826 protein-coding genes, 12 tRNA genes, 3 rRNA genes, 14 pseudogenes and 2 riboswitches (2 of these 857 running past the window's edge) are annotated in these 922746 nt (G+C 60.7%); of the genes and pseudogenes, 453 read left to right on the forward strand and 402 right to left on the reverse strand.

Translation table 11 applies throughout. The annotated features are described in order from the left end of the window. Window positions 1-1184, reverse strand: partial view of an MFS transporter gene (locus tag I9018_RS21765; RefSeq protein ID WP_241107490.1) — the 5' portion only. It extends 118 nt beyond the left edge of the window; 1184 of the gene's 1302 nt are visible here — the first part of the coding sequence; it begins with the start codon at window positions 1182-1184; its stop codon lies off the left edge, out of view. A gap of 206 nt (window positions 1185-1390) precedes the next feature. Between I9018_RS21765 and I9018_RS21770 the strand changes: the two genes are divergently transcribed. Beyond that, on the forward strand, window positions 1391-2377 hold the full coding sequence (locus tag I9018_RS21770) for a LysR family transcriptional regulator (RefSeq protein ID WP_085600592.1): 987 nt from the start codon (window positions 1391-1393) through the stop codon (window positions 2375-2377). A gap of 1 nt (window position 2378) precedes the next feature. Here the strand turns inward: I9018_RS21770 and mrdA are convergent, their stop codons facing one another. Then, window positions 2379-4271 (reverse strand): penicillin-binding protein 2, encoded by a 1893-nt coding sequence (gene mrdA, locus I9018_RS21775; RefSeq protein WP_124348177.1) that lies wholly within the window; start codon window positions 4269-4271, stop codon window positions 2379-2381. 282 nt (window positions 4272-4553) lie between these two features. On the opposite strand from mrdA, the gene I9018_RS21780 reads away from it, so the two are divergent. Continuing rightward, window positions 4554-5558 carry a zinc-binding dehydrogenase gene (locus tag I9018_RS21780; RefSeq protein WP_241107491.1) on the forward strand — a complete coding sequence of 335 codons (1005 nt, stop codon included), beginning with the start codon at window positions 4554-4556 and terminating at the stop codon, window positions 5556-5558. A 99-nt stretch (window positions 5559-5657) separates the two neighbouring features. Here the strand turns inward: I9018_RS21780 and rrf are convergent. From rrf to I9018_RS21805, 5 genes are all read right to left on the reverse strand, one after another. Next, a 5S ribosomal RNA gene (gene rrf / locus I9018_RS21785) occupies window positions 5658-5773 on the reverse strand. A 135-nt stretch (window positions 5774-5908) separates the two neighbouring features. Then, window positions 5909-8800 (reverse strand): 23S ribosomal RNA (locus I9018_RS21790). Window positions 8801-9018: 218 nt separating this feature from the next. Then, a tRNA-Ala gene (locus I9018_RS21795) sits at window positions 9019-9094 on the reverse strand. 10 nt (window positions 9095-9104) lie between these two features. Beyond that, window positions 9105-9181 (reverse strand) — tRNA-Ile (locus tag I9018_RS21800). Between the two features lie 123 nt (window positions 9182-9304). Next, window positions 9305-10841 (reverse strand): 16S ribosomal RNA (locus I9018_RS21805). Together the 16S, 23S and 5S rRNA genes with 2 tRNA genes alongside form the textbook arrangement of a ribosomal RNA operon. A gap of 698 nt (window positions 10842-11539) precedes the next feature. On the opposite strand from I9018_RS21805, the gene rhtA reads away from it, so the two are divergent. Next, window positions 11540-12427, forward strand: coding sequence for a threonine/homoserine exporter RhtA (gene rhtA / locus I9018_RS21810; RefSeq protein ID WP_241107492.1), 888 nt, complete (start codon window positions 11540-11542; stop codon window positions 12425-12427). Window positions 12428-12572: 145 nt separating this feature from the next. After that, window positions 12573-12854, forward strand: a complete 282-nt coding sequence (locus I9018_RS21815; RefSeq protein ID WP_241107493.1) for a hypothetical protein — start codon at window positions 12573-12575, stop codon at window positions 12852-12854. A 24-nt stretch (window positions 12855-12878) separates the two neighbouring features. On the opposite strand, the gene I9018_RS21820 is transcribed toward I9018_RS21815, so the two are convergent. Beyond that, window positions 12879-13433 carry a TetR/AcrR family transcriptional regulator gene (locus I9018_RS21820; protein ID WP_068585583.1) on the reverse strand — a complete coding sequence of 185 codons (555 nt, stop codon included), beginning with the start codon at window positions 13431-13433 and terminating at the stop codon, window positions 12879-12881. Window positions 13434-13524: 91 nt separating this feature from the next. Here I9018_RS21820 and I9018_RS21825 point away from each other — a divergent pair, with 91 nt between their 5' ends. Then, window positions 13525-14262, forward strand: a complete 738-nt coding sequence (locus I9018_RS21825) for an SDR family oxidoreductase (RefSeq protein ID WP_241107494.1) — start codon at window positions 13525-13527, stop codon at window positions 14260-14262. Window positions 14263-14297: 35 nt separating this feature from the next. Next, the gene (locus I9018_RS21830) at window positions 14298-14894 is read left to right on the forward strand and encodes a 2-hydroxychromene-2-carboxylate isomerase (protein WP_241107495.1); all 597 of its coding nucleotides are present in this window, start codon (window positions 14298-14300) and stop codon (window positions 14892-14894) included. A 71-nt stretch (window positions 14895-14965) separates the two neighbouring features. On the opposite strand, the gene I9018_RS21835 is transcribed toward I9018_RS21830, so the two are convergent. From I9018_RS21835 to I9018_RS21850, 4 genes are all read right to left on the reverse strand, one after another. Next, complete coding sequence (locus I9018_RS21835; RefSeq protein WP_241107496.1) at window positions 14966-16774, reverse strand: aminopeptidase P family protein; 1809 nt, start codon at window positions 16772-16774, stop codon at window positions 14966-14968. A 54-nt stretch (window positions 16775-16828) separates the two neighbouring features. Further along, entirely contained in the window at window positions 16829-17998 is a 1170-nt protein-coding gene (locus I9018_RS21840; RefSeq protein ID WP_124348183.1) for an aminotransferase class V-fold PLP-dependent enzyme, read from the reverse strand. A 207-nt stretch (window positions 17999-18205) separates the two neighbouring features. After that, window positions 18206-18820 (reverse strand): LysE family translocator, encoded by a 615-nt coding sequence (locus tag I9018_RS21845; RefSeq protein ID WP_068585566.1) that lies wholly within the window; start codon window positions 18818-18820, stop codon window positions 18206-18208. A 105-nt stretch (window positions 18821-18925) separates the two neighbouring features. Then, a complete protein-coding gene (locus I9018_RS21850) occupies window positions 18926-19186 on the reverse strand; it encodes a hypothetical protein (protein WP_068585589.1) in 261 nt (86 codons plus the stop codon). 390 nt (window positions 19187-19576) lie between these two features. On the opposite strand from I9018_RS21850, the gene msuE reads away from it, so the two are divergent. The 4 genes from msuE to I9018_RS21870 all read left to right on the forward strand — a co-directional run bounded on the left by msuE (window position 19577) and on the right by I9018_RS21870 (window position 23679). Beyond that, window positions 19577-20140, forward strand: a complete 564-nt coding sequence (msuE, locus tag I9018_RS21855) for an FMN reductase (RefSeq protein ID WP_068585563.1) — start codon at window positions 19577-19579, stop codon at window positions 20138-20140. Window positions 20141-20149: 9 nt separating this feature from the next. Then, window positions 20150-21289: an FMNH2-dependent alkanesulfonate monooxygenase gene (ssuD, locus tag I9018_RS21860; RefSeq protein ID WP_241107497.1), complete on the forward strand. Its 1140-nt coding sequence runs from the start codon at window positions 20150-20152 to the stop codon at window positions 21287-21289. 80 nt (window positions 21290-21369) lie between these two features. Further along, a complete protein-coding gene (locus I9018_RS21865) occupies window positions 21370-22557 on the forward strand; it encodes an acyl-CoA dehydrogenase family protein (protein ID WP_068585557.1) in 1188 nt (395 codons plus the stop codon). Window positions 22558-22578: 21 nt separating this feature from the next. Further along, a complete protein-coding gene (locus I9018_RS21870) occupies window positions 22579-23679 on the forward strand; it encodes a sigma-54 dependent transcriptional regulator (protein ID WP_124348187.1) in 1101 nt (366 codons plus the stop codon). On the opposite strand, the gene I9018_RS21875 is transcribed toward I9018_RS21870, so the two are convergent. After that, window positions 23680-24045, reverse strand: coding sequence for an antibiotic biosynthesis monooxygenase (locus I9018_RS21875; RefSeq protein WP_068585551.1), 366 nt, complete (start codon window positions 24043-24045; stop codon window positions 23680-23682). It lies immediately after the preceding gene. Window positions 24046-24152: 107 nt separating this feature from the next. Here I9018_RS21875 and soxR point away from each other — a divergent pair, with 107 nt between their 5' ends. The 11 genes from soxR to I9018_RS21930 all read left to right on the forward strand — a co-directional run bounded on the left by soxR (window position 24153) and on the right by I9018_RS21930 (window position 32780). Then, a complete protein-coding gene (gene soxR / locus I9018_RS21880) occupies window positions 24153-24632 on the forward strand; it encodes a redox-sensitive transcriptional activator SoxR (protein WP_068585548.1) in 480 nt (159 codons plus the stop codon). Between the two features lie 164 nt (window positions 24633-24796). Next, window positions 24797-25264 carry a VOC family protein gene (locus tag I9018_RS21885; RefSeq protein WP_068585546.1) on the forward strand — a complete coding sequence of 156 codons (468 nt, stop codon included), beginning with the start codon at window positions 24797-24799 and terminating at the stop codon, window positions 25262-25264. 289 nt (window positions 25265-25553) lie between these two features. After that, the gene (locus I9018_RS21890) at window positions 25554-26765 is read left to right on the forward strand and encodes a PepSY domain-containing protein (RefSeq protein WP_124348189.1); all 1212 of its coding nucleotides are present in this window, start codon (window positions 25554-25556) and stop codon (window positions 26763-26765) included. Then, entirely contained in the window at window positions 26762-27304 is a 543-nt protein-coding gene (locus I9018_RS21895; protein ID WP_124348190.1) for a thiamine pyrophosphate-binding protein, read from the forward strand. The genes I9018_RS21890 and I9018_RS21895 overlap by 4 nt, the downstream gene beginning before the upstream one ends. Then, window positions 27301-27639, forward strand: coding sequence for a hypothetical protein (locus I9018_RS21900; protein ID WP_068585538.1), 339 nt, complete (start codon window positions 27301-27303; stop codon window positions 27637-27639). The genes I9018_RS21895 and I9018_RS21900 overlap by 4 nt, the downstream gene beginning before the upstream one ends. Next, entirely contained in the window at window positions 27636-28205 is a 570-nt protein-coding gene (locus tag I9018_RS21905; protein ID WP_241107498.1) for a DUF6162 family protein, read from the forward strand. The genes I9018_RS21900 and I9018_RS21905 overlap by 4 nt, the downstream gene beginning before the upstream one ends. A gap of 35 nt (window positions 28206-28240) precedes the next feature. Next, window positions 28241-29170: a metal ABC transporter substrate-binding protein gene (locus tag I9018_RS21910; RefSeq protein ID WP_124348192.1), complete on the forward strand. Its 930-nt coding sequence runs from the start codon at window positions 28241-28243 to the stop codon at window positions 29168-29170. Beyond that, entirely contained in the window at window positions 29167-29910 is a 744-nt protein-coding gene (locus I9018_RS21915) for a metal ABC transporter ATP-binding protein (protein WP_124348193.1), read from the forward strand. Before I9018_RS21910 ends, I9018_RS21915 begins: the two co-directional genes overlap by 4 nt. Then, window positions 29910-30809 (forward strand): metal ABC transporter permease, encoded by a 900-nt coding sequence (locus I9018_RS21920; protein ID WP_241107499.1) that lies wholly within the window; start codon window positions 29910-29912, stop codon window positions 30807-30809. The genes I9018_RS21915 and I9018_RS21920 overlap by 1 nt, the downstream gene beginning before the upstream one ends. Continuing rightward, a complete protein-coding gene (locus I9018_RS21925; protein ID WP_241107500.1) occupies window positions 30810-31766 on the forward strand; it encodes a zinc ABC transporter substrate-binding protein in 957 nt (318 codons plus the stop codon). It abuts the gene before it with no gap. A gap of 189 nt (window positions 31767-31955) precedes the next feature. Continuing rightward, window positions 31956-32780, forward strand: a complete 825-nt coding sequence (locus tag I9018_RS21930) for a class I SAM-dependent methyltransferase (protein ID WP_241107501.1) — start codon at window positions 31956-31958, stop codon at window positions 32778-32780. 64 nt (window positions 32781-32844) lie between these two features. Here I9018_RS21930 and I9018_RS21935 read toward each other — a convergent pair whose 3' ends face one another. From I9018_RS21935 to I9018_RS21950, 4 genes are all read right to left on the reverse strand, one after another. Continuing rightward, entirely contained in the window at window positions 32845-33069 is a 225-nt protein-coding gene (locus I9018_RS21935) for an MbtH family protein (protein WP_022639965.1), read from the reverse strand. Window positions 33070-33151: 82 nt separating this feature from the next. Beyond that, the gene (locus I9018_RS21940; RefSeq protein ID WP_241107502.1) at window positions 33152-34564 is read right to left on the reverse strand and encodes an aspartate aminotransferase family protein; all 1413 of its coding nucleotides are present in this window, start codon (window positions 34562-34564) and stop codon (window positions 33152-33154) included. Between the two features lie 170 nt (window positions 34565-34734). Further along, entirely contained in the window at window positions 34735-36060 is a 1326-nt protein-coding gene (locus I9018_RS21945; RefSeq protein ID WP_241107503.1) for an ATP-binding protein, read from the reverse strand. Further along, on the reverse strand, window positions 36061-36738 hold the full coding sequence (locus I9018_RS21950; RefSeq protein ID WP_022639968.1) for a response regulator: 678 nt from the start codon (window positions 36736-36738) through the stop codon (window positions 36061-36063). It abuts the gene before it with no gap. A gap of 151 nt (window positions 36739-36889) precedes the next feature. Here I9018_RS21950 and dsbD point away from each other — a divergent pair, with 151 nt between their 5' ends. The 3 genes from dsbD to dsbG are packed head-to-tail and all read left to right on the forward strand — an operon-like array spanning window position 36890 to window position 40250. Then, the gene (gene dsbD / locus I9018_RS21955) at window positions 36890-38644 is read left to right on the forward strand and encodes a protein-disulfide reductase DsbD (protein ID WP_124348196.1); all 1755 of its coding nucleotides are present in this window, start codon (window positions 36890-36892) and stop codon (window positions 38642-38644) included. Further along, complete coding sequence (locus tag I9018_RS21960; RefSeq protein ID WP_124348197.1) at window positions 38644-39507, forward strand: TlpA disulfide reductase family protein; 864 nt, start codon at window positions 38644-38646, stop codon at window positions 39505-39507. Before dsbD ends, I9018_RS21960 begins: the two co-directional genes overlap by 1 nt. Continuing rightward, a complete protein-coding gene (gene dsbG / locus I9018_RS21965) occupies window positions 39483-40250 on the forward strand; it encodes a thiol:disulfide interchange protein DsbG (protein ID WP_124348198.1) in 768 nt (255 codons plus the stop codon). Before I9018_RS21960 ends, dsbG begins: the two co-directional genes overlap by 25 nt. 48 nt (window positions 40251-40298) lie before the next feature. On the opposite strand, the gene I9018_RS21970 is transcribed toward dsbG, so the two are convergent. The 3 genes from I9018_RS21970 to I9018_RS21980 all read right to left on the reverse strand — a co-directional run bounded on the left by I9018_RS21970 (window position 40299) and on the right by I9018_RS21980 (window position 55592). Next, window positions 40299-41348 (reverse strand): hypothetical protein, encoded by a 1050-nt coding sequence (locus I9018_RS21970; protein ID WP_241107504.1) that lies wholly within the window; start codon window positions 41346-41348, stop codon window positions 40299-40301. A 54-nt stretch (window positions 41349-41402) separates the two neighbouring features. After that, window positions 41403-42437 (reverse strand): hypothetical protein, encoded by a 1035-nt coding sequence (locus I9018_RS21975; protein WP_241107505.1) that lies wholly within the window; start codon window positions 42435-42437, stop codon window positions 41403-41405. A 135-nt stretch (window positions 42438-42572) separates the two neighbouring features. Beyond that, a complete protein-coding gene (locus I9018_RS21980; RefSeq protein WP_241107506.1) occupies window positions 42573-55592 on the reverse strand; it encodes a non-ribosomal peptide synthetase in 13020 nt (4339 codons plus the stop codon). 372 nt (window positions 55593-55964) lie between these two features. Between I9018_RS21980 and I9018_RS21985 the strand changes: the two genes are divergently transcribed. Then, window positions 55965-56513 carry an RNA polymerase factor sigma-70 gene (locus I9018_RS21985; RefSeq protein ID WP_068585644.1) on the forward strand — a complete coding sequence of 183 codons (549 nt, stop codon included), beginning with the start codon at window positions 55965-55967 and terminating at the stop codon, window positions 56511-56513. 36 nt (window positions 56514-56549) lie between these two features. Here the strand turns inward: I9018_RS21985 and I9018_RS21990 are convergent, their stop codons facing one another. From I9018_RS21990 to I9018_RS22000, 3 genes are all read right to left on the reverse strand, one after another. Continuing rightward, a complete protein-coding gene (locus I9018_RS21990) occupies window positions 56550-56906 on the reverse strand; it encodes a pyoverdine biosynthesis protein (protein ID WP_068585641.1) in 357 nt (118 codons plus the stop codon). A 92-nt stretch (window positions 56907-56998) separates the two neighbouring features. Beyond that, window positions 56999-57793 carry a transporter substrate-binding domain-containing protein gene (locus I9018_RS21995; protein WP_068585637.1) on the reverse strand — a complete coding sequence of 265 codons (795 nt, stop codon included), beginning with the start codon at window positions 57791-57793 and terminating at the stop codon, window positions 56999-57001. Window positions 57794-57889: 96 nt separating this feature from the next. Beyond that, the gene (locus tag I9018_RS22000) at window positions 57890-58513 is read right to left on the reverse strand and encodes a TetR/AcrR family transcriptional regulator (RefSeq protein ID WP_068585634.1); all 624 of its coding nucleotides are present in this window, start codon (window positions 58511-58513) and stop codon (window positions 57890-57892) included. Between the two features lie 188 nt (window positions 58514-58701). Between I9018_RS22000 and I9018_RS22005 the strand changes: the two genes are divergently transcribed. From I9018_RS22005 to I9018_RS22040, 8 genes are all read left to right on the forward strand, one after another. Next, complete coding sequence (locus I9018_RS22005) at window positions 58702-60492, forward strand: acyclic terpene utilization AtuA family protein (protein WP_241107507.1); 1791 nt, start codon at window positions 58702-58704, stop codon at window positions 60490-60492. A gap of 9 nt (window positions 60493-60501) precedes the next feature. Continuing rightward, on the forward strand, window positions 60502-61371 hold the full coding sequence (locus I9018_RS22010) for an SDR family oxidoreductase (protein WP_068595479.1): 870 nt from the start codon (window positions 60502-60504) through the stop codon (window positions 61369-61371). 3 nt (window positions 61372-61374) lie between these two features. Next, a complete protein-coding gene (gene atuC / locus I9018_RS22015; protein ID WP_068585624.1) occupies window positions 61375-62991 on the forward strand; it encodes a geranyl-CoA carboxylase subunit beta in 1617 nt (538 codons plus the stop codon). 77 nt (window positions 62992-63068) lie between these two features. After that, window positions 63069-64226: a citronellyl-CoA dehydrogenase gene (gene atuD, locus I9018_RS22020; protein ID WP_241107508.1), complete on the forward strand. Its 1158-nt coding sequence runs from the start codon at window positions 63069-63071 to the stop codon at window positions 64224-64226. After that, a complete protein-coding gene (locus tag I9018_RS22025) occupies window positions 64223-65020 on the forward strand; it encodes an enoyl-CoA hydratase-related protein (RefSeq protein ID WP_241107509.1) in 798 nt (265 codons plus the stop codon). The genes atuD and I9018_RS22025 overlap by 4 nt, the downstream gene beginning before the upstream one ends. A gap of 28 nt (window positions 65021-65048) precedes the next feature. After that, window positions 65049-67004, forward strand: a complete 1956-nt coding sequence (locus I9018_RS22030; protein ID WP_241107510.1) for an acetyl/propionyl/methylcrotonyl-CoA carboxylase subunit alpha — start codon at window positions 65049-65051, stop codon at window positions 67002-67004. 121 nt (window positions 67005-67125) lie between these two features. Beyond that, entirely contained in the window at window positions 67126-67665 is a 540-nt protein-coding gene (locus tag I9018_RS22035) for an exonuclease domain-containing protein (RefSeq protein ID WP_241107511.1), read from the forward strand. Between the two features lie 74 nt (window positions 67666-67739). Beyond that, the gene (locus I9018_RS22040) at window positions 67740-68024 is read left to right on the forward strand and encodes a pyrimidine/purine nucleoside phosphorylase (protein ID WP_241107512.1); all 285 of its coding nucleotides are present in this window, start codon (window positions 67740-67742) and stop codon (window positions 68022-68024) included. Window positions 68025-68104: 80 nt separating this feature from the next. Here the strand turns inward: I9018_RS22040 and I9018_RS22045 are convergent, their stop codons facing one another. After that, a complete protein-coding gene (locus I9018_RS22045; RefSeq protein ID WP_241107513.1) occupies window positions 68105-68908 on the reverse strand; it encodes an MOSC domain-containing protein in 804 nt (267 codons plus the stop codon). 83 nt (window positions 68909-68991) lie between these two features. Next, window positions 68992-69927, reverse strand: coding sequence for a chemotaxis protein CheV (locus tag I9018_RS22050; protein WP_068585605.1), 936 nt, complete (start codon window positions 69925-69927; stop codon window positions 68992-68994). A gap of 562 nt (window positions 69928-70489) precedes the next feature. On the opposite strand from I9018_RS22050, the gene I9018_RS22055 reads away from it, so the two are divergent. From I9018_RS22055 to I9018_RS22065, 3 genes are all read left to right on the forward strand, one after another. Further along, window positions 70490-70927 carry a hypothetical protein gene (locus I9018_RS22055; protein WP_124348204.1) on the forward strand — a complete coding sequence of 146 codons (438 nt, stop codon included), beginning with the start codon at window positions 70490-70492 and terminating at the stop codon, window positions 70925-70927. 526 nt (window positions 70928-71453) lie between these two features. Continuing rightward, the gene (locus I9018_RS22060; RefSeq protein ID WP_241110187.1) at window positions 71454-72347 is read left to right on the forward strand and encodes a sensor histidine kinase; all 894 of its coding nucleotides are present in this window, start codon (window positions 71454-71456) and stop codon (window positions 72345-72347) included. Beyond that, on the forward strand, window positions 72344-73003 hold the full coding sequence (locus I9018_RS22065; RefSeq protein ID WP_068581530.1) for a response regulator transcription factor: 660 nt from the start codon (window positions 72344-72346) through the stop codon (window positions 73001-73003). Before I9018_RS22060 ends, I9018_RS22065 begins: the two co-directional genes overlap by 4 nt. Window position 73004: 1 nt before the next feature. Here the strand turns inward: I9018_RS22065 and yegS are convergent, their stop codons facing one another. Next, window positions 73005-73904, reverse strand: a complete 900-nt coding sequence (gene yegS, locus I9018_RS22070; protein WP_068581533.1) for a lipid kinase YegS — start codon at window positions 73902-73904, stop codon at window positions 73005-73007. A gap of 423 nt (window positions 73905-74327) precedes the next feature. Between yegS and I9018_RS22075 the strand changes: the two genes are divergently transcribed. The 13 genes from I9018_RS22075 to I9018_RS22135 all read left to right on the forward strand — a co-directional run bounded on the left by I9018_RS22075 (window position 74328) and on the right by I9018_RS22135 (window position 89849). Next, on the forward strand, window positions 74328-75761 hold the full coding sequence (locus I9018_RS22075) for an undecaprenyl-phosphate glucose phosphotransferase (protein WP_068581536.1): 1434 nt from the start codon (window positions 74328-74330) through the stop codon (window positions 75759-75761). Then, on the forward strand, window positions 75762-77219 hold the full coding sequence (locus I9018_RS22080) for a mannose-1-phosphate guanylyltransferase/mannose-6-phosphate isomerase (RefSeq protein ID WP_241107514.1): 1458 nt from the start codon (window positions 75762-75764) through the stop codon (window positions 77217-77219). A gap of 67 nt (window positions 77220-77286) precedes the next feature. Then, window positions 77287-78063, forward strand: coding sequence for a polysaccharide biosynthesis/export family protein (locus I9018_RS22085; protein ID WP_241107515.1), 777 nt, complete (start codon window positions 77287-77289; stop codon window positions 78061-78063). An 18-nt stretch (window positions 78064-78081) separates the two neighbouring features. Next, window positions 78082-80076, forward strand: a complete 1995-nt coding sequence (locus tag I9018_RS22090; protein ID WP_124348207.1) for a GumC family protein — start codon at window positions 78082-78084, stop codon at window positions 80074-80076. Continuing rightward, entirely contained in the window at window positions 80076-81272 is a 1197-nt protein-coding gene (locus tag I9018_RS22095) for a glycosyltransferase (RefSeq protein WP_241107516.1), read from the forward strand. The genes I9018_RS22090 and I9018_RS22095 overlap by 1 nt, the downstream gene beginning before the upstream one ends. Further along, window positions 81262-82563 carry a cellulase family glycosylhydrolase gene (locus tag I9018_RS22100; RefSeq protein ID WP_241110188.1) on the forward strand — a complete coding sequence of 434 codons (1302 nt, stop codon included), beginning with the start codon at window positions 81262-81264 and terminating at the stop codon, window positions 82561-82563. Before I9018_RS22095 ends, I9018_RS22100 begins: the two co-directional genes overlap by 11 nt. Before the next feature lie 2 nt (window positions 82564-82565). Next, window positions 82566-83786: a glycosyltransferase family 4 protein gene (locus I9018_RS22105; protein ID WP_241107517.1), complete on the forward strand. Its 1221-nt coding sequence runs from the start codon at window positions 82566-82568 to the stop codon at window positions 83784-83786. Further along, on the forward strand, window positions 83777-84877 hold the full coding sequence (locus tag I9018_RS22110) for a glycosyltransferase family 1 protein (RefSeq protein WP_241107518.1): 1101 nt from the start codon (window positions 83777-83779) through the stop codon (window positions 84875-84877). Before I9018_RS22105 ends, I9018_RS22110 begins: the two co-directional genes overlap by 10 nt. Next, on the forward strand, window positions 84877-86295 hold the full coding sequence (locus I9018_RS22115) for an O-antigen ligase family protein (protein ID WP_241107519.1): 1419 nt from the start codon (window positions 84877-84879) through the stop codon (window positions 86293-86295). The genes I9018_RS22110 and I9018_RS22115 overlap by 1 nt, the downstream gene beginning before the upstream one ends. Next, on the forward strand, window positions 86292-87113 hold the full coding sequence (locus I9018_RS22120) for an acyltransferase (RefSeq protein ID WP_068581560.1): 822 nt from the start codon (window positions 86292-86294) through the stop codon (window positions 87111-87113). The genes I9018_RS22115 and I9018_RS22120 overlap by 4 nt, the downstream gene beginning before the upstream one ends. 10 nt (window positions 87114-87123) lie before the next feature. Then, window positions 87124-88539, forward strand: a complete 1416-nt coding sequence (locus I9018_RS22125; protein ID WP_241107520.1) for a lipid II flippase MurJ — start codon at window positions 87124-87126, stop codon at window positions 88537-88539. A gap of 16 nt (window positions 88540-88555) precedes the next feature. After that, a complete protein-coding gene (locus I9018_RS22130) occupies window positions 88556-89506 on the forward strand; it encodes a glycosyltransferase family 2 protein (protein ID WP_241107521.1) in 951 nt (316 codons plus the stop codon). Next, entirely contained in the window at window positions 89475-89849 is a 375-nt protein-coding gene (locus tag I9018_RS22135; protein ID WP_241107522.1) for a hypothetical protein, read from the forward strand. Before I9018_RS22130 ends, I9018_RS22135 begins: the two co-directional genes overlap by 32 nt. Before the next feature lie 46 nt (window positions 89850-89895). On the opposite strand, the gene glp is transcribed toward I9018_RS22135, so the two are convergent. Further along, window positions 89896-91083, reverse strand: coding sequence for a gephyrin-like molybdotransferase Glp (gene glp, locus I9018_RS22140; RefSeq protein WP_164487375.1), 1188 nt, complete (start codon window positions 91081-91083; stop codon window positions 89896-89898). 22 nt (window positions 91084-91105) lie between these two features. Then, on the reverse strand, window positions 91106-91645 hold the full coding sequence (moaB, locus tag I9018_RS22145) for a molybdenum cofactor biosynthesis protein B (RefSeq protein ID WP_068581573.1): 540 nt from the start codon (window positions 91643-91645) through the stop codon (window positions 91106-91108). 245 nt (window positions 91646-91890) lie between these two features. On the opposite strand from moaB, the gene I9018_RS22150 reads away from it, so the two are divergent. Next, the gene (locus I9018_RS22150; RefSeq protein WP_241107523.1) at window positions 91891-92112 is read left to right on the forward strand and encodes a YgdI/YgdR family lipoprotein; all 222 of its coding nucleotides are present in this window, start codon (window positions 91891-91893) and stop codon (window positions 92110-92112) included. 75 nt (window positions 92113-92187) lie between these two features. On the opposite strand, the gene I9018_RS22155 is transcribed toward I9018_RS22150, so the two are convergent. The 6 genes from I9018_RS22155 to I9018_RS22180 form a co-directional block, all read right to left on the reverse strand. After that, window positions 92188-93078 carry a pseudouridine synthase gene (locus tag I9018_RS22155; RefSeq protein WP_068581580.1) on the reverse strand — a complete coding sequence of 297 codons (891 nt, stop codon included), beginning with the start codon at window positions 93076-93078 and terminating at the stop codon, window positions 92188-92190. Between the two features lie 77 nt (window positions 93079-93155). Further along, window positions 93156-93476, reverse strand: a complete 321-nt coding sequence (locus I9018_RS22160) for a transcriptional regulator (RefSeq protein WP_068581585.1) — start codon at window positions 93474-93476, stop codon at window positions 93156-93158. A gap of 40 nt (window positions 93477-93516) precedes the next feature. Continuing rightward, a complete protein-coding gene (locus tag I9018_RS22165; RefSeq protein WP_241107524.1) occupies window positions 93517-93963 on the reverse strand; it encodes a S24 family peptidase in 447 nt (148 codons plus the stop codon). 111 nt (window positions 93964-94074) lie between these two features. Further along, on the reverse strand, window positions 94075-94311 hold the full coding sequence (locus I9018_RS22170) for a glutaredoxin family protein (protein WP_124348212.1): 237 nt from the start codon (window positions 94309-94311) through the stop codon (window positions 94075-94077). Window positions 94312-94386: 75 nt separating this feature from the next. Continuing rightward, window positions 94387-95358: an acyltransferase family protein gene (locus I9018_RS22175; RefSeq protein ID WP_124348213.1), complete on the reverse strand. Its 972-nt coding sequence runs from the start codon at window positions 95356-95358 to the stop codon at window positions 94387-94389. 36 nt (window positions 95359-95394) lie between these two features. Further along, window positions 95395-96489: an acyltransferase gene (locus I9018_RS22180; RefSeq protein ID WP_068581595.1), complete on the reverse strand. Its 1095-nt coding sequence runs from the start codon at window positions 96487-96489 to the stop codon at window positions 95395-95397. A gap of 243 nt (window positions 96490-96732) precedes the next feature. Here I9018_RS22180 and I9018_RS22185 point away from each other — a divergent pair, with 243 nt between their 5' ends. After that, window positions 96733-98688, forward strand: coding sequence for a monovalent cation:proton antiporter family protein (locus I9018_RS22185; protein ID WP_241107525.1), 1956 nt, complete (start codon window positions 96733-96735; stop codon window positions 98686-98688). Window positions 98689-98747: 59 nt separating this feature from the next. On the opposite strand, the gene I9018_RS22190 is transcribed toward I9018_RS22185, so the two are convergent. Beyond that, window positions 98748-99956 carry an ammonium transporter gene (locus I9018_RS22190; protein WP_068581600.1) on the reverse strand — a complete coding sequence of 403 codons (1209 nt, stop codon included), beginning with the start codon at window positions 99954-99956 and terminating at the stop codon, window positions 98748-98750. Window positions 99957-100292: 336 nt separating this feature from the next. Between I9018_RS22190 and I9018_RS22195 the strand changes: the two genes are divergently transcribed. The 10 genes from I9018_RS22195 (at window position 100293) to I9018_RS22240 (ending at window position 117337) form a co-directional block, all read left to right on the forward strand. Then, window positions 100293-100607, forward strand: coding sequence for a YqjD family protein (locus I9018_RS22195; protein WP_068581604.1), 315 nt, complete (start codon window positions 100293-100295; stop codon window positions 100605-100607). A gap of 1 nt (window position 100608) precedes the next feature. Then, window positions 100609-100998 carry a phage holin family protein gene (locus tag I9018_RS22200; protein ID WP_068581605.1) on the forward strand — a complete coding sequence of 130 codons (390 nt, stop codon included), beginning with the start codon at window positions 100609-100611 and terminating at the stop codon, window positions 100996-100998. Next, window positions 100995-101336, forward strand: coding sequence for a hypothetical protein (locus I9018_RS22205; RefSeq protein WP_241107526.1), 342 nt, complete (start codon window positions 100995-100997; stop codon window positions 101334-101336). The genes I9018_RS22200 and I9018_RS22205 overlap by 4 nt, the downstream gene beginning before the upstream one ends. Window positions 101337-101431: 95 nt before the next feature. Next, window positions 101432-102595, forward strand: coding sequence for an EAL domain-containing protein (locus I9018_RS22210; RefSeq protein ID WP_241107527.1), 1164 nt, complete (start codon window positions 101432-101434; stop codon window positions 102593-102595). Between the two features lie 129 nt (window positions 102596-102724). Beyond that, the gene (locus I9018_RS22215) at window positions 102725-104056 is read left to right on the forward strand and encodes a deoxyguanosinetriphosphate triphosphohydrolase (protein WP_068581612.1); all 1332 of its coding nucleotides are present in this window, start codon (window positions 102725-102727) and stop codon (window positions 104054-104056) included. An 821-nt stretch (window positions 104057-104877) separates the two neighbouring features. Further along, window positions 104878-106545 (forward strand): ShlB/FhaC/HecB family hemolysin secretion/activation protein, encoded by a 1668-nt coding sequence (locus tag I9018_RS22220; protein ID WP_225926593.1) that lies wholly within the window; start codon window positions 104878-104880, stop codon window positions 106543-106545. 101 nt (window positions 106546-106646) lie between these two features. Beyond that, window positions 106647-111608: a hemagglutinin repeat-containing protein gene (locus tag I9018_RS22225; protein WP_241107528.1), complete on the forward strand. Its 4962-nt coding sequence runs from the start codon at window positions 106647-106649 to the stop codon at window positions 111606-111608. Between the two features lie 203 nt (window positions 111609-111811). After that, the gene (locus tag I9018_RS22230; RefSeq protein WP_241107529.1) at window positions 111812-112438 is read left to right on the forward strand and encodes a response regulator transcription factor; all 627 of its coding nucleotides are present in this window, start codon (window positions 111812-111814) and stop codon (window positions 112436-112438) included. Window positions 112439-112481: 43 nt separating this feature from the next. Further along, window positions 112482-114161, forward strand: a complete 1680-nt coding sequence (locus I9018_RS22235) for a response regulator (protein ID WP_241107530.1) — start codon at window positions 112482-112484, stop codon at window positions 114159-114161. A gap of 227 nt (window positions 114162-114388) precedes the next feature. Then, window positions 114389-117337 (forward strand): HD domain-containing phosphohydrolase, encoded by a 2949-nt coding sequence (locus I9018_RS22240; RefSeq protein ID WP_241107531.1) that lies wholly within the window; start codon window positions 114389-114391, stop codon window positions 117335-117337. A gap of 4 nt (window positions 117338-117341) precedes the next feature. On the opposite strand, the gene I9018_RS22245 is transcribed toward I9018_RS22240, so the two are convergent. Further along, the gene (locus I9018_RS22245) at window positions 117342-117824 is read right to left on the reverse strand and encodes a GAF domain-containing protein (protein WP_241107532.1); all 483 of its coding nucleotides are present in this window, start codon (window positions 117822-117824) and stop codon (window positions 117342-117344) included. Further along, on the reverse strand, window positions 117821-118711 hold the full coding sequence (locus I9018_RS22250) for an ATP-binding protein (protein ID WP_068581631.1): 891 nt from the start codon (window positions 118709-118711) through the stop codon (window positions 117821-117823). The genes I9018_RS22245 and I9018_RS22250 overlap by 4 nt, the downstream gene beginning before the upstream one ends. A gap of 165 nt (window positions 118712-118876) precedes the next feature. On the opposite strand from I9018_RS22250, the gene I9018_RS22255 reads away from it, so the two are divergent. Next, window positions 118877-121198: a response regulator gene (locus I9018_RS22255; RefSeq protein ID WP_068581633.1), complete on the forward strand. Its 2322-nt coding sequence runs from the start codon at window positions 118877-118879 to the stop codon at window positions 121196-121198. Here I9018_RS22255 and I9018_RS22260 read toward each other — a convergent pair. The 3 genes from I9018_RS22260 to msrB form a co-directional block, all read right to left on the reverse strand. Continuing rightward, window positions 121182-121643, reverse strand: coding sequence for a MarR family transcriptional regulator (locus I9018_RS22260; protein ID WP_241107533.1), 462 nt, complete (start codon window positions 121641-121643; stop codon window positions 121182-121184). The genes I9018_RS22255 and I9018_RS22260 overlap by 17 nt on opposite strands. Continuing rightward, a complete protein-coding gene (locus tag I9018_RS22265; protein ID WP_241107534.1) occupies window positions 121640-122125 on the reverse strand; it encodes a glutathione peroxidase in 486 nt (161 codons plus the stop codon). The genes I9018_RS22260 and I9018_RS22265 overlap by 4 nt, the downstream gene beginning before the upstream one ends. 272 nt (window positions 122126-122397) lie before the next feature. Beyond that, window positions 122398-122790, reverse strand: a complete 393-nt coding sequence (gene msrB / locus I9018_RS22270; protein WP_241107535.1) for a peptide-methionine (R)-S-oxide reductase MsrB — start codon at window positions 122788-122790, stop codon at window positions 122398-122400. 223 nt (window positions 122791-123013) lie between these two features. On the opposite strand from msrB, the gene I9018_RS22275 reads away from it, so the two are divergent. Together I9018_RS22275 and htpX are read left to right on the forward strand one after the other, a co-directional pair. After that, window positions 123014-124225, forward strand: a complete 1212-nt coding sequence (locus I9018_RS22275; RefSeq protein WP_068581647.1) for a pyridoxal phosphate-dependent aminotransferase — start codon at window positions 123014-123016, stop codon at window positions 124223-124225. Window positions 124226-124528: 303 nt separating this feature from the next. Continuing rightward, a complete protein-coding gene (gene htpX / locus I9018_RS22280) occupies window positions 124529-125416 on the forward strand; it encodes a protease HtpX (protein ID WP_068581651.1) in 888 nt (295 codons plus the stop codon). A 64-nt stretch (window positions 125417-125480) separates the two neighbouring features. Here the strand turns inward: htpX and I9018_RS22285 are convergent, their stop codons facing one another. After that, complete coding sequence (locus I9018_RS22285; protein ID WP_068581655.1) at window positions 125481-126146, reverse strand: thiopurine S-methyltransferase; 666 nt, start codon at window positions 126144-126146, stop codon at window positions 125481-125483. A gap of 102 nt (window positions 126147-126248) precedes the next feature. Here I9018_RS22285 and I9018_RS22290 point away from each other — a divergent pair, with 102 nt between their 5' ends. Further along, window positions 126249-127016 carry a class III extradiol ring-cleavage dioxygenase gene (locus tag I9018_RS22290; protein WP_068581658.1) on the forward strand — a complete coding sequence of 256 codons (768 nt, stop codon included), beginning with the start codon at window positions 126249-126251 and terminating at the stop codon, window positions 127014-127016. Window positions 127017-127094: 78 nt separating this feature from the next. On the opposite strand, the pseudogene I9018_RS22295 reads toward I9018_RS22290, so the two are convergent. Beyond that, a pseudogene (locus I9018_RS22295) lies at window positions 127095-128802 on the reverse strand (DEAD/DEAH box helicase). Between the two features lie 387 nt (window positions 128803-129189). On the opposite strand from I9018_RS22295, the gene I9018_RS22300 reads away from it, so the two are divergent. Next, entirely contained in the window at window positions 129190-129981 is a 792-nt protein-coding gene (locus I9018_RS22300; protein WP_241107536.1) for a crotonase/enoyl-CoA hydratase family protein, read from the forward strand. A 19-nt stretch (window positions 129982-130000) separates the two neighbouring features. On the opposite strand, the gene I9018_RS22305 is transcribed toward I9018_RS22300, so the two are convergent. Further along, window positions 130001-130756, reverse strand: coding sequence for a spermidine synthase (locus I9018_RS22305; RefSeq protein ID WP_068581667.1), 756 nt, complete (start codon window positions 130754-130756; stop codon window positions 130001-130003). Between the two features lie 158 nt (window positions 130757-130914). Between I9018_RS22305 and I9018_RS22310 the strand changes: the two genes are divergently transcribed. Next, entirely contained in the window at window positions 130915-132261 is a 1347-nt protein-coding gene (locus I9018_RS22310; protein ID WP_068581671.1) for a 3-deoxy-7-phosphoheptulonate synthase class II, read from the forward strand. Between the two features lie 49 nt (window positions 132262-132310). Here the strand turns inward: I9018_RS22310 and I9018_RS22315 are convergent, their stop codons facing one another. Next, window positions 132311-133525, reverse strand: coding sequence for a winged helix-turn-helix domain-containing protein (locus I9018_RS22315; protein WP_124348226.1), 1215 nt, complete (start codon window positions 133523-133525; stop codon window positions 132311-132313). A gap of 65 nt (window positions 133526-133590) precedes the next feature. After that, window positions 133591-133812, reverse strand: a complete 222-nt coding sequence (locus I9018_RS22320) for a DUF1127 domain-containing protein (protein WP_068581726.1) — start codon at window positions 133810-133812, stop codon at window positions 133591-133593. Between the two features lie 96 nt (window positions 133813-133908). Here I9018_RS22320 and I9018_RS22325 point away from each other — a divergent pair, with 96 nt between their 5' ends. Beyond that, window positions 133909-134763 carry a LysR substrate-binding domain-containing protein gene (locus tag I9018_RS22325; RefSeq protein ID WP_124348227.1) on the forward strand — a complete coding sequence of 285 codons (855 nt, stop codon included), beginning with the start codon at window positions 133909-133911 and terminating at the stop codon, window positions 134761-134763. Here the strand turns inward: I9018_RS22325 and I9018_RS22330 are convergent. Further along, on the reverse strand, window positions 134753-135502 hold the full coding sequence (locus I9018_RS22330) for a sulfite exporter TauE/SafE family protein (RefSeq protein ID WP_241107537.1): 750 nt from the start codon (window positions 135500-135502) through the stop codon (window positions 134753-134755). The two genes, I9018_RS22325 and I9018_RS22330, sit on opposite strands and share 11 nt — an antisense overlap. 106 nt (window positions 135503-135608) lie before the next feature. Here I9018_RS22330 and I9018_RS22335 point away from each other — a divergent pair, with 106 nt between their 5' ends. The 3 genes from I9018_RS22335 to I9018_RS22345 all read left to right on the forward strand — a co-directional run bounded on the left by I9018_RS22335 (window position 135609) and on the right by I9018_RS22345 (window position 137702). Then, a complete protein-coding gene (locus I9018_RS22335) occupies window positions 135609-136559 on the forward strand; it encodes a LysR family transcriptional regulator (protein ID WP_241107538.1) in 951 nt (316 codons plus the stop codon). 74 nt (window positions 136560-136633) lie between these two features. Then, window positions 136634-137095, forward strand: a complete 462-nt coding sequence (locus I9018_RS22340; protein WP_068581689.1) for a MarR family transcriptional regulator — start codon at window positions 136634-136636, stop codon at window positions 137093-137095. A 187-nt stretch (window positions 137096-137282) separates the two neighbouring features. Further along, window positions 137283-137702, forward strand: coding sequence for an organic hydroperoxide resistance protein (locus I9018_RS22345; protein ID WP_241107539.1), 420 nt, complete (start codon window positions 137283-137285; stop codon window positions 137700-137702). Window positions 137703-137772: 70 nt separating this feature from the next. Here I9018_RS22345 and I9018_RS22350 read toward each other — a convergent pair whose 3' ends face one another. Further along, entirely contained in the window at window positions 137773-138345 is a 573-nt protein-coding gene (locus I9018_RS22350; protein WP_068581695.1) for an elongation factor P, read from the reverse strand. Window positions 138346-138393: 48 nt separating this feature from the next. Next, complete coding sequence (earP, locus tag I9018_RS22355) at window positions 138394-139527, reverse strand: elongation factor P maturation arginine rhamnosyltransferase EarP (RefSeq protein WP_241107540.1); 1134 nt, start codon at window positions 139525-139527, stop codon at window positions 138394-138396. A 127-nt stretch (window positions 139528-139654) separates the two neighbouring features. On the opposite strand from earP, the gene I9018_RS22360 reads away from it, so the two are divergent. Both I9018_RS22360 and I9018_RS22365 read left to right on the forward strand, forming a co-directional pair. Further along, window positions 139655-140050 carry a hypothetical protein gene (locus I9018_RS22360; protein ID WP_068581700.1) on the forward strand — a complete coding sequence of 132 codons (396 nt, stop codon included), beginning with the start codon at window positions 139655-139657 and terminating at the stop codon, window positions 140048-140050. A gap of 2 nt (window positions 140051-140052) precedes the next feature. Further along, window positions 140053-140535, forward strand: a complete 483-nt coding sequence (locus tag I9018_RS22365) for a GreA/GreB family elongation factor (RefSeq protein ID WP_124348232.1) — start codon at window positions 140053-140055, stop codon at window positions 140533-140535. 10 nt (window positions 140536-140545) lie between these two features. Here I9018_RS22365 and cysB read toward each other — a convergent pair whose 3' ends face one another. The 5 genes from cysB to I9018_RS22390 all read right to left on the reverse strand — a co-directional run bounded on the left by cysB (window position 140546) and on the right by I9018_RS22390 (window position 144506). Then, window positions 140546-141520 (reverse strand): HTH-type transcriptional regulator CysB, encoded by a 975-nt coding sequence (gene cysB, locus I9018_RS22370; RefSeq protein ID WP_007931387.1) that lies wholly within the window; start codon window positions 141518-141520, stop codon window positions 140546-140548. Between the two features lie 111 nt (window positions 141521-141631). Continuing rightward, window positions 141632-142132 (reverse strand): universal stress protein, encoded by a 501-nt coding sequence (locus I9018_RS22375; RefSeq protein WP_068581706.1) that lies wholly within the window; start codon window positions 142130-142132, stop codon window positions 141632-141634. A 94-nt stretch (window positions 142133-142226) separates the two neighbouring features. Next, window positions 142227-143132: a 5'-nucleotidase gene (locus I9018_RS22380; RefSeq protein ID WP_068581708.1), complete on the reverse strand. Its 906-nt coding sequence runs from the start codon at window positions 143130-143132 to the stop codon at window positions 142227-142229. A gap of 31 nt (window positions 143133-143163) precedes the next feature. After that, entirely contained in the window at window positions 143164-144120 is a 957-nt protein-coding gene (locus tag I9018_RS22385) for a putative 2-dehydropantoate 2-reductase (RefSeq protein ID WP_241107541.1), read from the reverse strand. Further along, window positions 144120-144506 carry a thioredoxin gene (locus tag I9018_RS22390; protein ID WP_068581715.1) on the reverse strand — a complete coding sequence of 129 codons (387 nt, stop codon included), beginning with the start codon at window positions 144504-144506 and terminating at the stop codon, window positions 144120-144122. The genes I9018_RS22385 and I9018_RS22390 overlap by 1 nt, the downstream gene beginning before the upstream one ends. On the opposite strand from I9018_RS22390, the gene I9018_RS22395 reads away from it, so the two are divergent. Both I9018_RS22395 and I9018_RS22400 read left to right on the forward strand, forming a co-directional pair. Further along, a complete protein-coding gene (locus I9018_RS22395) occupies window positions 144505-144939 on the forward strand; it encodes a PilZ domain-containing protein (RefSeq protein WP_068581718.1) in 435 nt (144 codons plus the stop codon). The two genes, I9018_RS22390 and I9018_RS22395, sit on opposite strands and share 2 nt — an antisense overlap. A 140-nt stretch (window positions 144940-145079) precedes the next feature. Further along, window positions 145080-146156 carry a 3-deoxy-7-phosphoheptulonate synthase gene (locus I9018_RS22400; protein ID WP_068581720.1) on the forward strand — a complete coding sequence of 359 codons (1077 nt, stop codon included), beginning with the start codon at window positions 145080-145082 and terminating at the stop codon, window positions 146154-146156. Between the two features lie 59 nt (window positions 146157-146215). Here I9018_RS22400 and I9018_RS22405 read toward each other — a convergent pair whose 3' ends face one another. After that, a complete protein-coding gene (locus tag I9018_RS22405; protein ID WP_068581723.1) occupies window positions 146216-146497 on the reverse strand; it encodes a GNAT family N-acetyltransferase in 282 nt (93 codons plus the stop codon). 634 nt (window positions 146498-147131) lie between these two features. Here I9018_RS22405 and oprI point away from each other — a divergent pair. Next, window positions 147132-147383 carry an outer membrane lipoprotei OprI gene (gene oprI / locus I9018_RS22410; protein WP_003448337.1) on the forward strand — a complete coding sequence of 84 codons (252 nt, stop codon included), beginning with the start codon at window positions 147132-147134 and terminating at the stop codon, window positions 147381-147383. 123 nt (window positions 147384-147506) lie between these two features. On the opposite strand, the gene I9018_RS22415 is transcribed toward oprI, so the two are convergent. The 3 genes from I9018_RS22415 to I9018_RS22425 all read right to left on the reverse strand — a co-directional run bounded on the left by I9018_RS22415 (window position 147507) and on the right by I9018_RS22425 (window position 149569). Beyond that, window positions 147507-148481, reverse strand: coding sequence for a L,D-transpeptidase family protein (locus I9018_RS22415; protein ID WP_068605704.1), 975 nt, complete (start codon window positions 148479-148481; stop codon window positions 147507-147509). 132 nt (window positions 148482-148613) lie between these two features. Beyond that, window positions 148614-148907 (reverse strand): hypothetical protein, encoded by a 294-nt coding sequence (locus tag I9018_RS22420; RefSeq protein WP_007931378.1) that lies wholly within the window; start codon window positions 148905-148907, stop codon window positions 148614-148616. Window positions 148908-148963: 56 nt separating this feature from the next. Continuing rightward, the gene (locus tag I9018_RS22425) at window positions 148964-149569 is read right to left on the reverse strand and encodes an arylesterase (protein ID WP_124348234.1); all 606 of its coding nucleotides are present in this window, start codon (window positions 149567-149569) and stop codon (window positions 148964-148966) included. Window positions 149570-149579: 10 nt separating this feature from the next. Between I9018_RS22425 and I9018_RS22430 the strand changes: the two genes are divergently transcribed. Both I9018_RS22430 and I9018_RS22435 read left to right on the forward strand, forming a co-directional pair. Further along, window positions 149580-150263 carry an ABC transporter ATP-binding protein gene (locus I9018_RS22430; RefSeq protein ID WP_068581730.1) on the forward strand — a complete coding sequence of 228 codons (684 nt, stop codon included), beginning with the start codon at window positions 149580-149582 and terminating at the stop codon, window positions 150261-150263. Further along, complete coding sequence (locus tag I9018_RS22435; RefSeq protein ID WP_124348235.1) at window positions 150263-152767, forward strand: ABC transporter permease; 2505 nt, start codon at window positions 150263-150265, stop codon at window positions 152765-152767. The genes I9018_RS22430 and I9018_RS22435 overlap by 1 nt, the downstream gene beginning before the upstream one ends. A gap of 20 nt (window positions 152768-152787) precedes the next feature. Here the strand turns inward: I9018_RS22435 and greB are convergent, their stop codons facing one another. Further along, window positions 152788-153261 carry a transcription elongation factor GreB gene (greB, locus tag I9018_RS22440; RefSeq protein WP_241107542.1) on the reverse strand — a complete coding sequence of 158 codons (474 nt, stop codon included), beginning with the start codon at window positions 153259-153261 and terminating at the stop codon, window positions 152788-152790. Window positions 153262-153400: 139 nt separating this feature from the next. Further along, on the reverse strand, window positions 153401-153748 hold the full coding sequence (locus tag I9018_RS22445; protein WP_241107543.1) for a hypothetical protein: 348 nt from the start codon (window positions 153746-153748) through the stop codon (window positions 153401-153403). Window positions 153749-153934: 186 nt separating this feature from the next. Here I9018_RS22445 and I9018_RS22450 point away from each other — a divergent pair, with 186 nt between their 5' ends. Further along, a complete protein-coding gene (locus tag I9018_RS22450; protein WP_241107544.1) occupies window positions 153935-155086 on the forward strand; it encodes a hypothetical protein in 1152 nt (383 codons plus the stop codon). Window positions 155087-155395: 309 nt separating this feature from the next. Here I9018_RS22450 and I9018_RS22455 read toward each other — a convergent pair. Together I9018_RS22455 and I9018_RS22460 are read right to left on the reverse strand one after the other, a co-directional pair. Then, window positions 155396-156251: pseudogene (locus I9018_RS22455) on the reverse strand (IS3 family transposase). Beyond that, the gene (locus tag I9018_RS22460) at window positions 156248-156541 is read right to left on the reverse strand and encodes an IS3 family transposase (RefSeq protein WP_033974343.1); all 294 of its coding nucleotides are present in this window, start codon (window positions 156539-156541) and stop codon (window positions 156248-156250) included. The pseudogene I9018_RS22455 and the gene I9018_RS22460 overlap by 4 nt, the downstream one beginning before the upstream one ends. A gap of 324 nt (window positions 156542-156865) precedes the next feature. Between I9018_RS22460 and I9018_RS22465 the strand changes: the two genes are divergently transcribed. Further along, on the forward strand, window positions 156866-157495 hold the full coding sequence (locus I9018_RS22465) for a response regulator transcription factor (RefSeq protein WP_068581739.1): 630 nt from the start codon (window positions 156866-156868) through the stop codon (window positions 157493-157495). A gap of 13 nt (window positions 157496-157508) precedes the next feature. On the opposite strand, the gene I9018_RS22470 is transcribed toward I9018_RS22465, so the two are convergent. The 3 genes from I9018_RS22470 to I9018_RS22480 form a co-directional block, all read right to left on the reverse strand. Next, window positions 157509-157817, reverse strand: coding sequence for a hypothetical protein (locus I9018_RS22470; protein WP_083235922.1), 309 nt, complete (start codon window positions 157815-157817; stop codon window positions 157509-157511). Between the two features lie 294 nt (window positions 157818-158111). Then, entirely contained in the window at window positions 158112-158546 is a 435-nt protein-coding gene (locus tag I9018_RS22475) for a DoxX family protein (RefSeq protein ID WP_068581745.1), read from the reverse strand. A 102-nt stretch (window positions 158547-158648) separates the two neighbouring features. Next, window positions 158649-160070: a transglycosylase SLT domain-containing protein gene (locus tag I9018_RS22480; RefSeq protein ID WP_068581746.1), complete on the reverse strand. Its 1422-nt coding sequence runs from the start codon at window positions 160068-160070 to the stop codon at window positions 158649-158651. Window positions 160071-160306: 236 nt separating this feature from the next. On the opposite strand from I9018_RS22480, the gene I9018_RS22485 reads away from it, so the two are divergent. The 3 genes from I9018_RS22485 (at window position 160307) to I9018_RS22495 (ending at window position 163200) form a co-directional block, all read left to right on the forward strand. Beyond that, window positions 160307-161113 carry a TatD family hydrolase gene (locus I9018_RS22485; protein ID WP_241107545.1) on the forward strand — a complete coding sequence of 269 codons (807 nt, stop codon included), beginning with the start codon at window positions 160307-160309 and terminating at the stop codon, window positions 161111-161113. 85 nt (window positions 161114-161198) lie between these two features. Further along, window positions 161199-162680: a methyl-accepting chemotaxis protein gene (locus I9018_RS22490; RefSeq protein WP_124348236.1), complete on the forward strand. Its 1482-nt coding sequence runs from the start codon at window positions 161199-161201 to the stop codon at window positions 162678-162680. Window positions 162681-162837: 157 nt separating this feature from the next. Next, the gene (locus I9018_RS22495) at window positions 162838-163200 is read left to right on the forward strand and encodes a terminase (protein ID WP_068581797.1); all 363 of its coding nucleotides are present in this window, start codon (window positions 162838-162840) and stop codon (window positions 163198-163200) included. A 2-nt stretch (window positions 163201-163202) separates the two neighbouring features. Here I9018_RS22495 and I9018_RS22500 read toward each other — a convergent pair whose 3' ends face one another. The 3 genes from I9018_RS22500 to I9018_RS22510 all read right to left on the reverse strand — a co-directional run bounded on the left by I9018_RS22500 (window position 163203) and on the right by I9018_RS22510 (window position 165296). After that, window positions 163203-164000 carry a thioesterase family protein gene (locus I9018_RS22500; RefSeq protein ID WP_241107546.1) on the reverse strand — a complete coding sequence of 266 codons (798 nt, stop codon included), beginning with the start codon at window positions 163998-164000 and terminating at the stop codon, window positions 163203-163205. A gap of 107 nt (window positions 164001-164107) precedes the next feature. Next, entirely contained in the window at window positions 164108-164875 is a 768-nt protein-coding gene (locus I9018_RS22505; RefSeq protein ID WP_241107547.1) for a CHAD domain-containing protein, read from the reverse strand. 142 nt (window positions 164876-165017) lie between these two features. Further along, entirely contained in the window at window positions 165018-165296 is a 279-nt protein-coding gene (locus I9018_RS22510) for a hypothetical protein (RefSeq protein ID WP_068581760.1), read from the reverse strand. A gap of 219 nt (window positions 165297-165515) precedes the next feature. On the opposite strand from I9018_RS22510, the gene I9018_RS22515 reads away from it, so the two are divergent. Then, entirely contained in the window at window positions 165516-166553 is a 1038-nt protein-coding gene (locus I9018_RS22515; RefSeq protein ID WP_241107548.1) for a patatin-like phospholipase family protein, read from the forward strand. A gap of 1 nt (window position 166554) precedes the next feature. Here I9018_RS22515 and I9018_RS22520 read toward each other — a convergent pair whose 3' ends face one another. From I9018_RS22520 to kdpF (I9018_RS22545), 6 genes are all read right to left on the reverse strand, one after another. Then, window positions 166555-167250, reverse strand: coding sequence for a response regulator (locus I9018_RS22520; protein ID WP_068581766.1), 696 nt, complete (start codon window positions 167248-167250; stop codon window positions 166555-166557). A gap of 98 nt (window positions 167251-167348) precedes the next feature. Beyond that, window positions 167349-170000 (reverse strand): sensor histidine kinase KdpD, encoded by a 2652-nt coding sequence (locus tag I9018_RS22525; protein WP_068581768.1) that lies wholly within the window; start codon window positions 169998-170000, stop codon window positions 167349-167351. Window positions 170001-170100: 100 nt separating this feature from the next. Beyond that, complete coding sequence (kdpC, locus tag I9018_RS22530; RefSeq protein ID WP_241107549.1) at window positions 170101-170646, reverse strand: potassium-transporting ATPase subunit KdpC; 546 nt, start codon at window positions 170644-170646, stop codon at window positions 170101-170103. A gap of 32 nt (window positions 170647-170678) precedes the next feature. Then, window positions 170679-172763, reverse strand: coding sequence for a potassium-transporting ATPase subunit KdpB (kdpB, locus tag I9018_RS22535; RefSeq protein WP_241107550.1), 2085 nt, complete (start codon window positions 172761-172763; stop codon window positions 170679-170681). A gap of 10 nt (window positions 172764-172773) precedes the next feature. After that, window positions 172774-174468, reverse strand: a complete 1695-nt coding sequence (gene kdpA, locus I9018_RS22540) for a potassium-transporting ATPase subunit KdpA (protein WP_241107551.1) — start codon at window positions 174466-174468, stop codon at window positions 172774-172776. Window positions 174469-174479: 11 nt separating this feature from the next. Then, window positions 174480-174569, reverse strand: coding sequence for a K(+)-transporting ATPase subunit F (gene kdpF / locus I9018_RS22545; protein WP_058435663.1), 90 nt, complete (start codon window positions 174567-174569; stop codon window positions 174480-174482). A 481-nt stretch (window positions 174570-175050) separates the two neighbouring features. Between kdpF (I9018_RS22545) and I9018_RS22550 the strand changes: the two genes are divergently transcribed. Beyond that, window positions 175051-175218 (forward strand): DUF2897 family protein, encoded by a 168-nt coding sequence (locus I9018_RS22550; RefSeq protein WP_068581781.1) that lies wholly within the window; start codon window positions 175051-175053, stop codon window positions 175216-175218. A gap of 43 nt (window positions 175219-175261) precedes the next feature. On the opposite strand, the gene I9018_RS22555 is transcribed toward I9018_RS22550, so the two are convergent. Both I9018_RS22555 and I9018_RS22560 read right to left on the reverse strand, forming a co-directional pair. Then, entirely contained in the window at window positions 175262-176113 is an 852-nt protein-coding gene (locus tag I9018_RS22555; RefSeq protein WP_068581784.1) for a DUF1989 domain-containing protein, read from the reverse strand. A gap of 30 nt (window positions 176114-176143) precedes the next feature. Next, complete coding sequence (locus tag I9018_RS22560; protein WP_241107552.1) at window positions 176144-176782, reverse strand: GntR family transcriptional regulator; 639 nt, start codon at window positions 176780-176782, stop codon at window positions 176144-176146. Window positions 176783-176971: 189 nt separating this feature from the next. On the opposite strand from I9018_RS22560, the gene I9018_RS22565 reads away from it, so the two are divergent. Next, window positions 176972-177532, forward strand: coding sequence for a TetR/AcrR family transcriptional regulator (locus I9018_RS22565; protein ID WP_241107553.1), 561 nt, complete (start codon window positions 176972-176974; stop codon window positions 177530-177532). Window positions 177533-177661: 129 nt separating this feature from the next. On the opposite strand, the gene I9018_RS22570 is transcribed toward I9018_RS22565, so the two are convergent. Together I9018_RS22570 and I9018_RS22575 are read right to left on the reverse strand one after the other, a co-directional pair. Beyond that, a complete protein-coding gene (locus tag I9018_RS22570; RefSeq protein ID WP_241107554.1) occupies window positions 177662-177991 on the reverse strand; it encodes a ComEA family DNA-binding protein in 330 nt (109 codons plus the stop codon). A gap of 109 nt (window positions 177992-178100) precedes the next feature. Then, window positions 178101-180095 (reverse strand): nucleoside-diphosphate sugar epimerase/dehydratase, encoded by a 1995-nt coding sequence (locus I9018_RS22575; protein ID WP_241110189.1) that lies wholly within the window; start codon window positions 180093-180095, stop codon window positions 178101-178103. Window positions 180096-180855: 760 nt separating this feature from the next. On the opposite strand from I9018_RS22575, the gene I9018_RS22580 reads away from it, so the two are divergent. From I9018_RS22580 to galE, 10 genes are all read left to right on the forward strand, one after another. Further along, on the forward strand, window positions 180856-181980 hold the full coding sequence (locus tag I9018_RS22580) for a DegT/DnrJ/EryC1/StrS family aminotransferase (RefSeq protein WP_241107555.1): 1125 nt from the start codon (window positions 180856-180858) through the stop codon (window positions 181978-181980). Further along, window positions 181977-182675 carry a WbqC family protein gene (locus I9018_RS22585; RefSeq protein ID WP_241107556.1) on the forward strand — a complete coding sequence of 233 codons (699 nt, stop codon included), beginning with the start codon at window positions 181977-181979 and terminating at the stop codon, window positions 182673-182675. The genes I9018_RS22580 and I9018_RS22585 overlap by 4 nt, the downstream gene beginning before the upstream one ends. Continuing rightward, entirely contained in the window at window positions 182669-183610 is a 942-nt protein-coding gene (locus tag I9018_RS22590) for a hypothetical protein (protein ID WP_241107557.1), read from the forward strand. The genes I9018_RS22585 and I9018_RS22590 overlap by 7 nt, the downstream gene beginning before the upstream one ends. Window positions 183611-183792: 182 nt before the next feature. Beyond that, window positions 183793-185301: an oligosaccharide flippase family protein gene (locus tag I9018_RS22595; RefSeq protein WP_241107558.1), complete on the forward strand. Its 1509-nt coding sequence runs from the start codon at window positions 183793-183795 to the stop codon at window positions 185299-185301. 8 nt (window positions 185302-185309) lie between these two features. Then, on the forward strand, window positions 185310-186224 hold the full coding sequence (locus I9018_RS22600) for a glycosyltransferase (protein ID WP_241107559.1): 915 nt from the start codon (window positions 185310-185312) through the stop codon (window positions 186222-186224). Next, window positions 186221-187429, forward strand: a complete 1209-nt coding sequence (gene wzy / locus I9018_RS22605; protein ID WP_241107560.1) for an oligosaccharide repeat unit polymerase — start codon at window positions 186221-186223, stop codon at window positions 187427-187429. The genes I9018_RS22600 and wzy overlap by 4 nt, the downstream gene beginning before the upstream one ends. Window positions 187430-187442: 13 nt before the next feature. Further along, window positions 187443-188240, forward strand: coding sequence for a glycosyltransferase (locus tag I9018_RS22610; protein ID WP_241107561.1), 798 nt, complete (start codon window positions 187443-187445; stop codon window positions 188238-188240). A gap of 98 nt (window positions 188241-188338) precedes the next feature. After that, window positions 188339-189304 carry an NAD-dependent epimerase/dehydratase family protein gene (locus tag I9018_RS22615; RefSeq protein ID WP_241107562.1) on the forward strand — a complete coding sequence of 322 codons (966 nt, stop codon included), beginning with the start codon at window positions 188339-188341 and terminating at the stop codon, window positions 189302-189304. Between the two features lie 43 nt (window positions 189305-189347). Then, a complete protein-coding gene (locus I9018_RS22620) occupies window positions 189348-190373 on the forward strand; it encodes a glycosyltransferase family 4 protein (RefSeq protein ID WP_241107563.1) in 1026 nt (341 codons plus the stop codon). Window positions 190374-190488: 115 nt separating this feature from the next. Then, window positions 190489-191511 carry a UDP-glucose 4-epimerase GalE gene (gene galE / locus I9018_RS22625; protein ID WP_068587691.1) on the forward strand — a complete coding sequence of 341 codons (1023 nt, stop codon included), beginning with the start codon at window positions 190489-190491 and terminating at the stop codon, window positions 191509-191511. A 593-nt stretch (window positions 191512-192104) separates the two neighbouring features. On the opposite strand, the gene ihfB is transcribed toward galE, so the two are convergent. The 9 genes and pseudogenes from ihfB to mtnA form a co-directional block, all read right to left on the reverse strand. Next, window positions 192105-192392 carry an integration host factor subunit beta gene (gene ihfB / locus I9018_RS22630; protein WP_068587689.1) on the reverse strand — a complete coding sequence of 96 codons (288 nt, stop codon included), beginning with the start codon at window positions 192390-192392 and terminating at the stop codon, window positions 192105-192107. Window positions 192393-192784: 392 nt separating this feature from the next. Beyond that, window positions 192785-194479: a 30S ribosomal protein S1 gene (gene rpsA / locus I9018_RS22635; protein WP_068587686.1), complete on the reverse strand. Its 1695-nt coding sequence runs from the start codon at window positions 194477-194479 to the stop codon at window positions 192785-192787. 121 nt (window positions 194480-194600) lie between these two features. Further along, a complete protein-coding gene (gene cmk, locus I9018_RS22640; protein WP_068587685.1) occupies window positions 194601-195287 on the reverse strand; it encodes a (d)CMP kinase in 687 nt (228 codons plus the stop codon). Further along, window positions 195287-197494, reverse strand: a complete 2208-nt coding sequence (locus I9018_RS22645) for a bifunctional prephenate dehydrogenase/3-phosphoshikimate 1-carboxyvinyltransferase (RefSeq protein ID WP_068587683.1) — start codon at window positions 197492-197494, stop codon at window positions 195287-195289. The genes cmk and I9018_RS22645 overlap by 1 nt, the downstream gene beginning before the upstream one ends. A 28-nt stretch (window positions 197495-197522) precedes the next feature. After that, window positions 197523-198635, reverse strand: coding sequence for a histidinol-phosphate transaminase (gene hisC, locus I9018_RS22650; protein ID WP_068587682.1), 1113 nt, complete (start codon window positions 198633-198635; stop codon window positions 197523-197525). A gap of 10 nt (window positions 198636-198645) precedes the next feature. Then, window positions 198646-199740: a prephenate dehydratase gene (gene pheA, locus I9018_RS22655; protein WP_068587680.1), complete on the reverse strand. Its 1095-nt coding sequence runs from the start codon at window positions 199738-199740 to the stop codon at window positions 198646-198648. Continuing rightward, a complete protein-coding gene (serC, locus tag I9018_RS22660) occupies window positions 199740-200825 on the reverse strand; it encodes a 3-phosphoserine/phosphohydroxythreonine transaminase (protein WP_124348259.1) in 1086 nt (361 codons plus the stop codon). Before serC ends, pheA begins: the two co-directional genes overlap by 1 nt. A gap of 163 nt (window positions 200826-200988) precedes the next feature. Further along, window positions 200989-203556 (reverse strand): annotated as a pseudogene (gene gyrA / locus I9018_RS22665) (DNA gyrase subunit A); the annotation flags it as partial. A 354-nt stretch (window positions 203557-203910) separates the two neighbouring features. Continuing rightward, window positions 203911-204987 carry an S-methyl-5-thioribose-1-phosphate isomerase gene (gene mtnA, locus I9018_RS22670; RefSeq protein WP_241107564.1) on the reverse strand — a complete coding sequence of 359 codons (1077 nt, stop codon included), beginning with the start codon at window positions 204985-204987 and terminating at the stop codon, window positions 203911-203913. Between the two features lie 110 nt (window positions 204988-205097). Between mtnA and I9018_RS22675 the strand changes: the two genes are divergently transcribed. The 5 genes from I9018_RS22675 (at window position 205098) to I9018_RS22695 (ending at window position 209957) form a co-directional block, all read left to right on the forward strand. Continuing rightward, window positions 205098-206429 carry a TRZ/ATZ family hydrolase gene (locus I9018_RS22675; protein ID WP_241107565.1) on the forward strand — a complete coding sequence of 444 codons (1332 nt, stop codon included), beginning with the start codon at window positions 205098-205100 and terminating at the stop codon, window positions 206427-206429. Window positions 206430-206490: 61 nt separating this feature from the next. After that, complete coding sequence (gene ubiG / locus I9018_RS22680) at window positions 206491-207189, forward strand: bifunctional 2-polyprenyl-6-hydroxyphenol methylase/3-demethylubiquinol 3-O-methyltransferase UbiG (protein WP_068587673.1); 699 nt, start codon at window positions 206491-206493, stop codon at window positions 207187-207189. 3 nt (window positions 207190-207192) lie between these two features. Further along, window positions 207193-207864 (forward strand): N-acetylmuramic acid 6-phosphate phosphatase MupP, encoded by a 672-nt coding sequence (mupP, locus tag I9018_RS22685; RefSeq protein WP_068587672.1) that lies wholly within the window; start codon window positions 207193-207195, stop codon window positions 207862-207864. A gap of 54 nt (window positions 207865-207918) precedes the next feature. After that, window positions 207919-208659, forward strand: a complete 741-nt coding sequence (locus I9018_RS22690) for a YciK family oxidoreductase (protein ID WP_068587670.1) — start codon at window positions 207919-207921, stop codon at window positions 208657-208659. A gap of 368 nt (window positions 208660-209027) precedes the next feature. Continuing rightward, window positions 209028-209957, forward strand: coding sequence for a GGDEF domain-containing protein (locus I9018_RS22695; protein ID WP_068587668.1), 930 nt, complete (start codon window positions 209028-209030; stop codon window positions 209955-209957). A 63-nt stretch (window positions 209958-210020) separates the two neighbouring features. Here I9018_RS22695 and I9018_RS22700 read toward each other — a convergent pair whose 3' ends face one another. The 7 genes from I9018_RS22700 to I9018_RS22730 form a co-directional block, all read right to left on the reverse strand. Then, entirely contained in the window at window positions 210021-210806 is a 786-nt protein-coding gene (locus I9018_RS22700) for an iron-containing redox enzyme family protein (protein WP_068587667.1), read from the reverse strand. Between the two features lie 44 nt (window positions 210807-210850). Continuing rightward, window positions 210851-213310 (reverse strand): EAL domain-containing protein, encoded by a 2460-nt coding sequence (locus I9018_RS22705; protein ID WP_068587665.1) that lies wholly within the window; start codon window positions 213308-213310, stop codon window positions 210851-210853. A gap of 201 nt (window positions 213311-213511) precedes the next feature. Beyond that, window positions 213512-215338 (reverse strand): ABC transporter ATP-binding protein, encoded by a 1827-nt coding sequence (locus I9018_RS22710; protein WP_241107566.1) that lies wholly within the window; start codon window positions 215336-215338, stop codon window positions 213512-213514. After that, entirely contained in the window at window positions 215331-215933 is a 603-nt protein-coding gene (locus I9018_RS22715; RefSeq protein WP_241110190.1) for a DsbA family protein, read from the reverse strand. Before I9018_RS22715 ends, I9018_RS22710 begins: the two co-directional genes overlap by 8 nt. A gap of 36 nt (window positions 215934-215969) precedes the next feature. Then, window positions 215970-216911, reverse strand: coding sequence for a rhodanese-related sulfurtransferase (locus I9018_RS22720; RefSeq protein ID WP_068587659.1), 942 nt, complete (start codon window positions 216909-216911; stop codon window positions 215970-215972). A 185-nt stretch (window positions 216912-217096) separates the two neighbouring features. Further along, entirely contained in the window at window positions 217097-217393 is a 297-nt protein-coding gene (locus I9018_RS22725; protein ID WP_241107567.1) for a BolA/IbaG family iron-sulfur metabolism protein, read from the reverse strand. Window positions 217394-217405: 12 nt separating this feature from the next. Beyond that, window positions 217406-217921: a DUF2059 domain-containing protein gene (locus I9018_RS22730; RefSeq protein WP_068587655.1), complete on the reverse strand. Its 516-nt coding sequence runs from the start codon at window positions 217919-217921 to the stop codon at window positions 217406-217408. Between the two features lie 191 nt (window positions 217922-218112). Between I9018_RS22730 and I9018_RS22735 the strand changes: the two genes are divergently transcribed. Further along, on the forward strand, window positions 218113-219507 hold the full coding sequence (locus I9018_RS22735; RefSeq protein WP_124348266.1) for a class II fumarate hydratase: 1395 nt from the start codon (window positions 218113-218115) through the stop codon (window positions 219505-219507). Window positions 219508-219550: 43 nt separating this feature from the next. Here I9018_RS22735 and I9018_RS22740 read toward each other — a convergent pair whose 3' ends face one another. The 3 genes from I9018_RS22740 to pap form a co-directional block, all read right to left on the reverse strand. Then, window positions 219551-220510 carry a DMT family transporter gene (locus I9018_RS22740; RefSeq protein WP_068587652.1) on the reverse strand — a complete coding sequence of 320 codons (960 nt, stop codon included), beginning with the start codon at window positions 220508-220510 and terminating at the stop codon, window positions 219551-219553. 155 nt (window positions 220511-220665) lie between these two features. Further along, window positions 220666-221850, reverse strand: coding sequence for a thiolase family protein (locus I9018_RS22745; protein ID WP_241107568.1), 1185 nt, complete (start codon window positions 221848-221850; stop codon window positions 220666-220668). 99 nt (window positions 221851-221949) lie between these two features. Continuing rightward, window positions 221950-223464 carry a polyphosphate:AMP phosphotransferase gene (pap, locus tag I9018_RS22750; RefSeq protein WP_241107569.1) on the reverse strand — a complete coding sequence of 505 codons (1515 nt, stop codon included), beginning with the start codon at window positions 223462-223464 and terminating at the stop codon, window positions 221950-221952. Window positions 223465-223611: 147 nt separating this feature from the next. On the opposite strand from pap, the gene mnmC reads away from it, so the two are divergent. From mnmC to I9018_RS22775, 5 genes are all read left to right on the forward strand, one after another. Beyond that, on the forward strand, window positions 223612-225588 hold the full coding sequence (gene mnmC / locus I9018_RS22755) for a bifunctional tRNA (5-methylaminomethyl-2-thiouridine)(34)-methyltransferase MnmD/FAD-dependent 5-carboxymethylaminomethyl-2-thiouridine(34) oxidoreductase MnmC (protein WP_241107570.1): 1977 nt from the start codon (window positions 223612-223614) through the stop codon (window positions 225586-225588). Window positions 225589-225792: 204 nt separating this feature from the next. Beyond that, window positions 225793-227565, forward strand: coding sequence for an N-acetylglutaminylglutamine amidotransferase (locus I9018_RS22760; protein ID WP_241107571.1), 1773 nt, complete (start codon window positions 225793-225795; stop codon window positions 227563-227565). A 3-nt stretch (window positions 227566-227568) separates the two neighbouring features. Further along, window positions 227569-229314 (forward strand): N-acetylglutaminylglutamine synthetase, encoded by a 1746-nt coding sequence (gene ngg, locus I9018_RS22765; RefSeq protein ID WP_241107572.1) that lies wholly within the window; start codon window positions 227569-227571, stop codon window positions 229312-229314. Window positions 229315-229395: 81 nt separating this feature from the next. Beyond that, on the forward strand, window positions 229396-230580 hold the full coding sequence (locus tag I9018_RS22770; RefSeq protein ID WP_241107573.1) for an osmoprotectant NAGGN system M42 family peptidase: 1185 nt from the start codon (window positions 229396-229398) through the stop codon (window positions 230578-230580). Window positions 230581-230667: 87 nt separating this feature from the next. Next, entirely contained in the window at window positions 230668-230895 is a 228-nt protein-coding gene (locus I9018_RS22775) for a YheU family protein (RefSeq protein WP_068587640.1), read from the forward strand. Window positions 230896-230914: 19 nt separating this feature from the next. On the opposite strand, the gene I9018_RS22780 is transcribed toward I9018_RS22775, so the two are convergent. Together I9018_RS22780 and I9018_RS22785 are read right to left on the reverse strand one after the other, a co-directional pair. Further along, the gene (locus I9018_RS22780) at window positions 230915-231247 is read right to left on the reverse strand and encodes a YnfA family protein (RefSeq protein WP_068587638.1); all 333 of its coding nucleotides are present in this window, start codon (window positions 231245-231247) and stop codon (window positions 230915-230917) included. 64 nt (window positions 231248-231311) lie between these two features. Next, a complete protein-coding gene (locus I9018_RS22785) occupies window positions 231312-232127 on the reverse strand; it encodes an SDR family oxidoreductase (RefSeq protein WP_068587636.1) in 816 nt (271 codons plus the stop codon). Between the two features lie 274 nt (window positions 232128-232401). On the opposite strand from I9018_RS22785, the gene I9018_RS22790 reads away from it, so the two are divergent. Then, complete coding sequence (locus I9018_RS22790; protein WP_176719818.1) at window positions 232402-232560, forward strand: DUF3309 family protein; 159 nt, start codon at window positions 232402-232404, stop codon at window positions 232558-232560. 109 nt (window positions 232561-232669) lie between these two features. Here I9018_RS22790 and I9018_RS22795 read toward each other — a convergent pair whose 3' ends face one another. From I9018_RS22795 to I9018_RS22815, 5 genes are all read right to left on the reverse strand, one after another. Next, window positions 232670-234757 (reverse strand): LTA synthase family protein, encoded by a 2088-nt coding sequence (locus I9018_RS22795; RefSeq protein WP_068587632.1) that lies wholly within the window; start codon window positions 234755-234757, stop codon window positions 232670-232672. Window positions 234758-235083: 326 nt separating this feature from the next. Continuing rightward, complete coding sequence (locus I9018_RS22800) at window positions 235084-235275, reverse strand: PLD nuclease N-terminal domain-containing protein (protein WP_068587630.1); 192 nt, start codon at window positions 235273-235275, stop codon at window positions 235084-235086. Between the two features lie 85 nt (window positions 235276-235360). Continuing rightward, entirely contained in the window at window positions 235361-235891 is a 531-nt protein-coding gene (locus tag I9018_RS22805; protein ID WP_241107574.1) for a hypothetical protein, read from the reverse strand. 110 nt (window positions 235892-236001) lie between these two features. Beyond that, the gene (locus tag I9018_RS22810; RefSeq protein WP_068587626.1) at window positions 236002-236520 is read right to left on the reverse strand and encodes an ankyrin repeat domain-containing protein; all 519 of its coding nucleotides are present in this window, start codon (window positions 236518-236520) and stop codon (window positions 236002-236004) included. Window positions 236521-236617: 97 nt separating this feature from the next. Next, window positions 236618-238456: a long-chain-acyl-CoA synthetase gene (locus I9018_RS22815; protein WP_241107575.1), complete on the reverse strand. Its 1839-nt coding sequence runs from the start codon at window positions 238454-238456 to the stop codon at window positions 236618-236620. Window positions 238457-239107: 651 nt separating this feature from the next. Here I9018_RS22815 and I9018_RS22820 point away from each other — a divergent pair. Then, the gene (locus I9018_RS22820; RefSeq protein WP_068587622.1) at window positions 239108-239386 is read left to right on the forward strand and encodes a DUF3509 domain-containing protein; all 279 of its coding nucleotides are present in this window, start codon (window positions 239108-239110) and stop codon (window positions 239384-239386) included. A 79-nt stretch (window positions 239387-239465) separates the two neighbouring features. Here the strand turns inward: I9018_RS22820 and I9018_RS22825 are convergent, their stop codons facing one another. From I9018_RS22825 to aroC, 3 genes are all read right to left on the reverse strand, one after another. Beyond that, on the reverse strand, window positions 239466-240002 hold the full coding sequence (locus I9018_RS22825; protein WP_241107576.1) for an acireductone dioxygenase: 537 nt from the start codon (window positions 240000-240002) through the stop codon (window positions 239466-239468). Between the two features lie 127 nt (window positions 240003-240129). Beyond that, the gene (locus I9018_RS22830; RefSeq protein ID WP_164823717.1) at window positions 240130-241284 is read right to left on the reverse strand and encodes an MFS transporter; all 1155 of its coding nucleotides are present in this window, start codon (window positions 241282-241284) and stop codon (window positions 240130-240132) included. 28 nt (window positions 241285-241312) lie between these two features. Then, a complete protein-coding gene (aroC, locus tag I9018_RS22835; protein ID WP_068587617.1) occupies window positions 241313-242404 on the reverse strand; it encodes a chorismate synthase in 1092 nt (363 codons plus the stop codon). 191 nt (window positions 242405-242595) lie between these two features. On the opposite strand from aroC, the gene I9018_RS22840 reads away from it, so the two are divergent. Both I9018_RS22840 and I9018_RS22845 read left to right on the forward strand, forming a co-directional pair. Continuing rightward, window positions 242596-243549: an alpha/beta fold hydrolase gene (locus tag I9018_RS22840; protein ID WP_068587614.1), complete on the forward strand. Its 954-nt coding sequence runs from the start codon at window positions 242596-242598 to the stop codon at window positions 243547-243549. Between the two features lie 98 nt (window positions 243550-243647). Then, window positions 243648-244439 (forward strand): hypothetical protein, encoded by a 792-nt coding sequence (locus I9018_RS22845; RefSeq protein ID WP_068587612.1) that lies wholly within the window; start codon window positions 243648-243650, stop codon window positions 244437-244439. A 49-nt stretch (window positions 244440-244488) separates the two neighbouring features. On the opposite strand, the gene prmB is transcribed toward I9018_RS22845, so the two are convergent. Then, window positions 244489-245397, reverse strand: coding sequence for a 50S ribosomal protein L3 N(5)-glutamine methyltransferase (gene prmB / locus I9018_RS22850; protein ID WP_068587610.1), 909 nt, complete (start codon window positions 245395-245397; stop codon window positions 244489-244491). Window positions 245398-245637: 240 nt separating this feature from the next. On the opposite strand from prmB, the gene I9018_RS22855 reads away from it, so the two are divergent. The 5 genes from I9018_RS22855 to I9018_RS22875 all read left to right on the forward strand — a co-directional run bounded on the left by I9018_RS22855 (window position 245638) and on the right by I9018_RS22875 (window position 248405). Continuing rightward, a complete protein-coding gene (locus tag I9018_RS22855) occupies window positions 245638-246228 on the forward strand; it encodes a cysteine hydrolase family protein (RefSeq protein ID WP_068587608.1) in 591 nt (196 codons plus the stop codon). A 128-nt stretch (window positions 246229-246356) separates the two neighbouring features. Next, window positions 246357-246677 carry a hypothetical protein gene (locus I9018_RS22860; RefSeq protein WP_241107577.1) on the forward strand — a complete coding sequence of 107 codons (321 nt, stop codon included), beginning with the start codon at window positions 246357-246359 and terminating at the stop codon, window positions 246675-246677. 75 nt (window positions 246678-246752) lie between these two features. Next, on the forward strand, window positions 246753-247310 hold the full coding sequence (locus I9018_RS22865; protein WP_068587604.1) for a Smr/MutS family protein: 558 nt from the start codon (window positions 246753-246755) through the stop codon (window positions 247308-247310). Between the two features lie 76 nt (window positions 247311-247386). Continuing rightward, on the forward strand, window positions 247387-247932 hold the full coding sequence (gene folE / locus I9018_RS22870) for a GTP cyclohydrolase I FolE (RefSeq protein ID WP_011062625.1): 546 nt from the start codon (window positions 247387-247389) through the stop codon (window positions 247930-247932). A gap of 101 nt (window positions 247933-248033) precedes the next feature. Beyond that, window positions 248034-248405, forward strand: coding sequence for a glutathione S-transferase N-terminal domain-containing protein (locus I9018_RS22875; protein ID WP_241107578.1), 372 nt, complete (start codon window positions 248034-248036; stop codon window positions 248403-248405). 46 nt (window positions 248406-248451) lie between these two features. On the opposite strand, the gene I9018_RS22880 is transcribed toward I9018_RS22875, so the two are convergent. Both I9018_RS22880 and I9018_RS22885 read right to left on the reverse strand, forming a co-directional pair. Further along, window positions 248452-249054 (reverse strand): glutathione S-transferase family protein, encoded by a 603-nt coding sequence (locus I9018_RS22880; RefSeq protein ID WP_068587600.1) that lies wholly within the window; start codon window positions 249052-249054, stop codon window positions 248452-248454. Window positions 249055-249073: 19 nt separating this feature from the next. Next, window positions 249074-250231 (reverse strand): PLP-dependent aminotransferase family protein, encoded by a 1158-nt coding sequence (locus tag I9018_RS22885; protein ID WP_068587599.1) that lies wholly within the window; start codon window positions 250229-250231, stop codon window positions 249074-249076. A gap of 82 nt (window positions 250232-250313) precedes the next feature. Between I9018_RS22885 and I9018_RS22890 the strand changes: the two genes are divergently transcribed. Together I9018_RS22890 and I9018_RS22895 are read left to right on the forward strand one after the other, a co-directional pair. After that, window positions 250314-250757 carry a MarR family transcriptional regulator gene (locus tag I9018_RS22890; RefSeq protein WP_241107579.1) on the forward strand — a complete coding sequence of 148 codons (444 nt, stop codon included), beginning with the start codon at window positions 250314-250316 and terminating at the stop codon, window positions 250755-250757. Window positions 250758-251003: 246 nt separating this feature from the next. Continuing rightward, complete coding sequence (locus I9018_RS22895) at window positions 251004-252353, forward strand: NCS2 family permease (RefSeq protein ID WP_068595874.1); 1350 nt, start codon at window positions 251004-251006, stop codon at window positions 252351-252353. Window positions 252354-252516: 163 nt separating this feature from the next. Here I9018_RS22895 and uraH read toward each other — a convergent pair whose 3' ends face one another. Then, entirely contained in the window at window positions 252517-252870 is a 354-nt protein-coding gene (gene uraH, locus I9018_RS22900) for a hydroxyisourate hydrolase (RefSeq protein WP_068587591.1), read from the reverse strand. A 425-nt stretch (window positions 252871-253295) separates the two neighbouring features. Here uraH and puuE point away from each other — a divergent pair, with 425 nt between their 5' ends. The 7 genes from puuE (at window position 253296) to I9018_RS22935 (ending at window position 260705) form a co-directional block, all read left to right on the forward strand. Further along, window positions 253296-254222: an allantoinase PuuE gene (gene puuE / locus I9018_RS22905; RefSeq protein WP_241107580.1), complete on the forward strand. Its 927-nt coding sequence runs from the start codon at window positions 253296-253298 to the stop codon at window positions 254220-254222. Next, the gene (uraD, locus tag I9018_RS22910) at window positions 254219-254734 is read left to right on the forward strand and encodes a 2-oxo-4-hydroxy-4-carboxy-5-ureidoimidazoline decarboxylase (RefSeq protein ID WP_241107581.1); all 516 of its coding nucleotides are present in this window, start codon (window positions 254219-254221) and stop codon (window positions 254732-254734) included. Before puuE ends, uraD begins: the two co-directional genes overlap by 4 nt. Before the next feature lie 157 nt (window positions 254735-254891). Continuing rightward, window positions 254892-255395, forward strand: coding sequence for an ureidoglycolate lyase (locus tag I9018_RS22915; RefSeq protein WP_068587585.1), 504 nt, complete (start codon window positions 254892-254894; stop codon window positions 255393-255395). Between the two features lie 51 nt (window positions 255396-255446). Further along, window positions 255447-256757 carry a urate hydroxylase PuuD gene (locus I9018_RS22920; protein WP_068595877.1) on the forward strand — a complete coding sequence of 437 codons (1311 nt, stop codon included), beginning with the start codon at window positions 255447-255449 and terminating at the stop codon, window positions 256755-256757. A 171-nt stretch (window positions 256758-256928) separates the two neighbouring features. Beyond that, window positions 256929-258278 (forward strand): nucleobase:cation symporter-2 family protein, encoded by a 1350-nt coding sequence (locus I9018_RS22925; protein WP_124348277.1) that lies wholly within the window; start codon window positions 256929-256931, stop codon window positions 258276-258278. Window positions 258279-258917: 639 nt separating this feature from the next. Further along, the gene (locus I9018_RS22930) at window positions 258918-259703 is read left to right on the forward strand and encodes an outer membrane protein OmpK (RefSeq protein WP_068587386.1); all 786 of its coding nucleotides are present in this window, start codon (window positions 258918-258920) and stop codon (window positions 259701-259703) included. Between the two features lie 147 nt (window positions 259704-259850). Beyond that, complete coding sequence (locus I9018_RS22935) at window positions 259851-260705, forward strand: pirin family protein (protein ID WP_241107582.1); 855 nt, start codon at window positions 259851-259853, stop codon at window positions 260703-260705. A 16-nt stretch (window positions 260706-260721) separates the two neighbouring features. Here I9018_RS22935 and I9018_RS22940 read toward each other — a convergent pair whose 3' ends face one another. Together I9018_RS22940 and I9018_RS22945 are read right to left on the reverse strand one after the other, a co-directional pair. After that, a complete protein-coding gene (locus I9018_RS22940) occupies window positions 260722-261894 on the reverse strand; it encodes a patatin-like phospholipase family protein (protein WP_068587390.1) in 1173 nt (390 codons plus the stop codon). Window positions 261895-261945: 51 nt separating this feature from the next. Further along, on the reverse strand, window positions 261946-262878 hold the full coding sequence (locus I9018_RS22945) for a lipid A biosynthesis lauroyl acyltransferase (protein WP_241107583.1): 933 nt from the start codon (window positions 262876-262878) through the stop codon (window positions 261946-261948). A gap of 121 nt (window positions 262879-262999) precedes the next feature. On the opposite strand from I9018_RS22945, the gene minC reads away from it, so the two are divergent. The 8 genes from minC to I9018_RS22985 all read left to right on the forward strand — a co-directional run bounded on the left by minC (window position 263000) and on the right by I9018_RS22985 (window position 271169). Further along, window positions 263000-263737: a septum site-determining protein MinC gene (gene minC, locus I9018_RS22950; protein ID WP_068587393.1), complete on the forward strand. Its 738-nt coding sequence runs from the start codon at window positions 263000-263002 to the stop codon at window positions 263735-263737. A 200-nt stretch (window positions 263738-263937) separates the two neighbouring features. Next, on the forward strand, window positions 263938-264750 hold the full coding sequence (minD, locus tag I9018_RS22955) for a septum site-determining protein MinD (protein WP_058433395.1): 813 nt from the start codon (window positions 263938-263940) through the stop codon (window positions 264748-264750). Continuing rightward, a complete protein-coding gene (gene minE / locus I9018_RS22960) occupies window positions 264750-265004 on the forward strand; it encodes a cell division topological specificity factor MinE (RefSeq protein ID WP_068587395.1) in 255 nt (84 codons plus the stop codon). The genes minD and minE overlap by 1 nt, the downstream gene beginning before the upstream one ends. A 90-nt stretch (window positions 265005-265094) precedes the next feature. After that, window positions 265095-265730 (forward strand): RluA family pseudouridine synthase, encoded by a 636-nt coding sequence (locus tag I9018_RS22965; protein WP_068587398.1) that lies wholly within the window; start codon window positions 265095-265097, stop codon window positions 265728-265730. A 111-nt stretch (window positions 265731-265841) separates the two neighbouring features. After that, window positions 265842-267131 (forward strand): M18 family aminopeptidase, encoded by a 1290-nt coding sequence (locus I9018_RS22970; RefSeq protein WP_068587399.1) that lies wholly within the window; start codon window positions 265842-265844, stop codon window positions 267129-267131. Window positions 267132-267280: 149 nt separating this feature from the next. Beyond that, window positions 267281-267457, forward strand: a complete 177-nt coding sequence (locus I9018_RS22975; protein WP_164487340.1) for a hypothetical protein — start codon at window positions 267281-267283, stop codon at window positions 267455-267457. Window positions 267458-267537: 80 nt separating this feature from the next. Then, window positions 267538-269697 (forward strand): mechanosensitive ion channel domain-containing protein, encoded by a 2160-nt coding sequence (locus tag I9018_RS22980; RefSeq protein ID WP_241107584.1) that lies wholly within the window; start codon window positions 267538-267540, stop codon window positions 269695-269697. Between the two features lie 125 nt (window positions 269698-269822). Continuing rightward, window positions 269823-271169, forward strand: a complete 1347-nt coding sequence (locus I9018_RS22985) for an amidohydrolase (RefSeq protein WP_241107585.1) — start codon at window positions 269823-269825, stop codon at window positions 271167-271169. Between the two features lie 37 nt (window positions 271170-271206). Here I9018_RS22985 and I9018_RS22990 read toward each other — a convergent pair whose 3' ends face one another. Beyond that, complete coding sequence (locus I9018_RS22990) at window positions 271207-271920, reverse strand: UTRA domain-containing protein (RefSeq protein ID WP_068587402.1); 714 nt, start codon at window positions 271918-271920, stop codon at window positions 271207-271209. A 363-nt stretch (window positions 271921-272283) separates the two neighbouring features. On the opposite strand from I9018_RS22990, the gene I9018_RS22995 reads away from it, so the two are divergent. The 6 genes from I9018_RS22995 (at window position 272284) to I9018_RS23020 (ending at window position 277675) form a co-directional block, all read left to right on the forward strand. Beyond that, on the forward strand, window positions 272284-273351 hold the full coding sequence (locus I9018_RS22995) for an ABC transporter substrate-binding protein (RefSeq protein WP_124348282.1): 1068 nt from the start codon (window positions 272284-272286) through the stop codon (window positions 273349-273351). Window positions 273352-273479: 128 nt separating this feature from the next. Continuing rightward, window positions 273480-274286: an alkaline phosphatase family protein gene (locus I9018_RS23000; protein ID WP_241107586.1), complete on the forward strand. Its 807-nt coding sequence runs from the start codon at window positions 273480-273482 to the stop codon at window positions 274284-274286. Next, the gene (locus I9018_RS23005) at window positions 274283-275128 is read left to right on the forward strand and encodes an ABC transporter permease subunit (RefSeq protein WP_068587407.1); all 846 of its coding nucleotides are present in this window, start codon (window positions 274283-274285) and stop codon (window positions 275126-275128) included. The genes I9018_RS23000 and I9018_RS23005 overlap by 4 nt, the downstream gene beginning before the upstream one ends. Then, on the forward strand, window positions 275115-275915 hold the full coding sequence (locus I9018_RS23010; RefSeq protein WP_241107587.1) for an ABC transporter permease: 801 nt from the start codon (window positions 275115-275117) through the stop codon (window positions 275913-275915). Before I9018_RS23005 ends, I9018_RS23010 begins: the two co-directional genes overlap by 14 nt. Beyond that, entirely contained in the window at window positions 275912-276901 is a 990-nt protein-coding gene (locus I9018_RS23015) for an ABC transporter ATP-binding protein (RefSeq protein WP_124348285.1), read from the forward strand. The genes I9018_RS23010 and I9018_RS23015 overlap by 4 nt, the downstream gene beginning before the upstream one ends. Before the next feature lie 120 nt (window positions 276902-277021). Then, window positions 277022-277675, forward strand: a complete 654-nt coding sequence (locus I9018_RS23020; RefSeq protein WP_068587413.1) for an HAD family hydrolase — start codon at window positions 277022-277024, stop codon at window positions 277673-277675. A gap of 43 nt (window positions 277676-277718) precedes the next feature. Here I9018_RS23020 and I9018_RS23025 read toward each other — a convergent pair whose 3' ends face one another. Beyond that, window positions 277719-278681, reverse strand: coding sequence for an NAD(P)H-quinone oxidoreductase (locus tag I9018_RS23025; RefSeq protein WP_241107588.1), 963 nt, complete (start codon window positions 278679-278681; stop codon window positions 277719-277721). A 139-nt stretch (window positions 278682-278820) separates the two neighbouring features. Here I9018_RS23025 and I9018_RS23030 point away from each other — a divergent pair, with 139 nt between their 5' ends. Next, window positions 278821-280905 carry a carboxy terminal-processing peptidase gene (locus I9018_RS23030; RefSeq protein WP_241107589.1) on the forward strand — a complete coding sequence of 695 codons (2085 nt, stop codon included), beginning with the start codon at window positions 278821-278823 and terminating at the stop codon, window positions 280903-280905. Window positions 280906-281026: 121 nt separating this feature from the next. Then, window positions 281027-282835 carry a bifunctional diguanylate cyclase/phosphodiesterase gene (locus I9018_RS23035; protein ID WP_241107590.1) on the forward strand — a complete coding sequence of 603 codons (1809 nt, stop codon included), beginning with the start codon at window positions 281027-281029 and terminating at the stop codon, window positions 282833-282835. Here the strand turns inward: I9018_RS23035 and I9018_RS23040 are convergent. The 5 genes from I9018_RS23040 to I9018_RS23060 form a co-directional block, all read right to left on the reverse strand. Then, the gene (locus I9018_RS23040) at window positions 282804-283202 is read right to left on the reverse strand and encodes a sel1 repeat family protein (RefSeq protein WP_241107591.1); all 399 of its coding nucleotides are present in this window, start codon (window positions 283200-283202) and stop codon (window positions 282804-282806) included. The genes I9018_RS23035 and I9018_RS23040 overlap by 32 nt on opposite strands. Next, window positions 283203-283574: a hypothetical protein gene (locus I9018_RS23045; protein ID WP_003179080.1), complete on the reverse strand. Its 372-nt coding sequence runs from the start codon at window positions 283572-283574 to the stop codon at window positions 283203-283205. Beyond that, the gene (locus I9018_RS23050; RefSeq protein WP_068587571.1) at window positions 283571-283912 is read right to left on the reverse strand and encodes a helix-turn-helix transcriptional regulator; all 342 of its coding nucleotides are present in this window, start codon (window positions 283910-283912) and stop codon (window positions 283571-283573) included. The genes I9018_RS23045 and I9018_RS23050 overlap by 4 nt, the downstream gene beginning before the upstream one ends. A gap of 107 nt (window positions 283913-284019) precedes the next feature. Further along, window positions 284020-284484 (reverse strand): DUF1232 domain-containing protein, encoded by a 465-nt coding sequence (locus tag I9018_RS23055; RefSeq protein WP_068587423.1) that lies wholly within the window; start codon window positions 284482-284484, stop codon window positions 284020-284022. 292 nt (window positions 284485-284776) lie between these two features. Continuing rightward, complete coding sequence (locus I9018_RS23060; protein WP_068587427.1) at window positions 284777-285499, reverse strand: FKBP-type peptidyl-prolyl cis-trans isomerase; 723 nt, start codon at window positions 285497-285499, stop codon at window positions 284777-284779. A gap of 267 nt (window positions 285500-285766) precedes the next feature. On the opposite strand from I9018_RS23060, the gene I9018_RS23065 reads away from it, so the two are divergent. Both I9018_RS23065 and I9018_RS23070 read left to right on the forward strand, forming a co-directional pair. After that, the gene (locus I9018_RS23065; RefSeq protein WP_164487342.1) at window positions 285767-287575 is read left to right on the forward strand and encodes a di-heme-cytochrome C peroxidase; all 1809 of its coding nucleotides are present in this window, start codon (window positions 285767-285769) and stop codon (window positions 287573-287575) included. Then, window positions 287572-288738 (forward strand): catalase family protein, encoded by a 1167-nt coding sequence (locus I9018_RS23070; RefSeq protein ID WP_241107592.1) that lies wholly within the window; start codon window positions 287572-287574, stop codon window positions 288736-288738. The genes I9018_RS23065 and I9018_RS23070 overlap by 4 nt, the downstream gene beginning before the upstream one ends. A gap of 139 nt (window positions 288739-288877) precedes the next feature. Here the strand turns inward: I9018_RS23070 and I9018_RS23075 are convergent. The 4 genes from I9018_RS23075 to I9018_RS23090 form a co-directional block, all read right to left on the reverse strand. After that, a tRNA-Asp gene (locus I9018_RS23075) sits at window positions 288878-288954 on the reverse strand. A 19-nt stretch (window positions 288955-288973) separates the two neighbouring features. Next, window positions 288974-289049: transfer RNA gene (locus tag I9018_RS23080), tRNA-Val, on the reverse strand. Window positions 289050-289236: 187 nt separating this feature from the next. Further along, window positions 289237-289313 (reverse strand) — tRNA-Asp (locus I9018_RS23085). Between the two features lie 20 nt (window positions 289314-289333). Then, window positions 289334-289409, reverse strand: a tRNA-Val gene (locus I9018_RS23090). Window positions 289410-289569: 160 nt separating this feature from the next. On the opposite strand from I9018_RS23090, the gene rdgC reads away from it, so the two are divergent. The 3 genes from rdgC to sugE all read left to right on the forward strand — a co-directional run bounded on the left by rdgC (window position 289570) and on the right by sugE (window position 291961). After that, on the forward strand, window positions 289570-290490 hold the full coding sequence (gene rdgC, locus I9018_RS23095; RefSeq protein ID WP_068587433.1) for a recombination-associated protein RdgC: 921 nt from the start codon (window positions 289570-289572) through the stop codon (window positions 290488-290490). Window positions 290491-290563: 73 nt separating this feature from the next. Then, window positions 290564-291514 (forward strand): bile acid:sodium symporter family protein, encoded by a 951-nt coding sequence (locus tag I9018_RS23100; protein WP_068587435.1) that lies wholly within the window; start codon window positions 290564-290566, stop codon window positions 291512-291514. Between the two features lie 129 nt (window positions 291515-291643). Beyond that, window positions 291644-291961, forward strand: a complete 318-nt coding sequence (gene sugE / locus I9018_RS23105) for a quaternary ammonium compound efflux SMR transporter SugE (RefSeq protein WP_068587437.1) — start codon at window positions 291644-291646, stop codon at window positions 291959-291961. 64 nt (window positions 291962-292025) lie between these two features. Here the strand turns inward: sugE and I9018_RS23110 are convergent, their stop codons facing one another. The 3 genes from I9018_RS23110 to I9018_RS23120 all read right to left on the reverse strand — a co-directional run bounded on the left by I9018_RS23110 (window position 292026) and on the right by I9018_RS23120 (window position 295555). Continuing rightward, on the reverse strand, window positions 292026-293900 hold the full coding sequence (locus I9018_RS23110) for an MFS transporter (RefSeq protein ID WP_241107593.1): 1875 nt from the start codon (window positions 293898-293900) through the stop codon (window positions 292026-292028). Window positions 293901-293982: 82 nt separating this feature from the next. Continuing rightward, complete coding sequence (locus I9018_RS23115; protein ID WP_241107594.1) at window positions 293983-295134, reverse strand: TDT family transporter; 1152 nt, start codon at window positions 295132-295134, stop codon at window positions 293983-293985. Between the two features lie 109 nt (window positions 295135-295243). Beyond that, on the reverse strand, window positions 295244-295555 hold the full coding sequence (locus I9018_RS23120; protein ID WP_241107595.1) for a cupin: 312 nt from the start codon (window positions 295553-295555) through the stop codon (window positions 295244-295246). 187 nt (window positions 295556-295742) lie between these two features. Here I9018_RS23120 and I9018_RS23125 point away from each other — a divergent pair, with 187 nt between their 5' ends. After that, complete coding sequence (locus I9018_RS23125) at window positions 295743-296702, forward strand: helix-turn-helix domain-containing protein (RefSeq protein WP_068587445.1); 960 nt, start codon at window positions 295743-295745, stop codon at window positions 296700-296702. Between the two features lie 10 nt (window positions 296703-296712). Here I9018_RS23125 and I9018_RS23130 read toward each other — a convergent pair whose 3' ends face one another. Continuing rightward, on the reverse strand, window positions 296713-297915 hold the full coding sequence (locus I9018_RS23130) for an MFS transporter (protein ID WP_124348291.1): 1203 nt from the start codon (window positions 297913-297915) through the stop codon (window positions 296713-296715). 93 nt (window positions 297916-298008) lie between these two features. On the opposite strand from I9018_RS23130, the pseudogene I9018_RS23135 reads away from it, so the two are divergent. Both I9018_RS23135 and I9018_RS23140 read left to right on the forward strand, forming a co-directional pair. Continuing rightward, a pseudogene (locus I9018_RS23135) lies at window positions 298009-298580 on the forward strand (TetR/AcrR family transcriptional regulator). 117 nt (window positions 298581-298697) lie between these two features. Further along, window positions 298698-302171 carry a PAS domain-containing hybrid sensor histidine kinase/response regulator gene (locus tag I9018_RS23140; RefSeq protein WP_241107596.1) on the forward strand — a complete coding sequence of 1158 codons (3474 nt, stop codon included), beginning with the start codon at window positions 298698-298700 and terminating at the stop codon, window positions 302169-302171. A gap of 8 nt (window positions 302172-302179) precedes the next feature. On the opposite strand, the gene rmuC is transcribed toward I9018_RS23140, so the two are convergent. Together rmuC and I9018_RS23150 are read right to left on the reverse strand one after the other, a co-directional pair. After that, on the reverse strand, window positions 302180-303517 hold the full coding sequence (rmuC, locus tag I9018_RS23145) for a DNA recombination protein RmuC (protein ID WP_241110191.1): 1338 nt from the start codon (window positions 303515-303517) through the stop codon (window positions 302180-302182). 205 nt (window positions 303518-303722) lie between these two features. Next, window positions 303723-304046: a hypothetical protein gene (locus I9018_RS23150; protein WP_083236069.1), complete on the reverse strand. Its 324-nt coding sequence runs from the start codon at window positions 304044-304046 to the stop codon at window positions 303723-303725. An 865-nt stretch (window positions 304047-304911) separates the two neighbouring features. On the opposite strand from I9018_RS23150, the gene I9018_RS23155 reads away from it, so the two are divergent. The 3 genes from I9018_RS23155 (at window position 304912) to I9018_RS23165 (ending at window position 307309) form a co-directional block, all read left to right on the forward strand. Next, a complete protein-coding gene (locus tag I9018_RS23155; RefSeq protein WP_068587457.1) occupies window positions 304912-305136 on the forward strand; it encodes a hypothetical protein in 225 nt (74 codons plus the stop codon). A gap of 271 nt (window positions 305137-305407) precedes the next feature. Beyond that, window positions 305408-305890, forward strand: a complete 483-nt coding sequence (locus tag I9018_RS23160; protein WP_241107597.1) for a hypothetical protein — start codon at window positions 305408-305410, stop codon at window positions 305888-305890. 144 nt (window positions 305891-306034) lie between these two features. Beyond that, on the forward strand, window positions 306035-307309 hold the full coding sequence (locus tag I9018_RS23165) for an outer membrane protein transport protein (RefSeq protein ID WP_241107598.1): 1275 nt from the start codon (window positions 306035-306037) through the stop codon (window positions 307307-307309). Between the two features lie 74 nt (window positions 307310-307383). On the opposite strand, the gene I9018_RS23170 is transcribed toward I9018_RS23165, so the two are convergent. The 13 genes from I9018_RS23170 to cobO all read right to left on the reverse strand — a co-directional run bounded on the left by I9018_RS23170 (window position 307384) and on the right by cobO (window position 318695). Then, entirely contained in the window at window positions 307384-307935 is a 552-nt protein-coding gene (locus tag I9018_RS23170; protein WP_241107599.1) for a glutathione peroxidase, read from the reverse strand. Window positions 307936-308109: 174 nt separating this feature from the next. Beyond that, entirely contained in the window at window positions 308110-309312 is a 1203-nt protein-coding gene (locus tag I9018_RS23175; protein WP_241107600.1) for an MFS transporter, read from the reverse strand. Window positions 309313-309363: 51 nt separating this feature from the next. Next, window positions 309364-309768 carry a MarR family transcriptional regulator gene (locus I9018_RS23180; RefSeq protein ID WP_068587466.1) on the reverse strand — a complete coding sequence of 135 codons (405 nt, stop codon included), beginning with the start codon at window positions 309766-309768 and terminating at the stop codon, window positions 309364-309366. Between the two features lie 70 nt (window positions 309769-309838). Further along, complete coding sequence (locus tag I9018_RS23185) at window positions 309839-310570, reverse strand: adenosylcobinamide-GDP ribazoletransferase (RefSeq protein WP_241107601.1); 732 nt, start codon at window positions 310568-310570, stop codon at window positions 309839-309841. Window position 310571: 1 nt separating this feature from the next. After that, the gene (gene cobC, locus I9018_RS23190) at window positions 310572-311147 is read right to left on the reverse strand and encodes an alpha-ribazole phosphatase family protein (RefSeq protein ID WP_241107602.1); all 576 of its coding nucleotides are present in this window, start codon (window positions 311145-311147) and stop codon (window positions 310572-310574) included. Next, window positions 311144-312199 carry a nicotinate-nucleotide--dimethylbenzimidazole phosphoribosyltransferase gene (cobT, locus tag I9018_RS23195; RefSeq protein ID WP_068587472.1) on the reverse strand — a complete coding sequence of 352 codons (1056 nt, stop codon included), beginning with the start codon at window positions 312197-312199 and terminating at the stop codon, window positions 311144-311146. The genes cobC and cobT overlap by 4 nt, the downstream gene beginning before the upstream one ends. Next, window positions 312196-312717, reverse strand: a complete 522-nt coding sequence (gene cobU / locus I9018_RS23200; RefSeq protein WP_068587474.1) for a bifunctional adenosylcobinamide kinase/adenosylcobinamide-phosphate guanylyltransferase — start codon at window positions 312715-312717, stop codon at window positions 312196-312198. Before cobU ends, cobT begins: the two co-directional genes overlap by 4 nt. A gap of 40 nt (window positions 312718-312757) precedes the next feature. After that, on the reverse strand, window positions 312758-314209 hold the full coding sequence (locus tag I9018_RS23205; RefSeq protein ID WP_241107603.1) for a cobyric acid synthase: 1452 nt from the start codon (window positions 314207-314209) through the stop codon (window positions 312758-312760). Continuing rightward, complete coding sequence (gene cobD, locus I9018_RS23210; RefSeq protein ID WP_241107604.1) at window positions 314206-315198, reverse strand: threonine-phosphate decarboxylase CobD; 993 nt, start codon at window positions 315196-315198, stop codon at window positions 314206-314208. The genes I9018_RS23205 and cobD overlap by 4 nt, the downstream gene beginning before the upstream one ends. Then, on the reverse strand, window positions 315191-316099 hold the full coding sequence (gene cbiB / locus I9018_RS23215) for an adenosylcobinamide-phosphate synthase CbiB (RefSeq protein ID WP_241107605.1): 909 nt from the start codon (window positions 316097-316099) through the stop codon (window positions 315191-315193). Before cbiB ends, cobD begins: the two co-directional genes overlap by 8 nt. Next, window positions 316096-316746 carry a 5,6-dimethylbenzimidazole synthase gene (gene bluB / locus I9018_RS23220; RefSeq protein ID WP_068587482.1) on the reverse strand — a complete coding sequence of 217 codons (651 nt, stop codon included), beginning with the start codon at window positions 316744-316746 and terminating at the stop codon, window positions 316096-316098. The genes cbiB and bluB overlap by 4 nt, the downstream gene beginning before the upstream one ends. Next, a complete protein-coding gene (locus I9018_RS23225) occupies window positions 316739-318073 on the reverse strand; it encodes a cobyrinate a,c-diamide synthase (RefSeq protein ID WP_241107606.1) in 1335 nt (444 codons plus the stop codon). The genes bluB and I9018_RS23225 overlap by 8 nt, the downstream gene beginning before the upstream one ends. 10 nt (window positions 318074-318083) lie before the next feature. Then, entirely contained in the window at window positions 318084-318695 is a 612-nt protein-coding gene (cobO, locus tag I9018_RS23230; protein ID WP_241107607.1) for a cob(I)yrinic acid a,c-diamide adenosyltransferase, read from the reverse strand. 80 nt (window positions 318696-318775) lie between these two features. Continuing rightward, a riboswitch (cobalamin riboswitch) is annotated at window positions 318776-319011 on the reverse strand. Between the two features lie 169 nt (window positions 319012-319180). Here cobO and I9018_RS23235 point away from each other — a divergent pair. Together I9018_RS23235 and I9018_RS23240 are read left to right on the forward strand one after the other, a co-directional pair. Continuing rightward, a complete protein-coding gene (locus I9018_RS23235) occupies window positions 319181-319762 on the forward strand; it encodes a hypothetical protein (protein ID WP_241107608.1) in 582 nt (193 codons plus the stop codon). A gap of 69 nt (window positions 319763-319831) precedes the next feature. After that, window positions 319832-321148 (forward strand): sorbosone dehydrogenase family protein, encoded by a 1317-nt coding sequence (locus I9018_RS23240; protein WP_068587574.1) that lies wholly within the window; start codon window positions 319832-319834, stop codon window positions 321146-321148. 2 nt (window positions 321149-321150) lie between these two features. On the opposite strand, the gene I9018_RS23245 is transcribed toward I9018_RS23240, so the two are convergent. From I9018_RS23245 to I9018_RS23270, 6 genes are all read right to left on the reverse strand, one after another. Beyond that, the gene (locus I9018_RS23245; protein ID WP_241107609.1) at window positions 321151-321813 is read right to left on the reverse strand and encodes a class I SAM-dependent methyltransferase; all 663 of its coding nucleotides are present in this window, start codon (window positions 321811-321813) and stop codon (window positions 321151-321153) included. Window positions 321814-321834: 21 nt separating this feature from the next. Next, the gene (locus tag I9018_RS23250) at window positions 321835-322368 is read right to left on the reverse strand and encodes a C40 family peptidase (RefSeq protein ID WP_241107610.1); all 534 of its coding nucleotides are present in this window, start codon (window positions 322366-322368) and stop codon (window positions 321835-321837) included. Between the two features lie 164 nt (window positions 322369-322532). Continuing rightward, the gene (locus I9018_RS23255; RefSeq protein WP_068587494.1) at window positions 322533-323153 is read right to left on the reverse strand and encodes an NlpC/P60 family protein; all 621 of its coding nucleotides are present in this window, start codon (window positions 323151-323153) and stop codon (window positions 322533-322535) included. Window positions 323154-323371: 218 nt separating this feature from the next. Then, window positions 323372-324076 carry a DnaA regulatory inactivator Hda gene (hda, locus tag I9018_RS23260; RefSeq protein WP_068587496.1) on the reverse strand — a complete coding sequence of 235 codons (705 nt, stop codon included), beginning with the start codon at window positions 324074-324076 and terminating at the stop codon, window positions 323372-323374. Window positions 324077-324271: 195 nt separating this feature from the next. Next, window positions 324272-325345, reverse strand: coding sequence for an AI-2E family transporter (locus tag I9018_RS23265; RefSeq protein ID WP_241107611.1), 1074 nt, complete (start codon window positions 325343-325345; stop codon window positions 324272-324274). A 37-nt stretch (window positions 325346-325382) separates the two neighbouring features. After that, the gene (locus tag I9018_RS23270) at window positions 325383-326426 is read right to left on the reverse strand and encodes a DUF2066 domain-containing protein (RefSeq protein WP_241107612.1); all 1044 of its coding nucleotides are present in this window, start codon (window positions 326424-326426) and stop codon (window positions 325383-325385) included. A gap of 369 nt (window positions 326427-326795) precedes the next feature. Between I9018_RS23270 and purM the strand changes: the two genes are divergently transcribed. The 4 genes from purM to I9018_RS23290 all read left to right on the forward strand — a co-directional run bounded on the left by purM (window position 326796) and on the right by I9018_RS23290 (window position 329713). Then, entirely contained in the window at window positions 326796-327854 is a 1059-nt protein-coding gene (gene purM / locus I9018_RS23275) for a phosphoribosylformylglycinamidine cyclo-ligase (RefSeq protein ID WP_241107613.1), read from the forward strand. Between the two features lie 11 nt (window positions 327855-327865). Then, entirely contained in the window at window positions 327866-328516 is a 651-nt protein-coding gene (gene purN, locus I9018_RS23280) for a phosphoribosylglycinamide formyltransferase (RefSeq protein WP_124348368.1), read from the forward strand. Window positions 328517-328524: 8 nt separating this feature from the next. Continuing rightward, a complete protein-coding gene (locus I9018_RS23285) occupies window positions 328525-329238 on the forward strand; it encodes a DUF3108 domain-containing protein (RefSeq protein ID WP_241107614.1) in 714 nt (237 codons plus the stop codon). Window positions 329239-329524: 286 nt separating this feature from the next. Then, window positions 329525-329713 (forward strand): hypothetical protein, encoded by a 189-nt coding sequence (locus tag I9018_RS23290; protein WP_083236070.1) that lies wholly within the window; start codon window positions 329525-329527, stop codon window positions 329711-329713. Between the two features lie 96 nt (window positions 329714-329809). Here the strand turns inward: I9018_RS23290 and I9018_RS23295 are convergent, their stop codons facing one another. The 7 genes from I9018_RS23295 to I9018_RS23325 form a co-directional block, all read right to left on the reverse strand. Further along, complete coding sequence (locus I9018_RS23295; RefSeq protein ID WP_068587508.1) at window positions 329810-330349, reverse strand: DUF2058 domain-containing protein; 540 nt, start codon at window positions 330347-330349, stop codon at window positions 329810-329812. A 26-nt stretch (window positions 330350-330375) separates the two neighbouring features. Then, a complete protein-coding gene (mazG, locus tag I9018_RS23300; RefSeq protein ID WP_241107615.1) occupies window positions 330376-331209 on the reverse strand; it encodes a nucleoside triphosphate pyrophosphohydrolase in 834 nt (277 codons plus the stop codon). Between the two features lie 23 nt (window positions 331210-331232). Beyond that, window positions 331233-333476 (reverse strand): GTP diphosphokinase, encoded by a 2244-nt coding sequence (gene relA, locus I9018_RS23305; RefSeq protein ID WP_068587512.1) that lies wholly within the window; start codon window positions 333474-333476, stop codon window positions 331233-331235. 122 nt (window positions 333477-333598) lie between these two features. Then, a complete protein-coding gene (gene rlmD, locus I9018_RS23310; protein ID WP_241107616.1) occupies window positions 333599-334951 on the reverse strand; it encodes a 23S rRNA (uracil(1939)-C(5))-methyltransferase RlmD in 1353 nt (450 codons plus the stop codon). Continuing rightward, complete coding sequence (cysM, locus tag I9018_RS23315) at window positions 334951-335853, reverse strand: cysteine synthase CysM (RefSeq protein WP_068587579.1); 903 nt, start codon at window positions 335851-335853, stop codon at window positions 334951-334953. The genes rlmD and cysM overlap by 1 nt, the downstream gene beginning before the upstream one ends. 117 nt (window positions 335854-335970) lie before the next feature. Beyond that, window positions 335971-337344: a sensor histidine kinase gene (locus I9018_RS23320; protein WP_241107617.1), complete on the reverse strand. Its 1374-nt coding sequence runs from the start codon at window positions 337342-337344 to the stop codon at window positions 335971-335973. Further along, on the reverse strand, window positions 337331-338053 hold the full coding sequence (locus I9018_RS23325) for a response regulator transcription factor (protein ID WP_068587518.1): 723 nt from the start codon (window positions 338051-338053) through the stop codon (window positions 337331-337333). The genes I9018_RS23320 and I9018_RS23325 overlap by 14 nt, the downstream gene beginning before the upstream one ends. A 213-nt stretch (window positions 338054-338266) precedes the next feature. Between I9018_RS23325 and I9018_RS23330 the strand changes: the two genes are divergently transcribed. The 4 genes from I9018_RS23330 (at window position 338267) to I9018_RS23345 (ending at window position 343003) form a co-directional block, all read left to right on the forward strand. Continuing rightward, window positions 338267-341020: a response regulator gene (locus I9018_RS23330; protein WP_068587520.1), complete on the forward strand. Its 2754-nt coding sequence runs from the start codon at window positions 338267-338269 to the stop codon at window positions 341018-341020. 64 nt (window positions 341021-341084) lie between these two features. After that, a complete protein-coding gene (locus I9018_RS23335; RefSeq protein WP_241107618.1) occupies window positions 341085-342074 on the forward strand; it encodes a 2-hydroxyacid dehydrogenase in 990 nt (329 codons plus the stop codon). Window positions 342075-342164: 90 nt separating this feature from the next. Further along, a complete protein-coding gene (locus tag I9018_RS23340; RefSeq protein ID WP_068587525.1) occupies window positions 342165-342602 on the forward strand; it encodes a hypothetical protein in 438 nt (145 codons plus the stop codon). After that, the gene (locus I9018_RS23345; protein ID WP_068587528.1) at window positions 342599-343003 is read left to right on the forward strand and encodes an META domain-containing protein; all 405 of its coding nucleotides are present in this window, start codon (window positions 342599-342601) and stop codon (window positions 343001-343003) included. The genes I9018_RS23340 and I9018_RS23345 overlap by 4 nt, the downstream gene beginning before the upstream one ends. A gap of 32 nt (window positions 343004-343035) precedes the next feature. On the opposite strand, the gene I9018_RS23350 is transcribed toward I9018_RS23345, so the two are convergent. Then, the gene (locus I9018_RS23350) at window positions 343036-343497 is read right to left on the reverse strand and encodes a TlpA disulfide reductase family protein (protein WP_068587531.1); all 462 of its coding nucleotides are present in this window, start codon (window positions 343495-343497) and stop codon (window positions 343036-343038) included. Window positions 343498-343634: 137 nt separating this feature from the next. On the opposite strand from I9018_RS23350, the gene arsC reads away from it, so the two are divergent. The 7 genes from arsC (at window position 343635) to I9018_RS23385 (ending at window position 350547) form a co-directional block, all read left to right on the forward strand. Beyond that, on the forward strand, window positions 343635-343988 hold the full coding sequence (gene arsC / locus I9018_RS23355) for an arsenate reductase (glutaredoxin) (protein ID WP_241107619.1): 354 nt from the start codon (window positions 343635-343637) through the stop codon (window positions 343986-343988). Further along, window positions 343985-344599 (forward strand): NAD(P)H:quinone oxidoreductase, encoded by a 615-nt coding sequence (gene wrbA, locus I9018_RS23360; RefSeq protein ID WP_068587535.1) that lies wholly within the window; start codon window positions 343985-343987, stop codon window positions 344597-344599. Before arsC ends, wrbA begins: the two co-directional genes overlap by 4 nt. Next, window positions 344583-345005: a DUF2069 domain-containing protein gene (locus I9018_RS23365; RefSeq protein ID WP_068587537.1), complete on the forward strand. Its 423-nt coding sequence runs from the start codon at window positions 344583-344585 to the stop codon at window positions 345003-345005. The genes wrbA and I9018_RS23365 overlap by 17 nt, the downstream gene beginning before the upstream one ends. A gap of 117 nt (window positions 345006-345122) precedes the next feature. Further along, window positions 345123-345794: a DNA-3-methyladenine glycosylase I gene (locus tag I9018_RS23370; protein WP_068587539.1), complete on the forward strand. Its 672-nt coding sequence runs from the start codon at window positions 345123-345125 to the stop codon at window positions 345792-345794. A 581-nt stretch (window positions 345795-346375) separates the two neighbouring features. Then, on the forward strand, window positions 346376-346897 hold the full coding sequence (locus I9018_RS23375) for a histidine phosphatase family protein (RefSeq protein WP_225926503.1): 522 nt from the start codon (window positions 346376-346378) through the stop codon (window positions 346895-346897). Window positions 346898-347156: 259 nt separating this feature from the next. Beyond that, window positions 347157-348890: a lipid IV(A) 4-amino-4-deoxy-L-arabinosyltransferase gene (arnT, locus tag I9018_RS23380; protein ID WP_241107620.1), complete on the forward strand. Its 1734-nt coding sequence runs from the start codon at window positions 347157-347159 to the stop codon at window positions 348888-348890. Between the two features lie 121 nt (window positions 348891-349011). Next, window positions 349012-350547, forward strand: a complete 1536-nt coding sequence (locus I9018_RS23385; protein WP_241107621.1) for a glycosyltransferase family 39 protein — start codon at window positions 349012-349014, stop codon at window positions 350545-350547. A 48-nt stretch (window positions 350548-350595) separates the two neighbouring features. Here the strand turns inward: I9018_RS23385 and ttcA are convergent, their stop codons facing one another. Beyond that, window positions 350596-351420 (reverse strand): tRNA 2-thiocytidine(32) synthetase TtcA, encoded by an 825-nt coding sequence (ttcA, locus tag I9018_RS23390; protein WP_068587546.1) that lies wholly within the window; start codon window positions 351418-351420, stop codon window positions 350596-350598. A gap of 292 nt (window positions 351421-351712) precedes the next feature. Here ttcA and I9018_RS23395 point away from each other — a divergent pair, with 292 nt between their 5' ends. Continuing rightward, window positions 351713-352315 carry a Yip1 family protein gene (locus I9018_RS23395; protein ID WP_068587548.1) on the forward strand — a complete coding sequence of 201 codons (603 nt, stop codon included), beginning with the start codon at window positions 351713-351715 and terminating at the stop codon, window positions 352313-352315. Between the two features lie 165 nt (window positions 352316-352480). Further along, window positions 352481-352975 (forward strand): SprT family zinc-dependent metalloprotease, encoded by a 495-nt coding sequence (locus I9018_RS23400; protein ID WP_068587550.1) that lies wholly within the window; start codon window positions 352481-352483, stop codon window positions 352973-352975. Between the two features lie 14 nt (window positions 352976-352989). Here I9018_RS23400 and I9018_RS23405 read toward each other — a convergent pair whose 3' ends face one another. Both I9018_RS23405 and I9018_RS23410 read right to left on the reverse strand, forming a co-directional pair. Continuing rightward, on the reverse strand, window positions 352990-354171 hold the full coding sequence (locus I9018_RS23405; RefSeq protein ID WP_241107622.1) for a CaiB/BaiF CoA-transferase family protein: 1182 nt from the start codon (window positions 354169-354171) through the stop codon (window positions 352990-352992). A gap of 146 nt (window positions 354172-354317) precedes the next feature. Beyond that, on the reverse strand, window positions 354318-355649 hold the full coding sequence (locus I9018_RS23410; RefSeq protein ID WP_068587554.1) for a dicarboxylate/amino acid:cation symporter: 1332 nt from the start codon (window positions 355647-355649) through the stop codon (window positions 354318-354320). Between the two features lie 335 nt (window positions 355650-355984). Here I9018_RS23410 and I9018_RS23415 point away from each other — a divergent pair, with 335 nt between their 5' ends. Next, entirely contained in the window at window positions 355985-356983 is a 999-nt protein-coding gene (locus tag I9018_RS23415) for an AraC family transcriptional regulator (RefSeq protein ID WP_068587556.1), read from the forward strand. 9 nt (window positions 356984-356992) lie between these two features. Here the strand turns inward: I9018_RS23415 and I9018_RS23420 are convergent, their stop codons facing one another. Together I9018_RS23420 and I9018_RS23425 are read right to left on the reverse strand one after the other, a co-directional pair. Beyond that, entirely contained in the window at window positions 356993-358339 is a 1347-nt protein-coding gene (locus I9018_RS23420; RefSeq protein WP_068587558.1) for an ATP-binding protein, read from the reverse strand. Next, a complete protein-coding gene (locus I9018_RS23425; protein WP_068587581.1) occupies window positions 358336-359013 on the reverse strand; it encodes a response regulator in 678 nt (225 codons plus the stop codon). Before I9018_RS23425 ends, I9018_RS23420 begins: the two co-directional genes overlap by 4 nt. Window positions 359014-359475: 462 nt before the next feature. Between I9018_RS23425 and I9018_RS23430 the strand changes: the two genes are divergently transcribed. After that, window positions 359476-360201: a 4'-phosphopantetheinyl transferase superfamily protein gene (locus tag I9018_RS23430; RefSeq protein ID WP_068587560.1), complete on the forward strand. Its 726-nt coding sequence runs from the start codon at window positions 359476-359478 to the stop codon at window positions 360199-360201. Between the two features lie 9 nt (window positions 360202-360210). On the opposite strand, the gene I9018_RS23435 is transcribed toward I9018_RS23430, so the two are convergent. Both I9018_RS23435 and I9018_RS23440 read right to left on the reverse strand, forming a co-directional pair. Then, the gene (locus I9018_RS23435) at window positions 360211-361821 is read right to left on the reverse strand and encodes an ATP-binding protein (protein WP_241107623.1); all 1611 of its coding nucleotides are present in this window, start codon (window positions 361819-361821) and stop codon (window positions 360211-360213) included. Beyond that, window positions 361818-362540 carry a response regulator gene (locus I9018_RS23440; RefSeq protein ID WP_068587564.1) on the reverse strand — a complete coding sequence of 241 codons (723 nt, stop codon included), beginning with the start codon at window positions 362538-362540 and terminating at the stop codon, window positions 361818-361820. Before I9018_RS23440 ends, I9018_RS23435 begins: the two co-directional genes overlap by 4 nt. Before the next feature lie 760 nt (window positions 362541-363300). Between I9018_RS23440 and I9018_RS23445 the strand changes: the two genes are divergently transcribed. Continuing rightward, window positions 363301-366192: a ribonucleoside-diphosphate reductase subunit alpha gene (locus I9018_RS23445; RefSeq protein WP_068587566.1), complete on the forward strand. Its 2892-nt coding sequence runs from the start codon at window positions 363301-363303 to the stop codon at window positions 366190-366192. Window positions 366193-366424: 232 nt separating this feature from the next. On the opposite strand, the gene flgE is transcribed toward I9018_RS23445, so the two are convergent. The 6 genes from flgE to I9018_RS23475 form a co-directional block, all read right to left on the reverse strand. Then, window positions 366425-367759 carry a flagellar hook protein FlgE gene (gene flgE, locus I9018_RS23450; protein ID WP_241107624.1) on the reverse strand — a complete coding sequence of 445 codons (1335 nt, stop codon included), beginning with the start codon at window positions 367757-367759 and terminating at the stop codon, window positions 366425-366427. A gap of 28 nt (window positions 367760-367787) precedes the next feature. Next, window positions 367788-368516 carry a flagellar hook assembly protein FlgD gene (flgD, locus tag I9018_RS23455; RefSeq protein ID WP_124347023.1) on the reverse strand — a complete coding sequence of 243 codons (729 nt, stop codon included), beginning with the start codon at window positions 368514-368516 and terminating at the stop codon, window positions 367788-367790. 15 nt (window positions 368517-368531) lie between these two features. After that, window positions 368532-368975, reverse strand: a complete 444-nt coding sequence (gene flgC / locus I9018_RS23460; protein WP_068595674.1) for a flagellar basal body rod protein FlgC — start codon at window positions 368973-368975, stop codon at window positions 368532-368534. A gap of 3 nt (window positions 368976-368978) precedes the next feature. Continuing rightward, window positions 368979-369386, reverse strand: coding sequence for a flagellar basal body rod protein FlgB (gene flgB, locus I9018_RS23465; RefSeq protein WP_241107625.1), 408 nt, complete (start codon window positions 369384-369386; stop codon window positions 368979-368981). A gap of 254 nt (window positions 369387-369640) precedes the next feature. Beyond that, window positions 369641-370468, reverse strand: coding sequence for a protein-glutamate O-methyltransferase CheR (gene cheR, locus I9018_RS23470; protein ID WP_068578588.1), 828 nt, complete (start codon window positions 370466-370468; stop codon window positions 369641-369643). A 43-nt stretch (window positions 370469-370511) separates the two neighbouring features. Further along, window positions 370512-371444 (reverse strand): chemotaxis protein CheV, encoded by a 933-nt coding sequence (locus I9018_RS23475; RefSeq protein ID WP_124347022.1) that lies wholly within the window; start codon window positions 371442-371444, stop codon window positions 370512-370514. Between the two features lie 75 nt (window positions 371445-371519). On the opposite strand from I9018_RS23475, the gene flgA reads away from it, so the two are divergent. The 4 genes from flgA to I9018_RS23495 all read left to right on the forward strand — a co-directional run bounded on the left by flgA (window position 371520) and on the right by I9018_RS23495 (window position 374111). Next, window positions 371520-372281 carry a flagellar basal body P-ring formation chaperone FlgA gene (flgA, locus tag I9018_RS23480; RefSeq protein ID WP_068584609.1) on the forward strand — a complete coding sequence of 254 codons (762 nt, stop codon included), beginning with the start codon at window positions 371520-371522 and terminating at the stop codon, window positions 372279-372281. 153 nt (window positions 372282-372434) lie between these two features. Then, window positions 372435-372752: a flagellar biosynthesis anti-sigma factor FlgM gene (gene flgM / locus I9018_RS23485; RefSeq protein ID WP_068584611.1), complete on the forward strand. Its 318-nt coding sequence runs from the start codon at window positions 372435-372437 to the stop codon at window positions 372750-372752. A gap of 48 nt (window positions 372753-372800) precedes the next feature. Then, window positions 372801-373268, forward strand: a complete 468-nt coding sequence (locus I9018_RS23490) for a flagellar protein FlgN (RefSeq protein ID WP_068584614.1) — start codon at window positions 372801-372803, stop codon at window positions 373266-373268. Window positions 373269-373364: 96 nt separating this feature from the next. Continuing rightward, the gene (locus I9018_RS23495) at window positions 373365-374111 is read left to right on the forward strand and encodes a flagellar brake protein (RefSeq protein ID WP_241107626.1); all 747 of its coding nucleotides are present in this window, start codon (window positions 373365-373367) and stop codon (window positions 374109-374111) included. A gap of 53 nt (window positions 374112-374164) precedes the next feature. Here I9018_RS23495 and I9018_RS23500 read toward each other — a convergent pair whose 3' ends face one another. Then, window positions 374165-375529: an MFS transporter gene (locus I9018_RS23500; protein WP_241107627.1), complete on the reverse strand. Its 1365-nt coding sequence runs from the start codon at window positions 375527-375529 to the stop codon at window positions 374165-374167. A 70-nt stretch (window positions 375530-375599) separates the two neighbouring features. Then, window positions 375600-376841 (reverse strand): glutamine synthetase family protein, encoded by a 1242-nt coding sequence (locus tag I9018_RS23505; RefSeq protein ID WP_241107628.1) that lies wholly within the window; start codon window positions 376839-376841, stop codon window positions 375600-375602. 319 nt (window positions 376842-377160) lie between these two features. Here I9018_RS23505 and I9018_RS23510 point away from each other — a divergent pair, with 319 nt between their 5' ends. Then, on the forward strand, window positions 377161-378105 hold the full coding sequence (locus tag I9018_RS23510) for a LysR family transcriptional regulator (RefSeq protein WP_068584632.1): 945 nt from the start codon (window positions 377161-377163) through the stop codon (window positions 378103-378105). Here the strand turns inward: I9018_RS23510 and I9018_RS23515 are convergent. Both I9018_RS23515 and I9018_RS23520 read right to left on the reverse strand, forming a co-directional pair. Beyond that, on the reverse strand, window positions 378093-378782 hold the full coding sequence (locus tag I9018_RS23515) for a HAMP domain-containing sensor histidine kinase (RefSeq protein WP_068584635.1): 690 nt from the start codon (window positions 378780-378782) through the stop codon (window positions 378093-378095). The genes I9018_RS23510 and I9018_RS23515 overlap by 13 nt on opposite strands. Then, on the reverse strand, window positions 378779-380383 hold the full coding sequence (locus tag I9018_RS23520; RefSeq protein WP_068584643.1) for a tetratricopeptide repeat-containing response regulator: 1605 nt from the start codon (window positions 380381-380383) through the stop codon (window positions 378779-378781). The genes I9018_RS23515 and I9018_RS23520 overlap by 4 nt, the downstream gene beginning before the upstream one ends. Before the next feature lie 523 nt (window positions 380384-380906). Between I9018_RS23520 and I9018_RS23525 the strand changes: the two genes are divergently transcribed. From I9018_RS23525 to I9018_RS23535, 3 genes are read left to right on the forward strand one after another with little or no spacing between them, the layout of a single operon-like run. After that, window positions 380907-383237: a hypothetical protein gene (locus I9018_RS23525; RefSeq protein WP_124347017.1), complete on the forward strand. Its 2331-nt coding sequence runs from the start codon at window positions 380907-380909 to the stop codon at window positions 383235-383237. Further along, window positions 383228-384481 (forward strand): hypothetical protein, encoded by a 1254-nt coding sequence (locus tag I9018_RS23530; protein WP_241107629.1) that lies wholly within the window; start codon window positions 383228-383230, stop codon window positions 384479-384481. Before I9018_RS23525 ends, I9018_RS23530 begins: the two co-directional genes overlap by 10 nt. Then, window positions 384475-385137, forward strand: coding sequence for a DUF1266 domain-containing protein (locus I9018_RS23535; RefSeq protein ID WP_124347015.1), 663 nt, complete (start codon window positions 384475-384477; stop codon window positions 385135-385137). Before I9018_RS23530 ends, I9018_RS23535 begins: the two co-directional genes overlap by 7 nt. Before the next feature lie 132 nt (window positions 385138-385269). Here I9018_RS23535 and I9018_RS23540 read toward each other — a convergent pair whose 3' ends face one another. Beyond that, entirely contained in the window at window positions 385270-385476 is a 207-nt protein-coding gene (locus I9018_RS23540; protein ID WP_141698135.1) for a hypothetical protein, read from the reverse strand. A gap of 57 nt (window positions 385477-385533) precedes the next feature. Continuing rightward, a tRNA-Arg gene (locus I9018_RS23545) sits at window positions 385534-385610 on the reverse strand. Between the two features lie 549 nt (window positions 385611-386159). On the opposite strand from I9018_RS23545, the gene I9018_RS23550 reads away from it, so the two are divergent. After that, window positions 386160-386339 carry a PA3371 family protein gene (locus tag I9018_RS23550; protein WP_124347014.1) on the forward strand — a complete coding sequence of 60 codons (180 nt, stop codon included), beginning with the start codon at window positions 386160-386162 and terminating at the stop codon, window positions 386337-386339. Here the strand turns inward: I9018_RS23550 and phnN are convergent. Beyond that, on the reverse strand, window positions 386314-386895 hold the full coding sequence (phnN, locus tag I9018_RS23555) for a phosphonate metabolism protein/1,5-bisphosphokinase (PRPP-forming) PhnN (protein ID WP_068584661.1): 582 nt from the start codon (window positions 386893-386895) through the stop codon (window positions 386314-386316). The genes I9018_RS23550 and phnN overlap by 26 nt on opposite strands. 108 nt (window positions 386896-387003) lie before the next feature. Then, on the reverse strand, window positions 387004-387162 hold the full coding sequence (locus tag I9018_RS23560; protein WP_164823720.1) for a hypothetical protein: 159 nt from the start codon (window positions 387160-387162) through the stop codon (window positions 387004-387006). A 111-nt stretch (window positions 387163-387273) separates the two neighbouring features. Here I9018_RS23560 and I9018_RS23565 point away from each other — a divergent pair, with 111 nt between their 5' ends. Beyond that, on the forward strand, window positions 387274-387600 hold the full coding sequence (locus I9018_RS23565; protein ID WP_003204761.1) for an Arc family DNA-binding protein: 327 nt from the start codon (window positions 387274-387276) through the stop codon (window positions 387598-387600). A 107-nt stretch (window positions 387601-387707) separates the two neighbouring features. Here the strand turns inward: I9018_RS23565 and mgtE are convergent, their stop codons facing one another. From mgtE to ltaE, 9 genes are all read right to left on the reverse strand, one after another. Further along, window positions 387708-389150, reverse strand: coding sequence for a magnesium transporter (gene mgtE, locus I9018_RS23570; protein WP_241107630.1), 1443 nt, complete (start codon window positions 389148-389150; stop codon window positions 387708-387710). Window positions 389151-389565: 415 nt separating this feature from the next. Then, window positions 389566-389642 (reverse strand) — tRNA-Arg (locus I9018_RS23575). Window positions 389643-389713: 71 nt separating this feature from the next. Beyond that, window positions 389714-389790 (reverse strand) — tRNA-Arg (locus I9018_RS23580). Window positions 389791-389862: 72 nt separating this feature from the next. Continuing rightward, a tRNA-Arg gene (locus I9018_RS23585) sits at window positions 389863-389939 on the reverse strand. A gap of 107 nt (window positions 389940-390046) precedes the next feature. Further along, a tRNA-Ser gene (locus tag I9018_RS23590) sits at window positions 390047-390137 on the reverse strand. 62 nt (window positions 390138-390199) lie between these two features. Next, complete coding sequence (csrA, locus tag I9018_RS23595; protein ID WP_002554426.1) at window positions 390200-390388, reverse strand: carbon storage regulator CsrA; 189 nt, start codon at window positions 390386-390388, stop codon at window positions 390200-390202. A 187-nt stretch (window positions 390389-390575) separates the two neighbouring features. Continuing rightward, a complete protein-coding gene (locus tag I9018_RS23600) occupies window positions 390576-391817 on the reverse strand; it encodes an aspartate kinase (RefSeq protein ID WP_124347011.1) in 1242 nt (413 codons plus the stop codon). 96 nt (window positions 391818-391913) lie between these two features. Then, window positions 391914-394538 carry an alanine--tRNA ligase gene (alaS, locus tag I9018_RS23605; protein ID WP_241107631.1) on the reverse strand — a complete coding sequence of 875 codons (2625 nt, stop codon included), beginning with the start codon at window positions 394536-394538 and terminating at the stop codon, window positions 391914-391916. Window positions 394539-394684: 146 nt separating this feature from the next. Next, window positions 394685-395689, reverse strand: a complete 1005-nt coding sequence (gene ltaE, locus I9018_RS23610) for a low-specificity L-threonine aldolase (RefSeq protein ID WP_241107632.1) — start codon at window positions 395687-395689, stop codon at window positions 394685-394687. A gap of 213 nt (window positions 395690-395902) precedes the next feature. Then, window positions 395903-396073: riboswitch (FMN riboswitch) on the forward strand. Between the two features lie 120 nt (window positions 396074-396193). Here ltaE and I9018_RS23615 point away from each other — a divergent pair. Next, a complete protein-coding gene (locus I9018_RS23615) occupies window positions 396194-396703 on the forward strand; it encodes a 6,7-dimethyl-8-ribityllumazine synthase (protein ID WP_068579381.1) in 510 nt (169 codons plus the stop codon). Window positions 396704-396755: 52 nt separating this feature from the next. Here the strand turns inward: I9018_RS23615 and astE are convergent, their stop codons facing one another. The 14 genes from astE to acs form a co-directional block, all read right to left on the reverse strand. After that, window positions 396756-397766 (reverse strand): succinylglutamate desuccinylase, encoded by a 1011-nt coding sequence (gene astE / locus I9018_RS23620; RefSeq protein ID WP_241107633.1) that lies wholly within the window; start codon window positions 397764-397766, stop codon window positions 396756-396758. A 12-nt stretch (window positions 397767-397778) separates the two neighbouring features. Then, window positions 397779-398066 carry a hypothetical protein gene (locus tag I9018_RS23625; protein WP_022640322.1) on the reverse strand — a complete coding sequence of 96 codons (288 nt, stop codon included), beginning with the start codon at window positions 398064-398066 and terminating at the stop codon, window positions 397779-397781. A gap of 56 nt (window positions 398067-398122) precedes the next feature. Further along, window positions 398123-399469 carry an N-succinylarginine dihydrolase gene (astB, locus tag I9018_RS23630; RefSeq protein WP_068579502.1) on the reverse strand — a complete coding sequence of 449 codons (1347 nt, stop codon included), beginning with the start codon at window positions 399467-399469 and terminating at the stop codon, window positions 398123-398125. A 173-nt stretch (window positions 399470-399642) separates the two neighbouring features. Then, window positions 399643-401112, reverse strand: a complete 1470-nt coding sequence (astD, locus tag I9018_RS23635; RefSeq protein WP_164487356.1) for a succinylglutamate-semialdehyde dehydrogenase — start codon at window positions 401110-401112, stop codon at window positions 399643-399645. Next, window positions 401109-402134, reverse strand: a complete 1026-nt coding sequence (gene astA / locus I9018_RS23640) for an arginine N-succinyltransferase (protein WP_068579392.1) — start codon at window positions 402132-402134, stop codon at window positions 401109-401111. Before astA ends, astD begins: the two co-directional genes overlap by 4 nt. Before the next feature lie 85 nt (window positions 402135-402219). Further along, window positions 402220-403239, reverse strand: coding sequence for an arginine/ornithine succinyltransferase subunit alpha (gene aruF, locus I9018_RS23645; protein ID WP_068579395.1), 1020 nt, complete (start codon window positions 403237-403239; stop codon window positions 402220-402222). A 133-nt stretch (window positions 403240-403372) separates the two neighbouring features. Continuing rightward, a complete protein-coding gene (locus tag I9018_RS23650) occupies window positions 403373-404593 on the reverse strand; it encodes an aspartate aminotransferase family protein (RefSeq protein WP_152898624.1) in 1221 nt (406 codons plus the stop codon). Between the two features lie 383 nt (window positions 404594-404976). Beyond that, window positions 404977-405957: a transcriptional regulator ArgR gene (gene argR / locus I9018_RS23655; protein ID WP_124347006.1), complete on the reverse strand. Its 981-nt coding sequence runs from the start codon at window positions 405955-405957 to the stop codon at window positions 404977-404979. A gap of 112 nt (window positions 405958-406069) precedes the next feature. Then, complete coding sequence (locus I9018_RS23660; protein ID WP_068579404.1) at window positions 406070-406834, reverse strand: ATP-binding cassette domain-containing protein; 765 nt, start codon at window positions 406832-406834, stop codon at window positions 406070-406072. A 23-nt stretch (window positions 406835-406857) separates the two neighbouring features. After that, the gene (locus I9018_RS23665) at window positions 406858-407970 is read right to left on the reverse strand and encodes a succinylglutamate desuccinylase/aspartoacylase family protein (protein WP_241107634.1); all 1113 of its coding nucleotides are present in this window, start codon (window positions 407968-407970) and stop codon (window positions 406858-406860) included. Between the two features lies 1 nt (window position 407971). Further along, on the reverse strand, window positions 407972-408670 hold the full coding sequence (locus I9018_RS23670; RefSeq protein ID WP_241107635.1) for an ABC transporter permease: 699 nt from the start codon (window positions 408668-408670) through the stop codon (window positions 407972-407974). After that, window positions 408667-409356, reverse strand: coding sequence for an ABC transporter permease (locus I9018_RS23675; RefSeq protein WP_068579412.1), 690 nt, complete (start codon window positions 409354-409356; stop codon window positions 408667-408669). Before I9018_RS23675 ends, I9018_RS23670 begins: the two co-directional genes overlap by 4 nt. A 91-nt stretch (window positions 409357-409447) precedes the next feature. Continuing rightward, window positions 409448-410224 (reverse strand): ABC transporter substrate-binding protein, encoded by a 777-nt coding sequence (locus I9018_RS23680; protein WP_068579415.1) that lies wholly within the window; start codon window positions 410222-410224, stop codon window positions 409448-409450. Window positions 410225-410873: 649 nt separating this feature from the next. Beyond that, the gene (gene acs, locus I9018_RS23685; RefSeq protein ID WP_068579418.1) at window positions 410874-412829 is read right to left on the reverse strand and encodes an acetate--CoA ligase; all 1956 of its coding nucleotides are present in this window, start codon (window positions 412827-412829) and stop codon (window positions 410874-410876) included. Between the two features lie 410 nt (window positions 412830-413239). Here acs and I9018_RS23690 point away from each other — a divergent pair, with 410 nt between their 5' ends. From I9018_RS23690 to I9018_RS23700, 3 genes are all read left to right on the forward strand, one after another. Then, window positions 413240-413503 (forward strand): DUF2790 domain-containing protein, encoded by a 264-nt coding sequence (locus tag I9018_RS23690; RefSeq protein WP_083235997.1) that lies wholly within the window; start codon window positions 413240-413242, stop codon window positions 413501-413503. 731 nt (window positions 413504-414234) lie between these two features. Beyond that, window positions 414235-415485, forward strand: a complete 1251-nt coding sequence (locus I9018_RS23695) for a ribonucleotide-diphosphate reductase subunit beta (RefSeq protein WP_068579426.1) — start codon at window positions 414235-414237, stop codon at window positions 415483-415485. A 234-nt stretch (window positions 415486-415719) separates the two neighbouring features. Beyond that, complete coding sequence (locus I9018_RS23700) at window positions 415720-416700, forward strand: hypothetical protein (protein ID WP_241107636.1); 981 nt, start codon at window positions 415720-415722, stop codon at window positions 416698-416700. 11 nt (window positions 416701-416711) lie between these two features. On the opposite strand, the gene I9018_RS23705 is transcribed toward I9018_RS23700, so the two are convergent. Both I9018_RS23705 and I9018_RS23710 read right to left on the reverse strand, forming a co-directional pair. Then, window positions 416712-417869, reverse strand: a complete 1158-nt coding sequence (locus tag I9018_RS23705) for a hypothetical protein (RefSeq protein WP_241107637.1) — start codon at window positions 417867-417869, stop codon at window positions 416712-416714. Between the two features lie 119 nt (window positions 417870-417988). Beyond that, window positions 417989-418804, reverse strand: coding sequence for a sulfite exporter TauE/SafE family protein (locus tag I9018_RS23710; RefSeq protein ID WP_241107638.1), 816 nt, complete (start codon window positions 418802-418804; stop codon window positions 417989-417991). 114 nt (window positions 418805-418918) lie between these two features. On the opposite strand from I9018_RS23710, the gene I9018_RS23715 reads away from it, so the two are divergent. Both I9018_RS23715 and I9018_RS23720 read left to right on the forward strand, forming a co-directional pair. Continuing rightward, on the forward strand, window positions 418919-419701 hold the full coding sequence (locus I9018_RS23715) for a helix-turn-helix transcriptional regulator (RefSeq protein WP_068579439.1): 783 nt from the start codon (window positions 418919-418921) through the stop codon (window positions 419699-419701). A 109-nt stretch (window positions 419702-419810) separates the two neighbouring features. Beyond that, window positions 419811-420128, forward strand: a complete 318-nt coding sequence (locus I9018_RS23720) for a transcriptional regulator (protein ID WP_068579442.1) — start codon at window positions 419811-419813, stop codon at window positions 420126-420128. Window positions 420129-420184: 56 nt separating this feature from the next. Here the strand turns inward: I9018_RS23720 and I9018_RS23725 are convergent, their stop codons facing one another. Further along, window positions 420185-421243 carry an MBL fold metallo-hydrolase gene (locus I9018_RS23725; protein WP_068579445.1) on the reverse strand — a complete coding sequence of 353 codons (1059 nt, stop codon included), beginning with the start codon at window positions 421241-421243 and terminating at the stop codon, window positions 420185-420187. 202 nt (window positions 421244-421445) lie between these two features. Here I9018_RS23725 and I9018_RS23730 point away from each other — a divergent pair, with 202 nt between their 5' ends. The 4 genes from I9018_RS23730 to I9018_RS23745 all read left to right on the forward strand — a co-directional run bounded on the left by I9018_RS23730 (window position 421446) and on the right by I9018_RS23745 (window position 425585). Then, a complete protein-coding gene (locus I9018_RS23730) occupies window positions 421446-422054 on the forward strand; it encodes a TetR/AcrR family transcriptional regulator (RefSeq protein WP_241107639.1) in 609 nt (202 codons plus the stop codon). A 172-nt stretch (window positions 422055-422226) separates the two neighbouring features. After that, on the forward strand, window positions 422227-423297 hold the full coding sequence (locus I9018_RS23735) for a diguanylate cyclase (RefSeq protein ID WP_241107640.1): 1071 nt from the start codon (window positions 422227-422229) through the stop codon (window positions 423295-423297). Window positions 423298-423648: 351 nt separating this feature from the next. Next, a complete protein-coding gene (locus tag I9018_RS23740; protein WP_241107641.1) occupies window positions 423649-424968 on the forward strand; it encodes a methyl-accepting chemotaxis protein in 1320 nt (439 codons plus the stop codon). Window positions 424969-425057: 89 nt separating this feature from the next. Continuing rightward, window positions 425058-425585, forward strand: a complete 528-nt coding sequence (locus I9018_RS23745; RefSeq protein ID WP_068579456.1) for a DUF1003 domain-containing protein — start codon at window positions 425058-425060, stop codon at window positions 425583-425585. A gap of 15 nt (window positions 425586-425600) precedes the next feature. Here the strand turns inward: I9018_RS23745 and I9018_RS23750 are convergent, their stop codons facing one another. Then, entirely contained in the window at window positions 425601-426479 is an 879-nt protein-coding gene (locus tag I9018_RS23750; RefSeq protein WP_124346998.1) for a LysR family transcriptional regulator, read from the reverse strand. 86 nt (window positions 426480-426565) lie between these two features. On the opposite strand from I9018_RS23750, the gene I9018_RS23755 reads away from it, so the two are divergent. Both I9018_RS23755 and I9018_RS23760 read left to right on the forward strand, forming a co-directional pair. Next, window positions 426566-427285, forward strand: a complete 720-nt coding sequence (locus I9018_RS23755) for a CTP synthase (protein WP_241107642.1) — start codon at window positions 426566-426568, stop codon at window positions 427283-427285. After that, on the forward strand, window positions 427282-427605 hold the full coding sequence (locus I9018_RS23760; protein WP_241107643.1) for an antibiotic biosynthesis monooxygenase: 324 nt from the start codon (window positions 427282-427284) through the stop codon (window positions 427603-427605). Before I9018_RS23755 ends, I9018_RS23760 begins: the two co-directional genes overlap by 4 nt. A gap of 46 nt (window positions 427606-427651) precedes the next feature. On the opposite strand, the gene I9018_RS23765 is transcribed toward I9018_RS23760, so the two are convergent. Next, the gene (locus I9018_RS23765) at window positions 427652-427987 is read right to left on the reverse strand and encodes a DUF2025 family protein (RefSeq protein ID WP_241107644.1); all 336 of its coding nucleotides are present in this window, start codon (window positions 427985-427987) and stop codon (window positions 427652-427654) included. Window positions 427988-428232: 245 nt separating this feature from the next. On the opposite strand from I9018_RS23765, the gene I9018_RS23770 reads away from it, so the two are divergent. Both I9018_RS23770 and I9018_RS23775 read left to right on the forward strand, forming a co-directional pair. Then, a complete protein-coding gene (locus tag I9018_RS23770) occupies window positions 428233-429360 on the forward strand; it encodes a glycerophosphodiester phosphodiesterase (RefSeq protein WP_068579472.1) in 1128 nt (375 codons plus the stop codon). Then, window positions 429361-430041: a helix-turn-helix domain-containing protein gene (locus tag I9018_RS23775; protein WP_241107645.1), complete on the forward strand. Its 681-nt coding sequence runs from the start codon at window positions 429361-429363 to the stop codon at window positions 430039-430041. It begins immediately after the preceding gene. 1 nt (window position 430042) lies between these two features. Here I9018_RS23775 and I9018_RS23780 read toward each other — a convergent pair whose 3' ends face one another. Next, window positions 430043-430930: a sterol desaturase family protein gene (locus I9018_RS23780; protein WP_241107646.1), complete on the reverse strand. Its 888-nt coding sequence runs from the start codon at window positions 430928-430930 to the stop codon at window positions 430043-430045. A gap of 157 nt (window positions 430931-431087) precedes the next feature. Here I9018_RS23780 and I9018_RS23785 point away from each other — a divergent pair, with 157 nt between their 5' ends. Continuing rightward, on the forward strand, window positions 431088-431405 hold the full coding sequence (locus tag I9018_RS23785) for a PepSY domain-containing protein (RefSeq protein WP_124346994.1): 318 nt from the start codon (window positions 431088-431090) through the stop codon (window positions 431403-431405). 65 nt (window positions 431406-431470) lie between these two features. Here I9018_RS23785 and I9018_RS23790 read toward each other — a convergent pair whose 3' ends face one another. Beyond that, window positions 431471-433096, reverse strand: coding sequence for a methyl-accepting chemotaxis protein (locus I9018_RS23790; protein WP_241107647.1), 1626 nt, complete (start codon window positions 433094-433096; stop codon window positions 431471-431473). Between the two features lie 272 nt (window positions 433097-433368). Here I9018_RS23790 and I9018_RS23795 point away from each other — a divergent pair, with 272 nt between their 5' ends. The 3 genes from I9018_RS23795 (at window position 433369) to I9018_RS23805 (ending at window position 437514) form a co-directional block, all read left to right on the forward strand. After that, entirely contained in the window at window positions 433369-434391 is a 1023-nt protein-coding gene (locus tag I9018_RS23795; protein ID WP_241107648.1) for a transporter, read from the forward strand. 245 nt (window positions 434392-434636) lie between these two features. After that, the gene (locus I9018_RS23800) at window positions 434637-436247 is read left to right on the forward strand and encodes an inorganic phosphate transporter (RefSeq protein WP_241107649.1); all 1611 of its coding nucleotides are present in this window, start codon (window positions 434637-434639) and stop codon (window positions 436245-436247) included. A gap of 292 nt (window positions 436248-436539) precedes the next feature. Continuing rightward, entirely contained in the window at window positions 436540-437514 is a 975-nt protein-coding gene (locus I9018_RS23805) for a transposase (protein ID WP_241107265.1), read from the forward strand. Window positions 437515-437670: 156 nt separating this feature from the next. Here the strand turns inward: I9018_RS23805 and I9018_RS23810 are convergent, their stop codons facing one another. From I9018_RS23810 to I9018_RS23830, 5 genes are all read right to left on the reverse strand, one after another. Then, complete coding sequence (locus I9018_RS23810; RefSeq protein WP_053137127.1) at window positions 437671-438645, reverse strand: biotin-dependent carboxyltransferase family protein; 975 nt, start codon at window positions 438643-438645, stop codon at window positions 437671-437673. Next, on the reverse strand, window positions 438642-439514 hold the full coding sequence (locus tag I9018_RS23815) for an allophanate hydrolase subunit 1 (RefSeq protein ID WP_241107650.1): 873 nt from the start codon (window positions 439512-439514) through the stop codon (window positions 438642-438644). The genes I9018_RS23810 and I9018_RS23815 overlap by 4 nt, the downstream gene beginning before the upstream one ends. After that, window positions 439511-440884 (reverse strand): acetyl-CoA carboxylase biotin carboxylase subunit, encoded by a 1374-nt coding sequence (locus I9018_RS23820; protein WP_241107651.1) that lies wholly within the window; start codon window positions 440882-440884, stop codon window positions 439511-439513. Before I9018_RS23820 ends, I9018_RS23815 begins: the two co-directional genes overlap by 4 nt. A 10-nt stretch (window positions 440885-440894) precedes the next feature. Beyond that, entirely contained in the window at window positions 440895-441137 is a 243-nt protein-coding gene (locus I9018_RS23825; protein ID WP_022640376.1) for an acetyl-CoA carboxylase, read from the reverse strand. A 93-nt stretch (window positions 441138-441230) separates the two neighbouring features. Next, window positions 441231-441989, reverse strand: coding sequence for a 5-oxoprolinase subunit PxpA (locus I9018_RS23830; protein ID WP_241107652.1), 759 nt, complete (start codon window positions 441987-441989; stop codon window positions 441231-441233). Window positions 441990-442108: 119 nt separating this feature from the next. Here I9018_RS23830 and I9018_RS23835 point away from each other — a divergent pair, with 119 nt between their 5' ends. Continuing rightward, window positions 442109-443026, forward strand: a complete 918-nt coding sequence (locus I9018_RS23835) for a LysR family transcriptional regulator (protein WP_241107653.1) — start codon at window positions 442109-442111, stop codon at window positions 443024-443026. Window positions 443027-443151: 125 nt separating this feature from the next. Here the strand turns inward: I9018_RS23835 and I9018_RS23840 are convergent, their stop codons facing one another. The 5 genes from I9018_RS23840 to I9018_RS23860 all read right to left on the reverse strand — a co-directional run bounded on the left by I9018_RS23840 (window position 443152) and on the right by I9018_RS23860 (window position 447940). Then, entirely contained in the window at window positions 443152-444126 is a 975-nt protein-coding gene (locus I9018_RS23840; RefSeq protein ID WP_241106977.1) for a transposase, read from the reverse strand. Window positions 444127-444455: 329 nt separating this feature from the next. Beyond that, window positions 444456-445037: a PqiC family protein gene (locus I9018_RS23845; protein WP_022640379.1), complete on the reverse strand. Its 582-nt coding sequence runs from the start codon at window positions 445035-445037 to the stop codon at window positions 444456-444458. Next, window positions 445034-446725, reverse strand: coding sequence for an MlaD family protein (locus I9018_RS23850; RefSeq protein WP_053137139.1), 1692 nt, complete (start codon window positions 446723-446725; stop codon window positions 445034-445036). The genes I9018_RS23845 and I9018_RS23850 overlap by 4 nt, the downstream gene beginning before the upstream one ends. Next, window positions 446718-447332, reverse strand: a complete 615-nt coding sequence (locus I9018_RS23855) for a paraquat-inducible protein A (protein WP_068605563.1) — start codon at window positions 447330-447332, stop codon at window positions 446718-446720. Before I9018_RS23855 ends, I9018_RS23850 begins: the two co-directional genes overlap by 8 nt. Next, entirely contained in the window at window positions 447332-447940 is a 609-nt protein-coding gene (locus I9018_RS23860; RefSeq protein WP_031320352.1) for a paraquat-inducible protein A, read from the reverse strand. Before I9018_RS23860 ends, I9018_RS23855 begins: the two co-directional genes overlap by 1 nt. 153 nt (window positions 447941-448093) lie before the next feature. On the opposite strand from I9018_RS23860, the gene I9018_RS23865 reads away from it, so the two are divergent. After that, window positions 448094-448741, forward strand: coding sequence for a TetR/AcrR family transcriptional regulator (locus I9018_RS23865; RefSeq protein WP_124346989.1), 648 nt, complete (start codon window positions 448094-448096; stop codon window positions 448739-448741). Window positions 448742-448750: 9 nt separating this feature from the next. Here I9018_RS23865 and I9018_RS23870 read toward each other — a convergent pair whose 3' ends face one another. Then, window positions 448751-449185, reverse strand: coding sequence for a multidrug/biocide efflux PACE transporter (locus tag I9018_RS23870; protein ID WP_068579359.1), 435 nt, complete (start codon window positions 449183-449185; stop codon window positions 448751-448753). Between the two features lie 89 nt (window positions 449186-449274). On the opposite strand from I9018_RS23870, the gene I9018_RS23875 reads away from it, so the two are divergent. Next, on the forward strand, window positions 449275-450129 hold the full coding sequence (locus tag I9018_RS23875) for a LysR family transcriptional regulator (protein ID WP_241107654.1): 855 nt from the start codon (window positions 449275-449277) through the stop codon (window positions 450127-450129). Between the two features lie 19 nt (window positions 450130-450148). Here I9018_RS23875 and I9018_RS23880 read toward each other — a convergent pair whose 3' ends face one another. The 5 genes from I9018_RS23880 to I9018_RS23900 all read right to left on the reverse strand — a co-directional run bounded on the left by I9018_RS23880 (window position 450149) and on the right by I9018_RS23900 (window position 453409). Next, window positions 450149-451390: an RNA polymerase sigma factor gene (locus I9018_RS23880; RefSeq protein WP_241107655.1), complete on the reverse strand. Its 1242-nt coding sequence runs from the start codon at window positions 451388-451390 to the stop codon at window positions 450149-450151. Further along, window positions 451390-451881 carry an SRPBCC family protein gene (locus I9018_RS23885; RefSeq protein ID WP_068579350.1) on the reverse strand — a complete coding sequence of 164 codons (492 nt, stop codon included), beginning with the start codon at window positions 451879-451881 and terminating at the stop codon, window positions 451390-451392. The genes I9018_RS23880 and I9018_RS23885 overlap by 1 nt, the downstream gene beginning before the upstream one ends. 22 nt (window positions 451882-451903) lie before the next feature. Further along, the gene (locus tag I9018_RS23890) at window positions 451904-452248 is read right to left on the reverse strand and encodes a YciI family protein (protein WP_068579348.1); all 345 of its coding nucleotides are present in this window, start codon (window positions 452246-452248) and stop codon (window positions 451904-451906) included. A gap of 64 nt (window positions 452249-452312) precedes the next feature. Then, window positions 452313-452747 (reverse strand): nuclear transport factor 2 family protein, encoded by a 435-nt coding sequence (locus I9018_RS23895; protein WP_241107656.1) that lies wholly within the window; start codon window positions 452745-452747, stop codon window positions 452313-452315. A 164-nt stretch (window positions 452748-452911) separates the two neighbouring features. Continuing rightward, window positions 452912-453409: an N-acetyltransferase gene (locus I9018_RS23900; protein WP_068579342.1), complete on the reverse strand. Its 498-nt coding sequence runs from the start codon at window positions 453407-453409 to the stop codon at window positions 452912-452914. A 184-nt stretch (window positions 453410-453593) separates the two neighbouring features. Between I9018_RS23900 and I9018_RS23905 the strand changes: the two genes are divergently transcribed. After that, window positions 453594-453746 carry a hypothetical protein gene (locus I9018_RS23905; protein ID WP_164487301.1) on the forward strand — a complete coding sequence of 51 codons (153 nt, stop codon included), beginning with the start codon at window positions 453594-453596 and terminating at the stop codon, window positions 453744-453746. Here the strand turns inward: I9018_RS23905 and I9018_RS23910 are convergent. The 8 genes from I9018_RS23910 to I9018_RS23945 all read right to left on the reverse strand — a co-directional run bounded on the left by I9018_RS23910 (window position 453725) and on the right by I9018_RS23945 (window position 463391). Further along, window positions 453725-454420, reverse strand: coding sequence for a response regulator (locus tag I9018_RS23910; RefSeq protein WP_241107657.1), 696 nt, complete (start codon window positions 454418-454420; stop codon window positions 453725-453727). The genes I9018_RS23905 and I9018_RS23910 overlap by 22 nt on opposite strands. Then, window positions 454417-457110: a sensor histidine kinase KdpD gene (locus I9018_RS23915; RefSeq protein ID WP_241107658.1), complete on the reverse strand. Its 2694-nt coding sequence runs from the start codon at window positions 457108-457110 to the stop codon at window positions 454417-454419. Before I9018_RS23915 ends, I9018_RS23910 begins: the two co-directional genes overlap by 4 nt. A 56-nt stretch (window positions 457111-457166) precedes the next feature. Then, window positions 457167-459239 carry a potassium-transporting ATPase subunit KdpB gene (gene kdpB / locus I9018_RS23920; RefSeq protein WP_241107659.1) on the reverse strand — a complete coding sequence of 691 codons (2073 nt, stop codon included), beginning with the start codon at window positions 459237-459239 and terminating at the stop codon, window positions 457167-457169. Between the two features lie 12 nt (window positions 459240-459251). Then, on the reverse strand, window positions 459252-459935 hold the full coding sequence (gene kdpC / locus I9018_RS23925; protein WP_124346983.1) for a potassium-transporting ATPase subunit KdpC: 684 nt from the start codon (window positions 459933-459935) through the stop codon (window positions 459252-459254). 9 nt (window positions 459936-459944) lie between these two features. After that, entirely contained in the window at window positions 459945-461651 is a 1707-nt protein-coding gene (gene kdpA / locus I9018_RS23930; protein ID WP_241107660.1) for a potassium-transporting ATPase subunit KdpA, read from the reverse strand. Window positions 461652-461817: 166 nt separating this feature from the next. Continuing rightward, window positions 461818-461916 (reverse strand): K(+)-transporting ATPase subunit F, encoded by a 99-nt coding sequence (gene kdpF, locus I9018_RS23935; RefSeq protein ID WP_068579325.1) that lies wholly within the window; start codon window positions 461914-461916, stop codon window positions 461818-461820. A gap of 255 nt (window positions 461917-462171) precedes the next feature. Next, entirely contained in the window at window positions 462172-462660 is a 489-nt protein-coding gene (locus I9018_RS23940; protein ID WP_124346981.1) for a GyrI-like domain-containing protein, read from the reverse strand. A gap of 68 nt (window positions 462661-462728) precedes the next feature. Further along, window positions 462729-463391 carry a LysE family translocator gene (locus I9018_RS23945; RefSeq protein ID WP_124346980.1) on the reverse strand — a complete coding sequence of 221 codons (663 nt, stop codon included), beginning with the start codon at window positions 463389-463391 and terminating at the stop codon, window positions 462729-462731. 281 nt (window positions 463392-463672) lie between these two features. Here I9018_RS23945 and alaC point away from each other — a divergent pair, with 281 nt between their 5' ends. Then, window positions 463673-464887, forward strand: a complete 1215-nt coding sequence (gene alaC, locus I9018_RS23950; RefSeq protein ID WP_068579315.1) for an alanine transaminase — start codon at window positions 463673-463675, stop codon at window positions 464885-464887. A gap of 158 nt (window positions 464888-465045) precedes the next feature. Here the strand turns inward: alaC and I9018_RS23955 are convergent, their stop codons facing one another. Together I9018_RS23955 and I9018_RS23960 are read right to left on the reverse strand one after the other, a co-directional pair. Then, window positions 465046-466398: a GntP family permease gene (locus I9018_RS23955; RefSeq protein ID WP_068579313.1), complete on the reverse strand. Its 1353-nt coding sequence runs from the start codon at window positions 466396-466398 to the stop codon at window positions 465046-465048. An 84-nt stretch (window positions 466399-466482) separates the two neighbouring features. Beyond that, window positions 466483-467016, reverse strand: coding sequence for a gluconokinase, GntK/IdnK-type (locus I9018_RS23960; RefSeq protein ID WP_241107661.1), 534 nt, complete (start codon window positions 467014-467016; stop codon window positions 466483-466485). Window positions 467017-467233: 217 nt separating this feature from the next. On the opposite strand from I9018_RS23960, the gene I9018_RS23965 reads away from it, so the two are divergent. Next, on the forward strand, window positions 467234-468265 hold the full coding sequence (locus I9018_RS23965) for a LacI family DNA-binding transcriptional regulator (RefSeq protein ID WP_068579305.1): 1032 nt from the start codon (window positions 467234-467236) through the stop codon (window positions 468263-468265). A 6-nt stretch (window positions 468266-468271) separates the two neighbouring features. Here the strand turns inward: I9018_RS23965 and I9018_RS23970 are convergent, their stop codons facing one another. Further along, window positions 468272-468892 (reverse strand): LysE family transporter, encoded by a 621-nt coding sequence (locus I9018_RS23970; RefSeq protein WP_241107662.1) that lies wholly within the window; start codon window positions 468890-468892, stop codon window positions 468272-468274. Between the two features lie 66 nt (window positions 468893-468958). Between I9018_RS23970 and I9018_RS23975 the strand changes: the two genes are divergently transcribed. Beyond that, entirely contained in the window at window positions 468959-469894 is a 936-nt protein-coding gene (locus tag I9018_RS23975; RefSeq protein WP_241107663.1) for a LysR family transcriptional regulator, read from the forward strand. Here the strand turns inward: I9018_RS23975 and I9018_RS23980 are convergent. After that, on the reverse strand, window positions 469891-470808 hold the full coding sequence (locus I9018_RS23980) for a LysR family transcriptional regulator (RefSeq protein ID WP_241107664.1): 918 nt from the start codon (window positions 470806-470808) through the stop codon (window positions 469891-469893). The genes I9018_RS23975 and I9018_RS23980 overlap by 4 nt on opposite strands. A 120-nt stretch (window positions 470809-470928) precedes the next feature. Here I9018_RS23980 and I9018_RS23985 point away from each other — a divergent pair, with 120 nt between their 5' ends. From I9018_RS23985 to I9018_RS23995, 3 genes are all read left to right on the forward strand, one after another. Then, window positions 470929-471360 (forward strand): PACE efflux transporter, encoded by a 432-nt coding sequence (locus tag I9018_RS23985; RefSeq protein WP_068579293.1) that lies wholly within the window; start codon window positions 470929-470931, stop codon window positions 471358-471360. A gap of 97 nt (window positions 471361-471457) precedes the next feature. Next, on the forward strand, window positions 471458-472090 hold the full coding sequence (locus I9018_RS23990; protein WP_241107665.1) for a glutathione S-transferase: 633 nt from the start codon (window positions 471458-471460) through the stop codon (window positions 472088-472090). 153 nt (window positions 472091-472243) lie between these two features. Then, complete coding sequence (locus I9018_RS23995; protein ID WP_068579286.1) at window positions 472244-472759, forward strand: hypothetical protein; 516 nt, start codon at window positions 472244-472246, stop codon at window positions 472757-472759. Between the two features lie 54 nt (window positions 472760-472813). Here I9018_RS23995 and I9018_RS32750 read toward each other — a convergent pair whose 3' ends face one another. Next, window positions 472814-474133 carry a PAS domain-containing methyl-accepting chemotaxis protein gene (locus I9018_RS32750; protein ID WP_277398078.1) on the reverse strand — a complete coding sequence of 440 codons (1320 nt, stop codon included), beginning with the start codon at window positions 474131-474133 and terminating at the stop codon, window positions 472814-472816. Between the two features lie 567 nt (window positions 474134-474700). Then, entirely contained in the window at window positions 474701-475561 is an 861-nt protein-coding gene (locus I9018_RS24010; protein ID WP_241107666.1) for a LysR family transcriptional regulator, read from the reverse strand. A 98-nt stretch (window positions 475562-475659) separates the two neighbouring features. On the opposite strand from I9018_RS24010, the gene gstA reads away from it, so the two are divergent. Together gstA and I9018_RS24020 are read left to right on the forward strand one after the other, a co-directional pair. After that, entirely contained in the window at window positions 475660-476262 is a 603-nt protein-coding gene (gene gstA / locus I9018_RS24015; RefSeq protein WP_068579277.1) for a glutathione transferase GstA, read from the forward strand. Window positions 476263-476357: 95 nt separating this feature from the next. Continuing rightward, a complete protein-coding gene (locus tag I9018_RS24020) occupies window positions 476358-476777 on the forward strand; it encodes a GNAT family N-acetyltransferase (RefSeq protein ID WP_241107667.1) in 420 nt (139 codons plus the stop codon). Between the two features lie 9 nt (window positions 476778-476786). Here I9018_RS24020 and def read toward each other — a convergent pair whose 3' ends face one another. The 3 genes from def to I9018_RS24035 all read right to left on the reverse strand — a co-directional run bounded on the left by def (window position 476787) and on the right by I9018_RS24035 (window position 478640). Beyond that, window positions 476787-477326, reverse strand: a complete 540-nt coding sequence (gene def, locus I9018_RS24025; protein ID WP_241107668.1) for a peptide deformylase — start codon at window positions 477324-477326, stop codon at window positions 476787-476789. Between the two features lie 2 nt (window positions 477327-477328). Beyond that, window positions 477329-478273 (reverse strand): YihY/virulence factor BrkB family protein, encoded by a 945-nt coding sequence (locus I9018_RS24030; RefSeq protein ID WP_068579267.1) that lies wholly within the window; start codon window positions 478271-478273, stop codon window positions 477329-477331. Window positions 478274-478448: 175 nt separating this feature from the next. Continuing rightward, a complete protein-coding gene (locus I9018_RS24035; protein ID WP_068579264.1) occupies window positions 478449-478640 on the reverse strand; it encodes a CsbD family protein in 192 nt (63 codons plus the stop codon). Window positions 478641-478852: 212 nt separating this feature from the next. Between I9018_RS24035 and I9018_RS24040 the strand changes: the two genes are divergently transcribed. Next, entirely contained in the window at window positions 478853-479230 is a 378-nt protein-coding gene (locus I9018_RS24040) for a hypothetical protein (RefSeq protein WP_068579262.1), read from the forward strand. Window positions 479231-479290: 60 nt separating this feature from the next. Here the strand turns inward: I9018_RS24040 and fadD1 are convergent, their stop codons facing one another. After that, window positions 479291-480982: a long-chain-fatty-acid--CoA ligase FadD1 gene (gene fadD1, locus I9018_RS24045; protein WP_068579258.1), complete on the reverse strand. Its 1692-nt coding sequence runs from the start codon at window positions 480980-480982 to the stop codon at window positions 479291-479293. Between the two features lie 344 nt (window positions 480983-481326). After that, entirely contained in the window at window positions 481327-483015 is a 1689-nt protein-coding gene (fadD2, locus tag I9018_RS24050; protein WP_241107669.1) for a long-chain-fatty-acid--CoA ligase FadD2, read from the reverse strand. Between the two features lie 214 nt (window positions 483016-483229). Here fadD2 and I9018_RS24055 point away from each other — a divergent pair, with 214 nt between their 5' ends. Both I9018_RS24055 and I9018_RS24060 read left to right on the forward strand, forming a co-directional pair. After that, window positions 483230-484174, forward strand: coding sequence for an alpha/beta hydrolase (locus I9018_RS24055; RefSeq protein ID WP_241107670.1), 945 nt, complete (start codon window positions 483230-483232; stop codon window positions 484172-484174). 45 nt (window positions 484175-484219) lie between these two features. Next, a complete protein-coding gene (locus tag I9018_RS24060) occupies window positions 484220-484690 on the forward strand; it encodes a MaoC family dehydratase (RefSeq protein WP_068579250.1) in 471 nt (156 codons plus the stop codon). 15 nt (window positions 484691-484705) lie between these two features. On the opposite strand, the gene I9018_RS24065 is transcribed toward I9018_RS24060, so the two are convergent. From I9018_RS24065 to I9018_RS24080, 4 genes are all read right to left on the reverse strand, one after another. Further along, window positions 484706-485572, reverse strand: coding sequence for an HlyD family secretion protein (locus tag I9018_RS24065; RefSeq protein WP_068579249.1), 867 nt, complete (start codon window positions 485570-485572; stop codon window positions 484706-484708). 10 nt (window positions 485573-485582) lie between these two features. Next, window positions 485583-485789: a DUF1656 domain-containing protein gene (locus tag I9018_RS24070; RefSeq protein WP_068579245.1), complete on the reverse strand. Its 207-nt coding sequence runs from the start codon at window positions 485787-485789 to the stop codon at window positions 485583-485585. Next, complete coding sequence (locus tag I9018_RS24075; RefSeq protein ID WP_241107671.1) at window positions 485776-487764, reverse strand: FUSC family protein; 1989 nt, start codon at window positions 487762-487764, stop codon at window positions 485776-485778. The genes I9018_RS24070 and I9018_RS24075 overlap by 14 nt, the downstream gene beginning before the upstream one ends. A gap of 155 nt (window positions 487765-487919) precedes the next feature. Continuing rightward, entirely contained in the window at window positions 487920-488387 is a 468-nt protein-coding gene (locus I9018_RS24080; protein WP_241107672.1) for a PA2169 family four-helix-bundle protein, read from the reverse strand. Window positions 488388-488618: 231 nt separating this feature from the next. Here I9018_RS24080 and I9018_RS24085 point away from each other — a divergent pair, with 231 nt between their 5' ends. Together I9018_RS24085 and I9018_RS24090 are read left to right on the forward strand one after the other, a co-directional pair. Next, window positions 488619-488855, forward strand: coding sequence for a DUF3820 family protein (locus I9018_RS24085; protein WP_068579239.1), 237 nt, complete (start codon window positions 488619-488621; stop codon window positions 488853-488855). 45 nt (window positions 488856-488900) lie between these two features. Further along, the gene (locus tag I9018_RS24090) at window positions 488901-490091 is read left to right on the forward strand and encodes an aminotransferase class V-fold PLP-dependent enzyme (RefSeq protein WP_241107673.1); all 1191 of its coding nucleotides are present in this window, start codon (window positions 488901-488903) and stop codon (window positions 490089-490091) included. Window positions 490092-490243: 152 nt separating this feature from the next. Here the strand turns inward: I9018_RS24090 and I9018_RS24095 are convergent, their stop codons facing one another. The 3 genes from I9018_RS24095 to zwf are packed head-to-tail and all read right to left on the reverse strand — an operon-like array spanning window position 490244 to window position 493096. After that, window positions 490244-490909: a bifunctional 4-hydroxy-2-oxoglutarate aldolase/2-dehydro-3-deoxy-phosphogluconate aldolase gene (locus I9018_RS24095; protein WP_241107674.1), complete on the reverse strand. Its 666-nt coding sequence runs from the start codon at window positions 490907-490909 to the stop codon at window positions 490244-490246. 17 nt (window positions 490910-490926) lie between these two features. Then, a complete protein-coding gene (gene pgl / locus I9018_RS24100; protein ID WP_241107675.1) occupies window positions 490927-491640 on the reverse strand; it encodes a 6-phosphogluconolactonase in 714 nt (237 codons plus the stop codon). Continuing rightward, entirely contained in the window at window positions 491627-493096 is a 1470-nt protein-coding gene (gene zwf, locus I9018_RS24105; protein WP_068579228.1) for a glucose-6-phosphate dehydrogenase, read from the reverse strand. The genes pgl and zwf overlap by 14 nt, the downstream gene beginning before the upstream one ends. Window positions 493097-493400: 304 nt before the next feature. On the opposite strand from zwf, the gene hexR reads away from it, so the two are divergent. Next, window positions 493401-494261, forward strand: coding sequence for a DNA-binding transcriptional regulator HexR (gene hexR, locus I9018_RS24110; protein ID WP_176719805.1), 861 nt, complete (start codon window positions 493401-493403; stop codon window positions 494259-494261). A 37-nt stretch (window positions 494262-494298) separates the two neighbouring features. On the opposite strand, the gene I9018_RS24115 is transcribed toward hexR, so the two are convergent. The 11 genes from I9018_RS24115 to edd all read right to left on the reverse strand — a co-directional run bounded on the left by I9018_RS24115 (window position 494299) and on the right by edd (window position 507680). Further along, entirely contained in the window at window positions 494299-495153 is an 855-nt protein-coding gene (locus I9018_RS24115; protein WP_068579223.1) for a D-hexose-6-phosphate mutarotase, read from the reverse strand. Between the two features lie 132 nt (window positions 495154-495285). Beyond that, on the reverse strand, window positions 495286-496635 hold the full coding sequence (locus I9018_RS24120; protein ID WP_068579221.1) for a carbohydrate porin: 1350 nt from the start codon (window positions 496633-496635) through the stop codon (window positions 495286-495288). An 88-nt stretch (window positions 496636-496723) separates the two neighbouring features. Beyond that, a complete protein-coding gene (locus tag I9018_RS24125; RefSeq protein ID WP_124346971.1) occupies window positions 496724-497884 on the reverse strand; it encodes an ABC transporter ATP-binding protein in 1161 nt (386 codons plus the stop codon). A 3-nt stretch (window positions 497885-497887) separates the two neighbouring features. Continuing rightward, complete coding sequence (locus I9018_RS24130; protein ID WP_068579217.1) at window positions 497888-498733, reverse strand: carbohydrate ABC transporter permease; 846 nt, start codon at window positions 498731-498733, stop codon at window positions 497888-497890. Beyond that, on the reverse strand, window positions 498726-499634 hold the full coding sequence (locus I9018_RS24135) for a sugar ABC transporter permease (RefSeq protein WP_241107676.1): 909 nt from the start codon (window positions 499632-499634) through the stop codon (window positions 498726-498728). Before I9018_RS24135 ends, I9018_RS24130 begins: the two co-directional genes overlap by 8 nt. Before the next feature lie 170 nt (window positions 499635-499804). After that, entirely contained in the window at window positions 499805-501097 is a 1293-nt protein-coding gene (locus I9018_RS24140) for an ABC transporter substrate-binding protein (protein WP_068579213.1), read from the reverse strand. Between the two features lie 116 nt (window positions 501098-501213). Beyond that, window positions 501214-502473, reverse strand: coding sequence for an AGE family epimerase/isomerase (locus I9018_RS24145; protein WP_241107677.1), 1260 nt, complete (start codon window positions 502471-502473; stop codon window positions 501214-501216). A 204-nt stretch (window positions 502474-502677) separates the two neighbouring features. Next, the gene (locus I9018_RS24150) at window positions 502678-504105 is read right to left on the reverse strand and encodes an ATP-binding protein (protein WP_241110192.1); all 1428 of its coding nucleotides are present in this window, start codon (window positions 504103-504105) and stop codon (window positions 502678-502680) included. A 31-nt stretch (window positions 504106-504136) separates the two neighbouring features. After that, complete coding sequence (locus I9018_RS24155) at window positions 504137-504868, reverse strand: response regulator transcription factor (RefSeq protein ID WP_068579207.1); 732 nt, start codon at window positions 504866-504868, stop codon at window positions 504137-504139. Window positions 504869-504906: 38 nt separating this feature from the next. Continuing rightward, window positions 504907-505857, reverse strand: coding sequence for a glucokinase (locus I9018_RS24160; protein WP_068579206.1), 951 nt, complete (start codon window positions 505855-505857; stop codon window positions 504907-504909). Then, window positions 505854-507680 carry a phosphogluconate dehydratase gene (gene edd / locus I9018_RS24165; protein ID WP_241107678.1) on the reverse strand — a complete coding sequence of 609 codons (1827 nt, stop codon included), beginning with the start codon at window positions 507678-507680 and terminating at the stop codon, window positions 505854-505856. Before edd ends, I9018_RS24160 begins: the two co-directional genes overlap by 4 nt. 223 nt (window positions 507681-507903) lie before the next feature. On the opposite strand from edd, the gene gap reads away from it, so the two are divergent. From gap to I9018_RS24205, 8 genes are all read left to right on the forward strand, one after another. Then, the gene (gene gap / locus I9018_RS24170; protein ID WP_068579201.1) at window positions 507904-508908 is read left to right on the forward strand and encodes a type I glyceraldehyde-3-phosphate dehydrogenase; all 1005 of its coding nucleotides are present in this window, start codon (window positions 507904-507906) and stop codon (window positions 508906-508908) included. Window positions 508909-509045: 137 nt separating this feature from the next. Continuing rightward, window positions 509046-509564 carry a sigma-70 family RNA polymerase sigma factor gene (locus tag I9018_RS24175; protein ID WP_241107679.1) on the forward strand — a complete coding sequence of 173 codons (519 nt, stop codon included), beginning with the start codon at window positions 509046-509048 and terminating at the stop codon, window positions 509562-509564. A gap of 114 nt (window positions 509565-509678) precedes the next feature. Then, entirely contained in the window at window positions 509679-510647 is a 969-nt protein-coding gene (locus I9018_RS24180; RefSeq protein ID WP_241107680.1) for a FecR domain-containing protein, read from the forward strand. A 122-nt stretch (window positions 510648-510769) separates the two neighbouring features. Continuing rightward, window positions 510770-513382: a TonB-dependent receptor gene (locus I9018_RS24185; protein ID WP_241107681.1), complete on the forward strand. Its 2613-nt coding sequence runs from the start codon at window positions 510770-510772 to the stop codon at window positions 513380-513382. Window positions 513383-513492: 110 nt separating this feature from the next. Further along, entirely contained in the window at window positions 513493-514101 is a 609-nt protein-coding gene (locus I9018_RS24190; RefSeq protein ID WP_068579193.1) for a biliverdin-producing heme oxygenase, read from the forward strand. 112 nt (window positions 514102-514213) lie between these two features. Then, on the forward strand, window positions 514214-514615 hold the full coding sequence (locus tag I9018_RS24195; RefSeq protein WP_068579191.1) for a YbaN family protein: 402 nt from the start codon (window positions 514214-514216) through the stop codon (window positions 514613-514615). 186 nt (window positions 514616-514801) lie between these two features. Further along, entirely contained in the window at window positions 514802-516946 is a 2145-nt protein-coding gene (locus I9018_RS24200; RefSeq protein WP_068579189.1) for a methyl-accepting chemotaxis protein, read from the forward strand. Between the two features lie 109 nt (window positions 516947-517055). Next, a complete protein-coding gene (locus I9018_RS24205) occupies window positions 517056-518405 on the forward strand; it encodes a CoA transferase (RefSeq protein WP_241107682.1) in 1350 nt (449 codons plus the stop codon). 12 nt (window positions 518406-518417) lie between these two features. Here I9018_RS24205 and I9018_RS24210 read toward each other — a convergent pair whose 3' ends face one another. Then, window positions 518418-519299 (reverse strand): AlkA N-terminal domain-containing protein, encoded by an 882-nt coding sequence (locus tag I9018_RS24210; protein ID WP_241110193.1) that lies wholly within the window; start codon window positions 519297-519299, stop codon window positions 518418-518420. Window positions 519300-519304: 5 nt separating this feature from the next. Then, on the reverse strand, window positions 519305-520732 hold the full coding sequence (arcD, locus tag I9018_RS24215) for an arginine-ornithine antiporter (RefSeq protein WP_068579182.1): 1428 nt from the start codon (window positions 520730-520732) through the stop codon (window positions 519305-519307). Window positions 520733-521187: 455 nt separating this feature from the next. Here arcD (I9018_RS24215) and arcD (I9018_RS24220) point away from each other — a divergent pair, with 455 nt between their 5' ends. The 13 genes from arcD (I9018_RS24220) to I9018_RS24280 all read left to right on the forward strand — a co-directional run bounded on the left by arcD (I9018_RS24220) (window position 521188) and on the right by I9018_RS24280 (window position 536109). Continuing rightward, complete coding sequence (arcD, locus tag I9018_RS24220; protein WP_068579181.1) at window positions 521188-522615, forward strand: arginine-ornithine antiporter; 1428 nt, start codon at window positions 521188-521190, stop codon at window positions 522613-522615. Between the two features lie 49 nt (window positions 522616-522664). Further along, window positions 522665-523921 carry an arginine deiminase gene (gene arcA / locus I9018_RS24225; RefSeq protein ID WP_068579179.1) on the forward strand — a complete coding sequence of 419 codons (1257 nt, stop codon included), beginning with the start codon at window positions 522665-522667 and terminating at the stop codon, window positions 523919-523921. Between the two features lie 77 nt (window positions 523922-523998). Further along, window positions 523999-525009, forward strand: coding sequence for an ornithine carbamoyltransferase (locus I9018_RS24230; RefSeq protein WP_241107683.1), 1011 nt, complete (start codon window positions 523999-524001; stop codon window positions 525007-525009). A 62-nt stretch (window positions 525010-525071) separates the two neighbouring features. Continuing rightward, a complete protein-coding gene (arcC, locus tag I9018_RS24235; RefSeq protein WP_241107684.1) occupies window positions 525072-526001 on the forward strand; it encodes a carbamate kinase in 930 nt (309 codons plus the stop codon). Between the two features lie 68 nt (window positions 526002-526069). Then, window positions 526070-526429 (forward strand): DUF5064 family protein, encoded by a 360-nt coding sequence (locus tag I9018_RS24240; RefSeq protein WP_068579175.1) that lies wholly within the window; start codon window positions 526070-526072, stop codon window positions 526427-526429. A gap of 165 nt (window positions 526430-526594) precedes the next feature. Next, the gene (locus I9018_RS24245; RefSeq protein ID WP_068579172.1) at window positions 526595-528103 is read left to right on the forward strand and encodes a sigma-54-dependent transcriptional regulator; all 1509 of its coding nucleotides are present in this window, start codon (window positions 526595-526597) and stop codon (window positions 528101-528103) included. 118 nt (window positions 528104-528221) lie between these two features. After that, window positions 528222-528635 (forward strand): anti-virulence regulator CigR family protein, encoded by a 414-nt coding sequence (locus I9018_RS24250; protein ID WP_241107685.1) that lies wholly within the window; start codon window positions 528222-528224, stop codon window positions 528633-528635. Between the two features lie 386 nt (window positions 528636-529021). After that, entirely contained in the window at window positions 529022-529405 is a 384-nt protein-coding gene (gcvH, locus tag I9018_RS24255; RefSeq protein ID WP_068579169.1) for a glycine cleavage system protein GcvH, read from the forward strand. Window positions 529406-529415: 10 nt separating this feature from the next. After that, entirely contained in the window at window positions 529416-532265 is a 2850-nt protein-coding gene (gene gcvP / locus I9018_RS24260; RefSeq protein WP_241107686.1) for an aminomethyl-transferring glycine dehydrogenase, read from the forward strand. 115 nt (window positions 532266-532380) lie between these two features. Beyond that, window positions 532381-533757 (forward strand): L-serine ammonia-lyase, encoded by a 1377-nt coding sequence (locus tag I9018_RS24265; protein WP_068579164.1) that lies wholly within the window; start codon window positions 532381-532383, stop codon window positions 533755-533757. 39 nt (window positions 533758-533796) lie between these two features. After that, a complete protein-coding gene (gcvT, locus tag I9018_RS24270) occupies window positions 533797-534921 on the forward strand; it encodes a glycine cleavage system aminomethyltransferase GcvT (RefSeq protein WP_241107687.1) in 1125 nt (374 codons plus the stop codon). A gap of 390 nt (window positions 534922-535311) precedes the next feature. Then, on the forward strand, window positions 535312-535524 hold the full coding sequence (locus I9018_RS24275) for a cold-shock protein (protein ID WP_007977299.1): 213 nt from the start codon (window positions 535312-535314) through the stop codon (window positions 535522-535524). A gap of 96 nt (window positions 535525-535620) precedes the next feature. Continuing rightward, entirely contained in the window at window positions 535621-536109 is a 489-nt protein-coding gene (locus I9018_RS24280) for an RDD family protein (protein WP_068579159.1), read from the forward strand. A gap of 62 nt (window positions 536110-536171) precedes the next feature. Here I9018_RS24280 and nadA read toward each other — a convergent pair whose 3' ends face one another. Together nadA and I9018_RS24290 are read right to left on the reverse strand one after the other, a co-directional pair. Continuing rightward, window positions 536172-537230, reverse strand: a complete 1059-nt coding sequence (gene nadA, locus I9018_RS24285; RefSeq protein WP_068579158.1) for a quinolinate synthase NadA — start codon at window positions 537228-537230, stop codon at window positions 536172-536174. Window positions 537231-537479: 249 nt separating this feature from the next. Beyond that, complete coding sequence (locus I9018_RS24290) at window positions 537480-538358, reverse strand: phytanoyl-CoA dioxygenase family protein (protein WP_068579157.1); 879 nt, start codon at window positions 538356-538358, stop codon at window positions 537480-537482. A gap of 79 nt (window positions 538359-538437) precedes the next feature. Between I9018_RS24290 and I9018_RS24295 the strand changes: the two genes are divergently transcribed. Then, window positions 538438-539460 (forward strand): AraC family transcriptional regulator, encoded by a 1023-nt coding sequence (locus I9018_RS24295; protein WP_241107688.1) that lies wholly within the window; start codon window positions 538438-538440, stop codon window positions 539458-539460. A gap of 45 nt (window positions 539461-539505) precedes the next feature. Here I9018_RS24295 and I9018_RS24300 read toward each other — a convergent pair whose 3' ends face one another. Both I9018_RS24300 and I9018_RS24305 read right to left on the reverse strand, forming a co-directional pair. Next, the gene (locus I9018_RS24300; RefSeq protein WP_241107689.1) at window positions 539506-539784 is read right to left on the reverse strand and encodes a LytTR family DNA-binding domain-containing protein; all 279 of its coding nucleotides are present in this window, start codon (window positions 539782-539784) and stop codon (window positions 539506-539508) included. 72 nt (window positions 539785-539856) lie between these two features. Further along, entirely contained in the window at window positions 539857-540468 is a 612-nt protein-coding gene (locus I9018_RS24305; RefSeq protein ID WP_241107690.1) for a TetR/AcrR family transcriptional regulator, read from the reverse strand. Between the two features lie 316 nt (window positions 540469-540784). Between I9018_RS24305 and I9018_RS24310 the strand changes: the two genes are divergently transcribed. From I9018_RS24310 to I9018_RS24325, 4 genes are all read left to right on the forward strand, one after another. Beyond that, window positions 540785-542194, forward strand: a complete 1410-nt coding sequence (locus I9018_RS24310; RefSeq protein WP_241107691.1) for an APC family permease — start codon at window positions 540785-540787, stop codon at window positions 542192-542194. 27 nt (window positions 542195-542221) lie between these two features. Further along, complete coding sequence (locus I9018_RS24315; RefSeq protein WP_241107692.1) at window positions 542222-543832, forward strand: N,N-dimethylformamidase beta subunit family domain-containing protein; 1611 nt, start codon at window positions 542222-542224, stop codon at window positions 543830-543832. 2 nt (window positions 543833-543834) lie between these two features. Next, the gene (locus tag I9018_RS24320; RefSeq protein WP_124346955.1) at window positions 543835-544194 is read left to right on the forward strand and encodes a cupin domain-containing protein; all 360 of its coding nucleotides are present in this window, start codon (window positions 543835-543837) and stop codon (window positions 544192-544194) included. A 76-nt stretch (window positions 544195-544270) separates the two neighbouring features. Further along, window positions 544271-545557 carry an alginate export family protein gene (locus I9018_RS24325; RefSeq protein WP_241107693.1) on the forward strand — a complete coding sequence of 429 codons (1287 nt, stop codon included), beginning with the start codon at window positions 544271-544273 and terminating at the stop codon, window positions 545555-545557. A gap of 104 nt (window positions 545558-545661) precedes the next feature. Here the strand turns inward: I9018_RS24325 and add are convergent, their stop codons facing one another. From add to I9018_RS24340, 3 genes are read right to left on the reverse strand one after another with little or no spacing between them, the layout of a single operon-like run. Beyond that, a complete protein-coding gene (add, locus tag I9018_RS24330) occupies window positions 545662-546678 on the reverse strand; it encodes an adenosine deaminase (RefSeq protein WP_068579151.1) in 1017 nt (338 codons plus the stop codon). Window positions 546679-546682: 4 nt separating this feature from the next. After that, the gene (locus I9018_RS24335; protein WP_068579149.1) at window positions 546683-548008 is read right to left on the reverse strand and encodes an MFS transporter; all 1326 of its coding nucleotides are present in this window, start codon (window positions 548006-548008) and stop codon (window positions 546683-546685) included. Between the two features lie 32 nt (window positions 548009-548040). Then, on the reverse strand, window positions 548041-549126 hold the full coding sequence (locus I9018_RS24340; RefSeq protein WP_241107694.1) for a hypothetical protein: 1086 nt from the start codon (window positions 549124-549126) through the stop codon (window positions 548041-548043). A gap of 190 nt (window positions 549127-549316) precedes the next feature. Here I9018_RS24340 and I9018_RS24345 point away from each other — a divergent pair, with 190 nt between their 5' ends. Together I9018_RS24345 and I9018_RS24350 are read left to right on the forward strand one after the other, a co-directional pair. Then, on the forward strand, window positions 549317-550273 hold the full coding sequence (locus tag I9018_RS24345) for a LysR family transcriptional regulator (protein WP_241107695.1): 957 nt from the start codon (window positions 549317-549319) through the stop codon (window positions 550271-550273). Beyond that, the gene (locus I9018_RS24350; RefSeq protein ID WP_241107696.1) at window positions 550270-551055 is read left to right on the forward strand and encodes an aminoglycoside adenylyltransferase domain-containing protein; all 786 of its coding nucleotides are present in this window, start codon (window positions 550270-550272) and stop codon (window positions 551053-551055) included. Before I9018_RS24345 ends, I9018_RS24350 begins: the two co-directional genes overlap by 4 nt. Before the next feature lie 13 nt (window positions 551056-551068). Here I9018_RS24350 and I9018_RS24355 read toward each other — a convergent pair whose 3' ends face one another. From I9018_RS24355 to I9018_RS24375, 5 genes are all read right to left on the reverse strand, one after another. Continuing rightward, the gene (locus I9018_RS24355) at window positions 551069-552454 is read right to left on the reverse strand and encodes an FAD-dependent oxidoreductase (protein WP_241107697.1); all 1386 of its coding nucleotides are present in this window, start codon (window positions 552452-552454) and stop codon (window positions 551069-551071) included. A gap of 543 nt (window positions 552455-552997) precedes the next feature. Further along, complete coding sequence (locus I9018_RS24360; RefSeq protein WP_241110219.1) at window positions 552998-553513, reverse strand: hypothetical protein; 516 nt, start codon at window positions 553511-553513, stop codon at window positions 552998-553000. Window positions 553514-553534: 21 nt separating this feature from the next. After that, complete coding sequence (locus I9018_RS24365; protein ID WP_068579365.1) at window positions 553535-553912, reverse strand: DUF2750 domain-containing protein; 378 nt, start codon at window positions 553910-553912, stop codon at window positions 553535-553537. 52 nt (window positions 553913-553964) lie between these two features. Beyond that, window positions 553965-554471 carry a hypothetical protein gene (locus tag I9018_RS24370; RefSeq protein WP_164823723.1) on the reverse strand — a complete coding sequence of 169 codons (507 nt, stop codon included), beginning with the start codon at window positions 554469-554471 and terminating at the stop codon, window positions 553965-553967. A 187-nt stretch (window positions 554472-554658) separates the two neighbouring features. Beyond that, complete coding sequence (locus I9018_RS24375; protein WP_241107698.1) at window positions 554659-555552, reverse strand: LysR family transcriptional regulator; 894 nt, start codon at window positions 555550-555552, stop codon at window positions 554659-554661. A gap of 112 nt (window positions 555553-555664) precedes the next feature. On the opposite strand from I9018_RS24375, the gene I9018_RS24380 reads away from it, so the two are divergent. Genes I9018_RS24380 through I9018_RS24395 form a run of 4 tightly spaced genes read left to right on the forward strand, consistent with a single transcriptional unit; the run spans window position 555665 to window position 560555 of the window. After that, on the forward strand, window positions 555665-557131 hold the full coding sequence (locus tag I9018_RS24380) for an efflux transporter outer membrane subunit (protein ID WP_241107699.1): 1467 nt from the start codon (window positions 555665-555667) through the stop codon (window positions 557129-557131). Next, window positions 557124-558302, forward strand: a complete 1179-nt coding sequence (locus I9018_RS24385) for an HlyD family efflux transporter periplasmic adaptor subunit (protein ID WP_241107700.1) — start codon at window positions 557124-557126, stop codon at window positions 558300-558302. Before I9018_RS24380 ends, I9018_RS24385 begins: the two co-directional genes overlap by 8 nt. Then, complete coding sequence (locus I9018_RS24390; protein WP_241107701.1) at window positions 558299-559825, forward strand: DHA2 family efflux MFS transporter permease subunit; 1527 nt, start codon at window positions 558299-558301, stop codon at window positions 559823-559825. Before I9018_RS24385 ends, I9018_RS24390 begins: the two co-directional genes overlap by 4 nt. A 13-nt stretch (window positions 559826-559838) precedes the next feature. Continuing rightward, complete coding sequence (locus I9018_RS24395; protein ID WP_241107702.1) at window positions 559839-560555, forward strand: siderophore-interacting protein; 717 nt, start codon at window positions 559839-559841, stop codon at window positions 560553-560555. 71 nt (window positions 560556-560626) lie between these two features. Here the strand turns inward: I9018_RS24395 and proP are convergent, their stop codons facing one another. After that, entirely contained in the window at window positions 560627-562129 is a 1503-nt protein-coding gene (proP, locus tag I9018_RS24400) for a glycine betaine/L-proline transporter ProP (protein ID WP_241107703.1), read from the reverse strand. Window positions 562130-562510: 381 nt separating this feature from the next. Between proP and I9018_RS24405 the strand changes: the two genes are divergently transcribed. Beyond that, the gene (locus I9018_RS24405; protein ID WP_241107704.1) at window positions 562511-563545 is read left to right on the forward strand and encodes a hypothetical protein; all 1035 of its coding nucleotides are present in this window, start codon (window positions 562511-562513) and stop codon (window positions 563543-563545) included. A gap of 431 nt (window positions 563546-563976) precedes the next feature. On the opposite strand, the gene I9018_RS24410 is transcribed toward I9018_RS24405, so the two are convergent. Continuing rightward, window positions 563977-564546, reverse strand: coding sequence for an Lrp/AsnC family transcriptional regulator (locus I9018_RS24410; RefSeq protein WP_241107705.1), 570 nt, complete (start codon window positions 564544-564546; stop codon window positions 563977-563979). A gap of 41 nt (window positions 564547-564587) precedes the next feature. On the opposite strand from I9018_RS24410, the gene I9018_RS24415 reads away from it, so the two are divergent. Genes I9018_RS24415 through I9018_RS24430 form a run of 4 tightly spaced genes read left to right on the forward strand, consistent with a single transcriptional unit; the run spans window position 564588 to window position 568045 of the window. After that, window positions 564588-565394, forward strand: coding sequence for an ArpA protein (locus I9018_RS24415; protein WP_241107706.1), 807 nt, complete (start codon window positions 564588-564590; stop codon window positions 565392-565394). A gap of 44 nt (window positions 565395-565438) precedes the next feature. Then, entirely contained in the window at window positions 565439-566749 is a 1311-nt protein-coding gene (locus tag I9018_RS24420) for a serine hydroxymethyltransferase (RefSeq protein ID WP_241107707.1), read from the forward strand. Window positions 566750-566779: 30 nt separating this feature from the next. After that, the gene (locus I9018_RS24425; RefSeq protein WP_241107708.1) at window positions 566780-567394 is read left to right on the forward strand and encodes a LysE family transporter; all 615 of its coding nucleotides are present in this window, start codon (window positions 566780-566782) and stop codon (window positions 567392-567394) included. A 51-nt stretch (window positions 567395-567445) separates the two neighbouring features. Further along, a complete protein-coding gene (locus I9018_RS24430) occupies window positions 567446-568045 on the forward strand; it encodes a threonine transporter RhtB (RefSeq protein ID WP_241107709.1) in 600 nt (199 codons plus the stop codon). Window positions 568046-568327: 282 nt separating this feature from the next. Here I9018_RS24430 and I9018_RS24435 read toward each other — a convergent pair whose 3' ends face one another. Next, a complete protein-coding gene (locus I9018_RS24435) occupies window positions 568328-568906 on the reverse strand; it encodes a MarR family transcriptional regulator (RefSeq protein WP_241107710.1) in 579 nt (192 codons plus the stop codon). A gap of 147 nt (window positions 568907-569053) precedes the next feature. On the opposite strand from I9018_RS24435, the gene I9018_RS24440 reads away from it, so the two are divergent. Genes I9018_RS24440 through hpaI form a run of 4 tightly spaced genes read left to right on the forward strand, consistent with a single transcriptional unit; the run spans window position 569054 to window position 571822 of the window. Next, window positions 569054-569512 carry a VOC family protein gene (locus tag I9018_RS24440; protein WP_022640490.1) on the forward strand — a complete coding sequence of 153 codons (459 nt, stop codon included), beginning with the start codon at window positions 569054-569056 and terminating at the stop codon, window positions 569510-569512. Between the two features lie 19 nt (window positions 569513-569531). Next, complete coding sequence (locus I9018_RS24445) at window positions 569532-570236, forward strand: flavin reductase family protein (RefSeq protein WP_068578606.1); 705 nt, start codon at window positions 569532-569534, stop codon at window positions 570234-570236. Then, window positions 570230-571033 carry a 2-oxo-hept-4-ene-1,7-dioate hydratase gene (gene hpaH / locus I9018_RS24450; RefSeq protein WP_241107711.1) on the forward strand — a complete coding sequence of 268 codons (804 nt, stop codon included), beginning with the start codon at window positions 570230-570232 and terminating at the stop codon, window positions 571031-571033. The genes I9018_RS24445 and hpaH overlap by 7 nt, the downstream gene beginning before the upstream one ends. A 24-nt stretch (window positions 571034-571057) precedes the next feature. Then, window positions 571058-571822 carry a 4-hydroxy-2-oxoheptanedioate aldolase gene (gene hpaI / locus I9018_RS24455; protein ID WP_241107712.1) on the forward strand — a complete coding sequence of 255 codons (765 nt, stop codon included), beginning with the start codon at window positions 571058-571060 and terminating at the stop codon, window positions 571820-571822. Window positions 571823-572029: 207 nt separating this feature from the next. Here hpaI and I9018_RS24460 read toward each other — a convergent pair whose 3' ends face one another. After that, window positions 572030-573073: a hypothetical protein gene (locus I9018_RS24460; protein WP_241107713.1), complete on the reverse strand. Its 1044-nt coding sequence runs from the start codon at window positions 573071-573073 to the stop codon at window positions 572030-572032. A gap of 148 nt (window positions 573074-573221) precedes the next feature. On the opposite strand from I9018_RS24460, the gene I9018_RS24465 reads away from it, so the two are divergent. Next, the gene (locus tag I9018_RS24465; protein WP_241107714.1) at window positions 573222-573893 is read left to right on the forward strand and encodes a DsbA family protein; all 672 of its coding nucleotides are present in this window, start codon (window positions 573222-573224) and stop codon (window positions 573891-573893) included. 502 nt (window positions 573894-574395) lie between these two features. Here the strand turns inward: I9018_RS24465 and I9018_RS24470 are convergent. From I9018_RS24470 to I9018_RS24505, 8 genes are all read right to left on the reverse strand, one after another. Then, on the reverse strand, window positions 574396-575169 hold the full coding sequence (locus I9018_RS24470; RefSeq protein WP_241107715.1) for an SDR family oxidoreductase: 774 nt from the start codon (window positions 575167-575169) through the stop codon (window positions 574396-574398). 21 nt (window positions 575170-575190) lie between these two features. Continuing rightward, window positions 575191-576006, reverse strand: coding sequence for a glucose 1-dehydrogenase (locus I9018_RS24475; protein ID WP_241107716.1), 816 nt, complete (start codon window positions 576004-576006; stop codon window positions 575191-575193). Then, window positions 575999-576409: a hypothetical protein gene (locus I9018_RS24480; RefSeq protein ID WP_241107717.1), complete on the reverse strand. Its 411-nt coding sequence runs from the start codon at window positions 576407-576409 to the stop codon at window positions 575999-576001. The genes I9018_RS24475 and I9018_RS24480 overlap by 8 nt, the downstream gene beginning before the upstream one ends. After that, on the reverse strand, window positions 576403-576849 hold the full coding sequence (locus I9018_RS24485; protein WP_241107718.1) for a hypothetical protein: 447 nt from the start codon (window positions 576847-576849) through the stop codon (window positions 576403-576405). Before I9018_RS24485 ends, I9018_RS24480 begins: the two co-directional genes overlap by 7 nt. A gap of 62 nt (window positions 576850-576911) precedes the next feature. Further along, window positions 576912-578033 carry a DUF5938 domain-containing protein gene (locus tag I9018_RS24490; RefSeq protein WP_241107719.1) on the reverse strand — a complete coding sequence of 374 codons (1122 nt, stop codon included), beginning with the start codon at window positions 578031-578033 and terminating at the stop codon, window positions 576912-576914. A 27-nt stretch (window positions 578034-578060) separates the two neighbouring features. Next, window positions 578061-579662 (reverse strand): AMP-binding protein, encoded by a 1602-nt coding sequence (locus tag I9018_RS24495; protein WP_241107720.1) that lies wholly within the window; start codon window positions 579660-579662, stop codon window positions 578061-578063. Then, window positions 579659-580903: a thiolase family protein gene (locus tag I9018_RS24500; protein WP_241107721.1), complete on the reverse strand. Its 1245-nt coding sequence runs from the start codon at window positions 580901-580903 to the stop codon at window positions 579659-579661. The genes I9018_RS24495 and I9018_RS24500 overlap by 4 nt, the downstream gene beginning before the upstream one ends. Before the next feature lie 9 nt (window positions 580904-580912). Continuing rightward, window positions 580913-582145 (reverse strand): acyl-CoA dehydrogenase family protein, encoded by a 1233-nt coding sequence (locus I9018_RS24505; RefSeq protein ID WP_241107722.1) that lies wholly within the window; start codon window positions 582143-582145, stop codon window positions 580913-580915. A gap of 136 nt (window positions 582146-582281) precedes the next feature. Between I9018_RS24505 and I9018_RS24510 the strand changes: the two genes are divergently transcribed. From I9018_RS24510 to I9018_RS24610, 21 genes and pseudogenes are all read left to right on the forward strand, one after another. Next, window positions 582282-584969: a LuxR C-terminal-related transcriptional regulator gene (locus tag I9018_RS24510; protein WP_241107723.1), complete on the forward strand. Its 2688-nt coding sequence runs from the start codon at window positions 582282-582284 to the stop codon at window positions 584967-584969. A gap of 430 nt (window positions 584970-585399) precedes the next feature. Beyond that, a pseudogene (locus I9018_RS24515) lies at window positions 585400-585587 on the forward strand (IS5/IS1182 family transposase); the annotation flags it as partial. Window positions 585588-585695: 108 nt separating this feature from the next. After that, window positions 585696-586124, forward strand: coding sequence for a TIGR03757 family integrating conjugative element protein (locus I9018_RS24520; protein ID WP_241107724.1), 429 nt, complete (start codon window positions 585696-585698; stop codon window positions 586122-586124). Further along, a pseudogene (locus I9018_RS24525) lies at window positions 586121-586666 on the forward strand (TIGR03756 family integrating conjugative element protein); the annotation flags it as partial. The gene I9018_RS24520 and the pseudogene I9018_RS24525, both read left to right, overlap by 4 nt. 53 nt (window positions 586667-586719) lie before the next feature. Continuing rightward, a pseudogene (locus I9018_RS24530) lies at window positions 586720-587091 on the forward strand (tyrosine-type recombinase/integrase); the annotation flags it as partial. A gap of 876 nt (window positions 587092-587967) precedes the next feature. Then, window positions 587968-588840, forward strand: coding sequence for a ParA family protein (locus I9018_RS24535; RefSeq protein WP_241107725.1), 873 nt, complete (start codon window positions 587968-587970; stop codon window positions 588838-588840). Between the two features lie 593 nt (window positions 588841-589433). Then, window positions 589434-590123 (forward strand): DUF2786 domain-containing protein, encoded by a 690-nt coding sequence (locus I9018_RS24540; RefSeq protein WP_241110194.1) that lies wholly within the window; start codon window positions 589434-589436, stop codon window positions 590121-590123. A 62-nt stretch (window positions 590124-590185) separates the two neighbouring features. After that, window positions 590186-590785 carry a hypothetical protein gene (locus tag I9018_RS32795; RefSeq protein WP_346780093.1) on the forward strand — a complete coding sequence of 200 codons (600 nt, stop codon included), beginning with the start codon at window positions 590186-590188 and terminating at the stop codon, window positions 590783-590785. Beyond that, on the forward strand, window positions 590782-592131 hold the full coding sequence (gene dnaB, locus I9018_RS24550) for a replicative DNA helicase (RefSeq protein ID WP_065365356.1): 1350 nt from the start codon (window positions 590782-590784) through the stop codon (window positions 592129-592131). Before I9018_RS32795 ends, dnaB begins: the two co-directional genes overlap by 4 nt. Before the next feature lie 174 nt (window positions 592132-592305). Then, window positions 592306-592824, forward strand: a complete 519-nt coding sequence (locus I9018_RS24555) for a hypothetical protein (protein ID WP_241107726.1) — start codon at window positions 592306-592308, stop codon at window positions 592822-592824. Further along, window positions 592817-593047 (forward strand): type II toxin-antitoxin system HicA family toxin, encoded by a 231-nt coding sequence (locus I9018_RS24560; protein WP_241107727.1) that lies wholly within the window; start codon window positions 592817-592819, stop codon window positions 593045-593047. Before I9018_RS24555 ends, I9018_RS24560 begins: the two co-directional genes overlap by 8 nt. After that, on the forward strand, window positions 593047-594048 hold the full coding sequence (gene yejK / locus I9018_RS24565) for a nucleoid-associated protein YejK (protein ID WP_241107728.1): 1002 nt from the start codon (window positions 593047-593049) through the stop codon (window positions 594046-594048). Before I9018_RS24560 ends, yejK begins: the two co-directional genes overlap by 1 nt. A gap of 17 nt (window positions 594049-594065) precedes the next feature. Beyond that, window positions 594066-594392 (forward strand): Arc family DNA-binding protein, encoded by a 327-nt coding sequence (locus I9018_RS24570; protein WP_065365352.1) that lies wholly within the window; start codon window positions 594066-594068, stop codon window positions 594390-594392. A 1-nt stretch (window position 594393) separates the two neighbouring features. Next, window positions 594394-596067: a ParB family protein gene (locus I9018_RS24575; protein WP_241107729.1), complete on the forward strand. Its 1674-nt coding sequence runs from the start codon at window positions 594394-594396 to the stop codon at window positions 596065-596067. Between the two features lie 43 nt (window positions 596068-596110). After that, window positions 596111-596737, forward strand: coding sequence for a DUF2857 domain-containing protein (locus I9018_RS24580; protein ID WP_085597417.1), 627 nt, complete (start codon window positions 596111-596113; stop codon window positions 596735-596737). Next, window positions 596734-598014, forward strand: a complete 1281-nt coding sequence (locus I9018_RS24585) for an STY4528 family pathogenicity island replication protein (protein ID WP_241107730.1) — start codon at window positions 596734-596736, stop codon at window positions 598012-598014. The genes I9018_RS24580 and I9018_RS24585 overlap by 4 nt, the downstream gene beginning before the upstream one ends. Window positions 598015-599261: 1247 nt before the next feature. Next, window positions 599262-599612, forward strand: a complete 351-nt coding sequence (locus tag I9018_RS24590) for a cupin domain-containing protein (protein ID WP_241110196.1) — start codon at window positions 599262-599264, stop codon at window positions 599610-599612. A gap of 291 nt (window positions 599613-599903) precedes the next feature. Further along, window positions 599904-600635, forward strand: a complete 732-nt coding sequence (locus I9018_RS24595; protein ID WP_085597419.1) for a PFL_4669 family integrating conjugative element protein — start codon at window positions 599904-599906, stop codon at window positions 600633-600635. Next, window positions 600632-601195, forward strand: coding sequence for a DUF3158 family protein (locus I9018_RS24600; protein WP_241107731.1), 564 nt, complete (start codon window positions 600632-600634; stop codon window positions 601193-601195). The genes I9018_RS24595 and I9018_RS24600 overlap by 4 nt, the downstream gene beginning before the upstream one ends. Further along, the gene (locus I9018_RS24605) at window positions 601192-602028 is read left to right on the forward strand and encodes a Rha family transcriptional regulator (protein WP_241107732.1); all 837 of its coding nucleotides are present in this window, start codon (window positions 601192-601194) and stop codon (window positions 602026-602028) included. The genes I9018_RS24600 and I9018_RS24605 overlap by 4 nt, the downstream gene beginning before the upstream one ends. Before the next feature lie 10 nt (window positions 602029-602038). Beyond that, window positions 602039-602545: a single-stranded DNA-binding protein gene (locus tag I9018_RS24610; protein ID WP_241107733.1), complete on the forward strand. Its 507-nt coding sequence runs from the start codon at window positions 602039-602041 to the stop codon at window positions 602543-602545. Between the two features lie 427 nt (window positions 602546-602972). Here the strand turns inward: I9018_RS24610 and I9018_RS24615 are convergent, their stop codons facing one another. Beyond that, complete coding sequence (locus I9018_RS24615; protein ID WP_241107734.1) at window positions 602973-603743, reverse strand: hypothetical protein; 771 nt, start codon at window positions 603741-603743, stop codon at window positions 602973-602975. Between the two features lie 270 nt (window positions 603744-604013). Between I9018_RS24615 and I9018_RS24620 the strand changes: the two genes are divergently transcribed. From I9018_RS24620 to I9018_RS24640, 5 genes are all read left to right on the forward strand, one after another. After that, window positions 604014-604211 carry a CrpP family ICE-associated protein gene (locus I9018_RS24620; RefSeq protein ID WP_041774418.1) on the forward strand — a complete coding sequence of 66 codons (198 nt, stop codon included), beginning with the start codon at window positions 604014-604016 and terminating at the stop codon, window positions 604209-604211. A 95-nt stretch (window positions 604212-604306) separates the two neighbouring features. Further along, on the forward strand, window positions 604307-606223 hold the full coding sequence (locus I9018_RS24625) for a DNA topoisomerase (RefSeq protein WP_241107735.1): 1917 nt from the start codon (window positions 604307-604309) through the stop codon (window positions 606221-606223). Window positions 606224-606312: 89 nt separating this feature from the next. Beyond that, complete coding sequence (locus tag I9018_RS24630) at window positions 606313-608193, forward strand: PcfJ domain-containing protein (RefSeq protein ID WP_241107736.1); 1881 nt, start codon at window positions 606313-606315, stop codon at window positions 608191-608193. Further along, window positions 608190-610154, forward strand: coding sequence for a DEAD/DEAH box helicase (locus I9018_RS24635; protein ID WP_241107737.1), 1965 nt, complete (start codon window positions 608190-608192; stop codon window positions 610152-610154). The genes I9018_RS24630 and I9018_RS24635 overlap by 4 nt, the downstream gene beginning before the upstream one ends. Before the next feature lie 425 nt (window positions 610155-610579). Next, window positions 610580-611347 (forward strand): DUF4365 domain-containing protein, encoded by a 768-nt coding sequence (locus I9018_RS24640; RefSeq protein WP_241107738.1) that lies wholly within the window; start codon window positions 610580-610582, stop codon window positions 611345-611347. Between the two features lie 157 nt (window positions 611348-611504). Here the strand turns inward: I9018_RS24640 and I9018_RS24645 are convergent, their stop codons facing one another. From I9018_RS24645 to I9018_RS24670, 6 genes are all read right to left on the reverse strand, one after another. Next, window positions 611505-611792 (reverse strand): hypothetical protein, encoded by a 288-nt coding sequence (locus I9018_RS24645; protein WP_241107739.1) that lies wholly within the window; start codon window positions 611790-611792, stop codon window positions 611505-611507. After that, entirely contained in the window at window positions 611789-612193 is a 405-nt protein-coding gene (locus I9018_RS24650; protein WP_241107740.1) for a hypothetical protein, read from the reverse strand. The genes I9018_RS24645 and I9018_RS24650 overlap by 4 nt, the downstream gene beginning before the upstream one ends. A 102-nt stretch (window positions 612194-612295) precedes the next feature. Next, on the reverse strand, window positions 612296-612655 hold the full coding sequence (locus I9018_RS24655; RefSeq protein WP_241107741.1) for a hypothetical protein: 360 nt from the start codon (window positions 612653-612655) through the stop codon (window positions 612296-612298). A gap of 797 nt (window positions 612656-613452) precedes the next feature. Beyond that, the gene (locus I9018_RS24660; RefSeq protein ID WP_241107742.1) at window positions 613453-613857 is read right to left on the reverse strand and encodes a DUF4279 domain-containing protein; all 405 of its coding nucleotides are present in this window, start codon (window positions 613855-613857) and stop codon (window positions 613453-613455) included. A gap of 9 nt (window positions 613858-613866) precedes the next feature. Beyond that, window positions 613867-616575: an RHS repeat-associated core domain-containing protein gene (locus I9018_RS24665; RefSeq protein WP_241107743.1), complete on the reverse strand. Its 2709-nt coding sequence runs from the start codon at window positions 616573-616575 to the stop codon at window positions 613867-613869. A 26-nt stretch (window positions 616576-616601) separates the two neighbouring features. After that, the gene (locus I9018_RS24670) at window positions 616602-618017 is read right to left on the reverse strand and encodes an RHS repeat protein (protein ID WP_241107744.1); all 1416 of its coding nucleotides are present in this window, start codon (window positions 618015-618017) and stop codon (window positions 616602-616604) included. 193 nt (window positions 618018-618210) lie between these two features. Between I9018_RS24670 and I9018_RS24675 the strand changes: the two genes are divergently transcribed. From I9018_RS24675 to I9018_RS24820, 30 genes and pseudogenes are all read left to right on the forward strand, one after another. Continuing rightward, window positions 618211-619356: a TcpQ domain-containing protein gene (locus tag I9018_RS24675; RefSeq protein ID WP_241107745.1), complete on the forward strand. Its 1146-nt coding sequence runs from the start codon at window positions 618211-618213 to the stop codon at window positions 619354-619356. After that, a complete protein-coding gene (locus I9018_RS24680) occupies window positions 619353-621194 on the forward strand; it encodes a PilN family type IVB pilus formation outer membrane protein (RefSeq protein ID WP_241107746.1) in 1842 nt (613 codons plus the stop codon). Before I9018_RS24675 ends, I9018_RS24680 begins: the two co-directional genes overlap by 4 nt. Window positions 621195-621204: 10 nt before the next feature. Then, on the forward strand, window positions 621205-622539 hold the full coding sequence (pilO2, locus tag I9018_RS24685) for a type 4b pilus protein PilO2 (protein WP_241107747.1): 1335 nt from the start codon (window positions 621205-621207) through the stop codon (window positions 622537-622539). Between the two features lie 516 nt (window positions 622540-623055). Beyond that, complete coding sequence (locus I9018_RS24690) at window positions 623056-624588, forward strand: ATPase, T2SS/T4P/T4SS family (RefSeq protein WP_185700444.1); 1533 nt, start codon at window positions 623056-623058, stop codon at window positions 624586-624588. Further along, entirely contained in the window at window positions 624581-625747 is a 1167-nt protein-coding gene (locus I9018_RS24695; protein ID WP_241107748.1) for a type II secretion system F family protein, read from the forward strand. Before I9018_RS24690 ends, I9018_RS24695 begins: the two co-directional genes overlap by 8 nt. 21 nt (window positions 625748-625768) lie before the next feature. Further along, complete coding sequence (locus I9018_RS24700; protein ID WP_085597439.1) at window positions 625769-626284, forward strand: type 4 pilus major pilin; 516 nt, start codon at window positions 625769-625771, stop codon at window positions 626282-626284. Window positions 626285-626304: 20 nt separating this feature from the next. Next, entirely contained in the window at window positions 626305-627246 is a 942-nt protein-coding gene (locus tag I9018_RS24705) for an ATPase, T2SS/T4P/T4SS family (protein WP_085597440.1), read from the forward strand. Next, window positions 627236-628426, forward strand: coding sequence for a shufflon system plasmid conjugative transfer pilus tip adhesin PilV (gene pilV / locus I9018_RS24710; RefSeq protein WP_241107749.1), 1191 nt, complete (start codon window positions 627236-627238; stop codon window positions 628424-628426). Before I9018_RS24705 ends, pilV begins: the two co-directional genes overlap by 11 nt. A gap of 98 nt (window positions 628427-628524) precedes the next feature. After that, complete coding sequence (pilM, locus tag I9018_RS24715; RefSeq protein ID WP_241107750.1) at window positions 628525-628965, forward strand: type IV pilus biogenesis protein PilM; 441 nt, start codon at window positions 628525-628527, stop codon at window positions 628963-628965. 903 nt (window positions 628966-629868) lie between these two features. After that, complete coding sequence (locus tag I9018_RS24720; RefSeq protein ID WP_241107751.1) at window positions 629869-630213, forward strand: hypothetical protein; 345 nt, start codon at window positions 629869-629871, stop codon at window positions 630211-630213. 66 nt (window positions 630214-630279) lie between these two features. After that, on the forward strand, window positions 630280-630456 hold the full coding sequence (locus I9018_RS24725; protein WP_164487294.1) for a hypothetical protein: 177 nt from the start codon (window positions 630280-630282) through the stop codon (window positions 630454-630456). Between the two features lie 465 nt (window positions 630457-630921). Beyond that, on the forward strand, window positions 630922-631398 hold the full coding sequence (locus I9018_RS24730) for an STY4534 family ICE replication protein (RefSeq protein WP_241107752.1): 477 nt from the start codon (window positions 630922-630924) through the stop codon (window positions 631396-631398). 64 nt (window positions 631399-631462) lie between these two features. Then, entirely contained in the window at window positions 631463-631612 is a 150-nt protein-coding gene (locus I9018_RS24735) for a hypothetical protein (RefSeq protein ID WP_241107753.1), read from the forward strand. Window positions 631613-631668: 56 nt separating this feature from the next. Next, entirely contained in the window at window positions 631669-631887 is a 219-nt protein-coding gene (locus I9018_RS24740) for a hypothetical protein (RefSeq protein WP_241107754.1), read from the forward strand. 113 nt (window positions 631888-632000) lie between these two features. Then, window positions 632001-632345: a hypothetical protein gene (locus I9018_RS24745; protein ID WP_241107755.1), complete on the forward strand. Its 345-nt coding sequence runs from the start codon at window positions 632001-632003 to the stop codon at window positions 632343-632345. Between the two features lie 1061 nt (window positions 632346-633406). Continuing rightward, window positions 633407-634120 carry an ABC transporter substrate-binding protein gene (locus I9018_RS24750; protein WP_241107756.1) on the forward strand — a complete coding sequence of 238 codons (714 nt, stop codon included), beginning with the start codon at window positions 633407-633409 and terminating at the stop codon, window positions 634118-634120. A gap of 67 nt (window positions 634121-634187) precedes the next feature. Continuing rightward, complete coding sequence (locus I9018_RS24755) at window positions 634188-634793, forward strand: DUF3275 family protein (protein ID WP_241107757.1); 606 nt, start codon at window positions 634188-634190, stop codon at window positions 634791-634793. Beyond that, window positions 634790-635077 carry a hypothetical protein gene (locus tag I9018_RS24760; protein WP_241107758.1) on the forward strand — a complete coding sequence of 96 codons (288 nt, stop codon included), beginning with the start codon at window positions 634790-634792 and terminating at the stop codon, window positions 635075-635077. The genes I9018_RS24755 and I9018_RS24760 overlap by 4 nt, the downstream gene beginning before the upstream one ends. Before the next feature lie 78 nt (window positions 635078-635155). Next, window positions 635156-635410 carry a hypothetical protein gene (locus tag I9018_RS24765; RefSeq protein WP_085597450.1) on the forward strand — a complete coding sequence of 85 codons (255 nt, stop codon included), beginning with the start codon at window positions 635156-635158 and terminating at the stop codon, window positions 635408-635410. 70 nt (window positions 635411-635480) lie between these two features. After that, on the forward strand, window positions 635481-636083 hold the full coding sequence (locus I9018_RS24770) for a hypothetical protein (RefSeq protein ID WP_241107759.1): 603 nt from the start codon (window positions 635481-635483) through the stop codon (window positions 636081-636083). Between the two features lie 23 nt (window positions 636084-636106). After that, window positions 636107-637546, forward strand: coding sequence for a DUF6094 domain-containing protein (locus I9018_RS24775; RefSeq protein WP_241107760.1), 1440 nt, complete (start codon window positions 636107-636109; stop codon window positions 637544-637546). Between the two features lie 91 nt (window positions 637547-637637). Further along, window positions 637638-639881 (forward strand): SNF2-related protein, encoded by a 2244-nt coding sequence (locus I9018_RS24780; protein ID WP_241107761.1) that lies wholly within the window; start codon window positions 637638-637640, stop codon window positions 639879-639881. A 376-nt stretch (window positions 639882-640257) separates the two neighbouring features. After that, entirely contained in the window at window positions 640258-641157 is a 900-nt protein-coding gene (locus tag I9018_RS24785) for an iron-containing redox enzyme family protein (protein ID WP_241107762.1), read from the forward strand. A gap of 51 nt (window positions 641158-641208) precedes the next feature. Next, the gene (locus I9018_RS24790; RefSeq protein WP_241107333.1) at window positions 641209-641379 is read left to right on the forward strand and encodes a rubredoxin; all 171 of its coding nucleotides are present in this window, start codon (window positions 641209-641211) and stop codon (window positions 641377-641379) included. 1 nt (window position 641380) lies between these two features. After that, window positions 641381-641998, forward strand: a complete 618-nt coding sequence (locus tag I9018_RS24795; RefSeq protein ID WP_241107763.1) for a LysE family transporter — start codon at window positions 641381-641383, stop codon at window positions 641996-641998. An 86-nt stretch (window positions 641999-642084) separates the two neighbouring features. After that, complete coding sequence (locus I9018_RS24800; RefSeq protein WP_241107764.1) at window positions 642085-642993, forward strand: hypothetical protein; 909 nt, start codon at window positions 642085-642087, stop codon at window positions 642991-642993. Beyond that, window positions 642986-644248 (forward strand): ATP-grasp domain-containing protein, encoded by a 1263-nt coding sequence (locus tag I9018_RS24805; protein WP_241107765.1) that lies wholly within the window; start codon window positions 642986-642988, stop codon window positions 644246-644248. The genes I9018_RS24800 and I9018_RS24805 overlap by 8 nt, the downstream gene beginning before the upstream one ends. Next, window positions 644241-644888 carry a transporter substrate-binding domain-containing protein gene (locus I9018_RS24810; protein WP_241107766.1) on the forward strand — a complete coding sequence of 216 codons (648 nt, stop codon included), beginning with the start codon at window positions 644241-644243 and terminating at the stop codon, window positions 644886-644888. Before I9018_RS24805 ends, I9018_RS24810 begins: the two co-directional genes overlap by 8 nt. 63 nt (window positions 644889-644951) lie before the next feature. Then, window positions 644952-645725, forward strand: a pseudogene (locus I9018_RS24815) (helicase-related protein); the annotation flags it as partial. Window positions 645726-645857: 132 nt separating this feature from the next. Next, a complete protein-coding gene (locus I9018_RS24820; RefSeq protein ID WP_241107768.1) occupies window positions 645858-646229 on the forward strand; it encodes a hypothetical protein in 372 nt (123 codons plus the stop codon). A gap of 108 nt (window positions 646230-646337) precedes the next feature. Here I9018_RS24820 and I9018_RS24825 read toward each other — a convergent pair. Next, window positions 646338-646670 (reverse strand): annotated as a pseudogene (locus I9018_RS24825) (SOS response-associated peptidase family protein); the annotation flags it as partial. Window positions 646671-646799: 129 nt separating this feature from the next. On the opposite strand from I9018_RS24825, the gene I9018_RS24830 reads away from it, so the two are divergent. After that, window positions 646800-647186 (forward strand): hypothetical protein, encoded by a 387-nt coding sequence (locus tag I9018_RS24830; RefSeq protein WP_241107769.1) that lies wholly within the window; start codon window positions 646800-646802, stop codon window positions 647184-647186. Between the two features lie 17 nt (window positions 647187-647203). Next, the gene (locus I9018_RS24835) at window positions 647204-647590 is read left to right on the forward strand and encodes a hypothetical protein (protein WP_241107770.1); all 387 of its coding nucleotides are present in this window, start codon (window positions 647204-647206) and stop codon (window positions 647588-647590) included. Window positions 647591-647888: 298 nt separating this feature from the next. Here the strand turns inward: I9018_RS24835 and I9018_RS24840 are convergent. Beyond that, a pseudogene (locus I9018_RS24840) lies at window positions 647889-648107 on the reverse strand (transposase); the annotation flags it as partial. Window positions 648108-648163: 56 nt separating this feature from the next. On the opposite strand from I9018_RS24840, the pseudogene I9018_RS24845 reads away from it, so the two are divergent. The 8 genes and pseudogenes from I9018_RS24845 to I9018_RS24880 all read left to right on the forward strand — a co-directional run. Further along, window positions 648164-648292 (forward strand): annotated as a pseudogene (locus I9018_RS24845) (DUF4113 domain-containing protein); the annotation flags it as partial. Window positions 648293-648401: 109 nt separating this feature from the next. Then, a complete protein-coding gene (locus tag I9018_RS24850) occupies window positions 648402-649097 on the forward strand; it encodes a methyl-accepting chemotaxis protein (RefSeq protein WP_241107771.1) in 696 nt (231 codons plus the stop codon). A 13-nt stretch (window positions 649098-649110) separates the two neighbouring features. Continuing rightward, window positions 649111-649854, forward strand: a complete 744-nt coding sequence (locus tag I9018_RS24855) for a TIGR03759 family integrating conjugative element protein (RefSeq protein WP_241107772.1) — start codon at window positions 649111-649113, stop codon at window positions 649852-649854. Further along, complete coding sequence (locus I9018_RS24860) at window positions 649839-650390, forward strand: transglycosylase SLT domain-containing protein (RefSeq protein WP_241107773.1); 552 nt, start codon at window positions 649839-649841, stop codon at window positions 650388-650390. Before I9018_RS24855 ends, I9018_RS24860 begins: the two co-directional genes overlap by 16 nt. Continuing rightward, window positions 650387-650893: an integrating conjugative element protein gene (locus I9018_RS24865; RefSeq protein WP_241107774.1), complete on the forward strand. Its 507-nt coding sequence runs from the start codon at window positions 650387-650389 to the stop codon at window positions 650891-650893. Before I9018_RS24860 ends, I9018_RS24865 begins: the two co-directional genes overlap by 4 nt. Before the next feature lie 248 nt (window positions 650894-651141). Next, window positions 651142-653358, forward strand: coding sequence for a type IV conjugative transfer system coupling protein TraD (traD, locus tag I9018_RS24870; RefSeq protein WP_241107775.1), 2217 nt, complete (start codon window positions 651142-651144; stop codon window positions 653356-653358). Between the two features lie 3 nt (window positions 653359-653361). After that, window positions 653362-654111 (forward strand): TIGR03747 family integrating conjugative element membrane protein, encoded by a 750-nt coding sequence (locus I9018_RS24875; RefSeq protein ID WP_241107776.1) that lies wholly within the window; start codon window positions 653362-653364, stop codon window positions 654109-654111. Window positions 654112-654227: 116 nt separating this feature from the next. After that, window positions 654228-654557 (forward strand): hypothetical protein, encoded by a 330-nt coding sequence (locus tag I9018_RS24880; protein ID WP_241107777.1) that lies wholly within the window; start codon window positions 654228-654230, stop codon window positions 654555-654557. Between the two features lie 365 nt (window positions 654558-654922). Here the strand turns inward: I9018_RS24880 and I9018_RS24885 are convergent, their stop codons facing one another. Next, window positions 654923-655285 carry a histone-like nucleoid-structuring protein, MvaT/MvaU family gene (locus I9018_RS24885; RefSeq protein ID WP_241107778.1) on the reverse strand — a complete coding sequence of 121 codons (363 nt, stop codon included), beginning with the start codon at window positions 655283-655285 and terminating at the stop codon, window positions 654923-654925. Between the two features lie 356 nt (window positions 655286-655641). Here I9018_RS24885 and I9018_RS24890 point away from each other — a divergent pair, with 356 nt between their 5' ends. The 24 genes and pseudogenes from I9018_RS24890 to I9018_RS25000 all read left to right on the forward strand — a co-directional run bounded on the left by I9018_RS24890 (window position 655642) and on the right by I9018_RS25000 (window position 676461). Next, a complete protein-coding gene (locus I9018_RS24890; protein WP_241107779.1) occupies window positions 655642-655953 on the forward strand; it encodes an RAQPRD family integrative conjugative element protein in 312 nt (103 codons plus the stop codon). After that, the gene (locus I9018_RS24895; protein WP_241107780.1) at window positions 655950-656189 is read left to right on the forward strand and encodes a TIGR03758 family integrating conjugative element protein; all 240 of its coding nucleotides are present in this window, start codon (window positions 655950-655952) and stop codon (window positions 656187-656189) included. The genes I9018_RS24890 and I9018_RS24895 overlap by 4 nt, the downstream gene beginning before the upstream one ends. A 14-nt stretch (window positions 656190-656203) precedes the next feature. Beyond that, entirely contained in the window at window positions 656204-656542 is a 339-nt protein-coding gene (locus tag I9018_RS24900; RefSeq protein ID WP_241107781.1) for a TIGR03745 family integrating conjugative element membrane protein, read from the forward strand. Between the two features lie 15 nt (window positions 656543-656557). Continuing rightward, on the forward strand, window positions 656558-656926 hold the full coding sequence (locus I9018_RS24905) for a TIGR03750 family conjugal transfer protein (protein WP_085600486.1): 369 nt from the start codon (window positions 656558-656560) through the stop codon (window positions 656924-656926). A gap of 11 nt (window positions 656927-656937) precedes the next feature. Next, window positions 656938-657582 (forward strand): PFL_4703 family integrating conjugative element protein, encoded by a 645-nt coding sequence (locus I9018_RS24910; protein WP_085600488.1) that lies wholly within the window; start codon window positions 656938-656940, stop codon window positions 657580-657582. After that, window positions 657579-658490 carry a TIGR03749 family integrating conjugative element protein gene (locus tag I9018_RS24915; protein ID WP_241107782.1) on the forward strand — a complete coding sequence of 304 codons (912 nt, stop codon included), beginning with the start codon at window positions 657579-657581 and terminating at the stop codon, window positions 658488-658490. Before I9018_RS24910 ends, I9018_RS24915 begins: the two co-directional genes overlap by 4 nt. After that, window positions 658474-659970, forward strand: coding sequence for a TIGR03752 family integrating conjugative element protein (locus tag I9018_RS24920; protein WP_241107783.1), 1497 nt, complete (start codon window positions 658474-658476; stop codon window positions 659968-659970). The genes I9018_RS24915 and I9018_RS24920 overlap by 17 nt, the downstream gene beginning before the upstream one ends. Beyond that, on the forward strand, window positions 659948-660385 hold the full coding sequence (locus I9018_RS24925; protein ID WP_085600492.1) for a TIGR03751 family conjugal transfer lipoprotein: 438 nt from the start codon (window positions 659948-659950) through the stop codon (window positions 660383-660385). Before I9018_RS24920 ends, I9018_RS24925 begins: the two co-directional genes overlap by 23 nt. A 1-nt stretch (window position 660386) precedes the next feature. After that, the gene (locus I9018_RS24930) at window positions 660387-663311 is read left to right on the forward strand and encodes a conjugative transfer ATPase (protein ID WP_241107784.1); all 2925 of its coding nucleotides are present in this window, start codon (window positions 660387-660389) and stop codon (window positions 663309-663311) included. Further along, window positions 663308-663613, forward strand: a complete 306-nt coding sequence (locus I9018_RS24935; RefSeq protein ID WP_241107785.1) for a hypothetical protein — start codon at window positions 663308-663310, stop codon at window positions 663611-663613. Before I9018_RS24930 ends, I9018_RS24935 begins: the two co-directional genes overlap by 4 nt. Next, complete coding sequence (locus I9018_RS24940) at window positions 663610-664221, forward strand: DsbA family protein (protein ID WP_241107786.1); 612 nt, start codon at window positions 663610-663612, stop codon at window positions 664219-664221. Before I9018_RS24935 ends, I9018_RS24940 begins: the two co-directional genes overlap by 4 nt. 430 nt (window positions 664222-664651) lie before the next feature. Beyond that, window positions 664652-664831, forward strand: a complete 180-nt coding sequence (locus I9018_RS24945; protein ID WP_241107787.1) for a hypothetical protein — start codon at window positions 664652-664654, stop codon at window positions 664829-664831. Between the two features lie 88 nt (window positions 664832-664919). Continuing rightward, entirely contained in the window at window positions 664920-666134 is a 1215-nt protein-coding gene (locus I9018_RS24950) for a YcaO-like family protein (protein ID WP_241107788.1), read from the forward strand. Next, window positions 666115-666789 (forward strand): TfuA-like protein, encoded by a 675-nt coding sequence (locus I9018_RS24955; RefSeq protein ID WP_241107789.1) that lies wholly within the window; start codon window positions 666115-666117, stop codon window positions 666787-666789. The genes I9018_RS24950 and I9018_RS24955 overlap by 20 nt, the downstream gene beginning before the upstream one ends. Window position 666790: 1 nt before the next feature. Continuing rightward, on the forward strand, window positions 666791-667561 hold the full coding sequence (locus tag I9018_RS24960) for a hypothetical protein (protein WP_241107790.1): 771 nt from the start codon (window positions 666791-666793) through the stop codon (window positions 667559-667561). A 276-nt stretch (window positions 667562-667837) separates the two neighbouring features. Further along, on the forward strand, window positions 667838-668962 hold the full coding sequence (locus I9018_RS24965) for a ThiF family adenylyltransferase (RefSeq protein ID WP_241107791.1): 1125 nt from the start codon (window positions 667838-667840) through the stop codon (window positions 668960-668962). A 50-nt stretch (window positions 668963-669012) separates the two neighbouring features. After that, window positions 669013-670317, forward strand: a complete 1305-nt coding sequence (locus tag I9018_RS24970; RefSeq protein WP_241107792.1) for an MFS transporter — start codon at window positions 669013-669015, stop codon at window positions 670315-670317. A 118-nt stretch (window positions 670318-670435) separates the two neighbouring features. Beyond that, the gene (locus I9018_RS24975) at window positions 670436-671536 is read left to right on the forward strand and encodes a hypothetical protein (protein WP_346780113.1); all 1101 of its coding nucleotides are present in this window, start codon (window positions 670436-670438) and stop codon (window positions 671534-671536) included. Further along, a pseudogene (locus I9018_RS32800) lies at window positions 671506-671700 on the forward strand (LLM class flavin-dependent oxidoreductase); the annotation flags it as partial. The gene I9018_RS24975 and the pseudogene I9018_RS32800, both read left to right, overlap by 31 nt. Before the next feature lie 153 nt (window positions 671701-671853). After that, on the forward strand, window positions 671854-672261 hold the full coding sequence (locus tag I9018_RS24980) for a TIGR03757 family integrating conjugative element protein (protein ID WP_241107794.1): 408 nt from the start codon (window positions 671854-671856) through the stop codon (window positions 672259-672261). After that, entirely contained in the window at window positions 672258-673196 is a 939-nt protein-coding gene (locus I9018_RS24985) for a TIGR03756 family integrating conjugative element protein (RefSeq protein WP_241107795.1), read from the forward strand. The genes I9018_RS24980 and I9018_RS24985 overlap by 4 nt, the downstream gene beginning before the upstream one ends. 20 nt (window positions 673197-673216) lie before the next feature. Next, window positions 673217-674572 carry an integrating conjugative element protein gene (locus I9018_RS24990; RefSeq protein WP_241107796.1) on the forward strand — a complete coding sequence of 452 codons (1356 nt, stop codon included), beginning with the start codon at window positions 673217-673219 and terminating at the stop codon, window positions 674570-674572. Window positions 674573-674575: 3 nt separating this feature from the next. Further along, window positions 674576-674935 (forward strand): hypothetical protein, encoded by a 360-nt coding sequence (locus tag I9018_RS24995; protein ID WP_241107797.1) that lies wholly within the window; start codon window positions 674576-674578, stop codon window positions 674933-674935. Next, window positions 674932-676461, forward strand: a complete 1530-nt coding sequence (locus I9018_RS25000; RefSeq protein WP_241107798.1) for a conjugal transfer protein TraG N-terminal domain-containing protein — start codon at window positions 674932-674934, stop codon at window positions 676459-676461. Before I9018_RS24995 ends, I9018_RS25000 begins: the two co-directional genes overlap by 4 nt. A 42-nt stretch (window positions 676462-676503) precedes the next feature. On the opposite strand, the gene I9018_RS25005 is transcribed toward I9018_RS25000, so the two are convergent. Beyond that, the gene (locus tag I9018_RS25005; RefSeq protein ID WP_241107799.1) at window positions 676504-676854 is read right to left on the reverse strand and encodes a hypothetical protein; all 351 of its coding nucleotides are present in this window, start codon (window positions 676852-676854) and stop codon (window positions 676504-676506) included. 114 nt (window positions 676855-676968) lie between these two features. Between I9018_RS25005 and I9018_RS25010 the strand changes: the two genes are divergently transcribed. Next, window positions 676969-677247, forward strand: coding sequence for a type II toxin-antitoxin system ParD family antitoxin (locus I9018_RS25010; RefSeq protein WP_241107800.1), 279 nt, complete (start codon window positions 676969-676971; stop codon window positions 677245-677247). Next, window positions 677244-677594: a type II toxin-antitoxin system RelE/ParE family toxin gene (locus I9018_RS25015; RefSeq protein ID WP_241107801.1), complete on the forward strand. Its 351-nt coding sequence runs from the start codon at window positions 677244-677246 to the stop codon at window positions 677592-677594. Before I9018_RS25010 ends, I9018_RS25015 begins: the two co-directional genes overlap by 4 nt. Before the next feature lie 100 nt (window positions 677595-677694). On the opposite strand, the gene I9018_RS25020 is transcribed toward I9018_RS25015, so the two are convergent. From I9018_RS25020 to I9018_RS25120, 21 genes are all read right to left on the reverse strand, one after another. Further along, window positions 677695-677940, reverse strand: a complete 246-nt coding sequence (locus I9018_RS25020) for a hypothetical protein (protein ID WP_241107802.1) — start codon at window positions 677938-677940, stop codon at window positions 677695-677697. A 706-nt stretch (window positions 677941-678646) separates the two neighbouring features. Further along, window positions 678647-679345, reverse strand: coding sequence for an alpha/beta fold hydrolase (locus I9018_RS25025; RefSeq protein ID WP_241107803.1), 699 nt, complete (start codon window positions 679343-679345; stop codon window positions 678647-678649). Between the two features lie 59 nt (window positions 679346-679404). Next, the gene (locus I9018_RS25030) at window positions 679405-682440 is read right to left on the reverse strand and encodes an amino acid adenylation domain-containing protein (protein WP_346780094.1); all 3036 of its coding nucleotides are present in this window, start codon (window positions 682438-682440) and stop codon (window positions 679405-679407) included. 506 nt (window positions 682441-682946) lie between these two features. Beyond that, window positions 682947-683801, reverse strand: coding sequence for an SAM-dependent methyltransferase (locus I9018_RS25035; RefSeq protein WP_241107804.1), 855 nt, complete (start codon window positions 683799-683801; stop codon window positions 682947-682949). Window positions 683802-683889: 88 nt separating this feature from the next. After that, window positions 683890-689088: a type I polyketide synthase gene (locus I9018_RS25040; RefSeq protein ID WP_241107805.1), complete on the reverse strand. Its 5199-nt coding sequence runs from the start codon at window positions 689086-689088 to the stop codon at window positions 683890-683892. Between the two features lie 545 nt (window positions 689089-689633). Continuing rightward, entirely contained in the window at window positions 689634-691076 is a 1443-nt protein-coding gene (locus I9018_RS25045) for a PfaD family polyunsaturated fatty acid/polyketide biosynthesis protein (protein WP_241107806.1), read from the reverse strand. Between the two features lie 27 nt (window positions 691077-691103). Continuing rightward, complete coding sequence (locus tag I9018_RS25050; protein WP_241107807.1) at window positions 691104-700799, reverse strand: thioester reductase domain-containing protein; 9696 nt, start codon at window positions 700797-700799, stop codon at window positions 691104-691106. Window positions 700800-700864: 65 nt separating this feature from the next. Beyond that, window positions 700865-702124 carry a hydroxymethylglutaryl-CoA synthase family protein gene (locus I9018_RS25055; RefSeq protein WP_241107808.1) on the reverse strand — a complete coding sequence of 420 codons (1260 nt, stop codon included), beginning with the start codon at window positions 702122-702124 and terminating at the stop codon, window positions 700865-700867. Window positions 702125-702143: 19 nt separating this feature from the next. Continuing rightward, window positions 702144-703376: a beta-ketoacyl synthase N-terminal-like domain-containing protein gene (locus I9018_RS25060; protein WP_241107809.1), complete on the reverse strand. Its 1233-nt coding sequence runs from the start codon at window positions 703374-703376 to the stop codon at window positions 702144-702146. Window positions 703377-703438: 62 nt separating this feature from the next. Further along, window positions 703439-704542 carry an ACP S-malonyltransferase gene (gene fabD / locus I9018_RS25065; RefSeq protein WP_241107810.1) on the reverse strand — a complete coding sequence of 368 codons (1104 nt, stop codon included), beginning with the start codon at window positions 704540-704542 and terminating at the stop codon, window positions 703439-703441. A gap of 69 nt (window positions 704543-704611) precedes the next feature. Next, on the reverse strand, window positions 704612-704866 hold the full coding sequence (locus I9018_RS25070) for an acyl carrier protein (RefSeq protein WP_022644439.1): 255 nt from the start codon (window positions 704864-704866) through the stop codon (window positions 704612-704614). Between the two features lie 46 nt (window positions 704867-704912). Beyond that, a complete protein-coding gene (locus I9018_RS25075; protein WP_241107811.1) occupies window positions 704913-705662 on the reverse strand; it encodes a polyketide synthase in 750 nt (249 codons plus the stop codon). 1 nt (window position 705663) lies between these two features. Next, window positions 705664-706446: an enoyl-CoA hydratase/isomerase gene (locus tag I9018_RS25080; RefSeq protein ID WP_241107812.1), complete on the reverse strand. Its 783-nt coding sequence runs from the start codon at window positions 706444-706446 to the stop codon at window positions 705664-705666. A gap of 166 nt (window positions 706447-706612) precedes the next feature. After that, the gene (locus I9018_RS25085) at window positions 706613-707986 is read right to left on the reverse strand and encodes a polyketide synthase (RefSeq protein ID WP_185702221.1); all 1374 of its coding nucleotides are present in this window, start codon (window positions 707984-707986) and stop codon (window positions 706613-706615) included. A 68-nt stretch (window positions 707987-708054) separates the two neighbouring features. Further along, on the reverse strand, window positions 708055-708396 hold the full coding sequence (locus I9018_RS25090; protein WP_241107813.1) for an acyl carrier protein: 342 nt from the start codon (window positions 708394-708396) through the stop codon (window positions 708055-708057). Between the two features lie 17 nt (window positions 708397-708413). Continuing rightward, entirely contained in the window at window positions 708414-709712 is a 1299-nt protein-coding gene (locus I9018_RS25095; RefSeq protein WP_241107814.1) for an NAD(P)-binding domain-containing protein, read from the reverse strand. Continuing rightward, window positions 709709-726541 carry a GNAT family N-acetyltransferase gene (locus tag I9018_RS25100; protein WP_241107815.1) on the reverse strand — a complete coding sequence of 5611 codons (16833 nt, stop codon included), beginning with the start codon at window positions 726539-726541 and terminating at the stop codon, window positions 709709-709711. The genes I9018_RS25095 and I9018_RS25100 overlap by 4 nt, the downstream gene beginning before the upstream one ends. Window positions 726542-726704: 163 nt before the next feature. Further along, on the reverse strand, window positions 726705-727025 hold the full coding sequence (locus I9018_RS25105; protein WP_185698392.1) for a hypothetical protein: 321 nt from the start codon (window positions 727023-727025) through the stop codon (window positions 726705-726707). A 1155-nt stretch (window positions 727026-728180) separates the two neighbouring features. After that, the gene (locus I9018_RS25110; RefSeq protein ID WP_241107816.1) at window positions 728181-730541 is read right to left on the reverse strand and encodes a GNAT family N-acetyltransferase; all 2361 of its coding nucleotides are present in this window, start codon (window positions 730539-730541) and stop codon (window positions 728181-728183) included. Between the two features lie 49 nt (window positions 730542-730590). Beyond that, complete coding sequence (tdh, locus tag I9018_RS25115) at window positions 730591-731616, reverse strand: L-threonine 3-dehydrogenase (RefSeq protein ID WP_241107817.1); 1026 nt, start codon at window positions 731614-731616, stop codon at window positions 730591-730593. 30 nt (window positions 731617-731646) lie between these two features. Further along, window positions 731647-732393, reverse strand: a complete 747-nt coding sequence (locus I9018_RS25120) for a class I SAM-dependent methyltransferase (RefSeq protein WP_241107818.1) — start codon at window positions 732391-732393, stop codon at window positions 731647-731649. 779 nt (window positions 732394-733172) lie between these two features. Here I9018_RS25120 and I9018_RS25125 point away from each other — a divergent pair. The 4 genes and pseudogenes from I9018_RS25125 to I9018_RS25140 form a co-directional block, all read left to right on the forward strand. Further along, window positions 733173-733958: pseudogene (locus tag I9018_RS25125) on the forward strand (IS3 family transposase); the annotation flags it as partial. A gap of 88 nt (window positions 733959-734046) precedes the next feature. Then, window positions 734047-734538 carry an AAA family ATPase gene (locus I9018_RS25130; RefSeq protein ID WP_241107820.1) on the forward strand — a complete coding sequence of 164 codons (492 nt, stop codon included), beginning with the start codon at window positions 734047-734049 and terminating at the stop codon, window positions 734536-734538. Window positions 734539-734793: 255 nt separating this feature from the next. Further along, complete coding sequence (gene mobH / locus I9018_RS25135) at window positions 734794-736680, forward strand: MobH family relaxase (protein ID WP_241107821.1); 1887 nt, start codon at window positions 734794-734796, stop codon at window positions 736678-736680. After that, the gene (locus I9018_RS25140; protein ID WP_241107822.1) at window positions 736677-738014 is read left to right on the forward strand and encodes a site-specific integrase; all 1338 of its coding nucleotides are present in this window, start codon (window positions 736677-736679) and stop codon (window positions 738012-738014) included. The genes mobH and I9018_RS25140 overlap by 4 nt, the downstream gene beginning before the upstream one ends. 339 nt (window positions 738015-738353) lie before the next feature. Here I9018_RS25140 and I9018_RS25145 read toward each other — a convergent pair. The 17 genes from I9018_RS25145 to I9018_RS25225 form a co-directional block, all read right to left on the reverse strand. Then, window positions 738354-738429: transfer RNA gene (locus I9018_RS25145), tRNA-Lys, on the reverse strand. Window positions 738430-738492: 63 nt separating this feature from the next. Continuing rightward, window positions 738493-739194: a 7-cyano-7-deazaguanine synthase QueC gene (queC, locus tag I9018_RS25150; protein WP_241107823.1), complete on the reverse strand. Its 702-nt coding sequence runs from the start codon at window positions 739192-739194 to the stop codon at window positions 738493-738495. A 1-nt stretch (window position 739195) separates the two neighbouring features. After that, window positions 739196-739843 (reverse strand): 7-carboxy-7-deazaguanine synthase QueE, encoded by a 648-nt coding sequence (queE, locus tag I9018_RS25155; RefSeq protein WP_068585268.1) that lies wholly within the window; start codon window positions 739841-739843, stop codon window positions 739196-739198. A gap of 165 nt (window positions 739844-740008) precedes the next feature. Beyond that, on the reverse strand, window positions 740009-740827 hold the full coding sequence (ybgF, locus tag I9018_RS25160; protein ID WP_068585265.1) for a tol-pal system protein YbgF: 819 nt from the start codon (window positions 740825-740827) through the stop codon (window positions 740009-740011). A gap of 6 nt (window positions 740828-740833) precedes the next feature. Next, window positions 740834-741331: a peptidoglycan-associated lipoprotein Pal gene (gene pal / locus I9018_RS25165; protein WP_022640504.1), complete on the reverse strand. Its 498-nt coding sequence runs from the start codon at window positions 741329-741331 to the stop codon at window positions 740834-740836. Window positions 741332-741384: 53 nt separating this feature from the next. Continuing rightward, window positions 741385-742665, reverse strand: coding sequence for a Tol-Pal system beta propeller repeat protein TolB (tolB, locus tag I9018_RS25170; RefSeq protein WP_176719813.1), 1281 nt, complete (start codon window positions 742663-742665; stop codon window positions 741385-741387). A 17-nt stretch (window positions 742666-742682) separates the two neighbouring features. Then, the gene (gene tolA, locus I9018_RS25175; protein WP_022640506.1) at window positions 742683-743744 is read right to left on the reverse strand and encodes a cell envelope integrity protein TolA; all 1062 of its coding nucleotides are present in this window, start codon (window positions 743742-743744) and stop codon (window positions 742683-742685) included. Further along, complete coding sequence (gene tolR, locus I9018_RS25180) at window positions 743744-744196, reverse strand: protein TolR (RefSeq protein WP_022640507.1); 453 nt, start codon at window positions 744194-744196, stop codon at window positions 743744-743746. The genes tolA and tolR overlap by 1 nt, the downstream gene beginning before the upstream one ends. 13 nt (window positions 744197-744209) lie before the next feature. After that, the gene (gene tolQ / locus I9018_RS25185) at window positions 744210-744905 is read right to left on the reverse strand and encodes a protein TolQ (protein WP_022640508.1); all 696 of its coding nucleotides are present in this window, start codon (window positions 744903-744905) and stop codon (window positions 744210-744212) included. Continuing rightward, on the reverse strand, window positions 744895-745362 hold the full coding sequence (ybgC, locus tag I9018_RS25190; RefSeq protein ID WP_068585259.1) for a tol-pal system-associated acyl-CoA thioesterase: 468 nt from the start codon (window positions 745360-745362) through the stop codon (window positions 744895-744897). The genes tolQ and ybgC overlap by 11 nt, the downstream gene beginning before the upstream one ends. 138 nt (window positions 745363-745500) lie before the next feature. Next, window positions 745501-746559, reverse strand: a complete 1059-nt coding sequence (ruvB, locus tag I9018_RS25195) for a Holliday junction branch migration DNA helicase RuvB (RefSeq protein ID WP_068585257.1) — start codon at window positions 746557-746559, stop codon at window positions 745501-745503. Beyond that, window positions 746560-747168 (reverse strand): Holliday junction branch migration protein RuvA, encoded by a 609-nt coding sequence (gene ruvA, locus I9018_RS25200; protein WP_068585253.1) that lies wholly within the window; start codon window positions 747166-747168, stop codon window positions 746560-746562. Between the two features lie 112 nt (window positions 747169-747280). Next, window positions 747281-747805 (reverse strand): crossover junction endodeoxyribonuclease RuvC, encoded by a 525-nt coding sequence (gene ruvC, locus I9018_RS25205; RefSeq protein WP_068585250.1) that lies wholly within the window; start codon window positions 747803-747805, stop codon window positions 747281-747283. Between the two features lie 129 nt (window positions 747806-747934). After that, the gene (locus I9018_RS25210) at window positions 747935-748681 is read right to left on the reverse strand and encodes a YebC/PmpR family DNA-binding transcriptional regulator (RefSeq protein WP_068585247.1); all 747 of its coding nucleotides are present in this window, start codon (window positions 748679-748681) and stop codon (window positions 747935-747937) included. Window positions 748682-748795: 114 nt separating this feature from the next. Further along, window positions 748796-750571, reverse strand: a complete 1776-nt coding sequence (gene aspS / locus I9018_RS25215) for an aspartate--tRNA ligase (RefSeq protein WP_068585245.1) — start codon at window positions 750569-750571, stop codon at window positions 748796-748798. A gap of 96 nt (window positions 750572-750667) precedes the next feature. Next, the gene (locus I9018_RS25220) at window positions 750668-750889 is read right to left on the reverse strand and encodes a zinc ribbon domain-containing protein (protein ID WP_010457489.1); all 222 of its coding nucleotides are present in this window, start codon (window positions 750887-750889) and stop codon (window positions 750668-750670) included. Window positions 750890-751069: 180 nt separating this feature from the next. Continuing rightward, window positions 751070-751543, reverse strand: a complete 474-nt coding sequence (locus tag I9018_RS25225) for a Dps family protein (RefSeq protein ID WP_068585242.1) — start codon at window positions 751541-751543, stop codon at window positions 751070-751072. Between the two features lie 451 nt (window positions 751544-751994). Between I9018_RS25225 and I9018_RS32755 the strand changes: the two genes are divergently transcribed. Further along, window positions 751995-752600 (forward strand): cold-shock protein, encoded by a 606-nt coding sequence (locus tag I9018_RS32755; RefSeq protein WP_068585239.1) that lies wholly within the window; start codon window positions 751995-751997, stop codon window positions 752598-752600. Window positions 752601-752665: 65 nt separating this feature from the next. Here the strand turns inward: I9018_RS32755 and I9018_RS25235 are convergent, their stop codons facing one another. Further along, window positions 752666-752872, reverse strand: a complete 207-nt coding sequence (locus I9018_RS25235; RefSeq protein WP_241107824.1) for a SlyX family protein — start codon at window positions 752870-752872, stop codon at window positions 752666-752668. A 3-nt stretch (window positions 752873-752875) separates the two neighbouring features. Then, the gene (locus I9018_RS25240; RefSeq protein WP_068585233.1) at window positions 752876-753301 is read right to left on the reverse strand and encodes an HIT domain-containing protein; all 426 of its coding nucleotides are present in this window, start codon (window positions 753299-753301) and stop codon (window positions 752876-752878) included. A 920-nt stretch (window positions 753302-754221) separates the two neighbouring features. On the opposite strand from I9018_RS25240, the gene I9018_RS25245 reads away from it, so the two are divergent. After that, on the forward strand, window positions 754222-755562 hold the full coding sequence (locus I9018_RS25245) for an OprD family porin (protein ID WP_241107825.1): 1341 nt from the start codon (window positions 754222-754224) through the stop codon (window positions 755560-755562). Between the two features lie 275 nt (window positions 755563-755837). Here I9018_RS25245 and I9018_RS25250 read toward each other — a convergent pair whose 3' ends face one another. After that, window positions 755838-756677: a mechanosensitive ion channel domain-containing protein gene (locus tag I9018_RS25250; RefSeq protein ID WP_068585227.1), complete on the reverse strand. Its 840-nt coding sequence runs from the start codon at window positions 756675-756677 to the stop codon at window positions 755838-755840. Between the two features lie 139 nt (window positions 756678-756816). Next, window positions 756817-757302 (reverse strand): YajQ family cyclic di-GMP-binding protein, encoded by a 486-nt coding sequence (locus tag I9018_RS25255; protein WP_068585224.1) that lies wholly within the window; start codon window positions 757300-757302, stop codon window positions 756817-756819. 144 nt (window positions 757303-757446) lie between these two features. On the opposite strand from I9018_RS25255, the gene I9018_RS25260 reads away from it, so the two are divergent. From I9018_RS25260 to I9018_RS25270, 3 genes are read left to right on the forward strand one after another with little or no spacing between them, the layout of a single operon-like run. Next, the gene (locus I9018_RS25260; RefSeq protein ID WP_241107826.1) at window positions 757447-758364 is read left to right on the forward strand and encodes a putative 2-dehydropantoate 2-reductase; all 918 of its coding nucleotides are present in this window, start codon (window positions 757447-757449) and stop codon (window positions 758362-758364) included. Window positions 758365-758409: 45 nt separating this feature from the next. Next, window positions 758410-760446 (forward strand): HAMP domain-containing sensor histidine kinase, encoded by a 2037-nt coding sequence (locus I9018_RS25265; protein ID WP_241107827.1) that lies wholly within the window; start codon window positions 758410-758412, stop codon window positions 760444-760446. 2 nt (window positions 760447-760448) lie between these two features. Then, on the forward strand, window positions 760449-761024 hold the full coding sequence (locus I9018_RS25270; protein ID WP_241107828.1) for a cob(I)yrinic acid a,c-diamide adenosyltransferase: 576 nt from the start codon (window positions 760449-760451) through the stop codon (window positions 761022-761024). A 68-nt stretch (window positions 761025-761092) separates the two neighbouring features. On the opposite strand, the gene I9018_RS25275 is transcribed toward I9018_RS25270, so the two are convergent. The 3 genes from I9018_RS25275 to secA form a co-directional block, all read right to left on the reverse strand. Next, window positions 761093-762037: a Nudix family hydrolase gene (locus I9018_RS25275; protein ID WP_068585212.1), complete on the reverse strand. Its 945-nt coding sequence runs from the start codon at window positions 762035-762037 to the stop codon at window positions 761093-761095. Window positions 762038-762139: 102 nt separating this feature from the next. Beyond that, window positions 762140-763357, reverse strand: a complete 1218-nt coding sequence (argJ, locus tag I9018_RS25280; protein WP_068585209.1) for a bifunctional glutamate N-acetyltransferase/amino-acid acetyltransferase ArgJ — start codon at window positions 763355-763357, stop codon at window positions 762140-762142. A 118-nt stretch (window positions 763358-763475) separates the two neighbouring features. Beyond that, on the reverse strand, window positions 763476-766217 hold the full coding sequence (secA, locus tag I9018_RS25285) for a preprotein translocase subunit SecA (protein ID WP_068585207.1): 2742 nt from the start codon (window positions 766215-766217) through the stop codon (window positions 763476-763478). Between the two features lie 324 nt (window positions 766218-766541). On the opposite strand from secA, the gene I9018_RS25290 reads away from it, so the two are divergent. Further along, a complete protein-coding gene (locus tag I9018_RS25290) occupies window positions 766542-766997 on the forward strand; it encodes a DciA family protein (RefSeq protein ID WP_241107829.1) in 456 nt (151 codons plus the stop codon). 1 nt (window position 766998) lies between these two features. Here the strand turns inward: I9018_RS25290 and I9018_RS25295 are convergent, their stop codons facing one another. Next, entirely contained in the window at window positions 766999-768486 is a 1488-nt protein-coding gene (locus I9018_RS25295) for a helicase HerA-like domain-containing protein (protein WP_241107830.1), read from the reverse strand. A 193-nt stretch (window positions 768487-768679) separates the two neighbouring features. On the opposite strand from I9018_RS25295, the gene I9018_RS25300 reads away from it, so the two are divergent. Continuing rightward, the gene (locus I9018_RS25300; protein ID WP_068585199.1) at window positions 768680-770569 is read left to right on the forward strand and encodes a methyl-accepting chemotaxis protein; all 1890 of its coding nucleotides are present in this window, start codon (window positions 768680-768682) and stop codon (window positions 770567-770569) included. Window positions 770570-770627: 58 nt separating this feature from the next. Here the strand turns inward: I9018_RS25300 and I9018_RS25305 are convergent, their stop codons facing one another. Together I9018_RS25305 and purU are read right to left on the reverse strand one after the other, a co-directional pair. Next, a complete protein-coding gene (locus I9018_RS25305; RefSeq protein ID WP_241107831.1) occupies window positions 770628-770798 on the reverse strand; it encodes a hypothetical protein in 171 nt (56 codons plus the stop codon). Window positions 770799-770864: 66 nt separating this feature from the next. Beyond that, window positions 770865-771713 carry a formyltetrahydrofolate deformylase gene (gene purU / locus I9018_RS25310; protein WP_241107832.1) on the reverse strand — a complete coding sequence of 283 codons (849 nt, stop codon included), beginning with the start codon at window positions 771711-771713 and terminating at the stop codon, window positions 770865-770867. A 348-nt stretch (window positions 771714-772061) separates the two neighbouring features. Here purU and mvaT point away from each other — a divergent pair, with 348 nt between their 5' ends. Next, a complete protein-coding gene (gene mvaT, locus I9018_RS25315) occupies window positions 772062-772436 on the forward strand; it encodes a histone-like nucleoid-structuring protein MvaT (RefSeq protein WP_022640534.1) in 375 nt (124 codons plus the stop codon). A 70-nt stretch (window positions 772437-772506) separates the two neighbouring features. On the opposite strand, the gene sbcB is transcribed toward mvaT, so the two are convergent. Further along, the gene (sbcB, locus tag I9018_RS25320; protein ID WP_241107833.1) at window positions 772507-773955 is read right to left on the reverse strand and encodes an exodeoxyribonuclease I; all 1449 of its coding nucleotides are present in this window, start codon (window positions 773953-773955) and stop codon (window positions 772507-772509) included. A 183-nt stretch (window positions 773956-774138) separates the two neighbouring features. On the opposite strand from sbcB, the gene I9018_RS25325 reads away from it, so the two are divergent. Genes I9018_RS25325 through I9018_RS25350 form a run of 6 tightly spaced genes read left to right on the forward strand, consistent with a single transcriptional unit; the run spans window position 774139 to window position 780902 of the window. Next, window positions 774139-774864: an RDD family protein gene (locus tag I9018_RS25325; protein ID WP_068585192.1), complete on the forward strand. Its 726-nt coding sequence runs from the start codon at window positions 774139-774141 to the stop codon at window positions 774862-774864. Then, window positions 774861-775841 carry a stage II sporulation protein M gene (locus tag I9018_RS25330; protein ID WP_241107834.1) on the forward strand — a complete coding sequence of 327 codons (981 nt, stop codon included), beginning with the start codon at window positions 774861-774863 and terminating at the stop codon, window positions 775839-775841. The genes I9018_RS25325 and I9018_RS25330 overlap by 4 nt, the downstream gene beginning before the upstream one ends. After that, on the forward strand, window positions 775828-777375 hold the full coding sequence (locus I9018_RS25335) for a DUF4129 domain-containing protein (RefSeq protein WP_241107835.1): 1548 nt from the start codon (window positions 775828-775830) through the stop codon (window positions 777373-777375). The genes I9018_RS25330 and I9018_RS25335 overlap by 14 nt, the downstream gene beginning before the upstream one ends. Beyond that, the gene (locus I9018_RS25340) at window positions 777372-778535 is read left to right on the forward strand and encodes a DUF4350 domain-containing protein (protein WP_241107836.1); all 1164 of its coding nucleotides are present in this window, start codon (window positions 777372-777374) and stop codon (window positions 778533-778535) included. The genes I9018_RS25335 and I9018_RS25340 overlap by 4 nt, the downstream gene beginning before the upstream one ends. Then, a complete protein-coding gene (locus I9018_RS25345; protein WP_124347555.1) occupies window positions 778532-779557 on the forward strand; it encodes a MoxR family ATPase in 1026 nt (341 codons plus the stop codon). Before I9018_RS25340 ends, I9018_RS25345 begins: the two co-directional genes overlap by 4 nt. A 13-nt stretch (window positions 779558-779570) precedes the next feature. Beyond that, the gene (locus I9018_RS25350) at window positions 779571-780902 is read left to right on the forward strand and encodes a DUF58 domain-containing protein (protein WP_241107837.1); all 1332 of its coding nucleotides are present in this window, start codon (window positions 779571-779573) and stop codon (window positions 780900-780902) included. Window positions 780903-780913: 11 nt separating this feature from the next. Here the strand turns inward: I9018_RS25350 and I9018_RS25355 are convergent, their stop codons facing one another. Further along, window positions 780914-781273, reverse strand: a complete 360-nt coding sequence (locus I9018_RS25355) for a PilZ domain-containing protein (RefSeq protein WP_068585179.1) — start codon at window positions 781271-781273, stop codon at window positions 780914-780916. A gap of 242 nt (window positions 781274-781515) precedes the next feature. Then, entirely contained in the window at window positions 781516-781890 is a 375-nt protein-coding gene (locus I9018_RS25360) for a hypothetical protein (protein ID WP_068585176.1), read from the reverse strand. Window positions 781891-782048: 158 nt separating this feature from the next. Here I9018_RS25360 and pyk point away from each other — a divergent pair, with 158 nt between their 5' ends. Further along, window positions 782049-783500 (forward strand): pyruvate kinase, encoded by a 1452-nt coding sequence (pyk, locus tag I9018_RS25365; RefSeq protein WP_068585173.1) that lies wholly within the window; start codon window positions 782049-782051, stop codon window positions 783498-783500. An 85-nt stretch (window positions 783501-783585) separates the two neighbouring features. Here the strand turns inward: pyk and I9018_RS25370 are convergent, their stop codons facing one another. The 3 genes from I9018_RS25370 to I9018_RS25380 are packed head-to-tail and all read right to left on the reverse strand — an operon-like array spanning window position 783586 to window position 786401. Beyond that, window positions 783586-784335: an enoyl-CoA hydratase-related protein gene (locus I9018_RS25370; protein ID WP_241107838.1), complete on the reverse strand. Its 750-nt coding sequence runs from the start codon at window positions 784333-784335 to the stop codon at window positions 783586-783588. A 28-nt stretch (window positions 784336-784363) separates the two neighbouring features. Further along, window positions 784364-785302: an iron-sulfur-binding ferredoxin reductase gene (locus tag I9018_RS25375; protein WP_241107839.1), complete on the reverse strand. Its 939-nt coding sequence runs from the start codon at window positions 785300-785302 to the stop codon at window positions 784364-784366. Then, complete coding sequence (locus I9018_RS25380) at window positions 785295-786401, reverse strand: GGDEF domain-containing protein (protein ID WP_241107840.1); 1107 nt, start codon at window positions 786399-786401, stop codon at window positions 785295-785297. The genes I9018_RS25375 and I9018_RS25380 overlap by 8 nt, the downstream gene beginning before the upstream one ends. A 337-nt stretch (window positions 786402-786738) precedes the next feature. On the opposite strand from I9018_RS25380, the gene I9018_RS25385 reads away from it, so the two are divergent. The 4 genes from I9018_RS25385 (at window position 786739) to I9018_RS25400 (ending at window position 793042) form a co-directional block, all read left to right on the forward strand. Continuing rightward, window positions 786739-788262: a fumarate hydratase gene (locus I9018_RS25385; protein ID WP_241107841.1), complete on the forward strand. Its 1524-nt coding sequence runs from the start codon at window positions 786739-786741 to the stop codon at window positions 788260-788262. A gap of 150 nt (window positions 788263-788412) precedes the next feature. Continuing rightward, on the forward strand, window positions 788413-790179 hold the full coding sequence (locus I9018_RS25390; protein WP_241107842.1) for an ATP-binding protein: 1767 nt from the start codon (window positions 788413-788415) through the stop codon (window positions 790177-790179). Continuing rightward, on the forward strand, window positions 790173-791510 hold the full coding sequence (locus I9018_RS25395; RefSeq protein ID WP_124347550.1) for a sigma-54 dependent transcriptional regulator: 1338 nt from the start codon (window positions 790173-790175) through the stop codon (window positions 791508-791510). Before I9018_RS25390 ends, I9018_RS25395 begins: the two co-directional genes overlap by 7 nt. Before the next feature lie 209 nt (window positions 791511-791719). Further along, complete coding sequence (locus I9018_RS25400; protein ID WP_068585151.1) at window positions 791720-793042, forward strand: MFS transporter; 1323 nt, start codon at window positions 791720-791722, stop codon at window positions 793040-793042. A gap of 75 nt (window positions 793043-793117) precedes the next feature. Here I9018_RS25400 and I9018_RS25405 read toward each other — a convergent pair whose 3' ends face one another. Next, entirely contained in the window at window positions 793118-793873 is a 756-nt protein-coding gene (locus I9018_RS25405; protein ID WP_241107843.1) for a hypothetical protein, read from the reverse strand. Window positions 793874-794241: 368 nt separating this feature from the next. Between I9018_RS25405 and I9018_RS25410 the strand changes: the two genes are divergently transcribed. Both I9018_RS25410 and I9018_RS25415 read left to right on the forward strand, forming a co-directional pair. Continuing rightward, on the forward strand, window positions 794242-794694 hold the full coding sequence (locus I9018_RS25410) for a heme utilization protein (RefSeq protein ID WP_241107844.1): 453 nt from the start codon (window positions 794242-794244) through the stop codon (window positions 794692-794694). Window positions 794695-794837: 143 nt separating this feature from the next. Further along, entirely contained in the window at window positions 794838-795467 is a 630-nt protein-coding gene (locus I9018_RS25415) for a flavin reductase family protein (RefSeq protein WP_241107845.1), read from the forward strand. Here the strand turns inward: I9018_RS25415 and I9018_RS25420 are convergent. Next, window positions 795460-795732 (reverse strand): hypothetical protein, encoded by a 273-nt coding sequence (locus tag I9018_RS25420; protein WP_068585139.1) that lies wholly within the window; start codon window positions 795730-795732, stop codon window positions 795460-795462. The two genes, I9018_RS25415 and I9018_RS25420, sit on opposite strands and share 8 nt — an antisense overlap. Window positions 795733-795741: 9 nt before the next feature. Beyond that, complete coding sequence (locus I9018_RS25425) at window positions 795742-796107, reverse strand: antibiotic biosynthesis monooxygenase family protein (protein WP_124347548.1); 366 nt, start codon at window positions 796105-796107, stop codon at window positions 795742-795744. 330 nt (window positions 796108-796437) lie between these two features. Between I9018_RS25425 and I9018_RS25430 the strand changes: the two genes are divergently transcribed. Beyond that, on the forward strand, window positions 796438-797367 hold the full coding sequence (locus tag I9018_RS25430; RefSeq protein ID WP_241107846.1) for an AraC family transcriptional regulator: 930 nt from the start codon (window positions 796438-796440) through the stop codon (window positions 797365-797367). Between the two features lie 7 nt (window positions 797368-797374). On the opposite strand, the gene I9018_RS25435 is transcribed toward I9018_RS25430, so the two are convergent. Both I9018_RS25435 and I9018_RS25440 read right to left on the reverse strand, forming a co-directional pair. Continuing rightward, complete coding sequence (locus tag I9018_RS25435; protein WP_124347547.1) at window positions 797375-798823, reverse strand: aldehyde dehydrogenase family protein; 1449 nt, start codon at window positions 798821-798823, stop codon at window positions 797375-797377. Next, entirely contained in the window at window positions 798820-800457 is a 1638-nt protein-coding gene (locus tag I9018_RS25440) for a 5-guanidino-2-oxopentanoate decarboxylase (protein ID WP_241107847.1), read from the reverse strand. The genes I9018_RS25435 and I9018_RS25440 overlap by 4 nt, the downstream gene beginning before the upstream one ends. Before the next feature lie 147 nt (window positions 800458-800604). On the opposite strand from I9018_RS25440, the gene I9018_RS25445 reads away from it, so the two are divergent. Continuing rightward, window positions 800605-801486: a LysR substrate-binding domain-containing protein gene (locus I9018_RS25445; protein WP_068585124.1), complete on the forward strand. Its 882-nt coding sequence runs from the start codon at window positions 800605-800607 to the stop codon at window positions 801484-801486. A 117-nt stretch (window positions 801487-801603) separates the two neighbouring features. On the opposite strand, the gene I9018_RS25450 is transcribed toward I9018_RS25445, so the two are convergent. Together I9018_RS25450 and I9018_RS25455 are read right to left on the reverse strand one after the other, a co-directional pair. Further along, window positions 801604-802218, reverse strand: coding sequence for an NAD(P)-dependent oxidoreductase (locus tag I9018_RS25450; RefSeq protein ID WP_068585121.1), 615 nt, complete (start codon window positions 802216-802218; stop codon window positions 801604-801606). A 72-nt stretch (window positions 802219-802290) separates the two neighbouring features. Next, window positions 802291-803175: an MBL fold metallo-hydrolase gene (locus I9018_RS25455; protein ID WP_068585118.1), complete on the reverse strand. Its 885-nt coding sequence runs from the start codon at window positions 803173-803175 to the stop codon at window positions 802291-802293. A 113-nt stretch (window positions 803176-803288) separates the two neighbouring features. Between I9018_RS25455 and I9018_RS25460 the strand changes: the two genes are divergently transcribed. Together I9018_RS25460 and I9018_RS25465 are read left to right on the forward strand one after the other, a co-directional pair. Further along, complete coding sequence (locus I9018_RS25460) at window positions 803289-804194, forward strand: LysR family transcriptional regulator (protein ID WP_068585115.1); 906 nt, start codon at window positions 803289-803291, stop codon at window positions 804192-804194. Between the two features lie 141 nt (window positions 804195-804335). Continuing rightward, a complete protein-coding gene (locus tag I9018_RS25465; RefSeq protein ID WP_164487314.1) occupies window positions 804336-804512 on the forward strand; it encodes a hypothetical protein in 177 nt (58 codons plus the stop codon). Here the strand turns inward: I9018_RS25465 and I9018_RS25470 are convergent. Continuing rightward, on the reverse strand, window positions 804505-805419 hold the full coding sequence (locus I9018_RS25470; RefSeq protein WP_068585112.1) for a helix-turn-helix domain-containing protein: 915 nt from the start codon (window positions 805417-805419) through the stop codon (window positions 804505-804507). The genes I9018_RS25465 and I9018_RS25470 overlap by 8 nt on opposite strands. A 382-nt stretch (window positions 805420-805801) precedes the next feature. Here I9018_RS25470 and I9018_RS25475 point away from each other — a divergent pair, with 382 nt between their 5' ends. Continuing rightward, window positions 805802-807316 (forward strand): MDR family MFS transporter, encoded by a 1515-nt coding sequence (locus I9018_RS25475; RefSeq protein WP_241107848.1) that lies wholly within the window; start codon window positions 805802-805804, stop codon window positions 807314-807316. 16 nt (window positions 807317-807332) lie between these two features. On the opposite strand, the gene I9018_RS25480 is transcribed toward I9018_RS25475, so the two are convergent. The 4 genes from I9018_RS25480 to I9018_RS25495 form a co-directional block, all read right to left on the reverse strand. Then, complete coding sequence (locus I9018_RS25480) at window positions 807333-808178, reverse strand: cache domain-containing protein (protein WP_068585106.1); 846 nt, start codon at window positions 808176-808178, stop codon at window positions 807333-807335. A 115-nt stretch (window positions 808179-808293) separates the two neighbouring features. Next, window positions 808294-809136, reverse strand: a complete 843-nt coding sequence (locus tag I9018_RS25485) for an ATPase (protein ID WP_068585103.1) — start codon at window positions 809134-809136, stop codon at window positions 808294-808296. Between the two features lie 106 nt (window positions 809137-809242). After that, complete coding sequence (locus I9018_RS25490; RefSeq protein WP_068585101.1) at window positions 809243-810235, reverse strand: NAD(P)-dependent oxidoreductase; 993 nt, start codon at window positions 810233-810235, stop codon at window positions 809243-809245. Between the two features lie 90 nt (window positions 810236-810325). Further along, window positions 810326-811225, reverse strand: coding sequence for a LysR family transcriptional regulator ArgP (locus tag I9018_RS25495; protein ID WP_241107849.1), 900 nt, complete (start codon window positions 811223-811225; stop codon window positions 810326-810328). A gap of 110 nt (window positions 811226-811335) precedes the next feature. On the opposite strand from I9018_RS25495, the gene I9018_RS25500 reads away from it, so the two are divergent. The 8 genes from I9018_RS25500 (at window position 811336) to I9018_RS25535 (ending at window position 820795) form a co-directional block, all read left to right on the forward strand. Next, on the forward strand, window positions 811336-811740 hold the full coding sequence (locus I9018_RS25500; protein ID WP_068585095.1) for an ACT domain-containing protein: 405 nt from the start codon (window positions 811336-811338) through the stop codon (window positions 811738-811740). A gap of 2 nt (window positions 811741-811742) precedes the next feature. Next, window positions 811743-812345: a LysE/ArgO family amino acid transporter gene (locus I9018_RS25505; protein ID WP_068585090.1), complete on the forward strand. Its 603-nt coding sequence runs from the start codon at window positions 811743-811745 to the stop codon at window positions 812343-812345. Between the two features lie 176 nt (window positions 812346-812521). Beyond that, a complete protein-coding gene (locus I9018_RS25510) occupies window positions 812522-813118 on the forward strand; it encodes a Fe-Mn family superoxide dismutase (RefSeq protein ID WP_016966196.1) in 597 nt (198 codons plus the stop codon). 305 nt (window positions 813119-813423) lie between these two features. Further along, window positions 813424-815475, forward strand: a complete 2052-nt coding sequence (locus I9018_RS25515) for a bifunctional diguanylate cyclase/phosphodiesterase (RefSeq protein ID WP_241107850.1) — start codon at window positions 813424-813426, stop codon at window positions 815473-815475. Window positions 815476-815634: 159 nt separating this feature from the next. After that, on the forward strand, window positions 815635-816975 hold the full coding sequence (locus tag I9018_RS25520; protein WP_068585085.1) for an imelysin family protein: 1341 nt from the start codon (window positions 815635-815637) through the stop codon (window positions 816973-816975). A gap of 190 nt (window positions 816976-817165) precedes the next feature. Next, window positions 817166-818587 (forward strand): di-heme oxidoredictase family protein, encoded by a 1422-nt coding sequence (locus tag I9018_RS25525; protein WP_241107851.1) that lies wholly within the window; start codon window positions 817166-817168, stop codon window positions 818585-818587. A gap of 43 nt (window positions 818588-818630) precedes the next feature. Further along, a complete protein-coding gene (locus tag I9018_RS25530; RefSeq protein ID WP_068585079.1) occupies window positions 818631-819695 on the forward strand; it encodes an imelysin family protein in 1065 nt (354 codons plus the stop codon). Window positions 819696-819697: 2 nt separating this feature from the next. After that, window positions 819698-820795 (forward strand): DUF1513 domain-containing protein, encoded by a 1098-nt coding sequence (locus tag I9018_RS25535; RefSeq protein WP_068585392.1) that lies wholly within the window; start codon window positions 819698-819700, stop codon window positions 820793-820795. 55 nt (window positions 820796-820850) lie between these two features. Here I9018_RS25535 and I9018_RS25540 read toward each other — a convergent pair whose 3' ends face one another. The 9 genes from I9018_RS25540 to I9018_RS25580 all read right to left on the reverse strand — a co-directional run bounded on the left by I9018_RS25540 (window position 820851) and on the right by I9018_RS25580 (window position 828415). Beyond that, window positions 820851-821078, reverse strand: a complete 228-nt coding sequence (locus I9018_RS25540) for a hypothetical protein (RefSeq protein ID WP_068585076.1) — start codon at window positions 821076-821078, stop codon at window positions 820851-820853. A gap of 2 nt (window positions 821079-821080) precedes the next feature. Further along, window positions 821081-821794 (reverse strand): lipopolysaccharide kinase InaA family protein, encoded by a 714-nt coding sequence (locus tag I9018_RS25545; RefSeq protein WP_068585074.1) that lies wholly within the window; start codon window positions 821792-821794, stop codon window positions 821081-821083. Between the two features lie 4 nt (window positions 821795-821798). Further along, entirely contained in the window at window positions 821799-822479 is a 681-nt protein-coding gene (locus tag I9018_RS25550) for a class I SAM-dependent methyltransferase (protein ID WP_241110198.1), read from the reverse strand. Between the two features lie 197 nt (window positions 822480-822676). Continuing rightward, complete coding sequence (locus I9018_RS25555) at window positions 822677-823957, reverse strand: HAMP domain-containing sensor histidine kinase (protein ID WP_068585070.1); 1281 nt, start codon at window positions 823955-823957, stop codon at window positions 822677-822679. Further along, window positions 823947-824630: a two-component system response regulator ColR gene (colR, locus tag I9018_RS25560; protein ID WP_068585067.1), complete on the reverse strand. Its 684-nt coding sequence runs from the start codon at window positions 824628-824630 to the stop codon at window positions 823947-823949. Before colR ends, I9018_RS25555 begins: the two co-directional genes overlap by 11 nt. Before the next feature lie 270 nt (window positions 824631-824900). Next, window positions 824901-826547, reverse strand: a complete 1647-nt coding sequence (gene groL, locus I9018_RS25565; protein WP_053131655.1) for a chaperonin GroEL — start codon at window positions 826545-826547, stop codon at window positions 824901-824903. 49 nt (window positions 826548-826596) lie between these two features. Beyond that, a complete protein-coding gene (locus tag I9018_RS25570) occupies window positions 826597-826890 on the reverse strand; it encodes a co-chaperone GroES (protein WP_029614823.1) in 294 nt (97 codons plus the stop codon). 253 nt (window positions 826891-827143) lie between these two features. After that, window positions 827144-827617 carry an FxsA family protein gene (locus I9018_RS25575; protein ID WP_068585061.1) on the reverse strand — a complete coding sequence of 158 codons (474 nt, stop codon included), beginning with the start codon at window positions 827615-827617 and terminating at the stop codon, window positions 827144-827146. A 66-nt stretch (window positions 827618-827683) separates the two neighbouring features. Further along, window positions 827684-828415, reverse strand: a complete 732-nt coding sequence (locus tag I9018_RS25580; RefSeq protein ID WP_241107852.1) for a HugZ family protein — start codon at window positions 828413-828415, stop codon at window positions 827684-827686. A 163-nt stretch (window positions 828416-828578) separates the two neighbouring features. On the opposite strand from I9018_RS25580, the gene I9018_RS25585 reads away from it, so the two are divergent. Next, on the forward strand, window positions 828579-829337 hold the full coding sequence (locus I9018_RS25585) for an SDR family oxidoreductase (protein WP_068585056.1): 759 nt from the start codon (window positions 828579-828581) through the stop codon (window positions 829335-829337). A 75-nt stretch (window positions 829338-829412) separates the two neighbouring features. Here the strand turns inward: I9018_RS25585 and apbC are convergent, their stop codons facing one another. Then, window positions 829413-830507: an iron-sulfur cluster carrier protein ApbC gene (gene apbC / locus I9018_RS25590; protein WP_124347537.1), complete on the reverse strand. Its 1095-nt coding sequence runs from the start codon at window positions 830505-830507 to the stop codon at window positions 829413-829415. Between the two features lie 183 nt (window positions 830508-830690). On the opposite strand from apbC, the gene metG reads away from it, so the two are divergent. From metG to I9018_RS25630, 8 genes are all read left to right on the forward strand, one after another. Continuing rightward, the gene (gene metG / locus I9018_RS25595) at window positions 830691-832736 is read left to right on the forward strand and encodes a methionine--tRNA ligase (RefSeq protein WP_124347536.1); all 2046 of its coding nucleotides are present in this window, start codon (window positions 830691-830693) and stop codon (window positions 832734-832736) included. A gap of 125 nt (window positions 832737-832861) precedes the next feature. Further along, the gene (locus I9018_RS25600) at window positions 832862-833440 is read left to right on the forward strand and encodes an Rnf-Nqr domain containing protein (protein WP_241107853.1); all 579 of its coding nucleotides are present in this window, start codon (window positions 832862-832864) and stop codon (window positions 833438-833440) included. Continuing rightward, window positions 833437-834642: an electron transport complex subunit RsxB gene (gene rsxB, locus I9018_RS25605; protein WP_241107854.1), complete on the forward strand. Its 1206-nt coding sequence runs from the start codon at window positions 833437-833439 to the stop codon at window positions 834640-834642. Before I9018_RS25600 ends, rsxB begins: the two co-directional genes overlap by 4 nt. Further along, window positions 834623-835618, forward strand: coding sequence for an RnfABCDGE type electron transport complex subunit D (locus tag I9018_RS25610; protein ID WP_124347533.1), 996 nt, complete (start codon window positions 834623-834625; stop codon window positions 835616-835618). Before rsxB ends, I9018_RS25610 begins: the two co-directional genes overlap by 20 nt. Further along, window positions 835615-836226: an RnfABCDGE type electron transport complex subunit G gene (locus I9018_RS25615; RefSeq protein WP_241107855.1), complete on the forward strand. Its 612-nt coding sequence runs from the start codon at window positions 835615-835617 to the stop codon at window positions 836224-836226. The genes I9018_RS25610 and I9018_RS25615 overlap by 4 nt, the downstream gene beginning before the upstream one ends. Then, the gene (locus I9018_RS25620) at window positions 836219-836803 is read left to right on the forward strand and encodes an Rnf-Nqr domain containing protein (RefSeq protein WP_241107856.1); all 585 of its coding nucleotides are present in this window, start codon (window positions 836219-836221) and stop codon (window positions 836801-836803) included. Before I9018_RS25615 ends, I9018_RS25620 begins: the two co-directional genes overlap by 8 nt. A 7-nt stretch (window positions 836804-836810) precedes the next feature. Then, complete coding sequence (nth, locus tag I9018_RS25625; protein ID WP_241107857.1) at window positions 836811-837449, forward strand: endonuclease III; 639 nt, start codon at window positions 836811-836813, stop codon at window positions 837447-837449. 107 nt (window positions 837450-837556) lie between these two features. Continuing rightward, window positions 837557-837736, forward strand: coding sequence for a hypothetical protein (locus tag I9018_RS25630; protein WP_068585028.1), 180 nt, complete (start codon window positions 837557-837559; stop codon window positions 837734-837736). Between the two features lie 134 nt (window positions 837737-837870). On the opposite strand, the gene I9018_RS25635 is transcribed toward I9018_RS25630, so the two are convergent. From I9018_RS25635 to I9018_RS25650, 4 genes are all read right to left on the reverse strand, one after another. Further along, window positions 837871-838497, reverse strand: a complete 627-nt coding sequence (locus I9018_RS25635) for a response regulator transcription factor (protein ID WP_241107858.1) — start codon at window positions 838495-838497, stop codon at window positions 837871-837873. A gap of 414 nt (window positions 838498-838911) precedes the next feature. Then, window positions 838912-839328, reverse strand: a complete 417-nt coding sequence (locus tag I9018_RS25640) for a hypothetical protein (RefSeq protein WP_241107859.1) — start codon at window positions 839326-839328, stop codon at window positions 838912-838914. Between the two features lie 274 nt (window positions 839329-839602). Then, on the reverse strand, window positions 839603-840820 hold the full coding sequence (locus I9018_RS25645; RefSeq protein ID WP_068585023.1) for an argininosuccinate synthase: 1218 nt from the start codon (window positions 840818-840820) through the stop codon (window positions 839603-839605). 129 nt (window positions 840821-840949) lie between these two features. After that, entirely contained in the window at window positions 840950-841864 is a 915-nt protein-coding gene (locus tag I9018_RS25650) for an OmpA family protein (protein ID WP_241107860.1), read from the reverse strand. Between the two features lie 157 nt (window positions 841865-842021). Between I9018_RS25650 and pyrC the strand changes: the two genes are divergently transcribed. Both pyrC and rnt read left to right on the forward strand, forming a co-directional pair. After that, the gene (gene pyrC, locus I9018_RS25655) at window positions 842022-843068 is read left to right on the forward strand and encodes a dihydroorotase (RefSeq protein ID WP_241107861.1); all 1047 of its coding nucleotides are present in this window, start codon (window positions 842022-842024) and stop codon (window positions 843066-843068) included. Next, window positions 843065-843736: a ribonuclease T gene (gene rnt, locus I9018_RS25660; RefSeq protein ID WP_068585014.1), complete on the forward strand. Its 672-nt coding sequence runs from the start codon at window positions 843065-843067 to the stop codon at window positions 843734-843736. Before pyrC ends, rnt begins: the two co-directional genes overlap by 4 nt. Window positions 843737-843797: 61 nt before the next feature. Here the strand turns inward: rnt and I9018_RS25665 are convergent, their stop codons facing one another. Next, complete coding sequence (locus tag I9018_RS25665; protein WP_022640616.1) at window positions 843798-844400, reverse strand: peroxiredoxin; 603 nt, start codon at window positions 844398-844400, stop codon at window positions 843798-843800. A gap of 324 nt (window positions 844401-844724) precedes the next feature. Between I9018_RS25665 and I9018_RS25670 the strand changes: the two genes are divergently transcribed. Then, entirely contained in the window at window positions 844725-844943 is a 219-nt protein-coding gene (locus tag I9018_RS25670; RefSeq protein WP_068585012.1) for a bacterioferritin-associated ferredoxin, read from the forward strand. A 204-nt stretch (window positions 844944-845147) separates the two neighbouring features. Continuing rightward, window positions 845148-845621, forward strand: a complete 474-nt coding sequence (gene bfr / locus I9018_RS25675) for a bacterioferritin (protein ID WP_068585009.1) — start codon at window positions 845148-845150, stop codon at window positions 845619-845621. 130 nt (window positions 845622-845751) lie between these two features. Here bfr and grxD read toward each other — a convergent pair whose 3' ends face one another. From grxD to I9018_RS25690, 3 genes are all read right to left on the reverse strand, one after another. After that, window positions 845752-846093, reverse strand: a complete 342-nt coding sequence (grxD, locus tag I9018_RS25680; protein ID WP_022640619.1) for a Grx4 family monothiol glutaredoxin — start codon at window positions 846091-846093, stop codon at window positions 845752-845754. 96 nt (window positions 846094-846189) lie between these two features. After that, complete coding sequence (locus I9018_RS25685; RefSeq protein WP_241107862.1) at window positions 846190-848298, reverse strand: molybdopterin oxidoreductase family protein; 2109 nt, start codon at window positions 848296-848298, stop codon at window positions 846190-846192. Between the two features lie 133 nt (window positions 848299-848431). Next, on the reverse strand, window positions 848432-848722 hold the full coding sequence (locus tag I9018_RS25690; RefSeq protein ID WP_068585002.1) for a hypothetical protein: 291 nt from the start codon (window positions 848720-848722) through the stop codon (window positions 848432-848434). A gap of 416 nt (window positions 848723-849138) precedes the next feature. Between I9018_RS25690 and argF the strand changes: the two genes are divergently transcribed. Together argF and I9018_RS25700 are read left to right on the forward strand one after the other, a co-directional pair. Beyond that, on the forward strand, window positions 849139-850059 hold the full coding sequence (gene argF / locus I9018_RS25695) for an ornithine carbamoyltransferase (protein WP_068584999.1): 921 nt from the start codon (window positions 849139-849141) through the stop codon (window positions 850057-850059). Next, the gene (locus I9018_RS25700; protein WP_068584996.1) at window positions 850056-851165 is read left to right on the forward strand and encodes an ABC transporter ATP-binding protein; all 1110 of its coding nucleotides are present in this window, start codon (window positions 850056-850058) and stop codon (window positions 851163-851165) included. Before argF ends, I9018_RS25700 begins: the two co-directional genes overlap by 4 nt. 72 nt (window positions 851166-851237) lie before the next feature. Here the strand turns inward: I9018_RS25700 and ybaK are convergent, their stop codons facing one another. Then, entirely contained in the window at window positions 851238-851708 is a 471-nt protein-coding gene (gene ybaK / locus I9018_RS25705) for a Cys-tRNA(Pro) deacylase (RefSeq protein ID WP_068584993.1), read from the reverse strand. Window positions 851709-852079: 371 nt separating this feature from the next. Here ybaK and I9018_RS25710 point away from each other — a divergent pair, with 371 nt between their 5' ends. The 15 genes from I9018_RS25710 (at window position 852080) to I9018_RS25780 (ending at window position 867682) form a co-directional block, all read left to right on the forward strand. Further along, complete coding sequence (locus I9018_RS25710; RefSeq protein ID WP_241107863.1) at window positions 852080-852928, forward strand: MIP/aquaporin family protein; 849 nt, start codon at window positions 852080-852082, stop codon at window positions 852926-852928. Between the two features lie 76 nt (window positions 852929-853004). Beyond that, window positions 853005-854510 carry a glycerol kinase GlpK gene (gene glpK, locus I9018_RS25715; RefSeq protein WP_068584987.1) on the forward strand — a complete coding sequence of 502 codons (1506 nt, stop codon included), beginning with the start codon at window positions 853005-853007 and terminating at the stop codon, window positions 854508-854510. Between the two features lie 220 nt (window positions 854511-854730). After that, a complete protein-coding gene (locus tag I9018_RS25720) occupies window positions 854731-855486 on the forward strand; it encodes a DeoR/GlpR family transcriptional regulator (protein ID WP_011063123.1) in 756 nt (251 codons plus the stop codon). Between the two features lie 249 nt (window positions 855487-855735). Further along, window positions 855736-857274, forward strand: coding sequence for a glycerol-3-phosphate dehydrogenase (gene glpD / locus I9018_RS25725; protein WP_241107864.1), 1539 nt, complete (start codon window positions 855736-855738; stop codon window positions 857272-857274). A gap of 361 nt (window positions 857275-857635) precedes the next feature. Then, window positions 857636-858550 carry a glutamate/aspartate ABC transporter substrate-binding protein gene (locus tag I9018_RS25730; RefSeq protein WP_060840809.1) on the forward strand — a complete coding sequence of 305 codons (915 nt, stop codon included), beginning with the start codon at window positions 857636-857638 and terminating at the stop codon, window positions 858548-858550. 194 nt (window positions 858551-858744) lie between these two features. Beyond that, entirely contained in the window at window positions 858745-859491 is a 747-nt protein-coding gene (locus tag I9018_RS25735) for an amino acid ABC transporter permease (protein WP_068584980.1), read from the forward strand. Beyond that, on the forward strand, window positions 859491-860162 hold the full coding sequence (locus I9018_RS25740; RefSeq protein WP_022640629.1) for an ABC transporter permease subunit: 672 nt from the start codon (window positions 859491-859493) through the stop codon (window positions 860160-860162). The genes I9018_RS25735 and I9018_RS25740 overlap by 1 nt, the downstream gene beginning before the upstream one ends. After that, entirely contained in the window at window positions 860159-860893 is a 735-nt protein-coding gene (locus I9018_RS25745; protein WP_185698496.1) for an amino acid ABC transporter ATP-binding protein, read from the forward strand. Before I9018_RS25740 ends, I9018_RS25745 begins: the two co-directional genes overlap by 4 nt. A gap of 74 nt (window positions 860894-860967) precedes the next feature. After that, a complete protein-coding gene (locus tag I9018_RS25750; RefSeq protein ID WP_241107865.1) occupies window positions 860968-862869 on the forward strand; it encodes a sensor histidine kinase in 1902 nt (633 codons plus the stop codon). Window positions 862870-862913: 44 nt separating this feature from the next. Next, complete coding sequence (locus tag I9018_RS25755; protein ID WP_241110199.1) at window positions 862914-864191, forward strand: sigma-54 dependent transcriptional regulator; 1278 nt, start codon at window positions 862914-862916, stop codon at window positions 864189-864191. 27 nt (window positions 864192-864218) lie between these two features. Further along, window positions 864219-864548: a GlpM family protein gene (locus I9018_RS25760; protein WP_178083990.1), complete on the forward strand. Its 330-nt coding sequence runs from the start codon at window positions 864219-864221 to the stop codon at window positions 864546-864548. Window positions 864549-864697: 149 nt separating this feature from the next. Continuing rightward, window positions 864698-865618, forward strand: coding sequence for an arginase (locus I9018_RS25765; protein ID WP_241107866.1), 921 nt, complete (start codon window positions 864698-864700; stop codon window positions 865616-865618). After that, a complete protein-coding gene (locus I9018_RS25770) occupies window positions 865615-865989 on the forward strand; it encodes a transporter (protein WP_068584962.1) in 375 nt (124 codons plus the stop codon). The genes I9018_RS25765 and I9018_RS25770 overlap by 4 nt, the downstream gene beginning before the upstream one ends. A 32-nt stretch (window positions 865990-866021) precedes the next feature. Continuing rightward, the gene (locus I9018_RS25775; protein ID WP_068584958.1) at window positions 866022-866429 is read left to right on the forward strand and encodes an EamA family transporter; all 408 of its coding nucleotides are present in this window, start codon (window positions 866022-866024) and stop codon (window positions 866427-866429) included. Window positions 866430-866707: 278 nt separating this feature from the next. Continuing rightward, complete coding sequence (locus tag I9018_RS25780) at window positions 866708-867682, forward strand: transposase (RefSeq protein WP_241106977.1); 975 nt, start codon at window positions 866708-866710, stop codon at window positions 867680-867682. Between the two features lie 22 nt (window positions 867683-867704). Here the strand turns inward: I9018_RS25780 and I9018_RS25785 are convergent, their stop codons facing one another. Continuing rightward, window positions 867705-868568 (reverse strand): fatty acid desaturase, encoded by an 864-nt coding sequence (locus I9018_RS25785; RefSeq protein WP_068584955.1) that lies wholly within the window; start codon window positions 868566-868568, stop codon window positions 867705-867707. Between the two features lie 147 nt (window positions 868569-868715). Beyond that, window positions 868716-869486, reverse strand: coding sequence for a MipA/OmpV family protein (locus tag I9018_RS25790; RefSeq protein ID WP_068584952.1), 771 nt, complete (start codon window positions 869484-869486; stop codon window positions 868716-868718). Between the two features lie 228 nt (window positions 869487-869714). On the opposite strand from I9018_RS25790, the gene I9018_RS25795 reads away from it, so the two are divergent. The 6 genes from I9018_RS25795 to I9018_RS25820 are packed head-to-tail and all read left to right on the forward strand — an operon-like array spanning window position 869715 to window position 876964. Further along, window positions 869715-870410 (forward strand): HAD-IB family phosphatase, encoded by a 696-nt coding sequence (locus I9018_RS25795; protein ID WP_068584949.1) that lies wholly within the window; start codon window positions 869715-869717, stop codon window positions 870408-870410. Next, entirely contained in the window at window positions 870403-871797 is a 1395-nt protein-coding gene (locus tag I9018_RS25800; RefSeq protein WP_068584947.1) for an aminotransferase class III-fold pyridoxal phosphate-dependent enzyme, read from the forward strand. The genes I9018_RS25795 and I9018_RS25800 overlap by 8 nt, the downstream gene beginning before the upstream one ends. After that, entirely contained in the window at window positions 871794-872660 is an 867-nt protein-coding gene (locus tag I9018_RS25805) for an alpha/beta fold hydrolase (RefSeq protein ID WP_068584944.1), read from the forward strand. Before I9018_RS25800 ends, I9018_RS25805 begins: the two co-directional genes overlap by 4 nt. Before the next feature lie 14 nt (window positions 872661-872674). Further along, window positions 872675-873802 (forward strand): GNAT family N-acetyltransferase, encoded by a 1128-nt coding sequence (locus tag I9018_RS25810; protein WP_241107867.1) that lies wholly within the window; start codon window positions 872675-872677, stop codon window positions 873800-873802. Continuing rightward, a complete protein-coding gene (locus I9018_RS25815) occupies window positions 873799-875577 on the forward strand; it encodes an ATP-binding protein (protein WP_068584941.1) in 1779 nt (592 codons plus the stop codon). Before I9018_RS25810 ends, I9018_RS25815 begins: the two co-directional genes overlap by 4 nt. Beyond that, a complete protein-coding gene (locus I9018_RS25820) occupies window positions 875567-876964 on the forward strand; it encodes a sigma-54 dependent transcriptional regulator (RefSeq protein ID WP_241107868.1) in 1398 nt (465 codons plus the stop codon). Before I9018_RS25815 ends, I9018_RS25820 begins: the two co-directional genes overlap by 11 nt. A gap of 57 nt (window positions 876965-877021) precedes the next feature. Here the strand turns inward: I9018_RS25820 and I9018_RS25825 are convergent, their stop codons facing one another. Beyond that, the gene (locus tag I9018_RS25825; protein ID WP_241107869.1) at window positions 877022-878056 is read right to left on the reverse strand and encodes an alpha/beta hydrolase; all 1035 of its coding nucleotides are present in this window, start codon (window positions 878054-878056) and stop codon (window positions 877022-877024) included. Window positions 878057-878299: 243 nt separating this feature from the next. On the opposite strand from I9018_RS25825, the gene metR reads away from it, so the two are divergent. Beyond that, window positions 878300-879217 (forward strand): transcriptional regulator MetR, encoded by a 918-nt coding sequence (gene metR / locus I9018_RS25830; protein WP_068584929.1) that lies wholly within the window; start codon window positions 878300-878302, stop codon window positions 879215-879217. 24 nt (window positions 879218-879241) lie between these two features. Here metR and I9018_RS25835 read toward each other — a convergent pair whose 3' ends face one another. The 6 genes from I9018_RS25835 to I9018_RS25860 form a co-directional block, all read right to left on the reverse strand. After that, window positions 879242-879751, reverse strand: coding sequence for a GNAT family N-acetyltransferase (locus I9018_RS25835; protein ID WP_068584925.1), 510 nt, complete (start codon window positions 879749-879751; stop codon window positions 879242-879244). 2 nt (window positions 879752-879753) lie between these two features. Next, window positions 879754-880119 carry a nuclear transport factor 2 family protein gene (locus I9018_RS25840; RefSeq protein WP_068584922.1) on the reverse strand — a complete coding sequence of 122 codons (366 nt, stop codon included), beginning with the start codon at window positions 880117-880119 and terminating at the stop codon, window positions 879754-879756. Between the two features lie 16 nt (window positions 880120-880135). After that, complete coding sequence (locus I9018_RS25845) at window positions 880136-880774, reverse strand: LysE family translocator (RefSeq protein WP_068584919.1); 639 nt, start codon at window positions 880772-880774, stop codon at window positions 880136-880138. Window positions 880775-880796: 22 nt separating this feature from the next. Further along, entirely contained in the window at window positions 880797-881231 is a 435-nt protein-coding gene (locus tag I9018_RS25850; RefSeq protein WP_068584916.1) for an NUDIX domain-containing protein, read from the reverse strand. 86 nt (window positions 881232-881317) lie between these two features. Further along, a complete protein-coding gene (locus I9018_RS25855; protein ID WP_068584914.1) occupies window positions 881318-882664 on the reverse strand; it encodes an HD domain-containing phosphohydrolase in 1347 nt (448 codons plus the stop codon). 182 nt (window positions 882665-882846) lie between these two features. After that, the gene (locus I9018_RS25860) at window positions 882847-883116 is read right to left on the reverse strand and encodes a type B 50S ribosomal protein L31 (protein WP_068584912.1); all 270 of its coding nucleotides are present in this window, start codon (window positions 883114-883116) and stop codon (window positions 882847-882849) included. A 124-nt stretch (window positions 883117-883240) separates the two neighbouring features. Between I9018_RS25860 and I9018_RS25865 the strand changes: the two are divergent. From I9018_RS25865 to I9018_RS25895, 7 genes and pseudogenes are all read left to right on the forward strand, one after another. Further along, a pseudogene (locus I9018_RS25865) lies at window positions 883241-883330 on the forward strand (helix-turn-helix transcriptional regulator); the annotation flags it as partial. Window positions 883331-883520: 190 nt separating this feature from the next. Beyond that, window positions 883521-885140 (forward strand): FMN-binding glutamate synthase family protein, encoded by a 1620-nt coding sequence (locus tag I9018_RS25870; protein WP_068584909.1) that lies wholly within the window; start codon window positions 883521-883523, stop codon window positions 885138-885140. 62 nt (window positions 885141-885202) lie between these two features. Beyond that, on the forward strand, window positions 885203-885487 hold the full coding sequence (locus I9018_RS25875) for a putative quinol monooxygenase (protein ID WP_068584901.1): 285 nt from the start codon (window positions 885203-885205) through the stop codon (window positions 885485-885487). 73 nt (window positions 885488-885560) lie between these two features. Beyond that, window positions 885561-885857 (forward strand): cupin, encoded by a 297-nt coding sequence (locus tag I9018_RS25880; protein WP_068584899.1) that lies wholly within the window; start codon window positions 885561-885563, stop codon window positions 885855-885857. Window positions 885858-885931: 74 nt separating this feature from the next. Then, entirely contained in the window at window positions 885932-886774 is an 843-nt protein-coding gene (locus I9018_RS25885; protein ID WP_068584896.1) for an alpha/beta hydrolase, read from the forward strand. Window positions 886775-887011: 237 nt separating this feature from the next. Continuing rightward, window positions 887012-887605, forward strand: coding sequence for a papain-like cysteine protease family protein (locus I9018_RS25890; protein ID WP_124347521.1), 594 nt, complete (start codon window positions 887012-887014; stop codon window positions 887603-887605). Window positions 887606-887614: 9 nt separating this feature from the next. Continuing rightward, window positions 887615-888214, forward strand: coding sequence for a hypothetical protein (locus I9018_RS25895; RefSeq protein ID WP_241107870.1), 600 nt, complete (start codon window positions 887615-887617; stop codon window positions 888212-888214). A gap of 103 nt (window positions 888215-888317) precedes the next feature. Here I9018_RS25895 and I9018_RS25900 read toward each other — a convergent pair whose 3' ends face one another. Beyond that, window positions 888318-889736, reverse strand: a complete 1419-nt coding sequence (locus I9018_RS25900; protein WP_241107871.1) for an amino acid permease — start codon at window positions 889734-889736, stop codon at window positions 888318-888320. A 552-nt stretch (window positions 889737-890288) separates the two neighbouring features. Here I9018_RS25900 and I9018_RS25905 point away from each other — a divergent pair. From I9018_RS25905 to I9018_RS25915, 3 genes are all read left to right on the forward strand, one after another. After that, window positions 890289-893396, forward strand: coding sequence for a transglycosylase domain-containing protein (locus I9018_RS25905; protein ID WP_241107872.1), 3108 nt, complete (start codon window positions 890289-890291; stop codon window positions 893394-893396). A gap of 164 nt (window positions 893397-893560) precedes the next feature. Beyond that, window positions 893561-894142, forward strand: coding sequence for a PadR family transcriptional regulator (locus tag I9018_RS25910; RefSeq protein WP_241107873.1), 582 nt, complete (start codon window positions 893561-893563; stop codon window positions 894140-894142). Further along, complete coding sequence (locus tag I9018_RS25915) at window positions 894139-894924, forward strand: siderophore-interacting protein (RefSeq protein WP_241107874.1); 786 nt, start codon at window positions 894139-894141, stop codon at window positions 894922-894924. The genes I9018_RS25910 and I9018_RS25915 overlap by 4 nt, the downstream gene beginning before the upstream one ends. A gap of 53 nt (window positions 894925-894977) precedes the next feature. Here the strand turns inward: I9018_RS25915 and I9018_RS25920 are convergent, their stop codons facing one another. From I9018_RS25920 to I9018_RS25930, 3 genes are all read right to left on the reverse strand, one after another. Then, the gene (locus tag I9018_RS25920) at window positions 894978-895649 is read right to left on the reverse strand and encodes a Pr6Pr family membrane protein (RefSeq protein WP_068584877.1); all 672 of its coding nucleotides are present in this window, start codon (window positions 895647-895649) and stop codon (window positions 894978-894980) included. An 8-nt stretch (window positions 895650-895657) separates the two neighbouring features. Further along, entirely contained in the window at window positions 895658-895888 is a 231-nt protein-coding gene (locus tag I9018_RS25925) for a VF530 family protein (RefSeq protein ID WP_068584870.1), read from the reverse strand. 101 nt (window positions 895889-895989) lie between these two features. Continuing rightward, window positions 895990-896964, reverse strand: a complete 975-nt coding sequence (locus tag I9018_RS25930; RefSeq protein WP_241106977.1) for a transposase — start codon at window positions 896962-896964, stop codon at window positions 895990-895992. A gap of 532 nt (window positions 896965-897496) precedes the next feature. Between I9018_RS25930 and I9018_RS25935 the strand changes: the two genes are divergently transcribed. Beyond that, complete coding sequence (locus I9018_RS25935) at window positions 897497-899536, forward strand: TonB-dependent receptor (protein ID WP_241107875.1); 2040 nt, start codon at window positions 897497-897499, stop codon at window positions 899534-899536. Window positions 899537-899566: 30 nt separating this feature from the next. Here I9018_RS25935 and I9018_RS25940 read toward each other — a convergent pair whose 3' ends face one another. After that, on the reverse strand, window positions 899567-900955 hold the full coding sequence (locus tag I9018_RS25940) for a PLP-dependent aminotransferase family protein (protein WP_241107876.1): 1389 nt from the start codon (window positions 900953-900955) through the stop codon (window positions 899567-899569). Window positions 900956-901271: 316 nt separating this feature from the next. Here I9018_RS25940 and I9018_RS25945 point away from each other — a divergent pair, with 316 nt between their 5' ends. The 6 genes from I9018_RS25945 (at window position 901272) to I9018_RS25970 (ending at window position 908388) form a co-directional block, all read left to right on the forward strand. Beyond that, on the forward strand, window positions 901272-902474 hold the full coding sequence (locus I9018_RS25945) for a benzoate/H(+) symporter BenE family transporter (RefSeq protein WP_241107877.1): 1203 nt from the start codon (window positions 901272-901274) through the stop codon (window positions 902472-902474). 220 nt (window positions 902475-902694) lie between these two features. After that, window positions 902695-904050 (forward strand): carbohydrate porin, encoded by a 1356-nt coding sequence (locus I9018_RS25950; RefSeq protein WP_241110200.1) that lies wholly within the window; start codon window positions 902695-902697, stop codon window positions 904048-904050. Between the two features lie 119 nt (window positions 904051-904169). After that, on the forward strand, window positions 904170-906590 hold the full coding sequence (locus I9018_RS25955) for a glucose/quinate/shikimate family membrane-bound PQQ-dependent dehydrogenase (protein WP_068584860.1): 2421 nt from the start codon (window positions 904170-904172) through the stop codon (window positions 906588-906590). 299 nt (window positions 906591-906889) lie between these two features. Then, on the forward strand, window positions 906890-907186 hold the full coding sequence (locus tag I9018_RS25960; RefSeq protein WP_241107878.1) for a hypothetical protein: 297 nt from the start codon (window positions 906890-906892) through the stop codon (window positions 907184-907186). 175 nt (window positions 907187-907361) lie between these two features. After that, entirely contained in the window at window positions 907362-907655 is a 294-nt protein-coding gene (locus tag I9018_RS25965; RefSeq protein WP_068584854.1) for a hypothetical protein, read from the forward strand. A gap of 85 nt (window positions 907656-907740) precedes the next feature. After that, window positions 907741-908388 carry a carboxypeptidase-like regulatory domain-containing protein gene (locus I9018_RS25970; protein WP_241107879.1) on the forward strand — a complete coding sequence of 216 codons (648 nt, stop codon included), beginning with the start codon at window positions 907741-907743 and terminating at the stop codon, window positions 908386-908388. On the opposite strand, the gene I9018_RS25975 is transcribed toward I9018_RS25970, so the two are convergent. Then, window positions 908366-910024: a hybrid sensor histidine kinase/response regulator gene (locus I9018_RS25975; protein ID WP_241107880.1), complete on the reverse strand. Its 1659-nt coding sequence runs from the start codon at window positions 910022-910024 to the stop codon at window positions 908366-908368. The two genes, I9018_RS25970 and I9018_RS25975, sit on opposite strands and share 23 nt — an antisense overlap. A 144-nt stretch (window positions 910025-910168) precedes the next feature. Between I9018_RS25975 and I9018_RS25980 the strand changes: the two genes are divergently transcribed. Together I9018_RS25980 and I9018_RS25985 are read left to right on the forward strand one after the other, a co-directional pair. After that, entirely contained in the window at window positions 910169-910786 is a 618-nt protein-coding gene (locus tag I9018_RS25980; protein WP_241107881.1) for a response regulator transcription factor, read from the forward strand. A 74-nt stretch (window positions 910787-910860) separates the two neighbouring features. After that, window positions 910861-911292: a HEAT repeat domain-containing protein gene (locus I9018_RS25985; RefSeq protein ID WP_241107882.1), complete on the forward strand. Its 432-nt coding sequence runs from the start codon at window positions 910861-910863 to the stop codon at window positions 911290-911292. A gap of 36 nt (window positions 911293-911328) precedes the next feature. Here I9018_RS25985 and I9018_RS25990 read toward each other — a convergent pair whose 3' ends face one another. Then, window positions 911329-913671 carry a bifunctional diguanylate cyclase/phosphodiesterase gene (locus I9018_RS25990; RefSeq protein ID WP_241107883.1) on the reverse strand — a complete coding sequence of 781 codons (2343 nt, stop codon included), beginning with the start codon at window positions 913669-913671 and terminating at the stop codon, window positions 911329-911331. Window positions 913672-914069: 398 nt separating this feature from the next. On the opposite strand from I9018_RS25990, the gene lon reads away from it, so the two are divergent. The 5 genes from lon to cmoB all read left to right on the forward strand — a co-directional run bounded on the left by lon (window position 914070) and on the right by cmoB (window position 919499). Then, complete coding sequence (lon, locus tag I9018_RS25995) at window positions 914070-916490, forward strand: endopeptidase La (RefSeq protein ID WP_241107884.1); 2421 nt, start codon at window positions 914070-914072, stop codon at window positions 916488-916490. Between the two features lie 172 nt (window positions 916491-916662). Then, window positions 916663-917055, forward strand: coding sequence for a protease inhibitor I42 family protein (locus I9018_RS26000; protein WP_068584831.1), 393 nt, complete (start codon window positions 916663-916665; stop codon window positions 917053-917055). Window position 917056: 1 nt separating this feature from the next. Continuing rightward, on the forward strand, window positions 917057-917692 hold the full coding sequence (locus I9018_RS26005) for a lysoplasmalogenase (protein WP_068584828.1): 636 nt from the start codon (window positions 917057-917059) through the stop codon (window positions 917690-917692). Window positions 917693-917802: 110 nt separating this feature from the next. Beyond that, a complete protein-coding gene (gene cmoA, locus I9018_RS26010; RefSeq protein WP_068584824.1) occupies window positions 917803-918546 on the forward strand; it encodes a carboxy-S-adenosyl-L-methionine synthase CmoA in 744 nt (247 codons plus the stop codon). After that, window positions 918543-919499 carry a tRNA 5-methoxyuridine(34)/uridine 5-oxyacetic acid(34) synthase CmoB gene (gene cmoB, locus I9018_RS26015; protein ID WP_068584817.1) on the forward strand — a complete coding sequence of 319 codons (957 nt, stop codon included), beginning with the start codon at window positions 918543-918545 and terminating at the stop codon, window positions 919497-919499. Before cmoA ends, cmoB begins: the two co-directional genes overlap by 4 nt. A gap of 126 nt (window positions 919500-919625) precedes the next feature. Here cmoB and tadA read toward each other — a convergent pair whose 3' ends face one another. The 4 genes from tadA to ptsP form a co-directional block, all read right to left on the reverse strand. After that, a complete protein-coding gene (tadA, locus tag I9018_RS26020; protein ID WP_124347508.1) occupies window positions 919626-920120 on the reverse strand; it encodes a tRNA adenosine(34) deaminase TadA in 495 nt (164 codons plus the stop codon). Next, a complete protein-coding gene (locus tag I9018_RS26025; protein WP_068584812.1) occupies window positions 920120-921502 on the reverse strand; it encodes a multicopper oxidase family protein in 1383 nt (460 codons plus the stop codon). The genes tadA and I9018_RS26025 overlap by 1 nt, the downstream gene beginning before the upstream one ends. A gap of 127 nt (window positions 921503-921629) precedes the next feature. Continuing rightward, window positions 921630-921920 (reverse strand): PTS transporter subunit EIIB, encoded by a 291-nt coding sequence (locus I9018_RS26030; RefSeq protein WP_068584808.1) that lies wholly within the window; start codon window positions 921918-921920, stop codon window positions 921630-921632. Between the two features lie 2 nt (window positions 921921-921922). Next, on the reverse strand, window positions 921923-922746 hold the end of the coding sequence (ptsP, locus tag I9018_RS26035) for a phosphoenolpyruvate--protein phosphotransferase (RefSeq protein ID WP_241107885.1). Its footprint extends 1708 nt past the window's final position; the window shows 824 of its 2532 coding nt (coding positions 1709-2532); its start codon lies off the right edge, out of view; the stop codon is at window positions 921923-921925.

Here is a 922746-nt window from a genome sequence, read left to right on the forward strand (position 1 = left end):
AGCCATTGCCCGGAAAACTTGCTGGCCAGCAGCGTCCCCAGCAGCGGCGTGGTGCCGCCGGCCAGGGCGCAACTGAGTTGGTAGGCGATGGAGATGCCTGAGTAGCGCAGGTGCACCGGGAACGCCTGGGTCATGTAGCCGGCGATCACCGCATACAGCGCCGACAGGATCACCACCGCCAGAGCGATGCCGAGGGTCATCAAGAGGATGTTCTGGGTACCGACCAGCAGGAACATCGGGTACGGCGTGACCATGCACAGCAGGGCCACCAGGGTCAGGAAGCGCCCTTCGCCGATGCGCTCGGCCAGCAGGGCCGAGAGCGGTTGCGACAGCAGCTGGATCACGGTGACCAGGAACAGGCAGTCGAGGATGGTGGCCCGGGGGATACCCTGGTACTGGGTGACGTAGGTGATCATGAAAGTGTTGGTGAAGAAGAAACCGGCCGAACCGATGGTCACCGCCGCCGCGGCCAGGAGGATCTGCCGCCAGCAGTCGCGGATCACCTCCAGCACCGGGTAACGCGCTGTCTCCTGGTTATCCCGAGCCTTGGCGAATTCCGGCGACTCATGCACCCCGCTACGGATCATCAGGCCCACCATCATCAGCACGCCACTGGCCAGGAACGGCAGGCGCCAGCCCCAGGTGAGGAAGTCCTCGGGGGCAAGGCTGGTGACCAGGCGAAAGGCGATCAATGCCAGCAACAGGCCGGCCGGGCTGCCCAATTGGGCGAAGGAGGCGTAGAAGGTCTTGCGCCGGGCCGGAGCATGTTCGCTGGCCATCAGCACCGCCCCACCCCACTCGCCGCCGACGGAAATACCCTGGATCAACCGCAACACGATCAGGCCGATGGGCGCCCAGATGCCGACGCTGGCATAACTGGGCAGCAGGCCGATGCCGGTGGTGGCCAGGCCCATCAGCGCCATGGTCACCAGGAGCATCTTCTTGCGTCCGAGGCGATCACCCAGGTGGCCAAAGACCATGCCCGCCATGGGCCGGGCGACGAACCCCACGGCAAAGCTGCCGAACGCCGCCAGGGTGCTGGTCACCGGGTCGCTGCTGGGAAAGAACACCTGTCCCAGCACCAGGGCCGCGGCCGTGGCGTAGATGTAGAAGTCGTAGAACTCGATGGTGGTGCCGATGAAGGCCGCTGCCGCGGCGCGTCGCGGCTGAGGGGTGCTGTGCATGCAAGGACCTGTGTATTTGTAGTTATGGGCAGGTGCTGAAGGCTTGGTCAGGCGGCGCTCTATGGCGCTTGTGGGCTTTATCGCCGTCGTGCCAGGATTAGTCAATTTTCGAATTCTTATCCTAACTATTAGCCTTGCTACTACTAGAGTTCCCCATGGGCACTTCTAAAAACGTAGGCGAGGCAGGTCGTTTTTAGAGGAGCCCCATGTCGACACTCGATCCTGTGACCGGCTCCTGGGCCGGACGGCGTTTTCTCAACGATCGCCTGGACTGGAACCTGTTGCGCACCTACCTGGTGATCGGCCAGGAAGGCAGCATGAGCCGCGCCGCCGCGCGCCTGCACATCACCCAGTCGGCGGTCAGCCAGGCCCTCAAGCGGCTCGAGGAGCAGCTCGACTGCTTGTTGATCGTCCGTAGCGGACGGCGCTTCGAACTCACCGAGACCGGCGAGGAGGTGCTGCGCATCGCCACCGATATCTATGGCGATATCTCGCGCCTGGGCACCGTGGTACAAAGCCGCCAGGACGACGTGGTGGGCAAGATCCGGATTCTCACCGTCAGTGGGGTGAAGGCCCGGCACTACGATGAGTTCCTCGCGGACTTCCATGCCGCGCACCCGAAGATCGAGCTGGAGGTGGAGGTGCTGGGCAGTCCGGACATCATCAGTTCGCTGCTGCAAAAGACCGCGACCCTGGGGGTGGGCCTGTGCCGGCTGCCGCAGCCCAGGCTGGAGCAGCGTGTGCTGTTCCGGGAGCGCTACGCCTACTTCTGCGGCCCACGCCATCGGCTGTTCGGCCAGGCCAACCTGAGCCTGCAACAGCTGGCCACGGAGAACTTCGTCAGCTTCACCAGCGACCAGCTGGGAGGCAACCTGTCACCCCTGACGCTGTTTCGCGATCAGCAGGGCTTTACCGGCAAGATCGTCGCCTCTTCTACCAGTTTCGAGGAAATTCATCGGCTGATCTGCGCCGGTTTCGGCATTGGCTGCCTGCCGATCCACCTGGTGCGCCGGGACGTCGAACAGGGCTTGCTGTGGCCGCTGCCGCCGGAGGATGGGGTGGTGGATTTCGATATCCAGCTGCTGTGGAACCGTGAGCAGAAGATGAGCCAGGCCGAGGCGCTGTTTCTCCAGAGCATCCAGCACATGCTCAGTATCCACGAGCAGGTGCCGGACAGCCTGGTGCTGCGCTGACTCAGACGTGGGGATCGCCAGGAGCCTTGGCCGGTGCGGCGTACTGCGGCTTGAGGTGGCCGTTCTGGTCCAGTAGCCAGGCGTCCATGATCTGCCGCACCACGGGGCCGGCGACCCGGCCACCGGCCTCGCCGTTCTCGATCATCACCGAGATCACGATCTGCGGATGCTCGGCCGGAGCGAAGCCGACGAACAGGGCATTGTCGCGGTTGCGCTCGCGGGTCTTGAGGCGGTCATAACGCTCGCCCTGCTTGATCGCCACCACCTGGGCGGTACCGCTCTTGCCGGCAATCCGGTACTGGGCCCCGGCAGCAGCGGCGCGGGCAATGCCGCGAGGATCGTGCATGACCATCTGCATGCCATGGTTGACCTGGTCCCACTCGCGCGGGTCCTTCAACAGGATGTTGGGCATCGGATGCGGGTCCACCGGGGCCACGCCATCGACGGTCTTGGCCAGGTGCGGCCGGTTCCATACTCCCTTGTTGGCGATCAGTGCCGTGGCCTGGGCCAGCTGCAGCGGCGTCACCTGCATGTAGCCCTGGCCAATGCCGAGGATCAGCGTTTCTCCCGGGAACCACGCCTGGCGGCGGGTGGCGCGCTTCCAGGCCTGGGACGGCATCAGCCCCGAGGCTTCCTCGAACATGTCCAGGGAGACCTTTTCGCCGAGGCCGAACATGGCCATGTAGTCGTGCAGGCGATCGATGCCCAGCTTGTGGGCCAGGTCGTAGAAGTAAGTGTCGTTGGAGCGCATGATCGCCGCGTCCATGTCCACCCAGCCATCGCCGCTGCGGTTCCAGTTGCGGTATTTGTGGTCGTAGTCCGGCAACTGGTAGTAGCCCGGATCGAAGACGCGGCTGGAGGGGGTGACCACGCCGGTATCCAGGCCGGCGATCGCCACTTCCGGCTTGATGGTCGAGCCCGGCGCATAGAGGCCGCGCAACGCCCGGTTGAACAGTGGCCGGTCGATGGAGTCGTGCAGGGCGGCATATTCCTTGAAACTGATGCCGGTAACGAACAGGTTGGGGTCGAAGCTGGGGTTGCTGACCATGGCCAGTACTTCGCCAGTGGAGGGGTCCAGGGCCACCACCGAGCCGCGACGGTCACCCAGGGCCTGCTCGGCAGCTTCCTGGAGCTTCACGTCCAGGCTCAGGACAATGCTTTTCCCGGGGACCGGATCGGTGTGCTTGAGCACCCGCATGATCCGTCCCTGGGCGTTGGTCTCCACCTCTTCGTAACCGACATGGCCATGCAGCTCGGCCTCGTAGAACTTCTCGATACCAGTCTTGCCGATGGACTGGGTTCCACGGTACTCCACGGAGTCCAGGGTCTTGGCCTCCTTCTCGTTGATCCGCCCGACGTAACCGATGGAATGGGCGAAATGCGTCCCCAGGGGGTAGTGACGGACGAACTGGGCTTCGACATCCATTCCCGGCAGGCGGTATTCGTTAACCGCCAATACGGCGATCTGCTCTTCGGTGAGCTGGTAGAACAAGGTAACGGGGACGAAGGGGTGGCGGGCCTGCTTCATTTCCTTGTCGAACAGTGTCCGGTCTTCGGGCGGCAGGTGCAGGAGTTCGACCACGGTGTCCAGTTCACCCTTGAGGTCGGTGGCCCGTTCGCGAGTGATGGTCAGGTTGAAACTGGGGCGGTTGTCTGCCAGGACCACCCCGTTACGGTCATAGATCACTCCACGGGTCGGGGTGATGGGCAGCACATGTACACGGTTGTTCTGCGAAACGGTGGAGTGGTAATCGAACTCCACTACCTGGAGGAAATACATGCGTGCGACCAGTGCGCAACTGATGGCGGCCACCAACACGGCGCAGGCCAGCAGCCGCTTGTTGACCAGGCGGGTTTCTTTCTCGTGGTCCTTGATTGGAATCGCTTCGGGCATTGCTACAGCTTCTCGGTGAAATAGAGATCGACGCTGATCCGTGCGGGTGAAATCGGGTGCGTAAAAAAGAGCTGCACGATACCAAAAACCGGCCGCCGACTTTGCCAGGATTTCTCCCATGGCTGATCAATGGTGCTGGCCGGAGGGGCATTATTGACCTGTGATCAAGGGTGTTGTTCCGATTATTGGGTTTTTCCTGCCTTGCCCACTGGGGAGACTGCAAGGTGCCCTTGGCCAGCCTGGCTGGTGCAAGGGCGTCTCGATACCTGATGGAGAATGAAGATGCCAACCGAATACGTAGCCTGGGGCTGGACCCGGGGATCGGGCCTGCCTGGCCTGCGATCAATCCGTAAAGCCCTGCCGCAACCATCGGCCAAGCAACTGCTGGTCGCCAATAGCGTGATTGCGTTGAATCCGGTGGATTGGAAAATGATCGAATGGGGCCACGACGACTGGCGGGACGGCCATGTGCCGGGCGTGGACGGTGTCGGGGTGGTGGTGACAGCAGGCCCTGATGCGAGCATCCGACCAGGAACCCGGGTGGCTTATCACCAGGGGCTAAGCGCTGACGGCAGCTTCGCCGAATACAGCCTGATCGATGCCAGGGCCGCCATTGTCCTCCCTGATGAGCTGGATGACGCTGTGGCGGCGGCCTTGCCTTGCCCCGGTCTGACGGCCCTGCAAGCATTGGATAAGCTGCCCCAGGCGGGCGTGGGGGATGTGCTGGTGGTGGGTGCCGGCGGCGCCGTGGGCTCGTTACTGGCACAGATGGCGGTACAGAGGGGGATGCGGGTCTGGGCCACGGCCTCGCCCAAGCATCATGAACAACTGCTGGAGCAGGGTGTGGTTGGAGTTTTCGACTATCACCGACCAGAGTGGCGATCCGAATTGCAAGCACGCCTGGGTAGCCGTCGGCTGTCGGCCATCTTCGATACGGTCAGCGCAAGGCACGCGGCAAACCTGGCCGAGTTGCTGGGCTATAACGGACACCTGGTGTGCATTCAGGATCGCCAGGAGACAGCGCCGCTGCCAGCCTTCAGCACAGCCGTCTCCCTGCATGAAGTGGCATTGAACAGTCTTCATGTACACGGCGTTGAGGCGGATTGGCAACGCTACCAGCAACAGGGTGCCTATTTGCTGCAGCAGGTTGCACAAGGTCAGCTCAGGGCCTCGCCCCTGCTGCCCTTCGACTTCAACGAACTGCCGGCAAAGCTTGAGGCGCTCAGGGATGCAGAGCAGCACGGCAAGTGGATCGCCCGCCTACAGCCCGGGCAGGTACCCACCTGAACCAGATCAGGCCCGGTAGATACCGGGCCGCTCTGCTAGTTTTCTTCCGCGCAAAGACAAAACCCCAACTGCTTTCGCAATTGGGGTTTCGGAATTTAATCTTGACGATGACCTACTCTCACATGGGGAAACCCCACACTACCATCGGCGATGCATCGTTTCACTTCTGAGTTCGGGATGGGATCAGGTGGTTCCAATGCTCTATGGTCGTCAAGAAATTCTGTAGCTGAGCCGTTGTTTGGGCAACGTTCCAGCGAATGGGTATGCAATAGGTTTGTGTGCTGCAAACTTTCGGTTCGTGCGTCTTCACACACCGCAACTCGCTCTTAAGCAAATTGCTTGGGTGTTATATGGTCAAGCCTCACGGGCAATTAGTATTGGTTAGCTCAACGCCTCACAGCGCTTACACACCCAACCTATCAACGTCGTAGTCTTCGACGGCCCTTTAGGGGATTCAAGATCCCAGTGAGATCTCATCTTGAGGCAAGTTTCCCGCTTAGATGCTTTCAGCGGTTATCTTTTCCGAACATAGCTACCCGGCAATGCCACTGGCGTGACAACCGGAACACCAGAGGTTCGTCCACTCCGGTCCTCTCGTACTAGGAGCAGCCCCTCTCAAATCTCAAACGTCCACGGCAGATAGGGACCGAACTGTCTCACGACGTTCTAAACCCAGCTCGCGTACCACTTTAAATGGCGAACAGCCATACCCTTGGGACCGGCTTCAGCCCCAGGATGTGATGAGCCGACATCGAGGTGCCAAACACCGCCGTCGATATGAACTCTTGGGCGGTATCAGCCTGTTATCCCCGGAGTACCTTTTATCCGTTGAGCGATGGCCCTTCCATACAGAACCACCGGATCACTAAGACCTACTTTCGTACCTGCTCGACGTGTTTGTCTCGCAGTCAAGCGCGCTTTTGCCTTTATACTCTGCGACCGATTTCCGACCGGTCTGAGCGCACCTTCGTACTCCTCCGTTACTCTTTAGGAGGAGACCGCCCCAGTCAAACTACCCACCATACACTGTCCTCGATCCGGATAACGGACCTGAGTTAGAACCTCAAAGTTGCCAGGGTGGTATTTCAAGGATGGCTCCACGCAGACTGGCGTCCACGCTTCAAAGCCTCCCACCTATCCTACACAAGCAAATTCAAAGTCCAGTGCAAAGCTATAGTAAAGGTTCACGGGGTCTTTCCGTCTAGCCGCGGATACACTGCATCTTCACAGCGATTTCAATTTCACTGAGTCTCGGGTGGAGACAGCGCCGCCATCGTTACGCCATTCGTGCAGGTCGGAACTTACCCGACAAGGAATTTCGCTACCTTAGGACCGTTATAGTTACGGCCGCCGTTTACCGGGGCTTCGATCAAGAGCTTCGCTTGCGCTAACCCCATCAATTAACCTTCCGGCACCGGGCAGGCGTCACACCCTATACGTCCACTTTCGTGTTTGCAGAGTGCTGTGTTTTTAATAAACAGTCGCAGCGGCCTGGTATCTTCGACCGGCATGGGCTTACGGAGCAAGTCCTTCACCCTCACCGGCGCACCTTCTCCCGAAGTTACGGTGCCATTTTGCCTAGTTCCTTCACCCGAGTTCTCTCAAGCGCCTTGGTATTCTCTACCCAACCACCTGTGTCGGTTTGGGGTACGGTTCCTAGTTATCTGAAGCTTAGAAGCTTTTCTTGGAAGCATGGCATCAACCACTTCGTCACCTAAAAGGTAACTCGTCATCAGCTCTCGGCCTTAAGATCCCGGATTTACCTAAGATCTCAGCCTACCACCTTAAACTTGGACAACCAACGCCAAGCTGGCCTAGCCTTCTCCGTCCCTCCATCGCAATAACTAGAAGTACAGGAATATTAACCTGTTTTCCATCGACTACGCTTTTCAGCCTCGCCTTAGGGACCGACTAACCCTGCGTCGATTAACGTTGCGCAGGAAACCTTGGTCTTTCGGCGTGCGAGTTTTTCACTCGCATTGTCGTTACTCATGTCAGCATTCGCACTTCTGATACCTCCAGCAAGCTTCTCAACTCACCTTCACAGGCTTACAGAACGCTCCTCTACCGCATCACTTACGTGATACCCGTAGCTTCGGTGTATGGTTTGAGCCCCGTTACATCTTCCGCGCAGGCCGACTCGACTAGTGAGCTATTACGCTTTCTTTAAAGGGTGGCTGCTTCTAAGCCAACCTCCTAGCTGTCTAAGCCTTCCCACATCGTTTCCCACTTAACCATAACTTTGGGACCTTAGCTGACGGTCTGGGTTGTTTCCCTTTTCACGACGGACGTTAGCACCCGCCGTGTGTCTCCCATGCTCGGCACTTGTAGGTATTCGGAGTTTGCATCGGTTTGGTAAGTCGGGATGACCCCCTAGCCGAAACAGTGCTCTACCCCCTACAGTGATACATGAGGCGCTACCTAAATAGCTTTCGAGGAGAACCAGCTATCTCCGAGCTTGATTAGCCTTTCACTCCGATCCACAGGTCATCCGCTAACTTTTCAACGGTAGTCGGTTCGGTCCTCCAGTCAGTGTTACCTAACCTTCAACCTGCCCATGGATAGATCGCCCGGTTTCGGGTCTATACCCAGCGACTAAACGCCCTATTAAGACTCGCTTTCGCTACGCCTCCCCTATTCGGTTAAGCTTGCCACTGAATATAAGTCGCTGACCCATTATACAAAAGGTACGCAGTCACAGAACAAAGTCTGCTCCCACTGCTTGTACGCATACGGTTTCAGGATCTATTTCACTCCCCTCTCCGGGGTTCTTTTCGCCTTTCCCTCACGGTACTAGTTCACTATCGGTCAGTCAGTAGTATTTAGCCTTGGAGGATGGTCCCCCCATATTCAGACAAGGTTTCTCGTGCCCCGTCCTACTCGATTTCACTTCTAAGATCCTTTCGCGTACAGGGCTATCACCCACTATGGCCGCACTTTCCAGAGCGTTCCGCTAAAATCAAAGAAGCTTAAGGGCTAGTCCCCGTTCGCTCGCCACTACTAAGGGAATCTCGGTTGATTTCTTTTCCTCAGGGTACTTAGATGTTTCAGTTCCCCTGGTTCGCCTCTTACACCTATGTATTCAGTGTAAGATAACCATCTTATGATGGCTGGGTTCCCCCATTCAGAGATCTCCGGATCAAAGTCTGTTTGCCGACTCCCCGAAGCTTATCGCAGGCTACCACGTCTTTCATCGCCTCTGACTGCCAAGGCATCCACCGTATGCGCTTCTTCACTTGACCATATAACCCCAAGCAATCTGGTTATACTGTGAAGACGACATTCGCCGAAAGTTTGCAATATTTACAAACTTTACCTTAGCCTGATCCACTACCAGTGAAAGTAGTGTTCAGTCTATCTTTCTATCACATACCCAAATTTTTAAAGAACGATCTAATCAAAAGACTAGAAATCAACATTCGATTTGAATGCTCATTTCTAAGCTTTCAGAAGCAGTTTATGGTGGAGCCAAGCGGGATCGAACCGCTGACCTCCTGCGTGCAAGGCAGGCGCTCTCCCAGCTGAGCTATGGCCCCATAACAAAATTGGTGGGTCTGGGCAGATTCGAACTGCCGACCTCACCCTTATCAGGGGTGCGCTCTAACCAACTGAGCTACAGACCCAATTTCGAGCTTGTAACTGTTAGCTTGGAGCTATCAGCTTGGAGCTTAAAGCTGCTTCTATCGTCTTCTTCAATGAATCAAGCAATTCGTGTGGGAGCTTATGAAGCAGCTGATGTCGTCGATTAAGGAGGTGATCCAGCCGCAGGTTCCCCTACGGCTACCTTGTTACGACTTCACCCCAGTCATGAATCACACCGTGGTAACCGTCCTCCCGAAGGTTAGACTAGCTACTTCTGGTGCAACCCACTCCCATGGTGTGACGGGCGGTGTGTACAAGGCCCGGGAACGTATTCACCGCGACATTCTGATTCGCGATTACTAGCGATTCCGACTTCACGCAGTCGAGTTGCAGACTGCGATCCGGACTACGATCGGTTTTGTGGGATTAGCTCCACCTCGCGGCTTGGCAACCCTCTGTACCGACCATTGTAGCACGTGTGTAGCCCAGGCCGTAAGGGCCATGATGACTTGACGTCATCCCCACCTTCCTCCGGTTTGTCACCGGCAGTCTCCTTAGAGTGCCCACCATAACGTGCTGGTAACTAAGGACAAGGGTTGCGCTCGTTACGGGACTTAACCCAACATCTCACGACACGAGCTGACGACAGCCATGCAGCACCTGTGTCAGAGTTCCCGAAGGCACCAATCCATCTCTGGAAAGTTCTCTGCATGTCAAGGCCTGGTAAGGTTCTTCGCGTTGCTTCGAATTAAACCACATGCTCCACCGCTTGTGCGGGCCCCCGTCAATTCATTTGAGTTTTAACCTTGCGGCCGTACTCCCCAGGCGGTCAACTTAATGCGTTAGCTGCGCCACTAAAGTCTCAAGGACCCCAACGGCTAGTTGACATCGTTTACGGCGTGGACTACCAGGGTATCTAATCCTGTTTGCTCCCCACGCTTTCGCACCTCAGTGTCAGTATCAGTCCAGGTGGTCGCCTTCGCCACTGGTGTTCCTTCCTATATCTACGCATTTCACCGCTACACAGGAAATTCCACCACCCTCTACCATACTCTAGCTTGCCAGTTTTGGATGCAGTTCCCAGGTTGAGCCCGGGGCTTTCACATCCAACTTAACAAACCACCTACGCGCGCTTTACGCCCAGTAATTCCGATTAACGCTTGCACCCTCTGTATTACCGCGGCTGCTGGCACAGAGTTAGCCGGTGCTTATTCTGTCGGTAACGTCAAAACAGCAAGATATTAGCTTACTGCCCTTCCTCCCAACTTAAAGTGCTTTACAATCCGAAGACCTTCTTCACACACGCGGCATGGCTGGATCAGGCTTTCGCCCATTGTCCAATATTCCCCACTGCTGCCTCCCGTAGGAGTCTGGACCGTGTCTCAGTTCCAGTGTGACTGATCATCCTCTCAGACCAGTTACGGATCGTCGCCTTGGTGAGCCATTACCTCACCAACTAGCTAATCCGACCTAGGCTCATCTGATAGCGCAAGGCCCGAAGGTCCCCTGCTTTCTCCCGTAGGACGTATGCGGTATTAGCGCTCCTTTCGAAACGTTATCCCCCACTACCAGGCAGATTCCTAGGCATTACTCACCCGTCCGCCGCTGAATCCGTGAGCAAGCTCACTTCATCCGCTCGACTTGCATGTGTTAGGCCTGCCGCCAGCGTTCAATCTGAGCCATGATCAAACTCTTCAGTTCAATACTGCTTGGGTTTTTAAGAAACCCTAAACTTGGCTCAGCAACCTCAAATGACTATTTGATTTCTCGAATGGTCACTTGTGATGCTGATAATCTTTTTGACTATCAGTCTAACTACACAAGCACCCACACGAATTGCTTGATTCAGTTGTTAAAGAGCGGTTGGTTAAGATCTTTCGTCTCAACCGAGGCGCGCATTCTACAGCAGCCTCATTTGCTGTCAAGTGATTTTTTCAAGAAGTTTTCAAAGTTTCCTTTGTAACTTCAACCACTTGCGCTTTCGATCTCTCGTTAGCGGGAGGCGAATTCTACAGCGTTACACGCTGCTGTCAACACCTCTTTTTAACCGCTTTCGATCGAGAGGATCGAAACGCTAACAAGGCTACTTTCGCTGCCTTATCAGCTCCTTTCGGGCTTCGATGAACTGAAGCGTGACCGCTATCGAAATCTTCGTAACTCGTTGAATCTCAAGGAGTTTTCCGTTTCGACTGCGCCGGAAGTGGGGCGAATTATAGAGACATTAAACTCGCCGTCAACACTTATTTTCAGTTTTCCATGATTCAGCTCAAAACAGCCTGCGCGCACCTTATATATAGGAAACGCGAAAGACTTTGCGCACTATATTGCTCAATGCCTATTACTTGAGCATCATGCCCCAAGCGCCCTGTTTTCTTTCCAACACTTTGGATGCCCTCTGCATGAATGACCAACCCCGCAGTCTTGCCTCGACCCTGTTTCCGGTTGGCCTGCTACTTATCGCCATGGCTTCCATCCAATCGGGAGCCTCCCTGGCCAAAAGCATGTTCCCCATTGTTGGCGCCCAGGGGACGACAGCGCTTCGACTGGTGTTTGCCAGCATCATCATGCTTCTGCTACTGAAGCCCTGGCGCGCCAAATTCACCGCCAAGACACTACGCTCGGTCCTGGTCTACGGCATGGCCCTGGGTGGAATGAACTTCCTCTTCTATATGTCGTTGAGAAGCGTGCCACTGGGAATCGCCGTCGCCCTGGAGTTCACTGGTCCATTGGCTGTTGCCCTCTATGCGTCACGCAAGGCACTCGACTTTGTCTGGATCGCCTTGGCAATCATCGGATTACTCCTGCTGATACCGACCGGAGCCACCGAGACTCCCATCGGTCTGGTCGGGGCCGGTTACGCCCTGGGGGCTGGTGTCTGCTGGGCGCTGTATATCCTGTTTGGGCAAAAAGCCGGCGCCGAGCACGGAGTCCAGACCGCAGCGCTGGGCGTACTGATTGCTGCCTTGTTCGTGGCCCCTATCGGCATTGTTCACGCGGGCACTGCCCTGCTCACACCTGCACTGATTCCCGTAGCGCTGGGCGTCGCTATCCTATCCACCGCCCTCCCCTACAGCTTGGAGATGGTTGCCCTGACACGCATACCAGCCCGTACCTTTGGCACCCTGATGAGTATCGAACCTGCTTTCGGCGCACTCTCTGGCCTATTGTTCCTGCATGAGTACCTATCCCTGGCGCAGTGGACCGCCATTGCCTGCATCATCTTCGCTTCCGTAGGAGCAACTTTGACCATGCGCCGTGAGTCCAAACCATTAGTAGCAGCTGATTGAGACGCAAGTCTGGTAATTGGCGCTCAATTAGGCCATGTTTAGTCGGCGACTCAACGTCACCCAGGAAGTTGCCAGACAGGGATATCGCCAACGGTACTGCAGTCACACTCGGACATCAGATCCGAGGCTAGCGATAAGGACGGGGATGAAACGATTTTTGATACTGTTGACCATACTTGCCATTGCAGGCTGTGCGGCAACCAGCAAGACCGAAGTCAAACGGGGTAAAAAAGGACTCCACATCAATTGCTCGGGCTTGTCCTCCTCATGGGACAAGTGCTACACCACGGCAGCCGAGTCCTGCGGTCCGAAGGGCTACAAGGTGATCGCCAAATCCGGCGACACGGTTGAAGATCCGGGAGACTACCCTTTCGGCCTCAACCCTGCCGGTTACACCAGCCGCAGCATGATCGTCATCTGCAAATAGGTTGACCTGCCTGTTCTCAAGCAGCTACTGCAGTTGCTTGAGAATCTGTTCGTGGCTGGACGCCAGGATCTGCTGCTGGATATCCGGACTAACGAGCATCCGCGCCACCACCAGCGCTCCTACACACTGTGACAGTATCGACCAGGCCAGGCTTTCGCTCCCCAGCGTTTGCGCCCAAGCCTGATGCAAGCGACAAATCAGATTCTCGGACTGTTGCCGCACCTCGACACTGCCCCGGGAAATCTCCGCCCCCAGGGCAGGAATGGCACAACCAGCTGCTGGTTGCTGCAAGTGAGCCATACTCAAGTACTGCTGCAGGCAACGCTGCAACTTCTCCTGATCGTGCTGCCCATGCCCACCCAAGCGCTCCAGGCTCTGCTTCAACTCACGCTCGACAATCGAACCAAATAGCTCGTCCTTGGAAGCGAAATGGCTATAGAACGCCCCACCGCTCAGGCCAATGGCTTTCATCAAGGCATCGACACCCACGGTGGAAAACCCTTCATTCTTGGCCTGGCCTGCGCTGCTTTGCAGCAAACGCTCCCGGGTTTCCTGCTTGTGACCGGCTGAATAGCGCATCCCTGAAAAGCTCCACCAGTGTTCTTGACGATCGAAAAATCATAGCATAACGTTCGTTTACCTAACGATCGTTTACTAAAGAGCGAACCCCATGACTACAACCTTGAACAAGAAAGTCGTACTGGTGGTCGGTGCCGGCGATGCCACAGGAGGTGCCATTGCCAAACGTTTCGCCGCAGAAGGTTTTATCGCCTGCCTCACTCGACGCAACGCGGACAAACTGCAGCCCCTGGTGCAAAGCATCCAGCATGCCGGAGGCCAGGCCCATGGTTTTGCCTGCGACGCCCGCAAGGAAGAGGAAGTGATCGCCTTGATCGAACAGATCGAAACCCAGATCGGCCCGATCGAAGCATTCGTTTTCAATATCGGCGCCAATGCGCCCTGCAGCATCCTTGAAGAAACCGCGCGCAAGTATTTCAAAATCTGGGAAATGGCCTGTTTTTCAGGTTTTCTCAATGCCCGCGAAGTGGCCAAGCGCATGGTCACTCGCAAACGCGGCACCATCCTGTTCACCGGTGCCACGGCAGGTGTTCGTGGCGCTGCGGGCTTTGCCGCCTTCGCCGGAGCCAAGCACGGCATCCGCGCCCTGGCCCAGAGCATGGCCCGGGAACTGGGCCCAATGAACATCCACGTCGCCCATATCATCGTCGACGGTGCCATCGATACCGACTTCATCCGTACCAGCTTTCCCGAGAAATACGCACTCAAGGACCAGGACGGCATCCTCGATCCCGTACACATCGCCGAGAACTACTGGTACCTGCACAATCAACCACGAGATGCCTGGACCTTCGAACTGGACCTGCGCCCCTGGAACGAGCGCTGGTAATCCGCCCCGACAAGAACAATCACCGAGACCGAATCATGAGCAAAACCGTGGAGTTCTTCTTCGACCTGGGCAGTCCGACCGCCTACCTGGCCTACACCCAGTTACCCAGAATCTGTGCCGAGACCGGCAGCCAGCTGAAGTACCAACCCATGCTGCTCGGCGGCATATTCAAGACCACCGGCAATGCCTCGCCCATCAGCATTCCTGCCAAGGGCCGCTACATGCTGCATGATCTGGCGCGCTTCGCTCGACGCTATGAGGTCGAGCTTGAATTCAATCCGCATTTCCCCATCAACACCTTGCTGCTGATGCGTGCGGTGACCGGTGTCCAGATGCATCTGCCTGAGCGCTTCGTCGAGTTCATCGACTGCCTGTTTCGCGCACTCTGGGTCGAACAGCGCAACCTCAACGATGCCGTCGTCATCACCCAGGTCCTGGAGCGAGCCGGCTTCGATCCACAGCAGGTCCTCGACCTGAGCAATGACGAAGAGGTCAAGGCCCGGCTCAAGGACAACACCGATCTGGCATTGAAACGAGGGGTGTTCGGTGCCCCCAGCATGTTCGTGGGTGACGAGCTGTTTTTTGGCCAGGACCGCCTGGATTTCGTCCGCGAGGCTCTCGAGCGACATTGAACCCTGCACGCCCGGTCACACACCGGGAGTGCAGCTGGCCATCACCCGACTTGCACGAGTGATGGTCGATTTCAGATCGCCGCCGTACGAACCTGCAACCACTCCAGCGCCGCCCCTTGCAACAAGGGGCTCAAGCGCTGGCGTACCTGGTCATGATAGGCGTTGAACCAATCACGCTCATCCTGGGTGAGCAGCGCAGGCTCCAGGCAGCGAGTGTCGATCGGGCATAGGGTCAGGGTTTCGAACGTCAGGAACTCACCGAACTCGGTACTCCCCGCCTCGCGGTTCAGCACCAGGTTTTCGATGCGTACCCCCCACTGCCCTGGTCGATATGTCCCAGGCTCGATGGACGTGATCATCCCCGGCTGCATTGCAGTCTGCGGCGCCGGTGCAGCCTGATAGGCGATAACCTGCGGACCTTCATGGACATTGAGGAAATAACCGACCCCGTGCCCAGTGCCGTGTCCGTAATCCACGCCGTCGGCCCAGATTGGCGCACGGGCAATGGCATCCAGTAGTGGCGAGAGGATCCCCTTGGGGAACCGGGCTCGAGACAAGGCGATGACCCCCTTGAGCACACGGGTGCAGTCACGCTTCTGCTCGGTGCTTGGCGTACCGATCGGCACCATACGGGTGATATCGGTAGTGCCCCCCAGGTACTGGCCGCCGGAATCGATCAGCAGCAGGCCATCGCCCTCGATCACCGCGTGCTCCTCGGCAGTGGCGTGATAATGCGGCATCGCACCATTGGCATTGAACGCCGCGATGGTGTTGAAGCTCAACGACACATAACCCGGACGCCGCTCACGGGCTGCCGTCAGGCGTTCGTCGATGGTCAGCTCGGTGATACGTTCATGACCCAGGGCACCGTCCAACCAGGCGAAGAACTCGCACAGCGCCGCACCGTCCTGCTCCATGGCCTGGCGAATATGCTCGGCATCGGCCAGGCTCTTGCGTGACTTGGCCAGGGTCGTGGGGTTGAGCCCTTCGACCAGCCGCACCTGCGGATCGAGGTGCTCCAGCAGCCCCACCGTGACCCGTGCCGGATCGATCTGCAGGCTCACATCACCAGGCACCGTACGCAGCGCCGCCGCCACTTGCGAATAATCACGCAGGCTGACGCCATCGGCTTCAAGCACCGCACGCAGCTGCGCATCGACCTTGTCCAGGGCCACGAACAGGGTGGCCTGCTGTTGGCTGATCAGGGCGAAGGAAACGAATACCGGGTTGAAGGACACATCAGCGCCACGCAAGTTGAACAGCCAGGCGATGTCATCCAGGGTGGCGATGAAATGCCAGTCCGCTCCCCGCTCCTTCAACGCCTCGCGCAGCATGGCGAGTTTTTCCGCCCGGCTTTGCGTGGCCTGGGGCGGCAGGTGCTGGTAGACCGGCTGGTCGGGCAAGGCCGGACGATCGCTCCAGGCCTCCTGGAGCAAGTCGATATCAGTACGCAACCTGGCTCCGCGCTCTGCCAGCTTGTCGCCCAGGGTACGGGCCGAGGCCAGCGCCATGACCGCACCATCCACCGCCACCACGCCACCGGCCGGCGTCTGCTGCGCCAACCAATCCAGGGGGCCGGGCTGGCCGGGCTGCAGCTTCACCAACTCGATGCCACTGCCCTTGAGCTCCTTGCTGGCTTGTTCCCAGTACCGGCTATCGGCCCAGACACCCGCGAAATCCGCAGTCACGATCAGGGTGCCGACCGAACCGTGGAAACCCGACAACCATTGGCGCCCTTGCCAATAACCCGGCAGGTACTCCGACAAGTGCGGGTCGGCTGAAGGCACCAGCAAGGCATGGATGCCTTCACGGCTCATCAGTTGGCGAACGTGCGCCAGGCGCTGGGGAACCCCTGCGTTGGTCGAAGGCTGCGTACTCATTGTGTCTCCTTAACCGGCTAATCATTGTTATGGAGGGTCGGAAGCGCCCGACCCTCAGGTATTGGCCCCGACCCAGAATGCCGGAGCGCTGGAGGTTGTCGTCTTGATCAGTTGTACCGCGCGATCCACATCCTGCTCGGTGGTGAACCGCCCCAGGCTCAAGCGGATGGTCCTGCCAGCCTGTCGGGCATCGAGCCCCAGCGCCAACAGCACATGAGAGGGTGCATTGCTTGCCGAATTGCAGGCGGAGGTAGAGGAAAAAGCCATGGATGCGCTCAATGCAGCCGCATCGAACTCACCTTCATCGAAGGTCAGGCTCAGGGTATGGGGAATGCGCGAAGCAGCACTGCCATTCAAGCGCAGGCCAGGGACATCAGCCAATTGCTCCAGCAGTCGCTGGCGCAAGGAGACGATCTTCGCGGCCTCCTCCTCCCAGGCCTGGCCAGCCAACTCAAAGGCCGCACCCATGGCGGCAATCTGGTGGGTGGCCAGTGTCCCGGAGCGCAAACCGCCCTCATGCCCGCCACCATGGATCTGCGCCTGCACGTGCTGGCGGGCGCGAGAGCCGACATACAGCGCGCCGATCCCTTTGGGGCCATAGAGCTTGTGAGCGGAAAACGACATCAGGTCCACCGGCCAATGGGCAAGATCGATGGCGACCTTGCCCGCACCCTGGGCGGCATCCACATGGAGCAAGGCCCCCCGCTCGCGGACCGCCCGGCCAATCGCCGGAATGTCATTGATCGTGCCCAGTTCATTGTTGACCAGCATCAGCGACACCAGGACGGTATCGTCCCCCATGGCCTCACTCACAGCCTGGGGGGTGATCAGTCCATCGGCATCAGGGGCCAGGTAGGTCACCGCTACCCCACTGTCCTCCAGTTGCCGGGCCGTATCGAGCACGGCCTTATGTTCGATCTGACTGGTGATGACATGGCCACCGGCCAGGCCACGCGCCTGCATCACGCCCTTGAGCGCCAGGTTATTGGACTCGGTCGCACCCGAGGTCCAGACGATCTGCTCCGGTTGCGCACCGACCATTTGCGCCACCTGCTGCCGGGCGTGCTCGACACTGCGGCGCGCCTGCTGGCCGAAGGCATGGGAGCTGGAAGCCGGATTACCGAAATTGGCGTCGAAGCCCAGACACTGGAGCATCACCTGGATGACTCGCTCATCCACCGGCGTGGTGGCGGCATAGTCGAAATAAAGAGGACGTGCGTTCATGGCTGAAAACCTGCGGGGCTTGTTCCCGGACCGGGTCGACTCGAAAAAGAAGCCTCATCGATGCCTCACTCGCAGAGGACGCATCAACGGCAGTCAGCGAAGCGATACCGACCCGATGCTTAAAGGAAGAGGACTTCATTTAAAAGTGCGTAGGAACGCTCCTAGCAACCAGCTTAACAGGCCAGGACCGCAAAATTGAAGTGGGACTTAACAAAGGCTGTCAACGAGCAGTGGCGCCAGGGACAGCACCAACAGCACCGCCATCCCCAGATTGAACAGGCGTAGCCAGCGCGGATTGCGCAACACATTGCGTAGCAGGCTGCCACAGGCCGCCCAAAGACTGACCGTCGGCGCATTGATCAGGGCGAACACCGCAGCAATCACCAGCACATTGGTGAAGTAACCTTGCAACGGGGTATAGGTGCTGATAGCGCCCACGGCCATCACCCAGGCCTTGGGATTGACCCACTGGAAGGCCGCTGCGCCCCAATATCCCAAGGGCTGGCCCTGCCCCTGTTGCTCATCGGACATGGGACCTGAACGAGCGATCCGCCATGCCAGGTACAACAGGTAGGCCGCACCGACATAACGCAGCACGCCATATAACAGTGGGTAAGCCTGGAACACCGCGCCCAACCCCAGGCCGACCGCCAGCACCAGCACGAAAAAACCACAGCTGATGCCGAGAATATGCGGGATCGAGCGGCCGAAACCGAAGTTCACCCCTGACGCCAACAGCATGGTGTTGTTGGGCCCGGGAGTAATCGAGGTGACCAGGGCAAACAGGGCGAACGCCAACAGCAGGTCGGGCGAAAGGGACATAAGAGGCAGGTTTCCTGGACAAGATCGATCAGGATTCGACCCTAACCTGCGACTGCGGCGAAACCTACGGACAGTTGGCCAGAACTTCGACCCGTACAGTTGCTGTCAACTGGCGGGCTGATGACGACTGAGATTGCGCTGGGCACTCATTTCACCCTGGGTATCGAAAGCTGCGGAATGACCTGCCAACTCGGCCTTTTTCTGCTGGTACTCATCGAATGACAAGCCCCGTCGGTTCAGGGCCTCCAGCGCCAGCTCACGAGTTTCCTCGACGGTGTAAGGGCGCAATTCGGGAGCTTGCGGGCTGGCACAACCGGCCAGAACACTGGAAACCAATAACAGCAGGGCAACGGGAAAAGCCTTCATGGCGAACACCTGGAGCAGCTTGCGAACGATGGACACAGGCTACTCGCGGGCCCGACGACGCAAAAATCATCCCGCTCGATAGTCGCTATCGACTGTTTCGCGACCAGGGCAAGCCACTCTTCAATATTCCTTTAAGACCTATAAATATGGAAACAAGATCCTTTAAGGAATAACAACAACCCTCTATAACAACAGTATCCCGCTGCCAACTGTTGCCAGGGCAACTGTTGCGCTGGCAACAGTCGATCAACAAAACAGTGCTGGCCCAACAACAGGCAAAGCCGCTTTCAGGGCGTAAACCCCGTGATACCGGGCTTGCAGGCGTTGGTACAGCTCTTGCTCCAGAGCCTGGCATCACTCATCGAGCCACTGTTTACCAAGGAGCTGTCCATGTCCCGTCCCTTGAATGTCGTCGCGCTCTCCGGTGGAACCTGGCGTCCATCGCGGACCCTGGTCCTGACCCAGGCCTTGCTGGCCGAGCTCTCAGCCCAACTGCCCATCGACAGTCACCTGATCGAACTGGGCGACATTGCCCGGCCGGTCGGTGCGGCCTTGTCCCGCCAGGAACTGCCGGGCGAGGTCGAGGCGCAACTGCAGGCCATCGAGAACGCCGACCTGCTGATCGTCGCCGCACCGGTGTATCGCGGGTCCTATCCGGGCCTGCTCAAGCACCTGTTCGACCTGATCGACCTCAACGCCCTGGTGGACACGCCGGTATTGCTGGCCGCTACGGGTGGTAGCGAGCGGCATGCCCTGGTCCTGGACCACCAGTTGCGCCCACTGTTCAGCTTCTTCCAGGCCCTGACCTTACCGATTGGCGTATACGCCACCGAGGCTGATTTCAGTGACTACCGAATCACCAGTGAGCTGCTGCAGGCGCGCATCCGCCTCGCCGCCGAACGAGCTGCACCGCTGTTTACCGCCCACTCGGACAAACTGTTGAAAATCGCCTGAGGAACAATCATGGATGTGTTCTGGTTTCTCCCGACCCACGGCGATGGTCATTTCCTGGGCACCACCCAGGGGGCTCGTCCGGTCACCCTCAATTACCTCAAGCAGGTGGCCCAGGCCGCAGACACCCTGGGCTATCACGGCGTGCTGATTCCCACCGGGCGCTCCTGTGAAGACTCCTGGGTCATTGCCTCGGCCCTGGTGCCATTGACCGAGCGCCTGCGTTATCTGGTAGCGATCCGCCCCGGAATCATCTCCCCAACAGTATCGGCACGCATGGCCGCGACCCTTGATCGCCTGTCCAACGGTCGCCTGCTGATCAACGTGGTGACCGGCGGCGATCCCGACGAGAACCGTGGCGATGGTAGCTTCCTTAGCCACAGCGAACGCTATGAAGTCACCGACGAATTCCTGCACATCTGGCGTCGGGTCCTGCAAGGCGAGGCCGTGGATTTCCAGGGCAAGCACCTGCAGGTAGAAAATGCCAAGGCCCTCTATCCCCCGGTGCAAAAACCCTACCCACCGTTGTATTTCGGCGGTTCTTCCGAGGCTGCCCATGAACTGGCCGCCGATCAGGTGGATGTCTACCTGACCTGGGGCGAGCCGCCGGCCGCAGTGGCACAGAAGCTCGCCGACGTGCGTGAGCGCGCAGCCCGCAAGGGCCGTCGGGTGAAGTTCGGGATCCGCCTGCACGTCATCGTGCGCGAAACCGAGGAACAGGCCTGGAAGGATGCCGACCGCCTGATCGAGCACATCAGTGATGAAACCATCGCCGCGGCCCAACAATCTTTCTCGCGCTTCGACTCCGAAGGCCAGCGGCGCATGGCCGCCTTGCATGGCGGGCGCCGTGACCGATTGCAGGTCGCACCCAACCTCTGGGCCGGGGTTGGCCTGGTACGCGGTGGTGCCGGCACGGCCCTGGTGGGCAACCCACAACAGGTGGCCGAACGCATCAAGGAATACGCAGACCTGGGAATCGACAGTTTCATCTTCTCCGGCTACCCCCACCTGGAGGAGGCCTATCGCTTCGCCGAACTGGTATTCCCGCTGCTGCCGGAACCCTACGCCAGCCTGGCCGGTCGCGGTGTCACCAACCTGACCGGGCCGCTCGGCGAAATGATCGCCAATGACGTACTGCCCAACCACGCCTGAGACCTGCCGCCTGCCGTCGTCACGGCAGGCCTGCACCGCCCCTTCCCCGGCCACAAACGGCCCAGAACGAGGAACATCGCGTGACTGCCACACCGCAAAGCGCCCTGTTGTCCCCCCAGCAAACCGCCCGCCAGCTGGCCGCCGAGTTTGCCCTGACCGCCGTCGAACGCGATGAGCGCGGCGGCACCCCCAAGGCCGAGCGTGATGCCCTGCGCCACAGCGGCCTGCTGGCCCTGAGCATTCCCCGCCAGTTCGGTGGGCTCGGTGCTTCGTGGAGTGAAACCCTGGGAGTCGTCCGCGAATTCGCCAGGGTCGACAGCTCCATCGCCCATGTCTTCGGTTTCCACCACCTGATGCTGGCTACCGTGCGCCTGTTCGCCCGGCCCGAGCAGTGGCAACCCTGGTTCGAACAGACGGCACGCAAGAACTGGTTCTGGGGCAATGCCCTGAATCCACTGGATACCCGCACGGTGGTCAGGAACCTGGGGGGCTGGCGCGAGTTCTCCGGCAAGAAAAGCTTCTGCTCCGGGGCCAGCGATTCGGAAATGCTCATCGCCTCGGCGGTGGACGAAAGCAACGGCGGCAAGTTGCTCATCGCCGCCATTCCCAGCGGCCGCAGCGGCATCACCCTGCACAACGACTGGAACAACATCGGCCAGCGCCAGACCGATAGCGGCAGCGCCACCTTCGAGCGGGTCAGGGTCGAGGAGTCGGAGTTGCTGCTGGACCCGGGCCCTCTGAGCACACCATTCGCCTGCCTGCGTCCACTGATCGCCCAGCTGACCTTCACCCATATGTTCCTTGGGATCGCCGAGGGCGCATTCGCCGAAGCCCGGCAATACACCCTCGGCGAAACCCGGGTCTGGCATCGCTCCAGCGCCCGGGACGTGCGCCAGGACCCTTACATCCTCAGCCACTACGGCGAGTTCTGGGTGGCCCTGGAAGGCATACGCCTGCTGGTGGAGCGCGCCGCGACCCTGCTCGACCAGGCCTGGGCCAAGGGCGCCAAGCTCAGCGCCGAAGAGCGTGGGCACCTGGCCACGGCGATTGCCACCGCCAAGGTCGCCGCCAGCCGCCAGGGCCTGGAGCTGTGCAGCCGATTGTTCGAAGTCACCGGGGCACGCTCGACCCACGCCTCCCTGGGCCTGGACCGACACTGGCGCAACCTGCGCACCCAGACCCTGCACGACCCGCTGGACTACAAACTCCACGAACTGGGGGACTGGGCGCTGAACCAGGCGCTGCCGACCCCGACCTTCTATTCCTAGCCTTGCCTGCGGAGAATGCCCATGCAGCTACTGACCCTGCCCCCCTCGCCCGCCCTGGCGACTTCGATCCGTGCTACCGCCCAGGTATTCGAAGACCCGAAATCCCAGGCCCTGCTGGCACACCTGCAACAGGTGGCGCCGAGTGAGGCCAGCGTGCTGATCATTGGTGAGACCGGGACCGGCAAGGAACTGGTGGCACGGCATATCCACAACCTCAGCGCCCGCCGCCATCGTCCCTTCGTAGCGGTGAACTGCGGGGCCTTCTCGGAATCCCTGGTGGAGGCCGAGTTGTTCGGCCATGAAAAAGGTGCCTTCACCGGGGCCCTCAGTGCCAAGGCCGGCTGGTTCGAGGAGGCCGATGGCGGCACCCTGTTCCTGGATGAAATCGGGGACCTGCCCATGGCTATCCAGGTCAAGCTGCTGCGGGTCCTGCAGGAACGTGAAGTGGTGCGCCTGGGCTCGCGCAAGAGCATCCCGATCGACGTCCGGGTCTTGGCTGCCACCAACGTACAACTGGAAAAGGCCATCAACGCCGGAAATTTCCGTGAAGACCTGTACTACCGCCTGGATGTGGTCAATCTGGAGTTGAGCCCGCTGCGCGAGCGCCCTGGCGATATCCTGCCGCTGACCCGGCATTTCATCGAGGCCTACAGCCAGCGCCTGGGCTACGGCAGCATCAGCATCAGCCCGGAGGCCGAACACAAGCTCAAGCACTACAGCTGGCCAGGCAATATCCGCGAGCTGGAAAACGTCATTCACCACACCCTGCTGATCTGCCGCGACGGCATCATCGCCCAGGGTGACCTGCGCCTGTCGAACATGCGTATCGAGCGCGCCGACGACAGCTACCCTGGGCTTGACGATTCGGCCGAGGGCTTGCTGGAACGGGCCTTCCAGAAACTCTTCGCGGAACAGGCCGGTGCCCTGCATGAAAAGGTCGAGGATGCCCTCTTGCGTGCAGCCTATCGTTTCAGCCACTACAACCAGGTGCATACCGCCAACCTGCTGGGCCTGAGCCGCAATGTAACCCGCACTCGGCTGATCAAGATCGGAGAGCTGGCAGTGAACAAGCGTCGCCCGATAGATGCCCCCAGCGAACGCACCCTGCAGCTGTCGATCTAGCTAACCGGCCAGGCGACAGTGCAAGGCGTTGTCATGGCTGCGGGCAATGCTGCTGCGTACCTGGAACGAGCCGAAGGTCACGGTCCTGGCCCGATAAGCGAGAATCAACTGCCAGAAATCCTGCTCCCCACTCTCGAATCCCTGGAAAGCCGCCTCGCCAGCTTCCCGGGTTTGCCATTGCAGGTAATTGAGCACACGCCGGCCATCGTCGCTGACCTGCACGCTGGCACTGAGGAAACCACCATGATCCTGGGCCAGGCGCTCACTCTGCTCGACCAGGGCCAATACCAGGGGTTCCTGTTGATGAGGCTCGATCTCGAACTCGATCAACTGGGTGAAGCTGTGGTTTTTTTCAAAGACGCTCATGGGTCATTCCCTACTGCGTAAGAGGATCTTGCGGCTGGATGTACGGCAGGGTAAAACCTCTAGTTAAGTAAAGGTCAAGCCTGTTTTTCACTTTCGGTACCCTCCAGATGATCGATCACGACAGCATCCACAAGGAACTCACCGTCGGCCAGCTGGCGGCCCGCAGCGGGGTAGCCGTCACCGCACTGCATTTCTACGAAACCAAGGGATTGATCAAGAGCCAGCGCAACCAGGGCAATCAACGTCGCTACCCACGCTCGGTGCTGCGTCGGGTCGCCCTGATCAAGGTGGCCCAGCGCCTGGGTATTCCCCTGGCGGAAATCGGCCGGGCCCTGGCTACCCTGCCCGATGATCGCGCACCCACCGCTGCGGATTGGCAGCGCCTGTCGGAACAATGGAGCCGTGAGCTGGACGAACGTATCCAGCAACTGAGCCTGCTGCGCGAGCGCTTGAACCTGTGCATCGGCTGCGGCTGCCTGTCGATGGACGGTTGCCCACTGCGCAACCAGGGCGATTACCTCGGGGAAACCGGCCAGGGCGCCCGGCTACTGGAGCCCGATGCTCCCAACGACGACTTGCCATCCTAGCCAGCGCGGCTCGGCAACGGCCGCCGAGCCGCAGGCATCGCCAGGCAAACTGCCAGGGTTTCGTGGCCCGGCGACACCTCGTCGGCCTATCCCACCCCTGCAACATTCCGGGTATAGAGTGAAATCTGCTTGTTCCCCCCACAATAAGAGCAAGGAGCCCCACCATGAGCGTCAAACCCATTCCCGAAGGCTTCATTGGCGTCACTCCCTACCTGGGTATTCGCCAGGCCGCCGAGGCCATCGAGTTCTACAAGAAGGCCTTTGGTGCCGTACAGACCCTGCGCCTGGACATGCCCGATGGCAGCGTCGGCCATGCCGAACTGATCATTGGTGGCGCCCCCATCATGCTCGGCAGCCCTTGCGAGGAGACCCCGATGGGCAGTCCGGAAGCCCACAAGACCTCGGTGGGCCTGCACCTATATGTGGAGGATGTGGACAGCTACTTCGCCCGGGCGATTGCCGCTGGCGCCAGCGAAGCGGAACCGATCAAGGACCAATTCTATGGCGACCGTAGCGGCGCCCTGCGCGATCCTTTCGGGCATGTCTGGTTCATCGCCACCCGTAAGGAGAACCTGACGGTCGAGCAAATCAATGAGCGCGCCGTGCAGTTGTTCCAGCAACAGGCCCATTGACTCCCCCGGCGCCAGTTTCCACCGGAGCTGGCGCCGGCCCGACCAGCGGCAATCCCACCTCGCTTCCTATTTATCTTCCCACCTGTCGTTGCGATAAATGCCCTTGCCTGCAGGCTTCAACAGGCTCTGTAACATTTACTTTCATATCGCCTTTCGGGATTTACGATTCTCATTCGTCTTAATTAGATGCAGCAGGCCGCGTTGGCCATGACCCTGCCCAGCGTGAACCACGCCAGGCCCGGTCCGGGTTCCAGTGCCGCTCCACTCCTCGAATCAAGACGCCCATTCAATGTCGAAGAAATCCCGCTCAAAAATCTGGTTTCTGGTGCACAGCTGGCTGGCACTGCCCATCTGGTTCTTCGTGCTGATCGTCTGCGTTACCGGCACCCTGGCAGTGGTCAGCCAGGAAATCGTCTGGCTGGCCAACCCCGATGTTCGCGCCAGCAAGCCCACCGATGATGCCCAACCGCTGAACTACGACCAGATCGTCCAGGCCATCAAGCGTGCCGAGCCCCAGACGCAGGTAGAGACCATCATCACGCCGGATGAAAGCCACTTTGCCCTCAGTGTCAGCGTCAGCTATCCGGACGGCCGCTCACCCACGCTCTACGTCAATCCCTATACCGGAGCCATCCAGGGCACGAGCCCGGACTTCGACTTCCAGGCCTTCACCCGTGCCCTGCATGGCTGGTGGCTGGTCCCCTTCACCAACGGCTACAGCTGGGGCTGGTACCTGGTGTCGTTCCTTGGCGTACCGATGCTCATCTCGCTGATTACCGGCCTGGTGGTCTACAAGAAGTTCTGGAAGGGCTTCCTCAAGCCGACCCTGCGCCTGCGCCATGGCGCCCGGATCTTCTGGGGCGACTTCCACCGCCTGAGCGGCATCTGGTCGATCTGGTTCATTGCCGTGATCTCCATCACCGGTATCTGGTTCCTGATTCGCGCGATCCTGGGCGACAACCACATCAGCATCTCCAGCGAACCCATCGTCCCGGTAATCGCCCGGGAACAGGTGCCAGTCAGCGCCGACGGCAGCCCGACACCGATGATCAGCCTGGATCAGGCCATCGCTACCGCCACCCAGAAGATCCCTGGCTTCGATATCAGCTTCGTCAGCCTACCAAGCAATGCCTACAGCCACCTGTACGTTGGCGGGCGCGGCTGGTATCCGCTGATGTTCCAAACCGCCAATATCAACCCCTATACCGGCTCCCTGGATGCCTCGCACCTGTTGGGCGACCGCACCACCCTGGAGTTCGTCACCGAGTCCATGCGCCCCTTGCATACCGGTGACTTCGGTGGGATCTGGGTCAAGCTGATCTGGTTCTTCTTCGGCCTGGTACTGAGCATGATGGTCCTCAGCGGCCTGCTGATCTGGACCAAGCGCACCGCCCTGGCCACCGCCAACGCCCTCAAGCGCGAGGAAAAGGCCGCCCGTGCGCGCCCCGTACGTACCCCCACCCCGGCATTGAGCAGGGAAACCTCGGAGAGCCCACTGTGAGCCGGACCCACACCGCTACCCCTGACTCGCCCCTGAGCCGGTTCTGGCACAAATGGCGCTTTCACCTGAACATCCTGCTGGTGTTGATTCCCCTGGGTTTCATGCCCAAGTACTTCGCCGATGCCGCGCTGTTTCGTGGCGATAGCGGCCTGGGCGAACGGGAGATCGGCGAAGTCCAGGTCGGCCCCTGGAGCCTGCGCCTGGCCGAAATGCGCGATGAAGCGCCTCGCAGCGACGGCCCCGCCGGTTACCTGAAAAGCTTCAACGCCGCCCTGTGCCAAGCCTGCATCGAACCGGTCAAGGCCACCTACCTGCGCATTGGCAAGCCTCGCAGCCTGCGGGCCGCCGGGGTGATCTTCTTCGGCAGCCCATACCGCATGGGGGCCAGCCTGCCCATCCCGGAAAAGACCAAGGCCGACGCCGAACTGTGGATCACCATGGAAGGCTGGGACGGCAGCATGCACCAGGCGGCCATTCCCCTGAGCCAGGCCTCGCCGGCCACCGTGGCCTGGCTCGAAAAACAAGGAGGCAAACCATGACTCGCGCACTCTTCACCCGGCGCCTCGGCGCCGCAGCCCTGCTGCTCGCGGGCACGACGTTCAGCCACAGCGCCCTGGCCCACAACCCGATGTGCGAGTGCAAGGCCATCGATGCCGAGCAGATTCGCTGCACCGGCGGCTTTTCCGACGGCAGTGGCGCCCCGGGTGTGACCCTGGACGTGATCGGCTACGACGAGACCATCCTGGTGCCCGGCAAGCTGGGCAACGACTCGACCCTGACTTTCAAGAAGCCTGCCGCGGAGTTCTACGTACTGTTCGATGCCGGCCCCGGCCACGTCGTCGAGATCGACCAAGCGGATATCGAGGCCCAATGAACGCCACTACCCAAGTCGTGCGTCCCGCCGGCGCCGGTCACGAAACCCTCTATGTCCTGCTGCTGTGCCTGGTGATCCTGTGCAGCGCTGCCAGCGTGGTGCTGTGGCACAGCGAGGCGGACACCAGCAGTGCCATCGCCGCCCATCAACTGGATGCCCGCCGCGACCTGAGCGCCGGCGAACAAGGCATCTATGCCGACCTGCGGGTGACCCTCGACGAGATCCGCCTGCTGCTGGCCGAAGGTCAGGCCCTGCCCAGCCCCGAGCAACTGGCCGAGGAAGGTTTCGCCCCCTTCGCCCAGGACGCCAGCTCGGTCAGCCGTGGCGGACACACCTGGCAGGCGCTAGACCAGGCCTACCTGGGGCTGAGCCAGACCCCCCAGGTAGCCGGCTCCTTCCTCATGCGTATCGCCCCCGAAAATGCCACCCAGGTAGACATCTGGCTCAACCGCAGTCCCTCGGCCAGCGTCCCCCACGACCTCGGCCAGCAACAGCTGATCGCTGCCGGCTGGCAGCAGGTGGTGGCGCAATTCGATGCCGGAGTGACCCGCCAGCACCGCCACTGAGTCCACGCCGTCCCCCGAGAGAAGAACACTAGCCCATGCCCATTTCATCTCCACGTCGCCCCGTCCTTCAGGTGTTGCTGATCAGCCTGCTGGCCCTGTTCCTTAGCCCCATGGCCAATGCCGATGCCGCCAAGCGCCTGCGCATCGGCATCACCCTGCATCCCTACTACAGCTATGTAGCCAACATCGTCGGTGACAAGGCCGACGTGGTGCCGCTGATCCCGGCCGGCTTCAACCCCCACGCCTACGAACCCCGCGCCGAGGACATCAAGCGCATCGGCACCCTGGACGTGATCGTGCTCAACGGCGTGGGCCATGACGACTTCGCCGACCGCATGATCGCCACCAGCGAGCGCCCGGACATCCCGGTGATCGAGGCCAACGAAAACGTACCGCTGCTGGCCGCCACCGGCGTCGCTGCCCGAGGTGCCGGCAAGGTGGTCAACCCGCACACCTTCCTGTCCATCAGCGCATCCATCGCCCAGGTCAACAACATCGCCCGGGAGCTGGGCAAGATGGACCCGGCCAATGCCAAGACCTACACCCAGAATGCCCGCGCCTACGGCAAGCGCCTGCGGCAGATGCGCGCCGATGCCCTGGCCAAGCTGACCCAGGCGCCCAACGCCGACCTGCGGGTAGCCACGGTGCATGCCGCCTACGACTACCTGCTGCGCGAGTTCGGCCTGGAAGTCACCGCCGTGGTCGAGCCAGCCCACGGCATCGAGCCCAGCCCCAGCCAGTTGAAAAAGACCATCGACCAACTGCGTGAACTGGACGTCAAGGTGATCTTCTCGGAGATGGACTTCCCCTCCACCTACGTCGAGACCATCCAGCGCGAGTCCGGGGTCAAGCTCTACCCCCTGTCACACATTTCCTACGGCGACTACAGCGCCGACAAGTACGAGAAGGAAATGAAGGGCAACCTCGACACCGTGGTCCGGGCCATCCAGGAGGCCGGGGCATGACCGCCATCGAGACCCTGCTACGAGGCCCGGCCGTGGAATTCGACCAGGTCAGCCTGGTCCTGGGCCGCACCACCATCCTCGACCAGGTGACATTCCAAGTGCAGCCCGGCAGCGTGCACGCGCTGGTCGGCCCCAACGGCGGCGGCAAGAGTTCGCTGATCAAGACCCTGCTGGGACAGATGCCCCACCAGGGCCAGTTGCGCCTGCAATGGCCGACGACCCCAGGCATCATCGGCTATGTACCCCAGGCCCTGGAGTTCGATCGCGGCCTGCCGATGACCGTGGACGACTTCATGGCCGCCATGTGCCAGCGCCGGCCGGCCTTTCTCGGCCTGAGCCGGCACTACGCCAAGGCCATCGGCGAAGCACTGGAGCGCGTCGGCATGCAGGACAAGCGCAAGCGCCGCATGGGCGCCCTGTCCGGTGGCGAGCGCCAGCGGGTGCTGCTGGCCCAGGGCCTGATCCCGGCGCCGCAACTGGTGGTCCTGGACGAACCCATGTCGGCCCTCGACGAAGCCGGGATCCAGGTCTTCGAACGCCTGCTCCAGGACTGGCGCCAGAGCGGCATTACCCTGTTGTGGATCGAACACGACCTGGAAGCCGTAGGCCGCCTGGCGGACCGGGTCACCGGTCTCAATCGCCGGGTGCTGTTCGACGGCCCGGCGCAGCAGACCCTGACGCCGGAGCGCCTGCTCAGCCTGTTTTCCACCCATCCACGAGCCGCCGGGAGCGCTGCCTGATGAGTTATGAAGCTTTCCGCCTGATGGTCCAGGGCTGGGCCTCTTCAGGCTACCTGCCGGAAGCCCTGGCCTACGGTTTCGTGGTCAACGCCCTGCTCGCCGGCCTGCTGATCGGCCCGGTGCTCGGCGGCCTGGGTACCCTGGTAGTGGTCAAGCGCTTCGCGTTCTTCTCCGAGGCCGTGGGCCACGCCGCCCTGACCGGGGTCGCCATCGGCATCCTCCTGGGCGAACCCTACACCGGCCCCTACGGCAGCTTGTTCGGCTACTGCTTGCTGTTCGGCATCCTGCTCAACTACCTGCGCAATCGCACCGGCCTGGCCCCGGACACGCTGATCGGGGTGTTCCTCTCGGTGTCCCTGGCCCTGGGCGCCAGCCTGCTGCTGGTCCTGGCCGGCAAGATCAACGTGCACATCCTGGAAAACGTACTGTTCGGCTCGGTGCTCACGGTCAATGGCGGTGACCTGCTGGTGCTGCTGGTGGTCGGCAGCATGGTCCTGGGCCTGAGCCTGCCACTGTACAACCGCATCATGCTAGCCAGCTTCAACCCACAGCTGGCGGCGGTGCGTGGCGTAGCGGTGAAGGCCCTGGACTACCTGTTCGTGATCCTGGTGACGCTGATCACCGTGGCCGCGGTGAAAGTCATCGGCGCGATCCTGGTCGGCGCCCTGCTGGTGATCCCGGCCGCCGCAGCACGCCTGCTCAGCCAGTCGCTCAAGGGGTTCTTCTGGATCTCGGTGAGCATCGCCACCCTCTGCACCTTGTGCGGCATCCTGCTGCCGATCGTCTTCGACCTGCCGGTCCCCTCCGGCGCCGCGATCATCCTGGTGGCCGGCATCTGCTTCGCCCTGGCCGCCATCGCCCGCGGCACCGTCCCCAGCCTGAAAGGGAATATCGGATAAATGCACAGTTCATCACCTCATCTGTCACTGCCTCGCCTGGCCCTGGTCCTGGTTCTCGGTGGCCTGCTCCATGCCCCGACTCTGTCGGCAGCGGACAATGTCCGCCAGGGCCAACCGGCACCCACCGCCACCCGACAACCACTGACGGTGCTGGCCTCGCTGCCGGTGACCTTCGGCCTCGGCCAGATCCTGCTACAAGGCACCGACGTCAAGCTGGAGCGGGCCGCCCCGGCCAACCTGCCGGGCTCGCGGCAAACCGCCTACTTCACCGGGCGCGGCGCCCCGGCCCTGGGCAAGCTGGCCCAGGGTGCCGACGCGGTGATCGGCCTGCGCTCGATCTGGCCGGACGACCCGCTGTATCCCAATGCCCGGCGCAGCAATATCCGCATCGTCGAAATCGATGCCGCACGCCCCGTGGATGGCGCCCTGCCCGGCATCGCCCTGCAGCCGGGCAAGAGCGACGGCCTGAACGCCCAGCCATGGTTGTCGAGCAATAACCTGGGACGCATGGCCGACGTACTGGCGGCCGACCTGGTACACCTGGCTCCCGGGGCCAAACCGCAGATCGAGAGCAACCTGGCCAACTTGAAACAGCGCCTGCTCAAGCTCAGCGCCGACAGCGAGGCGCGCCTGGCCGAAGCCGACAACCTCAGCGTGCTGAGCCTGTCGGAACATTTCGGCTACCTGGTCAGTGGCCTGAACCTGGAGCTGCTGGAGGTGGATGCCCGGGCCGACAACGAATGGACGCCCGAGGCCCTGAAGAAACTGCAGGCTCGACTCAAGGACAACGACGTGGCCCTGGTCCTGCATCACCGCCAGCCGTCGGAAGCACTGAAGGCCGCCATCAGCGCCGGCGGCAGCCAGTTGCTGGTGCTGGAAACCGACAGCGCCGACCCTGCCGGCGAGCTGGAAACCAACCAACAGAAGATCATCCAGGCCCTGGCCCCGAAAAGCTGAGCCTGTAACCGTTGCCGAATCTGAAAACGGTCTGGGCGGCACCCCGTCGCAGGGCTGCAATGCGTCCATGACCTGGAGGCTCGGCAACGGCTACAAGTGATGCCGCGGCGCTTACATATTTCCTGAAGATCGCGCTCATTTCCCGGTGCTAGTCTGCGCCTCGCCTAAATAGACGCCAGGAACAGCGCCATGAGCGATTACGTAAACCTCAACAAGACCAACTGGGACGAGCGCGCGCCCCTGCATGCTGCTTCGCCGGACTATTGCGTGCAGCGTTTCATCGACGATCCGCAATACCTCTCCGACGTGGTGCGTTTCGACCTGCCGCTGCTGGGTGATATCCGTGGCCTGCGCGGCGTGCATCTGCAATGCCATATCGGCACCGACACCCTGTCCCTGGCTCGCCTGGGCGCACAGATGAGCGGCCTGGACTTCTCCCCCGCATCCCTCGCCGAGGCCCGTACCCTGGCCCAGCGCTGCGACGCCGCCATCGATTACCATGAGTCGGATGTATTCAAGGCGGCCGAAGTGTTGCCGGCCGCCAGCTTCGACCTGGTCTACACCGGCATCGGCGCCCTATGCTGGTTGCCAAGCATCGAGCAATGGGCCCGGACCGTGGGCACCCTGCTCAAGCCCGGTGGCCGGCTGTTCATCCGCGAAGGGCACCCGATGCTCTGGGCGATCAACGAAGATCACAGCGACTCGCTACGGGTGGAGCTGTCCTACTTCGAGCGCAGCGAACCCTTGGTCTGGGACGACAGCAGCACTTACGTGGAGACCGACAAGGAGCTGGAGGCCACGGTCACCCACGAATGGAACCATGGCCTGGGCGAGATCATCAGCGCATTGCTGGGCCAGGGCCTGGAAATCACTGGCTTGGTGGAGCACCAGAGCATTCCATGGGAAGCCCTGCCCGGGCAGATGGACGCCGACGAACACGGCGAATATCGACTCAAGCATGCGCCCTGGCGCCTGCCGCTGAGCTACACCCTGCAAGCCGTCAAGCGAGCTTGAGCCCCAGGCACGAAAAAGCCCGCTGGACCGAACGTCCAGCGGGCTTTTTCATGGCAGCGAAGGCTTAGCCGGCAACCGCTTGTTGATCCATCTTCTGGCGCAGGCTCAAGGGACGCATGTCGGTCCAGACTTCCTCGATATAGGCCAGGCAGTCTTTCTTGAAGCCGCTCTTGCCCACGGTGCGCCAGCCTTGCGGCACGGCCTTGTAGTCAGGCCAGATCGAATATTGCTCTTCATGGTTGACCACTACCTGGAACAGGATGTCGTCGCGGTCGAATACGGAAGTCATTGCTTGTCTCCATCACTGAATGAGTGCCGCCGCGCCCAGGCGCGGCGATGGTGTAGAAGTAACGAACCAGGGTCGTGGAAAATTAGAGGCTGGCCACGGCGGCGGCCACCGCCTTGCTGAAGATCTCCGCCACCTGGTCGATCTGCGCCGCGCTGATCACCAACGGCGGCAGGAAACGCACCACGCTGCCATGGCGCCCGCCCAGCTCCAGGATCAGGCCGCGCTTGAGGCACTCGCGCTGCACCAGCGGCGCCAGGCGTTGATGTTGCGGAGGATGCCCAAGGGCGTCCGGCGTACCTTGCGGGTCCACCAGCTCCACTCCCAGCATCAGGCCCCGGCCACGAACGTCGCCCAGTTGCGGGTAGTCGCGCTGCAGGATCAGCAGGTGCTCGCGCAGGCGCTCGCCCATGGCCGCCGCGTGTTCGGTCACCCGGTGTTCCTTGAGATAGCGCATCACCGCGGAACCTGCGGCCATGGCCATCTGGTTACCACGGAAGGTGCCAGCATGGGCGCCGGGCTGCCAGGTATCGAGCCAGTCGCGATAGACCATCACCGCCAGCGGCAAGCTGCCACCGATGGCCTTGGACAGCACCACCACATCCGGGATGATCCCGGCATGCTCGAAGGCGAACATCTTGCCGGTGCGTCCGAAACCGCTCTGGATCTCGTCGACGATCAGCGCCACCCCGGCTTTCTCGGTGATACGACGCAGGCCGCGCAGCCATTCCAAATCGGCCGGGATCACGCCCCCCTCGCCCTGTACCGTCTCGACAATCACCGCTGCCGGCAACGCCACGCCGGCTTCCGGATCGCAGAGCAGGTTCTCCAGGTAGTTCAGGTTGGCCTTGACCCCGGCGGCGCCACCGAGCCCGAACGGGCAACGATAGTCATAGGGGAATGGCAGGAACTGCACGCCGTTGTTCAACAGCCCGGCCAACGCCCGCTTGGGTCCCAGGCTGCCCATCAGGCTCAGCGAGCCCTGGCTCATACCGTGGTAGGCACCCTGGAACGACAGCACGGTGCTGCGCCCGGTGGCGGTCCGGGTCAGCTTCAGGGCCGCCTCCACCGCATCGGTGCCAGTGGGCCCACAGAACTGGATCTTGGCCTCGGCGGCCAGGGCTTCGGGCAACAGGCCGAACAGGTCCTGGACGAACTGGTCCTTGACCGGCGTGGTCAGGTCCAGGGTCAGCAGCGGCAGTTCATCGGCCAGTACCTGCTGGATCGCCGCGATCACCACCGGATGGTTGTGGCCCAGGGCCAGGGTGCCGGCACCGGCCAGGCAATCGATGAAGCGCCGCCCCTCGACATCCTCGACGTGGATACCGCTGGCGCGCTTGAGGGCCAGGGGAATGCGCCGCGGATAACTGCGGGCATTGGACTCCTGGCGATTCTGGCGAGCCAGCAGGGGCGACTCGTCGAACTGGTAGAGCGTCTCGGCCACCGGGGCGGCAAGCCCCACCGACTGATCTTCCATAAGGCTGGTAACGGCTGACATCTGTGGAACCCTCACGCTGCAATTTGAGCAAAACGGCCACCGGCCGGATGCGCAGCCGAGAGGGGGTGCGCATTGACAGGTTTTCCTGTTCTGAAAACGCACCAGCAGCGTCGGGATTTACACCTTGGATCGGGGAAATTGCCCAAAGGCCCGTCCTGGGCCAGGAAGGCTCAAGCGCGCCGGGCAGGCAGGGTCAGTTCCACCCGCAGGCCATCGGGCTGGCTGTCGAAATGCAGCTCGCAGCCACAGCGCTGGACGATGGCCTGGACGATCGCCAGCCCCAGGCCGCAACCGCTGCTCTGGCTGTCACGCCAGAAGCGCTGGGTCAGGTGTTGCAGATCCGCTTCGGGAATCCCCGGGCCGTGGTCCCGCACCTGGAAACGCACCCGGCCGGCGACCAGCTCCAGGTTCAGCTCCACCGGACACTCTTCGGGCGTATGGCGCAGGGCGTTGTCCAGCAGGTTGCGCAAGGCGGCGATGGCCAGGGTCGAGGGCATATCCACCGCAGCGCCAGCCGCTGTCGGCTCCAGATTCAACTGGACCCGCTGGCGGGCACCGACGACCGCGTCCTGGATCGCCAGGCGCGCCACCTGTTCCGCCGTGCACTGCACGCCGTCATCGAACGACAGGCTGCCCTCGACGCGAGCCAGCAACAACAGTTGCTCCAGGGTCCGATGCATGCGATCGGCGCCCTCCTCGGCCCGGGCCAATGCCTGGTCGTGGGCCGTGCCCTCGGTCATTCGCGCCACTTGCAGGTGGGTCTTGATCGCCGTCAGCGGGCTGCGCAGTTCATGAGCGGCATCGCCGGTCAGCCGCCGCTCGCGCTCGATGGTCCGGGCAATGCGCTGGAACAGCTGGTTCTGGGTTTCCAGCAGCGGGCGCAACTCGCTGGGCATGGGCTGGATCTGCAATGGCTCCAGGGAATCGGCGCTGCGGCGCATCAGGGCATCACGGATGCGGTTCAGCGGCGCCAGGCTCTGGCCGATCCCCAGCCACAACAGCCACAGGCAACCCAGCAGGGCCACGCCCACCGGCACCGAAGCCGCCAGCAGGATCGACAAATTCAGGGCCTCGCGCTCCACCTGGCGGTCGGCGGTGGTGATGCGCAGGTCGCCACGCACCAGGGTGAAGGTGCGCCAGGGCGCGTCGTCGATCATCTGGTCGTGAAACCCCAGCTTCTCCGCTTCCAGCGGGTGATCGGGGGTGCTGTGGCTACGGGCCAGGATCTGTCCGCGCAGGGAGCTGACCTGGCAAGCCATGCCGCCGGGAATGCTCAGGGCACCACTGTCGATGTGATCGTGCGGGCCATGGGACGGTAATGCCGGCATCTGCTCCAAGAGGCCCGCGACCATTCGCGCCGAAGCCACCAGTCGCTGGTCCAGGGAAAACATCATCTGGTTGCGTAGATCACTGAGCATCCAGGCCGCGGCCAGGGTCCAGATCAGGATGAAGGCAGCGCCCAGGGTGATGCTCAGGCGCAGGCGCAGGCTCCTCACTTAGCGACTCTCCTCGCCATCCGCCGGCCCCAGGCGATAGCCCAGGCCCCGTACGGTCTCGACGATGCCATTGCCGAGCTTGCGCCGCAGGTGATGGATGTGCACGTTCAGGGCGTTGCTCTCCAGCTCGTCGTTGAAGCCGTAGACGCTGTCCTTGAGCTGCTCGCTGGACAGCACCCGGCCACGGTTGTGCAGCAAAGCCTGAAGCAACGACTGCTCGCGCCGGGACAGGTCCACCGGCTGCCCGCCGAGCAAAGTCTCGCGGGTGCTGGGGTCGTAGGTCAGGCGTCCGTGCTCGATCAGGTTGACGCTGCGTCCCGCCGCCCGGCGCAACAGGGTATGCAGGCGCGCCGCCAGCTCGCGCAGGTCGAAGGGCTTGAGCAGATAGTCGTCGGCCCCGGCCTGCAGGCCGTCGACCCGATCGGTCACCGCGTCCCGGGCGGTGAGGATCAGCACCGGGATCTCCAGGCCCTGCTGGCGCTGCTGCTTGAGCAGTTTCAGGCCATCTTCATCCGGCAGGCCAAGATCCAGTACCATCACGTCGAAATCGGCCACGCCGAGCATGGCCCGCGCCGCCGAAGCGGTGGCCACATGCTCGACCGTCAGGCCCTGGGCCGTGAGGCCAGCGACGATCCCGCTGGCGATCAGCTCATCATCTTCACAGACAAGTACGTGCATGGTCGGTCCTGTACAAAGGGCGTTGATTAAGCAAGCGGCGGATTAAGCGGACATTATGCCCGCCCGCTCCGGGCCACAAGGCGCGGTTTAATCATCGGTTAATCAGGGCCGGCCATTGTGCTCGCAACTTGCACCGGTTTAAGGCTTGACCATGCGTCGATTGTTCATCCTGTTGTTCATGCTGTTCACCACCCTGGCGCAAGCCGGCAACAATCCGTTCGAGGTCAAGCCCGACTTCCTGCCGGTGGGCCAGGCGTTCGTATTCAGCTCCGAGCGCCTGCCCTCGGGCGAGACCCAGCTGTTCTGGCAGATCGCCGACGGCTACTACCTGTACCAGAAACGCCTGAAGTTCGACGGCCTGCCGCCGGAGCAGCAGCCGAGCCTGCCGGCGGGCGAAGCCCATAGCGACGAATTCTTCGGCGACCAGACCGTGTACCGCCAGGGCCTGGAGGTGAAACTGCCGGCAACCGCCACGGGCAAGGTCAAGCTGGGCTGGCAAGGTTGTGCCGACGCCGGCCTGTGCTATCCACCGCAAACCCTGGAAGTGGACCTGGGCGGAGCCCCGGCCGTGGGGGCCAACGCTAGCGTCCAGGACGCAGACACCGCGGCAGCCCAAGACCAACTGCTGGCCAACGACTTGCAACAGAAATCCTGGGGCCTGGGCCTGCTGGCGTTCTTCGGCTTCGGCCTGCTGCTGGCCTTCGCTCCCTGCTCGCTGCCAATGCTGCCGATCCTCGCCGGCATGGTGGTGGGCAGTGGCGCCAGCCCGCGGCGGGGCCTGGCCCTGGCATCCAGCTATGTGCTGTGCATGGCCCTGGTGTACGCCGGCATGGGCGTGATCGCCGCCCTGCTGGGCAGCAACCTGCAAGCCTGGCTGCAGCAACCCTGGGTCCTGGGCAGCTTCGCCGCGTTGTTCGTGCTGTTGGCCTTGCCGATGTTCGGTTTCTTCGAATTGCAGATGCCGGCCTTCCTGCGCGATCGCCTGGAAGGCGCCAGCCGCCAGCGCCAGGGCGGCAGCCTGATCGGCTGCGGGGTCCTCGGCGCCCTGTCCGCGCTGCTGGTGGGCCCGTGCATGACCGCGCCCCTGGCCGGCGGCCTGCTGTATATCGCCCAGACCGGCAATGCCCTGTTTGGCGGCCTGGCGCTGTTCGCCCTGGGCCTGGGCATCGGCCTGCCGTTGTTGCTGCTGGTGACCCTGGGCAACCGCTTCCTGCCCAAGCCCGGCCCCTGGATGAACCTGCTCAAGGGCGTGTTCGGCATCCTTTTCCTCGGCACCGCCATCTACATGCTGCGTCCGGTGCTGAACGCCAGCCTGTGGATCGGCCTGTGGGGTGCCCTGGCCCTGGTACTGGCCTACTGCGCCTGGCAGCAACGGGTGATCGCCGGGCGCCTGCTGCACCTGTTCGGTGCCGGTGCGTTGCTGTTCGGCATCTGGGGCAGCGTGCTGCTGGTGGGCGCCGCTGGCGGCAGCGACGACCTGCTGCACCCGCTGAAGGTCTATAGCGGCAGCGCCCCCGCCAGCAACGCCAGTGCCCACGACGCCTTCACCACGGTCAAGACGCCTGCCGAGCTGCAAGGCGCCCTGGACAGCGCGCAGGCCCGGGGCCAGTGGGTGCTGCTGGACTACTACGCCGACTGGTGCGTGTCGTGCAAGATCATGGAGAAGACCGTATTCGGCCAGCCCCAGGTCCTGGAGGCCCTGAAGGACGTGCGCCTGCTGCGCCTGGATGTGACCCTGGATAATGCCGACGGCCGCGAACTGCTCGGCCGCTACAAGGTACCGGGACCTCCCAGCATGCTGTGGATCGGCCCGGATGGCAGCGAACGCCGCAGCCAACGCATCACCGGCGAAGTGGATGCCGCAACCTTCCTGCAACGCTGGACCCAGACCCTGGAAGCCCGCTGATGCTGACCTTTACCATCGGCACCTTCGCCATCGCCCTCAACCACCTGCTGCTGATCAGTGCCCTGGCCCTGGCCACGCTGGTGGGCTGGCGCGTGGCCAAGCGCGGCGGTGACAACCCGGAGTCGGTGCTGTTCTCGCTGTTCCTGATCGGCATGCTCGCCGCCCGGGTCAGTTTCGTCATCGCCTACTGGAAGCACTACCAGCACGACCTGTGGATGACCATCGACCTGCGCGACGGCGGTTTCCTGGCCTGGCCCGGGGTGCTGGTCATGCTCCTGGCAGCCCTGGCCTGGGGCTGGAAACGCCCGGCCCTGCGCCGCCCCCTGGGCGCCGGGATCGCTACCGGCCTGGCGTTCTGGCTGCTGGCGACCCTGTCCCTGAGCCTCTACGACCAGGGCACGCGCCTGCCGGAAGTGGCCCTGCGCAACGCCAACGGCGACACCGTGCAGCTCACCGACTACCAGGGCGGGCCGCTGGTGATCAACCTCTGGGCCACCTGGTGCCCACCCTGCCGGCGGGAAATGCCGGTGCTGGAAAAAGCCCAGCAACAACGCCCGGACCTGACCTTCCTGTTCGTCAACCAGGCCGAGAGCATGCAGAGCGTCGCCACCTTCCTGGCCACCCAGGAACTGAACCTGGACAACGTACTGTTCGACGGCAGTGGCCGCCTAGGCAAGGCCGTGGGCTCCATGGCCCTGCCCACCACCTTGTTCTACAGCGCCGACGGCCGCCTGCTGGGCAGCCATCTCGGGGAACTCTCGGAGGCCAGCCTGGCCCGCGCCCTGGAGAACTTCGACGGCATCCATCCGACTCCGGTCGCCCCCTCAAGGAAACCCCCATGCCCTTCATCCGCCACCTGCTGAGCCTGTCCCTGGGCGCGGCACTGCTCAATGTCCCGCTGCTGCAGGCCGAGGAACTGCCCGCGCCGATCCGCAAGATCGAAGCCAAGGGCGCCAAGATCATCGGCAGCTTCGACGCTCCGGCTGGCCTCAAGGGTTATGCCGCGCAGTACCAGAACCGCGGCATGACCCTGTACCTGACCGCCGATGGCCAGCACGTGCTGCTGGGCAACCTGTACGACGCCGACGGCAAGGACCTCAGCGCCGAACCGCTGCAGAAACTGGTCTATGCACCGATGGCCAAGGAAGTCTGGGGCAACCTGGAGAAAAGCGACTGGATCGCCGACGGCAAGGCTGATGCGCCACGTATCGTCTACCTGTTCAGCGACCCCAACTGCCCCTACTGCAACATGTTCTGGGAACAGGCCCGGCCCTGGGTCAAGGCCGGCAAGGTACAACTGCGGCACATCATGGTCGGCATCATCCGCGAGGACAGCCCAGGCAAATCCGCCGCCCTGCTGGCCGCCAAGGACCCGAGCCAGGCCCTGCAGGATCACGAGAAGGCCGGCAAGGGCAGCAGCCTGAAACCCCTGCAAAGCATCCCCAAAGCGATCCAGGCAAAACTCGACGCCAACATGAAGCTCATGGAGGAACTGGAGTTGTCGGCCACCCCGGCGATCTTCTACCTCGACGACAAGGGCGAGCTGCAACAACAGCAAGGTGCCCCAGCCCCGAGCAAGCTGACGCAGATCCTCGGCCCCAAGTAATCAGCCAGAACACGCAGCGCCTGCAGGACTCGGCATTGGCGAGTGGGATCAATCATGCTCGGGGGCTTCGCGAGCCAGGATAACGTCCAGCTCGCCAGCCTCCTCACGTTCCTCAAGAACACCCCTCACCTGATCGATCCACACTTGTTCCGAAGCGATCCCCGCCCACGACTGGCTGCCGAAGCCGTGATACGGCCGGTCGTCGAAGGTGCTGATGAGCAGTTGGTTCAAGCGCGCAGTCTCCAGGTTCTTGCGCTGGATCTGCACCTGCAGCGCCCCCAGTACCTTCTGCTGCTCCTGCGGATTCGGGGCGTAGGCCGTCACCCGCGGCGAGCTGAGCACCAGGAACCGCGGCGGCAGGTTCTCATCGATGGCGGCCTGCAAACGGTAATGCCCGTCAAGAATCAGGTAGCTGTTCAGGCCGCTGACATACCACAAGAGGATCGGCGGCAAGCTGCCTTCACGGGCCTTCTTGCGCCACCACTTCAGGCGCCCGGCCAGCGGATCGACGCCATGCAGGCCAACCACCGCGCCACCCCCTGCCCAGAGTTCGACCCAACGCGCCGGGCCAGGCTGGCGGTTGTCGAGAATGTTGCGGCCGTCAATGGTCCACTGCGGCATATGGCTCAGGGCATCTTCGCCGCCTTTGAAGTACCACTGGTCGATGCCGCTGGGCAGTGATCGCCCGTAGGGGTGGGCAGCAGGCTGCAGGGCCCGCACCAACCAATAGCCGGGGTAGAGAAAATCCGCTTGATGTCGCAGCAACTGCTGGACGAAAAACCGACTCCAGGCCTTGAGCTGCAGGGACGGGGCGAGACGCGAATGTTGTTCCACCTGGGGCGAATCGATGGGCTCGACCAGGGTTTGCGGCAGCTGCCCAAGCAACTGGTTGCGCACCAACCACACCCCGTAGAGACAGCGCGACATGGTGGCCCACAGCAGCGTCTGGCCTCCCACGACCAACTGCATGCGCCGGTTGTCGCCACTGAGCAGGCGCAGGTTCGGCTTACCATTGGACGGGTGCCTGACATCCACCCCAAGGCCGCTCCAGTTGCCAGCCAGATCCTCGATATCCCGCCAGAAAACCTGTTCCACCATCGTCCCTAATCCCCTGCCCTGTGGCGCGCGGGCGCGACTATAACAGAGGCCCCGTCAGCCACGCCGGGCAATCACTGCGTCCACCTCACCTTCGAGCCCCTGCCCGATCAGGCACTGGCGCACCTCATCGCACCACTGTTCCTGGGGTTCATTGCCGGCCCAGGCCTGGGTCGCGCTGACGTAGTGCGGCCGATCGTCGAAAGCCTGGATCAGCACCCGGTTGAGGTTCTCGGTACTCAAGGCCTTGTTGCGCGGCGCCGCATCGCCACGCTTGTGCAACGAATCCATGACCCGTTGCCGATGCTCGAGGCTCGGCGTGAAATCGCGCGCGCGGGTAGCACTGAGGACGATGAAGGACGGCGCGAGATTTTCCGCGATGGCGGCCTGCAAACGGTAGTGCCCATCGATCACCAGGTAGGACGCCAGCCCGCCGACGTACCACAACAGCACCGGTGGCAGGCTGCCCTCCCGGGCCTTCTTGCGCCACCACTTGAGCCGCCCCGCCTGTGGATCGACGCGATGCAGGCCGATGAGCTTGCCGCCGCCGTGCCACCAGTCGATCCACTCCAGGGTCTGGGGTTGCAGGTTGTCGAGAAAGTCCTCGCCATACAGGAACCAGCTGGGCACGTGGGTCAACGGGTCGACCCTCGAGGTGAAGCGCCATTTGTCCAGGCCGTGGCCGGTACTGGACGGTTCCGGCACCAGGCCCTGGGCCAGCCAGTAACCAGGGGTGAGGAAGTGCCGGGCGCTGGCGCCCAGACGGCTGACGAAATAGCGGCTCCAGGCCTTGATCCGCAGCTCGGGCGCCAATGCCGCGTGCTGTTCGACGGTGGGTGAGTCGATGGGGGCGAGCAACCGGCATTCAGCGCCATCGGCCAGCGGCTTGCGCACCAGCCAGACACCGCCATGGTCCCGGGCAATGGTGGCCCAGAACAGCGGTGTGTCATGGTGCATCAGCTTGAACCGGGCATTCGCGCCGGTGCGCAGGTACAGCGGCTTGTCCGTGGCGCCGGGTTCGACCTCGACGCCCAGGCCGCTCCAGTGGCCCAGGGTGTCTTCGATATCGTGCCAGTAAAGCTGCTCTGCCATGGTTCCGGTCCTTGAATGAAAACGCCCGGCGCAGGTACGTGGACCTGGGCCGGGCGCGATCATAACAGAGGGCTTGAGGGGCTATTGGCCAACAGAACCTGACTGGCCAGCGAACAAGGCCCCGTCACCCTTGGGTCACAAGCCCTCCAGCTCAGCCATCAGGTCGCTCAGGCGATCGACCTTCTCCTCGCTGATTTCATTGGCCTCCAGTCCGTCGATGTAGGCCGCCAGCTCCTGCACCGTGCTGCATTCGAACATCGCCCGCAGTGGCACGTTGCGTTGCAGGGTCTTCTGTACCCGCGAGGCGATCTGGGTCGCCAGCAGCGAGTGCCCGCCCAACTCGAAGAAGTTGTCGCGCACCCCCACCCGTTCCACCTTGAGCACTTCGGCCCAGATGTCCACCAGGGTCTGCTCCAGCTCGCTGCTCGGGGCCAGGTAGTCCTGGCTCTGCAACTGGCCGATCTCCAGGGCCGGCAGGGCCTTGCGATCGAGCTTGCCGTTGGCGTTGAGCGGCAGGCGCGCAAGCCACAGCCAGTGCAGCGGCACCATGTACTCCGGCAACTCGGCGCGCAGGCGCGGCTTGATCCGCTCCAGGCGCTCGCTTTGCCCCAGGCCCGAATCGCTGGCAACCAGGTAGCCCACCAGGTGCTTGCCATTGACGCCCTCCTGCACCCCGACCGCGGCATCCCGCAGCTCCGGTTGTTCGTGCAGGCGCGCTTCGATCTCGCCCAGTTCGATGCGGTAGCCACGGATCTTCACCTGATGGTCGATCCGCCCGACGTACTCCAGCACGCCGTCGCTGCGCCGGCGTGCCAGGTCGCCGGTGCGGTACAGGCGTTCGCCCGCAGCACCGAACGGATGGGGCACGAAGGCTTGCACAGTGCGCAACGGGTCGCTGACGTAGCCACGGCCGACACCGGTACCAGCCACGCACAGCTCGCCCACCGCACCCAGGGGCACCAGCTCCAGGGCTTCGTCCATCAGGTACAACAGGTTGTTGTCGGTGGGCGTGCCGATGGGCAGGTAGCTGCCCCGGGTCGAGGCCAGGTCCACGCGGAAGAAGGCCACGTCGTCGGAGCACTCCGCCGGGCCGTAGGCGTTGACCAGGCCGATCTGTGGATAACGCAGCAGCCACTGGTGCGCCAGCTCCGGTGGCATGGCCTCGCCGGTGGGCAGCATCCAGCGCAGGCCGTCCAGGGCGATGGCGTCCTGGGCCAGCATGCCCTGGATCAGCGACGGCACGCTCTCCAGCACCGTGATGCCCTGCTCCTGGACATGGGCCAGGAGCCCCTGGGGATCATGAGCGATGGTATTGGGCACGATATCCACCCGAGCGCCGAACAGCGGCGCGGCAAGGAACTGCCAGACCGAGATATCGAAGCTCTGGGAGGCGGTCTGGGCGATCACATCGGCCTCACTCAGTTGCAGGTACGGCACCTTGCTCAACTGGTTGTTGAGCATGCCGCGCTGCTCCACCATCACGCCCTTGGGCAGGCCGGTGGAACCGGAGGTGTAGATCACGTAGGCGAGGTTGTCCGCACGGCTGTAGCGTCCGGGATTGTCCTCGCGCCCAGCCCCGGCCTGGACGTCTTCCCAGACCAGCAAGCGCGGACGACCGGCGCAGCCGAACTCGTCCAGCAGGGCCTGGGCCTGTTCACGGCAAGCCTGGGTACAGACCAGGATCGGCGTGCGACTGAGCTCGATGATGCGGCCCAGGCGCTGACCCGGCAGGCCCGGGTCCAGGGGCAGGTAGCCGGCCCCGGCCTTGAAGCTGCCGATGATCATGCCCAACAGCTCCAGGCCACGCTCGGCCAGCAGGGCCACCGGCTGGTCGAAGTCCACGCCCTGGGCCACCAGGGCATGGCCCAGGCGGTTGCTGCGCAGGTTCAACTCGGCATAGCTATGGCTCTGTTCCAGGCAGCTGGCGGCGATACGCTGCGGATGCGCGGCCACCTGGGCCTCGAACAACTCCACGTAGCTGCGCTCCAGCGGGTACTGGTGCTGGCTCTGGTTGCAACCGGCCAGCAGGAAATCACGCTCCTCCTCGCCCAGCAACGGCAGCTCGGCCATGTCGCCATTAAAGCCCTGCATCAGCGCCAGCAGCAGGCGCTTGAACTCGCCCAGCATGCGCTCGATGGTCGCCTGCTCGAAGTAGCGCTGGTCATAGGACAGGTGCAGCCCCAGGTCGTCCCCCGGGTAGCAGACGGCCGTGATCGGGAAGTTGGTGTGGGTGCGGCCGGAGTCCGAACTGGCGTTCAGGCTCTGGGCCCGGTCCAGTACCGAGACCTCCACCGGGGCGTTCTCGAACACGAACAGGCTGTCGAACAGCGGCTGGCCCTTGGGCAGCTCGCTGGTTTCCTGGATCGCCACCAGCGGCAGGTACTCGTACTCCCGCAGCTGCATGTTGCTATCCAGCAACTGGCCCAACCATTGGCGCACGCTGCAGCGCTGGCCATCCTCAGGCAACTTGACCCGCAGAGCGATGCTGTTGATGAACAGGCCGACGGTGCGCTGCATCTGCGGCATGTCCACCGGCCGCCCGGCCACGGTGACGCCGAACAGCACGTCACGGTCGCCGCTCATGCGCCGCAGGACCAGGGCCCAGGCCGCCTGGGCGAAGGTGTTGACGGTCAACTGGTGCTGCTGCGCCAGCTCGCGCAATTGCGCACCGTCCCGTGGATCGAGCCGGGTGTAGCAGTCGCCGACGATCATGCCGCCGCTGTCGCCGGCATGCTCGCGCAGGAACGGCCGGTCGCTAGGGATCGGCGTGGTGCGTTCGAAGCCCGCGAGATTCTGCCGCCACCACTGGCGCGCCTCGGCCAGGCTCTGGTGTTGCAGCCAGCCGATGTAGTCGCGGTAGCGCGGCGGTACAGCCAACTGCGCCTCGCGGCCTTCGCCCAGGGCGGTGTAGATCTCGAAGAAGTCGTTCATCAACAACGAGCGGCACCAGGCATCGATGAGAATGTGGTGGTTGCTCATCATGAACCAGTAGCGCGCGGCGCCGACACGGATCAGCCGCAGGTGGAACGGCGCCTGGTTGAGCAGATCGAAACCGGCCTCGCGCTCGGCTTTGTGCAGGGCTTGCAGACTGGCTTCTTGTTCAGCCTCCGGCGCATCGCTCCAGTCCAGGTACTCGATCGGCGTGCTGCCCGGCTTGTGGATAACTTGCAGCATGTCCTCGCCCACGTTCCAGCAGAACGAGGCGCGCAGGGCTTCATGCCGGGCCACCACGGCCTGCCAGGCCTGGGCGAAGCGCTCGGGGTCCAGTTCACTGTTGATGCGGTAGCGGTCCTGCATGTAGTAGAGACCGGTACCCGGCTCCAGCAGGGTGTGCAGCAACATGCCTTCCTGCATCGGCGTCAGCGGATAGACATCCTCGATCTGCGCCGCGGGTACTGGCAGGGCATCGAGCTGGGCCTGGGTCAAGCGCGCCAGGGGGAAGTCCGACGGCGTCAAGCCACCGGCATCATCCTTCAGGCAATGGGTGATCAGGCTCTGCAGCTCACCCAGGTAGGCCGCCGCAAGCTCGGCAATCAGCTCAGGGTCGAAGCGCTCGACGCTGTAGGTCCAGCGCAGCACCAGTTCACCACCGTAGACCTGGCTGTCGATGCTCAGCTCGTTGGGCAGCGGTGCCTCCAGGGCATGGGCCGGGCCGACTGATTCGTCCAGTGGACGCAGCAGCGCATCGCTACCGAAGCTCTGGTCGAACTGCCCCAGGTAGTTGAAGGTCACCGGCGCCAGCGGCAGCGCCGCCAGGGCCGCTCGGCAGGCGTCATCGGCCAGGTAGCGCAGCACGCCATAGCCCAGGCCCTTGTGCGGCACACCGCGCAATTGCTCCTTGATCGCCTTGATCGAGGCGCCCTGCCCGGCGGCTTCTTCTACCTGCAACGGCGTCAGGCGCAGCGGATAGGCGCTGGTGAACCAGCCCACGGTGCGGGTCAGGTCGATCTCGTCGAACAACGCCTCGCGGCCGTGCCCTTCCAGTTGCACCAGTGCCGAAGGCTGCCCGCTCCAGCGGCACAGCACCCGGGCCAGGGCGGTGAGCAGCAGGTCGTTGACCTGGGTGCGATAGGCCGCCGGGGCCTGTTGCAGCAGTTGACGGGTGCGCTCGGCATCCAGGGTCACGCTGTGGCTGCGGGCATGTTGGTGTTGCTGGCCACCGTCCGGCTGCAACCCTGGCAATTGCGCCGCCGGGCCGGCCAGTTGCTGTTGCCACCAGGCCAGTTCCTCGCGCAGCGACTCACTGCCGGCGTAGGCCTGCAAGCGGCTCGACCAGTCGCGCAGGGCGCTGGTCTTGGCCGGCAACTGCACGGCCTGGCCCGCCTCCAACTGGCGATAGACGTTCTGCAGATCCTCCAGCAGTACCCGCCAGGACACGCCGTCCACCACCAGGTGGTGGATAGCCAGCAGCAGCCGCTGCTCACCCTCCGGACCGTCCACCAGCACCGCGCGCAGCAGCGGTCCATGCTCCAGGTCCAGGCTGCGCTGGGCGTCGGCGAACAAGGTTTCGCAGGTCGCCATGGACGGCACCCGTACCTGCCACAGCAACGGCGCATCGGACAGCGGCAAGTACTCGGCGCGCCATTGTTCGTTGCTCTGGTTGAAGCGCAGGCGCAAGGCGTCGTGTTGTTCCACCACCGCCAGCAGTGCCTGCTCCAGGCGCTGGGCATCCAGGGGCGTTACCGGCTCCAGCAGCAGCGCCTGGTTCCAGTGCTGCGGCTGCGGGATGCGGCTATCGAAGAACCAATGCTGGATCGGGGTCAGAGGTGCCTCGCCGCTGAGCAGTCCTTGCTCGGCGCTGATGCGCTGGCTGCGGCTGGCCACTCGCGCCAGGGTCTGCACGGTCTGGTGCTGGAACAAGTCACGCGGGGTGAAATGGATGCCCAGTTGGCGGGCGCGACTGACCACCTGGATCGACAAGATCGAATCGCCGCCCAGTTCGAAGAAGTTGTCGTTGAGGCCCACTTGCTGCACGTTCAGCACATCGCACCAGATGCGCGCCAGGCTCTGCTCCAACTCGTTACTCGGGGCCACGTACTGCTGGCGATTGAGCTCCGGGTCCGGCACCGGCAAGGCCCGGCGATCGAGCTTGCCGTTGGCGGTCAGCGGCATGCTGGACAGCAGGATCAGGTGAGTCGGCACCATGTAGTCGGGCAACTGGGTCTTCAACTGCTGCTTGAGGGCTTCCCGCAGCTCGGCTTGCGCCGCCTCGTCCTGCCCGGCGACCTCGGTCACCAGGTAACCTGCCAGTTGCTTGCCCGATGGCGCATCCAGCGCCAGCACCACCGCTTCGCGTACCGCAGGATGATCCAGCAAGCGGGATTCGATTTCCCCCAGCTCGATACGGAAGCCGCGGATCTTCACCTGATGGTCGACCCGGCCGATGTATTCCACCTGGCCGTCGGCGCACTGGCGCACCAGGTCGCCGGTGCGATACAGGCGGCCGCCAGCGCCGCTGAACGGGTCGGCGACGAAACGCTCGGCGCTGAGGCCCGGGCGACGATGGTAGCCCTGGGCCAGGCCCGCGCCGCCGACATACAACTCACCGGTCGCGCCTTGGGGCACCAGCGCCAGGTCGGCATCGAGGATATAGGCCACCCGCGCACCGACGATGCTGCCGATGGGCACGCTGGCCACGCCTTCGGCCAACTGCTCCGGCGCCAGGCTGGCCAATGGCATGACCACGGTTTCGGTCGGACCGTAGGCGTTGAAGAACAGGCTCGGCTGGAAGGCCGCGCGAATGCGTTGCAGGTGCTCGCCAGTCAGGGCTTCGCCACCGGTAATGCACATGCGTACTGCCAGGGTTTGCTGCTGGGTCGCCAGGTGCTGGGCCAACTGGCTGCTATAGCTGGGGGTGAAGCCCAGGATGCTGACCCGATGCTGGCGGATCAGCTGGCAGATTTCCTCGGCGTCCCACTGGCCCTGGGCCCGCAACACCACCTGGGCACCGCTGAGCAACGGCACCAGCAAGCGCTCGGTAGCGGCGTCGAAGTTGATGGAATAGAAGTGCAGCTCGCAATCGTCGGCACGCATACCGAACCGGCGGATCACCGCCTGGCAGTGCATGGCGATTTCCCCATGGGAGACCACCACGCCCTTGGGCAGGCCGGTGGAACCGGAGGTGTAGATCAGGTAGGCCTGGTGTTGCGGCAGGCTGACCAAGGGCGGCTCGCTGGCCGGGTAGTCGGCCAGCAGTGCGCCGTCCTCCTCCAGGCACCAGCGCGCCACGCCTGCCGGCAGTTCGCCGAGAGCCTGGAACATCCGCGCATCGCTGAGCAGCAGGCCGATGCCGCTGTCCTCGATCATGTAGTGCAGGCGATCCAGGGGGTATTCCGGGTCCAGCGGTACATAGGCGCCACCGGCCTTGAGGATCGCCAGCAGGCCGATCACCATTTCCAGCGAGCGCTCCAGCGCCAGGCCGACCCGCACCTGCGGGCCCACCCCACGTTCGCGGAGCATCCAGGCCAGGCGATTGGCGCGGCTGTCCAGCTCGCTGTAGCTCAGGGTCTGGCCGGCGAAGGTCAGCGCCGGGGCATCCTGGCGAGCCCGCGCCTGCTGGCTGAACAACTGCTGGATGCATTGGTCCAGGCGCTGCTCGCCGGCTTCGCTGCCCAGGCTATCGAGCAGTTGGCGCTGCTCGTCCGGCTGCAGCAATGGCAGTTCGCACAGGCGCTGCGTCGGGTCGCCCAGCAACGCCTCCAGCAGGTTGCGCCAATGGGCAGCCATGCGCGCGATACGCGGCTCGTCGAACAGGTCGGTGCTGTAGGTCAGGCAGCAGCCCAGGCGCTGATCCAGGTCGGTGACTTCCAGGTTGAGGTCGAACTTGGTGGCCCGGGCATCGTTGACCAGGTACTCCACGGTCATGCCCGCCAGTTGCCGGCTCTGCTGGAACTCCCAGCGCTGGACGTTGCACATCACCTGGAACAGCGGGTTGTAGGCGGCGCTGCGCGGTGGTTGCAGGGCTTCCACCAGATGGTCGAACGGCAGGTCCTGGTGGGACTGGCCATCGATCACCGTCTGGCGTACCTGCTCCAGCAACTGGCCGACGCTCATCTGTCCATCCAGCTGGCAGCGCAGCACCTGGGTATTGAGGAAGGCACCGATCAGGCCTTCGCTTTCCGGGCGGATGCGGTTGGCCACTGGCGCGCCGATGCGCAGGTCGGTCTGGCCGCTGTAGCGATACAGCAGCACCGACAGGGCGGCGGTCATGGTCATGAACAGGGTCAGGCCCTGCTCGGCATTGAAAGCCCGGACCCGGGCCGCCAGTGCGTCGCCAAGGTCGAAGCGATAGAGCTCGCCCTGATGGCTCTGCACCGCCGGCCGTGGCCGGTCGCTGGGCAGCTCCAGCAATGGATGCTCACGGCCCAGTTGTTCTGTCCAGTAGTCCAGCTGGCGCTGGCGCTCGCCGGATTCCAGCCATTGGCGCTGCCACACGCTGTAGTCCAGGTACTGCACCGGCAGCGGTTCCAGGGGCGAATCGCGATCGTCGAGGAAGGCTTCGTACAGCGCTCCCAGCTCACGGGCGAAGATGTCCATGGCCCAGCCTTCGGTCACGATGTGGTGCAGGGTCAGGACGAAGTAGTGTTCCTGATCACCGGCCTTGACCAGGCAGGCCCGCAGCAAAGGGCCGGTTTCCAGGTCGAAGGGCTGGTGCGCCTCGCTGTCCGCCAGTTGCTGCAGGCGCTGTTGCCGCGCCTCGGGGGCCAGGGCCGAGAAGTCCTTCCAGGCCATGCGCAGGCCGGTGTCGGCATGCACCTGCTGGCGGGCCACGCCGTTGATGCTGGGGAAGGTGGTGCGCAGGGTTTCATGGCGCAGGATCAGCGCTTGCAAGGCCGCCTCGAAACGCCCGACATCCAGCACACCGCTCAGCCGTGCCATGCCGCCGACGTTATAGGCCGGGCTGTCCGGCTCCATCTGCCAGAGGAACCACATGCGCTGCTGGGAATAGGACAGCGGCACCGGTTGGCTGCGATCGACCTGGGCGATCGGTGGCTGCTGGTTGTGCGCCCCGGTCTCCTGGATCAGTCGCACTTGTTCGGCAAAGGCCCCCAACTCGCTGGCCTCGAACAGCACGCGCAGGGGCAACTCCACGTCGCAGGCCTGGCGAGTGCGGGAAATGATCTGGGTGGCCAGCAACGAATGGCCGCCCAGGGCAAAGAAATCGTCCGTCAGGCCGATACGTGGTTGGCCCAGCACCTCGCGCCAGATCGCCGCGATCTGCTGCTCCAGCGCGGTGCCGGGCTCGACATGCTCGCGCACCTGCCATTGCGGCTCGGGCAGCGCCCGGCGATCCAGCTTGCCACTGGGGCTCAGGGGCATGGACTCAAGGCGCACCAGCTGCGCCGGCACCATGTATTCGGGCAGCTCGGCGGCCAGGGCGGTTTTCAGGCGCGCGCTGTGCTGTTGTTCATCTTCTTCGTCGGCATGGGCCGTGTAGTAGCCGATCAACTGCGCTCCGGCCTGGGTCTTACGCACCAGCACCGCGGCCTGGGCTACGCCGTCCTGGGCGAGCAGGCGCGCTTCGATCTCCTGGGGTTCGACCCGGAAGCCCCGCAGCTTGACCTGCTGGTCGAGGCGACCGAGGTATTCCAGCACCCCATCGGCGCACCAGCGCACCCGGTCGCCGGTACGGTACAGGCGCGCCCCATCGGCACTCAGTGGATCGACGACAAACCGCTCGGCACTCAGGGCGGCCCGCCCCAGGTAGCCCCGGGCCAGGCCCTGGCCGCTGATGCACAGCTCGCCGGGTACTCCAGCCGGCAGCACGTTGAGTTCGGCATCCAGCACGCGGCAGATCACGTTGCCCAAGGGACGACCGATGGGCGAGCGCTCGCCGTCAGCCACCGCGCAGTGCCAGTGGGTGACGTTGATTGCGGTTTCGGTCGGGCCATAGCGGTTGTGCAGTTGCACGCCCGGCAGTTGTTCGAGCAGGCGATTGCGCAACTCGGCGGGCAAGGCTTCGCCACCGGAGAACACCCGGCGCAGGCTATGGCAGCCGGTGCTGAGCGGCTCATCGACAAACAGTTGCAACAGCGGCGGGACGAAGTGCAGCGTGGTCACGCCATGCGTCTGCACCAGTTGGGCGATACGGTGCGGGTCGCGATGCTCGCCGGGAGCGGCAATGAGCAAGCGGCAGCCGGTGATCAGCGGCCAGAAGCATTCCCATACCGATACGTCGAAGCTGATCGGGGCTTTTTGCATCAGCACATCGTCAGCCTGCAACTGGTAGCTGTCCTGCATCCATTGCAGGCGCTCCATCAGCGCGGCGTGGGTATTGCCGACGCCCTTGGGTTGGCCGGTGGAACCGGAGGTGTAGATCACATAGGCCAGGTTGTCGCCATGCAGGTGCAGGCCCGGGGCCTGGCTCGGCCAGTTGTCGAGCTTGAGGCTGTCCATGGCGATGGCGCTGACACCCTCGATGGCCGGCATGCGCTCGAGCAGGTGGGTCTGGGTCAGCAGCAGCTCGACGCCGCTGTCGCCAAGCATGTAGGCCAGGCGTTCGGCGGGGTAGTCCGGGTCCAGGGGCACATAGGCACCGCCGGCCTTGACGATGGCCAGCAGGCCGATCAGCAGTTGCGGCGAACGCTCGGCGGCGATGGCCACGCACACGTCGGGGCCGACCCCCTTGTCCCGCAGGTAGTGGGCCAGGCGGTTGGCCTGGGTGTGCAGTTCGGCAAAACTCAACTGGCCACCCTCCCACACCAGCGCGGTGCGTTCCGGGGTCAGCTGCCATTGTTCATGCAGGCGCTCCGGCAGCCAGCGCTCGGCCGGCGCACAGGGGGCCACGCTCCACTGTTGCAGCTGCTCGGCCTCTGCTTGGCTCAAGAGCGGCAGGTCGCCCAGGGCCGCCTCAGGTTGCTGGCAGGCATATTCCAGCAGGCTGATGAAGTGTCCGGCCAGGCGCTCGATGGTGGCCGCCTCGAACAGCTCGTCGGCGTAGTCGAAGGCCAGGCTCAAGCGTCCGTTGCGATCTTCCTCGGTGTGCAGTTGCAGGTCGAACTTGGCCTCGCGGCTGTGCCACGGCAGCTCTTCGGCCAGCAACCCGGGCAGGCGACGCAGGGCACTGAGGTCGCGTTGCTGGTGGTTGAACATGACCTGGAACAGGCCTTGCTCGCGGGCCTCGGGGAAGGCTTCCAGCAGCTGTTCGAACGGCAGGTCCTGGTTGGCCTGGGCGCCCAGGGCTGCCTGGCGAGTCTGTTGTAGCAACTCGGCGAAGGACTGACGCCCATGCAACTGGCCGCGCAAGACCTGGGTGTTGATGAAGAAGCCCAGCAAGCCCTGGGTTTCCAGGCGCGGGCGGTTGGCATTGGGCACCCCAACGCGGACATCGCCCTGGCCCGTGTAGCGGTAGAGCAGCGTCTGGAAGGCTGCCAGCAGTAGCATGAATGGCGTCACCTGCTGGGCCTGGGCCGCCTGGCGCACGGCCTCGCTGAGGTTTGCACTCAAGCGCTGGCCGTGGCGCGCAGCACTGTGCCGGACCTGGGCCGAGCGCGGATGATCGGTGGCCAGGCTCAGGGCTGGGGATTCATCGGCCAGCTGCTGCTTCCAGTAATCCAACTGGCGCTGGCCTTCGCCCTGGGCCAGCCACTGGCGCTGCCAACTGCCGTAGTCGGCGTACTGCAGGGCCAGCGGCGCCAGCTCCAGGGCCTGGCCCTGGGCGAAGGCCGCATACAGGCGCGAGAATTCGTCGATCAGCAGGTTCAGCGACCAGCCGTCGGCAATGATGTGGTGCAGGGTCAGCAACAGTTGATGTTCTTCATCATCCAGGCGCACCAGGGTCGCCCAGTACAAGGGGCCCTTCTCCAGGTCGAACTGGGTGTGGGCCTCATCCTCGCGGATCTGCCGGGCCCGGGCTTCGCGTTCGGCCGGCGGCAGGTCGCTGATGTCGATCAGTTGCAGGTTGAACTCGCAGGGCTCATCCACCTGTTGCAGGGCTTGGCCATCTCGCTCGAAGAAACGCGTGCGCAGGGCTTCGTGACGCTCGAGCAGTTGCTGGAAGCTGGCACGCAGGGCGTCTTCGTCCAGTTCGCCACGCAAGCGCAGGCCACCGGGAATGTTGTAGGCGCTGCTGCATGGGTCCAACTGCCAGGTGATCCACAAGCGATTCTGGGCCAGGGATTGCGGCAACGGCTGCTGGCGCGACAGGGCGTTGATCGCACCCTGGGCACTGCCACCGTCCTGCTGCAAGCGCGCAACCTCGGCGCTGAACGCCGCCAGGGTCGGGGCCTCGAACAACAGGCGCAGCCCCAGTTCCAGGCCCAGCTCCTGGCTCAGGCGGGCCATGACCTGGGTGGCGGCGATGGAGTTGCCACCCAGCAGGAAGAAGTGATCGTCGGCGGCCACCGCAACGCATTGCAGTTGCTCCTGCCAGATGCGCCCGATCAGGGCCTGCAATTCATTGCCTGGCGCTTCGCCGGTGGCGTCCTGGCTCGGCGTCGAGGCATCCGGGAACAGCGCGTAGTAATCCAGGCTGCCATCGGCCAGGCGAGTACGGCAGGCCGAGCGTTGCAGCTTGCCGCTGGAGGTCTTGGGCAAGGCCCCGGGATTGAGCAGCACCACCACGCTGGGCGCTTCCTGGCAGGCTTCGGCGACCGCCTGGCGAATGGCCTTGATCAGCGCCTCGGGCGGTAGGATCTTCTGCACGCTGCGGCTGATTTCAGCGGCGATGCCAATGCCTTCCTGGCCCTGGTCGGTGACCGCGAACGCCGCCACCCGGCCTTTGCGCACCACTTCCACTTCGCGCTCGATGGTCTTCTCGATGTCCTGGGGATACAGGTTGTGCCCGCGCACGATCAGCAGGTCCTTCAGGCGCCCGGTGATGTACAGCTGGCCATCGCGCATGAAGCCCAGGTCGCCAGTGCGCAACCAGGTGCGGCCGGCGTGCTGGACGAACGTCTTGGCGCTCGCTTCGGGGTTGCGCCAGTAACCATGAGCGATGCTCGGCCCGGCGGCCCAGACTTCGCCGATGCGGTTATCGGGCAGCTCGCAAAGCTGCTGCGGGTCCATCAACAGTACCGCGTGCTCCGGCTGGCTGAAGCCGCAGCTCATCATCGCGCTACCCTGCCCCGGTTCGGCACGGTTCTGCGCCAGGGCCTGCTCGTCCAGGTGCAAGGCCGGGATGCCCTGGCCCCGCACGCCACCCGCGACGAACAGGGTGGCTTCGGCCAGGCCATAGGACGCCAGGAAGTTATCGGCAGTGAAACCGCAGGCACTGAACTTCTCGGCAAAGCGCTCCAGGGTATCCAGGCGGATCGGCTCCGAGCCGGAATAGGCCACGCGCCAACCGCTCAGATCGAGGCGTTCCAGGGCCGACTCACTGACCCGCTCGCTGCACAGGCGGTAGGCAAAGTCCGGGCCGCCACTGATGGTGCCGCCGTATTCGCTGATGGCTTCCAGCCAACGCAGGGGCCGCCCCAGGAAATAGGCCGGGGACATCAGCACGCAGGGCACGCCACTGAAGATCGGTTGCAGCAGGCCGCCGATCAGGCCCATGTCGTGGTACAGCGGCAACCAGCTGACGATCACATCGTCCGGATTGAGGTCGATGCCGAAGCCGCGGCGGATCAGCATCTCGTTGGCCACCAGGTTGCCATGGCTGACCTGCACGCCCTTGGGCAAGGCCGTGGAACCGGAGGTGTATTGCAAGAAGGCGATGTCATCGTCCGCCAGCTCGACGGGCTGCCAGCCCTCGGCCAGGGCGCTGTCCAGGGTATCGACGCACAACAGTTGCGGCGCCCCCTCGGCCTTGAGCTCGTCCATCTGCAACAGGGCCTCACGCAGCCCGGCGCTGGTCAGCAGCAGCCGCGGCTCGGCGTCGGCCATGATCGAGATCAGCCGCTCCTGGTGATGGCGCCGGGCCGACTCTGGCGGATAGGCCGGCACCGCGATCACCCCGGCATACAGGCAGCCGAAGAACGCCGCGACGTAGTCCGGGCCACTGGGGAACAGCAGCACCGCCCGGTCGCCGAACTCGGCATCGGCTTGCAGGGCCGCGGCGATGGTGCGCGCCCGCAGATCCAGGTCCCGGTAACTGAGGACCACGTTCTGCTCCTGGTCTTCGGCGAGGAAACGCAACGCCACTTGATCAGGTGCCAGGACCGCCCGGCGTTGAAGGGCTTGGGCCAGGGTACTGGGGAGTTCGAACGCGTCCGTCATGGGTTTTCCTGCCAGGATTGTGCTTGCAATGGAGAGCGGCCCCTGTCCTGGCATGCCCTGATAACTATCGACGAATCAGACAGTTACAAGTGGACCATGGATCTCAGGAAGGCGCCGTGGCCGGGTCTGTTACCCGGAATCATTCTCCAATGGGAACGGATGACGTCTTGAAATAATTAGTCCGCATCCTGCTCTGCAAACCCTGCTTGGGAACGGAGGCGAGCACCCGTTCGCAATTTGTAAATCAGGAGAGCATTAGTTCTTTTTCTCAATTGACAATCATTATCATTCAGCCTAATTTGTCGCTCGATGTGTAGGACGCGTCTGACGCTTCAGTAGTCCCACTACCCTCTTTGCAACAAGGTGATTTCCATGACGGAACAAGTATCCACAAGCAGGTGCGATTCACCGTTACTCCAGGCATTTGTCGATAACAGGCTGATCCTGGTCAAGATTGCAGCGCGTATCACCGGCTGCCGGTCACGAGCTGAAGATGTGGTTCAAGACGCGTTTTTCCGCTTGCAATCGGCACCGCAAATCACCTCCTCGTTCAAGGCTCAGCTCAGCTATCTGTTCCAGATCGTGCGCAACCTGGCCATCGATCACTATCGCAAGCAGGCGTTGGAACAGAAGTATTCGGGCACCGAAGAGGAAGGTTTGAACGTAGTCGTCCATGGCGCCTCACCTGAAACCTCCCACATGAACTTCTCTACCCTGGAAAATATCGCCGATGCCTTGACCGAGCTGCCAACCCGCACTCGCTACGCATTCGAGATGTATCGCCTGCACGGCGTTCCACAGAAGGACATCGCCAAGGAACTTGGTGTCTCGCCGACCCTGGTGAACTTCATGATTCGCGATGCACTGGTGCATTGCCGCAAAGTCTCGGGTAATCGCCCCGATACCTTCGCCCGTCGCTGAGCCGCGACCGATGCCGGGCTACCCGGCCAATGCCGTTCATCCCTCGAGCAGGCCGCTCTGCCCCAAAACCCGCAAGGCCGCGCGCTTGTGCAGCAGATCAAACTCCCGCTGGCAGTACCGACAACGGTCAGGCCCGGCACAAGCGGACTCATGGACAAACGCCGGGGGCCCTTCGCAACCCGGTGGGTCCAGGTACAAGGCGTGGACCTGGGCCGACAACCAGAATGCCAACCGTTCCTGCCGTGCCGCTTCGGCGGCCTGGATCTGGATGGAGGGTTCCTGGACGCTGTTCGCCCCTGGCTGGAACAGCGCCTGGCGGGCGGCAATCCCATCGATACCAACCACCATGCTGGCGCGCAGTGCGTCAATGTTCAGCGGGTTCACAAGGGCCATGACCAGATCACCGTCGGTTGGACAATCAACCAAGTGACGTGGGCCATCGAAGAAAATTTAGCCCGCCCGGCCGAACCGCGACAATGTCGGCCTCAGGCCTGAGGCACAGGCGAGACCACGATGCGGTACGGATCGAAGATCTTCAGCAACTGGCCGCTCTCGCGCAGCTTTTGCAGCAACCCGGCAAAGTCCTGGGCCGTGATAGGCGCGTTGGGACGGATCAGCGTGTAGTGGTGGTAGACCTGGTCGATCCGCTCGGAGATCAGCAACTGGTCGGTGCTGTCGATATTGCGTGCCAGGAAGTCGCTGAGATAGGAACGGGTCACCAGGGCGATATCCGCCCTGCCCCGCAGGACCATCAACAGGTTGCTGTCATGGGAATAGGTCAGCGTGGCGTCATAGGTGTCGGTGAGATACTTGGGGTCGGCGTTGAACTGGGCAAAGGCATAGTGATAACCGCTGAACAGCGCCAGGCGCTTACCCTTGAGATCGGCGAAATAGTCCTGGCCACGCCCGGGCTGGCGCTGGGCGACGAAGATCTCCGCATCCTCGAGCCCCATGTCGACGCTGGTGTGTTCGATACCCTGCCACCCCCAGGCCGGGTTCTCGAAGATCGCCATGTCCACCCGGCCCTGCTGGAAATCCCGGAATCGGCGGGGAATGGAGGTAGGCACCAGGACGAACTGATAATCGCTCTGGGACTGGTTGAGAGCCTCCACCAATTGCGGCAGCAGGCCGGTGTCGGCCCCGGTTTCAGGGCGCACCGTATAGGGTGGGAAGTGCGCCGCGGCGACCCGTACCAGTTGCGCCGGGAAAACCGGGCCGATCCAGAGTGTTGCCAGCGCCAGCAAGAGCATTCGCAAGGCCGATCGCAACGGCAAGGACATCAAGGCAACACACCTCGGACAAAAGAATAGGGATGCCGTAAAGCTAGGCGTTTTCAGTTACGGAGACAATCTCGCAACCGACAATTAATCAGCGCGTCAATGCTCCTTGAGCACCAGCAACAAGGCTTCCTGGGCCAATTGCTCCAGGCTCATGCTGCCCTCGGCGCGAAACCAGGTAGTGGTCCAGGACAGGGCGCCGGTGAGAAAGCGTCGGGTGATGAACACATCGCCCTTGATGAATCCTGCCTCCTTGGCCTCCCCCAGTACCTGCAGCCAGATCTGCTCGTAGACGTCGCGCAGGGCCAGGACCGCCGCCTGGCCTTCGGCCGACAGCGAACGCCACTCGTAGACCAGCACCGCCATGGCTTCGCCGCTGCCCCCCATGATCGACTGCAATTCGCAGCGAATCAGTGCCAGCACGCGCTCGCGCACGCTGCCGGCCTCGGCCAGCTCGGCGCGCATCAAGGCCGTGTTGTAGTGAATGGTTTCCTGCATGACCGCCCGCAGGATGTCGTCCTTGCTCTTGAAGTGGTGGAAGATGCTGCCGGACTGGATACCCACCGCACTGGCCAGGTCGCGCACGGTGGTGCGTTCATAGCCCTTGTTGCGAAACAGGTGCGCTGCCGTGCGCAACAACTTGCCCCGCGCACTATCGGGATCGGTCACTTGCCCACTGGCGATCAGCTCGCGTACTACCTGCTGGGCCTTTTGCTCGTCCACCGGTGTTCTCCTACCTTCACTTCATCGATAGCCCTGGGGCCGGGCCCGTTAAAACCGGGCATGCGCGCGCAATTTAAGCTCCTCACGACCCCCAAGCAAGCGCTTGGGTAGAAGAATAGATCAAGGCATTTACAAACCAAGCGCTTGCTTGGTAGCCTCCGTGCAGTTCTTTTCTAGAGAGCCCTGCCATGACCAAGACCGTACGAATCGGCTGCGCCAGTGCCTTCTGGGGCGACACCAGCAGCGCCGCTGCACAACTGGTACAAGGCGCTCGCCTGGACTACCTGGTGTTCGACTATTTGGCCGAAATTACCCTGTCGATCATGGCCGGGGCGCGCATGAAAGATCCTGGCGCAGGCTATGCCACGGATTTCGTCGAAGTCCTCACCCCGCTACTGGCCTCGATCCATACCCAGAAGATCCGCGTCATCAGCAATGCCGGTGGGGTCAACCCCCAGGCTTGTGCCGACGCGTTGCGCGCCGCCTGTACCAAGGCCGGCGTACCGCTGAAGATTGCCGTGCTGCTGGGAGACGACCTGCAACCACAGCTCAAGGAGCTGGCCGGCGCCGGTATCGAGGAAATGTTCACCGGCGCTCCACTGCCCCCCCTGTGCGTCTCCACCAACGCCTACCTCGGTGCCCCGGGAATAGTCGGCGCCCTGGAACTGGGGGCCGACATCGTCATTACCGGGCGCGGGGTCGACAGCGCCGTGGTCAGCGCCGCCCTGGTGCACGAGTTCGGCTGGTCCTGGCAGGACTACGACCGCCTGGCCCAGGCCGCCCTGGCGGGGCACATCATCGAGTGCGGCGCGCAGTGCACCGGTGGCAACTTCACCGATTGGCGCGACGTACCGGACTACGAGCACATCGGCTTCCCCGTGGTGGAGGTCCAGACCGACGGTCGTTTCGTGGTGAGCAAGGCACCCGGTACGGGTGGCCTGGTCAGCCCGCTGACGGTGGGCGAGCAACTGCTGTATGAGATCGGCAACCCCCAGGCCTACCTGCTGCCGGATGTGATCTGCGATTTTTCCCAGGTGCAATTGCGCCAGGAAGCGGCCGACCGAGTCAGCGTCCAGGGCGCCCGGGGCATACCCCCCAGCCATCAATACAAGGTCAGCGCCACCTACCCGGACGGTTTCCGCTGCACCGCCAGTTGCCTGCTGGCCGGCATCGACGCGGTGGCCAAGGCCCGTCGGGTCAGCCAGGCGATCATCGACAAGACCAGCGAGATGTTCAGCCAGCGCGGCTGGGGCCCCTACAGCGAAGTGAACATCGAACTACTGGGCAGCGAGGCCACCTATGGCCCCCACGGCCAGCGCCAGGACAGCCGCGAAGTGGTGATCAAGCTGGCCGTGCGCCATCCGAACAAGGCGGCCCTGGTGCTGTTCTCCCGGGAGATCGCCCAGGCCGCCACCGGCATGGCCCCGGGCCTGACCGGCATCGTCGGCGGGCGGCCGACGGTGTACCCGGTGATCCGCCTGTTCTCCTTCCTGCTGGACAAGGACCGTTGCCACCTGGAAATCGACTTCGCCGGCCAGCGCCATGCCTGCTCCCTGCCAGGGCCCGAGCCGCTGGACCCAGGCGCCCTGCCCGTTCCCCACCCGCTGCCCAGGCCCCAGGGCCAGGCCGATGCCAGCGTGCCCCTGGTCAAGCTGGCGGTGGCCCGTTCCGGCGACAAGGGCAACCACAGCAACATCGGGGTCATGGCCCGCCACCCCGACTACCTGCCGTGGATCGCCGAGGCCCTGGCCCCGGAAGTCCTGGTGGACTGGATGAGCCATGTGCTGGACCCGGTCCACGGCCGGGTCCAGCGCTGGTACCTGCCAGGCACCCACAGCCTCAACTTCCTCCTGGAAAACGCCCTGGGCGGCGGTGGTGTCGCCAGCCTGCGCATCGACCCCCAAGGCAAGGCCTTCGCCCAGCAACTGCTGGAAATCCAGATCCCGGTGCCCCAGCGCATCGCCGACGCCGTCAATTAAGGAGCTGCCGTGGTGTACGACTCGATCTTCAAAACGCAATTGTTTGCCGGCCAGACCATCCTCGTCACCGGCGGCGGCAGTGGCATCGGCCGTTGCACCGCCCATGAGCTGGCGGCCCTGGGCGCCCGGGTGCTGCTGGTGGGGCGCAAAGCGGAAAAACTCCAGCAGGTCGCCGGCGAGATCGCCGAGGACGGTGGGCTGGTGGACTGGCAGGCCTGCGACATCCGCGACGAGGAGGCGGTCAAGGCCCTGGTCGGTGAACTGATCGAGCGCTTTGGCCCGATCCATGGCCTGGTGAACAACGCCGGCGGCCAGTACCCGGCGCCACTGGCCTCGATCAACCAGAAGGGTTTCGAGACCGTGCTGCGCACCAACCTGGTGGGCGGTTTCCTCATGGCCCGGGAAGTGTTCAACCAGTCCATGAGCAAGCACGGCGGCAGCATCGTCAACATGCTCGCCGACATGTGGGGCGGCATGCCCGGCATGGGTCATTCCGGCGCTGCGCGCTCGGGAATGGACAACTTCACCAAGACCGCCGCCTACGAATGGGGGCATGCCGGGGTACGGGTCAACGCCGTGGCCCCGGGCTGGATCGCCTCCAGCGGCATGGACACCTACGAAGGCGCCTTCAAGGCGGTGATTCCCACCCTGCGCGAGCATGTGCCGCTCAAGCGCATCGGCAGCGAATCGGAAGTCAGCGCGGCCATCGTGTTCCTGCTCAGCCCCGGCGCGGCCTTCATCAGCGGCAGCACCTTGCGCATCGACGGCGCCGCCAGCCTCGGCAGCCGCGCCTGGCCCCTGGGCAAGGCGCGCAACAGCCACTCGTACAACGGTTTTCATCGGGCCTACCTGCCCGATGTGCTCAAGGGCGAGGAATAAGCCATGCCGGTGATCCAATCCCAACTCGATCCCCACAGCGCGCAATTCGCCCAGAACCACCAGGCCATGCTGGCCGGCCTGCAACAGCTGCGCGACATCCAGCAACACCAGTTGGACAAGGCCGCCGAAGCCAAGGCCAAGTTTGAAAAGCGTGGGCAGTTGCTGCCCCGGGAGCGCCTCAACCTGCTGTTGGACCCGGGCGCACCGTTCCTCGAACTGGCCGGCCTGGCCGGCTACAAGCTGCACGACGACAAGGACGGCAGCCAGGCCGGTGGCGGCCTGATCGCCGGCATCGGCTATGTCTGCGGGGTGCGCGTGCTGGTGGCGGCCAACAACAGCGCGATCAAGGGCGGCACCATTTCCCCCAGCGGCCTGTACAAGTCCCTGCGCCTGCAGCAGATCGCCATGGAGAACAAACTGCCGGTGGTGACCCTGGCCGAAAGCGGCGGCGCCAACCTCAACTACGCGGCGGAAATCTTCATCGAAGGTGCGCGCAGCTTCGCCAACCAGGCGCGGATGTCGGCCATGGGCCTGCCGCAGATCACCGTGGTGCATGGCTCGGCCACGGCTGGCGGCGCCTACCAGCCCGGGTTGTCGGACTACGTGGTGGTGGTACGCGGCAAGGCCAAGCTGTTTCTCGCCGGGCCGCCCTTGCTCAAGGCCGCCACCGGCGAGGTCGCCACCGACGAACAGCTCGGCGGCGCCGAAATGCACGCCCAGGTTGCCGGTACCGCCGAGTACCTGGCGGAAAACGATGCCGACGGCATCCGTATCGTTCGCGAGATCGTCAGCCTGTTGCCCTGGAATGCCCAACTGCCGACACAGCCGCCCAGGACCTGGAGCGAACCGTTGTACCCGATAGAGGAACTGCTGGGGCTGGTTCCCGACGACCCGAAGAAACCCTACGACGCCCGGGAAATCGTCGCGCGCCTGGCGGACGGCTCGCAGTTCCTGGAATTCAAGGGCGAGTTCGATGCCCAGACGCTCTGCGGTCACCTGCAGATCCAGGGCCGGGCCTGCGGTTTCATCGGCAACAACGGCCCGATCACCCCCCAGGGCGCGAGCAAGGCCGCGCAGTTCATCCAGCTTTGCGACCAGAGCCAGACACCGCTGCTGTTCTTCCACAACACCACCGGTTTCATGGTCGGCACCGAATCCGAGCAGCAAGGGGTGATCAAGCACGGCTCGAAGCTGATCCAGGCGGTGGCCAACGCCCGGGTACCGAAGCTGACCATCGTGGTCGGCGGCTCCTACGGCGCCGGCAACTATGCGATGTGCGGCCGCGGCCTGGACCCGCGTTTCATCTTCGCCTGGCCCAATAGCCGTACCGCGGTGATGGGCGGCGCCCAGGCCGGCAAGGTGCTGCGCATCGTCACCGAGGCCAAGCACGCCAAGAACGGCCAGGAGGCCGACCCGAAGATGCTCGACATGCTGGAGCAGGTCACCGCGCAGAAGCTCGACAGCCAGTCCACCGCACTGTACGGCAGCGCCAACCTGTGGGACGACGGTCTGATCGACCCGCGTGACACGCGCACCTTGCTGGGCCTGCTGCTGGACATCTGCCATGAAGCCCAGGTGCGCCCGCTGCAACCCAACAGCTTTGGTGTGGCGCGGTTCTGATCGCGCAGAACGGCCCGCAGGTAGTGGGCCACAACGATCCGCTGGTGACGTCACTCAACTTGAGAAGGACAACAACAATGATCTTCACCCAGGAACACGAAGAACTGCGGCGCACGGTGCGCAATTTTGTCGAGCGCGAGATCAACCCCCATGTCGATGAATGGGAAGAAGCCGGGCGCTTCCCCATCCACGAGATTTTCCGCAAGGCCGGCGAGCTGGGCCTGCTGGGCATCTCCAAGCCAGAGAAGTTCGGCGGCATGGGCCTGGACTACAGCTACTCGGTCGTTGCCGCCGAAGAGTTCGGCACCATCCGCTGCGGCGGCATTCCCATGTCCATCGGTGTGCAGACTGACATGTGCACCCCGGCCCTGGCGCGCTTCGGCTCCGATGAACTGCGCGACGAATTCCTGCGCCCGGCCATCAGCGGCGAGCAGGTGGGCTGCATCGGCGTTTCCGAGGTCGGGGCCGGCTCCGACGTGGCCGGGCTCAAGACCCACGCCCGCAAGGACGGCGACGACTACGTGATCAACGGCAGCAAGATGTGGATCACCAACTCCCCCAGCGCCGATTTCATCTGCCTGCTGGTCAACACCTCGGACGACAAGCCCCACGTCAACAAGTCGCTGATCATGGTGCCGATGAACGCCCCTGGTATCAGCCTCAGCCCGCACCTGGACAAACTCGGCATGCGCAGCTCGGAAACCGCCCAGGTGTTCTTCGACAACGTGCGGGTGCCCCAGCGCAACCGCATCGGCCACGAAGGCGCCGGGTTCATGATGCAGATGCTGCAGTTCCAGGAGGAGCGGCTGTTCGGCGCGGCGAACATGATCAAGGGCCTGGAGTACTGCATCGACAGCACCATCGAGTACTGCAAGGAGCGCAAGACCTTCGGCAACCCGCTGATCGACAACCAGGTGATCCACTTCCGCCTGGCCGAGCTGTCCAGCGAGATCGAGTGCCTGCGGGCCCTGGTGTACCAGGCCACCGAACAATACGTGCGCGGCCAGGACGTGACCCGCCTGGCCTCCATGGCCAAGCTCAAGGCCGGGCGCCTGGGCCGCGAGGTCAGCGACAGCTGCCTGCAGTACTGGGGCGGCATGGGTTTCATGTGGGACAACCCGGTGGCCCGGGCCTATCGCGATGTGCGCCTGGTGTCCATCGGCGGCGGTGCCGACGAGATCATGCTGGGGATCATCTGCAAACTCATGGGCATCCTGCCCGGGAAGAAGAAATGAGCCTGTTGCCGAGTTGCCAGACCCTATTGCTGGAATCACGCGACGGCGTGCTGTTCATCACCCTCAACCGCCCCGAGTGCCGCAACGCCATGAGCCTCGAGATGGTGGCGGAATTGCGCACGGTGCTGGCCGCCGTGAACGAGCGCCGCAGCATCCGGGCCCTGGTGCTGCAGGGCGCTGGCGGACACTTCTGCGCGGGTGGCGACCTCAAGGACATGGCCGGCGCCCGGGCCAGGGGTGCCGCGGCCTACCGTGAATTGAACCGGGCCTTCGGCGCGTTGCTCGAAGAAGCGCAGAAAGTCCCCCAGGTGCTGGTCTGCGTACTGCAGGGCGCGGTGCTCGGCGGCGGTTTTGGCCTGGCCTGCGTCAGCGATATCGCCATCGCCGAGCACTCGGCGCAGTTCGGCATGCCGGAAACCAGCCTCGGCCTGCTGCCGGCACAGATCGCCCCGTTCGTGGTCCGGCGCATCGGCCTGACCCAGGCCCGGCGCCTGGCGCTGACCGCCGCCCGCTTCAATGGCGAAGAGGCCCGGCACCTGGGCCTGGTGCACTTCGTCGAGAACGATGCCACGGCGCTGCAGGAGCGCCTGGAGCAGCAACTGGCGCAGGTCCTGCGCTGCGCCCCTGGGGCCAATGCACAGACCAAGGCCCTGCTGCTGGCCAGCGTCGACCAGCCCCTGGGACCGCTACTGGACCAGGCCGCCGACGACTTCGCCCAGGCCGTCAGCGGTGAGGAAGGCACCGAAGGCACCCTGGCCTTCGTGCAGAAACGCAAACCGTCCTGGGCCGGCTGACGCCCCACACAGACACAGGAAGCCTACGATGCCCGCGTTCACCAAGATCCTGATCGCCAACCGTGGCGAAATCGCCTGCCGGATCCAGCGCACCGCCCAGCAGCTTGGCTATCGCACCGTCGCCGTATTCAGCGACGCCGACGCCGAGGCGCCCCATGTGCGCATGGCGGACGAAGCCGTGCGCATAGGCCCCGCGCCGGTCCAGCAGTCCTACCTGGATAGCGCCGCGATCCTCGATGCAGCCCGGCGCAGCGGCGCCGATGCCATCCATCCCGGCTATGGCTTTCTTTCGGAGAACGCCGAGTTCGCCGCGGCCTGCGCGGCTGCCGGCATCACCTTCATCGGCCCCAGCGCCGCGGCCATCGAGCTGATGGGCAGCAAGCGCCGCTCGAAACTCGCCATGCTCGAGGCCGGCGTGCCCTGCATCCAGGGCTACCAGGGCGAAGAACAAGACGATGCCACCTTGCAGCGCGAAGCCCAGCGCATCGGTTATCCGTTGATGATCAAGGCCAGTGCCGGTGGCGGTGGGCGCGGCATGCGCCTGGTACAGGAACCCGGGCAACTGCTGGAGCAGATCAGGACCGCACGCTCCGAGGCGCTGCACGCCTTCGGCAGCGACGAACTGATCCTGGAACAAGCGCTGGTCGAGCCGCGCCATGTGGAGATCCAGGTCTTCGGCGATCACCACGGGCAGTTGATCTACCTGGGCGAGCGCGACTGCTCGATCCAGCGCCGCCACCAGAAGATCGTCGAGGAGGCGCCCTGCCCGGTCATGACCCAGGAGTTGCGCCAGGCCATGGGCGAAGCGGCGCTCAAGGCCGGACGGGCCGTGGACTATGTTGGCGCCGGCACCGTGGAGTTCCTGCTCGATGCCCGGGGGCAGTTCTACTTCCTGGAAATGAACACCCGCCTGCAGGTGGAGCACCCGGTTACCGAACTGGTCACCGGCCTGGACCTGGTGGCCCTGCAACTGCAGGTGGCTGCCGGCGAGCCACTACCGCTGAAGCAAGAACAGGTGCGCTTGTCCGGCCACGCCATCGAAGTGCGCCTGTATGCCGAGGACCCGGCCCAGGGTTTTCTGCCACAGACCGGCCAGGTGCTGCGTTGGGAACCGGCGCCGGGCATCCGCACCGATCATGGCGTACAGGAAGGCCAATGGGTCAGCCCCTTCTACGACCCGATGCTGGGCAAGCTGATCGCCCACGGCGCCACCCGTGAGGAGGCCCGGCGCAAGCTGCTGCGCGGCGTCGAGGATTGCGTGTTGCTGGGCCTGGAAAGCAACCGGCGCCTGCTGGCCAACCTGCTCGGGCACCCGGTGTTCGCCAGCGGCCAGTTCAGCACGGCATTCATCGCCGAACACTTTGCCGAGGATCCGAGCCTGCAACCGCAGCTTCCCGGCCACGAGGAACTGGCCATCGCCGCCGCGTTGTTTCATCACCACGGCGCCAAGGCCCATGCCGGGCCGCTCGCCGCCTGGCGCAATAACGCCGGTGTACCGCTGCACTACGGCCTGGGGCAGGAGGAACAGCACTGGTCCTTGCAACTGAGCCCGGGGACCGCAGGCCTGGTGCAGGTCCACCAGGCAGGGCAATTAGTGGAGTTGAAGGTCTGCAGCGCCGACGGTCGCCGGGCCATCCTGGAGGTTGGGGGCATCCGCCGGCACTACGCCTACCACCTGGAAAACCAGGAGCTCTGGCTGCACAGCCGACAGGGCAGCCTGCACCTGCAGGATCGAACCCATGCCCCGGTCCAGAGCCAGTTGAGTGCCCATTCGGGAACGCTCAAGGCACCGATGGATGGCGCCATCGTCGACGTGCTGGTGAGCGAGGGCATGCGCGTCAGCAAGGGCCAGCTATTGCTGGTGCTGGAGGCGATGAAGATGGAGCATCCGCTCAAGGCCGGAATCGACGGGATGATCACCCGGGTCCAGGTCGGCCTCGGCGACCAGGTGAAGAACCGCCAGGTACTGCTGGAGGTGGAATAGGCCGGCAGGCGGCCATCGATGCCGGCCACGAAGTACTCCGCCTGGCGCTCCCCCCTAGGCGGATTCCCCGGCTTTGGCTACGCTCAAGCGTCATCAAGAAGGTTGAAGGCTGGAATTCGTAATGCCCCACTGGCTGGTAATAGATTTGGAAGCCACGACGGATGAAGGGGGCTGGCCGGTGAGCGAGATGGAAATCATCGAGATCGGCGCCACGCTGGTCAACCGCCAAGGCCGGGAACAGGACCACTTCCAGCGCTTCGTGCGTCCCCAGCGGCGCCCGATGCTGACGCCGTTCTGTCGCGAATTGACCCACATCACCCAGGCCAACATCGACGCCGCCGCGCCCTTGACCGAAGTCTGGAGCCAGTTCGAACGCTGGCTGACCCAGCATCAGCCGCGCCTGGAAGGCTGGGCCAGCTGGGGCGACTACGATCGCAAGCAGTTGCAGTTGGAGTGGCACAACCAGCACTTGCACAGCCTGCTCAACGATGTCCCCCATATGAACCTCAAGCAGCGCTTCGCCAAGGCCCGGCGCCTGGAGCGCCCCCTGGGCCTGAATGCCGCCTTGCAACTGGCGGGCATGCAGTTCAACGGCCAGCAGCACCGGGCGCTGGAAGATGCACGAAATACGGCGCGCCTATTGCCGCTGATTCTTCCCTGATGGCGACAGGTGACGGCCCTTCGGGCCTTGTGCATACTGGCCGGCCTTTTTGACCCATTCTTGAGGAATCGCCCATGTTTAAAGTCAACGAGTACTTCGACGGCACCGTCAAGTCGATTGCCTTCGGCACGGCCGAAGGTCCCGCCACCATTGGCGTCATGGCCCCGGGCGAATACGAATTCGGTACCGCGCAACGGGAAATCATGCACGTGGTTTCCGGCGCCCTGACCGTCAAGCTGCCAGGCAGCGACGAGTGGCAGACCTTCGCTGGCGGCAGCCACTTCAACGTACCGGCCAACAGCAAGTTCCAGCTCAAGGTCGCGGTGGACACCGCCTACCTGTGCGAATACCGCGGCTGATCCCTCGCCCGGTTTTTAGCAACGCATGAAAAATGCCCGTCCCCCCACCAGGAGACGGGCATTTTTTTGCCTCGCCAAGGCTACTCGAGAACGGTCACCGGCATGCCCAGCTGCAACTGGCCATGACCGTCGTTGACCAGGTTCTGGCCGAACATCGCTCCATCCTCCCGGGCCCGGTACTTTTGCAAGGTCGCCAGGGGCTCACGATCAGCACTGCGCTCGCCCGTCTGCGGATCGATGGTGGTGAGGATGCAGCGCGAGCAAGGCTTGACCACGCGGAACTCGACATTGCCGATGCGCACCCGCTTCCAGTTGTCCTCGGCGAACGCTTCGCTGCCCTCGACCACCAGGTTGGGCCGAAACCGCAGCATCTCCAAGGGCCGGCCAACCCGGCTCGCCAGGTCGTCCAGGGAGGCCTGGCCGATCAGCAGCAAGGGAAAACCGTCGGCAAAGGCGACTTGGTCATCATCCTTGCCGTAGCCGGCAGCGGTGGTCCGCGCCCGCTCCAGCGGGACCTGCACCAGGCGCGTGGGCTTGCCGATGAATTCGCTGACCCAGGCCCCGGCCTCGTCGCCGGCATCGGGCACCCGCAAGGTGTCCTGCCAGATGGTCACACCGCGCAGGGCCGCCGTCTCATTCGGCAGCGCCACCTCCAGCGGGGCCAGGCCCGGGGCACTGAGGGTCAGGCCACCCTGGGCATTCCACAATGCCGAGAGCTGGCTCATCCGTCCCACGGCACGCTGGGTCAGGAAGCGTCCACTGGCCTCATCCACCAGCATCCAGCGGCGATCGCCCTCAAGGCCGAGCTTGTCCAGGCCGATCTGTTGCAGGGTCTCGCCCCTGGCGGATTTCAACGGATACCGATAAAGCGCGCTAAGACGCATGTCCTGCTCCCTACGGGGGAAAAACGCCCACCCTATACCAGCGCCCCGGTGAAACAAAGATCCGTGACACTGGCTCGCCGGCCTCAGGCGTCGACTTCATCCAGCAGCAGGCGCTGGCGCACCACATCCACCAGCTTGTCGGGCTGGAACTTGGAGAGGAAGTTGTCGCAGCCGACCTTCTTGACCATGGATTCGTTGAAGCTGCCCGACAACGAGGTGTGCAGTACCACGTAGAGCCCGCGCAGGCGCGGGTCGTTGCGGATCTCGGTGGTCAGGCGATAGCCGTCCATCTCCGGCATCTCGGCGTCGGTGAACACCATCAGCAGCTTCTCGGTCATGTCGACCCCAGTATCGGCCCAGGCCTTGAGCATCTTCAGGGCCTTGAGGCCATCGCTGGCGATGTGCATCTTCACCCCCAACTGGCCCAGGGTGTCGCGCAGTTGCGACAGCGCCACGTTGGAATCGTCCACCAGCAGCACTTCGCGGCCACGGGCACGGGCCAACAGCGGGTCGTCGAGCTTGTCGCGGGAAACCTTGGCGTTGTACGGCACGATCTCGGCCAGCACCTTCTCGACGTCGATGACTTCCACCAGTTGGTCATCGACCTTGCTGATGGCGGTCAGGTAGTGCTGGCGGCCGGCGCTGGAGGGCGGCGGCATGATGGCTTCCCAGTTCATGTTGACGATACGGTCCACGCCCCCCACCAGGAACGCCTGCACCGAGCGGTTGTACTCGGTGACGATGATGGTGCTGTTGGGCCCCGGGACCAGCGGACGCATGCCGATGGCCTGGGACAGGTCGATCACCGGCAGGGTCTGGCCACGCAGGTTGACCACGCCACAGACGAATGGATGGCGCTGGGGCATCAGGGTCAACTTCGGCAGTTGCAGGACTTCCTGGACCTTGAAGACGTTGATCGCGAACAATTGCCGACCGGCCAGGCGGAACATGAGGATTTCCAGGCGATTCTCACCCACCAATTGCGTGCGTTGATCTACCGTGTCGAGAATGCCGGCCATTGATGACTCCTGGGCTGTGCTGATGAATTCACTAAAGACTGATATCGGCCAGGGACGCCGTATCTTGACCCGTATGCAAATTGCCACACAAAGCCATTGATGTCACATTAACATCATGCTTTACTTCGGTGGTCAATTTAGCAGCATGGCTGCAGCGCCGCCGAGACCTCTATTCCGGCGGAAGGTTCCCGCGCCTAAGGGATTCCCCTATCAACAATCAGGACCAGCCTGATATTCGCAATATCCAATAGCCATTAATGTGACGCCATTCTCATTGCATGAATGGAGTCAGGCTTTTGTTTTTGATCGCAGAAAGGTGGCCCGGCACCCTTTCAAGCCTAAGTTCCCCTGCTCCTGAAGCCCCAGCGCTGATGCGCTGCCTGGCTGTGAGCGGCATCTGGCTGCCAACGCTGGACGATAAGCATCGAGCATCGTCAATGGCTGCACGCGCGGAAAAAACTCCAGACTTGTCTAATATTCAATTTCTCAAAACACCTTCCAACTTGAAACCGTTCAGCCAACGCCCTATCCCACCATCGGAAACGAAGTCATGGATATAAGCATGCTAAAGGACGGCCATGAGTGCGCTACCCCTCTGCCCGAATTCCTGCTTGAAGCCCAGACCCTGCTGGCCAAATCGGAAGACTGCCTGAGCCACCTGCACTTGATCAGGAATGACGAGGAGGCCATCAGTTGCCTGCTCGTCAGCCTGCAGCGCCTGGCCCAATGTGCAGCCCGCCATGCCATCAGCCCGCTGCATGAGTTCTCAGTGCACATCCACGGCCTGCTCAAGCGCCCCCAGCACCCGTTGGACCTCAACGACCAGGTGCTGGAATCCCTCAAGAGCTGCCTGACCCTGATGGCCTGGCAACTGGAACTGATCGACCCGAACGATGGCCAGTTGAATATGGATGACAGCGAACAGGTCATGCTGATCGAGGAATTGGCCGACCAGGTCTCGCAGAACTGCACCTGCACACTCCCTACTTGCAGGCACTAGTTTGTATACCGCCCAAGGTGTGCGAATAACATCAGGCAAAGATGGCCAGGCAACACAAGAATAAGTAGCCGGCTAAGTATCTACGCTACTGTCGTTATTGAACATCACATACCCAAGAACGACACTCCCCACTAAACAATCCAACTTCTTGCGATCCGGGATTTAATCTTCCGAGACTTGCGTGCCCCAATGGAAGCTGACTTCACTCTGAACGCTTATTGAGCGATACCGCTGCCGAACGCCGCACGGCAGATACGCTGAGTCGCAACTTTATTGACTTTCCGGACATGTATATCAAGTACCTGAGCGCGACCGGCGGTATCTTCGGTGGTATTATGCGGCGCACTAATGAACCGTATTAATGGCACATTGACTCCAATGTCGATAATCACTATCAGGCCTGCACAAGAGATACAGACAGAACTGATTGAAATCACCTATTCAAATGGCACCGCTTCTCAAACAGGCCCCGTCACCTGCTCCTGACCGGGCTCATCGCAGCGAACATTCATTGGCTCCATCCGCTATGTACGCCAGCCTCAAGTCACTGTTCTCCTGGCCCATCTCCCAAGATCGCCTACGCTGGCTCAGCCTACTGCTGTGCTCAGGCTCGGCCGTGGGCAATGTGCTGGTTTATTGCCTGAGCCGCCCTCTGCCCCTGGCGTTGCTGGTTCTCAACGTGGTGGCACTGGCATGTATCTGGGCGCAGTACGGCTATTCGCGTAAATCCATCCGTTTTCAGCCCCAGGAGCTGGCCGAGCGCTTGCTGCAAGTCAAGGAAAACGAACGCCACCGCCTCAGCCGCGAACTGCACGATGACATCGGCCAGTTGCTGACGGCGGCAAAACTGCAGGCCGACTGGCTCAAGCGGCGCCTGCCGGACGACCTGCAAGAGCATTTCGCGCTGCTTGGCACCACCCTGGAAGAAACCCTGGCCAAGGTCCGCGACGTATCGGCCATTCTCAATCCCCGCCAGCTAGCCAGCCTGGGGCTCGAGGCCAGCCTGCGCGCCCATCTGATCAAGACCCTGGAAAGCAGCACAGTGCACTGGAGCCTGGAGTGCCACCAGCGCCTGGCCGGCATCCCCGAGGAAATGGCCGTGGCAGCGTTTCGCATCACCCAGGAAGCGGTGACCAACATGCTGCGCCACGCCCACGCCAAGAACCTGCTGGTACGCCTGCAACGCCTGCCGGAAGGGCTTTCACTGTTCATCAGCGATGATGGCCAAGGCTTTGCCCCCGCCGCGAACCCTGGAGAGCAGGGCCAGTGCGGCATGGCCGGCATGCAGGAACGAATCAGCCAACTGGGCGGTTTCCTCAAGGTCACCAGCGAGATCGACCAGGGCACCCAGATCGAAGCTCTCTTTCCCTGGGCCCCTCGCACCCTGGAGCGGGCCAGCACGAATAAGGTTTTACATTGACCTGTAATTTACTCTTGGTGGATGACCACTCGCTCATCAGGGCTGGCGTGCGTGCGCTGGTCATGGATATTCCCGGATACGCCGTGATCGGTGAAGCCGACGATGGCTCGCACCTGCTGGAAATGGTCGAGAAGCTCCATCCAGACATCATCCTGCTGGACCTGTCGATGAAGCATACCGGCGGCCTGGAAGCGTTGCGCCGACTCAAGGCCGCCCGCCCGCAGAGCAAGGTCCTGATCCTGTCCATGCATACTGATCCGGCCCTGATCATGCAGGCCCTGGAGTCCGGGGCCCACGGCTATCTGCTCAAGGACACCACGGCTACCGAGCTGGGGCATGCCCTGGAAGCCCTGCGCAACGGCGAACGCTACTTGAGCCCGGCGATTGCCCATACCGTGATCAACCAGGCCCTGACCCGCTCCCAGAAGACCCAGCCGCCACCTGCCGACACCCATAACCTGACAGCCCGCCAGCTGGAAATCCTGCGACTGATAGTGCGCGGCAAGTCGACCCGGGAAATCGCCCAGGGACTGGGGTTGAGCATCAAGACCGTGGAAACCCATCGCTCGCAGATCATGAAGCGCCTGCAGATCTTCGATGTCGCCGGGCTGGTCCTGTTCGCCGTGCGCGAACGCATCATCAGCCTCGACGACTGACTCAGCCATCGGTGCCCAGCAACGGCGATCCCTGCGGCAAGTGCATCTGCAAGGCCGCGGGCCGGGCAGTGAAACGCAGCAGCTCACCTTGCCGCGGCTCGCCGTCGAGGTTGATATCCAGGCCACGCGAGGCCTTGATCTCGACCCACGGCAGGCGGGCCCGGATGAACAAGTCGTCGATGCCCATGTCCCCTGCCAGCAGGCTCTTCAGAGCACCCACCAACTCCTGGGGCGCCGGCAGGATGCTGACATCGAGCAACCCATCGTCGATCAGGGCTCCCGGGCACAGCTCATGACCGCCGCCAGCCTGTCGACCATTGCCAATGCCCAGCGCCAGCAACTGGCCATGCCAGTGAAAACCCGGCCCCTGCAACTCGCCATAGGCCGCGCTCAGCTGCGCAAAGCGCGATAACCCGGTAAACAGGTACGCGGCTCCCCCCAGGACTTTCTTCAGGTCGGGCGATGTATTGGCGGTCACCTGGCTGCCGAAACCACCGGTGGCCATGTTCAGGAAAACCTGCCCGCCAACCTCCCCCAGATCCACCGGCCGGGCCGGGACATCCAGCAAGTCCAGGGCCGCCGATGGCTCCAGTGGCACGCCGGCCGCCCGCGCGAAATCATTGGCCGTTCCCAGAGGCAGCGGCACCAGGCTGGCCGGCTGCGAGGCTTCGGCCAAGGCCTGGGCGACATCGCGCAACGTACCATCGCCACCACCGGCGATCAGTTGCCGGTAACCTGCGTCCAGCGCCTCCCCGACCAGGCGCTGGGCATCCCCGGCCTCCCACGTCAGGCGTACCGCCAGGTCCCAGCCCGCCTCCCGCCTGGCCTGGACCGCAGCCCGCAGCTCTTCGTTGAGTGCCTGCTTGCCGTGCAGGATCAACAACGCCTTGTGTTCACTCATTGGTCATCTCTCCCGTGTTCAATGGCTGCGAAAAATGTGGACCCTGGCCGGCGAGAAAAAGATCTGCCGCCAAGGATTATTTTTTACCGGCAACCCGATTCGCACGCCCTTTATCAGCCTGCAAGGGAGATAAAGGGCACGCAAAAAAAGATCTTTCATCACCAAGCGGTTTTCAATTCGCAAGCTTCTGTTTCATGAGCTTTACTCAGCCAAGTCATCTGGATGAGCAGGCTCGACAGCGGGTCGATCGGCATCGGGAACCCCACCCCGCCATGGACAGCGCCTGCACCCCGGTGAAAAGCGACCAGGTCGGCAATGGCGTGGCGCGCCTAGAGCAGGGCTTCCGGGTGCGGAGTGAATGCTCGAAGTTGTGGCCGGTTCTTCCAGTCAACCGGTGTGCCTTGGGTCGAGGGAATTGATCTTATGCGGTTGCAACCTGTAGACAGCCTGTTACTGACTCGCCCCAGCATGGTCGAGTACTTCCTGTTCGGTATCCGCGTAGCCCACGGCATGACCGCGATCCTTCCAGGGCTCCTGCTACTGCTGCTGGCGAACGACCTGCCCAATACCCTGAAGAGCGACCTGACCATCCTCGCGTTCTTCGGCGTCATCAGCGTGCTGATCTTCCAGGCCCTGGGGGTCTACGCCGAATCCATCTTTAGCAACTTGCTGCGCTTCCAACTGACCCTGTTCGCCTGGTCGGCCTCCTTTTGCGTGCTGTTGTTCATGCACCACTCGATGCTGATGTTCAACGCCATCGACAATCGCGGGCTGCTGGCCTGGTTCTTTGGCAGTTTCGTGCTGTTCGGAATCGAGCGCCTGATCCTACTGACCCTGTTCCAGCAACTGATGCAGCGGGGCGTGTTCCTGCAGAACGCGGTCATTCTCGGTGCCACGGAAAATGGCCAGCGCCTGGCCGAATACCTGGCCCAGCACCAGGACATCCGTTCCGGCGTCATCGGTTTCATCGACGACCGAATCGGTCGCCTGCCCAAGGTGCTGTGCAACCTGCCGCTGCTGGGCAACTCCAGCGACCTGGAACGCCTGATCCGCGAGGAGAAGGTCACCCAAGTCCTGGTCGCCCTGCCCTGGTCGGCGGAAAGCCGCATGGCCTACGTCATTCGTGAACTGCGCCGGCTCCCGGTGAACGTGTTGCTGGTTCCCGACATGGTGGCCTTCCGGCATGCCCACAACCGCATCACCGAAGTCGCCAACCTGCCGATGTTCAACGCCTCCGAGGTCCCCCTGCGAGGCTGGTCGCCGTTCTTCAAGCGCCTGGAGGACATGATCCTGTCCACTATTGCCCTGGTCCTGCTGTCCCCGGTGATGCTGCTGGTGGCCCTGGCGATCAAGCTGGATTCCAGGGGCCCTGTGCTGTTCAAGCAAAAGCGCTATGGCTACAACAACCGGCTGATCCAGGTCTACAAGTTCCGTTCCATGCACCAGCACATGAGTGATGCCAACGCCGAGAAGCAGACTACCCGCGGCGATCCACGCATCACCCGGGTCGGGCGTTTCATCCGCAAGACCAGCCTCGATGAGTTGCCACAGCTGTTCAACGTGTTCGGCGGCAGCATGTCGATGGTCGGCCCGCGCCCCCATGCCACGGCAACCAAGGCCGCGGGCATCCTGTTCGAAGAGGCGGTCAAGGAGTACACCTCACGGCACCGGGTCAAGCCGGGCATCACCGGCCTGGCACAGATCAACGGTTACCGGGGTGAAACCGACACCCTGGAAAAAATCGAGAAACGTGTCGAATTCGACTTGGAATACATCGAAAACTGGTCGGTCTGGTTCGATCTGTACATCCTGTTCCGCACCGTTCCCTCCGTGATCATGACCCGCGAGGCCTTTTGAATGAGCACACTCATTCCCTGCATCATCGCTGGCGGCGCCGGCACCCGTCTGTGGCCGGTGTCCCGCGAGGCAATGCCAAAACCCTTCATGCGCCTGCCCGACGGCGAAAGCCTGCTACAGAAGACCTTCGTGCGCGCCGCGAACCTGAACGATGTCGGTCGGCTGTTGACGGTGACCAACCGCGAAGTGTTCTTCCGTACCCTCGATGACTATCGCCTGCTGAACAAGAAGCGGGTCGACCTGGACTTCATCCTCGAACCCTTCGGACGCAATACCGCACCGGCCATCGCTGCAGCGGCCCTGCATGTCAGCCGCCTGTATGGCGAGGACGCACAAATGCTGGTGCTACCGGCCGACCACCTGATCAAGGACCTGGCAGCCTTCTCGACAGCGGTGGAGCATGCCCGGCAACTGGCCGAACAAGGCTGGCTGGTGACTTTCGGCCTTGTGCCGACCCACGCCGAAACCGGTTTTGGCTACATCGAGAAAGGCCAGGGCCTGAACGACGCCGGCTTCCAGGTCAGCCGCTTCGTCGAAAAACCCGATGCCGCCACGGCCCAGCGCTATGTCGACGGCGGCCTGCACCTGTGGAACGGTGGCATGTTCTGCATGCGCGCCGACGCGATTCTCCAGGAGCTTCGGGAATTCGTGCCCGAAGTGGTCAGCGCCGTGGAGCGTTGCCTGGAGCTGAGCCATCGCAAGGAGGGCAAGCATGAGTTGCAAGTGGAGCTGGACGGCGAGAGTTTCGCCCTGGCCCCGGACATTTCCATCGACTACGCGGTGATGGAGCGCTCGAAGAAGGTCGCCGTGGTGCCCTGCCAACTGGGCTGGAGCGATATCGGCTCGTGGCAGGCCGTGCGGGAACTGACCCCGGCGGACGAGCACGGCAACCAGTGCAACGGCGAGACCGTGCTGCATGATGTCCGCAACTGCTACATCGATTCACGCAAGCGCCTGGTGGGCGGGGTTGGCCTGGATAACCTGATCATCATCGACACCCCCGACGCCCTGCTGGTGGCCGACGGCAAGCGTAGCCAGGACGTCAAGCTGATCGCCCAGGAGCTCAAGCGCCTGGGCCACGACGCCTACAAGCTGCACCGCACCGTGACCCGGCCCTGGGGCACCTACACCGTGCTGGAGGAAGGACCGCGCTTCAAGATCAAGCGCATCATGGTCAAGCCCGATGCCTCGCTGTCGCTGCAAATGCACCATCACCGCAGCGAGCACTGGATCGTCGTCAGCGGCATGGCCCGGGTGACCAATGGCGAGGACGAATTCCTGCTCAATACCAACGAATCGACCTTCATCAAGCCGGGGCGCACCCACCGGCTGGTCAATCCCGGGGTGATCGACCTGGTGATGATCGAAGTACAGAGCGGGGAGTATCTCGGAGAGGACGACATCGTGCGTTTCAACGACATCTATGGGCGGGCACCCGCCGAAACCGCAAAGACCTGAAGGCGCACTTGCGCTTGAATCTGGCCCGACAGGGAGCTGTAACTATGCACGCCAGGAAGACCGCTCGATGAAAAGACTGCTGCTGATTTCCAGTGTCCTCATACTGTGCGCCTGTTCCATACCGGCGAAAGTGGAGTTACCTCCCAGCCAGGACCTGCAGGCGGGCCACCGAGCCGGTGAAGCCCTGGCCGGCAAGCCGCTGCCACCGCAGCGGATTCGCCCGGGCGATACCCTGCGCATCGTCCGCAACACCGGTGAGGCTCCGTCGATCTCGGCCTTCACCGCCAACTCGATCTACGAGCTGACGCTGTTCACCGTGCTTAACGACGGCACCTTCTCCTACCCCTACGCCGGCCAGATCAAGGCCGCGGGGCTGACCCCGCAGCAGTTGACCCAGGTCCTGGAAAACAAGCTGAAGAACGTCTACCAGGACTCGGCGCTGACGGTGAACATCAACCAGGCGCCGGGCAACACCGTGTTCGTCGGTGGCTCGGTACGCAACCCGGTATCCCTGCCGGTCACGGTGACCACCACCCTGGAGCAGGCCATCGTCGGTGCCGGGGGCCTGCTATCGGTAGGCGACAGCCGCAATATCGCCCTGCTGCGCGAAGGCGAGGACGGTCGCTACAAGACCTACTTCTTCGACTATCGCAAGTTCATGATCGCCGGCAACGCCGGGACGCCACCGGTGCTGCTGCAACGTGGGGACGTGGTGTTCGTGCCCAAGTCCAGCGTCGGCAACGGCATTGAATGGGTGGATGTGTACCTCAACCAGCTGATTCCGTTCACCAAGTCGATCGGTGTCTCAGCCAGCTACGAAATCAACCGTCAATCCAGCAATTGATCGCCAAGGACTGCCCATATGATCAATATCCGTTCCTTTCGCGATTTGCTGCGGCTGTTCTTCATCTTCAAGCGCGAGGTGAAGATCACCGTGCTGGTGACCTTCATCATTATCGTGCTGGGTGCTTTCCTGCTGCCCAACCGCTTCGAATCCACCGCGTTGCTGCTGGTCAAGCCAGGGCGCGATACCAGCACCCTGCCGATCGAGATCTCCGATCGCCAGGCGGTGGTGATCCCCAGTGCCCAGCGTGACCCGATCCTCGACGAGGAGCGCATCCTCACCGGTGCCCCCATTGCCCGCAAGGTCGCGCAGCAGTATCTCGACGACCTGTCCCGCCAACCCCAGCCCGGTGGCGTGCTGGGTACCATCAAGAACGCGCTCAAGAGTGCCGTGGAAGGCATCGCCGATCTGTTTCGCGGGTTGCTACAACTGGTGGGCCTGGTGGAGAAGCAAACCCCGGTCGAACGCCTGACCGAACGCATGCTCAAGAACTTCAGCGTGACCCATGTCGCCGGCTCTTCAGTGATGGAGGTGAGCTTCACCTGGAACGACCCGCAAGTGGCCCAGACCGTGGTCAAGAGCTGGATCGAGCAGTACCAGCAAGAACGCGCGCAAACCCTGGGGCGCAAGAGCCTCTACGCGTTCTATGAAGGTGAAAGCACCAGCACCAACCAACGCATCCTCGGCTACAAGAAACAAATCACCGACTACCTGAACCAGTTGGGCGCCGTCAGCATCGAGGAGCGCCTGAACGATATCTCGCGCAACCTCAATAACCTCAAGGGTGAGCACCTCAATACCACCCGGGCGGTGGCGTCCACCAAGAGTGGCCTGGACACCATCCAGAACCAGCTCAACAGCATGAAGAAAGAGATCAGCATTGGCCGCCAGATGAGCCTCAACCCTGATCGCCAGGACCTGCAGCAACGGATCAACGCCAAGCAGATCGAGCGCCAGGAAATGCTTCGCACCTTCAAGGAAGGGGCGCCGCCGGTGCGTGCCATGGATGCTGCGATCGCCAACCTGCAGTCCCTGTTGCGAGCCGAGAACGCAACCGTTCAACGCAGCGAGAACCTGGCACCGAACCCGGTCTACACCCGCCTGCAGAACAGCTTCGCCGACCAACAGGCCAGCCTCAGCCGCCTGCAGACCCAAGCCGCCCAACAGGAAAGCCAGCTGCTCAAGCTGGAACAGGACCGGCGCCAGGCGCTCGCCCTGGAACCTGAGCTGGCACGCCTGCAACGCGAACTCAGTGCCGCCGAGAAGAGCTTCGCGCTCTATAGCGACAGCACCGAGAAGGCACGGATCGACCGCGAACTGGACCAGAGCCAGATCAGCAACATCGCCGTGATCGAAGAAGCTACCTTCCAGCCCAGCCGGATCTTCCCCAAGAGCCTGACCATGTTGCTGGTGGCCATTCCCCTGAGCCTGGCGGTAGGCCTTCTGGCCCTGTATTTCTTCTATCTGCTGGACCAGCGCATCCACGATGGCGACCAGTTGGAGGAGCGTTTCGGCGTCAAGGTCTGGAGCAGCCTGCAAGACCTGCACAGCCACTTGCCACAGCGCAACAGTGCCTTCACCGCCAGCCTCTACCGGCTGTATGGCGTACTGCCGTTGAAACAGGTGGCCGAGCGCGGCCTGGTGATCGGCCTGACCTCGGCACGCCATGGCGAAGGCGTGAGCTTTGTCACCGGGCACCTGCGCGACCTGCTGCAAGAGCGCGGCCACACCGTACGGGTCGATGGTTCGCCAAACGCAGCCCCGGGTGAAATCGTACTGCTGGAGGCCTCCGGCTTCTTCTCCAACCAGGAAGCCTTCGTCAGCTTGCGCGAGGCCGACCTCATCGCCCTGATCATCGAAGCCGAAACCACCACGGTGCCGATACTGCAAAACGCCTTGTCGATCCTCAACACTGCATTCAAGCGGGTCGACGGCATCATTCTCAACCGTCGCCGCTTCGGTATCCCGGAAAACGTGCTCAACTTCATGGCGCGAATCAGGAGCCCCCACTGATGCATATCGCCGTGCTGGCCCCCATGCCCCCCGAGCAGAACGGTATTGCCGACTATGCCGCACACCTGCGCGCGGCGTTGCAGGACCAGGGGTTGCAGGTCAGCACGCCACTGCAGGGAGTAGGCAACGATCCACAACGCGCCATCGAGCGCGTGGACCAGGTCGACTGGCAAGGCATCGACCTGGTCCATGCCGAACTCGGCGGAGGCCGGCTGGCGGAATTTCATGCCCTCCAGGCTTTGCGCCAGCGTTTTCCCAGCCTGCCCCTGAGCGCCACGGTGCACGATCCCGAGCGCCTGGTCTGGCGTCGGGCCAAGCTGCCCTGGCCGTTGTCGCTGGCGAGCAACCTGCCTTCGCCATTGCCCCAGATTGCCACGGTGCTGGCCGATCCGATCTGCCTGTACGAGGAAAGAAAGCTGGCCCGCAGCCTGAACCGGCTGATCACCCTGACCCACGCCGGTGGTGAATGCCTGCGCCAACGCATGGGCCTGCGTGCCGAGCAGATGGCGGTGATCCCCCACGGCAACCTGGCGATCGCCCCCCAGCCCCTACCGCCGGCATCCCCGCTGAAACTCCTGTATTTCGGCTTCATCTACCGTGGCAAGGGCATCGAGGACTTGCTGGATGCCCTGGCCATGGCCTTCGCCCAGCAACCCGACATACGCCAGCGCATGCGCCTGACCCTGGCCGGCGGCAGCGAGCCGGAAATGGCCTTCGGCAACGCCGGCAGCTACCTGGAGCAGTTGCGCGAACATATCCGCCGCCTGAACCTGCAGGACAGTATCGACTGGCAGCTCGACCTGCCGGCCACCGACATCCCCAAGGTCATCCAGGCCCATCACGTCATGGTCTTGCCGTACCGCGAGTCGAGCAAACTCAAGTTGCTGGGTACGTTGCGCGGTACCAGCGGGGCCTTGTCCTGGGCGGTCGCTTGTGGACGCGGAGCCATCACTTCCGATGCGCGTTCATTCGCCGAGGAAGTGGCCCAGAACAACGGAGTGATCTTTCCCCAGGGCAACGTCGCGGCCCTGGCCGCCGAGCTCAGCCACCTGTGCGCCAGCCCGGAGCTGGTGGAACGCTGGGCCGAGCACGCCACGATCATCGGCCAGCGGCGGATCTGGAGCCACACCGCCGAGCGCTTTGCCCGCGTGTTCGCCGACGCCTGTGGAGGCAATACCCATGCCTATGTCACGTAGATCGGGCCTACCGGTGCTGCTGGCCACCCTGGCCGTCCTCGCCTGGCCGGCTCTTGCGGACAACACCTTGCGTGGCCCACGCACGGTGGTGTGGAAGGACTTCCTCGGGGTCAATGCGCAGTTCCAGTACTTCGCCCCAAGCGTCTATCAGGAACAGATGGACCGGCTCGATGCCCTGGGCCTGAACTGGGTCCGCCTGTCCATTCACTGGGCAATGATCGAGCCGGTGGAAAACAGCCTGCAGCTCGATAGCCTGGATGCCGTGATGAGCGCCATGCAGAGCCGCCACTACAACATCCTGGCCTACATGGTCGGCTCGGCGCCCTTCGCTGCCAACGTACCGGCCGGAGCGGCACCGTCCGACCAATATCCGCCCAAGGACTTCAACGTCTTCGCCCAGCGCATGCAGATGCTCGCCCAGCGTTATCCCCAGGTGAACACCTGGCAGGTCTGGAACGAGCCGAACATCGTCTGGCTGCCCAAGGAAGATCCCAGCGCCTACGACCAGTTGCTCAGTACCACCAGCACCGCGATCCGCGCCGCAGTCCCCGACAAGCCCGTGGCCACCGCCGGCATGGCCTACTACAGCCAGATGCGCAGTACCCCGGGGCTGATGCTTGAGGACCTGCTACAACAGGGCCTGGCCGGCGACAACCTGATCGCGGCCTATCACCCTTATTCCGAGTACCCCGAAGGGGACGATCCCGCCGCCAAGGACTTCCTGAGCCGGGGCAACTTCCTCAACAGTGCCCTGCACGGCAAGGGCGTGAAGCAGGTCTGGGCCACCGAATGGGGTTGGTCGAGCTATACCACCGGCGTCCCCGAGATGCAGGCGATGATCGGGACCAGCGGCCAGGCCGACTACACCCTGCGCCGGCTGGCGCTGATGGCGACCATGGACTATCAGCGCATCTTCCTGTTCAACCTGAGCGATCTCGATGCCAGGGCCACCAATCGTGACCAGTCCTACGGCCTGGTGGACCTGGGTGGCGAGCCCAAGCCTGTGTACAACGCCCTCAAGTATTTCCTCGATACCACCGGGCCGAGCCTGGCCCCGGACGACCCACCGACCCTGAGCAACGCCCCCGACGACCTGTACAGCATGGCCTGGACCCGCCCCGATGGCTCCCACGTCTGGATGTTCTGGAGCGCCAGTGGCAGCAGCCTGCAAGTGCCCGGCCTCAATGCCGCCACGCTGCACGATCCACTGGCCGGTACCCGGACCGACCTGAGAGGGCAACAGGGCCTCAACGTACCGCTGAAAACCAGCCTGCAACTTCTGGTGTGGTGAGCATGAAAATCCTCTGGACCCTACCCTACTTGCCCTGGCCAGCCACCAGCGGTGGCAAGACCCGGCAATATCACCTGCTGCGGGCCCTGGCTGCCCGCGGGCATCGCATCACCTTGCTGGTGCAATCCAAGACGCCTTTGGACGAAGCCTCGCGCGCCGCCCTGGAACCCTGGCTGGAACGCTTGATCGTGCTGCCGCGTCGCCCCCTGCGCAGCCTCAAGACCCTGCTGGCGGTGCTGTTCGCTCCTTATCCGATGCTCGCCACGATCAATGGCCTGGCCGAGCCGCTGCAACAGCGCTTTGATGAACTGCTGCGCGAGCACTGGGATGTGATCCAGATCGAACACAGCTACAGCTTCCAACCTTTTGAACAACCGCTGCGCCAGCATGGGCAAGACTTCATTCTCACCGAGCACAATGTCGAGTCGGCCCTGGGCGCCGCCAGCTACGACCGCCTTCCCGCGTGGTCCAAGCCCTTCACCCTCTATGATCAGTGGCGCTATCGGCGCTGGGAAAAACGCGTGTTCCAGCAAGTGGCCAGGGTCGTCGCCGTGACCGAGCAGGATGCCGTAACCCTGACCCACTTGAGTGGCAAGCCGTCTGCGGTAGTGGTCAATGGCGTGGATTGCGGGCACTACGCCTCGGTCCAGCCGGACCTGGCCAGCCAGCGCCTGTTGTTTATCGGCAACTATGAATACAGCCCCAACCTGGACGCGGTGGAGTGGGCCCTGGACGAGATCATGCCGCGCCTGTGGGCGATCAATCCGCAAGTGCGCTTTGCCATCTGCGGCTATGCCCTGCCGGACAGTTTCCGCCAACGCTGGAGCGACGCCCGTATCGAGTGGCAGGGCTTCGTCCCCGACCTGCGGGAGCTGCAACGGCGTTCAACGCTGTTCTTCGCGCCACTGCGCCAGGGTGGCGGGTCCAAGCTCAAGGTCCTGGAGGCCATGGCTGCCGGCCTGCCAGTGGTGACCACCGCCCAGGGTGTCTCGGGGCTGCAAGTCGAGAATGGCCAGCACTACCTGGGCGGCGAGGACCCCGGCGCCCTGTCCCAGCTCCTGGTCCAGGCCCTGGCCGAACCACAGCGCCTGCAACGCATTGGCGCCGCCGGGCGCGACTATGTGGTGGCCAAGCATGACTGGAGCGCCGCCGCTGCCCAGCTCGAAGCGGTCTATGACCAACTCCCCTCTGTCAAAAAAGAAGAAGTGTCCGTATGCGCATAGGTCTGGATTACCGCCCCGCCGCGGGCTACAGCAACACCGGTATCGGCCGGCAGAACCTGGCGCTGGAAGACGCCTTGCGAGCCAACCCGCAGGTCAGCCTGCAACTGTTCGGCCTGGCCCCGGAAGACCATCCCCTGCGCCGCCGGGTGCATTGCCCGCGCTGGGGGGCGCCACTGCAAGGAGTCCACCGCCTGCCCGGGCGCTTGCGCTTCGAGGGTGGATTCCTGCCCGGCGCCCTGCGCGAAGCGGGTGTCGAGGTCTATATCTGCAATTTCAACATGGGCCTGCCATTGGGCAAGAAACCCCAGGGCCTGCGTTATGTGTTGCAACTGCATGACCTGTTCCAACTGACCCTGAGCAACAGCCATGGCTCCAAGCTCAAGGAGCGCCTCTATCGCCTGAGCGACCAGCTTTCCATCGGCTACTCGGTGAAACAGGCGGACCGTGTCTGGACACCTTCGCAATACACCGCCGACGAGCTGGTGAAACTGTTCCCCAGCGCCCGGGACAAGGTGCGGGTGCTACCGAACCTGGTACCCGGCTTCACCGGTGAGCCGGTCGACATCAAGGACCTGCAACTGCCCGAACGCTACTGGCTGGCCGTGGGTACCCGGGAGCCACGCAAGAACATGCCCTGGTTCGTCGCCGCCTGGCAGGCCGCACGCCAGCAATCGGCCGACGTTCCTGAGCTGGTGCTGATCGGTGCGGCGCAGCATTTGCCCAGCGAACTGCAGAGCGTGCCCGGCCTGCATTTTCTCAGTGACATCAGCGACGACCAGTTGCATGCCGTCTACCGCCAGGCCCAACGCCTATGGCAACCCTCCTATGCCGAGGGCTTCGGCCTGCCGGTGATCGAGGCCCTGAGTGTCGGTACCCCGGTGGCAGTGGCCACAGGCTCGGCACTGGATGAGATCACCCCGGCGGACAGCCCGCGCTTCTCGCCAACCGACAGTGATGCCCTGAGCCAACTGATGGTGCAGTTGGCCAACAGCGCCAAGGGCGATCCCCTGGCGCTGGAGTCCTGGGCCGCAGGCTATGCCCAAGGCGCTTATCGCCAGCGCCTGGACGAACTGCTCGAGGAGCTCAAGTAATGCCCATTGCCTTGCCGCTGGCGCTGGTCTTCAGCCTGGTATTCGGCGTGCTGGCCTGGCTGCTGCCTGCCCTCAAGGTGCTGGTACTGATGGTCGGCATCGCTGCCGTGGTGACCGTGATCCGCAACCCCTTGCGCGGCCTGCTGTTGTTCGCGGTACTGGCGACCTTCCTGCCCTACTCCACGGTGCAGATCGGCCTGCGCACCACGATTTCCGAAGCCCTGCTGTTGTTGGTCTGGGCCAGCGTCCTGACCCAGAACCTGTTTTCCAACCTGCCGCGTCCGCCGCGGCTGTTGCGCACCGAGAAGCTGTTGCTGGCGCTGATGGCCTTCAGTGCCCTGCCCTTCATCATTGGCCAATTGACGGTGAACGCCGAAGGCAACGGGCCGGTGAACTGGGTGCGCTGGCTGCTCAACCTGTCGGCGCTGTTCCTGGTGCCGCGGCTGTTGCAGGACAACAAGGCCCGGGAGCAATTGGTCTGCGGGCTGTTGCTGGGCACCTTGCTGCTCCTGTTGCTGTCGATTCCGGTATTCCTGAAAAACGGCACCGCGACCGCCATGACGCCGATCCTGGAAAAACTCGGCTACGGGGGTATCGCCGTGCTTGGCGACAGCCTCAGCGCCCTGTCCAATCGCATGGGATCGCCGTGGATGCACCCCAACGTGACTGGCGGCGCCATGGCGCTGACCCTGCCCCTGGCCTTCTGCTTCGGCCTGACCCGTACCGGCTGGGAGCGTCGGCTGGGCCTGGGGGTAGCGCTGCTGGGGGCCGCCGGGCTGCTGCTGTCGGGTTCACGCGGGGCCCTGCTGAGCTTGCTGGTGGTCCTGATCTGGATGGCTCGCCAGCGAGTGCCCTATACCGGGCGCATGCTCATGGGCGGCTTCGTGCTGGGCGCCTTGCTGTTGATGTCCTATCCGCCGCTGCAGGATCGGCTGCTGACCCTGTTCACCTCCAACGACGCCAGTACCAGCGTCCGGGTCGACGAGTACTCGCACTTCCCGGCAGCCATGGCGATGTTCCCCTTCGGTATCGGTTTCAAGGTCGACCCACCCGTTCCCGGTACCGGCCTGTGGGGGATTTCCAACCTGTGGTTGAACTACATCTACAAGATCGGCGTGCCCGGCATGCTGCTGTTCGTCGCGGTGATCTGGAGCTGGTGGCGGGAAACCCGCGCCCCCGGGCGGCAGGTACGCCTGACCCGCGACAACGCCCTCTGGCTCGGCAGTGGCGCAGGCCTGAGTGCCGCCTTGATCAGCGGCCTGTTCGACCACTATTTCAGCTTCACCCAGGTACTGGTGGCCCTGTTCTGGTTGTTGCTGGGCCTCAACCTGCATGAGGCCAGGCGCTTGCGACTCAAGGCCAATGCCGCGGCAGCCGGCACCACTCCAGAATCCCCCAGCTCAGGAATCCATTCATGAAACATCGCCTCTTTCACTCGCAGAACCTGAAACAGGCGCTGCCCGAATATGCGCAGAAAATGGGCGTAAGCCTCGAGGACCTGGAAGCGGCCTATCAGTGGATGCTGGAAAACGACGTGATCTTCGAGCAACCCCTCAAGGGCAACATCCTCACGTATGTCAGCTACCTGAACATCGAGTCGAAGATCGAACCACCCCTGCCCCGGCGCTTCTATGCCCTGCTGGGCCGCGAAGTCAAAGGGGCGCTGATTCCCATGTACGGGATCAATTGGCCGACCCTGCGCGACCGCATGCTGCGCACCTGGGAGCAGATGTACAACATCCTCATCTGCAAGATCCCCAGCCACACCCTGCGCCTGCTCTGGCTGCGCATGGGCGGGGCGAAGATCGGCAAGGGCTCCACGGTATGGCGCAACACCGAAGTGCTGGGTATCGACAGCCTGCGCATCGGCCAGGACAGTACCGTGGCCTGGCATTGCCAGTTGGATGCCCGCGGCGGGTTGATCATCGGCAATCACGTGACCATTGCGTCCCACGTGCTGATCATCGCCGGTGGCCATGACCTCAAGGAGCCGGAGTTCTGGGCGGTGGGCGGGCCGATCTATATCCATGACTACGCCTGGATCGCCAGTCGCGCCCTGCTGTCCTACGGCGCCGAGATCGGCGAGGGGGCAGTGGTCGGTGGCCAGTCGGTGGTGTCCAAGCCAATCCCGCCCTATGCCATCGTCAGCGGCCCGGATGCCGCGATCAAGGGCGAACGTTGCCGCGACCTCAACTACAAAGTGGGCGGCAAAGGCCTGTTCACTTTGTTCCACTGAAACGCTTTCCATGTTCGGCGCAACCTTGTGGCTGACCCTGGCCACCCTGACCGGACTTGCCGCGGGATTTGCCCGGGAATGGCTGTTGGTGGCCGCTTGGGGCGCCGGTGGCCAGAGCGACGGCTTCCTGGTGGCGATGTTCCTGCCCGAGGCCCTGCGCATGGCCCTGGCTGCCGGCCTGCTCAGCGCTGCCGCCTTGCCGCTGTATCAACAGCGCTCGCCCTTGGAACAACAGGCCTGGCTCAGCGCCCTGGCACCGCGCCTGCTGCTCTGCGGCCTGCTGCTGGCTGGCCTGCTCAGCCTTGGCGCCCCCCTTTGGGTACGCCTGATCGGCCCGGGCCTTGGCAGCGACGGTTATGCCCTGGCCAGCGGTGGCCTGCACTGGCTGGCCTGGTGCGCCCCGGGGTTCATCCTGCACAGCCTGTTCTGCGTCCCGTTGCAGGCGCGCTCGCGCTTTGTCCTGGCAGGGCTGGGCTCGTTGCTGTTCAACCTGCCACCCGTGCTCTACCTGGCCAGCATGCAGCATGCCGCCAGCCCCAGCGGGCTGGCGGCCGCCTGTGTGCTGGGCAGCCTGCTGATGCCCAGCGTGCTGCTGCCCTCCGTGCTGCGCGATGGTTGGCGTCCCTGGCGTATTCAGGGGGCGCCAGGGGCCGGTCGCGAGCTCCTGCAACGCATAGGTCCGTTGCTGAGCAGCAACCTCGCCAGCCAGGGCCTGGCCTTGCTGGAACGCATGGCGGCCTCGCTGCTGGGTGAAGGGGCTGTCACCTGGATCAACCTTGCACGCAAGCTGATCAACCTGCCTCTGATCGCCCTGATGAGCCTCAACCAGGTACTGCTGGGCCTCATGAGCGGCAGTTCCGGGGAGCAGCGCCTGGATCTGTTGCGCAAAGGCCTGAGCAGCGCCACCTTGCTGACCATTCCAGCAGTGGTGGGCTTGATCGGTGCGGCCGCATCGCTGGTGCACCTGTTGCTGCCATCCCAGGCCGCCGACAGCCCCCTGCCGCATCTACTGGCGTGGTTCTCGGTGCCCTTGATGTTCGGCGCCTGGAATGCGCTGCTGGCACGCTATGCCTATGCGGCGGGAGATACCCGCATGCCCCTCAACTGCGAGCTGGCCGGCAGCCTGCTCAACGCCCTGCTGCTGGCCGCACTACCGTATTTCCTGGGCTTGATCGGCATCGCCCTGGCGGCCATCTGTGGCGTGCTGCTCACCGGCTTGTTGCTGATGCGGCGCCAGCAACTGCTGGGCCTGCTGCCGTGGCGCAGCCATTGGCTGATTGGCCTGTGCGGCATGTTGCTGGCAGCGCTGCTCCTGCATCCATTGACCTCGATCGCCTGGCAATTGGGCTTGAGCAGCGCCTGCGGCCTGTTGCTATTGCTGGGCCTGGCCGCCTGGTTGCGCCCCTGGCGCCAGAACCCGACCTGAACCGGAGGCAACGATCATGTCCACACTGCGCGTGGCCTGTGTGATCCCCACCTACAACGGTTGCCGGGACTTGTCCCGGCTCCTGGATTCCCTGGCCATCCAGAGTGCCGTCTTCGACACCCTGATCGTGGATTCCAGCTCCAGCGATGGTACCTACGAACTGGCCGTGTCCCGTTGTGCCAACGTACTGCGCATCGACAGTCGCGATTTCAATCACGGCGGCACCCGGCAATTGATGGTGGAGCGCAATGCCGACTACGACGTCTATGTCTTCATGACCCAGGATGCGTATCTGGCCGATGCCGAGGGCATCGCCAACATCGTCGCGCCCTTCGCCGACCCGCAAGTCGGTGCGGTATGCGGGCGCCAGTTGCCGCATCTGGATGCCAGCCCCCTGGCCACCCATGCGCGATTGTTCAACTACCCGCCGACCTCCCAGGTAAAGAGCCTGGCCGATGTACCGACGCTGGGTATCAAGACCGCCTTCATGTCCAACTCGTTCTCGGCCTATCGTCGCGAGGCACTGATGCAGGTGGGCGGTTTTCCCAACCATGTGATTCTTTCCGAGGACATGTACGTAGGCGCCAAGATGCTCCTGGCGGGTTGGAAGGTGGCCTATGAAGGCCATGCCTGCTGCCGCCATTCACACAACTACAGCCTCAAGGAAGAGTTCCGTCGCTACTTCGACATCGGCGTCTTCCACGCCCGCGAGCCATGGATCCGCCAGGCCTTCGGCGGCGCCGGCGGCGAAGGCTTGCGTTATGTCAGATCCGAGCTTGAGTTCCTTGGCGGCGATCGATTGCTGCAATGGCCAGGGTCGCTGCTACGCAATGCCTTGAAATTGTTCGCCTATAAACTCAGCCAGCAGGAACGCTATCTCCCCCTAGGCCTGAAGAAAAGACTGGGAATGTACAAGGGCTATTGGAACGGGCCCTATGCTTCTGCGCAGGCCAGGACGCTGCCGTAACTTTTCTGACTCAAAAAAGCGAAATGCCCTGATTGATCCGCTGGTGCCGATCAGTGACTGTGACCGGCAGGCGCTGACGCCTCCAACAGGGAAGTACAACGTCATGAACGACAAGGGGCTTTATCCAGGATCGCACACACCACTCAACCCCATTAAAGGCAACGCCTGGCTCACAGGCAGCCCAGCCAAGGAACGCTACGAATCGCATCCCCCACATTCCAGGCTGCAATCGACACTCAAGCGCATGGCCTGGCTGGCCCTGGCCGCGTCGCTAGTGGCCGGCCTGGTGACCTGGGGGTTTCATAGCCGTTTCGGCCTGCTGCTCTTGCTACTGTTACGTTGAGCTGGCTGCAATGGGCTCGCTTCGAGCGGGCCCATTGCTCCAGGCTTCAGTCCAGCAACTCGCTCAAGGGAATGAAACTGACCTGATCACCTTCGACCAGGGTCCGGCCTTCGAGCACCTCCACCAGGCCTTCCGCCCATGCTGCACTGCGCAAGACACCCGAACTCTGGTTGCGATAGATGATCGCCCGCCCTTGTTCCATGCGCCCTCGTAGATATTCGCGACGATTACCCGGCTGGGGCCAGGCGAATCCGGCTGCGACCTCGAAACGAAGGGGCTGGACCTGCTGTACACCTTGGCGCCGAAGCAGGTAAGGCCGCGCGAGCAAGGCAAAAGTCACCAGGGTCGATGCAGGATTGCCAGGCAGGCCGATCACCGGCACTCCACGAAAATGCCCGAAAGTCAGCGGTTTACCTGGCTTGATCGCCAGCTTCCACAGCGCCAATTCACCGGCCTCGCGCAGGGCCAAGCCAAGAAAGTCCGCCTCGCCCACCGATACGCCACCGGTAGAAAGGATCAGGTCAACGTCCTTGAGATCCGCCAGGCGCTGGCGGGTCGCTTCCAGATCGTCGGGCAGGATTCCGCCATCCAGCACTTCACACCCCAGGCGCTGCAACCAACTGCATAGCAGTACCCGATTGCTGTTGTAGATCTGTCCCGGGCCTAGGGACTGGCCCGGTTCCACCAGTTCATCGCCGGTGGACAACACCGCCACACGAACCCGTCGAACCACTTCCAACTCGGCACATCCCAGGGATGCCGCCAGGCCCTGCTCGATCGGCCCCAGGCGGGTACCGGCAGCGAGGACCTCCTCCCCCACCGTGGTTTCCTGGCCTTGGGGACGGATATTTTGCCCGCGCTTCAGAGGCTCGGTGAACAGCACGCGCTGGTCATCCTGGACCTGGGCATTTTCCTGCATCTCGACGCAATCCGCGCCGGCCGGTACCGGAGCACCGGTAAAGATCCGCGCGCAGGTTCCAGGCTGCAGTGGCTCTGGCGCCTGCCCGGCGAAAATCCGCTGGCTGACCGGCAGGGGAAGCCCCTTCCAGTCTTCAAGACGCAGCGCATAACCATCCATGGCACTGTTAGGCCAGGGTGGCAGGTCCAGGCTGGAAACCAGCGGCTCGGCCAGTACCCGCCCATGGGTGGCCGCCAAAGGCAGGCGCTCACGCTCGGTGATCGCCGAGGCCTCGGCCATTGCCAGCAGACGCTCGAGTGCCTCCTCCACGGGCATCAACGCACCGAGCTTGCCTGGCTTACCCACGGGATTCACAGGGGGCCGCCTGCTTCAGGTGAGGTACGAAGTTGCAGGGTCGATGCCGTGAATCCAGTTGTTCGGCCAGAATGCCGTCCCAACCGGTACGCACTGCATTCGTGGAGCCTGGCAAGCAACACACCAGGGTTCCATTGGCCAAACCGGCCAAGGCCCGCGACTGCACGGTGGAGGTGCCGATATCTGCTACGGAAATCTGGCGGAACAGCTCGCCAAAACCATCGACCTGCTTATCCAACAGGCAAGTAACGGCCTCTGGGGTACTGTCACGACCGGTGAAGCCGGTGCCACCGGTGATCAGTACCACCTGTACCAGGTCATCGGCGATCCAGGTAGCGACCTGGGCGCGGATCTTGTACAGGTCGTCCTTGAGCAGGACCCGTTCCGCCAGGCGATGGCCTGCGGCACTCAGGCGATCGACGAACAGTTGTCCGGAGGTGTCGGTCTCCAGGGTTCGGGTATCGCTGACGGTCAATACCGCAATGTTCAGCGGAGCAAAAGGTACATCAGCCTTGGCTTTCATAGGCTCGGTCCAGTGATGGGGGAAACAGGCCGGTGTTATATCACAGCACTTTGGAGCGTCGGCGCCTCTCCGGTAATCGGCCGATGATTCCCAGCCACCGCCAATCAGGCACAATGCGCCGCTTGCAATCAGCGAACGCCTGCGATCTGCCCGGCAACGTGGCAGAATGTCCCTGGCCAAGGAACTTGCAGGCGTTGTATACGTCTGAAGACCAGCACTCAAAGTACTTATTTCGGAGACACACAATGACTCAACGGACCCTCGCCACTCTCATGCTCGCACTGGGCCTGGCCACTCTCGCCGGCTGCGCCTCGCCGACAGTGCTCACCCTGAATGACGGTCGCGAAATCCAGGCCGTGGATACCCCTAAGTTCGACAGTGATTCCGGCTTCTACGAGTTCGAACAACTGGATGGCAAGCGGACTCGTATCAACAAGGATCAGGTCCGTACCGTCAAAGAACTGTAAGACTGACGACTGTCGATCTGAAAGCGACAAAACCCGCCTATAGCGGGTTTTGTCGTTTCTGGGCCCGGGGCAAGCTCACCAGTCGAGGCTGATGCGACTCTCGAACTCACGCGCCTGCCCAGTCAGCGGATCAGTGAAGCGCAGGCCCTGGGCCAGGAGTTTCAACGGCTGGCCCAGGTCATCCTCGACGTCCTTGAGCACCTCGGGGTAGAACGGATCATTGGCGATCGCTGCGCCAAGGGCGCTCATATGCACCCGCAACTGGTGCTTCTTGCCCGTTACCGGGTACAGGGCATAGCGCCACAAGTCGCCATGCTTTTCCCGGACATCGATAAGCGTCTCGGTGTTACTTACACCTTCAACCTCCTGCATGCGAAAGAACGGTTCCCCATCCACCAACCGGCTTTTATGCAGCAGCGGAAAAGCCAGCTCCGGCAAGGCCCGGGCAATGGCTTCGTAACGTTTCTCTATTTGCCGGGTCGGAAACAGCGCCTGATAGGCCGAACGGCTATCGGGGTTGGCAGAGAACAGCACTAACCCCGCCGTGTGCCGGTCGATGCGATGCAAAGGCACCAAATGAGGATTGTCCAGGCGCCGGATCAGACGCCGGAGCAAGGTCTGCTCGACATATTCCCCCGCCGGGGTCACCGGCAAGAAATGCGGTTTATCCGCTACCACCAGGTGTTCGTCGACATGCAGGATCGTCTCCTGGACCGGGATCACCTTCTCGTCCGGAACTTCCCGGAAATAGTGGATACGCAGGCCTTCGCGATAACCCAACTCCAGGGCGATGGGCTGGCCCTGGCTATCCAGTACCCGGCCACGAGCGATACGGTCCAGCCATTGTTCACGGCTGATGGCCTTGAAGTGATCGCACAGGCAGTCCAGCACCGTCGCCCAAGAACCTGGGGGTAGGTACAAGGTGCTGGCCTGATGCTGTGCCGCAGAAAAACTCGCGCAAGACATACAAAAACTCGAGGGATCGATCCAAAACGGCATTATCCAACAGCGATCCCCCACAGCCTAGGAACAGTTTGTCCCGTTCAGGCACAAGACTGCCTGGCCTGTGCAGCCGCCTCAGTAAACTCCTTGAGCCAGCGCAGTACATCTACCGCCTCCCACCGCCCCGGATCGTAAAGGGCATACAGCAGTCCCTGATACCCGACTACATCCAGTTGCCGATGATAGCCAGCGCGCTGGAACAGGGCTTCGATCTCGGCGAAGCAGGTATTGAAATGCAGCTTGTTGAAGGGTGTCTTGCCTTCAGTCACCAGCCCATCCAGGCGTAACTCAAGCACCGCCTCACGGACCACATCGGTGGACATGCTGTTCACGCTATTTTTAAGTTGTTCGACATTGACCATCATTTATTCCTTTAACGATTCCGGGACTGCGCCCCATCCTTCAGGGCTGCTTGTGCCCGACATAACTGACCACCCACAGCACAACGCCCCAGATCTCTATGGAGTCCAGATCGTCCAGGACAATGGAAGGGATTGAAGGCCGCGCCGCCTTGAGCAACAGGCCACCGCGAGGGTCGGGAGCCAATAGGCGCAATGAATACTCGACATCACCTTCGGGCCGCACCACCAGGTACTGATCCACCACCGGTACGGCCGAACGATCGACGATCAGCTGGTCCCCGGGATAGATCCCGAACCCGAGCAGGTTGTCATCGTCCACCAGCAAGCCATGAATTTGCGGGGCTCCGAGCCCCAGGGTCCGGTCCAGGGAAAATCCGCTGCCCGTGGGCTCATGGGCAATCGGGGCATGATCATTGGCGCCCAGCTCCAGGATGGGGGCTGGCAAGGGTTGCGAGCGTTCGATAGCGGTCAGGAAAGTGAGAGACATGACGAGGCTCCTCGATAACTGTATGGGCATACAGTAAACGAATCATCGAATCTCGCCAATGAATTCCAACCAGGGGCGACCAACGGAAGCATCCGGGTGCCAAGGCCAGGCTCAGCGCAGGAAGGCCACCACTTGTTCAGCGTCGAACGGCCAGCCCAGCTCGGCGCCGCTGTCCACCCGGCGCAACACCGGGATGCGCAAGCCATAGGTTTCGAACAGCTCCTGGCTCTCGGCGATGTCCACCAGTTCGACCAGCAGGCCGTGCTCCACCAGCGGCATCAGCTCGGCCTCGGCCAGTTCGCACAGGTGGCATCCAAGGGTGCCGAACAATTGGCATTCAGGGGGCATCGCGGGACAACCGTTGAATTGGGGAACAGGCACCCATTGTAGAACCTGAAGGAAAAAGCCGTCGACCCGCCAGGGTCAAAGAATGAATCGCACTCGACGGCTAGCCAGGATCAGCAGTGGTGCCACGGCGAACGCCAACACCAGCACCAGCAGTGCCATCTGGTTGCCGTAGGCCAGCCCTGCCGACAGTGCGCCATAGACGAACCAGGGATGCACGTAATACACCGCCGACGACAACTTCGCGGGGTAACTGCTGTGGCTGGCCCTGAAGTAGGCCTGGGGCAGCAAAAACAGCGCCGGGGCGATCACCAGCAGCGATACGAGAAAATCGAAGTTCTGCTCGACATCGGCCCGAAGTGCAAAATTCAGCGCCGCCTCGCCCAGGATCAACACCAGTCCCAGGATCAGCCAGCCCCACAGGACTGGCCGGCCAACACGCTGCGCCAGCTGGTGGCGGGCAGACAGAAAACCGATGGCCATGAACGGAAACCCCATGAACAGGAAGTTGCGCGCGGTGTAGTCGTTCTGGTTGAAGTGCTGGACAAAAGCATTGGGCAACTCGAAGTAGACCCGCGCGTATTGCAGGCACAGGCCAATCAGGAACGCCACCAGCGCCAGGCCGATCAAGGCCCCCGAACGCCATTTGCGCAACATCAGCAATATCAGGCCACCACCGAGCATGCCCAGCAGATACCACAGGTGGAAATAACCAATCAGCAGCTTCTTCAGCACTCCCAATATCCCGCCGATACTGGCGATGGTCGCCGGATCGACGTACTGCGGGCTGTAGACCAGCATCCAGAACAGGTAGATCAGCAAGCCCCGCTTGAACCACTGGCCGAAGGAATGCCCGCCCTCCAGGGTCTGGTACAGGTAGTAGCCGTTGATGATGAAGAAGGTCGGCACCGCCACTCGGAACAGGCCGTTGCACAGCAGATAGCCGGCCCAGGTGTAGTTCCCCCCCAACAGCTTGCAGTGCAGCAGCACGACCATGACGGCCAGCAAGACCTTAAGGGCATCGAGATTTCCGTTGAGGACTTTCGACATGAAATGGCTACCCGAACAGGCAGGAGGAATCCCGGTCTACACCGGATCGTAGTGTTTGCGCTTGGTGCTTGAGCTGAAACGACGCTTGCAGTAGGCCGTAGCCCTATCAAGGATAGGCTTCTCATAGAACTGGTAGCCCACCCAGCCATAACAGACCACCGCCGCCATCATCAGCACCAGGAACACCAGGTTATCCACATAGCTGGCCGGCCACGCACCCACCACCTGCCAGGCCCGACCCACCACGCCCAGTACCAACAGATGGGACAAATAGATGGTGTAGGACATGTCGCCAGTGGCGGTCAAAAATCCCGGCATCCGGATCAGTTGCCGCCGCTCCAGCAACGCCAGGGACAGCACCAGGGTGCCGAAGGTCAGTCCTACTGCCAGCATTCTCGGCAGCCCCTCGGTCAGGAACAGCCGATTGGCGTAGATCAACGGGAACCCCACCAGCAAGGCCGCCGCCAGCGCTCCCCAGACCAGCGCCGCAGGCACCCTGGCGCTATGCGGGCCATAAAAGAACAGGGCCAGGGCACTGCCGACGATGAACTCCAATGCATAGGGATGCAGCATGATCTTCAAGGCCGGGGAGTAATCCTGCCAGTCCTGCAACAGGTTGAAGAGCACCAGTACCGCCGCCCATGACAACAGGATCAACGGCAGCAGCCGCTCCTTGAAGAATAGGAACAGGGTGAACATCAGGTAGAACCACAACTCGAACAACAGCGACCAGGCCACCATCACCAGCAGCACCCGGTCATTGGGCAACAGCAGGAAGGACATCCACAGGTTCGAACCGCCGTGGGAGCTGTTCACCAACGCCGGCTGCCACAGGTACACCCCCAGGGTGATGAAGAAATACAACCAGTAGGTGGGATAGATCCGCGATAGCCGGTTGAACAGGAAGCGCTGGGTCTCGACGCTTTTCTGGAAACGTCCGCGACTGACGATCACCATCACGAACCCGCTGATGACGAAGAACAGGTCGACCCCGAGCTGGAAGAAATCCAGAAAGACCGGCAGCAAGGTATCGCCACCGGAATACTTGGTCTCCACCGACATCATGTGGAACAGCACCACGCCCAGGACCGCGGCACCACGCAACCCTTGCAGTGAATACAGACGCTCCATATACCTCTCCGGCTCCTCACTGGCAGGGCCCGTCAGACCTTGGCAAAGACACGGCCATGCGTGGCCCCATGTTGCGTGCACAGCGTGCATCGACAGTGTCTGAGCATAGCGAAGGCTCGTGAAGATGAGACATTCTCGATAAAGAATGACTTGTGTCAGCGCGACCCTGCGTCGCTCGAGCGATCCTCCTGGCTTTTTTGCCTCTAGGCTTTGCCCTGCTCGCCCCTCGTCCGGAGATCGCCGTTGTTTGCCAATCTGTTGATCATTCTCGCCTCCTCACTGGTAGTCATTGCGCTGTTCCGGCGCCTGAGCCTGCCACCGGTACTGGGTTACCTGTCGGTGGGGCTGATGGTCGGCCCTACGGCCCTGGATTGGGTCAACGACAGCGAAGACCTGCCGGACCTGGCGGAACTGGGCGTGGTGTTCCTGTTGTTCTCCCTGGGCCTGGAGTTCTCCCTGTCGAAAATGCTCGCTCTGCGCCGCGTGGTGTTCGGCCTCGGCAGCCTGCAAGTGGCCTGTACCGGCCTGGTCCTGGGCGCGCTCCTGGCACTGTTCGGCATGCCGTTGAGCTCGGCCTTGATGCTCGGTACGGGGCTGGCGCTGTCTTCCACGGCCATCGTCAGCAAGGAGCTGACCAGCCTCGGCGAGATTTTCAGCAGCCATGGCCAGAATGCCATCGGCGTGTTGCTGTTCCAGGATGTGGTCGCAGTACTGCTGCTGACGCTGGTTCCGGTGTTCGCCGGCAATGCCGAGCAGGCCTGGTACTGGGCCCTGCCGGCGACCCTGGGCAAGACGGTCGTCTTGTTCGTCGGCCTGCTGCTGGCCAGCCGCTGGCTACTGCCACGGCTATTTCATGAAGTCGCCGCCTCCCACTCCGCCGAGCTGTTCGTGCTGCTGGCCCTGGTGATCGTCCTGCTGACCGCCTGGCTGACCCACCTGTTGGGCCTGTCGCCCGCCCTGGGAGCCTTCCTGGCCGGCATGCTACTGGGAGAAAGTCACTACCGGCATCAGATCGAGGCCGATATCCGGCCCTTTCGCGACATCCTCCTGGGGCTGTTCTTCGTCAGCATCGGCATGCTCATCGACCTGCAACTGTTCATCGACCACAGCCTGCTGATCATCGGCCTGACCCTGGCCCTGCTGCTGATCAAGGGTACGGTGGTGGCCGCCCTGCTCAAACTGCGCGGCAGCGACGGTGAAACCGCCTGGCGCAGCGGCCTGGCCCTGGCCCAGGGCGGTGAATTCTGCTTTGCCCTGATGGCCCAGATGCAACTGGGCCAGATGATTCCGGCAGAAATCAGCAGTCTGCTGCTGGCCGCCACTTTCTGCTCGATGCTGCTGACGCCGCTGCTATTGCGGGCCGCTCCGCTGCTCACCGCGCGCTTGCATCGCAAGCCCAACCAGGCCGCGCAGCTGGAAGAGATCAGCGCACAGAATGCCCAGCTGCAGGGCCATGTCCTGATCTGTGGTTATGGCCGGGTCGGCCAGTCCATCGGGCGCTTCCTGCGCCACGAGCAATTGCGCTACATCGCCCTGGACGACGATCCCGTGCGGGTCCAGGAAGCCTCGGCGGCGGAAAGCTGCGTGCACTACGGCGATTGCCGGCGTGGCGATCTGCTCGCGGCGGTCGGCCTGGAACGGGCGCGCCTGCTGGTGATCGCGGTGGACAAGAGCGACATCGCCCTGACCGTACTCAAGGCCGCCCGGCGCCTGGACAGCGCCGTGCCGATCCTGGTGCGCACCCGGGACGACAGCCAACTGGCCGAGCTCAAGGCCGCCGGAGCCAATGCCGTGGTTCCCGAGCTGCTGGAGTCGAGCCTGATGCTCGCCTCCCACGCCCTGATCATGCTCGGCCTGCCCGAGCAACGCGTACAACGCACGGTGGATGAAGTGCGCCACAGCCGCTACCACCTGCTCCACGGCTTCTACCACGGCGGCCAGAGCGACACCCAAGACAACCGCGAGCCACCCACGGTGCAGATGCACGCCGTCAACCTGGACGCCGATGCCCACGCCTGCAGCCAGCCGCTGCAGTCCCTGGCCCTGGAGCAACTGGGGGTGGACATACGCGCCGTGCAGCGTCACGGCCATGACCTGCCCCTGTCTCCCGGCCTGCAGCTGCAGGCTGGCGATCGCATCCTGGTGTCCGGGCCACAGAGTGCCATCGAAGCATGCGAAGCACGCTTGCTGGGCGGTTAAGGGCGCAGCGGGCGCGTCCTGGACGGCAACGAGCCAGGCCGGCGGGCGACCCTGCAGCCCTACTCCTGATTGACCGCGCCGATCTTGTGCAGCGACAGGTCGGCGCCGTAGTACTCCTGCTCCTGGGTCAAGCGCAGCCCGCAAACGGCCTTGACCAGGCCGTACACGGCAAAGCCTCCCAGCAGCGCCACCAACACCCCAAGCGCGGTGCCCAGCAACTGGCTGGCCAGGCTCACACCTCCCAACCCGCCCAGCGCACTCTGGCCGAAGATCCCGCAGGCGATACCGCCCCAGACCCCACACAACCCATGCAGAGGCCAGACCCCAAGCACATCGTCGATCTTCCATTTGCCCTGGGCTGCGATGAAACACCAGACGAACAGGGCCCCGGCAATCGCCCCAGTGACCAGGGCTCCCACCGGATGCATCAGGTCCGAGCCGGCGCAGACCGCGACCAACCCCGCCAGTGGACCGTTATGCAGGAACCCGGGGTCGTTGCGCCCGACGATCAACGCTGCGACCGTACCGCCGACCATGGCCATCAACGAGTTGACCGCCACCAAACCGCTCAGGCCTTGCAGGGTCTGGGCACTCATCACGTTGAAACCGAACCAGCCAACGATCAGGATCCACGAGCCCAGGGCGAGGAAAGGGATGCTCGACGGCGCGAACGCAACCAGCTTGCCATCGCGATAACGGCCATGGCGCGGCCCCAGCAACAGTACCGCCGCCAGTGCCAGCCAGCCGCCCATGGCATGCACCACCACGGAACCTGCGAAGTCGTGGAAACCGGCACCCAAGTGCACCTGCAACCAGGCTTGCACGCCGAAATTGCCGTTCCAGACCAGGCCCTCGAAAAACGGATAGACGAATGCGACGATCAGCACCGTGGCGCACAATTGCGGGACAAACCGCGCGCGCTCGGCGATGCCTCCAGAGATGATCGCCGGGATCGCTGCCGCGAAGGTCAACAGGAAAAAGAACTTCACCAGGCCGTAGCCGTGATCGCTGCTAAGTACCGCAGCCGGTTGCAGGAAGCTCACACCGTAGGAGATCCAGTAGCCTATAAAGAAATAGGCCAGGGTCGAGACAGCAAAGTCGCTGAGGATCTTCGACAGGGCATTGACTTGGTTCTTCTGCCTGACCGTGCCCACTTCGAGGAAGGCGAAACCGGCGTGCATGGCCAGGACCATGACCGCCCCGATCAGGATGAACAGGGTGTTGGAACCGTGGACCAGGGTGTCCACAGCGCTTTGCAGGTTTTCCATGGAGTAGGCAGATCCGGTAATGGCCGTCGGCTCGCGCAAGCCTTGCAACGCCGCCCCTGCACCAAGTTGGCTCGCGGACACCCAACAGCTGTATCCGGTGAACCGTTTTGGCGCGCAAGGGGCCGTAAGCAGCGCCGCACGCAAGAAAATGACCTAGGGTTGTGATTCACTCGGCCAGGGTTTGCGCGGTCCACAGCGCTTTCCCCGCTCATTTTCAGCGCAGGCTCGAGAACCTGCGCACCAGGACAAAGCAAAAGCTGTACCAGGCAATTACAGTGAACCTTCATTCAGGGCTCATACTCATAGCTCACACAAGCCACTTAAGGAGGCAGCAGCATGGCCAGCAAAACGGCAAAGACGGCTCAAGAAGTACTGATGGCGGATTTTCAGGCACTGGTCAGTGACACCGAACGTCTGCTGGAGCACACCGCAACCCTGGCCGGCGACCAGGCCGACGAGTTGCGCGAGCAGATCCACGAAAGCCTGCTCAAGGCCCGGGAAACCCTGCAACTGACCGAAGACTCCCTGCGCCAGCGTGGCCAGGCCGCGGTCACCGCCGCGCAAGACTACGTGCAGGCAAACCCCTGGCAGTCGGTGGGCATCGCCGCCGGGGTGGGCTTCCTGATTGGCCTGCTGGCGACACGGCGCTGATATGGCGATCGATGAATCCAACGCCTCCGGCCATGGCCCGAGTGCATCCTCACGACGCCTGGGAGCGGCGGTCCTGGGCCTGCTGCACAGTCACGTCGAGCTGTTCGGCATCGAGTTGCAGGAGCAAAAAGCCCGGACCGTGAGCCTGTTGCTGTTCGCCGGCCTGGCCCTGGTATTCGCCTTGCTGTTGCTGGTAGGGCTCTCGGCGCTGGTGTTGATCCTGCTGTGGGACAGCTATCGCCTGGCCGGGATCATCGGCCTGTGCGTGTTCTATGCCCTGGCAGCGATCTTCTGCGGCTTGCGCCTGAAATCGGCGGTGTTCGACGAATCATCGCCCTTCCATGCCACCCTTCAGGAGCTGGCCAATGACCGGGAGCGCCTGTTGCCATGAACCTGCCTGAAATTCCACAGAACAGCTCCCGCCGGGAAATGCGCAAGGCCCTGATCCGCCTGCGCATGGAAATGCACCGCCAGGAGATCCGCCACGAATCCCAGCAACTGCTGCAACCGCTGCAACGCATGCGCAACCTGGGACAAAGCTGGCAGGACGGCCTGGGCATCAAGCACGCCCCTCTCTGGGGCGTGGCAGTGGTGACCTTGCTGGGCTTCATCACCGGCAAGGGCGTCAAGAACGGCGGCACCAGCAGCCTTGCCCGCCTGGTGCGCCTGGGTACCAGCCTGCTGCCGCTGATCAAGCTGGTGTTGCAGGGCTCCTCGCGCAAAACCTGATCAGCCTCATCTGGCTGCATTCTTGCTACGCAACCCGGACCGGCCCTGAACCAGGTGCTGGTCCATGCCGTTTTGACGCCCTATGAGGAGGCCTTGTGATCGACGGGCAACCGCTCGCCTGTTTCCAGCCATTCATCGACACCGCCACCGGGCGCATCGCCGGGGTCGAGGCCCTGGGGCGCCTGCGCCTGGGCAACGACCAACTGGTATCGGTAGGTCCGTTGTTCAGCGAACCACGCACCCCGGCCAGTGCCTTGCGCCGACTCGACCGCCAGATCCGCGAGGATGCCCTGCGGCGCCTGCACCAGGCCCCGCAGGACTGGTTCCTGAGCCTGAACATCTCACCACGCTGGATCAGCCTGTTGCGGCCCGGTCAGCCACTGCCAAGCCTCAAGCAACTGCAACACCACCACATCGATCCGCGACGCATCGTCTTCGAGATCACCGAGCTGGGCGGGAACAGCCAGCGCCTGGCCCAGGTCGTGGAGCGTTATCGCCAGGCCGGGGCGAGGATCGCCATTGACGACTTCGGCGCCGGCTACTCGCAACTCGACCGGGTACTGGCCCTGCAACCGGACATCCTCAAGCTCGACATGCGGCTGTTCCAGGCCGCGGCCCGTGGCGGCCCCAGCAGCGATGTGGTCAAGGCCCTGGCGCAGATGGCCGAGAAAACCGGCTGCTGGATCATCGCTGAAGGCGTGGAGACCGAAGCCGAGCTGGACTTCGCCCTGGAATGCGGATCACGTTATGTGCAGGGCTTCCTGTTCGCCCAGGCCCAGGAAGGGTTCTTTGCCAGCGACACCTTCGTCCAGCCCTTCGCACGCCTGCGCGAGCGCTATGTGCGCGACAAGCTCGAGGAGCGCCATCGCCTGATGCGCCTGCGCCAGCAATTGGCGCAACTGATGAACCTGCTGCAGCCATGGGCCCTGGCCCAGGCCCCCGTCAGCCAACTGCCCAGGCTCGAGGCCTTTCCCTGGCTACTGCGCTTCTATCAGTGCGACCGCCACGGCACCCAGCTGACTCCGAACCTGGAACGGCGCCACGGCGCCTGGCACGTCGACACCAGCTACGTCGGCCACAACTGGTCCTGGCGCCCGTACTTCTACCACCTGCTGGCCGAAGGTTGGGAGGAACGCCGGCTGATTCTTTCCAGCACCTATCGCGACGCCACCAGCAACCAGTATTGCCTGACCGCCGGCCAGTTCTTCGCCAACGGCCAGCGCCTGCTACTGATCGATATCGATGCCGCCGGGCTCTAGCGACCCGCCGATCGCTGCGCCGCGCCGATCCGCGGCATTTACTTGCACAGCAGCCCCCTACGCCCTCTTGCAGCCAAGCGCGGGAACCCGGAAGCTGGGCACTTTGTGTTTTCTTCGGAGAGACCCGCCTTGGATTGGCAGACCCTGCTCAACCGCGAACGCCTCGGAAAGCCAGTGCACAGCCCGGAAGAACTTGGCCGTAGCCCTTTCCACAAAGACCATGACCGCATCATCTTTTCCGGCGCCTTCCGCCGCCTGGGCCGCAAGACCCAGGTGCACCCGGTATCCAGCAACGATCATATCCATACGCGCCTGACCCACTCCCTGGAGGTCAGTTGCGTCGGCCGCTCCCTGGGCATGCGCGTCGGTGAGACCCTGCGCAACGCCCTGCCCGAGTGGTGCGAACCCAGTGACCTGGGCATGGTGGTGCAATCCGCTTGCCTGGCCCACGACATCGGCAACCCACCCTTCGGCCACTCCGGCGAGGATGCCATCCGCCATTGGTTCCAGCAGGCGGCCGGGCGTGGCTGGCTCGATGCGATGAGCGAGGCCGAGCGCCTGGACTTTCTCAATTTCGAGGGCAATGCCCAGGGTTTCCGGGTCTTGACCCAACTGGAATATCACCAGTTCGATGGCGGTACCCGACTGACCTACGCCACCCTGGGCACCTACTTGAAATACCCCTGGACCGCGCACCATGCCGACGCCCTGGGCTACAAGAAACACAAGTTCGGCTGCTACCAGAGTGAACTGCCCCTGCTCGAACAGATCGCCCACAAGCTGGGCCTGCCGCAGCTGGAGGAGCAACGCTGGGCCAGGCATCCCCTGGTGTACCTGATGGAAGCTGCAGACGACATCTGCTACGCCTTGATCGACCTCGAGGACGGCCTGGAGATGGACCTGCTGGAGTACGCCGAGGTCGAATCCCTGTTGCTCGGCCTGGTAGGCGACGACCTGCCGGAAACCTACCGCCAGCTCGGCCCCGAGGATTCGCGCCGGCGGCGCCTGGCGATCCTGCGGGGCAAGGCCATCGAGCACCTGACCAACGCGGCGGCCCGTGCCTTCGTCGAACAGCAGGACGCGCTGCTGGCCGGCACCCTGCACGGTGACCTGGTGGAACACATGCACGGCCCCGCCAAGCGTTGCGTACTCAACGCCAAGGACATGGCCCGCAAGAAAATCTTCCAGGACAAGCGCAAGACCCTGCACGAGATCGGCGCCTATACCACCCTGGAGATTCTCCTGAACTCCTTCTGTGGCGCTGCGCTGGAACAACATGGCGGCAGAACGCCTTCATTCAAGAACCGGCGGATCCTCGACCTGCTGGGTAACAACGCACCGGACCCGAGCTGGCCTTTGCACAAGTCTTTCCTGCGGATGATCGATTTCATCGCTGGCATGACCGACAGCTACGCCAGTGAAATGGCCCGGGAAATGACCGGCCGCTCCAGCCCGCAGTAATCTCCGCTACCCGGCACCTCGCCCTTGCGGCAGGTGCCTGATATCAACCACGACACCTGCCCCGCGACTAAGGGATTCCCCTAGTCCATCTAACGAAGGCTGCGCCTGAATACTGGCAAGACATTCCCGCCAGGCTCCCGAAAACACCCATAGATCGCCGCAAGCAATACAACCGAATGATTCTAAGGAAAACCCTTAGTTCAAAAACGAAATCACCCTAAATAAAAAATAGAGCAACAACTCAACTAACAAGATAAACAGCAAGATGAAACCAGTTAGTTCACTACTGAATATTCCAACAGACTCACAAAATTAAACATCTCCACCCTAAATTCATCAGGCGCCCCACCTTCCAGCATCTGTCATTTCTGGCGAAAGCCTTGCCAGCAAAGGCCAGGAGTAAAATTTAGTTAGCCTTCTATGCGTTTACAATTTACGTACAAATAGTACTTTTGGTTTCGGATAGTCTCGATTTCAACAGGAAATTTCCCCGCTGAACGCCCTCCATAAAAATAATTCCGCGCTGCGCTGTAACGTTTCCACGGCTACTCACTCAACCCTTTTGTCATACCTGAAACTGCACTGAATCACCCGGTACTCACTCAGGAACTGTCACTCTCGAGCACTTGAACATTGCTCCTCGATATAGCTGTCGTTGGGATTTGATGTTCATAGGGCAGAACTAAAAGCGACGTCACTAGTTGAGCCCGCTAACCGGCTTCTCTGTTGTTCGTCACTTGGCCTTTTTACAGTAAGGACACCAAGTGCCCCATTCATCACGTACTGAACGCTCTCTTCCTATTCGCACCGGCGGTTGGGGCCTGGTTTGTTTGCTGGGCCTGGCGTACCTGGGCCCGGCCCAGGGCGACGACTTGCAACCCGGCCAGGAAGCCCTGCGCCTGCAACAGCAGCAACAACAGAACCTGCAACAGCTGCAATTGGAACAGCGCCAGCGACAGATGCAACGGGGCAGCTTCAGCGGTACCAAGACCGAGGCCGGCGTGCCCGAACAAACCGCCAGCGACAGCCGTTGCTGGCCGTTGAGCGGTACACGCATCGGTGGCGTCAGCCTGTTCGACAAGAGCCGCGTCAATGCCTTCATCAAGCCGTACGTGGCGCCGTGCATGGGGGTCAACCAGATCAACCAGTTGCTGGCCGCCCTCACCCGCCTCTATGTGGAGGCCGGCTACATCGCCAGCCGCCCCTACCTGGCCAGCGCTCCAGCCGCCGGGCACAGCCTGGATATCCTGATCGAGGAAGGCTACGTCGAGGCCATCGAACTGGCCGACCAGAGCCTGCCAGTGTCGTTGCGCGGGGCGTTCCCGGGAGTGCTCGGCAAACCCCTGAACCTGCGGGACCTGGAACAGGGGCTGGACCAGTTGAATCGCCTGCGTTCGCTGGACCTGACTGCCGATATCGCCCCGGGCAGCCAACCTGGCGCTTCGCGGATCATCCTGCGCTCACGCAGCAGCGCTGCGCGCTGGGGCCTGGGACTTGGCCTGGACAACCTCGGCAGCGCCGGCACCGGGCGCGACCGCCAGTCATTGAACTTCAACCTCGACAGCCCCTTGCAGCTCAACGATGCGCTGAACCTGAACTACAGCGACACCCTCAACCAGGGGCCGCGCTACAGCCGCAGCAGCAGCCTGTTCTACTCCGTGCCCTATGGCTACTGGACCTACAGCCTGTTCGCCAGCCATGCCGAGTACCGCTCGCCGCTCAAGCTGGCCCGCACCACCCTCTACAACAGCGGCCGTACCGACATGGTCAGCGCCCGTGCCGACCGGGTGCTGTGGCGCGGCCAGGGCCACCAGCTCAGCGCCAACCTGCAACTGGCCTACAAGGACGTCGACAGCTACCTGCAAAAAGCCCATCTGCAGATCCAGAGCCCGACCCTGACCGTGGCCGAGACCGGGCTCAACCTGTTCTGGCTCAACAGCGCGGTCTGGAACCTGGACGTCAACTATGCCCAGGGCCTGACCTGGTTCGGCGCCGACCGCGACTCGCAACAAGTACAACGCAACCTGCCCAAGGCACAGTTCCACAAGTACCGCGCCAGCCTCAGCCAATGGCGCAACGGGCAACTGGGCGGCCAACGCTGGCAATGGCAGAGCCAACTCTCGGCGCAGTACAGCCCGGACCCGCTGCCAGCGATCGAGCAACTCCTGGCCACCGACGATTCGGCGGTGCGCGGTTACCGAGTCAACAGTGTCTCCGGGGCCATCGGCGCGGTGTGGCGCAACACCCTGCGCCTGCCCCTGGACAGCGACCTGCCGGTGAAACTCACCCCACGCCTGGCCCTGGACAACGGCTGGATCAAGGCCGACCACGGCGCCCAGAGCCGACACCTCGCCGGTGCCAGCGTGGGCTTGAACCTGGCCTGGAAAAAACTGCAGCTGGACCTCGACTACCAACGCAGCCTGCAAACGCCGCAGGGCCTGCGAACGGAGCCGGAAACCTGGCTGGCCAGGATCAGCCTGCAGATCTGACCAACCGCCGATTTAGCCTGAATCAATCGATGAACCTGAGCCCCATGGGCCGTTGACCACAGAAAGCAACGCCCGGCTCACCTACTTAGAACGAGGTTCTCATGCCTGACAACACTCACAGGTTCCACCTTTCGCCCCAGGGCACCTTGCGCTGGACCATCGCCAGCCTGCTGCTGGTCTCCCACCTGCCTTTGGCCCTGGCCGGCGGCATCACCGTGGTCGAGGGCCCGGGTGGCGTGCCGATCCTGCAAGACCAGGGTGGCGTGCCCATCGTCAACATCGTCGCCCCCAACTCCGGCGGCCTGTCCCATAACCAGTTCCTGGACTACAACGTCGGCCAGCAAGGCGTAGTGCTCAACAACAACAGCGATGTGTTGCACCAGGCAGCTTCGCAACTGGCTGGCCAGGTGGCGGCCAACCCGCAGTTCCAGGGCCAGGCGGCCAGCGTGATCCTCAACGAAGTGATCAGCCGCAATGCCTCGCAGCTCAACGGTATCCAGGAAATCGCCGGTACCGCCGCCGATTTCGTGTTGGCCAACCCCAACGGTATTTCGGTCAATGGTGGCAGCTTCCTCAACACCCCCAACGCCAGCCTGGTGGTGGGCCGTCCGGAACTCGAGGACGGCAAGCTGCAAGGGCTCAACACCCGCGACGCACGGGGCCAACTGGACATCCAGGGCGGTGGCCTGCGCAACGACAAAGGCTCGATCAACCTGATCGCCCCCCGTATCGACAGCCGCGGTGAGCTCAAGGCCCAGGACCAGTTGAACCTGACCGTAGGGCGTAACCAACTCGATGCTAAAGGCCAGGTACGCCAGGTCGACCCGGCCGGCCACACCCAGGAGCAGCGCATCGACGCCAGCCTGTTCGGAGCCATGCGCGCCGGGCGGATCAATATCGTCAGCACCGCCGAAGGTGCCGGGGTACGCGTTGGCGCGGTACAGATCGACGGTCACGATGGCATCAAGCTGAGCTCCGCTGGTGACCTGGACATCCGTGGCCAGGCCGTGGCCAACAGCCTCGACGCCAACCGGGCCGACCTGCGCAGCCAGGGCGATATCGACCTGCATGGCGGCCGCGACCTGGACCTGGCCGCCACCGACGTCAGCGGACGCAACGTCAAGCTCGACGCCGGGCGCAACCTGACCCTGAGCAGCATCGAAAGCCGCAAGCTCCAGGAAAAACGCCAGCAGTGGGACAACAGCACCATCGGCATTACCTGGGAAACCTACGACCGCACCGAGACCAGCAGCGACAGCCGCCAGCACGGCAACAAGGTGGTGGCGCAACACAACGCGCAATTGAACTCGGGGGCCGACACTCGGCTGCAGGCCAGCAGCATCGAGGCCGGCAATAGCCTGTCCGCCAACAGTGGTGGCGACCTGCAACTGACCGCCGCCACCGAGACCCACACCCAGCGCGACCAGGGCCAGCACCGCAAGCACCTGTGGAAGGAAACCTGGGATACCGCCAGCAGCGACCAGCGCAGCATCACCAGCCAGCTCAAGAGCGGCAACCAGTTGCAACTCGACAGCAAGCAGAAGCTACGCCTGGAAGGCGCTGAACTGCACAGCAAGGGCGATATCCAACTGGCGGCCAAAGACGTGGATATCACCAGCGCCAGCCGCCATAGCAGCAGTAGCGAGCAACGCTACTCCGGCGACCTGGTGGGCGGGGGCTTCTTCGGCAAGAACGCCGATGGCGACCAGGGCAAGACCCAGAACCAGGGCAGCAAGGTCAATGCCGAGGGCAAGCTGATCGTGCAGGCCGACAACGTGCGCATCAGCGGCAGCCAGGCCCGGGGCGGCACCCAGGCCAGCGTTATCAGCGACGACGGTTCGCTGACCATCGACGGCGTGCAGGACACCAGCCACAGCAATAGCCACAACAAGGACAGCAAGTTCTTCGGCATCGCCAAGGACGAGAGCAGCCAGCAGAACAAGGCCAGCACCACCGTCGGCAGCCAAGTACGCTCGGACAGCAACCTCAAGCTGCAAAGCGCCAAGGACCTGGTCGTCAGTGGTTCCCAGGTCAGCGCCAAGGGTCAGCTGGACGCCAGCGCGAAGGGCTCGGTCAAGGTGACAGCGGCCGAGGATACCCAGCACACCAGCAGCAGCTCGCAACAGCGCGGTTTCGACGCCTACGCCAAGCAGACCGCACCCGGCAGCGGCCAGTACCGGGCCGGCGTGCGCTACCAGGACCAGCAGCGCAACGACAGCAGCGACAGCACCCGGCAACAGGCGTCCAGCCTTAGCGGCACCAGCCTGGCGGTCAGTGCCGGCGAGGACGTGAGCATCCAGGGCAGCAAAGTGGCGGCCACCGCGGGCGATGCCAGCCTGAGCGGCAAGAACGTCGAGCTGCTGGCAGCGCACGACAAACAGGACAAGCACAGCGACAGCACCACCACTGGTGGCGGCTTCTACTACACCGGCGGCCTGGATCGGGCCGGCAACGGCGTGGAGGTAGCCCATAACAGCAGCCAGGACAGCAGCAGCAAGAGCACCGCACAAACCAGCAACATCGCCGCCAGCGGCAACCTGACCATCAGCGCCGGCAATCGCCTGAGCACCGAGGGCGCCCAGGTCAAGGCCGGCGACAAGCTGCAAGTCAGCGCCGGGCAAATCGACAACCGCGCCGCACACAACAGCGAAAGCAGCCACCACCAGGAGAACAACTGGGCGGTGGATGTCGGCGCCAACGTCGAGTACAAGGGCGTGGCCCGGCCCATCGAGAAGGCCGTCCAGGGCGTGGCCCAGCGCAAGTTCCACCAGCCTGGGGTGCTCGACGCCCTGGAACAGCCCAACATCGGGCTGGACGTGGATGTCAGCCACCAGAACCGCCAACTCGACACCAGCGCCAGCACCGCAGTGGTCAGCCAACTGAGCGGTGGCCAGGTCCAGGTCAAGGCCGACGGCCAACTGCAGGACCAGGGCACCCAGTACCGCGCCACCGACGGCGCGGTGAAGATCGATGCCGGCAGCCTGGTGGCCAGCGCCGCCAAGGACACTCACAGCAGCAGCGAGCAGGCGGTGGACGCCAAGGTCGGCGTACGGGTCTACACCAACACCGGTGAAGACCTGAACATCCGCGGCAGCGGCGCCGGTGGCAGCAGCACCGTCACCAGCAGCACCGAGAAAGCCCAGGTGGGCAGCTATGCCGGCAGCCAGGGCGTGGAAATCAAGCTCACCGGCGACGCCAGCTTCGAGGGCAGCCAGTTCAATGGCGGCCAGGGCGACGTGAAGATCAAGGCCGGCGGCGAACTGGCGTTGAACCAGGCCACTGACAAGCAGGACAGCAGCAACTCCAGCCTGCGGGGCGATGCCTCGCTGAGCCTGGGCACCCTGCCCGGCAGCAGCGGCACCAACCTCAACGTCGGCGCCGGGCTCCAGCTGGACCACAAGCGCCTGGACCAACAGGACAGCCAGGCGCAGGTCGCCAGCATCCAGGGCCAGGGCAAGGTGCAGCTCGAAAGTGGCGGCAACCTGACCCTGCAAGGTACCCAGATCGGCAACGCCGCGCGCCCCACCGGGGATATCAGCCTCAATGCCGGTGGCAAGCTCGACCTGCAAGCCGCGACCAATACCCACGCCAGCCAGGGCAGCAACCTGGGCGGTGGCCTCACCGCCGGTGGTGGCAAGTCCAGCAGCGAGCAGAGCAGCGGCAAGAACGCCAATCTGAGCGCCAACTTCAACATCGGCCGGGTCTCCGAGCAGGACCAGGACCAGCGTGGCGGCCAGCTCTACAGCCAGGGCCAGGTCACGCTCGCCAGCGGCGCCAGCGGTGATGCTGCGATCCACCTGCAAGGCACCCGGGTCGATGCCGGCAAGGTGATGCTCGATGCCGCCCAGGGCGGTATCTACCAGGAGTCGGCGCAGGCAACCCAGGTCCATAACAACTGGGGCCTGACCCTGGGCGCCGGGGCCAACCTGAGCCAGACCACCCCGACCGACGCCGAGCAGGGCTCGGCGAAGAACGCCCACGGGATCAACGCCCGGGCCAAGATCGACGTCGACCGGCGCCAGAACAGTACCCAGCACGACAGCCTGATCAAGGCCGACCAGGTTGTGCTCGCCAGTGCCGGCAACGTGCAGCTGGCCGGTGCGCACATCGATGCACAGCGGGTCGACGGAGCGATTGGCGGTGACTTGAGCATCGAAAGCCGCCAGGACCAGGTGCGTTCCACCCAGGTCAACATCGACGCCAAGCTGGACGCGGAGAAGAACCAGCCTGGCCTGGTGAGCAAGCTGGCCAAACCCGCCGGTCCGCTCAAGGACGATCTGCAGGCCAAGGCCCAGAAGAGCTTCGGCAAGCACCGGGAAAAACTCGAGAACGCCGTCGACAAGGGCGTGGACAAGCTCGGCTCGGCCAAGGACAGCCTGGTCAGCCAGGCCGACAACGCCAAGGAACGCCTGGGCGAGAAGCTCAGCCGCAGCGCCAGCTACGACGTCAACCCCGAGCCTCGTGGCGCCATCGGCAACAGCGTGGACAAGGCCAAGGGCTATCTCGCCGACAAGGCCGACGCGCTGGGCAATCGCTTCTCCAGCCTGAAGGACCGCTTCTGGCCCAAGACCAGCGACAGCTACTCGGTCAGCGAGAAGACCACCACTGGCGCCAGCGTGGCCAACACCACGGAAAACGTGCTGTTCGGCGACAAGAGCGGCAACACCTCCTACACCCCGACCTTGAACCTGAACCTCAGTCACCAGGCCAAGGACAGCGTGCAGCAGGCCTCGGGCATCAGTGGCCGGCAGGGCGTCAATCTGTCGGTGAGCGGTGAAACCAAGCTGACCGGAGCACGCATCGGCGCCAGCGACGGACGTGTCGACCTCGGCGGCTCGCGAGTCACCAGCACCGCCCTGGCCGGCTCGGACTATCGCGTCGACGTCGGGGTCAACCTGTCCAAGTCGCCAGTCAACCTGGCCCTGGGCAGTGGCAACGAACTGACCCGCAAGCAGGACGACGCCACCCAGAAGGACCAGGTGTTCAACCTGGGTCCGCTGCGTGTCGGCGGCCACAGTGACAGCCAACTGCTGCAGGCCGGTATCGACCAGAAAGCACCTTGAAGCATCGGCCGCCTCCTCCCGGGGGCGGCCTTTGCCCCTCGCCTCCCCGACAGGGGCTTCCTCTGCGTGCCACCTGACTGTAATACCTCCCCTTATTCGCTGTAGGACCGTTCTCGAATTCGCTCCACGGTCTTTTTCGCCACGCCTTCCCCAAGACAGCTGGGCTACTGTTCGAACTTTCCACTCATCGACAGGAGGCCCGTATGCGCTCTGTACTCATCATTGACGACCACCCTGTCATACGCCTGGCCATCCGCTTTCTCCTGGAACACGAGGGGTATGCGGTCATCGGTGAAACCGACAACGGCGTCGATGCCCTGCAAATGGTCCGCGAGCACGAACCGGACCTGATCATCCTCGACATCTGCATTCCCAAGCTCGATGGCCTAGAGTTGCTCGAACGCTTTGGCAGCATGCCCCGGCCTGTGCGAACCCTGGTCCTGACCGCTCAGTCCGCCGCCTTGTTCGCCAATCGCTGCATGCGTGCCGGCGCCAGCGGCTTCGTCTGCAAGCAGCAAGACCTGAGCGAGCTGCTGAGCGCCATCAAGGCGATCCACAGCGGCTATAACTACTTTCCCAGCCAGGCCATACAGGCCAGCCGCACTGCCCTTGGCGCTCCCCTGGAGCTGGCACAGTTCAACTCCCTGAGCGACCGGGAATTGATGGTCATGCAGCTTTTCGCCATGGGACAAACCAACCAACAGATAGCCACGGGGATGTTCTTGAGCAACAAGACCGTCAGCACCTACAAGAAGCGCATCATGCAGAAACTGGCCGCTGCCTCCATGAACACCCTGGTGAATATGGCCAAGCGCCACGAACTGATATGAAATCTCCCTGCCTGCCGCCCTGCCCTGTGGATGAACCACGGCAATGATCGACTTCCTGCTGCAACACCCCGCGCTGAGCGCAATGACCACGTTGCTACTGGCGGCCTTGCTGGGCCAGGCCTGGTTGTATCGGCAACTGCGCCAAGGTAACCGATTGCTGCAGGCAACGTTGCGCACGAGCCAGGCCCTGCAAGCCGACAAGCAACAGGCCGAAGAGGCCAGCCGGATAAAAAGCCGCTTCCTGGGCAACATCGGTCATGAAATACGCACGCCGCTCAATGCCCTCATCGGCTTGCTGGAGCTGGTGCTGCAGCGCACCCAGGCCCAGGACCCGAACCGTTCCTCCATCGAACTGGCGCTTGGGGCGGCCGGGGACCTGCGGGAGTTGCTGGCTGACCTGCTGGATGTAACCCGGATCGAATCCGGGCAAATGTCGCTGGCCCCGGATTGGACATACCTGCGCGATTGCGTCGATTCGGTGATGAGCATCTTCCTGATCCTGGCCCGCCAGAAGCACCTGGAGCTGAACCTTGAGTACCAGGTCCCGGACCCCGAGCCTCTGGTCCTGATCGACGCCCTGCGCTTCAAGCAGGTGCTATCGAACCTGTTGAGCAACGCCATCAAGTTCACCCATCGGGGCGAGGTCCGGGTCAGGCTGCGGCTGGTGCCCGACAAGCACCCGGGGCGCTTCAAGCTGCGCCTGCAGGTGCTGGACACAGGCATCGGCATTGCCGAATCACAGCGCCAGCGCGTGCTGTTGCAGCCTTTCGCCCAATCCACGCCTGACGGTCAGTCGGCCCGGGACAGCACCGGGCTCGGCCTGCCCATCAGCCATCACCTGTGCCAGAAGATGGGGGGCAGCCTGACCCTGCACGGGCGCAACGGCCCCGGTAGCGAAGCGCGCGTCAGGCTACCGCTGACCGGTCGCACGCAGCCTGTCCCGGCCAAGGAGGAAGCCGTACTGCCCTCCACCAGCCAGCCACTGGATATCCTGCTGGCGGACGATCACCCCGCGAGCCTGGTGCTGCTACGTGGGCAGTTGGAATACCTCGGGCACCGTGTCACCAGTGCCGCGGACGGATTGCAGGCCTACCAGCAGTGGAAATCCGGGGACTTCGACTTGCTGATCGTCGACTGCAACATGCCCGTGATGAACGGCTATGAACTGGCCGAGGCCATACGCCAGGATGAAGCCCTGGAGCGACGACCTGCGATCACCCTGATCGGCTATAGCGCCAGCAACGACCCGCAGACAGTCCAGCGTTGCCTGGATGCCGGCATGCACGACTGCCTGTTCAAGCCCCTCAGCATCGGCTTGCTGAGCCATAAGCTGGCCATGCTCGATCCACAGCCCCGGGCAGACTGTTTCAACATGGCGGCCTTGCGGACCCTGACCCGTGGCGAACCGCAATTTGCCCTGCGCCTGCTCAAGGAGTTGCTGCAATGCTGTCATGACGACCGCCGCCTGCTGGTGCGGATCAGCCCCGACAATCTCCAGGAACTGCGCCCACTGGCCCACAAGATCAAGGGCTCGGCGCTGATGGCCGGAGCCGAAGCGTTGCATGAATGTTGCGAAGCCCTCGAGCTGGCGTGCCTGGGAGGCGCTGGAGCCGAACTGATCGGCAACGCTGTGGATGAGCTGGACCTGGAGCTGGTGCGGTTCACCCAATCCCTGCATCGACATCTTGAGCGTCATCGACAAGCGATTGCCGAATCGCCCTAAGCCATGGGCTTCACCACACCCGCCGTTGCCACCCGAGAGCCTGGCAAGCGCGACTAAAAAACGTCCCTTGCCAGACAAATATCAAAAAGCCACTATCCTCTCCCTCGCGCCCTCATCTGCGAATGAGTGAACGCCATCAACTTCCAAGCAAGATCGCAGCAGGAATGCCTGCCTTAACTATGCTTGGTTCCTGAGTCATGCCTGATGTGCCTTTGGAGAGAACTGGAATGCCGAGCACGCCATTGCCCGCACAACGCCGTCTCCCCCTCCATATTCATATCAGTGCGATGTTCACCCTGTTGCTGCTCCTGACCGGAGTGGTGCTGGGCATCTACAACTATCAGGCCACCACAAGCATCATTCTCGGCAGCAGCGAAAAACTGTTCCAACGCATAGAACAGGACGTACGCAGCGACCTGAGATCCACCTACGAACCGATCCGCCATGTGCTGAGCCTGTTGGCGACCAGGTCGGCGACCCAGGCACCGAACCTGGAGCAGCGGCTGGAGTTGCTCCAGCCATTCAGCCAGTCCCTGTTGGACAATTCCGACCTGGCATCGCTGTACCTGGGGTACGCCAACGGTGACTTCTTCATGGTGCGGCCGTTGCGCAACAGCGAGATCAAGGACAAGCGCCAGGCTCCCGCCAACAGTGCCTATGAGGTATGGAGCATCGAGCGCAACGCCAGTACTGGCCAGGTCAATTCGCAATCGTTGTTCTATGACGCAAACCTGGTGCTGCTCGGGCGCCTGGATCACCCCGACGAGCGCTACGATCCCCGGACCCGGGACTGGTTCGCCAATGCCCGAGGCAATGCCGACCAGATCACCACCCGGCCGTATGTCTTCTATTCCACGCTGAATGTCGGCACCACCCTGGCCCGCAGCAGCGGCAAGATGGCCGTGATCGCCGCCGACCTGACCCTGGAGCAACTGTCTTCGACCCTGGCCAAGCACCGCGTCACCGCCACCACCGAAGTGGCCTTGCTGGACGACCTGGGCAACGTCGTGGCCTATCCCGAGAGCCACAGATTGCTGGTGGAACAGCGCTCCGCCCGCCTGATCCAGGCCAGTGACCTGAACCCGGTGCTCAACGCCCTGTTTCAAGGCCAGACCGTGGACGGCCATCTGCAAGTCCAGGGTCGCGACTGGATAGTTGCCAGCAGCCATATCGTCGAAGGCGGACCCGGCGGCCTGCAACTGAACCTACTGGTACCCGAGGACGAGTTGCTGGCCGATGCCTACCGCTTGCGCTGGCAAGGTGCGCTGATCACCCTGACGACCCTGTTGCTGTGCCTGCCCCTAGGCTGGCTGATATCACGCATCCTGGTCCGTCCGTTGCGTAACCTGGTGCAGGAAGCCGATGCCATCCGCAGCTTCGACTTCCACTACCCGGCATCACGCCGCTCTCCGGTCCTGGAAGTGGATCAACTGAGCGTGTCCATGACCCGAATGAAGAGCACCCTGGCCAGCTTCTTCGAGATCAACGCCAGCCTGTCCTCGCAAACCCGTTTCGATCCCCTGCTGCAACGAGTGCTGTTCGAGACGGTGAAGATCGCCCAGGCCCAGGCCGGGCTGATCTATCTCTGTGAAAGCAAGGGCACGCGCCTGGAACCCCATGGCCTGATCATCGACGAGCAACCCCAGGACCTCTCGCCCTTCGATATCGCCACCCAGGACCTGGCCGACCCGCATAACCCAGCCTGGCTGCAACAACTGGCGAACAACGACAACGTGGTCACCACCCTGGGCTTCGAGCAGGCCGGCAACCTGCAACGTATCCTGCTGACCCTGGACAGCCCCAGCGCCCACCTGGTGGGCGTGCGCTTGCGCAACCGGCACAACGAGACGGTGGGCATGCTCCTGCTGTTCCTGGTAGACAGCGGCAGCGAGGCCGACATGGACAAGCTCGGCCCGGACCGCATCGCCTTCATCCAGGCGGTATCAGCCACCGCGGCACTGTGTATCGAAAGCCAGCGCCTGCAGAACAAACAGAAGCAACTGCTGGACGCCTTCATCCAGCTGCTGGCCGGTGCCATCGACGCCAAGAGCCCCTATACCGGCGGCCATTGCCAGCGGGTACCGGCGCTGATGCTGATGCTGGCCGAAGCTGCCGCAGCCAGCCAGGAGCCCGGATTCGCCGCCTACCAGCCCAGCGAGGACGACTGGGAGGCCTTGCATGTCGCGTCCTGGCTACACGACTGCGGCAAGGTAACCACCCCCGAGTACGTGGTGGACAAAGCCACCAAGCTGGAAACCCTGAACGATCGTATCCATGAGATTCGCACCCGCTTCGAGGTGCTCAAGCGCGATGTCTGGATCGACTACTGGAAAGCACTGGCCCAAGGTGCCGAAGAGGTGCCCCAGGCCAGCGAACGCGATGCACGCCTGCAACAACTGGACGAGGAATTCGCCTTCGTCGCCCACTGCAACCTCGGTGCCGAGTTCATGGCCGAGGCCGACCAGCAGCGACTGCAACGCATCGCCCAACGGACCTGGAGCCGGACCCTGGACAACCGCCTGGGCGTGTCCTGGGCAGAAAGCCAGCGCCTGGAGCGCACGCCCGCCCCCGAACTGCCAGTGGATGAACCGCTGCTGGCCGACCGCCCCGACCACCTGCTGGAACGTGACAGCACGGAGATCCTCGCGGCGGACAATCCCTGGGGCTTCAAGCTGCAGATGCCGCTCCACAAGTACAACCGTGGCGAGCTGTACAACCTGAGCATTCCCCGGGGCACCCTCACCGCCGAGGAGCGCTATGTGATCAATCACCACATCGTGCAGACCATCATCATGCTCGAGCACCTGCCCTTCCCGAGCCACCTGCAGAACGTGGCGGAAATCGCCGGTGGCCATCACGAGAAAATGGACGGCAGCGGTTATCCGCGACAGCTCAAGCGCGAGCAGATGAGCCTGCCGGCCCGCATGATGGCCATCGCCGACATCTTCGAAGCCCTGACCGCCGCAGACCGACCCTACAAGAAGGGCAAGACCCTGAGCGAAGCGCTGGGCATCATGGCCATGATGTGCCGCGATGCCCATATCGATCCGCAGCTGTTCCAGCTGTTCATCCAGCAGCGGATCTACCAGCAGTACGCCGAGCGCTTCCTGACGCCGCAGCAGATCGACCCGGTGGACCAGGCGGCCTTGCTGAGCAAGGCCGGACTGGGCCACTGAAGGCTCAGCAGTCGCTGGCGTCCAGGAAGATCTGCGCCAGGCGCTCGATACCTGCCTGGTCTTCTGCCCCAAAGCGCGCCAGCTTCGGGCTGTCCAGGTCGAGCACACCGATCAGTCGGCCCTCCTTGACCAGCGGTACCACCAGTTCACTGTTGGACGCGCTGTCACAAGCGATATGCCCGGCAAACGCGTGCACATCTTCCACTCGCTGGGTTTGCAAGGTGGCCGCCGCGGCACCACACACACCGCGCCCGAAAGGAATGCGCACACAGGCGATCTGGCCCTGGAACGGGCCCAGTACCAGCTCCTGGTTGCGATTGAGGTAGAACCCGGCCCAGTTCAAGTCCTCGAGCTGGCTGAACAGGAATGCGGAGAATTGCGCTGCGTTGGCGATGAAGTCGCGCTCATCGGCCAGCAGCGCCTCCAACTGGGCGCACAGCAACCCATAGCCGTCCAGGCCCTGTCCGGTCCCTTGTAAATCGATCATGCGTTTTGCTCCAACAACTGCAAGCCCACCCAGTAGCGGGCAAATTGATAGGCACAGCGGCCATTGCGGTTACCACGGCCGGTGGCCCAGCGCACCGCGAGAATGTCCAGCGCCTCGTCGCGCTGCCACTTCAGGCCGGCCTTGCCTGCCAGCTCGCCGATCCAGTGCTCGACCACATTGAGGAAGTGCTCCTGGGTAAAGGGGTAGAACGACAACCACAGGCCGAAGCGGTCCGACAGAGCGATCTTGTCTTCCACCGCTTCGCTGGGGTGCAGTTCGCCATCGACGCGCTTCCAGTTCTCGTTATCGCTCTCCTTTTCCGGTACAAGGTGCCGGCGGTTCGAGGTGGCGTAGAGCAGGACGTTCTCCGGGGCCTGTTCCAGGGAGCCATCGAGCACGCTCTTGAGCACCCGATAGTCGCCCTCGCCCGACTCGAAGGACAGGTCGTCGCAAAACAGCACGAAACGCTGGGGCAGCTTGACCAGTTGCTCCACCACTCGCGGCAGGTCCGCCAGGTGGTCGCGCTCGATCTCGATCAGGCGCAGGCCGCTCTTGGCGTGCTCGGCCAGCAGCGCCCGCACCAGAGAGGACTTGCCAGTGCCACGCGAGCCCCAGAGCAGGGCATGGTTGGCCGGCAGGCCGTCGAGGAACTGCTGGGTATTGCGCGCCAGCTGTTCACGTTGCTTGTCGACCCCGATCAGGTCGCTCAGGCGCATGTCCAGGCTGACCTCCAGTGGCAGCAGAAAACCGCTGCGGCCTTCGCGTTGCCAGCGAGCAGCCAGACACTGACTCCAGTCGATAGACTGGCGCGGGGTTGGCAACAGGGGTTCGATCCGGGCCAGAACCGCATCGGCGCGTTCAAGAAATGCAATCAATCGAGCATCCACGACTTTTCCTCAGGCACGTTCAAGGTAATGATGCGGCACACAGACGAAACGCAGTCCTGATCGAGGGGTCTATCGCCTTATCAGCTGCTGCCAGGCCAAGCCGGCAACCCAAGATGATCAGCTATGCTTGCGCAGCGAAGGGAAACGAAAGTGGTTCAACTCCCCATGGATATCAATTTCACCAACCGCCTGTCCTATAAACAGGCTCGGCTCACCGTGGTGGTGGGTTTCATTCTGGGGACCGCGCTCAGTCTGCTGCAAATCGGCATCGATTATGCCAGCGAAGACGCCTCCATCAATCGTGAAATCCATGCGTTACTGGAAATCAGTCACAATCCGGCCTCACGGATCGCCTACAACATCGATTCCGAACTGGCCCAGGAATTGACCCTGGGCCTGCTGCGCTCCCCGGCAATCATCCGTGCGCAGTTGATCGACAATAACAATACCTTGCTGGCCAATGTCGAGCGCCCACCGCTGCAAAGCCGCTACCGGGCCATCAGCGACTTCCTGTTCGGCGCCGACCGCCAGTTCGAGGATCGCCTGTACCTCAGCCACCTGCCGGAGGAGTCCCTGGGCTCCCTGCACCTGGATGTCGACACCTACGCTTTCGGCAGCCGCTTCCTGCGCCGCGCCGAAGTCACCCTGATCAACGGGTTTGCCCGCAGCCTGATCCTCACCGGGATTCTCCTGGGGTTGTTCTACGTGATGCTGACCAAGCCCTTGGTCGGTGTGATCCGCGAACTCAGCAGCCGCGACCCGCGCAGTGCCCAGCAGGCCAAGCTGGAGTTTCCTCCTGGCCATGAAAACGACGAGGTCGGGGTGCTGGTCAAGGTCGCCAACCAGCAGTTCGAGATCATGACCACCGAAATCCAGCAGCGGCGCAATGCCGAAAATCGCCTGACCGAGTACCTCGGGCAGCTGGAGAACATCGTTTCGGCCCGTACCACCGAACTCAAGGCCAGCAATGCCCGCCTCAGCCAGTCCAACGAAGAACTGGAAGCGGCGCGACGCACAGCACTGGACATGGCCCAGGCACGTGCTGCGTTCCTGGCCACCATGAGCCACGAGATCCGCACCCCACTCAACGGCCTGCTGGGCATGATCGCCTTGTCCCTGGACAGCCCGCTGAACCCGGAGCAACGCCAGCAACTGTCCATTGCCCACGACTCCGGCAAGGTCCTGGTGGAGTTGCTCAACGATATCCTCGATATGTCCAAGTTCGACGCCGGACAACTGGAGCTCGAGCACATTCCCTTCGATCTCGGGGTCCTGGTGGAGGACACCGCCAACCTGTTGTCGCAGAACGCGGCGGCCAGCGTCGAGTTGGCTTGCCTGATTGCCCCGGACTTCCCCGCGCTGGTCCTGGGGGACCCAACGCGAGTGCGGCAGATTGTCAGCAACTTACTGTCCAATGCCCTCAAGTTCACGCGTTTCGGCCGGGTCGATGTGCGCCTGAGTACCCTGGGCGATGGAGTACGTATCGAAATCTGCGATACCGGCATCGGTATCGCCCAGGAAGCCCAGGCCAAGATCTTCCAGCCCTACACCCAGGCAGGTGCCGGCATTACCCGGCAATTTGGCGGCACCGGGCTGGGCCTGGCACTGACCTATAACCTCTGCGAGGCCATGAACGGCCGCCTGAGCATCAGCTCGGAAGTCGGCTTCGGCAGCCAATTCTGCGCGGACCTGCCACTGCCATGCCACACCCCGGCGACACCGCTGCCGATGCTGTCCGGCAAGATCATTGCCATCACCGACGCCGGCAGCGGCCTGGCGGAACTGCTGGACAGCCTCCTGCCGGCCTGGGGCCTGAGCTACCAGCGGTGCAACATCGAGGACTCCCTGGCCGGGCGGCATCCCGACCTGCTGATTACCGACTGCCCGGAGTGCCTGTTCGGCCTGCGCCCGGCCATCAATGCACCGATCCTGCTGGTGACCGCCTACGGCAGCTTCCTGCCCAGCGAGCAGGCCAGTGCCCTGGCACCGCTGCAACAACAGGCGCGGCCGCTGGCGCGCAATGCGCTGTATCAGACCTTGCGGCGCTCACTGCAGGCCGAGCCCGTCACGCTCAACGATGCACAGCTGGAAATGCCGGCGCAGATCCGCCGGGCGAACATCCTGCTGGTAGAAGACAACCCGGTGAACCAACTGGTGGCCAAGGGCATGCTGAGCAAGCTGGGGTGCTCGGTCACCGTGGCCGCCCATGGCCTGGATGCGCTCAACCAGCTGGAACACAGCGCCTTCGACCTGATCCTGATGGACTGCAACATGCCGGTCATGAACGGCTACGAGGCCAGCCGGCAGATCCGCCGCAGCGGGCGCTGGCCGGACCTGCCGATCATCGCCCTGACCGCCAACGCCATGCCCGAGGAGCGCGAGCGCTGCCGTGCTGCCGGGATGAGCGACTACCTGGCCAAGCCCTTCCGGCGTGAAGAGCTGATCGCCCTGCTGGACCTCTGGGTACCGACTACGACAAAACTCTGATCTGTTGCAGCAAGCGATCGAGGCCATCACGCAGCTGGCCCAGATTGTCCAGATCGACTCCGCTGTCGCACAGCAGCGCCGCCTTGAGCGGCGGGACTTGCTCGCGCAGGGCCAGTCCCGCCTCGCTCAGGCTCAGGTGCACCTCGCGCTCATCACGACCGGAACGCCGGCGTTGCACCAGTTGCAGTTGTTCCAGGCGCTTGAGCAAGGGGGTCAGGGTGCCGGAGTCCAGCGCCAGCCGCTCGCCCAGGGCCTTGACCGTCGGCAGGGGCGGAGGCTGTGCATGCCACTCCCACAACACCAGCATCACCAGGTATTGCGGGTAAGTCAGGCCGAGGCGATCGAGCATCGGCTTGTAGCCGCGCACCACGGCCCGGGATGCGGCATACAACTTGAAGCACAGTTGGCTATCGAGCTTGAGTGAGTCCACGGACGAGTCGTTCATTTGAGCAGGGCTTCGATCTCTCGAGTCAGGTCCTGGGGCTTGGTGGTCGGAGCGAAACGCTTGACCAACCGTCCCTCACGATCGATCAGGAACTTGGTGAAGTTCCACTTGATCCCCTGGGACCCCAGGAGCCCGGGAGCCCGCTTCTTCAACTGGACGAACAATGGATGGGCACCTTCGCCATTGACCTCGATCTTCTTGAACAGCGGGAAGCTCACGCCATAGTTCAACTCACAGAACTCGGAGATCGCGCCCTCGTCGCCCGGCTCCTGCTTGCCGAACTGATTGCACGGAAAGCCCAGAACCACCAGGCCCTGGTCCCGGTAGGTCTGCCACAGTTCCTCCAGCCCCTTGTACTGGGGCGTGAATCCGCACTTGCTGGCGGTATTGACCACCAGCACGGCCTTGCCAGCGAAATCCGCCAGGGTTTTCTGCTCACCCTTGATGGTGGTGCAGGGAATGGTCAGCAACGCATCGGTCATGGCAGCAACTCCATTGAAGGTTGGGAACGGATAAAAATAGCGCTCAATTAGATTGCGCACAATTTAAATAACGAAAAAATGGGCCCCATGGAGCCCAATGCCAGCCAGTCAAGCGAGGCGAACCCTGTAGGAGCGAAGCTTGCTCGCGAGGGTCGTCAACGCTAGCGCGTATCGACTGGATAAACCCAGTGCTCTGAAGTCCATCGCGGGCAAGCCACGCTCCCACCCTTTCCTTAGTTGATCGGCATTACTCCATGGAGCCGTTCTTTCGCCTAGCGCGCTACCAGGTCCAGGCAGACGGAGTTGATGCAGTAGCGCAGGCCGGTGGGCGGCGGGCCATCCGGGAACACGTGGCCCAGGTGGGCATCGCACTTGGCACAGACCACTTCGGTGCGGATCATGCCGTGGCTCAGGTCGCGGATCTCGATCATCGCGCTATCGGCGATGGGCTCGTAGAAGCTCGGCCAACCACAACCGGAATCGAATTTGGCCCTGGAGTCGAACAGCGGCTCATTGCAACAGATGCAGTGGTACACCCCATCGGTCTTGGTGGCGTTGTACTTGCCCGAGAACGGACGTTCGGTGCCCTTGAGCCGGCAGACGTTGTACTGCTCGGGATCGAGCATGGCCCGCCATTCTTCCAGGTTTTTTTCCAGCTTTTCCATGGTCCTTCCTCTGCAACGGAAAAAGCCCGATCTGTATCTTTTCCACGGATCGGGCGGCACGTATGATTGCGCCTCGTCAGACGCCAGTCTGGCAGCCGCGCTACACCCATTCAAACGGATTCTGCCGCAGCCGGCGCGAGCTACAGCCGGTGTCACACGGCAGGATTCCCAGTACGGTAGTTCATCCTCCGCCTGGATCGTTCATTTTCGGGAACACATCGCCATGCAGGTCAGCAAATCGAACAAGCTCGCCAACGTCTGTTATGACATTCGCGGCCCAGTGCTCAAGCACGCCAAACGCCTGGAAGAGGAAGGCCATCGCATCCTCAAGCTGAACATCGGCAACCCGGCGCCCTTTGGTTTCGAGGCACCGGACGAGATTCTCCAGGATGTGATCCGCAACCTGCCGACCGCCCAGGGCTACAGCGACTCCAAGGGCCTGTTCAGCGCGCGCAAGGCTGTGATGCAGTACTACCAGCAGAAGCAGGTGGAAGGCATCGGCATCGAGGATATCTACCTGGGCAACGGCGTATCCGAGCTGATCGTAATGGCCATGCAGGCCCTGCTCAACAATGGCGACGAAGTGCTGGTCCCGGCCCCCGACTATCCACTGTGGACCGCCGCGGTGAGCCTGGCCGGTGGCAATCCGGTGCACTACCTGTGCGACGAGCAGGCCAACTGGTGGCCCGACCTCGCCGACATCAAGGCCAAGATCACCCCGAACACCAAGGCCCTGGTGATCATCAACCCGAACAACCCCACCGGCGCCGTGTACCCCAAGGAAGTGCTGCTGGGCATGCTGGAGCTGGCGCGCCAGCACAACCTGGTGGTGTTCTCCGACGAGATCTACGACAAGATCCTCTACGATGACGCCGTGCATATCTGCACCGCCTCCCTGGCCCCGGACCTGCTGTGCCTGACCTTCAACGGCTTGTCCAAGTCCTACCGCGTGGCGGGCTTCCGCTCCGGCTGGGTGGCCATCTCCGGTCCCAAGCACCACGCCCAGAGCTACATCGAAGGCATCGACATGCTGGCCAACATGCGCCTGTGCGCCAACGTGCCCAGCCAGCATGCGATCCAGACCGCCCTGGGCGGCTACCAGAGCATCAATGACCTGGTCCTGCCGCCTGGCCGCCTGCTGGAACAGCGCAACCGCACCTGGGAACTGCTCAACGACATTCCCGGGGTCAGCTGCGTCAAGCCCATGGGCGCACTGTATGCCTTCCCGCGGATCGACCCGAAAGTCTGCCCGATCCACAATGACGAGAAGTTCGTCCTCGACCTGCTGCTTTCGGAAAAGCTCCTGGTCGTCCAGGGCACAGCCTTCAACTGGCCGTGGCCGGACCACTTCCGCGTAGTCACCCTGCCTCGGGTCGACGACCTGGAACAGGCCATTGGCCGGATCGGCAACTTCCTCAAGTCCTACCGTCAATAATTCTGATAACGCAGTGCGATCCTTCCCTGATCGCACTGCGATTAATTCAGCAACACATCTTCGCTGACCTTCTCCGCCCCCCTCTACTAAGCTTGCACTTTCCATCGCATCCACTGTCACAGGGTCTGCATTGCAACCAGGTGATGACTGCGTGCGACGGCTGGTCATGAAGCTGTCACGCCAGCGTCATCTCCTTTTCCATGCGACATAGTTTGAAATAGAAGCTGTATTGAATAGGGCGTTGTCGCGCCTTATATACCCCGCGGTACGCAACATCTTTAGCTTGAGGAGATTTCTACAACCATGATGCGAATCCTGCTGTTTTTGGCCACTAACCTTGCGGTCGTGCTGATTGCCAGCATCACCCTGAGCCTTTTCGGCTTCAACGGGTTCATGGCGGCCAACGGGGTTGATCTGAACCTCAATCAGCTGCTGATTTTCTGTGCGGTCTTCGGGTTCGCCGGTTCGCTGTTCTCGCTGTTCATCTCCAAGTGGATGGCGAAGATGAGCACCAGCACGCAGATCATCACCCAACCGCGCACCCGCCATGAACAATGGCTGCTGCAGACCGTTGAACAACTGTCCCGCGAGGCTGGCATCAAGATGCCGGAGGTCGGGATCTTTCCGGCCTACGAAGCGAATGCCTTCGCCACCGGCTGGAACAAGAACGACGCCCTGGTAGCCGTGAGCCAAGGCTTGCTGGAGCGCTTCTCGCCAGACGAAGTGAAGGCCGTGCTGGCCCATGAGATCGGCCACGTCGCCAATGGCGACATGGTCACCCTGGCATTGATCCAGGGCGTGGTGAACACCTTCGTGATGTTCTTCGCGCGGATCATCGGCAACTTCGTCGACAAGGTGATCTTCAAGAACGAAGAAGGCCAGGGAATTGCCTACTACGTGGCGACCATCGTCGCCGAACTGGTCCTGGGCATCCTGGCCAGTGCCATCGTGATGTGGTTCTCGCGCCAGCGCGAGTACCGTGCCGATGAAGCTGGTGCCCGCCTGGCCGGCACCAATGCGATGATCGGCGCCCTGCAGCGCCTTCGTTCGGAGCAAGGCCTGCCAGTGCACATGCCCGACACCCTGAATGCCTTTGGCATCAACGGTGGCATCAAGCAAGGCTTGGCTCGCATGTTCCTGAGCCACCCGCCACTGGAAGATCGCATCGACGCCCTGCGTCGCCGCGGTTGATCCGCAGTACGGCAACCAGCAAAAGGGCGACGCAAGTCGCCCTTTTGCATGGACTCAGGAACGCTCAGCGCTCACGCTGCTTCTCCAGGCGATAGACCCGCTCCACCAGGCGGGTGACGCCGCCCTGGAGAAACTTCCAGCTCTCACCCAGAATGTCCCGTTCGGTCTCCACCTGCAGTTGCCAACTGCCCTCCAGACGCTGTCGGACCTCATCATCCAGTACCGCGAATGGCGGCCCGTCCAGCTGGGCCTGATCGTAGTCCATGGTAATCAGCAGGCCACGAGTACCAGCTGGCAAAAGGCCGTTGAGGTGTGCGCTATAGCGCTGGCGCATTTCCTGGGGCAAGGCAATCATCGCCGCACGATCGTACAAGGCCGTGCAATCGGCGATGTCCTGGGCGGTCAGGGCGAAAAAATCGCCACGCCAGATCTGGATCGGCCCCTGGGCATAGACCGTGAACGCTCCTTGCTGGCGGATCTCTGGTTGCAGTTGATGCTCATGGAAAAAATCCTCCACGGCCTTCTGCGACAGCTCGATACCCAACACCTGATGCCCACGATCGGCGAGCCAGAGCAAATCCAGGCTCTTGCCGCACAGCGGCACCAGCACCCGGCTCTGCGCTGCCAGGCCAAGGCCTGGCCAGTACTGCTGCAGATAGGGGTTGACCTCTGTCGAATGAAAACCGATCTGCCCCTGTTCCCAGCGTTTGTGCCAAAAATCTGCTTGCATGAGACACCCTTGGAATTCGATCAAAAAGCCCTAAAACTTATATTAGATTTAGATCGATGACCTGATTGAAGATGGCGCATCTTAACCCTCAGGACCTTCTTCATGCTCCCCAGCCTGTTCATTTCCCACGGCTCCCCCATGCTGGCCCTGGAACCCGGCGAAAGCGGTCCGGCATTGGCCCGCCTGGCCGCACAGCTACCACGCCCCCGGGCGATCCTGGTGGTATCGGCCCACTGGGAAAGCAGCGACTTGCGAGTCAGTGCCCACCCGCATCCAGAAACCTGGCACGACTTCGGCGGTTTCCCGGCGGCCTTGTTCGCCGTGCAGTATCCCGCCCCCGGAAGCCCCGAACTGGCCGCGCAAGTCGTGCAGCTGCTGGGGGCCAACGGCCTCGTGGCACAACTGGACGAGCACCGCCCTTTTGATCACGGCACTTGGGTACCGCTATCGCTGATGTATCCACAAGCAGATATCCCGGTCGTGCAACTGTCGCTCCCCAGCCAGCAAGGACCGGCCCTGCAGACTCGCATCGGCCACGCCTTGGCCAGCCTGAGGGCCCAGGGCGTACTGTTGATCGGCTCCGGCAGCATCACCCACAACCTGCGGGAACTGGACTGGCATGCCGGCCCGGAAAGCGTCGAACCCTGGGCCAAGGCCTTTCGCGACTGGATGATCCAGCACCTGGCTGCCAATGACGAGAGTGCCCTGCACGCCTATCGACAACAGGCCCCCCATGCCGTACGCAGCCACCCAAGCGATGAACACCTGCTACCGCTGTACTTCGCCCGAGGCGCCGGCGACACGTTCGGCCTGGTCCATCAAGGCTTCACCCTGGGTGCGCTGGGCATGGATATCTATCGCTTCGATTGAACAGCTGGCGCAGCAGGCAAAAAAAATCCCCGAACCAGTCGGGGATTTCTTTGCCTGATCAATCAGCTCGCGAGCCGATCAATCTTCGCGGTAGCGACGCAGCTTGAGCTGCTTGCCAGCTACGCGGGTGTCCTTGAGCTTGGTCAGCAAACGATCCAGGCCTTCTTCCGGCAGTTCTACCAAGCTGAAGCTGTCACGCACCTGGATCCGGCCGATGGCTTCACGAGCCAGGCCACCCTCATTGAGGATCGCCCCCAGCAGGTTCTTGGCGGCAATACCATCGCGCGCACCCAGCGCAGTACGGCAACGGGCACGGCCCTCAGCCAGCGGCATCGGTGCGCGACGCTCACGCTCACCACGCTCAGGACGATCACCATAGCGCTCGGAACGCTCGCCACGCGGAGCGCTGTTCGGCACCAGCGGACGCTCTTTCTCGATCGCTGCCAGGTTCAGCGCCTGACCATTGGTAGCCTTGCGCAGCAGAGCCGCAGCCAGGGCACGCGGGCTGCAACCGATATCGGCAGTCAGGCGGTCCAGCAGGTCGCCATGGGTCGCTTCAGCATCGGCAACCAGCGGCGACAGGCTGTTGGTCAGCTTCTTGATGCGCGCATCGAGAACGGCTTGGGCATCGGGCAGTCGAACTTCGGCAACCTTCTGGCCAGTCACGCGCTCGATCACTTGCAGCATGCGACGCTCACGCGGGGTCACCAGCAACAGGGCACGGCCTTCACGACCGGCACGACCGGTACGGCCGATGCGGTGCACGTAGGATTCCGGATCATAGGGCATGTCCACGTTGAATACGTGGGTGATGCGCGGTACGTCCAGGCCACGGGCGGCAACGTCGGTAGCCACAACGATGTCCAGGCGGCCATCCTTGAGGGAGTCGATCACGCGCTCGCGCTGGTTCTGGGCGATGTCGCCGTTCAGCGCAGCGGCTTTGTAGCCTTTGGCTTCCAGGGCACTGGCCAGGTCCAGGGTGGCTTGCTTGGTACGCACGAACATGATCAGGGCGTCGAAATCTTCGACTTCCAGCAGGCTCAGGACCGCGCCAGTCTTCTGGTCAGCGTGAACCAGCAGGTGGGCCTGCTCGATCGCGGTAACGGTCTGGGTCTTGCTCTGGATCTTGACGTGTTTCGGATCCTTCAGGTGACGCTCGGCGATCGCACGGATCGACTGCGGCAGAGTGGCCGAGAACAGTACGGTCTGGCGGGACTCCGGCATGGCCTTGAAGATCACTTCCAGGTCATCCATGAAGCCCAGCTTGAGCATTTCGTCGGCTTCGTCGAGAACCAGGTGGTTCACGGTAGCCAGGACCTTCTCGTCACGACGCAGGTGGTCGCACAGACGGCCAGGGGTGGCGACAACGATTTGCGCGCCATTACGGATTGCTTTCAATTGTGGGCCCATCGGCGCACCGCCATAGACGGCCACAACGGTCACGCCAGGCATTTGCTTGGCGTAGGTTTCGAAAGCAGTTGCTACTTGCAGCGCCAACTCACGGGTTGGGGCCAGGATCAGAGCTTGCGGCTCGCGCTTGGACGGATCGATGCGGTTCAGGATAGGCAGGGCAAAGGCAGCGGTCTTACCGGTACCGGTTTGCGCCTGGCCAATCATATCGTGACCGGCAAGGATGATCGGAATCGACTGCTGCTGAATGGCCGAAGGCTCTTCATAGCCGGTAGCGACTACTGCAGCGACAATATTGGGATGAAGTTCAAGAGCGGCGAAGCCGCCGATTTCCTGGGTCATGGGTCTGCCTCTAAGTGCATCCGCAAAGACCCATGCTCCAAAGCTGCGCATGCCGTGTAAGACTCGGAGAGTCACCCTGGCAGCTTTGTCGGCGGGGATTTGCGAAAACGATTGAAAGAAATGAACGTCAAGGATAGCCCGCGAAGCGGACAAGCAGCCGAAGCTGACTTCGGGGAAATGCGTTACCTAAACGGGGCCCGGTTAAAGGCCGGCGCGCACTATACCGGAATTACTTAAAAAAGGGAGTTTTTTTTGTCGGAAAAATCCGCTCAACCCCCGATTACCACAGGCTTTGCGCAGAGTCGGGCGGCACGCTACTTTTGCTCAAGCCCCGGGTAAATGGGCGCCTCGCTTAATCGGTTCACCTTTATTCGCCAAATCATCCCACAGCCGCCCTTTTGTCTTCCAAGGACAACCCCCTATGAATCAGCCCAGCGCCAGTCGCGTCAGCCGTGAACAACGTGGCCATCTGTTCCTCATCGGCCTGGACCGGATTGCCAAGCGCAACGCTTTCGATCTGGAACTACTCAATCAATTGAGCCTGGCCTACGGCGAATTCCAGGCCGACAGCCAGGCACGTGTCGCGGTGGTCTTCGCCCATGGCGAGCACTTCACCGCCGGGCTGGACCTGGCCAATGTAGCCGCCGCCCTGGCCCAGGGCTGGCAGGCGCCTCCTGGCGGTTGCGACCCTTGGGGCGTGTTCGCCGGGCCGCGGGTAAGCAAGCCGGTGATCACGGCGGTGCAAGGCTATTGCCTGACCATCGGCATCGAACTGATGCTGGCCGCCGACATCAACCTGTGCGCCAGCAACACCCGCTTCGCCCAGATGGAGGTGCAAAGGGGCATCCTCCCATTCGGTGGTGCCACCTTGCGCTTGCCGCAACTGGCCGGATGGGGCAACGCCATGCGCTGGTTGTTGACCGGGGATGAATTCGATGCCCACGAGGCCCTGCGGATGGGGCTGGTGCAGGAAGTCATGGCCAGCGAAGACCTTTTGCCGCGAGCTATCGAACTGGCACAGCGCATCGCCCAACAGGCGCCACTGGGGGTCCAAGCCACACTGTTGTCGGCGCGCCAGGCGCGCCTCGAGGGAGAGACCGCAGCCGCCCGGGGCTTGCCCCCCTTGGTGCAGAAGCTGATGAACAGCGACGATGCCAAGGAGGGCATAAGGGCCATGCAGGAAAAACGCCCGGGATCGTTCAAGGGCAGCTAACAGCACCCGCAAAACGATCTCAGGTAGCCGGGCGGATGTCCTTGATCAGCGATTGCAACGAGTAGCCCAGGCGCGGCGCCAGGGCCTCGGCCCGGGCCACCAGGCCCGGCATGTCCAGATCCTGCTCCAGGTCGGCTGGCACGATCAGGATCACATTGCCCTCCTTCACCGGCAGCTCCCAGTAATGCCGGTGATACAGGCCACGCAACAACGCCGCCCCCAGGGGCTTGCCGTCATCGGTGGCCCACTGGTTGATCACCAGCCAACCACCGGGGTTGAGACGCTTCTGGCAGTTTTCCAGAAACCCCCAGGCCAGATGGCCGACACCTGGACCGACATCGGTGTACAGGTCGACGAAAATCAGGTCGGCAGGCTCGGCGCTGTCCAGCAATTCCAGGGCATCGCCAATCCTTATATAAAGCCGTGGATCATCATCCAGTCCCATGTACTCGATGGCCAGGCGCGGTACATCCGGACGCAGTTCGATAGCCTCGACATCCTCCAGGGGCAGGAACTTCAGGCACGCCTGGGTCAGGGTGCCGGCGCCCAGCCCGAGAAACAGCGCACTTTCAGGTGCGGCATGGCACAACGCCCCAATCAGCATGGCGCGGGTGTAGTCATACTCCAGCCAACTGGGGTCTGCGGTGAACACGCAGCTTTGCTCGATGGCCTCGCCAAATTCGAGAAAGCGATAATCGGCCACTTCCAGGACCCGGATCATGCCGAACTCGTCGTGAACTTCGGCGAGCACTCGCTCGACGCGCTCCTCAGTCATTTCATCTCCTAATGCACCGGTGCGAACCTTGCCGGTGCCATGAACCAGCCGCTCGATGGCGAGCGCAAAGGCGCGATTGTCGACCAAGCCCGATAAGCAGGTCACGCATTAATTTGCTGCTAACATGCCTACCCCACCGTAACGCAATCGAGTACGCGATGAGCCAACCCTGGACCCCCGACAGCTGGCGCGCCTTGCCGATCCAGCAACAGCCCCATTACCCCGATGCTGCACACCTGCTCCAGGTGGAGCAGACCCTTGCCAGCTATCCACCGCTGGTCTTCGCCGGGGAAGCCCGGGAGTTGCGCCGCCAGTTCGCCGAAGTCACCCAGGGTCGTGCCTTCCTGCTGCAAGGCGGTGATTGCGCCGAGAGCTTTGCAGAATTTTCCGCGGCGAAGATTCGCGATACCTTCAAGGTGCTGTTGCAGATGGCGATCGTCATGACCTTCGCTGCCGGCAGCCCGGTGGTCAAGGTCGGGCGCATGGCCGGCCAGTTCGCCAAGCCACGCTCGGCCAACGACGAGACCATCAATGGCGTGACCCTCCCGGCTTACCGTGGCGATATCGTCAATGGCATCGGCTTCGATGAAAAAAGCCGGGTACCGGATCCCGATCGCCTGCTGCAGTCCTACCACCAGGCCACCGCCACCCTCAACCTGTTGCGGGCCTTCGCCCAGGGCGGTTTCGCCGACCTGCACCAGGTGCACAAGTGGAACCTGGACTTCATCGCCAACTCGGCACTGGCCGAGAAATACAGCCAATTGGCCGACCGCATCGATGAAACCCTGGCGTTCATGCGGGCCTGCGGCCTGGACAGCTCGCCACAATTGCGCGAAACCAGCTTCTTCACGGCCCACGAAGCACTGCTGCTCAACTACGAGGAAGCCTTCGTCCGCCGCGACAGCCTGACCAACGATTATTACGACTGCTCGGCGCACATGCTATGGATCGGTGATCGCACCCGGCAACTCGATGGTGCGCACGTCGAGTTCCTGCGCGGGGTGAACAACCCGATCGGGGTCAAGGTTGGCCCAAGCATGGATACCGAGGAGCTGATCCGCCTGATCGACATCCTCAATCCCAGCAACGACCCAGGCCGCCTCAACCTGATCGTTCGCATGGGGGCGAACAAGGTGGGCGAGCATCTGCCACGACTGATCCGTGCGGTGGAAAGCGAAGGCAAGCAAGTGCTGTGGAGCTCGGACCCGATGCACGGCAACACCATCAAGGCCAGCAGCGGCTACAAGACCCGGGACTTCGCCCAGATCCTCAGCGAGGTCAAGCAGTTCTTCCAGGTGCACCAGGCCGAGGGCAGCTACGCCGGCGGCATTCATATAGAAATGACCGGGCAGAATGTCACCGAGTGCATTGGCGGTGCGCGCCCCATTACCGAAGATGGCCTGTCGGACCGCTACCACACCCATTGCGATCCGCGGATGAACGCCGACCAGTCGCTGGAGCTGGCATTCCTGATTGCCGAGACCCTGAAACAGGTCAAGCGCTGAGTCCGGCCAGGGCCTGCTACGGCCTTCGCGGGACGCCCTCGCGAAGGCTTCAGGCCAAGAGCTTGCGCAAACGCTGCGCCCCCTCTCGCGGGCAGTTCAATTGAATGTCCGCCAGGCCCAACCAGTCAGCCATCTGCCGTAGCTGCCCGGCCAGCGCCTGCATTCCAGGTTCGTCCAGCCCCACCGCCTCTTCATGCACCGCATGTACCGCCAGTCGCCCCTGGGCACGCTCAGCCCGTAGGTCGACCCGGGCGACAATGCGCTCATCGTGCAGAAATGGCAGTACGTAGTAGCCATAGACTCGCTTGTGCAGCGGTGTGTAGATCTCCAGCCGATAGCGGAAATCGAACAGGCGCTCGGTGCGGCTGCGCTCCCAGATCAGCGAATCGAACGGCGATAGCAAGGCACTGGCGCCAACCTTGCGCGGCACCTTGAACTGGGGCAGGCAGTAAGCCGGCTGCCGCCACCCCTGAACCTCACAGGCCAGCAGCTCGCCAGACTCCAACAACTCGGCCAGGCGAGCGCGGCTATCGGCAGGATCGAGGCGAAAATAATCACGCAGGTCCTTTTCCGTCGCCACCCCCAGGGCCGTTGCCCCTTGCACCAGCAATTGGCGCTGGGCCTGGGCCTCATCCATTAGCGGCTGCTGGAGGATGGCCCGGGGAATGACCCGCTCCGGCAAATCGTACAGTCGCTCGAACCCCCGTCGCCCGGCCACCGTCACCTCGCCAGCGGCGAACAGCCATTCCAGCGCATGCTTTTCATCGCTCCAGTCCCACCAGGGCCCTGCCCGCTCCTCGCGACTGGACAGGCTGCCAGCGCCCAGGGCGCCCTGCGTCTGCACTGCCGCCAGCACCCGGCTGATCGTGGCCTGCTGCTCCCGGCCGAACCGCGCCAGCTGGGAATAGATACCCTGGCCCTGACGGGCTCGCTGCATGCGCCAGCGCATCAGTGGATACATGGACATCGGCAACAGCGACGCTTCATGCCCCCAGTACTCGAACAAGGTCCGCTGCCGCCCCTGGCTCCAGGCAGCCTGATCCAGCAACTGCTGTGGATAACTGCCAAGACGGGAGAACAACGGCAGGTAATGGGCGCGAACCAACGCATTGACCGAATCGATCTGCAGTAGTCCCAGGCGCTCTATCTGCTGGTTGAGGCGTGCCGCCTTGATCGATGCCGGCGGCCGCCGCCCGCCAAATCCCTGGGCGGCCAAGGCCAGTCGTCGAGCCTGCTTGAGCGAAAAAGAATGGGCTACGGGCATGGGTTCCTCCTTGTCTGAGCGCACGCTAACGCACCGACAACCGATTTGGGTAGCCACTCCTACGCTCATTTATGCATCGGGTCGTCCCAGAATGGGCGAACCCTCTCGTGCTCGACATCCACTCGGGTGAGCCCCAGGTCCTTGAGCGCCTCGTCACTGAGACTGGCAAGCATCCGGCGCTCGTGACCCAGGGTGTACCAGCGGGCCACCTTGTGCCACAAGACACTGAGCGACAACCCTTGGAAGGGTGTTTTATGGACGAGTACAAAACCCTTTTGACCTTTCATCATCTTGCCCTCCAGTGGGGATGACGCCAGTGTCTGCCCAGGAATAAGATCAATCCAACGAATGTTTCTTATGCCGAACATCTCAGGATTTGATGAATGTCTCAGTTCCCCAGTATCGATACCGAAGTGCTGCGTACCTTCGTCGCCATTGCCGATGAAGGCGGTTTTACCCGGGCTGGCGAACGGGTCAATCGCACCCAGTCTGCGGTCAGCATGCAGATGAAGCGCCTGGAGGAGGATGTGCTGCAACGCCAGCTGTTCCAGCGCGATGGCCGCCAGGTCAAGCTGACCGCCGAGGGGCAGGTGCTGCTGGGCTATGCCCGGCGCATCCTGAAACTGCATAGCGAGGTGTTCAACACCTTGCGTGAGCCGCACATGGTGGGATTGGTGCGCATCGGCACCCCGGACGACTATGTGATGCGCTTTTTACCGGGAATTCTCTCGCGCTTCGCCCAAAGCTACCCATTGATCCAGATCGAGGTGCATTGCGAGTCCTCCAGGCAGCTGTTGCAACGCCAGGACCTGGACCTGTCCATCGTCACCCGGGAACCTGGCAACGAGATCGGCCAACTGTTGCGCAAGGAGCGTTTCGTCTGGGCCGCGGCCCAGTGCTTCAGCGCACATGAACAGTCGCCCATGCCCTTGGCGATGTTCAACAGCGATTGCTTTTGCCGGGTGTGGGCCTGCAATGCCCTGGACGCTGCCGGCCTGGACTATCGGATCGCCTACAACAGCTCCAGCCTGTCGGCGATCATGGCGGTGGTCAGCGCAGGGCTCGCCGTCACCGCGCAACTGGAAAGCCTGATCACGCCGGACATGCGCATCCTCGGTGAGGCCGAAGGGCTGCCCCTGCTGCCAGAGGCGAGCATCATGCTCTTGCGCAACCTCAACAAACCCTCGCCCATTACCGAATGCCTGGCCGAGCATATCGTCGAAGGCTTCAAAGCTTGAGGCCCAGCATCACTGCGCACACCACCAGGAAGCCACAGAACAGGCCACGCAACAGGCGCTCCGGCAAGGCATGGGCGACCCTTACCCCCCAACTGATACTCAACAGGCCACCTGCCGCCAGCGGCAAGCCCACCTGCCAATCCACCTCATGGTGGATACCGTAGGTCACCAGGGTCACCGCCGTGCTGGGCAGGGCCAAGGCCAGGGACAGGCCCTGGGCCACCACCTGGGTGGTGCCGAAAATACTGGTCAGCACAGGCGTGGCGACCACCGCACTGCCAACGCCGAACACGCCCCCCAGCGCTCCGGAAGCTGCGCCCAGGGCACCCAGCCAAGGCCAGGAGTAGCGCATCTGCGATTGAGCCGGGGCACTGGAACTGAACATGCGCAACAAGTTGTAGGCTGACAGGGCCAGTAGAAAGACGACGAAGATGGTACGCATCGATTGGGGATCGATCCCCACGGCCCAGATCGACCCGAGCCAGGCGAAACTGAACCCCATCAGCGCCAGGGGCGCGGCATGGCGCGCGGCGATACGGTTGTGCTGGTGATACCGCCACAGCGCCAGCATCACGTTCGGCACGACCATCACCAGGGCAGTCCCCTGGGCAATCTGCTGGTCCAGGCCGAACAGCACCCCCAGCACAGGGATGGCGATCAGCCCCCCACCGATACCGAACAGACCGCCCACGGTCCCCAGCACTGCGCCCAACAACAGATACATCGCTAACTCGATCAATGCCGCACTCCTTACCTGAGGCCTTGCATGCTACGTAGCTGGCCCTGGTACGGAAACGCATAGCAACGCACAATGGCTTTGCTGTTTTCGCATAAGCGAGTCGACCATGAATCCCAATACCCTGACTGAACAACTGGGGCTGTTTATCGATGTGCTGGAGGCAGGCAGCTTTTCTGCCGCCTCACGCCGCCACCCCCTGACACCTTCGGCCGTGGCCCGACGTATCGACAGCCTGGAGAAGGCCGTGGGTACCACCCTGTTCATGCGCACCACCCATGCGGTAGTCGCCACCGCGGCCGGCCTGGCATTCGCCGAACGGGCTCGACGGATCGTCGCCGAACTGCAACTGGCACGGGCCGAAGCCGTTTCCTTGAGCCATGCCCCGGAAGGCCTGATCCGCATCGACGCCCCGGCCGCCTTCGGACGACGCCACTTGGCTCCCGCCATTGCCGACTTCCTGGTGCTCTACCCAGGCCTGGACGTGCAATTGCACCTGATCGACAGCTTCATCGACATGCAGGGCGCACACCTGGGCAAAGTGGACCTGGTCCTGCGGGCGGGACAACAGGTGGATACACGCATGGTCGCCACGACCTTGGCCAGCATCGTGCGCATTGCCTGCGCCAGCCCGGCCTACCTGAAGAGTCGTGGCACTCCCCGGCATCCATCCGAGCTCGATCAGCACGACGGGCTCGACTGGGATGGCCTTGCCCCACTGTTTGCCTGGCGCTTCGAACTCGACGGCCAGTTGCAGAGCCATCGTCCCCAGCGCATCCGCTTTAGTGCCAACAATGCCGAAGCCTTGCTGTCCGGGGCCTTGGCCGGGCTAGGTATCGCCCACTTGCCCACCTGGCTGGCGAGCGAATACCTGTTGCGCGGGGAGTTGGTACCGTTGTTCTGCGAAGGTGGCCTGCCAAAGCCAGAAACCGCTGGTATCTACGCCTTGCGCATGGAGCAGCACCCCAATGCTCGCAGCCGGCTATTGCTGGAGTACCTCAAGAGCCGATTCAGCCCGGTGCCGCCCTGGGACCTGGCATTGCAGAGCAGCATGGGCTGAGCTTCGGCATAATTACCTAGCGCATTAAAGGCTTGCCCGCTAGATTCAAGATCATTAACGATCAAGGCTCCAACATGACCACTGAACACACCGCCCTGCCGCCCTGCGAGCAACTGTTGCTGGATAACCAGTTGTGCTTTGCCCTGCACTCCACTTCACTGCTGATGACCAAGGTCTATAAACCTTTGCTGCAGCAATTGGGCCTGACCTATCCGCAATACCTGGCGATGTTGGTGCTGTGGGAGCGGGATGGGCTGACCGTCGGCGAAATCAGCCAGCGCCTGCTGACTGACCCCGGGTCCCTGACCCCTTTGCTCAAGCGCCTGGAGGCCGAGGGATTGCTCAGCCGTACCCGCAGCCGTGAAGACGAACGGGTGGTGATCGTCGAACTGACCGAGCAAGGCCGCGAGCTGCAGGCCAAGGCCCGGGATATTCCCCAGTGCATCCTGGGTGCCAGTGGCAGGACAGTGGAACAACTGCGACACCTGCAGGCAGAACTGCAGATTCTACGCAGCCACCTGCAAGACAGCCTGTAAGGCACGGCAGCCACCCAAGCTGCCTCAAAAAATATCTCATTAAAAATCAATAGATTAGGCCTCTATAGAGGTCTTTTTGCGTTTGCGTTGGAAAATTTATCTTGCGCACAAAATATTTGATCGATAAATTAATTTCGAAATTACTTAGCGCGCAAATAATTTGCGAGCAACCGATGAGGCTGAACCCATGCAAACTCTCTATACCGCTGTTGCAACCGCTACCGGTGGCCGTGATGGCCGCGCCGTTTCCAGCGACAACATTCTTGACGTCAAGCTGGCCACTCCCAAGGAGCTGGGTGGCGCAGGTGGCCAGGCCACCAACCCGGAACAGCTGTTCGCCGCCGGTTACTCGGCTTGCTTCATCGGCGCCCTGAAGTTCGTCGCCTTGCAGAGCAAGCGCAAGATTCCAGATAACGCCTCGATTACCGCCAAGGTCGGTATCGGCCAGATCCCCGGCGGTTTCGGCCTGGACATCGACCTGCATGTCAGCCTGCCCGGGCTGTCCCAGGAGGAAGCCCAGGGCCTGGTGGATGCGGCGCACCAGGTTTGCCCCTACTCCAACGCCACCCGTGGCAATGTCGATGTGCGCCTGCACGTAACGGTCTGACACGACAAATCCCAGGCATAAAAAAGCCCGACTCAAGGTCGGGCTTTTCATTTACAGGATCGAACCAGGATTAAACCTTGGCGCGGCCCTTGTAAGAACCGCCTTCGCGGGTATCGATCTCGATCCAGTCGCCGATCTCGATGAAGTCGGCAACGCTCAGCTCGGTGCCGTTCTTCAGTTTGGCAGGCTTCATCACCTTGCCCGAAGTGTCGCCGCGAGCGGAACCTTCGGTGTAGTCGACCTGGCGCACGATGGTGGTCGGCAGGTCAACGGAAACCAGGCGGCCTTCGAAGAACACAGCTTCACAGACGTCGGTCATGCCTTCTTCGATGAATGGCAGAACGGCCTCGATGTCTTCGGAGTTCAGCTCGTACATGGTGTAGTCAGTGGTGTCCATGAACGTGTAGGTGTCGCCGCTGATGAACGACAGGGTCGCTTCTTTGCGATCCAGGATCACGTCGTCAAGCTTGTCGTCCGCACCGTAGACGGTTTCGGTCTTGTAACCGGTCAGCAGGTTCTTCAGCTTGGTCTTCATGATCGCGCTGTTACGACCCGACTTGGTGAATTCAGCCTTCTGAACCAGCCAAGGATCGTTGTCGATACGGATCACGGTACCGGGTTTGAGTTCTTTACCAGTTTTCATTGCGAATATCCGAATTTGGATGGGATTTACAAAAATCTAGGCCGCGTATCATATCCAATTTAGGTAAAACTGCACCAGCGCCGCAGCAAGATCGGTCTGCGAGCCTTGTTCCAGACACCACTGTTCGGCATGCGCGGTGATTTGCGGCCAGTGTTGCAGGGCGTTTTTCCAGGCTTGGGCCATCCCGGACTCGGTATTCCAGGCCTGCCACAGCGCCAGTACTGCGGCCCGGGCTTCAGGGGACAGGGACCGGGTGTAAAGCGCAAGGAAGGCCTCGAGCTTGTCCAGGTGGATATCCTCGTCCTGGCGATAGATATGCCAAAGCATGGGCCGCCCCGCCCATTGCGCTCGTACGAAGGAGTCTTCACCACGCACGGCGTTGAAGTCGCAGCACCACAACAAGCGGTCGTAGTCTTCCTGAGGGACAAAAGGCAGGACTTGAATCGTCAGCGAACGGCGAACCGCCAGGTCGCCCGCCCCCAGGGGGGCGACATCCAGCCAGCGCTGGACATCTCCCAGGATGCGCCCCTCGGGAACCAGGAGATGGGTGGGGCGAACATCATCGGCCAGGGCATCCAGCCAACCGTCGAGACCGGCATTCTCGTAGGCGAACAACGACATCAGCCTGGCATCGGCTACCGGTGCCACCCCCAGCCCTTGCAGGAATTCCAGTTGGGCCTGGCGATCTCCCTGAAAAGCCTGGCGTCGCCGCAAGAGATCGCTCTCACGCAGCAATCCACCAGTCCCTGGTACGAACCCTGGAAAGAAGAAGTACTTCTGTACCCCGTGAAACTTCACGGAAGGTAAACCATGGCAACCACCGATCCAGTCCTCGGCGCTCAGGTAATCCAGGTTCAGCCACAAGGGCGGCCGTTCACGTTCGGCCATGGCCTCCATATAGGCATGGGGCAATTGGCAGGCGAAGGCAGCGATGACCACATCGGCTGCAGCTACTGGCAACCAGTGTTCGGGCCATTGTCGTACCTCCACTCCCGCTTGCTGCTGGCACTCGCGCCGGATGTCGATCTGCGGACAGATCTTTTCAAAGGCACGCAAGTCATCGACCCACAAGCGCACCTCGCACTCGTGCTCGGCAACCAGTTGCCGCGCCAGGCGCCAGGTCACGCCGATATCACCGTAGTTATCGACGACGCTGCAGAAAATGTCCCAGGAGGCTTTCATTTCGGTCCCCGATTGGCAAAGGCGCCGATTGTCCGCATAAATGCCCCTGCGCAGAAGAGCCAACCTCGATTAATCTTCATGCGACAATCAGCCCTCGTTCAATACTGCCCGCCAGGAGGCAACTACCATGTCCCACCGCCCACCCGCCCGCCGTTCCTTGCGCATCAGCTTCAATGCGTTGGCGCTCAGCGGCAGCATCGCCCTGGGCCTGTGGCTGGGATTCCTGGCGATCGCCCTGACCTGCTGGCTGGCGTCGCACTTTCTCCTCGCCCCGCAAATCGCTCCGGTAGCCCAGGCAGTGCAACGATTGACCCAACCGGCAGCCGTTGCCCCAGAACCGCAGAACCGCATGTTCGAGCAGTATCAGGAAAACCTGCGCAAGAACGAGGAGTTGCAGTCGATGGACAACGCCCGTAGCAATCCGCGCAATCTGTCCAACCCCAAGTGCCAGTTCTGGTTGCAGCAGGACCAGACGGCACCAAGCGAAAAAAGCCGGGCCAATGTCCTGCAATTCTGTAATTGATCATGAATAAACAGTCGGTCTATCAACTGATTCTGCAACAGCTCCAGGACGACCTGCAGATCATCCTGCGGGCGGCACAAACCGCCTACGAAACCGCCACCCACGAAGAGAATATCGCGGAGAACAAGTACGACACCCTAGGGCTGGAAGCCGCTTACCTGGCTGCTGGCCAATCTCGGCGGGTCGAAGAGATCCGCCAGGCGCTGAGCCTCTGGCAGAGCCTGGTACTGCGCCCCTACGAGCCGCAAGCCGGCATCCAGGTCGGAGCCCTTTTGGGCCTGGAAGATGAAAAGGGCCACGAGCAGTGGTTGTTTCTAGGCCCGGACGGCGCCGGCCTGAAAGTCCAGGTCGTCGGTCAGTTGGTCACCGTGATCACCCCGCGCTCTCCCCTGGGCGCGAGCTTGCTGGGCAAATCCGAAGACGACGAGGTGGAGATCGTGGTGGCGGGCTCTCGGCAACAATTCACTGTCACCGAGGTCCGCTAGGCGGGCAGGATCAGTGGACAGGCAGCTCGACACCGTCGAACAGTTCTTCCAGCTCCTGCTTGTTGTGGCACTGGATGGCCTTGGCCATCACTTCACGCGTCAGGTGCGGGGCGAACTTCTCGATGAAGTCGCACATGAATCCACGCAGGAAGGTGCCACGACGGAACCCGATCTTGGTGATGCTCGACTCGAACAGCTCGCTGGCATCCAGCACCACCAGATCGCTATCGAGCTTGGTATCCACCGCCATCTTGGCGACGATGCCCACTCCCAGTCCCAGGCGGACATAGGTCTTGATCACGTCGGCGTCGGCGGCGGTGAATACGACCTTGGGGGTCAGGCCGCGATGGCTGAAGGCCTCGTCGAGCTTGGAACGACCAGTAAAACCGAAGACATAGGTCACGATCGGATACTCGGCCAGGGTTTCCAGAGTCAGCTTCGGCAGTTTGGTCAGCGGATGGCCTTGAGGGACGACCACGCAGCGGTTCCAGCGATAGCACGGCATCATCACCAAGTCGCCGAACAGCTCCAGGGCTTCGGTGGCGATCGCGAAATCCACGGTGCCATCGGCGGCCATCTCCGCGATCTGCATGGGCGAGCCCTGATGCATGTGTAGCGCAACATCCGGATACTGTTTGATGAAGCTGCTGATCACCGGCGGCAAGGCATAACGCGCCTGGGTATGGGTGGTCGCGATGGACAGGGTGCCTTTTTTCTCGTTGGAGAATTCCTGGGCGATCTGCTTGATGCTCTCGACCTTGCGCAGGATCTCGCCAGCAGTGGTGATGATCCTTTCGCCAGCCGGAGTCACCCGGGTCAGGTGCTTGCCGCTACGAGCGAAGACCTCGACGCCCAGTTCGTCCTCCAGCAGGCGGATCTGTTTGCTGATACCTGGTTGCGAGGTGTAGAGGCTTTGGGCAGTAGCGGAAACGTTGAGGTCGTGGTGCGCCACTTCCCAGATGTAGCGCAATTGTTGGAGCTTCATATCAATCCCTCAAAGCAGAAAGACGCCACGGGTATCAGCGACGGTATATAACTATATTAATGGTCAGGAGAATAAATCTAGAACTTTTATTCAGAATTTTCCATTCCGACTTCAAGCATCTCCCTGACGTCTTCGCTGCACCAGAGGCACCAGGTAAACCGGCACTTTCGCTAACTGCAGGACCCGCGCCGCCGTGCGCCCCAAAGGGGTTTGTGCCCCGACGCCATGGCTGTGACTTCCTACGATCAGCAAATCCACCGAGAGTTTCGCCGTCTGCTCAAGAATCACCTGGGAGGGATCGCCCTGCAGGACACGCACCGACTGGATCAAAGACAGGTCCTGCATCCCTTCCCCCAGCTCTTCGCGAAAGCTATCAAGCACCCGCTGCTCGATATTGGCCATGACCGTATTCAGGCCCTGGCGATGAAACTCATTCAGCGACTGCTCGTCCAGGTAGCTCTGGAGCACCGATTCAGCGAACAGTCCCATGGGCTCCACAGCGTGGACTACATGTAAGTCGGCATTGAACGTTCTAGCCAGCTCCAGGGCATGCTGCATCACAAAAGGGGCGTACACCCCGAGGTCAGTGGCATACAGCATCGAACGAATCATATGACCTCCTCAACTGCCAAGATGGCGGAGATTGATTCAGCTTAGCAGTGCCTGGATGCATGGGAGGCCGCGGCCTCTACGGGTTTGGATAGACTCAGGTACTGGCTTCATTACTGATGCCATGGGGCACATGACCGGTGGCCACTACTTCGCGTGCCAGTTCGCAGTGCCCTGCCTGGTCATCGAAGAAGACATCGGCAGCAAAAGCCTCGAGGAAGGCGGCCTTCTCCAGCCCTCCGAGGAACAGCGACTCGTCCAGGCGGATGTTCCACTCGCGCAGGGTGCGAATCACCCGCTCATGGGCCGGAGCCGAACGTGCAGTGACCAAGGCGGTGCGGATCGGACAGGCATCAACGGGAAACTCGCCCTGGAGCAGATTCAGCGCCGCCAGGAAACCCTTGAATGGCCCACCTGGCAGGGGCTCTCGGGCTGATTGCCGCTCACTGGCCTGGAACGCCTCGAGGCCTCCGGACTGGTAGATGCGTTCCGAGACATCGGAGAACAGCACCGCATCACCGTCGAAAGCGATACGCAACTCACCGTTTTCAGCGCGTCGCGCACCACCCGACAGGATAGTGGCCGCAGCGAAACCGGCATCCAGCGCATTGCGCACATCTTCGGCATGGGTCGAAAGAAACAGGTCGCTGGCAAAAGCGGCCAGGTAGGGATAGGGACTGCGCCCGCCGACGAACGCAGCCCGGGAGATGGCCAGGCCGTAGTGCTGGATAGAATTGAAGACCCGCAAGCCGGTATCGGCACTGTTGCGAGAAACCAGCACCACCTCGACCCTCTCCCGGCCCAGGCTGGCATTGAGGTTCAAGAGTTTTTTCACCAGAGGGAAGGCATCACCTGGCTCGAGAACCTCTTCTTCGTGCTCGATCTGGTACTGCCGATAAGCCTCAACGCCTTGGGCCAGGTACACCTTGTGACTGTCACCGAGGTCGAACAACGCCCGTGACGAAATCGCTACCACCAGCTTGCCATCCAGGCCCTTGGCCATGCTCCGTCCTCTTGAGGGTGATGAACCGGGCTCAGGAACGATACCGGTCGATGAAACCCAGGGCCTGGTACAGCGCCCGGATCTTGGGCAACTCGCAACCAGCGGCCCGTGCCGCAGCCAGTGGTGCAGCATAGATTGCCTGCAGTTCCAGGGGGCGCCGGTGCAGAAAATCATGGTACATGCTCGGCCAGTAATCGGGCATGTGCTCGGTAGACCTGAACAACTGCTGGGCATAGGCCGCCGGAATGACATGGCCACAAGCCGCAGCCCCCTGCAGCACCTCTTGCATCAAGTCCTGGATCAGCTGGCGAATGTCCGGATCCGCCATCAGCGCAGTGGTGCTGGTCCTGAGCAAAACCGATAGGCCGTTGTAGGGCACATTCCATACCAGCTTCTGCCAGCGCGCCTGGTGCAGGTTATCCATGGCCTGGGAGTCGAGCCCGGCCTCCCGGAACAGCCCTGCGCCTTCCTCGACAATCGCCCGGGTCAAGGCCGGATCGACAGCAGCCGGACCGCTGTGATAACCCAGGTTCACCGCCCCCAGCGCCTGGTGCTCTATCTGGCCGGGCCCTGCACGATGGACACAGATAAAGCACAAGCCGCCCAACAGATGCAGCGAATCGGGTAGTGCACTACGCAACGCATCCTCGACATCCAGGCCATTCTGCAGCAACAGGACCTTGGCCCCGGGAGCCGCAGCCTGGACGATCGCCGGCGCCAACTGCAGGTTACTGGTCATCTTGGTCCCTACGAGCAACCAGTCGCAAGGAGGCATGTCTTCGGCGCGGACATAAGCCTGCACCGGATTCAGGCTCAAGATGCCATGCTGGGCATGGTTGAGACGCAGCCCCTGCTCCAAGACCGCCGGGAACTCGCTGCGCATTAAAAAGTGCACGTCAAAACCGGCCCGTGCCAGCATCACCCCGTAAAAGCCTCCAATCGCTCCAGTCCCGATAATGCCAACCCGCGGTTTACGACGTGCATCCATCAAGGCAACTCCTCTGGTAATCGTTGCAACGCTTGACGCAGGCTCTCGGTGAGTTCCCTGTACGTCAACCGCGACTCTAGGCCCCCATAAAACTCGGCATCGCGCACCACGAACAAGGCCGGCAGGTGAAAGACCTGATAACGCTCCACCGCTCCACCATTGTCACCGGCATCGACCCAGCACAAGCGGTCGATCGGCAGTCCCAGTGCTGGCAATTGCGCCCGGGCCCAGCGACAGCCAGCACAGCCGGGGCTGGTGAAAACCACCAGGGACACCCCTTTCAGTCCCAGCAAGGTCTGGTCGATGTCGAGATCGGTCAGTTCCGATTCGAACACTATACTGGGGGAAACAATGTCAAATGGACGACACTCGGAGTCTGCGGTCATGGGACGTTTTCTGCCTCATCCTGATGATGTTCCGGTTGAGCTGACATTACGCAAGCATGCCTGTATCTCGCGCCAGCGGCTGCACACTATCAGCCTCGGCGGCATGGCGTGCAATTACCACCGGGCCTGGCGCCGGGGCACCGCCCTCGAAGTCCACATGCCGACACTGGGGGAGAATGCCCGCTATAACGGCTACGTCGCCTGGTGCCTGAAACGCAAGCGCGGCTATCTGGTGGGCATCGCCTTCGTCGACGAGCAAACCCTGTTCAGCGCGCGCATGAGCGAACAGGTCTGCCAAATTGCCCGCTACTGCCGCCAGCATGACGCACAGAGTGAACAGCGATGCATCGAGGCCTTGGCCCTGGATTGGGTCGAACGGCATGCGCAAGACTATTCAGAAGATCGGGTGCATCAGGCTTTTATGCAGCCATAGCCCAATAAAACCGCAGCCAGCCCATTGTCGAGCCACCGCCTAACGCGCTAAGGTTCCGCTCCCCGACGCGCCCAAATCCGCTGTGCTCCGCCGCGCGGGGATCGCTGGCGGCCGGCATCCGTGACCTGACGAGTAACACGATGGCTGATTTACCGATCAACGACCTTAACGTCGCCTCCAACGAGACCCTGATCACCCCAGATCAACTCAAGCGAGACATCCCCCTGAGCGACACCGCCTTGCACACCGTGACTCGGGGCCGCGAAGTGATCCGCAATATCCTCGACGGCACTGATCATCGTTTGTTCATCGTCATTGGGCCCTGCTCGATCCACGACATCAAGGCAGCCCACGAATACGCCGAGCGCCTCAAGGCCCTGGCAGCCGAAGTTTCCGATACGCTCTACCTGGTGATGCGGGTGTACTTCGAAAAGCCCCGCACCACTGTTGGCTGGAAAGGCCTGATCAACGACCCTTACCTGGATGACTCGTTCAAGATCCAGGATGGCCTGCACATCGGTCGCCAGTTGCTGCTGGACCTGGCGGAAATGGGCCTGCCTACCGCCACGGAAGCCCTGGACCCAATCTCCCCGCAATACCTGCAGGATCTGATCAGCTGGTCGGCCATCGGCGCGCGCACCACCGAATCCCAGACCCACCGCGAAATGGCTTCCGGGCTGTCGTCGGCGGTAGGTTTCAAGAACGGCACCGATGGCGGCCTGACCGTCGCGATCAATGCCTTGCAATCGGTTTCCAGCCCTCATCGCTTCCTGGGCATCAATCCACAAGGCGGTGTGTCTATCGTCACCACCAAGGGCAATGCCTATGGCCATGTGGTGCTGCGCGGTGGCAACGGTAAGCCGAACTATGACTCGGTCAGTGTCGCCGTTTGCGAACAGGCCCTGGCCAAGGCCAAGGTCAAGCCGAACATCATGATCGATTGCAGCCATGCCAACTCCAACAAGGATCCGGCACTTCAGCCACTGGTAATGGAAAACGTTGCCAACCAGATACTCGAAGGCAACCAGTCGATCATCGGTCTGATGGTGGAGAGCCACCTGAATTGGGGTTGCCAAGCAATTCCCAAAGATCTCTCGGAACTGCAATACGGCGTTTCGATCACCGATGCCTGCATCGATTGGGAAAGCACTGAGAAGACGTTGCGCAGCATGCACGCCAAGCTCAAGGACGTCCTGCCAAAACGCAATCGCGTCTGATCGCGATTAACACGCGCAAAAACGCCGGGGCAAGCCCGGCGTTTTTCATGGTCGCTCGATCAGAGTTTCGCGCCGTGGCGCTGGTGACGCTCCATGTACCGCTCAACGTATGAGCAGGAAGGGATCACGGTGTATCCCATGCGATCGGCATACTCCAGCGCATGCTCGGTCAACGCCGCAGCGATACCGCGCCCACGCAGCGCGTTGGGGACGAAGGTGCGATAGATATCCAGGGTTTGCTTACCCAGGTCCATATAGGTCAGGTAGGCACGATGACCGTCCACATTGGTCTCGAACTGATGACCAACCTGGTCATGGTGGATGGACAACGCCTCGCTCATCACAACTCCTTGCGGGTCTGGAATACTGACCCGTACCTTACCGATGTTTTTCCGGCGAAGGAACAACTTACGCCACCTCGTACCTGCTGGGCGCAAGTAGAAGCTTTCGCTTTTGCACCACGAACACGTTACAAAATATTAGGCGCCTTTGGCATGAATGCTCAAGCCACACTCGTCACAGATCAGCACAAAAATCCTCGCACACCGCCCAGAGCCTGGCCTGGCCCCATACGCAAGACATCTTTTGGCTGCACATCGCCGGACGCTGAAACTTAAGACGGGACTCACCTCTTAAAGTCACCAGCAACAAGGATAAAAAAACCGACATAGAGCCAAGGTCAAAGTGTCACAGACACGATATAGACCGACTTTAGTCTAGCCCCTGAAACAGTACTTGGAAAAATCCGCAAGCGATGCTGGCAAACAAGCAGCATCCTCCGGGCGGGAATCGAATTGAATGTTTTTTAAACAACTCCCCAAGAGAGTTGCCTGAAAAAGATTCACCACCTAGAATTTTTTTTGCTTCTTGCGTTACGTCAGTTTACTTACTACAAGTAATGGGTAGTATGTACGCCGGCTATTTCCTCACTCTGGGGTGGTAGCTACTAATAGAAAGTCCTTGAAGGGGAACACGATGAACAACGTTCTGAAATTCTCTGCTCTGGCTCTGGCCGCAGTTCTGGCTACCGGTTGCAGCAGCGTATCCAAAGAAACCGAAGCTCGTCTGACTGCTACTGAAGACGCAGCAGCTCGTGCTCAGGCTCGTGCAGACGAAGCCTATCGTAAAGCTGATGAAGCTCTGGCTGCTGCTCAAAAAGCACAACAGACTGCTGACGAAGCTAATGAGCGCGCTCTGCGTATGCTGGAAAAAGCTAGCCGCAAGTAATAGTCCCTCGGGATTGTTATCAAGCCGACCCATCTTGGGTCGGCTTTTTTGTTGCCCGATTTTGTCATCGGCAATAAAAAACCCGCCGCTACCCTCAGGTATCGGCGGGTTGGGCTGCCGCCCTTACTGCTGCATATCGAAAGGCGTAGCAGACAGAGAGGTCGCCGGCGCAGCGGTTGGCACCGCAATCTCCACCGGCAGGCCATCTTCCGCCGCGACTACATCACGGACTACATCCCAGTTCATACGCAGGTTGTTAGCCAGGTCTTCACGCTTAAGCAAGGCGTTGATCACCGCAGTGTGTTTGTCGACCACTGAAGGATTGCCTTTATCATCTAACGGCGTATGTGCTTCCAGATAGACTTTGCCGGCGCTGATACCAAACTTGTACGGCTCGTTGATGATACGTACGGAAGTTCCAACTGGAACCATACCGGCCATTTGCAGCACGTTGTTATTGAGCATTCGGAAACAACCGTGGCTGGTGCGCATGCCAATACCGAACTTCTTGTTGGAGCCATGGATCAGGTAGCCCGGCGTACCCAGGGTGAACTTGAATGGGCCCAAAGGATTGTCTGGCCCCGCCGGCACTATGCCTGGCAGGGGATCACCATCAGCTGCATGTTCGGCCCTGATCGAGGCCGGTGGCGTCCAGGTCGGGTTGGGAGTCTTCGCGGTGATACTGGTATGGGCGATCGGCGACCCCCACCCCTCGCGACCAATACCCAATGGGAAGGTGTAAACCACGCTCTGGCCCTTGGGGAAATAGTACAGACGGTACTCTGCCAGGTTGATCACGATACCTTCGCGAGGCCCTGGCGGCAGGATGAAACGGGTGGGAAGAACCACTTCGGTACCGGCTCCCGGCAACCAGGGGTCGACTCCCGGATTGGCAGCCACCATCTCCAGATAACCCAGGTCATTGGCGGTGCCCAAGTCGGCGAAGGTATCTTCGTACTTGGCCTTGATCACCTGAACCTGGCCTACGACATCTTCGCCAGGGGGAGGAAGAGGAAATTCCAACGCTGCAACGGGACCAGCCACACATAATGCGGCAAGTGTCAGACAGCGGGTGACGACAGGGAGGCGCGGCAACATCCGGATAATCCTTCGCTCGTACAACCAATGAAAGAGACACGATTGTACACCCCTCCCATGGCTACGGCAGCCAAGCCGGGGAGACAAGCGCAGATACATGAAATCCCTGTCGAAACACCCAATAACGGGCGCCTACAGCTCGAAACGCAACTCTGGCCAGATCGGAGGCGTACCTCGCTTCTGCGACTCCAGGATTGCCCTGCACAGCGGACAGAGCCGCTGATCCTGGAAAATCGTCCGATCTACGCTGGACCAACGTGGCTGCGCAGGCAGCAAGGTCCCACACAAGGTCCGGTCGGCGGAGCCGCCCAGCTCCAATTGACGCGTCACCAGATGCACCCGAACTTCCTGACAAGCGAACAGGTCAAGCTGTTCATCAGGCTCGATCAGTTGATAGGCAAACAAGGACCAGGCGGGACGCGGCATCGGGGGCTCCAAATCGGGGGCGCCACATTAGCCGAAACACTGCCACTAGAAAAGCGTCAAAGCAGCGGTTTTAGCGTCGGCCAGACATTTTCCAACAACTTGCCCTGGGCCGCTGCCGCCGGGTGCAGACCGTCCGCCTGCATCAAATCGGGATGCCCTCCGACCCCATCAAGAAAAAACGGCACCAGTGCCACCTTCTTGTCGATGGCCAACTGCTGGTAGACCTTGGCGAATGCCTGGGTATAGCGCACACCGTAATTGGGCGGTAGCTGCATGCCCAGCAGCAGCACCCTAGCCCCCGAGGCCTGGGCACTGTCGATCATCGAGGCAAGATTTTGTTGCAATTGCTGGGGCGGCTGGCCGCGCAAGCCATCATTGCCTCCCAATTCGAGGATCACCACCTGAGGCTTGTGCTGCGAAAGCAGCGTCGGCAGGCGCGCTTGCCCCCCAGCGCTGGTATCACCACTGATCGAGGCATTGATCACTTTGTCCGTGAAGCCCTGGTCCACCAGGCGCTTTTCCAGCAGTGCCACCCACCCCTGCCGGGTATCCAGGCCGAAAGCCGCACTGATACTATCGCCCACGATCAGGACCGTACCGGCAGCTGCATTCTGGGCCATGCACATCAAGGCCAGGCCAGCACTCAAAAACCATACACGCATCGGACTCTCCATGGGCGCAAGCATTCTCACTGCGCGGAACCTTAGCAAAGTGGTTCCCAGCGCGGAAGGCGAGCTGACTATCCTTCATGAACTCAACCTGCAGCTTGATAAGGGTGACAGCCTGGCTATCGTTGGCGCCTCCGGCTCCGGCAAATCTACCCTGCTCGGTTTGCTGGCCGGGCTCGACTTGCCCAGCAGTGGTGAAGTCATCCTTGCCGGGCAAAGCCTGAGCCAGCTCGATGAAGACCAACGAGCACGCCTGCGGGCCGAATACGTAGGATTCGTCTTCCAATCCTTCCAACTGCTCGACAGCCTCAATGCCCTGGAAAACGTCATGCTGCCCATGGAGCTGGACGGCCGCCGCGATGCCCGCAAACACGCGACCGAACTGCTGCAACGGGTCGGCCTGGGTCAACGCCTGAACCATTCCCCCCGCCAGCTTTCCGGCGGAGAGCAACAACGCGTAGCCATTGCCCGGGCTTTTGCCGCAGAACCGCAAGTATTGTTCGCCGACGAACCCACCGGCAACCTTGACAGCCATACCGGCGAACGCATCAGCGACCTGTTGTTCGAACTCAACCAGGAAAACGGCACGACCCTGGTCCTGGTGACCCATGATGAGCGCCTGGCCCATCGTTGCCGGCGCCTGATCCGTCTTGAAGCGGGCATGCTGGTCGCCCCCCAGGAGCCTTGATGGCACGCCTGTCCCTGTTGCGCCTATTCAGCCTTGCCCTACGCCAATTGTTGCGTGATGCACGTGCCGGCGAGTTGAGGGTATTGTTCTTCGCCTTGTTGGTGGCGGTCGCGGCAAGTACCGCCATTGGCTACTTCGGTGCCCGACTGAACGCCGCCATGCAACTGCGGGCGACCGAATTCCTCGGCGCCGATCTGTTACTCGAGGGCAGCTCTCCTGCGCGGGCCCAACAGATAGAGAGCGGATTAGAACTAGGGCTCGTGCACGCCCGCACCGTCGAATTCTCCAGTGTCATTGCCACCGACAACGCAATTCAGCTGTCCAGCATCAAGGCCGTGGACAACGCCTATCCGCTACGCGGTCAACTCAAGAGCGCAGCAGGTCCCTATGCCTCCGAAGAGCCCGGTGGCGGGCCCAAGATTGGCGAAGCCTGGGTCGAGTCGCGTCTGCTGACGGCATTGGAGTTGAAGGTCGGCGACAGCATCGACGTCGGTAGCAAGACCCTGCGCCTGGCCCGGGTCCTGACTTACGAGCCGGATCGCGCAGGCAACTTCTACAGTTTGACACCTCGAGTCCTGATCAACCTGGATGACTTGCAAGCCACGGGTGTCGTCCAGCCTGGCAGCCGGGTCAGCTACAAGGAACTCTGGCGCGGCCCGTCCCAAGCTCTCGAGGCTTACCGCAAGTTGATCAAGCCAGGCCTGGAGGCCAATCAGCGCCTGCAGGACGCACGGGATGGCAACCAGCAAATCGGCGGGGCGCTGGGCAAGGCCGAACGCTATCTGAATATGGCCAGCCTGGTGGCCGTGCTGCTTTCGGGTGTCGCCGTGGCGCTATCGGCCAACCGTTTCGCCGCCCGCCGCTTCGATGCCAGCGCCCTGCTCCGCTGCCTGGGCCTGTCTCGCCGGGAAACCATGTTGCTGTTCAGCGCCCAACTGGGGCTTCTCGGACTGCTGGCCAGCCTCAGCGGTGCATTGCTTGGCTGGCTGGCGCAGTTGGTGCTGTTTTACCTGCTACAGGGGTTGCTACCAAGTGATGTGCCGCCCGGAGGACTGCTGCCCGCCATGGCAGGTATCGGCACGGGGCTGGTGGCCCTGGCCGGTTTCGCCTTGCCTCCACTGGCCGCATTGGGACGAGTGCCGCCGCTTCGAGTGTTGCGTCGCGACCTGCTGCCGATTCCGCCCAGTACCTGGATGATCTACGGCGTCGCTCTACTTGCCCTGGGCTTGATCATGTGGCGCTTGAGCCTGGACCTAGTGTTGACCTTCGCGCTGATGGGGGGTGGCCTGGTCGCGGCATTGGCGCTCGGCGGCCTGTTGCTACTGCTCTTGCAGAGCCTGCGCCGCCTCTTGGCAGGCGCCACCTTGCCCTGGCGCCTGGGGTTGGGACAACTGCTGCGCCACCCTCTCGCGGCAGCTGGGCAATCCATGGCCTTCGGCCTGATCCTGCTGTCCATGGCACTGATCGCCCTGCTGCGGGGAGAATTACTGGATACCTGGCAAAACCAACTGCCGCAGAATGCCCCCAACTATTTCGCACTGAACATCCTGCCGGCTGACAAACAAGCCTTCACCGAGCGCCTGGTGCAACTCTCGGCTCCTTCGGCGCCGCTCTATCCGGTGGTACCCGGGCGCCTGGTCAGTATCAATGGAGAGCCTGTGACGGAGCTTGTCACCAAGGACTCCAGCGGGGACCGTGCTGTCCAGCGAGACCTGAGCCTGACCTGGTCCGCCGACTTGCCTTCTGGCAACAGCATCACGCAAGGAAGCTGGTGGTCTGCCCGGCCTGACGAAGCCTTGCCTGGCGTATCGGTGGAAGCCAAGGTGGCCCAGAGCCTCAAGCTGAAGCTGGGTGACCGACTGACCTTCACTGTCGCGGGCGTCAACCGTGAGGCGCAAGTCACCAGCCTGCGTACTATCAATTGGGACAACTTCCAGCCCAACTTCTTCATGATTTTCCAACCCGGTACCTTGAAGGATCTGCCGGCCACCTATCTCACCAGCTTCTACCTGAGCCCAGGTCATGACCAACAGATCGTCGAACTGTCCAGGGCATTTCCAGCGGTGACCATCCTGCAGGTCGAGGCTCTGCTGGAGCAGCTGCGCAGTATCCTGGGTCAAGTCACCCTGGCAGTGGAATATGTGCTGTTGTTCGTCCTAGCAGCAGGAATGACGGTGCTGTTTTCCGGACTGCAGGCCACCCTGGACGAGCGTATTCGCCAAGGAGCACTGCTGCGAGCCCTTGGGGCTGAACGCAGTTTACTGGTCAAGGCACGGCGCATCGAGTTCGGCCTGCTTGGTGCCGCCAGCGGGCTACTGGCAGCCCTAGGTTGCGAGCTGGTCAGCCTGGCGCTCTACCGCTTTGCCTTCGACCTGCCCTGGCATCCGCACCCCTGGCTTCTGCTGCTGCCTCTGGCCGGGGCACTATTGGTGGGTGGGGCCGGGGTCTTTGGTACCCGCCGAGCCCTTAACGTCAGCCCACTGAATGTCCTGCGCGAAAGCTGAAGGCTCGCCCTGCGGCGAGCCTACTTCACGTATTCGATCTGATTGATCCACCAACAGGTTTCGCCCGCGGGGGTCACGACAACGGCCTCGTCCCCCACCTCCTTCTTCAACAGCGCCCTGGCCATGGGCGAGTCGATGGAGATGTAGTCCTTGCGTTCGTAGATCTCGTCGTAGCCCACGATCCGGAATTTCTTCCGTTCACCGTCTTCATTCTCTATCTCTACCCAAGCGCCAAAGAAAATTCTTCCTTCCTGCTCCGGCGAGTAGTCTACGACCTTCACATCCTCCAGTCGCTTACGCAGATACCTGACGCGGCGATCAATCTCGCGTAGAAGCTTTTTGTTGTACTGGTAGTCTGCGTTCTCGCTTCTGTCCCCGAGGGATGCTGCCCAGGCGACCTTCTGCGTAATTTCAGGTCTGTACACACGCCACAGGTGATCGAGCTCGCCTTTGAGCTTCTCATGCCCTGCTCGGGTGATGATGTTTGTAGCCAATCAACAGCTCCTTACCTCGGAAATTCTTTGGCAGCTTTCAGGCTGTGCGAGAGCGCTGGCCAGAGCCTGAATGGACGTTAAGGAAGTCTACTCGGTCGAGCGTTCAGCGGGGCAAGGCTTAGTACCCGGTATCCGCATTTCAGGCACGTTTCACTTCAACGCTGCCCATCATGCCTTGCACATGCAGCCTATAAACACCGCCTTCCTGAACGACCTTGGCCTGCGGCATGTAAGAGTAGAAGTAGGAGTATGAGTACACCGCCTGCTGCCATTTTTGACCGTTGTAGAATTCGAAAATGGTGTCGGTGTCGTCAAAGCCTTCAAAGTCGCCACTGAGTTGTCCTTCACATATGATCATCGCTAGTCCTCCTGATGAATAATGCAGTGGATGATGCACTGCCGAGTGCTTCTTCTCAAACGAGCTCGCATTTTCAGGATGGCCACCGGACAGAGGCTTTACTGAAATGGAATCAGGCTGCAAAGCCATGCTCGATGCTGTCCAGCGTTTCCTTTACGCGAAGATACGTAGGCTCAGTGATGTTGGTGCAGAGGTTTGCGACGCAGGTATTCAAATGCATGCTGGCTTCTCTATTTCGCGTAATGCCAAGCAATTTCGTGTGAAAAAATGATATCATTTTGACATTTTATTGACTTCCAAAATGGATTTTTGGCCGTGATCAATCCTATCCGCGTGTATCTGGACAGTAGTGATTTCTCAAACCTTTCCTGTCCCAGCAAGAAAAATACAAACTCTGCACAAGCTTTTCGGGCCAAGTTACGAGAATGGGTGGAACATGGGGATATCGAAATCAGGTACTCCATGGCACACATCATGGAAGCGGTACCAATGGATCCGGATACTATAGAGCAAGGTCGGTTACGCCTGGACTGCATAAGAGAATTGTGCAGGGAAAAGGTTTTTGTCGACCCGATCAGCTTAGTCACACAGGAGCTTTCTGGAAATCACAACATCTCTCTGGTGAATGACAACGGTCACTGGTTCCCAGGCATGGCGGCGCTTTGGACTGACGAAATCGTTGAGGAAATCGTCGACGAAAGTGACCCTGCCGCAGACTTCCCAAAGAATCGCCTGCAGAGGCGTATCGAGAAATCCAAAGCAAGAAAAATTGCAGCCAAAATGAAAGGCGAGCTTCAGGAGTTCATCAAGGAATATCCAATTAAAAAGGCCAGCGCGATCTCAATGTTTTCGAGGCAGCGTTCAGGGCAAGCTGTAGCGATCGCTCTGCAAAGCTCGGTGAGTGATTTGAATTTTCTGTGTGATTGGTACATCGAAAATTGGAATCGATCGACCGAATATTCAAAAGCTGTGCGTGGGGCGGGCAAAGAACTGAGCAGTCTGCTCACCAGCGCCTCCAATGAGATCAAGGCCCTACACCAAGACTTGGTTAGCAGAGGCACAAGCAGCTCCGAGGCTCAAAAACAACTAATGGCTCACGCCAAAGAGATCGCTGGCAAAGCGCCGCAGCAAATGATCAACTCATTATCCAATGGGCGATTGTCAGCGGAACTCATGGCAGTAGCGAGTCTCAAAACTACGCCGTCCATGTATGTGTTTTCAGCACTTCTTGCTCAGATATTCTTGTCATCAGTGGTCGCGGTTAGAAACACGCGTAAGGCTAGGAGCAGCGATTTAGGCGATCTAGTACATTCGATGTATATCCCTTACGTAGATGTGTTCAGGGCTGACTTGGCGACCGCTAGTGCATTGCATAATGCAAAGCTTGACGTTGAAACAAAAATCGTCACGAGCCTAGAACAACTGATGGTCGAGCTGGAGTCTTTGATTGCGTTACGTAAATCCTAAGAAACCGACTTGCTGGCCAGCGAACACATCTTACACAGCCCCATCAGACATCCTTTGGCGAGAAAGCAGTCTCGGGTGCAAGATTGAGCTGGGCCAGCATTTACCATGTAGTTTTTTGCAATGGATGCCGTCGATTTCTGCAGCAATCGCCAGCGATCTTCATTGTTCATGGCTTTGGTTTGCCGTTCGATCGTAACCGTCCGATGAAGTCTCCTAGGCCAGAGTTTACGATCCAGCCGAGCTTTCCTGAGCTGGCCCTCCACTGAATGTCCCATGATGTGGTCTGTCCCGGAGCTGGTGGATAGGTAGTTAAGAGTTACTGCTCGCATAGCGCCGCTCAAACTCCATCGGGCTGAGATAGCCCAGCGTCGAGTGGCGGCGACGGTGATTGTAAAAGCGGATGTAGTCGAACAGGTCGGTTTTCGCCTCGTGGTAGCTGGCATAGCGCGTCAGGTACACCCGCTCAGCCTTCAGCGAACGGAAGAAGCTCTCCATCGCGGCGTTGTCCCAGCAGTTCCCGGGACGTGAATGGCTGGGTACGATTCGATGTCGCCGAAGTAAGGCCTGGTAGTCGTACGCGCAATATTGGCTGCCTCGATCCGAGTGCAGCAGCACTTCTTCTTTCGGCTGCCGGCGTGCAATGGCCATCTCCAGCGCGGCGTGTACCAAGGCCTGCTGCATGCGGTGGTGCATCGCCCAACCGACGATGGCTCGTGAGCACGACTGCCAGATACAGCCAACCTTGGGCCGTCCGCACGTAGGTCATGTCCGAGACCCAGTGCCGATTGGCGCGATCCGAGGCGAACTGGCGATCTAGGTGGTTCGGGGCAATCGGCAGAGCATGACGACTGCTGGAAACCAGCCGCCAGCGCTTGCGCGAGCGAACGCGCAGACCGGCTTCGCGCATCAGTCGAGCAACCCGGTGTCGACCACACGCATGCCCCATGGCCGCTAACTCGGCCTTGATTCGGCGATGGCCATAGATCCCATTCATCTCGTGGTGAATGGTGCGGATCTCCTTGCTCAGACGCCGATTCGCCATCTCTCTCGCCGAAGGTGGCCGCTGCTGCCAGGCATAGAAGCCGCTGCGGGATACCCGCAGCAGCCGGCACATTGGCGCTACGGGATAGCGACCAGCCAACGCCTCGATGGCGCGGAACTTCACTTCGTGGGCTGCGAGAAGATGGCGAGCGCCTTTTTTAAAACATCGCGCTCCATGGTGACCTGAGCCAGTTGCTGGCGTAGACGACGCAACTCCGCGCTCTCACCACGCTGCTTGCCGTTGCCCGGAAAGGCATCGTCACCTTGCTGCTCGTACTGGCGCTTCCATTTGCCCAGCAGGCTTTCAGCGATGCCGAGCGTCTCGGCTACATGACGAAGCGGCGTGCCGGCAAGTACCTGGTCTACCGCCTCGCGTTTGAAGGATTCGGGAAAACGTCGTCTGGTCTGGGTCATGAACACTCCTTGCGGTGGACATTATCCACCTTAAGTCAGTGTCCACTCAGCCCGGGACAGACCAATGAGCTTGGTACTCAATTGGTGTTCCATCTCCCAGCCAGGTAAAGGCTGCTCCGTTACGTGAATGAACTACAAACGCGACCCGTCATTAGAAATGGCAGCGACTCGTTCTTCCCTTTTCGCCCTCCCCTATCAGATCTGTCCGATTTAGGTTTCAGATAGGTCAGCCAATCATAGAACCAAGCCAACAAGGTTTACGAGCCAGGCGCATTTTCAGCCACGGCCCCGTATGCGCCACCAGATACCGAAGGAACTCTATCAATGGCCAATATCATCGTCGTCGACGACCACCCACTGATTCGTATGGCTATCAAGATGGCCTTGGAAACTCAGCAGCATACCGTAGTCGCCGAAACCGACAACGGAGCGGACGCCGTCCAACTAGCACGCCGACATGTTCCGGACTTGTTGATCCTTGACCTGGGAATCCCCAACCTTGACGGTTTTTCGGTCATATCCCATGTCCGGAGTGCACAGCTAGACATCAAGATCCTGGTGGTGACGGCAAGCGACGCCAAGAATTTTGCCTTTCGCTGCCTGCTGACCGGAGCCGCTGGTTTTTTGTCCAAGGGCGAAAATCTGCACGAACTGAATAATGCCGTCAAAGCCGTCCTTTCTGGATACAGCTACTTTCCAGAAGATACCCTCAGTGCCTTGCAGCAGAACAACAAGGCCGCCGACCAGGAAAGCGTGTTGGTTTCCCGACTGACAGACCGTGAGATCACGGTCCTGAAACTGCTGGCCAGCGGCCTGAGCAACCAGCAGATCGCCCAGACACTCTTGATCAGCCACAAGACTGTGAGCACCTATAAAGTCCGCTTGCTCAAGCGTTTCAGTGTTTCCAGCCTGGTGGCACTGGCAGAGCTGGCAAAACGCAACTCGATCATTTGAATGACGGCTCGAACTAGCGGCGAACGATCAGCCCTTGTCGAGCGATGCGCGTCAGTTGCTTGATGACCTCGATCGCTTCTTGTGCCCCTGGGGCTGGAATGACAGCCAGATCGAAACTATCACTGGCAAAACGCGCCAAGGATTCGCCTTCTTCGACAAACTGGATCAGAAACGCCGCCGGCCCTACGGAGCGTTTAGGCCAACCATCGAGATAGCGCAACAAGGTCGGTTGATGCTTGCCGCAGAGGAGGATTTTCGGATTGCGCTGGGAAAGGTTCGCCGTGATTGGCGCAAGACGTAGAAGAGGGCGTGGTGCATTCATCGTATCGTGTCTCTGCCTCAAGTTTCTGCCGGGCAGGTGAGAGGCACCACCGAACCAGCGCTTTAGCGGTACTTCGAAACCTGGAATGGCTTCTGGTAGTGAGCAAGCTGGCTCACCTGGCGCCCCGCAAGTAGCTGTTTAAATCGGCGCATGAGAAACATCCTAGAGAAGCTGGCAGGCCAGTGTCAAGATTCGGCCAAAACGAAAAAGGCCTGCATTGGCAGGCCTTGGATAACTTCACAACGCTCGCTCCAGGACAGTCGATAAGTCTGCGACCTCCTAAAGCTGCGTGGCTCATTTGGTGATGGCGGCGTCCAGCGACAACTTGCCAGCTCCCTCGAGCAACACCGCCAAGGTGCCCCCCAGCAACGCCAGGGCGAACTCGTAACCATTATTGGCCATGAACAAGCCATTGCTGATATGCACCGAGAAGATCGCCACCAGCAGGGTGAATGTCAGCCCCAATGCGGCAGGACGTGCGAGCAAGCCGATGATCAGAGCCAAGCCGGCAAAGAATTCGGTGCCACCGGCCAGCAGTGCCATCAGGTAGCCAGGGGCCAGGCCGATGCTTTCCATCCACTGGGCCGTGCCGGCCAGGCCGCCGCCGCCGAACCAGCCGAAGATTTTTTGCGAGCCATGGGCGGCGAAAATGATGCCAACAAGAATGCGCAGGATAGTCAGGCCGTAGCCTGCACGGGTGCCCAGTACGTTTTTGATCAGAGTGCTCATGCTATGTAGTCCTGTGTAAGGTGAGGAAGTTGGTCGCCATACTAATCAGTTTTCATCATGTTAAAAGCGGAAATAACCCGTAATAACAATCAGTTTTTTCGATTATTTGCGAGACACAACTTTCCGCTCCCGAGGCTCCAGGGAATCTCGCTCACGATCAAAGGCCAGATAGTATTTGTTGACACTATTAACATAGCTGACAGCCCCCACTCCGACCTGCTCCATGGCGATACGCTCCACCTGGAAGAACCACTGGTTGGGGTTCAACCCCCGACGCCTGGCTTCGTTGCGCATTCCCTGGACCCGCTCAGGCCCCATGTTGTAGGCCGCCAGGACAAAGGCCATGCGTTCGCGCTCATTGAGCTTGGGGCTGGAGAAGAACTTGCGCCGGATCATCGCCAGGTACTTGGCTCCGGCCTGCACATTGCTGTCTACCGATTGAATGTTACTGACACCTACTCGCTGCGCCGCAGAAGGGGTGATCTGCATCAGGCCAGTAGGCCCACTGCCGCTCTTCGCATTGGGTTGCAAGGCCGATTCCTTGAACGCCAGGGCTGCAAGGTTCAGCCAATCCATGCCCTGCTCCCCGGCATGCTTCTGCAGCACCGGACGCAGCTTCTCCAATCGCTGACGATCAGCCCGGGCCAAGGGATAGTGCACCTGATACTGGCGTCGATATGTACGCAAGAATGCTACATCCTGATCCGCCGGGGTTTTGTAGGTCTTGAGGAAACGATCGATGCTCGCCCGCAGCATCGAAGCGTCGCGACGGACGAACCAGTGCTCCTCCCCCGGATCGCTGATCTTCAATTGGCGATCAAAACGCAACTTCGGCAGGATCTTGCTCCACCGCTCGGCAATCGGCTGCTCCACGATAGTCAGGTGGAAGATGCCCCCTTGGACCATTTCCAGCACATCCTCCACTGCCAGGCTGGGGTCGACCCACTCGATCTTGATCGGTGCCAGCTTGCGCAGCGCCAATCGCTGGTTGATCTGGCTCACCGCATCCCCGGCAGCACTGCCGGTAGTCAGGGTCAGGGTCTTTCCGGAGAGTTGCTCGGGTCGCGTATAGCGGCGCTCGCCCTTGATGCCTACCAGTAGAAGGGGAACATTGCTGGCAATTGGATCACTGGAGCTGACGGCATGCCCAGGCTGGGCCTCGAGCAATTCTCCTGGCGCCACCAGGTCACCTTCTCCACGCTGCAAGGCGCCCAGTAGCTGGTCCTTGGCCTTGGGAATGATCTTGAGGCTGATTTCCTGGCCATCGCGGGCGTGACCGTTAAGGTATTGCTCGAACGCCCGCAAACGATGGTACTCGACACCGATAGGCTGGCCCTTGACCTCACCGGAACTATTACGGCTCTGGTTGACCAGCACTCGCAGTACGCGGCTGCTACGGATTTCCGCCAGGTCGCGCACCTTGCCCGAAGCCAGCACTTCCGGCGGGCCTGCCAAGCGCGCCATTGCCGGCAACGGCAATAGCAATGTCAGGCACAACGCAAACAACATCGAGGATCGGATCATCCGTTCTCCGCAAAGAATACTGTTCAACCCTTCGTCGCTTTTTAAGGATTGGTCGACAGAAACCGAGCGCCTTGAGCGCTGACAAGGTGCGAAAGACAGGTGAAATGGCCTCAGGACGTTGTGGCCACGATCTGCCTCCGGCAGCAAAAGACAGCTTCAACTCGTTGTAGTTCTTGGTTTTTCTTATTAAATCTACAGCTCTGATATGCTTTCCGGCCGCAGGCGGAGATAGCACCATGCAACTCATCGATATTGGCGTCAACCTGACCAATCCGTGTTTTTCCGAAAAACACCAAGCCGTTCTCGATCGAGCTTATGCAGCCGGAGTCTGTCAGTTGGTCGTGACCGGGACCAGTATCGAGGGCAGCGAACAAGCCCTGGAGCTATGCCAGCAACTGGACACCAGCGGCCAGAGACTGTTCGCCACGGCCGGTCTGCATCCCCATAGCGCCAGCGACTGGAACACCGACAGCACACGGCGCTTGCGGGCCCTGCTGGGCGAACCACAGGTACAAGCGATTGGTGAATGCGGCCTGGACTTCAACCGTGACTTCTCCCCTCGCCCGCAGCAGGAAAAAGTGCTGGAAGAACACCTGGCCTTGGCCGTCGAGCTGCAACTGCCGGTATTTCTCCACGAACGCGACGCCAGCCAGCGCCTGCTGGATATCCTCAAGGACTTTCGTGACCGTTTGCCGGCAGCCGTAGTGCACTGTTTCACCGGCGAGCGACAAGCGTTATTCAGCTACCTGGACCTGGATCTGCACATCGGCATCACCGGCTGGATCTGCGACGAGCGCCGAGGCACTCACTTGCATCCGCTGGTACGCGAGATCCCTCGTGGGCGCCTGATGCTGGAAAGCGACGCCCCCTATTTGCTGCCTCGCAGCCTGCGGCCAAAACCGAAGAACGGGCGCAATGAACCAGCCTATCTGCCAGAGGTACTCCGCGAAGTGGCCTTGCACCGGCAGGAAACACCCGAGGACCTGGCCAGCCATAGCACCGCTTGTGCCAGGGCCTTTTTTGGCTTGTCAGAAATTGGTTGATGCATATCAAGATTTTTCTGACCCCATAGGGCCACAATAATGGCACCTTGCCAATACTATTCCGCTCAATCAGAGAAGACCTTCTATGGGTGCCTGGCTTAGCAATATCTCGCTGAAATACAAATTCTGGGCGGTCAATGCGGTCGCCTTCGTCACCACCTTGTTGCTGGTGCTGTATGCAGTACAACTGGAACAGCAGGCCCGCGGCCAGAACGCCCAGGTGGCGGCTCAGGCTCAAGCTCGCCTGCTCGATGCCTGGCCTGCTGGCACAGCGCTGCCCAGCGCCGAGAACCTGGTGTATTTCTCCCGTGGACAGACACCAACCCTGAACGACCAGCCCCTTCCGCAACTGAACGGCGCCAATGGTTGGGTCCAGCTCAACCACCTGCCATTGTTTGGCGAAAATCCGTTGCTGGGCGCCGAAGTCATCAGTCGTGCCGATGGCCAGCAAATCGCGGTGGTGGCCCATACGCCCAGCCTCGCCCAGGTTTTCAGCGATCGCTTCACCAACTATGCGGTCGCCGTATTCATCCTGATGTTCGCCATGCTCTGCGCTTCGCAGTTGCTGATCCGCTTCCTTCTCAGCCAGCTCAATACCCTGAAGGACGTGATGCTGCATGTAGAAAAGACCGGCGATCTGGCGGCCCGGGTACCGCTGTCCTGCAAGGACGAAGTGGGTCAGATGGCCAGTGCCTTCAACGCCATGCAGGCCGGCTACCAGCGAGTGGTGAATACCGTGGCCAACACTGCCCGCCAACTCGACCAGGGGGCCGCACGCCTGGCTTCGAGCATGAATGATGTGCGCCACGGCATGCTCGGCCAGCAAAGCGAAACCGACCAGGCCGCGACGGCCATCAATGAAATGTCCGCCACTGTCTACCATATCGCCCAGCATGCGGGCGCGACTCGGGACCTCTCGCAAACTGCGGACACCCTGGCCGGCACTGGGCATGAAGTGGTGGGCCGGGTACAGAAGTCCATCGCCGGGCTGTCCAACGGCGTGCAGCAGACCGCCGAGATGATCCAGAAGCTGGCCGAGGACAGCCAGAAGATCAACGGCGTGGTCAACGTTATCCACAGCATCGCCGAGCAAACCAACCTGCTGGCCCTCAACGCCGCCATCGAAGCCGCCCGGGCCGGCGAGATGGGCCGGGGCTTCGCCGTGGTGGCCGACGAAGTACGAAACCTGGCCAAGCGCGTGCAGACCTCTACTGACGAAATCACCAGCATGGTCTCCGCCCTCCAGGCCGGCACCCGCGATGCCGTGGACTTCATGCAGGAAAGCTCATTCAAGGCCGATGACTGCGTACAGCAGGCCCAGGAGGCTGGCGCTGCCCTGGAGGAAATCACTGGTGCTGTTGCCCAGATGCGCGAGAGCAACACCCAGATTGCCGTCGCTGCGGAACAGCAGAGCCAGGTGGCGGAGGAAATGAACCGTGCAGTGGTCAGCATCCGCGACGTGACCGAGAACACAGTGCAACAGACTGTCGCCTCTGCGACGACCAGCAGCGAACTGGCCACCCTCGCCGGCGAACTGAGCAAGGCCATCGGCCAGCTCAAGCTCTGAATCGACGCCACCTGCCAAGGGGTGAGGCCTGCTCACCCCCCTCTCTCCCAGAGCCCCGCGGTTGTGCTATCGAGCCGATAGCCAGCCTTGATTCGTCGCCGGGCGGCCCGCGCCCTATCCTTGGTCCATGAGTTTCCAGACACTAAGGATGATCATCATGGGCCAACGCCACCCCAACCTTCCCGCCTGGCAATGGCGAGTCTACCCACACAGCCACCAGCATCCGACCAACCTGGTATTGCACCTGATTGCCGTACCGCTGTTCATCGTCGGTTTCCTGCTCATTGTCTCAGGGGTGTTTTCCCTGAGCCTGGCGAGCCTGGCCATCGGAGTAGTGGGCATCCTGGCGGCCCTGGGCCTGCAACGCCACGGCCACAGCCTGGAGGCACAGGCCTCCGAGCCCTTCAGTGATCGCCAAGATGCAATACAACGCCTGCTGACAGAACAATTCGTGACTTTTCCACGCTTTGTCCTCACCGGCGCCTGGTGGCGTGCCTGGCTGCAGCGCCACCGACACTGACCTCAGGCGAAAATGGTCACCGTCTGCCGGCTCAGGGCGATCAACTGGCCCTGGGCGCTCCACAACGCCGCAGCAGCGTGACCATAGCCATCGCGAGCATGCTCGATGTCTACCCGATACTTGCACCAGTCCAGCGTACTGAGCTCCAGCAACGGCTGGACGAACTCGATCGTCCAGGTCAGGGTGCTGCCGGCCGCGGGTTTGCTCAGGTGCGGCAACAGGGCGGGTGGCCAGGCATCCACCAACGCCAGGATGTGCGCCTCGGTCACCGGCTCCTCCTTCACGTCACCGCGCAGGCGCACCCAGCCTCCCATGTCCCGGGAGCGATTGCCGGTGAAAGGCATGCCGCCGATACTCCAGCGCATCGCCAGATGACGCATGAACTCCGGGGTCACGCCCGGGATATAGGGCAATTCCTGGCAATCGTCCCAGTGCTTCATTTCGGGCGCCGGCAAGGCCTCGACACTCACCACCGACTCACGTGAGGCGCCGAAGCTGCCTTGCACCAGGGTCACGACCTGGCCTTCCTGCATCACCCGCCCCAGGACCTGGCTGACCGCCTTGCCCTCACGCAGCACATCCACTTCGAAACTCACCGGCACTTCGGGAGCCACCGGACCGACGAACGTCACCGCCAGGGAGCGCACGGGGCGATCCGCCGGGACCTTGGCCCGCATCGCTTGATACTGCAAGGCGACCACCAGGCCACCGAAGCTGGCACGCCCTTGGGCCCATTGCGCCGGAATGACCAGCGCCTGTGGCTGGTTGCGGACAGCTTCGAGCAAATCGTGGAAACGCATGAAAACCTCGATGGAGAAAGAAGACAGGGGATGTTAACCAGCGTCACGGATGCACACAGCGCCTATTCCGGCCAAAGCAGCGGACAGAAAAGCCGCAACCTGGCGGCTCACCCCTGGAAGCAATCAGCGCATAGCTTGTCCAGTACCTGATCGGAGCGGGCCTCGGCCTTGAGCATGGTGCGCCGCCATACGGCCATGCAGGGCAAGAGATCCAACTCATGCTCGGCCTGAGCTAGCCATTGCCAGCAATCGTGCCAGTCCCCCAGCACTGCCTGGGCCTCCTTCAGCCGCTTGACGGCCTTGGCAGGCAAGCGCGCCAAGTCGGGATAGGCATCTGCGCCATAACGCACGCGCTTGATCAGCAGCCGCAAGCGATGGCGATCATGGGCCGGGTCCTGCAGCGCGTCGCCCAAGATCCGCCACTGCTTGGCCAGGCGTTTTTCGATGCGCTGGCGCAAGCCACCCAACAGTCCTTGATGCTGGGCGGCCCTGAGAAAGCGCGGAAACGCATCCAGTACCATCAACAGCTGCGCCAGCTCCGGCCCACTGGCCACCGCGGCATACTCGCCTTGCAATTGCGCGGTGCGCCGATCGGCAGGCGCATGCTGGCCATGCTGATGCAAATAAGCCGCCAGCACCTCGCGATCACGGATCGGCGTGGTCACGCGTCCGACTTCACTGGCCGCGCCCTCCAACTGCTCGACACCCGGCAAACCACGCAAAGGTCGCAACAGGCTGCGCAAGCGCCGTACGCCGACACGCAGGTCATGCAGGGCCTCGCCATCCGTAGCTGCGGCCAAGCGAGCCTGGCACGCCAGCAAGTTCACATCCAGGCTCAGGATCTGAGCCACCAATCGATCGATCAAGGCAGACATCAAGGATTCCCCCAAGCACGACACCCATCCGGCAGCGCACTGCCGTTCCCCTGAACGGCATCGCGGGCCGATGACCAGCCCAATGCCAGTTCATCGACCCGCGATCCCCGTATTACCGTTTCAGCGTAACGCGTATGGCGATTTAACGCCCGGCGCGAGACTCACGAATGTAGAAGCGCGCCTTCTCGGCCTTGTTGGTGCACCCTTCGAAGGCTTCGAATTGCTGCTGGGTCTTGGCACCCGTCAGCAACGACAGTGCCTTGGAGTAGCTCACGGTGCCGGCGAAACCCTCGGCCTTGGCCAGGTCCAGCTCATGCCAGGCGGCATCCAGCTGCGTGCCGCAGCTATCACGGTAGGCAGTCTTGCCTGCGCAACCGGTCAACGCCAGTGCAATCAGGGGCAAGCAGATCCAGGCTTTCATCAATGACACCTCAGGAATGGAAAACAGTCGTACAGGGTAAGACGGCGACCGCAGGAAAAAGTGCCAGGCCCATCTTCTGGAAAATATAGCCGCGCCAGTCTATCCGTGCGGCCAGCCAGGCACTGGAAAAATACCGAGCGCCCCTGCAGGCACATCGACGATTGAACCCCGGGCCGCTATGGGTGCATTGTTGCAACCTGCTTGGCGAAAGGACAGATCATGAACAAACGTGTCGCACTGGTCCTCGGCTCGGGAGGTGCCCGCGGGTACGCCCATATCGGGGTGATCGAGGAAATCGAGAAGCGCGGTTATGAAATTGCCTGTATCGCTGGCTGCTCCATGGGCGCCGTGGTAGGCGGTATCTACTCGGCCGGCAAGCTCGCGCAGTACCGCCAGTGGATCGAAAGCCTGGATTACCTCGACGTACTGCGCCTGGTGGATGTGAGCTTTCGCCTGGGAGCCATTCGCGGCGAAAAAGTCTTCGGGCAGATTCGCAAGATCGTCGGTGACGTGAACATCGAAGACTTGCGCATTCCCTACACCGCGGTTGCCACCGACCTGACCAACCAGCAGGAAATCTGGTTCCAGGAAGGCTGCCTGCATCAAGCCATGCGCGCCTCGGCAGCAATTCCCAGCCTGTTCACCCCGGTGATGCAGGGCAATCGCATGCTGGTGGACGGCGGCCTGCTCAACCCGCTGCCGATCGTTCCGGTGGTGTCCAGCCACTGCGACCTGATCATCGCGGTCAATCTCAACTCCACCAACCAGCGGCACTATCAGTTGCCGGTGATCCAGCGCCCCCCAGCCTTCAAGAGCCGCTTCGACAGCCTGATCAACTCGTTGGGCTCGCGCCTGCCATTCCGGCGCAAGCAGGCCGAGCAACTGTTGTTGCTGGAGCAAGAGGCATTTAGAAGCGATGCGGCGCAGATCAATCCCTGGGTCGAAGGCGCCGAACCTGAGTCCCAACAGCCCGCCGCGGCCCCGGAAACCGACGGTGCCCCCAGGTCGGCCAGCGGCTCGTTCATCGTCGATAACGTCGGCCCCGCCTCGCTGCTGGACCTGGTCAACCAGAGCTTCGAAGTCATGCAGACGTCCCTGGCCCAGTACAAGATCGCCGGCTACCCGCCGGATATCCTGATCAACGTACCCAAGCGGGTGTGTCGTTTCTTCGAATTCTACAAGGCGCCGGAGCTGATCGCCCTGGGTCGGGAAATCGCCAGCGACACCCTCGACCGCTACGAACAGGAGCAGCTCTAGGTCAAGCTTCGCCCGTCAACAAGCGATAACCGACCCCGGCCTCGGTGACGATAAAACGCGGCCGGGTCGGATCGTCTGCGAGCTTCTGGCGCAGGTGCCCGACCACGATCCGCAGGTAATGACTGTCCTCGGTATGGGTCGGCCCCCAGATGTCCTTGAGCAGTTGCTGCTGGGTGATCACCCGCCCCGGGTGGCGGGCCAGCTGGGCCAATACCGCATATTCCTTGCGTGTCAGGGCCACTTCCACGTCCTCGAGCAAGACCCGGCGGTACGCCAGGTCGACCGTCAAGGGCCCCACCTGCAACGCCGCTTCCTGGACTTCTCCCGACGGTGCCTGGCGCAACAGGGCGCGTATGCGAGCCAGGAACTCCTGGATACCGAACGGCTTGGTGACATAGTCGTTGGCCCCGCCGTCCAGGGCTTCGACCTTCTGCAACTCGCTGGCCCGCACCGAGAGCACCAGCACCGGTACCGCCGACCACTCGCGAAACTCGCGCAGCACCTGCTGGCCATCCATGTCCGGCAACCCCAGGTCGAGCACCAGCAGGTCCGGCTTGTTCAACGCCGCCTGGGCGAGGCCCTCGGTACCGGTGCCGGCTTCAATCACTTTGTATCCTTGGGACGCCAGGCTGATGCGCAGGAATTTGCGGATCTGCGGCTCGTCGTCGATGACCAGGATGGTCGCGGTCTGGCTCATGGGTTCAGTTCAAGACAAATAAGAGACAAGAGAGTAGCGCAACGCCAATCTCCTCCAGAGGGCTTTTGCAGGAGCCCTCGCCCCTGCCACCGATCGCGTCACAGCTCACCCTCGAGTTCCGGCTGGGCCTGCAAGGGCAGGTACAGGGTGATACAGGTGCCCTTCCCATCGATGCCATCGGCGACACTGATGTGCCCGCCATGGGCCCCCACCATGCCCTTGCAGATCGCCAGCCCCAGGCCCGTACCCTGGCCGCCCCGATCGCCCCTGGCGGCGGTGTAGAACATGTCGAAGATCTTCGCCCGCTCCTCTTCGGGAATACCCGGCCCCTCGTCGCTCACAGCGAAACTCAGCGCCTGCTCGTCGGCGCGAACCGCCAGGTGCAGGCGGCCATGAACCGGGGAAAAACGCGCCGCATTCTCCAGCACATTGACCAGGGCCTGTTCGATCAGCGCCGCGTGTACATACAGCAGCGGAAGATCCTGGGGCAACTGCGTACTGACCTGCAACGGCGCCAGCACCACCCGCAGGCGATTGAGCGCGCTGCCGACGATATCCGCCGGGGTGACCCAGTCGCGGGCCAGCTTCAAGGCGCCATGGCCAAGCCGGGTCATGTCCAGCAGGTTCTGGATATATCGATCCAGGCGCTCGGCTTCATCCCGGGTGCCCTCCAGCAGTTCCCTGCGATCCTCCAGGGGAATCGCCTCGCCCAAGGCCAACAGGCTATCGATGCTGCCGCGCATCGACGTCAGCGGAGTGCGCAAGTCGTGGGACACAGAGGCCAGCAAGGCGCTGCGCAGTTGCTCGGTTTCGCCGTGCAAGCGCGCCGCCTCCAGGTCCTCGGCCAGGCGCGCCCGGGCCAGGGCCTGGGCCAACGGCTGGCTGAGCGCGGTGAGCAAGCGCCGACGTTGATCACTGAAGACCGCGCCCTCCCTGGGACACACACCCAATAGGCCCAAGGGGCCGTCATCCACTGACAGCGGCCACCACCACCAACGGCCAAAAGGCAAGGTCCCAGTGCCCAACCCCGCAGGTTGATCGTGCTGCCAGGCCCAATCGGCCGCGGCTCGCTCGGCTTCGGAGAGTTGCTGGGTGCCACCACTCTCGACCTTCCACGCACCTTGCTCATCGCGGTTGAACAAACAGATACGCAACTCCTCGCGCCCGTTCAGGTGCTGGATCGCAGCGCTGATCACCGCCTGCCGATCGGTGGCAGCCGTGAGTTTGCGCGACAGGTCCAGCAGCTCGCCGGTTTCCTCCTGGGTATCGCGCAGTGCCTGCAACTGCCGGCGCTGGCGGGCCGCGAGGTTACCGGTGAGCGCGGCCATCAGCAGGAAGAACAGCAGGGTCAGCACGTCTTCTTCGCGCTGGATGGAAAGGGAGAAGTTCGGCGGGATGAACAGGAAGTCGTAACTCAGGAACGACAGCGCGGCGCAGGCCAGGGCCGGCCCCAGGCTGCTGCGCACCGCCACCAGCAGCACTGCGGCGAGAAATACCAGGGAGATGTTCGGCAGCGCCAGGATTCCAGCCACGCCCCAGGCCAGGGCACTGGCCAACAAAGTCGCCAACAGCGCCAGGGCATAGTCGAACCACACCAGCGGATGCTTGACTCGCAACCTCGGCTGGCTAGGCAATGGCTCGCTGTCCAGGACATTGATTTCCAGGCCATCGGCGTTGCGCAGCAAACGTGCCGCCAGCCCGCCGCCGAACCAGCGCCGGCGCCAGCGACGGCTCGACTGCCCCACCAGCAACAGGCTGGCCCGCCGCTCGTTAGCGTGCTGGATCAGGGTCTTGGCCACCTCGCCCGCCCGCAGCAGGACCACCTCCCCGCCCAGGCGCTCGGCCAGTTGCTGGGCCGCCTGCAGACGCAAGCGCGACTGTTCGTCGCCAAGACGGCCGTTATCCACATGCACCAGGCTCCAGGGCAAATGCCGACGCTGTGCGACCCGGCTGGCATGGCGCACCAGGCGTTCGGCCTGGAGATCACCGTCGACGCCCACCAACAGCCGCCCGCGCACCGCCGGTGCCGCTTGCCCGAGGCGGCGATAACCCTGGGCCAGGTCGTTATCCACCTGGGCCGCCGCGGTCTGCATCGCCAACTCGCGCAGGGCCGTGAGGTTGGTCTGGCTGAAGAAGGCATCGATGGCCGCCCGGGCCTGCTCAGGCACATAGACCTTGCCATCGCGCAGGCGCTCCAGCAGCTCCCGGGGCGGCAGGTCCACCAGTTGCAATTCATAGGCCTCCTGCAGCACCCAGTCGGGCAAGGTCTCGCGGACCTGGACCCCGGTGATGCCGCGCACCTGGTCATTGAGGCTCTCCAGGTGCTGGACATTGACCGTGGTGAACACGTCGATACCCGCCGCCAGCAGCTCCTGGATGTCCTGCCAGCGCTTGGCATGGCGGCTGCCCGGGGCGTTGCTGTGGGCCAACTCGTCCACCAGCGCCAGCTTGGGCCGGGCCTTGAGCAAGCCGTCCAGGTCCATCTCCTCCAGCAGCACCCCACGGTATTCCGAGCGCAGCAGGGGCTGTTGCGGCAAGCCGCCCAGCAGTGCCTCGGTCTCGGCCCGTCCGTGGGTCTCCACCACCCCGGCCAGGACCTTGACGCCCTGGCGCATCTGAGTATGGGCGGCCTGGAGCATGGCGTAGGTCTTGCCGACCCCGGGCGCGGCGCCGAGAAAGACCTTGAGCCGGCCACGCCCGTCCCGGGGCAGCTCGGCAAGCAGCGCGTCGGCGCGACCGGAATCACTCATGGGGCATCTCTCTGCGACAAGACAATGGGTTTCAATCGTCACTCCTTGGGGCTCGAGCATCGCAAAAGCCCCTTTCGGGGCTTTTTTAAGGCTCGCCAGATTACAGCCGCTCCAGGGCCAGGTTCAGGGCCAGCACATTGACCACCGGCGGGCCGATCAGCGGCCGCTCGGTGTGCTCTGCCACCAAGGCTCGGAGCCGGTCGGCTGGCAGGTTGCGTGCCACTGCAACTCGCGCCAGTTGATAGTCAATCGCCTGCGGTGGCAAGTGCGGATCCAGGCCGCTGCCGGAAGTGGTCAGCAACGCCAGGGGCACCGGGCCCTGCCCGGGCACCAAGAGCTTGTTGGCATCTTCGATCACCCGGGTCGCCAGCGCCGGATTGCTCGGTGCCAGGTTGCTGGCCCCGCTGGCCACCGTGGCAAAGGCACCTGCGGAGGGGCGCGGGTGGAACCAGGCATCACCGACAAAGTCCTGGGCGATCAGGGCCGAGCCCCGCACCTTGCCGCTGTCATCGCGGACCAGGCTGCCATTGGCCTGGTCCGCGAACGCGACCTGGGCCACTCCAGTGACCACCAGCGGATAGGCCACGCCGGTGATCAGGGTCATCAACACGATCAGGCTCAAGGCCGGACGCAATACGCTAGACATTTCTCAATCCTCGATGGGTCAATCCCGGCCGCCTACACCAGGTGCGCGGCGGTCAGCAGCATGTCGATCAGCTTGATCCCGGCAAAGGGCACCACGATGCCGCCCAGGCCGTAGATCAGCAGGTTGCGCCGCAACAGATGGGCGGCACTCGCGGCCTGCACCCGTACACCGCGCAAGGCCAGGGGAATCAGCACCACGATGATCAGCGCGTTGAACACGATCGCCGAGAGAATCGCGCTCTGCGGGCTGGCCAGGCGCATGATGTTGAGCACGCCCAGCTGTGGATAAATCGCCGCGAACAAGGCCGGCAGGATGGCGAAGTACTTGGCCACGTCGTTGGCGATGGAAAAGGTGGTCAAGGCTCCACGGGTCACCAACAGTTCCTTGCCGATCTGCACCACGTCCAGCAGCTTGGTCGGATCGCTGTCCAGATCGACCATGTTGGCCGCCTCGCGAGCGGCCTGGGTGCCGTCGTTCATGGCCATGCCGACATCGGCCTGGGCCAGGGCCGGAGCATCGTTGGCGCCGTCGCCGCACATGGCCACCAGGCGTCCGTCATTCTGCTCGTGGCGGATGCGCGCCAGCTTCTTCTCCGGCGTGGCTTCGGCCAGCACATCGTCGACCCCAGCTTCGGCGGCGATGGCCGCGGCCGTCAGCGGGTTGTCGCCGGTGACCATCACGGTACGGATCCCCAGTTTGCGCAACTCGGCGAAACGCTCGCGGATACCGGGCTTGACCACGTCCTTGAGGTGAATCGCGCCCAGCAACCGGCCAGCGGCGCAGACCAGCAGCGGAGTGCCGCCGCTCTGGGCGATCTTGTCGATCTCGCGGGCCAGTGCCGGAGCCAGGTCATCGCGCTTGAGGCCAACGAAATCCAGCACCGAGTCCACTGCCCCCTTGCGGTAGGCCTGGCCGCGATAGTCGACCCCGGACAAGCGGGTCTCTGCGCTGAAAGGCACGGCCACCAGCAACTCGCTGCCCGGCTCGGGCTGTGGATAAAGTTCGCGCAGGTATTCGACGATGGACTTGCCTTCGGCCGTGTCGTCGGCCAGGGATGCCAGCAAGGCGGCCTCGGCCATGTCCCCGGCGTTGACGCCCGGGGCCGGGTGGATGGCGCTGCACCGGCGATTGCCGAAGGTGATGGTGCCGGTCTTGTCCAGCATCAACACATGCACGTCCCCGGCGGCTTCCACCGCCCGCCCGGACTTGGCGATGACATTCAGGCGTACCAGGCGGTCCATGCCGGCGATGCCAATGGCCGACAGCAGGCCGCCGATGGTGGTCGGAATCAGCGTCACCAGCAGTGCCACCAGGAACACCAGCGGCAAGCTGCCATTGGCGAAATGGGCGAACGGCTGCAGGGTCACCACCACCAGCAGGAAGATCAAGGTCAGGCCGATCAGCAGGATGTCCAGGGCCACCTCATTGGGGGTTTTCTGGCGCTTGGCGCCTTCCACCAGGGCGATCATGCGGTCCAGGGTCGACTCCCCGGGATTGCTGGTGATACGCACCAGCAACCAGTCGGACACCAGCCGGGTGTTGCCGGTCACCGCCGAGCGATCGCCACCGGACTCGCGGATCACCGGCGCCGACTCCCCGGTGATCGCCGCTTCGTTGACCGCGGCGATGCCTTCGATCACTTCACCGTCGCCCGGGATCATTTCCCCGGCATCGACCCGCACCACATCGCCTTTGCGCAGGTTGGCCGCTGGCACCAGCTGGAAGCTGCCATCAGCACTCCTGCGCCGGGCGCTCAGGCCTTCGCTGCCGGCCTTGAGGCTGTCGGCACGAGCCTTGCCACGCCCTTCGGCCAGGGCCTCGGCGAAGTTGGCGAACAACACGGTGAACCACAGCCACAGGGCGATCTGCGCGGCCACGAAAGTCGGCACCGCGGTGTTGGGCACCAAGCACAGCACAGTGGTGAGGATCGCGGTCAGCTCCACCACCAGCATCACCGGCGAGCGCTGCAGTTGCCGTGGGTCGAGCTTGACGAAAGCCTGGACCAGCGCCGGGCGCCACAGGGCGGACAGGCTGGTGGCCGACGACGGCGCAGAAGAGTGCTTGGCCTTGGCCGCCGCATCGGCGACCTTGTTCGAGGCGGGAACATGCATATTCATCATCAGATCCTCAGAAGCCCATGCTCAGTTGTTCGGCGATGGGGCCCAGCGCCAGGGTCGGCAGGAACGTCAGGCCACCTACCAGCAGGATGGTCATGGTCAGCAAGGCCACGAACAGTGGGCCATGGGTGGGAAAGCTGTTCTGGCCTACAGGCGCGGGTTTCTTCAGGGCCAGGCTGCCAGCCAGGGCCAGCACCGGCAGGATGTAGCCGAAGCGACCGATCAGCATGCCCAGGCCCAGCATCAGGTTATGAAACGAGGTGTTGGCGCTAAAACCACCGAATGCCGAGCCATTGTTGGCGCTGGCCGAGGTGTAGGCGTACAGCAGTTGGCTGAAGCCGTGGGGCCCAGGGTTGCTGATGGCTCCGGCCGGTCCTGGCAAGCTGGCGGCCAGTGCCCCCAGCACCAGCACGCCGATGGGCATGACCATCAGGGTCAGTACCAGCAGTTGCACTTCCCTGGCCTGGAGCTTCTTGCCCAGGTACTCAGGCGTGCGCCCGATCATCAGGCCGGCCAGGAATACCGCGATCAGCACATTGAGCAGCATGCCGTAGAGCCCGGCGCCGACACCGCCGAAGATCACCTCGCCCACCATCATGTTGATCAGCGCCACCATGCCGCTCAGCGGGTTGAGGCTGTCGTGCATGCCGTTGACCGAACCGTTGGAGGCGGCAGTGGTGGTCACCGACCACAGCACCGTGGCCGTGGTGCCGAAGCGCATCTCCTTGCCCTCCAGCGGCGCTGCCTGCTCCACGGCCGGATTGGCCAATGCCGGGTTGGGTTGGTATTCGGCCCACAGCGAGGTGGCGCCGCCAATCAGGAACAACGCCAGCATGCAGGCGATGATGGCCCGGCTCTGGCGCATGTCCTTGACGTAATAGCCAAAGGTGAAGACCAGCGCCACCGGGATCAGGATGATCGAGACCAGTTCGAACAGGTTGCTCCAGGCCGTGGGGTTCTCGAACGGATGCGCCGAGTTGACCCCGAAGAAGCCACCGCCGTTGGTACCCAGTTGCTTGATGGCGATCTGGCTGGCCGCTGGCCCCAGGGGAATCACCTGGTCGTTACCTTGCACGGTCAGGGCGTCCACATAGTGAGCGAACGTCTGCGGCACGCCCTGCCAGACCAGCAGCAAGGCCAGCAGCAGGCACAGCGGCAACAGGCCGTAGAGGGTGGCACGGGTCATGTCCGCCCAGAAGTTGCCCAGGGTGCGTACCGAGCGTCGGCCAATACCCCGGCACAGGGCCACCAGCACCGCCAGGCCGGTGGCCGCGCTGACAAAGTTCTGCACGGTCAGGCCGGCCATCTGGCTGAGGTAGCTCAAGGATGCCTCGCCGCTGTAGGCCTGCCAGTTGGTGTTGGTCATGAAGCTGACCGCGGTATTGAAAGCCAGGGTCCACTCCTGCCCCGGCAGGTGTTGCGGGTTGAGGGGCAAGTGGTCCTGGAACAGCAGGATGAAGAACAACAGGGCGAACCCGGCGAGGTTGAACGCCAGCAAGGCCAGGCTGTACTTCTGCCAGCTCTGCTCCAGTTGCGGATCGACCCCGGCGATGCGGTAGCACACACGTTCCACCGGCCCCAGGACCGGGGTCAGCCAGGTACGCTGGCCTTCCATCACTTTGTAGTAGAAGCGTCCCAGCCAGGGCGCAGGCACCAGCACCAGCGCGAAGAAGGCGAGGATCAGCCAATAGTCATAACTGTGCATCACCGTCGCTCCTAGTTCCGATCCGCGCACAACAGTGCAATCAGCAGGTAAACGAACAGGCCCACTGCAAGCAGTAACGACACCGCGTCCAGAATGTTCATGGAATGTCTCCGAGGTACGGCGATTGCCGCGAATGCAGACATTGTCCGCAGGCTGCCTGTAAAGGAACGAGAGCGACGGGGTGGGTGGCCCATAAAGAAAGCGTAAAGACTCACCCCAAGGACGTTTACCAGAGCCATCACAAGGCCTGGGTGATGCCGGCGGCAGCGCTGGCGCCTCTCTTGAGCTCGCCCTGGCTAACCACCCTATATGCCTGCTTTATAAGCATGGCCTGGCCCAAGACAGCGACCGGACAGGTATTTTGCGGGGCTGGCCGGAACTGGGCTGCATCTGCCTCCGGCTCACTGGGCGTCGACGAGCATGTACTGACAGACGCCCCGCTCTGCGGCACATGGGAACGCTACCCGGCAGAACGATCAGGCATACAATGGAACCCACGCAAAGTGCTTTGACTCAAAGCACCATAGACTGACTCCAGCACGAATCCACGTGCCTGGAGCACGCCCCCTCAAGGAGAATCCTATGCCCTGGTATGCCTGGTTGATTCTGGTGGTTGCCATCGGCTCCATCGTCGGCGGCTTGATGCTGCTGCGTGACACCGCCAGCAAGGTAGAGCTGACCGAAGAGCAGCGCAGACGCGTGGCCGAGCGCAACGCAGAGATGGATGCCAAGGAAGCCCGTGACCGCTGAACCTGCCGGCCCCTGCACCCAAGGTGAAGGGGCCGCTCGCGGTTTATCGCTCCCAATCGGCCTGGGCCATCTGCAAGCCGTGCAAACCTTTGTAGGCTGCTCGCTCAGGCGGGCTCCAGCCATCGAGCAATGACGGAGCCAGGCGGTAGATCTCCACGCCCAACGGACGGCAGACACTCAGTGGGTCCTGGGCCTCGGGCCCCCACATGGGTAATGACAGGTCGCCCCCCGGACACGTCGACAATGCACAGAGCAAGTCTATTTCGGCGAAGAACTCCAGATAGTCCCCCTTCTGCGCCGGGCAGGCCTTCATGAAATACAGATCGTCGTGATTCAGGCCTGTGCACTGGAAGATATTCAATACGTCATGCACATCGAACTCGGTAAGGCCGTAGGGCAAGACAGCCCGAGTCAGATTCGAGTGGCAGTGGTGGTGAAAATCCTCGCCGGTGAGCATTCGATTCACATAAGGGTCGCAGCGGGTCCCCAGCAAATCGTGCAGGCGCCCACCATGCTCATCAACGCCATAATGTGCCAGGCTGTCATCGGTAATGGTGACCAGGGGGCGCAGGAACGGCAGGTTGGACCAGAGCCGATCATGAGTACTGACATGTGCCCCCTGTAATTGTCGAGTCCGCGCAGCCCACAAGCGCTCCCGCGGGTCATCGGCATTCCAGACATTGAAGTCCCCCACCTGCGGTCCCACGGGGGTCGTTACCCGGAACACGTGACCAGCCGGGACCTTCCAGGCCCGACCGGTGCGGATGGGTACTTCGAACTGCTCGATCAACGTGCGTTGTGCCTGGTTATCGCGGATACGCTCGTAAAAAGCCGTATCCACCTGTAGCGCCGAACCTTTACTGACCTGATAAGCCGCCGGGTAGTCCTTGTACATCGGTATGCTCCTTGCCTGCTGATGGATGGATTAGCTGAACATGCTCAATAGCAAACGCTCGGAGTCGTGTAGATACGACTCCATGGCCTCGCCGGCAGAGTGTTTGTCGCCCTCTGCCAGCCATTCATGAATTTGCTGGTCACGCGCCAGCCAGGGTGCCTGGAACAGCGCTTCATCCGGTGCACTGAAGAACAGCAGCCGCAATTGCGCGACGACTTTGGTGAAGAACTCATCCAGCAGGCGCGAATCCAGCAATCCCACTATATGCTGATGGAAACGCAGGCCATGGGTGCCGACGGAGCGCCAATCTTCTCGCTCCCGGGCCAACTCGGCGGCTTCGAGGGCCTCAAGCATATAATCGGACTGGTATTCGCGCAGCGGCCTGGCGTTGGCAATCGCCTGCAGCTCAAGAGTCCGGCGAACTCGAAACAGGTCGCGCACGTCGTCGCTGTTCAAGCGCCGCACGGTCATGCCCTTATGACGAATGTAGAGCGCCAGGCCGTCCTGTCCTAGACGATGCAACGCCTCACGAACGGTGTTACGCGAAGCATTGTAAGTCCTGACCAGTTCACTCTCGAGCAGCGGCATGCCGGGTGGAAAGCGCCCACCAATGATATCTGCACGCAACTCCAGCGTGATGTAATCCGCCAGGGACAAACCATTGCTCATGGGAAACTCTCGTGATTGTTCAACAATAGTTGAATAACCAGCAATCACTTATCGTGCCAACTGTTGGCAACCCGGAGTTCTCTGAAAGTTGTGAAAAAACTGTAACCGCGAGCTAAAGACGACTTATAAGTAGAGTGTGATCTGCCAAACCTTGGTTAAAATGGCGACCTAGTTGTGGAGGTTTGTCATATGCGTTATTCAGCAGATCATAAGTCCCAAACCCATAAACGCATTATCAAAGAAGCTTCGGAAAGGTTCCGCCGTGATGGCATTGGTGCAACGGGTTTACAGCCATTGATGAAAGCCCTTGGACTGACTCATGGCGGCTTCTACTCACATTTCAAGTCCAAGGACGAGCTGGTGGAGGAAGCGCTTTGTGCCGCCGCCGCTGACCTCGATGCTCATTGCGCCGCGCTGTTCGAACAAGAACGCCCACTGCAGGCATTCATCGACAACTACCTTTCCGAGTGGCATCGCAGCTCTCCCCATGAAGGCTGCCCGTTACCCACCATGAGCCTGGAGCTCGGCCAGCGTGGCCAGCCCAGCACCACGAGCGATACAGTGCTCAACGCCAGGCGTATCCAGATTGAGGCCGCCCTGAAAGGTGAAAACAAAACGCAGCGCAGCTTGATGATCATGTCGGCTCTGGTGGGTGCCCTGATGCTTTCACGCAGCGTGGAGAATCCACAACTCGCGGCCCAGATACTAGAGATCGTACGAGAAGGTTTGAAAGAGCAGGAAGGCGGATAAGAACAGGCTGTCCCTCCCCGCGCCACCCGGAGCAAAGTCAGCTGCAAGAAATCGGAACTTTGTGCAGCGTTTTCCCGTAATAGAAAGGCCGGTCATTGACCGGCCTTCATTGTTTATAGATGCAATGAGTCAGTTGATATCAAGCTTGTCTCGATTGCGCTCCAGGATGGCCTTGCCAATACCTTTTACTTCCAGAAGTTCATCCACCGAAGCAAAAGCTCCATTCTCTTCACGATAAGCGACTATCGCCCTGGCCTTGGCTTCACCAATGCCCAATAGCTCACGCTGTAATACAACCGCATCAGCAGTGTTGAGATTGATCTTGCCCGCCCGAACCGCAGACTGCCCCTGCACCTCTTCGGAGACGAGCGGCATCGGCGTGACCGGCGCTGCTTGAGAGACCAAAGGCAGAGTGGAAAGAACTGCAAAGATCAGGGAGGAGAAATAGAGGTTACGCATAAGGACGCTCCATGACATCGATAAGGAAAGCAGCTTTCCGAAGCTGCCTTCCAAACCTAGGAGATGCCGAGCGCAAGTCAAAAGCAGGAGAGTTACGATTTATGTAGCATCACGGCTTGAGGCGACGCTGCTGGTACACCCAATCAACGATTTCACCATCCGGGGTGTAGCCACTGACAGTCTCGCGAAGCAATTGACGAACTCTCGAATAGTCGTGACAGTCAAGCGCTGCGAGGAGTTCGTCGAGCTTGGCCTTGAGGGTATCCCAAGACAAGTAGTCCTCATTGGCACTCATGATCATCGGGTGTTGGGTAGCGACTACGTTGTCACCAATCAGCAATTCTTCGTAAAGCTTTTCACCAGGTCGCAAGCCAGTGAACTCAATGGCAATATCGCCATGAGGGTTCTTTTCTGAGCGAACGCTCAACCCGGAAAGATGGATCATCTTCTCTGCCAGTTCGACGATTTTCACCGGCTCGCCCATGTCCAGCACAAAAACATCACCACCCTGCCCCATCGAGCCGGCCTGGATGACCAACTGAGCGGCTTCAGGAATGGTCATGAAGTAACGAGTGATCTTCGGGTGAGTGACCGTCAACGGGCCACCAGACTTGATCTGTTTATGGAACAACGGGATAACTGAACCCGAAGAACCCAGCACATTGCCGAAGCGGACCATGGTGAAGCGAGTCTTGTTGACCCTTGCCACATTGGAGTTATCTCTAAACAACACCGGAGCCAATTCATGGCTAAGTGCTTGCAAGGTCAGCTCGGCCAAACGCTTGGTACTACCCATGACATTGGTCGGTCGCACTGCCTTATCTGTGGAGATCAAAACAAAGTTTGCAACACCGGCTTGAAGCGCAGCTTGAGCAGTGTTCAATGTCCCAGCGACATTATTCAACACGCCCTCGGCAATATTATGCTCCACCATCGGGACATGTTTATAAGCGGCAGCATGATAAACAGTGCTGACACTCCAAGCGCTCATGACTTCCAGCAGCTTTTCCGAATTACGAACAGAGCCTAGTATTGGTAACAACTTCACCGACAGGGACTTCCGAGTAATACGCTGCTCCAACTCGGACAGAATGCTATAGAGATTAAACTCACTATGATCGAAAAGAATCAGTACCGTAGGTTGTAACAGCAGGATTTGCCGACACAATTCGGAGCCGATAGAACCTCCAGCACCAGTAACGAGGACATTCTGAGCTTTGATACAGCGCTCCAGCAATTCTTCTTGGGCAGGAACCGCATCACGTCCTAATAGGTCAGCAATATCAACTTCTTGAATATCATCGACTTTAACTCGGCCACTTGCCAGATCCATAAAGCTGGGAACGCTTCGCACATGCAATGGAAATCCTTCAAGAAAACTCAAGATTTCACGGCGACGAGCACGATTAGACGAAGGAATTGCCAGTAATATTTCTTGCGCGCCTGTTGCCTTGATCATGCGCTGGATATGCTTGGGCTTATAGACCTGCAACCCCGAAATAACTCGGCCAGCAATGCTCAAGTCATCATCAATGAAGGCTACCGGGCGCATCAGGCGCCCCATTCGTAAAGCGGCGACCAACTGATTCCCTGCAGAACCAGCACCATAGATAGCGACGCGCGGCAGACCATCTTCTCGGTTAGTGAACGGTACATGGCGAACGGCAGAAAACCAGTCACCCAAGAAGTATTGGCGCATGGCCAGACGCAATCCTCCAACCATGATCATACTGAGCCACCAGTAGTTGAAAATGATTGAGCGGGGAACGACATGTTGATGGTTGCTATACCAGTAGACCAGGACACCAAGGACTAAGGATGCAAGACTGACCGCCTTGATGATAGCGATTAATGCGTCGTTACCAAAGTAACGCATAACAGCGCGGTACATTCCAAATCGAATAAATAATGGAATAGCGACAACAGGCGCTGCCAAGAATAGCCAGAAATGGTAGATCAGTGGATTGACCATTTCATCTATTCCCAACCTGACGACAAAGGCCATCCACAACGCAGTCCAAAGGAGCACTACATCAGTAGATACCTGAATCAGTCGCTTTTTTCGTCTAGGCAGGCCCAGCAGCTTTGCACGAAACTTTTCCATAACCCCGTCGCCCACTAAAACAGCTCCTGATATCTTCACGTCAGCGGCTATTCTATCTTCCCCTGGCGATCTTGGCTTAGAATTTTTCCTGAACGGCACTAGCCTTGCTCGATTTTCATCCATGAGATATGTGAAAAATCCGTAAAATCATCGAAACGCTTAGGAGCAAGCTCTCCTCATCGAATCTGAAGCTCTTTCCAACTGATCGGATAGATTCCTAAATGGACTAGCCTAAGCAACTGCCCTTTCTCCAGGTTAGAACCCACCTCCACCGGCATGGAGTACACCGACGCGGTCGCATAATGGCTCCTGAACGAAATGGCTCGAGTGATATCATATAGACATGTCTTCTTGGACCTCTGGCTAACCAAGAGGAAACTGGGAAAATACAAGCTATGCAAGTAGGTCCGGATGTCTGCCGGTGAACTGATTGATCTCCGATAAGACCACCATTACAAGACGGTAGCATGGGCCTACGCGAGGACGTACAGCCAGTACCACAAGCACGCGAAAGCGCTCTAGGCACTTAGGAACTCATTTTAAATCAATGGATTGCATGCAGATCAATCTACAGCTAATGTCGCAGCCTACGCTATCTCTGCCTAAGAAGTAGCTACCAGCTCCAAAGGGCGATTATTATCACGCCCCTAGAGACAGGTCAAATGACGAATCAGCGCCGACCATCGACGGCCGCTTGAGCAACGTCAAGGATACAAAAATTGCGGCCAGTGCCCCCCCATTTCCTGGCCAAGGAGCCGGCATGAGCGAAAAAAACATCTTCGTTACACAACCCTACCTGCCTGCACTAGAGGAGTTCGTCCCTTATTTGCAACAGATCTGGGATAACAAGATCCTTACCAATGGCGGCCAAATGCACCAACAACTGGAAGCAGAGCTGTGTGAGCATCTGGGTGTTGAATATATCTCGCTATTTAACAATGGCACCATTGCCTTGTTGACCGCACTTCAGGCAATGCGAGTTTCGGGGGAAGTCATCACAACCCCATACTCCTTTGTAGCTACAGCACATTCCTTGCTTTGGAATGGTATAAAACCAGTGTTCGTGGACATTGACCCACAAACACTCAATATCGATCCAGGCAAAATTGAAGCGGCTATCACCCCACAAACAACTGCCATTCTCCCCGTACACTGCTACGGCAACATATGTGACGTAGATGCCATTCAAAAAATAGCCGACAATTACAATCTAAGGGTTATTTACGACGCAGCCCATGCCTTTGGTGTAGAAGACTCTCGCGGCAGCATTTTGAGCCACGGCGATCTAAGCGTTTTAAGCTTTCATGCAACCAAAGTATTCAATACTTTTGAAGGTGGTGCGATCATCTGCCCAGACGCAAAAACCAAGAAGCGTATTGATCAACTGAAGAACTTTGGTTTTGTGGATGAAGTCACGGTTGTCGCTCCTGGCATCAACGGTAAAATGGCCGAAATAAATGCGGCTTTTGGACTATTGCAACTCAAGCACGTTGACGAGGCCATGCAGGCTCGGCAAAAAATTGACTCAACCTATCGCGAACTGTTGAAGAACATAAAAGGTATTCGTTTACTTGAAGGCACGGGACAGACAGTATCTAATTATTCATACTTCCCCATCCTAATTGAACCAGACTATCCCCTCAGTCGTGATGAACTCTACCAAAAACTTAAAGATCAAAATATATATTCCCGCCGGTACTTCTACCCACTGATTAGTGAATTCCCCATGTATCGTGGCATGTCCTCGTCCAAACGAAGCAACCTGCCAGTGGCTAACTGCATTTCTGAACGCGTCTTGTGCCTACCAATCTACCCGGCCCTTGAAGAGCAGTCGATTGTGGATATCACTAAAATCATCAGCGATCTACAAGAGCAAGCTCAATGAAATTAGCAATCATGCAGCCATATTTCTTTCCATATATTGGCTACTTCGACTTGATTGCCTCTGTTGATAAATTTGTGTTTTACGATGATGTTAACTTTATAAAGAATGGCTGGATCAATAGAAATAGACTATATCTTTCCGGAGACGTTAGATATTTCACTGCACCGCTTTCCGGCGCCAGCTCTAATTCTAAAATTTTCGAAGTCCGCATCCAGCCGCGACAAGCCTGGACAAGAAAATTATTGGAAAGTATTCGTCAGTCATACGCAAAAGCACCTAACTTCATAGAGACTTTCGACTTACTTCGAGATGTTCTCGATGGTGACAGTGAAAGTGTCTCCAGTCTTGCCCAGAAAAGCGTCCAAAAGAGCGTAGAGCGCCTGGGAATATTAACAAATTTTATTGAATCATCTTCTATATACGAAAACTCCGACTTAAACGGAACAGAACGAGTACTGGATATCTGCCTAAAGGAAGGAACTAAGGAATATATAAACCTTCCAGGTGGAAAATCGCTTTATGATGAGACCGACTTTCTCAAGAAAGGCATTAAACTTAGCTTCACAAATACATCTTTTATACCCTACGCCCAGTTTGACAGACCTTTTTCCCCCGGGCTATCCATTATTGATATGATGATGTTCAACAGCTTTGAACAATGCAGAGAACTAATAAGCCAGGGAAACGCATGCTAGATAAACCCACTGGTGGATACTTTGAACTTGAGCTCCCTCCCAATGGCCCAGGTGCCTATCCGGGCACGCTCAAGTTTCAATCAGCACGAGCTGCGTTTTGCGCCTTACTTCAAGTCGGTCACCCCAGCCGCGTCTGGGTGCCTCGATATATTTGTGACGTCATGCTATCGCCACTCAAGGTAGCTGGTATCGACTTTTCATTTTATGCACTAGAAGATGATTTCTCCATCGATACCAATCTTCAACTTGGTGCAGATGAATGGCTTCTCTACGTGAACTATTTTGGAGCATGCTCATACCAACAGCAGAGGATATTGCAGCGCTTCAATCCTGCTCAAGTTGTGTTTGATCACGCCCTGGCTTTCTTTGCGCCACCACTTGACTGCTTAGCTACCATATATTCACCACGCAAATTTTTCGGCACTCCTGATGGCGGATTGATGTTTACCCGCCTACCACTGACTCAACCGTCAATAGTCGACGAAGACTCGCTTCAGCGCTCAGCACACTTACTCAAGAAGTTAGCTGGAACGCCTGAGCCTGGTTATAATGAATACCAGAGGGCAGAGGCAACTATGGAAGACGTAGAACCCAAAGGAATGTCCATACTCACTGGGCGCCTGTTTTCCAGAATCGACTACGCTATAGCTAAAGAAAAGCGAAACAAAAACTTCCGGTTTCCTCACAACGAATTAGCCGACCTCAACACACTGACCTTTGACATAGAGTCAATCGACGGTCCTCTATGCTATCCGATGCTTCCAGCTGCTCCAGTTCCACATAGTGACCTAGCCAAGCAACGAATTTTCGTCGCACGATACTGGCCCAATGTCATAACGCGCACTGCTCCTGATAGTAGAGAGCGCCTGCTACAGAACGATTGCTCCCCCCATCCCGTGACCAGCGGTACGGGGAAAGTGACCTTCTACGCATGATCAACGCAATAAAGAGAGAATTATGAATATCTGCGAAAAAGTAGTAACACTACACGCAATTGAATTAAGGGATATTGAACAACTCAATCGCCGGGCAAACGCACCAGGGGTGCGGGAAAAATAATGTAATTTCGGGTGAGGTTAAAATATATATACCTGCACCAAAATAACGAGTTAATAAATTGTCTCTGAAACACAACATTCTGGCAAACTATGCTAGCCAGCTCTACGTGACTGCCACAGGCATACTTATTCTTCCCCTCTATATTAAGTACATGGGGGCAGAAGCGTATGGTCTAGTTGGTTTTTTTACAATGCTGCAGGCTTGGTTCACTCTATTGGACCTAGGGCTGACCCCAACCATTGGTCGCGAGACAGCTCGCTATCACGGTGGGGCCATGTCTGCTTTGGCTTTCCGGCAATTGCTTCGTAGCCTCACTGTCATTTTCACAACGATTGCAGTGATCGGTGGCACCACGCTATGGCTTCTGTCCGAGATAGTCGCTGCTCGATGGTTGAATGTCACAAGCCTACCAACGAACGAGGTCACTTTGGCCGTACAGATCATGGCGATCAGTGTGGCATTACGCTGGCTTGGAGGCTTGTACCGAGGAGTTATTAGTGGAGCCGAGCGCTTAGTCTGGCTCAGTGGGTTCAACGCTCTGATCGCTACTTTACGTTTTGTAGCAGTCTTTTTCAGCATGTATCTTTATGGATTCACACCGTTTGTATTTTTTATCCATCAGTTAGCCGTAGCAGCGCTGGAGCTATTAGGGCTGTATCTAAAAAGCCAGCGACTAATACCATCCATGCGCAACACAACAGAAAAAATAGGTTGGTCCTTTAAACCAATACAACCCCTCTTGAAGTTTGCGATGACTATCGCATTTACCTCCTCTGTCTGGGTGATAGCTACACAGACAGATAAATTGATTTTATCCGGTATTCTACCATTGGCAGAATACGGCTATTTCACCCTTGCAGTACTAGTTGCTAGCGGAATCACAGTTGTGAGCGGTCCAATCAGCAATGCCATTATGCCAAGAATGGCAAGATTGCATGCGGAAGGCCACGAGAAGGAGTTCATTGACGTCTATCGTCGAGCCACCCGACTGGTAAGCATCATTGCTGGTGCCGCTGCGATTACTATTGCATTCGGGGCAGAACAGCTAATATTTACCTGGACAGGAGACGCCGATCTCGCGAGCAAAGCCGCGCAGATACTCCAGTTATATGCCATCGGTAATGGATTGCTTGCTGTTAGTGCATTTCCATATTACCTACAGTATGCAAAAGGCAACTTACGCTATCACCTGATTGGCAATATCGTTATGGTAATAGTACTAATACCTACAATAATCCTGGTAGCAACTCACTATGGTGGTATCGGAGCTGGGTATGTGTGGAGCATCACCAATGGTTTATTTTTGCTGACTTGGGTTGCATTTGTTCATAGTCAATTAGAGCCAGGTCTGCATAAAAAATGGATGTTAAAAGATATCCTTATGATCAGCCTGCCTGCCGTTCTAGCCGCAGTGCTCTTCAGCATACTAGGAATAAACCATGAAACCAGGCTTTCGTCTTTATTATATGTAACTCTTCTTGGCGGCACTGTGTTCTTGGCCAGCCTTCTTGGCGCAGGGGTTAACCATCGAACCCTGATGAAAGTACTTCAAAAGCTCAAAGGATAGGATTTCTCATGACGGCAATAAAAGCGTCTGTATGTGTAGTTACTTATAATCAGAAAAATTATCTACGAGATTGCCTGACTAGTTTACTAGAACAAGAGGTAGACTTTGAATACGAGATCATTATTGGTGACGACGCATCGACAGATGGAACAGCTGATATCGTAAGTGAGTTTTTCAAAAATTATCCTCAGCGAATAATTTCTATCCGACATGAAAAAAATATCGGACCTACAGCCAACTATGTTTCCGTCCATAGTCAGGCACGCGGGGAATTTGTTTTTCATATGGATGGGGACGATATTGCATTTCCAAATAAGCTAAAGCGACAAGTCGAATTTTTAGAAAATAGCGACTGTGTACTGGCATGGCACAAGGTCCAAGTATTTAACGACGCTGGCGAGATCCGTCGTATCTTGCATGAAAATCTATCCCAGATAGTAGATATCAATGCTATCACTCAAAAAGACTTGCTTCGCTACGGCATGTTGGGAGCCCACAGTTCAACAGCGTACAAAAAAAGCGCAATGCCAAACTTTAGTGAGCTTAAAGGAGAGTCACTGGATTATTTCCTTGTCTGCCTTATTCTGGCATCAGGTAATGCAGGACGCGTTGAAGAAATACTAGGTGGGTATAGAGTTAATGCCGCGGCCACTACTGCCTCCAAGAAAGGGTCACTGTATTTCAAAGGCTCGCCCATTCGCGAATTGTACGCAGAGCATCTAAGCTATTTCTTAAAATCAAAAAATCAAGACACTGTCAAGCAAGATATATTTTTGAATTCGTTTTTTAACTTTTTAGTCGATGTCAGATTTTTGCGACCAAGCTCTATAACCTTTCTCTCATTAGCAATTAGAGCATTTTCCCTCAAAGCGGCGTTAAAAATCCCCAGTTACGTAAGAAGTTCACTTGAGCTCAGGAAATGAAAGCCACCAATAACTCGCAGGCATTAACCTGGAACCCGGTTATTTGCTTAGCTTTGCTATATTTTATTTCGAATTTATATTTTTTCTTCACAGTCTTTTCAGGAGATGAAATTGGAATTGATAGTCTAAACCAGAGATTCGATCAGGATACTTCGCTAATAGCACTCTTGCTGCTTGGCTTATCATTTTTTTTCTTATTAGGCTTGTATTGGGCCAACACTAAACTGACGAGCACAAGAAATTTTGGGCTATCCAATATCTGGGGCGGAGGAATATTTGCATATCAAACTCTCTACCTCATTAACAGCCTATACTTTGGCGTAAACACTGCCGGCGTACAAGATGAAATAAAAAGTCCATTTCAATTTTTATTTACTCTATTTGATCCAGATACTTTATTTCTAGTGATTGTAATTTCACTCAGATCACCACGCCTATTCTGGGTAAACACTGGACTCTATTTAATCTCGACCGTTATCAGAGGCTGGGCAGGCGCATTTGTAATAGTACCGATACTACTTCTCTGCAGATACTACCCAGTAAGAGTCAAACTATCATCAATTTTTTTCTTGGTTGGCTCATCCATAATAATCTTACTCACGTCACCATTCATCATCGAAGCAAAGTGGCTAATACGCTCCGGAGCCGAACTAGGACAAGCCATATCCAATGTATTGGAAAGAGGATATCTAGAATCCCTATATTCAACCTTAGAATATATCTTTAGAAGATTTCAGATGTTTGGACACGTAGCGATACTCGTGGAAAACTCAGATATCACAGCTGAAGCCTACAACAACAATGAATTTATCCCTTACTGGGCTGATGGTTTACTACAATGGATAGTATTAAAATTTAATGGTACCGATATAATTCAATTAAATAGATACATGGTTAGCCATTTTTTTAACGTCGAAAATTCTGCATATAGTACTAACCCAGGACTAGCTGGATGGTTGGCAATACTTGGTGAACGCTCTATATTTTTTTCCGCCTATATATTTCTCATCATTTTCTTCCCTGCCTGGCTAGTAAGAAAATACGTTGGCATTCCTCACTTTTTGTTATTATATTCTTTCGTATTTATATGGTTATTCCATGGATGGATCGGCGCATACTTCAATTTTGCTATCTACTCAGCGTGCATAATCTTTACAAAAAAACTTTTTACATTCCGAAAAAGTTCTTTAACCATCACAAGCTAAAGAGAGATAAATAATGAGCTTTTCGGTATTAATGTCAATTTATATCAAGGAAAACCCTGTATATTTGCGGGCATGCCTTGAGAGCTTACAGATGCAGAAACTAAAAACTCCTGACTTAGTTTTAGTTGAAGATGGCCCTCTTACTGAGGCATTATACGAAGTCATTGAGCACTATAAAAACATATTGCCAATTAATAGTGTTAAACTTACAAAAAACCAGGGCCTGGCAAACGCCCTCAATGAAGGGTTAGCCCACTGCCAATTCGAATTGGTAGCTCGTATGGATACAGACGATATTGCACTACCCGAGCGATTCGATCGACAGGTTTCTTTCATGGAAAGTCATCCAGATATCGACGTATCCAGCTCTTGGATTGAAGAACGCGATCAGAAAATGGAAAAAACTCTTTTCCTGAAAAAGCTACCCATCGACCACCTTGAACTTCTACTTTTTGCAAATCGACGCAACCCTTTAAACCATCCATCTACAATATTCCGAAAAAGTCAAGTACTCTCAGTGGGGGGATATCCGCTGATCTTTCCCGAAGACTACGCGCTTTGGAGCCTTATGATGGTAAAAGGCCTAAAATTCTCCAATATTCCAGAAGTTTTACTGTATATGCGTACCGGTGAAGACTTTATTAGCCGACGCGGCTTGAATTTTCTAAAAGGGGAAATCAAGCTATTAAAGTATCAACGTAAAATCGGATTTTTAAGTTTTAGAAGTTACTTATTCAACTTAGTAGCTCGCACAGCTGTACGATTGCCACCTCCAGCGATACGGCGCTTTCTTTATAAAATATCCAGATAAGTATTAAGCCAAAGAGTACTACTGTAGGGCATGACAAGTATTAATCATATGACGGTCCTACCTCAAAATCGGATTATCAAAAATTTATGGAGGCTTTCATGAAAGTACTTGTTACAGGAGCGACAGGGTTTGTAGGTCGTTCTCTGCTGCAGTGGTTACTCAGGCAGCCAAATTACGATGTAGTTGGAGCTTGTCGCAGCCCAAAACAAGCAAGAACTAGTTCACCGGAGATTATTTCTGTTGGAGAGTTATCTGCCGAAACTGACTGGCAAGCGGCCTTAACTAATGTAGAGGTAGTTGTCCACCTTGCTGCTCGCGCCCATGTTCTGAAAGAGCAAGATGCGGATCCTAAAACTAAGTTTCAGCGTACGAACGTAGATGGAACTTTAGCTTTAGCCACTCAAGCACTTGCCGCAGGTGTCCGTCGCTTCATATTTATCAGTTCAATTGGTGTAAACGGCAACATCACTAGCGGGCAAGCATTCAACGAAACCTCCACACCAGCCCCTCATGCAGATTATGCGCGGTCTAAGCTCGAGGCTGAGTCCCGGCTGCAGGATTTACTTAACGAGACAGAAATGGAACTCGTTATTATTCGTCCACCCCTTGTTTATGCCGGTCATGCTCCTGGTAATTTTCGTCGCCTGCAGAAACTCATCGCATCCAATGTACCTTTGCCATTTGCTATGGTGAAGAATCAGCGCAGCATGATTGCGTTGGAAAATCTAGTTGATTTTATTGGCTGCTGCATTCAACACCCGTTGGCGGCGAACGAACTCTTTCTAATCTCGGATAATGCAGATATCTCAACGGCACAAATGGCTCGCTATCTAGCCAAAGGTATGGGACGCAAGGCGACTCTCCTGCCAATTCCTAGAAGATTTCTATACTGGGGAGCAAAACTGCTTGGCAATGAAGGTTTGTATATACAACTATGTGGCTCTCTTGTTATTGATTCTAGAAAATCACGTACTCTTCTTGGATGGCGGCCACCAGTATCTTCCGAAGATGCTCTGGTAACCGCAGGTCATGATTTTAAAGCGCTATCTAATACTAATAGCTAAGTACTTATTCTTGAATAAATGCTTCTAAATTAAGGTTTGGTTAATGAATCTCTGGTGGTGGTTACCGTTAGTAATTTTTCTGGCAGTTTTACTGACTGGCGTTTTGAGGCGCTATGCTTTAACCCATAGCTTAATTGATACTCCTAATGCTCGCAGCTCACACTCCATACCAACACCGCGAGGCGGTGGAGTCGCAATTGTTGTCGTATTTCTTCTTGGACTACCAGTGCTTGCGCTAATCGGAGAGGTAAGCTGGGCCTCCGTCTGGAGCTTGCTTGGAAGTGGTGCAGCAGTAGCCGCCCTGGGATTCCTCGACGACCATGGTCACATCGCTGCACGCTGGAGATTACTTGGACATTTTGTAAGTGCAATCTGGGCACTGTTGTGGATCGGAGGGCTACCACCGCTAGCAGTATTTGGTATTTCCCTTGATCTAGGTTGGCTTGGCTACGCATTGGCGGCCATCTACCTAGTCTGGATGCTTAACCTTTATAACTTCATGGATGGTATTGATGGTATTGCCAGTCTTGAGGCTATTTGTGTGTGCCTCGGCGGCGCAGCACTGTATTATCTTGTAGGAGAATCAGCCTCAGCCATACTACCTATGACACTGGCATGTGCTGTTCTTGGGTTTCTATTCTGGAACTTTCCACCTGCTCGAATTTTTATGGGCGATGCAGGAAGTGGTTTCCTGGGTTTGACCCTAGGTACCCTCTCGCTTCAGGCTGCCTGGACGAAGCCTGAACTGCTTTGGAGCTGGATTATTCTGCTAGGTGTATTTGTTGTAGACGCCACCTTCACGTTGCTACGGCGCTTGCTAAGGGGCGATAAAGTATACGAGGCGCACCGTAGCCACGCCTACCAATACGCATCTCGGCATTTTGGCAAGCACTTACCCGTTACTCTCGCAGTTGGTGTTATCAATATTATTTGGTTGTTGCCCATTGCTCTTTGGGTTGGGCTCGGTGGAGTAGATGGATTACTCGGTGTTTTGATAGCTTATACCCCATTAGTAGTACTCGCCATTCTATATAGTGCTGGAAAATTAGAGCAGCCACCGGCAACATGAAGCTCAGGCTGCAAACACTTTCATGCCAGACTTCATTTGAAATAAAAGATAAAGGACGATCATATGAAGGCTGGAATGACAGAAAAACTCAAACACTACATACATTCGGTGTTTTATGCTTGATTCTATTTTAGTTACTGGTGGCGCAGGCTACATTGGCTCTCATGTAGTCGTTACTTTACTGCAGTCGGGGTATAACGTTATTGTATTGGATAACTTGTGCAATAGTTCAGCCATATCATTAGATCGAGCCTACCAGATAACCGGGCGAAAGCCAGTTTTTGTAAAAGGTGACGTTCGCGATAGAGAGCTATTGGACAAGTTACTTACACAGTACCAAATTTCGAGCGTACTGCACTTTGCGGGGCTTAAGGCCGTAGGTGAAAGCACACACGAACCACTAAAATATTATGACAACAATGTTGTAGGAAGCATCGAGCTTTGCCAGGCCATGGCTTCAGCTGGAGTTTTCAAACTAGTCTTCAGCTCATCGGCCACCGTGTATGGGGAACCCGAGCAAATGCCTATCAGTGAGAGCTTCGCGACAGGAGCACCAACTAACCCTTACGGGCGCTCGAAGCTAATGACTGAACAGGTTCTCATGGACTTAGCTTCTGCGGATCCACGTTGGAGCATTGCATTGTTGCGCTACTTCAATCCTGTAGGCGCACACCCGACGGGATTAATAGGCGAAGACCCTAATGGAGTACCAAACAACTTGCTGCCTTACATCAGCCAAGTTGCAATAGGAAAACTCAAGGAACTTACAGTTTTTGGATCAGATTACCCCACAAAGGATGGCACAGGTGTGCGTGACTATATTCATGTGGTTGACTTAGCCGACGGACACTTGAAGGCCTTGCAAGCTATCAATAGTAAACAAGGACTCAATATCTGGAACTTGGGAACAGGTAGGGGGTATAGTGTTCTTGAAATGGTTCGAGCTTTCGAACAGGCTAGTAATCAGGTCATTGCTTATCGTATGGCACCACGCCGCCCTGGAGATATTGCAGAATGCTGGGCTGCCCCGGCTAAAGCCGAACAGGAACTTGGCTGGAAAGCTGAACGGACTCTGAACGACATGATGACTGACACTTGGCGGTGGCAGTCTTTAAATCCTAACGGTTACACTGAATAAAGATTATGTAAGAGTAAATTCCGTTTCCGCAAAATGCCCAATGAAGTACATTGGGCATTTTCATTGTGGCCCAATATGCAAGGCTCACTTCCTGTGTTCATTCCTGCGCCTGAGCTTCCTCATACGAAATCTATATCAAAGCGGCAGGAGCTCCTCCGTTTTAGGCTGCTGCTCCCATTAGAAGAAGCACTAAATGAGCATGCTATATCTTTTCTTTTCCATTTAATTAATACACAAGGGCTATGAGTTTAAACTTTATCAATGTTTTGCCAAACCTCCCTTGCCATTAGTACTACCAGTGCCGGTCGATATTTCCTCATATAAAACCAATGAAAACGCCATCACTATCTGAGTGTTATTCTGGGCCTTTAAACGCTTTCGTCACTGGATGAGTGTTCTGAGCGCTTTACATTGCAACCGTGAGGCCGCCTCAAGCTGAAAAGGAACTGAAAGTTGCGCCTGCTATTCCGCAACAGAGCACAAGGCTATGCACATCCAGGCGAAATATGAAGTCATTGGTTCAAAAAATAATTACTCAAAAAGATGCAACGAAGGCAAGCTACGCATAGCGCCCCTTCAAACTGAAGCGCTGCCTACTCCTCATCCTCATTGACCCGATCACGCAGTTCTTTTCCCGGTTTAAAGTGAGGAACAAATTTTCCATCAAGGCTGACAGATTGCCCAGTCTTGGGGTTACGACCTACACGAGGAGCGCGGTAGTGTAATGAGAAACTGCCAAAGCCACGAATTTCAATTCGATCACCAGTGGCCAGGCACTGGGACATTTGCTCAAGCATGGTTTTGATGGCCAGCTCAACGTCTTTGGATGAGAGAAGCCCTTGATGGGTGACAATTCGCTCGATCAACTCCGACTTCGTCATATTTTTCCCTTCTTTTTCAAGCAGCTAGGAAAAGCACACCGAAGGTTTTAGCATGGCCAGATTAATTTGAACAGCCCAGGATTGACTTATCTTCGATAAAGAGGATTTACCTGTAGAGCTGTAGTCAGTCCAGAACCAGTCTTTCTACGAGCCAACACTGGAGAAATATCGCAACCTGAAAGAGATACAACAACCGCCACAGCATTTAGCCGTGTATCCCTCCAAAAAATCCATTTAGCCCTGAAAATAGATTTACCCCGGCACACTACTGCTTATGCTGCTACCAAGCCTGTAGTCCTCTGTAGCAAGGGATTCAGGGCAGGCCCATTCAGGACGAAAAAAAAGCACAAAAAAGGGCGACCGAAGTCGCCCTTTTTATGGTCAAGTAGAACTTAGTTCTGCTTTTCCATTTGTGCACGCAGCAGGTCACCCAGAGTGGTAGGACCAGCAGCGATATCCGAAGTAGCTGGCTTGTCGCGCAGGCTTTGGATAGCTTCTTTCTCGTCTTCAACGTCTTTCGACTTGATCGAGAGCTGGATTACACGGCTCTTACGGTCAACGCTGATGATCTTGGCTTCAACTTCTTCGCCTTCCTTCAGGACGTTACGCGCATCTTCAATGCGGTCACGGCTGATTTCAGAGGCTTTCAGAGTAGCTTCGATATCGTTGGCCAGGGTGATGATGGCGCCTTTGGCGTCAACTTCTTTCACAACACCCTTAACGATTGCGCCTTTATCGTTCTCTTGTACGTACTCGGAGAACGGATCGCTTTCCAGCTGCTTGATACCCAGGGAAATACGCTCACGCTCTGGGTCAACAGACAGGATGACGGTGTCCAGCTCGTCGCCCTTCTTGAAGCGACGTACGGCTTCTTCGCCCACTTCGTTCCAGGAGATGTCGGACAGGTGAACCAGACCGTCGATGCCGCCGTCCAGACCAATGAAGATACCGAAATCGGTGATCGACTTGATGGTGCCGGAGATCTTGTCGCCCTTGTTGAACTGGCCAGAGAAGTCTTCCCATGGGTTGGACTTGCACTGCTTGATGCCGAGGGAGATACGACGACGCTCTTCGTCGATGTCCAGAACCATAACTTCCACTTCATCGCCGACTTGTACGACTTTCGAAGGGTGGATGTTCTTGTTGGTCCAGTCCATTTCCGAAACGTGTACCAGGCCTTCAACGCCCTCTTCCAGCTCAGCGAAGCAGCCGTAATCGGTCAGGTTGGTTACACGAGCGGTAACGCGGGTGCTTTCTGGGTAACGAGCTTTGATGGCAACCCACGGATCTTCGCCCAGTTGCTTCAGACCCAGGGAAACACGATTGCGCTCGCGATCGTACTTCAGAACCTTGACATCGATCTCGTCGCCAACGTTGACGATTTCGGATGGGTGCTTGATGCGCTTCCAAGCCATGTCGGTGATGTGCAGCAGGCCGTCGACGCCGCCCAGATCAACGAATGCACCGTAGTCGGTGAGGTTCTTGACGATACCTTTGACTTGCTGGCCTTCCTGCAGGGATTCCAGCAGAGCTTCACGCTCAGCGGAGTTCTCGGCTTCGAGGACGCTACGACGGGAAACGACAACGTTGTTGCGCTTCTGGTCAAGTTTGATGACTTTAAACTCGAGCTCTTTGCCTTCCAGGTGCGTGGTATCGCGCACTGGACGGACATCAACCAGAGAACCTGGCAGGAACGCACGGATGCCGTTAACGTCGACAGTGAAGCCGCCCTTAACCTTACCGTTGATAACGCCCTTGACCACTTCTTCGGCTGCGAAGGCTGCTTCCAGAACGATCCAGCATTCAGCGCGCTTGGCTTTTTCACGGGAGAGCTTGGTTTCACCAAAGCCGTCTTCAACCGAATCCAGAGCAACGTGAACTTCATCACCAACATTGATGGACAGGTCGCCAGCATCGTTGTAGAACTGCTCAAGCGGGATCAGCGCTTCAGACTTCAGACCAGCGTGTACGGTTACCCAACGCGCTTGGTAGTCGATGTCGACGATAACACCGGTGATGATGGAGCCTGCCTGAAGGTTCAGGGTTTTTAGGCTTTCTTCAAAGAGTTCCGCAAAGCTTTCGCTCATTTTAATTCCTGTTGATGAGGGCGAAGAATCCGCCCATCTGCCACATTCCAGACAATGTGGGTTACGTTCATATAAAAGAAAGATCGCAGGACTATGACTGGTCCCCCGCGACCTTCCTTGTTCACCCGGCGATATCGCGAATAGCGATTTCGCTCAAGATGCGTTGCAACACCTGATCGATGGATAACTCCGTGGAGTCCAGCTGAATAGCGTCCACCGCTGGTTTAAGCGGGGCCACGGCTCGCTGGGTGTCGCGCTCATCGCGCTCACGAATCTCATCTAGCAGACTCGACAGACTAACACCATCGACTTTTCCCTTCAACTGCAAGTAGCGGCGGCGTGCACGCTCCTCGGCACTGGCCGTCAGGAAAATCTTCAATGGCGCATCGGGGAACACCACCGTTCCCATGTCACGTCCATCGGCCACCAGCCCCGGCAGTTCGCGAAAAGCCCGTTGCCGCTGCAACAGCGCCTCGCGTACCGCTGGTAGAGCCGCAACCTGAGAAGCCCAGGCACCGACCTGCTCATTACGCAGGTCGTCGGTCACATCGTCGCCTTCCAGGATTATCCGTTGCGGATGGCTTTCGGTCGCACCAAGAAACTGAACGTCCAGGTGAGCCGCCAACAGCTTCAACGACTCTTCATTGGTCAGGTCGACCCCATGATTACGCGCAGCGAACGCCAACAATCGATACAAGGCACCAGAATCCAGCAGGCACCAGCCCAAATGCTCGGCCAGCTTGCCAGCGATGGTGCCCTTGCCCGAACCGCTAGGCCCATCGATGGTAATTACAGGGGCCTTGCTCATCACGACTGGGCCTCTTGCGCGACACGAATACCAACCTCGGCGCAAAGCGCGAGGAAGTTAGGGAAAGAAGTGGAGACGTTGGCGCAATCATGGATGCGAATTGGCGCGTTGGCACGCAGCGAGGCCACACTAAACGCCATGGCAATTCGGTGATCGCCATGACCATGGACTTCACCGCCGCCAATCTGGCCACCATCGATGATAATCCCATCCGGCGTCGGTTCGCACTTGACGCCCAGCGTGAGCAAGCCGTCGGCCATGACCTGGATACGATCGGACTCCTTGACCCGCAGCTCCTCAGCCCCACGCAACACCGTGCGCCCTTCGGCACAGGCTGCGGCTACGAACAACACAGGAAACTCATCGATCGCCAACGGCACCAGCTCCTCGGGAATCTCGATACCCTTGAGCTTGGCTGCGCGCACATGCAAGTCTGCAACCGGTTCGCCACCCACTTCACGCTGGTTTTCCAGGCGAATGTCGGCCCCCATCAAGCGCAGGATGTCGATGACTCCGGTACGAGTCGGGTTGATCCCCACATGCTCCAGCACCAGTTCGGAGCCTTCGGCGATCGAAGCGGCCACCAGGAAGAAGGCCGCGGAGGAGATATCCGCCGGCACCTCGATATGGGTAGCCTTGAGCTTGCCACCGGAGGCCACCGAGGCGGTCGCCCCTTCGACATCCACCGAATAACCGAAACCGCGCAGCATGCGCTCGGTATGGTCGCGAGTCGGCGCTGGCTCGGTCACAGTGGTCTTGCCTTCGGCATACAGCCCCGCCAATAGCAGGCAGGATTTCACCTGGGCGCTGGCCATCGGCAAGGTGTAGGTCAAGCCCTTGAGCTTGTGCCCGCCACGAATCACCATCGGAGGACGACCTTCGGCCGCCGTCTCGATTACCGCACCCATTTCCCGCAACGGGTTGGCCACACGGTTCATCGGACGCTTGGACAGCGACGGGTCGCCAGTCAGGGTGCTATCGAATGTTTGCGCCGCCAACAAACCGGAAAGCAGGCGCATCGATGTACCGGAGTTACCCAGGTAGATCGGCCCTGGCGCTGGCTTCAAGCCATGCAGGCCAACGCCGTGGATGGTCACTCGGCCGTGATGCGGGCCTTCGATGACCACGCCCATGTCGCGAAAAGCCTGCAGCGTGGCCAGAGCATCTTCACCTTCGAGGAAACCCTCGACTTCAGTGGTGCCCTCGGCCAAGGAGCCGAGCATGATCGAGCGATGGGAAATCGATTTGTCACCTGGTACGCGAATCCGCCCACTCAGGCGGCCACCAGGATTTGCCAGGAAAATCATATCGTTGGAGTTCATAGCGTCCACATAGGCCCGACGGGCCAGGATTTTGCCGAAATGCTCGCGGGCTACCCGGGCGCGAGTGAATACGCCCAACAGCTGGTGCCCGTCCCCTGTATCGACCGCGTCGCGCAAGGCGTCGAGGTCATTGCGAAATGTATCGAGTGTGCGCAGGACCGCTTCGCGATTAGCGAGAAAGATGTCGTGCCACATGACCGGGTCACTGCCGGCGATTCTGGTGAAATCGCGGAACCCGCCGGCAGCGTAACGGAAGATGTCGAGATTTTCACTGCGCTTGGCCAGCGAGTCGACCAGGCCAAATGCCAGCAAATGCGGCAGATGGCTGGTTGCAGCCAGAACTTCGTCATGACGCTGGACCTGCATATGTTCGACATCTGCCCCCAATTCACGCCACAGCCCATCGACCAGCGCCAGCGCCAGCGGATCGGTCTGCGCCAACGGCGTCAGGATTACCTTGTGCCGACGAAACAGCTGAGCATTGGAAGCCTCGACACCGCTTTGCTCGGAACCGGCGATCGGGTGCCCGGGCACAAAACGCGCAGGCATGCCGCCAAAGGCCTCGGTAGCCGCCCGCACCACATTACCCTTGGCACTGCCGACATCGGTCAGCACCGCCCGCCCCAGATCCATGCCAGCCAGCTTGCCCAGCAGCTTCTCCATGGCCAGGATCGGCACTGCCAGTTGAATGACATCGGCCCCCTGGCAAGCCAGGGCGAGGTCTTCCTCACAGCGGTCCACCACCCCCAGCTCGACCGCCAACCGACGGGACTGGGGATCCAGGTCGACACCAACAACTTCGCGGCACATGCCACTTTCACGCAAGCCCTTGGCAAACGAGCCGCCAATCAAGCCGAGGCCAATCACCACCAGGCGACCGATCATAGGTACAGCAGATTGCATTGGAATGACATCAACCACGGGCCATGACCTTGGCCAGGGCCTCAAGGAAGCGAGTGTTTTCCGCTGGCAGGCCAATGGTCACCCGCAGGTGGTTGGGCATCCCGTAATTGGCCACGGGACGCACGATCACCCCCTCACGCAACAACCCTTGAAACACCGGGGCCGCCTCGCGTCCCAGGTCCACGGCGACGAAGTTGCCCTTGGACGCAATCCAGCTCAGCCCCAGGTCACGGAACCCCGCCTGCAGCTGGTGCATGCCGGCCTCGTTCAAGCGACGACTTTCAGCCAGGTACTCCTCGTCTTGCAGCGCCGCGCAAGCCGCCGCCAGGGCGAGGCTATTGACGTTGAAGGGCTGACGCACCCGATTGAGCACATCCGCCACAACTGCGGTCGAGAGCCCATAGCCGACCCGCAGGGCCGCAAGGCCATAGGCCTTGGAGAAGGTCCGCGACACCAGCAGGTTCGGGTAAGCCGCCAGGAAATCCAGTCCATCGGGCAAGTCACTGCCCTCGGCGTATTCGATATAGGCCTCGTCCAGCACCACCAGCACATGGGCCGGCACATCCTGGAGAAACTCGTCCAGGGACTCGGCATCGAACCAAGTCCCCGTCGGGTTGTTGGGGTTGGCAATGAACACCACCCGGGTTTGCCCATCGATAGCCCTGAGCATGGCGGGCAGGTCGTGCCCCCAGTCCTTGGCCGGGACCACCTTCGCCTGGGCACCCACCGCCTGGGTGACAATCGGGTAGACAGCAAAGGCATGCTCGCTGAATACCGCGTTCAGGCCCGGGGCCAGGTAGGCGCGAGCGACCAGTTCGAGAATGTCGTTGGAGCCATTGCCCAGGGTCACCTGCTCGACCTCGATACCGCAGCGCTGGGCCAACAGGGACTTGAGAGCGAAACCGTTGCCATCCGGATAGCGGGTCAGCTCGGCCAGCTCCTCGCGGATCGCAGCCAGGGCCTTGGGACTGGCACCCAGCGGGTTCTCGTTGCTCGCCAGCTTGACGATGGTCGCCGGATCGATATCCAGCTCACGGGCCAGTTCGTCCACGGGCTTGCCCGGAACGTACGGCGAAAGTTGTTGCACGCCTGGCTGCGCCAGGGCGAGGAAGTCGCCACTCATTGTTTAAGCCTCAGAGAACCGCTTTCGGGTAGGAACCCAGCACCTTGAGTGCCACTGCTTCCTGGCTGATCTTCTCCAGCACACCCTTGACCAGCGGGTCGCGGTGGTGGCCGACGAAGTCGATGAAGAACACATAGGTCCATTTGCCGCTACGCGAAGGACGGGTCTCGATTCGCGTCAGGTCGATACCGTTGTCATGAAACGGCACCAGCAGCTCATGCAATGCACCCGGCTTGTTGCTCATGGAGACGATGATCGATGTCTTGTCGTCGCCAGTCGGCGGCACCTCCTGGCTACCGATCATCAGGAAGCGCGTGGAGTTGTCCGGACGATCCTCGATCTTCTCGGCCAGACGAGTCAGGCCGTAAAGGCTAGCCGCCATGTCACCGGCGATCGCCGCCGAGTTCCATTCGCCCTTGACTCGCTTGGCCGCCTCGGCGTTGCTCGATACCGCCACACGCTCGACATTCGGATAGTGCGAGTCCAACCACTTGCGGCACTGGGCCAGGGACTGGGCATGGGAGTAGATACGACTGATGCTGTCGGTCTTGGTGTTCTCGCCCACCAGCAGGTGATGGTGGATACGCAACTCCACCTCACCGCAAATCACCATGTCATGCTCGAGGAAGCTATCGAGCGTGTGGTTAACCGCACCTTCGGTGGAGTTTTCCACAGGCACCACGCCAAAGTTGACGGCACCAGCCGCCACCTCGCGAAACACTTCGTCGATCGCAGCCATTGGCTTGCTGATCACCGCATGGCCGAAGTGCTTCATCGCCGCCGCCTGGGTAAAGGTCCCCTCAGGACCGAGGTACGCCACTTTCAGCGGCTGCTCGAGCGCCAGGCAAGAAGACATGATTTCACGGAACAGCCGCGCCATTTCTTCGTTGTCCAGCGGGCCCTGGTTACGCTCCATCACCCGCTTGAGAACCTGGGCCTCGCGCTCGGGACGATAAAACACCGGGGACTCGCCTTCCGTCAGGGTAGCCATCTTGACCCGGGCGACTTCCTGGGCGCACCGCGCACGCTCACTGATCAGCTCCAGGACCTTTTCGTCCAGGGCATCAATGCGCAGGCGCAAGGCCTTGAGTTCTTGCTCAGACATCAGCCATGTTCCTTCTCGAACTCCGCCATGTAGGCCACCAGCGCGTTGACCGCATTGATGTCCACGGCGTTGTAGATGGAAGCCCGCATGCCACCCACCGAGCGATGGCCCTTGAGGTTCAACAGGCCACGCGCGTCCGCGCCGGCGAGGAACGGCTTGTCCAGGCGGTCATCGGCCAGGCGGAACGGTACGTTCATCCACGAACGATCGACCTTGTTGATCGGGTTGCTGTACAGGCCGCTGGCATCGATGAAGTCATACAGGGTGCGCTGCTTGACGTCATTGAGCTTGGCAATGGCCTGCACCCCACCCTGCTCCTTGAGCCATTCGAATACCAGGCCGGACAGGTACCAGGCCAGGGTCGGCGGAGTGTTGTACATCGAACCGTTATCCGCCGCGACCTTGTAATCGAGCATGGTCGGGCACAACGGCCGGGCACGCCCCAGCAAGTCTTCACGAATGATGTTCACCAGGATGCCGCTAGGGCCGATGTTCTTCTGCGCACCGGCATAGATCATGCCGAAGCGAGAGATATCCACAGGACGCGAGAGAATGTCGGAGGACATGTCGGCCACCAACGGAACCTCACCGGTTTCTGGAATCCAGCTGAACTCCAGGCCACCGATGGTTTCGTTCGGTGCGTAATGCACATAGGCCGCATCTTTCGACAACTGCCACTCGTCCTGCCCCGGAATCGAGAAGTAATCGTAGGGCTTGGCGCTGGCCGCCACATTCACCTGGCCATAGCGAGAGGCTTCCTCGATGGCTTTCTGCGACCAGATGCCGGTGTCGACATAGTCGGCCTTGCCGCCTTCAGGCAACAGGTTCAGGGGAATCTGGGCAAACTGCTGGCTGGCGCCGCCTTGCAGAAACAGCACTTTATAGTTCGAGGGGATATCCAGCAGGTCACGCAGGTCCTGCTCGGCCTTGGTGGCGATGGAGACGAACTCATCGCTGCGATGGCTCATCTCCATGACCGACAGGCCCTTGCCATGCCAATCCAGCAATTCGGCCTGGGCACGCAACAGGACAGCTTCAGGTAGCGCAGCGGGACCTGCGCAGAAGTTATAGGCTCGTTTGCTCACATCCACTCTCGCTATGCATTCACGGTAGCGGACAGAGCAAACACTCTGCCCTGCTACGATTTATTTAGTCTTGCGACTCTTCTTCGGCTGCGGCACCTGCCTGGCCATCGCTGGTCTCATCCGACTCGGCTGCCGTACGCTGCGCAGCTTCCTCGAAGTCACCGCCCTCCTCGCCTTCCAGCTCGTCACCCTCGATTTCCGAAGGTTCCTGCACGCGCTCAAGGCCTACCAGGGTCTCGTCGTTGGCCAGCTTGATCAGGGTCACGCCTTGGGTATTACGGCCCAGGCTCGACACTTCGTCGACACGGGTACGCACCAGGGTGCCCTGATCGGAAATCAGCATGATCTCCTCTCCGTCCAGCACCTGCACCGCACCGACCAGACGACCGTTACGCTCGTTGCTGACCATGGCGATAACGCCCTGCCCGCCACGCTTGTACTCGGGGAACTCGGTGATGGCGGTACGCTTGCCGAAACCACGCTCGGAAGCGGTCAGGATCTGGCTGCCCTCTTCCGGAATCAACATGGAGATCAACTTCTGGCCTTCTGCCAGGCGCATGCCGCGTACGCCGCGAGCGGTACGCCCCATGGCGCGGACATCGGACTCCTTGAAGCGCGTTACCTTGCCGCCGTCGGAGAACAGCATGACTTCACGCTCGCCATCGGTGATCGCAGCACTGATCAACACATCGCCCTCGTCCAGTTCCAGGGCAATCAAGCCGACGCTGCGTTGACGACTGAAGGACTCAAGCGGTGTCTTCTTCACCGTACCGTTAGCGGTAGCCATGAAGATGTAATGACCTTGGGTGTACTCCTCCACCGGCAACATGGTGGTGATGTACTCGCCATCGTCCAATGGCAGCAGGTTCACCAACGGACGGCCACGAGCCGCGCGGGAGGCTTCTGGGATCTCGTAGGTCTTGAGCCAGTACACCTTGCCCTTGCTGGAGAACAGCAACAGCGTGGTATGGCTGTTGGCGACCAGCAAGTGAGCGATGTAGTCCTCATCCTTGACGCCAGTGGCCGACTTGCCCTTGCCACCACGGCGCTGGGCCTGGTAGGCCGCCAACGGCTGGGTCTTGGCATAGCCGCCGTGGGAAATGGTCACCACGCGCTCTTCTTCCGGAATCATGTCGCCCAGGGTCAGGTCGAGGCGCGCATCGAGAATCTCGGTGCGGCGCACATCGCCGTACTCGGCGCGAATCACTTCCAGTTCCTCACGGATCACTTCCATCAAGCGCGTAGCGCTGTTGAGGATGCGGATCAGCTCGCCGATCTGATTGAGGATCTCCTGGTACTCGGCCAGCAGCTTCTCATGCTCCAGGCCAGTCAGGCGGTGCAAGCGCAACTCCAGGATGGCTTGCGCCTGCTCCGGGGACAGGAAGTACTTGCCATCGCGCAGGCCATACTGCGGGTCGAGGTTTTCCGGACGGCACGAGTCCGCGCCAGCACGCTCCACCATGGTCATTACCGCACTCGACTCCCAAGGCGTGCTGACCAGCGCTTCCTTGGCTTCCGACGGCGTCGGCGACGCCTTGATCAGGGCAATGACCGGATCGATGTTGGACAGGGCAACCGCCTGGCCTTCGAGGATATGGCCACGCTCACGGGCCTTGCGCAGCTCGAATACGGTACGCCGGGTGACCACTTCGCGACGATGGCGGACGAACGCTTCCAGCAGATCCTTCAAGTTGAGGATCCGCGGACGGCCATCGATCAGCGCAACGATGTTGATACCGAACACGCTCTGCAGCTGGGTCTGGGCGTAGAGGTTATTGAGGACCACCTCCGGAACTTCGCCACGACGCAACTCGATCACCACGCGCATACCGTCCTTGTCGGACTCATCGCGCAACTCGGTGATGCCTTCGAGCTTCTTCTCCTTGACCAGCTCGGCGATCTTCTCGATCAAGCGTGCCTTGTTGAGCTGATAAGGCAGTTCGGTAATGACGATCTGCTGGCGACCGCCGACCTTGTCGATGTCCTCGACAGTCGAGCGGGCGCGCATGTAGATACGGCCGCGACCGGTGCGATAGGCCTCGATGATACCTTCGCGACCGTTGATGATCGCCGCGGTCGGGAAATCCGGCCCCGGGATGTACTGCATCAGGTCATCGACCGTCAGCTCGGGGTTATCGATCAGCGCCAGGCAGCCGTCGATGACTTCGCCGAGGTTGTGCGGCGGAATGTTGGTCGCCATGCCCACGGCGATGCCGCTGGAGCCGTTGACCAACAGGTTGGGGATCTTGGTCGGCATGACCGCGGGGATCAGTTCGGTGCCGTCGTAGTTCGGCACCCAGTCCACGGTTTCCTTGTGCAGGTCGGCCAGCAGCTCGTGCGCCAGCTTGGTCATGCGCACTTCGGTGTATCGCATGGCCGCCGCGTTGTCGCCGTCCACCGAACCGAAGTTGCCCTGGCCGTCTACCAGCAGGTAGCGCAGGGAGAATGGCTGGGCCATGCGGACAATGGTGTCGTATACAGCGGTATCGCCGTGCGGGTGATACTTACCGATCACGTCACCGACCACACGGGCAGATTTCTTGTACGGCTTGTTCCAGTCGTTACCGAGCTCGCTCATCGCGTACAGCACACGCCGGTGCACGGGCTTCAAGCCATCGCGCGCATCAGGCAGTGCCCGCCCGACGATTACGCTCATTGCGTAGTCGAGGTAGGACTGTTTCAGCTCGTCTTCGATATTGACCGGTAGGATTTCTTTGGCCAGTTCGCCCATGAGAAGCCTGATTCCTTTTTCTGGTGAAACTTCGCCACATCCAGACAGGACGAACGAAGCTCGCCGCTGCAGGCCTAGTGCCATGCACCGACTTACGACAAATCAACAAGTTATGCCATGGATTTGCGCAGTAGAGGCGGTCGCGTCGAACCGCCTTGGAAACCGCCGGATGTTATCACAATCGCCGCCACGCACCTATCCCCCTGATGCGCATGGAGCATAGTTAGTTGACCGGTGACCGCCTGATAAGGGACGACAGGCGCTCAGAGACCCAACTCGCCCCTATTCATGAGGTTTTTTACCCACCTGGCAGCTATTCCCACGAGCCTGAATCGACCACCTGGCTCCCAGGTCTCAATGCAAGCGCTTGCGGCACATCAACTGGGCCAGCTTGGCCGCATCCGGACGCTCGACTACGCCCTTTTCAGTGACGATCGCGTCGATCAGGTCCGCAGGTGTAACGTCGAACACCGGATTGAAGACCTCGACTTCAGGCCCCACCCGCTTGCCATCCAGCTCTAGCAGCTCCCGGGCATCGCGCTCCTCGAGGACGATGTCTTCGCCACTGGCCAGCCCCATGTCGATGCTCGAACTGGGCGCCACCACCATGAAGCGCACACCGTGATGCATGGCATTGACCGCCAGCTGGTAGGTACCGATCTTGCTGGCCACATCTCCGTTGGCAGCGATCCGGTCAGCACCGACGATCATCCAGGTCGGCCCCTTGGTCTTCATGATATGTGCCGCGGCGGAATCAGCATTCAAGGTCACGGCAATACCGTCGCCGGCCAGCTCCCAGGCCGTCAAGCGCGAGCCTTGCGGCCCAGGCCGGGTTTCATTGACATACACCCGCTCCACCATGCCTTCCAGCCACGCCGCGCGAATCACCCCCAGGGCCGTGCCAAAACCACCCGTGGCAAGGCCTCCGGCATTGCTGTGGGTCAATAGCGCCTGGGGATTGCCCTGGTGCCTGCGAATCAGCTCGACCCCAAACTGGGCCATGGTCAGGTTCGCCTCGCGATCACTTTCATGAATCTCCAGGGCTTCCTGCTCCAGGGCCGCCACTGGGTCGGCACACTCCTTGACCCGCTCCAGGCGCTCGCTCATGCGATTCACCGCCCAGGAGAGGTTGAACCCGGTAGGGCGTACGTCGGCCAACCGCTGGAAATCCGCCTGCGAGGCCGCGACCCAATCGCCACCCGCGGCAAAACGCGCCCTGGCCGCCAGAACCGCGCCATAGGCCGCGCTGATGCCAATGGCCGGCGCGCCGCGCACCGCCATCGAGCCGATGGCCTCGATCACTGCGCCGACGCTGTCGCAGGCGATCCAGCGCTCCTCAAGAGGCAAGGCTCGCTGATCGAGCAGATACAGGGTGCCATCTCGCCAAGCAATGGCCTTCACCTTCTCCGCAGCCAACAGACGATCGCGCATCCCTCACCCCGTACTCATGACAAAAGCCGCCGATTATAGCGATCCCCCCGCGAAGACGCTCGGGTATACTTCGCCATCCTTCTATTCGCAAAGCCCTGGACCGATCCTCGATGCCGAACCGTGAAACCGCGCTCGACCTTCTGCTGCTGCCCACCTGGCTGGTGCCCGTGGAGCCAGCTGGCGTCGTGCTCAAGGAACATGGCCTGGGCATCCGCGATGGTCGCATCGCCTTCATCGGCCCACGCAGCGCAGCCCTGAAGCAGCAGGCCAGCGAAGTGCGCGAACTCCCGGGCATGCTGCTCAGCCCAGGACTGGTCAATGCCCACGGGCATGCGGCCATGACCCTGTTTCGCGGCCTGGCCGACGACCTGCCATTGATGACCTGGCTGGAGAAGCACATCTGGCCCGCCGAAGCCAAATGGGTCGATGAGAGCTTCGTCCACGACGGCACGGACCTGGCGATCGCCGAACAGATAAAAGGCGGCATCACCTGCTTCTCCGACATGTACTTCTTTCCCAAGGTTGCCAGCGAACGCGTCCATAACAGCGGCATCCGCGCCCAGATCGCCATCCCCGTGCTGGACTTCCCGATCCCCGGCGCCCATGACGCCGACGAAGCCATTCGCCAGGGTGTGGAACTGTTCGCCGACCTCAAGCACCACCCTCGCATCAGAATCACCTTCGGCCCTCATGCCCCCTACACCGTCGGCGATGAGAATCTGGAGAAAGTCCGGATGATCGCTGAGGAACTCGACGCCTCGATCCACATGCATGTGCATGAAACCGCGTTCGAAGTGCAGCAGGCCATGGAGCAGAGCGGCGAACGGCCATTGGCCCGCCTTGCCCGCCTGGGACTCCTGGGACCACGCTTCCAGGCCGTTCACATGACTCAAATCAGCGATGAGGACCTGGCTTTACTGGTAGAAACCAATACCAGTGTGATTCATTGCCCAGAATCAAACCTGAAACTGGCCAGCGGCTTCTGCCCGGTGGAGCGCCTGTGGCAAGCCGGGGTCAATGTCGCTGTCGGCACCGACGGCGCCGCCAGCAACAACGACCTCGACCTGCTGGGCGAAACCCGCACAGCGGCGCTGCTGGCCAAGGCCGTATCGGGTTCGGCAACGGCCCTGAACGCCCATCGCGCCCTGCGCATGGCGACCCTCAACGGTGCCAGGGCCATGGGCCTGGAGACCGAGGTGGGCTCCCTGGAAATCGGCAAGGCCGCGGATCTGGTGGCATTCGACCTCTCCGGCCTGGCCCAGCAACCGATCTACGACCCGGTGTCGCAACTGATCTACGCCACCGGTCGCGATTGCGTAGCGCACCTGTGGGTAGCCGGCAAGCAGCTGCTGGATGACCGGCAACTGACTCGGATGGATGAGCGACAACTTGGCGAAACCGCCCGCAGCTGGGGCCAACGCATCGGCGGACACGCCCAATAACCCCGGCCTTGAGCTGAAGCTTGAGGCCATACAAAGATTTTTTAGCTTTGGAGCATTACCCATGAGCAACGTCGACCACGCCGAAATCGCCAAGTTCGAAGCCCTGGCCCATCGCTGGTGGGATCGCGAAAGCGAGTTCAAGCCCCTGCACGACATCAACCCACTGCGAGTCAACTGGATCGACGAACGCGTCAACCTGGCCGGCAAGAAGGTCCTGGACGTCGGCTGCGGCGGCGGCATCCTCAGCGAAGCCATGGCCCAGCGCGGCGCTACAGTCACCGGCATCGACATGGGCGAAGCCCCGCTGGCAGTCGCCCAACTGCACCAGCTGGAGTCCGGCGTCAACGTCGAATACCGGCAGATCACCGCCGAAGCCCTGGCCGAGGAAATGCCTGGAGCGTTCGACGTCGTCACCTGCCTGGAGATGCTCGAACACGTTCCCGACCCATCATCGGTGATTCGCGCGTGCTTTCGCATGGTCAAGCCTGGCGGCCAGGTGTTCTTCTCCACCATCAACCGCAACCCCAAGGCCTACCTGTTCGCCATCGTCGGCGCCGAATACATCATGAAGCTGCTGCCTCGCGGCACCCACGACTTCAAGAAATTCATCCGCCCTTCCGAACTGGGTGCCTGGAGCCGCTCCGCCGGCCTGACCGTCAAGGACATCATCGGCCTGACCTACAACCCACTGACCAAGCACTACAAACTGGCAGCGGACGTGGACGTCAACTACATGATCCAGACTTTGCGAGAGGAGTAAGACATGGCCATCAGAGCCGTTCTTTTCGACATGGATGGCACGCTGCTCGATACCGCACCGGATTTCATCGCCGTTTGCCAGGGCATGCGCCGCGACCGCGGCTTACCGCCCATCGCCGACCAGCACATCCGTGACGAGATTTCCGGCGGAGCCCGGGCCATGGTTGCCGTGACCTTCTCCATGGACCCGCAATCCCCGGGTTTCGAGGAGCTGCGCCAGGAGTTTCTCGAGCGCTATCTGGAGAACTGCGCCGTGCATAGCCGGCTCTTCGATGGCATGGGCGAGCTGCTGGAAGACATCGAACGAGCGAACCTGACCTGGGGCGTGGTCACCAACAAGCCCCTGCGTTTCGCCGAGCCAATCATGCAGCAGCTGGGACTGGCCGAGCGCTCGGCCCTGCTGATCTGCCCGGATCACGTGAAAAACAGCAAGCCGGACCCCGAACCACTGACCCTTGCCTGCAAGATGCTTGACCTGGATCCGTCCACCGTCCTGTTCGTCGGCGATGACCTGCGGGACATCGAGTCGGGTCGCGATGCTGGCACCAAGACCGCTGCCGTGACCTATGGCTACATCCACCCGGACGACAACCCCCGGCACTGGGGCGCCGACGTGGTGGTCAACCACCCACTGGAACTGCGCCAGGTCCTGGATAACGCATTGTGCAGCTGCTGAGCCGCACGTCCGGCCGAACGCCGGGAACGCTCCAATTTCTGTTGAGGTCCCTTTATGTTTGACTACTCCGCTCGCCCCGAACTGCTCAAGGACCGGATCATCCTGGTCACCGGCGCCGGCCGCGGCATCGGTGCCGCCGCCGCCAAGACCTACGCCGCCCATGGCGCTACCGTCCTCCTGCTCGGCAAGACCGAAGCCAACCTGACCGAGGTCTACGACGCCATCGAGGCAGCCGGGCACCCGCAACCGGCCGTGATCCCATTCAACCTGGAAACTGCCCTGCCGCACCAATACGACGAACTGGCAGCCATGATCGAAGCCGAGTTCGGCCACCTCGACGGCCTGCTGCACAATGCGTCGATCATCGGTCCGCGTACCCCGCTGGAACAGTTGTCCGGGGAAAACTTCATGCGAGTCATGCAAGTCAACGTCAACGCCACATTCATGCTGACCAGCACATTGCTGCCACTGCTCAAGCTGTCCCAGGACGCCTCGGTGGTCTTCACCTCCAGCAGCGTGGGTCGCAAGGGCCGTGCCTACTGGGGCGCCTATGGCGTATCCAAGTTCGCCACCGAGGGCCTGATGCAGACCCTGGCCGACGAACTGGACACCGTGGCGCCGGTCCGTGCCAACAGCATCAACCCAGGCGCGACCCGGACCAGCATGCGGGCCCAGGCCTACCCGGGCGAGAACCCCAGCAAGAACCCGATGCCCGAAGAAATCATGCCGGTCTACCTGTACCTGATGGGCCCAGACAGCACCGGCATCAATGGCCAGGCTTTCGACGCACAATAACGCCCCACCGTTCGTCGCGACGGAATACCGTCGCGACTCCTCGATAAAGCCCGCGTCCTGCGAGGTTTTAGCCAAACAAATGTCATCTACGGTGACAGCATTTTTCAGCTGCAATTCAAGCATTTGAATTCAAAAGAGTTTTACTCATCTGAACTCAATGGCACGAGTTTCGCTCTAAGAGCACTCAAGACACCGTGCCTTGGCACCGTGGAAAACGGCTTTTATCGGGGCGTGGAAGCCCGAGATGAAGCGGCATAAAATATGCGCGATTGTCCTACGGGACTGAAGGAACAGTACGACGCGCAGCTCCGAGCCGCTCTCACCCAGCCAGTAAGACCCTATACCGTGCTCAGGGGGCGCAAGCTCAGATGAAGATTCCCACCCAGAACAACGCAATTGACTTTGACAGCGCCAAATTGCAACGCCTGGGCTTTACTCAACAATCGCCACTGCTCAAGCAGCCTGTGAGCCTGGCGCAATTGCGCCAGCAACTGGGCCTGCAATTGCAGACCAGCCTGGAGCCGCAGCGCATCCTTGGTCTGTTCTTTCGCGAAGTACAACGCCTGGTCCCCCTGGACGCCCTGCACTACCAGCACGCTCCCAGCGATCTGCGCCTGGAATTCGGCCAGCGCGGGCACCACTCCATCAGCTACAGCCTCAGCCACGAAGGCGAGCCCATGGGCGAGCTGCTCTTTCGCCGCAACCAGCGCTTCAGCGATAGCGAGCAGGCACACCTGGAATCATTGCTGTCTACCTTGCTGTACCCGATGCGCAATGCGCTGCTGTACCGCGCCGCAACCCGTAGCGCCCTGCGAGATCCGCTGACCGATACCGGCAACCGCATCGCCATGGATCAGACCCTGGAGCGGGAAATCGAAATGGCTCGCCGCCACCTGCTGCCATTGTCACTCCTGATGCTGGATATCGACCACTTCAAGCGCATCAACGACAGCTACGGCCACAGCACGGGCGATGAAGTGCTCAAGGCCGTTGCCGCCTCGATCAAGGGGCAATTGCGCAATGTGGACATGGTCTTTCGATTTGGCGGGGAGGAGTTCCTGGTCCTGTTGTCCAACACCGGTCGCGAAGCGGCGGCGATGGTGGGAGAGCGCCTGCGCAATGCCACCCAAGTACAGGAATATCGGGCCGACAATGGCAGCCCCATCGAACTGACCGTCAGCCTGGGCTGCGCAACGCTATTGCCGGGAGAGTCCGCCGAAAGCCTGTTACGCCGTGCGGACAGTGCGCTGTACGTCGCCAAGCGCGAAGGGCGCAACCGACTGGCGATGGCCGGCTGAACGCGGTGAAAACATCGCCACAAGCACGGTTGCTTGCGGCGATCTTGCCTGCCAACTGCTGACTCAGCCCTCGGCCAGCGCCAGGCGCTCGCGAGTTACCGTGACCTTCTCCAGTTGCATGCAACGCTCCAGGAACAGGTACATGTAGTCATAGCTCTTGCAGATCGCCTGGCGCAGTTCCACTTGCAGGGCCTTGCTCGGATTCAGCCCCGCCAGGGTCACGATGATCTCCAGTGCCTCCCAAGGATGGGCATCATCGTATTGCGCATGCATCTTCAACCACTTCATGGCGCGCTTGCGATCGTCCTCAGGGAAGGAGGCCGCATAGATGCCATTGGAGCAGACCAGGGCCGACCACTCGCCAGTGGCGCCTTCAATGGCGTAGTTGGTGGCGGCAATGGCGACGATCAACGAGTCCGCCGAGCTGGTATGCCAGCACCAATGGCTCAACGCATGCAGTTCCGGTGGCACCTGCTGCGCCTGCAGGTCTTCCAGGGTCACCCCGTGGGCCCGGCTCCAATGCACCCAGTAATCGGCATGATTGAGCTCGACTCGAATGTTGCGCATCAGCCAGCGGCGCGCCATGTCCTCACCTGGATGGCGGGCAAAGCGAGTCTTGGTCAGGTTCTGCGCCATGTACAGGGCGAATTGCTCCACCACCGGCCAACCGCCGATGAGGTACTGGCGCATGACCTTCGGGCTGAGCTTGTTATCCCGCATGCGCTGGTACAGCTCATGCTCTACGACGCGGCGCTTGCTCTCGCTGCAGTCCTGGATCAATTGCTGGGTCCAGGCGGGGTAACTGGCAGCTTCCATGAGCGGGCCGGTTCGGCTGAATGTGTCGATCACTGTCGGGCTCCTTTTGATTGTGATGTATGGATCCAAAAGAGGTTTCAACGGAACGTGCCGGGCGCCTTGAACAACAGGGGCCGTGGCCGCACGGGTCGACACTGCAAACTGTCACAGGTAAACAACTGCGGGCGCTCAATGAGGTAGCCCTGAGCATAATCCACGCCGATCTCGAGCAATGCCTGCTCGATCTGCGGTGTTTCGACAAACTCGGCAATCGTGCGCTTACCCATGACATGCCCGATGTGATTGATCACTTCGACCATGGCACGGTTAATCGGGTCGTCCAGCATATCCTTTACGAAACTTCCATCGATCTTTAGGAAGTCTACAGGCAAATGTTTGAGATAAGCGAACGACGACATTCCCGCACAAAAGTCATCCAGGGAAAAATGACAACCTAAGCCCTTGAGTTCATTTATAAAACGAATTGCACTGCCCAGATTCGCGATTGCGCTGGTTTCAGTAATTTCGAAGCAGATCATCTTTGGCGGCACGCCATAGGCGGCAAACTGCTCGCGCAGGAAGTCGAGGAACTCGTCATCGCCAATCGTGATGCCGGACAGATTGATCGCACACATCGCCATCGGACCTTCGCGCCCCTCTTCGATGCACTGGGCGATGACCTTGAATACATTCTGTACTACCCAACGATCCAGGGCCGTCATCAAGCCATAGCGCTCGGCCGCCGGGATGAAGCTGTCCGGGAGGATCATGCGGCCCGCCTCGTCATGCAGGCGCAGGAGGATCTCGACATGTCCAGTATCACCCTCTACATGCCCCAGGGCGGTGATCTCCTGGGAGTAAAGGCAGAACCGGTTCTCCTCCAGGGCCATGTGCAAGCGCTGGACCCAAGCCATCTCGCCAAAACGCAGGGACAGCTCCGAATCGTCGGCATGATAGACCTGCACCCGATTACGGCCCTTTTCCTTGGCCATGTAGCACGCCATGTCGGCAGCGCGCAAAGACGCCTCCAGGGTCGTTGGAGTCTGCGCAACATGCACCAGGCCGATGCTCACGGTGGTCACGAACGGCCGGCCCTTCCAGACGAAATGCAGGTTCTGCACGGTCTGGCGCAGGCCCTCGGCAATTTTCTCCGCGGCCTCCGGCGAGCAGTTCTCAAGCAAGATGCCGAACTCATCCCCACCCAGCCGGGCCAGGGTATCGCCTTCGCGCAGGCCCGATTGCAACAGCGCGCAAATATGGCGCAGCAACTCGTCACCGGCAGCATGGCCGCAGGTATCGTTGACCAGCTTGAACTGATCCAGATCCAGGAACATCAGTGCATGCCGGGCCGGCTGGCGCGCCAGGTTGTGCAGGGCCTGCTCCAGGCGGAACTCGAATTCCCGGCGATTGGCCAGCCCGGTCAGGGCATCATGGGTCGCCTGCCAGGACAGGTTGGCGATGTACTGGCGCTCCTGGGTCATGTCATGCAGCACCAGCACCGCACCGCTGACCTTGCCGGCATTGCGGATCGGTGCCCCGACCAGAGTCACCGAGACCGTACTGCCATCCAGGCGCTGGATCAGCTTGGAATGCTCGCTGCCACCGCTGAGCCGGCCACTGAGGATATGTTCGATCAAGGCAAAACCGTCGGCCTGGGCATTTTCATCCAGCACGCTGAACAGCGCCGCCAGGGGCAGGCCCACAGCCTGCTCGGCCTTCCAGCGGGTCAACTCCTCGGCGGCCGGGTTCATGTAGGCGATGGCCCCCTCGACGTCCGTGGTGATCACTCCATCGCCGATGGACTGCAAGGTGATCTGCGCCCGCTCCTTTTCCAATTGCAGGGCACTGGCGAAGGCATGACGTTGCGCCAACAGCTTATGGGTACGCAACAACGCCAGCGCGATCAGGATCAGCGCCGTGGCCAGGTTGGTCACCAGCAACAGCCGCAGGATCACCCGTGACCCCTCGCCCAAGGCATCGCTGAAAGCCTTGGCAGCCGGGGTGACGCCATCGTTGATCGCAAAGATCTCACTCTTCCAGCGCTGGATATCGGCTTCGCTGGCGGTATTGTCGCTGATGCCCCGGTGCATCTCCCGCGCCACCGTATCCAGTTGCAGCAGGTAGCTGTCCCCTACGGTCCAGCGGTCGATGGCTTTTTCCAAGTAGCTGAAATGGCGGAAATTGAGATACAGCCAGATCAGGCTGGAAACATCGTCAGGGTGATTGCCGCCTTTGAGAATCCCCAGGCGGGCAGCCTCCAGGTCCGGCGGCTGGCGATCCAGGGCCACGCGCAGCTCATGCCCGCCCTGGGGCACGGCGATCGCATTCTGGTATTTGAGGAAGGCGCCTTCGTCGCGGCTGTCCGCATACAGGCTCAAGTAGTAGATGGCGTCCTTCTGGCCCTTGGACCACAGGCTTTCGCCGGCGACATAACCACGCACAGCCGATAGGACATACAGGCTGAGGCCACCTAATAGTGCCTGGAACACCACCACCGCAATGAAGGGCCAGACAATGCCCAACAACCGTGGCGTTGCGAAAGTCCGCTTTTGCTTCATGAGGGTCCTTGCTTCAGCACTGCCAAATGAACACCCAGTAGTCCCGCCTCAGACAGCACAGATTAGGCTAATTTGCGCAGCCCTGAGGCAAGGCAAACGACTGCCGGATGGGGCCTCTTGCTAAAAGCCTCCACCCGCTGTTTCTGAAACGGTCAATACACCTGGAAATTCAAGCACTAAGCACAGAAAACAGGATAAAACTCAAGGTGATCTAACCTGCTGCAAATGCCCATAGAGCTTGGCATACAAGCCGCCATCGGCGATCAACTGCTGATGGTCGCCATCTTCGGCGATCTGTCCGCCATCGAAGACCAATACCCGGTCGGCCTGCTTTACCGCCGAGAGCCGGTGCGCAATGATCAGCGTAGTCCGCCCCTGCAGGAAACGCGTCAATGCCTGATGCAGGTTGTACTCGGTAGCGGCGTCCAGCGCAGAGGTCGCTTCATCGAGTATCACCACCTTGGGTTCGGCCAGGACCATCCGGGCGATCGCCAGGCGCTGGCGCTGGCCGCCGGACAAGCGCACCCCGGAGCGCCCGACCACGGTATCCAGCCCTTGAGGCAGGGCCCTGACCGTCACGTCCAGCTGGGCGATCTCCAACGCCTGCCAGCAGGCATTGTCGCTGCGCTCGCGGCCCATGGTCAGGTTGGCCCGGACCGTATCGTTGAACAGCGCTGGATGCTGCAGCACCACCGCGACGTTCTCGCGCACGGTATCCAGGCCGATCTCCTGCTGCGTCGAACCACCGAAGCGAATGCTGCCGGTCTGCGGCGTATACAACCCCAGCAACAGCTGCACCAAGGTGCTCTTGCCACCGCCACTGGCCCCGACAATGGCCACCTTCTCCCCGGGGGCGATGGACAGGTTCATGTTGTCCAGTACCCGCTCGTCGCCATAACCGAAGCTCAGGCCACGGACCTCGATACCGACGGTCTCCCGGCCCTGGAACGGGTCCACGCCTCCTGCATATTGCGGTTCATCGGCGCGCGCCAGCAGCTCGTTGATCCGGGTCAACGCCCCGCCCGCGGCGTAATAGGCGTACTGCAAGTTCAGCAATTGCTCCACCGGACCGATCATGAACCACAGGTAGCTGAACACTGCCAGCATCTGGCCGATGGACAAGTCGGAAAACAGCACCGTGAGCATGGCAGCGGCGCGAAAGATATCGATGCCGAACTGGAACAACAGGCCGCTGGCCCGACCCGAAGCATCGCTTTTCCATTGCGAGGCCACGGCATAATCCCGCACCTCCTCGGCCCGTTGCCCAAGGCGGCCAAGGAAGTAGCCCTGGCGATTGCCCGCACGCACCTCCTGGATAGCCTCCAGGGTCTCGGTCAGGGCTTGGGTGAAACGCGAAGTGCTGTCGTTTTCCAGCTTCTTCAAATGCTTGACCCGCTTGCCCAGCTGCACCGTGGCAAAGATCACCAAGGGGTTGAACAACAGGATCAACAAGGCCAGCTTCCAGTGCATCCACACCAGGATCCCGGCCGTACCCACCAACGTCAGCATGGCCACCAGGAAACGACTCAAGGTCTCGCCGACGAACTTGTCCACGGTGTCCAGGTCGGTCACCAGGTGAGTGCTCACGGTGCCGCCCCCCAGGCTTTCATACTCACCCAGGGAAATGCGCTTGAGGCGCTCGATCAAACGGACGCGGATGCGGTAGACGATGTCCTTGGCCAGGCTGGCGAACAGTCGCGCCTGGACCACGTTGAACACCAGGGCCGAGCATCGCAGGATCAGGGTCACCAGCAACATCAACCCGATGTAGCCGGCAGCGCTGTGCCAGGAACCCGGCAGGAAGCGCTGCATGATCTGCAACGCTCCATCGCCATGCCCCAGCAACACTTCATCCACCAGCAACGGCAGCAACAGCGGAATGGGCACACTGCACAGGGTGGCCAGGACCGCCACACCGTTGGCGATCCACAACGACCGCTTGTGCTGCAAGGCCAGACGGCGGATTTGCGCCCAACTCAGACGATCGACGGCCTTCGCGCCAGCACCTGGATCGACCGGCTCAGGCACAGGCGGCACGCTCCAGCCAACGCCCCAGCAGCGGCGACAATTGGTCGAGCGGCTGGTAGCCGTTGGTCAGCAGCGCCAGCTGGCCATTGCGTTCGGCCAGCAAGGTGGGAAACCCGGCGATCCCCAGATCCTGGACCCAGGTGAAATCCGCCGCCGTGGCCGCATGCTGGTCAGCCCGGTCGAACGCTGCGGCGAATTCGATGCGCGGCACCCCGGCCCGCTCGGCCAGCTCCACCAGGACACTGGCCAGGGTCACATCCCGACCCTCGACGTAGAACGCCCGTTGGATCAGGCCCAGCAGGCTCCAGGCACAATCTGCTGCCAGCCCGCGAGCCGTGACGATGGCCCGGCAGGCCGGCTCGGTGTCGTAGACGAACCCGTCAGGCAAAGCCCCCTCGAACGTGAAGGGCTGGCCGGTCGCCTGTTGCACCGCCTGCCAGTGCTCGAGGATATAGCGCCGGGTATTGGGCTCCAGCGCCGAGCCACTGCCGGTGCGCAACCCGCCCACCACCAGGTGCAGTTCGACCCCGGCGGCCTTCGCCTGCTCGGCAAGGGCCTGGGCCACGGGCGCAAACCCCCAGCACCATGAACACATCGGGTCCATCACATACAGCAGGCGGGCAGACATGGCTCAGGCCTCGGTGGATGCTTGCTTGTAGTTGTAGCCAATCGGGTGCGGCTGGTTGCGAGCCTTGGCCAACTCGATCTGCTTCTGCCGGTCGATGGCGCTGCGGCGGGTCTTCTCGCTCAGCGTATCCCAGCAATGTGGGCAACTGATGCCAGGCACGTAGTGCTCGGAAGTGCGCTCCTCGACGCTCACCGGAGTACGGCAGGCATGACATTGATCGTAGTCGCCTTCGCTGAGGTCGTGACGTACGGTGACCCGGTTGTCGAACACGAAGCAGTCGCCCTGCCACTTGCTCTCTTGCTGCGGCACTTCCTCGAGGTACTTGAGGATCCCGCCCTTGAGGTGGAACACCTCGCCGAAACCTTCGCTGAGCATGTAGCTCGAAGCCTTCTCGCAGCGAATGCCGCCAGTGCAGAACATCGCCACTTTTTTGTGCTTGCTGGGGTCGAAGTTGGCCCGGATGTAGTCCGGGAACTCACGGAAGGTGGTGGTCTTCGGATCGATGGCGCCCTCGAAGGTGCCGATGGACACTTCATAGTCGTTGCGAGTATCGATCAGCAGCACCTCGGGGTCGCTGATCAGGGCGTTCCAGTCCTGGGGCTCGACATAGGTCCCGACCTGCTTGTTCGGGTCCACGCCCGGCACACCCAGGGTGACGATTTCCTTCTTGAGCTTGACCTTGGTGCGGTAGAACGGCTGCTCGTCGCAGTACGACTCCTTGTGGTCGATGTCGTGCATGCGCGGGTCGTTCTTGAGCCAGGCCAGCAGGCCGTCGATACCTTCGCGGCTGCCGGAAACCGTGCCATTGATGCCTTCCTCGGCGATCAGCAGGGTGCCCTTGATGCCGTTGTCGAGCATGGCCTGCAGCAAAGGCTCGCGCAGGCTGACGTAATCTTCCAGGGTGACGAACTTGTACAGTGCCGCCACGACGATGGGTTGAGTCATGGGTAATCTCCAGGTGGCTACCCTCGCAAAGGGTGAACCGGATGCAAAAAAAAACGCGCCGGCTAAGCGGCGCGTTGCGTATTGTAACAGGAAGGCGGTGGCAAGCTCCAAGTCTCGAATGGCAAGCGACCCACCGAGCCGGAAATCCCGGAGTTGCAGCCTGCCGCCGAAGCCCGTGGCTACTCCTAGGGATGACCACCGGCACAGGTTGGCGAAGCCGGGGCCGCGCCGATCGTTTCCCACTCCTGGGGCGTATAGGTATGCAGCGCCAGGGCATGGAACTGGCCCATCAGCTCGCCCAGGGTGGCGTAGACCTTTTGATGGCGCTTGACGCTGTTGAGGCCGGCGAACTGCTCGCTGACCAGCACCGCCTTGAAGTGGGTTTCCAGGCCACGGCTATGCATGTGGCTTTCATCCAACACTTGCAAATGCTCAGGCTGCAGGCCCGCCAGCGCCGTTTCGATCCGTTGTTGCATGGTCATCACGAGCTCCGCTTACTTCTTCTTCGCCGGAGCGGCCTTCGGCTCCAGCTCAGCGGTCATGTCGGCCAGCAGCTTGTTGACCACCGGTACCGCGCTTTCCAGCTTGCCCTGGGTCATCTGCGCCGATTGCTGGGTCAGCTGGGGCATTTTTTCCAGGACTTTCTTGCCCAGCGGCGACTGGTAGAAAGCCACCAGGTCCTTGAGCTCCGATTCACTGAAGTTGCTGGTGTAGAGCTTGACCATGTCCGGCTTCAGCTTGTTCCAGCCGATCGCCTGGTCCAGGGCGGCATTGGCCTTGGCCTGGTAGGTTTCCAGCAGCGCGCGCTTGGACTCCGGAGCCTTGGTCTGCTCGAAGCGCTGGGCGAACATCTGCTGGACTTGCATGTAGACCGGGGTACCGAGCTTGTCGGCATGGGCCAGGGTCAGGAAGGCCTCGGCACTGGCGTTGTGGCTGGCGGTATCGGCGAGAACCTGGCCGCTGGCACACACCAGAGCAACCGCGGTACAGATGGCGCGAAGACGAGTCATCGAGTTTCCTTTTCTAGCAAGCGAGGTAAAACCCCAAGGGCGCCCATTCTGCGCCTATTGATCCGCGTCCCTCAACCCCGGCCCAGGACAGCCCCGGGTTTGCCCGGGCAAACCCGACAAAACCCGGTCAAGGGAACCCGGGCCACGGATCACGGCCTAAACTGGCCAGTCAGACTAGGAGGATCGCCACGATGAATCGAATCGAAACTGACAGCCTGGGCCAGGTTGAAGTCCCGCAGGAAGCCTACTGGGGCGCGCAGACCCAACGCTCGCTGGTCAACTTCGCCATTGGCAGCGAACGCATGCCGCTCTCGGTGCTGCATGCCCTGGCCTTGATCAAGAAAGCCGCCGCCCGGGTCAACAACCGTAACGGCGATCTGCCCGCCGACATCGCCCGACTGATCGAACAAGCCGCCGACGAAGTGCTGGCCGGCGAGCATGACGACCAGTTCCCGCTCGTGGTGTGGCAAACCGGCAGCGGCACCCAGAGCAACATGAATGTCAACGAGGTCCTGGCCGGACGGGCCAACGAACTGGCCGGCAACCCTCGCGGCGGCAAGACGCCAGTGCATCCCAACGACCACGTCAATCGCTCGCAGAGCTCCAACGACTGCTTCCCCACGGCAATGCACATCGCCGCGGCCCAGGCCGTGCAGTTCCAGTTGCTGCCGGCCATCACCGAGCTGTCCGGCGGCCTGGCCGAGCTGTCGGCAAGGCACATGAAGCTGGTGAAGACCGGGCGTACCCACATGATGGATGCCACACCGATCACCTTCGGCCAGGAAGTCTCGGCGTTCATCGCCCAATTGAGCTACGCCGAACGTGCGATCCGCGCTGCCCTGCCGGCCATTTGCGAACTGGCCCAGGGCGGGACCGCCGTGGGCACCGGGCTCAACTCGCCCCACGGCTTCGGGGAAGCCATTGCCGCCGAACTGGCTGCGTTGTCTGGCCTGCCGTTCGTCACCGCGCCGAACAAGTTCGCGGCCCTGGCCGGCCATGAACCACTGACCACCCTGTCCGGCGCGCTCAAGACCCTGGCCGTGTGCCTGATGAAGATCGCCAACGACTTGCGCCTGCTGGGCTCGGGCCCCCGGGCCGGGCTGGCGGAAGTCAAGCTGCCGGCCAACGAGCCGGGCAGCTCGATCATGCCCGGCAAGGTCAACCCGACCCAGTGCGAAGCCCTGTCGATGCTGGCCTGCCAAGTGATGGGCAACGACACCACCATTGGTTTTGCCGCCAGCCAGGGCCACCTGCAGTTGAACGTGTTCAAACCGGTGATCATCCACAACCTGCTGCAATCGATCCGCCTGCTGGCCGATGGCTGCAGCAACTTCCAGCACCACTGCATTGCCGGCCTGGAACCCGATCCAGTGCAAATGGCCGCCCATCTGGAACGTGGCCTGATGCTGGTAACGGCGCTCAACACCCATATCGGCTACGACAAGGCCGCCGAGATCGCCAAGAAGGCCTATGCCGAAAACCTGACCCTGCGCGAAGCGGCCCTGGCACTGGGCTACCTGGACGATGCGCAGTTCGACGCCTGGGTTCGTCCGGAAAACATGCTGGAAGCCGGAAAACAGGGCTGATACCGAAAGCGGGCGGTTGTCTGCACGAAACCGCCCGTGATCGTCACCCGACGGCGCCGCGCCGACGCCGTGCCCGCAGCCCTTCGATCAGCGACGGCCCCAGGGCCGTCAACGCAGACCCTAGCACCACCAGCAGCGCACCGCCGTAACCCAGGCCGTTGATCTGCTCCGCGTGCACGTACGCCGGCCACATCCAGGCCGCCCAGGCCACGGCGGCAAAGGTCACCAGGGGCGTGATGGCCAGGGTCGCGCTGACCCGCGACGCCTCCCAATGGGCCAGGGCTTCGGCAAACGCGCCATAGGCCACCAGGGTATTGAGGCAGCAGGCCAGCAGCAGCCAACCTTGCAACGGCGTCAGCGCCAGGACCTCCAGCGGATGAACCCAGGGCGTGAGCAGCAGGGCACAGGACAGGTAGATCACCATCATCACCTGCAATGAATTCCACACGCTCAACAACTGCTTCTGGCCCAGGGCATAGAAGGTCCAGACCGCCGATGCCGCCAGCACGGTGAGCACGCCTGCGGTGTAGTCGCCCAGGGACGTCAGCAACTCGGCCAGGCGCTGGTTGAAGAACAACCCAAACCCCACTAGCAACACCAGCAGGCCCAGGCCCTGCCCCAGGCTGAAGCGCTCCTTGAACACCAGCACACTGGCGATCAGCAGCAAGATCGGCCCCATCTGCACCACCAGTTGCGCGGTGCCTGGGCTCAACAGGTTCAGGCCCATCAGGTACAGCACGTAGTTGCCCACCAGGCCGCCCACAGCAAGTGGCACCAGCCAGGCTCCCCGCGGCCCGAGCCGTCGCCAGTCGGGCAAGCGCCGTACCGCCGCCAGGTAGATCAACAGGCACCCGCCGGACACCAGCAAGCGAAACCAGGTCACCGTGACCGGGTCCATCGCTTGCAGCACTTGCTTGAGCTTGATGGGCAGGATGCCCCAGAGCACCGCGGTCACCAACGCGAGGAACAGGCCATAGGCCCAACGACCGGATGAAACGTGCATGCCAACCCCACAAAACCTGCCAGCGACGGGCACATTCTAGGGCCGCAGCCCAGGGTGACACAGCGGCCGTGAGCGGCCGAGCGCAAACAGGACAGTCCAGGTCGCAAACACGCAAGCCGGCCCCATCGGAGCCGGCTCGTATAGCGCCAATCAGCCTAGCGCACGGCCTCGAACAGCCCGGTAGCGCCCATGCCGCCACCCACGCACATGGTGACGATGCCGTAGCGCAGCTTGCGCCGCTGCAGCTCACGCACCAGGTGCCCGACCTGGCGCGAGCCGGTCATGCCATAGGGGTGGCCGATGGCGATCGAGCCGCCATTGACGTTGTAGCGGGCGTTGTCGATCTCCAGGCGCTCGCGGGCATACAGGCACTGGGAAGCGAAGGCCTCGTTGAGTTCCCACAAGTCGATGTCGGCGATGCTCAGGCCCTTGGCCTTGAGCAGCTTGGGTACCGAGAACACCGGGCCGATGCCCATCTCGTCCGGCTCGCAGCCAGCCACAGTGAAGCCACGGAAGAACGCCTTGGGCTTGAGCCCCAGGGCCAGCGCCCGCTCCAGGCTCATCACCAGGGTCATCGAGGCCCCATCGGACAACTGCGAGGAGTTGCCAGCGGTGACCGAACCATCCTCGGCAAACACCGGCTTGAGCGCCGCCAGGTTCTCCAGGGTGGTGTCCGGGCGGTTGCAGTCGTCGCGATCCACCACGCCATCGAGGATCTGCACCTGCCCGGTGTTCTTGTCCTCGACCTTGTACTTGACCGCCATCGGCACGATCTCGTCGTCGAACAGGCCGGCGGCCTGGGCCTGGGCGGTACGCTGCTGGCTCTGCAGGGCGTAGCGGTCCTGGCTTTCACGGCTGACGTTATAGCGTCGAGCCACCACCTCGGCGGTCTGGCCCATGGGGAAATAGATGCCTGGTACCTGCTCCTTGAGCAATGGATTGATCAGGTTCTCGGTATTGACGCTCTTCATGGTCAGGCTGATGGATTCCACCCCGCCGGCGACGATGATGTCGCTGCAGCCGGAGGCGATCTGGTTGGCGGCGATGGCGATCGCCTGCAACCCCGAGGAACAGAAACGGTTGAGGGTCATGCCCGCGGTGCCGGTGCCCAGGGCCGAAAGCACGGCGACGTTGCGCCCGATGTTATAGCCCTGGGCGCCTTCGTTGGAGCCGGCGCCGACGATGCAATCCTCGACGCTGGCCGGGTCGATGCCAGTGCGCGCCAGCAGCGCATTGACACAATGGGCGGCCATGTCGTCCGGGCGGGTCTGGTTGAACTTGCCCCGGAAGGACTTGGCCAGGCCAGTCCGCACGCTGTCGACTATCACCACTTCACGCATGACGCTCTCCTTGTTGTTGCCAGCTCAAGAGCGTCGAGCATAGATCCGCGGCCAACAGGCCGCGACGATCATTCATTAGCCGTATGCGCGGCCATCGACCTACTTCTTGTGCTTCTTGTCGTGCCGCTCGCTGCGCTCGAACGCCTCCTCCAGCGCCCGGTTGAGGGTACGCAGGACCTTGACCCGGGCCCAGCGCTTGTCGTTGGCCTCCACCAGGGTCCAGGGCGCCACTTCGGTACTGGTGCGGTCGACCATATCGCCCACCGCAGTACGGTAGTCGTCCCACTTGTCACGGTTGCGCCAGTCGTCCTCGGTGATCTTGAAGCGCTTGAAGGGGATCTCTTCGCGCTCCTGGAAACGCTCCAGCTGGGTGTCCTTGTCGATGGCCAGCCAAAACTTCACCACGATCACCCGGGCATCGGCCAACTGCTCCTCGAAGTCGTTGATCTCGCTGTAGGCCCGCAGCCAGTCGGCCGGGCTGCAGAAGCCCTCGACCCGCTCCACCAGCACCCGGCCGTACCAGGAACGGTCGAAGATGGTGAACTTGCCCCGGGCCGGGATCTGCCGCCAGAAACGCCAGAGGTAAGGCTGCGCACGCTCGTCTTCGGACGGCGCGGCAATCGGCACGATGCTGTACTGGCGCGGGTCCAGCGCCGCCGCCACCCGGCGGATGGCGCCGCCCTTGCCCGCCGCATCATTGCCCTCGAACACCGCCACCAGGGCGTGCTTGCGCATGCGTTTGTCGCGCAACAGGCCGGCCAGGCGCGCCTGTTCGGTAATCAGTTGCTCTTCGTAGTCGTCCTTGTCCAGGTGCTGGGTCATGTCCAGGCTGTCCAGCAGGCTCAGCTGATCCACCGAGGGTGGCAACGGCGCGGCATTGACCTGGGCCGGCTTGAGGGGCATACGGGCCAGGGCGCTCTGCAATCCCTCCAGGAGAATCCGTCCCACGGTGAGGCTGCGGTAATGCGGGTCGACACCCTCGATCACATGCCAGGGCGCATAGTCGCGACTGGTGCGGCGCAACACCCGCTCGCCATACTTGACGAACTTGTCGTAGGTCTGCGATTGCTGCCAGTCCAGCGGGCTGATGCGCCAGCTGTGCAGCGGGTCTTCCTGCAAGGCCTTGAGCCGGGCCTTCATCTGTTTTTTGGACAGGTGGAACCAGAACTTGAAGATCAATGCGCCCTCATCGCAAAGCATCTTCTCCAGGCGTTCGGCAGCATTGATCGCCTGGTCCAGGCGCGGGTCCTTGATCTCTCCATGCACTCGCCCCTGGAGCATCTGGCTGTACCAGTTGCCGAAGAACACCCCCATGCGGCCCTTGGCCGGGAGCATCCGCCAATAGCGCCAGGCCGGTGGCCGCGACAGCTCCTCGTCGGTCTGCTGGTCGAAAGTACGCACCTCGATCAGGCGCGGGTCCATCCATTCGTTGAGCAGCTTGACCGTCTCGCCCTTGCCCGCTCCTTCCACGCCATTGATCAACACGATCACCGGGAACCTGGCCTTCTGGCGCAACTCGAACTGCGCCTCCAGCAAAGCTTCGCGCAAGGCCGGCACTTCGGCGTCGTAGGTTTCCTTGTCGATGGCGTGACCGATTTCAGCGGATTCGAACATGGGTGGCTCCCTTCCAAGAATTTTCCAAGACTAGCGGATGGCCCCAGGCCAGGGAAAACAAATCTCCGAGCACCAACGCCTTGCCATGGATCAAGCGCCAACCCGGTGATCGGCTAGAATGGCCGCCTTGCGCCACACGAGCCGAACATGACAGCAGAACTGCCCCACGCCCAGCTCGACTGGGACGACCAAGGACGCCCGCGTTCGCGGGTCTTCGACGATGTGTATTTCTCCACCGATTCGGGCCTGGATGAAACCCGCCACGTCTTCATCGAACAGAACCGCCTGGGTGAACGCTTCGCCGCCCTGGCCGCCGGCCAGCGCTTCGTCATCGGCGAGACCGGCTTCGGCACCGGGCTGAACTTCCTCTGCGCCTGGCAACTGTTCCGGCAACAAGCGCCGGCCGGCGCGCGCCTGCATTTCGTCAGCGTCGAGAAATACCCCCTGAGCCACGCCGACCTGCAGCGGGCCCTGGCCCTGTGGCCGGAACTGGCCGAGCTGGCGCAGCCGCTGCTGGGGCAGTACCAGGCGATCCACGGCGGTTTCCAACGCCTGGTGCTGGACGCAGGCAGGGTCACGCTGACCCTGCTGATCGGCGATGCCCTGGAGCAACTGCCGCAACTGGACGCCCAGGTAGACGCCTGGTTCCTCGACGGTTTCGCCCCCTCGAAAAACCCCGAGATGTGGACACCCGAGCTGTTCGCCGAACTGGCTCGCCTGGCCGCACCGGGCGCAAGCATCAGCACCTTCACCAGCACCGGCTGGGTGCGGCGCCTGTTGAACGCCGCCGGCTTCAAGATGAAGCGCACCCCGGGCATCGGTCATAAATGGGAAGTGCTGCGCGGTGAGTTCCTTGGCTGGCCCGAAGAAACTCCCGCTCCGGTAGCAGCCAAACCCTGGTTCGCCCGCCCACCGCGACAAGTCAAGACCGCCCTGGTGATCGGCGGCGGCTTGGCGGGTTGCTCCAGTGCCGCCAGCCTGGCCGCCCGTGGTTGGCAGGTTCAACTGCTCGAGCGCCATGGGCAACTGGCCCAAGAGGCCTCGGGCAATCCCCAGGGCGTGCTCTACCTCAAGCTGTCGGCCCACGGCACGGCGCTGTCGCAGATGATCCTCAGCGGCTTCGGCTATACCCGCCGCCAGCTGGAGCACCTGCAACGAGGCCTGGACTGGGACGGCTGCGGCGTCCTGCAACTGGCGTTCAACGCCAAGGAAGCCGAGCGCCAGGCACAACTGGCCACGGCCTTTGCCCACGACTTGCTGCATATCCTGGACCAGGAGCAAGCCCAGGCCCGGGCCGGCATTGGCCTGGAACACGGCGGGCTGTTCTTCCCCGAAGGGGGCTGGGTCCATCCGCCGGCGCTATGCCAATGGCAAGCCGGGCATTTAGGCATCCAGGTCCTGGCCCATCGACAGGTGCTGGAACTGCGCCGGGTCGACCAGCAGTGGCAGGCCTGGGACGGCGAACAGCTACTGGCCAGCGCTGCCGTGGTGATCCTCGCCGGCGCCGCCGAGATCAAGCAGTTTCCCCCCAGCGCCGAGTTGCCCCTCAAGCGCATCCGTGGGCAGATCACCCGCCTGCCGCAAACGACGCGCAGCCAGGCCCTGGCTACGGTGGTCTGCGCCGAAGGCTATGTCGCCCCGCCCCGGCTGGGGGAGCACACCCTGGGCGCCAGTTTCGACTTCAACAGCCAGGACCTGGCCCCGACCACCGCCGAGCACGCGGGCAACCTGGAGATGCTGCGGGAGATCTCCAACGATCTGCTGCAACGCCTGGACGCCGAGCACCTGCCCCTGGAAGACCTGCAAGGCCGTGCGGCCTTTCGCTGCACCAGCCCGGACTACCTGCCCATCGTCGGTCCGCTGGCGGATGCCGCCGCCTTTGCCCACACCTATGCCGCCCTGGGCCGGGACGCCCGCCAGGTACCGGACCTGCCCTGCCCCTGGCTCGAAGGCCTGTACATCAACAGTGGCCATGGCTCGCGTGGCTTGATCACTGCGCCGCTGTCGGGGGAGCTACTGGCCGCCTGGCTGGAAAACGAGCCCCTGCCACTGCCCAGGAGCGTGGCCGAGGCTTGCCACCCGAACCGCTTCGCCCTGCGCCGGTTGATTCGCGGCAAGCCCTGAAACAGAGCCTCTGCAACCGCTTACCCGAGGCGCAACCTGCTCCTTCCCTGCCCTACCCCGGTCCGTCCGGGGTTGGACAGGACCTGGCGCTTATAACCCATCGATCTAAAACTCCCGAGTTATGCACAGGTCAGTTTCCTGGTAGCCGTCATTTTGGCGGCGACGGATTGACTCTTCCCCAACGGAAAAAACCGGTAAGGACTTATGTGCGGATTAGCTGGAGAACTACGTTTCGATCACCAACCTGCCGACCTTGCGGCAGTTGAACGCATCACCCACCACCTCGCCCCCCGCGGCCCCGACGCCTGGGGCTTCCACAGCCAGGGCCCGATCGCCCTGGGCCATCGCCGCCTGAAGATCATGGACCTGTCGGACGGCTCGGCGCAGCCCATGGTCGATAACCAACTGGGCCTGTCCCTGGCCTTCAATGGCGCGATCTACAACTACCCCGAGCTGCGCGCCGAACTGGAAGCCAAGGGTTATGCCTTTCATTCCGGGGGCGATACCGAAGTACTGCTCAAGGGCTACCACGCCTGGGGCGCCGAGCTGCTGCCCAAGCTCAATGGCATGTTCGCCTTCGCCATATGGGAGCGCGACAGCAAGCGCCTGTTCCTGGCCCGCGATCGCCTGGGGGTCAAGCCCCTGTACCTGTCGCGCACCGGCCAGCGCCTGCGTTTCGCCTCGACCCTGCCGGCACTGCTCAAGGGCGGCGACATCGATCCGCTGCTCGATCCGGTCGCCCTCAACCACTACCTGAACTTCCATGCCGTGGTCCCGGCCCCCAGGACGTTGCTGGCCGGCATCGAGAAACTGCCGCCAGCCACCTGGATGCGCATCGAGGCCGATGGCCGCAGCGAGCAGCAGACCTGGTGGACCCTCGCCTACGGCCCGGCCGCCGACGAAACCCGGCTGACCCTGGAAGACTGGCGCGACCGGGTGCTGGACAGCACCCGTGAAGCGGTGGCCATCCGGCAACGGGCGGCGGTGGACGTCGGCGTGCTGCTGTCCGGCGGCGTCGACTCCAGCCTGCTGGTGGGCCTGCTGCGCGAAGTCGGGGTGGACGAGCTGTCGACCTTCTCCATCGGATTCCAGGATGCCGGCGGCGAACGGGGCGACGAGTTCCAGTATTCCGACCTGATCGCCCGGCACTACGGCACCCGCCATCACCAACTGCGCATCGCCGAGCACGAGATCATCGAGCAGTTGCCGGCGGCGTTTCGCGCCATGAGCGAGCCGATGGTCAGCCACGACTGCATCGCCTTCTATTTGCTGTCCCGGGAAGTGGCCAAGCACTGCAAGGTGGTGCAGAGCGGCCAGGGTGCCGACGAGTTGTTCGCCGGCTACCACTGGTATCCGCAGGTGGACGGCGCCAGCGACCCGTACGCTGCCTACCGCGATGCCTTCTTCGACCGCAGCTACGACGACTACGCCGCCACCGTGCAACCGCAGTGGCTGACCGCCAACGATGCCGCCGGTGATTTCGTCCGCGAACATTTTGCCCGGCCCGGGGCCGAGGCCTCCGTGGACAAGGCCCTGCGCCTGGACAGCACGGTGATGCTGGTGGACGACCCGGTCAAGCGCGTGGACAACATGACCATGGCCTGGGGCCTGGAGGCCCGCACGCCATTTCTCGACTATCGCCTGGTGGAACTCTCGGCCCGGGTCCCGGCGCGCTTCAAGCTGCCAGACGGCGGCAAGCAGGTACTCAAGGAGGCCGCGCGGCTGGTGATTCCCAGCGAGGTCATCGATCGCAAGAAAGGCTACTTCCCGGTACCGGGGCTCAAGCACCTGGAGGGCAAGACCCTGGACTGGGTCCGCGAACTGCTGCTGGACCCGAGCCAGGACCGCGGCCTGTTCAATCCGGCGATGCTCGACCGCCTGCTGACCGATCCCAGGGGCCAGCTGACGCCGTTGCGCGGCTCCAAGCTGTGGCAGCTGGCGGCGTTGAACCTGTGGCTCAGTGAACAAGGAATCTGACCGATGAAAGCCCATGCTACGGCCTACAGCCAACGCCTGCTGCGCGGCCAGGCCCCCTCCTACGAACGCTTGCAGGCGCGTTTTGCCGAAGACGGCAGCGAGCCAGGCAACGACCCGGTCGCCGTGCACTGCGGCTGGGGCCGCCTGCTGATCGGCCATACCTTCCCCGACGCCGCCCGGCTGGCCGAGGAACTGCTCAACGAGCGTCCCGGCGAGCGGGACATCGCGCTGTATGTGGCCGCGCCCCAGCAGGTGCTGGGGCTGGAGCCGGCGCAGCTATTTCTTGACCCCTCCGACACCCTGCGCCTGTGGTTCAGCGACTACCGCCAGGCCACCCGGGTATTCCGTGGCTTTCGTATCCGGCGTGCGCAAAGCGCCGCCGACTGGCAGGCCATCAACCAGCTGTACCTGGCCCGGGGCATGCTGCCCATCGATCCAGAGCGGCTGACCCCACGCCACCAGGGCGGGCCGGTCTACTGGCTGGCCGAGGACGAGGACAGCGGCGCCCTGATCGGCAGCGTCATGGGCCTGGACCATTACAAGGCCTACCAGGACCCGGAGCACGGCAGCAGCCTGTGGTGCCTGGCCGTGGACCCCGACTGCAGCCGACCGGGCGTTGGCGAGGTGTTGGTGCGCCACCTGATCGAACACTTCATGAGCCGTGGCCTGAGCCACCTCGACCTGTCCGTGTTGCACGACAACCGCCAGGCCAAGAACCTCTACGCCAAGCTGGGCTTTCGCACCCTCTCGACCTTCGCCATCAAGCGCAAGAACGGCATCAACCAGCCGTTGTTCCTTGGCCCTGGCCCCCAGGCGCAGTTCAACCCCTATGCCCGGATCATCGTCGAGGAAGCCCATCGCCGGGGTATCGACGTACAGGTCGATGACGCCACCGCCGGCCTGTTCACCCTCAGCCACGGCGGGCGCCGGGTGCGCTGCCGGGAATCCCTGAGCGACCTGACCAGCGCCATCAGCATGACCCTGTGCCAGGACAAGAGCCTGACCCACAAGGTGCTCAAGGACGCCGGACTGAACCTGCCGGCCCAGCGCCTGGCGGGTAACGCCGATGACAACCTGGAGTTCCTCGACGAGCATCGACGGGTGGTGGTCAAGCCCCTGGACGGCGAACAGGGCCAGGGGGTGGCGGTGGACCTGCGCAGCATCGAGGAGGTGCAGCAGGCCATCGACCAGGCTCGCAAGTTCGACAGCCGGGTGCTGCTGGAAAGCTTCCACGAGGGCCTGGACCTGCGCATCCTGGTGATCGGCTTCGAAGTGGTGGCCGCGGCCATCCGCCGCCCGGCACAGATCATCGGCGATGGCCAGCACTCCATCGGCGCGTTGATCGAAGCCCGCAGCCGCCGACGCCAAGCGGCCACCGGTGGCGAGAGCCGGATTCCCCTGGACCACGAGACCCAGCGCACCCTGCACGCCGCCGGCTACGACTACAACAGCGTGCTGGAACCCGGCGAGCTGCTATGCGTGCGGCGTACCGCCAACCTGCACACCGGCGGCACCCTGGAAGACGTCACCGACATCCTCCATCCGCAGCTGGCCGATGCCGCGGTGCGCGCGGCCCGGGCCCTGGATATCCCGGTGGTCGGCCTGGACCTGTTGGTGCCGGCGGCGGACCAGCCCGAATACGTGTTCATCGAAGCCAACGAGCGTGCCGGGCTGGCCAACCACGAACCGCAACCGACGGCCGAGCGCTTTGTCGACCTGCTGTTCCCCCTCAGTCAACCAACCCCCTGAGCCCCTGGGACCTGCGGCGCCAGCGAGTGCCGCAGGTCTTGGACGAAGCCATCGCAGGGCGTTTTTTCATCAGGAGTTTCCATGACCCGCAAGATCGCCGAACCGGACCTCGCCTACCTGCAGAAGGTCCTCCTGGAAATGCTCGCCATTCCCAGCCCCACCGGTTTCACCGACACCATCGTGCGCTATGTCGCCGAGCGCCTGGAAGAACTGGGCATTCCCTTCGAATTGACCCGGCGCGGCACCATCCGCGCCACCCTCAAGGGCCAGAAGAACAGCCCCGACCGGGCCGTCTCGGCGCACCTGGACACCATCGGCGCCAGCGTCCGCGCGGTGAAGGACAACGGCCGCCTGACCCTGGCGCCGGTGGGCTGCTGGTCCAGCCGCTTCGCCGAGGGCAGCCGGGTCAGCCTGTTCACCGACAACGGCGTGCTGCGCGGCAGCGTGCTGCCGTTGATGGCCTCCGGGCACGCCTTCAACACCGCGGTGGACGAGTTGCCCATCAGTTGGGACCACATCGAGCTGCGCCTGGACGCCTACTGCACCACCCGCGCCGACTGCGAATCCCTGGGCATCGGCGTGGGGGACTTCGTCGCGTTCGACCCCCTGCCGGAGCTCACCGAAAGCGGCCATATCAGCGCCCGGCACCTGGATGACAAGGCCGGGGTCGCGGCCCTGCTGGCCGCCCTCAAGGCCATCGTCGACAGCGGCGAACCCTTGTCGATCGACTGCCACCCACTGTTCACCATCACCGAGGAAACCGGTAGCGGTGCCGCCGCAGCCCTGCCCTGGGACGTCAGTGAATTCGTCGGCATCGACATCGCCCCGGTCGCTCCGGGCCAGCACTCCAGCGAGCATGCGGTCAGCGTCGCCATGCAGGACTCCGCCGGCCCCTACGACTACCACCTGTCCCGGCACCTGCTGCGCCTGGCCGGGGAGCACGAGTTGCCGGTACGGCGCGACCTGTTTCGCTATTACTTCAGTGACGCCCATTCGGCGGTCACCGCCGGCCACGATATCCGCACTGCGCTGCTGGCCTTCGGTTGCGACGCCACCCATGGCTACGAACGGACCCATATCGACAGCCTGGCTGCACTGGCCCGGCTGCTGAGCGCCTACATCCTCAGCCCGCCGGTGTTCGCCAGCGACGCCCTACCGGCCCAGGGTTCCCTGGATCGCTTCAGCCACCAACTGGAGCACGATGCGCAAATGGAGAGCGAGACCCGGGTGCCCTCGGTGGACAGCCTGGTGGGCAACCGCTCCTGAGAACCAGCCAGGGGTTTGTGCACGCGGTGGCTGGCGGCGCGCACCTGGCCCCGGTAGCATCCGGGATTGTTTGCCGGAGCCCCCCTTATGCTGATTCCCCACGAGCTGCTTGAAGTCGACACCCTGACCCGCCTGATCGAGGACTTCGTCACCCGCGAAGGTACCGACAACGGCGATGAAACACCGCTGGAAACCCGAGTCCTGCGGGTTCGCCAGGCCCTGGGCAAGGGGCAGGCAGTAATCGTCTTCGACCCCGACAGCGAGCAGTGCCAGTTGATGCTCAAGCACGACGTGCCCAAGGAACTGTTCGACTGAAACACCGCCGGGTCGGGGCTCAAGGGGTCGTGAATCGCGGGCCGAACAGGATGATGCTGGCCCCGATCACACATAGCCCCAGCCCCAGCCAATCCGAGCCCAGGGGCCGGACCCGCTCCACCACTGCCAGCCAGCCAATCGACGCCACGATATAGATGCCCCCGTAGGCGGCATAGGCGCGCCCGGCGTAGGCGGCCTCGACCTTGGTCAGCAGCAGGGCGAACAGGGTCAGGCTGACCAACGCGGGGATGACCCACAGGGCGCTCTTGCCCTGGCGCAACCACATCCAGAAGGCATAGCAGCCGAAGATTTCGAACAGCGCGGCGAGGAAGAACCACAGGTAGTTGAGCATGCAAAGTCTCGTCAGGATTGCCAGATGCCGGCAACCCTAACCAGACCCGGACCCGCGGGCAAGTTCAGCTGGCGCCCTGCCTGGCCTTGGCCCGCATCTTGTCGGCCATCAGCGTCATCTCGTCGTACAGCACCTGGGGGTTCTTCTGCTTCAAGGCCCAAGCCATGCGCCCCTGTTCATGGGGCAGGATCATGAATTGGCCAGCCTCGACCTGGGCATGGATGTAGTCGGCGATCTGGGTCGCGGAAATGGGCGAACTTTCCAGCAGCTTGCCCACCTGGGCCTTCATGGCCGGGGTCGGGCCACGGAAGGAGTCCAGCAGGTTGGTCTGGAAGAACGACGGGCACACCACGTGAACGGCGATTTCCTGCTGCGCCAGCTCGACCAGCAGGCTCTCGGAGAGCGCCACCACACCAGCCTTGGCCACGTTGTAGTTGCTCATCGCCGGCCCCTGCATCAGTGCCGCCATGGAGGCGATGTTGATGATCTTGCCCTTGCTCTGCTCCAGCAGCGGCAGGAAGGCCTTGCAGCCCTTGACCACGCCCATCAGGTTGATCGCGATCTGCCAGTCCCAATCCTCCAGGGACAGCTCGCTGAAGAAGCCACCGGAAGCCACGCCGGCGTTGTTGACGATGATATCGATGCCACCGAACTTGAGCTCGCAAGCCTGGGCGAACGCGGTCAGTTGGCTGTAGTCACGCACATCGCAGCGCTGCACGAAGCCATCGCCACCCGCCTCGCGCACCAGCTTCAGGGTTTCCTGCAAACCGGTTTCGTTGACATCGGACAAGGCCAGCCGCCAACCCTCACGCGCCCAGCGCAAAGCGATTTCGCGCCCCAGACCGGAGCCCGCGCCAGTGATCATCATGCGGTTTTGCATAAGAGTTGCCTTGTTGTTCCGGGAAAGATGAGCGCCAGTGTAGCGAAGGCCCCGACCTCACCCATGCACCATCAGGGTGCTGAATGGCGCGGGCAAACCCGTGCCTCGGTCCCAGGCCTGTCCTGGCCACTCTCCGTGCCTGGAACTGGCAACCGGCAGGCAATGAACTTGAATCTTCCCTGCCCTACCCAGGTCGGAATCAGTAGGAGCGTCGCTGCTGCAGGACCGACAGTCCTGCAGCAGCCGGCCATCGAACAACACACCAGGCAAGGACATCGATATGGGCACTCTTTTGATCATCATCCTGATTCTGCTGCTGATTGGCGGCCTGCCGGTATTTCCCCATTCAAGAAGCTGGGGCTACGGTCCCTCGGGGCTCATTGGCACGGTGCTGGTGGTGCTGCTGGTCTTGCTGTTGCTTGGCAGGATCTAGCCCGTCGCCTCGCCCACGACCAGCCACCTAGCGTTATTCCCGGTTTCCCCCAGGCAAAAAAACACCCCTGCAGGAGGGGTGTTCAGTCAGTCAGCTAACAGGCCGGGAATCAGTCGGGCTTGCCATTGACCACGCCTGCGGTGTTATCCATCAGGCTCTTGGTAGCGGTCTGCAGGAACGACTCCAGCTTCTGCTTGAGTTGGGCCTCATCGGCGGCCTCGGGGATCTGCTCGCCAGTAGGGTTGCTGCCCAGCTCATACTTGTACAGCCGCGGCGGCATGTCCTTGGGCAGTACCAGCACGCGATCGGCCGTCAGCAGGGCTACGGTCTGGTCGCTGCCGGACGGCTTGATCACACCAAAGCCCTTGTCACCTTCCGGCAGGTTGAGCAAGTCACGTCCCCAGCACTGATGCAGCACATCACCACCCAGGCGGCCCATGATGGTCGGCACGATGTCGATCTGGGTCCCCACAGTGTGGTCACGCTGGCCGAACTTCTCCTGGATGCCCGGAGCGATCATCAGCATCGGCACGTTGAAACGCCCCAGGTCCATTTCGGTGATCTGCTGCTCGTTGCCAAAACCATGGTCACCGACCACGACAAACAGCGTCTCCTTGAAGTAGGGCTCCTTGCTCGCCTTCTCGAAGAACTGGCCCAGGGCCCAGTCGGAGTAACGCATGGCGGTCAAGTGTTCGTTGAGGCTGCCACGATCGGTCACCTTCTCCACCGGCAACGGTGTCGGCAACGCGTACGGCGTGTGGTTGGACAGGGTTTGCAGCAGGGCGTAGAACGGCCCCTTGCCTTCCCGGGCCTTCAGCTCTTCCAAGCCACGATTGAACATATCCTGGTCGGACACGCCCCAAGTCGGATCGGAGAACACCGGGTTGACGAAGTCGTTACGGCCGATGAAGTTGGTCATGCCCTGGTTGCTGAAGAACCCCGACTGGTTGTCCCAGGCGAAGTCGCCATTGTAGACATACACATCATCGAACTTGCGCGCGCTGAGCAGTTGCGGCAGGCCGGAAAGCTTGTGGCTGCCTTCCGGGGTCTGCATCAGGTATTCGAAACCTGGCAGGTTGGGGAAGCAGGCCATGGTGGCGAACATGCCCTGGTGGGTATGAGTGCCGTTGGAGAAGAAGCGATCGAACAGCAGGCCCTGCTTGGACAGCTTGTCGAAATACGGAGTGATTTCCCCAGGACGTCCCAAGGCCCCCACAGAATGTCCAGCAAAGCTTTCCATGAGGATGACGACGACATTCTTGATCGGCAGGGTCTTGTCGGCATCCGGCGTGTAGTTACGGCGTACAGCTGCAATGTCGGCATCCACCAGCTTATCGCTCGGGACCAGCAGCATGTCGCGTACGGTCTGCTGTGCCTCAGGCTGGGGCAGGGTCGCCTTCCAGATATTGGTCCGGTCCTCGGACATGCGGTCCTTGGCGGCGGCGAGCAATTGCAGCGTGCCGTTAAGGCCCAGCTGGTTGGCGAAGTTCGACTCAGTGGTGTAGACATCGCCCCAGCGCATGGGCGGGCCTTGGCGCAGGGTGCCACGGGCAGCGACCACGCAGATCACCAGGCACACCACGAATACCGCCAGCCGGGTATACCAGGGAGCGACCTGGCGGGTCCCGATGTTGCCACCGCTGAATGGGCCACGAGGGCGGGTGGCACGGTCGGCCCCCTTGAACGCCAGGCTCAGCAGCCAGGTTCCCACGGCCCAGGCCAACAGATAGCGAACCACCGGGAAGCCATACCAGAGCATGCTCATCACGGTCTTCGGATCTTCCTTCACGTATTGGAAGACCAGGCCGTTGAGGCGCTGGTGGAATTCGCGATAGAAGTCCATCTCCATCAGGCCGAGGAACAACGCGATGCTGGACGTCACGGTCAGCCAGAAGCGCAGCACGCCACGGGCAGCCATGGCTCGGGCGCTGAACAGCGCCAGGACCAGGGGCACGCTGATATAGACCACCAGGCGCAGGTCGAAACGCAGCCCGTTGGCGAACGCCTCGAGGAAGGTCGAGGCCGGCGTGTCGAGAATCATCTCGCGGTTGTAGATCAACAGCGCAACGCGCAACAGGGAGAGCATCACCATCATGACCAGCGCACAAAGGAGCGTGTAGGCCAGGTGGGATTTAACGGTCGGTTGCAGCAGGCGATTCGAGGATCGCTGCTGGCTCAGGGCATCCGAGTTTGCCATGTCGTTTTAGGACCCATTGGAAGTTAAATTGCAAAAAGCTAGCGGCGTTCTGCCCTCTTGTTTGCCACCAGGGCGCCGGGGAAATACGCGGTGCGCGAATGTTGCACGATCACTCAAGGCATTGCCATTGATTCGTGGAAGACCGCGTCACCCACGTTACCAATGGCTCTGGCACAAGAGATTGCAGGGGGTTATACCGAGGAATAAGCGCCGGGGAATTGTCTTAAAGCGTTTGTGAAAATTTCGTTCAACGCATGTTTAGTCACAAAAAAGGGCCTTGCGGCCCTTTTTCATGTAACCACTTGCGGCACCGTCCACCTTGGGATTCAGAGACGGACATCACCTCGTGGGCCGGCAATGGCCCAGATGATCAACCCAAGCACCGGCAGGAAAATGATCAGCAGTACCCAGAGGATCTTCATCCCGGTCTCGGCACCGCTTTTCAGGACGTTGATGATGGCCCAGATATCCAGGGCCAGGATGATCAGGCCGACCAGGCCGTTGAAGGTGGAACCCATGATGTCGCTCCCGAATGATGGCATGTTTCTTCTAGGATAGCCGGGGCGTGGCAGGGTTCCGTTTTATTCCGGTGCCGCGGACAACTCAAACGTGCAGCGCAACCTTCAATGCTTCCAGGGCTGGGGCTGCGCTGATCCCGACTTCGGCACACAGTTCCAGGACCCGTGGCACATCGTTGCCGTAGACCAGCACCATCTGCAATTGGTCGTCGAGCAACTGGCTGAAATTCATCAGCACATAACCGCCGTTCTCCGGATTCATGCTACCCATCTGGATCTGGATACGGTTCAGGGCGGTCAACGCCTCGGTCTTGGCCAGCTGCTTGGGCTTGATATTGAAGGACACTTCCTGCCCGAACGAAGCCACGATCCCGGAGAACAGCTCCACATAGGTGTCCGCCTGGAACAGCACGGTATCAGGCAGGCTGCCGACCACCACCCACTCCCCCAGGGGAATGGGAAAGCTGTCGTCGTAGTTGATATCGGGATTGGCCGCCAGGAACGCCTCGGGGTCGGCATACGCCTGGGCCGCTTCGTCCGCGATGCGCTGGATCTCGGCATCGCCCATGCACCCGGAGCTGATTTTGCTGATGAGTTCGATAAGGGCGGTTTTCATGGGCATATCCTGCAGGCAAGGGAATTTCGAGGGCGCGAAGGATAGCCTAAAGTGCAGCGTTGCTCCTATTGCCGTCACGAGGGCACCCAGCCCTCGTACGGCCCACAGCGTCAACCCAGGATTTTTTCCAGTTGCGCCGTGGTATCGGCAGCCCCCATGGTCCTGGCTGCCTCAAGGGCATTGACGCCATTGGCATCACGAGCCTTGGGATCAGCCCCCTGGCCGATCAGGTAGGTCACGATCTCGGTACGGTTGAACATCGCCGCCATCATCAAGGCAGTGCGCCCATCGAAGGAGGCCCCTTCCACCTGCGCTCCACCCTCTACCAGCGCCTGGACCACCGCCAGGTCACCCTTGAAAGCGGCACCGGCAATCGGGCTCTGGCCGTTGTCATTACGGATCTCAGGGTCGGCCTTGTGCTTGAGCAGTACCTTTACCGCATCCACATGCCCGTAGTAGGCAGTGAGCATCAGCAAGGTGTCACCCTTGTGATTGCGCAGGTTGACCGGCAGGCCACCAGCGGCCAGCCGGTCGAGCATCTGGGCATCGCCCTGGCGAGCGACGTTGAATACCTGCTCGACAAACTGGGCAGCCTCGTCTTCGGTCATCTGGCGGCTTTTGTCGGTCATCGGAAACTCCAGGTTCGGCAAATCGGAAAGCCGCTAGTTTCCCCAAGCCAACCGCGGCCTGTCATCCCCTTTTTCCCAAGAGCGGCCATAGACAGAATCAATAGCGCAGGCGACCGCCCTGGATATCGGCCAGAAGCTGCGGGGTCAGCCGCACATAGGTGTCCGTGCCCGGCAACCAGGCATAGACCGGATCGTCGCCAGTGTGCTCAAGATCGAAGGCCTGCTCCTTGAGGCGGCTCTTCTGGTACTTGAAAGTACCGGTGGTATCCATCTTCACCTTGATCCGCAAGAACAGCGGTACCGCGTAGGACGGCAGTTGCTGCCTGGCAAACTGCAGCAAGGCATTGAAGTCCAGGGTCGCCAGGGACTCCGCCGGCGTAATCGCCACCATCCCGGCCCGCCCGTTGGTGTTGTGGATTTCAACCCCATAGGCCACCACCTCGGCAATCTGCGGGTGCCCCAGGAGAATATTCTCCACTTCGGTGGTCGACACGTTTTCGCCCTTCCAGCGATAGGTGTCGCCCAGGCGATCGACGAACTGCACATGGCCGAAGCCTATGTCGCGTAGCAAGTCGCCGGTATTGAAGTAGCTATCGCCCTTCTCGAACACATCCTTGAGGATCACCTTGAGGTTCTTCTCCGGGTCGGTGTATCCATCCAGGGGCGCCTTGTCATCGATCTTCGCCAGCAGCAGGCCCTGCCCCCCCTTGGCAACCTTCTGCATAAAGCCCTGGCTATTGCGCAAGGGCGCACCGGTGTCGTGGGCGTACTCCACCAGGGCCCAGGGGATCAGGGAAAAACCCACGGTATTGTCGAAGTTGAGAATATTGCTGAAGCCGATATTGCCGTCGCTGGCGGCATACAGCTCGCAGATATGATTCACGCCAAAGCGCTGCTTGAACTCGCTCCAGACACCTGGTCGCAAGCCGTTGCCGATCATCTTGAAGACACCATGGTCGTTATCGCGCTCAGAGCCCGGCTGGTCGATCAGGTAACGGCACAATTCACCGACATAACCGATGGTGGTCGCCTTGAAGCGCCGGGCATCGTCCCAGAACTGGCTGGCGCTGAACTTGCGGCGGATGGCGAAACCCGAGGCACCGGTGATGGCCGAGCCCCAGCACACGCACAGGCCCGTGGCGTGGTAGAGCGGCAAGGTGCAATACACCACATCCGCAGGCTGCATATCCAGGGCGATGGTGCCGAAGCCGGCACTGGTGCGCATCCAGCGCCCATGCTTGAAGATCCCGGCCTTGGGCAGGCCCGTGGTGCCGGAGGTGTAGATATAGAAGCAGGGGTCGTCGAGAAAGACCTGCTGGGTCTGGGGCAGGTTGTCCGACGGGTATCCAGCACTCTCGGCCATCACATTGACCAGCCCCTCGGGAGTCGGGCCAGGATCGGCCAGGGTGTCTTGATCGGCCACGTACCAGGTGCGTCGCGAGTCGATTCCGACCTGGTCGCGCACCGCCGAATAGGCGCCCAGCAACTCGGCACCGACCACGATTGCCACCGGCTTCACCAACGCCAGGCTGTGTACCAGCACACCCTGGGTCTGCGCGGTATTGACCATGGCACAGATGCCCCCCAGCTTGGCCACCGCCAGCACGGTGACCAGCAACTCGGGGCGATTCTCGATGAAGATCGCCAGCACATCGCCCTTGACGATGCCCTGCCCCTGCAAGTAGGCCGCGATGCGGTTGGCCCATTGATTGACCTGGGAATAACTCAGCACCCGGTCGCCACACAGCAAGGCCGGACCATCGGGATTGCGTCTGCTTGCTTGCTCGAAGCTCCAGCCCAGGCCACAGGGCTGGTCGGGTTTCTCGATGTTCCCTGCCTTCATGCCGCGCACCACCCGTGGCAGTGCCCTGGCAATGGACGGCACCTTACGCAGCATCATGCCCCAGGTGATCATGTCGCTCTTGTGCTTGTTCATGGTTGCTCCGATTCGACGACGAAGGTCTGTCCCGGCAAGCTGCCGGGCATTGGCAACAGATCGCACCAGGCTCAGCCCGGGATGGCGATCCGACAGGCCGCCAGGCCACGATCACGGGCCACGTCACGGAGGGAAAAAAGGCAGGGTTGGCGCCAGGCCCCGAAAAGAGCCGGCGGTACGGTGCAGAGATATTTCATGGAGGCGTCCTATGTTCTTATTATCCGTCGGGCGGGATCGCAAGATCGCGCCGCTACACATTCCATGTCGCTGGAACCCACCCTCAAGCACCTGCGCAAGGAGCCTACTGCCAGGGGGTAACGAGCTGAAAAATACGTCAGCGATCTCGAGCCTGTACACGAGGTTTTTGCAAACTTTTGTATCTCTGCAGCGACCTCGCCGGCCCTGTTCCACCCATTGAAATTTATCCTCTGGGCAGCGCTCGCATTCCATGCCTTAAGGCCCTGCCTGACCTTGCGACAACCTGCAAAATGCAGGGTGCACGATGCCCGTTCATGCATTTTGCACGAACTGATTTTCTTGACACAAATATAACTAATTGATTTATAAAGACTTTTTAAAAAGACAATACTGGCACAATCACTGCACCTATCACTTCACGTTGCCCTTCAAGCACTCACGGAGCTGATAGACATGAGCCTGATCCAAGAAAAGTTTTCTTCCCTGTTCTCCAACTTCGAAGTGACCACCCTGGCCCGCCCCGATGGCGGCATCCTGCTGACCCTGCGCAATAGCGAGGGCAAGGAATTCAAGCGCTCGATCTCCTATGCGCAGCTACATGCCTCGGACCAGTTGTCCTGGGTCATCAGTGCCATTCGCCGTGACTTGGCCGAACAGGCCAGCGAATTGCCCCAGATCTCGATGCTGCAAAGCCAGAACCGCTTCGCCCTGCCGACTTACCACTCCCTGTAAGCCGCGCTGGATTCAAGTGCTCGGGCCGACCCCACCTTGCGTGGCGTCGGCCCGAGTGCATTGGGGGACAGGTTTGTTACTAGTCTTCCAGGCGTGGGAAACGGCTGGCGATATCATCGCCAGTGGCCCTCGCGGCCTGCGCTGCATCTTTGCCGGACAAACGGACGGCCAGCAGATTCGGGCGCTCCCCCATATCGAACCAATGAGCGATACCCGCTGGCAGCGACACCAGGTCATGCCTTTCGCACACCAGGCCATAGACGTAGTCATCGATGTGCAAGTAGAGCAGGCCACGTCCGGCGACGAACCAGTGTGCCTGGGCGACATCCAGCCGCTGCTCCTCGGGAAGATTGGCATCGATATCCGCGAAACTGCCCTTGCGGCTGAGCACGGCGAACGAGCCATGGCCACGTTCGACCGACAACTGATCGAGCGCCTCCCGGCAGGCTGCCAGTACCTCCTGCTCGGCGGTTCCCGGCTCGACCCGAACGCTGGCCGGCCAGCGCTCGAAACCAACGCCCCGCTCGACCAGGGTCGCGGCGATATCCTCGAAGTGGGTCAACACCTTGTTCGGCAGGTCCGGGCTGGATACGTGATAGACGGACAGGCTGCTCATCATGCAATTCCTCGGTTTCGGTAACACCCCAAGGGCCGCCTGGGGCTACACATCAGCTGGCAGCTTCTTCAACTAAAGAAAGCCAGGGCAGTTAGGGTGACTTGAAAGCATGCACCCCAGGACAGGTTCAAGACCTCTCCTCGGGCATGCGGGTGGCAATGATAACGGCTGCAGCCAGGGCCGCGACGCTCGCCATACTAAAGGTCAATGTCGCCCCCAGGGCATTCCAGCTATAGCCTGAATACAGGGCCCCCAGGGCGCCCCCAGTACCCGCCAGGGCTGCGTAAAGCGCCTGGCCCTGGCCTTGCTGGCGTGCGCCGAAGCTGCGTTGGACGAAATGAATGGCCGCCGCATGGAAGCTGCCGAAAGTCGCGGCGTGCAGCACCTGGGCCAGCAACAGCACCCAGAGGAACTCCGCCAGGCTGCCCAGGAGCAACCAGCGCAGGGCTGCCAGCAGGAAACTGGCCAGCAGCACCCGGCGCACGGAAAACCGCGCCAGGATCCGGCTCATGGCCAGGAACATCAGCACTTCGGCCACCACCCCCAGAGCCCAGAGCATGCCGATCAGGCCACGACTGTAGCCCAGTCGCTCCAGGTGCAGGGTCAGGAAGGTGTAGTAAGGCCCATGGCTCATCTGCATCAGTGCCACGCACAGATAGAAAGCCAGCACGCCAGGCTTGAGAAGCTGCTGGACAAAACCCTCGCCTGCCGGGCGCTGCCCATGGGCCTGGGGTTGGGCGTTGGGCACCCACAAGCTGCTGAGCACGATACCGCCCATGATCACCACCAGCGTGACCGGGTAGATATCCAGGCTCAACCACTCGAACAGTCGCCCCAGGGCCACCACCGTGAGAATGAAACCGATGGACCCCCAAAGGCGAATCTGGCTGTAGCGCGAGGCCTGGCCCTGCAAATGGGCCAGGGTGATGACCTCGAACTGCGGCAGGACCGCATGCCAGAAGAATGCATGCAGGGCCATGACCATCGCCAGCCAGGCGTAGCTCTTGTCGACGAAGATCAGAGAGAAGCTGGCCAGCGTGCAAACGGCGCCAAAGCGCACGATAGCCAGGCGCCGGCCGGTGTAGTCGCCAAGCCAGCCCCAGAGGTTCGGCGCCACGCACCGCATGAGCATGGGGATGGCCACCAGCTCGCCGATCCGCGCGCTGGAAAACCCCAGGTGGTCGAAATACAGCGCCAGGAATGGCGCGGTCGAACCCAGCAGCGCGAAATAGAACAGGTAGAAACTGGAAAGCCGCCAGTACGGCAATGCCGCCACGGTCATCAGACCGCGGCGACTGGCAGAGCCACCATTACAGCTGGCCCAGCACTGGGGTACCGACCCGTACGTCGGCGTTCTGGCCGCGATGACGCAGCAAGTGATCCATCAACACGATGGCCATCATCGCCTCGGCGATCGGTGTGGCGCGGATGCCGACACATGGGTCGTGACGGCCCTTGGTGATCACGTCCACCGGGTTACCGTCGACATCGATGGAGCGGCCCGGGGTGGTGATGCTGGAAGTCGGCTTGAGGGCCAGGTGGGCAACGATCGGCTGGCCCGAGGAGATGCCACCGAGGATGCCGCCGGCGTTGTTGCTGAGGAAACCTTCCGGCGTCAGCTCGTCCCGGTGTTCCGTGCCACGCTGGGCCACCGAAGCGAAACCGGCACCGATTTCCACGCCCTTGACCGCGTTGATGCTCATCAGCGCATGGGCCAGCTCGGCGTCCAGGCGATCGAAGATCGGCTCGCCCAACCCAGGCATCACGCCCTCGGCAACGACGGTGATCTTCGCGCCCACGGAATCCTGGTCACGGCGCAGCTGGTCCATGTAGGCCTCCAGCTCCGGCACCTTGTCCGGATCAGGGCTGAAGAAGGCGTTGTCCTCCACGCTGTCCCAGGTCTTGAAGGGGATTTCGATCGGGCCCAGCTGGCTCATGTAGCCACGCACCACGATGCCCTGGCTGGCCAGGTACTTCTTGGCAATGGCACCGGCTGCCACGCGCATGGCGGTTTCCCGCGCCGAGCTGCGACCGCCGCCACGATAGTCGCGGATCCCGTACTTGTGGTGATAGGTGTAGTCAGCGTGGGCTGGGCGAAACAGATCCTTGATCGCCGAGTAGTCCTTGGATTTCTGGTCAGTGTTGCGGATCAGCAGGCCAATGGAGCAGCCGGTGGTCTTGCCTTCGAAGACCCCGGAGAGGATCTCGACCTCGTCGGGCTCCTGGCGCTGGGTGGTATGGCGGCTGGTGCCGGGCTTGCGTCGATCGAGGTCGCGCTGCAGGTCCTGCAGGGACAGCTCCAGGCCCGGCGGACAGCCGTCGACAATGGCGACCAACGCCGGCCCATGACTTTCGCCTGCGGTGGTGACAGTGAACAGCTTGCCGTAGGTATTGCCGGACATGCGGGATGCTCCATGAAATCAGCTGGAATGACTCAATCTGGACCAGGGCCTGTTACGGCTTGTCGATCATCCATCGACCTACGGCAACAGCTCCCAGCAGCGCGCCAGTATACGCAGGCAACCCAACTAGTTCATCCTCGAACCTTCTGTTCCCTGCCGAGTCCAACCGGCACCTTATCCATGATGGCGTGATGATGCTGCGAGCCCTTCTGCTGAGTCTTCTACTGTTCACCGGCCTGGCCCAGGCCACCATCCTGCAGCGCCCCATCAGCCTCGACACCGGGCACGGCGAGCTGTACGGCTCGCTATTGCTGCCCAAGTCAGAGCAACCGGTGCCAGTGGTCTTGATCATTTCCGGTTCCGGGCCGACCGACCGCGACGGCAACAATCCCGACGGTGGCCGCACCGACAGCCTCAAGCGCCTGGCCTGGGTCCTGGCCCGGCACAACATCGCCAGCGTGCGCTACGACAAGCGTGGCGTGGCCGCCAGCCTCGCGGCCACCCCGGATGAGCGCAACCTGACCCTGGATGCCTACGTGGCCGATGCCGTGGCCTGGGGCAACAAGCTCAAGGCCGATCCACGCCTGGGACGCCTGATCGTACTGGGACACAGCGAAGGCGCATTGATCGCCAGCCTCGCCGCCCCGCAACTGGACGCTGCCGGGGTGATCTCCATCGCCGGCACCGCCCGCCCGGTGGACCAGGTCCTGCGCCAGCAACTGAGCTATCGCCTCCCCCCGGCATTGATGGTGCGGGCCAACGAACTGCTCGACAGCATCAAGTCCGGCAAGGTCGATAGCGACGTGCCAGCGGCGCTGCAGGTCATCTTCCGCCCCAGCGTGCAGCCCTACCTGATCACGCTGTTTCGTGAAGATCCGGCCGCCGCCTTTGCCCGCTTGAAAATGCCGGCACTGATCGTCCAGGGCAGCAACGACATCCAGGTCAGCGTCGACGATGCCAAGGTGCTCAAGGCCGCCAAGCCGGATGCCCGGCTGACGTTGATCGAGGGCATGAACCATGTGATGCGCATCGTGCCCAACGATCTTCGGCGCCAGCTGGACTCCTACAAGGACCCGCAACTTCCGCTGGCGGCACAGTTGGGCAGCACCGTCATCGATTTTATTGACGGACTTCACACCCGTTAGCAGGTGTTAACCCTCCAGTCCTGGAAAAAACGGCCGATAAGCCTTTGCCGGCCGTTCGATTGCTGTCGGCGCACAGCGATTGGACAGGACTTTGCGTTATGACTGATACCCAGAATTCACCTGCTGCCGAGCAGGAAGAGGCCGCCCCGGAGCGGGCTCCACTGCCTTGGGCGGATGTCCAGGTCGAACATCGCAAGATGCTACGCCTGGCGCCCTTGCAAACCGATCGTGCTACGGGTGCACGCCCCCTGCGCTTTATCGAGTTTGGCTATGCCGAACGCAGTAACAAGGACTACAGCCTGCTACGCATGGTTGTCAGCCTGCCTGGCCAACGGGTCCGCAAGGAACAGAATCACCTGGACGTGTGGGTCGAGCACGAAACCCGTCGGGTATTCTTCGAGCCCGAAAGCGGCTTGCAGATCGAACCGCTGAATCGTGGTATCGGTCGCTTCCTACTGGCGCAAGCCACGCAATGGGCGCAAAAGAAGTGGTCGCACTACCGGGTCGATGGTTTCGAGCTGGCCAACAAGGATGCACTGAACGAAGACACCCGACTGCGCCGCGACCATGTGTTGCGCACCCTGGGCCTGGATGTGGTGTATGCCGATGCCCAGCATCTCAAGGGCAGCGTCAAGGATATCCAGGTCGGTGAGTTGCAGAGCCAGTGGAACACCGAGAAGCTGCAGTTCGTGGAAATCCTCGAAGCCGCACAGATGCTCCAGCAGGCCGAGCAGAACCTGGAAGAGCTGGAAGGCAAGCTGCGCAAGCAGGAAGAGAAAGTCACCAAGTACAAGCGCGAAGACACCGGCTTGCGCTTCACCATCACCTGCCTGGTGGCCTTCGCGGTGTTCCAGGCCGGGCTGCTGATCTGGATCGCGACTCACCGCTGAGTCGCGACCACATTGCCCATGGCCCGTATTGCACGGGCCGGCGAATCCCTCAGAGACGCGAAGCGAACAACGCCTGGTGCTGACGGCATTGTTCGGCGGTCAGCATGAACACTCCATGGCCACCGCGCTGGAAATCCAGCCAGGCGAAATCGACCTCTGGATACAGCGCCTCGACGTGCACCTGGCTATTGCCCACCTCGACGATCATCAATCCCTTCTCGGTCAGGTGATCGGCGGCTTCGGCCAGCATGCGCCGCACCAGGTTCAAGCCATCGTCACCACAGGCCAGGCCCAGTTCCGGCTCATGCTGGTACTCCTCGGGCATGTCGGCAAAATCCTCGGCATCGACGTAAGGCGGATTGGAGACGATGAGGTCGAAACGCTGTCCCGGCAGGCCAGCAAAGCCGTCGCCCTGCACAGTGAAGACTCGCTCATCGACGCCGTGGCGCTCGATGTTCTGGTTGGCGACTTCCAGGGCCTCGAAGGACAGGTCGGCCAGTACCACCTCGGCCTCGCGGAACTCGTAGGCACAGGCGATGCCGATGCAGCCGGAGCCGGTGCACAGGTCGAGGATTCGCGCCGGCTCATTGGCAAGCCACGGCTCGAAGCGCTTCTCGATCAGTTCACCGATGGGCGAACGGGGAATCAGCACGCGTTCGTCGACCACGAACGGCAAGCCACAGAACCAGGCTTCCCCTAGCAGGTAGGCCACGGGCACGCGGTCTTCGATACGGCGCTTGAGCAAATGCTGCAGATGGACCAGCTCGTTGTCTTCCAACGCGCAGTCCAGGTAGCTATCGGCAATTTCCCACGGCAGATGCAAGGCACCCAGCACCAGCTGGCGAGCTTCGTCCCAGGCATTATCGGTGCCATGGCCGAAGAACAGATTCTCCCCATGAAAACGGCTGACGGCCCAGCGGATATGGTCACGCAAGGTGCGAAGACGGGAAGTGATCACGGAACAGACTCCTGACAAAACGACCGGCGATTCTAACAGCCAAAACCGTTGCCGACTAAGCGTGAAAACCATCGCGGCACAATCGACCTGTCACTGCCCGGCCCTTCCCCAAACAGCGCTCGACGATGGTCCTTGACATGGCTGTAAGCCAGCAACGACGCCCCTTACGTTAGTAGCGATTCACAGAAGCGCTCCGCCAGAGGACAATGTCGCAAAAGCCCCACTCACAGGAGCCCCAGAATGTCCGTTCCAAAGACGATGTTTCAACTCAGCGGTCGTGGTTATGCGGCGGCCAACTTGAGCCACGCGACCCTTGTGATCATCGACGCCCAGAAAGAGTACCTCAGCGGCCCCCTGGCCCTGTCCGGCATGGATGCTGCGGTAGCCAACATCCGCCAACTGCTGGCAGCGGCCCGTGCCGCCGGTCGGCCCATCGTGCATGTGCGCCATCTCGGTACCGTCGGCGGCCTGTTCGACCCCCAGGGCGAACGCGGCGAGTTCATCCCAGGCCTTGAACCCCAGGGTGACGAAACCATCATCGGCAAGCTGCTGCCCAGCGCGTTCCATGGCACCGAACTTGAAAAACGCCTGCAGGATCTCGGCTCGCTGGACCTGATCGTGGCCGGTTTCATGAGCCATTCCAGCGTCAGCACCACCGTGCGCGCGGCAAAGAACCTGGGCTTTCGCTGCACCCTGGTGGAAGATGCCTGCGCCACCCGCGACCTGCCCCACAAAGGCGGCATCCTCAGTGCCGAACACGTCCAGCAGACCGAAATGGCGATCATGGCCGACAACTTCGCTACCCTCGCCCTGACGGCCAGCCTGATCTGATCGTCCCTGATGAGCGGCTGATCGCCGCTCATCCATGAATGCCTCGCATTTGCAGCAATTACCCGAGCCTCAGGAACCACCCGAGCAACTTCCGGTCGAAGGGCCGATACCCACTGAGGAAGGTCGGAATGAAGATATCCGATGGTTTTGACGCACGTCGGCTGCGGCCCAAGAGCCCGCGGAACTGGCGCCTGCGCTTGGGAGCGGCATTCTCCGCGTTGCTGGCGACCTGCGGCATCCTGCTGGCTATGGCCGGCTTCGCGAGCCTGCTCGGACGCATCCCCGCGCTGGGCGAGGTCAACGCCCGCCCGCTGGGCTCGACGATCATCCTCCTGCTCGGCCTGGTGGTGCTGTATATCGGCATCCGCCTATGGCGCCGCTGCCGCCGCCGCATGCGCCAGCCACTCGCGCTGAACATGGCTCCACACCTGATGAAAAAACACGACTGACACTTCCAAGGCGCAATTTACGCGCCTTGCTGCGTGCCGACTTGGGTAAACTAGCCGCCCTTCGCGGAGGCTGACATGCAAGACGACGACTTTTCCCTGTTCAAGAACGAGATGCGCGGCATCAAGCCGATCAAGCATGATCGTGCCGAAACAGGCAAACCCAAGACCGATCGGGCGCAGATCGCCAAGCTGCGCCAGGCCGCCACCATTCGTAGCGAAACCACCACGGTGGACGGACTGTCCGACCAGTTCGTGATCGATGTAGGTCCTGAAGATGAGCTAATGTGGGCCCGTGACGGCGTCCAGGACAGCCAGATGCGCAAGCTGAAATTGGCCCAGATTCCCTTTGAAGGTAGCCTCGACCTACACGGAATGACCGTGGAAAAGGCTCGAGAAACCCTCTGGGCGTTTCTTGCCGAAGCCACCAAGCTGGAGGTTCGCTGCGTACGGGTCACCCACGGCAAGGCCGTGCGCCTGGATGGCAAGCGCCCCATGATCAAGAGCCATGTCAACACCTGGCTGCGCCAGCATCCACAGGTACTGGGCTTTGCCTCCTGCCAGGCCAAGCACGGCGGTACCGGAGCGCTGTACGTGATGCTCAAACGCACCATGATGGAAGGCCGCGACGAATAAAGGCGCTGCGTCACGCTTGCAGCGCCGTGCCCGCCACCGTACCCTTGCCCTTTGCGTAAATCCCACAGGTAGTTTCATGTCCCTGGAACAGAATTACACCGCGATCCTCGGCCAACTGGGCGAGGACGTCTCCCGCGAGGGCCTGCTCGATACGCCCAAGCGCGCCGCCAAAGCCATGCAGTATCTTTGCCGCGGTTATGCACAAACCCTGGAAGAAGTCACCAACGGTGCCTTGTTCAGCTCCGACAACAGCGAAATGGTGCTGGTCAAGGACATCGAGCTCTACTCGCTGTGCGAACACCACCTGCTGCCTTTCATCGGCAAGGCCCATGTGGCCTACATCCCTAGCGGCAAGGTCCTGGGGCTGTCGAAGGTCGCGCGCATCGTCGACATGTACGCTCGTCGCCTGCAGATCCAGGAAAACCTCAGCCGGCAGATCGCCGACGCCGTCCAGCAAGTAACCGGCGCCCTGGGCGTGGCCGTGGTGATCGAAGCCAAGCACATGTGCATGATGATGCGCGGTGTGGAGAAGCAGAACTCGTCGATGATCACCTCGGTGATGCTCGGCGAATTCCGCGAGAATGCCGCGACCCGCAGCGAGTTCCTCAGCCTGATCAAGTGACGGGCGGAGAGTGAAAAGACCGGCGTTGATCGCCGGTTTTTTTCGCCTGGCAAAAATCAGGTAAGCTGCCGCCCCTTCATTCATGGGCAAGAGGCAACACCGTGATCGTCAAAGCGCTGCGAGTCGGCCTGGGCCAACTCATCATTTTCATCGACTTCATCACCCGCCCGCGCAAGCAAAAGCGCAGCGCCGCCGCCCAGGCCCAGGTCGAACAGGCCGCCAAGGGCCTGCGCCTGTACCAGTTCCACGCCTGCCCCTTCTGCGTGAAAACCCGCCGTACCTTGCACCGCCTGAACGTGCCGGTGGCACTGCATGACGCCAAGAACAACCCGCAGGACCGCCAGGCCTTGCTGGAGCAAGGTGGCAAGATCAAGGTGCCGTGCCTGCGCATCGAGGAAAACGGCCAGACCACCTGGATGTATGAATCCAAGGTGATCATCGACTACCTGAACCAGCGTTTTTCCGCCGCCTGAATCCTCCGGCGGACGAGCCCGGCACCTGCCTGATGCCGGGCCACGCTCAGTCGAGCATCGCCACGTGCCGTGGATGGCTCGCCACCCGTTGCATCCAGGCCTGGATGCCAGGGTAGCGAGCCAGGTCGAAACCGCCTTCATGGGCCACGTGGGTATAGGCATACAAGGCAATGTCGGCGATGGAATAGTGCTCGCCCACCAGGTATGGCGTACGGCTCAACTGCTTCTCCATCACATCCAGCGCCTTGTAGCCACGCTTGTGCAGCTTCAGGTATTCCTCCTCGCGCTCCTGGGGCAGTCCTTCGTAGAGCTTGATGAAACGCGCCACGGCGATGTAGGGCTCATGGCTGTACTGCTCGAAGAACTGCCATTGCAGGACCTGGGTACGTAGCCGCGGCTCGCTGGGCAGGAACCGGCTGCCATCGGCGAGAAAATTGAGGATTGCATTGGACTCCCACAAGCAGGTGCCATCCTCGAGTTCCAGGACCGGGATCTTGCCATTGGGGTTCTTCGCCAGGAATGCCTCGGTCTGGGTATCCCCACCCAGAATATCCACGGCCTGCCATTCATAGGGCAACCCCAGCAGATTGAGCATCAGTTTGATCTTGTAGCAGTTGCCCGAACGATAATCGCCATAAACCTTGTACATGGCCCTCCCCTTGGGCTGCCTATGCAGCCTGTGCTTGACGTATCACGGTGGCCAGCCGCTTGAGGCCTTCGTCCAGCCGTGCTGGATCGATATGGCTGAAATTCAACCGCAGATGCCCGTGATTCTGCTCCGGATCGGAAAAGAACGGCTCACCGGGCATGAATGCGACGTCGCGCTCCAGCGCCGCCCCAAGCAAAGTGCGGGTGTCCAGCGGCTGTTTCAAGCTCAACCAGAAAAACAATCCACCCTGGGGCACCTGCCAATCGGCCAGGTCGGCGAAATGAACCTGCAAAGCTGCCTGGAACGCATCACGGCGCTGGCGATAGAAACCGCGCAATGCCTCCAGGTGCAACTGGAACTTGGTGCTGCCGATCCATTGCATGGCCTGCCATTGACCGAAGCGGTTGGTGTGCAGGTCGGCCGACTGTTTCAGACGCAACAAGTGTGGGAACAGGTCCGCACTGGCGATCAGATAACCCACCCGCAGCCCAGGCAGCAGGGTCTTGGACACCGTCCCGCTGTAGATCCAACTGGCCTTTTTCAAGCGGCTGGCAATCGGCGTGGCACTGCCACCGTCGAAGGTCAGTTCACGATAGGGCTCATCCTCGATCAGGGTGACCTCGAACTCATCCAGCAAGGCCGCCACGGCATCGCGCTTGGCTTCGCTGTAGCGCACCGCCGACGGATTCTGGAAGGTCGGGATCAAATACACGAATGCCGGACGATGCTGCTCCAGGCAAGCCCGCATCCGTGCCAGGTCGGGGCCATCGGCCTGTAGCGGCACGGTCAGGCACTGGGCGCCGAACAGCTGGAAGATTTGCAGGGCCGCAAGGTAAGTCGGGGCCTCCAGCATGATCTCAGTGCCCTTGTCGATGTACAGCTTGGCCGCCAGGTCGAGGGCCTGCTGGGAACCACTGACTACCAAAACCTGGCTGGCCGTACAGGGCAGGCCGAGTTGGCGCGCCTGTTCCGCCAGGGCCTCGCGCAATTGCGGCTCGCCCTCGCTCATGCCGTACTGGCCAATCGTGTGGGGCGCATCCTGCCACTGCACATGGGGCAGCATCGCCTCGGCCGGCAACCCACCGGCAAACGACATCACCTCCGGACGCTGGGCCGCGGCAAGAATTTCACGGATCAAGGAGCTTTTGAGGCGCGACACACGTTCGGAGAAAGCCATAAAGATCACCGCTAGCGAAGGTTGGAGGGAATACGTCAAACTGGTTGACCAAAATTACGCCGGCTTTTGCAGATACGTCAATATGCTTGACCTTACCCAGCCAACCTCGCAGCAAACCGCCATGGAAGCCTTCTTCTTCGGTTACCAGGCCTTTACCGCCAAAGCCGACGAAATGCTCGAACGCCGTGGCTTGAATCGCGTGCACCAGCGCATCGTGTTCTTCATCGCTCGCTATCCAGGGCTGAGCGTGAAAGAACTGCTGGCCTTGCTGGGGGTCAGCAAGCAGGCCTTGAACACCCCCTTGCGCCAACTGATGGAAATGCACCTGGTCGATAGCGCCGCGCCCGCCTCTGACAAACGCAAACGCCTGCTGGAACTGACCGACGAGGGTGCGCGTTTCGAACAATCCTTGCGCCGCGAGCAAGTCAAGCTGCTGCAACGGGCCTTCAGCTTAGCCGGGGAAGATGCCGTCAATGGCTGGTTGGCGGTGAACCAGGCGCTAGCCGGCAAAACGGCCGACGACTGACCTGCCCAGGGGCGGTCGCTGCCATCTCCGCACGCCCCTCCTGATATAGCAGCGTCTTGGGTTTTCTTGCAGACAACTCAAAAAACATTATTTGCATTCTTTGTATACAAAAGCATAATCGCCACGTGTGAGTTCTTGACCCGCAGGTCAATAAACCCCACAAGCCCTGCCTGCCTCAAAGAACCGTTGCCCAACCCCGCGCATCCGGTTCCGAAAAAACAATAAAACTCTTGAGGAGTACTCGCTGTGGAAAGCCGCAAATCCGAAGCCTCGCCGCTCGACCTCTCGCCATCGCCGAACAGCGGCTGGCTGGAGCGCATCTTCAAACTCAGGTTGCATGGCACCACGGTGAAGACCGAGTTGATTGCCGGGGTGACGACGTTCATCACCATGGCCTACATCATCTTCGTCAATCCGAACATCATGGCCGACGCCGGTATCGATCATGGCGCAGCGTTCGTCGCCACCTGTATCTCCGCGGCCCTGGGTTGCCTGCTGATGGGGCTCTATGCCAACTGGCCGGTAGGCCTGGCACCGGGAATGGGACTCAACGCCTTCTTCACCTACACCGTGGTCGGCACCATGGGCTACCACTGGGAAACCGCCCTTGGTGCGGTATTCATCTCCGGCGTGCTGTTCATGATCCTGACCCTGTCACGGATCCGCGAATGGCTGCTCAACAGCATTCCCGCCAGCCTGCGCTTCGCCATGGGCGCCGGAGTCGGGCTGTTCCTCGGCCTGATCGGCCTCAAGACCTCCGGGATCATCGTCGACAGCCCGGCGACCCTGATCAAGCTCGGTTCCCTACGCGAGCCCGGGCCGCTGCTGGCCGCGGTGTGCTTCCTGATGATCGCCGTGCTCAGCTACCGCCGGGTGTTCGGCGCGATCCTGATCAGCATCATTGCCGTGACCCTGGCCGGCTGGGGCCTGGACCTGGTGCACTACAACGGCATCCTCTCCCCGCCGCCAAGCCTGGCGCCGACCTGGATGGCCATGGATGTCGCCGGAGTGTTCAACGTCAGCATGATCAGCGTGGTCCTGGCGTTCCTGTTCGTGCACATGTTCGATACCGCCGGGACCTTGATGGGCGTGGCCCAGCGCGCCGGACTGGTGAACCCCGATGGCCGGATCGAAAACCTGTCCCGGGCCCTCAAGGCCGACAGCGCCTCTAGCGTATTCGGCGCAGTGGTCGGCGTGCCGCCCGTCACCAGCTATGTGGAAAGTGCCGCGGGCGTAGCCGCCGGTGGCCGTACCGGCCTGACCGCCATCACCGTGGGCGTGCTGTTCGTGGCGGCGATGTTCTTCGCCCCGCTGGCGGGGATGATCCCCGCCTATGCCACCGCCGGCGCGCTGATCTATGTGGCGATGCTGATGATGGGCGGCATGGCCCATATCGATTGGGAAGAAGCCACCGACAGCATTCCGGCGATCGTCACCGCGATCATGATGCCCCTGACCTTTTCCGTCGCCGACGGGATCGCCCTGGGTTTCATCACCTACGTAGTGCTCAAGGCCGGCACCGGCAAGCACAAGGAAATCTCCATCAGCCTGTACGTGCTGTGCGCAATCTTCGTCGCCAAGTTCGTATTCCTGTAGTCACAGGCCCCGGCCGCCAAGCTCCGTCCCGTTGGATGGGGCTTTTTTCATGGAGCACCAGCCACACGACGGCAAGCCCTGACTGCAGGCAAAAAAAAGCCCGCAGTGTGGGGCGGGCAAGGACCAAAGAAAGCTATTTGCGCAGGATTCTTGGGGGAAAGTCCTAGCTTCCTCGATAGGTCGAATAGCTGTAGGGCGAAATCAGCAGCGGCACGTGGTAGTGATCCTGCTCGGCGCTGATGCCGAAGCGCAGCACCACCACATCGAGGAATGCCGGCTCCGGCAACTGCACACCGCGGGCGCGGTAGTAATCGCCAGCGTGGAAGTGCAGCTGGTAGACGCCGCTGCGGTAGTCATCGCCCTGCAGCAACGGTGCATCGCAGCGACCGTCGCTGTTGGTGACGGCGGTGGCGACCGGCTCCAGCTGAGCCCCTTCGACCCGATACAGCTCGATCTTGATGGCGCTGCCAGGGCAGCCATGTGCGGCATCCAAAACGTGTGTAGTCAAACGTCCCATTGATTCTGCGTGCCTGTCGCGCCGTGCGCTTCAGGGCTCGCGCCTCCCGAAGTCAGTGAGTGAAGGGAAGCCACAGCATCGACAGCGAGAAAGACTGTGGCAGGTGCACAATTAAGACATTTTCAATAAAAATTGTACACAATAATAATCACAAATATTCGCCTCGCCGCACAGGCTTTCGATAGCCTGCGGATCTTCTGCAAAACCACAGCAACAGACGACTTGCCATTCATTACCTGACTGCTTGGGCAAGTTTCTTGCAGAGCATTCCAGTACCGATAAAAGCGGAAAAATGCAAAAAAACGGGCTTACAAACTGAATATAAAGTTGTATACAATCAAGCCATCGCAGTGACGCCTACCTGGCTTCCCCCGACTTCAGGTCCCGCCACGCCACCGTTATCACGAACAAGAAGGAAGACTGCAGTGAGCGCTGACTACCCTCGCGACCTGATCGGTTACGGCTCCAACCCTCCTCACCCTCACTGGCCAGGCAATGCCCGGGTCGCCCTGTCCTTCGTACTCAATTACGAAGAAGGCGGCGAGCGCAACATCCTTCATGGCGACAAGGAGTCGGAAGCCTTCCTGTCTGAAATGGTCGCCGCGCAGCCCCTGCAAGGCGAGCGCAACATGAGCATGGAGTCGCTGTACGAGTACGGCAGCCGTGCCGGCGTCTGGCGGATCCTCAAGCTGTTCAAGGCATTCGATATCCCGCTGACCGTCTTCGCCGTGGCCATGGCCGCCCAGCGCCATCCGGACGTGATCCGCGCCATGGTCGAGGCCGGCCACGAGATCTGCAGCCACGGCTACCGCTGGATCGACTACCAGTACATGGATGAGGCCCAGGAACGCGAGCACATGCTCGAAGCGATCCGCATCCTCACCGAGATCACCGGTGAACGCCCCCTGGGCTGGTACACCGGCCGCACCGGCCCGAACACCCGACGCCTGGTGATGGAGGAAGGTGGTTTCCTCTACGACAGCGACACCTACGACGACGACCTGCCCTACTGGGAAGCCAACAACCCCACAGGCAAGCCGCACCTGGTGATCCCCTACACCCTGGATACCAACGACATGCGCTTCACCCAGGTCCAGGGCTTCAACAAGGGCGATGACTTCTTCCACTACCTCAAGGATGCCTTCGACGTGCTGTATGCCGAAGGTGCAGAGGCACCGAAGATGCTCTCCATCGGCCTGCATTGCCGCCTGGTGGGGCGCCCCGCGCGCCTGGCCGCCCTCAAGCGTTTCCTCGAGTACGTCAAGGGCCACGAGCAGGTCTGGTTCAGCCGCCGGGTCGATATCGCTCGCCACTGGCACCAGGTCCATCCTTACCAGGGGGCCGCGAAATGACCGCTTTCCAGACCCTCAAGCCCTCGACCCTGGACCGCGCAGGCTTCGTCGAGGCCTTCGCCGACATCTACGAGCATTCCCCATGGGTGGCCGAAGAGGCCCATGACCTGGGCCTGGATGCCTCCATCGACCAGATCGAGGGCCTGCACCAGCGCATGAGCGACATCCTGCTCAGTGCCGATCACGCCCGCCAACTGGCGCTGATCAACGCTCACCCGGACCTCGCCGGCAAGGCCGCGATCCAGGGCGAGCTGACCGAGGCCAGCACCAACGAACAGGCTGGCGCCGGCATCCATCAGTGCACCGCCGAGGAGTTCCAGCGCTTTACCGAGTTGAACGACGCCTACAAGGCCAAGTTCAAGTTCCCCTTCATCATGGCGGTGAAGGGCAGCAACCGGCACCAGATCCTCGCCGCGTTCGAAACCCGCATCCACAACTCGGTGGACACCGAGTTCAAGTGCGCCCTGGAGCAGATCAACAAGATCGCCCTGTTTCGCTTGCAAGCCCTGTAGTCCTCCAAGGTGCCAGTCCCGATGACTCCCAGGGGCCTTCAGGGACTGGCATGACAAACAGACAAGAACGATGCAGGACCACCTACGCCAGTAACGCACCGACCTGACGGCCGAGCGTGGTCAGCAGTGACTTCATTAGAGAACGAAGAAGAACAGCATGCGCACACTGACGATTGAACCCCTGACCAAAGAAGCCTTTGCCCCTTTCGGTGACGTGATCGAAACCGAGGGCAGCGACCACTTCATGATCAACAATGGTTCGACCATGCGCTTCCACCGCCTGGCGACGGTCCAGACCGCCCAACCGGAGGACCAGGCCATCATCAGCATCTTCCGCGCCGATGCGCTGGACATGCCGCTGACCATCCGCATGCTGGAACGCCATCCGCAGGGCAGCCAGGCTTTCATCCCGCTGCTCGGCAACCCCTTTCTGATCGTGGTCGCGCCGCTTGGCGATGCACCTGTATCAGGTCTGGTCCGCGCCTTCGTCAGCAATGGCAGGCAGGGCATCAATTACCATCGCGGCGTCTGGCACCACCCGGTGCTGACGATCGAAAAGCGGGATGACTTCCTGGTGGTTGATCGCAGTGGTTCGGGTAACAACTGCGATGAGCATTTCTTCAAAGAGGATGAGCGTTTGATCCTCGCCCCCCACCAATAAGAGAAGGCCCGATCACCCGACAACAAGGGTGACGGGTATGAGGTAGAGACTGTGGAAGCACATCTGTTGGAATGGCTCAATCTGAGCGTGCGCTGGATACACATGATCACCGGTGTGGCCTGGATCGGCGCATCGTTCTATTTCGTCTGGCTGGAGAACAACCTCAATCGCGCCAACCCCAGGGACGGCTTGTCCGGCGACCTCTGGGCGATCCACGGCGGCGGCATCTACCACCTGGAGAAGTACAAGCTGGCACCGCCCTCGATGCCGGAGAACCTGCACTGGTTCAAGTGGGAGGCCTACTTCACCTGGATGTCGGGGATTGCCCTGTTGTGCCTGGTGTTCTATTGGAACCCGACCCTCTACCTGCTCGCCCCTGGCAGCACCCTGAGCGGTGGTGAAGGTATCGCCATCGGCGTCGGCTCGCTGATCGCTGGCTGGTTCATCTACGACTTCCTGTGCGACTCGCCGCTGGGCAAGCACCCCGCCCTGCTGGGCCTGGTACTGTTCGTACTGGTCATCGCCGCCTGCTTCGGCTTCAGCCAGGTGTTCAGCGGTCGCGGCGCCTACCTGCACACCGGGGCGATCATCGGCACCATCATGGTGGGCAACGTGTTCCGCATCATCATGCCGGCCCAGCGCCAGCTGGTAGCGGCCATCGAGGCCAACCAGACCCCGGACCCGGTCCTGCCGGCCAAGGGCCTGCTGCGTTCGCGGCACAACAACTACTTCACCCTGCCGGTGCTGTTCATCATGATCAGCAACCACTTCCCCAGCACCTACGGCAGCCAGTACAACTGGTTGATCCTGGCCGGCATCGCCGTGGCGGCCGTGTTGGTTCGCCACTACTTCAATACCCGCCATGACAGCCACAAGTTCGCCTGGACCTTGCCAGTCGCGGCACTGGGCATGATCTGCCTGGCCTATGTGACGGGCCCAACGCCGATGACCAGCGCTCCTGAAGTGGCCAAGGCACCCGCCAAGATCGATTACCAACCCCTGCCGGAAACCGCTCTCGGGGGCGGCGCCAAACCGGCCACCGAGGCACCGGCCCAGGCTCCAGCGACGACCACTACGGCACCGGCCCAAGCCAGTAACGGCCCGAGCTTCGAGAAGGTCCACAGCGTGATCCAGGAGCGTTGCGCGGTCTGCCATTCGGCCAAGCCCACCAGCTCGCTGTTCAGCACCGCACCGGCTGGCGTGATGTTCGACACCCCGGAGCAGATCCGCCTGCAGGCAGCACGTATCCAGGCCCAGGCCGTGGCCAGCCAGATCATGCCCCTGGGCAACATCACCCAGATGACCCAGCAGGAGCGTGAGCTGATCGGTGCCTGGATTGCCCAGGGGGCCCAGACCAACTGATCCGCGCCTGGCGCCAGGCTGCTCTGCGGGCAAGCTCGCCTCTACAGAACCTGCACTCTCTGTAGAAGCGAGCTTGCTTGTCATCAGCCGATCATGATTTGCCCGTTGCACACCGCTGTGCACCAAGACACAGCGGCTAAATCACAAGAATAAGAACATCCGAGGTGTTGCATGTCCGATTCATCCGAACAGTGCGTCCCCGATGCGCCCGCCATTCAGCGCTTGCCCTTCTTGCAACTGATCCTGGTCGGTTTGCAGCACGTTCTGCTGATGTATGGCGGTGCAATCGCGGTACCGCTGATCATCGGACAGGCCGCTGGCCTGAGTCGTGAAGAAATCGCCTTCCTGATCAATGCCGACCTGCTGGTGGCCGGCATTGCCACCATCGTCCAATCGTTCGGCATCGGCCCCATGGGTATCCGCATGCCGGTGATGATGGGCGCCAGCTTCGCCGCCGTCGGCAGCATGGTGGCCATGGCCGGCATGCCCGGCATCGGCTTGCAGGGCATCTTCGGCGCCACCATCGCGGCCGGCTTCTTCGGCATGCTGATTGCGCCCTTCATGTCCAAGGTGGTGCGTTTCTTCCCGCCTTTGGTCACCGGCACGGTGATCACCTCGATCGGACTGTCGTTGTTTCCCGTGGCGGTGAACTGGGCTGGCGGAGGCACTTCCGCGCAGTTCGGCTCTCCCATCTACCTGATCGTCGCCGGGCTGGTATTGGGCACGATCCTGCTGATCCACCGCTTCATGCGCGGCTTTTGGGTGAACATCTCCGTGCTGATCGGCATGGCCCTGGGCTACGCACTGTGTGGCCTGATCGGCATGGTCGACCTCGGCGGACTGGCCCAGGCTCCCTGGCTGCAAGTGGTGACGCCGCTACACTTCGGCATGCCGCAGTTCCACCTGGCCCCCATCCTGTCCATGTGCCTGGTGGTGGTGATCATTTTCGTCGAGTCCACCGGCATGTTCCTCGCGCTGGGCAAGATCACCGGTCATGAAGTCACACCGCGCATGCTGCGCCGGGGCCTGTTGTGCGATGCCGGGGCCTCGTTCTTCGCTGGCTTCTTCAATACCTTCACCCACTCCTCCTTCGCCCAGAACATCGGCCTGGTGCAGATGACCGGGGTCCGCTGCCGCTCCGTGACCATGGTCGCCGGTGGCCTGCTGATCGTCCTCAGCCTGCTGCCCAAGGCCGCCTTCCTGGTGGCTTCGATTCCCCCGGCGGTACTGGGCGGTGCGGCCATCGCGATGTTCGGCATGGTCGCCGCCACCGGAATCAAGATTCTCCAGGAAGCCGATATCGCCGATCGCCGCAACCAACTGCTGGTGGCGGTGAGCATCGGCATGGGCCTGATCCCGGTGGTGCGTCCGGAGTTCTTCTCCCACCTGCCCCTGTGGATGAGCCCCATTACCCACAGCGGCATCGCCATGGCGACCCTGAGTGCCCTGCTGCTGAACCTTTTGTTCAACATTCTCGGCGGTGCCGAGCGGGCCTCTGCCCAGCAAGTGCACCAACACTAGCTCGTGAGCCGGGCGTCATTGCGACGCCCGGACTTTGACTCACCCATGACCTGATACCTGTCACAGCGGCGATCCCAGCAAGGAACGACCGCTACCTGCAACCGCTGCGCCTTGACAATAAGAACAACCAGGGAGCAACCACCATGCAGACCGACCGGACGGGCCTGTCGGCGTTTCGCCGCCAGCCGCCGACACGTCTCCAGCCCATGGCTGGCGCCAGCCATCTTCCCGGCATTGCCCCTCATCGCCAGCCGGTTCCGCAAATGACCGGCCTGCCCATCCGTCAATGGCTGCAAGTGCGTCACCGTGCTGCACTTGAGCCCTGCCGTGGGAGCCAGTATTCTCCGCGGCCGCGCGAATCCGGTCTAAAAAAAAGCCCGGATGAAAAACCTGACCCAAGAGCCAATTTATCCCGGCCAAGGCAGGTAGCCAGGCACACGAAAACAGTGCAGGGAAAAAACTCTCGCTCGACTGTATCGCTACAGCCGGACGGGAGTTTTTTTGCTTTTTTCGGACCTGGCCCAGCAGACGCTAAAAGCGTCGACGCTGATCGAACGCAGAGTTGTAACGCAAGGAAAAGGCGCCAAACCAGAGCGCTATGCCAAGAAAACATGGAACCACTACTTTTGGAGCAACCGAATGAACCCGATGAGCAAGAACCTGCTGCTCGCCACCGGCCTGCTGGCCGGGAGCCAGGCCATGGCTGGCGATCTGCTGCAGTGGCAGAACAACAGCCTGACCTACCTGTATGGCAAGAACTTCCAGGTCAATCCGCAGATTCAACAGACCGTGACGTTCGAACACGCCGACGCCTGGAAATATGGGGATAACTTCTTTTTCCTCGACCGCATCTTCTACAACGGCAAAGAGGACGGCAACGTCGGCCCGGACACCTATTACGGTGAGTTCACCCCGCGCCTGTCGTTCGGCAAGATCTTCGACCAGAAGCTGGAATTCGGCCCGATCAAGGACGTGCTCCTGGCCTTTACCTACGAGTTCGGCGAAGGCGACAACGAGTCCTACCTGGTCGGTCCCGGGTTCGATCTGGCAGTGCCCGGTTTCGACTACTTCCAGCTGAACTTCTACCAGCGCCACACCGAAGGCAGCCGCCCAGGCGATAACGTCTGGCAGATCACCCCAGTGTGGTCCTACACCATTCCCGTGGGCGGTTCGGACATCCTGATCGACGGCTACATGGACTGGGTCGTGGACAATGACCGCAACGCCAAGGGCACCTACCACGCCAACCTGCACTTCAACCCACAGGTCAAGTACGACCTGGGCAAGGCCATGAACTGGGGCGCCAAGCAGCTGTACGTCGGTTTCGAGTACGACTACTGGAAGAACAAGTACGGCATCCAGGATTCCCGTGGCTTCGAAACCAACCAGGACACCGCCAGCCTGCTGATCAAGTACCACTTCTGATCAGAGCTTGCGGACGCTGCCTCCACCCGGTTGGAGGCAGCGCACAATACATCTACAAATTCGATAAAACCTTCGCACATTTCGCAACCATCGATCGATGAAGCAGGCATAACATGCCGCCATTCCCACATTGATCAGGAGTTGCCCATGACCCAGCTGCGCAAGGTACTCAGCATCCATAGCGGCCAGCCCGCCTCTGACGGTGCCGGGGTGAAACTGACCCGGGTCTTCGGTGGCCAGGGTGTCGAACGCTTCGATCCGTTCCTGATGCTCGACGAATTCGGTTCACAGAACCCGGACGACTACATCGCCGGATTTCCACCTCATCCACATCGTGGTTTCGAGACCGTGACCTACATGCTCGAAGGGCGCATGCGCCACGAGGACCACCTGGGTAATGTCGGCCTGTTGCACAGTGGCGGCGTGCAGTGGATGACCGCAGCCAAAGGCATTATCCACAGTGAGATGCCAGAGCAGGAAGAAGGCGTGATGCGCGGCTTCCAGCTGTGGCTGAACCTGCCGGGCCGGCACAAGCTCGACCCCGCCGCCTACCGGGACATCCAGCCCCAGGACATCCCCCGGCTGACCACCACCGGAGGAGTCGAGGTGGCCGTGATTGCCGGACGCTTCGACGATGGCCAACACCAGCAGGCAGGAGCCGTGGAGCGCCCCCATACCGAGCCACAGTACTTCGACCTGCGATTGCCCGCCGGCGCCTCAGTCAGTCCACGCCTGCCAGCAGGGCATCGGGCGTTGCTGTACGTCTACGAAGGCGCGCTCGAGCTTCCCGGCCATCCACAGAGCGTGGCCAGCGGCAAGCTGGTGCGCCTGTCCGATGACGGTGAGTTGCAATTAAGCAGCTTGCACGGTGCCCGAGTGCTTCTGATCGCCGGCAAGCCCTTGGCTGAACCTGTGGTGCAGTACGGACCTTTCGTGATGAATACCCGGGAGGAAATCGAGCAGGCCCTGCGAGACTTTCGCGACGATCGCCTGACGGACTGAAGCCCAGGGCCAGGGCTCAGGCCGGCGCCAGAGTCTTGCGCAAGCCGAGAAATCGCGCCAGTTCCTGGGCCTTGGCCAGTGCGTCGCTGCGCCCCAGCTCGATCAGTTCGCTGCAATAAGCCGCCTCGAACAGCAGGTAGCTCAACACCCCAGCACCACTGGTTCGAGTCGCCCCCGGCCCCCGCAGGAACAAGCGAAGGGCTGCCGGCAACTCCTGCCGGTGGCGCGCGGCGATCTCATCGATCGGCTGGCTTGGGGCAATCACCAGTACCTCGACCGGGGCAATGCCCAGGCCGTGCTCGGTGGCACCGCCTGGCACCAGGCGGGTGAAATGATTGAGGCGCTCCAGCAGTTCGATATCGCTCTCCAGGCTGTCGATGAAGGTACTGTTGAGCATGTGGCCACCAATCTGCGCCAACGTCGGCTCCTGCCCGGTGTAGCTGCGTGGCGTGGCGTTCTCCGGATCGTTGCCCCGCGGGTTGCCACTGACCCCCACCACCAGCACCCGACTGGCTCCCAGGTGCAACGCCGGGCTGATGGGCGCCGACTGGCGTACCGCACCATCGCCGAAGTACTCCTGGTCGAGCTTCACTGGGGCGAACAACAGTGGGATCGCCGAACTCGCCAGCAGGTGGTCCACGGTCAAGCGGGTCGGCAACCCGATCCGCCGATGTCGCAACCAAGGGTCGATCACCCCTCCCCCTTGATAGAAGGTCACGGCCTGGCCGGACTCGTAACCGAAGGCGGTGACCGCCACTGCATGCAACTGCCCCTGGGAAATGGCATCGCCGATCCCCGAAAGGTGCATGTGCTGGTTGAGCAAATCCCGCAGGGGCGAACTGTTGATCAGCGCCACCGGCACCTGGGCGCCCAATCCCAACAGGCTGTGGCCGACGAACCGGCTGGCCTGGCGAATCACCCCCGGCCAGTCGCTGCGCATCACCTGGTCACTGCGAAAGCTGCGCCAGAACTCTGTGAGGCGCTTGATCGCCGCCGAGAAATCAGTGGCGCCACTGGCCAGGCTGACGGCGTTGATGGCCCCGGCGGAGGTGCCAACGATCACTGGAAAGGGGTTGCGTGCCCCCGGCCCAAGCAGTTCGGCAATCGCCGACAAGACCCCGACCTGATAAGCCGCCCGGGCTCCACCGCCGGAAAGAATCAAACCGGTGACAGGTTCTGCCGCACTCATCAACTCATTCCCTCCATGGCGCCCGGGGGCCGTTCTGTCATTGCCTGGGGATCACCCGCGCTTCTTGTAGAGGCGCGGCTCACCCGGCGGCCGGCTCTTGAAGCGTCGATGTGCCCAGAGATATTGCTCGGGACAAGCACGCAACGCACCCTCGACCCACTGGTTGATCCGCAGGCAATCCTCTTCTTCGGTGGCGCCGGGAAAGTCTTCCAGCGGAGCATGAATCACCAGGCGATACCCGCGGCCATCGGCCAGACGCTCCTGGGTGAAAGGCACCACCTGCGCCTTGCCCAGGCGGGCGAACTTGCTGGTAGCCGTGACCGTGGCAGCTTGAATGCCGAACAGGGGCACGAACAGGCTCTGCTTGGCGCCGTAGTCCTGGTCCGGCGCATACCAGATCGCACGGCCGGAACGCAGTAGCTTGAGCATGCCGCGCACGTCCTCGCGCTCCACGGCCAGGGAATCGAGATTGTGCCGCTCGCGGCCGCGGCGCTGAATGAAATCGAATACCGGATTCTTGTGCTGGCGATACATGCCGTCGATGGTGTGCTGCTGGCCCAGCAGCGCAGCACCGATTTCCAGGGTGGTGAAATGCAGGGCCATCAGGATCACCCCCTGCCCCTCTCGCTGGGCCTGCTTGAGGTACTCCAGCCCCTCGACGTGGGCCAGACGGGCCAGGCGCGGCTTGGACCACCACCAGCTCATGGCCATTTCGAAGAATGCGATCCCGGTCGAGGCGAAGTTCTCCTTGAGCAGGCGCTTGCGCTCTGCCACGGACTTTTCCGGGAAGCACAATTCCAGATTGCGCCCGGCAATGCGCCGGCGCTCGCCCGCTACCCGATACATCAGCGCCCCCAGGGCACGACCGATTTGCAGCAGGACGGGATAGGGCAGTTGGACGACCAGCCATAACAAGCCAAGCCCCAGCCACAGCGGCCAGAAACGTGGAGACAAGAATGCAGCTTGAAAACGCGGGCGATCCATTAAAGATTCCGGACAGACAACAGGGTCGCGCATTCTACAACGGTTCGACCTGGCTTGCGGGCCGAGGGCGTTCTCGTTATAAGTCTCGGCACTTTTAGTGACAAGCCGCCTTCTGCAGACCATGAGCCAAACCGAATCGCTAGACCAAGACCCCGTCTTCCAGTTGAAAGGCAGCATGCTCGCCATCACCGTACTGGAACTGGCCCGCAACGACCTTGAGGGCCTGGATCGGCAACTGGCCGCGAAGGTCGCCCAGGCACCGAACTTCTTCAGCAACGCCCCCCTGGTCCTGGCCCTGGACAAACTGCCCGCCACCGAAGGCTCGGTGGACCTGCCCGCACTGATGCGCGTGTGCCGCCAACATGGCCTGCGTACCCTGGCCATTCGCGCCAGCCGAATCGAGGACATTGCCGCGGCGATTGCCGTCGACCTGCCGGTTCTGCCACCGTCCGGAGCCAGGGAACGACCGCTGGACCCACCTGAAAGCGAAGTCCGCAAGGTTCCGGAAAAGCCCCCCGAGCCTACCGTCAAGCCAACCCGCATCATCACTTCGCCAGTACGCGGTGGGCAGCAGATCTATGCCCAGGGCGGCGACCTGGTGGTGGTGTCCTCGGTCAGCCCCGGCGCGGAACTTCTCGCCGACGGCAATATCCATGTATACGGCCCAATGCGTGGCCGGGCGCTGGCTGGCGTCAAGGGTGACACCAAGGCGCGGATTTTTTGTCAGCAGTTGAGCGCCGAACTGATCTCCATCGCCGGCCAGTACAAGGTCTCCGAAGACCTGCGACGCGACCCTTTGTGGGGCTCGGGAGTCCAGGTCAGCCTGTCGGGAGACGTGTTGAACATCACTCGTCTTTAACGGATACTGCCGCATTTTCCAAACATCTCTAAAACGTAGCGAAAACGGCTCAAACGAAGTGGGAAATTGGCGACCCGCAGCGTCTACCGACGGTAGATCCTGCCACTGGCCGAGCTCCAGCCACGGCTGTCCGACTGCAGTAGTTTTCAAGAGATGTTTTTCAGGGACCCAAAGTCCTTTTTCCTTAGGGGTGAAACACCTTGGCCAAGATTCTCGTTGTTACATCCGGCAAGGGTGGTGTGGGTAAAACCACCACCAGCGCCGCTATCGGTACCGGCCTCGCTCTGCGTGGCCACAAGACTGTCATCGTCGACTTCGACGTCGGCCTGCGTAACCTCGACCTGATCATGGGCTGCGAGCGTCGCGTGGTGTATGACTTCGTCAACGTGGTGAATGGCGAGGCCAACCTGCAGCAGGCGCTGATCAAAGACAAGCGCCTGGAAAACCTCTATGTACTGGCCGCCAGCCAGACCCGCGACAAAGACGCGCTGACCCAGGAAGGCGTGGAAAAAGTCCTGATGGAGCTCAAGGAGACCTTCGATTTCGTGGTCTGCGACTCTCCGGCCGGCATCGAGAAAGGCGCTCACCTGGCGATGTACTTCGCCGACGAAGCGATTGTCGTGACCAACCCGGAAGTGTCTTCGGTTCGCGACTCCGACCGCATGCTGGGCCTGCTGGCCAGCAAGTCCCGCCGGGCCGAGAAAGGCGAAGATCCGATCCAGGAACACCTGCTGATCACCCGCTATCACCCGGAGCGAGTCGAAAAAGGCGAGATGCTTGGCGTCGAAGACGTCAAGGAAATCCTCGCCGTTCGCCTGCTGGGCGTGATCCCGGAGTCCCAGGCAGTGCTCAAGGCTTCCAACCAGGGTATCCCTGTCATCCTCGACGACCAGAGCGATGCCGGCCAGGCCTACAGCGACACCGTCGATCGCTTGCTGGGCAAGGAAAAAGAACACCGGTTCCTGAATGTCGAGAAGAAGGGATTCTTCGAGCGCCTGTTTGGAGGTAGATAATGAATCTTTTTGACTTCTTTCGTGCCAGCAAAAAGGTCACTACCGCGTCGGTAGCGAAAGAGCGTCTACAGATCATCGTGGCGCACGAACGCGGCCAGCGCAGCACCCCGGATTACTTGCCTGCCCTGCAGAAGGAACTGGTGGAAGTGATCCGCAAGTACGTCAATATCGGGTCCGACGACGTGCATGTCGCCCTGGAAAACCAGGGCAGTTGCTCGATCCTGGAACTCAATATCACCCTGCCTGATCGCTGATCGACCAGGCTGGAGCCACGGCGGCTCGCGGGCCTCATGCATACATGGGGCTGGCGTGCCGCCGTTGGCGTTTGTTACGAGACTGTTTTAATGCCGCTGTCCAACATCCACATCCTGCATCAGGATGCCGCCCTCCTGGTGGTCAACAAACCGACCCTGCTGCTTTCGGTTCCCGGTCGCGCCGACGACAACAAGGATTGCCTGATCACCCGCTTGCAGGAGAACGGTTATCCCGAGGCCCGCATCGTCCATCGACTGGACTGGGAAACTTCAGGGATCATCCTGCTGGCTCGCGATCCGGATACCCATCGCGAGCTGTCCCGGCAGTTCCATGACCGCGAGACCGAAAAGGCCTATACCGCCCTGTGCTGGGGTCAGCCGGAACTGGACAGCGGCAGCATCGACCTGCCCCTGCGCTATGACCCACCGACCAAACCGCGACACGTGGTGGACCACGAACAGGGCAAGCACGCCCTGACCTTCTGGCGCGTACTGGAGCGCTGTGGCGACTGGTGCCGGGTCGAGCTGACGCCCATCACCGGCCGCTCCCACCAATTGCGCGTGCATATGCTGTCGATCGGCCACCCGCTGCTGGGCGATGGCCTCTACGCGCATCCACAAGCCCTGGCCGCCTGGCCGCGCCTGTGCCTGCACGCCAGCATGCTCGCTTTCACCCATCCGCAGACCGGCGAACGCTTGCGCTTCGAATGCACCGCGCCGTTCTGAAGCCTTTGTAGCAGGAGACCCCAGCGGCTCCTGCTGACGCCTCCAAGAGCCCACGCCGCCACTTTTCCGATCAATACGTTAAACTCGCGCCACTGCTGTCTGGAGCTACTTATGCGCGAAGAGTTGAACCAAGGCCTGATCGACTTCCTCAAGGCCTCCCCTACCCCTTTCCATGCCACTGCCAGCCTTGTTCAACGCCTGGAAGCAGCGGGCTACCAGCGTCTCGATGAGCGCGAACCGTGGACCACCGAAGCCAACGGCCGCTACTACGTCACGCGCAACGATTCCTCCATCGTCGCCGTCAAGCTGGGTCGGCACTCCCCTCTGCACGGTGGCATTCGCATGGTCGGCGCCCATACCGACAGCCCGTGCCTGCGGGTCAAGCCTCAACCCGAGCTGCAACGCCAGGGTTTCTGGCAACTGGGCGTGGAAGTCTATGGCGGGGCGCTGCTGGCCCCCTGGTTCGATCGCGACCTGTCCCTGGCAGGCCGGGTGACCTTCCGCCGCGACGGCAAGGTGGAAAGCCAGTTGATCGACTTCAAGGCGCCGATCGCGATCATTCCCAACCTGGCCATCCACCTCAACCGTGAAGCCAACCAGGGCTGGGCGATCAATCCACAGAACGAGCTGCCCCCGATCCTGGCCCAGTTCGCCGGTGACGAGCGCGTGGACTTTCGTGCCGTGTTGACCGACCAACTGGCCCGCGAACACGGCCTGAACGCCGACGTGGTGCTGGATTACGAATTGAGTTTCTACGACACCCAGAGCGCTGCGGTGATCGGCCTGCACGGCGACTTCATCGCCGGCGCGCGCCTGGACAACCTGCTGTCCTGCTACGCCGGGCTGCAAGCCCTGCTCAATGCCGACAGCGACGAAACCTGCGTGCTGGTGTGCAACGACCATGAAGAGGTCGGCTCCTGCTCGGCCTGTGGCGCCGATGGCCCGATGCTCGAGCAGACCCTGCGCCGCCTGCTGCCCGAAGGTGACGAGTTCGTGCGTACCATTCAGAAATCGCTGCTGATTTCTGCCGACAACGCCCACGGCGTACACCCCAACTACGCCGACAAGCACGACGCCAATCACGGCCCCAAGCTCAATGCCGGCCCAGTGATCAAGGTCAACAGCAACCAACGCTACGCCACCAACAGCGAGACTGCCGGTTTCTTCCGTCACCTGTGCATGGCCGAAGAGGTGCCGGTGCAGAGCTTCGTGGTCCGTAGCGACATGGGCTGCGGCTCCACCATCGGCCCGATCACCGCCAGCCACCTGGGGGTACGGACCGTGGACATCGGCCTGCCGACCTTCGCCATGCACTCGATCCGCGAGCTGTGCGGCAGTCATGACCTGGTCCACCTGGTCAAGGTGCTGAGCGCCTTCTACGCCAGCCAAGAGCTGCCGTAGGCCGCCAACCGAGCCCGCACAGGGACGTCACCTGTGCCGGCTCGACCCCAGGAACCGGTGGCAGAGCGGCCGGTTGCTGATGCACATCACCACGGATCGCGACAAAACGACCTAGACTTATAAGAATTCCTTCTGAGGAGGCCACGGCCATGATCTCGATGTCTTCATTCCATTCCATGCTCGTGCCGATCCTCGCTGGCATGATCCTGCTGGCCATCGGCTTCAATTTCCGCGACAAGAACCTCGGCGTGTTCAGCATGTGGACTGGCATGCTGCTGATCCTTGGCACCGTGGTCTACAAGATCCTGGCCAAGCTCGCGGAATAAATGCGGCACTCGCCCTCGCATTGAATTTGGCGGCCTCGTACACTCGGTCGATCCTGCATTCCTCCGAGGTTGACCGCCCAGTGTTCGCTCGTCTTTTTGCCCTGCCCTGCTATGCGCTCGTCTGCCTGCTGACCTTCCTGCCCCTGAACAGCGCCCAGGCCGTGGGGCTGCCTGGGTTGCTGGGCAACCAGGGCAAGGCACAGCCACAAGCCGAGGAGCCCTTGGGGCAATCCCTGGACGAGGTGATCAAGTCCCTTGAGAACGACCAGCAACGAGCCAAGCTGCTGGCAGACCTGAAGCGCTTGCGAGACACCACGAAAAAAGCCCAGCCCACCCCGCAGGAGGGTGTGCTCGGGCTGATCGGCGGCACCCTGTCGACCCTGGAGAAACAGTTCTCCGGGGCCGACAGCCCCCTGACCCGCTGGACCGACGAGTTCGAACAGGCCCAGCAGGAACTGGCCTCGCTGATGCTGCCGGCCAGCCAATGGTTGCCGATCATCTTCGCCTTCGCCCTGATCCTCATGGTCTGGAGCCTGCTCGCCGCGGCGCTGATCTGGCTCAGTCACCGGGTACGCCTGCGCTTCGGCCTCACCGAGGAGCTACCCCAGCACCCCAAGACCTGGGACCTTTTGCGCTTCGCCTTGCGCAAGCTCGGCCCCTGGATGATCGCGTTGCTGATCACCGTGTACATGACCTATTCCCTGCCCTCGTCCCTGGGCAAGGACCTGGCCATGGTCCTGGCTTATGCCCTGGTGGTCGGCACCTGTTTCTCGGCCATCTGTGTGGTGGCGTTCTCGGTACTCGACGGCCCCCACCGCCATCGCGCCCTGTACATCCTGCGGCGCCAGGCGTTTCGCCCGCTATGGTGGATCGGCAGCTTCGCCGCCTTCGGCGAGGCCCTGGGCGACCCGCGCATGGTGGCCAGCCTCGGCCAGCACCTGGCCCATACTGCCGCGACCTTCGCCAACGTCATGGCCGCCCTGTCCACCGGGGTATTCATCCTGCGCTTCCGGCGGCCGATCGCCCACCTGATCCGCAACCAGCCCCTGGCCCGGCGCCTGACCCGGCGCGCCTTGAGCGATACCATCGAGATCATCGGTACGTTCTGGTATCTCCCTGCCCTGGTACTGGTGGGCATCTCGCTGTTCGCCACCTTCGTCTCCGCCGGCGACACCAACACCGCCCTGCGCCAGTCGCTGCTGTGTACCGTGCTGCTGGTGCTGTGCATGGTCATCAATGGCCTGGTGCGCCGCCATGCCCAGCGCCCCCACCGCGGGCACAAGCGCCATGCGCTGTATTCCGAGCGGCTCAAGGGGTTCTTCTACACCCTGGCCCACCTCGCCGTGTGGCTGGCCTTCATCGAACTGGGCTTGCGGGTCTGGGGCATGTCGCTGATCCGCTTCACCGAAGGCGACGGCCACGAAGTCAGCGTCAAGCTGTTCGGCCTCGGCGGCACCCTGATCTTCGCCTGGCTGATCTGGATCCTCAGCGACACCGCGGTGCACCACGCGCTGACCCGCTCGCGCAAGGGCCTGGCCAATGCCCGCGCCCAGACCATGATGCCGTTGATCCGCAACGTGCTGTTCGTGGCGATCTTCATCATCGCCACCATCGTCGCCCTGGCCAACATGGGCATGAATGTCACGCCGCTGCTGGCCGGTGCCGGTGTGATCGGCCTGGCCATCGGTTTCGGCGCCCAGTCGCTGGTGGCGGACCTGATCACCGGCCTGTTCATCATCATCGAGGACTCCCTGGCCATCGACGACTACGTGGATGTCGGCGGCCACCTGGGCACCGTCGAGGGCCTGACCATCCGCACCGTGCGCCTGCGGGACATCGACGGTATCGTCCACACCATCCCGTTCAGCGAGATCAAGAGCATCAAGAACTACTCCCGGGAGTTCGGCTACGCCATCTTCCGCGTGGCGATCCCGTACAACATGGAGATCGACGATGCGATCAAGCTGATGCGCGATGTCGGCCAGAAGATGCGCACCGACCCGCTGCAGCGCCGCAATATCTGGTCGCCCCTGGAGATCCAGGGGGTGGAGAGCTTCGAATCCGGCAGCGCCATCCTCCGCGCCCGCTTCAAGACCGCGCCGATCAAGCAGTGGGAAGTGTCCCGGGCCTTCAACCTGTCGCTCAAGCGCCACCTCGACGAGGCCGGGCTGGACCTGGCGACCCCGCGCATGAGCATCCAGGTGGTCACCGCCGGTGGCGGCTCCCAGGCCGAGGCGTAAGGCGAGCGGCACGCCTGGGCACGGATACGGCTGCGCGCTCCATGGCAGGGCGGTCCATGACAGGACGGCACGGCCAAGGGGCCTGGCAGCCCCGTACTACAACAACAATCAAGGAGAGAGTCCCCATGCAGCTATCCGTCATCGCCAGCGCTTGCCTGGCCAGTGTTCTGGCCTTGTCCGGCCACTACGCCCATGCCGCCGACGACAGCGCCATGGACCAGGCCCGCAGACACATCGCCGAGCAGGCCAAGGCCCTGGAACCGGCACTGCTGGCAACCCGTCGCGATATCCATGCCCACCCTGAACTGGGCAACACCGAACACCGCACTGCCGAGTTGGTAGCCACGCAGTTGCGCGCCCTGGGCCTGGAAGTGCGCACAGGCGTCGCCCGCACCGGCGTGGTGGCGGTGCTCAAGGGCGGCCTGCCCGGCCCCACCGTGGCCTTGCGCGCCGACATGGACGCACTGCCGGTCAAGGAAGTCGCGGACCTGCCATTCGCCTCCAAGGCCAAGGGGCACTACCTGGACAAGGAAGTGGACGTCATGCACGCCTGCGGCCACGACGCCCACACGGCAATCTTGCTGAGCACGGCGAAAGTCCTCAGTGACATGCGCGAGCGCCTGCCAGGCACCGTGGTGTTCTATTTCCAGCCCGCCGAAGAAGGCCCGAGCGATTTCATTCCCGACGGCAAGAACATCTGGGGCGCGAAGATGATGGTGCAGGAAGGCGTGATGCAATCGCCCAAGCCGGACGCGGTGTTCGGCCTGCATGTCTGGGCCGGGATTCCCGCCGGGCGCATCGCCTACCGCCCGGGCCCGACCCTGGCCAGCTCCGACGACCTGCGCATCCGCATCCTCGGCAAGCAGACCCACGCCGGCCGCCCCTGGGACGGCATCGACCCGATCACCGTCGGCGCCCAGGCCATTGTCGGGCTGCAGAGCGTGGTCAGTCGCCGTACCGATATTTCGTCGTACCCGTCGGTGGTCAGCATTGGCACCATCAACGGCGGCACGCGCTACAACATCATTCCCGAATCCGTGGACATGACCGGCACCATCCGCTCCTACGACTATGGCATTCGCCAGAAACTGCACGGTGACGTACGCCAGACCGTGGAGAAGATCGCCGAAAGCGGCGGTGCCAAGGCCGAGGTGAGCATCATCGAGAAGTACGACCCGACCATCAACGACCCGGCCCTGACCCAGAAGATGCTGCCGAGCCTGCGCTGGGCAGCCAAGGACGATGTGGTGCAAGGCCCGCTGGTGAGTGGCGCCGAAGATTTTTCCTTCTATGCCAAGCAGGCGCCGGGGCTGTTCGTGTTCCTCGGCGTGACGCCCCGGGACCAGGACATGGCCAAGGCCGCGCCGAACCACAACCCGGGATTCTTTGTCGATGAGTCGGCACTGGTGGTGGGCGTGCGGACCCTGGCGTCCTTGACCACCGACTATCTGTTCGCCGCGGCCAAGCCCTAAGCTCCCGAACCAGCCCGCTGGCGCGAGTGCAGCGGGCTCAGGCCACATCCACGCCGACGTGGATCGCATCGTGGCGCCAGAACTCCAGGTCGCAATCGATCAGCCGCTGGTGCTGGTCGTAGTTGACCCGGGCGATGCGCAGTCCCGGGCTGCCCACCGAGACCTTGAGCGCCGCGGCCGCTTCCGGCTGCAGGGACGTGGGCACGATCTCGAAACGCACCCGCCCGTAATGCAGGTCGTAGTGCCGGGCATACAGCTCGGTGATCGACTGGTTCAGGTCCAGGTCGAGGATCTTCGGGAAGTACTGTGGATTCAGGTAATGCTCCACATACAGCACCAGACGCTCGTCGATCCGTCGCGCCCGGCAGATCTGGATCACGCTGGACAAGGCCGGAAGTTGCAGCCAGGCGCAGACCGCTGCCGACGCCGGTTGCAAGCGCGCAGAAATCACCTCGGTGGACGGCACCCGGCCCTGGGCGCTGACCATGGCGTGGAAGTGGCTGCGCTGCATCAGGTTGTAGGCCAGGCGCGGCGGCGAAACGAACCAGCCCCGGCGCTCCTCTCGGTAGATCTGCCCCTGGGCCTCCAGTTGCAGCAAAGCCTCACGCACGGTGATCCGGGTAGTGGCGAACAATTCGCTGAGCTTGCGCTCGGCCGGCAGCTTGCTCCCCGGCGCCAGCAAGCCATGGGCAATCTGTTCTTGCAGCACCTGGCCGATGGCTGTCACCGCCTTGGTTGCCTCTATACGCATCAACGTTACCTATCTGGACTAGACCAGCACTGTTCCAGTGCCTGGCAGCGACCCGGGCGGCCTCCTGCTCCTGAGTGCAAAGCCTAGGCAACGCAGATGACTGATATGTGACAAAGCTGCCGAACGGCCTAGTGCCGGGGCTGCAATTTCCCCGCCAGGGCCTTTGAAAACGGGAGTTTTGCCATGGTCTACGCTTAGTTCGCAGTGTCGAGCCTGCGCCTGGTTCCAGGCGTTCGCAGCAGGCATCGACATAAAAGTGTCATCCAACAGGCTTAGATTGGCTCAGGTATTGCTGACCTAGACCAACCCACCGCAAGACTGTCGATCACAACGCAGCGTGGAACACGCCCAAAGGAGCTTCGGATGAAACAGCTTTTCCTGGCATCACTGTTAGGTTCGACCATCGCCATGTGCACCGCCGCCATGGCCGCTGACAACGATTTGAAAACCCTGGAAGCCGCTGCAAAGGCGGAAGGCGCCGTCAACAGCGTCGGCATGCCCGATGACTGGGCCAACTGGAAAGGCACCTGGGAAGACCTGGCCAAGACCTATGGCCTCAAGCACATCGACACCGACATGAGCTCGGCCCAGGAAATCGCCAAGTTCGCCGCCGAGAAAGACAATGCCAGCGCCGATATCGGCGACGTTGGCGCCGCGTTCGGCCCGATCGCCGTCAAGCAGGGCGTGGTCCAGCCCTACAAGCCAAGCACCTGGGCGCAGGTCCCGGACTGGGCCAAGGACAAGGACGGCAACTGGGCCCTGGCCTACACCGGCACCATCGCCTTCATCATCAACAAGAAGCTGCTGCACGGTTCCGAAGCACCCAAGAGCTGGGCCGACCTGGAAAAGGGCAAGTACAAGGTATCCATCGGTGACGTGAGCACCGCCGCCCAGGCTGCCAACGGCGTCCTGGCCGCCGCCATCGCCAAGGGGGGCGACGAGAAGAACATCCAGCCGGCGCTGCTGATGTTCGCCGAGATCGCCAAGCAGGGGCGCCTGTCCCTGGCCAACCCGACCATCGCTACCATGGAGAAGGGTGAAGTGGAAGTCGGCGTGGTCTGGGACTTCAACGGCCTGAGCTACCGCAACAAGATGGTCAACAAGGACGACTACGAAGTGCTGATCCCGTCCGACGGCTCGGTGATCTCCGGCTACACCACCATCATCAACAAGTACGCCAAGCACCCGAATGCGGCCAAGCTGACCCGCGAGTACATCTTCAGCGACGCCGGGCAGGTCAACCTGGCTCGGGGCAATGCCCGCCCGATCCGCGCCGAACACGTCAACCTGCCGGCGGACGTCAAGGCCAACCTGCTGCCCAACGAGCAGTACAAGCACGTGACGCCGATCAAGGATGCCGAAGCCTGGGAGAAGACCTCCAAGGCCCTGCCGCAGAAGTGGCAGGAAGAAGTGATCATCAACATGCAGTAATGCTGCATCCGTAGGGGCGAGGCTTGCCCGCGATCCAGGCGCTGCGGTCTATCTTGAAATCGCAGCGACACCATCGCGGGCAAGCTGCGCTCCTACGAGATTGTTCGGTCTTGCGGAGCCCTTGCCCCATGTCACACAACGTCATCCTTGTCGTGCTCGACGGCCTCAATCACCAGGTCGCCCGTCACGCCATGGGACATCTTCAAGCCTACGTCGGCGCAGGACGCGCAGCGCTGTACCAACTGGAATGCGAGCTTCCGGCACTGTCCCGCCCGCTGTACGAATGCATCCTCACCGGCGTGCCGCCGATCGACAGCGGCATCGTGCACAACCAGGTCTCGCGCCTGTCCACCCAGCGCAGCCTGTTCCATTACGCCCGCGCCGCCGGCCTGGCCACCGCCGCTGCCGCCTACCACTGGATCAGCGAGCTGTACAACCGCACGCCATTCAATGCGGCCCGGGACCGGCACACCGCCGACCCTGAGTTGCCGATCCAGTACGGCCACTTCTACTGGAACGACCACTACCCCGACTCCCACCTGTTCGCCGATGCCGAGGACCTGCGCCTGCGCCACGCTCCCAATCTGTTGCTGGTGCACCCGATGAACATCGACGACGCCGGCCACAAGCACGGCCTGGACAGCGCCCAGTACCGCAACAGTGCGCGTTCGGCCGACATCATCCTGGCCGACTACCTGCAAGGCTGGCTCGACGCCGGCTACCAGGTGCTGGTGACCGCCGACCACGGCATGAACGCCGATCGTTCGCACAATGGCCTGCTGCCGGAGGAACGGGAGGTGCCGCTGTTCGTCATCGGCGAGGCCTTCAGCCTCGATCCCGGGGCCACACCGAAGCAGACCGAACTGTGCGGCACCCTTTGCCAACTGCTCGGCGTACCCCACGACAAACCCTTCTGCCGGGAGCTGTTGAAGTGAATTCAGTGACCCGTGGCAAATGGCTGGCGGCCTTGTGCCTGGTGCCTTTCGCCCTGTTCTTCATCGTGTTCCAACTGGCCCCGCTGGCGTGGGTGCTGATCAACAGCCTGCAGTCCGAGGAGTTCGGCTGGGGCCTGGCCAACTTCAACAAGATCTTCAGCTCGAAGTTCTACCTGCAGGCGATCCAGTACAGCCTGGAGATCAGCTTCTGGTCCAGCGTGTTCGGCATCATCATCGCCGTGCTGGGTAGCTACTCGCTGCGCCGGGTCGACTCCAGGCTGCGCAACTTCGTCAATGCCTTCGCCAACATGACCAGCAACTTCGCCGGCGTGCCCCTGGCCTTCGCCTTCATCATCCTGCTGGGCTTCAACGGCGCCATCACCATCATGCTCAAGCAGTCGGGGATCATCCAGGACTTCAACCTGTACTCCAAGACCGGCTTGATCATCCTCTACACCTACTTCCAGATACCCCTGGGGGTGCTGTTGCTGTACCCGGCTTTCGACGCCCTGCGTGAAGACTGGCGCGAATCCGCCGCCCTGTTGGGCGCCAGCGGCTGGCAATTCTGGCGGCATATCGGCCTGCCGGTGCTGACCCCGGCGTTGCTGGGTACCTTCGTGATCCTGCTGGCCAATGCCCTGGGCGCCTATGCCACGGTCTACGCCCTGACCACCGGCAACTTCAACGTCCTGCCGATCCGCATCGCGGCCATGGTCTCCGGGGACATCTCCCTGGATCCGAACATGGCCAGCGCCCTGGCGGTGGTGCTGGTGGCGCTGATGACCCTGGTGACCATCGTCCATCAGCTGCTGCTGAAGAGGAGCTACCATGTCTCGCGCTGAATCCAGCTCCGCCGCCCTCTACCACCGGTTCGTGGTCTGGCTACTGTTCGCCATCCTGCTGTTGCCGCTGTTGGGGACCTTCGTCTACTCCATCGCCAGCAGCTGGTCGGCGACCATCCTGCCCAGCGGCTTCACCTTCAAGTGGTACCTGCAGTTGTGGAGCGACCCGCGCTTTCTCGCGGCCTTCGGCCAGTCGCTGCTGGTCTGCGTTGGCGCTCTGGTTTTGTCGGTGGTGCTGATCCTGCCGCTGCTGTTCGTGGTGCACTACCACTTTCCCAAGCTCGATGCGCTGATGAACATCCTGATCCTGCTGCCCTTCGCAGTACCGCCGGTGGTGTCCTCGGTGGGCCTGTTGCAGCTGTACGGCTCAGGCCCCCTGGCCATGGTCGGCACGCCGTGGATCCTGATCGGCTGTTACTTCACCGTGGCCCTGCCGTTCATGTACCGGGCCATCACCAACAACCTGCAGGCGATCAACCTGCGGGACCTGATGGACGCCGCCCAACTCCTGGGCGCCAGCACCTGGCAGGCGGCCCTGCTGGTGGTCCTGCCGAACCTGCGCAAGGGTCTGATGGTGGCGCTGCTGCTGTCCTTCTCGTTCCTGTTCGGCGAGTTCGTGTTCGCCAACATCCTGGTGGGCACCCGCTACGAAACCCTGCAGGTGTACCTGAACAACATGCGCAACAGCAGCGGCCACTTCACCAGTGCCCTGGTGATCTCCTACTTCTTCTTCGTGCTGGTCCTGACCTGGGCCGCCAACATCCTGAACAGGGACAAGAGCCAATGAGCTTCGTCGACGTGCAACACCTGCAAAAGCATTACGCGGGCACCACGGTGTTCAGCGATATCAACTGCCAGATCCACAAGGGCGAGTTCGTCACCCTGCTGGGCCCCTCCGGCTGCGGCAAGTCCACCCTGCTGCGCTGCATCGCCGGCCTGACCCCGGTCGACAGCGGCAAGATCCTGGTCGACGGCCAGGACATCGTGCCCCTGAGCCCGCAGAAACGCGGGATCGGCATGGTGTTCCAGAGCTATGCACTGTTTCCCAACATGACCGTGGAACAGAACGTCGCCTTCGGCCTGCGCATGCAGAAGGTCAACGCCGACGACAGCCACAAGCGGGTCAGCGAAGCCTTGCAACTGGTGGAGCTCAAGGACTTCGCCAGCCGTTACCCGCACCAGCTGTCCGGCGGCCAATGCCAGCGCGTAGCCCTGGCTCGCTCCCTGGTAACCCGGCCACGCCTGCTGTTGCTGGACGAGCCGTTGTCGGCCCTGGACGCGCGGATCCGCAAGCACCTGCGCGAACAAATCCGCAATATCCAGCGGGAACTGGGCCTGACCACCATCTTCGTCACCCATGACCAGGAAGAAGCGCTGACCCTGTCGGACCGGATCTTCCTGATGAACCAGGGCCAGATCGTCCAGAGCGGCGACGCCGAGACGCTCTATACCGCTCCAGTGGACGAATTTGCCGCCGGCTTCATCGGCAACTACAACCTGCTGGACGCCGAGAGCGCCAGCAAGCTCCTGCAACGCCCCATCAGCGGTCGCATCGCCATCCGCCCCGAGGCCATCGAGCTGCGCAAGGATGGCCAGCCGGACGCGCTGATCCGTGGTCATAGCCTGCTGGGCAACGTCATCCGCTATCGAGTCGAGGCCCGTGGCGTGGAACTGGTGGTGGATGTGCTCAACCGTTCGGCCGCCGACTTGCACGCCGATGGCCAGCGCCTGGCGTTATCCATCGATCCGAGCGCCCTGTGTGAGGTAGCTTGACGGCAGCGACAAGCTTCAAGCTGCGAGCTTCAAGTTATAGATAGACCGCTAAGCACCTAAATCCAATTCTTGCAGCTTGAAGCTTATAGCTTGAAGCTGTTCTCGGAGAGAACTGCACTGATGGCCCTGGCAATTTTTGATCTGGACGAAACCCTGATCCACGGCGACTGCGCCACCCTCTGGAGCGAGCAGATGGGGCGCCTGGGTTGGGTCGACAGCGAGTCGTTCATGCGACGCAACAACGAACTGATGGACGCCTACAGCCACGGCAAGCTGGCCATGGAAGAGTTCATGGCCTTCAGCCTCGAACCCATGGCCGGACGCAGCCCGGAGGAAGTGGCGCATCTGGTGGAGCCCTGGGTCGAGGACGTGATCGAGCCGATCATCTTCAGCGATGCCTGCAAGACCCTGGCCGCCCATCGCCAGGCGGGTGACCGGATCCTGGTGATCTCGGCCTCGGGCACCCACCTGGTGAAACCCATAGCCCAGCGCCTGGGCATCGACGAAGTACTGGGGATCGAGCTGGAGGTACGTAACGGCGTCTATACCGGCAACACCGTGGGCACCCTGACCTATCGCGAAGGCAAGATCACTCGCCTGCTGCAATGGCTGGAGGCCGAAAAAGAGAGCCTGGAAGGTGCGAGCTTCTATTCGGACTCACGCAACGACCTGCCTTTGCTGCTGCGGGTAGCGCATCCCCAGGTGGTCAATCCAGACCCGGTGCTGCGCGAACATGCACAGCAGGCCGGCTGGCCGATCCACCATTGGAAATGACCGGACTGCCAGGGGAACAGGCCACGGCCCGTTCCCCTGGTGGCTAGGCCAACGCGGGGTCGATCACCAGTACCAGCTTGCCTGATACCTGGTTGGTGGCCAGTTCGGCGAAGGCCAGCTCGGCATCCTGGATCGGGAAGGTCATGGCCAGTTGCGGACTCAGTCGCCCATCGCTGAACAGGGGCCAGACGTTCTGCCCCAGGTCGCTCAGCAGGTCGGCCTTGAACTGATCGCTGCGGCTGCGCAAGGTAGAGCCCAGCAGCTGGATGCGCTTGGCCAGCACCTTGGCCAGGTCCAATTGGGCCTCGCGGCCGCCCATCAGGCCGATCAGGACCCAGCGCCCATCGAGGGCCAGGAGCTTGAGATTATTGGCCGCATAGCTGGCCCCTACTGGGTCGAGGATCACATCGAACGGCCCGAAATCGCGCAGCGCCTCTACACCTTCGGTGCGCACCACGCCACCCTGGGCCCCCAGATCCTCGCAATAGGCCAGGCGCTCGGCCGAGCCGACACTGACCCAGCACGGGCTGCCGAACGCCTTGCATAGCTGGATCGCCGCCGAACCGACACCGCTGGCCCCGGCGTGCAGCAGCACCTTCTCACCGGGCTTGAGCGCGGCCAACTGGAACAGGTTCAACCAGGCCGTGGCGTAGACTTCCGGCAAGGCCGCAGCCTCGACCAGCGACAACCCTTCGGGCACCGGCAGCACATGGCGCGCATCGACCACCACTTCCTCGGCCATGCCACCACCGGCCAGGAGCGCACAGACCCGATCACCGACTTTCCAGGACGAACCCGGGCCGACTTCACTGATCACCCCTGAGCACTCCAGGCCCAATACATGACTGGCGCCCGGCGGCGGCGGATAGAGCCCCGCACGCTGCAACAGGTCGGCCCGATTCAGGCCCGCAGCCGCCACACGAATGCGAACCTGCCCTACATCACAGGCTGGACTTGGCTCTTCAACCCACGCCACATGACCTTCAACGCCTTGCAATGCTTTCACAGTGCCTCCATAGTGAGTCTGGACTGAGCCCGGAGCTTCTCGCGCCGGGCTTTTTGCATTATGCGACCGGCCTTAATGGAACCGGCGACTTCAAAGACGGCCTAATATGCGTGATCAATTGCCCCCACGTCGAATCAGCATGAAGCATCTGTTCCCCAGCACCGCCCTCGCTCTCTTCATTGGTTTCGGCCTGCTGCCGATGTCGGCCACTACGTTCGCAGCCAACAGCTGGGACAATCTTCAGCCCGATCGCGATGAGGTAATTGCCAGCCTCAACGTCGTAGAACTGCTCAAGCGCCATCACTACAGCAAGCCGCCGCTGGACGATGCTCGCTCGGTGATCATCTACGACAGCTACCTGAAATTGCTGGACCCCTCGCGCAGCTACTTCCTGGCCAGCGATATCGCGGAATTCGACAAGTGGAAGACCCAGTTCGATGACTTCCTCAAGAGCGGCGACCTGAACGCCGGGTTCACCATCTACAAACGCTACCTGGACCGGGTCAAGTCCCGCCTGGACTTTGCCCTGGCAGAGCTCAACAAGGGCGTGGACAAGATCGACTTCACCACCAAGGAAACCTTGCTGATCGATCGCAAGGACGCACCTTGGCTCAAGACCACCGCCGAACTCGACGACCTGTGGCGCAAGCGCGTCAAGGATGAAGTGCTGCGGATGAAGATCGCCGGCAAGGAGCCCAAGCAGATCCAGGAAACCCTGACCAAGCGCTACAAGAACCAGCTGGCGCGCCTGGACCAGACCCGGGCCGAGGATATCTTCCAGGCCTACATCAACACCTTCGCCATGTCCTACGACCCGCATACCAACTATCTGTCACCGGATAATGCGGAGAACTTCGACATCAACATGAGCCTGTCGCTGGAAGGCATTGGCGCGGTACTGCAGAGCGACAACGACCAGGTCAAGGTCGTGCGCCTGGTACCGGCCGGCCCGGCGGACAAGACCAAGCAGGTAGCTCCTGCGGACAAGATCATCGGCGTCGCCCAGGGCAACAAGGAAATGGTCGACGTGGTGGGCTGGCGCCTGGACGAAGTGGTCAAGCTGATCCGCGGTCCCAAGGGCACCCTGGTGCGCCTCGAGGTGATCCCGGCCAGCAATGCACCGAACGACCAGACCAGCAAGATCGTGCCCATCGTGCGCGAAGCGGTGAAACTCGAAGACCAGGCGGTGAAGAAGTCGGTCCTCAACCTCAAGCAGGACGGCAAGGACTACAAGCTCGGGGTGATCGAGATCCCGGCCTTCTACCTCGACTTCAAGGCCTTCCGCGCTGGCGATCCGGACTACAAGAGCACCACCCGCGATGTGAAGAAGCTGCTGACCGAACTGCAGAAGGAAAAGGTCGACGGCGTGGTCATCGACCTGCGCAACAACGGCGGTGGCTCCCTGCAGGAAGCCACCGAGCTGACCAGCCTGTTCATCGACAAGGGCCCCACCGTACTGGTGCGCAACGCCGACGGCCGGGTAGACGTGCTGGAAGACGAGAACCCAGGTGCCTTCTACAAAGGCCCGATGGCCCTGCTGGTCAACCGCCTCTCGGCCTCGGCCTCGGAGATCTTCGCTGGCGCCATGCAGGACTACCATCGTGCGTTGATCATCGGCGGCCAGACCTTCGGCAAAGGCACGGTCCAGACGATCCAACCGCTCAATCATGGCGAGTTGAAGCTGACCCTGGCCAAGTTCTACCGGGTTTCCGGCCAGAGCACCCAGCATCAGGGCGTGCTGCCGGACATTGGCTACCCATCGATCATCGATACCAAGGAAATCGGCGAAAGCGCCCTGCCTGAAGCGATGCCGTGGGACACCATCCGTCCAGCCATCAAGCCGGCGATGGACCCGTTCAAGCCGTTCCTGGCCCAGCTCAAGGCCGAGCATGAAACCCGCTCGGCGAAAGATCCGGAGTTCGTGTTCATCCGCGACAAACTGGCCCTGGCCCAGAAGCTGATGGCGGAAAAAACCGTGAGCCTCAACGAAGCCGACCGTCGTGCACAACATGCCGATATCGAAGCCAAGCAACTGGACCTGGAAAATACCCGCCGCAAGGCCAAGGGCGAGGAGCCGCTCAAGGAGCTGAAGAAAGAGGACGAGGACGCCGTGGCAGCCGCCGAGCCGGACAAGACCAAGCCGGAAGACGATGCCTACTTGAGCGAGACCGGGCGTATCCTGCTGGACTACCTGAAGCTCAACACCTCGGTGGCCAAGCACTGAGGATGATGGCAATTTAATTCGAACGCTCCTCGGAACGTCATTAAACAGTCATCATTCTGTCGTGAAATAAAGGACCGGGAGCCATGTGCGCCCGGTCCTTTTTTTATCGACAGAGATCGCCATGACCACGACCGAACAGCTCAGTGCATTGAGTTCAATCCTGGCTCAAAGCGGTTTGCACAGCCTGTTCCAACCGATCATTTCCCTTTCGGAACGCCGTATCCTCGGCTACGAGGCCTTGAGCCGTGGCCCCTCCAACAGCCCTTTGCACTCCCCCGTCGCCCTGTTCGCCGTGGCCCGCCAGGCCGGGCGCCTGAGCGAACTGGAGATCGCCTGTCGACAAAGCGCCTGCAAACGCTTCAGCGAACAGGTGCTCCCGGGCAAGCTGTTCCTCAACGTTTCCCCCGAATCCCTGCTGGAAGCGGCTCATCAACCCGGACGCACCCTGCAACTGCTTCAAGACTTCGGTATTCCACCCAGCCAGGTGGTGATCGAACTCACTGAGCAGACCCCCATCGACGATTTCCAACTGCTGCAAAATGCTCTGCATCACTATCGTGACATGGGTTTTTCCATTGCCCTGGATGACCTGGGTGCCGGCTACTCCAGCTTGCGCCTGTGGTCGGAGTTGCGGCCGGATTACGTCAAGATCGACCGGCACTTCATCGACGGAATCCACCAGGACGCCCTCAAGCGCGAGTTCGTCGGCTCGATCCTGCAGATAGCCAAGGCCTCCCGAGCCAAAGTGATCGCCGAAGGTATCGAACTGGTCGAGGAACTTGCGGTACTGACTGAAATGGGCGTCGACCTGGTCCAGGGCTACCTGCTCTGCCGCCCCCAGGAGCAACCGCTACGCGATGCCCGGGCAATGATGCCCAAGCACGACAGCACCAGCGTGACCCTGAGCGATGAAGGCAGCGACCTCAGCGCCCTGCTCAACGAGCAACCTGCGGTAGCACGCGATACCCCTACGGCCCATGTGCTGGAGGCCTTCCGCCGGCAAGCCAACCTCAACTCCCTGGCGGTTCTCGACGAACACGGCCAGCCCTGCGGGATCGTCCATCGACATTCGCTTTCCGATGCGCTGCTCAAGCCCTTCGCTACCGACCTGTTCGCCCGCAAGCCCATCAGCCGGCTGATGAACGACGACTTTCTCGCCGTTGAACTGACTCAATCCCTGCAACAAGTCAGTCGCCTGATCACCAGTCGCGCCCGGCAGCGTATCGAGGAGGACTTCATCATCACCCTCAATGGCCACTACCTGGGGCTGGGACGAGTGATCGATGTGCTCAAGCTGATCACCGAGTTGAAGATCCAGCAGGCACGCTACGCCAACCCGCTGACGCTGCTACCGGGCAACGTACCGATCCAGCAGTGCCTGACCCGCTTGCTGCAGCAGGGACGGGAGTCGGTGATCTGTTATGTGGACATCGACAGCTTCAAGCCCTTCAACGATATCTATGGCTATGGTCGTGGCGACGAGGTGTTGCTATGCCTGGCCCAGTGCCTGAATGACCGGGTGGACCCCAGCCGCGATTTCGTCGGGCATATCGGTGGGGATGACTTCCTGCTGGTACTGGGACCGGAAGACTGGCGCAAGCGACTCAACCAGCTACTGGACGATTTCCATAGCCAATCTCGGCGCTTCTATCGCAGCGAGCATCTGGAGGCCGGTTGCTTCGTGGCGCCCAATCGCCAGGGAGTCCGCCAGGAGTTTCACTTGCTATCACTGTCCATCGGCGTGGTCCACTTGTACCCGCAGGCCTGTGGCCAGTTGGACTCCAGCCAGCTGGCCGAATTGGCCTCACAGGCCAAGCACCATGCCAAGAACGTACGAGGCTATAGCGTGCATGTGATCGACAGCCTGGAAGCATTGGCTGGCCCGAGAAGCACAATCCTCAATGCTGCAGATTCAGTTGCTCAAGCTTGAGGCTTGCCAGAGGATGCCCTGCCTGGGCCGAAAGCTTCCACCAACGGGCCGCCTCGGCGGCATCGGGGGCCTTGCTGGCCGAGCCGGCAAGACTGATGACGCCCAGCTGATAGGCTGACTTGCCATCACCGGACAGTGCCGCCAGACGTAGCAGGCGGATGCCTTCCTCCCGCGCACCAAGCCCTTGCCCCCGGAAGGTCAGGATGTGCCCATAGAAACTTTGCGCACCCACATCGCCAAGATTGGCCATGCGTGCATACTGCCCTTCCATCCAGCGCCAGCTGCGAGGCTGACGGATAAACCAGGGCCAACGGAACAGTCGACGCGCGAGCCAGTAGCCAAGCCGCGCCTTGAGTCGCAAGAACATTCAGGCCTCCGCAGATTCGGGATACTCGTACTCGAACACTCGCACCACCTCCGAGGCATGCCAGGACGCCGCGGCAACGCCGTCGGAAGGCCCGGAAAAACGCCCCAGGCGCTCCACGCACTCGAAGAAACCCGTGCGCGGCAAGCGACTGGCCCCCTGACTGATGACCAGGGAGCTGCGCAACGGCTGCTCGGCCCGCGCATCCAACGCGGCCAGGTGCTCCAGCGCGGCCGTCAGTGTCTGCATGGCCGGGCTGGGCAATTGCAAGCGCTCCAGTAACGCGCGATAGGTTAAGAGATGCCGCTGACGCCGGGCTTGATCCAACTCACCCAACAGCCCATCCCAGTGCTGACGACTGATCCTTACACTCACGGTTGATCCCTCCACCCCGGCACCGTCAACTCCCAGGCCAGGCTGCGGCGGATCGCAGCGTCGGGTTGACGCTCGCCGCTTTCAATCAGGGCCAGGTAAGACGGGCTGATGCCTACTTTGCGAGCCAACGCCTCAATGGCGATGCCCTTCCCTTCGCGAAGATTACGTAGCTGATCCAGACCCGGAAGGCTCCGGGTCGATGCTGCTGCCTGAGCAACGTCGGCAGTCTGTGGCGCTTGTTCGGTGAGACCTGCGGCTGCCAGTAAAGCTTGATACTGAGCCCACGGCAGAACCGCATATTCGGGTTCGCCATCGCGTTCAATAATCTGGATATCCATTACTACCCCGTAGGACAACGACACTTAACGAGTCGGACTTTTCCTTTTAAGTGTAATCCTATCAGCGGCAGCGGTCGCGGGGAGCATGATTGTCATCAGGCAATGGTTCAAATGCCTGGATTTTTTCCTGGCCCCTCCAGTTGCAATTGCTCCGGGGTGTCCGGCAGCCTTTCGAGCACCACCAATCGCTCCGGTGCCTGGCGGTTGCGCCAGGCACGAAAGGCGTCGAGCTCATCACCCAGGGTCTTCATCAGCCAAGCCAGTACGGCAATATCATCGAGCATGCCGAACAACGGCAGGAAATCGGGAATGGCATCCAGCGGACTGAGGAAATACATCAGCCCCGCCACTACCGACAACAATGCTTTCGGGCTGATCGCGCGGTACTCGCCTCGCCAGTAGGCCAGGCACAACGCTTGCAGCAGGCGCAGGTCGTCCTTGACCTTGCCCAGGCGCTGGCCCTGGAAGGCCCCCTTGCTCGCCACAGCGAAGAGCAGGGTCGGCAGGCGACCACGACTCAAGAGTCGAGCGGCCAAAGGCAGGAAGCGGGCAAAGTTCCAGGGCGTCTTCATGTTCACTCCCAGTGAAATGTTATCCACACAAATTGTGGATAACCTTGTGAACAGAGCCATATTTAGAGGCTGAAAGCCCCGTTTCACAAGGGTTTGACTCAGATCGGGCGTTTTTTACTCACATAAAAAAACCCATAATTTCATTGACTTGGCAGCCCTCAACGACTAGCTACCCCAGTTCCCTGATCAGACTGCGGACAATGCCGCCAGTTCGAGCTTTTTTACCAGTACCACCCCACAGAAACGACAACGCCCCGTAGGAACGGGGCGTTGCTTCAGGCGCTGAAACAGGTTACTTGGCGGCGTCCTGCTTGTCCTGCTTGGCTGGATCCTTGATACCCAGCAGCTCCAGCTCGAAAACCAGTACCGAGTTGGCTGGAATCGACGGGCTTGGGCTCTGGGCGCCATAGGCCAGGTCGCTTGGGATGTACAGCTTGTACTTCTCACCCACGTGCATCAGTTGCAGGCCTTCGACCCAACCTGGAATCACTCCACTGACCGGCAGGTCTATCGGGCTGCCACGATCTACGGAGCTGTCGAAGACGGTGCCGTTGGTCAGGGTGCCGGTGTAGTGCACGGTCACCACGTCAGTTGGCTTGGGCTGTGGGCCGTCGGCCTTCTTCAGGACTTCATACTGCAGGCCGGAAGCGGTGGTGGTCACACCTGCCTTCTTACCGTTTTCCTCGAGGAATTTCTTGCCAGCAGCGGCCGACTCTTCGCTGATCTTGGCCATACGCTCTTCAGCACGCTTTTGCAGCGCGGCGAAGGCTTCGATCAGGTCTTCGTCCTTCAGCTTCTGTTCTTTCTTGCCGATGGCATCTTCAATGCCCTGGGCTACCGCTTTGGAATCCAGGTCATCCATGCCTTCCTGGGCCAAGCTCTTGCCCATGTTCAGGCCGATGCCGTAGGAAGCTTTCTGCGCCGGGGTTTTCAGCTCTACGCTGGTCTGCGAATCACAACCGGCAAGTACCAGGCTAACCAGGGCCACCGCCGCCGCCAACCGATGCTGTTTCATGCTATTTCCTTGTTCATGCGCCTAAAGGGCAATCGAATAAAGCCGCGAGCTTATCAGGCCGCCACGACCAATGGCTACCGGCATAGGAGCAGCAAATAGCTGATAAGTTCACGTCTGCAAACGCATTTCATGGTCTGGGTTACACCTCGCTCGGTCCAATCACGAGGTACTCAAAAAAGCGCGAATAACCATAGCGCAAGTAATGGCTACTTGCCGCACAAGATTCACTCAGGCATAAGGAAACGAAATTCGACAAGGACGTACATCTTGCGCCTCATCTACCGTGCATTACTGCTGATTATCCTGCTGATCGGCATCACCCTGGCTGTAGTGCTGTACTACACCGCCAACCCGAAACTTCCCGACTACGTTCCCGCCGAACAGGTGCACTACCTGGACCAGTGGGATGACAAGGATCGCCAAACCTACTATTTCACCCCCCAGGGCACCCAGGTCAAAGGCCTGCGCTATGACTGGTTCGTCGCCCTGGAGCTGCCGTTCTCCGAGCACGCCTTCGCCACCCCTGAATACCTGGCCCGCTTCGGCTTCCTGGTGGAGCCGGGACAAAAAGCCACGGCGCAAAACCCAGGCAACCTGCCAGTGGGCTTCGCCCGACACCAGAACCCGGGCAGCCAGGAACAGTACCTCGATATCACCTGCTCGGCCTGCCATACCGGCGAGCTGCGCTTCAATCACCAGGCCTTGCGGATCGATGGCGGCTCGGCGCAGCACGTGCTGCCCTCCAGCGTACCGACCTTGCGCGGCGGCAGTTTTGGCCAGGCGCTTGTTGCCAGCCTAGCCGCGACTTACTACAACCCCTGGAAATTCGAGCGCTTCGCCCGCAAGGTCCTGGGTACAGGCTATGACCTGCACCATGAACAACTGCGCAAGGACTTCAAGGAATCCCTGGACACGTTCCTGCGGGTCGCCTGGAACGACACCCATCGCGGCCTGTATCCCACGGAAGAAGGCCCCGGTCGCACCGACGCTTTTGGCCGCATCGCCAACGCCAGCTTCGGCGACGCGATCTCACCTACCAATTACCGAGTGGCCAACGCCCCGGTGGACTACCCCCAACTGTGGGATATCTGGACCTTCGACTGGGTCCAGTGGAACGGCTCGGCACAGCAACCCATGGCCCGCAATATCGGCGAGGCCCTGGGCGTGGGGGCGACCCTGAACCTGTTCGATGCCGCCGGCCAGCCGCTGACCGGCGAGGCTCGCTATCCTTCCAGCGTGCGAGTACGCGACCTCAACCATATCGAAGAGACCCTGCAACGCCTCAAGCCCCCCACCTGGCCGGAAGCCCTGCTGGGCAACATCGACAAGCCGCTGGCCGCCAAGGGCCGTACCTTGTTCGCCACCCATTGCAGCGGCTGCCATGTTCCTGCGGTCAGCGAGAGCAACGGCCGCCCGGTCCAGCAATTGAAGATGCTCCCGGTTGCGGTGATCGGCACCGACCCGAACTCGGCCAGCAACATCGCCGACCTGCGCTATGACTTGAGCGCCCTGCAATGGGATACCGCCGAGCTGGCCAAGTCCAACGTCGAACTGCATCCGGCACCGAGCGAACCGCTGGACCTGCGGCAAATGTCGGCCGCCAAAGGATTGGCCTATATCACCGCATTCGTCGAGGAGCGCGCCTACCGCGACGCCAAGGTCACGCCCGAAGAGCGTTCGCGACTGGATGGCTACGGCCTGCCGATCGGCGTACGTGAGTTGCGCGCCTACAAGGCACGCCCGCTGGCCGGGGTCTGGGCGACCCCGCCCTACCTGCATAACGGTTCGGTGCCCAACCTCTATCAACTGCTATCGCCGCAATCGGAACGCTCTACCACCTTTTATCGCGGTACCTTCGAGTACGACCCCAAGCACCTGGGCTATCGCCTGGAAGCCTTCAAGAACGGCTTTGAGTTCGACACCCGCACCAGCGGCAACCATAACAGTGGCCACGAATTCCGCGCCGGCCAGCGTGGTAACGGTGTCATCGGCCCCTTGTTGCAACCCGAAGAGCGCTGGGCACTGCTGGAGTACCTGAAAGTACTGGGCGGGCCACTGGAGTCCCAACTGCCATGAAACTCGATCTCGCCAGAAAACGACCGTCCCTGCTGGGCAGGCTGTGGCTGCGCCTGGGCGCTTTGCTGGGCAAGGGGCTATTGCTGCTGGTCGGCATCGGATTACTGGGCTGGGCCCTGGCGACAGCCTGGTTCGCCTGGCAACATCGCGGACCGGTCTCGGTACAGGAGCAGGTTCCCGCCGATGAGGCAGCCCGCACCCAGGACATCATTCAAACGGCGGTGCGTATCGTCGACCAGCATCGTGCGGGGACTCGCTACCTGCGCGACGCCCATGCCAAGGCTCACGGTTGTGTAAAGGCCGAAGTCCAGGTTCTGCGTGAGTTGAGTCCGGAGCTGCGCCAAGGGGTGTTCGCCAATCCAGGGCAAACCTGGCAGGCCATCGTGCGCCTGTCCAACGGCAACGCCTACCCACAGTTCGACAGCATTCGTGATGCTCGCGGCATGGCGATCAAGCTGCTGGAGGTTCCCGGCCAGCAACTGATGCCCGCGGAATCGGACAGGCGTGAACAGGACTTCGTGATGTTCAATCATCCGAACTTCTTCGTCAGCGATGTGGCCGAGTACCAACAGAACTTCACCGCTCAGGCCGACGGCAAGAAAGTCGGGGCATTCTTCCCTCACTGGGACCCGCGCAGCTGGCAAGTCCGCCACCTGTTTATTGCCCTGGCGACCCTGTCACCGGCGCCAAGCAGCCCGACCCAGACTACCTACTTTTCGGTTTCGCCCTACAAGTTCGGCAAGGCCAATGCCAAGTTCCGGGTCATGCCGGACCCTGGTAGCTGCCCGGCCTACAGCCTGCCACTGCAGAACCAGGATCTGCCCAACTTCCTGCGCAGCGCGCTGGTCCAGCAACTATCCAGCGATCGAGTCCCGGCTTGCTTTGTCCTGCAGATCCAGCGCCAGGACCCCAAGCGCTTCATGCCGATCGAAGACACCAGCATCGAATGGAAGGAAAGCGACGCTCCCTTTGAAACCGTGGCCCGGGTAACGATTCCTCCTCAGGATTTCGACACCCCGGCACAGAACCTGGCCTGTGATAACCAGTCGTTCAATCCCTGGTTCGGCCTTGAAGCTCATCGCCCCATCGGCGGCATCAATCGCCTGCGCAAGTCGGTGTACGAAGCCGTCAGTGACTACCGGCGCAGCCGGAACGCCGAGTAACGGCTCAAAATGAAAAAAGCGGCCTCAGGGCCGCTTTTTTCATCAATGAGTGCCTGGCTAAAATGCAGGCAATAAAAAAGCCCGCATTAAGCGGGCTTTTCGTGGTGACCTGGCGTTCAGTGTTCCAGGCTACCGAATATGGCGCAGCGGACGGGACTCGAACCCGCGACCCCCGGCGTGACAGGCCGGTATTCTAACCGACTGAACTACCGCTGCGCGTAGCGTTGAAAGTAAGTGGTGGGTGATGACGGGATCGAACCGCCGACATTCTGCTTGTAAGGCAGACGCTCTCCCAGCTGAGCTAATCACCCTTTACCTTCGTTGCGGGGCGCATTATGCCACAGAAATTCTTAAAGTGTTGATTTAATTGATATTTTTATCAAAAAATCTGAATTTCCATGATTTGCCGCACAACCCGCAAAACCTCTTACAGCAAAAAGCCCGCGCTAGCGGGCTTTTTGTGGTGACCTGGCGTTCAGTGTTCCAGGTTACCTAATATGGCGCAGCGGACGGGACTCGAACCCGCGACCCCCGGCGTGACAGGCCGGTATTCTAACCGACTGAACTACCGCTGCGCGTAACACAATCAAACGAATGGTGGGTGATGACGGGATCGAACCGCCGACATTCTGCTTGTAAGGCAGACGCTCTCCCGGCTGAGCTAATCACCCTTCTCGTTCGGTGTGGCGCGCATTCTACGGAGCAGTCCCCACTCTGGCAAGCACTTTTTATAATAATTTTTTCAGCCCTTCCAAAGGCTTAGCGAAGGGTTGGCCTGAGCAGCAGCGAAGAGAATAATGCCCTCCTTTGTATAAAGGAGAGATTCACCCCATGTGGTTCAAAAACCTGCTGATCTATCGCCTGACCCAAGATCTGCCTTTTGATGCTGAGGCGCTGGAAACTGCACTGGCGACCAAACTGGCGCGCCCCTGTGCAAGCCAGGAGTTGACCACTTATGGTTTCGTCGCGCCTTTTGGCAAAGGAGAAGATGCCCCGCTGGTACACGTCAGCCAGGACTTCATGCTGGTAGCCGCGCGCAAGGAGGAACGCATCCTGCCAGGCAGCGTCGTGCGTGATGCGGTCAAGGAAAAGGTCGAAGAGATCGAGGCCGAGCAGATGCGCAAGGTCTATAAGAAGGAACGCGACCAGATCAAGGATGAAATCATCCAGGCCTTCCTGCCTCGTGCCTTTATCCGTCGCTCCTCGACCTTCGCCGCCATCGCGCCGAAACAGGGCCTGATCCTGGTGAACTCGGCCAGCCCCAAGCGCGCCGAAGACCTGCTCTCCACCCTGCGCGAAGTGCTGGGCACCCTGCCAGTGCGTCCGCTGAGCGTGAAGACCGCCCCGACCGCGATCATGACCGATTGGGTCAAGACCCAGCAGGCCGCCGACGACTTCTTCGTTCTCGATGAATGTGAACTGCGCGACACCCATGAAGATGGCGGCATCGTGCGCTGCAAGCGCCAGGACCTGACCAGCGAGGAAATCCAGCTGCACCTGAGCACTGGCAAGGTGGTCACCCAATTGTCCCTGGCCTGGCAGGACAAGCTGTCCTTCGTGCTGGACGACAAGATGGTGGTCAAGCGCCTGAAGTTCGAGGACCTGCTGCAGACCCAGGCCGAGGAAGACGGTGGCGACGAGGCCCTGGGCCAGCTCGATGCCAGCTTCACCCTGATGATGCTGACCTTTGGCGACTTCCTGCCCGCACTGTTCGAAGCCCTGGGCGGCGAAGAGATCCCGCAGGGCATCTGACGCCCCGAGCGGATAGCCCACTGCACCAGACGCCACCCACCCGGTGGCGTTTTCACATAATAAGGAACAGGCCATGCGCGCACTGGCTGCACTGAGTCGCTTCGTCGGCAACACCTTCGCCTATTGGGTACTGATCTTCGCGGTGCTGGCGTTCTTCCAGCCAACCTGGTTCATCGGCCTCAAGGGCGCCATCGTGCCCCTGCTGGGACTGGTGATGTTCGGCATGGGCCTGACCCTGAAGCTGGAAGACTTCGCCGAAGTCGCCCGCCACCCCTGGCGCGTGGCCCTGGGTGTGGTGGCGCACTTCGTGATCATGCCTGGCGTGGCCTGGGCACTCTGCCAGGGATTTCACCTGCCGCCCGAGATTGCCGTAGGCGTGATCCTGGTCGGCTGTTGCCCAAGTGGCACCGCCTCCAACGTCATGACCTGGCTAGCCCGCGGTGATCTGGCGTTGTCGGTCGCCATCGCTGCCGTGACCACCCTGCTCGCACCATTGCTGACGCCAGCCTTGATCTGGCTGCTGGCTTCGGCCTGGCTGCCGGTGTCCTTCATGGAACTGTTCTGGTCGATCCTGCAAGTGGTGCTGCTGCCGATCGTGCTTGGCGTGCTAGCCCAACGCCTGCTGGGCCAACGGGTTAGACATGCCGTTGACGTACTGCCGCTGGTGTCGGTGCTGAGCATCGTCATCATCGTCGCCGCGGTGGTGGCTGCCAGCCAGGCGAAGATTGCCGAATCCGGCCTGCTGATCATGGCCGTGGTAATGCTGCACAACAGCTTCGGCTTCCTGCTGGGCTATGTCACCGGTCGCGTGTTCAAACTGCCACTGGCCCAGCGCAAGTCCCTGGCCCTGGAGGTTGGCATGCAGAACTCGGGGCTGGGCGCAGCCCTGGCCAGTGCCCACTTCTCCCCCCTGGCGGCGGTTCCCAGCGCCCTGTTCAGCGTCTGGCACAACATTTCCGGGGCATTGCTCGCGACCTGTTTTCGCCGGATGGCCGAGCCTGCCCCTGAGAAGCCCGAGAAGTAAGGCTGCCTCCTGAAAAAACCGATCGCCCCACTCGGCACGGGCCGTATACTGCCCAACGCGAGGACGACCTCGCGGCTCGTGTCGAGTCATGAATTCCTGGGGACGACCCCATCCATCCATGAGGTCAATATGTCCTGGATCATCCTGTTTTTCGCCGGCCTGTTCGAAGTAGGCTGGGCAGTGGGCTTGAAGTACACCGATGGCTTCAGCCGCCCACTCCCCACCGCCCTGACCATCATCGCCATGGCTATCAGCCTGGGCTTGCTGGGCCTGGCCATGAAGGAGCTGCCACTGGGCACCGCCTATGCCATCTGGACCGGAGTCGGTGCCGTCGGCACGGTGATCGCCGGCATCATCCTGTTTGGCGAGTCCATGGCCCTGGTCCGCCTGGCCAGCGTGGCGCTGATCATCGCAGGCCTGGTGGGCTTGAAAGTCAGCGCCGCCTGACAGCCCGGCAAGCAGGAATGAAAACGCCCGCATCATTGCGGGCGTTCTTGTATCCGTCCCCTGGCTAGCGGCGCGTACCGCGCAATGCCCCTACCATGACCTGCAATTGTGCAGGCTCGGCAGCTTCCACAGCCACCGAAGGCCCCGCCACCAGGGTGACCCGCGACCAGAACCGATGGAAGAAACCCTTGTTCGGATCACGGCTGAAAAAACTGCCCCACAAGCCTTGCAAGGCCAGCGGAATCACCGGTACCGGGGTTTCCTCGAGAATCCGTGTCAGGCCGCCCTTGAACTCGTTGATCTCGCCATCGGCGGTCAGCTTGCCCTCAGGGAAGATGCACACCAGCTCGCCATCGCGTAGGTACTCGGCAATCTTCTTGAACGCCTTTTCATAGATCTCCATATCTTCATGGCGACCTGCAATGGGAATAGTCCCGGCGGTACGGAAAATGAAGTTCAATACCGGCAAGTTGTAGATCTTGTAGTACATCACGAAGCGAATCGGCCGACGTACCGCGCCGCCAATCAACAAGGCATCGACGAAGGACACATGGTTGCAGACCAGCAATGCCGCCCCTTCATCGGGAATCTGCTCCAAGTTGCGATGCTCCACACGGTACATGGAATGGCTGAGCAGCCAGATCATGAAACGCATGCTGAACTCGGGAACCACTTTGAAGATGTAGACGTTGACCGCGATATTGAGCAGCGACACCACCAGGAACAGGTGCGGAATGCTCAGCTTGGCCATGCTCAGCAGCACGATGGAGACAATCGCCGAGACCACCATGAACAGCGCATTGAGAATGTTGTTGGCTGCGATGACCCGGGCCCGCTCGTGCTCCGGGGTCCGCGACTGGATCAGGGCATACAGCGGCACGATGTAGAAACCACCGAAAATCCCCAGGCCCAACACATCCAGCAACACCCACCAGGCATGGGAGAAGCCCAGCACTTCGACCCAGCCGTGACCGGTAGCACTCTCAGGAATACCGCCGGAGTGCCACCACAGAAGCAAGCCGAATATCGTGAGACCCAACGAACCGAAGGGCACCAGCCCGATCTCCACCTTGCGTCCCGAAAGCTTCTCGCACAGCATCGAACCCACGGCGATGCCCACCGAGAACACGGTAAGAATCAGTGTCACAACCGTTTCGTCGCCGTGCATCCACTCCTTGGCATAAGCCGGGATCTGCGTCAGGTAGATCGCCCCGACGAACCAGAACCAGGAGTTGCCGACAATCGAGCGCGAAACGGCCGGAGTCTGCCCCAATCCCAGGCGCAGGGTGGCCCATGACTGGCTGAAAATGTTCCAGTTCAGGCGCATTTGCGGAGCGGCCGCAGCTGCCCGGGGAATTGCCCGGCTGGCCAGATAACCCAGCACCGCGACCCCGATGATGGCGCCCGAGACAATCGGGGCGTAATGCGTGGAGGACATCATGATCCCCGCGCCGATGGTGCCCGCAAGGATCGCCAGGAAGGTGCCCATTTCCACCAGGCCGTTCCCGCCTACCAGCTCTTCCTCATGCAACGCCTGGGGCAGGATCGAGTATTTTACCGGGCCGAACAGCGCCGAATGAGTGCCCATGGCAAACAGCGCCAGTAGCATCAGCGACAAGTGATCGAAGACAAAACCCACCGCCCCCACCGCCATGATCACGATTTCCCCCAGCTTGATCAGGCGGATCAGCGCATCCTTGGCGAACTTCTCGCCGAACTGCCCGGCCAGGGCCGAGAACAGAAAGAACGGCAGGATAAACAGCAAGGCACAGAGGTTGACCCAGATCGATCGGTCCCCCTCGATGCTCAGCTTGTAGAGAATGGCCAGGATCAGCGACTGCTTGAAGATGTTGTCGTTGAAGGCGCCAAGGGACTGCGTGATGAAAAACGGCAGGAACCGCCGCTTGCGAAGCAAGGTGAACTGCGAGGGGTGACTCATCTTCCGTGTTCCTGAGTGGCGAGGATACTGTTATTGGAATGCCGAACATCGATCCAGGCCACACCTTACCTGTCTTTACCGATTATTTGTGCAAGCCGGCAATGCACGGCGAAACAAACAGCTCTCCTTTATAGGCGCCCTGCACCGTGCGCTTGGCCACGATCAACCACATCACGGCCAGGGCCGCCACCAACACGCCGCCCATCACACTGAAGACCCCCAGGTGCAGGGTGCTACCCAACTTGAGGGTCGCCAGCGAATACACCCCCAAGGGGAATGTGAACCCCCACCAGCCAAGGTTGAAGGGGATGCCCTCACGCAGATAGCGCCGGGTGATCAGCAAGGCCATCAACATCCACCACAGACCGAAGCCCCAGAGGGTCAGGCCGGCCACCAACCCCAGGCCAGCGGCGATTTCGCCAATGCCCGCAAGGTTATTGGCGGCGAAGATCGCCGGTGCATCGCCACCCAGTACCAGCATGCCCAATGCACCGGTACCGATCGGCCCCAGGGCCAGCCAGCTCGAAGCCGCCATGCTTTCATGGGGCAATTTGTGCAAGGCCATGCGCAGCAGGAGAATCGTCAGGATGCTGAACGCCACAGGCAGCGAAAACGCCCACAACACGTAGCTGGTACTGAGCATCACCAACTGGGCATGGGCATCTTGCAAGTGAGGGGCCAGCAGGCCGCCGCTGGCCGCGGCCACTTCGGCAGCGACCACTGGCAACAGCCAGACAGCGGTCATCTGGTCGATGCTGTGTTCCTGGCGGGTAAACATCATGTAGGGAATCAACACACCGCAGGCCAGGGACATGGCCACATCCAGCCACCACAGCACCTGCGCCGGCATCAGCACCGCCTCACCCCAATGAGGCAAGCCAAACAGCAACAGGCCGTTGATGATAGTGGTCAGCCCCATGGGGATGGTGCCGAAGAACATCGAGACGGTGGAATGCCCGAAGATCCGTCGCGCCTCATCGAAGAACATCACCCAGCGCGCGGTGTACAGCGCGGTAAACAGCAGGAACAGAACGATGGTCAGCCACCAGAACCCTTCGGCCACCAAGCGCAGCCCAGGAACTTCGGCAGGCCATTGGGCCAACGCCAGGGCCAGGACGCCAGTCCCCATGGTGGCGGCGAACCAATTGGGCGTGAACTGGCGAATAGCTTCGCGCGGATGGGGTAGATGACTCAGGGGCCGGCGGCCGGCTTTGACGCTTTGGGTGCATGGCATGTTAGGGGTCTCCTGTCCTCTGAAGAGGTTGGAGCCCATGGTAGAACCTAATCGAATATCTATATAACGGGTAATTTCTCTATCTGTTATCTATTTTATAGATATACGCTCAAATACTGCCCTCACACTCGATGACCAGCACCCGGGCGACACCCAGGGGATGGGCCACATGCTCGGTCCCCATAGAGGCATGGAAGATATCGCCCACCTCAAGCAACACTGCCTGTTCGAGCCCCGCGTGGCGATAGTGCATGCGCACCCGACCGCTCAACACGACGAACACCTCTTCCCCCTCGTTGATGTGCCATCGATAAGGCTGGTCGGTCCAGTGCAAGCGCGTGCCAATGCCATTCATGCTGGCAATATCCAGGGCCGCCCAGGCGCGCTCGCCGACAAAGTCGGCACTGCGAATGACCTTCATGAGCGCCCCCGCGTGCAGGCGTCGGAACACTGTCCGGGGCAATGCAAAAAGGCAACGGTCCAGGCCACGGCGGGCTCCTTGAGTACGGGAAACGAAGCCCCATCCTGAGCGGCCGAGCCCTGATAAAGAAGTGGCCCGATGGCCACGCTTCGATAGAATCAGGCCAACTTTTCCAAACGCCTACGACATGAACAATCCAATCCGCATCGCGGTGATCGCCTTCGATGGCATCAGCCCATTTCACCTCTCGGTACCGCTGCTGGTGTTCGATGAACAGGACCGGGGACTCGGGCTGCCAGGTTTCCAGGTGCGCGTCTGTGCGTTTGAAAACCCGCCGCTGCGCACTTCGGCCGGTTTCGATATCACCGCCCATCATGATTTGGACGAACTGCACACGGCCGACGTGATTGTCATGCCCTCCTGGCGCGATAGCCTTGAGCGACCACCACAGGTGTTGCTCGACGCCCTGCTCCAGGCCCATCGACGAGGAGCCCGCCTGGTGGGGTTGTGCCTGGGGGCCTTCGTCCTGGCGGAGACCGGACTGCTGGACGGTCACCCGGCAACCACTCACTGGCGCTGGGCGCAGACCTTTGCTGAAAGATTCCCCCAGGTCGCCCTGGATGCCGATGTGCTGTATGCCGAAGCCGGCAACCTGCTGACGTCCGCTGGTACCGTCGCCGGCCTGGACTGCTGCCTCCATCTGCTGGAGCAACTGTGCGGCGCACAAAACACCCACAAGCTGGCCAGGCACTTGGTGATTGCCCCGCATCGCTCCGGTGGCCAGGCCCAGTTCATCGAACGCGCCATGCCCAAGGGCGGCGAGCGGGACCGCATGGGACTGCTACTGCAATGGCTGGAACGGCACTTTACCGAAGATCACTCGCTGGATGCCCTGGCAGAACGGGCTGCCATGAGCCGCCGTTCGTTTACCCGGCACTTTCGCCAACTGACGGGCACCACTGTCGGCCAGTGGTTGATCAGGCAACGCCTGAATCATGCCCAGCGCCTGCTGGAAACCAGCCAGCAGAGTATCGAGGCCATCGCCCTGGCTTCGGGTTTTGCCAGCGCCCTGTCGATGCGCCAGCACTTCACCGGTGTCTTGCTGCTTTCTCCTTCGGCCTACCGGGCGCAATTCCGCCGTCCGTGAAGTGCCCGGTTCAAAGCCCCGGTTCACCAGCCACCACCGGACGCTGGCGCATCAGGGCCAGCAGGGCGCCCAGGGACAGGAGAATCAGCACTGCACCATAACCATCGGTGGTAGCCACCAGGCCGAAGTTGCGAGCCAATCCTCCAGCCAGCAATGCCGGCAGGCAGAACGCCAGGTAGCTCAGGACATAGAACGCCGACAACAGCCCGGCCCGCTCGTGGGGCAAGGCCAGGGGCACCACACTGCGCAACGCCCCCAGGAAACCGCCACCGAAACCGCTGCCCAGCACCAGGGTGCCGAAGAAGAACAGCAGCAGGCTGGCACTGTGCACCGCAGCCAGGATCAGCGCCACGCCCAGGGCCAACAATCCGGCCCCCAGGCGCAGGACCCCGTCGGGCCGCCGCTCGCGCAGGGAATAGATCATCACTGCTCCGCTGAGCGTCAGCACAGCGACCAAGCCGCCGCCGATCAGGTTCGAGGTGAAGCCAGTGGCAGCCCGTACCAGGGACGGCGCCAGGGATAGATAGAAACCACCCACTGCCCAGACCGCCACATCCACCGGCAGTGCCAGCCATAGCGCACGCCGTGCCTGCACAGGCACATGCAGGGTCGGACGCAACGAGGCCCAGGCCCCCGGTTGCGCACTGACACTTTCCGGCAGGCGCCAGATATACAAGGCCTGGAGCACGAACAAACCGAGCAGCAGCCAATAACTCAATTGCAGCGGCAATGGCGCGAACTCCACCAGCAAACTGGCCCCCATGGCCCCGCAGGCCATGCCCAGTAGCGGTGCGATGCTGTTGACCAGCGGCCCCTGCTCTCGATCGGTATCCAGCAGCGCGGCCCCCAGGGCACTGGTGGCCATGCCGGTCGCGAAGCCTTGGACCATGCGGGCAGCGATCAGCCAGTGCACGCTGCTTTCATTGATAAACAGCAGCATGGCCAGGATATTGAGCAACAGGCCGGTAAAAATCACCGGGCGACGTCCCAGGTAATCCGACAACGAACCGACCGTCAGCAACGCTGCCAGCAGGCACATGGCGTAGACGCCGAACACCAGCGTCAGCATCGCCGCAGAAAAATGCAGATTTTGCTGGTACAGGTGGTACAAGGGGGTCGGCACGCTGGAGGCGGCCAGGAAACCGAGCAAAGTCACAGCCAGGAACAGCAGGCTGCAACGGTTGGACACGCGAGTGTCGATAGCACCAGGCATAGGGCACGCTCCACTAAAGCTAATATTTTGCTTTTGCGGAGTGTGCTACTGCCAGGCGCTTAAAGCAAATTCTTTGTGTTAAGGTTCGACCCCATGGCTATTAAAGAAGGTTTACGCCCAGGCGGTCGCAGCGCCCGGGTCCAGGAATCCATCCATCGAGCAGTGCGCGAGCTTCTTGAAGAACAGGAACGCTCAACCCTGACCGTCCCGCTGATCGCCACTCGCGCCGGCGTCACCCCCTCGACCATCTACCGGCGCTGGGGCGACCTGGCGACCTTGCTCGCCGACGTCGCCCTGGCTCACATGCGCCCGGACAGCGAACCGGCCAACACCGGCAACCTGCGCGGCGACCTGCTGGCCTGGGCCGAACAATACCTGGACGAGATGAGCTCCGAGCCCGGGCGCAACATGATGCGTGACGTCCAATGCAGCGCCACCCCAGGTTATTGCGCGACCATCCTCAGTGGCCAGTTGCGGATCATCCTCGACCGTTATCGGAGCAGCACCACCCCTTGCCGGACGTGGACCGACTGCTGAACCTGGTCGTGGCGCCCACGGTGTTTCGCATCCTGTTCGCCGCCGCCCCCCTCAAGGTCGAGGAACTCCACGAACTGGTCGACATCGCCCTGCTACCGGCGCCCGAGCCCCACTCCCGGACAAACTGAAGCGCCCCTGCGACATCAGGCCGCGCCGATACCATGGTCGACACTGACGAGGACCCGACATCGTGCCAGACTGTCTGGCCGGGATGATGTGCCCGGTGTTTTCGTTCCGGAGTTCCCATGTCGTTGTCCAGCGGGCTGATTGCCGCCGTTGCCCTGGCCTATATGGCCATCATGTTCGCCATCGCCTTCTATGGCGATCGGCGCAGTGCGCCCCTTCCACCACGCGTACGGGCCTGGGTATATAGCCTTTCACTGGCGGTCTATTGCACCAGCTGGACCTTCTTTGGCGCCGTGGGCCAGGCCACCGAGCAACTCTGGGCCTTCCTGCCGATCTACCTGGGGCCGATCCTGCTGCTGGTCTTCGCACCCTGGGTGCTGCAGAAGATGGTGATGATCAGCAAGCAGGAGAACATCACCTCGATCGCCGACTTCATCGCCGCACGCTATGGCAAATCCCAGTCCCTGGCGGTAGTTGTGGCGCTGATCTGCCTGGTGGGCGTACTGCCCTACATCGCCCTGCAGCTCAAGGGCATCGTGCTCGGGGTCAACCTGCTGATCGGCGCGGGAGCCGACACCATGGGCACGCGGGCCCAGGACACGGCGCTGATCGTGTCGCTGATCCTGGCCCTGTTCACTATCGTCTTCGGCACCCGCAACCTGGACGCCACCGAACACCACCGGGGCATGGTGCTGGCGATTGCCTTCGAGTCCCTGGTCAAGCTGTTCGCCTTCCTCGCCGTTGGGGTCTTCGTGACCTTCGGCCTGTACGACGGCTTCGACGACCTGTTCAACCAGGCCATGCTGGCGCCGCGCCTGGAGCAGTACTGGGAAGAAACCATCAACTGGCCATCGATGGTGGTGCAGACCGGGGTGGCGATGATGGCGATCATCTGCCTGCCCCGCCAGTTCCACGTCACCGTGGTGGAAAACATCGAACCCCAGGACCTGCGCCTGGCCAAGTGGGTGTTCCCGGCCTATCTGGCCCTGGCTGCGCTGTTCGTGGTGCCCATCGCCCTGGCCGGGCAGATGCTCCTGCCCAGCAGCGTGCTGCCGGACTCCTTCGTCATCAGCCTGCCCCTGGCCCAGGCCCATCCAGCCCTGGCCCTGCTGGCCTTCATCGGTGGTGCATCAGCCGCCACCGGCATGGTGATCGTCGCCAGCGTGGCGCTCTCGACCATGGTCTCCAATGACATGCTGCTGCCCTGGCTGCTGCGGCACAAGAACGCCGAACGCCCTTTCGAGGTGTTCCGCCACTGGATGCTCTCGGTGCGCCGGGTGAGCATCGTCGCCATTCTGCTGCTGGCTTATGTCAGCTATCGCTTGCTCGGCTCCACTGCCAGCCTGGCCACCATCGGCCAGATCGCCTTCGCCGCGGTGACCCAGCTGGCGCCGGCCATGGTCGGCGCGCTGTACTGGAAACAGGCCAACCGTCGCGGTGTGTTCGCTGGCCTCGCCGCGGGTACCTTCATCTGGTTCTATACCCTGGTACTGCCCATCGCCGCCCATAGCCTGGGCTGGTCCCTGAGCAGCTTCCCGGGGCTGGCCTGGCTGCACGGCAACCCCCTGAACCTGCCGATCACGCCGCTGACCCAGGGCGTGGTGCTGTCCCTGGCAGGCAACTTCACCCTGTTCGCCTGGGTTTCGGTACTGTCGCGCACCCGGGTTTCGGAGCATTGGCAGGCTGGGCGCTTCATCGGCCAGGAAATCAGCAGCCGCCTGAGCTCTCGCTCGATGCTGGCCGTCCAGATCGATGACCTGCTGAAACTGGCCGCGCGTTTTGTCGGTGAGGAGCGCGCCCGACAGAGCTTCATTCGCTTCGCCTACCGCCAAGGCAAGGGCTTCAACCCCAACCAGAATGCCGACGGTGAGTGGATCGCCCATACCGAGCGCCTGCTGGCTGGTGTATTGGGCGCTTCTTCGACCCGGGCAGTGGTCAAGGCCGCCATCGAAGGGCGGGACATGCAGCTCGAGGACGTGGTGCGTATCGCCGACGAAGCCTCCGAGGTCCTGCAGTTCAACCGCGCCCTGCTGCAAGGGGCGATCGAGAACATCACCCAGGGCATCAGCGTGGTGGACCAGTCCCTGAAGCTGGTGGCCTGGAATCGTCGCTACCTCGAACTGTTCAATTATCCCGAAGGCCTGATCAGCGTCGGCCGGCCGATCGCCGACATCATTCGCCACAATGCCGAGCGAGGCCTGTGCGGGCCCGGCGAAGCGGAGGTCCATGTGGCCCGACGCCTGCACTGGATGCGCCAGGGACGGGCCCACACGTCGGAGCGACTGTTCCCCAACGGCCGGGTGATCGAACTGATCGGCAACCCAATGCCCGGTGGCGGCTTCGTCATGAGCTTCACCGACATCACCCCGTTTCGCGAAGCCGAGCAGGCCCTGACCGAAGCCAACGAAGGCCTGGAGCAAAGGGTGGCGGAGCGCACCCATGAGCTGTCGCAACTCAATGCCGCGCTGATCGAGGCCAAGGGCACCGCAGAGATGGCCAACCAGTCCAAGACACGATTCCTGGCTGCCGTCAGCCATGACCTGATGCAACCATTGAACGCCGCGCGGCTGTTTTCCGCAGCGCTTTCACATCAGGAAGACGGCTTGTCCGCCGAGGCCCAGCAATTGGTCCAGCACCTGGACAGCTCGCTGCGCTCGGCCGAGGACCTGATCAGCGACCTGCTGGATATCTCGCGCCTGGAAAACGGCAAGATCACCCCGGATCGCAAGCCTTTTGTCCTCAATGAGCTGTTCGACACCCTGGGCGCAGAATTCAAGGCACTGGCCCAGGAACAAGGGCTGCAATTCCGCCTGCGCGGCAGCCACCTGCGTATCGACAGCGACAGCAAGCTGCTGCGCCGGGTCCTGCAGAACTTCCTGACCAATGCCTTCCGCTACGCCAAGGGCCCCGTGCTCCTGGGGGCCCGTCGTCGGGGCGACTCGCTGAGCCTTGAGGTATGGGATCGGGGTCCGGGAATTCCCCTGGACAAGCAGCAGGTGATCTTCGAGGAATTCAAGCGCCTGGACAGCCACCAGACCCGCGCCGAAAAAGGCCTGGGCCTGGGCCTGGCCATCGCCGATGGCTTGTGCCGGGTACTTGGCCACCCCCTGCAAGTCCGCTCATGGCCTGGCAAGGGCAGCGTATTCAGCGTCAGCGTGCCCCTGGCCCGCAGCAACGCGATCGCCCCCGGAAAGGCCACGGAGTTCAACGGACAGTCGCTCAATGGAGGACAAGTACTCTGCGTGGATAATGAAGACAGCATCCTGATCGGCATGAACAGCCTGCTCAGCCGCTGGGGATGCCAGGTCTGGACGGCACGCAATCGCGACGAATGCGCCGCGCTACTCAAGGAAGGCATCAGGCCGCAACTGGCCCTGGTGGATTACCACCTGGACAACGGCGAGACCGGCACCGATGTCATGGCGTGGCTGCGTACCCAGTTGGGTGAGCCGGTGCCCGGGGTGGTGATCAGCGCCGACGGGCGCCCGGAGATGGTCGCCCAAGTACACGCCGCCGGCTTGGACTACCTGGCCAAACCGGTGAAACCAGCCGCATTGCGCGCCTTGCTCAGCCGGCATCTACCCCTGGGGTGAGGAGCGAGCTACTCCGGCCGCTCCAGCTCCTGCCCATCGACATCGGTCATCGCCCGCTCCAGCAAGTCCGCCGGCAGGCTCTTGCTGGCACGGGCGCCTAGCAGCTTGAGCTGCTCGCTACGACTGATCAGGTTGCCGCGCCCCTCGGTCAGTTTGTTACGCGCGGCGGCATAAGCCTTGTCCAACTGCTGCAGGCGATTGCCGACTTCATCCAGGTCCTGGATAAACAGTACGAACTTGTCATACAGCCAACCTGCTCGCTCGGCGATCTCCCGGGCATTCTGGCTCTGGCGCTCCTGCTTCCACAGGCTGTCGATCACCCGCAGGGTAGCGAGCAAGGTCGTCGGACTGACGATCACGATATGTCGGTCGAAGGCTTCCTGGAACAGGTTCGGCTCGGCTTGCAAGGCCGCGGAGAATGCCGCTTCGATCGGTACGAACAGCAGGACGAAATCAAGGCTGTGCAAACCCTCTAGACGCTTGTAATCCTTGCCGGCCAAGCCTTTGACATGATTGCGCAGGGACAGCACATGCTGCTTCAAGGCAGCCTGGGCAACCTGCGGATCATCGCTACCGACAAACTGCTGGTAGGCGGTGAGGCTGACCTTGGAGTCCACTACCACCTGCTTGTCGCCCGGCAACAGGATCAGTACATCGGGTTGGAAACGCTCGCCATCCGGGCCTTTCAGGCTGACCTGGGTCTGGTATTCACGGCCCTTCTCCAGGCCTGCGTGCTCCAGCACCCGCTCGAGAATCAGCTCGCCCCAGTTACCCTGGGTTTTCTGCCCCTTGAGGGCACGAGTCAGGTTGGTGGCCTCATCGCTCAAGCGCAGGTTCAACTGCTGCAGGCGCTCCAGCTCCTTGGCCAGGGAAAAGCGCTCCCGGGCCTCGGCCTGGTAACTCTCCTCCACGCGTTTTTCAAAGGACTGGATACGCTCCTTGAGCGGATCCAGCAATTGCCCAAGTCGCTGTTGGCTGGTCTCGGCAAAACGCTGCTCGCGCTCATCGAAGATCTTGCCCGCCAATTCGGCGAATTGTGCCCGTAGTTCATCCCGGGAGCCTTGCAGGTCCATGAGCCGCTGCTGGTGGCTTTCCTGCTGCTCACGCAACTCGGCGCTCAATGACGCGGCCTGGGCATCCAGGCGCCGCAACTCACTCTCCTTGGCCGCACGCTCCAGGCTCCAGGCATGGGCTGCGTCCCGGGCGTTGTCACGCTCGATCTGCAACAACTCGACTTCCCGTCCCAGGGCGGCCATCTCTGCCTGCTTGAGGCCATTGGCCTGGCTCAGGTCGCTGACCTCATCACGACTGGCGTCCAGTTGCGCCAGCAGCCCTTCCTGGGCCATCTGGGCCGTCGCCAGCCGCTCCTCCAGGAGCGCCAGCTCAGCCTGGCTGGAACTGGCGCGACGCTGCAGTTGCCAGGCCAATGCCAGCAGCGGCAACGCGGCGCCCGCCAGGCCTAGCAGCATGCTGGTCAAGTCCATAGCCATAGCGACTCCTGCCATCAAGATAAGGAATGAAGGTTAACCAAGCAGTCAGGGGTTGGACAGATCAGTCTTCGATCCGAACCAGCTCTTGTTGAGCACGACGGTCACCAGCGCGAGCCGCCTGGCGCAACAGGTCGTGGCCGATACGCCGATCCCGCGCATTGCCACATTCGCTACACATCAACCGACCCAAACGGCTCTGGGCCACCACCACCCCTTCCCGGGCCGGCTGCTTGAGCAAACGTCCGGCGAAGTGCTTGACGCTCGAGCTATGCCCAAGGCGAGGACTATCCAACAACCACAGGGCGACACGCAGGGAGAAACGCTTGGGTTCGGTAACACTTGCAGGGGTAGCGGTAACAGAAGGTGATACTGAGCGAAACTTCATAAAGCACTGTGGGGCAGATCGAAAGGCGCGCCACTCTACTCCTTTTTTCGCCAGGGTAAAGTCAAAAAGAGCCAGCACGCCCGTCCTAGAGCAAGTGCTTGGGACAATCCACAGAAGCTGTGGATAACTCAGTGGACAACCCCTCCACAACCCTCGCGAAGCCCCATGAGACGGGCCTTCCAGTCAAACTGACGATTTTTTCACCAGTAAAAAAAAGCGATGTTTATCATTGACTTAAATTCTCGAGACAGGCTATAGGCCATGCTTCGAAGAAGGTGACAACAGGGTGACACGCTGCGCAACAAGTGTGCACAACCGCACCGCAATTAGCGTCGGTAACGCACCGTTTTCGTACACGCCAGAGCCAGTAGGGTTACACTTTCGCGCTAGACCTTGGGGGAATTTTCCTAATGCGCTTGCATTGTTTCCCTCAACTCAATAGAATGGCCGCCGTTAGTACCAAGCTGAAAGTCAATTCTGGTCGAACAAGTCCCCCGGTAGCCCTCCAAAACGAGCAGCAACCGAACCTCAAGGACCGACCATCTCGCTGGTTTCCAGGCAGATTCGCACCTAACCAGGCTCAGGAATAAAACCCAAGGCCAAGCGCGAAACACCTGCTCTGACCGAACCAACCTGCAAATTGATCAGGATCTCCACCCTGGGCCCAGAACCTTAGCCCTTGTTGTGCTGCCTGACCTCCTAAGTACCTACCTGCCAGCCTTAGCGCAACTGTAATCAAAGCGCTGCAAACTGGCTGCTTTGTTCCAGACAGGTTCTTCGCTCGACCCTTGGCGGTCGGCGTTACTGGAACGTTTTAACGTTGCACGGTTCTATAACCGTGTCATTTGTAGGAACACCTAATAATATGTCTATTCAAATCCAGACTCAGGATGCCATTCGCACCCTAACCCACGCTTTTGCACCATTGAACTGCCTGATCATGGCAACCCGCAAAGGCGGCTTTAGTTTTACCCTGGTCAACGAACACGGCATCGCTCGCCACAGCGAACGCCTGTACCCCGACCAGTACTCCAGCGCCGAGCCACTGCAAGCAGTGATCGAACGCACCCGCCAGGCCCTGGTCGCCTGATCCGGCAGTACGCCGAAACCCAAAAGCCCCGCCCTGCTGCGGGGTTTTTTATTGCCTGTGATTTATCGGTCGGCTGCAGCGATCAAAGTACTAATCGGCATAAGGCATATAACAAGAGAACGGAAATATTTTAAAAACAGTCCTTTACAGCACAGATATGACACTACACTTCAACTCAAGCGGCCCGATCCGCTTCCGGCAAACCTGATCCCCTTCATTCGCTGCCAAGCACCTTCAGGTTTCGCCGGCCAATTCAATTCTCGAGGGCCTTATGGGTATCGCCGCCAGCGAGTTGTGCCGCTATGTCATCCGCCCGACGCTGATGTACCTGGGTAGCCATAGCAAGACTGCTGAAGCCCTGTTATTGGGCATCGCCGCCAGCCAGTCCGCGCTGGGCTCGGCCCTGCACGATCGTCGCGGCCATGGCCTGTATCGCATCACCGAACCCCGCCATCGTGCCCTCTGGGACCACTACCTGGCACTGGACCCGGAACGCGCCAGCCTGGTTCGCGGGCTGGCCAGCCAGCATGCATTTCTCAGTGGCCCTCACATGGAACTGACCGTGAACCTGCGCTATGCCACGGCCATTGCCTGGCTGCTGGTGGAAGAACAGCACACCCCGCTTCCCGCTGCCGACGACCTGCTCGGTATGGCCCGTATCTGGAGAAAGACTTTTCAACCACAAGGACGCCTCAGAGATTTCGCCTACGCCTGGCAAACCTGCATTTCGCCACTGAATCAGGTCGCCTGCTGACAACCACTTTTACAAGATCAGAGAAAAAGCCTGATTTTGGTCGGATTGTCCTACAAAAACGCTCTAAATCAACTATTTCAGCCTATAGCGCCGAGACAGAAATATTGGTAGTTTTCGCCTCGGTGATCATCAGGAGTTCTAATAATGAAAAAAGTAATGCTCAAATCCACCATTGGCCTCGCCGTTGCGGTGGCATCCAGCCAGATCTTCGCAAGCGGCTTCGCCCTTAACGAACAAAGCATCAGCGGCATGGGTACCGGCTTCGCTGGCCGCTCTTCCGCTGCCGAAGATGCAAGCACCCTCTATGGCAACCCTGCCGGCATGTCCCTGCTCAAGCGCGACCAAGTAACCGTGGGCGTAGCGGCAATCGATGCCAAAACCAATATCAAGAACGAGAAAGGTGGCGCTCCTGGCGGCTCCAACGATGGCGACATGGTGCCATTTACCAGCGTCCCAATGGGCTTCATCGTCAAGCAACTGGGTGATGGCTGGGCCTTTGGTCTGGGTGCCTATGCACCTTTCGGTCTGATCACTAACTATGAAAGCGACTTTGCCGGTCGCTATTACGGCAAGAAGAGCGAAGTCAAGGTCGTGACCCTGCAACCGACCATCAGCTACGCCTTCAACGACATGGTATCCATCGGTTTCGGCCCAACGATCAACCGTATCAGTGGCCAGCTGACTTCGGCAGTACCATTTGCCCCGACCCTCGGAAAAAACGACGGAAGGGTGAACGTCAAGGGTGATGACACCGCCATTGGTTACAACGTCGGTATCATTGTCCAGCCGACCGAAAGCACTCGCCTCGGCCTGACCTACCACTCCAAGGTCAAGTACGAGCTCGACGGCCATACCAATATCTCCGGCATAGGCTTCGGTGCATACAACGGCAACCGCTACAAGGCCTCCCTGGATATCACTACTCCAGAAATCGTCGACTTCTCGATCACCCAGAAGCTGGACGACCAATGGACCGTCTACGCAGGTAGCACCTGGACCCGCTGGAGCCGCCTGAAAGACATCACCGTCAATAACGAAGGCGTTCCAGCGCGACTGGGCGGTACCGCCGGCCCTATCGGCACCAGTGTCGAGCAACAGAACTGGCATGACACCTGGGCCTCGGCCATCGGTGTCTCCTACAAGCTGAACAAAGAGTGGGTACTGCGCAGCGGCCTGTCGGTCGACCAGGCACCAACCAACAACACCGATCGCTCCGTACGTATCCCGACAGGCGATCGCAAGGCCATCAGCTTCGGTGCCGGGTACAGCCCAACCGACGACCTGACCTTCGACGTGGCGGTGTCTTACCTGAAAGAAGAAGACGTCAAGGTCAACCGTACTGGCAAAGGCCCTGCTTATAGCGCGACCTACCAGAACAGCGCCTGGGGCTATGGCCTGGGTGCCACCTACAAGTTCTAAACCGTTGTAGGCGCTTCCTGGTTTGACAAAAAAACCCCGCAAATGCGGGGTTTTTTCATGGTCAGGCAGGACCGTCAGGACCCCGACGCCAGCGCCTTCTCCACGGCCTCGATGAATTCCGGGTTATCCGGCTTGGTCAGGCTGGAGAAATTGGCAATCACCTTGCCCTGGCGATCCACCACATACTTGTAGAAGTTCCACTTCGGCGTACCACTCTGCTCGGCCAGCGCCTTGAACAGGTGCACCGCATCTGCGCCCCTGACCTTCTGCGGCTCGGTCATGGTGAACGTCACACCATAGTTGACATAGCAAACCTTGGCGGTCTGCGCCCCATCCTTGGCTTCCTGCTTGAAGTCATTGGACGGTACCCCCAGCACTTCCAGCCCTTGGTCCTTGTATCGCTGGTACAAGGCCTCAAGGCCCTTGAACTGCGGGGCGAAGCCGCAAAAGCTTGCCGTGTTGACCACCACCAGCGGCTTGCCGGCAAAGCGCTGGCACAGATCGATGGACTCCTTGGCATGCAGCTTGGGCAACGACCCCTGCAGCAGTGCAGGGCAATCAGCGGCCCAGGTCGAACCGACGAGAGTCACGAGCAAAGCTGGAACAGCAAACCAGCGCATGGCCATATCCGGTGTCCTTGAGTAAGCGCAAGACACTGAAGTTACTCGCCCCTGCACACGCCTAGCAAGCGCCCATGCCCAACTGCATCAACGCCAACCCACCGCGGTGCCAACCCCACCAGGCCAGCAACAGCAGGACGGTCCCCACTCCCAGACCGATGCCCCAAGCGAGCCAGGGCCTCATGCGGCGCAGGCCTGCAAGCGCGCCACGGGACACTCACGCACCGGCCAATTGAGGACAGCAGCCAACAGGCTGAGCAAAACCGCCACCTGCCAGATCAGGTCGTAACTGCCTGTGCGGTCATACACCACGCCTCCCAGCCAGCCCCCCAGGAAAGAACCCAATTGGTGGAACAGGAACACGATACCGCCAAGCATCGACAGGTTCCTGACCCCAAACAAGGTGGCCACCGTCCCGTTGGTCAAGGGCACGGTCGATAGCCAGAGAAACCCCATGGCCATGCCGAACAGGTAGGCACTGGTCTGGGTCACCGGCAGCCACAGGAACAACACGATCACCACCGCCCGCAGCAGATAGAGGGCCGTGAGCAGGCGCGGCTTGGAAATCCGCCCCCCGAGCCAACCTGCGGTATAGGTCCCGAAGATGTTGAACAGGCCGATCAAGGCCAGCACCGTGGTACCTACCGTCGCTGGCAGGTGCTGGTCCACCAGGTAGGCCGGAAGATGCACACCGATAAACACCACTTGGAAGCCGCAGACGAAAAAGCCGAACGCCAGCAACCAGAACCCGGAATGAGAGCACGCCTCGCGCAGGGCTTCTGCCAAGGTTTGCTCGTGCCCTAGCACCGGTAGCGGTTTGTCCTTGAGCATGCTCACCAAGGGCACGATCAACGCAACCAGCAAGCCCAGCACCAACAATGCACTGGACCAGCCCAGCCAGCCGATCAGGCCGAGGGTTCCGGGCAACATGGCGAACTGTCCGAAAGAGCCTGCGGCACTGGCGAGCCCCATGCCCATGCTGCGCTTCTCTGGCGGCAACGCCCGACCAACCACACCAAGAATCACCGAGAACGACGTACCGGACAGGCCGATACCGATCAACAACCCGGCACTCAGGGACAGCGACAGGGGGGAATCCGCCAACCCCATGAACAGCAACCCAACGGCATACAGCACACCACCGATGAGCACCACCTTCGCTGCCCCGAAACGGTCGGCCAGCGCTCCGGTGAAAGGCTGGGCCAGGCCCCAGACCAGGTTCTGCAAGGCGATGGCAAACGCGAAGACTTCACGCCCCCAGCCGAATTGCGCACTCATGGGTGGCAGGAACAGGCCGAAGCCATGCCTGATACCCAGCGATAAAGCCAGAATCAGTGCACTGCCAAGAAGTACCCAACTGCTGGTACGCCACGTCGATGACATTTTTATTCTCCGTTACGGGTAGCTACCCGCTTATATTCGAACGAACCCTCATCAAGCCAGTTCGTTCAGCAAGGCCAACAGGGTTTCACGCTTCTGCGCCCCCAGGCGATCGATCAGTCGCTGCTGGGCAGCCTCCCAGGCCGGCAGGGCCGCGGCCAGCCGCTCACGCCCGGCCTCGGTGAGTTGCACCAGGCGGTTGCGTTGGTCGTCACCCTCCATCAAGCGCACCAAGCCAGCAGCCTCCAGGACCCGCACGTTGCGCCCTAGCGTACTGCGATCCAGCCCCATGGCTTCAGCCAGGCTGGAAATGCTCGGCTGGTCCAGGCGCAGCAGATTATTCAGCAAGGAATACTGGGCGACGTTGATCCCGAAGCCATCGAGGGCTCCGTCATAGAACCTGCTGACGCCACGGGCGGCGCGCCGCAGGTTGGTGCACAAACATTGAGAGGGAAGCATGATGCGTGTATATACCCGCGACTGATCCAAGGCAATAATTTTCAATAAAAATACCGCAGCGCACTGTGGTTCAAAACAGCGCCACGCTCAGCAAAACCACCATTTCCAACAGCTCCAGCAAGGCCCCGGCGGTATCTCCAGTAGTCCCCCCAAGCCGCCGCAGCATCAGATGGCGCAACCAGCAGAACGCCGCGAAAGCCATGAGCAGGGCCCACAGCCCGCTATAACCCCCTAGCAGCAGGCAGGCCAGCACGCTCAAGCCCATCACCTGCCGCCCAGCCAAACGCGGCAAATGATCAGCCAGGGCCTGCCCCAGGCCACCGGCACGCACATAAGGCGTGCATAAGAACAGCCCAAGCAGGGCGCTACGCCCGATCAGCGGTGCCAGCAGCAGGGCAAAGCCCTGCTGTCGTTCGATCAGGACCACCAGGGCAGTGAACTTGAGCAACAGCACCAGTACCAGGGTCACTACGGCAATCGGCCCGCTGCGAGGGTCCTTCATGATGCTCAGGGTACGCTCGCGATCACCAAAACCACCCAGCCAGGCATCGGCACTGTCCGCCAACCCGTCCAGATGCAAGCCACCACTGAGCAAGACCCAGGCCGCCAGGAGCAGGGCCGCCTGCAGCAATACCGGAACCCCACCGAGCACGGCACTCAACGCCCATAGCAAGATCCCGAAGAGCAACCCCACCAGCGGATAGCACAACAGGGAGCGCCCCAGCTCCTTAGGCTGCGGCATGCCTGGCAGGCGGATCGGCAGGCTGCTGAGGAACTGCAAGGCAATCCAGAACGGCAGCATCTCAGCCCTCCTCGCTCAAACAGCCGGCCGCCATCACCTTCAGGCTGAAAAAGGCGCCATGGCTCACTTCGACATTCAACAGCTGTTCACGAGGTAGCCCGCGCGCCCTCGCCAACAGCAGGCGCATCACGCCGCCATGGCTGACCAGCAGTACACGTCGACCGGCGTGAGCCAGGTGAAGGCGGTCGATCGCCGCCAGCACCCGCTGCGAGAAACGCTCCACCGGCTCACCTTCAGGCGGGGTGAAAGCATAGGGATCGGACCAGAAGCGCCCCAGCGCCTCGGCATCGGCCTGCATCAGGGATGCCGCACTGCGCCCCTCCCAGGCACCAAAATGCAGCTCTTGCAGGTCCGGCTCCAGGACCAGCGGCAATTGCAGACGCTCGGTCAATTGCTCGGCAAACCGAGCACAACGCTGTAAAGGCGAACTGACCACCAAATCCCATTCACCGCGCCCCTGGACTCCATCGTGCATCTGCTGCCAGCCATGGCTGGTCAGCGCATCGTCCAGGCTGCCACGCAAGCCCCCCCCCGACTCGGTCTCGCCGTGGCGCAACAGATCCAGGTGCAGGATCATGCCGGGCGGTCTGCCACGGCAGCCTCGGCAAAGGTCGCCATCTGCCCATGCAGGTCGCAAGCCAGGCGCAACAAAGGTACCGCCAGTGCAGCACCACTGCCCTCGCCCAGGCGCAGCCCCAGGTCCAGCAAGGGGTCGGCCTCCAGGACCTGCAACACATGGCGATGCCCCGGCTCGGCGCCCTGATGGGCGAACAGCAACCAGGGTCGGCAGGCCGGATTCAGGCGCACAGCCACCAACGCGGCAACGCTGCAGATAAAACCATCCACCAGCACCGCGATACCCTCCTGGGCGCAAGCCAGATAGGCCCCCGCCAACGCCGCGATTTCAAAGCCGCCCAGGCTGAACAATGCGTACAAGGGGTCGTTGCAAGCCTGCGGATGCAGCGCCAGGGCACGCTCGATGACCTGGGCCTTATGGCTGACCCCAGCGGCGTTCAAGCCAGTACCGGGACCAGCCAGTTGCGCAGCCGGAATGCCCAGCAAGGCGCAGGCGATGGCGCTGGCGGCCGTGGTGTTGCCAATGCCCATTTCCCCACCAATGAACAACTGGGCGCCCTGTTCGCGAGCACGCAGCGCGCTGTCGCGACCAGCCTGCAGTGCCTGCTCGCCCTGGGCAGGAGTCATGGCCGGGCCCATGAGGAAGTTCGCCGTACCCGGCCCCAGGTTCAGGTGACGCACCCCGGCCAGCTCCAGGCTGGGATTAATAGTCCCGAGGTCCACCACTTCCAGCTGCGCCCTCAATTGACGGGCCAGCACACTGATAGCCGCGCCGCCACTGACAAAGTTCAGCAGCATCTGCCCGGTGACTTCCTGCGGATAGGCAGAAACACCCTCGGCCACCACCCCGTGATCACCGGCGAAAATCGCAATCCACAGCTGCTCGAGGCTCGGCTTGAGCTGCCCCTGCAGCCCCGCCAGGCGTACAGCCAGTGGCTCCAGTTGGCCCAGCGAGCCGGCCGGCTTGGTCAGTTGCTGCTGACGCGCCAGCGCCTGCTCGACCACTTGGGCATCGATCGCTTTGCACGGATTCTGCCACCAGGAATTACTCATAACGCGGGTCCTTTCAAAGTCAGGGGCAGGCCGGCGACAGTCAGCACCACACGCTGACAACGCTCGGCCAGAGCTTGATGCAGCCAACCGGCTTCATCCACGTAGCGGCGAGTCAACTCGCCCAGCGGCACGACACCCATCCCGGTCTCGTTGCTGACAAAAATGATGCTGCCCGGCAGTGTCGCCACGCATTGCAGCAGGGCGTCGCGCTCGGCGACCAGGCGTGCCTGGTCTTCGAGCATCAGCAGGTTGGTCAGCCACAGGGTCAGGCAATCCACCAACAGGCAATGCCCTTCGGCAGCGGCCTGCTGCAGCACCCGAGCCAATTCCAGCGGCTCCTCGATCAGCCCCCAATGTGCCGGACGCCGCTCGCGGTGATGGACGATGCGCTGATTCATCTCGCCATCCAGTGGCTGGCTGGTGGCGATGTAAGTCACCGCCAGGGCGCTGTCACCGGCCAGCTTTTCAGCCAGGCGACTCTTGCCGGAGCGGGCACCGCCGAGGATCAGTTGCAACATGCTTGGGCACCTTTGAAGAGAAAACGGAACATGGGCGCGGCTAGAGGTGACAGAGCTGGCGCAGTGCGCCGGTATCCAGGTGGAGCTCCACCAGGTCCGCCAGGCGCTCGATATCGCGCTCGCGCAAGGCGTGGTAATCCACCTTTTGCACATCCTCCAGGCCAGCCCAACGCAACAACGCGCCACACGCGGCCGGGGTCTCGAACAGGCCATGCAGATAAGTGCCGATAATCTGCCCGTCGTCGCTATAGGCGCCATCGCTGCGCCCGTCGTCGAGCCGCACAGGGGCTTGCTCCAAGGCAGGCCCACGGCTGACTCCGGCGTGAATCTCGTAGCCGCTGACCTTCGCGCCTTCCAAGACCAGGCGACCACTGACATTACGCAACTGCTTTTCTGTTTCGAGCACGGTCTCGAAGGCCAGCAGCCCCAAGCCCGCGCTCGATCCCGCTACGCCTTCGAGCCCCAGGGGATCGTGCACCTGCTCGCCGAGCATCTGCAGGCCACCACAGATCCCCAGAAGCTTGCCGCCATAGCGCAGGTGCCGGGAGATCGCCTGCTCCCAACCATTGGCCCGCAGGTAGGCCAGGTCGCTGCGTACGCTCTTGGAACCAGGAAGAATGATCAGGTCTGCCGCGGGAATCGCCTGGCCGGGGCCAATGAACTGCAGGTCCACCTGGGGATGCAGGCGCAAGGGATCGAAGTCGGTATGGTTGCTGATGCGCGGCAATACCGGCACCACGACCTTGAGCAACTGCTCGACCTTGCTGGCCTGACGCTGGTCGATACCGTCCTCGGCCTCCAGGTGCAAGTCCATGACATAGGGCAACACACCCAGCACCGGCTTGCCAGTGCGTTGCTGCAACCAGTCCAGGCCTGGTTGCAGCAATGCGATGTCGCCCCGAAAGCGGTTGATGATGAAGCCCTTGACCCGGGCCTGTTCGCTAGGCGAAAGCAGCTCCAGCGTACCCACCAAATGGGCGAACACACCGCCACGATTGATATCGGCGATCAGCAACACCGGGCAGTCCACCGCCTCGGCGAACCCCATATTGGCGATGTCCCCGGCCCGCAGGTTGATCTCGGCCGGAGAACCGGCACCTTCCACCATCACCACCTGGTAAGCGGCCCGCAGCCGTTCGTGGGAGGCCAGCACCGCCTGCATGGCAATCGCCTTGTAGTCGTGATAGGCCACGGCATTCATGGTGGTCACCGCACGACCATGGATGATTACCTGGGAACCAGTGTCGCTATTGGGCTTGAGCAGCACCGGATTCATATCAGTGTGAGGCACCAAGTTAGCAGCTTGGGCCTGGACCGCCTGGGCCCGGCCGATCTCGCCGCCATCGGCGGTCACCGCACTGTTGAGGGCCATGTTCTGCGGCTTGAAGGGCACCACGCCGACACCCTGGCGCACCAGCCAGCGACACAGCGCAGTAACCAGGGTGCTCTTGCCGGCGTCCGAAGTGGTGCCTTGCACCATCAGTGTTGTCATGGGTGATCCTTGCGGTAGGCCAGCAGCGCCTGCTCCAGGCGCACCCAATCGGCCTCCTCGGCAGGCAAGCCGAAACGCAGGCTGCTGTTATGGACGAACAGGCGCAGCAGAATGCCCTGTCGCGCCATGAACTGATGCAAGCGCTCGGCCTCGGCGGTGATCAGCCATTGAAACAGGGCACAACCACCCTGGGGCTTGAAACCATGGCGCTCCAGGACGTCCACCAACCGCTGGCTGGCCACTTCGCTGCGCTGGCGCTGGCGGGCATGCCCGGCGACATCTTGCAGGCAGGCCTGGCCCAGCACCCGGGTCGGACCACTGACAGCCCAGGGCCCGACCTGTTCGGCCAGTAGCTTGAGCAACCGGTGCTCGGCCAGGACAAACCCCAGCCGCACACCAGCCAGGCCGAAGAACTTGCCGAAGGAACGCAGGACGATCAACCCCACCTGGTGGGCATGACCGGCTAGGCTCAGCTCGGGGGTGTTGTCCATGAAGGCTTCGTCCACCACCAGCCAGCCACCGCGCTGGGCCAGGCGCCCGTGCCACTCCAGCAGGCGCTCCGGGGGCAGGCTCAGGCCCGTGGGATTGTTGGGATTGACCACCACCAGCACGTCGAGGCTGTCGAGAAAGAAGTCCACCTCCTGCTCCAGCACCTCGCGAACCCGGTACCCGGCGCGGCGCCAGGCTTGCGCATGCTCGGCATAACAGGGCGACAACACCCCGACCTTGCCCGTACGCCGCAAACGCGGCAGCAATTGGATCGCAGCCTGAGAGCCCGCTACCGGCAGCACCTCCCTGGCGCCGTAGTACTCGCAGGCCGCCTGCTCCAGACCATCGTCGGTCTCTGGCAGGCGCGCCCATGCACGCAGCGGTATCTGCGGCAATGGAAACGGCCAGGGCGCCAGGCCACTGGACAGGTCAAGCCAGGCCTCTTCAGGAATACCCTGCTCCAGGGCTGCCTTGCGTAACCGACCACCGTGCTCAAGCATAGAATTCAGCCCCCAGGCAAAGAATCAGCAACCAGAGCCAAACGCCTCGCTGCACCAGTTGCCAGCCACGATCGATGGAACCGGCACTGGCCGGCTCGCCCTCACCCAATTGTGGGCGTTGATGCAACTGACCATGATAGATCGCCGCGCCCCCCAACTCGACGCCCAGGGCGCCGGCGCCAGCCGCCATCACCGGGCCCGCATTGGGACTGTCCCAGGTGGGCCCTTGGCGGTACCAGCACTTGAACGCCAGGCGGGTCTTGCCCAGCAAGGCATAAGTCAGGGCCACCAGGCGCGCCGGCACATAGTTGAGCAGATCGTCGATCCGTGCGGCTGCCCAGCCGAAGCGCTCGAAGCGCTCGTTGCGATAACCCCACATTGCATCCAGGGTGTTGCTCAGTCGATAGAGCACCACTCCCGGCACACCCGCCACAGCGAACCAGAACAAGGCGGCGAACACCGCATCGCTACCGTTTTCCAGCACCGATTCGGTCGCTGCCCGAGCCACGGCGGTGGCGTCCAGCTCGCTGGTTTGGCGGCTCACCAGATACCCTACCCGGCGCCGAGCTTCGTCCAGGTCATCGCTGCGCAGCGCCTGGGCCACGGGCTCGACATGCTCGCCAAGGCTGCGCAGCCCCAGGGCGCAGTACAACGCCAGGATCTCCACCAGCCAGCCGATATAGGGCAACCAGGACAACGCCGTGGCCAGTAGAGTCAGGGGCAGGACGGCCAGCACCCAGGCAGTGACACCATGACTGCGCCAGCCTCTTCCGGCAGCGTTGAAACGCTGCTCGATCCGATCCGCCAGGCGCCCGAACGCCACCAGTGGATGCCAGCGCCTGGGCTCGCCCAGCAACGCATCCAGCCCCACCCCGGCGACACTCAGCAATGCCACGCTCATTGGCTTACTCCCCAGCGGTTTTCATACAACAATTCATTCAACGGCCGCGGCTGTGCCCAGCCTTCCAGGGCCAGCATTGGCGCCGGGTAGAACTCGGTGACCGGCCCCAGGCACAACACGGCCAGGGGCTTGGCCCCCTCCGGCAAGCCCAGCAAGTCGGCTAGCGCCTGGGGCTCGAACAGCGATACCCAGCCCATTCCCAGGCCTTCGCTACGCGCCGCCAGCCACAGGTTCTGGATCGCGCAGGACAAGGACGCCAGGTCCATCTCCGGCAGGGTCCGCCGACCGAAGACATGCCGCTCGCGGCCGTCCATCAACGCGGCCACCAAAAGCTCGGCGCAATCGTTGATGCCTTCGACCTTGAGCCTCATGAACTCGTCGGAGCGCTCCCCCAGGGCCTCGGCGGTGCGCACTCGCTCCTCTTCCACCAATTGCTGGATCTGCCCCCGCAGCACGCGGTCGCTGATGCGGATAAAACGCCAAGGCTGCATCAGCCCCACGCTCGGCGCCTGGTGGGCTGCCGTCAGCAAGCGCTGCAACAGCTCGGGAGCGACGCTGCCGCCGGCGAAATGGCGCATGTCGCGACGCTCGGCAATGGCCCGATAGACCGCCTCGCGCTCGAGCGAGGAAAAAGCCTGTTCAGTCACCCGTGACGCCCCCAGCTACATCAACCTCTCGCTTCGGAGCGAACAACGCGGCCACCGCCGCAGGATTGGATGGAAAGTAGAAATGCACATAGGAGGCCGTCATTCTCCCGACCCGATAGACCGCCTCGGCACCACGGCCACCGTTGGGACTGGAGCCCCGGGCGATAGGCGCAAGCTCGGTACTGGTCAGGGAATGATGGTAGGTATGGCCTCGCAGGCTACCCTCCGGCAGGTCCACCGCTTGCAAGGCCAGGGCAGCCAGACGCTTCTGCATCACCGCTTCGCCGGGGAGCAGGCCCAGCAGCTCGGCTCGCTGGCCCTGGACATCGACCAGGGAATCCAGCAAGTACAACATCCCGCCACACTCGGCGAGCAAGGGCCTGCCAGCGCCATGATGAGCACGAATAGCCGCCAGCATCGCACTGTTGCGCTCCAGCGCCTGGTGATGCAATTCGGGGTAACCGCCTGGCAGGTACAGGCTGTCGGCCTCAGGCAGCTCGCGGTCGTGGATCGGTGAAAAGAAGCTCAACTGCGCCCCCATGGCTCGCAGCAAGTCCAGGTTGGCGCCATAGGTAAAGGCAAATGCCTCATCCCGTGCCACGGCAATGCGTACACCCTCGAGCAGTGGTTCACACATTGTCGGAATGGGGGCAGCAAAGCCAACAGCAGGCGGTAGCGCTACCTGGCAACTGCTGGCCAGCGCCTCGGCGGCGGCATCCAGGCGCAAGTCCAGGTCATTGAGCTCGTTGGCTTGCACCAGCCCCAGATGGCGACTGGGCAATTCGATATCCGTCTCCCGGGACAGGGCGCCATACCAGCGCAACCCTTCGGTGAGACTGCCTTCGAGCAACTGCGCATGGCGCAAGGTGCCGACACGATTGGCCAGCACCCCGGCAAATGGCAGGTCCGGCTGGTAGCGCGCCAGGCCCAAGGCCAGGGCACCAAAGGTCTGGGCCATGGCGGTACCGTCGATCACCCCCAGCACCGGCACTCCAAAATGCCGTGCCAGGTCGGCGCTGGAGGGCGTGCCATCGAACAGCCCCATGACCCCCTCGATCAGGATCAGGTCGGCCTCGCCCGCGGCTTCCCACAATAGGCGGCGGCTCTCCTGCTCACCCACCATCCACATGTCCAGCTGGTACACCGGGGCACCACTGGCACGCTCGAGAATCATCGGGTCGAGAAAATCCGGCCCGCACTTGAAGACCCGCACTTTGCGCCCCTGATTGCGGTGCAGGCGCGCCAGGGCGGCGGTCACGGTAGTCTTGCCCTGGCCGGATGCCGGTGCGGCGATCAATACCGCCGGGCAATGACGAACATCATTCATGGGTTCACGCTCACAGCTCGATGCCTTTCTGCGCCTTGATACCGGCCTGGAAGGCATGCTTGAGCATGCCCATCTCGGTGACGGTGTCGGCCAACTCGATCATTTCCGGCTTGGCCCCGCGCCCTGTCACCACCACATGCTGCATCGGCGGACGGGCTTGCAGGTCGCTGAGCACCTGATCCAGGTCCAGGTAGCCATGCTTGAGGGCGATGTTCAGCTCATCGAGCACCACCAGGCCAATCTCTGGATCGCTCAGCAACTCCCGGGATACCGCCCAGGCGGCTTCGGCGGCGGCGATATCACGCTGGCGATCCTGGGTCTCCCAGGTGAAACCCTCACCCATTACATGAAACCGCACCTGCTCGGGGAAACGCCTGAAAAACAATTCCTCACCGGTACTGTCGCGGCCCTTGATGAACTGCACCACGCCACACCGCATGCCGTGCCCCATGGACCGTGCCAGCATGCCAAAGGCCGAACTGCTCTTGCCCTTGCCGTTGCCAGTCAGCACCAGCAACAGCCCGCACTCATTGGGGGAGTTGGCGATACGTTCGTCGATCACCGCTTTTTTGCGCAGCATGCGCGCCAGGTGACGTTCGTCACGCTCGAAGGATTCACTCATGGGACAGCTCTCCGTTGGGGCTGGGGGAACTGGGGGCAGGAACAGGAATAGACGGCACAAGCCTGGCATCGCCCACCGTGATGCCGTTGGATGAGTCAGGCCGGTCTCCGGGCTCATGAGCGGCATCGCTGCCGGACTGCGCGCCTTCCCATGCCTGCTTCGACACAGTGGCACTTGCGCAATCTTGACTCACCTACCGTTGCGGGGGCAGCGCCGGAATCGTCGCCTGCTCCATGGCTGGAGAGGACCCTGACCGGCTTCCCTGTTTCACTCTATCGACCTGTGGCCACAGAGCACCTGAAACAAGTCGCGAAGGTTAGAGGGTTGAGAATGGAGCGTCAATTGAAGCGGCCCGCCACATCCTGCACAAAACTGCACTGCATCAACAAACTGACGCCAGTCTTGTGCCACACTGGAGGGAGTGATATCAAATAGCCACTTTCAGGACATGACGTCCCGTCACACAACAATAAGGGGTGAGTTCGATGCAAGGCATGATCATCAGCAATCCAAGGCTGGAATTCCTGCGTCCGATGCTGGAGCGCTGGTTCGATTGCATTGACCGCTACAACGCGGTCCGCGGCGATAACGAAACCCCTTACTGGTTCGACGAACAGGTCAACCTGGGCCTGCTCTCCGCTGCGGCCTGGATGGCCGAGATGGTGACCCTCGAACACAGCCCCAGCAAGAAGCAGCTTGAAGAAGGTGCACGCAACGCTCGTACCGGCCTGTACCTGGCCACCAAGGAAGAACGCGCCTACATCCAGGCCACCCAGCGCTGGCCACGAGTCAACAGCCTGAACCTGACCCAGGCACTGCTGGATATCGCCAATGAGGCGAGGGCAATCAGCTATGCCAGCGACTTGAAGCTTGGCTGCCTGTTCGTCGCCCCTCAAAAGGCACAGCACAGTGCTACTCCCGAAGAGCTGCAGGACATGCTTGACGATCTGCAGAAGGAACACTGCTGCGCCGTGGCCTGGTATTTCCCCTATGCGTATCGCAAACTACACAACGAGGCTGGCCAGTATCACCCCGGAATAGCCGTACTGTTCAAGGAAGCCCGCTGAGTACAAGGAACCCAGGCCCGTCCATGCCTCTCTATGATTGAACGTTCGCGCATCCATAGGGACATCAACATGCTCAAACCACGCCATACCTTGCTCATCATCGCCGCCGGTCTCGCCGCCTGCGGCGAAACCTCCAGCCTTCAGGTCGCGGATGGAACCGGCCCAACCCCCAAGCTGCCGGAACCCAATCCCACGCTGATTCCCACGCTGAACATCGCCCCGGCCGTCGGCTGGCCCCAGGGAACCAAACCCCAGGCCGCCAGCGGCACCCAGGTCAACGCCTTCGCCGAGAACCTCGACCATCCACGCTGGCTCTATGTCCTGCCTAATGGGGACGTCCTGGTGGCAGAAACCAATGCCCCGCCCAAGCCGGACGACAGCCAGGGCCTTCGCGGCTGGGTAGCCGGCAAGGTGATGGAGCGCGCCGGCGCCACCGTCCCCAGCGCCAATCGCATCACCTTGCTGCGCGATGCCGATCATGACGGTGTGGCGGAGACTCGCAGCGTATTCCTGGAAAACCTCAACTCGCCCTTCGGCATGACCCTGGTGGGCAACGACCTGTATGTGGCCGACACCGACAAGTTGCTGCGCTTTCCCTACCAGAACGGTGACACCAGGATCAACGCCAGCGCCATCAAAGTGCTCGACCTACCTGGCGGCACGCTGAATCATCACTGGACCAAGAACGTCATCGCCAGCAAGGACGGCAGCAAGCTGTACGTGACCACCGGCTCGAACAGCAACGTCGGCGAAAACGGCCTGGACAAGGAAGAAGGCCGGGCGGCGATCTGGGAAGTGGACCGTGCCAGTGGCCAGCACCGACTGTTCGCCACCGGCCTGCGCAACCCCAACGGCCTGGCCTGGGAACCAGTGAGCGGAGCGCTCTGGACAGCGGTGAACGAGCGGGACGAGATCGGCAGCGACCTGGTGCCCGACTACATCACCTCGGTCAAGGATGGCGCTTTCTACGGCTGGCCCTTCAGCTACTACGGCCAGCACGTGGATGTGCGGGTCAAGCCCCAGGACCCGGCGCTCGTGGCCAAGGCCATCGCCCCGGACTACGCCGTAGGGCCGCATACCGCCTCGCTGGGGCTGGCCTTCGCCGAAGGCAGCAAGCTTCCCGCCCCCTTCACCGAAGGCGCCTTCATCGGCCAGCACGGTTCCTGGAACCGTAAGCCCCATAGCGGCTACAAAGTGATCTTCGTACCGTTCAGCGGCGGCAAGCCCCAAGGACAGCCAATCGACCTGCTCAGCGGCTTTCTAGATGCTGACAAGAACGCCATGGGGCGACCGGTGGGAGTGGTGATCGACCAGCAAGGGGCGCTGCTGGTCGCCGATGACGTCGGCAACAAGATCTGGCGCGTGAGCACTGCCAAGAAACCCTGAGCTCAGCGCTTGCGACATAGGGTCAGGCCATCCCCCAGGGGCAGCAACGACAGATCGATACGCGGGTCATCCTTGAGGGCACGATTGAGCGCCTGGATGGCCCGGGTATCCTCGCTGGCAGGAGCCACCTCCAACACCCGCCCACTCCACAAGGTGTTATCGAACACGACCAACCCTGCAGTGCGCAGCAAGCGCAGCGCGGACTCCAGGTAAGCCGGGTAATTGGCCTTATCGGCATCGATGAAGATCAGGTCGAAAGAATCACCCTGCCCCTGTTGCTCCAGGCTGGCCAGGGTTTCCAGGGCAGGCGCCAGGCGTAGATCGATACGCTGCTCGACTCCAGCCTCCTGCCAGTAACGGCGGGCAGTAGCGTTGTAGTCACCAGGAAGATCACAACAGACCAGCGAACCATCCCCAGGTAACGCTTGGGCCATGCACAAGGCGCTATAGCCAGTGAAGGTGCCAACTTCCAGTACCCGGCGAGCACCGATCAGCTTGATCAACAGGGCGAGGAATTGCCCCTGCTCCGGCGCAACCTGCCAGCGCGCAGTGGGCAAGACCTGGGTTTCATCCCGCAGGCGGCGCAGCAATGGCGTTTCACGCAGGGAAACGTCCAGCAGGTACTGATAGAGGGCATCGTCGAGGTTGAGCGTACGGGCAGTCACGAACACCTCGACAAGAAATGATTATGGATTGTGCGCCAAGTGTTCTGGCTGCAGCACGCGCTTGGCGCTCAGGTAGGCTTTCTGCCAGTAGGCCTTGGACAGGCTGTCGAGCTTCACTGTGCCGCCAGTGGCCGGGGCATGCACGAAACGTCCTTCGCCGACATAGATCCCCGCATGGCTGACCTGGGAGCCGCCATTGGTGGCGAAGAAGATCAGGTCACCGGTTTGCAGCGCGTTCTTGCCCACATCCGGGACCTGCATGCCAATCATCTCGCGAGTCGAGCGCGGCAGCGAGATACCAGCGGCATCACGGTACACATAACCGATCAGCCCACTGCAATCGAAACCTGAGTCAGGGGTATTGCCGCCCCAGCGATAAGGCGTACCCACCAGGCCCAAGGCACGAAACAGCACATCTTCGGCAACCGGAGAAAAGGTTTGGGAGGAATTGAATACCGGAGCACGTACCACGGGCGCAGGAGGCGGAGTACGGCTGGCACAAGCGCTGAGCAGCGCGGCGAGGACGATGAGAGCGATACGGGCCGAGGTCGACATAAGCTGAACAATCCTGATCGGGATGCGGCTTTCTCTGCCGTGGTACTGAAAACAAAACCGCGTAAGCGAGGCTTACGCGGTTTGTTTCAACAATAGATCAGGATTCTAGCGCCTACGCGCCAAACTTCAAGTAAGACTTTAACTTCGCCCTACAAATAGTCTGCTTATTTACGCGCGGTGACTACGGTTGGAGCCATGGCGAGTGCGCGCTTGGCTTCAATGAAGGTCTTGCTCCAGTAGCTGTCACCCAGGCTGTCGACCCGTACGCCACCACTACGACGGCTGCTGGAGTGGATGAACTGATCATCCCCCAGGTAGATACCGGCATGGCTGACACGTCCGCGGCCATTGGTGCTGAAGAACAGCAGATCACCCGGCTTGAGGTTGTTGCGCGCAACCAGGGGAGCCTTGACGTTGATCATTTCGCGAGTGGAGCGAGGCAGATTCATGCCTGCCTCTTCACGAAACAGATAACCAATGAACCCACTGCAATCGAAGCCGGCTTCGGAGGTCCCGCCGAAACGGTAGCGGGTACCGATCAGGGACATGCCGCGCTCGAGAATGCTGTCAGCCAGAACTGGCAACTGATAAGGCTTGCTGTCAGCGAATTCTGCCAGTTCCTTTTCAGTTGCCAGCTCTTCCTGGTAAACAGCGGAAGACTGGTTCTTGGTAGTGACTTGAGCCTGCTGTACGACTTGTTGCTGCGACACCGGAGTATGGGAAGCGCAACCAAACAACAGGGTAACGAGTGCGAGAGGCACGAGGGGTGCGAAGCGATTTAGCATGGGCACGACCGTGGCTTGAATAAAAGAAGTAGCGACTATGCCTTCTATCGCTCTCATTTGCAAATTCAATCGATCAGAATGTGACTTATGAGTTTCTTGCGTACATCTAAGGCTTTAAGCCCATTTAAGCCGCACCCGCCCTTGGAAGCCCTTCCAAAGGCGCGTTTTCTGGCGCCTGAATTATGCCCGAACCCCATAGGATGACTGGAAAACCATCGTTACCAGCCCAGGGTTTCCTTCAGGAAAGGAATGGTCAGCTTGCGCTGCGCCTGCAAGGAAGCCTGGTCGAGACGCTCGAGCAACTCGAACAACGCACTCATGCTGCGGGTACCACGCGTCAGGATAAAGTGCCCGACTTCGTCGGTCAGGTGCAGGCCCCGCCTGGAGGCGCGCAACTGCAGGGCACGCAACTTGTCTTCATCCGAAAGCGGACGCATCTGGAAGATCAACGCCAGGGTCAGGCGTGATTTCAGGTCCGCCAGTTTCACAGGCAATTCACGCGGAGAGGTCGACGCTGCGATCAGCAAGCGCCGACCGCTGTCACGCAAACGATTGAACAGGTGGAACAGCGCCTCTTCCCAGTCAGCCTTGCCAGCCACGGCCTGCAGATCATCCAGGCACACCAGCTCATATTGCTCCAGGTGATCGAGAATCTCGATACCACGATCCAGCAACTCGGCCAGCGGCAGGTATACCGCAGGCTCCCCCAACTGCTCGAAGCGCAGGCACGCTGCCTGCAGCAAGTGGGTACGACCCACGCCATCCTTGCCCCAGAGATAAATCAGGCTTTCGGTCCAGCCGGCGTCGGCTTCGCAAAGACGCTCGACATAGCCGAGTGCAGCGGCATTGGCGCCTGGATAGTAGTTGATGAAGGTGGCGTCATCACGCAGACGCACCCCCAGGGGCAGCTGAATCGGTTTCATGCTGACTGAACAGTTCCGAACGAACCGTTAGTGGCCTCAGTGTAAAGTTTGCAAAGTTTATACTCGTGACGCCGAGCGCACAATGCAGCAGACCACAAGCAAAATCAAAGGTTTGCGTGAACCAAAAGGACTCCAGGGGCTTATTTGACAGACTGGATGGCATCCAGCCCATGCTCAAGCCCCCGCCCAACCCCACTACAAGTCGGGGTCCTCTGCACCACTGTAGATATCCGACTCCTTGTACAGGTCGTGCACATGGCGCACCAAAACCATGATCACCGCCGCCACAGGCAAGGCCAGCAATACCCCGGTAAAGCCGAACAGCTCTCCACCGGCAAGAATTGCGAAAATCACCGCCACCGGATGCAGGCCGATGCGATCGCCAACCAGCAGGGGGGTCAGGACCATGCCCTCCAGGGCCTGGCCCACCATGAACACCGCAACGATACCGATCATCGGGTACAGGTCGCCGCCAAACTGGAACAGACCGGCAATCAAGGCCGAACCGATGCCGATGATGAACCCCATGTACGGCACGATGGCCGCAAGCCCGGCAATCAGCCCGATCAACAGGCCCAGCTCCAGCCCTACCACCATCAACCCCGCTGCGTAGATCCCCCCCAACGCCAGCATCACCAGCAGTTGCCCACGGATAAAGGCCCCCAGCACTTCGTGGCACTCTCCCGCCAACGCCACCACGCGCTCCTCACGATTACGCGGCAACAAGCTGCGGATCTTGGCCATCATCAGGTCCCAGTCACGCAACAGATAGAAACCGACCACCGGGATCAGCACCAGGTTGGCCAACCAGCCGATCAGCGCCAACCCCGAAGCCGTGGCCTGGCTCAGCACCACGCCGACGATATCGGTGGTCTGCCCCATATGTTCACTGATCGCGGCCTTGACCTTGTCGAACTTCCAGAAACCGTCGGCCAGCCCCAACCTGGACTGGACCCAGGGCATCGCGGTGTGCTGCACCCAGTCGAGCATCTGCGGGGCCAACTCATAGAGCCGCACCAACTGCTTGGCGAGCATGGGAACCAGGACCAACAGCAACGTCATCACGATCAGGATGAACAAGGCGAAGACCGCGACCACCCCCCAGGTACGCGACAAGCCCCATTTTTCCAGGCGATCCACCAGCGGATCGAACAGATAGGCCAAAAGCAGCGCCACCAGGAACGGGCTCAGGATCGGATGCAGCAGGTAGAAGAACCCACAAACCAGAAGCGCCGCACCCAACCAGACCCAACGACGGGCATCAACCATAAAGCACCCCTGCTTCTATATAGAAGGAAAACACCCGCTACCAACGAAAGCGCAGTTGCGCCACAGAGCCCGGGGCAGCGACCGGCGCTTCACCCACAGCACCCGGCACAGGCGCTGCCTGCGCCTGCTCGGCAGGAATCTCCTGCAACTTGGCCAGGGATAACTGCGCTCGCAGCTGCTCGGCGCTGCCATTGACCCGATAGACGATCCGGTCACCATCGACGCTACGCAATTGCGCGCCAAAAGGCTCCAACAGGTGGCCCAAGGCAGCGTAATGCTCAAGATTCATGCCCTGCACCTCAAGCAGTTGCTCACTGGAAACACCTGGACGGGTAACGAAACGTGGCGCCAGGCGCTGGCTCACGGCCAACAGCACAGCATCGGCCAGGGCCGCGGTATCCGCGCCCTGGACAGTTCCCTGTTCCTTCTGCTCACCCAACCACAGTCGCCACTTGGCCTGCCACTGCCCTCCCTCTTCACGGGCATGTACCGCCAGCAACGCATCCGCACCGTAACGCTCCGAGGCCGCGCGCAGCGGTGCCGGATCGGAGCCCTCCAAGTTGGGCGCAGTCGCCACGATCTGTTCGTCCAGATCCCCCAGCGGCAAACGCAAAGGCAAGCCGCGATGCTGGGCGGCTCGTCGCAGCGGTGCCGCGCTGGCCTGGCCATCACCGACCAGGGTCGAGCCTTCGGTAGAGTCACTCAACCACCAACCGAGGATGGACGGACGGTTACTCCCCCACAGCGACAATCCAGCCTGGCGCAAGGCCCGGTCAGTGCTGAGCGGATCGAAGTCCACCTGCAGGCTTTCCGGTGGCCCGGCGTCATAACCGTACTGGCTGATAATCTGCTGCGGGTCCTTGCGAACCCCTTCCAGGCCCGGCGCCTGTGCCGCCTTGGCATCTCCGGTCAGGCGCAGCACCAGGGTCTCCAGGGCCCGCTGGGTCGCCTGGTCGCGCTCCTGTGGCGATTGGCTGCTCACAGGCTCACGCACCTGATACAGGCCATTCAAGGTTTCGGCATGACTGGCCAGGCTGACCAATGACAAACAGCCCACAAATAGAAATCGACCCAAACGCATGGAAAATTCTCGATGACAGAAAACGGTTGAAACAGCACGCATGCAGTACGGCGGACAAGGCTGTGACCACAAGCCTCGGCAAAACATTCACCTGCCGCTCGATTGTTTTTCGCGCTGTCATAACGATAGCCACTAGAGCGCTATACCTTATACAGGCATGGGCGGAAGCACCAACATGGGCAATCGCGGTTTTTTTCGCGGGATATGCTCCTCCCCGTCGGCCCGAGGATGGCCGCTGCCCCTCAAGCCTGATAAAATCGCGCGCCTTCGCAGACCGCCATCAGCGGGGCCCCTGAATCACTTTTACAGTGCATCAGCGGTCTCATTGATTCGGTCGATATCCCTGAATCCCCTTAAAGGCCTGGATCAATGAGCAAGCAACCCTCCCTGAGCTACAAAGACGCCGGTGTAGACATCGACGCCGGCGAAGCACTGGTCGAACGCATCAAGGGCGTAGCCAAGCGCACCGCACGCCCTGAAGTCATGGGTGGCCTGGGCGGCTTCGGCGCCCTCTGCGAGATCCCGGCCGGCTACAAGCAGCCAGTGCTGGTCTCCGGCACCGACGGCGTCGGCACCAAGCTGCGCCTGGCGCTGAACCTGAACAAGCACGACAGCATCGGCCAGGACCTGGTCGCCATGTGCGTCAACGACCTGGTGGTCTGCGGTGCCGAGCCCTTGTTCTTCCTGGACTACTACGCCACCGGCAAGCTCAACGTCGATGTGGCCGCTACCGTAGTCACCGGCATCGGCGCCGGTTGCGAACTGGCTGGCTGCTCGCTGGTGGGCGGTGAAACCGCCGAGATGCCTGGCATGTACGAAGGCGAGGACTATGACCTGGCCGGTTTCTGCGTCGGCGTGGTGGAAAAAGCCGAGATCATCGACGGCTCGAAAGTGGTCACTGGCGACGCCCTGATCGCCCTGCCTTCCTCCGGCCCGCACTCCAACGGCTACTCGCTGATCCGCAAGATCCTCGAAGTGTCCGGCACCGACATCGACAGCACCCAGCTCGACGGCAAGCCACTGGCCGACCTGCTGATGGCCCCGACCCGCATCTACGTCAAGCCACTGCTCAAGCTGATCAAGCAGACCGGCGCAGTCAAGGCCATGGCCCACATCACCGGCGGCGGCCTGCTGGACAATATCCCGCGCGTGCTGCCAAAAGGCGCCCAGGCGTTGGTCGATGTGGCCAGCTGGCAGCGTCCGGCGGTGTTCGACTTCCTGCAGGAAAAGGGCAACGTCGACGAACATGAAATGCATCGCGTACTGAACTGCGGCGTGGGCATGGTCATCTGCGTAGCCCAGGACCAGGTCGACAACGCCCTGCAAGTGCTGCGCGAAGCTGGCGAACAACCCTGGGTCATCGGCCAGATCGCCACTGCCGCCGAGGGCGCAGCCCAGGTTGAACTGAAGAACCTCAAGGCTCACTGATGCAAGAGCGGATGTCGCCGACCTGTGATGTTGTGGTGCTGCTGTCCGGCACCGGCAGTAACCTGCAAGCCTTGATCGACAACCTGCGGACCGGCGACAACCCGGCCCGCATCGCTGCCGTGATATCCAACCGCGCCGATGCCTACGGCCTCCAGCGCGCCAAGGAAGCGGGTATCGCTACCCGCTTCCTCGATCACACTACCTTCGAAGGCCGCGAGGCCTTCGATCAAGCCCTGATCGAACTGATCGACACCTTCCAGCCAAGACTGGTGGTGCTGGCCGGATTCATGCGCATCCTCAGCGCCGGTTTCGTCCGCCACTACCAAGGCCGCCTGCTGAATATCCACCCTTCGCTGCTCCCCAAATACAAAGGGTTACATACTCATCAGCGAGCGCTGGAGGCCAAGGACACGGAACATGGCTGCAGCGTGCACTTCGTCACCGAGGAACTCGATGGCGGGCCTCTGGTCGTACAGGCTGTGATCCCGGTAGAGTTGCACGACTCGCCCCAGAGCCTGGCGCAGCGAGTACACGTTCAGGAACACCGGATTTACCCCATGGCAGTACGCTGGTTTGCCGAGGGTCGGCTGACGCTCGGCGACCAAGGTGCTTTACTGGACGGCAAATTACTGGCCGCCAGCGGTTATTTGATTCGAACCTAGGAGATTTTATGCGTCGCGCCCTGCTCTTCGCTTGTGCTCTGTTCGCCCTGCCGGTTGTGCAGGCGGCAGATCTTCACCCGTTCTCCGCCAGCTACACCGCCGACTGGAAGCAATTGCCCATGAGCGGCACAGCTGAACGCAGCCTGGAAAAAACCGCCAGCGGCGCTTGGAAACTCAGCTTCAAGGCGTCGATGATGATCGCCAGCCTGACGGAAGAAAGCACCTTGACCCTGGAAAAGGACGCCCTGGTTCCCCAGTCCTATCACTTCGAACGCGGCGGCCTGGGCAAGGCCAAGAAATCCGATCTGGATTTCGACTGGACCGCGAAGATGGTCACCGGTAGCGATCGTGGCGACGCGGTAAAACTGCCACTGAACACCGGCATGGTGGACAAGTCCACCTACCAGCTGGCCCTGCAGCATGACGTAGCGGCCGGCAAGAAGACCATGAGCTACCAAGTGGTCGATGGTAACGACGTCGACACCTACGACTTCCGCGTGCTGGGCTCGGAAAAGGTCGACACCAAGGCCGGCCAGATCGACGCGATCAAGGTCGAGCGCGTACGCGATCCGACACAAAGCAAGCGCACCACCGTGATGTGGTTCGCCAAGGATTGGGATTACCTGCTAGTGCGTCTGCAGCAGGTGGAAACCGACGGCAAGGAGTACAACATCATGCTCCTCAACGGCACCGTCGACGGCAAGACCGTCAAGGGCAGCTGAGCCGATAGCTACACGAAGCCCCGCTAGACGCGGGGCTTTTTTTTGCCCGAAATCTGGCCGTTCGCCCTCCCCCCGAAATGGCGATGCAAGATCGCGAAGATGAAACTTTTGTCATGAAACTTTCCGCCCTGCGGCGAAATGCCACGGCTTTCGCGGGCTGCAGCATTGTTTTCGTTTTTGCAAAGGTTTATTGCAAACCCAGGCAATTTACTTAGCAAGCTAACAAAATATATAACAGAGTCCTGCACATGCCTTGCTGCAGATCAACAGAGATTGGAGCTAGCAGATGACTGTAAAAGTGACTGAACGCGACGATTCACACATGTCCCATGAAGGCGTAGCCGCAGGCGTGCGCATCTGGGATGTGCATCAACAAGACATACTGGTAGGCATGTTCCATTCCGAGAGCGATGCCCATAGCTACAAGGCGGAACTGGAAAAGCTTGAACAACAGCGCGCTCTGCAGAGCTCCTGAGTCAAGGCTCACCTGGTAGTGACGGATCTCCACGCCGGTCCCCACCTCCATGAACGACAAACCCCGCCATGAGCGGGGTTTGTCGTCTGTGGCCAGTTACCACATCAGGTCATCAGGGATCTGGTAGGCCGCGTACGGATCGTCTTCGTCCGGCGCCTCGGTAGGGGTATTCATCTGCACGATACGACGGGGATCGCGCTCCTGGATCTTCAATGCCGCCTCACGGGGGATCACTTCATAGCCACCGCCATGATGAACGATGGCCAGGGAACCGCTGCTGAGCTTGTTACGCATCAGGGTATTCACCGACAGGCGCTTGACCTTCTTGTCATCGACGAAGTTGTAGTAGTCCTCGGTGTTCAGCTTGGGCAGGCGCGAAACCTCGATCAACTGCTTGATCTGTGCTGCACGGGCTTTCTGCTCGGCCTTCTCCTGCTGCTGGCGGTTGAGCTCCTGGTCGCGCTTGACCTTCTCGGCCATGGCTTCCTGGGCCGCACGTTGCTGGGAGTCGTCAAGCACCGCCTGGCCTTTGTGGGCCAGGCGCTGCTGCTTCTGCTTGTCCTTGCCGACCTGCTTGGCCTGCTTTTGGTTGACCAGTCCTGCTTTGAGCAACTGGTCGCGAAGGGAAAGGCTCATGGTACTCACTCACTTGGGCTACGGCCTCAGCCGCAGCTGGGCAAATTCTTTTCCTGGCGCTTGGCTTCGCCCCACAGGGCGTCCAACTCTTCAAGGGTGCAATCTTCCATGGGACGACCGGTATCGCGCAATGCCTGCTCGATAAATCGAAAACGCCGGTCGAACTTGGCATTGGCGCTACGCAGGGCGGCTTCCGGGTCAACCTTTAGGTGCCGGGCCAAATTGACCACGACAAACAGCAGGTCGCCCATCTCGTCGGTGATGGCGGGCATGTCGTTGTCGGCCATGGCCTCCAGCACCTCGTCCAGTTCCTCGCGAACCTTGTCCACGACCTGCAAGGCTTCAGGCCAGTCGAAACCAACCTGGGCCGCACGCTTTTGCAATTTGGCTGCGCGGGACAGGGCCGGCAAGGCCATGGGCACGTCATCCAGCAACGACAGCTGCTGTGGCACGCTGGCCTTCTCGGCACGCTCTTCGGCCTTGATCTGCTCCCAACGCTCCTTGACCTGTTCCTCATCGAGCCGAGGCAGATCCAGCGGCGCATAGAGGTCCCCAGTCGGGAACACATGGGGATGGCGGCGAATCAGCTTGCGGGTGATGCCATCCACCACCGAAGCGAATTCGAAACGCCCCTCCTCCCTGGCCAACTGGCTGTAGTACACCACCTGGAACAGCAAGTCCCCCAACTCACCTGGCAGATGATCGAAGTCGCGACGCTCGATGGCATCGGCCACTTCATAGGCCTCCTCCAGGGTGTGGGGAACGATACTGGCGTAGCTCTGCTTGAGGTCCCACGGGCAGCCGTATTGCGGGTCGCGCAGGCGAGCCATCAAGTGAAGCAGGTCGTCAAGGCTATACATGGGGTCGTTCATGTCCTGGGCTGTCATGGAGTCCGGTTACGCCGGGTCTCGATGATGTTCGGCAACTGCGAGATACGTCCCAGCAAACGCCCCAACGCGTCCAGCCCCGGGATCTCGATAGTCAGGGACATCAACGCCGTGTTGTCCTCCTTGTTCGAACGGGTGTTGACCGCCAGCACGTTGATCCGCTCGTTGAGCAGCACCTGGGACACATCACGCAGCAGGCCGGAACGATCATAGGCGCGGATGATGATATCCACCGGATAGGTCAGCACCGGCACCGGCCCCCAACTGACCTGGATGATCCGCTCGGGTTCGCGACCCGCCAGCTGCAGCACCGACGCGCAATCCTGGCGATGGATGCTGACACCACGGCCCTGGGTGATGTAACCGACGATGGCATCCCCCGGCAGCGGCTGGCAGCAACCGGCCATCTGGGTCATCAGGTTGCCCACGCCCTGGATCTGGATGTCGCCGCGCTTGCCCGGCTTGTAACCGGTTGCCTTGCGTGGAATCAGCTCCAACTGCTCATTGCCGCGCTCGGGCTCTACCAGCTGCTGGGCCAGGTTGACCAATTGCGCCAGGCGCAAATCACCGGCACCGAGGGCTGCAAACATATCTTCGGCGATCTTCATGTTGGCCTTATCGGCCAACTTGTCGAAATCGACCTGCGGCAGGTCGAGGCGATTCAGTTCGCGCTCCAGCAGGCTCCGGCCTGCAGCAACGTTCTGGTCGCGAGCCTGCAGTTTGAACCAATGGACGATCTTTGCCCGTGCCCGGGACGTGGTGACGTAGCCCAGGTTCGGGTTCAGCCAGTCGCGGCTCGGAGTGCCATGCTTGCTGGTGATGATCTCAACCTGCTCGCCAGTCTGCAGGCTGTAGTTGAGGGGCACGATCCGACCGTTGATCTTCGCGCCCCGGCAGTTGTGGCCGATCTCGGTATGCACCCGGTAGGCGAAGTCCAGCGGCGTGGCGCCCTTGGGCAGGTCGATGGCATGGCCGTCGGGGGTGAAGATGTACACCCGGTCCGGCTCGATATCCACCCGCAGCTGCTCGGCCAGGCCGCCGATGTCTCCCAGTTCCTCGTGCCATTCCAGCACCTGGCGCAACCAGGAGATCTTCTCTTCGTAATGGTTGGAACCGGACTTGACGTCGGTGCCCTTGTAGCGCCAATGGGCGCAGACGCCCAGCTCCGCCTCCTCATGCATCGCATGGGTGCGAATCTGCACCTCCAGCACCTTGCCCTCGGGACCGATTACCGCGGTATGCAACGAGCGGTAGCCGTTTTCCTTGGGGTTGGCGATGTAGTCGTCGAATTCCTTGGGGATATGTCGCCAAAGGGTGTGGACGATGCCCAACGCGGTGTAGCAGTCGCGCATTTCCGGCACCAGGACCCGCACGGCGCGCACGTCGTAGATCTGGCTGAACTCCAGGCCCTTGCGCTGCATTTTGCGCCAGATGGAATAGATGTGCTTGGCCCGGCCGCTGATATCGGCGTTGACCCCGGTAGCCTGCAACTCGCTCTGCAACTGGCTCATCACATCCGCAATGAAGCGCTCGCGATCCAGGCGCCGCTCGTGCAGCAGCTTGGCGATCTGCTTGTACTGCTCGGGCTCCAGGTAACGGAAGGACAGGTCCTCCAGCTCCCACTTGATGTGCCCGATACCCAGGCGGTGGGCCAGGGGCGCGTAGATGTCGAAGACTTCCCTCGCGACCCGGTTGCGCTTCTCTTCATCTGCGCCCTTCACCGCCCGGATCGCGCATGTGCGCTCGGCCAGCTTGATCAATGCCACGCGCACGTCGTCGACCATGGCCACCAGCATCTTGCGCAGGTTTTCAACCTGGGTCTGGGTACCCAGCACCAGGGACTGCCGAGGGCTGAGGCTGGCGGTGATCGCCGCCATGCGCTGCACACCGTCGATCAGCTTGGCCACCACCGGACCGAAGCGCTGGCTGACCGCCGCCAGCGGGATCTGCCCTTCACGGACCCCACGGTACAGCACCGCGGCGACCAGCGAATCCTGGTCCAGCTTGAGATCGGCGAGAATCTCGGCGATCTCCAGGCCCGTGCTGAAACACGATGCATCCTCGGTGCCGAGACTCTTCGTCGTGATGTATTGCTGCTCGGCCTCACGAGCGAACTCGCAGGCCTCTTTCAACGCTTCACGGTCCAGTGCCATGTCGACGCTGACCGTATGATCGAGCCACGCCTCGAGATTGATACTGCCATCGGTGTTGACCGGCTGGTGCGCTCTCACCTGTACCATCTTGCTTTACCTTCCCTACGACGCACATTCAGTACGTCAAATCGCTGACCTTCAACGCTCAGGCCTTGCTCGCAGGGCCAGCGAGCCAGGCCTTGAGGACCAGTCGGATTAGACAAGCCATCCTAGCTCGCTTCGAATAACGCCATGGCCTCGACATGCGCCGTTTGAGGAAACATATCGAGAATCCCGGCACGTTTTAACCTGTAGCCCTGCCTGGTCAGTTCGACCGTGTCACGAGCCAAAGTTGCCGGATTGCATGACACATACACCAACCGTTTGGCGCCCAAGTCCGCAAGCTTGCGAACCACCTCGAAAGCACCATCGCGGGGTGGGTCCAAGAGTACCGCAGAAAACCCCTCACCGACCCACTCGGCAGCACCCAGAGGCTGGGATAAATCGGCTTGAAAAAAGCGGGTGTTATGCAAATTATTGCTGGCGGCATTCTCTGACGCTCGCGCCACCATGGTCGCCACGCCTTCCACGGCAACCACTTCCCGAGCCTGCCGGGCCAGCGGCAAGGCAAAATTTCCCAGACCGCAAAACAGATCCAGCACCCGCTCACCAGCTTGCGGAGCCAGCCATTCCAGGGCCTGGGCCACCATGGCTTCGTTGACCCCGGCATTGACCTGAACGAAATCCCCCGGCCGGTAAGCCAGGTGCAGGCCCCACGACTCCAGGCGAAAGCCCAGGGTCTGGGACGCATCGAATGGCTCCGGCTCGCCTTCACCGTGCAGCCACAACTGCGCCTGATGGAAATCGCAGAAGTCCTTGAGAATCCCCAGGTCGGCTTCGGACAACGGCGCCATATGCCGCAGCAACACGGCCAGGGCCGAACCGCTGAACAACTCGACATGGCCCAGCGCCTGAGGCTTGCTCAAGCGCCGTAACATGGCCGGCAAACGGCTCATGATCGGTTGCAAGGCCTGTACCAGCACCGGGCAGTCGTCGATGGCGACGATATCCTGGCTGCCGGCTGCACGGAAACCGACTTCAAGCTGCTTGCCCCTGGCATCCCAGCGCACCGCCACACGGGCCCGGCGCCGATAGCCGAACTCCGGCCCGCTCAGGGGCGCGGCCCAGGCCTCGGGCTCGACACCCGCCACCTTGGACAACTGCTCGGCGAGCATGCGCTGTTTCAGGGCAAGCTGCTCAATGTGGGGCAAATGCTGGACGCTGCAACCGCCACAGCGACCGGCGTGGGCACAGGCCGCAGGGCGACGCAATTCGCTGGCATTGAAGATCCGCTCGGCCCGGGCCTCTACCACCTTGCCATGGGCGCCCAGGACTCGTGCCTCGACCTCTTCGCCAGCCAGGGCGCCATTGACGAACCAGGTGCGGCCCTCGACGAATGCAATGCCACGACCGTCATTGGCCAGGCGCTGGATGGTCAGGCGCTGTTTCTTGCCCACCGGCACCTGTGGCGCGCGGGTGCCGCCCGCTGGCTGGAAGCGCAGGCCTCTCTCGTGCTTAGCCATCAGTTGGGAGCATCGAAAATGCCGGTCGACAGGTAACGATCGCCACGGTCACAGATGATCGCGACCATGACCGCGTTTTCCACCTCACGGGACAAGCGCAGCATCGCCGCCACCGCACCGCCGGACGATACACCGCAGAAGATGCCTTCTTCGCGAGCCAGGCGCCGGGTCACGTCCTCGGCCTCACGCTGGGCCATATCGACGATCCGATCGACGCGGCTGGCCTGGTAGATCTTCGGCAGGTACTCCTCGGGCCAGCGGCGAATACCGGGAATGGCGGCGCCCTCCATCGGCTGCAGGCCGACGATCTGTACCTGGGGGTTCTGCTCCTTCAGGTAGCGCGAAGTCCCCATGATGGTACCGGTGGTGCCCATGGAGCTGATGAAGTGGGTGATGCTGCCCTGGGTCTGGCGCCAGATCTCCGGGCCGGTCCCTGTGTAGTGGGCCTCGGGATTGTCGCCATTGGCGAACTGGTCGAGGACCTTGCCACGCCCTTCGGCCTGCATCCGCTCGGCCAGGTCACGGGCGCCTTCCATGCCTTCTTCCTGGCTGACCAGGATCAGCTCGGCACCATAGGCAGTCATCGCCGCCTTGCGTTCGGCACTGGAGTTGTCGGGCATGATCAGGATCATCTTGTAGCCCTTGATCGCCGCAGCCATGGCCAGGGCGATACCGGTATTGCCCGAGGTCGCCTCGATCAGCGTGTCGCCGGACTGGATCTGCCCGCGCAACTCGGCACGGGTAATCATCGACAGTGCCGGGCGGTCCTTGACCGAACCCGCCGGGTTGTTGCCCTCAAGCTTGAGCAGCAGGGTATTGCTGGTGGCGCCAGGCAGGCGCTGCAAACGAACCAGCGGAGTGTTGCCGACGCAATCGGCGATGGTTGGGTATTGCAAGGTCATGGCGTATTCGCAATCCAGACTGCGGGGGCGCCTATCATACCGGCAAACCTCCTGGCGCCATATCACGCAAAGTGAGGGCCTTATGGCTAATTCGCATAAGCCACCAAGCGGCTGGCGTCAGGCCATGACCTGCGACGCTGCGGCTCTCAAGCGCAGGTGAATACGCAATCCTTGTCCATGGTTCTGCGCCCAGATCTGCCCACCCTGGCGATGCACCGCATTGCGCGCGATGCTCAACCCCAGGCCGAAGCCGCCATCTCCTGGGCGCGAACCATCCAGGCGGGTGAACGCTGCGAAAATCCGCTCCAGGTCCTGCTCGGCCACCCCACTGCCCTGATCATCCAGCCACAGGTGCCAGTACTCCCCTTCGAGCCGCCCATCCAGCGTGACCTGGGCACCGGCAGGAGAGTGCCGGATGGCATTGCGCAGGACATTCTCCAAGGCCTGGGCCAGGGTATTGAGGTGCCCGCGCACCCAGCAATCGCCCACCAGCTCGCAGCGCAATTGCCGTGGTGACCAGCCACTTTCGAAGCAGGCATTTTCGCTGAGCATTTCCCACAGCGCCTGGACCTGGATCTGTTCCTCGGCCAGGGGTGCCCGCTCGGTATCCAGCCAGGCCAGTTGCAAACTGTCTTCCACCAGGCGCTGCATACCGTCGATCTCGCGCCCCAGGCGCTCGCGCAAGGCCGACAAGTCCTGTTCACCTTCACAGGCCACCCGCAACCGACTCAAAGGGGTGCGCAGCTCATGGGACAGATCCCGCAACAGCTGCTGTTGCGTCGCGACGGTACTTTGCAAGCGCTCGGACATCTGGTCGAAAGCCCGCCCCAATTCCCCCAGCTCATCCTTGCGCAAGGTGGTTTCGCTGGAAAGCCGGACATTGAGCTGCTCCGCTCGCCAGGCATTGGCCTGTTCGCGCAGCTGATTGAGCGGCACCACCAGCAGGCGGTACAGGCCGACACATAGCAGCAAGGTGAAGAAACCAGGGATCACGCCATTGGTCATGACCTGCCAGAACAGCCGATAACGGCCAGGCATGAAGCGCTGGGGCAGCTCGATCACCAGGCTGCCGGCAGAGGGGTCATCGGGAAAGGCGATCTTCAGCCAGGGCAAGTTCCGGGCATGCCGGCTCACCGGCCAGTCGGCGCCTCGCAGGAACGTCAGGCGCTGGATCTCCATCGGCTTCAAGGGATAACTGCTCAACGATTGCAGGTCGCTGCCGATGACCCCGACCCAGGTCTTCTCCCGGCCGGCCATTTGCTGGATCCAGACGTCGACGCCGGCTTGCTGGCCGCTCTTCCAGGCCTGCTCGGCCTCTCGGGCATAAGCCCCCAGGGTGGCCCGGGCCTCATCGGAAAGGTAGAGATTCCTTTGCTCGACATAGCGCCCCCAGGACCAGCTCAGCCAGATCATCAGCAGGCAAAAAGCGACCAGCAGCAATGCCAGCTTCCAGAATACCGAATGCCGGCCCGGTAGCTCAGGCCAGTTCATCGGCGGCACTCAATACGTAGCCCTTGCCCCATACAGTACGCAGCTCACGCTCGCCGTAGCCCAGGGCCTTGAGCTTGCGACGAATCTGGCTGACGTGCATGTCCAGGCTGCGATCATGGGCCGCGTACCCTCGTTGCAAGACATGCTGGTAGAGGAAGGCCTTGCTCAAGACTTCATCGGCATTGCGATGCAGCGTCTCCAGCAAGCGATATTCACTGCGAGTCAGACCGGCCCATTGCTGGGCAAAGAACACATCGCACAGCTCATCATCGAAACGCAGGTTCTGGACACAACTGCTGGGGGCCAGCGGCATGGGTCGGCGATCCAGGGCCACTCGCCGCAGTATGGCTTCGATCCGCACCCGCAGCTCGGCCATGCTGAAGGGCTTGGGCAGATAGTCGTCGGCTCCCAGGCGAAAACCGCTGATGCGATCGGCCTCCGCTCCCAGGGCAGACATCAACAACACCGGGGTCGAGTGACTCTTGCGCAAATGGGTCAGCACCGTCAGCCCATCCATCCCCGGTAGCAGGATATCCATCAGCAACACATCGAAAGGCTGCTGGAGAGCAACGTCCAGCCCTTCCTGGCCGTTACGGCACCAAGTCACGGCAAAGCCGCAACGCTCCAGTTGCTCATGCACATAGGCACCGAGTATGGGGTCGTCTTCAATGGCCAGGATACGGGGCGGATCAACAGATACGGGAGTCATTGGCTTGTGCAAGTGATTCTCAGTTGAGCGATTATTCAAGATTGCCCGGATCACGGCAACCAATGCCTTGATTGCTCACGCCTCTGAATTCCTGCCAGCGTCGACGAAACAATTTGCCAAGATTGACCTTCGGCAAATCGTTACACTGCGCAAGCGGCACATCATGGACGTGCCCTCCGACCTATCAAAATCGCGTGGAAGCAGGAGAGTTGCGTGCTCAAGAAACTGGGAATCAAAGGCCGCGTACTATTGCTGACCTTGCTACCCACCAGCCTGATGGCCCTGGTGCTGGGCGGCTACTTCACCTGGATGCAGCTCTCTGATCTGCAGACTCAACTGTTGCAGCGCGGAGAAATGATCGCCGAGCAACTGGCCTCGCTGGTGGCACCGGCGATGGGCAATCGCAATACCCAGATGCTTGAGCGCATCGCCACCCAGGCCCTGGAACAAGAGGACGTGCGCGCGGTATCGCTGCTGGCCCCGGATCGCACGCTCATCGCCCATGCCGGGCCCAGCATGCTCAATCCAGCACCAGCGGGTAACAGCACGCACATGGTGCAACGCAGCGGCAACGACGCGACCCGCTACCAGATGCCGGTCTTCGGCCGTCATCGCAATCTTGCGGGCGATCTGATTCCCGATGAGTCCGACCGCCTCCTGGGCTGGGTAGAGCTGGAGCTGTCCCATAGCGGCATGTTGCTGCGTGGATATCGCAGCCTGTTCGCCAGCCTGCTGCTGATCGCTTCCGGCCTGGCCCTCACTGCCCTGCTGGCGGTGCGCATGGGACGGACCATCAACAACCCGCTGAGCCAGATCAAGCTAGCCGTGACGCAATTGAAAGACGGCAACCTGGAAACTCGCCTGCCACCCTTGGGCAGCCAGGAGCTGGATGACCTGGCCTCGGGCATCAATCGCATGGCCAGCACCCTGCAAAATGCCCAGGAAGAATTGCAGCACAGCATCGACCAGGCCACGGAAGACGTGCGCCAGAACCTGGAGACCATCGAGATCCAGAACATTGAGCTGGACCTGGCACGCAAGGAGGCCCTGGAAGCCAGCCGGATCAAATCCGAGTTCCTGGCCAACATGAGCCACGAGATCCGCACGCCGCTCAACGGCATCCTCGGCTTCACCCACCTGTTGCAGAAAAGCGAACTGACCCCGCGCCAGCTGGATTATCTGGGCACCATCGAGAAATCTGCCGACAGCCTGCTGGGTATCATCAACGAAATCCTCGACTTCTCGAAAATCGAGGCCGGCAAGCTGGTCCTCGACAACATCCCGTTCAACCTGCGGGACTTGCTGCAAGACACCCTGACCATCCTCGCTCCAGCGGCCCACGCCAAGCAGCTTGAGCTGGTCAGCCTGGTGTACCGCGACACGCCACTCTCGCTGGTGGGCGACCCGCTGCGCCTCAAGCAGATCCTCACCAACCTGGTCAGCAACGCGATCAAGTTCACCCGCGAAGGCACCATCGTCGCCCGGGCCATGCTCGAGGAAGAACACGAAGACAGCGTGCAACTGCGTATCAGCATCCAGGACACCGGCATCGGCTTGTCGAACCAGGATGTCCGCGCCCTGTTCCAGGCCTTCAGCCAGGCCGACAACTCGCTGTCGCGGCAACCCGGCGGTACCGGCCTCGGGCTGGTGATTTCCAAGCGCCTGATCGAACAGATGGGTGGCGAGATCGGCGTCGACAGCACGCCTGGGGAAGGTTCCGAGTTCTGGATCAGCCTGAGCCTGCCCAAGGCTCGCGACGACGCCGAGGACCTGCCTGCACCGCCACTGCTGGGACGGCGCGTGGCCGTCCTGGAAAACCACGAGCTGGCCCGCCAGGCCTTGCAGCACCAGTTGGAAGACTGCGGACTGGAAGTAACACCCTTCAATACCCTGGAAGCCCTGACCAACGGCATTACCGGCGTCCATCAGAGCGACCAGGCCATTGACCTGGCGGTGCTCGGCATCACCACCAACGACATGGCGCCCGAACGCCTGAGCCAGCACATCTGGGATCTGGAACACCTGGGCTGCAAGGTGCTTGTCCTGTGCCCGACCACCGAACAGTCGCTCTTCCAACTGTCAGTGCCCAATCCCCACAGCCAGTTGCAGGCCAAGCCTGCTTGTACTCGCAAGCTGCGCCGGGCGCTGTCCGACCTGGTCACGCCACGCCGACCTCGTACTGAGCCGGAAGAAAGTATCTCCAGCCGTGCCCCGCGCGTGCTGTGCGTAGATGACAACCCGGCCAACCTGCTGCTGATCCAGACCTTGCTCCAGGACATGGGTGCCAAGGTCCAGGCGGTGGACAACGGTTTTGCCGCCTTGAATGCCATCCAGCAGGAGCCGTTCGACCTGGTAATGATGGACGTACAGATGCCTGGCATGGACGGTCGGCAAAGCACCGAGGCCATCCGCCAATGGGAAAGCGAGCGCCACGGTACGCCGCTGCCCATCGTCGCCCTGACGGCACACGCCATGGCCAACGAAAAGCGCGCCCTGTTGCAAAGCGGCATGGATGACTACCTGACCAAGCCCATCAGCGAACGCCAGCTGGCCCAGGTAGTTCTCAAGTGGACCGGCTTGGCCTTGCGCAACCAGGGGACAGAGCGCCCCGGCGAACGCCAGGAACTGAGCCTGGAGCTGCAGGTGCTGGATCAGGAAGAAGGCCTGCGCCTGGCAGCAGGCAAAGCCGATCTGGCAGCCGACATGCTGGCCATGCTGCTGGCGTCCCTGGAGGCCGACCGCGAGGCGATCAATGCCGCACGAGCAGCCAATGACCACAGCGCCCTCATCGAACGGGTCCATCGGCTGCACGGCGCCACCCGATATTGCGGAGTACCGCAGTTGCGTGCCGCCTGCCAGCGCAGCGAAACCCTGCTCAAGCAGGAGGACGCCAAGGCCTTCGCTGCCCTGGACGAGCTGGACCATGCCATCGACCGCCTGAACAGCGAAGCACGAGTCAAGGCCTGATCCAGGGCAAGAACCGCCCGGCGTCCCGGCCTCATCCTGGGCGCCTTCGAACAAGGATGCAGCCATGCGTACGATTCTTTTCAGCAGCCAGAACTATGATCGCGAGAGCTTTCTCGACGCCCCTCTGCCGGCCGGCATCGAACTGCAATTCCAGGCCGCCCGCCTGAGCCTGGATACCGCGCCCCTGGCCGAGCGCCATGAAGTGGTCTGTGCCTTTATCAACGACGACTTGAGCGCACCGGTGCTCGAACAACTGGCTGCCGGCGGCACGCGGCTGATCGCCTTGCGCTCGGCGGGCTACAACCATGTCGATCTACCCGCAGCCAAACGCCTGGGCCTGGATGTGGTGCGGGTCCCGGCCTATTCGCCCCATGCCGTGGCCGAGCACGCCGTGGCCTTGATCCTGGCGCTGAACCGCCGTTTGCATCGGGCCTATAACCGTACGCGCGAAGGCGATTTCACACTGCACGGCCTCACCGGCTTCGACCTCGTGGGCAAGACCGTGGGAGTCGTCGGCACCGGGCAGATCGGCGCTACGTTCGCGCGCATCATGGCCGGCTTCGGCTGCCAGTTGCTGGCCTACGACCCCTACCCCAACCCTGCGGTACAAGCCCTGGGCGCGCGCTACATGGAACTGCCGGAACTGCTGGCCCAAGCGCAGATCATCAGCCTGCACTGCCCACTTACCGACGCCAGCCGCTACTTGATCAACCCGCAGAGCCTGGCGCAGATGCAGCCAGGGGCGATGCTGATCAATACCGGTCGCGGCGGCCTGGTGGATACCCCCGCCCTGATCGAGGCTCTCAAGAGCGGCCAATTGGGCTACCTGGGCCTGGATGTCTATGAAGAAGAGGCCCAACTGTTCTTCGAAGATCGCTCCGACCTGCCGTTGCAGGATGACGTCCTGGCCAGGCTGCTGACCTTTCCCAACGTGATTGTCACCGCGCACCAGGCATTTCTGACCCGCGAAGCCCTGGCGGCGATTGCCGACACCACCTTGCACAACATCGCCAGTTGGATCGCGGGGCAAGCACAGAACCTGGTCCATGGCTGAAGCCGGCGCCGTGTCCTGATCGAAGGTCGCCAGCCCGCGACCTGAGACGCCAGGCCCCGTGCTAGCATACGCGGCAGATTTGGAGGACCCATGGTCGAACACGATTTCCGCTACACCCTGATGAGCCCGCAACACACCCTGATCGAATGCCGTGCCCTGGTACCGGGCCGCTATCAAGTCACCGGCAACGGTGGCTCGATCCGTGCCAACGACGTGCTGGTGGTCACCCTCAAAGGCAGCAAGGATTTGTCCATGCGCCTGACCGTGGACACCGTCCGCCACCTGATCAACCCGGTCGGCCAATGGGTCGCGGTGGCCAGCGGCCCGGTATTCGGTGAGTTGGCCATTCATCAATGGCAGGTCAATTGCGACAGTTGCGCCGTGCAGCTGGACTTTGAGTTCGCAGTGGACGCCAAGCTTGGCGAGAAGGCCCGCAAGAGCGCCGCCAGCGCTCGGATTGCCGAACTTGGCTGGAGCAGTGAAGGCGAGCGCCACCTGTGCCCGAAATGCCGGCAGAGCGGCCAATGAAACGCCTGGCGCTGGCCGTGGCATTCGGCGCCGGCCTGCTGGGTTGCGCCGCCGAACCGCTGAAGTTGCAGCAGGATCGCAGCTATATCCTGGAATGGATCGGTGAACGCCCGCTCATCGACTACAGCCACCTGACCATCACCCTCGGCGAGGATGGCCGGGCCTATGGCAATGGCGGCTGCAACCACTGGTTCGCACCCTATACCCTGGATGGCGAAAAACTCACCTTCGGCAAGATCGGCAGCACCCGCAAGCTCTGCGCTCCGGCGTTGATGGAGCAGGAGCGACGCTTTCTCCAGGCCTTGCAGACCGTCGAACGCTGGGATATCTCGCCCATCGAGCAAGTGCGCTTCTGGCCTGCCGAAGGCAAGCCGCTACGCTGGTGGCTGGAAGAAGGCTGACAGTAAGCCTGTGGTAACACAGGCTTGCCCCATCAATGGCCGCGCAAGGCCTGTAGCTTCGCCAGCACTCCCGCCGCGGTCTGCTCGCCCAGCAACTGCTCACGCACCTTGCCCTTGTCATCGATGATATAGGTCACGGGCAGCGCTTCGCTGCGCGGCAGGTCGAAGACCTGCGCCGGGTCCTGGGCCAGCACGGTGAACTTGATCCCCAGCTTCTCACTGGCGCTCTTGAGCTCCTCGCCCTGCACGTTATCGAAGTTGACCCCCAGCACGGTCGCCTGCCCCTTGAGCTGCTCGTTCAAGGCATTCAATTCGGGAACCTCGGTGCGGCATGGCCCACACCACTCCGCCCAGTAGTTGAGCACCAGCCACTGCTTGTCCAGGCGTTCGGCAGCGACTTTCTGGCCATGCTGGTCGACCCCGTAATCGTTGCCACAACCACTTAGCAGCAGGGTTGTGATGATCGCCAATACTGCAGCCAGTTGCCTTGTCATGCCTGTTTCCTGTCGTTGAACGTGTCTAAAAGATGATCACCTGACGATAATCGCTGCGACCTATCGACTCTCGAGGTTCAGGAGAGCCGGTCGCGCGGGTAGAATAGCCGCCACCTTACGCAAGATGCGACCCACACATGACCGACCTGACGCTTTATCACAACCCACGCTGCTCGAAATCCCGCGCGGCACTGGAGCTGCTGGAACAACGCGGCCTGGCTCCGACCGTGGTCCGCTACCTGGAAACCCCTTTGGATGCCACTCGCCTGCACGCTCTGCTGGACAAGCTCGGCCTCAGCGCACGCCAGTTGCTGCGCACCGGTGAGGACGAGTACAAGAGCCTGGGCCTGGCTGATACCAGCCTCAGCGAAGAACAGCTGATCGCTGCCATCGCCCAGCATCCGAAACTCATGGAGCGACCGGTCCTGGAGACCAGCGACAAGGCCATCATTGGTCGTCCCCCAGAAAATGTACTGGAGATCCTGCCTTGAGCACCCCGTACATCCTGGTCCTGTACTACAGCCGCAACGGCTCCACCAGCGAGATGGCCCGGCAGATCGCCCGGGGTATCGAGCAGGCAGGCATGGAAGCACGCCTGCGGACTGTCCCGGCCATTTCCGCCGAATGCGAAGCCGTGGCACCCGCGATTCCCGACAGCGGAGCGCTCTATGCCAGCCTCGACGACCTGAAGCACTGTTCGGGCCTGGTCATGGGCAGCCCTACCCGTTTCGGCAACATGGCCGCGCCACTCAAGTACTTCCTCGACGGCACCAGCAACCTGTGGCTGACCGGAGCCCTGGTGGGCAAGCCGGCAGGCGTGTTCACCTCCACAGCCAGCCTGCACGGCGGCCAGGAGGCCACCCTGCTGTCGATGATGCTGCCACTGCTGCACCACGGCATGCTGATCACCGGCCTGCCATACAGCGAATCGGCCCTGCTGGAGACTCGTGGCGGCGGTACTCCCTATGGCGCCAGTCATCATGCCGGTGCCGACGGCAAGAGCCCTCTGGACGAACATGAGATCGCGCTGTGCCGGGCCCTGGGCCTGCGCGTGGCAAAAACCGCGCAAAAGCTGGGGAACGACCGTGGCCAAGAAGCCTAAGATCCTGCCCGAAGTACAGTGGCTGGAACCCCGGGTGCGGATTGCCCGCATCCTTAGCCTGGTGTGTTTCTTTGGCCTGGTGGGCCTGCTCGGCATCTACTACCTGCTGGTAGCCGACCTGCACGGGGCCCGCCCCTGGGTAATCCTGCTGATCGAGCTGATCCCCCTGCTGCTGATGGCTCCTGGCATGCTCAGCGGCAGTGCCCGCGGCCATTCGTGGATGTGCTTCGTGGTCAACCTGTACTTCATCAAGGGGGCCCTGGCCGCCTACGACCCCAACCGCCAGATGTTCGGCCTGCTGGAAATGTTCGCCAGCCTTGCAGTGTTCACCTCATCACTGCTCTATGTACGCTGGCGCTTCCAGCTCAACCGCAGGCTTGCTGGCGAAGGTGCCAACCCGGCCTGATCCGGCCTCCAGGCAGCCCCGGGATCTTGCACACCCGGGGTGCCTGTAACCGCACCCTGCCACCCACCTTGCAGGGCAACCCGCTGAACGACACTTGCGAACCGACCCGGAGCAGGCATGCACGACTACAAATGGCTCAACGAATACTGTCTCAACCGCTTCGGCTCCGTAGCGGCCCTTGAGGAGCGGCTACCGACTCCCGCCAGCGACGACGCCCTACGCGCCTTGAGTGCCGACCGCTATTTGTCGACCCTCGCCTTGCGAGTGTTTCGCGCCGGACTGAAACACAGCCTGGTGGACGCCAAATGGCCGGCCTTCGAGCAGGTTTTCTTCGGCTTCGACCCTCACAAGGTGGTGCTGATGGGGGCCGAGCACCTTGAGCGCCTGATGCAGGACACACGGATCATTCGTCACCTGGGCAAGCTCAAGAGCGTGCCCCGCAACGCCCAGATGATCCTCGATGTGGAACAGCAGCACGCAAGCTTCGGTCAGTTCATCGCCGACTGGCCGGTACAGGACATCACCGGGCTGTGGCAGTACCTGGCCAAGCATGGCAATCAGCTGGGCGGACTATCGGCTCCACGCTTCCTGCGCATGGTGGGCAAGGACACGTTCATTCCCACCTGGGACGTGGTGGCCGCCCTCAATGCCCAGAACATCATCGACAAGGTCCCCAGCAGCAAGCGCGACCAGGCCCTGGTACAAGATGTGTTCAATCAATGGCAACAGGAAAGCGGCCGTCCGCTCTGCCAGTTGTCGGCAATGCTGGCCTACACGGTCAATCACTGAATACTGCCCCCCTGGCGCTTCCATGATTCCTTGCCCGCAACGGGCAGGGAACTTCCCTCTTCATCCCGCGCAATCATTCAAGCTGACAATAAGCTGAACTAAATGCGGGGATTTCTCACCCACTGTTTCCGATCAGATACAGTTCATCCGGCAATTACCACAACGATTAAGACCACCAGTCAACAGTGGTGCGTGCCCGGCGAAAAAGCATTGATCCAGTCAAAACCTGAACGACAGCTGTCAGACTCTTAACTAGTCTCTATCGCTCATTCGTTTTTTTCACATTGCTTTCACTCTTCGCCTACTTGCCCGGTCCTAAATTGGCCATCAATTGCAGGGCGGGCCCGACACCGGTCTTTTTCAGAACACCAGCTCCAACCCGAATGACAAGTCCTTATCCAAAAACAGTTCAGGTAAGCGAAGTGATCAACACTGTTAAACCCGGTACTCCTCCCCAGCGTCCGTCGCTAAGCCGATCCCGCAGGATCATCGCCTGGGCGAGTGCGATAACCCTCGCTGCCCTCGTCAGCGGTTTCGTCCTGTGGCCCGGAACGCCTCTGGACCTGGGTGTTGGCAACCAAATGGAAAGCGCTGGCGTCTACCGCCACTGGAAAAGCGGCGAGGTAATCGCCCTGGTACGCCATGCCGAACGGTGCGACCGCTCCGCCAATCCCTGCCTGGGCCCCGCCGACGGCATCACCCAGCTTGGCAGCACCACCTCCAGCGGGCTGGGCCGGGCATTTCGCTCACTCGGCCTGGAAACCACCGATATCGTCAGCAGCCCGGCCACGCGCACCCGACAGACAGCAGACCTGATGTTCAACCAAGCAGTGCCGACCCAGGATTGGTTACTCAACTGCGGTGCGGATTTCGGCGATGTGATCAAGGCGCACAAGAACGCCAGGCGTAACTTGGTATTGGTCACCCACAGTGATTGCATCAGCGACCTGGAAAGCCAGTTGGGTTTCGAACATGCCCTGCATAGTAAGTACAACAGTTCGCTGTTCGTTACCCAAAACAGTGACGGTACGCTGCATATACTGGGGACCATCAGTGCCGAAGACTGGCAGCAGGCCATCGAACACTCACCGACCAACTTGTAACGCTTTTTTACAACATCTCAACAGTTTTTTCCCAGCAAATAGACACACTCGTTAGTTACCTAATTGACTTTATTCATTCTTGTACTAAGCAGAACAACGAGCAACAGAACTTACAACGGGATCACATCACCTGAACGGTGCGATGGCCTCGAACTTTTGCGGCTTGAGAAACTACAGGTTCAACATCAATAGCAGGTCTACCAGTAGCACTTGCTGCAAGTAACACCCAGGCTATCTGCCGACGACTTCGAGGACACAAATGCACCGCACGTCACCACCCCAAGCTTATGGATCAAGCACCACGTCATCTGGCTATACCGTGGGCGGGAGTACATACGGCATCCTCCAACGCTGGGCACTGCCTTTGTTGCTGCTCGCCTTCGGCCTGTTCTACTTGTTGCCACTGACCGCCCACGGCCTGTGGATCCCCGATGAAACCCGCTATGCACAGATCAGCCAGGAAATGCTGCTGCGCGGCGACTGGGTCTCCCCTCATTTCATGGGCATCCGTTATTTCGAAAAGCCTATTGCCGGCTATTGGATGATCGCGATCGGCCAGGCGGTATTCGGTGACAACCTGTTCGGAGTACGGGTCGCTTCAGCTGTAAGCACGGGCTTGAGCGTGATCCTGGCCTTCCTCATCACGCGCCGAATGTGGAACGACCCACGCAAGAGCTTTGCCGCCGCCTTGCTGTACATGAGCTTTGGCCTGATTGCCGGGCAAGCCGGCTACTCCAACCTCGATCCGCAATTCACCTTATGGGTCAACCTGAGCCTGGTCGCACTGTGGTTCGCCCTGGATGCTCGGAGTACTCGCTCACGCTTGCTGGCCTGGGCCCTGCTGGGCGCGGCCTGCGCAATGGGCTTCATGACCAAGGGCTTCCTGGCCTGGCTACTGCCGGTACTGATCGCCTTGCCCTACATGTTGTGGCAGCGCCGTCTCGGTGAGCTGCTGCGCTATGGCCTGGTCGCAGTAGCGGTCGCCATCCTCATCAGCCTGCCCTGGGTATTGAGCATCCATGCCCATGAACCGGACTTCTGGCGCTTCTTCTTCTGGCATGAACACATCCGCCGCTTTGCTGCCGAGAATGCCCAGCACACCCGTCCCTGGTGGTTCTACCTGCCTTTGCTGGCCGCCTCCAGCCTGCCTTGGGCCGCCCTGCTGCCTGGCACGATGATCCAGGCCTGGAAGGACAAGCGCCAGGCTGCAAGCGGTTTCCTGCTGCTGTGGATGTTGCTGCCACTGGTATTTTTCAGCCTCAGCCGTGGCAAGCTGCCGACCTACATCATGCCGTGCCTGTTGCCCCTGGCCATTCTCATGGCGCATGCGCTAATCGAGCGAATCGGCGCTGGCAAGACCCGAGAGGTTCGTCTCAATAGCCTGCTCAACCTGCTGATTGGCGTGGGAGCGCTGATCACGCTGGTCGTACTGCAGATCACTCGCCCCGTGTACGAACACGATGAAATGCTCAGCCTGTCCCTGGTGTTCATCATGCTCATGGGCTGGATCATCGCCAACCTGCTGCCCGCCTCCAGGCCCTTGCAGTACTGGGCCGCACCAGCCCTGGGGATCTGGCTGCTGGTGGCGCTGCTACCCGCAGGCATGCCCGCCGTGATCGTCCATAACAAGATGCCCGACCAGTTCATCAAGGAACACCTGGAGGAACTCAAGCAGACCACGACATTGCTGAGCAACGATCTGGGGGCGGCCTCCGCCCTGGCCTGGCGTCTGCGGCGCCCGGACGTGACGCTATACAACACTGAAGGCGAATTGAAATATGGCCTGACATATTCTGATTCGGAACAACGCAAGGTCAGCATGGCCAACATCGGCCAATGGATGAACGAAGCACGCAAGCAGGGGACGGTCGGCGTAGTCATGCGAGTCAAGGATGTCTTGGAAAACCAGGAGATCGCCCTGCTTCCCACAGGTGGCAAGCGCTATACGCAAGGCAACATGGTCATCATGATCCTGCCATCGGCCCAGCCTTGATTGCCGCTGCCTGATACCTCACGACGTCAGCGTCGGCTTCGGTCGGTGCTGGCGTTTTTTCAAGGCGCCCTGACGGCGATGCAATACCGCTCCTCCCGGCCTCCTCCACGGAACTGTATCCATGAAGATCTGCAACAGTGAGCGCAAGGCCCTGGTCCTGCTGCTCGGCGTGTCTGCCCTGATCCTGCTCCTTGGCCTCGGCTCGCGCGAGCTATGGGGCCCTGAAACCCGTTGGGCCAACATCGTCCTGCAGATGTTGCAGAGCGGTGATTACTTCGACCCCTACCTCAAAGGCAGCCCCTATTACGACAAGCCCTTGCCCTCCTACTGGCTGATTGTCGCCAGCACCTGGCTGACGGGCGGACTGGGACATTGGTCGCTGCGCCTGTCCTCGGTACTCGCCGCCTGGCTGAGCATCTGGCTGGTGTACCTGCTGGGCGAGCAGCTGTTTCGCAAAGGCACCGGCCTGATCGCCGGCTGGATGCTGGCTACCACCTTCTATTTTGCCTTCTGGGCCCGGGTGGCAACCGCCGACATTCTCACGGTGTGCGGGGTGTTGGCCGCGGTATGGTGGTACTGGCGCGGCCCCGAGGACACCCGGCTAGGGCGCTACACCGTGTTCTTCCTGTTACTGGCGGCCACCTCCCTGTTCAAGGGCCTGATCGGTTTTGTCCTGCCGGGGCTGGTCCTGCTGCCCCACCTGCTCGACCAAGGGCGCTGGAAACGCCATCTCAACCTGCGTCTATGCCTGGCCCTGCTGATCGCAGGGCTGCTCTACATGACGCCGTTCCTGCTTTCGCACCTGTACGGCACCCCAAACTCGGGGGAAAGCGGCCTGAGCCTGGTATTTCGCGAAAACGTGGTGCGCTTCTTCGATCCGTTCGACCATGTCGGCCCGATCTACACCTACCTGATCTACCTGCCGCTCTACACCTTGCCCTGGGCTCCCTACTGGGTTCTCGCGCTATGGGTGGCTGCCAGGCACTGGCGCCAATTGCAACCGAATGAACGCTGGTTGGTATGGGCCCTGGGCCTGCTGTTCCTGTTCTTTACCGCCAGTGGCAGCCGGCGCAGCTACTATGTCCTGCCGCTTGTACCCTTTGCCCAGCTCCTGGCCGCCTGGTGGTTGAGCCGACGCCTGGAACAAGGACGCGCCAGCGGCAAGGATCGACGCCGTGGCTGGACCCTGGGCTTTGCCAGCGCGGCCATGGTCATGCTGCTGGTGCTGGGCATCGCCTATCCCTGGAGCAACGGGGGCGGCGGGGTGATCCAGTTCGCGGCGCAGGTGAGGAGCGAAGCGAGTCGCATCGCCCCCTGGAACCAGTGGCGAATGGTGATGGTGGAGGTCGATAACAAGCTGCCGATGTACCTGCAGAACCAGGGGGCGCCGTTCTACTATGTGGCGCAAACCCAGGACTTCCCGAAGACCGGCAGCAGTGCCGACTTCATGGCCTGGCTGGACAAGACCAGCGGCCAGCATTGGGATCCCCAACGTACGCTGATCTTCGTGGCACAGAGCAAGAAAGGGCCGCAGTTGCTCGATTACCTGGGCCAGGATCACCAGCTGGTCCCGACCCTTCCCACCAATGGCGAACGACTGGCCAAGAAGCCGGCGCAAGGCAACATGGCCTTCATCCCTCGCCAGCCAGGGGCATGAACGAAAGCGCCGTGCCTGCTCTCCTGGAGGCACGGCACAACGCTGGCCTTAGAGGTTCACCAGGTTGACGAAGCGCGGCGTGGCTGTGTCATCGATACGCAGGCTGGTGAAGTCGAACAGGTTGCGGTCCGCCAGTTGCGACGGGATGACGTTCTGCAAGCCACGGAAGATGTTCTCGGTACGTCCCGGGCTCTTGCGCTCCCACTCCTGAAGCATTTCCTTGACCACCTGGCGCTGCAGGTTCTCCTGGGAGCCGCAGAGGTTGCAGGGAATGATCGGGAATTGCTTGAGATCGGAATAGGCCTGGATGTCCTTCTCGTTGCAGTAGGCCAGCGGGCGGATCACCACGTTGCGCCCGTCGTCGGCCAGCAGCTTGGGCGGCATGGCCTTGAGCGAGCCGTTGTAGAACATATTGAGGAAGAACGTCTCGACGATGTCGTCACGGTGGTGCCCGAGGGCCATCTTGGTGGCGCCGATCTCGTCGGCGAAGGTGTACAAGGTGCCACGGCGCAAGCGCGAGCACAGCGAGCAGGTGGTCTTGCCTTCGGGCACCAGCTCCTTGACCACCGAGTAAGTGTCTTTCTCGACGATGTGGTACTCGATCCCCAGTTCCTTGAGGTAGGCCGGCAGTACGTGCTCAGGGAAGCCCGGCTGCTTCTGGTCCATGTTCACCGCGACGATCTCGAACTTGATCGGCGCCACCTTCTGCAGGTGCATCAGCACATCGAGCATGGTGTAGCTGTCCTTGCCGCCGGACAGGCAGACCATGACCTTGTCGCCCTCTTCGATCATGTTGAAATCGGCGACCGCTTCGCCCGCCAGTCGGCGAAGGCGTTTCTGCAGTTTGTTCTGGTTGACCGTAAGAGTGCCCATGGCGCTTGGAATCCGCGAGGTGTGTGACGAAAAGCCGAGCATTTTACGCAAAAACACCAGCCCCATGAAAGCGCCCCCGAGCAGCGGCCACTACCGCCCAGGCAACAGAGGCTCTGGCAATTAGCCCAGGCATTTACAGCGCAATTTGCTCTAAAGCTGCACACACTTGATGAAAACTCCTCCCTATACTGCGACATAAGGTCGCACACACATACAGACCTGTACCGACTGTGCCACTTGGCTGTAAGCGCTCCGTTGGGGGGCAATGGCAACGATAAAGGAGTGACTGACCATGATTCATCATGTCGTAGGACTCTTCACCCACCCCGATCAGGAATGGCGAGACATCCGCGGCGATGCCGAGGAAAGCATCAGCCACATGTACCTCACCCACACGCTGATTCTGGCGGCGATCCCTGCGGTCTCGGCCTTTATCGGCACCACCCAGGTCGGTTGGGTCATCGGCAGCCGCGCGCCGGTGATGTTGACCGCTGAAAGCGCCCTGTGGATGACCATCATGTCGTACCTGGCCATGCTGGGCGGCGTGGCCGTGATGGGGGCCTTCATCCACTGGATGGCCCGTACCTATGACGCCAACCCGAGCCTGGCACGCTGCGTGGCGTTCGCCACCTACACCGCGACACCGCTATTCGTCGGCGGCCTGGCGGCGCTGTACCCGCACATGTGGCTGGGGATGATCGTCGGGACGGCAGCTATCTGCTACACGGTGTACCTGCTCTACGTCGGCTTGCCGACCTTCATGAACATCCCATCGGACGAGGGATTCCTGTTTTCCAGCTCGGTGCTCGCGGTGGGACTGGTGGTACTGGTGGCGATCATGGCATTCACCGTGATTGTCTGGGGCCTGGGCGTCGGCCCCGTCTACACCAACTGACGCCGCACCAATAATAATCCTCTGTCTGCCAGCACAGGCCGCCGCAAGGCGGCCTGCCTATTTCAGGGCTCTGCGCAGCGATAGCTCGATGACCATTCAGCGCCTGGGCGATTCGGATTCCACGCTCTTTGCGGCATACTCAGCCGCTCTGGAGAACCGCCAAGCATGCCCGAGCAACTCAATACCCGCGTCGAAGACTGTTTCCTACTCGCTGAATCCTTTTTCAAACGTTCCTTCAAACGCCCGGTGGTCAGCCTCAAGTTGCGCGGCCAGAAAGCCGGAGTCGCGCATTTGCACGAGAACCTGCTGCGCTTCAATCCACAGCTGTATCGGGAAAACGCCGAAGACTTCCTCAAGCAGACCGTGGCCCACGAGGTGGCACACCTGATTGCCCATCAACTGTTCGGCGACCGCATCCAGCCCCATGGCGAGGAGTGGCAACTGATCATGCGCGGGGTGTATGAGCTGCCACCCAATCGCTGCCATACCTACGAGGTGCAGCGGCGCAGCGTGACCCGCTATATCTACCGCTGCCCCTGTGCCCAGAGCGATTTCCCGTTCTCCGCCCAGCGCCACAAACTCGTGGCCCAGGGCCGCCGCTACCTGTGCCGGCGTTGCCGGCAGATCCTGGTCTACAGCGGTGAAACCCGGATCGAGTGAGCGCGCGCCTGCACCTAGGCGATGACCCGATTACGCCGTAGCGCTTCGATCCGCTCGGCCTCATAGCCCAACTCGCTCAGGACCTCGGTCGAGTGAGCTCCCAACCTGGCCCCTATATGCCGCGGCTCGGGCAAGCCTGCGGAAAACTTCAGCGGACAAGCCATCTGCGCCTGCACGGTGCCGTCTTCCCGAGGCACCTGGCTGACCAACTGGCGAGCCTGCAACTGCGGGTGCTCCACGGCCTCAGCCAGGCTCAGCACGGGCTCGACACAGGCATCGACGCCCGAGAACAACTGGCAAAGCTCGGCGAAGTCATGCTTCTCGAACTCGATCTGCAGGGCCTGCTTGAGGGCCTGCTGCTGGTCCGGCACGGGTGACAGGCCCTGGGCCGCCAACTCCGGACGCCCCAGTGCCTGACACAGCTGCTGCATGAATACTGGCTCCAGGCTGCCTACCGAAAACCAGCGCCCGTCGCGGGTACGGTAATAGTCATAGAAACTGCCGCCGTTGAGCACCTGCTGCTCCATCCCAGGTTCTACCCCACAAGCCAGGTAGCCAGCACCGGACATGGCGTTCAGGCTGAACGCACAATCGGTCATGCTCACATCCAGATGCTGGCCCTGGCCGCTGTGCTGGCGGGCGACCACCGCTGCCAACAAACCGATCACCCCATGCAGGGAGCCACCGGCGATATCCGCCGCCTGGATCCCCAGGGGCAGTGGCCCCTGGTCCCTACGTCCGGTCTGGCTGGCCAGGCCGGCCAGGGCCAGGTAGTTGATGTCGTGTCCGGCGCGGTCCTTGTATGGCCCGGTCTGACCGTAACCGGTGATGGACACATAGATCAGCCGTGGATTGATCGCCTTCAGGGCCTCGTAGCCCAGGCCCAGGCGCTCCATCACCCCCGGGCGGAACTGTTCGAGGACGATGTCGTAGTCCTGCACCAGTTGCCGCACCACCTCCAGGGCTTCGGGCTGCTTCAGGTCCAGGGCCAGGCTGCGCTTGTTGCGATTGAGATAGGCGTGGCTGGCCGATACGCCCTGGTCATGAGGCGGCAGGACCCGCAGCAAGTCCATGCGGCTCAAGGACTCGATGCGCAGTACATCGGCGCCCATGTCCGCCAGCAGCAGCGAAGCGAACGGCCCCGGTAGCAGGGTGGAGAAATCCAGTACCTTGAGTGACGCCAACGGCCCTTGCATGTGCCTCTCCTCTTGATTGACTGACCTCAGAGTAGGCAGGCTCCCAGCTCCCAACAATCACCGCAACGGTCAGTTGCAATGACCGTTGCGCTCAAGGCCCAGGCAATAAAAAACCCGCCGCAGCGGGTTTTTCATGCTCATCGAGCTTACTTGATGCTCGGCGCAGGACCTTCGGCCACGCCCAGGTCATCGGTTTCACGGGTGTCGGTAATGGCCCGGCCACCGGAAGCCAGCTCGGCCTGCAGCTTGTCTTCGTCCAGCTCCTTGACCCACTTGGCGACTACCACGGTGGCCACGGCATTGCCCACCAGGTTGGTCAGGGCACGGGCTTCGGACATGAAGCGGTCGATCCCCAGGATCAGCGCCAGGCCGGCAACCGGCAGGTGGCCCACGGCCGACAGCGTGGCCGCCAGGACGATGAAGCCACTGCCCGTCACACCAGCAGCGCCCTTGGAGGACAGCAGCAACACCAGCAGCAAGGTGATCTGGTGAGTGATGTCCATGTGGGTGTCAGTGGCCTGGGCGATGAACACCGCAGCCATGGTCAGGTAGATCGAGGTACCGTCCAGGTTGAACGAGTAACCGGTAGGGATCACCAGGCCGACCACCGACTTCTTGGCGCCCAGGCGTTCCATCTTGATCAGCATGCGTGGCAGCGCCGACTCCGAGGAGGAGGTGCCCAGTACGATCAGCAGTTCCTCACGGATGTAGCGGATCAGCTTGACCACGCTAAAACCATGGGCGCGGCAGATGGCGCCCAGGACCACCAGCACGAACAGGACGCAGGTGATGTAGAAGCAGAGCATCAGCTGGCCCAATTGCACCAGCGAACCCACGCCGTAGGCACCGATGGTGAAGGCCATGGCGCCCAGCGCACCCAGGGGAGCCAGCTTCATGATCATGTTGATGATGTTGAACATCACGTGGGCGAAGCGGTCGATGAAGTCCAGGATCGGCTTGCCGTAGGCGCCCAGGCGATGCAGGGCGAAACCGAAGATCACCGAGAACATCAGCACTTGCAGGATATCGCCGTTGGCGAAGGCACCGACGATGGTCGCCGGAATCACATTGAGGATGAAGGCGACCACGCTCTGCTCGTTACCGGCAGTCACGTAGGCAGCGACTTTCGAGGCATCCAGGGTTGCAGCGTCGATATGCATGCCGGCACCCGGCTGCACGACGTTGACCACCACCAGGCCGATCAGCAAGGCGATAGTGGAGACGATCTCGAAGTACAGCAGCGCATAGCCACCGGTCTTGCCCACCGATTTCATGTTCTGCATACCGGCGATACCGCTGACCACGGTGCAGAAAATGATCGGGGCGATGACCATCTTGATCAGTTTGATGAAGCCATCGCCCAGGGGCTTGAGGGCCACGCCGGTCTGGGGATAGAAGTGACCGAGCAGGATGCCGATGGCGATGGCAACGATCACCTGGAAATACAGGGATTTGTACAGTGGCTGACGAGTCGTCATTGCAAAGTTCCTCAAGAGCCCCGGCATGCTGCTTCCATCACGGCATGCGGTGCCTAAAGTGCGAACCCTCCTGCGCTGGAGGGATTTGTTGTGTCGAGCTGCGCACAGGCAGATCTGCAGGCTCTATCGCAAGGCTCGTGCCACCTTGCCAAAAAACCAATGAGGCCTTTTAAAACAATGGGTTAGAGCCAAACTTTGCATCCAGTGAGCTACGGCTGAGCTGGCGGATTTCCGCCCACCCACCGGTTCTCGTCCTACAATTTGGCGGATATCCGCCTTGTTCCCTCGTCGAAGCGCTCGCTAAGATCCACCATTCAACGGACGGACCAGCCCGCATGCGCGAACGCACTATCGCCAGCCACTTTGCCCGCGCCGCCCTCGGCGGGGCACACCGCCGCGGCTACGACTATCTACCGCTGCTGCAACAGCTGGGGATCAGCCCCGAACTGCTGAGCCAGCCCAAGGCCCGGATCGCTCCCGAGCAATTCGCCCAATTGCTGCAACGACTGTGGTTGGAGCTGGAGGACGAGTACCTCGGATTCGCTGATGGCCCCAGCAAGCCTGGGACCTTTGCCATGATGTGCCATGCGCTGATCCACTGCCGTACCTTGGAGAAGGCACTCAATCGCGGATTATTATTTTATAGCTTATTCCCACAGGCCCCGCGCCTGAGCCTGACCCGTGAAGGCGATATGGCCAGGTTGAGCCTGGACGACTCCGGGCTATGGGACCCGGAACACTTTCTCAGCGAATGCCTGCTGGTGATCTGGCATCGCTTGGGCAGTTGGCTGATCGGCCAGCGGGTCCGCCTGGAACAGGCCGGTTTCAGCTATCCACGCCCCGAGCACGGTGCGGAATACGACCTACTATTCCCTTGCCCGCTGCAATTCGACCAGCCGTGCAGCAGCCTGCTATTCCACAGCCGCTACCTGGACATGCCGCTGTTGCAGGATGAACGCACCCTCAAGCACTTTCTCGAACGCTCTCCTGCCGACCTGCTATCACGACCCGATGAGGGCGACAGCCTCAGCAGCCAACTGCGCCGCCTGCTGGCCCGCGACCGCGAACACTGGCCCGACCTGGAAAGCGTCGCCCAGCACATGCATGTCAGCCCCCAGACCCTGCGTCGGCATTTGCGTGAAGAAGGCTTGAGCTTCCAGGAATTGAAGGACGAGCTGCGGCGCGACATCGCCATCTACCACCTGGGGCGTGCCGACCTGTCCTTGCAGCAGATTGCCGAGCAACTGGGGTTTTCCGAGCCTTCGGCCTTCCACCGGGCCTTCAAGAAGTGGACCGGCCTGACTCCAGGTGCCTATCGCGCCCGGAGCCAGTGACCCGATCGGCTACAGCTCGGGGAAATGGATGCGAAAGGCTGCGCCACCCAAGGCTGAGTCGCCCAGGGCCAGGCGCGCGCCGTAGCTCTCGATAATGTCCTTGACCACCGCCAGGCCGATGCCCTGCCCCGGATGCTGGCGGTCCAGGCGCTCGCCACGCTGGAGTATCCGTGCCCGCTGATCCGCCGGCACCCCTGGCCCATCGTCCTCCACGCACAGCTCGGAACCGTCCAGGCTCTCGCGCACACTGACGCGCACCGAACCCAGGCACAAGCGGTAGGCGTTCTCCAGCAGGTTGCCCAGAAGCTCCAGCAAGGCACCGTGCTCGATCGGCAGATAGCAGCGCTCAGGCAGGTCGAACGAGACTTTCACCCGCTTGTCGCGATAGACCTTGTCCAGGGTATCGCACAGGCTTTGCAGGACCGGACGCAAGCGAACCTGGTGGCGTACCAGGCCACTCTTGCGCAGACTGGCACGTTGCAGCTGATAGCTGATCTGCTGGCTCATGCGCTCGATCTGCCCTTGCAGGACCCAGGCCTGCTCACGATCCTGGGGGCGCAGCGCCATGTCCTCGCTGACCCCTTGCAAGACCGCCAGCGGGGTTTTCAAGCTATGGGCCAGGTCGTCCAGGGAGTCGCGGTAGCGCCTGCGCTGCTCACGCTCGCTCTGCAGCAGGCGGTTCAACGAACCGGTCAGGCGCAAGAGCTCTCGTGGATGTTCTTCGCTCAGGCTCTGGCGGGTGCCGCTCTCGATCTGGTCCAGCTCCTGGCTCAAGCGCCGCAGGGCCTGCAGGCCCCAGGTCAGGCCCAGCCAGAGCAATGCCAGCAGCACCAGCAGCGCCGCGCCAAACCCCAGGTAGAGGTTCTCCCGCACCCCTTCCAGGGTCTGCTGATACTCGCGCACCGGTTGCAAGGCAACGATGCTGAAGGCAGCGCTCTTGCCCCCCAACAACTTGATCTCGACGTCGTAGACGAAGAACTCCTGCCCATTGGCCTCGCGAATCCTGGCGAATTCGTTGCCACGTCCGTCATAGCGCGGTCGGTAGTTGATGTTCTCTTCCTGGGTCGCCCGTGAACGCCACACCAGGTGCCCCTCACGGTCGTAGATGTAGCCCAGCAGCCGGCTGTCGGCGAGGTTGAAGCGCTCATCAGGCAGCTGCGCCGGCATTTGCAGGCGGTTGTCCTGGATGCGTGCCGCCGAGATCAGGGTCGTGACATCGGACGCCAGGCGCTGCTCGATGGAGTCCTGCAACGCCAGGCTGAAGGCCCCCTGCATCGCCGGCAGCAACGCCAGCATGAACAGTACCGCCAGGATGGTAGCGGCCAGCATCAACCGCAGCCGTAGCGATCGAATCATCGGCAACGCTCGTTGAACAAGTAGCCCAGACCACGCACCGTATCGATCGGCTTGAAGCCTGACGGGGCCTCCAGCTTGCGCCGCAACCGCCCTACCAGCACCTCGATGACGTTCGGATCACGCTCGTCATCATCCGGGTACAACTGTTCCATCAGCCGATCCTTGGCCACCACCTGCTGATGATGGCGCATCAGGTATTCGAGAATCCGGTACTCGTAGGCGGTCAACGCCAAAGGTTGCTCATCAAGGGAAGCCTGCTTGCGATTCAGGTCCAGCAGCAAGGGCCCGGCAATGATGGTGGCCTGGGTGAATCCGCTAGAGCGGCGCAGCAACGCATTGAGCCGGGCTTCCAACTCCTCGAACTGGAAAGGCTTGACCACATAGTCATCGGCACCGCTGGCCAGGCCTTCGACCTTGTCCTGCCAATTGCCCCGAGCCGTGAGGATCAGGATCGGAAAGCTCTTGCCACGGGCACGCAGTTGCCGGATCAGGTCCAGCCCGCCCATGCCCGGAAGGCCCAGGTCGATCACCGCCAGGTCGTGATTGAACTGTTCGCTCTGATACAGCGCTTCCTCGGCATTCGCCACGGACTCGACGACATGCCCGCTGTCGGTCAGGCGGGTTTGCAAGTGATGGCGCAACAGCGCCTCATCCTCGACGACCAGCAATTTCATAATGCTCTCCCAGGCAGTATTCGACATCTGCAGGGGCGCTCCTGCGCCCCGATGATTAACGCACCAACGCCGGGCCATACCCACAGGGTATGGCCCGGCGCGGTTCAAGGACCCGTTCGCTGATCAGAATGCGCGATTGGCCGACAGATAGGCCCGAACGCTGCCAGGCACTGACAGGAACACAGCGTGACCGTCAGGCAGGTCATTAGCGAGGAGGTTGCCACGAGCGACCTGGACAGTGGCGCAGGAACTGAAAACAGTAAAGACCAGGGTCGGTTTTTTCAACGAGCTCATTAAAGGGTTTCCTATGCACGACTCGGCATCTTGATTATCAGGCTAGAGTAAACGGCCTGCCCTGAACTCCTACTGAACATTTCCTTAACCCCTCCTGAATACCGCCTGGCAGGCCTTCGAGCCTTGCATGGCTATCCTGCGAGTTTGCAACGCGGCACACTAGCGACCATGACTGAACTTCCTCCTCTTCCCGCCTGCTGTACCTCACTGGACGCCTCCTGGCCCTTGCCGACTCCTTTGCCCGATACCCTCTGGCTGAGCACCCGGTTCGATCCCGGCCAACTGCTGGCGGGCGATTTCCAGCGCAGCGGCATCCAAGCACCGCCGAGCATCCAGCGCTCGGTGGCCAAGCGCCAAGCTGAATTCCTCGCCGGACGCCTATGCGCTCGAGCGGCCTTGTGGCAGCTCCAGCAGTTGGACTGGACTCCCGCTATCGGTGCCGATCGGGCACCGGTATGGCCGCCCCATATCAGCGGCTCGATCACCCATAGCACCGGGCGCGCCGCCGCCATCGTCGCCGACAAGCGCCATTGGCGGGCACTGGGAATGGACCTGGAAACCCTGCTCAGCGCCGAGCGTGCCAGCAAGCTGGCGGAACAGATCCTGACGCCCGCCGAGCTGCAGCGACGTGAACAACTGCCGGACGAACTGCAGGCCCTGGCCGTGACCTTGACGTTCTCGATCAAGGAAAGCCTGTACAAGACGCTTTATCCGCTGGTGCAAAAGAACTTCTATTTCGAACATGCCGAAGTACTGGACTGGAGCCCTGATGGCCAGGTACGCATGCGCCTGCTGACGGACCTGTCCGAGGAATGGCATCACGGCCGCGAGCTGGAGGGGCAATTTACCGTCGAGGACGAGCAATTGCTCAGCCTGATCGCCATCAAGGCCTGACCCCTTCCATTAACGGGGCTCCTGCTGGCGCGGCCAGGCCAGGCTGAAGCAGGCCCCACCCAGGCTCTTGCTCCGGCCGATCAGGGCCCGGCCACCATGCCAATAGATGATGCGCCGCACGATCGACAGCCCCAGCCCATGACCGCCAGAGGCTCGGGTCCGACTGTCATCCAGGCGCAGGAAGGGCGTGAAGATCTTTTCCCAGGCACTTTCCGGTACCCCCGGGCCGTCATCCTCCACATCTATACGGCAACGCAATTGCCCAACCTGATAGCTGACGGTCACCTGGGATTCGGCATGGCGCATGGCGTTGCCCACCAGGTTCTGCAACGCCCGATGCAGGTAGCGTGGCTCGGCTTCGACCCAGGTACCGTCGCAATCGGCAGCAGACAGGCACAGGCCACACTGGACCTTGAGATTGGCGCGCAACGGCGCCAACTCGCTGATCACCTGGTTGATCAGTGCATGCAGGTCGATGCGCTGGAAATTCAAGGCGGGCGAGCCTTGCTCCAGTCGAGCGTAGGTAAGCATCTCGTCCACCAGGCGGTCGAGGTCCTGGATGTCGTTATCCATGCCATCCAGGTATTTCTGCCGCGCTTTGTCGTTACCTGCCGAGGCGATCATCTCCAGGCCGAAGCGCAGGCGCGCCACCGGGGTCCGCAACTCATGGGAAACCGCCCGGACCAGCTCGCGCTGGATCGCCAGCAATCGTTGCAAGTGCTCAGCCATGCCGTTGAATGCCGCCGCCAGGCGTCCCACCGAGTCAGCGCCCCTGGCTGGCACCCGAACCTCCAGGCTGCCTTTGGCGATCCGCGTAGCCGCCGCCTCCAGGCCATTGACGCGACGCTCCAGCTGGCGCACCAGTAAATAAACAATCAGCCCGATCAAGCTCAGGCCCAGCACGGCAATCGATACCAGCCACTGCACCGGATAAGGGTTCATCTGGTACAGCGGGCCGATTTCCAGCACCCAGGGAGTGCCCGCCAGCCCGGCGAACACCCGGATCGAATCCCCTCCCTTGCCCAGCGCCATCACCGTATCGCCTTCAGCCACCCGGCGGCGCTGGTCGTCATCCATATCGGCGACATCCAGGGCAGCCAAGTGCATATCGAAACCAAAGCCCTTGGCTTGCTTCAGGGCCGCCAGGCGCTCGGGCTGCTCTGCCACCGGATAACGCACCAGTTCATCGGCCAGCAGGTAGATGGTCGCCCGGGCCAGTTGCTCGCTGATCTGCTGCACCTCGGCACTGAGCAGCAACTGCTCCTTCTCGCTGACCAGTCGATAGACCCGGGCAGCGAACGGCCCCGTCTGCTCGACCAGCGCCTGGCCGCGCAGCACTCGACCCCGCTGGCTACCATCCAGATCGGTCTGGCTGAAAGTCTTCAGGCTCAGAGGGATGCCCAGCAACCGTTCCCACACGGCCAGCGCCCGCCGCCGCTCGATCTCGCTCATGGGTTGCAGGTTGTCGGCCATCAGCGAAAAGGTGCCATGCGCCAGTCGCTCGCGGTACTGCTCGCTGCGCACCTGATTGAGCAGGTGCAAGGCCAGCACGCCGAGCAATGCCACCAGAATCAGCGCGGCGCACATACCGCCATAGATGCGCAGGAAGATCGAGTTCACAGGGGCATGTCGGCAGCGGCCTCGGGAACGAACAGGTACCCCTTGCTGCGGATGGTCTTGATCAACCGCGGATGCTCCGGGTCATCACCGATCTTCGGCCGGATGCGCGAGATCCGCACATCGATGGAGCGGTCCTGGCCGTCATAACCGATACCACGCAAGGCCGTGAAGATCTCTTCGCGGGACAGGATCCGCCCGGCATTGGCCACCAGCAGCCACAAAAGATCGAACTCGGCGCTGGTCAACTCGATGCCGGTATCGCAGAGCCAGGCTTCGCGCAAGGCGTTATCCACCACCAGCGGGCCGAATTGCAGGCGGCGAGTCTTCTCGGCCTGCGCTTCCGGAGCCTCGCTACGGCGCAGCAGCGCCTGGATCCGGGCCAATAACAGCCGCGGTCGCACCGGCTTGCACACATAGTCATCGGCCCCCTGGTCCAGCCCCATGATCTGGTCCATATCGTCGGTGCGCGCAGTGAGCATCAGGATCGGTCCGTCATAACGGTCACGCACCTTGCGACAGATGCTCAGCCCGTCCTCGCCAGGAAGCATCAGGTCCAGAATCACCAGGTCCGGTTGCTCGGCGATGATCCTCGCGGCAGCCAGGGCACCATCGCCCTCGATCGCCACCTGTAGTGCGTTGCTTTCCAGATACTCCCGGGTCAACTCAGCCAGACGCTGGTCATCCTCGACAATCAATATCCGCCAGGCTTCCTGCTCCACGCTCGACCTCTTCTTTGTCTTGTTGTCAGCATTCTGCCCCCATCACTGCGTACATCTTTCTGTCATGAAAAAAGCCGATAACCGGCCCGAGGGAAGACACGCTTGGGGCAGTGGATCGCGACGGATTGTAGCAACCGGCGAAGCCTCTTATACAAGCGGTGAAAACGACTCGGTCAGGGAGATTTTTTGTGATAGGGTTCGCGCCCGCAAAAATCCGCCCCAGGCAATTTTCGCCCGCAAAAAACAGTGACAAACGGTTCCATGCAGTGGAACTGCGGGCTGCAAGAGTTTTACCCAAACCATGCACACTTTACGCACAAACTTATCCACAGGCCTTACGTTGCAACCACCCCCTAAACGCATTATCTTGTAGCCCGGCGGCAAAAAAACCCTACATCTAGGGTTTTCCCCAAAAAACCAAACACAATTCAGACAAGAAACTCAAGCGCTTTTCTTGCGCCCGTTTGGTTGAACCAATCGCTGTTTTAGAAGACCAACACCGCACGCGCGGATGGCACCGTTTTCTACCTCGTTCAGGAGAAGGCGGTACGGGTGTTGCAACAAGAGATTGCCACCCATTAGGAACAAGATGCCGGAGCAGATCCCGGCATCCATGACTTCGGCATGGAAGCGGCGCCAAGAGCCCTTCCTGAACTGTCCCGAAGTCGTTATGCCGGCCCGCGCCGGTAATAGTGCTTCAGGACGGAACGGTGGGCACCTTATGGGTGCCCAAACAAACATAGAGAACGTGGAGAGACCCATGCAAACCGACACAACTCGCGAGAACCCGCAGGCCAATGCGCCGCAGGCCGCCGATTCCAACCTGGATCTGTCTGCTACCGCACCTGGCCAATTGCGCGTGATCAAGCGTAACGGCACTGTCGTCCCCTACACCGACGACAAGATCACCGTCGCTATCACCAAAGCGTTCCTCGCAGTTGAAGGCGGCACCGCTGCTGCCTCGTCGCGAATCCACGACACCGTGGCCCGCCTGACCGAACAAGTCACCGCGACCTTCAAGCGCCGCATGCCTTCGGGCGGCACCATCCACATCGAAGAGATCCAGGACCAGGTAGAACTGGCCCTGATGCGTGCCGGCGAGCAGAAAGTCGCTCGCGACTACGTGATCTACCGTGACTCCCGCGCCAAGGAGCGCGCCACCCGCTCTACCAGCGAAGAGCCGGTGAACGCTCACCCTTCGATCCGCATCTCCCGCGCCGATGGCAGCTTCGCCCCCCTGGACATGGGCCGCCTGAACACCATCGTCAGCGAAGCCTGCGAAGGGCTGGAAGAAGTCGACGGCGAGCTGATCCAGCGCGAGACCCTGAAGAACCTCTACGACGGCGTAGCCATCAAGGACGTCAACACCGCCCTGGTGATGACCGCCCGTACCCTGGTGGAGCGCGAGCCGAACTACTCGTTCGTCACCGCCCGCCTGCTGATGGATACCCTGCGCGCCGAGGCCCTGGGCTTCCTGGACGTCGCCGACAGCGCCACCCACCACGAAATGGCCGACCTGTACGCCAAGGCCCTGCCGGCCTACGTCGCCAAGGGTGTCGAGTTCGAACTGCTGAACCCGGTACTGGCTGAATTCGACCTGGAGAAACTCGGCAAGGCGATCAACCACGAGCGCGACCAGCAGTTCACCTACCTGGGCCTGCAGACCCTGTACGACCGCTACTTCATCCACAAGGACGGCGTGCGTTTCGAACTGCCACAGATCTTCTTCATGCGCGTGGCCATGGGCCTGGCGATCGAAGAGAAACAACGCGAAGACCGCGCCATCGAGTTCTACAACCTGTTGTCGTCCTTCGACTACATGGCCTCGACCCCGACCCTGTTCAACGCCGGCACCCTGCGTCCACAACTGTCCAGCTGCTACCTGACCACCGTTCCGGACGACCTGTCGGGCATCTACGGCGCCATCCACGACAACGCCATGCTGTCGAAATTCGCTGGCGGCCTGGGTAACGACTGGACCCCGGTACGCGCCCTGGGCTCGTACATCAAGGGCACCAATGGCAAGTCCCAAGGTGTCGTGCCGTTCCTGAAAGTAGTCAACGACACCGCCGTCGCGGTCAACCAGGGCGGCAAGCGCAAGGGCGCGGTCTGCGCCTACCTGGAAACCTGGCACCTGGACATCGAGGAATTCCTCGAGCTGCGCAAGAACACCGGTGACGACCGTCGCCGTACCCACGACATGAACACCGCCAACTGGATCCCGGACCTGTTCATGAAGCGCGTCTTCGATGACGGCAAGTGGACCCTGTTCTCGCCAAACGAAGTACCCGACCTGCACGACCTGACCGGCAAGGCCTTCGAAGAGCGCTACGAGTACTACGAAGCCCTGACCGAGTACAACAAGATCAAGGTATTCAAGACCATCCAGGCCAAAGACCTGTGGCGCAAGATGCTGTCGATGCTGTTCGAGACCGGCCACCCATGGCTGACCTTCAAGGACCCATGCAACCTGCGCTCGCCGCAGCAGCACGTGGGCGTGGTCCACAGCTCGAACCTGTGCACCGAGATCACCCTGAACACCAACAAGGACGAGATCGCCGTCTGCAACCTGGGCTCGATCAACCTGCCGAACCACATCGTCGACGGCAAGCTCGATACCGCCAAGCTGGCACGCACCGTCAAGACTGCCGTGCGCATGCTCGACAACGTGATCGACATCAACTACTACTCGGTTCCGCAAGCACAGAACTCGAACTTCAAGCACCGTCCAGTAGGCCTGGGCATCATGGGCTTCCAGGATTCGCTGTACCTGCAGCACATCCCGTACGGTTCGGATGCCGCGGTGGAGTTCGCCGACAAGTCCATGGAAGCGGTCAGCTACTACGCGATCCAGGCTTCCTGCGACCTGGCCGACGAGCGCGGTTCCTACCAGACCTTCGAGGGCTCCCTGTGGTCCCAGGGCATCCTGCCACTGGACAGCCAGCAGATCCTGATCGAGGCCCGTGGCGCCAAGTACATCGACGTCAACCTGGAAGAGTCCCTGGATTGGGCGCCGATTCGCGAGCGCGTCAAGAAAGGCATCCGTAACTCGAACATCATGGCCATTGCGCCGACCGCGACCATCGCCAACATCACCGGCGTATCGCAGTCGATCGAGCCGACCTACCAGAACCTGTACGTGAAGTCGAACCTGTCGGGCGAGTTCACCGTGATCAACCCATACCTGGTGCGCGACCTCAAGGCTCGCGGCCTGTGGGACTCGGTCATGATCAACGACCTGAAGTACTACGACGGTTCCGTGCAGCAGATCGAGCGTATCCCGCAAGAGCTGAAGGACCTGTACGCCACCGCATTCGAAGTCGAGACCAAGTGGATCGTCGATGCCGCCTCCCGCCGCCAGAAGTGGATCGACCAGGCTCAGTCGCTGAACCTGTACATCGCCGGCGCTTCGGGCAAGAAGCTGGACGTGACCTACCGCATGGCTTGGTACCGTGGCCTGAAAACCACCTACTACCTCCGCGCCCTGGCCGCCACCAGCACCGAGAAGTCCACCATCAACACCGGCAAGCTGAATGCTGTATCCAGCGGCGGTGACCATGGCGACAGCTCGATCCTGGCAGCCCCAGCCGGTCCTGCTCCAGTGCCGAAGGCTTGCGCCATCGACGAGCCGGATTGCGAAGCTTGCCAATAAGCTGAACCGACAGGTGCCCCACGGGCACCTGCACCAACCCCCGATATGCCACCGGTGTATCGGGGGTTTTCTTTTGCCTGCCCCCAGCACTCCTTGCTTGCAGCGACCTGCTGGCGACCCAGCCCACTGCATGCCTTACCGCTCCCCAAAGAGCAGGGACGAATACCAAAACGCGGGCATGAAAAAGCCCCTCGGGGAGGGGCTTCTTGTCCAGCGCGTCAGCGAACCCGCATCAGGTCATCTGGATGGTGGTCTGCATGATGGTGCTCTGGGTAGAGATGGTCTTGGCGTTCGCCTGATAGTTGCTCTGGGCCTTGATCAGGTTCACCAGCTCGTTGGTCAGGTTGACGTTGGACTCTTCCAGGGCGTTGGACTGGATTGAACCCAAGGTACCAGTCTTGGGGGCGTCATAACCTGGAATACCCGAGGAGTAGGTTTCTTTCCATTGGGTGCCGCCTACCGGCTGCAGACCCTGCTCGTTGGTGAAGCTGGCCAGGGAGATCTGGCCGATCGCCTTGGTCTGCTCGTTGCTGAAGTTGGCGAGCAGGACGCCGGTGCCATCGATCGTCAGGTTGGTGATCTGGCCAGTGGAATAGCCATTCTGCGCGATCACCGTACGGTTGTTGTCACCGAGCACCGAACCGGTCTTGGTCATGTCGATGCTGACCCCGGCCGGGGCCGGCTTGGCGCCGTTAGGGGTGAAAACGCCGTTGGTCACAGTGCCTGGTGTCCAGGCTGTAGCCGACATGACAATTTTGTTACCACTCACAGTGAATGGGCTTACGCCAGGTGCAGCCGGGGGCGTGATGGAAGCCAGCTTGCCCGATGAGTCGAAGTTGATGGTGATCGGCGACTGCATCGGGTTGTTGTAGGCGCTCCCATTCGGGTTGACACCATCGACCAGGGTATAGGTCTGCCACTGGTTAGGGCCGGTCTTGATCATGTACTGGTCCATGATGTGCTTGTTGCCCTGGGTATCATAGATCGGGGTACTGAACTGCTTGGTATAGGTGGTGTTGTCAGTAGGGTCGAACTTGTAGGTCGCAGCCGCCGTATTGATGACATCGGCGCTGGAGTTCAGGTTGATGGTCGAGGAGATCGCGTCGGTTGGCTTTGGCGGCAGGTTCGAGGTATCGATCCGCAGGTCGGTCAGCACGCCATTGATGATCTTGCCGTTGGCATCCACGCCATAGCCCTGCAGGCGGGCAGTGCCATCACTGTTGGTGATGTAGCCTTCCTTGTCGGTCTTGAAGGTACCGGCACGGGTATAGGATAGCGAACCGTTGGTGCTCAGAACGAAGAAGCCCTGACCCTGGATGCCCATGTCGAGCACGTTGCCAGTGTTGTTGATATCACCGTTGGTGAACTGCTGGGAAACGTTGGCCAGGCGTACGCCGTTGCCCACCACCTGGGTACCGCTGCCCAGTTTGGTGGCCGAATACACGTCGGCGAACTCTGTCCGGGACGACTTGAAGCCGGTGGTCGCCACGTTGGCAATGTTGTTGCCAGTCACATCCAGTTGTTTGCTGGCAGCGTAGAGGCCGCTAAGGCCGACATTGAAAGACATTTTCCACTCCTTTTGCCGCTAGTCGGCTCTAGATACCAATAGTTTGAACTTTGGACAGCCCGACCGGGCTGCTCATGCCTGCCAGGTTCAACATCAACTCACCACCGGTCTGGCTGATGGTGACGCTGTTGACCGTGGCCGGCAGGTAGGTGACCAAGGCTGTGCCCTTGCCATCGATAGTCGTGCTGGCCTTGAAGCTGTAGTTGCCCGGCGCGGCCTTGGTCCCGTCGGTCTTGGTGCCATCCCAGACAAAACTGGCGTTGCCAGCCTTCTGGCTGCCCATGTCGATGGTCTTGACGATGTTGCCGTCCTTGTCGGTGATGGTCATGGTCACCGAACTGACGCTGGCCGGGATAGTCACCGAACCCGTCATGCTCTTGCTGGTGTCGACCTGGGTGGTACCGCTCTGGACGATCACCGAACGCCCCACCAGGGAAGAGGCCTGCAAGGCCTGGGAGGACTTGTAGTTGCCCGTGATGGAGTTCACCGAATCATTGAGGGTGGTAATCCCCTCCAGGGTCGAGAACTGCGCCAACTGGGCAACGAACGCGCTGTTGTCCTGCGGGTCCAATGGATTCTGGTTCTTCAGCTGGGTCACCAGCAACTTGAGGAACGCATCCTTGCCCAGGGCCTTCTTGCCTGTGGCGCTGTTGGTCGCCGCGGCAATGCCATCGGCACTGGTATTCGCGGTTTTCTTCGACGAATTGGCCAACACATCCTTGAGGGATGGGGCGGTAGTGGTATCAGTAACGCTCATCGAATTCGCCCCTTATCACTGACCGAGGGTCAGGACCTTCTGCATCATGGTTTTGGCGGTATTCATCATTTCAGCGTTGGTCTGGAAGGAGCGACTGGCAGAAATCATGTCGGCCATTTCTTCCACCACGTTGACGTTGGGGTAATAGACATACCCCTTGGCATCGGCAGCCGGATGATTGGGCTCGTAACGGGCCTCGAGATTGCTTTGGTCCTCCACCACGCCCAGCACCTGTACCCCTTGGCCGGCGGCATCCTGGTTCTGGAACAGCGAGCCACTATCACCGCCCTGGGCGTTCTGGAACATGGTGGCGAACACCGGGTGACGAGCGCGATAGGTCTGGTCGATGCTCGACGACACGCTCTCGGCGTTGGCGATGTTACTGGCAACGGTGTTCAGACGAGTGGTCTGGGCGCTCATGCCACTACCGGCAATATTGAAAACACTGGCAAGGGACATGGATTACTCTCCGCGCAGGGCTGCAACCAGCCCTTTGAATTTGCTGTTGAGCAGCGTGAAGCTGGCCTGGAAGTCCACCGAGTTCTGCGCATAGTTCGACTGCTCGAGCTGGGCATCCACAGTGTTCTGGTCGATCGAGGGCTGCATCGGCGTGCGATATTGCAACGACTCGTCGCCCTGGCTCAGCCCCTGGGCTTCGATGTGTCGGTTATTGGTCAGGTTCAAGGCAAAGCTGCCGCTCTTGGTCTTGTCGACCTGATCGGCGAGCACAGCTGAGAAGTCCAGGTCCCGAGCCTTGTAGTTAGGGGTATCGGCGTTGGCAATGTTGTTGGCCAGCACCTCGGCGCGCCTGGCGCGAAAGCCAAGAGCCTGTTCGTGGATACCGAGCGCTTTATCGAAGCTGATGCTCATGTCGGGAAACCTTTGGGAGACCTGATTTTTCGTTACCCTGAACTTAGCAAACTGCGTGCCAAGCCAATAAACCCCCATTTTCCGGGGCTTTCCCGGTAGTGACAAAGCGGCAAATGCCAGAAAAGCGGCAACGAATTTCCGCGAAGCGCCGGCAAAGCGGCAATCACCCAGCCTCCTCCCGCTCTCCCGGCAACAAACGGCAGGCACAAAAAAGGAGGCTCGAAAGCCTCCTTTTTCATTACAGCGGTCGCAGGTCACTTCGCCTGGTAGATGATCCCCGGATTGCACTGCACCATCTGGTAATGGTCCGGCAAGCCATTGAGGGCTTCCGATGCCCCCAGGAACAGGTAGCCGCCCGGCTTCAATGTGCTGTGAATGCGCATCAGGATGTCCTTCTTGACCTCGGCCGAGAAGTAGATCAATACGTTGCGGCAAAACACGATGTCGAACTTGCCAAGACTGGCATAGCTGTCCAGCAGGTTGAACGAACGGAACTCCACGCGGCTCTTGATCGGTGCCTTGACCACCCAGCGCCCCGGTCCCTTGGGGTCAAAATAACGCTGCAGGCGATCGGCCGAAAGGCCACGCCCGATCGCCAGGCTGTCGTACTCGCCGGTCTTGCAATTGTTGAGCATGGTTCCCGACAGATCGGTAGCAACGATCTGCACCCCCATCTTCAACTGGCCCATGTTGCTGCGCTCGAACTCATCGATGGACATCGATAGCGAATAGGGTTCCTGCCCCGAAGAACAGGCTGCGGACCAAATCCGCAAGCGCTGGTTGGGGTTGGCCCTAATCGCCTCGGGGAGCACCTTGTTCTTCAACACCTCGAACGGATAGGTGTCGCGAAACCACAAGGTTTCGTTGGTCGTCATGGCATCCACGACCATCTCGCGCAAGCCGCCACGAGGCTGGGTCTGGATACGCTGGACCAGCTCACCCAAGGTTTTTATACCTTGCTGCTCCATCAATTTGTTGAGACGGCTCGAGACCAGATATTGCTTGTTTTCCCCGAGCAAAATACCACAGGCTTTTTCCAGGAAGACCCGGAACTGTTCAAAATCCAAATTACCCGTAGACAATGCTGCCGCCTCTTAAATCTATGTCCACCAAGGGCTGTTGCCCTCAGCTGTGGTCTGCTGCTTTGATCCGGTCAACAACCCGGGATGCCAGGTCATCAGGACGGAACTTGGCAAGGAAGTCATCGGCACCGACCTTCTTCACCATCGCCTGATTGAACACCCCTGACAACGAAGTATGCAGGATGATATGCAGCTTTTGCATGCGTGGATCATTACGTATCTCGGCCGTGAGGGTGTAACCGTCCATTTCAGGCATCTCGATGTCGGAAATCATCATGAGGAATTCCTCCTCCGGCTTCTTCCCTTCATCCACCAGCTTGCGCAGGTAATCCAGCGCCTGCCGTCCATCGTTCAATGCCACTACCTCGACGCCCACGGTCTGCAGGCAACGAGTGACCTGCTTGCGGGCCACCGACGAATCGTCAACGGTCAGCACACGCAGGGAAATTGCCTTGTGCTGGGTCTCGACATCCACCACGCCGACCGAGATCGCCTCGGAGGTAGGCGCGACTTCCGCCAGGACCTTCTCCACGTCGATGATTTCGACCAGCTGGTTATCCACCCGGGTCACCGCCGTCAGGTAATGATCGCGTCCGGTGCCCTTGGGCGGCGGATGGATTTCTTCCCAGTTCATGTTGACGATGCGTTCTACCGAGCGCACCAGGAACCCCTGGGTCTTGGTGTTGTACTCAGTGATGATGACGAACGGGTTGCTCTGGTCCTGTAAGCCACCAGAACCCGTAGCCATTGCCAGATCCAGGATCGGAATGGTCGCCCCTCGAATATTCGCGACACCGCACACCACAGGACTGGATTTGGGCATCAGGGTCAACTTGGGGCACTGCAGCACCTCGCGAACCTTGAATACGTTGATCCCATAGAGCTGCTCGCCGTCCAGACGGAACAGCAGCAGCTCCAGGCGATTCTGCCCAACCAGTTGCGTGCGCTGGTTTACCGAATCCATTACACCAGCCATGCCCAGACTCCCCAAAGCTTTAAGATCCGACGCACGCTCATTGCTAAACGGCACGGCGCTTGCTTTTTAACTGTTATGAACGCCAAAACGACATTTTTTCGACGCCTGACATCGCAAAGCCGCCAATTACTCTGCGGCCTTGCCATGTTGTGCATTTTAAACCCTGGCGGCCCTGCCGTTGCTGATTCGGTCACCCTGCCTGATTTGCTTATCGGCGTGACTCAAGGGTTTCTTGAATTCACGGTAGAAGACTACCTGGCTACCAGTCAAACGGAAGGACGCTACGAAATCCAAGTCAATCAGCTGGATCCCCGGATGCGCATGCCTGCCTGCGACAAGGAATTGACAGCCACCCTGGAAAGCCCGGCACAACCGCTGGGTCGGGTAACCGTCAAGGTCCGCTGCGACGGGGGGTCGCCTTGGACGGTATTCGTCCCGGCACAGGTCAAGCTGTTTCGTGAAGTGGTCACCAGCGTTCGCCCTCTCAAACGCACAGCCATCATCGAGCCAGAGGATGTCGCGCTGCGCGAACGAGATATCAGCCAGGGCGGCCAGAGCTACCTGACCTCGCTTGACCAGGCCATTGGACAGAAACTTGTCCGACCAATGGTCGCAGATCAAGTCATCAGCCTTGCCCACCTGGAGCAGGCCGAGGTGGTACGCAAGGGTGATCAGGTAGTGATATCGGCACGCAGCGGCAGCTTGAATGTAAGAATGCCAGGGGAAGCGTTGTCCAATGGAGGGCTGAGTGAGCAAATCAGGGTGAAGAACCTGAACTCGCAGCGAGTGATCAAGGCCCGTGTCATAGCGCCAGGCCAGGTAGAAGTGGCGATGTAGATAACTGGCGCTCGCCCTGCTCGTTCCCTAAACTGTGGTCACGAACTTGGGTTGCCGATAACTGCGTTGGCTTGCCGACAATTGAGCCTAAAGTTTTTCACGATATGGCCGAGAACATGGCAAGCGTCCAAATACCCAGAGGTTTTCTTCATCATGGTCATCGACTTCAGCCGTTTGAACAGTTCCCCTTCACTGACAGGCAGTACGCGTACCAGCGCCAGCAAGGAAACCGGCGATGCCGGTAAATCCGCGCCGCTGACGACTTCGGCCGAGACCAGCAAAAGCGGGGAATCGGTCCACCTCAGCAATGAGGCCCAACAGTTGCAACGAATCACAGACAAGCTGCGCGATCAGCCTGTTGCCGACAAAGCCCGAGTGGCAGAGTTGAAGCAAGCCATTGCCGATGGCAGCTACAAAGTCGACAGCAACCGTATAGCCAGCAAACTGCTCAACTTCGAAGCCCTGCGCTAGCCACAGGCTTGCGCCAGGCTTTTGGACGCTTAATCCCCAAGGCCAGCCATGCACGATACCAATCTACTGCAACTGATCAACGACGACCTTGCTCCAGCTCAACAACTGCTGGAGTTGCTCAGAGCCGAATCCCTAGCCCTGCATGGCCGCGATATGCCACTGCTGGAAGACATTCTGGCGCAAAAGCAGGCGTTGATCGTCTTGCTGGAGCAGCATGGCCGCAAGCGCACATTGCTTCTGGACAGCCTCGGCCTGCCAGCCAATCGCGAAGGCCTCGAACAGGTAGCCAGCCATTCCAGCCTGGGCGAACAGCTGCTGGAACAAAGCGACCTGCTGACCCAACTCCTCACGGACTGCCAGGCTACCAACGAGCTCAATGGCCGCTCGATCCAGATCCAGCAGGCCACCACCGCCAACCAGCTGAAAATCCTCAACGGCGGCGAACCTCCAGCACTCTATGACGCCCGCGGCTCCACCTCGATGCTTGCGAAGCCCCGCCCACTCAGTCAGGCTTAGGCCGCAAAAATGAGCGCGCGCTACCAAGCCGCAAAACATGCTGGCAGAATGCCAGCAATTGCGTGTAGTCGTATTCTGTCTGGAGATTGATGAACCGTGTTCAATGCCTCAAACGCGGAAGATGCTCCGCAACCGCCCAAGGTGCTTACCACTGCACTGGAGATTTCCTCCAACCTGCGGTTGCTACAAGAGAGCCATGACCCTCTGATCATTACCTTCCACGAGCGCAGCCAGCGCTTTCAAAGCTATATGGTGGAAGTGGATCGTGACGACAACATGATCGCGCTCGATGAAATGATCCCCCGCGATGGCGAGCGTTTCATGCTGGCTGGCGAACCGTTTCGCGTTGAAGGGTTCCATGAAGGCGTCCGCATCGCCTGGGAAAGCAATGGCGTACCGACCCTAGATGAATCCAACGGTGGCCGCTGCTATCGCACCACCCTGCCGGACGAAGTGGTCTACCACCAGCGCCGCAATGCCTTCCGCGCAGCCCTGAAGCTGGCACAACTGGTAGATATCGAACTCGGCGGCGACAAGCTCAAGTCGCCACTCACCGGCAAACTGCTGGATATCTCCGCCACAGGCTGCAAGCTGCGCTTTGATGGTGAGATTTCTGCACGCCTGCAACTGGGCCAGGTCTACGAGCGCTTCATCGCCGCCCTGCCCTTTGGCAGCATGACCGCCCCCGTGGAACTGCGCTACCTGCACTATGAAGAAAGGATCGACACCACCTTCGCCGGTGTACGCTTCCACAACATGAGCGGCCTGGTACAGCGCCAGGTAGAGCGCTTCGTCTACCAGTTGCAGCGTGAAGCACGCCGCTTCGACAAAGACGACCTCTAGTCATCGAAGCCTTATGAACAACGGGCTGTCGTCGCCAGGCACTGCCCGTTTTTTCATTCCCGGGTTTTTGTCTCGCCAAGCTCCTGGACTGCAGCCTCCTGCGCTGTCGGCACCTCGGCCACAGGGTCTTCGCCTGGCACGGCATCCTCTGCCGGGGCGACTTGCATCTGGTCCTGCACCACTTGCTCGTCCACCCGCGGATCGAGGGCCGCGACCAGCGGTGAACTGGACATGCTGTCCGGCATTGCCACGTGATGCAGCGGAGCGTCGTCGACCTGATGCAGGTTGGTCACGGCCTTCGGCCGTATCCGCCAGACCAGCACCAGCGCAAAGAAACAGAAGAAGGCATAGAGCATCTGGCTGCCGAACAACTTCATCAACACCCCTGCCGCCAAAGGCCCAATGCTTGCCCCCACGCCATAGGTCACTAGCAGCATCGCCGTCAGCGACACCCGCCGATCACCCTCGACATGGTCGTTGGAAAACGCCACAGCCAGCGGATAAAGACAGAACTGCATCAGGGAGCAGAGAAACCCCAGGATGAACAACACCTCCAAAGGCACTGTAGGCAAGAGGGCCAGCGGCAAGGCCATCACCGCCAGGAACAAGGCGAAGCAGCGAATCAGCAGCGCCCGGTCAAAGCGGTCCGACAACCACCCCAGGGGCCATTGCACGAGCAGCCCGGCAAAGATGCAGCTCCCCATGAACAGGCCCACCTGTTCGGTACTCAGGCCCTGCTGCGAGGCATAGAGCGGCGCCAGGCCATAGAACGAACCAACGATCAGCCCTGACCCCAAAACCGTGCTCAACGACTGCGGGACGCGCTTGATGAAGAAACGCGGCTCCATCGGCGCCGGACGCAGGGGCGCTGGGTGGATCCGCCGAGTCATCGCCACCGGCACCAGGCACAGCGCAAAACACAGCGCCACCAGCATCAGCAGCTCCAGCCCCAGGGCCGAATGCAGGACCAGGATCAGCTGCCCCAGGACCAGTCCCAGGTAGGACGCGATCATGTAGCCGCTGAAGACCACGCCACGTTGCTTGGCATCGGCCTGCTCGTTGAGCCAGCTCTCGATGACCATGTACTGGCACATCATCCCCAGGCCCACGATCATCCGCAGCACCAGCCAGGCGGGCAACCAATTCACCAACCCATGCCCAAGCACCGCCGCACCGACGATCCCGGCACAGGTGGCATAGGCCCGGATATGCCCGACCCTGGCGATCAGCCGGTGCCCCAGCTTGCCCCCCAGAACCAGGCCAAAATAGTTGGCCGCCATCAAGGCACCGACCCACAGGCCGTCGACATGATCCGCCGCCAGGCGCAAGGCCAGGTAGGTACTGAGCAAGCCCGAGCCAATCAACATCATCAGCGAGGCGAAATACAGCGCGCGAAAGGATTTCCAGATCTGGCGCATCGGCGTTCCGGGCGGCTCCTTGAATGAAGTTCCGGACCCTCGGAAGAGGGTCCGGCCAGCGACGGTTCGGTTATGCCTGGGCCGCTAGTACACGCCGTTCCCAGGGGGTGATTTCATCAAAGAAACTGGTCAACTCCATGGTTTTCGAAGCGATGTAGCCTTCGATGAACTCATTGCCGAACAGTTCCCTGGCCAACTGGCTGCGCTTGAGGCGCTCCAGTGCCGCATGCAGGGTACAAGGCAGCGACAGGCTGTCCGGCACCTCGAATTCGCCCTGGATGGCAGCCGTTGGCGCCAGCTCGTTCTCGATACCATGCAAACCGGCTGCCAGGCTGGCAGCAATGGCCAGGTACGGGTTGGCATCCGCCCCCGGCAAGCGATTTTCCACTCGCCGCGCCACAGGTGAACTGGCGGGAATACGCAGCCCTGCGGCGCGATTGTCGTGGGACCAGCAGGCATTGTTCGGCGATGCGTAGGGATGGCACAGGCGCTGGTAGGAGTTCACATTGGGCGCAAACAACGCAGTGAAATCCGCCAGGCCAGCCTGCAGGCCGCCAATAAAATGATGGAACATAGCCGTCGGTTGCCCGCAATCGTCACTGAAAACGTTACGGCCGCTACCAATCTCCACCAGGCTCTGATGAATGTGCATGGAACTGCCGGGCGTGTGGGCCAACGGCTTGGCCATGCAGACCACGATCAAGCCATGCTTGAGCGCAACCTCCTTGAGCAGATGCTTGAACAGGAACGTCTGGTCCGCCAACAGCAACGGATCACCATGCAACAGATTGATCTCGAACTGGCTGACGCCCATCTCGTGCATGAAGGTATCGCGAGGCAGGCCCAAGGCGGCCATGCACTCGTAGACTTCGTTGAAGAACGGTCGCAGCCCATTGTTGGAGCTGACACTGAACGCGGAGCAGCCATCTTCTCGACGGCCGTCCTTGCCGACTGGCGGCTGGAAGGGCCGCCCCGGATCTTCGTTGGGGGCGAACACGAAGAACTCCAGTTCGGTGGCCACTACCGGCGCCAGGCCCAGCGCTGCATAGCGGGCAATCACCTGCTTGAGCTGGCCCCGGGTCGATAGCCGCGAGGATTCGCCACTGAGCTCGTCTGCATCGCAGATGGCCAGCGCCCGTGGAGTCTCGCTCCAGGGCAGGCGATGAATCTGCTGCGGGTCGGCGGTAAGCGCCAGGTCGCCGTCGTCGCTGCCATAGAAACGCGCGGGCGGATATCCGCCCATGATGCATTGCAGCAGCACCCCACGAGCCATCTGCAAGCGCCGCCCTTCGAGGAATCCCTCGGCGGTCATTACCTTCCCCCGCGGTACGCCATTCAAATCCGCAGTAACACATTCGATTTCATCAATGCCCGTCAATCGCTCGGCGAGTGAACTGTGGCCATCGGTTGTCATGACTCAATCCTTGTTGTTATACGAGCCGCGAACGGCGACCCGTACAAAATACGCATCACCCGTTCGGGATTTCAAGCAGGGCAGAACAAAATCCCGGGCATGCCTGTCCCCGCCAATACCTGCGCATTCACGACCCGCGCCAGGCACGAACGTCCGCTCATTCAAACAATGGAGTAGGCTCGGCCGGTGATTGTGAGCCAGGCCGCTGGAGGCCCACATGCTGGGGAATCTTGCCGACATCGACCTGCGGATGCTGCGGGTATTCTGCGCCATCGTCGAAGCCGGGGGCTTTACGGCTGCCCAGGCCAGGCTCAACACCAGCCTGTCGCGACTGAGCGTCGTGGTTCGTGATCTCGAGGAGCGCCTGGGCTATTCCGTGTGCCGGCGAGGCAGCAGCGGCTTCCAACTGACCGACCAGGGCCAGGAATTGTTCGAGGCGACACAATTGCTGTTCGCCGATATCGAGCGCTTTCGCCAACACGCCAACCGACTTGCGCCCAACGCACGCGAACACTTGCAGATAGGCAGCGTCGACAGCCTGATCAGCCTGCCCTGCGCTCCGCTTCCCCTGGCCCTAAAACACCTGCGCCAACGCCTGCCACAGGTGCGCCCGAACCTGCACCTGATGCGTCCCGACGAACTGGAACAAGCGGTACTCGATGAGCGCCTGCACCTGGCCATCGGAGCGTTCCACCATCAACTGTCGGGCCTGAACTACCAGCCGCTGTTCGATGAGGAACAGAACCTGTACTGCGCCAAAGGACATCCGCTATTCGCCTGCCACGATGCGCAACTGAGCCTGGAACACATTTGCGCCGCGGACTATGTCGGCCGGGGCTACATGGCGGAAAACCAGCGTCCCCACGACCTGCACTTCAACCAGGCCATCAATGCCTACAGCATGGAAGCCATTGCCACCCTGATCTTCTCCACGGCCTACCTGGGCTACCTGCCCAGCCACTATGCCGCCAACTGGGTGGCCCAAGGCCAATTGCGCGCCCTGCTACCTGAGCGCCTGGCGTATCGCTCGAGCTTCCATTGCATTACCCGCCAGGGCCAAGAACCACGGACGGCACTGGCCACCTTCCTGGATTGCCTGGAGCTGGCTGGACAACAGCTGGGCAACCGCCAACAGCGGCTGAGCGAGGGTCAGGGCAGGTAGAGCTTGAACAAGCCACCACCCAACGGACCACCATTGCTGATCCGGGTATGCCCGCAAACGCCATTGCGCTGGTGCAGCTCAGCGATGCGCCCGGCAAAATACAGCCCCAGGCCGGTACTGCCACTGCTTTGATTGATGCCCTGCATGTACTCGGCCTGCCGCTCAATCATCGCCTGGGGGTAGCCTTCGCCATCGTCGTTGATCGACAGCACCACCTGGCCTTCTTCGTCGCTGACACTGATCAACAGCGCATGGCGAGCATGCCGGATCGAGTTGTTGATGCAGTTGGCCAATACCGAGGCGATCAGCTCACGATCGAAGAAACCCAGGGGGCTCAGCGGATCGACCTCATAGGTGGCAGAGATCCCGCGGCTCTTGAACACTTCCTGGTGACTCACCAGCTGCGCTTCGATGAAGTCGTCCAATTCATGGTAGGCCGGCTGCAACGGCAGTTGATTGACCCCCAGCTTGTACAGCCCCAACAGCTGCACCAGCATGCCGTTGAGGTGCGCGAACTCATAGTCGATCACTCCCTGTTCGGCAGGCAACTGCTCGGCTGGCAGACGCGCCAGCCATTGGGAATGGGCCTGCATCAGCATGGCCAGGGAGTTCTTCATGTCATGTACGGTGGAGGCGATCACCGTGGAAAAGTCGAGCGCCTGTTGCTTTTCGATCATTCGCCAAACGCCTTGCTTCGCAGCTTCTGGTAGCGCGGATAACGCGCGTCGGTATCGGGCATCATGCCGACCATTTTCAGGCACGCCTGGCATTCCTCCAGGAGCGCCGCATCCGGGTTGGCGTCGGCACCATGCAACAGCGACTGCGCCATGTTCAGGGCAATACTGATGTTCTTGGGTTGCATGGCCAGGGCCTTGCGGAACAGCTCCCGGGCCTCGGCCAGGTTGCCGGCCTTGTAACTGCGCACGCCCTGGCGGTTGATATCGGCCGCCGCATTGGAAGAACTGAGGATAGTCGGGTCGTCGGTCAGCTTGGCAATGTTCTGCATGACTTTCGGATCGTCACCGTAGATTTCCGCACAGTTCTTGAGCATCGAAGCACCAGCACTGGCCTGCCCCAGCATCTGCAACTGCTTGGCCACCAGCAGCGCCGCTTCAGGGCTCATGAACTGCTCCATGCCTTCGAGCCGCTGCAAGGCCTGTTCGGTGAGCTTGTCGGCGGTCTCGGCATCATTGAGCAGCAAGCTGGTGGCCTTCATCAGCCGCGCGCGGATCTGCAAGCCAGGATCGGTGGGGTTTTCCTTGGCCACAGCGCTCAGCGTCTGGTTGATCTCCAGCCGGGTACGGGTATCCAGGCCGCGCTCACTGCCCTTGCTGATCAGCGCATGGGCCAGGCCCAGGTTGCTTTCCGGGTCCTTGAAGCGCGATTGCGCCCCCTGGCTGACCGCCTGGCGATACGCCCTGGAGGCGCTGTCGAAGTCTTCGTTGGCCATGGCCAGCTTGCCCAGCAACGCCTGGCGTCGAGGGGCCAGCGGCGACAAGCGCACCGCTTCCTCGAGCACGTTCTGCGCGCGCTTGGTATCGCCTTCGGCCACCAGCACATCGGCCAGGCCGTCATACAGGCCCGGCATCATCGGAAAAGTCTTCAGCGCCTTCTCATACACCGCCTTGGCCTCGGTGACCTGGCCACGCTTGAACAGCAAGCGACCCAGGCCGACATAGGCCCAGGGCAGTGGCCGATCCGCGAGGATGCTGTTGTACAGGCGCTCCAGCGGCTCGTTCTGGTTCATGTCGCGCAAGGCGTCGGCCCGGTAGCGCAGGCACAGCGGCGCATAACGCGGATCTTGCTTGCATAGGGTGACGCAGGCGTTAAGCACTTCCACCGGCTTGCCCCGGTCCAACGCCTGGAGGATCGGCTTGAGCAAAGCCTTGCGTTGTTGCAGTCGCTCCAAGCGCTGGGCCAGGCCAGAGCGGTTGAAGGGTTTGGTCAGGTAGGCATCAGGTTCGTGCTCCAGGGCGCTGAGCACCATGGCCTGGCTACTTTCGGCAGTGACCATGAGGAATACGCTCTCATGGCTGATGAGCTTTTCCATCATCAGGTCTTCGAGCACCTGCTGGCCGTTTTTCTTGCCGTCGCCCAGGTGGTAGTCCTGCAAGATGAAGTCATAGCGTTTCTGCGCGCACATGCGCAGGGCCTGCTCCCCCGAGTCGGCGGTATCCACGTCCTTGACGCCCAGCTCCCGCAACATCGAACGCACCGAGCTGCGGTAGTCCGAGAAATCATCGACGATCAAAAAGCTCTTTTGGTGGTACGCCAGCATCGAAGATTCCAGGCAATTAAGAAGATCAATCCAAAGACGCCAGGGCCCACCCGGCTTCACAGCCCCTCGGCGCGCAGATAATAGCGGCTGGCTGAAGGCTATCAAGCACTTTGCGGCTGGCCTGTGATGCAGGTCGCCGCTTGGGAACACAATTGTCCATCGCAGGTTATCGGCCGGACCGAGCATTCCCTTATAGGCGATCGATTGCATTTATTGCGCCTTGGCCAGTACATGTTGCGATTTGGCCAGCGCCGATAAAAACACCGGGGAAATGGTCTTGGCCAGCCTGGGAAATCTTGGATTTCTGTAACATCACCTGATAGCGTGCAGCGCCTCGAAGCGCCGATCGTTCTTGTCGCCTCCCCCACCCGGTCGCGACACACCGATCGTCAGCGGCCAGGGCTTGCAGGCCAGGCACCGAAGAGTCGGTAGGCACCCGAGAAGAGCCTCAGCGACATAGGCGAGTCGGTCTGCCAGACGATGCATCGATGGATGCACACAGCATTATTCAATGGAGTTAACGATGGCGCAGGACAGCAGTGTGATTACCGGTATTGAACTGGAACAGTTCATGGACCGCCTCGAAGCGCAACAGCAAGAACAGGAAACCGATACCCTGCTGGCTCAGTTGCAAGCACAGCCTCTATTCGCCGACTCCCTGGGCTCCATCGCTCGCCTGCATACCCTGTGGATGCAGGCCGGCGACTCGGTTGCCGCCCGAGCCGTCATCGACCGGGACGGCGACGCCCTGCTGCAAGCCTCAGGGGACGCAGCACGCGACGAGTTGCAGATCAACCTGGATATCCTGCGCCTGCAGGTCGCCAACTACCTGGATGACGAACCGGCACTGCTGCAAGTGCTGGAAAAACTCAACCAGATGGCCACGCAGACCCTGGACTTCGATGTCGAGTACTACCGGCGCTACCGGATCTTCGACCAGCTGGAACTGGGCAGTATCGAAGTCGCACTCAAGACCGTCGAAGTGCGCTATGCGCTGGCCCTGATCAACCCCGAACGCGCCGCCCTGCGAGCCTGGGACGACGCCGACCGGCATCGACGCCGCGCCCTGGCACTGGCGCGCCATGAGCGTGACGAAGAAGCCCGCGCCGCAGCCTTGGACGCGATCAACGTCATCCGCAACGCCAGCCCCGATCAGGATATCGACGAAGGTGACTGGCTGTGGCTGGGCAACTCGCTGATCGAAATCATCCCGCTGCGCCTGGCCCTGTTCGAGCAACCGATCGCCCAGCTCACGGCCGGTCTGTCGCAACCCCGGCGCCGCGAGTGGGACGTGCGCATCGCACGCCTGGCGGCCCGTTCCCTGCACGCCCAGGGCGACCTGAACGGTGCCCTGAAGATCTGTCATGTCGCAGCGATGAGCCTGGATAGCGGCGGTGGCAACAGCTTCATCGAGTATGAGCTGCCCTGGCTGCAGGAAGCCGGACGCCTGGAGGAAGCTGGCCATCGTGCGTTCCTGGATATCTACGACCGCCAGTCGGAGATGTGGCCGCCGGTGGCGCGCCTGGTGCTCGAGCGCCTCAAGGACCCGGAAGACCACAACGCCTGGTGGCCGATTTGCATCATGCGCGCCTGTGTCACCAGCGAGCTGTTGCAGATATTCCTCGACGCACTGCCGCCAATCGCCCAGGAGGAGCCGGCGACCACACCGCTGCTGGCCGCCCTGTATGCCGCAGTCGATGACCTGGAGCAGCTCGATCGGTTGTTCGACGAAGCCCGGGCCGAGGCGCTGCGGCGCAACCCCGAACAGCCCTGGATCAAGCGCCTGGCCGCCGTACACGACGCCGACCGTAATCTGATCGACGCGGCCACTGAGGTCGAGCTGCTGCAACAGGCAACCCAGGCCGGTCGCCTGCACGATAATCGCAGTGCCTATGCCCTGTTCGTGGCGTTGGTGCGCAAGCTGGGTGTCATCGAAGCGCTCAAGCAACACCGGCCGGAGCTGGCCAGCGGCAATTACGCCTACAACTACGCGCTGACCATGGAGGAACTGGCGGAGCCGGAGGCCGACAAACTGCCTGGCGAGGCTCGCGACGAAGCCTACTCACTGCTGCGCGATGCCCAGAAAGACGCTTATGAACAAGGCCAGGCCCACATGGAGCGCTACTTCGCCACCGGCAGTGGCCACCCGTTCGATGGCTGTGCCCACCTGTACTCGATGCTCTGCAACAACCTGGCGATCAACTACCGTTGCTACAACGAACAACAGCGCTACGCAGATGCCATCGAACTGCACCAGCGAGGCATTGCCGCCAGCTCCTTCGCCGAGCACTTCAACGGAGTGCTCAGCGCCCGTATCGCCATGGACGACTACCCGGGCATCGCCGAAGCCGCGGAGCAGCTGTGGCATTTCTCGATGGACTACGGCTACAGCCGTCACAATCCAGAGAGCTACATCGTCTCGGTGGCCTACGCCCTGTACTCGCTGGACCGCGACAGTGAAATCCTCATCTGGCTGGAACGCCTGCTCAACTGGCAGCAAGCCCAGGAGATCAGCGATCAACAGTTGGACTCCTCGGCGCTGTTCGACCGGATCAAGCTGGCGCGCTACCTGGCCCCCACCCACCCTGACAACGCCGACAGCCTGTGGCAGCGCTATGAGCCCTGCGTACTGGAAATGAACGAGGTGTCGGTGATGTCCTGTTCGGTGGACTACTTCAAGGCTCGTGGGCGCACTGAAGAAGCCCTCGAGTATTGCGCCCGGACCCTGGCCCTTTGCGATCCGAGCAAAGACTACGACGTGCAATGCCGCGCCCGGATCGAGTCGATCGTGGCCGAGCTGCAGGCGCCTGCCGCCCCTGCCACCAAGAAGAGCTGGTGGCAGCTATGGAAGTAGCCACCGACAAGCGCAACTCCAGCTACGCAGCGCGCAACCTGCTCAATGCCGATGAACTCAAGCGTGGCATCAAGCAACGCAGCCAGGCCCGGGAAGACGACGCCGCCGTGCAAGGCTGGCTGCTCAACCACTTCTACCGGCACCTGGCTGGCAACTTTGAGCCGGCACGGAGCATCCACAACCTGGATGACGCTGCCCAGGCCCTGGGGAGCGCTGGGCTACCGGCCTGGGTAGCCGGACACTTCAGTGCCGCCAAGGCCCAGGAAGCGGATGCCTCCACCAGCGTGGCGCCCCTGGTATGGATCGACCCGGCACAACCCCAGCTGCTGGCACAAGAGGCCCGGCTGGTGGAGTTCCTGGTGTCGCGCAAGGGCACGGCCCTGGAGGGCAAGCTCGACCGCATCAACTGCCCCCAGGCCCTGGCGCTGTGGGAGAAGGAACATGCGCAAATGGCAGCCCGGGTCGACCAGGGCTGGCGCCAGAGTTCGGCCGATGCCTTGCAGGTCACGGTGACCTGCGCCGAGCACACCTGGGTGGAAATGCGCAGCGACAGCCCACTGCTACGGGCCGAGATGGCGTTTGAAAGCTATGTGATGCGCCACTGCCTGGGGCAGTTCGCCAACCGCCGGGCCTTGACCGGTGGCTATGGCGAGCGCTACGCCGAGGCCGTGGAGCAACAGGGCATGCGGGTCTTCAGCCTGCGCGATGCCCAGGGCCAGCCCCATATCACGGTCAGCCTGATTGTCCAGGGCAGCGGCGCACTGACCGTGGAGCAGGTCAAGGGCAAGCAGAACCGTCCACCTGTCGAGCGCTACTTCCATGACCTGCTGGCGTTCCTCAATACCCTAGGTACCGACCAACAGACGCCGGACGACTGCATCGCCATCGGAATCGTGCGCACCGAAACCGGCTGGCTGCACATCGAAGAAGTCAGTGAGCCCGAAGCCCAGACACGCCTGGTATCGCGCTACCCACAGCTGTTCTCGCGACTGGACTCGCCCTCGCCCATGGTCCAGTGGCTGGTGGCGGCTCGCCAGTGCGACCTGTTGCTGGAAAACGAACCCGAGGCCCCGGCTGTGCGCTACGCCATCCGGCATGTCTACAAGAAAAGCCCTTGGCCGCAGCCCCGCCTGGAGGACCCGTTGTATCGCACCGAAGGCGTGCCATGGAAAGACATGTCTCCAGCCCAGGCCGAGTCCATTTGCACCTGGCAAGCCGGCAGGCAGCGGGGGAAATCATGCTGACAGTCATCGGCCTCCTATTCGGCGCCTGGCTGGTCTGGGGTTACCTGCGCCGCCGCTCCAGCCCCACCTCCCTGGTGGTCTTCACCCCACGCAAGCGCTGGGCCCTGACACTGGCGCAACCCATGGTGGATGCCACCGGCATGACCGGTTTCTTCGATCCCGAGACCACCTATTTCGCCGACCAGGCCAAGGACACCCTCAGGGCTCCGTTGCTCCACCAGATCGGCTTTCGCAGCAATGCCAGCGACGATGAAGTTCGCAACCACCTGAACTCCACCTTGGAACGCCAGTGGTTTCGTATCGACCTGCATGGCCTGAACCCCAGCGACGATCCACGAGCCGCCGTTGCCTTCGCCTGCGTGCGCAGCGCATTCTTCGCCCGTTGCGCAACGCTGATGGGCTGGCTGGAGGCCGACAGCGGCTGGCGCATCATGTTGCTCAACGCCCAGCGGGCCCAGGACTGCTTCGACAGCTGGGAAGACTTCGGACAGGCCTTCATGCAGGGGCGCCGGCAATGGGTGGCCGCCTTCAGGGCAGACGCCCTGGGGAGCACCTTCAACGAGGAAAGCCTCAAGCACTTGCTCGCGGCCGACGGTGGGGCCTGGGCAGCAGTGGCGTGGCAGGGCTTGCCGGCATTCAGCCCGGCAACCGAGTGAGGATCGGGAAAACCCTCACTATGGGCAGTCTCACACGTGAGACACACAAGCCGAGGATTTAAGTTGCACCATAGATAAATCCCAAGCTCTCACGATGAAAGCCCCAGGTACAGACGATGTCCTGGGGCCTTTTCATGCCCACAGAAAAATGGAGGTTGCACCGTGTCCCACATAGCCCCACTGATTACCGTCCTGATCCAAACCAGCTCCAGCCTGCCGGCCGAACGATTCTGGGTTCTGACGATGATGGTTTTCACCTACATGCTTGGACGTTTGTTCATCTTGTGGCGAATGACTTGAGAACAACGCAAACAGCTCTGCACGGGCCTTGATCTGCAATCAGGGTACCCGTTGCCCGGATAAGGCAATGCACTGTTATGGATACGGAGAGGGAGATGGTGTCCCAGGGCAGGTTCGAACTGCCAACCTTCCCCTTAGGAGGGGGATGCTCTATCCAATTGAGCTACTGAGACCCGGAGGTAAGTGCCTGATACGGCACAAAGGACGGCGTGCATGTTAACGACCAACGCCGTATTTGTCATGTCGTGTGTAGGGCTTTTTACAGGAAACACCAGGACGCAAGAGCAATCGGCGGCCCATCATCGTGCAAATTGCATCACTGCAAAAAGCCATTATTGCAAAGTGCAATTCATCGCTGCCGTAATCCACATATAACTTGTTGTTTTTATGGGGTTTGACGACCTGTAGACTTCTGGCACGCGGCCTGCTTAATTCCCCGGAACAAGCAGCCTAGAGATGGTGCCCATGAACAGCGTCCTGTTTCTCCTGAATGCGACAGCCATCGCCATATTGGTGGCCTTTCACTTTCAACCCGACGATGCAGTCTCCAGCCCCCTCTCCTCCACCCATTACGGCCAACGCCTAGCCCCACGATTGGCCATCCTGAAAACTCAGGTAGAACCTGGGGATGTGACCCGGATTGCTACAGGACAGCCTCTGCAGCAGGCTCCAGGGCCTACACAACACTGGGCGTTCTAAGACCACGATATCGGAAGCCATTTATGTCCACCGCAGCGAAAAGCCTGCTTATCCTGACACTCCTCAGTGGCATCGCCGCCATGGCATTGCCCGAGGAAACGCTCAGCCACATTTCCTTGGCCGCCTGCGGCTTGTTCTTCTGCTTGTCGCTGGTTGCATTGCTTGCCGGACGCAAGATCAAGTTCGATCCGGTACTGCGCTGATCCCATGCTGGCGCAGTATCTCCAGTAGATACTGCAGGGTGTCCTGCAATTGCGCGGAGTTATCCAGGCGTACTACCTGCTGCTCCTCCAACCAGGCTGAATCGGCGAATTGCTCATTGCGCCGCAGGCGATTCTCGATCTCCGACAGGTCTTCCCTGGCCCTGCGCAGCAAGCGCTGGCGCAATACCTCGGTGTTCACCGTCAGAACGATCGCAATCAGGTCTGGATAGCGTTGCCGGGCCTGGGACAGGTACCCTCGTGAACCGTTGACCAAGACATGGCGTCCTTGAGCCAGCCATTGATCGATCTGGGCTGGAATCCCATAACCCAAGCCATTGGCTCGCCATGACAAGGCGAAATCTCCGCGTGCCGCCTGCCGCTCGAATTCCTCGACCGAGACTTCGTGAGCGTCCTCTCCCACCGACTCGGCTGAACGCGTAATGACCCGTCTTGCGACCTCGCACCCCAACTCCCTCAATGACGGCTTGGCCGCATCGATCAAAGTATCTTTGCCAGCTCCCGAAGGTCCCATCAAATAAATGAGTCTACCTGGCATGGAACGCATCCCCGAGCAGTGCCACTAGTAAATCGGCCATTTGCCACTATCCTCTAACAGGTAGGGATTATGATGCTCACCCGCATCGCGTGCACCTTCGCTAGTGCATCAGCGCTCTCGCAGGAAGAGAGAATGCGGCCAACAACGCGGATCAGCGATCTTTTCAAACCAGTCCGCATTTCTGATAATTGGTGCTGGCATAACGCCTTTATCCAGTTCAATATTTGTCACAGAATTGGCGCCAATGATCTGGCGAGCTTGAGGCATGATGCGGGCCTCTTAACAATTCAGGTTGAACATTTGGCAATCAGGCTTGTCCTAAAAAACAGCCCGCGGCCAATTCCGAGAACCGCTCCCCTGAACTAACCGGTTAAATATATGCGCCCATTGAAACAGGCAATTTATTCCAGCCGTACGGCTGACAAGTTCGTCGTACGTCTGCCCGACGGGATGCGTGAACGCATTGCCGAGGTGGCTCGCAACCATCATCGCAGCATGAACTCCGAAATCATCGCGCGCCTGGAACAGAGTCTTATTCAGGAAGGCGCCTTGGGTGAAGAGCTAAGCATGCGCCTGGACAGCCCCGAACTGTCCTTGCATGAACGCGAACTGCTTCAACGTTTCCGCCAACTCTCACATCGCCAGCAAAACGCCTTGGTCTCGCTGATCGCCCATGACGCCGAAATGGCCGCAGACGCCACCTGATTTCACCCAGAACACTCAAGCCAGCCTAATAGCTGGCTTTTTTTTGCCCGCAAAAACAACGAAGCGCCATCAAGGCGCTTCGATAGAAAACCGGCATGCAAATGGGTTTAGAGCAGGAAGATGGTCGCCAGGCCAAGGAAAATGAAAAAGCCACCGCTGTCGGTCATAGCGGTGATCATCACACTGGCGCCCATCGCTGGATCCCGCCCCAGGCGCGCCAGGGTCATAGGGATCAATACCCCCATGAGGGCCGCCAGCAACAGGTTCAAGGTCATGGCGGCCGTCATGACCACCCCTAGCGACCAGCTTCCATAGAGCATGTAGGCCACGGCACCGATCACCCCACCCCAGATGAGGCCGTTGATCAAGGCTACCGCCAGCTCCTTGCGCATCAGCCGCGAGGTATTCCCAGTGCTCACCTGATCCAAGGCCATCGCCCGCACAATCATGGTGATGGTCTGGTTACCCGAGTTGCCGCCTATCCCGGCAACAATGGGCATCAGCGCCGCCAGCGCCACCAGCCTCTCGATGGAGCCCTCGAACAGGCCAATCACCCTAGATGCCAGGAATGCCGTAATCAGGTTGATCGCCAACCAGGCCCAACGGTTGCGCAAGGACTTCCACACCGACGCGAAGATGTCTTCCTCTTCACGCAGACCGGCCATGCTGAGAACTTCGCTCTCGCTCTCCTCGCGGATCAGGTCGACCATTTCATCGATGGTCAAACGCCCTATCAGCTTGTCGTTCTTATCGACCACCGGTGCCGAAATAAGGTCATAACGCTCGAATGCCTGGGCAGCGTCATAGGCATCTTCATCGGGATGAAAACTCACCGGATCGCTGGCCATGACTTCCGCGACCTGCTTTTCAGGGTCATTGACCAACAGTCGCTTGATCGGCAGCACCCCCTTGAGCACACCGTCGTAGTCCACGACGAACAACTTGTCAGTATGGCCGGGCAGCTCCTTCAGGCGCCGCAGGTAACGCAGGACCACTTCAAGACTGACATCCTCGCGAATGGTCACCATCTCGAAGTCCATCAATGCGCCGACTTGCTCTTCGTCATAGGACAACGCAGAACGAACGCGCTCACGCTGCTGCCCGTCAAGGGCCTCCATCAGCTCATGGACAACGTCTCGCGGCAGCTCGGGAGCCAGGTCAGCAAGTTCGTCGGCGTCCATCTCCTTGGCCGCAGCCAGGAGCTCATGATCGTCCATGTCGGCGATCAGGGTTTCACGTACGGAGTCGGATACTTCGAGAAGGATGTCGCCGTCACGCTCGGCCTTGACCAACTGCCAGACGGTCAGACGCTCTTCCAGGGGCAAGGCTTCGAGGATATAGGCGACGTCGGCGGAGTGCAGGTCATCGAGCTTGCGCTGCAACTCGACCAGATTCTGCCGATGGACCAGGTTTTCCACCCGGTCATGATGGTGGCCTTCCTGACGATGCGTCAGGTCTTCGACCACTCGCTGGCGCTGCAGTAGCTCAACGACCTGAGCCAGGCGGTCCTGCAGGCTTTCCTGCGTTTTCTTTACTTCTACTTCGGTCATAGGCGAACTCCACTCCCAGCAGAGGAGCACGCCGGAAGGATCAATCAGTCAGTTCATGATTGTGAAAACGAGATACTGAGTAACTACTGGGTAAGTCCATGGAGATATTCCACAAGCCCCGGCGGGGCTGACGGGCGCAATCATACACCGCCTGGCGGTTTTAGACGCTAAAAAATCACGGCAAGAACAAGCGCTTGCGACATAAACCTGAGCAAAGCCCGAATCTACGAAACTGCGACGCTTCGGCGAAAAAAGAAAACACACACCGAGAGAAAAAAGCCTGTGGCGCATTGGCGCACAGGGAATTCGACTGCACACGGGACCAGCCGTTCCAGACGAACGAAGAAGAAAGAGAGAAGATAAAAATCGCTAAAAACAAAAAGCCCGTATCTTTCGATACGGGCTTTTTGATATATGGTGCACTCGACAGGATTCGAACCTGTGACCGCTCGGTTCGTAGCCGAGTACTCTATCCAGCTGAGCTACGAGTGCATTTGTGCTTTTAGACCAGACCACAACTGGTTGAAACCGAGTTATTCATATCGCTACAACTAACTCTTAAATGGTGCACTCGACAGGATTCGAACCTGTGACCGCTCGGTTCGTAGCCGAGTACTCTATCCAGCTGAGCTACGAGTGCATTTTGTGCTTTTAGACCAGACCACAACTGGCTGAAACCGAGTTATTCATATTGCTATAACTAACTCTTAAATGGTGCACTCGACAGGATTCGAACCTGTGACCGCTCGGTTCGTAGCCGAGTACTCTATCCAGCTGAGCTACGAGTGCATATGTTGCCGCGCATTATAGCCCGTCAAATCATTTTGTTAAGCACTTTTTCTAGTAAATTCAATAACTTACAGAAGAAGCCAGATTACGACGTGCTAAGCAAATAATGGCGGAGAACGGGGGATTCGAACCCCCGACACCCTTTTGAGGTGTACTCCCTTAGCAGGGGAGCGCCTTCGGCCACTCGGCCAGCTCTCCGCAACACGGGGCGTATATTAACCACCTTTCTCCCCGTTTGCAAACAAAAAAAACGAGAAAAATTAATGGCTTGGTTCTTCGTCCTTCTCTTTCTTTATCCGCAGGTAGATTTCCTCGCGGTGAACCGCCACTTCTTTGGGGGCGTTGACACCAATACGCACTTGATTACCTTTGACGCCGAGCACCGTCACGGTGATTTCGCCATCACCAATGATCAAGCTTTCTGCGCACCGACGAGTCAGAATCAGCATACCTTTCTCCTCACGCATTACATTTCAGGGACTACAGTCTGCAAAAAAAAGGGTGTCGGCCTACAACCTGGTCGGCAGTAGTCCTACACGCCTAAGTATTGACTAGCGTGGACGAAAGAACAGCTTTCTTCCACGCCGATCAAAAACACAAAGGGCGCGGTCAGACCGCGCCCCTTTCAAACACGCATCACTCGCCCTGTCGGGCTGGCGCGTCGAGCTCGAACGCGGTGTGCAGGGCACGTACCGCCAGCTCCAGGTATTTCTCTTCGATCACGACCGAAACCTTGATTTCGGAGGTGGAGATCATCTGGATATTGATGCTCTCCTTGGCCAGCGCCTCGAACATCCGGCTGGCCACGCCCGCATGGGAGCGCATGCCGACACCCACGATCGAGACCTTGGCGATGTCGGTATCGCCGACCACTTCCCGTGCGCCGATTTCACGCGCGGTGTTCTCCAGCACATTCTGTGCGGCCAGATAGTCGTTGCGATGCACAGTGAAGGTGAAATCGGTGGTGTTATCGTGCGAAACGTTCTGCACGATCATGTCGACTTCGATGTTCCCTGCACTGATGGGGCCAAGGATCTTGAAGGCCACGCCAGGGTTGTCTGGCACGCCACGGATAGTCAGCTTGGCTTCATCGCGATTAAAAGCGATGCCGGAAATGATCGGCTGTTCCATGGATTCCTCTTCATCAATAGTAATGAGGGTGCCCGGACCCTCTTGGAAGCTGTGCAACACGCGCAGCGGAACGTTGTACTTACCGGCAAACTCGACCGCACGGATCTGCAGCACCTTAGAACCGAGGCTGGCCATCTCCAGCATTTCCTCGAAGGTGATCTTGTCCAGGCGCTGGGCCCGGGCAACCACCCGCGGGTCAGTGGTGTAGACGCCATCCACATCGGTGTAGATCTGGCACTCGTCAGCCTTCAAGGCCGCGGCTAGCGCCACACCCGTGGTATCGGAGCCACCACGGCCCAGGGTTGTAATGTTGCCGTGCTCGTCAACACCCTGGAACCCGGCAACGACAACCACACGACCAGCCTTCAGGTCGCCACGAATCTTCTGATCATCGATCTGTAGGATTCGCGCTTTATTGTGAGCGCTATCAGTCAGGATGCGGACCTGGTTGCCGGTGTAGGACACCGCCGGGATACCACGCTTGATCAAGGCCATGGCCAACAACGCGATGGTCACCTGCTCACCCGTGGACACGATCACATCCAGCTCACGGGGAACCGGCTGGGATTCACCACTGATCTGCTTGGCCAGATCGATCAGGCGGTTGGTTTCGCCACTCATCGCCGACAGCACAATCACCAGGTCGTCGCCAGCTTCGCGGAACTTCTTCACCTTGTCGGCAACCTGCTCGATCCGCTCGATAGAGCCGACCGAAGTGCCTCCAAATTTCTGTACGATCAAAGCCATTTTCTAAGCCGCCTCAGCCCGTCAAGGGGCGCCCGTTAAACAATAAAACTGCACAGCGCAAGGACCCGCCACTAGACGACGGGTCCGGTCGGCGCCTTAAATGCCTTGCTCGACAAAGGCCACGGTCAGGGCCAGCGCGGCATCCAGCGCAGCAGCATCCACACCACCACCCTGTGCCATGTCTGGACGACCACCGCCCTTGCCGCCCACTGCCGCAGCAGCCTGCTTCATCAAATCACCGGCTTTGAGTTGGCCAGTCAGGTCCTTGGTTACGCCAGCAACCAGCACGACCTTTTCCTCATGGACACTGCCGAGCAGGATCACTGCGCGACCGAGTTTGTTTTTCAACTGATCCACCAACGCCAGCAGCGCCTTGCCATCCTGGCCGTCGAGCCGGGCCGCCAGTACTTTTACGCCTTTGATGTCGGCCGCCTGGGAAGACAGGTCATCACCGGCAGCCGCTGCCGCCTTGGCTTGCAGTTGCTCCAGCTGTTTCTCCAGCAGGCGGTTGCGCTCAAGCACCGCCGCCAGCTTGTCGATCAGGTTGTCACGGCTGCCCTTGACCAGGACCGCCGCTTCCTTGAGTTGCTCTTCGCCCGCATTGAGGTAGGCCAGGGCCGCAGCACCGGTGACCGCCTCGATACGCCGAACACCGGCAGCCACGCCACCTTCGCTGGTGATCTTCAACAGACCGATGTCGCCGGTACGGTTGGCGTGGATACCACCGCACAACTCGACCGAGAAGTCGCCGCCCATGCTCAGCACGCGCACGCTATCGCCATACTTCTCGCCGAACAGCGCCATGGCGCCCTTCTTCTTGGCGGTGTCGATATCGGTCTCTTCGGTTTCCACCGCGGTGTTCTTGCGGATCTGGGCGTTGACGATGTCTTCCAACGCCTTGATCTGCTCCGGCTTGATCGCTTCGAAGTGGCTGAAGTCGAAACGCAGGCGCTGGCTGTCCACCAGCGAGCCCTTCTGCTGCACATGCTCGCCCAACACCTGGCGCAAGGCCGCGTGCAGTAAGTGGGTAGCCGAGTGGTTCAGCGAAGTGGCATGACGCACGTCGGCGTCGACCTGGGTTTCAACCGAGGCGCCAACGCTCAGGCTGCCCTTGACCAGTACGCCGTGATGCAGGAAAGCACCACCGGTCTTGGTGGTGTCGCGTACATCGAAACGCGCGCCACCGGCTGCCAGGAACCCGCAGTCACCGATCTGGCCACCGGACTCAGCGTAGAACGGGGTCTGGTCGAGGATCACCACGCCCTCCTCGCCTTCGCCCAGCACCTCGACCGATTGCCCTTCCTTATAGAGAGCAACCACCTTGGCCGAGCCGCTGGTGGCGTGATAACCGGTGAACTCGGTGGCCACATCGACCTTGACCAAGCTGTTGTAGTCCATGCCGAAGGAACTGGCGGAGCGAGCGCGTACACGCTGGGCTTCCATCTCGCGCTCGAAACCTTCCTCGTCCAGGGTCAGGTTACGCTCACGGGCGATGTCACCCGTCAGGTCCATGGGGAAACCGTAGGTGTCATAGAGCTTGAACACCACGTCACCCGGAACCACGCTGCCCTTGAGCTCGGCCAGATCCTGCTCGAGGATCTTCAGGCCCTGCTCCAGGGTCTTGGCGAACTGCTCTTCTTCGGCCTTGAGCACACGCTCGATATGCGCCTGCTGGCTCTTGAGCTCGGGGAAGGCCTCGCCCATCTCGGCCACCAGCGCAGCAACGATCTGGTAGAAGAAGCTGCCCTTGGCGCCCAGCTTGTTGCCATGGCGGCACGCACGGCGAATGATCCGACGCAGCACATAGCCGCGACCTTCGTTGGAAGGCAGCACGCCATCGGCGATCAGGAAACCGCAGGAGCGGATGTGGTCGGCCACGACTTTCAGCGAGGCCTGGCCGTCGTTGCTGCAACCGATCGCCTTGGCCGCTGCGGCCAGCAGGTTCTGGAACAGGTCGATCTCGTAGTTCGAATGCACGTGCTGCAGTACGGCACTGACGCGCTCCAGGCCCATGCCGGTATCCACCGACGGCGCTGGCAGCGGGTGCAGCACGCCGTCGGCGGTGCGGTTGAACTGCATGAAGACGTTGTTCCAGATCTCGATGTAGCGGTCGCCGTCTTCTTCCGGCGAGCCGGGTGGGCCGCCCCAGATATCGGCGCCGTGATCGTAGAAGATCTCGGTGCAAGGGCCGCAAGGACCGGTGTCGCCCATGGTCCAGAAGTTGTCGGAGGCGTAAGGCGCGCCTTTGTTGTCGCCAATGCGCACCATACGCTCGGCCGGAACCCCGACTTCCTGGGTCCAGATGTCGTAGGCCTCGTCGTCGGTGGCGTAGACGGTGACCCAGAGTTTTTCCTTCGGCAGGTTCAGCCACTTCTCGGAAGTCAGGAAGGTCCAGGCGAAGGTGATGGCGTCACGCTTGAAATAGTCGCCGAAGCTGAAGTTGCCCAGCATTTCGAAGAAGGTGTGGTGACGTGCGGTATAACCGACGTTTTCCAGGTCGTTGTGCTTGCCACCGGCGCGGACGCACTTCTGGCTGCTGACAGCGCGGGTATAGGCACGCTTTTCCTGGCCCAGGAAGCAGTCCTTGAACTGGTTCATCCCCGCGTTGGTGAACAGCAAGGTTGGGTCGTTGCCTGGGATCAAGGAGCTGGAGGCTACACGGGTGTGGCCCTGCTCTTCGAAGAAGCGGAGGAAGGCTTCACGGATTTCTGCGCTTTTCATTAGGTTCTTCCACGGAGACTGCGGCCAAAGGCCTGTGCGCAACGTCAACAGACGAAACGACGGCAAAGGGCCGCATTATATCGGCGTTAATCACTTGGTACAGTGTGTTTGTACGATACAAACAGTCAATTGGACGGAGAACACTGTCACTTGCGAGAAAACTCGGCAAAAGTGCTCACCACTTGGTCGATTTGCCCACGCTCGACGTCCAGATGAGTCACCAGGCGCATCCTTGGTGCGGCGCTCAGACGCACACCCCGCTCACCCGCAAAGGCCTTGAGGGCCTCGGCCCGCTCACCCAACTGCACATAGACCATATTGGTCTGCACCGGCTCAACGCTGTAACCCGCCGCGCGCAAGGCTTCGGCCAACAACTGCGCGTTGGCGTGGTCGTCCGCTAAACGCTGCACCTGATGATCCAGGGCATACAAGCCCGCGGCCGCCAGCCCTCCAGCCTGACGCATGCCGCCACCGACCATCTTGCGCAGGCGCCGGGCCTTGCCAATCAGCTCGCTGGAACCGCAAAGCCCCGACCCGACCGGCGCCCCCAACCCTTTTGACAGGCATACCGATACCGAATCGAAGTGCTCGGTAATGGCGCGGGCCTCCACCCCCAGCTTCACGGCTGCGTTATACAAGCGCGCGCCATCCAAGTGCAGGGCCAAGCCGTGCTCGCGACTGAATGCGCGCGCCTGGGCCAGATAACCCAACGGCAGGACCTTGCCCTGCATGGTGTTTTCCAGCGCCAGCAGGCGAGTACGGGCGAAATGGAAGTCATCGGGCTTGATCGCCGCTGCCACCTGGCCCAGGTCCAGCGAACCATCGGCCTGGACCTCCAGTGGTTGCGGCTGGATCGAGCCCAGCACCGCCGCGCCACCGCCCTCGTATTTGTAGGTGTGGGCTTGCTGCCCGACGATGTATTCGTCGCCACGCTCGCAATGAGCCATCAGCGCCAACAAATTACTCATGGTGCCGGAAGGCACGAACAGCGCCGCAGCGAACCCCAGGCGCCTGGCCAGCTCGGCTTCCAGCTGGTTGACCGTCGGATCCTCGCCGTACACGTCGTCCCCGGTGCGGGCGCTGGCCATGGCATCGAGCATGCCGGGAGTCGGCTGGGTCACGGTGTCACTACGAAGATCGATCACGCTCATCACATCTGGCCTCGCTGCTGGCCCCTCGGGCCCGGTTAAGACAGGGAATTCCCTTTCGGACGTGAATTACTGCCGTCTCACCCCCGAATAATCAAGCAACAACTTTAGAAAAAACTGATCCTGAGCAGGGAAAATCTGACAAGAACCCAAAGGGACGATGTTTTCCTGGGCAGACTGTGTTAAAAATCCACCGCCCGGGCCAAAGCCACGGGCACACGTTCTCAGGGCGGGGTGTAATTCCCCACCGGCGGTAATTGCACGCAATGTGCATAGCCCGCGAGCGCTTGGCACCATCGGCAGCTTGCCTGCAGGTGATGACAAGGTCAGCAGACCCGGTGTGATCCCGGGGCCGACGGTCATAGTCCGGATGAAGAGAGAACGGGATTAGCACCGAAGGGCCGCTGCCGAACCGTCGTGGGTAATCCACGCGGGCCCTGCGCGCACCCTTGAATCCCATTCGATTCATGCATGCCCTGTTTTTCATACAAACAGGAGTCAGAACAGATGCAACTCTCTGCTATCGATAGCAAAAGCAAACACCATCCCAACGAGCGCGTCGCCTTTGTCCAGGCTTGCTGGCACAAGGAAATCGTCGATCAGAGCCGCCAGGGCTTCCTCACCGAAATGCTTGCCCAGGGCTACCAGGAAAGCGATATCGACTTCTTCGAGGTCGGTGGCGCCTTCGAGATCCCGCTGCAAGCCAAGCTGCTGGCCAAGTCCGGTCGCTATACCGGGATCGTCGCGGCCGGCCTGGTGGTGGACGGCGGCCTCTACCGCCACGACTTCGTCGGCCAGGCGGTGATCAACGGACTGATGCAGGTGCAATTGGAAACCGAAGTGCCGGTGTTCTCGGTGGTGCTGACCCCGCATCATTTCCATGCGGGCGAAGAACACCAGAAGTTCTTCTTCGAACACTTCGTGGTCAAGGGTCGGGAGGCGGCCATCACCTGCGCCGACACCCTGAACAAGACTCGCGCCCTGCGCCGTAACGAACAACGCGCAGTCGCAGTGTAAGGACTGCAACAAGGCAGCCCGCCACGGCGGGCTGCCTTGTTGGCTTGCAGTATCAGCTCAGGCCATCGGCCGTGGCCGGCACGATCAGGATCCCGGCACGCAAGCCATTCTTGACCTTGGGATTGGGGAAAATGATCCGCGCGCCCTTCTCCTCGATGACCCAGCGGGTCTGGGCAATGTCCTCGGCCAGCAGGTAACCCATCTCCAATTCGGAAAAGTTCTCCACGTCCGCTGGCAAGTGCAGTTGGAAGCTGTCGCTGTGCTTGATCACTTCCCGAGAGACACTGAACAACTTCAATCCTTCGAGGCTGTCCTGCTCTGCGGGCGGCTCGCTGCCCTCGATCAGTTGCTTGAGCCGGGTTTCCAGGCGCTCGACATTGACCCCCTGGTTCTGCCCGAACGGCCGGGCCTTGCCCAGCTCCAGGGTGAAGGACTCGGCGCCCAGTTGATCGTAGGTGTAGGCGCTGAAAACGATCGACGGCTTGTTCTGCAACAGCACCGCCTCCATGCCGCAGGCCCGCAGGCGCGCCAGTTCGCGACGCGAATGCTGGCGTCCGTCCTTCCACGGGTACAGGGCGAACTGCTCGATCTTCGAACCGCGAATGGCCGTATGCAGGTCGTAGTGCAGGCACTCGCGCCCCGGCACGCTGAAGAAGCTCGCCGCCAGGTGCTCCAGCTCACAGGCGCGCAAGGCCTCATTACCACTGCTCAACTCATGCCGGCCGTTGAACAGTCGATTGACATCCTGCTCGACGAAACGCTCGCCGCGGCGCATGGCCTCGGGGTTGCCGAACAGGAACAGGATACGGGCGCGGGGCTTCAGGTCGCCCCGGGCGATGTCATGCAACAGGCGGTCGAGCAACTCGATGGGAGCGGTCTCGTTGCCGTGGATGCCGGCGGACAACAACAGGTCCAGCCCGTTGTCGCGCGCCTCGGGGGGGCGCACTTCCAGCGCCCCCTCGCTCAGCCAGCGCATGCGCACGCCGTCGACAGTCAGTTGAGTCTTCTCTGCCGGTTCACGGCCGGCGAGGGTCAGTTCAAGCAGTTTGCCGAGGGCGAGCATAGAGCGCGTTCCTTAGTGAGCGTGGCCGCAGCCAGGGCCGTGTACGTGATCGTCGTCGCCAGCGTCGGCCGGCTCCATTTCCAACTGCAGGCTGACCAGGTTGGTCGCCAGTGGACGCAGCAGCAGGCTGGCGTACTCCTCGTCGCCCTCCTCCACGTCCACGCCGATCAGCAACTGGCCACGGCCGTCCTGCTGGATCCACACTTCCTTGCCTTGCCACAACACCGCAAAACGGGTGCAGGAAGTTTCCTGCTGGGCGCCTTCGGCATCTTCAAGGATCAGTTGCAGGGTATCGCTCATGGGTCGGTTCTCGTCTGGGGTGAAGCACCGCACCCGGATCGTCCGGGTGCGGGCTGTCAATTGATCTGGAAAGGATAAACCGCGCCCAGTTTAAGGATTTGCGTCAACTCATCCAATGCCGTCCGGCACTCGACCAGCAGTTGCGGGTCCGCCAAGTCGCTTTCGGCCAGACGGTCGCGGTAATGCTTGCCAACCCATTGGGTCAGGGTCTCGTACAGCGGCGCGGTCATGATCACGCCAGGGTTGACCGCCGCCAGCTCGGTTTCGTTGAGCGCCACGCGCAGGCGCAGGCACGCCGGGCCACCGCCGTTCTGCATGCTCTGCTTGAGATCGAAGACCTTCACCTCGCGGATCACACCGCCTGAGCTGGTGAGGTTTTGCAGGTATTGCCAGACCCGCTCGTTGCTGCGGCACTCTTCAGGCACGATCAGCAACATGCTGCCATCGGCACGAGACAACAGCTGGCTGTTGAACAGATAGGAGCGTACCGCGTCCTCTACCGACACCTGGGAGCGAGGCACACAGATCGCCTGGAAGTTGGCGCCGCGCTTGCCCAGCTTGGCCTGCAGCTCGGCAAGCATCGTGTCGGTGTGGAGGAAGGCATCCTCGTGGTAGAACAGCACCTCGCCGTTACCCACGGCGATCACATCGTTATGGAACACGCCCTGGTCGATCACTGCCGGGTTCTGCTGGGCATAGACCACGCCCTCCTCGCCCAGCCCATGCAACCTGGCCACGGCCTGGGACGCCTCCAGGGTCTGGCGCGCCGGATACTTCTGCGGAGCCGGGTAGCGCGTATCGAAAGCACTGCGACCGAAGACGAAGAACTCGACGCCAGCCTGGCCATAGTCACGGCAGAAGCGCGTGTGGTTGGCCGCGCCCTCATCACCGAACTGCGCCACTGCCGGCAAGGCCGCGTGGTGGGCGAAGTGCTTCTGGTCGGCGAACATCGCCCCCAGTACCCGGCTGGTGGTCGGGTGCTCGATGCTGCGGTGGTACTTGCAGTTGAGGTTGGCGGCGGTGAAATGCACACGGCCATCGGCGGTGTCGGCACTCGGGCTCACGGTGGCGGCGTTGGCCACCCACATGCTCGAAGCCGAGCAACTGGCGACCAGCAACGGCATGGCCTGCTTGGCCGCCTGCTGAATGACCTGCGCATCCGTTCCGGCAAAGCCCAGGCTACGCAGCGCAGCCACATCCGGACGCTCCTGCGGGGCGAGCACACCCTGCTGGAAGCCCATGTCCATCAGCGCCTTCATCTTCGCCAGGCCCTGCAACGCCGCTTCCTTAGGATTGGAGCCCTGCTGGCTATTGCTCTGGGAGGCGACGTTGCCGTAGGACAAACCGCCGTAGTTATGGGTCGGCCCCACTAGACCGTCAAAATTGACTTCATAGGATTTCATCAGCGAGGCTCCACGAATCTGCTTGTTATAGGCATCGATATCAGTACAGGTCTTTGAGGCCAACGACGCCCGTTTCAGGAGACGTTCGCAGCCTGCGGCAGCGGCTTCATCGACGCCCCACCGCTGTTTGCAGCCGCTGCCGTGGAGCGCCAGGGGCACTCCACGGCTTCTCATCAATCCAGGCGCACGCCCGGGGTCAGCGCTCCGGGCAAGACCAGGCTCGGAGTCTCCAGGGAGGCTACCGGGTACGCGCAGTAATCCGCGGCGTAATAGGCGCTGGCCCGATGGTTGCCCGAGGCCCCCACGCCACCGAATGGCGCGCTGCTGGCAGCACCGGTCAACTGCTTGTTCCAGTTGACGATCCCGGCCCGGCTCTGCAACCAGAACTGCTGGTAGCGCTCTTCGGAATCCGACAGCAGGCCGGCCGCCAGGCCGTACTGGGTATTGTTGGCCTCGGCGATGGCGCCATCGAAATCAGCGTAGCGGATCACTTGCAGCAACGGCCCGAACAGCTCCTCGTCAGGTCGCTCGGCCACCGCCGTGACATCCAGGATCCCCGGAGTCAGCAGTGCGGCCTGGGCCTGGGGCTGGGTCATTTCCAGCAGGGCCACGGCGCCGTTGGCCAACAACTGGCGCTGGGCATCCAGCAGTGCCTGGGCGGCGCCCAGGGAGATTACCGAGCCCATGAACGGCGCTGGTTGCTGGTCGAAGGCACCCACCTCGATGGTCGAGCTGACCGCCACCAGGCGCGCCAGCAACGAGTCGCCCCAGGCGCCTGCCGGCACCAGCAGGCGGCGGGCACAGGTACAGCGCTGGCCGGCCGAGATGAAGGCGGACTGGATGATGGTGTACACCGCGGCATCCAGGTCCGCGACCTGGTCCACCACCAACGGGTTGTTACCCCCCATCTCCAGGGCCAGGATCTTGTCCGGACGCCCGGCGAACTGCTGGTGCAGGTGGTTGCCGGTACGGCTGGAGCCCGTGAAGAACAGGCCATCGATCCCTGGGTTGGCGGCCAAGGCGATCCCGGTTTCCCGGGCGCCCTGCAACAGGTTGAGCACGCCCGCCGGCAGGCCGGCCTCGATCCAGCACCGGACCGTCAGCTCGGCGACCTTGGGCGTCAGCTCGCTGGGCTTGAACAGCACACTGTTACCCGCCAGCAGCGCCGGCACTATGTGACCATTGGGCAGGTGGCCGGGGAAGTTGTAGGGGCCGAACACCGCCACCACGCCATGGGGCTTGTGTCGCAGCACGGCGGTGGCGTCGCCCAGCGGACCGCTCTTCTCGCCGGTGCGCTCACGGTAGCTTTGCACCGAGATGGCGATCTTGTTGACCATGCTGGTCACTTCCGTGGTCGCCTCCCACAACGGCTTGCCGGTTTCCTCGCCAATGCAGCGGGCCAGTTCGTCGGCACGGGCCTTGAGGCCGGCAGCGAAGGCTTCGAGCACGCCGATGCGCTCCTCCAGGGAACGCTTGGCCCAGGCTGGGAATGCCTGGCGCGCAGCATGCACCGCGCTATCCACCTGGGCGGGCGTTGCGCCGTTGCCGGACCAGATGACCTCCTGGGTCACCGGATTGACGGAGGTGAAGGCTTCACCCTGGCCGGCCAGCCATTGGCCGGCGATGTACAACGTGCTCATTATTTCGACTCCCGAGAAGCAGACAGCGGAACCGCGCGGACCTGGTCGCCGGCGTTGAGTTGCAGGCGCTTGGCGGTCAGCGGATCGACCACCAGGGTGCCCGAGGCGAAGCGCGCCGGCGCCGCGGTGATACGGCACTCCTCACGCTTGCGGTTGTGGATCAGGAATGGCGTGGCGTCGTCGCCCGGGGTGCCGATGGCCAACACCAGCGCCTGGCTGTCGCGCACCGCGCGGATCTTGCTGGTCTCGCACTCCACCGCCGGGCCGGCGTCGAAGATGTCGACATAACCCTGATAGCTGAAGCCCTCGCTCTTGAGCATGGCCAGGGCCGGCTCGGTGTCGGTGTGGACCTTGGCGATGACGTTGCGCGCGTCCTCGGAAAGAAAGCAGGTGTAGAGCGGGAACTTGGGCATCAACTCGGCGATGAAAGCCTTGTTGCCAACGCCAGTGAGGTAGTCCGCCTGGCTGAATTCCATCTTGAAGAAATGCCGCCCCAGGCTTTCCCAGAAGGGCGAGCGCCCCTGCTCATCGGACATGCCGCGCATCTCGGCGATGATCTTGTTGCCGAACAGTTGCGGGAACTCGGCGATGAACAGCATGCGCGCCTTGGCCAACATGCGGCCGTTGAGGCCGTTACGGTAGTCGGCATGCAGGAACAGCGAACACAGCTCGGAGTTGCCGGTCAGGTCGTTGGCAAGGAACAGCGTCGGGATCTCGCGGTAGATGTTCAGTTCCTGGGAAGCGCTGACGGTCAGGCCCACCCGGAAGTTGTACCAGGGCTCACGCAGGCCGACCGCACCGGCGATGGCGGAAATCCCCACCACCCGGCCGTTGTCGTCCTCCAGCACGAACAGGTAGTCCGCATCGCCGCGCTCGGCTTCACCGCGAAAGGTCTTCTCCGCCCAGCCGACCCGATGGGTCAGGCGCTCTTCGTTGGCCGGCAAGGTGGTGAGGCCGGTGCCGGTGCTGCGGGCCAGGTCGATCAGCGCGGGTAAATCGCTGCTGCGTACGGGACGAACGATCATGCTATCTCCTCAGACGGACGCCTTTGCCGGCGCCCGCGAAACTCGCTGCTTTGCAGACAGGCTTTCCAGGTCGTGGAAGCCGCCGTTAAACCGCCACCAGGCGCACGCTGGCACCTTCACCGACGCCCAGGGCCTCGGCTGCTTGCAGATCCAGGGTCACTGGCTTGCCCGGCGCGTAGTCCAGCTCCAGCAGCACCGCGCGGTAGTCCTGCAACTGGCCGTTGGAAACCAGGTACTGGCGACCGCCGCCCTTGAGCGCTTCGCCGATCCTGACCGGCACCACGCGGCTCTGGGCAATCGAACGGATCCCGGAAACCCGCGCATGCAGGGTCGGGCCGCCGTCGAAAATATCGATGTAGTGATCGGTCTCGAAACCTTCGCGCATCAGGATGTCGAAGGTGATCTGCGCCCGCGGATGCACCTGGCCCATGGCTTCCTGGGCGGCGTCCGGCAGCAGCGGCACGTAGATCGGATAATGCGGCATCAGCTCGGCCAGGAAAGTCCGGCTCTTGAGGCCGCACAGGCGCTCGGCCTCGGCATAGTTGAGATCGAAGAAATTGCGTCCGATGGCATCCCAGAACGGCGAGTCGCCATTTTCGTCGCTGTAGCCAACGATCTCGGTCACCACCGAATCGGCGAAGCGTTCCGGGTGGTTGGCCACGAACAGCAGGCGGCCACGGGAGTTGAGCTCGGCCCAGGGCGTGCCCACCAGGTCGCGGACCACATAGAAACTGGTCAGCAGGCTGTTGCCGGTCAGGTCATGGCACTGGGACAGGACATGGATCTTGTTGTGGATCTTCAGCTCGCGGGACGCATGGACGAAGGTTTCGTTGCGAAAGCTGTAGAACGGCTCGGAGTAGCCCGCCGAGGCGACGATGGCCGAGCAACCCACCAGCTTTCCGCTTTCGCTGTCCTCGAGGACGAAGAAATAGCTCTCTTCACCGTTGAAGCTCACTTCCGCGGCGAACGAAGCCTCGCTCGCGGCGATCTTGTCGCGCAGGCGCTCCACATCGTCCGGCAAGGAGGTGACACCAATCGGGCTGTCTGCAGCCAGACGCTGTACCTCGCCCAGATCGGCCATTTGCGCGGGGCGCATCACCAGCATGGTGTCACTCCTTACTCTAAAACAGGTCGGAAACCGTCCGACTCAGGGAAAAAAATGCCGGGATAGCCCGGCACAGGAATTAGTGCTCGACGCCAGGAAAAAACACCGGCGCCGAGAAATACCACCGCCTGGATCAGGCTTGGGTCAGTTTCGCCACGGCGCGCTCGAAGCGATCCAGGCCCTGGTCGATATCGGCATCCTCGACCACCAGGCTCGGGGCGAAACGCACCACGTCCGGACCGGCTTGCAGAATCATCAAGCCTTCTTTCTCGGCCGCGTTGAACACGTCCTTGGCCTTGCCCTTCCAGGCATCGCTAAGTACGCAACCGAGCAGCAGGCCCAGGCCACGGATTTCCGTGAACAGGCCGTACTTGGCGCCGATCTGCGACAGACGAGTCTTGAAGCGATCGTGCTTGGCCTTGACGCCATTGAGCACTTCGGGGGTGTTGATCACGTCCATCACCGCCCCAGCCACTGCACAGGCCAGCGGGTTGCCGCCGTAGGTAGTGCCGTGGGTACCGACTACCAGGTGCTTGGCCAGCTCTTCGGTGGTCAGCATTGCTGCGATCGGGAAGCCGCCACCCAGGCTCTTGGCGCTGGTGAGGATGTCCGGGGTGACGCCGTAATGCTGGTAGGCGAACAGCTCGCCGCAGCGGCCCATGCCGGTCTGCACTTCGTCGAACACCAGCAGCGCGTTGTGCTGGTCGCACAGCTCACGGGCACCTTGCAGGTAGGCCAGCTCGGCCGGCAACACGCCGCCCTCGCCCTGGATCGGCTCCAGCACCACGGCGCAGGTCTTGTCGGAGATCGCGGCTTTCAGCGCGGCCAGGTCGTTGTATGGCACATGGGTGATGCCGGTGATCTTCGGACCGAAGCCATCGGAATACTTGGACTGGCCACCAACGTTGACGGTGAACAGGGTGCGACCGTGGAAGCTGTTGAGCGCTGCGATGATTTCGTACTTCTCGGCACCGAAGCGATCATGGGCCACGCGACGGGCCAGCTTGAAAGCGGCCTCGTTGGCCTCCGCACCGGAGTTACAGAAGAATGCACGCTCGGCGAAGGTGGCGTCGATCAGCTTGTGGGCCAGGCGCAAGGCCGGCTCATTGGTGAATACGTTGGAGACATGCCACAGCTTGTTCGCCTGCTCGGTCAGGGCGCCCACCAGGGCCGGATGGGCATGGCCCAGCACGTTGACCGCGATGCCGCCGGCGAAGTCGATCAGCTCCCGTCCCGCCTGGTCCCAGACTCGAGACCCCGCGCCGCGCACAGGAATGAAAGCCGCAGGTGCGTAGTTGGGAACCATCACCTGGTCGAAATCGGCGCGTTGCACCGGAGCTTGCTCAACGGACATCGGAGTCTCCTGAAGAGGAACACCCGCCTGGAACTGGCGAGCGATGGAGGGATTGTAAGGACAGTTTTGTGCCCGGCCTTGTCGCCAAGCGACAACTTCTTATAGCGCCAACCCCGGTTTTTCGCGGGTTTATGGCAATGCGACAAATAGCGTCGCAAAGGCGCAGTTTAAACTGCGTGGCGCCTGAACGGCAGGTTTGCCGGGCTAATTATCCGCTTGGCCGGTAACGCCGCTCACGCCTCTTTTTAGCCGCCGGGCGCACAACGTTCGCAAGGCTGACAACGCCAAGCGCCAGTAGCGCTCAGATACCCCTGGCGACCCGCACAAGCCATGCACGACCTTCAGCAGCGGCTACACCAGGCACCGAGCTGGAAGGGAGCGGATCAGCCGCGCTCGGCGGGTACGGAGGAGAGTTCGAAGGGGCTGCTGCTACGCCGCTGGTTACGGTCTTCGCGCGGGGTGGCGCCAAAGAAATTGCGGTAGGCGCTGGAGAAGTGCGGTCCGGAGGAGAAGCCGCAGGACAGGCCGATCTGGATGATCGACTTGCTGGTCTGCATCAGCATCTGCCGTGCCTTGTTCAGCCGCAGCTCCAGGTAGTACTGGCTCGGCACACGGTTCAGGTACTGTTTGAAGATCCGCTCCAGCTGGCGACGAGATACGCAGACGTGCTGGGCGATCTCGTCAGTGGTCAGCGGCTCCTCGATATTGGCCTCCATCAGCAATACCGCCTGAGTCAGCTTCGGATGGCTGGAGCCCAGGCGGTTCTGCAGCGGAATGCGCTGGCGCTCGCCACCTTCGCGAATGCGTTCGACCACCAGTTCTTCGGATACTGCCCCAGCCAGCTCGGCGCCGTGGTCACGCGCCAGCACCGCCAGCAGCAAGTCCAACACCGACATGCCGCCACAGGCGGTCAACCGATCACGATCCCAATCGAACAAGTGACTGGTGGCGATAACCTTGGGAAAACGCTCGGCAAAATCATCCTGCCAGCGCCAGTGCACCGCTGCCCGATAACCATCGAGCAGGCCCAATTGGGCCAGCGGATAAACGCCTGCGGACAATCCGCCCACCACACAACCGGAGCGCACCAATTGCTTGAGCGCGGTACCCAGTGCCGGGCTCATGGGCGCCGGCGGCTCGTCCGCCAGCAGGAACAGTTTCTGGCACCCTTCAAGCTTGCCCGCCCAAGGCTCGCCCGGCAGTTGCCAGGTACCTTGCGCAGGAGCCTCGGCCTGGAGAAAGGCCAGCTCATAGATCACGTCCGGATGAACCCGCTGGGCGACGCGCAAAGCCTCCTCGGCCAGCGCCAGCGTCAAGGCTTTAGTGCTGGGCCAAATCAGGAAACCAATTCGATGGGCAGTCATGGCGGGCAATCCGAAACGAAAACAGGGTAGGAAACCAAGGGCGGCTGCACCAAGTTAGACCATCTGGCGCAGGGCGCTCAGCATGACCTAATTTGGTGCATTACGGCAGCTATTACTTGAGACTGCCGGAGAGGAATTGTTGCAAACGTTCTGATTGCGGATTCACCAGCACTTCCCGTGGATTGCCGCTTTCCTCCACCAGCCCCTTGTGCAGGAACACCAGTTGATTGGAGACCTCGCGGGCAAAACCCATCTCGTGGGTCACCACCACCATGGTCCGGCCTTCCTGGGCCAGGGACTGCATGACCTTCAGCACGTCACCCACCAGCTCCGGGTCCAGGGCCGAGGTTGGCTCGTCGAACAGCATGACCTCAGGCTCCATGGCCAGGGCACGGGCGATCGCTACGCGCTGCTGCTCGCCACCGGACATGTGCCCCGGGTAGGCATCCTTGCGATGCGCCACACCGACCTTGGCCAGGTAATGCTCGGCCTTCTCGCGAGCCTCGGCCTTGGATACGCCCAATACATGCACCGGGGCTTCCATGATGTTCTCGATGGCGGTCATGTGCGACCACAGGTTGAAGTGCTGGAACACCATCGACAGGCGCGAGCGCATGCGCTGCAACTGCTTGGGGTCGGCGGCCTTGAGGGCGCCGTCCTTGTTGGCCACCAGCTTCAGCTCTTCATTGTTCAGCAGGATCTTCCCGGCGTGGGGTTGCTCCAGCAGGTTGATGCAGCGCAAAAAGGTACTCTTGCCCGAGCCACTGGAGCCGATGATGCTGATCACATCGCCAGCCGCGGCCTTCAGGGACACACCCTTGAGCACTTCATGACTGCCATAGCGCTTATGCAGGTCTTGGACTTCAAGTTTGTACATGCGGTCGGTTCTCACAAAAACAGTCAGTCGTTGAGCAAGCGCCCGTGACGCAGCGCTTCGCGCCCCGCCACCTTGGCCAGCCAGAAACCGGGTTGGGCATAACGCAGCCGCTCAACGGCGAATAGCACGCCGCTGGTGCCAGCACATACCGTGCTGACCCGATCGGATAGAGGATCAATCACTTCGAAAATCGGCTCGCCCACTTCCACCCAGCTACCAGCCGGACGCAGGAAACTCACCACGCCAGGATGCGGCGCATACAGTAATTCAGTGCCCTCGAAGGGCATGCCCTCGCAGGCTTCACGCGCTGGTGCCGGCCATTGCCCGGCAATCAGCCCCTGCTCGGCGAGGAACGCCAGGATACCCTCAGCATGCGCCTCGGCCTGGGGACGCCCAGTATCGGCCTGGCCACCCAGTTCAAGCGTAGTCGCCAGGCACGCCAGGGGAATCTGTGCTTCGGGGAACTGCCGCGACAGGCGCAGCCAGGGCAGCGAGCAGGCTTCGTCGAACGAACTGCCACCGGAATCCTCGGCCAACAGGCCGACCCGTACATCCAGGTGAGCCGCCAAGGAACGCCATTGCGGCCAATGCTGCGGCAAGGCATACATGTGCAGCGCCGCCTCGGCATCGCAATGCAGATCCAGGACCACGTCGGCGGTGCAGGCATGCGCCAGCAACACCCGCTGCATGCCCTGCAACTGGCTGGCAGCCGGCGGCAATTCGGCCAGCACATCAGCCATGGCCTGGCGGATCAGTTGCACGTTGGCGTGGGCATCGTCACCCAGGCGTCCTTGCAGGCGCTGGGCCACAGGCACGCTGAGCTCGACGAAGTCGCGATTGAAATTCTTGCCGCTACCGGCCTCGAAGCGCCCCTGGTGATTGCCTTGCAGCAACTGCCCAAGCCCCAGGGGATTGGCCACCGGCACCAGTTCGATGACGCCCTTGAGGGCCCCCTGGGCTTCCAGCTCGGCCAGGCGCTTCTTCAGCTCCCAGGCGGTTCGCATGCCAGGCAGTTCGTCTGCGTGCAAGCTGGCCTGGATATAGGCCTTGCGATCGCCACTGCCGAAACGGAACACCGAGATGCTGCGCTCGCTGCCCAGGTGGCTCCAAGGCAATGGGTGGTCGATACGTTCCATATCAGTGCTTCCGCGGCGCCAGGTAGCGCAGCCAGCGGCCTTCGGCCAGCTTGAACAGGCGCACCAGGATAAAGGTCAGGCACAGGTAGAACACACCGGCGGTGATATAGGCCTCGAATGGCAGGTAGTACTGCGCATTGACCGTACGTGCCGCACCGGTGATATCGATCAGGGTGACAATGGAAGCCAGGCTGGTGGTCTGCAGCATCATGATCACCTCGTTGCTGTACTGCGGCAGCGCCCGGCGCAGGGCCGACGGCAGGAGGATGCGGCGATACATCTTGTAGCGCGACATGCCCACGGCCTTGGCCGCCTCGATCTCGCCATGGGGCGTGGCCTTGAGGCTGCCAGCGATGATTTCCGCGGTATAGGCACTGGTGTTGATGGCGAAAGCCAGGCAGGCACAGAAGGTCGCGCTGGACAGCCAGGGCCAAAGGAAGCTCTCACGCACGACCTCGAACTGGGCCAGGCCGTAATAGATCAGGAACAACTGCACCAGCATCGGGGTGCCGCGGATCACATAGGTGTAGAGCCAGGCGGTCATGTTCACCAACGGCTGCTTGGATACACGCATCAAGCCCAGAGGCAGAGCCACCAGCAAGCCGAAGAACAGCGACAGCGCCAGCAACTTCAGGGTGGTCAGCAGGCCGCTGAAGTACAGCGGCAAGGCATCATAGATGACGTTGTAGTCGAAGATCATAGATCAGCCGCCTTTACGCCTACCGAGTAGCGCTTCTCAAGGTGACGCAATGCCAGCAACGAGACACTGGTGATCACCAGGTACATGGCTGCCACTGCAAGGAAGAAGGTGAAAGGCTCGCGAGTGGCATCTGCCGCCTGCTTGGCCTTGAACATCATGTCCTGCAGGCCCACCACGGAAATCAGCGCGGTAGCCTTGGTCAGCACCAGCCAGTTGTTGGTGAAGCCGGGAATCGCCAGGCGGATCATCTGCGGCACCATCACCCGGAAGAATACCTGGGGACTGCTCATGCCATAGGCCATGCCTGCTTCTGCCTGCCCCTTGGGAATCGCCATGAAGGCACCACGGAAGGTCTCCGACAGGTAGGCCCCGAAGATGAAACCAAGCGTGCCAATACCGGCGGCCAGCGGATTGAGGTCGATGTACTCGTCGAAACCCAGCAGCGGAGCCACGCGATTGAGCAGATCCTGGCCGCCGTAGAAGATCAGCAGGATCAGTACCAGGTCGGGAATGCCACGGATCACCGTGGAATACAGGTCGCCCAGCCAGGCCAGCCAGCGTACCGGCGAGAGTCGCAGGGCGACCCCGATCAGACCCAGAACAATGGCCAGGGCCATGGACGACAAGGCGAGCTGAAGCGTCAGCCAAGCGCCATCGAGGATGACAGCCCCGTAGCCTTTCAACATGATTCAGGTCCTCGAAAGTTGGGATGAAAAAATGGCGCAAACCTCAGAGATTCTGCTGCTTGCGCCATCTCGGACTGACGAATTCGACGGCTTATTTGCCGTAGATGTCGAAGTCGAAGTATTTGTCCTGGATTTCCTTGTACTTGCCGTTCTCGCGAATGGCTGCAATGGCGGCATTGATCTTGTCCAGGTCAGCCTTGTCACCCTTGCGTACGGCGATCCCTACGCCGTCACCGAAGTACTTGACGTCGGTGAAGGCTGGGCCAACGAAGGCAAAGCCCTTGCCGGAGTCAGTCTTCAAGAAGCCGTCGTTCAACAGGGTAGCGTCCGCCACGGTGCCGTCGAGGCGACCGGCCGCTACATCCAGGTAGATTTCGTTCTGCGAGCCGTAAGGCTTGATCTGTGCGCCCAGGGGAGCCAGGACTTCACGAGCGAAACGCTCATGGATCGAACCGCGCTGCACGCCGATGTTCTTGCCCTTGAGCTCGGACATGCCGTCGCTGACCTGGGTACCGGCCTTCATGACCAGGCGTGCAGGCGTGTTGTAGTACTTATTGGTGAAGTCCACGGACTTCTTGCGATCATCGGTGATCGACATGGACGAGAGGATCGCGTCGATCTTGCGCACTTTCAGCGCAGGGATCAGGCCATCGAATTCTTGTTCGACCCAGACGCACTTGACCTTCATCTGCTCGCACAGGGCATTGCCGATGTCGTAATCGAAACCGACGATGCTGCCATCCGGAGCCTTGGAGGCAAATGGAGGGTAAGCCGCCTCAATACCAATTTTCAGGGGCTTTTCGTCGGCAATGCTCGACAGCGAAAACACGGACAGTGCCAGGGCGCCAAGAAGCACGAGTTTCTTCATTCTTAGGACTCCATCGGTAAAGGGCAAAAACGGCAGAGTGAGCGACAGCCCAATATGCGAATGGGTGGAACCTCAATAGCGGTGCTGCGTCCTGGGAGGCCCGAAAAAGGATTCACACACAGGCAACGACGAGCGAGTGACCGGCATTCTAACGACAGGCCGGAAGCCGATATTTCCTCAATGCGACAACAAATTACAGAAGCATCGAGAATACCGGAGCGGCATATTGACAGCTCTTCAGGTTTATGCAAGAGCAAAAGACAGTGAACCAATCTACGTTGCAAATTGCGGGCCTATTATTGGCAAAGCCTTCTATTCCGGCAAGCGCAGCGTGATGCCTTATTTTTTAAAGGGATATAGAACGCCTTAAAACAGGGCCTGGCGTTTCCCATCGCCCCGAAATCGGGCGTGAGGTTACACCCTCGGTAGCGCCGGTAACATTCAGATACGACTGATGGGCAGCCGATATTTATTCAAGCCTTCGGCAGCCCCATCCAGCGCAATCAGCCGCTCAAGAAAGGCACTCCCAAAGCCCTGCAATAGCCCACCCCTTCCGGCCCGGGCCAGGCACAACGACAAACCCTGCGCGCAGCCATGAAAAAGCCCCGCCCGGCAAGACCGGGCGGGGCTGGATGACGCAAGGCTCGTCTTAGGCGACGTTCATGGTCTTGTGGGTATCGATCAAGTGCTGCACGACACCGGGATCAGCCAGGGTGGAGATATCGCCCAGACCGTCGTACTCCGCAGTAGCGATCTTGCGCAGGATCCGCCGCATGATCTTCCCGGAACGAGTCTTCGGCAGGCCTGGAGCCCACTGGATGACATCTGGCGAAGCGATCGGACCGATCTCCTTGCGCACCCAGTTCTTCAACTCCATACGCAGGGCTTCGCTCGGCTCCTCACCACCGTTGAGGGTGACATAGACATAAATACCCTGCCCCTTGATGTCGTGCGGCACTCCCACGACCGCTGCCTCGGCGACTTTCGGGTGAGCAACCATGGCGCTCTCGATCTCGGCGGTGCCCATGCGGTGCCCGGAGACATTGAGTACGTCATCCACGCGCCCTGTGATCCACCAGTAACCATCCTCGTCGCGACGAGCACCGTCACCGGTGAAGTACATGCCACGGAAGGTCTTGAAGTAAGTATCGACGAAGCGATCGTGGTCGCGGTACAGAGTCCGCGCCTGACCTGGCCACGAGTCGAGAATCACCAAGTTACCCTCGGCAGCCCCCTCGATGATGTTACCCAGGTTGTCTACCAGGGCCGGCACCACGCCGAAGAACGGCCGTGCAGCGGAGCCCGGCTTCAGAGCATGGGCGCCAGGCAGTGGGCTCATCAGGGTGGCACCGGTCTCGGTCTGCCACCAGGTATCGACGATCGGGCAGCGAGACTGGCCGACGTTCTTGTAGTACCAGTCCCAGGCTTCCGGGTTGATCGGCTCGCCCACCGATCCCAACAAGCGCAGGCTGCTGCCATCGGCACCTTCGCAGGCCGCGGTGCCCGAGGCCATCATGGCGCGGATCGCAGTTGGTGCGGTGTACAGGATATTGACCTTGTGCTTGTCGACGATCTTCGCCACACGGGTCACGTCCGGATAGTTCGGCACGCCTTCGAAGAGCAAGGTTGTAGCGCCATTGGCCAGGGGACCGTAGACGATATAGGTGTGGCCAGTCACCCAGCCCACGTCGGCGGTGCACCAGTAGATCTCGCCCGGACGGTAGTCGAACACTCGCTCATGGGTCAGCGATGCATACAACAGGTAACCACCGGTGGTGTGCTGCACACCCTTGGGCTTGCCGGTGGATCCGGAGGTATAGAGGATGAACAGGGCCTCTTCGGCACCCATTTCCTTCGGCGCGCAGACACTGCCTGCGACCTTCATCAGGTCTTCGTACCAGATGTCGCGATGCTGGTTCCATTTGATGTCGCCACCGGTGCGCTTGCACACGATGACCTTTTGGATGCTGCTGGTTTCCGGGTTGGTCAGGGCATCGTCGACGTTGGCCTTGAGCGGGATCTTCTTCCCGGCACGAATGCCTTCGTCGGCAGTGATCACCACTTTCGAACGGCAGTCGATGATGCGGCCAGCCAAGGCCTCTGGCGAGAAGCCACCGAACACCACCGAATGGATGGCCCCGATGCGCGCACAGGCCAGCATGGCCACCACCGCCTCGGGAATCATTGGCATGTAGATAGTCACCACATCGCCACGGTGCACGTCCTGGCCACGCAGGGCGTTGGCGAACTTGCAGACAGCCTCATGCAGTTCGCGGTAGGTAATGTTGCGGCTTTCGGAAGGATCGTCGCCCTCCCAAATGATTGCTACTTGATCGCCACGCTCGGCCAGGTGGCGATCCAGACAGTTGTAGGAGACGTTCAAGGTGCCGTCGGCAAACCATTTGATATCGACATGATGATCGTCGAAGGAAGTCTGCTTCACCGTGGTAAAAGGCTTGATCCAGTCGAGGCGCTTGCCCTGTTCACGCCAGAACCCATCCGGGTTCACGACCGACTGCTGGTACATGGCCTTGTAGGTCGCCTCGTCAGTCAGCGTATTGGCCAAAACCTCGGGACGAACGGGATACACAGAAGCCGCACTCATCTTTCTTACCTCGGTGACATAGTTGTTTTTGTATGACCCCGTTGTAGCCGGGGGAGGCCTATAGAACCATTCGACGATGGTAGTAACAACCCCCTGCGAAATACCTCGACATCTACCAGAACCCCTCAAGAACAGGGCCTGCAGCCAAATTCACCCTCTGCAAAAATGTTTGAGAAGGCCTTGATAGAGGGCTTTTTCAGCGATTGTTACAAAAACTGTCAAAGGTGTTTATCAAAAGTACGCCTATATGAGGGGCGCCCCCACGCCTAAAATCAACCTCGCCAAACAGGCAACTGATTAACCAAGTTACAGCCCCCACGAAGGCAGTTAATCAAACTTCTACTCAAGTTCCACACGCAGCCTCAAAAGGGCTGCGCGACCCCACACGACCTTAGATAGGTAAAACGCAAATGAAAGCTTTATTAGTTCTGGCCCTCAGCAGTCTGTGCGCTACCGCGATGGCTGGTGAGATCCCGACTGATGTCGCCAACCAGCAAGTACCGGTAGAGGAATATAGTTACTCCACTGACTTGGACATCGCCAAAGTTATTTCCATGAGCGAAGTTCCAGAAGTATGTGAAGTTGTACCAGCTCGCATGGAATATGAAGATTCCAAAGGCCAGCGGCATATTCTTCAATACCGAGTTATGGGCAACGGTTGCTCTAACGGCTAATCGCCGAGTTCATTGCACACACCTTGATGACTGCCGGCCGCAAGAAATCCGTCTTGCGGCATAGATGCCAGCCCCTACCCGAGGGAGTACCGAGCATCACCCCACGGCATGCGACCACGGCCATCGCATGCATTACCCCAAAGATTCAAATCAGAACGCAAGCCATTGGCGCCCTCCACCTGGAGAGCTCCACCACGCTCCTGACTGATGGCGCTTGGCCTCCTTCCAGGGAGCTTCTCGAAGCGTACGAGCGAAGATATTGAGTTGTGTCAAAAACCTTGAAAAGGCTTTCAAAAACACAACATCTAGTAAATTTGATCATTTATTGATCAAAGAAAGCCTTTTCTCATCGACCACAAAAAAAAACTTCAACGAGCAAAGCCTTGTAAACCCGTGCTCTGCCCTTCTTCATCGCCTTTCTTGGGCCCGCCTGCGCCCATCCGTCACCCCACGCCCCTGAAAAAATCCTTATAATGCGTCCTCAAAACGGGACTGCAACATTCCCTTACCGGATGGAAAACGACCTGCTGCATCGCACGCCGGAGCTGAAACACCCAGCTCCACCGGCCAGCAGCCTCGAGGCACCCGCAGACGAATTTCTGTTTATTGCCTGCGTCACTGCTGCAACAAACGATTTCTTATGATTTAACGCGGCCGGTAGCGCCGTGTGAAAAGCCAACTTTATTCATTTTCACACGGGCATCTGGCCCTCAAGCAGGAGACGACACGTCATGCTGAGCTGGGACGAATTCGACAAAGAAGAAAGCGAAACCACGGTCAAGGGCAGTAATGCCGGTGGCCAGGCTTCTGAAGCCACCATGGACCGTCTCGACAGCGCTGGTGGTGCCGCAGCTCTCGAAGCTCGTGCCGTGACTAGCGCCGACTCGGCTGCCGTGATCCGTGCCAAGGCAGCCCTGGATGAACTGGACATCGCTGAAGGCCTGGCCGAGCTGGAAGGCTCTTCCGCTCGCATCGCCGTTGATGAAAAGCGCATGATCAACTGCCGTGCCGACCTCAACCAACTGGTGCCATTCAAGTACGACTGGGCCTGGCAGAAATACCTGGACGGCTGCGCCAACCACTGGATGCCGCAAGAGGTCAACATGACCGCGGATATCGCCCTGTGGAAGAGCGTCGAAGGCCTGACCGACGACGAGCGTCGCATCGTCATGCGCAACCTGGGCTTCTTCTCCACTGCCGACTCCCTGGTCGCCAACAACCTGGCCCTGGCTGTATATCGCCTGATCACCAACCCGGAATGCCGCCAGTACATCCTGCGCCAGGCCTTCGAGGAAGCGATCCACACTCACGCCTACCAGTACTGCATCGAATCCCTGGGCATGGATGAAGGCGAGATCTTCAACATGTACCACGAGATCCCATCGGTAGCGAAAAAAGCCGCCTGGGGCCTGCGTTATACCCGTGCGATCTCCGACCCGGAATTCAACACCGGTACCGTCGAGACCGACAAGGAACTGCTGCGCAACCTGATCGCCTACTACTGCGTACTGGAAGGTATCTTCTTCTATTGCGGCTTCACCCAGATCCTGTCCATGGGGCGCCGCAACAAGATGACCGGCGTTGCCGAGCAGTTCCAGTACATCTTGCGTGACGAATCCATGCACCTGAACTTCGGTATCGACGTGATCAACCAGATCAAGATCGAAAACCCGCACCTGTGGGATGCCGAAATGAAGGAAGAGGCCACCCAGATGATCCTCCAGGGCACCCAGCTGGAGATCGAATACGCTCGCGATACCATGCCACGTGGTGTATTGGGCATGAACGCCGCGATGATGGAGGACTACCTCAAGTTCATCGCCAACCGCCGCCTGTCGCAGATCGGCCTGAAGGAAGAATACCCAGGCACCACCAACCCATTCCCATGGATGAGCGAAATCATGGACTTGAAGAAAGAGAAGAATTTCTTCGAGACCCGTGTAATCGAATACCAGACCGGTGGTGCACTGAGCTGGGACTGATTCGGGCAGCGAGCCTGAACCCCTGGCCCGGATATAGGGCCGGCGAATGAATGAAAAAGCCCTGACCTGGTCAGGGCTTTTTATTGGGCTCGAACACCCGATACATCCCGGTAGCTACGACGGCTCCTGCCATGACAGCTACACAGGAGACAACTGGCAAAGAACAAACAATGGATGCAGTCTGCGAGCCTTGCCGCTATAAAATCCTCTCCCTCGCTCAAGGACCCAAGCCCCATGAAATTCGATGTCGCCTATTGCATCAGCCTCGACGACAAGTTGTCGATCTATGACGTACGGGACCTGAATTTCGATGAGACCGTGGACTTCGACTCCGCCAAGGAGCACTTCCAGTGCCCCAACGACATATGTCGCATGATGTTCGAAGCCAGTAATGAACTGGGTACCTTCAATGCCAAGAACGTCAATTACATTCGCACACCGCACTTCAAGAACCTGACCACGACCCGGCACATGGAGGGCTGCCCCTACGGCGCCAGCAAAACCGGCGGCAACATAGACGGTCTACAGGCGGAGAACGATCGTGAGGAGCATTTTCCTTCGGAACTACTGCTGACTCGCCGCGAATACGTGCGTAAACCAACGCCATCGACAACCTCGACAAACACCCCCGACGAAAACCGACCAATCGCTCCAATCCAGGCTTTTCACCCCCATCCCGAGCGGCGAGACACTCCAGACACAACCAGCATCTTTGCTCATCCCGTGGAGTGTTTCGTATCGAATATCGACGACAAGGACCTGCTCAAGCGCATGCCGCTGAAGATCGGCGAACACACCGCCTCTTATGCCTCGTTCTTCAAGAAGATCGAGTACCTGCAGGACAACAAGGGACTGATCTACTGGGGCAAGATCAAGCAGATCAAGGACTACACCCAAAGCTTTCGCATCGACTTCGAGCAGAAGGTCTGGTTCAAGGCAGAAGGCGAAGCCAGGAAGAAGCCATATTCAGTCAACGTTTACCTGAGCAAGAAACTGATCGACAACTATCGCAAGCACAAGGCCTTCCTCGAAGAGATCAAGCTCGCCATCGATAACCAGCGCGAGTTGTACTGTTTCTTCTATGGTGTGACCCCGGCCTTCAAGCAAGTGCCGAGCAAGAAAAACCCCGAAGCGAGCTTCGGGGTTTTCAGCGCCGATATAGAGAACCTGGATCACTTCATAATCCGCGAGGCTGCGGGCGTGGAGGCGAAGTAACCCCGCGGCTTTCAGCGTTTGGGCAACTCCACCGCCACCGCGCCAGGGTGTTTCCTGACTACCGAGTACGGCAACACGGCCCACTGCGGCCCGTCACAATCCCGCTCTACCCGGGGGAAGTGAGCGCTGATGAACAGGCCCCTGGGCGTGAAGTACCAACTGTTATCGCCCCAGACGCCGGTGTCACTGTAGTTACAGCCTTCGTCCTCGCTGGCTGGCTCGCGCATTTCACGAGGATGCAGGGCCGTGAACTGTTCGACCAGCCAGGGTGCCAGCTGCTGCGTGTTGTACTCATACAGGGCGCTATGCTCGGATTGCTTCAAAGGCTGCCCTTTTCCAACCCACAACACATCAGTCAGGGACAGGTCGCGGCCAGTGTTCACGTCGATGTTCAAGGGGGAATCGCCAAAGTCCGGATGGGCACCGCCACAGGTGTAACTGGTAGCGATGCTGACACTGAGCACGGCCGAGGAGAAGAACCGCGGCTTGACGCTCTGTATGAACTCGCCCCCCTTGCCAGCCTCCAGCATGCACTCGTGGTAGCCCCCCACCTCACGCCACAAACGCTCCATCAGCAACTGGTTGAGCTGCTCTTGCCGGTCTTGCGGATAGCCGGCTATCACCTTGAACATCGAGAGGTTCGATGAGGGTTCGCTCCACCATTGCAGCGTGTAGCCCATGAAGTCCTGCTGCTTGCCCTGCTTGAGCGTCAGGCCTTGCAGGCGCAGGTACTCATACAGGTCCTCCCGGTACAACTTCACCAGGTACGGCAATGTGCCCGGCTTGGGTTCCTGCGCACTGGCCGGTGCCAGCCGGACCTCCAGGGTCTTGCCATTGGCCCCTTGCCACTGGCCCTGCCAGCCTTCGGCAGTTCGCTGTAACTGGAAAGCTGCCTGGGGTGATGCATCCTCGGCATAACTCTCCCGACCTTCACTCAACTGCAGCGACTGCTCTTCGAGCGAGCCCGCCAGGGGCAGGTCATGGTGGTACTTCTGGTAGAAATAACGCCCCGTGACCTTGTGCGGATCACTGGTGCTGATTTCCATCACGATTGGCATCTTGCCCAAGGTGCCGACAAGAATCTGCCTGGATGAGGAGGCCTGGGCAGTCGCCCCCAGAAGCGAAACCAACAGGACACCAAACAGCCAACGCATCAGTCCATTGAACATGGAAACTTCCTTGTATTGGACGCCGGAACACTTCCCAAAGGAAATCCCGGCCAGAGTAGTTGACGGCAATTATGGACTGCCCTCAGAACACAATCGAGCCATCGAGCGTGACGCGCCTGTCACTTCAGGCACATGCTCAGCAGCACCAGCAACAGTAATCCGATATACACCCGCGCATGCACCTGGTCCGGGATGCGGCCAATCCAAGGTGTAGCCAGGCGAATACCCAGCAGTGACCCCAGTGTCAGCACCGAAAACGCCAGCAAGTCGACATACCCGACGAACCAGGGCCCCAGGTCGAAGCGACTGGACCCCGCCAGCAGCATGTAGGTGGCTGTACCCGCCAACGCCACTGGCACACTCAAGGGGTTGGCCATGGAAGTGGCCTGGGTCATGGTAAGGCCGCAACGACGTAGCAGCGGCACCGTCATCACACTGCCACCCACCCCGAGAAAGGTGGCGATAACGCCTATGCCGATACCACCAAACATGGTTTCTCCGCCCCCCAGCCGACGCGCCTCCCGCCCACCTGCCTGGTCGAGAAAGCCACGCCGCAGCAGGCAATCGGCAATGGTGATTGCCAAATAAGCGATGAATGCGTAGCGGATCACCTCGCCACTGACCCACATGGCCGCTGCCGCACCAAACACCGCCCCCAGGCCAATGTACCCGCCCAGTGGCCACAGGTAATGCCGGATGAGATTGCCAGCGCGCTGGTGTCGGCGGCTGGCAACCAATGCATTGACTATCATCACGCAAGTGGAGGTGGCCACGGCAATATGCATGGCCGCCTGCCCCGCCGCGGAAGCGCTGCCCTGGCTCGCCAGCAACATCCAGTACAACAGTGGCACCACCACGAAGCCCCCACCGAAACCGAACAACACGGCACTGATGCCTGTCATGCAACCAAAAAGTGCCAGCAGTAGATAGAACATCGAGCAGCATCCATCAGCCAAGGAATACCCAGACGATAGAACGCAGGCGCTTGGCCGACTTTAGCAAGTCGGCCAATAATGTTGGCGTTTACGCCAACTATGGAACGTCTCGGAATGCGCAATATTCCTGTCGACCAACTGGACCAGACACCACGCCCGGTGCTGGCCATTGGCACCGATTACGCCGATGGCCAACGTCTGCCACGCCACCGCCATCGGCGGGCGCAGCTGCTATATGGAGCCACCGGCGTCATGCAAGTGGGTACCGACCAGGGGAACTGGGTAGTGCCTCCCCAGCGAGCGGTATGGATACCACCCGAAGTGGAGCACGAAGTGCTGATGCTCGGGGTCAGCACCCGCAGCCTGTACATCGAGCCTGATGCGGCTCCGCTGGGCAACAGCGGCTGCCAGGTGATCCGGGTCTCGCCGCTGTTGCGTCAATTGCTGCTGGAGGCGGTGGAGATCCCGCTTGAATACGATCGGCAAGGGCGCGATGGGCTGCTGATCGAACTGTTATTGCTCGAACTGCAACGGTGCCCTCCACTGCCCCTGCACATCCCGCTTCCGGCTGCTCGCCCCCTGCTGCAACTATGCCAGGCCTTTCTCGCACACCCCGACATCCATCAATCCCCACAGCATTGGGCAGACCAGTTGCATGTCAGCCTGCGTACATTCAATCGAGGATTCCGCCAGCAGACAGGAATGAGCTTCACCCAATGGCGACAGCAGGCCTGTGTGGTCCAGGCCCTTGCACGCCTGGCAGCGGCAGAGAGCGTGACACGAATCGCCCTGGATTTCGGCTACGACAGCCCTGGCGCATTCTCCACCATGTTCCGTCGGGTACTTGGACAGTCTCCGACCACCTACCTGAATCAGCTGGAGCCAAACGCCAGGTAAGGCCCCACGACCAAGGGCCATAGAGCATCCACAGTCGAGTTTGATCTGGAAATCCAATTACTGTATATATATACAGTAATTCCAACGAATCGACCTTCCGGAGAAAGCCATGGCGTCTTTAGCGATGAAAATCACCCTGGAACGTATCGCGCTCTATCAGTTCACCCCACAACACTGTGCCCAGGCACGTGACATGCTGGACTGGGACATGGAGCGTCTATCTCGTGAATCCACGGTTTCGATACAAGCTATCCAGCGTTTCGAAGCCGGCTACGAAGTCCGTGATGTGACGCGCCTGGCTCTGGCGTTCTGCCTCGAAGGCCAGGGCCTGGTATTTTTCCCAGGTTTTACCCCCGGCCGTGGCATGAACATCAAGGGTGCAACCCCCAACCCCATGGAACGTCCAGACTACGCCATGATCGAGTAATCCCTGTCCTGGCCAGTCTTACCAAGAGGGGCGCCGGGTGTACCAGACGTATCGAATCAGGCGGATGCCCCTTCCTGCTGTTCCAGCGTCCCATCCACCTCCAGCCACCACGCTGTGCCTCTATCGGGTTGCGTCAGGCTGAACGCCTGTCCCATCTGCGGGGTGGTGATATTGACGCTGCGCTCCCAGGCCAAGGACAGGATACGGTCGAACGGCTCATGCCAGGCATGCATGGCCAGGTCGAAGGTGCCATTGTGGATCGGTAGCAACCAACGGCCTCGCAGGTCGATATGGGCCTGTAGGGTTTGCTCTGGTTGCATGTGCACATGGGGCCATTCAACGTTATAGGCCCCCGTTTCCATCAGAGTCAGATCGAAGGGTCCATACTGCTGGCCGATACGCTTGAAGCCATCGAAGTAGCCGGTGTCGCCACTGAAGAAGATTCTCGTCAATCCATCGATCATGACCCACGATGCCCACAAAGTGTGGTTGCCATCGAACAGGCCACGCCCGGAAAAGTGCTGAGATGGCGTAGCGATAAAGCAGATGCCATCGATTTCACACCCCTGCCACCAGTCCAACTGCCGCACCTTGGCGGCAGGCACCCCCCATTTGATCAAGGTGTCACCCACTCCCAACGGGGCAAGGAAATGCCGGGTCTTGCTTGCCAGAGCCAGTACTGCCTGATGATCCAAATGGTCGTAATGGTCATGGGACAGGATTACCGCCTCGATTTCAGGCAACGCCTCCAGGCTGATGGGCGGTTGATGAAAGCGCTTGGGACCAGCCCACTGAAAGGGCGAAGCACGCTCGGCGAACACCGGATCGGTAATCCAGAATTTTCCGCGCATTTTCAGCAACACCGTGGAATGCCCAAGGCGATAAACGCTGTGATCAGGCGCTTTCAGCAGTTGCTCGCGGGTCAGGGAGTGGACCGGAATGGACCCAGCCGGGCGAGTATTGCGGGGTTTGTGGAACAACATGTTCCAGAATATCTGCAGCGTCTTGCCAAAGCCGGCGCGACGCACAGGGGCATGGTTACGAAAGGCCCCCTGCTCCTGGCGAGAAGTTTCCTGACGGGAAACAGGGGTGACGCTGGACGAGACAGTGGCCATCACTCAACGACTCCATGGAACGTGACTAGGTTCCGAGGTTGCTCTGCGAAACGATTCATCGGCCCAGGCCAGCAAACATCAGCCGGCCATCGTTGCTCCGAAGACGAGCTACACTACACAGTGTAGTTTCTGCATTGCAACAAGATTAAGACGAAGTAGACTGCCGAGTGCTTTCACCGCCCACCCTGACTGAACCCAATTTATGACAGCTCCGAAGCGCCTCACCGACCTCAAGCGCAAAGCCATCATCCAGGCAGCGATCAACGAGTTCCGTGCCAATGGTTTCGACCTCACCAGCATGGACAAGATCGCCGCCACGGCAGGGGTCTCCAAACGCACGGTATACAACCACTTTCCGAGCAAGGAGGAGCTGTTCGCCGAGATCCTGCACAAGCTCTGGGCCAGTATCAGCGCACAGGCGGAAATTACCTACCGTAGCAACATCCCCTTGCGCGAACAGCTGGAACAACTTTTGCGGGCCAAGCTGCGATTGCTAGCCGATGAGAATTTTCTGGACCTCGCCCGGGTGGCCATAGCCGCCGCTATCCATTCACCGCAACGAGCGCAGGACATGGTGGCGCGCCTGGGTGAACGGGAAGAAGGCCTGACCGCATGGATTCGCGCCGCCCTGGCCGATGGCCAACTCAAGTCGCTGGATGTGGAGATCGCCGCCCAGCAGATGCACGGCCTTATCAAGAGCTTCGCCTTCTGGCCCCAGATCAGCCTGGGCCAACCGCCCCTGACTGCGGATATGCAAACCCGGGTCATCGAATCGGCCCTGGACATGTTCCTCAACCACTACCAGGCCTGAAACCAAACGTACCCCGCACGGCTCTCCAGCTCTTGGACACGATGAAATGGCTTCGAAGGACACTGATTATTCCTACTGGAATAAATGACAATATTCATCAGAGTGATCCGATAAACGGAAAAGCCGCAGAAACGTAACAACGCGTTTCACTACAAGAACTGGTGCAGCAATCATGGAAAACCAACGCGGCAAGGGCCTTTCATTCGCCCGACGCATCTACTGGCCAAGGATCATCGGCCTCGGAATCGGCGGCATCAGTGTCTGCGCCACAATCTATCCCCTACCACTCCCCGCTTGGGTATGGGCCCTGCTGCTGTTCCACGGCCTGCTTTGGCCGCATCTGGCTTGCCAACTCTCCACGCGCTCAGCCTTTCCCTACCAGGCAGAGCGACGCAACATGCTCTACGACTCGCTGCTCGGCGGATTCTGGGCAGCGACCATGCAGTTCAATCCACTACCGACAGTCACCATCTTGTCGATGATGGCCATGAATAACGTGGCGGCAGGCGGCCTGCGACTGTTTATCCGTGGCGGTCTGGTCCAGTGCGGCGGAATACTGCTGTCCTGGGCCCTGCTTGGAGCCAGTTTCAACACCCAGATCAGCGCACTGCAAATCTACGCCTGCCTACCCATGCTGACCCTCTATCCGCTAGCGGTGGGTATGGTCTGCTATCGCCTGGCGATCAAGCTGCACGAACACAAGCGGGCCCTGAGCGCCCTGAGTCGCACCGACAGCCTCACCGGCCTGCTCAACCACGGCTCCTGGAAAGACCTGCTGCACATCAAGTTCCATAAGTGCCAGCAGCGCCAGATCGAAGCCAGCATCGCCCTCATCGATATCGACCACTTCAAGGCCATTAACGACACCTACGGCCATATCGTGGGAGATTCGGTATTGCGCCACCTGAGTAATGAGCTGCGACGCAACCTGCGCCATGACGATCTGGCCGGCCGTTACGGCGGCGACGAGTTCTGTGTGATCCTGCCACGCATGAGCCATCAACAGGCCCTGGAGGTCATGGAACGCCTGCGCCGGGTGTTCAACCAGTATCGACATCCACAGGTAGCGGAATTGCAAGTCAGCCTGAGCATCGGCCTCGCCGCCTTCAGGCCGGCCTACCTTGATCCTTCGAGCTGGCTCCATGCCGCCGACCAGGCCCTGTACCAGGCCAAACACTGTGGGCGCAACCGCATCGCCAGCAACGACGACATGGAACATCTCGTGCAAGCACAAATGGCATAAGAGGCTAGAAAAATTATACAAAAAGGAAGTAAGAATATTTTTGTATAAGTTTATTTGGATTTTTAGGGACAACTGCCATCATAATGCCGCCACTTTGCCACAGTGCCTGCCGTTCCTGTACAGCACTGCAGTAGCCCAAACCCCAACTAAATCGACTCGCAGCCGGCACCCAGCCGCTGATGCAGCCACGGTGCCCGCCCTAAGCACCGTCTGCTTCATCGCTGCGAGTTTTTCTGCCAGCCATGGAACGCTGGCATTGAGCAGATAGTGCCGGATGTCAGGGAGCATTCGGCCTGCAGGCGCACTCCATAGGGATCGACGCAACGTTTCTCCCACAGAGCACCAGCCAACATGCTATTCAATCGCCACGCCAAGACCATCGATGCCCTCAACCGAACCATCGCCGAACAATCGCGCATGCTGGGAGCCATCGAACGCTCCATGGCTGTGATCGAGTTCGATATCAACGGCTCCGTAGTGCGGGCCAACGACAACTTCCTCAAGGTCCTGGGATACCGCGACGACCAGGTCCTGGGCCAGCCTCACCGGATGTTCTGCACCCCCGAATACGCCCGCAGCAGTGACTATCAGAAGTTGTGGTCACGCCTGAAGGACGGCCATTTCGAATCCGGTACCTTCGAACGCGTCGCCAGCGATGGCCGGAGCCTGTGGCTGGAGGCCAGCTACAACCCCATTCGTGATGAGTCCGGCAAGGTCTACAAAGTGATCAAGTACGCTCTGGATGTGACCGCCAGGATCCAGGAAGAAGTCGAGGCGCGGAACAAGCTGGACGCCATCGACCGGGCCATGGCCGTGATCGAGTTCAATCTCGATGGCACCATCCTCGATGCCAACGCCAACTTTCTCAGTCGCATGGGCTACAACCTGGCCGAGATCAAGGGCAAGCATCACCGCCTGTTCTGCAAACCGGAACTGGCCAATAGCAGCAGCTACCAGGAGTTCTGGAACCGCTTGAACAAGGGCCAATTCTTCAATGGCCGCTTCGAGCGTATCGACAAGCTCGGCCGGACCCTGTGGCTGGAAGCCAATTACAACCCGGTCTACGACGCCGCCGGGCGCCTGTGCAAAGTGGTCAAGTACGCCGCCGACGTCACCGAGCAGGTGGAAAAACATGAGCGCGACGCCCAGAGCGCAGCCCAGGCCTACCACATCTCGGTCCAGACCCGCAAAGTCGCCGAGCAAGGCACCGGCGTGATCCAGGAGGCCGCCAACGAAATGCGCCAGATCGCCAGTAACATCGAAGACTCCTCCTCGCAGATCGCCCGGCTCGGTGAGCGCTCGGAGCAGATCACCGCCATCGTCAACACCATCCGGGCCATTGCCGACCAGACCAACCTGCTGGCCCTCAACGCCGCCATCGAAGCCGCCCGGGCCGGCGAACAGGGACGTGGCTTCGCCGTAGTCGCCGATGAAGTTCGCCAACTGGCGGCCCGCACCAGCGGCTCGACAGCGGAAATCTCCAGCATGATCGACATGATCCAGAACGAGACCCTGCAGGCTATCAAGAGCATGGATAGCACCCGGGAACGGGCAGCCAAGGGCGTGCAACTGGCCGACCAGGCCGGCACCGCGATCCTGGAGATTCGCAACGGCGCCAGCGAGGCCGTGGACGCGGTAAGCACCTTCGCCACGGAGCGCGGCGCGCTCTGAGGCAAGGCTTTCCCGGCGTCGATAGTGGCGTCGGGAGCGGCCTGGAGGGCTATAGTGGCCCGACGTTCCAGAGCCTGGCGGAGGCCATCATGCGTTCCAGCGATACCCCGGACACCCCCACCCCGAACACCGACCACCTGCGTTTTCATCGTGCCCATGCCCACCTGGCACCGACCTTCGGTACTGACAGCTTTGCCTTGAAGGCCGAAGCCTTCGCCCGGTTTTTCGGTACGCCCACCTTCCTCGGCGCACAGACGTTGGTGGTGTTGGCCTGGGTCGCCCTGAACCTCAGCGGGCTCACCCAGTTCGATGTCTACCCCTTCATCCTCCTGAACCTGGCATTCAGCCTGCAATCGGCCTATGCCGCACCCCTGATCCTCCTGGCCCAGACTCGCCAGGCCGCACGGGACAAGGCCCAGGCCGACGCCGATGCCCAGCACCGCGAGGCCCTGGCCGTTGCCAACAGCGAACGCCAGGCCCAGGCCGCCCAGACCACCACGCAGCTCCTGGAGTTACTGGAGCAGAACACCCGCCTGACAGAGATGACCAAGCAACTGACCGAACGCATCGAGAACCTCACCAGCGAAATGCATGAGCACTTCGTACGCAAGAGCTAGTTCGGGGCCAGGCCATCAGGCCCAATGCAGATGGCGCGCCAGTTCATCGAACAGCGTGACCACCGAGCGCAGGGCCCGGCAATCCGGCCGGGTCAGCAACCACAGGGCGGTCTCCTGCCCCAAGGGTTCGCTCAATGGCACCAGGCTCCCCTCGCCAATGAGAAAGTCCGGCAGCGCCGCAACCCCCAGCCCAGCTCGCACCAGCTCAGCGACCGTCAGCATGCTGTTGCAGCGATAGGCCGGTTGCACCCCCGGCCACTGCTGGCGGCGCCAGGCCACGGACGGGTGATCGGGTAGAAAATCATCCGGTGCAATCCAGGCCACCTGTGCCAGATCGCTGCAATCCACGCGCTGCCGATACTCCGAACTGGCATACAACCGATAGGACACCGCCCCCAGGCAGCGCCCCACCAGGTGTTCGGGCGGCGTGGCAGTCAGGCGCACGGCGATATCGGCATCGCGCCGGTTGAGATTGGCAAAGTCATTGGATGTGCACAGTTCGATGACCAGCGCCGGATAGTTCGGCATGAACCGCGCCAAAGCCGGTAGCAGCAGGCTCTGCAATACCGAGTCGGTGCAGGTCAGCCGTACCGTGCCGCTGATCACTTCCCCTCCCTGGGCCACGCCCACCCGTGCCGCCTCCAGGGCCTGTTCCGCGGCCTCGGCCTGCTGGGCCAGGGTCAGGGCCAGGCTGGTGGGCAGATACCCGGCGCGGCTCTTGTCGAACAGTTGCTGGCCAAGCCCTGCCTCCAGCCGGCGTACGGCACGAAACACCGTCGAGACATCCACCTTGAGCAAGGCCGCCGCACGGGCCAGGGAGCCACCACGAACCAGGGCCAGCACCAGGGCCAGGTCGGGATAGTCCAGCTGATATTGCGCTGATGCACTGATCAATTGGGGTAACGCCAATATTGATTGCGTAAACGCCAATCTATAGTGGCCATCACCCCGCCACAAGCCCATGCGCAACAGGAGTCCCCATGCCCCCACCCCCCCAAACGCCGAAGATTCGCATCGCCCTGGTGGGAGATCACGATCCTCGGATCATCGCGCACCAGGCATTGCCCCTGGCCTTGCAACACGCGGCCAGCGAAGTAGGAGCCGATCTGGACTATCAGTGGCTAGCCACTGAGCGGCTGCAAGACGAAAAAAGCCTGGAGGGCTTCGATGGCGTCTGGTGCGTGCCCGGCAGCCCCTACCGCAACATGGACGGGGCCCTGCTGGCGATCCGTGTCGCCCGGCAACGCCAGCTGCCCTTTCTCGGCACCTGCGGTGGTTTCCAGCATGCGCTGCTGGAATATGCCCGCAATGTACTGGGCTGGGCCGATGCCGAACATGCCGAAACCGCGCCGCAAGCCGAACGCGCAGTGCTGTCCCTGCTCAGTTGCGCCTTGGTGGAAACCCGCAATCTGATCCAACTGCACGCCGACAGCCGGATCTCCAAGGCCTATGGCAGCCAGAGTATCGAGGAGGGCTATCACTGCCGCTACGGTGTCAACCCGGAGTTCGCCAGCGCCCTGTTCAGCGGTGCCCTGCGCCCTACCGGCCACGACAGCCAGGGAGACTTGCGCGCCGTGGAACTCGACGATCATCCATTCTTCGTCGCCACGCTGTTCCAACCCGAACGAGCCGCACTGTTGGGCCACACTCCGCCACTGGCCCGAGCCCTGCTCCAGGCTTGCCTGGAGGTGCAGCCATGAGCGCTGGCACACCTGCCCCGCCCTACTACGCGGTGATCTTCAGCTCCCAGCGCGGTGAAGCCGATCCCGCCTACGACCAGGCGGCCGAGCGCATGCTGTCGCTGGCTCGCCAGCAGCCGGGGTTTCTTGGGGTGGAATCGGCACGCGGCACGGACGGTTTTGGTATCACCGTGTCCTACTGGAGCAGTGAGGAGGCGATCCTGGCCTGGAAGCAGCACGCCGAGCACAGCACCATCCGCGAACGTGGCCGCAGCCATTGGTACCGGCAATTCCATACCCGGATCAGCAAGGTCGAGCGGGCCTACAGCTTCGGTGAATGAGAGCGCTCCCGGCCTTCGTCGAGAAGGTCCGGGAGTGGCTGGCGGATCAGCCCAGGCCGCCCGGCAGCAGGCTGCGCACGGCCTGGATTTCCGGCAGGTCGCTGCGGCGCATGTACACCCGCAACGGTTCACTGATGTTGATCCGATCGTCGATGTTCTGGTCCAGCAGCAACTGGATCTGTTCGCGCCGCAGGCTCATGGCTTCGTCGGACACCCGTGCCCAGACGAATTCACTGGCCGGGACTATGGCGTCATCGGCCACATCCATGCCGAAGGAGTCTTCGCTGAAACGCACGATGTAGCGACCGGTCTTGCGATTGAGGCCGACAAAGCCCTTGAGCTGGTCGGCGGCCTGGCAGATGAGTTCGGAAGTGATGGTCATGGTAAACCTCGCTGTGGATGCCACAGGGCTGGTGATCGATGGTCTACACGCGAGGCAAGGAAAGCGATGTTCTCAGGCTTCCCTCTGATGGGGAAACTGCGGCGTCCAAGATTACTGCAAAGCGCCGGGAAAAACCGTGAAAGATGCCAATCAGAGCGATGCATGTCGCTCTGGCGATAGCACAAGCGTCATTGAGTTGCTAAAAGATAACCCCCTGCACCCGCCCCCACGAAAGGATTTCGAGCATGCCAGCAACCTTCACCCCCAGCGCCCTGATGCTGGGCCTGATGCTCGCCTGCGGCCTGGCCCAGGCCGCCGAACAACCTGACCCCGAAGCCCTGGCGGCCCGCCAGGGTATTCCCCGGCCAGCGGTAATTGCCCACCGCGGCGCCTCCTTCGATGCCCCCGAGTCCACCGCCGCCTCCTACAAGCTGGCCCGGGACCTGGGAGCCGATTACCTGGAGATGGACTTGCAGCGCAGCAAGGATGGCGTGCTGTTCGCCCTGCACGACAACAACCTGCAACGCACCACCGACGTGGCGCGCAAGTTCCCCGAGCGCAAGGACAGCCCGGCCAATGCCTTCACCATGGCCGAGCTGAAAACCCTGGATGCCGGCAGTTGGTTCAACCAGGCCCACCCCGATCGCGCCCGGCCTGGCTTCGCCGGCCTGCAGATCCTCACCCTGGATGAAATCATCGACATCGCCCAGGGCAGCACGGCGCACAAGCCCGGGCTCTACATCGAGACCAAGGAACCCCAGCTGTTTCCAGGCATCGAGCATGACCTCAAGGCACAGCTCCAGGACCGCGGTTGGCTGAGCCCGGCCGGGTCGACCCTGGCCAAGAGCGATCTGGCTGTGGGCCAAGGCAAGGGCAAGGTGGTCCTGCAAACCTTCGACAAGCACAGCCTGGAACTGCTCCACAAGGAAATGCCCCAGGTACCCAAGGTGCTGTTGCTGTGGCTTGCGCCTGGCAGCATCGAGCCAGCCTCCGGGCAGAGCTTCGCCGGCAGCGGCGAAACCGACAAGGCCGCCTTCTATGCCCGCCAGCAACCCCGGGACCAGGCCGAGTTCAAGCGCTGGGTAGATTTCGCCAAGGCCCAGGGCGCCGTTGGCACTGGCCCTTCCGCCGCGCTCACGGCTGGCGGCGACCAGAGCTACGCCGACCTGGTACAACCCTGGATGAACCAGTACACCCACGAGCAGGGCTTGCTGGTCCATGTCTATACCGTCGACGAACCGGTGGACTTCCAGAAAGTCATCGGCGCCGGGGTCGATGGCATTTTCACCAACCGTAGCGACCAGTTGCTCAAGTACTTCCAGCGTCCGGCCGGCACCAGCGTCACCCGGTTGCTGGAGGCCAGCGGCTACTGAATGCCTGCCTCGCGCTGGAACGGCGAACTCTGGCTGGGCCGTGACTTCGGCCTGGTCCATGGGCACATGGGGCCTACCACGGCCCATGCTCATTACGCCCACCAACTGATCATCGCCCCCGGGCAGCCGGTTACCGTGGAACTGGACGGCGTACGGCGCAGCGGTCACTACCTGTTGATCGAGGCCTTGTGCCGCCACGCCATCGTCCAGGCTCCCGAAGCTGCCTTCACCGTCTATGCCGAACCGCTGTCGATCGATGCCCGGGACCTGCACCAGAGCATGTGCGATGTAACGCCAACGCTGCCCGACCTGGAAGCAGCGCTGCGCACCTGCCAACGCCAGCCCATGGCCGACCAGCGTGTCGAACGCGCACTACAGGCACTGGACGCGTCCCTGGATGGCAAAGTCGCGGCGGCACAGCTAGCGGTCCAGGCCAACGTCTCCCTGAGCCAGCTGGAGCGCTTGTTCGCCCGAGACGTGGGCCTGCCGGTTCGGCGCCTGGTGCTCTGGCGGCGCCTGCGCCTGGCCATGGCCCTGATGCTGCAAGGCATGCCCATGACCCAGGCCGCCCACGACGCCGGCTTCGCCGACGCCGCGCACTTTTCCCGGACGCTGAAGGCCTTGTTCGGCATCACCGCGGGCCAGGCTCTCAAGACCCTGAAGACGCGTTTGCTGGCTTGACCTACCGGCGCAAGGCCTGTGGCACCTTGGGCTCGGCGCTGTAGCGCTGGGCCTTGAAGGGCTCGAGCAATTGCCCCCAGTAGTTCGCCGGATAATCCGGACGGCTGCCGATGCCCAGATCCCCCGGGCGCATCTGATAGTCATGTCGATAGAAAGCGGTACCAAGCAACCCGTCCCACAGGTTGAAGAACAGACCGAAATTCACATCCCCGGCACGACCGTACTTCATGTGATGAAAGCGATGCACCGGAGCCCAGGCGAACACCAGGCGCAGCACACCAAGGCGCATGTCGACATTGGAGTGCTGCAACAGCAACTGGACACCGATGGCCAGGGCCAGCAATTGCGCCACCGGCAGAGGAATACCCAACACCAGCAGCGGCAACAGCCCCGCCGAAGCCTCGAGCAACTGGTGCAAAGGATGCTTGAGCAAGCCGTTGAAGCCATACATGCGTTGCACGCTGTGGTGCACCGCATGCAGGCGCCAGAGCCAGGCCCAACGGTGACTGGCGTAGTGCGCCAGGGTGATCCCGCAGTCGGCGACGGTAACCGCGAGCAACAACTGCCCCCAAAGCGGCCAGTCCCGGGGCCACAAGCCCTCATGGGCCAGCAGCATCGCCAGCCCCGGCAGCGCCAGCAGGCCAAGGGCATTCAACCCCTCGTTGACCACGGCGTGCAGGCAGTCGCGCAACCGATCCCCGTGGGAGCGGTTCCAGACGGGCTCATAGGGCAAACCCCATTCGGCCAGGAAGGACACGCCAAGGGCCGCCAGGAATAGCCAGAGCAGGCCCGCTGCCGAGCCGCCCGCGCTACCCATCCACCAGACACCGGCGCCGATGAAACCACCGAAGAACAGCGGCCCATACAACCACGCAAGCATTCGTTTCATCCGTCTTGTCTCCATCGTTAAGGAGACAGCAGCTTGCCGGCCACCCAGGCCCACAGGCTTGAACAAACGGCGCAATCGGTGGCGGGAATTAAGGGTGAATTAAGTTGCGCTGGTTAACCTGTGTCTATCCAAACCCATCACCCCCAAGGAATCATCCATGAGCAAATTCTCCGCACTACTGGCCGCCACCGCCCTGACCCTGACCGCCGGCCTGGCCCAGGCCGATGTCCGTCCAGACCTGATCCCGGGCCTGCTCAAGTCGGGCGCCATCATGGACCTGGAGAAACTCAACCAGTTGGCCCTGGCCCAGCACCCCGGCACCAGCGCCGCCAACATCACCGACACCGAGCTGGAACAGACTGCCAGCGGCGCCTACGTCTACCAGGTGGAATTGCGCGACGGCAAAGGCATCGAGTGGGATGTGGACCTGGATGCCAAGACCGGCCAGGTCCTGGCCAACAAACAAGACCGGTAACCGGCAGATAGCACAAGGCCGCGCCTCTATAAGGGGCGCGGCCTTGTGTTTTGCGGGTCCCGGGATCAGGCGCTCAGGCGCGCCGTGACTTCGTTCAGTTGTCCCGACAGGCCATGCAGGTTGCGGCTCGCCGCCTCGGTACGCTGGACGTTGTCCAGGTTGGTGCTGGCGATGGAAGTGATCTCGGTCAGGTTGCGCGAGATGTCCTCGGCCACCGAGGTCTGCTCCTCGGCAGCGGTGGCGATCTGCCGGTTCATGTCGCGAATCGCTTCCACCGCCTGGGTGATGCGCTCGAGCATGGCCCCGGCCTCGGTCACCTGTTGCACGCTCTGCTCGCTGCGCTCCTGACCGCTCTCGATGGCCTGGGCCGCATCCACGGCACCGGTCTGCACGGTCTGGATGATCTGGTTGATCTCGGTGATCGAAGCCGCGGTGCGCTGCGCCAGGCTGCGCACCTCGTCGGCGACCACGGCAAAACCACGCCCGGCCTCGCCGGCCCGGGCCGCCTCGATAGCGGCGTTGAGGGCCAGCAGGTTGGTCTGCTCGGCGATGCCCTGGATCACCTCCAGCACCTTGCCGATCCGCCCGCTGTCGGCTTCCAGGCGACGGATCACGGTCGCGGTATTGGCGATTTCGCCACGCATCTGGGTGATGCTGTCGATGGTGCTCTGCATCACCTGCTCGCCCTGCTGCGCCGACTGGTCGGCATCGTCGGCGGCACGGGCAGCGTCGGCGGCATGGCGCGCCACCTCCTGGGCCGTGGCGGACATCTCGTTCATCGCCGTGGCCACCTGGTCGGTACGGCTGAACTGCTCGTTGGTGCCCTGGGACATCAAGGTGGCGATGGAGTTGAGCTCGCCGCTCGAGGTGTCCAGGTCCGAGGCACTGCGCTGCAGGCTGGTGAAGGTCTGGGCGAGGAAGTCGCGCAGGGTGTTGGCCGCGGCCGCCAGCTTGCCCAGCTCGTCCTGGCGCGTGTTGTCCACCCGCTGGGAGAACTGGCCACGGCTGAGCTGGGCCACGTAGTCGATCAACTGGCGAATCGGCTCCACCAGGCTGCGGTTGACCAGCCACAGGCTGAGCAGGCCGATCAACAGGCCGGAGACGAGCATCACCAGGATGCCCAGCCACACCGTACGATCGGCGGCCGAGCTGATCTGCAACGACTGCTGCTGGCCTTGCTTGCGCAGTTCAGTCACCAGCTCGCTCATCTGGTCGCTGGCAGCACGGTCGAAGCCCTTGACCGCAGCATCGCCGGCACTCGGATCGGCGCCACCGGCCACATAGGCATCACGGGCCTTCTGGTAGGCCTGGCCCAGGGCCAGATGCTCCTGGGCCAAGCGCTGGACCCGGCTCTTGAGCGACACGTCCAGGCCCGGGGTCTGTGCCAACTGTCCCAAAATGCTCTGCACGTCGCGCTGGCGATCTTCGAACTGCTGCCAGTACTTGTTCATTTCCTGGGGCTGCTTGCCTCGCAGCAGCACGTTCTTCCACTCCTGCACCTGGATCTTGAACTGCAGATTGGCCTCGTCGATCAGTTGCGAACTGTGCAACGGGCCTTCGATCAGCTCGCGGTAGCTCTGCACGCCATTGGACAGCAATTGAAAACACGCCAGGGCGATCAACAGCATCGCCAGCAGGCTGCCACTCAGCAGGGCAAGAATTTGCGCCCTCAGGGATTTTTGCAAAAACATCGAGGAGATCTCATGGCAGGGAAGGAACAGGCCCGAAAAGGCATGCGTAAGTCCGAACTTCCCTGTCGGGCACATTCGAGACAGCTCGAATGCACGTGGCATGTGAGCATGATCGGCATCGACGACACATTCTTGAGGGCCGCCGACCACCGGTATAACGCGGCGAATCATGGACTTTCAATTGTCACAAAACCGTCAAAAAGCATTGCCATGATGTGGCTCAAGTGAACCTGTGAAACCCGCGCCAGGCACCGTCCCTCCTGCGAGCCCCCATGAACCACAGCATCGACCAGAGTCACCGCGATTCCGATCTGTTTGGCCTGCTCTACGGTTACCGCTTCCGCCCCGGCGAACGTGGACGCGAACTGGATTCGGCCAAGGCCCTGCAAGCCCTGCAATCTGCCGAACACCAGGATGAATTTCTCTGGCTGCACCTGAACCTGGCCCATGCGGCCTGCGAGCGCTGGATGCAGGCCCACCTGCAACTGCCCGAGGAGTTCTTCGAAGCGTTGCATGAGGGCTCGCGCTCGACCCGCATCGAGCACGTGGACTCGGCCCTGCTGGCGGTGGTCAACGACGTGGTGTTCAACTTCAGCAGCATGGTGTCCTCGGACATCTCCACCCTGTGGGTCTGCGTGCGCAGCAACCTGATCATCAGTGCTCGCCTGCAACCCCTGCACTCGGTGGACAAGTTGCGGTCCTCGGTCAAGGCTGGCGAACAGTTCCGCTCGCCCCTTGAGCTGCTGGTGCACCTGCTACGGGACCAGGGGGAAATCCTGACCCAGATCGTGCGCAAGACCAGCCTCAGCGTCGACCAGATCGAAGACCAGTTGCTGGCGGCCCGGGCCTCGGCCAACCGCGCCGAACTGGGAGCCATGCGCCGGGTACTGGTGCGCCTGCAACGGCTGCTGGCCCTGGAACCCGGATCGTTGCTGCGCCTGCTCAACCGACCGCCACAATGGCTGCAAAAGGACGACGTCAAGGAACTGCGCAAGTCCACCGAAGAGTTCGCCCTGATCATCAACGACCTCACGGCCCTGGGAGAGCGGATCAAGCTGTTGCAAGAGGAAATCGCCGCCAACCTCAACGAACAGAGCAACCGCACCCTGTTCACCCTGACCGTGGTCACGGTACTGGCCCTGCCGATCAACATCATCGCCGGCTTCTTCGGCATGAACGTCGGCGGCATTCCGTTCTCCGGCGATCCGGAAGGCTTCTGGATCCTGGTGGCACTGGTGGCCACCTTCACCGTGATCGCCGGGCGCTGGGCCTTTCGCAAACGCCAGGACTACTGACCCTGCGGCCGCTGCGCGCCCGTACGCAGCCTCGCTGGCGCTCGACAGCGGCTACAGCACCAGCGTATCCGCAACCCCGCCTCGTGTAGCCGCTGCCGCAGGCTGCGCACGGCTCGGCACGAGCCGCCGGGGCAAACGGATCAACGGGCCAGTCAATTGCACAAACCATGACCTGGGGCAGTCTGCCTGTAACATTCGGCAACGATCATGGAAGCCATTCCTTCCAGCCACAGGATTGTCCAGCAATGGCCACCCCTTCCCTGACCGTCGCCTCCCCCAGCGTCGACGCCAAACCGCAACTGGATAAGAAACCCGGCCCCTTCACCCTCGTGGTGTTCTTCGCGATATTGGCCATGGGCTTGCTGTTCACCGCCTACAGCCTGATCCACGACATGCATGAACTGGGCACCACGGTCACCACCTGGACCCCGTTCCTGCTGCTTGGCGTCGCGCTGCTGATCGCCCTGGGCTTCGAATTCGTCAACGGCTTCCACGACACCGCCAACGCGGTGGCCACGGTGATCTACACCCATTCGCTGCCACCACAGTTCGCGGTGGTCTGGTCCGGCCTGTTCAACTTCCTCGGGGTGCTGCTGTCCAGCGGCGCGGTGGCCTTCGGCATCATCGCCCTGTTGCCGGTGGAGCTGATCCTGCAGGTGGGGTCTTCCGCCGGCTTCGCCATGATCTTCGCCCTGCTGATCGCCGCCATCCTGTGGAACCTCGGCACCTGGTGGCTGGGCCTGCCGGCCTCTTCCTCCCATACCCTGATCGGCTCGATCATCGGCGTCGGCGTGGCCAACGCCCTGATGCACGGCCGCGACGGTACCAGCGGTGTGGATTGGGGCCAGGCCACCAAGGTCGGCTACGCCCTGCTGTTCTCGCCACTGATCGGCTTCGTGTTCGCCGCCCTGCTATTGCTGGCCCTGCGCCTGTTCGTCAAGAACCGCGCGCTGTACAAGGCGCCCAAGGGCGACACCCCGCCACCGTGGTGGATTCGCGCTCTGCTGATCCTGACCTGCACCGGGGTGTCGTTCGCCCACGGCTCCAACGACGGCCAGAAAGGCATGGGCCTGATCATGCTGATCCTGGTGGGCACCCTGCCCATGGCCTACGCCCTGAACCGCACCATGCCCGCCGACCAGGCCCTGCAGTTCGCCGCCGTGGCCGAAGTCACCCAGCAAGCCCTGGCCAAGAGTGCTCCACAGGCCGCGCCAACCGATCCTCGCGCGGTACTCTCGGAATACATGCGCAGCAAGCAAGCCACGCCCGAACTGGTGCCGGCCCTGGCCGCCCTGGCCGGTGCCATCGGCAATGAAGTGAAGGGTTATGGCTCGCTGTCCAAGGTTCCGGCCGAAGCCATGGGCAACGTGCGCAACGACATGTACCTGACCAGTGAAACCATCCGCCTGATGGACAAGAACCAGGTCGGCCATTTCGACCAGGACACCCGCGACAAGCTGCAACTGTTCAAGCAGCAGATCGACAATGCCACGCGCTTCATCCCGTTGTGGGTGAAGATCGCGGTGGCCATCGCCCTCGGCCTGGGCACCATGGTCGGCTGGAAACGCATCGTGGTGACCGTCGGCGAGAAGATCGGCAAGACCCACCTGACCTACGCCCAGGGCGCCTCGGCGGAGACCGTGGCGATGCTGACCATCGGCGCGGCGGACATGTTCGGCCTGCCAGTGTCCACCACCCACGTGCTGTCCTCGGGGGTGGCCGGGACCATGGTGGCCAACGGCGGCGGCTTGCAGATGCGCACCATCCGCAACCTGGCCATGGCTTGGGTGTTGACCCTGCCGGCAGCGATCCTGCTCTCCGGCAGCCTGTACTGGCTGTTCACCCAACTGTTCTAGCCGGCAGTCCCCCGCGGCTCGTTCCGAGCCGTACGCAGCCTGCGGCAGCGGCTTGTATCTCGACTATCGCGTTTACACACGCGATAGTTCTCGACTGATCATCGAGGAAGAGGAATGAAGCCGGGCAGCGGCTAAGGCCTTGAGCCTGCACTGTAGATTGAGCTCCTCCTCTTCAACCTCACTCGCTAAGTCCGAACGGTATCCTGAGCCCTGCATCGCACGGTAGCTCGCATCAACAAGGCTGAGACCGAGTGATGGATGATCCTCAACCCGCGCATACGAGGAAGAGAATATGTCTAACGTCATCGGGATCGATATCGCCAAGAACACATTCGATGTCGCCACGCCTCTGCCCAACGGCAAGTACCGCACACGCGGCAAGATTCCCAACAATGCCGAGGGCTTCGCCCAGCTCGACCAGTGGCTCAAGTTGCATGCGCAGCCCGACGCCAGGGTCGTCATGGAAGCCACCAGCGTTTATCACGAAGCCCTGGCAGAGCACCTCTACCACCAGGGTTACAAAGTCATCGTGGTCAACCCGGCCCGGGTCCATTACTTCAAGAAAAGCGAAGGAATCAACTACAAGACCGACAAGGTGGACGCCAAGTTGCTGGCCGCCTTTGCCCAGGCCAAGCACGAGTCACCCTTGACGCCCTGGGCGCCGGAGCCTGTGGCGATCCGCCGGCTACGGGTCCTGCTGCGACGCCTGGACGACCTGCAGGAGATGCTGCAGATGGAACGTAATCGCCAGGAAGTGGCGGATACGGTGGTTCAGGAATCGATCCAGTCGCACATCAGCCACATCGAAAAAGACATCGTCCAGACCCGCCAGATGATCAAGCAGCATGTCGACGATGATCCCGACTTGCGGGGCAAACGGGATCTGCTGTTGAGCATCGACGGTATCGGCGAGAAGACCGCGTCAGTGATCCTGGCCGAACTGGGCGATCTCAAGGAGTTTCGTAGCGCCCGGGCCGTAGTCTCGTTTGCGGGGTTGAATCCGCAGCTGGCCGAATCCGGCAAATTCAAGGGCCGCACGCTGATCAGCAAGGCTGGTTCGGGGCGTATCCGCCGAGCGTTGTACCTACCCAGCATCACCGCCATGAACATGAGTGAGCCCCTCATGGCGATGAAAGAGCGGCTGCGCGCCAAGGGTAAAGCGGGCAAGCAGATCGTCTGTGCAGTGATGCGCAAGATGCTGCACATCGTATTTGGCGTGCTCAAGTCGGGTCATCCTTATGACCCGAAATTGGCGCTTGCCCGGTAACGGGCAAGACGGTATCTACACGGAGCAACCCTGTCGACTCCTGTAGCCGCTGTCGAGCACCAGCGAAGCTGCGCACGGGGGCGCAGCCCCCGCAGAACCCGAGGGCTCGTACCTAACCAGCGGCTACCCGATGCGTGAGCCGCCACGGACGGGGGATCAGGACGCAAACAGCTTGCTCAGGCAGGCCAGTTTCTTCTTGTAGGAACGCCGGGCCTCCAGCGCCTCTTCCAGGGTCACCGGAATAAAGCGCGCCTTCTGGTTGGGCTGCATCTGCCCCACCAGGTCCAGGTCGGCGCTGATCACCGTGCCGATCATCGCGTAGCCACCACCGGACACCGCATCCCGATGCAGGACGATGGGCTCCAGCCCCGCCGGCACCTGGATCGAACCGATGGGATAACAACTGTCGACGATGTTCGACGGATCGGAACCGGCACCGAACGGCTGCTCCCGAGGCTGGAAGCCCAGGGCACTGCCACCCTTGAAGCGATAGCCGATGCGATCCGCCTCCGAGCCCACGGTCCAGGGTTCGGCGAAGAAACTCGCCTTGGCCCCCTCGCTCAGGCGTTCGTAATAGAGCCCCGGCACCACCCGCAGACTGATCTCGCCCCCCAGGGACTGGCGCAGCGCCATGGGCAGGCTGGCCCCCGGGCGGCCCTTGCCGCCGGCGATCCCCACCGGCAGCTCATCGCCGGCCGCCAAGCGCCGCCCCTGGAAACCGCCCAGGGCGCCCAGGGCATAGGTGGAGCGGCTGCCCAGCACCAGCGGCACATCGATGCCACCGGCCACCGCCAGGTAGGCCCGGGCCCCGGCCTTGGGAAAGTCGAAACGCAGCACTTGCCCGGCCTTGACCGCGAACGCGGTATCCAGGTGCCTGTCCACGCCGTCGAGCTTGGGCGTCATGTGTGCACCACAGACCGCCACCAGGGCATCGGCAGTGAACTCAAGTTCCGGCCCGAGCAAGGTGCACTCCAGGCCCGCGGCCCCAGCCGGGTTGCCCACCAGTTGGTTGGCGGCGCTCAGGGCGTACTGGTCCAGGGCCCCGGACGGCGGGATGCCCAGGTGATAGAAGCCCTCGCGGCCCAGGTCCTGTACCGACGTGGCCAGGCCCGGTTTGATGACCTTGATCATGCCAACACCTCCTGTAGCGACTTGGGATAACCGACCGGGTCGGCGAGAAAGGCATCCAGGGAAAACTCCACCTCACGGATGCGCAGGTCGAAGCGCCCGGCCTCCACCTCGGCCACCGCGTGGTCATAGGCCTCGCGGTCGATAGGCTTGAACTGCACGATGTCCCCGGGGCGGAAGAACACCATGTGCTGCTTGAGGTAGGCCAGTTGCTGCTGCGGGTCGTAGATCGGTGCCGGGGTCACGCCGAACATTTGGTAGCCACCGGCGCCGCGCACCGAGTAGATGCAGCCGAAGCAGCCGCCATGGCCCAGGGTCAGCTTCGGCGTGTCGGTACGCGGCCGCAGGTACTTGGGCACCTGTAACTGGCGCTCGCGCTGGACCATCTGGAACATGAACGGCAGGCCGGCGACGAAACCCACCATGGAGACGAACCAGGGGGCGCCACTGTGGGCGGCGATGAAGGCGTCGACATCTGCCAGGCCATTGATCCGCGCCGCGTACTCCAGGTCAGTGGCGTCCGGGTCCTGGTGCCGGTCGCGAAAACGCATCAGGGTTTCATGGGTCCAGGGGTCGTTGTACAGCACCGGGATCTCGATGATCCGCGTGTGCAGACTGCGCTCGGCCACGGCGCCGGCCTCAGCCTCGCGCACGGCCTCCAGCAGGGTCTGGGGCGCGATGCGATCCGGATCGAAGCGGATTTGGAACGAGGCATTGGCCAGGCATACGTCCAGTACCCCATCCAGGGCCAGGCGCTCCACCGCGCGGGTGACCGCCATGCCCTTGAAGAAAGCCTCCAGGGACATGCTGTCGCTGACTTCGGCGAACAGGTGCTCGTCGGCACCAAAGCTGTAGCGGATCGGTTGGTTCATGCGACACCTCCGGCACGGCGCCCGGCCAGCCAGGTTTCCAGGGTTGCGGTATGGAAGTCCGCGCCCGCCAGCCAAGGCTCGGCCAGCAGCTCGCGATGCAGGGTCAAGGTACTGGCCATGCCAGTCAAGGTCGTTTGCTCCACGGCCGCCCGCGCCCGAGCCAGAGCCTGCTCGCGGTCGGCGCCATGGACGATCAGCTTGGCCAGCAGCGAGTCGTAGTAAGGCGGCACGGCGTACCCCGGATACAGGTGGCTATCGACCCGCAGCCCCGGCCCTTGCGGCCAGGACAACTCCTGGACCTTGCCCGGGCTGGGGAAGAAGTCCCGCGCCGGGTCCTCGGCGTTCAGGCGCATCTGCAGGGCCGCGCCATTGAGGTGGATATCCTCCTGGCGCAGATCCAGCGGTTCGCCACCGGCAATGCGCAGCATGGCCTGGACCAGGTCGACACCGGTGATCAGCTCGCTGATGGGATGCTCCACCTGGATCCGGGTGTTCATCTCGATAAAGAAGAACTCGCCGGTGCTGTCGTCATACAGGTACTCCAGGGTGCCGGCGCCCTGGTAACCCAGGGCCTCGGTGAGGCGCACCGCACTGCTGCACAACTGCTCGCGCTGGGCGGCATCGAGCACCGGCGACGGCGCCTCCTCGAAGATCTTCTGCCGCCGCCGTTGCAGCGAGCATTCACGTTCGAACAGGTGCACCGCACGCTTGCCATCGCCCAGCACCTGGACCTCGATATGCCGGGCCCGGCCAATGAACCGCTCCAGGTACAAGGCGCCGTTGCCGAACGCCGCCTGGGCCTCGCGCTGTGCCCGGGGAAACTCCTCGGCCAGTTGCGCCGCATCCTCGGCCAGGCGAATACCCCGCCCGCCGCCACCGGCCGATGCCTTGATCAGCAATGGAAAACCCACCGCCTGCGCCGCTTGCAACGCAGCTGGCAGGTCGAACAGTTCGCCGGGCGAGCCGGGCACCACCGGCACCCCGGCGGCCTGGGCGGTACGCCGGGCCTCGGCCTTGTCGCCCATGCGGCGGATGGTCCGTGCATCGGGGCCGACGAAAATCGCCCCAGCCTGGACCACGGCCTCGGCGAACTCGGCATTTTCCGAAAGAAAGCCATAGCCCGGGTGCACGGCATTGGCGCCGCTGGCCTCCAGGGCTGCCAGCAGGGCCTGGATATTCAGGTAGCTCTTGTCGGCCCGGGCCGGGCCGATGATCTGCACTTCGTCGGCCAGGCGCGCGGCCATGGAGTCGGCGTCCGCCTCGCTGCAGGCAGCGACGGTGGGAATGCCCAGGGCCTTGGCCGCGCGAATGATGCGCACGGCGATCTCGCCACGGTTGGCGACCAGCAGCTTGCGAATGGATTCGGTCATGGGACGGCCCTCACTCGACCAGGGTCGCGACGACCTGGCCCGGTTCCACCGGGTCACCGTCCTCGACCAGAAAGGCGCCGACCTGGCCGGCGCTGCCGGCAGTGAGCTCGGAAAACTGCTTCATGACTTCGATCAGGCCGATCACGGTATCGGCGCTGACGCTGTCGCCGACCTCGACGAAAGGCGCCGAGTCGGGCGTGGCCTTGCGGTAGAAAGTGCCCGGCAAGGGGGTGATGACGTTGTATTCGGCCATGTCTGTTTCTCTTGGAATAGTTGTCGAAAGGCAGGCAAAAAAAGCAAAACCGCTTGGAGTCGCGTCGATGCGCGAGGCTTGGCGGGCAACCCCTCAGCGCGGTGCTCGCATCTGGATACCGGCCAGGTCCAGCGCGGCGCGGGTGGCTTCCACCAGGTCCAGGGCACCTGGGGTGTCGCTGTGCAGGCAGATGGAATCGAACTCGATGGCCAGGTCCTCGCCCTCCACGGTGCAGACCAGCCCCTGCTGGCAAGCGCGCAGGACCTTGGCGGCCACCTCATGGGGATCCAGGACCCGCACCCGGCGGGTAAAGACGATGGAACCGCTGAGGTCGTAATCGCGATCGGCGTAGAACTCGCGGATCACCGGTTGCCCCAGCTCCTGGGCGATCCGGCAGATCACCGAGCCGGGCATGCAATACAGCAGCAGTTCGGGCTCGAGTTTCTGCAGGTTCTGTACCAGCAGCCGCGCCGCCTCCTCGTCCCGGGCCAGGTGCATGTACAGCGCGCCATGGGGCTTGATGTGCTGCAACTTAAGGCCCTGGACCCGGGCCAGCTCACGCAGGGCGCCCAGTTGGTAGAGCATGTCGTCCACCAGCTCCTGGGCCGGGGCGTTGATGTGGCGCCGGCCGAACCCCACCAGGTCGCGAAAGCCTGGGTGGGCCCCGATGGCCACGCCCCGCAGCCGGGCCTGCTCGATGGTGCGGCGCATGGTGCCGGGGTCGCCGGCATGAAAGCCGGTGGCGATATTGGCCGAGCTGATGAAACCCATCAGCTCGTTGTCGACGCCATCGCCGATGGTCCACGGGCCGAAGCTTTCGCCCATGTCCGAATTGAAATCCACTGCCTGCATCACTGTTGCTCCAACGTTCGTGACTTCGTGCGATGGACGTTAGAGCGGCCTTGACCCCTTGGGAAGATCTATTATCAGATAGAGCTTGTTCTGAAAATCAGATACATGGACGGATAGAAATGTCGTTGACCCTGCGCCAGGTACGTTACTTCGTGGCCACTGCCGAGATCGGCCAGATCTCCCAGGCGGCGATCCACTTGAACATTTCCCAATCGGCGGTGACCACCGCGATCAAGGAACTGGAAGCGATGCTCGCCGTGCAACTGTTCGTGCGGTCGGCCCAGGGCATGAGCCTGACCGATGCCGGCCGGCACTTCCTCAACCGCGCCTACGTGATCCTGCGCAGCGTCGACGATGCGCTGAACAGCCCGCTGCCCGACTACCGCGCCAGCGGCACCCTGCACCTGGCCGCCAGCTACACGGTGATCGGCTACTTCCTGCCGCACCATCTGCAGCGCCTGGGGCACTGGCACCCGGACGTCACCATCGAACTGCATGAGCAGGAACGCCAGGCCATCGAACAGGGACTGCTGGCCGGACGCTTCGACATGGCGGTGGTGCTCACCGCCAACCTGACCCACCCGGACATCGTCTCCGAGACGCTGTTCAACTCCGAGCGCCGGCTGTGGCTACCGGCCCATCACCAGCTGTGCGAGCGGGCCAGCGTCAGCCTGGCGGACGTGGCCGAGGAGCCGTTCATCCTGCTCACCGTCGACGAAGCGGAACAAAGCGCCATGCGTTATTGGGAACAGGCCGGCCAACAGCCCAGGGTGCGGGTGCGCACCAGCTCGGTGGAGGCGGTACGCAGCATGGTGGCCAACGGCAGCGGCGTGGCGATCCTCTCGGACCTGGTGCATCGGCCCTGGTCGCTGGAAGGCAAGCGCATCGAGACCCTGAGCCTGAGCGATGCGGTCACGCCCATGAGCGTCGGCCTGGCCTGGCGTCGCGACCGCGTCTTCACCCCGGCGATGCAAGCACTGCGGGACTACTTTCGCGATGCGTTCCTCGCCCCCCAGCAACTCTCCGCCCGGCGCTGAAGCGACCCAGGCGACCTTCAGCGATTACGGCCGCTGCGCGCCTGGGCGCAGCCTGCGGCAGCGGCTATACGAAGCCTGGGCGATGCGCCTAAGGAGATACCTACCTGTAGATACCGTCTTGCCCGTTACCGGGCAAGCGCCAATTTCGGGTCATAAGGATGACCCGACTTGAGCACGCCAAATACGATGTGCAGCATCTTGCGCATCACCGCACAGACGATCTGCTTGCCCGCTTTACCCTTGGCGCGCAGCCGCTCTTTCATCGCCATGAGGGGCTCACTCATGTTCATGGCGGTGATGCTGGGTAGGTACAACGCTCGGCGGATACGCCCCGAACCAGCCTTGCTGATCAGCGTGCGGCCCTTGAATTTGCCGGATTCGGCCAACTGCGGATTCAACCCCGCGAACGAAACCACAGCTCGGGCGCTACGAAACTCCTTGAGATCGCCCAGTTCGGCCAGGATCACTGACGCGGTCTTCTCGCCGATACCGTCGATGCTCAACAGCAGATCCCGTTTGCCCCGCAAGTCGGGATCATCGTCGACATGCTGCTTGATCATCTGGCGGGTCTGGACGATGTCTTTTTCGATGTGGCTGATGTGCGACTGGATCGACTCCTGAACCACCGTATCCGCCACTTCCTGGCGATTACGCTCCATCTGCAGCATCTCCTGCAGGTCGTCCAGGCGTCGCAGCAGGACCCGTAGCCGGCGGATCGCCACAGGCTCCGGCGCCCAGGGCGTCAAGGGTGACTCGTGCTTGGCCTGGGCAAAGGCGGCCAGCAACTTGGCGTCCACCTTGTCGGTCTTGTAGTTGATTCCTTCGCTTTTCTTGAAGTAATGGACCCGGGCCGGGTTGACCACGATGACTTCGTAACCCTGGTGGTAGAGGTGCTCTGCCAGGGCTTCGTGATAAACGCTGGTGGCTTCCATAACGACCCTGGCGTCGGGCTGCGCATGCAACTTGAGCCACTGGTCGAGCTGGGCGAAGCCCTCGGCATTGTTGGGAATCTTGCCGCGTGTGCGGTACTTGCCGTTGGGCAGAGGCGTGGCGACATCGAATGTGTTCTTGGCGATATCGATCCCGATGACGTTAGACATATTCTCTTCCTCGGATGCGCGGGTTAAGGATCATCCGTCACTCGGTCTCAGCCTTGTTGATGCGAGCTACCGTGCGATGCAGGGCTCAGGATACCGTTCGGACTTAGCGAGTGAGGTTGAAGAGGAGGAGCTCAATCTACAGTGCAGGCTCAAGGCCTTAGCCGCTGCCCGGCTTCATTCCTCTTCCTCGATGATCAGTCGAGAACTATCGCGTGTGTAAACGCGATAGTCGAGATACAAGCCGCTGCCGAGCTTGCAAGGCGGCTCAGCGATCATCGCCACTGCACGACGGCAGCGGCGACATGAAGCGGCTGGGCCGCTGTATCGGATCAGGGGCAGGACCAGCGCTGGGCGGCGCCGGCGATCTGCCCGGCCAACTGGGCGATGGCCTGCTGGTGGGCCTGCACCAGGCTGCCGAGTTCGACGCCCGCCGGCTGGCGGATCTGGCTGCTGCAGGTCAGGCTGCGGGCCGGGGTGCCTTCGCTGCGCTGGCGCAGGCTCCAGACTACATCGATCAAGGCATAGCGCCCGGGTAGGGATTCGAAGCGCCGCACATCGGTCTGCAACGACAGCACCGGGCGCCCAGGCTGCTTCGGCAGGCCCTCGAGGTTGCGGGTCCCCAGCTTCGCCTCCATCTGGCTGGCCAGCGCATCGTGGAACTCATCCACCAATGGCGCGCTCCAGCGCTGGGTCTCAAGAATCGCCAGGGTGCCGCTGTCCTGGCGCACCACCAACTGTGGCTGGTCCACCTGGACCGGGATGCGCACCGTGGACATCTCGAACTGCAATCCCGAGTTCCTGGCCGTGGCGCCTTCGGTCACCGGCGGCATCAGGGTGTAGTAATGGGTGGGCGCGGAGCTGCACGCGGCAAGTCCCAGGGTCAGGCTCAACAACAGGGCACGGGTTTTCATGGCTGGGCTTCCGGTACGGATTCGCGAACGGAGGAGGATGGCGACTGGTAGGCATCCGGTTGATTGTCCTTGAGGCGTCCGCGAATCAGCGCCTCAGGATGGCGACCGAGGAAGTCGGTGAGCACCCGCACCGAACGGGCCGTGCGCTGCACCTCCTCCATGGCCTGGCCAAGTCTCTGGCGCTGTGGCGAGTCCTCGGAGAAGCTCTCGTTGGCGCTGGCCAGGGTCTTCTTCGATTGCTCCAGGGTTTCGCGCATCTGCGGCAGGACCTGGCCGTTGACCTGCTTGAGGGTCTTGTTCATTTCCGCCAGGCTGGAATCCAGGTTGGCGGCGATGGAATCGATCGGCAGCTTGCTGATCTTGTCCATGGTCGCTTGCAGTTGTTCCTGCAGCTTGTCCAGGCTGCCCGGGACGGTAGGAATCTCCAGCGGCCGGGCGCTGGGGTTGTAGGCCACGGGCTTGGCGTTGGGCACGAAGTCCAGGGAGATGAACAACTGCCCGGTCAGCAGGTTGCCGCTGCGCGCCTGGGCCCGCAGGCCATTTCTGACGAAGGCGCCGATCAGTTGCGCGGAGCGGGCGTCGTCTTCGCCGCCGGTCTGCTTCAGCAGTTTTTCATGGGCCTTGCCCAGGCGCTCGGGGTAGATCACCGCCCCCACCAGGGTCGGGAAGTACTTGCGCTCCTGGTCGTAGTCCAGGTCCATGGACACCACCTTGCCGATGTTCACCCCGAGGAACTCCACCGGAGCGTTGATGGCCAGGCCACGCAGCGCCTGGTCGAAACGCATGCGGATGTAGTACGGGGCACCGTCTGGCGGCGCCAGGGCGGTGTCCTGGTCCCCGAACAGGTTGTATTCGGCGTTCTCTTCAGCCGGCTTGGCGTTGGGGCTGTACTTGGGTTCGACGAAGGCGATGCCACCGGCGAGGATCGACGACACCGACTCGGTGTTGACCTTCAGCCCGTTGGCGCCGAGGGTCACGTCCACCCCGCTGGCATTCCAGAAGCGGCTATCGGTAGTCACGTACTTGTCGTTGGGCGAGTTGACGAAGATCTTCACGTCCACGCCCTTGCCGCTGTTGGCCAACTGGTAGGACACCACCTGGCCGACCTGGATGCGCCGGTAGTAGACCGGCGAGCCGATATCCAGGGAACCCAGGTCATCGGTATGCAGGGTGAAGCGCTTGCCCTTCTGGCCATAGGTGATGGGCGGCGGAGTCTCCAGGCCCTTGAAGCTGTCCTTGCGCTTGTCCGAGCGGCCGGCGTCGGCGCCGATGAAGGCCCCGGACAGCAGGGTGTCGATACCGGAAACGCCACTGGCGCCGATGCGCGGACGCACTACCCAGAACATCGAGTCCTCGGCGGTGAAGGGCTCGGCGGACTGGTCCAGCTCGACCTTGGCCACCACCTTGCGCCGGTCATCGCTCAAGGCGATGGAGGTCACCTTGCCGATCACCACGTTCTTGTACTTGACCTGGGTCTTGTTGGCCTCCAGGCCCTCGGCGGTCTGGAAGCTGATGCTGATCTCCGGCCCGGCCGACATCGATTTGTGGACCACCATCGACAGCCCCACCAGGGCCGCGACAATGGGCACCAGCCACACCAGCGAGACATTGAAGCGTCGCGTGCGCAGCGCCGGGGCGCCAGGGGCTGAGGGGGAACTTGCTGCGTTGGAACCTGGATGATCAGACATCTTCAACCTCTACATCCCAGATGAGCCGGGGATCGAAACTCATGGCGGCGAACATCGTCAGCACCACCACCAAACCGAAAAACAGAATGCCCATGCGCGGGTCGATGGAGCTCAAGGCACGAAACTGCACCAGGGCCGCCACCAGGGCCACCACCAGCACATCGAGCATCGACCAGTAGCCAATCACCTCGACGAAGCGATACAACCTGGCCCGCTCGCGCTGGGCCCAGCGCGAGCGGCGCTGGCAGGTCACCAGGAGAATACCGAGGACGAAGAACTTGATGCCCGGTACCACCACGCTGGCGATGAAGATCAGCAGCGCGATGTCCCAGGAACCGGCTTTCCAGAACTCCACCACGCCACTCATGATGGTGTTCTCGCTGGCATTGCCAAAGATATTGGTGTGCATCACCGGCAACAGGTTGGCCGGGATGTAGAAGATCAGGCTGGCCAGGAGCAAGGCCCAGGTGCGCGACAGGCTGTTGGTCTTGCGCGCATGCACCGCCGAATCGCAACGCGGGCAATAGTGCTCGGATGCCTGGCAGACCTGGCCGCAGGTATGGCACAGCTTGAGTTGATGGTCCCGGGCATAGGGCGGCGTGCTCATCAGTAGCGACCCTCCAGGTCATCCCAGAGGTAGCGGATGTCCTTGCCGGAAATCAGGATGATCAGCACCGTCAGCATCGCCAATGCCCATAGCCCCAGCCCGGGATGCACGTCGAGCATGCCCGCCAGCTTGACGATGGCCACCAGGATTCCCAGCAGGCAGACCTCGAGCATGCTCCAGGGCCGCAGGTGCTCCAGGGCGCGCATGCAGGCCTTGAACCCCGGCGCGGCGCGGCCGAAATTGGCAAAACCCAGCACCCAGCACAACAGGACGATCTGCAGGCCCGGGGCGAGGATGATGGTCAGGCCGGTGACCGCGGCGATCAGGCTGATCCGGCCCTGGGCCAGGGCCTCCACCGATTGCCAGAGCGTCGCTTCGTTGCTCAGGCCTTCGAGGCTGATCTTGATCACCGGGAAGAAATTGGCGAAGACGAACAGCAACCCGGCGGTGATCGACAGGGCGAACAACTGCTGCACGTTCAGGTGCCGGGCGCGGGCCAGCAGCGCACCGCAGCGCGAACACTGCGCCGCCTGACCTTTACCGAGCGGCACGGACTCATACAGGGAGTCGCAGTGTTCGCAGATGATCCAGTTGCGAGAATTAGTCATGTTCTTCAGAAAGCCGGAAGTTTGGCGAGCACAGAGGAAGGCTCTCGCCGCCGGGTATTTTCAGCAAAAGTAGAGGGCAGTGTCTAGTTTTATCCGGGGACTGGACACCACCATCTACGCCATAATAGGCGCCCCCGGAAAACTTCGCCGACCATGACCGACACAGCCCCCTCCTCCACCAAGCTCCAGCGCACGCCCAAGCAGACTCGTGGCCACCAGCGGGTCACGGCCATTCTCCAGGCCTGCGCACGCCTGCTGATTCAACTGGGGGTATCGAACCTGACCATGCACGGTATTGCCCGGGAAGCTGGCACCTCCATCGGTTCGCTCTATCACTTTTTCAGCGACAAGCAGCAGGTACTGGAAGCCCTGGGCCAGGGCCATATCGCCGCCATGAGCGCGATTGCCGAACCGTTGCATGTCGTCGATGAGAGTCATTGGCGGGGCTTGAGTTCCCAACAGGTGATAGAACAAACCACCTTGCCGCTCTTGCAGTACATCGAGCAGCACCCCGACCTGCTGCAGATGCTCACTCCGGGCTATGCCCTGGGCCAATTGCAAGCCCCGGACCTGCACGTACAAATGCAGAACCTCTATGACCGGGTATTGAAGGCGCGCCTGCCCAATGCCAGCGCCCGGCAGCGCGAGACCTGCGTGCAGGCGCTGCTCGGCCTGCCCCTGGGCCTGTTCCAGCGGGCCCAGGAACACCAGGAGCTCAAGCGCGAGTTATTGCTCGAAGAAGTGCCGCGGGCATTGGCGGCCTACCTGGATGTCATCGAGAAACTGCATGGCCCGACCTGAAGCTGGCCCTCAGTGGGCCAGCCGCACTTGCAGCCACTTGTCCCGCAACAGGTCGTAGGCCCAGTGGTAGACATAGGTGTAGGGCAAGAAGAACAACAGCACGCCAATGTCGAGGATCAACGCCTGCATCAGGCTGATATCCAGCCACCAGGCAATCAAAGGTACGGCGAACGCAACCAGGCCACCCTCGAAGAGCAAGGCGTGGATCACCCGGGTCCAGCCATTACGCACCCGCCGCAGACCCTTGAGCGCCCGGTCGAACAGACTGTTGAACAACACGTTCCAGGCCAGGGCCAAAAGACCGATGCACAGCGTCACCACGCCCATGTCCACCATCGGTTTGTCCATGATCCAGGACAGCAAGGGCGTACAGATCAACAACGCCAGCAATTCGAAGGCAACGGCCTGGGCAATGCGTTCGGTCAGGGATTTGTGTGGGCTCATCGCCGCGCTCCTTGAGTGAATGTGCTGGCGATAATCAAGGACCGCATCGATACTTCATAATCAATAACCATCGATCAAGGCGATACATTATGGCATCCAACGAAGTGCTGCTGGCATTCGTCCAGGCCGCGACCCAGGGTTCGTTCTCCGCCGCCGCGCGCAAGCTCGGCAAGAGCCAGTCGACCATCAGCGCCGCAGTGGCCAGCCTGGAGATCGACCTCAATGTCCAGCTGTTCGACCGCTCCAGCCGCAAGCCCGGCCTGACCCCGGCCGGACAGGTGCTGCTGCGCCGCGCCGAGGAGATCCTCGCCGCCACCAGCCGACTGGAAATAGCCGCCAGCCAGCTGTCCCAAGGCATCGAGGCAAGGCTCACCGTGGCCCTCTCCGACACCTACCAGTCCGATCGTTTTGAAAGCTGCCTGAGCGCCTTCGAACAGCGCTACCCGGACCTGGAACTGGAATGCCTGATTGCCGAATGTGAAGACCTGGTGGCCCTGGTACAGACTGGGCGGGCACAGATCGCCTTTGCTGAAATGCAGCTCCAATACCCAGCAGACCTGGAGCACAAGACCATGGATGAGCAGGGCGAGGTGTCGCTCTTCGTATCGCGCCAACATCCCCTGGCCAAGCTGCACCGCGTCGATGAGCAAACCCTGCGGCAACACCGGGAGCTGCGCCTGGCCACCGTGCTCAACCCCGATGAAAGCCGCTCCCAGGGGCGAGTCTGGTCGGCCCCCAGCTACCTGATGCTGATGGAGATGGCCCAGGGCGGCTTTGGCTGGGCCCCGTTGCCACGCTGGCTGGTGGACAACTTCGGCGCCGGCAGGCTGCAGGAACTCAAGGTCCGGGGCTGGCCGCGCCCGGTGGTGGTGGACGCCCTCTGGTCACGCCTGCGCCCACCCGGCCCGGCTGGTAGCTGGCTGCTGGAGCGGATGCTGCAGTAACCGCAGCCTCCGATAGCCACTACAGGCTATGCAAGCGGCGTTCGAGAAACCGTCGCTCCGGGGCTTGCCGAACCAGCTCCAGGGCACGAAGGTAAGACACGCGCGCCGCCTCCACCTGCCCCAACTGGCGGCAGAAATCGGCACGGGCAGCATGCGCCAGGTGGTAGTCCTCAAGGTCGCCACGCTGCAGGATGATCTCCACGAGCGCCAATCCAGCCGCCGGCCCATCGCGCTGGGCCACGGCCACCGCGCGGTTGAGCTCGATCACCGCAGAGGGCTGCAAGCGCAGCAACACATCGTACAAGCCAACGATCTGCGGCCAGTCGGTCTGCGCCGCGCTAATCGCTTCGGCATGCACGGCGGCAATGGCGGCCTGCAGGCAGTAGGGGCCGCCGCGCCCGGTGCGCAATCCACGCTCCACCAACGCACAGCCTTCGTCCATCAACGCTTGCTGCCACAGGGAGCGGTCCTGATCCTCCAACAGGATCAACTCGCCATCGGCTCCCATCCGCGCCGCCCGACGCGACTCGTGCAGCAGCATCAGGGCCAGCAACCCTATCACCTCGGCCTCCGGCAGCAGCTCCAGGAGCAGGCGCCCCAGGCGAATCGCTTCGCAGGTCAAATCCTCGCGGGTCAGCTCGGCGCCAAGGGAGGCCGAATAGCCCTCGTTGAACACCAGGTAGATCACGCGCAATACGCTGTCCAGGCGCTCGGGCAGTTCGTTCAGCGCCGGTACCTGGTAGGGAATCGCCGCATCGCGGATCTTCGCCTTGGCCCGCACGATGCGCTGGGCGATGGTGGCCGGGGCAACCAGGAAGGCCCGGGCGATTTCCTCGGTGCTCAAGTCGCAGATTTCCCGCAGGGTCAACGGCACCTGGGCATCCGCCGCCAGGGCCGGATGGCAGCAGGTGAAGATCAGTCGCAGACGATCGTCTTGCACGTCCTCGCCACTCCAGTCCTCCTGCTCCAATTGCTCCAACTGGTTGGCCAGGGCGGCCTGGGAAGCAGCGAAGCGTGCCCGCCGACGCAAGCCATCGATGGCCTTGAAGCGCCCGACGGACACCAGCCAGGCCCGGGGGTTGGCCGGGATGCCGTCGTCCTGCCAGCGCTCCACCGCCACGAAGAAGGCCTCGTGCAAGGCCTCCTCGGCCAGGTCGAAATCCCCCAGCAGGCGGATCAGGGTGGCGAGGATGCGTCGCGACTGCTCGCGGTAGACCTGCTCCACCAGCGCCTGTACCGCTCCACCGGACTGGCCCGGCATCAGTCCGGCATGCCCTGGGTCACCAGCGTCACCAGGCGCTCCAGGCTCTGCCCCCAACCCTCGTGGAAGCCCATGGCCTCATGGGCCTTGCGGTCGGCTTCGGTCCAATGCATGGCGCGGGCGGTATAGAGGGTTTTTGTGCCCTGCTCCTCGAACGTCACCTCGGCGGTCATGAAGGGTTTGCCGGAAGGAATCCAGCCCGGCACATAGGCATCGGTGAACACCAGCCGCGAGGGGGCGTCGATCTCCAGGAACACCCCCATGGTCGGGTACTCGCTGCCATCTGGGGCGCGCATCAAGGTACGAAACTGGCCGCCGACCCACAGGTCCATTTCGCACTCCGGAGTGGTCATGCCATGAGGGCCCCACCACTGCACCAGCAACGCCGGTTCGGTCCAGGCGCGAAACAGCTTGCGGCGCGGAGCATCGATCAACCGACTGATGGACAATTCATGGGTGGCGGGTCCACGGCCCGCAGTCTGCAAAGTCATCGCGAAACTCCTTTTAGGGTTATCAGGGATTGAGCTCACGTACCGGACGCACTTCCACGCTGCCAACCCTGGCCGCCGGGATCTGTCCGGCGACCTGGAGCGCTTCGTTCAAGTCGCGGGCTTCGATCAGGTAGAAGCCGGCCAGCTGTTCCTTGGTTTCGGCGAACGGGCCATCGGTGATCGACAGCTTGCCGCCGCGCATGCGCACCGTGGTAGCGGTCTGCACCGATTGCAGGGCCTCGGCGGCGAGCATCCGCCCGCTGTCGCGTACCGCCTCGGCATAGGCCAGGCACTCGGCGTCCCGCGGGCTGTCGGGCAGGCTATGCAGCAGTCGTTCGTCGCTGTACACCAGGCATAGGTATTTCATGGACGTCTCCGTGATCGGGCTGATCAACTATGGTCGCTGTTTTGACCTTTGGCGAACCCGCGGCTCAAGGTTCAAGGTCGAACAAGGTAGTGCCGGTTTGCATGTCGAAGGGCGCCGACCAATGCTCGTGCACCACCTGCCACTGGCCGCCCAGGCACTGGTAGGCCGCGCTGACCCGCATCCAGCAGGTCTTGCTCACACCGTCGGCATCGGTGCCGCCGCAATGGGCCAGCCAATGGGCGAACGCCAGCTCGTCGCTGGCCTGCACGTGTAGCTGGTGGAACTCGAAGATCCCAGGGCCTGGGCAGACCTGCATGCAAGCCTGCCAATGCGCACGGTAGGCCTCCTTGCCTTTGAATTGCAGGGCGCCGACCGCATCGAAGGAGACGATGTCATCGGCGTAGAAGCTGACGATCTGCTCGATATCCCTGGCCATCACCGCCTGCCGCCAGTGGTCGATCAGGCTGCGTACGCGGGCTTCACTGGATGGATTGGACATGGCGAAATTCCTCGAAAGGTGAAGTGGATGTCACCGAGCAGGCTGCTCGGTTCATCCCTAGTCGCCTGGGGTTTCGCACAATCGACAATGCAGGTGAAAAAAACCACGCCAACCATGCAGGCACAAAAAAGGCCGCGACATAGCGGCCTTTGGCGGTGGCGGAACTACAGAGCCCGCACCATCTCATGCCAGGCCATGCCGCCGTGGTCCGAGGCCGATGCCTTGAGGTAGACGAAACCGAAGCGCTCGTAGAGCGGCACATGGCGCTCCTTGCACATCAGGTGGATACGCGCCTTGCCAGCGCCAGCCATGCGCGCGATGAACGCCTCCAGCAACTGCCGGGACAGGCCCAGGCCCTGGAAGTCCGGATGCACCACTACCGACATGATCACCACCTCGGGGCCTGCCGGGTCGTGGCCGACCAGTTCCTTGAAGGCCTCGTCGGCCATCTGCACCTCGAAGGTGGCGCCAGAGTTGATGAAACCGGCCACCACGCCCTCGACCTCGGCGACGATGAAACCCTCGGGCCAGGTGGCGATACGCGTGGCGATCTTGTCCCGGGTCGCCGCTTCGTCGCCTTCGTAGGCCAGGGTCTCGATGGCGAAGCAGCGGTCCAGGTCGGCAGGCAGGACGGTGCGGATCAACGGGGTCGGAGCGGTCATGGAACACCAGCCTGAAGTCAGTTGGGGGTGGCCGATTCTAGCAAGGACCCGGCGATATGTATGACCGGCATAGCGTTCGCTGGCCGCCCCGTAAAGCTTTCATATAAGCCCTGGCCAGGCTCGCGCCGAGGGACTATCTATCAGCTCCCCGACGCTTCGCCGCGTCTTGCCAAGGACCTAGACCATGAGCTCTGCCCAGATCGGTTTTTTCGTGTTGTTCGCCATTGCCACCTTCGGTGGCATCACCTTCTACCTCGACTTCTTGCACGAGCGCCGTCGCGACAAGCGCGTATCAGACGCTAGCCAGGCCCGGGCTCAGAGCCCCACCAGGCGATAACCTACCTGCAACTCGGTAATCAGATGCTGGGGCTGGGCCGGGTCGGCTTCCAGCTTCTGCCGCAGATGGGCCATGTGTACCCGCAGGTAATGGGCCCGGTCGACATAGTCCAGGCCCCAGACCTCCAGCAGCAGTTGACGATGGGTCAGGACCCGGCTCTGGCCGCGGATCAGCGCGCAAAGCAGGCGGTACTCGATTGGCGTCAAGTGCACCAACTGTCCGTCGCGGTGCACTTCATGGGTCGCCAGGTCCACCTCGATGGCGCCGAAGTTCACCTTGCTGGTGGCCGCTGCCGTCCCACTCTGGCCATGGCGGCGCAGTTGCGCGCGAATCCGCGCCAGCAGCTCCGGCACGCCGAACGGCTTGACCAGGTAATCGTCGGCTCCGGCGTCCAGGGCGGCGACCTTCTCCGCTTCCCGATCCCGCGCCGAAAGCACCAGGATCGGTACCGCCAGCCAGCCCCGTAGTTCGCTGATCAATTGCTTGCCATCGCCGTCCGGCAGACCCAGGTCGACGATCACCAGGTCCGGCTGGCGGCTGGCCGCATGGATCAGCGCGCGCTTGACGCTGTCGGCCTCGAACACCTGGAAACCTTCGTCTTCCAGGGCGATACCGACGAAGCGGCGGATATTGGCTTCGTCCTCGACGATCAGGATGCGGGGGCTGCTGCTCATAGGGTTTCCATCGAAGGCGGTTGTCCCGCCGGCAAGGTGATGACAAAACTCAGCCCGGCGTCGGCGTGAGGCTGGGCCTCGATCCGTCCGCCATGGGCCTCGACGATACGCTTGGCCAGGGCCAGGCCCAGGCCGATCCCGGCCACGGCCGATTCCTGCTGGCCACGGCTGAAGGCCTCGAACAGGCTGGCCGGGGAACTGCCCTTGGGGCAACCAGGGCCGCTGTCGCTGACCTGCAGGATGATCTGCTGGTCGACCTGGCGCGCGCTGACCTGCACCAGGGTCCCGGTCGGGGTGTACTTGGCAGCGTTGTCCAGCAGGTTGACCAGTACCCGCTCCAGCAACAGCGCGTCCACCTCCACCAGCGGCAACTGCGGCGCCATGGCGACCCGTACCTGATGCCCGGCCAGGGGCTCGCGCAACTGGCGCAGGGCACTGCCGACGATCTCCTCCAGGGAGTTCCACTGGCGATTCAGACGCACCCCACGCTCCTGCATGCGGGCCATGTCCAGCAGGTTCTCGATCAGCCGCTGCATGGAGCCGGCCTGGTCATGGATACCCCGCAGCAACTGCGCCAGGACGCCGTCGGGGGCATGGGGCAAGGCGGCGTCGGCAGCGCCGATGATGGTGGTCAGGGGGGTGCGCAAGTCATGGGAGATCGCCGCCAGCAGGGTGTTGCGCATGCGCTCGCCCTCCATCTGCACCACGGTGCTCTGGGCCACCTCGACGTAGTGCACCCGTTCCAGGGCGATCGCCAGCTGGCTCATGCTGGCTTGCAACAAGCGTTGTTCTTCCGGCTCGCGCAGCCGCTCGGGGTCCGCCAGTTCCAGCACCAGCACGCCACGCACGCGCATCGGCGCCTTGAGCGGCAGGTAGCGCCCCCGGGCTGCCGCCAGGGTATCGGTGCCGCTACCGGCCGGCTGGCCATGATCGTAGGCCCACTGGGCGATGCTCTCGTCCAGTTCCAGGCCATTGGCGCTCAAGGCCCGCATGCGATCGCCGGCATCCGGCAGCGCCAGCCCGACCCGGGCCGCGAACACCCCGCTGAAGGTGCGCAGGGCCACGGCGCAGATCTGCTCCTCGGTGAGCGCCGCCGACAGCTCCCGGGCCAGCCCGGCCAGGGACGTGGCCCGGCGCTCTCCCTCGGCGGCGGTACGCGCCTGGTGGCGCAGGCGCGCGGTGAGCTGGCCGGTGATCAGGGCGATGCCGAGCATCAGGGCGAAGGTGAAGAAGTACTGGGTGTCGTTGACCGTGAACGACCACACCGGCTGGACGAAGAAGAAATCGAAGCACAGCACCGCCAGCATCGCCGCCCAGACCCCGGGCCCACGCCCCAGGCGCAGGGCCACCAGGACCACGGTGAGCAGGAACAGCATCACCACGTTGGCCGGATCAAAGACCTTCAACAACAGCGCCGCCACTGCCGTGGCGGCAAAGCACGCCAGGCTGGCCCACAGGTAGGCCGGCGCACGACTGGGCGCCAGGCCGGCCTCGGGCTTGGGCGCCACGCTACGCTGGCGGTCCGCTGGCCCATTGGCGATCACGATCTGGTCGATTTCCGGGTGCTGGCGACTGAGGCGATCACTCACCGACTGGTGCCAGACCTGCCACACCCGTCGCGGGTAATGACCCAGCACCAGGCGATTGGCGTTGTGCTCGCGGGCACAGGCGGCCAGGGCCTCGGCCACATCCATGCCGGGCAGGGTCGCGGTCTCGGCACCGAACTCGGCGGCCAGGGCCAGGGTCTTCATGGCAGCCGCATACCGACTGGCGCCGATGCCCCGACGCTGGGCCGGCGCCACGTGCACCACCATCCAGTCGGCCTCGAGTTTCTGCGCCAGGCGCGCCGCCTCGCGCACCAGGCGCTCGTCCGCCGGGTCCCCGGCGATCCCCACCAGCAACCGCTCCCGGGCCGGCCAAAGGGCGTTGATCGAGCGTTCGCGGCGGTAGTCGCGCATCTGCGCGTCGACCCGGTCGGCGGTGCGACGCAGGGTCAGCTCGCGCAGGGCCAGCAGGTTGCCCTTGCGAAAGAAGTTGCGCGAAGCCCTCTCCGCCTGGGGCGCCAGGTACACCTTGCCGTCCTTGAGCCGGCGCAGCAGATCGTCCGGCGGCAGGTCGATCACCAGCACTTCGTGGGCTTCGTCGAACAGATGATCGGGCACCGTCTCACGCACACGGATGCCGATGATCCCGCTGACGATGTCATTGAGGCTTTCCAGGTGCTGGACATTGAGGGTGGTCCAGACGTCGATGCCGGCCCGCAGCAGTTCTTCGACGTCCTGCCAGCGCTTGGGATGCCGGGAACCCTGGACATTGCTGTGGGCCAGCTCGTCCACCAGCAATACCGCCGGCTGGCGGGACAGGGCGGCATCCAGGTCGAATTCGGGCAAGGCATGCTCACGGTGCATCAGCTGGTGCCGGGGCAGCACCTCGATGCCTTGCAGCAGCTCGGCGGTGTCGCGCCGGCCGTGGGTCTCGACGATCCCGGCCACCACGTCGCGACCCTGGGCCAGTTCCTGGCGGGCGGCGGTGAGCATGGCGCAGGTCTTGCCGACCCCGGCGTTGGAGCCGAAGTAGATCCGCAACTTGCCGCGTCGGGCGGCCTGCTCGTCCTGCTGCAGTTTTTCCAGCAACGCATCGGGATCGGGGCGCCCATCGCGGGTTGTCGTACCAGTGTCGAGAACAGCCATGTGCATCCTTGAATGAACAAGGCGGCGCTCCGGAGAGCGCCGCCTTGCGAGTCCTGTCAGACCAGGCCGAGCCCGGCCAGCAGCATGTCGATCAGTTTGATCCCGGCAAAGGGTACCAGCACCCCGCCCAGGCCGTAGATCAGCAGGTTGCGGTTGAGCAACGCCGCCGCCCCGATGGAGCGGTACTTCACGCCCTTGAGCGCCAGGGGGATGAGGAAGACGATGATCAGGGCATTGAAGATCACCGCGCTCAAGATCGCCGAGTTCGGGCTGTTCAAGTGCATCACGTTCAACGCCGCCAACTGCGGGTAAGTAGCAACGAACGCGGCCGGTACGATAGCAAAATACTTGGCCACATCGTTGGCCACGCTGAAGGTGGTCAGCGCGCCACGGGTCATGAGCATCTGCTTGCCCACCTCCACCACCTCGATCAGCTTGGTCGGGTTGCTGTCCAGGTCCACCATGTTGCCGGCTTCCTTCGCCGCCTGGGTGCCGCTGTTCATGGCCACGGCCACATCAGCCTGGGCCAGGGCCGGGGCGTCGTTGGTGCCGTCGCCGGTCATGGCCACCAGCTTGCCCTTGGCCTGGTAATCGCGGATCAGTTGCAGCTTGTCCTCGGGCCGGGCCTCGGCGAGAAAATCGTCGACCCCGGCCTCCACGGCAATGGCGGCGGCGGTCAGGCGGTTGTCGCCAGTGATCATCACGGTCTTGATGCCCATGCGCCGCAGCTCGGCGAAGCGTTCCTTGATCCCGCCCTTGACCACGTCCTTGAGCTCCACCACGCCCAGGGCCTGGGCCCCGTCGCTGACCACCAGCGGCGTGCTGCCACGGCGCGAGACTTCATCGACCTTGGCCTGCAGGGCTGGCGCAAAGCTGCCGCCCAGGGCCCCGATGTGGCGGCGGATGGCATCGGCGGCGCCCTTGCGGATGCAGCGACCCTGGGGCAAATCGACGCCGCTCATGCGGGTCTGGGCGGTGAAGGGCACGGCACTCGCACCCAGGGTCGCAAGGTCGCGCCCAGCGATGTCGAACTGTTGCCGGGCCAGGACCACGATGCTCCGCCCTTCAGGGGTTTCATCGGCCAGGGACGCCAGTTGCGCGGCATCCGCCAGTTCGCTGTCGCGGATCCCCGGGGCCGGCAGGAAGGCGCTGGCCTGGCGATTGCCCAGGGTGATGGTGCCCGTCTTGTCCAGCAGCAGCACGTCCACGTCACCGGCCGCCTCCACCGCGCGGCCGGAGGTGGCGATGACGTTGGCCGACATCATCCGGCTCATGCCCGCCACGCCGATGGCCGACAGCAGGCCGCCGATGGTGGTGGGGATCAGGCACACCAGCAGCGCCACCAGCACCGTGGCACTGACCACGCTGCCGGTGCCGCTCATGGCCACAGCGAACAGCGAATAGGGGCTCAGGGTGACGATCACCAACAGGAACAACAGGGTCAGGCCCACCAGGAGGATGGTCAGGGCCACCTCGTTGGGGGTCTTCTGCCGCCGCGCCGATTCCACCATGGAGATCATGCGGTCCAGGAAGGATTCGCCGGGGTTGACGCTGATGCGCACCACCAGCCAGTCGGACAGCACCTTGGTGCCGCCGGTGACCGAGGAGAAATCACCGCCGGCCTCGCGGATCACCGGCGCCGACTCACCGGTGATGGCGCTCTCGTCCACCGTGGCCACGCCTTCGATGACCTCGCCGTCCAGGGGCACCAGGTCGCCGGCCTCGATCAGCACCACCATGTCCTTGCGCAACTCACTGGCGGCCATGGGCAGCCAGGCGGCGCCGTGCCGTGGCTGTTGCAGCAACTTGGCCAGGGTCTGGCGCTTCATGCCCTTGAGGCTCGCCGCCTGGGCCCGGCTGCGGCCCTCGGCCAGGGCCTCGGCGAAGTTGGCGAACAACACGGTGAACCACAACCACAGGGTGATGCTCAGGATGAAGCCGCTGGGGGCCTCGCCCTGCCCGCCCAGGGACTGCAACCACAGCAAGGTGGTGAGCAGGCTGCCCAGGTAGACCACGAACATCACCGGGTTCTTCCACTGCGCCTGGGGCAGCAGCTTCTTCACGGCATCCAGGCACGCCGTTAACAACAACCCACGGTCGAACAAAGCTATACGAGCGTTCTTACTCATGATCGGCGTCTCTTACTCACTGGCCGCGAGGGGCGAGGCAGGCATGGGCGCCAGGGCGTCCAGTGCGAGGTTCAGTTGCAGCACATTGACCCGGGGCTCGCCCAGCAGGCCGAAGGTGCGGCTTTCGCTGTGTGCTTGCAGCAGGGCTTGCAGCTCGCCCGGCGGCAGGTGCCGTGCGCGAGCCACCCGCTCCAGCTGCAGCCGGGCGTTGGCCAGGGAGATGTGCGGGTCCAGGCCGGACGCCGACGCCGTCACCGCGTCCACCGGCACCAGGCTGTCGGCGGCCAGGCCATTGAGTTGGCGGTAGGTACGGGCCCGCTCGGCGACGCTGTCCAGCAGCTTCTGGCTGGTGGGCCCCAGGTTGCTGGCACCACTGGCCCCGGCGTTGTAGGGCTGCGGCACGCTCTTGCTCGGGTCCAGCGGATCGCTGCCCAGGGTCATGCTGGGCCGACCCTGGAAATACTCCGGCCGCTGGAAGGCCTGGCCGATCAGGCTGGAGCCCACCACCAGGCCGTTGCGTTGCACCAGGCTGCCCTGGGCCTGGAACGGAAACAACAGGTTGGCCAGCAGCGTGGTCGCCAGCGGATAGGCCAGGCCGGTCAGTGCCAGGCACAGCAACGCCGCCACCAGCACCGGGCGCAGCAGGCCCTTGAACAGCACCGCGGTGGTGCCCTGGGTTTGCATTTGCGTAGTCATCACAACCCCTTACTTGTAGGTCTGGCCGGCCAGCAACTGCAGTTGCTCCACCAGCGGGCCGAGCGCGAGCGCCGGCAGGAAGGTCAGGCCACCGACCACCAGCACCACGAACACCACCAGGAACATGAACAGCGGGGTCGCGGTGGGAATGGTGCCGGCGCCGGCCGGGATGTTCTTTTTCGCCGCCAGGGAGCCGGCCACGGCCAGCATCGGCAGCATGGTGAAGAAGCGCCCCATGAGCATCGCCAGGCCGATGGTGGTGTTGAAGAACGGCGTGTTGGCGTTCAGCCCGGCGAACGCCGAACCGTTGTTCGCGGTACCCGAGGCGTAGGCGTAGAGCACCTCGCTGAAACCATGGGGACCCAGGTTGTTAAGGCTGTTGAGGGTGTCCGGCCAGAGCGCCGCCAGGGCGGTGAACCCGAGGATGCAGATCGGATGCGCCAGCACCGAGAGCATCACCAGCTTGATCTCCCGGGCCTCGATCTTCTTGCCGAGGAACTCCGGACTGCGGCCGATCATCATGCCCACCAGGAACACCGTCAGCAGGGCGTACTGGATCAGGTTGATGAAGCCCACGCCGTCGCCGCCGAACACGCAGTTGAGCATCATCTGCGCCAGGGGTACGAAACCGCCCATGGGGGTCAGCGAGTCGTGCATGGCGTTCACCGAGCCGGTAGTAGCACCGGTGGTGGTGGTGACGAACAGCGCAGTGTCAGCGATGCCAAAGCGCAGCTCCTTGCCTTCCATGTTGCCGCCGCTCTGGGTCGCCGACAGTTGCTGGTCGGCTCCGGCCAGGGTCAGCAGCGGGTTGCCGCTCTGCTCGGCAGTGAACACGATGGCCAGGAAGCCTGCGAACATCACCAGGAAGGTGCCGAAGAACACCCATCCCTGGCGCCGGCGCAGCAGCATGCTGCCGAAGGTGTAGGTCAGCGCCGAAGGAATCAGCAGCATGCTGAGGATGTGCAGGACGTTGGTCAGCGGCGTCGGGTTCTCGAACGGGTGCGCGGCGTTCATGCTGAAGAAACCGCCGCCGTTGGTGCCGATGTGCTTGATCGACTCGAAGCTGGCCACGGCGCCGACGATCAACTGCTGGCGGCCACCTTCCAGGGTGGTGGCCAGGGCCTCGGAGTCCAGGGTCTGGGGCATGCCTTGCCAGACGTAGACCAGCGCCATCAGCAGGCACAAGGGCAGCATCACCCGGTACAGCACGCGGATGAAATCCACCCAGTAGTTGCCGATGTCCGCCGAGCTGGAACGGCTCAAGCCACGGATGAAGCCGGCGGCGGCCACCACTCCGGCGGTGGCGCCGACGAACATCAGGAAGGTGATGGCCGCCATCTGGCTGAAGTTCGACAGGCTGCTCTCGCCGGAGTACGCCTGCCAGTTGGTATTGGTGATGAAGGAGGCGGCGGTGTTGAACGCCAGGTCCGGGCTCTGCGCCGCCAGCCCCAGCGGGTTCAGGGGCGTCAGCCCTTGCAGGCGCAGCATCAGGTAGCCCAGCAGCATCATCGCCGCGTTGGACAGCAGCAAGGCCGAACCGTAGCGGGCCCAGCCCATGGCCTCGCCAGGGTCGATCCCCAACAGGCGGTAAGTGGCGCGCTCCGCCAGGGCATGGCCACGGCCGCTGAAGACCCGCGCCAGCCACTTGCCCATGAGCACGGCGAGCCCGGTCATCAGACCGAGGATCACCGCGTATTCCAGCACAGTACTCAACATGTCGATGCTCCGTTCAAATCTTGCCCATGGCGACGATGCCCAGGGCCGTCAGTACAAAGAACCCCAGGGACAGGCCCACGAAGATCAGGTCGTACATGGCTGGTTTCCTTTCTCGAGAACGCCCCAGGGGCGCATGCAGGTAGGTGGCGAAGACTGGGAGCGCGCATCAGAACTTCTCGGCGCGGATCAGTGCATAACCCAGGTAGGCGAACAGCAACACAGCGCAAAAACCACTGGCGCCGTAGATGAATGACAGTGTCAGCAAGGCAGCTCCCCTCGAATGCGTTGAGGTCGCACCAGGGGCGTTATCAGCAACCCATGGCGCAACCGTTCGAGGCGCCCGGCAAGGGGCGCCGACAGGGAGTCGGGAACGAGCCGTCCACCGCCCTCCTCTGCGCCACGCAGGTTAGGTGAGCGCGCATCAAGGCCGGGCACTGATTGCAGGGGGCGGTATTAAGACGGCATAAAGATTGCGTTGGACGCGCTGTAGATCGGGGGCGGACTACGCCCCCCGCCAGCTTCAAGCAGCCTTGAGAGGCAGCCAGATTTCCACGACCCCGGTGCCGGTATCGGGGTTGAAATCGGCGCTATAGCGTTCGAACGAGGGTTCGTCGGCAGCCTGGCGCGCGGACTGCGGCAACCAGGTACGCCAGATGTAATCGAAGGTACGGGGCAGGTCCTGCAATGAGCCACCGTGCTCGAATACGGCATAGTGCTGCGACTGCATTTCGATCCAGCGGTAGTGTTCCGGCAGATCGTCGAGCTTGCTGATCTCGACCCCGGCGATGTACTCGAAACCGCCTTGCCCGTCTGGGTTGGAGTGCACGCCGTAGGTCACGTCATTGACCTGGCCCGGCACTTTGCCGACATGGGGAATGAAACGCTGCCACAGCTGGCTGATCGCCTGGGCGCTGGCAGGAACGAAGCGCTGGCTGAAACCGGCGACCAACAAGAAATGCCCTCTTTCGAAGCGCGGCTCTGGACCTGTGCCTGGTTTTTGCTCATCCATGAATGCCACTCCTGCCACTGAAAAATGGGTTCGAGGGCAAGTATAGAAGCCCTTGGACGGCTCTTGGCTCAGAGCGCCGGAAGGTCGCTTACCCGGGCATCGACAATAAACTCCTGGTAACCGGAAAGGATCACATACACCGCGAAATAGCAGAAGATCGCTGCAGATGCCAGGTAGGAATAGCGCAATAGCTTGTCCCCCAGCAGCTTGCCGCCCTGGGTCGCCGCCAGGCACAGCCCCAGGGTCCAGGTCAGCCCGGCACAGAAGAAGCCGCCAAGGAACAAGGCGGAGTCGACGATGCTGCCACCTCCGGAGCGGGCAATCAGGGTGCCACCCACGGCGGCGAACCAGAGGATCGCACTGGGAGAGGACATGGCCAGGAAAATCCCCCGCAGGAACTCCTTGCGCGGCGAGCCCCGCTCCACCTCCCCGGCGGTATTGAGCAACGCATCGTGATGGATCGCGGCGTAGAGCATCTTCGCTGCGAAATACACCAGCAGCGCCGACCCACCCAGCCAAAGTACCCAGCGCACCGTCTCGTACTGCAGCAGCACGGTCATTCCGGCCAGGGCCAGCAGCGCATAGATCAAGTCACCGAAACAGGTTCCCAGGCCCAGGCAAAAGCCCTGGAAATAGCCACGCTGCATGGCCAGGGTGATCATCGCGATATTGGCCACGCCGATGTCCAGGCACAGCGAGAGGCTCAGCAAGAAGCCGCTGGTAAACTCCATCATTCATCCTGTTTGCTGCTGTTGTTCGAAGGGCTTGCGGGCCTTGGGGAGCGCTTGAAAAACCACTCGGGCAGGTATCGCCCGCAACCGTTGCAGGCAAGAAGCGTGCACGTTATAGCGACAAAGCCTGCGCTCTCGCAAATCCCCGGGCGGCCTGCAAAATAATTTTTCGCTCCTCTGGACAAGCCCTCGCCGGCGCCTTTATCGTCTGCCTCGCAGGCCACCGCAGTGGCCAACGTCGCTCGGACGGTTCCGGGCGCTTACGTCTATTCGAGGCAACAATGGCCGAACAAGGTTCGCCGCGCCGCTTTGCGCGCATTGATCGACTCCCCCCCTACGTTTTCAATATCACTGCCGAGCTGAAGATGGCTGCGCGTCGGCGCGGCGAAGACATCATCGACTTGAGCATGGGTAACCCCGACGGTGCGACCCCGCCGCATATCGTCGAAAAGCTGGTGCAGGTCGCCCAGCGCGAAGACACCCATGGCTATTCCACTTCCAGGGGCATCCCACGGCTGCGCCGGGCGATTTCCCGCTGGTACCAGGAGCGCTACCAGGTCGACATCGACCCGGAAAGCGAAGCCATCGTCACCATCGGCTCCAAGGAAGGCCTGGCCCACCTGATGCTCGCCACCCTGGACCACGGCGACACCGTGCTGGTGCCCAACCCCAGCTATCCGATCCATATCTACGGCGCGGTGATCGCCGGCGCCCAGGTGCGCTCGGTGCCACTGGTGCCCGGCGTGGACTTCTTCGCCGAGCTGGAACAGGCCATCCGTGGCTCGATTCCCAAGCCGAAGATGATGATCCTCGGCTTCCCGTCCAACCCCACCTCGCAATGCGTGGAGCTGGACTTCTTCGAGCGGGTGATCGCCCTGGCCAAGCAGTACGACGTGCTGGTGATCCACGACCTGGCCTACGCCGACATCGTCTACGACGGCTGGAAGGCCCCGTCGATCATGCAGGTGCCCGGGGCCAAGGACATTGCGGTGGAGTTCTTCACCCTGTCCAAGAGCTACAACATGGCCGGCTGGCGCATCGGCTTCATGGTCGGTAATCCGGAGCTGGTCAGCGCCCTGGCGCGGATCAAGAGCTACCACGACTACGGCACCTTTACCCCGCTGCAGGTAGCCGCCATCGCGGCCCTGGAAGGCGACCAACAGTGCGTGCGCGATATCGCCGAGCAGTACCGGCAACGGCGCAATGTGTTGGTCAAGGGCCTGCATGAGCTGGGCTGGATGGTGGAGAACCCCAAGGCCTCGATGTACGTCTGGGCCAAGATCCCTGAAGCCTATGCCCACCTGGGCTCGCTGGAGTTCGCCAAGAAGCTGCTGGCCGAGGCCAAGGTCTGCGTCTCGCCGGGCGTAGGGTTCGGCGAGTACGGTGACGATCACGTGCGCTTTGCCCTGATCGAGAACCAGGACCGTATCCGCCAGGCCGTACGCGGCATCCGCGGCATGTTCCGCGCCGACGGCCTGGTGCACAAAGGCGCGTGATGCAGCTTCTGTAGGAGCCAGGTTTGCCGGCGCTGAACGATAACGCAGCAAGCCAGCCATCGCGGGCAATCGAGCGTCGACCGGCCGCTCCTACAATCGAACAGGCACAAAAAAACCGCATCGCTGCGGTTTTTTTGTGGGCGGCGTAGCGCAGGAGGTCAGACCACCAGCGACAGCAGCAGGATGAAGATCAGGCCCACCACCGACAGGATGGTCTCCATGGCCGTCCAGGTCTTGAAGGTTTCGGCCACGGTCATGTTGAAGTACTGCTTGACCAGCCAGAAGCCGGCATCGTTGACGTGGGACAGGATCAGCGACCCGGCGCCGGTGGCCAGCACCAGCAGTTCGCGGTTGACCCCGGGGATCATCCCCACCACCGGGACCACGATCCCGGCGCCCGTGATGGTGGCCACGGTGGCAGAACCGGTGGCGATGCGGATCACCGCCGCTACCAGCCAGGCCAGCAGGATCGGCGAGATCTGCGCGTTGACCGCCATATGGCCGATCACATCACCCACGCCGCTGGTCACCAGCATCTGCTTGAAGCCACCACCGGCACCGATGATCAGGATGATCGCCGCGGTCGGCGCCAGGCTGGCGTCCAGGAGCTTGAGCATGCGCTTGGAGTCGATGTTCTGCTTGTAGCCGAAGGTGTACAGCGACAACAGCAGCGCCAGGAGCAAGGCAGTGATCGGGTGGCCGATCATGTCCATCCAGATGCGGAAGAAGTGTCCGTCCGGCAGGGCCACGTCGGCGAAGGTCTTGAGCAGCATCAGGAACACCGGCAGCAGCACGGTCACCAGGGTCACGCTGAAGCTGGGCAGCTCGCTGCTCTGGGGTTCGCGGGCCAGCTGGTCCACCAGTTCCTGGGATGGGTTGCCAGGAATGTACTTGGCAATGAAGGTGCCGTAGATCGGACCGGCGATGATCGCCGTGGGCAGCGCCACGATCAGGCCGTAGAGGATGGTCTTGCCGATATCGGCGCCGAACACGCCGATGGCCAGCAGCGGCCCCGGGTGCGGCGGCACCAGGCCGTGGACTGCGGACAGGCCGGCCAGCAGCGGGATACCGATCTTGATCAGCGAGACCCCGGTACGCCGGGCGACGATGAACACCAGCGGGATCAGCAGCACGAAGCCGATCTCGAAGAACAGCGGGATCCCCACCAGGAAGGCGGCGAACATCATCGCCCACTGCACCCGTTCCTTGCCGAACGAGCGGATCAGGGTCTGGGCGATCTGATCGGCGCCGCCGGACTCGGCCATCATCTTGCCGAGCATGGTGCCCAGCGCCAGGATGATGCCGACGAAGCCGAGCACGCCACCGAAGCCGTCCTGGAACGCCTTGATGATCTTGTCCACCGGCATGCCCGAGGTCAGGCCCAGGAAGCCGGCCGCGATGATCAGGGCGATGAAGGGATGCAGTTTGAAGCGGGTGATCAAGACGATCAGCCCGATGATGGTGACCACTGCATCAACCAGCAGATAGGTCTCTTGGGACATGCCAAACATGAGTTTGCCTCCGGTTTGTTGTTTTTATTAAAGCGTTAAAAACAAGGGCCGAGTGGGATAGCGCTACCTTTTTCGAGGCGACACTTAGCGTGAAGGTTCGAGGCCATTTGCCAGCCACCATTGGTGGGCCAGCTCGGCCAGGCGCAGGACGCTCAGGTTGCTGGCATCCAGGGCCAGGGTGAGCGGCTCCCCCACCGGGGATTCGAGGGTGGCGAACTGGCTGTCGATCAGGGTCGATGGCATGAAATGCCCTGGCCGGTGCGCCACGCGATCGGCGGCGACTTGCGGCGTCAGTTCGAGGAAGACAAAGCCCAGGCCGGGGGTCGCGGCGCGCAGGCGCTCGCGATACTGGCGCTTGAGGGCCGAACAGGTCAGTACCGGTTGCTGGCCGGCGGCCAGGGCACGGCGCAATTCCTCGCACAGGCTGTCGAGCCAGCCGGCACGATCGTCGTCGTCGAGGGGGATTCCGGCACTCATCTTGGCGATGTTCGCGGCAGGGTGGAACGTATCGCCTTCAATGGCCGTGGCACCGCTGCGCTGGCACAGGGCCTGGCTGACGCTGGATTTGCCACAGCCGGCAACGCCCATGATGACCAGGGCGGTAATAGGTTGACTCATATAAGACCTCAGCGCGCAGACAGCGCTACCTTCGCTAGTTCTAGTTCTAGTACAAAAACAGTGTCTGCCGACGCCTTCTTGTCATTTTTGTGGGTTGCCGCGTATATAGTCCGCCAAAACCAAAGAGCGAGGAGTCAGGCACACCTCGCTCACGCATTGCAGCTGTTTTAGGACAGCGCTACCTTAGTGACTTGAATTTTGTTTGGCAAGCCGTCTGATGACCACCCAGAAGAACGATAAAAATTCCCGTACCACGGGCCGCCCAACCCTCAATGAAGTCGCACGCCTGGCTGGCGTCAGCCCGATCACCGCCTCCAGGGCGCTGCGCGGCGTCAGCAGCGTGGCCACCGAACTGGTGGAGAAGGTGCAGAAGGCGGCGCTGGAGCTGAACTACGTGGTCAACTCCGCCGCCCGCGCCCTGGCCTCCGCCCAGAGCCAGTCGGTGGTGGTACTGGTGCCGTCGCTGTCGAACCTGCTGTTCATCGAAACCCTGGAAGCCATCCACCAGGTGCTACGACCCAAGGGCTTCGAAGTGCTGATCGGCAACTACCACTATTCCCGGGACGAAGAAGAGAACCTGCTGCGCAACTACATGACCTACCAGCCCCGGGGCCTGCTGCTGACCGGTTTCGATCGGACCGAAAGCGCCCGGCGGATGATCGAGGCCAACAACATTCCCTGCGTCTACATGATGGACCTGGACAGCGCATCCGGGATCAACTGCGTGGGCTTCTCGCAGCTCAGCGCCGGGGAGACCGCCGCCCAGCACCTGATCTCCCGTGGGCGCCGGCACCTGGCCTACATCGGTGCGCAACTGGACCAGCGCACCCTGCTGCGCGGCGAAGGCTTCCGCCGGGCCCTGCAGGCTGCCGGGCTGTACAACCCGGACCTGGAACTGCTGACCCCCCGCCCCTCCTCCGTGGGCCTGGGTGGCGAGCTGTTCCTGCAACTGATGCAGAGCCAGCCCCAGGTGGACGCGATCTTCTTCGGCAACGACGACCTGGCCCAGGGCGCCCTGCTGGAAGCCATGCGCTGCGGCATCAAGGTTCCCGAGCAGGTGGCGGTGCTGGGCTTCAACGACCTGCCGTCCTCGGAATACATGGTGCCGCGCCTGAGCAGCATCAGCACGCCACGGGAAGCCATTGGCCGGCGCGCTGCCGAGCAGATGCTGACCCTCCTGGCCGGCAACAGCGTGGCCGAACCGGTGGTGGACATGGGCTTCGAGCTAAGGGTCCGCGAAAGCACCTGAGGCGCCTCAGGGGCGCACGTTCAAGACACCGAGCAACAAGCCGAAACCCACCAACACCGCGCCGAACAGTTGATCGATCCGGCGCTTGTAGGCCAGCAGCCGGCCAGCGATGGCCGGCGCCGAGAAGAACAGCGCCACCGCCACGAACCACAGCACATGGGCCAGGACGATGATCGCGCCGTAGCCCAACTGCACCGGCAAGCGGGTTCCCGGCTCAATCACCTGCATGAACAGGCTGAGGACGAAGATCATCGTCTTCGGGTTCAGCGCATTGGTCAGTAGGCCACTGCGCAGGGCCGCCCAACCGGACATCACCTGGCGCTGCACCAGCGCCTCCTGCCCTGCCGACGCCGGGCTGCGCAGCAGCTTGTAGCCTAGGTAGATGAGGTACATCGCCCCGGCGCTCTTCAGCACCGTGAACCACAGCAGCGACTGCTGCAGCAGCACTCCCACCCCCAGCAAGCTGTAGCCGATATGCAGCATGACCCCCAGCCCGATGCCCAGGGCAGTGAGCACGCCGTGGCGCCGCGAAAGCATCAGGCTATTGCGGGTGACCAGGGCAAAATCGGCGCCCGGACTGAGCACCGCGAGAATGGTAATAGTGAGTACGACTAACAGTTCGGTCACGACAGCTACGCCTTGGTTATAGAATCAGGCGCTACTGTATGGGGACCTCGACGGAAACAGCCAACGATGAAAACTGACACCCACGGTGATAAAAACTCACAGTCATTGCGTCGCCGCCTGCCGCCCCTGGGAGCCCTGCGCTGCTTCGAGGCAGCGGCGCGCCTGGAGAGCTTCACCCGCGCCGGTGCCGCCCTGCACTTGACCCATGGCGCCATCAGCCGCGCCGTACGAGCCCTGGAAGAAGACCTGGGTACGCCGCTGTTCGAGCGGCGCAGCCACCGGGTCTTCCTCACCCCTGCTGGCCATGAACTGTTGCACAGCGTGAGCCAGGCCCTGGACCTGATCGAAGGCACCACCAGCCGCTTGCGCGCATCCGAACCCAAGGCGCCGCTGGTGCTGTCCTGCGAGCCAACCTTGTTGATGCGCTGGCTGATCCCGCGACTGCCGCAATTCCAGGCCCAGTACCCTGAGGTGTCGATCCAGTTGCTGGCCGGCGGCGGGCCCTTCTCTTTCAATGCCGGGATCGACCTGGCGATTCGCCGCAACGATTTCACCTGGAGCCACCCAACCCAGGCCCACTGGCTATTCGACGAGAGCATCGGCCCAGTCTGCCGCCCCGAACGCCAGGCCGATTGGGCGCCCCTGGACCAGGGACTGGCGCGCCTGAGCGAACACGCACCACGACTGCACAGCGCCACCCGCCCCGAGGCCTGGCAGCAGTGGTTGCAGCGACAGCGACAGCCAGGCCAGGCGACGCCCCAGGAACAGGTCTTCGAGCATTTCTATTTCAGCCTGCAAGCAGCGGTGGCAGGCCTGGGGGTGGCCATGGCGCCCTGGCAACTGGTGCGCGACGACCTGGCCAGTGGGCTGCTATGTGCGCCTTTCGGCTTCATCGCCGATGACAGCGCCTATTACCTGCTGGCGCCACAGCCCATCGACGAAGACTCGGCGGCCGGGCAGTTGCTGCGCTGGCTGCGCCAGCAAGCCCTGCCGACTGGCTAAGCCCCTGGCATCAGCGGCTGACCCAGGGCCGGGTCCTGGCCGCTGAGCAACTGCACCAGGGCCAGGGCGCCCTTCTGCAACGGCTGGTTCTTCAGCCATACCGCATGCACCGGCAAGGTCAGGCCGTTGTCGATGTTCTTGAAGCGCAGGCGCTGCAGGCGCCCGGCCGCGAACAACGGACGCAACACCGACAACGGGAAGTTGCCCCAGCCGATACCCGTTTCCACCATGTGCAGGGCCATGGCCAGGCTGTCGGTACGCCAACGGGATTCGCCCACCAGGGGCCGGGTGTCGCTGATGGGCAAGTCGCGGCTGGCCACCACCACCTGGCGTACCTGGATCAGGTCCTCCAGGTACAAGCTGCCGTCGCTGGCCTGGAACAGCGGATGGCGGGCGGAAATACAGGCCGTCATGCGCTCGCTGCCCACGTACTGGAAGTACTCCAGGGCATTGACGCTCAAGCCGGCGAACGCCACCGCGACACTGACCCGCCCATCGTGCAGCAACTGCAACACGTCGTCCTGCGGCGCACAGAGCACCTCTACCTCAAGCAGTGGATGGCGCTCGGCAATCAGCTTGATGGCCGCCAATACCCGTTGTTTGTCGATGTCGTCCACCACCGCCACCGACAGCTTGCTCTCAAGGCCCAGGGACAGCTCGACGGCATGCACCTGCAGTTGCCGCAGCTGGTCGGCGATCAAGCGCGCATGGGGCGCCAGGGACAAGGCCAGGGGGGTGGGCACCGGCTCGCGATGGCTGCGGTCGAACAAGGCATAACCCAGCTCGGCCTCAAGGTTGGCGATCCCCATGCTCACCGCCGAGGGCACCTTGCCCAGGAACCGGGCAGCCGCAGAAAAAGATCCGCGCTCAAGCACGGCAAGAAACAACTGGATGCTGTCACTGGAGAAATTCATGGCGCCAACCTATCAGAAAACCTGAAAGCTTCCGACTTTTTCTGTCACTCCAACTGAAGTTATCGTTCACGCCCCTGCCAGCTAAGCCCTGGCCACTCCATTCAAGACAAAGGAACCCCCATGCAAGGCGTGAAACGCAAACTGGTCTACGTCTCCCTGTTCGAAGTATTCGGCATGACCTTCTCGGCCCTGGGCCTGGCCTTGCTGTCCGGCACCTCGCCCACCAGCACCGGCCCACTGGCCGTGATCATCACCAGCATCGCCGTGACCTGGAACTTCATCTACACCAGCCTGTTCGAGCGCTGGGAAAGCCGCCAGGCCTCGCGCACCCGGACCGTCAAGCGGCGCATCGCCCATGCCGTGGGCTTCCAGCTGACACTGATCGTGTTCCTCATCCCACTGATCGCCTGGTGGATGAACATCAGCCTGGTACAGGCCTTTCTCCTGGACTTGGCATTGATCCTGTTCATTCCTTGCTACACCTTCGCCTTCAACTGGCTGTTCGACAAAGTCTTCGGCCTGCCGGCCTCGGCCTTGCCCGATCCCGCCTGAGGCTTGCAAACCGTATCGAAGGCCACATCACCGTCGCCGCCGCATCGCCACACTGATAGATTCCCATGGCCGTCCGAACCACGAACAAGGAAGCGTCATGGGAACCCCCTGCAGAATTCTCGGTAAAGCCTCGTCCATCAATGTCAGGAAAGTCTTGTGGACTTGTGAGGAGCTTGGCTTGCCCTATCAACAGGAAGACTGGGGCAGTGGCTTTCGCTCGACCCACACCCCCGAATTCCTGGCCCTCAACCCCAATGCCCAGGTGCCCGTGCTGATCGACGAAGCCGGCGTCCTGTGGGAATCCAACAGCATCTGTCGCTACCTGGCCAACCTGCACCCAGGCAGCGGCCTGTTGCCGATCGCTCCACGGGCCCGGGCCCTGGTGGAACAATGGATGGACTGGCAGGCCACGGAACTCAATCCTTCCTGGAGCTACGCGTTCATGGGCCTGGTACGCCAGCACCCCGACTGCCAGGACAGCCGGCGCCTGGGCGCCAGCCTGCAGGTCTGGAATGCCAAGATGCAGATCCTCGAACAGCAGCTGGCACGTACACAGGCCTACGTTGCCGGTGACGATTTCAGCCTGGCGGATATCGTCCTCGGGCTCTCGGTCAATCGCTGGCAAATGACCCCCATGGAGCACCCGGACTTCCCCGCCGTGGGCGCCTACTACGAGCGCCTGAGCCAACACCCGGGGTTCCTGTTGCACGGGCGCAACGGCACGCCATGACGCCACCGGCTTTGCCAGGAAGCGGCAAGAACTGTCCGCTTTCTGCCCCCGGCTCCCTACCGACAAAAGCAAACCATTGATTTAAAATGACTTAAATATCGGCATGGAATTTGCTGTATCAATAACCTAGTTCCCTAACACAGGTTCCAGATCATGTTGGTCAACGCCCAGAACTCCGTTTCGGTGCAGCCCACTTCGCGCACCGATATGGACCCGACTACTGCCGCCGCCAGCGCTCTGTACAGCGGCATGCTGCAACAGGCCCAGAATTCCGTGACCGTGCCGGCCAGCCAGTCCAGCCAACAACAGCAGATCAACAGCGTGACTGACAACGTCAACGCAGCCTTCGCCAAGACTCGCGTCCTGCTGCAACAAGCCACGCCACCCGCCACCAGCGCGCCACAGGCCAACAATGCCACCCAGAGCGATGCCATGTCCGAATTCAAGGACTACATGAGCAAGACTCCGGAGCAACGCCTGCGCGACAGCATCCTCCAGGAAATGGGCCTCACCGAGGATGATCTGCAGAGCATGTCTCCCGAACGCCTGATGGCGATCAACCAGGAAATCTCCCAGCGTATGCAGGACAAGCTGAAACTGGCCAAGCAAGAGCAGCAGTCCAACGACAGCATGAAGCCGGTCGAAGAGAAATTCCTCGCCTCGCTGTAATCACGCGCAATGAAAAAGGGTTCCCTGCGGGAACCCTTTTTTGTGCCCGAGCGCCTACTGCAACTGCAAGGATGAGTTGAACTGGCTGATGGCATCCACCACATGGCGCGAGCCTTGCTGGATCTCCAGGATCACCTCCCCGGCTTCATTCGCCAACTCGACCCCGAGCCCGGTACGACTCAGGCTCGACTGCATGCTGCTGACCGCGCTCTTGGACAGGTCGTGGTTCTTGCGCACCACCTCGACGATCTCCACCGTCGCCTGGCTGGTACGGGCCGCCAAGCTACGCACCTCGTCCGCTACCACCGCAAAACCTCGCCCATGCTCGCCAGCCCGGGCAGCCTCGATGGCCGCATTGAGCGCCAGCAGGTTGGTCTGGTCGGCGATCCCGCGGATGGTCTGGACGATGGTGCCGATGATCTCCGATTGCTTGCTCACTGCATCGATACTGAGCGCCGCCGCATTCAGGTCATGGGAGATCTGCTGGATGATCTCCACAGTCTGCTGTACCACTTCCGAGCCCTTCTGGGCGCAGGCGTCGTTCTGCACCGACGTACTGTGGGCCGACTCGGCCGCCGATTGCAGCGTGGTCATCTGTTGGGTGATGTCACTGGCGAACTTGACCACTTTGTACAAGCGCCCCTTGGCGTCGAACAAGGGGTTATAGGAAGCCTCGAGGAATACGGTCTGGCCATATTTGTTTTCCCGCTCGAAACGGTGGGAATGGTATTCGCCGCGATTCAACGAAGCCCAGAACTGCTTGTACTCGGTCGATTCGGCTTCGGCTCGGTGGCAAAACATGCTGTGGTGCTGGCCGACGATTTCGTTGAGCGAATACTGCATGGTCTTGAGGAAGTTATCGTTGGCCGTGATGATCCGGCCGTCCGGACTGAACTCGATGATCGCCATGGAGCGCCCGATAGCATTGAGCAGGCTCTGGTTCTCATGCTCCAGATGAATGCGATCGGAGATATCCGAGGCCACCTTGATCACGCTGCGCACTTGGCGATTGGCATCGAACACCGGCATGTAGCTGGCTTCAAGCCATATTTCCTCGCCCTTCTTGTTCAATCGCACGAAGGTATCGCTGATCGACTCCCCCCGGGCGAGGTCGCGCCACAACTTGTTGTAGGCCTCGCTGCGATAGAACTCTTCCTCGCAAAAGATCCGATGATGCTTGCCACGTATTTCCTCGACCGAATACCCCATGACCAGGCAGAAATTCTCGTTGGCATCGAGCACGATACCATCGGGGGAAAACTCGATCATCGCCATGGAGCGACTGATGGCCGCCAACTTGCCATTGGCTTCGTCCAGGGCGCAATTGAAGCGCTCGATTTCCAGCAGGTCAGCCTTGTGATGTAGGTTAAACATGGTTGTATCACCTTCAACGCTGTCTTTTGTTTGACGGAATTTCCTAGTCTTTCAACTGATCCACCACAACGTTCATAAAGCATGGCAAGCGCCCTCCCCTATACGAGAGGAAGTGTCAGGTGATAAGTGATGTTTAATCGGAGAGTCCGTGTTGCAACGCTCTTATCAAGCCATCCTTTACTTGATGACCCATGACCGGGTCGGACCTAACAAAGAAAGCAGGCTCCATCTAATTTCAACGCTCCTGACCCGCTGGTGCCTCTAGTTGCGCACTCTTGCGGCTATCGGTAACACCGGTACGGCTGCAAAAAATAGTTGCAGCAACATCAACTACAAGAACATGAACATCGCAAAAGCAGACACTCCAATGCCAACAGATACGAATTTTCACGTTTGAGCATAGACAGCCAATGCCTCTATGCAAGGCCACTAGTCAGGCTGTTTTCACAACTTCCAGGGCACTGGAAGTCATTCGCGATAAGTAACAAATAAGACATAAACATGGCTTATCAGAAGATCCTGGTGCCGGGCATCTAGAGTCGTTGCAGGTGCTGCCCGGCAGGGTATCTAACGCGCTTCGAGAGTAGCCAGGAACGCCTGCGCCATGGCGCCTGGCTCTCGCCCGGGGGCGGACACCAGCGCGAACTCTCGCTCCACCGTGGAACTCAAGGGCAGCACCCGCAAACCCTGGCGCTGCTCGGGCAAGGTGCTCAGGGGAACCAGGGTGACCCCCAGCCGTTCGCGCACCAGGCTGAAGGCACTGCTCCACTCGCGTACCTCGACCCGTATATCCGCCAGCGTCAACCCGGCAGCGGCAGCCAGGCTGCGGGCGTTCACCGAACAACCACCGGTGGCCAGGATGAAAGGCTGCTCCAGAAGGCTCGCCAGGTCGATGCTCGGCTCCGGCCAGGGATGATCCTCAGGCAATACCGCCACCCAGGAGTCGCGCCCCAACAGCCAGGAGCGACGTCCGGGATCAGGGTTGAGCACCACCCCAAGGTCCACCAGCTGCGCATCGAGCAAGGCATGCACCTCATCATCGCTGACTTCCAGTTGCACCACCTCGATTCCCGGATACAGCTGGTTGAAACGGCGCAACAGCGGTGGCAGGAAGGTCGCCAGGACCACGGGAAAACCCGCCAGGCGCAGGCTACCCTGGGGAATGCCCCGGGCCGCTTCCACCTCTCGGCGGATCTGTGCCAGGGCTCCGAGCATCACTCGCGCCTGCTCCAGGACCTGCAAGCCAATCGCGGTGGGCAGGGCCTGGCGATTGTCGCGAATGAACAACTGCACACCCAGCATGTCCTCCACCTGGGCCAGGGCCTGGCTGGCCCCGGACTGGGTCATGCCGACCTGTTCGGCGGCGCGGGTGATGGTGCCGCGTTCGGCGATCGCCACCAGCAGGCGCCAGTGCATCAGGTTCATCATGGCAGTAGCTATCCTTATGGCCGCTTTCTGAAAGATTAATTTTACCCATGCTACCAGCGTCCACGACACTGGCTCGCCCCCTTACTAGAGACCTGCCGATGAAACTCTATTACGCCCCTCAAGCCTGCTCCATGGCCTCCCATATCATCCTGCGCGAACTGCAACTGCCCTTCGAAGCGATCCGTGTCGACAACCGCAGCAAGCGCACCGCCGACGGCCAGGACTTCCTCGGCATCAACCCCAAGGGTTATGTGGCCGCCTTGCAACTGGACAACGGCGAGGTGCTCACCGAGGGCCCGGCCATCCTGCAATACCTGGCTGACCTCAAGCCCGAGAGCGGCCTGGCTGCCCCCAATGGCACCTGGCAACGGGTGCGACTGCAGGAAACCCTGAACTTCATCACCACCGAGATCCACGGCCCCCTGGGCTACCTGTTCAACTCGGCCTTCGATGAACCGGCCCAAAAAGTGTTCCGCCAGAAGCTGGCCAAGCGCCTGGCACTGCTGGAGCAGACACTGGAACGCCAGGACTACCTGCAAGGCTCACAATTCGGGATTGCCGATGCCTACCTGTTCACGGTGCTGCGCTGGACCGCCCTGTTCGCCATCGAGCTGGCGAACTGGCCGGCCCTGGTGCGATTCCAGGCCCGGGTAGAACAGCGCCCGGCCGTGCGTGATGCACTGGCAGTGGAACTGGCCTGAGTCCTCTCCCTCTGCCGGACACGGCCCCAGAATGGCCTGTGCTTGGCGGAGGGTTTCCTTATAATCCGCGCCTCTTGCCAACCCTTTGCGCGCCCATGCCCAACGTCCATATCAGCCTGCTTAGCGAAGCTTCACGCCCCTTGCTGAACAAGTTCTATCGCCAGCACCGGTCAACCATGCGTGCCTCCGGCGAGGGTCAGCTGTGGGTGCTCAGGGATGACGAGATCGTGGCGGGGATGAGCCTCACACCAGTGGAACAGGGGCATTGGCTGACGGGTTTGTTCGTCGCCCCACGCAGCCGGGGCCAGGGCCTGGCCAGGCGCCTGATCGAACAGACGCTGCAGGAGACGCCGGGGCCGGTCTGGCTATTCTGCCACCCGGACCTGGAAGCCTTTTATCAATGCCTGGGCTTCACTCGCGATCCCCGACTACCGCCGCCCCTGGTGGAGCGACTGGCCCGCTACCAACGCAGCAAACCCCTGCTGGCCATGGCCAGCAGGGATGGTCGGGCCTGAGCCTCGGCGTCAGTCGTCAGCGTTGGGATCGAGGTCGGGAAACAGCACCTGGGTGAAACCGAACTTGCGAAAATCACTGATGCGCGATGGATACAGCCGACCAATCAGGTGATCGCATTCATGCTGCACCACCCTGGCATGAAAGCCCGAAGCCACGCGCACTACAGGCTCGCCCTTGGGGTCGAAGCCTTCATAGCGAATATGCTGGTAACGCGGCACCACGCCCCGCATGCCGGGGACCGAGAGGCAACCTTCCCACCCCTCTTCCTGAATCGGGCTCAAGGGGGTGATCAGCGGGTTGATCAGGATGGTCTGCGGCACCGCCTCGGCCTCGGGGTAACGCTCGCTGTGTTCGAAGCCGAAAATCACTAGTTGCAGGTCGACACCGATCTGCGGTGCAGCCAGCCCTACGCCGCCCACGCTCTCCATGGTCTGGAACATATCGTCGATCAGTTCCCACAGTTGTGGGCTATCGAACATCTCGGGCGGTACCGCAGGAGCGACGCGCAGCAGGCGCTCGTCACCCATCTTGAGGATTTCACGGATCATGTTCAGGCTTCGTCTGTGCTCGGCTGGAGCGAGTGGTCCCGACCCAGTCCCGAAATATGTTGTTTGTCGCCGGGGCCGCCAAAGTCCTTTTCACCAGGATCCTTGCCTTCAGCCGACATGTGCTCGATCACCGCATTCATCTCTGCCCCCAGCAGCAGCACTGCGGACGAGATATAGAAATACAGCAACAACACGATGATCGCGCCGATACTGCCATACATCGCGTTGTAGTTAGCGAAGGTTTTCACGTAGTAGGCAAACCCCAGGGAGGCGACGATCCACACCACCACCGCCAGCACCGAACCTGGGGTGATGAAGCGAAATTTCTGCTTCACATCGGGCATCACGTAGTACATCAGGGCCACGGCCACCATCATCAACAGCACGATCACCGGCCAACGCAGGATGGTCCACAAGGTGACGATGAAATCCTCCAGGCCCACCTGCCCTGCCAACCACGCCATCACCTGCGGGCCCAGCACCATCAATGCCGCGGCGGCCAGCAGCATGCCGGCGATGCCCACGGTGTAGAAAATCGACAGCGGGAAGCGCTTCCAGATCGGCCGCCCCTCCACCACGTCGTAGGCGGCATTCATGGCGCTCATCATCAGCCGCACACCCGCCGAGGCGGTCCAGAGGGCGATGACGATACCCACGGACAACAAGCCGCCCTTGGACTGCTGCAACTGGTCGATCACCGGATTGACCTGCTCCAGGGCCTCGTGAGGCAACACCATCTCAGCCTGCATGCGCAGCCAGGAGAAAAAGTCCGGCAGGTGCAGGAAACCGATCAGGGCGATGAGAAACAGGATGAAGGGGAACAACGAGAACAGCATCTGGTAGGCCAGGGCCGAAGCGTAGGTGGACATCTCATCCGCGATGAACTCATTGACCGTACGAATCAATACGCGGTGCAGGGGCAGGCCTTTGAGGTCCGGAAAAATCATAGCGTCTCCTTTCGCCGCAAAAAGATTGAAGTCGCTGGCGACTCAGGGGGCGTTTTCTACAACAAATTAGCCTAGTTGGCGAACCACAACCACGGCCATCGGCAGATTGCCAGGGCCCATGCATGACGACGGCCATCCGCGGATGGCCGTCGTGTCAACTACAGGGTACGCCTGCTCAGGCCTTGTCGATGGTCTTCTTCACTGCATCCTTGGCCTTGCCGAGTGCCTGCTGGGCTTCGCCCTTTTTTTCCTGCAACTTGCCTTCGGCCTGCAACTTGCTGTTGTCGGTGGCCTTGCCGATGCCTTGCTTGACGTTACCGATGGCTTCATTGGCCAAGCCCTTGGCCTTATCCGCTGCACTACCCATGGTATTTCTCCGGTGAGTTGTCGTTGGTCGAATCAGGAACAAAATGCCTCGTTGCCCAAGATTGACTCGAAGCGCTTGCGCAGAGTTTCAATTATTTTTATTGGGCCTTTCATCGCCGACCCACGGTTGCACTTTATGTTTGCCAGGCAACCCGGGAGAATGCTCGCCCTGTTCAGGCCAGGCCCTGAAGATCCAATTTTCGTAGGAAGCTTATGAAACTCGATAAAAAGCAGGCTATCGCCCGTAGAAACCAGGAACTGGGCGGGGCGGTGCTGGACGTCAACAACTGCCAGTTCGCGGAGCTCAACCGCAACCGCAATATCTGGTGGTTCGACATCCTGCTGGCCCGCCTGGCCGTCGGCCAGCACGAATGGCTGCACCTGCTGCTGCATACCCCGAGTACCGACCAGCTGATCCACCTGAAGGTGCCCACCGCCTTCCTGCGCAAAAGGCGCGAGGGCCTGGTGGTGCGCAACGAAGGCAAGCGCAAGTCCGCCCTGAGCCTGGAGCTGAGCGCCGACAAGGACTCGTTCCTCAAGGATGTACGCCCGGCGGGTACTGGCGTGGGCTTCGCCCAGTTCCGCCAGTAACCTCTTGGCGCAGAAACAGAAAAGCCCCGCACTGGCGGGGCTTTTTCTGACTGCTGCGAGTTACTTCTTCACGCCGAGCTTCTTCAGCTCTTCATCGCGCAATTCGCGGCGCAGGATCTTGCCGACGTTGGTGGTTGGCAAGGCATCACGGAACTCCACGGCCTTGGGCACCTTGTAGCCGGTGACATTGGCCCGCATGTGGGTCATCACCTGCTCCTTGGTCAGGGTAGCCCCCGGCTTGACGACGATGAAGACCTTGATGGTCTCGCCGGACTTCTCGTCCGGCACACCGATCGCCGCGCATTGCAGGACGCCTGGCAGCGAAACGAGCACGTCCTCCAACTCGTTGGGGTACACGTTGAAACCCGAGACCAGGATCATGTCCTTCTTGCGGTCGACGATACGGATGTAGCCATTGGGTTGAATCAACGCAATGTCGCCCGTCTTGAGCCAGCCTTCGCTGTCCAGGACTTCATCGGTGGCGTCCTGGCGCTGCCAGTAGCCCTTCATCACCTGCGGGCCCTTCACGCACAGCTCGCCGACTTCGCCCAGCGGCAATTCCTCACCGGCATCGTTGACCACCCGGCACAGGGTAGACGGTACCGGAATGCCGATGGTGCCGACCTGGATGTTCTGGGCCGGGTTGACCGTGGCCACCGGGCTGGTCTCCGTCATGCCGTAGCCTTCGCAGATCGGGCAGTTGGTCACGGACTTCCAGCGTTCGGCGGCTGCCAGTTGCAGGGCCATGCCGCCGGAGAGGGTGACCTTCAACGCGGAGAAATCCAGCTTGCGGAACGCCTCGTTGTTGCACAGGGCAACGAACAGGGTGTTGAGGCCGACGAACCCGCTGAACTTCCACTTCGACAGTTCCTTGACCATCGCCGGCAAATCCCGCGGGTTGCTGATCAGGATGTTGTGGTTGCCCATGAGCATGATGGCCATGCAATGGAAGGTGAAGGCATAGATGTGGTACAGCGGCAGAGGGGTGATGAGGATCTCGCAACCTTCGTTGAGGTCCGAGCCCATCAGTGCCTTGCACTGCAGCATGTTGGCCACCAGGTTGCGGTGGGTCAGCATCGCGCCCTTGGCGACACCGGTGGTACCGCCGGTGTACTGCAATACCGCCACTTCGCCGTTGGCGGGGTTGGCTTCCTGGACCGGCTGGCCCTGGCCCATGCGCAGCGCATCATTGAACTTCACGGCCTGGGGCAGGTGGTAGGCCGGCACCATCTTCTTCACGTACTTGATGACGCTGTTGATCACCAGGCGCTTGAGCGGGGGAAGCAGGTCCGCCACCTCGGTGACGATCACATGCTTGACCCCGGTCTTGGGCACCACGGCTTCCGCCAGGTGGGCCATGTTGGCCAGGCAGACCAGCGCCTTGGCACCGGAGTCGTTGAATTGGTGCTCCATTTCCCGTGCGGTATACAGCGGGTTGGTGTTGACCACGATCAGGCCAGCACGGATCGCACCGAACACCGCGATCGGGTATTGCAGCAGGTTGGGAAGTTGCAGAGCGATTCGATCACCGGGCCGCAAATCGGTATGCTGTTGCAGATACGCGGCAAAAGCCCCGGACAGCTCGTACAGTTCACCGTAGGTGATTGTCTTGCCGAGGTTGCTAAAGGCCGGCTTATCGGCGAAACGTTGGCAGGACTGCTTCAATACCGCCTGAATATTCGGATACTCGTCTGGATTGATATCGGCAGCAATCCCAGCTGGGTACTTATCCTTCCAAAAGTCTTCGATCATGGAAGCCCACTCCTCAGCAACGCGAATTCATCACCGCATTCGATGCGATTTTTATTGGGTGTGTGTTTTTTATTGATGTCTTAATTTGTGGTGAGTCTGGCTTTTTTCTAGGCCGAGAAGTCACAAAGCGCGCCGAGAGTAGCAGCTTTGGAAAAGGCCGCCTAGAGCCAAAAAAGGCCTGAATAGTCACGGATATGACTCAAGACCATTTAATGGTCATTTTTAGAGTAAAAATTCTACAACCCTGAATTCCGCTCTGGTCCGCGGCTTTGCGCCCGACCAAAGCAGAGCGGGCAAGCCGTCGAACCGACCGGCTTGCCCGCGCAAGGTCGAGCGGACGGACCTCAGGCGATATCACGCAACTCGCGACGCAGGATCTTTCCCACTGGAGTCATCGGCAACGACTCGCGCAAGACGATGTGCTTGGGCACCTTGTAGCCGGTGAAGTTTTCCTTGCAGTAGGCCTTGAGTTCCTCAAGGCTGACCCCGGTTTCACGGGGCACCACGAACAGCTTCACGGCCTCGCCGGAACGTTCGTCCGGCACTCCGATTACCGCGCAGTTGGCCACCTTCGGGTGAGCCATCACCACATCCTCGATCTCGTTCGGATACACGTTGAAACCCGAGACGATGATCATGTCTTTCTTGCGATCGACGATACGCACGAAACCATCTGGATCGATGACGGCAATGTCGCCGGACTTGAACCAACCCTCGGCATCGAGCACCTCTGCCGTGGCCTCGGGTTTGTGCCAGTACCCCTTCATGATCTGCGGGCCCTTGATGCACAGTTCGCCACGCTCGCCCAGGGCCAGCTCCACGCCCTGGTCGTCGATGACCTTGACGAGGGTGCCAGGCACCGGCAAGCCGACGGTCCCCAGGCGTGAACTCTCGCCATAGGGGTTGGTGCAAGCCACCGGCGAAGTCTCGGTCAGGCCATAGCCCTCGGTGATCCGGCAACCCGTGATCTGCTGCCAGCGCTCGGCCGTGGCCTTGACCAGCGCCGTGCCACCGGAGTTGGTCAGCTTGAGGTTGGAGAAATCCAGGTGCTTGAACTCCGGATGCTCCATCAGCGCGACGAACAACGTGTTCAGCCCCAGCAATGCCGAGAAACGCCAGTTCTTCAGTTCCTTGATGAAGCCGCCGATGTCCCGCGGGTTGGTAATCAGCACATTGTGGTTGCCGGTGACCATCATGCACATGCAGTTCGCGGTGAAGGCATAGATATGGTACAGCGGCAGCGGCGCCACCATTACCTCCTGACCCTCGCGCCACTGGGTGTGGCCGTCCGGCCCGTGCTGGCCGAGGCAGGCACGAACCTGCTGCATATTGGCCACCAGGTTGCCATGGGTCAGCATCGCGCCCTTGGCCAGGCCTGTAGTACCACCGGTGTACTGCAATACCGCCACATCATCGAGCCCCGCGGCCTGGGGCTTGAGGCTCTGGCCACGCCCCAGGCGCAAGGCGCTCTTGAAAGAGATGGCCTGGGGCAGGTGGTAGGCCGGCACCATCTTCTTCACCTTGTCCACTATGGTGTTGACCAGCCAGCCTTTGGCGGCGGGCATCAGGTCGCCCATCCTGGCCTCGATCAGGTACTGGATATCGGTGTCGCCCTGCACCTCCTGGACCTTCTGCCCGAACATGTTCAGGTAGACCAGGGCCCGGGCCCCGGAGTCCTTGAACTGGTGGCGCATCTCCCGCGCGGTGTACAGCGGATTGGTGTTGACCACGATCAACCCCGCACGCAGTGCACCGAACACGGCGATCGGGTATTGCAGGACATTGGGCATCTGCACCGCGATGCGATCCCCAGGAGCCAGGTCGGTCTGGCTCTGCAGGTAGCCGGCGAAAGCCGCGCTGTAGCGCTCCAGCTCGGCGTACGTCAGCGTCACCCCCATGTTGCTGAAGGCCGGGCGATCGGCAAATTTCTTGCAGGAACGCTCAAACACCTCGATCACCGACTTGTAGGCCCCCAGGTCGATCTCGTTGGGGACTCCGGCAGGGCGCTTATCATTCCAGAAATCAGGTTGCATTATTCTTGTCCTCTTATTTGCCTGAACGGTCCTGGCCACCTCTGTAACGCTGTCAGCGGCGGGGCTCCTGGGACGTTAGCAGCTATGGCGATTCAGGCAAATATGCGCGAGTGTGTCATTAATTGTGTGAATCTTGCGTCCAACAGGCCTGCGAATCAGACGCACGTCCGGCGATGCGCTATAAAGTGCAGCGTCTTCGAGCAAAGGAATAGCCATGACCCACGACATGTTCTGGTTGACCACGAGTGATCATCAGCGCCTCTTCGTCAACCAGTGGCTGCCAGAGAGCCCGCTAAAGGCCGTGATCCTGCTGTCCCATGGCATGGCCGAGCACAGCGGCCGCTATGCACGCCTGGCCCAGGCCATGTGTTCTGCGGGCTATGGCGTCTATGCGCCAGACCAGCGCGGCCATGGCCAGAGTGCCGGACACGGGGTCCTCGGCCACTACGCCGACCATGGCGGCTGGAACAAGGTGGTCGGCGACCTGGCCAGCCTCAACCAGCATATCGGCCAGCAGCATCCCGCCACGCCCATCGTGCTGCTGGGGCACAGCATGGGCAGCTACATCGCCCAGGCCTACCTGCTGCACCACAGCGCCAGCCTGTACGGGGCGATTCTCAGCGGATCCAACTTCCAACCCGTGGCCCTGTACCGTGCCGCTAGCCTGATCGCTCGCTTCGAACGCTGGCGCCAGGGCGGCCAGGGACGCAGCGCATTGATCGAGTGGCTGTCCTTCGGCTCCTTCAACAAGGCCTTCAAGCCCAATCGCACCGCCTTCGACTGGCTCAGCCGCGATCCGGCGGAGGTCGACAAGTACGTCAACGACCCGCTGTGCGGATATCGTTGCACCAACCAGCTATGGATCGACCTGCTGGGCGGCCTGCAACAGATCAGCAAGATCACCAACTTGGCGCAGATCGACCCGGGCCTGCCATTGCTGGTGATGGGCGGCGAATGTGATCCGGTGAGCGATGGCAAGCGTCTCAAGGATCTGGCCGGTGCTCTGCGCGAGGCCGGCAGCCAGTGCCTGCAGCTCAACATCTACCCGCAGGCGCGCCATGAGCTGTTCAACGAGAGCAATCGCGACCAAGTAACCCAGGACGTACTGACCTGGCTGGAGCAGGCACTGCAGCACCGCCGCCCAGCACGCTCTGAATAGAGCTGCGCCAGTACGCTCATTTATCTGTCAGAGGATTTCCGCAAGATGACCCAGGTGACCAACACACCTTACGAAGCCCTGGAGGTCGGCCAGACCGCCCAGTACAGCAAGACTGTCGAGGAGCGTGATATCCAGTTGTTCGCCGCCATGTCCGGCGATCACAACCCGGTACACCTGGACCCCGAGTTCGCCGCTGCGACCATGTTCAAGGAACGCATCGCCCACGGCATGTTCAGTGGCGCCCTGATCAGCGCCGCAGTCGCCTGCGAGCTGCCTGGCCCGGGCACCATCTACCTCGGCCAGCAAATGAGCTTCCAGAAGCCGGTGAAGATCGGCGACACCCTGACCGTGCACCTGGAAATCCTGGAAAAACTGCCCAAGTTTCGCGTACGCATCGCCACCCGCGTGCTCAACCAGCGCGATGAGCTGGTGGTCGACGGCGAAGCCGAGATCCTTGCCCCGCGCAAACAGCAGACCGTGACCCTGCCCACCCTGCCGGCCATCACCATCGGCTGAGGCCTGGGCAAGCCCCTACTTGCCACTCCCCTCTTCGACCTGGACGCTGGCGGTCATGCCGGCGCTCAGGTTGACACCCTCGGGCACCTTGTCGAGCTTGATCCGCACTGGAATCCGCTGGGCCAGGCGTACCCAGTTGAATGTCGGCTCCACCTCGGCCAGCAGTTGCCCGTCAGGCGTGGCGTTGCGGTCAGTGATCCCTCGGCTGATGCTTTCGACATGCCCCTGCAAGGCCTCCCCGGCGCTCATCAGCCAGACCTTGACCGGGTCACCAACCTTGATCCGCGGCAATTTGGTTTCCTCGAAGTAGGCCTGTACATAGAACGTCGAGTCGTCGATCAGCGCCATCACCGACTGCCCGGCATTGACGTAATTACCCTCGGCCAGGCGCAAGTTGGTGATGTGCCCGTCACGGGGTGCATGCACCTGGCTGCGCGCCAGGTTCAATTCAGCGACCTTGGCTTCGGCCTGGGCCTGGCGCAGCTCGCCACGGGCGATGCCGGCATTGATCTGGGCATTTTCCCGCAGCTCGGCACTGATGGCCTGGGGCCCCAGGGCAGCACGACGACTGGCCTCATGCTCACGCAAGCTCAATTGCTGCTGGCGGGTCTGCACCACCGCCTGGGCTTTTTCCAGGGCCGCCTCGAAGCGATCGCGGTCGATGCTCAGCAACAGCTGCCCGGCCTTCACCGACTGGTTGTCCGCCACCTTGAGTTCACGGACCCAGCCGGATACGTCCGGAGCCACGATCACCACGTCAGCGCGAATTCGGGCATCGCGAGTCCAGGGGGTAAGCATGTAGTACTGCCACAGGTGATAACCGGCGAAGACCGCCAGCGCCACCAGGCACAAGGTAAACACGACACGTACGGGTGTACGCATGATCAACTCCTTATAAAGGCCCGAGAACGAGCGTCACCACCGTCAACACACAGACGTACAGGGCACAATCGAACAAAGCCTCGTGCCAGATCCAGCGCCCCAGCCCGGTGGCTCGCACCAGGAGGCGCAACCCGCCGGTAATCAGCAGCGCCAATAGCACATAGATCAGGAACGGGCTGAGCAACACCCCACCCAATGCCCACTCACGCAGCCCCATGACTGTCCTCCTGCTGCCGGCACCAACTGCGCCAGCTGTTTTGCAATTGCCACACTGCGCCCTTGGCCAGCTTCAGCGCATCGCTGGAAGGGTACTGCTCCAGGGCCTGGAGCAAGGCTGCACCCGGCGCGACCAGGGCATCCTGGCGACTGCCCGCAGGTCCTTGCTGCAGGACCTTCTGCAATTGCTCGAAGTAATCGCGTTGCGCCTTGCTCGCCGGTACCTGGGCCACCGCAAGGCTCAAGCGCAGGTGCATCAACTCATCGCCGATATCCAACCCCAGCAGGCCATCGTCCCAACGGCTGCGGGCCGGCTCCGGCAGCTCCGGATAATGTCGTGCCAATTGCAACAGCCGATCGGCCATGCGCCCACCGAACCAGCTTTCGGCGCCCCGCAGATTGCGCCGAGTCAGGCGCACCAGATCGCTCAGGGTCGCCGCCAGCAAACGTCGACCGTGCCAGGCCGGATCACGCAGGATCAGAAGGTGGAAGGCCAACACGGCAGCGCCCACTCCCAACACCATGGCCTGGGCACTGTTGAAGAAATTGGCCACATCGAAGCTCATCCGGTTCATCGGCGAGATCAGCACAATGAAATGCAGGCAGAACGACGTCGCGGTCGCGCCGATCTGCGGCTTGGCCATGCCCAGGGCACCAAGGAACAATGGCACGCCCATGGCCATTGCCAGCATCGGGAAGCCACTCCACTGAGGCAGCAGGATCTGCCCGACCACAAAGGCCGAAGGGACCGCCAAAAAGATCCCGCGCATGAAGCTCATGCCGATCTGCGCGCCGTTCTCCCGACTGGCGAACAGGCCACACACCACGCAGGTCAGCAACATCGCCCCGGAAGCGGCGGGCCAGGCCGTGGCCAGCCAGAAGCTGGCCACGGCCAGGAACGCCAGGGCGCTGCGGGCGCCGAATACCAGGGCCAGCGAGAGATCACGATGGGGGCTCAGGTTCGCCGGTTGCTCCAGCGGTGCCCGCCCCTGCTCCACCGCATCCAGGGCCAGGCTCGCGGCCAGGGCGGTGTCCAGCAACAAGGCAAAACGTGCCAGGCAGAAACTCTGTGCCGGGCTTATTCGCTCATCATGGGAAGCGTCCAGCAAGCGTCTTCGCAATGCCTGCAGGGCGGCCGTGTCCGCAATTGCCAGGGCTTGCTGTACCTCCTCCATCCAGGGCTGCAACTGCCGGGCTTGCTCCACGTCCAGTTGTTTCCACTGGCGCCGCACCGAGCGGGAGATACGCAGCAGCATCAGCAACTTCTGGCTCAGGCCACTGATGGCCCGGGCCCGCAGGCGTCCGGAAGGCCCTTCGAACCAGGCATGTTCACGCTGGGAATCCACGGCAACGATCCGCCCGAGGATCTCCAGCAAGCCCTTGCGATCCAGGGCCTCGCCGGCCAGCGTGGCACGGGCTGCCTGCATGCCGCTTTGCCAGGCAGCGCGGGCCTGGTCGGCCAATTGGCGTTCGACACGCATGGGCCAGATCAAGGCGCTGCTGGCGGTTGCACAAATGATCCCCAGGGAAATCTCCGTACAGCGCGCCACGGCCTGATCGAAGATACTCAGTGGATGACTGATGGCCGGCAGGGCAATGATCGCCACGGTGTAGCCCGCCAGCACGAAAGAATAGGACCAGGCACTGCGCAGCAAGGTCGAACTGGCAGTGCACAGCCCCAGCCACAAGGCGAGTACCAACAGGAACAACCAGGGCGTCTGGGCGAACAGCGCCATGAACAACACCGACATGATGGTTCCGATCAAGGTCCCCAGCAGCCGCGCCAGGCCCTTCTGCAGGACCATCCCGGACAGCGGTTGGGCAACGATGAACGCCGTCATCAAGGCCCACGACGGTTGCTCCAGCCCCCAGCGCAAGGCCAGCCACAGGGCCACACCTCCCCCCAACAGGGTCTTGATCGCGAACTGCAATGCGCGAAGGTCGGGAGCAAGCAAGGCCTGCAAAGTGATGGGCACGGGCAAGGACTCTCAGGGTATTGATTGAACGATAGTCGGGAACGGATGAGGTGGGCGCGAGCCAATTATTAGCAAGCTAACTAAATGCCGTCCAGCATTAAATTCCAGGCATAAAAAACGCCAGACTGGCTGGCGTTTTTGACAGGTTTTTAGCCTTAGTGACGAGCACGGGCCTGATTGCGCAGGGCCTTGACCTGATCATGGTTGCGTTGCGCGCCATGGTACTGGCGCTCCACGACATCGCGGATTCCCACCAGGTTGTGCTTGCCGATTTTCTCCAGGGCATCCTTGTAGGCCTTGAGCGCATGATCTTCACCACGCTCGGCCTCATTGAGCACCGCCTCCTCGTCCTTGCCTGTGACCAGGGATTTGAGATCGACCCACCGCCGATGCAGATCGCCGCTGACACTGGTGGAGGTCTCGGGATCGCCGCCCATCGAACGTACCACCGACTGCAGTTCCGCCGCTGCGCTGGCACAGTCGGTGGAGCGCTTGATGAACAGGGCCTTGAGCTCGGGATGCTTGATGTCATCGGCGCAGGTCTTGAAGCCCTCCTGGCCATCCTTGCTGGTCTCGATCAGGCTGTTGAGTACCGAAATCGCTTCTTTGTTCAAGTCAGTCATTTTCAGGTTCCTTGCAGGTTACGAGAATGGGATCGACCGTCGCCGACCTTCCTGCCGTTTACCATTGCAGTGCCCATGCCAGACTTTTCGATAAAATATTTATCTTTAAATTCAATAGGTTAACCATAGTCAGCAAATCTGTATCCGCGTTATTTGCATGATCTGTCATTTGGCCTGCATGCAGAATGCCTGTATTTTCCAAGGCTCTCGAATCACACCACGGTGGCCGCCATGAATCCTGAAACACTAGAACTTCTGGTCACCCGGGAAATGCCCTTCGGCAAGTACAAGGGCCGCATCCTGGCCGACCTGCCCGGCCCCTATCTCAACTGGTTCGCCCGCGAAGGCTTCCCCAAGGGCGAACTCGGTGGCCTGCTGGCCCTGATGCAGGAAATCGACCACAACGGCCTGTCCGACCTGCTCGATCCGCTGCGCGCCAAGCACGGCAAGCCCAAGCCCCGCCATTGACCGCTACCCCTTCCCTGAACCTCCATCACCGATAAAGAGCCCAGCATGCCAAGGACTGTCACCACGCTGGCCCGCGACGAAGAGCATTGGCGGGGCATTGCCCGGCAATTCGACCTCGAGTCCGGACCGATCAACCTCGAGAACGGCTATTTCGGACGCATGACCCGTACAGTGGCCGAGGACTACCAACGCAATATCCTGTGGGTCAACAGCAGCAATTCGGTGCATGTGCGCCAGCGCTTCGAGCAGGTCGAAGCGCTGCAGATCCGCCACCAGCTGGCACAACTGCTAGAGGTCCCGGATAACGCCGTGGCCTTGACCCGCTGTGCCTCCGACGCCCTGCAATCGCTGATCCGCAACTACAATCGCCTGCAACCCGGAGACCAGGTGCTGCTCAGCGACCTGGAGTACGACACAGTGAAAAGCGCCATGCGCTGGCTGGCCCGCCACCGCGGCGTGGAAGTGATAGAGATCCAGCACCAGCACCCTGCCAGTTTTGACAGTCTTGTGGCGACTTACAAGGATGCATTCGAGCGCTATCCGCGCCTCAAGTTGATGCCCCTGACCCACGTCACCCACCGCAGCGGCCTGGTGATGCCGGTCCAGGCCATCGCAGCCCTGGCCAAGGAATACCAGGTCGATATCATCCTCGACGGTGCCCACGCCCTGGGCCAGATCGATTTCGACCTGCAGCAGCTGGGTATCGCCTTCGCCGGTTTCAACCTGCACAAGTGGATCGGTGCGCCATTGAGCCTGGGCTTTCTCTACATCGATCCCGAGCGCCTGGACGCGATCGACCCCGACATGGACGAGTTCCACTTTCCAGTGGACGACATCCGCGCCCGCACGCCCTACAGCACGCCGAACATCCCGGCCTTGATGACCTTGCCGCGGGTGTTCGAAGAACACCGGGCCATGGGCGGCGCGGCAGCCAAGGGCGCGCGCCTGAATTACCTGCGCGAAACCTGGACCGAAGCCGTGCGCCAGTTGCCGGGCATCGAGGTGATGACGCCGGCAGACCCGCGCCTGTGCTGTGCCATCAGCGCCCTGCGCTTCACTCGCCACCAGGATCAGCAAGCCCTGGTGGACCGGCTACTGCACGACTACGACCTGTTCACGGTGATCCGCAAGGGCGCAGGCTTTGGCCCCTGTATCCGCATCACCCCGGGTCTGGCGACGCCGCTGGAACATATCCAGCGCCTGGTCGTCGCCCTTGAGGAGCTGGCCACCAGCTGAAGCCCTCCGGAGCCGCTGCCCCAGGGCCTTCATCAGCCCTTTGTGCCAGCGGTTCCGGGGAGTTCAGGGCGGCACTTTTTTCCGGGCAAAAAAAGGTGCGCCGACCAAGCGCACCATAAAGCCGTAGAACACACCAACGAATAGGATTGGATTCAGTCCAGCAGGGCCAGGGCCTGTGCCGTGCACTCCTGGATACGGGCCCAGTCGCCGTCCTTGATCCACTGCGGATCGAGCATCCAGCTACCGCCCACGCACATCACGTTCTTCAACGCCATGTAGCTCTTGATATTGGCCGGTCCGACTCCGCCGGTAGGGCAGAACTTGACCTCGCCGAACGGACCGCCCAGGGCCTTGATCGCCGCCACGCCACCGCTGACCTCAGCGGGGAACAGCTTGAAGCGGCGATAACCCAGGGCATACCCCTCCATGATCCCGGAGGCGTTGCTGATTCCCGGCAACAGCGGGATTGGGCTGGCGACGCTGGCTTGCAGCAGCTCGCGGGTGATGCCCGGGGTGACGATGAACTGCGAGCCCGCCGCCTCGGCCGCCGCCAGCATCTGCGGGTCGAGCACGGTGCCGGCGCCGGTCACCAGTTCCGGGCGCTGCTCGCGCAGGATCTGGATGGCCTTGAGGCCGAACTGCGAACGCAGGGTGACTTCCAGGGCCGTCAGGCCACCTGCGGCCAGGGCATCGGCCAGGGGCAGCACATCCTGCTCACGGGCGATGGTGATCACCGGCAGGATCCGCGCCTTGGCGCAGAGGTTGTCGAGCAGGGCTACTTTGTCCGCCATGGAAACGGTCGGAGGGAGGTTTGTCATCGCGGCTGATCCTTGGCTCATGGGCACCAGTAAATCTCTAACGGGGTTTGCAGAAAGGCACGAATCGGCATGTCGGCGACCACGTCGCCAGCCAGTGCGGTACTCAGGGTGGCCAGCTTGGACTGGCCGGATATCGACAGCAGGCTGCTACGGGCCGACGCCAACAGGGCCCGGCTCATGCTCAGGCGCTGACGGGGCACGGTGGGCGCCAGCATCGGCCAGCAACGGCGGCTGCCAGCGGGCTCGAGCGCCTCGGCCAGGTTCGGGCTGCCGGGGAACAACGAGGCCGTATGCCCGTCATCGCCCATGCCCAGCACCAGCACGTCGATCCCGGGCAACTGCGCCAGGGCCTCGTCGGCTTGCTGGGCGGCTTCTTCCAGGCTGGCCGCGGCGCTATAGAGGCCAAGGAAACGCGCCTTGGCCACCGGTCCCACCAGCAAGTGCTGCTTGAGCAGGCCGGCATTGCTATCGGCGTGTTCCACCGGGACCCAACGTTCGTCGGCCAGGCTGATCAGTACCCTGGACCAGTCCAGCTCCTGCTTGACCAGGGCCTGGAAGAACGCCACCGGACTGCGGCCACCCGATACCACCAGGGTCGCCTGGCCACGGGCTGCGATGGCCTCGCGCAGTTGTTCGGCGATCTTCAGGGCCTGGCCCGCTGCCAGAAGAGTCGAGCTGCGAAATTCGTGGGCGCGCACGCCCGCTGGCAATTGCAAATCAGATATCGCCATACCATGACCTCCCATCCCGCGTGATCAGTGCAATGGAACTCATCGGCCCCCAGGACCCGGCCGCATAGGGCTTGGGCGCATCGCCAGACTTCTTCCAGCCGGCGATCAACTGGTCGCACCACTTCCACGCGGCTTCGATTTCATCTTTGCGCACAAACAGGTTCTGGTTGCCGCGCATCACTTCCAGCAACAACCGCTCGTAGGCGTCGGGAATCCGCGTACTGCGATAGGTATCGGAAAAATTCAGCTGCAACGGGCCGCTGCGCAATTGCATGCCCTTGTCCAGGCCCTGCTCCTTGGTCATCACCCGCAACGAAATGCCTTCGTCCGGTTGCAGGCGGATGATCAGCTTGTTGCTGATCTGCAGGCGCTGCTCGGGGGCAAAGATGTAGTGCGAGGGTTCCTTGAAGTGGATGACGATCTGCGACAGTTTCTGCGGCATGCGCTTGCCGGTGCGCAGGTAGAACGGCACCCCGGCCCAACGCCAGTTGCGGATGTCGACACGCAGGGCGACGAAAGTCTCGGTGTCGCTTTGGGTGTTGGAGTTCTCTTCCTCCAGGTAGCCCGGCACCGACTGGCCTTCGCTATGGCCGGCAATGTACTGGCCACGCACCACCTGGGTGGTCAGGCCTTCGGGGCTGATGGGCGCCAGGGCCTTGAGCACCTTGACCTTCTCGTCGCGGATGCTGTCGGCCGAGAGGTCGGCCGGCGGGTCCATGGCGATCAGGCAGAGCAATTGCAGCAAGTGGTTCTGGATCATGTCCCGCAGCTGGCCAGCCTTGTCGAAATAGCCCCAGCGGCCTTCGATGCCGACCTTCTCGGCCACGGTGATTTCCACGTGGGAGATGTAGTTCTGGTTCCACTGGGTTTCGAACAGGCTGTTGGCAAAACGCAGGGCGATCAGATTCTGTACCGTTTCCTTGCCCAGGTAGTGGTCGATCCGATAGATGCGGTTTTCCGGGAAGAACTGCGCCACGGCGTCATTGACCTTGCGCGAGGACTCCAGGTCCGAGCCGATGGGTTTCTCCAGGACCACCCGGGTGTGCTGGTTCAGCCCGACCCGGGACAGGTTCTCGCAGATTGCCCCGTACACCGCCGCCGGAGTGGCGAAGTAAGCAATCAGGCGTTGCTCGCTGCCCACTCGCTCGGCCAGGCCCACATAGTCGTCGGCCTTGAGGAAGTCCACGTGCACATAGCTCAGGCGCACCAGGAAACGCTGCAAGACCTCGGCATCGATATTCTTGTCGCCAACGTACTTGTGCAATTCGGCTTCGATATTGGCCAGGTGTTCCTGCTCGCTGCCCGGCTCGCGGGCCAGGGCCAGGATCCGCGTGTCCTCATGCAAGAGGCCGGCGGCATCGAGCTGGTACAAGGCAGGAAACAGCTTACGCAGCGCCAGATCGCCCAGCGCGCCGAACAAGGCAAAGGTGCAGGGTTCAACCGTAATCGAAGGCATGATGTTTGTTCTTTTATCAAGTTAAGCTACAAATACCTTTTTTTAAGGTATCACTCAAGGAAAAATGTAGTAATAAACACAACATTTTTACAAAATATCGATTCGCGGTGGTGGTCACTCCAGGCCATCAGTAGGATAGGCCACCTCTCACCTTCGCATTGCAGGCGCGGCGAGCCCGGTACATAGCGCAATCACAGGCCCCTTGAAGGCAGTGCAGCAAGCACCATTGCCTACCCTGGGTTGACCGCCTCCCGGCCCCGCCGTTTCACCTGTCTAACCGATCTAGGAAACCTGAATGGACCGAGTGCGAAATCTACTGGAGCAGATCCAGAACCGCCTTGAAGATTTGAACAAGGCGGAACGCAAAGTCGCCGAAGTCATCCTGCTCAACCCACAGCAGGCCACCCGCTTCAGCATCGCCGCCCTGGCCCAGGCCGCGTCGGTCAGCGAACCGACGGTCAACCGCTTCTGCCGTTCGTTCGGCGTCAGCGGCTACCCGGAACTCAAGCTGCAACTGGCCCAGAGCCTGGCCAGCGGCGCGGCCTATGTCAGCCGTGCCGTGGAAGCCGACGACAACCCCGAAGCCTACACGCAAAAGATCTTCGCCAGCGCCATCGCCTCGCTGGACAGCGCCTGCCAGCAGATCGACCCGCAGCAGGTCAGCCGCGCCGTGGACATGATGATCCAGGCCCGGCAGATCCACTTCTTCGGCCTCGGCGCCTCGGCTCCGGTGGCCATGGACGCCCAGCACAAGTTCTTCCGCTTCAACCTGGCGGTGTCGGCCCACCCCGACGTACTGATGCAGCGCATGCTCGCCTCGGTGGCGCACACCGGCGACCTGTTCGTGATCATCTCCTACACCGGCCGCACCCGCGAATTGGTGGAGGTCGCGCGCCAGGCCCGGGAAAACGGCGCCTCGGTACTCGGCATCACCGCCGCCGGCTCGCCGCTGGCCAAGGCGTGCAGCCTGAGCGTGCACCTGCCACTGCCGGAAGACACCGACATCTACATGCCCATGACCTCGCGGATCATCCAGCTCACGGTGCTCGATGTCCTGGCCACCGGCATGACCCTGCGCCGTGGCGTGGACTTCCAGCCACACCTGCGCAAGATCAAGGAAAGCCTCAATGCCAGCCGCTACCCGGCCGGCGACGAGCTCGACTGAGACCACAGGCTCCCGCGAGTTGCGGGAGCCCTTTGCCCTACCCCGCTGCCCGCGCCTGCAGGCTCAGGTGGGCCCGCTCCCCCGGCGCCAGGCGCAGGCTGTCGGTGCCGCCGGCGGCCGCTTCGACACAGACGAAACGCGACACCTCGCTCCAACTCACCCCCAGCAGTGGCCGGGTACCGGGATGCCAGACCACGGTGTCGGCGTCCTCGCCGGTATCGATGCGCAGCGCACGCTGCCAGGCACGGTCCTCGATCTGCAACTCGCCCTCGTGCTGGAATACCCGCTGGCAGCCACCGTCGACCCGCAACTCGCCCTGTTGCCGACAGGCCTGGCGATTCAAATGATCGTAACCCTCGGCGCCATCGAGCCCAGACAGCGCTACCTCACCGACATCGCCAATACGCCAGTAGGCGTGCAGCGCCTGGCTCAACTGGCAGGGTTCGCTGTCCTGGTGCTCGGTACTCAAGCGCAGGTCCATGTCCTGGCCCAGGTGCGCATGCAGCTCGACCTTCCAGTCGCACAGCTGCAATTGCCAATGCAGGCGCACACCGTCGTCATCGCTGTCGCTGTCCAGCAGCTTCCAGTCCAGCAAGCGCGCCCAGCCATGGGACGGCCAGGCGTTCTCGCTCGGATGACGGCCATACCAGGGCCAGCACACCGGCACCCCACCCCGGATCGCCCCCACCTGCGGCCACTTCGCCGCGCACCAGAGCCAGGGTTTCTGCCCGGTTGGCTGGAAGTGCAGGAGCTGCGCGCCCTGGCGGCTGAATACCGCCTGGCACAGCGGATGGTCGATCACCAGCACATCACGCATCTGGTAGCGCTCCCAGGCAAACACCGGGCGCTCGCGCAGGGTCTTGAAAAAGCGTTGCAAGGGATGCTCATGCATATGCCGCGATCCTGAAAATCATGGGGTAGCCATACTGGCGAACGGCTGTGGCGAAGGAGTCATCCAAAAAAAAGCGGATAGCCAAGGCCATCCGCAATATGCGCACAGAGAAAGGAGCTTATCGCAACAGCGTCAGAACACCGACTGAATTTTCAGGCCGGCCACCAGGGCGTTGTCGACCTGATCCACACCGCCCGGATGGGTGATGTACTGCAGGTTCGGCCGCACGGTCAGCCAGTCGGTCACATGGAACCCGTAGTTGATCTCGTAGTTGTACTCGGTTTCGCGCAATGGCGAGTACAGCGGGTTGTCGTAGTCGCTCACACCGATGGCGGCGTTGGCCAGCTGGGCGTTCTTCTTCACGTCGTCATTGACATGAATCCGGGCGAAACCGATGCCCACGTCATCCTTTGGCCGGGCGTCGAACGGCCCCTTGTAGACGAACATCAGCGACTGGTAGTTGTCGATGATGTTGGTGTCCTTGTCATGGAAGGTGGCGTTAGCGGCGATATTCAGGCCGCGCGAGGCATCGCCGTTATGGGTGGTGAGCTGCTGCTGGGCGACGAACCAGTAGCCGTGCTTGCTGTTGTGCACTCGATAGGCGCTGCCGGTGGTAGCGGCGTCCTGGCCGTTGGCGTCCTCACGCACGTCATTGGCCTTGGCCGTGCTCTTGTAGTAACCCACACGGTACTCGCCCGGCAGGTTATTGACCTTGGGCGACCACACCAGCTCTACCGGCAGTACCGTGCCCTTGGTGCCGCTGCCGCTGAGCTTGAAGCCATTGCCGTGCTCGGTCTGCGAAGGGTTCTGGTTGTAGGCGCCGATCTGCGCATAGAACTCGGGAGTGATGTGGTACTTGATCCGCAGCGCCGCCTGGCTGACCGGCCAGTTGTACCAGATGTTGGTCGCCCAGTTGCCCACCTGGGAACCGCAGAAGGCCAGGTTCTGGAACTCGCAGGGGAAGGTGTTGAAGTCCTCGCCCTCGCCGAAGTAACCGGCCTTGACGTCCAGCTTGCCGTCCAGGAACTGGTGCTGGATCCACAGTTGGGTCAAGCGCACCATGTGCCCACGGCCGTAGACCTCCTGGGAGGAACTCAAAGTGCCGGCCCGGGGATCGCCGACGCGATCGTTGGAGATGTTCTGGCCATTACGGTTGGTCAGCTGGATCTTGGCCTGGGTGTTGTCCCAGCCCAGCAGTTTTTGCAGGTCGAACGCCACGCCCAGGCCGAACTGGTCACTGTAGCGCCCGGTTTTGTCGTCGTTGTAGCCACCATGGAGGTTGGCGCCCATCTCCGCGACGTAGTCGGCCTTGATGTCGATCCCCTGCTCCAGCAGCTTGGTGCGCGTACCGCCCCAGTCACCGGTCATCCACTTGGAATTGGCGCCGAACGCTTCGTCGGCCATGGCCTGGCCAGACAGGACCAGCGCCGCCACCGCCGAAAGCTGGCAGAGCAGGCGGGTATTGCCGTGTTGCTTTTTCATCCCTACATCCTCGTCTTTATTGTTATTAACGGTTTATCCAACGCGGTTTACAGTCCCTGCGACGGATGACAGGCCATCCGCCACGAATTCATCGCCCCTTGAATTGCGCCACATTGCCGCCGTGGCCCTGGGCCATGGCAGGGCTGGCCGCGCCCAGGCGCTCGCCGCTCTGGGCATCGAACAGCAGGACCCGGGCCGGGTCGAACTGCAAGGTCAGGTTCTGCCCGGCCGCGGGCGCCTGGTCCGGGGCCAGCCGGCAGCAGACCTTGGTGCCGTTGAGGGTGACGAATACCAGGGTGTCGGGCCCGGTAGGCTCCACCACCTGGACCTCGGCACGGATACTCGGCAGGCCGTTGGCCTCGGCGGGCGCCAGGGCGATCTGCTCCGGACGGATGCCAAGGATCACCTCGCGCTCCTCGAGCCCGGCGTCACGCGGCCCCAACGGCAGCTCGCAACGGGCCTGGCCACTGTCCAGCAAGGCCAGCAACCGCCCCTCCTGGCGCTGCAGGCGCAGGGGAATGAAGTTCATCGGTGGCGAGCCGATGAAGCTTGCCACGAACAGGTTGGCCGGTTCGTTATAGATCTGCTGCGGCGTCCCGAATTGCTGGATGATCCCGTCCTTCATCACCGCCACCTTGTCCCCCAAAGTCATGGCCTCGATCTGGTCATGGGTGACATACACCGTGGTGGTCTTCAGGCGCTGGTGCATCAATTTCATTTCGGTGCGCATCTCGACCCGCAGCTTGGCATCGAGGTTGGACAGCGGCTCGTCGAACAGATAGATCTTCGGCCGCCGCGCCAGGGCCCGGCCCATGGCCACCCGCTGCTGCTGACCACCGGAGAGCTGGCCCGGCTTGCGCGCCAGCAGGTGCTCGATCTGCAGCAGCTTGGCCACCCGCGCCACCTCGGTATCGATCTCGGCGGCAGGCATCTTGCGGATCTTCAGGCCGAAGGCAATGTTGTCGCGCACGCTCATGGTCGGGTACAGCGCGTAGGACTGGAACACCATGGCGATGTCCCGGTCCTTGGGGCTCATGCCGCTGATGTCGGCGTCATCCACCAGGATCGCCCCGCCGCTGATGGTCTCCAGGCCAGCGATGCAGTTCATCAGGGTCGACTTGCCGCACCCCGAGGGGCCGACGAGGATCAGGAACTCGCCGTCGTCGATCTTCAGCTCGATGTTCTTCAAGGTGTCCGGCAGGCCGGCACCGTAGGTCTTGTTGACGTTGCGTAATTCGAGAGTTGCCATGCCTTACCCCTTGACCGCGCCGGACGTCAGCCCGCGCAGGAAATACTTGCCGGCGAAGATGTACACCAGCAGTGTCGGCAGCCCCGCGATCATCGCCGCCGCCATGTCAACGTTGTATTCCTTGACCCCGGTACTGGTGTTGACCAGGTTGTTCAGGGCCACGGTGATCGGTTGCGCGTCGCCACTGGCGAACACCACGCCGAACAGGAAGTCGTTCCAGATCTGGGTGAACTGCCAGATCAGGCAGACCATGATGATCGGCACCGACATTGGCAGCAGGATCTTGCCGAAGATGGTGAAGAACCCCGCCCCATCCAGGCGCGCGGCCTTGACCAGGGCATCCGGCACGCTGACGTAATAGTTACGAAAGAACAGCGTGGTGAAGGCCAGGCCATAGACCACATGCACCAGCACCAGGCCGGTGGTGGTGTTGGCCAGGCCGAACCGGCCAAGGGTGAACGAGGCCGGCAGCAGCACGGTCTGGAACGGCAGGAAGCAGCCGAACAGCAACAGGCCGAAGAACAGCTGCGAACCGCGAAAGCGCCACATCGACAGCACATAGCCGTTCAGCGCGCCGATCAGGGTAGAGATCAGCACCGCCGGCACGGTGATCTTCACCGAGTTCCAGAAATAGCCACCCACGGTGTCCCAAGCCTTGATCCAGCCGATGCCATCGACCACCTGGGGCCAGCTCAAAAGGTTGCCGGTACGGATGTCCTCGGGGGTCTTGAAGCTGGTGAGCAGCATCACCACCAGCGGCACCAGGTACACCGCCGCCGCCAGCAGCAGCGTGGCGTAGATGGCGATCCGGCTGAAATTCAGGCGCGGCCTGGCGAGCGAATCAGTCATGGCGCTTGCCTCGCAGTTCGGAATACAGGTACGGCACCAGGATGGTCAGCACCGCGCCCAGCATCAGCATGGCGCTGGCCGAACCGATGCCCATCTGGCCACGGCTGAAGGTGAAGGAGTACATGAACATCGCCGGCAGGTCGGAAGAGTAGCCAGGGCCGCCGGCGGTCATCGCCGCCACCAGGTCGAAGCTCTTGATCGCGATGTGGGCCAGGATCATGAAGGCACTGAAGAACACCGGGCGCAGGCTCGGCAGGACGATCTTCAGGTAGATGGTCGGCAGGCTGGCGCCGTCCACCTGGGCCGCACGGATGATCGACTGGTCGACACCCCGCAGGCCGGCCAGGAACATCGCCATGACGAAACCCGAGGCCTGCCATACGGCGGCGATCACCAGGCAGTAGACCACGCGATCCTGGTCCACCAGCCAGTCCAGGCGAAAGCCTTCCCAGCCCCAGTCGCGCAGCATCTTGTCCAAGCCCAGGCCGGGATTGAGCAGCCATTTCCAGGCGGTGCCGGTGACGATCATCGACAGCGCCATGGGGTACAGGTAGACGGTGCGGATGAAGCCTTCGCGGCGGATGCGCTGGTCCAGCAGCACCGCCAGGAACACCCCCAGCACCAGGCTGACACCGATGAACAAGCCGCCGAACACGGCCAGGTTCTTGCTCGCCACCCACCAGCGGTCGTTGTCCATCAACCGCAGGTATTGCTGCAAGCCGACCCACTTGTAGCTCGGCATGAAGCTGGAATTGGTGAAGGACAGAATGAAGGTCCAGATGATGTAGCCATAAAAGCCCACCAGCACGATCACCATGCTCGGCGCCAGCACCAACTTGGGCAACCAGCGCTGCAAGGCATCCAACGGCGAGGCTTTGCTGAAAACCGCCACAGAGCTCATCGAGATAATCCAGTGTGAAGGAGTGAGTATCCGCAGGAGCGAGGCTCGCCCGCGAATGGGCACCGACACTCAAGTCGATGCCCACCGATGCACCGCCTTCGCGGGCAAGCCTCGCTCCTGCCAGGGAGAGCGTTTCGGGAATGGCCGCAGGCACGCCTGCGGCCCAGGCCTCACTGCGCGGCCTTGACCGCCGACGCCAGTTGCGCACTGGCCTTGGCCGGGTCCGCATCCTTGTCGTTCATGAAGTTGGTCACCACATCGAAGATCGCGCCCTGCACCGCCAGGGACGTGGCCATGTTGTGCGCCATGCTCGGCTGCAGCCCGCCGGTCTTCTCGTCCGCCAGGAAGTCCTTGGCGGCGGCCTGGGCGCAGGAGTCGAAACCTTCGGCGCCCATGTCGTTGAGCATGTCGGTACGCACCGGGATCGAGCCTTTGTTGATGCTGAAGACCTTCTGGAAATCCTTGCCCAGGGCAACCTTGGCCAGGTCCTGCTGGGCGGCGATATCGCCCTTGCGGTCGGCCTTGAGCTTGAATACCGCCAGGGAGTCGATGTTGTAGGTGAAGGCCTTGTCGGTGCCCGGGAACGGCACGCATTGGTAATCCTTGCCGGCGACTTTCTTGGCCGCGGTCCATTCGCTCTTGGCCCAGTCGCCCATCATCTGCATCCCGGCCTTGCCGTTGATCACGTCGGCGGCGGCGATGTTCCAGTCACGTCCGGCACGGTTGGGATCCATGTAGCCGGAGAGCTTCTTCAACTCGGCGAAGGTCTTGGTCATCTCCGGGCCCGCCAGAGTCTTCTGGTCCAGGTCCACCAGGGCCTTCTTGTAGCCTTCGGCGCCCATCACCGAGAGCACCATGTCTTCGAATACGGTGCTGTCCTGCCAGGGCTGGCCACCGTGGGCCAGGGCGATGAAGCCGGCCGCCTTGAGCTTGTCACCGGCGGCATAGAATTCTTCGAGGGTGGTGGGCGCCTTGGCGATCCCGGCCTTCTTGAACACCTCGGGGTTGATCCACAGCCAGTTGACCCGGTGGATGTTCACCGGCACGGCCACGTAGTCCCCTTCGTACTTGACGGTATTGGCCACCTTGGGCGAAAGCAGGCCGTCCCAATTCTCGCTCTTGGCCACGTCCTTCAGGGTATCGGTGCTGAGCAGGCCGGTGCTGCCCCACTCCTGGATGTCCGGGCCCTTGATCTGCGCCACGCCCGGCGGGTTGCCGGCCACGGCGCGGCTCTTGAGCACGGTCATCGCGGTGGAACCACCACCGCCGGCCACGGCGCCGTCCTTCCAGGTGAAACCGTCTTTCTCCACCTGGGCCTTGAGCACATCGACCGCAGCCTTTTCACCACCGGACGTCCACCAATGGACCACTTCCACGGAGCCTTTGGAGTCGGCGGCCAGGGCACTCAGGGGAAACAGGGAGGCAAGGGAAATGACTGTGGCGAGGCGAGAAATCGCATTCATCTGAAGTACCTTTCTTGTTGTTATGCATGCAAGTCTGGTGCTTGCGCTGCAAACGAGTCTAAACAGCCTAGTCCAGCGCCCGGGTAACGAAGCGATGGAGAAATGTCACTGCATGGTTACACAGGTCCCGGGGCAGACACTTGGGCCAGGGCCGAGGCCATGCTCGGCGCCAGGGGCAGGCGCGGAATCAGCACGGCCTGCCAGGCGTGATAAAGGTCCGGCTTGCCGCCCCAGATTTCTGCCGCAGGGCGGTTGTCCAGGCCCAGTTCGTGGTGCCAGCTGCCGAACTCATGATCGATGAAATGCGCCTGGCAGAACTCCCAGAAAACCCGGTACCAGGTCTCGTAGCGCTCCTCTGCGGTGCGTCTGAGCAGGGCACTGGCGGCGGCGCTGGCTTCGGCGTGGGTCCAGTGCAGGCGCTGGCGCACCACCGGGCGGTTGTCCCAATCCAGGGTGTAGACGATCCCCGGGGCGCCATCCACGTTCCAGCCGTGACGGCAGTTGCTGTCGAACAGGCGCTGGGCATCCAGCACCAGCCAGCCAGGGGTCAGCATTCCAGCCTGGCCCCGCGCGGCTTCCAGGTGCAGCAACAGCCGCGCCCACTCGAATCCATGGCCCGGCGTGGTGCCGAAGGGGCGAAAACCATCGGCGGGACACTCCCGGTTGTAATCGCGCAAGGGCTGCCAATCCAGGTCGAAGTGTTCGACCACCATGAAGTCGTTGGCCGCGGCATGGCCGTGGATCAAGCGCTCGGCGATGCGCAGGGCGCGGCTGAGCCAGCGCGGGTCCTGGGTGACATCGGCCAGGGCGAGAAAAGCCTCGGTGGCGTGCATGTTGCTGTTGGCCCCGCGATAGGCCTCCTGCTCGCTCCAGTCGCGGCTGAAGGACTCGATCATTGCGCCCTCCTGCTCGCTCCAGAAATGCTCCTCGATCACGCCGACCGCCTGCTCCAGCAAGGCCTCGGCCCCCGGGCGCCGGGCCACCACCGCGGAACTGGCGGCCAGGGCGACGAAGGCATGCAAGTAGGCAGCCTTGCCGCCATTGCCGTCGGCCTGCCCGGCCACCGCGAACCAGCCGCCATGCTCGGCATCGCGCAGTGGACCTAAGAGCGCCGCGACGCCGTGGTCCACCAGCTCGGCAAAGCCAGGCAGCCCCTGGATATGGGCCATGGCGAAGCTGTGGGTCATGCGCGCGGTATTCATGGTTTCGGCCCGGGCGCCAGCAGGCAGGCAGCCCCGGGCATCCAGGTTGCCGAAGCCCTCGGCAAGTCGTGAAGCCTTGGCGAAGTCCAACAGCCGCAGGCCCTCGGCGGCCAGCCAGCGGTGGTGTGCGGGAGCGTTCAGCCAACTGCTGAACGGCAGGGAAAGAGGTTCCATGGACGACCTGTTGTTGTTCTTGTCGAAGGCTTGAGTCTAATCAAGCCAAGGTTCGCCCCAGGTAACGAAGGACACGGCAAATGTCACCAGGTCGTGACAAACCAACGGGCGCCGGTAGGAGCGCAGCTTGCTCGCGATGCACGATAACGCGCCCTGCCAGGCACGATGCTTCCCAGGCAAGCCCCGCTGCTACAGGAGGGTTGTTCAGTCCGCGAAACGCGGCAGGTACAAGGTCACCCGCAGGCCACCCTCGCGCAGGTTCTGCAGGCTGACCTCCCCGCCATGGCTATGGGCGATGTTGCGCGCGATGCCCAGGCCCAGGCCGTAGCCCTGCTGCTGGCCGGCCAGGCGAAAGTGTGGCTCGAAGACCTGCTCCAGCCGCTGCTGGGGCACGCCGGGGCCCTCGTCGTCCACGTGCAGGATGAAAGCGCCGGCGTCATCTTCGATATGCAGGTGGGCGTTCTGCCCATACTTCAGGGCGTTGTCGATCAAATTGCCCATGCAGCGCTTGAGCGCCAGGGGCTTGCCCGGATAGCTGGCCAGGGCCCGTCCCTGCTGGGTCACCCGGCCATTGCCGGCGGGCGCCAGGTAGGGTTCCACCAGGCAATCGAGCACCTGGTTCAAGTCCACCGGCTCGATGTTCTCGTGGATGTCGGTGTCCTTGACGCATTGCAGGGCGCCCTTGACCAGCAGCTCCAGCTCATCGAGGTCGCGGCCGAACTTGGCTTGCAGCTGTTCGTCCTCCAGCAGCTCCACCCGCAACCGCAGGCGGGTGATGGGAGTGCGCAAGTCGTGGGAGATGGCGCTGAACAGCTGGCTGCGCTCGGTCAGGTAGCGGCTGATGCGCTCGCGCATGCTGTTGAAGGCCCTCGCCACTTCCACCACCTCGCTGCCGCCGCCCGGCGCCACCGGCTGCACATCGGCGCCCAGGGACAACTCGCGGGCGGCCCGGGCCAGGCGCTTGAGGGGCCGACTCTGCCAGTGCACCAAGAGGCCGATGAACAGCAACAGGAAGCCGCTGGTCAGCAGGATGAACCACACCTGCTGCGCCGGCAGCCCCTGCTCTTCAAGGCTGGTGTAGGGCTCGGGCAGCAATGAAGCGATGTACAACCACTCGCCCGGGGCCATCTGGATCTGGGTCACCAGCACCGGCGGATTCACCGGCTCCAGGGTCAGGGCGTAGTGGGCCCAGGACCGTGGCAGCTCGTCGAGCTTCAAGCCACCGTTGAAGATCCGCAGATCGTCGGGCCGTACGAAGGTCACGGAGATATCCGCATCGTTGCCCAGGGACTGGCGCAACACCTGCTCCACCGCCTGCAGTACCGCCTCCTTGCGCGGCGTGGCCGGCAACACCTGCATATCCAGCGGCTTGTCGTTGAGGGTCACGACAAAACGCGTGCCGCCCATGCTGCGCAACTGGTCGAGTACCAGCGGCCGATAGGCCACCGGCAGCGAACGCAGGTAACTGACGCTGGCGGTCATCGAATGGGCCAGGCTGCGGGCGCTGGTCACCAGGCCCTCGAGCTGGGTGGCGCGCAACTGCGAGACCCAGATCACGCTGGACAGGGCCTGGGCCAGCAGCACCACCAGTAGGGTCAGCAACAGCATCCGGCCCAACAGCGAACGCGGCATAGGCACCCGTTGCAGGCAGCCCTTGAGGGTTTCAGCGAGCACAGTCAGCAACCACATTGGCCGCCAACTGGTAGCCGCTGCCACGCACAGTGCGAATCAGCCGCGGTGGCTTTTCAGTATCCCGCAGGCGCTGGCGCAAGCGGCTGACCGCCATGTCGACGATGCGATCCAGGGGCATCAGGTCGCGGCCACGGGTGGCATTGCCGATGGTGTCGCGGTCGAGGATTTCCTGGGGGTGATCGAGAAACAGCTTGAGCAGGGCGAAGTCGGCGCCGGAGAGGATCACTTCCTCGCCGTCATTGTGGAACAGGCGGTGGCTGATCACGTCCAGGCGCCACTCGTCGAAGCACAGCACCTCGCCGCCAGCCCGTTCCTGGGCGAATTGCGCGCGGCGCAACAAGGCCTTGATCCGTGCCTGCAACTCACGAGGGCTGAACGGCTTGCCCAGGTAGTCATCGGCCCCCAGCTCCAGGCCGATGACCCGGTCGGCTTCATCGGAGCTGGCGGTGAGCATGATGATCGGCACCTGGCCGCGCTTGGGGTGCTGGCGAATCCAGCGACACAGGCTGAAGCCGTCCTCATCGGGCAGCATCACGTCGAGGATCACCAGATCACAGGGGGCCTCGCTCAGGGCCTGGCGAAAGCCCGCGCCATCGGCGGTGCTGCGCACCTGGAAGCCACAGCGACTGAGGTAGGTCTCCAGCAGCTCGCGGATTTCCTGATCGTCGTCGACCAACAAGATCGACCTACTGACTGAACTCACCCATGCCGTCCTTTGTTGTTGTCATGAATGGGGGGCGATTATGCCTGTTCCAGGGCCACCCCGGCGCCGGTCAGTCCGGAATAGGGCGCGGTCACCAGCCACACCGGGATGCCCTTGAAGTAGTCGCTCATGCAGCCCTTGTCGGCAAAGCTCTTGGCGAAGCCGCTCTGGATGAAAAAGTCGGCAAAACGCGGGATCACCCCGCCGACGATGTACACCCCGCCCCGGCCACCGGTGGTCAGCACATTGTTGCCCGCCACCCGGCCCAGCCAGCAACTGAACTGCTCCAGCACCTCGCGGGCGATGGGGTCGCCGGCCAACCCCGCAGCGGTGATCGCCTCGGGGGTATCCAGCCGCGGCTCGTGGCCGTCCACTGCGCAGATGGCCCGGTAGACCCGGGGCAGGCCGCCACCGCTGAGGGCGGTTTCGGCGCTGACATGGCCGATCTCGTTATGAATGTGTTGCCAGAGCTGGGTTTCCCGGGGACTGCTCAAGGGCAGGTCGACATGCCCGCCCTCACCCGGCAGGGCCATGTAGCGGCCATCACCGAAGTTCAGCAGGGTACCCACCCCCAGGCCGGTGCCCGGGCCGATCACCACCGCCGGACGCAACGGCTCGGCAACGCCCTCGCAAACCACACGGAACTCATCCGGCTGCAGGCGAGTCATGCCCAGGGCCATGGCCGAGAAATCGTTGACCAGCAGCAGGCGTTCGACCTGCAGCGCCTGGCAGAACGCCTGGCGGTTGAGGTGCCAGTGATTGTTGGTGAAGCGGAACTCGTCGCCACTGACCGGCCCGGCCACCGAGAGGCACACCGAGCCCACCGCGCCCAGGGCCAGGCCCTGCTCCTTCAGGTAGGCCTTGATGGCATCTTCCGGACAGCTGTAGTCCGCCGTCGCATGGACCTGGATCGCGTCCAGCTGTTGGTCTTTCCACAACGCGAACCGAGCGTTGGTGCCGCCGATGTCGCCGACCAGGGCCAGTTTCAATTCAGTGTCTCCAGGGCAGAAGTGAAGGCGCTGGCGCCCTGCTCTGCCGAGCTGAAGGCCATGCGCATGAAGGCGAAGAGTTCGCGGCCGGTGCCGACGTTGTTGCCCAGCAGGCCCTTGGCCGGCTCGCGGGCGGCGAACTGTTCGGCGTCCACCTTAAGCTCCAGGGTGCCCTTGACGCCATCCACGCGAATGATGTCGCCATCCCGCACCCGGGCCAGCGCCCCGCCGACATGGGCTTCGGGGCTGACATGAATGGCCGCCGGGATCTTGCCCGAGGCGCCAGACATACGCCCGTCGGTGACCAGGGCCACCTTGAAGCCACGGTCCTGCAGCACACCCAGGAAAGGGGTCATCTTGTGCAGCTCGGGCATGCCGTTGGAACGCGGCCCCTGGAAGCGCATCACCGCCACGAAGTCTTTCTCCAGTTGGCCGGCCTTGAAGGCATCGGCCAGGTCCTGCTGGTCCTGGAACACCATGGCCGGAGCCTCGACGACCTGGTGCTCGGGAGCCACGGCGGAGACCTTCATCACCCCGCGCCCCAGGTTGCCTTCCATGACCCGCAGCCCGCCTTCCGGCGAGAAGGCCCGGGCCACCGGGCGCAAGATGCTTTCGTCGAGGCTTTCGATCGGGCCGTCGCGCCATACCAGCTTGCCGTTGTCGAGGAACGGCTCCTGGGTATAGCGGCTCAGGCCCGGGCCGGCCACGGTGTTGACGTCTTCGTGGAGCAGCCCGGCCTCCAGCAGTTCGCGGATGAGGAACGACATGCCGCCGGCGGCCTGGAAATGGTTGATGTCGGCCTTGCCGTTGGGATAGACGTGGGACAGGGTCGGCACCACCTCGGAGAGGTCGGCCATGTCCTGCCAGGTCAGCTGGATGCCCGCAGCCTGGGCGATGGCCGGCATGTGCAGGGTGTGGTTGGTGGAGCCGCCGGTGGCGTGCAGGGCGACGATGGAGTTGACCAGGCAACGCTCGTCGACGATTTCACCAATGGGCGTGAAGTGGCCGCTCTGGCGGGTCAGGCGGGTGACCTGTTGCGCCGCCTCATGGGTCAGGGCGTCGCGCAACGGCGTGTTGGGGTTGACGAAGGACGCGCCGGGCAAGTGCAGGCCCATGACCTCCATCAGCAACTGGTTGGTGTTGGCGGTGCCATAGAAGGTGCAGGTGCCCGGGCTGTGGTAGGACTTCATCTCCGATTCCAGCAGCTCTTCGCGACTGGCCTTGCCTTCGGCATAGCGCTGGCGCACGTCGGCTTTCTGTTTGTTGGAGATCCCCGAGACCATGGGGCCGCCCGGGACGAAAATCATTGGCAGGTGGCCGAAGCGCAGGGCTCCCATCATCAGGCCCGGGACGATCTTGTCGCAGATACCGAGCATCAGGGCGGCATCGAACATGTTGTGCGACAGCGCTACCGCCGTGGACAACGCAATGACCTCGCGGCTCGGCAGGCTCAGCTCCATCCCCGCCTCGCCCTGGGTCACGCCATCGCACATGGCCGGGGTGCCGCCGGCGAACTGGCCCACCGAACCGACCTCGCGCAGGGCCTTCTTGATCAACTCGGGGAAATGCTCGTAGGGCTGGTGCGCCGACAACATGTCGTTATATGACGAAACAATCGCCACGTTGGCCGCGTTCATCATCCGCAGACTGTGCTTGTCTTCGGCGCCACAACCGGCCACCCCATGGGCGAAGTTCGCGCATTGCAGCTTGCCGCGCTGCGGGCCGTCGCTGGCCGCACCGCGAATCAGGGCGAGATAGGCCTGGCGAGTGGCGCGACTACGGGCGATGAGCCGTTCGGTGACCTCAAGAACGCGGGGATGCATGTGTAGAACTCCAGGCTAACGGATGTGGCGACCTGTTTGTCTATGCTGGTCCAAAGCCCCGCCACTGGGGGACAGTGGAGGAAATTCCTGACCATTCGGACCAGTTGATTCAGGTCACTCGTTGTAGATAAAACAAAATACTGCCACTAAAAAGGCTTGTTTTCTATTTCTATGCGAATAATCTTGTAATTCCAACAACAAATCCTACGACAGGCGCTTACCCATGACTCTTCGAATCGCAATCAATGGTTTTGGCCGCATCGGCCGCAACGTCCTGCGCGCACTCTATACCCAAGGCTATCGCCAGGACCTGCAGGTCGTCGCCATCAACGATCTCGGAGACAGCGCTATCAATGCCCACCTGCTCAAGCACGATACTGTCCACGGCCTGTTCGACGCCGATATCCAGCATGATCAGGAAAGCCTGACCGTCAACGGCGACCGCATCGCGGTCAGTGCCATCCGCAATCCGGCCGAGCTGCCCTGGGCCGCAGAGAAGATCGACGTGGTGTTCGAATGCACCGGGCTGTTCACCGACCGCGCCAAGGCCGCCGCCCATCTTACGGCTGGCGCGCGCAAAGTGATCATCTCGGCTCCGGCCAAGGGCGCCGATGCCACCGTGGTCTACGGGGTCAACCACGACATCCTGCGCCAATCGCACCAGATCATCTCCAACGCCTCCTGCACCACCAACTGCCTGGCCCCGGTGGCCCAGGTGCTGCACCGCGAGCTGGGGATCGAAAACGGCCTGATGACCACCATCCACGCCTACACCAACGACCAGAACCTCACCGACGTCTATCACACCGACCCCTACCGCGCCCGCTCCGGCACCCAGAACATGATCCCGAGCAAGACCGGCGCAGCCGAAGCCGTGGGCCTGGTGCTGCCGGAGCTGGCCGGCAAGCTGACCGGCATGGCGGTACGGGTACCAGTGATCAACGTCTCCCTGGTGGACCTGACCGTGACCCTCAAGCGCGACACCAGCGCCGAGGAAGTCAACGCCCTGCTCAAGAGCGCCAGCCAGCATTCGAAGATCCTCGGCTACAACACCCTGCCGCTGGTCTCCAGCGACTTCAACCACAACCCGCTGTCGTCGATCTTCGACGCCAACCACACCAAGGTCAGTGGCGGCCGCCTGCTCAAGGTCCTGGCCTGGTACGACAACGAGTGGGGGTTCTCCAACCGCATGCTGGATAACTGCCTGGCCCTGTGCAACGCCGAATGAATGGCTGACCTGCGGGAATCGCCCCGGGTTCCCGCCACAGCACGACTCACTGCCAGGCCAGACAATCCAAACAAGGCTTGACCACGGACGTAGATGACAATCATTATCATCTGCTAAAAAATGGATCAGGCCTTGCTGTGAGTCAATCGCACTTCAACCACGTCTTCCTCACTCAACGAACGTCCCTGCTACGCACGCTGGAGCGGATGGTCAACAACCACAGCACCGCCGAAGACCTGCTGCAGGAAACTTACCTGCGCGTGACCCGGGCGCTTGCCGAGCGCACCATCACGCACCTGGAACCGTTCGTGTTCCAGACAGCTCGCAACCTGGCGCTCGACCACCTGCGCGCCCGGCGTATCCAGGACCGGACCCTGCTCGAGGACGTACCGGCCCAGGTGCTGGAAAGCGTTGCCGCGCCAGTCAGCAGCGCCGAGGACGCCGCCCACGCCGAACAGTTGCTGGAACGCCTGAATCTCAGCCTGGGTCAACTCAGTGCCCGCCAGCAGCGAATCTTCATCCTCAGCCGCCTGCACGGTCACAGCTATCAGGAAATCGCCGACGAACTGGGGGTATCCCTGAGTACGGTACAAAAGGAACTGAAGCTGATCATGGCCATCTGCATGGGTGTCGCCGAGCGCCTGGACGGCGAGTGAACAGCAACTGCCAGGCAGAATGACTGCGTCAGCCCCTTGGCCTTTGCTACCCTTGGCCGGCTTTCGCTCTCTATTGAAAAAACAGCTGTGCACAGACACAGCCGAGGAACACCCGTGACGGATTCTCACCGTGCCGAGCCGCCCACTCCCTCCGGCTCGACCCCAAGCGCCCTGGCCATGGATCAGGCCCTGGACTGGCTGATCGAGCTGGAACAGCCAAGCCCGGAACAAGTGCGTCAGTTCCAGCAATGGCTCAGCGCGTCGCCGCTCAACCCCCAGGCCTTCGCCAAGGCCCAAGCCATCTGGAACGGCCCGCAGGTGGCCCAGTGCGCCCTGGCCCTGGCCGCTCCTGCGAAAGTCTCGTTCCTGTCCCGTCTCAAGCCCCACTGGAAACCCCTGGCCAGCGCGGCTGTGCTGGTGCTGGGACTGTTCAGCTTCAGCAACCTGCCCCTGCGCCTGCAAGCCGACCACCTGACCCTGGTGGGCGAGCGCCAGCGCCTGCAACTCGAGGATGGCTCCCAAGTACTGCTCAATACCAATTCGGCGTTCTCCAGCGATATCGACGAGCACCGGCGCACCGCGCGGTTGTACCAGGGCGAGGCGTTCTTCGAGATCCCGGGCAATCGCGGACTGCCCCTGGAGCTGGACGCCGGCCCGGTGCGTGCCAGCGTGCGCGATACCGCTTTCGCCGTGCGTTACCTGGATGGTATCGCCCAGGTCCAGGTACAACGCGGGGATCTCGACCTGCGGGCGACCCATGCCGACCAGCGCCTGCGACTGAGCGCTGGCGAAAGCGTACGCGTCGGCCCCGAGGGCTTCGACCGGCCGGCCAAACTCGATGCCAGCAAGGACCTGGCCTGGGTCGAAGGTCGCCTGGTGTTCGAGAATTGCCCCTTGAGCCAGGTCCTGGCGGAGCTGCGTCGCTACTATCCCGGCTGGATCGTCAACAACAACGACAAACTGGCGAATGTCGCCGTCACTGGTAACTATCGCCTCGACCAGCCCCTGGATGTGGTCCGCTCCCTGGCCCACATCACCTCGGCGCGGCTGTCGGAGCTACCGGCGCTAGTCATTCTCAATTGAGAACAATTATTTTTACGCGATAACCCCAGGTCGTACGTCTCGTTATAGCCAATGCAATTGATTCGCATTTTTGCGTGTGAATCTGCACCTATAAAAGATTCGTGCGACCCGGAGCGCTTTCGATGTCTTCTCGTCCCAACTACCGATCCCCTGTTCCCAACTCCCGCCTGCAACATTGCACCTTGTCGCTGCTCACCGCAGCGATCCTGCTGGCCGGCACCCATGCTGCGCCCGTTGTGGCCGCGCAAACCTCGGGCAGTTCCAGCCAGCGCATGGGCAACTACAACTTCGCCATTGCCCAGCAGCCCCTGGTATCGGCGCTCAATGCCTTCAGCACAGTGACGGGCTGGCAGGTTGGCCTGCCCGCCGAGTTGGGCACAGGCGTCAATTCCCCGGGCGTCCGTGGCTCACTGCCACCGGAGAAGGCCCTGGATCGGCTGCTGGCCGGCACTAACCTGAGCTATCGCAAGCTGGGCAACAACAACATCGTCCTGGAGAAGCGCAGCAATCCGAATACGGTGAACCTGCAGCAAGTGACCATCAGCGCCACCCGCCAGGAACAGGACATCAATTCGGTGCCCAGCACCGTGAGCGTGCACACCCGGGAAGAACTCGACCGGCAGAACGTCACCAATATCAAGGACCTGGTGCGCTACGAACCCGGCGTGTCGGTAGGTGGCGCCGGCCAACGCGCCGGCATCAGCGGCTACAACATCCGTGGCATCGACAGCAACCGGATCCTGACCCAGGTGGACGGCGTCGAGGTTCCGAATCAGTTTTTCAGCGGCCCTTATGCCAAGACCAACCGCAACTACGTCGACCCGGAAATCGTCAAGCGCGTAGAGATCCTCCGGGGTCCAGCCTCGGTGCTGTATGGCAGCAACGCCATCGGCGGCGCCGTCAGCTACTACACCCTGGACCCGGACGACATCATCAAGCCCGGCCAGGACTTCGGTGCCCGCTTGAAGACCGGCTACAGCTCGGCCGACGAAAGCTGGTTGAAGTCCGGTACCTTCGCCGGCCGCATCGGCGAGTTCGACGGCTTGCTGCACCTGAGTCGACGCGATGGCCACGAAACCGAATCCTACGGCAGCAACAACGGCACGGGCCTGGGTCGCACCGCCGCTAACCCGGAGGATGTACGCACCACCAACGTATTGGCCAAGCTGGGCTGGAACTATGCGGACGACGCCCGCCTGGGCCTGACCTACGAAAAATACAAGGACGACCGCGACACCAACCAGAAAAGCGCGGTGGGCGGGCTGTTCCTCAATGGCGTCGGGCAGAACTGGTACCGCTCGCGAACTGGCAACGACACCATCACCCGTGAACGCTTCGGCCTGGAAAACAGCTTCGCGCTGGAATCCCCCGTGGCGGACCGGATCAAGTGGAGCCTGAACTACCAGATCGCCAAGACCGACCAGACCACCAGCGAGCGTTATAACCCGGTCTCGATATACACCCCGGTGGCCCGTGACGTGCTGCGCGAACGCAAGACCCTCTACGAGGAAAAGCAATGGGTGTTCGACGCCCAGTTGGAGAAGGCCTTCGCCCTGGGTGAAACCGACCACCAACTGACCTACGGCACCACCCTCAAGCGGCAGAAAGTCACCGGCTCACGGGTCGGCACCGCCACCTGCCTGAAGGTCGGCGCGGGCTGCACCGCCATCGGCGCTCCCAGCCCGACCGCCGGCGACAGCGTGAAGAAGTCCAGCGACTTCCCGGACCCGACCATCAACAGCTACGCCCTGTTCGCCCAGGACCAGATCAGCTGGAACGCCTGGACCTTCACCCCGGGCCTGCGCTACGACTACATCCAGCTCAAGCCGCACCTGAGCGATGAATTCATCACAGCGGTCAATCCGAGAGGCACTACCCGGATCAACGTCAATGAAAAGACCTGGCACCGGGTCTCGCCAAAATTCGGCCTGACCTATGCTTTGGACGAGCACTACACCGCCTACGGCCAATACGCCGAAGGCTTCCGCACCCCGTCGGCCAAGGCGCTCTACGGGCGCTTCGAGAATCTCAGTGCAGGCTATATCGTCGAACCCAACTCCAACCTCAAGCCTGAGACCAGCAAAGGCATCGAGACCGGCCTGCGGGGCAAGTTCGACGCCGGTTCCTTCGACGTCTCGGTGTTCTACAACCAATACCGCGACTTCATCAACGAAGACGCGATCAACCCTGGCAGCCAGGCTGCCGTCATCCAGAGCAACAACATCAAGCGCGCCACTATCAAGGGTGCCGAAGCCAAGGGCCGCTTGAACCTGGATGCCTTCGGCGCGCCCCAGGGCCTGTACAGTATTGGCTCGGTGGCCTACGCCCATGGGCGCAACAATGACAACGGCGAGCCGATCAACAGCGTCAATCCACTCAAGGGCGTGTTCGGCCTGGGCTATGAACAGGACGACTATGGCACGCTGCTGAGCTGGACCCTGGTCAAGCGCAAGGACCGAGTCGACAGCACCACCTTCAAGGCTCCGGATGGCACCAGCAGCCAGTTCAAGACCCCCGGCTTCGGCATCCTAGACCTCACCGGTTTCTATAAGGTCACCAACGACCTGACCGTCAATGCCGGCCTGTACAACCTGACCGACAAGAAATACTGGAACTGGGACGACGTACGTGGCTACGACGGTGTCGGCGAAGCCGGAGTGACCGCCCCCGCCAACCTCGACCGCCTGACCATGCCCGGTCGTAACTTCTCGGTGAACCTGGTCTGGGATATCTGACCCTGCCCCCTCACTGCTCTTTTTCATCCAGGGCAGTGAGGATTTTTTACTGTGTCGCGTCTTCTTGTTCGTCTAGTCACTAAGTGCCTCTCATTCTCAAGGACATCGGTATGACCGCCCAGGCTTGCGCCCAACCTCACCACCTGCGTTCCCAGCGCCTGAACCAGATCACCCACGAGCCGCATTCCAAGCTCGATGCCCTGGTCAAGGCCCACGCACCTTTTGAAACCCAGGGTGCCTTCGCCCGCTTCGTGGTAGCCCAGTACCTGTTCCAGTCGGAGCTGGTGGAGCTGTACAACGATCCCGAGCTGATCGCGATCGTCCCGGACCTGGCCGAGCGTTGCCGCGCCGAAGCGGCCAAGGCCGACCTCGCCGACCTGGACACCGAAGTACCGGCCCCGGTAGCCGGCGCCGTGCGCAACCCGAGCAAGGCCGAGGCCCTGGGCTGGATCTTCGTGTCCGAGGGTTCCAAGCTTGGCGCAGCGTTCCTGATCAAGCGCGCCGTGGGCCTGGGCCTGAGCGAGACCTTCGGTGCCCGTCACCTGGGCGAACCGGCCGGCGGGCGTGCCGAGGGCTGGAAAACCTTCACCCGCATCCTCGACGGCCTGCAGTTCAGCGCCGAAGAAGAAGCGGCAGCGGAAAAGGGCGCCCTGGATGCCTTCAACCGCTTCACCGTACTGCTGGAACAGGCTTACTCCAGCGCGGCACAGCCGGCCTGATCCGATAGTTGCAGGCAGGGCGCCATGGAGTGTCCCTGCCCGCCACGGTATTCTGTCGGCCTGCCCGCCTTGCGGATTGAGCCGTACGACGCGTTACCTCATCATCGACGCCATGACCCCCACTCGCCCCTCGCCCTCGAAAATCTCCCGCCTGCTGTTCGGCGCGCTGGCCTATGTCAGCCTGGCCATCGGCCTGATCGCCATCGTAGTGCCGGGCCTGCCGACCACCGAATTCATCCTCCTGGCCGCCTGGGCCGCCACCAAGAGCTCGCCAAGGCTCAGCGCCTGGATGGAGAACCACCGCCTGTTCGGGCCGATCCTGAGCAACTGGCGCAACGGCCGGATCGTCAGCCGCAAGGCCAAGGTCAGCGCCACCGTCAGCATGCTGCTGTGCGCCGGGCTGATGCTGACCCTGCTCAACCATCACTGGACCCTGTATGCCGCCATCGCCGGCATGACCCTGGGCAACCTGTGGATCTGGTCGCGTCCCGAGAGCCTGCCACAGGCCTCCTGAATCCAGCTCCGTGGCAGCTATGCCCTCGGCAATGGGGCCATATATGTCAAGGAGATGACCGTTCGTCGGCAACACCTCACGCAAAGGCCGTCCGAGCCGATGTTGCGGGCATAGCGCTGAAATGGACTTGGCGAGCGGAATCATCCGACTCCGTGCTATCCATTCGTCCTTTCGCGAGATCGCCCCATGTTCGACTCTCTCTCCATTCGCCTGAAGATCGTGCTGCTGTCCGGCCTGTGCCTGCTAGGCGTGGTGGCCTTGATCGTCAGCATGAACCTGTACCAGAGCCGGCAGAACAACCAGTTGGTCAATACCTCCAGTACGCGGATGCTGACCGCTGGAGTCGAGGACCTGCTGCAAGCCAAGGCGACCGACCAGGCCGTTCGGGTCCAGAAAACCTTCGGTGAAAGCCAGGTGGCGCTCAACGCCCTGACCGATCAGGTCCGCGACTTGCGCCAGATGGCCAGCAAGCGTGGCCTGGAGGCCTCGGTACTGCGCGAGGAACTCAACCACAGCCTCAAGACCGCCTTCGAACGCAACCCCAAGGTACTGGGCATCTGGCTGGCCTATGAACCCAACGCCCTGGATGGCAAGGACAGTGAGTTCGCCAACGATACGGCTCGCTCGTCCAACGAGCGCGGGCGCTTCGCCACCTACTGGAGTCGTTCCGGTGGCCAGGGGCTCAACACCGTGATGGCCGAGGAGGACCTCACCAAGACCACCCTCAACCTCAGCGGTACTCCCTACAACATCTGGTACACCTGCCCTCGCGACAACCGCCGCACCTGCCTGCTCGATCCTTATGCCGACACCATTGGCGAGGACAAGAAACAGGTGCTGATGACCACCATCTCCCAGCCCCTGCTGGTGGATGGCAAGGTGATCGGGGTCATGGGCATCGATATCGCCCTGGACTCCCTGCAAGCCGCCGCCGGTGAGGCCCAGCGCTTCCTGTTCGATGGCGCCGGGCACATGATGATCGTCGCCGGCAGTGGCTTGCTGGCGGCCGTCGGCGCCGACGCCAGCCAGGTCGGCAAGAACGTCAACGACGCCTTCGCAGCCCAGGGCAAGGACATTCTCGCGACAGTCACCGGCAACCAGGCCAAGACCCTGCAACAGGGCGAGCTGATTCGCGCGGTCTACCCTTTCAGCCCCATTGCCGATGCCAAGCCCTGGGGCGTGACCATCGACCTGCCACAACAGGTGCTGCTGGCCGACTCGGTAAAACTGCAAGCCCTGTTGGATGAAGCCCAGACCAGCGGCATGGTCAAGACCGTGCTGGTGGCCATCGGTGCCGGGCTGCTGGGCCTGGCCCTGATCTGGCTCAGCGCCTCGGGCGTGACCCGGCCGATCAACGGCGTGGCTCAGATGCTCAAGGCCATCGCCAGCGGCGACGGCGACCTGACCCAGCGCCTGGACTACAGCAAGAAGGACGAACTGGGCGAGCTGGTGGGCTGGTTCAACCGCTTCCTCGACAAGCTGCAACCGACCATCGCCCAGATCAAGCAGAGCATCACCGAGGCCCGCGGCACCGCCGACCAGTCCTCGGAGATCGCCCGCCAGACCAGCGAAGGCATGCAGGTGCAGTTCCGCGAGATCGACCAGGTGGCCACCGCCTCCAACGAAATGAGCGCCACGGCCCACGAAGTCGCCAGCAGCGCGGCCAATGCCGCCCAGGCCGCCCGCGGCGCCGACCAGTCGGCCAAGGAAGGCATGACCATCATCGAGCGCAGCACCCGCGACATCAGCCTGCTGGCCGACGAGGTGAGCAAGGCCGTGGGCGAAGTCGAAGCCCTGGCGGTGAGCAGCGAGCAGATCGGTTCGGTACTGGAGGTGATCCGCAGCATCGCCGAACAGACCAACCTGCTGGCCCTCAATGCCGCCATCGAAGCCGCCCGGGCCGGTGAAAGCGGTCGTGGTTTCGCGGTGGTCGCCGATGAAGTGCGCAACCTGGCCAAGCGCACCCAGGACTCGGTGGAAGAGATCCGTGTGGTGATCGAACGCATCCAGAGCGGCACCCGCGAGGTGGTGACCACCATGCATGCCAGCCAGGATCAGGCGCAGAGCAATGCCGGGCAGATCCAGCAAGCGGTCCTGGCCCTGGGCAAGATCAGCGACGCGGTGACGGTGATCAGCGACATGAACCTGCAGATCGCCAGCGCCGCCGAAGAACAGAGCGCCGTGGCCGAAGAGGTCAACCGCAATGTCTCGGCAATCCGTAGCGTCACCGAGACCCTTACCGAACAGGCCAGCGAATCGGCCCAGGTCAGCAGCCAGCTCAATGCCCTGGCGACCCAGCAGATGAAACTGATGGACCAGTTCCGCGTCTGAGTCCGGCCCTTGTGACGCGGCAACCCGCGTCACAAGACCCGCGCCTGCGCCTCGACAGGCCATGGGATTTCAGGGTGCAATGCCCTCCTCTTGTCGAGAGGAGCCGTCCATGCACCCGCTACTGACATCCATTCAAGCCGCCCTGCACCTGCCACCGTCCGAGCTCCACGAACAGGGCGAAGGCGCCCTGCCCTCGGCCTTTGCCGTCAGCGACCTGGCCAGCGCCAGCATCGGTGCCGCCGGGCAGGCACTCGCCGAACTCTTGTACCACCACACCGGCCGGCGCCCTACGGTCAGTGTCGACCGGCGCCTGGCCTCGTTCTGGTTCGCCAGCTCGCTGCGCCCCCAGGGCTGGAGCCCGCCCGCACTCTGGGACCCGATTGCCGGCGACTACGCCACCTGCGACGGCTGGATTCGCCTGCACACCAATGCCCCTCACCATCGGGCCGTAGCCGAACAGGTCCTGGGCCCCGCCAGCGAGCGTTCGGCCATGGCGGCCAGGGTGGCAAGCTGGAAAGCCCACGAGCTGGAACAGGCCATCGTCGAGCACGGTGGCTGCGCGGCGCAGATGCGTAGTTGGCAGCAGTGGCAGGTCCACCCCCAGGGCCAGGCGGTCAACAGCGAGCCCCTGGTGCATTGGTTGCCCGGCCACGAACCTCGGAAAAAGTCCTGGAGCCGGTCCAGCGAGCGACCGCTGGCCGGGCTCAAGGTGCTGGACCTGACCCGGGTCCTGGCCGGTCCCGTGGCCAGCCGCCTGCTGGCCGGGCTCGGCGCCGACGTGCTGCGCATCGATCCGCCCTGGTGGAACGAGCCGGCAGTGGAGCCGGAAATGACCCTGGGCAAGCGCTGCGCCCGCCTGGACCTGCACGTTCTTGAAGACCGCGCCCTCTTCGAAAGCCTGCTGGCCCAGGCCGACCTGCTGCTGCACGGCTACCGCGGCGACGCCCTGGACGGCCTGGGCTATGACACTGAACAGCGCCAGCGCCTGTCCCCTGGGCTGATCGAGGTGAGCCTCAACGCCTACGGTTGGAGCGGACCCTGGCGTAACCGCCGGGGGTTCGACAGCCTGGTGCAGATGAGCTGCGGCATCGCCGAGGCCGGCATGGCCTGGAAAGCAGCGGAACAACCCACACCGTTACCGGTGCAGGCCCTGGATCACGCCACCGGCTACCTGATGGCAGCCAGCGCCCTGCGCGCCCTGGACCCGTCCTGGCAGCAGGGCGGGCAAGCCCGTTTGTCCCTGGCCCGCACGGCCAGGTTGCTGATCGATCATTCCAGCCAGGGACAGGCCAGCACCGGACTGCGGCCCGAGGGGCCGGAGGATCAAGGGCTGGTGCAGGAGCAGACGGCCTGGGGACCGGCTCATCGCCTTCAGGTGCCCCTGAACATCAGCGGCACGCCGCTACAGTGGGACTGCCCGGCAGGCCCCTTGGGCGCTCATCGGGCCAGGTGGTGGTAGCGGCCTCGTGACTCAGCCGCCAGCCGCCCACAGGTGCTGCGCGGCATAGCCGCGCCACGGCCGCCAGGCTTCGGCGCGGGCCAACAGCTGGCGCGCATTCGGCCGCTGGCCCTGCAATGTCGCCATGGCATTGAGCAACCCGACGTCTGCCGCCGGAAAGGCATCCATCTCGCGCATGTGCCGCAGGGCGATGTAGTGCGCCGTCCAGTCACCGATTCCAGACAGTTGCAACAGCCCCTGGACACCTTGCTGCAGGCTGCCCTTGGGCTCCAGCAGCAACGGGTCGTCCAGCAGCGCCTGGGCCACCCCGGACAGGGTCCGAGCACGACTGCGGGGCATCCCCAGCGCGGCCAGGTCTGCCGAGGCCAGGGCCGTGGGCGTGGCAAACACATGGCTCAGCCCTGGCCACAGGGGATCGCCACAGGCCAAGGGGCGGCCGTGCAACGCCACCAGCCGCCCTGCCAGGTCGATAGCGCCCTGCACGGTAATCTGCTGGCCCAGCACGGCGCGGATCGCCAGTTCGAAACCATCCCAGGCTCCCGGGACCCTCAATCCGGGACGGCTGCGCAGTAACGGCTGCAGCAACTCGTCCATAGCCAATTCACGAGCGATTCGCTGCAAGTCGGCGTCCAGGTCGAACTGGCGGCGCACACGCATCACCACCTGCCCGATCAGCTGCGGCGACAAGTCCTGGCCGGCCGACTGGAAACGCACATCCAGTTGCTCCCCTGGCCCCGGGCGTACGCTCAAGGTGCCGGACTGTCCGTCGAGTTCGAAACTCCGGGCGTAGGCCTCGCCCTGCACCACCTCCAGGCCAGCGATGGCGCGCCGCGCCAGAAAGCCCAGCATCGCCTGCCAGTCGTAGGGCCCGGCATAGGGCAGCAGCAGTCGCAGCTCATTCATAACGCCAGCAAACCACTGTAGAGGCCGTAGGCCGCCAGCAACGCGCCGACGATCACGGCACTGAAGATCAGCTTCTCCGGCAGGGTGAACAACGGCTCGCCCTGCTCATGCTTGGCCTTGGCAAACAGGATCACTCCTGGGGCATAGAGCAGGGCCGAGAGCAGCAGGTACTTGACCCCTCCGGCGTACAGCAACCAGATGGCGTAGCTCAGGGCAATGCTGGCGATAAGCAGGTCCTTCATCCGCTGCCCGGTGGCTTGCTCGTAGGTTTCACCACGGCCACTGAGCAACACCGCATAGGCGGCGGACCACAGATAGGGCACCAGGATCATCGACGAAGCCAGGTAGATCAGCTTGGTGTAGGTGCCGGCGGAGACCAGGGTGATCAGCAGGAACACCTGGATCATCACGTTGGTCAGCCACAGGGCGTTGACCGGTACATGGTTGGCGTTTTCCTTGCGCAAGAACGCCGGCATGGTCCGGTCGCTCGCGGTGGCGTGGAGGATCTCCGCGCACAACAGGGCCCAGGACAACAGGGCCCCCAGCAGCGATACCGCCAGGCCGATGCTGATCAGCAAGGCGCCCCAGGGCCCGACAATGTGCTCCAGTACCGCCGCCAGGGACGGGTTCTGCAACCTGGCCAGCTCCGGCTGGCTCATGATCCCCAGCGACAGCACGTTGACCAGCACCAACAGCGCCAGCACGCCGAGGAAACCTATCACCGTGGCCCGCCCGACATCCTCGCGCTTCTGCGCCCGCGCCGAGTACACGCTGGCCCCCTCGATGCCGATGAAGACGAAGACCGTGACCAGCATCATGTTGCGCACCTGGTCCAGCACCCCGCCGAAATTCGGGTTGCTGTGCCCCCAGATATCGCGGGTGAAGATCTCCGCCTTGAAGGCCACCGCGGCGATCACGATGAACATCACCAAAGGCACGATCTTGGCCACCGTGGTCAGCTGGTTGATGAACGTGGCTTCCTTGATCCCGCGCAGTACCAGAAAGTGCACGGCCCACAGCAGCAGCGAGGCACAACCGATGGCCACCGGGGTATTGCCCTGGCCGAACACCGGGAAGAAATAGCCCAGGGTGCTGAACAGCAGGACGAAGTAGCCGACGTTGCCCAGCCAGGCGCTGATCCAGTAGCCCCAGGCCGAAGAAAAACCCATGTAGTCGCCGAAACCGGCCTTGGCATAGGCGTAGACCCCGGAATCCAGTTCAGGCTTGCGATTGGCCAGGGTCTGGAACACGAAGGCCAGGGTCAGCATACCGACCGCGGTAATCGCCCAGCCGATCAGGACCGCCCCGGCGTCGGCCCGGGCCGCCATGTTCTGCGGCAAGGAAAAGATCCCGCCGCCAATCATGGAACCCACCACCAACGCGATCAGCGCACCCAATTGAAGCTTTTGTGCCGGTTGTGACATCCCTACTCCTTATATCAGCGAGTCGCCCTGGCGATAAAATTAGACGCAATTAAATAACTTTCTAGGAAATTGATTCTGATAGTAACAGTCAATTAACCATCCTTTATTCGGACACTCCGCGAACACCCGCCAGAACACACTGAATAACCGAGTATTTTGTTAAGAGCATGTGCCAAGTGCCATCACCCATCTCGCCTTAATTAGCGAGCGAGATGATTTGCATATTCTTTGAAAGGGTCTAGCGTCAATCGACATCGATAATGGAAGCCGCCTCTTTTTGAAAGGAGATCAAAGCCTTATGGGATGGGCCTTGCAGGGCTGCATTCTACCTCTCGCTACACGTCTTAAGTCATTCATTCACAACGAAATGCAGCAATTGACTGATCCAAGTCAGCAGTTTGGATTGGCGACAGACTTAATCTGAAGTCTCTCTTCTCCTGCATTGGAGTCATGCAATGTCTGAATCTCCCGGAAAACTAAAACTGGGCGCATTAGTCGCCTTGGTAGTGGGTTCCATGATTGGCGGGGGGATCTTTTCCTTGCCGCAGAACATGGCAGCCAGCGCCGATGTCGGGGCAGTTCTTATTGGTTGGGCAATTACTGCAGTCGGCATGTTGACATTGGCATTCGTCTTTCAAACCCTGGCCAATCGCAAACCTGACCTGGATGGCGGTGTATATGCCTACGCCAAGGCCGGATTCGGCGACTACATGGGCTTCTCCTCAGCCTGGGGCTACTGGATCAGCGCCTGGTTGGGCAACGTCGGCTACTTCGTCCTGTTGTTCAGCACCCTGGGTTACTTCTTCCCGATCTTCGGTGAGGGCAACACTCCTGCGGCGGTGATCGGTGCCTCGGTCCTGCTCTGGGCCGTGCACTTTCTGGTACTGCGCGGTATCAAGGAAGCGGCCTTCATCAACCTGGTGACCACGGTGGCCAAGGTGGTGCCGCTGCTGCTGTTCGTGCTGATCGCGCTCTTCGCCTTCAAGCTGGACATCTTCACCGCTGACATCTGGGGCGTGAAGAACCCGGACCTGGGCAGCGTGATGAACCAGGTACGCAACATGATGCTGGTCACCGTCTGGGTGTTCATCGGCATCGAGGGCGCGAGCATCTTCTCTTCCCGGGCGGAAAAACGCTCCGACGTGGGCAAGGCCACCGTCATCGGCTTCATCACCGTGCTGCTGTTCCTGGTGCTGGTGAACGTGCTGTCCCTGGGGATCATGACCCAGCCGGAACTGGCCAAGCTGCAGAACCCATCCATGGCCGCGGTCCTGGAACACGTGGTGGGCCACTGGGGCGCGCTGCTGATCAGCATCGGCCTGATCATCTCGCTGCTCGGAGCCCTGCTGTCGTGGGTCCTGTTGTGCGCCGAGATCATGTTCGCCGCCGCCAAGGACCACACCATGCCGGAGTTCCTGCGCCGCGAGAACGCCAACCATGTACCGGCCAACGCCCTGTGGCTGACCAACGTCATGGTGCAGGTCTTCCTGGTCATCACCCTGTTTTCCAAGGGCACCTACCTGTCGCTGATCTACCTGGCCACCTCGATGATCCTGGTGCCGTACCTGTGGTCGGCGGCTTACGCGGTACTCCTGGCGGTACGTGGCGAAAGCTACGAACAGGCCCTGGCCGAGCGCAAGAAAGACCTGGTGATCGGCTGCATCGCCCTGCTCTACGCCATCTGGCTGTTGTACGCCGGTGGGGTCAAGTACCTGCTGCTCTCGGCCCTGCTGTACGCCCCCGGCGCGGTGCTCTTCGCCAAGGCCAAGATGGAATTGCACAAACCGATTTTCACCCGTGTCGAGAAGCTGATTTTCGCAGCCGTGCTCCTGGGCGCAGCCCTGGCGGCCTACGGACTCTACGACGGCTTCCTGACCCTATAGCTGCACCGGCAATACCCCCTGATTGTTTTACCTCTGGAGGATCACAGTAATGACCACGGAAAAAGTTAAGTACGGCGTCCATTCCGAAGCCGGCAAACTGCGCAAAGTCATGGTTTGCTCCCCAGGCCTGGCCCATCAGCGGCTGACCCCGAACAACTGCGATGAACTGCTGTTCGACGACGTGCTGTGGGTGGCCCAGGCCAAGCGCGATCACTTCGACTTCGTCACCAAGATGCGCGAGCGGGATATCGATGTGCTGGAGATGCACAACCTGCTGACCGACATCGTCGCCATCCCCGAAGCCCTGGACTGGATCCTGGAGCGCAAGATCACTGCCAACACCGTGGGCCTGGGGCTGGTGGAGGAAGTCGGCTCGTGGTTGCGCAGCCTGGAGCCGCGCAAGATCGCCGAATACCTCATCGGCGGAGTCTCGGCCGATGACCTGCCCAGCAGCTTCGGCGGCAAGACCATCGAGATGTTCCGCGACTTCCTCGGCCACGCCAGCTTCATCCTGCCGCCGTTGCCCAACACCCAGTTCACCCGCGACACCACCTGCTGGATCTATGGCGGCGTGACGCTCAACCCCATGTACTGGCCGGCGCGACGCCAGGAAACCCTGCTGACCACCGCCATCTACAAGTTCCACCCCGAGTTCACCAACGCCGACTTCCAGATCTGGTACGGCGACCCCGACCAGGAGCATGGCGCCTCCACCCTGGAAGGCGGTGACGTCATGCCCATTGGCAACGGCGTGGTCCTGATCGGCATGGGCGAGCGTTCGTCCCACCAGGCCATCGGCCAACTGGCGCGCAACCTGTTCAAGAACAAGGCCGTGGAGCGAGTGATCGTTGCCGGCCTGCCGAAATCCCGCGCAGCGATGCACCTGGATACCGTGTTCAGTTTCTGCGACCGCGACCTGGTCACCATCTTCCCCGAAGTGGTCAATCAGATCGTTCCTTTCACCCTGCGCCCTGATGAGAGCAAGCCCCACGGCATCGATATCCAGCGCGAGAAGACCAACTTCCTCGACACCGTGGCCGCCGCCCTCAACCTCAAGGCCCTGCGAGTCGTGGAGACCGGCGGCAACAGCTTCGCCGCCGAACGCGAACAATGGGACGACGGCAACAACGTGGTGGCCGTGGAGCCCGGCGTGGTCATCGGCTACGACCGCAATACCTACACCAACACCCTGCTGCGCAAGGCCGGCGTGGAAGTCATCACCATCAGCGCCGGCGAACTGGGTCGCGGCCGTGGCGGCGGCCACTGCATGACCTGCCCGATCGTGCGCGACCCGATCGACTACTGAGCCTTTAGACGACCCACTGTCCGACCGCGCCCGCCCGGCGCCGGTCGGGCCGATCACCGAATTCGAGGAGAATCACCATGGCTTTCAACATCCACAACCGCAACCTGCTGAGCCTGGAACACCACACCCCACGCGAGCTGCGCTATCTGCTGGACCTGTCCCGCGACCTCAAGCGCGCCAAGTACACCGGCACCGAGCAGCAGCACCTGAAGGGCAACAACATCGCCCTGATCTTCGAAAAGACCTCCACCCGTACCCGCTGTGCCTTCGAGGTAGCGGCCTATGACCAAGGGGCCAACGTCACCTACATCGACCCCAATTCCTCGCAGATCGGCCACAAGGAAAGCATGAAGGACACCGCCCGGGTGCTGGGGCGCATGTACGACGCCATCGAGTACCGCGGCTTCAAGCAGGAGATCGTCGAGGAACTGGCGAAGTTCGCCGGGGTACCGGTGTTCAACGGCCTGACCGACGAATATCACCCGACCCAGATGATCGCCGACGTGCTGACCATGCGTGAGCACGCCGACAAGCCGATCCACGAGATCAGCTACGCCTACCTGGGCGATGCCCGCAACAACATGGGCAACTCGCTGCTGCTGGTGGGCGCCAAGCTCGGCATGGACGTGCGCATCTGCGCGCCCAAGGCCCTGTGGCCCCATGACGACCTGGTCGAGCGCTGCAAGAAATACGCTGAGGAAAGCGGCGCGCGCATCACCCTCACCGAGGACCCGAAAGCCGCGGTCAAGGGCGTCGACTTCATCCACACCGACGTCTGGGTCTCCATGGGCGAGCCGGTCCAAGCCTGGGCCGAGCGCATCGAGCAACTGCTGCCCTACCAGGTCAACACCCAGTTGATGAAGGCCACCGGCAACCCACGGACCAAGTTCATGCACTGCCTGCCGGCCTTCCACAACAGCGATACCAAGGTCGGCAAGCAGATCGCCGAGCAGTATCCGCACCTGGCCAACGGCATCGAAGTCACCGATGACGTGTTCGAGTCCCCGGCCTGCATCGCCTTCGAGCAGGCGGAGAACCGCATGCACACCATCAAGGCGATCCTGGTCTCGACCCTGGCCGACCTGTAATTCCCCTTCGGCACCGGCGCTGCCCAGGTAGCGCCGGCACCGGACTCTAGAAGGACTGCATTATGCGTATCGTCGTTGCATTGGGCGGTAACGCCCTGCTCCGCCGTGGTGAACCCATGACCGCGGACAACCAGCGCGCCAACATCCGCATCGCCACCGAACAGATCGCCAAGATCCATCCCGGCAACCAGCTGGTGATCGCCCACGGCAATGGTCCGCAAGTGGGACTGCTGTCGCTGCAGGCGGCGGCCTACACCCAGGTCTCGCCCTACCCGCTGGACGTACTTGGCGCCGAGACCGAGGGCATGATCGGCTACATCATCGAACAGGAACTGGGCAACCTGCTGGACTTCGAGGTGCCGTTTGCCACCCTGCTGACCCAAGTGGAAGTGGACGCCAAGGACCCGGCCTTCAAGAACCCGACCAAGCCCATCGGCCCGGTCTACGACAAGGAAGAAGCCGAGAAGCTGGCCAAGGAAAAAGGCTGGGCCATTGCCCCGGACGGTGACAAGTACCGCCGTGTAGTGGCGAGCCCGAAACCCAAGCGCATCTTCGAGATCCGTCCGATCAAGTGGCTGCTGGAAAAAAGCAGCATCGTGATCTGCGCCGGTGGCGGCGGTATCCCGACCCTGTATGGCGAGGACGGCAAGCTCAAGGGCATCGAGGCGGTGATCGACAAGGACCTGTGCTCGGCACTGCTGGCCCGGCAACTGGAAGCCGACCTGCTGGTGATCGCCACCGACGTCAACGCGGCGTTCGTCGACTTCGGCAAGCCGACCCAGAAGGCCATTGCCCAGGCCCATCCGGACGAAATCGAGAAGCTCGGCTTTGCCGCCGGCTCCATGGGACCCAAGGTCCAGGCGGCCTGCGAATTCGCCCGGCAGACTGGAAAAGTCGCGGTGATCGGTTCACTCTCGGACATTGAAGCCATCGTCCAGGGCCAGGCCGGTACGCGCATCAGCACAGGCAGACCCGGCATCAGCTACCTGTAGACGCCCGCTGCTGGAACACGGGCAGGCCCATCGCCTGCCCCTCTTTAACGCCCAGGAGGACAACGCCTATGGCCATGTTTGAGCCCGGTCACCTGCATATCGAGCGCCATGCGCTGAACAAGGACGACTACAGCTACAACCTGTGCATCGACTATGAACTGGCCCAGGACCCCAAGGAGGGTCGCGGCATGCAGTTCACCCTGCACGGCACCATCGAGGACAAGCCCCTCAAGGAGCAGTTCTTCCTGGCCAAGGACCAGGCCTTCGACTTCGCCCGCCATGCCGCGCGTATCGCCCAGCAACACGGGATGCCCAAGAGCGCCAATATTTCGTCCTTGCACAAGTATTACGACGAGATGTTCGAAGACGTGCGCAGGCAACTGGACATCAAGCCCGGCGACCCGATGAAACCCGAGCATCTGGAATAGCACCTCGCCTTGTGCAGGAGTCGGCCGGCCCCCCCTGCTTGGCATCGGCTCCGTGCCTGATGCAAGCGCCCCGCAGGGCTGCACGATAGCCGCGACGATTTCGACTAAGCCCTTCGTCCAAGGCATACTGGCGCCCCTCAGTGTCCCAGAACCTTCCGTCACCCCATGCGTATCCATGTCAGCTTCATCGACCGCGTCGGCATCACCCAGGAAGTCCTGGCCCTGCTGGGTGGACGTAATCTCAACCTGGATGCGGTGGAAATGGTGCCACCCAACGTCTACATCGACGCTCCGACACTGAGCCCCGAAGTCCTGGAAGAGCTGCGCGACGCCCTGTTCAACGTACGAGGTGTACAGGCAGTGACCGTGGTCGACATCCTGCCCGGCCAACGTCGCCACCTGCAGCTCGATGCCCTGTTGGCAGCCATGACCGATCCAGTGCTGGCCCTGGACAGCGCCGGCAAGGTCCTGCTGGCCAACCCGGCGCTGATTGCCCTGTGCGGTCGCGAACCTGCGGGAGAAAGCGTCGCCGAATTGTTTGCCGACCCTGGCCTGCTCGCCTCCCTCCTGGAAAACGGCTTTCGCCTGCCCCTTCGGGAAATCATCCTCAATGGCCAGACCCTGCTACTCGATGCCACCCCCATCACCGATGCCGGTGCGCTGCTGACCCTGTACCAGCCCAACCGTATTGGCGAGCAGTTGTCGGCGCTGCACCACGATCACGCCGAAGGCTTCGACGCCCTGCTCGGCGAATCGCCAGCGATCCGTACCCTCAAGGCCCGGGCCCAGCGGGTAGCGGCCCTGGATGCCCCGTTGCTGATCCAGGGTGAAACCGGGACCGGCAAGGAACTGGTGGCCCGGGCCTGTCACGCCATCAGTACCCGCCACAGCGCGCCGTTCCTGGCGCTGAACTGCGCCGCGCTGCCGGAAAACCTCGCCGAGAGCGAGTTGTTCGGCTATGCCCCGGGGGCCTTCACCGGGGCCCAGCGCGGGGGCAAGCCAGGGCTGATGGAGCTGGCCAACCAGGGCACGGTATTCCTCGATGAAATCGGCGAGATGTCGCCCTACCTGCAAGCCAAGCTCCTGCGCTTTCTCAACGACGGCAGCTTTCGTCGCGTCGGCGGCGACCGCGAGATCAAGGTCAATGTGCGCATCCTCAGCGCGACCCATCGCGACCTGGAGAAAATGGTCAGCGAGGGCAGTTTCCGCGAGGACCTGTTCTACCGCCTCAATGTGCTGAACATCGAGGTACCGCCGTTGCGCGAGCGCGGCCAGGACATCCTGCTCCTGGCCCGCTACTTCATGCAGCAGGCCTGTACCCAGATCCAGCGGCCGGTATGCCGCCTGACGCCGGGCACCTACCCGGCGCTGCTGGGCAATCGCTGGCCAGGCAACGTGCGCCAGTTGCAGAACGTGATCTTCCGGGCCGCAGCGATCTGCGAGAGCAACCTGGTGGACATCGGTGACCTGGATATCGCCGGTACGTCGGTGGCACGCCAGAACGATGTCGAGGTACAGAGCCTGGAACAGGCCGTGGAAAGCTTCGAGAAGGAGCTGCTGGAAAGCCTCTACGTCAACTACCCCTCCACCCGGCAATTGGCCAGCCGACTGCAAACGTCCCACACCGCCATCGCCCATCGCCTGCGCAAATACGGTATCCCCGGCAAGGCCTGAAAGCCCCTCATGCCTGTTGCTGCACGCCCGATGAGCCCCTGCGGCACCTTCATCCTTACGCCCTATTGAACAGCAGCTACGCTCAAACACTCGGGCAGGCACACGAGGATGACCGGGCATGAAAACCAAGTCTCTGCTGGTGGTCGCATTGGGCGCGGCCCTGGTCGGCACCTGCCTTTCACCGCAGGCAGACCCGGGAAAAGGCAAAGGCCATGGCGAACAGCATGGCCATCAAGGAAATGCCGGTGACCGCCAGGTGGGTCCATCCATCGACCCAGGCGGGATACGCGGCATCCTCGAGGGCAACCGGGGGTACTGGAGCCCCGGCCCGTCACTGCCTCCCGGTATCCAGACAAAACTCGCTCGGGGCAAACCGCTCCCACCCGGCATTGCGAAGAAACTCGATGGCCGGCTGCTCGGGCATCTGCCTCGCTACGACGGTTATGAATGGCAGCAAGCCGGAACCGACCTGATCCTGGTGACGATCGCCACAGGGGTGATCTATGAAGTGCTGCACGGCATTCTCGATTGAATCCCAGTGACCGCAGGCCAGGGCCAATGAGCCTGGGGGCCGAAGAGTTTCGTTGTCGGCCCTGCCAGGCTCCATCACTGGCTGCACGCCTGGAAACGACCTTTACCTGTACTGAAAGCGCTACAGTGGAACGATTTCGATACAGCCATAGCCAAGCACCGTCGCCCAAGGCTTTGATACCCAAAGCGTTTTTTCAGGGCTCTCTGCTGTAGCGATTTCGCTACATCGAACAAATCTCCAGATCCTGGAAACCTCAATAACCAATTGATTTATAAGCAATAACTCAATATTGGCCACATTCTTGCTATGGACATCGTCATTCGGCTCGGCCTGGCCCGAGCATTCAATCGCGTCCACCAGACGAAATCTGGCCCTAAGGAGTTTCCATGAGCGAGTTGCGTTTCACTGAAGATCACGAATGGCTGCGTACCGAAGCCGATGGCAGCGTCACCGTCGGCATCACGGCTTTCGCCCAGAACGCCTTGGGCGATGTGGTGTTTGTGCAACTGCCTGAACTGCAGGGTTACGAAAAAGGTGCCGAAGCGGCCACCGTGGAATCGGTAAAGGCGGCAAGCGGCGTGTACATGCCCCTGGATGGCGAAGTGGTAGCCACCAACCCGGCCCTGGAAGACAGCCCGGAGCTGGTCAACGAAGACCCGCTGGGCGAAGGCTGGTTCTTCCGCTTCATTCCTGCCGACGCCGCTGCCGTTGGCCAACTGCTGGACCAGGACGCCTACGACCGCCTGATCCAAGCCAACGCCCAGGCCTGAGGAGTCCGCCATGACCGTCAACCTGACCACCACCAACGAATTCATCAGCCGCCACATTGGCCCGCGCCAGGACGATGAGCAAGCCATGCTCGCCAGCCTGGGCTTCGACTCCCTGGAAGCCCTGAGCGCCAGTGTGATCCCCGAGAGCATCAAGGGCACTAGCGTACTGGAACTGGGCAACGGCCAGAGCGAAGCCCAGGCCCTGGCATCGATCAAGGCCATCGCCGCCAAGAACCAACTGTTCAAGACCTATATCGGCCAGGGCTACTACAACTGCCACACCCCTTCGCCGATCCTGCGCAACCTGTTGGAAAACCCGGCCTGGTACACCGCCTACACCCCGTATCAGCCGGAGATTTCCCAGGGCCGCCTGGAAGCCCTGCTGAACTTCCAGACCTTGATCAGCGACCTCACCGGCCTGCCGATCGCCAACGCCTCCTTGCTCGACGAAGGCACCGCCGCCGCCGAAGCCATGACCTTCTGCAAGCGCCTGAGCAAGAACAAGGGCAGCCATGCCTTCTTCGCTTCCGTGCACTGCCATCCGCAGACCCTCGACGTACTGCGTACCCGGGCCGAACCGCTGGGCATCACTGTGGTGGTGGGCGATGAACGTCAACTGACCGATGTCAGCCCGTTCTTCGGCGCCCTGCTGCAATACCCGGCCAGCAACGGCGATCTGTTCGACTATCGCGAGCTGACCGAGCGCTTCCATGCTGCCAACGCCCTGGTGGCCGTCGCCGCCGACTTGCTGGCCCTGACCCTGTTGACCCCGCCAGGCGAATTCGGCGCCGACGTGGCCATCGGCAGCGCCCAACGCTTTGGTGTACCGCTGGGTTTCGGCGGCCCGCACGCTGCCTACTTCTCCACCCGCGATGCGTTCAAGCGCGACATGCCCGGCCGCCTGGTCGGCGTCTCGGTGGACCGTTTCGGCAAGCCGGCGCTGCGCCTGGCCATGCAGACTCGCGAGCAGCACATCCGCCGCGAGAAGGCCACCAGCAACATCTGCACCGCCCAGGTACTGCTGGCCAACATCGCTAGCATGTATGCCGTTTACCACGGCCCCAAGGGCCTGGCGCAAATGGCCCAGCGCATCCACCAACTGACGGCGATCCTGGCCCAGGGCCTGGCCGAAATGGGCCTGCCTGTCGAGCAGCAAGGCTTCTTCGACACCCTGAGCCTGCACACCGGTGCCCGCACTGCCGCGCTGCATGAGCAGGCGCGTGCACAGCGCATCAACCTGCGGGTGATCGACGCCGAGCGCCTGGGCCTGTCCCTGGACGAAACCTGCTCCCAGTCCGACGTCGAGACCCTGTGGACACTGCTGGCCGAGGGCAAGTCGGTGCCAGACTTCGCCACCGTGGCCAAGGCCACTTCCAGTCGCATTCCTGCGGCACTGGTGCGCCAGTCGGCGATCCTCAGCCATCCGGTCTTCAATCGCTATCACTCGGAAACCGAGCTGATGCGCTACCTGCGCAAGCTGGCGGACAAGGACCTGGCCCTGGACCGCACCATGATCCCGCTGGGCTCGTGCACCATGAAGCTCAACGCCGCCAGCGAAATGATCCCGATCACTTGGGCCGAGTTCGGCGCCCTGCACCCCTTCGCTCCGACCGCGCAAAGTGCCGGCTACCAGCAACTGACCAGCGAACTGGAAGCGATGCTCTGCGCCGCCACCGGCTATGACGCCGTCTCCCTGCAGCCCAATGCCGGCTCCCAGGGCGAGTACGCCGGCCTGCTGGCGATCCGCGCCTATCACCAGAGCCGTGGCGAAGGTCGTCGCGATATCTGCCTGATCCCGTCTTCGGCCCACGGCACCAACCCGGCCACCGCCAACATGGCCGGCATGCGCGTGGTGGTCACCGCCTGCGACGCCCGTGGCAACGTGGATATCGAAGACCTGCGAGCCAAGGCCATCGAGCACCGCGAGCACCTCGCTGCGCTGATGATCACCTACCCATCGACCCACGGCGTGTTCGAGGAAGGCATCCGCGAGATCTGCGGCATCATTCATGACAACGGCGGCCAGGTGTACATCGACGGCGCCAACATGAACGCCATGGTCGGCCTCTGCGCCCCAGGCAAGTTCGGTGGCGATGTGTCCCACCTGAACCTGCACAAGACCTTCTGCATTCCCCACGGCGGTGGCGGCCCGGGTGTCGGCCCGATCGGCGTCAAGTCGCACCTGGCACCGTTCCTGCCTGGCCATGCGGCCCTGGCCAACAAGCAAGGCGCGGTTTGCGCCGCGCCGTTCGGCAGCGCCAGCATCCTGCCGATCACCTGGATGTACATCAGCATGATGGGCGGTGCCGGCCTCAAGCGTGCCTCACAGATGGCGATCCTCAATGCCAACTACATCTCCCGTCGCCTGGAAGAGCACTACCCTGTGCTCTACACCGGCAGCAACGGCCTGGTGGCCCACGAATGCATCCTCGACCTGCGCCCATTGAAGGACAGCAGTGGCATCAGCGTCGACGACGTGGCCAAGCGCCTGATCGACTTCGGCTTCCACGCCCCGACCATGTCGTTCCCGGTGGCCGGCACCTTGATGATCGAGCCGACCGAAAGTGAATCCAAGGAAGAACTGGACCGCTTCTGCGACGCCATGATCCGTATCCGCGAGGAAATCCGCGCGGTGGAGAACGGCGCCCTGGACAAGGACGACAACCCGCTGAAGAACGCTCCGCACACGGCTGCCGAACTGGTGGGCGAGTGGAGCCATCCGTACAGCCGCGAACAAGCGGTGTATCCGGTGGCTTCGTTGGTCGAAGGCAAGTACTGGCCTCCTGTGGGTCGGGTCGACAACGTGTTCGGCGACCGCAACCTGGTGTGCGCCTGCCCGTCGATCGAAAACTACGCTTAAGGCAGCAACAAGCTAATAGCCTCAAGCTGCAAGCAAGAGTCGCCCGACTTCTGACTTGCAGCTTGCGGCTTGTGCCTTACCGCTGCCGCTATAACAAGAAACCGGAGAACCCCACATGTCCCTGAGTGTGTTCGACCTGTTCAAGATTGGCATCGGCCCCTCCAGCTCCCACACCGTTGGCCCGATGCGCGCAGCCGCGCGCTTCGTCGAGGGCTTGCGCCGTGAGCAGCTACTGGCCGCCACCACCAGCGTCAAGGTCGAGCTGTACGGCTCGCTGGGCGCCACCGGCAAGGGCCACGGCAGCGACAAGGCCGTGCTGCTGGGCCTGGAAGGCGAACAGCCGGACACCGTGGATACCGAGAATATTGCCGCGCGCCTGCAAGCCATACGTAGCAGCGCCAGCATCAACCTGCTCGGCGAACAGCGCATCGCGTTCAACGAGAAAGAACACCTGGCACTGATCCGCAAGCCCCTGCCCTATCACCCCAACGGCATGATCTTTCGTGCCTTCGATAGCGCCGGCCTGCAGATCCGCAGCCGCGAGTACTACTCCGTGGGTGGTGGTTTCGTCGTCGATGAGGATGCCGCCGGCGCCGACCGCATCGTCGAGGACACCACGCCCCTGACCTTTCCCTTCAAGACCGCCAAGGAGCTGATGCTGCACTGCAGCACCTATGGCCTGTCCATCAGCCAGGTCATGCTGGGCAACGAAAGTGCCTGGCGCCCGGAAGCCCAGACCCGCGAAGGCTTGCTGAAGATCTGGCAAGTCATGCAGGACTGCGTGGACGCCGGTTGCCGCCATGAAGGCGTGCTGCCGGGCGGGCTCAAGGTCAAGCGCCGAGCCCCGGCCCTGTACCGCCAGCTGTGCAAGCACCCGGAAGCAGCCCTGCGCGATGCGCTGTCGGTACTGGACTGGGTCAACCTCTATGCCTTGGCGGTCAACGAGGAAAACGCCAATGGCGGCCGGGTGGTCACCGCGCCCACCAACGGCGCCGCCGGCATCATCCCGGCGGTCCTGCACTACTACATGCGCTTCATCCCCGGGGCCAACGAGGACGGGGTGGTGCGTTTTCTCCTGACCGCCGCCGCCATCGGCATCCTCTACAAGGAAAACGCCTCGATCTCCGGCGCCGAAGTCGGTTGCCAGGGGGAAGTGGGCGTGGCCTGCTCGATGGCCGCCGGCGCCCTGTGCGAGGTACTGGGTGGCAGCGTGCAGCAGGTGGAGAACGCCGCGGAAATCGGCATGGAACACAACCTCGGACTGACTTGCGACCCCATTGGCGGGCTGGTGCAGGTGCCCTGCATCGAACGCAACGCCATGGGCTCGGTGAAAGCCATCAATGCGGTGCGCATGGCCTTGCGCGGAGACGGACAACATTTCGTCTCCCTGGACAAGGTGATCCGCACCATGCGCCAGACGGGCGCCGACATGAAAAGCAAATACAAGGAAACCGCCCGTGGCGGTTTGGCCGTGAACATTATCGAGTGCTGATACCCAAGCCAGGTATCGGCTCATTTTCAGGAGTTGCCCATGTCCACCGAAACACTGTTGAAAACCCCGCTGCACAACCTGCACCTGGAACTGGGGGCGCGCATGGTGCCGTTCGCCGGCTACGACATGCCGGTGCAGTACCCGCTGGGGGTAATGAAGGAACACCAGCACAGCCGTGAGCAAGCCGGGTTGTTCGATGTGTCCCACATGGGCCAGATCCTGTTGCGTGGCGCCAACGCCGCCCAGGCCCTGGAAACCCTGGTGCCGGTAGACATCATCGACCTGCCTGTGGGCATGCAGCGCTATGCCATGTTCACCCATGAGCAAGGCGGCATCCTCGACGACCTGATGGTGGCCAACCTGGGCGACGAGCAGCTGTTCCTGGTGGTCAATGCCGCCTGCAAGGACCAGGACCTGGCCCACCTGCGCCGGCATATCGGCGAGCAATGCGATATTCAGCCGTTGTTCGAAGAGCGCGCCCTCCTGGCCCTGCAAGGCCCGGCGGCGGTCACGGTGCTGGCGCGCCTGGCACCGCAAGTGGCGCAGATGACCTTCATGCAGTTCAAGCCAGTAACGCTGCTGGGGGTGGATTGCTTCGTCAGCCGTTCGGGCTACACCGGTGAAGACGGTTTCGAGATTTCGATTCCCGCCGACCAGGCGGAAAAGATCGCCCGCGCCCTGCTGACCGAACCGGAAGTGGCGCCCATTGGCCTGGGCGCCCGCGACTCCCTGCGCCTGGAAGCCGGCCTGTGCCTCTATGGCCATGACATGAACGAGCAGACCACACCGATCCAGGCCAGCCTGCTCTGGGCCATCTCCAAGGTCCGCCGCGCCGATGGTGCCCGGGCCGGTGGTTTCCCCGGTGCCGAAGTGATCTTCGCCCAGCAACAAGAAGGCGTGGCGCGCAAGCGTGTCGGCCTGCTGCCCCAGGAACGCACACCGGTACGTGAAGGCGCGGAAATCGTCGATGCCGACGGCAATATCATCGGTAGCGTGTGCAGTGGCGGCTTTGGCCCGACCCTGGGTGGGCCATTGGCCATGGGTTACCTGGATATCCAGTACACCGCTCTCGATACGCCGGTCGCCGCAATAGTTCGTGGGAAAAAGGTGCCAATGCTTGTAAGCAAAATGCCATTCGTCCCACAACGCTACTACCGTGGCTAAAGGACTGTTTCTATAAGTAACGCGGTTGCGTTAAAAGTGCACTAATCTGTAACGCAACCGCCATAAAACAGTGCATATTTTCGATACTGAAAGTCACTTATAACCCCCGAAAAGAATTGAACAATCCTATCGAATAAGCATCATGCGCTAGTTCTGCCAAACCTCGGCAAGCTGCGTAAAACCGGGGCTTCGCGGGGCTTGTTTTTTCTCCCATAGTTGGCGTAGAGTTTCCCCACTGTGTTTGCATGGGTCGCTTGGAATCGTGACCTGGGCAGTAGCTAACAAGTTTGCTACACCCGTTCGACGTCTCTTACTTTCCTGCAACCCAGCCCAGTACTCTTCCAAAGGAAGAGACTGTCATTAATTTTTTAGCGTCAAAGGAAATAAGAAATGTCCCAACGTCAGAGCGGTACCGTCAAGTGGTTTAACGACGAGAAAGGTTTTGGTTTTATCACTCCAGAGAGCGGTCCGGATCTGTTCGTACACTTCCGCGCCATTCAAGGCAACGGCTTCAAAAGCCTGAAAGAAGGCCAGAAAGTGACCTTCATCGCTGTGCAAGGCCAGAAAGGCATGCAGGCTGACGAAGTACAAGCAGAAGCTTAATCGTCTGTAACGAAAAAGCCCCTGATGCTGACATCAGGGGCTTTTTTGTGCGTGCAATTCCGTAAAATGGCTTCTTTTTTCAGATGAGAGCCTGTCATGTCGAAACATCTGCTAAGCCCCCAAGGCGAATTCCCCGCCGCCGGCCTGGGTCGTCGCCTGGCAGCGATGTTCTATGATTTCCTACTGTGCGTCGCCTTGCTGATCGTCACGGGCGGCATCTACAAACTGATCCAGATGCAGATCATCGGTGAAGCCCGTATGCGGACCCTGACCGAGTCCGGGGCGCTGGACGGTGATCCTCTGTACTCCACCGTCCTTTTGTTCGTGTTGTTCGGTTTCTTCGCCAAGTTCTGGACTCACACCGGCCAGACCCTGGGCATGCAAGTCTGGGGCATTCGCGTGCAGAACGCCGATGGCAGCCGCATCAACCTGTGGCAAGCGCTGCTGCGCTTCATGGTGTCCATTGCCTCGTGGCTGTGTGCCGGGCTGGGCTTTTTCTGGGTGCTGATAGACAAGCAGAAACGCAGCTGGCACGACATCTACTCCAACACCCAGCTGGTGCGTATCCCCAAGCGGAAAAAATGATCTGCCCCATATGAAAACGCCCCGACAGATCGGGGCGTTTTTTTTGTCCGTGACAACAACCTTCAGGCGTTGCCAGCCAGCTTCATCCGCGCAGCCTGGGTGAAATCCAGCATGCGCTTGAGTGGGCGAATGGCATTGGGGATCAGCGCCGGGTCCACATGGATCTCGTTGCTGCCCTGTTGCAGGCAATGCAGGGTGCGCTCCAGGGTGTTCATAGCCATCCACGGGCAATGGGCACAACTGCGGCAAGCCGCGCCATTACCGGCAGTAGGTGCCTCGATGAAGACCTTGTCCGGGCACAGCTGCTGCATCTTGTAGAAGATGCCGCGATCGGTTGCGACGATGAAGGTCTTGTTCGGCAGGCGCTGCGCCGCGGCAATCAACTGGCTGGTGGAACCCACCGCATCGGCCAACTCGATCACCGAGCTTGGCGACTCCGGATGCACCAGGATCGCCGCATCCGGGTACAGGGCCCGCATGTCTTCGAGCTGCTTGGACTTGAACTCTTCATGCACGATGCAGGCACCGTCCCAGAGCAGCATGTCGGCACCGGTCTGGCGCTGGATATAGGTGCCCAGGTGCTTGTCCGGGCCCCAGATGATCTTCTCGCCGTTGTCCATCAGGCTCTCGACGATCTCCAGGGCGCAGCTGGATGTCACCACCCAGTCGGCCCGGGCCTTCACCGCAGCGGAAGTGTTGGCGTACACCACTACCGTACGCTCGGGATGCTGGTCGCAGAAGGCGGAGAACTCATCCACCGGGCACCCCAGGTCCAGGGAGCAGGTAGCCTCCAGCGTCGGCATCAGCACGCGCTTTTCGGGATTGAGGATCTTCGCCGTCTCGCCCATGAAGCGTACGCCGGCCACCACCACGGTCTTGGCCGGATGGGCATTGCCAAAGCGGGCCATTTCCAGGGAATCGGAAACACAGCCACCGGTCTCTTCGGCCAGGGCCTGGATCACCGGGTCGCAATAGAAGTGGGCAACCAGCACCGCATCTTGAGCCTTGAGCTCAGCCGCGATGGCGGCACGGAAATGAGCCTCTTGCTCAGCACTCAGGGGCACAGGCTGTTTGGCGTCGAGGTGGGCTTGAACCAGAAGGCGTTCGGAAATTTGCGTCATGTTCGCAAGACCTGCAGGCGCTTGGGCGCGAAAGTCGAGTATACCACCGGCTCCGGACCGCTCAGGGCCCCGCCGGGAGAGTGAATTCATCAGGCACGGACAACGTTGGAGCCGCGCAAGGCTACAGAATATCCCGGGTATTCAAAAGCTTATTCTGTCCGCCGGCTGATCTTCACAGCGCATACCGACTGACGGGCAAAACGCTGTTGGCCCGGCTAGCGGCTCGACCGGGCCAACGGCCATTGGCACTCAGTCGGCGCCCACGCTGGACGGCTCCTCCAGCACTCGCTTGGGATGCATGCCATTGACCATGCCCATGAACGGCGCATGGATCGAGTAGCCCAGCAAGCGCTGGATGTGTTCGCTGCACTGGCGCACGGTATCGCGCGGGATCGACAGGCTGAAGTTCTCCTGCTGGCGTGCCCAGGGCTCGCAATACTGTGCAGTCAGGGCCAAGCGCGGTGCCTGGCTGTGATTGGCGCCACCGCCATGCCAAAGCGTGCCGAGAAAGAACACCACCGATCCCTTGGGCATCACCACCGGTTGCGCGCAGGCCCGCTCCGCCTCGGTGGGTAGGCGACCATCCCAGAGATGGCTACCGGGGATGACCAGGGTGGCGCCGTTGTCCGTGGTGAAGTCATCCACCGCCATGACCGTGGCCGCGCCATAAGGTGGCCGCGGACGCGCCACCGGATAGAACGCATCATCGTAATGCAGGCTCTGCGCGGCCTCTCCCGGCAGGATATTGATGGCCTGCAGCTGGGACAGCAGGTAGTTCGGTGCCAGGATCCGATCCAGCAGGCCGAGCACCAGCGGATGCTCCACCAAAGGGTTGCAAGCCAAGGTCTTGGCGATCACCGCGTACAGGCGTTGGGTGCGCATGCCCTCGAAGGCATTGCGTCCGGTGTGATGCGAAAAGAGCCCACCAAGCGCCCTGCGCATCTCATCCACCTGCTGCTCATCGAACAGGCGTTCGAGCACCACGAAGCCATCGCGCTGCAAGCCCCTGGCAAGGTTTTCCAGCAGCGCCGGTGCCACGGCTTCCTGGCTGCCAGCAGTCGATGGATGGGTCCTGGCATAACCGCTGTGCATGTAGTCGTGCTGCTCGGGCAAGGTCTTGTTATTCATTGCTCTGCTCCCGGGTGGTAGGTAGCCTCAATTTGTAGGACCCTGGCGCAACCGCCAATGACGCTTTGCCTCACCTGACATGACCGACTGGATCGTTGCCCCGACCATTCCCGCCCGCTTTGCCCGCGAACTGCTGGCTCAGTTGCGCCTGGATGCAACCACCCACGACGCCCTGCTGCAACGCTGCGGGCTGTCCAGGGAGATGCTGCATGACGGTCATCGGCTGGCTCCCCTCACCTACCGGGCCTTGAGCCGGCTGGCCGTAGGAGCCAGTCACGACGAAGCCTTCGGATTCTTCGCCCGGCCCGTTCCCCTGGGCAGCTTCGCGCAATTGCTGCGACTGCTGGTGCACCTGCCCACCCTGGCCGACGCTCTTGAAGAAGCAGCGCGTTTTTACCAATTGTTCGATGGTGCACGGCCCTGGCAGCTGGAAAAGGACCTCAACAGTGCCCGCCTGGTACTGGTTCCGCGAACGACAGCCCAGGCCGACTCCACGCTCTGGCCCCATATGTTGCTACTGGCGCTCTGGCACAGCGCAAGCTGGCTCACAGGGCAAACCCTGCCGTTGCGCCAGATCGTCCTTCCCGAGCACCTCGCCACGTTCGCCCCGCAATCGCGCTTCCTGTTCGGCCACCAGCCCCGGTGCGGTACCAGGGCCCTGCTGGAACTACCAGTGGCCAGCCTGCGTGCCCCGATCCTGCGGCGCCCCGAGGAAGTGGCACGTTTCACCCGCCACTTGTTGCCGACCCTGATCGCGCAAGCTCCCGCGCCCCACCTCGAGATGCAGCTGCGCAGCCTGCTGTGCGCAGCCGAGCCCTTCGCCAGCCTGTCCGAGATCGCTGCCGCCCAGGCCCTGGGGCTTTCTCGACAAACCCTGGCGCGCAAGCTGGCAAGCCTGGGCACCAGCTTCCTCGGTATCCGCGAAGACCTGCGGCGCGACCTGGCCTGCGCCCAACTGGCACGTGGATCGATGAGCGTCGCCGACCTGGCACACCTGCTGGGCTACTCCGAACCCAGTGCGTTCCAACGCGCCTTCAAGCAATGGACCGGGCTTGCGCCAGGGGCCTATCGCGGTGGACGGCGCTCGATCCGAGCTGACTGATGGCCGCTCGGCTCGCCCCATCGAGGACTCGACGCCGCACTGCCTCTAGCCTTGTACCCTGACCATTTTGTTCACCAGTTCGTGATAGCGACGGCTTACCAGTACTACCACGCCGTTGCTCATCAGCAGCTCCATGTTCTTGCCATGGGTGCGCCTGGAAACAACGGCACACCGGCGTACCCAGTAGGATCGATGCACGCGAGAACCATCTTCCTCGGCAACATCGGCCAGTGCATTGCTGAAACGGTAGAGAACCAGTTCTTCCCCACGACTGGTGGTGACGCGCACGTAGTGTTTTTCCGCCTTGATCACCAGGATTTGCATGGCGCCAGACAGGCCTTGACCGCATGAGTAGCCAGCTCGGCCGTCCATCAGTTGGCAAGGGCAAAGCAGGTTCTAACCAACCTTGATGCCCCGGACCAGCATCTGGATCACCCCCCGGATGTAGTCCTGATGCGCTTCCAGATCGGGCGGATCTTCGGCCACCAATCGAATCAGTTGCATGAAGCTGATGTCCATCAAGCCCTGGATGCATAGCGCCACATCCAGCTGAGGATCCAGCATGCCCTTCTCCATCAGGCGCTCCACCAGGCCGGACATCTGCTGCTGGTGGCTCTTCAGGGAGTCCTGGTAGGCATCGAAGAATGCACTGCCTGGCGTCAGCATCAGCGGAAGGATTTCCCGCCATATCGAGGCCGGAAGGATCTGCAAGGTATGCAAGATGCCATGGTTCTCCAGGTAACACAGCGCCTCCACCGCGTTTTCAAATCCTTCCAGTGCGGTACGCGAGTCCAGCACCACCAACTCGTCCGATCCACTGAGGATGTCGAGAAGGATCTGCTGCTTGCTACCGAAGTAGTTGAATACGGTCGGCACGGAGACCCCCGCCCCTGCGGCAATCTGCTCGATGGTGGTGCCGTGGAAACCCTGCTGGGAAAACAGACCCAATGCCGCGTCGATGATGGCCTTGCGACGCTCTTCCTTCTGCCGCTCTCTCAACCCTGCCACTGATCATCCTTTATGTCCGTAAATGAAATCGCCCCGGGCGCATTAGCGTCGCCAGTTTAACCGAGAAAAATTTATAGTTGACTATAAGTTTTTCATGAACTAAAAAATAACCACGACCACAACAACAATAAGAGGTCCCCCATGCCGCCACATACCGTCCCCTGATCCCCGGGAAGCACACTTTCGGTGTGTCGTCTCTCATCACGCCAGCCCGCCGTTGCGCATCGCTTCACGCATTGCTCGTGAAGGTCCGGTTCGGCTCATGCCTGGAAATACAGCAACAGAACAGATGCCTGATGGCATCGTCGAGCAGCCCATGTCCACACAAAACAGAAATCCTGTGCGTTCTTCCCTGGGTACCAGCAGTCTGTTTTTCTTTGTCATCGCTGCCGCCGCGCCGCTGACATCCATCGCGGGCTTCGCACCACTGGCCTTCCTGATTGGCGGCCCGGCGACGCCCCTGGGTTTTATCGTGGCAGGCAGTGTCTACCTGGTCTTTGCCATTGGTTTCCTCAACTTTGTCCGGCATACGACCCGGGGGGGAGCCTTCTATACCTACGTCAGCATCGGCTTGGGGCCACACCTCGGTCTGGGGGCGGCGTTGATGGCCTATGTGGCCTATACCCTGGGCCAGGTGGGTTTCTGTGCCGCAGCAGGCCTGTTCACTCGCGAGGCGATCCACGGGATCTTCGGCACAGCCCCCTCCTGGGGCGCTTGCGCACTGGGGCTCACGTTCCTTTGTGGCCTGATGGCTTATCACCGCATCGAGTTCAACGCACGCGTCATGGCCCTGCTGATCCTTGCGGAAATCGGCATCCTCGCGCTGTTCGCCACCGTGGTTTTCATCAAGGGGGGAGCCCAAGGCATACGCTTTGAAAGCCTCGACCCAAGCGCCCTGCTGTCTCCCGGTACCGGAACGCTGCTGGTCCTGGCCTTCGTCGTATTCATCGGCTTCGAGCAGGCCGCCCTATACAGCGAAGAGGTGCATGACCCCAAGCGCACAATCCCCCGCGCCACCTACCTGGCGATCGGATTCCTGACGCTGTTCTATCTCTTCACGTCCTGGAGCATCTACATCGCCATCGGGCCTGACCAGTTCCAGCAAGTGCTGGCGGTCGATACCACCAACCTGGTCTTCAACCTCGCTAACCGCTACCTGGGTTCCTTCTGGTCATCGCTGATGCTGATACTGGTGGTGACCAGTTTCTTCGCCGGCGTGCTGGCCCTGCAAAACGCCAGCTCCCGCTACCTGCTGTCCATTGCACAGGAACGAATGCTCCCGGCACCTTTCGCCAGGCGCAACCGTCATGGTGTTCCGAGCTTCGCCGGACTTTTCCAGGCGGTCCTGGTTGGCCTGGTCATGCTGCTGGCCTACTGCGCCGATATCGACCCCTACCGCCAACTGATCATCTGGACCAACACACCGACCCTGGTGGGCGTCCTCATCCTGCAGGTGCTCGCCTCCCTGGCGGCGATACGTCACTTCCATGGCAAGGCTAGCGGCACAACGTATTGGCAGCGCTTCATCGCCCCCGCCAGCGCCAGCGTCATGCTGCTATCGGTGCTGGGCCTGCTGGTACGGGATATGCCATTGCTCACCGGCCTCTCCCAACCCTTGAATGCCGCGATCCTGCTGCCTCTGGTACTCGCCTTCGGTGCGGGTGTCATTCGCAGCCTTCGACTCAATGGGCAGGTATCCACCTGCCACGAACCCCCTGTCCACTGATCCCACCCCGTTTTCCAAGGAGAAACCATGACCGTCTCATCCTCTGGGCGTGCCCGGCACGCATGGAGCATTCCCGGCTGGGCGTCGGAACGACCTTGCGAGGCGCCACAGGCCCGCGAAGTCTGGTGCTATACCGACAAACCGTCGTATAGCGCCGGTGAATGCGTCCAACTGGCGATCCACTCCACCGCCAGGCGCCTGCAACTGAGCATCGTCCGCGATGGCCTGGCGACACACTGCGTGTTGCAACGCACACTCGAGGGAGACTTTCGCCAGGCGACGCCCACCGATGCCTACACCCAGGGCTGCAACTGGCCGTACGCCACCAGCATCACGATCGATGAAAGCTGGAGCAGCGGTTTCTACCTGGTGCGCCTGAGTGCAGAGTTTCCCGGGGAGACCCTGGACACCGAACATTACTTCGTGGTCAAGGCCGGCGCACGCAGGCGTGATGCCATCATGCTGCTGACGACCAGCACGTTGGCGGCCTACAACGATTGGGGAGGCGCCAACAGCTATCGTGGCGCCCCGGAAGATGATGGCCCCTGCGCCGAACTGTCCCTGATGCGCCCGCTGGGGCGAGGCTTCCTGAGCAAGCCCGACGGCGCCCCGCGCAATGCCCACTCCACGACCCCGCCACCAGGCTGGGAACCCCGGCATGAGGTGTACGAATGGGCCAAGGCCAATGGTTACTCCCGCCACCACGCCGATGCCTTCTGGGCCACCTATGAGCGACCCTTCCTGGTCTGGGCCGAAGAACAGGGTTACGCCTTCGACTTTCTCACCCAGTGGGACCTGCATTTCTCTCCCGAGACGCTTGCCTCCTACCGCTGTGTGATCATCGTTGGCCATGACGAATACTGGTCCTGGGAGATGCGCGACGCCCTGGACCACTACCTGGATGCAGGCGGGCACCTGGCTCGCTTCGCCGGCAACTTCATCTGGCAGGTACGCCTGAGTGCCGATGGTACGACCCAGGTCTGCTACAAGGACCCGCGCCTGGACCCACAGGCCACTATCCATCCCGAGCGCGTCACGACCTTTTGGGACAGTCCCCAGGTCGGTCGCCCCGGCGCCAGCACCATGGGACTTACCGGAATCGCCGGCTGCTACAACCGCTATGGCAGCACCACGCCGCGCTCCAGCGGCGGGTTCACCGTCTATCGCCCCGGGCACTGGGCATTCGCCAACACCGACCTGTACTACGGCGACCAGTTCGGCGCAGCCCCGACCTGCATCGCGGCCTTCGAACTGGACGGCGTCGAATACACCTTCCGGCGTGGCCTGCCCTACCCCACCCATGAAGATGGCGCCCCAGATTCACTGGAGATCCTCGCCATGGCGCCAGCCGTGGTGGGCACCGACGACCGCTGGGAGGGCCAGGTCCCGCTGGGAGCCCCGGCCTGGGAGTTCGACAGCTTGCTCGAGGCGGTGTACGGCGACACGCCCCCCGCTCATCTCAAGGACAAGCGTTATGGCAGCGGCATGGTCGCCACCTTCAAGAGAGGCGCTGGCGAGGTGTTCAACGCTGGCAGCTGTGAATGGGTCAACGGCCTGATCCGACACGACATCTTCACCGAAATCATCACCCGCAACGTGCTCGACCGTTTCATTGGCAATCCAACAAGGGAGAACTAGCCATGTCTATCGAAAACATCATCAGCATCACCCTGGGCCAGGGTCAGGCCATCAATCCCGAATGGCCGGATGGCATGGCCTCGAGCGATTGGCGCGAAACCGAATACCGCTGTTTTGCCAACAGCAGCGGCAGCCTGTTTGGTGGTACCTGGTCCGGGGAGCCGGGCCAGTTGCTACTGGAGTCGTACCCGTACAACGAAATCTGCGTGATGCTCGGTGGGCATGTCGCCCTGATCGATCCCGATGGCGGACGCAAGGACTTCAAGACCGGGGATGCGTTCTTCGTCCCCCGTGGCTTTACCGGTATCTGGCTGACGCTGGAACCGTCCAGCAAGATTTTCGTCGCCCTCGACACGCCTTGACCCACTGAACCACGTCCCTCCCCCTGCTCGGTCGAGACGGGGGAGCAGCTTCGTTCATCCTCAAGAAGGCAAACCCATGAAAACAACTACAAGAAATCTGGCGTTGTCCTGCATGTTGAGTGGCGCCGCCGGCGCTCATGCGCAGTCCCTCTACCGTGACGAGACCAGCACCCTGGACTTCAATCTGGAACTCACCGCGGCCAGCCTCTACAGCTCCTTCGATTTCGCAGCGGCCAAGGAACATTCACGTACCTGGGTAGAGAGTTATGCCCGCGGCACCTTCAGCGGTACGACACCCGTTGCTGACGGTAGCGCCTTTGCCAAGTTGGGTTTCATCAGTTCCAAACTGTTCGGTGATGGCGACCCGGCCGGCTCCAGCACCGGACACGAATACCGAACCGACGTCGACAATGCCTATGTCGGCTGGAAGAACGACTGGCTGGAAATCTCCACCGGGCGCCAGCCTTATGTGATGGGCGACGCATTCCTGATTGCTGGCGACCAGCTCAACTTTGGCGAACGAGCTGGCAACGGCTTCAATCGCGGGGGGCTGTACTACCTGGCTGGCCGACGCTCTTTCGCCCAGGCGACACTGCTGCGCCTGCAACCCACCCAGACGCTGCGGATCGAGGGGTTCCATCTGGAATCGGATAACGACGGGCAGGGCTCGCCCCAGCTCAAGGGCATCAACATCGAATATGACCCCAGTGTCGGAAACAACATCGCGGGCGCGTATTTGCGAGTCGATAACGTCGACCGGCAACGAGCCAAAGGCATGTTCTCCCTGCGCCAAGGGCTCGATGTGTACAACCTTCGCGGCAAGACCAACCTGGGTTTCGAGGCGCTATCGATCGAAGGAGGGTATGCCGCAGAGCGCTCCAGCACAGTACAGGCCAATGCCTGGTATGCCGGCGCCCGCTATCAGTTCGACTCCATGCCCCTGACACCCGAAGTTGGCTACCGCTATTCCCGCTTCTCCGGCGATGACCCCACGACCCAGAAATCGGAACAGTTCGATCCATTGTTCTATGGATCGATCGTTGGCAACCCGGCCTGGGTCCAGGGCGAAATCGCCGGGACCTTTGCTGCGATCAACACCAACGCGCGCATCCACAGGGCCTCCTTGCGGACCACCCTCAACGATCAGTTGGCGATCACTGCCATGGCCTACCGCTTCAGCAGCCAGAGGAGCCGTGAGCACCTGGGGGATGAGTTGGACCTGTACTTCCAGATCAACCCGACTGCCAATGTGCTGGTCATCCCAATCATCGGTTTGTGGAAGCCACAGCAGGGTGCCAAGGCGCTCTACGGAGAAAGCGGCATGCAGACCTTCCTGGGCATGATCGTCTCGTTCGGCTGGTGATGCCCTGGCACGCAGGGGCCCCGTAGCCCCTTCCATGCAGTACCTGATCGACAGGCTCCGGGACCGATGCCAAGCCGTGCGGTATCGGTCCTGGGGCTCTGCTCTCAATAACCCGCCACGTAGTCGGTAATCTCCTGCTGGTACGCCGCCTTCCTGTCGTCCGACAGCCAGCTGGCGTCGAAGGAGTTTCGTGCCAGTTGCACCATCTCGGCAGGAGTCATCGGGTAGTTTTGCGCCAGGGCGAACATGTCGTCGGACACATAGCTCTGGAAGTACGCCGGGTCATCGGAGTTGACCGTGACCTTCACCCCGGCCCGCAGCAATTGCAGGATCTCGTTGCCCTTCATGTCACCGACAAAACCATTGGATACCGGGCAGCAAGTCAGGCCGATGCCCCGGTCGCGCACATAGGCCACCAGCTCCGGGTCCTCGACGATGTTGGTACCGTGATCCAGGCGATCGACCTGGATGTCCAGCAAGGCCTGGCGAATGTTGCCGATGGAGTTGTGCTGGTCGATGTCGCAATGCATGGTCAGGTGCAAACCCGCCTGCCTGGCCTTGTGGAACACCTCGCGGAACTTGCCCGGCGGGTTGCCGTTCTCGTCGGAATCCAGGCCGACCCCGAGGATCTTGTCCCGGTGCGCCAGGGCCTGCTCCAAGGTGTCGGCGGCCGACTGTGCGGACATGTCCCGCAAAAAGCACATGACCAGGGCGGTTTCCACGCCAAGGGCACCGCTCTCGCGGACTGCCCAGTGATAGCCGTTGATGACGGTTTCGAAAGCGACGCCGCGGCTGGTGTGGGCCTGGGGATCGAAGAACAACTCGACGTAGCGAATATTGTGCTCCCGGGCCTTGTGCAGATAGGCCATGGCCAGTTGATAGAAGTCCTCCTCCCTCTGCAGGACATTCATCGCCGGGTAATACACCTGCAGGAATGACGACAGCGAATCGAACTGATAGCTGCGCTTGACCTCCTCGATGGTGGCTTGGCCGATATCGACCCGGTTCCTCTCTGCCAGGGCCAGCTTCAGCTCAGGCTCCAGCGTGCCCTCCAGGTGCAGGTGCAATTCGGCCTTCGGCAGGCCCTTGATGAAATCGTGGGTAAGGGTGGTTGGCAACATCGGATCAGGCTCCTGTTTTTATTATGACGTCGGGTTCATTGCGTTGAGTGGTGCCCTGGTCACCCGTGGCGGCTATCGGCCGGTCGACCAACAGGAAATAGGCCAGGGCCGACAGGCAGGCCACGCCCGCCGCCAACACGAAGGCCAGGGCAATGGAGTGGGTACGGTCGATGATCCAGCCGCTCACCACCGGGGCGAACGAGCCGCCGAAAAAGCCGATGAAATTCTGGATGCTGCCCAGCGACGCCACGAGCTGGCGCGGCGCCGCCACGCTCACCAGGCCCCAGGCCGAACCACCCGCCAGGTTGACGAAGAACATCGCCACAGACAGGTAGGCGATGCAGGCAACGATGCTGTCGACGAACACCGAAGGCACGCTGAACAACGCGCCGCCCAACAAGCCGGCGATCAATGGCAGCTTCCTGCTGGCGATGGGACGGATACCGGCTGCGATCAAGCGATCGGCCACCCAGCCGCTGCTGAACATGCCCAGTGTCGCGAACAGGTAGGGAATGGTCAGCACCCAGCCGGTGCCTTCCACGCTCAATTGGCGCTCTCCGGCCAGGTACCCGGGCAACCACGCCAGGGTCAGTAGCACCATGTACATCACGCCGACGAACCCCAGGGCGATGCCCCAGGTGGTGCGATGCAGGAACAAGCCCTTCCAGTCGGCGAAGCTGGCCTTGGGCGCCGCTACCTCGGTGTCGTCCTGGAAGTAGGCCTGGTCCTCGGGTGCGAGCCGCACCTCGTTGCGATCGCGATAAACCACCAGCCAGACCACCGCCAGCAAGCCGCCCACCACGCCCATGATGACGAACATGCCGCGCCAGCCGAAGGTGACCATCAAGCTGGTCAGCAACGGTGGCGCAATCATCGAGCCAATGGTGGTGGAAGCCAGGAACACGCCAGTAGGCAGGCCACGCTCGCTCACCCGGAACCAGTCGCTGATCACCTTGACCCCGCCGGTGTACTGCGGCGACTCGCCGATACCGAGGCAGACTCGCGCCGCCAGCAATTGCAACATCGAGGTGGTCAGGCCACAGACCGCCTGTGCAACCGACCAGGCCGCCAGGGCCCAGCCAAGGACCAGCCGAGCCCCTTTGCGATCCACCAGGGCACCGGTGGGCAGTTGCGCAAAGGCGTAGGCCCAGGAGAATGCCGAGAAGATCCAGCCCATCTGCGTGGCGCTCAGGGCCAAGTCGCGGCTGAGCAGATGGTTGGCGATCGCCACGGTGCTTCTGTCGAAGTAGTTGATGATGCCCATCAGCATCAACAGCACCACGGCGGTCCATTGCGAGCGACGCAGGCTCAGGGTGTTCATAGGACTCATCACGGTAGCCTCGGGAATCGGACCAGGTTGGCCTACGCGGCCTGTTCATCGATGTAGGGCGGTTTGATCAGGGGCCAGGCCTGCAGCATGAGTCGGTCGATCTCCCGGGAAAACGTCTCGCGCAGCGCCCGCTTGTCGCCCTCGTCCAACCAACAGGCATCGACCCCGGCCAGCGCCAGCTCGCGGGCCTGGTGGATGCCCCAGCCACAGTGATGGAACAACTTGGCCCAGGAGTGCTCCAGGTCGGTGTGATGCAGGTAGGGATCGTCGGTGCCGATGTTCAGGCGCAAGCCGGCATCGTGCATCAGCTTGATCGCGTCCATCCGGTTGCCCAGGTTGCTCTTCTTGGCGGTGCAAACGGTGACGTCGAAGGCGATGCCCTGCTCGCGCGCCGCGATGACCGCCTGCGGATCGGCCAGCAGGTTGTAGCCATGGTCGACGCGGTCGCAAGCCAGGTCCTCGATACAGATCCGCAGGTGGGCGGGCGGAGCCAGGGCCAGTGGCTGGTTATCCTCGCAGACATGGGCGGTGCGTCGCAGCCCGTGGCGCGCGGCCAACCGATAAGCCTCGACGAAGCGCAGGGGCGGGCCTTTGCCTTCGGCGAAGTCCATGCCGATGCCGGCCACGGCATCACGTCGATGCAACAGCACTTCCTCGACCATGGCCCGTGCCACCTCTGCCGGGCGCTCGCGGTCGATACAGGGTATCAACAGGCTGGAGATGGCGAAGTCGCGTTGGGCCGCGGCCATGCCGTCGATCAGGCCATCCACCACCGTGGGGTAGCGCACCTGGTTGTCGAAGAACACCGTGGGATTGAACGACAGCTCCAGGTGCCGGCAATTACCCTTGCGCCAGGCATCCTCCAGCAGCTCGTAGGCCACCCGGGAGAAATCTTCCCGATCCACCAGGCACAGGCCCGCCAGGCGCAGGACCTCCAGGAAGCCAGGAAAGTCGCGGTACTCATAGACCTCCCGGGCGCCCGCTTCCGGCAGCGCCAGGCCATGCTTATGGGCAAGGGCCACGAGGGTCGTCGGGCGGATGGCGCCCAGCAGGTGGATATGCAGGTCGGTCTTGGGAAGACGACGCAGGAAGTCACTCAAGACAGGGTCTTGAATCATGGACGAGCGCTCCTCTGATTATTGTTCTACGGTCATCCAGCCCATCCTTGCGGCTTACCAGCTCGGCAACCGGTGAATCGAGTATAGGCCTGCAAGTTATTAGAAAAAGTTGTTAATTATTCATATTTATTAGATTTTTCTTGATGACCAGCCACACTGGTCAACACCTTTCCAGTTGGGGGACCGATCCATGAAAACCAAAGAAGGCACAGGCGTCTCCAAGCGTCTGCTCGCAGCCCTGTCGCTGCGCCACCTGCATTACTTCCTCACGCTCGCTCGGGTCCTGCACTTTCGCCTCGCGGCCGAGGAGCTCGCGCTGACGGCCTCCGCTCTCAGTACTTCGATCCGGGAGACCGAACGCCTGATCGGCGCCCAGCTGTTCATCCGCAAGGGCCACCAGGTCACGCTGTCGGAGATCGGCGCGGCGATCCTGCCCATCGCCGAGCACCTGTTGAACACCGCCGGCAATGCCATGGCCGACATGGTCCACATCAGCCAGGAACACCAGCAGACGGTCCGCATCGGGCTGGTGCCGTCGGTGGCCCACCGCATCCTCCCCCTGCTCCGGCTCCTGCAACACCAGCATGCCGACCTCAAGTTCGACTTCGTCGACTTGCCCACCCGGGCCCTGATCAACGATGTGCGCAGCGCCAGGGTCGACTTCGGCATCGGCGCCGGTGACGCGACGGCCGGACTGCCCATGTACCGACTGCTGGTGGATGAACTGGTGGTGGTGCTGCGCAAGGACGATCCGTTCTGCAGCGCTCGCAGCGTCAGCTGGGCCCAGCTCGATACCCGGCCTGTGGCGCACTTCCTGCTCGGCAGCGTCGCCGACCTGGCCCTGGGCTCGCCCAAGGCCCAGGAAGTCATCGTCAAGGCGGCGTACCGAGTCTCCTTTACCGAAACGCTGTACAGCCTGATCAGCTCCGGCTTCTGCGTCGGTATCGTGCCGCGCCTGACCGCAGAAGGCCTGCTGGGCGACGAGCTGACCTGGCGGCCCATCGTCAAGCCGCGTATCCACCGCGACATCGTGCTGTTCGAAACCTGCCATGGGCCACGCACCCCAGCGGTCGACAGTTGCCTGGCCTTCCTCAAGGAACAGGCCGGCCAGATAACCGACTCCCCCCAACAGGAAGAAGCGAGTTGACCCGAGCCCCCCACCCCCTGGAAAACGACCGGCAGTTGCTCGCCACCGTAGCCCTGCTGCAACAGACCCTAGGCCACGGCCTGCAGGCGCTGTACCTGCATGGCTCAGCGGTCGGCGCAGGCCTGCAACCGCAAAGCGATATCGATCTGTTGGCGGTCGTCGGGCACTCGCTCAACCTGGCGCAGCGCCGCGTGCTGAGCACCGGCCTTTTGCAGATTTCTGCCCGGCACCCGGCCGTTGCCCCTGGTCCACGCTGCCTGGAACTGCTGGTCTTCAGCCAGGCCGACCTGGAGGAACCGGGCGTTGCCCCACGAGCCGAGCTGGTCTACGGCGAGTGGCTGCGCGACGATGTCGAGAACGGCAAGCTACCCATGCCCCATGGCGACCCCGAGTACGCTCTGCTGCTGGCCCAGGCACGGCACCAGGCCCTGCCCCTGCTGCCTGGCAGCGATCCGCTGCGCTTGCCCGAGATCTCGCCACAACAGGTGCGCCAGGCCATGAGCCAGGCACTGCCAGCACTGCTGCAGGGGTTACATGGAGATGAGCGGAACGTCCTGTTGACCCTGGCCAGGATCTGGCGCACGGCGTGCTGCGAAGACTTCCTCGACAAGGAGCGCGCTGCGGCCTGGGCCATCGCGCAACTCCCCGCCCCCCAAGCCCGTACCCTGGACTACGCGCGCCGCGCTTACCTGGGCCAGCTGATAGACGATTGGAGCGAGCAGCAGGTCCAGGCACGGCAGTTGATGGAGCACTTGCTCGGGCGTATCGGCGAGCTGCCCTGAGCGCCCCGTTGGTTCAGACCGGCTCACCCAATACCCGGCGCGCCTCGCGCCAACCCGACAACAGTGCGCCATGGACCGTACCGCTGTAGTCCGGGTGCGTGGCTTCGCCGGCAAACAGCAACGTGGCACTGGCCGGACTGGCAAGGTCGAGCCGGTCGGTAGGCCGCGCCCCGACCTGGGGAAATGAATAGCTGCCCCGGGCAAAGGGGTCCGCGTGCCAGCGGGTCACGTGCAGGCCCGTCGGCAACGGGATCGAGGAGCCGAATATCTGGCGCAGGTGGGCGATGGCGTCGTCCTGGATCTCCTGGTTCGACATGCCCTCGAGCAACCGCGCCGAGGTGCCGCCATGCAGAGCGCAGAGCACGGGTTTCTTGGCGTAGTGATTCAAGGGGTACCAGTTGGCCCACAGGCCCTTGTCGGTGTTCAACTGGCTGATGACCGCAGCTTCGCCCCAGAACACGTGCGGGAACAGGAACACCGCCTTGTTGTAGACCCCCATGCCCAGGCGCTCGATGGCTTCGCGCTTGGCCACGGGCAGTGCCGGCGAGAACTCGACCCCACCCTCCTTCAGGACTCCCAAGGGCAAGGTAACGATCGCGATATCACCCGCCAGCTCGCCTTCGGTGGTGTGTACCCGTACGCCCGAAACGCCGTGCTGGATACGCGTGACCCGGTGCTTGAGGCGGATGTCCAGGCCTGCGGCCAACCTGTCCACCAGTTGCCCATACCCGTTGGGGAAAACCACTTCATGCCCATCGAAGGCACTGCCTTCGTTGAGGCCCCAGGCCGCAATGTCCTGCGGATCGGCGGCCAGCCCATCCTCCATCTGGCGACTGAACAGCTCCAGGACCGTGGCTTTCTGCGCCGCCGTCTCTCCCAACCCGGCGAGCACCTGTTGCATCGCCTCCTGGGCGCTCAATTGCGACGCAGCCCCCTGCACCTTCTGGGCGAGTAGCTTGCTGGCCTGTTCGTAGAGCTGCGCGAGTTGCTCCGACTCCTGGCTGCCCAGCGCTCGCCCATTGGCGTCGTAGACCTGATTGGAGGTGGGATTTTCCACGTCGTACACCACAGTCTCGATACCGAACTGCCTGGACAGGGCAGCGACCGGGTTGCCATCCACACCGTGGATCCAGGAGGCCCCCAGGTCCACCGGTACCTCCTTCCAGCTACGATTGGTCCAGATCCGACCGCCCACCCGGTCACGCCCTTCGATCACTGTCACTCGATAGCCAGCCGTGTGCAGCATCCTGGCGGCGGCCAGCCCGGAAATCCCGGCACCGATCACCAGGACGGTCTTGCTGCTGAGCGCGGGGCCGCCACTGGCAATGGCAGGCACCACTAGCGGCGACGCCGCCAACAGGCTCAATTTCATCAAGGCTCTACGGGAAAAAGACGGCATGGCACCTACTCCAGGACTAAACATCCGAATGGTGCGGCCTTGTACCATGCAGAAACTTATATTCACTCACTCGGGGTCCCATGCACCACGCAGCAAACTTACCGAGAGTTCAAATACCAGCAGGACAACTTGCGACTCCAGCCCCGGGCTGATTTCAATAACCGACTCAAACTTTCCCAAGTTATTGATACTTGGCCGACATAAGCCAAAAGCCAGCCAACGTCAGCTTCGAACAGGCATCAGGCCACCGGTTTACCTGGGCTTAAGGTCAGGCACACAGATTAACCAGGGATACTCAAAAACCATCGATAACGCATCGATTGCCAAGGCCGAGCAACACTCGTCATACAATCGAAGACTTTATGAGCACACCTGTTTATTGAACTAAGTCGCAAGCCACTGGAAGTTCCACATTAACAATCGAGGAAAAACCCATGTGTAAATATAAGTAAAAAATTGCCCCTATTTACGCAGCGTGCAAACAAGCCAGCACGCTCGCTGTTCGCTGGAAACTGGCCGGGCAGTGCCATGCAGGGCCAGGTTTCAGCGCATCGTGATGACGACCTGCCAGTTGCCAAGCTGTTGCGCGTGTAGCCGGTCGGTTTCCAACAGTTGCCGTTCCCGGGCATAGACAGGGTCCGCTGCGATCTGCTGCTCCTGGGACCGGCTCAGCACCACGCCATCGCTGATGCCCGCCCGCTCCAGGAAGGCTTGGGCGGCCAGGTAGTCATGCAGGTCGATGATCGACGCCTGGACGCACTCCAGGCTCTGCCCCTCCCCTTGCTCGAAGTACAGCAACAGGTCGGAGAAGGCATACAGGTACAGGTTGCTGATGACCTGGGCGCTGGTTGCATCCTGCTCGTCCACCACCACTGCATCTATCGCCGCCCCCAGGCCTTCGCAGTCCGGCGCCGGCCCTCCGGCCAGGCAGGTCCAGGCCTGGTCGATGAAATCCCGGCAGAACCCGGGGACAGCCAGCGCCCGGGGCCCCTGGAGCCCCGCCAAACGGTCAAGGGACTTCAAGGCGACGTACAGCTCAATACGCTCTAGTGCTTGCATGGAACCTGCTCAATCCTCGGATCAAAGATACGGCTGCAGCTCGTCGTGGATCAGGCCGCCCAGGTCGTCGGGGCATATCACCACACCCTGCTGCGTCGGCACGGGAAACACCTGGCAGACCCGGTCATCCGCGCGCAGCCCCGGCAACCATCGGCCGCGAAAGTCATCGAGGGATATCGGCCGCGCCACGAAACCGGCCCAGGCCCCCGTGGCACAGGCCTGGGCAAGCGCCGCTTCGGGCCAGAAGGGCACGGCCTCGCCACCGTCAAAGGCCGAGGTGGCCCAACCGTCCTGATACAGCCCCCAGGCCTGCTCGAAATCCACGATCTTGCGCACGAAATAATCGAGTCGCTCTTGCGGCGCCATGGCCAGGAGGTTATGCCGTTTACGTTCATGCATCCTGGGTACCTGCTGCTCCTTGTCGAACGGTAATGGGGCCCGGGGCGCCAGGTTATCGGCCACGGCTGTCCACCACTTGCACGCAATGCTCCTGGTTGTCCCGGCGCAGCTGTGCGATGAAATCCAGATCCCCCAGGTCGCCCTGTTCCAGAAGCTCCAGCAGGGTGGCACACCAGGCAAACTCCCGGGGCGCTTCCCGCTCCACCGGCTCATCCAGTACATCGATGGCCTCGAGCACCTTGCCGATGGCCCAGCGTGCCTTGTCAGCCTCGCCCCAAAGCAGGTACTCGATGCAATAACACGTGCCGATCACCGCGCATTGGGCCTGGTCGGCCAACTCGTCGCTGTAGTCTTCAGTGTCCGGAATCATCAGGTACAGCTGCTGATGCAGCGCCTGCAACGGCAAGTCGTGCCAGTGGCCGACCTGCTGGAACAGCAGGTCCAGGACCTCGGCGTTGACGTCCGTGCCTGAACGGTATTTCTCGGAAAAAGCCCGGTAGACCGGCACCAGCCGCTCCGCAGCCAGCAGGCAGAACAACCCGGCTTGCGCCCTGGGCATGCCCTGCAGCCTTCCATGGTCGAACATCATTGCAGCCACTCTCCCGCTCAAGTTTCCAACTCCAGGCGCCCCATCATCATTGGCAAGGGCGCGACATGGTAGACAACCCAACGCCCTTCCCGAAACCCTGCATGAACCTTATCGAACTACGTGAGCGCAAGCTGCGCCTGGGCATCGTCCCGGATCATCAGCTGGAACACTCTTGCACTTGCTGGCGCAACCAGCGATGCACCTGGTCGTTGTTCACCCGTGGGTGCCAGGCCTGGGAGAACTCACCGCTGGGAGTCACCACTGGCAAGGTGAAGATGCTCAGCGGCAGCAGCGGCAAGGACCATTCGACGAAACGCCGTGGGATCACGGCGATCAGTTCCGAGGTACTGGCCAACTGCATGGCAGCCTGGAAACCGGGCACCACCAATTGCACCTTGCGTTGCAAGCCGATCTTCTCCAGCTCCAGGTCCAGCGGACCACGGGTTCGCCCCCGGCGCGAGACCGACAGGTGCGGATAGGCCACCAGGTCCTCGGCGCTGACCTTGGCCTGTCGGGCCAGTGGATGCTGGTTGTTGACCACGCCGACGAAGCTGTCGATGTACAAGCGCTGCTTGTACACCTCTGGGCCCAGCGGCCCGGCAATGCCGATATCGAGGTCGCTCAGGCCGTCGCGCAAGGCGGCGACATCCTCGTTGCCCTGGGACATGAAGCGCAGGGTGACATGGGGCGCCTGCTCGGCGATGCGCTGGCTCAAGCGCAGGGCCCAGGCACCGGTGAAACCATCCTCGGTGCGCAGGGTGAACACGCGCTTGATGGTGCCCAGGTTGAGCACCTGCTTGTTGCCCAGGACATTGCGTGCCTCCTCCAGGAGATGGTGGACCTGGGGCGCCAGCTCCAGGGCCAGCGGCGTGGGTACCAGGCGTCGGCCGGCCAGGACGAACAGCGGATCGCCCAGGGTTTCGCGCAAGTTGGCAAGGCGCCGGCTCATGGCCGGGATACTCAGGTTCATGCGTTCGGCGGCGCCGGTGACGCTGCCTTCGCGCAACATCGCGTCGAAGGTCAAGAGCAGGTTGAGGTCGGGGAAGTTCATCGCAGCGTCTCGCTTGCATTTTGTGCAAATCTAAACTCTGATATTTGCAATTTTCAATAGACCCCGGCGTCTCTAGCATCCCATCACAACCTAACCGTTCAAGGACGTTGTGATGGCTCCTTATCGCTTGATCCAGTCAGCCACGCTGCTGGGCCTGCTGCTGACGCTGCCGGCCTGCATCAGCCCAGGGCGCACGCCCGAACCGCCCAAGCTCCTGTTCGCCGACGCTCTCGCTGCCGGCCAGGACATCACCCAGGCCACCCTCTGGACACCGGCCAGCGACCACGACCTGTGGTGGCGAACCTTCCGGGACCCGGACCTGGATCGCCTGCTCGACGCGGCCCTGGACAATTCGCCCAGCCTGGCGATCGCCAGTGCGCGCATCAGCCGGGCCGAGGCCGAGGCCAACGTCGCCCAGGCCAATACCCGGCCCGGCCTGTCGGCCATGACCCAGATCCTGCGCAGCCAGGATTCCGAGCACTACAAGACCAGCGCCAGCGAGTCCGGCAGCTGGCATACCGACGGCCAGGCGTTGCTGCAAGGTCGCTACAACCTCGACCTCTGGGGCCTGAACCGCGCGCTGAACGAAGCGGCAGTGGGTAGCCTGCGGGCCGCCGAGGCCGATCGCGCGGTGGCACGCCTGGCCCTGAGCGGCAGCCTGGTGGAAACCTGGTTCGCCCTGGCCGGCGTACTGGAACAACAGACCGTGGTCGACCAGGCCCTGGAGCAACGGCGCAGCATCTACCGCATCAGCGAACAACGCTTGCAATCCGGATTGGGCACCCAGGTCGACGTGGTCCGTGCCCGCGGCCCCATCCCTTTGCTCGAGGCCGAGCAGGCCCGGCTGCAGGGCGCTGCCCGCGGTTATCAACTGCGCCTGGCAGCCCTGGCCGGCAAAGGCCCGGGCTGGGGCGAACAATGGCGGCCCCGCGGCACGGACCTGCGACGCGCCGTGGTATTGCCCGGGCAACTGCCAGCCGACCTGGTAGGCAACCGCCCGGACGTCATCGCCCAGCGCTGGCGCGTCGAGGCCCAGGCCCAGCGCATTGGCGCGGCACGCGCGGCGTTCTACCCGAACATCGACCTGCTGGCCTTCGCCGGATTCCAGAGCTTTGGCTTCCAGGACCTGTTCCACCACGACAGCCGTACCTACGGCGTCGGTCCGGCGCTGACCCTGCCGATCTTCGATGCCGGCCGCCTGCGCGGCCAGTACCAGGCCCAACAGGCCGGCTATGCCGAGGCCGTGGCGAACTACAACCAGGTGCTGGTGGATGCCCTGGCCGACGTCGCCCGCTATCTCTCGCAACTGCAGGCCCTGGAGGGCCAGCGAGTGAAGACCGTGCAAGGCCTGGACGAAGCCGAACAGGCCTATGAGCTGGAACACCTGCGCTACCGCCAGAGCCTCACCGACTTCCTGCATGTGCTCGACGCCCAGACCCGGGTGCTCGATACCCGCATGCAACTGGTCCAGCTCAAGACGGCCGCACAACAGAACCACGCCGGCCTGTTGCGTGCACTAGGCGGCCGGACCGAAACCGACACGAACGTCACCCGACTTGCAGAGACCTCCCATGACTGACGCCTCCCCAACCCCGACCCCGGCCAAGTCGCGCCGTGGCCTGAACTTCCTGATCATCACCCTGGTGGCCCTGGCCCTGATTCTCGCGGCCGGCGCCTGGTGGCTGCTCTATGGCCGCCTCTACGAAAGCACCGACAACGCCTACGTGCGAGGCGACGTGACCCTGGTCTCGGCCCAGGCGCGCGGCACCGCTACGGCGGTGCATGTCCAGAACACCGACACCGTGAAGGCCGGTGACGCCCTGGTCGAAATCGACCCGGCCGATGCCCGCCTGGGCCTGGACGCCGCCAGTCATCAACTGGCCCTGACCGTGCGCACGGTCAGCAGCCTGTATGCCGAGGAGAACGACCTGGCGGCCCAGGTCAGGTTGCGCCAGGCCGAGGCCAGCCGCGCCAGCCAGGACCTGCAGCGGCGCCGCGCGGTGATCGCCCAGGGCGGGGTCTCCGGCGAGGACCTGCACCACGCCGAGGAAGCGGCGCAGGTGGCCCAGTCCGGATTGCGTGCCGCCGAGGCCAAGCTGGCGGCCCTGCAGGCACGGATCCAGGGGACCACGGTGGAGAATCATCCGCAGGTTAGCGCGGCGGCCGAACGGGTGCGCGAAGCCTACCTGGCCCTGGCCCGGACCAAGGTTCCCGCGCCGGCCGATGGCCTGGTCACCAAACGCGCCGTACAAGTGGGCCAGCATATCGAGCCCGGCACCGTACTGATGGGGTTGGTACCGCTGGACAGGGTCTGGGTGGAAGCCAACTTCAAGGAATCGCAGTTGGGGCAGATCAAGGTCGGCCAGGCGGTGGAACTGTTCGCCGACTTGTATGGCGAGAGAGTCACCTACCACGGGCGTATCCAGGGCATCGAGGCTGGCAGCGGCGCCGCCTTCGCCACCATCCCGGCGCAGAACGCCACCGGCAACTGGATCAAGGTGGTGCAACGGGTGCCGGTGCGCATCGCCCTGGACCGCGAGGAAGTACTGCGCCACCCGCTGCGCATCGGCCTGTCGATGAGCGCCAAGGCGATCCTCGGCGATCCCGGGGAGCAACCCGAGCCAGCCAAGCTGCAAGACAGCACCGGGGTCTACGACAACCTCCAGCAAGGTAGCCAGGCGCTGGTCGAGCAGATCATCGCGCAGAACCTGCAAGCGTCGAAACTCAACCTGTCGAGGAACGAACGATGATCGCCAAGCGTCCCATCGAACCACTGAGCGGCGGCACGCTGCTCCTGGGCGCGCTGGCGATCGGCATGGCCAATTTCATGATGGTGCTCGATACCACCATCGCCAACGTCGCGGTGCCGACCATTTCCGGCAACCTCGGCGTGGCCCCCGACCAGGGCACCTGGGTGCTGACCTCGTTCAGCATCTCCCTGGCCATCGGCCTGCCACTGACCGGCTGGCTGGTGCAGCGCTTCGGCCAGGTCAAGCTGTTCATGACCGCGGTCGCCCTGTTCGTGCTGGCCTCGGTGTGCTGCGGCCTGGCGCCGAACCTTGGTTCGCTGCTGTTGTTCCGGATCTTCCAGGGCGCGGTGTGCGGCCCCCTGGCCCCGCTGTCCCAGGCCCTGCTGGTGGCGATCTTCCCGCCCGAGCGACGCACCTCGGCGCTGGTGGTGTGGTCGATGACCACCTTCCTCGGGCCGGTGTGCGGTCCGATCCTGGGCGGCTACCTGACCGATAACATCAGCTGGCCGTGGATCTTCTACATCAACGTGCCGGTCGGGGCGTTCATCCTGCTGACCCTCAGTCAGGTCCTGCATGGCCGGGACAACCCGACCCGCAAACTGCCAGTAGATGTGATCGGCTTGTTGTTGCTGATGGTCGCGGTCGGTTCGCTGCAGATTCTCCTCGACAAGGGCCAGGACCTGGACTGGTTCGCCTCCACGCCGATCCGCGTACTCGCGGTGGCGGCGGTGCTGGGTTTTGCGTCATTGATCAGCTGGGAACTGACCGAGCAGCATCCGATACTCGACCTGCGCCTGTTCAAGGAGCGCAACTACGCCATCGGCACCCTGTGCGTGACCCTGGGCTTTTCCCTGTACTTCGCCTCGCTGGTGCTGGTGCCACTGTGGCTACAGACGGAGATGGGCTACACCGCGACCTGGGCCGGGATCGCCACTGCGCCCCTGGGGATCGCCGGGGTGGTGCTGGCGCCCTTCATCGGGCGGCTGATGCAGCACCTGGATGCGCGGATGCTGGCGAGCATGGCCTTCATCTGCTGGATCGGCGCCTCGTTGTGGCGCATGGGCTTCGAGACCGGCCTGGACATTCAGTTCATCGGTTGGAACTCGGTGCTGATGGGCGCCGGCACGGCCTTCCTGTTCACCCCGCTGGTGGCCATTTCGCTGTCGCGCCTGCCACCGGAAAAGATCCCCGCGGCCCTCGGCTTGCAGAACGCCCTGCGCATGACCGGCGCCAGCTTCGCCGTGTCCCTCGGCCCGGCGTTCTGGGATCACCGGGCCCGCGGCCACCAGGTCGATCTGGCCGAACGCATGAGCCCTTTCGATCACTGGAGCGACCAGGCCCGGGCCAACCTCGACAGCCTCGGCCTGTCACCCGAGGGCGCCCTGGAATGGCTGGGCCGGGCCATCGATCGCCAGGCCCACATGTTGGCGCTCAACGACTTCTCGCTGGCCAGCGCATGGCTGTTCTTCGCCGTGCTCAGCATCGTCTGGCTGGCTCATTCACCCAAGGCGAAAGCCAAGTAGATCCGGAGTATTCATGTTCCTGCGTAAAAAAATGAAGTACGACCTCGAAGTCACCGCCCTCCATGACCTCACCCCCCTGGTACGGCGCGTCACCTTCAGGGGCGAGCTGTTCGGCGGCGACCTGGAGTGCCAGCCGGCCCAATGGCTGAAGCTGTTCCTGCCCAATGGCGGCACCCCCGCCAGTCGTGCCTACACCATCCGCCGGCATCACCGGCATTCGTCCAGCGTCGATATCGACTTCGTCCGCCATGGCCATGGCCCGGCCGGAAGCTGGGCGGAGCAGGCCCGGGTCGGCGACTGGATCGGCTGTTCGGCATTGCGTGGTGGTTTCCAGCCCCAGGAAGAGGCCGAATGGTTACTGCTGGCCGCCGATGAAACCGGCACCCCGGCGGTGATGAGCATCCTCGAGAGCCTGGCCCCCGGCGACCGCGCGGTGGTGGTGCTGGAAGCGGCGAGCATGACCGAGCTGCAGGCCATGGACACCCTGGCCACGGTCAACTACGAATGGATGTTCCGCGACGAGCATCCGCACGCCACCAACCTGCTGCTCGAAGGCATCGACAAGCTCCAGTTGCCTTCGGGGGTCGGGCAGTTCTGGATCGCCGCCGAAGCCCAGGCGATCAACGAAGTCCGCGACTATCTCACCGACGCCTGTTCGATCCAGCGCCGCCTGGTACGCAGCAAGGGCTACTGGATGCGCGGCGTCGCCGACCACCGCGACCGCGACTGAAACGCTCTCCTGCCACTCCCCTGGGCCGCGACGTCCAGTCGTGGGCCCGGCGCCGAGCCGGGCCCCAGGTCCTAGTCGATCCGCGGGTGCTGCTGCACCAGGTTCTTGCGCTTGGCCTCGAGCTCGGCGATCTGCGCATCGATGTCTTCGATCTTCTGCTCGATGTTGTCGTGGTGCTCTTGCAGCAACTCCCGAGCCTCCTCGATATCGGCCGCCGCTGGAGCCGCGCCACGCAATGGCTTGTTGGCCGTCTCGCGCATGGATATACCGGTGATCAAGCCGATCACCGCGATCACCATCAGGTAGTAGGCCGGCATGTACAGGTTCTCGGTGGTTTCCACCAGCCAGGCGGCGATCGTCGGGGTCAGGCCGGCGATCAGCACCGAGATGTTGAAGGCGCTGGCCAGGGCGCTGTAGCGGATGCGCGTGGGGAACATCGCCGGCAACGTGGAGGCCATCACGCCGATGAAGAAGTTGAGCAACACGGCCAGGATCAGCAGGCCGGCGAAGATCACCCCCAGTACCCCGCTGTTGATCAGCATGAAGGCCGGGATGGCCAGCACGAACAGGCCGACGCTGCCGAAGATGATGAAGGGCCGGCGTCCGACCTTGTCGCTCATGAAGCCGATCAGCGGTTGCACGAACAGCATGCCGACCATGATCGCGATAATGATCAGCACCCCGTGGTCTTCGCTGTAGTGCAGGTTGTGCGACAGGTAGCTGGGCATGTAGGTCAGCAGCATGTAGTAGGTGACGTTGGTCGCCACCACCACGCCGACACAGGTCACCAGGCTGCGCCAGTGCTGGGTCGCCACTTCCTTGAACGACACCGCCGGGCCCGAAGCCAGGCCTTCGCGGTCACCTTGCTCGAGCTTCTCGACATGCTGCTGGAAGGCCGGGGTCTCCTCCAGGGCATGGCGCAGGTAGAGGCCGATGAGGCCCAGTGGCAAGGCCAGGAAGAACGGCAGGCGCCAGCCCCATTCGAGGAACTTCTCTTCACCCAGGATGGTGGAAATCAGTACCACCAGGCCCGCGCCGAGGACGAAGCCGGCGATCGAGCCGAAGTCCAGCCAGCTGCCGAGGAACCCGCGCTTGCGGTCCGGGGCGTATTCGGCGACGAAGATCGAGGCGCCGGTGTACTCCCCGCCCACGGAGAAGCCCTGGGCCATCTTGGCCAGCAACAACAGGATCGGCGCCCAGATGCCGATCGAGGCATAGGACGGGATCAGGCCGATGGCGAAGGTGCTCAGGGACATGATCACGATGGTCGCCGCCAGGACCTTCTGCCGTCCGTAGCGGTCGCCCAGGACCCCGAAGAACAACCCGCCCAGGGGGCGGATCAGGAAGGGCACGGAGAAGGTCGCCAGGGCGGCGATCATCTGCACACTGGGGCTGGCATTGGGGAAAAACACCTTGCCCAGCGCATAGGCGACGAAACCATAGACACCAAAGTCGAACCACTCCATGGCATTGCCCAGCGCGGCGGCGGTGATCGCCTTGCGCATCTTGGCGTCGTCGACGATGGTGATGTCCTTCAAGCCGATCGGCTTGACCCTTTTCTTGCGCGACTTCATAGCAGTTTCCCTATGGCTGGACTGTGCTCATGCATACCTTTGCCCCGGGCCCGGATGGTGGCAGGTACGAGCGAACAGCGAGATGACCAGTGTTCTACCGGCCGGGGCTCCATGCCATCAGATAGCCAGGAATCCGAAAAAATTCACTGTTCATGGCAATTGGCGATTTGTTCGTCCCCTGGCGCCTGCTGGCACGCCGTACGACAAGAGCGCCTTGCGCTTTCCATCCCTAGGGCTTTAGTGCTATTGAAAACGCCGATCAGGCTGTTCGACAGTGACCCAGTCGACGGCAGGCTGGAACTCCCGGTGCTGCCCATCCACTAATTTCAGTCGCCGCAACCCCAGTACTCAGCCATGGCCTCGTGCCGATAAGGACATCCAATGAAAACTCTAAAAAGCCTGCGTTCCTTGGCGATCCTGGCCCCCGCCAGCTTGTTGGCCGCCTGCGCATCGATTGGCGGCCCTGCCAGCCCCGCGCAAAAGAACCCTACCAACCAGTTGCTGGACATGCTCGACCAGGCCACCCGCGAAGGCATGTCCGTGGTGCTGGTGCCGACGCTGATGCCCAACAAGAGCGTGACCGATCTTTCCAGTTATTCGCACCGGGTCATCTTCAAGAACAAGGACATGCCCGGCATCGCCTACATGCAGGCCTTCGCCAACAACGACCTGGAGAAGATCAAGGACGCCGTCTACCTGTGGGACTTCCTCGAGGTCAACATCATCCCGCCGGGGACCTACCTGTTGTCCGGCGGGATCGACTACAAGATCGACAGCACCCTGGCCGACATCAAGGCGCCCAAGGGCCAGCCGGGGGCCACGCCCTTGGGCGCGGTGAACCTGTCCGCCGTGCTGTATCGCCGGTTCGTCAAGGAAGAGTATTGGCGTGATGCCTCCTATGCCGACAGGACCTACTCCCAGAACGTCTGCAGCGCCGTGCACATGGCGTCCGGCCAATGCGTGAGCTGGTCACAACAGAACTACACCCAGCGCGAGCAGGTCTCCCAAGGCGGCTGGACCGAAGGCACGAAGATCCAGGACGTCCAGTCCATCAAGCTGCAAGCGCAGATACCCGACGCCTATGCCCCACTGGCCTTCACCATCAAGCCGGGCCAGATCCTGCTCAGCGACCGCTTCCACCTGAAGACTCCGGGCGTGCACTACGACCCGAAAACCTGCAAGGCCGTGGACACGCAAAACATCAAGTGCGCCCTGCGGGACATCCAGGTCTACATGCGTCCCGCGCCCACGGAGTTTACGCAGAAGTTCATCGATCACGAGCAACCGAAACTCTCCGAGACAGGCCGCCAGGTGCTGGCGCGCATCCAGCCGATGAAGACCCAGGTACTGGGTGAGAAAGGCATGGAGGACCTGGTGTGGGGCCTGCCGATCAGCCTTAAGAAACCAGGCAAGTAGACCCGTCGCCGGCCTGGGGAGCCGGCTCGCCGTCGGGCCGGACTTCTCCCCTGCCAATCTTCAGATAATTACCCGGCAATGAATTGCAAGACAGTACCTAGCTCTTGAATCAAGTACTCCCCCCACTCTACCTTTTTATCAAAATCGACCTAACGAAACAGCAACCCTGAAAACTGGAGTCTGTCCCTAATCCTCACCCTAACCCCCAGAACTTCCAGATTTCAAATGAAACCTTATATTCCAATATGCCACTATAACTAGCAGCAAGCTCGACTCTAAATAGCTTGACGAAAGCCATTCACTCAAAACAACCATTTGATTAGAGTCAATTAAAAAATAAATTGCCCGTAGCACACCCGTGCCAGAGCTAAACCGAAAAAACTTCACCGCTACCTTACGAGATTAAAGCTCACACTAGCAGCCTAACCTTTTTATAAATCAGGAAGCTTCTTGTGGATGGATTTTATAATTGAAGTGTTAGTTTCAGCCAAGGGTGTAATCTTTTGCAGCGTAATATCTAGATGACTGACAGAATCAATATAAAGGTGACAGACAAAGCTGTCCTCACCGGTGATTTTGTAGCAAACGACACACTCTGCCATTTCTGCGAGCAATTGCTCCACAGGGTGAAAGTTTCCAAGAAAAGGTTTTACCCTTACCAGGGCCTGTAGCGTGTAGCCAAGTGCTTGGGCATTCAACTCTACATTGAACCCACTAATAACACCTGTAATCTCAAGCCGTTTAAGACGCTCGCTACAACCGGGAGCCGATAACCCCACCTGTCGACTGAGCGAACGTATGGATGCCCGGGCGTTCTGGTGAATGGCAATAATCAATGCCCGATCTATGGGGTCTAGTCTCTGATCGTTTTTTGTAAGCTTCTTCATTAATTTCACCTTACAAATATTGATGAAACGCCATGAAAATCTTACATACCACAATTTTATAAAAAAATAATAGATTTTTTGAAGATCGCTACCTATTGTTTCCCCTGCAGTCATACGTAGTCCTTAGCGGCACGCCTTCCAGAAGGTGCTCCGTAATGTCTCTATTTCAACTTGATGAATTCTATCGAGGAATTGAAATGAACTACTTGCCTGATGACTCTCACCTACAACAACATCACCACAAAACCTTCACTGAGGATAGAATTTTTTCATTACGCCAAGAGTTCTCTCGCAATGGCTTTTTGAAGCTACGAGACATCGTTGACGATCAATTACGTGAAAAAATAAGCATAGAAGTCAAGAGCCTTATCGATCGCCAAATCGAACGTCGAGACTTGCACCTTGCCACCACTGACAACACGCCTCGTTATATGAGCGTAGTGCGCAGTGAGTTCATCGCAGAAAATAGCCCACTGATCAATGCACTATCGAAATCCAACGTACTGCTAGACACTCTATCGCGGATCTCGGGAACACGAATTATTGCCTCCGTATCCAAGGACGAGGAGTTCTTAATTACTAAGCAAGAACGCAAAGGAGACACCCACGGCTGGCATTGGGGCGACTATAGTTTCGCGTTGATCTGGATCATTGAAACACCGCCGATCGCCAAAGGAGGGATGCTGCAATGCGTTCCTCATACCTCATGGGATAAAACTAATCCAAGAATTCACGAACTTCTGTGTAGCAACCCCATTGCGACTTACGGTTTCAAGACGGGGGATATTTATTTCTTGCGTACGGACACCACACTGCATCGCACTATCCCGCTCAACGAAGACGCCATTCGAATAATCCTCAACATGACCTGGGCTGCCGAAAAAGACCTCACCCGCAGCCTGCATGGCAATGATCGCTGGTGGGAAGATCAGAATGCGGAGGCGGCCAAAAGCCTGACGTAAGGCGCGGTTAGCCAGTCGTTACGTGGTTCCAGGAGAGGATAATCATGCACGATACCCGATGCCTCCAGCAGGCCAGTGCCTTACTCAAACAGGCTCAATCTCACGCAGCGATGGCCGACCTGGTCAGAGGGGCGGTCGCCCGAAACGAACAGTGGCGCGCTCGGCAATGCATCAATCTCGTAGCCGCTGAGTCGCCTACCAGCCCATCCGTGCGCGCGTTGCTATCCAGTGAAGTTGGCACGCGCGCATCGGGCGGCCATATAGGACGCGACAATCGATTTTTTTCGGGCATGAAGAATATCGATGAATTGGAATCGCTCTGTGTAGAGCTGTTGAAAATTGTCTTTCGCACCCAGTATGCCGACCATCGTCTGATGGGAGGAATGATAGCGGTGCTCGCGGCCTACACGGCCCTGACCCACCCAGGTGATTGCATCATGAGCGTGCCTTTGACCCATGGTGGAGATACGAGCAATAGAGGCAAAGGCCCCCCCGGTGTGCGTGGACTCAAGGTAATGGACATTCCCTTTATGCACGACACCCTAGACATCGATCTTACACGGCTCAGCGAAATAGCCCGAGTCGCTAAACCAGCAGTGATTGGCCTGGGGATGACGTTGACTCTGTTCCCCTTACCTATTGCTGACATCAAGGGCATCGTCTCTTCATGGAATGGAAAAGTATATTTCGATGCTGCTCACCAGTTGGGTTTGATCAGCGCAGGCTTGTTCCAGAACCCGCTGGCAGAGGGTGCAGACCTGATGACCGGTTCTACCGGGAAGACCTTCAGTGGCCCTCAAGGCGGCCTGATTGCCTGGAACGAAGCGTCATTGACTCCGGTAGTACATGAAACGATTTTCCCGACCTTGACAGGCAGTCACCAAATCAACCGGGTAGCGGCTCTCGCCGTGGCGGCCACCGAGATGCTGGAATATGGACAGACCTACATGAGACAGGTGGTAAAAAACGCACAAGCATTGGCTGAAAATCTACAGAACCGGGGCGTGATGGTTTTCCATCGAGAGCGAGGTTACACCCGCACCCATCAGATTGTGATTGACTCAAAGCCCTTTATCAGTGGCCGCGAGGCGGTGCAGCGCCTGGAGGCCGCCAACATCATCGCCAATGAAATGCCACTGCCGTGGGATAGCGGCCCAGAGACAGGAATTAGGCTAGGCACCGTCGAAGTAACTCGCCTGGGGATGAAAGAACGAGAAATGGCGTGGATCGCCGAGCAGATTGCCAAGGTTCTACTGCATAACGAAGATCCGATGGCCATCGCCAACGCCGTGATCGACTTCATGAAGAACCATAGAACCGTCTACTACTGCCACGAGAATGGACTCCCTCGGTAGTCGCTATGAGTTTTTTAGCGGAATATCCATATGTCCAATACCGTACTACCCATTTACCAGGCGACATTGACATTTACCATTGCCGCCGTTGCGTTACTTGCAAGCCCTGGCCCAGCGACATTGGCTTTGGCGGCAAGTGGGGCAGCTTATGGCATTAAGCGATCGACTCAGTTCTTTATCGGGATCACGCTGGGCCTGATGATTGCCATGGCATTGGTTGCTACGGGGCTGTATGTCATTCTCCAGGGCTTCCCAAGATTAGCGACGGCACTGACGGTCATCTCCGTTGTGTATATCTTGCTGCTTGCCTACAGCATCGGTAGTGCGCCGCCCATCAAGGATGAACAGTCAGCGGTCGTACCCGGCTGGGGCGCCGGTTTTATCCTGGGCGTCGCGAATATCAAGGCATACGCTGCGTTTGCGGCGCTGCTAGGCAGCTTCACCCTAGGTATTGCGCCTGTTTGGGAGCAAAGCGCAAAAGCACTAATCTGCCTGCTGGTCTGCGCGGGATTCGATTTCTTGTGGCTCTTTGTGGGCAGCAAAATGCGCCTGTTCTTCATCCACCCCACTTGGAGTCGATTACTTAATATAAGCTTCGCGTTTTTGATGATAGCGACGATCATCTGGTCATTTATGCTGAGCTAGCAGCGCAATCCATAGAAGACAGGAAATCGTTTCCAAGTGAGGATAAACTTCATGTTTGGGACAATATCGGCACTTGTATTGCTACTGATTGTTCCTGGCCCAACAAACACGCTGTTAATGCGCTCCGGAGCGCTGTTTGGGTTTGCTGCTTCATGGCGCATGGCATTTATAGAGGGCGTGGCGTATCTGTTTCAGGTTTCTGTCTGGGGGACGATGTTATTCTATATCTCCGCCTGGTCTCCCTGGGTTGTGGGAGCCATGCAGATAGCTACCGCCTGCTATCTGCTTCAACTTTCCTGCACTTTGTGGCGACGCAAAAGCAAAAGCAGCAGCCCCAATCCGAACCAGGATCGTTTATCCGGCCTGCACTTCTTCTGGTTGACCGTGATGAATCCCAAGGGCCTGCTGATTGCTTCGATCATTGCGCCGATCAGCGCCTTTGCCAGCCTGAAAGAATATACCGGGTTCATGAGCACGCTCGCATTGGTGGTAATACCAGTGGGGTCTGCCTGGATCTTACTCGGCAGTCGGCTCGAAGGATGCCAAAAAACGTGGCTAACACCTGTAAAGATCAATCGAATGGCTTCGGTAGCCATTGGTTCTTTCGCCACTATTCTGCTTATTCGCCTGGCTGGCTCGGATATCAGTTAGAGGTAGGCACCACTCAACTCGATACGAGAATGAAAAGACCTCTCAAACGGTAAGAGTTTCTATCTGTCACTGTGACTCTGATCCGTGACCGGTTAAATACAATTATTTGCAGAAATTAAGCATTTTCAGATCAGCAATGGCACTAAGGCTGGAGAGTCGGCTATCTAGTGCACAGAGGCGACCTGAGAATCGACAAAAATGGTGCGATTAGCCTGCTTATCACCATGACTTGTTTGGCTCCTCTGCGACGGTGCTATGACGACTGCCAGCAGCCTTTTCTGCTCAATCCGCTTTCAACTGCACCCAGAGCTTGCCGAGAACCTTTTGCAGCAGCGCGCATTCATCCTCGTCCAGGCTGCTGGTCAGGGATTCACACATCCCCCAGAACACCGGCAAGGACCGCTCCAGTAACTCGCGCCCCTGCTCGGTCAACTCCAGGGCGAAGCTGCGCCGGTCCTCGGTACTCAAGCGACGCCTGAGCAGGTCGCGCTTCTCCAGCCAATCCAGCAGGCCAGTCACCGTAGAGCGGGTCACGCCAAAGTAATCCGCGATGTAGGACGGCGTGACCGCCTGGCTTTCTATCAGGCCCCGCTCGGCCAGGCCGAAGAACATCAGCAGGTCGAACTTGCTTTCCGATAGCCCGAACGGCGCCAGGCTGGCATTGGCGCGTTGCTCGATGTCATCGCACAGCCAGAGCATCAGCAGGCCCAATCCGGCCCGGGATCGATCGGTCGCGCCTTCGGCGGTATCGCGCATCAGGGCAAGGTGTGGACGGGTCGCGGCGGATGCGGCGAAAGATCTTCCGGAGCCTTGCTCGGGACGGGTGACAGGCTTGGATGCAGGTGGTTTTGAGCGGGACATGGGCGACATGGGTCAATGAGGAGGTTGCCAATCATACCAAGGGGAAATAGTATTTTATCCGTATAGTACGCCACACGTATTATATTTCGATATTGCTATCACGCCCCTTCCCGGGGCCAGCGCGTGCAAACCAACAAGGAAAACGCAATGTCCGTGAAAGTTGTTGAGCTTCACCACGTAGGCTTCGGCGTGAACAACGCCCAGGCCGATGCCATGCTGGACTTCTACCGTGATGTCCTTTCACTGCCCCAGGACCCGGCCCGCTGGAAGATCCCGGGTATCTACGGCTCGTGGTTCAACCTGCCCAATGGCACCCAGTTGCACATCCTCGGGTGCGATGGCGTTTCGCAATACGCCAAGCGCCCTGACCAGGACCCGGTCTCCAATCACTTCGCGCTTGCGGTGGAGGATGTGCTGGCAGCCGAGAAGGTGCTCGTGGAGCGGGGTATCGAGTACTTCACCCTCGACAATGTGGCCTCGCCCTCCTTGAAACAGCTGTTCCTGCGCGATCCGGCCGGCAACCTGATCGAGTTACACCAGGCCAGCGAGCGGCGCCCTGGCGTCGACTCGGCCAACCAGGACAAGACCCCCACCGCCAATCGTTGAAACCGTTCAGGACATAGCCATGTATTTTGATATGAAGGCGCTGAGCCCGGAGCAGCGCAGCAACCTGGTGCATTCCACCGTGATCCCTCGCCCCATCGCCTGGGTCAGTTCCTGCGATGGATCGGGGGCGGTCAATGTCGCGCCATTTTCCTTTTTCAACGTGATGTCGGGAGACCCACCGCTGCTGTGCCTGTGCATCGGCTCGCGCTCGGGAGAACCCAAGGACACCGCGCGCAATATCATCGAGCGTGGAGAGTTCGTGGTTAACCTGGTCTCGGCCCCGATGGCCGGGCGCATGACCGTCACCTCCATCGATTTCGATGCCCAGGTCAACGAGGCCCTCGAGGCCGGCCTGCAGATGCTGCCCGGCCAGCAAGTCAGCGTTCCACGCATCGCCTCGAGCCCTTGCTCGATGGAGTGCCGTGTTCGCCAACTGATCGACATCGACGGCGTGCGCACCTTCATCCTCGCCGACATCGTCGGTACGCACCTGTGCGAGGAAGCGATCGTCGACGTGACCCGCATGTTCATCGACCCGACCTCCATGGCCCTGATCGGCCGGCTGCACAGTCCCGGCTGGTACTGCGAAGTGTCTGCGGATTTCCAGATGCCGACTCCAACGCCACAGGCCTGGCAGTCCTTGAAGGCCCAGGGCCGCGAGCAGGAACTGCTGGCATGGCGGGAGCCCTCCACCTCGCAAACAGGCGCAAAAGAACGATGCTGAATGCCCATGAAATACAGGAATGCGCCAATCGCCTGGATGCCGCCGAACGCTCGCGCGAACAGATTCGCCAGCTCTCCCTCACCCATCCGGACATGACCATCGCCGATGCCTACGCCATCCAGCGTGCCTGGGTCGAGACGAAACTGGGCCGTGGCCGGAGGATCATCGGGCACAAGATCGGCCTGACCTCCAGGGCGATGCAGATGGCCTCGCAGATCGACGAGCCCGACTACGGCGTGCTGCTCGACGACATGCTCTGGCCCGATGGCGGCGAGATTGCCCGCGAGCGCCTGATATTGCCCCGGGTCGAGGTCGAACTGGCCTTCATCCTCGATCGTCGCCTGGCGGGGCCGGAGGTGACGATGCTGGATGTACTGGATGCGACGCGCTATGTCGTGCCGGCGCTGGAGATCATCGATGCACGTTCTGAACAGCTCGACCGCGACACCCAGCGGCCGCGCAAGGTGGTCGATACCATTTCCGACAACGCCGCCAACGCCGGGATCATCCTCGGCGGGCGCCCAGTGCGCGTCGACGACCTGGACCTGCGTTGGATCGGCGCCATGCTCCTGCGCAACGGCGTGATCGAGGAAACCGGCCTGGCGGCAGGCGTGCTGAACCATCCGGCCAACGGCGTTGCCTGGCTCTCCCGGCGCCTGGCGGTGTTCGACACCGCCCTGGAGAAAGGCCACATCGTGCTGTCCGGCTCCTTCACTCGCCCGGTGCGGGCGGAGGCCGGCGATACATTCCACGCCGACTTCGGTCCATTGGGCAGCGTGGGTTGCCGTTTTATCTGAGCACTGCATGTGCAAGAGGTAGTCATGCATAACGAATTCAAGCAGGCCCTGGTGACGGGGGCTCCCCTGATCGGCCTGTGGCTCGGCCTGGCCAACGGGTACACCGCGGAAATGCTCGGGGACATCGGTTATGACTGGTTGGTGATCGACAACGAACATGCTCCCAATACGCTGCAATCGACCCTCGCCCAGTTGCAGTGCCTGGCGGCGTCCCCTACCCATGCGGTGGTCCGGGCGGCCAGCGACGATGCCGTGGAGATCAAGCACTTGCTCGACCTGGGGGCCCAGACGTTACTGGTTCCCATGGTGGAAAGCGCCGAGCAGGCGGCCAGTATCGTTGCCGCCACCCGCTACCCTCCCCATGGCATCCGCGGCGTGGGAGCGGCATTGGCCCGCGCCTCGCGATGGCAGCAGATCCCCGGCTACCTGGCGACGGCCGATGAACAGATCTGCACCCTGGTGCAAGTGGAAAGCCGGGCCGGCATCCAGGCCTTGGCGGAGATTGCCAGGGTCCCGGGGGTCGATGGAGTGTTCATCGGGCCTGCCGACCTGGCCGCCTCCCTCGGTCACCTGGGCAACCCGGCACATCCCGAGGTGCAGGACGCCATCGCAGGAGCCATCCGGGAAATCCGCGCGGCCGGCAAGGCCCCCGGGATTCTCACCAGCGACGCGGCCATGGCCCGGCGCTACCTGCAGCTGGGTGCCGTGTTTGTCGCCGTGGGCTCCGATGTGGGGTTGCTGGTGAGTGGCGCCAAGGCACTCAGGGAAGCATTTGGGCAGGTGCCTTGAAACCAGGGCTGCGACACCCGGCCTGCGGGTCGATGCCCCGATGATTGCTGCGGATGGAGATTGTCCCGGTACTCGGGGCAGGGCCTGGCGAAGGGAAGCGAGAGAATCTGGTGTCGGGGCCGAGGTAGACGCCCCCCGGCCTTTGCACTGCGGCAAGCCCTTCAAGGTCGTCTCGCGACGGCCTTGGAGTGGCAGGGCTCAACGCTGCTACTTGGATAACGACAACGGTACGCCCCAGATCGGGTCTTCCATGCCTTGCTTACCCAGTGGCGTGATCTGCATGGCCTGGAGCCTGGACAGCAGTTGCCGGTGTTTGTCGCTCAGGACGCGTTGCTCGATGAGATTCTGCGTAAAGCTCATGGGCGCCGGCCAGGTGTAGACGGTCAGGTTGTCCAGCGGACACTCGATCTTCTTCGGATCGATCGCCCGGCACTTGGACTGCTGGTACTTGTAGCCAGGGGTCTTGAGGTGCATGCGCGGGGCCAGCAGCAATTGCCCGCCCTGGACGGTGAAGCTGGCCAGCGCCTTGTCCACCGGCAGGCGCGCCTGGACCTTGATCGACGGTACATCGCGGGAATCGGTCTGCTGGTAATACCCGGCCCCAGAGCCCTGCGTGGTCTGGGTATATTGCTGCTCGCCCCAGGCCACGCAGGCGCCAGACGCCACGTGCACGGCGGTACAGACCTTCTCGGTCTTGATCTCGCTGCCATAGGTGGCGTCCTTCCAGACCTCTTCCCGGTAGTACTCGCGATACAGCTCGGGGGACAGGTAGGCGGTGCCATTGGCGCCACGCCCCGAACCGGGCGGGCCGCTACGGGCGCCGATCTGGTCGAGCAAGCCGTGGATCTGGTAGTCGTCGCCACCGGTCAGCAGGTATTTGCCGGGGGGCAGGATATGCACCTCGAAGGCCTTGAACAGGTAGGTCTCGCCAGGCTTTCTCTGCAACGCGTTGGTCTGGAACTTGCGACCGAAGGTGATCTTCGGGTCCTTCTCGTATTCCCAGATCGCTGTCGGCGTCCACTGGGTCATGGTCAGCGCATCGCTCAGCGACTTGTGCGGCATCACGTCGGCCACTAGCACCACCGCCATGTTCGCCTTCAGCGCCGCGTCCACCTGGTCCAGCAACTGCGCGTAGCGCGGATCGTCCATGCTGCCGTAGGCGCCCGAACCGAGGTCGGACACGCAGCCGGAAAGGGAAAGAGAGAGAAGCAGTGCAGCGGGCAGGGTAAAACGCGGCCAGGACAGTTTCATGTATCGATCCTTGATAGGCGTTGGTACGGGACGTCGAGCGGCCATGATTACTGGCTGGGGGCACGCAGCGCAATATGTGCCAGAGTGCATCGGATGACAGGCAGGGTGCAAACGAATACGTGACCACAGCACGATCGTTCCTGGAGCCATGTGCGACAACTTCGCAGAGATGGAGAACCTTGGCTATGTGCGTCTGACCCCAACTTCATCCGGAACACTGGAGGTTGCCCTTCTGTGCCCAGGCCCGCTTCTGTCGAATTACTTCTGGTCGGTGTGGGTACCGCGGCATCTGTTTGAGTGTTCGATGAAGGTCAACAACTTCATGGCCAGCGCGGATAGCGTGATCGATCGACAGCACTATCCTCGCTTCCGCGATAAACCTCACCTCACAACGGCTCAGGAACGCTTCGTTCAACAGAGCATCAGTACCGCTCGCAGATTCTGGCAACGGGCCATCGACGTGGATGACTCAAGCGTTCTGATCCCCCACGACGGATACACCCCACAACTCAAGCAGTGGATCGATGGGCAAACTAACGTCAACCTCGTCTGGCACCATTTTCCACTGCAGATGCATGGAGCTGCAGCGCTGAAAGAAGCGCGCCTGGTGCAATGTGCCGGCAAACTTGGAGGGGTAAGGCATTCTGGAATGCGATTGAGCAGGTCCTGCAGCACACGCGGGGCGATGGCCAAGGACTGGTCACGCCTATTGTCCTGTCGGGTGTTGACACAGCAGTGCTTGATCGTTGTGCTGCTCTCGATACAGAGGTCGCTCAAGAGGTCGATCGGCAACTGCAGTTGGCACAGCAGGCTGGAGTAGCAGCAACACCGACAATAGAGATTACTGATACCCAAACAGGACGTTCTGTCCGACTTGAAGGCCCTGTTGACGAAGTATCGATACTTTCGGCAATGGACAGTTTGGCATTCCAACCGACTGGCAGCCCCAAGGGCAGCTAAGAGTTCTTCGATCAAGTCAGCACTGGCTACCCGAGCTATGCTGAAATAGCCCTCGGTGCAGCCACCGCAGCAAATCTTGTCCATGAGTCAGGTAAGCCTCTCCGGCCCGACCCAGCGGTCAACTTCAGAATGGAAGCTGTCCCGGTAGCAGGCGTTGCCCTGACCTCTATACGTATCGTTTCGGCCTGGGCATCGGACAGGACAGCCTGTTCCTTGCGCTGGCAAGTATCTGCTCCGATGTTTTCGTGGATGACGTGCCAGAAATAGGCCGAACCGATGTGCCCGCAGAACAACGCTACTCACCGAAAATGAAAAGCCCGGGAATCGCCGGGCTTTTCATTCTTTCTGAAGCACTGAACAAACTACTGCGCCAGGTAACCCCCATCGATGACCAGATCGGCTCCGGTCATATAGCTGGAGTCGTCGCTGGCAAGGAACAGCGCGCCCTTGGCAATTTCCTCGGTGGTAGCTAGCCGGCCCATCGGGATGCGCTGCTGCAGATAGCCCTGGAATTGCTGGGCGAGGCCTTCTCCCAGTTGCTCCAGCCCGCTGGAAATCATGGCAGTGGTCGCATAACCAGGACACAGATTGTTGATACGGATCGCGTAGCCGTTGCGCGCGCAGTGCGCCGCCGCGGCACGGCTGAATATCCGCACACCACCCTTGCTGGCGTTATAGGAAGGTACCATCGGCTCACCGATGAAACCTTCGATGGAGGCCACGTTGATGATCGAACCACCCAGCTCCTTCATCGCCGCGATGGCCTGCTGGGTACCGATGAACACGGCGTCCAGGTTGACCGCATTGACCTTGCGCCACTGCGCCAACGTGAGGTGCTCGACATCGGCAGTAATTGCAATACCAGCGTTGTTCACCAGGACGTCCAGACACCGCCAGCGCTCCTGCAGCTTAAACAGCAGTTCACGCCAGCGGGTCTCATCGGTCACATCGTGGACTTCAAACCAGGCGTCCAGCCCTTCGTCCCGCAGGCGTTGCGCCTCACGTTCACCACGTACGCCATCGATATCGGTCAACAGCACCCGTGCGCCTTCACGCAGGAAGGTTTCAGCGATGCTCCGGCCGATACCACTGGCAGCACCGGTTACCAGGCAAACTTTATTTTCGAGTCGATTCATGTTCTGAGTTTCCTTTTGTAATCAGCGCGCAGAGGCGCCACCGTCGAGTACCAGCTCGCTGCCATTGGTCCAGCGCGAGGCATTACTTGCGAGGAACAGCACGGCGCTAGCGACATCCTGAGGTTGGCCGTAGCCCATCGGGTGCAGCGACTGAACGAAAGCGTCCGCGCTGGCCTGGTCCGGCGCCAGGCCAATCGACACCATCCCACTCACCACATTGGCACCCAGTTGGGTTTTGATGATCGCAGGGTGAATGGAGTTGACGCGGATGCCGTAGCCCAGAGTGGCGAACTCGATGGCCGCTGCCTTACTCATCAGGCGCACCGCGCCCTTGGACGTGCAGTAACCGCCCAGCCCCGGCAAGCCGACCAACCCCGCCACCGAGGACATGTTGATGACCGTGCCGCCCTTGCCCGCCGCGCCTCCAGGACGCATGACCCGGGCGGCATGTTTGATGCCAAGGAAGACCCCGGTCACATTGATATCCTGCATCTGCCGGAACTCTTCCAGCGACGATTCGGTAAACAGCGCAACCTTCTCGATACCAGCGTTGTTCACCAGGATGTCCAGGCCGCCAAAGGTATCCACGGTGGAGGCAATCACCTGCTGCCAATCGGCTTCGCAGGTTACGTCATGACGCAATGCAACCGCCTCGCCCCCCAGCCTGTGGATATCCAAAACAGTGGCTTCGGCCAGCTCCGGCAACAGATCGCTGATCATGACCCTCGCGCCGGCACGGGCCAGGGTCACTGCAGTCTCCGCACCCAGCCCCCCCCCGCCGCCGGTTACCAAGGCAACCTTGCCGCTGAGAGAAAAGCGCTCGTAAAGATCATTCATCTTGGGTCTCTTTATTCATCGGGACCCACGCCGGATAGCGGCGCAGGAACTGTAGGAACAACAGGCTGTAGATCGCATCGCCCAACGCCAGGGTCGGCAGTTGCCAGCCAATGTGAGAAGCCAGCCAGTGGCCGAAAACGCACACCAGCACCAGGCACTTGCCCAGCACGCCGAGCACGATGTACGGACGAAAACGCCGTGGATCGAGCGCGACGCACAGGTAAGCCACACCGAACGCTGCCACCAGTGCCATGGCCAGATCGCGCATCACCAGATTGCTACCCGTGGCGACTTCCAGGCCGAGCAGCGGACGCAGCATCTGTTCGAGGAATAGCACGCTGGCAGCGACCAGTGCGTTGAACAGTGCGGCGCTGCCAAACAGCCACCTGGCGTACTTCAACATGCTCTGTGCTCCTCGTTCGGCGCCGTGAACGGCGCCAGCAGGATGCGCCAGGACAGCAGCAGACCGCTGCGGACCTTGTACTCGGTCCAGCTAGGATGACGGGAAATCGAGGTATCCTTGGCCAGCATGCGTGGAAGGGTCAGGCCCAACCAGCAATGCAGCACCAACACCCAGCCGACCCACTGCTCGGCCAACGTGGCATAGGTGGCGTAAACGAGGATTTCCCCAAGGTAAATGGTATTGCGCGTGTAGGCGAATACACGTCGTCGATCAGACACCTGCGCAGCTTGAGGATGAAGTTCTTCTGCAAGTCGGCGACGACCATCATAACTACGCCGACAGTGTGCGCCGCGATGCAGGTGGCCAAAGTCCTGGCTGATATAGCTCGTACAGTGCTGTGCCTGATGTACCGTCCGGAAGGTGGAGGCAGCGATGTTCATTGCTTGAGTTCTCCGCTCATGGAAAGGCCGGGGCGTGCATGGTCGCACCGGCTACTTCACGCTCAGCTGGGCAGCGCGCTGCAGAAACCACGTTCGTGAAAGCGCTGAATCAACTCTCGATGACCGAAGGCCTTGGCCGGGGATTGGAATCCGGCAACCTTGAGTTGGCCAGCGAGCAGGCGCTCGGCGCCCTCGGCGCAGATGTCTCCAGTCCAGGTGTATGCGGCGGAGAGGTTCATCACATAGGAGGTAGTAACGCGACGCCCCTGGCCATGCACCGTGATCACTCCCCGCTGCACGTCCAGAGAGTCCTTCGGCGGCTCACCGGAGTCCATCTGCTCGCCCATGCGGTTGGTCCACTCCTCACGCTCGGCCTGGCTCAGGCCCGGAGCGGCGGCGTTGAATGCCTTGATCGCGGCGATCACGCCATCGACCATGTGCTCGCCGATGGCGGTCAATACCTTGCAGTTGCGCACGCGCGGATCGTCCTTGAACCAGATAGGCTCACAGGCTCCACCCCATGGGTGCGCACGAAGAACGTTGTTGCGATGCGGCAACGCAACCAAGTGGGCCACGTCATTCGGCCACGCCTTGAGCTGATTCTGTTCCAGGTAGTACTGCGACACGTCGTTGCACGCCATGCGCAGGAAAGACTTAGTGGAGGCCTCGGACGGCAGGCCGTTGTCGATCTGGTAGCAAATGTCGAGGCTGTCAACCTCGGGATTCTCAAGCACCACTTCGGCGGCCAGCGAACCCGCGGCCCACATGAAAGAGTTGGCTGGGCACAGCAACAGTCCCTTTGCGGCGAAGGCAGCACCGTATTTCTCGCCGATGGCGGCGGTCCAGTCCTGCTCGCCGGTTGTGTCCAGGTAATGACAACCGGCTTCCAGGGCGGCTTCCACCACCGGCCAGGCGATTTGCATGAAGGGGCCGGCGACGTTGATCACCACCTCCACCTGCTGCAGCAGCGGTAGCAATTCTTCAACGGTGTTGTTGGCGGTTACGATTTCCGCATCCACCGGCGCACCGTGACGTTCTTCCACCACCTTCAGCGCGGCTTCCAGTCGCGAGCGAGTGCGCCCGGCCATGTAGAAGGGAATGCCGCGCTGGGCCAGGGATTCCGCGACCAGCTTTCCGGTGTAACCGTTGGCGCCGTAGATGAGAACTTTACGTGCATCGGACATTGGTTTTTCCTCTTGTTGTCGTGACGGTCAGCGCAGCTCGAGGTGTACGCTGGCCTGGTCTTGTTGCAGAGCTTCCACCAGAAAGCGCTCCAGGGGCTTTTCCGAGGCAGTCTTGGGGATCTGCCTGAGTACCTGAACAAAGCTGGGGATGAAGTTGGTTTCGAGCTTCTCGCGGCAGGCGCGGAATACCCGCTGAGGGTCGAAGCCGCCGGGGTCCTTGGGCACCACCGCCGCAACCACATCCTTCTCGCCGGGCACCCCACTACGGGCCGGGATGCCGTAGACGTAGACGTCATCTACCTCCGGACACTCGGCGATGGCCTTCTCGATGAAGGCGCTGCTGATGAAGTCGCCATTGCGGCGGATGCCGCTGCCCTTGCGGTACAGGAAGAACAGCCAACCCTGCTCGTCGGCAACCACTACATCGCCCATGTGCAGCCAACCGCCGGCGCACTTCTTCGCCGATGCCTCGGGGTTGCCGAAGTACTCGACCTTGAAGTCGCTGCCGTCGACCGGCCGGAACAACAGCTCGCCCGGCTTGCCCGGCGCACAGTCATAGCCGGCTTCATCGACTATGCGGTGGCGCAGGGTGGATACTGGCCGGCCCATGCTGCCAACCGGACCGATTCCAATCGGATTGACCGTAAGGCCACCTTCGGCCGCACCATAGAACTCCAGAATCTGCACGCCGAAACGCTGAGCAAAGTCCTCCCAGATGGCCTTCGGCATGCCCGCTGAAATCACGAATCGCACGGGGTTTTCGGCATCGGCGGGCTTACGCGGTTCGGCATAGACAGCAGTGGTCATACCCCCGAGCAGGGTGAAGCTGGTGCAGTCGAAGCGCCGGCAGATATCCCACAGCCGCGACTTGCTGAAGCGCCGCGACAACACGCAGCGCAAACCCAGCGCCAAGGACGCTCCCAGGGTCACCATTTGCGCGTTGGCGTGGGTCAACGACAAGCCGGAATACGGCCTGTCGTCTTCGCGGTAACCGAATACCCGATCAGTCAACAACGACGTCTCGCAATAGCGCCTGTGGGTCATGACGATGCCCTTGGGGTCGCCAGTGGTGCCCGAAGTGAAGATCAGCTGCATGGGCGACTGGTCATTCGGCAGATTCAGCGGATGCTCCCGGCTCTCCTCCATCAATAGATCGTTGTAGCGCAGCACGCCCGAGAGCGGGGCGGCCACCGAGCACTGGCTGCTATCAATCACGGCCACGGCCTCCAGCAGCGGCAGCTGCTCGCGCACCGCCAGCAGGTTGACCAGGGCATAGTCAGCGACGATGACGGCCCGGCAGCGAGCGTTGTTCAGAAAGAACGCCAGCTTCTCGCCCTTGGCGCGCGGGTCGATGGGCACGAACACGGTGCCGGTGATGGCCGCCGCCAGCATCGCGTCAACGAACTCGGCGTGGTTGGCCATTAGCAGGGCAAAACTATCTCCCGGACGCAGCCCCAGACGAGTCACCCCCCAAGCCAGTGCATGGCCGTTCCGCCAGAGCTGGCTGTAGGTGCGGGTCTGCAGCGGAAAGTCGGCGCCGTTCTCGATCGTGAGCACTTGCAGATCCGGCTGCCGCTGCGCGCGATTACCGATCAGACCCGCGAGGTTGAAGTCGCTGTAAAGGCTCATCGGAGGTCCTCCCGCATTAGCAGGCTGACTACGGTGACCGCCGCATCCAGACCAATGGCACCGCCGCCGTTGTGGGCCAGCCCGATACGGGCACCGCTCACCTGGCGTTGTCCGGCACGCCCCTGTAACTGCTCGGTCAGTTCGACGATCTGCGCGCAGCCAGTGGCGCCTACCGGGTGCCCTTTACGCAGCAGGCCGCCGGATGTGTTCACCGGAATGCGCCCACCGATGCCGGTGTCACCGTTCTCCAGCAAAGAGATGCCCTCCCCGCGGGGGCACAAATCCAGGTATTCGTACGCCATCAGCTCGGAAGGAGCGGAAGCATCGTGCAGCTCGACGCAGGACAGGTCGCGCGGACCAATGCCGGCAGCCTCGTAGACTTGTTGCGCGGCCAGTGCACCGACGCTGTCGGTGGGGTGCTCGAAATCCCAACCCGTGACCAGCGCCGAGGCGGCGACCCGTACGGGATTGCGCAGCCCGAGTTGGCGGGCCTTGCGTTCGCTCACCAGGATCACGGCTGCCGCGCCGTCGCCGATCGGAGAACACATCGGGAGAGTCAGCGGATCGACAATGAGCCGTGCGGCCAGCACCTCGTCCACCGAGAGGCGCTCACGGAACTGGGCACGCGCATTGAGACTGCCATGCCAGGAGTTCTTCGCCGCCACCAAGGCGAAATGCCGGGCGGTGGCGCCGTACTGCTTCATGTACTTCTTCGCCATCATGGCGTAGATGTCCATGAACACCGAGCGGGTGCTGCCGGCGCCATCGACGACGAAGGGCTCGCCTGCCGCATCAGCAAGCTTCTTTACCACGTTCACCGCACCGTTCGGATCCTCGACGTCTACGGCGCTGGAGAAGGCGCCCAGGCTACGCACCTTGTCCTCATGGAAGAGTTTCTCGTAGCCACAGGCCAGGACGATGTCGTAGTAGCCGGCGCTAACCATTGCGCAGGCTTGCTGGAAGGCTGTGGATGAGGATGCGCAGGCGTTCTCCACATTGACCACAGGGATACGGCCGATGCCCATCTCGCGCAGCGCTACCTCGCCGCGGATCATTTCCTGGCCAGTGATGACGCCGGCGGCGGCGTTGCCCATCCAGGCCGCCTGCAGTTGGCCCTGCTCGATTCCAGCGTCGGCCAGGGCCAGGCGGATGGCGTCTCCGGCCAGAGATTTGAGCGGCGTGCCAAGGTACTTGCCGAAGGGCACCATGCCTACCCCGGCGACGAAAGCATTCATCTTCATTGCGTGGACTCAAATTCGTGAAATGAGGGTGCCGCCCTTGATGGCGAGCATTTCGTTGCAGCCGTCCTCAATCATCGAGGAACGCGCATCGCGCAGCAGTTTTTCCACCGGGTACTCGCGGGTAACGCCGTTGCCGCCGAACATCTGGATAGCCTGGGAAGCAACATCGAAGGCGGTCTGAGTCACGGTGATCTTCGAGGCGATGGAACCCTGCAAAGCGGGTTGCGGCGCCACTTCGTTGAACATCACCACACGACGAGACAGGGCACGGGCCGCCTCCACGCGGGCAAACATGTGGAACAGGCGGTGTCGCACATTCTGGTGCTGGATGATCGGTACCCCACCCTGCTTGCGCTCGTGGGCATACTCATAGGCGTGCTCGTAGGCCGCTCGTGCTGCCCCCGTCCAGATGGTGCCCATCAGCGCGTTGGCTTCGGCCAGCACGCCCTGTTCGGCACGTACATAGTCCTCGGGGGCGGCTACCAGATGATCCAGCGGCAGGCTGACGTTGTCGAAGAACAACTCACTCTGCGGCAGCGCACGCTGGCCCATCTTGTCCAGCGGCGCACCACGGCTGACGCCGGGCAGGTCCAGAGGTACCAGCAGTACGCAACGCTTGTCCTCGCCGGTGCCGTCGTCGTAGCCACAGTAGAGAATGCAGATCTGAGCGATCGGACCGTTGGATATCCAGGCGGACTTCTGTCCGTTGACGACGATGCGGTCGCCCTGAATCCGCGCATGGCAGTTCAGACGGCCGTGCCCCACCGCCGGATGGCGTGTGTGACCGCTGCTGTCGAGCATATCCGAACCGTGGTCCGGCTCGGTGATGCCCCAGCAGCCGATGGGCTTGTCGGCGTAACGCTCGATCAGGTCGGTGCGCCCCATCAGGTGCAGAACGATGCTTGGCACCATGGCGGCACCGAGCACCACCGCCAGACCGCCATCCCCATAACCCAGCTCTTCGAAGATCAAGGCTTTCAGACGGGCACGTTCGGCAGCCGGTAGTTGCAGCAGGTCAGTCAGGTTGATGCCGAGCTTGGCAAATTCGGCGAATACCTGCCACAGCGAGGAGTCAGCTGCGATAACCGCGGCCGCTGGCAGGTGATCCAACTGCTGGCCAACGGGTCGCATTACCTTCTTCGCAAAGCGCCTGGCGCTCAGTTGCATTGCCTGCTCGAGTTCGTTGAGATCGGCATCGAGGCCTGTCGGCTCGAGCTCGACTCTTGCGCTGTACGCACTCATTCTTATTATCTCCACGAGGTGTTTCCGCGCCACAGCCTGTCGCTGTTGCGTCGGGACGCCGTAGATACTATTGATGGGCTCAGGCAGTATTTACCCCCCGGATGGGGGATACCCCAACGAAATGAAAAGAATAAAAATGCTATCCCCCCTGCTTTCCACCAAGGTACTGCCACCCCGCCGAAGCCGCGGTACGCTGCCGCGTCCACGTCTGGAACAACTGATCGAACGCATAGCCGATTCGAGCATCACCGTACTGAGCGCCCCGCCGGGCTTCGGCAAGAGTACCCTGGCCAGCACATGGGCCGAGGCGGCACAGGCGCGCGGTGCCAAGGTGGCGTGGCTGAACATGGACGAGGCCGACACTTCTGCCGAGCGGGTGCTGCTGTACGTTACCGCGGCGCTCCAGCGCGGCTTCGGCCAGGGTGACGACGGTAACCTGCTCATGGAGTTATCGCTGCTGCCGGCCGAACATCTCAGCACGCTGCTGGTCAACGACCTGGAGCGCCGCACCGAGCAGTGCTATCTGTTCGTCGACGACTATCATTGCGTGCCTCCAGCCGTGATGGTCGCTGCTTTCGACAGCCTCGTACGCTTCGCCCCGGATAACTTCCACCTGGTGTTCTGCGGCCGGGGCGACTTGCCCGCGTCGCTGCTCGCGCATATCTACGCCGACGCCTACCTTGAGGTGGACGCGGCGCAACTGCGCTTTGACCTCGACGAAACCCATGACCTGATGCTGCGTACCGGCGAAGCTAGCATCGACGCGGCGCAACTGATGGAGTTGCACAGCGCCACCGACGGCTGGATCGCCGCTTTGCGCGCCAGCTTGCTCACCCTGCGCCAACGCCCCTCGGGCAGCACGCGGGTGGCCAACAGCATCAGTAGTCTGATGGACGAGTTGGTCGACCGGCTGCCGGCCACACTTGCAATCCAGTTGTCCCGGCTAGCGGCTATAGACAAGTTCAACATCACGCTGGCCGAGATGCTGACCGGCACGCCCAACGGCGCGGCGCTGATCGACGATCTGGACCGCAGGCAGTTGTTCCTCATAACCCTAGACGACCATGCTCAGTGGTTCAGCTTCCATCCGCTGTTCCGCGAACACCTTCGTCGTCGGGTCCCTAGCGCCGAGTTGAGCGCCATCTTGGAAAGGACGGCCCAGTGGTACGCCGGACAACGACTATGGATGGATGCCGTGCACGCCGCCCTGGCCTGTGGTGACATCGACAGCGCCCGAAACTGGATCGCCCATTGCGCCATGGAGATGGTCGAACACGGGGACTTCATCCTCCTCCTCGACTGGCAGCGCCAGCTGCGCGATCGACTGCTGGAGTCGCCCGTTCAACTGAAACTAGCACTGGGCTGGGCCGCCGGCCTGGCGATGGACTCCCCCCAGGCAAGAGCATTTCTGAACGAGGTTCACCAAGCCTTGCCCGGACTCGCCGACGACAACCAGCGCACGCATCTGGAATGGGAATGCCAGGCTCTGGACGCGATGCTGCTGGCCCTGGAGGATAAAAGCCAAGCCGGCGGCACACTGGCCAGCGCTTGCCTCCCCCATCTCAAGGACCGCCCCTGGATCAGCAACACCCTGCTGAATGTGCTGTCTTTTAGCCACTTGCAGGCTTGCCGCTGGCAGGAGTTCTACTCGATGCCTGCAATGATTCGTGCACCACTGGAACCCAATCGCTACCAATTCAACCAGATCTACAGGATGTGCCTGTTGGGCTATGCAGAAGCTCTGCAAGGGCGCTTATTACAAGCCGCGACGATTCTCGAAGAAGCTCTTCGCATGACCTCCCCGGGGCACGGCGAAGGCGGGGACAAGCGTCATCCCGTACTACGCGCACTCCCCTCAGGCCTGCTTGTTGCGGTCGATTATTTGCTAGGCAACTTCAAAGAGGCGGCGCGCCTCAGCATGGAGAACATAGAGACCGTCAAGATCACTGGTTTTCTGGACTGTGCCTGCTGGCACCTGATTACCGCCAGTCGTCTCAGCGGCAACACTGTCGGCCGCCAAGGCGCACGGTACTTCCTAGAGGAAGGCCACCGCCTGGCGAATACCCGCTCCTGGCCACGTCTGCAAGCACATCTGTTGCTGGAGCGCACCCGAGTATGCCTTCTTGAGCAGAAAAACCTTGAGGCCAACGCTTGCGCCAACCAGTTGCAAGCACTGTGTCTGACCCATGCACCGGATATCGCCGACGGCATCTCAGAGTACGCTTGCCTCGCCAGCCTGGCGGACCTTTGGTGCGAAGCCTGCGGACTGCATCGCAACGCAAACCTAGAGAAAGCCGAGGAGCTGCGCCAACGCACGCAACAACGCAACCTGCGACTGATGCAGCTACGCCTGGCTAGCAGCTTGGCTATAGTCCATTGGCAACGACGCGCCACTGTTAAAGCGTCGGCCTATATCACGGAAGCCGCCGAGTTACTGGAGCATTGCAATGCTCCCCAAGGGTTACTCGACTTACCGGCCCAGGAGTCGCTACAGCAGATCCTTGCGTATATCGGGCAATTACCGAAAACAAACCAGGAAGTGAAGAAGCGTCTGCAACAACTGATCATTTCCGATGCCACCAATGTCGATAGCCCTTCAGCCTCACATCAGATAATCAAACTTACCAGCAAAGAGCGGAATGTCCTTGAACTGGTGGCCCAGGGAAAATCCAACAAGGAAATAGCAAAGTTGCTGGGAGTAACTCCGGAAACCATCAAGAGTCACATGAAACATATTTTCAGCAAGCTCCAAGTGGATAGCCGAGCACAGGCTGCGGTCGTAGCCAAGGCCGGCGGGCTGATCCATTTTTCCGGAAGCCAATGAAGAGCTGAATCGATCTTCATATGATCCGTCGATCCCGAAATGCCTCCAAGTGCATCGCTGTGCCAGATTATGATGAGCTAGTTGGTAACCGACTCGGCGTAGCTAGACTTGAAACCTTGCAACGCCAGGGGGCCGGAGCAATGACGATCTCTCAGCGATGTCCGCTTTGGATTCAGGCTGTGTGAAAAGAGTGAACTGCTAACCCCAGAGCTACAGGCAGCCTTGGAGCCGAGGTCGGGTGAGGTTTAGGCGCAGCAGCTCGGTGCAGACAGCTACCTGGAGTGAAACGAAGAGAAAATCAGGCCCGAGGGAACGCCAGGAGCAGCACAAGTCACAAGCCCTCAAGATTCTCCGATCAAGTCAGCCTAAGCCATCTGGCCTGTGCTGAAATAGCTCTCCCTCCAACTGTCCCTTACAATCCCTCCATCCCATGAGTCAGATGAGCTTTTCCGATTTCGAGTACTTCATTAAGCGTAAGCAAACCAGTCGCAAGCGTTTCCTGGCCGAAATGGAGCAGGTGGTACCGTGAGCGGTTTGGTGGAATTGCTCGAGCTGTATTGCCCGAAGGCTGGCGGTGGTCGAAAGCCGTACCCACTTGAAAGCATGCTGCGCATTAATTTCTGGAGGGACGCAAAAATCCCAACGCCCTGAATATCCATTTCCTACTGCACAATGATGTGAGTAAACCCAGGCTGTACCGGTCAAATCACGACCAGGTGCAGACCCATGCTCAACGTGCCACTTCTGGCCAGGCTGCAAGCCGCCACCATCATCTTAGGTTCACTAGCACTCGGAAACGCTCACGCTGAGGCATGGGCAGTCACCGACTCCATGCATCCACTGGTGACTCCTGCAGGCGTTCAGGTTCGCGTCATTTTGCTGGATGACCAGGAGCGCCTGGAAAACCAGCTATCACGTAACCTTCCCCCCAATCCCCAGCAGGCCACAATCGCTGCTCAACGAATGATGAAGAGCGCAGAGGGCGTCCGCCTAATCGGGGAGTTAGCCAAGGCACAGCAGGGGTTGACTGATGCCTGGAGCACCGGCATTGAGAAGATCCCGGCTGTAGTAGTCGACCGAAAGTACGTTGTCTACGGCCAACCTGACGTTGCCACTGCCTTGAAAGCCATCGAGCGCTCGAGGAGGCAGCAATGAGATCTCGCACGTTGGCATTTGCGCTGACTGCGCTCACTTCATTTTCAGCATCGGCCGCGATCAACACGGCGGCAATCGTGGCGTCAACCGCCTCCCCGACCTGCCTGGATTATCGGGTTGTAGGGATCTGCTACTGGCTGCTGTGTACGCCCTTCGGTTGCAAGGTCAAGACCTCGGTCAAGGTCCGTCACTATGTGCCCGACGCCGTTGTGTCGGCCTACGCCAATACCGGCGAAAACCCATGGGTGGAAGTCAGCCCAATGGGCATGCCGAATCCCACAGCGCAAGCCGGGAACAACGGAACAACGAACCACAACGCCGAAAACAACATCTCGAAGTTCAAAAACGCTGACGTAATCGGGCACCCAGGTGGGGCTGTTTTCAGCAAGTTTGCCGCCGCTTCGGGCTACGCATGCCCAGGGGCCACCCTCCCCTTCGTTCCATACATGCTCAGTACCCTCGACACCCTTGCATGGCGCCATGGGCTCCCCGAGGTCGTCTATCCAGAGGCCCTGATACCTGGTCTGAGGGAGGTTGGCGGCGCTATGCGAGCAGTAACTCTTAACTACCTGTCCACCAGCTCCGGGACAGACCACCCATCATGAAGGGTTTGGAACCACACATACAAAAACTTTTGAACGCTGCTTCATCCCAGGGCTTTTCGGGCCAAGATCAGCTTTTCAATGTTAATCGGTTCTCGATCCACTATAGATCTAAAACCATGAACATCGATCAAGTTGAGGGCATGTACAAAAAACTGACTAGCGCCTTCGGTATACGCATGACGCCGCACCGGTTCAGGCACACCTTAGCTACCGATTTGATGCGGCAACCAGAACGCAATATTCACCTGACCAAGACACTGCTGAACCATTCGAACATCGCCACGACGATGAGTTACATCGAGGCTGACTACGAACATATGCGGGCAGTGCTCGCTGAGCGTAGCTGGCACCAGGGCGCGATAAGGCTTGAGCGACGTGAGGACGTCATAACTCCTCAGGCGCTTGAGCCAATGAACCTCTGGCCGGACACTTACCGGCCCCAGAGGAGATGCCAGATGGGCTTGGGCAAGGTATTGCCGCAACAGTGGAGGACTCACCCACTCAGCAACCCGCTACGGCCTCTGAGCTGCTTGCAGCACTGCCCAGGCAGAGACGGCCTGAGAAATATCCGCTGGAACAGATATCCAAGCCCAGCACGGGGCTTTCTCATGAGCTGAGTTGGGACGGACCTGGGACGCTCTGGGCGGATCTAGGAATACCGCCCTGCCAGTCGATGGAGGATTCGTTTGAGCCAGCAGCTCTGATGGATCTCTTACCGGATAGAAGCGCCATCGGAAGTTTCCGGTGGAACTGACAGCTAGCTAAACGCCCAGCTTCGTTCAGCTTAGGTTCAGCTTCAGGAATGTCGGTATCGGCAAGGTGAACTGTGCACGCCTAATCGGCGCCGAACATCAGCAAGTCGATGTTTGCACAAGGATTCCTGATAAAAGCATCGAGCTGGGCCAGTTCGCGCTAAGGCGAAGCTAATTTTTTGACCTCTTGAACGAAAAAACCCACTGACCGGGTCCGGCAGTGGGCTATTTCATATTGACATCATCACGGAGCGCGCCTATGGTTCGCTCCAAACGGCTGCAAGGCTAGTAGACTGGCCCTGGCAAGCCCCCTTCCTAGTACCGCATCCGCCAATGAATATGGTGGGTCGTGTGGGATTCGAACCTACGACCAATTGGTTAAAAGACAATTGGAATGGATAGCTCTAGGAAGGGGTTTTCACGGTAACTCAGGACCGGTCTGCGAGCCCAGCTGTCTCTAATGACACTCACATTAGAGGCATAACGATGAAAAAGAAGGCGAAAAAAGCAGGAAAAATCTCCACCAAAGGTGGAACTGGCAAAACAACCGGCTCGACCAACCTGGGTGCGTTCACTGCAGATGCAGGTTTGCGCACTCTGCTGATCGATCTGGATCCCGTCCAACCCTCAGCGTCATCCTATTTCCCCCTGATTCACGAAGCTCCGGGCGGAATTTATGAGCTCCTGGCCTTCAATGAAACCAATCCGGCCCGGGTTATTTCCCGCACCAACATCCCCAACCTCGATGTCATAGTCTCGAACGACGTCAACAATCAGCTCAACAACCTCCTGCTACAGGCACCTGATGGCCGGCTTCGCCTGGCTAACCTGATGCCGGAGTTCGAGTCCCAGTACGACCTGATTATCTTCGATACTCAGGGCGCTCGCTCGGCCATGCTTGAGATGGTCGTTCTGGCTTCTGACATAATTTTATCCCCCCTCCCTCCTAACATGCTGGCGGCACGCGAGTTCAACCGCGGCACCATCCACATGATGGAAGGCCTGCGCAGTTATGCGCGCCTCGGCCTGACCATTCCTCATATCAACATAATCATCAATGGGTTGGATCAAACCGTTGATGCCCGCCAAATACACGAAACAGTCAGGGAAGTGTTTGACGGCACCCCTGAAGTTTCCGTGCTCCACACCACCATACCCCACGCTGTTGTTTTCAAAACCGCCGCATCCAAAGGCATCCCGGCACACCGCTTGGAGTACCGGCAGCCATCGAATCGCCTTGCGCCCTCTGCGCTGAGCATCCTCCGACAATTGGCCACTGAGGCCTTTCCGGAATGGCATGAACGCTTCGCTGCAATGACTGAGGAGCGTGTAGCCCAGATCGTCAAAGGGGGGAACTGAAGTGGCTAAATCCCCCATAACCCAGCCAACCATGAGCCCAAGACGTCTGTTTCACTGTGCGGGCTTTCTATGCCTGTACGCCATGAACTGTTCAGTAGCGTTTGCGTTGGCCTATTGCCTCGCTTCGATCTACAAGGAGCCTTACGCAGGCTTAGCGCTGCAGGGCGCCATCTTCTGCGCATACCTTCTTGCTGCGCTGTGCGTCCTTACCCTGGTGTGCGTGACTGTCTTGGCTGCGGCCCGTTGGCATGCAAAAGCAGCCGTACTGTCAGCTAGAGCTGGCCAAGCTCCTCTGCACCAGGAGCTGAAGCCATGACACACATTAGCGCCCCTCAACTCCAGCTTCTGTGGCACACGCTCGGCCTTTCTCCGAGCGACCCTCATAAGCGCACCGTGAGTCGCAACCATTTTCTTACCGGCCCAGGCGACGAAGACGCACGGCAGCTCGACGTCCTTGTCAGTGCGGGTCTGATGATCGCTGGTAAAGCTCCCGCATTCTGCCCTCAGGATGAAGTCGTTTATCGCGCCACGCGTGAGGGAGGACGGTTAGCGATCGAGAAGTTACCTCCACTCTCTTCGACGGAGGTTGCATGATGGATAGGCAAAAAGTTCTAGACAAAGTCAGCAAACTACTCGCCCTGGCCAATAACTGTAGCGCCAGTCCGAACGAGGCAGAAACAGCACTTCGGCAGGCCCGCCACCTCATGAAACAGTACAACCTCGAGTCCCTTGAGGTGGCTGCACATGCAGTTGAGCAAGTTTGTGTCCCCACTCGCACCGCTCGCCCGCCTAAAGACTGGCTGCACCGTCTTGCGGCGACCTGTGCCCGTGCCTTCGATTGTGAGCACTTAGCGTTTCATTCGGGCCTGGCGGGCTGGTCGATCAAGTTCATGGGCATCGGCATTGGCCCTGAGTTAGCAGCCTATGCGTACTCTGCCTTGCACCACCAACTGGTGATGCAACGCAAGGCACATGTCGCTCTGCAGAAGCGCTGCCAGCTCAAAACCAAACGCCGCCGAGGGGAACTCTTCGTCGATGGTTGGTTGAGCGCTATCAGCTACAAAGTCGCCCAGTTCGCAGGGGCTGACTCGGAACCCCGCGATGAAATCAAGGCTTACATCAGCCTCCATCACCCAACTCTTGAATACATGGACCTGGACTGGCCAGAGGCCAAGGGACATGACATTCGGTCCCGGCAGGCAGGTTGGCAACAGGGCAAGCAAGCAAATTTGGGCCGAGGCCTCAGCCACAAAGAACGGATGTCGATTGGGGGTGGACGATGACTCACACCACAACAGCCCATCCAGCTCTGCTCCCAACCTCCCATGCACTGAGAGGACACACCATGCCCGAAGGTCTTCGTATGAACAAGGCAGCACACAGCGTGATCGCAGAGCGTCACCGCCAGGTGACAGAGGAAGGCTACTCCATCCATCGTGATGACGTGTATGTGCGAAACGAGCTGGCAGAAGCCGCTGCGGTGTACGCAGTCTTGGCAGGAAAGCCTGGATGCAGCAGCAGTGCCTGGCCATGGGACAAAAAGACATTCAAACCCAGCGATGACCGTCGCCGCGATCTGGTGAAAGCGGGGGCTCTAATCCTTGCGGAGATCGAGCGACTCGATCGGATGCAGTTGATCCAGCCCTACCCTGTTCATCGGGATGAAGAGGGGATGTTCGCCCATCCCGACCTTCCAAACTTTGACGAAGATCCTGACAAATCCAAACTCTGGCTGCAGGAGCAAGGCCTAGAAATCTGTTCAGTCAGTCTTGAAACAGACGCGCCTGAAGAAATTGCCGATCGCTATTTCAGTTCTGATAGTCCCGACTGCAGTTACTGGGAGCCCTCTATGCCTGCCGGCGAGGGCTGGTTCTGCCTGGCTATTCATGACACTGAAGAAGGCGGACCCTACTGCTTCTGGGCACGCCGGGAGGTCACTCCGTGAACCCTCTTGACTTTACGCCGCCTCATTCGACAGAAGCCGAACAGGGTGTCCTGGGCGGTCTGATGCTCGACAACAATACTTGGGATCTCATTGCCGACCTGCTTGTGCCTGAAGACTTCTTCAAACGTGAGCATCGGTTGATTTTCCAGGCCATAGCCTCCCTAGCCGATAAGGATCATCCATTCGATATCGTGACGGTATCCGAGTCGATGTCTCAACCAGAGGAAGTTGGTGGCCTGGCCTACCTTGGAGATCTCGCAAGAAATACTCCATCAGTGGCCAACATCGAGCGCTACGCAGAAATCGTTCGGAACAGATCTCACCTGCGCAGTCTCATGTCCCTCGGCTACCAATGCTCTCGCGACGCTGCTGAAAGCACAGCAGTAGCTACTGACGTCCAGGAATCGATCGAGCAGCAACTCTTTGCACTCGCTCAGAACAGAACACGCTCCGACTTCGTCGACGTCAACCAAGCCCTCGGAGAGGTGGTCAACAAGATTGACGAGCATTTCAACGGGAATGTGACTGTGACCGGAGTGTCGTCCGGAATCGACGATCTAGACGAGATGACCTCAGGTTTTCAACCGACCGACCTCATCATTCTTGCCGGCAGGCCGTCGATGGGAAAAACGGCTCTAGCCTTAAAGTTCGTCCACGCGGCTTTACGTCAATGCTCAGACAATGAATCGGTCCAGGTCTACAGCATCGAAATGCCGGCCCAGGCCCTGCTATTTCGTTTGATCTCCAGCATCGGCCACGTAGATCTGACCAAGCTCTTAAAGGGGAAGCTTGAGGATGAGGATTGGCCGAAGCTAACAAATGCAGTCCATCAGCTTAATGGCTTCGGGGATAGGCTTGTAATTGATGACGGCAGCTCACTGACCCCACCTGCGCTACGGGCAAAGGCCAGGAGGGCAAGCCGGCGCTTCGGCAAGCCAAAGCTGATCCTCATCGACTACCTGCAGCTAATGAGCGCGGTAGGTGAGGAAAACAGGAACAACGAAATCAGTGTGATTTCTCGTTCACTGAAAGCGCTTGGCAAAGAAATGGACTGCCCAGTTATTGCCCTCTCTCAACTCAACCGGAGCGTTGAGGGACGTCCAAATAAACGCCCAGTCAACGCTGATTTGCGCGAAAGCGGTGCTATTGAACAAGACGCTGACGTGATCATGTTCGTTTACCGAGATGAGTATTACCACCCGGAGTCCGAGCATAAAGGCATCGCCGAAATCATCATCGGCAAACAACGCCAGGGACCGGTCGGTTTTGCACGGGCAGCTTTCATCCCACAGCAGACTCGCTTCGAAAATCTGGCCCCTGCCAGTTGGCAAGGAGGCTGCGCATGACCTCGCAAAGCATAAGCGCACTCACTCACTGGTGCCGATCATGCAACACCCATCACTCCCTCAAGCAAGTTCAGCACTGGCTTCCAGAGCCACACAAGTTTTGTGATGAGACCGAGGTGTGGATCTGCCCACTGTGCAATAGCTACGACGTCGAGCCACTGCAGGAGGTGCTAGATGAGAAGTAGCACCACCTATTTTCCTAAGATCCATGCCGACGCTGAGTTCAATCAGTCGGCACTAGTACACGCTCATAGAGCAGGTGTGAATGCAGTGGAGCTGGATCTGCTTTCACAAGCGATAACCAGGCTGGTACGTGACCATAGCACGATCGTTCCTGGAGCCATGTGCGACAACTTCGCAGAGATGGAGAACCTTGGCTATGTGCGTCTGATCCCAACTTCATCCGGAACACTGGAGGTTGCCCTTCTGTGCCCAGGCCCGCTTCTGTCGAATTACTTCTGGTCGGTGTGGGTACCGCGGCACCTGTTCGAGTGCTCGATGAAGGTCACGGTTCTTCCGCGACTGGATGATGACGCCATCACTCAATACTGCACAGTTGCGTTTCGCATACCTGGCGATAGAGAGGCCGCGAGGTTCTTCCTCATGGATCTCGGCTCGAAGTACCCAGGCCACGATCCAGAAATTATTGCCATACAAGCAGGGAACCAACTCAGGACAAAACTTCATGAGTAGGCCCCCGAAGGTACACGAACGCTTACGCCATCTCGTCGAGTTTGCGATCAGCAATGGCTGGGACGTCTCCCGCTCGGCAGGGGGGCACCTCAGATTCAAAAAGACAGGTTGCTCTGACATCTACACGTCCGCGACACCGGGCGATCACAGATCAGAGCGAAATGCTCGAGCACGCCTGCGCCGTGCGGACCGCACCACTCCACTTTCGAAGGAAATCAGCTGATGCCAATTCGTCACCTCATTATCCATCACATCGACAAGCAGCCTGACGGCACCCCAGCGGTTCTGCACGCCCGCGACTCGGAGCTGGCAGAGTCCGCGGCCATCGAGAACATGCTCGCCGACCTCAACGAAAGCTACAACGCCAAGCAGGGCAAGGCCTGGGGCCTTTTCCATCCAGAGTCCGGTGCCTTTCCCCTCAGCGGCTGGCTGAAGGAGTTCTTCAACGGAGAGTTGGACTTCACAGCTTTCAGTCACAAGGCAGTGGACCACCTGCAGAAACTGATAGAGGAGTCCAACCTGTCGGTGGGCGGTCACGTGCTGTTCGCCCACTACCAACAGGGCATGACCGACTACCTGGCCATCGCCCTACTGCACCACAGCGAAGGCGTGGCGGTGACCGACCAGCTGGACGTGACGCCCTCCCGTCACCTGGATCTGGGCCAACTGCACCTGACGGCGCGGATCAACGTCTCCGAGTGGCAGAACAACAAGCAGTCCAAACAGTACATATCGTTCATCAAGGGCAAGAACGGCAGAAAGTCCACGGAATACTTCCGCGACTTCATCGGTTGCCAGGAAGGCGTTGATGGTCCAGGCGAGACACGCACCCTGCTCAAGGCCTTCAGCGACTTCGTTGAAAGCGAAGACCTGCCCGAGGACTCGGCGCGAGAGAAGACCAAGACCCTGGTGGACTACGCCAGCAGCCAGGCCAAGCTCGGCGAACCGGTGGGCCTGGAAGAGCTGTCGGAGTTGATCGACGAAGACCGGCCGAAGGCGTTCTACGACCATATCCGCAACAAGGACTACGGCCTGTCGACGGAATTCCCGGCAGACAAGCGCACCCTCAACGAGTTCCGCCGCTTCACCGGCCGCGCCGAGGGCCTGTCCATCACTTTCGAAGCTCACCTTCTAGACACGAATGTGATCTACGACGCCGATAGCGGCGCATTGACTATCAAAAATCTTCCTACCCAGCTCGTCGATCAGCTCAAGCGCCGTTGATCATCAGGAGAAATTGTATGGACCAGACTACTTCCCGCACTGCAGACAAATTCGTCGTCCGACTTCCTGATGGTATGCGTGATCGTATTGCCCAGGTCGCACGGGAAAACACCCGCTCCATGAACAGCGAGATTATTAACCGGTTGGAACAATCACTCCTGGTCGGCCAGGTTGATGCAGCCAACCCGCTCCAGGCAGATCTTGAGCGCGCATACAGGATCATTGATCGGCTGCTTCAAGCCAACTCCCCTACCACTGAAGACGTCCAGGAGATTCTGGAGCTGTTCAAGTGCGGTACTCCGGGTGCGTCATTCCCTGCTATGAACTCCAGCGCGGGGGTGTAACGTGACAGATCTTAAAGCACGACTATTAGCCCCGGGCTTCTCCCCTTCTGCTGCTACAACGGTCCTCAGCGATCCCTTAGCCGATACTCCAATCGTGGCTACCATCGATGAGGTACTGCCTTGGGAGGACAACCCAAGGACGACCCGTAACCCAAAGTATGACGAGATCAAGGAGTCGATCCGTAATCGGGGGCTGGACACACCTCCACCCGTAACTCGTCGACCAGGTGAAGAGAAGTATCGGATCCGCAACGGCGGTAATACGCGCATCTCAATTCTGAAAGAGCTCTACCAGGAAACCGGTGATGAGCAGTACTACCGGATCAATCTGCTGTTCAGGCCTTGGGACCAGGCTCGAGGTGAGATCGTCATGCTCACGGGCCATTTGGCCGAAGACCTCAAGGGCGAGCTCAAATTCATCGAACGTGCAGTTGGGGTAGGCCGGGCTAAAGCTCTGTACGAATCAGAAACAGGGGAGTCTATTGGGATCCGGGAGTTGGCTCGTCGGTTGACGAAGGATGGATATCCGATTTCACACTCTCACATCAGCAGGATGTTGGATACTATTCAGCACCTATTACCTTGCGTTCCCAACCTACTCTATTCCGGCCTTGGTTATGACCGTATAACCAAGATCCTCGCCTTGAGAAAAACATCTTCGCTCTGCTGGAACAAGCACTACATAGGCGTTGGTGTTGACTTTGAGATGTTGTTCCAAGATGTATTGGCTCAGTTTGACGGGGAGGTAGAAGAGTTTCTGTATCAGCGCTTCCAGGATGAACTCATTGGGACAATGAAAAAGTCCCTTCCACTGGGCTATGAGGACATCCTGTTAGAAATCACTCAAGAACAAGATCAACTAAGACGCGCTACCCCAGTTGTTCAACTGCCAACCAACGACCACGTGCCAGCCGCTGTCCCTCTGCAGTCGGCGCCGAGCGAGAAACCAGCACCCTCACCTCAAGGATCCACGGCTCCAGGAAACAATCAACCCTCTCGCCCAAATACCAGCCAGTCGAGTTCTGGTCCAAACGAACCGTCTCCTTCACCCGAGGAGATGCAGGCTCGTATAGATGGACATATCGCCTCGCCCGTTACCCAGACGGCTCGAGTTATCGAGATGAAAAAAAAGCTGGCCGCAATCGAAGGTGAGCAGTTGCCCGACTTCAACTCCAACTGCCTTCAATCGATTCCAGTGCAAGCGGGCGGGCTCAATCCGATCAGTGACCTCTGGTACATCGAACGCGAGATTGATTCGTCGGAACAGCTCAGAAAACACATCGCACAACTCGCGTTGGAGATTCAAGAGTCGGTGAATGCCCCAGGGCAAATTACCGAAATTCCAGCCGGCATTGGATATTCCTACAGACAGCCAACTGAGGAGTCTGAAGTCACTGCCACGGCTGTGCACACCATGACCCTTCTCCAATCGTTAAGTGGGACTGTTGCAATCGCATTGCAAATGATCAGGGAGAGTCATGATGCGGACTTGAGCTCGTTGGAAGACTTTGAGTTTGCAGCTGGCCTGGGCCAACTGCTCATCGGTCAACCGGCAACAAAAGATCTTGAGCCTAACGATCAAGGTCGCATTAGCGACGGCGCTCTAGTGAAGCTTTTCAGAATCATCCGACTTGCACGCCGATTGATCGACATTGAGATCAAGCAGTCCGCGTAGGCCAGGTCCGGACAATCCGGATGGGATGAATAGGAGGGGGTCCATGACCAAGTCAACGATCAATGAGGCTGTTCTGTCTCAGCTTCTCGACCTGGTGCGCAACGGCCAGTTGCAACGTTGTAGGGAAATGGGGTTAGAACCTGAGGTGCTGGGCCAAATCCAGCACCCGACAGTGTTGAGCCTACTTCGCAATACGCCGGTCACCTGGGTAAACGTCAGCATCAACAGTTCAATGATTCAGAAGCTGCTGTCGAATGCAGCTCGGACTGAAGAAGAAGCGCGTGTTATTGAGCGAGCAATTCGTTTGGGTGCGACTACCAAGTTACTCAAAAACTTCTTTGGGCTCTCGCCGCAGGAAATTGCGTTGCAGAGAGCAGTGATCGGCGTCAAAGCCCCACATGGCCGATGGCCGGCCGTCTCGGAGGATCAGGAACATCAGATCTGGTATCGCTGGACTAACTTGATGAAGCAAAACCAGGTTTCTCTAGAGGACAGCCTGGCCATGCTCGATATTGCAATGCTGGTAGCGGAAGAGTTAATCGCTGACGGGTTAACACTGGCCCAGATCTGGTCCTTCATTACCCACTGGATTGAAAACCGCATCTACCCCGAGAACAACCATCGAGATCGGCAAGCGAGGCGACTTGAGCAAGGCGAACATACGCAATGAAGCTTGCTCGGTTCCCCATTTCTACGCTACTCGATTCTGCCTCGGGTCACCTCGAGGCACACCTGCTGAAAAAGAAAGCTGAAGATGTCGCTCTCAACACTGCATCACCGACTACCTACGCGGGCGTTATTTTTAGTGGTAACCCGCACGAAACCGTACCGCGCAAACTCCTCCTCGATGACCGTTTAACTCCGTTGGAGCGGAATTGCTGGCAAGTGTTTCGCTTGCTCATCAATGAAGACGGCATAACCGCGTTTCCAACATATGACCAGCTTCGTCCATATCTTGGAATGACACCTGGTAAACATGCCTCACGTGAAACCGTTGCGAAGGCACTAACTGTACTTCGGCTTACTAGGTGGTTGAGCCTTGGCCGCAAGGTACGCAACGAGATCAGCGGTCAGGTGCAGGGTAACGTTTATCTACTGCATGACGAACCAGTCACGCCAGCCGAAGCCTTGGAGTTCGATAAGGACTACATGACATTGCTCATGCAGTCTAAAGAACATCAGAACAGAGCGATCCAAGAAGTCGCAGCAATGACCTGGCGAGAGTTCACCGATGATGCTGATGTCGGCCGCCGCCTTCCCTCTCGCATCGAGACCATAAGCGATCGGCTAAACGCACAACCTTGGGCAGTAAAAAGTCAGCTTGAAGCGATTCCTGCACCTGAGTTCGGAATCCGAACTCAGTCAGATATTGCCGCGTCTGGTCTGAGTTCGGATTCCGAACTCAGTGAAAACTCAGGAAAACAGACCGCTCTACCCCTCAGTTCGGATTCCGAACTCAGTGGAAAACAGCCGAGTTCGGACTCAGTTCGGAATCCGAACTCATATAGTACGTATACAAATACAAACAAGTCTGTATCTAAAAGCTTTGTACAAGACCAAGACTCCATCGGCGCAAATTGGCTCATCGCTCTCGAATCGCTGCCACCTGACACTCGAGGGAAAGTTCGAGTGATCATGCAGTCAGTACCTGAGCCATTACGCGATGCAGTGATCAACCAGTGGTCCCACAGATTGGGCGGACTGAGCAAGCCCCTGGCCTACCTCAAGACCCTTGCTGACAAAGCAAAACGTGGGGACTTCAACTCTGACTGGCAACCAATCGTAGCTCCAGCAGCCCCTCCAACCACTGCCCTGCCGGCGGAGGTTAAACAGAGCGTTCAACTTGCCAACAAACCTCCAACCCCTGAGGCGACTCAGGCCGCCCAACTGGCGCTAAGTGGTTTACAGCAACTGCTGAACATCCGCGGTAGTAGACGTCGTGGGTGAGGGCATAGCTTCGATAAGCGATTCACTACTGTGTATTACTGATCAGGTCGCTCAACTGAGCCGAGAGCAAGTGTTGTGGGCCACAACACTTCATCAGAACCGCAATCCGCCGAGCGCTCAGGTAGTGCCACTAGCACCAATCCAGACCAGCCACCGGCGCCGACCAGGTGGTGTGGCCCACACCACTTCACCAGGACCGGAATCTGGTGAGCGCTCTGGTGTTGCCAGTGGCCACACTGCCAAGCCAAGTGTTGTGGGCCACAACACTCCACCAGGACCGGAATCTGGTGAGCGCTCCGGTGGTGTCAGTGGTGTGGGCCACACCACTCCACCAAGACCGGAATCTGCTGAACGCTATGGTGCTGCTAGTGGCAACACTGCCAAGGTCAACCACCGGGGGCCGCCCAAGTGTTGTGGGCCACAACACTCCACCAGGACCGGAATCTGGTGAGCGCTCCGGTGGTGCCAGTGGTGTGGCCCACACCACTCCACCAAGACCGGAATCCGCCGAGCGCTCTGGTGTTGCCACTGGCAACACTGGCCGGGGCAACCATCGGCGCCGACCAAGTGTTGCGGCCCGCAACACCTCACCAGGACCGGAATCTGCTGAGCGCTCCGGTGGTGTCAGTGGTGTGGGCCACACCACTCCACAAGGACCGGAACCTGCTGAGCGCTATGGTGCTGCTAGTGGCAACACTGCCAAGGTCAGCCACAGGGGGCCGACCAAGTGGTGTGGCCCACACCACTTCGCAAGGACCGGAATCTGCTGAGCGCTCCGGTGGTGTCAGTGGTGTGGGCCACACCACTCCTCCAGGACCGGAATCTGATGAGCGCTCCGGTGGTGCCACTGGCAACACTCCAGGCCAGCCACCGGCGCCGACCAAGTGGTGCGGCCCGCACCACTTCACCAAGATTGGATTATCGTAATTAGTCTACAGTGTCCCTTCGTGCAACCACCTTCTAGTTTTCACCAGAATGATTCATATCCAACGACACAACGCATTGTTTTCTCTGATTTAAGGGAATAGTTGACGTCCATAGAATATGGTGAAGATTTGCGCTGTACTGAAAGAACACAAAATTTCTGATCAATTGATATTGATTAAGGAGCAATGATGTCAGTACTAGATGAGACATTACCGATCTTTGCTGCTGATGCACCGCTAAGGAACCGTCCGAGCAACTATCCCGAACCTTTCGCATCATGGATGAGTGGTCGCACAAAACAACCTCTAGGCGATCTTTTCATGCTCAAGAATTTCGGAGTCAATATTGTCCGCCTTCCTCCAGGATGTGTGTCGGCATTACATCATCGACACACCCAGCAGGATGAATTCATCTACATCCTTGAGGGCACACCAACGCTACACAGGGGTAGTGAGATATTCCCCCTTAAGCCTGGGATGGTTGCCGGCTTTCCTCACGGGGGCCTTGCTCACCATCTGGAGAATCACTCAAATCACGACTGTGTGATTCTCGAGGTAGGCGATCGAAGTCCTGGTGACAGTGTGTCATATCCCTGTGATGACATTCAGGCAGTCGCGGGGACGGACGGCAAGTGGCAGTTCACACACAAAGACGGTTCCCCGTATACGTAACTCTTGGACAATCTGGCAATGCTTCAGCATGCCCTAAGTTTGCTGAGCACCAGTTGTTTCCATTGGCAACAACTATCAAGACTAACCATCGACGTGGTGCAGGTGTTGTGGGCCGCAACACTTCACCAGGAGAGTAATCTCCTGAGCGCTCCAGTGGTAAGCGGCGCGATACACACGCCTATCCCCAAAACCTAAACACCTCAGCTATCCATTTACTACTGCACGCGCATTCCTACAAAAGCAGCATGGGCTGGTATTCCCACCTTATTCAATGTTAAGGAATCCATGCCCATGGCTGACAACTTTCAGCTCAACATCGGCTCCCTTCGGAGCCAGGTTCAACTGACCCTTCACACGCATCACGCTGCAAGGATCTGGCTGGGACGCCAGCAAAGCGAATCCAAGAACAGCATCCTTGGGCTCGCCGGCTTCTGCTCCAGAGTCAATCAGATGGACCGTGGTGCCAGTCAGGACGACCCATTTTCGGACTGGTGGATCATCCGGATTGAAGACAAGATCGCCGAGTCTGATGCAGCCCTGACAGAGATCGATAAGCGCCTCGATGATGTCATGGCCCAGCTACCGGCCATGATCGACATCGGCACCAACCTGTCGACTCATCCCATGAAACTGCCCCTCTTCATCTCCAACCCCCTGGGCTTCAAGTCGGTCTACCTGCTGACCAAATACGACGAGATCGTGCGCCGCATTCTGCTGGCCAAGCATGTCGGCCTTATTGGTAGACGGGATGGGGAAGTCTGGATCGATGACGGGGCTCATATCCTGCGCAGCCTGTTTGGACTGGCCCAGCAATATCGTTTCTCAGGTGCAAGCCGCGATGACTTCGCAGCCAATAACGCCCGGGCAGAGCAGGCCCGGCAGATGTACCAACGGGCCGGCGAGATCCCTCAAGACATCCTTGAAGGGACTCGCCGCTCGTCCTTCGCGCCCGAGATCCGACGTGGCCAACCGACCTTGTCCGAACGACTCGAAGCTGAGCCTTTTGATGAAGGTGAGGAATGACCCAAAGCATCGGTGGCCGCGCCTTGGGAAACCTGCAACAGGGTGCCTTCAAACCTCTGCAACAGGGTGCCTATCAGGGGCTGCAACAAGGTGCCTCACTAAAAGGCCTTTTAAAGCCCTTTAAAGGTAAGGGGGAGCTGGACCAGTTAGCCGAGCAATGCACAGCACTGGAGGCAGGTTTGCGCGCTCTAGTTCATGAGGTGCTCGCCCAGGTCCGCGAACATCCATTCGCCCTTCTACCCGTTCGACTCATCGAGCAGAACACATCGGCTGGCACAACTTTCCTGCGCTGGCAAAGCGTTCAAGACCGGCGCATGGGGTTCGGTGTATGGGCGGCAATGGTTCAACACCCCAAGACACCAGCCAACTTGCTGCAGGACCTGCTTGCCCTGGAGCAACACCGAATCACATTGAATATGCAAATCAGCCTTGTCCACTTCATCGGCAAGCAGGCCGCCGAGTGCGCAACAAAGATGGGTCAGGCCGAGGCCGAATATCAGGCTCGACTGCAGCAGCTCACACACCACCAGAAACCATCGCAATCGGAGAGACCAGCATGACCACCCCCTATAAAACCCCAAAAACCGTCAGTACCAATGCCAACGCAAGCCCTCAAGAGGTCGCGGTGGAGTTCGTTGACGGCAAAGCCACCACCACCAGCCTGGATGTGGCCAAGCATTTTCGTAAGCGGCACGACAATGTGATGCGCGATATCAAAAACCTTGAATGCCCTGATGACTTTACACTCCTCAATTTTGAGGAGTGTTCACGACCAGGCTCTAATAACAAACCCGAGCCGTACTACCGGATGACTCGCGATGGTTTCACCCTTCTCTGCATGGGTTTTACCGGCACAGAAGCCATGCGCTGGAAGATCTCTTACCTCAACGCCTTCAACAAGATGGAGCAGGTGCTCATCGAGCAACCCGAGATCCTCAGCCATAAACATCTGCTCAACTTCGCCCTGAAAACTCTCGAGCTCATGCGACATCGTGAACTCAACCAACCACCCAGCCCCGACACCGAACAGGTGGTCATCAACTATCTGAACCTCGAGTCTCTTGACCAGGCCACGCCTGAACAGACGGAAAAAGCGATCAGTTTTTTGCAGGGGCAAATGATCGGTGAAGGTACTGCAGCCAAATCTCTTCCTGGGGTTGCAGGCACCTCAGTAGCGAAAGATCTTCTTTACGGTCTCCTTCGCTCCTCACACGACGCCGAGCTGCTCTTCAACTCGCTGTATGACAAAGGCATCGAGAAGCTCACCAGCGAGGTTTTCAAGAGTCACATGTCCGACAAGCTGGCCGAAACTTCGCGCCATGCCCGGGACCTTCTTGGTTACCTCACTCGCAACGCCCTCCGTACACCTTACTCCCCCAAATCAACACACTGAGGAAGACACCATGGGTACTCCCGTAGTCTGGGAAGGCAACATCGGCAATCCGCCGGAACACAAATCCTTCTCCAACGGCAACAACGAGCCGCGGCAACTGCTGCGGTTGAATGTGATGTTCGACAACTCGATTCCCGACGGCGCCGGTGGCTACAAGGACCGCGGTGGTTTTTGGGCGAACGTTGAATGGTGGCATCCCGATGCCGAGCGGTTTGCTCAATTGTTCTGCAAAGGCATGCGAGTCGTCGTCACGGGGCGAGCCATCATGGACACATGGAAGGACAAGGAAACTGGGGAGGATGTTTGGGCACTGAAGGTCGAAGCGAGCCGTGTGGGTATCCTGCCTCACCGGGTTAGCCAGGTGACCATGACGCAATCGAGCAATACCGGCCAGCGGCAAAACACACAGCAAAACAGCAGACCGGAACGCCAGCAGAACCCAGCCCAACAATCAGTACAACACACTGACGACCTGAGCCAATACGGCAATGGGTTTGATGACGATATTCCTGTGTGACCCCCTCCTTAATTTTGACGCGCCATTCGTGCAGCCTCTGGTGACAAGGACGTCAATCCGTGATTATCCTTCACCGATAAACCTGCCTGTTTCACACTTGCGCCTCCAATAGGGACATTGGAGGCGTTCTTCGTGCAGCCTATGTGGCAGGAGCTTTCGCCGTTATCTCTCGACAGAACATTGGTCCCATGTCTCATAAACGAAACCCAAGCGAATCAGACCTACTGGAGCTCTATCGCAAGCTGTCAAAGGACCAGCAGGCCCTGTTGACAGACATCCTTGAGGACCGCATTGACGGGAAACTCACAGCCCTGGAGTTCGTAGACAAGCTACGTCAGATTCCATTGCAGGACAGCTCGGGCTGAGTGTTGCGGCCGGAACACCAGCAAGAAAAGGCCTGCATTGCGTGGGCCTTTTAATAGTCGCTTCAGTCCAGCTCAACGATGGCCGAGCAGCCTAGGCTCACTCGAAATTTTTTGAAGCAGGCTCCACAATTAAAAGGTTTCCATATTGTGTCCAGCCGCACAGGAATACGTGCATCGCACGCGCATTTGAAAAATATGGTATCCACAATAGTGAGTACTTTGTTTCCCTGTTCGTCGATCATTTTTTGGAACAATTGACCGCACTTGTTATTGCCACACACGACGATCTCATTACCTTCGAACTCGCCGTCACCTGCGTACACTTTATTCCCACACTTAGGGCAGTCTGCATGTCGTACATTTTTGAATGCGACGATTGCTGTACTAGCTGTAACTCGCTCAAGTTCTCGAATAATCTCATCAAGAGAAGAATTATTTGGTGGGCTAGCTGCAGGGTCTTTCGGAGCATGTAGAAACGACCCAAGCTTATTGTAGTACTTCTGGAATTTTTTCCATTTTATTGATTGCACTGTTCCGATACTGTGCCATATTTCAGGTAGTACATCTGGATCTGTTCCTTCACCAATAGAAATATCCCCACTTTGGTCAGACGTGGGGTCAAATGAGGCTAGAGTTTTGATGATCTTATCTGCGCGCCATTCATTGGCAAGCACACCAGGTATAACATCATCGTATTGCTCAAGCTGGCGATAGGCTACGATTTCTAAGCAAAACCGGAGTTCCAAGCATGCGTATTTGAAATCTGCCTCATCATTAGAGCTTGAAAGTCTTTTGGCACGATCCAGCTGATTTGAAATATTAAACAGATCCATTATTAATCCTCAATAATTTTCGCTACTGTTCACCAGACGTAATTTTCCTCACAATGAAAACATAAAACTCTACGATGACGAAACTTCATGAGAAGAGGTTAAAAACACTTCTATCCAAGGAGTACTTTCTCGCTGGCAACTCCGGCCTTCTACGTTAATCTTGTGGGCATGTGGAGCGCTTACAGCAAAAAATCGCGCCACATCGCGAACCTACTGCTGGCAAGATCATCCTGTTCGTAGATCGCCAGGCACGACCGAGAGGACGCTGTGATGACTGACCAGCCTGCCCGAGTCAAAATTGACAGGCGTAAGTTCAACAATCCCCACCCCACTGTTGAAGCCGCTGGAGCAGCAGCCGCGCAGAAAGGGTTCCCTGTCCATGCCTGCCCCTACAAGCACCCCGCCATGCTCAGCTCCTGGTTGAAAGGGTACAAGCGCGCCCAGCAGCTGACATTTGCGTTTAGCTGATCCACAAATTAAGCCCTCCTCAAGAACCCTTTTCACGTTGTGGGCCGTTTACCCGCAGGCAACAGTGCGTCCTGAATACGACTACGGGGACGTACATGAAGCTCATGATCATCGAAGCGCCGGGCAAGCTGAAAAAGCTGGCCCCGATGCTCAAGAAACTACGGCCGGGCGAGCATTGGGAGGTGGTCGCCAGTGGCGGCCACATACGGGATCTTCCCGAGAAGGGACACGACGACACGATGATTACTGCCGGGGTGCTCAGGGACCTGCGCCCCGTGTACACGATCAGGGACAAGAGTTCCGGCAGGATCAAGACGATGCGCGCAGCTCTTGCCCGGGCAACAGAAATCTACATCGCAACTGACCCCGATCGGGAAGGTGAAAGTATCGCTTGGCACATCCAGCAGACACTGCGGATCCGCGACTACAAGCGCATTGCCTTCAACGAGGTCACCCAATCGCGGGTGAAGGAGGCGCTGGCCAATCCGCGCAAGATTGACGCCCAGCTGGTGGCTTCCCAGGAGTGCCGGCGAGTCCTCGATAGGCTCGTTGGCTATCTGGTGACTGGTGAGCTACGGAGGGTGCTTGGACTGCCCACAACAGCAGGCAGGGTGCAGTCGGTTGCCGTTTACCTAGTGGTGTTGAGAGAGCGCGAGATCCGCAACTTCAAGGTCGTTCATCACTTTGGCGTTCGCCTGCAGTTCCAGAACCAAATGACTAGTAGCTCCTGGATGGCTGACTGGGTGACCGTTCCAGACTTCGCCTCCAAGGAACACCCGTATGTGCAGGATGGCACCCTGGCTGCACAGGTCGCCGGGGTCAGGAACGTCATTGTGGAGTCCTGCGAAGATTCCAAGGAACGCCGAGCCCCCTACCCTCCCTACATATCCTCAACCCTTCAACAAGCGGCGAGCGTTGCGTTGAAGTGGGACCCTGACAAGACCATGCAGATCGCTCAGAGGCTGTATGAACAGGGCGTGATCACCTACCACAGAACAGACAACCCGAACGTCGGTGACGATGTCATGGGTGACATCCGCGCTGTTGCACAAGCTCTTGGTATACCAGCGGTTGAGAAGCGAAGGGAGTTTAGGGCAGTTGAGGGAGCCCAGCTGGGCCACCCCGCGATCGCCCCAACGACCTGGGCTGACGAGGTTGCAGGGGAGGATGATGAGCAGCGTCAGCTGTACAAGCTCATCCGGATCCGGGCTCTGGCAAGTCAGCTCGCTGATGCCATCTATGACGCCAGGATTGTGAAGCTCTTGGCGAAAGGCCCAGATCAACGCCCTCTGCGGTTCAGTGGATCTTGTCGGACTGTTGCTTACCGCGGATGGATGCAACTTCTGGCGGGAGACGACACGGATGAAGAAGGCGCTGAAGCAGCCAACAACGAGATCCCAAAGCTGGAGCCAAAGCAGATCTTGCCGGTGCTGAATGGCGAAGTGCTGAACCAGAAAACCAAGGCACCGCCGCGCTACACGAAAGCCAGCCTGGTCAAGGAGCTCGAGCGTCAGGGCATTGGGCGGCCGGGAACTTTCGCCTCGATCATCAAGAACATCACCAGCAGATCCCAAGTGATTGAGGAGAATCGAAAGCTTGTACCTGGTCCGCTCGGCGAGCAGACCATTGCCCAACTCGAAGGCCGGTTTAGCTTCGTGCAGACCCAGTTCACCAGCAGCATGGAACGGGCTTTGGACAAGATTGCTGACGGCCAGAGTACCTACAACGCGGTGGTTTCCAAGTTTTACGAACACCTGCAGAGGGAACTGTCATCGCTCAAAGACGCTCCTTCACTCCGTATGCAACCAGCACGCTCGAGCGCCTCAACAACGACAGAGCCGGAGCATCAGTACCTGTGCGGCAAATGCGGCAAGCACCTGGTCAGACGACAGAAACGAGGTGAAGGCGGGTATGACTTCTGGGCGTGTTCCGGGTACCGGGATACGGGATGCAAGGTCAGTTACCCATCGGTCAAAGGAAAACCCGACCTGACTAAGGCCAGAGGGCTCTAGCCAGGAATGCCCAGGCCTTCCGTTATCCATTTCCGCTGTTTGGGTCCAATACGGGCTGCGAACCTGCTCGCTCCTCGAGGAGCGAGCCCATGGAAGCACCGCAAGACACCACCCACCCTTTCGAAGCCGACCCAACCTTAAAGTGCTACTCGGCCAAGCAGGTCGCGGTAGCCAGTACCTGGGCCGAGCATTTTTGCATCCCGGCAGCACGACGCCGCCAGTTTTTGCGCGACTACCTGCGCTCTACAAGTTCAACTCGCTGCTGGACGACATCGGTTGTGCACCAGGGGCAAACACTGGTGATCTGTCGACTCGGTAGCATGCTGCAATGGTTCGACGGTAGGTCCATAAAGGCAGCAATCATTACCAAGCAGAGTCGGATCCCGCTGAGTACGCCCTCGAGCCGAGCAGTCCTAGGCTTGGCAGGGCGGCTTGAAAATTTGAGGAGGATAAGCGCCGGTGCTGTTTTGACCTCGTTCTGCAGGAGCGCTCGACATTTGGGGCAGCAGCTTGTCCAGGAGGACCTTGGTGAAACTTTTGCAGGCGTTACGCTGCAGAGCGATGAAGTGAGGGGGCCGCACAGACGTTACACCCGGCCGCGCACGAACTTCTACATGAAGCAGATTGGAAGCTCTATCAAAGCCTTCTGCTCACATCTTGACCCTGCGATTTTGTTTGCGCTTCGATCTGCTCGATGCCCTGATCCCAGGGTCTATAACTGGCTGGCCGCTGGCGATCAGACCAGACGTCTCCAAGCGCTCAAAGCTCAACCAGTCTTGATTCCACTGATAGTCATCCTGAGCTACTCCAGCGACGATTTACCCCTGTGGCCAACTCAAGGAGAACTCAATTACGAAGCCCCACCTTGGCCCACAGTACAAGAGTTGACCCCTACTCACGGCACAATCACTCCAGGTGCAGAAGCCAACCTCATCGGCGCAGCCGCAGACCAGGGGATCTCAATTTCTGATGTTCTGTCCTGGCTATTCAAGGCCCCCAAATCATCAATCCGCTTTCTCGGCACCTGTCGCCCTGGACACATAGGCGGTGCTCTATCGCAGTTGCAGCGTGAGGGTCGCAATGCTGGGTGGCATCACCTATTACTCGGCGCGACTGCCGGTAATAGACGGCCCCGGAACCGCTCAGACTGGAAAGTGTTTCTGGATCTTATCCAACAACTGCCTTATCAAATCCTCTCTCATGTAAGTCAGCAGAAGTTAAATCTGAATCTACTATTCAAAGGATGCCCGACCTCCTGGAATGACTCCACTTGGCCCTATGTAATTGCAGGCATCAAGGACTACACCGAGATTTATAGAAATCTCGAACACAAGAAACTGGATGCGAGAAAAAAAGTCAGTGACTTCTTCCTAAGAAGCAATTATGCAGAGATTGCAAATAAGGTTGAATTGTTTCACCAAGACTTACCCAGAATCCGCGCCCAGATTGATAACGCACTTGGAGCCCTGGAAGAAGCCGATGAGCTTTTCGAATGGCCACCATTATTGTTGAGCGGTCCTATCACCTGCCCCAACGGAATTGAAATCGTTGAACTTCTCTGTCCAAATGACTTATTTGAAGAAGAACTCAGGATGCGTCATTGCGTGGGAAGTTACGACTACTCCACATACAGGGGAGACTGCCGAATAATTTCTCTACGCCACAACAGCAACTCCCTTGCTACAGCAGAACTACGCATTGATAAAAAGACTACATCCTCATCGAAAAACCCCAGGGTTCTCTGCGCACAATTACGAGCCCACCGTAATGAACCAGTCTCAACTGGTACTCCCGCGAAAACAGCTTTTGACTGGTTTCTCACTCAACTGAACTCAGGAGCAATCACTTCCAATCTGAGCTGGCCGAACCTGACCCGAGGAATGGCTCGATATACACGCTCATCGAGACAAGAGTTGCTGGAGGAAAAGGTCGCAAATTGGGTTGACCGTCACCTGGTGGGCCGCCCATGAACCGCCCTCGCATGATGAACAGACAGCCCGTACTCATTGAGAAAGCCGTGTTTGACGGATATGACTTCGGGATTCAGATGCCTTTCATCGAAGGGGCAAACAAGGTGCTACTCCGTCGTGGTGGATTCTTCATCCGCCGTGGCGAACATCCGCTCAACCGACATTGGAGGATCCCCAAGAACAAACTAAACAGCGAGCTCGACCTGGTGTTCCACGAACTCATCGAGCTGGGCCAAGACCGGTTCACAGAGTCCTGGCAGAGCTTTCAAGAGAAACTGGAACAGGCTCAAGCATCTCCTCAGCGCGATGCGTTCATCTGGGGCATGCAACTGCGAATTGCGCCGCTGGCTGGAAGGGGAGTCCTGCTGTCAGGTGACTACCATCCCGGCGTCGTGGCCGTGGCCAGGCGAATGCGCGGGGTGTTCCTCGGAAAATCCACGTCCTGGCGCATCGATGCTTCCGCTGAGCTGGTTCGAAGCAACCTCATCCTGGAGCTAGGGCTCGCGGAAGAACAAATCGAGCTCCTGGATATCGTTCAGGAGCTTCTGGACGATGGTTCCGTAGCACCGGCAGAGGGTATGCCTAGGATCAGCCTAGGAGGCCCTCCACAAGAGGCAACGGAGGCTACCAGCACCGAAGATGTCTCCAATGAGATCTACCTGGCAGCGGTGTCGCCTATCGAGCGCACCGAATACTCTGCGCAAGCGATTTCCAAGGCCCTGGAGGGGTATTCCTTACTCGACCATCAGCCTGCCGGTATTGCTCATCTGCTACAGCGCACAAGCGCGCTGCTGGCGGACGACATGGGGCTGGGTAAAACGCGCCAAGCGGTGATTGCTGCCCACATCAGGGCCGCAGGACAACCCATCTTAGTCGTCACCCTTTCGTCATTGCTCATCAACTGGGAGCGCGAAATTCACGCCGTATACCCCGCTGCTACGGTCGCGAAGCAGAAGTTCGCCCCTGAGGCGCAGTGGATGATCATCAACTACGAGCGCCTGGGAGACTACGTGACCGTCGCTGAGCGGTATGCCGTGATGGTGATCGATGAGGCCCACCGCCTGAAAGAACCGACCGCGCTATGGACACGTCACGGTTTCGACATTGCAGCAAAGATCCCCAGCCGCTACTTGTTGACCGGCACTCCTATCCTCAACAGAGAAACCGAACTGCACACCTTGTTGCGGCTTTCTGGGCACCCAATCGGCCAATTACCACTCAAGGATTTCTGTGAGCAATTCTCCGGCAGCCCAGAATTTCGTCAGAACCTGCGAGCCCAACTCGGGGACTGGATGCTTCGCCGACGCAAGGATGTTTTACCTGGTCTGAAAGGTAAGCAACGACAACTTCTGGCGGTTGCGATGAGCGATGAGGAGCGGCGCCAATATGATGTCATCCGCCTTGAGGACAAACCGATTTTCGCCCGGCTTGGAGCGCTGCGCTTCTATCTCGAGCAGTTGAAGATCCGCATCGCGATGGATCTGCTCAGCGAGCTGGACCCAGACGACAAGGTCATCCTGTTCTGCGAATTCAAGCCAACCGTAGCCGCGTTGAAAGCACTCTGCGAAGAAGCAGGGATCGGACACGTTACCCTGGTAGGTAGCGACTCACCCGCGAAACGCCAGAAGGCGATCGACCGGTTCCAACAGGAACCAGACTGCCGCGTGTTCATTTGCACCACATCGGCCGCTGGCACTGGAAACAACCTCACCGCAGCAAACTATGTGTTCTTCCTGGGGCTGCCATGGACTCCTGGCCAGCAAGATCAGGCCGAAGACCGAGCCTATCGCAATGGTCAGCTGCGCATGGTCATTGTCAAAATACCGCTGATAGAGGCCAGCATTGACCAACAGTTATGGGAACTGCTGTTAGCCAAGCGCCAGGTCAGCCTTGACCTGATAGAGCCCGAGGGCCAGCAAGAGGTCCTGACGAAGACCTTATTGGCTACGTCCATAGTGTAGGTTTTCAAAGTAATTACGATACTCTCGAAATTGATGCAACAACGTCTTACCTTTCTACCCCTTTGGCATCTATCGAGGATCTGTGAGCACTGCCTCCAGCAGACGTATACGACAACGACGCATTTCGAAATTGGGCAGTACAATCGACATTTTCCAAACCAATGCATAACGACTAATCTGCTGCCGTATTCAGTTCGGGGTAATGACGAAGTAGCATCATAGCTACGGCTTTACCGACAGGTAACATATTCGGTTTCAACGCCTCCGTGCCTCGGTGAGGAAGCTTGTTTCGCTTATCGACGATGCCTTCAAGCAGCTCTAAAAATTCATCGTCTATCTTTGGGTGATTTTTACTCAGATATTCACAAGCAAAGGCTACAGATCAAAGAGCCCTGCATAATTTAACGTAACAGTAAGGTAAAGCAATGTCAGCAAAAAGACCCAAACGCCCGCCCTCTCATGTTATTGGAAATCTTGCTGAAGCGATGGTGGAGTGCGCATTTACTGCCAAAGGATGGGTCTACCGAAGGTTAGAAAAGGATAAAGACTATGGAATTGATGGAGAAGTCGAAGTTTTCAACTCTGAGGGAGATGCAACTGGTGTATTATTCAAAGTCCAGATTAAAGGATCTGAAAAATTTTCTGGCAATCTAAAAATCAAACAAAGCACGGAAGCTTATCTTTCGATTTCTCCACTCCCAGTATTTTTTCTCTCTGTCGACATAACTACCGGATCAATCCGATTTTCCTTCTTTGACCCAGAGATGGGATCGATAAAAAACAATAATCTTGGTGATTTTCACGAATTGGACGAGGACGGGTTCGAAATTCTGAAAGACATTGCATCAGATCATTGTACCGGGTGCTTACTGCTTAACGAATATACACTTCACAATGCATCGGCTCAGCTTATTCGATGCTTAGACTTACTGCTGAATTTCGGTGGAGATGTTGACTCTATGATGAAGTGGTTACGCTTGTTTGCTCCCGACGATGTGCTTGCAATGTCATATGGTTATGCTGTTTTTCTAAAGGAGCAGATGGCTGAGGATAGTGGTTTAATAGGAAAACTTCGCGAATGGGTCTTGGAGTTTTTTCCTCAATTTCAAGAGCCTATTGATCATGCCATGGAGGCATTTACACAAGGTCATCTGACAGGAAAGCGAGCAGAAGTCTCCACTTCCATTATTTAAAATTAGAGCTGGTGATCCAGAAATAAATGTAATAAATCACTAAATCGGGTCAGTACACGGACAACCCCTCAACCTATGACACTTCTAATACCCTGTAAAAACCAATCCTTCTTCATTGTAAAAAATATCACTCACCTGCAAATGCTTGCGCCCCACCTCAGAATCCATCTTTCCAAAAAGTTCTGTCTAGCTCATAGGGATCCACACTAAATCCTTGGGGAAAGTCCTTAAACCCAGGCACCATTGAAAAATTTAACGCAGCTTCATTCGCCAACTCAGCAGCACTATAAATACCAACTATCTTAACATCTTCTCTATCTTCACACTCGGAAACATGCTGCAATATGTATACAATCATAAGCCACCTATTATTCAAAGGAACGATCACCGTACTTTCGAAGCTTTTCGACGGAAGACGAGATCCTACACCGTCAACTTTGGTCATCGAGTCTTTGAGTTGAGGAGTGGAAAACCAGCTATCAAGCTGAATAATGTGGCAACTAAAGCACCAAGCAAGACGCCCGAAACAATCTCCCTCAACTCAGGAGCAATGCCCTTGGATGAACCGAGTAGCAAAGAAAAAACAAAGCCAAACATATAGAAAACTATAGCACCTAGCAGCGACCCGCATACAATCACGCCGACAATACTTAACAAGTTTCTGCTTTGCAGAAAAACCATAAGTGGTATCCCTAATAGCAGGCTTGGCAAGTAGCTAAACAACACTGAAAATACTAGAAGAAAAGCCGCCTGCCTTGGATCGGACAAATGAAATACGATCAAGAACAATACTGAGGGCAGCAAAGGTGCGAGAGCAAAACCTAACCAAACCCGTCGATTAAACATAACTTCCTCTTAGCGCCTCTAGGTCTCGCCAAGAATACTAGACCTCTCCTTACTCGACGTCTAATTCATCTCTACCTGCTTTTCTGGCAGCTCTGCACCATCCTAGTATACCCGTACAGAAAACCCTTTATCAATCTTCAACTTGAAAACTATTCGATGAGAGCACTCGCAGGCTGCAAAAGCTCCTTTTTCCATGGCGATAGCCCTATACTTGAATACTACTTCTTTATTTCCAATCTGATACTCCGGTGCCTGAGCCGAAAAAGCACAATTCATAATAGCACTCAAACTTACCTCTTGCATGCCCGCCTTCCACTCAGAAGTGAAGTGAGGCTGATCTGAATCATCACCAGTACATTGATAATCTATAAACTCAAAATCTGCCGCCCCATCAGCATAAGCCAAGCTCAGCTTGAGCATGCCAAGGACTATTCCAACACTCAAAAAACTCCGAGAAAGCATTATTTCTCTCCATTATGCCTTTCTGCTCCATAAGTTCTACACGCTACCTTTTTGGGCTAAAACTAAATCGACCTTCCTTGATTGAATACTCACCTTCGATGACAATCAAACACCCACTTAGAGCAATGACAGAAATCGCATATCCTAGATAACTTAGCAGCGAATTAGCTGTATCCAACCCCTATATCAAAAACCAACAAATTAAGAAAAACAATGCCGAAAGACGAATACTACAAGCTACAGACCTAAATATTACCCCTTTGAATTTCCAATATTTTTATCTCTTTTCTAAATTTATTATTTTTTGACTGCCAAAAAATTTTAAAATTAAAAATTCTTGCCCTATCACAATAAACAACCAAAGTCATATCATCCCACCAAAAGATAGAGATCCCTTCGGTTCTGTCTGACTTAAAAACACTATTCTCCTCACTTGGCTCCTCATTAGCGGATAAAACATGCACATAATAAGCCATAGAGGTGGTGGCGCCACAGTCATGCTGCACAATGATTGTTTTTTTTCGCCGGACGGAGATGCAATCGTACTAGCTACCTTTAATGAGCATAAGTCTTCTACACCACACCCTGACAGCACGCTCGCCATTAGGAGTAAAAAAATCTTGTAACTCTCATCTTGGCGGCCTCAATAATTACTTACACTGGCAATTCCAATAGCCACTTTCATAGCCCCTAATTCCTTAATTGATCCAGCATTGGTAGCTAGGACCATCAAAATAGGGTTATTCTCCCGACGAGAAGTTCCAGGATCCATTCTAACCCAACATACTAATTATTGTTTAACTATAAACATCTAGACTAAGATCAACTCCCAGAGCGCCTAAACGCTCCAAAACATCAAATTTAAGAACCTCACCGGAATTACCAGAAATATATAACCCAATAAAAAACTCTGCCTTCCCCCCTGATTTAGCGAGCTCTCTAAAACTTAATGAGCAGCTTTCAAGCTTAATAATTTGCTCAGAAATAAAATCACTCAAACTGCCTTCACGCCTTTCACAAAGCTGATACGAGCACTTATTGACTTCATAAAAACCAGATAATTCTTTCCCGCTAGGCGCGATTCTTTTATTTCCTGCGAGTTGCTTCCACCTTGGAGTAACCCCCAACTTATGACTGACAAGTTCTGGGTCAAACTCAATTCCTGATACTCGAAGTGACACTGTGAAAGAACACGAACTCATTGCAACCCCCTAAGGTAGATAATCTGTGATCGGCCCATTATTTACCGCATTCCCATCTGAGTCACCAGTTATAACATCTCCATTAGGAGCTACACCTGTCCAGTCCTTAGGACCAGCAAACACACCATCTTTCACCCCGTGGAGATCATCCTTACCAAGCCCTGGATATTGATCAATCGGAATAGTTCCAGGAGGGCAACCCTTCGGCTTGGAGCCTTGAATAGGTTTTGCTAACATCGGTGGAGAAAGCTGTTGGAGAATTATTTCTATCGCACCAATACCCAATACAGCGCCTCCAACCGCGGCCCCTCCCCCTCCTGGACCATAAACAAAAATGCTGCCATTCGAGTTTAGTCCATAAGCATCTAAGTAGCGGAGCGGATTAGATTCTGCATAGATATATGTATTTAGACCACCTCTCAATCCAATAGGGTCACGCTGTACATATCGCCCTAGGTTCGCATCGTAGTCCCGGTAGTAGTTATAGCTCAGTTGCGTTTGCGCATCGTAGAGCTGGCCAGGAAAGCGCAGTGGTATATGGGTAGCAGTACCGGTTCCGGCGACATCCTCATTGGGCGGTGCTGCACCGTAGGCGTCGCTGCCCCAGCTCCAGACAATCCCCTGATTAGTGCTGGCCAATCTAAGAGTATTCAGGTGATCGAAGTGTAGGTACACCAGTTGAAAACCGCTCGGTGCCCCTTGGCTGTAATTTAGTTCTAGCTGAGCCAGCGGCATGCCGTCCAGCCAAATCCAATAACGCGTGATAAGGTGCTTACCGCTGGCATCGTAATCAGCTTGACCAATTACCTCACCATCTGGTCCATACAGGAAAGTGCTGTTGCTAACCAACGCACCACTGGCCGGGTCGTAAGTCATTTTAAGCGTCCGTTGCCCCAGGCTATCGTAAGTAAAGGCCGCGATAGGCTGAGCACCGCCTTGATACACTGCCGCCATCCGACCGCTGTCATCATAGGTGTATCGCAAACCGGTGGTGTGCTGCAGCAGATTGCCACTTGCATCGTAAGGCAGCGTCAGCCCCTCAAGGGTCGCCAAGCGATTGCTATCCGACGCCACAGTGGCCGTCTGGGTTTCGGTGACAGTGCCGGAGGTTAGATCGGTGGTGGTTCGCTGCGTTCGGTTGCCGACGGCATCAAGGGCATAGACCTTTCGCGTGGTCGAACTCTCCTCGCGAGTCAGTCGGTTCAGGGCATCGTACTGGTACTGTACTGCGCCCCAGAGGCTGCTCTGCTGACTGGTGATGTTTCCAACCGGGTCAAAGCTGTATTGGTGTTGCCAGCTGCCAACGGTTTGGGCAGTCAGTTGGTAATCCAGGTCGTAGGTTCGACTAAGGGTTAAACCATTGCCCCAAGTCAATTGTTTAACAGGGCCAAACGGGACATAGGCGATGCCACTAACTACCGGGAAGCTCTGGCCGTTGAGGGTGAATGAAACGGCAGTGACCTGGCCTGCGTTGTTACGAGAGTAGTTTATCGAGACATTATCGGGGTAACCCTGCTGGATCACTCGGCCGGCTGCATCGTAGCTGGAAGTTGTGCTGGCGTTGACATTCAAGCCGGCCAGTTTCAAGGAGCGGCTCTGGGCGATCCTCTGACCGCGATCATCGTAGAGGTAAGTCACGCTTCCGCTGGGGTCCTGAGTACTGGTCAGTCGACCGATACCCCGATTTCCACCATCGGTTTGGTCGTAGGTGTAGAGCACATCCAGAGTCGGAGTCGCTGGATAATGCTTGGCGACCAAGCGATTGAGCGCGTCGTACTGGTAGGTCGTCACAACTCCACGTGCATCGGTTCTTTGCGTGACGTTGCCAGCAGCATCATAGGTGAAGCTCGAGGTACCGCCATCAGGACTTTTGACCTGCAGTACATGGCCTTCAGCGTCGTAAACATACTGCGTCGTAACACTGCGTGGATCGACCAGCTGTGTGATCTGGTTATCGGTGTTATAGGTCAGTGCAGTGATGCCGCCCAAGGGGTCTGTCACTTGGGCCACGCGACCCAGTGCATCGAATGCCTGGTTAGTGGTGTTGCTGCGCGCATCGGTTTGCCGGGTTAGTTGATCATTAAGGTCGTGGGCATAATGGGTCACTTGGCCGCCTGCACCAACCTGCGTGAATAAGCGACCCAATTCGTCGTAGGTGCGTTGTTGCTGACGGGTCAGGGTGCCGCTCGCATCCTTGACCTTAACCGAGGTCCGGTTACCCATGGCATCGAGGGTGTAATTCTGCGTCTCGCCCAGGATGTTGGTCACCGCAATTAGCCGTCGCGCATCGTCATAGGTGTAGGCCAAGAAACTCCCGTCGGCCGCAGTAATCTGAGTCAAGTCGCCGACGGCGTTGTAAACGTAATGCGTCGTGGCGCCGGCAATACTGCTGGATGCCAACCAGCCCTGCGGCGTATAGCCCAGGATGGTAACCACCCCGTTGGGGTCAGTCAGCGACTGCGCGCGCCCCTGGCTATCGAAATTGGCCAACGTTACAACCTGGCCTAATGCGTTGGTGATTTTGGTCAGATTGCCTTGGGCGTCGTAGATGTAGCTAGTAACGTCGGAAACATCCGTGCGCGGCCCATCGATACTTGAAACTTGCCCCAAAGCTGTATAAGTGTAATTGATGGAGCTATCAGCAGACACTTGCAGACTTGTGAATATGCTTGGCAACATTGCTACTAAAAGACTAAGTCGAAGCATCGGTGACGACATAATAAAATCCCTTTTCGTCATTTAGTTTAGTTTTTCTTAACCTGCCGACTTAATATTCGCCCTTTGTTATCATAAGTATAAGTAACTGTACGACCAAGCCCAACAACCTTGGTTGGTAACGGAAGGGAAGCATCCCAATCAGTAGTTACCACCCTAGCTAATGATGTCCCGCTCGCTTCTGTACGAGCAATTTCTAGACCTCGACCATTGTAGGTATAAGAGGTCACTACTCCGAGCGCATCAGTTTTCGTCGAAACTTGTCCTTCAGAACTATATGTGTAGCTTGAATTACTTGCAGGACAGTTAGGTGACGGCTCCCCATCCACTGACAATACGCGCCTTACACCGTCATACGCCACCGCTCTATAAGTTGTTTTCTTGCCGAGTTCATTGGTAACCACCGAAGAACCGTCATTACCATAAGAAACAGAAACCGCACCTATCCCTGCGGTATCACTAAAAATAGCTCGCCCCTGATCGTCGTAATCCCAAGTGGCATAGCGAATTCCCCTCTCGTCGATCACGCCGGTCAACAATCTTGGCTTACCCGGCTTCTCGTAGAGATAAGTCTTATTGAGTACATTTGTGCCCCGAGTCTTTGTTACCCCTGTAAAAAATGCGTTCGCGTCGGTCTGATAGGTAAAGGTCACTCCAGGAAAAACAGCAGACTTCAAAGCAACGTACCCATTCGTCGTATCAGTGGCCAAGGTTACGGTATCACCTAAAGAACTAGTAACGGTTACAGTACTGTAATAGGAGGAATAGGTAAGAGATATCTCGTTGTAGGGAGTAGAAATCTTTGTCAACTGTCCAGCACTATTAAAATAGCTAGACTCGTTTGTATTACCAACAAACACCCACCCACCATTAATCGCAGTCAAACTGCCGCCTCCCCTTGGGCCAACCCACGCGCCTCCTACTAATTTAAAGTCAATACCTTCCCCTTCATCCAAGGTTAATTTTATTCGCGTACTATTTATAAAAAGATTTCTTGAGTAACTATACGTCCACGATCCGACCATACTGTTGTAATAGCGCTTAAAGCTCAGTCCCCGCCCACCCTCATAGTCAGAGTCAACAAAGTACTCATTGCCATTCAAGGGATTAATAGGGTCTGTAACGAAGACATTCTCAACTCCGCAAATGGAGCTTTCTCCACCGGTCTTTGTCAGATCGTCAGGAACAACTCCCGCGTATTGATCAATCGTTCTTGAATAAAACGTGCCATACCAAGGTGTATAGTATCCATAGGAATATGCGCCAACTGTGCTGTATGGATTTACACCAAGTACACACTGCTGGCCGGGGCCAAACAATATTACCATTGATTTCTGATAACCTAGGCAGTCACTGTATGCTTCGGCATTAGTGGTCGCCCAAGTAGGCAAGTGAGCCAAACCGGAAAGTAGGAATACGAGTGCAAAACAAATCTTCCTCCCCACTTACATTCTCCCTATAAATAAAAGTCATAATCCATATTGTCCCGACAAGAACTTATAGCTGTTTTTGGCGTGGTCGCAAATTTTCATGACTTGCTGAACACAAATAAAAACGCTCAGCAGCCCAGTATTCATTTCCGGCTGCGCGTCTCTTGGCTGACTGTCATCGTGGCCCCCATCATTAAAGGGGGCCTAAATGATCAGGCAGTTGACCACTCTCTCGCTTGTCGCACTCATCGCAGGCTGTGCGAGCCAAAAGGCTGAATCACCCAAGCCGACATCCGCGTTCGATAGCAGTCGCAATCCTGAGTGGCTGTCTCCGGACCTGTATCCCAATGGTGCTGTTCCAGCGAAAGAACCCGTTGTTCGGTACGGCCGCTACACCCTGGTCAGCACCGAACCTGGTTCCAGCCAACGGGACCTCATGGCCCAGATCATCGACGTGACTATCCCCTCAGGGATGAGCCCAAGCATTCGAGATGCCATGCTCTACGTCGTGGACCGGTCGGGTTACACGCTCTGCTCACCGAGCACGCCTCACGTCAACATCCTGTACACCCGCCCTCTTCCAGCTGCCCAGTACAAGCTTGGGCCTATGACCTTGCGCAATACGCTGCAGGTTCTGGCCGGCCCTGCCTGGCAGGTTAAAGTCGATGAGGTGAATCGGCAGGTCTGCTTTGTACTGCGCCCGGGATACCAGTTACCAGATCCGGTCGCCTCATCTGCGCAGCTCTATGCCGCTAAGTCGCCAACCACACTGCCCCCGGCGCCTCCATCTGCTGACAAGGCCAGTGCCGTTGTTGTAACCGCCGTGCCTTCCGCCTCGGCAATCACAGCTGTAACGCCAACGGGTGTGCAGGGGTCATCCGCCACCACCCAAACGCTTTCCCCAGTGGTACCCGCCAAGGACGGCCCTACTATCCCTAAAGCGGTGCCCAGCGCGGCTCCGAGCTCCAGTGCTGCACCAGTTACGTCACTCGCCAGTTCCTCTGCAGAGGCTTCGAAGAAGGCCACCCCTGCAGTTACCACTGCGCCTCAACAGTCCCCCATCCCAAAGCCGGCCCCCGTGCCAGCGAAGCCTCTGCCGGAGATCTGGACGGCCAGTACCGGATCAACTCTTCGCCAGAGCGTTGAGGCCTGGGCACAGAAGGCCAACTGGACGTTGCTGTGGGAGCCGGAGGACCTGGACTACCCCATTGCTGCTCCATTGCGCTTTGAAGGCTCGTTCGAAGAAGCAATCAAGCAGGTGTTCCCCCTCTACGACAAAGCGCCGCGCTCATTCGTAGTCGATGGCAGCGCTGCACAGCGGCTCATACATATCGCTGAGAGAAAGAAAAAATGACTCCATTGTTCCGGTTTCGCTGGGCCGCGGTCCTTGTGACCTTACCCCTGATCAGCAGCTGCGCCGTGCAGCGTGTGAACGACTCCGCGAGTCGCGCAGAGAACGAGGCGTCAACCGCTCGCCAGTACAACGGCTACCTCCAAAACCAGCAGCCCGAGCCCGCTCGAGATACCGTCATTTTCAGTGAAAAACCCTGGGTGTCGACCCAACCACTGGTGACCAAGCGTGGTCTCCCCCTGAATCTCGACAGGGACATTGCCTATCGACCGGCATCGGCGGTTTCTCTCTCTGAAGTCGCTCAGTTCATCACGCGAGAAACCGGCCTGCCGGTGGTTGTCGCACCCGATGCGCTAAACCCATCCATCTTGTCCTCCCGCCCCGGCAACAGCAGCGCCGCTGCGGCTCCTCCTGCCGTCAACATGAGCAATCCGGATAACTTGGCTGCGCTGATGCCAACCGGGCTGGCAGGCAGCCTTCCTAGCGGCGCAAGAAGCTTGGAGAGCGAGTTGCTATCGGGTACACCTGGCCTGATCAGTGGAATCAAGTTCTCCGGCCCAGTCTCAGCACTGCTGAACCAGGTCACGTCTCGCTTGGGCCTTTCCTGGCACTACGATCCCCAGCTGCAGGGTGCTCGAATCACCTACTTCGACACCAGGACCTTCGACGTCTGGGCCTTTGGTGACGACCAGGTCATCGAAAGTGTCGTCAAGTCCGGGTTGATCACCTCGACAGGGAGTGGGTCTAACGGATCCAGTGGCACTTCGTCTGGCACTGGAGCATCGGGAGACTCCGGCAGTAACCAAAGCACAACGGTTCAGATCAAGACATCGCTGCTCAGCGACATCGAGAACAACGTCAAAGCCATGCTCAGCACCCAGCCTGCTGGGCGGATTTTCCTCTCGCGCTCGACTGGTACGCTGACCGTAAGTGACCGTCCTGAGGTCCTCAACCGCATCGCAAGCTACCTGCAGAGTACAAACCGAAACATCACCAGGCAGGTGCTGTTCAACGTCAAGATCTTCGAAGTCAACTTCACCGATCGCGACCAGACCGCTGTCAACTGGAAAGCCGTCTACAAGTCGGTCTCAGGAAAGTGGGGGCTCTCTCTCGCCAATAAGGTCGCCGGTATCAGTACCGATGCCATCTCCGGCTCTGTCAGTATCCTCGACACGTCCAGTTCGCCTTGGGCCGGCTCCAGCGCCGTAATCCAGGCCCTTTCAGAACAGGGTCGGATCTCGGACGTTCGCTCGCCTTCCATCACCACCCTGAATCTACAGCCGGCGCCTATCCAAATTGGCAACGTAAAAAGTTACGTGGCCTCCAGCTCTACCACCACCACGGCATCGGTCGGATCCAGCACCTCTCTCACGCCTGCAACAATCACCAGTGGCTTCAACATGATGCTGCTGCCGAAGATCATCGACCGAGACAACATGTTGCTGATGATCAGCATCAGCATGAGCAGCAAGCCAACGTTCACGACGTTCACCAGCAATGGTTCCAGTGTCCAAACTGCTGACTTCGACACCAAGAACGCAGCGCCCAAGGTCCTACTGCGCTCAGGTCAGACGCTGGTTCTCACAGGCTTCGAAGAGAACACCGAGAACGCCAACAAAACAGGGGTTGGTGATGCAAGTTTCTTCGGCCTGGGTGGCAGCCGCACACGCAGTAGCGATCATTCGGCTCTCGTTGTCCTGGTGACACCTGTGGTGCTGCCTGACGACTTAGGCGCCAGTACCCAAAGCCAGCCTTCACCGGTTCCTGTCACAGCTCAGGCTATCAATACCGTCCCCTCAACCTTCTGCAGGCCTCCTATGCGTGCCTGCCATACGTTGTAAGGGCCTGATCATGAGCTCAGAAGCCCCTGCGCCGAAGACAACCCGATCCCGAGTACAGCTGCTGTCACACGGCGGCTACACATTCGTGACCGGACTCCGCTGGCAGCCGCTAGATAGTGTCACCGGCTACATGAAAGAAGCCCGGCAATTCGGCAAGGAAAACCAGCTCGACATCGTCACCATTAGACGGTCTACGCGGACTATCCAAGCGGGTTTCGTCTCCCGAAACGATGGTGTGACGAAAGGAATGTACTCACTGGCCTCCACCTTGGCAGGCCAGCTGGGCGAGTCATGGGTAGCAGCCTGGCGTGTGTCAGATGAGGATGATCGCTTCGCTGTCGTCGCGGTGCATGACGGAGGCGTCATCCCGGGTTGCGACGTCATGGGTACTGAAGCGGAAGTTCGCAAGCGGGTCTCTCAGCAACGCAGTCGTGGCATTGAGTTCGAAGCCTGGTATCTGCCAACAGAGTTCGGCATGGGTGGTACTCCTCTAGACGTCGAGGAGTTACTACACCCCTCAAAGCTCAAGCGCGAGTATCGCCTCAGGCCACTGGTGTTCGGCCTCTCCGAAGCAGAGATATTGCAACTGAGCATTATCGGCCTACTGATCGGCGGGGCCTTTATCGGCTGGTTGCAGTGGAATGCTCACAAGCAAAGGATCGCTCAAGAAGCACTGATCGAAGCAGAGAAGCGTCGTCTGGCAGATCTGGAGAAACTCCAAGCCGAGACTGGGACGCAACAGCCAGCTCAGGCCCTCGATCACCCTTGGGCAACACTGCCGTCCGTCACAACGTTCATCCAGGGTTGCAGCGAAGTGCTGTACCAACTGCCGCTGAACATCTCCGGCTGGTCCTTCGCTGATGCCCAGTGCGATGGGAATCAAGTCCTAGCATCTTACAAACGGACGGGTAACAGCACCGCTGCAGAACTCATCAATGCGAGCAAAGGATATTTCTCTGATAACCCCGCGTTCTTTGATGAAGGTAACTCAGCCACCCTTCAGTTCAGCCTTTCACTGCCGGCTGCAGGCGATGAGCCTCTGATCGACGCCATAGACGCGCTTGCAGACCTCTCAACCTGGCTGCATCGCTTCTCACAAGAACCCAAGCTGAAAGAAGTGCCTGTCGTTGTGCCTCAACAACCGGCGCTTCCAGGGCAGCCTGCTCCCCCTCCTCCACCACCTCCGCAGTGGAAGCAATTTCAGCTTGATGTTGTGAGCGGCGTTCTTCCATACGACGCACTCGGAGATGCGCCCAGCCAGGGGCTACGGCTGCGCGAAATCAAGACCGAATACAAAGCTGGCCACCTCATGTGGTCTGTCAAAGGAGATCTCTATGCGAAATGACTCATGGCTACTTGGCTTGCTTGCCCTGGCCAGCTCTTACGCGACCGCATCTCCACCCGATCTCTCTGGGATCAACGTGGGTGAACTCGGCAAGGTACAAAGCGAAACGATTCTGTACAGAGCCCAGGCCGAGCGTGCCAAAGCTGAAAGAGATATCGGCGCAGCTGTGACCCCCTCGTCTACTGCAGTAGATGGACTTGAAGGGCTGACATCGCAGCCAACGCCAATACTTCGCGAGCCCGGCGAGCCAGCTCTACCAGTCGTTCGGACCATTTCCGGATCGTCCAAGAAGCTGCAGGCAACGTTGCTATTTGCTGGGGGGATTGAGCTCGATACCACGGCCGGCAGGGAGATTCCTGGTGGGTACCGGGTGGTCCAAGTCTCCCTGGATGGAGTAACCGTAGAGCGCAAAGGAAAGCGCTACCAGTTGGGCTTCTCCAACCAAGCTCCAACAGGTGTGTCCGCGGTCCCGACAGCACTACCTGGCCAGGCCATACCTCAGTGGGAGCAGCGTCCATGACGATCTTAGAAAGCCCACCACTGACGAGTTCGATATCGGCCTCCTCCGAGTTCTCTGGTCTTGTGCTAACCGCGCAGGGAGAACGCTTCGAGCTCAAACCCGACCAGCGACAGATCTGCGCCCTGACCGAAGACGGCACACTGCATATTTCAGCGCAGCACCAGGCCGACCCGCATGTCATGGCCTTCATGGATAAGCTCGAGCATGAGCAGTTCGAGTACGTGATCAAGCCTTGCTCGATGACCGATATCAAGTCGATCTATCAAGCATCAAGCCAGACCATCGGTTCAGATCAAGTCGATACTGTCCGCCAAGCGCATGCACTAAGGATCTTGGCGGACGCACACAAGCGAGGAGCAAGCGACATCCACATCGTGGTCGGATATGAGATCACCAAGATCTTTTATCGTATCCACGGCTTGCTGTGGGAGGCAGCCCAGGAAAAAAGCGGCGTGGGACTGGAGCTGTGTTCTGCGCTGTACAACAGCATGTGCGACGTCACCAAAGATCACTTTCAGCCGACCATCCCACAAGATGCCCGTGTTGCCCGCAGCTTTGTAGAAACCCTCGGTTTATTTGGTGCTCGCCTTTCGACCCGGCCGTTAGTCGATGGACCGCTGATGGTGATGCGTCTGCTCTACGACGATGAGTCGAAGGCATCGCTTGAGGATCTCGGTTTTCTACCTGAACAGATTGCTCAGTATGCACGCCTGCGCAGCCTCCCCTACGGCGTCAATCTGATCACCGGCCCTACCGGATCCGGTAAATCGAAGTCGCTGCAGATCAACCTGAATCTCCTCTTCGAAGAAACCGAGGGCACGCGCCACATCCTCACGATCGAGGACCCTCCCGAATACCCACTCAAAGCCAACCAGTCCCCGCTGGGACCTAGTGAAAGCTGGCAAGCAGGGATCAAAAACTCGGTACGGCTTGATCCAGACGTGCTCATGTACGGTGAGATTCGTGATCTCGAGTCCGCACAAGCCGCTTACAGTGGCGGAATGACCGGCCACTTGGTCTGGAGCACACTGCATACCAACAACGCAGTTGCGTCACTCCAGCGCCTTATCGACATGGGTGTACCAGATTACCTGGTGACCGATCCAGCGCTGACAACGGGGCTCATCAATCAGTCGCTTCTCCCTTTGCTGTGTCAGTCCTGCTGCGTGCCCCTGCGAGATCATCTCGATAGCGTAAGCCAAGGCCTACTTGAACGACTGGAGCAACTCCAGATCATCGACCAGGTGAACCTGGTCGGCCCAGGGTGCCCTGATTGCAAAAATCTAGGGGTGGCAGGCCGCACCGTAGTGGCCGAGATCCTTATGACAGACCTGCTTTTCATGAAGATCTTCTCCGAGAAGGGAGCGAGTGCTGCTCGCCGGCACTGGGTCAAGGAGATGGGCGGCATCACCAAGATCGATCACGCCATTAGAAAGATCAAAGCCGGCACAGTGGATCCGCGACATGCTGAAACACTGATTGGCCCACTGGACTTTGACCGCCAGTTGGTGGAGCTCAGCCATGCTTGAACAACTTCAGGATCTAAGCGCTGGTCTCAAAGAGGCCACACGCGACTGGGTGGCCAGGTTCTACGCTGCCCAGTTTGGAAAAAAGGAGCGTATTCAGTTCTACGAGAGCCTGATGGGCGTGCTCGAGGACGGTATTTCGATCGAGGTAGCACTTGAAACAGTGCAAAAGGCCTTCAGCAATGACGGTAAAGAACTGCATCCAGTTTCAATCGTTTGCTCCGAGATCGCGATGTCCGTTCGTGGAGGGAAGTCCCTGGCCCAATCCTGCCGGCGCCGGCTGCCTTACGAGGAGGTCTCGCTCATTGAGACCGGTGAGGAGACCGGCAAGCTGGTTCAGGCATTCCGGGACTGTGTGCGGATCATCGAGATACGTCAGCGAATTGCCCGACTCATACAGTCGGTGGTTGCTATGCCTTCTTTGACCTGGAGTCTGATGTGGGCACTGCTTTACGTGATTGCACTATGGATGGTGCCGTCGATGACGAAGCGCTCAGACCCAGATGCCTGGACCGGAGTACCAGCGCTTCTCTACCACCTTTCAAATCTGGTGAGCCATTACGGCTTCTTCATCCTAGGTTCGGTGGTGATCGTCATTCTCACCGCGACCCTGACACTGCCTGTCTTTTGCGGCCTTGCACTCGAGCCAACCAGTCCTACTTGGAAGATTCAGTTGAGCAGGATCTTGCAGAAAGCGCGGCTGAAACTGGAGTCAGCACCGCCATGGAGCATCTACAAAGTCCTTCATGGATCGATCTTTCTGATGAACATGTCAGTGATGCTGCGCAGCGGCATCAACCAGCTCGACGCTCTGACCATCCTAAAGCGGGGGGCTCCCCCATGGCTACGAGAGCGCTTAGACGCCATTCACTACGGTGTTCGCTCCGGCAAGAACTTCGGTCAAGCGCTGAAACTTGCTGGTCATAAATTTCCTGACGCTATGGCCATTCATTACCTGGAAGTGCTGGCCGTGCGCAAAGGCTTTGCCGAATCCATGGAGCGTTTCGCATCCCGCTGGCTTGAGCAGACCCTTCGAAAGGTTGAGGCAACCTCCAAGTTCCTTATCGCATTTTCATCGGTGTGCATGGGCGTTTTGATGATCCTGGTCGTAGTCGGGATCTTCCAGATGGCCCGTGGCGTAATGGACTCAGCAAATTTCTAAGCAGTCAAAAAGGTAAATGACATGGCTATTCGTTCCCCGAAAAAACAAGGCGGTTTTCTTTCGATTGACGGCGTTTTCTGGCTCATGCTGATCGCCGTTGCACTCGGCTTCATTCTCGTAATCGCCTGGGCAATGCTCGGCAACTCAGACACAGCGATCGAGCAGAGCAACATCAGCACCATGGTCGCGAACACTAAAAAACTCAAAGGCTCAGCCGGCTACGGGACGTCCGGAGCCAATATGGTTCCATCCCTCATCAACCTCGAGGGCACCGGTACCATGGGCAAGAATGGCAATACCCTGGTCAACCAGTGGAACGGATCTGTGACCGTCGTGAGCAATGGCATGACCTTCACCATCACCGAATCCAACCTGCCGAAGAGCGCATGCATCGTGCTTGCCACAAAGGTCGCAAAAGACCAGAAGACCACGACGGCAATCAACGGAGGCTCTGCCACTACCGGTGAGATCCTCGGGATGACAGCTTCAACGAGCTGCTCGAGCGACACCAATACCATTGCCTGGACCTTCTTCTAATCAAGGTGAAGGACCACCGTATGAGCACGATCTCTGAAGCCACCTTCGTCGACCTCTATCTCGGAGACGGCTTCGCTGACGTGAAGGGACTTCCTGACCACCCTCCTCGGGCACCTGCTCCAGGAGAGTGGCTAGAGGAGATCCAGGTGCTACGTGAACGCTGCCATAAACACTACACCGCAACCCAGGAACCAGAATTTTCGCTGATTCATGAGGGTGTTGTTTTCCGCGTTACCCAGCTATCGGACCTCAACAACAAGTCCCTCTTTGTGTTGAGTAAATCAGCCGTAAAGATTCTTCCACTGGATGATCTGGGGCTGTCCGATGAGCTCCACGACACGCTCCTAAGCCAAGCGCTTAGGGGGCTCATTTTCATCTGCGGAGAGATGGGATCGGGCAAGACCTCAAGTGCCGCCTCTCTGGTCAAAGCACGTCTCGAAAAATGGGGTGGTATGGCTCTCACGATCGAGGATCCTCCAGAGCCTCTGTTGCACGGCGTGCATGGAGAAGGCAGGTGTGTGCAGGTTCCGGTTTCGCGCCGCCAGGGTGGTTATGAGGAGGCACTCATCCGGGCTCTTCGCACCAGGGCCGAGATGATCCTTGTCGGTGAGGTTCGAGACACCCCTACAGCTGCACAGGTTGTGCAGGCATCGATCAACGGGCACTTCATCATCTGCACAGGGCATTCAGGCTCTGTGATTCAGGGGATAGAGCGTCTCGCCGTGCTGGCCCAACCAGTGCTGCCGAACGCACTCCAGATACTTGCTCAAGGGCTCATCGCCGTCATTCATCAAACGCTGCTGAAAGACGGCAGTGGATTCAAACGTCTCAAGCTGCAGTGTCTCTCCTTGGCCTCCAGCGAAAGTAACGGGATTAGAGAAAAGATCCGATCAGACAAGATGCAGATGCTCGAGCAAGACATAGCGAGCCAGGCTGCGAGGAGCCTCTGGAATGACCAGTAGTAAACGCAAACAAGCAGGGATGTTGACCATTGATGCAGTGATGGCGCTGGTGGTGCTAGCGCTGATGACGACACTTGCGACAGGTTTGATCATCAGGCAGCAGGATTCGCAAGATTATGAAATTGCTGCAAATAAGCAGAAGACCATCGCCGAAGCCCTCAGCAAATACGTCAAAGACCACTACAGCACCGTCCTGGCCAACGCGACGGCGACAGCTCCGGTGCAAATCACCGTCCCGATGCTCATCAATACAAAATACTTGCCTGCGGGGTTCACTGATTCGAATAGCTTCGGCCAGACCATTGTCGGGCTGGCTCGCAAGCCAAACCCTAACCAGCTGGAAGTCATCGCACTATCAATCGGTGGCCAGGCAATTCCAGAGCTCGGGATCCGGAGCATAGCTGAGCATCTGGGCGGCCCTGGCGGTTTTATCTCCTCGACCTCGCCGAATGTCATCCAAGGGGTTAGGGGTGGCTGGCAGCTCGCACTGAGCAACTACGCCATCAACCCTGGTCCAGGCCATACAGCGAGCGCGCTATTTTTAATGGACGGTGACCTGGCCAACGACTACTTGTATCGAAATGCAGTACCCAACCGGCCTGAGCTCAACAGGATGAATACCCACATCGACATGGGCGGCAACGACATCAACAACACGGGCACGCTCAATGCAACAACGGCGAACGTGTCCGGAGAAACCTACACAGGAGGCTGGTTCAGGACCCGCGGAGATACCGGCTGGTACAGCGAAAAATGGGGAGGTGGCATCTACCAGTCTGACGCTGACTATGTGCGCATTTTCAACGACAAGGGGCTCGCCACTGGAGGTGAAGTAGCCGCTGGCAAGGTCACCTCCTCGAGCACGATTACAGCAAGCGGCCGGCTCGCAACGAACGAATACCTGTCGATCGGGGGACTTGCTAATGAGGGTGATGCCTGCAGCGACAACAAGCTCATAGCTAAGAACTCAGCCGGCCTCACACTATCTTGCCAATCCGGGGTGTGGAAAGCAGGCAGTACACCGCCTATGTATAAATGCCCCTATGACGGGTCGATAGACTTCGGCGGAGGCGCTTGGAGCTCTATCGGGTGCGTGGGTCAATATTCGAGCTATAGCTACTGCCTAAACATCGTTTACGACAGACCGCAAACCGTCCGTAACTGCGTACTGGTTCAATAACTTAATCTTGCCAATACGGCGCGTAGACTTTCAGTTTCCCAAGGACAAAAAGGCCTGGGTCGAGCACCCCCTTGGGATTGCTAACTGAGGATCAAATCATGTGGTTCTACTGGGCGGTTTTCACAGTGCTTCTGCTGGTCACCAGTCTGTCTGTACAGTACCAAAATGACTCAACAGCGCTTTCAGACCAGGCGGACTTGGACTCTTTGAGCCGGAAGATGCTCGTTTATCGGTCCGCTGCGGCCGAGTATGCCAAAAATAACCCCGGATACTCCGGCATTCCTCAAGATGGGGTGCTGAACCTGCCATCATGGTTTGTGAAGCCTTCAGGTGTCAGTGCCTATCTGTCCATGGGCCAGAGTTACACGTTCATTGCAGTTTCTGCACCAGTTGGGCTTCCTGCAGCACTTTTTGAACGCACCCAGTCGACAGCCGTAGGGGTGAACCGTGCCGGCCTCCTGATTTCACCATCGTCCGGACAAACCTCGATTACCATTCCCTCAACAGTTCCCGAGGGAGCAGTAGTGGCGGTCAATTGACTACAATCGTGTGAAACAGGTGGCCCCTGGCTTGCATATGCGTAAGTCCGACAACATAATGACATCAATATTGGTTTAACCCCGCTGGCTACTGACGGTCATCAGTAGCGCCCAGGTGTTGCGGCTCGCTTCAACACCAAACCTAAGCACGTTTAGCTCCGGGAAGGACGTGTGGATCCTGTAACTCTCCCTGTGTCTCCCTGCTCTCCTAGTCGCGCAGCCGTCTAACTCGTGATCGAGTTCACAGGCACATAGAGTTTGAAAGGGTTCGGTGCATATCTAATCGAAGGGCCACTTTGGTAAAGTGGCCCATCCTTTTTTCCCTATTTGGGTAGCCTCATTGCCTTGCATCAGGGTGATGAGGCTACCCAATTGGGTGTAGTTCTTCACTGCCGGTGGCCCGCCGGCGAAAAGCTGGGCTCCTTTTGTGCGCGGATGCGTGCCCCACGTTTGCTGGCCAAAGCCACGAAAATGGTCAGGTGGAGAGAATCGAGGCGATCAATGCCCAGGGATCGACGATTCCAACACAGGTGGCTCCTTCAACCTTTTTTCTAGACACGGCTGGACCCGCTTCCAACGGCGGCTCCAGCCGGTCTTCCCCATTTCCCCATCTGCCCTCCATATCTCCCCCCGCTTGACACAACCTGCTCCCACTCCGATTATTAGGACGTGATCTGCTGACGTCGTCAGCAACATGCCCAAAGGTCGTTCAGCTTCTGGTAGTACGATCAATCGACCGCAGTCGATAGAAGCCCCTTCCGCAAATCCTGCAGGGAACCACGTCCCTGCCGGGCATAGTGTTTCTCTGCCTTTTCTTACAGCCCATTCAAAACACACCCAGCGGGGAATTCACTCCCCATCAGGGTCAGTGTTTCTCCGCATTTCAACCGCAGGAGAAGCACTATGAATGATATGCCTTCACCGTCGTCTTACTTCCGTATTGGCTATGCGCTCGGCACTCTCACCAGAGTGTTCCTTAGTGCGCTGAAACGTCCCTCACAAGCTGAATTTGTCCACTCCATACCCACAGCTACCGTCGTGTCAGCTGCATTTGATACTCGCAATGACTGGGAGGAGCTCAGTCGTGTGCCTACGCTCGCTCGCCGCGGCGTGGACCTAAATCAGTGGTTTGATAGCAATACCAAGCCTGCTGCCCCGGCGAAACGTCGTACGCGTAAACCGGCGAATCCTAAAAAGCCGCTCCTTGGCTCCCTGGATGAACTCATAGCCCCAGTAGCACCGCTGTAAATCCACTCCCCCTCTTGCCAGGCACCTCACCTGGCAGGGTGAAGGCCTGGCGATCTAAGGAAAGCTATGGTCAACAAAAAAAGAGCTGTGATTGCAGATGACCTTCGCAAGATCGGCACCACCTCCGTCGCCGCTGGCATCGTAGGTATCTTCCTCAGTGATCATCGCCTGCTAACGGCTTTCGCGCTTGTTGTAGGTGTTGTAATCTGGATCACAGGCATTTGCCTCACTCCGGAGGACTGACATGAGCCAGACAACCTTTGGCCTCATCATGCTGACTGGCCTGCTGCTTGTTTGCGTAAGCATGGCTGTGTGGGCCGACTGGCCGAACGTAAAACGTAAGTGCCAAAAATTGCTTCGTGCCCATTAATTCTCAGACCAAGCCCTCCACCTGGAGGGCTTTTTCTTTCTGGGGGCTTGACAAGCGAATAGTCCGTTTCCATTCTTGTAGGCGTGTGCTGCTGACGTCGTCAGTAACCCAAGCCCGAGCAGTCATGATCTGAAAGACTGCCCACCTTCACAGGTGTTGATTAACCCAAGATCGCCAAGCTTCCGGAAGCGCGATCGATCAGTCAGCAATGACTGATGGAAGCAGCCAAACTAAGCTACATCAGCGTACCCACCATCCCGAGCTCTAACCCTCGCGGGGAATACTTTCCCCCATGGGCGAAGTGTTTCTCCGCTTTCAACCGAAATTGGAGATTCACCATGAGCAATGACACTAAATACTTTGACCTGCACACCACTGGCATCGGCTACCTGAACCGTATCCGCGAAGTAACGCCACGCAAAGGCAACCCCTTCATCGCTACAACCATCGCCGCTCTTCATGGAGCCAGCGATGCTGTCGAGTATTCTTACATCGACTGCAATGTCGTTGGTACCGAAGCAACCAAACTCGTCCGCCGCTGCATAGAAGCGGTCGAAGCTGGTAAGAAAGTCCTTGTGTCTTTCCGCATCGGTGATATCTGGGCAGACTCGTTCACTTACGATAAGGGTGAAAAAAAGGGTCAGTCTGTTGCAAGCCTCAAAGGCCGGTTGCTCTTTTTGGGTTGGATTAAAGTCGACGGTGAAACCGTCTACGAAGCCAAACCCAAAGACGATAGTGAAACCGTCCACGAAGCCGAACCCAAAGACGCTGCTGATTCCGATGTCTCTGGAGATGCTCAACAAAACGCCGCATAACTCTCGGCAACTTCAAATCAAGGCGCCGCCTCAGGCGCCTTTGTTCTTACAAAAGGAATTGTCCATGAACACAATGTTCAAGTTAAACCTCATCGCTTTAGCCGCCAGCGTAGTTCTCGGAGACCTGGTGCTGATGAGCTTCTCTCTGACTGGCCTTGTAGGTCATTACTTTCACAATAAAAACGAGGCACAAGAGCATTCATTTATCGCTTAACTCCTCGCTTCTATTTCCCATCATCGAAGCATTCTTTCTTAACTAAGGAATAACCCATGCATATCGAAGAGAACGAGGTAGATGGCTTTGAGCTGTCTTACAGCGTGCAAGTAGACACCCAACTGCTTGAGCTTTTGGTGGACGAACTTGAATCAGGCGACTGCTATTGGCAGCTCACCAATGCTTGCGGACAAGTTCTGCAACGCTCCAACCGTTACGAGGACCAGGCTCTCTGCTTGCGCGATGGTCTGAACAATGTGCTTCCACCGCGGTAGGAAAATCCCGGTACCGTCCAAGGTCGGTTATAAGCTGGCCGGTTAACTTATCAATACCCTCTACGGGCTCATCGCCCGTTGGGCTGGTGACCCTCTTTCTCAGGAGAATCACCATGCCTCAAGCCACTCAGATCTTCGCCGGTCAAGTTTTCGTCACTAACCCGTTTGTCTCGAGTTCATTTCTACGTCTCGACATCCTCGAGCAGCGATTTGCCGAGCAGATTGAGGAATCCCAGGAAGAGGCAATGCATGCTTGTGGCCTGTACTTCGAGCTGTACGAGGCTCACCTGCTCAACTCATTGCATAAGCAAGCGGCGTCCTATCAGTTTCCTCATGATGAGTTGTTCAAGCGAGTAGCTGCACAGCAAGGTATCAAGCTGGACAACCAGCACCACCTCCTTGCAAAAAAGGCCGCTCTTGCGTTGATGGACAATATTTACGAAGGCATGCCGTTCTGACGCTAACGCTCACTGTTCCAACATCAGCTCTTAGGTGTAATTCTCAAGAGCTAGCTCACATTCACTGCATCACCCGACGGGATCATCAACCTTCGGGCTGGTGACCTTCTTTCTCAGGAGAATCACCATGCATCAAAACACTCAGGCTTTTACTCTTGCACTGAATGCCCGTACCGATTACGAAAAAGCTGTCCTTGTCGGATCCGAAGAGGATCTCCGGCAAGCGCTGATTGATGCGGAAGCCCTAGGCCATAGCTCGTACCGGATCGGCAGTCACCTGCCCCCCGTTTTACTAACGTCGGTGCCTGACCTCAAGAACGCTTGGGTACTAGGCTGGGAGTCTGCCACTTATGGCGCAGAAATAGCTCGCTGCTCTCTTTGCGCAAATTCCCTTGGCGATCCTTGCCCCATCCATGACTGATCCTCTGCATCACCGCGTCACCTGGCACGACGATCTCGTCGCGCCACCCATTCCGGATTGGTTCGCTGTCGTCGACAGCGCCTCCAAAGGAGCCAGGGTTTAAGGCTCCGGCGCACTGCGTTAACCCAAACCAAAGATCGCATAGCACTCGGTAGCGCGATCGCATCGGCCAGTTGGTCGATGGAGTGTTTCAACTTTACCTACCTGCGAGGATCTCATCCTCGCGGACGAGGCCTCGCTCCATGGAGACCTCGCATGTCACCTTCCTCTGCATCACAAGTCGCCTATCACACCTACCCTGTAATACTGGACAACGCCGCTTGGATGCGTGCGGTTTACCTAAAAAACCCATTACGGGTTGCTGAAATGAGCCAGCGCCTAGCAAGCGTTGTTCAAGCTGCGTGGCAAGAGCTAAAGCTGCACCAGCACACCCCTCCGATCTCATTCGGGGTTTATGCAAAACGGAGTTCTGGACGCACACGCGACTGGATCCCGCTTTCGCTGCAAGTCAACTTCCCAGCAGGGGAGTCGCCATACATCTCAATCGAGCTCCAGCAAGTCTGAACCAACAGCTTGCCTTTCACTTCACACCACCCAGAGGGGCCGCCCTCTGGGCGACTCCTCCCTTAGAGGACGTCTCATGACCCACTCCCGATCAAACCCCTTCTTCCGTGGTTACCAAAACTTCCTCCTTACCCGTGAACTGATGATCACCCCTGACGTAGCTGGCGAGGTCTATGAGCCTTGTTATAGATCACTCATCAGCCATCAGGAATCGCTCCAAGACTGGCAACTTATCGGTAAAGAGTGCGTGTACAACGATACTCATGCTGCTGCCATTAACGGCCCGTCCTCACCCGAAACCGAAGCCCTGACGAACCAGGGCTTTATCCATACCGTGGTTTACTCATTGCACGGAGAAAACAATGGCACCTCACAGCAGATCTGTGATTTGGGATCTGCTGAAGTTGCACAGGTACTGATCAACCAGTTGTCCTTCGAAACCGGCTTTTACAGCCGAGTTTTCGAGGTTACATCTGCCCATTTGCCTGATGAGGAATGGGATGAACTTCAACACCTGGTAGAACACGCAGATACGACTCAACTCATGTTCGAGTGCTTTGCCCTTCCAGATAGCGATGCTGTTGGCTTCAAACTAATCGGCACTCCCTGGACGGACAAACACCTGAATGCAATTGAGGGTTTCGGTCTTTCAACACTGCAGGCCCAACAGGCAGAAGAAGGTTTTCCCGAGGAGTTCATTCGTGTACTCACTTTGGCAGGGCAAGCTGATGTTCGAGTCCTGATCATCGACCCCAACGGCTGCCGATTAGAAGGATTGCCGGTCTTCTAGGTTCTTTTCTCAAACCACCCTCGCGGGAGCACCCGCAGGTGCTCCTCTGGCATTTCGGGGAGCCCCTATGATCACTATCAAAGGCCAACTGGCCATTCGTACTGTCTCCGGCCGGCTTGGCCTCTTCAACGTTGGGCGTCTTGCTACGTCAATCGGTGAGTTCACCATCAAGGATGCCCTGCTTGATCAATACCAGGAGGGTAAGTACCAGGGCGATTTTGCTATCAAGCAGATCCGCCCTTCGTACTACTCACATGGTGGGCGGCTGGTCGTGGAGATCAGGGCCGAACTCGAAGGGATGACCCTCAATGACGTAACGACACTCAGCGAAGAAGATGAGGAGCAACTGTCGACGAACGTTCCCGATCCGTTGGAGGAGGAAACGGCGACACCCCTTGCGTCCCCACCGGTTTCTGAGCCCGCGACTCAAAAAACGTCCAACAGCGCTCTCGCGTCGGATGAACCATTCGGAATGGAGCCCAAAACTCCAGCGGCAACAATCGATACAGCAGCCGATGCGGAGTTGTTCGGCACTGTTTGGCCTCTGACAGAAACAGTGAAGCTCGACACCACTGTCGACCGAAAGCGTCTACGAGCCCAATGCTCCCGGATGGAACAGCTCGGTTACTCCATGGATTTCAAAACCCAAACCTGGAACAGGAAAGCAGCATGAATCCAATCTTCAACCACCCCGAGTTCAGTGGTCTCCTTTTGACCATTACCTGTGCTCTTCGAGAGGTCGAGATCGACGATATTGCTGATCTCTTCAAAGCTTCATTGCTCGACCGCTCGTTGGTCGAACCAGCCATTGAAGCACTTCGCCAGCGTGTACACAGATCTTCTCCTGAGAGGGCTGTGAGGCAGGAATACCAAGACTCAGTTTTTGCTCAAGAAACAACACTTCGGCTACTGCAGCGGCTTGATCGCAGCATCCAGCTCAACCGTATCTGCCTTTAATCGCTGTTCAACCACCCCCTGAGGGGCCTCCTCAGGGGGCTCCTCAGGGGGCTCCTCATTTCAACCAGGAGCACCCCAATGAATCCACTGTTCAGCAATCTGAGCGAACAAGCCCTTTCAAATGTTGAAGAAGAGTTGTCCAACAACGACTCGGCAACAAACGAGGAATTGGTCGACTTTTTCATCGAAGAACTCGGCTTGTCCTTAGAACAGGCCGAAGCTGCTGTAGAGCTGCGTAGCCAATACCTGATTCAGATTTTTCATCAGGGGCAAGGACCGCTTCGACAGACAACTGCAACCGCGTTCGACCCAAGCACCGGAACATTCCGGTAAACCTCTACCACCACTCACCCCAGGGGGCGTTCACGCCCCTTGGGAGTGCGCCTCCTGTCTGGAGGCAAACATGCGTTCCACTACGCTGTATCAGATTGAGGAATGCCCTGACCTGTATGTCGATGCTTGCGTCTGCGATGAGCAGCGTAATCTAGTCTTCATGTCGGCCTGGGGCCGCGACACCGCACTGCAGGAGTTCCTGGCCAGGCTCACGCTCGGACGGGATGAAAATGGTCTCGACCAGTTTCACATCCTCATGGACGCTCGAAGCATTCCCGTATTTCCCAACCAGGACATGCTTGAAAAGCGCACAACGCGGCAGTTCCGCGGGACCTTATTCGGCAGCATGTTGCACCTCTGGCTTTTCGATCGACGCGCCTCGGCGCCCGACCAGGCCAATCACTTTGCCTTTGCGCTCCTGGAGCGTGACCAGGATCCCCTGCTTCGACTGTGGCCGCTGGTCATGGAGACATGCCCGCTTCCCCTACTCCCACACTGGCGTGAGCCGGTGATGGACGTCCTCACCCAGCAGCAGATGCTGACGGCTCTACCTGGCTCGATCGGCAACGTCAGCGCCTGGCGGCTTGCTCTCCAGCTCGACGTCCTCGAGCCGCACCTTGGCGACCTCATTCGCCAAGGTCACTTAACAACCGAAGCTCAGGCGCAGGCCTGAGCTCTCTCACTCAAGGAACCATCATGGCCCTAATGTTTCCCCGCCTTGCACGAAACTTTGCTCGCAATGGCTACTATCCAACCGACGAAGTCACCCTCGAGCGCTCTCTGCAGGCGCTTGTTCAAGCTCAATCCGGAAAAATGAGGATCTTCGACCCCTGTGGCGGTGAAGGTGTTGCGCTGGCTGAAGCAGCTCATCTGCTCGGTCGCGACCAGGTCCACGCATTCGCCGTCGAATACGATGCCGAGCGCGCAGACCATGCTCGAGGCCTTCTCGATCGAGTGCTGCACAGCGATCTCTTCGACACCCTGATCAGCCGGCAGTCGTTCGGCTTGCTCTGGCTCAACCCACCCTACGGCGACCTGGTCGCGGATCACTCCGGTGCCTCGCAGTACCAGGGCAGCGGCCGGCGGCGTCTGGAAAAAGCGTTCTACCAGCGCTGTCTTCCCCTCCTGCAGTACGGTGGGGTGATGGTGTTGATCGTTCCGCACTATGTGCTTGACGACGAACTATCAGGATGGCTCAGCAACCACTTTGCCAGCCTGCGCATTTACAGCGCTGCGGACCCCACATTCAAGCAGGTAGTGATCTTCGGCATCCGAGTGCGCCGGCAGGACCTGGCCAGAACTCACGTTAACCAGGTGAAGTCTCAACTGCAGGCAATCGGCGCAGGTCAGGAACAGGCGGAACTAATACCGGCCTCATGGCCATGGGAACCGTACCTGATCCCATCAGCTACAAACGAGCTGGAACACTTCTACCGTGTCACCTTGGAGCCTACGCAGTTCGCATCCGAGATACAGCGACTGCGAGGCCTTTGGCCTGATTTCAACCTGCACTTCGGGCAAATCGGCCTACAACTCAGGCCGCCAGTCCGTGAACTCTCGCGCTGGCACCTGGCACTAGCCCTAGCGGCCGGCGCAATCTCAGGCGTTGTACGCTCGAAGTCTAGGCGTACCTTGGTCGTGAAGGGTGACACCTACAAGGACAAGGTGCGCAAAACCGAATTCACCGAGGATGAGAAAGGCAACGTCACAGAGGTCAGGATCCTCACCGATCGATTTATCCCAATCATCCGAGCGTGGGACATGACGCCTTCGTCAGTGAATCTTGGCCGAGTGCTGACCATCAGCTCTTCGGCAGGGACCAATGACGAAGCATCTGTGCCTGAGGAACGAGCAGCAGGACCGCTCTTCAATCCGGGTCGGATCGTAATGACCTCCACTCTCAGCCACCTGGTTGAAACTGAACACCTCGACCCTACCCAATTCCTCAGGCGTCATCTGTCCGGCGACTGGGGGAAGCAATGCGATGAAGACCGGGCTTCGAACAAGAACGCGCTGATACACGGTGACAGGCTGTTCTCCAGCTATGACATCGATGCCGGCGGTGAAACCAAGCTCTGGATCATCACCGAAGCGGATCGCAGTTACACAACTTTGCTGCTCCCCAGCGATTACTAAACCCCGTCCATAACTCCCAAACCAACCCGCAGGGTATGCCAATACCCGTAGGGGTCGTGCATGCCCTGCTTTCCACCTGCAGGAGATGCACATGAACGCTTTAACTCAGCCACTGGCTACTTCCCCCCTGAACATCAACCTCACCGATTTCATCGATGAATTTGGTGATGAACTCCTTGAGTCGTTGAACCGCTCCAACCCTCCTGTTTACACCGGGATTGCTCACGAACAGCGCCAGGCAGTAATGGACAACCTCAAGCGCAAGCCGTTTGCGGCCCAGGCTGATGTCGTCCAAGCCATTGCAGCACTGCTACTCGATCGCAATGAGCAGGCCGCGATCATCAACGCCGAGATGGGTACCGGGAAAACAATGATGGCCATCGCTGTTGCAGCCGTTATGCACTCAGCAGGCTATCGTCGAACTCTCGTCATTTCCCCACCTCACCTGGTCTACAAATGGCGCCGTGAGATCCTAGAGACCATCCCAGATGCCCGTGTGTGGGTATTGAATGGCCCCGATACGCTGATCAAGCTGCTCAAGCTGCGTGATCAGTTGGGGCAAACCTATGACGGTCGCCAGGAGTTCTTCATCCTCGGTCGCGTGCGGATGCGCATGGGGTTTCACTGGCGGCTCGCCTGCTCTAAAAGGCGCGCTGCCGGCGGACAGCGACTCGCTGCTTGCCCAGATTGCGGCCAGGTCCTCGAGGACATGGAGGGCAACCTGGTTACCGTGGACGAGTTCGAACGAGGTGATCGCCGCCGCAACTGCAACGCCTGCAATGCGGCTCTCTGGACACTCATGCGCCCGGGTAAAGCAGATGGCGGCGACCGGCGCTCAACGATTTTGAAATCGATGTGCCGTATACCCACGATCGGCCCAGTCCGGGCAGAGCGGCTACTCAACGACTTTGGCGAAGACTTTCTGGCCTCGATGTTGGTGGACAACGTTTCCGAGTTCATCAACCTAATGGACACCAAGGGCAACTTCATCTTCAGCGATCGCCAGGCCAAGCGCATGGAGCGAGCGATGGCCAACATCGAATTCGGGTTCGGCGAAGGCGGCTATCAACCAACAGAGTTCATCAAGCGCTACCTACCAGATGGGTTCTTCGACCTACTGGTTGTCGATGAGGGGCATGAGTACAAGAACAGCGGTTCGGCCCAGGGCCAAGCTATGGGTGTTCTCGCGGCAAAAGCACGCAAAACCGTGCTGTTGACCGGGACGCTCATGGGCGGCTACGCCGACGACCTGTTCTACCTTCTGTTCCGTATTCTGACCCGCCGAATGATCGAGGACGGCTATCGGCCAAACGCCCGTGGCAGCATGGCGCCCGCGGCTATGGCGTTCATGCGCGATCACGGGGTCCTGAAAGACATCTATACCGAGCGCGATGGAGATTCGCACAAGACAGCCAAAGGCAAGAAGCTCTCAGTTCGAACAGTGAAAGCCCCGGGCTTCGGCCCGAAAGGCATCCACCGCTTCGTACTGCCCTTCACCGTGTTCCTCAAGCTGAAAGAGATCGGTGGGAACATCCTACCTACCTACAACGAGGAGTTTATCGACGTACCAATGGCACCTGGTCAGGCATCCGCCTACCAGAGCCTGGCCTCCAAGCTGACAGCGGAGCTTAGGCAAGCCCTTGCACGGCGAGACACCACCCTTCTGGGCGTTGTCCTCAATGTGCTGCTGGCCTGGCCAGACTGCTGCTTCCGATCGGAGATGGTCAAGCACCCACGCACTCGCGATACCCTGGCCTTCGTGCCGGCGATTTTCAACGACGAGCAGCTGATGCCCAAGGAGCAGGCTTTGTTAAGCCTTTGCATCGAGGAGAAAGCGAAAGGCCGCAAGGTTCTCGCCTACACCGTCTACAGCGGGACACGCGACACAACGTCCAGGCTGAAGAAGGTCCTCGAGCAGGCCGGTCTCAAGGTGGCGGTACTGCGGGCCAGCGTTGACACCTCTCGCCGTGAAGACTGGATCCTCGATCAGGTCGACCGTGGCATCGATGTGCTGATCACCAATCCGGAGCTGGTCAAGACCGGGCTGGACCTGCTTGATTTTCCAACCATCGTGTTTCTGCAGACGGGGTACAACATCTACACCCTGCAGCAAGCAGCCCGACGGTCCTGGCGTATCGGGCAGAAACATCCAGTGCGCGTGTTTTTTTTGGGCTATGCGGGCAGCTCGCAGATTACCTGCCTGCAGCTTATGGCCAAGAAGATCGCAGTAGCTCAAAGCACGTCAGGGGATGTGCCGGAATCAGGATTAGACTCTTTAAATCAAGATGGAGACTCGGTTGAAATGGCCCTGGCCAGACAACTAATTGCTGCATAAGTTAAGCCACCTTCGGGTGGCTTTTTTATCCATTCGAAAATTTAAATTTTAAATGCTAATTACTCTCTCTTTTCGGGAGCAGCAGCACGAAAATGAGAACGAGTTTCACTACAAATAGTACCGGAACCGCTTATGGACCGTTCGAATGATCGTCACAGACATGAACTCTCACGCCGAAGTTGAACTGGTTACGTTGATTTAATAGCAGGATCATAAAATTGCGCTTGTTTTCTTGACTATTAATGAATTCCTGCTAAGAGGCGGTTCTGTATTCAGAACTAGATAGTTACTCGCTGACCTTCGATATTATGTTGACAGACATTGAAGGGAGGTATAAAAACATCTCGCAGCATGGAGCCGAGCCAGAAGTATCTGGATGACCAGGGAGAAGGTATCTCAAGACGCGCCCACGTCATTCAAGATTGGCCTCAATTTCAATATATATGTTGAGGTAGTAGCCTTGGAGATTCAACAGGCGTTCACTCTTCGTGAAAACGAAGTCGCACGAGACCACGGTCAAAGCGATATTATTTACACTGAAATCGCGTCGGCGGTGGTTCGCCATAATGCCATCAAAGAGCTTGATCGTTTTGGCGAGATTCTGGCCAGCCGACCGCTTGATCATGAAGGCTTGGCAACTTTCTTTGGGACAGTTTGGGCATTTTTCAAAGACGTTCCCTCTGGCATCATTGCTCTGGCTGCTCGTATTACTGACGAGTTACTGGCCGAAGACACCTGGAACGCAACTGCAAAAGCTGCATACGTGCTCTACGCATCTGTTGACGAGTTCGGACTGCACCAACATCAGCGACACATGCTACCTACTCATCACCAAATGTTCCGGGAGCTGACTGAACATCTTGGGCTGAGTCATCAAGACCTGCACAATCCAGTTTTCGTCTTGCCTGAAGGGGTCGCCATGGGCGATGCAACGCATCGTCTCTATCGTTCTGATCAACTCGGTGAGGCACTGGGATTCCATCTCGCATCCGAGATGACGTCATCCCGTGAGTTCCAATATTTCTTGGCTGGCTTCCAGAAGTACGCCAATGAATATGGGCTTAAAGATGAGGACGACCCGGTTCTGGCCTTCTTCGCCGTACACTGCGAGGTTGAACCGATGCATGTCTCCACTGGGCGGGACGTTTTGGTCTCGTTCCTGAATCGTGACGAGCGCATTGGCAAACAGGCATTACGCGGAGCCATGGCATTCATGGATGGCTTCGAACGCATGTTCGCCGCCTTGAATCGTAAGCTGAGTCACAGTATTCAGTAATTGCGCCAAGGGCGCAGGCCTCGCCCGCGCCCTTTTACATGGAGAGTAATCATGGTTAGCAAAGAATATGAGTGCAATTTCTGCCATTATGTTTATTCGGAAGAACAAGGCGAGGAGACAGAAGGGATAGTTCCAGGGACACAGTGGGAAGACCTGCCTGAAGACTTTAAATGCCCCCACTGCCGAGCAAAGAAGAAAAACTTCTCAGAACGGACGCTCTGACGTGCTACCCGCAAGTGCCCTCAAAGCTTTTTTCTTTGGTATTACACTTTCCATTGCCGTAGGACCGATAGCATTAATAATCATTCGAAACGGTATTCAGCATGGCAGAGCCGTTGCAATAAAAAGTGCGTTAGGGGCTGCGTTTGGCGATCTTTTATTTAGCGCCTTCGCGTTTGCAGGTGCAAGCTTAATAGTAGGATTTTTATCCAGCCATCAAAAATTCCTGAGCACAGCTTCCGCGCTAATTTTAATTCTATTCGGACTGTACATAATATATGGCGAGTTCAAGACCAAGACTGATGGTGGCGGCTCATCAAAAAATATTGGTTTTACAGCCACACTTATGTTAACAATTTCGAATCCATTAACTATTCTGGCCATTTCAGCATTTGCAACTCAAATTGACGAACGAACAACAGTTTCCCTTGTGATCTCGTGCCTTAGTTTGTTTTCAGGCAGCTTATTGATTCAATGTTTGTATGCATTGGGCGGCACCATATTAAAATCATTAATCGCCAACAATAGCCATATCAGAATTCTTGGGATTTTCAGTGGCTTGGGTATCACGATGTTCGGCTTCGCCGAGGCTGTTTTTTTATGGAAACAGTATTCCTCTTAATATTTTCCATACCAAAAAAATACAGATTTTTAAATTTAAAAACTTAACCTCCATGCACCCGACTATCGACCTCAAGAGAGGGGCCTATGCTAGTTGAACACCGCTCCTTGGTCGTCGGGCTTTGCCTACTGTTCGCGCATAACATGCTCACCGGCTGGCAGGATGTATACCGCGCCGTTGCATTCCGGAAGCTAGACGTATTTTTCCTGACTTTCATCGCTTTCTTGATTGTCATCGCGACTTTCGAGGTGTGTTTCAGGATAAGTGGAGGTGAATCCCGGCTGCGATGGAGGACGGTCATCTCGCTTAACCTCTGGACCGCCGGAAGCTGGGGGGCGTTGTTCCTTTCAATCTGGCTCATCCCCCCAGCCCTCGCCGCGGCTATTGCAACCTCCCTCTGCCCAATATTCACTTACCTCGTAAACCGCCGACTGCGCCCGAGTTCGCCGGCTTCCCTTCGCGACATCGCTATATGCTTGGCTGCACTCGCAATCACTGCATTCTTGTCTTGGGCGACAATCGCCTCAGATGCAGGGAAAGGAGCGAATGGCCTAGTTCTTTGGGGAATCTTCTTAGCCGTGGCAGCGGCATTCTCGGATGCGTTCATGACCGTATCTATGAAGGCCTGTTATGACCGTAAGGTCTCAGGTTCCGAACTGCTCGCGCGGAGGTTCTATTTGCTGACTGGCTTGGCGTTCACGGGCGCGCTTGTGAGGGGAGCTTTCTCAGTGTCAACTGAAGAACTTATGAGCGGAGCCTCTCTCGCGTTTCTCGGTGTCATTCCTGCAACGCTCCTCCTGCAGAGAAGTCTTAAGCACATTGAGCCGGTACTTTTCGAAATTGTGCTCGCCACAGCACCGGCCTTTGTCCTCGCATTTCAGTTCACGCATTCCGCCCTTACCCCATCTACTCCAGCCATTGTGGGCGTCGTACTGGTCATCGGCTTGTCGCTAGTCCAGATCTATCACTCCTTCTTTGGTGCCCGCCATGCGTAGACTTGGAGTCATCGTTGATGCGTACTCAACCGGAAACAAACTCGCTAGGGAGTTCTCGGCCTACGGAGTCGAATGTTTCCACGTCCAGTCCAGGGACCCTATCCTGATTTTTGACGCGCCGTCCTTCGTGCCGGAGGACTTCGCCGGAAACTTCGTGTACTGGGGAGATGTGGCCAAGCTGGCTGAGGACATCGGGAAGCTCTCGCCGTCGTTTGTAATAGCCGGCTGCGAGTCGGGCGTCCCTCTCGCCGACGCGCTATCGGAGGTCCTCAAGCTGCCTTCGAATGGAACGCCTATGTCCAGCGCCCGACGAGATAAGTTCCTCATGCAGGCAGCCCTAAAGGACGCCGGCGTTGAGCATATCCGGTCGCTGCGAACGGCTTTGGCTGCAGAGGCGATCACATGGTGTGATCGGCACTGTGCATGGCCTTGCGTAGTGAAGCCCCTCGACAGCGCGGGATCTGATGGAGTCACCTTTTGCCATTCGCCAAATGAGCTCCGCGCGGCCTTCGCCTCCCTACTCGGTAGGGAAAATGCAATGGGGACAGTCAATACGCTGCTTATCGTGCAGGAAAGATTGGTTGGCGAGCAGTACATAGTCAACACAGTCAGCCTTCAGGGGAGCCACTACGTCTCCGAGGTGTGGAAGGACGTTCGTCTTGACGTACCCGGGGCGTGCGCAGTTGGATGCTACGAGGAGCTGCTCGAGTCCGCATCTACAGAATCCACTGTTCTCGGTCGTTATGCCGGCTCCGCTCTCGACGCTCTCGAGATTCAGAACGGTCCTGCCCACTTAGAGATCATGCTTGTCGAAGGACGCGGTCCCGTGCTCATAGAGGTGGGGGCCCGCATGCAGGGATCCATCTGCGACTCCGTGGTTCTTTCAGCCCTCAATCATAGCCATGTGACGCTCACTGCGCTGTGCTACGCGGACCCGAATGGCTTTGCCTGCTATTCAAGTACACCTTACCAGGTTCGGAAGCCGGTATTGGCGGCGATGCTTGTGTCCCCACGAAACCTTCGAGTGTCGGACTCTAGGTTCTCGTCAGCGATCAGGGCTCTACCGAGTTATGCAGCGGACCAGGGACTGCCAATGTCTGGAACTTCCATCAAACGGACAATTGACATGGATACCTGCCCGGGAATCATCTACCTGTCCCATGAGTCGGCCGAAGTGTTCCAAGCAGACTACGTTCGCCTCAGGGAATTGGAAGTGCAGATGTACGAGGAAGCTGTGGAGGAAGTAGATGTTTAGGATTGGTTGCGACCCCGACAACCCCCCCTACACGGAACTGTCAGCCGGTGTGTGGCGTGGGACTGAGTACGAGTTCATCACCTCGTTGCTCTATGAGGCCAGGCTGGAATTCGAGATCGTCTCAGTTTCTTGGGGTGACATGTTTAATCAGTTGCGGCTTGGTAAAGTTGCTGCAATCTTCTCAAGCCTCTCGGCAACGGAAGAGCGGCAGCAAGAGTTCCTTTTCAGCGACGCCTATTTCGACTCCCCAGAGACGCTGATGGGATGGGAAGGTGTCGATCTGGAAAGTATCGAACTGGGGCGCTGCTCCTTGGCGGTGCTAGCGGGATCCAACCATGAGCGCTACGCGCGGGCATCCTTCCCAGGAGCGAATATCCGCCTTTTCAATAACTCAGTCGAGCTGCTTAATGCGCTCGAAAGTGCAACAGTCGACGTAGTCGTGTCTGAATTAAATGCGGCCCAACATTGGCTCCATGGTCAAGGCAAACGGGAGAAAATCCGAATTCTAGGAGAGCCGATAATCTGCCCGGAAATATTCGGTAATGGTTCTGCAGTGGCGGTCGGCAAGCCTTACCCGGAACTGAGAGACTGGATTAACACTGCCCTGCGGGCACACCTGACCAGCCATCTGCAGGATTAGGTGCGTTGTAGAGACAGGCCGAGAAAAAACTTAACGTCGTGTCCGGGATTAGTTAACCACTACAACGTACCAATGGCACCTAGTCAGGCATTCGCCTACCAGAGCCTGGCCTCCAAGCTAACAGCGGAGCTTAGACAAGCCCTTGCACGGCGAGACACAACACTTCTGGGCGTTGTCCTCAACGGGCTGCTGGCCTGGCCAGACTGCTGCTTCCGATCGGAGATCGTCAATCACCCCCGCACTCGCGATACCCTGGCCTTCGTGCCGGCGATTTTCAACGACGAGCAACTGATGCCGAAGGAGCAGGCTTTGTTAAGCCTTTGCATCGAGGAGAAAACGAAAGGCCGCAAGGTCCTCGCCTACACCGTCTACAGCGAGACACGCGACACAACGTCCAAGCTGAAGAAGGTCCTCGAGCAGGCCGGTCTCAAGGTGGCGGTACTGCGGGCCAGCATTGACACCTCGCGCCGTGAAGACTGGATCCTCGATCAGGTCGACCGTGGCATCGATGTGCTGATCACCAACCCGGAGCTGGTCAAGACTGGGCTGGACCTGCTTGACTTTCCAACCATCGTGTTTCTGCAGACGGGGTACAACGTTTACACCCTGCAGCAAGCAGCACGACGGTCCTGGCGTATCGGGCAGAAACATCCAGTGCGTGTGATTTTTTTGGGCTATGCCGGCAGCTCGCAGATTACCTGCCTGCAGCTTATGGCCAAGAAGATCGCAGTAGCTCAAAGCACGTCAGGGGATGTGCCGGAATCAGGATTGGACTCACTGAACCAAGATAGAGATTCGGTTGAAATGGCACTGGCCAGACAACTCATTGCTGCATAATATAAGCCACCTTCGGGTGGCTTTTTATTTGCCACAAGAAGTTATAGATCTAATTTTCTAAATCGGCATTGTGGGCCGGATTTGGAATATAAATCCAAATCAGAAACTTTCTAGAAGGAGCGATAAACCAACATGGACACCAATAGCAAGGATGACACTAAAAACGCTCCGAATACACTGCAAAAGCCACAGAAGTTAGTCGAATCTAAATGGCCACGGCTTCTTCCAATATCAATATTCATTTCTTGTACTTTAATATACATTTTAAACTTCACCGCCGACTTCACCCCTTGGTTCACCCCTTGGGCACCCGACAACCTTGGTACTTTTGGAGACTACATAGGTGGAATCATTAACCCAATCGTGCCAACTCTCGCTTTATATTTTTTGGTAAAAGCATATTACATACAAAAAATTGAGCTCACGGAAAAACGCACTGCTCTTCGAGACTCAGAAAACATCAAGAAAAGTTCGCAAAAACTGCATCAGCTCAAAGTAGAATAGATGAGAAAAGTTTAAGAATTAACATTTTGATGGTGCAGATTGACTCTTATCAGAGTCAAATAAACATTACTCAATCTGAACTATCCCGCGTACCCCAAGTTACAGACTACGGTGATAGTTGCGCATGAACGCATGCTCATCCGCATTGACCGTGAGCATCGTATAACTGTGCGTGACCTCTCCCATATCTGGGTTCTGCCATTGCTCCCACAGACCCGCAATTCCCATTATTTCGCCGTCAGCCCGACAGATCCGTGTAGCAATTGCCTTCCCTGTACGCCAGTCCGGTTCGTAAATCGCTACCGCAGGGATGATGCAATGTTGGCCGCGGCGCCAGGCGTTGCGAAACGATGGCTTTTCAGCAACGGTTTCGGATCTTGCGTTGTAGGTGTATCGGACGATCTTGTTGTCCTTGCTCCAGGAGGGAATCAGACCAAACGTATTTCGCCGCCAGGGAACATTAACAGTGGGCATGGCCTCTCGGCTATTCATGTGCCACCGGAAGATGTACCCAAGGAGTGGACTGTGATTCCACCCGGTACGAAACCATCGCAAAAATAACGGAGATCTATGGAGCAGGTACAGGTTGAGAAAATATTTGACGATTACTATGGTTTCGATGATGGGGTGATGAGGGCATTTGAATATCAGTTTTCCGATGATGGGAAACTGAATGTCCGAATTGAACTCTATGCTCGAAACCATGAGTTGGATGGAAATGTATGGCGCCGGGTGGATGTTATGATAATTGATGTTCTTGAATCGCGCTCGATTTTCGATCCGACTCAATTTACAAATATCCAGTCCAAGGTAAAACTCCTGAGGTTTGAGGGGGAGTGGTGTGTCGAGGTGAATTGTGATTTTGGGATGCTTCCGATATCGCCTGCGGTCATTCGTAAATACAGTAATTGCTATGCTGTGGGCCGTAGTGTTGAAGCACTTGAGTTTTTGGGTTGACGTTTGGAGGGCGGGTGATGGTGTTCAAGGATGTGATTAAACTGTTTGAAGATTACCGTGACTTTAAGGGCGGGCAGGTAAGATTCTTTGGTTATGATTTCTCTGGGGCGGACGGTGTAAGGATAAAAATCTCGCTCTTGGGAAGAAACTATGCGTTGGCCAAGGAAGCATGGCGAGTAGTCAATGTCTTTCTTAGTGGGGTAGGTGAAGTTAGGTCCGACTTTGGCGACGCCAAGAGGTGTTCGATCACTCATGAAGTGAAATTTTTACATGCTGGTAACCATGGTTACTGCGTAGCGTTTACCGGTGGGTTTGATGATGTACCTTTCACGCTGGATGCAATCAGACGATTCAGTAACTGTTATGTCTTGGCATCACTCATTGAAGTGTTCGAGACTGAATAAACGTGTTTCAAGACCTTTGTGTCTACGGGGGAGAGTTTTCTTAAGTCACAGTTGCTGTTCATCGATGTTACAGGCGCCAGTATCCTCAATGATTTAGTCTTGCAGCATACATCTTAATGCTGATCCAGCACGCATATGGCCGATAATCGGTGCGCCGATAGAGGTTAGATATGACACAGTTAAGGAAACTCCGAAAAAGTTGCCCGTCAGCCGGAAGTGGACGGCTTGGAGATGCCGAAAAGCCCGATTTTCAGCCGCTGATTATTGGAAAACCAAGGCTCAGCCCTGGTTTCTGCTCTCACGGGCGCACCTCTCCCGTGGCAGGCAATAATTGCCGGCGTACCATCCACAGATTCGACAGGGCAAATAGCGTGGTCAGTTGTGCCGTGTTCTTGGCCAAGCCACGGAAGCGGGTTTTCACATAGCCAAATTGGCGCTTGATCACACGGAATGGATGTTCGACCTTCGCTCGCGCCTGCGCTTTGACCCTCTCGATCTTGCATCTAGCTTTGTAGAGCACGCCGCATTTGCTCAGATGACCTGTGCTGACTTGATCGGAGAATCCCTAGCGATCGATGGGGTCGAGGCTCTCTCCGATCTGCCAGCGTGCCAGCAGAACCTGCCTGGGGCATGCGCAGAGAGATGATGAGCCGCAGCTATACCACACGACTAGAGCAACTCTGGACGGTTCACTGTCATTGAAGCCTTCCGCCCGTCGACCTCTAAAAATGAGAGCCTATTCAACTAATCATTTTCTAATGCGCTGAATCAGCTGTTCGGCGAGGGTGTTCTCAGCTTCGAGAGGACTCCCATGAAACTGCGCCTGACAAAGAAAACACTGCTCACCAGCCTGGGGGCCATCGCCCTACTCACAGCCTTGGGCCTTCAACAGTATCAACTCTCGGTATTGCGAGGCTCGCTGGAAGGGGCTGCGGAGAAAGCCAAGCTCGATGCGCTGCTCTCGAGAATGAGTAAAAGTGATGATCGCCTGGATGCTATCGCGGGTAAACCTTTAGTCACGCAAGAGGACTTCTCTGCAGCGCAGAAGGCGATCTCAAACCGGGTCGACGTTGCTCAAGACTATGCAAAGCGTGCGCACGACCTTGCCACTGATGTCGCCCATTCAGCTGCAAACTCCAGCGAGCTCCTGGTGATCAAGGCCGATGTGGAGTCATTGAGTGGAACAGTCCAACGACTGAGCAAGCCTGAGAAATCATCTGCAACACCCTCCCCATCCAAGCCTGCTAAGCCCAAACCGGCCGCTAAAGCCAAGGCACCTCCCGCCCCACCTGAGCCCCCTCCCTTCCAGATGTTCGGCATCGAGTACAGGGGGGGAGAGAAGTTCCTATCTATTGCTCCTTCAGGAAGTACACGGCTGAGCCAGATTTACCTGGTTCGACCTGGAGACGTTGTTGCGGGAACTCAATGGCGGCTGAAGGCGCTCAACGAAATAACTGCGACATTCGACGCATCCGGATCAACAAGAACATTGAGCCTTCAGCCATAGGAATTAACTACCCATGAATCTAAAGATTCTCTGCACCCTCGCCTGCTACCTGATCCCCACGGCTTACGCCGCAGCAGCACCGGTATCTGCAGGCCAGGCTTCACAGCTCCACTTCACCGCCGAAGGCGAATCATCACAGAGAAGGCTCCAGGACAAGGCTGCAAATGCATGGGGGATATCCACCCAGGAGTACGAGCGGTACCAGGATGTGATGCAGGGGCCGCGGGGGGTGTACTCGCCGGGGCTGGACCCACTGACTGCCCTGGGTATCGAAGCACGCTCTGATGAGGAACGCCGGCGTTATGCGGAGCTGCAAGTTAAGACCGAGAGGCAGCGTGTAGAAAAAGAGTTGTCGTATCAGCGCGCTTACGATGAAGCATACAGGAGGCTGTACCCGAGCGAGAAAGCGATCGAGATCTCCTCGGCAACCCCGACCAATCCAACAGCAAACAGCTCACCGTTGCTGCAGGGAGACGGCCGCCTGGCGATCTTCGTGAAAGACAACTGCGTTGTGTGCATCGACGAAGTGAAGAAGCTACAAGCGTCGCAGACACCTTTCGACCTCTACTTCGTCGGCAGCCAGGGCGATGACGAGCGCATCCGGCGATGGGCAATTCTCGCTGGCGTCGACCCGGTCAACGTCAAGAGCCGACGAATCACCCTCAACCATGACCAAGGTCGATGGCTCGGCCTTGGCCTGGGCGGTGAACTCCCAGCGGCAGTAAAACAGGTGAATGGACAATGGCGCCGTCAGTAATGAGGACCTGCTGGATCCTGGTGCTGCTGTGCAGCCAGGCAATGGCCGCTGAGGATCCTCCACCAGCTTACAAGGCGATTGCGATCGCCCACGGAGTACCAGCCGTGGTGCTGTATTCCGTTGCGCTGCAAGAGAGCGGTACCAAACTTCGAGGACAGATTGTGCCTTGGCCTTGGACGCTGAATGTGGCCGGTACCGGCTACCGATTCGCTACCAGGATCGATGCATGCAGGGCGCTGAATATTGCTATCGCAACTACTGGTCCATCGAGAGTCGACGTAGGCCTTGGTCAGACGAACATCCACGCTAACGGCCATCGCTATAGCTCCCCGTGCGAAGGGCTCGACCCTTACAAGAACCTGAATGTCACCGCAGAAATTCTGGCTGAACACAAAGCCAAGGGTGGCAACTGGTTTGACGCGGCGGGTCGCTACCACCGCCCTGCCGGTGGCGCGCCTGCAGCCAAATACAGAGCAGATTTCGCTCGCCACCTAAGCCGTGTCACAGGCATAAACTTCTTGGTGAACAATCAATGACGAGTTTTCTGAAGGCAGCTCCGGTCCTGCTTGCAATGCTTGCAGCAGGCACGGTGCAAGCTAGTTCCAAACTCATAGTTGTCCAGGACAACGGTGGGGTTTCAGCCCTGCCCTACTACCAGGACCTCAACCTGGCACCAGAGTCGGGTCCTCCCCCAATCAAAGGACTCCTAAGCGGTGGAGCCTATCCCGTCAAAACTCCAGAGATGACGCCAGGGTCGGTAGTAGGCAGGACAATCAATGCCCCTGGCCTGCAACCGCTTTTTCTCATCGGTGACGACCCGATGTCACGAGCATGGCTGACACAGCACCTGCAGCAACTGCAGCAACTGCAAGCAGTGGGGCTAGTAGTCAACGTCACCTCCGCCGCTCGGATCGACGAGATCAGGCGTTTGGCGCCCGGATTACAACTTGAGCCAACACCTGCAAGCGATATCGCCAACCGGCTAGGGCTGAAGCATTACCCGGTACTGATCACCTCAACAACCATTCGACAGCAGTAAGAGGTGGTGCATGCAGGGACCGTCAGCAGTCTTCACGGTAGTCATCAGCCACCCCCTTAGTCGCCCGGGCCGAGAAGAGCTGATTGACCAGGTCAGGCATGTGAGCGAGCTATACGGGGGCAAGGTCACTGGCGTTTCACAGATCAATGAACACGCATTTGCACTTCGGCTAGCCGAACGGTTACCCGATGAAGACGTTGAACAGGCCCGTAGGGAAGCAACAGCGTTCACGCACAAGAGGAGCGAGCATGACCACCTATTCACTTGAGTCACTTCTACGCCCTCCGGTGGAGCTGTTCACCACGGCTGTCTGCTACGTCGCGGCGGCACTCTGCGTTCAAGCTCCATGGGCGTTCGCACTGACACCTCTGTTCGGAATAGTCGCAGCACTGGGCTTCGCCTACCTGGGCACAGTTCGATTACTGCAGGCTCGCAGGGTGCTGCGTTACCAGGCCAACCTTAGACGACTTCCCCATTACACAATGACTAGCGCTGAAATGCCGATCAGCAACGAGCGTCTATTCATCGGCAGGGGATTTCGCTGGACGCAGAAACACACCCAACGCTTAACTGATACGTACCTGCCCCAATACTCCAGATACGTCGAACCGACCAGGCTGTATGAGGGGGCGCGCTGGCTGGAGGAGCGTCTGGAATTTGCCCCCTTCCCTCTGAAGGCGATCACGAAGGTCACCAGTTGGGACTCCAGCCTGAACCCCGCCCGTCCTCTTCCACCCGTGGGAGGTCTACCGAGGTTGCATGGGATAGAGCCAGATGAGCAGAACGTCAGCCTGCCACTCGGCGAGCGGGTAGGACACTCTCTTGTGCTGGGAACCACCCGCGTCGGGAAGACACGACTGGCTGAGGTTTTCATCACACAAGATATTCGCCGAACACATCGCCGTGGATCATCACGACGCATGGGCAGAAGAAGCCAAACCCCACATCGCTGGAGCCGGCGTGGGCGACCAGAACAACGACCTGATCATGAGGTCGTGATTGTCTTCGACCCCAAGGGCGACGCTGATCTGCTCAAGCGCATGTACGTCGAGTGCAAGCGAGCAGGGCGTCTCGATGAGTTTTACGTGTTCCACCTGGGGTGGCCCGACATCTCCGCACGCTACAACGCCATAGGTCGCTTCGGCCGGATAAGCGAGGTCGCTACACGTATTGCTGGTCAGCTCTCCGGCGAGGGTAACTCTGCAGCGTTCCGGGAATTCGCCTGGCGATTCGTCAACATCATCGCGCAATCGTTGGTCGCCCTCGGCCGCCGTCCCGACTATGAGCAGATCCGTCGGCACGTCATCAACATCGACGAACTGTTCATTGAGTATGCGCAGAAATACTTCGCTGAACATGATCCGAAGGCCTGGGAGACCATCGTTGCGCTGGAAGCGAAGATCGATCGAAAGAATCTCTCGTTTGCAATGAAAGACCGCCCGCTACGCGTGGTAGCCGTCGACATGTACTTGACGCAGAAACGCATCAACGACTCTGTGATGGATGGCCTGCGCAGTGCAGTGCGCTATGACAAGACCTACTTCGATAAGATCGTTGCATCCCTGCTGCCGCTCCTCGAGAAACTCACCACGGGTCGGATTGCAGAGTTACTCGCCCCAGACTACCTCGATCTGTCCGACCAACGCCCTATATTCGACTGGATGCAGATCATCCGAAAGCGTGCCGTTGTTTACATCGGCCTCGATGCGCTCTCGGATACCGAAGTCGCCGCGGCCGTGGGCAATTCGATGTTCAGTGACCTGGTATCTGTTGCCGGCCATATCTACAAACACGGCATCGACGACGGGCTGCCTGGAAACATGGCCGGGGGTAAGGTCCGCATCAACCTTCACGCAGATGAGTTCAACGAACTGATCGGTGACGAGTTCATCCCAATGGTGAACAAGGCTGGCGGCGCCGGTATGCAGGTCACTGCTTATACGCAAACCATGAGCGATGTCGAAGCGAAGATCGGGTCGAAAGCCAAAGCCGGCCAGGTTATCGGTAACTTCAACAACCTGTTCATGCTACGTGTTCGGGAGACCGCGACGGCAGAACTTCTGACCAATCAGCTACCCAAGGTGCAGATCTACAACAGCACCCCGGCGAGCAGTGCGAACGACTCACTCAACGGTAAGACAGCATTCACCTCTAGCTCGCACGATCAGTTGCAGGCGACAAGCGTGCCGATGATTGAACCAGCTCATGTAGTTGGGTTGCCGAAGGGGCAGGCTTTCGCGCTGATCGAGGGAGGCAACCTCTGGAAGATCCGAATGCCGCTCCCCGCCAACGACCCCGATGAGGTCATGCCAGGTAACCTGCAGGACCTCGCTGCCGGCATGCGGCGATCATCGGCTGCATCTTCAGAGTGGTGGGAAGCCCCTGGCTATCAGGAGCTGAAAAGCGCTCTGCCTGAGGACCTGGTAGAAGACTTTCGCCAGGCCGCCACCGATGACGAGGAGTAGTGCATGGCAGATGACGTATCAAAGAAGGCTCAACAGCAACAGGAGAGACCAGAGTCGCTGATCAGCAAGATTTTCTGGTTCCCCTTCAACTTCCTCGGGGTGATGTTCGGTTCTCTCATAGTCGCGATCCTGGTCGACTGGGTATGCCTCTATTTTTTCTGGCCAGAAGCCGGCTGGAGGCATGGGCAGCAAATGCTAACTACTGAGCTCAGTTGGCTATCCCAGGGACTGGTACACAGTGCCGTTGTGCAAGAACCCGGGCGCACAGCAACCTGGCTCGTTACAGGGGCCTATGACTGGCTGATCGTGAAGACTGGGATGCTCAGCTGGGTCCAGGGGATGGAGTCGATAGTGCATGCCGGCCCACGCAACGACCTGGACATTCGATACATAGCAGCACAAAGCGTCACGACGGTTCAGAACTATGCTCTTGTAGCGCTGTTCACCGTCCTGGTGTTCTGTGTTCGTCTCGTTGTGTTGTTGATGACCATACCGCTATTCGCTATGGCCGCACTCACAGGCCTGGTCGACGGCCTGGTCCGACGAGATCTCCGCAAGTTCGGTGCTGGGCGCGAGTCCAGCTACCTCTATCACAAAGCAAGGGGAACGCTAATTCCATTGGCCATTCTCCCTTGGACGTTCTACCTGGCGCTTCCGATCAGCATCAGCCCGCTCCTGGTCCTACTCCCTTGTGCGGCGCTGCTCGGCGTGGCCGTGAATATTACTGCTGCCAGCTTCAAGAAATATCTTTGAGAATCAACGATGCAATGGGCCCAAGAACAGCTACCCATCATTGGATTGAAAGCCTCCAAAATTGTAGGCAAAGCCTTGTCGTTAACCGCCTACACGCTTAATTAGAGGAAGGACAGATGTCGGAAAAATGCTTCGAGCATCGCATTGAACACTTGCCAATCCCCTTCCGAACTCAACAACGCGGCACATTGATGTTCAAAACGGAGGAGTCGACACTTGAACCAGATCTTCGTGCTCTACTGCAGAACGAAACATTCAAGACCGAGCTAGATCAGCTCGGCAAAGCAGGCTGGGAGTTAGTTGCCGTTCAACCAATCTGCAGGGGGGAAATCAAGGTTGGTAACCAGAATATGCAAGGCTGGGCCTACGGGTTTTCGATGCCTACTGGATACTTGCTTTTTCTTAAGCGCGAACGGCCAAACGACATTCAGATAGATACCGTCTAAGCCCTAGCGCTGGAGAATGAAAAGTATGAAAACCTCCACTCAGAACGCTGCTTAAGAGGCTTCACTCTTGTCCTCCTAAGCCGCCATTAGAAATGGCCGGCATAAAACAAGTGAGGAGCAAGTTATGCGTCGATTGAAATCAGCAGGACAATGGCTGGCAGAGCAGACGGCACAAGCATTGATTAAGGAGATAGTCAGAGCAGCATTTCAACTGATTTTCAAGATCTTAGGCGATAAGGGCTGACATCAAAAGCAGGCCAACTACACCTATCACAATTACTTCGCTAGGGCGTCAAAGCCCCCTGGCGAGGAGCAAGAACCCGGTGTTTGGACACCGGATTCTGCCGTCCCACCATCGCGCCCAATCAGTTTTCCAACCAAGACTCTACTGTGGCTGAACCATATTCAGCCTTCCACTCTTTCAACCTCCGGTGATTGCCACCCTTGGTTTCCACAATTTCACCACTGTGCGGGTTCTTGTAAACCTTTATCTGGCGCGGCTTACGAGCTGTAGTTTTTGACTCCTTAGGAGCAAAACGAACTGACTGGGGATCAAGCAGATTAATCACATCTTTCAAGCTATAGCCATACTCGCCAAGTAAGGCTCGCAGCTTACTTTCGAACTCCATTTCGTCCTTCAAACTGGAATCATTTTTCATCGATTCGAGCTCTGCCATCTGGGCAGCCAGCTGTTGTTCAAGCTTACGGTACTCAGCCAAACGAGACATAAAAAACCCTTATAATTTAGTGGCACAAAGTATACCTGAAGCAATTATAGCGCTCAGAGTCTATCTATGTGGGTGCTACCTCTCTCACCACGAGAAATATGAGGTTTCATCATTCAATAAAAACCGCTCTCGATACCAAGACCTGAGGGCTTCCCTCTACTGATGTAGAGGCTGCTTCGTCTATTGGAAGACAGAAGACCTATTCGTTTGAGCTGACAAAAAAATGAAAGGTTCCCGGTTAACCATTTCTTGAGGCGCACCACAAACCTCTAGCGGCATGCTTGGGAAACAGTCTTGCCAGAGTCTTGCCGCCCGTGAACCGCCATCTACTTTCGACATCTACACGCCGCTCATCGATGACAGCGCTGGCCATGATCGTTGCTGGCGGCATTGCAGTCAGTCCGGTGGTGAAAGCCGCTACAGCATCTGAGCAAACCAACATCGAAGTCATGGTCAGGCAGCTCAATGCCCTTGAGGACTCTGCGCGGCGTAGTAGCACCATCGCAGGTGAACCAGGGCAACGCTACTACTTCGACTATGACCGCCTGGCGGCAGACATCCAGCGGATCCGCCAAGGCCTCCAGGCTTATCTCACCCCGAGTCGTGCCCAACCTCGAGACGCCGCAGACCTCTCCGGTCAGTACACCACCGGAGGGAAGAGGCAATGAGCATGAGCTCTGTGCAATCTGCCGCATTCAACGCAGCAAGTGGTGCGACCGCCCAGGCTAGTACCAACCTAATCGTCGGGGCAGTTATGACCGTCGCAATGCTCTGGGCGGCATGGGCGCTATACAGCATCTGGCGTGGCTGGGCCACCAAAAATATCGATCGTTCAATAGCCAGTTCATCTGCCATCCGAGTGCTGCTGCTTCTGATGGTCCTGTCCTTCATCGTTCTCAGTTGATCAAAGGAGCAATCATGCCCACCCCCAAATTTCACCTAATCGCATTGATTGCCGCTGCATCTGTCATCCAGACAGCGAACGCGGCCCTGCCTCAGGCACAGCCTCCCTCCCGCGGCGAAGGGAAGAATTGGTTACAGACATTTCAAAACTACGGTTATGACGCATTCATGCTGCTGGGCCTGATAGCTGTTGGCACCATGATCATCGGGGTAGCTGTGCATGCCTTCGGGGTTTACCACGACATACATGAAGGTAAGAAGAAGTGGCGGGATCTCGGCTCGACTGCTGTCGTTGGCGTCTGCCTGATTGGCATCGCAATCTTCATGGTCACCAAGGCCACCAGCATTCTTTGATGGTAGTGAGCGCCCATGGCTGACGACAACCACGACGACAGAACCCTCCAGTTCCTACCCAATAACCTGAACCGACAGCCCGTAATCATGGGTGGACTTACCGCAGACGAGATGTGGGCAACGATTTCCGTCAGCGGTGCCGTTGGGTTTGTCCTTGGTGTGCCGGCGTCGATCCTCTTCGGAAACTGGTCGCTGATCATAGCTGGAGCATTGGTCGGAGGAGTGCTCGGGTTGTCCGTCGCAAGCAGGATCATTCGCCGCATGAAACGAGGACGCCCAGACACTTGGTTTTATCGCCACATACAAGTGGCCATAGCTCACCTTCCATTCGGCAACAGCAGCCTGATCACGCGATCAGGTGCATGGACCTGCCGCCGTGACTAAAAGGAACCTCCATGAGTTTTCGTAAAAAAGTGAACGCTCAAGAGGCGCACATCCTTAGTCTGCGCATTGCGCTGCTTTTGATGACGATGATTGCCGCCTATATGGCCTACGGCTGGAAAACTGCGCCTAGTGATCTGACCATCCACGTCCCACCAGATCTGCGTAGTGGCAGCACTCGAAAGTGGTGGGACGTCCCTCCTGAGAGCGTCTACGCCTTCGGCTTCTACATTTTTCAGCAGATGCAGAGATGGCCGCGCGACGGTGAGGAAGACTATTTAGCGAATATCAGCAGACTGGATGGCTACCTGACCCCCAGTTGCCGTGACTATCTAAAAAAAGACTACGAGCTAAGGCTGAATGCTGGAGAACTCCGGAAACGCGAACGCAGCGTGTCGGAGATTCCTGGCCGTGGGATCAGCGATCAGAGCGGAGAACACACCAACGTCAAGAGCATAAACGACTGGATTGTTAATCTCGATCTGATCGCTGACGAATCGGTTGCTGGGGAACGGGTTAAGCGGGCACTCGCAAGATACCCTCTACACATCATTCGATCTGATACCGACCCCGAGAAAAACCCGTTTGGCCTCTTGTGGAACTGCTACGCGGGCGATCCTCAACGCATCGAAGTCTCCCCGGCAGGAGATAAACCATGAACCTACGTCTGCGGTTAGGTCTGTGGTTAGCTGGCACTGCTCTCCTGGTAACGGCCAGCGCGCAGGCGGTTGAGATCATGCAGTGGGAGCGTATACCTCTTGCCGTTCCCCTCCACGTTGGTGAGGAAAGGATCGTGTTTGTCGACCAAAACGTTCGCGTCGGCATCCCTCCAACCATCGCCGGCAGCCTTCGTGTACAAAGCGTTGGAGGGGCAATCTACTTTCGAGCAAGCGAAGAAATTCCGCCTACACGGCTCCAACTGCAAAATGTCGCTACAGGCGAAATCATGCTTGTAGACATTGCAGCCACAGCACCTAAACCCGGCCAGGCCTCACTTGAGCCAGCAAAGATTATCGCGGGTGACAGCATTGCTGGGGCGCGTTATGGCCAAACCTCCAAACCAAGCACTCCTGGTTCAGCTCGAGCTCAAACACCTTCCCCCGCTGAGGAGGAGGCAGAGGAAGAGCCTCGTCATGAGACACCTTCTCCCGTCGCGCTAACACGATATGCAGCCCAAATGCTGTATGCACCTCTGCGCACTGTTGAGCCAGTAGCCGGAATCCAGCCGGTACGGGTGGATCGTAAAATGGATCTGAGCACTTTGCTTCCAACACTGCCTGTTGAAGCTGTGGCCATAGGAGCCTGGCAGCTCGACAACACATTTGTGACGGCAATCAAGCTGCGCAACTTGAGCCCCCAACAACTGACCCTAAATCCAAGGGACCTCCTAGGCAGCTTTGCAACAGCCACATACCAGCACCCCTACCTCGGGCCCCGGGGAAACCCTTCTGATACCACAACTCTGTACCTGGTCACCCAGGGCAAAGGGCTCAAACATTCGTTGCTTCCAAGTTCGGTAAACCAGATTGATCCGAAGATGGGGGGTGAACGTGAGCATTCAAAGTAATCCCCTCCTGAAGTGGCTTGCAGTGCCCTTTCTTGTCTTCGCTGCGGTTATGTTCTTTACCGCAACGAAGAAGAGTCAGGTGGATCACCAGGAAAACAACGTCGTGGCCATCGGTTCCGGTGAGGCACAAAAGCTAGGTGTGGATGGCGACACACCAGGTGACACGCTTCGGACCGTAGTCACAGAAAGCAAGGAGCTTCGGAAACAGGTGGCTGATCTGCTAAAGATCAACAACGATCAGAAGTCTCAGAACGAAGAGCTTCAGAAGCAGCTGAAGGACATGGACTCAAAAGTTGAGAGCCGTCTAGACAATGCGAAAAAAGAACTACAGGACGAGGTTCAGAACAAGAGCCAGGGCCTGATCGACTCTCTGCAAACTCAACTCAACAACCTCAGCAACCAACCTAACGCAGCTGGGGGCGACCTTCCAATTGGGTTTGGTGTGCAGCCAGGTGACGGCAAAGGCTTCGAACAGTCTCCTACGACGAAGGACGGCCTTGTCTGGATTGAACCACGCGATGCCACTGCTGTGGACGCGAACGGTAAACCCCTGCCCCTTGGCTCTAGTCAGGCTGCAAGCGGGTTCAACTTTCCTACCAGTTTCGGCCCGGCAGCCAACAGAGGCCAGAATGCACTGGAACAGATCGATCAAGGCCTGCGTCCTGGAAATCAGCAGGTCGACCGTGAAACCAGGAAGTTTGTGCGCAAGACCTACACCTTGCCCCAGAACTCCACGCTGATGGGATCAGTAGCCATGTCTGCCCTGATCGGCCGGGTGCCTATTGATGGAACCGTCAACGACCCGTTTCCTTTCAAGATCCTGATTGGCCCAGACAACCTGACTGCGAATGGCATCGAGCTCCCCAACGTAGCTGGTGCAGTCGCAACGGGCACCGCCAGTGGCGACTGGACACTCTCATGTGTAAGAGGGCAGATCCGCAGCCTGACGTTTGTCTTCAACGACGGCACTGTCAGGACCTTCCCGGCGCCGGCTGAAGACGCGGACGGCAACCAGAACAACAACCAGGCCAGCAGTACAGATGCGAAGACCATTCAGGGTGGCCTGGGCTGGATCAGCGACTCCTACGGTATTCCATGTATTTCGGGCGATCGGCGCTCCAACGCGGCCGAATATTTGACTAATCAGTCGCTTGTTACTGCCGCCGGTGCCGGCGTTGCGAAGCTGCTTAAGGCCGACGAGAGCAACAACACAACGATGTTCACCGGCAACGGCACCTCTTTCGGCACCACCGGCTCATCAGGAAATTCTGCGATCGGATCGATCTTGTCCGGAGGCGTAAGTGATATCCGCTCCTGGATGAACAAGCTCTATGGCGAGGCATTTGCTGCTGTGTATGTACAGCCTGGCGCGAAGGTCGCCGTACACCTCGATCAGCAACTGGCGATCGACTATGAACTGAAGGGTCGCAAAGTCGACTACCACTCCGGAGCGAATAATGTCCCAGCCGCGCTCGATTAATGCTCTCCCACTTGCAGTCATGGCAATTGCCCTCCTTGCAGGTTGCACAACAAACAAAGACAAACTGCTCCCGCACGGAGAAGAAACCATGATGGATGTTTGGCAACAGGGAGCCCCAGGGGGGGCGAGCAGCTCAAGCAGCCGACAAGTGCTCGATGCACGGTTACAACTGAGACGTCCCCTCGATGAGCAGCAGATGACGAATCAGCGCGCCACAGCAGACGACTTTGCACGCACCGCACAGAACGAGATCTACAGCCAATTTAAACGCCTGCCGAATCCTGACCTGGTCATGTACGTGTTCCCGCATCTGGCTGGATCTGACCCAGTGCCTGTTCCCGGATATACCACCGTTTTTCCGCTCTATCAGCGTGTGCAGTACGCAATGCCAGGCGAGCGGACAGAGGACTATTGAGATGGGATTCTTCGAGCGCCTGCGCGAAAAGCTCAACCTCGCGGTTGAGTCTGTTGAACAACTAACAAGTGAACCTGTTCACCCTGATCTAGAACAAGCGCGGGAGCGCTACCTGGAGCGCCTGCAGGCGCTGGGAATCCCCACTCCAAGTGAAGGGTCGCAACCGGCCAAAAAGAGCGATATATCGAAGCTCTACGAAGTTGCTCCGTCGATTGTGGACCTATTGCCCTGGGTCGAATACTTACCTGAGGAGCAGGCCATGCTGCTCGAGGACGGGGTATCGCGCGCGGCTTTCTTTGAGCTTGTACCGATCGGGACCGAGGGTCGAGAAGCCGAATGGCTACATCTTGCCAGGGACGCACTTGAAAATGCTCTGCAGGACAGCTTGGATGAGCTGGAAAGCTCGCCCTGGGTGCTACAACTCTATGCCCAAGACGAAACACGCTGGGACGAGTACCGGGAAAATCTGAACAAATACGTGCACCCTCGAGTACAGGGGAGTGAGTTCACCAAGCTCTACCTGGCCCTCTTTCAGCGTCACCTGGACGCGATTTCAAAACCTGGTGGACTTTTCGAAGATACGACGGTCAGCAAGCTGCCATGGCGGGGTCAGAACCGTAAGGTTCGCCTGGTCGTATATCGTCGGGTGAAAAAACAGGATCTCAACGTGCGCGGCCAAGATCCTGGCTCCTACCTGAAACTGATCTGCGAGCGACTCATCGGCGCCCTGGCAAATGCCGGCGTGGTTGCAAAACGCCTAGACCAAAGGGGAATCCAAAATTGGTTGATCCGTTGGTTCAATCCATACCCTGATCATCTAGGCGACAGTGACCAGGACATTCGACGGTTCTACGAACAAGTATGTGAGCCGCCCCGTGACCTCGAGGACGGTGAGCTTCCCCTAGCCAGCGGCACTGATTTTTCGCAGAACCTTTTTTTCAGAGAGCCGCTGTCAGACGTTGATAAAGGCCTGTGGTTTTTCGATGGCAGACCCCATCGAGTAGTGATGCTCGACCGGTTGAAGAACCCGCCTAAGACCGGTCATCTAACGGGTGAAATTAGACAAGCAGATGCGCTCAACGCCCTATTTGACCGTCTACCTGAGAACACAACACTTTGCATCACCATGGTGCCGACACCCCAGGACCTCCTCGAGGGGCACCTCGAGCAGCTGTCAAAGAAAGCGGTTGGCGATACTCAGGCCTCGCTGCACACGCGGCAAGACGTTGAAACTGCTTGTACCATCCTTGGTCGCAAGCACAAACTTTATCGCGCCAGCGTGGCCTTCTTTCTGAGCGGCAAAGACAGGGTAGAGCTGGATCAGCGATCAACCCAGCTCTGCAACGTACTGCAAGCTGCCGGCATGCATCCTGTGATGCCGCAAGATGAAGTCGCACCTCTCAACAGCTATCTGCGCTGGTTGCCTTGCAACTTCGATCCGAACGAACGTCGAGCCATGGACTGGTACGTCCAGCTGATGTTCGTTCAGCACATTGCGAATCTGGCCCCCATCTGGGGGCGCTCGACAGGAACCGGCCACCCAGGATTCACATTTTTCAACCGCGGCGGTGCGCCTCTCACATTCGATCCCTTCAACCGGCTTGACCGGCAAATGAATGCCCATGGCTTTATTTTCGGCCCCACCGGATCGGGCAAGTCCGCATCCCTGACAAACGTGATCTGCCAGATGCTTGCGATTTACGGTCCTCGGATGTACGTCGCCGAGGCCGGTAACAGCTTCGGCTTACTGGCACAGTTCGCACAGAACTTGGGGCTGTCGGTGCATAGAGTGCGCCTAGCGCCGGGTTCCGGCGTGAGTCTTGCCCCCTTTGCAGATGCCATCAAACTGGTCCAGACCCCAAATATGGTCAAAGTCCTCGATGCGGACGACATCGAGGCCTCCGACGCCACTTCCCAGCGCGCAGAGATGGAAGATGAGCAGCGGGACATCCTCGGAGAAATGGAGATCATTGCTCGTTTGATGATTACCGGCGGCGAAGAAAAAGAAGATGAACGCATGACCAGGGCCGACCGAAGCGCCATCCGACAAGCCATTCTTGCCGCTGCCAATACCTGCGTGAAGGCGGGGCGCGTCGTGTTGACCCAGGATGTGCGTGATGCCCTGTACGAGGCCTCTCGTAACGAAGGAACCCCCGAAACTAGGCGAAACCGGCTTTCGGAAATGGCTGAGGCGATGGACATGTTCACCATGGGTGCGGACGGCGAGATGTTCAACCGCGAAGGCACCCCATGGCCGGAGGCGGACCTGACTGTCGTTGATTTCGCAACATACGCTCGCGAAGGCTATGCAGCCCAGCTTGCGATCGCCTACATCTCAATGCTCAACACAGTGAACAACATCGCCGAACGCGATCAGTACAAAGGCCGCCCGATCGTCAAAATCACTGACGAAGGCCACATCATCACTAAGCACCCCCTGCTGCTCCCCTACGCCATGAAGATCACGAAAATGTGGCGAAAGCTCGGTGCTTGGTTCTGGCTAGCAACACAAAACATCGATGACATCCCAGCCTCCGGTGCACCTATGCTCAACATGATTGAGTGGTGGATGTGCCTCAATATGCCGCCGGATGAGGTCGAGAAAATTGCAAATTTCCGAGAGCTCACGTCAGCACAGAAAAAAATGATCCTTTCTGCAAGTAAAGAGAGCGGGAAATTCACCGAAGGTGTGCTTCTGGGCAAAGGCAAAGAGTTCCTCTTCCGTGTAGTACCACCGAGCCTATATCTCGCCCTTGCCATGACCGAAAGTGAAGAAAAGGCCCAGCGCTTCAAGATCATGCAGGAGCTCGGATGCGATGAGCTTCATGCAGCACTTCAAGTAGCCGCGGATCTCGATCGGCAGCGCGGTATCGCATCGTTCCCCATCAAATTTCCTGAAAACAAGGCCATGGAGCACCAGGCATGAGAGTCCTCAATACCTTGACACAGAATTTAATCGAGAGCTTGACCCAGCTGCTTAAAAGCCCGGGCGAGGATGCCCTGCAGGCGCTCGAGGTGTGTGCCCCTGTACTGATCGAAGAGCTGCAACAGATCAAAAGTAATGCTCTTGATCGACGCGAAGTGATGCCACGGATTCAGTCAGCGCTGAATGAGTGGTTACAGCGACACCCACAACAGGAAGAAGCCGTTAAGGACCTTCTAGCGGCCCTGGAACGACAAAAGCTACTGGCCAAGACCTCTAAGGCTACCGAGGAACCTAAGACATGAACGCAAAGCGTAAGGACATAGTCCTTTTTGCGATCATCGTGGTCATCGCATTAATCACGTTTGTCGTGATTCCTGTGGTGTACCTGTCGAAAAGCAAACCACCAGGTGGCTCGAGCAAGGGGAAAGAGAGTTCCTGGCTCTATGGTAAACCGGATGCCAGGTGGACCATCACCGAGTATGCCGACCTCGAGTGTCCATACTGCAGGACTTACACCCCACAACTCATGCAGTGGATCGATGGGCAAACAGACGTCAACCTCGTCTGGCACCATTTTCCACTGCAGATGCATGGAGCTGCAGCGCTTAAAGAGGCGCGCCTGGTGCAATGTGCCGGCAAACTTGGAGGGGGTAAGGCATTCTGGAATGCGATAGAGCAGGTCCTGCAGCACACGCGGGGCGATGGCCAGGGACTGGTCACGCCTATTGTCCTGTCGGGTATCGACATAGCAGGGCTTGATAGATGTGCGGCTCTCGATACAGAGGTCGCTCAAGAGGTCGATCGGCAACTGCAGTTGGCACAGCAGGCTGGAGTAGCAACAACACCGACAATAGAGATTACTGATACCCAAACAGGGCACTCCGTTCTCCTGGAAGGCCCTGTTGATTAAGCCTCAATCTACTCGGGCATTGAAAGTCCTGTACTCCAGTCAAATCGAAGTTAGGCGCATTCATTCCAGCCAGCGCTCCATTCTCCCCACCAGACATCACCAGATTAAATATTGCCCTGGATTACAGGGACAGCCACATGTGGAAAGAAAGAGCCTGAGGATGAGGCGAATTTTTTCATCGTAAAACATAATTAATTTGTGAATAAGTGTTAACTATATCGGTGATACCTTGATCTGCTTGGGCTTGGGGATACAGCGCAGCAGGGTTTGACGTGAGAGTTTCAGTTCTATGTACATGTGGTGGCACATTGACCACTTATTACCACGCCAATTACTATAAATAATTTATTTGACATGCATCATGTCATGTGCAAAACATTGAATCGTTGCGCAACGAATCTTCTCTAAAACTCAGAAAGGAAAATTAAAAATGGAATCGAAAGTTAATAATGAAGTTGGCTTTGAGCTTGAGTTGGATGCAGAGACTGCGAAGAAATTTTCCGTAATTCTCAATGATGAGAGCCTGATGCATGCTGGATTTGTAGCTCACCAATCGAATAACAACGTATTGACGTTGGAGCTGGGCGAAGAAACTAAAGCCGCAGCATAAAAAAACGGGAGGGAAGTAATTCCCTCCCGTCTTCCTTGTGTTGAATTAATTTTCAAGCGCACTTTATCATAGCTCAAGGTTATTTATTATGCAGAGGCTTAGTTCTAGCCTTCGTCGTCGTAGTGCCGAAGAAACGTTAGAGATTATAGCCAGGGATATAGCTCCGAGTTTAGGCATTACTCGAGTGACAGATACAACCTGGCTGGACCGTATTGGAATTCCAGTGTTCGCCAGCATACGACCAACTGCATCGAAAGGGTCTCTATGCGTAAACGCAGGTAAAGGCCTCAGGTCGAAAGAGGCCAAAATAGGCGCCTATATGGAGGCTATAGAGTTCAGCCTTGCACAATATAATGCGGCAGGGCTGGAACTCATAAAAAGCACGCCGCGAATGTTAACTGAGGGTTATGAGGGCCGAATAAACTTTAATCAATTTTGTATGCTGCATGGTTTTTCTGCTAAACCTGACTCTCTTATAATGGCCGTCGAAGTTGAAGACGTACTACTCAAGACCAAAGTTCTCGCTCCTGCAGAGCTAGTATTTATTCCATACTCTGAAAATCCAGGTCAAAAACTTTTTGGAGAAAGCTCCAGTGGCCTAGCTTCAGGAAATGATCTGATAGAAGCTTCGGTTCATGCCGTATGTGAATTAATGGAGCGCGATGTTCAATCGTTTAATCATTTACATGATCGCTCCTGCTTAGTTAACCTCGATCATTGCAGTGAAGAAATTGAAAGCCTGATTAAAAAAATTATCAACGCAGGGCTGAGTCTATCGGTTCGTTATACCGAAAACTGTTTTGGTGTAGCGTACTTCCAGGCCTTCATCATGGAAGAATCTCCTCTAGCTCCGATATCTGTTGCTACCGGTTCAGGATTGCATCCCATTAAGGAAATAGCCTTAATTCGGGCTATTTGCGAGGCTGCTCAAAGCCGTCTAAGCCACATTCATGGTGGGAGAGACGACATTATTGAGCGTGTTAAATACTTCAAAGAGAAGGGCCGTTCGGTCGAATTGAAGGCTATCTCACGCCTTCGAGACGTGGCCGTCTCTGGGCATCAAATCGATTACTCTTCAATCGACTGCCAGCAAGACCAAATTTCTACGATAGAGACGGCCTGGGAATTTCTAATCGAGAAATTGCAGCATGCAGGAATGAATACTGTGCTGAGGGTATTGCTCAGTAAAGAATCAGATGACATCGCCGTGGTTAGATTAATTATTCCAGGACTTGAAGCCTTCGAGCCTGGTTTGAAAAGGGTTGGTCCGAGGTTGAGTATGTATGTCAAACAAAATACATGAGATGTGCACACTATTTGTTGGCCCCTCCTTGCAAGGAATAGACAGCAAATTATTAGCTCATGAAAATCTTATTGTTAGGCCTCCCATCAGGCGTGGTGATATAGAGAGCTTGATAGAGCAGTCGCCCCCGTCGAATATAGCTATTGTTGATGGCATATTTCATGCACACCCTGCTGTTGGTCATGCCGAAATACTTAGTGCCTTGAGAGCAGGATGGAAAATTTGGGGGTTGTCTTCCATGGGAGCAATTCGCGCCTGTGAAATGGACATATTGGGAATGAAAGGATTTGGTGATGTATATCGTCAGTTCTCTAGCGACCCAAACATGTCTGATGACGAAGTCACACTAATACATCAAGAACAAGAGCCCTTCCTTTCTATTAGTGAACCAATGATTCACATAAGATTTTTTTTAAGACACTGGCTCAACGAACGCATAATTACGGTAGAGCAAGAACAGAGCTTAATTCATAAAATAAAGAATATGTGGTATGGATATCGCACGCTCAAATTCTTGAGAGAAGCTTTGCTGGAGCTTCCCGTAGCCGCAGAAAAAATTGATATTGCTCTAAAAAACTTTTCTACCTATAGAATTAAGAGTTTGGATCTAATCGAATTTCTGAAACTGCAACCATGGACGAGGACGGTAAATTAGAATGTCACCATCAGAAATATTATATGAAATAAATGGCTTGCCTTTCGTAAACCCTTTATTCAATAGCAAAAAGCTGTTAACGCTTGTGGCCATTGTACGTAGAAACATTGATGGAGGAGAGCTTCCTTTAGCTGCATATTTACAACCAGACGTTGCTACCGCCCTGTATGGCCGACATGTTGTAGGGGCTCCGGAATTCCCACCTCATCAAACACTTTGCAGTGCAGAACGGTTTATGTTAGAGGAAGCCACAAACAATATTAAGTCTATGTTTCCAGAGTGGGCCACCCTACTGGATATTCCGTTAAACACATATAGGCTAATGAATAACCAAGTAAGCCTGACTAACCCCGTACTGCCTCAACAAATGTTTCTCGGAGAAACCGCCTTTACTAGTATGACCGACCTTGAAGAGCTGCTGGTACATGAGCTGTCTCATATCTGGTCGAGTTTGATTGCGGAGATTTACGACTTCCAAATTAAAGAAAGCTCAAATAGCTACATACTGCCATCAGGAACTGGCGGTAAAAACCCCAGGGGAGTATTACTAGCCTGCCTATTTGCGGTCAGCGCTGTAAACTATCACCAACGACTACTTGTTAGTGGTTCCGTACGAGCTCGCCCTGAGAGGCTTGATTATTTGCATCAGTACTTTATCAGAAGTCTAGCCACCCTTCAGGCTTCAGAGGAGCTGTCCGAGATTGGAAAGCTGATTACCTCTAGACTGGACGTGTTTTCTAGCGAACTAACAATTGATATAAATCAAGGATAACTATGGCCATCGTACATTTCCCCCGGCAATTTCTGTCCTACACCGACCAGCATAAAACGCACTGTGTCGAAGGCTTTTCTCTTAATGAAGTACTAAAAAATCTGACCGTGCGATTTCCAGCTCTGATTGGCCCGGTTTTTTCACAAGATCTACATCCACTGCCCTTTGTAGGACTGTTTGTTAATGGCCAACCCGTGGCTAATGAGCATGATTACCCTAGCCCGTTAGATCGTAACACACAGTTGGTCATAATCAACGCTGTAGCAGGAGGTTGATATGCAATGCGACATTAAAACTGATAAATCCCGTTATTCTCGTCAAACAATATTGAGCGAAGTTGGTACAGAAGGTCAAAATCTTCTTAGAAATAGTAAGGTTCTAGTAATTGGTGCAGGAGGTCTAGGCTGCCCAGTGCTTCTATACTTGGCGGGGGCTGGCGTTGGAACAATCGGTATTATTGATAATGACATAGTCGATGTGAGTAACTTGCATAGACAAATCATCTACACGACCGATGATGTTGGTGATCTTAAGGTTCTGGCGGCTCAGCGTCGTATCAAACAATTGAATCCTGAAATTTCTGTCCGGACAGTTTCCACATTGCTGAATACGGACAACGCTCTATCAACATTATCGGAGTACGATATAATCGTCGACGCAACTGATAATTTTGATGCTAAATATCTTATCAGTGATGCCTGTGTTGAGTGCAAAAAACCAATGGTCTATGCCTCGATCAGTCAGTTTGAAGGTCAAGTATCGGTATTCAACTACTACGACCGACACACCCAACAGTGGGGGCCATGTTTCCGAGATCTATTTGAAACACCACCTCCACCGCACTTAACACAAAACTGCTCAGAGGCTGGTGTTCTAGGTGTCATACCTGGTTTACTCGGTTGTTTTCAAGCCAACGAAGTACTTAAGTTGATACTATGCATTGGGGCCCCCTTGAGTGGTAAATTATTGTCTATTGACTGCTTAGGCAACGTATCTCACCTGCTAAGTGTTAATAAGAAACCTAGAGCCCAACATCTTACAAAAAATCTTGGCCTAACAAATGCTCCAACTTTGAAAGACAGCGAATTATTGTCTGCTGATAAATTACATGAATGGATATTAAACAAGGATTCAATTCAACTTATCGATGTTCGTGACGTTAGCGAACATCAACAAGGCTCATTGGGCGGCAGCCTAATCCCGCTTCAAGAAATTATTAATCGTTTGGAAGAACTCGATACCACACGGCGCATTGTTTTTTATTGCAAGTCTGGCGCTAGAAGTAAAGCTGCACTACTAACAGTTCGTAATGCAGGTAAAAAGGCGGAGCTTTATAGTCTTGAGGGTGGCATAGAGCGATATCTGACTATGCATCCAGAGGATCGCATCCACCTTAGTTAATTTAGAATACCTGATTACATATTAATCACACCACAATCAAAGGTGCATTAATGAGTGCAAGTTTCTCGGGCATTAGCTGGGGTTTTCTTACTATCGATCGACGTTTACTGAAAGTACAACTCAGCTTTTTACTGATGGTGCTTGGGGGCAGGTGTAATCAGCTGGCGGTAGCGTGGTGGGCTCTACAAGAAACTGGCTCTGCACTTTATTTTGCTAATATGATTGCTTGTGCTATCACGGTAGAGGTATTGGCCAAACCACTCCTCGGTTGGCTAGGGGATAAGTACAACAAAATTACAATCATAAAAACCGCTTCATGGATCAGCTTACTGACTACTCTATTGATGGTACTGTTGTCGCTCATAGGGGAGTTCAATCCTTGGATGGTTGGTGTGCTGATGCTGATCAGCAGCGCGATTGTTGGAATACGCGACCCTCTTCAATCGTCGATTATTCCTTTGTTTGCAAATGATGATCAGGTATCTCTAGCTTTTCGTAGCAAAAGTGTGATGTCGTCATTTTCTATTTTGTTAGGACCCGTGCTCGCCAGTGGGCTGATCTATGGAGTCGGCGTCACGTTTGCTTTTGTCGCAGATTTTTTTGCAGTTCTTATTGCGGGAATATTGATTGCAACTATCCCGAGTCACATAGGCGCCTCTGTTCAGGACGAAAGAAGTCAAGGCAGCGGAGGTATCAGTATGATCTATGAAGGATTCAAAGTGGTTTATGGTGTAAAGGTTGAGTTTTACCTCGCCGTTATTGCAATGATGATAAACTTTGCCCTTTTCCCGTTCTTCACTATCCTTATTCCGCTATACGTTAAGAATGTCATGCAGTTCCCGGTGACTTACATTGGTCTCTTCGACTCTTGCTTCGGACTAGGTATTTTGGCGGGAAGTTACAAAATAATAAGCTGGATGTCTGACAAAATTCCACGTGACTTATGTGTATCTTCTGGCTTTGCTTTACTAGGGTGTAACCTATTGGTAGCTGGCAGTGTTTCATCTCCACTAATTGTATCTATTGCATTTTTTTGGGGAGGTGTAGGGCTAATGCTAATAAATATCCCAACGTCTGCCGTCAGGCTGCTTGCAACTCCCAAAAACTATCGTAATCGTATATTTGCCACAGTCTCCTTTTTGTCTGCGGCAGCTAGCCCAGTGGGAAGTTTCGCCATGAACACTCTAATCGAAAATTTTGGAGTGACACTAACAATTACACTACTGGGCGGAATGGTTTTATTATTGTCCCTACTGGTTTTCTTGATACCCGATTTCAGAATTTTCATGCGATCCCAAGACACACAGCTTACTGACGCCTACCTAGAAAAATACCCCACAGCCTTTTCGAAATAATCTGCCTTAGCGTTTCTCGATTTTAAAAATGGAGTTTTATTTAGTTATGCAGAGCGCAAAAGAACGATTTGAGCCTGTTCAATCTGAACAAATTTTCTGCGGTCAATATTATGACGAAATGGGATGTGTCGGATTCTTAGGGGACTCGTCCAAGACTAAAATATCGGTTCTAATGCTTGGGCTTTCGGACGGAGTGGCACTTGCCCCGATCGCTGCCAGCACAAGAGTCGCCAGCTTGACGGTCGTTGATACTGATAAGACCGCATACGACCGTAGTCTCGATAACCGAAATCAAATTTCAGACCACATTGATTTTTACAGCGTTGTGGCTGACGCCGCGAATTTTTTGGAGATAACTCCTGATCGGTATGACGTAATCATTGTCGACCTTTATACCCAGAGCGCATATGCCTCTGTTACATTTGAATACGGATTCCACCAACTACTAAAGAGTCGCCTAAGCCCCCGTGGCCACGTAGTATTCAATGGTTTTGGTGTTCCTATGAATCTTGACCCTTTCAACGGACCTACACCTCAGGCTTGGCTTGCCCATCATCTACAAAAAAGCTGGGGAGATATTCATCATTTATCTCACCGTCGCAATGCGACGTTCATTATTGGTCCACCCATAGCATTTACCCATGGTGCGCCCTCTGTCAGAGAGTCTTTATGTGCCAGTGATCAGCTCTTCATGGATATCATGAACCTTCGTCTACGCTACCTGACACCTACGATTAATTCCTATACATTCCTTAGTTCTCCTGCGTTGGATTTCGCTGGAATTGATCTCGAGGCCAGAAGGCGCTGGAAGAACTCATTGCCGATTTTGTCCAAATTTCTTCCTAATTCGTTGAGTTTGAGCGACACCACAGATCTTCTTGTATTACTGGACAACCCGAATGCTTGCCAAGCACTGCAAGAGCGATTAGTTAAGGAAAAATCTTCTCTTCGCCACACACTAGCGTTATTGGTTGCAGGTGAAGTTAACTTTTCAGACAGGGACATTTCATGGCTACCCGACTGGGTCATCTCAACAATAGAGAATAGTTCCGACATTCACCCGCGAGATTGGCTAGATGGACTATTTCCTTACGCATATGGTGCTATTACCCATAGATCTCGAGGAGATCTGACCAAACTAGATGGATTCCGCCGAGCATTAACTCGATTATCATCAAAGGTTGATGGCATGTCATTCGCACAGGAAGTAATGGCTTGATAGCACTATTGGAAGAGTGGCAAGCTGCAGGAGTAAACCATGCGGCGCTCGGCATTCAATTTTCACAGCGACCTGCCGCTGAAGTGATTCAGGAAATAGCCGAAGATGCCCTACCGCCCTTTTCATCACTTCAAGGCCCGCCGCCTATTGCGCTAGATTGGTAGAGTTCAAGGCTAAGAGGTGTAATACGTCAGTATGACTTGATGGCCGTAATCGACACCAAAAAATCCCAACGTCTTGGTTATCCATTTTCTACTGCACTCAGTTTTGAGTCGACCCAGGCTGTACCTATCTATTAATGACTAGGTATAGCCCGTATGTTCAAAGTCATACTCCTTATCATCTTCGGTTCACTTGCACTTGGGGACGCTCAAGCTGAAGCCTGGGCAGTCACCGACTCCGCTCATCCACTGGTAGTTCCTGCAGGCGTTCAGGTTCGCGTCATTCTGCTGGATGACCAGGAGCGCCTAGAAAACCAGCTATCACGTAACCTTCCCCCCAATCCCCAGCAGGCCACAATCGCTGCTCAACGAATGATGAAGAGCGCAGAGGGCATCCGCCTAATCGGGGAGTTGGCCAAGGCGCAGCAGGGGCTGACTGATGCCTGGAGTGCCGGCATTGAGAAGATCCCGGCTGTAGTAGTCGACCGAAAGTACGTTGTCTACGGCCAACCTGACGTTGCAGTTGCCTTGAAAGCGATCGAGCGATCGAGGAGGCAGCAATGAGATCTCGCACGTGGGCATTTGCGCTGACTGCGCTCACTTCATTTCCAGCATCAGCCGCGATCAACACGGCGGCAATCGTGGCGTCTACTACCTCCCCGACCTGCCTGGATTATCGGGTTGTTGGGATCTGCTACTGGCTGCTGTGTACGCCCTTTGGTTGCAAGGTCAAGACCTCGGTCAAGGTCCGTCACTACGTGCCCGACGCCGTTGTGTCGGCCTACGCCAATACCGGCGAAAACCCATGGGTGGAAGTCAGCCCGATGGGTATGCCGAATCCCACAGCGCAAGCCGGGAACAACGGAACAACGAACCACAACGCCGAAAACAACATCTCGAAGTTCAAAAACGCTGACGTAATCGGGCACCCAGGTGGGGCTGTTTTCAGCAAGTTTGCCGCCGCTTCGGGCTACGCATGCCCAGGTGCCACCCTCCCCTTCGTTCCTTACATGCTCAGTACCCTCGACACCCTTGCATGGCGCCATGGGCTCCCCGAGGTCGTCTATCCAGAGGCCCTGATACCTGGTCTGAGGGAGGTTGGCGGCCTCCTGTCCGCGAACATGTGGGGAAGCATCTACCCGCGCAGCGGATTCATTCACCAGAGTGACGACTTCAAAGCAGCAGCGGTGATCGCTCAACGTGCCGGCGATATCACAACACGTGTGGGTCAACCGCACGTCTACGTGCCAATGCGGACATTCCCAATGCCTGGCTACTGGCCTGCCGGCGAACTCCTCGAGGACGACTACTCGACCGGAAAGTGGCAGCAGCTCACGCCGTCCCTGAGCCTTACCTGCGCAACATTTCCTACCACCGGGTGGGGAATAGGCACAGATATGGAAGCGGCCAATGGCGCTTATGCCTGGGCTCTCTGGCGCCCCTACTCGTGCTGCCAACGGCGCGGGCAAATTTTCCTCGGCAGCACCGACTTTCAATAACTCAGCGACGGACGTGAAGAATGAAGAAGATGACCCAAGCTATCGGATTAGCCATCAGCTTGAGCGGTACCGTGGCTTTTGCGGCTGACCCAATCAAGGTTGAGTCTCAGGGCAGCGTGATTGGCGACGACGTGCTGTACAGCATCGGCGGGGGCAGTGCTGTGAGCATGGGTAGCGCCGGGCAGATGGAAAGCATCACCGTCGGAGCTGGATGGCAGAACAACCTGATCTGCGGAAACATGGACTTGAGCCATACCCTGGAGAACCAGCTAAACGGCGCCACGCAGGGCTTTCAAAACATCATGAGCAATGTCATCCAGAGTGCTACAGGCGCGGTGATGTCGCTGCCGGCATTGATTCTGCAAAGAGCAAACCCCGCACTGTACAACCTGCTGACTAACGGCATCCTGCAGGCGCGCCTCGACTACGATCGATCGAAGGGCACCTGCAGGGCAATGGCCGAACGCATGGCCGACATCGCCGGCGGCCAGGCTGGATGGGGGAAGGTCGCAGAAGGACAAAAAATGGGACAGGCCTTGTCCTCGGGGAATGACGCTGTTGCCGTCGTTGACAAAGTTGAAAACGGCCCAGGTAACTCCGGGGTTACATGGGTAGGAGGTGAACAAGCAGGCGGCTCAGGACAAAAACCCATCAAGGTTGTGAGCGACGTCGTCAAAGCCGGCTACAACCTACTCAATGGCCGCTCAGCTACTGAGACCTCCCGCGTTCAACAATCGAACTGCTCGAACGGCCTGGTGTGCGGTTACTGGGAGTCTCCTACCGAAGCCGCGCAGTTTGCGAACCGGGTCCTGGGCGAGCAAGAAATCAAAACCTGCGAAGGCTGCTCCAGTGCCTCAACACCCGGCGTGGGGCTCACGCCACTGATCCAGGAAACATATGATAAAAAACTGACAGCCATCCAGGATCTGCTGAAACCTGGAACACACATCACTTCAGAAAAACTGAGAGAGGCCAGTAGCGACTCTCTGCCAATTACCCGCGGTGTGATCAACGCACTGCGGGATGAGCGCGATCAAGCAGTGCTGGCACAGCGTTTGGCATCCGAAGTAGCGCTCTCAGACATTCTCGGCAAAGCGCTGATGTTGAATCGCATGCTGATCACTGGATCTCGAGAATCGAACGTCGCCGCGAACAATCTGGCCGTGGAACAGACAACCACCCAATCCGAGGTTCTGCAAAAAGAAATCGAAAACCTCAAGTTTGAGCTGGATCTTCGGCGCGACCTGGCGAACAACTCACCGATGGCGATCATTGAACGCGGTAAGACTCGCGCTGAGAACTCCCGGACGATCTACCAAGCTGCTCCCGAAAGCGATCGCCTGCAACAACTGCAGAAACCTGCAGGCAGGGAGTAACTCATGAGCCTGCCAGAGGACCTCGAGAAGAAACCCACGGTACTAAGGCGCCTGGCGGGAGGCCTGGCTCTGTGTGTGTTTTTAATGATTGTGTGCGTTGTGATCAGCCTGATTGCACTCAACAATCTCGGTGCCATGGAGACCTGGTCGACATGGCGAAGCAATAACTACCTCACGATGCTGCTGTGGAGGCTGCTCCTTTACAGCCTCATCGTCGTCGCCTGGCTGCGTTTGAAGCGAGAGCTACCCCCACCATCTGCACAAGCCCAAAAGCGCTTCATACGTGTCGAAGGGCTCGTTCTGATGTTGTTCCTGGTGCTTGAGATCAGTAAGGCGCCGATCCCCTGGGAGGATGTTCTATGACCCTCTACACGAACGACTACCTGGAATTTTACCTGACACTGGTCGGCTGGCTGATCAACAACGGCATCTGGGACATGATCTCTGACACCGGCCTGTTCGCTCTCCCCTTCTTGATCATCGTCGTGAGGGAATGGATCAAGGTTCGCCAGGAAGGTGCAGATGAAGGCAACAAGGGCGTCTTGTCGCTGGCCAGGATTGAGACCCAGCTATACATCGGTTACGTGGTTGTTTCTCTGTGCGCGATCCCCGTGATGAGTGTGGGCTTCGATACCCTCCAGTTCGACCAGACCAGGGCTAAGCAATGCCAGGTACTGCTGCCGGCCCCAGGGGATACGGGATGGAATACCACATTCAGTTCGCTGACCGGCAAGAGCGCAAGAATCCCGATCTGGTGGGCTGTGATGCACTCGCTGAGCAAGGGCCTGAATAGCGGAGCGGTAGCGGCGATCCCCTGCGGTACCGACCTTAGGCAGATGCGGATGGACGTCGACGCAATCCGGATTGATAACCCCTTGCTTGCTCAAGAGGTGGCTGACTTCACACACGACTGCTTCGGCCCTTCCCGGGCGCGCCTCTTCATGCGTCAGCCGGAACTCGGGTCTATCACAAAGGACCCAAAAACCCTGCAGGACCTCAACTGGATCGGTTCACGCTTCCTGCTGAACACATCTGGCTATTACGACACGGACTACTCCAAGACTCCTCGCACAGCATGGCCATACGACGCTAAACGAGACGATGGGCTGCCCCAGGTCACCGGAGGTGGAGGTTATCCGACATGCAAGCAATGGTGGTCGGACGGCAGCATTGGTCTACGAGATCGCCTGCAGGCGCAGGTCGATCCCACCCTGATGAACAAGTTTCTTGGCTGGGCGAAATGGCTGTCTAAGGACGAAGTCACGGACTCAATGATTCGACAGGTCGTCTCACCGTCCAGCCAGGTCAATGGAGACGTGTACTCCGACTATGGTGGCCAGATCGGCGGGACAATGTGGAACGGGCTAGCTCGCGCCGGCGGAACACTCGGAGTTGGAGTGGGCTCACTGGCGTACTTTCCGGGGATGGATATCGTTCGTCAGGCACTGCCGATGGTGATGGCCTTCCTCAAGATGGCAATGGTGATCTGCCTGCCCCTGGTACTGATCATTGGTGCCTACCAGCTGAATGTTGCGATGACCATGTCAGTAGTGTTCTTCGCACTGATCTTTGTCGACTTTTGGTTCCAACTGGCGCGTTGGGTAGACAGCACCATCATTGACGTACTTTACGGCTCAGGCTCACCGCATCTTTCGTTTGACCCGGTGATGGGGCTCAACACAACCACTCAGGATGCAATCCTTAACTTCGTCATGGGGGCCATGTTCATCATCTTGCCGATGTTCTGGATAGCTACTCTTGGGTGGGCCGGAGTACAGGCGGGTTCGGCTCTGAATGGGCTAACCAGAGGAACAGATGCAGTTGGTCAGGCAGGGAGTCAAGGAGGAGGTATAGCTAAAAGCGCTGTAACTTCAGCAAGCAGTCAATGATAAACGCGGCAGGAGCTTGTATCACGGAATGTAGCGAGCTCCTTAATGCTGATCTCGATCGAAACCATCGCGCCGCTCTCCCCACATATTGAGAGGAGCCCCCATAACGCCATCACGACCGTAGGGAGCTCCTTTGTCTTTGACAAAAAGATCCACTTTATTGGTGCCAGCCTTCGAAAAAGCGAAAAGACCGAAACCCAGAGGGATCATCATCAAAAGAGCAGAAAGGATCCAACTGAATGAGTTGACCAGGACGGCGCCAAAGACCACAAGAACGATTGCTCGCTTGATCCAACGGACCATTGGGTTGCGATCATGCAGACAGAATCGTGCCGCAGTCCCCAGTGCGCTACCGAGGCGATGAGCAAAGGTTGTAGTGGCTGCAGCTGTCATGATTTGTGTATCGAGTCCGTAAGAACACCATATTTTGAGGTATACGACACCTTTGGTGTTTTAGCAAGGGATATGGCGTAAAATGCCATGCCACCCGTCACGCAGGACACCCTCATGGCCACACACAACATCATAGTCCCCAACCCCATGGAACAGTCCATAGACCAGTTGGTAAAGGATGGTCGCTACCAGAACTTCAGCGAGGTCGTGCGCGCCGGCCTTCGAATGCTGCTCGAGCATGAAGCATCGGAGTCCGCCAGGCTCGAAGGCCTACGTAACGCGACATCGATCGGCATCATGGAGCTTGAGTCTGGACAGTTTGATGCTGTAGCTGTTGAGGATCTGGAGGCTTACTTCGAGAACCTGGGCCAGCTGGCAAGCGAAAAAGAATGAGCCAGCTCCAGGTACACATTTCGAAGCAGGCCCGAACTGACGTCATCGACATCCTACGGTACACAGAAGTGAGGTTTGGCGAGGGTGCCCGTCGTCGGTACCAGAGTCTCCTGCAAAACACTTTTCGATCCATTGGAGAGGAGCCTGAGAGGTTGGGCAGCGTCACTCACGAGGAGATCTCGCCAGGCCTGCGAAGCCTGCACCTGTTCTTCTGCAGATTGGATAACACTGAAGGCCGAGTTGTAAGGCCCAGACACATCGTGTTTTATCGATGCAATGAGGATCAGGTCGTTGAGGTCGTGCGAGTCCTGCATGACGCAATAGAGCCCACACGACGTCTGAAATAAACAAACAAGTTCGGTAGAATTAAGCCTGATTGGGCGCTAGCGCTGTGCATAAACTGTTATTGATATAAGAGCAGCCCAACCAACCATTGCTAAGCGAGAGTCAATGCGCATGAGTATCCGCTTGAAACTCAGCATTGAAATCAAAGTTTTTCAGCCGTTCCAGCAAATCCTGAAATGCCTCTTCACCAGCTATTATGCGGGCAAACACAGCGCATTGGCATAGTAGAGAATCTAGCAATAACCGCCTATCTGCTTCAGACTCAAATCGGTTAACGCCACTGAGAATCAACTCATAAGCCGTTTCAGCGTAGATACTTGGCTTGGTCTGACTATCGAAATGCTCCATACCGCTTCCTCCTCCCTGAGTGGCTCTTCTACGCCGTCATCAGAGAATTGGATGGCGGCGACCCGTAGGGGTGAGAAACCGGCTGATACCAGACCGGCCAGACGCGAACGCCTGCCCTACGGATCGCCATAACGCGACCCGCTGGTATCAATTCGGGTTCTCACACCCGGCGCCGATATGCGGCGCCCGGTAAGGATTACACATGAGCGTTCGTCGCCGCAACCAGAAATGCGGTAACCGATCTAGACAACTGCTGTTATGTCGATGGAAATAATTACGATCACTTTCTACACATGCACGATAGATAAACTGCTTAAATTAGGCCGTAGCGAAGGGTTATCCCGCCAAATGAGCTTGAAAACTCATATATTGGAAAACCAACAACACTCCCTGCAACTCAGCGTTTTAAATAACATTCTTCCCCATAAACCATAAAAGGAAATGGCCCAGAGCAAATGGATTTGAACAGCTAATGGAATGGATAAGAATGGTAAAAGCCTTACCTGAAAGGGCCGCTGATAGCGGAAAAATGGACTAAGCGTCTGGCTAACACACCTTCAATGCTGATGCGTAAGGTGTAGATTTTCACGGATTAGAGCTGACTTTCCTTTATCCAGGCATAGAGGCTTAGGGCTCAATAGCTTTACCTAAGAGATACCATCCAAATCAAAGTTATAGCCTTCCGATGCATGCCCTTCAATCAACACTAGCCTTCCTGTGACAACATTGACTTTGCAATGGAAGCTATTTCACAAGCATGATGATGGATGAAAAAGTGGCCACCACTAAGAAGATTTTTGCTAAAATGAGAGGTTGTATAATCCCTCCATGAATCGATTTCGCCTGAAAAATTTTCTTCCGTCCCCATTAGCACACACAGGGGAATATCAACTGACTCAAAGTTATAGCTACCTGCACGCTCCGCCACTTCAAAATCAGCCCTAATAACAGGCTCAAAAAAAGAGAACAACTCGGAATTATTTGTAATGCTATCAGGAAGGCCGCCAAGTTCAAGCAATACCTGCTTGAGCTCCTGGGTCTCGAGGAAAGCGGTGTTCTTATACTTAACTAATCTCGGCCCCGCATGCCCGGTAAAAATAAGAGCTGATGGCCTTCTTTCATAAATTTCTAGCATTCGCGCAACCCTCAGACCGAGAATGGCCCCCATACTATGTCCATATAAAATAAATGGGCTCCCACTGAGTCGAGATACAATTTGCTGAAAAATGTCTAGAGCAGCAACCTCAAAGCCTCGAATAAGCGGTTCAGCTATTCTCTTCCCTCTTCCTGGCAACTCTACTGCTACAACATCAAAGTCGGTCAACTCAGGCTTCATAAACTGATAGGAGTAGCAGCTTCCACCCGCAAAATGCAAAGTGAATATTTGTGGCTTCTTCACAAACATAGGATCTCAACCTTACCAAATAGGCCGTGCATCGCGCCGCAATGCACTGCTATTCAGAGTTATTTAGGAGTATGTACAGAGATACCCATAAAATCCAAATACCTTGAAAGAAGTGACTTATCGATTGGAGGCGTTTCTATTCCACTTCCTTTAAGAAACTCCGAAGTATTCTTCCTGTCAAAGTAGTAAGTCATTTCATAAGACTCGACGAGAGATTTACCTGGAGCGACCTCCTCGGTGAACAAACTTAACAAGCTATACAGGGGGCTATGTTCATTATCCCTCCATTGATTTAGCCATTCACGGTAATGTATAGGGCGGAGCTTTATCCCGAAATACTCTTTTATTTTCTCAAAAAACTCAGAAAGAGAGATGTCATGCACGGGTTCAGGAACGAGGTGAAAAAACTTACCAGGAGACTTTTTATTTTGAGAAATATGTACAATGGCCTTTGCTACAAAGTCCACAGTCACCAGTTGATCCTTAAGCCCCATGATCATGGGGTAGGTCCCGAGAGCCACACAGCATCGGACTAAACTTCCCCACCACTGGTTCATTTCTGTAGCACCGCTATCACTCTGACACATGACAAATCCTGGTCGAATGCCAATAACAGGTAGTCCTTTCTTTTTTGCCTCCTCTAAGATATTTTCCATTACCCACTTACTTCTTACATAATTGGTATCCCTACAAACCGCGGGTAGATTCTGATGAATATCATCATCTTCACACATCCATGTTTTACCTGTGATCAGATGCCCCCAACTAAAAACGGCTATCGTGGAGCACGCAACTAGATATTTCAACTTTGATGTCGTCGCAAATCGAATAATTTCCTGAATCCCATTTACGTTGTCCGCACTCATCTCGGCGTAAGGTTTAACATAGTTAACATTTCCGCCAATGTGATAGATAACTTGAATTTTTTTTGATGTATTTTCAAAGTCGGAATCCGACATACCCAGTTGTGGATGAGTAAAATCCCCCAGGATTGGAGCAATTCGGCTAGATTGCTCTTCTGGCCAAGAAATCCTATATTTATTCAAGGTGGATTTTATCCTATCAATAGCATGTTTGGTGCTTCCCGCCCTAACCAAGCAATATATTTTTGCCGATGTTTTTTCTAGCAACTCCAACAACAAATGCACTCCAACAAAACCAGTTACACCAGTTAGTAGTATATTTTCCGGACTGGCTAAAACATCAGAATCAATTTCTGTCGGGAATCCATAGTCTGCCGCAAGTTTAATGTCGCCAAGCAACACTCTTTTGGATTCATGCATTTTTTCTTCAAACGTGAGTGGGCGTTTTTTTTCGCGAAGTTTTATTTCTTGCGCCAACTGTTCAATACAGGGGTAGGTATAAAGATCAACCAGTGTCAGTTTGCTTCGTATCGACTCTGGCAGCGAGGTAAATGCACGAACAACCGCAACCGAGTTTCCTCCGATCTCAAGAACATTATCTTGAGCCTTAATGTCATCTGACTGTAAAACATGTTTCCATATCGCAATAAGCATCCCTTCAACATCATCTTCCGCTACATCATCTAACGAAAGCTCCTCTTCCTTCATCAAGGACTGAAGTGCTTTTCGATCGATTTTTCCACTGGCCGTCTGCGGAAAGTAGTCCAAGATAAAAATCTTGTCGGGAACCATGTAGGAGGGAAGAGTATTCTGGAGTGCCTTCCTGATTTCCAACTTTACTTTCACCTCATCCTTTGAATGGTGATCCGACAGCGTAACAAAAGCTGCCAATACGGGTTGCCCCAACTCCTTATTCACCACTACAACAGCAGACTCTCGGACATTCCTGATCCTATTGATTGAGTTTTCGATCTCACCAGACTCAATGCGAAAGCCTCGAACCTTGAGTTGCGTATCGTTCCTGCCTATGTATTCAATATTTCCATTTGGCAATAGTGTCACAATATCGCCAGTCCTATAGAGTCTCTTGCGTTCACTTTTTCCAGTTATTGAGTTAATTACTTCAATATATAGAAATTTTTCTTCCGTTAACTCTGGCCTATTCAAGTAGCCTTTGGCAAGTTGCGCACCACCAATGAAAAGCTCACCTGATGAGCCGGCAGGTGAAGGCTGGAATTTTTCATCTAGCACATAAAAATCAACACCTGAAAGAGGACTGCCGATATTTTTAACGCTTTGTCCTGCCACATATTTATGACAAGTAACAGCAACTGTTGTTTCAGTTGGACCATAAAGATTGTACATCTGAAGCCTACTAGCCCAATACAGGAACACGTTATCCGCACACGCCTCACCGCCTACGACAATACTTTTAAGCTCCCCTATTGGGTGACCAGTCGGAAAAGTAGCAAGAATGGTCGGAGTAATCATTGGGATGGTATCAATTTTATTCATCCTAATGTAATCCAATAACGCCTCACCCAACAACTTATTATTCGGGTAAAGATACAATGTCGCGCCCATTAGGAGTGGCATCCACGTATCGACAAATGAAGCATCAAATGTATAAGAGAGAATTTGTATCGCTGTGTTCTCTGATGAAAAATTGATCGCTGGCTGAATATTTTCGATAAAGCTCGCTATTGCACTATGCTGGACAGCTACTCCTTTCGGAATCCCAGTGCTTCCGGATGTATATATCACATACATTAAACTTGATGACGGTATCTCCTTCAGAAGATTACTGATTGTTTGTCTATCAATTAGAGCCTTTTCCCAATCACTGTCGGGAATAATCAATACCCCTCGAAAAGTGAAAAATTTATGCTCATATGCTTTTGATGTAATTACCAGTTCCGCTTGTGCATCCTCAAGTATAAAATCAAACCTTGCAGTGGGATAATCAGGATCAAGCGGCAGATAGACGGCGCCGACCTTCACTATCGCCATCATAAAAACAACTCGACTTATTGACTGCTCAACACACACCGCGACGATATCGCCAGCCTCGACGCCGCGTTCGATCAAGTGCCTTGCCAGCCGATTTATTTTCTCGTTTAGGAGGCCGTAAGTTATACTGTCCGAGCAGTGATATAATGCAATTTTGCTTGAGTGCAAATTAGCCTGCCTCTCAAACATATCGACAATAGTTAGGTTCCTTGAAGTTTCCATATAACACCTCTATCATTCCATTAACTTTATGAATACACTTCGATCGAACAAAATAAGCCGGAGTTAACGGTGCCCCCTTAAAAATCAAGTGCCAAATGAAGAGTATAAAACGTCTTATACGTCATGATTTGCACAACTCTTCTTAGCGACCAAAACGTAATATCCAACCATTAGAAAGTTTAACGAGACAATCTGTTCTTCATAAAGCTCTCAGTTAAGCCCCCACAGAAACTGCCATAAAAGGCATCTATGCAAGTAGGATTTTTTCGCTATTAAAAATTTTACATTCATTTCAAAAACCAGTGACTTTTCTTCCGCGTTGTTCTTAAGGAAGGTTCTAGGAATATAAAAAATACGCATCGCAGTGCCGTTTTTACCTGCCGCGACTAGCTACCACGAAAACCGAACCACCAGTCCTTTACCACCGGACATTTGCTATTTGTTAAACGTGAACAGCCAAACGGCATATGAATAGATCCCGCCTAAAGACGACAACTCGCCGGCGCCTATACCCGCGCGATCATTAGTTGTTCGAAGAACGGTGCCCGCAGGCCGTCCGTGCGCCCGGCGAAGTAGCGCTGCTCCAACTCGGCCGGAGCGACCAGTAGCGCCTCGGTAAACCCCAGCTCCAACAGCCAGTGCTGCAACTGCCCGGGGTCGAAGCGGCTGATCCAGGGTTCGCCGCGAGCGGCCGCCAGGCTGGAAAACACCTGCACCGCCTCCTGGTCCAGGCCATCGAGCCCCGGATCCTTGATGATGAAACTCATCACCAGGCCACTACCGACCGGGAGCGCCAGCACATCTTCCAGGGTGCGCTGGATCGCCGCCCGCTCCAGGTACTGGGTGACGCCGAGCCAGGACAGGAAGGTCGGCACTTGGGGATCGAAGCCGACGGTTTCCAAGCCCTGGCGCAGGGTCATTCGTTCGAAATCCATGGCACAGAAACTGAGGTTGCGCGGTATGCCGATGCGCGCCGCGTGCAGGTAATCGCGCTTGCATGCCTGGGAGGCAGGGTGGTCGACCTCGATCAGGCGTATGCCCCGGGCCCAGTCGGGCTGGCGATAGGCGAAAGTATCCAAGCCCGCCCCGAGCATCAGATACTGCCCTGCCCCAGCCGCTACTGCTCGATGCAGTTCGTCTTCGGCCAAGCGATTGCGCATGACGAACAACGCCCGGGCCAGGCACTGCACCGGCCCTTGGAAGTCGTCGGCCCGGGCCTGGATCTGCGCCGCACTGGAGCCCTCGACCAGGCCGACCACCACCGGGTCGTCGACCACCTTGGGGTGCTGGTCAAGTACCTGGTGGGCGGCACGGGCGATGGAGGTGTAGATCGCGGTCCAGCTGGCCGTTGCATTCTGCATGGCGGTTTCCTGTCGGTTGCATGAGAAATCCACCGGCCCCGGCAACGCCGCCTGGTCTGGCAGGTGCCGGGCCGGCTTGCCTTACTGGCTAGGCCAGTGCCTGGCGCACGTAGCGGGCAATGGCCTCCACGGTCGGGTGGTTCCAGATGAGCGTGGGCGGCAGGTCGATCCGGTAGCGCTGCTTCAGGCGAATCCGCAGTGCGACGCTGAGCAGCGAATCCATGCCCTTCTCCACCAGCGACCGCTGGGGGTTGATGTCCTCGGGGGCACAACGCAGTTCAGCCGCGATCAACGCCTGGATGTCTTGCGCCAGCCACTGCCCAAGCTGCTCGTCGGGCACCGCGCGCCAGGGATCGACTGACGTCACTTGCGCCGCCTCTTGCGCGGCGTCGCACAGCAGCCTGCTCAACACCGGCAGTGGCTGGCCGAGGTCCGCCGAGCGCTGCACGCGAAATACCGCCGCATAGGGTGCACCACAGTCCTGGGCCAACTGCCAGGACGACAGTGCCGTGGGGATACTCAGAGCCCCCAGGCCATTGGCCGCGCATTCGCGCAGGGTCGCGTCGATATTGCTGGACATCCCCAACTGCTCCCAGGCCATCCAGGCGATGCTCAGGGTCCGTTGACCGTCCTGCCCTGCCCGATACCTGGCGAAGCCATCCATGAAGGCATTCGCCGCGGCATAACCGGCCTGCCCCGAGGGGCGCGCCAGCTGCCCGCTGGAGGAGAACAGCACCAGGAAGTCCAGGCTCCCGGGAGGAAACGCCCGCTCCAGGGCCAGGGTCCCGGTGACCTTGGCCCGCAGCACCTGGGACAGGCTGGCGCGCTGCAGATGCTCGATCATGCCGCCCTTGAAGACGCCAGCGGCGTGCACCACGCCGCGTATCGCCGGCAAGCCCAGGGCCGACTCGGACAACGCCTCGGCCACCTTCGCCGTATCGGCGATGTCCAGCGCCAGGGGCAGCACCGTCACGCCCTGGCGCTCCAGCGCACGAATGCCGTCGATCACCAAGCGTTGTTGCGGATCCTGCAGCGCGGGCCAGGCGCTGCGTGCCGGCAAGCCTTGGCGGCCGATCAGCACCAGGCGCCGTGCACCCTGGTTCACCAGGTGCTGGGCGGCCTGCAGGCCCAGGGCGCCGAAGCCGCCGGTGATGGCGTAGGTGGCGTCCGGAACGCATTGCGGCTTGCCCTTGGGGCCTGGCGCGACTGCCTCCTGCAAGCGCAGGACCTGGCAGGCCTGGGTACCGATGGCCAGCACATCCTCGCTCTTGTGCCCCAGGGCGCCTCGTAGCAGGCCGAAGGTGCTGTCGCTGTTCAAGGCTGCCGGATCGATGTCGATCAAGCCTGCCCAGAGGCCTGGCTGTTCGCCGGCGACAATCCGCGCCACACCCCACAGCGGCGACTGGGCCAGGGCGGTCCGGTTGGCCATGGCCTTGACTCCGAAGGTCACGCAACCCAGGCGCAGGGATGGCTGCTCCAGGGCCAGGCGCTGGACCTGCTGCGTAGCTTGCAGCAGGCGCCAGGCATTGGCCTCGACCGCATCCGACAACGCCTCATCGTCTGCCGGTACGCTGCCGAGCACTAGCACCAGCGTCGGCTGTCCATTCAAGCGCAATTCGGCGCCGTCTCGTACCCGGGCATGCTCGATCCCGGCCCGGCGCAGCCCCAGGGACAAACGCTGCGCGGCATCGTCGTCCGATCCGAGGAGCACCAACTGCGGCAGCGGCTCGGTGGGGGGCTCGAAGCGACAGATCTCCCAATCTTCGACGAACACCGTCGCACTGCTGCCGTGGGCCAGTTCGTCCTGGCGGTCCACCGTCATGAACACCAGGCCTTCGATGCGCGCGGCCAGCTCTCCCCGCTCATCGAGCACCAGCAGGTCGATGGGCTGGCGCTCGCCAGTGCGCGGCGCCAGTTCGGCGAACAGGGTAAAGATCTCCGGTGGCGTGGGCCTCGCGCACAACGAGGCGATAGCCGCCGGCATGCGCAACAGATCGTCATCCGGCAACAACAGCGGCAGGCTGGTCAGCGCGGCATCCAGCACCACCGCCCAACTGTTGGCCTGGCTCGGGCCGAGCTGCGCCTGGATCGTCGCCATCAGCCGGCCCGGCCCGCGCCGCAACGAACGGATATGCCACCGGAAGCCGTAGTCGGCGATACCCCGGCGCCGGTACATCGGCTCGAGCTGCGGCCACTCCAGCGACTCGGGGCAGTCAACCTGCCAGGCCGCCACTTCGGGCGCCGGGCCTTGCAGCTCGGTGCTCCAGTCCAGGCTGGCGGTGGTATGGGTCAACCAGCCCATTTCGCGCTCCTGCTCGGATTGCACCGTTTCATCGTCAAGTCGGCTGCACAGGCGGATCTGCTGGCCCTGCCTGACGATCTGGATATCCCGTGTACCTTCCACCGCCACAGGCGTGCGCAACACCACGTCACGCAGGGTCGGCAGATGCCCGTCCCGCGTCCCGGCCTGCATGAAACTGTTCAGCAAGGCCGCCGCTGGCAAGATCTCCACGCCGCAGATCGGATGGCTGCCCGGATAGGGACGCAGTTCGAAATCCAGCCGCGTGCGCCAGATGTCACAGGGCGGCGCACTGCGCACCAGCTGGTGGCTGCCCAACAACGAATGCCGCAGCGGATCGTGGCCCTTGCCCAGGTTGGCCCGCACCGGCAAGGCCGTGGTCCAGTAGCGCTGGTGGTTCCAGCCCATGCTCGGCAGATCGAGCAAGGCTCCCGGAGCCGGCCATTGCAGGTCGGCGCCGTGGCAATACAGACGAGCGAGGCTAGCGAGCAGTTCCGGATACTCCGGCCGCCCCTCCCTGAGGCTCGGGCACACCATTACGTGTTCGCGCCCGCAAGCATCGGCGGTCTCCTTCAGGGCATGGGCGACGATGGGCTTGCTGGACACCTCAAGGTACAGCTCAAAGCCATCCTCCAGGGCTGCCGTCACCGCTTGCTCGAAAAGCACCGGGTTACGTGAGTTCGCGCACCAGAAGTCCGCATCCCGAGGCGCCAGGGCCCGGGGATCGCCCAAGGACGAGTTGTACATGGCCAGGCGCGGCGTCAGGCAGCGCAGTTCGCCAGCGGCTTGGCGGATATCCTCCAGGACCTGGTCGATGTGTGGACTGTGGAACGCCACATCGCTCGCCACGCGCCGCGGCACCAACCCCTCCTCGGCCCACTCACCGGCGAGCCGCTCGACCTCGCCGGCCGTACCGGAAATCACCGTGGACGAGGGGCTGGCGGCGATTGCCGCGACCACCTGTGCGCGCCCCTCCAGGCGCCTGGCGGCCTCGGCGAATGGCAGGTTGACCATGACCATAGCCCCTTGGCCGGACAGGCGTTGGTAAAGCGCCGCCCGGCGGCAGGCAAAACGCGCGGCCGATTGCTTGTCCAGGGCGCCGGCGACCACCGCCGCAGCGATCTCACCGGTGGAATAGCCGATCACTGCCCGGGGCTCGAGCCCCAGGCTGCGCCAAAGCGCCGCCAAGGCCAGCTGCAAGGCAAAGGTCGTGGCCTGGATACGCTCCACCGATTCGAACACCCCCTGCTCCAGCGCCTCGCGGGGCGTGTACCCCAGCTCAGCACTGAACACCTCGGCCAGACTGTCCAGTTCAGCGGCGAATACCGGCTGGCTAGCCAGCAGCTCCCGGCCCATGCCATGCCACTGCGCGCCATGTCCGGAGAACACCCAGACCGGCCCTCGCCCGGCCAGCACCGAGCCGCTGAAACAGCGCTCGCTATCGCTGCCAGCCGCCATCTGGCCCAAGGCCTCGAGCAACTCCGTGGAATTGCTCGCCAACAATGCGCCCCTGGCAGGCAAGTGCGCGCGTCGTTGCCCGAGGGTATGGGCGATATCTTCCAGCGCGGCCTCGGGGTGCTGTTGCACCCAATGGGCAAGGCGCGCGGCGCTGTGACGCAAGTTCTGCGGCGCCTGCCCGGACAGCGGGAACAGTCGCGTCCCGCAAGGCGGTTGGGCACCCGGCCGCGCCTGGGGTGTCACCGGCGCAGCCTCGATGATCGCGTGGGCGATGGTACCGCCCACGCCGAAACAAGAGACACCGGCCCGCCTGGGCGAACCGGTGTCCGGCCATGGTCTGAGGCTGGAAACCACCTCGATGCCCGAAGTGCTCCAGTCGACCTCGTCGGTCAGGTTCTCGTACAAGCTACGCGGCAGCTGCCCGTGGTTCAGCGCCAGCACAGCCTTGATCAAGCCGGCGATGCCGGCGCCCGCTTCCAGGTGGCCGATATTGGGCTTGACTGAGCCCACCAGGCATTTCTCGCCGCCGCTACGCGTGCTGCCGAACACCCGGGAAATCGCCGTCAGCTCGGCCTTGTCCCCCAGGCGGGTGCCGGTGCCATGGGCCTCCACGTACTGCACCGAGGCACAGGGAATACCGGCCTGGCGATAGACTTGGTGCAGCATCAGCTCCTGGGCTTCGCCATTGGGCGCCATCATCCCGGCGCTGTGACCGTCCTGGAACACCCCCGAACCCCGGACCAGGGCCAGTATCCGGTCCTGGTCACGCAATGCATCCTCCAGGCGCTTGAGGACCAGCACCCCCGCTCCTTCCCCGCGGCCATAACCGTCGGCAGCGCTATCGAAGGATTTGCAGCGACCATCGGCCGCCGTGGCGCCCGAGGCATCCAGCGCCAGACTCAAACCGGGGAATGTCATCAGGTTCACCGCCGCCACCAGGGCCAGCCCGGTACTGCCATCGCGCAGGCTCTGACAGGCCAGGTGCAGCGCCGTGAGCGAGCCGGCACAGGCGGTGTCGACCACCAGGCTGGGGCCGTGAAGGTCGAGGATGTAGGACACCCGGTTGGCGATGCCGAACAACATCCCGCCGTTGACCACCCAGGGCTCGATATGACTCAGGTCGGCCAGCATCCGGTGCCCGTAGTCGAACGAATTGGCGGCGGCGAATACCCCCGCCTCGCTGCCCTTGATCATCAATGGCGGGATGCCAGCGTGCTCGAGCGCCTCCCAGGCCAGTTCCAGGATCATCCGCTGCTGCGGGTCCAGGGACTGCGCCTCACGGGCAGAAATACCGAAGAATCCCGGATCGAAATGATCGATCCGCTCCATGAAGCATCCACGGCGCGTGGCCTTCTTCAGCGCCGCCGCCACTTCGGGACTGCTGTTCTCATAATCGGCCCAGCGGTCGCCGGGCAAGTCACCGACCGCACAGCGGCCTTGAACCAGAAAGTCCCAATAACTCTCCAGGCTGGAAAGTTGCGGTGCGAAGCGACAGCTCATTCCGACAATCGCGATGGGCTGCAGATTCATATCCTGATCGTTGTAACTAGCAAATTCCCTTTCGCCGTCCATACAACCCACCCTGGGTATGCCCACATTAATGGTTTTTAGTCATTCGATAACCATTCACTTTTCAACTAAGCTCTGTTGAACACAGAGCCATTAGAGGCTCCCCCCAAAAAAGCTGAAGGCTGTCAGCATTAAATTCGCTGTACCAAGCAAACTAAAGCCCCCCGGAAATCACGCATAAAATCTAGCAGAGTCCAGATTAAAAGTATCATATAAAACGCAACAATCTATATAACAACTGGAAATCATGAAGCCTTTAATTATTGCAACCATCACTTACACCTTTAACAACTGTCCCCCCAGCAGTCGCAATCCGTAGTGATCATAAACTCAAGTCTATAAATGCCGGCCGCCTTACGCCGAAATTAAAAAGCTGCTATCGGATAGATCATTGAACGCGGATACTTTGCTTTTGAAGAAGCGTGCAGTATTACTTTTTGCTATTTAATTCTTTGTTATCCAAACAAACGAGACATGAAAGACCACATAGTTCAGTGATAAGAAGTTTAGTGGTCTGTGTCGATCACAGCTTCTTGCGAGCTGGCCAGCACTATTTGCAGCGCCTGCAGGTGCTGCACCGCGGCCTCCATCAAGCTCGTGGCGATCTCGTCCACATGCCTCCGCTGCCAGGATTCCAGGGGCGTGCCCTTGACCCACTGGTTGAAGGCACCGAGCGCCGGGCCGGTCTGTACCTGGTAGTTGGCCTGGTCCGCGCTTTCGCCGCTGAAGGCCAGCTTGGTCGAGTAGGCGAAGTACCAGCGAAACACCCGGGCCATGCGCACCTTGGGGTTGCTTCGGGCCAGGGCCAGGTCTTCTTCCCGGCCCTGGGCCAGCAGATAGTGCTCGCACTCTTGCCAGACCTGCTCCAGGGTGCGCTTGAAGAACAGCCGCTCCAGCACGCCGCGAATGTTCTGCGGTATCGCCTCGAGGCTCTCGTAATGACAGTAGAGCGCATACAGGCGGTTGGCCCGCATGGGAAACAACACCCCTCGCTTGAGTACCTGCACCCTGCTCCCCCGCTCGAACAGGTCCCCCGCCGGGGCATAGGCCATGTCGTGGATGCTCACGTCCTGCAGCATGGTCTTGACCAGGTCCGTAGCGCCCGACTCGACCGTGCACTGGTTGATCGACCCGGTCAGGATGAAGTCGGCCCCCATCGCGAAGGCCGCCGCCGCGGCTGCGGGAGTGCCGATGCCCCCAGCCAGGCCGAGGCAGATGGGCTCGGCATACCCCGCCCGGGCTTGCAACGCGTCGCGCAACTGCAACATTGCCGGCAGCACGATGGTCGGGATACCGCCATCGGTATGCCCGCCGGAATCGGCTTCGACGCAGATGTCATGGCTCATGGGTACCTGCCGAGCCAGTTCGGCCTGCTCCTCGGTGATATCCCCGGCCCTGCGCAGCGCCGCCACCAGCGCCTCCGGCGCCGGGCTCATGAAGGCTTCGGCCACCTCGAGCCGCGAGACCTTGGCCAGCACCCGGTGCCTGCACACCAGCGTGCCGTCGGCGTCGCGCGCAAGTCCGCGCAGCCGGAACAGCACCAGCGGCAATGTGATCTCGATGAAGGCCGCCGCCTCGATATTGCGAATGCCGCGGGCCAGGTACATCTCCACCGTCGCTCGCTCATGACGAGGATCGTCGTACTCCGCCAGCAGGTTCAGCCCGTAGGGCTCGCCCGCCGGCAGCGCGGCTTGCAGCGTGCCGATCGCCTGTTCGATCTGCGCCAGGCTCAAGCCTCCGGTCCCCAGGTAGCCGAGCAGGCCGGCCCGGCCCAGGCGGATCACCAGCTGCGGTGAAGCAGTGCCGCGATACATGGCTCCGGCGACATAGGCGTACTTCAAGCCGTAGCGCCGGCGGAACAGCGCACTGCCCAGGTTCTGCCCGCCTTGGCGCCGTTCGCTTGTCGCGGTGCCGACCATCCGTGTCATTGGGTCGGGAGCATTTCCCATATCCATGTCCTCGATCAAAGTCAGTTCCTAGATCAACCCGGCATTGGCCAGTTCCTTCAGGTAGCCCGAAATGAACTTCCGATCGATCGGCGCCAGCCAGTCCTGGGCCACCGGACCGTCGATGAGCGAGCGGGTGCGTTCGGCAAATCTGTGGCTGTCGAACTCGGGCTGGTTCAATACCTCCTGTAATTCGTCCAGTTGATAGATCGATGAATACAGGCTGTAGGATCTTGGCCGGGCGTCCAGCGCTTGCAGGCGGGCCACGAACTCCTGGCTCCAGGCTTCGGAGCTTCCCAGCTTCTCGAGCGGATAACCCAGCTCCCGTACCCAGTCCACCAACACGTCCAGGCTGGGGGCGTCGGGCGCGTTGCTCTGGACGTGGTAGATGGAGTACCCGGCCTCCACGCCCAGGCTGATCTGGGCAATCGAACGTGCGGCCGCATCCACCGGCAACCCGCGAAATATCGGGGTCATGGAGCGGGAACTGTCTAGATGGAAAGACGGCGGAGCAATAGCGGTTTGCACCAAGCTGACCAGAAAGCGCGAGAAGATGTCGGCGAAATTGACGAACCCAGGCTGGGTACTGTGGGGCAACAGCATGCCGCAACGGAACACCTTGACCGGTATCGCCCACTTCTCCCATGCCTCCTGCAAGAGTACCTCCCCGGCCCACTTGCTGGCCGCATAACCGGCGGCGTAGCGCCCTGCTCCAAGGCAGTGGTCATACAGGTCCAGGGCCTTCTCACTCTCGTGGATCGGCTCGTTCCGGTGCACCGCACTGCCCACGGCGATGCTCGAGATGAAGTTGATGGCCTTCTTCTTTCCCGAAAGCGCCAGACGTATCACCTCGGCAGTGCCGTGGACATTGGTCCCGTGCAACTGGTTGTAGGCCAGCATGTGATTGACCAGGGCGCCGTTGTGCACGATGGCCTCGACCTTGTGCACCAGCATGTCCCAGGTCGGTTGCGCAAGGCCCAGGCGCGGCTTGGTCAGGTCGCCCGCCAAGACCACCAGACGTCCGGACCGCTCCAGCGCGACCAGGCGTTGTTGCAGTTCGGTGGACGCCGCCAAGCTCTCGAGCAGGCGCTGCCGCGCTGCTGCATCCGAAGTTGCCCGCACCAGGCAATACAGGGTCCCCGCGCGTGGAGCCAAGCCTTGCGCCAGGTCCAGGGCAAGGAAGCGCCCGGCGAACCCACTGGCCCCGGTCAACAGGACCTGGCTTGGTGGTAGATCGGTGGGTTGCGCAAGTTTCGCTGCCGCGCGCAGGATGTCTGAACCGATCAGGGTGTCCAGTCGAAGCTGGTTCGCCAATACCCGCGATGGCGATTCAAGCTGGTGGCCGGCGGGTGATGCCATCGCAGCCGATACCGGAGCCGGATCAAGCGATGGCTGAGACGGAGTCGTTGCTCGCTGGGGCGCGCTTGCCACCGGCTGCGGCGTACCCGGGATAACGGGCGACTCGGTGCCTCGTAGTTGGCCGACCAGGGCCGCCAGCTGTCTGATAGTCGGGTGTTCATAGACCTGGCTGGTATTGATCGAGATCGAGTAACGCTGGTTTATCTCGCGGATCCACTCCACGGCGATAATCGAATCCAATCCATGTTCGGCGAGCATTTCTTCGGGATCGATTTCCTGGCTGTCGATGCGCAAGGACTGGGCAAGGCTTGTCGTCAGTTCCTGCTCCAACGCACCCTGGTCGACCTGGGTACGCAAGGAGGCCGAGGCTGGCGCGGCGACCTGCGGCTGCGACTGGATAGCGATCGTCACTGCGCGTTCCATCTGCGTCGTCCCCAAAGACTGGCCGGAATCCTGCTCGTCGGCTGCGGTATTCAAGGCAACCGCCCTCGGGCGTTCCCTGGCTTGTTGCACCAACTTGGCCATCTCGCGAATCGTCGGGAATTCATACACCTGGCTGGTGTTGATCGAGATCGAATACAGCCGATTGAGTTCACGAATCCACTCCACGGCGATGATCGAATCAAGACCATGTTCAGAGAGCATCTCGTCAGGGTCGATTTCGTTGACGTCAATCCGCAGCGCCGCCGCCAGGGTTTCCTTGAGAGTCCGCTCCAACTCATCCAGCCCAGCGTTCTGCTGATGGAGATCCGCTACGGTGTCGATATCGGAGATGCTCCGGGGTGCCTGCGTGAGCGCATGGGCTGCGGCCACCTGCACCGTGGAATGCCCGCTCGACGCCCCGCCCTGGGAAGCTACGGCCCGTAGCTCGGCGCGCTCTTCCGTCGCCCGCAGGCGCAGGCCCCGTGGCTTGCCGGGCAACGACGCAATCGGCGCAGGCTCGCGGTGCGGCTGGCTAGCGCGCGGTTTGGCGGATGCTTGCACCCAGCATCGCTCCAGGGCGAAGGGATAGGTCGGCAAGCTGATCCGCCGCGGCCGCTGCTGGCCATACAAGCGCGTCCAGTCGATCTCCAGGCCCAATACCCACCACTGCGCCAGTCGCCCCAGCTTGCCCTGGGCGATCAACCTGCTGGCGGTTTCCTGCAGGTCCTCGTCCGCCTGGAAGATCATTTGCATGCCCGGATCGCGCTTGATATCGCCATGGAAGATCTCGCCCTGCCCACCCTCACCGCCCAGGTAAGCCCGCAGCCGGCCGCGCAGGCCATCGGTGGAGTCCACCACGCAAGCCAGGCGCACCTTCATCGCCTCGCGCCCTACCTGCAGGGTGTACGCCAGGGATTGCAGGTCCGCTTCGCGGTGCTCCAGAAAGGCCAGCAGTTGCTCGACCCGCGCCTTGAGTCCCGTGGCGTCCCGGGCCGAGAGCAGCACCAGCACCGGCTTGGCTTGGGCCGGTTGGGCCGGGAGCGACTGCGGCCGATATTCCTCCAACACCACGTGGGCATTCACCCCGCCAAAGCCGAACGAGCTGACCCCGGCGCGCCTGGGCAGCACATTGCCCCGGCCATCGGCGAGCGCCGGCCAGGGTCGCTTGGCATCCACCACATAGAACGGACTGCCTGCGAGTTCGATCTGCGGGTTCAGCGGCTGGCTGTGCAGGCTCTGGACCAGGCACCCATGGCGCATCTGCAATAGCACCTTGACCAGCCCCGCCACTCCGGCCGCCAGTTCCAGGTGGCCGATGTTGCTCTTGATGGTTCCCAGGCCGACGCTGCGCTCGGCCAACGCATCCTTGCCCGCCAGCGTACGGAACGCCTGCTTCAGGCCCTTGATCTCGATCGGGTCGCCCAGCTCGGTGCCGGTGCCATGGGCCTCGATGTAACCGATGCTGCTCACATCCACCCCGGCTTCACGCAACGCCGTTTCGATCACTTTGGCCTGGGCCTGCGGATTGGGAGCGGTCAGCGAGTTGGCCTGGCCGCCGTGATTCTGCGCGCTACCGAGGATCAAGCCATGGATCTGGTCGCCGTCACGCTCGGCCGCGGACAGTGGCTTGAGCATCAGCATTGCCACCCCTTCACCCCGTACATAACCGCCAGCCCTGGCCGAAAACGCCCGGCACCGACCATCGCCGCTCAGCACCCCGGCATGCATGAAGCTCTCATGGGCCTCTGCTGAAAGCAGCGTGTTGACGCCCCCCACCACCGCCTGGTCGCACTGCCCAGTGCGCAACAAGGTCACGGCCCGATGCACGGCCACCAGGGAACTCGAACAGGCGGTTTCGATGGGCTCGCTCGGCCCATGCCAGTTCAGCCAGTAGCTCATGCGATTGGGGCCCATCGATCCAGCGGTGCCCACTGCCAGTGCCGCGGTCACGGCCTCGCCGGACTGGGCCAGCAACTGGGCATAACCCGTGGCGCAAGTACCCACCAGCAGCGCGGTATTGCTGCCCGAGAGGCTTTGCACCGAATATCCAGCATCCTCGATCACCTTGTAGACCTGCATCATCAGCAAGCGGTGCTGGGGGTCCATGCCCTGGGCCTCGCGGCGTGAAATATTGAAGAAGGCTGGATCGAACCCATCCAGGTCTTCCAGCACTCCGGCATGGCGCAAGGCGGGCTCTGGCCCGGCGCCAAACCGCCCCAGGGGCAACTCACCGATGCAGTCGCGGCCTGCCTCGAGGTTGCGCCACAGCGCGTCGATGTCCTCGGCCTCAGGGAAACGCCCGCTCATGCCGATCACGGCGATCGGCTCGGCGCCCGCCCTGGTCGGGCCGGGCTCGCCACGCGAACCTTGGGCTACAGCGACCCTGGGTACGGCAGCCTGCGGCGCGCTCGCTTCGGACGTTCGGGGCGCCTGGGCTGGGGTAAAGAACAGCTGCAGTTCGGCCCGGTACTCCTGCGCCAGGTAGCTGGCCAGCGCGGCAATCGTCGGGGTCTCGAAAAACTCCGAGGGCGCCATGTCCAGGCCATAACGCTCATTGAGCAGCCGGGTAAAAGCCGTCGAAGCGATCGAATCGAAACCGAACTCACCAAAGGGCGTATTCCGGTCCAGCTCTTCACGGGCGATCTTCAGGTAATCGGAAATCATCTGGGTGATTGCCGCTTCGACCTGGGTCGCCAGTTCCTGGGCATCCAGGCCGGATGGCGCCACAGGCGACTGGGCGCCTTGAGCTTCAGTCGTGGGCCCGGCAGGTGCGGCGAAAAGCGGTTCGATGGGCGTGACGGCATGGCGCACGACGCCGTCGCTGATGGCCAGGATGATTTCCTGGCTCAGGGCCTGGGTCGTGCCGCACGGGATGTCCACGCCATGGAACCCTTGTGTTTGCAGCACCCAGCGCCAACTGGCGGGAGTCAGCATCGGCGTGCCCGGGATACGCAGCTCTGGGTCCTCGGCCAGCCACCACCCGGGCAACAGGCCGAACGTCAAGTGCCCGAACAGGTGTGCCTGGGTGGCCTCGTTCAAGAGCAACAGTCCGTTGCCCTTGAGCAGGCTCTTGACCTGCCCCAGGGTCCGCGTGATGTCTCGGGTCGCATGCAGCACGTTCGCCGCCACTACCACGTCATATCCACCGGCCTGGAAACCCTGGCTCGAAGGGTCCCGCTCGATATCCAGCAAGCCGGTTCGCAGGTAACCAGCCTGGGGCGCGTAGTGCTGCTGGGCATGCTCGAGAAAGGCCGGTGACACATCGGTATAGGCGTACTCGTCGATCTGTCCGGCATATGGCGCCAAGCGCGCCAAGAGCCCGGCACTGGTGCCGCCGGTCCCGGCGCCGACCTCCAGGATCCGCAGGCGCGCCTGGGGCTCAAGGCGCAAGCGCTGCTCGACATAGGCCTGCAGCCGCTCGCCCAGCACTGCGTTGAAGTGATCCGCCACCGGGTGATCCCGATACAGGGCTTCGACCCCATCCAGTCGCCCTTCGGGGAACAGCACCTGGGTCGCCTCCCGTTCGCCACGCAATATCGTCGGTAATGCCCGCAACATCTGATCGAGCAGGCGTACCTGGGTCTCCAGGCCGCGCGGCTCGGCTCCTGCCAGTACCTGTTCGCAGTAGGCCTGCCACTGCGACCACTGCTGGTCCCAACCGGTATCCGCCTCGGAATGGCCGGCCAGGCGCAACGCCGCTGCACGCCAGCGCTGGTATCGCGGTGCCAGTCCCTGCTCGGTTGCCAACCAGCCGTGCTCTTGCAGCAGGCTGTACAGCAGTGGCTTCAGGCGTTGCTCCAGCACTTGCCAGGCACTGGCCGCGGCAACCGGTGGGGCAAGTACCGGCGTTAGCGGCAGCGACACCGCAGGCACCGCGGGCATGAGTTCTGCCACTTCATCGCTGGCGATGCCCCAGGCGGGGGCGACCCTGGCCAGGTCCAGCTTGGCGAACCCAAGACGCTCCAGTGGGCCGGCCAGCCAGTTTTCCAACCACGCCATGGCCTGCGGGGGTTCGATCGAGCCGATTCCGGCCTGGGTCATCCGCGCCCGGTAGTCGGGCGATGCCACCACTCCGACCCCACCCCAGTAGCCCCAATGCACCAGCTTCACCGGATAGGGACGTTGCGCACTGCGGGCAAATTCATCGACGAAGCAACAGCCAGCGGCGTAGTTTCCCTGCCCGGCCGCCCGCGCGAAGCTTTGCAACGACGAGAAGTACAACATCAGGTCCAAGGGTTCGTTGCCGAAGGTCGCGTCCAGGTTCAGCGCCGTTTCCTGCTTGGCCGCCAGTGCCGCCTCGAAGGTCTGTTCATCCATCTGTGCCAGGCTGCGATCGGCCAGCACCAGCGCAGCATGCACCACGCCATGCACGGCGCCGTAGCGCCCGCGGATTTCGCCCAGCGCCGCTTCCAGGGCGGCGCGGTCGCGGCCGTCGGCCTGCAGGTACAGGGGCGCCGGGCCCAGCGCCGCGAGGCGTGCACACTGATCGGCGATCGCCTGGTCCTCAGAGCGCCGGCCCAGCCATACCACCTGGGCCTGGTACTGGCGGATCAGGTATTCGCTGAACGCCACGCCAATGCCGCCGGCACCGCCGAGGATCACATACACCCCTGCCTGGCGGAAGGCCGGTTGCGCCGGTGTGGTGAGCTGGCAGGCCAGCAAGCGTTGGCGATAGCCACGGCCCTGGCGATAGGCCAGGGTTTCTCCGGCCACGCCTGGCGTGCGGCCGAGCAGCGCCGGCCAGGGAATCGGGTCTTGCGGCGCCAGGTCCACCAGGTCCAGGCGCCAATTGGGGTATTCCTTGGCCAGGCTACCGATCAGCCCGTGCACACTGGCCTGGAAGGGGTCGCCCAGCTCCTGCGGGCCTACACCCAGAGCCTGGCGGGTGACGACGCAAAGGCCCAGCGGCCGCCCGCCGTGCCCCAGCTCCAGCAGGGCCTTGATCAACAGGAAGGCGGCCTTGGCGGCCCAGGGCTGGCCTGGCGGAACGTGCCAGACCAGATGCTCGAACGGCTCCTGCTGCTGGAGCCAGGACTGCCAGGCGCCCTGGCCGCCGGCGGTCAATTGGCGTTGCTCCACCTCGTCGCAGATTTCCACCACCCGGCCCACAGGCCGCGAATCGCTCAGCGTATTGTCCGGCTGCTCGAGGATTGGCTCCCAGGCCGGCATCAGGCTCAGTTCCTGGAGCGGGTCGGTGCCCTTCGCCGCCAGCGGCGATTTATCCGCCGGCGCCCGGCTGCTGAATCCGTTCAATCGCACCATGACTCGTCCCTCGCTGTCTGTCAGATCGATATCGATCCCGCGTTGTTTGCCCCGGTCGTTCGTAGCGGGTCGCAAGATCGCCCACACCTCGGGCGGCAGCGCTTGCCACTGCTCGAGCCGCTGTAGCGCAAAGGGCAATGCCAGGGCGTCTGACGCGGTCAGGCCCAGGCTGGCCTGCAGCGCGCCATCGATCAGCGGCGCAGGCAAACCGACTCCAGGGGCCGTACTAGCGCCGCGCAATCGCGCAAGCACCAGGTCGTCACCCAGCTCCAGGCCCTGCAGCACCTGGAAACTCGGGCCATAGTCCAAGCCAAGCCGGGCGAAGCGCCCATAGCAGGTGGCACCGTCTAGCTGGCGGCCACACCCCGCGCGCAGTTGCTGGAGGTCGACCCGTGGTTGCTTAGCACTGCTGTCCAGCCGCGCCCGGCCCTGGCTGTACACCAATGGCTCGTCCTGGCCAGCGCTGAAGATCCGATAGGCAACAGTGCCTTCGCCCTGCTCCCGCAGGCCGACATGTACTTGCAGCGGCGAGCGGAGCGCCAGGGGGCGCAGCCAAGTGATTTCCTCCAGTAGCACTGGATGCTCGGCCGGCAAGCCATGGGCCTGGGCCATGGCCGCGCGTGCCCATTCCAACTGCATCGCCGCGGGCACCAACGGCTGCCCCGCAACCTGGTGATCGCGCAAGAAGAACTCGTCGCCCGTCAGGGTCGTGGAGAAACGCTGTTCACCTGCCTGCGAGCCGCTGTACTGGAACAGGGGCTGCAACGGGCTCTGCAACGCTGAAGGCAGCGGCCCGGGCTCGTCGCGCTCATCCGGGGGCTGCTCGATCCAGTAGCGCTCCCGGGCGAACGGATAGGTCGGCAGGGCAATACGGCCCCCGGGCTGCTCGGGGTAGAGCGACCTCCAGTCGATCTGCGTGCCTTCGACCCACTCCCTGCCCAGCTCCAGCAAGGCCAGCCCGTCGGCCCCAGTCAAAGCCTTGGCCGGGTCGAAATTCCCCGTGCGCGCAAGAGACTTGCGAACATCGCCCACCACTACCCGTTCGAGCGGCTGACCTTCGATGAAAGCTGCCAGTGTCGCGATGACCTGCCCAGGCGCGGTGGCGACAAAGGCCAGGCGTTGCTCCAGGGGCGCCCGCCCAACCTGGAGCGTATGGGCCAGGGCCGGCCAGTCCACATCCGTAGTGTTCTCCAGGAACCCTTTGAGCCGTGCGGCGTAGCTCTTGAGCTGCGCGGGGCGTTTGGCCGACAGCACGATCAGCAGCGGGTGCTGCTCGTCCAGTTCCACCCTGGAGCGACTGGCCTGTGGCCGGCGATACTCCTCGAGCACCAGGTGGGCATTGGTGCCGCTGATGCCGAACGAGCTGACCGCCGCGCGCAATGGAGCCCCGCTGGTAGGCGCCCAGGGTTGGGCCGAGGTACAGACGAAGAACGGCGATTGTTCCAGCTTGAGGTCAAAATGCTCGTTGGGGCTGCTGTAGTTGAGGGTCGGCACCAGTTGCCGATGGCGCATCTGCAACAGTACCTTGTGCACACCGGCCACACCGGCGGCGGCCGAGGTGTGGCCGATGTTGCTCTTGACCGAGCCCAGGCCGCAGAAACCCGGTTCCCTGGTGCCCTCGCGAAATACCGTGGACAGGGCATTGAGTTCGATCGGATCGCCCAGCTTGGTACCCGTGCCGTGCATTTCCACGTAGCCAATGCTGGCCGGATCGATGCCGTGGCGCTGGTAGACTTCGCGCAACAGCGCGGCCTGGCTGTCCTGGTTGGGCGCGGTCAAGCCATTGCTTCGGCCGTCCTGGTTGATCCCCGAGCCGATGATCAGCCCGTGGATCAGGTCGCCGTCGCGCTCGGCATCCGCGAGCCGCTTGAGCACCAGCGCGCCCACGCCCTCCCCTGGCACGAAGCCGTCGGCCTGGTTATCCAGGGTCCGGCATTTGCCCCTGGGTGAAAGGACTCCGGCTGCGCACATGCAGACGTACAGCTCCGGCATCAGGTACAACGCCACCCCACCGGCCAGCGCCAGGTCCACTTCGCCGTTGCGCAAGGCCTGGCAGGCCAGGTGCATGGCCACCAGTGACGACGAGCAGGCGGTATCCACCGGAATCGCCGGTCCCTTGAGGTTGAGGAAGTAGGCGATGCGGGCCGCGGCGATCGCCGGGCTGCTGCCAATCATGTCCACCAGGCCCAGGCGCTGCTGGACCAGGGTGCCGTACTCGCTACCGCTGATGCCCAGGTACACGCCGCAGCGCGACTCGCTCAGTTCCTGTGGTGCTAGCCCGGCATCCTCGAAAGCCCGGTAGCCCTCCTCCAGGAACAGGCGCTGCTGCGGATCCATCCGTTGCGCCTCGGTGGGGGCGATATTGAAGAACAGCGGATCGAAGCATTCGATGTCCTCCAGGCTGCCCAGCCACTTGCTGTAGGCCTTGCCCGGCGAAGGTATGGCCGGGTCGAAATAGGCATCGACGTCCCAGCGCGTGGCTGGAATCTCGCCCACGCAGTCGCGGCCGTCCACCAGGTTGCGCCAATAGGCCTCCAGCGAGTCCGCCCCGGGATAGCGGCCGGACATGCCGACGATGGCGATGGCTGCCTGCTCTGGGCAGGCCTGGAGCAATGGCTTGGCGGCCTGTTCGCTGGCGCCAGGCGTGGCGGTGGTTTCGTCCTGCGGCGATCGTGGGTCCATGAATCGACTCCTTCAGTTGTCTGGCAAACCATCCATTGTTCGCGGCCACCCATGGGCCCAGGTCCTTACTGGACCCATTCGTACTCGCGGTGGAATTCCTTGATTTCCCGCAGAACCAGCTGTGGACGGTCCGCACGTGGCAACTGCGGATGCACGCTGCAGGCGTCGTCGATCCGTACGTTGCGGGTGCCGAAGCGCACCTGCGTGTTGCTCTGCAACAGCCCTTCGTACTCGCTCATCGACAGCTGGTAACGGTTATCGAGCTGGCGCTCGATCTCCTGGGCACGCAGTTGCACCTGCCCCTGGTGGCGCACCACGCCGCTGTAGAACTCCGAACAGCAGCCCGAGCCATAGGAGAAGCAACCGATGCGCCCCGGCGATTCGAAGCGGCCATTGGCGATGGTGCTGGCCAGCGATAGCAGCACGGTGCCGCCCATGATGTTGCCGACCCGCTGGCAATAGCTGAGTCCCGGCGTCACCCGGCGCTGGAAATCGGCCTCGATGTCCGCCGGCGCGGCCCGGACCTGCTTGCGCATCATGGTGCGATGCGCGCCCTTGATCATCCCGCCGAAGGGCGTATGGAACGCCAGGTAGCGAAACGAGCCGACATAGTCGACGTCGCCGACGCGCTTCTGGTACTCGAGGAATGCGTTTTCGCAGCAGTCCAGGTAGGACAGTAGCGACAGGTCGGAGTCACCGGCCTCGGTATCCGCGGTTGGCCGGCAGGTGTCCATCACTTCATAGCCGTAGTAGCCGTTGGCGCCAACGTCGATGTCGAAGACCCGCGGCTGGTCACTGACCAGCATCGCCACGGCGCCGGCACCGGTGCTGGGCTCGGCGAAGGACCAGTCCTCGGTGAGGGCGCTGCCACCGGTGGTCATGTGCCGGGCCAGGTCGGTGGAGATCACCAGCGCCTTGGCCCCCGGCGAGACCTGGGCCAGGATGAAGTTCACCGCCATCTGCAAGCCCGCGGTGCCCGAATAGCAAGCCTGCTTGAGCTCGAACAACCGACAGTTGCGGTTCAGTCCCAGGTGGTGATGGACGTAGGTGCTCAGCGACTTGCCGAAATCGATCCCCGATTCCGAGCAGGTGATCAGCAACTCGATCCGGGCCTTCTCTTCGGCCGACAACGCCTCCACCAAAGGGTGTGCTGCGTTCACCGCATAGGTCACCGGGTCCTCGTCCAGCAGCGCGACGGTCTTTTCCTTCATCAGCAGATTATTGAAGCGCGCCGTATCCAGCTGGCGGTGCGCGGCCAGTTCGGCAACGTCCAGGCAGGCTCGACCGCCGAACACATTCATCGCTTCGATTCCTACGGATAGCATTGGCTTTCTCCTTGGTTGTTCATCGCTCATGACGCGTCAGGCACAACGCGGTGTTGATGCCGCCAAAACCCATGCTCAGGGTCAGGGCGTGCTCTATCGAGTGCGGCCTTGCCACATCACGGATCCAGTCGAAGGACGGATCGATCGGCGTATCCAGGTTACGGCTCGGGTGCAGGCGCCCTTCGCGCATCTGCACCAGCGTGGCAATTACCTCCACGGTGCCGGCGGCGGTGAGCCCATGGCCAAGCAGCGACTTGCTGGTGTTGAGGCGCACGTGGCCCAGGCCGCTGTCGCGCAGGGCAGCCAGCTCCACCACATCGCCCAGGGGCGAGCCGGTCCCGTGGGGGTTCACATAGTCGATCTGCCCCGGGGCCAGGCCCGCGCGTTCCAGGGCTTGGGCGATGGCGCGCATCTCGCCCTCGCGCGATGGGTCGGGATTGCGGTTGGCATCCATGGTCCAGCCCCAGCCGGACAATTGCGCATAGGGCCGGACGGTGCTGTGCGCGGGGTTGGCCAAGCGTTCCACCACCACCGCACCGCAGCACTCGCCATAGATGAAGCCGTCGCGGTCGCGGTCGAACGGCCGGGCCGCCTGCATCGGCGCATCGGCATAGCGCTCGGAGCCCATGGCCCCCAAAGAACGCAACGCCTGGCACTCCCAATGCGACAGATCCATCAGGGCGCCCAGCGCGATCGCCACATCCACCTGTCCCGACTGCACCGCCTGTAGCGCCTGGATCACCGCAACCAGGCCGCTGGCCGAAGCGCCACCCACGGTGCAGGCCATGCCCTGGATGCCGAACTGCTGGGTACACAACCCGCACAGGTCGCTGTCCATGAACTCGACGCCATGACCCGGCCGCACGAAGGCCTCGCGCCCGGTGTAGCGCTCATGGAGCTGGGCCAGTTCACGTTGCTGCAGGTTGCAGCCGCCGACGACCAGGCCGATGCGCTGCGGGTCCACGTCCTCCAGGCGGGCGTCCTGCCAGGCTTCATGCAAGGCCACCAGGGCCGCCTCGGCAGTCAGCGACAACTGCCGGAACAGCCGTGGCGAACGCTCCGGCGGCAGTTGCAGGGGGCCGAGTTCGGCGCCGAGAAAACGGCTTTGCCCCTGGCGCCCGGGGCGTTGCAGCACGCCGAAAGCGGCGTCGCCGGCCAGCAGTGCGCGGGTAAAGGCCTCCCGGCCCTGGCCGATGGCGGAAACGATACCGACACCGGTGATCGCAACGGGTAGTGGTCGAGTGGCAAGCATGTTGGCACCAGGATTGTCGATTCGGGCGAAGGCAACGGGCCGGCCCATGGCTGCATGGATGGCTACAACGCCTGGATCTCGTCGAGGGCGAAGTAGCCGTTGTGGCCTTGCAGGTAGACCGCGGCCCGGTGGCCCAGCAACACCAAGGCGGTGCTGCGGGTCAGCTGGTCGCCGTCGACCCGTAGCGAGCGCACGCGAGTGCCGGCGGGATGCCGGGCATTCCACTGGGTGACCTGCTCGATGGCGCTGTGCAGCGCCGCTTCGTGAGGCCCAGGCGCCGCGTCTCCCGGCGAAACCGCAACGCCAGGCACAGGCAGGCGGCTGCCAGCGCGGATCTTCTCCACCAGCTTGGTCAACACCTCGCCATGGCCGACCTCTTCGAATTGCACCTCGCCCTGGGCCAGCAGGTATTGAATGCTCTCGCACCATTGCACTGGATGGGTCAGTTGCCGGACCAGGTTGTCGGCGATCGCTTCCTGGCTATACGGCTGGGCCGAAACGTTGGCGATTACCGGCTTGTTCGGCGGCGCCAGCTCCAGGCCTTGGAGATACGCGCGAAAGGCATCGGCGATCGGTTGCATGTAGCGCGAGTGGAAGGCACCACTGGTATTGAGCGGATACAGCATGCCGCCCGTGGCCTCGACCGCGCTTTCCAGGCGCGCCAGCTCGGCCTTGGGCCCGGCGATCACGCTCTGCAAGGGGGCGTTGTGAATCGCCAGGTCGACACCATCGGCCTGTTGCGCCTGCAAAAGCTCCACCAGCGCGTGGCGCCGCAGGTTCATGATCGCGGCCATGCCCCCCTCCCCGCCACTGACCTGGCTCATCAGCTCGGCGCGGCGCTGGACCAGGCGCAGGCCCGATGCGAAATCGAAGCACTGCGCGGCCAGCAGGGCGTTGAACTCACCCAGGCTGTGGCCGGCGAAACCATCCGCCTGGGCGCCATCGCGCAACCGCTGGAAATAGGCCAGGGCGTTGACCACATAGATCGCCGGCTGGGTGTAGCGGGTCTGGTCCAGCAGGCCATCCGGGTCATCGAGGCACAGGGCCTTGATCGAATAATCGAGTATGTCGCTGGCCGCTTCGGTCAGCTCGGGAAACTCATCGAACAGCTGGCCACCCATGCCGCGCTGCTGCGAACCCTGGCCGGGAAAGATGAACACCTTCATTGGCACCTCCATTGTGCATTGCCCCTGGCGGCGCGCCAGACTTGGCGCGCCCTGCCCGCTCCATCCGTGCTACACCGCCCGCGCCTCGAGCCGGGTGTGGATCAGGTCCGCCAGTTCGCCGATATTGCCCGGGCCGAACAGCTCCACCCGAGGAATGCTCAGGGACAGCGACTCCAGCACCAGCATCACGATTTCCGCGCGATCCACCGAGTTCGCACCCAGGTCACGCAAGCGGTCGCCGCGGGTGAACGCATGGCTGGCAAGGGTGGGAATCACTTGTCGGACGTGACGGACGATCAATTCGAATACCTGTTCTCTGGTCATGCTTGTGCCTCGCTATTGAAGGAATATCGCACCGGGCAATGGTTAATCAGTTGCCGAACAGTGCCTTGATGCGCTCTCGCACCTCGGGGTGATGGAAGGTTTGCTCGTGCATCTGCACCTCGCGGGCCGTGACCGCGGGCAACTGCGCACGCAGGCCAGAGGTGAGGTGCGCCTTGAGGGTCACCAATGAATGCCGGGGTTTCTCGGCCAATTGCGTCGCCAGTTCATGGGCATGGGCCAGCACGTTCGCCCGTGGCAACACCGGGAACGGGATGCCGCGGCCGGCCAGCTCGTCGCCGCGATAGTTCTCGGCAGTCATCAGCAGTTCCTGGGCCAGCGCCAGGCCGAGCTTCTCCTGCAGCACCAGGGTCGCGCCGAACCCCGGGGTGAAGCCATAGCGCATGAAGTTCGCCGCATACACGCTCTCGCGACTGAGCACCGCCAGGTCGGCGAACAGGCCGAACACCAGCCCGCCACCAATCGCATGCCCCTGCATGGCCGCCACTACCGGGATCTCGCAGGTCAGCGGCAATTCGTAGATCGGGTAGTCGGTGAACTGGCCGCGCCCGTCGGCCAGCTCGAGCAGCATTTCCTGGGTGCCGCCGGTGCAGAAGTAGGTGTCGTAGCCGGTCAGGACCACCACCTTCCACGCCGGATTGCTACGCACTGTTTCGAAGGTACGGATCAGTGCCTGGGCCAGGCCAGTGGAGAATCCGTTCTTGTGGACGCGATCGGTCATGGTGACCTGCACGATCGCTGGCGTTACCTGTTCGAGCTGTACCAGATCGTCGCTCATATCAAACCTGCTCCCACGGGAACGCGCCCGTCTCGACGTAACGCACGATGTTCGAAAGGTTTTGCGGATCGCTGAACACCTGCCGGTTGGCCGCCAGCGCGGCGTCGCGATCGAGTCGTGGCGAGCCAGAGAGGGACGCGCGAAATTGCTTGTAGCGCGCCACTCCCGGCCGGGACAGGCGCCGCAAGCGCAACAGGTGCTTGCGCAGCAGGTTGTCGCCATCGGCCTCGCAGGCATCCAGCAGCCCCCAGGACAGGGCCTGGTCGACGCCTATCGCGCTGGTCATCAAGGTCATGTAGTGGGCGCGCTGCGGGCCGATGCGGCGCTCCAGGAACGGCAATACGCAGGCCGGCATCAGCCCGAACAGCAACTCCGAAAGGCTGAAGGAGGCGCTCTGGTCGGCGATCACGATATCGCTGGCGGCGACGAACCCGACGCCGCCGGCATTGACCTTGCCGCGCACGTAGGACAGCACCACGAACGGCCCGGTCGCCAGGCGCAGCCAGAGGTCATAGAGGGTGGCCGGATCGAGCACGCTGGAACTGACCTGAGGGTCGTTGGCCAACTTGCGCACCAGCGCGAAGTCCATGCCGAAGCAGAAAACCTGCGGCAGCCCTTCGAGCACCAGTACCGTCACGCGCTCATCCAGCCGTTCCAGCAGGTCGGCCAGCTCGGCGACCAGGCGATCGTCGATGGTGTTGTTGGCCTCGGGCCGATACAGCTGCACGAAGCAGATGTTGTCCTCGTGGCGCACACGCAGGGTGTGGTATCCGGTTTCGATCATAGTAACCCTCACTACGGTTTTACTCTGCATACAAACGCTCAAGACTTCGAACAAAGAACGTCACACGAAGAAAAACCAACTCCCGTTATTTACTTGCACGCACCTCAATAGCGGAACTTCCAAAACCACTTCCACAGATCAAGCGCAAAACATCCATGACGCTAAGTTAACCCCTGCTCTCCTCCAAGTACTCCTCAACAATCGCGCACGCAAAAAACCCCCCATACCCGAAAGAATTGACTAAGGCTCTTCGGGGGTGTTCGTACTCAACTCCTCCCACAAGCCTCACCGGACGTTTCCATTCAGCGAGTTCATGCTTTAGATAAAAGGCTGAATCTTCAAGGTTTATCTCACGATCAATAGGAAGTGCTTTTATCATAGGTGATATTTTCTTGTTTTTTATCTGCAGTATTACCTTGATCAATTGGGATATTCCGGATGCAGCAGCGAGATGGCCGATATTTGGCTTGACGGAGCCGACCGCACAAAAATTCTTAGCCGACGTCAAGTTGGAGAATGCTTTTAGGGTGGCCTCAAGTTCAAGCACATCACCAATTGGAAGGCCTGGAGCAGCGCAATCCAAGTAACTAATAGACTGGGGATCCACGCGTGCACGCATGATGGCCCCTTCAACCAAACTAGTTACTTTCTCAAAGTCTAGGGAGATGAGCAGGTCATCACTGCTATTCACATTATGATTACCGATAAAACCATGATTGGTCGTACGAATGACTGCCAGTATTGGATCTTGATTTGCCACAGCTTTGGACAGCGGCCTCAAGACAACCGCTCCGGCCCCTTCTCCTAATATAATTCCACTTCTTTCCTGAGCATAACTTCGATAAGTTGGATCATTAGCCAATATTCCTGCTTGGCTTCCAAAGACAAAATGGTCCTTGTTGAGCATCATGCCTGCCGCGGCTATTGCAGTCTCGCAATCACCTGCACGCAGCCCAGCGCAAGCCAGATGCAGAGCACTGATCGCAGAGGCACTATGCAGATCTAGCACTATGCTAGGCCCAGACAAACCGTGGGCTCTAGAAATCGCACCAGCGAGTTGCCCATTCCCTACGATCTCAAAGGCTCCAATGTTCGCGTCCTCGACAAAAGGAATCGCGCCCACGTACACCCCTGTAGTTTTCCGATAGTCTTCAGACGATGACGATGAACTTTTTTCCAGCGACTGCAATGCCGCGCCGATCGTTCGTAAAATTAGTTTGCTCTGCCTATCCTTTACATCGCAATTAAATTCAGCAGCCAACAGCTCTTTTGTCTGCTCGGCATCAAGAAACCCGCCCCATTTACAATAACTTGTCGCCCCCGTCGCCCCCCTAAACTGATGAGGCGTGAAAAAGCCGTCCAACGACCAACGTTCTGGCGGAACTTCAACAATACAATCTCTGCCTTCGAGTAAATTATCCCAGTATTGAAGAAGGTTACTTGCCCCGGGAAAAAAACCCGCCATGCCGATTACGGCAATAGGCTCTGGCGGAAGCAGGTCAAGCGAGCCTTTTATTTCCAATGAATTTTTTATCATCATATATCACTCAATTTAGACAATGGGCCACGCAGCGCATGACATCAACCTCCGAAACAGTTTCAAGAAAATTAGCCCAAACCTGAAGCCCCACTCATGGTTTCTCTATAAAACCCCACAAGTTCATTCAAGTGACGCTCCCGCAAGATAAGGCATAAATCACGAAGTCCATCCGCCTCAAAATAAATAGCCGGTGGAATGGAAAGCCCATAAAACCTAGAAAGGTTATTTACAATAGCCACAACATGGATTGAGCCATCAACGTAATCCGACATATCGGAGTCCAATGTCAACTCCGAGTTACGCAGCTTGAGCGCGTCGCCCACTAGCCGCAGCACGTCGGCCTCAAATGCATCGTTCCAAGACGGCCGTTGCGTGGTTTGTCCTGAGCTCTGCTGGTTATCTGAACTCATAAGCACCTCCTGTAGGTTCAAACGTTCTTGAGCATGTTGCTGTACGTCCTGATCTGGGCCAGGTACTTCCACAGGTCGGCCTCCCACAGGTGTCGCCGCGACTTGATGAAATGTTCCTGACCAAGGTCCACCTGCTGGCTGCACTTGGCCTCGTTAAATTCCTCCAGCCCCCTGGTCTTGGCAAGGAACGCACGGGCATAGTTCAGGACGAAGTTGCCTTGGATTTTCGCCGCATCGCCCAAGCCGCCCGCAGCATTGACGAACCCCATGCATAGCAGGTTGTCGTGGTTGCGCGGGGCGCAATGCAAGAACAGATCGGGAATGCCATCGCACCAATGCAAGAGTTGCGGGTCGATGAACGACAAGTCGCGGTTGTAGCCGGTGGCATAGACGACCAGGTCCACCTGCTCCCGGGATCGATCGGCGAACAACGCCTGACCTTCCACCAGGGCCACGACATCGCCCTTGGGCACGATATCGCCGTGGCCGATATGGAACAGCACGTGGGAATTCATGATGGGATGCGCCGCGCTGATCGGGTAGTCGGGCTTGGGCAGCCCGTAATCGGCGCCATCGAAGCTCGCCACCTTGAAGGTCTCTAACACGTGCTGCCAGAACCCCTCCTTGCTGCTGAAGCGCTCCGCAATCTCTCTCATCCACAGTGCAGTGGGCATGCCGTGGATGAACTTGGGCTGGTAATAGTAGCCACGGCGGGTGCTGTGATAGACCCGCTCGGCGTGATGCACGGCATCGGTGGCGATGTCGCAGCCGGAGTTGCCGCCGCCGATCACCAGCACTCGCTTGCCACGCAACTGGTCGGGCGACTTGTAGTCAGCCGCGTGCAGGATCTCCCCGGCGAACCCTGTGCAAGGGATCGACGGGAAGTAAGCGGTTCGCTGCAAGCCGTTGCAGATCACCACCAACTCGTGGAACTCACGGCCGCCCTGGGCAACATGGACCTGCCAGCCCTGAGCATGGGGCTCCAGCTGCTCGACCCGGGTGCCGAACTGAGCCCGTTCATACAACCCGAACCGGGCTGCATAGGAGCGCAGGTAGGCCAGCATCAACCGGTGATTGGGATAGTCCGGGTACTCCGCGGGCATGGGGAAATCCGGAAACTGGGTATTCGACTTGGGCGAAATCAGGTGCAGCGACGGATAGGTCCGGCCGCTATCGCCCTCGCTGTTCCAGACACCGCCGAAGTCCGCCTCCGCTTCGTACAGGACGAAGTCGATGCCGGCGGCATTGAGCTCACGGCCAATGGCCAATCCGGTGGGGCCGCCGCCGATGATCGCCACCTTCGCTGCGCTGCTCATTTCATCGCTCCTGTCAGGTCGTTGTCGAGACTAACCGGCTCACCGAAACTCAGGCCCTGCAGGCGCAAGCACAAGCGCCCTTCGTCGTCGGCCAGATCGATATCCACGGGGGGGTGCGCTTGCGGATCATCCGTACCAGGAACTGCGATCACCCATGCCTGCTTAGGCAAGGCTCCCCAGCACTGCACCCTGGCCACCCTAAACGGCGGTACCAAGGCCTGGGCACCCGGCAGCAACGCCTCGGCCACCTGGAAACCAGCCACCAGCACCGCTGCCTCCGGCCAGCTCGGGTTCGTGCTGGCATCCGGGCTGTGCAGCTCGCCCAGGGCCAGCCGCGTGCCCCGACGGAACTCGCGCAGGGCTCGTAAGCCAGGGCCGTAGGCCGCGCCGCCGCGCTCCAGGTGGGCGTAGCAGGCCTGCCCCGTGACGCTGGTATTGCAGGCCACCCTCAACCTGGCCAGGTCGACCCGTGGCGCTGACTGATCCGCCACGACCTGCGGCCAGGCGGTTCCTGCGCAGTACAGCGCTTCGCTGTCAGCCTCCAGGCTGAAGATCCGAAAACGCATGTGGCCCAGTTCGTCCGCCGCCAACTCCAAGTGCACCTCCAGCGCCCCCTCGACCAACAGCGGCCGTAGCCAGTGCACGTCCTGCAGGGTTACCGCGCTATCGGCCGGCAACCGTTGCGCCAACAGCACAGCCGCCCGCGCCCACTCCAAGAGGACGATGGCCGGCATGCCGGGCTGTCCTGCGATGTGACAGTCGCGCACCAGTTCATCCTCTGGAGCGAGCCAAGTCGAGTAGCGCAGGCCAGCGATGCTCGAGGTATTGCGCTCGATCAGTGGATGCAGGCGTTTGGCTGATGGCGTGGTGCTCGCAGCGGCGCTGCGCCGGACGACGGCATCGTCCGGCTGCACCCAGTGCGACTCCCTGGCGAAGGGATAGGTTGGCAACGACAGGCGCCTGGGCTGCCTGCCCGAATACAGGCGCGGCCATTCGATCGGCGTACCACCGACCCACAAGCCCCCCAGGCGCTGCAGGTTGTCCTGAGTTGCTGGGCCGGCCTGCAAGCCTTCGCCTTCCTGGGTGCCTGGCGCAGCTTTGCGCGCTTGGCCTGTTTGAACTTGGCCAACCTCCTGGCCATCGATGAAGGCCTGTAGGCTCTCGAGCACCCTTGCCCGCGAATCGGCGACGAAAGCCAGCCGGTATTCGAGTTCCGCGCGGCCGGTCTGCAAGGTGTAGGCCATGGCTTCGAGATCCGCTGCAGCTTCGCGTTCGACATAGGCCAGCAAGCGTTCGGCACAGCTGCGCAGTTGTTCCGGGCGCCTGGCCGAGAGTACGAACAGCGAGGGTTGTGGGCTATGCCCAGCGCCCTGCTCGACACTAGGTGCTGGACGATATTCGTCGACCACCAAATGTGCGTTGGTGCCGCTGATGCCGAAGGCGCTGACGGCGGCGCGCAATCCCGGCGTTGCCCCGGGTTGCCAGGGGTGGCGCGCCGTGCAGACGAAGAACGGCGAATGTTGCAGATCCAGGTGCTCGTTCGGCGTGCGGTAATGCAGGGTCGGCACCAGTTCGCGATGTTTCATCTGCAGCAGTACTTTGTGCAAGCCCGCCACCCCGGCTGCCGCCGAGGTATGTCCCAAGTTGCTCTTCACCGAGCCCAGGCCGCAGTAGTGCTGGCGTTGCGTGCGCTCCTGGAAGACCGTGGACAACGCCTCCATCTCGATCGGGTCGCCCAACTTGGTCCCGGTCCCGTGGAGCTCGACATAGCCGATGGTCTCGGGATCGATGCCATAGCGGGCGTAGACATCGCGCAGCAGTTCCTCCTGGCTTGCGGCACTGGGCGCGGTGATACCGTTGGTCTTGCCATCCTGATTGATGCCCGAGGCGGTTATCACCCCATGGATAGCGTCGCCATCACGAATCGCATCATCCAGGCGCTTGAGCACCAGTGCACCGACGCCCTCGCCCGGGACAAAACCGTCCGCGTCGTTGTCCAGGGTCCGACAACGGCCGTGGGCGGACAGCACTCGTGCATTGCACATCGCCAAGTAGGCTTGCGGCGCCAGGTAGAGCGTCACCCCGCCGGCCAGGGCCATATCGATCTCGCCGCTGCGCAGTGCCTGGCAGGCCAGGTGCGTGGCCACCAGGGACGATGAGCAGGCGGTATCCACCATGAGCGCCGGCCCCTTCAGGTTCAGGAAGTAGGCCAGGCGCGCCGCGGCGACGGCCGGGCTGCTGCCGGTGAAATCCCCCACGACCTGGCATTGTTGTAACCATTCACCGTATTCATTGCCGCCCATCATGCCCAGGTACACTCCGCACCGGGACTCGCCGAGCAGTCGAGGGCCGTAACCCGCATCCTCGAAGGCCTTGTAGCCCTCCTCCAGGAACAACCGCTGCTGCGGGTCCATCAGTTCCGCTTCCAACGGCGGGATGCGGAAGAACAACGGATCGAAACAGTCGATGTCATCCAGGCGGCCCAGCCATTTGCTGTAGATCTTGCCCGGCTCCCGCGCATCTGCGTCGAAATAAGCATTCACGTCCCAGCGCGAAGCGGGAATTTCCTCCACGCAGTCACGGCCGGCGGCCAGGTTGTCCCAGTACGCCTCCAGCGAATCCGCCCCCGGATAACGCCCGGCCATGCCGATGATCGCAATCCCCTCCAGCGCCTGTTCCGGCACCTCATGAGGGGATTGCGCGGCCTGCTCGAGGCGAGGCTCGGGTTCCTGATCCACCTCGGGACCTTGGTCAGTACTGACCTGGGCTACAGGGGGCGTCACCATATTCGGTGCGTTTGTCTCGAGCTGCGTCGCCACCAAGCTGACGATGCCCGCCAGGGTCGGATGCTTGTAGACCGCGGTCGCACCGATGGACAGGCCGTAGTGCTTGTTGATCTCGCGACTCCATTCCACGGCGATGATCGAATCCATGCCCATCGAGGCGAAGGGCTTGTCCGCCTGGATTCGTTCCACGTCGATGCCCAACGCCCGGGCGAGGCTTTCGGACAGCTCTTGCTCCAGCAAGAAGAGGTCGGGATTGGGCGCCTGCTGTCTTGCCTGCGCCGAAGTCACAGGCGTCGGCTCGGCAGGGGCTTGCAGCGCCTCGGATTGCGGCTCGGTGAGGGGGATGTTTGCCGAATCTTCCGGCTCGGCCATTGCCCGCAGTGGCCGCAACGGCCGCGCCTGTTGTGCCGGCTGCGCAACCTCAGGTTCGAAGTGGTCCAGGGCTTCCAGGTCTTGCTCCAGGGAGCGCAACTTAAGACGGCCGGGTTTGGCTTGGGTTGCCGCGGCTAGCTTGCTGACGCTGACATTCCCCATCGTGACGAGCGCAGCCCCCGGCTTGGCCTGGGGTGGCGCCGGTTGAGCCTGAGCGTCGCCCTGCCAGTCCTCTTGATTTTTGCTGGATGGCCAATAGCGCTCTTTCTCGAACGGATAGGTCGGCAATGCGACCCGGCACGGCCGCTGCCCCTGGAACAATCGCGCCCAGTCCAGCTCGATCCCCTCGACATACAGCTGCGCCAGTGACAGCAGCGCCCTTCGGAGCATCTCGGAATTGGCCGGCGCGCGGCTGTCTTGCAGGCATTGGTTGGCTTGGGCCTGGGCCTTGGTGGAGGCTTCCTGGGTGCCGTCGACGCTCCCGCTGTAGCCGTCGATCAGCTCGCCGGCGTCAAGCCATTGCAGCAGTTGCGCGCACAGCGCATCCGCATCGCTGGTGACCCAGGCCAGGCGTTGTTCGAGGTGGCGCCGGCCCAGCAACAAGGTGTGGCTCATAGCCCCCGGTTCAACGGGCTCACGCCGCAGGTGGGCGAGCAGGTTCTGCACCTGAAGCCTTAATTGGGGCGCGGTCCTGGCCGACAGCACCACCAGATGCAGCGGGTTGGTCGATGGCTGCACCGGCCGTTCGGGGGCTTCTGCGATCACCGCATGGGCGTTGGTACCGCTGAAGCCGAATGAGCTGACGGCCGCCAGGCGCTCCCCGGCCACGGGCCTGCGCCACTGTTCGGTACGTGTGGGGACATGAAACGGGCCGTGGGTGAAATCGATGTGCGGATTGGCACTGACGAAATGTGCCGACGCCGGGATCTGCCGATGCCGCAATGCGAGCAGCACCTTGAGGACCCCCGCGATGCCCGCCGCCGTTGCCGTGTGCCCGACCGTGCTCTTGATCGAGCCAAGGGCGCAAGGTGCGCCCCGATGGCCGCCTTGGGCGAAGGCGTCAGCGAGAGCCCTGGCCTCTATCGGGTCGCCCAGCACCGTCGCGGTGCCGTGGGCCTCCACTAGGCCGATATGCTCGACCTCGATGCCGTGACGCCGATAGACCTCCAATTCCAGCCGGGTCTGGGCATTAGCATTGGGGGCCGTGATGCCGTTGCTCGCGCCATCCTGGTTGACCCCTGTGCCACGGATCACGCCATGGATCACATCGCCATCGGCCAGGGCCTGGGACAGGCGCTTAAGCACGACCACGCCGACCCCCTCGCCCGGGACGAAACCATCGGCCCTGGCATCGAAGGCATAGGCGCAGCCGCTGGGTGAAAGCATACCGGCCTGCTGGGCCTGGAGATGGAACATCTCGGTGCTCTGCACGAACACGCCGCCAGCCAAAGCCAGGTCGGCATCCCCGGTGCGCAGCCCCTGGCAGGCCTGATGCAACGCCACCAGCGAGCTGGAGCAGGCGGTATCGATCGCCACGGCCGGGCCCTGCAGGTTGAGGTGATAGGCGATGCGCGCCGGAATTACCGAACCGGCATTGCCCCAGAACGCCTGCGCCGGCGCGTCGCTCTCCAACAACCGCTGGTAATCGCCCGCAGCGCAGCCCACATAAACGCCGCAGCGCAAGCCTTCGCCGCTAACGCCCGCATACCCGGCGTCCTCCAAGGCGCGCCAGGCTTCTTCGAGGAACAGGCGCTGCTGCGGGTCCATGACCTTAGCCTCGCGCCCGGAGATATTGAAGAACAGCGGATCGAAGCAATCGATGTCGCGCAGGAAACCGCCACGCCGGCAATACGTGGCATAGGCGGGAAAATGTCGCGCAAGATCCCAGCGCGTCACATCCTCCAGCAGATCCTGGCCCTGAGCGAGAATCTGCCAGAGATCGTCCAGGTTATCGGCACTGGCGAAGCGGCCACTCATGCCGATCACCGCGATCGGTTCGGGCCGGCCCGAGTCACTGGCAAGCTGCGGTGCAGGCTCCGGCACGACCGCGGCTTGCGGCACCCGGACCACCACCTTGCCGATGTTGCGCCGGTCAGCCAACCAGCGGTAGGCGTCCTGCACCTCGCTGAAATCGAAGACCCGGCTCAAGGTGGGCCGGATCGCCCCAGCCTCCAGCAACCTGGTCATTTCATCGGCCAACTCTTGCAGCAGCACCGGGTTGTCCCGGGTCTGCTTGCGCAGGTCGATACTGATGAACGCCTGGTTGTCGTTGAGCCGCGACAAGTCGATGCTGCGGGCTAACATTAGTGCAGTCATCGCCAGTTCGACATAACGCCCGCCAGGCGCCAAGCAGTTGAAGCCTTTCTGGATCGCATCTCCGGCCAGGGTATTGATCACCACGTCCACACCTTGGCCCTGGGTCAGCCGCAACACCGCTTTCTCGAAATCTTCTTCGCGATAATTGATCCGGTGGGCGACCCCCAGCCCGGCCAGGTAGTCGAGCTTTTCCTGGGAGCCAGCAGTGGCATAGATCTCCGCTCCCGCTTGCTGCGCTAGTTGTACGGCGATCAACCCGGTGCCGCCGGTGGCGGTCTGGATCAGTACCCGCTCGCCGGGCTTGACCTGGGCCCGGGCAAAGCTGGCGATCATGGTCAAGGCCACCACCGGCAGCGCGCAGGCTTCCTCGAACGACAGCCCCTTCGGCAAGGCGAACACCCGGTCCTGGGAGCAGGTCATGACGCTGGCGTGGGCCCCCAAGGCTTCGCCAGCCAAGGCGAACACCGCATCGCCGAGCGCAACCCGCGACACCTGCGCCCCCACCTCCAGCACCACGCCGCTGGCCTCGAAACCCGGGGTGAAGGGATATGGTGGCTGGGTGGGATACAGGCCGCTTACGCACAACAGGTCGCCGAAGTTCAGGGCGAAGGCGCGTACCGCGATCCGCACTTCATTCGGGCCAAGCGGCAGCAAGGGCGCTTCGATAGGTTGCAATTCATCGATCTGCCCTGGGCCCTCGATTCGCAATTGCCGGCACAACCGCGGCAATTGCTCCGCCACCTGAACTACCGAAGGAAGTTCAGTCGACAGGGAATCGGCACGGTTAACTTGTTGCCCCAAGGTGCAGTACACACCTTCGATATGCTCAGTCAGCGCCCTAATCGAATGAAAGTCGAACAGCACCGCGGCAGGAAGACGAAGGCCTATCTTCTGATTGAGCGCATTAATCATGGCGAAACTGTTGATAGAGTCCAAGCCGTAGATGGCAAATGGTTGGTCGTCCTGCACCCGGGTACGTTCAAGCTCCAGCACTTCACACAGGGTTTCGTGAATCACCTGGCGCAGCGGAAACCGCCCCTCTCTCGCCAAGTTCAAAGTTTGAGGACTGAAGGCTGGGTTGGCCGGCGAATACCGACGACTGGGTTCGGTTGCAGCCACTGGCGGCACCGGCAGCCTGGCGGCAGGCGCCTCGGCACGGTTGGTTTGTTGTTCCAGGGACGGGTACGTGCGCTGGATATGCTCGGCCAGCGCCCTGAGCGACGGAAAATCGAACAGCGCCGTGACCGGCAGACGCAGGCCGAGCTTCTGGTTGAGCGCGTTGATCAAGGTGATGCCGGTGATCGAGTCCACACCGTAGTTGGCAAAGGCCTGGTCCTCCTGCACCCGGGCGCGGTCGAGTTTCAGCACTTCCAGCAGCGCCTCGTGGATCGCCTGGCGCACCGGCATTCCGCGCTCTTGCGCCAAGTCCGTTGGCTGCGAGCTCGGCGCCGGACTTGCTGGGCGAGTTTCCCGGGCAGCACTGTCGCCGCTCTCCTGCCCCGCCTGCCGCGCCGCCTCGCCCTGGGACTCGATCACCCCATCGCTGATGCCGGTGACGATTTGCTGGCCCAGGCCATGGGCCACTGCCGCCGGCTGGTTCAGCGAGCCATAACCTTCGAGCTCCAGTACGTGCCGCCAGGTCGATGGCGCCAATGCCGGGGTCCCGGGAACCCGCAGCGCAACGTCGGTCGCCATTCGCCAACCATCGAGCAAGCCGAAAGTCAGGTGGGTGAACAGGCTGGCCTGGGTCAGTTCGTTGAGCAACAGCAGGCCATTGCCCCGCAGCAGGCTCTTGACGTGCCGCAGGGTGCGGCGGATGTCTTGCGTCGCGTGCAGGACATTGGCCGCTACCACCACGTCGTAGTGCCCGGGTTCGAAGCCCTGGCTGCGTGGATCGCGTTCTATGTCCAGGTTACCGGTACGCAGGTACGACGCCTGCTCCCCGTACTGCTCACGCCCATGGGCCAGGAATGCCTCTGACACATCGGTGTAGCAGTACTCGTCGATCGCCTGCGCATAGGGCGCCAAGTGCTGGAGCAGCCGCTCGCTGGTGCCGCCGGTTCCCGCGCCGATCTCGATGATCCGCAACCGTGTTTGGGGATCAGCGGCCAGGCGCTGCGCCACATAGGCCAGCAGCTGTTCCGCCAGCACGGCGTTGAAGTAGTCGGCCAGCGGATGACCGCGATAGATACCCTGCACCCGCTCCACGCTCCCGCCCGGGAACAGCACTGCGGTGGCCGCGAACTCTGCGCGCAGTATCCCGGGCAACGCCGGCAGCACGTCATCGAGCAAGCGGATCTGGTTGTGCACCACGGCCTGGTCGGGGCCTTGCAGCAGGCGCTCGCGGTCGGCTTCCCATTGTCGCCAGGCGCCAGGCCAGTCCGTCGCCGCCTGCGCCTGGCCACTGGCATCCAGCAGGCGCAGGGCATCCTCGCGCCAACCGACGTAGGCCGAAGCCAAGCCTGCAGGGCCATGCTCCCAGCCCTGATGGGCCAGCAGATTGCGTAGCAGTTGCGCCAGGGCTCGCTCCAGTTCGGCCAGCACCGGAGCCGCCCGCTGCGGCAGGTCGAGCGAGGAGTCGCCATTCAAGATCACCGGGGCCACCGGCGCGCTGATCTGCAACTGGCGATCGTCCGCCACTGCCCATTGGCTCGCGGCTTGCGCATGCCGGACCTTGAAGAACGCCAGCTGTGGCAGTGGGCTGGCCAGCAGGCGCTCCAGCAGCGCCATGGCCTGTGGTGCTTCGATCGAGCCGATCCCGGCCGCCTCCATTCGCTGCCGATAGCTGGCCTTGGCCACTATGCCAACACTGCCCCAATAGCCCCAGTTGATGATCTTCACCGGGTATGGCCGCTCCCGCAGGCCCAGGGCAAAAGCATCGGCGTAGCAGCAACCGGCGGCGTAGTTGGCCTGGCCCGGGGCGCGGATGAAGCTTTGCATCGATGAGAAAAACAGCATGAAATCCAGGTCTTGCCGGCCGAACACCGCATCGAGGTTCTCGCTGGTGGCCGCCTTGGCCCGTAGCGCGGCATCGAATACCCCGGGGGCCATCTGCGCCACGCCGCGATCCTCCAGCACGATGGCGGCGTGCACCACGCCATGCACCGCGCCATAACGGCGGCGAACGGTCTGCTCGGCGGCTTCCAGCGCCGCCCGGTCGTTGGCATCCGCCCGCAGGTAGAGCGGCGTGGGGCCGAGGCTGCCCAGGCGCGCCCGTTGCGCCTCGATCGCCGCATCGGTCTCACGACGGCCCAGCCATATCACCTGGGCCTGGTAGCGACGGATCAGGTATTCACTGAAGACCGTGCCCAGACCGCCGGCACCACCGAGAATCAGGTAGACCCCCCGTTCGCGCAGCACACTGTCGCCGACGTCCGGCAGTACGCAGGACACCAGGCGCTGGCGATACCATTGGCCGTCGCGCAGGGCCAGGGTTTCCCCCGGCAGTTCTGGCACATCCGGGCCAGCTTGCGCCGAAGGCCAGGGAGCCTGGCCGGCGAGGTCGAGCACGCGCACCTGCCAATGGCTATATTCCTTGGCCACCGAACCCATCAGCCCGTGGACACTGGCCTGTTCTGGATCGCCGGTTTCTGCGGCCAGAACCGGCAGCGCCTGGCGGGTGACCACCGTCAACGCCAAGGGCCGGCTACCGTAGTCCAGGGCCAAAAGCGCCTGGACCAGTTGCAGGCCGATCCGTGCGACCCCGGGCTGGCCCTGCGGCACATGCCAGAGCAGATGGTCGAACCCGGTCCTGGCGCCCAACCAGCTGGCACAGGCAGCCGCCCCATCAGGCGTGCCCCATTGGCGAGCAATTGCCCCTGGAACTTCCAACAGGTGCTGGTCCTGGGTATCGGCGATGGTCCTCACGGCCTCTAGCGTTTGCCAACGCGGGGCCAGGGTCAGCTCTCCCGCAAGCCTTGGTTGCGCGGGCGTGCGACAGCAAAAGCCGCTCAAGCGCACCGCAACCTGGCCATCGGCGTGCGCCAGGTCGACATCGAAGCTCTGCCCTGCGCCCTGTTCCCCGCTGGTGTGCCGCACCACCGCCCATGCTGGGTTCGGTAGCGGACCCCACTGTTCGACCCGGGTCACGGCGAATGGCAGTTGCAGCGCCGGTTTGGCCAGCCAGCCAGTAGCGGCCTGCAATGCACCATCCAGCAGGGATGGGGGCAAGGTATAGCCCGGTGCCGCGCTGGCCACAGCCAGGCTCGCCAGCGCTGCCAGCGGGCCGCTGCGCAGTTCCTTGAGGGCGCGAAACCCCGCGCCGTACTCCAGGCCCTGTTCGGTGAAGCGCGCATAACAGCTCGCAGCGTCCACCTGCGACCCGCATGAGGAACCTACGGCGGCCAGGTCGACCTGCGGCGCTGGTTGCCCGCTCGCGGGGCGCACCCAGCCCTGGCTATAAAGCAGTTTTTGCGTGCCGGTACCGCTATGGATCTCATAACGGACCCCGCGCCCCGGCTCTTCCACCAGACCGATATGCACCAGCAGCGGCTGGCTGACCACCAGCGGGCGCAACCAGGCCACCTCCTCCAGCACCATCGTCTGCCCCACTGGCAGTTCGCTGGCCAGGGCCGCCGCTGCGCGGGCCCACTCCAGCTGCACCACCCCCGGCACCACCGGTTGCCCGGCCACCCGGTGTTCGCGAACGAACCATTCGTTGCCCGAGAGTCGGGTGCTGTAGCGCTGTTCGTGCAGGGTCGAACTATTGCAGTGGAGCAATGGGTGCAGGACCGCCCGCTCATCTGGCGTTGAACCGGTCGCCGCCTGGGGCGTTACCCAATAGCGCTCCCGGGCGAAGGGATAGGTCGGCAGCGACAAGCGGGACGGACGATCGGCGCCATACAAGCACGACCAGTCGATCACCACCCCTCTGACCCAGAGTTCGGCCAGCTTCTGCAGGCGCCGTTTCTCCAATAGGCTGACCAGCAGCTGCTGGAACTCCTCTTCGCCGGCCAACACCGAAGCGGCGTCTTTGGCCGTCGTCACCTCGCCGCTCAGCAGGCATGCCGATGGCGTGCCGCTGATGAAGTCGCCCAACGCCTGGCGTACCTGCTCCAGCGAGGTAGCGACGAAGGCCAACCGCTGCTCCAGGGCCGCGCGGCCGGTTTGCAGGCTGTAGGCCAGGGCCGCCAGGTCGAGTCGTGGTTGCTGCTCGATGAACCGCAACAGCGCCTTGGCGTATTCCTGCAAGCGGTCAGCGCGTTGCGCGGACAGCACCAGCAGCGCCGGGGCACCCGCCTCGGCGGCCGCCGGTGCGACAGCCGGCTGGTAGGCATCGATCACCACGTGGGCATTGGTGCCGCTGATGCCGAAGGCGCTGACCGCCGCGCGCAGCGGTTGGCCAGCGGCGACTTGCCAGCTCTGGTGGTGGCTATTGACGAAGAACGGCGAGCGGGCGAAATCGAAATGCTCGTTCGGCGTGGCGAAATGCAGGGTCGGTGCCAGTTCACGGTGGCGCATCTGCAGCAGTACCTTGTGCACCCCCGCGACCCCGGCTGCTGCCGTGGTATGGCCGATGTTGCTCTTGACCGAACCCAGGCCGCAGAAATTGCGCTGCTCGGTCCGCTCACGGAACACCGTATCCAGGGCTGTCAGCTCGATCGGGTCGCCCAGCTTGGTTCCCGTACCGTGCAACTCGACATAGGAGATGCTCCGCGGATCGATACCGTGGCGGGCGTACACCTCACGCTCCAGGGCAATCTGGCTGCTGGCGCTGGGCGCAGTGATGCCGTTGGTCTTGCCATCCTGGTTGATGCCCGACGCGACGATCACTCCGTGAATACGATCGCCATCGCGCTCGGCATCGGCCAGGCGCTTGAGTACCAGGGCGCCGACGCCCTCGCCGGGCACGATGCCATCGGCGGCGTTGTCCAGGGTCCGGCATTTGCCCGTGGGCGAGAGCATGCCGGCCTTGCACATGCTCATGTATATCTCGGGCGATAGGTACAGGGTGGCGCCGCCCACCAGGGCCACATCCACTTCGCCGCCGCGCAGCGCCTGGCAGGCCAGGTGTGTGGCCACCAGGGACGACGAGCAAGCGGTGTCCACCAGCAGCGCCGGCCCCTTGAGATTGAGGAAATAGGCCAGGCGCGCAGCGGCTATCGCCTCGCTCCTGCCGGTGATTTCCGCCGCGCCGCGCTGCTGTTGGGCCAGCCAGCCGTACTCACTGGGGCCCATGATGCCCAGGTACACCCCGCAACGGGCATCGCTCAATTTCTGCGGCGGATACCCCGCGTCCTCGAAGGCCTTGTAGCCCTCCTCCAGGAACAGGCGCTGCTGAGGGTCGATCCATTCCGCCTCCGCCGGCGAGATGTTGAAGAACAACGGATCGAAACAGTCGATGTCATCCAGCCGTCCCAGCCACTTGCTGTAGGTCTTGCCCGGCTTGCCGGCCTCGGGATCGTAGTAGTCGTCGACGCTCCAGCGCGCTGGCGGGATCTCCTCGACGCAGTCGCGACCGGCCACCAGGTTGTCCCAGTAGGCATCCAGCGTCGGGGCTCCCGGGTAGCGCCCGGACATACCGATGATGGCGATACCTTCGCTGGCCGTTGCGCTCCCGGCCGCACCAGGTGCAGGCGCGGCTGGTATTGGCGCCGTCTCTGGTTGTGCAGGCGGTTCTGGGCTGGCCGCAGCCCTGGCGACAGTCGGCTGCGGGGCAAGCGAAGCCGATGGCCCTTGAACCTGGATCGGCGCCTTGGGCTGCAAGGCCTGCTCGACCAGGGCGGCCATGCGCCTGACGCTGGAATGCTCATAAACCACCGGTGCGTTCAGCGCCAGGCCATAGCGCCGGTTGAGATCACGGACCCATTCGACACCGATCACCGAATCCAGGCCCAGGTCGACGAACAAATGATCCAGGCCGATCTCGCCAGGATCGAGGAACAGCGCGGCAGCGAGACTGGTGGTCAGCTCGCGCTCAAGTAGCGCGCGCCGCTCGGCCTGCACATGGGGGGCAACTTCCGGGGCACGGGGCGCCGCGACCGGTTGGGCGGCCATGGGCGAGTCTTGTGCGGCTACCGGCGCGGCCTGCTCCGCCGGCGCCGGGGGCTCGATGGCTGGTCCATCCTCCAGGGCGCGCAACTGCAACTTGCGCGGCTTGCCGGCATCGAGCCCGGACCGGGACGAGTCCCCCGCGAAGGCGGTGGTTGGCGACTGTGGGGATTGACGCTCCATAGTGATGCTCCCTGTTGTGCTTCCATGCAGTACCGAGCAGAGCTGGCGGGCGAACGGATAGGTCGGCAAGTCGATCCGGCGTGGCAACGGCGCTGTGTAGAGTTGCGTCCAGTCCACGACGGCTCCCTGGACCCATCGTTGCGCCAGGACTTGCAGCCGATCCTGGGCCACATTGGCCGGGGCATCGGCAGGCGGCTGGTGATCCTGGGAGGCTTCGCCCAGCCACAGCTCGCCAGCCTCGATCCCGGACTGGCCCAGCCCTGCCAGTTTGCTGGCCAGATCCGGCAATGAACGGGCCAGCAGCGCCAGACGATGGGCCATGGCCTCACGCCCGACCTGCAGGGTGTAGGCGATATCGCGCAACTGCGCCGGGGCAAAGCGGTCATCCGTCACCACCGCGCGCAAGCGTTCGGCGCTGGCCAGCAGGCTGTCCCGGGTCCGCGCCGAAAGCAGGATCAGCACTGGCGCAGCAATATTCGCTACGGCAGGTGGCGGTGGTTCACAGGCTTCCAGCAGCACATGGGCGTTGGTGCCGCTGAAACCGAAGCTGCTGACGCCGGCAATCCGCCGGCCGGCGAACCACGGGCGGGGCCGATCGACCACCTGCACCGGCAGGTTGGCCCAGTCCACCTGCGGGTTGGGTGAGTGAAAATGCAACTGCCCGGGGATCTGCCCCTTGCCCATGGCAAGAATGACCTTGATCAGCCCCGCCACGCCGGCGGCGGCCTCCAGGTGCCCGAGCTGGGCCTTGACCGAGCCGAGCAGCAGCGGACGCTGCGCTTGCCGGCCAGCTCCCAATGCCTGGGCGGCGGCCTGCACCTCGATCGGGTCGCCCAAGCGAGTGCCGGTGCCGTGGGCTTCCAGGTACTGCACCTGGTGCGGGGCCAGGCCGGCCTGGGCCAGCGCGGCTTCGATGACCCCACGCTGGGCCGACTGGTTCGGCACGGTCAGCCCGGCACTGGCGCCATCGTGATTGATCGCACTGCCTCGGATGACCGCCCATATCGGGTCGCCGGCAGCCAGGGCGTCGGCATGACGCTTGAGCACCAGGAGCCCGCAGCCTTCGCCCCGTACATAGCCATCGGCGGCCTCATCGAAGGTGCTGCAACTGCCCCGCGGCGAGAGCATGCCGGCAGCGCGGAAGGCCTCGGACTCCGCCTGATCCAGCAGCAGGTTCACGCCACCGGCCAGGGCCACCTCGCACTTGCCGCCCAGCAGGCTTTCACAGGCCAGGTGGACCGCCACCAGTGATGAACTGCAAGCGGTGTCCACCGACAGCGCCGGCCCATGCCAGTCGAAGAAATACGCCAGACGCCCGGCCGCGACCGAAGCCGCATTGCCGGTGGTGAAGGCCGGCCTGGACTCGTGCCCCTGCCCCGTTTGCCGCAAGAGCAAGTCATAGCCATGCCCCATCAGGCCGACGAACACCCCGGTACTGGAACCACGCAAACTGCTTGGCGCGATCGCCGCCTGCTCCAGTGCCTCCCAGGCGGTTTCCAGCAACAGCCGCTGCCGGGGATCGAGCAGCTGCGCTTCCCTGGGGGAAATACGAAAGAAACGTGGGTCGAACTCCTGCGCGCCCTCGATGAAACCACCGCGCTCCAGCTCGTCGTCCGGGCCATCCCGCTGACCAACCGCATCGATGCCCTGTTGCAACAGGCTCCAGAAACGCTCCGGTGAAGAGGCGCCGCCAGGAAAGCGACAGCCCACACCGACGATGGCGATGCCCCCGGGGTCGGGAGCACAAGGCGCCGGCTCGGCTACCGGCGCAGGCGCGTGCCTGGTTCGCTCGTGGGCCGGGGCACTGTGGTTTTGCAGATAGGCGATGATCGCCGCCGGGGTCCCGTGCTGGAAAAAGAACGTGGCCGGCAGCGGGCTGGCCAGGCGCTCCGCCAGGCGATGGCGCAAATCGAGCATCTGCAACGAAGTCAGGCCCATCTCCATCAATGGCACGTGCTCGCCGTAGGCCTCGGCCCGGGCTTCGCCCAACACCCCCAGCAGCAATTGGCCTACCACCTGCGGCCACTGTCCGGACGGGACGGCCAGTGATGGCGCTGCCGTTGTCTTGAGTGGCGGGGGCATGTTCCGCACATCGGGGTATTCCACCAGAACCCCGGCGTCGCGGTTGACCGCATCGCCGGGCCGATAGCCCTCCAGTACCTCGCGCACCTGCGCGCCATGACTTTCGTGAAACCACAACATGGGTTCGAGCAAGCGCCCGGAAACCTCGTCCCTGCGGCGGATGTAGTCCTTGAGCGACAAGGCGTCAGCTCGGCGGGCGTCATAGTGATGACAGCGCGTCACCCCGACCACGTTGCGCACTGCGTCGAGGCTGGCCAGGTATACCAGCGTGAAATCGATCAGCTCATCGGCCAGCCCCTCGCCCTGGTGTTCCGGGTGCACGCAAATACCCAGCAGCTGTGCGACGGGGCCGGCCGGATCATGCAAGGCCTCGACCTGAAAGCAATCGCTGTGGCGTAGCTGCTCGACCGCCGCCAAGCGCTGGGAATAGATCGCCGCCACTAGCTGCCCCTGGTACTCGAGCACCAGTTGGCCTTGGGGGTAGAGCTCCAACCGGCGCTGCAACACCGCTTCGGTAGCCCCCAGCCCGCTGGGCCAGCAGGCCAGCTCCAGTTCTCGCAGCCGTGGCAAGTCCCTGGGTAATGGGTGGCGGATACGGTAATGCCGTGGCAACAGACGATTCAGGCTGGCCTGGGTGAACAACTCGCCACGGGGCAAGCCCTGGGCCACGGCCCGATCCGGAAACAATCCGGCTTGCGCCGCGGCCAGCAGGAACACCGGGGCCTCGAACAGCTGGTGCCCGGCAAAACCGTGGCTGGCGTCCAGATGCAGCGCCCCGCTGCGCCGGGCATGCTGTTGCGCGCTACCAGGGTGCAGGCAATGGGCGGCCAGCAGTATCAGGCCGTGGTGTGTGGTGATTTCCTGCCAGCGGGCCAGATGTTCGACCAGGCCCTGCAAGGCTGCCGCCGGTTCGATGCAGGCTCCATGCCGATCCACATGAACACTGCTTGGGCGCGCATGGCGCTGGTCGTCGATGCCCCGGGTCGAGACTGGCGGCTGCCAGGCCCGCCGATGTTCCTGGAAGGCATGGATATAGAGGATGTTCTCCAGGTCGCGGATACCGTTGGCGCCCAGGCTGGCAAGCAGCCCCTGGGGATCGCCGACGTCACCGGTCAATAACAGGTGCGGCAGGCCTTCCAGGGTTTGCTGCCCCCGGGCGTGCTGCTTGCTGCTGGCCGTGACGCCGATCAGCCGCAGCGGGTAGCGCTCGAGGTGCTGGCCACGCCGACTGTGATTGGCGATGGCCAGGTACAGGCGACGCAGCAACGCCCCATCGGAGCAGCCCACCTCGACGAGATAACCTGGTTGTTGCTCCAGCGGCTGTTGGTCGAATCGAGCGACGACGGCAGCCTCGAACGCAGCGAGATACTCGGTCGGCCAAGAACCTGCATCTTCCTCCTTGGGTTCCTGGATCGAGCTGGCATCGCCGAACAGCAGTACCTGCAATTGGTCCGGCAGCGGTTGCCAGGCCAGGCTCGCGCGCAACTGCGCAGTGCCTTCCAGCAGTGCACGGCCGGCATCGTTCAGGCAAAAACCGTTGCCTTGCCAATATCCCCAGGTACGTTGCTCGAAGTATCGGCGCAGCGCCTCCAGCACCGCACTGGACAGCCCTGTGGCCGGCCCTCCGGTGCTAGCCCCCTGCTCTTGCAAGACCTGCGCGCCGCCGGCCTGTTCCAGCGCCATCACCAACGGTGCCAACAGCGCCCCATCCAGGCAGGTCGCCATCGGCTCGGGAGCATTTTCCCAGCCACCAGCGGAACGCTCGAGCCAGGAGCGCAGTTCGTGGCCGGCAGGCTCGCCCAGCAACTGCGGCAGCGACAGGCGGATCAGCGCGTCGGCGCCGGCCGGGATGCGAATGCTCATCCCTGGCGTCAGCTCGTAGTGATCGTTGGCCAGCTGCACCAGGCATCCCAGCTCCAGCAACAGACGCAAGGCCACCCGCAACTGGCCCTCGTTGGCGGCGCAGGCCCGGGCCAGGCTGCGGGCGCTGATGCCGTCGGGTGCGCTTTCCAGGGCGCGCAGCACGCCATGTTGGTCAAGGACCTCGAGCACCGGCAGCGCTAGCCAACCATCGGCGAGGCGATTGAGTAGATCGGTCACGACATACCTCCAGCGGTATCCGCAGCAGCTAGTGGCCAGCGTCTTGGCGGCATGGGGTTCATGCAGGGACGTGAGGGCATTGGCCCCGGTACAGGCCAGGTCTTGAGGTGTGCTCAGGAACTGGAATGCTCGACGCGCGAACGCATGGCACTCCCCGGATGGATCATTCGCCGGTCCGGTCCACCAGATGGCGGGCCTCGAAGACGGTCATGCCGAGCATGCGAAAGTACGCACGCCAGAACTCCACCGCTTCCTGCGCGGCACTCACGTCCTGCACGCATTCGATTTCGAAGACATCGCCGCTGGCCAGTTGTGTCCGGGCAGGCCAGCGGGCCAGCGCGGGATCGCTGGAGCAACGGATGAAATCCAGGAGTCGGGGCTCGCATGCGCCGGGGTCGTCGACCGCGTAGTCGACGAACAAGCGGCTGTCGGGCTCATGGCAGACGCCAAAGATGTGATACGCACCGTCCCTGGTGGTGTTCATAACTTATCCTCTTTGAAGTGCTATTTTCTTGGTATTCGTGAATATTGACTCGCCTTTAGTTAAAGGGGCGTCTTAATTGGTAAATAACCTAAATAAAGATTTAAGCGCCGCGCGCACATACTGAAACTATAGATATCCATCTCGAAAAACAAATATATACGTTTCAAAAACCTCAAAAACCAAACCACTCGCAGGCGAAAAACCTCACTTAGGATATGACCTAGAAAAAATCAAAAACCGAAATGTCTTATAGACACAACAGGATAGAACAGCTTCATACCTTTTCAACCTAACCATAAAAATTTTCTGCCTACACCTGACGAGCGGGAGAAAAACGCAATCCAAACAACCAATTGGAATTAGCAATCAACCTAAAATTCTTGACAGCTACAACAACCACCTTATACTCAGGAATCAAAATCACCTAAGGCTAGGGCCGGTAAAAATTAGAAAAAACTATCAGAGAAAATACAAAAATAATTTTTACAAATCAGAGAAAACAATCTTTTGAAAACTCCTCCCGACAGCGAGGCTTACATGAAACATATCCATGGAAGGCTCAATCAAACTTACATTATGCATCACACCAACAATATAAAAATTAAACTTCCACAACAAAAACAAACAAGAGCTACAACCATAAATACATAAAAAACATCACAAGCAAAATTAAAGCAGCAATAAAAATCAAATCAAGCCCAAACCATTAAATAGAAAAACCGCCCGCAAGAAATTAAATTACATTTTAAAAGACAACTACAACGACTTATTAAACCCTGAACTACAGGCATTGATACCTATACTATTTCTTAGGAATTTTTATGGGAGAGAACGCAGCTTAACCGTACTAAAAAAATTAAAGACTGCAAGTTACCCACATTCTATTACGCTCAGTTTTGAGTCGACCCAGGCTGTACCTATCTACAAGTAACTAGGTACAGCCCGTATGTTCAAAGCCATACTCCTTATCACCTGCGGCTCACCAGCACTCGGAAACGGTCACGCTGAAGCCTGGACAGTTACGCCTCACTCATCCACTGATAATACCTGCAGGCGTTGAGGTTCACGTCATTTTGCTCGATGACCAAATACGCCTGGAAAATCAGAAATTATGTAAAAACTCAATTACATAAAAAAATAGAATCGAACTATAAATTAATGTTTGAAGACAGAAGTAGCAAATAGCTTATCTTGGTCGTAATATTCTCTCAGTGTCGTCAAACGCAACCAAGCAGAAGCGCTAAAGCAGCGAGATACATTCTCCTTACGGGCCTCCAAGTCAAATTCGTTGACATAGCTGCCCGTCGCAATCTCCCCCAACTGATTATATAGCTCTATCAACCAGTCAGTATTTAGTTCGTCATCCTCTTGGTCGTCCCATTGGGCATAAGTAGAAATGAAATACTTACCTTTCACTGAAAAGGCTGCATCCGGATAGGTGTATTCTCCTCGCCATATAATTAACGGAACTGTAGCTCTTGAATGAGGCAGCTCAAGATTACGGGCCAAGATTTTGAAGGCCTCCTCTCCCCTGTCAGTGAGTATGTTGTCTGTACGATAACGTCGAGAAACTAGCATATCATCGCTTTGCTTATAGAAATTTTCAAAATCTACCGATTGATCTTCCTCTACTACTTTCAACGCTTTGCCAAGACGCGAGACTAGTGAGGCACGAAGATCAAGAGCATCGCCGCGGCTATTGGAAAAAATTATTATACTTAATAATCCCTCGTGACCTCCCTCAGGTTTAGGACCTACCGCCAGCATAATCTGTATATTTTTCTGCGGACTGGCTTTCTCCAAACCGGCGAGCAAAACAGGCACTTGCTCTAAACTCAGCGAATATACACTAGAAGTAATAACCGATGGGCGCTTCCAGCATTTAAGATAGAACCGAGTAACTATAAAGAATGACTCAGGCCCTGCACCTCTGGCAGCCCAAAATAGATCTGGACTATTGCAGTTATCAACATAACGTATCTGACCATCGGAAGTGATCACCTCTAACGCCTCAATATTAAAGGTACTCATGCCTCCCCATTGACTGCAGTTTATTCCCAATCCCCCGCCCAGCAAGAATCCGCCAAGCATAACATTCCGGGCATGACCTGTTGGAAAAGCCAAATCATATTCGGCAAGAACTTCATTAAGTTGTTGGCTCGTTACACCAGGTTGGGCTGTAACCCGATGATTTTCAAAATCAACTTCTAGCTCGTTCAAATTGGCGAGATCAATCAGTAGCGTATTATTATGTAGGAAGCTACCGGCATAACTATGCCCACCGGTTTTTACTGTGACTTTCAGATTATTCTTACGGGCATAATTTATGGCTTCAACCACCTCAGATTCATTTTTTACACAAACCACCATGGACGGCATACGTCTGAAATCACGACCATTCCATACTCTGGATGCATACCATTGACTATATTGCGGAGTTGATCCTTCAAGGTACTTTCGCTCAACTATTGGAACCTGTTGCCGTAGGTCTTTCAAGTCTCGACTGACTAATGCCTGCATTGGTTTAGCATAAAAACCAAGACGCGTCTTTGTTTTCTCATTAAGTCTACCAAATTCAATATACCGGATACCGTTCTCGAAGGCATAGCGATAAGCAGAGTAAACTAGAATTGTGTAAGGACTGAATTCAGTATGGTGATATTCCATCCCTGCCGACCAAAGACATAAAGTATCGTCTAGCTCATAACAAATCATTCCACTGATCAAGTTTCCTTCACGTTCGATGATGAACAGGCGAGCCAAACCATCACAAACTCGAACAAAATCTGCCAATGCATGTGTTGGAAAAAACTGGGGCGTTCCCCTTCTAGCCGTAGTGCTATGGCACAGCTCCGCTAATTTTTCTAGGCGATGGTCAAAGGGAGACGTTAGTATCTTGATCTCAGCTCTTTGGTCAGCCTCGAACTTTCGTAACTGGCGACGCAGCTCATTGCGTCCCTTCTGAGGAAAAGACTTAACAACCGAGTTCAAATCAAAATAATCTTCCAAGTTTTTGTAATAGCGATCCACCATATACAACACATTAAGACCATACTCCTTAGCTACCTTGAGCAACGGTTCTTCATCTACATTGAGAATAGCGAAATAGCGCGCTCCGTGCTTAACTGCTAGATCCTCATACGCTGACAAAATCGCGGCATGAACCGTCGTATCCTCCCTGCAGGAAAGCAGCCGGCTGTCGTAACAATGCATAACATGGCTAAACAGGCCCAAATCATCACCATCATTGTTTAAGCCGCAGTTTTTCGATAACACTCCTAAAGGATCAACATCACTAAGTCTCTGTAAATATGCAGGTAAAAATCCAACAAGATCACCGTCAACCCGAGCCAGCAAATAGAAAACCTTTTTAAACCCTATCAACGGAGAGCGTTCAGCTGCACGAATGAATCTTAAATCGTAAAAAAAAGGAGCCGAACAGGCTCCAACAAACGAGCAATACTCATCCACATCCAGCTCTTCAAATGAACTGAGAACTTCCACCTTGATAACCATATTATCCCTTCCTTGGAATCGATTAAGTTTAAGTTCATATTCCGAACACTCAACACCAGTTCAAAATAATCTTCCCTGACTGCCCTGCACTCATCGTATTAAATGCCTGAGAAAAATTTTCTACCGCAAAACGATGGGTAATTATGCCTTTCACTTGCAACCCGCCACTTAGCATACTGAGCATTTTACGCCAAGTCTCAAACATCTCTCGACCATAAATACCTTCAATACGAAGACTTTTACAAACAACAGCCTCCCATTTAATAGTAATACTGGCTGCTGGCAACCCCAAACAAGCAAGACGGCCACCAGTAGCTATTGATTCAATCAGCGAGTCCAATGCTGAACTACTTCCGCTCATTTCGAATCCAATGTCGTACCCCTCCTTAAGTCCATACAAGCGTGCGGCATCTGCCAGACTGTTCTGCCTTATATCTATCGGAATTACATCAACTAACCGACAGGCCAAGTCCAAACGAAATGGCTCGAGGTCGGCGATGAAAATGCGTCCCGCACCGGCATGACGTGCCACGGCTGCCGCCATGATGCCAACAGGACCGGCGCCGGTGATGACTACATCATTACCAGTCACATCAAATGCTAGCGCCGTATGTACAGCATTCCCCAAAGGATCGAGTATGGCGCCAAGTTCGTCATCTATCTCATCAGGCAGCGGAACGACGTTAAAAGCCGGCAACGCCAAGTACTCGGCAAAGGCCCCAGGATGGTTTACACCTACGCTTCGGGTATGCGGGTCCAAATGAAAGCATCCAGCCCTGGACGCCCGACAGTTTAAGTCGACTAGATGCCCCTCACCTGTTACACGTTGGCCCAACCGCAGGTTTTTAACATTCCTTCCCAGCTCAACTATTACACCGGAATATTCATGTCCAACTATTTGTGGAACAGGAATATTCTTCTGCGCCCAACCGTCCCAGTTCCAAATATGCAAATCAGTACCGCAAATGCCCGTTTTGTGAATTTTTATGAGCACCTCGTTTTCCATAATTTCTGCTGTAGGAACATCGCGCATCCACAGGCCAACGGACTCCTCCGCTTTAACAAGAGCCAACATAGAGCTTCTCCTTTACTCTTAAAAATCGACTCAATCAAACTTAATACAATCAATAATTACAGCATGAGGCACCATTAAGTAATCTTGAAGAAACTCAGGAGCCCGATCAATGTCCTTATATTTTTCAGGCAATGGGTTTGTAAAATTTATATGCGTAAACCCAGCTCCAACAAGCGCTTCTTCAAGTGCTAAAAAAGACCAATACCAAGCTTTTACTTTAGATTTAGTTCCAGAGCAAAATAGATCCAATTGTATCTCACCACCTTCTTGATACACAGCAGATTGCAACATGGAAAAACCATACTTCTCGTAAAAACCAGGTTTTTTTTCATAATCTGGATGAACTGGCAATGCCACCAACTTACCACCTGGCTTTAAAAGCTTTGCCATATTCTTACACATTGCCATCAAAAGATCTTTATTATTAGCATAAGGTAGTACATAAACAGCAAGCACCACATCAAAAGTCCCATTTAGAGAAACATCCAACTCCGAGACATATTCTATGCCACATGGACTTACACGCTCAATATTTTCGGCCTGAACCAGCATTCCCTTTTCAAGATCGAAACCAGTTACACTTTCAGCTCCTAAACTTTTCAATAACCGAGAATATGTTCCCTCACCGCAGCCGTAGTCAAGCACTCTCTTACCCTTTATATCCCCCAACAACTCTAAGACACTTGGTATTTCTATTTCCCGCCTAAATGGCCATTCCGCCATACTGGTATAAATATTTGAAAGCTCTTTGAACTGACTATGATTTGCACTATCCATACTTATCATCCTTAATTAACCACTCCAAACTTCCACACAAAGACTTTACCAAGCAAAACAACAAACCCATGAAGACCAGATATAGATATAAAAGCATTTAAAAATGCCTCTATTAAATATAAAAACCAATCCTCACACTAAATGTTGTATGATTCACCGTACATGTCAAATAACAATTAAAGATATAAATGAATAAACATATAGCAAAAAAGAATTAGAAAAATTATAATCTCACAACCTTAAACAAGAACAAGACCCCTAAGAATTAAATATCAACTAATTCACATACGATCCAAGCATCATCCGCCAACAACTAATAGTGTTTCAAATAAAATCAAAGAACCCAAATCAACACCCCCAGGAACCATTAGACAACACCATATCCCTTAGTAGTCTGTCCCAAGCTGAGTGGACACTGACTTAAGGCAGATATTGTCCACCACAAGGAGTGTTCATGATCCAGACCAGACGACGATTTCCTGAATCCTTTAAACACGAGGCGGTAGACCAGCTGCTTGCCGGTACCCCGCTTCGCCACGCTCGGCATCGCTGAAAAGCCTGCAGGGCAAATGGAAGCGCCAGTACGAGCAGCAAGGACGATGCCTTTCCGGGCAACGGCAAGCAGCGTGGTGAGAGCGCGGAGTTGCGTCGTCTACGCCAGCAACTGGCTCAGGTCACCATGGAGCGCGATGTTTTAAAAAAGGCACTAGCCATCTTCTCGCAGCCCACGAAGTGAAGTTCCGCGCCATCGAGGCGTTGGCTGGTCGCTATCCCGTAGCGGCTTCTATGCCTGGCAGCAGCGGCCACCTTCGGCGAGAGAGATGGCGAATCGGCGTCTAAGCAAGGAGATCCGCACCATTCACCACGAGGTGAATGGGATCTATGGTCATCGCCAAATCAAGGCCGAGTTAGTGGCCATGAGGCATACGTGTGGTCGACACCGGGTTGCTCGACTGATGCGCGAAGCCGGTCTGCGCGTTCGCTCGCGCAAGCGCTGGCGGCTGGTTTCCAGCAGTCGTCATGCTCTGCCGATTGCCCCGAACCACCTGGATCGCCAGTTCGCCTCGGATCGTGCCAATCGGCACTGGGGCTCGGACATGACCTACGTGCGGACGGCCCAAGGTTGGCTGTATCTGACAGTCGTACTCGATCTCTATTCACGAGCCGTCGTCGGTTGGGCGATGCACCACCGCATGCAGCAGGCCTTGGTACACGCCGCGCTGGAGATGGCCATTGCACGCCGACAGCCGAAAGAAGAAGTGCTGCTGCACTCGGATCGAGGCAGCCAATACTGCGCGTACGACTACCAGGCCTTACTTCGGCGACATCGAATCGTGCCCAGCCATTCACGTCCCGGGAACTGCTGGGACAACGCCGCGATGGAGAGCTTCTTCCGTTCGCTGAAGGCTGAGCGGGTGTACCTGACGCGCTATGCCAGCTACCACGAGGCGAAAACCGACCTGTTCGACTACATCCGCTTTTACAATCACCGTCGCCGCCACTCGACGCTGGGCTATCTCAGCCCGATGGAGTTTGAGCGGCGCTATGCGAGCAGTAACTCTTAACTACCTGTCCACCAGCTCCGGGCCAGGCCACTACGGCCAGCCCTGCTTTCAAATACTACATTCGCGCTTTTACTTGCAGGCCACCATCATGCACATCAACCCTGATCACTTTCTACAGACGGAGAATGGGCGCATTATCGACGCTGAGCTCAATAGACTGGCTTGGCAGAGGGCTCATCTTGCCCTATCAGAGGCTCTGCTAGCGACTCCTAAGCCTTCTCGTCTGTATCTATTGATAGGCGCTCAGGGTGCAGGAAAAAGCACTTGGGCCAAATCGATGCTTTTAATTGAGCCTAGCGCTGTAATCTTTGATGCCATCCTGGTTCAACGCTGTGAGCGTGAATCGCTCATACAGATTGCCAAGAAGCATGAGCTTGATGTGGTTGCAATTTTTTTTACTACTTCGCTGGAAGACTGTTTGGCACGTAATCAATTGCGCCCTGATGATGAGATGGTTCCTGAAAAGGCCATTAGGAACGTCTTTAAAGCACTTCAGCCTCCACGCTTGAGCGAGGGTTTCAGCGAAATTTTAGCCGTTGATGCACAGACTAGCGCGGACGCTTATGCCCCTAAAGACTGAGTCGACTTCCAGTTATGCGGAAGCAACTAGCTGCTCGCCCAAGGACGGTCGCGAACATCCTCGATCTATTCAACAGTGCTGCAGGCCGGACATATTATCGTTCCCCCACTTCTGAATCAGAAACATTACCACCAGTCTGTTTCCTAGGTAGTGGCACAATGCCCTAAAACCCTCTCACCGCTAAAAATGGTTTTTTGTTGCTGGCATTCCGCCTGTAGAGGAAAACCCGCGCCATGAATCCTCATGGAGCGCCCAATGCAAATTCTATCCTGGCTCAGCCGAAAACCGGCTAGGCCACCCTCAGAAGCAACTCCGCAAGGCTTCCACCTACCGGCAAACGCAGCTGCGCTGCTGAACACTCCCCGACGCCAAGAGCTCCTGGAGAACATCTGGCGCCGCGCTTCGCTCTCACACCAACAGTTCAACACACTCTACCGCCAGCCGCTTGAGCGGTACGCAGAGCTGGTACAGCTGATGCCGGCTTCAGAAAATCATCACCACTCCCATCTAGGTGGCCTGCTCGACCACGGACTGGAGATCGTGGCTTACGCCTTGAAGATCCGTCAAACCTACCTTCTACCGATCGGCGCCCCGCCTGAGTCGCAATCAGCCCAAGCTGAAGCTTGGACAACAGCGGCAGCCTATGGGGCGTTGCTACATGACCTCGGCAAAGTAGCAGTCGATATTCGTGTCGAGCTTCAAGGTGGACAGATCTGGCACCCATGGCATGGGCCAATCGCAAAGCCCTATCGATTCAAGTACGTCAAAGGTCGTGAGTACCAGCTCCACGGAGCAGCTACTGCTTTGATCTATTCGCAGATCCTGGCCCCCGAGATTCTAGATTGGCTCTGCGGGTTTCCTGAACTGTGGACGCAACTGATCTACCTGGTCGCAGGGCAGTTCGAAAATGCCGGCATTCTCGGTGAAATTGTGATCAAGGCTGATAGTACATCGGTGGCCCAGGAGCTCGGAAGCAATCCAGACCGTGCGATGGCAGCGCCCAAACAATCGCTACAAAGGCAGCTGGTGGAATGTCTCAGGTACCTGGTGCGTGAGAAGTTCAAGCTTAACCACCCCGACGGTCCTGCTGATGGTTGGCTGGCACAGGATGCTCTTTGGTTGGTAAGCAAACCGACTGCGGACCACCTGAGAGCAGCTATGCTCTCGCAGGGCAGCGACCACATTCCATCCTCCAATGCACCTTTCTTCAACATGCTGCAGGACCAGGCCATTATTCAGACGAATGCCAAGGATAAGGCTGTTTGGAAAGTGACCGTCGATACAGGGCGTGGTTGGAAGCACAGCTTTACGGTACTGAAAGTCACACCTTCGCTAATCTGGGCTGATCCAGCTGATCGTCCTGAGGCTTATGCAGGCACAGTCACGGTCGAGATCGACCAACGTGACGGTTCAGAAGCTCAGGAGACAACATACGCCGTTCCAGACGAACCGATTGCAGCAGAACCGACTGTTACTGTCGTGGCAGCTAATTCAATCGTTGCTCCACCAACAAATCAAAAACAATCTCAGACCTTGCAGAGTATCGATTCGGAAAATTTCGATATCGATGAGCTATTGAAACTCTATAGTAATATCACGGTGCCAGCAGAGGTACTAAGTTCTAGCGCTGGCCCGGGGGCTGCATCGCCCCTTCAATCAGGGATGACGCAGCCTGAATACACTTCTGAGGCCAGTTCTGAGCCTCAAGCACTAGAAGATGTAACCACAATGCCTTCCAGTATCAGTCTGGGACAGGGATTCGTCGCGTGGCTAAAGGCCGGAATCACCTCCCGAAAAATCATCATCAATGATGCCAAAGCCCTGGTTCATACCGTTGACGGCACAGCGATGCTCGTTACTCCAGGTATCTTCAAACGCTATATACAAGAGCATCCGCCCCTTGAGCAGATCGCAACCAAGAACGGGACGGTTGCCTGGCAGCAAGTTCAGCGTGCGTTCGAGAAGGAAAAGCTGCATGAGAAAACGAAGAAGAGTTTGAATATCTGGACCTTCAACGTTTCAGGCTCAAGGAAAACCAAACAACTTAAAGGCTATTTACTAAGAGACTCTAGCACTATCTTCACAGAAGTTACCCTGGACAACCCTAGCATCTCTAGAGTTGAAGAAGAGGTTAGCCAATGACTCCGGTTGCGCTACTACAAGAATACCTAATGGATCATGTATTGCGCGAAGCAACTATTAAAATATATCGAGCCTCCATTAAAGCTCTTACTAAAAACTTCGGTGAAGAAATAGACATAACAAAACTTGACCGAAGAAATATACTTTCCTGGAGAAGTATCGCTATCGAAGATGGACTGTCTAGACGCAGCTGGAACACATACTCCAACCATCTTCGTACTATTTGGGCTTATGCGCTTGAGTACGAAATCATACCCAATTCACTAACTAACCCTTTCAAGAAAAGCACGCTCATTGCACCGAAGCGGCCAAGCAAAATCATCTCGGGAGACGGGATACGCCAGGCACGCCATTGGCTGCAAACCCTAGTCGACCAGGAGAAGAGCTCTGGTCAGCGCAGCCCGATTACGCCTGCGTGGTTCTGGCTGGCCACATTCGAGATGTTCTATTACACCGGGATACGCCTGAATGCACTGCTATGCATTAGGGTTCAAGACGTGGACTGGGACAACAGACTCGTTTACGTGAATGCTGATACAGAAAAGACTCACAGAGAGTTTTGCGTACCCATAATGAAAGGTTTGGAACCACACATACAAAAACTTTTAAACGCTGCTTCAACCCAGGGCTTTTCGGGCCAAGATCAGCTCTTCAATGTTAATCGATTTTCGATCCACTACAGATCTAAAACCATGAACATCGATCAAGTTGAGGGCATGTACAAAAAACTGACTAGCGCCTTCGGCATACGCATGACGCCGCACCGGTTCAGGCACACCTTAGCTACCGATTTGATGCGGCAACCAGAACGCAATATTCACCTGACCAAGACACTGCTGAACCATTCGAACATCGCCACGACGATGAGTTACATCGAGGCTGACTACGAACATATGCGAGCAGTGCTCGATGAGCGTAGCTGGCATCAGGGTGCGATAAGGCTTGAGCGACGTGAGGACGTCATAACTCCTCAGGCGCTTGAGCCTAAGCCTGTACCTCTACCCGAACACTTACCGGCCCCAGAGGAGACGCCAGAGGGGCTTGGGCAAGGTATTGCCGCAACAGTGGAGGACTCACCCACTCAGCAACCCGCTACGGCCTCTGAGCTGCTTGCAGCACTGCCCAGGCAGAGACGGCCTGATAAATATCCGCTGGAACAGATATCCAAGCCCAGCACAGGGCTTTCTCATGAGCTGAGTTGGGATGGACCTGGGACGCTCTGGGCGGATTTAGGAATACCTCTCTGCCAGTCGATGGAGGATTCGTTTGAGCCAGCAGCTCTGATGGATCTCTTACCGGATAGAAGCGCCATCGGCAGTTTCCGGTGGAATTGACAGCTAGCTAAACGCCCAGCTTCGTTCAGCTTAGGTTCAGCTTCAGGAATGTCGGCATCGGCAGGATGAACTGTGCACGCCCGATCGGCGCCGGACATCAGCAAGTCGATGTTTGCACAAGGATTCCTGATAAGAGCGTCGAGCTGGACCAGTTCGCGCTAAGGCGGAGCTGATTTTTTGACCGCTTGAACGAAAAAACCCACTGACCGGGTCCGGCAGTGGGCTATTTCATATTGACATCATCACGGAGCGCGCCTATGGTTCGCTCCAGACGGCTGCAAGACTAGTAGACTGGCCCTGGCAAGCCCCCCTTCCTAGTACCGCTTCCGACCATGAATATGGTGGGTCGTGTAGGATTCGAACCTACGACCAATTGGTTAAAAGCCAACTGCTCTACCAACTGAGCTAACGACCCGCTGTGTGGTGGCGCGTATAATACTGATTTCTAACGGGAATTCAACACCCTATATGAAAAAAATCAAAAATAAGGTGTTGGGTCGCTGATCCCGGCCGCGCGGAAGCCATCCGCACGTAGGCGGCAGCTATCGCATTTGCCGCAAGCGTGGCCGTCGTTGTCCGCCTGATAGCAGGAAACGGTCAGTCCGTAGTCGACTCCCAAGCGCGCTCCTGCCTTGATAATCTCGGCCTTGCTCAGGTTCTGCAGCGGGGCCTGGATACGAAAGCCCTGCCCCTCCACCCCGGCCTTGGTCGCCAGGTTGGCCATGCGCTCGAAAGACTCGACGAACTCTGGGCGGCAATCCGGATACCCCGAGTAATCCACCGCGTTGACACCGATGAAGATGTCCCGCGCCTCCAGGACCTCCGCCCAGCCTAGGGCCAGGGAAAGAAATACGGTGTTGCGCGCAGGGACGTAGGTAACGGGAATACCTTCGCTGGGCGCTTCCGGCACATCGATGGAGGCATCGGTCAACGCGGAGCCGCCGATACCGTTGAGATTGAGGCCTATGACCTTGTGCTCCACCACGCCCAGATTCCGGGCCACTCGCTCCGCCGCCTGTAGTTCAGCACGATGACGCTGGCCGTAATCGAAACTCATGGTGTAGCAGCTATAGCCATCGGCCCTGGCCATCGCCACCACAGTGGCCGAGTCCAGGCCACCGGACAGGAGAATTACCGCGCGTTTTTCAGCTGTTGCTTGGTTCAATACTGATTCAGTCATTTCAGCGTCCTGGCTCATCGTTCCAAAGGTATTTATGTAGCTGCAGTTGCAAGCGTACTGGCAGGTTGTCCGCCACGATCCAGTCAGCCAGATCGCGTGCATTCAGATCGTGGTGACTTGGCGAGAACAACACTTCGCCAGCACGTTGCTCAAGACGGTACTGGATCAACTTGGACACTGCCCAGTCATAGTCCTCGCGGGAGCAGATGACAAACTTGACCTGATCATTGGCGGTCAGCAGCTCGATGTTCTCGTAGCGATTTCGATGCGCTTCCTTGGAGCCGGGGGTCTTCAGGTCCAGGACTCGACTGACTCGCACGTCCACGGCCGATATGTCCAGGGCACCGCTGGTCTCCAGCGATACCTCATAACCGGCGTCACATAGCTTCTTGAGCAAGGGAATGGCATTAGGCTGGGCCAACGGCTCGCCGCCGGTGACACAGACATAACGCGGGCGGAACCCGGCTACCTGCTCAAGCAGGCTGTCGAGGGTTCTTTGGGTACCGCCATTGAAGGCATAGGCGCTGTCGCAGTATTGGCAACGCAGCGGACAACCGGTCAGGCGCACAAAAACCGTGGGCAGCCCGGCAGTCCGAGTTTCCCCCTGCAACGAGTAGAAAACTTCGGTGATTCTCAATGTGTCTTGCATATTCGCCACGGGCGTAACAGCTAAACAGGCTGTCCGCCTCCGTCAGGCACCTCAAGGAACCCCGCCATCGCGTAGATCCCAGGAAGCGTATTTCATAAAAGGGCGTGGATTCTAACGAAAAAACCCGCGACAAGCGCGGGTTTCTTGTAAACATGAGCTGAACGCTTACATGCGTTGCAAGTCTCGTTGCGCCAATTGAGCGGCAGAGGTCCCCGGATACTGGGCCACAACCTGCTGCAGGATACCCTTGACGCGGTCGGTATGACCCAGGCGACGCTCCACGTCGGCCAGCTTGTACAGCGAGTCAGGCACCTTGGCGTGCTTTGGATAAAGCTGGGACACCTTGGCAAATGCCTGGCCGGCACCTTGCAGGTCACCCTTGGCCAGGTTCACTTCACCCAACCAGTACTGGGCGTTGCCAGCATACTGGCTGTTGGGGTACTTGCGCAGGAATGCCGAGAAGGCCTGGCTGGCCTTGTCGAAATCCTTGGCCTTGATCAGGTCGAAGGCAGCATCGTAGTAGAGCTTTTCCTTGGCCGGATCCCCCGGTTCACTACTGGCAGCTGGTGCTTGAGTAGCAGCCCCGGCCGCGGCAGCGGCGGCATTGCCACCAGCTGAAGAATTCTCAGGAGTCGCGGCAGGTGCAGCACCGCTTCCTATGCGCCGATCAAGATCCTGGTAACGCTCCAGGCTTTCTTGCTTCATGCGCGCTACATCATTTTGCAGAACTTCAATCACACCTTGCTGCCGTGCAATCTGCTCCTGCATTTGCTGCAGTTGCTGGAACAGTTCGCCCTGTGCCGAGACAGGGGTCGAAACCCCTCCCCCGGCATAGGCGCCGTTCGTGCCATAACCCGCTGGTGGATAACTGCTCCCGCTATTTCCATAGCCAGAGTTGCTATCGACCACAGGAACCGCAGACCACGCCGCAAGCGGCGTGAGACTGAGAGCCAAAATAGTTACAGCACGACGGCACGTTCGCATGACGAATTACTTACGCAGTTCGACGCGACGGTTTTGAGCCCAGGACTGCTCGTCGTGGCCAGTGGCAACTGGACGCTCTTTACCGTAGGAAACCAGCTCCAGCTGAGCTGGGGAAACACCTTGCAGTACCAGGTAGCGCTGAACGGCTTTCGCACGACGCTCGCCCAGAGCCATGTTGTACTCACGAGTACCACGTTCGTCGGTGTTACCTTCCAGAACAACGCGAGCGCCGTTACCTTTCAGGTCCTTGGCGTGAACGTCCAGAGCGCGCATGGCTTCTGGCTTCAGGTCCGAGCTGTCGTATTCGAAGTAGAAGGTGGTGATTGCGCGCAGAGCTGCTTCTTCGCTCAGGGAGCCATCAACAGCACCAGTGTTAGCGCCGTAACCAGCGTTTGGATCAACAGCGCCTTCACCAGCGTTGTCGCCGCCTTTGGAGGAGCAACCTACAGCCACAGCCATGGCCAGAGCCAGCGCAGCAAACTTACCAAACTTCAACATTTCCATCGTGAAACTCCTAATGAACCCCAGTGTGTTAAGTGAAACATTGTAGCGCCGCGTCAGTTCAGGTAAGGGGACCAGGACGGTTCTCTGACTTCGCCTTGAGCGGTAGGAAGCGGGAGCCTCACACGTCCATTAATGGACACGAGCATCAAGACTCCCCGGCCCTGCTGGCGGGTGGCGTAGATTACCATGGTGCCGTTGGGCGCAACAGTAGCTGACTCATCTAGGTTAGTGTCTGTAAGGATTTTTACGCTACCGCGCTGCAAATCCTGAGCCGCTACCCGGAAGTTGGTGAAACCGTCCTGGCGGTGAATCATTACCAGGGTCTTTTCGTCAGCAGAAAGTTTCGGGTTGGCGTTGTAGTTACCGATAAAGGTCACACGCTCGGCACCACCGCCATTGATGTTGCTTTTATATACCTGCGGTTTACCACCGCGGTCGGAAGTGAAGTAGATGGTCGAACCATCCTTGCCCCAGAACGGCTCGGTATTGATGCCCGGGCCACTGGTCACACGACTGATCTGGCGCGAAGCCATGTTCATGACATAGATGTCCGGGTTACCGTCCTTGGACAGCACGAACGCCAGGCGGCTGCCATCCGGCGACCAGGCTGGCGCGCCGTTGAGGCCTTCGAAGTTGGTGATCTGCTCGCGACGACCCGTGTCGATATGCTGTACGAAGATGCGCGGACGCTTCTGTTCGAACGACACATAGGCAATGCGCTTGCCATCGGGGGCAAAGCGCGGCGACAGGATCGGCTCGCGAGACTGCAACAAGGTCACTGCCCGAGCACCGTCGTAGTCCGAACGTTGCAGGGTGTAGCGAGTGTTGTTCACCGAAAAGCGCTCGGCGGTCACGTACAGCAGGCGCGTGGAGAACGCACCCTTGATGCCGGTGAGCTTCTCGAAGGACTGGTCGGAGATGTAGTGCGACATGTCTCGCAACTGATCAACGCCACCAGAAACACTGCCAGTCAGCACCTGTTGTTCGGTAGCCACGTTGAACAGCGCGTACTGCACCTGCAGGCGGCCACCGGCCGGCACGATGCTGCCAACCATTACGTACTGGGCGCCCAGGGCCTTCCAGTCACGGAAAATGACTTCGCTGGCCTGGGTCGGCAAGCTGATCATGTTCTGCTTTGGAATCGGCGCGTAGTAACCGGAGTTACGCAGGTCGTCACCGATGATCTGCGCCATGTCGTCCGGCAGCACGCTGCCGCCCTGCCAGCCGAAGGGTACAACCGCGATCGGCGTCGCCCGGTCACTACCGCTGGTGACCAGAATGTTTTTTTCATCCGCTGCCGCTATCCCTGCCATACAGCAAATAACGACAAGCATTCCTCGAAGAAGGTTTCTCACAAGGCTAGATCCTCAGGTGTGAATGTCATCTTGAATGAACGATAGGGAGCGAAGTCCTTCGGACTCAGACCCTGCATTTCTGTCAAACGTCCAATGTTCTTGACTGCCGCCACCGCCGAGGCGTCGAACGGGCCGTCTCCACTGGACTTGATCACGCTGACCGTAGTCACCGTACCATCAGGCAACATGCCGATACGCAGCTCCACTGTCATACCCTTGCGCGCCGAAGGAGGACGAGCCCAACCTTCTGCTGCACGAATACGAATCAGGTCGTCGAAACTGCCCGCGACGCTGTCACCGACTTCATCCGACTTCGTGGCCTCACGCTCCGGCTTGTCGGAAAGCAAGTCCGCCAGGGCCTGGGCCTTTTTCTCTTCGGCAGATTTACGTGCTGCTTCCTGGGCCTTTTTCTTCGCGGCGTCGGCGGCAGCCTTCTTCTTCGCGTCTTCGGCGATCTTTTTCTTCGCCTCGTCAGCTTCTGCTTTTTTCTTGGCGTCTTCCGCGGCTTTCTTCTTCGCGTCTTCGACGATTTTCTTCTTCGCTTCTTCAGCGGCCTTTTTCTTGGCCTCTTCTTCAGCGGCTTTCTTGGCTTCTTCCTCGGCTTTCTTCTTGGCTACATCGGCCAGTTGCTTCTCTTCGGCCTTTTTCGCCTCGGCGGCTTTCTTGGCCTCGTCAGCCTTTTTCGCCTCGTCGGCTTTCTTGGCCTCGTCGGCCTTCTTCGCTTCCGCGGCTTTTTGGGCAGCCTCTTCTTTCTTTTGTTCCGCAGCCTTGATCTCTTCCTGCTCGACCTTCTTCTGCTCCAACTGCTCGGCTTCGGTCTGGCGCGCGGCGGACTTCTTCGCCTCACCCGCAATCTTGTGATTGGTCTGGGTGGTCGCTGGACTCTTCGATTTCAGCTGATACAGGGTCGCCTGGACGATCGGCTTGGCCGGCGGCAGCTCTGGCGTCATGGCAAAGCTGACGAACAGCATGCCGAACACCAGAACATGAAGGGCAATTGCCCAGACGCTAGGCCAGAAGTAGCTTTCCGAAGCGGACGGCTCTCGCTGTTGCTGCATCAGGGCGCCTCGGTAATCAAGCCAACGTTGCCGACGCCAGCTTTCTGCAGGCCGCCCATGGCACCCATCACGGCGCCGTAGTCGACGGATTTATCCCCGCGAATGAACACCTGGGTGTGCTTGCCGCCTTCGTTACCGGCACGGATGATCTTGGTCACCGCGTCGGTCATCTGCGGCAAGGTCATTGCCTTGTCCTGTTGCTTGTCGGTATCGACTTCACTGCCAAGGTTCCAGTAGTAGGTCTTGTCAGCCTTGATCGAGATGGTCAGCACCTGGGTGTTGTTGTCCTGGGGCAAGGCTTCACTGGAAACCTTGGGCAGGTCGACTTTCACACCCTGGTTGAGCATCGGCGCGGTCACCATGAAGATGACCAGCAGTACCAACATCACGTCGATGTAGGGCACTACGTTCATCTCGGCAACCGGCTTGCGTTTGTGGCGAACTCGGGCCATTGGGTCTACCTGCTCACTCTTCGCTGGTGTGCACTTTACGGTGCAGGATCGCCTGGAATTCGTCGGCGAAGGTGTAGTAACGGCTGATCAGCGTCTCGCCACGGGCGGAGAAACGGTTGTAGGCGATCACTGCCGGGATGGCCGCGAACAAGCCGATGGCAGTCGCTACCAGGGCTTCGGCGATACCCGGGGCCACGGTGGCCAGGGTCGCCTGCTGTGCGGAAGCCAGGCCGCGGAAGGAGTTCATGATCCCCCACACGGTACCGAACAGACCGATGTACGGGCTGACCGAGCCCACAGTGGCCAGGAACGGCAGGCTCTGCTCGAGCTTCTCTTCTTCACGGGAGATCGCTACGCGCATCGCACGAGCCACGCCTTCCATCACGGCCTCGGGTTCGACGCCCGGCTGCTGGCGCAGGCGGGAGAACTCCTTGAAACCAGCACGGAAGATCTGCTCGACACCGGAGTCCGGGTCAGGGTTGCTGCCGGCCTGGCGGTACAGCTTGGACAAGTCGATACCGGACCAGAAGCGCTCCTCGAAGCTCTCCAGGGCACGTCGACCAGCGCGCAGCAGGTTGCTGCGCTGAAAGATCATGATCCATGAAGTCACCGATGCGGCCACCAGGGTCAGCATTACCAACTGCACTACAACGCTGGCATTGCTGACCAGGCTCCACATGGAGGAATGGTCGACGACGTTAGCTTCCACGCTTTATCTCCTGCTCTGAGTGTGTACCCGCGCTGCCCTCGTCGGCAAAGGCCGTACGCAGAGCGTCTGGAATAGCGCGGGGTTTGAAATTGTCGGCGCGCACACAAGCCACCAGGAACTGCCCCTCACAGAGCAGCACATTGTCCGAGAACCGCCTGACCTGCTGGGTGAAACGTAGGCTGGCCCGATTCAACTCGGTGACCTGGGCACTGACCAGAAGCTCATCGTCCAACCGCGCCGGCGAGTGATAACGCGCTTCGCTGGAATGCACGACGAATAACAGGTTCTCCCCCACCAACTGCGACTGGGCAAAGCCCAAATGTCGTAGCCGCTCGGTTCGAGCCCGCTCCATAAACTTAAGGTAATTAACGTAATACACGATACCGCCGGCATCGGTGTCCTCGTAATAAACGCGACAACGATGTGCGAACGGCTCAAGCCCGTTTTGCGCGCGCATACTCTAGTGCTTACTCCTCAGGTTGCCAATCCAGCCAAGCAACTGTTTTTTCATTCTTGAACGACTTTTCGTGCAGTTTTAACGATGTCCGCCCGTAGGACAGCACAAACCCCGATTAAGTCGGTGCAAAGCGAGCGATCAATCGTCCATGGCATCGAGGAATTCGTCTACCGCGGGCATGTCTCCCAATCGTGACGGAATATTTAGCCCGAAATGCAGGTACGCATGTCGGGTCACCACTCTCCCACGAGGGGTTCGCATGATGTAGCCCTGCTGGATCAGGTACGGTTCCAGCACATCCTCGATGGTATGACGCTCTTCACTGATCGCCGCGGCCAGGCTGTCGACCCCGACCGGACCGCCGTCGAACTTCTCGATCATGGTCAACAATAGACGCCGGTCCTGATGGTCAAAGCCACGTTCGTCGACATCCAGCAGATTCAATGCCAGGTCGGCAACAGCCTTGGTGATGTGCCCCTTGGCCCGGACTTCAGCGAAATCACGCACCCGGCGCAAAAGACGGTTGGCGATCCGCGGCGTGCCCCTGGCTCGCCGGGCCACCTCGACGGCGCCTTCCGGGTCCAGCGGCAAGCCGAGGATGCCAGCGGAACGCCCAACGATGGTCGCAAGATCCGCAACGCTGTAGAACTCCAGGCGCTGGACGATACCGAAACGATCCCGCAGCGGGTTGGTCAGCATGCCCGCACGGGTCGTGGCTCCCACCAGGGTGAAAGGCGGCAGGTCCAGCTTGATCGAACGCGCCGCCGGCCCTTCGCCGATCATGATGTCGAGCTGGAAGTCCTCCATGGCCGGATACAGCACTTCCTCGACGATCGGCGACAAACGATGAATCTCATCGATGAACAGCACATCGTGAGGCTCGAGATTGGTCAATAGCGCGGCCAGATCCCCGGGACGCTCCAAGACCGGTCCGGAGGTGCTCTTGATCGATACCCCCATTTCCTCTGCGATGATGTTGGCCAGGGTGGTCTTGCCCAACCCGGGAGGCCCGAAGATCAGCGTATGGTCCAGGGATTCGCTGCGCCCACGAGCCGCCTGGATAAACAGCTCCATCTGTTCGCGCACGCTGGGCTGGCCGATATAGTCGGCCAGGCTGACCGGACGAATCGCCCGGTCCTGGACTTCCTCGCGCTCACGGGGGCCCGTAGCGGCGATCAGACGATCTGCTTCTATCACTTAAATCATCCCCTTCAGGGCTCGGCGGATCATGTCTTCACTACTCAAGCCTTTTTCCTTGATCGCGGATACCGCCTTGCTGGCTTCCTGCGGCTTGTACCCCAGGGAGATCAGTGCACTGACCGCATCCGACTCGGCGCTGGCCACGGGCATCGGCGCATCCGGCTGGTTCGGCACCAGGGCGAACATGCTCGGCACCGCCTCCCAGGCCTTGAACCGATCCTTGAGCTCGACCAACAGGCGCTCGGCGGTTTTCTTGCCGACCCCCGGCACCTTGGTCAAGGCCGAGGTGTCCTGAGCTTGCACGCAGCGCACCAGCTCATCCACTTCAAGACTGGACATCAGGGCCAGGGCCAGCTTCGGCCCGACACCATTTAGACGGATCAACTCGCGAAAAAAGTCTCGCTCGCGCTTGCTGGCGAAACCGTAGAGTAACTGTGCGTCCTCACGCACGACCAAATGGGTGTGCAAGGTCAGGGGTTCGCCGACCGACGGCAGGCGATACAAGGTGGTCATGGGTACTTCGACTTCATAACCCAAGCCGTTGACATCGAGAATCAGGTGCGGCGGCTGTTTCTCAGCCAGGGTGCCGCGCAAGCGTCCAATCACGTATCGATCCTTAAGGCGATGGCCAGCACGGGGCTGGCGACTCACTGAACAAGGTCAGCGCCGATTACTCAGGCACATGACACCCGCTCCTAAAATGACTGCGCTGATGCTATCAGAGACGCAATCGACCGCCACGACTGCGTGCCGTTCCCAGGCCATGGGGCAACAAGCTGGAACGGGTATGGGAATGGCAAATGGCAATCGCCAGGGCGTCCGAAGCGTCGATCTGCGGCTTGGCTGTCAACTTGAGCAGATGCATGACCATCATCTGCACCTGCTCCTTATTGGCACCGCCAGTCCCCGCCACCGCCTGCTTCACCTGTGTCGCCGTGTATTCGGCAATCTCCAGCCCCTCTTCGGCCCCGGCGACGATGGCCGCCCCCCGAGCCTGCCCGAGCTTCAGGGCCGAATCGGCATTGCGCGCCATGAATACCTTCTCGATGCCCATGGTCACCGGGCCGTAGGTCTGGATCACCTCGCGAACCCCGCGATAAACGATCTGCAAGCGCTCATGCAGTTCGCCAGCGCCGGTACGAATGCAGCCGGAGGCCACATACACGCAACCACGCCCGGTGTCTTGAACCACGCCATAACCGGTAATGCGTGAACCGGGGTCGATGCCAAGAATTAGAGTCATAAGGCCTGCTGCTGAAATGAAAAGGCCGACCGTTCAGGAACGGAACGGCAAAAAAACGGAAGCCGGAGGCACCCTGCCGCGTAATGATCACGGCGTTGCGCATCCGGCTTCAAGAGCGGCGCTGCTGGATCAACCAAGCTGGGCGGCGACCGACTCCGGAATATCCGCATTGGAGTAGACGTTCTGCACGTCATCCAGGTCTTCCAGCATATCGATCAGCTTCAAGACCTTCTCGGCACCTTCCAGGTCCAGCTCGGCGCTGGTGGTGGGCAGCATGACGATTTCCGCATCGGCAGCCTTGAAACCAGCAGCTTCCAGGGCATTGCGCACGCCATAGAAACCAGCGAACGAGGTAAACACATCGACCGAACCGTCATCATTGCTGACCACGTCGTCGGCATCGGCCTCCATGGCCGCTTCCATCAATGCATCCTCGTCGACACCTTCGGCGAAGGTGAGCTGGCCCTTGCGCTCGAACAGGTAGGCTACCGAGCCATCGGTACCCAGGTTGCCGCCACACTTGCTGAAAGCATGACGAACAGCCGCCGCCGTACGGTTGCGATTGTCGGTCATGCATTCGACCATGACCGCTACACCATTGGGACCATAGCCCTCATAGGTCAGCTCGACCACATCGTCGCTACCGGCAGCACCAGTACCACGGGCGATGGCCCGGTCGATGATGTCGCGACTCATGTTGGCGCCCAGGGCCTTGTCCAGGGCCAGGCGCAGGCGTGGATTGGAACCGGGCTCGCCACCGCCCTGACGGGCCGCGACAGTCAGCTCACGAATCCACTTGGTGAAGATCTTGCCTCTCTTGGCATCCTGACGCTCTTTGCGGTGCTTGATGTTCGCCCACTTGGAATGACCTGCCATAACTTGCTCCAAATTCTCTTTGAAACATTGCCTGCACCACCACTAGGTGAACCGGCAACAAAAACGCTTCCCCATAGAAAAAGCGCACCCGAAGGTGCGCCTTGTCGGGCCGGCTTACTCAGCCTTGGGCTGTTCGCGCAAGCGGATATGCAGCTCGCGCAGGGCCTTGGCGTCCACCAAGCCGGGTGCCTGGGTCATGACGCAAGCCGCGCTCTGGGTTTTCGGGAAGGCGATCACTTCGCGAATCGACTGGGCGCCAGTCATCAGCATCACCAGGCGATCCAGGCCGAAGGCCAGGCCACCATGGGGTGGAGCGCCGTACTTCAGGGCGTCCAGCAGGAAGCCAAATTTCTCTTCCTGTTCCGCTTCATTGATACCCAGCAGGCGGAACACCGCTTGCTGCATTTCTTTACGGTGGATACGGATCGAACCGCCGCCGAGCTCAGTACCATTGAGGACCATGTCATAAGCACGCGACAGAGCACCAGCAGGGTTGGCCTCGAGTTCTTCAGGCGAGCACTTCGGCGCGGTGAACGGATGGTGCAGCGCAGTGAAGCTGCCATCGTCGTTCTCTTCGAACATCGGGAAGTCGACGACCCACATCGGCGCCCATTCGCAGGTCAGCAGGTTCAGGTCGTGGCCGAGCTTGATACGCAGCGCACCCAGGGCCTCGCTGACGATCTTGGCTTTGTCGGCGCCGAAGAACACGATGTCGCCATCGACGGCACCGACACGATCGAGGATCACGTTCAGGTTGGCTTCCGGAATGTTCTTGACGATTGGCGACTGCAGGCCCTCGACGCCCTTGGCCCGCTCGTTGACCTTGATGTACGCCAGGCCCTTGGCACCATAGATGCCGACGAACTTGGTGTAGTCGTCGATCTGCTTGCGCGGCATGCTCGCCCCGCCAGGTACGCGCAGGGCTGCGATACGGCATTTAGGGTCGTTGGCCGGGCCGCTGAATACCTTGAACTCCACTTCCTTGAGCTGGTCGGCAACGTCAACCAGTTCCAGGGGAATACGCAGGTCCGGCTTGTCCGATCCATAGCGACGCATGGCCTCCTCGAAGGTCATGTGCGGGAACTCGCCGAACTCCAGACCCAGCACTTCCTTGAACAGGTTGCGGATCATGTTCTCGGTCAGGCCCATGATGTCTTTTTCATCGAGGAAGCTGGTTTCGATGTCGATCTGGGTGAATTCAGGCTGACGGTCGGCGCGCAGGTCTTCGTCGCGGAAGCATTTGGCGATCTGGTAGTAACGATCGAAGCCGGCCACCATCAACAGTTGCTTGAACAGCTGAGGCGATTGCGGCAGGGCGAAGAAGCTGCCGGCATGGGTGCGGCTCGGTACCAGGTAGTCGCGGGCACCTTCAGGGGTGGCGCGGGTCAGGATCGGCGTCTCGACGTCCAGGAAGCCGTTCTCGTCGAGGAAACGACGGATGCTGGTGGTCATGCGCGAGCGCAGGCGCAGCTTCTCAGCCATTTCCGGACGGCGCAGGTCGATGAAGCGATAGCGCAAGCGGGTCTCTTCACCCACGTCGGAGTATTCGTTGAGCGGGAATGGCGGGGTTTCCGCCTCGTTCAAGACTTCCAGCTCATACCCCAGCACTTCGATCATGCCCGAGGCCATATTGGCGTTACCGGCACCTGCCGGACGCAGGCGTACCTTGCCGGTGATCTTGACTACATATTCACTGCGCACACGGTCGGCAGCGGCGAAGGTTTGCGCACGATCCGGATCGAACACCACCTGGGCCAGGCCTTCACGATCACGAATATCGAGGAAAATCACCCCGCCGTGGTCACGACGACGGTGGACCCATCCGCAAAGGGTTACTTCCTGACCTTCCAGGCCTTCGTTCAGTTGGCCGCAATAATGGCTGCGCATCATGGTAGTGGTTTCACTTCTCGTAATTCGAAATTCGATGGAGGCCTTGCGCACCCCTCGGGTGCCAGATAGTGCAAGAACTCGCGCGTGTCGTTCAACTTAGTCAGCTTTGTCGCCACCGGCCAGATTCTTCTTGGAGCCGGTCTTGAAGTCGGTTTCATACCAGCCGGTGCCACTGAGGCGGAAACCCGGCATGGATAGCATCTTTTTCAACTCAGGCGCCTGGCATGCAGGGCAATCGACCAGCGGCGCGGCGCTGATCTTTTGAATGGCTTCCAACTGATGGCCACAGGAAGCGCATTGGTAGTCGTACATCGGCATGGGGACGTCTCGGCAATCCAGATTACGGCTTGATACAGGCAGAGCCCATGCCAAGGCTCGGGCTACGTAGCAAAGAGCGGGATTATATCCATTAAATCGGCCCTGTGCAGCCGTATGCCCCGATAACGTACGCAGCCTAAGAGGCGAATGGCGCGATGAGCGCCATCCGCCATGAACGACCTAGGGATTTTCCAGCAGGGAGCGCAACATCCATGCAGTTTTTTCATGCACTTGCATGCGCTGGGTCAGCAGGTCCGCGGTAGGCTCATCGCTGACCTTGTCCAACAGAGGAAAGATACCGCGAGCCGTACGGGTCACTGCTTCCTGCCCGCTGACCAGTTGCTTGATCATTTCCTCCGCCGCCGGCACTCCCTCCTCCTCCTTGATGGAGGACAACCGGGCATAGATGGAATAGGCACCCGGGGCAGGAAAGCCCAACGCCCGGATACGCTCGGCGATCAGGTCGACCGCCAAGGCCAGTTCGTTGTATTGCTCTTCGAACATCAAGTGCAGGGTACGGAATTGCGGGCCGGTGACGTTCCAATGGAAATTATGGGTTTTCAGATACAACACGTAAGTGTCCGACAGTAGACGGGACAGACCATCGACGATGGACTTGCGATCTGCTTCGCTGATACCGATATCAATTGCCATGTTTCTCTCCGTTGACCAGATGAACCAATCCATTCAGCTGCCGGACCACTCTAGCAAGGACAGGACCTGCCTGCTGCCGCGCAGCCCGCGGCAGGTTGCCTCGTGACCAGGCCCATGGGTGAAGAATGGCCAGGGCTGAAACGGATCTGACCGCAAGAAAAATTCGCTGTTCCTTGGACGATCCAGCAACACCCCAAGAAACGGGCCTTTGCCTGATTGTCCGATCCATTTCCGACCACGGACGACGAGCCGCCTCGCGGAACAACGCGGCTGATTTGAGAAGGCCTGGGCTTTGCGGTTAAATAGAGCCCGTGTCGTTGTTGCCTATTTCTTCGGCCAGCGCGCATAGGCTGACACCGCGCACGAACCTGCCGCCTCATCTATTTTTTCAGAAGCGAACCGTGCGCGATCAGCTCTTCCTTGTGCTCCTTCTTAACGTGAGTTGATCAAAATGTTGAAGATTGTCCACTTGTTGACAGGACTTGCAGCCTTGCTGCTGTCCTTGATTCCGAGCCTTAGATCCGACGCGGTTCCCTACCTACAACAACCCGATGCTCTTTACCTGGCCCTTTTCGGCCTGCTCAACCTGGTCCTGGCCCCAGTTATTCCGCACTGGAACAAAGGCCCTCGCCATCACTTGCAGAACCTGGTCAGCGCCCTGCTGGTCCTGGTGGTCGTCCTGCAAACCCTCACCCTCCTGGCTCCGATGCCAGTGATCGGTGACCAGCCAGCTGTGCTGGTCAGCCTGCTGACTGCCCTGTTTGCAGTGGCGCTGCACCTGGCCGTGAGCTTCTACAAATCGTCACCCGCAGCTTCTTCTGCACCGGTCTACGACATGAGCAATCGTGATACGGGTACCGTGAAGTGGTTCAACACCTCTAAGGGCTTCGGCTTTATCTCCCGGGACTCCGGCGACGATATCTTCGTGCACTTTCGCGCCATTCGCGGAGAAGGCCATCGCGTCCTGGTAGAAGGCCAGCGCGTGGAGTTCTCGGTGATGAACCGTGACAAGGGCCTGCAAGCCGAAGATGTCATTGCTGCATTGCCCCGCCGCTGATCACAGGCCATAAAAAACCGCGCCAAGGCGCGGTTTTTTATGGCTCTGGCGACAACCCCGCCACCTTAATAATGAGGCGGCGGCGCATCTTCCTCAAAGACCCCGAATTGCCCAAGCATCTCCTCCTGGCGCTTGAGTAGCGCAGCCATCTGCAATTGCAGGCGCTCCACCCTCTTTTGCTGTGCCACCAGCTCATCATTCAAGGCTTGGATGGTGTCATCCTGGAACGCCAGGCGACTTTCCAGATCGGTTACGCGCTCTTCCAGCCCCATGCCTCAGTCCTCCAGAAACCGGAAATCATCGGTCAGCACCACTCGCAACCGTTCGCGGACCTGTTCGATCTGCTCTGCCGTGTAGGGTTTTGCCGGATGCTTGCCCCAAACCGGGGCCGGCCAGGCGGCATCGTCACGTTTACGTACGATCACATGCATGTGCAACTGGCTTACCACATTGCCCAAAGTCGCCACATTCAACTTGTCGGCATCGAACGAGTCCTTGAGCAGCTCGGCCAGGGCCGTGGTTTCCTGCCATAGCTGACGTTGATCCGTGACATCCAGTTGAAACAACTCGCTGATATCTTCGCGACGCGGCACCAGGATAAACCAAGGATAGTTTGCATCATTGGACAGCAGCAGCCGGCAAAGGGGGAAGTCCCCGATGAGTACTGTGTCTTGCTGCAGTCGTGAATCTAAAGTGAACACCGCGCTTACTCCCGCTCCGCTCATTCTTGCCTGGCGTCAAGTATTACTGACATGGACCAGGCGACAGAGACGCAGCATACCTGTGAACGCCTCACGCTTCATGACCAATGAGCCAGCGACCTCTCCTCAATTTGGCAAGGAGCCAGTTCATGCGGTCAATGCGCCCCAAAGCAGGACATTTTGCAAAGCCCTGCACCATTTGCCCACACCACTTCAGAGTCGCTCGCAAGGACACTCGCCAAGTCCTTGATAACCAGTGCCGTTTACGCACCTGACGGTATGAACAGGGGCAACGTCATCCAAAAGTTTTGCACCGAAATCGGACAACGGGTCTACGCTGAGTACCCCAAGCATCCGCCGTTTACTCACTTTGCAGTGTGCGTCGGTAACATTTTGTCTGGCTGTGCAACTTATTGCACACCACTGCCTCATGCAGGCAGCGACGTCAAGCCAAGCGAAAACTCATTCCGAGCGACGGTTTTATGCGGTTTTTACAGACTCCTTTACCGTCTGGAGCAAAAAACACTTGGTCATTTGGTTTTGTGCACGCTTGTTGCATCCAGCCCGACACCGTCTGCGAGGGATGAGCGAAAGTGAAACCTTAAAGACTCATGATAATAGCGGCAGGGCTGCCCAAAAGTACTTTGAAAGTGTTTGTCTGGAGGGCTCTTTCCCTCCTTGCAATCCTCCGAAGAGCACTATTGAAGTTGTCAGTCCGGATACATTCCGACTGAAGGATTGCGACACCGATCAAGCAATTTGCGACAGGGTCGTAAAGAAGCTGAAAGGATAGATAGGCAAGTATCGCCAATATTGTCAGCGTGATATAAGTTTGCGCCGACACAAAAAGAAAGAGCCGCCCAAATAAAAATACAGGTGGGACGGCAGTACTCTTCTAAAAACCAAAGGAGCAAATCACGATGCGCGTGATGAAGTGGAGCATGATCGCCCTGGCTGTATCTGCAGGGACCTCGCAGTTCGCAATCGCGTCTTCCCAAGACGACTCGAAAGGCTTTTTCGAAGATCAGAGCCTGAAGTCCAAGACTCGTCTGGAATACATGAACCGCGACTACAAGAACGGTGCCGGTAACATCGCCAAGCCCGGTGGTGGCTACAAGAGCGGCTATCGCCAGGACACCGGCATCAGTGAACTGCTGACCTACGAATCGGGCTTCACCCAAGGCACCGTGGGTGTCGGTGTGGACGCCATGGCCATGGGCGCAGCCCGCCTGGACGGCGGTTCAGGCCGTGCCGGCAACGGTCTGTTCGCAGTCAATGGCGACGGCCAACCGGAAAAGACCCAGTCCAAGACCGGTGCCGCCATCAAGTTCCGCATCTCCGACACCACCCTCAAGTACGGTCGTCAGTTCGTCGCCAGCCCGGTATTCGCCACTGACGATAGCCGCCTGTTGCCGGAAGTGGCCGAAGGTACCCTGATCACCAGCAAGGAAATCAAGGGCCTGGAACTGAATGCTGGTCGCTTCACCGCACTGAGCAAGCAGACCGGTATGGGCAAGGACAGCATCGGTGGCGTTGCTGACGAGAATGGCAACGGCGCCAAAGGCCTGCCTTCGGCGAACATCTTCGGCGCAACCTATGCCTTCACCGACAACTTCACCGGCACCCTGGCAGCCTCCAAGGTCGACCAGTACTTCAAGAAGCAGTACATCAACCTGAACTACACCTTGCCGATCGCTGAATCGCAGTCCTTGAACTTCGACTTCAACGGCTACAAGACCGAAGGCGACAAGCGTGGCGACCTGGTCGACATGATCGGCGACGGCCGCACGGGCGTGGATAACAAACTGTGGAGCCTGGCAGCAGCGTACAGCCTCGGCGCGCACAAGTTCACCCTGGCCCACCAGCGCTCCAGCGGCGACAACGGCTACTACTACGGCGTTGACGGTAACGGTACGGTCTTCGTGGCCAACTCCATCCAGATCTCCGACTTCGTGGGTCGCGATGAACGTTCCTGGCAAGCACGCTACGACCTGAACATGGCCACCTATGGCGTGCCAGGCCTGAGCTTCATGGCTCGCTACGTGACCGGTGACAACATCTCCACCAACAACGGCCTGGGCGAAGGTAAAGAGAAAGAGTTCAACTTCGAGACCAAGTACGTTCTCCAGGAAGGTCCAGCCAAGGATCTGTCCTTCCGCCTGCGTAGCGCGGTGTATCGCGTCAATAACGCATACAGCGGCTACCAGTCCGATAACAACGATGTACGTATCATCGTGGAGTACCCGCTGAGCATCTTGTAATTCGTTGCCCAGTTGCTTGCGCTAACGCGCAACTCCAATAAAAACCGTCGCCTTGATATCCCAGGGTGGCGGTTTTTTTATGCCATCAAAAGTGCAAGCTCTCATCCGCCACTACATAGCAAGCTAATAAATAACATGCTATCGGTAGTTGCCAAATAGCAGCCAATGGCTGCAGGCCTTAGTTCGTATCAGACGGATAAAAAACAAGGGGCCGATGGCCCCTTGTCTTGAACAGCACTAGTTGACCGAACGGCCAACTTATGAAGCCACCTTTATTACACGGCGGCTTCCTGAACCACACGAATCACTCGCTGTGGAAACGGGATATCGATACCCGCGGCCTTCAGGCGATCACGCGATAGTTCATTGAACTGGAACATCACATCCCAGTAGTCCGCCGTCTTGACCCACACCCGCAGCGACAAGGTAATCGCGCTGTCACCCAAAGTGGAGACCACCGCGACAGGCGCAGGGTCGGCCAGAACCCGATCATCCTTGGCCAGTTCCAGCAACACTTCACGGGCCTTCTGCAGATCAGCGTCATAATCCACGCCAACGTCGAACACCACCTTGCGGGTCGGTTGACGGTTGTAGTTGGTGATGATGCCGTTGGACAGGTTGCCGTTGGGCACGATCACCGTCTTGTTGTCACCCGTACGCAGGACCGTGTGGAAGATCTGGATGCTATCCACTGTCCCGCTGATACCCTGGGCTTCGATGAAATCACCCAGGCGAAACGGACGGAACAAGAGGATCAGCACTCCACCGGCGAAATTCGCCAGGCTGCCCTGCAAGGCCAGGCCAATAGCCAGGCCGGCGGCACCGATGGCGGCCACGAAGGAGGTGGTCTCGACACCGATCATCGAGGCGACACTGACGATCAGCAGCACCTTGAGCACGATATTGGCCAGGCTGCTGATGAACCCCTGCAAGGCCAGGTCGGCATTGCGCAACGCCAATAGCTTGCCCACCTTGTGAGTCAGCCTGTTGATCAACCACCAGCCAATGGCCAGGGTCACCACGGCCAGCAGCACCCGGCTGCCGTACTCCATGATCATGGGAATCCAGGCTTGGGAAGCCCGGACCAGGTTGTCTACTTCAGCGTTCAAGTCCATCTATTTCTCCAGGTTTCCGTGATTGCGCAGGATGCATGACTGACGGACAGAACGATCGGCTCCACTGGGAGCTCAATCGTTTCTGCCATTGCTCCGGCCTCGGACGCCAATAAGACCTAGAGGTTCCCGGAGAATCCAATCAATCGCGGAAGTTGTTGAACTGCAGCGGCATGCCGAATTCCTTGCCACGCAAGGCCGCGATCGCTTCTTGCAAGTCGTCGCGCTTCTTGCCGGTCACCCGTACTTGCTCGCCCTGGATCGCAGCCTGCACCTTGAGCTTGGCGTCCTTGATGTGAGCGACGATTTTCTTCGCCAGTTCCTTGTCGATCCCTTCCTTGAGCACCGCTTCCTGCTTCATCACCTTGCCCGAGGCATAGGCGTCCTTGACCTCCAGGCACTGCACATCGATCTTGCGCTTGACCAGGGCCAGCTTGAGGATCTCGATCATCGCTTCCAGCTGGAACTCGGCCTCGGCGGTCAGGTTGACGGTCAGTTCCTTGTCCTTGAACTCGAAACTGCCCTTGCCCTTCAAGTCATAGCGGCGGTCCAGTTCCTTGACGGCGTTTTCCACCGCATTGGTGACTTCGTGCTTGTCCAGTTCGGATACCACGTCAAACGACGGCATGTATTCTCTCCAAATAAAAAGGGGCGCCGTTCAGAACATCGAACACGCCCGGCTTGCGGTTAAAATCCGCGCTCATTATAACGGGTCTTTCCCCTCCTTCACCGCACGCGCCCTCAGGGCCTGCCCCAACAGGGTCGAAACTTCATGTCCACCACCTGGCACATTCTCGGCGCCGGCAGCCTAGGCACCCTCTGGGCTACACGCCTGGCACGCGCCGGGCTACCGGTGCGCCTGCTCCTGCGCGACCGGACCCGCCTGCAGGCCTACCAGGCAGCAGGCGGCCTGACCCTGATCGAGCAGGGCCAGAGCAGCCTGCATCCGATTCCCGGCGAGACCTGCGACAGCCCGCAGCCGATCCACCGCTTGCTGCTGGCCTGCAAGGCCTACGACGCCGAAGCCGCCGTGGCCAGCATCGCCAAGCGCCTGGCGCCCGGAGCTGAATTGATCCTGCTGCAAAATGGCCTCGGCAGCCAGGATGCCGTGGCCGCCAAGGTACCTGAAGCCCGTTGCATCGCCGCCTCCAGTACCGAGGGAGCCTTTCGCGATGGCGATTGGCGCGTAGTCTTTGCAGGCCACGGCTATACGTGGCTCGGCGATACCGCCCACCCTGGCGCTCCCATTTGGCTGGACGAACTGGCAGCCAGCGGCATTCCCCATGAATGGACGACCCAGATCCTGACGCGACTGTGGCGCAAACTGGCACTTAACTGCGCGATCAACCCACTGACGGTGTTGCATGACTGTCGCAATGGCGGCCTGCAGCAACACCAGTGCGAGGTAGCCACCCTCTGCATCGAGCTGGGTGAACTGCTGCAATGTTGCGGGCAGCCGGATGCCGCGCGGGATTTGCAACAGGAAGTCGAACGAGTGATCCACGCCACCGCGGCCAATTTCTCATCCATGCACCAGGACGTCGCCAATCGGCGTCGAACCGAAATCAGCTACCTGCTTGGTTATGCCTGCAATGCAGCCGTGCGCCACCAACTGGCCCTGCCTCACCTGCAGCGGTTACAGCAAAGGCTCAAGGATCAGCTGCACTTGCACGGATTGCCCAGCGACTGAGCAGCGGCTACGCTGCCCACTTGCTCATTTCCAGCGATATAGCCGATGCCATTGCGCCAGCGCCTCGAAAACCTGCCGGTAGGTCAAAAGCTCCTCGCGGCCCTGCTTGTCCTGCTGACCACCGTCCTGCTGGTCGCCAACCTGACCTTCATCAGCGCCGCCTACTGGATTTCCCAGGAAAGCATGGCCCCCCAGGCCTTGCAGACCATCGGTCGGCTGGTCTCCAACCCGACCCTGTCGCTCCAGGCGCTGAATTCGCCCCAGGATGCAGAACGGCTTCTCAACGAGCTCGACAGCTACTCGCCCCTGCGGGCGGCGGCCATCTATGACGCCAACGGCCAGCGCATCGCCCAACTGCAACACGGCGATCGCCTCAAGCTGCCCGAGCGCTACCGGCATATCGAGGCCTGGCAACTGACTGAGTTTCGCAGCAACCAGGTGATCCCCCTGCCCCGTCCGGACCAAGCCCCAGGGCACCTGTTGCTGGTGGCCACCAGCGAACTGCCGATGGCCTTCTACACCGGCACCCTGACCGCCAGCCTGGGTATCCTGATCTTCAGCGTGCTGCTATGGCTGATCATCGCCCGGCAGATCAAGCGCCTGATCACCCAGCCGATCCACCAGCTCGAGGAATTGTCGCGCCAGGTGACACGCGAGGAAAACTACGCACTGCGTGCAGCCCGCGGCAACCACGATGAAATCGGCAGCCTGGCGGAAGCCTTCAACACCATGCTGTCGCGAATCGAGGCCAGGGAACAGCAACTCAAGCGCGCCCGGGATGACTCCCAGGCCGCCTACGACCAGGCCCAGGGGCTGGCTGAGGAAACCCGGCACACCAACCGCAAGCTGGAATTGGAAGTCCAGGTACGTAGCAAGATCGAGAAGAAGCTCACCGGCTTCCAGAACTATCTCAACAGCATTATCGACTCCATGCCCTCGGCACTGATCGCCCTGGACGAGCAGTTGTACGTCACCCAATGGAACCAGGAAGCCAGCGCCCTGTCCGGGACCCGCCTGGACGAGGCCCTGAACCAGCCGATCTTCCTGGCCTTCGAACCGCTCAAGCCGTTCTTGCCGCAGCTCAAGGAAACGGTCGAGCAGCATACGGTGACCAAGGTCGAGCGAGTCACCTGGTTCAAGGACGACGAAGCCAAGCACTATGCCCTGACGTTCTATCCGTTGATGGGGGGAGCGGGTCGAGGCGTGGTGATCCGGATCGACGACATCACCCAGCGCCTGTCCCTGGAGGAAATGATGGTGCAGTCGGAGAAGATGCTCTCGGTCGGCGGCCTGGCTGCGGGCATGGCCCATGAAATCAACAACCCTTTGGGAGCGATCCTGCACAACGTGCAGAACATTCGTCGGCGATTGTCGCCCGAGCTGCCCAAAAACCTCGAATATGCACAACTAGTCGGCATTGAACTGCAAACGGTCAATCGCTACCTGGAAAGTCGCGAGGTTCCATTGCTACTCGACGGCATCCAGCAAGCTGGAGCCAGGGCCGCGAAGATCGTGACCCATATGCTCAGCTTCAGCCGTCGCAGCAACCGGCAGATGGCTCCCTGCGACCTGCCGGCGTTGATCGACCAGGCGGTAGAGATTGCCGGCAACGACTTCGACCTGGCGATCGGCTTCGACTTCAAGGGACAGGCCATCATCCGCCAGTTCGATCCGAGCCTCGGACCGGTCCCGGGCACCGCCAACGAGCTGGAGCAGGTGCTGCTCAACCTGCTCAAGAACGCAGCCCAGGCCATCCATCAGCGCGAAGACGACAGCGAGCCGGGGCGGATCATCCTGCGTACCCGGCTGAATCCACCCTGGGCAGAAATCCAGGTCGAAGACAACGGCGTCGGCATGAGCGAAAGCGTGCGCAAACGCACCTTCGAACCATTCTTCACCACCAAGGAAATCGGCCAGGGCACTGGCCTCGGCCTGTCGGTGTCGTACTTCATCATTACCAACAACCACAAGGGGCAGATGGAAGTGCAATCCACCCGGGGCCAAGGCACCTGTTTCACCTTGCGCCTGCCCCTGGCCGGCAGCCAGCCCCCAGTGCAAGCCCCTCTACCACTGGAGAACTAGACATGGGTTTTCGCCTGTCGAAGATTTACACCCGTACCGGCGACAAGGGTGAAACCGGCCTGGGGGACGGCCGCCGCGTCCCCAAGGACCATCCACGAATCGAGGCCATTGGCGAGGTCGATACCCTCAACAGCCAGCTGGGCCTGCTCCTGGCTGGCCTGGAAGAACAGTGTGCCGGCAAGCCGGGGCTCAAGGAGGTGATCGAGGTGTTGGCGCCCTGCCAGCATCGCTTGTTCGACCTGGGTGGAGAACTGGCAATGCCTGAGTATCAGGCACTCAATGCAATGGAAGTACAGCGCCTGGAAACAGCGATCGATGCCTGGAACGAAGAACTGGGCCCCCTGGAGAACTTCATTCTGCCCGGAGGATCGACCCTCATCGCCCAGGCCCACGTATGCCGTAGCCTGGCCCGTAGTGCCGAGCGCCGTTGCCAGCAACTCAATGCCATCGAACCGTTGCAAGGCGCAGCGCTGGCCTACATCAATCGCCTGTCGGACGTGCTATTCGTCGCGGCACGCCTGATCGCCAAGCGCCAGGGCATCGCCGAGATACTCTGGCAGGCCGCTGCCAAGCCTTGACCCATTGAGTTCTTCGCAACCGGCCGGTCGCAGCTTTTCAGCGACCGGCCCGTCTTGAAGGGCCTCGCTCAGTCCTGCGGCCAGAACGCACGGATTCCCGCAACGCCCTGGGCACCGCTTGCCCAGGCCTGCTCGCACTGTGCTGGCTCCACGCCACCCAGCAGATAAGCCGGCTTGTTGAAGCCATCGAGCAATTGCGCGGCCTGGTCCCAACCCAACGGCACGGCCTCAGGATGGGTCTGGGTCGCCTGCACGGGTGACAAGGTCACGAAATCCACATCCATCTGCTGCGCCAGGGACAGCTCCTCGGCGTTATGGCAAGAGGCAGCCAGCCAGCGCTCCTTGCCGAAAGGACGTCCGGCACTGGCGTACTTGCGCAGTTGCGCCGAAGTGATGTGCCAGCCCGCAGATGGGAAATCCCCCAACCACTCAAAGGGGCCCTTGAGCATCAACTGCGCCTTGCCGGCACACAAACCCACCGCATCCACTGCCAAATCACGGTATTGCGGATCGTAGCCCCCTGGGGCACGCAGCTGAATCAGCTTGCAGCCCTGGGCAATGGCCTTTTGCATGCCGCGTAACAGGGCAGGCGTTTCCAGGCCATCAGGGGTGATCAGGTAGCGCGATGGCAAACGGGCTGCTGCGACAATTGGCTGGTTGGCGGCAGGAAACTCGTAGTCGGCCAGCTCTCGCGGGCTGACCCAGGCCAGTGGCTGGCCTTCGGCGCCGTGCGCTTCGCCAGCAAACTCCGAAACCTCCCAGACATCCAGTAATACCTGCTTGTCAGGGTAATCGTGCTGCACCTTGATCAAGGGGCGGGCGCTTTGCACCTCGATACCCAGTTCTTCGTGCAGCTCACGCGCCAACGCGACCTGCACGGCCTCCCCGGCTTCGACCTTGCCTCCGGGAAACTCCCACAAGCCCCCTTGATGCTGAGTATCGGCACGTCGGGCAATCAGGATCTTGCCACTGGCATCCCGGATGACGGCCGCTGCCACATGTACTCGTTTCACCACGTTTTCCTCTGGTCCGGCGTTCGGCCGGCCCTGGCGGCCGGCCGTTGAAAAATGATGATCACCCTGCCCTGCAAGCCTCCAGGGCAGGCATACCCGGTATCAGGTACGGTATTCGGCGTTGATCTTCACGTATTCGTGGGACAGGTCGGTGGTCCAGATGGTTTCGCTGCAAGCACCCCGTCCCAGCTCGATACGGATGGTGATTTCTTCCTGCTGCATCACCGCTGCCCCTTGGGCTTCGGTGTAGCTGGCTGCCCGAGCGCCACGACTGGCGATGCAGACCTCACCGAGGAACACATCGATCTTGCTCACATCCAGCTCTGGAACGCCGGCACGGCCCACGGCTGCCAGGATGCGACCCCAATTCGGGTCGGAGGCGAACAGTGCAGTCTTGATCAGCGGCGAATGAGCCACGGTGTAGCCCACATCCAGGCATTCCTGATGGTTGCCGCCACCATTGACTTGGACGGTGACGAACTTGGTGGCGCCCTCGCCATCACGGACGATGGCCTGGGCCACCTCCATGCAGACTTCGAACACTGCCTGCTTCAGCGCGGCGAACAGCGGGCCTTTGGCCTCGGTGATTTCCGGCAGCTTGGCCTGGCCAGTGGCGATCAGCATGCAGCAGTCGTTGGTGGAGGTATCGCCATCAATGGTAATGCGGTTGAAGGATTTGTTGGCACCGTCCAGCAGCAGGTTTTGCAGAACGTCGCGGGAGACCTTGGCGTCGGTGGCGATGTAGCCAAGCATGGTCGCCATGTTCGGGCGGATCATTCCCGCACCCTTGCTGATCCCGGTGACGGTGATGGTCACACCGTCATGCTGGAACTGGCGGCTGGCACCCTTGGGCAGGGTGTCGGTGGTCATGATCCCGGTGGCGGCAGCGGCCCAGTTGTCCACGGACAGATCGTCCAGGGCGGCCTGCAATGCGCCTTCGATCTTCTCAACGGGCAACGGCTCGCCGATCACGCCGGTGGAATACGGCAGTACCGCACTGGCATCGACCCCGGCCAGCTCAGCCAGCTTGGCGCAGGTACGGCTGGCTGCCGCCAGGCCCGGCTCGCCGGTACCGGCGTTGGCGTTGCCAGTGTTGGTCAGCAAGTAACGTACTGGGCCCTGTACACGCTGCTTGGCCAGGATCACCGGTGCGGCGCAGAACGCATTGAGGGTGAACACCCCGGCCACCGTCGAGCCTTCAGCGCAACGCATGACCACCACATCCTTGCGCCCCGGGCGCTTGATACCAGCCGAGGCGATACCGAGTTCGAAACCGGCAACCGGGTGCAACGTTGGCAAAGGACCAAGACCAACAGCCATGAATGCGCTCCTCTCAAGATGGGTGCACCGTCGGCATGAAAGACGGTGCTGCAAATGGAAAAACGCCGCGACGGCTGATGCCGTCACGGCGTGGGTGTTTCAGTGTCTGGCGTGGATCTTAGTTGATCTGGCCGTGACAGTGTTTGTACTTCTTGCCCGAACCGCAGTAGCACAGTTCGTTGCGACCCAGCTTCTGTTCATTGCGTACCGGCGCGGAAGCCAGGGCCACGTCAACCTCGACGCCCTCTTCCAATGCTTCGGGCTGGTCCAGGCCTGGGGCCTCGGCGTGCTCGAACTGCATGCGACGAGCCAGGGACTCGGCTTCCTGGCGCAGGCGCGCCTCTTCCTCGGCCGGGTCTTCGCGACGCACCTGGACGTGGGACAACACCCGGATCGAGTCGCGCTTGATGGAATCCAGCAGCTCGGAGAACAGGGTGAAGGACTCGCGCTTGTACTCCTGCTTGGGGTTCTTCTGCGCATAACCACGCAGGTGGATGCCGTGGCGCAGGTGGTCCATGGTCGACAGGTGGTCTTTCCACAGGTCATCCAGGACTCGCAGCACGATCTGCTTCTCGAAGGTGCGCAGCGCTTCGGCGCCGGCCTGGTCTTCTTTCTCGTTGTACGCGGTGATCAGCTCGTTGAGCAGCTTCTCACGCAGGGTTTCCTCGTACAGGTGATCGTCTTCGTCGAGCCATTGCTGGATCGGCAGGCTCACACCGAAATCGCTCTGGAGCGCAGCTTCCAGGCCTGCCACATCCCACTGCTCAGGCAGCGACTGTGGAGGAATGTGGGCACTGACGGTGGCGCTCAGCACGTCCTGGCGGAAGTCGGCGATGGTCTCGCCGATGTTGTCCGCAGCCAGCAGCGTGTTGCGCATGTGGTAGATCACCTTGCGCTGCTCGTTGTTGACGTCGTCGAACTCCAGCAGTTGCTTGCGGATGTCGAAGTTGCGGCCTTCGACCTTGCGCTGGGCCTTTTCGATGGCGTTGGTCACCATACGGTGCTCGATCGCCTCGCCGGATTGCATGCCCAGGGCCTTCATGAAGTTCTTCACCCGATCGGAGGCGAAGATGCGCATCAGGCTGTCTTCCAGCGACAGGTAGAAGCGGCTGGAGCCGGCATCACCCTGGCGACCGGCACGACCACGCAACTGGTTGTCGATACGACGCGACTCATGGCGCTCGGAAGCGATGACCTGCAGGCCGCCGGATTCCAGGACCTGCTGGTGGCGTTTCTGCCAGTCGGCCTTGATCTGGGCAATCTGCTCGGGAGTCGGGTCCTCCAGGGAGGCGACTTCCACTTCCCAGTTGCCGCCCAGCAGGATGTCGGTGCCACGACCGGCCATGTTGGTGGCGATGGTCAGGGCGCCAGGGCGACCCGCCTGGGCAATGATCTCGGCTTCTTTTTCGTGGAACTTGGCGTTCAGGACCTTGTGCTCGATGCCTTCCTTGTTGAGCAGGTTGGACATGTGCTCGGAGGTCTCGATGGTGGCGGTACCCACCAGCACCGGACGGCCCTGGGTCATGCAGTCCTTGATGTCGCTGATGATCGCGGCGTACTTCTCGTCCGCGGTCAGGAACACCAGGTCGTTGTAGTCCTTGCGCGCCAGCGGCTTGTTCGGCGGGATCACCATCACCTGCAGGCCGTAGATCTGATGGAACTCGAACGCCTCGGTATCGGCGGTACCGGTCATGCCGGACAGCTTGGTGTACAGGCGGAAGTAGTTCTGGAAGGTGGTGGAGGCCAGGGTTTGGCTCTCGGCCTGGATATTGAGGTTTTCCTTGGCTTCGATGGCCTGGTGCAAGCCCTCGGAGAGGCGTCGACCCGGCATGGTACGGCCGGTGTGTTCGTCCACCAGGACCACCTGGCCATCCTGCACGATGTACTCGACGTTGCGGTTGAACAGCTTGTGCGCCCGCAGGCCGGCATAGACGTGGGTCAGGAGGCCCAGGTTATGGGCCGAGTACAGGCTCTCGCCCTCGGCCAGGAGGCCGACCTGAGTCAGCATCTCTTCGATGAACTGGTGACCGGCTTCGTTGAGCTCGACCTGACGGGTCTTCTCGTCGACGGTGAAGTGACCGGCCTTGGTGACCTGGCCTTCCACTTCCTCGATGTGCTGTACCAGGCGCGGGATCAGCTTGTTGATCTCGGTGTACAGGCGGGAACTGTCCTCGGCCTGGCCAGAGATGATCAGCGGGGTACGGGCCTCGTCGATGAGGATCGAGTCGACTTCGTCGATCACGGCAAAATTGAGCTCGCGCTGGAACTTCTCTTCCATGCTGAAAGCCATGTTGTCGCGCAGGTAGTCGAAACCGAATTCGTTGTTGGTGCCGTAGGTGATGTCGGCGGCGTAGGCGGCACGCTTCTCCTCCGGTGGCTGGAACGGCGTGACCACGCCGACGCTCAGGCCGAGGAATTCATACAGCGGGCGCATCCAGTTGGCGTCGCGGCGAGCCAGGTAGTCGTTCACCGTCACCACGTGCACGCCCTTGCCGGACAGTGCGTTGAGGTAGACGCCCAGGGTCGCCACCAGGGTCTTGCCCTCACCGGTGCGCATTTCGGCGATCTTGCCTTCGTGCAAGGTCATGCCACCGATCAGCTGCACGTCGAAGTGCCGCATCCCCATGATCCGCTTGCCGGCTTCACGGGCGACCGCAAAGGCTTCGGGCAGCAGTTTGTCGAGGGTTTCACCCTTGGCGATACGGGCCTTGAACTCTCCGGTCTTGGCACGCAATTGATCGTCCGAAAGGGCCACCATTTGCTCTTCGAAGGCATTGACGATCTGTACCGTCTTGAGCATGCGCTTGACTTCACGCTCGTTCTTGCTTCCAAAAAGTTTCTTTAACAAAGGCGCAAACATATCGGCAGGATCTTCCACACATAGGGTTGGAGGGCGGCCCCGTGAGTCGCCCGAGCAGCCCTCATGGCCGCATGCGAACGAGCATTCTACCCGGAAACGATGGTGAGGAAAGTGGCGTTATTCCACGATGCTGGCACAGCGCTTTGACGGGGCCCACCTAAAATAAGGGCTTTTCGTTGAACTTCAAGTGTATTCGCCACAGAAGTTGCTGATCACGATCAGCAAAAGGCAAGGAAACCGCCGGCGAGACGAAAAAAATGCCAAGCCCGGTTTCCCGAGCGCTTTCTGCTACCATGGCCGCTCTGTAACTTCTGGTTTCTGATCATGGCATTTCGCCCCCTCGCGGCGCGCCCGCCCGCCGTCCTTCTGCGCGAAGCCAAGCCCCTGAAAGCCATACTGGGCCACGCCCAGCGCCTGGCACACCTGCAGCGCCTACTGGAAAGCCAACTCCAGCCGGCTGCTCGTGAACATTGCCATGTGGCCTCCTGGCGTGAGGGCAGCCTGCTGTTGATCGTCACCGACGGTCATTGGGCCACTCGCCTGCGCTACCAGCAAAAGCGCTTGCAACGCCAATTGCAGGAGTTCGAAGAGTTCGCCCGCCTGACACGCATCCTGTTCAAGGTCCAGCCTCCCACCGTCCAACGTAGTGCGGCCGGACACACCCTGGATCTGTCGAACAGCGCGGCGCAAACCATCCAGGCCACAGCCGAGGGCATTACCGACCCCAAGCTGCGCGCCGCCCTGGAGCGCCTGGCCAGCCACGCCAAGCAACGGGATTGACTCAACGACGCTTGCTGCCACCCAGCAACGACCCCATCAGGCCGCGTACCAACTGGCGCCCCAGCTGATTGGCTGCCTGGCGCATCGCCGACTTCAGTGCCTGGCCAGCTGCCGTCCCCAGGAACTCCCCGGCCCGATCGGCCAGGCTCGGCTCTTCGGCGACCGGTTTGCCAGGCGCCGCGTGGGCATCCGGAGCCAACTCCTTGCGCCCCATCAGCACCTCATAGGCCGACTCGCGATCGATAGGCTTGTCATAACGCCCCTGCAGCGGTGAGCTGGCGATCAGGGCCCTGCGCTCGGCGTCGCTCAGCGGCCCGATACGCGACTGGGGAGGCGCTACCAGCACGCGCTGGACCATTTCTGGCGTGCCCTTGTCCTGCAAGGTCCCCACCAGTGCCTCGCCAATGCCCAACTCGGTCAGTACCGCCAATGCATCGAAGGCAGGGTTGGGCCGGAAACCGTCGGCGACAGCCCGTAGCGACTTCTGCTCCTTGGCGGTGAATGCCCGCAAGCCATGCTGGATGCGCAAACCCAACTGAGCCAGCACATTGTCTGGCAGGTCGCCTGGCGATTGGGTCACGAAATACACCCCCACGCCCTTGGAGCGAATCAGGCGTACCACTTGCTCGAGCCGGTCCTGCAGGGCCTTGGGGGTACCGGCGAACAGCAGGTGCGCTTCATCGAAAAACAACGCCAGCAGCGGTTTCTCGGCATCGCCACGCTCCGGCAACTGCTCGAACAGTTCCGCCAGCAACCATAAAAGGAAGGTGGCATAGACCTTAGGTGCCTCATGCACCAGGCGGCTGGCATCGAGCAGATGGATGCGCCCGCGCCCGTCCGCGGCCGGCTGCAGTATGTCCTCCAGTTGCAATGCTGGTTCGCCGAACAGCGATTCGGCTCCCTGCTGCTCCAGGGTCGCCAGGCGTCGTAGCAGCGCCTGGCTGGAGCCGGTGGTCATCAAGGCTGCGTCCTCGCCCAATAGCTGCGGGTTGTCCTTGAGGTGATTGAGCAGTGCCTTGAGGTCCTTCAGGTCCAGCAACAACAGACCTTCGCGGTCCGCCACCTTGAACGCGGCATACAACGCCGACTGCTGGCTGTCGGTAAGTTCCAGCAAGCTGCCCAGCAACAGCGGGCCCATTTCACTCAGGGTGGTACGCAAGGGGTGGCCGGATTGCCCATGGACATCCCACAAGGTCACCGGGTAAGCCTGGGGCTGGTGGTTGAGCCAGGGCATCCCGGCAATCCGCTCGGCTACCTTGCCCTGGGGATTGCCCGCCGCCCCGAGACCACAAAGATCGCCCTTGATGTCTGCGGCAAACACCGCCACCCCCGCATCGCTGAAGGCCTCCGCCAGACGCTGCAGGGTGACGGTCTTGCCGGTACCGGTGGCACCGGCCACCAGGCCATGGCGGTTAGCCAGGCGCATGGCCTGGGCGATCGGCTGGCCGTCGAGGCCGGCACCGATGATGAGTTGCGATGAGTCAGGCATTTTGTCACCCCTGGTTAATCTTTGGCCTTACACGGTCGATATTAAGAAATGATGGATCAGAAGTATCTGAAATAAAGGTCAGGTAATTCCTTAGGGACAGATGGAGATATCAGCTTACTTATAACACCGCCTTTTCTGCGCGCCGTTCCAACCCGATGCCCTGGACTCAAAGACCTTAGCGGAACCCCAAGCCATGAACAAAAATCTGCGCTTCAGCCACAAGATCCTGCTTGCCGCCTCGCTTATCGTCATAGCTGCCTTTGCACTATTCACGCTCTATAACGATTACCTGCAACGTAACGCCATCCGTGATGATCTGGACAACTATCTTCAGGAAATGGGCAACGTCACAGCGAAAAATATTCAGACCTGGCTCGCCGGCCGAGCCCTCTTGGTCGAAAACCTTTCCCAGTCGGTGGCCCTGAACCCCGATCCGGCCAATGTCAGCGACCTGCTTGAGCAAAAAGCCGTGACCTCGACATTCATGGGTGCCTACCTGGGCAACAAGGACGGCTCCTTCATCATCCGTCCGGACAGCAAGATGCCGGATGGCTACGACCCGCGCGCGCGCCCCTGGTACAAGAGTGCCGAAAGCACCAATGGTTCGGCCTTGACCGAACCTTATGTCGACCTCGCCTCCGGGCAACTGGTGATCTCCATCGTCGACAGCGTGATCAAGAACGGTCAGCGCATCGGCGCGGTAGGCGGCGACCTGAGCCTGCAGGTGATCGCCGACAGCATCAACGCCCTGGACTTCGACGGCATGGGCTATGCCTTCCTGATCAGCGCCGATGGCAAGGTCCTGGTGCATCCGGACAAGAACCTGGTGATGAAGAATCTCAAGGACATCTATCCCCAGGACACGCCAAAAATCAGCGGCGACCTGAGCGAAGTCAGCGTCGATGGCAAGACACGTATCGTCACCTTCACCCAGATCAAGGGCCTGTCCTCGGTGAACTGGTACATCGGCCTGTCGGTGGACAAGGACAAGGCCTTTTCCATGCTCAAGGAGTTTCGCACCTCGGCGGTCATTGCGACCCTGACCGCCGTGGCCCTGACCATTGCCCTGCTGGGCCTGTTGATCCGCCTGCTGATGCAACCGCTGCACGTCATGACCCGGGCCATGGAAGACATCGCCGACGGTGAAGGTGACCTGACCCGACGCCTGAATATCCAGAACCACGATGAGTTCGGCATCCTCGGCACTGCCTTCAACCGTTTCGTGGAACGCATCCACGGCTCGATCCGTGAAGTGTCCTCGGCCACCGAGCACGTCAACGAAGTTGCACTGCGTGTGGTCAGCGCATCCAACTCATCGATGCTCAACTCCGACGAACAAGCCAGTCGCACCAACAGCGTCGCGGCCGCCATCAATCAACTGGGTGCCGCAGCCCAGGAAATCGCTCGCAATGCTGCCCAGGCCTCGCAACAAGCCAGCGATGCCCGCAACCTGGCCGAAGATGGCCAACAAGTGGTGGATCGCAGCATCCAGGCGATGAACCAGCTCTCCGACATGATCAGCGCCTCCAGCAACAACATCGAGACCCTCAACAGCAAGACGGTGAACATCGGCCAGATCCTTGAAGTGATCACCAGCATTTCCCAGCAAACCAACCTGCTGGCGCTCAACGCGGCCATCGAAGCGGCACGGGCCGGCGAGGCCGGACGCGGGTTCGCCGTGGTTGCCGACGAGGTGCGCAACCTGGCCCACCGTACCCAGGAGTCGGCGCAACAGGTGCAGACCATGATCGAGGAGTTGCAGGTGGGCGCCCGAGAATCCGTCAGCACCATGAGCAACAGTCAGCGCCACAGCCAGGACAGCGTGGAGATCGCCAACCAGGCCGGGGAACGCCTCAACAGCGTGACTCAGCGGATCGGCGAGATCGATGGCATGAACCAGTCGGTAGCCACCGCCACCGAGGAACAGACCTCTGTGGTGGAATCCATCAACATGGATATCACCGAGATCAATACCCTGAACCAGGAGGGCGTGGAAAACCTGCAAGCGACCCTGCGCGCTTGCTCCGACCTGGAGCAGCAAGCTACACGCCTGAAGCATCTGGTGGGCAGTTTCAGGATCTGAGTATCGGGGCGAGTACCCTTGGACAGGCCGGCTCCTGATCAGGAGCCGGCTGCCAGTCTCAGCGCGATTGCGCTTCGGAATCTTGTTGCAACTGCTCCCATAACTGCGCAGCCCCCGGGAACTCGGTGCCATCCTCGGCGTCGAGTTCATCGGGGTCATAGCGACTCAGGCACCCCTCGCCAAGCACGGCGGGGGCCTGAGAGGTGGCTTTATCCAGGGGATCGGTCATGGGGCTGACCTCATCGATTGCAAACCAGGAGCGGGATATTCAGCACCCGCTCGTGATTTTTTTCAATCAGAACACCACGGTCTTGTTGCCGTGCACCAGCACGCGGTCTTCCAGGTGGTAGCGCAGGCCACGAGCCAGGACCATCTTCTCCACGTCACGACCAAAACGCACCATGTCCTCGATGCTGTCGCTGTGACTGACTCGCACCACGTCCTGCTCGATGATAGGGCCGGCATCCAGCTCTTCGGTGACGTAGTGGCAAGTAGCGCCAATCAGCTTTACACCGCGCAAGGAAGCCTGGTGATAAGGCTTGGCACCGACGAAGGACGGCAGGAAGCTGTGGTGGATGTTGATCACTTGCTGGGCGTATTCCTGGCACAGCTGTGGCGGCAGGATCTGCATGTAGCGCGCCAGCACCACCACGTCCGCACCATGCTCCTTGACCAGGCGCGAGACTTCGGCGAAAGCCGGCTGCTTGTCCTTTGGATCAACCGGGACATGGAAAAACGGAATGCCGTGCCATTCGACCATGCTACGCAGGTCGTCGTGATTGGAAATCACACAGGGGATATCGCAGTCCAGCTCATTACTGTGCCAGCGGTGCAGCAGGTCGGCCAGGCAGTGGGATTCGCGGCTGGCCATCAGTACCACACGCTTTTTCTCGGCGGTATCGGTGATCCGCCAGTCCATCGAGAACTCTTCGGCGATCGGCGTAAATGCCTCGCGAAATGCTTCCAGGCCAAACGGCAGGGAGTCGGCACGGATCTCGTGGCGCATGAAGAACCAGCCACTCTGGTTGTCCGAATGGTGGCTCGCTTCGGTGATCCAACCGTTATGGGAGGCCAGAAAGTTACTGACTTTGGCAACGATGCCAACGCGGTCAGGGCAAGAAATCACCAACCGAAAGGTGCGCATGAGGGGGAAACTCCAGAACTTCGCAAAGGTCGCTATTCTAGCCATTACGCAGCAAAACTGCAGTATTCATTGCACCTGGGCACCACCGCTAGAGCCCAAGCGGGGCCTTGGCACGGCTTTAACGACTAGTAGTCACGGGACCAAACCAGACACTTGCAGTTAGTACAAAACTAAATTGCGAATAGCACAACAAAACCCCGTGCTCTATTAAATAGCGAAATGGCTCTTACGCCTAAAGACACTAAGAGAGGCAAATAAAACAGCTACATTATGTTTACTTGCACAAACTCCCTGACTATTATTGCCGCACTGTCCTCAGCCACCCAGCGCCCAATAAGGTAGATCTCCATGTCCCTGATCAACGAATACCGTGCTACAGAAGAAGCCATCAAAGAACTGCAAGCACGTTTGAAGAACCTGTCCCAAGACGACAAACTGAAGGCTGAACTGGAGTTCGAAGGCAAACTGCGCAGCCTGATGGGTGAGTATTCCAAATCCCTGCGCGACATCATTGCCCTGCTCGACCCAGAGTCGAAAGTTAAGGCTCCTCGCGCAGCTGTAAAGACCACAGGCACCAAGCGTGCGCGTAAAGTTAAACAGTACAAGAACCCGCACAACGGTGAAGTCATCGAAACCAAAGGTGGCAACCACAAAACCCTGAAAGAATGGAAAGCCAAGTGGGGTGGTGACGTGGTTGAAGGCTGGGCGACCCTGCTGGGCTAAGGCTCGCGGTCTTCTCGGCACTATAAAAAACGCCAGCTAGCTGGCGTTTTTTTATGCCTGGAGCGTTTGTTCAAGAACTAGGAGCAGCTTCACTAAGATCCAGGCGTCGAACCAGTGCATGAACATATTCCTGCCACTGCTCAAGGACCTGGCGCTGCATCGAATCAGCACTTAGCAACGCCTGCTCAAGACCTTGCCGGAAACTTTCCAAGGTATTGGGCGCGCCCAGTTGCGGATCAAGCAAGCGTTGCCGGCAAAATCCCAGCCACCGTTCTTGCTCAGCTTCGCTCAATGTTTCCGTAAAGTTACGAGCACGGTAGCGGAAGAGTAGTTCAGGCAGCCGCTCATCATCGAATGGCCACTGTTGCCGAGCTAAATTCTGTGGATCTGCCAAGCGTACTTGCTCACACAAGCGCCGATCACGATCACCAATAAAGCCGTCGTACAATTGCTGCTCAGGGTCTTCGCTGACAGCGAACTCATCAGGGCCGTAGATCACTGAAAGTTTATCTTGCCAAACTTCTTGAGCGTCCCTCAAAAGCGCAGCACGGCGCTGGTACTCATCCATGTCCAAGTGCAGACGCTGCTGATCTTCAGCCCGCAGGACATTCAACGGCGCGACCACCGGACAGCGGTTGATATGAATCAACTTCAGCGGTACGGGCAACTCACCCTCGGCCAGCTCTTCACGTCGGGTGTACAGCCGTTGGCGCAGCGCCTCGGCGTCCAGGTCCAGGAGCCCCTGGGGATCCAGATGCAGATCGCAGACGATCAGCGCATTGCGATTGCGCGGATGCCAGGCCAGTGGCAGGACCACACCGACATAGTGCCGCGCCGCGGAGAAACGCCCGGAAATATGCACCACAGGTTGCAACAGGCGAATCTGATCCATGACACGTTGCTTGCTGCGCAACTGGAACAACCAATCGTAGAGCTTGGGCTGTTTGTCGCGAATCAGCCGGGCCAGGGCGATAGTCGCCCGCACATCGGACAAGGCATCGTGAGCCTGGCCGTGATCGATGCCATTGGCTGCGGTCAGGCGCTCAAGCTTCAGGGTCACCTGCCCTTGCTCCTCTGGCCAGACAATACCCTCGGGGCGCAACGCATAGGCTGCACGCACCACATCGATCAAGTCCCAACGACTGTTGCCCCCTTGCCACTCCCGGGCATAGGGATCGAAGAAGTTGCGGTACAGGCTGTAGCGAGTCATCTCGTCATCGAAGCGCAAGGTGTTGTAACCCACACCGCAGGTTCCCGGGCGCGCCAGTTGCTCATGCACCCGGGTCATGAATTCAGCTTCGCCCAAGCCACGCTCGGCCAGGCGCTGCGCAGTGATCCCGGTAATCATGCAGGCCGCTGGATGCGGCAGGATGTCGTCGGCAAGCTGGCAATAAAGGTTGACCGGTTCATCAATCTCATTGAGCGCCAGGTCAGTGCGAATACCGGCCACTTGCAACGGGCGATCGTTGCGCGGATTGATGCCAGTGGTTTCGTAGTCGTACCAAAAAAGGGAAGTCACGGCCTGTTCCTGAACTGAAATACCGCTGCAGTCTAGGCGCTCGCACAGGCCCAGGGCCAGCCGCACGAAGGCGTGAGAACCGCCAAAAACGCCTGGATTCGCAGTTAATGATGTCGTTAGACCCTCAGAGGCTGCTAGCATCGGCGCTGGATTTTTCCCATCAGGCCAGCCAGCAGTTTGTCCATGCTTGAGACCACAGCAACGCCAAGGAACGCATCGCTGCCCCCGCCCCTGGATACGCGGTACCAGGTCGAGACGCCCGAAGGCATCGACCTGCCATTGCGTCCAGCGGGACTGTTGGTCCGCACCCTGGCCTTTACCCTCGACCTGGGCATCCGCGGCCTGGTGCTGGGCATCCTCTTCATCGCCCTGGGATTTTTTGGCGAGATCGGCATCGGCATCGGTTCGATCCTGCTGTTCCTCGTCAGCTGGTGGTACATGGTGCTGTTCGAAGTGCTCAACCAGGGTCGCTCCCCAGGCAAACAGATAATGGGCCTGCGAGTCGTGCAGGACGATGGCACCCCCATTGGCTGGAGTGCCTCCCTGACCCGCAACCTGCTGCGCTTTGCCGACATGCTGCCCTTCGGCTACTTCCTCGGGGCCATCAGTTGCCTGCAGCATCCGGCGTTCAAGCGCCTGGGCGATCTCGCCGCCGGCACGCTGGTGATCTACCGCGAGCAATCGGTCAAGCGTCCGGACCTGCCACCCGCCGTGGCGCGCAGTGCTCCCTTCGCCCTGACCCTGAATGAACAGCGGGCGATCCTCGGTTTCGCCGAACGCCAGCCCCAGCTATCGAACGAACGCACCCGGGAACTGGCAGCGATCCTTGCCCAGCCGCTGCACGTACCCACCGCCCAGGCGACTGCCGAACTCAATGGCATTGCCCGAGGCTTTCTGGGAACGACATGAAACAAAGCCTTTTTGAAAGCCGTCACCAGCCCCAATGGCAGCACTTCGAACAACTGCTCGAAAAACTGGAACGCGGCCGAGCCAAGAACGCGGACTGCCAGAGCTTCGTCCAGGACTACCGACGCCTGTGCCAGCACCTGGCCCTGGCCCAGGAACGTGGCTACAGCAGCTACCTGATCGATCCACTGCAGCAATTGGTATTGCGCGGCCACCAGCAACTGTATCGCCAGCGCACGGCGATCGGCGCCAATGCGCTGGAATTCCTGCTGGCCGGATTTCCTCGAGTGGTTCGCCAGGAATGGCGCCTCGTACTGATTGCCAGCCTGCTGTTCTTCATCAGCCTCCTGGGTATCGGGGTGTTGGTGTACCTGTTCCCCGAACTGATCTACAGCCTGGTCAGCCAACAGCAAGTGACTGAGATGCAAAGCATGTACGACCCATCGGCCGGGCGCCTGGGACGAGCTGCCGAGCGCGCCTCCAGTGAAGACTGGGCGATGTTCGGCTACTACATCATGCACAACATAGGTATCGCCTTTCAGACCTTTGCCGGTGGCTTGCTGTTCGGCCTGGGCAGTCTGTTTTTCCTGGTCTTCAATGGCTTGATCATCGGCGCCATCGCCGGGCACTTGACCCAGATCGGCTTCGGCCAGACCTTCTGGCCCTTCGTCATTGGCCACGGTGCCTTCGAGCTCAGCGCCATCGCCCTGTCCGGGGCAGCCGGGCTGAAAATGGGCTGGGCCCTGATCGCTCCCGGCCGCCTGCCTCGTGGCGAAGCCTTGTTGCAGGCGGCGCGGGTCAGCGTACGCCTGGTCTATGGCGTCATCGTGTTCCTGCTGATCGCAGCCTTCGTCGAGGCCTACTGGTCTTCCATGACCTGGCCTGCGCCGTGGATCAAATACAGCGTCGGCGCTGCCCTGTGGGGCCTGGTGCTGGCCTACCTGACCCTTGCCGGACGTACCCCCCATGCGCCTGAGTGATGCCAGCGTGGTGATCCGCCCACGCAACGCCTGGGAAGCCATGGACCTGGGGATACTCCTGAGCCAGCGCCACAGACGCCTGTTGATGGCCAGTTGGGCCATTGTCAGCCTGCCGGTATTCGCCCTGCTCAGCCTGCTGTTGTGGCAGTCGCCGTCTGTGGCCGTACTCCTGTTCTGGTGGCTGAAGCCGGCGTTCGAGCGCCTGCCCCTGTTCATTCTGTCCAAAGCCCTGTTCGGCGAAACCCCGACCCTGGGCCAAGCCCTCAAGCAATGGCCGCGCCTGCTCAAGCCACAACTGTTGGCCAGCCTGACCTGGCGCCGTTTCAGCATGAGTCGCAGCTTCCTGATGCCGGTGGTGCAACTCGAAGGCCTGGAGGGCGATGCCCGTCAACGACGCCTGGGAGTACTGCTGCAGCGCAATGCCGGGGCCGCACGCTGGCTGACGCTGATCGGCATGCACCTGGAGGGCGCCTTGTGGATCGGCCTGATGGTGCTGTTCTATTTGTTGCTGCCCCAACAGATCGAGCTGGACTGGAACTGGCAGACCCTGATCGCTGCCGCCCAACAGGACTGGCTATGGCTGGAACACCTGACCAACGCTTTCTATGCCCTGGTCCTGGTGCTTTGGGAACCGATCTACGTTGCGTGCGGTTTCAGCCTCTACCTCAACCGGCGCACCGAGCTGGAGGCTTGGGACATCGAGCTGGTGTTCCGCCGCCTGCGCCAACGCCTGGCCGGCGCCAGCGCGGTCTTGCTGGTGGCAGGCGCGCTCTTGTTGACCCCGACTCAACCGGTCTGGGCTGCTGCCGCCAACTCCGTTGCCGGTCCGCAAAGCCCACGGCTGCTGCAACAGCCACTGACCAGCAAAGCCTCCAGGGACAGCATCCAGGGCATCCTGGATAAGCCCCCGTTCAAGAATCAGGAATCGGTCACCCGCTACCGCTTCGGCGAAGAGCAGCCACAGAAAAAAGCGGCCAAGGGCAAACCGCCAGGTTGGCTCAAGAGCCTGCTGGAGAACCTTGGCAACGACAGCTTCGCCAGCCTGGCCAAAGGCCTGGAGGTCCTGCTCTGGGGCCTGTTGCTGGGAGCACTGGCCTGGGTGGTGTGGCGCTATCGCGACTGGCTGCGTACTTTCGTCGGCTGGCGTCCGCGCCCGCGCAAGAAGCGCCCGCGGGCCATTCCTCAACAACTGTTCGGCCTGGAAGTCGGCAGCCAGACCCTGCCGGCCGATGTCGCGGCCCGCGCCGCCGAGCTCTGGCCAACCCAACCCCGGGAAGCCCTGGGCCTGCTCTACCGGGCCTTGCTCAGCCGTTTGCTGGAAGAATTCCACCTGCCCCTCGGAGTCGCCGATACCGAAGGCCAGGTACTGGAACGGATCAAGGGACTGCAACACGCCCCACTGGAAGCCTTCAGCATCGAGCTGACCCGACACTGGCAGAACATGGCCTACGGTCACCAAATACCTGGGGCCGAAGCGCAACCACGGCTGTGTGACGGCTGGCGCGCCCTGTTCGGCCCTGGAGCATCGTCATGACTCGCACGATCTGGGCCATCCTCGCCCTGCTGCTGATCCTGGTGCTCGGTGGCAGTGGCTACTACCTCTACAGGCATGCCACGCCCTATCAGGAGCTGGTGGATCATGGCCCGTCTCCCGAGGCCCTGGCCAACCCCTACCTGGCCGCCGAAATGTTCCTGCGCGAACGAGGCCTCAAGGTGGAGCACGCCAACAGCCTGGAAGCGCTGGCCGACTTGCCCCCCAAGGGCCATAGCCTGCTGATGCTGGAGGAGCGCTCGAACATGAGCCCACAGCAGGCCGATCGCGTCCTGGACTGGGCCCGAGCGGGCGGGCACCTGGTGTTCGTCGCGCAAGCCCTGTGGGATGAAGACACCGAGCAGAGCGGCGACCTGCTGCTGGATCGAGTCCAGATCCACCAGATGCTCAGCGAGGATCTCGAGGAACCTCCGGAGCCGGAAGCGGGCGATGCCTACCCGAAACTGACCAAGGTTCATGTGGACGGCGAACAGGCCCCGGCCTACGTCAGCTTCGACACGGCCTTTCATCTGGACGACCCGGACAGCCTGGCACAGTCCTGGGCCAGCAGTGGCGCGGCCACTCATCTGATCCAGCTCGAGTACGGCAAAGGTAGCGTCACCGTACTGACCGATGCCGATATCTGGAAAACCCCGGCTATCGGCCGCTACGACAACGCCTGGCTGCTGTGGTACCTGAACGTCGATACCTCCGTGACCTTGTTGTTCAACACCGATCACCCGAGCCTCTGGCAGTTGCTGTGGAAGAACTTCCCCCAGGCGCTGGTGGCTCTGGGGCTGCTCATCGGCCTGTGGCTGTGGCAAGCGGCTGCCCGCCACGGACCCTTGCTGGAGCCGTCGCCCAAGGCTCGTCGCCAGTTGCTCGAACACTTGCGCGCCAGCGCCGACTTCATCCTGCGCCACGGTGGCCAGGGTCCCTTGCTGCATGCACTGCAAGTGGATATCCGGCGCCGGGCCCGACGCCGTCATCCCGGGTTCGAACAATTGCAACCCGAGGCCCAGTGGGAAGTGCTGGCGCTACTCAGCCAGCAACCTGTCAGTGCCATCCGGCAGGCGCTGCAACCCCTGGCCGGGCAACGCCTTTCCAGCACCGACTTCAGCCACCAGGTCGCCCACCTGCAAACTCTCAGGAATGCCCTATGAGCGAACACCCCGCAGAACCACTTGAACCCTGCGCACCACTGCTGGATCTGACCGACCCGGTCCAACAGCGCCAGCGCGCCAGCCAGTTGGCCCAGGCTGTGCGCCAGGAACTGCAAAAAGCCGTGATCGGCCAGCAAGCGGTGATCGACGATGTGCTGACCGCCCTGATCGCTGGCGGCCATGTGCTGCTCGAAGGCGTTCCCGGGCTGGGCAAGACCCTGTTGGTACGTGCCCTGGCTCGCTGTTTCGGTGGTGAATTCGCCCGCATCCAGTTCACCCCCGACCTGATGCCCAGCGACGTCACGGGACACGCGGTGTATGACCTCCAGACCGAGCAGTTCAAGCTGCGCAAGGGGCCGCTGTTCACCAACCTGCTGCTGGCGGATGAAATCAACCGTGCACCGGCCAAGACCCAGGCCGCCCTGCTGGAAGCCATGCAGGAGCGCCAAGTGACGCTCGAAGGCCAGGCCCTGCCCATTGCCCAGCCATTCATGGTCCTGGCGACCCAGAACCCCATCGAGCAGGAAGGCACCTATCCCCTGCCGGAAGCCGAGCTGGACCGCTTCATGCTCAAGCTGCGCATGGACTACCCGGATGCCCAGCAAGAATTGGACATGGTCCGCCTGGTGGCGCGCTCGACTCGCGCCGACATGCTCGACGTCCAACCCCTGCGCACATTGCTGCAAGCCCAGGACGTCCAGGCCATGCAACACATCGCCAGCGACTTGCCCCTGGACGACCAGGTCCTGGACTACGCCGTGCGCCTGGCCCGGGCCACCCGCAGCTGGCCGGGGCTGATCCTTGGCGCGGGCCCACGCGCCTCCATTGCCCTGGTACGTGGCGGCCGGGCCCGAGCCCTGCTGCGTGGCGGCGAATTCGTGATTCCGGATGACATCAAGGGTTGTGCCATGGCAGTGCTGCGGCACCGGGTACGCGTAGCGCCGGAGCTGGATATCGAAGGCCTGTCCGTGGAGCAGGTGCTCCAGCAGATGCTCGAGCAGATCCCGGCCCCACGCCTGTGAGCAGTCCACACCGATGAAGCCGACCCGTTTGCTGCTGATCTGGCTTGGAGCCCTGGCCAGTCTGTTCATCCTCCTGGGAGCTGCCCGTGCCCTCGGGGTGGCGATTGCCCCACGCCTGGACTCCGTTGCCTGGGGCCTGTTACTGGCGCTGTTGCTGCTGACCCTGCTGGATGCCCTGCGCGCTCTGCGCATGAGTTCGCCACAGATGCATCGGCACCTGCCTGGCAGCCTGCCCTTGGGACGCTGGAGCGATGTGCAACTGGAGATCCGCCACGACTATCAACAGGCGCTCGATATTCAACTGTTCGATCACCCGCCCCAGGGCCTGGTATTCGAACACCTGCCGCAGACGGTCAGCCTTGAGCCCGAGCATGCCAGCCAGGTGAGCTACAGCGTGCGCCCCGTGCAGCGAGGTCATTTCGACTTCAGCCAATGCGAAGTCAACCTGCCCAGCCCCCTAGGCCTGTGGAGCAGCCGGCGGTTACTGCAAGTTCGCGACAGCACCCGGGTTTACCCGGACTTCGCTCGGCTGTATGGCGGGCAACTGCTGGCGGTCGACAACTGGCTCAGCCAGCTGGGAGTGCGCCAGCGCCAACGCCGCGGCCTGGGCCTGGAGTTCAATCAGTTGCGCGAATTCCGTGAAGGCGACAGCCTGCGCCAGATCGATTGGAAGGCCACCGCCCGCCAGCGTACGCCCATCGCCCGTGAGTACCAGGATGAGCGCGACCAGCAGATCATCTTCATGCTCGATTGCGGACGCCGGATGCGCAGCCAGGACGATGAACTGGCGCACTTCGACCATGCCTTGAATGCCTGCCTGTTATTGAGCTACGTGGCTCTGCGCCAGGGAGATGCGGTGGGCCTGTACAGTTTTGCCGCCAGCCCATCGCGCTATCTGGCGCCGGTCAAGGGTGCGGCCCAGCTCAGTGTATTGCTCAACGGGGTCTACGACCTGCAGAGCAGCCAGCGTCCCGCCGACTACCAGGCTGCCGCCAATGAACTGCTGGCCAGGCAGAAACGCCGGGCGCTGGTGGTGCTGGTCACCAACCTGCGTGATGAGGACGACCAGGAGCTGCTGACCGCCGTCAAGCGCATCGGCCGCCAACATCGGGTCCTGGTGGCCAGCCTGCGTGAAGAAGTCCTCGACCAGGTACGCCAGAACCCGGTGCAGACCTTGCCCGAGGCCCTGGTCTACAGCTCGGCCATCAACTATCTCAATGGCCGCACCGAGCTCCACGAACGCTTGAGCGCCCACGGCATCGCCCTGCTCGATGCACGCCCGGGAGAACTGGGGCCGGAGCTGGTGAGCCGCTACATGAACTGGAAGAAGGCCGGCAGTCTTTAGCGGCCTGCCGGTCAGGCCGAGGTCTGCAGTGGGTGGAAGCTGAAGTAATGACGCAGCGCCTGCTCCAGCTCCGCCAACTCCGGCGATGCCCGCAACAGGCTGAAGCCACTGTCGTAGTGATGGGGCGTCAAGTCTTCGTGGCACCACAGGCAGCGGGCGCTGAAATCCACCGACTGCGCCTGGCCATCACTGCCTGGCATCTTGATCCGCAACTCGAAGTCGGCACCGACCAGCATCGCAAGCGGGCTGATCAGCATCAGCCCATCGGCCGAGAGATTGCCCAGGTAACCGACAGGCTTGTCGGTGTATCGGTTGAAGACTTTCAAAAAACACGGCAGTTGGTGCCGTTCGATCCGACGTTCCGTGAACATGCTGGGTATCGCTATGGAAAGGTCATTAAGCATGACCGCACTAGTGCTTCGGAACGGGCCCGGTAGCGGCCCGCTCTCCTGATCAGATAGGCGAGGAAGGTCGCCCGAAGGGCTCCAGAGCCCCTGCTCCAGGCAAGACTGGAGCAGCGTTCGAATCGTCTCTGCCGAGCTACGTCTACAGAGCCGCCTGTGCAAATTTTAGCTCAAGCACCCGGGGCGATTGCAATGCCCCCTGGTCAATGTCACAAGGCGGTGCGACGAACCTGTGCGGCACCATTGGACGGGTAGTGGCCCAACTGCTGCAAAGTATCCAGCCGAGCCCTGGCGCGATAGGCGTATTCGCTGGTGGGGTACTGGGTGATGATGAACTGGTAGGTCTGGGCCGCATCGACGAACAGCTTCTGACGCTCCAGGCATTGTCCCCGCAGCATCGAGACTTCCGGCTGGACATAGCGCCGGGCACGGCTATTACGATCGACCTGGCTCAGTTCGAGCATCACGCTTTCGCAGTTGCCGCGGTCATAGGCACGATAGGCATTGTTCAAATGATGGTCCATCGACCAACGAGTACAGCCGACAACACTGACGGCCAGGGCAGCAATGAGTACGAATCGCATGGGGGTCTCTCCTGTCTTGTGCAGTGTATCGACTCATTGGCAAAAATCTTCAAGGTTGTTGTTCTAAACAAACAAACCGATAAGTAGTGCAAACGAACAATGACTACAACTTCGGAGCATAGTAGCCTCTCGTTGCGCTTGAATTCAGGAGTCCGTGCATGTCCGTTCGTCGTACCAAAATCGTCGCCACCCTTGGCCCGGCCAGTAACTCGCCGGAAGTTCTCGAACAACTGATTCTCGCTGGCGTGGATGTCGCCCGTCTGAACTTCTCCCACGGCACTCCGGCCGAACACAAGGCTCGTGCCCAACTGGTCCGCGACCTGGCCGCCAAGCATGGCCGCTTCGTCGCCATCCTCGGTGACCTGCAGGGCCCGAAGATCCGCATCGCTAAGTTCGCCAACAAGCGCATCGAATTGAAGATCGGTGACAAGTTCACTTTCTCCACCAGCCATTCGCTGACCGAAGGCACCCAGCAGATCGTCGGCATCGACTACCCGGACCTGGTCAAGGATTGCGGCGTCGGCGACGAGTTGCTGCTGGATGACGGCCGCGTGGTCATGCGCGTAGAGACCGCCACAGCCACCGAACTGCACTGCGTGGTGACCGTCGGCGGCCCGCTGTCCGACCACAAGGGCATCAACCGCCGCGGTGGCGGCTTGACGGCTCCGGCACTGACTGAAAAAGACAAGGCCGACATCAAGCTGGCCGCCGAGATGCAGGTCGACTACCTGGCCGTGTCCTTCCCCCGCGACGCCGCCGACATGGAATACGCGCGCCAACTGCGCGACGAAGCCGGCGCTACTGCCTGGCTGGTGGCCAAGATCGAACGCGCCGAAGCGGTAGCCGACGACGAGACCCTCGATGGCCTGATCAAGGCTAGTGATGCGGTGATGGTGGCCCGTGGCGACCTGGGCGTGGAAATCGGCGATGCCGAACTGGTGGGTATCCAGAAGAAAATCATCCTGCACGCCCGCCGCCACAACAAGGCGGTGATCGTGGCGACCCAGATGATGGAGTCGATGATCCAGAACCCGATGCCGACCCGCGCCGAAGTATCCGACGTGGCCAACGCCGTGCTCGACTACACCGACGCGGTCATGCTCTCGGCAGAAAGCGCGGCGGGGTCCTATCCGCTCGAAGCGGTCCAGGCCATGGCCCGGGTTTGCGTCGGCGCTGAAAAGCACCCGACCAGCAAGACCTCCAGCCATCGCATGGGCAAGGTGTTCGAAAGCTGCGACCAGAGCATCGCCCTGGCCGCCATGTACACCGCCAACCACTTCCCCGGCGTGAAAGCGATCATCGCCCTGACCGAGAGTGGCTATACCCCGTTGATCATGTCGCGGATCCGCTCTTCGGTGCCGATCTACGCCTACTCCCCGCATCGCGAGACCCAGGCTCGGGCCGCCATGTTCCGTGGCGTCTACACCGTGCCTTTCGACCCGGCATCGCTGCCACCGGAGCAGGTCAGCCAAGCGGCGATCGACGAGCTGCTCAAGCGCGGTGTCGTGGAAAAAGGCGACTGGGTGATCCTCACCAAGGGCGACAGCTACCACACCACCGGCGGCACCAACGGCATGAAGATCCTGCACGTGGGCGACCCGGTAGTCTGAGTCAGGCCCCGCGAAACGAAAAAGCCCCGGCGTGAAGACACCGGGGCTTTTTCATGCCTGGAAAACGCTGGCGCCAGCCAGGGAATCAGCCTTTGGCGAGAAACCCCGACAGCGCGGCTACCGCTTCCGGTGAGCGCAGGCGCTGGGTGAACAGCGTGCCTTCCTCCTCGATGACCCGACGCAGCAACTCGCGATCCGGTCCCCTCATCAGTTGCTTGCTGACCTGCACGGCCCCGGGTGCCAATTGGCTGAAACGCAATGCAGCGTCCCGCGCCTTGGCCAGGGCGGCCGCGCCACTTTCCAGGGCCGCGCTGGCAATGCCCCAGGCGGCGGCCTGCTCGCCGGAGAACCCCTCGCCCAGCAACAACAACTCAGCCGCCCTGGCCTGGCCCAGTAAACGGGGCAGGATCAGGCTCGAGCCGAACTCCGGGCATAATCCGAGGTTGACGAACGGCATGCGCAGACGCGCATCGCGACTGACGTAGACCAGGTCGCAGTGCAGCAACAACGTGGTGCCGATGCCCACCGCAGGGCCCGCCACCGCCGCCACTACCGGCTTGCGACACTCAAGCAGGCTGCGCATGAATTGGAACACCGGGCTATCCAGGTCGGAGGGCGGCTGCTGGAGAAAGTCGGCGATGTCGTTACCCGCGGTGAAACACTCACTGCTGCCACAGATCAGCAACGCATTGATTTCAGGGTCGGCATCCGCCTCGACCAGGGCTTGCGCCAAGCGGCTGTACATGGCGCGGGTCAGGGCGTTTTTCTTGTCGGGGCGGTTCAGGCGCAAGGTCAGCAGCCCACCCTCGCGTTGCAACTCGATGGCATCGGTCATGGGGATCTCGCTCAGGAAGTCTCAGTACTCAACCGCGCGGCAGGAACACATCGGCCAGCAGTTGATTACGCGGCAGCCCCGCCAGGTACAGGCGCCGGGCAAAGGCTTCGACACTGTCAGGGTGCCCGCAGAGTAAGGCCTGGGTTTGCCGGGAAACAAGCCGCAGTTGCGCCAAAGCCGCTGCCAGCTCGGCCCCCACAAGCAGCTCCACGGTCAGTTGGGGTCGGTTCGCCGCCAGGGCTGCCAGGGGTTTGGCCAGATAATGCTCGCTGGCATCATGGGCCAGGTGAATGATCCGGATAGGGCCTTGGTGATCCTGGCGCAGCGCCTCGCGCAGGACCCCGAACAGGGGCGCCAGGCCGGTTCCCGCTGCCAACAGCCAAAGCGGATGCGCTTGCCAGTCCGGATCGTAGTGCAAGGCGCCACCACGCAGCTCTCCAAGGCGCATCGGATCGCCCAGGCGTAACTGGCGAGCGGCGTCACTGAATTGCCCGGGCTGACGGCAATCGAGGTGGAACTCCAGGAAACGATCTTCCTCCGGCAGGCTGGCCAGGGAGTACGGCCTGGCGACCCGCCCCGCCGTCCACAACACCAGGTGCTGGCCAGCTCGATAACGCAACGGCCGCGTGGGCTGCAAGCGCAGACGCAGGACCGTGCTGGAGAGCCAGTCCAGGCCGACGACGGTGGCGGGCAGGCCGTCGCGCAGAGGGTCGAAGGTCTCCACCTGCAGGTCTTCGACCACCTGGCACTGACACGCCAGGCGCCACCCCAGGTGCCGCTGTTCACTGCTCAACGCATCGGGTCGACTATCGTTGGGCAGCCCCTGGACGCAGTGCACCAGGCAGGCATGACAGCTGCCGGCGCGGCAACTGAAGGGCACCGCCACGCCAGCCCGGTTCAGGGCATCGAGCAGGTTGCTGCCAGGCTCAACCGACCAGCGGCGCCCACCGACTGTCAATTCAGGCATCGAAGTTTTCCCAGGCCGCGCAGCAACGATTGCGTCCATCACGCTTGGCCCGATAAAGAGCCTGGTCGGCCCGCTGCAGGGCCGCCTCCAGATCATCGCCAGCTTGCAGCAGGGTCATTCCCGCGGACAGGCTCAGATCGGGCACCTCCAAACCCAGCAGTTGTACCTGCATGAAAGCCAGGCGCAGGCGCTCGCAGCAGGAAGTCAGGCGCTCGGTATCGCATTCGGGCAGCAACACCACGAACTCCTCCCCGCCATAACGCGCCAGGACATCACCGTCCCTCAGGCAAGCCGTGGCCACGGCGGAAAAAGCCTGCAGCACCTGGTCGCCCGCCGCATGGCCATGCTGGTCGTTGATGCGTTTGAAATGATCCAGATCGATCAGGGCCAGGCCGTGCACCTGCTGCGCGTCCATGGCCTGCAACTCGCGCCCGGCAATACGCAGGAAGTGCCGACGGTTGAACAGGCCGGTCAATTCGTCGGTCGCCACCAGGTCCTCCAGTTGGCGCATCATTCCCCGCAGGGTGTCCTGGTGTGCCTGCAGGGCAAAGCGCCTCTGGCGCATGCGCGAACGCGACGCCTGGACATAGGCGGAGTACAGGCACAGCCATACCAGCATCACCAGCACGACACAGACCTGCAGCGCCGCCAGTTGCGGGTCGGCCAGGACAAAGTGATAGCCGTCCCACAGGTTGACCCCGGCAAAGCAGAAGAAGATCAGCACCGTGCAACGCAAGTAGGCACGGCGAGAGAGATGAAACAGGCCGAACAACAGTGGCAGGACATAGAACATCAGGAAGGCCCCGCGCGCCTGATCCAGATGGGCGATCAGCCAGGTCTGCCAGGCGATGCCCAGGACCACCTGGACCTCGGTCAGGCTGGGATCGGCCAGGCGCAGGTTGCGCCCACTGAGAAATACCCAGCACAACAATCCCTGGCTGGCCACCACCAGTGCCGTACCCAGCAGGGCGCTGCCGACCGAAGCACGATAATGCCCCGTTAGAACGGCTAGCCAGAACAGCAGCAGGATCAATCCGTAGGTGCCCGCTGCAATGGTGAAGCGCTTGAGTAACAAGCTCTGGATGGCTTTATGGGTCAATCGTTGACTCACCGTGAGATAAGGAGGCTCAAGAGTTTCCTACTCCGCCAGCCATTCGCCACTTTAGTGCTGCCCCCGGAAAATGACTATTCAAATTTTCGGTGGTGCTCCGAGCGGTCACCGGCGTCTCACGCAAGAACGATGCCCACCCGATAGGCGACTTTCGTTTGCCTGCCTGGCGGGTGTGCCCAGCCCCCAGGCGCGGTATACTGCCGCGCCTTTTTAACGGTGCGCCTGCTGCCTGTCCGGCGCACCCCAGCGGTGTCTGCAACCGACCGATGCACCCAAGCTGCAGACACCCAGTTAAATGTTCCCGTCTTTTAGAGGAGCGCGACTCATGACCGTGATCAAGCAAGACGACCTGATTCAGAGCGTTGCCGACGCCCTGCAGTTCATTTCCTACTACCACCCCGTGGACTTCATCCAGGCGATGCACGAGGCCTACCTGCGCGAAGAATCACCGGCAGCCCGCGACTCCATGGCGCAGATCCTGATCAACTCGCGCATGTGCGCCACCGGCCACCGGCCGATCTGCCAGGACACCGGTATCGTCACCGTCTTCGTCCGCGTAGGCATGGACGTACGCTGGGACGGCGCCACCATGAGCCTGGACGACATGATCAACGAAGGCGTGCGTCGCGCCTACAACCTGCCGGAAAACGTCCTGCGCGCCTCGATCCTGGCCGACCCGGCAGGTGCCCGCAAGAACACCAAGGACAACACCCCGGCGGTGATCCACTACTCCATCGTTCCCGGCAACACCGTGGAAGTGGACGTGGCAGCCAAGGGCGGCGGCTCCGAGAACAAATCGAAGATGGCCATGCTCAACCCGTCCGACTCGATCGTCGACTGGGTCCTCAAGACCGTGCCGACCATGGGCGCCGGCTGGTGCCCGCCTGGCATGCTCGGCATCGGCATCGGCGGTACCGCCGAGAAGGCCGCGGTGATGGCCAAGGAAGTGTTGATGGAATCCATCGACATCCACGAACTCAAGGCCCGCGGCCCGCAGAACCGCATCGAGGAACTGCGCCTGGAGCTGTTCGAGAAGGTCAACCAGCTGGGCATCGGCGCCCAGGGCCTGGGCGGCCTGACCACCGTGCTCGACGTGAAGATCATGGACTACCCGACCCACGCCGCTTCGCTGCCGGTGTGCATGATCCCCAACTGCGCCGCCACCCGCCACGCGCACTTCGTGCTCGACGGCTCGGGCCCGGCCGCCCTGGAAGCGCCGCCCCTGGACGCCTACCCGGAAATCGTCTGGGAAGCCGGCCCATCGGCCCGTCGCGTCAACCTCGACACCCTGACTCCGGAAGAAGTGCAAAGCTGGAAGCCGGGCGAGACCGTACTGCTTAACGGCAAGATGCTCACCGGCCGCGATGCCGCGCACAAGCGCATGGTCGAGATGCTCAACCGTGGCGAACAGCTGCCGGTGGACCTCAAGGGTCGCTTCATCTATTACGTCGGCCCGGTGGATCCGGTGGGTGACGAAGTGGTGGGCCCAGCCGGCCCGACCACCGCCACGCGCATGGACAAGTTCACTCGCCAGATCCTCGAGCAGACTGGCCTGCTGGGCATGATCGGCAAGTCCGAGCGTGGCCCAACCGCGATCGACGCGATCAAGGACAGCAAGGCCGTGTACCTGATGGCCGTCGGCGGTGCCGCCTACCTGGTGGCCCAGGCGATCAAGAAGTCCAAAGTGCTGGCCTTCGCCGAACTGGGCATGGAGGCGATCTACGAGTTCGAGGTCAAGGACATGCCCGTCACCGTTGCGGTGGACAGCAAGGGTGAGTCGGTCCATATCACCGGTCCCGCCATCTGGCAGAAGAAGATCAGTGAGAGCCTGGCGGTAGAAGTGCAGTAAGCCTTCCCTGCCTGGCCAGAGCGGCGGTGCTGTTGATCCAACGGCCCGCCGCTTTTTTGTATCGCGCCCCTTATCGACACTGTCCGCGATCAACGTTCCTCCCGGCGCTCATGCTATCGTTCCCGCCCCCATTGCAGCCTGCCCCGACCCATGGCCCAGATCTCACGCTCCCTTCGCCTGACGTTCTACATCTTGGTGATTCTTGCTGGCACCATCATCAGCGCCGGCCTGGCCATGCGCCATGCCGAACGCCAGACCCTGGAGGAAGAAGCCGCACGGGCCAACGAGCAATTGGGACTGTATGCCAACTCCCTGCATACCCTGATCGAACGCTATCGGGCCCTGCCGGCAGTACTGGCGCTGGACCCGGAGCTGCGCTCAGCCCTGCAGGGCCCGGTGACGCCAGAAACCCAGCAAACGCTCAACCGCAAGCTGGAGAAGATCAACGGCGCCGCCCGCTCCTCTACCCTGGAGCTGCTCAACCATGAGGGCCTGGCCGTAGCCGCCAGCAACTGGCGCCTGCCCAGCAGCTACGTGGGCCACAACTACAGCTTTCGCCCCTATTTCAAGCAGACCCGCAGCCAAGGCAGCGGGCGCTTCTATGCCATCGGCGTGACCAGTGGCATCCCCGGGTATTTCCTGGCCAGCGCCGTCAAGGCCGATAACGATGAGTTCCTCGGGGCCATGGTGGTCAAGCTGGAGTTTCCCGAACTCGAACATGAATGGAGCCAGGGTAACGACACCCTCCTGGTCAGCGATGCCCGGGGTATTGTGTTCATCGCCAACCAGCCGGGCTGGCGCTACCGACACCTGCAACCGCTGTCGAGCAACGACCTGGAAGACATCAGGCTCACCCGACAATACGACAAGCAACTGCTGGTCCCACTGCAACATGCGACCCTGCAGCAATTCGCCGATAACAGCCGCCTGATCCGGGTCCAGGGCGACGAAGGTGCGACCAACTATCTCTGGGAATCGCTGCCCCTCGAGACCGAGGGCTGGACCCTGCACCTGCTACGCAAGCCAGCCAGTGCCTTCGAAGAGAGCCGCAATGCCGGCCTGGCGGCGGCAGGTGCCTGGCTGGCCCTGGTGTTCCTGCTGCTGTTTCTCAATCAGCGCTGGCGCCTGGGCAAACTTCGCCAGCGCAACCGCAAGGAGCTGGAGCGCCTGGTGGAAGAGCGTACCCGTGACCTGCGCACCGCCCAGGAAGGCCTGGTGCAATCGGCCAAGCTCGCGGCCCTGGGCCAGATGTCCGCAGCCCTGGCCCACGAAATCAACCAGCCCCTGACCACCCAGCGCATGCAGCTCGCCACCTTGCGGCTGCTACTGGAGCACGGTCGGGTGGACGACGCCTACAAGGCCCTGCGCCCCCTGGACGACATGCTGACCCGCATGGCGGCCCTGACCAGCCACCTCAAGACCTACGCCCGCAAGAGCCCCAGCGGCCTGCGCGAACGCCTGGACCTGGCCGCGGTAGTCGACCAATCGTTGCACCTGCTCGAAGCCCGCCTGCGCAACGAAGACATCGAAGTGGCCCTGCACCTGACTCGCCCGGCCTGGGTCCGTGGCGATGCGATCCGCCTGGAGCAGGTGCTGATCAACTTGCTGCGCAACGCCCTCGACGCCATGCAGGACAAACCCTTCAAGCACCTACGGATCAGCCTCGACGCCGAAGACCAGTTGTGGCAACTGCGTGTGAGCGACACGGGCGGCGGGATCGCCGAGGAGCACCTGTTGAGCGTGTTCGATCCGTTCTTCACCACCAAGCCGGTGGGCGACGGACTGGGACTTGGACTGGCGGTTTCATACGCTATCGTCCATGAGCTGGGCGGACGCTTGAGCGTCGCCAACCAGGACCAGGGCGCGGTGTTCACCCTGAGCCTGCCCATCGACCTGGAGGCGCATATCCAATGCTGAACTCGGTGATCGTGGTGGACGACGAGGCCAGCATCCGCACTGCCATCGAACAGTGGCTGGACCTGTCGGGCTTCGAAGTGCAGCTGTTCAGCCGCGCCGAAGAGTGCCTGGCGCAACTGCCACGGGACTTCCCCGGGGTCATTCTCAGCGATGTGCGCATGCCCGGCATCAGTGGCCTGGAGCTATTGGCCCAGGTCCAGGGCCTGGACCCGGAACTGCCGATCATTCTCCTGACGGGGCACGGCGACGTGCCCATGGCCGTGGAAGCCATGCGCGATGGCGCCTACGACTTCCTGGAAAAACCCTTCAGCCCCCAGACCCTGCTCAACAGCCTGCGCCGTGCCCTGGACAAGCGCGCCCTGGTCCTGGAAAACCGCCGGCTGCACCAGCAGGCCGACAGCCGGGCCAAACTCGATGCCACCCTGCTGGGTGCCTCCCCCGCCCTGCAGACCCTGCGCCGCCAGGTATTGGAACTGGCCCCCTTGCCGGTGAACGTGCTGGTGCGCGGTGAGACCGGCAGCGGCAAGGAGCTGATCGCCCGCTGCCTGCATGATTTTGGCCCTCGCGCCGCCAAGCCCTTCGTGGCCCTGAACTGCGCGGCGATTCCCGAGCAGTTGTTCGAGGCCGAGCTGTTCGGACATGAAAGCGGCGCGTTCACCGGTGCCCAGGGCAAGCGCATCGGTAAGCTGGAGTACGCCGATGGTGGCACCTTGTTTCTCGACGAGATCGAGAGCATGCCCCTGGCCCAGCAAGTCAAGCTGTTGCGGGTATTACAGGAGCAGAAGCTCGAGCGCCTGGGCTCCAACCAGAGCATCAAGGTGGACCTGCGAATCATCGCCGCCACCAAGCCCGATCTGCTGGAGGAGGCCCGGGCCGGGCGCTTTCGCGAAGACCTGGCCTATCGCCTGACCGTTGCCCAGTTGCGCCTGCCGCCGCTGCGTGAACGCCGCGAAGACATTCCACTGCTCTATGAACACTTTGCCCGCCACGCCGCCCACCGCCTGGGACGCAGCACAAAGGCGCTCACCGGCCCGCAATTGAGTCGCCTGCTCAGCCATGACTGGCCGGGTAACGTCCGCGAGCTGGCCAACGCCGCCGAGCGCCAGGTACTGGGGCTCGAGGAGCAACACGCCGAATTCGTGATGGAAACCGGGCAGTCCCTGGCCGCCCAGCAGGAAGCCTTCGAGGCCCAGTGCCTGCGCGCCGCCCTGACCCGGCACAAGGGCGAGATCAAGGCGGTACTCCACGAACTGCAACTGCCCCGTCGCACGCTCAACGAAAAAATGCAGCGCCATGGCCTGAGTCGGGAAACGTTCGTCAAAAACAGCTAAGCGCCAGGGCTGCCTGGCCGCCTGCAACCCTCCCCCTTCAATTCGGCAACTTTCCGCTTATCCAGCCCTTGGCGATAGGCGGATTTCCGCTCAATTTTTCACCTCAACCCTTCTAGGCCGGGCTTCTCGCTCCTGGCACAGCTCCTGCTATAGCCCTGGCAGGCTGCGTTTGCGCGCACTCCACAACAACAATGAATAGAAGGTTCGTGATGGAAATCTCCAATACCCTGCCTGCCGGGTCGGCCGCCGCGCCTGCCCAGGAAAAGACCACCGCCAGCCGCCTGAAATCGATTTTCAGCGGTTCGGTCGGCAACATGGTCGAGTGGTACGACTGGTACGTCTACGCCGCATTCTCGTTGTACTTCGCTAAAGTCTTCTTCCCCAAGGGCGATACCACCGCGCAGTTGCTCAATACTGCCGCGATCTTCGCCGTAGGTTTCCTGATGCGGCCGATCGGCGGCTGGTTGATGGGCCTGTACGCCGACCGCAAGGGACGCAAGGCCGCGTTGATGGCGTCAGTGCTGCTGATGTGCGCAGGCTCCCTGATCATCGCCCTGACCCCTGGCTACGAGACCATCGGCGTCGGCGCTCCGATCCTGCTGGTGCTGGCGCGCCTGATGCAGGGCCTGTCGGTAGGGGGAGAATATGGCACCTCCGCCACCTACCTGAGCGAGATGGCGACCAAGGAACGCCGTGGTTTCTTCTCCAGCTTCCAGTACGTCACCCTGATCTCCGGCCAGCTCATCGCCCTGGCGGTGCTGATTGTCCTGCAGAACGTATTGACCACCGAAGAGCTGCAGTCCTGGGGCTGGCGGATTCCCTTCGGCATCGGTGCACTCTGCGCCATCGTGGCGCTGTACCTGCGGCGCGGCATGGAAGAGACCGAATCCTTCGCCAAGAAGAAGGAGAAACCCAAGGAAAGCCTGATGCGCACCCTGATGCGCCATCCCAAGGAATTGCTGACCGTGGTCGGCCTGACCATGGGCGGCACCCTGGCCTTCTACACCTACACCACCTACATGCAGAAATACCTGGTGAACACCGTCGGCATGAGCATTTCCGACTCCACCACCATTTCCGCAGCCACCCTGTTCCTGTTCATGTGCTTGCAACCGGTGATCGGTGGGCTGTCCGACAAGATCGGCCGCCGTCCGATCCTGATCGCCTTCGGGATCCTCGGCACACTGTTTACCGTCCCGATCCTCACCGCCTTGCATACCATCCAGACCTGGTGGGGAGCGTTCTTCCTGATCATGGCCGCCCTGATCATTGTCAGTGGCTACACCTCGATCAACGCGGTGGTCAAGGCGGAGCTGTTCCCTACCGAGATCCGCGCCCTGGGCGTTGGCCTGCCCTATGCACTCACGGTATCGGTATTCGGTGGTACCGCGGAGTACATCGCCTTGTGGTTCAAGAGCATCGGCATGGAAACCGGCTACTACTGGTACGTCACTGCCTGTATCGCCTGCTCGCTGCTGGTCTACGCGACCATGAAAGACACCAGAAAGCACTCGCGCATCGAAACCGACTGACAAGACAAAGCGCCCGGGTGCAAGGCCCGGGCGCTTGTTTCTGCCTGTCGCGCGCGACTGGGGCAGCCATCAGGGTCAAGACAACTGCGCCGCTCCCTGACGCGCATCACGGCCCTGCGCCCAGCAAGCGCCGACGATCAGCACCAGCAGAATTCCCGCCAACACCGCCGACGAGCCGACCGTACCGAAGTCCAGGCCACCCTTTTCATGGGGTTTGGTCAGGAAGTCGCCCAGGGTCGCGCCAAATGGCCGGGTCAGCACGAAGGCCACCCAGAACAGCAGCACGGGCGAGAGCTTGGTGCAGTACTTGAGGACGACGACCAGAGCGATGGCCGAGCCGATCAACAGCGCTCCACCGGCGAAGCCCAGCCCGGAATCGTCCGCCAGGTAATCGCCCAGGGCGGTGCCCAGGGTGTTGGAAAACAGGATCGCCAGCCAATAGAACAGCTCGCCACGAAAACCCTGGACCCGGTTCACATTCAGCGATTCGCCACTCAGGCACCAGACCGCGAAGATCGCCGCCAGGATAGCGATCAGGATCAACGAACCACTGGCATACCCCAAGCCCAGGGTGCGATCCATGAAATCCGACAGGGTGGTACCCGCCGTGCTGGTGGACAGGATCACGATCCAGTACAGCACCGGGTTGTAGCTCTTGGAAAACAACTGAGTCACCAGGGTCAGCAGGAACACGCTGATCAGGATCATCGAACTGATGGCGTACCCCACGTTGAGGGTCATCGACAGCAGGTCACCTGCGGTTTCGCCCAGGGTGGTCGCGCAGATTTTCATGACCCAGAAGGCCAGGGTGATCTGGGGAAGTTTGTTCATTGACGAGAGAGCTCCAAGGGTCGCATTCAAGGCAGCCTGTCTTGGTTTGCAGGCCTGCGCGGAGGCTGAACGTCCTTGGGTGAAAAATAGGTAGGGCTTGAATGAAAAAACCGTTGAAGGGCCATTTTCACCCGGCGATTGATCAATTAACGATCAGTTAACGCTGGTTACTTAGCCTGCTACCTGATCCGGCGTGAAACCTGGGCCCTATTGGGCCGGAAGCTGTATCCCTATGTGCAGGTGTTCTACGGTGAAAAACATATCGATTAAATTGATTTTTATTAGTGTTTTTTTGCGATTTTAAATCAATTTCATCGGAGTAGGATTCACTTCAAGCCCAACACCAACACCCCATCGGAGTCACCCTCATGAAAAGCAAACTGATCCTTGCCCTGACCCTGTCGGTACTGGCTGCCAACACTTTCGCTGCCGATGGCTACGATCGCACCGGTTCCTCCACCTTCGCTGCCGATGGCTATGACCGCACCGGCTCCGCCACCTTCGCTGCCGATGGCTACGACCGCACCGGTTCCGCCACCTTCGCCGCCGACGGCTACGATCGCACCGGTTCCGCCACCTTCGCTGCCGATGGCTATGACCGCACCGGCTCCGCCACCTTCGCTGCCGATGGCTACGACCGCACCGGTTCCGCCACCTTCGCCGCCGACGGCTACGATCGCACCGGTTCCGCCACCTTCGCCGCCGACGGCTATGACCGCACTGGTTCCGCCACCTTCGCTGCCGACGGCTATGACCGCACCGGTTCCGCCACCTTCGCTGCCGATGGCTATGACCGCACTGGCTCCGCCAACATCGGTTGATCGTTCCTTCGGACACCCCAGCCCGGCACTTCTGCCGGGCTCGATCTTTTCAGGCTGGAAAATCCTGTGGCACGAGGCTGGAATTCACAGGATGCGCACTGCACTATGGCGCCCCCTAAAGCTCCCAGCAGGAACCGCGAGCCATGCCCGACGATATCCACTACTACGAACCCGCCCTGGGCCACGGTCTGCCCCATGACCCGTTCAACGCCATCGTCGGCCCGCGCCCCATTGGCTGGATCTCATCCCAGGACAGCGAGGGTCGCTTGAACCTTGCGCCCTACAGCTTCTTCAACGCCTTCAACTACATCCCGCCGATCATCGGATTTTCCAGCGTTGGGCGTAAGGACAGCCTGAACAACATCGAGCAGACCGGTGAATTCGCCTGGAACCTGGCGACCCGCCCCCTGGCCGAGCAGATGAACCAGAGCTGCGCCGCGGTGGCTCCCGAGATCGACGAATTCGCCCTCTCGGGCCTCACGCCCGCGGTCTCGAACGTCATTGCCGTACCGCGGGTAGCCGAAAGCCCGGTGTCCTTCGAATGCAAGGTCACCCAGATCATTCAGCTGCAGCGGGCGGACAAGGAGCTGGTGCCGAGCTGGCTGATCCTCGGCGAAGTGGTCGCCGTGCATATCGCCAAGTGGCTGCTCAAGGACGGGATCTATGACACCGCCGCGGCAGAACCCATTCTGCGCGGCGGCGGCCCGGCGGATTATTTCCAACTGGGGCCAGAGGCCCTGTTCAAGATGTACCGCCCGGGAGCGGTCAGATAGCGTTCCAGCACAATTGACCGTCGGCGTCGACGTCGATCAACTGCTCCAGCTGTTGCGCGGCAGCCTGGTCGGCGTCATGGGCGGTCTTGAATGTCTCAGCGTCGAGGACTTTGTGAAAACGCGGCGCCCCGGAAGCGCCAAGGGCCTTGACGGCGATGGCGGCGCTGTATCCCCCCTCTCCTGGAACTACAGCGGAAACGGCTTCGTAGTGTGCGAACTCTTTGCGTGCCATGTTGCGGGTCCTGGCCAATGAAAAGTCGACCATTCTAAACCCTCAGCTGGCCAGCTTGTGCACCGGCACGCAGTGCAACTGGGGGTACTCGCCCGGCAGCTCCAAGGCCGAGACGGTATTGAAGGTATGCAGGTCCAGGCTGTTGACCACCAGGTCCCGGACCAACTCACTGAAGATCTCCATGGCCGGCGAGTTGAAGTACGCGGTCATTGCCTGCTGACTGCTCCAGAACCCTGACACCAACCAAAGATCGGCGTCGCACTGCGAAAGCTGCAAGGCGAAATGCAGGCAGCCAGGTGCCTGGCGAGAGGGTTCGATCAGGCTGCACAGGCGTGCGCCCAGTTCCTTGGAATATCCGGCACGAGCACGGACGAAGGCCATGTGGCTGACGGGAATATGCGTGGACATGTGCGACCCTCCCAGGTGTCATCGAGGCAGCCGGGGGACGGGCTGCGACAGGATGCAACGATACGGGGTGGCCATCGAACGACGTTAGTCGATTCCTGCTGCTGATTTGCACAATCCTGCGATATCGCTCGCTGCCGCGTAGTCAGCCCGGCGCGATACGACAAATGGGCTACAACGTTGTTTCAAGCAAGTGAAATACCGGACCAAGGGCTTGCCCTGTTCATCACGCGCGCAAGCAGCAGGATCAGGCAAGTTTTACGCAGGATCGACCTAGCCTCCCTGCTTGCACAATCTTAAGCTGTGCCAATCGCAACCCCAGAGGCCGCCCCCATGTCATCCCTGGAAAACCTGCCGACCCCGCTGGCCCCGGAGATGGAACGCCAGCGTGTGGAACTGGCGGCGATCATCGATCGCCACACCGTCGATGACGGCAGCCATGCCACCGCCATCGATTCGCTGTTCGCCTCGCGCCACAGCCATACCCACCAGTTCGCCCCGGTACTGGCCCAGCCGGCCCTGTGCATCATGGCCCAGGGTCGCAAGGAGGTGCGCCTGGCCGACGAGACCTACAACTACGATCCCCTGAACTACCTGGTGGTCTCGGTTGCCGTCCCCCTGAGCGGCAAGGTGGCGATCGTTTCCCCCGAGGAACCGATCCTGGCCTTGCGCCTGGACATCGACCCCGGCGAGATCAATGCCCTGATCGCCGATGCCGGCCCCCTCGGCGTGCCCACCCGGCCCACCGGGCGTGGCCTGTACGTGGAGCGCCTGGACCCTGCGATGCTCGATGCGGTGCTGCGCCTGACCCGCCTGCTGGACACCCCCAAGGACATCCCCATGCTGGCGCCCCTGGTACGCCGGGAAATCCTCTACCGCCTGCTGTGCAGCCCCCAGGGCCATCGCCTGTACGAGATTGCCACCACCAATAGCCAGAGCCACCGGGTCAACCAGGCGATCAAGTGGCTCAATGGCAATTTCGAGCAATCGTTGCGCATCGATGAGCTGGCGCGCGAGGTGAACCTGAGCGTGTCGACCCTGCACCATCGCTTCAAGGCGATGACGGCCATGAGTCCGTTGCAGTACCAAAAGCAGTTGCGCCTGCAGGAAGCCCGCCGGCTGATGCTGGCCGAAGGCCTGGAGGCCTCGGCAGCAGGATACCGAGTGGGTTATGAAAGCCCTTCGCAGTTCAGCCGTGAGTACAGCCGCCTGTTTGGCGCACCGCCCCTACGGGACATGGTGCGCCTGCGGGTGGGCAACTGAGGTTGGACTAGCGCGCACGAACCACGTGCTTGATCTCCTGGAAGGCCTGTAGCCCCCAAGGGCCCAGTTCGCGGCCGATACTGCTCTGCTTGTAGCCGCCCCAGGCCGTCTGGGGAAAGATCACCTGAGGCGCGTTGATCCATACCAGGCCTGCCTGCAAGGCATTGGCTACGCCCTCCGCATTGGATACATCCGCCCCCACGACACTGGCCACCAACCCGAACTCGCTATCGTTGGCCAGCTCGATGGCCTCCTGCTGGCTGCCGAAACGGCGTACGCACAGTACCGGGCCGAAGATTTCCTCGCGCCACAGGGCACTGTCCAGCGGCACCTCGGAGAACACCGTAGGCTCGATGAAATAGCCCTGTGGCAAGTGCGCCGGGCGACCACCACCGCACACCAGTTTGGCACCGGCGTTCACGCCCCGCTCGATGTGCCCCAGCACTCGCTGGTATTGCGCCTGGTTGACCAGGGCCCCCATGCCAGCCTGGGCATCGAACGGGTCGGCCACGCGAATGCCTTCGGCCCTGGCCTTGAGCCGCAGGAGGAACTCATCAGCCAGCTCATCGGCCACCAGCACGCGACTGGTGGCCGAGCACATCTGCCCGGCGTTGAAGAATCCACCGCCGCAGGCCAATTCCACCGCCAGCTCCAGGTCGGCATCCGCCAGCACCAGCAAGGACGACTTGCCGCCCAGTTCCAGGCTTACGCCCTTGATGGTTTCCGCCGCCCGCTGCATGACCTGGACACCCACCGCATTGCTGCCGGTGAAGGAGATCTTCGCCACTCGCGGGTCCGCCGCCAAAGGCGCACCCACTGCCAGGCCGGTGCCGCAGACCAGATTGAACACGCCTTGGGGCAGACCGCTCTGAGCGATGATCGCCGCCAGTTCCAGCTCTGGCAGCGGTGTGACTTCCGAGGGCTTGAGCACTACGCTGCAACCTGCCGCCAGGGCCGGCGCAAGCTTCCAGGCCGTGGTGACCATGGGGAAGTTCCACGGCACGATCAACCCGACGATACCGCAGGGCTCACGTCGCAGGCGGGCACTGAAATCCTCGCTGGGCAGTGCCACTTCGGCATCCTGGCGGGCGTCCAGGCCCTCGGCCAGTTCGGCGTAGTAATCGAAGGTGGCGATGACATCGTCCACGTCCATGGCCGCCTCGGCCTGGGGCTTGCCGTTGTTGCTCGATTGCAGGTGCATCAAGCGCTCGCGACGGGCCGCCACGCCGGCGGCGATCTTGCGCAGTACCCGGGCACGCTCCGCTCCGCTGCTGCGGGCCCAGTGCTGCAAGCCGACGCTGGCGGCACACAACGCCTGGTCCACCGCGTCGGGGCCACCGCCCGCCACTTGCGCCAACAGGGTTTCTGTCGCCGGGTTGATCACCTGCAAATGCTCAGTGCCCGCCGACCATTGGCCGCCGATGTAGAGGCCGTCCAGCATGGGTTGCGTAGTCATGCCTGTACTCCCTGGGTCCAGCGATTCTGGTCGATTTCAATCAGGCTCGGGCCCTGGCGATCGACCGCCAGGCGCAAGGCCGCCCGCAGTTGCGCAACACTGTCGACGTGCTCGGCAGCGCACCCCAGGCCCTTGGCCACCGCGACGAAGTCCGGTGTGTAGATATCCACGCCTACCGGCTCGATGGCGCGATTGACCATGTACTTCTTGATCTCTTCGTACCCCTGGTTATTCCACAGCAGGACGATGACCGGGGTCTGCGCTTCCACGGCGCAGGCCAGTTCCGCCAGGGTGAACTGCAAGCCACCGTCACCGATCAGGCAGGCCACCGGCCGCCGCTGGGCCGGGCTCGAGTCGCCGCCAAGCCAGGCGCCGATGGCCGCCGGCAAGGCATAACCTAAGGTGCCGTAGCCAGTGGAAGCGTTGAACCAGCGCCGTGGCTGGTCGGGGTTGAAGGTCAGGTTGCCGCTGTATACCGGCTGGGTGGAGTCGCCCACCAGGACGATCTCCGGCAACTCTTCGACCACGGTTTGCAAAAGCAGGGTCTGGGCCCGGGTCGGGACATCCCAAAGACCCTCCAGCTCCTGGCGCAAGGCGTCGGCACGCACAGCCCCCCAGTCATGGCTGCGCTCAGCCAAGGTCTGGCGCGACAGCTCCGCCAGCAAGGCCTGGGCGGCGATATCGGCATCGGCTACCAGCGCGACTTTCGGCGGGTAATTGCGCACGGTCTGGTCGGCATCGATATCGATCCTCAACAGCGTGCCGGGGATCTCGAAGCCACCGGCGAAGGTCACGTCGTAGTCGGTTTCCGCCAGTTCGGTGCCGATGGCCAGCACCACATCGGCCTGGGCCACCAGGGCCCGGGTGGCCACCAGCGACTGGGTCGAACCGATCAGCAGCGGATGCGCCGAAGGCAGCATGCCCTTGGCGTTGATGGTCAAGGCCACCGGCGCCTGCAGCAGCTCCGCGAGCTGGGTCAGGGATGCGGCGGCATCGATGGCGCCGCCGCCAGCCAGGATCAGCGGACGCCTGGCCGTCGCCAGCAACTGGCCCATCTGCGCCACGGCCGCCGGGGCGGCGCCGGCCCGGGCGATCTGTACCGGCTCGCTGGCCAGCAGGTGGTCGGCATCCTGGACCAGTACATCCAGGGGAATCTCGATATGCACCGGGCGCGGACGACCGGCCTGGAACAGGGCGAAGGCCCGGGCCAGCACCACCGGCAACTCATCAGCACACATCAGCGTATGGGAGAACGCTGCCACGCCACCGACCAGGGCGCTCTGGTTCGGCAACTCGTGGAGCTTGCCGCGCCCGCCGCCCAGCTGGCTGCGGGTCTGCACGCTGGAGATCACCAGCATCGGGATCGAATCGGCATAGGCCTGGCCCATGGCGGTGGTGATGTTGGTCATGCCAGGGCCAGTGATGATGAAGCACACCCCAGGCTTGCCGCTGGTACGGGCATAGCCGTCGGCCATGAAGCCGGCGCCTTGCTCATGGCGCGGGGTGACGTGGCGGATGGAGGAACGGGCCAGGCCCCGATACAACTCGACGGTATGCACTCCAGGGATGCCGAACACCTGCTCGACCCCATACCCCTCGAGTAACTTGACCAGTACTTCGCCACATGTCGCCATCTCATCGCCCTTTCTTGTTGGTTGATACCGCTCGGCCGGGAAACACCCATAGACGCCGGAAGGGGGCTATTGGAACGGCGCGCCGGTAGCCGGAACAATGGATAAAAAGTCATACTAGCCATGTCCTCACGTCATGCCTGGCCCTCCATGAAACGCCTGCCTCCCCTGCCCGCGCTGCACACCTTCCTGGTCACCGCCCAGTGCTGCAACTTCACCCGTGCCGCCGAGCAATTGCATATCACCCAGGGCGCGGTGAGCCGGCAGATCGCCGGGCTGGAAAGCCACCTGGGCTACCCATTGTTCCAGCGCCAGGCCCGTGGCTTGAGCCTGACGGCCGAAGGCCTGGAGTGGCTGCCACGGGTGCAGCAGGTGTTCGAGTTGATCAATGGCGCGGTGGACGAGATCGGCAGCCGCAGCCGCAACCTGCGACTCAAGGCCCCGACCTGCGCCATGCGCTGGCTGCTGCCACGCCTGTTGCAATGGCAGAAGGAACGACCGGAAGTGCCGGTGCAACTGACCACCACCATCCAGCACGGCGTGGACTTCACCCGCGAGCCGTTCGATGCCGCGGTGATGTACGGTGCCCCGCCCTCCCCGAACCTCGGCTCGCGGCACCTGTTCAATGAACAACTGACCCCGGTGTGCTCGCGCCCGCTGATGGAAGGCCCGACACCGCTCAGGACCCCTGCGGACCTGCAGCACCATCTGTTATTGCATCCATCCCATGACCAACGGGATTGGCAACGCTGGCTGAAGGCGGCGGGCACACCGCTCAATACCCTGGGCAAGGGCCAGCATTTCGAGACCCTGGACCTGGCGATGTCGGTGGCGTCCCAGGGGACCGGGGTGGCGATGGGCGATTGGGCATTGATTGGCGATGACCTGAGCGCCGGACGGCTGGTCATGCCATTCGAATTGAAGATACCGACGGGCCAGGCCTATTACCTGGTCTACCCGGAACGTCCGGGGCCTTCGGCGCAATTGCTGGAGTTACTGGACTGGCTGGTGGAACAGGCGCACCAGCGCTAGTGCGCCGCCTCTGACCTGGGGCCCTGCGCAGCCGCAAGTTACTGATTCAGACCCTGCAGCCTCGCAAGCCCTGGCGGCTACACCGGGAGGTGCAGCCGCTAGAGCCCGTTAGCCGGATCAGTAGCCGACGGTGAAGCGCTGGCGCACGTGGACCGGTTTTTCCACTTCGTCGAGCATGGCGATGGCGTAGTCGGCGAAGCTGATCCAGCTACGACCTTCGGCGCTGACCAGCAGGTCGTCCTGGCCCAGGCGGAACTTCCCGGTGCGTTCGCCTTCGACGAACTCCGCCGACGGCGAGAGGAAGGTCCAGTCCAGGTCCTGCTCCTTGCGCAAGGTTTCCAGGTACACCCCGCCGGCACTGGCTTCGGCCTTGTATTCCTCGGGGAAACCGGGGCTGTCGATGACCTTGCCGCCACCCGGCAGCAACAGCGAACCGGCACCGCCCACCACCAGCAGGCGCTTGACCCCGGCCTTCTTCACCGGATCGATGATGGCGCTGGCAGCGATGGGGGCGAAATGCGCGGCGCTGAGCACCACGTCATGACCCGCTACGGCCGCTTGCAGCGCGGCGCTGTCGGCCACATCCACAGCACGGCTGACGACCCCGGCCCGCTGGCCGATCTTCGTGGTGTCGCGGGCGATGGCGGTGACGCTGTGGCCACGACGCAGGGCTTCTTCCAGGAGTTGGCTACCGGCCCGGCCGGTGGCACCGATGATTGCGATCTTGCTCATGACGATTCTCCAGTTGGCAAAGAGAGTACAGCGTCCCTCGCTCCCGGTCCGGGAGCGGGGATCAGGAAGGTTTCACCACTTCATTTCGCCCTTGGCGACCTTGGCGCTCAGCTCCAGCGAACTGTCCTCGCCCAGGTCCGGGTAACGCTTCTTCATGGCGGCGATCAGCGCCGCGGAGTCCTTGGCCTTGGCGGTTTCCTCATCGAAGGCCTTGATGTAGTCCGCCGTGAAATGCACCGGCTTCAAGGAGCGCGCGCTGTCGCCCAGGTAGTGCCCGGGGATCACGGTCTTGGGCTTGAGGCCTTCGATGGTCTTGAGGGTCTTCAACCACTGCTGGTGGGACTGGGCAGTCTGGGTATCGGCCATCCACACATGGATGTTCTCCGAGACCACCACGCCACCGACCACCGCCTTGATCGAGGGAATCCAGACAAAGCTGCGATCCGGTTGCTTGCCATCCAGGCCGATGACGTCGAGCTTCTGCCCTTCCAAAGTCAGGCTGTGGCCCTCGAGCACGCTTGGCACGATGGTCTTGGCTGGAACGTCAGCGCCCATTTGCGGGCCCCAGAAGGCCAGCTTGCCTTCGACGGTGGCCTTGATGTGTTCGACCGTCGGCTGCGAGGCCACGACCTTGGCGTCCGGGAAGGCACTGGTCAGGGTGTCGAGGCCGAAGTAGTAATCCGGATCGCCATGGCTGATGTAGATCGTGGTCAGGTGCTTGCCGCTGGCGCGGATCTTGTCCACCAGTTGCTGGGCCTGGGACTTGCCGAACTGGGCGTCCACCAGGATCGCGTCCTTCTTGCCGCTGACCAGCACCGAGCTGACCGGGAAGATGGCGTTGCTGCCGGGGTTGTAGACGTCCAGTTGCAGGGCGGGTTCGGCGGCTGCGGCATGGGCGGCAAAACCCAGGACAGCGGTGGCCAGCAGCAGGCGTTTGAATGAAGTGAATCCGATCATGGGGCAGCTCCGGCGTCTGTTGACTTGATTGACAGTGAAGCAAGCTTAGTTGCCAGACTCGTCACAAAAAATGCGATGCTTGGACATAGTTTGTTTCTGAAAGTGGGCAAATCATGGATCGTCTCCAAGCAATGCGAGTCTTTGTCACGGTCGTCGACCTGGGCAGCCAATCGGCCGCCGCCGATCACCTGGACCTGTCGCGCCCCGTGGTTTCGCGTTACCTGGCAGAACTGGAGGACTGGGTCGGCGCCCGTCTCATGCACCGCACCACACGCAAGCTCAGCCTGACTGCCGCCGGCGGGGAGATCCTGCCCCGTTGCCGACAGATGCTGGAGCTGTCCAACGACATGCAGGCAGCGGTCGGTGAACCCGACGATGTCCCACGCGGGCTGTTGCGCATCAGCGTCAGTACGTCTTTCGGCCAAGCGCAACTGGCTGACGCCATGGCTGAATACGTCAGGCGTTATCCTGCGGTGAGCATCGACCTGCAGATGCTCGATCGCACGGTGAACCTGGTGGATGAGCGGATCGACCTGGCGATCCGCACGAGTAACGACCTGGACCCGAACCTGATTGCCCGGCGCCTGACCGTCTGCCGCTCGGTGATCTGCGCATCGCCCGCTTACCTGCAACAACATCCGGCCCCGCAAAAGGTCGAGGAACTGAGCCAGCACAACTGCCTGACCCATTCCTACTTCGGCAAGAGCCTGTGGCACTTCGAGCAGGACGGCGAGTCGGTGTCAGTACCGGTGCAAGGCAACATCAGCGCCAACGAAGCCAGCACCCTGCTGCGCACGACCATGGCCGGCGCCGGGATCGCCATGCTGCCCAGCTACCAGGCAGGCGAATACATCAAGCGCGGGGAGCTGGTGCGCCTGCTGGCCAATGCCGAGCCCCGCAGGATGAACATGTATGCGGTCTATGCCTCGCGCAAGCACATGCCGGCCACCTTGCGCAGCATGCTGGATTTCCTGGTCCTGAGGTTTCCCCAGGAACCACTCTGGGACGAAGGCCTGTAGGACGCACCAAGTGGCTGGTTGCGCATCCCGATCCATTTGCTGAATACCCAGCCAAACATACGGAGCAGCCCCCCGGTCGCTGACCTATTCTGATAACAGTGCTTTGGAAAATACCCAAGCACCGGTTCAGAGGTCATCGCCATGAACGTCAAGACAAGAAGGTACCTGGCCATCTTCATGACCTGCACCGTGACCCTGGCGCTATACGGCACCGCTGCCTATCGCGTCGAACAGGCCCGCATGCAGCCCCGTGCCTATGCCAGTTGCAACCTGGAACGCTGCATCCCCCACAACGCGACCCTGAACGCCCTCAGGTAAGCGAAAGGGAGCCGCGGTCGCCGGCCTGCTCGGCCTTGAGCTGATCGCGGAAGACCTTGGGCGAGATGCCTACCCGGCGCCGGAACAGCCGGGTGAAATTGGTTGGGTCGGAAAACCCCAACTCGGCGGAAATCTCGTAGATGGTCATCCTGGTGTAGGTCAGCAGGCGCTTGGCTTCGAGCAATTGGCGCTCGTGCATGATCTGCAATGCCGGCTGCCCTGCCAGCTCGCGACAGGTGCCATTGAGGTGCGACACGGAGATACCCAGCCTGTGTGCCAGGTCCTCTACCTTCACATGCTCGCGATAGTGGGCTTCCACCAGTTGCATGAAGCCGTTGAAGTACTCCCGTGACCGCTGTGGGCGCTGCCCGGCATTGCTACGCAGCAGCGCCTGGCGCCCGATCCATACCACGATCATGTCCACGAGGGCGTGCATGAGCATTTCCCGGGCGGGCTGCTGTCCCTGGTACTCGTCCTGCAGGCTATGGAACAAGCTTTCCAGGTATTGGGCATCGACTCCCACCGGATAGCTGGCGTCCGTTGCCAGGACATCCTGTACCTGCCCCAGGCGCGCCTGCAGATGACTCACCAGCGGCGCCGCCAGGGTCACCACATGGCCTTCGACATCTTCGGAAAAACGAAAGCCGTGGACCGACAACGGTGGCAGGACCTGGATCGTCGGCGTCTCCAACAGGATCCGCCGCTCCTCGACCTGCAACTCTGCCTGCCCCCGGCACAGGAACAACAACTGGCACAGGTCGGCATGCCGATGAGGCTTGATCTCCCATTGGAACTCTCGACCTCGCTGGCTGATGCTCTCGCAGTGCAACAGATCGGGAGTGGGCCACTCCAGGTCTTCGCCATAGAGTTTGAACACGGGAATGGACGCAAGGGCTGGCTTGTTCACTACAGTCCGGGCCTCGGTGAGAAGGACAATCAGCACTCCCAGGAACGGGGAGCGTGGATACCCATCGATAGGTATTGATCAATTGACGGATTCGCCAGGGGAAAAAGCAAGCTCAGGTAACATAAATTAATACACCTGCCGCTCCCCTCGGGCACAACCGCAAAGCCCGAACACTATACAGAATGCGTCGCATTCACCATTCAAAAGAACAACCATCCCCCTCTTGAGGCAGCCGCAATCCGCTCGCGGCGGTGCCTGGGTACGTTCATGAAATAACTGTCAGGAACTTCCTTGCACGGCTATCTAGTAGGCACCTATTTAGTACACTGGGCCCCATGTCTCCCGGCCATGCCGGATCGATCACTGCCCCACAGGTTCTTTCGTGTCCCATCTCCAACAACCTGCCTCCTCCACTCCGGCGATACGCAGCGTGCTGGTCGCGTTGATGCTGGCGATCTTTCTCGGCGCCCTGGACCAAACCATCGTCGCTGTCTCCATGCCGGCCATTTCGGCTCAATTCAAGGATGTCGGCCTGCTGGCCTGGGTCATTTCCGGCTACATGGTGGCGATGACCGTCGCCGTGCCCATCTACGGCAAGCTCGGTGACCTCTACGGTCGACGCCGACTGATGCTGTTCGGCATGGGACTGTTCACCCTGGCCTCGCTGTTTTGTGGCCTGGCCCAGAACATGGAGCAACTGGTGCTGGCACGGATTTTCCAAGGCATCGGTGCTGGCGGCATGATTTCGGTGAGCCAGGCCATCATTGGCGACATCGTCCCGCCCCGGGAACGCGGTCGCTACCAGGGCTACTTCAGCAGCATGTACGCGGTAGCCAGCGTCGCCGGCCCCGTGCTGGGCGGTTACATGACCGAGTTCCTGTCCTGGCGCTGGGTGTTCCTGATCAATCTGCCCCTGGGCCTGGGAGCCTGGTGGGTCGCCTACCGTACCCTGGTAGGACTGCCGGTTCCCCAGCGCAAGCCGATCATCGACTACCTCGGCACGCTGCTGTTGATCATCGGGCTCAGTGCCTTGCTGCTGGGTATCACGCAGATCGGCCAGGGATACTCCTGGCGCAGCGCCCAAGTGCTCGATCTACTGGGTATCGCCACCCTTGTCCTGGCGGTTTTCGTCTGGCATGAGCGTCGGGCCCGTGAGCCGCTGTTGCCGATGCACCTGTTCGCCAACCGCAATGCCCTGTTGTGCTGGTGCACGATCTTCTTCACCAGCTTCCAGGCTATTTCACTGATCGTCCTGATGCCCCTGCGCTTCCAGAGCATCACCGGGGCCGGGGCCGACAGCGCCGCCCTGCACCTGCTACCCCTGGCCATGGGACTGCCCATGGGCGCCTACTGCGCCGGACGCCTGACTTCGGTCACTGGCCGCTACAAACCGATGATTCTCACCGGAGCCCTGCTGATGCCGGTGTCGATTCTCGGCATGGCATTGATTGCCCCCCAGGCAGAATTGCTCAGTGCCCTGTTCATGCTGCTCTGCGGAATCGCCAGCGGCATGCAGTTCCCCACGTCGCTGGTAGGTACCCAGAACGCGGTGGAACAACGTGACATTGGGGTCGCCACCAGTACCACCAACCTGTTTCGAGCCTTGGGTGGCGCGGTGGGTGTGGCGCTGATGTCGGCATTGCTGCTGGCCTTGCTGCAAGACTCGAGCCTGGTGCAGTTGGGCAGTGGGCTGATGAGCGAAGGGCACTCCGGCAAGGCCTTGCTCGAAGGCCTGAACGCCGCCCCCGGCCCAGCACGAGACGCACTGCGAGCGGAGTTGCTGCTGACTTTCCGGCACCTGCTGCTGGTCAGTGCCGGAGTCTCCCTGCTGGGACTGGCCGCAGCGCTCGCCATGCCCAACCGCCTGCTGCGCGGACGCGAAGACAAGGCCCGTTGAACAGGCGCCCCACCACTCAAGGACTGTAGTACCCCACCGCCACCAGCAGGTTGCCCACCTTGCGCAGATAAGCGTGCTTGTCCTCGACCTTGCCGGTCACCGGGTTCTTCCAGCGATAGAGGTACTCGCCCTGGTCCTGGCGCGCCATCAGCGCCAGCATCGGCTCGCCCACCGGTTTGCCCTGGGGGTCCTTGACCTTGGCGAAGTCGGTATCGAGCAAGCGCAGGTTGGTGCCATGGGCCAGGTAGCGCCGACTGTCGAGGCTGACCACGAACACATACAAGTCATCCTCGATGAAACCGCCCTGCAGGTCATTGATGGCCTTGAGCGTGCCCGGCTGGTCAGTGCCCAAGGCCGTCGCCGCCCGCTCCAGCAGTGCCCTGGCCTGCTCGGCCGACGCCCGGGGCAGGTAGTAACCCACTGCGAGGATACGATCGCCAACGCGCTGGAAGTACACGTGCTTGCGTTCGACCTTGCCATCCGCCCAGTTCTGCCAGCGGTACTCGGCTTGCTGAATGCCGTTTTGCTCCGGGGTCTGCAGTGCATCCTTGAAAGCCTTGCGCAGATCTTGCCCCAGTACCTGGGACACATCGCGGCCGATCAACGCCGACGACGGTCCACCGCTGGCCAGCATCACGCCGCGGGTGTCCACCACGAAGACATAGCGATCCCGATCGACGAACTCGCCCTGGCGACTGAACGCAGCGAATGCCTTGTCGCCCTGCTCCCGGTAGTAACGCAGGGCCTTCTCCAGCAACGCCCGGGCTGCCACCCCGTCATCGTTCTCCGGCGCGGCCTGGAGCGCACTCATGCACAACAACAGTGGCCAAAGCAGCCAAATACCCTTGCGCAACCCCTTCATCGCCCACTCCTCGTTCCGATTGGCGTTCGACAAGCGTAGACGGCTACAGGCTATGGATGAACATTCAGCAAACCGGCCTCAGGCCCCGCCACTTGGTGTAGCAGGGCCTGATCGGTCAGGGACGGGTGTTGATCTGCTGCTGCAGGTTCTGGATCTGGCTTTGCAGGGTATTGATGTTGCGAGTGACCTGGCCACGGAATGCGTCGAACTCGGCGGTGCTGGCACCGTTCTGTGCGGCCGCGGGACGATTGTCCTGCTGGCTCTTGAGCACGATCATGTCCTGCTCCAGGCGCTCGATGGCCGCCCCAGGGTTGCCTTGCTTCTTCAGCGCGGCCAGCTCGGTGCCCAGGCTCTTGAGCTGGGCGTCGACCTTGTCGCCATCGGCCTGGGCACCTTTCAGGCTCGCCAACTCGGCTCCCAGGGCTTTTACCTGGGCCTGCAATTGCACGTTGGCTGCCTGCTGCTCGGTACCCTGGGTGCTCATCTGTTCCAGGCGCTTGTCCAGGTCAGTGGCCTGGCCGGCTACGCCCTGTTGCTGCAGCCCCTGGTCCTGCAAGCGGCTTTCCAGCTGCTTGATCTGCAGCTTCAAGGCCTCGTTGTCGGTGATGACATTGGTCTGGCTGGCCACTACCTTGCCGGAGATGTCCTGCAGGCGTCCGGCTGCCTCCTCGCTGATCCTGGCGAAGCTCTCCTGGGTCGCCACCAACTGCTGCTCCATCAGCGAAATCTGCTGGAAGCTCCACCAGGCAAGGCCGATGAACGCGAAGAACAACGCCCCCACCAACGCCCACAATGGGCCAGTGCCGGCCCCCTTGGGCTTCTTGGCCGCTGGCGCGTTGCGCAAAGGTGCAGCGGTGCGCTCGCGAACAGCACTGGGCGTGGGGAGGACATCGTCATCAAGAGGCTCGGCGCGCAGGCTTGGAATATCGTCGAAGTCATCGTGTGCATCGTTACGCATGGGGCAACCTTTCTGAACCGCGGTATGGGCAGGATGCGGCGAGTATAAACCGCCAGATCATCCGGCCAATGGACAGGAGCGGGCGAACCCGGTTCCGTGTTCGATTTCAGCTTATGTCCTGGGCCTTCCACCAACTGCAGAACTCGTCCAGGGCAGCCCAGAGACTGACCTTGGGTTCATAGTCCAGGTAATGCCGGGCCCGGCTGATGTCCAGGGTGAAGTCCTTGTTCATGACCTGCATGCCCAGGCGCGACAGGGTCGGTTCCGGACGCCCCGGCCAGATCCGGCAAAAACCCTCATTGAGCGCCGCCACGCTATACGCCAGGCCATAGGAACGATAACGGGTGACCTGCGGCACCTGCATCTGGCGCATCACATAGTTGACGACATCCCACAATGGTACCGGGGCCCCGTTGCTGATGTTGTAGACCTTGCCCAGGGCCGAGCCGCTGGCATGCAGGCAACTGAACAGGGCGTCATTGAGGTTGTGCACGCTGGTGAAGTCGACCTTGTTCAAGCCATTGCCAACGATGGCCAGGCGCCCCTTGCGCTGCATCTTCAGGAGCCTGGGGAAAATGCTCATGTCGCCGGCGCCAGTGACGAAGCGCGGGCGCAAGGCCAGGACTTCAAGGCCGAACTCCTGGGCCCCGAAAACCTTCTGCTCAGCCAGGTACTTGGTGGCGGCATAAGGGTGCTTGAAGCGCTTGGGCACCTGTTCTTCGGTCAATCCCAGGTGATCGCGGCCATCGAAGTAGATCGAGGGCGAGGACAAGTGCACCAGGCGCCGGACTCGCTGCTTGAGGCAGGCTTCGACCACGTTCTCGGTGACCAGCACATTGCCCTGGTGAAAGTCCTGGTAGCGTCCCCACAGGCCTACGGCACCCGCGCAATGCACCACGGTGTCGATGTCACGGCACAGCTCGCGTACCAGATCGGCGTCTCCCAGGTCCCCCTGGACGAATTCGGCACCACGGCGCACCAGGTGCTCCATGGCTTCGGCGCGCCGGCCATTGACCCGCACCTCCAGGCCCTGCTCAAGGGCGAAACGAGCAAAGCGCCCGCCGATGAAGCCGCTTGCGCCGGTGACCAGAATCTTCATGAAATATTCCTAAGAAAGCAGTGACGAGTTACGAGCTGCAAGTTAAAAGTCAGTGCGCAAACTGTCTGCTTGCAGCTTGTCGCTTGACGCTTACGGCTGCTCCCAGGGCACCAGCCATTGTGCAGATAAACGTGCCAGGTGTTCGGTGAGCTGTGCCAGCAGTTGCCCGCCATTACGCCAATGATGCCAGTACAACGGCACATCGATGGGCTTGTCCGGTAGCAATTCCAGCAGGATGCCACGCTGCATCTGCTCGCGAACCTGCAACTCGGGCACCAGCCCCCAGCCGAGCCCAGCTTCCGTGAGGCGAATGAACCCTTCGGAAGAAGGGCACAGATGATGCTCGAAAACACCATCGACCCCCAAGGACGCCAGGTAGCGATGCTGCAGGAAATCATCAGGACCGAACACCAGCGCCGGGGTCCGGGCCAACTGCTCGGCACGTACACCCTGGGGAAAATGCCGGGCAATGAACGCCGGACTGGCCAAGGCCCGATAGCGCATGCCCCCCAACAACAGGCTACGGGCCCCGGCTACCGGGCGCTCGCTGGCACAGACACAGGCTGCCACCTCCCCGGCCCGCATGCGCTTGAGGCCCACCGTCTGGTCTTCCACCACCAGGTCCAGGAGCAGGTGATGCTCGGCGCAGAAATCCCCCACCGCCTCTGCCCACCAGGTGGCCAGGCTGTCGGCGTTCAGTGCGATGCGCAGGCGCTCGGGTAGCCCCTCTTCATCCAGGGCCGGCACCAGGCTCTGCAGATCGCGTTCCAACAGGCGCACCTGCTGGACATGGTTGAGCAGGCGCCGGCCGATCTCGGTCGGGGTCGGAGGCGCTGCTCGCACCAGGACCGGTTGGCCGACCCGGGCTTCCAGCAGTTTGATGCGCTGGGAAATAGCCGACTGCGACAAGCCCAGTATCTGGGCTGCCCGTTCGAATCCTGCCTGTTCGATCACCGCGGCAAGTGCGGCAAGCAGTTTGTAGTCGAACATCAGTTTTCCTAATGAGAGATCAGCACTATTGGTTTTTCTTATACAGCCAGGCACCGGAAAATAGCCAGCACAAAGCGTGTGTATCGCCTCTTCGCTCAAGGACTTTCTTCATGACCGGTGAAACTTCCCTCACAACCCTGCTGCGCAGCATGAGCCCGCAGCTCAACGACGGTGAGTACGTGTTCTGCTCCATCACCGATCGCAGCCTGTTGCAGGATTGCGAGGTGCTGGGCAGCTTTCACGAACGCGAGGGCCTGACGGTGATCCTCCAGCGCCAGCAGGCTGAACGCCTCGGCCTGGGCTTCGACTACGTGGCGGCCTGGATCACCCTCCAGGTGCACTCGGCGTTGCAAGCCGTGGGCCTGACCGCCGCCTTTGCCGGTGCCTTGGGCCAGGCCGGGATCAGTTGCAACGTGATTGCCGGCTACTACCACGATCACCTGTTCGTTGGCCTGGCCGATGCCCAGAAAGCCATGCAGGTATTGCAACGACTGGCAGCCGGCGAGGAGCACTGATCATGTGGCAAAGCTATGTAAACGGCCTGCTGGTGGCCGCAGGCCTGATCATGGCCATCGGCACCCAGAACGCTTTCGTCCTGGCCCAGAGCCTGCGCCGCGAACACCACCTGCCGGTGGCCGCGCTGTGTGTCACCTGCGATGCGTTGCTGGTGGCTGCCGGGGTCTTCGGCCTGGCCACCGTGCTCACCCAGAGCCCGACGCTGCTGGCAGTGGCGCGCTGGGGCGGCGCGGCCTTCCTGATCTGGTACGGCGCCCAGGCCTTGCGCCGGGCCTGTTCGAAGCAAAGCCTCGAGCAAGGCGATGGACAGACCGTGCGCTCGCTGCGAGCGGTGATGCTCAGTGCCCTGGCGGTGACCCTGCTCAACCCCCACGTATACCTGGACACGGTACTGCTGATCGGCTCGCTGGGGGCGCAACAGACAGAGCCGGGGGCCTATGTGGTGGGGGCGGCCAGCGCTTCGCTGCTGTGGTTCTTCACCCTGGCCCTGGGGGCTGCATGGCTCGCTCCATGGCTGGCCCGCCCTGGAACCTGGAGGGTTCTGGACCTGCTGGTAGCCGTGATGATGTTCAGCGTCGCGTTCCAGTTGATCAGTGCTGCATGACTTATTCCAAAAGGCTCTGGAACCTCTATTCCACACAGTTGTTGCGTGGTTAAGCAGCACCCCCGGTGCTATGATCCGAAGCTTGCGCCGCAAGGAGTACAAACTCCCCGGCGCTTGTCCGGCCGCCCGTGATCGGCCTTGCGCTCACCGCAACAGACCTGATTAGGAGAATCACCATGGCTTTCGAATTGCCGCCGCTGCCCTACGCACACGATGCCCTGCAGCCGCACATTTCCAAGGAAACCCTGGAATATCACCACGACAAACACCACAACACCTATGTCGTGAACCTGAACAACCTGGTGCCAGGCACCGAGTTCGAAGGCAAGACCCTGGAAGAGATCGTCAAGACTTCTTCGGGCGGCATCTTCAACAACGCAGCCCAGGTCTGGAACCACACTTTCTACTGGAACTGCCTGGCGCCAAACGCTGGCGGCCAGCCTACCGGCGCTCTGGCTGATGCCATCAACGCAGCGTTCGGCTCGTTCGACAAGTTCAAAGAAGAATTCACCAAGACTTCGGTTGGCACCTTCGGTTCCGGCTGGGGCTGGCTGGTGAAGAAGGCCGACGGCTCCCTGGCCCTGGCCAGCACCATCGGTGCCGGCAACCCCCTGACCAGCGGCGACACTCCACTGCTGACCTGCGACGTCTGGGAACACGCCTACTACATCGACTACCGCAACGTGCGTCCTAAGTACGTTGAAGCGTTCTGGAACCTGGTGAACTGGAAATTCGTGGCCGAGCAGTTCGAAGGCAAGAATTTCGTCGCCTAAGGCTACGCGCGGTACAAAAAACCCGGCCTGGCCGGGTTTTTTTTGCCTGCGATAAACCTGGGATCTTGTCGCGTCGGATACAGACGCTAAGATTCACCGCAGGTAAAAAACTACGCCATCCCCTCAAGTTGCAAGGCGTCGCTACCGACACACTATCCACAGCTAGAGCAATCCTGAATCTGATCACCCGGGCCTCGCCCGCAGACGTCCTGTCCTCGGCATTAGATGTCACTTTGACGGCCACCACGGGATTGCCAATACTCATGGCAACTTGACGCTACGCGCACGGAACAAGGAATAGCCCTTTGAAGCTGGAACTCAAAAACAGCTTGTCGGTGAAGTTGCTCCGCGTTGTGCTGCTGTCGGCACTCATAGTAGGCGTGGTCCTGAGCTGCGCCCAGATCGTCTTCGATGCCTATAAGACTCGGCAGGCGGTAGCCAACGACGCCCAGCGCATACTCGACATGTTTCGCGACCCATCGACCCAGGCGGTCTACAGCCTGGATCGGGAGATGGGGATGCAAGTGATCGAAGGCCTGTTCCAGGACGATGCCGTGCGCATGGCCTCTATCGGCCACCCCAACGAAACCATGCTCGCGGAAAAATCCCGCGACCTGCAGAAGTCCTCCAGCCGCTGGCTGACCGACCTGATCCTCGGCCAGGAGCGGACCTTCACCACGCCACTGGTGGGACGCGGCCCCTATAGCGAGTATTACGGCGACCTGAGCATCACCCTGGACACCGCCACCTATGGCCAGGACTTCATCGTCAGCTCGGTGATCATTTTCGTCTCCGGGGTCCTGCGCGCCCTGGCCATGGGCCTGGTGCTGTACCTGGTCTATCACTGGCTGCTGACCAAGCCGCTGTCGCGGATCATCGAGCACCTGACCACCATCAACCCCGATCGCCCCAGCGAACACCAGCTGCCCCTGCTCAAGGGCCACGAACGCAATGAACTGGGGATCTGGATCAACACCGCCAACCAGTTGCTGGCCTCCATCGAGCGCAATACCCACCTGCGCCATGAAGCGGAGAACAGCCTGCTGCGCATGGCCCAGTACGACTTCCTTACCGGCCTGCCCAACCGCCAGCAACTGCAGCAGCAACTGGACAAGATCCTGGTGGATGCCGGGCGCCTGCAACGTCGGGTCGCGGTACTGTGCGTCGGCCTGGATGACTTCAAGGGCGTGAACGAGCAATTCAGCTACCAGACCGGCGACCAGTTGTTGCTGGCCCTGGCCGATCGCCTGCGTGGCCATAGCGGCCGCCTCGGAGCCCTGGCCCGCCTGGGTGGCGACCAGTTCGCCCTGGTCCAGGCCGACATCGAACAACCCTACGAAGCCGCCGAGCTGGCGCAGAGCATCCTCGACGACCTGGAGGCGGCGTTCGCCCTGGACCAACAGGAGATTCGCCTGCGTGCCACCATCGGCATCACCCTGTTCCCGGAAGATGGCGACAGCACCGAGAAGCTCCTGCAAAAAGCCGAGCAGACCATGACCCTGGCCAAGAGCCGCTCGCGCAATCGCTATCAGTTCTACATCGCCAGCGTCGACAGCGAGATGCGGCGCCGCCGGGAGCTGGAGAAAGACCTGCGCGAAGCCCTGGCCCGGGAACAGTTCTTCCTGGTGTACCAGCCGCAGATCAGCTATCGCGACCATCGAGTGGTGGGGGTCGAGGCACTGCTGCGCTGGCAGCATCCGGACCACGGCCTGGTGCCACCGGACCTGTTCATCCCGCTGGCCGAGCAGAACGGCACCATCATCGCTATCGGCGAATGGGTACTGGACCAGGCCTGCCGCCAACTGCGGGAATGGCACGACATGGGCTTCAGCGACCTGCGCATGGCGGTCAACCTGTCCACCGTGCAGTTGCACCACGCCGAACTGCCACGGGTGGTCAACAACCTGCTACAGATCTATCGCCTGCCGCCACGTAGCCTGGAGCTGGAGGTGACCGAAACCGGCCTGATGGAAGACATCAGCACCGCCGCCCAGCATCTGCTGAGCCTGCGTCGCTCCGGAGCGCTGATCGCCATCGACGACTTCGGCACCGGCTATTCGTCCCTCAGCTACCTCAAGAGCCTGCCCCTGGACAAGATCAAGATCGACAAGAGCTTCGTCCAGGACCTGCTGGAGGACGATGACGATGCGACCATCGTGCGCGCGATCATCCAGCTGGGTAAGAGCCTGGGCATGCAGGTGATCGCCGAAGGCGTGGAGACAGCCGAGCAGGAGGCCTACATCATCAGCGAGGGCTGCCACGAAGGTCAGGGCTATCACTACAGCAAACCACTCTCGGCACGGGAGCTCGGGGCCTACCTCAAGCAGGCCCAGCGCAGCAACGCAGCGATCCTCTGAAAGCACTGTGGCGCGGGGCTTTGCGCCTTGCGCAAGGCCTTGCCGGGCAAGAAATAATTACAGGCACCACCCTTTACACATAATGCAAATCTTTCGCATTATGTCGCAGTTTTTGCGCACCCCGCGCCGTCCACTCCCTCTCGAAGCAGGATGTTCGCCATGATTCGTATGCCTCTGGCTACCGCCAGTCTGTTGGCCATCGCTATTTCCCTCGCCGGTTGCGGCGAAGGCAAAGACGACAAGGCTACCGCTCAAGCGCCGACCCCGGCGACCAGCACCGCTACCCCGGCCAGCGACGCCGCCGGCAAGCTCGACGAAGCGGCCGCCAAGGCCGTGGTCGCGCATTACGCCGACATGGTCTTCGCCGTCTACAGCGACTCCGAATCCACTGCGAAAACCCTGCAGGGCGCTATCGATGCCTTCCTGGCCAAGCCTGACGACCAGACCCTGGCAGCGGCCAAGGCGGCCTGGGTCGCGGCGCGCGTACCCTATCTGCAAAGCGAAGTGTTCCGCTTCGGCAACACCATCATCGACGACTGGGAAGGCCAGGTTAATGCCTGGCCCCTGGACGAAGGCCTGATCGACTACGTCGACAAGAGCTACGAACACGCACTGGGCAACCCCGGGGCCACCGCCAACATCATTGCCAACACCGAGATCCGCATCGGCGAAGACAAGATCGACGTGAAGGACATCACCCCGGAAAAACTCGCCAGCCTCAATGAGCTGGGCGGGGCCGAAGCCAACGTCGCCACCGGCTACCACGCCATCGAGTTCCTGCTCTGGGGCCAGGACCTCAACGGTACCGGCCCAGGCGCCGGTGCCCGTCCGGCCTCCGACTACCTGGAAGGTGCCGGCGCCACTGGCGGTCATAACGATCGCCGCCGTGCCTACCTCAAGGCCGTGACCCAATTGCTGGTCAACGACCTGGAGGAAATGGTCGGCAACTGGAAACCGGACGTGGCCGACAACTACCGTGCAACCCTGGAAGCGGAACCTGCCGAGACCGGCCTGCGCAAGATGCTCTTCGGCATGGGTAGCCTGTCCCTGGGCGAACTGGCCGGCGAGCGGATGAAGGTATCCCTGGAAGCCAACTCCCCGGAAGACGAGCAGGACTGCTTCAGCGACAACACCCACAACTCGCACTTCTACGACGCCAAGGGCATCCGTAACGTCTACCTGGGCGAGTACACCCGTGTCGACGGCAGCAAGATGACCGGCGCCAGCCTGTCGTCCCTGGTGGCCAAGGCTGACCCAGCCGCCGATGAAGCGCTCAAGGCCGACCTGGCCGCTACCGAAGCCAAGATCCAGGTCATGGTGGACCACGCCAACAAGGGCGAGCACTACGACCAGCTGATCGCCGCCGGCAACGAGTCGGGCAACCAGATCGTGCGCGATGCCATCGCCGCGCTGGTCAAGCAGACCGGTTCGATCGAGCAGGCAGCTGGCAAGCTGGGCATCACCGACCTGAACCCGGACAACGCCGATCACGAATTCTGATCAGCATTGCACCCGGTAAAAAGGCGACCCGCGGGTCGCCTTTTTCGTTCCCGTCGCAGCCACTGGTGCAACCTGCGCGGTGCTCCAGCAAGCTTGTCCTGGGTCAAACCAAACGATAATTCCTCTTATTCAATCCAAGCTGCCCTGTTAGACTTTGCGCCCTTGTTTTGCTCGTCTTGCAGGATATCCGATGCCCTCGTTGCTGCTTCGCTGGTCCGCTCTACTCATGGCCTTGTGCCTGAGTGCCTGCGATGACGCACCGCGCTTCACCGGGGCCGAACCTGGAGAAGCCCGCGCCGGTGGCGCGACGACGGTCAACCAGGGCGATCGCAATGCCTTCTCCATGCCGTCGGCCAACCTGCCGCCGACCCGGCGCCTGGACTTCAGCGTCGGCAACAGTTTCTTCCGCAACCCCTGGGTCATCGCCCCTTCCACCACCACGGCTCGTGACGGCCTTGGCCCGCTGTTCAATACCAATGCCTGCCAGAACTGCCACATCAAGGACGGTCGAGGCCACCCGCCAACACCGGATGCACTCAATGCGGTGTCGATGCTGGTACGCCTGTCGATCCCCGATGAGCCCGCCTATGCCAGGCTCATCGAACAGGCCGGCATCGTTCCGGAGCCGGTCTATGGCGGCCAGTTGCAGGACATGGCCATCCCCGGAGTCGCCCCGGAAGGCCGGGTGCGCGTGGGCTACGAGCCCGTGCCGGTACGCTTCCAGGACGGCACCCTGGTGGAGCTGCGCAAACCCAACCTGCAGATCACCGACCTGGGCTACGGACCGATGCACCCGGACACCCGCTTCTCGGCCCGGGTCGCGCCCCCCATGATTGGCCTGGGGCTGCTCGAAGCCATTCCCGAAGAGGCAATCCTGGCCAATGCCAGGCCGGTGAGCAAAAACGCCATTGCCGGTCGCCCCAACTGGGTCTGGGACGATGCCCTGCAAAAGACCGTACTCGGGCGATTTGGCTGGAAAGCCGGGCAACCGAGCCTCAATCAACAAAACGTTCACGCGTTTTCTGGTGATATGGGCCTGACGACCAGCCTGAGACCCTTCGATGACTGCACCGACGCACAAACCGACTGCAAGCGGGCGCCCAACGGCAATGGCCCGGACGGCGAGCCGGAAGTCAGCGACAACATCCTGCGCCTGGTGCTGTTCTATACCCGTAACCTGGCGGTACCCGTACGCCGCGATATCGACTCACCCCAGGTCCTGGCCGGCAAGAACCTGTTCTTCCAGGCCGGTTGCCAGTCCTGCCATACCCCAAGCTTCACGACCAAGGCCGACGCTGCGGAAACTGAGCTGGCCAACCAGGTGATCCGCCCCTACAGCGACCTGCTGCTGCACGACATGGGCGAGGGCCTGGCGGACCAGCGCACCGAGTTCAAGGCCAGTGGCCGCGACTGGCGCACCGCGCCGCTGTGGGGAATCGGCCTGACCGAGACCGTCAGCGGTCATACCCAGTTCCTGCATGACGGCCGCGCCCGCAACCTGATGGAAGCCGTGCTCTGGCATGGCGGCGAAGCCGAAGGTGCGAAACAGCAGGTCCTTGCTTTCAATGCCGAGCAGCGCGCTGCGTTGCTGGCATTCCTGAATTCCTTATAACGCTCGACTCATATGCTTTCTCCACAATAAAGGGAGCCCGAACATGTTCCGCCCCAAACTGCTCTTCACCAGCCTTGCCGCACTTGCCCTGGGCGCCTGCTCGCCCCAGGACCCACAAGCCGTGACCTCCGCAGCCATCGCCAAGCAGGTGATCCTGCCGACCTATAGCCGCTGGGTCGAGGCCGATCGCCAACTGGCCATCAGCGCCCTGGCCTTCTGTGAAGGCAAGGAAACCCTGGAGACCGCCCGTGCCGACTTCCTTCATGCACAAAAGGCCTGGGCCGAGCTGCAACCGCTGTTGATCGGCCCTCTGGCCGAGGGCAACCGCTCATGGCAGGTACAGTTCTGGCCGGACAAGAAGAACCTGGTGGGTCGCCAGGTAGAGCAACTGGTCAGCACCACACCCCAGATCGATGCTGCGGCCCTGAGCAAGTCCAGTGTCGTGGTCCAGGGACTGTCGGCCTACGAATACATTCTCTTCGACAGCAAGATCGACATGGCGGACAGCGCGCAGAAAGCCCGCTACTGCCCATTGCTGACCGCCATTGGCGAGCGCCAGAAACTCCTGGCCGAGGAAATCCTCTCGAGCTGGAATACCAACGACGGCATGCTGGCGCAGATGAGCAAGTTCCCCAACCAGCGCTATGCCGACTCCCATGAGGCCATCGCCGACCTGCTGCGCGTACAAGTCACGGCCCTGGATACCCTGAAGAAAAAGCTCGGCACCCCGATGGGTCGCCAGACCAAGGGCATCCCACAGCCGTTCCAGGCCGACGCCTGGCGCAGCCAATCGTCGCTGCAAGGCCTGGAAGCCAGCCTCAGCGCCGCCCAGACCGTCTGGTCCGGGGTCGACAACAAGGGCCTGCGAGGTCTCCTGCCGGCCGAACAGAAACCCCTGGCCGACAAGATCGACGCTGCCTATGCCGCGTCCTTGAAACTCTTCGCCAGCACCCAGCGCTCGTTGACCGAGATGCTCGGCGACGACGCTGGACGCCAACAGCTCAACGACCTGTATGACAGCCTCAACGTGGTCCATCGCCTGCACGAAGGCGAGTTGGCCAAGGCGCTGGGCATCCAACTGGGCTTCAACGCCAACGACGGTGACTGATGATGCTGCGACGTCAGGCTTTGGCACTGGGCAGCCTGCTGCTCAGTGCGGTGACCTTGGGCGGCTGGACGCTGTTCAAGCAAAAGGGCAAGCAACCCTTGCTGCTTTCGGCCAGGGATGACGGCGACGGCAAGCATTACGCCGTCGGTTATCAACTGGACGGTAAACAGGTGTTTGCCACCCAGGTCGGCCAACGTTGCCATGACATCATCAACCACCCACGACTGCCTATCGCGCTGTTCGTGGCCAGGCGCCCGGGTACCGAGAGCTACCTGATCGATCTGCGCGACGGCAAGTTGCTGCAAGTCGTGGCCTCGCAGCCCGACCGGCATTTCTACGGGCATGCGGTGATCCACAAGGATGGCGAATGGCTGTATGCCACCGAGAACGACACTCGTGATCCGGGCCGGGGCCTGCTGGGCGTCTACCGCTTCGAAGGCGAACGCCTGGTACACAGCGGCGAACTCTCCACCCATGGCATTGGCCCGCACCAGGTGTCGTGGATGCCCGACGGGGAAACCCTGGTGGTCGCCAACGGCGGCATCCGCACCGAAGCCGAAAGCCGGGTAGAGATGAATCTCGACGCCATGGAACCGAGCCTGGTGCTGATGCAACGTGACGGCACCCTGCTGAGCAAGGAAACCCTGGCCCAGCAGATGAACAGCGTGCGTCACATGGGCATCGCCAGCGACGGCACCATCGTCACCGGACAACAGTTCATGGGCGCCGCCCACGAACCCTCCGAACTGCTGGCAATCAAGCGTCCTGGCCAGCCCTTTGCCGCGTTCCCGGTGGCCGAACAGCAGTTGCAGGCCATGGGGCACTACACCGCCAGCGTCGCCGTACACAGCGAACTGCGGCTGGTGGCCTTGACCGCCCCCCGAGGCAACCGCTTCTTCATCTGGGACCTGGATACCGGGACCCTGCGGGTCGATGCCCCGTTGCCTGACTGCGCAGGGGTCGGTGCCGTTGCCGATGGCTTCGTCGTGACCTCAGGCCAGGGCCGCTGCCGCTTCTACGACTGCCGCCAGGCACAGATAACGGCCAAGCCCCTGGACCTGCCCGCGGGGCTCTGGGACAACCATCTGCACCTGGCTTGAAGACCTGAAATAAAAAGGCCTCGCGATGCGAGGCCTTTGTCTGGCAGGAGAATCTTCAACTCTGGGGCTTCAAGCCCTGGCTCATGCCGAACATGAACAACAGCAGGTCATGGTCGGGCTTGGCTGCCGTAGCGACCTTCGCCACCCGCGGCACCGGACAATGAGCACCACCCTGGGCCGTGCTCAGCACCTGAGTGCGAGGCTGCTCCCAGACCACCAGCGCCAGGGAAGCAACTGCCAAGGCTCCTGCCAGGAACATACCTCGTGCAATTTCTAGCTTCATCGCTATAAACCTTTGATAGAGCTGCCAAACGCCGTTTTGTAAAAGTAGTAGAGCTTTTCCCAGTCCGTGTCATTCCACGACGAATGGCGGCGTAGCTGTTTAAGGTCATGGGCCGCAGCCCGACCAGCGCTCAAGCGCTGGCGACACTTCTCGAAATCCAGCAGGGCAATCCGTATCTGAGCCTGCTCGCCCTCACCATCGACCCGCACAAAAATATGCTTGGAATACAGGCAGCCGTGCTGCCAGCGGCCCTTGTGCATACGCACCAGGGTCGCGGCCACTGCCTGGAGCACGCGCTCATGGAGCACCTCGCCGTGTCGCTCGCGCTCACCAGCGGCATACCAATTGTCAATTTCCACGAAACCGTCAAGCGCAGCAGTCACCAGCAGAGCCTGCCACTGTGCCTGCGAGTCACGCCGCGCCCCACAGAACACCAACTCCGGAACGGTTACGTCCAACAGACGCAAGCCATGCAAAGCATCTCGCTCACGCAGCACCGTCGGTCGACCAAAAGGGTGCAACCAACTGCGATAGATATGCCCCACCTGACGCTTGGCATAGAGCAGGCGTCCCTTACTGCTGACTATGCGCTGAACACCACTTTCACCGCCACGACGCTTGTTTGGCTCCTCGACCCACTCACCTTGCTCGTTCCAGAAGTACTCAAAGCGGTCTGTGGGCACGGCATCCATTTCCGAAGCACATTCAGCAGTCATCTTTTTACCTCTTGCGTAATACGTAAATCCGCCACATGGCGTAGAGCGGAAAGAAGTCCAGGTGCTCCTGGACACGAAAACCGGCCTGCCTGAATTCTTCTTCGACCGTGGCCGCCGGTAACACAAAACGATTCTGATAACCCGTCTGCCCAACTTCGGATAGCCGCTTGCGCTCCATCCGCTTGCGCTTCCAGGCCTTGAAATTACCATCGACCCACAGCGAGATGATCACGCTGTCACGGGTTACCCGCTGAAACTCGCGCAGCAACGCCATCCGGTGTTCGGCTTCACCGATGTGGTGCAGCAAGCGCATGGAAAAAATGCAATCCACCGCGTTGTCCGGTAATTCGATATCAAACGCGGACGTTTGCAAGGTTCGTACACGTCTTACGACTTCAGCCGCTTGCGCCACCGTAGCGGTGTTCAACATGGCCGCCGAATTGTCGGCTCCGACAATGACCCGGTTGGCCTTTTCGGCCAGCAACGGCCAGAAACGACCGGCACCACAGGGCAAGTCCAAAACCAGGCCTGGATCTCCCACCAAGGACAGGGCGGTACGGGCCAACTGCTCGTCACGCTTGTGGGACAGTTGGCGCGCCAGGCCATCCTGGTGCTTGAGCAGATACTCCTGGGCGTGTTGAGCATCGTATTTTTCGGAAAAATCCAGCTTGATCGGTATAGCCATCATCAAGGTCTCCTGCACTGATGGCGCTACCTTAGGCAGCTGCATGTCAGCGACAGGTCGTCCCTTTGTGAAAACTTCATGCCGTTCAATGGAGAAATATTGCCGGGTTTTACAACGCACTAACAGTAGCCTGGGGCCACTTCTGCACAAAAATCGACAAGTGACAGGCCCTGAATAACAGGGCCAGACATGGACAATCAGGCCTTGGCCGATTGCAACTGGACGTGAAAACGACAGCCATTGGGCGTCATGGTGCTGAGGCTGACGCTCCACCCCTGGTTCTCACAGATGCGCTGGACCAAGGAAAGTCCCAAGCCCAATCCTTCACCACGCTTCTCATCGCCACGCACAAAAGGCTCGAACATCGCCTCGCGCTTTTCCTCGGGAATCCCCACTCCGCTGTCTTCCACCACGAAGCCGTCGGGCACGAGGCTCAGGCGAATGAAGCCCTGCTCGGTGTAGTGCAAGGCATTGCGCAGAAGGTTGCCCATCACCGCATGCAGGAAGGTAGCGTTGTAGCGAGTATCGCCAGGCTGGCCAGGATCGAAAATCAGCTCGATGCCCTTGGTCCTGATGGCCTCGCTCCAGATCCCGATCAGGTCCCTGGCGGCCTGCTCCAGCGTCAGCCGCGGCGACATGCTGGCATCTTCGCGCTGGGCTCGCGCCAGCATCAGGAAGGTCTGTACCAGCTCGCGCATTTCTTCGCTGGCCCGGGCAATACGTTCGACCTGGGCTCGCTCGCGCTGATCCAGGGCAGGGTTCTCCAGCAATAGTTCACAAGAGGTGGCCAACACCATCAACGGTGTACGCAATTCGTGGCTGACGTCGCTGGTGAACAGGCGCTCGCGATTCAGCGCCTGGCGCAAGCGGCCCAAGGTGGCGTCGAAGGCGATGGCCAGCTCCCCCACTTCGTCCGCGGCATAGTCCGGTGCCAATGGCGGTGCCAGCCCCAGCAACTGATCACGATGCCGTACCTGGCGTGAAAGACGCACCACCGGCGCCATTACCCGACGCGCCAGGACCCAGCCCAGGAACACCGCCAGCGCCAGGCTGAGGACAAACCCCACCAATACCACCGCGAACAATATGCGCTCGCGCTCCTCGAAATCGCTCTGGTCCTGCAGCAGCACATAGCGCCGCCCATCCACGACCTCGACCATGGCGTGATAGGACAGTTGCTCGCGAAACACCTCGTGGAACCCCGGGTCCAGGTGACGCAGGTCCTTGGGGAGCTCGAAGTCGCCGCGACCGCCGCTGTAGTAGAACAATTGGTCCGGCTCGGGACGATGGTTCCAGTCGGCGACGTTATCCATCAGCAACAGGCGCTGCAGGTCACCACCGAGGCCGGCGGAGATGAGCTTCTCTTCCACCAGGTGCACCGTCGCCACGATGCCCATGGCAAAGGCTCCTGCCACCAGCGCGCTCATCAGCGCAAACGCGATGATGATGCGCTGGGCAAGGCTCTGCTTAAACTCCATCGCGCCCCTCGGCCAGGCGGTAGCCGACACCATGCACGGTGTGCAGCAGTGGCTTGGCGAATGGTTTGTCGATCACTTGGCGCAGTTGATGGACATGGCTGCGCAGGCTGTCGCTATCGGGGCAGTCATCGCCCCACAGGGCCTCCTCGAGGATCTCCCGACGCAGCACATGCGGGCTCTTCTGCATCAGCACCGCCAGCAGCTTCAAGCCGACCGGGTTGAGTTTGAGCAGGCGCCCTTCACGGGTGACCTCGAGGGTGTCGAGGTCGTAGTTCAAATCGCCAACCTGCAAGGCACGCCGGCCACCGCCCTGGCTACGACGCATCACGGCCTCGATCCGTGCGGCCAGCTCCGACAACGCGAACGGCTTGAGCAGGTAGTCATCGGCCCCGGACTTGAAGCCCTGGAGGCGATCATCGAGCTGGTCGCGAGCGGTGAGCATGATCACTGGCGTGTCACGCCGGGCGTCTTCGCGCAGGCGCTTGCACAGGGTATAGCCATCGATCCCCGGCAACATGATGTCGAGCACGATCAGGTCATAGTGCTCGGTGGCGGCCAGGTGCAAACCCGACAGGCCATCCTGGGCACAGTCGACGGTATAGCCCTTGAGCCCCAGGTAGTCAGCCAGGTTGGCGAGAATATCGCGGTTGTCTTCAACCAGTAGGATTCGCATCGGCACTCTCTCCGTATACAGTTACGGCCGTCTTGGCTCGCGCAGCTTAAGGCCAAGTCCGGCTCACCGCCACCCTTGTCGGGCGGCTCGGGTGGCTGTTTCCAGTGTCGCCATGACTTGACATTTTTTTCACCCAAGGCTCACGGCCCGACGACGGCCAGGGCGACACAATGGCAGCCATTTGCCCTGGATTCGCCCCAGGACAACGGAAACGAAAAAGCCCCGCCGGCTTGCACCGGCGGGGCTTTTCAGTACAGGGGTAAGGCTGGCTTACATCATGCCGCCCATGCCACCCATGCCGCCCATGTCTGGCATGCCGCCGCCAGCTGGAGCGTCTTTCTTCGGCGCGTCGGCAACGGCGGCCTCGGTGGTCAGGATCAGACCGCCGATGGAAGCTGCAGCTTGCAGAGCCGAACGGGTCACCTTGGTTGGGTCCAGGATGCCCATTTCGATCATGTCGCCGTATTCGCCGGAAGCGGCGTTGTAACCGAAGTTACCTTTGCCGTTCTTCACTTCGTTGACGACAACGCTTGGCTCGTCGCCGCTGTTAGCGGAGATCTGGCGCAGCGGAGCTTCAACGGCGCGACGCAGAACCGCGATACCCACGTCCTGGTCAGCGTTGTCGCCCTTGAGGTCGACGATCGCTTGCAGGGCACGGATCAGGGCTACGCCACCGCCAGGCACCACGCCTTCTTCAACGGCTGCACGGGTAGCGTGCAGGGCGTCTTCAACGCGGGCTTTCTTCTCTTTCATTTCAACTTCGGAGCCAGCGCCAACCTTGATCACTGCAACGCCGCCGGACAGCTTGGCCAGGCGCTCTTGCAGTTTTTCACGGTCGTAGTCCGAGGAAGTCTCGGCCACTTGGGCACGGATCTGAGCGATACGGGCTTCGATGTCGGCCTGGTTGCCAGCACCGTCGACAACGGTGGTGTTTTCCTTGGACAGGGTCACGCGCTTGGCGCTACCCAGGTGCTCCAGGGTGGTGCTTTCCAGGCTCAGACCGATTTCTTCGGAGATCACGGTACCGCCGGTCAGGACGGCGATGTCCTGCAGCATGGCCTTGCGACGATCGCCGAAGCCTGGAGCCTTGACGGCCGCGACTTTGACGATACCGCGCATGTTGTTCACAACCAGAGTCGCCAGGGCTTCGCCTTCGACGTCCTCGGCCACGATCAGCAGTGGGCGGCCGGCTTTGGCAACGGCTTCCAGCACTGGCAGCATTTCGCGGATGTTGGAGATCTTCTTGTCCACCAGCAGGATCAGCGGGCTGTCCAGCTCGGCGACCATGGTGTCTGGCTTGTTGACGAAGTAAGGAGACAGGTAGCCACGGTCGAACTGCATGCCTTCAACGACCGACAGTTCGTTTTCCAGGCCAGTGCCTTCTTCGACGGTGATCACGCCTTCTTTACCCACTTTCTCCATGGCTTCGGCAATGATGTCGCCGATGGAGTTGTCGGAGTTGGCGGAGATGGTGCCTACCTGGGCGATGGCCTTGGTGTCGGCGCATGGCTTGGACAGAGCCTTGAGCTCCTTGACGATGGCGATGGTCGCCTTGTCGATGCCGCGCTTGAGGTCCATCGGGTTCATGCCGGCAGCAACGGCCTTCAGGCCTTCGTTGACGATCGACTGAGCCAGAACGGTGGCGGTGGTGGTGCCGTCGCCAGCGTCATCGTTGGCACGGGAGGCAACGTCTTTGACCAGCTGCGCGCCCATGTTCTCGAAACGGTCTTCCAGCTCGATTTCCTTGGCTACGGAAACGCCATCCTTGGTGATGGTTGGAGCGCCGAAGCTCTTTTCCAGGATCACGTTACGGCCTTTCGGGCCCAGGGTAGCTTTTACCGCGTCAGCCAGGACGTTGACGCCGGTGAGCATTTTCTTGCGGGCGGAGTCGCCGAATTTAACTTCTTTAGCAGCCATGATCGATATTCCTTAAATACTGTGTAGTAGTGGGAAAATACGCGGGGAATCAGCCTTCGATAACAGCGAGAATCTCGTTCTCGGCCATTACCAGCAGATCTTCGCCATCGACTTTCACGGTGTTGCTGCCGGAGTACGGGCCAAACACCACTTTGTCACCCACTTTCACGGCCAGCGCACGTACTTCACCGTTGTCCAGCACACGGCCGGTACCTACAGCGACGACTTCGCCACGGTTAGGTTTTTCAGCGGCCGAACCAGGCAGAACGATACCGCCGGCAGTTTTCGATTCTTCTTCGCTGCGACGGATGACGACGCGGTCATGCAGAGGACGAAGCTTCATTGTCGATCTCTCCTAATTGTGGTTTTCAGCGGCCGGTGTCGATACCGGCGGGTTAACAAATCCGGCGTGGCCGGTTGCGGCTCGACGAGCGAGACGCGGAAGTCTGTCTGGTATCAGCACCAGAAACCTTGCGGTGACCGTTACATAAGGGCGCACAAAGCTATTACAAGGGCTGGTGGGTGAAATTTTTTAAATCGCCTGCGCAACAACGAACACGGCACCCGAAGGTGCCGTGTGCTTGAGGCTGGAAACATCAATCGCGGTGCTCGAACTCACCTTCGATGACATTGGGCTCGCGCCCCAGGGGTTGCTGCGGCGCAGGGCCACCACGGGCCGAACGCATGTCGTCGGCAAAGGCACGTTGGCGCAGGGCCTGCTCCTCGGCGCGCTCACGCATCTTGTTGGCCAGCAGGCGGCGAGTGAACGGCAGCAGCATCAGCAGGCCGAACACATCGCTGATGAAACCGGGCAGGATCAACAAGCCACCGCCCAGGGCCAGCATCAGGCCCTCGAGCATTTGCTGGGCCGGCAACTCGCCGCGATTGAGACTTTCACGAGCGCGCAGGGCCGTGGCCAGCCCGGCCACACGCAACACCATCACGCCAAGCAGCGAACCGAGAATGATCAGCAGCAGGGCCGGGAAAAACCCGATCGCCGCGCTGACCTTGACGAAGACGAACAGCTCCAACACTGGGAACAGCAGAAAGAGCAACAGAAAAGGGCGCATCAAATGGTTTCCTCTGCGGAAGAATGCCTTCCAGTAGACCGTAGATGACGTCGCCAATTCGTGAATTCAAGCATCCACGGTCTGATTTTTCGGCCATTGATCGGCGCGAGCCAGAAAAACCAAGGCCTCGCGCACTTGTGTCGGCGTGTTGCAAGGGGCTTGGAATGGCAACCAATACAGCGCCTGGCCAATACGCAAGTGCATGCCCTCGGTGTCGATCCCGGCCATCTGCGCCGGCACCTTGTCAGGCAAGCCGGTCAGCTCGACGTAGTGAGCGATGGCATTGGCATGATCGCTGTTCATGTGCTCCACCATGCTCAACTCGGCCTTGCCGGCGAACGGATTGGCCAGGGTCAGCTGGTCGACCCAATGGATGGCGCCGAAACCACCGATGTAGCGATGGCGTACCGGCTTGAGGACCCAGAAATCAAAATCGTGGGCCTGGTGGTAGTTCTGCGATTCGGGAAAGTAGCGGTAGTAGCGCTCGGCGGCCGCCTCGATCGCTGCCTCGTCGGTCAGTTTCTCGGCTTCGGCCAGGTAAGTCAGGCGCCCCACGGCCTGTATGTCGTCGGCATCACGCTCGCCAACCAGCAGTGAACACTTGGGGTCCTTCTGCAGGTTATGGGTGTGCTGGGCGATGCGGCTGATAAGAATCAGCGGACGGCCTTCGGCATCGAGGCAGTAAGGCACTACGGAACCGAAGGGAAAACCCGGCATGGACTTGGAATGCGTCGACAGCACGCCACGGTATTCCTTGAGCAGCAGTTCTCGTGCATTCTTGGCAGCTTCAACGCTCACTTTATGACTCCTTCAATAGAATCCGTCGAAAACGGACGGGCGAATGGACCATGGTCCAACTACGCCTACGGGGCAATACTCGTCTGCAGCCAGGCCTGGTCCGGCTGTCGAGCAGGGCCCTGGAACAAGGACACCCTCTCACGACAGCTGGCAGGACATGCGAATGCAACTCACTGACAAAGTAATCATTATCACTGGCGGTTGCCAAGGCCTGGGCCGCTCCATGGGCGAGTATTTTGCCAGCCGTGGAGCCAGGCTGGCGCTGGTGGACCTGAACCAGGAAAAACTCGACCAGGCCGTCGCGGCCTGCAAGGCACACGGCGTAGAAGCTCGCTCATACCTGTGCAACGTGGCCAACGAAGAACAGGTCGAGCACATGGTGAATCAGGTTGCCGAGGACTTCGGAGCCATCCACGGCTTGATCAACAATGCCGGGATCCTGCGCGATGGCCTGCTGCTCAAGGTCAAGGACGGTGAAATGACCAAGATGAGCCTGGCCCAGTGGCAGGCCGTGATCGATGTCAATCTCACCGGTGTATTCCTGTGCACCCGGGAAGTTGCAGCCAAGATGGTGGAGCTCAAGAACAGCGGCACGATCATCAACATCTCGTCGATTTCCCGTGCCGGCAACATCGGCCAGACCAACTATTCCGCAGCCAAGGCCGGGGTGGCCGCAGCGACCGTGACCTGGGCCAAGGAATTGGCACGCTATGGCATTCGCGTAGCGGGAATCGCCCCAGGTTTCATCGAGACCGAGATGACCCTGGGCATGAAACCCGAGGCCCTGGAGAAGATGACCGCTGGCATTCCCCTCAAGCGCATGGGCAAGCCCGAGGAGATCGCCCATTCGGCGGCCTATATCTTCGAAAACGACTACTACACCGGGCGTATCCTGGAAATGGACGGTGGCTTGCGCCTCTAAGCTGTTCAGCCTGCGAGCCCCAGCCATTGCGACTGGGGCTCGCCACGGCACCGCGGCAGCGGCGCCCTCCCCCTTTCAGTCTTCGCTGATGGTGATGCTCGGCATGGCCGGCGTCGCCTTTTCCTGCAACACGATACGCGCGCCCACGTGCCGAGCCAGTTCCTGGTAGACCATGGCGATCTGGCTGTCCGGCTCGGCGATCACCGTTGGCTTGCCTCCGTCGGCTTGCTCGCGGATCAGCATCGACAACGGCAGCGAAGCCAGCAGTTCAACGCCATACTGGTTGGCCAGTTTCTCGCCGCCGCCCTCGCCGAACAGGTGTTCAGCATGGCCGCAGTTGGAGCAGATGTGCACCGCCATGTTTTCCACCACGCCCAACACCGGGATGTTGACCTTGTGGAACATCTCGACACCCTTGCGCGCATCCAGCAAGGCCAGGTCCTGGGGAGTAGTGACGATCACCGCCCCTGCCACCGGGACCTTTTGCGCCAGGGTCAGCTGGATGTCGCCGGTGCCCGGCGGCATGTCGATCACCAGGTAATCCAGGTTGCCCCAGTCGGTCTGGGTCACCAGTTGCTGCAAGGCTCCGGAAGCCATGGGACCGCGCCAGACCATCGGCGTGTTGTCGTCGGTCAGGAAGGCCATGGACATGACCTCCACGCCATGGGCCTGGATCGGCACGAACCACTTCTGGTCCTTGATCTTCGGCCGGGTGCCCTCGGCGATGCCGAACATGATGCCCTGGCTCGGACCATAGATATCAGCGTCGAGGATACCCACGCGCGCGCCTTCGCGCGCCAGGGCCAGGGCCAGGTTGGCCGCCGTGGTGGACTTGCCCACGCCGCCCTTGCCCGAAGCGACCGCCACCACGTTCTTGACGTTGGCCAGGCCCGGTACCTGGGCCTGGGCCTTGTGCGCGGCGATCACGCTGTTGATCTCGACCTTGGCCCCGCTGACGCCATCCAGGCCTTCGATGGCCAGCTGCAACATCTGCGCCCAGCCGCTCTTGAACAGGCCGGCGGCATAACCCAGCTCCAAGCGGACGGTGACCCGGTCGCCCTGGACGTCGATGTCCCGTACGCAACCGGCGCTGACCGGGTCCTGGTTAAGGTAGGGGTCGGTGTATTGGCGAAGAACGGCTTCCACCGCTGCGCGATTGACGGCGCTCATGGGCAACTCCGATAACAAGACAGGAAAATCAGCCGGCTATCCTACGCCGCCGCCATCATTGTGGCGAGGGAGCCTCCTCGCGCAGGACGTGGCCAACCAGCCACAAGGACGCCTGGAAGGGTGAAAAATCCGTGCCGGCGCTTTATAGTGGCCGACCTTCGTTTCATCAAGTAGCCGAGCCCCATGTCCGAGCCACGCAAGATTCTCGTCACCAGCGCCCTGCCCTATGCCAATGGTTCCATCCACCTTGGCCACATGCTCGAGTACATCCAGACCGACATGTGGGTGCGCTTCCAGAAGCACCGCGGCAACCAATGCATCTATGTCTGCGCCGACGACGCACACGGCTCGGCCATCATGTTGCGCGCGGAAAAAGAAGGCATCACCCCGGAACAACTGATCGCCAACGTGCAGGCTGAACACAGCGCCGACTTTGCCGACTTCCTGGTGGACTTCGACAATTTCCACTCGACCCATGCCGAAGAGAACCGCGAGCTGTCGAGTCAGATCTACCTCAAGCTGCGGGACGCCGGGCACATTGCCACTCGCTCCATCACCCAATACTTCGACCCGGACAAGAAAATGTTCCTGGCCGACCGCTTCATCAAGGGCACCTGCCCGAAATGCGGCACCGAGGACCAGTACGGCGATAACTGCGAAAAATGCGGCGCCACCTACGCGCCCACCGACCTGAAGGATCCGAAGTCGGCGATCTCCGGCGCCACTCCGGTGCTCAAGGAGTCCCAGCACTTCTTCTTCAAGCTGCCGGACTTCCAGCAGATGCTGCAAACCTGGACCCGTAGCGGCACCTTGCAGGACGCCGTGGCCAACAAGATCGCCGAGTGGCTGGACGCCGGCCTGCAACAGTGGGATATCTCCCGCGATGCGCCGTACTTCGGCTTCGAGATCCCCGATGAGCCGGGCAAGTATTTCTATGTCTGGCTGGACGCACCCATCGGCTACATGGCCAGCTTCAAGAACCTCTGCGCCCGTCGCCCGGAGCTGGACTTCGATGCCTTCTGGAACAAGGATTCCAGCGCCGAGCTGTATCACTTCATCGGCAAGGACATCGTCAACTTCCACGCCCTGTTCTGGCCGGCCATGCTCGACGGTGCAGGCTATCGCAAGCCGACCGGCATCAACGTCCATGGCTACCTGACCGTCAACGGCCAGAAGATGTCCAAGTCCCGCGGCACCTTCATCAAGGCCCGTACCTACCTGGATCATCTGTCGCCCGAGTATCTGCGCTACTACTACGCCTCCAAGCTGAGCCGTGGCGTCGACGACCTGGACCTGAACCTCGAAGACTTCGTGCAGAAGGTCAACTCCGACCTGGTGGGCAAGGTGGTGAACATCGCCAGCCGTTGCGCCGGCTTCATCCACAAGGGCAATGCCGGGGTGATGGTCGATACCAATGCCGCTCCGGAACTGACCGAGGCCTTCCTGGCCGCCACACCGAGCATCGCCGAGGCCTATGAGGCCCGCGACTTCGCCCGCGCCATGCGCGAGATCATGGCCCTGGCCGACCGTGCCAACGCCTGGATCGCCGACAAGGCGCCCTGGTCGTTGAACAAGCAGGAAGGCAAGCAGGATGAAGTCCAGGCCATCTGCGCCACCGGCATCAACCTGTTCCGCCAGCTGGTGATCTTCCTCAAGCCGGTGCTGCCAGGCCTGGCCGCCGACGCCGAGGCCTTCCTCAACGTCCCGGCGCTGACCTGGAACGACCACCAGCAACTGCTGGCCAACCATCAGCTCAACGAATTCAAGCCGCTGATGACCCGGATCGATCCAGTGAAAGTCCAAGCCATGACCGACGCCTCGAAAGAAGACCTGGCGGCCACCCAGACCGACACCGGGGCGCCCAAGGGCAATGGCGAGCTTGCCAAGGACCCACTGTCGCCGGAAATCGACTTCGACACCTTCGCGGCCGTTGACCTGCGCGTTGCGCTGATCGTCAAGGCCGAAGCCGTGGAAGGCGCCGACAAGCTGCTGCGCCTGACCCTGGATATCGGTGATGAGCAACGCAACGTGTTTTCCGGGATCAAGAGTGCCTACCCGGACCCGTCCAAGCTCGACGGTCGCCTGACCATGATGATCGCCAACCTCAAGCCGCGGAAAATGAAGTTCGGTATTTCCGAGGGCATGGTGATGGCGGCCGGTCCTGGCGGTGAAGAAATCTACCTGCTGAGCCCCGACAGCGGCGCCAAGCCCGGCCAGCGGATCAAGTAGGCCTGCCTGCGGGACCCCATCCCCCCGTTGCCCCTGGGCGCAACGGGGGGATTTGCATATCTGGACAATCGCACACGCGAGTTTGCCTACTCTTGAGGTACCGCCTGCTTGCATCGGCATCGACCATGACCCACTTCCTGCTCGCTCTTGTCAGCACCGCCCTGGTCAACAACTTCGTGTTGCATTGGCCTCTGGGCGCCGACCCGCTGCTTCAAGTCCAGGGCAGCGATCGACGGCGCCTGCACGCCCTGGGCCTGGCAACCACGCTCTTGATGCTGGTCAGCTGCGTGCTGGGATTGCTCCTCTATCGTGTACTGCTGGCCCCCTGGGGGCTGGAGTCTTTGCAGATGTTCGTCTGGCTGCCCCTGAACGTACTGCTGATCAAGCCACTGTTGCGCCTGCTGCCACGGATCTTGCCAGCCCTGCCATTCGACGGCCTCTGGCCCCTGTTGCTGGGTAATGCCGGCGTGCTCGGCCTGCTGTTCATTGGGAGCCAGGGCAACCTTGGGCTGGTCTCCATGGGTGCCATGAGCCTGGGTGCCGGCCTCGGTTTCTGGCTGGTGCTCGGCCTGTTCCATGACCTGCGCCAACGCGTCTGCAACAATGATATTCCCCTGCCCTGGCGAGGCCTGCCGCTGGACCTGATCGGTGCCGGCCTGCTGGCGGTGGCGTTCCTGGGCTTCAACGGACTGGTCAAACCATGAGCCTGATTCAACGCATCGACGCCCTCTTGCCCCAGACCCAATGTGGCAAGTGTGGCCATGGCGGATGCAAACCCTACGCCGAGGGCATCGCCAACGGCGAGGCCATCAACAAATGCCCGCCCGGTGGCGAGGAAACCATCGCCGGCCTGGCTCGGCTGCTGCAACTGCCGATCATCGAACTGGATCGCAGCCGCGGCGAAGCCCCGGCCCAGGTGGCCTACATCCGCGAAGCCGAGTGCATCGGCTGCACCAAGTGCATCCAGGCCTGCCCGGTGGACGCTATCGTCGGCGCAGCCAAGCTGATGCACACCGTGCTGGTCGACGAATGCACCGGTTGCGACCTGTGCGTCGCCCCTTGTCCCGTGGACTGCATCGACATGCTGCCCCTGCCCCCGGGCCAGGTGATACCGATTGTCGGCGGCCTGGCCAGCAGCCCCGAGCAACTGCAGGCCCGCAGCAGCAAGCGCGAGCACGCCAGGCGCCGCTTCGAACAGCGCAATCAACGCCTGCAACGCGAAGAAGCCCGACGCCTGGCCGAACGCCAGGCCCGGGCTCAAAAAGCCGCCCAGCCTGCCACGAGCGGCGACAATCCGGTCCAGGCGGCGATCGAGCGGGTCCGCGCGCAAAAGGCCGCGGCGGCCGACGCCGCGCTGAAGAAAGCCAAGATCGAACTGGCCATGAGCCGGGCCCAATTGAACAAATCGCTCAAGGCCTTCGGGCATCCGCCAACCTTCGAACAACAATCGCAACTGGTCGTCCTGCAACAGCAGTTCGAAGCCGCCGAGCAAGCCTTGGCCCACCTGGAGGCCCAAGCCCCGAGCGTTCCGGCAGCGGCGCCCCCCAAGGATGCCAATCTCAAGCGTGCCAAGATCCAGTTGGCCACCCGTCGCGCCGAACTGAAGAAGGCCGAGGCCGCAGGTGCCCCGCAGGCCGAGCTGGAAGCCCTGAGTGCCGCCCTGGCGGCGGCCGAACAGGACCTGCACGCTGCCGAGGATGCCAGCGCCAAACCGGCACCGGTGCTCACTCGTACCGAGAAACGCCCCATCGATCCGCAACTGCGCCGGCTGAAAACCGAACTGGCCTATGCCCGCGCCGAGTTGCACAAACTACAACGCCAGGCGGCCAGTGATGAGCAACTGGCACAGGCCCGGACACGCCTGAACGAAATCGAGCGGCAGGTGGATGCCCATGCTGCTGGTTGAAGGCGCCGACCCGCGCCTGCGCCAGGCCATGGGGCGAGTGCTGCTGGCCACGTTGCCGGGGGCGCTGGCATTGCTGTGGCTGTACGGCTGGGGAGTGTTGCTGAACCTGGTACTGGCTGCCAGCGGCGCACTGGCCATGGAGGCCCTGGTGCTGTTCTTGCGCAAGCGCCCACTGCTGCCGTCTCTCAGCGATGGCAGCGCCCTGGTCAGCGCGACCCTGCTAGCACTGGCCCTGCCGGCTTACTGTCCCTGGTGGCTGGCACCCAGTGCGGCTGCCAGCGCCCTGCTCCTGGGCAAGCACCTGTATGGCGGTGTAGGACAGAACCCCTTCAACCCCGCCATGCTGGGGTATGCCCTGGCCCTGCTGTGTTTCCCGCAGTCCATGACCCATTGGCCTGCCCCCCACGCCATGGGCCTGCTGGAGGGCTTGCAGCGGGTTTTCGACCTGGACAGCCTGCGCCCGGATGCCTGGGCCCAAGCCACGGCCCTGGACAGCCTGCGCATCAACAAGAGCCTGACGGTCGATGAACTCTTTGCCGCTCACCCAGCCTTCGGTCATTTCGGTGGGCGCGGCGTCGAGTGGGTCAACCTGGGGTTTCTCGCCGGCGGCCTGTTCCTGCTGCAGCAGCGCGTCATCAGTTGGCATGCGCCTGTGGGTATGCTCGCCAGTCTGTTGCTCATCAGCCTGGTGTGCTGGAACGGCACGGGCTCCGACTCCCATGGTTCGCCGCTGTTCCATCTGCTCACCGGCGCCAGCATGCTCGGTGCCTTCTTTATCGTCACCGAACCGGTATCAGGCCCAAAGACGGCCCGGGCCCGTTTGTTGTTTGGCATCGGGGTCGGCCTGCTGACCTACCTGATCCGGACCTGGGGCAGCTATCCAGACGGCGTGGCGTTCGCCGTGCTCCTGATGAACCTTGCAGTACCGGCGCTGGAACGCTACTGCACCGCACGACAAGCCAGGGTCTCATCATGAAGACCTGGCGCAGCCTGTTACTGCTGGTCATGCTCGGCATCCTGGGCATCACCGGTACCCTGTGGCTACAACACACCACCGCCCCACGCATCGAAGCCGAGCAACGGTCGCTGCAGGCACGCAAGCTGCTGGACCTGCTGCCATCGGGCAGCTACGACAACCAGCCCCTGGACCAGCCACTTCCCTTGACCGAAGTGCAATTGGACAACAGCCTTCTGTTGGAGGGTTACCTGGCCACCCGCAATGGCCAGCCCAGTGCCCTGCTGCTGCGTAGCAGGACCACTGGCTACGCAGGCCCTATCGAATTGCTGATCGCCATCGACAGCCAAGGTCGCCTGCTGGGCAGCAAGACTCTGAAGCAGGATGAAACCCCAGGCCTTGGCGGGCTTATCGCCGAACACCCCAACCCCTGGCTGGCGGGTTTTACCGGCAAGTCCCGCGGCGATCCGGACGATAGTGCCTGGGCCCTGAAAAAGGACCATGGCCAGTTCGATCAGATCGCTGGAGCCACCATCACCTCCCGCGCCGTGATCAGTGCCTTGCACAATGCCCTGCGCTATTTCGATGAACATCGCCAGTCATTGCTGCCCCAGGTGCCCCATGGATAAGTCGATGTCGCTACCAGGGCTGCTCATGCTGCCAACGTTGCTCGGAGCCACGGATAGCTGGGTCAAGGCACTGGGCATCGTCCTGTCCGGGGCATTGCTGATGACAGCCTTTGGCAGCGGCATGCAGCTGCTACGCCCCCATCTGCCGGCCAACCGCCAAGACCTGGCTAGCCTGTTGTTGGCAGCAACCCTGGGCAGTTGCCTATGGTTGGCGGTGCAAGCCTGGAGCTATGAACTACACCAACAGCTCGGCCTTTACCTGGCGCTACTGCCCTTGCAATGCCTGGCCTTGGAGCATGCCGGTTTTTTTCAACGCACAGACCGGATACGCCTGGCCACAGGACTCTGTAGCACCTTGATCATGTTGGGAGCCTTGCGCGAAGTGCTTGGCAGCGGGGCCCTGGGAAGCCACTTGAGCTGGCTTGCCGGCCTGGCCGGTGAGGACCGTGGTTGGGTGCTGCTACCTGATGGAGGCCTGCGCTTGCTGACTCTTGCACCCGGGGGTTTTATCCTGCTGGGGCTGTTGCTGGCCGCCAAACGGGCCTGGCTCCTCAACCGATCGCCTTCGAGGAAATGAATCACCCATGAATGCAGCCAAACACCTGGAAATATTTCGCCGGCTCCATGAAGACAACCCCGAACCCAAGACCGAACTGGCCTACTCTTCACCGTTCGAACTCTTGATCGCGGTGATTCTTTCGGCGCAATCGACCGACGTCGGTGTCAACAAAGCCACCGCCAAGCTGTTTCCCGTGGCCAACACCCCGGCCGCCATCCATGCCCTGGGCGTCGATGGATTGTCCGAGTACATCAAGACCATCGGCCTGTACAACAGCAAGGCCAAGAACGTCATCGAAACCTGTCGTTTACTGGTAGAACGCCACAACAGCGAGGTACCACAAACCCGCGAAGAGCTGGAGGCCCTGCCTGGTGTTGGCCGCAAGACCGCCAACGTGGTCCTCAATACGGCCTTCCGCCAACTGACCATGGCCGTCGACACGCACATTTTCAGGGTCAGCAATCGTACGGGGCTGGCACCGGGGAAGAATGTGGTGGAAGTGGAAAAGAAGCTGATGAAATTCGTACCCAAGGAGTTTCTGCTCGATTCCCACCACTGGTTGATCCTCCATGGGCGCTATGTATGCCTGGCCCGCAAGCCGCGCTGCGGTAGCTGTCGAATCGAGGACCTGTGCGAGTACAAGCAGAAGACTTCCGATGATTGACCAGGCATTGATTTTCCTGATGAGTCGATTGAAAAAATCTTTTTTACCCGCCAGGAGAATATCGATATAAGGAGCGCCAATGGCAGTCCTAGCCTGGAGTTGACCTTATGAGTACTGGCAAAGAACAATTGGAAGTAGAAGACGACTTCAACGCGGCAGAAACAGATGATGCCGAGCCCGTAGTAGAGGTTGCGAAAACCAATCTGAGCAAACGTCGCACAATCGACAATCTCCTCGAAGAGCGGCGCTTGCAAAAGCAATTGGCCGATTACGACTATGACCTCTAATAACAAAAAAACCTCCAGCCGGAGGTTTTTTTGTATCTCTGTGCTGTAACTCCTGCGGCCGGTTTCCTCGACCGACCGCAGGCTCATCCCAACGCTGCTCCCAGCTCGCGCTGAACCACTAAAATACTGAACACTCAGGCCAATCGATGACGCTGGGCGAATTCGATCAAATCGACCAATGAACGAGCATTGAGCTTGGTCAGCAAGCGCCGCTTGTAGGTGCTGATGGTCTTATTACTCAGGCACAGGCCTTCGGCAATCTCCTTGTTACTCATGCCACTGGTAAGTTGTTGCAGTACGACCAACTCTCTTCTGGAAAGTAATTCGATCATTTCCTCCTCACTACTGACGTTCTGGCTTGAACGAAAAGAGTGAAGCGCCTCATTGGGAAAATAACTATAACCAGCCAGTACTGCCCGCACCGCACTGATCAGCTCGGTAATGCCCTGTTGCTTGCATACATAACCAGCAGCCCCAGCCTGCATGCAACGCATGGAAAATGGCCCAGGTGTCTTTAAGGTGAACACCAGGATCTTGGTGAGCATGGAGCGGGACATCAAACGATTGATAACTTCAAGACCATCAACTTTTGGAATCCCGATATCAAGAATCACAATATCGGGAATATATTCTACGGCCAACTTCAAGGCATCCATGCCGTTCTCCGCTTCAGCTACAACTTCGAAGCCATGACGCTCCATCAACATACGCACGGCCAAACGGGTAACAGGGTGATCATCCACGATCAAGACTCTTTTCATAGGGATATCTAAGTCCTGAGTTTTTTAGATCCAGCACCATACCCCAGAGATTTGACTCTGACACCGACCCCCTAGGGGCTACGGCCGTACGAGGACGTTCCTTACAAACAATAGAGAATTGCCTTACAAAACAACCAACTCAACAAAAGAAAATATAAAATCACGTATAGGATTAATCTCCATACACGCAACCCAACGTATTAATACTGCAACTTATAAAAATTACCAGACGTTAAAACCCAAGGCAACGAAAGCCTTATTCAACCAAGGGTATGCAAGAACATAAAAAGCCCAGACTCAGAAAAACAAAAACCGACCACATCCAGAAATTTTCGAAAAAACTCATGCATAAAAATCCGGAGCTTCTTAACGCTCCGGATATCTTCAAGGCAATTTAACTGGGCACCCTCACACTCAACTACAAGTCGAGTGGTAACGCCCTTTTGGATTCTTGAACGAAAAAGCATGGCAAGTCTTGAGGCGTCTATCGGGGTCCGTCGATTTATAAATATAAACAGTCACATGTTCCTTACCCTTGAAAGGATCAATACCTCCTATGTGCCACAAATCCTTTTTCAGATAGAGGTCAGTGTCATACAGATTGTTGTAGCCGTTGGTGATGGATTCGCTCGCTGATTCACTGAGGGTTTGACGAATACTGGTGTCTTCTCCATCAGTCGACTTCAACTCAAGCTGCTCTTCGGTAATGGCCGCCCATTTATTGCAAGCATCGTCGCTGCAGACATACACCGCTGCCATCGAATTACTGGACACAATGCCCAGGCACAGCGCTGCTACCAGTGCCAGCAAGCAGGATTGGCGTGTTTTCATTGGCGTCCTCCCAATTGGAACTTGATTTCATATGACGATGAACAAGGTCTTGCCCCATCGTTTACAGCCCCACCAAGCTCCGACGACTTCCTGGTCATCGTGGATGGGGCTGTAGCGGACCTTATTCCCACCGGGGCGGCGGACGCCATGGCGAAATCTTTCCAACCGTGATGCAGCGGGGCGATGCTTTCCCCCAAAAAAAACGCCGCCTGCCTCGATGGGCAAGCGGCGCTATAGGTGTATCGATCGTGGCGGTTCATGACCGCCCAGAAACTCAGAGCAAGGTCCGGCCCTTGTTAGCGGCAATCCGCATGCGCAATGCGTTGAGCTTGATGAAGCCTGCGGCATCTGCCTGGTTGTAGGCACCGCCATCTTCTTCGAAGGTCGCGATGTTGGCATCGAACAGCGAATCATCGGACTTACGCCCAGTGACGACGACATTGCCCTTGTACAGTTTCAGGCGCACTACGCCATTCACGTTGACCTGGGAGGCATCGATCATCTGCTGCAACATCAGGCGCTCAGGACTCCACCAGTAGCCGGTGTAGATCAGGCTGGCGTACTTGGGCATCAACTCATCCTTGAGGTGAGCCACTTCACGATCCAGGGTGATGGACTCGATGGCGCGGTGCGCACGCAGCATGATGGTGCCGCCTGGGGTCTCGTAGCAGCCCCGGGACTTCATGCCCACGTAGCGGTTCTCGACGATGTCCAGGCGACCGATGCCGTTCTCGCCGCCAATGCGGTTCAGGGTCGCCAGTACGGTGGCCGGGCTCATGTCCACGCCATCGATGGCCACGATGTCGCCGTTACGATAGGTCAGCTCGATGTAGGTCGGGGTGTTGGGGGCGTTCTCCGGGGAGACGGTCCAGCGCCACATGTCTTCTTCGTGCTCGGTCCAGGTGTCTTCCAGCACGCCGCCTTCATAGGAGATGTGCAGCAGGTTGGCATCCATGGAATAGGGGGACTTCTTCTTGCCGTGGCGTTCGATCGGGATGGCGTGCTTTTCGGCATAGTCCATCAGTTTTTCACGCGACAGCAGGTCCCACTCACGCCAAGGTGCGATCACCTTTACGCCCGGCTTGAGCGCGTAGGCACCCAGCTCGAAACGCACTTGGTCGTTACCTTTGCCGGTGGCGCCATGGGAAATGGCATCGGCGCCGGTTTCGTTGGCAATTTCGATCAGGCGCTTGGCGATCAACGGACGAGCGATGGAAGTACCCAGCAGGTACTCACCTTCGTAGACGGTATTGGCGCGGAACATCGGGAAGACGAAATCACGCACGAACTCTTCGCGCAGATCGTCGATATAGATCTCTTTGACACCCATGGCTTGTGCCTTGGCGCGGGCCGGTTCGACCTCTTCGCCCTGGCCCAGGTCAGCAGTGAAAGTCACTACTTCACAGTTGTAAGTATCCTGCAGCCACTTGAGGATCACCGAAGTGTCCAGGCCGCCCGAATACGCGAGAACGACCTTGTTAACGTCCGCCATGCCATCACTCCACGGGGTTGTACGGAAAGCCGTCAAGTCTACCGATCAACGCGGATAATTTACAGAGGGGCGACAGCTTATGACGACCAAGCGACAGATTATGTCGAGCGAGCGACGACGACAGCCGTATCAGGAAGTCGCTGCAGCGTTGGCCCCTGAGGCAGCCTGGGGAGCTGGAGCCGGCTTCTCGGGTGCAGGAACACGCTCCAGATGCACGTTGACCCGACGGTTTTTCGCCCGATTGGCGGCATTGGTGTTGGGAGCCAGGGGATAGCGCTCGCCATGGAAGCGCACGACGATCTGGTTTTCCGCCAAACCGTTGGCCTTGAAGAACTCCATCACCGCCAGCGCCCGACGGCGCGACAGGTCACGGTTGGTCAGGCGATTGCCGCTATTGTCCGAATGGCCGTCAAGCTCGACATGATTGACCGTAGGATCGGCCTTGATGAAGTCCACCATCACCTGCAGCTTGGCCTTGGCCCGGGCGTCCAGCTCGATACCGCCTCCAGGAAAGCCAATCTCGGCCTGCTTGACCTGCTCATAGTTCATCGGCAGCAGTTTGGTCATGCAGACTTGATAGTCGCTGTAAGCCTTGCTGAATTTCACCGGCAGCAGTCGCACCTCGGACACGCCCCCTTCACGGGAGTAATGACGCACCACCGGGCTGCGCCCTTCCAGCAAGCCGATGATCAGGCGCCCAGCCTGCATCTGGTTACTGTTGAACAGAACCCCATCGGAACCGGCCTTGACGGCCCCTAGGTTGATGTCGCCACGTCCCGGCTGCCACGGTGCGGCCGCAGCGAGCAGGGTGGCAGAGCCCCCTGCCTGCATCGGGTTGAAGCTCTTGAGACGGAAAATCGCCTGCTCGCCAGCCCGGCGAACGAACTCACCGGAACCAAAATCGGTAACGGGCTGGATCAAGCGGCACTCGAACTTGTCGCCTTCGACCGTCCACTCAATGCTCTCCAGGCGGGTCTGGAAAGTGAGAGCCATCGCGGGCAGGCTGGCAAACACACTGAGCAAGGCTAGATAACGCTGGCGCACGGGAGGCTCCACTGACGTGTACAACAGAAAAATCGACAGGCGTGAATACGCCATACCTTCGGGATATCGGTTGCTCTGAGCAAAACTTGATAGCGAGTGCCTGCAAGAGTCTTTTCCGGTAGCATTCCCCCCTAGTTTTACCCGCCTGGAACCTCCCATGTCCGACCGCCTGACCCTACTGCGTCCCGACGACTGGCACATCCATCTTCGCGATGGGGCCGTGTTGCCCAATACAGTCGCAGATGTCGCGCGCACCTTTGGCCGCGCCATCATCATGCCCAACCTGGTACCTCCGGTACGCAACGCCGAACAGGCCGATGCCTACCGCCAGCGTATCCTGGCTGCTCGCCCAGCCGGCAGCAGCTTCGAACCGCTGATGGTGCTCTACCTCACCGACCGCACCCAACCGGACGAAATCCGTGAAGCCAAGGCCAGTGGCTTCGTGCACGCCGCCAAGCTGTACCCGGCCGGCGCCACTACCAACTCGGACTCGGGCGTGACCAGCATCGACAAGATCTTCCCAGTCCTGGAAGCCATGGCTGAAGTCGGCTTGCCGCTGCTGGTCCATGGCGAAGTGACCCATGGTGATATCGATGTCTTCGATCGCGAGAAGATCTTCATCGATGAACACATGCGGCGAGTGGTCGAGCGCTTCCCGACCCTCAAGGTGGTGTTCGAGCACATCACTACCGCCGATGCCGTGCAGTTCGTCAAGGAGGCTCCGGCCAACGTCGGCGCCACCATCACTGCACACCACCTGCTGTACAACCGTAACCACATGTTGGTCGGCGGGATTCGCCCGCACTTCTATTGCCTGCCGATCCTCAAGCGCAACATCCACCAGCATGCCCTGCTGGATGCGGCCACCAGCGGCAACGAGAAGTTCTTCCTCGGTACCGACTCGGCGCCCCATGCCCAGCATGCCAAGGAAGCCGCCTGCGGTTGCGCCGGTTGCTACACCGCTTTCGCGGCCATCGAGCTGTATGCCGAAGCCTTCGAACAGCGCAATGCGCTGGACAAACTGGAAGCCTTCGCCAGCCTCAACGGCCCACGCTTCTATGGCCTGCCGGCCAACACCGATCGCATCACCCTGGTTCGTGAAGAATGGACCGCCCCCGCCAACCTGCCATTCGGCGAGTTGACCGTCATTCCGCTGCGCGCCGGAGAAAAACTGCGCTGGCGCCTGCTGGAGGATCACTCGTGAGTGACGACCATTTCGACGACGAGCAAGAAGGTAACAGCGGTGGTTCTCGCCACCCCATGGCGGCACGTTTTCGCGGCTACCTGCCAGTCGTCGTCGACGTTGAAACCGGTGGTTTCAACTCAGCTACCGACGCACTGCTGGAAATCGCCGCCACCACCATCGGCATGGACGAAAAAGGCTTCGTGTTCCCCGAACACACCTATTTCTTCCGAGTCGAGCCTTTCGAAGGCGCGAACATCGAGCCTGCGGCCCTGGAGTTCACCGGGATCAAACTCGATCACCCCCTGCGCATGGCTGTCAGCGAGGAGACCGCCCTCACGGATATTTTCCGCGGGGTGCGCAAGGCCCTGAAGGCCAACGGTTGCAAGCGCGCGATCCTGGTCGGTCACAACAGCAGCTTCGACCTGGGCTTCCTCAATGCCGCCGTGGCGCGTCTGGACATGAAGCGCAACCCGTTCCATCCGTTCTCCAGCTTCGACACCGCTACACTCGCGGGTCTGGCATACGGCCAGACGGTACTGGCCAAGGCCTGCCAGAGCGCGGACATCGACTTCGACGGCCGCGAGGCCCACTCGGCGCGCTATGACACCGAGAAGACTGCCGAGCTGTTCTGCGGCATCGTCAACCGCTGGAAGGAAATGGGCGGCTGGCAAGACTTCGACGACTGAATATCGCCTGCATAAAAAAACCGGCCCTTAAGGCCGGTTTTTTTATGCGAGAGGCCTGGCCTTACAGCTTGCCAGCGTTCTCGGTCAGGTAAGCGGCAACGCCTTCTGGCGAAGCGGTCATGCCCTTGTCGCCTTTTTTCCAGTTGGCTGGGCAAACTTCGCCGTGCTCTTCGTGGAATTGCAGAGCGTCGACCAGACGGATCAGCTCTTCCATGTTACGGCCCAGCGGCAGGTCGTTGACGATCTGCGAACGAACCACACCCTTGTCGTCGATCAGGAACGCGCCACGGAAAGCCACGCCGCCTTCGGACTCTACGTCGTAGGCCTTGGCGATTTCGTGCTTCATGTCGGCAGCCATGATGTATTGAACCTGACCGATGCCGCCGGCATTGATCGGGGTGTTGCGCCAGGCGTTGTGGGTGAAGTGCGAGTCGATCGACACGGCGATCACTTCTACGTTGCGGGCCTTGAAGTCAGCCATGCGGTGGTCCAGGGCGATCAGCTCGGACGGGCAGACGAAGGTGAAGTCCAGTGGGTAGAAGAACACCAGGCCGTATTTGCCTTTGATGGCCGAGGACAGGGTGAAGCTGTCGACGATTTCGCCATTGCCCAGAACGGCTGGGACGGTGAAGTCAGGGGCTTGTTTGCCTACGAGTACGCTCATTGGATATCTCCTGGTGTGGACGTAGTAATGGAAGAAGGGGATGGGTCCTGAGTCTGCCACGCTGATGCGACAACTCCATGACCTGGCCCCGCTCCGCAAGAACCGCCCATGATACACGGCGTTTTGAGCTGTCCTTAGTGGTTTTTCTCCAAGCAGGCCTGCAAGGCTGGAAATGCCATTAATCTGTCATTACCGGGAGCAAAAGCCATTCGTCACTCCGGCAGGAAAAGACCATAAAGGCTGTCGAAACCACTTTGACAATCATTCTCGTTAACATTAAGATCCATCGCAATTGAGCCCCCAACCAGCGACGGTTCTCATCCTATGTATGTCTGCCTCTGCACCGGTGTCACCGACGGTCAAATCCGCGAAGCGATCTACGAAGGCTGCTGCAGCTACCGCGAAGTACGTCAGGCCACTGGCGTTGCCAGCCAATGCGGCAAATGTGCGTGCCTTGCCAAGCAAGTGGTTCGTGAGACTTTGAGCGAATTGCAGAGTGCCCAGGCGGCAATTCCCTATCCAGTGGAATTCAATGTCGCTTGATTTAATCACCCAGATTCAAACAACCGGACCTAGTGTCCGGTTTTTTTATGCCTGTAATTCAATTGCTTAGAGGTAAAACGCGGAACACAAACATTCTTATTCCGATTAATTTTCATATATTATTCAATAACTTAGGTTTGACAGTAATCTTTATGCGGCTCAAACTCTGCCCATGTTCCACTAATTACAGGGCAGGACCCCATCATGAAAGGCGACATCACAGTCATCCAGCATCTCAATAAAATCCTTGCCAATGAACTGGTCGCGATCAATCAGTACTTCCTGCATGCCCGCATGTATGAAGATTGGGGCCTGAACAAGCTGGGCAAGCACGAGTACCACGAGTCCATCGACGAAATGAAGCATGCGGACAAGCTGATCAAGCGCATTCTTTTCCTCGAAGGCCTGCCCAACGTCCAGGACTTGGGCAAGCTGCACATCGGTGAACATACCAAGGAAATGCTCGAGTGCGACCTGCGCATCGAGCGTACCGGTCATGCAGACCTCAAGGCAGCGATCGCCTACTGTGAATCGGCCGGCGACTTCGGCAGCCGTGAACTGCTGGAAGATATTCTCGAATCCGAAGAAGAACATATCGATTGGCTGGAAACCCAACTGGGCCTGATCGATAAAGTTGGTATCGAGAACTATCTGCAATCGCAAATGGGTGACGAGTAACTTAGCTCGTTATATCCCCCGACAATAAAAAGCCCCGCCTCTTTCCAGAAGCGGGGCTTTTTTGCATTACGCGAATATATTCGCGTAATGCGCAGGAGCGAGTGCTCTCGCTCCTGCAAGACAGCCTGGATCAGGCTTCGGTCTTGGCTGCGGCTGCTTTCTCGGCAGCGGCTTTGATCAGGGTCTGCAGTTCACCGTTGGCGAACATTTCAGCCATGATGTCACTACCGCCAACCAACTCACCGTCTACCCACAGTTGCGGGAAGGTTGGCCAGTTGGCGTATTTTGGCAGGTTGGCGCGAATTTCCGGGTTCTGCAGGATGTCCACGTAAGCGAACTTCTCGCCACACCCCATCACGGCCTGAGCGGCTTTCGCGGAGAAGCCACACTGTGGGGCATTCGGCGAGCCTTTCATGTAAAGCAGAATGGTGTTGTTGGCAATCTGCTCTTTAATAGTTTCGATGATATCCATGGAACACCTCGGCTGAACTTTCCGACTCTGTTGTCGGCACGGTGGCGCATTGTAACGGAATCCTGAGCGTACTGCTTGGCCTCTCCGACAGACTTCTCAGGCGGCCTCAACCTTTACCGGTACCCCATTCAATGCAGCGTTTCCCGACAATGCATCCAAGTGGCGCTCATCGGTCAGGTCATTGACGCTGCAGCCCGGCTGCTGCGTGGCAATGTTCATCTGCACTCCCGAGCGCCCGTGCCCCCAGCCATGGGGCAGGCTCACGACTCCGGGCATCATCTCCTCACTGGCCAGCACTTCGACTTCCACCGCACCGACCCGGGAACTGATACGCACCCTCTGGCCATCGCTCAGGCCCCGCCGGGCCAGGTCCTGGGGATGCATCAGCAACTGATGGCGAGGCTTGCCCTTCACCAGGCGATGATAGTTATGCATCCAGGAATTATTGCTGCGCACATGCCGGCGTCCGATCAGCAGTAACTCCTCCACTGCCGGCGCCCCCTGCTCGGCAAAGCGCTGCAGGTCCGCCATGATCGCCGGCGGTGCGGCCTGGACCCTGCGGTTATCGGTCCTCAGGCGCTGCGCCAGGTTTGGCTGCAGAGGCCCCAGGTCGATGCCATGCGGGTGCTGTTCGAGGGTCTGCAAGGACAAGCCAAACGGTGAGCCATCGCCATAACGCCCGGCTCTGAGGCCCATGTCGATCATCTGCGCAGGGGCCATGGTCGGCTTGAGCGGGTTTCCAGTCCTTGCCGCGAACGCCTTGGCCAAGCCGACGAATATCTCCCAATCGTGCAGGGCCCCCTCGGGCTTGGGCAGGATCGCTCGATTGAAACGGCTGACATTACGCACAGCAAACAGATTGAAGGTGGTGTCGTAGTGATCGTTCTCCAGCGCTGAGGTAGAAGGCAGGATCAAATCTGCATAGCGAGTGGTCTCATTGATGTACAGATCGATGCTGACCATGAAATCCAGGCCGTCCAGGGCCTCCTCCAGGCGCCGGCCATTGGGGGTGGACAGCACCGGGTTGCCCGCCACCGTGACCAGGGCTCGTACCTGCCCCTCCCCCGGAGTGAGCATTTCTTCAGCCAGGGCTGAAACGGGCAGTTCGCCACCGTACTCGGGAAGCCCGGACACCCGACTCTGCCAGGCATTGAAATGCCCGCCGGAGGTCGCCGCCACCAAATCCACCGCCGGCTCGGTACACAAGGCGCCGCCAACCCGATCGAGATTACCCGTGATCAGGTTCAGCAATTGCACCAGCCAATGACACAAGGTACCGAACGCCTGGGTGGAGATCCCCATGCGTCCGTAGCAGACGGCCTTGTCCGCACTGGCAAAGTCCCGGGCCAGCTGACGAATCAGGAGAGCCGGAATCGCACACAGTGGGCTCATGGCCTCGGCGGTGAAACGGGAAACCGCCTGGCGCACCTCGGCCACCCCATCCACCTGCAAATGGCTGTCGCGGGTCGGCCCCTCCTCGAAGATGCTGTTCAACATGCCCAGTAGCAAGGCCACGTCTGCACCCGGGCGAATGAACAGGTGCTGGTCGGCCATCGCCGCCGTCTCGCTGCGTCGAGGATCGACCACCACCACCTTGCCTCCCCGAGCCTGGATGGCCTTCAGGCGCTTTTCCACGTCCGGCACGGTCATGATGCTGCCATTGGACGCCAAGGGGTTGCCGCCAAGGATCAGCATGAAGTCGGTGTGATCGATATCGGGGATCGGCAACAGCAAACCATGGCCGTACATGAAGTAACTGACCAGATGGTGGGGTAGCTGATCGACAGAGGTCGCCGAAAACCGATTGCGAGTCTTGAGCTGGTTGAGGAAATAGCCGCTATGGGTCATCAATCCATAGTTATGGACGCTGGGATTACCCTGGTAGGTGGCGACCGCATCATTGCCATGGTGCTGCTGGATATCCACCAGGCGCTCGGCCACCAGGGCAAAAGCCTCGTCCCAGCCGATAGGCTGCCATTGCTTGCCGATGCGACGTACCGGCTGGCGCAAGCGATCAGGATCATTCTGGATATCTTGCAGGGCCACGGCCTTGGGACAGATATGGCCACGACTGAAACTGTCTTGATGATCGCCCTTGATCGAGGTAATGCGTGGGCCGCCCTCCTCTTCCTGCGTCACTTCCAGGGTCAAGCCGCAAATAGCTTCACACAGATGGCAAGCACGGTGATGCAGAGTCTTGGTCATGGCCAGCCTCTATTATTTGAAGTACCTGCGTTCAGGCACCGAAGGCAAAAACTATGGCCGCAGCCACGCAAGGACACCAGGGACGTTCGTCATATGAATTCATGGCTATCAACCCAGGCCATGATTGCCACGCTCAATTGGGCGGCAGCCTGGGCAAGCCCTCGGAAGGTATCTGGGCCGTGGTATCCACAGGGCCTTGCCCCGGGTAATCGGCCGACAATTCGGCGAGCAATCGCCAATGCTCGTCGAGACCGGCGCTGATGCTCATCATCCGGTCGATCATCTTGCGCGCAGCAGCCCGGGTCACCTGGTCCTCGCTGCGCAACAGCTCGAATGAAAACGCCGTCACCGAGGCGGTCATGTCGGTGAGCGCCCGGGCCGTGAGCCCCAGCAGCGTCATCAATTGTTGCTCCTTGGACTCCATCGCACATGCATCCCTGCTACTGATTCGCCTTTATAACCCCAGCACTTTGCATTAGGAAATGTTTCAGGCTGGGCCCCCACAAACGCCCCCATCACGAATCTTCGGCCCATGGGTCAGAAAACGACCGCACCGGCACCGGCAGCGCCCCACTCAATTGCCAAGCCGTGCCGGGGCAGTGTACAAATGCCTGGCTGCTGTCTGGAAACTGGTCCCTGAAGTGCCAGCGCATTCGCACCCTGGCCTCCCTGAATGCCCATAATCGTCGTAGCACTATTGGTAAGACGCGACATTTAATTATAAGATCGCGCCTTCCCCTATTTCGTCGCCCCGTGCGGCTTCCGCCGCAGGTCCAGCCCGTTGTTCGACAAAACAAGGCTTTGAGAATCTGCGGTCCGTTGCAAATAAGGTAGTTAATGATGAGCGCAAGGCACTTTCTCTCCCTGATGGATTGCACGCCCGAAGAGCTGGTCAGTGTGATCCGTCGAGGCATCGAGCTGAAGGACCTGCGTAACCGCGGTGTACTCTTCGAGCCCTTGAAAAATCGTGTGCTGGGCATGATTTTCGAAAAATCGTCGACTCGTACCCGACTCTCCTTCGAAGCCGGCATGATCCAGCTGGGCGGCCAAGCCATCTTCCTTTCGCCACGGGACACCCAACTGGGACGCGGCGAGCCTATCGGCGACTGCGCCATCGTCATGTCGCGCATGCTCGACGCCGTAATGATCCGCACCTTCGCCCACAGCACCTTGACCGAGTTCGCGGCCAACTCCCGCGTGCCGGTGATCAACGGCCTGTCCGATGACCTGCACCCGTGCCAGTTGCTGGCCGACATGCAGACCTTCCTCGAACACCGCGGCTCGATCCAGGGCAAGACCGTGGCCTGGATCGGCGACGGCAATAATATGTGCAACAGTTATATAGAAGCGGCCATCCAGTTCGACTTCCAACTGCGCATCGCCTGCCCTGAAGGCTATGAACCCAACCCACAATTCGTCGCCCAGGCTGGGGACCGGGTGACCATCGTCCGCGACCCACGGGAAGCCGTGCGCGACGCCCACCTGGTCAGCACTGATGTCTGGACCTCCATGGGCCAGGAAGAAGAAACCGCCAAGCGCCTGGAGTTGTTTGCCCCCTTCCAGGTCAACCGTGCCCTTCTCGACCTGGCAGCAGCGGACGTACTGTTCATGCACTGCCTGCCCGCCCACCGCGGCGAGGAAATCAGCCTCGACCTGCTGGACGACCCACGCTCGGTTGCCTGGGACCAGGCAGAAAATCGCCTTCATGCACAAAAGGCCCTGCTCGAGTTCCTCGTCGAGCCGGCGTACCACCACGCATGAGCCAGCCATTGCTACTGAACCTGCGCAACCTGGCTTGCGGCTACCAGGACCAACGAGTGGTGCAGAACCTCAACCTGCACCTCAACGCCGGGGATATCGGATGCCTGCTAGGCTCCTCCGGTTGCGGCAAGACCACCACCTTGCGGGCCATCGCCGGTTTCGAACCGGTGCATGAGGGTGAAATCCAGCTGGCTGGCGAAACCATCTCCAGTGCCGGCTTCACCCTGGCCCCGGAAAAACGCCGGATCGGCATGGTGTTCCAGGACTATGCGCTGTTCCCCCACTTATCCGTGGCAGACAACATCGCCTTCGGCATCCGCAAGCACCCTGAGAAGGACCGGGTGGTCGCCGAGCTGCTGGAACTGGTCAACCTCAAGCAGTTGGGCCAGCGTTTTCCCCATGAACTCTCCGGAGGCCAGCAACAACGCGTGGCCCTGGCCCGCGCCCTGGCACCCGAGCCCCAACTGCTATTGCTCGACGAGCCGTTCTCCAACCTGGACGGCGAACTGCGTCGCAAGCTCAGCCATGAGGTGCGCGACATCCTCAAGAGCCGGGGAACCAGTGCGATCCTGGTCACCCACGACCAGGAAGAAGCCTTTGCGGTAAGCGACCAGGTCGGAGTCTTCAAGGAAGGTCGCCTGGAGCAATGGGACACCCCCTACAACCTCTACCACGAACCGCAGACCCCCTACGTCGCCAGCTTCATTGGCCAGGGCTACTTCATTCGTGGCCAGTTGAGCAGCCCCGAATCGGTCCATACCGAACTGGGCATGCTGCAAGGCAACCGAGCCTATACCTGGCCAACCGGTGGTGCGGTTGACGTGCTACTGCGCCCGGACGACATCGTCCATGCCCCCGACAGCGCACTCAAAGCTCGGGTGGTCGGCAAAACCTTCCTCGGAGCCTCGATTCTCTATCGCCTGCAATTGCCCACCGGCAGCCAGCTGGAATCGATCTTTCCCAGCCATGCCGACCATCGGGTGGGAGAAGACGTAGGCATTCGCGTGGCCGCCGAGCACCTGGTGCTGTTCCAGGCCAGCGGCAGCACGGCGGCACAGATCCCGGCAAACGACTCCGGTGTACGGCGCTACAACAGCGCCCACTGAAACGACACCTCGGCTCCGGTGCGGTACCGGAGCCGGCTGTCGCACCATGCCCCAGGCACCGACTGCCGAGACTCAGGGACGTCCGATATCGGCAAACCCGGCCTGGGTATGTTCGGCCAGAACCGCCGCCGCCAACTCCACCTCCAAGCCTCGACGACCGGCGCTAACGAAGATGCTGGACAAGGGCTGCGCAGTACTATCGATAAATGTCCGCAAGCGCTTCTTCTGCCCCAACGGGCTGATTCCTCCCAGCAGGTAGCCAGTGGCACGCTGGGCGGCGGCAGGGTCGGCCATCTCGGCTTTCTTCACCCCAGCGGCATGGGCCAGGGCCTTGAGGTCCAGACTGCCGGCCACCGGCACCACCGCCACCAACAATTCCCCCTTCTCACTGCTGGCCAACAGGGTCTTGAACACCCGTGCCGGATCAAGGTTGAGCTTCTCGGCCGCTTCGAGCCCATAGGAAGCTGCCTTGGGATCATGTTCGTAACTGTGAATGCGATGTTCGGCGCGAACTTTTTTCAGCAGGTCCAGTGCAGGGGTCATGGCAGCTCCAGGGCAGGGATAAAAGGCAAAACAAAGCTTGCGGATTTTAGGCCATTGATCGACAAAAGGCTCTAATCCGAGCCTTGAAAACCAGCCTCCTCCCCCGGCAACGCCGGCCTTGCTGTCACTCCTGGGCAGAGCGCCGCCGATCATTCATTTGACTGATATCTATAAAATGACCAGTCGTTCACTTTCGACCTTTGACAGCGGTGTTTCTTGTCTATATTTTTTCGTTTCTGAATATCATGCGGTAAATGCAAGCTGCTACCCAGTAACAAGACGAGGCCGGAATGGGGATTCCGCCTTCGTTGGAAGTCGCGCTCCATGCCTTTTGCAGCAGCGCCAGACAACAACAAAAATCGAGGTTCACAATGACAACTGCTCTGCAACAACCGTCGCTATCTGGCCAATGCATGGCCGAGTTCCTGGGCACCGCACTGTTGATCTTTTTCGGCACAGGATGCGTCGCCGCGCTCAAGGTCGCGGGGGCCAGCTTCGGCCTATGGGAAATCAGCGTCATCTGGGGGATCGGCGTCAGCATGGCGATCTACCTGACCGCCGGCGTTTCCGGCGCGCACCTGAACCCTGCCGTGAGCATCGCCTTGTGCCTGTTCGCTGATTTCGAGAAGCGCAAGTTGCCGTTCTACATCCTGGCCCAGGTGGCTGGCGCCTTCTGCGCCGCCCTGTTGGTTTACACGCTGTACAGCAATCTGTTCTTCGATTTCGAACAAGCCCACCAGATGGTCCGTGGCTCCCAGGCCAGCCTGGAACTGGCCTCGGTATTCTCCACCTTCCCTAATCCGTCCCTGAGCACCGCCCAGGCGTTCCTGGTGGAAGTGGTGATCACTGCGATCCTGATGGGCGTGATCATGTCCCTGACCGATGACAACAACGGCCTGCCCCGCGGCCCCATGGCCCCGCTGCTGATTGGCCTGCTGATTGCCGTGATCGGCAGTGCCATGGGCCCGCTGACCGGTTTTGCGATGAACCCGGCGCGGGACTTTGGCCCTAAACTGATGACGTTCTTCACCGGCTGGGGTGAGATTTCCTTCACCGGCGGCCGTGACATTCCGTATTTCCTGGTGCCAATCTTCGCTCCGATCCTGGGCGCCTGCCTCGGTGCAGTTGCCTATCGCAGCCTGATCGCCCGCCACCTGCCCAGCAGCGCGCCGTCTCCAGAGGCCGAGCAGGCCGCAGATGGCAAAGTAAAAGCTTCCTGAATCCAGCGGCGCGTGATCCTGCCCAAATCGATCCCGCGCCTGTTTCCACTCCCTTATTTCGTCCAAGGCAATCGACATGACCGACATTCAGAATAAGAACTACATCATTGCCCTCGATCAGGGTACGACCAGCTCCCGAGCCATCATTTTCGACCGCGACGCCAACGTGGTCTGCACCGCCCAGCGCGAGTTCGCCCAGCACTACCCGCAAGCCGGCTGGGTCGAGCACGACCCCATGGAAATCTTCGCCACCCAGAGCGCGGTGATGGTCGAGGCCCTGGCACAAGCCGGCCTGCACCATGACCAGGTAGCCGCCATCGGTATCACCAACCAGCGTGAAACCACCGTGGTCTGGGACAAGAACACCGGTCGCCCGGTCTACAACGCCATCGTCTGGCAGTGCCGGCGCAGCACCGAGATCTGCCAGCAGCTCAAGCGCGACGGCCTGGAAGACTACATCCGCGAGACCACCGGCCTGGTCACCGATCCGTATTTCTCCGGCACCAAGCTCAAGTGGATCCTCGACAACGTCGAAGGCAGCCGCGAACGCGCCCGCAACGGCGAACTGCTGTTCGGCACCATCGATAGCTGGCTGATCTGGAAATTCACCGGCGGCAAGACCCACGTCACCGACTACACCAACGCCTCGCGCACCATGCTCTTCAACATCCATACCCTGGAATGGGATGCGAAGATGCTGGAAGTGCTGGACATCCCGCGCGAGATGCTGCCGGAAGTGAAGTCCTCCTCGGAAATCTACGGCCGCACCAAGAGCGGCATCGCCATCGGCGGTATCGCCGGCGACCAGCAAGCGGCGCTGTTCGGCCAGATGTGCGTCGAGCCAGGCCAGGCCAAGAACACCTACGGCACCGGTTGCTTTTTGCTGATGAACACCGGCGACAAGGCGGTGAAGTCCCAGCACGGCATGCTCACCACCATCGCCTGCGGCCCACGCGGCGAAGTGGCCTATGCCCTGGAAGGTGCTGTGTTCAACGGCGGCTCCACCGTGCAGTGGTTGCGTGACGAGCTGAAGATCATCAACGACGCCCACGACACCGAATACTTCGCTGGCAAGGTCAAGGACAGCAACGGCGTGTACCTGGTACCGGCCTTCACCGGCCTGGGTGCCCCCTACTGGGACCCCTACGCCCGTGGCGCGCTGTTCGGCCTGACCCGCGGCGTGCGCGTGGACCACATCATCCGCGCCGCCCTGGAATCCATCGCCTACCAGACTCGCGATGTGCTCGACGCCATGCAACAGGACTCCGGCGAGCGCCTCAAGGCCCTGCGTGTCGACGGCGGAGCCGTGGCCAATAACTTCCTCATGCAGTTCCAGGCCGACATCCTCGGCACCCAGGTAGAACGCCCGCAAATGCGTGAAACCACCGCCCTGGGCGCCGCCTACCTGGCAGGCCTGGCTTGCGGTTTCTGGGGCAGCCTGGAAGAACTGCGCGGCAAGGCGGTGATCGAGCGTGAGTTCGAACCACAACTGGCCGAAACCGAAAAAGAAGCGCTGTATGCAGGCTGGAAGAAAGCCGTCAGCCGCACCCGCGACTGGGAACCCCACGACGAGGCCAAGTAAGCCAAATCCTGGATTCCATCTCCAGGCGACCTGGGCAGCCCCGCATGGCCTGCGGGGCTGCGCAACGAACCGGCATAGCCGCATCCACACCTGCCACAGGCAAGGTGTGCGGGCCGGTTTTTAAGGCACGGCACTCGCCGTCACCCAGCCTGGCAACTGGTAGGGAGCGGATTCCTGCGGCATCATGGGCAAATTTGCACGGCAGCCCAAAGGAAGCCCCATGAATCTGCCTCCCCGTCAGCAGCAAATCCTCGACCTGGTCCGCGAACGCGGCTATGTCAGCATCGAGGAATTGGCCCAGCTGTTCGTCGTCACCCCGCAGACCATCCGCCGCGATATCAACCAGTTGGCAGAAGCCAACCTGTTGCGTCGCTACCACGGTGGCGCGGCCTATGACTCCAGCGTAGAAAACACCGCCTACGCCATGCGCGCCGACCAGATGCGCGATGAAAAGCAGCGTATCGGCGAAGCCGTCGCCGCGCAGATCCCCGATCACGCCTCGCTGTTCATCAATATCGGTACCACGACCGAATCCATCGCCCGCGCCCTGCTCAACCACAGCCACCTGAAGATCATCACCAACAACCTGCACGTGGCCTCGATGCTCAGTGCCAAGGATGATTTCGATGTGCTGCTGACCGGCGGCAACGTCCGCCGCGATGGTGGCGTAGTGGGCCAGGCCAGCGTCGACTTCATCAACCAGTTCAAGGTGGATTTCGCCCTGGTGGGTATCAGCGGCATCGACGAAGACGGCAGCCTGCTGGATTTCGACTACCAGGAGGTGCGGGTCTCCCAGGCGATCATCGCCAATGCCCGGCAGGTGATCCTGGCCGCCGACTCCAGCAAGTTCGGACGCAATGCCATGATCCGCCTGGGCCCCATCAGCCTGATCGATTGCCTGGTCACCGACCAGCAACCAGTACCAGCCCTGACCCAACTGCTCAACCAGCACAAGATCCGCCTCGAAGTCGTCTGACGCCCCCTTCACCCGCGACCGGGCAGTCCTCCTTGCCCGGCCGTTGCGGCAACGCTCCTGCCCGCCTCCTGCCTGCACACCCACGACTGCAATAATCGCCTGACAATGTTCGCAAACCGACTTTTCGGGGCCCTTCGATCAGTTTTTTCAATCGAAGCGCGCTGGATACCGCCTTGTTTATACGCTAGTATTTTCGGAAATGAACATTAATGTTCGAATTCAAATATCAAAGCAACACGAGGCCAGTCGATGCCCACTTCTACCTTGTCCGCGCGCCCTCTTTCCGAGGTTTACGATATCGCCGTCATTGGCGGTGGGATCAACGGTGTTGGAATTGCCGCAGATGCGGCGGGTCGCGGCCTGTCCGTGTTCCTTTGTGAAAAGGACGACTTGGCCAGCCACACCTCATCGGCCAGCAGCAAGCTGATCCACGGTGGCCTGCGTTACCTGGAGCACTACGAGTTCCGCCTGGTACGTGAAGCCCTGGCCGAACGCGAAGTGCTGCTGGCCAAGGCGCCACATATCGTCAAGCCCATGCGCTTCGTGTTGCCGCACCGTCCTCACCTGCGTCCGGCCTGGATGATCCGTGCCGGCCTGTTTCTCTACGATCACCTGGGCAAGCGGGAAAAACTCGGCGGCTCGCGCAGCCTGAAGTTCGGCGCCGACAGCGCGCTGCAAGCGCAGATCACCAAGGGTTTCGAATACTCTGACTGCTGGGTCGATGACGCACGCCTGGTGGTACTCAATGCCATGGCTGCCCGTGAACATGGCGCCCACGTACACACCCAGACTCGCTGCGTCAGTGCTCGTCGCAGCAAGGGTCTGTGGCAACTGGACCTGGAACGCGCCGATGGCAGCCTGTTCTCCATCACTGCCAAGGCCCTGGTGAACGCTGCCGGACCTTGGGTCGCCAAGTTCATCAAGGACGACCTGAAGCTGGAATCGCCCTACGGCATCCGCCTGATCCAGGGCAGCCACCTGATCGTGCCCAAGCTATACGAAGGTGAGCACGCTCATATCCTGCAGAACGAAGACCAGCGCATCGTCTTCACCATCCCCTACCTCGACCAGTTCACCCTGATCGGCACCACCGACCGTGAATACACCGGTGATCCAGCCAAGGTAGCGATCACCGAAGGGGAAACCGACTACCTGCTGCAGGTGGTCAACGCCCACTTCAAGAAACAACTGAGCCGCAGCGATATCCTGCACACCTACTCCGGTGTTCGCCCGCTGTGCAACGATGAATCCGACAACCCTTCGGCAGTGACCCGTGACTACACCCTGGCGCTGTCCGGCAATGGCGACGAAGCTCCATTGCTCTCGGTGTTCGGCGGCAAGCTCACCACCTATCGCAAGTTGGCCGAGTCGGCCATGGCCCAGTTGGTGCCTTACTTCAAGCACGCCAAGCCGAGCTGGACTGCCCGCGCCAGCCTGCCCGGTGGCGAGGACATGACCACGCCACAGGCCCTGGCCGACGCCATCCGCAGCAAATTCGACTGGCTGCCCAGCCAGATCGCCCGCCGCTGGGCGACGACCTACGGCAGCCGTACCTGGCGCCTGCTGGAGGGAGTGCACAGCCTGAGCGACATGGGCGAGCATCTGGGGGGCGGTCTCTACAGCCGCGAAGTGGACTACCTGTGCAGCGAGGAGTGGGCAGTCAAGGCCCAGGACATCCTCTGGCGCCGAAGCAAACTGGGGTTGTTCACCACCCCGGAAGAGCAACAGCAGTTGCAGGCCTACCTGCAGAAGATCGAACTCAATCGCGGCAAGATCAAGGCCGCCTGAGTTCCACTGCCATGAAAAAGCCCCTGCACCGTGAGGTCCAGGGGCTTTTTCATGGACTGAACATGAACCCCTCGCCATTTCGCGACGCCGAAGCGCCGTCATTATCGTTCGGATTTCCGAACGCAACCCCGCCAGGGATTCGGTAAACCGGATGAACCCGTCCCACAACCTCTGCCATGAATATTTAATAGCCTTTGAAATCAAGGCTTTGACCATGATCAACTGGCCTGGCACGACTCATGCTCTACACTGTCCGACGAATGCCTGTCGTGCCAACACAACAGGAGCCGTCGAGGCATTCGCTGTATAAAAGAGCCGTCCAATCGGCTGTATAAAAAAAACAAATGTCGAGGAAATACTGATGCGCATCGTTCCCCATCTGTTGGGCGCAGCTATCGCTGCCGCTCTGATTAGCACTCCAGTTTTCGCAGCCGAACTCACCGGCACACTGAAGAAAATCAAAGAGTCCGGCACCATCACCCTCGGACATCGCGACGCTTCCATTCCGTTTTCCTATATCGCCGATGCTTCGGGTGTGCCAGTGGGCTACTCCCACGACATCCAGCTGAAGATCGTCGAAGCCATCAAGAAAGACCTCGACATGCCTGACCTCAAGGTCAAGTACAACCTGGTCACCTCCCAGACCCGTATCCCGCTGGTGCAGAACGGCACCGTGGACGTCGAGTGCGGCTCCACCACCAACAACGTCGAGCGCCAGCAGCAGGTCGACTTCTCGGTCGGTATCTTCGAGATCGGTACCCGCCTGCTGTCCAAGAAGGACTCCACCTACAAGGACTTCGCTGACCTGAAGGGCAAGAACGTGGTGACCACCGCCGGTACCACTTCCGAGCGCATCCTCAAGGCCATGAACGCCGACAAGCAAATGGGCATGAACGTGATCTCCGCCAAGGACCACGGCGAGTCGTTCCAGATGCTCGAATCGGGCCGCGCTGTCGCCTTCATGATGGACGACGCCCTGCTGGCCGGTGAGATGGCCAAGGCCAAGAAGCCTACCGACTGGGCCGTGACCGGTACCCCTCAGTCCTACGAAATCTACGGCTGCATGGTCCGCAAGGGTGATGCTCCCTTCAAGAAAGCCGTGGACGACGCCATCGTCGCTACCTACAAGTCGGGCGAGATCAACAAGATCTACGACAAGTGGTTCCAATCGCCGATCCCGCCAAAAGGCCTGAACCTGATGTTCCCGATGAGCGACGAGCTCAAGGCCCTGATCGCCAATCCGACCGACAAAGCGGCTGACGACAAAAAGTCCTGATTCCTGACTAACCTTACTCCTGAAGGGGCCCTGGCCTCTTCAGGAGCCTGTCACTACCTGCTGGCACATTCTGGAAACACTCGCACCGGTGGTTGTCGAGCCGATCGCGCGTGCCTGGCCGTCCTGGCCAGACGGGAACGGATCTCCCCAGGCGGGTGCTTGTAGTACATCGAACGATCTGAGGGGTAACCCCAATGAATTACAACTGGGACTGGGGCGTGTTCTTCAAGTCCACCGGCGTGGGCAGCGAGACCTATCTCGACTGGTTCATCTCGGGGCTAGGCTGGACCATCGCCATCGCCGTGGTGGCCTGGATCATCGCATTGATACTGGGATCGATCCTGGGGGTCATGCGTACCGTGCCGAACCGCCTGGTGTCGGGCATCGCCACCGTCTACGTGGAGATCTTCCGCAACGTGCCCCTGTTGGTGCAGCTGTTCATCTGGTACTTCCTGGTGCCCGACCTGCTGCCGCAGAACCTGCAGGACTGGTACAAGCAGGATCTCAACCCGACCACCTCGGCCTACCTGAGCGTCGTCGTCTGCCTGGGCCTGTTCACCGCCGCCCGGGTCTGCGAACAAGTGCGCACCGGTATCCAGGCCCTCCCCCGCGGCCAGGAAGCCGCCGCCCGCGCCCTGGGTTTCAAGCTGCCGCAGATCTACTGGAACGTGCTGCTGCCCCAGGCCTATCGGATCATCATTCCGCCGCTCACCTCGGAGTTTCTCAACGTCTTCAAGAACTCCTCCGTGGCGTCCTTGATCGGCCTGATGGAGCTGTTGGCCCAGACCAAGCAGACCGCCGAGTTCTCGGCCAACCTGTTCGAAGCCTTCACCCTGGCCACCCTGATCTACTTCACCCTGAACATGAGCCTGATGCTGCTGATGCGCCTGGTGGAGAAGAAAGTCTCGGTCCCCGGCTTGATCTCCGTGGGAGGTAAATAATGGAATTCGACTTCTCGGGCATCGTCCCGGCCATTCCCGGCCTGTGGAACGGCATGCTGATGACCCTCAAGCTGATGGTTCTGGGCGTAGTCGGGGGGATCATCCTCGGCACCCTGCTGGCCCTGATGCGCCTGTCCCACAACAAGCTGCTGGCGAACATCGCCGGCGCCTACGTCAACTACTTCCGCTCGATCCCGCTGCTGCTGGTGATCACCTGGTTCTACCTGGCGGTGCCTTTCGTGCTGCGCTGGATCACCGGCGAAGACACCCCGATCGGCGCGTTCACCTCGTGCATCGTGGCCTTCATGATGTTCGAAGCAGCGTACTTCTGCGAAATCGTCCGGGCCGGCGTGCAGTCGATCCCCAAGGGCCAGATGGGCGCCGCCCAGGCCCTGGGCATGACCTACGGCCAGACCATGCGCCTGATCATCCTGCCCCAGGCCTTTCGCAAGATGACCCCACTGCTGCTGCAGCAGAGCATCATCCTGTTCCAGGACACCTCCCTGGTATACACCGTGGGCCTGGTGGACTTCCTCAATGCCTCGCGCTCCAGCGGCGACATCATCGGCCGCTCCAATGAATTCCTGATCTTCGCCGGTCTGGTGTATTTCACAATCAGCTTCGCCGCCTCGCTGCTGGTCAAGCGTCTGCAAAAAAGGTTCGCCGTATGATCTCTATCAAAAACGTCAACAAGTGGTATGGGGACTTCCAGGTACTGACCGACTGCAGCACCGAGGTCAAGAAAGGTGAGGTGGTGGTGGTCTGCGGGCCGTCCGGTTCGGGCAAGTCGACCCTGATCAAGTGCGTCAATGCCCTGGAGCCGTTCCAGAAAGGCGACATCGTGGTCGACGGTACGTCCATTGCCGACCCCAAGACCGACCTGCCCAAGCTGCGCTCGCGGGTCGGCATGGTGTTCCAGCACTTCGAACTGTTCCCGCACCTGAGCATCACCGAGAACCTGACCATCGCCCAGGTCAAGGTCCTGGGCCGCAGCAAGGAAGAGGCCACCAAGAAAGGCCTGCAATTGCTCGAGCGAGTCGGCCTGGCCGCCCATGCCCACAAGCATCCGGGCCAGCTTTCCGGCGGCCAGCAACAACGTGTGGCCATCGCCCGCGCCCTGGCCATGGACCCGATCGTCATGCTGTTCGACGAACCGACCTCGGCCCTGGACCCGGAAATGGTCAACGAGGTGCTGGATGTGATGGTGCAACTGGCCAACGAAGGCATGACCATGATGTGCGTGACCCACGAAATGGGCTTTGCCCGCAAGGTGGCGAACCGGGTGATCTTCATGGACAAGGGGCAGATCATCGAGGACTGCCAGAAAGAAGAGTTCTTCGGCGACATCAACGCCCGCTCCGAACGTGCGCAGCACTTCCTCGAGAAAATCCTGCAGCACTAAAACCTGTGTTCCCGCAGGAGCTGGTTCGCCAGCTCCTGCGGGCATTGCACAGTGGTTGACCCAAGGCATCTGTGATGAAATGCGACCCCACTCTCTATCGCGCTACGCCGCCATCACTTGCCGTGAAACCCCGTCTGATCCGCCACCTGTTCCTACCGCCGCTGATCATCGTGCTGATGACCGCCCTGGGCTATGCCGGCTTCTGGATCAGCGAGCACAACGGCATTCGCACCCTCAGTGAAAATGGCGCACGCCAGCTGGAGCTGCATGCCCGGGCCGTAGAGAGCGAGATCAGCAAGTACACCTACCTGCCCAGCCTGCTGGAACTGGAATCCAGCGTCTCGACGCTGCTGGCCGATCCTTCGCCGGAACACCGGCAAGCCGTCAACCAATACCTTGAAGGCCTGAACCGCCGCAGCCGCAGCCGGGCCATCTATGTCATGGACACCACCGGCCGGGTGCTGGCCACCAGCAACTGGCGCGATGTCGACAGCTACCTGGGCGAAGACCTGTCGTTCCGGGCCTATTACCAGAATGCCGTACGCGGCTACCCCGGGCGTTTCTACGGGATTGGCAGCACCAACGGCGAACCCGGCTACTACCTGGCCCACGGCCTGGAGGAACAGGGCAAGATCATTGGCGTGGCGGTGGTCAAGGTACGCCTGGAGGCCCTGGAAGAACGCTGGCAAAGAGCGCGCCTGGAAGCGTTCGTCAGCGACGAGAACGGCATCATCATTCTCTCCAGCGATCCCTCGCGACGCCTCAAGTCGGTACGTCCCCTGAGCGACGACACCAAGGAACGCCTGGCTCGCAGCCTGCAGTACTACTGGTTTCCCCTCAACGAGCTGGAGCCCCTGGCCCGGGAGCGCCTGGCCGAAGGCATGGAAAAACTGAGCTTCCCGGCCAACACCGAACTGGCCTCCGATGACAAGCCCATCAGCTACCTGTCCCAGACGCGCCCCTTGAGCGATACACCCTGGAACTTCACCCTCCTCACGCCCCTGCAGGACCTGCGCCGCGAGGCCATCAACCAGGGCATCCTGGTAGCCGTGGCCTTCGGCCTGGTGGCTTTTCTACTGATCGCCTGGAACGAGCGGCGCAAAGCCATCGCCACTCGTCTCGCCGCTCGCGAGGCCCTGCAAGAAGCCAATAGCCAACTGGAACGCAAGATCACCGAACGCACTGCCGACCTGCGGGCCAGTAACGAGCGGCTCAAGGCGCAGATCCGTGAGCGCCGCCAGGCCGAGGAAACCCTGCGCCGGGCCCAGGACGAGCTGGTCCAGGCCGGCAAGCTGGCGGCCATCGGCCAGATGTCCACCAGCATCGCCCACGAACTCAACCAGCCCCTGGCGGCGCTACGTACCCTGTCCGGCAACACCGTGCGCTTCCTCGAACGCGGCGCCCTGGACACCGCCAGCGCCAACCTCAAGACCATCAACGAACTGATCGACCGCATGGGCCGCATCACTGCCAGCCTGCGCTCCTTCGCCCGCCGTGGCGACGACCAGGGCCAGGCCAGCCTGGGCAAGGCCGTGGACGCCGCCCTGCAGGTCCTCGGCGCGCGTATCGAACCGCTGCCGCTACAGCTGCACCGCGACTTCAGCGAACAGACCCTGCAAATCGACCAGACCCGCCTGGAACAGATCCTGGTCAACCTCATGGGCAATGCCCTGGATGCCATGCAGGCGCAGCCGGCGCCCCAGCTCTGGCTGGAGGGCGAGGCCAGCGACGGCAAATACCGCCTGCGGGTGCGGGATAACGGCCACGGCATCGACCCTGAAACGCGCAAGCACCTGTTCGAACCCTTCTTCACCACCAAGCCCGGCGAACAAGGGCTGGGACTGGGCCTGACCCTGTCCGCCAGCCTCGCCGCCGCCACGGGCGGCAGCCTGGGGGTGGAACACCCGGCAAGCGGCGGCACCGCCTTTGTCCTCAGCTTGCCCCTGGCAAGCCCCACTCAAGCCGAGCCGATATGAACAACGAGCTGACCGTGCTGATCGTCGAAGACGACCCCCATGTCCTGCTGGGTTGCCAACAGGCCCTGGCACTGGAAGATATCCCCTGCATCGGCGTGGGCAGTGCCGAAGACGCCCTGGTCCAGGTCGGTGAAAACTTCCCCGGTATCGTGATCAGCGATATCCGCCTTCCAGGCATCGACGGCCTGGAACTGCTGACCCGCCTCAAGGCCCGTGACCGCAGCCTGCCGGTGGTCCTGATCACCGGCCACGGCGATATTTCCATGGCCGTCGGCGCGATGCAGAAAGGCGCCTACGACTTCATGGAGAAGCCCTTTTCCCCCGAGCGCCTGGTGGACGTGGCCCGCCGCGCCCTGGAGCAACGGGGCCTGGCCCGGGAGGTGAGCTCGCTGCGGCGCCAGCTGGCCGAGCGCAACTCCCTGGAGGGCCGGATCATCGGTCGCTCGCCAGCCATGCAGAATTTGCGGGAGCTGATCGCCAATGTCGCCGATACCTCGGCCAACGTGCTGATCGAGGGCGAGACGGGTACCGGCAAGGAGCTGGTTGCGCGTTGCCTGCACGACTTCAGCCGGCGCCAGCAGCAGCAATTCGTCGCCCTGAACTGCGGCGGCTTGCCGGAAAACCTCTTCGAGAGCGAAATCTTCGGGCATGAGGCCAATGCCTTCACCGGCGCCGGCAAGCGACGGATCGGCAAGATCGAGCATGCGCACCAGGGCACCCTGTTCCTCGATGAAGTGGAAAGCATGCCCATCAACCTGCAGATCAAGCTGCTGCGGGTCTTGCAGGAACGCACCCTGGAGCGCCTGGGCTCGAACCAGAGCGTCGCCGTGGACTGCCGGGTCATCGCGGCCACCAAGTCGGACCTGGACGAACTGAGCCGGGCCAAGGAGTTTCGCAGCGACCTCTACTACCGCCTCAACGTGGTAACCCTGGAGCTGCCTCCCCTGCGCGAGCGGCGCGAGGATATCCTGCAATTGTTCGAACACTTCCTGCAGCAATCGTCCCTGCGTTTCGACCGAGCGCCACCGGAGCTGGACAACCAGACCCTGTCGAGCCTGATGAGCCATGACTGGCCGGGCAACGTGCGGGAGCTGCGCAATGTCGCCGAGCGCTTCGCCCTGGGCCTGCCGGCCTTCAAGAAGGCTGGCGGCAACAGCGGCCAGGGGCTGGGCTTTGCCGAGGCCGTGGAAGCCTTTGAACGCAACCTGTTGAACGATGCCTTGCAACGCAGCGGCGGTAACCTCAGCCAGGCCAGCCAGGAGCTGGGCATGGCCAAGACCACGCTGTTCGACAAGGTCAAGAAGTACGGCCTGAGCCACTGACCCAAGGCGCACAAACACATGGATCTATTGTTGAAGGCCGCCCTCGGGGCGGCGGTAGTGGTGATCCTGGCAGCCCTGGCCAAGACCCGGAACTACTACATCGCCGGCCTGGTGCCGCTGTTCCCGACCTTCGCCCTGATTGCCCACTACATCGTCGGCAAGGGCCGTTCGATCGACGACCTGAAGACCACCATCCTGTTCGGCATGTGGTCGATCATTCCCTATTTCGTCTACCTGGCGACCCTGTATGTCATGGTCGACCGCTTGCGCCTGGAGGCCTCACTGGCCGTCGCCGCCGTGGCCTGGTTGATCGCCGCCAGCATCCTGGTCAGCGTCTGGGTCCGGCTCCACGCCTGAGGCCTCCCTGGCCGAAGACCCAGCCGCCGCCCGGCTCGGCCAGACAAGCCTGGCCCGACCCTTGCATTTACCCGGCAAAGCCCGCCCAGCCTGCGCTCCAGCTTGATTGCGCAGTTTTCTGGGGGGCGCTGCCATGGGTAAATTGCACCTTGAACATTCTAGATCTCGACCACAGCCTGACCGCCCAGGAGCCGATCATCCGGCGCCTGAACAGCGGCCAGGCCCGGCGCATCGACCTGCTGGACCTGGGCCCCAAGTTGCGGCTCTGGTCCACCGAGCGAACCTATCGCCACTTCACCGAGCGCCTGGGCCAACGGCCACGGCACAGCGGTTCCAAACCGGAAATCTTCTTCGTCGGCTCCGGTGACTACCACCACCTGACTCCGGCCTTTCTCGGCAACCTGGCGGAGCCGGTGAGCCTGATCCATTTCGACAACCATCCGGACTGGGTGCGCTTCGCCCCGCGCCGGCATTGCGGCTCCTGGGTCAACCGGGCACTGAAGCTGGCGAACATCCAACGTATCGTCACCCTCGGCCCCTGCAGCGAAGACCTGCACAATCCACAGCTGCGCGGTGGCAACCTCGGCGCCCTGAAGCACGGCAAGCTGCAATTGTTTCCCTGGCAACACGAACCCTCCAGGGTCTGGGGCCAGGTCGGCGACGGTGCCGGGCACCAGCAACAGGACAAGCACCTGCACTGGCAAAACCTGGCACAGGTGGACTGGCCGGCGTTTCTTCAAGGGCTGATCGACAGCCTGCCCACCGAGGCGGTCTGGATCACCATCGACAAGGACGTGCTGGCCAGCGAGGACGCCGCCACCAACTGGGACCAGGGTGGCATGCGCCTGACCCACCTGCTGCAGGCGATACGGACCCTGGCGGCACGCAAGCGGATCCTGGGCATCGACGTTTGTGGCGAATTCGCCAAGCCAGCCTTCAGCAACGCCTTCAAGCGCTGGGAAGCCAAGTCCGACCAACCACCGGCCGAACGCTGGAGCCAGGAAGACCTGCTACGCAATTCAGTGACCAATGAAGCCTTGATTTCGCTGTTCGAGGAGCTGTTCCCATGACATTTGTCGTTGTGCTGCTGGTGGCCTTTTCCATCCTCCTGGATGTGATCGGCCAACTGTGTTTCAAACTGGGCCTGGACCGCCTGCCGGAGCTGGAGGGAGGTTTCCGCCTGAACGCCTTCTGGGGCCAGGTATTCAACGCCCCGCTGTTGTGGTGCGGGGTAGGCGCCTATGCCGTGGAATTCTTCGTCTGGCTGGAGGCTCTGTCCCGGGCCCCGCTGAGCCTGCTGTTCCCGGCCGCGGCCCTGGGCTACTGCGGAGTGGTACTGGCGGGCAAGCTGGTACTGGGAGAAACCGTCAGTCGTCGGCGCTGGCTCGGCACCCTGGTCATCACCGCTGGCGTGATGCTGGTTTGCATCGCCAGCACCTGAGCCTCCCATCAACGCATACAAGGAAACGCTTCATGAGTTCGAACCACGCTAATGACTGGTTGCATGGGCGCCTGGGTACCCTGGTGCTCTGGTTCCTGTTGATCAGTTTCGAGGGCGCCGGCCAGATCGCCACCAAGGTCGGCGGCGACCAACTGGGCCAGATGGACTTCAGCCTGCAATGGCTGGCAGCCGTGGTGGCCAACCCCGGAGTGCTGACCGCGATTGCCTGCTATATCGGCGCGTTCTTCGTCTGGATGTTGATCCTGCGGCGCAGCAGCCTGTCCCTGGCCTTTCCCCTGAGCGCACTGGTGTACGTGGTGGTCCTGCTGGGATCGTGGCTGGTGCTGAACGAGCAGATCAACCCGCTGCACTGGCTCGGGGTCTTCGTGATCATGGGCGGGATCGCCCTGCTGGCCGAGGGCGAAGGCGAAGCGGCCTGAAGACAGGATCTTCGGCAACTTCAGCCTTGGGCAGCAGCTTGTATCTCGACTATCGCGTTTACACACGCGATAGTTCTCGACTGATCATCGAGGAAGAGGAATGAAGCCGGGCAGCGGCTAAGGCCTTGAGCCTGCACTGTAGATTGAGCTCCTCCTCTTCAACCTCACTCGCTAAGTCCGAACGGTATCCTGAGCCCTGCATCGCACGGTAGCTCGCATCAACAAGGCTGAGACCGAGTGACGGATGATCCTTAACCCGCGCATCCGAGGAAGAGAATATGTCTAACGTCATCGGGATCGATATCGCCAAGAACACATTCGATGTCGCCACGCCTCTGCCCAACGGCAAGTACCGCACACGCGGCAAGATTCCCAACAATGCCGAGGGCTTCGCCCAGCTCGACCAGTGGCTCAAGTTGCATGCGCAGCCCGACGCCAGGGTCGTTATGGAAGCCACCAGCGTTTATCACGAAGCCCTGGCAGAGCACCTCTACCACCAGGGTTACGAAGTCATCGTGGTCAACCCGGCCCGGGTCCATTACTTCAAGAAAAGCGAAGGAATCAACTACAAGACCGACAAGGTGGACGCCAAGTTGCTGGCCGCCTTTGCCCAGGCCAAGCACGAGTCACCCTTGACGCCCTGGGCGCCGGAGCCTGTGGCGATCCGCCGGCTACGGGTCCTGCTGCGACGCCTGGACGACCTGCAGGAGATGCTGCAGATGGAGCGTAATCGCCAGGAAGTGGCGGATACGGTGGTTCAGGAGTCGATCCAGTCGCACATCAGCCACATCGAAAAAGACATCGTCCAGACCCGCCAGATGATCAAGCAGCATGTCGACGATGATCCCGACTTGCGGGGCAAACGGGATCTGCTGTTGAGCATCGACGGTATCGGCGAGAAGACCGCGTCAGTGATCCTGGCCGAACTGGGCGATCTCAAGGAGTTTCGTAGCGCCCGGGCCGTAGTCTCGTTTGCGGGGTTGAATCCGCAGTTGGCCGAATCCGGCAAATTCAAGGGCCGCACGCTGATCAGCAAGGCTGGTTCGGGGCGTATCCGCCGAGCGTTGTACCTACCCAGCATCACCGCCATGAACATGAGTGAGCCCCTCATGGCGATGAAAGAGCGGCTGCGCGCCAAGGGTAAAGCGGGCAAACAGATCGTCTGTGCGGTGATGCGCAAGATGCTGCACATCGTATTTGGCGTGCTCAAGTCGGGTCATCCTTATGACCCGAAATTGGCGCTTGCCCGGTAACGGGCAAGACGGTATCTACAGGTTACCGACGGTGGGACACCAAAAAGCCCAGCCCGTGGGACACCGGGATCACTTTCACCCCCGCCGCACGCTGTTCCTCGCGAATCTGGCGATGGAAGGCCTTGACCTTGGTCCAGTGCATTTTCGGCCGGTAGTGGTGCTCGGCGTGGTAGCCGTTGTTCATCCAGATCAGGTTGTACAGCGGGCTATAGGAGCTCACGCCCCAGGCAATCGGCAGGTCCGGGTTACCGCCCAGGTGCTCGTAGTAGCCGTTGAGGGACGACAGCGACTGGCCCAGGTACCAGAACGGCAGCAGCACCAGCACCGCGTGCCAGTCGAAGAACGCCAGCGCCAGGTAGAACGCGACCGTCACGGCGATCTCCACTTTCACCCAGCGCGCATCGTCCGGGCGCTTGCGCTGCATTTCCTGGTAGATCTCCTTGGGGTCGTCGCGAAAGAAGCTCAGGAAGGTGTAGGCCCAGGGGTTGTCCGGCTGGCCATCCTTGCCATGCAGGTAGATCGACAGCGGATCGATGGTCTTGCCATGGGCGTCTGGCAGGTCGGAATTGCCCCGGTGATGGCGATTGTGAATATCGCGATACAGGGTCTGGGAGAAGCCGATGGTGACCGACAACAACAGGTCGAAGGCCCGGTTCATCCAGGCCGGAGTGAAGTAGGCGTTGTGGATCTGGTTATGGGAAATACTGTTGATGCTCCACGACAGGCTGACCGCATACAGCAGCGCCGACGGGATGATGACCCACCAGGACAAGGCATGGAAATCCAGGGTCAGCCACAGGACAAAGGCGAAATGCGCCAGGGCCATGACGATCGGAATCAGGTCCCAGAGGGAATAGGCGAGTAAACGGTAGGCAGGTCGGGCCATGAAGAACTTCCTGAGAAATTGAGTTCGCGGCAGTTACTGCAAAGGCCAGACCAGTTTTACCCCTCGTTATCGGTAATGTCCCCGATCGCTGCCGCGACAGAACCCCTCAAGGCCTGCCAGGCTCCGCGGCAGCGGTTCGAAAGGACGTCAGAACTTGTAGCTGATGGCGGTCTGCACCTGCCCCTGGTTGACCTCGCCCTTGTCACGCACGATGGTGCTGTTGGCCGCCGAGTTGACCAGGCGGATCCAGCTGGCACTGGCCACCAGCGACCAGTTGTTGCCCAGGGGCACCTGGATGTTCTGGGTCAGTGTGAAGTTCTGCAGGCCGCCACCGGCGTGATAGCGCTCGATGCCGGAAGCCAGGAACTCCTTGGTGCTGACACCGAAGAAGGTCTGGTTCTGCCGGGCGTCGGCAAAATGCAGGGTCAGGTTGTTGCTACCGATGATCCCCATGCCCAACGGGTAGCCGATCTCGCCACCGATCTTGCCCAGCATGCCGCCTTGGCCACCGCCCCCCCCGACGGCCTGACCCACCGAAGCGAACACCCGCCAGAAATCGTCCGGGGCATATTGGATGAAGCCACCCACGTCGGCCATGTCGGGCACGTCCCGCAAGCCACGCAGCGAGCCGTCGGCGTTACGCCCCTGCAGGTAATTGATGTAGGGGCCCATGCTCACGCCATTGCTCTTGAAGGCATCCCAGGTCAGGCCATCGTCACCGCTCAGGCTGACATCCCCCCAATCCAGGTCCAGGTACGGCAATGGGGTGGTGTCATAGCGGCTGCCCGTGGGGTCATGGGGCTGGTAGCCGATACCCAATCCCAGTTCGCCGGTGATGCCGGAGTCGCCCCAGGCGCTGCAGGCCAGGCCCAGCGACAGCAGTCCGGCGAGCAGGGATGAAGGGAATAGCCTTGGCATGAATGAGTTTCCTTGTCTGAACATGCGCGCATCAATCACCAGAGCCCCCCTCGGGCGCAAGCACTGATGTTGTTTGTAGGGAGCTACAAAAATTGTAGCTAGAAAGCTACAAAACACCTCCCCCCTTGGTTAGAGCCCCAGCCCTGCTGGGTTTTCCGTACTTGGCACAGTCCCTGCTGTACCCCTGCCGCAAGCGTAAACAGCGCTCTATTCAACAGGTAACAACAGATGATGCACTGGCATATCGTATGTGACTTCGACGGGACCATCTCCCGCGCCGACGTGATCGATAACGTCCTCCAACGCTTCGCCGACCCCAGCTGGGAGAGCATCGAGCAGGAGTGGCTGGACGGGCACATTGGATCCCGAGAATGCCTCAGCCGCCAACTGGCCCTGGTCAAGGCCTCGCCCGCCGAACTGCTGGGCTACTTCGACAGTGTCGAAATCGACCCCGACTTCCCTGACTTCGTCGATCACGTGATCGGCCTGGGCGCCTCCATCGAAGTGGTCAGCGATGGCATCGAGCAAGGCATCGCCCGCATCCTGGCACGCAACTACGTGACCCTGCTGCCGATCCTCGCCAATCGCCTGCGCCAGGTCGATCACAACAGCTGGCGCATCGATTTCCCTTATGCCAGCGACGCCTGCCGTGCCGCCTCCGGCAACTGCAAATGCAAATCCACCCCGCGCGGCAAGCGTGTGCTGGTGATTGGCGATGGCCAGTCGGACATGTGCGTGGCCTCCACTGCCGACTTCGTCTTCGCCAAGGGCCGCCTGGCCGAGTACTGCGAGCGCAACGCCATTCCCTACGCGCGGTTCGACTCCTTTGCCGAACTGCCGGCACTGCTGGCCAAACTGCCACGCAACGCGGCCAACGCCACTAATTTCTCTATTGAAACCCAGGAACTCTTCCACCATGTCTGATATCCGCATCGCTACCGCAGAAGACCAGATTCTTCTGGAAAAAGAAGCCAAGTACTGCTCCTACGGCGATACCGTTCACTACATCGAACCCCCGCGCATCTTCAGCCGCTGCGAAGGCTCCTACGTCTGGGATACCGAAGACCAGGCCTACCTCGACCTGCAGATGTGGTACTCGGCGGTGAACTTCGGCTACGCCAACCCGCGCCTGAACAACGCCCTGAAGCAGCAGATCGACACCCTGCCGCAGATCGCCAGCCAGTACCTGCACAAAGGCAAGATCGAGCTGTCGGAAATGATCGCGGTCGACGCCAAGAAGAAGTTCGGCCTCGACGGTCGCGTGCACTTCAACGTCGGCGGTTCGCAGTCCGTCGAGGACTCGCTGAAAGTCGTGCGTAACGCCAGCAACGGCAAGAGCCTGATGTTCGCCTTCGAAGGCGGCTACCACGGTCGTACCCTGGGCGCTTCGTCCATCACTTCCAGCTACCGCTACCGTCGCCGCTACGGCCACTTCGGCGAGCGCGCGCAGTTCATTCCATTCCCGTACCACTTCCGTGGCCCGAAAGGCATGACCAAGGAAGAGTACGGCAGCCACTGCGTGAAGCAGTTCGCCCGCCTGTTCGAAACCGAATACAACGGTGTCTGGGACCCGAAAGTCGGCCAGAGCGAATACGCCGCCTTCTACGCCGAGCCGATCCAGGGCACCGGCGGCTACGTGATCCCGCCGATGAACTTCTACCGCGAGCTCAAGCAAGTGCTGGATCAGCACGGCATCCTGCTGGTGGTCGACGAAATCCAGATGGGCTTCTACCGTACCGGCAAGCTGTGGTCGATCGAGCACTTCGACGTCCAGCCTGACGTGATCGTGTTCGGCAAGGCACTGACCAACGGCCTGAACCCGCTGGGCGGTATCTGGGCTCGCGAGGAGCTGATCAACCCAGGCGTGTTCCCGCCAGGTTCGACCCACTCCACCTTCGCCTCCAACCCACTGGGCACCGCCGTGGGCCTGGAAATGTTCAAGATGACCAGCGAGATCGACTACGGCGCGATGGTCATGGAGAAGGGCAAGTACTTCCTCGAAGGCCTCAAGGACCTGCAGAAGCGCTACCCGATCATCGGCGACGTCGACGGCCTGGGCCTGGCCCTGCGCTGCGAGATCTGCACCACCGACGGCTTCACCCCGGACAAGGCGACCCTGGACTACATGGTCGAGGAAGGCATGAAGGGCGACATCGAGATCGACGGCCAGCGCCTGGGCCTGATCCTCGACGTGGGCGGCTACTACAAGAACGTGATCACCCTGGCACCATCGCTGGAAATCAGCTACGCGGAAATCGACCTGGGTATCGCCCTGCTGGACCGCCTGCTGGATCGGGCCATGAAGCGATGAGCATGGCTGAGATCGATCTGGGCGAAGGCGACGCCGGCTTCGTTCTCGGCACGGGTCAGGTCGGGATCTTGTTGATCCACGGCCTGACCGGCACCCCGACGGAACTCCGTCGGGTGGCCCAGGGCCTGGCCAAGGATGGTACGTGCACCGTGTACGTACCGACCCTGCCCGGGCACTGCGGGGACAACAGCGACCTGCAGGCCACAGGCTGGCAGGACTGGTACGAAGGCGTGCGCAAGACCTTTGCCGCCATGCAACAGCGCCACGAGCAGGTGTTCGTCGGCGGCCTGTCCATGGGCGCGGTGATGTCGATGTACCTGGCATCCGAGCACCCAGGGCGGATCAGTGGCTTGCTGATGTATTCCACCACCCTCAAGTACGACGGCTGGAGCATCAACAAACTGGCATTCCTTACCCCATTGCTGATGAAGATCCCGTTCGGCGTGCATATCTGCCGTTTCGAAGAAAAGCCGCCCTATGGCATCAAGAACGAGCGCCTGCGGGCCATCGTCGAGAAGCAGATGAAGGCCGGCGCCAGCAGCGATGCCGGGCTCCTGACCATGGAGGGCGTGACCGTGCGCGAACTGCACCGGATGAACGCCGTGGTCAAGAAACGCATGCCGTCGATCATGACGCCCGCGCTGGTACTGCACTCCAGCGAAGACGACATCACCAGCACCTGGAATGCCGACTACGTGGAACGCAAGCTCGGCGGCCCGGTGACCAAGATCCTCCTCGACAACTGCTATCACATGATCACCGTGGACCTGCAATACCAGCGCGTGATCGAACTGAGCGTGGACTTCATCCAGCAGCGAGTGGTCGCCCCCGCCGTACGCGAAGACTACCGACAGCTGGCGTGACTTAAGGAAGAGACGTGATTACCGCCCAAGCCTTCTCAACCATACAGGCCATCGATCGCAGTGCCTGGAATGACTGTTTTCCAGGGGCCCTGGAGGATTGGGACTATTACCTGGCCGTGGAAAAAGCCGCCATCGTCGATTTCAATTGGCGCTACCTGGCGGTCTATGAAGGTTCGACCCTGGTGGCCGTGGCTCCGGCCTTCACCACCCAGTATCGACTGGACACCACGGTCTCCGGCCTGGCCAAGCGCATGACCGAACGCCTTGAACGGCATTGGCCGGGTGTCTTGCAACTGCGCCTGTACGCCATCGGTTCGCCGGTGGCCGAACAGTGCAACGCCGGCACCGCCAGCCATGTTCCCAGCGAACGCCGCCAAGCCCTGCTGGAGGAGCTGCTGAAACTGGCCCGGGCCGATGCCGACAGCTTCGGTATCGGCCTGATGGCGGTCAAGGATGCCCCCAACAGCGATCAGCAATGGGCCGCCAGTTGCCTGGCCGCAGGCCTGCAGGCCATGCCGAGCCTGCCTTCGGCACTGCTGCCGATCCCCTTCGCCTCGGTCGATGCCTACCTGGGCACCCTCGGCAAGTCCACCCGCAAGGACTTGCGCCGCAAGCTCCGGGCGCCGGGGCCACGCATCGAGTGGCGCCAGCAGATCGATGACGTGTTGCCGGACATCATGCGTTTATACGAAGCGACCCTGAACCGCAGCGACCTGCAGTTCGAGCGCCTGCCGGCGGAATACTTCACCGGCATCCTCGAACAGTTGGGAGAGCGGGCCGCCTGTGTCTTGTACTGGGTCGGCGATCAACTGGTGGCTTTCAACCTGGTGCTGGTCGACCAGAACCGCTTGATCGACAAGTTCTTCGCCCATGACCTCAATGTCACCCGGGAGCACAACCTGTACTTTCGTAGCTGGCTGGCCAATGTCGACTACTGCATCCAGCAGCGGATCGCCCTGTATGAGTGCGGCCAGGCCGGTTATGCCAGCAAGCTTCGCCTGGGCTGTCGCTTCACCGGTAACATGCTGTTCTTCCGCCACCGCAATCCGATGCTCAATGCACTGCTCAAAGTGATAAAACGCTTTGTCCGTCCGGATCGCTCCGACCCCGCCATGGCCGCTGCAATAAGCGAAAGTACATGACCAGAAAAGATCGTCGTCCTCCCCGCCCCTTCGCCATCTCCCGCTGGAGCCTGCAGCGCAAGCTGGTGTTGGCGTTCTGGCTGGTCAGCGTGATCCCCACCATGATCGCCGCCGAGCTGGCGGCCACCACGTTGTCGGAGATTTTCGACAGCAACGTGCGTATCTGGCTGCAGGAATCCACCAAGATCGTCGAGGACGAGATCACTGAAATCCTGCGTGACAACGCCAGGATTGCCCAACTGTTCCTGCGCTATACCCGGCCCCCAGGGGAACGTAACGCCAACAAGCACGACAAGCTCACCGCCGACATTGCCAACTCCATGGGCATCGACGTGGTGGCACTGATTCGCAAGAGCGACCACAAGGTCATGTTCACCACTGCCGCCGACGATGTGGTTGGCCAGATCAGCACTGCCTCCAATGCCGTCCTGCAGACGATCCAGGTCGGCGGGGCCGCCACCGGGGCCGTGGTCTCGACCTTCCAGACCAACCTCGATGGCGTCGACTATCAGCTGTTGATCGCCACCTACCTGGATGCCAGCTTCCTCACCAGCGTGGCCGACGTGCACTCCCTGGACCTGCGCCTGTACCTGGCCAAGGCCGACGACTTCTCGGAAATCTTCGCCACCCAGCGCTTCGAGGACCACCCGCCGCGGGTGCCGCACAAGATCGAGGACATCCTGCGCACCACCCGCCAGCCCACCGAACAGTTCACCAATCGCTACAGCGGACTGTACCGGCCGATCTTCAACGACAGCGGCGACCTGGTCGGGGTGATCTTCAGCGGCCTGCTGCGCCACAGCAGCCTGGTGGGCCTGGTCAACCAGAGCAACCTGTTCATCCTGATCTTCCTCCTCAGCTCGGCGGCCTCGTTGTGCGTCGGCTGGCTGGTGTCGCAACGCCTGACTCGCCCGCTGCGGGGCCTGTCCACCGGGGTACGGGCCGTGATTGCCGGCGACTATCGGCAGCGGGTTCCAGTCATCGGTGGCGACGAACTGGCCGAACTGAGCAGTACTTTCAACCACATGACCGAGCGCCTGGGTGAACTGCAACACCTGGAGTCACAACTGCGTCGCCGCGACCGCCTGCACGCCCTGGGCGAGGTGGCCATGGGCCTGGCCCATGAGATTCGCAACCCGCTGGGCATCATCAAGACCGCGACCCAACTGCTGCACCGCCGGGTCGACCTGCCGGAGAACGACAAGCGTCACCTGGAGTACGTGATCAGCGAAGTCAGCCGGATCAACGACCTGATCACCGAGTTCCTCGATTTCGCCAAGCCCAGCACGCCGATTCGTGCAACCCAGCCGGCACGGGCCCTGGTGGAGGAGCTCCTGGGTTTCTGCGGCCCGGAACTGGCCACCCACAATATCGATGCCCGGATCGAGGACCAGGCCCCCGGGGCAACGATCCACGCCGATGCCCGGCAGCTCAAGCAGGCCTGCCTGAACCTGATCCTCAACGCCATCGACGCCATGCCCGAAGGCGGCCGCCTGACCCTGGGCATCGCCCAGGAGGATGATGAAACCGTCATCAGCGTCAGCGATACTGGCCAGGGCATCGAACCGGACATGCTGGAACGTATCTTCACCCCGTTCGTCACCACCAAGGCCTCGGGTACCGGCCTGGGCCTGGCCAAGGTCTTCTCTATCATGGAAAGCCATGACGGGCGTATCGAGTGCGTCAGCGAAAAGGATGCCGGAGCCACCTTCAGCCTGTACATTCCGGCCAACGGTGAAGAAGACGAGGACGACGAGGACAGCGATGACGCATAACCTGTTGGTGGTCGACGACGAACCCAAGCTCTGTGACCTCTTGTCCTCGGCCCTGGGCCAGAACGGCATCCAGGTATTCACCGCAAGCAACGGCCTGCATGCCCTCAAGGTGCTGGAACAGGAAGAGATCGACCTGGTGATCAGCGACTGGCGCATGCCCGGCATGGACGGCCCGCAGTTGTTGGGGGAGATCAAGCAGCGCTACCCGCAATTGCCGGTGATCGTGATGACCGCCTACAGCACGGTGAAGAATGCCGTGCAGTCCATGCGCAACGGCGCCTACGACTACATCGCCAAGCCCTTCGACATCGACGAGCTGGATATCACCGTCAGCAAGGCCCTGCAGTTTCGCGACATCCTCAAAGACAACCAGCGCATGCGCGCCGAGCTTGAAGAACACCAGCAGATCGACAGCCTGGTGGGCGATAGCCCTGCCTTCCGCCGGGTCCTGCAAGCGGTGGACTCGGTGCGCGAGAGCAACGCCACCATTCTCCTCACCGGCGAGAGCGGGACCGGCAAGGAAATGGTCGCCCGGGCCATCCACAAGCATGGCAATCGCGCCAACAAGCCCTTCGTCGCGGTCAATTGCGCCGCCATTCCAGAAGGCTTGCTGGAGAGCGAGATGTTCGGCCATCGCAAGGGCGCGTTCACCGGCGCCGTGGCCGACCGGGTCGGGCGTTTCCAGCAGGCCGACAAGGGCACGCTGTTTCTCGATGAAGTGGGCGACATGCCCCTGGCCCTGCAAGCCAAGATCCTGCGAGCCCTGCAAGAACGGGTGATCGAGCCGGTAGGCGATCCCCGGGAACGCAAGGTCGATGTGCGGGTAATTGCCGCCACCAACAAGAACCTGCTGGAGGCCGTGGCCAACAAGGAGTTTCGCGAGGACCTCTACTATCGCCTCAATGTGTTCCCCATCCCATTGCCGGCGCTGCGCGAGCGGGTCGAGGACATCGCCCTGCTGGCCAGGCACTTCGCCCACAGCCTGGGGGCCACCGCTGGCAAGCGTATCAACGGTTTCAGTCCCCAGGCCCTGCAAGCCATGGCCAGCTATGCCTGGCCAGGCAATATCCGTGAACTGCAAAACTGCGTGGAGCGCGCCACGATCGTTGCCACCGGCCACACCATCGAGGAAAGCGACCTGCCCGGCTACCTGTTCGATACACGTCCCCAGGACGCCGAAGGCAGTGCCGCCATCAGCGTCGGCCCGCAAGTGCCCAGCGACCTGGATGCCGCCCTGGCGGAAGTGGAGAAAGCCTACATTCTCGCCGCCCTGCACCAGAGCAATGGCGTCCAGGCCGCAGCCGCCCAGATGATCGGCATTTCCGAGCGCAGCTTCTGGTATCGCCTGAAAAAGCTGGGCATCCAGGTGGACAAGATCGTTCGCTGACGCGAACAGCGACAAGCTGCAAGCTGCAAGCGAAAATCTATCCGCTTGAGGCTTGGCTCAGAGCATGCGCCCCACGTCCAGCGGCTCGATCTGCGCCCAGTGCGAAGTATCTTCGCGATGGCTCTGCAGGTACGGCAGCACCGCCGCCAGCAACGGAGCCTTGAAGGCTTCCTGGAAACGATGGGCCAGCCCCGGGATCAGCTTCAACTGGCTGCCTTGGATATGCGCCGCCAAGTGCACTCCGTGCATCACCGGCAACAGTGGATCGGCGGTACCGTGGACCACCAGGGTCGGCACCCGCAGTTGCTTGAGCATGGCCACCCGGCTCGGCTCGGCAAGGATCGCCATGATCTGGCGCTTGACCCCCTCGGGGTTGAATGCCCGGTCATAGGCCAGCGCAGCCTGGTGCAGCAAGACCTGCCGGTCATCCTTCACGTTCGGGCTACCCAGGGCGGCCAAGAGATCGGCCTGCTGCTCCAGGGCCGCCTCCCGGTTGGGTGCATTGCGCCGCGACAGCAATTGCACCAGGGCGGCATTCGGCGCCGGCAGGCCCTCGGCACCGGAGCTGGTCATCACCAGGGTCAGGCTTTCGATCCGTTGCGGGGCCATCGCCGCCAAGTGCTGGGCAATCATCCCGCCCATGCTTGCCCCCAGCACATGGAACTGCTCCACATGCAGGGCATCCATCAGCCCCAGGGCATCCTCGGCCATGTTGCTCAGGGTATAGGGCGCAGCCACCGGCAGGCCGAGCTTGTAGCGCAGCACCTCGAGCGTCAGGTTGGCGCTGGCCGGTGCCTGGCGCCAGGTGGACAAGCCGACATCGCGATTGTCATAGCGAATCACCCGGAAACCCTGCTGGCACAGGGCGACGACCACCTCGTCCGGCCAATGGATCAACTGCCCACCCAGCCCCATGACCAAGAGCAACGCCGGATCGGAGGCACGACCGATGCTCTGGTAGGCCAGGCTTACCTGTGGCAGCTCGACCCGCTGGGTCGGTACATCGACATCGCAACGCGAGGCCGCAAAAGAAAACTGGCCGGGCAATAGCCCGGCCAGCAAGAAAATAATCGAGAGAAATCTTGCCCGCATGGAAAACACCGAAACGCAGAACCCCAGTAGAGCGCGAGTCTGATGAACTTCGATGATTCGCGCTGCCACAGTTGCGTGACAGTTTGATGAAGATTGCCCAGCGGTCATGCCCTCTCCGGTCCGTCAGCCGCCCATGAGGGAAAAATCCCCGGGCGAGGCCAGGCCCCTGGTCGACAGCTGTTCCTGCATGAGACAAACTCAACCTTTTGCCCACGATCACAAAATTTATTCATGGAGTTCCTGGTGCTCGAGATCCGTCACCTGAAGACCCTGCACGCCTTGCGCGAAGCCGACAGCCTGGTAGAAGCCGCCGAACGCCTGCACCTGACCCAATCCGCCCTCTCGCACCAGTTCAAGGAGCTGGAGGAACGCCTGGGCATGCCACTGTTCGTGCGCAAGACCAAGCCCGTGCGCTTTACCAGCGCCGGGCTGCGCCTGCTGCAACTGGCAGACGCCACCCTGCCACTGCTGCGGGGCGCCGAGCGCGACCTTTCGCGGCTGGCAGGCGGCACCGCCGGCCGCCTGCACATGGCGATCGAGTGTCATAGCTGCTTCCAGTGGCTGATGCCGACCATCGACCAGTTCCGCGACGCCTGGCCCGAGGTAGAGCTGGACCTGGCCTCAGGCTTTTCCTTTGCCCCATTGCCGGCCCTGGCCCGTGGCGACCTGGACCTGGTGGTGACGTCCGATCCCGTGGACCTGGCCGGCATCACCTATGTGCCGCTGTTCACCTACGAGGCCATGCTCGCGGTGGCCAACCAGCACGCGCTGGCCAGCAAGCCCTACATAGTCCCGCAGGACCTGCAAAGTGAAACCCTGATCACCTACCCGGTGGAACGGGATCGCCTGGACATCTTCACCCGCTTCCTGGAACCGGCCGACATCGAACCGGCGCAGGTACGCACCTCGGAATTGACAGTGATGATGATGCAGCTGGTGGCCAGCGGCCGAGGGGTGTGCGGCATGCCTCATTGGGCCTTGCATGAGTACAGCTCAAGAGGCTACGTGAAGGCCAAGCGACTGGGGGAAAAGGGCCTGTTCGCCACCCTGTATGCGGCGGTTCGCAGCGACATGCTGGACGCGCCCTACATGCGGGATTTCCTGTTGACCGCCAAGGACACCTCGTTCTCCACCCTCGATGGCGTCAGTGCCGTCCGTTGAGCCGACTTGGCTGGCGCCGAGGCCTCAGGACTCGAGCGACAGCTCGCGCCACATGTGGATCTTGTCGAAGTAGTCGTCACCGACCCGAACGGCCTGGGGCTCAAGGCCGTATTGGACAAAGCCACAACGCTCGTACAAGGACAATGCAGCGTCATTGCCTGCGGTCACGGTCAGTTGTACCAGGCGCAGTCCTTCGTACTCCCCAGCCTCGGCCAGCAGGTCCTGGACCAATCGGTAGCCCAGGCCGCTATTGCGCTGTCCAGCGGTGACATACAGGCCAAAGAGGGTCGCCTTGTGCCTGGCCTTCTCGCGAAGTTCGAAGGCCAGGCCGACGATCCCCAGCAGCCGCCCTTCGCAGAACGCCCCCAGGAGCACGTCCAGCTCACCATCCAGGCGAGCGGCCCACCAGGCCAGGGGCAGCTTTTCCCGTTCGCGGACGCTGGAGGTGAACGCCTGCGGATGGCGCTCATAGGCTTCGAGCATCAAGGCCCGGTATTGCTCGACATCATCGGGGGTCAGGCGCTGGATCTGCATGTTCAATCGAGGGTCTTTTGTCCGGTAATGAATGAGGCGGACTTTATCTTGCCATCCTGCACTTCATAGATGGCTACGGTTTCCAGGGTTCCGGTGCCATCGCTGAAGGTACGGCTGATCAGTTCATGATCGATGACCACATTGCCCATCACTGAGCGCTGGAGCAGCCGGGCGTGCAGGTTGGGCTCCTGGAAGCGCAGTTGCGCCCGAGCCCGGATCTCTTCATGACCACGGGCCAGCAAGGTCGCCGGATGCTCGTATTGCCGGGCATCCCTGGCATAGGTCGCCAGCCAGGCCTCCAGGTCCTTGCGGTTATAGGCTTGCAGTTGCTCCTCGACCACGGTCTCGGGGCTGGAAAACTCTGTCATGGCACTACTCCAGTGTTCAGTTGGCACGACGTTGTTCGAACATCAAGCGCACCGCCAATCCTGCCAGCACGAAACCCATGAAATAACGCTGGGCCGACAACCAGGTCGGATTGCTGGCGAACCAGGAGGCGATACCGGCGGCGAACAGGGCGATCAGCAGGTTCACCGAGAAACTCACGCTGATCTGGGTCAGACCGAGGATGATGCTCTGGGTGAATACCGAACCGTATTCGGGATGGATGAACTGCGGGAAGATCGACAGGTAGAACACGGCGATCTTGGGATTCAGGGCACTGGTCAGAAAGCCCATGGTCATCAGCTTGCGCGGCGAATCGGCCGGCAGTTGCTGGGCCTCGAAGGGCGACCGGGCACCGGGCTTGAGCGCCTGCCAGGCCAGCCATAGCAAGTACAGGGCACCTGCCCACTTGAGGACTTCATAAGCCATGGGCACCGCCATGAACACGGCGGTGAGCCCCAGGGACGCGGCCATCAGGTGGACGAAGAACCCAGCCACCACCCCCAGCAACGATGTAACCCCGGCCTTGCGGCCCTGGCAGATCGAACGGGAAATCAGGTAGATCATGTTCGGCCCTGGAGTCAGCACCATCAGCAGGGAGGCGGCGACGAAAATCAGGTAGTCGTGCAGTGGAATCATGGCAGTCCTTGGCTATGGGGCCTCAGGCTGGAGATGCCTGGGCCTGGCGATAGAACGGCAAGATCAGATCCCTTGTCAATGGGGCCAGGAACAAACCACCATCGCCGGCCGGATCGATCCAGCGCACCTCCTCGATCTCGGCTGCAGGGGTCACCGGGGTGTCGATATGGATCAGGAATACCTCGGCCTGCACCACGAACCCCGGCTCATTGGCCGCCGGTGCCGAGAATTGTTGCAGGTAGCGGGCCTGGGCCGGGTCGATACGCAAGCCCAGCTCCTCTTCCAACTCACGAGCCAGGGCATGAACCGGCTGCTCGCCAGCCTCGATCTTGCCACCAGGTTGCATGAAGGCCTGGGTACCGCGCTTGCGCACCAGCAGGGTGTGGCCGTCGGCGCCGATCAGCAGTGCCGCAGCGATGCGAATAAGGGAGGGAGCAGCAGAGGAGGATGCAGGCATGGGAATACGAAGACCTTGGAAACGAAGGCGCAAGGATCACATGAGTACCTGCCTGGCGCCATCCACCCATGGTCTTTCTACCTGGCTCAGGCGCTCACCCGTTCCTCTCGGGGCAGCTTGACGAATACGCTGTAGCGAGCGCCCTCCATGGTTTCAAAGGCAATCAGCTTGTCCACCAGGGGCAGGCTGAGCACCTTGCCAGCATTGAGCAACAGCATGCCGTTGTCGGCATTGAGGTTGCGCGCCAGGATCATTCCCGCTACCAGTTCCCGAGTACCCATGACCCGTACCGCAGGGTCTCCCAGAGTGACATCGCACAGGTACACCGAGCACACCTGGATAAACCCCTCCACCAGGTCCGGGTCGTACAGCCGACCGGCGTACTTGCGAATGAACACCAGGGCCTCGTCGCTGTTCATCCGCCGTTCCAGGATCAGGCCGCACTGCAATTCGATGAAGTCCACCGCCAGCTTGAGCAGCCGCGCCCCCAGGGGAATCGCCGGGCCCTTGAGGTGATCGGGAAAGCCCGTGCCGTCCCAGTGTTCCTGGTGATGCCGGATCAGCCTGGCGGCATCCTGCACCGGTTCCAGGGTCATCAGCAGCGACTCACTCTGCTGCGGGTAGGCCCGGTAGCGTTCGCGCTGGTGAGGGTGCAATTGGTCAGCCGGGGTAACCATCATGCTGTCACTCCAGCTCAACTTGCCGATGTTGTGCAGCGCAGCCGCCATGGCCAGGTCGCGCTGGAGCACATCCCCAAGTCCCTGGATCGTGCAGTAGGCACGCACCAGTTCGATGACCCGCCGGTTGGTCTGCTTGCCGACAGGCAAACGCTGGTTCACCAGGAGCGAAAACAGCTCGGCCCCCGTGGCATAGCTGTGCTTGAGTTCCTCATAGGCGAGGTCGAGCATGTCGGCGGTCTGCTGCAACTCGGCGGTGCGCGCTGCAACGTGCTTTTCCAGTTGGGCGTTGAGGAGCTTGAGTTCGCTGTTCTGTTGCCGGGCCAGGGCCTCCAGGCGTTGGCGTTCACGCTCGCAATGCTGGTGTTCCAATGCCTGGTGCACGGCCTGCAGCAGCTCCTGGTCATTCCAGGGCTTGTTCAGGTAGCGATAGATCTCTCCCTCGTTGATGGCCTTGGTAATCAGTTGCAGGTCAGGATCACCGGTCAATAGGATTCGCGTCGTGAGCGGATACTGTTGGTGGATCTGCGCCAGCAGGGTCGGCCCATCCATCTGCGGCAGGTGGGCGGAACTGATCACCAGGTCCACCTCGCAACTGGCCATGACGTGCAGGGCCTGGGCAGGGTCCCGGGCGAAATGCAGCCGGTAGGGATGAGGCTCGAGCAACTGCTGCAAGCGTTGCAGGATCTGCGCCTGGGCATCGACCAACAGAACCCCGGGCAGGAGTGAAGCAGTGACAACGTCCGGATCACCCATGGGCCACCTCGGTTCAACGTTGATGCACGCATCCTTCATTGCGTGTACTGGCAACAATGATTCTCGTTGCCTGATTCAAGCGTAGAAGAATTTCCACTTGTGATGATGGCCTTTTAATACCATTGATCGCCCCGCAAGCCATGATCGCACCATTGCCCGCGGCAACGGTGCGGCCAACGTCCTTACTTGGCACCCTTGGCGCTGGAACCAAAGGCAGAGAAGCGCTTGTTGAAGCCTGCGATACGACCTTCGGACTGGGTCTTGCGCTGCTGGCCGGTGTACACCGGGTGCGAGGCACTGGAAACGTCGAGGGCCACGTAGGGATAGGTCTGGCCATCGCTGTACTGCTGGGTGCGGTCGGTGTCGACGGTGGAACCGATGAGGAAATACACGTCCGCAGCAGTGTCGTGGAACAGCACAGTGCGATAGGTGGGGTGGATACCAGGTTTCATGGAGCCTCCAGGGCATTTGGCGAACGATTAAAAGTTATACAATAACATATCAATTCACTCCAAACGAGAACCGATTGCAACAAGCCATTCGCCGCGACAACCGCGCCAGACCGCACCCTTGCCCTTGGATTCCGGACGTCCGCCGTTCAACGGTTGCCCCGACCGGGAGATCGCCCGTAAGCTGGAAATCTCCGCCGAGACCGTGAAAGCCCATTAAAAAAACATATCTACGGCACGCAGGGCCTCAATCCCTGCCCGAGCTGTGCCCGATCTCTTTCCAGGCACCTGGTGCCCGGAAGGCCCCGTGACGTGTTGCCGGCCCCGGCCATAACAATAAGAACCAGCGCTCCAACAACGATGAGTACCGACAAACGATCTTAATGAGTCCAAACCAAGGAACCCGTATGAGCCTGTCACTCCTGAGCCGCTACGCCTTCTTTGCCGCCTGCGTGATATTCACCCTCGCCAGCCTGCCTTTCGTCGAATATGACTGGGTCTGGCCCTTTACCCTGGTCACCGGCCTTTTGAGCCTGCTGGGGATCTTCGATCTGCTGCAAAGCCCCCATGCCGTTCGCCGCAACTACCCGATCCTGGGCAACATCCGCTACCTGGTCGAAGGCATCCGCCCGGAGATCCGCCAGTACCTGCTGGAGTCCGACAGCGACGCCCTGCCATTCTCCCGGGCCCAGCGTTCCCTGGTGTACTCCCGGGCCAAGAACCAAAGCGCTGACAAACCCTTCGGCACCCTGGTCGATGTCTACCAGTCGGGTTTCGAATTCATCGGCCACTCCATGCGTCCGGCCCCGCTGAGCGATCCCAACACCTTCCGGGTCACCGTCGGCGGCCCGCAGTGCACCCAGCCGTACTCGGCATCGGTTTTCAACATCTCGGCCATGAGCTTCGGCTCCCTGAGCGCCAATGCCATCCGCGCCCTGAACCAGGGTGCCAAGCTCGGCAATTTCGCCCATGACACCGGGGAAGGCAGCATCAGCCCCTACCACCGCGAACACGGTGGCGACCTGACCTGGGAACTGGGTAGCGGCTACTTCGGCTGCCGCACCAGCGATGGACGCTTCGATCCCGAGCGCTTTGCCGCCCAGGCCCAGGACCCACAAGTGCGGATGATCGAGATCAAGATGAGCCAGGGCGCCAAGCCGGGGCACGGCGGCATCCTGCCCAAGCACAAGGTGACCCAGGAGATCGCCCAGACCCGTGGTATCCGCATGGGCGAGGATTGCATCTCGCCCTCGAGCCACAGTGCCTTCTCCACCCCGATCGAAATGATGCATTTCATCCAGCAACTGCGTGAGCTGTCCGGTGGCAAGCCGGTGGGCTTCAAGTTCTGCCTTGGCCATCCCTGGGAGTTCATGGGCATCGCCAAGGCCATGCTGGAAACCGGCATTCTCCCGGACTTCATCGTGGTCGACGGCAAGGAAGGCGGTACCGGTGCAGCGCCGGTCGAGTTCACCGACCACATCGGCGCACCGATGCGCGAAGGCCTGCTGTTCGTGCACAACACCCTGGTGGGCCTGAACCTGCGGGACAAGATCAAGCTCGGTGCCAGTGGCAAGATCGTCAGCGCCTTCGATATCGCCAGCGTCCTGGCCATCGGCGCCGACTGGGCCAACTCGGCACGGGGTTTCATGTTCGCCATCGGCTGCATCCAGTCGCAAAGCTGCCACACCAACAAGTGCCCGACCGGCGTGGCCACCCAGGACAATCTGCGCCAGCGGGCACTGGTGGTCCCGGACAAGGCCCAGCGGGTATACAGCTTCCACCACAACACCCTCAAGGCCCTGGCGGAAATGCTCGCGGCCGCCGGCCTGCAACATCCTTCGCAGCTCGAAGCCAAGCACCTGGTGCGCCGCATGTCAGCCACCGAGATCAAGCTGTTCTCCCAACTGCATGTATTCCTCAAGCCCGGCGAACTGCTCACCGGCCAGGTCAGCGGCGAGTTCTACTCGCGCATGTGGCAACTGGCACGCGCCGACAGTTTCGAACCCAATACCCCAGCCGCGGCCTGAGACCCGCCGTCCAGGCTCCCCTGATGCCAAGGGAGCCTGGCCAACCCACAAGGAAGATCATCATGCTCAAGGTCATTGCCGAAGACTTCATCCTCCCCGAACACCTGGAGACCGTACGCCCGTGGTACGCCGAACTGGTGGAGAAGACCCGCCAGGAACCGCTGTGCATCGCCTACGATCTGTTCGTCGACCAGAAGGACCCCGGGCATTTCATCTTCATCGAACTATGGCCCGACCAGGCCGCCCTCGATGCTCACTGCCGCAGCGAGCACTTCACCCGCCTGGTCCCGCAGATCAATGCATTCCAGGCCCGCGAATGCCGCGTGCTGTTAATGGACTCGTTCTAGAAAACACCCTGCACGATGCTTGACCGGACCACCGAAAGCAGCCCCGACACGACCTACTTTTGGGAGATCCACCATGTCACTGCTGTCATTCGAGCTGCTGTCCCGTCAACTGCCCGAACCCTGGCAATCCAAGCAGGTTGGCCAGGTCGGCCCGGCACGCATCAAGGTGCTGCGCATGGACCGCCGCCCCTATGCCGAAGAAATCCACGACTACAACGAAGGCTTGCTGGTCACCGCTGGCTGCCTGCGCCTGGGCATCGAAGGAAACACCGTGGAGGTGCTGCCCGGGCAGATGTACCTGGTCCAGGCCGGCCAGGCCCACAGCGTGTTGCCCGGCAGCCATGGCACCCTGGTGATCATCGACGTCTAGGCTTCGCGCGTGCGGGCGCATGACGCACCACTGCCCGCAGAGGACCCACTGGCCCCATTGGAATGGAGAAACCCATGTCTCGTCGCTTGCTTGCAATGCTCGCCTTGTTGATATCGCTCGACACCGCCATCGCTGCCGAGCGTTGGCAGACCCTGCCCCCGACCCCGGCTCCACTGGCCGAGGCCCGGTCCGACTACGCCCAGGTCAATGGCATACGCCTCTACTACAGCAAGATCGGCCATGGCTCGCCGGTGGTGCTGCTGCACGGCGGCCTGGGCAATGCCGACTACTGGGGCCATCAGGTCAAGGCCCTGGCCGCCCGGCACACGGTGATCAGCGTCGACAGCCGTGGCCATGGCCGCAGCACTCGCGATGCCCGCCCCTACGGCTACGACCTGATGGCCGACGATGTGATCGCCCTGCTCGATCAACTGAAAATCCCCCGGGCCGATTTCGTCGGCTGGAGCGATGGCGCGATCCTCGGCCTGGACCTGGCCATGCGCTACCCGCAACGGGTGGGCAAGGTCTTCGCCTATGCCGCCAACACTCGCACCTCCGGCGTCAAGGAAGGGGTGGAGAACAATCCGACCTTCGCCGCCTACATCGAGCGCGCCGGCAAGGAATACGCAAAACTGTCACCGACACCCGGGGAGTACCAGGCCTTCGTCGAGCAAATCAGCCACATGTGGGCCAGCCAACCCAACTGGAGCGACGCCGACCTTTCGAAGATCAAGGCACCGGTACTGATCGTCGACGGCGATCGCGACGAAGCCATCAAGCGCGAACACACCGAGTACATGGCGGCGGCCATTCCCGGGGCTGGGCTGCTGATCCTGCCCAATGTCAGTCACTTTGCCTTTCTCCAGGACCCGGGCTTCTTCAATGCTGCCCTCGAACATTTCCTCGACGAAAAATAACCCGAGGCCTGCCACGGACGCCCCCCTTAGCGGGGACGTCTTTGCCAGAACTCTTGCATTTATGCATATATAAATTGCACTGACGCATAATTCATCTAAGGTTGAGTGCAGACCCGACAGCGCCTGCCATCGAGGCTGGCCCGGCGCGATGCCTGGCATCCGGGTCCGGTACGCCGCCCGCTCACGTGCGGCGACGAATACCAGCCGGAGGCTGGTTTTCACTCACGGAGGATGAACATGCTAAGCACTACCCTGCCCCCTATCGGCAACCCACAGGTCATGCCCCGCTGCCTGGCCGGCACCCTGCTCGATCCGGAACTGGACGAAATCACGCAAGAGGCCGAAGCCGCGCCCCTGGCCGGCGCCCGCCTGAACTTCAGCATCCAGCAACAGACCCAGACCAACTGGTGCTGGGCCGCCCTGTCGGCCTCGGTCGGCAACTACTACGGCACCGGTTCCTGGACCCAATGCGGGGTGGCCAACGCCGAACTGGGCCGCAACTACTGCTGCAGCCAGCCTGGGCCGTGCAACGTATACGGCCAGTTGGACTCGGCCTTGCGCACCACTGGCAGCTATGGCGGCATGCGTGAAGACCGCATGCAGATGGCCGCCATCGAGAACCAGATCGGCATGGGCCGCCCCGTCGGCCTGCGTTGTGCCTGGTATGGCGGCGGCGCGCACTTCCTGACGATCTATGGCACCGATGGCGGCTATGTCCTGGTGGCCGACTCGATCTTCGGCTACTCGACCCGCGCCCTGAACAGCTTCCCCGGCACCTACAACGGCGGCGGCAACTGGACCCACACCTACTTCACCCGGAAAAACTACTGAGGAGGCAGCATGCAACTGACTTACCCCAAGGCGCCCGCCGGTGGCGTCCAGCAACTGCGTCCGGTCCTGCAATCGGCCCTGCAGACCCAGGGCTTCGGTATCAATCGTGCCTTCGCCAATGCCCGTCCGGGCACCTTGAACCTGTCCCAGGCCTTTCGTGGCTATACCCTGGGCCTGGAAGACCTGGCCAACGGCCAGGACCTGACCCAGGCCACGCCGGGCGATTGGCATTACCTGGTGTTCGCCGGTGGCGTTTCGATCGCCGACGCCCAACTGACCGAAACCACCGGCCAGCTGGAGTTCTGTGCACTGAACCACGGTGCCCTGGCGGCCTCGACCATCAGCGCCCTGAACCTGGCCGATCAAGCCCCACAGCTGCAAGGCAAGTCCTATGAACTGCGCTTGCTGTTCGTCCCGGCCCTGCAAGCAACGCTGATCTGGCTGCACGGCGACGCCGAGCAAGTGCTGATTCCCATCGAACCCACGCCCACCCACCTGGCGCCCCGGCAGCTCTACAGCGAGACTGCGCTGTTCGGCCTGCTGGTACCGGCCGCCAAGCAAGCCAAGGCGGTGTTCGATGCCGACACCAGCGGCACCCTGGGCGGTTGAGCCCGGCCCAAAAAAATCCGGCGCCCCTCACGGGACGCCGGATTTTTCATTGCTTGGCCATCAGGCCAGGCTGCTCACGTAGGGAGCAGCCCCGAGCCGCTACTCAGGAAGCCGAACGGGCCTGCTGCTGGGTGTTGGTCGGATGCAGGTTGAGCATGTAGAACAACGCGGTCAACAGGACCAGGAACGCTGGGCCGACATACAGCGCCACACGGGTATCCGGGAAGTAGGCCATCAGCCCCACCACCAGTACCAGGAACGCCAGCGCCAGGTACGAGCTGATCGGGTACAGCCACATGCGGTACTTCAAGCCAGCGCGCTCGGCTGGAGTCAGGCCTTTGCGGAACTTGAGCTGGGCCAGGAGGATCATCACCCAAGTCCAGATCGCGCCGAAGGTGGCGATGGAGGTCACCCAGACGAACACCTTCTCCGGCACCAGGTAGTTGAGCAGCACGCCCAGCAGCAAGGCGAAGATCGACAGCAGCAAGGCGCGACGCGGCACGCCGCTTTCCGAGGTCTTGGCGAAGCTGGCCGGCGCCTGGCCGTTCTGCGCCAGGCTGTAGAGCATGCGGCCGGTACTGAAGATACCGCCGTTGCAGGACGACAAGGCCGCGGTGATCACCACGAAGTTGATGATGCCGGCGGCGGTCTTGATCCCCAGGCGCTCGAAAGTCATCACGAAGGGACTGCCCTGGGTGCCGATTTCGCTCCATGGGTAGATCGACAGGATCACGAACAGCGCGCCCACGTAGAACAGCAGGATGCGCCAGAACACCGAGCCGATGGCGTTGGGAATGGTCTTTTGCGGGTTGCGAGCTTCACCGGCGGTCAGGCCGATCATCTCTACGCCCAGATAGGCGAACATCACCATTTGCAGGGACATCAACACACCGGTCACGCCGTTGGGCATGAAGCCGCCGTGGGTCCACAGGTTGGAGATCCCCAGGGCCACGCCATCGTTGCCGAAGCCGAAGGCGATGATGCCGACACCGCCAATGACCATGGCGATGATAGTGACGATCTTGATCAGGGCGAACCAGAACTCGAACTCACCGAAGGCCTTGACCGCGATCAGGTTGATCGAGCCCATGCTCACCAGGGCCGCCAGGGCCCAGATCCAGCGCGGCACATCGGGGAACCAGATGCCCATGTACACCGCCACGGCGGTGATTTCCGCGACACAGGTCACCAGCCACAGGAACCAGTAGTTCCAGCCGGTGAGGAAGCCTGCCAGCGGCCCCAGGTAGTCTTGTGCATAGCGGCTGAAAGAGCCGGCGACCGGGTTGTGCACTGCCATCTCGCCGAGGGCGCGCATAATCACCAGGATCGCCAGGCCGCCGATGATGTAGGACAGCATGATGGCCGGACCGGCCATTTGGATGGCCTTGGCCGAGCCGAGGAACAGGCCGACGCCGATACAGGCGCCCAGGGCCATCAAGCGAATATGCCGTTCGCCGAGTTCGCGTTTCAGCGGGCCGCCCTGAGCGGTTTCGCCGTGGGGCAGTTGGTTGCCAACTGGCATAGAGATACAACCTCATTTTGTTATTGGATATGAACCACCGAGTCTTCCAGGCAAAGGCGGGTAACCCTAGCCTGCTTGACCGGACCGCCCTTGTGGGACGGCGCGTCTGTAGGACAAGACCTGCCAGATCAGCGGGGTGCGCAGTATAAAAAGCTCCTGACAGGGCTTTTCACTCTATAAATAGCTAAATTCAGAGAGAAATCTCGGCAATATCCGGTTTCACGGAGAAGCATTCCCTGCTTTTTGCCTGCAGACCTCACTCGGAAAGGGTCGCGAGTATTGCACAGCCCCGGGGTGTCGTCATGCCCCTACCTAGGGCGTATTTACCTTGGTAAAGGCTCTATTCCTGCACTTTCCGGTTTTTTCACCGCACACTCTCCTTACCTGCCACCACGCCGCGAACAGCCTGACGATCAACGCTTGATCGCACCAACAGCGGGCTCTCGCCGCGGCGCAGGCTAAACACCTGTTTTGACAATTTCCTCACCGTTGGCCACCACGGACTAAGCTTCAGACAAGTCCGATCAATCTGCGTGGATGGATCAATCGACTATGGGCGCTTTGTGGCACACCGATTCGCGTAACACCGCAGTGCCAAGCCACAGCGACGCCGAAGCGCCTTTGCCCAAACGCCCCAGGCCCCGCCGCTATCTCTGGCGCCTGTTCTGGCTGTTGTTGCTGATCACCCTGATTGCCCTGGGAGTGGCCGCCTCCCGGGAAATGCGCACCTCAAAGCTTCAGGCCCGGGAGTTCAGCAGGCTGGCCAATGACCTGAGCTACTCCTTGCAGCCTGGCCCCAGCGACGCGGTGTTCTATCCCGGCAGCGGCCCCTTCGACCGTCGCTTGGGCTATAGCGCCCTGGGCGAGTTCCTGCCGCGCCTGCTCAAGCGCGGCTACCTGATCGAGGCCCAGACCCGGTTCTCCCCAGCCTTGATGGACTACAGCAAAAGCGGCTTTTTCGTGCCCTACGCCGAAAAGATCCAGGCCGGGTTGTCCATCACCGACTGCCGGGCCGCACCGTTGTACCAGTTCAAGTATCCGCAACAGCTGTATGCGAATTTCGCCAGTATCCCGCCGCTGGTGGTGCACAGCCTGCTGTTCATCGAGAACCGTGACCTGCTGGACCCGGGACTGGCCCAGGCCAACCCGGCGGTGGACTGGCCACGCTTCGCCAAGGCCGCCTGGTCCCAGGTGGCCCGGTTGCTGCACCTGCCGGGCCAGAGTGCCGGGGGCAGTACCCTGGCCACGCAGTTGGAAAAATACCGTCACTCTCCCGACGGCCTGACGGCATCCGGCGGCGAAAAGATCCGGCAGATGGTTTCGGCCAGTGTGCGCGCCTATCAGGACGGCCCGCAGACCCTGGAAGCCCGTAAACGCATCGTGCGCGATTACCTCAACAGCGTCCCGCTGTCAGCCGTTCCCGGTCATGGCGAGGTCCATGGCATGGCCGAAGGGCTGCGGGTCTGGTACGGCGCCGACTTCAACCAGGTCAACCAGGCCCTGGCCGGTACGGCAACGGATGCCCACAGCCTGGCCCAGCGAGGCCTGGCCCTGCGCGAGGTGCTGTCGCTGATGATTGCCCAGCGCCGCCCCTCCCATTACCTGGCCAAGGGCCGCACAGAGTTGGCGGACTTGACCGACAGCCACATCCGCCTGCTAGCGCAGAACAATGTCATCGACCCGGCGCTGAGCAGCGCCGCCCTGGCCAGCAAGGTGACCTATCGGGATTGGCAGCAACAGCCGACGATCCAGCCGATCGAGACCAACAAGGGCATCAGCGTGGCCCGCAGCCGCCTGGCGGCCCTGCTCAACCGGCCGCTGTACGACCTGGACCGCCTCGACCTCTCGGCCACCAGCACCTTGCAGAGCGACCTGCAGCGCCAGGCCACCGAATACCTCAAGCATCTGGCCGACCCGGCCTTCGCCGCGCAGGTGGGCCTGCTTGGCGAGCGCCTGCTCACCCCCACCAGCACCACGCAAGTGCGCTACAGCTTCACCCTGTTCGAACTCACCCCCGACGGCTCCCGAGTGCGGGTGCAGACCGACAGCACCGACCAGCCCTTCGACATCAACGAAGGCAGCAAGCTGGAGCTGGGCTCCACCGCCAAGCTGCGGGTGCTGACCACCTACCTGCAGATCATCGCCGAACTGCACGACAAGTACGCCGGACAGAGCCCGGCGCAATTGAAGAAGGTCGCGGTGAACGACCAGGACCGCCTGAGCCGCTGGGCCCTGGATTACCTGGCGCAGAACAGCGACCAGAGCCTGCCGAAGATGCTCGACGCCGCCCTGGACCGCACCTACTCCGCCAGCCCCGGCGAGGCCTTCTTTACCGGTGGTGGCGTGCACCACTTCCACAACTTTCGCAACGAGGACAACGGCCGCAGCCCGAGCTTGCGCGATGCCTTGCGCGAATCCATCAACCTGCCGTTCATCCGCCTGATGCGCGATCTGGTGCGCTACAGCACCTATGGCGGCGACAGCGCCAGCGCCGAGTTGCTCAAGGACGATGACAATCCGCGGCGCCAGGAATACCTGGCGCGCTTCGCCGACCGCGAAGGCACCTCGTTCCTCCTGCGCTTCTGGAAGAAATATCGCAACAAGGACACCCAGTCGCGCCTGGAAACCTTCCTCGACGGTATGCATCCCACCGCGATCCGCCTGGCCGCCGTGCATCGCTACCTGCTGCCGGACGCCAGCCAGGACAGCTTCAACCGCTTCGTGCGAGCCCACATGAAGACCGCCAAGGTCAGCGAGAAACTCACCGACGAGCGCCTGGACAAGCTCTACGCCAGCTACGGACCGGGCGCCTACGACCTGCCGGACCAGGGCTACATCGCCAAGGTCCACCCGTTGGACCTGTGGCTGCTCGGTTACCTGATGCACAATCCCGACGCCAACTTCAGCCAGGTGGTCAAGGCCAGCGAGTTCGAACGCCAGGAGGTCTACAGCTGGTTGTTCAAGAGCCGTCATCGCAGCGCCCGGGACAGCCGCATCCGCACCATGCTGGAGATCGAGGCGTTCCTCGACATCCACCAGCGCTGGCAAGCCGTGGGGTACCCGTTCGACCACCTGGTGCCGTCCCTGGCCACCGCCATCGGCAGCTCCGGCGACCGGCCAGCGGCCCTGGCCGAGCTGGTGGGCACCATCCTCAATGACGGTGTGCGCCTGCCGACCCTGCGCATCGACAGCCTGCACTTCGCCGCCAACACGCCCTACGAAACCCGCCTGCTCAACGACCCGGACAAGGGCAAGCGGGTGATGCCTTCGCAGGTGGCCACGGCGCTGCGTGGAGCCCTGTCCCAGGTGGTGGATGCCGGCACCGCAAAGCGGGTATCCGGCAGCTTCAAGCTGGCCGACGGTACGCCCCTGGCCATGGGCGGCAAGACCGGCACCGGCGACAACCGCATCGAGGCCATCGGCGCCGGAGGCCGGGTGCTGAGCTCCAAATCCATCAACCGCACCGCGACCTTCGTGTTCTACATCGGCGATCACCACTTCGGCACTCTCACCGCCTATGTTCCCGGTGCCTCCGCCCAAGCCTTCAAGTTCACCTCGGCCTTGCCGGTGCAGGTGCTCAAGGGCATGGCGCCGATCCTCATGCCCTATCTGCAACCGGGTAGCGGCACCCAGTGCCAGGGCAGCCTGGCCCAACGCTGACGCCCCACACGGCGGCCAGCCCCGGGGCTGGCTGCGCGGCATTTCTCGCTCTCTTTGCCAATCAGCAGCTGCGACGAACGGTGGCCCCGGGTCGTGCGGAACCCCTTGCGTCATTCTTAAGATATATCTTAAGTTATGTCTTAACCAAAACGGAGAGCACGAAAATGAGAGAGCACCACCCTCCCCATCATCACCGCGGACATGGCGACGGCCCCGATGGCTTCGAGCGCCGCGGCGGCCGTGAGCGCGGCGGCCGTGGCCCACGGGTATTCGCCCCCGGCGACCTGAAGCTGCTGCTGTTGGCGTTGATCGCCGACGAGCCCTGCCATGGCTACGACCTGATCCGCCAGATCGAAACCATGTTCGATGGCGTCTACAGCCCGAGCCCGGGCGTGATCTACCCGACCCTGACCTTCCTGGAAGAAAGCGAAATGATCCAGGGCGATGCCGAAGGCGGGAAAAAACGCTACAGCGCCACCGACACCGGTCGTCTGTTCCTCAAGGAGCAGGCCGTTGCCCTGGATGGCGTGCGCATGCGCATCGAAGTCAGCAAGCGCTCGCTGCGCGGGCATGATCGCCCGGCAGAAATCCACGAGGCGGTGCACAACCTGCGCCATGCCCTGCAAATGCATAACGGTCGCTGGAGCCCCGAGGAAATCCTGCGGGTCCGCGATCTGCTGAACAACACTGCCAAGGCCATTGTCGATGGTCCTCCAACCCCTTCCAGCCAGGAGAAAGCCGAATGACTGCCACTCCCGAATTGTCCATTCACCGGGTCATGCACGAGATCAAGCGCCGGCGCCTGCAGGTCCTGCGCGTGGTCGACGTGACCCCGCGCATGCGCCGGGTCACCCTGGGCGGCCCGGAACTGGCCGGGTTCCTCAGCCTGGGCAGCGACGACCATGTGAAGTTGCTGTTCCCGCAGAACGCCGAGCAGCAAGCCGCCCTGCAAACCCTGGTCGTGGGCCCGGGCAAGGACAACGGGCCGATGCCCGCCATGCGCGACTACACCCCGCGCCGCTACGACCCGCAGCTGGGCGAGTTGGACATCGACTTCGTCTTGCACGGCGACGGCCCCGCGTCGACCTGGGCCGAACAGGTCCAGCCCGGCCAGGAGCTGCACATCGCCGGGCCACGAGGCTCGATGGTAGTCCCGGACATCTTCGACAGCTACCTGCTGATCGGCGATGAAACCGCCCTGCCGGCCATCGCCCGGCGCCTGGAGGAGCTGCCCGCCGGCCGCCGGGGCCTGGCGGTGATCGAAATCCAGGATCGTGCCGAACGCCAGGCGCTGCACAGCGCCGCCGAAGTGGAGGTGATCTGGGTCGAACGTGATAGCGGCCAGCAGGATCTGCTCGGTTGCGTACGCGGGCTGCAAGTGCCAGAAGGCCGGCTCTATGCCTGGATCGCCACCGAGAGCAAAGTCTCGCGGCAACTGCGCCGGATTCTGCTCGATGAGCATCGGCTCGACGATGAATTCGTCAAGGCCGTCGGCTACTGGCGCCTGGATACCAGCGAAGAAGAGTAACCCTCACCCGCGACTTTGCGCCGACGCAGGTGCTTGCCACCTGCATCGGCGAATCATTGCTGGCCCGCGCAATGCCGGCGACCGAGCCAGCGGTCCAACCCCAGCAGCACCAGCGATACCAGGACGAACGTCGCCAGCAGTCCCAGGGCATTGAGCACCGCCCGGGGGTAACCCAGCCGATCCACGGCAATGAAGGGATAGGGATACAACCCAAGCAAGTGCCCACGCCATAACAGGTAGGCGAAGTACAAAGTCGGGTAGAGAGTCCACCAAGCCACATGGCGCACGCGCAACTGGCCCTTGGGTACGCAACACCACCAATAGGCCAGGAACAGCAGCGGCATCACATCGTGCAGCAACTCGTCCGCCAGCCATTGCCACCCCAGGGGATGCCACAGGTGCCGCAGCAACAGGTTGTAGGCCAGGCCCACCAATACGATGCTGGCGGCTACCGCACCACTGACCCAGGGTTGGAGCATGAAGGCCTGCCCGCGGGAAACACGCAGGTTCAGGGCGCAGGTCAGCACACTGGCCACCAGGGTATTGCTCAGCACGGTGAAGAAACTGAAGAAGTTCACCAGGCCGCCCAACAAGCTGGCTCCGGCGTCCCAGCGCAGCAGCAGGATCAGGTACAGCTGTACCGTCAGGCCAAACCAGCCAAGGAATGCCGCCACCGCGATCAGGCCACGCCGGCCGGGCGACTCCAGCTGCGATCCGGGCCTCATGCCGTACCTCAGAGCGGGCGCTTGGTGCGTTGCAACTTCACGTAGAGCCGTTCGACCTTTTCCCGGGCCCAAGGCGTCTTGCGCAGGAATGTCAGGCTCGACTTGATGCTCGGATCAGCCTTGAAGCAGCGGATATCGATGCGCTGCGCCAGCCCCGACCATTCGTAGTGCTCAACCAGGGCCTTGAGGATCTGTTCCAGGGTCACGCCATGCAGCGGGTCGGTGTGGGTAACGGTCATGCCAGGCCTTCGAGCGCAGAAAGAAAAGAAGCCGCGCACCTTAGCCGAGGGCCCGCGCCCACGCCAGTGCGCTGAATTAACTGTAGATACCGTCTTGCCCGTTACCGGGCAAGCGCCAATTTCGGGTCATAAGGATGACCCGACTTGAGCACGCCAAATACGATGTGCAGCATCTTGCGCATCACCGCACAGACGATCTGTTTGCCCGCTTTACCCTTGGCGCGCAGCCGCTCTTTCATCGCCATGAGGGGCTCACTCATGTTCATGGCGGTGATGCTGGGTAGGTACAACGCTCGGCGGATACGCCCCGAACCAGCCTTGCTGATCAGCGTGCGGCCCTTGAATTTGCCGGATTCGGCCAACTGCGGATTCAACCCCGCAAACGAGACTACGGCCCGGGCGCTACGAAACTCCTTGAGATCGCCCAGTTCGGCCAGGATCACTGACGCGGTCTTCTCGCCGATACCGTCGATGCTCAACAGCAGATCCCGTTTGCCCCGCAAGTCGGGATCATCGTCGACATGCTGCTTGATCATCTGGCGGGTCTGGACGATGTCTTTTTCGATGTGGCTGATGTGCGACTGGATCGATTCCTGAACCACCGTATCCGCCACTTCCTGGCGATTACGTTCCATCTGCAGCATCTCCTGCAGGTCGTCCAGGCGTCGCAGCAGGACCCGTAGCCGGCGGATCGCCACAGGCTCCGGCGCCCAGGGCGTCAAGGGTGACTCGTGCTTGGCCTGGGCAAAGGCGGCCAGCAACTTGGCGTCCACCTTGTCGGTCTTGTAGTTGATTCCTTCGCTTTTCTTGAAGTAATGGACCCGGGCTGGGTTGACCACGATGACTTCGTAACCCTGGTGGTACAGGTGCTCTGCCAGGGCTTCGTGATAAACGCTGGTGGCTTCCATGACGACCCTGGCGTCGGGCTGCGCATGCAACTTGAGCCACTGGTCGAGCTGGGCGAAGCCCTCGGCATTGTTGGGAATCTTGCCGCGTGTGCGGTACTTGCCGTTGGGCAGAGGCGTGGCGACATCGAATGTGTTCTTGGCGATATCGATCCCGATGACGTTAGACATATTCTCTTCCTCGTATGCGCGGGTTGAGGATCATCCATCACTCGGTCTCAGCCTTGTTGATGCGAGCTACCGTGCGATGCAGGGCTCAGGATACCGTTCGGACTTAGCGAGTGAGGTTGAAGAGGAGGAGCTCAATCTACAGTGCAGGCTCAAGGCCTTAGCCGCTGCCCGGCTTCATTCCTCTTCCTCGATGATCAGTCGAGAACTATCGCGTGTGTAGACGCGATAGTCGAGATACAAGCCGCTGCCGAGGCGCTGCCAAGGTCCGCCCCCTTAGCGATCGACCCGCTCTCCCTTGCTCCAGCGGCCTCTGCACGCCCGGTCGCAGCCTGCGGCAGCGGCTACAGCGAGACTTCTGCCCCCCGCCCCAGGCCGGTTTTTGCAAGCCGATGAAAAGTTCCCGGCTTTTACAAATAAATGAGATGTTATATTGTATCAACACAAGACAATTCTCTCGCACACCGGGCCGCCCCGTGCCCCGCCTGTTTTTCGACCCTATGCGCGCCGCGCAAAGCTTGCCAAGGAACGACCGATGTCCCTTTCAGCCCACCACCCTTCTCGCTCGCTACTGTGGCGCCTGTCGCCGCTGTCCGCTGCCTTGCTGATCGCCACCCAGGCCCACGCCGTGGAGCTGCCACAGCAGGTCATCACCGCCAATCCCCTGGGTAGTACCGAACTGGCCGCCCCCACCACGGTGGTCGAAGGCGACTCGCTGACCCTGGCGCAGAAGGGCAGCCTCGGCGAAACCCTGAACAACCAACCTGGTGTGTCTTCGTCCTACTTCGGCCCCGGCGCCAGCCGCCCGGTGATCCGCGGCCTGGACGGCGATCGCATCCGCATCCTGCGCAACGGCGTCGGTGCCCTGGACGCCTCGTCGCTGTCCTATGACCACGCCGTGCCTCTGGACCCGGTCAACGTTGAGCGCATCGAGATCGTCCGTGGCCCGGCAGCCCTGCTCTATGGCGGCAACGCCATCGGCGGGGTGATCAACAGCTTCGATAACCGCATCCCCACCGAAGCCATCGAGGGCATCCACGGTACCGGCGAGTTGCGCTACGGCGGTGCCGACACCACCCGCAGCAGCGCCGGCAAGCTGGAAGCCGGCAACGGCACCTTCGCCCTGCACCTGGACGCCAACTCACGGCAGTTCAACGATCTGAAGATCCCGGGTTACGCCCGTAGCCGCCATGCTCCGGAAAGCGAAGACGGCAACGGCAAGAAAGGCCGCCTGGGCAACAGCGACGGCCGCCAGGACGGTGGTGCCATCGGTGGGTCCTACACCTGGGACGACGGCTACGCCGGCCTGTCCTACAGCAACTACGACTCCAACTACGGCTCCCCCGCCGAGCAGGACGTGCGCATCCGCATGAAGCAGGACCACTACGCCTTCGCTTCGGAACTGCGCAACCTGCAAGGCCCCTTCAGTTCGCTGAAGTTCAATGCCGGCTATACCGACTACGAACACCGCGAGATCGAAGGCGGCGAAACCGGCACCACCTTCAAGAACAAGGGTTATGAAGCCCGGGTCGAGGCCCGGCACCTGCCCATCGGCCCGCTCGAAGGGGTGGTCGGGGCCCAGTTCAATCGCAACGAATTCTCGGCCCTGGGCGAGGAAGCCTTCGTCCCGAAAACCGATACCAACAGCGGCGCGCTGTTCATCCTCGAAGAGCTGCAAGCCACGGACCGCCTGAAGCTCAGCCTTGGTGGACGCCTGGAACACACGGTCGTGGACCCGGATGGCAAGGGCAACGAACGCTTCGCCCAGGCCGACAAGTCCAGCAGCTTCACCGCCGGCAGCCTGTCCTCGGGCGCGGTCTACACCCTGACTCCGGTCTGGTCCCTGGCCGCCACCCTGGGCTACACCGAACGTGCGCCGACCTTCTACGAGCTGTATGCCAACGGCGCCCACGTCGCCACCGGCACCTACGAAGTGGGCAATGCCAAGCTGTCCAAGGAAAAGGCCGTCTCCAGCGACCTGGCCCTGCGTTTCGACAACGGCGTGCATAAAGGCAGCGTCGGGGTGTTCTACAGCCACTTCTCCAACTACATCGGCCTATTGGGCACGGGGCGTACCCTCAACGATGAAGGCGAAGAAGATCTGTCAGGTCATCCGGAATATACCTACAGCGGAGTACGAGCCCGCTTCACCGGGATCGAAGCCCAGGATCGCTGGACCCTGGGGGAAAACGCTTACGGCAAGTTCGCCCTGGAGCTGTCCGGCGACTACACCCGGGCCAAGAACCTGGACAATGGCCAGGACCTGCCGCGCATCGCCCCCCTGCGCCTGAACAGCGGCCTGCTTTGGGAACTGGACCGCTGGCAGGCCCGGCTGGACGTGCAACACGCCGCCAGCCAAGGCCGGGTACCGGACAACGAGAGCGGCACCGATGGCTACACCACCCTGGGAGCCAGCGCCGGGTACCGCTTCGACATCGGCAGCAGCCAGTGGCTGGCCTTCGTCAAGGGCGAGAACCTGACCAACCAGACCGTGCGCTACGCCAGCTCGATCCTGCGGGATATCGCACCCGCGGCCGGGCGCAGTGTGGAAGTGGGCTTGCGCACTACCTTCTAAGTCCAGGCCAGCCAGCGACCTGCCCGCGGCTCAGCGATAACGCCGCGGGTCGGTGCCGATCAGGCTGGCCAGCTGGGTCAGGGCAAAGCGCAGTTCGTCGCGGGTGGTGGGCGACATCAACACCACCCGCACGTGACGGCAGTTGGCATCGCGCTCCACCTGGAACTGCGTGCCGCTCATCACCAGCACGCCATTGGCCCGGGCCAGGGTGGCGAATTCATCGGCGGTCCAGGGCTGCGGCAAGGTCAACCACAGGTGGTAGCTGTGGGGCTGGGTCCGGAACTCGAAACCGGCGAACACTTCCCGGGCAATCGCCTGGCGCGCCGCCGCCTCGCTGCGCTGGGTCTCTACCAGCTTGCGGTCCAGCCCCTCGACCAGCACATTGCTGGCCAGTTGCGCGGTCAGCGGCGAGGGCATCCACACGCTGCTGCGGACCATCGCGCTCAAGCGCGACAGCAGCTTGGGCGGGCTGTACAAGTAGCCGACCCGCAGGGCCGGCATGATCGCCTTGGACAGGCTGGTGAGGTACACCGAACGCTCCGGCGCATAGGCCGAGAGCGGCTTGATCTGCGGATCGGTGGCGAGAAAACCGTAGATATCATCGTCGACCAGCAAAAAATCGAACTCTTCGGCCAGTGCCGCGATCTGGGCCCGGCGCCCCGGCGACATGATCGCCGTGGTGGGGTTCTGGCAACTGGCGACACACACCAGCAACGCCGGCTTCTCCCGCAGGCACTGCTCGCGCAGGGCTTCGGGCAGTATTCCCTCCTCATCCATGGCCACGCCCTGCAAGCGTCGCTCCAGGCCATGGGCTACCGAGAGGATGCCCGGGTATGCCAGGGACTCGCAGAGCACCAGGTCACCGGCATTGCTCAAGGCGCTGATGGCAACCATCAGCCCGTGCTGGGCGCCGGAGGTGATCACCACTTGCTGCCACTGGGCCTCGGGCAGCGAATGCCGCAGCCACTGCGCCCCGGCCTCGCGGTGGGCGGGATGGCCGCCGTCGGGAGCGTAGTCCAGGGCCCGGCCGAAATCGCTGCTGCGGGCCATGTCCACCAGGGCGCCGCGCAACCAGTACTCCAGGGTTTCGCTGTAGGGCTTGATCAGCGACAGGTCCAGGGCCTCGGACTGGCCCAGGGACAACGACGGCCCGGCTGCACCTTCCACCAGCGCCAACGGCGCGCGCCCCAGCACATAGGTGCCACGCCCCACCTCGCCCTGCACCAGGCCGCGGCGCTGGGCTTCGCCGTAGGCCCGATTGATGGTGCCGGGAGTAACGTTCAGCGTCACCGCCAGCTCGCGCAGGGTCGGCAGGCGCTCACCATCCTTGAGCAGGCCACTGCCGATATCCCGCTGCAGCGCATCGGCGATGGACAGGTAGACCGGCTGGTTGAAGTCGCTTAACTGGGGAACCCACATGGAGGCTGGTGACCATCGGCTGCATTGAAATGCGGCGCAGCATAGCACAGGGCCGCCGCCCACCCGTATATCGACTCAATCGGCAAATTGATTCAATTACCAGGTTCGATCCCTTCCAAATGAATTTTCATCAAAAGTATTCTCAATCAATAAAAACGTTAATAAACAATTATTTATAAGAAAAAATCTACAGCCATTCTCTTCATCAAAGCATTGATTGCATCAAGACAATTGAATCGATTCAATTTTCTGAAATACACTGAAACACGCTTATATCGATCGACTCAATCATCCACCACCCGCCAGTCGAGATGCCATGCACAACCTCAGCAAGGACCTGTCCCTCTCCGCCGTGGTCGCCGGCTTGATCGCCGTGATCATTTCCTACGCCGGCCCCCTGATCATCGTGTTCCAGGCCGCCCGCGAAGCCCATATGCCCGACGACCAGGTGTCCTCCTGGATCTGGGCCATATCCATCGGTAGCGGCCTGACCGGCCTGCTGCTCAGTTGGCGCCTGAAGGTGCCGGTGATCACCGCCTGGTCCACCCCCGGTGCCGCGCTGCTGGTCTCGATGCTACCGACGGTGTCGCTGCCCCAGGCCATTGGCGCCTACATCGTCGCCGCGCTGATCATCGCCGTGCTCGGCCTCAGCGGTGCCTTCGACAAGCTCATGGCGCGCCTACCCAAGGCCATCGCCGCCGCGATGCTGGCGGGCATCCTGTTCCGCTTCGGCGCAGGCCTGTTCACCTCGCTCAGCCTGCAACCGGTACTGGTGCTGGCGATGCTCGCCACCTACCTGCTGGGCAAGCGCTGGTCGCCGCGCTACGCCATCCCCGCCGTGTTGCTGGTGGGCTGCTGCGTGGCCGCAGCCCTGGGCGAATTCAACCTGGGGGCCATCACCCTGGCCGTGGCCGAGCCGATCTTCATCGCCCCGCAGTGGGACTGGCAGGCCATCGTCAATATCGGCCTGCCCCTGGCCCTGGTCACCCTGACCGGACAGTACGTACCCGGCATGGCGGTCATGCGCAGCGCAGGCTACGCCACCCCGGCCCGCTCGATCGTGTCCTGGACCGCCATCACCTCGGCGCTGCTGGCCCCCTTCGGCGCCCACGGCATCAACCTGGCGGCTATCACCGCAGCGATTTGCACCGGCCGCGAAGCCCATGAAGAACCCAACAAGCGCTACATCGCCGGAATCGCCTGCGGCTTGTTCTACCTGCTCATGGGCGTGTTCGGCGCCACCCTGGCCTCGGTCTTCGCCGCCCTGCCCAGGGAGTTGATCGCCGCCCTGGCCGGACTCGCCCTGTTCGGCGCCATCAGCAGCGGTTTGAGCGGTGCCATGGCCGACGACCAGCAGCGTGAAGCAGCGCTGATCACCTTCCTGGTCACCGCCTCGGGCATGAGCTTCCTGGGCCTGGCCGCGGCCTTCTGGGGCTTGATTTTCGGCTTGGTGGCGTACTTCGTCCTGGGCCATACCCGACGCACGCCCGCCCTGGCGCAGGCGACCCCATCACGCTGAGGAGTAAAGCCCGAACGACTGTTACCGATTCCGAAACGGTTCATGTCGATAAAAGCGCTTTCTCTTGCCGAGAGGGCGCTTTATTCTTCGCACCCGAAGCTGAAACGCTTCATCTTTCCTTTTGAAAACAGCGGCCTGGCGCCTCGACCGACAGCGGTCCAGGTCTCGTGCCCTGCCCTTGTTTCGCCTATTCCTAGAAAAAGACCTTATCCGAATGCCTATGCCTCTTTCTCAGCGCGCAAAAGACAGCGCTGTCCTGACGCCAGTCGCCCTCCTCGGCGCCCTGGGTTTTGCCGCTTGCGCCCAAGCCACGCCGGCCTTCGACAGCGACTCGCCCTGGATGCTCGGCGACTGGAACGGCAGCCGCAAGGAACTGGCCGATAAGGGCTACGACTTCAAGATCGACTACGTCGGCGAGATGGGCGCCAACCTGCGCGGCGGTTATGACCACGATCGCACCGCACGCTACAGCGACCAGTTCGCCTTCGGCAGCCACCTGGACCTGCAAAAGATCCTTGGCTGGCACGATGCCGAGTTCCAGCTGACCGTGACCAAGCGCAACGGCGACAACATCAGCAACGACCGGATCAACGACCCGCGGGTCGGCGGCTTCACCTCGGCCCAGGAAGTCTGGGGTCGCGGCCAGACCTGGCGCCTGACCCAGATGTGGTACCAGCAGAAGTTCTTCGACCAGAAGCTGGACATCAAGGCCGGTCGCTTCGGCCAGGGCGAAGACTTCAACAGCTTCCCCTGCGACTTCCAGAACCTGGCGTTCTGCGGCTCGCAAGTGGGCAACTGGGCTGGCAGCGTCTGGTACAACTGGCCAGTCAGCCAGTGGGCCCTGCGCATCAAGTACCACCTGTCCCCCGAGCTCTATGCCCAGGTTGGCGCCTATGAGCAAAACCCTTCGAACCTGGACCGCGACAACGGCTTCAAGCTCAGCGGCAGCGGCACCCAGGGCACCCTGCTGCCGGTGGAGCTGGTCTGGACTCCACGGCTCAATGGCCTGCCCGGGGAATACCGCGCCGGCTATTACTACAGCAGCGCCAAGGCCACCGACGTCTATAAAGATCGCAATGGCCAGCCCGCCGCGCTGACCGGTGAGGCCTACCGCAGCAGTTCGAGCAAGCATGGCCTGTGGCTGGGCGTGCAACAGCAGGTCACCAGCCTGGCCAGCGACCAGTCCCGGGGCCTGAGCCTGTTCGCCAACGTCACCGCCCATGACAAGAAGACCAACGCCATCGACAACTACGTCCAGGCGGGGCTGGTCTACAAGGGGCCATTCGATGCCCGGGCCAAGGACGATATCGGCTTCGCCCTGGCTCGGGTCCACGTCAACCCGGCCTACCGCAAGAACGCCCAGGCCAGCAACCAGGCCCGCGCGCTGTACGACTACGACACCCCAGGCTACCTGCCGCCCCAGGACACCGAGTACAGCGCCGAGCTGTACTACGGCGTACACCTGGCCAACTGGCTGACGGTACGTCCCAACCTGCAGTACATCCGCCATCCAGGAGGCGTGAGCCAAGTGGATGATGCATTGATTGGCGGCATCAAGATCCAGAGTTCGTTCTGAGGCCCGCCGGCAAAAAAAAGCCTTCGGCAAACACTTTCCAGCTGAACCAAGCCCGCGCCTGAACGTCATCTACAGTGAACATGCGCGGGTACATTCTTAACGTCACGGAGAACCACACTATGAGCACAGAGGGCGCTTCGAGCCCGAGCCGCTTGCCACCAAGGCTGCTCGGGATCTTGCTGCTGCTAATGGGCCTGGCCTTACTGGCCGGGGGGATCAAGCTGAGCATGCTCGGCGGCTCGCTGTACTACGTCCTGGCCGGTATCGGCCTGACGCTGACCGGCCTGCTGTTGCTGGCCGGAAAACGCGCGGCACTGGGCCTGTACGCTCTGGTGCTGTTCGCCAGTACCATCTGGTCGCTGTGGGAAATCGGCCTGGACTGGTGGCAACTGGTACCGCGCCTGTCGTTGTGGTTCGCCCTGGGCGTGGTCCTGCTGCTGCCCTGGTTCCGTCGCCCACTGCTGCGCGATGGCCCGGCACCGATGGGCACTGCGGCCCTGAGCGTGGCCGTGGTCCTGGCTGGTGGCGCCGCCATCGGCAGCCAGTTCACCAACCCGGGGGAAATCTCCGGCGACCTGGGCCGCGACAGCGCGGACATGGCCAGCACCGCACCGGCCATACCGGATGGCGACTGGCAGGCCTACGGCCGTACCGAATTCGGTGATCGTTACTCGCCGCTCAAGCAGATCACTCCGGCCAACATCGGCAAGCTGCAGGAAGCCTGGCGCATCCGCACCGGCGACATGCCGACCGCCAAGGACCCGGTGGAGATCACCAACCAGAACACCCCGCTGAAGGTCAACGGCAAGCTCTATGCCTGCACCGCCCACAGCAAGGTGCTGGCACTGGACCCGGATACCGGCAAGGAAATCTGGCGCTTCGACCCACAGATCCAAGGCCCCAATGGTGACGACTTCCGTGGCTGGGCCCACATGACCTGCCGTGGCGTGTCGTACTACGACGAAGCCAACTACCAGAACTCCGACGCCATCAGCCGTCCGGCGACCCTGTCCCCTGCCGGCCAGGCCATCGCCACCAGCTGCCCACGCCGCCTGTTCCTGCCGACCGCCGATGCGCGCCTGATCGCCATCAACGCCGACACCGGCAAGGTCTGCGAAGACTTCGGCAACAAGGGTGCCGTGGACCTCAAGGCCGGTATCGGCTCGTTCACTCCCGGTGGCTACTACTCCACCTCGCCGGCGGCCATTACCCGCAACCTGGTGATCATCGGCGGTCACGTGACCGATAACGAATCGACCAACGAGCCGTCCGGGGTGATCCGCGCCTTCGACGTGCATGACGGCCACCTGGTCTGGAACTGGGACTCGGGCAACCCCGACGAAACCACGCCGCTGCCTGAAGGCAAGACCTACACCCGCAACTCGCCGAACATGTGGTCCCTGGCCAGCGTCGACGAGAAACTGGGCCTGGTCTACCTGCCACTGGGCAACCAGATGCCCGACCAATGGGGCGGCAACCGCACCGCAGGTGCCGAGAAATTCAGCGCCGGCACCGTGGCCCTGGATATCGACACCGGCAAGCTGCGCTGGAACTACCAGTTCACCCACCACGACCTGTGGGACATGGACGTAGGCAGCCAGCCAACCCTGCTGGACATGAAGACTGCGGATGGCATCAAGCCGGCGCTGATCCAACCGACCAAGCAAGGCAGCCTGTATGTGCTGGACCGTCGCGACGGTACCCCGATCGTGCCGATCCGCGAGATCCCAGCCCCGACCGGAGCCGTGGAAGGCGACCACACCGCACCGACCCAGGCCCGTTCGGACCTGAACCTGCTGAACCCGCCTCTGGACGAAAAAGCCATGTGGGGCGCCACTCCATTCGACCAGATGCTGTGCCGCATCCAGTTCAAGGAGCTGCGCTACGACGGCCAGTACACCCCACCATCGGTGCAGGGCAGCCTGATCTATCCGGGTAACGTCGGCGTGTTCAACTGGGGCAGCGTATCGCTGGATCCGGTACGCCAGCTGCTGTTCACCAGCCCGAACTACATGGCCTTCGTGTCCAAGCTGGTACCGCGCGCCGAAGTGGCCGCCGACAGCAAGCGCGAAAGCGAGACCTCGGGCGTGCAACCCAACACCGGCGCTCCCTATGCGGTGATCATGCATCCGTTCATGTCGCCGCTCGGCGTGCCCTGCCAGGCGCCGGCCTGGGGCTACGTCGCCGGTATCGACCTGACCACCAACAAGGTGGTGTGGAAGCACAAGAACGGCACCAGCCGTGACAGCTCGCCGATCCCGATCGGCCTGCCGATGGGCGTGCCGAGCATGGGCGGCTCCATGGTCACCGCCGGTGGCGTGGGCTTCCTCAGCGGTACCCTGGACCAGTACATCCGCGGTTATGACGTGAAGAACGGCAAGGAACTGTGGAAGTCCCGCCTGCCGGCCGGCGGCCAGGCCACGCCGATGAGCTACACCGGCCAGGACGGCAAGCAGTACGTGCTGGTGGTCGTGGGTGGCCACGGCTCCCTGGGCACCAAGATGGGCGACTACATCATTGCCTACAAACTGTCGGAATAAGCCCTGACAGTAACTGAAAAGGCGGCTACCTACGGGTAGCCGCCTTTTTTGTGCCCGCCCTCACATGCCTTCGTGTAACGGCTGCCGCAGAGTCAGAGCTGCTTCGCGTAGCCGCTCGCGGCTGCGTAGGGCCGCAGACCCAGGAAGCCCCTACGGGCCTTGGCGCAGCCTCGCAGGCTCGGCAGCGGCTACAGCCATGGGTGTTGAAAAGTCCTACAGCTCACAGAGAACAGCATCACCTTGTTCCCTGCGGCCGCCTGCCTTTAAGGTCGGCAGAATCACCGGGCAGGCCCCAGGCAATGGACGACGACACCGCACACTCCTCAAGGCGCTTCATGCCCCTCACTGGCAACGACTACGACATCCCCGCCCTGCTGGTGGATACCCAGGCTCCGCTGGATGCCCTGCACGAAGCGGCCATCCACCGTATCCGTGCCGCGACCCAACTGCTGGAAAGCATTGCCAGCCAGGACCATCTCGGTGGCAATCCGCAATTACTCCAGGACTTCGCCCAACTGTGCATCATTCCCTTGCGTGATGGCTGCGACCTGCTGGATGTGCTGGGCCGCCGCCTGCAGGAACAACTGGCCGAATGACCCTACCAACTCGGGTAATTGCAAAGGGACATTAGCCCATCTGTGCTAATCGACCCTCCCCGACCCCGGCGCTATAGTTGCGGCCAACCACCTCGTTCCCACCAACACTGCCATCCTGCGGTGCGGGGGACGGCTGCGCCGTGGAAAGAAACTACAACACCAAGGAAGCGTCATCATGAAACTCCATTCCAACATCCGCTCCATCACCCTGCTCAGCGGACTGGTGCTGGCCCTCGCCGGTTGCGCCGTTGCCAAGCCCAGCAACGACGACCTGAGAAACCGTGCCCAACTCACCATTGGCAAGAACGTGACCAGCGTCTCGAACGTGCGCAACGACAATACCCAGACCTACTTCACCGCCAACACCAGCGCCGGTGGCTACAACTGCGTACTGCCCTCCGGCGGCATGATTGCCTTTGCCAGCATGGGTGGCCTGGTTTCGATGCCCGCCGAGTGCAACAAGGAATAAAGCGGCCACCCCGGAAACTCGCGACGAGCCCCGACACAGGGCTATGCCGCGCGAACGCACGACTCCCTGCAAAGGTCCCGCCGTCATGACATCCCGCCTAATCATGGTCACCGGTACGGTGCTGCTCGCCTGTGCCCTGAGCGCCTGCGCCCCGCGCCAGGGACGAACCCTGGACGAATACCCATCGGTGAAGATCCCCACCGTGCAATACCCCGACGTCCCCTTCGACACCCAGGCCGCACGCGCGGCCCTGCAACCGGGCACGGCCACCCTCACTGGCAAGTTCTGCATCGTCGGCAACGACGGCATCGAGGACAGCCGCGACGTCAAGATCTATCTCTACCCGGTCACCCCGCACCTGCAGGCCTGGCACAAGTTGCGCGCGTCCCAACCCGAAGGCGCACCGGTGAGCATGGTCCCCGAGGCCGTGGCCGTGCACCGGGTAACCCGGACCAACGACGACGGCATCTTCCAGTTCACCGGCCTGCAACCGGGCCGGTACTTCGTCCAGGGCCAGGACATGGTGTACGGCACCAGCCGCTGGAACGAGTACGTGGGCACTGGCCAGAGCAACACCAACTATGGGCCGGTGACCACTCACTACTACACCGAGCGCAGCTCGATCTCTTCGTACTCGGGCATGCTGGATGACTTCGTCGAACTCGCCAGTGGCGAGAACAAGAAGCTGACCATGACCAACTACCCCCTGCTCATCCCGTGCCGGACCTGGTAGCGGCTCCTGCCACCGCGCTCTTTTGAGGGGACGCCATCGGCGTCTCGCGCAGGGCGCGCAAGGTGGCGCGCAGTTCCACCGGCCGCACTGGCTTGGACAGGATGGCGATGTTGCGATCATGCAGCGCGGCGTGGATCTTCTCGATATCGTGGCCGGTGATGATCAGCGCCGGCACTTCCCAGCCCCGCTGATGGCGGATGTTGTCGATGCACTCGATGCCCGAGAGCCGGGTGCCCAGGTCATAGTCGGCGACGATGATGTCGCAATCGGTCACCAGGTCCTCGGCCGACGCCTCGGCCTGGACCACACACCCCCAACGCTCCAATAGCGCCGAGGTCGCCAGCAGCACGTTGCGGTCATCTTCCACCAGGCAAACCCGCAACCCGCTCAGCAGGCCGTTCTGCAGCGCCTCGTCAGGGCGGCGCAATTGCTGCGGCGCGGCCGGTTGCAGGCCCGACAGGGTCACGCTGGTGCCGTGGTCGACCCGCGAGCGCAAGCGTACCTCCAGGTCCACCAGTTGCCCCAGGCGCTTGACGATGGACAACCCCAGGCCCACGCCCTCGACATCCTTGTCGCGCAATTGGCGGACCCGGTAGAACTCTTCGAAGATCCGCGGCAGGTGCTCTTCGGCGATACCGCGCCCACGGTCATGGATCTCGATGGCCAGGCCCTGGCCACGGCGGCGCACACCAATCAGCACGGGCCCCTGCGGTGCGTACTTGAAGCAATTGGACAAGACGTTCTGCACCATGGTGGCCAGCAGCCCTGGGTCGATGCGCACCCAATGGTTGCAGGGCCGAAGCCGCAGCTCGACCCCGGCCCAGCGCGCCGCTTCGGCGTTCTGGCGTACCAGGTCGCGCAGCAACTGCCCCAGGTGCACGGTTTCGTACTTGGGCTGCACGCGCCCGTTGTCCAGGGTGTAGAGGTCGAGGATCGAGCGGAACAACTGCGACACGTTGAGCAGCGAACGGTCGATGTTGTCCACCAGCCGCCGCTCCTCCTGGCCCAGGTCGGCCTCGCGCAGGCAGGCGGTGAACAGGCCGATGGAGTGGATCGGCTGGCGCAGGTCATGGCTGGCCTGGGCCAAAAAACGCGATTTTTCCAGGTTGGCGGCAATGGCTTGCTCGGAGGCCAGCCGGGTGCGCTTGAGCAGGATATGGGCATAGACCGGGATCACCGTACTGGTGACCATCAGCATCAGCACCATGTAGGGCTGGCTTTGCCAGTACGGGGTCAGCAGGTAGACCATGAACAGCGCGAACAACGCCAGTACCGTGGCGATGGCCAGGTAGCGCGAGCCGAAACGCATGCCGTTGCCCAGGTTGACCCAGACCATCACCGCATAGATGGGCAGCGCGCCCTCGCCGCCCATCACCAGGCCGAAGCAGGTGCCGGTGTAGTCATAGACCATCCCAAAAACCCGCCGGATCGGGTAATGGCCGGGCCAGCGGGCAATGGCCAGGCGCAGGCCGATGGAAACCAGGGTGAAGACGATGATGTAGATGATCACCGGCAAGTAGATGTAGAAATCCTGCCCCGGCAGGCAACTGGTCACGGTGACATAGACCAGCGCGCAACTGGCCACGATGATGCGTAGCGTGGCCTGGTCGAGTTCGCTGTCCTTCTCTGCTTTCATCCAATCACCTCCTTGTGCAATCCGCCGGTTTGCGTGGTCCTACCTGAAGACATGGGGTACCGGACACGACCAGTGGGCAGGTACAGTGCCGGACCGCCAAGGTAGCATGCCCCCAGGACTGTATGTTTCAAGGAGTTTCAAGACATGACATGCCGGATCATCGTCGCTGACGACCACCCACTGTTCCGCGAGGGGATGCGCAGTACCATCCAACGCCTGCTACCCGAAGCCGTGCTCGAAGAAGCCGGTGACCTGGCAGCGGTACTCGCCCTCGCCCAGACCGGCGAGGAGCCGGATTCATTGATCCTCGACCTGCGTTTTCCCGGGCTGACCTCGATCGGCATGATCACCGATTTGCGCCTGCAACTGCCCCGGACCTCGATCATCGTGGTGTCGATGATCGACAATCAGGACCTGATCAGCGAAGTGATGGCCGCGGGAGCCGACGGATTCATCGGCAAGAACATCTGCCCGGAGGAAATCGCCCAGGCGATCCTGGATATCCGCCAGGGGGAAGTCGTGGTCAAGTACGCCCCCGCAGGCCTGCTGCTGCCCCTGGATGTCTGCTCCGAGATCAGCTCGCTGACCACTCGCCAACAGGAGGTGCTACGCCTGATTGCCCAGGGCAAGACCAACAAGGAGATCGCTCGCGAGCTGGATATCTCGCCGTTCACCGTGCGTATCCATGTCTCGTCCCTGTTGCACACCCTGAAAGTGCCATCCCGGGCCGCGGCGGCAGTGAAGTTCGCCGGAAACTGGTAGCCCCGCCGGGGAGCATTGCCCATGGCATCCGCTACTCACTCTCCACACCGCAACCCGCTCCACAGGAACCGCACATGAATCGCGATGTACCCCAGGATCCGTTCGAACAGTTGCAATACTGGATCGGCGACTCGCAAGCCAGCAACTGGAACGAATACATCACCGAACAGGTAGGCAGGGGCGTGCTACGGGTCTTTACTCCTGAACAATGGCAGCGACTGGAGGCCATTCTCCTGTCCCAGCCCGAATACTGGCAGCAACGCTGTACTGTCTCCCTGGGTGAACTGCGCAGCCCGGTGGCCATCGACTTGCTCAAGCGCCTGCTGGCTGATTCGACCTACCTGGATGTACGAATCCTGGCGATCTATGAACTGGACTGGGCGGAAACAACGATCGAGCGCCGCTATGCACCCTGCATCCAGCAAGTCATGGACGGCCTCGCCGAAGACCAGATCGAGCCCGAACTGCACAGGCTGCTGGCCAAGGCTCAAGCCGCAACCTGCTGACCCCCGGTCGCGAGCTTCCCGGATCGACCATCGCCCTCAGCCCGGGACCCTGGATTTGAGCAGCCAGTGCTCGAAAGCCTCGGTCGACAAGGGGCGACTGATCAGGTAGCCCTGCACCGTATCGCACCCCCAGCTTTCCAGCAGTTTCAGGCAGTGTTCGAACTCCACGCCTTCGGCCACGACCTTGAGCCCCAGCTTGTGGCTCATTTCGATGGTCGAACGCACGATCACCGCATCGCCGCTGGTTTCGTCCAGGTTGCGAATGAACGACTGGTCGATCTTCAGCTCCTGTACCGGCAAGCGTTGCAATTGCGCCAGGGACGAATAGCCGGTGCCGAAATCATCCACCGACAAGCTGATACCGCAACCACGCAAGCGCTGGAGCACCGCCAACGCCTGCTCCGGATGGCGCATGATGGTGCTCTCGGTAATCTCGAACACCAATTGCTCGGCCGCGACCTGGTGGCGCTCCAGGCACTGGCTGACCCGGTCCTCCAGGCCATCGTCCTCCAGGTCCCTGGCAGAAATGTTCAATGACAGGCGTACCGGCAAGGCCCGGCGATTCCACTGCGCCAACTGCTGGATACAAGCCTCGATCACCCAGGAGGTCAGGCTGTGCATGCTGCCGGTGCGCTCGGCCAGGGGGATGAACTCGGCCGGCGATACCACGCCAAACACGGGGTGCTGCCAGCGCAACAGGGCCTCGGCCTGGTGCAGGTAGTCCCGGCGCAGGTCCAGCTTGGGCTGGTAGTGCAGAAACAGCTCGCCCTCGGCCGCGGCACGGCGTAAATCGCGAATCAGGCTGATCTGCCGTTGGTGGGCCAGGTCGCGATCCTGTTGATAGACCTGCAAGTAGCCAGGCTTTAGCGAAGCATCATGCCGGGCGATGGCCGCGCGGCTGATCAGTTCCTCGGCCGATTGACCGTCGGCCGGATACACCGCCACGCCTACGCAGATCTGCAGGCGAACCTCATCGCCCTGGATCAACTGCGGCCGGCTCAGCAGGGCATGCAGCCGGTCGGCCATGGCAATGGCGCCGTTGAGCTCGGTGTTCTCCAGCAACAGGAGAAACTCGCTGGAGGTAATACGCGCAGCGGTATCCCCCTGGGACAGCACCTCCCGCAGCCGCCAGCTGAGCTCGCCCATCATCTGCTCCAGGCCTTCGGTCCCGAAGCCCTCGTTGATCGCCCGGTAGTTATCCACCCCCAGGTACAGCAACACCACGTTTCGCCGTTCGGCAATGGCCTTGCTCAGGCGCTCGATGGCCAGCGCCCGGTTGGGCAAGCCGGTCTGGGGGTCATGCAGGGCGTTGTGGGCCAACTGTCGCTCGCGGGTAGCGATCGCACTCTGCATGGCGTTGAAGGCATCGGTGAGCACTCCGAACTCGTCGCTGCGCTTGATCGCCACCGGTGCCTGGTAGTTGCCCGCGCCAATGCGCCGGGCAGCCAGGGCCAGGTCCTCCAGGGGCCGGGCCACCCAACGCGCCATCAGCAATGCGCCGACCAGGGACCCCGCCAGCGCCACCACGGCAATCCACAAGAACTCCTTGTCCAACGGGGCGAAGGCCTCCAGGGCCTGCTCCATGGGGCTTTGCAGCAGGGCCATGACCCGCGGGTCGTCTTCACCGCCAGTGTTGGCCAGTTGCAGCGCCTGGTTGAGAAAGCGCTGACCATGGATTTCACTCAGTTGCGGCAGCGGCTGCCACAACGAGTCACGCAGGATGTTGATGATCGCCGACCACAAGGACTCCGGCTGGGTACTGAACAACTCTCCGGCGTTCTGCCCATCGACCGCCAGGAACGACACCTCCAGGTTGCTCATCGAGCGCAGTTCCAGAGCGAAGTTTTCATCCATGGGAAACCCCATCACCACCCGGGCGATCGGCAGCGACTCCAGCACCTCGCCTTGCACCAGGAGATAGGGACGGCCCTGGATCGACACCAAGAGCATGTGGATGTCGTGCCGCAGGGCCCGGCGCAAGGCCTGGTCGTAGGGAAAGGGTTGGTCCCGGGAGATGGCCGGCAGCGTGCTGGCGACGACCTGGCCCTCGGGGCTGAGCACGAACATCTCGCTGGAACGGATACCACCGCGATGCCGGGCCAGGGCAGCGAGAATGTCCACGGGTTTGCCACTGACCACAGCACGGCGGAACTCCGAGTCCACCACCAGCCAATCGACACCGTATTGCAGGGTGCGGCCCCGCAGGTCCAGCAAGCGCTCGAAGACCCGGGTACCGGTCTTCAATTGCAGTTGTGCCTGTCGTTCCACCGCCTGGGTAGTCGCGGTCTTGACGGCAAAATACACCGCAGCGACCAGCACCAGCAGTAACAGCGCCAAGACCCCGACAATTCTTGCCTGGAAGGTTCGGCGCCACCTCATATCGCCACTCTCGACCGTTCCGCTTGCAAGCTCCCCCTTGAGCACGGCGTTACGGGCGACAGCCGTTGGGAGCGGAGAAATCCGTTCTTCATACCCATCCCTCTGAAGCGCTGGAGGCAAAAGTCAAAAAAATGGCATCTTTATTCCGTCGTTGCGGATACTCAGATTTATCTGCCGATCATAGAAGATCGCGCAGTATAACTGGTGATCTTGCAGTCATTTTATTGACAACCAATACCGGGAAAATGCTGCACCCTTGACGATGCCGGTTGTCCAGGCCGGCTGAAAAAGGCCAGGCCAAAGAACCGGGCAGCTGCGACCCTGTTCGCCGTGCCCCCATTGAAACCCGTCATGACCTGCCCCATCTAACCTGCATAGCCCATCGTGCAGGAGTCTCCATGAGCGACCAGCAAGAATTTCCCGAGGATCCACGCGACTACGTCGATCCGGAAGACACCGAACAGTCGGCCGCCCATGGCACCGGCCTGGCCCTGCCAGGGCAGGCCCTCCCGGACAAGGTCTACATCATCCCGATCCACAACCGGCCGTTCTTCCCGGCCCAGGTCTTGCCAGTCATCGTCAATGAAGAGCCCTGGGCCGAGACCCTGGAGCTGGTGAGCAAATCCGAACATCACTCCCTTGCCCTGTTCTTCATGGACACCCCCCAGGAAGATCCACGGCATTTCGACACTTCGGCACTGCCGGAGTACGGCACCCTGGTCAAGGTCCACCACGCCAGCCGCGAGAACGGCAAGCTGCAATTCGTCGCCCAGGGCCTGACCCGGGTGCGCGTGCGCACCTGGCTCAAGCACCATCGCCCGCCCTACCTGGTGGAAGTGGAGTACCCGCGCCAACCGGCCGAGCCCACCGACGAGGTCAAGGCCTACGGCATGGCCCTGATCAACGCGATCAAGGAGCTGCTGCCGCTCAACCCGCTGTACAGCGAAGAGCTGAAGAACTACCTCAATCGCTTCAGCCCCAACGACCCATCGCCCCTGACCGACTTCGCCGCCGCCCTGACCTCCGCCACCGGCAACGAGTTGCAGGAAGTACTCGACTGCGTGCCCATGCTCAAGCGCATGGAGAAAGTCCTGCCGATGCTGCGCAAGGAAGTGGAAGTCGCGCGCCTGCAGAAAGAGATTTCCGCCGAGGTCAACCGCAAGATCGGCGAGCACCAGCGCGAGTTCTTCCTCAAGGAACAGCTCAAGGTGATCCAGCAGGAACTGGGGCTGACCAAGGACGATCGCAGCGCCGACCTGGAACAGTTCGAGCAGCGCCTGCAGGGCAAGGTCCTGCCGCCCCAGGCACAGAAACGCATCACCGAGGAAATGAACAAGCTGTCGATCCTCGAGACCGGCTCGCCGGAATATGCGGTCACCCGCAACTACCTGGAGTGGGCCACCGCCGTGCCCTGGGGCATCTATGGCGAGGACAAGCTCGACCTCAAGCACGCGCGCAAGGTACTGGACCAGCACCACGCCGGCCTGGACGACATCAAGAACCGCATTCTCGAGTTCCTCGCCGTGGGTGCCTACAAGGGCGAGATCAGCGGCTCCATCGTGCTGTTGGTGGGCCCGCCCGGCGTCGGCAAGACCAGCGTCGGCAAATCCATCGCCGAATCCCTGGGCCGGCCGTTCTTCCGCTTCAGCGTTGGCGGCATGCGCGATGAGGCCGAGATCAAGGGCCACCGCCGCACCTACATCGGCGCCCAGCCGGGCAAGCTGGTGCAGGCCCTCAAGGAAGTGGAGGTGATGAACCCGGTGATCATGCTCGACGAGATCGACAAGATGGGCCAGAGCTACCAGGGCGACCCGGCTTCGGCACTGCTGGAGACCCTCGACCCGGAGCAGAACGTCGACTTCCTCGACCATTACCTGGACCTGCGCATGGACCTGTCCAAGGTCCTGTTCGTGTGCACCGCCAACACCCTGGACGCCATCCCCGGACCGCTGCTGGACCGCATGGAAGTGATTCGCCTGTCGGGCTACATCACCGAGGAAAAACTCGCCATCGCCAAGCGCCACCTGTGGCCCAAGCAATTGCACAAGGCCGGCGTCGCCAAGTCCAGCCTGAGCATCAGCGACAACGCCCTGCGCACGGTGATCGACGGCTACGCCCGCGAGGCCGGGGTGCGCCAGCTGGAGAAACAACTGGGCAAGCTGGTGCGCAAGGCCGTGGTGCGGCTGCTGGACGAACCCGAGGCGCGGATCAAGATCGGCCCCAAGGACCTGGAAGCCTCCCTGGGCATGCCGGTGTTCCGCAACGAGCAGGTGCTGAGCGGGGTCGGGGTCATCACCGGCCTGGCCTGGACCAGCATGGGCGGCGCCACCTTGCCCATCGAGGCCACGCGCATCCACACCCACAACCGCGGCTTCAAGCTCACCGGCCAGTTGGGCGATGTGATGAAGGAGTCGGCGGAGATCGCCTACAGCTACGTCAGCTCGCACCTGAAGCAGTTCGGCGGCGACAGCAAGTTCTTCGACGAAGCCTTCGTCCACCTGCACGTACCCGAGGGCGCCACGCCCAAGGACGGCCCCAGCGCCGGGGTGACCATGGCCAGCGCGTTGCTGTCCCTGGCACGTAACCAGCCGCCGAAGAAAGGCGTGGCCATGACCGGCGAGCTGACCCTCACCGGCCACGTGCTGCCCATTGGCGGGGTGCGCGAGAAGGTAATCGCCGCACGCCGGCAGAAGATCCACGAACTGATCCTGCCGGAGCCCAACCGCGGGCACTTCGAAGAGTTGCCGGACTACCTCAAGGAAGGCATCACCGTGCATTTCGCCAAACGCTTCTCTGACGTCGCCAAGGTGCTGTTCTAACCCGGGATCAGTAGGAGCCGGGCTTGCCCGCGATGGACACAATGCGTAGTACCTGGCGTACTGCGCCATCGTTCATCGCGAGCCAGCTTCGCTCCTGCAACGGCCTGCCACACATTGCTCCATCTTCAGTTATGCTCGCCGTTCGTCATGAACGATCGGAGCTTCCTGACCCATGCCCACCACTCGCTTGCTCGCCCTGCTCAGCTTTGCCCTGTTGGCCGCCTGCGCCAGCCAACCCAAGCAAAACGTCACCGTGGAGAAGCAGAGCGAATGCCCGCTGCAACTGCACGAGGGGCAGAACCTGACCGTCACTCTGCCGAGCAACCCCACCACGGGTTACCGCTGGGCGATCCAGGACTCGGCCGGCGGCATCCTGCGCAAGGTCAGCCCCGAGGTCTACAGCAATCCGGAAGACACCGGCCTGGTCGGCAGTGGCGGCTTCTCGACCTGGCGCTTCCAGGCCTTCGCCAAAGGCACGGGCCGCCTGCTGCTGACCTACCAGCAGCCTTGGGCACCGGAGGAAGCGCCGGTCAAGGCCTTCGACTGCTCGATCACGGTCAATTGACATGGGCTGGCTAATCCTTGCGCTGATGGGCGCCGCGACCTTCATCTACGGCACCGCTATACATGCCACCCTGCTGTGCCTGCTGGTCAAGCCCCTGCCGGTGCTGGCCCTGCTGGGCTGGCTGCATGATGCGCCGCCTGGCGACTACCGGCGCTGGATCATCATTGGCCTGCTGTTCTCGGTCCTGGGCGATATCCTGCTGGCCTGGCCCATGGACCTGTTCGTGTTCGGCCTGGGCGCCTTCCTGGTGGCCCACTTGGCTTACCTCAAGGCCTACCTCAGTGATTGCCGGCGCCCAGCGCTGCTGCCACTGCTGCTGGCGCTGGCCATCGGCGCGACCCTGTTGGGCATCCTGATTTCCCATGGCCTGGGTCCATTGCTGGTGCCGGTGATCGTCTATGCCCTGACCATCAGCGCCATGCTCTGGCGGGCCCTGGCACGGCTGGGCACAGCAGTACCCAAGCGTTCGGCGGCCCTGGCCGCACTCGGCGCCTTGAGCTTCGCCTTCTCCGATAGCCTGATCGGCCTGAGCCGCTTCGTCGGGGCCTTCGCCGCCGCGCCCTACCTGATCATCATTTTCTACTGGCTGGGCCAGTGGGGCATCGCCGCTTCGGCCTTCAGCCAGAAGCCGCGCTAGCCGCGCAGGGGCGACACCCGGTGTCGCCCCCGGTCCCCCAGGCCTTATCGCAACGGGCCGCAGCGGCTACAATGCCGCCCCTCTTTTTTATCGCCAGCACCGGAACCGCCGTGAGCAAAGAACCCGATCGCCTATTCGCCCAGCCTCTGGCCCAAGTGCCCGACTTCGCCTTCAACGAAGATGTGGTGCGAGTCTTCCCGGACATGATCAAGCGCTCGGTACCCGGCTACCCGACCATCGTCGAGAACCTCGGGGTCCTGGCGGCGCAGTTCGCCCAGCCCAACAGCGTGCTCTACGACCTCGGCGCCTCCCTCGGAGCGGTGACCCAGGCCCTGCGTCGCCATGTGCGCAGCGACGGCTGCCGGGTGATCGCCGTGGACAACTCGGCGGCCATGGTCGAGCGCTGCCGGGAGTACCTCAACGGCCAGGACTCGATGTTCCAGGAGTTGCTGCCCGTGCAGGTGATCGAGGGTGACATCCTGGCCCTGGACTTCCAGCCGGCCTCGGTGGTGGCGATGAACTTCACCTTGCAGTTCATCGCCCCTGAACAGCGCCAGGCACTGCTGACGCGCATCCGTCAGGCACTGCTGCCCGGCGGCGCCCTGATCCTCTCGGAAAAGCTGCGCTTCAACGACGCCCAGGAGCATGAGCTGCTCACCGACCTGCACGTCGCCTTCAAGCGCGCCAACGGCTACAGCGAGTTGGAGATCGCCCAGAAACGCAGTGCCATCGAGAATGTCATGAAGCCCGACAGCCTCGAGGAACACCGCGAGCGCCTGCTGGCCGCCGGTTTCTCGAAAGTCGTGCCGTGGTTCCAATGTCTTAACTTTGCTTCGTTGATTGCCCTGCCATGATCGATCTATCCCCCCTGGCCCGCCATCTGGTGGGCACTCCCCTGGCCGTCTGGGCCCAGGGCCTGCAAGCGCAACTCGATGCCAAGATGGAAAAGGGCCATGGCGACCTGGCCCGCTGGCAAAGTGCCCTGGACGCCCTGCCGGACGTGCGCCCCAGTAAAATCGACTTGCTCAACGGCCTGGTCCTGGACACTGATTGCGACACCGCGACCCGCGAGCGGATGCGCACTGCCCTGATGGGCCTGAGCCCTTGGCGCAAGGGCCCGTTCGACCTGTTCGGCGTGCATGTGGATACCGAATGGCGCTCGGACTGGAAGTGGTCGCGGGTCGCGCCGCACCTTGACCTGCAAGGCAAGCGCATCCTCGATGTCGGTTGCGGCAATGGCTACTACATGTGGCGCATGCTCGGCGCTGGCGCCGACAGCGTGATCGGCGTCGATCCGAATTGGCTGTTCTTCTGCCAGTTCCAGGCGGTGCAGCGCTACCTGGAACAACCCAAGGCCTGGCACCTGCCGTTCCCCTTCGAGGACCTGCCGTCGAATCTCGAAGGGTTCGACACCGTGTTCTCCATGGGGGTGTTCTACCACCGCCGCTCGCCCATCGAGCACCTGCTGGCGCTCAAGGACTGCCTGGTCAAGGGGGGCGAACTGGTGCTGGAGACCCTGGTGGTCGAAGGCGACCAGCAGCAGGTACTGGTGCCGGAAGACCGCTACGCACAGATGCGCAACGTGTGGTTCCTGCCGTCGGTACCGGCCCTGGAGCTGTGGCTGCGGCGCGCCGGGTTCAGCGACGTGCGCTGCGTGGATGTCAGCCTGACCAGCGTGCAGGAACAGCGGGCCACCGAGTGGATGAAGTACCAGTCCCTGAGCGACTTCCTCGACCCCGACGACCACAGCAAGACCATCGAAGGCCTGCCGGCGCCGATGCGCGCCGTGATCGTCGCCAGGAAATGAATCCCCCGTATCCATAGGATGCGAGACTGGCCCGCGATAGCGATATCGAACATCAAGCCCGATTCAAGGTGAGCATGCCCGGGCTGATGTCATCGCGAGCAAGCTTCGCTCCTGCAGGAGTGGTGTTCAGTCGCGGCTGGCCCGCCGCGCCTTGAAGAACTCGCTGAGCACCGTGCCGCACTCCTCGGCCAGTACCCCGCCCTCGTACAGCACCCGGTGGTTGAGAAACCCCTGGGTGAAGAACTGTCCCTGGCTCTGCACGATGCCCGCCTTGGGCTCCAAAGCACCGTAGACCACCCGCGCGATGCGCGAATGGACGATCAGCCCGGCACACATGCTGCAGGGCTCCAGGGTGACGTACAGGGTACTGCCCGGCAGGCGGTAGTTGCTCACTGCCTGGGCCGCGGCGCGAATGGCCACCATCTCGGCATGGGCGCTGGGGTCGCTACCGCTGATCGGGCAGTTGTAGCCGCGACCGATGACCTGCCCATCGAGCACCAGCACCGCACCCACGGGAACCTCCCCGAGGGCGGCCCCCTGGGTAGCCAGGGCCAGGGCCTCGCGCATGAACTCCTGGTCGCGGCTGCGATCGATGATCGACGCCGGGCGAATCTGGCGCATCACACCACCTCGATCGCGGCCATCAGGCCGGTTTCCATGTGGTCGATCACATGGCAATGGAACATCCAGGTGCCCGGGTTATCGGCCACCAGCGCCACCTGGGCGCGTTCGTTCTTGCCCAGCAGGTAGGTGTCGGTGAACCAGGGCTCGACGATCTTGCGGCGATTGGAAGCGATCACCTTGAAGCTCATGCCGTGCAGGTGGATCGGGTGCTGGTACTGGGTCATGTTCTTGAGTTCGAAGATGTAGCTCTTGCCCTTCTTCAAGGTGGCGATCGGGCGATCGGCGCAGGTCTTGTCGGTGATATCCCAGGCCTGGCCGTTGATCTGCCACAGGCTCGGCGGCTTGCCATTCTCGGTATTCACCGAGACCTTGCCGGCCCACTCGAAATTGAAGTTGAGCTTCTCGGCCTTTTCCAGGTCAGGTTCGGCGATGGGGTTGGCCGGCAGCGCCTTGGGCCAGTCGCCCGGGGCTTCGCTGCTGGCTACCGAGCGCAGAGTGCCCAGGCGCACGAAACCATCGCGCAGGGAAATCTCCTCGCCCGCCTCGGGAATGCGAATGGCCAGGCAGATGCGCATGCCCGGTCCCAGCCAATAATCGTCGTCCAGCGGGCGCGGGGTGATCGGGTTGCCGTCGAGGGCGTAGATCATCGCCTCGCAGTTGCCCTTGAGGTTCAGGCGATAGGTCCAGGTGTTGTCCAGGTTCAGCAGGCGCACCCGCACCACCTGCCCGGCCGGCAGCTCGGTCACCGCCTCGGCCTGGCCGTTGATGGTGATCAGGCGCCCCGCGGTGCCATTGCGCGCGGCCTCGCGCGGTACGCTGAAGGGCATCCAGGCGCCCTGCTCGTCCACGTGCCAGGTCTTCAGGCTCAGGGTGCGCTCATGCTTGAAGCCGGTCGGCTCGCGCTCCTCGACGATCAGCGGGCCCACCAGCCCCCGCCCCAGCTCTTCGGAGCTGCTGACGTGGGGGTGGTACCAGTAGCTGCCGGCATCCGGCACGCGGAATTTGTAGTCGAAGAATTCGCCCGGCTTGACCGGCAGTTGCGAGACGTAGGGCACGCCGTCCATTTCCAGCGGCAGGCGGATGCCGTGCCAATGAATGGTGGTTTCTACCGGCAGGTGGTTGATGAAACGCACCCGCAACCAGGTGCCCTGGCGAACCCGCAATTCTGTGCCCGGCGCCGACGGCCCGAAAGCCCAGGCCTGGGTCTTGAAACCCGCTACCAGTTCGACATCCAACGGAGCGGCGATCAGCTCGTAGTCGTGCCCGGCATTGTCGTCCGCAACCTTGCCCAGCCAGTATCGCGACGCACCGCCGGCGCCCACGCCAACCACCACCAGACCGGCCAGACCACCGAGTATTTGTCGACGGGTAAAGGACATGGACTCAACTACCTCACGTATCTGCCGCGGACCCGGGCCCGCAAAAAGGCGAATACGATACACCCGCAGTTGAGAAACAGTAAGGCCGGCGCGGCGACGGGACGCAGATGCAGGGCCGTGGCTGCGCTCAGTCGCGCAACCCCAACAACAGGTGCACCACGCCGCCCGCCAGGGGCATCACCGCCGGCACCCCTGCCCTTTGCAGGGCAGTGCTGTCGAGCAATTGCGGGTCATGCAGCTCCAGGCGCAACCGGGTCAGGGCCAGCCATTGCTGGCTCTTGATATTGGCATGTCCGCCCAATGCCGCCAGCGTCGGTTCATCCAGGGCATGACCTCCAGCCTTGGGCGCTTTCGGCTGGTCGGGCACCAGGTCCGGGGTCAGGGCTTTCCAGAACGCCCGCTGTAGTTTCTCGAACATCTTCAGTTCTCCAGGACCGGTGAGTGAGCAGCAAGCGGCTGGCGGTGCAGGCATTCACGCACCTGGGCAGCATCCTCCAGATCGACGATACGCGCGGCCAGCGCCTGGCACTGGACCAGGTCCAGCTCCCGCACCCGGGCCTTGATGGCCGGGATCAGCGGCACGCTCACCGACAACTCATCCACCCCCAGGCCCAGCAACAGCGGCACCGCAAGGGTTTCAGAAGCCAGCGCACCGCACACACCGACCCACTTGCCGTGGGCATGGGCAGCCCGGACCGTGGTGGCGATCAGGCGCAGCACCGCCGGGTGGAAGCTGTCGGCCTGGCTGGCCAGGCGCGGGTGATCGCGGTCCATGGCCAGGGTGTACTGGGTCAGGTCGTTGGTACCGATGGAGAAGAAATCCACCTCCGGGGCAAAGCGATCCGCCAGCAACGCCGCCGACGGTACCTCGATCATGATTCCCAGCTTGGGCGATTGCGCGAGCCCCAGGGCCTGGACCTCCTGCTCCAGCAACTGGCGCGCCTGGCGCAGCTCCGCGAGCTGGCTGACCATCGGCAACATGATGTGCAAGCGGGCCTGCCCGGCACTGGCCAGGATCGCCCGGAATTGCTCCTGCAACAGCTCCGGACGCGCCAGGCACAGGCGAATGCCGCGCAGGCCGAGAAAGGGGTTGGCCTCGCTGTCCATCGGTACATAGGCCAGGGGTTTGTCGCCGCCCACATCCAGGGTCCGCACCACCAGGTTGCGTTCGGGCCCCAGGGCCTGGGCGATGGCCTGATAAGTAGCTGCCTGTTCCTGCGGGCTCGGCGCCTGGGTACGGTCCT

The sequence above is a fragment of the Pseudomonas sp. MPFS genome (assembly GCF_022537035.1).
Classification (GTDB): domain Bacteria; phylum Pseudomonadota; class Gammaproteobacteria; order Pseudomonadales; family Pseudomonadaceae; genus Aquipseudomonas; species Aquipseudomonas sessilinigenes.

Bases quoted from the DNA above. Each gene is read 5' to 3' on its own strand.
- I9018_RS21770 (WP_085600592.1), top strand. From the start codon at position 1,391: ATGTCGACACTCGATCCTGTGACCGGCTCCTGGGCCGGACGGCGTTTT.
- mrdA (WP_124348177.1), bottom strand. From the start codon at position 4,271: ATGCCCGAAGCGATTCCAATCAAGGACCACGAGAAAGAAACCCGCCTG.
- I9018_RS21780 (WP_241107491.1), top strand. From the start codon at position 4,554: ATGCCAACCGAATACGTAGCCTGGGGCTGGACCCGGGGATCGGGCCTG.
- rhtA (WP_241107492.1), top strand. From the start codon at position 11,540: ATGAATGACCAACCCCGCAGTCTTGCCTCGACCCTGTTTCCGGTTGGC.
- I9018_RS21815 (WP_241107493.1), top strand. From the start codon at position 12,573: ATGAAACGATTTTTGATACTGTTGACCATACTTGCCATTGCAGGCTGT.
- I9018_RS21820 (WP_068585583.1), bottom strand. From the start codon at position 13,433: ATGCGCTATTCAGCCGGTCACAAGCAGGAAACCCGGGAGCGTTTGCTG.
- I9018_RS21825 (WP_241107494.1), top strand. From the start codon at position 13,525: ATGACTACAACCTTGAACAAGAAAGTCGTACTGGTGGTCGGTGCCGGC.
- I9018_RS21830 (WP_241107495.1), top strand. From the start codon at position 14,298: ATGAGCAAAACCGTGGAGTTCTTCTTCGACCTGGGCAGTCCGACCGCC.
- I9018_RS21835 (WP_241107496.1), bottom strand. From the start codon at position 16,774: ATGAGTACGCAGCCTTCGACCAACGCAGGGGTTCCCCAGCGCCTGGCG.
- I9018_RS21840 (WP_124348183.1), bottom strand. From the start codon at position 17,998: ATGAACGCACGTCCTCTTTATTTCGACTATGCCGCCACCACGCCGGTG.
- I9018_RS21845 (WP_068585566.1), bottom strand. From the start codon at position 18,820: ATGTCCCTTTCGCCCGACCTGCTGTTGGCGTTCGCCCTGTTTGCCCTG.
- I9018_RS21850 (WP_068585589.1), bottom strand. From the start codon at position 19,186: ATGAAGGCTTTTCCCGTTGCCCTGCTGTTATTGGTTTCCAGTGTTCTG.
- msuE (WP_068585563.1), top strand. From the start codon at position 19,577: ATGTCCCGTCCCTTGAATGTCGTCGCGCTCTCCGGTGGAACCTGGCGT.
- ssuD (WP_241107497.1), top strand. From the start codon at position 20,150: ATGGATGTGTTCTGGTTTCTCCCGACCCACGGCGATGGTCATTTCCTG.
- I9018_RS21870 (WP_124348187.1), top strand. From the start codon at position 22,579: ATGCAGCTACTGACCCTGCCCCCCTCGCCCGCCCTGGCGACTTCGATC.
- I9018_RS21875 (WP_068585551.1), bottom strand. From the start codon at position 24,045: ATGAGCGTCTTTGAAAAAAACCACAGCTTCACCCAGTTGATCGAGTTC.
- soxR (WP_068585548.1), top strand. From the start codon at position 24,153: ATGATCGATCACGACAGCATCCACAAGGAACTCACCGTCGGCCAGCTG.
- I9018_RS21885 (WP_068585546.1), top strand. From the start codon at position 24,797: ATGAGCGTCAAACCCATTCCCGAAGGCTTCATTGGCGTCACTCCCTAC.
- I9018_RS21890 (WP_124348189.1), top strand. From the start codon at position 25,554: ATGTCGAAGAAATCCCGCTCAAAAATCTGGTTTCTGGTGCACAGCTGG.
- I9018_RS21900 (WP_068585538.1), top strand. From the start codon at position 27,301: ATGACTCGCGCACTCTTCACCCGGCGCCTCGGCGCCGCAGCCCTGCTG.
- I9018_RS21905 (WP_241107498.1), top strand. From the start codon at position 27,636: ATGAACGCCACTACCCAAGTCGTGCGTCCCGCCGGCGCCGGTCACGAA.
- I9018_RS21910 (WP_124348192.1), top strand. From the start codon at position 28,241: ATGCCCATTTCATCTCCACGTCGCCCCGTCCTTCAGGTGTTGCTGATC.
- I9018_RS21915 (WP_124348193.1), top strand. From the start codon at position 29,167: ATGACCGCCATCGAGACCCTGCTACGAGGCCCGGCCGTGGAATTCGAC.
- I9018_RS21920 (WP_241107499.1), top strand. From the start codon at position 29,910: ATGAGTTATGAAGCTTTCCGCCTGATGGTCCAGGGCTGGGCCTCTTCA.
- I9018_RS21925 (WP_241107500.1), top strand. From the start codon at position 30,810: ATGCACAGTTCATCACCTCATCTGTCACTGCCTCGCCTGGCCCTGGTC.
- I9018_RS21930 (WP_241107501.1), top strand. From the start codon at position 31,956: ATGAGCGATTACGTAAACCTCAACAAGACCAACTGGGACGAGCGCGCG.
- I9018_RS21935 (WP_022639965.1), bottom strand. From the start codon at position 33,069: ATGACTTCCGTATTCGACCGCGACGACATCCTGTTCCAGGTAGTGGTC.
- I9018_RS21940 (WP_241107502.1), bottom strand. From the start codon at position 34,564: ATGTCAGCCGTTACCAGCCTTATGGAAGATCAGTCGGTGGGGCTTGCC.
- I9018_RS21950 (WP_022639968.1), bottom strand. From the start codon at position 36,738: ATGCACGTACTTGTCTGTGAAGATGATGAGCTGATCGCCAGCGGGATC.
- dsbD (WP_124348196.1), top strand. From the start codon at position 36,890: ATGCGTCGATTGTTCATCCTGTTGTTCATGCTGTTCACCACCCTGGCG.
- I9018_RS21960 (WP_124348197.1), top strand. From the start codon at position 38,644: ATGCTGACCTTTACCATCGGCACCTTCGCCATCGCCCTCAACCACCTG.
- dsbG (WP_124348198.1), top strand. From the start codon at position 39,483: ATGCCCTTCATCCGCCACCTGCTGAGCCTGTCCCTGGGCGCGGCACTG.
- I9018_RS21970 (WP_241107504.1), bottom strand. From the start codon at position 41,348: ATGGTGGAACAGGTTTTCTGGCGGGATATCGAGGATCTGGCTGGCAAC.
- I9018_RS21975 (WP_241107505.1), bottom strand. From the start codon at position 42,437: ATGGCAGAGCAGCTTTACTGGCACGATATCGAAGACACCCTGGGCCAC.
- I9018_RS21980 (WP_241107506.1), bottom strand. From the start codon at position 55,592: ATGACGGACGCGTTCGAACTCCCCAGTACCCTGGCCCAAGCCCTTCAA.
- I9018_RS21985 (WP_068585644.1), top strand. From the start codon at position 55,965: ATGACGGAACAAGTATCCACAAGCAGGTGCGATTCACCGTTACTCCAG.
- I9018_RS21990 (WP_068585641.1), bottom strand. From the start codon at position 56,906: ATGGCCCTTGTGAACCCGCTGAACATTGACGCACTGCGCGCCAGCATG.
- I9018_RS21995 (WP_068585637.1), bottom strand. From the start codon at position 57,793: ATGTCCTTGCCGTTGCGATCGGCCTTGCGAATGCTCTTGCTGGCGCTG.
- I9018_RS22005 (WP_241107507.1), top strand. From the start codon at position 58,702: ATGACCAAGACCGTACGAATCGGCTGCGCCAGTGCCTTCTGGGGCGAC.
- atuC (WP_068585624.1), top strand. From the start codon at position 61,375: ATGCCGGTGATCCAATCCCAACTCGATCCCCACAGCGCGCAATTCGCC.
- atuD (WP_241107508.1), top strand. From the start codon at position 63,069: ATGATCTTCACCCAGGAACACGAAGAACTGCGGCGCACGGTGCGCAAT.
- I9018_RS22025 (WP_241107509.1), top strand. From the start codon at position 64,223: ATGAGCCTGTTGCCGAGTTGCCAGACCCTATTGCTGGAATCACGCGAC.
- I9018_RS22030 (WP_241107510.1), top strand. From the start codon at position 65,049: ATGCCCGCGTTCACCAAGATCCTGATCGCCAACCGTGGCGAAATCGCC.
- I9018_RS22035 (WP_241107511.1), top strand. From the start codon at position 67,126: ATGCCCCACTGGCTGGTAATAGATTTGGAAGCCACGACGGATGAAGGG.
- I9018_RS22040 (WP_241107512.1), top strand. From the start codon at position 67,740: ATGTTTAAAGTCAACGAGTACTTCGACGGCACCGTCAAGTCGATTGCC.
- I9018_RS22045 (WP_241107513.1), bottom strand. From the start codon at position 68,908: ATGCGTCTTAGCGCGCTTTATCGGTATCCGTTGAAATCCGCCAGGGGC.
- I9018_RS22050 (WP_068585605.1), bottom strand. From the start codon at position 69,927: ATGGCCGGCATTCTCGACACGGTAGATCAACGCACGCAATTGGTGGGT.
- I9018_RS22055 (WP_124348204.1), top strand. From the start codon at position 70,490: ATGCTAAAGGACGGCCATGAGTGCGCTACCCCTCTGCCCGAATTCCTG.
- I9018_RS22060 (WP_241110187.1), top strand. From the start codon at position 71,454: ATGTACGCCAGCCTCAAGTCACTGTTCTCCTGGCCCATCTCCCAAGAT.
- yegS (WP_068581533.1), bottom strand. From the start codon at position 73,904: ATGAGTGAACACAAGGCGTTGTTGATCCTGCACGGCAAGCAGGCACTC.
- I9018_RS22075 (WP_068581536.1), top strand. From the start codon at position 74,328: ATGCGGTTGCAACCTGTAGACAGCCTGTTACTGACTCGCCCCAGCATG.
- I9018_RS22080 (WP_241107514.1), top strand. From the start codon at position 75,762: ATGAGCACACTCATTCCCTGCATCATCGCTGGCGGCGCCGGCACCCGT.
- I9018_RS22085 (WP_241107515.1), top strand. From the start codon at position 77,287: ATGAAAAGACTGCTGCTGATTTCCAGTGTCCTCATACTGTGCGCCTGT.
- I9018_RS22090 (WP_124348207.1), top strand. From the start codon at position 78,082: ATGATCAATATCCGTTCCTTTCGCGATTTGCTGCGGCTGTTCTTCATC.
- I9018_RS22095 (WP_241107516.1), top strand. From the start codon at position 80,076: ATGCATATCGCCGTGCTGGCCCCCATGCCCCCCGAGCAGAACGGTATT.
- I9018_RS22100 (WP_241110188.1), top strand. From the start codon at position 81,262: ATGTCACGTAGATCGGGCCTACCGGTGCTGCTGGCCACCCTGGCCGTC.
- I9018_RS22105 (WP_241107517.1), top strand. From the start codon at position 82,566: ATGAAAATCCTCTGGACCCTACCCTACTTGCCCTGGCCAGCCACCAGC.
- I9018_RS22110 (WP_241107518.1), top strand. From the start codon at position 83,777: ATGCGCATAGGTCTGGATTACCGCCCCGCCGCGGGCTACAGCAACACC.
- I9018_RS22115 (WP_241107519.1), top strand. From the start codon at position 84,877: ATGCCCATTGCCTTGCCGCTGGCGCTGGTCTTCAGCCTGGTATTCGGC.
- I9018_RS22120 (WP_068581560.1), top strand. From the start codon at position 86,292: ATGAAACATCGCCTCTTTCACTCGCAGAACCTGAAACAGGCGCTGCCC.
- I9018_RS22125 (WP_241107520.1), top strand. From the start codon at position 87,124: ATGTTCGGCGCAACCTTGTGGCTGACCCTGGCCACCCTGACCGGACTT.
- I9018_RS22130 (WP_241107521.1), top strand. From the start codon at position 88,556: ATGTCCACACTGCGCGTGGCCTGTGTGATCCCCACCTACAACGGTTGC.
- I9018_RS22135 (WP_241107522.1), top strand. From the start codon at position 89,475: ATGCTTCTGCGCAGGCCAGGACGCTGCCGTAACTTTTCTGACTCAAAA.
- glp (WP_164487375.1), bottom strand. From the start codon at position 91,083: ATGCCCGTGGAGGAGGCACTCGAGCGTCTGCTGGCAATGGCCGAGGCC.
- moaB (WP_068581573.1), bottom strand. From the start codon at position 91,645: ATGAAAGCCAAGGCTGATGTACCTTTTGCTCCGCTGAACATTGCGGTA.
- I9018_RS22150 (WP_241107523.1), top strand. From the start codon at position 91,891: ATGACTCAACGGACCCTCGCCACTCTCATGCTCGCACTGGGCCTGGCC.
- I9018_RS22155 (WP_068581580.1), bottom strand. From the start codon at position 93,078: ATGTCTTGCGCGAGTTTTTCTGCGGCACAGCATCAGGCCAGCACCTTG.
- I9018_RS22160 (WP_068581585.1), bottom strand. From the start codon at position 93,476: ATGGTCAATGTCGAACAACTTAAAAATAGCGTGAACAGCATGTCCACC.
- I9018_RS22165 (WP_241107524.1), bottom strand. From the start codon at position 93,963: ATGTCTCTCACTTTCCTGACCGCTATCGAACGCTCGCAACCCTTGCCA.
- I9018_RS22170 (WP_124348212.1), bottom strand. From the start codon at position 94,311: ATGCCCCCTGAATGCCAATTGTTCGGCACCCTTGGATGCCACCTGTGC.
- I9018_RS22175 (WP_124348213.1), bottom strand. From the start codon at position 95,358: ATGTCGAAAGTCCTCAACGGAAATCTCGATGCCCTTAAGGTCTTGCTG.
- I9018_RS22180 (WP_068581595.1), bottom strand. From the start codon at position 96,489: ATGGAGCGTCTGTATTCACTGCAAGGGTTGCGTGGTGCCGCGGTCCTG.
- I9018_RS22190 (WP_068581600.1), bottom strand. From the start codon at position 99,956: ATGGAAAACCTGCAAAGCGCTGTGGACACCCTGGTCCACGGTTCCAAC.
- I9018_RS22195 (WP_068581604.1), top strand. From the start codon at position 100,293: ATGGCCAGCAAAACGGCAAAGACGGCTCAAGAAGTACTGATGGCGGAT.
- I9018_RS22200 (WP_068581605.1), top strand. From the start codon at position 100,609: ATGGCGATCGATGAATCCAACGCCTCCGGCCATGGCCCGAGTGCATCC.
- I9018_RS22205 (WP_241107526.1), top strand. From the start codon at position 100,995: ATGAACCTGCCTGAAATTCCACAGAACAGCTCCCGCCGGGAAATGCGC.
- I9018_RS22225 (WP_241107528.1), top strand. From the start codon at position 106,647: ATGCCTGACAACACTCACAGGTTCCACCTTTCGCCCCAGGGCACCTTG.
- I9018_RS22230 (WP_241107529.1), top strand. From the start codon at position 111,812: ATGCGCTCTGTACTCATCATTGACGACCACCCTGTCATACGCCTGGCC.
- I9018_RS22235 (WP_241107530.1), top strand. From the start codon at position 112,482: ATGATCGACTTCCTGCTGCAACACCCCGCGCTGAGCGCAATGACCACG.
- I9018_RS22240 (WP_241107531.1), top strand. From the start codon at position 114,389: ATGCCGAGCACGCCATTGCCCGCACAACGCCGTCTCCCCCTCCATATT.
- I9018_RS22245 (WP_241107532.1), bottom strand. From the start codon at position 117,824: ATGATCGATTTACAAGGGACCGGACAGGGCCTGGACGGCTATGGGTTG.
- I9018_RS22255 (WP_068581633.1), top strand. From the start codon at position 118,877: ATGGATATCAATTTCACCAACCGCCTGTCCTATAAACAGGCTCGGCTC.
- I9018_RS22260 (WP_241107533.1), bottom strand. From the start codon at position 121,643: ATGAACGACTCGTCCGTGGACTCACTCAAGCTCGATAGCCAACTGTGC.
- I9018_RS22265 (WP_241107534.1), bottom strand. From the start codon at position 122,125: ATGACCGATGCGTTGCTGACCATTCCCTGCACCACCATCAAGGGTGAG.
- msrB (WP_241107535.1), bottom strand. From the start codon at position 122,790: ATGGAAAAGCTGGAAAAAAACCTGGAAGAATGGCGGGCCATGCTCGAT.
- I9018_RS22275 (WP_068581647.1), top strand. From the start codon at position 123,014: ATGCAGGTCAGCAAATCGAACAAGCTCGCCAACGTCTGTTATGACATT.
- htpX (WP_068581651.1), top strand. From the start codon at position 124,529: ATGATGCGAATCCTGCTGTTTTTGGCCACTAACCTTGCGGTCGTGCTG.
- I9018_RS22285 (WP_068581655.1), bottom strand. From the start codon at position 126,146: ATGCAAGCAGATTTTTGGCACAAACGCTGGGAACAGGGGCAGATCGGT.
- I9018_RS22290 (WP_068581658.1), top strand. From the start codon at position 126,249: ATGCTCCCCAGCCTGTTCATTTCCCACGGCTCCCCCATGCTGGCCCTG.
- I9018_RS22300 (WP_241107536.1), top strand. From the start codon at position 129,190: ATGAATCAGCCCAGCGCCAGTCGCGTCAGCCGTGAACAACGTGGCCAT.
- I9018_RS22305 (WP_068581667.1), bottom strand. From the start codon at position 130,756: ATGACTGAGGAGCGCGTCGAGCGAGTGCTCGCCGAAGTTCACGACGAG.
- I9018_RS22310 (WP_068581671.1), top strand. From the start codon at position 130,915: ATGAGCCAACCCTGGACCCCCGACAGCTGGCGCGCCTTGCCGATCCAG.
- I9018_RS22315 (WP_124348226.1), bottom strand. From the start codon at position 133,525: ATGCCCGTAGCCCATTCTTTTTCGCTCAAGCAGGCTCGACGACTGGCC.
- I9018_RS22320 (WP_068581726.1), bottom strand. From the start codon at position 133,812: ATGAAAGGTCAAAAGGGTTTTGTACTCGTCCATAAAACACCCTTCCAA.
- I9018_RS22325 (WP_124348227.1), top strand. From the start codon at position 133,909: ATGTCTCAGTTCCCCAGTATCGATACCGAAGTGCTGCGTACCTTCGTC.
- I9018_RS22335 (WP_241107538.1), top strand. From the start codon at position 135,609: ATGAATCCCAATACCCTGACTGAACAACTGGGGCTGTTTATCGATGTG.
- I9018_RS22340 (WP_068581689.1), top strand. From the start codon at position 136,634: ATGACCACTGAACACACCGCCCTGCCGCCCTGCGAGCAACTGTTGCTG.
- I9018_RS22345 (WP_241107539.1), top strand. From the start codon at position 137,283: ATGCAAACTCTCTATACCGCTGTTGCAACCGCTACCGGTGGCCGTGAT.
- I9018_RS22350 (WP_068581695.1), bottom strand. From the start codon at position 138,345: ATGAAAACTGGTAAAGAACTCAAACCCGGTACCGTGATCCGTATCGAC.
- earP (WP_241107540.1), bottom strand. From the start codon at position 139,527: ATGAAAGCCTCCTGGGACATTTTCTGCAGCGTCGTCGATAACTACGGT.
- I9018_RS22360 (WP_068581700.1), top strand. From the start codon at position 139,655: ATGTCCCACCGCCCACCCGCCCGCCGTTCCTTGCGCATCAGCTTCAAT.
- I9018_RS22365 (WP_124348232.1), top strand. From the start codon at position 140,053: ATGAATAAACAGTCGGTCTATCAACTGATTCTGCAACAGCTCCAGGAC.
- cysB (WP_007931387.1), bottom strand. From the start codon at position 141,520: ATGAAGCTCCAACAATTGCGCTACATCTGGGAAGTGGCGCACCACGAC.
- I9018_RS22375 (WP_068581706.1), bottom strand. From the start codon at position 142,132: ATGATTCGTTCGATGCTGTATGCCACTGACCTCGGGGTGTACGCCCCT.
- I9018_RS22380 (WP_068581708.1), bottom strand. From the start codon at position 143,132: ATGGCCAAGGGCCTGGATGGCAAGCTGGTGGTAGCGATTTCGTCACGG.
- I9018_RS22385 (WP_241107541.1), bottom strand. From the start codon at position 144,120: ATGGATGCACGTCGTAAACCGCGGGTTGGCATTATCGGGACTGGAGCG.
- I9018_RS22395 (WP_068581718.1), top strand. From the start codon at position 144,505: ATGGGACGTTTTCTGCCTCATCCTGATGATGTTCCGGTTGAGCTGACA.
- I9018_RS22390 (WP_068581715.1), bottom strand. From the start codon at position 144,506: ATGACCGCAGACTCCGAGTGTCGTCCATTTGACATTGTTTCCCCCAGT.
- I9018_RS22400 (WP_068581720.1), top strand. From the start codon at position 145,080: ATGGCTGATTTACCGATCAACGACCTTAACGTCGCCTCCAACGAGACC.
- I9018_RS22405 (WP_068581723.1), bottom strand. From the start codon at position 146,497: ATGAGCGAGGCGTTGTCCATCCACCATGACCAGGTTGGTCATCAGTTC.
- oprI (WP_003448337.1), top strand. From the start codon at position 147,132: ATGAACAACGTTCTGAAATTCTCTGCTCTGGCTCTGGCCGCAGTTCTG.
- I9018_RS22415 (WP_068605704.1), bottom strand. From the start codon at position 148,481: ATGTTGCCGCGCCTCCCTGTCGTCACCCGCTGTCTGACACTTGCCGCA.
- I9018_RS22420 (WP_007931378.1), bottom strand. From the start codon at position 148,907: ATGCCGCGTCCCGCCTGGTCCTTGTTTGCCTATCAACTGATCGAGCCT.
- I9018_RS22425 (WP_124348234.1), bottom strand. From the start codon at position 149,569: ATGCGTGTATGGTTTTTGAGTGCTGGCCTGGCCTTGATGTGCATGGCC.
- I9018_RS22430 (WP_068581730.1), top strand. From the start codon at position 149,580: ATGGGCGCAAGCATTCTCACTGCGCGGAACCTTAGCAAAGTGGTTCCC.
- I9018_RS22435 (WP_124348235.1), top strand. From the start codon at position 150,263: ATGGCACGCCTGTCCCTGTTGCGCCTATTCAGCCTTGCCCTACGCCAA.
- I9018_RS22445 (WP_241107543.1), bottom strand. From the start codon at position 153,748: ATGGCTTTGCAGCCTGATTCCATTTCAGTAAAGCCTCTGTCCGGTGGC.
- I9018_RS22460 (WP_033974343.1), bottom strand. From the start codon at position 156,541: ATGACCCAGACCAGACGACGTTTTCCCGAATCCTTCAAACGCGAGGCG.
- I9018_RS22465 (WP_068581739.1), top strand. From the start codon at position 156,866: ATGGCCAATATCATCGTCGTCGACGACCACCCACTGATTCGTATGGCT.
- I9018_RS22470 (WP_083235922.1), bottom strand. From the start codon at position 157,817: ATGAATGCACCACGCCCTCTTCTACGTCTTGCGCCAATCACGGCGAAC.
- I9018_RS22475 (WP_068581745.1), bottom strand. From the start codon at position 158,546: ATGAGCACTCTGATCAAAAACGTACTGGGCACCCGTGCAGGCTACGGC.
- I9018_RS22480 (WP_068581746.1), bottom strand. From the start codon at position 160,070: ATGATCCGATCCTCGATGTTGTTTGCGTTGTGCCTGACATTGCTATTG.
- I9018_RS22485 (WP_241107545.1), top strand. From the start codon at position 160,307: ATGCAACTCATCGATATTGGCGTCAACCTGACCAATCCGTGTTTTTCC.
- I9018_RS22490 (WP_124348236.1), top strand. From the start codon at position 161,199: ATGGGTGCCTGGCTTAGCAATATCTCGCTGAAATACAAATTCTGGGCG.
- I9018_RS22495 (WP_068581797.1), top strand. From the start codon at position 162,838: ATGGGCCAACGCCACCCCAACCTTCCCGCCTGGCAATGGCGAGTCTAC.
- I9018_RS22500 (WP_241107546.1), bottom strand. From the start codon at position 164,000: ATGCGTTTCCACGATTTGCTCGAAGCTGTCCGCAACCAGCCACAGGCG.
- I9018_RS22505 (WP_241107547.1), bottom strand. From the start codon at position 164,875: ATGTCTGCCTTGATCGATCGATTGGTGGCTCAGATCCTGAGCCTGGAT.
- I9018_RS22510 (WP_068581760.1), bottom strand. From the start codon at position 165,296: ATGAAAGCCTGGATCTGCTTGCCCCTGATTGCACTGGCGTTGACCGGT.
- I9018_RS22515 (WP_241107548.1), top strand. From the start codon at position 165,516: ATGAACAAACGTGTCGCACTGGTCCTCGGCTCGGGAGGTGCCCGCGGG.
- I9018_RS22520 (WP_068581766.1), bottom strand. From the start codon at position 167,250: ATGAGCCAGACCGCGACCATCCTGGTCATCGACGACGAGCCGCAGATC.
- I9018_RS22525 (WP_068581768.1), bottom strand. From the start codon at position 170,000: ATGAGTGATTCCGGTCGCGCCGACGCGCTGCTTGCCGAGCTGCCCCGG.
- kdpC (WP_241107549.1), bottom strand. From the start codon at position 170,646: ATGTCTAGCGTATTGCGTCCGGCCTTGAGCCTGATCGTGTTGATGACC.
- kdpB (WP_241107550.1), bottom strand. From the start codon at position 172,763: ATGAATATGCATGTTCCCGCCTCGAACAAGGTCGCCGATGCGGCGGCC.
- kdpA (WP_241107551.1), bottom strand. From the start codon at position 174,468: ATGCACAGTTATGACTATTGGCTGATCCTCGCCTTCTTCGCGCTGGTG.
- kdpF (WP_058435663.1), bottom strand. From the start codon at position 174,569: ATGAACATTCTGGACGCGGTGTCGTTACTGCTTGCAGTGGGCCTGTTC.
- I9018_RS22550 (WP_068581781.1), top strand. From the start codon at position 175,051: ATGCCCTGGTATGCCTGGTTGATTCTGGTGGTTGCCATCGGCTCCATC.
- I9018_RS22555 (WP_068581784.1), bottom strand. From the start codon at position 176,113: ATGTACAAGGACTACCCGGCGGCTTATCAGGTCAGTAAAGGTTCGGCG.
- I9018_RS22560 (WP_241107552.1), bottom strand. From the start codon at position 176,782: ATGAGCAATGGTTTGTCCCTGGCGGATTACATCACGCTGGAGTTGCGT.
- I9018_RS22565 (WP_241107553.1), top strand. From the start codon at position 176,972: ATGCGTTATTCAGCAGATCATAAGTCCCAAACCCATAAACGCATTATC.
- I9018_RS22570 (WP_241107554.1), bottom strand. From the start codon at position 177,991: ATGCGTAACCTCTATTTCTCCTCCCTGATCTTTGCAGTTCTTTCCACT.
- I9018_RS22575 (WP_241110189.1), bottom strand. From the start codon at position 180,095: ATGGAAAAGTTTCGTGCAAAGCTGCTGGGCCTGCCTAGACGAAAAAAG.
- I9018_RS22580 (WP_241107555.1), top strand. From the start codon at position 180,856: ATGAGCGAAAAAAACATCTTCGTTACACAACCCTACCTGCCTGCACTA.
- I9018_RS22585 (WP_241107556.1), top strand. From the start codon at position 181,977: ATGAAATTAGCAATCATGCAGCCATATTTCTTTCCATATATTGGCTAC.
- I9018_RS22590 (WP_241107557.1), top strand. From the start codon at position 182,669: ATGCTAGATAAACCCACTGGTGGATACTTTGAACTTGAGCTCCCTCCC.
- I9018_RS22600 (WP_241107559.1), top strand. From the start codon at position 185,310: ATGACGGCAATAAAAGCGTCTGTATGTGTAGTTACTTATAATCAGAAA.
- wzy (WP_241107560.1), top strand. From the start codon at position 186,221: ATGAAAGCCACCAATAACTCGCAGGCATTAACCTGGAACCCGGTTATT.
- I9018_RS22610 (WP_241107561.1), top strand. From the start codon at position 187,443: ATGAGCTTTTCGGTATTAATGTCAATTTATATCAAGGAAAACCCTGTA.
- I9018_RS22615 (WP_241107562.1), top strand. From the start codon at position 188,339: ATGAAAGTACTTGTTACAGGAGCGACAGGGTTTGTAGGTCGTTCTCTG.
- I9018_RS22620 (WP_241107563.1), top strand. From the start codon at position 189,348: ATGAATCTCTGGTGGTGGTTACCGTTAGTAATTTTTCTGGCAGTTTTA.
- galE (WP_068587691.1), top strand. From the start codon at position 190,489: ATGCTTGATTCTATTTTAGTTACTGGTGGCGCAGGCTACATTGGCTCT.
- ihfB (WP_068587689.1), bottom strand. From the start codon at position 192,392: ATGACGAAGTCGGAGTTGATCGAGCGAATTGTCACCCATCAAGGGCTT.
- rpsA (WP_068587686.1), bottom strand. From the start codon at position 194,479: ATGAGCGAAAGCTTTGCGGAACTCTTTGAAGAAAGCCTAAAAACCCTG.
- cmk (WP_068587685.1), bottom strand. From the start codon at position 195,287: ATGAGCAAGGCCCCTGTAATTACCATCGATGGGCCTAGCGGTTCGGGC.
- I9018_RS22645 (WP_068587683.1), bottom strand. From the start codon at position 197,494: ATGATCGGTCGCCTGGTGGTGATTGGCCTCGGCTTGATTGGCGGCTCG.
- hisC (WP_068587682.1), bottom strand. From the start codon at position 198,635: ATGAGTGGCGACTTCCTCGCCCTGGCGCAGCCAGGCGTGCAACAACTT.
- pheA (WP_068587680.1), bottom strand. From the start codon at position 199,740: ATGTCTGAGCAAGAACTCAAGGCCTTGCGCCTGCGCATTGATGCCCTG.
- mtnA (WP_241107564.1), bottom strand. From the start codon at position 204,987: ATGCGCGATCGTCTGTTGGCTGCGGAGAAGGTGAAGGCCATTGCTTGG.
- I9018_RS22675 (WP_241107565.1), top strand. From the start codon at position 205,098: ATGCCGAACCGTGAAACCGCGCTCGACCTTCTGCTGCTGCCCACCTGG.
- ubiG (WP_068587673.1), top strand. From the start codon at position 206,491: ATGAGCAACGTCGACCACGCCGAAATCGCCAAGTTCGAAGCCCTGGCC.
- mupP (WP_068587672.1), top strand. From the start codon at position 207,193: ATGGCCATCAGAGCCGTTCTTTTCGACATGGATGGCACGCTGCTCGAT.
- I9018_RS22690 (WP_068587670.1), top strand. From the start codon at position 207,919: ATGTTTGACTACTCCGCTCGCCCCGAACTGCTCAAGGACCGGATCATC.
- I9018_RS22695 (WP_068587668.1), top strand. From the start codon at position 209,028: ATGAAGATTCCCACCCAGAACAACGCAATTGACTTTGACAGCGCCAAA.
- I9018_RS22705 (WP_068587665.1), bottom strand. From the start codon at position 213,310: ATGAAGCAAAAGCGGACTTTCGCAACGCCACGGTTGTTGGGCATTGTC.
- I9018_RS22715 (WP_241110190.1), bottom strand. From the start codon at position 215,933: ATGTGTTCATGGTGCTGGGGGTTTGCGCCCGTGGCCCAGGCCCTTGCC.
- I9018_RS22720 (WP_068587659.1), bottom strand. From the start codon at position 216,911: ATGACTCAACCCATCGTCGTGGCGGCACTGTACAAGTTCGTCACCCTG.
- I9018_RS22725 (WP_241107567.1), bottom strand. From the start codon at position 217,393: ATGACCATGCAACAACGGATCGAAACGGCGCTGGCGGGCCTGCAGCCT.
- I9018_RS22730 (WP_068587655.1), bottom strand. From the start codon at position 217,921: ATGACTCGTCTTCGCGCCATCTGTACCGCGGTTGCTCTGGTGTGTGCC.
- I9018_RS22735 (WP_124348266.1), top strand. From the start codon at position 218,113: ATGAATCGAATCGAAACTGACAGCCTGGGCCAGGTTGAAGTCCCGCAG.
- I9018_RS22740 (WP_068587652.1), bottom strand. From the start codon at position 220,510: ATGCACGTTTCATCCGGTCGTTGGGCCTATGGCCTGTTCCTCGCGTTG.
- I9018_RS22745 (WP_241107568.1), bottom strand. From the start codon at position 221,850: ATGCGTGAAGTGGTGATAGTCGACAGCGTGCGGACTGGCCTGGCCAAG.
- pap (WP_241107569.1), bottom strand. From the start codon at position 223,464: ATGTTCGAATCCGCTGAAATCGGTCACGCCATCGACAAGGAAACCTAC.
- mnmC (WP_241107570.1), top strand. From the start codon at position 223,612: ATGACAGCAGAACTGCCCCACGCCCAGCTCGACTGGGACGACCAAGGA.
- I9018_RS22760 (WP_241107571.1), top strand. From the start codon at position 225,793: ATGTGCGGATTAGCTGGAGAACTACGTTTCGATCACCAACCTGCCGAC.
- ngg (WP_241107572.1), top strand. From the start codon at position 227,569: ATGAAAGCCCATGCTACGGCCTACAGCCAACGCCTGCTGCGCGGCCAG.
- I9018_RS22770 (WP_241107573.1), top strand. From the start codon at position 229,396: ATGACCCGCAAGATCGCCGAACCGGACCTCGCCTACCTGCAGAAGGTC.
- I9018_RS22775 (WP_068587640.1), top strand. From the start codon at position 230,668: ATGCTGATTCCCCACGAGCTGCTTGAAGTCGACACCCTGACCCGCCTG.
- I9018_RS22780 (WP_068587638.1), bottom strand. From the start codon at position 231,247: ATGCTCAACTACCTGTGGTTCTTCCTCGCCGCGCTGTTCGAAATCTTC.
- I9018_RS22785 (WP_068587636.1), bottom strand. From the start codon at position 232,127: ATGCAAAACCGCATGATGATCACTGGCGCGGGCTCCGGTCTGGGGCGC.
- I9018_RS22795 (WP_068587632.1), bottom strand. From the start codon at position 234,757: ATGGCAAACTCGGATGCCCTGAGCCAGCAGCGATCCTCGAATCGCCTG.
- I9018_RS22800 (WP_068587630.1), bottom strand. From the start codon at position 235,275: ATGGGTTCCACCTTCAACGGCCTGGTCGGCCTGATCATCCTGGCCCTG.
- I9018_RS22805 (WP_241107574.1), bottom strand. From the start codon at position 235,891: ATGAAAACCGCCCTTATCGAACTCATCAGCAAAATCAGCTCCGGGTGC.
- I9018_RS22810 (WP_068587626.1), bottom strand. From the start codon at position 236,520: ATGACCGACAAAAGCCGCCAGATGACCGAAGACGAGGCTGCCCAGTTT.
- I9018_RS22815 (WP_241107575.1), bottom strand. From the start codon at position 238,456: ATGAACAAGCACAAGAGCGACATGATCACCTGGGGCATGATGCTGCGT.
- I9018_RS22820 (WP_068587622.1), top strand. From the start codon at position 239,108: ATGAGCCTGATCCAAGAAAAGTTTTCTTCCCTGTTCTCCAACTTCGAA.
- I9018_RS22825 (WP_241107576.1), bottom strand. From the start codon at position 240,002: ATGAGCAGCCTGTCCGTCTATCACGTATCCAGCCCGGACCTGCCGAAC.
- I9018_RS22830 (WP_164823717.1), bottom strand. From the start codon at position 241,284: ATGACCGTGGCGGCATTGCCGTACTGGCGGCTTTCCAGTTTCTACCTG.
- aroC (WP_068587617.1), bottom strand. From the start codon at position 242,404: ATGTCCGGCAATACCTACGGCAAGCTGTTCACTGTCACCACCGCAGGC.
- I9018_RS22840 (WP_068587614.1), top strand. From the start codon at position 242,596: ATGATGCTGCGAGCCCTTCTGCTGAGTCTTCTACTGTTCACCGGCCTG.
- I9018_RS22845 (WP_068587612.1), top strand. From the start codon at position 243,648: ATGACTGATACCCAGAATTCACCTGCTGCCGAGCAGGAAGAGGCCGCC.
- I9018_RS22855 (WP_068587608.1), top strand. From the start codon at position 245,638: ATGTCCGTTCCAAAGACGATGTTTCAACTCAGCGGTCGTGGTTATGCG.
- I9018_RS22860 (WP_241107577.1), top strand. From the start codon at position 246,357: ATGAAGATATCCGATGGTTTTGACGCACGTCGGCTGCGGCCCAAGAGC.
- I9018_RS22865 (WP_068587604.1), top strand. From the start codon at position 246,753: ATGCAAGACGACGACTTTTCCCTGTTCAAGAACGAGATGCGCGGCATC.
- folE (WP_011062625.1), top strand. From the start codon at position 247,387: ATGTCCCTGGAACAGAATTACACCGCGATCCTCGGCCAACTGGGCGAG.
- I9018_RS22880 (WP_068587600.1), bottom strand. From the start codon at position 249,054: ATGTACAAGGTTTATGGCGATTATCGTTCGGGCAACTGCTACAAGATC.
- I9018_RS22885 (WP_068587599.1), bottom strand. From the start codon at position 250,231: ATGGCTTTCTCCGAACGTGTGTCGCGCCTCAAAAGCTCCTTGATCCGT.
- I9018_RS22890 (WP_241107579.1), top strand. From the start codon at position 250,314: ATGCTTGACCTTACCCAGCCAACCTCGCAGCAAACCGCCATGGAAGCC.
- uraH (WP_068587591.1), bottom strand. From the start codon at position 252,870: ATGGGACGTTTGACTACACACGTTTTGGATGCCGCACATGGCTGCCCT.
- uraD (WP_241107581.1), top strand. From the start codon at position 254,219: ATGACCGCTTTCCAGACCCTCAAGCCCTCGACCCTGGACCGCGCAGGC.
- I9018_RS22915 (WP_068587585.1), top strand. From the start codon at position 254,892: ATGCGCACACTGACGATTGAACCCCTGACCAAAGAAGCCTTTGCCCCT.
- I9018_RS22925 (WP_124348277.1), top strand. From the start codon at position 256,929: ATGTCCGATTCATCCGAACAGTGCGTCCCCGATGCGCCCGCCATTCAG.
- I9018_RS22930 (WP_068587386.1), top strand. From the start codon at position 258,918: ATGAACCCGATGAGCAAGAACCTGCTGCTCGCCACCGGCCTGCTGGCC.
- I9018_RS22935 (WP_241107582.1), top strand. From the start codon at position 259,851: ATGACCCAGCTGCGCAAGGTACTCAGCATCCATAGCGGCCAGCCCGCC.
- I9018_RS22940 (WP_068587390.1), bottom strand. From the start codon at position 261,894: ATGAGTGCGGCAGAACCTGTCACCGGTTTGATTCTTTCCGGCGGTGGA.
- I9018_RS22945 (WP_241107583.1), bottom strand. From the start codon at position 262,878: ATGGATCGCCCGCGTTTTCAAGCTGCATTCTTGTCTCCACGTTTCTGG.
- minC (WP_068587393.1), top strand. From the start codon at position 263,000: ATGAGCCAAACCGAATCGCTAGACCAAGACCCCGTCTTCCAGTTGAAA.
- minE (WP_068587395.1), top strand. From the start codon at position 264,750: ATGAATCTTTTTGACTTCTTTCGTGCCAGCAAAAAGGTCACTACCGCG.
- I9018_RS22965 (WP_068587398.1), top strand. From the start codon at position 265,095: ATGCCGCTGTCCAACATCCACATCCTGCATCAGGATGCCGCCCTCCTG.
- I9018_RS22970 (WP_068587399.1), top strand. From the start codon at position 265,842: ATGCGCGAAGAGTTGAACCAAGGCCTGATCGACTTCCTCAAGGCCTCC.
- I9018_RS22975 (WP_164487340.1), top strand. From the start codon at position 267,281: ATGATCTCGATGTCTTCATTCCATTCCATGCTCGTGCCGATCCTCGCT.
- I9018_RS22985 (WP_241107585.1), top strand. From the start codon at position 269,823: ATGCAGCTATCCGTCATCGCCAGCGCTTGCCTGGCCAGTGTTCTGGCC.
- I9018_RS22990 (WP_068587402.1), bottom strand. From the start codon at position 271,920: ATGCGTATAGAGGCAACCAAGGCGGTGACAGCCATCGGCCAGGTGCTG.
- I9018_RS22995 (WP_124348282.1), top strand. From the start codon at position 272,284: ATGAAACAGCTTTTCCTGGCATCACTGTTAGGTTCGACCATCGCCATG.
- I9018_RS23000 (WP_241107586.1), top strand. From the start codon at position 273,480: ATGTCACACAACGTCATCCTTGTCGTGCTCGACGGCCTCAATCACCAG.
- I9018_RS23010 (WP_241107587.1), top strand. From the start codon at position 275,115: ATGTCTCGCGCTGAATCCAGCTCCGCCGCCCTCTACCACCGGTTCGTG.
- I9018_RS23015 (WP_124348285.1), top strand. From the start codon at position 275,912: ATGAGCTTCGTCGACGTGCAACACCTGCAAAAGCATTACGCGGGCACC.
- I9018_RS23020 (WP_068587413.1), top strand. From the start codon at position 277,022: ATGGCCCTGGCAATTTTTGATCTGGACGAAACCCTGATCCACGGCGAC.
- I9018_RS23030 (WP_241107589.1), top strand. From the start codon at position 278,821: ATGAAGCATCTGTTCCCCAGCACCGCCCTCGCTCTCTTCATTGGTTTC.
- I9018_RS23035 (WP_241107590.1), top strand. From the start codon at position 281,027: ATGACCACGACCGAACAGCTCAGTGCATTGAGTTCAATCCTGGCTCAA.
- I9018_RS23040 (WP_241107591.1), bottom strand. From the start codon at position 283,202: ATGTTCTTGCGACTCAAGGCGCGGCTTGGCTACTGGCTCGCGCGTCGA.
- I9018_RS23050 (WP_068587571.1), bottom strand. From the start codon at position 283,912: ATGGATATCCAGATTATTGAACGCGATGGCGAACCCGAATATGCGGTT.
- I9018_RS23055 (WP_068587423.1), bottom strand. From the start codon at position 284,484: ATGAAGACGCCCTGGAACTTTGCCCGCTTCCTGCCTTTGGCCGCTCGA.
- I9018_RS23060 (WP_068587427.1), bottom strand. From the start codon at position 285,499: ATGAAACAGCATCGGTTGGCGGCGGCGGTGGCCCTGGTTAGCCTGGTA.
- I9018_RS23070 (WP_241107592.1), top strand. From the start codon at position 287,572: ATGAAACTCGATCTCGCCAGAAAACGACCGTCCCTGCTGGGCAGGCTG.
- rdgC (WP_068587433.1), top strand. From the start codon at position 289,570: ATGTGGTTCAAAAACCTGCTGATCTATCGCCTGACCCAAGATCTGCCT.
- I9018_RS23100 (WP_068587435.1), top strand. From the start codon at position 290,564: ATGCGCGCACTGGCTGCACTGAGTCGCTTCGTCGGCAACACCTTCGCC.
- sugE (WP_068587437.1), top strand. From the start codon at position 291,644: ATGTCCTGGATCATCCTGTTTTTCGCCGGCCTGTTCGAAGTAGGCTGG.
- I9018_RS23110 (WP_241107593.1), bottom strand. From the start codon at position 293,900: ATGAGTCACCCCTCGCAGTTCACCTTGCTTCGCAAGCGGCGGTTCCTG.
- I9018_RS23115 (WP_241107594.1), bottom strand. From the start codon at position 295,134: ATGCCATGCACCCAAAGCGTCAAAGCCGGCCGCCGGCCCCTGAGTCAT.
- I9018_RS23120 (WP_241107595.1), bottom strand. From the start codon at position 295,555: ATGAAGGTCATTCGCAGTGCCGACTTTGTCGGCGAGCGCGCCTGGGCG.
- I9018_RS23125 (WP_068587445.1), top strand. From the start codon at position 295,743: ATGAACAATCCAATCCGCATCGCGGTGATCGCCTTCGATGGCATCAGC.
- I9018_RS23130 (WP_124348291.1), bottom strand. From the start codon at position 297,915: ATGCCTGGTGCTATCGACACTCGCGTGTCCAACCGTTGCAGCCTGCTG.
- I9018_RS23140 (WP_241107596.1), top strand. From the start codon at position 298,698: ATGTCGTTGTCCAGCGGGCTGATTGCCGCCGTTGCCCTGGCCTATATG.
- rmuC (WP_241110191.1), bottom strand. From the start codon at position 303,517: ATGGCCCAGGAAGGGCTGCTGGCGCAACTGGACGCCAGTCGTGATGAG.
- I9018_RS23150 (WP_083236069.1), bottom strand. From the start codon at position 304,046: ATGAAGTTTCGCTCAGTATCACCTTCTGTTACCGCTACCCCTGCAAGT.
- I9018_RS23155 (WP_068587457.1), top strand. From the start codon at position 304,912: ATGTCTATTCAAATCCAGACTCAGGATGCCATTCGCACCCTAACCCAC.
- I9018_RS23160 (WP_241107597.1), top strand. From the start codon at position 305,408: ATGGGTATCGCCGCCAGCGAGTTGTGCCGCTATGTCATCCGCCCGACG.
- I9018_RS23165 (WP_241107598.1), top strand. From the start codon at position 306,035: ATGAAAAAAGTAATGCTCAAATCCACCATTGGCCTCGCCGTTGCGGTG.
- I9018_RS23170 (WP_241107599.1), bottom strand. From the start codon at position 307,935: ATGGCCATGCGCTGGTTTGCTGTTCCAGCTTTGCTCGTGACTCTCGTC.
- I9018_RS23175 (WP_241107600.1), bottom strand. From the start codon at position 309,312: ATGTCATCGACGTGGCGTACCAGCAGTTGGGTACTTCTTGGCAGTGCA.
- I9018_RS23180 (WP_068587466.1), bottom strand. From the start codon at position 309,768: ATGCTTCCCTCTCAATGTTTGTGCACCAACCTGCGGCGCGCCGCCCGT.
- I9018_RS23185 (WP_241107601.1), bottom strand. From the start codon at position 310,570: ATGCTGCCGTTCTGGATTGCCTTGCAGTTCCTCAGCAGCCTGCCGATC.
- cobC (WP_241107602.1), bottom strand. From the start codon at position 311,147: ATGATCCTGCACCTGGATCTGTTGCGCCACGGCGAGACCGAGTCGGGG.
- cobT (WP_068587472.1), bottom strand. From the start codon at position 312,199: ATGAGTAATTCCTGGTGGCAGAATCCGTGCAAAGCGATCGATGCCCAA.
- cobU (WP_068587474.1), bottom strand. From the start codon at position 312,717: ATGTTGCAACTGATCCTCGGCGGTGCCCGCTCCGGCAAGAGTCGCCTG.
- I9018_RS23205 (WP_241107603.1), bottom strand. From the start codon at position 314,209: ATGACAACACTGATGGTGCAAGGCACCACTTCGGACGCCGGCAAGAGC.
- cobD (WP_241107604.1), bottom strand. From the start codon at position 315,198: ATGCTTGAGCACGGTGGTCGGTTACGCAAGGCAGCCCTGGAGCAGGGT.
- cbiB (WP_241107605.1), bottom strand. From the start codon at position 316,099: ATGAGCGTGGCATTGCTGAGTGTCGCCGGGGTGGGGCTGGATGCGTTG.
- I9018_RS23225 (WP_241107606.1), bottom strand. From the start codon at position 318,073: ATGAATGATGTTCGTCATTGCCCGGCGGTATTGATCGCCGCACCGGCA.
- cobO (WP_241107607.1), bottom strand. From the start codon at position 318,695: ATGAGTGAATCCTTCGAGCGTGACGAACGTCACCTGGCGCGCATGCTG.
- I9018_RS23235 (WP_241107608.1), top strand. From the start codon at position 319,181: ATGCAAGGCATGATCATCAGCAATCCAAGGCTGGAATTCCTGCGTCCG.
- I9018_RS23240 (WP_068587574.1), top strand. From the start codon at position 319,832: ATGCTCAAACCACGCCATACCTTGCTCATCATCGCCGCCGGTCTCGCC.
- I9018_RS23250 (WP_241107610.1), bottom strand. From the start codon at position 322,368: ATGTCGACCTCGGCCCGTATCGCTCTCATCGTCCTCGCCGCGCTGCTC.
- I9018_RS23255 (WP_068587494.1), bottom strand. From the start codon at position 323,153: ATGCTAAATCGCTTCGCACCCCTCGTGCCTCTCGCACTCGTTACCCTG.
- hda (WP_068587496.1), bottom strand. From the start codon at position 324,076: ATGAAACCGATTCAGCTGCCCCTGGGGGTGCGTCTGCGTGATGACGCC.
- I9018_RS23265 (WP_241107611.1), bottom strand. From the start codon at position 325,345: ATGGTTGATGCCCGTCGTTGGGTCTGGTTGGGTGCGGCGCTTCTGGTT.
- I9018_RS23270 (WP_241107612.1), bottom strand. From the start codon at position 326,426: ATGCGTTTGGGTCGATTTCTATTTGTGGGCTGTTTGTCATTGGTCAGC.
- purM (WP_241107613.1), top strand. From the start codon at position 326,796: ATGAGCAAGCAACCCTCCCTGAGCTACAAAGACGCCGGTGTAGACATC.
- purN (WP_124348368.1), top strand. From the start codon at position 327,866: ATGTCGCCGACCTGTGATGTTGTGGTGCTGCTGTCCGGCACCGGCAGT.
- I9018_RS23285 (WP_241107614.1), top strand. From the start codon at position 328,525: ATGCGTCGCGCCCTGCTCTTCGCTTGTGCTCTGTTCGCCCTGCCGGTT.
- I9018_RS23290 (WP_083236070.1), top strand. From the start codon at position 329,525: ATGACTGTAAAAGTGACTGAACGCGACGATTCACACATGTCCCATGAA.
- I9018_RS23295 (WP_068587508.1), bottom strand. From the start codon at position 330,349: ATGAGCCTTTCCCTTCGCGACCAGTTGCTCAAAGCAGGACTGGTCAAC.
- mazG (WP_241107615.1), bottom strand. From the start codon at position 331,209: ATGTATAGCCTTGACGACCTGCTTCACTTGATGGCTCGCCTGCGCGAC.
- relA (WP_068587512.1), bottom strand. From the start codon at position 333,476: ATGGTACAGGTGAGAGCGCACCAGCCGGTCAACACCGATGGCAGTATC.
- rlmD (WP_241107616.1), bottom strand. From the start codon at position 334,951: ATGGCTAAGCACGAGAGAGGCCTGCGCTTCCAGCCAGCGGGCGGCACC.
- cysM (WP_068587579.1), bottom strand. From the start codon at position 335,853: ATGACCTTGCAATACCCAACCATCGCCGATTGCGTCGGCAACACTCCG.
- I9018_RS23320 (WP_241107617.1), bottom strand. From the start codon at position 337,344: ATGAACTGGCCTGAGCTACCGGGCCGGCATTCGGTATTCTGGAAGCTG.
- I9018_RS23325 (WP_068587518.1), bottom strand. From the start codon at position 338,053: ATGACTCCCGTATCTGTTGATCCGCCCCGTATCCTGGCCATTGAAGAC.
- I9018_RS23335 (WP_241107618.1), top strand. From the start codon at position 341,085: ATGCGTACGATTCTTTTCAGCAGCCAGAACTATGATCGCGAGAGCTTT.
- I9018_RS23340 (WP_068587525.1), top strand. From the start codon at position 342,165: ATGGTCGAACACGATTTCCGCTACACCCTGATGAGCCCGCAACACACC.
- I9018_RS23345 (WP_068587528.1), top strand. From the start codon at position 342,599: ATGAAACGCCTGGCGCTGGCCGTGGCATTCGGCGCCGGCCTGCTGGGT.
- I9018_RS23350 (WP_068587531.1), bottom strand. From the start codon at position 343,497: ATGACAAGGCAACTGGCTGCAGTATTGGCGATCATCACAACCCTGCTG.
- arsC (WP_241107619.1), top strand. From the start codon at position 343,635: ATGACCGACCTGACGCTTTATCACAACCCACGCTGCTCGAAATCCCGC.
- I9018_RS23370 (WP_068587539.1), top strand. From the start codon at position 345,123: ATGCACGACTACAAATGGCTCAACGAATACTGTCTCAACCGCTTCGGC.
- I9018_RS23375 (WP_225926503.1), top strand. From the start codon at position 346,376: ATGGAAAGCGCTGGCGTCTACCGCCACTGGAAAAGCGGCGAGGTAATC.
- arnT (WP_241107620.1), top strand. From the start codon at position 347,157: ATGCACCGCACGTCACCACCCCAAGCTTATGGATCAAGCACCACGTCA.
- I9018_RS23385 (WP_241107621.1), top strand. From the start codon at position 349,012: ATGAAGATCTGCAACAGTGAGCGCAAGGCCCTGGTCCTGCTGCTCGGC.
- ttcA (WP_068587546.1), bottom strand. From the start codon at position 351,420: ATGGGCACTCTTACGGTCAACCAGAACAAACTGCAGAAACGCCTTCGC.
- I9018_RS23395 (WP_068587548.1), top strand. From the start codon at position 351,713: ATGATTCATCATGTCGTAGGACTCTTCACCCACCCCGATCAGGAATGG.
- I9018_RS23400 (WP_068587550.1), top strand. From the start codon at position 352,481: ATGCCCGAGCAACTCAATACCCGCGTCGAAGACTGTTTCCTACTCGCT.
- I9018_RS23405 (WP_241107622.1), bottom strand. From the start codon at position 354,171: ATGCAAGGGCCGTTGGCGTCACTCAAGGTACTGGATTTCTCCACCCTG.
- I9018_RS23410 (WP_068587554.1), bottom strand. From the start codon at position 355,649: ATGACGACTCGTCAGCCACTGTACAAATCCCTGTATTTCCAGGTGATC.
- I9018_RS23415 (WP_068587556.1), top strand. From the start codon at position 355,985: ATGCGCGAACGCACTATCGCCAGCCACTTTGCCCGCGCCGCCCTCGGC.
- I9018_RS23420 (WP_068587558.1), bottom strand. From the start codon at position 358,339: ATGATTCGATCGCTACGGCTGCGGTTGATGCTGGCCGCTACCATCCTG.
- I9018_RS23425 (WP_068587581.1), bottom strand. From the start codon at position 359,013: ATGAAATTGCTGGTCGTCGAGGATGAGGCGCTGTTGCGCCATCACTTG.
- I9018_RS23430 (WP_068587560.1), top strand. From the start codon at position 359,476: ATGACTGAACTTCCTCCTCTTCCCGCCTGCTGTACCTCACTGGACGCC.
- I9018_RS23445 (WP_068587566.1), top strand. From the start codon at position 363,301: ATGCAAACCGACACAACTCGCGAGAACCCGCAGGCCAATGCGCCGCAG.
- flgE (WP_241107624.1), bottom strand. From the start codon at position 367,759: ATGTCTTTCAATGTCGGCCTTAGCGGCCTCTACGCTGCCAGCAAACAA.
- flgD (WP_124347023.1), bottom strand. From the start codon at position 368,516: ATGAGCGTTACTGATACCACTACCGCCCCATCCCTCAAGGATGTGTTG.
- flgC (WP_068595674.1), bottom strand. From the start codon at position 368,975: ATGTCCCTTGCCAGTGTTTTCAATATTGCCGGTAGTGGCATGAGCGCC.
- flgB (WP_241107625.1), bottom strand. From the start codon at position 369,386: ATGAGCATCAGCTTCGATAAAGCGCTCGGTATCCACGAACAGGCTCTT.
- I9018_RS23475 (WP_124347022.1), bottom strand. From the start codon at position 371,444: ATGGCTGGTGTAATGGATTCGGTAAACCAGCGCACGCAACTGGTTGGG.
- flgA (WP_068584609.1), top strand. From the start codon at position 371,520: ATGAACGCCAAAACGACATTTTTTCGACGCCTGACATCGCAAAGCCGC.
- flgM (WP_068584611.1), top strand. From the start codon at position 372,435: ATGGTCATCGACTTCAGCCGTTTGAACAGTTCCCCTTCACTGACAGGC.
- I9018_RS23490 (WP_068584614.1), top strand. From the start codon at position 372,801: ATGCACGATACCAATCTACTGCAACTGATCAACGACGACCTTGCTCCA.
- I9018_RS23500 (WP_241107627.1), bottom strand. From the start codon at position 375,529: ATGCGCCAGATCTGGAAATCCTTTCGCGCGCTGTATTTCGCCTCGCTG.
- I9018_RS23505 (WP_241107628.1), bottom strand. From the start codon at position 376,841: ATGACCGCCGAGGGATTCCTCGAAGGGCGGCGCTTGCAGATGGCTCGT.
- I9018_RS23510 (WP_068584632.1), top strand. From the start codon at position 377,161: ATGCTGGGGAATCTTGCCGACATCGACCTGCGGATGCTGCGGGTATTC.
- I9018_RS23515 (WP_068584635.1), bottom strand. From the start codon at position 378,782: ATGATCGAAAAGCAACAGGCGCTCGACTTTTCCACGGTGATCGCCTCC.
- I9018_RS23520 (WP_068584643.1), bottom strand. From the start codon at position 380,383: ATGCTGGCGTACCACCAAAAGAGCTTTTTGATCGTCGATGATTTCTCG.
- I9018_RS23525 (WP_124347017.1), top strand. From the start codon at position 380,907: ATGGCGCAGGACAGCAGTGTGATTACCGGTATTGAACTGGAACAGTTC.
- I9018_RS23530 (WP_241107629.1), top strand. From the start codon at position 383,228: ATGGAAGTAGCCACCGACAAGCGCAACTCCAGCTACGCAGCGCGCAAC.
- I9018_RS23535 (WP_124347015.1), top strand. From the start codon at position 384,475: ATGCTGACAGTCATCGGCCTCCTATTCGGCGCCTGGCTGGTCTGGGGT.
- I9018_RS23550 (WP_124347014.1), top strand. From the start codon at position 386,160: ATGTCCACCGCAGCGAAAAGCCTGCTTATCCTGACACTCCTCAGTGGC.
- phnN (WP_068584661.1), bottom strand. From the start codon at position 386,895: ATGCCAGGTAGACTCATTTATTTGATGGGACCTTCGGGAGCTGGCAAA.
- I9018_RS23560 (WP_164823720.1), bottom strand. From the start codon at position 387,162: ATGCCTCAAGCTCGCCAGATCATTGGCGCCAATTCTGTGACAAATATT.
- I9018_RS23565 (WP_003204761.1), top strand. From the start codon at position 387,274: ATGCGCCCATTGAAACAGGCAATTTATTCCAGCCGTACGGCTGACAAG.
- mgtE (WP_241107630.1), bottom strand. From the start codon at position 389,150: ATGACCGAAGTAGAAGTAAAGAAAACGCAGGAAAGCCTGCAGGACCGC.
- csrA (WP_002554426.1), bottom strand. From the start codon at position 390,388: ATGCTGATTCTGACTCGTCGGTGCGCAGAAAGCTTGATCATTGGTGAT.
- I9018_RS23600 (WP_124347011.1), bottom strand. From the start codon at position 391,817: ATGGCTTTGATCGTACAGAAATTTGGAGGCACTTCGGTCGGCTCTATC.
- alaS (WP_241107631.1), bottom strand. From the start codon at position 394,538: ATGAAAAGCGCAGAAATCCGTGAAGCCTTCCTCCGCTTCTTCGAAGAG.
- ltaE (WP_241107632.1), bottom strand. From the start codon at position 395,689: ATGAGCGTGATCGATCTTCGTAGTGACACCGTGACCCAGCCGACTCCC.
- I9018_RS23615 (WP_068579381.1), top strand. From the start codon at position 396,194: ATGCAACTCTCTGCTATCGATAGCAAAAGCAAACACCATCCCAACGAG.
- astE (WP_241107633.1), bottom strand. From the start codon at position 397,766: ATGCTCGCCCTCGGCAAACTGCTTGAACTGACCCTCGCCGGCCGTGAA.
- I9018_RS23625 (WP_022640322.1), bottom strand. From the start codon at position 398,066: ATGAGCGATACCCTGCAACTGATCCTTGAAGATGCCGAAGGCGCCCAG.
- astB (WP_068579502.1), bottom strand. From the start codon at position 399,469: ATGAAATCCTATGAAGTCAATTTTGACGGTCTAGTGGGGCCGACCCAT.
- astA (WP_068579392.1), bottom strand. From the start codon at position 402,134: ATGATCGTTCGTCCCGTACGCAGCAGCGATTTACCCGCGCTGATCGAC.
- aruF (WP_068579395.1), bottom strand. From the start codon at position 403,239: ATGCTGGTGATGCGCCCCGCGCAAATGGCCGATCTGGGCGAGGTACAG.
- I9018_RS23650 (WP_152898624.1), bottom strand. From the start codon at position 404,593: ATGTCCGTTGAGCAAGCTCCGGTGCAACGCGCCGATTTCGACCAGGTG.
- argR (WP_124347006.1), bottom strand. From the start codon at position 405,957: ATGACTGCCCATCGAATTGGTTTCCTGATTTGGCCCAGCACTAAAGCC.
- I9018_RS23660 (WP_068579404.1), bottom strand. From the start codon at position 406,834: ATGTACAAACTTGAAGTCCAAGACCTGCATAAGCGCTATGGCAGTCAT.
- I9018_RS23665 (WP_241107634.1), bottom strand. From the start codon at position 407,970: ATGGAACGTATCGACCACCCATTGCCTTGGAGCCACCTGGGCAGCGAG.
- I9018_RS23670 (WP_241107635.1), bottom strand. From the start codon at position 408,670: ATGATCTTCGACTACAACGTCATCTATGATGCCTTGCCGCTGTACTTC.
- I9018_RS23675 (WP_068579412.1), bottom strand. From the start codon at position 409,356: ATGTTGAAAGGCTACGGGGCTGTCATCCTCGATGGCGCTTGGCTGACG.
- I9018_RS23680 (WP_068579415.1), bottom strand. From the start codon at position 410,224: ATGAAGAAACTCGTGCTTCTTGGCGCCCTGGCACTGTCCGTGTTTTCG.
- acs (WP_068579418.1), bottom strand. From the start codon at position 412,829: ATGAGTGCGGCTTCTGTGTATCCCGTTCGTCCCGAGGTTTTGGCCAAT.
- I9018_RS23690 (WP_083235997.1), top strand. From the start codon at position 413,240: ATGAAAGCTTTATTAGTTCTGGCCCTCAGCAGTCTGTGCGCTACCGCG.
- I9018_RS23695 (WP_068579426.1), top strand. From the start codon at position 414,235: ATGCTGAGCTGGGACGAATTCGACAAAGAAGAAAGCGAAACCACGGTC.
- I9018_RS23700 (WP_241107636.1), top strand. From the start codon at position 415,720: ATGAAATTCGATGTCGCCTATTGCATCAGCCTCGACGACAAGTTGTCG.
- I9018_RS23705 (WP_241107637.1), bottom strand. From the start codon at position 417,869: ATGTTCAATGGACTGATGCGTTGGCTGTTTGGTGTCCTGTTGGTTTCG.
- I9018_RS23710 (WP_241107638.1), bottom strand. From the start codon at position 418,804: ATGTTCTATCTACTGCTGGCACTTTTTGGTTGCATGACAGGCATCAGT.
- I9018_RS23715 (WP_068579439.1), top strand. From the start codon at position 418,919: ATGCGCAATATTCCTGTCGACCAACTGGACCAGACACCACGCCCGGTG.
- I9018_RS23720 (WP_068579442.1), top strand. From the start codon at position 419,811: ATGGCGTCTTTAGCGATGAAAATCACCCTGGAACGTATCGCGCTCTAT.
- I9018_RS23725 (WP_068579445.1), bottom strand. From the start codon at position 421,243: ATGGCCACTGTCTCGTCCAGCGTCACCCCTGTTTCCCGTCAGGAAACT.
- I9018_RS23730 (WP_241107639.1), top strand. From the start codon at position 421,446: ATGACAGCTCCGAAGCGCCTCACCGACCTCAAGCGCAAAGCCATCATC.
- I9018_RS23735 (WP_241107640.1), top strand. From the start codon at position 422,227: ATGGAAAACCAACGCGGCAAGGGCCTTTCATTCGCCCGACGCATCTAC.
- I9018_RS23740 (WP_241107641.1), top strand. From the start codon at position 423,649: ATGCTATTCAATCGCCACGCCAAGACCATCGATGCCCTCAACCGAACC.
- I9018_RS23745 (WP_068579456.1), top strand. From the start codon at position 425,058: ATGCGTTCCAGCGATACCCCGGACACCCCCACCCCGAACACCGACCAC.
- I9018_RS23755 (WP_241107642.1), top strand. From the start codon at position 426,566: ATGCCCCCACCCCCCCAAACGCCGAAGATTCGCATCGCCCTGGTGGGA.
- I9018_RS23760 (WP_241107643.1), top strand. From the start codon at position 427,282: ATGAGCGCTGGCACACCTGCCCCGCCCTACTACGCGGTGATCTTCAGC.
- I9018_RS23765 (WP_241107644.1), bottom strand. From the start codon at position 427,987: ATGACCATCACTTCCGAACTCATCTGCCAGGCCGCCGACCAGCTCAAG.
- I9018_RS23770 (WP_068579472.1), top strand. From the start codon at position 428,233: ATGCCAGCAACCTTCACCCCCAGCGCCCTGATGCTGGGCCTGATGCTC.
- I9018_RS23775 (WP_241107645.1), top strand. From the start codon at position 429,361: ATGCCTGCCTCGCGCTGGAACGGCGAACTCTGGCTGGGCCGTGACTTC.
- I9018_RS23780 (WP_241107646.1), bottom strand. From the start codon at position 430,930: ATGAAACGAATGCTTGCGTGGTTGTATGGGCCGCTGTTCTTCGGTGGT.
- I9018_RS23785 (WP_124346994.1), top strand. From the start codon at position 431,088: ATGAGCAAATTCTCCGCACTACTGGCCGCCACCGCCCTGACCCTGACC.
- I9018_RS23790 (WP_241107647.1), bottom strand. From the start codon at position 433,096: ATGTTTTTGCAAAAATCCCTGAGGGCGCAAATTCTTGCCCTGCTGAGT.
- I9018_RS23795 (WP_241107648.1), top strand. From the start codon at position 433,369: ATGAACCACAGCATCGACCAGAGTCACCGCGATTCCGATCTGTTTGGC.
- I9018_RS23800 (WP_241107649.1), top strand. From the start codon at position 434,637: ATGGCCACCCCTTCCCTGACCGTCGCCTCCCCCAGCGTCGACGCCAAA.
- I9018_RS23805 (WP_241107265.1), top strand. From the start codon at position 436,540: ATGTCTAACGTCATCGGGATCGATATCGCCAAGAACACATTCGATGTC.
- I9018_RS23810 (WP_053137127.1), bottom strand. From the start codon at position 438,645: ATGATCAAGGTCATCAAACCGGGCCTGGCCACGTCGGTACAGGACCTG.
- I9018_RS23815 (WP_241107650.1), bottom strand. From the start codon at position 439,514: ATGAACCAACCGATCCGCTACAGCTTTGGTGCCGACGAGCACCTGTTC.
- I9018_RS23820 (WP_241107651.1), bottom strand. From the start codon at position 440,884: ATGACCGAATCCATTCGCAAGCTGCTGGTCGCCAACCGTGGCGAGATC.
- I9018_RS23825 (WP_022640376.1), bottom strand. From the start codon at position 441,137: ATGGCCGAATACAACGTCATCACCCCCTTGCCGGGCACTTTCTACCGC.
- I9018_RS23830 (WP_241107652.1), bottom strand. From the start codon at position 441,989: ATGCAGGCAGTGGATTTCAATTCGGACATGGGCGAAAGCTTCGGCCCG.
- I9018_RS23835 (WP_241107653.1), top strand. From the start codon at position 442,109: ATGTCGTTGACCCTGCGCCAGGTACGTTACTTCGTGGCCACTGCCGAG.
- I9018_RS23840 (WP_241106977.1), bottom strand. From the start codon at position 444,126: ATGTCTAACGTCATCGGGATCGATATCGCCAAGAACACATTCGATGTC.
- I9018_RS23845 (WP_022640379.1), bottom strand. From the start codon at position 445,037: ATGAAAACCCGTGCCCTGTTGTTGAGCCTGACCCTGGGACTTGCCGCG.
- I9018_RS23850 (WP_053137139.1), bottom strand. From the start codon at position 446,725: ATGTCTGATCATCCAGGTTCCAACGCAGCAAGTTCCCCCTCAGCCCCT.
- I9018_RS23855 (WP_068605563.1), bottom strand. From the start codon at position 447,332: ATGAGCACGCCGCCCTATGCCCGGGACCATCAACTCAAGCTGTGCCAT.
- I9018_RS23860 (WP_031320352.1), bottom strand. From the start codon at position 447,940: ATGACTAATTCTCGCAACTGGATCATCTGCGAACACTGCGACTCCCTG.
- I9018_RS23865 (WP_124346989.1), top strand. From the start codon at position 448,094: ATGACCGACACAGCCCCCTCCTCCACCAAGCTCCAGCGCACGCCCAAG.
- I9018_RS23870 (WP_068579359.1), bottom strand. From the start codon at position 449,185: ATGAGCCCACACAAATCCCTGACCGAACGCATTGCCCAGGCCGTTGCC.
- I9018_RS23875 (WP_241107654.1), top strand. From the start codon at position 449,275: ATGGCATCCAACGAAGTGCTGCTGGCATTCGTCCAGGCCGCGACCCAG.
- I9018_RS23880 (WP_241107655.1), bottom strand. From the start codon at position 451,390: ATGCCGGGCCAGTCCGGTGGAGCGGTACAGGCGCTGGTGGAGCAGGTC.
- I9018_RS23885 (WP_068579350.1), bottom strand. From the start codon at position 451,881: ATGACTTTGCAGACTGCGGGCCGTGGACCCGCCACCCATGAATTGTCC.
- I9018_RS23890 (WP_068579348.1), bottom strand. From the start codon at position 452,248: ATGAAATACCTATGCCTGGTGTACAGCGACGAACGACTGCTGCATAGC.
- I9018_RS23895 (WP_241107656.1), bottom strand. From the start codon at position 452,747: ATGTCCAATCCATCCAGTGAAGCCCGCGTACGCAGCCTGATCGACCAC.
- I9018_RS23900 (WP_068579342.1), bottom strand. From the start codon at position 453,409: ATGACCGCTCCGACCCCGTTGATCCGCACCGTCCTGCCTGCCGACCTG.
- I9018_RS23905 (WP_164487301.1), top strand. From the start codon at position 453,594: ATGAGCTCTGCCCAGATCGGTTTTTTCGTGTTGTTCGCCATTGCCACC.
- I9018_RS23910 (WP_241107657.1), bottom strand. From the start codon at position 454,420: ATGAGCAGCAGCCCCCGCATCCTGATCGTCGAGGACGAAGCCAATATC.
- I9018_RS23915 (WP_241107658.1), bottom strand. From the start codon at position 457,110: ATGGCTGTTCTCGACACTGGTACGACAACCCGCGATGGGCGCCCCGAT.
- kdpB (WP_241107659.1), bottom strand. From the start codon at position 459,239: ATGAGTAAGAACGCTCGTATAGCTTTGTTCGACCGTGGGTTGTTGTTA.
- kdpC (WP_124346983.1), bottom strand. From the start codon at position 459,935: ATGACTACGCAAATGCAAACCCAGGGCACCACCGCGGTGCTGTTCAAG.
- kdpA (WP_241107660.1), bottom strand. From the start codon at position 461,651: ATGTTGAGTACTGTGCTGGAATACGCGGTGATCCTCGGTCTGATGACC.
- I9018_RS23940 (WP_124346981.1), bottom strand. From the start codon at position 462,660: ATGGATGAGCAAAAACCAGGCACAGGTCCAGAGCCGCGCTTCGAAAGA.
- I9018_RS23945 (WP_124346980.1), bottom strand. From the start codon at position 463,391: ATGGAGTTTACCAGCGGCTTCTTGCTGAGCCTCTCGCTGTGCCTGGAC.
- alaC (WP_068579315.1), top strand. From the start codon at position 463,673: ATGGCCGAACAAGGTTCGCCGCGCCGCTTTGCGCGCATTGATCGACTC.
- I9018_RS23955 (WP_068579313.1), bottom strand. From the start codon at position 466,398: ATGTTTGGCATGTCCCAAGAGACCTATCTGCTGGTTGATGCAGTGGTC.
- I9018_RS23960 (WP_241107661.1), bottom strand. From the start codon at position 467,016: ATGAGTCAACCTATTACCGCCCTGGTCATCATGGGCGTTGCCGGCTGT.
- I9018_RS23965 (WP_068579305.1), top strand. From the start codon at position 467,234: ATGACCACCCAGAAGAACGATAAAAATTCCCGTACCACGGGCCGCCCA.
- I9018_RS23975 (WP_241107663.1), top strand. From the start codon at position 468,959: ATGAAAACTGACACCCACGGTGATAAAAACTCACAGTCATTGCGTCGC.
- I9018_RS23980 (WP_241107664.1), bottom strand. From the start codon at position 470,808: ATGAATTTCTCCAGTGACAGCATCCAGTTGTTTCTTGCCGTGCTTGAG.
- I9018_RS23985 (WP_068579293.1), top strand. From the start codon at position 470,929: ATGCAAGGCGTGAAACGCAAACTGGTCTACGTCTCCCTGTTCGAAGTA.
- I9018_RS23990 (WP_241107665.1), top strand. From the start codon at position 471,458: ATGGGAACCCCCTGCAGAATTCTCGGTAAAGCCTCGTCCATCAATGTC.
- I9018_RS23995 (WP_068579286.1), top strand. From the start codon at position 472,244: ATGTTGGTCAACGCCCAGAACTCCGTTTCGGTGCAGCCCACTTCGCGC.
- I9018_RS32750 (WP_277398078.1), bottom strand. From the start codon at position 474,133: ATGTTTAACCTACATCACAAGGCTGACCTGCTGGAAATCGAGCGCTTC.
- I9018_RS24010 (WP_241107666.1), bottom strand. From the start codon at position 475,561: ATGATGAACCTGATGCACTGGCGCCTGCTGGTGGCGATCGCCGAACGC.
- gstA (WP_068579277.1), top strand. From the start codon at position 475,660: ATGAAACTCTATTACGCCCCTCAAGCCTGCTCCATGGCCTCCCATATC.
- I9018_RS24020 (WP_241107667.1), top strand. From the start codon at position 476,358: ATGCCCAACGTCCATATCAGCCTGCTTAGCGAAGCTTCACGCCCCTTG.
- def (WP_241107668.1), bottom strand. From the start codon at position 477,326: ATGATCCGTGAAATCCTCAAGATGGGTGACGAGCGCCTGCTGCGCGTC.
- I9018_RS24030 (WP_068579267.1), bottom strand. From the start codon at position 478,273: ATGATTTTTCCGGACCTCAAAGGCCTGCCCCTGCACCGCGTATTGATT.
- I9018_RS24035 (WP_068579264.1), bottom strand. From the start codon at position 478,640: ATGGGTAGTGCAGCGGATAAGGCCAAGGGCTTGGCCAATGAAGCCATC.
- I9018_RS24040 (WP_068579262.1), top strand. From the start codon at position 478,853: ATGAAACTCGATAAAAAGCAGGCTATCGCCCGTAGAAACCAGGAACTG.
- fadD1 (WP_068579258.1), bottom strand. From the start codon at position 480,982: ATGATCGAAGACTTTTGGAAGGATAAGTACCCAGCTGGGATTGCTGCC.
- fadD2 (WP_241107669.1), bottom strand. From the start codon at position 483,015: ATGCAACCTGATTTCTGGAATGATAAGCGCCCTGCCGGAGTCCCCAAC.
- I9018_RS24055 (WP_241107670.1), top strand. From the start codon at position 483,230: ATGACCCACGACATGTTCTGGTTGACCACGAGTGATCATCAGCGCCTC.
- I9018_RS24060 (WP_068579250.1), top strand. From the start codon at position 484,220: ATGACCCAGGTGACCAACACACCTTACGAAGCCCTGGAGGTCGGCCAG.
- I9018_RS24065 (WP_068579249.1), bottom strand. From the start codon at position 485,572: ATGCGTACACCCGTACGTGTCGTGTTTACCTTGTGCCTGGTGGCGCTG.
- I9018_RS24070 (WP_068579245.1), bottom strand. From the start codon at position 485,789: ATGGGGCTGCGTGAGTGGGCATTGGGTGGGGTGTTGCTCAGCCCGTTC.
- I9018_RS24080 (WP_241107672.1), bottom strand. From the start codon at position 488,387: ATGACTGACTTGAACAAAGAAGCGATTTCGGTACTCAACAGCCTGATC.
- I9018_RS24085 (WP_068579239.1), top strand. From the start codon at position 488,619: ATGAATCCTGAAACACTAGAACTTCTGGTCACCCGGGAAATGCCCTTC.
- I9018_RS24090 (WP_241107673.1), top strand. From the start codon at position 488,901: ATGCCAAGGACTGTCACCACGCTGGCCCGCGACGAAGAGCATTGGCGG.
- I9018_RS24095 (WP_241107674.1), bottom strand. From the start codon at position 490,909: ATGACAAACCTCCCTCCGACCGTTTCCATGGCGGACAAAGTAGCCCTG.
- pgl (WP_241107675.1), bottom strand. From the start codon at position 491,640: ATGGCGATATCTGATTTGCAATTGCCAGCGGGCGTGCGCGCCCACGAA.
- zwf (WP_068579228.1), bottom strand. From the start codon at position 493,096: ATGCCTTCGATTACGGTTGAACCCTGCACCTTTGCCTTGTTCGGCGCG.
- I9018_RS24115 (WP_068579223.1), bottom strand. From the start codon at position 495,153: ATGCATGAGCATCCCTTGCAACGCTTTTTCAAGACCCTGCGCGAGCGC.
- I9018_RS24120 (WP_068579221.1), bottom strand. From the start codon at position 496,635: ATGAAAAAGCAACACGGCAATACCCGCCTGCTCTGCCAGCTTTCGGCG.
- I9018_RS24125 (WP_124346971.1), bottom strand. From the start codon at position 497,884: ATGGCAACTCTCGAATTACGCAACGTCAACAAGACCTACGGTGCCGGC.
- I9018_RS24130 (WP_068579217.1), bottom strand. From the start codon at position 498,733: ATGACTGATTCGCTCGCCAGGCCGCGCCTGAATTTCAGCCGGATCGCC.
- I9018_RS24135 (WP_241107676.1), bottom strand. From the start codon at position 499,634: ATGAGCTCTGTGGCGGTTTTCAGCAAAGCCTCGCCGTTGGATGCCTTG.
- I9018_RS24140 (WP_068579213.1), bottom strand. From the start codon at position 501,097: ATGAATGCGATTTCTCGCCTCGCCACAGTCATTTCCCTTGCCTCCCTG.
- I9018_RS24145 (WP_241107677.1), bottom strand. From the start codon at position 502,473: ATGGAACCTCTTTCCCTGCCGTTCAGCAGTTGGCTGAACGCTCCCGCA.
- I9018_RS24150 (WP_241110192.1), bottom strand. From the start codon at position 504,105: ATGCCGCGTTCGCTGTTGGGCCGGATGCTGTTGCTGACCCTACTGGTG.
- edd (WP_241107678.1), bottom strand. From the start codon at position 507,680: ATGCATCCCCGCGTTCTTGAGGTCACCGAACGGCTCATCGCCCGTAGT.
- gap (WP_068579201.1), top strand. From the start codon at position 507,904: ATGACTCTTCGAATCGCAATCAATGGTTTTGGCCGCATCGGCCGCAAC.
- I9018_RS24185 (WP_241107681.1), top strand. From the start codon at position 510,770: ATGTCTTCTCGTCCCAACTACCGATCCCCTGTTCCCAACTCCCGCCTG.
- I9018_RS24190 (WP_068579193.1), top strand. From the start codon at position 513,493: ATGACCGCCCAGGCTTGCGCCCAACCTCACCACCTGCGTTCCCAGCGC.
- I9018_RS24195 (WP_068579191.1), top strand. From the start codon at position 514,214: ATGACCCCCACTCGCCCCTCGCCCTCGAAAATCTCCCGCCTGCTGTTC.
- I9018_RS24200 (WP_068579189.1), top strand. From the start codon at position 514,802: ATGTTCGACTCTCTCTCCATTCGCCTGAAGATCGTGCTGCTGTCCGGC.
- I9018_RS24205 (WP_241107682.1), top strand. From the start codon at position 517,056: ATGCACCCGCTACTGACATCCATTCAAGCCGCCCTGCACCTGCCACCG.
- arcD (WP_068579182.1), bottom strand. From the start codon at position 520,732: ATGTCACAACCGGCACAAAAGCTTCAATTGGGTGCGCTGATCGCGTTG.
- arcD (WP_068579181.1), top strand. From the start codon at position 521,188: ATGTCTGAATCTCCCGGAAAACTAAAACTGGGCGCATTAGTCGCCTTG.
- arcA (WP_068579179.1), top strand. From the start codon at position 522,665: ATGACCACGGAAAAAGTTAAGTACGGCGTCCATTCCGAAGCCGGCAAA.
- I9018_RS24230 (WP_241107683.1), top strand. From the start codon at position 523,999: ATGGCTTTCAACATCCACAACCGCAACCTGCTGAGCCTGGAACACCAC.
- arcC (WP_241107684.1), top strand. From the start codon at position 525,072: ATGCGTATCGTCGTTGCATTGGGCGGTAACGCCCTGCTCCGCCGTGGT.
- I9018_RS24240 (WP_068579175.1), top strand. From the start codon at position 526,070: ATGGCCATGTTTGAGCCCGGTCACCTGCATATCGAGCGCCATGCGCTG.
- I9018_RS24245 (WP_068579172.1), top strand. From the start codon at position 526,595: ATGCGTATCCATGTCAGCTTCATCGACCGCGTCGGCATCACCCAGGAA.
- I9018_RS24250 (WP_241107685.1), top strand. From the start codon at position 528,222: ATGAAAACCAAGTCTCTGCTGGTGGTCGCATTGGGCGCGGCCCTGGTC.
- gcvH (WP_068579169.1), top strand. From the start codon at position 529,022: ATGAGCGAGTTGCGTTTCACTGAAGATCACGAATGGCTGCGTACCGAA.
- gcvP (WP_241107686.1), top strand. From the start codon at position 529,416: ATGACCGTCAACCTGACCACCACCAACGAATTCATCAGCCGCCACATT.
- I9018_RS24265 (WP_068579164.1), top strand. From the start codon at position 532,381: ATGTCCCTGAGTGTGTTCGACCTGTTCAAGATTGGCATCGGCCCCTCC.
- gcvT (WP_241107687.1), top strand. From the start codon at position 533,797: ATGTCCACCGAAACACTGTTGAAAACCCCGCTGCACAACCTGCACCTG.
- I9018_RS24275 (WP_007977299.1), top strand. From the start codon at position 535,312: ATGTCCCAACGTCAGAGCGGTACCGTCAAGTGGTTTAACGACGAGAAA.
- I9018_RS24280 (WP_068579159.1), top strand. From the start codon at position 535,621: ATGTCGAAACATCTGCTAAGCCCCCAAGGCGAATTCCCCGCCGCCGGC.
- nadA (WP_068579158.1), bottom strand. From the start codon at position 537,230: ATGACGCAAATTTCCGAACGCCTTCTGGTTCAAGCCCACCTCGACGCC.
- I9018_RS24290 (WP_068579157.1), bottom strand. From the start codon at position 538,358: ATGAATAACAAGACCTTGCCCGAGCAGCACGACTACATGCACAGCGGT.
- I9018_RS24295 (WP_241107688.1), top strand. From the start codon at position 538,438: ATGACCGACTGGATCGTTGCCCCGACCATTCCCGCCCGCTTTGCCCGC.
- I9018_RS24300 (WP_241107689.1), bottom strand. From the start codon at position 539,784: ATGCAAATCCTGGTGATCAAGGCGGAAAAACACTACGTGCGCGTCACC.
- I9018_RS24310 (WP_241107691.1), top strand. From the start codon at position 540,785: ATGTCCACACAAAACAGAAATCCTGTGCGTTCTTCCCTGGGTACCAGC.
- I9018_RS24315 (WP_241107692.1), top strand. From the start codon at position 542,222: ATGACCGTCTCATCCTCTGGGCGTGCCCGGCACGCATGGAGCATTCCC.
- I9018_RS24320 (WP_124346955.1), top strand. From the start codon at position 543,835: ATGTCTATCGAAAACATCATCAGCATCACCCTGGGCCAGGGTCAGGCC.
- I9018_RS24325 (WP_241107693.1), top strand. From the start codon at position 544,271: ATGAAAACAACTACAAGAAATCTGGCGTTGTCCTGCATGTTGAGTGGC.
- add (WP_068579151.1), bottom strand. From the start codon at position 546,678: ATGTTGCCAACCACCCTTACCCACGATTTCATCAAGGGCCTGCCGAAG.
- I9018_RS24335 (WP_068579149.1), bottom strand. From the start codon at position 548,008: ATGAGTCCTATGAACACCCTGAGCCTGCGTCGCTCGCAATGGACCGCC.
- I9018_RS24340 (WP_241107694.1), bottom strand. From the start codon at position 549,126: ATGATTCAAGACCCTGTCTTGAGTGACTTCCTGCGTCGTCTTCCCAAG.
- I9018_RS24345 (WP_241107695.1), top strand. From the start codon at position 549,317: ATGAAAACCAAAGAAGGCACAGGCGTCTCCAAGCGTCTGCTCGCAGCC.
- I9018_RS24355 (WP_241107697.1), bottom strand. From the start codon at position 552,454: ATGCCGTCTTTTTCCCGTAGAGCCTTGATGAAATTGAGCCTGTTGGCG.
- I9018_RS24360 (WP_241110219.1), bottom strand. From the start codon at position 553,513: ATGCAAGCACTAGAGCGTATTGAGCTGTACGTCGCCTTGAAGTCCCTT.
- I9018_RS24365 (WP_068579365.1), bottom strand. From the start codon at position 553,912: ATGCATGAACGTAAACGGCATAACCTCCTGGCCATGGCGCCGCAAGAG.
- I9018_RS24370 (WP_164823723.1), bottom strand. From the start codon at position 554,471: ATGCCCAGGGCGCAAGCCGGGTTGTTCTGCCTGCTGGCTGCGGAGCGG.
- I9018_RS24375 (WP_241107698.1), bottom strand. From the start codon at position 555,552: ATGAACTTCCCCGACCTCAACCTGCTCTTGACCTTCGACGCGATGTTG.
- I9018_RS24380 (WP_241107699.1), top strand. From the start codon at position 555,665: ATGGCTCCTTATCGCTTGATCCAGTCAGCCACGCTGCTGGGCCTGCTG.
- I9018_RS24385 (WP_241107700.1), top strand. From the start codon at position 557,124: ATGACTGACGCCTCCCCAACCCCGACCCCGGCCAAGTCGCGCCGTGGC.
- I9018_RS24390 (WP_241107701.1), top strand. From the start codon at position 558,299: ATGATCGCCAAGCGTCCCATCGAACCACTGAGCGGCGGCACGCTGCTC.
- I9018_RS24395 (WP_241107702.1), top strand. From the start codon at position 559,839: ATGTTCCTGCGTAAAAAAATGAAGTACGACCTCGAAGTCACCGCCCTC.
- proP (WP_241107703.1), bottom strand. From the start codon at position 562,129: ATGAAGTCGCGCAAGAAAAGGGTCAAGCCGATCGGCTTGAAGGACATC.
- I9018_RS24405 (WP_241107704.1), top strand. From the start codon at position 562,511: ATGAAAACTCTAAAAAGCCTGCGTTCCTTGGCGATCCTGGCCCCCGCC.
- I9018_RS24410 (WP_241107705.1), bottom strand. From the start codon at position 564,546: ATGACTGCAGGGGAAACAATAGGTAGCGATCTTCAAAAAATCTATTAT.
- I9018_RS24415 (WP_241107706.1), top strand. From the start codon at position 564,588: ATGTCTCTATTTCAACTTGATGAATTCTATCGAGGAATTGAAATGAAC.
- I9018_RS24420 (WP_241107707.1), top strand. From the start codon at position 565,439: ATGCACGATACCCGATGCCTCCAGCAGGCCAGTGCCTTACTCAAACAG.
- I9018_RS24425 (WP_241107708.1), top strand. From the start codon at position 566,780: ATGTCCAATACCGTACTACCCATTTACCAGGCGACATTGACATTTACC.
- I9018_RS24430 (WP_241107709.1), top strand. From the start codon at position 567,446: ATGTTTGGGACAATATCGGCACTTGTATTGCTACTGATTGTTCCTGGC.
- I9018_RS24435 (WP_241107710.1), bottom strand. From the start codon at position 568,906: ATGTCCCGCTCAAAACCACCTGCATCCAAGCCTGTCACCCGTCCCGAG.
- I9018_RS24440 (WP_022640490.1), top strand. From the start codon at position 569,054: ATGTCCGTGAAAGTTGTTGAGCTTCACCACGTAGGCTTCGGCGTGAAC.
- I9018_RS24445 (WP_068578606.1), top strand. From the start codon at position 569,532: ATGTATTTTGATATGAAGGCGCTGAGCCCGGAGCAGCGCAGCAACCTG.
- hpaH (WP_241107711.1), top strand. From the start codon at position 570,230: ATGCTGAATGCCCATGAAATACAGGAATGCGCCAATCGCCTGGATGCC.
- hpaI (WP_241107712.1), top strand. From the start codon at position 571,058: ATGCATAACGAATTCAAGCAGGCCCTGGTGACGGGGGCTCCCCTGATC.
- I9018_RS24460 (WP_241107713.1), bottom strand. From the start codon at position 573,073: ATGAAACTGTCCTGGCCGCGTTTTACCCTGCCCGCTGCACTGCTTCTC.
- I9018_RS24465 (WP_241107714.1), top strand. From the start codon at position 573,222: ATGTGCGACAACTTCGCAGAGATGGAGAACCTTGGCTATGTGCGTCTG.
- I9018_RS24470 (WP_241107715.1), bottom strand. From the start codon at position 575,169: ATGAATCGACTCGAAAATAAAGTTTGCCTGGTAACCGGTGCTGCCAGT.
- I9018_RS24475 (WP_241107716.1), bottom strand. From the start codon at position 576,006: ATGAATGATCTTTACGAGCGCTTTTCTCTCAGCGGCAAGGTTGCCTTG.
- I9018_RS24480 (WP_241107717.1), bottom strand. From the start codon at position 576,409: ATGTTGAAGTACGCCAGGTGGCTGTTTGGCAGCGCCGCACTGTTCAAC.
- I9018_RS24485 (WP_241107718.1), bottom strand. From the start codon at position 576,849: ATGAACATCGCTGCCTCCACCTTCCGGACGGTACATCAGGCACAGCAC.
- I9018_RS24490 (WP_241107719.1), bottom strand. From the start codon at position 578,033: ATGTCCGATGCACGTAAAGTTCTCATCTACGGCGCCAACGGTTACACC.
- I9018_RS24495 (WP_241107720.1), bottom strand. From the start codon at position 579,662: ATGAGCCTTTACAGCGACTTCAACCTCGCGGGTCTGATCGGTAATCGC.
- I9018_RS24500 (WP_241107721.1), bottom strand. From the start codon at position 580,903: ATGAAGATGAATGCTTTCGTCGCCGGGGTAGGCATGGTGCCCTTCGGC.
- I9018_RS24505 (WP_241107722.1), bottom strand. From the start codon at position 582,145: ATGAGTGCGTACAGCGCAAGAGTCGAGCTCGAGCCGACAGGCCTCGAT.
- I9018_RS24510 (WP_241107723.1), top strand. From the start codon at position 582,282: ATGCTATCCCCCCTGCTTTCCACCAAGGTACTGCCACCCCGCCGAAGC.
- I9018_RS24520 (WP_241107724.1), top strand. From the start codon at position 585,696: ATGCTCAACGTGCCACTTCTGGCCAGGCTGCAAGCCGCCACCATCATC.
- I9018_RS24535 (WP_241107725.1), top strand. From the start codon at position 587,968: ATGAAAAAGAAGGCGAAAAAAGCAGGAAAAATCTCCACCAAAGGTGGA.
- I9018_RS24540 (WP_241110194.1), top strand. From the start codon at position 589,434: ATGGATAGGCAAAAAGTTCTAGACAAAGTCAGCAAACTACTCGCCCTG.
- I9018_RS32795 (WP_346780093.1), top strand. From the start codon at position 590,186: ATGCCCGAAGGTCTTCGTATGAACAAGGCAGCACACAGCGTGATCGCA.
- I9018_RS24555 (WP_241107726.1), top strand. From the start codon at position 592,306: ATGAGAAGTAGCACCACCTATTTTCCTAAGATCCATGCCGACGCTGAG.
- I9018_RS24560 (WP_241107727.1), top strand. From the start codon at position 592,817: ATGAGTAGGCCCCCGAAGGTACACGAACGCTTACGCCATCTCGTCGAG.
- yejK (WP_241107728.1), top strand. From the start codon at position 593,047: ATGCCAATTCGTCACCTCATTATCCATCACATCGACAAGCAGCCTGAC.
- I9018_RS24570 (WP_065365352.1), top strand. From the start codon at position 594,066: ATGGACCAGACTACTTCCCGCACTGCAGACAAATTCGTCGTCCGACTT.
- I9018_RS24580 (WP_085597417.1), top strand. From the start codon at position 596,111: ATGACCAAGTCAACGATCAATGAGGCTGTTCTGTCTCAGCTTCTCGAC.
- I9018_RS24585 (WP_241107730.1), top strand. From the start codon at position 596,734: ATGAAGCTTGCTCGGTTCCCCATTTCTACGCTACTCGATTCTGCCTCG.
- I9018_RS24590 (WP_241110196.1), top strand. From the start codon at position 599,262: ATGCTCAAGAATTTCGGAGTCAATATTGTCCGCCTTCCTCCAGGATGT.
- I9018_RS24595 (WP_085597419.1), top strand. From the start codon at position 599,904: ATGGCTGACAACTTTCAGCTCAACATCGGCTCCCTTCGGAGCCAGGTT.
- I9018_RS24600 (WP_241107731.1), top strand. From the start codon at position 600,632: ATGACCCAAAGCATCGGTGGCCGCGCCTTGGGAAACCTGCAACAGGGT.
- I9018_RS24605 (WP_241107732.1), top strand. From the start codon at position 601,192: ATGACCACCCCCTATAAAACCCCAAAAACCGTCAGTACCAATGCCAAC.
- I9018_RS24610 (WP_241107733.1), top strand. From the start codon at position 602,039: ATGGGTACTCCCGTAGTCTGGGAAGGCAACATCGGCAATCCGCCGGAA.
- I9018_RS24615 (WP_241107734.1), bottom strand. From the start codon at position 603,743: ATGGATCTGTTTAATATTTCAAATCAGCTGGATCGTGCCAAAAGACTT.
- I9018_RS24620 (WP_041774418.1), top strand. From the start codon at position 604,014: ATGACTGACCAGCCTGCCCGAGTCAAAATTGACAGGCGTAAGTTCAAC.
- I9018_RS24625 (WP_241107735.1), top strand. From the start codon at position 604,307: ATGAAGCTCATGATCATCGAAGCGCCGGGCAAGCTGAAAAAGCTGGCC.
- I9018_RS24630 (WP_241107736.1), top strand. From the start codon at position 606,313: ATGGAAGCACCGCAAGACACCACCCACCCTTTCGAAGCCGACCCAACC.
- I9018_RS24635 (WP_241107737.1), top strand. From the start codon at position 608,190: ATGAACCGCCCTCGCATGATGAACAGACAGCCCGTACTCATTGAGAAA.
- I9018_RS24640 (WP_241107738.1), top strand. From the start codon at position 610,580: ATGTCAGCAAAAAGACCCAAACGCCCGCCCTCTCATGTTATTGGAAAT.
- I9018_RS24645 (WP_241107739.1), bottom strand. From the start codon at position 611,792: ATGACCAAAGTTGACGGTGTAGGATCTCGTCTTCCGTCGAAAAGCTTC.
- I9018_RS24650 (WP_241107740.1), bottom strand. From the start codon at position 612,193: ATGTTTAATCGACGGGTTTGGTTAGGTTTTGCTCTCGCACCTTTGCTG.
- I9018_RS24655 (WP_241107741.1), bottom strand. From the start codon at position 612,655: ATGCTTTCTCGGAGTTTTTTGAGTGTTGGAATAGTCCTTGGCATGCTC.
- I9018_RS24660 (WP_241107742.1), bottom strand. From the start codon at position 613,857: ATGAGTTCGTGTTCTTTCACAGTGTCACTTCGAGTATCAGGAATTGAG.
- I9018_RS24665 (WP_241107743.1), bottom strand. From the start codon at position 616,575: ATGTCGTCACCGATGCTTCGACTTAGTCTTTTAGTAGCAATGTTGCCA.
- I9018_RS24675 (WP_241107745.1), top strand. From the start codon at position 618,211: ATGATCAGGCAGTTGACCACTCTCTCGCTTGTCGCACTCATCGCAGGC.
- I9018_RS24680 (WP_241107746.1), top strand. From the start codon at position 619,353: ATGACTCCATTGTTCCGGTTTCGCTGGGCCGCGGTCCTTGTGACCTTA.
- pilO2 (WP_241107747.1), top strand. From the start codon at position 621,205: ATGAGCTCAGAAGCCCCTGCGCCGAAGACAACCCGATCCCGAGTACAG.
- I9018_RS24690 (WP_185700444.1), top strand. From the start codon at position 623,056: ATGACGATCTTAGAAAGCCCACCACTGACGAGTTCGATATCGGCCTCC.
- I9018_RS24695 (WP_241107748.1), top strand. From the start codon at position 624,581: ATGCTTGAACAACTTCAGGATCTAAGCGCTGGTCTCAAAGAGGCCACA.
- I9018_RS24700 (WP_085597439.1), top strand. From the start codon at position 625,769: ATGGCTATTCGTTCCCCGAAAAAACAAGGCGGTTTTCTTTCGATTGAC.
- I9018_RS24705 (WP_085597440.1), top strand. From the start codon at position 626,305: ATGAGCACGATCTCTGAAGCCACCTTCGTCGACCTCTATCTCGGAGAC.
- pilV (WP_241107749.1), top strand. From the start codon at position 627,236: ATGACCAGTAGTAAACGCAAACAAGCAGGGATGTTGACCATTGATGCA.
- pilM (WP_241107750.1), top strand. From the start codon at position 628,525: ATGTGGTTCTACTGGGCGGTTTTCACAGTGCTTCTGCTGGTCACCAGT.
- I9018_RS24720 (WP_241107751.1), top strand. From the start codon at position 629,869: ATGAATGATATGCCTTCACCGTCGTCTTACTTCCGTATTGGCTATGCG.
- I9018_RS24725 (WP_164487294.1), top strand. From the start codon at position 630,280: ATGGTCAACAAAAAAAGAGCTGTGATTGCAGATGACCTTCGCAAGATC.
- I9018_RS24730 (WP_241107752.1), top strand. From the start codon at position 630,922: ATGAGCAATGACACTAAATACTTTGACCTGCACACCACTGGCATCGGC.
- I9018_RS24735 (WP_241107753.1), top strand. From the start codon at position 631,463: ATGAACACAATGTTCAAGTTAAACCTCATCGCTTTAGCCGCCAGCGTA.
- I9018_RS24740 (WP_241107754.1), top strand. From the start codon at position 631,669: ATGCATATCGAAGAGAACGAGGTAGATGGCTTTGAGCTGTCTTACAGC.
- I9018_RS24745 (WP_241107755.1), top strand. From the start codon at position 632,001: ATGCCTCAAGCCACTCAGATCTTCGCCGGTCAAGTTTTCGTCACTAAC.
- I9018_RS24750 (WP_241107756.1), top strand. From the start codon at position 633,407: ATGACCCACTCCCGATCAAACCCCTTCTTCCGTGGTTACCAAAACTTC.
- I9018_RS24755 (WP_241107757.1), top strand. From the start codon at position 634,188: ATGATCACTATCAAAGGCCAACTGGCCATTCGTACTGTCTCCGGCCGG.
- I9018_RS24760 (WP_241107758.1), top strand. From the start codon at position 634,790: ATGAATCCAATCTTCAACCACCCCGAGTTCAGTGGTCTCCTTTTGACC.
- I9018_RS24765 (WP_085597450.1), top strand. From the start codon at position 635,156: ATGAATCCACTGTTCAGCAATCTGAGCGAACAAGCCCTTTCAAATGTT.
- I9018_RS24770 (WP_241107759.1), top strand. From the start codon at position 635,481: ATGCGTTCCACTACGCTGTATCAGATTGAGGAATGCCCTGACCTGTAT.
- I9018_RS24775 (WP_241107760.1), top strand. From the start codon at position 636,107: ATGGCCCTAATGTTTCCCCGCCTTGCACGAAACTTTGCTCGCAATGGC.
- I9018_RS24780 (WP_241107761.1), top strand. From the start codon at position 637,638: ATGAACGCTTTAACTCAGCCACTGGCTACTTCCCCCCTGAACATCAAC.
- I9018_RS24785 (WP_241107762.1), top strand. From the start codon at position 640,258: ATGACCAGGGAGAAGGTATCTCAAGACGCGCCCACGTCATTCAAGATT.
- I9018_RS24790 (WP_241107333.1), top strand. From the start codon at position 641,209: ATGGTTAGCAAAGAATATGAGTGCAATTTCTGCCATTATGTTTATTCG.
- I9018_RS24800 (WP_241107764.1), top strand. From the start codon at position 642,085: ATGCTAGTTGAACACCGCTCCTTGGTCGTCGGGCTTTGCCTACTGTTC.
- I9018_RS24805 (WP_241107765.1), top strand. From the start codon at position 642,986: ATGCGTAGACTTGGAGTCATCGTTGATGCGTACTCAACCGGAAACAAA.
- I9018_RS24810 (WP_241107766.1), top strand. From the start codon at position 644,241: ATGTTTAGGATTGGTTGCGACCCCGACAACCCCCCCTACACGGAACTG.
- I9018_RS24820 (WP_241107768.1), top strand. From the start codon at position 645,858: ATGGACACCAATAGCAAGGATGACACTAAAAACGCTCCGAATACACTG.
- I9018_RS24830 (WP_241107769.1), top strand. From the start codon at position 646,800: ATGGAGCAGGTACAGGTTGAGAAAATATTTGACGATTACTATGGTTTC.
- I9018_RS24835 (WP_241107770.1), top strand. From the start codon at position 647,204: ATGGTGTTCAAGGATGTGATTAAACTGTTTGAAGATTACCGTGACTTT.
- I9018_RS24850 (WP_241107771.1), top strand. From the start codon at position 648,402: ATGAAACTGCGCCTGACAAAGAAAACACTGCTCACCAGCCTGGGGGCC.
- I9018_RS24855 (WP_241107772.1), top strand. From the start codon at position 649,111: ATGAATCTAAAGATTCTCTGCACCCTCGCCTGCTACCTGATCCCCACG.
- I9018_RS24860 (WP_241107773.1), top strand. From the start codon at position 649,839: ATGGCGCCGTCAGTAATGAGGACCTGCTGGATCCTGGTGCTGCTGTGC.
- I9018_RS24865 (WP_241107774.1), top strand. From the start codon at position 650,387: ATGACGAGTTTTCTGAAGGCAGCTCCGGTCCTGCTTGCAATGCTTGCA.
- traD (WP_241107775.1), top strand. From the start codon at position 651,142: ATGACCACCTATTCACTTGAGTCACTTCTACGCCCTCCGGTGGAGCTG.
- I9018_RS24875 (WP_241107776.1), top strand. From the start codon at position 653,362: ATGGCAGATGACGTATCAAAGAAGGCTCAACAGCAACAGGAGAGACCA.
- I9018_RS24880 (WP_241107777.1), top strand. From the start codon at position 654,228: ATGTCGGAAAAATGCTTCGAGCATCGCATTGAACACTTGCCAATCCCC.
- I9018_RS24885 (WP_241107778.1), bottom strand. From the start codon at position 655,285: ATGTCTCGTTTGGCTGAGTACCGTAAGCTTGAACAACAGCTGGCTGCC.
- I9018_RS24890 (WP_241107779.1), top strand. From the start codon at position 655,642: ATGACAGCGCTGGCCATGATCGTTGCTGGCGGCATTGCAGTCAGTCCG.
- I9018_RS24895 (WP_241107780.1), top strand. From the start codon at position 655,950: ATGAGCATGAGCTCTGTGCAATCTGCCGCATTCAACGCAGCAAGTGGT.
- I9018_RS24900 (WP_241107781.1), top strand. From the start codon at position 656,204: ATGCCCACCCCCAAATTTCACCTAATCGCATTGATTGCCGCTGCATCT.
- I9018_RS24905 (WP_085600486.1), top strand. From the start codon at position 656,558: ATGGCTGACGACAACCACGACGACAGAACCCTCCAGTTCCTACCCAAT.
- I9018_RS24910 (WP_085600488.1), top strand. From the start codon at position 656,938: ATGAGTTTTCGTAAAAAAGTGAACGCTCAAGAGGCGCACATCCTTAGT.
- I9018_RS24915 (WP_241107782.1), top strand. From the start codon at position 657,579: ATGAACCTACGTCTGCGGTTAGGTCTGTGGTTAGCTGGCACTGCTCTC.
- I9018_RS24925 (WP_085600492.1), top strand. From the start codon at position 659,948: ATGTCCCAGCCGCGCTCGATTAATGCTCTCCCACTTGCAGTCATGGCA.
- I9018_RS24930 (WP_241107784.1), top strand. From the start codon at position 660,387: ATGGGATTCTTCGAGCGCCTGCGCGAAAAGCTCAACCTCGCGGTTGAG.
- I9018_RS24935 (WP_241107785.1), top strand. From the start codon at position 663,308: ATGAGAGTCCTCAATACCTTGACACAGAATTTAATCGAGAGCTTGACC.
- I9018_RS24940 (WP_241107786.1), top strand. From the start codon at position 663,610: ATGAACGCAAAGCGTAAGGACATAGTCCTTTTTGCGATCATCGTGGTC.
- I9018_RS24945 (WP_241107787.1), top strand. From the start codon at position 664,652: ATGGAATCGAAAGTTAATAATGAAGTTGGCTTTGAGCTTGAGTTGGAT.
- I9018_RS24950 (WP_241107788.1), top strand. From the start codon at position 664,920: ATGCAGAGGCTTAGTTCTAGCCTTCGTCGTCGTAGTGCCGAAGAAACG.
- I9018_RS24955 (WP_241107789.1), top strand. From the start codon at position 666,115: ATGTCAAACAAAATACATGAGATGTGCACACTATTTGTTGGCCCCTCC.
- I9018_RS24960 (WP_241107790.1), top strand. From the start codon at position 666,791: ATGTCACCATCAGAAATATTATATGAAATAAATGGCTTGCCTTTCGTA.
- I9018_RS24965 (WP_241107791.1), top strand. From the start codon at position 667,838: ATGCAATGCGACATTAAAACTGATAAATCCCGTTATTCTCGTCAAACA.
- I9018_RS24970 (WP_241107792.1), top strand. From the start codon at position 669,013: ATGAGTGCAAGTTTCTCGGGCATTAGCTGGGGTTTTCTTACTATCGAT.
- I9018_RS24975 (WP_346780113.1), top strand. From the start codon at position 670,436: ATGGGATGTGTCGGATTCTTAGGGGACTCGTCCAAGACTAAAATATCG.
- I9018_RS24980 (WP_241107794.1), top strand. From the start codon at position 671,854: ATGTTCAAAGTCATACTCCTTATCATCTTCGGTTCACTTGCACTTGGG.
- I9018_RS24985 (WP_241107795.1), top strand. From the start codon at position 672,258: ATGAGATCTCGCACGTGGGCATTTGCGCTGACTGCGCTCACTTCATTT.
- I9018_RS24990 (WP_241107796.1), top strand. From the start codon at position 673,217: ATGAAGAAGATGACCCAAGCTATCGGATTAGCCATCAGCTTGAGCGGT.
- I9018_RS24995 (WP_241107797.1), top strand. From the start codon at position 674,576: ATGAGCCTGCCAGAGGACCTCGAGAAGAAACCCACGGTACTAAGGCGC.
- I9018_RS25000 (WP_241107798.1), top strand. From the start codon at position 674,932: ATGACCCTCTACACGAACGACTACCTGGAATTTTACCTGACACTGGTC.
- I9018_RS25005 (WP_241107799.1), bottom strand. From the start codon at position 676,854: ATGACAGCTGCAGCCACTACAACCTTTGCTCATCGCCTCGGTAGCGCA.
- I9018_RS25010 (WP_241107800.1), top strand. From the start codon at position 676,969: ATGGCCACACACAACATCATAGTCCCCAACCCCATGGAACAGTCCATA.
- I9018_RS25015 (WP_241107801.1), top strand. From the start codon at position 677,244: ATGAGCCAGCTCCAGGTACACATTTCGAAGCAGGCCCGAACTGACGTC.
- I9018_RS25020 (WP_241107802.1), bottom strand. From the start codon at position 677,940: ATGGAGCATTTCGATAGTCAGACCAAGCCAAGTATCTACGCTGAAACG.
- I9018_RS25025 (WP_241107803.1), bottom strand. From the start codon at position 679,345: ATGTTTGTGAAGAAGCCACAAATATTCACTTTGCATTTTGCGGGTGGA.
- I9018_RS25030 (WP_346780094.1), bottom strand. From the start codon at position 682,440: ATGGAAACTTCAAGGAACCTAACTATTGTCGATATGTTTGAGAGGCAG.
- I9018_RS25035 (WP_241107804.1), bottom strand. From the start codon at position 683,801: ATGCAGAATGCAACGGCCAGCTGGACCGCGATCTACACCTCCATCGCC.
- I9018_RS25040 (WP_241107805.1), bottom strand. From the start codon at position 689,088: ATGAATCTGCAGCCCATCGCGATTGTCGGAATGAGCTGTCGCTTCGCA.
- I9018_RS25045 (WP_241107806.1), bottom strand. From the start codon at position 691,076: ATGGGAAATGCTCCCGACCCAATGACACGGATGGTCGGCACCGCGACA.
- I9018_RS25050 (WP_241107807.1), bottom strand. From the start codon at position 700,799: ATGGACCCACGATCGCCGCAGGACGAAACCACCGCCACGCCTGGCGCC.
- I9018_RS25055 (WP_241107808.1), bottom strand. From the start codon at position 702,124: ATGCTATCCGTAGGAATCGAAGCGATGAATGTGTTCGGCGGTCGAGCC.
- I9018_RS25060 (WP_241107809.1), bottom strand. From the start codon at position 703,376: ATGCTTGCCACTCGACCACTACCCGTTGCGATCACCGGTGTCGGTATC.
- fabD (WP_241107810.1), bottom strand. From the start codon at position 704,542: ATGAAGGTGTTCATCTTTCCCGGCCAGGGTTCGCAGCAGCGCGGCATG.
- I9018_RS25070 (WP_022644439.1), bottom strand. From the start codon at position 704,866: ATGACCAGAGAACAGGTATTCGAATTGATCGTCCGTCACGTCCGACAA.
- I9018_RS25075 (WP_241107811.1), bottom strand. From the start codon at position 705,662: ATGAGCGACGATCTGGTACAGCTCGAACAGGTAACGCCAGCGATCGTG.
- I9018_RS25080 (WP_241107812.1), bottom strand. From the start codon at position 706,446: ATGATCGAAACCGGATACCACACCCTGCGTGTGCGCCACGAGGACAAC.
- I9018_RS25085 (WP_185702221.1), bottom strand. From the start codon at position 707,986: ATGATGATAAAAAATTCATTGGAAATAAAAGGCTCGCTTGACCTGCTT.
- I9018_RS25090 (WP_241107813.1), bottom strand. From the start codon at position 708,396: ATGAGTTCAGATAACCAGCAGAGCTCAGGACAAACCACGCAACGGCCG.
- I9018_RS25095 (WP_241107814.1), bottom strand. From the start codon at position 709,712: ATGAGCAGCGCAGCGAAGGTGGCGATCATCGGCGGCGGCCCCACCGGA.
- I9018_RS25105 (WP_185698392.1), bottom strand. From the start codon at position 727,025: ATGAACACCACCAGGGACGGTGCGTATCACATCTTTGGCGTCTGCCAT.
- I9018_RS25110 (WP_241107816.1), bottom strand. From the start codon at position 730,541: ATGGTTATCAAGGTGGAAGTTCTCAGTTCATTTGAAGAGCTGGATGTG.
- tdh (WP_241107817.1), bottom strand. From the start codon at position 731,616: ATGTTGGCTCTTGTTAAAGCGGAGGAGTCCGTTGGCCTGTGGATGCGC.
- I9018_RS25120 (WP_241107818.1), bottom strand. From the start codon at position 732,393: ATGGATAGTGCAAATCATAGTCAGTTCAAAGAGCTTTCAAATATTTAT.
- I9018_RS25130 (WP_241107820.1), top strand. From the start codon at position 734,047: ATGCACATCAACCCTGATCACTTTCTACAGACGGAGAATGGGCGCATT.
- mobH (WP_241107821.1), top strand. From the start codon at position 734,794: ATGCAAATTCTATCCTGGCTCAGCCGAAAACCGGCTAGGCCACCCTCA.
- I9018_RS25140 (WP_241107822.1), top strand. From the start codon at position 736,677: ATGACTCCGGTTGCGCTACTACAAGAATACCTAATGGATCATGTATTG.
- queC (WP_241107823.1), bottom strand. From the start codon at position 739,194: ATGACTGAATCAGTATTGAACCAAGCAACAGCTGAAAAACGCGCGGTA.
- queE (WP_068585268.1), bottom strand. From the start codon at position 739,843: ATGCAAGACACATTGAGAATCACCGAAGTTTTCTACTCGTTGCAGGGG.
- ybgF (WP_068585265.1), bottom strand. From the start codon at position 740,827: ATGCGAACGTGCCGTCGTGCTGTAACTATTTTGGCTCTCAGTCTCACG.
- pal (WP_022640504.1), bottom strand. From the start codon at position 741,331: ATGGAAATGTTGAAGTTTGGTAAGTTTGCTGCGCTGGCTCTGGCCATG.
- tolB (WP_176719813.1), bottom strand. From the start codon at position 742,665: ATGCTTGTCGTTATTTGCTGTATGGCAGGGATAGCGGCAGCGGATGAA.
- tolA (WP_022640506.1), bottom strand. From the start codon at position 743,744: ATGCAGCAACAGCGAGAGCCGTCCGCTTCGGAAAGCTACTTCTGGCCT.
- tolR (WP_022640507.1), bottom strand. From the start codon at position 744,196: ATGGCCCGAGTTCGCCACAAACGCAAGCCGGTTGCCGAGATGAACGTA.
- ybgC (WP_068585259.1), bottom strand. From the start codon at position 745,362: ATGCGCGCGCAAAACGGGCTTGAGCCGTTCGCACATCGTTGTCGCGTT.
- ruvC (WP_068585250.1), bottom strand. From the start codon at position 747,805: ATGACTCTAATTCTTGGCATCGACCCCGGTTCACGCATTACCGGTTAT.
- I9018_RS25210 (WP_068585247.1), bottom strand. From the start codon at position 748,681: ATGGCAGGTCATTCCAAGTGGGCGAACATCAAGCACCGCAAAGAGCGT.
- aspS (WP_068585245.1), bottom strand. From the start codon at position 750,571: ATGATGCGCAGCCATTATTGCGGCCAACTGAACGAAGGCCTGGAAGGT.
- I9018_RS25220 (WP_010457489.1), bottom strand. From the start codon at position 750,889: ATGCCGATGTACGACTACCAATGCGCTTCCTGTGGCCATCAGTTGGAA.
- I9018_RS25225 (WP_068585242.1), bottom strand. From the start codon at position 751,543: ATGGCAATTGATATCGGTATCAGCGAAGCAGATCGCAAGTCCATCGTC.
- I9018_RS32755 (WP_068585239.1), top strand. From the start codon at position 751,995: ATGTTGAAGATTGTCCACTTGTTGACAGGACTTGCAGCCTTGCTGCTG.
- I9018_RS25235 (WP_241107824.1), bottom strand. From the start codon at position 752,872: ATGGGGCTGGAAGAGCGCGTAACCGATCTGGAAAGTCGCCTGGCGTTC.
- I9018_RS25245 (WP_241107825.1), top strand. From the start codon at position 754,222: ATGCGCGTGATGAAGTGGAGCATGATCGCCCTGGCTGTATCTGCAGGG.
- I9018_RS25250 (WP_068585227.1), bottom strand. From the start codon at position 756,677: ATGGACTTGAACGCTGAAGTAGACAACCTGGTCCGGGCTTCCCAAGCC.
- I9018_RS25255 (WP_068585224.1), bottom strand. From the start codon at position 757,302: ATGCCGTCGTTTGACGTGGTATCCGAACTGGACAAGCACGAAGTCACC.
- I9018_RS25260 (WP_241107826.1), top strand. From the start codon at position 757,447: ATGTCCACCACCTGGCACATTCTCGGCGCCGGCAGCCTAGGCACCCTC.
- I9018_RS25265 (WP_241107827.1), top strand. From the start codon at position 758,410: ATGCCATTGCGCCAGCGCCTCGAAAACCTGCCGGTAGGTCAAAAGCTC.
- I9018_RS25270 (WP_241107828.1), top strand. From the start codon at position 760,449: ATGGGTTTTCGCCTGTCGAAGATTTACACCCGTACCGGCGACAAGGGT.
- argJ (WP_068585209.1), bottom strand. From the start codon at position 763,357: ATGGCTGTTGGTCTTGGTCCTTTGCCAACGTTGCACCCGGTTGCCGGT.
- secA (WP_068585207.1), bottom strand. From the start codon at position 766,217: ATGTTTGCGCCTTTGTTAAAGAAACTTTTTGGAAGCAAGAACGAGCGT.
- I9018_RS25290 (WP_241107829.1), top strand. From the start codon at position 766,542: ATGGCATTTCGCCCCCTCGCGGCGCGCCCGCCCGCCGTCCTTCTGCGC.
- I9018_RS25295 (WP_241107830.1), bottom strand. From the start codon at position 768,486: ATGCCTGACTCATCGCAACTCATCATCGGTGCCGGCCTCGACGGCCAG.
- I9018_RS25300 (WP_068585199.1), top strand. From the start codon at position 768,680: ATGAACAAAAATCTGCGCTTCAGCCACAAGATCCTGCTTGCCGCCTCG.
- I9018_RS25305 (WP_241107831.1), bottom strand. From the start codon at position 770,798: ATGACCGATCCCCTGGATAAAGCCACCTCTCAGGCCCCCGCCGTGCTT.
- purU (WP_241107832.1), bottom strand. From the start codon at position 771,713: ATGCGCACCTTTCGGTTGGTGATTTCTTGCCCTGACCGCGTTGGCATC.
- mvaT (WP_022640534.1), top strand. From the start codon at position 772,062: ATGTCCCTGATCAACGAATACCGTGCTACAGAAGAAGCCATCAAAGAA.
- I9018_RS25325 (WP_068585192.1), top strand. From the start codon at position 774,139: ATGCTTGAGACCACAGCAACGCCAAGGAACGCATCGCTGCCCCCGCCC.
- I9018_RS25330 (WP_241107834.1), top strand. From the start codon at position 774,861: ATGAAACAAAGCCTTTTTGAAAGCCGTCACCAGCCCCAATGGCAGCAC.
- I9018_RS25335 (WP_241107835.1), top strand. From the start codon at position 775,828: ATGCGCCTGAGTGATGCCAGCGTGGTGATCCGCCCACGCAACGCCTGG.
- I9018_RS25340 (WP_241107836.1), top strand. From the start codon at position 777,372: ATGACTCGCACGATCTGGGCCATCCTCGCCCTGCTGCTGATCCTGGTG.
- I9018_RS25345 (WP_124347555.1), top strand. From the start codon at position 778,532: ATGAGCGAACACCCCGCAGAACCACTTGAACCCTGCGCACCACTGCTG.
- I9018_RS25350 (WP_241107837.1), top strand. From the start codon at position 779,571: ATGAAGCCGACCCGTTTGCTGCTGATCTGGCTTGGAGCCCTGGCCAGT.
- I9018_RS25355 (WP_068585179.1), bottom strand. From the start codon at position 781,273: ATGTTCACGGAACGTCGGATCGAACGGCACCAACTGCCGTGTTTTTTG.
- I9018_RS25360 (WP_068585176.1), bottom strand. From the start codon at position 781,890: ATGCGATTCGTACTCATTGCTGCCCTGGCCGTCAGTGTTGTCGGCTGT.
- pyk (WP_068585173.1), top strand. From the start codon at position 782,049: ATGTCCGTTCGTCGTACCAAAATCGTCGCCACCCTTGGCCCGGCCAGT.
- I9018_RS25370 (WP_241107838.1), bottom strand. From the start codon at position 784,335: ATGACCGATGCCATCGAGTTGCAACGCGAGGGTGGGCTGCTGACCTTG.
- I9018_RS25375 (WP_241107839.1), bottom strand. From the start codon at position 785,302: ATGCCTGAATTGACAGTCGGTGGGCGCCGCTGGTCGGTTGAGCCTGGC.
- I9018_RS25385 (WP_241107841.1), top strand. From the start codon at position 786,739: ATGACCGTGATCAAGCAAGACGACCTGATTCAGAGCGTTGCCGACGCC.
- I9018_RS25390 (WP_241107842.1), top strand. From the start codon at position 788,413: ATGGCCCAGATCTCACGCTCCCTTCGCCTGACGTTCTACATCTTGGTG.
- I9018_RS25395 (WP_124347550.1), top strand. From the start codon at position 790,173: ATGCTGAACTCGGTGATCGTGGTGGACGACGAGGCCAGCATCCGCACT.
- I9018_RS25400 (WP_068585151.1), top strand. From the start codon at position 791,720: ATGGAAATCTCCAATACCCTGCCTGCCGGGTCGGCCGCCGCGCCTGCC.
- I9018_RS25405 (WP_241107843.1), bottom strand. From the start codon at position 793,873: ATGAACAAACTTCCCCAGATCACCCTGGCCTTCTGGGTCATGAAAATC.
- I9018_RS25410 (WP_241107844.1), top strand. From the start codon at position 794,242: ATGAAAAGCAAACTGATCCTTGCCCTGACCCTGTCGGTACTGGCTGCC.
- I9018_RS25415 (WP_241107845.1), top strand. From the start codon at position 794,838: ATGCCCGACGATATCCACTACTACGAACCCGCCCTGGGCCACGGTCTG.
- I9018_RS25420 (WP_068585139.1), bottom strand. From the start codon at position 795,732: ATGGTCGACTTTTCATTGGCCAGGACCCGCAACATGGCACGCAAAGAG.
- I9018_RS25425 (WP_124347548.1), bottom strand. From the start codon at position 796,107: ATGTCCACGCATATTCCCGTCAGCCACATGGCCTTCGTCCGTGCTCGT.
- I9018_RS25430 (WP_241107846.1), top strand. From the start codon at position 796,438: ATGTCATCCCTGGAAAACCTGCCGACCCCGCTGGCCCCGGAGATGGAA.
- I9018_RS25435 (WP_124347547.1), bottom strand. From the start codon at position 798,823: ATGACTACGCAACCCATGCTGGACGGCCTCTACATCGGCGGCCAATGG.
- I9018_RS25440 (WP_241107847.1), bottom strand. From the start codon at position 800,457: ATGGCGACATGTGGCGAAGTACTGGTCAAGTTACTCGAGGGGTATGGG.
- I9018_RS25445 (WP_068585124.1), top strand. From the start codon at position 800,605: ATGAAACGCCTGCCTCCCCTGCCCGCGCTGCACACCTTCCTGGTCACC.
- I9018_RS25450 (WP_068585121.1), bottom strand. From the start codon at position 802,218: ATGAGCAAGATCGCAATCATCGGTGCCACCGGCCGGGCCGGTAGCCAA.
- I9018_RS25455 (WP_068585118.1), bottom strand. From the start codon at position 803,175: ATGATCGGATTCACTTCATTCAAACGCCTGCTGCTGGCCACCGCTGTC.
- I9018_RS25460 (WP_068585115.1), top strand. From the start codon at position 803,289: ATGGATCGTCTCCAAGCAATGCGAGTCTTTGTCACGGTCGTCGACCTG.
- I9018_RS25465 (WP_164487314.1), top strand. From the start codon at position 804,336: ATGAACGTCAAGACAAGAAGGTACCTGGCCATCTTCATGACCTGCACC.
- I9018_RS25480 (WP_068585106.1), bottom strand. From the start codon at position 808,178: ATGAAGGGGTTGCGCAAGGGTATTTGGCTGCTTTGGCCACTGTTGTTG.
- I9018_RS25485 (WP_068585103.1), bottom strand. From the start codon at position 809,136: ATGCGTAACGATGCACACGATGACTTCGACGATATTCCAAGCCTGCGC.
- I9018_RS25490 (WP_068585101.1), bottom strand. From the start codon at position 810,235: ATGAAGATTCTGGTCACCGGCGCAAGCGGCTTCATCGGCGGGCGCTTT.
- I9018_RS25495 (WP_241107849.1), bottom strand. From the start codon at position 811,225: ATGTTCGACTACAAACTGCTTGCCGCACTTGCCGCGGTGATCGAACAG.
- I9018_RS25500 (WP_068585095.1), top strand. From the start codon at position 811,336: ATGACCGGTGAAACTTCCCTCACAACCCTGCTGCGCAGCATGAGCCCG.
- I9018_RS25505 (WP_068585090.1), top strand. From the start codon at position 811,743: ATGTGGCAAAGCTATGTAAACGGCCTGCTGGTGGCCGCAGGCCTGATC.
- I9018_RS25510 (WP_016966196.1), top strand. From the start codon at position 812,522: ATGGCTTTCGAATTGCCGCCGCTGCCCTACGCACACGATGCCCTGCAG.
- I9018_RS25520 (WP_068585085.1), top strand. From the start codon at position 815,635: ATGATTCGTATGCCTCTGGCTACCGCCAGTCTGTTGGCCATCGCTATT.
- I9018_RS25525 (WP_241107851.1), top strand. From the start codon at position 817,166: ATGCCCTCGTTGCTGCTTCGCTGGTCCGCTCTACTCATGGCCTTGTGC.
- I9018_RS25530 (WP_068585079.1), top strand. From the start codon at position 818,631: ATGTTCCGCCCCAAACTGCTCTTCACCAGCCTTGCCGCACTTGCCCTG.
- I9018_RS25535 (WP_068585392.1), top strand. From the start codon at position 819,698: ATGCTGCGACGTCAGGCTTTGGCACTGGGCAGCCTGCTGCTCAGTGCG.
- I9018_RS25540 (WP_068585076.1), bottom strand. From the start codon at position 821,078: ATGAAGCTAGAAATTGCACGAGGTATGTTCCTGGCAGGAGCCTTGGCA.
- I9018_RS25545 (WP_068585074.1), bottom strand. From the start codon at position 821,794: ATGACTGCTGAATGTGCTTCGGAAATGGATGCCGTGCCCACAGACCGC.
- I9018_RS25550 (WP_241110198.1), bottom strand. From the start codon at position 822,479: ATGGCTATACCGATCAAGCTGGATTTTTCCGAAAAATACGATGCTCAA.
- I9018_RS25555 (WP_068585070.1), bottom strand. From the start codon at position 823,957: ATGGAGTTTAAGCAGAGCCTTGCCCAGCGCATCATCATCGCGTTTGCG.
- colR (WP_068585067.1), bottom strand. From the start codon at position 824,630: ATGCGAATCCTACTGGTTGAAGACAACCGCGATATTCTCGCCAACCTG.
- groL (WP_053131655.1), bottom strand. From the start codon at position 826,547: ATGGCTGCTAAAGAAGTTAAATTCGGCGACTCCGCCCGCAAGAAAATG.
- I9018_RS25570 (WP_029614823.1), bottom strand. From the start codon at position 826,890: ATGAAGCTTCGTCCTCTGCATGACCGCGTCGTCATCCGTCGCAGCGAA.
- I9018_RS25575 (WP_068585061.1), bottom strand. From the start codon at position 827,617: ATGCGCCCTTTTCTGTTGCTCTTTCTGCTGTTCCCAGTGTTGGAGCTG.
- I9018_RS25585 (WP_068585056.1), top strand. From the start codon at position 828,579: ATGCAACTCACTGACAAAGTAATCATTATCACTGGCGGTTGCCAAGGC.
- apbC (WP_124347537.1), bottom strand. From the start codon at position 830,507: ATGAGCGCCGTCAATCGCGCAGCGGTGGAAGCCGTTCTTCGCCAATAC.
- metG (WP_124347536.1), top strand. From the start codon at position 830,691: ATGTCCGAGCCACGCAAGATTCTCGTCACCAGCGCCCTGCCCTATGCC.
- I9018_RS25600 (WP_241107853.1), top strand. From the start codon at position 832,862: ATGACCCACTTCCTGCTCGCTCTTGTCAGCACCGCCCTGGTCAACAAC.
- rsxB (WP_241107854.1), top strand. From the start codon at position 833,437: ATGAGCCTGATTCAACGCATCGACGCCCTCTTGCCCCAGACCCAATGT.
- I9018_RS25610 (WP_124347533.1), top strand. From the start codon at position 834,623: ATGCCCATGCTGCTGGTTGAAGGCGCCGACCCGCGCCTGCGCCAGGCC.
- I9018_RS25615 (WP_241107855.1), top strand. From the start codon at position 835,615: ATGAAGACCTGGCGCAGCCTGTTACTGCTGGTCATGCTCGGCATCCTG.
- I9018_RS25620 (WP_241107856.1), top strand. From the start codon at position 836,219: ATGGATAAGTCGATGTCGCTACCAGGGCTGCTCATGCTGCCAACGTTG.
- nth (WP_241107857.1), top strand. From the start codon at position 836,811: ATGAATGCAGCCAAACACCTGGAAATATTTCGCCGGCTCCATGAAGAC.
- I9018_RS25630 (WP_068585028.1), top strand. From the start codon at position 837,557: ATGAGTACTGGCAAAGAACAATTGGAAGTAGAAGACGACTTCAACGCG.
- I9018_RS25635 (WP_241107858.1), bottom strand. From the start codon at position 838,497: ATGAAAAGAGTCTTGATCGTGGATGATCACCCTGTTACCCGTTTGGCC.
- I9018_RS25640 (WP_241107859.1), bottom strand. From the start codon at position 839,328: ATGAAAACACGCCAATCCTGCTTGCTGGCACTGGTAGCAGCGCTGTGC.
- I9018_RS25645 (WP_068585023.1), bottom strand. From the start codon at position 840,820: ATGGCGGACGTTAACAAGGTCGTTCTCGCGTATTCGGGCGGCCTGGAC.
- pyrC (WP_241107861.1), top strand. From the start codon at position 842,022: ATGTCCGACCGCCTGACCCTACTGCGTCCCGACGACTGGCACATCCAT.
- I9018_RS25665 (WP_022640616.1), bottom strand. From the start codon at position 844,400: ATGAGCGTACTCGTAGGCAAACAAGCCCCTGACTTCACCGTCCCAGCC.
- I9018_RS25670 (WP_068585012.1), top strand. From the start codon at position 844,725: ATGTATGTCTGCCTCTGCACCGGTGTCACCGACGGTCAAATCCGCGAA.
- bfr (WP_068585009.1), top strand. From the start codon at position 845,148: ATGAAAGGCGACATCACAGTCATCCAGCATCTCAATAAAATCCTTGCC.
- grxD (WP_022640619.1), bottom strand. From the start codon at position 846,093: ATGGATATCATCGAAACTATTAAAGAGCAGATTGCCAACAACACCATT.
- I9018_RS25685 (WP_241107862.1), bottom strand. From the start codon at position 848,298: ATGACCAAGACTCTGCATCACCGTGCTTGCCATCTGTGTGAAGCTATT.
- I9018_RS25690 (WP_068585002.1), bottom strand. From the start codon at position 848,722: ATGGAGTCCAAGGAGCAACAATTGATGACGCTGCTGGGGCTCACGGCC.
- argF (WP_068584999.1), top strand. From the start codon at position 849,139: ATGAGCGCAAGGCACTTTCTCTCCCTGATGGATTGCACGCCCGAAGAG.
- I9018_RS25700 (WP_068584996.1), top strand. From the start codon at position 850,056: ATGAGCCAGCCATTGCTACTGAACCTGCGCAACCTGGCTTGCGGCTAC.
- ybaK (WP_068584993.1), bottom strand. From the start codon at position 851,708: ATGACCCCTGCACTGGACCTGCTGAAAAAAGTTCGCGCCGAACATCGC.
- I9018_RS25710 (WP_241107863.1), top strand. From the start codon at position 852,080: ATGACAACTGCTCTGCAACAACCGTCGCTATCTGGCCAATGCATGGCC.
- glpK (WP_068584987.1), top strand. From the start codon at position 853,005: ATGACCGACATTCAGAATAAGAACTACATCATTGCCCTCGATCAGGGT.
- I9018_RS25720 (WP_011063123.1), top strand. From the start codon at position 854,731: ATGAATCTGCCTCCCCGTCAGCAGCAAATCCTCGACCTGGTCCGCGAA.
- glpD (WP_241107864.1), top strand. From the start codon at position 855,736: ATGCCCACTTCTACCTTGTCCGCGCGCCCTCTTTCCGAGGTTTACGAT.
- I9018_RS25730 (WP_060840809.1), top strand. From the start codon at position 857,636: ATGCGCATCGTTCCCCATCTGTTGGGCGCAGCTATCGCTGCCGCTCTG.
- I9018_RS25735 (WP_068584980.1), top strand. From the start codon at position 858,745: ATGAATTACAACTGGGACTGGGGCGTGTTCTTCAAGTCCACCGGCGTG.
- I9018_RS25740 (WP_022640629.1), top strand. From the start codon at position 859,491: ATGGAATTCGACTTCTCGGGCATCGTCCCGGCCATTCCCGGCCTGTGG.
- I9018_RS25745 (WP_185698496.1), top strand. From the start codon at position 860,159: ATGATCTCTATCAAAAACGTCAACAAGTGGTATGGGGACTTCCAGGTA.
- I9018_RS25750 (WP_241107865.1), top strand. From the start codon at position 860,968: ATGAAATGCGACCCCACTCTCTATCGCGCTACGCCGCCATCACTTGCC.
- I9018_RS25770 (WP_068584962.1), top strand. From the start codon at position 865,615: ATGACATTTGTCGTTGTGCTGCTGGTGGCCTTTTCCATCCTCCTGGAT.
- I9018_RS25775 (WP_068584958.1), top strand. From the start codon at position 866,022: ATGAGTTCGAACCACGCTAATGACTGGTTGCATGGGCGCCTGGGTACC.
- I9018_RS25780 (WP_241106977.1), top strand. From the start codon at position 866,708: ATGTCTAACGTCATCGGGATCGATATCGCCAAGAACACATTCGATGTC.
- I9018_RS25785 (WP_068584955.1), bottom strand. From the start codon at position 868,568: ATGGCCCGACCTGCCTACCGTTTACTCGCCTATTCCCTCTGGGACCTG.
- I9018_RS25790 (WP_068584952.1), bottom strand. From the start codon at position 869,486: ATGCCAAGGCTATTCCCTTCATCCCTGCTCGCCGGACTGCTGTCGCTG.
- I9018_RS25795 (WP_068584949.1), top strand. From the start codon at position 869,715: ATGATGCACTGGCATATCGTATGTGACTTCGACGGGACCATCTCCCGC.
- I9018_RS25800 (WP_068584947.1), top strand. From the start codon at position 870,403: ATGTCTGATATCCGCATCGCTACCGCAGAAGACCAGATTCTTCTGGAA.
- I9018_RS25805 (WP_068584944.1), top strand. From the start codon at position 871,794: ATGAGCATGGCTGAGATCGATCTGGGCGAAGGCGACGCCGGCTTCGTT.
- I9018_RS25815 (WP_068584941.1), top strand. From the start codon at position 873,799: ATGACCAGAAAAGATCGTCGTCCTCCCCGCCCCTTCGCCATCTCCCGC.
- I9018_RS25820 (WP_241107868.1), top strand. From the start codon at position 875,567: ATGACGCATAACCTGTTGGTGGTCGACGACGAACCCAAGCTCTGTGAC.
- I9018_RS25825 (WP_241107869.1), bottom strand. From the start codon at position 878,056: ATGCGGGCAAGATTTCTCTCGATTATTTTCTTGCTGGCCGGGCTATTG.
- I9018_RS25835 (WP_068584925.1), bottom strand. From the start codon at position 879,751: ATGCAGATCCAGCGCCTGACCCCCGATGATGTCGAGCAATACCGGGCC.
- I9018_RS25840 (WP_068584922.1), bottom strand. From the start codon at position 880,119: ATGACAGAGTTTTCCAGCCCCGAGACCGTGGTCGAGGAGCAACTGCAA.
- I9018_RS25845 (WP_068584919.1), bottom strand. From the start codon at position 880,774: ATGATTCCACTGCACGACTACCTGATTTTCGTCGCCGCCTCCCTGCTG.
- I9018_RS25850 (WP_068584916.1), bottom strand. From the start codon at position 881,231: ATGCCTGCATCCTCCTCTGCTGCTCCCTCCCTTATTCGCATCGCTGCG.
- I9018_RS25855 (WP_068584914.1), bottom strand. From the start codon at position 882,664: ATGGGTGATCCGGACGTTGTCACTGCTTCACTCCTGCCCGGGGTTCTG.
- I9018_RS25860 (WP_068584912.1), bottom strand. From the start codon at position 883,116: ATGAAACCTGGTATCCACCCCACCTATCGCACTGTGCTGTTCCACGAC.
- I9018_RS25870 (WP_068584909.1), top strand. From the start codon at position 883,521: ATGAGCCTGTCACTCCTGAGCCGCTACGCCTTCTTTGCCGCCTGCGTG.
- I9018_RS25875 (WP_068584901.1), top strand. From the start codon at position 885,203: ATGCTCAAGGTCATTGCCGAAGACTTCATCCTCCCCGAACACCTGGAG.
- I9018_RS25880 (WP_068584899.1), top strand. From the start codon at position 885,561: ATGTCACTGCTGTCATTCGAGCTGCTGTCCCGTCAACTGCCCGAACCC.
- I9018_RS25885 (WP_068584896.1), top strand. From the start codon at position 885,932: ATGTCTCGTCGCTTGCTTGCAATGCTCGCCTTGTTGATATCGCTCGAC.
- I9018_RS25890 (WP_124347521.1), top strand. From the start codon at position 887,012: ATGCTAAGCACTACCCTGCCCCCTATCGGCAACCCACAGGTCATGCCC.
- I9018_RS25895 (WP_241107870.1), top strand. From the start codon at position 887,615: ATGCAACTGACTTACCCCAAGGCGCCCGCCGGTGGCGTCCAGCAACTG.
- I9018_RS25900 (WP_241107871.1), bottom strand. From the start codon at position 889,736: ATGCCAGTTGGCAACCAACTGCCCCACGGCGAAACCGCTCAGGGCGGC.
- I9018_RS25905 (WP_241107872.1), top strand. From the start codon at position 890,289: ATGGGCGCTTTGTGGCACACCGATTCGCGTAACACCGCAGTGCCAAGC.
- I9018_RS25910 (WP_241107873.1), top strand. From the start codon at position 893,561: ATGAGAGAGCACCACCCTCCCCATCATCACCGCGGACATGGCGACGGC.
- I9018_RS25915 (WP_241107874.1), top strand. From the start codon at position 894,139: ATGACTGCCACTCCCGAATTGTCCATTCACCGGGTCATGCACGAGATC.
- I9018_RS25920 (WP_068584877.1), bottom strand. From the start codon at position 895,649: ATGAGGCCCGGATCGCAGCTGGAGTCGCCCGGCCGGCGTGGCCTGATC.
- I9018_RS25925 (WP_068584870.1), bottom strand. From the start codon at position 895,888: ATGACCGTTACCCACACCGACCCGCTGCATGGCGTGACCCTGGAACAG.
- I9018_RS25930 (WP_241106977.1), bottom strand. From the start codon at position 896,964: ATGTCTAACGTCATCGGGATCGATATCGCCAAGAACACATTCGATGTC.
- I9018_RS25935 (WP_241107875.1), top strand. From the start codon at position 897,497: ATGTCCCTTTCAGCCCACCACCCTTCTCGCTCGCTACTGTGGCGCCTG.
- I9018_RS25940 (WP_241107876.1), bottom strand. From the start codon at position 900,955: ATGTGGGTTCCCCAGTTAAGCGACTTCAACCAGCCGGTCTACCTGTCC.
- I9018_RS25945 (WP_241107877.1), top strand. From the start codon at position 901,272: ATGCACAACCTCAGCAAGGACCTGTCCCTCTCCGCCGTGGTCGCCGGC.
- I9018_RS25950 (WP_241110200.1), top strand. From the start codon at position 902,695: ATGCCTCTTTCTCAGCGCGCAAAAGACAGCGCTGTCCTGACGCCAGTC.
- I9018_RS25955 (WP_068584860.1), top strand. From the start codon at position 904,170: ATGAGCACAGAGGGCGCTTCGAGCCCGAGCCGCTTGCCACCAAGGCTG.
- I9018_RS25960 (WP_241107878.1), top strand. From the start codon at position 906,890: ATGGACGACGACACCGCACACTCCTCAAGGCGCTTCATGCCCCTCACT.
- I9018_RS25965 (WP_068584854.1), top strand. From the start codon at position 907,362: ATGAAACTCCATTCCAACATCCGCTCCATCACCCTGCTCAGCGGACTG.
- I9018_RS25970 (WP_241107879.1), top strand. From the start codon at position 907,741: ATGACATCCCGCCTAATCATGGTCACCGGTACGGTGCTGCTCGCCTGT.
- I9018_RS25975 (WP_241107880.1), bottom strand. From the start codon at position 910,024: ATGAAAGCAGAGAAGGACAGCGAACTCGACCAGGCCACGCTACGCATC.
- I9018_RS25980 (WP_241107881.1), top strand. From the start codon at position 910,169: ATGACATGCCGGATCATCGTCGCTGACGACCACCCACTGTTCCGCGAG.
- I9018_RS25985 (WP_241107882.1), top strand. From the start codon at position 910,861: ATGAATCGCGATGTACCCCAGGATCCGTTCGAACAGTTGCAATACTGG.
- I9018_RS25990 (WP_241107883.1), bottom strand. From the start codon at position 913,671: ATGAGGTGGCGCCGAACCTTCCAGGCAAGAATTGTCGGGGTCTTGGCG.
- lon (WP_241107884.1), top strand. From the start codon at position 914,070: ATGAGCGACCAGCAAGAATTTCCCGAGGATCCACGCGACTACGTCGAT.
- I9018_RS26000 (WP_068584831.1), top strand. From the start codon at position 916,663: ATGCCCACCACTCGCTTGCTCGCCCTGCTCAGCTTTGCCCTGTTGGCC.
- I9018_RS26005 (WP_068584828.1), top strand. From the start codon at position 917,057: ATGGGCTGGCTAATCCTTGCGCTGATGGGCGCCGCGACCTTCATCTAC.
- cmoB (WP_068584817.1), top strand. From the start codon at position 918,543: ATGATCGATCTATCCCCCCTGGCCCGCCATCTGGTGGGCACTCCCCTG.
- tadA (WP_124347508.1), bottom strand. From the start codon at position 920,120: ATGCGCCAGATTCGCCCGGCGTCGATCATCGATCGCAGCCGCGACCAG.
- I9018_RS26025 (WP_068584812.1), bottom strand. From the start codon at position 921,502: ATGTCCTTTACCCGTCGACAAATACTCGGTGGTCTGGCCGGTCTGGTG.
- I9018_RS26030 (WP_068584808.1), bottom strand. From the start codon at position 921,920: ATGTTCGAGAAACTACAGCGGGCGTTCTGGAAAGCCCTGACCCCGGAC.